The organism is Ruegeria sp. B32, from assembly GCF_025141855.1.
In the GTDB taxonomy this organism is placed as follows: Bacteria; Pseudomonadota; Alphaproteobacteria; order Rhodobacterales; family Rhodobacteraceae; genus Ruegeria; species Ruegeria arenilitoris.
This window is the reverse complement of record NZ_CP081106.1, coordinates 711904-1634649: the sequence shown is the minus strand read 5'-3', so window position 1 is coordinate 1634649 and position 922746 is coordinate 711904. Positions and strand designations below refer to the sequence as shown.

At 60.2% G+C, this 922746-nt stretch carries 899 protein-coding genes, 13 tRNA genes, 2 other RNA genes and 4 pseudogenes (2 of these 918 cut by a window edge); 425 read left to right on the top strand and 493 right to left on the bottom strand.

Annotated elements, in window-relative coordinates; all coding sequences use genetic code 11:
- A protein-coding gene (locus K3752_RS08350) for an ABC transporter substrate-binding protein (protein ID WP_170338589.1) crosses the window boundary here: on the bottom strand, positions 1-17 show its 5' end (the start). 1165 nt of this gene lie to the left of the window's left edge; 17 of the gene's 1182 nt are visible here — the first part of the coding sequence; its start codon is at positions 15-17; its stop codon lies off the left edge, out of view.
- Positions 18-184: 167 nt separating this feature from the next.
- On the opposite strand from K3752_RS08350, the gene K3752_RS08345 reads away from it, so the two are divergent.
- Positions 185-1282: a PQQ-dependent sugar dehydrogenase gene (locus tag K3752_RS08345; protein ID WP_170338591.1), complete on the top strand. Its 1098-nt coding sequence runs from the start codon at positions 185-187 to the stop codon at positions 1280-1282.
- Positions 1283-1314: 32 nt separating this feature from the next.
- A complete protein-coding gene (locus tag K3752_RS08340) occupies positions 1315-1725 on the top strand; it encodes a hypothetical protein (RefSeq protein WP_170338593.1) in 411 nt (136 codons plus the stop codon).
- A gap of 3 nt (positions 1726-1728) precedes the next feature.
- Here K3752_RS08340 and K3752_RS08335 read toward each other — a convergent pair whose 3' ends face one another.
- On the bottom strand, positions 1729-2733 hold the full coding sequence (locus K3752_RS08335; protein WP_170338595.1) for a GlxA family transcriptional regulator: 1005 nt from the start codon (positions 2731-2733) through the stop codon (positions 1729-1731).
- 169 nt (positions 2734-2902) lie between these two features.
- On the opposite strand from K3752_RS08335, the gene K3752_RS08330 reads away from it, so the two are divergent.
- Positions 2903-4273, top strand: coding sequence for a class II 3-deoxy-7-phosphoheptulonate synthase (locus K3752_RS08330; RefSeq protein WP_093962074.1), 1371 nt, complete (start codon positions 2903-2905; stop codon positions 4271-4273).
- A gap of 54 nt (positions 4274-4327) precedes the next feature.
- On the opposite strand, the gene K3752_RS08325 is transcribed toward K3752_RS08330, so the two are convergent.
- Positions 4328-4948, bottom strand: coding sequence for a PAS domain-containing protein (locus K3752_RS08325; RefSeq protein WP_260066124.1), 621 nt, complete (start codon positions 4946-4948; stop codon positions 4328-4330).
- 291 nt (positions 4949-5239) lie between these two features.
- Here K3752_RS08325 and K3752_RS08320 point away from each other — a divergent pair.
- The 7 genes and pseudogenes from K3752_RS08320 to phoB all read left to right on the top strand — a co-directional run bounded on the left by K3752_RS08320 (position 5240) and on the right by phoB (position 10651).
- Positions 5240-6129: pseudogene (locus K3752_RS08320) on the top strand (YicC/YloC family endoribonuclease).
- 18 nt (positions 6130-6147) lie between these two features.
- A pseudogene (gmk, locus tag K3752_RS08315) lies at positions 6148-6788 on the top strand (guanylate kinase).
- Positions 6785-7318, top strand: a complete 534-nt coding sequence (locus K3752_RS08310) for a gamma carbonic anhydrase family protein (protein WP_170363458.1) — start codon at positions 6785-6787, stop codon at positions 7316-7318. The pseudogene gmk and the gene K3752_RS08310 overlap by 4 nt, the downstream one beginning before the upstream one ends.
- 16 nt (positions 7319-7334) lie before the next feature.
- A complete protein-coding gene (locus K3752_RS08305) occupies positions 7335-8381 on the top strand; it encodes a cell wall metabolism sensor histidine kinase WalK (RefSeq protein ID WP_170339160.1) in 1047 nt (348 codons plus the stop codon).
- A gap of 70 nt (positions 8382-8451) precedes the next feature.
- Entirely contained in the window at positions 8452-9231 is a 780-nt protein-coding gene (pstB, locus tag K3752_RS08300; RefSeq protein WP_260066122.1) for a phosphate ABC transporter ATP-binding protein PstB, read from the top strand.
- Positions 9232-9247: 16 nt separating this feature from the next.
- A complete protein-coding gene (gene phoU, locus K3752_RS08295; protein ID WP_093962068.1) occupies positions 9248-9949 on the top strand; it encodes a phosphate signaling complex protein PhoU in 702 nt (233 codons plus the stop codon).
- A gap of 12 nt (positions 9950-9961) precedes the next feature.
- A complete protein-coding gene (phoB, locus tag K3752_RS08290; protein ID WP_260066119.1) occupies positions 9962-10651 on the top strand; it encodes a phosphate regulon transcriptional regulator PhoB in 690 nt (229 codons plus the stop codon).
- Position 10652: 1 nt separating this feature from the next.
- Here phoB and K3752_RS08285 read toward each other — a convergent pair whose 3' ends face one another.
- Positions 10653-11564, bottom strand: coding sequence for a LysR family transcriptional regulator (locus tag K3752_RS08285; protein WP_170339164.1), 912 nt, complete (start codon positions 11562-11564; stop codon positions 10653-10655).
- A gap of 96 nt (positions 11565-11660) precedes the next feature.
- Here K3752_RS08285 and K3752_RS08280 point away from each other — a divergent pair, with 96 nt between their 5' ends.
- Complete coding sequence (locus tag K3752_RS08280; protein WP_260066115.1) at positions 11661-12890, top strand: acyl-CoA dehydrogenase; 1230 nt, start codon at positions 11661-11663, stop codon at positions 12888-12890.
- A 130-nt stretch (positions 12891-13020) separates the two neighbouring features.
- Positions 13021-13788, top strand: a complete 768-nt coding sequence (locus K3752_RS08275) for an SDR family oxidoreductase (RefSeq protein WP_170459119.1) — start codon at positions 13021-13023, stop codon at positions 13786-13788.
- Here the strand turns inward: K3752_RS08275 and K3752_RS08270 are convergent.
- Together K3752_RS08270 and K3752_RS08265 are read right to left on the bottom strand one after the other, a co-directional pair.
- Entirely contained in the window at positions 13785-14654 is an 870-nt protein-coding gene (locus K3752_RS08270; RefSeq protein WP_260066114.1) for an acyl-CoA thioesterase II, read from the bottom strand. The two genes, K3752_RS08275 and K3752_RS08270, sit on opposite strands and share 4 nt — an antisense overlap.
- A 49-nt stretch (positions 14655-14703) precedes the next feature.
- Positions 14704-15921 carry a serine hydrolase gene (locus tag K3752_RS08265; RefSeq protein WP_260066112.1) on the bottom strand — a complete coding sequence of 406 codons (1218 nt, stop codon included), beginning with the start codon at positions 15919-15921 and terminating at the stop codon, positions 14704-14706.
- A 217-nt stretch (positions 15922-16138) separates the two neighbouring features.
- Between K3752_RS08265 and K3752_RS08260 the strand changes: the two genes are divergently transcribed.
- Positions 16139-16744 carry a 2-hydroxychromene-2-carboxylate isomerase gene (locus tag K3752_RS08260; RefSeq protein ID WP_260066111.1) on the top strand — a complete coding sequence of 202 codons (606 nt, stop codon included), beginning with the start codon at positions 16139-16141 and terminating at the stop codon, positions 16742-16744.
- Positions 16745-16748: 4 nt separating this feature from the next.
- On the opposite strand, the gene K3752_RS08255 is transcribed toward K3752_RS08260, so the two are convergent.
- The 3 genes from K3752_RS08255 to K3752_RS08245 are packed head-to-tail and all read right to left on the bottom strand — an operon-like array spanning position 16749 to position 19430.
- Positions 16749-17543 (bottom strand): IclR family transcriptional regulator, encoded by a 795-nt coding sequence (locus tag K3752_RS08255; protein ID WP_260066109.1) that lies wholly within the window; start codon positions 17541-17543, stop codon positions 16749-16751.
- 10 nt (positions 17544-17553) lie between these two features.
- Positions 17554-18579, bottom strand: a complete 1026-nt coding sequence (locus K3752_RS08250) for a phosphotransferase (protein ID WP_260066107.1) — start codon at positions 18577-18579, stop codon at positions 17554-17556.
- 32 nt (positions 18580-18611) lie between these two features.
- Positions 18612-19430 carry an SDR family NAD(P)-dependent oxidoreductase gene (locus K3752_RS08245; RefSeq protein WP_260066105.1) on the bottom strand — a complete coding sequence of 273 codons (819 nt, stop codon included), beginning with the start codon at positions 19428-19430 and terminating at the stop codon, positions 18612-18614.
- Positions 19431-19584: 154 nt separating this feature from the next.
- Here K3752_RS08245 and K3752_RS08240 point away from each other — a divergent pair, with 154 nt between their 5' ends.
- The 3 genes from K3752_RS08240 to K3752_RS08230 all read left to right on the top strand — a co-directional run bounded on the left by K3752_RS08240 (position 19585) and on the right by K3752_RS08230 (position 21912).
- Positions 19585-20580 (top strand): NADPH:quinone oxidoreductase family protein, encoded by a 996-nt coding sequence (locus K3752_RS08240; protein WP_260066103.1) that lies wholly within the window; start codon positions 19585-19587, stop codon positions 20578-20580.
- Positions 20581-20710: 130 nt separating this feature from the next.
- The gene (aroQ, locus tag K3752_RS08235) at positions 20711-21160 is read left to right on the top strand and encodes a type II 3-dehydroquinate dehydratase (protein WP_170390094.1); all 450 of its coding nucleotides are present in this window, start codon (positions 20711-20713) and stop codon (positions 21158-21160) included.
- A complete protein-coding gene (locus K3752_RS08230; RefSeq protein ID WP_093962957.1) occupies positions 21160-21912 on the top strand; it encodes a LuxR family transcriptional regulator in 753 nt (250 codons plus the stop codon). Before aroQ ends, K3752_RS08230 begins: the two co-directional genes overlap by 1 nt.
- Before the next feature lie 345 nt (positions 21913-22257).
- Here K3752_RS08230 and tsf read toward each other — a convergent pair whose 3' ends face one another.
- The 5 genes from tsf to K3752_RS08205 form a co-directional block, all read right to left on the bottom strand.
- Entirely contained in the window at positions 22258-23133 is an 876-nt protein-coding gene (tsf, locus tag K3752_RS08225) for a translation elongation factor Ts (RefSeq protein WP_093962057.1), read from the bottom strand.
- 76 nt (positions 23134-23209) lie between these two features.
- Complete coding sequence (gene rpsB / locus K3752_RS08220) at positions 23210-23989, bottom strand: 30S ribosomal protein S2 (RefSeq protein WP_093962056.1); 780 nt, start codon at positions 23987-23989, stop codon at positions 23210-23212.
- Between the two features lie 168 nt (positions 23990-24157).
- Positions 24158-25012, bottom strand: a complete 855-nt coding sequence (locus K3752_RS08215; protein WP_260066099.1) for a 1-acyl-sn-glycerol-3-phosphate acyltransferase — start codon at positions 25010-25012, stop codon at positions 24158-24160.
- Positions 24999-25754: a GNAT family N-acetyltransferase gene (locus K3752_RS08210; protein ID WP_260066097.1), complete on the bottom strand. Its 756-nt coding sequence runs from the start codon at positions 25752-25754 to the stop codon at positions 24999-25001. Before K3752_RS08210 ends, K3752_RS08215 begins: the two co-directional genes overlap by 14 nt.
- Before the next feature lie 108 nt (positions 25755-25862).
- Positions 25863-26045: a DUF3553 domain-containing protein gene (locus tag K3752_RS08205; RefSeq protein ID WP_170339192.1), complete on the bottom strand. Its 183-nt coding sequence runs from the start codon at positions 26043-26045 to the stop codon at positions 25863-25865.
- Between the two features lie 45 nt (positions 26046-26090).
- Here K3752_RS08205 and K3752_RS08200 point away from each other — a divergent pair, with 45 nt between their 5' ends.
- Positions 26091-26687, top strand: coding sequence for a histidine phosphotransferase family protein (locus K3752_RS08200; protein WP_260066095.1), 597 nt, complete (start codon positions 26091-26093; stop codon positions 26685-26687).
- A gap of 9 nt (positions 26688-26696) precedes the next feature.
- On the opposite strand, the gene K3752_RS08195 is transcribed toward K3752_RS08200, so the two are convergent.
- The 9 genes from K3752_RS08195 to K3752_RS08155 all read right to left on the bottom strand — a co-directional run bounded on the left by K3752_RS08195 (position 26697) and on the right by K3752_RS08155 (position 34167).
- On the bottom strand, positions 26697-27959 hold the full coding sequence (locus K3752_RS08195; RefSeq protein WP_260066093.1) for a glutamate-5-semialdehyde dehydrogenase: 1263 nt from the start codon (positions 27957-27959) through the stop codon (positions 26697-26699).
- Between the two features lie 51 nt (positions 27960-28010).
- A complete protein-coding gene (gene proB / locus K3752_RS08190; protein WP_260066091.1) occupies positions 28011-29117 on the bottom strand; it encodes a glutamate 5-kinase in 1107 nt (368 codons plus the stop codon).
- A complete protein-coding gene (gene obgE / locus K3752_RS08185) occupies positions 29105-30139 on the bottom strand; it encodes a GTPase ObgE (RefSeq protein WP_170432672.1) in 1035 nt (344 codons plus the stop codon). Before obgE ends, proB begins: the two co-directional genes overlap by 13 nt.
- Positions 30140-30176: 37 nt before the next feature.
- On the bottom strand, positions 30177-30713 hold the full coding sequence (locus tag K3752_RS08180; RefSeq protein WP_170339204.1) for a GNAT family N-acetyltransferase: 537 nt from the start codon (positions 30711-30713) through the stop codon (positions 30177-30179).
- Positions 30710-31318: a LysE family translocator gene (locus K3752_RS08175; protein ID WP_149777268.1), complete on the bottom strand. Its 609-nt coding sequence runs from the start codon at positions 31316-31318 to the stop codon at positions 30710-30712. Before K3752_RS08175 ends, K3752_RS08180 begins: the two co-directional genes overlap by 4 nt.
- Positions 31319-31414: 96 nt before the next feature.
- Entirely contained in the window at positions 31415-31684 is a 270-nt protein-coding gene (gene rpmA / locus K3752_RS08170; RefSeq protein WP_005983052.1) for a 50S ribosomal protein L27, read from the bottom strand.
- An 11-nt stretch (positions 31685-31695) separates the two neighbouring features.
- Complete coding sequence (locus tag K3752_RS08165) at positions 31696-32310, bottom strand: 50S ribosomal protein L21 (protein ID WP_260066085.1); 615 nt, start codon at positions 32308-32310, stop codon at positions 31696-31698.
- Between the two features lie 208 nt (positions 32311-32518).
- The gene (locus tag K3752_RS08160; RefSeq protein ID WP_170371063.1) at positions 32519-33325 is read right to left on the bottom strand and encodes a DUF2059 domain-containing protein; all 807 of its coding nucleotides are present in this window, start codon (positions 33323-33325) and stop codon (positions 32519-32521) included.
- On the bottom strand, positions 33325-34167 hold the full coding sequence (locus K3752_RS08155) for a DUF2059 domain-containing protein (RefSeq protein WP_260066084.1): 843 nt from the start codon (positions 34165-34167) through the stop codon (positions 33325-33327). The genes K3752_RS08160 and K3752_RS08155 overlap by 1 nt, the downstream gene beginning before the upstream one ends.
- Positions 34168-34290: 123 nt before the next feature.
- Between K3752_RS08155 and K3752_RS08150 the strand changes: the two genes are divergently transcribed.
- The 9 genes from K3752_RS08150 to K3752_RS08110 all read left to right on the top strand — a co-directional run bounded on the left by K3752_RS08150 (position 34291) and on the right by K3752_RS08110 (position 43036).
- Positions 34291-34380 (top strand) — tRNA-Ser (locus K3752_RS08150).
- 208 nt (positions 34381-34588) lie between these two features.
- On the top strand, positions 34589-35107 hold the full coding sequence (locus tag K3752_RS08145) for a hypothetical protein (protein ID WP_170403158.1): 519 nt from the start codon (positions 34589-34591) through the stop codon (positions 35105-35107).
- Positions 35108-35339: 232 nt separating this feature from the next.
- Positions 35340-36368 (top strand): zinc-binding dehydrogenase, encoded by a 1029-nt coding sequence (locus K3752_RS08140; protein ID WP_170371067.1) that lies wholly within the window; start codon positions 35340-35342, stop codon positions 36366-36368.
- 75 nt (positions 36369-36443) lie between these two features.
- Positions 36444-37319, top strand: coding sequence for a branched-chain amino acid ABC transporter permease (locus K3752_RS08135; RefSeq protein ID WP_005983028.1), 876 nt, complete (start codon positions 36444-36446; stop codon positions 37317-37319).
- A 4-nt stretch (positions 37320-37323) separates the two neighbouring features.
- Complete coding sequence (locus K3752_RS08130) at positions 37324-38421, top strand: branched-chain amino acid ABC transporter permease (protein ID WP_260066081.1); 1098 nt, start codon at positions 37324-37326, stop codon at positions 38419-38421.
- Complete coding sequence (locus K3752_RS08125; protein WP_260066079.1) at positions 38418-39182, top strand: ABC transporter ATP-binding protein; 765 nt, start codon at positions 38418-38420, stop codon at positions 39180-39182. The genes K3752_RS08130 and K3752_RS08125 overlap by 4 nt, the downstream gene beginning before the upstream one ends.
- Positions 39179-39952, top strand: coding sequence for an ABC transporter ATP-binding protein (locus K3752_RS08120; protein ID WP_170339217.1), 774 nt, complete (start codon positions 39179-39181; stop codon positions 39950-39952). Before K3752_RS08125 ends, K3752_RS08120 begins: the two co-directional genes overlap by 4 nt.
- 5 nt (positions 39953-39957) lie before the next feature.
- Entirely contained in the window at positions 39958-41844 is a 1887-nt protein-coding gene (locus K3752_RS08115; protein ID WP_260066077.1) for a long-chain fatty acid--CoA ligase, read from the top strand.
- A gap of 31 nt (positions 41845-41875) precedes the next feature.
- Entirely contained in the window at positions 41876-43036 is a 1161-nt protein-coding gene (locus K3752_RS08110) for an ABC transporter substrate-binding protein (RefSeq protein WP_170371073.1), read from the top strand.
- 70 nt (positions 43037-43106) lie between these two features.
- On the opposite strand, the gene rpsI is transcribed toward K3752_RS08110, so the two are convergent.
- From rpsI to K3752_RS08095, 3 genes are all read right to left on the bottom strand, one after another.
- Positions 43107-43592 carry a 30S ribosomal protein S9 gene (gene rpsI / locus K3752_RS08105; protein ID WP_005983014.1) on the bottom strand — a complete coding sequence of 162 codons (486 nt, stop codon included), beginning with the start codon at positions 43590-43592 and terminating at the stop codon, positions 43107-43109.
- 6 nt (positions 43593-43598) lie between these two features.
- Positions 43599-44057: a 50S ribosomal protein L13 gene (gene rplM / locus K3752_RS08100; RefSeq protein WP_170339225.1), complete on the bottom strand. Its 459-nt coding sequence runs from the start codon at positions 44055-44057 to the stop codon at positions 43599-43601.
- Positions 44058-44221: 164 nt separating this feature from the next.
- On the bottom strand, positions 44222-45625 hold the full coding sequence (locus tag K3752_RS08095; RefSeq protein WP_260066073.1) for a PLP-dependent aminotransferase family protein: 1404 nt from the start codon (positions 45623-45625) through the stop codon (positions 44222-44224).
- A gap of 99 nt (positions 45626-45724) precedes the next feature.
- Between K3752_RS08095 and K3752_RS08090 the strand changes: the two genes are divergently transcribed.
- Complete coding sequence (locus K3752_RS08090; protein WP_093962029.1) at positions 45725-45952, top strand: DUF1127 domain-containing protein; 228 nt, start codon at positions 45725-45727, stop codon at positions 45950-45952.
- Between the two features lie 61 nt (positions 45953-46013).
- Here K3752_RS08090 and K3752_RS08085 read toward each other — a convergent pair whose 3' ends face one another.
- A complete protein-coding gene (locus tag K3752_RS08085; RefSeq protein WP_170459156.1) occupies positions 46014-46457 on the bottom strand; it encodes a PaaI family thioesterase in 444 nt (147 codons plus the stop codon).
- 58 nt (positions 46458-46515) lie between these two features.
- On the opposite strand from K3752_RS08085, the gene K3752_RS08080 reads away from it, so the two are divergent.
- The 4 genes from K3752_RS08080 (at position 46516) to gluQRS (ending at position 50443) form a co-directional block, all read left to right on the top strand.
- Entirely contained in the window at positions 46516-47301 is a 786-nt protein-coding gene (locus K3752_RS08080; protein WP_260066068.1) for an enoyl-CoA hydratase, read from the top strand.
- A gap of 274 nt (positions 47302-47575) precedes the next feature.
- On the top strand, positions 47576-48916 hold the full coding sequence (gene trmFO / locus K3752_RS08075; protein ID WP_260066067.1) for a methylenetetrahydrofolate--tRNA-(uracil(54)-C(5))-methyltransferase (FADH(2)-oxidizing) TrmFO: 1341 nt from the start codon (positions 47576-47578) through the stop codon (positions 48914-48916).
- 37 nt (positions 48917-48953) lie between these two features.
- Positions 48954-49568, top strand: coding sequence for a class I SAM-dependent methyltransferase (locus tag K3752_RS08070; RefSeq protein WP_170600580.1), 615 nt, complete (start codon positions 48954-48956; stop codon positions 49566-49568).
- Positions 49565-50443, top strand: coding sequence for a tRNA glutamyl-Q(34) synthetase GluQRS (gluQRS, locus tag K3752_RS08065; protein WP_260066065.1), 879 nt, complete (start codon positions 49565-49567; stop codon positions 50441-50443). The genes K3752_RS08070 and gluQRS overlap by 4 nt, the downstream gene beginning before the upstream one ends.
- Before the next feature lie 15 nt (positions 50444-50458).
- Here the strand turns inward: gluQRS and hisI are convergent, their stop codons facing one another.
- Positions 50459-50848 carry a phosphoribosyl-AMP cyclohydrolase gene (gene hisI, locus K3752_RS08060; RefSeq protein ID WP_170523801.1) on the bottom strand — a complete coding sequence of 130 codons (390 nt, stop codon included), beginning with the start codon at positions 50846-50848 and terminating at the stop codon, positions 50459-50461.
- Between the two features lie 48 nt (positions 50849-50896).
- Between hisI and K3752_RS08055 the strand changes: the two genes are divergently transcribed.
- Positions 50897-51349, top strand: coding sequence for an iron-sulfur cluster assembly scaffold protein (locus K3752_RS08055; RefSeq protein WP_093962022.1), 453 nt, complete (start codon positions 50897-50899; stop codon positions 51347-51349).
- Between the two features lie 58 nt (positions 51350-51407).
- Positions 51408-52046: a MarC family protein gene (locus K3752_RS08050; protein WP_093962021.1), complete on the top strand. Its 639-nt coding sequence runs from the start codon at positions 51408-51410 to the stop codon at positions 52044-52046.
- Positions 52047-52233: 187 nt separating this feature from the next.
- Here the strand turns inward: K3752_RS08050 and K3752_RS08045 are convergent, their stop codons facing one another.
- From K3752_RS08045 to K3752_RS08025, 5 genes are all read right to left on the bottom strand, one after another.
- Positions 52234-52356 carry a hypothetical protein gene (locus tag K3752_RS08045; protein WP_260066061.1) on the bottom strand — a complete coding sequence of 41 codons (123 nt, stop codon included), beginning with the start codon at positions 52354-52356 and terminating at the stop codon, positions 52234-52236.
- 110 nt (positions 52357-52466) lie between these two features.
- Positions 52467-54557 carry an ATP-dependent DNA helicase RecG gene (gene recG, locus K3752_RS08040; protein ID WP_260066059.1) on the bottom strand — a complete coding sequence of 697 codons (2091 nt, stop codon included), beginning with the start codon at positions 54555-54557 and terminating at the stop codon, positions 52467-52469.
- Positions 54554-56680, bottom strand: coding sequence for an NAD-dependent DNA ligase LigA (gene ligA / locus K3752_RS08035; RefSeq protein WP_260066057.1), 2127 nt, complete (start codon positions 56678-56680; stop codon positions 54554-54556). The genes recG and ligA overlap by 4 nt, the downstream gene beginning before the upstream one ends.
- A gap of 122 nt (positions 56681-56802) precedes the next feature.
- Positions 56803-57519, bottom strand: a complete 717-nt coding sequence (gene ctrA, locus K3752_RS08030) for a response regulator transcription factor CtrA (RefSeq protein ID WP_170339250.1) — start codon at positions 57517-57519, stop codon at positions 56803-56805.
- 84 nt (positions 57520-57603) lie between these two features.
- Complete coding sequence (locus K3752_RS08025; RefSeq protein ID WP_170338674.1) at positions 57604-57897, bottom strand: DUF1153 domain-containing protein; 294 nt, start codon at positions 57895-57897, stop codon at positions 57604-57606.
- Between the two features lie 130 nt (positions 57898-58027).
- Here K3752_RS08025 and mnmA point away from each other — a divergent pair, with 130 nt between their 5' ends.
- Positions 58028-59173, top strand: a complete 1146-nt coding sequence (gene mnmA / locus K3752_RS08020) for a tRNA 2-thiouridine(34) synthase MnmA (RefSeq protein WP_260066054.1) — start codon at positions 58028-58030, stop codon at positions 59171-59173.
- Here the strand turns inward: mnmA and K3752_RS08015 are convergent.
- The 18 genes from K3752_RS08015 to K3752_RS07930 form a co-directional block, all read right to left on the bottom strand.
- A complete protein-coding gene (locus K3752_RS08015) occupies positions 59167-59751 on the bottom strand; it encodes a hypothetical protein (protein ID WP_174819629.1) in 585 nt (194 codons plus the stop codon). The two genes, mnmA and K3752_RS08015, sit on opposite strands and share 7 nt — an antisense overlap.
- Positions 59751-60908: a lipid-A-disaccharide synthase gene (lpxB, locus tag K3752_RS08010; RefSeq protein ID WP_260066052.1), complete on the bottom strand. Its 1158-nt coding sequence runs from the start codon at positions 60906-60908 to the stop codon at positions 59751-59753. The genes K3752_RS08015 and lpxB overlap by 1 nt, the downstream gene beginning before the upstream one ends.
- Positions 60908-61702, bottom strand: a complete 795-nt coding sequence (locus tag K3752_RS08005; RefSeq protein WP_260066051.1) for an LpxI family protein — start codon at positions 61700-61702, stop codon at positions 60908-60910. The genes lpxB and K3752_RS08005 overlap by 1 nt, the downstream gene beginning before the upstream one ends.
- A 4-nt stretch (positions 61703-61706) precedes the next feature.
- Entirely contained in the window at positions 61707-62492 is a 786-nt protein-coding gene (gene lpxA / locus K3752_RS08000; RefSeq protein WP_260066050.1) for an acyl-ACP--UDP-N-acetylglucosamine O-acyltransferase, read from the bottom strand.
- Positions 62489-62962, bottom strand: a complete 474-nt coding sequence (fabZ, locus tag K3752_RS07995; protein ID WP_170339263.1) for a 3-hydroxyacyl-ACP dehydratase FabZ — start codon at positions 62960-62962, stop codon at positions 62489-62491. The genes lpxA and fabZ overlap by 4 nt, the downstream gene beginning before the upstream one ends.
- 72 nt (positions 62963-63034) lie before the next feature.
- A complete protein-coding gene (locus K3752_RS07990) occupies positions 63035-63619 on the bottom strand; it encodes an OmpH family outer membrane protein (RefSeq protein WP_260066048.1) in 585 nt (194 codons plus the stop codon).
- Between the two features lie 5 nt (positions 63620-63624).
- Positions 63625-65985, bottom strand: a complete 2361-nt coding sequence (bamA, locus tag K3752_RS07985; RefSeq protein ID WP_260066046.1) for an outer membrane protein assembly factor BamA — start codon at positions 65983-65985, stop codon at positions 63625-63627.
- 127 nt (positions 65986-66112) lie between these two features.
- Positions 66113-66241, bottom strand: coding sequence for a hypothetical protein (locus tag K3752_RS07980; RefSeq protein ID WP_254920122.1), 129 nt, complete (start codon positions 66239-66241; stop codon positions 66113-66115).
- Positions 66242-66344: 103 nt separating this feature from the next.
- The gene (gene rseP, locus K3752_RS07975; RefSeq protein WP_170340055.1) at positions 66345-67697 is read right to left on the bottom strand and encodes an RIP metalloprotease RseP; all 1353 of its coding nucleotides are present in this window, start codon (positions 67695-67697) and stop codon (positions 66345-66347) included.
- Positions 67698-67701: 4 nt separating this feature from the next.
- The gene (gene dxr, locus K3752_RS07970; protein WP_260066043.1) at positions 67702-68874 is read right to left on the bottom strand and encodes a 1-deoxy-D-xylulose-5-phosphate reductoisomerase; all 1173 of its coding nucleotides are present in this window, start codon (positions 68872-68874) and stop codon (positions 67702-67704) included.
- Entirely contained in the window at positions 68874-69656 is a 783-nt protein-coding gene (locus K3752_RS07965) for a phosphatidate cytidylyltransferase (RefSeq protein WP_170338692.1), read from the bottom strand. Before K3752_RS07965 ends, dxr begins: the two co-directional genes overlap by 1 nt.
- Complete coding sequence (gene uppS / locus K3752_RS07960) at positions 69653-70384, bottom strand: polyprenyl diphosphate synthase (protein WP_260066040.1); 732 nt, start codon at positions 70382-70384, stop codon at positions 69653-69655. Before uppS ends, K3752_RS07965 begins: the two co-directional genes overlap by 4 nt.
- Positions 70385-70393: 9 nt before the next feature.
- Complete coding sequence (frr, locus tag K3752_RS07955; protein ID WP_170338696.1) at positions 70394-70957, bottom strand: ribosome recycling factor; 564 nt, start codon at positions 70955-70957, stop codon at positions 70394-70396.
- Positions 70958-71140: 183 nt separating this feature from the next.
- Entirely contained in the window at positions 71141-72136 is a 996-nt protein-coding gene (gene acuI, locus K3752_RS07950) for an acryloyl-CoA reductase (protein ID WP_260066038.1), read from the bottom strand.
- 88 nt (positions 72137-72224) lie between these two features.
- Positions 72225-73328 (bottom strand): dimethylsulfoniopropionate demethylase, encoded by a 1104-nt coding sequence (locus K3752_RS07945; RefSeq protein ID WP_260066036.1) that lies wholly within the window; start codon positions 73326-73328, stop codon positions 72225-72227.
- A complete protein-coding gene (locus tag K3752_RS07940; RefSeq protein ID WP_260066034.1) occupies positions 73329-73856 on the bottom strand; it encodes a DinB family protein in 528 nt (175 codons plus the stop codon).
- Positions 73856-74560, bottom strand: a complete 705-nt coding sequence (locus tag K3752_RS07935; protein ID WP_093962001.1) for a DUF1326 domain-containing protein — start codon at positions 74558-74560, stop codon at positions 73856-73858. The genes K3752_RS07940 and K3752_RS07935 overlap by 1 nt, the downstream gene beginning before the upstream one ends.
- A 4-nt stretch (positions 74561-74564) precedes the next feature.
- Entirely contained in the window at positions 74565-75356 is a 792-nt protein-coding gene (locus K3752_RS07930; RefSeq protein WP_170371111.1) for a DUF2182 domain-containing protein, read from the bottom strand.
- An 85-nt stretch (positions 75357-75441) separates the two neighbouring features.
- Here K3752_RS07930 and K3752_RS07925 point away from each other — a divergent pair, with 85 nt between their 5' ends.
- From K3752_RS07925 to K3752_RS07890, 8 genes are all read left to right on the top strand, one after another.
- On the top strand, positions 75442-76173 hold the full coding sequence (locus K3752_RS07925; protein ID WP_260066030.1) for a FadR/GntR family transcriptional regulator: 732 nt from the start codon (positions 75442-75444) through the stop codon (positions 76171-76173).
- A 127-nt stretch (positions 76174-76300) separates the two neighbouring features.
- A complete protein-coding gene (locus K3752_RS07920) occupies positions 76301-77701 on the top strand; it encodes a selenium-binding family protein (RefSeq protein ID WP_260066028.1) in 1401 nt (466 codons plus the stop codon).
- Positions 77702-77714: 13 nt separating this feature from the next.
- A complete protein-coding gene (locus tag K3752_RS07915) occupies positions 77715-78365 on the top strand; it encodes a hypothetical protein (RefSeq protein ID WP_260066026.1) in 651 nt (216 codons plus the stop codon).
- Positions 78366-78429: 64 nt separating this feature from the next.
- Entirely contained in the window at positions 78430-78792 is a 363-nt protein-coding gene (locus K3752_RS07910) for a DUF4345 family protein (protein ID WP_170580357.1), read from the top strand.
- 35 nt (positions 78793-78827) lie between these two features.
- Positions 78828-79175, top strand: a transfer-messenger RNA (tmRNA) gene (gene ssrA, locus K3752_RS07905).
- A gap of 101 nt (positions 79176-79276) precedes the next feature.
- Entirely contained in the window at positions 79277-79708 is a 432-nt protein-coding gene (locus K3752_RS07900; protein ID WP_260066022.1) for an ester cyclase, read from the top strand.
- 215 nt (positions 79709-79923) lie between these two features.
- A complete protein-coding gene (gene chrA / locus K3752_RS07895; RefSeq protein WP_260066020.1) occupies positions 79924-81198 on the top strand; it encodes a chromate efflux transporter in 1275 nt (424 codons plus the stop codon).
- A 76-nt stretch (positions 81199-81274) separates the two neighbouring features.
- On the top strand, positions 81275-81739 hold the full coding sequence (locus K3752_RS07890; RefSeq protein ID WP_170403236.1) for an SspB family protein: 465 nt from the start codon (positions 81275-81277) through the stop codon (positions 81737-81739).
- A 40-nt stretch (positions 81740-81779) separates the two neighbouring features.
- Here the strand turns inward: K3752_RS07890 and K3752_RS07885 are convergent, their stop codons facing one another.
- Positions 81780-82307, bottom strand: coding sequence for a hypothetical protein (locus tag K3752_RS07885; RefSeq protein ID WP_170371935.1), 528 nt, complete (start codon positions 82305-82307; stop codon positions 81780-81782).
- Positions 82308-82551: 244 nt separating this feature from the next.
- Here K3752_RS07885 and fumC point away from each other — a divergent pair, with 244 nt between their 5' ends.
- Genes fumC through K3752_RS07865 form a run of 4 tightly spaced genes read left to right on the top strand, consistent with a single transcriptional unit; the run spans position 82552 to position 85003 of the window.
- Complete coding sequence (gene fumC, locus K3752_RS07880; RefSeq protein WP_170403243.1) at positions 82552-83946, top strand: class II fumarate hydratase; 1395 nt, start codon at positions 82552-82554, stop codon at positions 83944-83946.
- On the top strand, positions 83946-84122 hold the full coding sequence (locus K3752_RS07875) for a DUF4169 family protein (protein ID WP_170390021.1): 177 nt from the start codon (positions 83946-83948) through the stop codon (positions 84120-84122). The genes fumC and K3752_RS07875 overlap by 1 nt, the downstream gene beginning before the upstream one ends.
- Positions 84119-84349 carry a ribbon-helix-helix domain-containing protein gene (locus K3752_RS07870; protein ID WP_170390019.1) on the top strand — a complete coding sequence of 77 codons (231 nt, stop codon included), beginning with the start codon at positions 84119-84121 and terminating at the stop codon, positions 84347-84349. Before K3752_RS07875 ends, K3752_RS07870 begins: the two co-directional genes overlap by 4 nt.
- 51 nt (positions 84350-84400) lie before the next feature.
- Positions 84401-85003, top strand: coding sequence for a DNA-3-methyladenine glycosylase I (locus K3752_RS07865; RefSeq protein WP_260066013.1), 603 nt, complete (start codon positions 84401-84403; stop codon positions 85001-85003).
- 2 nt (positions 85004-85005) lie between these two features.
- On the opposite strand, the gene K3752_RS07860 is transcribed toward K3752_RS07865, so the two are convergent.
- From K3752_RS07860 to K3752_RS07845, 4 genes are all read right to left on the bottom strand, one after another.
- Positions 85006-85887, bottom strand: a complete 882-nt coding sequence (locus tag K3752_RS07860; RefSeq protein ID WP_170371116.1) for a fructose bisphosphate aldolase — start codon at positions 85885-85887, stop codon at positions 85006-85008.
- A 72-nt stretch (positions 85888-85959) separates the two neighbouring features.
- Entirely contained in the window at positions 85960-87309 is a 1350-nt protein-coding gene (locus K3752_RS07855; RefSeq protein WP_260066010.1) for a cytochrome P450, read from the bottom strand.
- On the bottom strand, positions 87306-88580 hold the full coding sequence (locus tag K3752_RS07850) for a hypothetical protein (RefSeq protein WP_260066008.1): 1275 nt from the start codon (positions 88578-88580) through the stop codon (positions 87306-87308). Before K3752_RS07850 ends, K3752_RS07855 begins: the two co-directional genes overlap by 4 nt.
- A 78-nt stretch (positions 88581-88658) precedes the next feature.
- Positions 88659-89411, bottom strand: a complete 753-nt coding sequence (locus K3752_RS07845) for a cytochrome c biogenesis CcdA family protein (protein WP_170338729.1) — start codon at positions 89409-89411, stop codon at positions 88659-88661.
- Positions 89412-89516: 105 nt separating this feature from the next.
- Between K3752_RS07845 and K3752_RS07840 the strand changes: the two genes are divergently transcribed.
- Positions 89517-89756 (top strand): sulfurtransferase TusA family protein, encoded by a 240-nt coding sequence (locus tag K3752_RS07840; protein WP_170357716.1) that lies wholly within the window; start codon positions 89517-89519, stop codon positions 89754-89756.
- Positions 89757-89795: 39 nt separating this feature from the next.
- On the opposite strand, the gene K3752_RS07835 is transcribed toward K3752_RS07840, so the two are convergent.
- The 7 genes from K3752_RS07835 to purC form a co-directional block, all read right to left on the bottom strand.
- A complete protein-coding gene (locus tag K3752_RS07835) occupies positions 89796-92492 on the bottom strand; it encodes a ribonuclease E/G (protein WP_260066005.1) in 2697 nt (898 codons plus the stop codon).
- A gap of 503 nt (positions 92493-92995) precedes the next feature.
- Positions 92996-94330 (bottom strand): sigma-54 dependent transcriptional regulator, encoded by a 1335-nt coding sequence (locus K3752_RS07830; protein WP_093961984.1) that lies wholly within the window; start codon positions 94328-94330, stop codon positions 92996-92998.
- A gap of 13 nt (positions 94331-94343) precedes the next feature.
- Positions 94344-96116 (bottom strand): ATP-binding protein, encoded by a 1773-nt coding sequence (locus K3752_RS07825; protein ID WP_093961983.1) that lies wholly within the window; start codon positions 96114-96116, stop codon positions 94344-94346.
- Between the two features lie 36 nt (positions 96117-96152).
- Positions 96153-96821, bottom strand: coding sequence for a phosphoribosylformylglycinamidine synthase subunit PurQ (gene purQ, locus K3752_RS07820; RefSeq protein WP_170357712.1), 669 nt, complete (start codon positions 96819-96821; stop codon positions 96153-96155).
- A 34-nt stretch (positions 96822-96855) separates the two neighbouring features.
- A complete protein-coding gene (gene purS / locus K3752_RS07815; protein ID WP_093961981.1) occupies positions 96856-97086 on the bottom strand; it encodes a phosphoribosylformylglycinamidine synthase subunit PurS in 231 nt (76 codons plus the stop codon).
- 129 nt (positions 97087-97215) lie between these two features.
- Positions 97216-97884, bottom strand: coding sequence for a MarC family protein (locus tag K3752_RS07810; protein WP_170367058.1), 669 nt, complete (start codon positions 97882-97884; stop codon positions 97216-97218).
- 147 nt (positions 97885-98031) lie between these two features.
- Positions 98032-98787: a phosphoribosylaminoimidazolesuccinocarboxamide synthase gene (purC, locus tag K3752_RS07805; protein ID WP_170338739.1), complete on the bottom strand. Its 756-nt coding sequence runs from the start codon at positions 98785-98787 to the stop codon at positions 98032-98034.
- 188 nt (positions 98788-98975) lie between these two features.
- Between purC and K3752_RS07800 the strand changes: the two genes are divergently transcribed.
- Both K3752_RS07800 and bmt read left to right on the top strand, forming a co-directional pair.
- Positions 98976-99293 carry a DUF1476 domain-containing protein gene (locus K3752_RS07800; protein ID WP_170403268.1) on the top strand — a complete coding sequence of 106 codons (318 nt, stop codon included), beginning with the start codon at positions 98976-98978 and terminating at the stop codon, positions 99291-99293.
- Positions 99294-99411: 118 nt separating this feature from the next.
- Entirely contained in the window at positions 99412-100425 is a 1014-nt protein-coding gene (bmt, locus tag K3752_RS07795; protein WP_170403270.1) for a betaine--homocysteine S-methyltransferase, read from the top strand.
- 3 nt (positions 100426-100428) lie between these two features.
- Here bmt and K3752_RS07790 read toward each other — a convergent pair whose 3' ends face one another.
- From K3752_RS07790 to K3752_RS07745, 10 genes are all read right to left on the bottom strand, one after another.
- Positions 100429-101205, bottom strand: a complete 777-nt coding sequence (locus K3752_RS07790; RefSeq protein ID WP_093961976.1) for an enoyl-CoA hydratase-related protein — start codon at positions 101203-101205, stop codon at positions 100429-100431.
- 71 nt (positions 101206-101276) lie between these two features.
- Positions 101277-101732: a cytochrome c-type biogenesis protein gene (locus K3752_RS07785; protein WP_170338745.1), complete on the bottom strand. Its 456-nt coding sequence runs from the start codon at positions 101730-101732 to the stop codon at positions 101277-101279.
- Positions 101729-103693: a heme lyase CcmF/NrfE family subunit gene (locus K3752_RS07780; RefSeq protein ID WP_260066275.1), complete on the bottom strand. Its 1965-nt coding sequence runs from the start codon at positions 103691-103693 to the stop codon at positions 101729-101731. Before K3752_RS07780 ends, K3752_RS07785 begins: the two co-directional genes overlap by 4 nt.
- Positions 103694-103768: 75 nt before the next feature.
- Entirely contained in the window at positions 103769-104347 is a 579-nt protein-coding gene (locus tag K3752_RS07775) for a holin family protein (RefSeq protein WP_260065994.1), read from the bottom strand.
- On the bottom strand, positions 104338-104949 hold the full coding sequence (locus tag K3752_RS07770; protein ID WP_260065992.1) for a holin-associated N-acetylmuramidase: 612 nt from the start codon (positions 104947-104949) through the stop codon (positions 104338-104340). The genes K3752_RS07775 and K3752_RS07770 overlap by 10 nt, the downstream gene beginning before the upstream one ends.
- Before the next feature lie 138 nt (positions 104950-105087).
- Positions 105088-105534, bottom strand: coding sequence for a cytochrome c maturation protein CcmE (ccmE, locus tag K3752_RS07765; RefSeq protein ID WP_170338751.1), 447 nt, complete (start codon positions 105532-105534; stop codon positions 105088-105090).
- 7 nt (positions 105535-105541) lie between these two features.
- Positions 105542-106570, bottom strand: a complete 1029-nt coding sequence (gene argC, locus K3752_RS07760; protein WP_260065989.1) for an N-acetyl-gamma-glutamyl-phosphate reductase — start codon at positions 106568-106570, stop codon at positions 105542-105544.
- 93 nt (positions 106571-106663) lie between these two features.
- The gene (locus K3752_RS07755; protein WP_170357695.1) at positions 106664-107473 is read right to left on the bottom strand and encodes a glutamate racemase; all 810 of its coding nucleotides are present in this window, start codon (positions 107471-107473) and stop codon (positions 106664-106666) included.
- An 8-nt stretch (positions 107474-107481) separates the two neighbouring features.
- Positions 107482-108360 carry a lysophospholipid acyltransferase family protein gene (locus tag K3752_RS07750; protein WP_260065986.1) on the bottom strand — a complete coding sequence of 293 codons (879 nt, stop codon included), beginning with the start codon at positions 108358-108360 and terminating at the stop codon, positions 107482-107484.
- 76 nt (positions 108361-108436) lie between these two features.
- The gene (locus K3752_RS07745; RefSeq protein WP_260065984.1) at positions 108437-111856 is read right to left on the bottom strand and encodes an indolepyruvate ferredoxin oxidoreductase family protein; all 3420 of its coding nucleotides are present in this window, start codon (positions 111854-111856) and stop codon (positions 108437-108439) included.
- A 169-nt stretch (positions 111857-112025) separates the two neighbouring features.
- On the opposite strand from K3752_RS07745, the gene K3752_RS07740 reads away from it, so the two are divergent.
- From K3752_RS07740 to grxD, 5 genes are all read left to right on the top strand, one after another.
- Positions 112026-112934 (top strand): LysR family transcriptional regulator, encoded by a 909-nt coding sequence (locus tag K3752_RS07740; RefSeq protein WP_170432817.1) that lies wholly within the window; start codon positions 112026-112028, stop codon positions 112932-112934.
- Between the two features lie 268 nt (positions 112935-113202).
- A complete protein-coding gene (locus tag K3752_RS07735; RefSeq protein WP_170523884.1) occupies positions 113203-115455 on the top strand; it encodes a mechanosensitive ion channel family protein in 2253 nt (750 codons plus the stop codon).
- A gap of 196 nt (positions 115456-115651) precedes the next feature.
- The gene (gene purL / locus K3752_RS07730; protein ID WP_260065981.1) at positions 115652-117811 is read left to right on the top strand and encodes a phosphoribosylformylglycinamidine synthase subunit PurL; all 2160 of its coding nucleotides are present in this window, start codon (positions 115652-115654) and stop codon (positions 117809-117811) included.
- 139 nt (positions 117812-117950) lie between these two features.
- The gene (locus K3752_RS07725) at positions 117951-118187 is read left to right on the top strand and encodes a BolA/IbaG family iron-sulfur metabolism protein (RefSeq protein ID WP_093961963.1); all 237 of its coding nucleotides are present in this window, start codon (positions 117951-117953) and stop codon (positions 118185-118187) included.
- Between the two features lie 382 nt (positions 118188-118569).
- Positions 118570-118932, top strand: a complete 363-nt coding sequence (gene grxD, locus K3752_RS07720; protein WP_170338767.1) for a Grx4 family monothiol glutaredoxin — start codon at positions 118570-118572, stop codon at positions 118930-118932.
- Positions 118933-118940: 8 nt separating this feature from the next.
- Here grxD and K3752_RS07715 read toward each other — a convergent pair whose 3' ends face one another.
- The 3 genes from K3752_RS07715 to K3752_RS07705 are packed head-to-tail and all read right to left on the bottom strand — an operon-like array spanning position 118941 to position 120366.
- Positions 118941-119288, bottom strand: coding sequence for an MliC family protein (locus K3752_RS07715; protein WP_170371133.1), 348 nt, complete (start codon positions 119286-119288; stop codon positions 118941-118943).
- Positions 119285-119680, bottom strand: coding sequence for a cell division protein ZapA (locus K3752_RS07710; RefSeq protein ID WP_170339348.1), 396 nt, complete (start codon positions 119678-119680; stop codon positions 119285-119287). Before K3752_RS07710 ends, K3752_RS07715 begins: the two co-directional genes overlap by 4 nt.
- The gene (locus K3752_RS07705) at positions 119680-120366 is read right to left on the bottom strand and encodes a hypothetical protein (RefSeq protein ID WP_260065977.1); all 687 of its coding nucleotides are present in this window, start codon (positions 120364-120366) and stop codon (positions 119680-119682) included. Before K3752_RS07705 ends, K3752_RS07710 begins: the two co-directional genes overlap by 1 nt.
- Before the next feature lie 235 nt (positions 120367-120601).
- Between K3752_RS07705 and tkt the strand changes: the two genes are divergently transcribed.
- Positions 120602-122623 carry a transketolase gene (tkt, locus tag K3752_RS07700; RefSeq protein WP_260065976.1) on the top strand — a complete coding sequence of 674 codons (2022 nt, stop codon included), beginning with the start codon at positions 120602-120604 and terminating at the stop codon, positions 122621-122623.
- Between the two features lie 57 nt (positions 122624-122680).
- Here tkt and K3752_RS07695 read toward each other — a convergent pair whose 3' ends face one another.
- Positions 122681-123652 (bottom strand): DUF808 domain-containing protein, encoded by a 972-nt coding sequence (locus K3752_RS07695; protein ID WP_260065974.1) that lies wholly within the window; start codon positions 123650-123652, stop codon positions 122681-122683.
- A gap of 182 nt (positions 123653-123834) precedes the next feature.
- Between K3752_RS07695 and gap (K3752_RS07690) the strand changes: the two genes are divergently transcribed.
- The 3 genes from gap (K3752_RS07690) to gap (K3752_RS07680) all read left to right on the top strand — a co-directional run bounded on the left by gap (K3752_RS07690) (position 123835) and on the right by gap (K3752_RS07680) (position 126148).
- Positions 123835-124836, top strand: a complete 1002-nt coding sequence (gene gap / locus K3752_RS07690) for a type I glyceraldehyde-3-phosphate dehydrogenase (RefSeq protein WP_260065972.1) — start codon at positions 123835-123837, stop codon at positions 124834-124836.
- Between the two features lie 71 nt (positions 124837-124907).
- Positions 124908-125051 carry a hypothetical protein gene (locus K3752_RS07685; protein WP_170338780.1) on the top strand — a complete coding sequence of 48 codons (144 nt, stop codon included), beginning with the start codon at positions 124908-124910 and terminating at the stop codon, positions 125049-125051.
- 92 nt (positions 125052-125143) lie between these two features.
- Complete coding sequence (gene gap / locus K3752_RS07680; RefSeq protein WP_260065969.1) at positions 125144-126148, top strand: type I glyceraldehyde-3-phosphate dehydrogenase; 1005 nt, start codon at positions 125144-125146, stop codon at positions 126146-126148.
- Here gap (K3752_RS07680) and coaD read toward each other — a convergent pair.
- The 3 genes from coaD to K3752_RS07665 form a co-directional block, all read right to left on the bottom strand.
- Positions 126140-126631, bottom strand: coding sequence for a pantetheine-phosphate adenylyltransferase (gene coaD, locus K3752_RS07675; protein WP_093961954.1), 492 nt, complete (start codon positions 126629-126631; stop codon positions 126140-126142). The two genes, gap (K3752_RS07680) and coaD, sit on opposite strands and share 9 nt — an antisense overlap.
- Positions 126632-126716: 85 nt before the next feature.
- Positions 126717-127154 carry a CBS domain-containing protein gene (locus K3752_RS07670; RefSeq protein WP_093961953.1) on the bottom strand — a complete coding sequence of 146 codons (438 nt, stop codon included), beginning with the start codon at positions 127152-127154 and terminating at the stop codon, positions 126717-126719.
- Positions 127155-127215: 61 nt separating this feature from the next.
- Positions 127216-128118: a LysR family transcriptional regulator gene (locus tag K3752_RS07665; RefSeq protein ID WP_260066273.1), complete on the bottom strand. Its 903-nt coding sequence runs from the start codon at positions 128116-128118 to the stop codon at positions 127216-127218.
- A 101-nt stretch (positions 128119-128219) separates the two neighbouring features.
- Here K3752_RS07665 and K3752_RS07660 point away from each other — a divergent pair, with 101 nt between their 5' ends.
- On the top strand, positions 128220-129719 hold the full coding sequence (locus K3752_RS07660) for a CoA-acylating methylmalonate-semialdehyde dehydrogenase (protein ID WP_260065965.1): 1500 nt from the start codon (positions 128220-128222) through the stop codon (positions 129717-129719).
- Between the two features lie 28 nt (positions 129720-129747).
- Here the strand turns inward: K3752_RS07660 and K3752_RS07655 are convergent, their stop codons facing one another.
- On the bottom strand, positions 129748-129939 hold the full coding sequence (locus K3752_RS07655; RefSeq protein WP_260066362.1) for a hypothetical protein: 192 nt from the start codon (positions 129937-129939) through the stop codon (positions 129748-129750).
- Position 129940: 1 nt separating this feature from the next.
- On the opposite strand from K3752_RS07655, the gene K3752_RS07650 reads away from it, so the two are divergent.
- Complete coding sequence (locus K3752_RS07650; protein WP_409233613.1) at positions 129941-130537, top strand: L,D-transpeptidase; 597 nt, start codon at positions 129941-129943, stop codon at positions 130535-130537.
- Positions 130538-130593: 56 nt separating this feature from the next.
- Here K3752_RS07650 and K3752_RS07645 read toward each other — a convergent pair whose 3' ends face one another.
- The gene (locus K3752_RS07645; RefSeq protein WP_170339366.1) at positions 130594-131070 is read right to left on the bottom strand and encodes a fasciclin domain-containing protein; all 477 of its coding nucleotides are present in this window, start codon (positions 131068-131070) and stop codon (positions 130594-130596) included.
- Between the two features lie 75 nt (positions 131071-131145).
- A complete protein-coding gene (locus K3752_RS07640) occupies positions 131146-131991 on the bottom strand; it encodes a class I SAM-dependent methyltransferase (RefSeq protein WP_260065963.1) in 846 nt (281 codons plus the stop codon).
- A gap of 143 nt (positions 131992-132134) precedes the next feature.
- On the opposite strand from K3752_RS07640, the gene K3752_RS07635 reads away from it, so the two are divergent.
- Complete coding sequence (locus K3752_RS07635; RefSeq protein WP_260065961.1) at positions 132135-133250, top strand: carboxylate-amine ligase; 1116 nt, start codon at positions 132135-132137, stop codon at positions 133248-133250.
- Between the two features lie 3 nt (positions 133251-133253).
- On the opposite strand, the gene K3752_RS07630 is transcribed toward K3752_RS07635, so the two are convergent.
- Entirely contained in the window at positions 133254-134111 is an 858-nt protein-coding gene (locus K3752_RS07630) for a hypothetical protein (RefSeq protein ID WP_260065959.1), read from the bottom strand.
- Positions 134112-134285: 174 nt separating this feature from the next.
- On the opposite strand from K3752_RS07630, the gene K3752_RS07625 reads away from it, so the two are divergent.
- From K3752_RS07625 to K3752_RS07610, 4 genes are all read left to right on the top strand, one after another.
- The gene (locus K3752_RS07625; protein ID WP_260065957.1) at positions 134286-135428 is read left to right on the top strand and encodes an acyl-CoA dehydrogenase family protein; all 1143 of its coding nucleotides are present in this window, start codon (positions 134286-134288) and stop codon (positions 135426-135428) included.
- 7 nt (positions 135429-135435) lie between these two features.
- Positions 135436-136470 (top strand): enoyl-CoA hydratase/isomerase family protein, encoded by a 1035-nt coding sequence (locus K3752_RS07620; RefSeq protein WP_260065956.1) that lies wholly within the window; start codon positions 135436-135438, stop codon positions 136468-136470.
- A 3-nt stretch (positions 136471-136473) separates the two neighbouring features.
- Positions 136474-137346, top strand: coding sequence for a 3-hydroxyisobutyrate dehydrogenase (gene mmsB / locus K3752_RS07615; protein WP_260065954.1), 873 nt, complete (start codon positions 136474-136476; stop codon positions 137344-137346).
- A 102-nt stretch (positions 137347-137448) separates the two neighbouring features.
- A complete protein-coding gene (locus tag K3752_RS07610) occupies positions 137449-137838 on the top strand; it encodes a hypothetical protein (protein WP_170371138.1) in 390 nt (129 codons plus the stop codon).
- 12 nt (positions 137839-137850) lie between these two features.
- Here the strand turns inward: K3752_RS07610 and uvrA are convergent, their stop codons facing one another.
- The 5 genes from uvrA to K3752_RS07585 form a co-directional block, all read right to left on the bottom strand.
- A complete protein-coding gene (gene uvrA / locus K3752_RS07605) occupies positions 137851-140709 on the bottom strand; it encodes an excinuclease ABC subunit UvrA (protein WP_260065951.1) in 2859 nt (952 codons plus the stop codon).
- A 104-nt stretch (positions 140710-140813) separates the two neighbouring features.
- Positions 140814-141383, bottom strand: coding sequence for a methyltransferase domain-containing protein (locus K3752_RS07600; RefSeq protein ID WP_170363554.1), 570 nt, complete (start codon positions 141381-141383; stop codon positions 140814-140816).
- A gap of 92 nt (positions 141384-141475) precedes the next feature.
- Positions 141476-141552: transfer RNA gene (locus tag K3752_RS07595), tRNA-Asp, on the bottom strand.
- A 50-nt stretch (positions 141553-141602) separates the two neighbouring features.
- Positions 141603-141679 (bottom strand) — tRNA-Asp (locus K3752_RS07590).
- A gap of 210 nt (positions 141680-141889) precedes the next feature.
- Positions 141890-142024: a hypothetical protein gene (locus tag K3752_RS07585; RefSeq protein ID WP_260065949.1), complete on the bottom strand. Its 135-nt coding sequence runs from the start codon at positions 142022-142024 to the stop codon at positions 141890-141892.
- Between the two features lie 211 nt (positions 142025-142235).
- Between K3752_RS07585 and K3752_RS07580 the strand changes: the two genes are divergently transcribed.
- Together K3752_RS07580 and K3752_RS07575 are read left to right on the top strand one after the other, a co-directional pair.
- Positions 142236-142310: transfer RNA gene (locus tag K3752_RS07580), tRNA-Val, on the top strand.
- Between the two features lie 95 nt (positions 142311-142405).
- Complete coding sequence (locus K3752_RS07575) at positions 142406-143989, top strand: APC family permease (protein ID WP_260065947.1); 1584 nt, start codon at positions 142406-142408, stop codon at positions 143987-143989.
- 47 nt (positions 143990-144036) lie between these two features.
- Here the strand turns inward: K3752_RS07575 and lon are convergent, their stop codons facing one another.
- From lon to K3752_RS07555, 4 genes are all read right to left on the bottom strand, one after another.
- Positions 144037-146445 (bottom strand): endopeptidase La, encoded by a 2409-nt coding sequence (gene lon, locus K3752_RS07570; RefSeq protein ID WP_260065945.1) that lies wholly within the window; start codon positions 146443-146445, stop codon positions 144037-144039.
- 223 nt (positions 146446-146668) lie between these two features.
- Positions 146669-147076, bottom strand: a complete 408-nt coding sequence (locus K3752_RS19540; protein ID WP_311201684.1) for a DUF6636 domain-containing protein — start codon at positions 147074-147076, stop codon at positions 146669-146671.
- An 88-nt stretch (positions 147077-147164) separates the two neighbouring features.
- Positions 147165-148295, bottom strand: a complete 1131-nt coding sequence (gene tgt / locus K3752_RS07560) for a tRNA guanosine(34) transglycosylase Tgt (RefSeq protein ID WP_260065942.1) — start codon at positions 148293-148295, stop codon at positions 147165-147167.
- Between the two features lie 63 nt (positions 148296-148358).
- Entirely contained in the window at positions 148359-149270 is a 912-nt protein-coding gene (locus K3752_RS07555; protein ID WP_260065940.1) for a nucleoside hydrolase, read from the bottom strand.
- 175 nt (positions 149271-149445) lie between these two features.
- Here K3752_RS07555 and K3752_RS07550 point away from each other — a divergent pair, with 175 nt between their 5' ends.
- The 3 genes from K3752_RS07550 (at position 149446) to K3752_RS07540 (ending at position 151072) form a co-directional block, all read left to right on the top strand.
- Positions 149446-150336, top strand: a complete 891-nt coding sequence (locus K3752_RS07550; protein ID WP_260065938.1) for an SPFH domain-containing protein — start codon at positions 149446-149448, stop codon at positions 150334-150336.
- Positions 150336-150614: an NfeD family protein gene (locus K3752_RS07545; protein WP_260065936.1), complete on the top strand. Its 279-nt coding sequence runs from the start codon at positions 150336-150338 to the stop codon at positions 150612-150614. Before K3752_RS07550 ends, K3752_RS07545 begins: the two co-directional genes overlap by 1 nt.
- A gap of 95 nt (positions 150615-150709) precedes the next feature.
- Positions 150710-151072: an SUF system Fe-S cluster assembly protein gene (locus tag K3752_RS07540; protein WP_170339389.1), complete on the top strand. Its 363-nt coding sequence runs from the start codon at positions 150710-150712 to the stop codon at positions 151070-151072.
- Positions 151073-151334: 262 nt separating this feature from the next.
- Here K3752_RS07540 and K3752_RS07535 read toward each other — a convergent pair whose 3' ends face one another.
- Entirely contained in the window at positions 151335-151667 is a 333-nt protein-coding gene (locus K3752_RS07535) for a hypothetical protein (protein ID WP_170432889.1), read from the bottom strand.
- Between the two features lie 171 nt (positions 151668-151838).
- Between K3752_RS07535 and K3752_RS07530 the strand changes: the two genes are divergently transcribed.
- A complete protein-coding gene (locus K3752_RS07530) occupies positions 151839-152204 on the top strand; it encodes an iron-sulfur cluster assembly accessory protein (RefSeq protein ID WP_170338817.1) in 366 nt (121 codons plus the stop codon).
- Positions 152205-152384: 180 nt separating this feature from the next.
- Complete coding sequence (gene tpiA / locus K3752_RS07525; protein WP_260065932.1) at positions 152385-153134, top strand: triose-phosphate isomerase; 750 nt, start codon at positions 152385-152387, stop codon at positions 153132-153134.
- A 15-nt stretch (positions 153135-153149) separates the two neighbouring features.
- Here the strand turns inward: tpiA and K3752_RS07520 are convergent, their stop codons facing one another.
- The 7 genes from K3752_RS07520 to K3752_RS07490 all read right to left on the bottom strand — a co-directional run bounded on the left by K3752_RS07520 (position 153150) and on the right by K3752_RS07490 (position 160577).
- A complete protein-coding gene (locus K3752_RS07520; RefSeq protein WP_260065930.1) occupies positions 153150-153683 on the bottom strand; it encodes a nucleoside deaminase in 534 nt (177 codons plus the stop codon).
- Positions 153676-153987 (bottom strand): multidrug efflux SMR transporter, encoded by a 312-nt coding sequence (locus K3752_RS07515; RefSeq protein WP_170357657.1) that lies wholly within the window; start codon positions 153985-153987, stop codon positions 153676-153678. The genes K3752_RS07520 and K3752_RS07515 overlap by 8 nt, the downstream gene beginning before the upstream one ends.
- Before the next feature lie 193 nt (positions 153988-154180).
- Positions 154181-155557, bottom strand: coding sequence for a TRAP transporter large permease (locus tag K3752_RS07510; RefSeq protein WP_170338824.1), 1377 nt, complete (start codon positions 155555-155557; stop codon positions 154181-154183).
- Positions 155557-156234, bottom strand: a complete 678-nt coding sequence (locus K3752_RS07505; RefSeq protein WP_170338826.1) for a TRAP transporter small permease — start codon at positions 156232-156234, stop codon at positions 155557-155559. Before K3752_RS07505 ends, K3752_RS07510 begins: the two co-directional genes overlap by 1 nt.
- A 108-nt stretch (positions 156235-156342) precedes the next feature.
- Positions 156343-157344 carry a DctP family TRAP transporter solute-binding subunit gene (locus K3752_RS07500; protein ID WP_170338828.1) on the bottom strand — a complete coding sequence of 334 codons (1002 nt, stop codon included), beginning with the start codon at positions 157342-157344 and terminating at the stop codon, positions 156343-156345.
- A 273-nt stretch (positions 157345-157617) separates the two neighbouring features.
- Positions 157618-158847 carry a sigma-54 dependent transcriptional regulator gene (locus K3752_RS07495; RefSeq protein WP_170403364.1) on the bottom strand — a complete coding sequence of 410 codons (1230 nt, stop codon included), beginning with the start codon at positions 158845-158847 and terminating at the stop codon, positions 157618-157620.
- A complete protein-coding gene (locus tag K3752_RS07490; RefSeq protein ID WP_260065926.1) occupies positions 158844-160577 on the bottom strand; it encodes an ATP-binding protein in 1734 nt (577 codons plus the stop codon). The genes K3752_RS07495 and K3752_RS07490 overlap by 4 nt, the downstream gene beginning before the upstream one ends.
- 47 nt (positions 160578-160624) lie before the next feature.
- Between K3752_RS07490 and K3752_RS07485 the strand changes: the two genes are divergently transcribed.
- The gene (locus K3752_RS07485) at positions 160625-161806 is read left to right on the top strand and encodes a cytochrome P450 (protein WP_260066271.1); all 1182 of its coding nucleotides are present in this window, start codon (positions 160625-160627) and stop codon (positions 161804-161806) included.
- Positions 161807-161813: 7 nt separating this feature from the next.
- On the opposite strand, the gene K3752_RS07480 is transcribed toward K3752_RS07485, so the two are convergent.
- Positions 161814-162293 carry an Lrp/AsnC family transcriptional regulator gene (locus tag K3752_RS07480; RefSeq protein WP_093961931.1) on the bottom strand — a complete coding sequence of 160 codons (480 nt, stop codon included), beginning with the start codon at positions 162291-162293 and terminating at the stop codon, positions 161814-161816.
- Positions 162294-162437: 144 nt separating this feature from the next.
- Between K3752_RS07480 and cobA the strand changes: the two genes are divergently transcribed.
- The 7 genes from cobA to infC all read left to right on the top strand — a co-directional run bounded on the left by cobA (position 162438) and on the right by infC (position 168042).
- Positions 162438-163214: a uroporphyrinogen-III C-methyltransferase gene (cobA, locus tag K3752_RS07475; protein WP_311201683.1), complete on the top strand. Its 777-nt coding sequence runs from the start codon at positions 162438-162440 to the stop codon at positions 163212-163214.
- Positions 163214-163528, top strand: a complete 315-nt coding sequence (locus K3752_RS07470) for a DUF2849 domain-containing protein (RefSeq protein WP_093961929.1) — start codon at positions 163214-163216, stop codon at positions 163526-163528. Before cobA ends, K3752_RS07470 begins: the two co-directional genes overlap by 1 nt.
- Positions 163529-163593: 65 nt before the next feature.
- Positions 163594-165258: a nitrite/sulfite reductase gene (locus K3752_RS07465; RefSeq protein ID WP_260065923.1), complete on the top strand. Its 1665-nt coding sequence runs from the start codon at positions 163594-163596 to the stop codon at positions 165256-165258.
- The gene (locus tag K3752_RS07460) at positions 165248-166009 is read left to right on the top strand and encodes a phosphoadenylyl-sulfate reductase (RefSeq protein WP_093961927.1); all 762 of its coding nucleotides are present in this window, start codon (positions 165248-165250) and stop codon (positions 166007-166009) included. The genes K3752_RS07465 and K3752_RS07460 overlap by 11 nt, the downstream gene beginning before the upstream one ends.
- Complete coding sequence (locus K3752_RS07455) at positions 166006-166413, top strand: DUF934 domain-containing protein (RefSeq protein WP_170442596.1); 408 nt, start codon at positions 166006-166008, stop codon at positions 166411-166413. Before K3752_RS07460 ends, K3752_RS07455 begins: the two co-directional genes overlap by 4 nt.
- Before the next feature lie 88 nt (positions 166414-166501).
- Positions 166502-167335: a ferredoxin--NADP reductase gene (locus K3752_RS07450; protein ID WP_170339407.1), complete on the top strand. Its 834-nt coding sequence runs from the start codon at positions 166502-166504 to the stop codon at positions 167333-167335.
- A 158-nt stretch (positions 167336-167493) separates the two neighbouring features.
- On the top strand, positions 167494-168042 hold the full coding sequence (gene infC / locus K3752_RS07445; protein ID WP_170340067.1) for a translation initiation factor IF-3: 549 nt from the start codon (positions 167494-167496) through the stop codon (positions 168040-168042).
- Between the two features lie 79 nt (positions 168043-168121).
- Here infC and K3752_RS07440 read toward each other — a convergent pair whose 3' ends face one another.
- Both K3752_RS07440 and K3752_RS07435 read right to left on the bottom strand, forming a co-directional pair.
- Positions 168122-169438 (bottom strand): aspartate aminotransferase family protein, encoded by a 1317-nt coding sequence (locus K3752_RS07440; protein WP_260065919.1) that lies wholly within the window; start codon positions 169436-169438, stop codon positions 168122-168124.
- A 1-nt stretch (position 169439) separates the two neighbouring features.
- Positions 169440-170201: a 3-keto-5-aminohexanoate cleavage protein gene (locus K3752_RS07435; RefSeq protein ID WP_260065916.1), complete on the bottom strand. Its 762-nt coding sequence runs from the start codon at positions 170199-170201 to the stop codon at positions 169440-169442.
- Between the two features lie 88 nt (positions 170202-170289).
- On the opposite strand from K3752_RS07435, the gene K3752_RS07430 reads away from it, so the two are divergent.
- Entirely contained in the window at positions 170290-171192 is a 903-nt protein-coding gene (locus K3752_RS07430) for a MurR/RpiR family transcriptional regulator (RefSeq protein WP_260065915.1), read from the top strand.
- 44 nt (positions 171193-171236) lie between these two features.
- On the opposite strand, the gene K3752_RS07425 is transcribed toward K3752_RS07430, so the two are convergent.
- The 5 genes from K3752_RS07425 to K3752_RS07405 all read right to left on the bottom strand — a co-directional run bounded on the left by K3752_RS07425 (position 171237) and on the right by K3752_RS07405 (position 177174).
- On the bottom strand, positions 171237-172028 hold the full coding sequence (locus K3752_RS07425; RefSeq protein ID WP_170338850.1) for a xanthine dehydrogenase family protein subunit M: 792 nt from the start codon (positions 172026-172028) through the stop codon (positions 171237-171239).
- Between the two features lie 100 nt (positions 172029-172128).
- Positions 172129-174489, bottom strand: coding sequence for a xanthine dehydrogenase family protein molybdopterin-binding subunit (locus K3752_RS07420; RefSeq protein WP_260065912.1), 2361 nt, complete (start codon positions 174487-174489; stop codon positions 172129-172131).
- A gap of 81 nt (positions 174490-174570) precedes the next feature.
- A complete protein-coding gene (locus K3752_RS07415) occupies positions 174571-175056 on the bottom strand; it encodes a (2Fe-2S)-binding protein (protein ID WP_260065910.1) in 486 nt (161 codons plus the stop codon).
- Between the two features lie 148 nt (positions 175057-175204).
- Positions 175205-176209: a molybdopterin-binding protein gene (locus tag K3752_RS07410; protein ID WP_260065908.1), complete on the bottom strand. Its 1005-nt coding sequence runs from the start codon at positions 176207-176209 to the stop codon at positions 175205-175207.
- Positions 176206-177174, bottom strand: coding sequence for an XdhC family protein (locus K3752_RS07405; protein WP_260065906.1), 969 nt, complete (start codon positions 177172-177174; stop codon positions 176206-176208). The genes K3752_RS07410 and K3752_RS07405 overlap by 4 nt, the downstream gene beginning before the upstream one ends.
- 256 nt (positions 177175-177430) lie before the next feature.
- Between K3752_RS07405 and K3752_RS07400 the strand changes: the two genes are divergently transcribed.
- A complete protein-coding gene (locus tag K3752_RS07400) occupies positions 177431-177931 on the top strand; it encodes a hypothetical protein (RefSeq protein WP_170338859.1) in 501 nt (166 codons plus the stop codon).
- A gap of 2 nt (positions 177932-177933) precedes the next feature.
- Here K3752_RS07400 and K3752_RS07395 read toward each other — a convergent pair whose 3' ends face one another.
- Complete coding sequence (locus K3752_RS07395) at positions 177934-179190, bottom strand: VWA domain-containing protein (protein ID WP_260065903.1); 1257 nt, start codon at positions 179188-179190, stop codon at positions 177934-177936.
- Positions 179191-179227: 37 nt separating this feature from the next.
- Positions 179228-180136 carry a MoxR family ATPase gene (locus K3752_RS07390; protein WP_170363577.1) on the bottom strand — a complete coding sequence of 303 codons (909 nt, stop codon included), beginning with the start codon at positions 180134-180136 and terminating at the stop codon, positions 179228-179230.
- A gap of 144 nt (positions 180137-180280) precedes the next feature.
- Between K3752_RS07390 and pyrC the strand changes: the two genes are divergently transcribed.
- Positions 180281-181318 (top strand): dihydroorotase, encoded by a 1038-nt coding sequence (gene pyrC / locus K3752_RS07385; protein WP_260065901.1) that lies wholly within the window; start codon positions 180281-180283, stop codon positions 181316-181318.
- Here pyrC and K3752_RS07380 read toward each other — a convergent pair.
- Positions 181315-182610 (bottom strand): MmgE/PrpD family protein, encoded by a 1296-nt coding sequence (locus tag K3752_RS07380; RefSeq protein ID WP_260065899.1) that lies wholly within the window; start codon positions 182608-182610, stop codon positions 181315-181317. The genes pyrC and K3752_RS07380 overlap by 4 nt on opposite strands.
- Before the next feature lie 38 nt (positions 182611-182648).
- Positions 182649-183095 (bottom strand): type II toxin-antitoxin system RatA family toxin, encoded by a 447-nt coding sequence (locus tag K3752_RS07375; protein ID WP_170357640.1) that lies wholly within the window; start codon positions 183093-183095, stop codon positions 182649-182651.
- 75 nt (positions 183096-183170) lie between these two features.
- Between K3752_RS07375 and hpt the strand changes: the two genes are divergently transcribed.
- Both hpt and K3752_RS07365 read left to right on the top strand, forming a co-directional pair.
- Positions 183171-183713: a hypoxanthine phosphoribosyltransferase gene (gene hpt / locus K3752_RS07370; RefSeq protein WP_005983543.1), complete on the top strand. Its 543-nt coding sequence runs from the start codon at positions 183171-183173 to the stop codon at positions 183711-183713.
- Positions 183714-183760: 47 nt separating this feature from the next.
- Positions 183761-183910, top strand: a complete 150-nt coding sequence (locus K3752_RS07365) for a hypothetical protein (protein WP_165615114.1) — start codon at positions 183761-183763, stop codon at positions 183908-183910.
- On the opposite strand, the gene K3752_RS07360 is transcribed toward K3752_RS07365, so the two are convergent.
- Together K3752_RS07360 and lipA are read right to left on the bottom strand one after the other, a co-directional pair.
- Positions 183900-185054, bottom strand: a complete 1155-nt coding sequence (locus tag K3752_RS07360; RefSeq protein ID WP_260065896.1) for an amidohydrolase — start codon at positions 185052-185054, stop codon at positions 183900-183902. The genes K3752_RS07365 and K3752_RS07360 overlap by 11 nt on opposite strands.
- Positions 185051-186001: a lipoyl synthase gene (gene lipA / locus K3752_RS07355; RefSeq protein ID WP_005983549.1), complete on the bottom strand. Its 951-nt coding sequence runs from the start codon at positions 185999-186001 to the stop codon at positions 185051-185053. Before lipA ends, K3752_RS07360 begins: the two co-directional genes overlap by 4 nt.
- 266 nt (positions 186002-186267) lie before the next feature.
- Between lipA and K3752_RS07350 the strand changes: the two genes are divergently transcribed.
- Positions 186268-186816 carry a peroxiredoxin gene (locus tag K3752_RS07350; RefSeq protein WP_260065893.1) on the top strand — a complete coding sequence of 183 codons (549 nt, stop codon included), beginning with the start codon at positions 186268-186270 and terminating at the stop codon, positions 186814-186816.
- A 48-nt stretch (positions 186817-186864) separates the two neighbouring features.
- Here the strand turns inward: K3752_RS07350 and K3752_RS07345 are convergent, their stop codons facing one another.
- Both K3752_RS07345 and K3752_RS07340 read right to left on the bottom strand, forming a co-directional pair.
- Positions 186865-187788, bottom strand: coding sequence for a LysR substrate-binding domain-containing protein (locus K3752_RS07345; RefSeq protein WP_260065891.1), 924 nt, complete (start codon positions 187786-187788; stop codon positions 186865-186867).
- Between the two features lie 60 nt (positions 187789-187848).
- Complete coding sequence (locus K3752_RS07340) at positions 187849-188952, bottom strand: helix-turn-helix domain-containing protein (RefSeq protein WP_260065889.1); 1104 nt, start codon at positions 188950-188952, stop codon at positions 187849-187851.
- A 240-nt stretch (positions 188953-189192) separates the two neighbouring features.
- Here K3752_RS07340 and K3752_RS07335 point away from each other — a divergent pair, with 240 nt between their 5' ends.
- Positions 189193-189501 carry a DUF6477 family protein gene (locus K3752_RS07335; protein WP_093961906.1) on the top strand — a complete coding sequence of 103 codons (309 nt, stop codon included), beginning with the start codon at positions 189193-189195 and terminating at the stop codon, positions 189499-189501.
- Here the strand turns inward: K3752_RS07335 and K3752_RS07330 are convergent.
- Positions 189494-191038: a trimethylamine methyltransferase family protein gene (locus K3752_RS07330; RefSeq protein ID WP_260065887.1), complete on the bottom strand. Its 1545-nt coding sequence runs from the start codon at positions 191036-191038 to the stop codon at positions 189494-189496. The genes K3752_RS07335 and K3752_RS07330 overlap by 8 nt on opposite strands.
- Before the next feature lie 140 nt (positions 191039-191178).
- Positions 191179-191616, bottom strand: a complete 438-nt coding sequence (locus tag K3752_RS07325) for a GNAT family N-acetyltransferase (protein ID WP_260065885.1) — start codon at positions 191614-191616, stop codon at positions 191179-191181.
- A gap of 82 nt (positions 191617-191698) precedes the next feature.
- On the opposite strand from K3752_RS07325, the gene guaA reads away from it, so the two are divergent.
- The 9 genes from guaA (at position 191699) to K3752_RS07280 (ending at position 201045) form a co-directional block, all read left to right on the top strand.
- On the top strand, positions 191699-193258 hold the full coding sequence (gene guaA / locus K3752_RS07320) for a glutamine-hydrolyzing GMP synthase (RefSeq protein ID WP_260065883.1): 1560 nt from the start codon (positions 191699-191701) through the stop codon (positions 193256-193258).
- Positions 193259-193356: 98 nt separating this feature from the next.
- The gene (locus K3752_RS07315; protein WP_260065881.1) at positions 193357-194262 is read left to right on the top strand and encodes a DMT family transporter; all 906 of its coding nucleotides are present in this window, start codon (positions 193357-193359) and stop codon (positions 194260-194262) included.
- 142 nt (positions 194263-194404) lie between these two features.
- Complete coding sequence (locus K3752_RS07310; protein ID WP_170339445.1) at positions 194405-195541, top strand: OmpP1/FadL family transporter; 1137 nt, start codon at positions 194405-194407, stop codon at positions 195539-195541.
- 130 nt (positions 195542-195671) lie between these two features.
- Positions 195672-196568, top strand: a complete 897-nt coding sequence (locus K3752_RS07305) for a DMT family transporter (protein WP_170523991.1) — start codon at positions 195672-195674, stop codon at positions 196566-196568.
- Between the two features lie 49 nt (positions 196569-196617).
- Complete coding sequence (locus tag K3752_RS07300; protein ID WP_170357629.1) at positions 196618-197490, top strand: ATPase; 873 nt, start codon at positions 196618-196620, stop codon at positions 197488-197490.
- A 37-nt stretch (positions 197491-197527) separates the two neighbouring features.
- The gene (metA, locus tag K3752_RS07295) at positions 197528-198445 is read left to right on the top strand and encodes a homoserine O-succinyltransferase (RefSeq protein ID WP_260065878.1); all 918 of its coding nucleotides are present in this window, start codon (positions 197528-197530) and stop codon (positions 198443-198445) included.
- 43 nt (positions 198446-198488) lie between these two features.
- Positions 198489-199388, top strand: coding sequence for an alpha/beta fold hydrolase (locus tag K3752_RS07290; RefSeq protein WP_260065876.1), 900 nt, complete (start codon positions 198489-198491; stop codon positions 199386-199388).
- 49 nt (positions 199389-199437) lie between these two features.
- On the top strand, positions 199438-200307 hold the full coding sequence (gene ppk2, locus K3752_RS07285) for a polyphosphate kinase 2 (protein WP_260065875.1): 870 nt from the start codon (positions 199438-199440) through the stop codon (positions 200305-200307).
- A 123-nt stretch (positions 200308-200430) separates the two neighbouring features.
- A complete protein-coding gene (locus K3752_RS07280) occupies positions 200431-201045 on the top strand; it encodes a TetR/AcrR family transcriptional regulator (protein ID WP_093961897.1) in 615 nt (204 codons plus the stop codon).
- Between the two features lie 3 nt (positions 201046-201048).
- Here K3752_RS07280 and K3752_RS07275 read toward each other — a convergent pair whose 3' ends face one another.
- From K3752_RS07275 to K3752_RS07250, 6 genes are all read right to left on the bottom strand, one after another.
- Positions 201049-202107, bottom strand: coding sequence for an adenylate/guanylate cyclase domain-containing protein (locus K3752_RS07275; RefSeq protein ID WP_093961896.1), 1059 nt, complete (start codon positions 202105-202107; stop codon positions 201049-201051).
- Complete coding sequence (locus K3752_RS07270) at positions 202104-202415, bottom strand: group 1 truncated hemoglobin (protein ID WP_254428927.1); 312 nt, start codon at positions 202413-202415, stop codon at positions 202104-202106. Before K3752_RS07270 ends, K3752_RS07275 begins: the two co-directional genes overlap by 4 nt.
- 190 nt (positions 202416-202605) lie before the next feature.
- Entirely contained in the window at positions 202606-203499 is an 894-nt protein-coding gene (locus K3752_RS07265; protein WP_260065870.1) for a glycosyltransferase family 25 protein, read from the bottom strand.
- 75 nt (positions 203500-203574) lie between these two features.
- Complete coding sequence (locus K3752_RS07260; RefSeq protein ID WP_170339462.1) at positions 203575-204252, bottom strand: GntR family transcriptional regulator; 678 nt, start codon at positions 204250-204252, stop codon at positions 203575-203577.
- A complete protein-coding gene (locus K3752_RS07255) occupies positions 204249-205280 on the bottom strand; it encodes a Gfo/Idh/MocA family protein (RefSeq protein ID WP_260065868.1) in 1032 nt (343 codons plus the stop codon). The genes K3752_RS07260 and K3752_RS07255 overlap by 4 nt, the downstream gene beginning before the upstream one ends.
- Positions 205277-206368 (bottom strand): isocitrate/isopropylmalate dehydrogenase family protein, encoded by a 1092-nt coding sequence (locus K3752_RS07250; RefSeq protein WP_260065866.1) that lies wholly within the window; start codon positions 206366-206368, stop codon positions 205277-205279. Before K3752_RS07250 ends, K3752_RS07255 begins: the two co-directional genes overlap by 4 nt.
- Before the next feature lie 131 nt (positions 206369-206499).
- Between K3752_RS07250 and K3752_RS07245 the strand changes: the two genes are divergently transcribed.
- From K3752_RS07245 to K3752_RS07190, 12 genes are all read left to right on the top strand, one after another.
- Positions 206500-207507 carry a tripartite tricarboxylate transporter substrate binding protein gene (locus K3752_RS07245; RefSeq protein WP_260065864.1) on the top strand — a complete coding sequence of 336 codons (1008 nt, stop codon included), beginning with the start codon at positions 206500-206502 and terminating at the stop codon, positions 207505-207507.
- Positions 207508-207565: 58 nt separating this feature from the next.
- Entirely contained in the window at positions 207566-208315 is a 750-nt protein-coding gene (locus tag K3752_RS07240) for a hypothetical protein (RefSeq protein WP_260065862.1), read from the top strand.
- 4 nt (positions 208316-208319) lie between these two features.
- Complete coding sequence (locus K3752_RS07235) at positions 208320-209831, top strand: tripartite tricarboxylate transporter permease (RefSeq protein WP_260065861.1); 1512 nt, start codon at positions 208320-208322, stop codon at positions 209829-209831.
- Positions 209831-210118: a putative quinol monooxygenase gene (locus tag K3752_RS07230; protein WP_170597966.1), complete on the top strand. Its 288-nt coding sequence runs from the start codon at positions 209831-209833 to the stop codon at positions 210116-210118. Before K3752_RS07235 ends, K3752_RS07230 begins: the two co-directional genes overlap by 1 nt.
- Positions 210115-210912 carry an N-acyl homoserine lactonase family protein gene (locus K3752_RS07225; protein WP_260065858.1) on the top strand — a complete coding sequence of 266 codons (798 nt, stop codon included), beginning with the start codon at positions 210115-210117 and terminating at the stop codon, positions 210910-210912. Before K3752_RS07230 ends, K3752_RS07225 begins: the two co-directional genes overlap by 4 nt.
- Positions 210909-212138, top strand: a complete 1230-nt coding sequence (gene otnK, locus K3752_RS07220; RefSeq protein WP_260065856.1) for a 3-oxo-tetronate kinase — start codon at positions 210909-210911, stop codon at positions 212136-212138. Before K3752_RS07225 ends, otnK begins: the two co-directional genes overlap by 4 nt.
- On the top strand, positions 212135-212779 hold the full coding sequence (gene otnC, locus K3752_RS07215) for a 3-oxo-tetronate 4-phosphate decarboxylase (RefSeq protein WP_170366996.1): 645 nt from the start codon (positions 212135-212137) through the stop codon (positions 212777-212779). The genes otnK and otnC overlap by 4 nt, the downstream gene beginning before the upstream one ends.
- A gap of 262 nt (positions 212780-213041) precedes the next feature.
- Entirely contained in the window at positions 213042-213632 is a 591-nt protein-coding gene (locus tag K3752_RS07210) for a TetR/AcrR family transcriptional regulator (RefSeq protein ID WP_260065853.1), read from the top strand.
- On the top strand, positions 213629-213889 hold the full coding sequence (locus K3752_RS07205) for a hypothetical protein (RefSeq protein WP_170339481.1): 261 nt from the start codon (positions 213629-213631) through the stop codon (positions 213887-213889). The genes K3752_RS07210 and K3752_RS07205 overlap by 4 nt, the downstream gene beginning before the upstream one ends.
- Before the next feature lie 18 nt (positions 213890-213907).
- Positions 213908-215071: an aromatic ring-hydroxylating dioxygenase subunit alpha gene (locus K3752_RS07200; protein ID WP_260065850.1), complete on the top strand. Its 1164-nt coding sequence runs from the start codon at positions 213908-213910 to the stop codon at positions 215069-215071.
- A gap of 88 nt (positions 215072-215159) precedes the next feature.
- The gene (locus K3752_RS07195; protein WP_260065848.1) at positions 215160-215636 is read left to right on the top strand and encodes a hypothetical protein; all 477 of its coding nucleotides are present in this window, start codon (positions 215160-215162) and stop codon (positions 215634-215636) included.
- A 38-nt stretch (positions 215637-215674) separates the two neighbouring features.
- Positions 215675-216736: a 2Fe-2S iron-sulfur cluster-binding protein gene (locus K3752_RS07190; RefSeq protein ID WP_260065846.1), complete on the top strand. Its 1062-nt coding sequence runs from the start codon at positions 215675-215677 to the stop codon at positions 216734-216736.
- A 131-nt stretch (positions 216737-216867) separates the two neighbouring features.
- Here the strand turns inward: K3752_RS07190 and K3752_RS07185 are convergent.
- The 8 genes from K3752_RS07185 to K3752_RS07150 all read right to left on the bottom strand — a co-directional run bounded on the left by K3752_RS07185 (position 216868) and on the right by K3752_RS07150 (position 226234).
- Positions 216868-216957, bottom strand: a tRNA-Ser gene (locus tag K3752_RS07185).
- A gap of 159 nt (positions 216958-217116) precedes the next feature.
- Positions 217117-219561 carry a DUF3772 domain-containing protein gene (locus K3752_RS07180; protein ID WP_260065844.1) on the bottom strand — a complete coding sequence of 815 codons (2445 nt, stop codon included), beginning with the start codon at positions 219559-219561 and terminating at the stop codon, positions 217117-217119.
- Positions 219561-220595: a cysteine synthase A gene (locus K3752_RS07175; protein ID WP_170338935.1), complete on the bottom strand. Its 1035-nt coding sequence runs from the start codon at positions 220593-220595 to the stop codon at positions 219561-219563. The genes K3752_RS07180 and K3752_RS07175 overlap by 1 nt, the downstream gene beginning before the upstream one ends.
- 69 nt (positions 220596-220664) lie before the next feature.
- Positions 220665-221780 carry an NUDIX domain-containing protein gene (locus K3752_RS07170; RefSeq protein ID WP_260065842.1) on the bottom strand — a complete coding sequence of 372 codons (1116 nt, stop codon included), beginning with the start codon at positions 221778-221780 and terminating at the stop codon, positions 220665-220667.
- Positions 221781-221801: 21 nt separating this feature from the next.
- Positions 221802-222242, bottom strand: coding sequence for a TrgA family protein (locus K3752_RS07165; RefSeq protein ID WP_093961876.1), 441 nt, complete (start codon positions 222240-222242; stop codon positions 221802-221804).
- 17 nt (positions 222243-222259) lie between these two features.
- Positions 222260-223468 (bottom strand): cyclopropane-fatty-acyl-phospholipid synthase family protein, encoded by a 1209-nt coding sequence (locus tag K3752_RS07160; RefSeq protein ID WP_260065839.1) that lies wholly within the window; start codon positions 223466-223468, stop codon positions 222260-222262.
- A gap of 69 nt (positions 223469-223537) precedes the next feature.
- Positions 223538-224962, bottom strand: a complete 1425-nt coding sequence (locus K3752_RS07155) for a deoxyribodipyrimidine photo-lyase (RefSeq protein ID WP_260065838.1) — start codon at positions 224960-224962, stop codon at positions 223538-223540.
- A gap of 45 nt (positions 224963-225007) precedes the next feature.
- A complete protein-coding gene (locus K3752_RS07150) occupies positions 225008-226234 on the bottom strand; it encodes an aminotransferase class V-fold PLP-dependent enzyme (protein WP_260065837.1) in 1227 nt (408 codons plus the stop codon).
- Positions 226235-226491: 257 nt separating this feature from the next.
- Between K3752_RS07150 and K3752_RS07145 the strand changes: the two genes are divergently transcribed.
- Positions 226492-226875: a VOC family protein gene (locus tag K3752_RS07145; protein WP_260065836.1), complete on the top strand. Its 384-nt coding sequence runs from the start codon at positions 226492-226494 to the stop codon at positions 226873-226875.
- Positions 226876-226925: 50 nt separating this feature from the next.
- Here the strand turns inward: K3752_RS07145 and K3752_RS07140 are convergent, their stop codons facing one another.
- Together K3752_RS07140 and pyrH are read right to left on the bottom strand one after the other, a co-directional pair.
- A complete protein-coding gene (locus K3752_RS07140; protein WP_170419163.1) occupies positions 226926-228512 on the bottom strand; it encodes a BCCT family transporter in 1587 nt (528 codons plus the stop codon).
- A gap of 206 nt (positions 228513-228718) precedes the next feature.
- Positions 228719-229471, bottom strand: coding sequence for a UMP kinase (pyrH, locus tag K3752_RS07135; protein ID WP_170338945.1), 753 nt, complete (start codon positions 229469-229471; stop codon positions 228719-228721).
- Positions 229472-229569: 98 nt separating this feature from the next.
- Here pyrH and miaA point away from each other — a divergent pair, with 98 nt between their 5' ends.
- The 5 genes from miaA to K3752_RS07110 all read left to right on the top strand — a co-directional run bounded on the left by miaA (position 229570) and on the right by K3752_RS07110 (position 237320).
- The gene (gene miaA, locus K3752_RS07130) at positions 229570-230466 is read left to right on the top strand and encodes a tRNA (adenosine(37)-N6)-dimethylallyltransferase MiaA (RefSeq protein ID WP_260065832.1); all 897 of its coding nucleotides are present in this window, start codon (positions 229570-229572) and stop codon (positions 230464-230466) included.
- Between the two features lie 340 nt (positions 230467-230806).
- Positions 230807-232477 carry an ABC transporter substrate-binding protein gene (locus K3752_RS07125; RefSeq protein WP_260065830.1) on the top strand — a complete coding sequence of 557 codons (1671 nt, stop codon included), beginning with the start codon at positions 230807-230809 and terminating at the stop codon, positions 232475-232477.
- 137 nt (positions 232478-232614) lie between these two features.
- Entirely contained in the window at positions 232615-233661 is a 1047-nt protein-coding gene (locus tag K3752_RS07120; protein ID WP_170339518.1) for an ABC transporter permease, read from the top strand.
- Positions 233662-233674: 13 nt separating this feature from the next.
- Entirely contained in the window at positions 233675-235138 is a 1464-nt protein-coding gene (locus K3752_RS07115) for an ABC transporter permease (protein WP_260065827.1), read from the top strand.
- 94 nt (positions 235139-235232) lie between these two features.
- The gene (locus K3752_RS07110; RefSeq protein WP_093961865.1) at positions 235233-237320 is read left to right on the top strand and encodes an ABC transporter ATP-binding protein; all 2088 of its coding nucleotides are present in this window, start codon (positions 235233-235235) and stop codon (positions 237318-237320) included.
- 50 nt (positions 237321-237370) lie between these two features.
- On the opposite strand, the gene K3752_RS07105 is transcribed toward K3752_RS07110, so the two are convergent.
- Positions 237371-237949 (bottom strand): lytic transglycosylase domain-containing protein, encoded by a 579-nt coding sequence (locus K3752_RS07105; protein WP_260065824.1) that lies wholly within the window; start codon positions 237947-237949, stop codon positions 237371-237373.
- Between the two features lie 204 nt (positions 237950-238153).
- On the opposite strand from K3752_RS07105, the gene ssb reads away from it, so the two are divergent.
- Positions 238154-238651, top strand: a complete 498-nt coding sequence (ssb, locus tag K3752_RS07100; protein WP_170338954.1) for a single-stranded DNA-binding protein — start codon at positions 238154-238156, stop codon at positions 238649-238651.
- Positions 238652-238669: 18 nt separating this feature from the next.
- Positions 238670-239740: a site-2 protease family protein gene (locus tag K3752_RS07095; protein ID WP_170366977.1), complete on the top strand. Its 1071-nt coding sequence runs from the start codon at positions 238670-238672 to the stop codon at positions 239738-239740.
- Between the two features lie 9 nt (positions 239741-239749).
- On the opposite strand, the gene aroB is transcribed toward K3752_RS07095, so the two are convergent.
- Complete coding sequence (aroB, locus tag K3752_RS07090; protein WP_260065821.1) at positions 239750-240862, bottom strand: 3-dehydroquinate synthase; 1113 nt, start codon at positions 240860-240862, stop codon at positions 239750-239752.
- The gene (locus K3752_RS07085; RefSeq protein ID WP_170363624.1) at positions 240863-241450 is read right to left on the bottom strand and encodes a shikimate kinase; all 588 of its coding nucleotides are present in this window, start codon (positions 241448-241450) and stop codon (positions 240863-240865) included. It lies immediately after the preceding gene.
- Between the two features lie 79 nt (positions 241451-241529).
- Between K3752_RS07085 and K3752_RS07080 the strand changes: the two genes are divergently transcribed.
- From K3752_RS07080 to K3752_RS07040, 9 genes are all read left to right on the top strand, one after another.
- Positions 241530-241679 (top strand): hypothetical protein, encoded by a 150-nt coding sequence (locus K3752_RS07080; protein ID WP_170338962.1) that lies wholly within the window; start codon positions 241530-241532, stop codon positions 241677-241679.
- Positions 241669-243195: a hypothetical protein gene (locus K3752_RS07075; RefSeq protein WP_170445553.1), complete on the top strand. Its 1527-nt coding sequence runs from the start codon at positions 241669-241671 to the stop codon at positions 243193-243195. Before K3752_RS07080 ends, K3752_RS07075 begins: the two co-directional genes overlap by 11 nt.
- Before the next feature lie 2 nt (positions 243196-243197).
- Complete coding sequence (locus tag K3752_RS07070; RefSeq protein WP_260065817.1) at positions 243198-244148, top strand: site-specific tyrosine recombinase XerD; 951 nt, start codon at positions 243198-243200, stop codon at positions 244146-244148.
- Between the two features lie 69 nt (positions 244149-244217).
- Positions 244218-245525, top strand: a complete 1308-nt coding sequence (locus tag K3752_RS07065; RefSeq protein ID WP_093961857.1) for an HlyC/CorC family transporter — start codon at positions 244218-244220, stop codon at positions 245523-245525.
- A 105-nt stretch (positions 245526-245630) separates the two neighbouring features.
- Positions 245631-248048 carry an FAD-dependent oxidoreductase gene (locus K3752_RS07060; protein ID WP_260065814.1) on the top strand — a complete coding sequence of 806 codons (2418 nt, stop codon included), beginning with the start codon at positions 245631-245633 and terminating at the stop codon, positions 248046-248048.
- 32 nt (positions 248049-248080) lie between these two features.
- Positions 248081-248686, top strand: a complete 606-nt coding sequence (locus K3752_RS07055) for an NTP transferase domain-containing protein (protein ID WP_170419613.1) — start codon at positions 248081-248083, stop codon at positions 248684-248686.
- Positions 248687-249430: 744 nt separating this feature from the next.
- Complete coding sequence (locus K3752_RS07050; RefSeq protein ID WP_260065812.1) at positions 249431-250867, top strand: DegQ family serine endoprotease; 1437 nt, start codon at positions 249431-249433, stop codon at positions 250865-250867.
- 165 nt (positions 250868-251032) lie between these two features.
- Positions 251033-251713 (top strand): response regulator transcription factor, encoded by a 681-nt coding sequence (locus K3752_RS07045; protein WP_093961855.1) that lies wholly within the window; start codon positions 251033-251035, stop codon positions 251711-251713.
- The gene (locus tag K3752_RS07040) at positions 251706-253076 is read left to right on the top strand and encodes an ATP-binding protein (protein WP_170363629.1); all 1371 of its coding nucleotides are present in this window, start codon (positions 251706-251708) and stop codon (positions 253074-253076) included. The genes K3752_RS07045 and K3752_RS07040 overlap by 8 nt, the downstream gene beginning before the upstream one ends.
- 25 nt (positions 253077-253101) lie before the next feature.
- On the opposite strand, the gene K3752_RS07035 is transcribed toward K3752_RS07040, so the two are convergent.
- Positions 253102-254280, bottom strand: coding sequence for a cytochrome P450 (locus K3752_RS07035; protein ID WP_170371599.1), 1179 nt, complete (start codon positions 254278-254280; stop codon positions 253102-253104).
- Between the two features lie 142 nt (positions 254281-254422).
- On the opposite strand from K3752_RS07035, the gene K3752_RS07030 reads away from it, so the two are divergent.
- Positions 254423-254770, top strand: a complete 348-nt coding sequence (locus K3752_RS07030) for a TfoX/Sxy family protein (protein ID WP_260065810.1) — start codon at positions 254423-254425, stop codon at positions 254768-254770.
- 60 nt (positions 254771-254830) lie between these two features.
- On the opposite strand, the gene ndk is transcribed toward K3752_RS07030, so the two are convergent.
- A complete protein-coding gene (gene ndk, locus K3752_RS07025) occupies positions 254831-255253 on the bottom strand; it encodes a nucleoside-diphosphate kinase (protein ID WP_027237357.1) in 423 nt (140 codons plus the stop codon).
- A 119-nt stretch (positions 255254-255372) separates the two neighbouring features.
- Positions 255373-256575: a multidrug effflux MFS transporter gene (locus tag K3752_RS07020; protein WP_260065809.1), complete on the bottom strand. Its 1203-nt coding sequence runs from the start codon at positions 256573-256575 to the stop codon at positions 255373-255375.
- Between the two features lie 106 nt (positions 256576-256681).
- Here K3752_RS07020 and K3752_RS07015 point away from each other — a divergent pair, with 106 nt between their 5' ends.
- The 10 genes from K3752_RS07015 (at position 256682) to K3752_RS06970 (ending at position 269972) form a co-directional block, all read left to right on the top strand.
- Complete coding sequence (locus K3752_RS07015; RefSeq protein ID WP_260065808.1) at positions 256682-258535, top strand: ABC-F family ATP-binding cassette domain-containing protein; 1854 nt, start codon at positions 256682-256684, stop codon at positions 258533-258535.
- The gene (locus K3752_RS07010; RefSeq protein ID WP_093961850.1) at positions 258532-259152 is read left to right on the top strand and encodes a MarC family protein; all 621 of its coding nucleotides are present in this window, start codon (positions 258532-258534) and stop codon (positions 259150-259152) included. Before K3752_RS07015 ends, K3752_RS07010 begins: the two co-directional genes overlap by 4 nt.
- Before the next feature lie 42 nt (positions 259153-259194).
- A complete protein-coding gene (locus K3752_RS07005; protein ID WP_170338984.1) occupies positions 259195-259776 on the top strand; it encodes a TIGR02281 family clan AA aspartic protease in 582 nt (193 codons plus the stop codon).
- Between the two features lie 51 nt (positions 259777-259827).
- On the top strand, positions 259828-260448 hold the full coding sequence (locus K3752_RS07000; RefSeq protein ID WP_260065806.1) for an ImuA family protein: 621 nt from the start codon (positions 259828-259830) through the stop codon (positions 260446-260448).
- Positions 260449-260514: 66 nt separating this feature from the next.
- Complete coding sequence (locus K3752_RS06995) at positions 260515-261729, top strand: CynX/NimT family MFS transporter (protein ID WP_260065805.1); 1215 nt, start codon at positions 260515-260517, stop codon at positions 261727-261729.
- Entirely contained in the window at positions 261726-262325 is a 600-nt protein-coding gene (locus K3752_RS06990; protein WP_260065803.1) for a YceI family protein, read from the top strand. The genes K3752_RS06995 and K3752_RS06990 overlap by 4 nt, the downstream gene beginning before the upstream one ends.
- A gap of 76 nt (positions 262326-262401) precedes the next feature.
- On the top strand, positions 262402-263625 hold the full coding sequence (locus K3752_RS06985) for an MFS transporter (RefSeq protein WP_260065800.1): 1224 nt from the start codon (positions 262402-262404) through the stop codon (positions 263623-263625).
- Positions 263626-263694: 69 nt separating this feature from the next.
- A complete protein-coding gene (metG, locus tag K3752_RS06980) occupies positions 263695-265413 on the top strand; it encodes a methionine--tRNA ligase (protein ID WP_260065798.1) in 1719 nt (572 codons plus the stop codon).
- 239 nt (positions 265414-265652) lie between these two features.
- Positions 265653-266831, top strand: coding sequence for an efflux RND transporter periplasmic adaptor subunit (locus K3752_RS06975; RefSeq protein WP_260065796.1), 1179 nt, complete (start codon positions 265653-265655; stop codon positions 266829-266831).
- A 3-nt stretch (positions 266832-266834) separates the two neighbouring features.
- On the top strand, positions 266835-269972 hold the full coding sequence (locus tag K3752_RS06970; protein WP_260065794.1) for an efflux RND transporter permease subunit: 3138 nt from the start codon (positions 266835-266837) through the stop codon (positions 269970-269972).
- A gap of 55 nt (positions 269973-270027) precedes the next feature.
- Here the strand turns inward: K3752_RS06970 and glpD are convergent, their stop codons facing one another.
- Positions 270028-271623, bottom strand: a complete 1596-nt coding sequence (gene glpD / locus K3752_RS06965) for a glycerol-3-phosphate dehydrogenase (RefSeq protein WP_260065793.1) — start codon at positions 271621-271623, stop codon at positions 270028-270030.
- 218 nt (positions 271624-271841) lie between these two features.
- Here glpD and K3752_RS06960 point away from each other — a divergent pair, with 218 nt between their 5' ends.
- The 6 genes from K3752_RS06960 to K3752_RS06935 all read left to right on the top strand — a co-directional run bounded on the left by K3752_RS06960 (position 271842) and on the right by K3752_RS06935 (position 276607).
- Positions 271842-272603 carry a DeoR/GlpR family DNA-binding transcription regulator gene (locus K3752_RS06960; RefSeq protein ID WP_260065791.1) on the top strand — a complete coding sequence of 254 codons (762 nt, stop codon included), beginning with the start codon at positions 271842-271844 and terminating at the stop codon, positions 272601-272603.
- A gap of 110 nt (positions 272604-272713) precedes the next feature.
- On the top strand, positions 272714-272869 hold the full coding sequence (locus tag K3752_RS06955; protein WP_170339565.1) for a DUF5993 family protein: 156 nt from the start codon (positions 272714-272716) through the stop codon (positions 272867-272869).
- Positions 272870-272881: 12 nt separating this feature from the next.
- Positions 272882-273451 carry a disulfide bond formation protein B gene (locus K3752_RS06950; RefSeq protein WP_170339003.1) on the top strand — a complete coding sequence of 190 codons (570 nt, stop codon included), beginning with the start codon at positions 272882-272884 and terminating at the stop codon, positions 273449-273451.
- A 34-nt stretch (positions 273452-273485) separates the two neighbouring features.
- Positions 273486-273845 (top strand): DUF3302 domain-containing protein, encoded by a 360-nt coding sequence (locus K3752_RS06945; protein WP_093961840.1) that lies wholly within the window; start codon positions 273486-273488, stop codon positions 273843-273845.
- A gap of 21 nt (positions 273846-273866) precedes the next feature.
- On the top strand, positions 273867-275012 hold the full coding sequence (locus K3752_RS06940) for an HlyD family secretion protein (protein WP_260065787.1): 1146 nt from the start codon (positions 273867-273869) through the stop codon (positions 275010-275012).
- 2 nt (positions 275013-275014) lie between these two features.
- Entirely contained in the window at positions 275015-276607 is a 1593-nt protein-coding gene (locus K3752_RS06935) for an efflux transporter outer membrane subunit (RefSeq protein ID WP_260065785.1), read from the top strand.
- A 3-nt stretch (positions 276608-276610) separates the two neighbouring features.
- Here the strand turns inward: K3752_RS06935 and mprF are convergent, their stop codons facing one another.
- On the bottom strand, positions 276611-279220 hold the full coding sequence (gene mprF / locus K3752_RS06930) for a bifunctional lysylphosphatidylglycerol flippase/synthetase MprF (protein WP_260065783.1): 2610 nt from the start codon (positions 279218-279220) through the stop codon (positions 276611-276613).
- Positions 279221-279321: 101 nt separating this feature from the next.
- Positions 279322-279750, bottom strand: a complete 429-nt coding sequence (locus tag K3752_RS06925) for an Lrp/AsnC family transcriptional regulator (RefSeq protein ID WP_093961837.1) — start codon at positions 279748-279750, stop codon at positions 279322-279324.
- A gap of 86 nt (positions 279751-279836) precedes the next feature.
- Between K3752_RS06925 and rocF the strand changes: the two genes are divergently transcribed.
- The 3 genes from rocF to K3752_RS06910 are packed head-to-tail and all read left to right on the top strand — an operon-like array spanning position 279837 to position 282728.
- The gene (gene rocF / locus K3752_RS06920; protein WP_170433080.1) at positions 279837-280757 is read left to right on the top strand and encodes an arginase; all 921 of its coding nucleotides are present in this window, start codon (positions 279837-279839) and stop codon (positions 280755-280757) included.
- Positions 280757-281677, top strand: a complete 921-nt coding sequence (gene ctlX / locus K3752_RS06915) for a citrulline utilization hydrolase CtlX (RefSeq protein ID WP_260065779.1) — start codon at positions 280757-280759, stop codon at positions 281675-281677. The genes rocF and ctlX overlap by 1 nt, the downstream gene beginning before the upstream one ends.
- Positions 281678-281687: 10 nt before the next feature.
- Entirely contained in the window at positions 281688-282728 is a 1041-nt protein-coding gene (locus K3752_RS06910; protein ID WP_260065778.1) for an ornithine cyclodeaminase, read from the top strand.
- A 170-nt stretch (positions 282729-282898) separates the two neighbouring features.
- Here the strand turns inward: K3752_RS06910 and K3752_RS06905 are convergent, their stop codons facing one another.
- Genes K3752_RS06905 through K3752_RS06895 form a run of 3 tightly spaced genes read right to left on the bottom strand, consistent with a single transcriptional unit; the run spans position 282899 to position 286010 of the window.
- Positions 282899-284302 (bottom strand): TRAP transporter large permease, encoded by a 1404-nt coding sequence (locus tag K3752_RS06905; protein WP_170339016.1) that lies wholly within the window; start codon positions 284300-284302, stop codon positions 282899-282901.
- Between the two features lie 3 nt (positions 284303-284305).
- On the bottom strand, positions 284306-284935 hold the full coding sequence (locus K3752_RS06900) for a TRAP transporter small permease subunit (protein ID WP_170403616.1): 630 nt from the start codon (positions 284933-284935) through the stop codon (positions 284306-284308).
- A gap of 58 nt (positions 284936-284993) precedes the next feature.
- The gene (locus K3752_RS06895) at positions 284994-286010 is read right to left on the bottom strand and encodes a C4-dicarboxylate TRAP transporter substrate-binding protein (RefSeq protein WP_170340073.1); all 1017 of its coding nucleotides are present in this window, start codon (positions 286008-286010) and stop codon (positions 284994-284996) included.
- 429 nt (positions 286011-286439) lie between these two features.
- On the opposite strand from K3752_RS06895, the gene acs reads away from it, so the two are divergent.
- The 8 genes from acs to K3752_RS06855 all read left to right on the top strand — a co-directional run bounded on the left by acs (position 286440) and on the right by K3752_RS06855 (position 295845).
- Positions 286440-288404, top strand: a complete 1965-nt coding sequence (acs, locus tag K3752_RS06890; RefSeq protein ID WP_170371215.1) for an acetate--CoA ligase — start codon at positions 286440-286442, stop codon at positions 288402-288404.
- Between the two features lie 7 nt (positions 288405-288411).
- Entirely contained in the window at positions 288412-289095 is a 684-nt protein-coding gene (locus K3752_RS06885) for an adenylate kinase (RefSeq protein WP_260065776.1), read from the top strand.
- Between the two features lie 182 nt (positions 289096-289277).
- Positions 289278-289562, top strand: coding sequence for a DUF4212 domain-containing protein (locus K3752_RS06880; protein ID WP_093962930.1), 285 nt, complete (start codon positions 289278-289280; stop codon positions 289560-289562).
- A 15-nt stretch (positions 289563-289577) separates the two neighbouring features.
- Entirely contained in the window at positions 289578-291362 is a 1785-nt protein-coding gene (locus tag K3752_RS06875) for a sodium:solute symporter family protein (protein ID WP_170357571.1), read from the top strand.
- A gap of 108 nt (positions 291363-291470) precedes the next feature.
- Positions 291471-293294, top strand: coding sequence for a DUF294 nucleotidyltransferase-like domain-containing protein (locus K3752_RS06870; protein WP_260065772.1), 1824 nt, complete (start codon positions 291471-291473; stop codon positions 293292-293294).
- Positions 293295-293324: 30 nt separating this feature from the next.
- Entirely contained in the window at positions 293325-293843 is a 519-nt protein-coding gene (locus K3752_RS06865) for a hypothetical protein (protein ID WP_170357569.1), read from the top strand.
- A gap of 2 nt (positions 293844-293845) precedes the next feature.
- Positions 293846-295258, top strand: a complete 1413-nt coding sequence (locus tag K3752_RS06860; protein WP_170357568.1) for a PolC-type DNA polymerase III — start codon at positions 293846-293848, stop codon at positions 295256-295258.
- 86 nt (positions 295259-295344) lie between these two features.
- Complete coding sequence (locus K3752_RS06855) at positions 295345-295845, top strand: flavin reductase family protein (protein WP_170371219.1); 501 nt, start codon at positions 295345-295347, stop codon at positions 295843-295845.
- Here K3752_RS06855 and K3752_RS06850 read toward each other — a convergent pair whose 3' ends face one another.
- From K3752_RS06850 to K3752_RS06835, 4 genes are read right to left on the bottom strand one after another with little or no spacing between them, the layout of a single operon-like run.
- Positions 295846-296325 (bottom strand): DUF6505 family protein, encoded by a 480-nt coding sequence (locus K3752_RS06850; protein ID WP_170366951.1) that lies wholly within the window; start codon positions 296323-296325, stop codon positions 295846-295848.
- The gene (locus K3752_RS06845) at positions 296322-297020 is read right to left on the bottom strand and encodes a biotin/lipoate--protein ligase family protein (protein ID WP_260065769.1); all 699 of its coding nucleotides are present in this window, start codon (positions 297018-297020) and stop codon (positions 296322-296324) included. The genes K3752_RS06850 and K3752_RS06845 overlap by 4 nt, the downstream gene beginning before the upstream one ends.
- Positions 297017-298078, bottom strand: coding sequence for an Mrp/NBP35 family ATP-binding protein (locus tag K3752_RS06840; protein ID WP_170363658.1), 1062 nt, complete (start codon positions 298076-298078; stop codon positions 297017-297019). Before K3752_RS06840 ends, K3752_RS06845 begins: the two co-directional genes overlap by 4 nt.
- Positions 298075-298272, bottom strand: coding sequence for a DUF6494 family protein (locus K3752_RS06835; RefSeq protein WP_005983748.1), 198 nt, complete (start codon positions 298270-298272; stop codon positions 298075-298077). The genes K3752_RS06840 and K3752_RS06835 overlap by 4 nt, the downstream gene beginning before the upstream one ends.
- A 63-nt stretch (positions 298273-298335) precedes the next feature.
- Here K3752_RS06835 and K3752_RS06830 point away from each other — a divergent pair, with 63 nt between their 5' ends.
- Positions 298336-299064, top strand: coding sequence for a cytochrome c (locus K3752_RS06830; RefSeq protein ID WP_260065767.1), 729 nt, complete (start codon positions 298336-298338; stop codon positions 299062-299064).
- Here the strand turns inward: K3752_RS06830 and K3752_RS06825 are convergent.
- Positions 299058-301013, bottom strand: a complete 1956-nt coding sequence (locus K3752_RS06825; RefSeq protein WP_260065766.1) for a 4Fe-4S binding protein — start codon at positions 301011-301013, stop codon at positions 299058-299060. The genes K3752_RS06830 and K3752_RS06825 overlap by 7 nt on opposite strands.
- 252 nt (positions 301014-301265) lie before the next feature.
- Here K3752_RS06825 and K3752_RS06820 point away from each other — a divergent pair, with 252 nt between their 5' ends.
- The 10 genes from K3752_RS06820 to K3752_RS06775 all read left to right on the top strand — a co-directional run bounded on the left by K3752_RS06820 (position 301266) and on the right by K3752_RS06775 (position 310436).
- The gene (locus tag K3752_RS06820) at positions 301266-301820 is read left to right on the top strand and encodes a DUF3305 domain-containing protein (RefSeq protein ID WP_260065764.1); all 555 of its coding nucleotides are present in this window, start codon (positions 301266-301268) and stop codon (positions 301818-301820) included.
- A complete protein-coding gene (locus K3752_RS06815) occupies positions 301817-302386 on the top strand; it encodes a DUF3306 domain-containing protein (RefSeq protein ID WP_260065762.1) in 570 nt (189 codons plus the stop codon). The genes K3752_RS06820 and K3752_RS06815 overlap by 4 nt, the downstream gene beginning before the upstream one ends.
- Before the next feature lie 4 nt (positions 302387-302390).
- A complete protein-coding gene (locus tag K3752_RS06810) occupies positions 302391-303002 on the top strand; it encodes a molecular chaperone (RefSeq protein ID WP_149775837.1) in 612 nt (203 codons plus the stop codon).
- 61 nt (positions 303003-303063) lie between these two features.
- Positions 303064-303252 carry a twin-arginine translocation signal domain-containing protein gene (locus K3752_RS06805; RefSeq protein WP_005983760.1) on the top strand — a complete coding sequence of 63 codons (189 nt, stop codon included), beginning with the start codon at positions 303064-303066 and terminating at the stop codon, positions 303250-303252.
- A 129-nt stretch (positions 303253-303381) separates the two neighbouring features.
- Entirely contained in the window at positions 303382-306276 is a 2895-nt protein-coding gene (locus tag K3752_RS06800; RefSeq protein WP_170442465.1) for a formate dehydrogenase subunit alpha, read from the top strand.
- A gap of 11 nt (positions 306277-306287) precedes the next feature.
- A complete protein-coding gene (gene fdh3B / locus K3752_RS06795; RefSeq protein WP_005983764.1) occupies positions 306288-306881 on the top strand; it encodes a formate dehydrogenase FDH3 subunit beta in 594 nt (197 codons plus the stop codon).
- A gap of 71 nt (positions 306882-306952) precedes the next feature.
- The gene (locus tag K3752_RS06790) at positions 306953-308161 is read left to right on the top strand and encodes a formate dehydrogenase subunit gamma (RefSeq protein WP_170371226.1); all 1209 of its coding nucleotides are present in this window, start codon (positions 306953-306955) and stop codon (positions 308159-308161) included.
- Positions 308162-309424 (top strand): c-type cytochrome, encoded by a 1263-nt coding sequence (locus K3752_RS06785; protein WP_260065759.1) that lies wholly within the window; start codon positions 308162-308164, stop codon positions 309422-309424.
- A 13-nt stretch (positions 309425-309437) separates the two neighbouring features.
- A complete protein-coding gene (locus K3752_RS06780; RefSeq protein ID WP_254920111.1) occupies positions 309438-309563 on the top strand; it encodes a hypothetical protein in 126 nt (41 codons plus the stop codon).
- Entirely contained in the window at positions 309564-310436 is an 873-nt protein-coding gene (locus tag K3752_RS06775) for a helix-turn-helix transcriptional regulator (RefSeq protein WP_260065757.1), read from the top strand.
- A gap of 6 nt (positions 310437-310442) precedes the next feature.
- Here the strand turns inward: K3752_RS06775 and K3752_RS06770 are convergent, their stop codons facing one another.
- The 10 genes from K3752_RS06770 to K3752_RS06725 all read right to left on the bottom strand — a co-directional run bounded on the left by K3752_RS06770 (position 310443) and on the right by K3752_RS06725 (position 319741).
- Positions 310443-311261, bottom strand: a complete 819-nt coding sequence (locus K3752_RS06770; RefSeq protein WP_260065755.1) for a substrate-binding domain-containing protein — start codon at positions 311259-311261, stop codon at positions 310443-310445.
- A gap of 19 nt (positions 311262-311280) precedes the next feature.
- Positions 311281-312015 (bottom strand): ATP-binding cassette domain-containing protein, encoded by a 735-nt coding sequence (locus K3752_RS06765; protein WP_260065753.1) that lies wholly within the window; start codon positions 312013-312015, stop codon positions 311281-311283.
- Entirely contained in the window at positions 312008-312721 is a 714-nt protein-coding gene (locus tag K3752_RS06760; protein ID WP_260065751.1) for an ABC transporter permease, read from the bottom strand. Before K3752_RS06760 ends, K3752_RS06765 begins: the two co-directional genes overlap by 8 nt.
- Before the next feature lie 153 nt (positions 312722-312874).
- Positions 312875-313864, bottom strand: coding sequence for an ABC transporter substrate-binding protein (locus K3752_RS06755; protein WP_093961809.1), 990 nt, complete (start codon positions 313862-313864; stop codon positions 312875-312877).
- A gap of 63 nt (positions 313865-313927) precedes the next feature.
- Positions 313928-314773, bottom strand: a complete 846-nt coding sequence (locus K3752_RS06750) for an ABC transporter permease (protein WP_260065750.1) — start codon at positions 314771-314773, stop codon at positions 313928-313930.
- Positions 314770-315687 (bottom strand): ABC transporter permease, encoded by a 918-nt coding sequence (locus K3752_RS06745; protein WP_170339626.1) that lies wholly within the window; start codon positions 315685-315687, stop codon positions 314770-314772. The genes K3752_RS06750 and K3752_RS06745 overlap by 4 nt, the downstream gene beginning before the upstream one ends.
- Positions 315684-316115, bottom strand: a complete 432-nt coding sequence (locus K3752_RS06740; protein ID WP_222458168.1) for a GNAT family N-acetyltransferase — start codon at positions 316113-316115, stop codon at positions 315684-315686. The genes K3752_RS06745 and K3752_RS06740 overlap by 4 nt, the downstream gene beginning before the upstream one ends.
- Entirely contained in the window at positions 316115-316912 is a 798-nt protein-coding gene (locus K3752_RS06735) for an ABC transporter ATP-binding protein (protein WP_260065749.1), read from the bottom strand. Before K3752_RS06735 ends, K3752_RS06740 begins: the two co-directional genes overlap by 1 nt.
- 51 nt (positions 316913-316963) lie before the next feature.
- Entirely contained in the window at positions 316964-318418 is a 1455-nt protein-coding gene (gene hydA / locus K3752_RS06730; protein WP_170357549.1) for a dihydropyrimidinase, read from the bottom strand.
- A 72-nt stretch (positions 318419-318490) separates the two neighbouring features.
- A complete protein-coding gene (locus K3752_RS06725) occupies positions 318491-319741 on the bottom strand; it encodes a Zn-dependent hydrolase (RefSeq protein ID WP_260065748.1) in 1251 nt (416 codons plus the stop codon).
- A 171-nt stretch (positions 319742-319912) separates the two neighbouring features.
- Between K3752_RS06725 and K3752_RS06720 the strand changes: the two genes are divergently transcribed.
- Positions 319913-320521, top strand: coding sequence for a TetR family transcriptional regulator C-terminal domain-containing protein (locus K3752_RS06720; protein ID WP_093961802.1), 609 nt, complete (start codon positions 319913-319915; stop codon positions 320519-320521).
- A 43-nt stretch (positions 320522-320564) separates the two neighbouring features.
- Here the strand turns inward: K3752_RS06720 and preA are convergent, their stop codons facing one another.
- The 3 genes from preA to K3752_RS06705 all read right to left on the bottom strand — a co-directional run bounded on the left by preA (position 320565) and on the right by K3752_RS06705 (position 324066).
- Entirely contained in the window at positions 320565-321869 is a 1305-nt protein-coding gene (gene preA / locus K3752_RS06715) for an NAD-dependent dihydropyrimidine dehydrogenase subunit PreA (protein ID WP_260065747.1), read from the bottom strand.
- Positions 321870-321938: 69 nt separating this feature from the next.
- Positions 321939-323273: an NAD(P)-dependent oxidoreductase gene (locus K3752_RS06710; protein WP_170363675.1), complete on the bottom strand. Its 1335-nt coding sequence runs from the start codon at positions 323271-323273 to the stop codon at positions 321939-321941.
- A gap of 160 nt (positions 323274-323433) precedes the next feature.
- Positions 323434-324066 (bottom strand): cupin domain-containing protein, encoded by a 633-nt coding sequence (locus K3752_RS06705; RefSeq protein WP_260066267.1) that lies wholly within the window; start codon positions 324064-324066, stop codon positions 323434-323436.
- Between the two features lie 151 nt (positions 324067-324217).
- On the opposite strand from K3752_RS06705, the gene K3752_RS06700 reads away from it, so the two are divergent.
- The 3 genes from K3752_RS06700 to K3752_RS06690 all read left to right on the top strand — a co-directional run bounded on the left by K3752_RS06700 (position 324218) and on the right by K3752_RS06690 (position 327295).
- Entirely contained in the window at positions 324218-325213 is a 996-nt protein-coding gene (locus tag K3752_RS06700; RefSeq protein WP_260065745.1) for a hypothetical protein, read from the top strand.
- Positions 325214-325285: 72 nt separating this feature from the next.
- A complete protein-coding gene (locus K3752_RS06695; RefSeq protein WP_260065743.1) occupies positions 325286-326578 on the top strand; it encodes an O-acetylhomoserine aminocarboxypropyltransferase/cysteine synthase family protein in 1293 nt (430 codons plus the stop codon).
- Positions 326579-326584: 6 nt separating this feature from the next.
- Positions 326585-327295, top strand: coding sequence for a GNAT family N-acetyltransferase (locus tag K3752_RS06690; protein WP_260065741.1), 711 nt, complete (start codon positions 326585-326587; stop codon positions 327293-327295).
- A 2-nt stretch (positions 327296-327297) separates the two neighbouring features.
- Here the strand turns inward: K3752_RS06690 and K3752_RS06685 are convergent, their stop codons facing one another.
- Positions 327298-327993: an SIMPL domain-containing protein gene (locus tag K3752_RS06685; protein ID WP_260065739.1), complete on the bottom strand. Its 696-nt coding sequence runs from the start codon at positions 327991-327993 to the stop codon at positions 327298-327300.
- Between the two features lie 164 nt (positions 327994-328157).
- Here K3752_RS06685 and K3752_RS06680 point away from each other — a divergent pair, with 164 nt between their 5' ends.
- The gene (locus K3752_RS06680; RefSeq protein WP_260065737.1) at positions 328158-330182 is read left to right on the top strand and encodes a hypothetical protein; all 2025 of its coding nucleotides are present in this window, start codon (positions 328158-328160) and stop codon (positions 330180-330182) included.
- A gap of 61 nt (positions 330183-330243) precedes the next feature.
- Here K3752_RS06680 and hppD read toward each other — a convergent pair whose 3' ends face one another.
- Entirely contained in the window at positions 330244-331341 is a 1098-nt protein-coding gene (gene hppD / locus K3752_RS06675) for a 4-hydroxyphenylpyruvate dioxygenase (RefSeq protein ID WP_170389767.1), read from the bottom strand.
- 145 nt (positions 331342-331486) lie between these two features.
- On the opposite strand from hppD, the gene K3752_RS06670 reads away from it, so the two are divergent.
- The gene (locus K3752_RS06670) at positions 331487-331942 is read left to right on the top strand and encodes an Lrp/AsnC family transcriptional regulator (RefSeq protein ID WP_093961793.1); all 456 of its coding nucleotides are present in this window, start codon (positions 331487-331489) and stop codon (positions 331940-331942) included.
- A gap of 19 nt (positions 331943-331961) precedes the next feature.
- Positions 331962-333839 carry a monovalent cation:proton antiporter-2 (CPA2) family protein gene (locus K3752_RS06665; protein ID WP_170357537.1) on the top strand — a complete coding sequence of 626 codons (1878 nt, stop codon included), beginning with the start codon at positions 331962-331964 and terminating at the stop codon, positions 333837-333839.
- Between the two features lie 27 nt (positions 333840-333866).
- On the opposite strand, the gene cobT (K3752_RS06660) is transcribed toward K3752_RS06665, so the two are convergent.
- A complete protein-coding gene (gene cobT / locus K3752_RS06660) occupies positions 333867-334880 on the bottom strand; it encodes a nicotinate-nucleotide--dimethylbenzimidazole phosphoribosyltransferase (protein WP_170445432.1) in 1014 nt (337 codons plus the stop codon).
- A 79-nt stretch (positions 334881-334959) separates the two neighbouring features.
- Between cobT (K3752_RS06660) and cobS (K3752_RS06655) the strand changes: the two genes are divergently transcribed.
- Positions 334960-335724 (top strand): adenosylcobinamide-GDP ribazoletransferase, encoded by a 765-nt coding sequence (cobS, locus tag K3752_RS06655; RefSeq protein WP_170442424.1) that lies wholly within the window; start codon positions 334960-334962, stop codon positions 335722-335724.
- Here cobS (K3752_RS06655) and K3752_RS06650 read toward each other — a convergent pair.
- The 6 genes from K3752_RS06650 to K3752_RS06625 all read right to left on the bottom strand — a co-directional run bounded on the left by K3752_RS06650 (position 335721) and on the right by K3752_RS06625 (position 341575).
- Positions 335721-336482 (bottom strand): ion channel, encoded by a 762-nt coding sequence (locus tag K3752_RS06650; protein ID WP_170357534.1) that lies wholly within the window; start codon positions 336480-336482, stop codon positions 335721-335723. The genes cobS (K3752_RS06655) and K3752_RS06650 overlap by 4 nt on opposite strands.
- 126 nt (positions 336483-336608) lie before the next feature.
- Positions 336609-337118: a CarD family transcriptional regulator gene (locus tag K3752_RS06645; protein ID WP_093961789.1), complete on the bottom strand. Its 510-nt coding sequence runs from the start codon at positions 337116-337118 to the stop codon at positions 336609-336611.
- Positions 337119-337400: 282 nt separating this feature from the next.
- Positions 337401-337739 (bottom strand): ferredoxin FdxA, encoded by a 339-nt coding sequence (gene fdxA / locus K3752_RS06640; protein ID WP_093961788.1) that lies wholly within the window; start codon positions 337737-337739, stop codon positions 337401-337403.
- Positions 337740-337805: 66 nt separating this feature from the next.
- Positions 337806-338177, bottom strand: a complete 372-nt coding sequence (locus K3752_RS06635; RefSeq protein ID WP_170389764.1) for an RNA-binding S4 domain-containing protein — start codon at positions 338175-338177, stop codon at positions 337806-337808.
- 6 nt (positions 338178-338183) lie between these two features.
- The gene (locus K3752_RS06630) at positions 338184-340985 is read right to left on the bottom strand and encodes a helicase-related protein (protein WP_260065727.1); all 2802 of its coding nucleotides are present in this window, start codon (positions 340983-340985) and stop codon (positions 338184-338186) included.
- 20 nt (positions 340986-341005) lie between these two features.
- Positions 341006-341575: a tetratricopeptide repeat protein gene (locus K3752_RS06625; RefSeq protein WP_260065725.1), complete on the bottom strand. Its 570-nt coding sequence runs from the start codon at positions 341573-341575 to the stop codon at positions 341006-341008.
- A 68-nt stretch (positions 341576-341643) separates the two neighbouring features.
- Here K3752_RS06625 and K3752_RS06620 point away from each other — a divergent pair, with 68 nt between their 5' ends.
- The 4 genes from K3752_RS06620 to K3752_RS06605 all read left to right on the top strand — a co-directional run bounded on the left by K3752_RS06620 (position 341644) and on the right by K3752_RS06605 (position 345035).
- Positions 341644-341934, top strand: coding sequence for an SCP2 sterol-binding domain-containing protein (locus tag K3752_RS06620; RefSeq protein ID WP_170433170.1), 291 nt, complete (start codon positions 341644-341646; stop codon positions 341932-341934).
- On the top strand, positions 341934-342911 hold the full coding sequence (locus tag K3752_RS06615; protein ID WP_260065722.1) for an alpha/beta hydrolase: 978 nt from the start codon (positions 341934-341936) through the stop codon (positions 342909-342911). The genes K3752_RS06620 and K3752_RS06615 overlap by 1 nt, the downstream gene beginning before the upstream one ends.
- A gap of 70 nt (positions 342912-342981) precedes the next feature.
- A complete protein-coding gene (locus tag K3752_RS06610; protein WP_260065720.1) occupies positions 342982-344802 on the top strand; it encodes a M3 family oligoendopeptidase in 1821 nt (606 codons plus the stop codon).
- Positions 344799-345035, top strand: a complete 237-nt coding sequence (locus K3752_RS06605) for a hypothetical protein (RefSeq protein WP_170363690.1) — start codon at positions 344799-344801, stop codon at positions 345033-345035. Before K3752_RS06610 ends, K3752_RS06605 begins: the two co-directional genes overlap by 4 nt.
- 18 nt (positions 345036-345053) lie before the next feature.
- On the opposite strand, the gene K3752_RS06600 is transcribed toward K3752_RS06605, so the two are convergent.
- Genes K3752_RS06600 through K3752_RS06590 form a run of 3 tightly spaced genes read right to left on the bottom strand, consistent with a single transcriptional unit; the run spans position 345054 to position 347239 of the window.
- Entirely contained in the window at positions 345054-345941 is an 888-nt protein-coding gene (locus K3752_RS06600) for a DMT family transporter (protein WP_260065717.1), read from the bottom strand.
- Positions 345938-346207 (bottom strand): DksA/TraR family C4-type zinc finger protein, encoded by a 270-nt coding sequence (locus K3752_RS06595; protein WP_093961778.1) that lies wholly within the window; start codon positions 346205-346207, stop codon positions 345938-345940. The genes K3752_RS06600 and K3752_RS06595 overlap by 4 nt, the downstream gene beginning before the upstream one ends.
- 57 nt (positions 346208-346264) lie before the next feature.
- Positions 346265-347239: a Gfo/Idh/MocA family protein gene (locus K3752_RS06590; RefSeq protein ID WP_260065713.1), complete on the bottom strand. Its 975-nt coding sequence runs from the start codon at positions 347237-347239 to the stop codon at positions 346265-346267.
- Between the two features lie 147 nt (positions 347240-347386).
- Between K3752_RS06590 and K3752_RS06585 the strand changes: the two genes are divergently transcribed.
- The gene (locus tag K3752_RS06585; protein ID WP_260065711.1) at positions 347387-348565 is read left to right on the top strand and encodes a dipeptidase; all 1179 of its coding nucleotides are present in this window, start codon (positions 347387-347389) and stop codon (positions 348563-348565) included.
- Positions 348566-348625: 60 nt separating this feature from the next.
- Here the strand turns inward: K3752_RS06585 and rpoH are convergent, their stop codons facing one another.
- Together rpoH and K3752_RS06575 are read right to left on the bottom strand one after the other, a co-directional pair.
- Positions 348626-349522 carry an RNA polymerase sigma factor RpoH gene (gene rpoH / locus K3752_RS06580; protein ID WP_170339682.1) on the bottom strand — a complete coding sequence of 299 codons (897 nt, stop codon included), beginning with the start codon at positions 349520-349522 and terminating at the stop codon, positions 348626-348628.
- A gap of 124 nt (positions 349523-349646) precedes the next feature.
- Complete coding sequence (locus K3752_RS06575; RefSeq protein WP_170445406.1) at positions 349647-350690, bottom strand: RluA family pseudouridine synthase; 1044 nt, start codon at positions 350688-350690, stop codon at positions 349647-349649.
- On the opposite strand from K3752_RS06575, the gene K3752_RS06570 reads away from it, so the two are divergent.
- The gene (locus tag K3752_RS06570) at positions 350689-350991 is read left to right on the top strand and encodes a DUF6476 family protein (protein WP_093961773.1); all 303 of its coding nucleotides are present in this window, start codon (positions 350689-350691) and stop codon (positions 350989-350991) included. The genes K3752_RS06575 and K3752_RS06570 overlap by 2 nt on opposite strands.
- A gap of 18 nt (positions 350992-351009) precedes the next feature.
- Here the strand turns inward: K3752_RS06570 and K3752_RS06565 are convergent, their stop codons facing one another.
- The 7 genes from K3752_RS06565 to K3752_RS06535 form a co-directional block, all read right to left on the bottom strand.
- Positions 351010-351993 carry a hypothetical protein gene (locus tag K3752_RS06565; protein WP_260065707.1) on the bottom strand — a complete coding sequence of 328 codons (984 nt, stop codon included), beginning with the start codon at positions 351991-351993 and terminating at the stop codon, positions 351010-351012.
- Positions 351993-352997 (bottom strand): glycosyltransferase family 2 protein, encoded by a 1005-nt coding sequence (locus tag K3752_RS06560; protein ID WP_260065705.1) that lies wholly within the window; start codon positions 352995-352997, stop codon positions 351993-351995. Before K3752_RS06560 ends, K3752_RS06565 begins: the two co-directional genes overlap by 1 nt.
- A 164-nt stretch (positions 352998-353161) precedes the next feature.
- Positions 353162-355156: a hypothetical protein gene (locus K3752_RS06555; RefSeq protein ID WP_260065704.1), complete on the bottom strand. Its 1995-nt coding sequence runs from the start codon at positions 355154-355156 to the stop codon at positions 353162-353164.
- Positions 355153-356088: a hypothetical protein gene (locus K3752_RS06550; RefSeq protein WP_260065702.1), complete on the bottom strand. Its 936-nt coding sequence runs from the start codon at positions 356086-356088 to the stop codon at positions 355153-355155. Before K3752_RS06550 ends, K3752_RS06555 begins: the two co-directional genes overlap by 4 nt.
- 5 nt (positions 356089-356093) lie before the next feature.
- On the bottom strand, positions 356094-357077 hold the full coding sequence (locus tag K3752_RS06545; protein WP_260065701.1) for a glycosyltransferase family 2 protein: 984 nt from the start codon (positions 357075-357077) through the stop codon (positions 356094-356096).
- Between the two features lie 364 nt (positions 357078-357441).
- Positions 357442-357518: transfer RNA gene (locus K3752_RS06540), tRNA-His, on the bottom strand.
- A 47-nt stretch (positions 357519-357565) separates the two neighbouring features.
- Positions 357566-358057 (bottom strand): GNAT family N-acetyltransferase, encoded by a 492-nt coding sequence (locus tag K3752_RS06535; protein ID WP_170445388.1) that lies wholly within the window; start codon positions 358055-358057, stop codon positions 357566-357568.
- A 70-nt stretch (positions 358058-358127) separates the two neighbouring features.
- Here K3752_RS06535 and K3752_RS06530 point away from each other — a divergent pair, with 70 nt between their 5' ends.
- Positions 358128-358316: a DUF6324 family protein gene (locus K3752_RS06530; RefSeq protein WP_260065697.1), complete on the top strand. Its 189-nt coding sequence runs from the start codon at positions 358128-358130 to the stop codon at positions 358314-358316.
- A 2-nt stretch (positions 358317-358318) separates the two neighbouring features.
- Here the strand turns inward: K3752_RS06530 and K3752_RS06525 are convergent, their stop codons facing one another.
- The 6 genes from K3752_RS06525 to K3752_RS06500 form a co-directional block, all read right to left on the bottom strand.
- Positions 358319-358750 carry an MmcB family DNA repair protein gene (locus tag K3752_RS06525; RefSeq protein WP_170339701.1) on the bottom strand — a complete coding sequence of 144 codons (432 nt, stop codon included), beginning with the start codon at positions 358748-358750 and terminating at the stop codon, positions 358319-358321.
- A 539-nt stretch (positions 358751-359289) separates the two neighbouring features.
- Positions 359290-359586 (bottom strand): hypothetical protein, encoded by a 297-nt coding sequence (locus K3752_RS06520; protein WP_260065696.1) that lies wholly within the window; start codon positions 359584-359586, stop codon positions 359290-359292.
- 67 nt (positions 359587-359653) lie between these two features.
- Positions 359654-360136, bottom strand: a complete 483-nt coding sequence (nusB, locus tag K3752_RS06515; protein ID WP_260065694.1) for a transcription antitermination factor NusB — start codon at positions 360134-360136, stop codon at positions 359654-359656.
- On the bottom strand, positions 360133-360684 hold the full coding sequence (locus K3752_RS06510; RefSeq protein WP_170442378.1) for a 6,7-dimethyl-8-ribityllumazine synthase: 552 nt from the start codon (positions 360682-360684) through the stop codon (positions 360133-360135). The genes nusB and K3752_RS06510 overlap by 4 nt, the downstream gene beginning before the upstream one ends.
- Before the next feature lie 2 nt (positions 360685-360686).
- Entirely contained in the window at positions 360687-361808 is a 1122-nt protein-coding gene (gene ribB, locus K3752_RS06505; protein ID WP_005983875.1) for a 3,4-dihydroxy-2-butanone-4-phosphate synthase, read from the bottom strand.
- A gap of 116 nt (positions 361809-361924) precedes the next feature.
- Positions 361925-362512 carry a riboflavin synthase gene (locus K3752_RS06500; RefSeq protein ID WP_260065689.1) on the bottom strand — a complete coding sequence of 196 codons (588 nt, stop codon included), beginning with the start codon at positions 362510-362512 and terminating at the stop codon, positions 361925-361927.
- Positions 362513-362664: 152 nt separating this feature from the next.
- Here K3752_RS06500 and K3752_RS06495 point away from each other — a divergent pair, with 152 nt between their 5' ends.
- The 3 genes from K3752_RS06495 to K3752_RS06485 all read left to right on the top strand — a co-directional run bounded on the left by K3752_RS06495 (position 362665) and on the right by K3752_RS06485 (position 367193).
- Positions 362665-363990 (top strand): capsule biosynthesis protein, encoded by a 1326-nt coding sequence (locus K3752_RS06495; protein WP_260065687.1) that lies wholly within the window; start codon positions 362665-362667, stop codon positions 363988-363990.
- Between the two features lie 65 nt (positions 363991-364055).
- Positions 364056-365189 (top strand): polysaccharide biosynthesis/export family protein, encoded by a 1134-nt coding sequence (locus tag K3752_RS06490; protein WP_260065685.1) that lies wholly within the window; start codon positions 364056-364058, stop codon positions 365187-365189.
- 3 nt (positions 365190-365192) lie between these two features.
- Positions 365193-367193, top strand: coding sequence for a capsular polysaccharide biosynthesis protein (locus K3752_RS06485; RefSeq protein WP_260065683.1), 2001 nt, complete (start codon positions 365193-365195; stop codon positions 367191-367193).
- 9 nt (positions 367194-367202) lie between these two features.
- Here K3752_RS06485 and ribD read toward each other — a convergent pair whose 3' ends face one another.
- The 4 genes from ribD to K3752_RS06465 form a co-directional block, all read right to left on the bottom strand.
- On the bottom strand, positions 367203-368279 hold the full coding sequence (gene ribD / locus K3752_RS06480) for a bifunctional diaminohydroxyphosphoribosylaminopyrimidine deaminase/5-amino-6-(5-phosphoribosylamino)uracil reductase RibD (protein WP_260066265.1): 1077 nt from the start codon (positions 368277-368279) through the stop codon (positions 367203-367205).
- Positions 368280-368299: 20 nt separating this feature from the next.
- Positions 368300-368770: a transcriptional regulator NrdR gene (gene nrdR / locus K3752_RS06475; protein ID WP_039534475.1), complete on the bottom strand. Its 471-nt coding sequence runs from the start codon at positions 368768-368770 to the stop codon at positions 368300-368302.
- A 120-nt stretch (positions 368771-368890) separates the two neighbouring features.
- Positions 368891-369304 carry a secondary thiamine-phosphate synthase enzyme YjbQ gene (locus K3752_RS06470; protein ID WP_260065679.1) on the bottom strand — a complete coding sequence of 138 codons (414 nt, stop codon included), beginning with the start codon at positions 369302-369304 and terminating at the stop codon, positions 368891-368893.
- Between the two features lie 22 nt (positions 369305-369326).
- Positions 369327-369728: a hypothetical protein gene (locus K3752_RS06465; RefSeq protein ID WP_170363710.1), complete on the bottom strand. Its 402-nt coding sequence runs from the start codon at positions 369726-369728 to the stop codon at positions 369327-369329.
- A 412-nt stretch (positions 369729-370140) separates the two neighbouring features.
- Here K3752_RS06465 and K3752_RS06460 point away from each other — a divergent pair, with 412 nt between their 5' ends.
- On the top strand, positions 370141-371160 hold the full coding sequence (locus K3752_RS06460) for an AraC family transcriptional regulator (protein ID WP_260065675.1): 1020 nt from the start codon (positions 370141-370143) through the stop codon (positions 371158-371160).
- A 187-nt stretch (positions 371161-371347) separates the two neighbouring features.
- Here the strand turns inward: K3752_RS06460 and rpoD are convergent, their stop codons facing one another.
- The 9 genes from rpoD to K3752_RS06415 form a co-directional block, all read right to left on the bottom strand.
- A complete protein-coding gene (gene rpoD / locus K3752_RS06455; protein ID WP_170357505.1) occupies positions 371348-373336 on the bottom strand; it encodes an RNA polymerase sigma factor RpoD in 1989 nt (662 codons plus the stop codon).
- A gap of 114 nt (positions 373337-373450) precedes the next feature.
- Positions 373451-375403, bottom strand: coding sequence for a DNA primase (gene dnaG / locus K3752_RS06450; protein WP_260065673.1), 1953 nt, complete (start codon positions 375401-375403; stop codon positions 373451-373453).
- An 80-nt stretch (positions 375404-375483) separates the two neighbouring features.
- On the bottom strand, positions 375484-375780 hold the full coding sequence (locus K3752_RS06445) for a hypothetical protein (RefSeq protein ID WP_170357503.1): 297 nt from the start codon (positions 375778-375780) through the stop codon (positions 375484-375486).
- A gap of 33 nt (positions 375781-375813) precedes the next feature.
- Entirely contained in the window at positions 375814-376359 is a 546-nt protein-coding gene (locus tag K3752_RS06440) for a sarcosine oxidase subunit gamma (RefSeq protein WP_260065669.1), read from the bottom strand.
- Complete coding sequence (locus K3752_RS06435) at positions 376352-379285, bottom strand: sarcosine oxidase subunit alpha family protein (RefSeq protein WP_260065668.1); 2934 nt, start codon at positions 379283-379285, stop codon at positions 376352-376354. Before K3752_RS06435 ends, K3752_RS06440 begins: the two co-directional genes overlap by 8 nt.
- The gene (locus K3752_RS06430) at positions 379282-379545 is read right to left on the bottom strand and encodes a sarcosine oxidase subunit delta (RefSeq protein WP_260065666.1); all 264 of its coding nucleotides are present in this window, start codon (positions 379543-379545) and stop codon (positions 379282-379284) included. The genes K3752_RS06435 and K3752_RS06430 overlap by 4 nt, the downstream gene beginning before the upstream one ends.
- 53 nt (positions 379546-379598) lie before the next feature.
- Positions 379599-380852, bottom strand: coding sequence for a sarcosine oxidase subunit beta family protein (locus K3752_RS06425; RefSeq protein WP_260065665.1), 1254 nt, complete (start codon positions 380850-380852; stop codon positions 379599-379601).
- 134 nt (positions 380853-380986) lie between these two features.
- Positions 380987-381892 (bottom strand): hypothetical protein, encoded by a 906-nt coding sequence (locus tag K3752_RS06420; RefSeq protein ID WP_244952400.1) that lies wholly within the window; start codon positions 381890-381892, stop codon positions 380987-380989.
- Between the two features lie 93 nt (positions 381893-381985).
- Positions 381986-383416 (bottom strand): Glu/Leu/Phe/Val dehydrogenase, encoded by a 1431-nt coding sequence (locus K3752_RS06415; protein ID WP_093961747.1) that lies wholly within the window; start codon positions 383414-383416, stop codon positions 381986-381988.
- A gap of 430 nt (positions 383417-383846) precedes the next feature.
- Between K3752_RS06415 and K3752_RS06410 the strand changes: the two genes are divergently transcribed.
- Genes K3752_RS06410 through K3752_RS06400 form a run of 3 tightly spaced genes read left to right on the top strand, consistent with a single transcriptional unit; the run spans position 383847 to position 386642 of the window.
- Entirely contained in the window at positions 383847-385514 is a 1668-nt protein-coding gene (locus K3752_RS06410; RefSeq protein ID WP_254442048.1) for a pilus assembly protein TadG-related protein, read from the top strand.
- A gap of 50 nt (positions 385515-385564) precedes the next feature.
- The gene (locus K3752_RS06405; RefSeq protein ID WP_254430017.1) at positions 385565-386071 is read left to right on the top strand and encodes a TadE/TadG family type IV pilus assembly protein; all 507 of its coding nucleotides are present in this window, start codon (positions 385565-385567) and stop codon (positions 386069-386071) included.
- Positions 386058-386642 (top strand): TadE/TadG family type IV pilus assembly protein, encoded by a 585-nt coding sequence (locus K3752_RS06400; protein WP_254441401.1) that lies wholly within the window; start codon positions 386058-386060, stop codon positions 386640-386642. Before K3752_RS06405 ends, K3752_RS06400 begins: the two co-directional genes overlap by 14 nt.
- A 3-nt stretch (positions 386643-386645) precedes the next feature.
- On the opposite strand, the gene K3752_RS06395 is transcribed toward K3752_RS06400, so the two are convergent.
- Positions 386646-387116: a hypothetical protein gene (locus K3752_RS06395; RefSeq protein WP_170437146.1), complete on the bottom strand. Its 471-nt coding sequence runs from the start codon at positions 387114-387116 to the stop codon at positions 386646-386648.
- 158 nt (positions 387117-387274) lie between these two features.
- Here K3752_RS06395 and K3752_RS06390 point away from each other — a divergent pair, with 158 nt between their 5' ends.
- Complete coding sequence (locus K3752_RS06390; protein ID WP_170368282.1) at positions 387275-388186, top strand: pirin family protein; 912 nt, start codon at positions 387275-387277, stop codon at positions 388184-388186.
- A gap of 31 nt (positions 388187-388217) precedes the next feature.
- Here K3752_RS06390 and K3752_RS06385 read toward each other — a convergent pair whose 3' ends face one another.
- The gene (locus K3752_RS06385) at positions 388218-388805 is read right to left on the bottom strand and encodes a TetR/AcrR family transcriptional regulator (protein ID WP_170339745.1); all 588 of its coding nucleotides are present in this window, start codon (positions 388803-388805) and stop codon (positions 388218-388220) included.
- 100 nt (positions 388806-388905) lie between these two features.
- Between K3752_RS06385 and K3752_RS06380 the strand changes: the two genes are divergently transcribed.
- From K3752_RS06380 to K3752_RS06315, 14 genes are all read left to right on the top strand, one after another.
- Positions 388906-389154, top strand: a complete 249-nt coding sequence (locus tag K3752_RS06380; protein WP_170339166.1) for a hypothetical protein — start codon at positions 388906-388908, stop codon at positions 389152-389154.
- Between the two features lie 132 nt (positions 389155-389286).
- Positions 389287-390573, top strand: a complete 1287-nt coding sequence (locus tag K3752_RS06375) for a homoserine dehydrogenase (RefSeq protein WP_260065656.1) — start codon at positions 389287-389289, stop codon at positions 390571-390573.
- Between the two features lie 72 nt (positions 390574-390645).
- Complete coding sequence (gene glpX / locus K3752_RS06370) at positions 390646-391629, top strand: class II fructose-bisphosphatase (protein ID WP_093961740.1); 984 nt, start codon at positions 390646-390648, stop codon at positions 391627-391629.
- Positions 391630-391698: 69 nt separating this feature from the next.
- Positions 391699-393441: a single-stranded-DNA-specific exonuclease RecJ gene (gene recJ, locus K3752_RS06365; RefSeq protein ID WP_170461798.1), complete on the top strand. Its 1743-nt coding sequence runs from the start codon at positions 391699-391701 to the stop codon at positions 393439-393441.
- 109 nt (positions 393442-393550) lie between these two features.
- A tRNA-Glu gene (locus K3752_RS06360) sits at positions 393551-393625 on the top strand.
- Between the two features lie 24 nt (positions 393626-393649).
- Positions 393650-393724: transfer RNA gene (locus tag K3752_RS06355), tRNA-Glu, on the top strand.
- 319 nt (positions 393725-394043) lie between these two features.
- Positions 394044-395783 carry an ABC transporter substrate-binding protein gene (locus K3752_RS06350; RefSeq protein ID WP_170433261.1) on the top strand — a complete coding sequence of 580 codons (1740 nt, stop codon included), beginning with the start codon at positions 394044-394046 and terminating at the stop codon, positions 395781-395783.
- Between the two features lie 93 nt (positions 395784-395876).
- The gene (locus K3752_RS06345) at positions 395877-396935 is read left to right on the top strand and encodes an ABC transporter ATP-binding protein (protein WP_170403825.1); all 1059 of its coding nucleotides are present in this window, start codon (positions 395877-395879) and stop codon (positions 396933-396935) included.
- Position 396936: 1 nt separating this feature from the next.
- Positions 396937-398013, top strand: coding sequence for an ABC transporter ATP-binding protein (locus K3752_RS06340; protein ID WP_170368276.1), 1077 nt, complete (start codon positions 396937-396939; stop codon positions 398011-398013).
- Positions 398010-398873 carry a carbohydrate ABC transporter permease gene (locus tag K3752_RS06335; protein ID WP_005983941.1) on the top strand — a complete coding sequence of 288 codons (864 nt, stop codon included), beginning with the start codon at positions 398010-398012 and terminating at the stop codon, positions 398871-398873. The genes K3752_RS06340 and K3752_RS06335 overlap by 4 nt, the downstream gene beginning before the upstream one ends.
- Complete coding sequence (locus tag K3752_RS06330) at positions 398870-399667, top strand: carbohydrate ABC transporter permease (RefSeq protein WP_170339760.1); 798 nt, start codon at positions 398870-398872, stop codon at positions 399665-399667. The genes K3752_RS06335 and K3752_RS06330 overlap by 4 nt, the downstream gene beginning before the upstream one ends.
- Before the next feature lie 146 nt (positions 399668-399813).
- Positions 399814-400083, top strand: coding sequence for a DUF2160 domain-containing protein (locus K3752_RS06325; RefSeq protein WP_370797609.1), 270 nt, complete (start codon positions 399814-399816; stop codon positions 400081-400083).
- Between the two features lie 68 nt (positions 400084-400151).
- Positions 400152-400547, top strand: coding sequence for a BlaI/MecI/CopY family transcriptional regulator (locus tag K3752_RS06320; RefSeq protein WP_170339764.1), 396 nt, complete (start codon positions 400152-400154; stop codon positions 400545-400547).
- On the top strand, positions 400534-401631 hold the full coding sequence (locus tag K3752_RS06315; RefSeq protein WP_260065644.1) for a M56 family metallopeptidase: 1098 nt from the start codon (positions 400534-400536) through the stop codon (positions 401629-401631). Before K3752_RS06320 ends, K3752_RS06315 begins: the two co-directional genes overlap by 14 nt.
- Here the strand turns inward: K3752_RS06315 and K3752_RS06310 are convergent.
- From K3752_RS06310 to K3752_RS06285, 6 genes are all read right to left on the bottom strand, one after another.
- A complete protein-coding gene (locus tag K3752_RS06310) occupies positions 401619-402779 on the bottom strand; it encodes an NnrS family protein (RefSeq protein ID WP_260065642.1) in 1161 nt (386 codons plus the stop codon). The two genes, K3752_RS06315 and K3752_RS06310, sit on opposite strands and share 13 nt — an antisense overlap.
- A 9-nt stretch (positions 402780-402788) precedes the next feature.
- Positions 402789-403700 (bottom strand): U32 family peptidase, encoded by a 912-nt coding sequence (locus tag K3752_RS06305; protein WP_260065640.1) that lies wholly within the window; start codon positions 403698-403700, stop codon positions 402789-402791.
- A 4-nt stretch (positions 403701-403704) separates the two neighbouring features.
- Positions 403705-404703 (bottom strand): peptidase U32 family protein, encoded by a 999-nt coding sequence (locus K3752_RS06300; protein ID WP_170357486.1) that lies wholly within the window; start codon positions 404701-404703, stop codon positions 403705-403707.
- A complete protein-coding gene (locus K3752_RS06295) occupies positions 404700-405128 on the bottom strand; it encodes an SCP2 domain-containing protein (protein WP_260065637.1) in 429 nt (142 codons plus the stop codon). The genes K3752_RS06300 and K3752_RS06295 overlap by 4 nt, the downstream gene beginning before the upstream one ends.
- Positions 405129-405275: 147 nt before the next feature.
- On the bottom strand, positions 405276-405809 hold the full coding sequence (locus K3752_RS06290) for a DUF2478 domain-containing protein (protein WP_170437135.1): 534 nt from the start codon (positions 405807-405809) through the stop codon (positions 405276-405278).
- 12 nt (positions 405810-405821) lie between these two features.
- Complete coding sequence (locus K3752_RS06285) at positions 405822-406301, bottom strand: hemerythrin domain-containing protein (RefSeq protein WP_260065634.1); 480 nt, start codon at positions 406299-406301, stop codon at positions 405822-405824.
- A gap of 106 nt (positions 406302-406407) precedes the next feature.
- On the opposite strand from K3752_RS06285, the gene K3752_RS06280 reads away from it, so the two are divergent.
- From K3752_RS06280 to K3752_RS06270, 3 genes are all read left to right on the top strand, one after another.
- Positions 406408-406836, top strand: a complete 429-nt coding sequence (locus K3752_RS06280; RefSeq protein WP_170339775.1) for an Rrf2 family transcriptional regulator — start codon at positions 406408-406410, stop codon at positions 406834-406836.
- 260 nt (positions 406837-407096) lie between these two features.
- A complete protein-coding gene (locus tag K3752_RS06275) occupies positions 407097-407978 on the top strand; it encodes an AraC family transcriptional regulator (protein WP_260065630.1) in 882 nt (293 codons plus the stop codon).
- A 139-nt stretch (positions 407979-408117) separates the two neighbouring features.
- The gene (locus K3752_RS06270) at positions 408118-409095 is read left to right on the top strand and encodes an oxidoreductase (RefSeq protein ID WP_260065628.1); all 978 of its coding nucleotides are present in this window, start codon (positions 408118-408120) and stop codon (positions 409093-409095) included.
- Between the two features lie 138 nt (positions 409096-409233).
- On the opposite strand, the gene K3752_RS06265 is transcribed toward K3752_RS06270, so the two are convergent.
- Positions 409234-410067, bottom strand: coding sequence for a DeoR/GlpR family DNA-binding transcription regulator (locus K3752_RS06265; protein ID WP_260065625.1), 834 nt, complete (start codon positions 410065-410067; stop codon positions 409234-409236).
- Positions 410068-410236: 169 nt separating this feature from the next.
- Between K3752_RS06265 and K3752_RS06260 the strand changes: the two genes are divergently transcribed.
- From K3752_RS06260 to K3752_RS06245, 4 genes are all read left to right on the top strand, one after another.
- The gene (locus tag K3752_RS06260; protein WP_260065623.1) at positions 410237-411898 is read left to right on the top strand and encodes a Na/Pi cotransporter family protein; all 1662 of its coding nucleotides are present in this window, start codon (positions 410237-410239) and stop codon (positions 411896-411898) included.
- A gap of 194 nt (positions 411899-412092) precedes the next feature.
- On the top strand, positions 412093-414018 hold the full coding sequence (locus K3752_RS06255; protein ID WP_260065621.1) for a DUF3604 domain-containing protein: 1926 nt from the start codon (positions 412093-412095) through the stop codon (positions 414016-414018).
- 150 nt (positions 414019-414168) lie between these two features.
- Entirely contained in the window at positions 414169-414999 is an 831-nt protein-coding gene (locus tag K3752_RS06250; protein WP_260065620.1) for a peptidylprolyl isomerase, read from the top strand.
- Positions 414996-415997 (top strand): HupE/UreJ family protein, encoded by a 1002-nt coding sequence (locus K3752_RS06245; RefSeq protein WP_260065618.1) that lies wholly within the window; start codon positions 414996-414998, stop codon positions 415995-415997. The genes K3752_RS06250 and K3752_RS06245 overlap by 4 nt, the downstream gene beginning before the upstream one ends.
- Positions 415998-416014: 17 nt before the next feature.
- Here K3752_RS06245 and K3752_RS06240 read toward each other — a convergent pair whose 3' ends face one another.
- Genes K3752_RS06240 through K3752_RS06225 form a run of 4 tightly spaced genes read right to left on the bottom strand, consistent with a single transcriptional unit; the run spans position 416015 to position 420342 of the window.
- Positions 416015-416938: a 2-hydroxyacid dehydrogenase gene (locus tag K3752_RS06240; protein WP_170442320.1), complete on the bottom strand. Its 924-nt coding sequence runs from the start codon at positions 416936-416938 to the stop codon at positions 416015-416017.
- Entirely contained in the window at positions 416931-417779 is an 849-nt protein-coding gene (locus tag K3752_RS06235; RefSeq protein ID WP_260065615.1) for a fumarylacetoacetate hydrolase family protein, read from the bottom strand. The genes K3752_RS06240 and K3752_RS06235 overlap by 8 nt, the downstream gene beginning before the upstream one ends.
- Positions 417780-417790: 11 nt before the next feature.
- The gene (locus K3752_RS06230) at positions 417791-419587 is read right to left on the bottom strand and encodes an IlvD/Edd family dehydratase (protein WP_260065612.1); all 1797 of its coding nucleotides are present in this window, start codon (positions 419585-419587) and stop codon (positions 417791-417793) included.
- Positions 419584-420342 carry an SDR family oxidoreductase gene (locus K3752_RS06225; protein WP_260065610.1) on the bottom strand — a complete coding sequence of 253 codons (759 nt, stop codon included), beginning with the start codon at positions 420340-420342 and terminating at the stop codon, positions 419584-419586. Before K3752_RS06225 ends, K3752_RS06230 begins: the two co-directional genes overlap by 4 nt.
- Before the next feature lie 194 nt (positions 420343-420536).
- Between K3752_RS06225 and K3752_RS06220 the strand changes: the two genes are divergently transcribed.
- On the top strand, positions 420537-421421 hold the full coding sequence (locus K3752_RS06220) for an NAD(P)-dependent oxidoreductase (protein WP_170442308.1): 885 nt from the start codon (positions 420537-420539) through the stop codon (positions 421419-421421).
- Positions 421418-422386: a D-erythronate dehydrogenase gene (denD, locus tag K3752_RS06215; RefSeq protein ID WP_260065608.1), complete on the top strand. Its 969-nt coding sequence runs from the start codon at positions 421418-421420 to the stop codon at positions 422384-422386. Before K3752_RS06220 ends, denD begins: the two co-directional genes overlap by 4 nt.
- Here denD and K3752_RS06210 read toward each other — a convergent pair.
- Positions 422383-423033 (bottom strand): GntR family transcriptional regulator, encoded by a 651-nt coding sequence (locus K3752_RS06210; RefSeq protein WP_170403872.1) that lies wholly within the window; start codon positions 423031-423033, stop codon positions 422383-422385. The genes denD and K3752_RS06210 overlap by 4 nt on opposite strands.
- A 198-nt stretch (positions 423034-423231) precedes the next feature.
- Between K3752_RS06210 and K3752_RS06205 the strand changes: the two genes are divergently transcribed.
- The 10 genes from K3752_RS06205 to K3752_RS06160 all read left to right on the top strand — a co-directional run bounded on the left by K3752_RS06205 (position 423232) and on the right by K3752_RS06160 (position 434236).
- The gene (locus K3752_RS06205; RefSeq protein WP_093961716.1) at positions 423232-424245 is read left to right on the top strand and encodes a TRAP transporter substrate-binding protein; all 1014 of its coding nucleotides are present in this window, start codon (positions 423232-423234) and stop codon (positions 424243-424245) included.
- 78 nt (positions 424246-424323) lie between these two features.
- Positions 424324-425493: a mandelate racemase/muconate lactonizing enzyme family protein gene (locus K3752_RS06200; RefSeq protein ID WP_260065602.1), complete on the top strand. Its 1170-nt coding sequence runs from the start codon at positions 424324-424326 to the stop codon at positions 425491-425493.
- 16 nt (positions 425494-425509) lie between these two features.
- Positions 425510-426352 (top strand): TRAP transporter small permease subunit, encoded by an 843-nt coding sequence (locus K3752_RS06195; RefSeq protein ID WP_174819626.1) that lies wholly within the window; start codon positions 425510-425512, stop codon positions 426350-426352.
- The gene (locus tag K3752_RS06190; protein WP_170403878.1) at positions 426352-427974 is read left to right on the top strand and encodes a TRAP transporter large permease subunit; all 1623 of its coding nucleotides are present in this window, start codon (positions 426352-426354) and stop codon (positions 427972-427974) included. Before K3752_RS06195 ends, K3752_RS06190 begins: the two co-directional genes overlap by 1 nt.
- Positions 427975-427984: 10 nt before the next feature.
- Complete coding sequence (locus tag K3752_RS06185) at positions 427985-428935, top strand: phytanoyl-CoA dioxygenase family protein (protein WP_260065597.1); 951 nt, start codon at positions 427985-427987, stop codon at positions 428933-428935.
- A gap of 24 nt (positions 428936-428959) precedes the next feature.
- On the top strand, positions 428960-430462 hold the full coding sequence (locus K3752_RS06180; protein ID WP_260065595.1) for a UxaA family hydrolase: 1503 nt from the start codon (positions 428960-428962) through the stop codon (positions 430460-430462).
- The gene (locus tag K3752_RS06175) at positions 430459-431463 is read left to right on the top strand and encodes a Gfo/Idh/MocA family protein (protein ID WP_260065593.1); all 1005 of its coding nucleotides are present in this window, start codon (positions 430459-430461) and stop codon (positions 431461-431463) included. Before K3752_RS06180 ends, K3752_RS06175 begins: the two co-directional genes overlap by 4 nt.
- Positions 431464-431603: 140 nt before the next feature.
- The gene (locus tag K3752_RS06170; protein ID WP_260065591.1) at positions 431604-432491 is read left to right on the top strand and encodes an NAD(P)-dependent oxidoreductase; all 888 of its coding nucleotides are present in this window, start codon (positions 431604-431606) and stop codon (positions 432489-432491) included.
- 3 nt (positions 432492-432494) lie between these two features.
- The gene (locus K3752_RS06165) at positions 432495-433376 is read left to right on the top strand and encodes a DMT family transporter (RefSeq protein WP_260065589.1); all 882 of its coding nucleotides are present in this window, start codon (positions 432495-432497) and stop codon (positions 433374-433376) included.
- A complete protein-coding gene (locus K3752_RS06160; RefSeq protein WP_260065586.1) occupies positions 433373-434236 on the top strand; it encodes a sugar kinase in 864 nt (287 codons plus the stop codon). The genes K3752_RS06165 and K3752_RS06160 overlap by 4 nt, the downstream gene beginning before the upstream one ends.
- Here K3752_RS06160 and K3752_RS06155 read toward each other — a convergent pair.
- Both K3752_RS06155 and uxaC read right to left on the bottom strand, forming a co-directional pair.
- Positions 434223-435419 carry a mannitol dehydrogenase family protein gene (locus K3752_RS06155; RefSeq protein WP_260065585.1) on the bottom strand — a complete coding sequence of 399 codons (1197 nt, stop codon included), beginning with the start codon at positions 435417-435419 and terminating at the stop codon, positions 434223-434225. The genes K3752_RS06160 and K3752_RS06155 overlap by 14 nt on opposite strands.
- Positions 435420-436763: a glucuronate isomerase gene (uxaC, locus tag K3752_RS06150; RefSeq protein ID WP_260065583.1), complete on the bottom strand. Its 1344-nt coding sequence runs from the start codon at positions 436761-436763 to the stop codon at positions 435420-435422. It lies immediately after the preceding gene.
- A 123-nt stretch (positions 436764-436886) separates the two neighbouring features.
- Between uxaC and K3752_RS06145 the strand changes: the two genes are divergently transcribed.
- From K3752_RS06145 to K3752_RS06115, 7 genes are all read left to right on the top strand, one after another.
- Entirely contained in the window at positions 436887-437903 is a 1017-nt protein-coding gene (locus K3752_RS06145; protein ID WP_260065581.1) for a Gfo/Idh/MocA family protein, read from the top strand.
- Positions 437900-438901, top strand: a complete 1002-nt coding sequence (locus K3752_RS06140; protein WP_260065579.1) for a Gfo/Idh/MocA family protein — start codon at positions 437900-437902, stop codon at positions 438899-438901. The genes K3752_RS06145 and K3752_RS06140 overlap by 4 nt, the downstream gene beginning before the upstream one ends.
- Positions 438898-439950, top strand: a complete 1053-nt coding sequence (locus tag K3752_RS06135) for a Gfo/Idh/MocA family protein (RefSeq protein WP_170586068.1) — start codon at positions 438898-438900, stop codon at positions 439948-439950. Before K3752_RS06140 ends, K3752_RS06135 begins: the two co-directional genes overlap by 4 nt.
- Positions 439947-441128, top strand: coding sequence for a mannonate dehydratase (gene uxuA, locus K3752_RS06130; RefSeq protein WP_260065576.1), 1182 nt, complete (start codon positions 439947-439949; stop codon positions 441126-441128). Before K3752_RS06135 ends, uxuA begins: the two co-directional genes overlap by 4 nt.
- Positions 441129-441352: 224 nt before the next feature.
- Positions 441353-442243, top strand: coding sequence for an NAD(P)-dependent oxidoreductase (locus tag K3752_RS06125; protein ID WP_260065574.1), 891 nt, complete (start codon positions 441353-441355; stop codon positions 442241-442243).
- A 10-nt stretch (positions 442244-442253) separates the two neighbouring features.
- The gene (locus K3752_RS06120) at positions 442254-443117 is read left to right on the top strand and encodes a sugar phosphate isomerase/epimerase (protein WP_260065572.1); all 864 of its coding nucleotides are present in this window, start codon (positions 442254-442256) and stop codon (positions 443115-443117) included.
- A 111-nt stretch (positions 443118-443228) separates the two neighbouring features.
- A complete protein-coding gene (locus K3752_RS06115) occupies positions 443229-443648 on the top strand; it encodes a secondary thiamine-phosphate synthase enzyme YjbQ (RefSeq protein WP_170389623.1) in 420 nt (139 codons plus the stop codon).
- 30 nt (positions 443649-443678) lie between these two features.
- Here K3752_RS06115 and K3752_RS06110 read toward each other — a convergent pair whose 3' ends face one another.
- The 8 genes from K3752_RS06110 to K3752_RS06075 all read right to left on the bottom strand — a co-directional run bounded on the left by K3752_RS06110 (position 443679) and on the right by K3752_RS06075 (position 452622).
- Positions 443679-444449 (bottom strand): SDR family oxidoreductase, encoded by a 771-nt coding sequence (locus K3752_RS06110; RefSeq protein WP_260065568.1) that lies wholly within the window; start codon positions 444447-444449, stop codon positions 443679-443681.
- Positions 444446-445486, bottom strand: a complete 1041-nt coding sequence (locus K3752_RS06105; RefSeq protein WP_260065566.1) for a zinc-binding dehydrogenase — start codon at positions 445484-445486, stop codon at positions 444446-444448. Before K3752_RS06105 ends, K3752_RS06110 begins: the two co-directional genes overlap by 4 nt.
- Positions 445483-446583 carry a mandelate racemase/muconate lactonizing enzyme family protein gene (locus K3752_RS06100; RefSeq protein WP_260065564.1) on the bottom strand — a complete coding sequence of 367 codons (1101 nt, stop codon included), beginning with the start codon at positions 446581-446583 and terminating at the stop codon, positions 445483-445485. Before K3752_RS06100 ends, K3752_RS06105 begins: the two co-directional genes overlap by 4 nt.
- Positions 446580-447578 carry an ABC transporter permease gene (locus K3752_RS06095; protein ID WP_260065562.1) on the bottom strand — a complete coding sequence of 333 codons (999 nt, stop codon included), beginning with the start codon at positions 447576-447578 and terminating at the stop codon, positions 446580-446582. The genes K3752_RS06100 and K3752_RS06095 overlap by 4 nt, the downstream gene beginning before the upstream one ends.
- A gap of 3 nt (positions 447579-447581) precedes the next feature.
- Positions 447582-448559 (bottom strand): ABC transporter permease, encoded by a 978-nt coding sequence (locus K3752_RS06090; protein WP_260065560.1) that lies wholly within the window; start codon positions 448557-448559, stop codon positions 447582-447584.
- Entirely contained in the window at positions 448544-450079 is a 1536-nt protein-coding gene (locus K3752_RS06085; protein ID WP_254432858.1) for a sugar ABC transporter ATP-binding protein, read from the bottom strand. The genes K3752_RS06090 and K3752_RS06085 overlap by 16 nt, the downstream gene beginning before the upstream one ends.
- Before the next feature lie 67 nt (positions 450080-450146).
- Positions 450147-451121, bottom strand: coding sequence for an ABC transporter substrate-binding protein (locus tag K3752_RS06080; protein WP_170363761.1), 975 nt, complete (start codon positions 451119-451121; stop codon positions 450147-450149).
- Positions 451122-451176: 55 nt separating this feature from the next.
- Positions 451177-452622, bottom strand: a complete 1446-nt coding sequence (locus K3752_RS06075) for an aldehyde dehydrogenase family protein (protein ID WP_260065557.1) — start codon at positions 452620-452622, stop codon at positions 451177-451179.
- A 187-nt stretch (positions 452623-452809) separates the two neighbouring features.
- Between K3752_RS06075 and K3752_RS06070 the strand changes: the two genes are divergently transcribed.
- Both K3752_RS06070 and K3752_RS06065 read left to right on the top strand, forming a co-directional pair.
- Positions 452810-453910, top strand: coding sequence for a LacI family DNA-binding transcriptional regulator (locus K3752_RS06070; RefSeq protein ID WP_260065556.1), 1101 nt, complete (start codon positions 452810-452812; stop codon positions 453908-453910).
- A gap of 10 nt (positions 453911-453920) precedes the next feature.
- Positions 453921-455558 carry a GMC family oxidoreductase gene (locus K3752_RS06065; protein ID WP_260065554.1) on the top strand — a complete coding sequence of 546 codons (1638 nt, stop codon included), beginning with the start codon at positions 453921-453923 and terminating at the stop codon, positions 455556-455558.
- Positions 455559-455706: 148 nt separating this feature from the next.
- On the opposite strand, the gene K3752_RS06060 is transcribed toward K3752_RS06065, so the two are convergent.
- Together K3752_RS06060 and K3752_RS06055 are read right to left on the bottom strand one after the other, a co-directional pair.
- Positions 455707-456018, bottom strand: coding sequence for a cupin domain-containing protein (locus tag K3752_RS06060; RefSeq protein ID WP_260065552.1), 312 nt, complete (start codon positions 456016-456018; stop codon positions 455707-455709).
- 35 nt (positions 456019-456053) lie between these two features.
- Positions 456054-456734 (bottom strand): GntR family transcriptional regulator, encoded by a 681-nt coding sequence (locus K3752_RS06055; RefSeq protein WP_260065550.1) that lies wholly within the window; start codon positions 456732-456734, stop codon positions 456054-456056.
- A 260-nt stretch (positions 456735-456994) separates the two neighbouring features.
- On the opposite strand from K3752_RS06055, the gene K3752_RS06050 reads away from it, so the two are divergent.
- The 4 genes from K3752_RS06050 to K3752_RS06035 all read left to right on the top strand — a co-directional run bounded on the left by K3752_RS06050 (position 456995) and on the right by K3752_RS06035 (position 460708).
- The gene (locus K3752_RS06050) at positions 456995-457780 is read left to right on the top strand and encodes an SDR family NAD(P)-dependent oxidoreductase (RefSeq protein WP_260065548.1); all 786 of its coding nucleotides are present in this window, start codon (positions 456995-456997) and stop codon (positions 457778-457780) included.
- A gap of 51 nt (positions 457781-457831) precedes the next feature.
- A complete protein-coding gene (locus K3752_RS06045; protein WP_260065546.1) occupies positions 457832-458815 on the top strand; it encodes a TRAP transporter substrate-binding protein in 984 nt (327 codons plus the stop codon).
- A 75-nt stretch (positions 458816-458890) separates the two neighbouring features.
- On the top strand, positions 458891-459418 hold the full coding sequence (locus K3752_RS06040) for a TRAP transporter small permease (RefSeq protein ID WP_170339262.1): 528 nt from the start codon (positions 458891-458893) through the stop codon (positions 459416-459418).
- A gap of 9 nt (positions 459419-459427) precedes the next feature.
- On the top strand, positions 459428-460708 hold the full coding sequence (locus K3752_RS06035) for a TRAP transporter large permease (protein WP_170339264.1): 1281 nt from the start codon (positions 459428-459430) through the stop codon (positions 460706-460708).
- A 180-nt stretch (positions 460709-460888) separates the two neighbouring features.
- On the opposite strand, the gene K3752_RS06030 is transcribed toward K3752_RS06035, so the two are convergent.
- Positions 460889-462145 (bottom strand): NADH:flavin oxidoreductase/NADH oxidase family protein, encoded by a 1257-nt coding sequence (locus K3752_RS06030; protein WP_260065544.1) that lies wholly within the window; start codon positions 462143-462145, stop codon positions 460889-460891.
- Between the two features lie 66 nt (positions 462146-462211).
- Between K3752_RS06030 and K3752_RS06025 the strand changes: the two genes are divergently transcribed.
- Positions 462212-462574, top strand: a complete 363-nt coding sequence (locus K3752_RS06025) for a MerR family transcriptional regulator (protein ID WP_170368241.1) — start codon at positions 462212-462214, stop codon at positions 462572-462574.
- A gap of 51 nt (positions 462575-462625) precedes the next feature.
- Here the strand turns inward: K3752_RS06025 and K3752_RS06020 are convergent, their stop codons facing one another.
- From K3752_RS06020 to K3752_RS06000, 5 genes are all read right to left on the bottom strand, one after another.
- Positions 462626-463357 carry a proteasome-type protease gene (locus tag K3752_RS06020; RefSeq protein ID WP_170339269.1) on the bottom strand — a complete coding sequence of 244 codons (732 nt, stop codon included), beginning with the start codon at positions 463355-463357 and terminating at the stop codon, positions 462626-462628.
- Between the two features lie 11 nt (positions 463358-463368).
- Positions 463369-464166, bottom strand: coding sequence for a transglutaminase family protein (locus tag K3752_RS06015; RefSeq protein ID WP_260065541.1), 798 nt, complete (start codon positions 464164-464166; stop codon positions 463369-463371).
- A gap of 3 nt (positions 464167-464169) precedes the next feature.
- A complete protein-coding gene (locus K3752_RS06010) occupies positions 464170-465111 on the bottom strand; it encodes an alpha-E domain-containing protein (RefSeq protein ID WP_170366848.1) in 942 nt (313 codons plus the stop codon).
- Positions 465112-465113: 2 nt separating this feature from the next.
- Complete coding sequence (locus K3752_RS06005) at positions 465114-466532, bottom strand: circularly permuted type 2 ATP-grasp protein (RefSeq protein WP_260065538.1); 1419 nt, start codon at positions 466530-466532, stop codon at positions 465114-465116.
- A gap of 225 nt (positions 466533-466757) precedes the next feature.
- Positions 466758-467630, bottom strand: a complete 873-nt coding sequence (locus K3752_RS06000) for a LysR family transcriptional regulator (protein ID WP_260065537.1) — start codon at positions 467628-467630, stop codon at positions 466758-466760.
- A gap of 119 nt (positions 467631-467749) precedes the next feature.
- Between K3752_RS06000 and K3752_RS05995 the strand changes: the two genes are divergently transcribed.
- Both K3752_RS05995 and K3752_RS05990 read left to right on the top strand, forming a co-directional pair.
- Complete coding sequence (locus K3752_RS05995) at positions 467750-468622, top strand: TauD/TfdA family dioxygenase (RefSeq protein ID WP_217355907.1); 873 nt, start codon at positions 467750-467752, stop codon at positions 468620-468622.
- 51 nt (positions 468623-468673) lie between these two features.
- The gene (locus tag K3752_RS05990) at positions 468674-469708 is read left to right on the top strand and encodes a zinc-binding dehydrogenase (protein ID WP_260065534.1); all 1035 of its coding nucleotides are present in this window, start codon (positions 468674-468676) and stop codon (positions 469706-469708) included.
- Positions 469709-469909: 201 nt separating this feature from the next.
- Here the strand turns inward: K3752_RS05990 and K3752_RS05985 are convergent, their stop codons facing one another.
- A complete protein-coding gene (locus tag K3752_RS05985) occupies positions 469910-471469 on the bottom strand; it encodes a fasciclin domain-containing protein (RefSeq protein ID WP_170368237.1) in 1560 nt (519 codons plus the stop codon).
- A gap of 212 nt (positions 471470-471681) precedes the next feature.
- Between K3752_RS05985 and K3752_RS05980 the strand changes: the two genes are divergently transcribed.
- Together K3752_RS05980 and K3752_RS05975 are read left to right on the top strand one after the other, a co-directional pair.
- Positions 471682-473421, top strand: coding sequence for a type I secretion system permease/ATPase (locus K3752_RS05980; RefSeq protein WP_260065531.1), 1740 nt, complete (start codon positions 471682-471684; stop codon positions 473419-473421).
- Positions 473418-474743, top strand: coding sequence for an HlyD family type I secretion periplasmic adaptor subunit (locus tag K3752_RS05975; RefSeq protein ID WP_260065529.1), 1326 nt, complete (start codon positions 473418-473420; stop codon positions 474741-474743). The genes K3752_RS05980 and K3752_RS05975 overlap by 4 nt, the downstream gene beginning before the upstream one ends.
- 193 nt (positions 474744-474936) lie before the next feature.
- Here K3752_RS05975 and K3752_RS05970 read toward each other — a convergent pair whose 3' ends face one another.
- The 3 genes from K3752_RS05970 to K3752_RS05960 all read right to left on the bottom strand — a co-directional run bounded on the left by K3752_RS05970 (position 474937) and on the right by K3752_RS05960 (position 478540).
- Positions 474937-475488 carry an alpha/beta fold hydrolase gene (locus K3752_RS05970; RefSeq protein ID WP_260065526.1) on the bottom strand — a complete coding sequence of 184 codons (552 nt, stop codon included), beginning with the start codon at positions 475486-475488 and terminating at the stop codon, positions 474937-474939.
- Between the two features lie 329 nt (positions 475489-475817).
- Entirely contained in the window at positions 475818-476894 is a 1077-nt protein-coding gene (locus tag K3752_RS05965) for a PLP-dependent cysteine synthase family protein (RefSeq protein WP_260065523.1), read from the bottom strand.
- Between the two features lie 113 nt (positions 476895-477007).
- The gene (locus tag K3752_RS05960; RefSeq protein WP_260065521.1) at positions 477008-478540 is read right to left on the bottom strand and encodes a phospholipase D family protein; all 1533 of its coding nucleotides are present in this window, start codon (positions 478538-478540) and stop codon (positions 477008-477010) included.
- Positions 478541-479521: 981 nt separating this feature from the next.
- Between K3752_RS05960 and rsgA the strand changes: the two genes are divergently transcribed.
- Together rsgA and K3752_RS05950 are read left to right on the top strand one after the other, a co-directional pair.
- Entirely contained in the window at positions 479522-480604 is a 1083-nt protein-coding gene (rsgA, locus tag K3752_RS05955) for a ribosome small subunit-dependent GTPase A (protein WP_260065519.1), read from the top strand.
- Positions 480605-480608: 4 nt separating this feature from the next.
- On the top strand, positions 480609-481376 hold the full coding sequence (locus K3752_RS05950) for a VOC family protein (RefSeq protein WP_260065517.1): 768 nt from the start codon (positions 480609-480611) through the stop codon (positions 481374-481376).
- Between the two features lie 531 nt (positions 481377-481907).
- Here K3752_RS05950 and K3752_RS05940 read toward each other — a convergent pair.
- The 7 genes from K3752_RS05940 to K3752_RS05910 all read right to left on the bottom strand — a co-directional run bounded on the left by K3752_RS05940 (position 481908) and on the right by K3752_RS05910 (position 490374).
- Complete coding sequence (locus K3752_RS05940; RefSeq protein WP_260065515.1) at positions 481908-483596, bottom strand: ABC transporter ATP-binding protein; 1689 nt, start codon at positions 483594-483596, stop codon at positions 481908-481910.
- Positions 483593-484507 (bottom strand): ABC transporter permease, encoded by a 915-nt coding sequence (locus tag K3752_RS05935; RefSeq protein ID WP_170339892.1) that lies wholly within the window; start codon positions 484505-484507, stop codon positions 483593-483595. The genes K3752_RS05940 and K3752_RS05935 overlap by 4 nt, the downstream gene beginning before the upstream one ends.
- Positions 484504-485472, bottom strand: a complete 969-nt coding sequence (locus K3752_RS05930; RefSeq protein ID WP_170357427.1) for an ABC transporter permease — start codon at positions 485470-485472, stop codon at positions 484504-484506. The genes K3752_RS05935 and K3752_RS05930 overlap by 4 nt, the downstream gene beginning before the upstream one ends.
- The gene (locus K3752_RS05925; RefSeq protein ID WP_260065512.1) at positions 485473-487026 is read right to left on the bottom strand and encodes an ABC transporter substrate-binding protein; all 1554 of its coding nucleotides are present in this window, start codon (positions 487024-487026) and stop codon (positions 485473-485475) included. It lies immediately after the preceding gene.
- A gap of 55 nt (positions 487027-487081) precedes the next feature.
- Positions 487082-488656 carry an ABC transporter substrate-binding protein gene (locus K3752_RS05920; RefSeq protein WP_260065510.1) on the bottom strand — a complete coding sequence of 525 codons (1575 nt, stop codon included), beginning with the start codon at positions 488654-488656 and terminating at the stop codon, positions 487082-487084.
- A gap of 631 nt (positions 488657-489287) precedes the next feature.
- Positions 489288-489869, bottom strand: coding sequence for a GNAT family N-acetyltransferase (locus K3752_RS05915; protein ID WP_260065508.1), 582 nt, complete (start codon positions 489867-489869; stop codon positions 489288-489290).
- Positions 489870-489888: 19 nt separating this feature from the next.
- Positions 489889-490374, bottom strand: a complete 486-nt coding sequence (locus K3752_RS05910; protein WP_260065506.1) for a GNAT family N-acetyltransferase — start codon at positions 490372-490374, stop codon at positions 489889-489891.
- Between the two features lie 335 nt (positions 490375-490709).
- Between K3752_RS05910 and K3752_RS05905 the strand changes: the two genes are divergently transcribed.
- The gene (locus tag K3752_RS05905) at positions 490710-491438 is read left to right on the top strand and encodes an SDR family NAD(P)-dependent oxidoreductase (protein ID WP_260065504.1); all 729 of its coding nucleotides are present in this window, start codon (positions 490710-490712) and stop codon (positions 491436-491438) included.
- Positions 491439-491486: 48 nt separating this feature from the next.
- Here the strand turns inward: K3752_RS05905 and K3752_RS05900 are convergent, their stop codons facing one another.
- Positions 491487-492242: an N-acyl homoserine lactonase family protein gene (locus tag K3752_RS05900; protein ID WP_260065502.1), complete on the bottom strand. Its 756-nt coding sequence runs from the start codon at positions 492240-492242 to the stop codon at positions 491487-491489.
- A gap of 519 nt (positions 492243-492761) precedes the next feature.
- Between K3752_RS05900 and K3752_RS05895 the strand changes: the two genes are divergently transcribed.
- A complete protein-coding gene (locus tag K3752_RS05895; RefSeq protein ID WP_254436531.1) occupies positions 492762-492935 on the top strand; it encodes a hypothetical protein in 174 nt (57 codons plus the stop codon).
- Positions 492936-493580: 645 nt separating this feature from the next.
- Here K3752_RS05895 and K3752_RS05890 read toward each other — a convergent pair.
- On the bottom strand, positions 493581-494159 hold the full coding sequence (locus K3752_RS05890) for a TetR/AcrR family transcriptional regulator (RefSeq protein WP_260065499.1): 579 nt from the start codon (positions 494157-494159) through the stop codon (positions 493581-493583).
- A 189-nt stretch (positions 494160-494348) separates the two neighbouring features.
- On the opposite strand from K3752_RS05890, the gene K3752_RS05885 reads away from it, so the two are divergent.
- Positions 494349-495743, top strand: coding sequence for an aminotransferase (locus K3752_RS05885; protein ID WP_170371560.1), 1395 nt, complete (start codon positions 494349-494351; stop codon positions 495741-495743).
- 63 nt (positions 495744-495806) lie between these two features.
- On the opposite strand, the gene K3752_RS05880 is transcribed toward K3752_RS05885, so the two are convergent.
- The 7 genes from K3752_RS05880 to K3752_RS05850 form a co-directional block, all read right to left on the bottom strand.
- A complete protein-coding gene (locus tag K3752_RS05880) occupies positions 495807-497375 on the bottom strand; it encodes a trimethylamine methyltransferase family protein (RefSeq protein ID WP_260065497.1) in 1569 nt (522 codons plus the stop codon).
- A 25-nt stretch (positions 497376-497400) separates the two neighbouring features.
- A complete protein-coding gene (locus K3752_RS05875; RefSeq protein ID WP_260065495.1) occupies positions 497401-498600 on the bottom strand; it encodes an aromatic ring-hydroxylating dioxygenase subunit alpha in 1200 nt (399 codons plus the stop codon).
- 8 nt (positions 498601-498608) lie between these two features.
- A complete protein-coding gene (locus tag K3752_RS05870; protein WP_260065493.1) occupies positions 498609-500675 on the bottom strand; it encodes an FAD-dependent oxidoreductase in 2067 nt (688 codons plus the stop codon).
- A 94-nt stretch (positions 500676-500769) separates the two neighbouring features.
- Positions 500770-501825 (bottom strand): PotD/PotF family extracellular solute-binding protein, encoded by a 1056-nt coding sequence (locus K3752_RS05865; RefSeq protein WP_170339920.1) that lies wholly within the window; start codon positions 501823-501825, stop codon positions 500770-500772.
- Complete coding sequence (locus K3752_RS05860) at positions 501822-502937, bottom strand: ABC transporter ATP-binding protein (RefSeq protein ID WP_170357404.1); 1116 nt, start codon at positions 502935-502937, stop codon at positions 501822-501824. Before K3752_RS05860 ends, K3752_RS05865 begins: the two co-directional genes overlap by 4 nt.
- A gap of 20 nt (positions 502938-502957) precedes the next feature.
- Positions 502958-503752, bottom strand: coding sequence for an ABC transporter permease (locus tag K3752_RS05855; RefSeq protein ID WP_170339925.1), 795 nt, complete (start codon positions 503750-503752; stop codon positions 502958-502960).
- Positions 503749-504612 carry an ABC transporter permease gene (locus K3752_RS05850; RefSeq protein WP_170404037.1) on the bottom strand — a complete coding sequence of 288 codons (864 nt, stop codon included), beginning with the start codon at positions 504610-504612 and terminating at the stop codon, positions 503749-503751. Before K3752_RS05850 ends, K3752_RS05855 begins: the two co-directional genes overlap by 4 nt.
- Positions 504613-504803: 191 nt before the next feature.
- Between K3752_RS05850 and K3752_RS05845 the strand changes: the two genes are divergently transcribed.
- Entirely contained in the window at positions 504804-505445 is a 642-nt protein-coding gene (locus K3752_RS05845; protein WP_170366819.1) for a TetR family transcriptional regulator C-terminal domain-containing protein, read from the top strand.
- 803 nt (positions 505446-506248) lie between these two features.
- Here the strand turns inward: K3752_RS05845 and K3752_RS05840 are convergent.
- Genes K3752_RS05840 through K3752_RS05795 form a run of 10 tightly spaced genes read right to left on the bottom strand, consistent with a single transcriptional unit; the run spans position 506249 to position 514418 of the window.
- Positions 506249-507379, bottom strand: coding sequence for a cytochrome-c peroxidase (locus tag K3752_RS05840; RefSeq protein WP_260065487.1), 1131 nt, complete (start codon positions 507377-507379; stop codon positions 506249-506251).
- Positions 507376-507753: a hypothetical protein gene (locus K3752_RS05835; RefSeq protein ID WP_260065485.1), complete on the bottom strand. Its 378-nt coding sequence runs from the start codon at positions 507751-507753 to the stop codon at positions 507376-507378. Before K3752_RS05835 ends, K3752_RS05840 begins: the two co-directional genes overlap by 4 nt.
- Positions 507750-508556 carry a TatD family hydrolase gene (locus tag K3752_RS05830; RefSeq protein WP_260065483.1) on the bottom strand — a complete coding sequence of 269 codons (807 nt, stop codon included), beginning with the start codon at positions 508554-508556 and terminating at the stop codon, positions 507750-507752. The genes K3752_RS05835 and K3752_RS05830 overlap by 4 nt, the downstream gene beginning before the upstream one ends.
- A 21-nt stretch (positions 508557-508577) precedes the next feature.
- Complete coding sequence (locus K3752_RS05825; protein ID WP_260065482.1) at positions 508578-509444, bottom strand: dioxygenase; 867 nt, start codon at positions 509442-509444, stop codon at positions 508578-508580.
- A gap of 10 nt (positions 509445-509454) precedes the next feature.
- On the bottom strand, positions 509455-510759 hold the full coding sequence (locus K3752_RS05820; RefSeq protein WP_170339327.1) for a TRAP transporter large permease: 1305 nt from the start codon (positions 510757-510759) through the stop codon (positions 509455-509457).
- A complete protein-coding gene (locus K3752_RS05815) occupies positions 510756-511307 on the bottom strand; it encodes a TRAP transporter small permease subunit (RefSeq protein ID WP_093961651.1) in 552 nt (183 codons plus the stop codon). Before K3752_RS05815 ends, K3752_RS05820 begins: the two co-directional genes overlap by 4 nt.
- A gap of 30 nt (positions 511308-511337) precedes the next feature.
- Positions 511338-512411, bottom strand: a complete 1074-nt coding sequence (locus K3752_RS05810; RefSeq protein WP_170524424.1) for a C4-dicarboxylate TRAP transporter substrate-binding protein — start codon at positions 512409-512411, stop codon at positions 511338-511340.
- Between the two features lie 34 nt (positions 512412-512445).
- The gene (locus K3752_RS05805) at positions 512446-512901 is read right to left on the bottom strand and encodes an OsmC family protein (protein ID WP_170339947.1); all 456 of its coding nucleotides are present in this window, start codon (positions 512899-512901) and stop codon (positions 512446-512448) included.
- Positions 512902-512919: 18 nt separating this feature from the next.
- Positions 512920-513585, bottom strand: coding sequence for a malonic semialdehyde reductase (locus K3752_RS05800; RefSeq protein WP_170339949.1), 666 nt, complete (start codon positions 513583-513585; stop codon positions 512920-512922).
- Entirely contained in the window at positions 513582-514418 is an 837-nt protein-coding gene (locus K3752_RS05795; RefSeq protein ID WP_260065475.1) for a fumarylacetoacetate hydrolase family protein, read from the bottom strand. The genes K3752_RS05800 and K3752_RS05795 overlap by 4 nt, the downstream gene beginning before the upstream one ends.
- Positions 514419-514550: 132 nt before the next feature.
- Here K3752_RS05795 and K3752_RS05790 point away from each other — a divergent pair, with 132 nt between their 5' ends.
- From K3752_RS05790 to yghX, 5 genes are all read left to right on the top strand, one after another.
- Positions 514551-514937, top strand: coding sequence for a YciI family protein (locus tag K3752_RS05790; RefSeq protein ID WP_170585915.1), 387 nt, complete (start codon positions 514551-514553; stop codon positions 514935-514937).
- 42 nt (positions 514938-514979) lie between these two features.
- On the top strand, positions 514980-515645 hold the full coding sequence (locus tag K3752_RS05785; protein ID WP_260065473.1) for a GntR family transcriptional regulator: 666 nt from the start codon (positions 514980-514982) through the stop codon (positions 515643-515645).
- 1 nt (position 515646) lies between these two features.
- On the top strand, positions 515647-516945 hold the full coding sequence (locus K3752_RS05780; protein ID WP_260065472.1) for a malonyl-CoA decarboxylase: 1299 nt from the start codon (positions 515647-515649) through the stop codon (positions 516943-516945).
- Positions 516942-518465 (top strand): malonyl-CoA synthase, encoded by a 1524-nt coding sequence (locus K3752_RS05775; RefSeq protein WP_260065470.1) that lies wholly within the window; start codon positions 516942-516944, stop codon positions 518463-518465. The genes K3752_RS05780 and K3752_RS05775 overlap by 4 nt, the downstream gene beginning before the upstream one ends.
- 89 nt (positions 518466-518554) lie before the next feature.
- Positions 518555-519445, top strand: a complete 891-nt coding sequence (yghX, locus tag K3752_RS05770; RefSeq protein ID WP_260065468.1) for a YghX family hydrolase — start codon at positions 518555-518557, stop codon at positions 519443-519445.
- A 597-nt stretch (positions 519446-520042) separates the two neighbouring features.
- On the opposite strand, the gene K3752_RS05765 is transcribed toward yghX, so the two are convergent.
- Both K3752_RS05765 and K3752_RS05760 read right to left on the bottom strand, forming a co-directional pair.
- Entirely contained in the window at positions 520043-520531 is a 489-nt protein-coding gene (locus K3752_RS05765; protein WP_170340103.1) for a CHAP domain-containing protein, read from the bottom strand.
- A gap of 345 nt (positions 520532-520876) precedes the next feature.
- Positions 520877-521380, bottom strand: a complete 504-nt coding sequence (locus K3752_RS05760; protein WP_170404075.1) for a hypothetical protein — start codon at positions 521378-521380, stop codon at positions 520877-520879.
- A 225-nt stretch (positions 521381-521605) separates the two neighbouring features.
- On the opposite strand from K3752_RS05760, the gene K3752_RS05755 reads away from it, so the two are divergent.
- On the top strand, positions 521606-522880 hold the full coding sequence (locus K3752_RS05755) for an adenylate/guanylate cyclase domain-containing protein (protein ID WP_170339966.1): 1275 nt from the start codon (positions 521606-521608) through the stop codon (positions 522878-522880).
- A 247-nt stretch (positions 522881-523127) separates the two neighbouring features.
- On the opposite strand, the gene K3752_RS05750 is transcribed toward K3752_RS05755, so the two are convergent.
- The 3 genes from K3752_RS05750 to K3752_RS05740 form a co-directional block, all read right to left on the bottom strand.
- Positions 523128-524360: a S9 family peptidase gene (locus tag K3752_RS05750; RefSeq protein WP_260065464.1), complete on the bottom strand. Its 1233-nt coding sequence runs from the start codon at positions 524358-524360 to the stop codon at positions 523128-523130.
- Between the two features lie 306 nt (positions 524361-524666).
- Positions 524667-526094 (bottom strand): adenylate/guanylate cyclase domain-containing protein, encoded by a 1428-nt coding sequence (locus tag K3752_RS05745; protein WP_170404083.1) that lies wholly within the window; start codon positions 526092-526094, stop codon positions 524667-524669.
- 20 nt (positions 526095-526114) lie between these two features.
- Complete coding sequence (locus K3752_RS05740) at positions 526115-526411, bottom strand: putative quinol monooxygenase (RefSeq protein WP_170404086.1); 297 nt, start codon at positions 526409-526411, stop codon at positions 526115-526117.
- 379 nt (positions 526412-526790) lie between these two features.
- On the opposite strand from K3752_RS05740, the gene K3752_RS05735 reads away from it, so the two are divergent.
- Both K3752_RS05735 and K3752_RS05730 read left to right on the top strand, forming a co-directional pair.
- Entirely contained in the window at positions 526791-528683 is a 1893-nt protein-coding gene (locus K3752_RS05735; RefSeq protein ID WP_260065462.1) for an amidohydrolase, read from the top strand.
- Between the two features lie 329 nt (positions 528684-529012).
- On the top strand, positions 529013-530728 hold the full coding sequence (locus K3752_RS05730; protein WP_260065461.1) for an adenylate/guanylate cyclase domain-containing protein: 1716 nt from the start codon (positions 529013-529015) through the stop codon (positions 530726-530728).
- 161 nt (positions 530729-530889) lie between these two features.
- On the opposite strand, the gene K3752_RS05725 is transcribed toward K3752_RS05730, so the two are convergent.
- Positions 530890-531306, bottom strand: a complete 417-nt coding sequence (locus K3752_RS05725; protein ID WP_170343053.1) for a helix-turn-helix domain-containing protein — start codon at positions 531304-531306, stop codon at positions 530890-530892.
- Positions 531307-531379: 73 nt separating this feature from the next.
- Here K3752_RS05725 and K3752_RS05720 point away from each other — a divergent pair, with 73 nt between their 5' ends.
- The 3 genes from K3752_RS05720 (at position 531380) to K3752_RS05710 (ending at position 533138) form a co-directional block, all read left to right on the top strand.
- Positions 531380-532018, top strand: coding sequence for a cation transporter (locus tag K3752_RS05720; RefSeq protein ID WP_170343051.1), 639 nt, complete (start codon positions 531380-531382; stop codon positions 532016-532018).
- A gap of 65 nt (positions 532019-532083) precedes the next feature.
- Positions 532084-532551 carry a DUF411 domain-containing protein gene (locus K3752_RS05715; RefSeq protein ID WP_170343049.1) on the top strand — a complete coding sequence of 156 codons (468 nt, stop codon included), beginning with the start codon at positions 532084-532086 and terminating at the stop codon, positions 532549-532551.
- Between the two features lie 179 nt (positions 532552-532730).
- Positions 532731-533138 (top strand): cytochrome c, encoded by a 408-nt coding sequence (locus K3752_RS05710; protein ID WP_260065458.1) that lies wholly within the window; start codon positions 532731-532733, stop codon positions 533136-533138.
- 251 nt (positions 533139-533389) lie between these two features.
- Here K3752_RS05710 and K3752_RS05705 read toward each other — a convergent pair whose 3' ends face one another.
- The 12 genes from K3752_RS05705 to K3752_RS05650 all read right to left on the bottom strand — a co-directional run bounded on the left by K3752_RS05705 (position 533390) and on the right by K3752_RS05650 (position 544176).
- The gene (locus tag K3752_RS05705; protein ID WP_170408141.1) at positions 533390-534733 is read right to left on the bottom strand and encodes an amidohydrolase family protein; all 1344 of its coding nucleotides are present in this window, start codon (positions 534731-534733) and stop codon (positions 533390-533392) included.
- A gap of 269 nt (positions 534734-535002) precedes the next feature.
- Complete coding sequence (locus tag K3752_RS05700) at positions 535003-535377, bottom strand: phosphate acetyltransferase (protein WP_170363886.1); 375 nt, start codon at positions 535375-535377, stop codon at positions 535003-535005.
- Complete coding sequence (locus tag K3752_RS05695) at positions 535371-535727, bottom strand: MaoC family dehydratase (RefSeq protein ID WP_170366797.1); 357 nt, start codon at positions 535725-535727, stop codon at positions 535371-535373. The genes K3752_RS05700 and K3752_RS05695 overlap by 7 nt, the downstream gene beginning before the upstream one ends.
- On the bottom strand, positions 535720-537210 hold the full coding sequence (locus K3752_RS05690) for an AMP-binding protein (RefSeq protein ID WP_260065455.1): 1491 nt from the start codon (positions 537208-537210) through the stop codon (positions 535720-535722). Before K3752_RS05690 ends, K3752_RS05695 begins: the two co-directional genes overlap by 8 nt.
- Complete coding sequence (locus tag K3752_RS05685) at positions 537203-537982, bottom strand: enoyl-CoA hydratase/isomerase family protein (protein ID WP_260065453.1); 780 nt, start codon at positions 537980-537982, stop codon at positions 537203-537205. The genes K3752_RS05690 and K3752_RS05685 overlap by 8 nt, the downstream gene beginning before the upstream one ends.
- Positions 537979-538575 carry a TetR/AcrR family transcriptional regulator gene (locus K3752_RS05680; protein ID WP_170363827.1) on the bottom strand — a complete coding sequence of 199 codons (597 nt, stop codon included), beginning with the start codon at positions 538573-538575 and terminating at the stop codon, positions 537979-537981. The genes K3752_RS05685 and K3752_RS05680 overlap by 4 nt, the downstream gene beginning before the upstream one ends.
- Positions 538572-539357 carry an alpha/beta fold hydrolase gene (locus K3752_RS05675; protein ID WP_260065451.1) on the bottom strand — a complete coding sequence of 262 codons (786 nt, stop codon included), beginning with the start codon at positions 539355-539357 and terminating at the stop codon, positions 538572-538574. The genes K3752_RS05680 and K3752_RS05675 overlap by 4 nt, the downstream gene beginning before the upstream one ends.
- The gene (locus K3752_RS05670; RefSeq protein ID WP_260065449.1) at positions 539354-540412 is read right to left on the bottom strand and encodes a branched-chain amino acid ABC transporter permease; all 1059 of its coding nucleotides are present in this window, start codon (positions 540410-540412) and stop codon (positions 539354-539356) included. The genes K3752_RS05675 and K3752_RS05670 overlap by 4 nt, the downstream gene beginning before the upstream one ends.
- 1 nt (position 540413) lies before the next feature.
- Complete coding sequence (locus K3752_RS05665) at positions 540414-541445, bottom strand: branched-chain amino acid ABC transporter permease (protein ID WP_260065448.1); 1032 nt, start codon at positions 541443-541445, stop codon at positions 540414-540416.
- Positions 541446-542168 carry an ABC transporter ATP-binding protein gene (locus K3752_RS05660; RefSeq protein WP_260065446.1) on the bottom strand — a complete coding sequence of 241 codons (723 nt, stop codon included), beginning with the start codon at positions 542166-542168 and terminating at the stop codon, positions 541446-541448.
- Positions 542161-542925 (bottom strand): ABC transporter ATP-binding protein, encoded by a 765-nt coding sequence (locus K3752_RS05655; protein ID WP_260065445.1) that lies wholly within the window; start codon positions 542923-542925, stop codon positions 542161-542163. The genes K3752_RS05660 and K3752_RS05655 overlap by 8 nt, the downstream gene beginning before the upstream one ends.
- A 75-nt stretch (positions 542926-543000) precedes the next feature.
- Entirely contained in the window at positions 543001-544176 is a 1176-nt protein-coding gene (locus K3752_RS05650) for a substrate-binding domain-containing protein (protein WP_260066261.1), read from the bottom strand.
- A gap of 721 nt (positions 544177-544897) precedes the next feature.
- Between K3752_RS05650 and K3752_RS05645 the strand changes: the two genes are divergently transcribed.
- Positions 544898-546478, top strand: a complete 1581-nt coding sequence (locus tag K3752_RS05645) for an arylsulfatase (RefSeq protein ID WP_260065443.1) — start codon at positions 544898-544900, stop codon at positions 546476-546478.
- Positions 546479-546789: 311 nt separating this feature from the next.
- On the opposite strand, the gene K3752_RS05640 is transcribed toward K3752_RS05645, so the two are convergent.
- Both K3752_RS05640 and K3752_RS05635 read right to left on the bottom strand, forming a co-directional pair.
- A complete protein-coding gene (locus K3752_RS05640) occupies positions 546790-547425 on the bottom strand; it encodes a DUF1826 domain-containing protein (protein ID WP_260065441.1) in 636 nt (211 codons plus the stop codon).
- Positions 547422-548636: pseudogene (locus tag K3752_RS05635) on the bottom strand (GTP-binding protein). The gene K3752_RS05640 and the pseudogene K3752_RS05635 overlap by 4 nt, the downstream one beginning before the upstream one ends.
- Positions 548637-548741: 105 nt before the next feature.
- Between K3752_RS05635 and K3752_RS05630 the strand changes: the two are divergent.
- From K3752_RS05630 to K3752_RS05620, 3 genes are all read left to right on the top strand, one after another.
- Positions 548742-549170 carry an Rrf2 family transcriptional regulator gene (locus tag K3752_RS05630; RefSeq protein WP_260065439.1) on the top strand — a complete coding sequence of 143 codons (429 nt, stop codon included), beginning with the start codon at positions 548742-548744 and terminating at the stop codon, positions 549168-549170.
- Between the two features lie 526 nt (positions 549171-549696).
- Entirely contained in the window at positions 549697-551091 is a 1395-nt protein-coding gene (locus K3752_RS05625; RefSeq protein WP_260065437.1) for an alpha/beta fold hydrolase, read from the top strand.
- A 48-nt stretch (positions 551092-551139) separates the two neighbouring features.
- The gene (locus K3752_RS05620; RefSeq protein WP_260065436.1) at positions 551140-551628 is read left to right on the top strand and encodes an alpha/beta fold hydrolase; all 489 of its coding nucleotides are present in this window, start codon (positions 551140-551142) and stop codon (positions 551626-551628) included.
- Here K3752_RS05620 and K3752_RS05615 read toward each other — a convergent pair.
- The 3 genes from K3752_RS05615 to K3752_RS05605 all read right to left on the bottom strand — a co-directional run bounded on the left by K3752_RS05615 (position 551585) and on the right by K3752_RS05605 (position 554397).
- Positions 551585-552340 carry a DUF4239 domain-containing protein gene (locus K3752_RS05615; protein ID WP_260065434.1) on the bottom strand — a complete coding sequence of 252 codons (756 nt, stop codon included), beginning with the start codon at positions 552338-552340 and terminating at the stop codon, positions 551585-551587. The two genes, K3752_RS05620 and K3752_RS05615, sit on opposite strands and share 44 nt — an antisense overlap.
- A gap of 484 nt (positions 552341-552824) precedes the next feature.
- Entirely contained in the window at positions 552825-553532 is a 708-nt protein-coding gene (locus K3752_RS05610) for an IS6 family transposase (protein ID WP_010442732.1), read from the bottom strand.
- A gap of 109 nt (positions 553533-553641) precedes the next feature.
- On the bottom strand, positions 553642-554397 hold the full coding sequence (locus K3752_RS05605) for a helix-turn-helix transcriptional regulator (protein ID WP_170343062.1): 756 nt from the start codon (positions 554395-554397) through the stop codon (positions 553642-553644).
- 153 nt (positions 554398-554550) lie between these two features.
- Between K3752_RS05605 and K3752_RS05600 the strand changes: the two genes are divergently transcribed.
- Genes K3752_RS05600 through K3752_RS05580 form a run of 5 tightly spaced genes read left to right on the top strand, consistent with a single transcriptional unit; the run spans position 554551 to position 559357 of the window.
- Entirely contained in the window at positions 554551-555663 is a 1113-nt protein-coding gene (locus K3752_RS05600) for an ABC transporter ATP-binding protein (RefSeq protein WP_170343060.1), read from the top strand.
- A 34-nt stretch (positions 555664-555697) separates the two neighbouring features.
- Positions 555698-556861, top strand: coding sequence for a PotD/PotF family extracellular solute-binding protein (locus K3752_RS05595; RefSeq protein ID WP_260065433.1), 1164 nt, complete (start codon positions 555698-555700; stop codon positions 556859-556861).
- Between the two features lie 38 nt (positions 556862-556899).
- A complete protein-coding gene (locus K3752_RS05590) occupies positions 556900-557751 on the top strand; it encodes an ABC transporter permease (protein WP_260065432.1) in 852 nt (283 codons plus the stop codon).
- Between the two features lie 7 nt (positions 557752-557758).
- On the top strand, positions 557759-558580 hold the full coding sequence (locus K3752_RS05585; protein ID WP_093962200.1) for an ABC transporter permease: 822 nt from the start codon (positions 557759-557761) through the stop codon (positions 558578-558580).
- An 18-nt stretch (positions 558581-558598) separates the two neighbouring features.
- Positions 558599-559357, top strand: a complete 759-nt coding sequence (locus tag K3752_RS05580; protein WP_170343551.1) for an SDR family NAD(P)-dependent oxidoreductase — start codon at positions 558599-558601, stop codon at positions 559355-559357.
- Positions 559358-559450: 93 nt separating this feature from the next.
- Here the strand turns inward: K3752_RS05580 and K3752_RS05575 are convergent, their stop codons facing one another.
- Positions 559451-559603 carry a hypothetical protein gene (locus tag K3752_RS05575; RefSeq protein WP_170408147.1) on the bottom strand — a complete coding sequence of 51 codons (153 nt, stop codon included), beginning with the start codon at positions 559601-559603 and terminating at the stop codon, positions 559451-559453.
- 109 nt (positions 559604-559712) lie between these two features.
- Complete coding sequence (locus tag K3752_RS05570; RefSeq protein ID WP_170357385.1) at positions 559713-560756, bottom strand: AraC family transcriptional regulator; 1044 nt, start codon at positions 560754-560756, stop codon at positions 559713-559715.
- Positions 560757-560947: 191 nt separating this feature from the next.
- On the opposite strand from K3752_RS05570, the gene K3752_RS05565 reads away from it, so the two are divergent.
- From K3752_RS05565 to K3752_RS05530, 8 genes are all read left to right on the top strand, one after another.
- Complete coding sequence (locus K3752_RS05565; RefSeq protein ID WP_170343540.1) at positions 560948-562465, top strand: amidohydrolase family protein; 1518 nt, start codon at positions 560948-560950, stop codon at positions 562463-562465.
- Positions 562466-562516: 51 nt separating this feature from the next.
- Complete coding sequence (locus K3752_RS05560; RefSeq protein WP_170342821.1) at positions 562517-563902, top strand: amidohydrolase family protein; 1386 nt, start codon at positions 562517-562519, stop codon at positions 563900-563902.
- A gap of 74 nt (positions 563903-563976) precedes the next feature.
- Entirely contained in the window at positions 563977-564219 is a 243-nt protein-coding gene (locus K3752_RS05555; protein ID WP_260065428.1) for a hypothetical protein, read from the top strand.
- A gap of 30 nt (positions 564220-564249) precedes the next feature.
- On the top strand, positions 564250-565656 hold the full coding sequence (locus K3752_RS05550) for a hypothetical protein (RefSeq protein ID WP_260065426.1): 1407 nt from the start codon (positions 564250-564252) through the stop codon (positions 565654-565656).
- A gap of 140 nt (positions 565657-565796) precedes the next feature.
- Positions 565797-566126: a hypothetical protein gene (locus K3752_RS05545; protein ID WP_170357382.1), complete on the top strand. Its 330-nt coding sequence runs from the start codon at positions 565797-565799 to the stop codon at positions 566124-566126.
- A gap of 78 nt (positions 566127-566204) precedes the next feature.
- Positions 566205-566570 carry a DoxX family protein gene (locus K3752_RS05540; RefSeq protein WP_170342826.1) on the top strand — a complete coding sequence of 122 codons (366 nt, stop codon included), beginning with the start codon at positions 566205-566207 and terminating at the stop codon, positions 566568-566570.
- A gap of 41 nt (positions 566571-566611) precedes the next feature.
- Complete coding sequence (locus K3752_RS05535; RefSeq protein WP_260065423.1) at positions 566612-567865, top strand: carbohydrate porin; 1254 nt, start codon at positions 566612-566614, stop codon at positions 567863-567865.
- Positions 567866-568150: 285 nt separating this feature from the next.
- The gene (locus tag K3752_RS05530) at positions 568151-568426 is read left to right on the top strand and encodes a glycine zipper domain-containing protein (protein WP_170343544.1); all 276 of its coding nucleotides are present in this window, start codon (positions 568151-568153) and stop codon (positions 568424-568426) included.
- 189 nt (positions 568427-568615) lie between these two features.
- Here K3752_RS05530 and K3752_RS05525 read toward each other — a convergent pair whose 3' ends face one another.
- Positions 568616-569653 carry an AraC family transcriptional regulator gene (locus tag K3752_RS05525; protein WP_170342831.1) on the bottom strand — a complete coding sequence of 346 codons (1038 nt, stop codon included), beginning with the start codon at positions 569651-569653 and terminating at the stop codon, positions 568616-568618.
- A gap of 524 nt (positions 569654-570177) precedes the next feature.
- On the opposite strand from K3752_RS05525, the gene K3752_RS05520 reads away from it, so the two are divergent.
- Positions 570178-571521, top strand: coding sequence for an amidohydrolase family protein (locus K3752_RS05520; RefSeq protein WP_222458113.1), 1344 nt, complete (start codon positions 570178-570180; stop codon positions 571519-571521).
- A gap of 68 nt (positions 571522-571589) precedes the next feature.
- On the opposite strand, the pseudogene K3752_RS05515 reads toward K3752_RS05520, so the two are convergent.
- Positions 571590-571730: pseudogene (locus K3752_RS05515) on the bottom strand (IS3 family transposase); the annotation flags it as partial.
- 239 nt (positions 571731-571969) lie between these two features.
- Between K3752_RS05515 and K3752_RS05510 the strand changes: the two are divergent.
- Positions 571970-572176 carry a cold-shock protein gene (locus K3752_RS05510; RefSeq protein ID WP_170357379.1) on the top strand — a complete coding sequence of 69 codons (207 nt, stop codon included), beginning with the start codon at positions 571970-571972 and terminating at the stop codon, positions 572174-572176.
- Positions 572177-572248: 72 nt separating this feature from the next.
- Positions 572249-573262, top strand: coding sequence for a fatty acid desaturase (locus K3752_RS05505; protein WP_260065418.1), 1014 nt, complete (start codon positions 572249-572251; stop codon positions 573260-573262).
- On the opposite strand, the gene K3752_RS05500 is transcribed toward K3752_RS05505, so the two are convergent.
- The 3 genes from K3752_RS05500 to K3752_RS05490 form a co-directional block, all read right to left on the bottom strand.
- The gene (locus K3752_RS05500; RefSeq protein WP_039524390.1) at positions 573254-573502 is read right to left on the bottom strand and encodes a ParB N-terminal domain-containing protein; all 249 of its coding nucleotides are present in this window, start codon (positions 573500-573502) and stop codon (positions 573254-573256) included. The genes K3752_RS05505 and K3752_RS05500 overlap by 9 nt on opposite strands.
- Before the next feature lie 74 nt (positions 573503-573576).
- A complete protein-coding gene (locus K3752_RS05495) occupies positions 573577-574266 on the bottom strand; it encodes a hypothetical protein (protein WP_260065413.1) in 690 nt (229 codons plus the stop codon).
- Positions 574266-574403: a hypothetical protein gene (locus K3752_RS05490; protein ID WP_170337404.1), complete on the bottom strand. Its 138-nt coding sequence runs from the start codon at positions 574401-574403 to the stop codon at positions 574266-574268. Before K3752_RS05490 ends, K3752_RS05495 begins: the two co-directional genes overlap by 1 nt.
- Before the next feature lie 1448 nt (positions 574404-575851).
- On the opposite strand from K3752_RS05490, the gene K3752_RS05485 reads away from it, so the two are divergent.
- A complete protein-coding gene (locus K3752_RS05485) occupies positions 575852-576226 on the top strand; it encodes a helix-turn-helix domain-containing protein (protein ID WP_254429037.1) in 375 nt (124 codons plus the stop codon).
- A 745-nt stretch (positions 576227-576971) separates the two neighbouring features.
- Here the strand turns inward: K3752_RS05485 and K3752_RS05480 are convergent.
- The 4 genes from K3752_RS05480 to K3752_RS05465 form a co-directional block, all read right to left on the bottom strand.
- Positions 576972-577352, bottom strand: a complete 381-nt coding sequence (locus tag K3752_RS05480; protein ID WP_170337130.1) for a hypothetical protein — start codon at positions 577350-577352, stop codon at positions 576972-576974.
- Positions 577353-577466: 114 nt separating this feature from the next.
- Positions 577467-578645: a carbohydrate porin gene (locus K3752_RS05475; RefSeq protein ID WP_260065410.1), complete on the bottom strand. Its 1179-nt coding sequence runs from the start codon at positions 578643-578645 to the stop codon at positions 577467-577469.
- A complete protein-coding gene (locus K3752_RS05470; RefSeq protein ID WP_170372891.1) occupies positions 578642-579406 on the bottom strand; it encodes a DUF3299 domain-containing protein in 765 nt (254 codons plus the stop codon). The genes K3752_RS05475 and K3752_RS05470 overlap by 4 nt, the downstream gene beginning before the upstream one ends.
- 26 nt (positions 579407-579432) lie before the next feature.
- Positions 579433-580851, bottom strand: a complete 1419-nt coding sequence (locus K3752_RS05465) for an amidohydrolase family protein (protein WP_260065407.1) — start codon at positions 580849-580851, stop codon at positions 579433-579435.
- Positions 580852-580962: 111 nt separating this feature from the next.
- Here K3752_RS05465 and K3752_RS05460 point away from each other — a divergent pair, with 111 nt between their 5' ends.
- Positions 580963-581970, top strand: a complete 1008-nt coding sequence (locus tag K3752_RS05460) for an AraC family transcriptional regulator (protein ID WP_260065405.1) — start codon at positions 580963-580965, stop codon at positions 581968-581970.
- Between the two features lie 344 nt (positions 581971-582314).
- Here the strand turns inward: K3752_RS05460 and K3752_RS05455 are convergent, their stop codons facing one another.
- The 3 genes from K3752_RS05455 to K3752_RS05445 form a co-directional block, all read right to left on the bottom strand.
- Entirely contained in the window at positions 582315-583022 is a 708-nt protein-coding gene (locus K3752_RS05455) for an IS6 family transposase (RefSeq protein ID WP_010442732.1), read from the bottom strand.
- Between the two features lie 108 nt (positions 583023-583130).
- Entirely contained in the window at positions 583131-583538 is a 408-nt protein-coding gene (locus K3752_RS05450; protein ID WP_093964967.1) for a universal stress protein, read from the bottom strand.
- A 57-nt stretch (positions 583539-583595) separates the two neighbouring features.
- Complete coding sequence (locus K3752_RS05445) at positions 583596-584045, bottom strand: phasin family protein (RefSeq protein WP_170343047.1); 450 nt, start codon at positions 584043-584045, stop codon at positions 583596-583598.
- Between the two features lie 201 nt (positions 584046-584246).
- Here K3752_RS05445 and K3752_RS05440 point away from each other — a divergent pair, with 201 nt between their 5' ends.
- On the top strand, positions 584247-585260 hold the full coding sequence (locus K3752_RS05440) for a cation:proton antiporter (protein WP_260065403.1): 1014 nt from the start codon (positions 584247-584249) through the stop codon (positions 585258-585260).
- A gap of 158 nt (positions 585261-585418) precedes the next feature.
- On the opposite strand, the gene K3752_RS05435 is transcribed toward K3752_RS05440, so the two are convergent.
- Positions 585419-585826, bottom strand: coding sequence for a c-type cytochrome (locus K3752_RS05435; protein WP_141138522.1), 408 nt, complete (start codon positions 585824-585826; stop codon positions 585419-585421).
- 755 nt (positions 585827-586581) lie between these two features.
- Between K3752_RS05435 and K3752_RS05430 the strand changes: the two genes are divergently transcribed.
- The gene (locus K3752_RS05430) at positions 586582-587802 is read left to right on the top strand and encodes an APC family permease (protein WP_260065402.1); all 1221 of its coding nucleotides are present in this window, start codon (positions 586582-586584) and stop codon (positions 587800-587802) included.
- Between the two features lie 42 nt (positions 587803-587844).
- The gene (locus tag K3752_RS05425) at positions 587845-589461 is read left to right on the top strand and encodes a hypothetical protein (RefSeq protein ID WP_093964963.1); all 1617 of its coding nucleotides are present in this window, start codon (positions 587845-587847) and stop codon (positions 589459-589461) included.
- Here K3752_RS05425 and K3752_RS05420 read toward each other — a convergent pair whose 3' ends face one another.
- Both K3752_RS05420 and K3752_RS05415 read right to left on the bottom strand, forming a co-directional pair.
- Complete coding sequence (locus K3752_RS05420) at positions 589462-591051, bottom strand: trypsin-like peptidase domain-containing protein (protein ID WP_093964962.1); 1590 nt, start codon at positions 591049-591051, stop codon at positions 589462-589464.
- A 219-nt stretch (positions 591052-591270) separates the two neighbouring features.
- Positions 591271-591774, bottom strand: coding sequence for an Hsp20/alpha crystallin family protein (locus K3752_RS05415; RefSeq protein ID WP_093964961.1), 504 nt, complete (start codon positions 591772-591774; stop codon positions 591271-591273).
- Between the two features lie 278 nt (positions 591775-592052).
- Between K3752_RS05415 and K3752_RS05410 the strand changes: the two genes are divergently transcribed.
- Together K3752_RS05410 and K3752_RS05405 are read left to right on the top strand one after the other, a co-directional pair.
- A complete protein-coding gene (locus tag K3752_RS05410; RefSeq protein WP_093964960.1) occupies positions 592053-593357 on the top strand; it encodes a ferric reductase-like transmembrane domain-containing protein in 1305 nt (434 codons plus the stop codon).
- Between the two features lie 336 nt (positions 593358-593693).
- A complete protein-coding gene (locus tag K3752_RS05405; protein ID WP_260065398.1) occupies positions 593694-594260 on the top strand; it encodes a flavodoxin domain-containing protein in 567 nt (188 codons plus the stop codon).
- 78 nt (positions 594261-594338) lie between these two features.
- On the opposite strand, the gene K3752_RS05400 is transcribed toward K3752_RS05405, so the two are convergent.
- On the bottom strand, positions 594339-595184 hold the full coding sequence (locus tag K3752_RS05400; RefSeq protein ID WP_170370237.1) for a universal stress protein: 846 nt from the start codon (positions 595182-595184) through the stop codon (positions 594339-594341).
- Between the two features lie 43 nt (positions 595185-595227).
- Positions 595228-595650, bottom strand: coding sequence for an ester cyclase (locus tag K3752_RS05395; protein ID WP_260065396.1), 423 nt, complete (start codon positions 595648-595650; stop codon positions 595228-595230).
- 583 nt (positions 595651-596233) lie between these two features.
- Between K3752_RS05395 and K3752_RS05385 the strand changes: the two genes are divergently transcribed.
- The 4 genes from K3752_RS05385 to K3752_RS05370 all read left to right on the top strand — a co-directional run bounded on the left by K3752_RS05385 (position 596234) and on the right by K3752_RS05370 (position 598475).
- On the top strand, positions 596234-596749 hold the full coding sequence (locus tag K3752_RS05385) for a DUF805 domain-containing protein (protein WP_093964957.1): 516 nt from the start codon (positions 596234-596236) through the stop codon (positions 596747-596749).
- Positions 596750-596822: 73 nt separating this feature from the next.
- Positions 596823-597593, top strand: coding sequence for a hypothetical protein (locus K3752_RS05380; protein WP_260065393.1), 771 nt, complete (start codon positions 596823-596825; stop codon positions 597591-597593).
- A 28-nt stretch (positions 597594-597621) separates the two neighbouring features.
- Positions 597622-598143, top strand: a complete 522-nt coding sequence (locus tag K3752_RS05375; protein ID WP_260065391.1) for a hypothetical protein — start codon at positions 597622-597624, stop codon at positions 598141-598143.
- Positions 598144-598148: 5 nt separating this feature from the next.
- A complete protein-coding gene (locus tag K3752_RS05370) occupies positions 598149-598475 on the top strand; it encodes a hypothetical protein (RefSeq protein ID WP_260065389.1) in 327 nt (108 codons plus the stop codon).
- A gap of 64 nt (positions 598476-598539) precedes the next feature.
- Here K3752_RS05370 and K3752_RS05365 read toward each other — a convergent pair whose 3' ends face one another.
- The 6 genes from K3752_RS05365 to K3752_RS05340 form a co-directional block, all read right to left on the bottom strand.
- A complete protein-coding gene (locus tag K3752_RS05365) occupies positions 598540-599001 on the bottom strand; it encodes a hypothetical protein (RefSeq protein WP_260065387.1) in 462 nt (153 codons plus the stop codon).
- Between the two features lie 264 nt (positions 599002-599265).
- Positions 599266-599436 carry a hypothetical protein gene (locus tag K3752_RS05360; protein ID WP_217358689.1) on the bottom strand — a complete coding sequence of 57 codons (171 nt, stop codon included), beginning with the start codon at positions 599434-599436 and terminating at the stop codon, positions 599266-599268.
- A gap of 330 nt (positions 599437-599766) precedes the next feature.
- A complete protein-coding gene (locus K3752_RS05355) occupies positions 599767-600390 on the bottom strand; it encodes a hypothetical protein (RefSeq protein WP_093964952.1) in 624 nt (207 codons plus the stop codon).
- Positions 600391-600408: 18 nt separating this feature from the next.
- Positions 600409-600723, bottom strand: a complete 315-nt coding sequence (locus K3752_RS05350) for a hypothetical protein (RefSeq protein WP_093964951.1) — start codon at positions 600721-600723, stop codon at positions 600409-600411.
- Between the two features lie 343 nt (positions 600724-601066).
- Positions 601067-601606 carry a hypothetical protein gene (locus tag K3752_RS05345; protein ID WP_254445162.1) on the bottom strand — a complete coding sequence of 180 codons (540 nt, stop codon included), beginning with the start codon at positions 601604-601606 and terminating at the stop codon, positions 601067-601069.
- Between the two features lie 338 nt (positions 601607-601944).
- Complete coding sequence (locus tag K3752_RS05340) at positions 601945-602649, bottom strand: IS6 family transposase (RefSeq protein WP_260065381.1); 705 nt, start codon at positions 602647-602649, stop codon at positions 601945-601947.
- A gap of 159 nt (positions 602650-602808) precedes the next feature.
- On the opposite strand from K3752_RS05340, the gene gltS reads away from it, so the two are divergent.
- On the top strand, positions 602809-604038 hold the full coding sequence (gene gltS, locus K3752_RS05335) for a sodium/glutamate symporter (protein WP_170340515.1): 1230 nt from the start codon (positions 602809-602811) through the stop codon (positions 604036-604038).
- Positions 604039-604109: 71 nt separating this feature from the next.
- Here gltS and K3752_RS05330 read toward each other — a convergent pair whose 3' ends face one another.
- From K3752_RS05330 to K3752_RS05290, 9 genes are all read right to left on the bottom strand, one after another.
- Positions 604110-605777, bottom strand: a complete 1668-nt coding sequence (locus K3752_RS05330) for a complex I subunit 5 family protein (RefSeq protein ID WP_260065379.1) — start codon at positions 605775-605777, stop codon at positions 604110-604112.
- 28 nt (positions 605778-605805) lie between these two features.
- On the bottom strand, positions 605806-607278 hold the full coding sequence (locus K3752_RS05325; protein WP_170462272.1) for a complex I subunit 5 family protein: 1473 nt from the start codon (positions 607276-607278) through the stop codon (positions 605806-605808).
- Between the two features lie 2 nt (positions 607279-607280).
- The gene (locus K3752_RS05320) at positions 607281-607604 is read right to left on the bottom strand and encodes an NADH-quinone oxidoreductase subunit K (RefSeq protein WP_170340509.1); all 324 of its coding nucleotides are present in this window, start codon (positions 607602-607604) and stop codon (positions 607281-607283) included.
- Positions 607601-608290 (bottom strand): MnhB domain-containing protein, encoded by a 690-nt coding sequence (locus K3752_RS05315; RefSeq protein ID WP_170340508.1) that lies wholly within the window; start codon positions 608288-608290, stop codon positions 607601-607603. Before K3752_RS05315 ends, K3752_RS05320 begins: the two co-directional genes overlap by 4 nt.
- A complete protein-coding gene (locus tag K3752_RS05310; RefSeq protein ID WP_170340506.1) occupies positions 608283-608558 on the bottom strand; it encodes a DUF4040 domain-containing protein in 276 nt (91 codons plus the stop codon). The genes K3752_RS05315 and K3752_RS05310 overlap by 8 nt, the downstream gene beginning before the upstream one ends.
- Positions 608546-608845 (bottom strand): monovalent cation/H(+) antiporter subunit G, encoded by a 300-nt coding sequence (mnhG, locus tag K3752_RS05305; RefSeq protein WP_170340504.1) that lies wholly within the window; start codon positions 608843-608845, stop codon positions 608546-608548. Before mnhG ends, K3752_RS05310 begins: the two co-directional genes overlap by 13 nt.
- On the bottom strand, positions 608835-609107 hold the full coding sequence (locus K3752_RS05300) for a monovalent cation/H+ antiporter complex subunit F (RefSeq protein ID WP_170340502.1): 273 nt from the start codon (positions 609105-609107) through the stop codon (positions 608835-608837). The genes mnhG and K3752_RS05300 overlap by 11 nt, the downstream gene beginning before the upstream one ends.
- A gap of 4 nt (positions 609108-609111) precedes the next feature.
- A complete protein-coding gene (locus tag K3752_RS05295) occupies positions 609112-609630 on the bottom strand; it encodes a Na+/H+ antiporter subunit E (protein ID WP_170368208.1) in 519 nt (172 codons plus the stop codon).
- Between the two features lie 298 nt (positions 609631-609928).
- A complete protein-coding gene (locus tag K3752_RS05290) occupies positions 609929-610351 on the bottom strand; it encodes an ion channel (RefSeq protein ID WP_260065374.1) in 423 nt (140 codons plus the stop codon).
- Positions 610352-610765: 414 nt separating this feature from the next.
- On the opposite strand from K3752_RS05290, the gene K3752_RS05285 reads away from it, so the two are divergent.
- From K3752_RS05285 to K3752_RS05225, 13 genes are all read left to right on the top strand, one after another.
- On the top strand, positions 610766-612109 hold the full coding sequence (locus tag K3752_RS05285) for a Na(+)-translocating NADH-quinone reductase subunit A (protein ID WP_170404241.1): 1344 nt from the start codon (positions 610766-610768) through the stop codon (positions 612107-612109).
- Between the two features lie 5 nt (positions 612110-612114).
- Positions 612115-613329: an RnfABCDGE type electron transport complex subunit D gene (locus tag K3752_RS05280; protein ID WP_170340495.1), complete on the top strand. Its 1215-nt coding sequence runs from the start codon at positions 612115-612117 to the stop codon at positions 613327-613329.
- On the top strand, positions 613326-614108 hold the full coding sequence (locus K3752_RS05275; protein WP_170340493.1) for a Na(+)-translocating NADH-quinone reductase subunit C: 783 nt from the start codon (positions 613326-613328) through the stop codon (positions 614106-614108). The genes K3752_RS05280 and K3752_RS05275 overlap by 4 nt, the downstream gene beginning before the upstream one ends.
- 25 nt (positions 614109-614133) lie before the next feature.
- Complete coding sequence (locus K3752_RS05270) at positions 614134-614814, top strand: NADH:ubiquinone reductase (Na(+)-transporting) subunit D (protein WP_170340491.1); 681 nt, start codon at positions 614134-614136, stop codon at positions 614812-614814.
- Positions 614811-615419, top strand: a complete 609-nt coding sequence (nqrE, locus tag K3752_RS05265; protein ID WP_170340489.1) for an NADH:ubiquinone reductase (Na(+)-transporting) subunit E — start codon at positions 614811-614813, stop codon at positions 615417-615419. The genes K3752_RS05270 and nqrE overlap by 4 nt, the downstream gene beginning before the upstream one ends.
- Before the next feature lies 1 nt (position 615420).
- Positions 615421-616647 (top strand): NADH:ubiquinone reductase (Na(+)-transporting) subunit F, encoded by a 1227-nt coding sequence (gene nqrF, locus K3752_RS05260; RefSeq protein ID WP_170340487.1) that lies wholly within the window; start codon positions 615421-615423, stop codon positions 616645-616647.
- A gap of 4 nt (positions 616648-616651) precedes the next feature.
- A complete protein-coding gene (locus K3752_RS05255) occupies positions 616652-616834 on the top strand; it encodes a hypothetical protein (RefSeq protein WP_260065368.1) in 183 nt (60 codons plus the stop codon).
- Positions 616835-616836: 2 nt separating this feature from the next.
- Positions 616837-617232, top strand: a complete 396-nt coding sequence (locus K3752_RS05250) for a CBS domain-containing protein (RefSeq protein WP_170340485.1) — start codon at positions 616837-616839, stop codon at positions 617230-617232.
- Between the two features lie 10 nt (positions 617233-617242).
- A complete protein-coding gene (locus tag K3752_RS05245) occupies positions 617243-617893 on the top strand; it encodes a cytochrome c3 family protein (protein ID WP_260065366.1) in 651 nt (216 codons plus the stop codon).
- A 94-nt stretch (positions 617894-617987) separates the two neighbouring features.
- Positions 617988-619787: an ammonia-forming cytochrome c nitrite reductase subunit c552 gene (locus tag K3752_RS05240; protein WP_260065364.1), complete on the top strand. Its 1800-nt coding sequence runs from the start codon at positions 617988-617990 to the stop codon at positions 619785-619787.
- 94 nt (positions 619788-619881) lie between these two features.
- The gene (locus K3752_RS05235; RefSeq protein ID WP_170340479.1) at positions 619882-621210 is read left to right on the top strand and encodes an ethylbenzene dehydrogenase-related protein; all 1329 of its coding nucleotides are present in this window, start codon (positions 619882-619884) and stop codon (positions 621208-621210) included.
- Positions 621211-621253: 43 nt separating this feature from the next.
- Entirely contained in the window at positions 621254-622285 is a 1032-nt protein-coding gene (locus K3752_RS05230; protein WP_260065361.1) for an FAD:protein FMN transferase, read from the top strand.
- Between the two features lie 406 nt (positions 622286-622691).
- Positions 622692-623138 carry a hypothetical protein gene (locus tag K3752_RS05225; protein ID WP_260065360.1) on the top strand — a complete coding sequence of 149 codons (447 nt, stop codon included), beginning with the start codon at positions 622692-622694 and terminating at the stop codon, positions 623136-623138.
- Positions 623139-623241: 103 nt separating this feature from the next.
- On the opposite strand, the gene K3752_RS05220 is transcribed toward K3752_RS05225, so the two are convergent.
- Together K3752_RS05220 and K3752_RS05215 are read right to left on the bottom strand one after the other, a co-directional pair.
- Positions 623242-624102 carry an SDR family NAD(P)-dependent oxidoreductase gene (locus K3752_RS05220; RefSeq protein ID WP_170340473.1) on the bottom strand — a complete coding sequence of 287 codons (861 nt, stop codon included), beginning with the start codon at positions 624100-624102 and terminating at the stop codon, positions 623242-623244.
- A gap of 69 nt (positions 624103-624171) precedes the next feature.
- Positions 624172-624660, bottom strand: coding sequence for a hypothetical protein (locus K3752_RS05215; RefSeq protein ID WP_170368204.1), 489 nt, complete (start codon positions 624658-624660; stop codon positions 624172-624174).
- A gap of 519 nt (positions 624661-625179) precedes the next feature.
- Here K3752_RS05215 and K3752_RS05210 point away from each other — a divergent pair.
- The 3 genes from K3752_RS05210 to K3752_RS05200 all read left to right on the top strand — a co-directional run bounded on the left by K3752_RS05210 (position 625180) and on the right by K3752_RS05200 (position 629532).
- The gene (locus tag K3752_RS05210; RefSeq protein WP_170340469.1) at positions 625180-626919 is read left to right on the top strand and encodes a hypothetical protein; all 1740 of its coding nucleotides are present in this window, start codon (positions 625180-625182) and stop codon (positions 626917-626919) included.
- Between the two features lie 79 nt (positions 626920-626998).
- Complete coding sequence (locus K3752_RS05205) at positions 626999-628081, top strand: patatin-like phospholipase family protein (RefSeq protein WP_170368202.1); 1083 nt, start codon at positions 626999-627001, stop codon at positions 628079-628081.
- Positions 628078-629532 (top strand): GntP family permease, encoded by a 1455-nt coding sequence (locus K3752_RS05200; RefSeq protein ID WP_260065358.1) that lies wholly within the window; start codon positions 628078-628080, stop codon positions 629530-629532. Before K3752_RS05205 ends, K3752_RS05200 begins: the two co-directional genes overlap by 4 nt.
- A 1-nt stretch (position 629533) precedes the next feature.
- On the opposite strand, the gene K3752_RS05195 is transcribed toward K3752_RS05200, so the two are convergent.
- From K3752_RS05195 to K3752_RS05175, 5 genes are all read right to left on the bottom strand, one after another.
- Positions 629534-630496 (bottom strand): SLC13 family permease, encoded by a 963-nt coding sequence (locus tag K3752_RS05195; protein ID WP_260065357.1) that lies wholly within the window; start codon positions 630494-630496, stop codon positions 629534-629536.
- Positions 630427-631257 carry an SLC13 family permease gene (locus K3752_RS05190; protein WP_222457523.1) on the bottom strand — a complete coding sequence of 277 codons (831 nt, stop codon included), beginning with the start codon at positions 631255-631257 and terminating at the stop codon, positions 630427-630429. The genes K3752_RS05195 and K3752_RS05190 overlap by 70 nt, the downstream gene beginning before the upstream one ends.
- 136 nt (positions 631258-631393) lie before the next feature.
- Positions 631394-632527 carry a patatin-like phospholipase family protein gene (locus K3752_RS05185; protein ID WP_260065356.1) on the bottom strand — a complete coding sequence of 378 codons (1134 nt, stop codon included), beginning with the start codon at positions 632525-632527 and terminating at the stop codon, positions 631394-631396.
- A 40-nt stretch (positions 632528-632567) separates the two neighbouring features.
- Positions 632568-633827 (bottom strand): MFS transporter, encoded by a 1260-nt coding sequence (locus K3752_RS05180; RefSeq protein WP_170340461.1) that lies wholly within the window; start codon positions 633825-633827, stop codon positions 632568-632570.
- Positions 633828-633895: 68 nt separating this feature from the next.
- Complete coding sequence (locus tag K3752_RS05175) at positions 633896-635161, bottom strand: adenylate/guanylate cyclase domain-containing protein (RefSeq protein WP_222457521.1); 1266 nt, start codon at positions 635159-635161, stop codon at positions 633896-633898.
- A gap of 399 nt (positions 635162-635560) precedes the next feature.
- Between K3752_RS05175 and K3752_RS05170 the strand changes: the two genes are divergently transcribed.
- The 3 genes from K3752_RS05170 to K3752_RS19545 all read left to right on the top strand — a co-directional run bounded on the left by K3752_RS05170 (position 635561) and on the right by K3752_RS19545 (position 640237).
- Positions 635561-636862, top strand: coding sequence for an efflux RND transporter periplasmic adaptor subunit (locus K3752_RS05170; RefSeq protein ID WP_260065355.1), 1302 nt, complete (start codon positions 635561-635563; stop codon positions 636860-636862).
- 3 nt (positions 636863-636865) lie between these two features.
- Positions 636866-639916: an efflux RND transporter permease subunit gene (locus tag K3752_RS05165; protein WP_170340456.1), complete on the top strand. Its 3051-nt coding sequence runs from the start codon at positions 636866-636868 to the stop codon at positions 639914-639916.
- A gap of 117 nt (positions 639917-640033) precedes the next feature.
- Complete coding sequence (locus K3752_RS19545) at positions 640034-640237, top strand: hypothetical protein (protein WP_409233612.1); 204 nt, start codon at positions 640034-640036, stop codon at positions 640235-640237.
- Between the two features lie 314 nt (positions 640238-640551).
- Here the strand turns inward: K3752_RS19545 and terL are convergent, their stop codons facing one another.
- Genes terL through K3752_RS05150 form a run of 3 tightly spaced genes read right to left on the bottom strand, consistent with a single transcriptional unit; the run spans position 640552 to position 643832 of the window.
- A complete protein-coding gene (gene terL / locus K3752_RS05160; RefSeq protein ID WP_260065354.1) occupies positions 640552-642027 on the bottom strand; it encodes a phage terminase large subunit in 1476 nt (491 codons plus the stop codon).
- Positions 642014-642445, bottom strand: a complete 432-nt coding sequence (locus tag K3752_RS05155) for a DUF5681 domain-containing protein (protein ID WP_260065353.1) — start codon at positions 642443-642445, stop codon at positions 642014-642016. The genes terL and K3752_RS05155 overlap by 14 nt, the downstream gene beginning before the upstream one ends.
- Positions 642438-643832 carry a DNA methyltransferase gene (locus K3752_RS05150; protein ID WP_254432850.1) on the bottom strand — a complete coding sequence of 465 codons (1395 nt, stop codon included), beginning with the start codon at positions 643830-643832 and terminating at the stop codon, positions 642438-642440. The genes K3752_RS05155 and K3752_RS05150 overlap by 8 nt, the downstream gene beginning before the upstream one ends.
- A gap of 398 nt (positions 643833-644230) precedes the next feature.
- On the opposite strand from K3752_RS05150, the gene K3752_RS05145 reads away from it, so the two are divergent.
- The 3 genes from K3752_RS05145 to K3752_RS05135 are packed head-to-tail and all read left to right on the top strand — an operon-like array spanning position 644231 to position 646550.
- Positions 644231-644461, top strand: a complete 231-nt coding sequence (locus tag K3752_RS05145) for a DUF3489 domain-containing protein (RefSeq protein WP_170340450.1) — start codon at positions 644231-644233, stop codon at positions 644459-644461.
- Entirely contained in the window at positions 644458-644874 is a 417-nt protein-coding gene (locus K3752_RS05140) for a DUF2924 domain-containing protein (RefSeq protein ID WP_170340449.1), read from the top strand. The genes K3752_RS05145 and K3752_RS05140 overlap by 4 nt, the downstream gene beginning before the upstream one ends.
- A complete protein-coding gene (locus tag K3752_RS05135) occupies positions 644871-646550 on the top strand; it encodes a recombinase family protein (protein ID WP_260065352.1) in 1680 nt (559 codons plus the stop codon). The genes K3752_RS05140 and K3752_RS05135 overlap by 4 nt, the downstream gene beginning before the upstream one ends.
- A gap of 379 nt (positions 646551-646929) precedes the next feature.
- On the opposite strand, the gene K3752_RS05130 is transcribed toward K3752_RS05135, so the two are convergent.
- Positions 646930-647019, bottom strand: a tRNA-Ser gene (locus K3752_RS05130).
- 205 nt (positions 647020-647224) lie between these two features.
- Between K3752_RS05130 and K3752_RS05125 the strand changes: the two genes are divergently transcribed.
- The 8 genes from K3752_RS05125 to K3752_RS05090 all read left to right on the top strand — a co-directional run bounded on the left by K3752_RS05125 (position 647225) and on the right by K3752_RS05090 (position 654679).
- The gene (locus tag K3752_RS05125) at positions 647225-648388 is read left to right on the top strand and encodes an SPOR domain-containing protein (protein WP_260065351.1); all 1164 of its coding nucleotides are present in this window, start codon (positions 647225-647227) and stop codon (positions 648386-648388) included.
- A gap of 13 nt (positions 648389-648401) precedes the next feature.
- Entirely contained in the window at positions 648402-649568 is a 1167-nt protein-coding gene (locus K3752_RS05120) for a D-alanyl-D-alanine carboxypeptidase family protein (RefSeq protein ID WP_260065350.1), read from the top strand.
- Complete coding sequence (tmk, locus tag K3752_RS05115) at positions 649565-650191, top strand: dTMP kinase (protein ID WP_260065349.1); 627 nt, start codon at positions 649565-649567, stop codon at positions 650189-650191. The genes K3752_RS05120 and tmk overlap by 4 nt, the downstream gene beginning before the upstream one ends.
- 7 nt (positions 650192-650198) lie before the next feature.
- On the top strand, positions 650199-651320 hold the full coding sequence (locus K3752_RS05110) for a DNA polymerase III subunit delta' (RefSeq protein ID WP_260065348.1): 1122 nt from the start codon (positions 650199-650201) through the stop codon (positions 651318-651320).
- Positions 651317-652132, top strand: a complete 816-nt coding sequence (locus tag K3752_RS05105; protein ID WP_260065346.1) for a TatD family hydrolase — start codon at positions 651317-651319, stop codon at positions 652130-652132. Before K3752_RS05110 ends, K3752_RS05105 begins: the two co-directional genes overlap by 4 nt.
- Positions 652129-652926, top strand: coding sequence for an MBL fold metallo-hydrolase (locus K3752_RS05100; RefSeq protein ID WP_260065344.1), 798 nt, complete (start codon positions 652129-652131; stop codon positions 652924-652926). The genes K3752_RS05105 and K3752_RS05100 overlap by 4 nt, the downstream gene beginning before the upstream one ends.
- A 61-nt stretch (positions 652927-652987) precedes the next feature.
- The gene (locus K3752_RS05095) at positions 652988-653920 is read left to right on the top strand and encodes an AEC family transporter (RefSeq protein ID WP_170341050.1); all 933 of its coding nucleotides are present in this window, start codon (positions 652988-652990) and stop codon (positions 653918-653920) included.
- A gap of 63 nt (positions 653921-653983) precedes the next feature.
- Entirely contained in the window at positions 653984-654679 is a 696-nt protein-coding gene (locus K3752_RS05090; protein WP_260065341.1) for a CbiX/SirB N-terminal domain-containing protein, read from the top strand.
- Between the two features lie 29 nt (positions 654680-654708).
- Here K3752_RS05090 and K3752_RS05085 read toward each other — a convergent pair whose 3' ends face one another.
- The 5 genes from K3752_RS05085 to K3752_RS05065 all read right to left on the bottom strand — a co-directional run bounded on the left by K3752_RS05085 (position 654709) and on the right by K3752_RS05065 (position 659113).
- A complete protein-coding gene (locus K3752_RS05085; RefSeq protein ID WP_260065339.1) occupies positions 654709-655701 on the bottom strand; it encodes a diguanylate cyclase domain-containing protein in 993 nt (330 codons plus the stop codon).
- Complete coding sequence (locus K3752_RS05080; protein WP_260065337.1) at positions 655701-656285, bottom strand: heme NO-binding domain-containing protein; 585 nt, start codon at positions 656283-656285, stop codon at positions 655701-655703. The genes K3752_RS05085 and K3752_RS05080 overlap by 1 nt, the downstream gene beginning before the upstream one ends.
- 145 nt (positions 656286-656430) lie before the next feature.
- Entirely contained in the window at positions 656431-657990 is a 1560-nt protein-coding gene (locus K3752_RS05075; protein WP_170357356.1) for a trimethylamine methyltransferase family protein, read from the bottom strand.
- Between the two features lie 119 nt (positions 657991-658109).
- Positions 658110-658802: an HAD family hydrolase gene (locus K3752_RS05070; protein WP_260065335.1), complete on the bottom strand. Its 693-nt coding sequence runs from the start codon at positions 658800-658802 to the stop codon at positions 658110-658112.
- Between the two features lie 26 nt (positions 658803-658828).
- Positions 658829-659113, bottom strand: coding sequence for a DUF3572 domain-containing protein (locus K3752_RS05065; RefSeq protein WP_093964931.1), 285 nt, complete (start codon positions 659111-659113; stop codon positions 658829-658831).
- 88 nt (positions 659114-659201) lie between these two features.
- On the opposite strand from K3752_RS05065, the gene K3752_RS05060 reads away from it, so the two are divergent.
- Positions 659202-660602, top strand: a complete 1401-nt coding sequence (locus K3752_RS05060; RefSeq protein ID WP_260065332.1) for a diguanylate cyclase — start codon at positions 659202-659204, stop codon at positions 660600-660602.
- A gap of 5 nt (positions 660603-660607) precedes the next feature.
- Here K3752_RS05060 and K3752_RS05055 read toward each other — a convergent pair whose 3' ends face one another.
- Genes K3752_RS05055 through K3752_RS05040 form a run of 4 tightly spaced genes read right to left on the bottom strand, consistent with a single transcriptional unit; the run spans position 660608 to position 662509 of the window.
- Positions 660608-661078 carry a periplasmic heavy metal sensor gene (locus K3752_RS05055; RefSeq protein ID WP_170365902.1) on the bottom strand — a complete coding sequence of 157 codons (471 nt, stop codon included), beginning with the start codon at positions 661076-661078 and terminating at the stop codon, positions 660608-660610.
- Positions 661075-661428, bottom strand: coding sequence for a hypothetical protein (locus K3752_RS05050; protein ID WP_254429904.1), 354 nt, complete (start codon positions 661426-661428; stop codon positions 661075-661077). Before K3752_RS05050 ends, K3752_RS05055 begins: the two co-directional genes overlap by 4 nt.
- Positions 661421-662035, bottom strand: a complete 615-nt coding sequence (locus K3752_RS05045) for an RNA polymerase sigma factor (RefSeq protein WP_260065328.1) — start codon at positions 662033-662035, stop codon at positions 661421-661423. The genes K3752_RS05050 and K3752_RS05045 overlap by 8 nt, the downstream gene beginning before the upstream one ends.
- 6 nt (positions 662036-662041) lie before the next feature.
- On the bottom strand, positions 662042-662509 hold the full coding sequence (locus K3752_RS05040; protein ID WP_260065326.1) for an EF-hand domain-containing protein: 468 nt from the start codon (positions 662507-662509) through the stop codon (positions 662042-662044).
- A gap of 218 nt (positions 662510-662727) precedes the next feature.
- Between K3752_RS05040 and K3752_RS05035 the strand changes: the two genes are divergently transcribed.
- Together K3752_RS05035 and K3752_RS05030 are read left to right on the top strand one after the other, a co-directional pair.
- Positions 662728-663126: a DUF983 domain-containing protein gene (locus K3752_RS05035; RefSeq protein WP_170528011.1), complete on the top strand. Its 399-nt coding sequence runs from the start codon at positions 662728-662730 to the stop codon at positions 663124-663126.
- 24 nt (positions 663127-663150) lie between these two features.
- On the top strand, positions 663151-663852 hold the full coding sequence (locus tag K3752_RS05030; protein ID WP_260065324.1) for an NUDIX hydrolase: 702 nt from the start codon (positions 663151-663153) through the stop codon (positions 663850-663852).
- Positions 663853-663858: 6 nt separating this feature from the next.
- Here the strand turns inward: K3752_RS05030 and K3752_RS05025 are convergent, their stop codons facing one another.
- The 31 genes from K3752_RS05025 to K3752_RS04875 all read right to left on the bottom strand — a co-directional run bounded on the left by K3752_RS05025 (position 663859) and on the right by K3752_RS04875 (position 692581).
- Positions 663859-665526, bottom strand: coding sequence for a ribonuclease J (locus K3752_RS05025; protein WP_260065322.1), 1668 nt, complete (start codon positions 665524-665526; stop codon positions 663859-663861).
- Complete coding sequence (locus tag K3752_RS05020; protein ID WP_093964922.1) at positions 665523-666302, bottom strand: type III pantothenate kinase; 780 nt, start codon at positions 666300-666302, stop codon at positions 665523-665525. Before K3752_RS05020 ends, K3752_RS05025 begins: the two co-directional genes overlap by 4 nt.
- Positions 666303-666313: 11 nt before the next feature.
- Entirely contained in the window at positions 666314-667063 is a 750-nt protein-coding gene (locus K3752_RS05015) for a biotin--[acetyl-CoA-carboxylase] ligase (RefSeq protein WP_170434742.1), read from the bottom strand.
- A 54-nt stretch (positions 667064-667117) separates the two neighbouring features.
- Complete coding sequence (gene nuoN / locus K3752_RS05010; RefSeq protein ID WP_093964920.1) at positions 667118-668560, bottom strand: NADH-quinone oxidoreductase subunit NuoN; 1443 nt, start codon at positions 668558-668560, stop codon at positions 667118-667120.
- 15 nt (positions 668561-668575) lie between these two features.
- Entirely contained in the window at positions 668576-670117 is a 1542-nt protein-coding gene (locus K3752_RS05005) for an NADH-quinone oxidoreductase subunit M (RefSeq protein ID WP_260065318.1), read from the bottom strand.
- The gene (gene nuoL / locus K3752_RS05000) at positions 670117-672243 is read right to left on the bottom strand and encodes an NADH-quinone oxidoreductase subunit L (RefSeq protein WP_170525318.1); all 2127 of its coding nucleotides are present in this window, start codon (positions 672241-672243) and stop codon (positions 670117-670119) included. Before nuoL ends, K3752_RS05005 begins: the two co-directional genes overlap by 1 nt.
- Before the next feature lie 6 nt (positions 672244-672249).
- Complete coding sequence (gene nuoK, locus K3752_RS04995; protein ID WP_005984024.1) at positions 672250-672555, bottom strand: NADH-quinone oxidoreductase subunit NuoK; 306 nt, start codon at positions 672553-672555, stop codon at positions 672250-672252.
- Between the two features lie 4 nt (positions 672556-672559).
- Positions 672560-673162 (bottom strand): NADH-quinone oxidoreductase subunit J, encoded by a 603-nt coding sequence (locus K3752_RS04990; protein ID WP_170340404.1) that lies wholly within the window; start codon positions 673160-673162, stop codon positions 672560-672562.
- Entirely contained in the window at positions 673159-673581 is a 423-nt protein-coding gene (locus K3752_RS04985) for a carboxymuconolactone decarboxylase family protein (protein ID WP_170340403.1), read from the bottom strand. The genes K3752_RS04990 and K3752_RS04985 overlap by 4 nt, the downstream gene beginning before the upstream one ends.
- Positions 673578-674072, bottom strand: coding sequence for an NADH-quinone oxidoreductase subunit NuoI (nuoI, locus tag K3752_RS04980; RefSeq protein WP_093964915.1), 495 nt, complete (start codon positions 674070-674072; stop codon positions 673578-673580). Before nuoI ends, K3752_RS04985 begins: the two co-directional genes overlap by 4 nt.
- A 2-nt stretch (positions 674073-674074) precedes the next feature.
- Positions 674075-675112 carry an NADH-quinone oxidoreductase subunit NuoH gene (gene nuoH, locus K3752_RS04975; RefSeq protein WP_170340401.1) on the bottom strand — a complete coding sequence of 346 codons (1038 nt, stop codon included), beginning with the start codon at positions 675110-675112 and terminating at the stop codon, positions 674075-674077.
- Positions 675113-675352: 240 nt separating this feature from the next.
- Positions 675353-677338, bottom strand: a complete 1986-nt coding sequence (gene nuoG, locus K3752_RS04970; protein ID WP_260065312.1) for an NADH-quinone oxidoreductase subunit NuoG — start codon at positions 677336-677338, stop codon at positions 675353-675355.
- A 3-nt stretch (positions 677339-677341) separates the two neighbouring features.
- The gene (locus K3752_RS04965; protein WP_409233611.1) at positions 677342-677848 is read right to left on the bottom strand and encodes a DUF5333 domain-containing protein; all 507 of its coding nucleotides are present in this window, start codon (positions 677846-677848) and stop codon (positions 677342-677344) included.
- The gene (locus K3752_RS04960; RefSeq protein ID WP_170341011.1) at positions 677845-678222 is read right to left on the bottom strand and encodes a hypothetical protein; all 378 of its coding nucleotides are present in this window, start codon (positions 678220-678222) and stop codon (positions 677845-677847) included. Before K3752_RS04960 ends, K3752_RS04965 begins: the two co-directional genes overlap by 4 nt.
- On the bottom strand, positions 678222-678638 hold the full coding sequence (locus K3752_RS04955) for an MAPEG family protein (RefSeq protein ID WP_170341009.1): 417 nt from the start codon (positions 678636-678638) through the stop codon (positions 678222-678224). The genes K3752_RS04960 and K3752_RS04955 overlap by 1 nt, the downstream gene beginning before the upstream one ends.
- A 5-nt stretch (positions 678639-678643) precedes the next feature.
- A complete protein-coding gene (nuoF, locus tag K3752_RS04950) occupies positions 678644-679942 on the bottom strand; it encodes an NADH-quinone oxidoreductase subunit NuoF (RefSeq protein WP_093964909.1) in 1299 nt (432 codons plus the stop codon).
- 12 nt (positions 679943-679954) lie between these two features.
- A complete protein-coding gene (locus K3752_RS04945; RefSeq protein WP_093964908.1) occupies positions 679955-680176 on the bottom strand; it encodes a DUF5337 domain-containing protein in 222 nt (73 codons plus the stop codon).
- 32 nt (positions 680177-680208) lie between these two features.
- Entirely contained in the window at positions 680209-681357 is a 1149-nt protein-coding gene (locus tag K3752_RS04940; RefSeq protein WP_260065307.1) for an NADH-quinone oxidoreductase subunit E, read from the bottom strand.
- Positions 681357-682580 carry an NADH-quinone oxidoreductase subunit D gene (locus K3752_RS04935; RefSeq protein WP_170340391.1) on the bottom strand — a complete coding sequence of 408 codons (1224 nt, stop codon included), beginning with the start codon at positions 682578-682580 and terminating at the stop codon, positions 681357-681359. Before K3752_RS04935 ends, K3752_RS04940 begins: the two co-directional genes overlap by 1 nt.
- Positions 682580-682705, bottom strand: coding sequence for a hypothetical protein (locus tag K3752_RS04930; RefSeq protein ID WP_260065304.1), 126 nt, complete (start codon positions 682703-682705; stop codon positions 682580-682582). Before K3752_RS04930 ends, K3752_RS04935 begins: the two co-directional genes overlap by 1 nt.
- Positions 682706-682712: 7 nt before the next feature.
- The gene (locus K3752_RS04925) at positions 682713-682886 is read right to left on the bottom strand and encodes a hypothetical protein (protein WP_010442775.1); all 174 of its coding nucleotides are present in this window, start codon (positions 682884-682886) and stop codon (positions 682713-682715) included.
- 2 nt (positions 682887-682888) lie between these two features.
- Entirely contained in the window at positions 682889-683491 is a 603-nt protein-coding gene (locus K3752_RS04920) for an NADH-quinone oxidoreductase subunit C (protein ID WP_170340389.1), read from the bottom strand.
- 12 nt (positions 683492-683503) lie between these two features.
- On the bottom strand, positions 683504-684037 hold the full coding sequence (locus K3752_RS04915; RefSeq protein WP_093964904.1) for an NADH-quinone oxidoreductase subunit B family protein: 534 nt from the start codon (positions 684035-684037) through the stop codon (positions 683504-683506).
- A complete protein-coding gene (locus K3752_RS04910; protein ID WP_093964903.1) occupies positions 684028-684393 on the bottom strand; it encodes an NADH-quinone oxidoreductase subunit A in 366 nt (121 codons plus the stop codon). Before K3752_RS04910 ends, K3752_RS04915 begins: the two co-directional genes overlap by 10 nt.
- Positions 684394-684580: 187 nt before the next feature.
- A complete protein-coding gene (locus K3752_RS04905; protein WP_170460652.1) occupies positions 684581-685369 on the bottom strand; it encodes a crotonase/enoyl-CoA hydratase family protein in 789 nt (262 codons plus the stop codon).
- A 9-nt stretch (positions 685370-685378) separates the two neighbouring features.
- Positions 685379-686233, bottom strand: a complete 855-nt coding sequence (locus K3752_RS04900) for a hydroxymethylglutaryl-CoA lyase (protein WP_170445036.1) — start codon at positions 686231-686233, stop codon at positions 685379-685381.
- A 57-nt stretch (positions 686234-686290) separates the two neighbouring features.
- Positions 686291-688222, bottom strand: a complete 1932-nt coding sequence (locus K3752_RS04895) for an acetyl/propionyl/methylcrotonyl-CoA carboxylase subunit alpha (protein ID WP_260065297.1) — start codon at positions 688220-688222, stop codon at positions 686291-686293.
- A gap of 5 nt (positions 688223-688227) precedes the next feature.
- Positions 688228-688644, bottom strand: a complete 417-nt coding sequence (locus K3752_RS04890) for an ASCH domain-containing protein (protein WP_170357337.1) — start codon at positions 688642-688644, stop codon at positions 688228-688230.
- A 13-nt stretch (positions 688645-688657) separates the two neighbouring features.
- Complete coding sequence (locus K3752_RS04885; RefSeq protein ID WP_260065295.1) at positions 688658-690262, bottom strand: carboxyl transferase domain-containing protein; 1605 nt, start codon at positions 690260-690262, stop codon at positions 688658-688660.
- A complete protein-coding gene (locus K3752_RS04880; protein WP_260065294.1) occupies positions 690259-691059 on the bottom strand; it encodes a hypothetical protein in 801 nt (266 codons plus the stop codon). The genes K3752_RS04885 and K3752_RS04880 overlap by 4 nt, the downstream gene beginning before the upstream one ends.
- Positions 691049-692581, bottom strand: coding sequence for an AMP-binding protein (locus K3752_RS04875; protein ID WP_260065292.1), 1533 nt, complete (start codon positions 692579-692581; stop codon positions 691049-691051). The genes K3752_RS04880 and K3752_RS04875 overlap by 11 nt, the downstream gene beginning before the upstream one ends.
- Before the next feature lie 136 nt (positions 692582-692717).
- Between K3752_RS04875 and K3752_RS04870 the strand changes: the two genes are divergently transcribed.
- A complete protein-coding gene (locus tag K3752_RS04870) occupies positions 692718-693323 on the top strand; it encodes an OmpW family protein (RefSeq protein WP_170357333.1) in 606 nt (201 codons plus the stop codon).
- A gap of 51 nt (positions 693324-693374) precedes the next feature.
- Here the strand turns inward: K3752_RS04870 and K3752_RS04865 are convergent, their stop codons facing one another.
- Positions 693375-694538 carry an isovaleryl-CoA dehydrogenase gene (locus tag K3752_RS04865; protein ID WP_260065289.1) on the bottom strand — a complete coding sequence of 388 codons (1164 nt, stop codon included), beginning with the start codon at positions 694536-694538 and terminating at the stop codon, positions 693375-693377.
- On the opposite strand from K3752_RS04865, the gene K3752_RS04860 reads away from it, so the two are divergent.
- Positions 694531-694764, top strand: coding sequence for a hypothetical protein (locus K3752_RS04860; RefSeq protein WP_260065287.1), 234 nt, complete (start codon positions 694531-694533; stop codon positions 694762-694764). The two genes, K3752_RS04865 and K3752_RS04860, sit on opposite strands and share 8 nt — an antisense overlap.
- Here the strand turns inward: K3752_RS04860 and K3752_RS04855 are convergent.
- Both K3752_RS04855 and K3752_RS04850 read right to left on the bottom strand, forming a co-directional pair.
- Complete coding sequence (locus tag K3752_RS04855) at positions 694696-695886, bottom strand: DegT/DnrJ/EryC1/StrS aminotransferase family protein (RefSeq protein ID WP_260065285.1); 1191 nt, start codon at positions 695884-695886, stop codon at positions 694696-694698. The two genes, K3752_RS04860 and K3752_RS04855, sit on opposite strands and share 69 nt — an antisense overlap.
- A gap of 40 nt (positions 695887-695926) precedes the next feature.
- Positions 695927-696598 (bottom strand): HAD-IA family hydrolase, encoded by a 672-nt coding sequence (locus tag K3752_RS04850; protein WP_260065283.1) that lies wholly within the window; start codon positions 696596-696598, stop codon positions 695927-695929.
- Between the two features lie 133 nt (positions 696599-696731).
- Between K3752_RS04850 and glmU the strand changes: the two genes are divergently transcribed.
- From glmU to K3752_RS04835, 3 genes are read left to right on the top strand one after another with little or no spacing between them, the layout of a single operon-like run.
- A complete protein-coding gene (glmU, locus tag K3752_RS04845) occupies positions 696732-698084 on the top strand; it encodes a bifunctional UDP-N-acetylglucosamine diphosphorylase/glucosamine-1-phosphate N-acetyltransferase GlmU (protein WP_260065282.1) in 1353 nt (450 codons plus the stop codon).
- 4 nt (positions 698085-698088) lie between these two features.
- Positions 698089-699912, top strand: a complete 1824-nt coding sequence (gene glmS, locus K3752_RS04840; RefSeq protein ID WP_260065280.1) for a glutamine--fructose-6-phosphate transaminase (isomerizing) — start codon at positions 698089-698091, stop codon at positions 699910-699912.
- A gap of 6 nt (positions 699913-699918) precedes the next feature.
- Positions 699919-700605: a DNA alkylation repair protein gene (locus K3752_RS04835; RefSeq protein WP_260065279.1), complete on the top strand. Its 687-nt coding sequence runs from the start codon at positions 699919-699921 to the stop codon at positions 700603-700605.
- On the opposite strand, the gene K3752_RS04830 is transcribed toward K3752_RS04835, so the two are convergent.
- Positions 700593-700997, bottom strand: coding sequence for a hypothetical protein (locus K3752_RS04830; RefSeq protein WP_170340364.1), 405 nt, complete (start codon positions 700995-700997; stop codon positions 700593-700595). The genes K3752_RS04835 and K3752_RS04830 overlap by 13 nt on opposite strands.
- A 91-nt stretch (positions 700998-701088) precedes the next feature.
- On the opposite strand from K3752_RS04830, the gene moaA reads away from it, so the two are divergent.
- Both moaA and K3752_RS04820 read left to right on the top strand, forming a co-directional pair.
- Positions 701089-702096, top strand: coding sequence for a GTP 3',8-cyclase MoaA (gene moaA, locus K3752_RS04825; protein ID WP_170357326.1), 1008 nt, complete (start codon positions 701089-701091; stop codon positions 702094-702096).
- Between the two features lies 1 nt (position 702097).
- Positions 702098-703408, top strand: a complete 1311-nt coding sequence (locus K3752_RS04820) for a 3-deoxy-D-manno-octulosonic acid transferase (RefSeq protein ID WP_260065276.1) — start codon at positions 702098-702100, stop codon at positions 703406-703408.
- Between the two features lie 39 nt (positions 703409-703447).
- Here K3752_RS04820 and K3752_RS04815 read toward each other — a convergent pair whose 3' ends face one another.
- From K3752_RS04815 to K3752_RS04795, 5 genes are read right to left on the bottom strand one after another with little or no spacing between them, the layout of a single operon-like run.
- Positions 703448-704611, bottom strand: coding sequence for a M20 aminoacylase family protein (locus K3752_RS04815; RefSeq protein ID WP_260065275.1), 1164 nt, complete (start codon positions 704609-704611; stop codon positions 703448-703450).
- A gap of 25 nt (positions 704612-704636) precedes the next feature.
- Positions 704637-705800 carry a M20 aminoacylase family protein gene (locus K3752_RS04810; protein WP_260065273.1) on the bottom strand — a complete coding sequence of 388 codons (1164 nt, stop codon included), beginning with the start codon at positions 705798-705800 and terminating at the stop codon, positions 704637-704639.
- 16 nt (positions 705801-705816) lie between these two features.
- On the bottom strand, positions 705817-706983 hold the full coding sequence (locus K3752_RS04805) for a M20 aminoacylase family protein (protein WP_260065271.1): 1167 nt from the start codon (positions 706981-706983) through the stop codon (positions 705817-705819).
- 56 nt (positions 706984-707039) lie between these two features.
- The gene (argE, locus tag K3752_RS04800; RefSeq protein ID WP_260065269.1) at positions 707040-708206 is read right to left on the bottom strand and encodes an acetylornithine deacetylase; all 1167 of its coding nucleotides are present in this window, start codon (positions 708204-708206) and stop codon (positions 707040-707042) included.
- Between the two features lie 5 nt (positions 708207-708211).
- Complete coding sequence (locus K3752_RS04795; protein ID WP_170450691.1) at positions 708212-710032, bottom strand: ABC transporter ATP-binding protein; 1821 nt, start codon at positions 710030-710032, stop codon at positions 708212-708214.
- A gap of 282 nt (positions 710033-710314) precedes the next feature.
- Here K3752_RS04795 and K3752_RS04790 point away from each other — a divergent pair, with 282 nt between their 5' ends.
- The 3 genes from K3752_RS04790 to K3752_RS04780 all read left to right on the top strand — a co-directional run bounded on the left by K3752_RS04790 (position 710315) and on the right by K3752_RS04780 (position 714096).
- The gene (locus K3752_RS04790) at positions 710315-712021 is read left to right on the top strand and encodes a peptide ABC transporter substrate-binding protein (RefSeq protein ID WP_170391038.1); all 1707 of its coding nucleotides are present in this window, start codon (positions 710315-710317) and stop codon (positions 712019-712021) included.
- A gap of 94 nt (positions 712022-712115) precedes the next feature.
- The gene (locus tag K3752_RS04785; RefSeq protein WP_170340351.1) at positions 712116-713123 is read left to right on the top strand and encodes an ABC transporter permease; all 1008 of its coding nucleotides are present in this window, start codon (positions 712116-712118) and stop codon (positions 713121-713123) included.
- On the top strand, positions 713116-714096 hold the full coding sequence (locus K3752_RS04780) for an ABC transporter permease (protein WP_093964881.1): 981 nt from the start codon (positions 713116-713118) through the stop codon (positions 714094-714096). Before K3752_RS04785 ends, K3752_RS04780 begins: the two co-directional genes overlap by 8 nt.
- Before the next feature lie 7 nt (positions 714097-714103).
- Here K3752_RS04780 and K3752_RS04775 read toward each other — a convergent pair whose 3' ends face one another.
- From K3752_RS04775 to K3752_RS04750, 6 genes are all read right to left on the bottom strand, one after another.
- Positions 714104-715240, bottom strand: coding sequence for an MFS transporter (locus tag K3752_RS04775; protein WP_260065263.1), 1137 nt, complete (start codon positions 715238-715240; stop codon positions 714104-714106).
- A gap of 69 nt (positions 715241-715309) precedes the next feature.
- Positions 715310-716587, bottom strand: a complete 1278-nt coding sequence (locus K3752_RS04770) for a DUF3422 family protein (protein WP_170436837.1) — start codon at positions 716585-716587, stop codon at positions 715310-715312.
- A gap of 106 nt (positions 716588-716693) precedes the next feature.
- Positions 716694-717050, bottom strand: coding sequence for a VOC family protein (locus K3752_RS04765; RefSeq protein ID WP_260065261.1), 357 nt, complete (start codon positions 717048-717050; stop codon positions 716694-716696).
- 97 nt (positions 717051-717147) lie between these two features.
- The gene (locus K3752_RS04760) at positions 717148-718602 is read right to left on the bottom strand and encodes an NAD(P)(+) transhydrogenase (Re/Si-specific) subunit beta (protein ID WP_093964877.1); all 1455 of its coding nucleotides are present in this window, start codon (positions 718600-718602) and stop codon (positions 717148-717150) included.
- A 13-nt stretch (positions 718603-718615) separates the two neighbouring features.
- Positions 718616-720187, bottom strand: coding sequence for a Re/Si-specific NAD(P)(+) transhydrogenase subunit alpha (locus K3752_RS04755; protein WP_170340345.1), 1572 nt, complete (start codon positions 720185-720187; stop codon positions 718616-718618).
- A gap of 130 nt (positions 720188-720317) precedes the next feature.
- A complete protein-coding gene (locus tag K3752_RS04750) occupies positions 720318-720767 on the bottom strand; it encodes an isoprenylcysteine carboxylmethyltransferase family protein (RefSeq protein WP_093964875.1) in 450 nt (149 codons plus the stop codon).
- Between the two features lie 198 nt (positions 720768-720965).
- Here K3752_RS04750 and kynU point away from each other — a divergent pair, with 198 nt between their 5' ends.
- Positions 720966-722159: a kynureninase gene (gene kynU, locus K3752_RS04745; protein ID WP_260065257.1), complete on the top strand. Its 1194-nt coding sequence runs from the start codon at positions 720966-720968 to the stop codon at positions 722157-722159.
- Here kynU and K3752_RS04740 read toward each other — a convergent pair.
- Complete coding sequence (locus tag K3752_RS04740; protein WP_260065256.1) at positions 722152-722730, bottom strand: TetR/AcrR family transcriptional regulator; 579 nt, start codon at positions 722728-722730, stop codon at positions 722152-722154. The two genes, kynU and K3752_RS04740, sit on opposite strands and share 8 nt — an antisense overlap.
- Positions 722731-722829: 99 nt before the next feature.
- Here K3752_RS04740 and K3752_RS04735 point away from each other — a divergent pair, with 99 nt between their 5' ends.
- Positions 722830-723294, top strand: coding sequence for a (2Fe-2S)-binding protein (locus tag K3752_RS04735; protein WP_170340339.1), 465 nt, complete (start codon positions 722830-722832; stop codon positions 723292-723294).
- A gap of 3 nt (positions 723295-723297) precedes the next feature.
- The gene (locus K3752_RS04730; protein ID WP_260065254.1) at positions 723298-725538 is read left to right on the top strand and encodes a xanthine dehydrogenase family protein molybdopterin-binding subunit; all 2241 of its coding nucleotides are present in this window, start codon (positions 723298-723300) and stop codon (positions 725536-725538) included.
- A 63-nt stretch (positions 725539-725601) separates the two neighbouring features.
- Here the strand turns inward: K3752_RS04730 and K3752_RS04725 are convergent, their stop codons facing one another.
- The 3 genes from K3752_RS04725 to K3752_RS04715 form a co-directional block, all read right to left on the bottom strand.
- The gene (locus tag K3752_RS04725; RefSeq protein ID WP_260065253.1) at positions 725602-726381 is read right to left on the bottom strand and encodes a gamma-glutamyl-gamma-aminobutyrate hydrolase family protein; all 780 of its coding nucleotides are present in this window, start codon (positions 726379-726381) and stop codon (positions 725602-725604) included.
- Between the two features lie 188 nt (positions 726382-726569).
- On the bottom strand, positions 726570-726995 hold the full coding sequence (locus tag K3752_RS04720) for a heme-binding protein (RefSeq protein WP_260065251.1): 426 nt from the start codon (positions 726993-726995) through the stop codon (positions 726570-726572).
- A 36-nt stretch (positions 726996-727031) separates the two neighbouring features.
- A complete protein-coding gene (locus K3752_RS04715) occupies positions 727032-729167 on the bottom strand; it encodes a malate synthase G (protein ID WP_260065250.1) in 2136 nt (711 codons plus the stop codon).
- 215 nt (positions 729168-729382) lie between these two features.
- Between K3752_RS04715 and pepN the strand changes: the two genes are divergently transcribed.
- From pepN to K3752_RS04685, 6 genes are all read left to right on the top strand, one after another.
- Complete coding sequence (gene pepN, locus K3752_RS04710) at positions 729383-731935, top strand: aminopeptidase N (RefSeq protein WP_260065249.1); 2553 nt, start codon at positions 729383-729385, stop codon at positions 731933-731935.
- Positions 731932-732375 carry a hypothetical protein gene (locus K3752_RS04705; RefSeq protein WP_170340328.1) on the top strand — a complete coding sequence of 148 codons (444 nt, stop codon included), beginning with the start codon at positions 731932-731934 and terminating at the stop codon, positions 732373-732375. The genes pepN and K3752_RS04705 overlap by 4 nt, the downstream gene beginning before the upstream one ends.
- A gap of 196 nt (positions 732376-732571) precedes the next feature.
- Entirely contained in the window at positions 732572-733765 is a 1194-nt protein-coding gene (locus K3752_RS04700) for a hypothetical protein (RefSeq protein ID WP_260065246.1), read from the top strand.
- Between the two features lie 90 nt (positions 733766-733855).
- Positions 733856-735367, top strand: coding sequence for an Asp-tRNA(Asn)/Glu-tRNA(Gln) amidotransferase subunit GatB (gene gatB, locus K3752_RS04695; RefSeq protein WP_260065244.1), 1512 nt, complete (start codon positions 733856-733858; stop codon positions 735365-735367).
- Positions 735368-735516: 149 nt separating this feature from the next.
- The gene (gene pepT, locus K3752_RS04690) at positions 735517-736773 is read left to right on the top strand and encodes a peptidase T (RefSeq protein ID WP_260065243.1); all 1257 of its coding nucleotides are present in this window, start codon (positions 735517-735519) and stop codon (positions 736771-736773) included.
- An 83-nt stretch (positions 736774-736856) separates the two neighbouring features.
- On the top strand, positions 736857-737324 hold the full coding sequence (locus K3752_RS04685) for a DUF4177 domain-containing protein (RefSeq protein WP_170365797.1): 468 nt from the start codon (positions 736857-736859) through the stop codon (positions 737322-737324).
- 12 nt (positions 737325-737336) lie between these two features.
- On the opposite strand, the gene K3752_RS04680 is transcribed toward K3752_RS04685, so the two are convergent.
- Both K3752_RS04680 and K3752_RS04675 read right to left on the bottom strand, forming a co-directional pair.
- Positions 737337-737726: a DUF805 domain-containing protein gene (locus K3752_RS04680; RefSeq protein WP_170340933.1), complete on the bottom strand. Its 390-nt coding sequence runs from the start codon at positions 737724-737726 to the stop codon at positions 737337-737339.
- 82 nt (positions 737727-737808) lie between these two features.
- On the bottom strand, positions 737809-738063 hold the full coding sequence (locus K3752_RS04675; protein WP_093964863.1) for a BolA family transcriptional regulator: 255 nt from the start codon (positions 738061-738063) through the stop codon (positions 737809-737811).
- 107 nt (positions 738064-738170) lie between these two features.
- On the opposite strand from K3752_RS04675, the gene K3752_RS04670 reads away from it, so the two are divergent.
- The gene (locus K3752_RS04670; protein WP_170340931.1) at positions 738171-738791 is read left to right on the top strand and encodes a J domain-containing protein; all 621 of its coding nucleotides are present in this window, start codon (positions 738171-738173) and stop codon (positions 738789-738791) included.
- A 5-nt stretch (positions 738792-738796) separates the two neighbouring features.
- Here the strand turns inward: K3752_RS04670 and K3752_RS04665 are convergent, their stop codons facing one another.
- Positions 738797-739699, bottom strand: coding sequence for a Hint domain-containing protein (locus K3752_RS04665; RefSeq protein ID WP_260065240.1), 903 nt, complete (start codon positions 739697-739699; stop codon positions 738797-738799).
- A 605-nt stretch (positions 739700-740304) separates the two neighbouring features.
- On the opposite strand from K3752_RS04665, the gene cobS (K3752_RS04660) reads away from it, so the two are divergent.
- The 4 genes from cobS (K3752_RS04660) (at position 740305) to K3752_RS04645 (ending at position 745594) form a co-directional block, all read left to right on the top strand.
- Entirely contained in the window at positions 740305-741291 is a 987-nt protein-coding gene (cobS, locus tag K3752_RS04660) for a cobaltochelatase subunit CobS (RefSeq protein WP_093964859.1), read from the top strand.
- Between the two features lie 125 nt (positions 741292-741416).
- On the top strand, positions 741417-743294 hold the full coding sequence (gene cobT / locus K3752_RS04655; protein ID WP_170340929.1) for a cobaltochelatase subunit CobT: 1878 nt from the start codon (positions 741417-741419) through the stop codon (positions 743292-743294).
- Positions 743295-743380: 86 nt separating this feature from the next.
- Positions 743381-745171 (top strand): aminopeptidase P family protein, encoded by a 1791-nt coding sequence (locus K3752_RS04650; RefSeq protein WP_260065237.1) that lies wholly within the window; start codon positions 743381-743383, stop codon positions 745169-745171.
- Positions 745172-745249: 78 nt separating this feature from the next.
- Positions 745250-745594 carry a DUF427 domain-containing protein gene (locus tag K3752_RS04645; protein ID WP_170364550.1) on the top strand — a complete coding sequence of 115 codons (345 nt, stop codon included), beginning with the start codon at positions 745250-745252 and terminating at the stop codon, positions 745592-745594.
- Positions 745595-745627: 33 nt separating this feature from the next.
- Here K3752_RS04645 and K3752_RS04640 read toward each other — a convergent pair whose 3' ends face one another.
- The 16 genes from K3752_RS04640 to ftsW form a co-directional block, all read right to left on the bottom strand.
- On the bottom strand, positions 745628-746293 hold the full coding sequence (locus K3752_RS04640) for an outer membrane protein (protein WP_170364551.1): 666 nt from the start codon (positions 746291-746293) through the stop codon (positions 745628-745630).
- Positions 746294-746416: 123 nt separating this feature from the next.
- Positions 746417-748102, bottom strand: a complete 1686-nt coding sequence (locus K3752_RS04635; RefSeq protein ID WP_170364553.1) for a chloride channel protein — start codon at positions 748100-748102, stop codon at positions 746417-746419.
- Positions 748103-748203: 101 nt separating this feature from the next.
- The gene (gene recN / locus K3752_RS04630) at positions 748204-749853 is read right to left on the bottom strand and encodes a DNA repair protein RecN (protein WP_260065234.1); all 1650 of its coding nucleotides are present in this window, start codon (positions 749851-749853) and stop codon (positions 748204-748206) included.
- A gap of 36 nt (positions 749854-749889) precedes the next feature.
- Positions 749890-750753 (bottom strand): outer membrane protein assembly factor BamD, encoded by an 864-nt coding sequence (locus K3752_RS04625; RefSeq protein WP_170340921.1) that lies wholly within the window; start codon positions 750751-750753, stop codon positions 749890-749892.
- Positions 750754-750878: 125 nt separating this feature from the next.
- Positions 750879-751799 carry a UDP-3-O-acyl-N-acetylglucosamine deacetylase gene (gene lpxC / locus K3752_RS04620; RefSeq protein WP_260065232.1) on the bottom strand — a complete coding sequence of 307 codons (921 nt, stop codon included), beginning with the start codon at positions 751797-751799 and terminating at the stop codon, positions 750879-750881.
- A gap of 213 nt (positions 751800-752012) precedes the next feature.
- Positions 752013-753644 carry a cell division protein FtsZ gene (gene ftsZ, locus K3752_RS04615; protein WP_260065230.1) on the bottom strand — a complete coding sequence of 544 codons (1632 nt, stop codon included), beginning with the start codon at positions 753642-753644 and terminating at the stop codon, positions 752013-752015.
- A gap of 344 nt (positions 753645-753988) precedes the next feature.
- A complete protein-coding gene (locus tag K3752_RS04610) occupies positions 753989-754372 on the bottom strand; it encodes a hypothetical protein (RefSeq protein WP_260065228.1) in 384 nt (127 codons plus the stop codon).
- Positions 754373-754391: 19 nt separating this feature from the next.
- Positions 754392-755726 carry a cell division protein FtsA gene (ftsA, locus tag K3752_RS04605; protein ID WP_170340546.1) on the bottom strand — a complete coding sequence of 445 codons (1335 nt, stop codon included), beginning with the start codon at positions 755724-755726 and terminating at the stop codon, positions 754392-754394.
- Positions 755727-755733: 7 nt separating this feature from the next.
- The gene (locus K3752_RS04600; RefSeq protein WP_260065226.1) at positions 755734-756741 is read right to left on the bottom strand and encodes a cell division protein FtsQ/DivIB; all 1008 of its coding nucleotides are present in this window, start codon (positions 756739-756741) and stop codon (positions 755734-755736) included.
- Positions 756729-757649 (bottom strand): D-alanine--D-alanine ligase, encoded by a 921-nt coding sequence (locus tag K3752_RS04595; protein ID WP_260065224.1) that lies wholly within the window; start codon positions 757647-757649, stop codon positions 756729-756731. Before K3752_RS04595 ends, K3752_RS04600 begins: the two co-directional genes overlap by 13 nt.
- 104 nt (positions 757650-757753) lie before the next feature.
- The gene (murB, locus tag K3752_RS04590) at positions 757754-758680 is read right to left on the bottom strand and encodes a UDP-N-acetylmuramate dehydrogenase (RefSeq protein WP_260065222.1); all 927 of its coding nucleotides are present in this window, start codon (positions 758678-758680) and stop codon (positions 757754-757756) included.
- Between the two features lie 55 nt (positions 758681-758735).
- Positions 758736-758978, bottom strand: a complete 243-nt coding sequence (locus K3752_RS04585) for a DUF2484 family protein (protein ID WP_170357288.1) — start codon at positions 758976-758978, stop codon at positions 758736-758738.
- The gene (locus K3752_RS04580; protein ID WP_170357287.1) at positions 758975-759223 is read right to left on the bottom strand and encodes a DUF2484 family protein; all 249 of its coding nucleotides are present in this window, start codon (positions 759221-759223) and stop codon (positions 758975-758977) included. Before K3752_RS04580 ends, K3752_RS04585 begins: the two co-directional genes overlap by 4 nt.
- Before the next feature lie 75 nt (positions 759224-759298).
- Positions 759299-760708, bottom strand: a complete 1410-nt coding sequence (gene murC, locus K3752_RS04575) for a UDP-N-acetylmuramate--L-alanine ligase (protein ID WP_260065220.1) — start codon at positions 760706-760708, stop codon at positions 759299-759301.
- A complete protein-coding gene (locus K3752_RS04570) occupies positions 760705-761802 on the bottom strand; it encodes a UDP-N-acetylglucosamine--N-acetylmuramyl-(pentapeptide) pyrophosphoryl-undecaprenol N-acetylglucosamine transferase (RefSeq protein ID WP_260065219.1) in 1098 nt (365 codons plus the stop codon). Before K3752_RS04570 ends, murC begins: the two co-directional genes overlap by 4 nt.
- The gene (gene ftsW / locus K3752_RS04565) at positions 761802-762965 is read right to left on the bottom strand and encodes a putative lipid II flippase FtsW (protein WP_170357284.1); all 1164 of its coding nucleotides are present in this window, start codon (positions 762963-762965) and stop codon (positions 761802-761804) included. Before ftsW ends, K3752_RS04570 begins: the two co-directional genes overlap by 1 nt.
- A gap of 129 nt (positions 762966-763094) precedes the next feature.
- On the opposite strand from ftsW, the gene K3752_RS04560 reads away from it, so the two are divergent.
- Complete coding sequence (locus K3752_RS04560) at positions 763095-764276, top strand: NAD(P)/FAD-dependent oxidoreductase (RefSeq protein WP_260065216.1); 1182 nt, start codon at positions 763095-763097, stop codon at positions 764274-764276.
- Here K3752_RS04560 and K3752_RS04555 read toward each other — a convergent pair.
- From K3752_RS04555 to mraZ, 9 genes are all read right to left on the bottom strand, one after another.
- Positions 764273-764647, bottom strand: coding sequence for a glycine zipper family protein (locus K3752_RS04555; protein ID WP_093964839.1), 375 nt, complete (start codon positions 764645-764647; stop codon positions 764273-764275). The genes K3752_RS04560 and K3752_RS04555 overlap by 4 nt on opposite strands.
- A gap of 110 nt (positions 764648-764757) precedes the next feature.
- The gene (murD, locus tag K3752_RS04550; protein WP_260065214.1) at positions 764758-766152 is read right to left on the bottom strand and encodes a UDP-N-acetylmuramoyl-L-alanine--D-glutamate ligase; all 1395 of its coding nucleotides are present in this window, start codon (positions 766150-766152) and stop codon (positions 764758-764760) included.
- Positions 766153-766302: 150 nt separating this feature from the next.
- Positions 766303-767385 (bottom strand): phospho-N-acetylmuramoyl-pentapeptide-transferase, encoded by a 1083-nt coding sequence (mraY, locus tag K3752_RS04545; protein ID WP_260065213.1) that lies wholly within the window; start codon positions 767383-767385, stop codon positions 766303-766305.
- A 34-nt stretch (positions 767386-767419) separates the two neighbouring features.
- Positions 767420-768814, bottom strand: a complete 1395-nt coding sequence (gene murF / locus K3752_RS04540) for a UDP-N-acetylmuramoyl-tripeptide--D-alanyl-D-alanine ligase (RefSeq protein WP_260065212.1) — start codon at positions 768812-768814, stop codon at positions 767420-767422.
- Positions 768811-770292 carry a UDP-N-acetylmuramoyl-L-alanyl-D-glutamate--2,6-diaminopimelate ligase gene (locus tag K3752_RS04535; protein WP_260065210.1) on the bottom strand — a complete coding sequence of 494 codons (1482 nt, stop codon included), beginning with the start codon at positions 770290-770292 and terminating at the stop codon, positions 768811-768813. Before K3752_RS04535 ends, murF begins: the two co-directional genes overlap by 4 nt.
- A 21-nt stretch (positions 770293-770313) precedes the next feature.
- Positions 770314-772101 (bottom strand): penicillin-binding protein 2, encoded by a 1788-nt coding sequence (locus K3752_RS04530; protein ID WP_260065208.1) that lies wholly within the window; start codon positions 772099-772101, stop codon positions 770314-770316.
- Entirely contained in the window at positions 772098-772466 is a 369-nt protein-coding gene (locus K3752_RS04525) for a cell division protein FtsL (protein ID WP_170391006.1), read from the bottom strand. The genes K3752_RS04530 and K3752_RS04525 overlap by 4 nt, the downstream gene beginning before the upstream one ends.
- Positions 772463-773458: a 16S rRNA (cytosine(1402)-N(4))-methyltransferase RsmH gene (gene rsmH / locus K3752_RS04520; protein WP_260066257.1), complete on the bottom strand. Its 996-nt coding sequence runs from the start codon at positions 773456-773458 to the stop codon at positions 772463-772465. Before rsmH ends, K3752_RS04525 begins: the two co-directional genes overlap by 4 nt.
- A gap of 4 nt (positions 773459-773462) precedes the next feature.
- Complete coding sequence (mraZ, locus tag K3752_RS04515; RefSeq protein WP_093965061.1) at positions 773463-773966, bottom strand: division/cell wall cluster transcriptional repressor MraZ; 504 nt, start codon at positions 773964-773966, stop codon at positions 773463-773465.
- A gap of 990 nt (positions 773967-774956) precedes the next feature.
- On the opposite strand from mraZ, the gene K3752_RS04510 reads away from it, so the two are divergent.
- The gene (locus K3752_RS04510; RefSeq protein WP_409233610.1) at positions 774957-775109 is read left to right on the top strand and encodes a DUF1127 domain-containing protein; all 153 of its coding nucleotides are present in this window, start codon (positions 774957-774959) and stop codon (positions 775107-775109) included.
- Between the two features lie 514 nt (positions 775110-775623).
- Here the strand turns inward: K3752_RS04510 and K3752_RS04505 are convergent.
- Complete coding sequence (locus K3752_RS04505; RefSeq protein WP_260065203.1) at positions 775624-777957, bottom strand: ATP-dependent helicase; 2334 nt, start codon at positions 777955-777957, stop codon at positions 775624-775626.
- Positions 777958-778118: 161 nt separating this feature from the next.
- On the opposite strand from K3752_RS04505, the gene K3752_RS04500 reads away from it, so the two are divergent.
- Both K3752_RS04500 and K3752_RS04495 read left to right on the top strand, forming a co-directional pair.
- Positions 778119-779279 carry an alpha-hydroxy acid oxidase gene (locus K3752_RS04500; protein ID WP_260065201.1) on the top strand — a complete coding sequence of 387 codons (1161 nt, stop codon included), beginning with the start codon at positions 778119-778121 and terminating at the stop codon, positions 779277-779279.
- Between the two features lie 120 nt (positions 779280-779399).
- On the top strand, positions 779400-782837 hold the full coding sequence (locus tag K3752_RS04495) for a pyruvate carboxylase (RefSeq protein ID WP_260065199.1): 3438 nt from the start codon (positions 779400-779402) through the stop codon (positions 782835-782837).
- A gap of 62 nt (positions 782838-782899) precedes the next feature.
- On the opposite strand, the gene K3752_RS04490 is transcribed toward K3752_RS04495, so the two are convergent.
- Both K3752_RS04490 and K3752_RS04485 read right to left on the bottom strand, forming a co-directional pair.
- Positions 782900-783880 (bottom strand): hypothetical protein, encoded by a 981-nt coding sequence (locus K3752_RS04490; protein WP_260065198.1) that lies wholly within the window; start codon positions 783878-783880, stop codon positions 782900-782902.
- A 123-nt stretch (positions 783881-784003) separates the two neighbouring features.
- Positions 784004-784156, bottom strand: a complete 153-nt coding sequence (locus K3752_RS04485; RefSeq protein WP_170340270.1) for a hypothetical protein — start codon at positions 784154-784156, stop codon at positions 784004-784006.
- 148 nt (positions 784157-784304) lie between these two features.
- On the opposite strand from K3752_RS04485, the gene K3752_RS04480 reads away from it, so the two are divergent.
- From K3752_RS04480 to K3752_RS04470, 3 genes are all read left to right on the top strand, one after another.
- Positions 784305-784379, top strand: a tRNA-Gly gene (locus tag K3752_RS04480).
- 34 nt (positions 784380-784413) lie between these two features.
- Positions 784414-784488 (top strand) — tRNA-Gly (locus K3752_RS04475).
- Positions 784489-784576: 88 nt separating this feature from the next.
- On the top strand, positions 784577-785440 hold the full coding sequence (locus K3752_RS04470; protein WP_260065197.1) for a GNAT family N-acetyltransferase: 864 nt from the start codon (positions 784577-784579) through the stop codon (positions 785438-785440).
- Between the two features lie 3 nt (positions 785441-785443).
- Here K3752_RS04470 and K3752_RS04465 read toward each other — a convergent pair whose 3' ends face one another.
- Positions 785444-785683, bottom strand: coding sequence for an Lrp/AsnC family transcriptional regulator (locus tag K3752_RS04465; protein WP_050602861.1), 240 nt, complete (start codon positions 785681-785683; stop codon positions 785444-785446).
- Between the two features lie 153 nt (positions 785684-785836).
- Between K3752_RS04465 and hisB the strand changes: the two genes are divergently transcribed.
- Positions 785837-786424, top strand: coding sequence for an imidazoleglycerol-phosphate dehydratase HisB (gene hisB, locus K3752_RS04460; RefSeq protein WP_170357270.1), 588 nt, complete (start codon positions 785837-785839; stop codon positions 786422-786424).
- The gene (gene hisH / locus K3752_RS04455; RefSeq protein ID WP_170525221.1) at positions 786425-787063 is read left to right on the top strand and encodes an imidazole glycerol phosphate synthase subunit HisH; all 639 of its coding nucleotides are present in this window, start codon (positions 786425-786427) and stop codon (positions 787061-787063) included.
- A 4-nt stretch (positions 787064-787067) separates the two neighbouring features.
- On the opposite strand, the gene K3752_RS04450 is transcribed toward hisH, so the two are convergent.
- Positions 787068-787475 carry a DUF2147 domain-containing protein gene (locus K3752_RS04450; protein ID WP_260065192.1) on the bottom strand — a complete coding sequence of 136 codons (408 nt, stop codon included), beginning with the start codon at positions 787473-787475 and terminating at the stop codon, positions 787068-787070.
- 135 nt (positions 787476-787610) lie between these two features.
- Between K3752_RS04450 and hisA the strand changes: the two genes are divergently transcribed.
- Positions 787611-788333, top strand: a complete 723-nt coding sequence (hisA, locus tag K3752_RS04445) for a 1-(5-phosphoribosyl)-5-[(5-phosphoribosylamino)methylideneamino]imidazole-4-carboxamide isomerase (RefSeq protein ID WP_260065191.1) — start codon at positions 787611-787613, stop codon at positions 788331-788333.
- A gap of 121 nt (positions 788334-788454) precedes the next feature.
- Positions 788455-788820, top strand: coding sequence for a DUF2867 domain-containing protein (locus tag K3752_RS04440; RefSeq protein WP_311201682.1), 366 nt, complete (start codon positions 788455-788457; stop codon positions 788818-788820).
- Positions 788821-788826: 6 nt separating this feature from the next.
- On the opposite strand, the gene K3752_RS04435 is transcribed toward K3752_RS04440, so the two are convergent.
- A complete protein-coding gene (locus tag K3752_RS04435) occupies positions 788827-789273 on the bottom strand; it encodes a DUF302 domain-containing protein (RefSeq protein ID WP_254432849.1) in 447 nt (148 codons plus the stop codon).
- Between the two features lie 117 nt (positions 789274-789390).
- Here K3752_RS04435 and hisF point away from each other — a divergent pair, with 117 nt between their 5' ends.
- The 3 genes from hisF (at position 789391) to K3752_RS04420 (ending at position 791127) form a co-directional block, all read left to right on the top strand.
- Positions 789391-790152 carry an imidazole glycerol phosphate synthase subunit HisF gene (gene hisF / locus K3752_RS04430; protein WP_170340259.1) on the top strand — a complete coding sequence of 254 codons (762 nt, stop codon included), beginning with the start codon at positions 789391-789393 and terminating at the stop codon, positions 790150-790152.
- Complete coding sequence (locus tag K3752_RS04425; RefSeq protein WP_170357264.1) at positions 790149-790466, top strand: phosphoribosyl-ATP diphosphatase; 318 nt, start codon at positions 790149-790151, stop codon at positions 790464-790466. The genes hisF and K3752_RS04425 overlap by 4 nt, the downstream gene beginning before the upstream one ends.
- 85 nt (positions 790467-790551) lie before the next feature.
- Positions 790552-791127: a hypothetical protein gene (locus tag K3752_RS04420; RefSeq protein WP_260065186.1), complete on the top strand. Its 576-nt coding sequence runs from the start codon at positions 790552-790554 to the stop codon at positions 791125-791127.
- Between the two features lie 4 nt (positions 791128-791131).
- On the opposite strand, the gene K3752_RS04415 is transcribed toward K3752_RS04420, so the two are convergent.
- From K3752_RS04415 to rlmB, 3 genes are all read right to left on the bottom strand, one after another.
- Positions 791132-791602 carry a CoA-binding protein gene (locus K3752_RS04415; protein ID WP_260065184.1) on the bottom strand — a complete coding sequence of 157 codons (471 nt, stop codon included), beginning with the start codon at positions 791600-791602 and terminating at the stop codon, positions 791132-791134.
- A 201-nt stretch (positions 791603-791803) separates the two neighbouring features.
- Entirely contained in the window at positions 791804-792256 is a 453-nt protein-coding gene (locus K3752_RS04410) for a YHS domain-containing (seleno)protein (RefSeq protein ID WP_260065182.1), read from the bottom strand.
- Positions 792257-792648: 392 nt separating this feature from the next.
- Entirely contained in the window at positions 792649-793422 is a 774-nt protein-coding gene (gene rlmB, locus K3752_RS04400; protein WP_170340854.1) for a 23S rRNA (guanosine(2251)-2'-O)-methyltransferase RlmB, read from the bottom strand.
- A gap of 116 nt (positions 793423-793538) precedes the next feature.
- On the opposite strand from rlmB, the gene K3752_RS04395 reads away from it, so the two are divergent.
- The 6 genes from K3752_RS04395 (at position 793539) to K3752_RS04370 (ending at position 799277) form a co-directional block, all read left to right on the top strand.
- Positions 793539-793622 (top strand) — tRNA-Tyr (locus K3752_RS04395).
- Positions 793623-794052: 430 nt separating this feature from the next.
- Positions 794053-795399, top strand: coding sequence for a substrate-binding protein (locus K3752_RS04390; protein WP_093964815.1), 1347 nt, complete (start codon positions 794053-794055; stop codon positions 795397-795399).
- A 104-nt stretch (positions 795400-795503) separates the two neighbouring features.
- A complete protein-coding gene (locus K3752_RS04385) occupies positions 795504-796535 on the top strand; it encodes a branched-chain amino acid ABC transporter permease (RefSeq protein WP_170340251.1) in 1032 nt (343 codons plus the stop codon).
- Between the two features lie 3 nt (positions 796536-796538).
- Positions 796539-797744 carry a branched-chain amino acid ABC transporter permease gene (locus K3752_RS04380; protein ID WP_093964813.1) on the top strand — a complete coding sequence of 402 codons (1206 nt, stop codon included), beginning with the start codon at positions 796539-796541 and terminating at the stop codon, positions 797742-797744.
- A 12-nt stretch (positions 797745-797756) separates the two neighbouring features.
- A complete protein-coding gene (locus K3752_RS04375; RefSeq protein ID WP_093964812.1) occupies positions 797757-798512 on the top strand; it encodes an ABC transporter ATP-binding protein in 756 nt (251 codons plus the stop codon).
- Positions 798513-798521: 9 nt separating this feature from the next.
- Complete coding sequence (locus K3752_RS04370) at positions 798522-799277, top strand: ABC transporter ATP-binding protein (protein ID WP_170434613.1); 756 nt, start codon at positions 798522-798524, stop codon at positions 799275-799277.
- Positions 799278-799283: 6 nt separating this feature from the next.
- Here the strand turns inward: K3752_RS04370 and K3752_RS04365 are convergent, their stop codons facing one another.
- From K3752_RS04365 to K3752_RS04335, 7 genes are all read right to left on the bottom strand, one after another.
- Positions 799284-800405 carry an alanine racemase gene (locus tag K3752_RS04365; RefSeq protein WP_260065175.1) on the bottom strand — a complete coding sequence of 374 codons (1122 nt, stop codon included), beginning with the start codon at positions 800403-800405 and terminating at the stop codon, positions 799284-799286.
- Positions 800402-801649, bottom strand: a complete 1248-nt coding sequence (locus K3752_RS04360; protein ID WP_260065173.1) for a D-arabinono-1,4-lactone oxidase — start codon at positions 801647-801649, stop codon at positions 800402-800404. The genes K3752_RS04365 and K3752_RS04360 overlap by 4 nt, the downstream gene beginning before the upstream one ends.
- Positions 801650-801739: 90 nt before the next feature.
- On the bottom strand, positions 801740-802261 hold the full coding sequence (locus K3752_RS04355) for a DUF2478 domain-containing protein (protein WP_260066255.1): 522 nt from the start codon (positions 802259-802261) through the stop codon (positions 801740-801742).
- 71 nt (positions 802262-802332) lie between these two features.
- A complete protein-coding gene (locus K3752_RS04350; protein WP_260065171.1) occupies positions 802333-802998 on the bottom strand; it encodes an NnrU family protein in 666 nt (221 codons plus the stop codon).
- 105 nt (positions 802999-803103) lie between these two features.
- Positions 803104-805170 (bottom strand): proline/glycine betaine ABC transporter permease, encoded by a 2067-nt coding sequence (locus K3752_RS04345; RefSeq protein ID WP_260065170.1) that lies wholly within the window; start codon positions 805168-805170, stop codon positions 803104-803106.
- Complete coding sequence (locus K3752_RS04340) at positions 805167-806219, bottom strand: glycine betaine/L-proline ABC transporter ATP-binding protein (protein WP_093964806.1); 1053 nt, start codon at positions 806217-806219, stop codon at positions 805167-805169. The genes K3752_RS04345 and K3752_RS04340 overlap by 4 nt, the downstream gene beginning before the upstream one ends.
- A 9-nt stretch (positions 806220-806228) precedes the next feature.
- Positions 806229-807179 carry an ABC transporter substrate-binding protein gene (locus K3752_RS04335; protein ID WP_170340840.1) on the bottom strand — a complete coding sequence of 317 codons (951 nt, stop codon included), beginning with the start codon at positions 807177-807179 and terminating at the stop codon, positions 806229-806231.
- 397 nt (positions 807180-807576) lie between these two features.
- Here K3752_RS04335 and K3752_RS04330 point away from each other — a divergent pair, with 397 nt between their 5' ends.
- Together K3752_RS04330 and K3752_RS04325 are read left to right on the top strand one after the other, a co-directional pair.
- Positions 807577-808239 carry a DNA-3-methyladenine glycosylase I gene (locus K3752_RS04330; RefSeq protein ID WP_170365692.1) on the top strand — a complete coding sequence of 221 codons (663 nt, stop codon included), beginning with the start codon at positions 807577-807579 and terminating at the stop codon, positions 808237-808239.
- A gap of 40 nt (positions 808240-808279) precedes the next feature.
- Positions 808280-808966, top strand: a complete 687-nt coding sequence (locus K3752_RS04325; RefSeq protein WP_170340237.1) for a hypothetical protein — start codon at positions 808280-808282, stop codon at positions 808964-808966.
- A 3-nt stretch (positions 808967-808969) separates the two neighbouring features.
- Here K3752_RS04325 and K3752_RS04320 read toward each other — a convergent pair whose 3' ends face one another.
- The gene (locus K3752_RS04320) at positions 808970-809374 is read right to left on the bottom strand and encodes a cytochrome c (protein ID WP_260065166.1); all 405 of its coding nucleotides are present in this window, start codon (positions 809372-809374) and stop codon (positions 808970-808972) included.
- 95 nt (positions 809375-809469) lie between these two features.
- On the opposite strand from K3752_RS04320, the gene K3752_RS04315 reads away from it, so the two are divergent.
- Entirely contained in the window at positions 809470-809907 is a 438-nt protein-coding gene (locus tag K3752_RS04315) for a DMT family transporter (protein ID WP_170340233.1), read from the top strand.
- Here K3752_RS04315 and K3752_RS04310 read toward each other — a convergent pair.
- The 3 genes from K3752_RS04310 to K3752_RS04300 all read right to left on the bottom strand — a co-directional run bounded on the left by K3752_RS04310 (position 809891) and on the right by K3752_RS04300 (position 812942).
- Positions 809891-810577, bottom strand: a complete 687-nt coding sequence (locus tag K3752_RS04310; RefSeq protein ID WP_170365685.1) for an ABC transporter ATP-binding protein — start codon at positions 810575-810577, stop codon at positions 809891-809893. The two genes, K3752_RS04315 and K3752_RS04310, sit on opposite strands and share 17 nt — an antisense overlap.
- Positions 810570-811856: a lipoprotein-releasing ABC transporter permease subunit gene (locus K3752_RS04305; protein ID WP_170390982.1), complete on the bottom strand. Its 1287-nt coding sequence runs from the start codon at positions 811854-811856 to the stop codon at positions 810570-810572. Before K3752_RS04305 ends, K3752_RS04310 begins: the two co-directional genes overlap by 8 nt.
- An 81-nt stretch (positions 811857-811937) precedes the next feature.
- The gene (locus K3752_RS04300; protein WP_260065165.1) at positions 811938-812942 is read right to left on the bottom strand and encodes a DUF6492 family protein; all 1005 of its coding nucleotides are present in this window, start codon (positions 812940-812942) and stop codon (positions 811938-811940) included.
- Positions 812943-813254: 312 nt separating this feature from the next.
- On the opposite strand from K3752_RS04300, the gene K3752_RS04295 reads away from it, so the two are divergent.
- On the top strand, positions 813255-813614 hold the full coding sequence (locus K3752_RS04295; RefSeq protein ID WP_170340824.1) for a hypothetical protein: 360 nt from the start codon (positions 813255-813257) through the stop codon (positions 813612-813614).
- Here the strand turns inward: K3752_RS04295 and K3752_RS04290 are convergent.
- Positions 813611-814504 (bottom strand): glycosyltransferase family 2 protein, encoded by an 894-nt coding sequence (locus K3752_RS04290; RefSeq protein ID WP_260065164.1) that lies wholly within the window; start codon positions 814502-814504, stop codon positions 813611-813613. The two genes, K3752_RS04295 and K3752_RS04290, sit on opposite strands and share 4 nt — an antisense overlap.
- Positions 814488-815828 (bottom strand): proline--tRNA ligase, encoded by a 1341-nt coding sequence (gene proS / locus K3752_RS04285; RefSeq protein WP_170340821.1) that lies wholly within the window; start codon positions 815826-815828, stop codon positions 814488-814490. Before proS ends, K3752_RS04290 begins: the two co-directional genes overlap by 17 nt.
- A 165-nt stretch (positions 815829-815993) precedes the next feature.
- Here proS and K3752_RS04280 point away from each other — a divergent pair, with 165 nt between their 5' ends.
- From K3752_RS04280 to K3752_RS04260, 5 genes are all read left to right on the top strand, one after another.
- Entirely contained in the window at positions 815994-817358 is a 1365-nt protein-coding gene (locus tag K3752_RS04280; protein WP_260065161.1) for an FAD-dependent oxidoreductase, read from the top strand.
- Positions 817358-818332, top strand: coding sequence for an isopenicillin N synthase family oxygenase (locus K3752_RS04275; RefSeq protein ID WP_260065159.1), 975 nt, complete (start codon positions 817358-817360; stop codon positions 818330-818332). Before K3752_RS04280 ends, K3752_RS04275 begins: the two co-directional genes overlap by 1 nt.
- A gap of 87 nt (positions 818333-818419) precedes the next feature.
- Positions 818420-819493 (top strand): AI-2E family transporter, encoded by a 1074-nt coding sequence (locus K3752_RS04270; protein ID WP_170340814.1) that lies wholly within the window; start codon positions 818420-818422, stop codon positions 819491-819493.
- Positions 819494-820183 (top strand): HdaA/DnaA family protein, encoded by a 690-nt coding sequence (locus K3752_RS04265; RefSeq protein ID WP_260065158.1) that lies wholly within the window; start codon positions 819494-819496, stop codon positions 820181-820183.
- 49 nt (positions 820184-820232) lie between these two features.
- Positions 820233-821774, top strand: a complete 1542-nt coding sequence (locus K3752_RS04260; protein WP_170364623.1) for a Ppx/GppA family phosphatase — start codon at positions 820233-820235, stop codon at positions 821772-821774.
- Positions 821775-821783: 9 nt separating this feature from the next.
- Here K3752_RS04260 and K3752_RS04255 read toward each other — a convergent pair whose 3' ends face one another.
- The 6 genes from K3752_RS04255 to scpA all read right to left on the bottom strand — a co-directional run bounded on the left by K3752_RS04255 (position 821784) and on the right by scpA (position 827308).
- Positions 821784-822155: a hypothetical protein gene (locus K3752_RS04255; protein WP_260065157.1), complete on the bottom strand. Its 372-nt coding sequence runs from the start codon at positions 822153-822155 to the stop codon at positions 821784-821786.
- Between the two features lie 39 nt (positions 822156-822194).
- Positions 822195-823208: an endonuclease/exonuclease/phosphatase family protein gene (locus tag K3752_RS04250; RefSeq protein WP_260066253.1), complete on the bottom strand. Its 1014-nt coding sequence runs from the start codon at positions 823206-823208 to the stop codon at positions 822195-822197.
- Positions 823209-823212: 4 nt separating this feature from the next.
- Positions 823213-823893, bottom strand: a complete 681-nt coding sequence (locus K3752_RS04245; protein ID WP_170340209.1) for a molecular chaperone DjiA — start codon at positions 823891-823893, stop codon at positions 823213-823215.
- A gap of 45 nt (positions 823894-823938) precedes the next feature.
- Positions 823939-824427 (bottom strand): GNAT family N-acetyltransferase, encoded by a 489-nt coding sequence (locus tag K3752_RS04240; protein ID WP_170527873.1) that lies wholly within the window; start codon positions 824425-824427, stop codon positions 823939-823941.
- Positions 824424-825026 (bottom strand): VOC family protein, encoded by a 603-nt coding sequence (locus K3752_RS04235; protein ID WP_260065153.1) that lies wholly within the window; start codon positions 825024-825026, stop codon positions 824424-824426. The genes K3752_RS04240 and K3752_RS04235 overlap by 4 nt, the downstream gene beginning before the upstream one ends.
- Before the next feature lie 155 nt (positions 825027-825181).
- Positions 825182-827308 carry a methylmalonyl-CoA mutase gene (gene scpA, locus K3752_RS04230; protein WP_260065152.1) on the bottom strand — a complete coding sequence of 709 codons (2127 nt, stop codon included), beginning with the start codon at positions 827306-827308 and terminating at the stop codon, positions 825182-825184.
- 183 nt (positions 827309-827491) lie between these two features.
- Here scpA and K3752_RS04225 point away from each other — a divergent pair, with 183 nt between their 5' ends.
- A complete protein-coding gene (locus K3752_RS04225) occupies positions 827492-827938 on the top strand; it encodes a DUF4174 domain-containing protein (RefSeq protein ID WP_170598574.1) in 447 nt (148 codons plus the stop codon).
- A gap of 115 nt (positions 827939-828053) precedes the next feature.
- Here the strand turns inward: K3752_RS04225 and K3752_RS04220 are convergent, their stop codons facing one another.
- The 5 genes from K3752_RS04220 to K3752_RS04200 form a co-directional block, all read right to left on the bottom strand.
- Complete coding sequence (locus K3752_RS04220; protein WP_260065149.1) at positions 828054-830099, bottom strand: acetyl/propionyl/methylcrotonyl-CoA carboxylase subunit alpha; 2046 nt, start codon at positions 830097-830099, stop codon at positions 828054-828056.
- A gap of 117 nt (positions 830100-830216) precedes the next feature.
- Positions 830217-830420: a hypothetical protein gene (locus K3752_RS04215; protein WP_093964781.1), complete on the bottom strand. Its 204-nt coding sequence runs from the start codon at positions 830418-830420 to the stop codon at positions 830217-830219.
- Between the two features lie 485 nt (positions 830421-830905).
- On the bottom strand, positions 830906-831259 hold the full coding sequence (locus tag K3752_RS04210) for a hypothetical protein (RefSeq protein ID WP_260065147.1): 354 nt from the start codon (positions 831257-831259) through the stop codon (positions 830906-830908).
- Between the two features lie 127 nt (positions 831260-831386).
- On the bottom strand, positions 831387-831872 hold the full coding sequence (locus K3752_RS04205) for a DUF6497 family protein (protein ID WP_170364635.1): 486 nt from the start codon (positions 831870-831872) through the stop codon (positions 831387-831389).
- A gap of 70 nt (positions 831873-831942) precedes the next feature.
- Complete coding sequence (locus K3752_RS04200; RefSeq protein ID WP_170340194.1) at positions 831943-833475, bottom strand: acyl-CoA carboxylase subunit beta; 1533 nt, start codon at positions 833473-833475, stop codon at positions 831943-831945.
- A gap of 172 nt (positions 833476-833647) precedes the next feature.
- Here K3752_RS04200 and K3752_RS04195 point away from each other — a divergent pair, with 172 nt between their 5' ends.
- A complete protein-coding gene (locus tag K3752_RS04195) occupies positions 833648-834853 on the top strand; it encodes a multidrug effflux MFS transporter (RefSeq protein ID WP_170436662.1) in 1206 nt (401 codons plus the stop codon).
- A 65-nt stretch (positions 834854-834918) separates the two neighbouring features.
- On the top strand, positions 834919-836319 hold the full coding sequence (locus K3752_RS04190) for a short-chain fatty acyl-CoA regulator family protein (protein ID WP_093964777.1): 1401 nt from the start codon (positions 834919-834921) through the stop codon (positions 836317-836319).
- A gap of 46 nt (positions 836320-836365) precedes the next feature.
- Here the strand turns inward: K3752_RS04190 and K3752_RS04185 are convergent, their stop codons facing one another.
- From K3752_RS04185 to K3752_RS04160, 6 genes are all read right to left on the bottom strand, one after another.
- Positions 836366-836605, bottom strand: a complete 240-nt coding sequence (locus K3752_RS04185) for a YdcH family protein (protein WP_093964776.1) — start codon at positions 836603-836605, stop codon at positions 836366-836368.
- Positions 836606-836732: 127 nt separating this feature from the next.
- Positions 836733-838391: a choline dehydrogenase gene (gene betA / locus K3752_RS04180; protein ID WP_260065144.1), complete on the bottom strand. Its 1659-nt coding sequence runs from the start codon at positions 838389-838391 to the stop codon at positions 836733-836735.
- 86 nt (positions 838392-838477) lie between these two features.
- Positions 838478-839986 (bottom strand): choline-sulfatase, encoded by a 1509-nt coding sequence (betC, locus tag K3752_RS04175; RefSeq protein WP_260065142.1) that lies wholly within the window; start codon positions 839984-839986, stop codon positions 838478-838480.
- Complete coding sequence (betI, locus tag K3752_RS04170; RefSeq protein ID WP_170369485.1) at positions 839983-840555, bottom strand: choline-responsive transcriptional repressor BetI; 573 nt, start codon at positions 840553-840555, stop codon at positions 839983-839985. The genes betC and betI overlap by 4 nt, the downstream gene beginning before the upstream one ends.
- Positions 840556-840649: 94 nt before the next feature.
- Complete coding sequence (locus tag K3752_RS04165; RefSeq protein WP_170357230.1) at positions 840650-841558, bottom strand: DMT family transporter; 909 nt, start codon at positions 841556-841558, stop codon at positions 840650-840652.
- Positions 841559-841598: 40 nt separating this feature from the next.
- Positions 841599-842198, bottom strand: a complete 600-nt coding sequence (locus tag K3752_RS04160; protein ID WP_093964771.1) for a LysE/ArgO family amino acid transporter — start codon at positions 842196-842198, stop codon at positions 841599-841601.
- A gap of 84 nt (positions 842199-842282) precedes the next feature.
- On the opposite strand from K3752_RS04160, the gene K3752_RS04155 reads away from it, so the two are divergent.
- Entirely contained in the window at positions 842283-843167 is an 885-nt protein-coding gene (locus K3752_RS04155; protein WP_260065139.1) for a LysR family transcriptional regulator ArgP, read from the top strand.
- A gap of 21 nt (positions 843168-843188) precedes the next feature.
- Here K3752_RS04155 and K3752_RS04150 read toward each other — a convergent pair whose 3' ends face one another.
- Both K3752_RS04150 and K3752_RS04145 read right to left on the bottom strand, forming a co-directional pair.
- Positions 843189-844454: a permease gene (locus K3752_RS04150; RefSeq protein WP_260065138.1), complete on the bottom strand. Its 1266-nt coding sequence runs from the start codon at positions 844452-844454 to the stop codon at positions 843189-843191.
- 177 nt (positions 844455-844631) lie between these two features.
- Positions 844632-845372 carry a YebC/PmpR family DNA-binding transcriptional regulator gene (locus tag K3752_RS04145; protein WP_170390965.1) on the bottom strand — a complete coding sequence of 247 codons (741 nt, stop codon included), beginning with the start codon at positions 845370-845372 and terminating at the stop codon, positions 844632-844634.
- 110 nt (positions 845373-845482) lie between these two features.
- Here K3752_RS04145 and K3752_RS04140 point away from each other — a divergent pair, with 110 nt between their 5' ends.
- From K3752_RS04140 to K3752_RS04125, 4 genes are all read left to right on the top strand, one after another.
- A complete protein-coding gene (locus K3752_RS04140) occupies positions 845483-847255 on the top strand; it encodes an SLC13 family permease (RefSeq protein ID WP_260065136.1) in 1773 nt (590 codons plus the stop codon).
- Between the two features lie 40 nt (positions 847256-847295).
- On the top strand, positions 847296-848030 hold the full coding sequence (locus tag K3752_RS04135; RefSeq protein WP_170371600.1) for a glutamine amidotransferase: 735 nt from the start codon (positions 847296-847298) through the stop codon (positions 848028-848030).
- Between the two features lie 72 nt (positions 848031-848102).
- The gene (locus K3752_RS04130) at positions 848103-848960 is read left to right on the top strand and encodes a bile acid:sodium symporter family protein (protein WP_260065132.1); all 858 of its coding nucleotides are present in this window, start codon (positions 848103-848105) and stop codon (positions 848958-848960) included.
- Positions 848961-848971: 11 nt separating this feature from the next.
- Positions 848972-850633: an FAD-binding dehydrogenase gene (locus tag K3752_RS04125; RefSeq protein WP_260065131.1), complete on the top strand. Its 1662-nt coding sequence runs from the start codon at positions 848972-848974 to the stop codon at positions 850631-850633.
- Positions 850634-850646: 13 nt separating this feature from the next.
- On the opposite strand, the gene K3752_RS04120 is transcribed toward K3752_RS04125, so the two are convergent.
- From K3752_RS04120 to K3752_RS04110, 3 genes are all read right to left on the bottom strand, one after another.
- Positions 850647-851384 (bottom strand): YbaY family lipoprotein, encoded by a 738-nt coding sequence (locus tag K3752_RS04120; RefSeq protein ID WP_260065130.1) that lies wholly within the window; start codon positions 851382-851384, stop codon positions 850647-850649.
- Positions 851385-851483: 99 nt separating this feature from the next.
- Complete coding sequence (locus tag K3752_RS04115; RefSeq protein ID WP_170365626.1) at positions 851484-853262, bottom strand: SLC13 family permease; 1779 nt, start codon at positions 853260-853262, stop codon at positions 851484-851486.
- Between the two features lie 90 nt (positions 853263-853352).
- Positions 853353-854165 carry a TIGR00282 family metallophosphoesterase gene (locus tag K3752_RS04110; protein WP_170357221.1) on the bottom strand — a complete coding sequence of 271 codons (813 nt, stop codon included), beginning with the start codon at positions 854163-854165 and terminating at the stop codon, positions 853353-853355.
- A gap of 129 nt (positions 854166-854294) precedes the next feature.
- Here K3752_RS04110 and K3752_RS04105 point away from each other — a divergent pair, with 129 nt between their 5' ends.
- A complete protein-coding gene (locus K3752_RS04105; RefSeq protein ID WP_170357220.1) occupies positions 854295-854525 on the top strand; it encodes a DUF333 domain-containing protein in 231 nt (76 codons plus the stop codon).
- A 3-nt stretch (positions 854526-854528) separates the two neighbouring features.
- Here K3752_RS04105 and K3752_RS04100 read toward each other — a convergent pair whose 3' ends face one another.
- Positions 854529-855086: a 5-formyltetrahydrofolate cyclo-ligase gene (locus K3752_RS04100; protein ID WP_093964760.1), complete on the bottom strand. Its 558-nt coding sequence runs from the start codon at positions 855084-855086 to the stop codon at positions 854529-854531.
- Complete coding sequence (gene mgtE / locus K3752_RS04095) at positions 855083-856477, bottom strand: magnesium transporter (RefSeq protein WP_170357218.1); 1395 nt, start codon at positions 856475-856477, stop codon at positions 855083-855085. Before mgtE ends, K3752_RS04100 begins: the two co-directional genes overlap by 4 nt.
- Before the next feature lie 138 nt (positions 856478-856615).
- On the opposite strand from mgtE, the gene guaD reads away from it, so the two are divergent.
- Complete coding sequence (guaD, locus tag K3752_RS04090) at positions 856616-857905, top strand: guanine deaminase (protein WP_170364666.1); 1290 nt, start codon at positions 856616-856618, stop codon at positions 857903-857905.
- A gap of 7 nt (positions 857906-857912) precedes the next feature.
- On the opposite strand, the gene K3752_RS04085 is transcribed toward guaD, so the two are convergent.
- The 3 genes from K3752_RS04085 to K3752_RS04075 all read right to left on the bottom strand — a co-directional run bounded on the left by K3752_RS04085 (position 857913) and on the right by K3752_RS04075 (position 860568).
- Complete coding sequence (locus tag K3752_RS04085; protein ID WP_260065128.1) at positions 857913-859247, bottom strand: 8-oxoguanine deaminase; 1335 nt, start codon at positions 859245-859247, stop codon at positions 857913-857915.
- 113 nt (positions 859248-859360) lie between these two features.
- Positions 859361-860152, bottom strand: a complete 792-nt coding sequence (hisN, locus tag K3752_RS04080; RefSeq protein WP_170404626.1) for a histidinol-phosphatase — start codon at positions 860150-860152, stop codon at positions 859361-859363.
- A 44-nt stretch (positions 860153-860196) separates the two neighbouring features.
- Entirely contained in the window at positions 860197-860568 is a 372-nt protein-coding gene (locus tag K3752_RS04075; RefSeq protein ID WP_093964756.1) for a helix-turn-helix domain-containing protein, read from the bottom strand.
- A 301-nt stretch (positions 860569-860869) separates the two neighbouring features.
- Here K3752_RS04075 and K3752_RS04070 point away from each other — a divergent pair, with 301 nt between their 5' ends.
- Positions 860870-861826, top strand: a complete 957-nt coding sequence (locus K3752_RS04070) for an NADPH:quinone oxidoreductase family protein (protein ID WP_170371610.1) — start codon at positions 860870-860872, stop codon at positions 861824-861826.
- Between the two features lie 5 nt (positions 861827-861831).
- On the opposite strand, the gene K3752_RS04065 is transcribed toward K3752_RS04070, so the two are convergent.
- The gene (locus K3752_RS04065) at positions 861832-862713 is read right to left on the bottom strand and encodes a LysR family transcriptional regulator (protein ID WP_093965049.1); all 882 of its coding nucleotides are present in this window, start codon (positions 862711-862713) and stop codon (positions 861832-861834) included.
- Between the two features lie 127 nt (positions 862714-862840).
- Between K3752_RS04065 and K3752_RS04060 the strand changes: the two genes are divergently transcribed.
- Both K3752_RS04060 and K3752_RS04055 read left to right on the top strand, forming a co-directional pair.
- Positions 862841-863056, top strand: a complete 216-nt coding sequence (locus K3752_RS04060) for a DUF1127 domain-containing protein (protein ID WP_170340757.1) — start codon at positions 862841-862843, stop codon at positions 863054-863056.
- A gap of 173 nt (positions 863057-863229) precedes the next feature.
- Positions 863230-863967: a Bax inhibitor-1/YccA family protein gene (locus K3752_RS04055; protein ID WP_170340154.1), complete on the top strand. Its 738-nt coding sequence runs from the start codon at positions 863230-863232 to the stop codon at positions 863965-863967.
- A 139-nt stretch (positions 863968-864106) separates the two neighbouring features.
- Here K3752_RS04055 and K3752_RS04050 read toward each other — a convergent pair whose 3' ends face one another.
- Together K3752_RS04050 and rpmG are read right to left on the bottom strand one after the other, a co-directional pair.
- On the bottom strand, positions 864107-864613 hold the full coding sequence (locus K3752_RS04050; RefSeq protein WP_170340151.1) for a lipoprotein: 507 nt from the start codon (positions 864611-864613) through the stop codon (positions 864107-864109).
- 219 nt (positions 864614-864832) lie between these two features.
- Positions 864833-865000 carry a 50S ribosomal protein L33 gene (rpmG, locus tag K3752_RS04045; protein ID WP_007799108.1) on the bottom strand — a complete coding sequence of 56 codons (168 nt, stop codon included), beginning with the start codon at positions 864998-865000 and terminating at the stop codon, positions 864833-864835.
- Between the two features lie 292 nt (positions 865001-865292).
- Here rpmG and K3752_RS04040 point away from each other — a divergent pair, with 292 nt between their 5' ends.
- The 3 genes from K3752_RS04040 (at position 865293) to K3752_RS04030 (ending at position 867179) form a co-directional block, all read left to right on the top strand.
- Positions 865293-865928, top strand: coding sequence for a DUF1326 domain-containing protein (locus K3752_RS04040; protein ID WP_260065122.1), 636 nt, complete (start codon positions 865293-865295; stop codon positions 865926-865928).
- On the top strand, positions 865876-866769 hold the full coding sequence (locus K3752_RS04035; protein WP_260065121.1) for a DUF2182 domain-containing protein: 894 nt from the start codon (positions 865876-865878) through the stop codon (positions 866767-866769). The genes K3752_RS04040 and K3752_RS04035 overlap by 53 nt, the downstream gene beginning before the upstream one ends.
- Positions 866770-866846: 77 nt before the next feature.
- The gene (locus K3752_RS04030) at positions 866847-867179 is read left to right on the top strand and encodes a GYD domain-containing protein (protein ID WP_170340147.1); all 333 of its coding nucleotides are present in this window, start codon (positions 866847-866849) and stop codon (positions 867177-867179) included.
- Between the two features lie 7 nt (positions 867180-867186).
- Here the strand turns inward: K3752_RS04030 and rnpB are convergent.
- From rnpB to gatC, 5 genes are all read right to left on the bottom strand, one after another.
- Positions 867187-867602: RNase P RNA component class A (rnpB, locus tag K3752_RS04025), an RNA gene on the bottom strand.
- Between the two features lie 12 nt (positions 867603-867614).
- Positions 867615-868382, bottom strand: a complete 768-nt coding sequence (locus K3752_RS04020) for an N-acetylmuramoyl-L-alanine amidase (protein WP_260065119.1) — start codon at positions 868380-868382, stop codon at positions 867615-867617.
- Complete coding sequence (locus K3752_RS04015) at positions 868321-869019, bottom strand: hypothetical protein (protein ID WP_093964748.1); 699 nt, start codon at positions 869017-869019, stop codon at positions 868321-868323. The genes K3752_RS04020 and K3752_RS04015 overlap by 62 nt, the downstream gene beginning before the upstream one ends.
- A 40-nt stretch (positions 869020-869059) precedes the next feature.
- Positions 869060-870547 carry an Asp-tRNA(Asn)/Glu-tRNA(Gln) amidotransferase subunit GatA gene (gene gatA / locus K3752_RS04010; RefSeq protein WP_260065118.1) on the bottom strand — a complete coding sequence of 496 codons (1488 nt, stop codon included), beginning with the start codon at positions 870545-870547 and terminating at the stop codon, positions 869060-869062.
- A 3-nt stretch (positions 870548-870550) separates the two neighbouring features.
- Positions 870551-870838: an Asp-tRNA(Asn)/Glu-tRNA(Gln) amidotransferase subunit GatC gene (gene gatC, locus K3752_RS04005; protein ID WP_260065117.1), complete on the bottom strand. Its 288-nt coding sequence runs from the start codon at positions 870836-870838 to the stop codon at positions 870551-870553.
- Positions 870839-871065: 227 nt separating this feature from the next.
- Between gatC and K3752_RS04000 the strand changes: the two genes are divergently transcribed.
- From K3752_RS04000 to K3752_RS03990, 3 genes are all read left to right on the top strand, one after another.
- On the top strand, positions 871066-871227 hold the full coding sequence (locus tag K3752_RS04000; RefSeq protein ID WP_170340142.1) for a hypothetical protein: 162 nt from the start codon (positions 871066-871068) through the stop codon (positions 871225-871227).
- Between the two features lie 201 nt (positions 871228-871428).
- A complete protein-coding gene (locus K3752_RS03995) occupies positions 871429-871992 on the top strand; it encodes a DUF4202 domain-containing protein (RefSeq protein WP_170340140.1) in 564 nt (187 codons plus the stop codon).
- Positions 871993-871998: 6 nt separating this feature from the next.
- Positions 871999-872757: a class I SAM-dependent methyltransferase gene (locus tag K3752_RS03990; protein ID WP_260065116.1), complete on the top strand. Its 759-nt coding sequence runs from the start codon at positions 871999-872001 to the stop codon at positions 872755-872757.
- On the opposite strand, the gene K3752_RS03985 is transcribed toward K3752_RS03990, so the two are convergent.
- Positions 872717-873403 (bottom strand): ceramidase, encoded by a 687-nt coding sequence (locus K3752_RS03985; protein ID WP_260065115.1) that lies wholly within the window; start codon positions 873401-873403, stop codon positions 872717-872719. The two genes, K3752_RS03990 and K3752_RS03985, sit on opposite strands and share 41 nt — an antisense overlap.
- A 57-nt stretch (positions 873404-873460) precedes the next feature.
- Here K3752_RS03985 and K3752_RS03980 point away from each other — a divergent pair, with 57 nt between their 5' ends.
- Entirely contained in the window at positions 873461-874153 is a 693-nt protein-coding gene (locus K3752_RS03980; RefSeq protein ID WP_170440676.1) for a metal-dependent hydrolase, read from the top strand.
- Positions 874150-875328 (top strand): M24 family metallopeptidase, encoded by a 1179-nt coding sequence (locus K3752_RS03975; RefSeq protein WP_260065112.1) that lies wholly within the window; start codon positions 874150-874152, stop codon positions 875326-875328. Before K3752_RS03980 ends, K3752_RS03975 begins: the two co-directional genes overlap by 4 nt.
- A 7-nt stretch (positions 875329-875335) precedes the next feature.
- On the opposite strand, the gene K3752_RS03970 is transcribed toward K3752_RS03975, so the two are convergent.
- Positions 875336-875806 carry a nucleoside deaminase gene (locus K3752_RS03970; RefSeq protein WP_260065111.1) on the bottom strand — a complete coding sequence of 157 codons (471 nt, stop codon included), beginning with the start codon at positions 875804-875806 and terminating at the stop codon, positions 875336-875338.
- Between K3752_RS03970 and K3752_RS03965 the strand changes: the two genes are divergently transcribed.
- The 16 genes from K3752_RS03965 (at position 875805) to K3752_RS03890 (ending at position 893100) form a co-directional block, all read left to right on the top strand.
- Positions 875805-876680 carry a pseudouridine synthase gene (locus tag K3752_RS03965; RefSeq protein ID WP_170340735.1) on the top strand — a complete coding sequence of 292 codons (876 nt, stop codon included), beginning with the start codon at positions 875805-875807 and terminating at the stop codon, positions 876678-876680. The genes K3752_RS03970 and K3752_RS03965 overlap by 2 nt on opposite strands.
- Before the next feature lie 177 nt (positions 876681-876857).
- Positions 876858-877772: a 5-bromo-4-chloroindolyl phosphate hydrolysis family protein gene (locus K3752_RS03960; RefSeq protein WP_260065108.1), complete on the top strand. Its 915-nt coding sequence runs from the start codon at positions 876858-876860 to the stop codon at positions 877770-877772.
- A 30-nt stretch (positions 877773-877802) separates the two neighbouring features.
- Positions 877803-878993 carry a toxic anion resistance protein gene (locus tag K3752_RS03955; protein WP_260065106.1) on the top strand — a complete coding sequence of 397 codons (1191 nt, stop codon included), beginning with the start codon at positions 877803-877805 and terminating at the stop codon, positions 878991-878993.
- A 13-nt stretch (positions 878994-879006) separates the two neighbouring features.
- Positions 879007-879960: a DUF2927 domain-containing protein gene (locus K3752_RS03950; RefSeq protein WP_260065104.1), complete on the top strand. Its 954-nt coding sequence runs from the start codon at positions 879007-879009 to the stop codon at positions 879958-879960.
- A 22-nt stretch (positions 879961-879982) separates the two neighbouring features.
- Positions 879983-881131: an SPFH domain-containing protein gene (locus tag K3752_RS03945; RefSeq protein ID WP_260065102.1), complete on the top strand. Its 1149-nt coding sequence runs from the start codon at positions 879983-879985 to the stop codon at positions 881129-881131.
- Positions 881132-881140: 9 nt separating this feature from the next.
- On the top strand, positions 881141-881458 hold the full coding sequence (locus K3752_RS03940) for a CPCC family cysteine-rich protein (protein ID WP_260065099.1): 318 nt from the start codon (positions 881141-881143) through the stop codon (positions 881456-881458).
- 6 nt (positions 881459-881464) lie between these two features.
- Positions 881465-882580 carry a TFIIB-type zinc finger domain-containing protein gene (locus tag K3752_RS03935; RefSeq protein WP_260065097.1) on the top strand — a complete coding sequence of 372 codons (1116 nt, stop codon included), beginning with the start codon at positions 881465-881467 and terminating at the stop codon, positions 882578-882580.
- 100 nt (positions 882581-882680) lie between these two features.
- Positions 882681-883361: a nitroreductase gene (locus K3752_RS03930; protein ID WP_222457402.1), complete on the top strand. Its 681-nt coding sequence runs from the start codon at positions 882681-882683 to the stop codon at positions 883359-883361.
- A 24-nt stretch (positions 883362-883385) separates the two neighbouring features.
- On the top strand, positions 883386-883823 hold the full coding sequence (gene dtd / locus K3752_RS03925; RefSeq protein ID WP_222457401.1) for a D-aminoacyl-tRNA deacylase: 438 nt from the start codon (positions 883386-883388) through the stop codon (positions 883821-883823).
- Positions 883823-884926, top strand: coding sequence for a glycerate kinase (locus K3752_RS03920; RefSeq protein ID WP_222457400.1), 1104 nt, complete (start codon positions 883823-883825; stop codon positions 884924-884926). The genes dtd and K3752_RS03920 overlap by 1 nt, the downstream gene beginning before the upstream one ends.
- Positions 884927-884977: 51 nt before the next feature.
- Complete coding sequence (locus tag K3752_RS03915; protein WP_260065095.1) at positions 884978-886972, top strand: CocE/NonD family hydrolase; 1995 nt, start codon at positions 884978-884980, stop codon at positions 886970-886972.
- A gap of 127 nt (positions 886973-887099) precedes the next feature.
- Positions 887100-888686 carry an ABC transporter substrate-binding protein gene (locus tag K3752_RS03910; RefSeq protein WP_170340108.1) on the top strand — a complete coding sequence of 529 codons (1587 nt, stop codon included), beginning with the start codon at positions 887100-887102 and terminating at the stop codon, positions 888684-888686.
- Positions 888687-888701: 15 nt separating this feature from the next.
- A complete protein-coding gene (locus K3752_RS03905; RefSeq protein ID WP_170340107.1) occupies positions 888702-889658 on the top strand; it encodes an ABC transporter permease in 957 nt (318 codons plus the stop codon).
- Positions 889655-890470: an ABC transporter permease gene (locus K3752_RS03900; RefSeq protein ID WP_170340710.1), complete on the top strand. Its 816-nt coding sequence runs from the start codon at positions 889655-889657 to the stop codon at positions 890468-890470. The genes K3752_RS03905 and K3752_RS03900 overlap by 4 nt, the downstream gene beginning before the upstream one ends.
- The gene (locus K3752_RS03895) at positions 890467-892104 is read left to right on the top strand and encodes an ABC transporter ATP-binding protein (RefSeq protein ID WP_260065093.1); all 1638 of its coding nucleotides are present in this window, start codon (positions 890467-890469) and stop codon (positions 892102-892104) included. Before K3752_RS03900 ends, K3752_RS03895 begins: the two co-directional genes overlap by 4 nt.
- A gap of 159 nt (positions 892105-892263) precedes the next feature.
- Complete coding sequence (locus tag K3752_RS03890) at positions 892264-893100, top strand: alkaline phosphatase family protein (protein ID WP_260065091.1); 837 nt, start codon at positions 892264-892266, stop codon at positions 893098-893100.
- Between the two features lie 6 nt (positions 893101-893106).
- On the opposite strand, the gene K3752_RS03885 is transcribed toward K3752_RS03890, so the two are convergent.
- From K3752_RS03885 to K3752_RS03870, 4 genes are all read right to left on the bottom strand, one after another.
- Positions 893107-894030 (bottom strand): alpha/beta hydrolase, encoded by a 924-nt coding sequence (locus tag K3752_RS03885; protein WP_170595945.1) that lies wholly within the window; start codon positions 894028-894030, stop codon positions 893107-893109.
- 12 nt (positions 894031-894042) lie between these two features.
- Positions 894043-895932 carry an acyl-CoA synthetase gene (locus K3752_RS03880; protein ID WP_260065087.1) on the bottom strand — a complete coding sequence of 630 codons (1890 nt, stop codon included), beginning with the start codon at positions 895930-895932 and terminating at the stop codon, positions 894043-894045.
- Positions 895933-896086: 154 nt separating this feature from the next.
- Complete coding sequence (locus K3752_RS03875) at positions 896087-897907, bottom strand: ABC transporter transmembrane domain-containing protein (protein WP_260065086.1); 1821 nt, start codon at positions 897905-897907, stop codon at positions 896087-896089.
- Between the two features lie 128 nt (positions 897908-898035).
- Positions 898036-898109 (bottom strand) — tRNA-Gly (locus K3752_RS03870).
- Between the two features lie 307 nt (positions 898110-898416).
- Between K3752_RS03870 and K3752_RS03865 the strand changes: the two genes are divergently transcribed.
- Positions 898417-900306, top strand: coding sequence for a PhoX family phosphatase (locus tag K3752_RS03865; RefSeq protein ID WP_260065085.1), 1890 nt, complete (start codon positions 898417-898419; stop codon positions 900304-900306).
- A 54-nt stretch (positions 900307-900360) separates the two neighbouring features.
- On the opposite strand, the gene K3752_RS03860 is transcribed toward K3752_RS03865, so the two are convergent.
- Positions 900361-900927 (bottom strand): tetratricopeptide repeat protein, encoded by a 567-nt coding sequence (locus K3752_RS03860; protein WP_260065084.1) that lies wholly within the window; start codon positions 900925-900927, stop codon positions 900361-900363.
- A gap of 30 nt (positions 900928-900957) precedes the next feature.
- The gene (locus K3752_RS03855) at positions 900958-901446 is read right to left on the bottom strand and encodes an Lrp/AsnC family transcriptional regulator (protein ID WP_093964720.1); all 489 of its coding nucleotides are present in this window, start codon (positions 901444-901446) and stop codon (positions 900958-900960) included.
- Between the two features lie 102 nt (positions 901447-901548).
- On the opposite strand from K3752_RS03855, the gene putA reads away from it, so the two are divergent.
- From putA to K3752_RS03840, 3 genes are read left to right on the top strand one after another with little or no spacing between them, the layout of a single operon-like run.
- A complete protein-coding gene (putA, locus tag K3752_RS03850; RefSeq protein WP_260065082.1) occupies positions 901549-904947 on the top strand; it encodes a bifunctional proline dehydrogenase/L-glutamate gamma-semialdehyde dehydrogenase PutA in 3399 nt (1132 codons plus the stop codon).
- A 41-nt stretch (positions 904948-904988) separates the two neighbouring features.
- Positions 904989-905732 (top strand): rhomboid family intramembrane serine protease, encoded by a 744-nt coding sequence (locus K3752_RS03845; protein ID WP_260065080.1) that lies wholly within the window; start codon positions 904989-904991, stop codon positions 905730-905732.
- Complete coding sequence (locus tag K3752_RS03840) at positions 905729-906100, top strand: GFA family protein (RefSeq protein WP_260065078.1); 372 nt, start codon at positions 905729-905731, stop codon at positions 906098-906100. Before K3752_RS03845 ends, K3752_RS03840 begins: the two co-directional genes overlap by 4 nt.
- On the opposite strand, the gene K3752_RS03835 is transcribed toward K3752_RS03840, so the two are convergent.
- Positions 906076-906915 carry an IclR family transcriptional regulator gene (locus K3752_RS03835; protein ID WP_260065077.1) on the bottom strand — a complete coding sequence of 280 codons (840 nt, stop codon included), beginning with the start codon at positions 906913-906915 and terminating at the stop codon, positions 906076-906078. The two genes, K3752_RS03840 and K3752_RS03835, sit on opposite strands and share 25 nt — an antisense overlap.
- A 196-nt stretch (positions 906916-907111) precedes the next feature.
- On the opposite strand from K3752_RS03835, the gene bhcA reads away from it, so the two are divergent.
- The 4 genes from bhcA to bhcD are packed head-to-tail and all read left to right on the top strand — an operon-like array spanning position 907112 to position 911460.
- Positions 907112-908302, top strand: coding sequence for an L-aspartate--glyoxylate aminotransferase BhcA (bhcA, locus tag K3752_RS03830; RefSeq protein ID WP_260065075.1), 1191 nt, complete (start codon positions 907112-907114; stop codon positions 908300-908302).
- A gap of 10 nt (positions 908303-908312) precedes the next feature.
- Positions 908313-909299 (top strand): beta-hydroxyaspartate dehydratase BhcB, encoded by a 987-nt coding sequence (gene bhcB, locus K3752_RS03825; RefSeq protein WP_170460394.1) that lies wholly within the window; start codon positions 908313-908315, stop codon positions 909297-909299.
- Positions 909296-910459, top strand: coding sequence for a 3-hydroxy-D-aspartate aldolase BhcC (gene bhcC / locus K3752_RS03820; RefSeq protein ID WP_260065074.1), 1164 nt, complete (start codon positions 909296-909298; stop codon positions 910457-910459). Before bhcB ends, bhcC begins: the two co-directional genes overlap by 4 nt.
- Positions 910460-910473: 14 nt before the next feature.
- Entirely contained in the window at positions 910474-911460 is a 987-nt protein-coding gene (bhcD, locus tag K3752_RS03815) for an iminosuccinate reductase BhcD (RefSeq protein ID WP_217372116.1), read from the top strand.
- A 76-nt stretch (positions 911461-911536) separates the two neighbouring features.
- Here the strand turns inward: bhcD and K3752_RS03810 are convergent, their stop codons facing one another.
- Positions 911537-912322 (bottom strand): inositol monophosphatase family protein, encoded by a 786-nt coding sequence (locus tag K3752_RS03810; RefSeq protein WP_260065073.1) that lies wholly within the window; start codon positions 912320-912322, stop codon positions 911537-911539.
- Between the two features lie 108 nt (positions 912323-912430).
- The gene (locus tag K3752_RS03805) at positions 912431-913336 is read right to left on the bottom strand and encodes a LysR family transcriptional regulator (protein ID WP_260066251.1); all 906 of its coding nucleotides are present in this window, start codon (positions 913334-913336) and stop codon (positions 912431-912433) included.
- Positions 913337-913430: 94 nt separating this feature from the next.
- On the opposite strand from K3752_RS03805, the gene metF reads away from it, so the two are divergent.
- Positions 913431-914297 (top strand): methylenetetrahydrofolate reductase [NAD(P)H], encoded by an 867-nt coding sequence (metF, locus tag K3752_RS03800; RefSeq protein ID WP_260065071.1) that lies wholly within the window; start codon positions 913431-913433, stop codon positions 914295-914297.
- A gap of 181 nt (positions 914298-914478) precedes the next feature.
- Positions 914479-915132 carry a J domain-containing protein gene (locus K3752_RS03795; protein ID WP_260065069.1) on the top strand — a complete coding sequence of 218 codons (654 nt, stop codon included), beginning with the start codon at positions 914479-914481 and terminating at the stop codon, positions 915130-915132.
- Positions 915133-915188: 56 nt separating this feature from the next.
- On the opposite strand, the gene K3752_RS03790 is transcribed toward K3752_RS03795, so the two are convergent.
- The gene (locus tag K3752_RS03790; RefSeq protein WP_260065067.1) at positions 915189-915707 is read right to left on the bottom strand and encodes a YHS domain-containing (seleno)protein; all 519 of its coding nucleotides are present in this window, start codon (positions 915705-915707) and stop codon (positions 915189-915191) included.
- 241 nt (positions 915708-915948) lie between these two features.
- Between K3752_RS03790 and yghU the strand changes: the two genes are divergently transcribed.
- Positions 915949-916827: a glutathione-dependent disulfide-bond oxidoreductase gene (yghU, locus tag K3752_RS03785; RefSeq protein ID WP_170581690.1), complete on the top strand. Its 879-nt coding sequence runs from the start codon at positions 915949-915951 to the stop codon at positions 916825-916827.
- Between the two features lie 52 nt (positions 916828-916879).
- Here the strand turns inward: yghU and K3752_RS03780 are convergent, their stop codons facing one another.
- Positions 916880-917668: an SseB family protein gene (locus K3752_RS03780; RefSeq protein ID WP_260065066.1), complete on the bottom strand. Its 789-nt coding sequence runs from the start codon at positions 917666-917668 to the stop codon at positions 916880-916882.
- The gene (locus K3752_RS03775) at positions 917661-918248 is read right to left on the bottom strand and encodes a uracil-DNA glycosylase family protein (protein ID WP_260065064.1); all 588 of its coding nucleotides are present in this window, start codon (positions 918246-918248) and stop codon (positions 917661-917663) included. The genes K3752_RS03780 and K3752_RS03775 overlap by 8 nt, the downstream gene beginning before the upstream one ends.
- A 234-nt stretch (positions 918249-918482) precedes the next feature.
- On the opposite strand from K3752_RS03775, the gene K3752_RS03770 reads away from it, so the two are divergent.
- The 4 genes in view from K3752_RS03770 to K3752_RS03755 are tightly spaced (at most 15 nt apart) and all read left to right on the top strand, a layout consistent with a single transcriptional unit that may run on beyond the window.
- Positions 918483-919142 (top strand): ABC transporter ATP-binding protein, encoded by a 660-nt coding sequence (locus K3752_RS03770; protein WP_093964707.1) that lies wholly within the window; start codon positions 918483-918485, stop codon positions 919140-919142.
- Complete coding sequence (locus K3752_RS03765; RefSeq protein WP_170340660.1) at positions 919120-920694, top strand: capsule biosynthesis protein; 1575 nt, start codon at positions 919120-919122, stop codon at positions 920692-920694. Before K3752_RS03770 ends, K3752_RS03765 begins: the two co-directional genes overlap by 23 nt.
- A 5-nt stretch (positions 920695-920699) precedes the next feature.
- Complete coding sequence (gene kdsA, locus K3752_RS03760) at positions 920700-921533, top strand: 3-deoxy-8-phosphooctulonate synthase (RefSeq protein ID WP_170340066.1); 834 nt, start codon at positions 920700-920702, stop codon at positions 921531-921533.
- Between the two features lie 15 nt (positions 921534-921548).
- Positions 921549-922746 carry the 5' portion of a phosphomannomutase/phosphoglucomutase gene (locus tag K3752_RS03755; RefSeq protein ID WP_170357172.1) on the top strand. 299 nt of this gene lie beyond the right edge of the window, so only the first 1198 of its 1497 coding nucleotides appear in the window; it begins with the start codon at positions 921549-921551; its stop codon lies off the right edge, out of view.

The following is a 922746-nucleotide window of genomic DNA, read 5'->3' as shown; positions in this document are numbered from 1 at the left end:
GTAAGCAGCTTTTTCATTAGGTTACTCCCTTGTTGGAACGTATTCGTTCTGAGCAAGACCCTAGGCAAGCTGTTCAGAAAAGAAAAGTCCAAACAGGAATGTGTCTTTTGGCTGAACAACTCTATTTGTTTTCTAGGGTTTGGTTCCCGGGCGGCTCATTCTGACCGGGATTGGAGCGATAGATATGATCAGGGTTTTCACGATTCTCATTCTGATGATTTGCGGCAGCGTCGCGTCGGGCGAGTCATTGAAGACATCCGCAGGCGAGGTCTCGGTGACGACCATGCTTGCCGGCCTCGATACGCCCTGGGCGATCGGCCTGCTGCCTGATGGCAGTTTTTTGGTTACCGAGCGCGACGGCCAGTTGCTTTTGGCGCGTGACGGCAAGGCCACCAAGGTACGGGGCGTTCCGAAAGTCGCGGCGCAAGGGCAGGGCGGTCTGCTGGACGTAACCATCGCCCGCGATTTTGACCGCACCAGAGAGGTGTTTCTCACATTCTCGAAGCCACAGAGCGGCGGGGCCGGTACGGCGGTTGCCGTGGCGCGCCTGTCCGAGAACGGCAAGCGGCTGACCAACCTGAAGGTGATATTCGAAGCGGTTCCCGGCGGCTCGGGTGGCCGGCATTTCGGATCGCGCGTGGTCGAGGCGCAGGACGGGACGCTGTTCATCACTTTGGGGGATCGTGGCGACAGGCCGACCGCACAGGACCGCTCGAACCACATGGGGACGGTTATTCGGATCAACCGCGATGGCTCGATCCCGGCGGATAATCCGTTTGTCGCGCAAGAAGGCATCCGCCCCGAGATCTGGTCCTTTGGTCATCGCAATCCGCAAGGCGCTGATATTGATACGAGTGGCCGGTTGTGGGTCTCGGAACATGGCGCCAAGGGCGGGGACGAAGTGAACCTTGTGAAACCCGGCGCCAACTACGGTTGGCCGGTCATTTCCTACGGGACGCATTATTCCGGAGAGAAGATCGGCGAAGGCACCAGCAAGGCCGGAATGGAACAGCCGCGCTTGTATTGGGATCCGTCCATCGCGCCGTCGGGCTTGATGGTCTATTCCGGCGGGATGTTTCCCGAATGGCAGGGTGACATCTTCGTGGGTTCGCTGAAATTCGACTATATCGCACGGCTGTCCGGCAACCCGTTGCGCGAGGTCGAGCAGATCAAAGGCCCCGAGACCGAACGGGTCCGTGACATCGTGCAGGCCCCGGATGGGGCGATCTGGTTCATCTCGGTCGGGCAGGGTGCGGTTTACAGGATTTCCCGTTCGTCCTAGGAGTGCAGCGATACACTTCTAAGAGGATTGAGATGTTCCGCATTCTCGCAGCAATATTTTTGTCCCTTTCGACACTTCCCGCCGCGGCCGACGAGGTCTTTGCGACCTATGCCGATTACGAAGCCTTCGTCGACACCAAGATCAAGAACCGCGAGTTCTCGAACGTCATCAACCGGTTGGGCGGCGCCGACGAATACACGCCGCAGCAGATGCAAGTCCTGCAAGGGCAGCTACGTGACCTTGTTCCGTACTACCTGACCAATGCCGACGTTGCCAAACGGGTCGAGCTTGAGAACGGGTTCGCGCAGGAAATGCGGATCTACTGGAACGACAAGAACAGCTATCTCTACTATTACGCTCTTCTGCACCAACGCGACGACGGCGTGATGGTTCTGCAGTTCAGCATCAACACCAGCGCCGAGTCCATTCTGGCGAAGTTCTAGGTGTCAGACCGACAGCCGTCCACTCTGCGTTCCACGCTCGCGATAGGGCGTGGTGTTGTAATGCGCGCGGTAGCATTTCGAGAAATGGCTGGGGCTGGCAAAACCGCAGGCCAAGGCCACGTTGATCACGCTCATGTCGGTCTGCATCAGCAGGTTGCGCGCCTTGTGCAACCGCAATTCCATGTAATAGCGCTTGGGCGAACGGCTCAGATACCGGCGGAACAGCCGCTCGAGCTGGCGGGTCGACATGCCAACATCCTTGGCCAGGATCGAGGGCGAAATCGGCTCCTCGATGTTCTTCTCCATCATCAGGATGACCTGGCTCAGCTTGGGGTGGCGCACACCGATCCGCGTGGGCGTCGAAAGGCGCTGGGTGTCCTGATCGGTGCGGATAGAGGAATAGATCATCTGGTCAGCTACGGCGTTAGCCAACTCTTCACCGTAGTCATCGGCAATCAGCTTCAGCATCAGGTCGATTGACGAGGTGCCACCAGCCGTTGTCATCCGGTTGCCGTCGATCAGAAAGACGGATTTCGTCAGTTCGACGTTTTCGAACTCTTCCGCAAAGCTGTCGGCGTTTTCCCAGTGGATGGTGGCGCGTTTGCCGTCCAGCAGGCCGGCTTTGGCAAGGGTATAGGCGGCTGTGCACAAGCCACCGATCTTCAGACCTTTGCGGGCCTCGCGGCGCAGCCAGTTCAGAACCTTTTTGGTGGTCGCCGCCTGAACATCGACGCCGCCACATACAAGGATCACCTCGTCCCGCTGCAGTTCGTCCAGGTCGCGGTCAAGCTCGAACGTCGTCCCGGCCGAGCAGCTGACCACCTCTCCGCCTTCACCGGCCAGCGACCAGGTATAGATCTGCTGATCCGCCATCCGATTGGCAATCCGAAGGCTGTCCAGTGCCGAGGCAAAAGACAGCAACGAAAACTTGTCGAGCAACACGAATACGAAATTGAGCGGCTTGGCCGCGCGCTTGTCCACAGTGACAACTTGGCGTTGCTCTTGCATGGCGAACTGTCCTTGATTCGGCGGGCCGAGGCCCGAGGCCTGCGGCGAATTTGACCGACACCATGCTCAAAGCTTGTTTCCGACGTCAAGAGGCGCAAATCGGATATGGTCTCTGGTCTATGGATTTTGTATAGAGACCACCTGAATTACCTCAGCGGAGATCAAAGCTATGACCGAGTGGCAAAAAACGAACTGGCGCAGCAAGCCGCGGGTTCAGATGCCAGACTATACCGACGCGGCCGCGCTGGCCAAAGTCGAGGCCAAGCTTTCGCAGTATCCCCCGCTGGTTTTTGCGGGCGAGGCCCGGCGTCTCAAACAGCATTTGGGCGCGGCCGGCCGTGGCGAGGCCTTCCTGCTGCAGGGCGGGGACTGCGCCGAAAGCTTCGACCAGTTCAGCGCCGATGCGATCCGCGACACCTTCAAGGTGATGCTGCAGATGGCGATGGTTCTGACCTATGGTGCCAAGGTTCCGGTGGTCAAGGTCGGCCGTATGGCCGGCCAGTTTGCCAAGCCGCGCAGCGCGCCGACCGAAGTGGTCGATGGCGTGGAGCTGCCCAGCTACCGTGGTGACATCATCAACGAACTGGCCTTCACGCCCGAGGCGCGTATCCCGAACCCGGAAAAGATGCTGCAGGCCTATACCCAGGCTGCGGCCACTCTGAACCTGCTGCGCGCGTTCTCGACCGGCGGTTTCGCGGACATGAGCCGTGTGCATTCCTGGACCTTGGGCTTTACCAACGAACAGGACGTGCAGAAGTATTCCGAGATCGCCGACCGCATTCAGGACACGATCGACTTCATGGAGGCCGCCGGCATCACCGCGGATACCACCCATGAATTCTCGACCGTCGAGTTCTACACCAGCCACGAAGGACTGCTGTTGGAGTACGAAGAAGCGCTGACGCGACTGGATTCGACTTCGGGCAAATGGCTGGCCGGCTCGGGCCACATGATCTGGATCGGCGACCGCACCCGTCAGCCCGATGGCGCGCATGTCGAATTCTGCCGCGGCGTGCTAAACCCGATCGGTCTGAAATGCGGACCGACCACCACGGCCGAGGACCTCAAGGTTCTGATGTCCAAGCTGAACCCGGACAACGAAGAAGGCCGTCTGACCCTGATCGCGCGCTTCGGCGCGGGCAAGGCGGGCGAGCACCTGCCGCGCCTGATCAAGGCCGTCAAGGAAGAGGGCGCCAAGGTGACCTGGGTCTGCGACCCGATGCACGGCAACACGATCAAGTCGGCCACCGGCTACAAGACCCGTCCGTTCGAATCGGTCCTGCGCGAGGTGCGGGATTTCTTCGGCGTGCATCAGGCAGAGGGCACGATCCCCGGCGGCGTGCATTTCGAGATGACCGGACTGGACGTGACCGAATGCACCGGCGGCGTCCGCGCGGTCAGCGAAGAGGACCTGTCGGACCGCTACCACACCGCCTGCGACCCGCGCCTGAACGCATCGCAGTCGCTGGAGCTGGCGTTCCTGGTGGCTGAAGAGCTGACCAACCTGCGCCGTGACCGAAAGGACCGCGCGGCAAGCTGAGGCATGTCGGATTGAAACGCAAACGGCGGGCCCTCGGGTCCGCCGTTCTGCTTTTCACTCGTCGCGAGAGAAGACCAGCCGCAGGTGTTTCGCCGGTCTCTGGAAATCGGCCTGATCCTCGGCAAAGCCCGCCTCGAAAGGCCGGCTGTTGTGGGCCTGATCCTGAATGTTCACCAGTGTGCGGATCCGAGTGTCCTCGATTCCGAACCGTCGCGGCGTAGCGCCGATCGCGCCATCGCTGACCATCACACCCAGCACCCGGCTGACATCCCCCAGATCACTTCTGAGGGGCAACAGGATCATGCGGGCCTGCAGCCGCGTCCGGCCGAGCTTGCCTTTTGAAACAAGGCTGAACTCACCGATCGCCGGAGCGGCGAACACCTCTTCCAGCGCCTCTGACACCTGATCACGGGCGCTGGGATCAAAGAAGGCGGTCAGAGGCATTCCGCGCACCTCCATCCCCGCGATCTTGTTCAGATGGCTTCCCGCCAGTCGAAACCGGGCGAGGCCGGGCGCGATGCGTTCCAGAATGAATGTGTATTCCAGAATGTTCTCGAGGCCGCGTGGGTCGATCTGGGAACGCTTGGGAACGCCGTCGCCGCTCAGCAGCGCGGTCCAATACGCCTCAGCCTGACGGATGGGGAACAGACTGCGCCCACTGTCAAAGCGATCCATTGCGATGATCTTTCCAGCTTTCGACCCGGAACCATTCCAGAAGAAGGTTTTCATTACCATGCACCTCGTGTCGATTGGCGGCCATCCGGTCCGTGCGCCATGCAAAGCGATAGCGGCCGACCCATCCTTCGACTGACAGATTGACACGGGTTTATTCAATTTTGGACCAAATCTTTAAGGAATGGTTAACTTCTTGCGATGAATTGCACATCCGGCAAGGTCTTGCCCTATGGGGTACGATAGCTTTAGGTGCAGCAGAACAAGGCTGCGCAGCAGTGGGAAAGGGCAGGCATGATCAAATCCATGACCGGTTTCGCATCCGGAAAGGGCGCATTGGGGCCGCACAGCTGGAGCTGGGAGCTGCGCAGTGTCAACGGCAAGGGTCTGGACATGCGGTTGCGGGTGCCGGACTGGCTGACGGGACTTGAGGCTGCGCTGCGCGCGGATATGTCCAAACAGATCAGCCGGGGCAACGTGACGTTGAGCTTGCGCGTTGCCCGCGAAGAAACCGCCGCCGAACTGAAGCTGAACGAAGTCGCAATGAGCGCCGCGCTGGATGCGCTGGCGCAGGCCGAGGAATTGGCGGTCAACAAGGGTGTCGCGCTTGCTCCGTCAAAGGCCAGCGATCTGCTGATGCTCAAGGGGATGCTGGACGCAGCAGCCGAAGACGACGATCCCGCGCCGCTGGTCGAGGCGTTGAAATCCGAATTTGGCAGTCTGCTGGCCGAGTTTGTGACAATGCGCCGGGATGAGGGGCAAGCCCTGGCTTCCATCCTGTCGGCCCAGTTGGAATCAGATCCAGACCCTGACAGAGCAGGCCAGCGAGCTGGCCGAGCGGCGCAAGGAAGCCATGGCCGACACTCTGCGCCAGAACCTTGCGCGGGTAATGGAAAACAGCCAGGGCGCCGATCCCGACCGGGTGGCGCAGGAGTTGGCCCTGATCGCGGTCAAGGCGGACATCACCGAAGAACTGGACCGCCTGGCCGCCCATGTCGTAGCCGCGCGCGCTCTGCTGGAGCAGAAGGCCCCGGTCGGCCGCAAGTTGGATTTCCTGATGCAGGAGTTCAACCGCGAGGCCAACACGCTGTGCTCCAAATCCCAGAATTCGGACCTGACAACGATCGGCCTGGAGTTGAAGGCGGTGATCGATCAGTTTGAGAGAACAGGTGCAAAAATGTTGAATAACGAGGAAAAGTGTAATGGCGGATCGCCGCGGTCTACTCTCATCCTTTCGTCGCCCTCGGGTGCCGGAAAATCCACTTTGGCCCGTCGCCTGATGGAGTGGGACACCGATCTCGAGTTTTCGATCTCGGCCACTACCCGCGCCCCGCGCCCGGGTGAGGAACATGGACGCGAATACTATTTTCTCAGCGAAGATGATTTCCGCCAGCAAGTGTCAAATGGGCAGATGCTGGAACATGCCCATGTGTTCGGCAATTTCTACGGCTCACCAGCTGGTCCAGTGCGCGAAGCGATCCAGAGCGGGCGGGACGTGCTTTTTGACGTGGATTGGCAGGGTGAAGTGCAGATCCGGAATTCCGAGCTGGGCAAACATGCTTTGTCCATTTTCATTCTACCGCCATCGATCAAAGAGCTGCGCCGCCGGCTTGAAACCCGCGGTCAGGACAGCGCCGACGTCATTTCCAAGCGCATGATGAAAAGCTGGGACGAAATCAGCCATTGGGGCTACTACGACTATGTGTTGATCAATGACGATCTGGCCGCAACCGAGGAAAAGCTGAAGACGATCGTCAGCGCCGAGCGGATGCGCCGTATTCAGCAGCCCCGGTTGCAGGATCACGTCCGCGCCCTGCAATACGAATTCGAGAGCATGTCATGACCATTTACGCATTGGGACAGGACGTCCCGCAGATCCACGAAGACAGCTGGGTTGCACCGGACGCGAACCTGATCGGCAAAGTCGTCCTTGAGCAAGGTGCATCCGTCTGGTTCGGGTGCACGATCCGAGCCGATCACGAAGAAATCCGCGTGGGCGAGGGCAGCAACGTTCAGGAGAACTGCGTGATGCATATCGACGCCGGTTTTCCTCTGACGATCGGAAAGAATTGCACCATCGGCCACAAAGTGATGCTGCATGGCTGCACTATCGGTGACAACAGCCTGATTGGTATGGGAGCCATCGTCCTGAACGGCGCGAAGATCGGCCGGAACTGCCTGATCGGGGCAGGGGCCCTGATCACGGAAGGCAAGGAGATCCCCGACAACTCGCTGGTGATGGGAGCCCCTGGCAAGGTGGTCCGGCAACTGGACGAAGCGGCGGCCCGGCGGATCACGTTCAGCGCGCTCCACTATCAAGAGAACATGCGCAAGTTCCGGGAAACGCTGACGCCCGTTTCGCCCGTCGCATAGGTCCTGTGAACCGGTCATGAGCAACGAACTGCTTGCCGAAGTCGTCTCTGCTTTGCCGATGCCCGCATTGATGGTCGATCAGACCGAGCGGATCATCGCCTCGAACGCGGATGCGCGTGCGCTGTTGGGCCGAAACATCGACGGTCGCCATTTTGCGACGATCCTGCGACAGCCGCAGGTCATCGAAGCGATGGAGAAAAGCTTGCGGAGCAAGGGGCCGGCCAACAGCCGGCATCTGGCGAACGACGGCGCACAGGACACTGCGTTTCAGGTCCACTGTCGGTACATGCAGGGCGTTGGCGCGGTTTCCGGTGGCGCGGTTCTGGCAACGTTCATGGATGTGACCCACCTTGAACAGGCCAGCCAGATGCGCCGTGACTTCGTTGCCAATGTCAGCCACGAACTTCGTACCCCACTGACCGCTCTGATGGGCTTCATCGAGACTTTGCAAGGACCGGCGAAGGATGACGCGGCGGCCCGGGACAGATTCCTGAAGATCATGACAGCCGAGGCCAACCGGATGAACCGTCTGGTCGGTGACCTGCTGTCGTTGAATCGGGTCGAGAGCGAAGAGCGCGTTCGGCCAAGGCAGCAGATTGAACTGATCGAGCTGCTGCGCGTGACGCTCGAGACGTTGCGCCCCTTGGCGGATGACGCGGGCGTTTGCCTGTCTCTGAGCGCCCCGGATAACCCCGTTCGCCTTCCGGGCGACAATGACCAGCTGCGGCAGGTCTTCACCAACCTGATTGAAAACGCGATCAAATATGGCGGCAGCGGTGGCGGTGTCGATGTGCAAGTGACGGTTTCAGATCAGGATACCGCGATCCGGGGACCGGCCGCCCGGGTGAGGGTCATCGACAAGGGCCCTGGCATCGATCCGGTTCATCTGCCTCGACTTACCGAACGGTTTTACCGCGCCGACAGCCACCGCTCGCGCGAGTTGGGGGGGACGGGGCTGGGCCTGGCTATCGTCAAGCACATCATCAACCGCCACCGCGGTCGGTTGCGGGTGGAAAGTGATTTGGGAAAGGGCGCGGTGTTCACCGTCATTTTGCCCATGTAAGACTGGCGCGTGATAGGCTAGGAACGGTCAAGCCGAGTACTCGGACCAAAAAACGAAGGACCCGCCACCCGTGGATAGCGCATTGGAAACCGAAACCCTCAAGGTCTCAGCCAGGAACGTGAACGTGTTCTATGGTGACACGCACGCCATCAAGGACGTGAATGTAGAAATCCAGGACAAGACCGTTACGGCGTTCATCGGGCCCTCGGGGTGCGGCAAGTCTACCTTTTTGCGGTGTCTGAACCGGATGAACGACACCATCGACATCTGTCGGGTCGAGGGTGAAATCCGCCTGGATGGGGAAGACATCTATGACAAGCGGATCGACCCCGTGCAACTGCGCGCCAAGGTCGGCATGGTGTTTCAGAAACCCAACCCTTTTCCAAAGTCGATCTATGACAACATCGCATACGGCCCGCGCATTCATGGTCTGGCCAAGACCAAGGCCGAACTTGACGAGATCGTCGAGAAATCCTTGCGCCGCGGCGCCATCTGGGACGAGGTGAAGGATCGCCTGGATGCCCCTGGTACTGGTTTGTCAGGAGGGCAACAACAGCGCCTGTGTATCGCACGCGCCATCGCCACGGCACCCGAAGTTCTGTTGATGGACGAGCCCTGTTCGGCACTGGACCCGATTGCCACCGCCCAGGTCGAAGAGCTGATCGATGAACTGCGTGAGAGGTTTTCGGTCGTGATCGTCACCCATTCGATGCAACAGGCCGCGCGCGTCAGCCAGAAAACGGCGTTTTTTCACTTGGGCAATCTTGTCGAGTTCGGTGATACCGCCCAAATCTTCACCAACCCCGAAGACCCGCGTACCGAAAGCTACATCACCGGCCGCATCGGCTGAGAACAGGTAAAAGACCATGAGCGAACAACATATTGCATCTGCCTTCGACCGCGATCTTGAGGCGGTTCAGGCCCACATCATGAAAATGGGTGGTCTGGTCGAAGCCGCGATTACAGGTGCGGCCCGTTCGCTGGAAACGCGGGACGAGGAGCTTGCGCAGCAGGTGCGGCAGGGCGACAAGGCGATTGATGCGCTTGAGGACCTGATCAATGAGGAAACCGCCCGGGTGATCGCTCTGCGGGCGCCCACCGCCGGCGACCTACGGTTGGTGCTGTCCGTTCTCAAGGTTTCGGCCAACCTGGAACGCATCGGCGATTACGCAAAGAACATCGCCAAGCGCACCACCATTTTGGTCGAGGCCAACCAGATCGGCGGCAGCACCGCCGCACTGCGCCGCATGGCGCGTGAGGTTGAGCGGATGCTGCGTGACGCATTGGACGCCTATATTCAAAGGGATGCTGAGCTGGCCCGTGACGTTATCGATCGGGACCAGGAGGTGGACCAGATGTACAACGGCCTGTTCCGCGAGTTGCTGACCTTCATGGCTGAAGACCCGCGCAACATCACGGCCTGCATGCATCTGCATTTCATCGCCAAGAACATCGAGCGGATGGGCGACCACGTCACTGCCATCGCCGAACAGGTGATCTATCTGGTGACCGGCGAACGGCCGACCGAAGCCCGCCCGAAAGCAGACAACACCTCGCAATCTCTGTAAGTGGTGGCCGGCATGCCAATGGGCCAGCCGACTATCCTGATCGTCGATGATGAGCCCGCACTGCGCGAGGTGCTGGCGTACAACATGCAGTCCGCCGGGTACGAAGTGGTTCAGGCGGCAAGCGGCGAAGAAGCCCTGGTGCTGGTTCAAGAGGTGGCGCCTGATCTGATCGTGCTTGACTGGATGATGCCCAATCTCAGTGGGATTGAGCTGTGTCGTCAGCTAAAGGCACGCCCGCAGACCCGCGCGATTCCGATCATCATGCTGTCGGCGCGGTCCGATGAGGGGGACAAGGTGCGCGGTTTGGAGACGGGGGCCGATGATTATGTGGCCAAACCGTATTCGATGGCGGAACTGATGGCGCGAATCCGAGCTCAACTGCGTCGGGTAAGCCCGGCGGCGGCTGCGGAAACCCTGGAATATCACGACATCGTCGTGGACCTCGAAAGCCACAAGGCCAGTCGGGCGGGCAAGCCGCTCCGGATGGGGCCAACCGAATTCCGGCTGCTGTGCACCTTCATGGAGAAGCCGGGGCGCGTGTTCAGTCGCGATCAGCTATTGGACCGTGCCTGGGGGCGCGACGTCTATGTCGATTCCCGCACCGTGGATGTCCATATTGGTCGACTGCGCAAGGCGTTGACGGCGTTTGGCGGAGCCGACCCCTTTCGAACGGTTCGAGGTGCTGGATACGCGCTGGATTAGCCTATCTGGGCAGAGTTTCGTCGTTTTGGGCCTGCGACGCCAACCAGTGACGGAAGTGCCGAAGTGTCGGATCTTCGGACTTTGAGCTTGGCCAGACCAGATAATAGGCCCCCATGGTTTCAACCGGATCCTTGCAGGCTGCAACAAGTCTGCCGGTCGCCAGGTCTTGCTCGATCAGATAGTTGGGCAGCAGGGCGACGCCCAGCCCATGCAGGGCGGCTTGATTGATGGTCGTGAATTGATCGTGCACCGTACCGGGCAGGGCGCCTGAATGCGGAACGCCCATTTGTTTGAACCAGTCTTGCCAAGCGCGCGGGCGGGTCTGGATGTGAAGCAGGGGCAGTTTCAGCAATTCGCGCGGATCGTCCGGCGCGCCTCCCGGCAGCAGCGAGGGGGCACATACCGGCAGAACCCTTTCCACCTTCAGCAGCAGACGCTCGGTTCCGGGCCAATCCGGTTCCCCGAAATGTAACGCAGCATCAAAGGGTTCCGACGAGAAATTGAAAGGCCTCAGGCGCGTGGACATGTTGATCGTGATGTCAGGATGCAAACGGGCAAAATCCGGCAGCCGTGGCACCAGCCAACGCATTCCGAATGTCGGCAGGATTGCCAGATTCAGCGTTCCACCCACTGGCGCGACGTGCAGTTTCAGGGAGGCCTGCGCAATTTGGTTCAGACCTTGTCGTATTTCCGCGACATAGTCCTGCGCCACCGGCGTCAACGCCAATCGCTTCTTGTCACGCAGAATGAGTTGCACGCCCAGTTGGGTCTCGAGCGTCTGCAGTTGCCGGCTGACGGCGCTCTGGGTCAGCGCAAGCTCTTCCGCGGCGGCCGAGGCGGACCCCAGCCTGTCCAATGCTTCGAGCGCGCGAAGCGAAGAAATTGACGGAAAAAGTCGACGAGGCGTATCCATCTATGCGTTTTACTCATGAAAACTTGCAAATGTCTCGCTGTTTTTTGCGTAAATTGCAGGGTAGGGTGCGTATGAACTTCAGTTTGGAGCCAGAAGATGAACGCCCCCGACACCAAACCTGCATTGCGCGCAAAGGATGCGCCCGATCTTGGCCGCTTTACCTGGGACGATCCGTTCCGCCTGTCTGATCAACTGACCGAGGATGAACGCCTGATCGCCGACAGCGCGCGTGCGTATGCGCAGGAAAAGCTGCAGCCTCGGGTAACTCAGGCGTTTCAGAACGAGGAAACCGATCCTGAAATCTTCCGTGAGATGGGCGAAATGGGCCTGCTGGGCACCACCATTCCCGAAGAATACGGCGGGATTGGCGCCGGTTACGTCACCTACGGTCTCGTCGCGCGCGAGGTCGAACGTGTGGATTCCGGCTATCGCTCGATGATGTCGGTGCAAAGCTCGCTGGTGATGTATCCGATCTATGCCTATGGCAGTGAAGAGCAGCGCCGGAAATACCTGCCGAAACTGGCCAGTGGAGAATGGATCGGTTGCTTTGGACTGACCGAACCGGATGCGGGGTCTGATCCGGCGGGCATGAAAACCCGGGCGGAAAAGATCGACGGCGGCTACCGTCTGACCGGCAGCAAGATGTGGATTTCCAACGCTCCAATTGCCGATGTGTTTGTTGTCTGGGCCAAGTCCGATGCGCATGACGGAAAGATCCGCGGCTTCGTGCTTGAAAAAGGCGCCAAAGGTCTGAGCGCGCCCAAGGTCCAAAACAAGCTTAGCCTGCGCGCGTCAATTACCGGCGAAATCGTGATGGATGGTGTGGAGGTCGACGAAAGTGCCTTGCTGCCGCACGTCCAGGGCCTGAAAGGGCCGTTCGGCTGCCTGAACCGAGCACGCTATGGCATCAGTTGGGGTGTCATGGGGGCCGCTGAATGCTGCTGGCACGCGGCGCGCCAGTATGGATTGGATCGCAAGCAGTTCAATCGTCCTTTGGCGCAGACACAGCTGTTCCAAAAGAAACTGGCGGACATGCAGACCGAAATCGCGTTGGGCTTGCAGGCCAGCCTGACAGTCGGACGGTTGATGGACAATGCCGAAGCAGCGCCTGAGATGATCTCGATCATCAAGCGGAACAATTGCGGCAAGGCGTTGGATATCGCGCGGATGGCGCGGGACATGCATGGTGGCAACGGGATCTCGTTGGAGTTCCAAGTCATTCGCCACATGGTCAACCTTGAGACCGTCAATACCTACGAGGGCACGCATGATGTTCATGCGTTGATCTTGGGGCGGGCGCAGACCGGGTTGCAGGCATTCTACTGATCCGCAGTCCAAAGTTCGCGTAATCTGTATTATGTAAATAAATATGTGAAGTCTGGCACCGCCACGTTCGCATTGGCGGTGCTATTTCAACCTGTTACGGTCCTGTGTGAACCCAAGACAGGATGCGCTGATGGATCTTCAAGGAAAAATCGTAGTTGTTACTGGTGCAGCCCACGGCATCGGCAAAGGTATGGCGACGCGCTTCGCGGCGGACGGCGCGCGTGTGATCTGTGCGGATATCGATGAAGCCGGTGCCGAAGCCGTCGCGCAGGACATTGGCGGGCATTCGGTCAAATGCGATGTGGCCGACGAACACGAAATCCAGGCAATGATCGAAAGCGTTGAATCCAGCATCGGCCCCATTGATCTGTTCTGTGCCAACGCCGGCATTCTGACGCTTGGCGGTCTCGATGTTCCCGATGCGCATTGGGATAGGATCTGGAAGATCAACGTCATGTCTCATGTGTGGACGGCCCGCCATCTGGTGCCGCGGATGATTGCGCGCGACGGCGGCTACATATTGATCACGGCTTCCGCTGCGGGGCTGCTCAACCAGCCCGGAGCCGCGCCATACGGAGTCACCAAACATGCGGCGGTTGGTTTCGCGGAATGGCTGGCTTTGACCTATGCCGACAAAGGCATCCGGGTTTCGGTCTTGTGTCCTCAGGCCGTCCGATCGGAAATGACCAAAGGGTTTGAAGACTCAGTTGCCGCGATTGATGGCATGCTTGATCCCGAGGACGTGGCACAGGCTTGTGTCGAGGCCATTGGCACCGAGACCTTTCTGATTCTGCCGCATCCGCAGGTTCTGGATTACATGCGCTTGAAAACCGCCGATTACGACCGTTGGATTTCAGGAATGAACAAGTTGAATCAGCAGTTTGCAGGCGATACCTAGTCTTTCTTGCGGGCGCGGCGCAGAAGGCCTTCCTGCGCGACGGAGGCGACCAAGGTACCGTCCTGCGCATAGATTGACCCGCGGTTGAAGCTGCGTCCCTGCCCCGTCCATGGCGACTCCATGGAATAGAGATGCCAGTTCTGGAAATGAACCGGTGCATGAAACCAGATCGCGTGATCCAGGCTCGCGCCATTAATTTCGCCCGTGAACCAGCTCAACCCGTGCGGCCGCATGCCGGAACTCAGCAGCGCCATGTCCGAGGCATAGGCCAGCAACAGGTGTTGGGTCACGTGATCAGCCTGTTCCGCTGCTCCCATGCGGAACCACAGATGGTTTCGGTCGTCGCTTTTCTCGGGCTGGAATATGTCCAAGGGATCAATCTCGCGCACCTCGATCGGACGTTCGCGCAGCAATTCGGCGCGCAGCCTTTCGGGAACGCGGTTCAGGTATTTTTGCCGCAATTCATCGCGGGACGGTTGCGTTTCGGGCGATGGGACATCAGGCATCGCGTGCTGATGGTTCCAGCCTTCATCCTGAATGTGGAACGAGGCCGACATGTTGAGGATCTGCTTGCCGTGCTGGATTGCAACCACGCGCCGTGTGGTGAACGACCCACCATCCCGCGCGCGATCTACCTGATAGATAACCGGAATTTCCGGATCTCCCGGACGGATGAAATAGGCATGCAGTGAATGGCAAAGGCGGTTTTCGACCTTTCGGTACGCCGCCGCCAGAGCCTGCGCAATGACCTGACCACCAAATATCCGCGTAGGCGTTTCACCGCCGGACCCGGTGCCTCGGAACAAGTCTACCTCAAGGCGTTCAATGTCCAGCAAATCCAACAGGATGCGTTCGGCTTCGGTCATTCGACTCTCTCTGGTTCTGTTCGTGATCGGCCTAGCAGGCCCGCGCGGGTCATTCAATGAGGGCGGCGTGAACCAGGGCTTTGAGTTCTGAGCGTGACGGGTAAGAACTGGAGGGCGACAACTGAGTAAAGAAAACAGCCGACAGGTCGTTCTTTTGGTCGACCCAGAAAAAGGTCGACGCCATTCCGCCCCAACTGAAATCTCCAACCGACCCAGGAGTACGTGCACGGCCCGGGTCCAAAACCACAGCGCCGCCAAGCCCGAACCCCATGCCGTCCATCGGCTGTTCGGCAAAGCTTTGAGGACCCAGGGACGCGATGTCGCCCGGCAAGTGGTTGCGCATCATGAAGTCCACCGTGCTCGGGCCCAGCAGTCGTTGATCACCCATTTTCCCTTTTGCGCGCAGCATCTCGGCGAAACGGGCAAAATCGTCGATCGTGCTGACCAGTCCACCACCGCCGGAGAAAAGCGTGGCCGCTTCAAATGGCGAGTTTCCGGCCTGATCCACCAATCGCAACGTTTCGCCGCCGGACTTGGCCGCGTTCAGGGCCATCGCGTCTCCCTCGAGCGGTGTGTAGAGCGAGGCGAACCGGTCCCCTACCCCTTTGGGAACCGAAAACCCGGTTTCGTCCATCCCAAGTGGCCCAAAGATCTCGTCGGCAAAGAACTGGTCCAAACTCCTGCCGGACACGACTTCGACCACGCGTCCGATTACGTCGATGCCAACCGAATACTCCCAGCGGCTGCCGGGTTGAAACGCCAGCGGCAATGCAGCCACGGCCCGAACCTGATCGGCCAGCAGACCCTGGTCCGGTTTGAACATCAGGTCCTGAGCATCCATCGCAGCGGGAAGAACGCCTGGGTTGAACGGATAGCTTAGCCCGCTGGTGTGAGTCAGCAGTTGATGCAGGGTCGGCGGCGTCGAGTCTTCTGTTTGATCAATGGATTGCGCGTCTTTCCGCAACGCCTTCATTTCGGCGAATTCCGGCAGAAACTCGGATACCGGCGCCTCAAGGTGCATCAAACCTTGTTCTACCAAGATCATCAGCGCTGTCGTCGTCATCGGCTTGGTCATCGAGTAGATACGAACCAAGGTCTCGCGGTCGAACGGCAAATCACTCTCGAGACTGCGCAATCCGCAGTCGTGAAAGAAAACTTCGCGCCCGTGCTGCTTCAACAGAAAGGCGCACCCGGGGTATTTTCGTTCGTCCACATACCTTTGCATCCATGTCTGAATGCGGTTCAGCCTCGTCTGATCAAACTGCATTAGCCGAAATTTCCCCGTTTTTTCTTTCATCTACGCGCAATCCTGCCGCCCCGTGGCAAAGAAAAACAGCCCAAAAACACAGCCGGCGAAAATTGCCGGGCGAGCGGTCTGCAAGTCTACTCTCGGCCACGACTCGCGACGCTGCTAGACTGACGGTGTTCTGGATTCGTGATTTGCAGCCGTTACCCCTGAATTCGCCACCGGCCGGAGGTGCCAGATGACGCAGAACGTGGAATTCGTATACGACTTTTGCAGCCCGAACGCTTACCTCGCTCATAAGGTTTTGCCAGATCTCGCCGCGCGCCACGGGGCTGAGATTCGTTTTGTGCCGGTTCTGCTGAGTACAGTTTTCAAGGCTACCAACAACCAGAGCCCATTTCAGGCGTTCTCGGAAAATCGGAAGAAATCGGCGTATCTGACCCATGACCTGCACCGCTTTGCGCGGCGGCGCGGCCTGAACTTTCATATGAGCCCCTATTTTCCGCTGAACACGAAATTCGCTATGCGTGGGGCGGTCGCGGCGATGGGAAAATCATGGGAAGACAGATATGTAGACGCCGTATTTGACGCAATATGGGTGCACGGGCAGAAGATTGACGACCTGAATGTTTTGACCGACATCATTCAGGAACGTGACCTGCCCGTACGAAAAATCCGTGAGGCGATCACCGGCGATTTGGCCAAGCAAACCTTGAAGGATCAGACAAAGGCGGCCGTTCGCCGCGGAGTTTTCGGGGTGCCCAGCCTGTTTGTCGGGTCCGAGATGTTTTTTGGCAAGAACAGCCTGGCCAACGTAGAACTTGAACTCGAGATGTTGCACTGAGGTTTCAGGGACGCAGTCCCAATTGCCGGGCGGCATCTATCAGCTTGTGCGCGTGGTCTCTTTCAAGCTCTTCAGGGGTCACATAAAAGCTGGGCCCGCCGATATTCAATCCAAATACCCGCCCGTCACTGGCGGTGGACACCGGAACGGAAATGGCATGGACGTCGTCCCGCCACAGAGAATATCCGGTACAATAGCCTTGTGTATCGTATTCATCCAACGCGGTTTTTATCGAGTCGCGCAGGTGATTTTCGGGCAGGTTCAGATCGCGTCGAGCAGCGTAAATCGCCGTTTCCCTTTGATCCTCGGTCATGCCAACCAGAATGGCCCGCCCCATGGCCGAGGAGAACAACGGCAGCCGGGATCCGACATGCATGGTAAGCGCCACGTTCTGCGTCGACCTACTGACCGCGACGTATACGACCTCGGCCCGATGTGCTTCGCCCAGGGCGGCCGTCAGGTACGGATTGGCTCCATCGCGCAGTTCCCTCAGCACCTCGACGGCACGCTCGCATATGTCAGCCGCACCCAGAACTCCGAATCCCAGCCGCAGCACTCCGACGCCAAGCCGATACGAACCGCCTGCGTGATCCTGAACAAGGTAACCCAGTTGGCACAGCGTATGGGTCAACCGCGAGATCGTTGGCTTGGGCAGACCCGTGCGTTCAGCAAAATCCGTGTTGGTCAGGGCCGTTTCGCCGTGGCGAAAGCACCGCAGCAGTTCAAGCCCCCGCGCCAGTGCAGTGACGAAGTTCCGATCCTTGCCAATGTCGGCGCTTGATGATGTCTCGGATACCACGCCTGCCCCTCTATCCCAGCGCGGCCAGACCATGTTTGGCGAACATCGGCACATAGGCTCCGAATGCACGCGCCCGGGCCGGATCGGAGGCGTTCCCGTCCAGGGCGCGTTTGTAGACGCCCTGGAGAATTCCGGCCATGCGGAAAAAGTTGAACGCGAGATAGAAGCCGAAATTGTCGATGCCCGGTAGTCCGCGCCGCTGACAGTATGAGGCGATGAACTGCTGATCGCTGGGCAGCCCAAGGCTGCTTCGGTCAACACCAGCCAACCCCCGCCCCTCTTTGCCCGGCGGCATCTGCCATTGCATGATTACGGCCGCCAGATCGGCATAAGGATGGCCGATGGTGGACAACTCCCAATCCAGGACCCCGATGCAGCGGGTGCCGTCCCGCTCGAACATCAGATTGTCGATGCGATAGTCGCCATGAACCAGCGTTCGTTGGCCATCATCCGCCGGGATCGAGTTTTCCAGCGCGTCGATCAGCGCATCCATGTCGGCAACCGTTTCGGTTTCCGAGGCGCGATACTGTTTGGTCCAGCGCGCGATCTGGCGTTCAAAGTAGTTGCCGGTCGGTCCGTAGTCGGAAAGGCCCACAGCGTCGATGTCGACCATGTGCAATTCGGCCAGAACCCGGTTCATCTCATCCAGAACGGCGCTGCGGGTTTCGCTGGTTTCGCCCTTCATGGTCGGTTCCAGAAAATTCCGGCCGACGAGACGCTCCATGACATAGAAGGCAGAGCCGATGATGCTGTCATCCTCGCACAGCACGTACATGCGCGGCACCGGCACTTTGCTGTGCGCCAACGCGGTCTGAACACGGAATTCGCGGTCGACCGCGTGGGCAGATTTCAGCAGAACTCCGGGCGGCTTGCGCCGGAGAACATAAGATTTGCCAGGCGTGCGCAGTTCGTAGGTCGGGTTGGACTGACCCACCGTGAACTTCTTCGCCTCCAGCGGACCGGCATAGCCTTGCAGGTTGGCGCGCAGATAGTCATCTACGGCGACAAGGTCGAGGGTGTTCGGGTCATCGCTCATGCGATCGGCCTCGCTTGACACTGGACCAGGGTTCACAGGGCATCGGCAAAGATGTTTCCTCCGGTCAGAACGTTGATACCACCCGAGACCGGGATCACGGCGCCGGTCACGTAACTGCCGCCGCGTCCACTGAGGAACAGCATACAGCCCGCGATGTCCTCGTCGCGCCCGACACGGCCAAGCGGGACCGACTTGCCCACTTTCTCGCGTTTTTCCTCGTCAGCCGTGGCAAAGGCGGTCATGCGCGAAACGAACGGTCCCGGTGCCAGAGCATTCACAGTCACGCGGTAGGGCGACAGCTCCTTTGCCATGATCTTGGTCAGATGGATGACGGCCGCCTTGGACGCGGAATAGCTGTAGGCGCCATCGCCCATCGGAACCTCGCCCATCACCGAGGCGACGTTGATTACCCGTGCCGGATCATCGTCCGAGCCCGATTGCATCAGCGGAGGTAGCAGCTTCTGGGTCAGATGAAAGATGCCGGCGACATTCACGGACATGACTTTGTCCCAGGCGTCATAGGGAAACTGCCCCATAGGAGCACCCCACGAGACGCCGGCATTGTTCATAAGAATATCAAGCTTTTGGGTGCGGTTGTTCACCTCTTCGACCAGAGCGTCAATGCCGGCCTCGCTGCTGACGTCACCAGCAAACCCTTCGGCGGTTCCGGGCGCATCCAGCGCGTTCAGTTCGGCGGCCACAGCTTCGCAGGCTTCGCCCTTGCGCGAGGCGATCAGCACCCGCGCACCCGCGCGCAGCAGAGCCTCGGCTGCCATCCGACCAATGCCGGTCGCGCCGCCCGTTACCAAAGCAGTCTTGCCCGCTAGCGAAAATAAGTTCTCCGGTGTCATCAGCCTCTCCCCATAATTCGTTTTTATTGCGTCCTGAATTCTATTTCAGGTCGGGTCAGTTTCACTATGCAGAATTGCATTTCACATCTGCCTTGACAACATGGTGTGAGGACCCGACCTTCGGGCCAACAAATGGCGAGGATCGGAAAACGAAATGCAAGCATTACTCAGCGTCGCCCCGGGTGGTCCGGAAACACTTGAACTGACCACCTTGCCCGATCCAACGCCCAAAAAGGGTCAGGTGCTGATCCGGGTACGTGCGGCAGGCGTGAATTTTCCGGACACGCTGATCATCCGCGATTTGTACCAGATGAAACCACCGCGCCCTTTCGCGCCCGGAGGGGAAGTTTCAGGCGATGTGATCGCCGTTGGAGATAGTGTTTCCGATCTGAAGATCGGTGACCGCGTTCTGGCCCTGACAGGCCACGGAGGTTTCGCCGAGCAGCTGTGCATTCCGGCCGCGAGCGCCGTTCCAATCCCGGAGTCCATGCCGTACGAGGATGCGGCTTGTTTCATCTTCACCTACGGAACGTCTTACCATGCGCTGAAGGATCGCGCCGGGCTCAAGGGCGGTGAGACCCTGTTGGTTCTTGGGGCCGCTGGTGGTGTCGGCTCGGCCGCGGTTGAGTTGGGCAAAGCGATGGGCGCGCGTGTAATTGCCGCGGTGTCCACGGAAGACAAGGCTCAGTTCTGCAAGGATTTGGGCGCTGATGAAACGATCGTCTACTCCAAGGAGATGACGCGAGAGGCGCAAAAAGCGTTCTCGGCCGAAATCAAGAAGTTGGCGGGCGGTGATGGCGTTGATGTGGTCTATGATGCGGTCGGCGGCGACTACGCCGAGCCGGCTTTGCGGGCGATGGCCTGGAAGGGGCGGTTTCTGGTCGTTGGTTTTCCGGCCGGTATCCCCAACATCCCGTTGAATCTGCCTTTGCTCAAAGGCTGTGAGATCGTCGGTGTTTTCTGGGGCGCGTCGGTATTCCGCGATCCGGCCGGACATGCCGAAAACTTGCGGGAACTGTTTGCCATGTATCATGGCGGCAAGATCAAGCCGCGTATCAGTGCCCGCTTTTCCTTGCCCCGCGCCGCCGAAGCTTTGGAGATGTTGGGCGACCGGTCGGTTCTCGGCAAAGTTGTCGTGTCCATCGACTAGGAACGACATTCACGGTCGTTTCACAGCATGACCTCATGACCTGACCTGCGCCCGCTCGCCTCATGAGAGCAAAGCCGGTAGACGCGTTTTCAATTCGCGGCTATGAAACAGGTATGGGGACAGAAAAATAATGCGTAGTATTCTTGTATTGAACGGACCGAACCTGAACCTTTTGGGCACACGGCAGCCCGAGGTTTACGGTCATACCACCTTGAAGATGATCGAAGACTTGTGCGTTTCGCATGGCGCATCGATCGGGTTGCGTGTGGAGTGCGCTCAATCAAACCATGAAGGTATGTTGATTGATGCCATCCACGCCGCGCGCGGGACCCATGACGGGATCGTCCTGAATGCCGGCGCGTATACCCATACGTCGATAGCGTTGATGGACGCCATTTCGTCGGCTCAACTGCCGGTGGTCGAGGTTCACCTGTCCAATATCCACGCCCGCGAGGCATTTCGGCACAAGTCCTACATCTCGGCCGTCGCCATCGGGCAGATCTGCGGCTTTGGGGCGCAAAGCTATGTTCTGGCGCTGGAAGCGCTGGCCGCGCATCTTCAGGAGGGTGGCGGCGCATGATGACGCTCAAGGAATACCTCAACTTTCTGAGCTATGTAAAAACCCTCGAGGAGCTTTGGGCCGCGCACACCGAACAGATGGCCAAGTATGGTTTTGACCGCCTGTTGTACGGACACACACAATACCGCACCCAAACGTCTTTGGGCGACCCCGAAGACTTCGTGATCCTGACCAATCACTGCAAGGAATACATGGACGGTTTCCTTCGGGATGGTCTCTATTTCCATGCGCCCATGCTGAAATGGGCGCTGGATCACGAAGGGGCCGCAAGCTGGAGCATGATCCGCGAGATGATGTCCAGCGGCACGATGACCAACGAAGAACGCAAGGTGTACGAGTTCAACCGCTCGAAAGGGATCACCGTCGGCTACACGATCAGTTTCACTTCGGTGTCCATGCGGTCGAAGGGGGCAATTTCGCTGGCCGCGCTGAACCGCAGCCAGGACGAGATGGACGAGATGTGGGCCGAGCATGGCGATGATATCCTGCTGATGAACAACATCGCCCACCTCAAGATCCTGACCCTGCCCTACAATCCCCCGAACCGCGCCTTGACCAAACGGCAGCGTGAGGCTCTGGAATGGGTGGGTGATGGCAAAACGACCCAGGACATTGCCCTGCTGATGGGACTGACCTCGGCGACTGTTGAAAAACACCTCAGGCTGGCGCGCGAGGCTCTATCCGTCGAAACGACCGCACAGGCGGTTTTGAAGGCTTCGCTGCAGAACCAGATGTTCGTCATGGAGGTCTGAATCCGCTGTCGCGCGACAGTTGACCTTAGGTAAGGAATACATGACTTCCTAAAACTGTGCAGAAATTGCACATTGACCCTGTTCCGTGAGTGGTGGCTTTAGCCAAGGAACATTTGGACGGATCTTTGTATTGCCAAGGCTCTCCGTTCGCTCTGACAAAGGGCGCTTATTCGTCCGCGTGCCGATGTCGGAAATTTTGGGGGGCCTCGACCATCCCCATCTTGCGGGGCCCTCCAATTACTCCTCTGATCAATCGGAAATTCGCCCAAAAAAAACCGGTCGCGCGTCGCGCAACCGGTTTCGGGTGTTCTGGGAGCAGCCCGGAAAACCCGGGCTGAACAGGCGTCAGCCCTGAGCCGCTTTGGCGACTTCGGCAGCAAAGTCTTCTTTTTCGACCACGATGCCTTCGCCAACTTCCAGGCGAACAAAACCGGTGATGGTTGCGCCGGCTTCCTTGGCCGCTGCTTCCACGGTCAGGTCGGGGTTCACAACGAACTGCTGGCTCAGCAGGGTCGATTCCGCGACGAATTTCTTCATGCGGCCCTCGATCATCTTTTCGATGACCTGCTCGGGCTTGCCGGATTCGCGCGCGATGTCCATCTGGACTTGCTTTTCTTTTTCGACAACGGCCGGATCCAGGTCGGCTTCGGACAGAGCGGCCGGGTTCACGGCTGCGATGTGCATCGCGACTTGCTTGCCGATGGCTTCATCGCCGCCCGACAGAGCAACCAGAACACCGATCTTGCCCATGCCGTTGGTTGCGGCGTTGTGGACATACGAGACCACGGTGTCGCCCGACAGTTTCGCCATGCGGCGGACCGACATGTTTTCGCCGATGGTGGCGATCTTGTCGGTCAGCGTGTCGGCAACCGACTTGCCGCCCAGATCAGCGGCCAGCAGTTCCTCAACCGAGTCAACGCCTTGGGCTGCGTAGGTGATCTTGCCGACCATTTCCTGGAACTCGGCGTTCTTCGCGACAAAGTCGGTTTCCGAGTTCACTTCGACAGCAACACCGTTGCCACCTTCGACGTGAACGGCAACCAGGCCTTCTGCCGCGGTACGGCCGGATTTCTTTGCGGCCTTCGCCAGACCTTTGGTGCGCAGCCAGTCAACGGCCTCGTCCATGTTGCCGCCGGTTTCGGTCAGCGCTTTTTTAGCGTCCATCATGCCTGCGCCGGTCGAGTCGCGCAGTTCTTTCACCATTGCTGCAGTGATTGCCATCTCTTGGCTCTCCTCAATTCAAACGGAATTGGGGCAGGTCTACCCTGCCCCATATGTCATTTACGTGACGGGCAGCTTACGCTTCGGCCGACGCTTCGGCTTCTTCTGCAACGGCTTCTTCAACCGGTGCTTCTTCGAACTCGCCCAGGTCGACGCCGGCGGCGCCCAGCTGAGCCGTCATGCCGTCCAGTGCAGCGCGTGCGGCCAGGTCGCAATACAGTGCGATTGCACGGGCAGCATCGTCGTTGCCGGGGATGATGTAGTCCACACCATCCGGCGAGCAGTTGGTGTCGACGACGGCCACAACCGGGATACCCAGTTTGTTGGCTTCTGCGATGGCCAGTGCTTCTTTCTTGACGTCGATGACGAACAGCAGGTCAGGAACGCCGCCCATCTCGCGGATGCCGCCCAGCGAAGCCTGAAGCTTGGCCTGGTCACGCTCCATGCCCAGACGCTCTTTCTTGGTCAGGCCTTCAGCGCCCGATTCCATGGCTTCGTCGATCTGGTTCAGACGGTTGATCGACTGGGAAACGGTTTTCCAGTTGGTCAGCGTGCCGCCCAGCCAGCGGTGGTTCATGTAATACTGAGCCGATTTTTCAGCGGCTTCGGCGATCGGCTGTGCAGCCTGACGCTTGGTACCGACAAACAGAACGCGGCCACCTTTGGCGACGGTGTCACGTACCGCCTGCAGCGCCTGGTCCAGCATCGGAACGGTCTGGGTCAGGTCCATGATGTGGATGCCGTTGCGTGCGCCATAGATGAAAGGCGCCATGCGGGGGTTCCAACGCTGTGTCTGGTGACCAAAGTGAACGCCAGCTTCCAGCAGCTGACGCATGGTGAACTCGGGAAGAGCCATGCTATGTTTTCCTTTTCCGGTTTTCGCCTTGGCGGGGGTGAAAGAAGCGTTTGCTCCAACCGGCGGCCTTGATGAGGATGTCTCCCTCAAAACGACCAAACCCCGCCTGCGGATTTGAATGCCGCGCGTATACGGCAGGTTGACTGACGGTGCAAGGGGCTTTTGCCCCTATTTTTCTGGCCGCGCCAAGGCATGCCCGTGGCGAACGGCCTGCTCGCAATGCGCGGCCAAAGCCTTGCGGTTATCGAAGTCGCTGACCCGCGCCGGAGAATGATAGATCAATTCGACCCACCCCTGCCGCCGTGCGCCCAGCGTCTTCAGAAGATGCGGGGCAAAATCCATGTCCCCCCACCAGCCATAGAACCGGTCCGGCTGCCCATCGGGCGCGTGGTAGACCACCGAGACCGGCTGAACATACATGAAATCACGCAGTTCATCTGCAAAGAATGCCGCAAAAAGCGTTGTTTTGAATGGCAAAACCCGTAGGCCGTCCGTCGATGTGCCCTCTGGGAAAAACAACAGCTTGTGCCCGGCCTTCAGACGGTCTTCGAACAATCTGGTCTGCTCGCGCGCTTGCTTGGGATTGCGTTCGATGAACACGGTTCCGGTGGCACGGGCCAGCCAACCGATGCCGGGCCAATTCGCCACCTCGGCCTTGGACACGAAGTATACACGCTTGCGGGCGTTGAGCGCGAAGATGTCCAGCCAGGACGTGTGATTGGCCACGACGGCCCCGCGATGCTGCATCAGCTCACCCGAGCTTGAAAATCCGATCCCCAGAATTCGAAACGCATTGCGACATACGAATTGGGCAATGAACGGCGTTACCGGCCGACGCAGGCCAAAGATGGGTCTTTCGACCAGGCGCACAAGCAACAGAACGATCAGACCACCGAACACCAGCACAGCCAAAGGGAGCCCCCGCAGGATCACCAAAATCCAACCCCATACACCTAACTCAACCGGGTCGGGGTCGTCCGAGCTGTGCCAGACAGCGCCGTTTGGCACGTCACGCTCCGCCATAGATGCGTCTCTGTCTTTCGTTCATCCGTGTGGTGTCGAGGATCAGGCAAACGTCGGTGGTGTTGAATGCATGGTCGATGAATGCCCCCTCGCCCACAAACCCGCCCAATCGAAGATAGGCCTTGATCAAGGCCGGAACCTGCAACATCGCACTCCGTCGATCCAGCGCATCTTTCGGAACCAAGTTCATGTTCTGAAAAACTTCCGGCTGCGCCCGCACCCGCAGTTCGGGTGGAGCCAGGTGGTTGTGATGCAGCATCGACAGAGGCTGGGCAAGGTGCTTGACGTCTGTGCCGTGAAAACTGGCAACGCCGAACAGAACCTCGATCTCCCGTGCGGACACATATTTCGCGAGGCCATTCCACAAATGATACATTGCGGTTCCGCCGCGATAGTCTGGATGCAGGCAGGACCGACCGAGTTCCAGCAATTTGCGGCCGCTGTTTTTTAGAACGGTAAGGTCGTATTCATCCTCAGAGTAGAACCGTCCGACTTCAGCTACGCGGTCACCCGGCAACAGGCGATAGACTCCGACCACTTCTCCGGTGGCGTCGTCATAGGCCAGCATGTGATCAAAATACGGGTCGAACGGGTCGCGTTCCAGGCCCTCTGCATGATCGACCATCTCTCCGCCACCGCCCAATTCACGCACGAAGACGTCATAACGCAGCCGCTGCGCCGCGCGCAGTTCCTCGTCGGTTTCGGCAAGTTTGACAGTGAATGAAGGGCCCGTATCCGGCATGTGGAATGGTCGTCGTCTTGTTGCGATCCCAGCGCTGATACCGCAGCTGCGCGGCGAATGGCAACACGAACCGGGTGGCGAGCCCCGTTAACCTTTCCTAAACCAGTTTCATGGATCAAGAACCGGCATCAAGGCGATGCGTGTTCCGTCAATCACCACTTTGCCCTGGTCGCGAAAGTTCACGGTGATCTTGCCCCCGATGTTGGACTGGACCTGTCCAACGCCCCAGTCAGGGAAATCTGGGTGGCGGACAAACATGCCCGGTGCAAGAATGGCATTCAGATCTGTCATGCGACGGCTCCGGGTCGGGCATGGGGGATACCACAGGAGGTACGCATGGGCGACACCAACGTCAACCTGGCCGAGTTGATCGGCTCTCGGATCTGCCACGATTTGATCAGCCCGATCGGCGCGATCACCAATGGGCTGGAACTGTTGGAGATGGTTGGCGGCACCCAGGGCCCCGAGATGGAACTGATCACCGGCAGCGTCGGCAGCGCCGGGGCGCGGGTTCGGTTCTTTCGCGTGGCCTTTGGCGCGGCCAGCGATCAGCCGCTGGGCCGCAGCGAAGTGACGGACCTGCTGCGCGATGTCAACCACGCGGGCCGTGTCCGGGTGCATTGGAACGTCACCGAGGCGATGCCGCGCAATCAGATCAAACTGGCCTTTCTGGCCATCATGTGCTGCGAAAGCGCCATGCCGATGGGCGGCGAGGTCAAGATTGACAGCGTGGGCGACAAATGGACGGTCACTGGTACGGCCGACCGCATGAATGTCGATCCCGACCTGTGGAAAGGCTTCCCAACCGGCACATTCGCCAACAAGGTCACGCCGGCGCAGGTGCAGTTCGCCCTGCTGCCGCAGACGGCGGCCGCGCAGGGCCGTCGAGTTTCGGCCGAGACGGGCGCGACCCGCGTGGTGCTGCGGTTCTGACGCAGCGCCTCAGGCGCGCGTCGTGCCGTTGCCGCGCACCAGGTATTTGAAACTGGTCAACTGCGCCGCCCCCACCGGGCCGCGCGCGTGCATCTTGCCCGTGGCGATTCCGATCTCGGCGCCCATTCCGAACTCACCCCCGTCGGCAAATTGGGTCGAGGCGTTGTGCATCAGGATCGCACTGTCGAGCCGTTCAAAGAAGCGGTCGGCGGCGGACTGATCCTCGGTCATGATGCAATCGGTGTGGTTCGATCCGTATTGCCGGATATGCGCGATTGCTTCATCGATATCGGTCACCGGTTTTGCGGCGATGATGCTGTCCAGAAACTCCTTGCCCCAGTCGGCATCGGTGGCCGGCACGGTGCCGTCGATGGCCAGCGCACCCGCGGCATGGACCTCGACGCCCGCGGCCAGCAGCGCGGCGATCACGTCGCGCCCCAGCGTTTCCGCGATATCCTGATGCACCAGCAGGCATTCGGCCGCCCCGCAGATGCCAGTGCGGCGGGTCTTTGCGTTCAGCACCACGTCCAGCGTTTTCTGCGGATCCGCAGCCTTGTCGATGTAGATGTGCACGATCCCTTCAAGATGGGCAAAGACCGGCACCCGCGCCTCGCGCTGGACCAACCCGACCAGCCCCTTGCCTCCGCGCGGCACGATGACGTCGACATAGTCGGTCATGGTCAGCAATTCCTGCACCGCCGCCCGGTCACGGGTCGGGACCAGCTGGATCGCATCCTCGGGCAGGTTTGCGGCCTTCAGACCCTCGACCAGGCAGGCGTGGATCGCGGTCGAGGAATGAAAGCTTTCGGATCCGCCGCGCAGGATCACGGCATTGCCCGACTTGAGGCACAGCGCCCCGGCATCCGCGGTCACGTTCGGGCGGCTTTCATAGATTACGCCGATCACGCCCAGCGGGGTGCGTACGCGGCGGATGTTCAGCCCCGAGGGCATATCCCATTCGGCCAGAACCTCACCCACTGGATCGGTCTGTTCAGCCACGGTGCGCAACCCGTCGACCATGCCCTGAATGCGCGTCTCGTCCAGCATCAGACGGTCCATCATAGCCGGGCTCAGACCCTTTTCGCGGCCGTAGTCCAGGTCTTTCTTGTTGGCCTCGATGATCTGCGCACGGTTCTTCCACACAGCGTCGGCGGCGGCAATCAACGCGGCGTATTTGCGCTCGGCCGAAGCAAAGGCCAGATCCCGAGACGCATCCTTGGCGCGCTTGCCAAGATCGGCCATCAGGGCGGGAATGCTATCAAAGTCCTTCATGTCATCTGCCTTTCCGGTCGTCGGACCAGCCAAATCTATCAGTTTTCGCGGCTACAAAGCCAGATCGTCACGGTGGATCATCACCGCACGGCCGGGATAGCCGAGTGCGTCCTCGATCTCGGAGGATTTGCGCCCCTTGATGGCATCGGCCTCATGCGCGGTATAGCGGCTGAGGCCCAATCCCAAACGCCGGCCTTCGTGATCCTTGATGGCCACCGGGTCGCCCCGTCCAAAATCGCCCGTGACTTCGACGATGCCGGCCGGCAACAGGCTTTTGCCATTTTCGAGTGCGCGCGCGGCCCCTGCATCGACCGTGATCTCGCCCCGCGGCTTCATCGCCGAGATCCAGCGTTTGCGCGCCGCATGCGGGTCCAGCTTGGCCTTGAACCAAGTGCTGTTCGCGCCATTGTTCAGCAGTTTCAGCGGGTTCAAAGGCGATCCTTCCGTAATCGCCATGTCGCAGCCCGCCGCCGTCGCCATCTGCGCGGCCATCAGCTTGGTCTTCATGCCGCCCTTGGACAGCCCCGATCCGGCGTCACCGGCCATCGCCTCGATCTCGGGCGTGATCGCCTCGATCACGTCAAACCGGGTGGCGGACGGGTCCTCGGCAGGGTTGCCAGTGTAGAACCCATCGACATCGGACAGCAGAATCAATTGGTCCGCACCGACGGTCACGGCGATCTGCGCGGCCAGGCGATCATTGTCGCCGTACCGGATTTCATCCGTGGCCACCGTATCGTTCTCGTTCACGATGGGCACGACACCCAACCCCAGCAGAGTTTCCAGCGTCGCGCGCGAGTTCAGGTACCGGCGGCGGTTCTCGCTGTCTTCAAGCGTCACCAGAACCTGCGCCGTGGTGATGTCGTGCGGTGCCAACGCCTCTTCATAGGCCCGCGCCAGCCGGATCTGACCGACGGCGGCAGCGGCCTGGGACTGCTCCAGCGACAGCGCGGTTGCGGGCAGACCCAGAACGCCGCGCCCCAGCGCGATCGAACCGGACGAGACCAGAACCACATCGGCCCCCTGCCCCTTGAGCCACGCCACGTCCTGCGCCAGCGAATGCAACCACTCCGAACGCAGCTTGCCGGTCGCACGATCGACCAGCAACGCTGAGCCGATCTTGACCACCAGGCGCTTTGCGTCGGTCAGGGCTGCCACGTCTCGCGCTCCTCGGTGGGTTTCTGGCGCAGGCGGTTTTCGTCGATCTGGGCGCGCAGGGCCCGCAAAACTTCGGTCACGCCCTGCCGGGCCACGCCCGACATGGTCATGACAGGGCCGCTCACGGCCTCTTTCAACTCGGCCTTGGCCAGTTCGAGCTGTTCTTCGTCCAGCGCGTCAATCTTGTTCAACACGGTGATCCGGGGCTTGTCAGCCAGCGCGCCGCCATAGGCCTCAAGCTCGTGGATGATGGTGTGATAATCCTGCGCGATGGTCTCCGACGTGCCGTCGACCAGATGCAGCAACACCGCGCAGCGTTCGACATGGCCCAGAAAACGGTCGCCGATGCCGCGGCCTTCATGCGCGCCTTCGATCAGGCCGGGAATGTCGGCCACAACGAATTCCACGTTGTCCACACCGACGACGCCCAGATTAGGATGCAGCGTGGTAAAGGGATAATCGGCGATCTTGGGTCGGGCGTTCGAGGTGGCGGCCAGAAAGGTCGACTTGCCCGCATTCGGCAGGCCCAGCAGACCCACATCGGCAATCAATTTCAGACGCAGCCAGATCGTACGGTCCACGCCCGGCTGCCCCGGATTGGCCCGGCGCGGCGCCTGGTTTGTGGCCGATTTGAAATGCAGGTTGCCGAAACCGCCATTGCCACCCCGCGCCAGCAGGACACGTTGCCCCACTTCGGTCAAGTCGGCGATCACCGTCTCCTGATCCTCGTCCAGGATCTCGGTTCCCACGGGCACACGCAGGATGATGTCGTCGCCATCCTTGCCGGTGCGCTGCTGGCCCCGGCCGGGCTGTCCGTTCTTGGCAAAGAAATGCTGCTGATAGCGGAAGTCGATCAGGGTGTTCAGCCCGTCCACGACCTCGGCCCAGACGGACCCACCCTTGCCGCCGTCCCCGCCATCAGGGCCGCCGTATTCGATGTACTTTTCGCGTCGGAAGCTGACGCACCCGCTACCGCCGGCCCCGGACCGGATGTAGACCTTTGCAAGATCGAGAAATTTCATGTCAGTCCCCTACTGCAAAGGCCCCATCGGCCACAAGTCAGAGTTTTTTGCTGTACGTCCAGGTGGGCACATTTGCGTCGCGCGCCACCGAAAAGCTTTCGGCATCGCCAAGATACTGGAACCCGCAATGGGTCAGAACCCGTGCCGAGGCGGGATTGTCCTGAAACACGCTGGCAAACATCGTGGCGTTTTCCAACGGATTCGCCTGAACCAGCGTTTCCACCGCCAGCGAGGCGATGCCCGTGTTCCAATACAAGGGCGCGACCCAATAGCCTACTTCGGACTGGTTGCGATCCAGCCGCTTGAGCGAGATCACCCCGATCAACTCGGGCCCGCCATCCTTGGTGGCGTCCATCGCCCAGACGTCCTCGTCCCGGTCCTCGGCCATGGCGCGGGTCACGAAAGCCTCGATCGAACCGGGCGGCAAGGGGTGCGGGATCGACGTGGTCATGCGCGCCACGCGCTCGTCCCCGGCGTAGTGCTCGATCAGGCCCATGTCCGACCGGCGCAGCGGGCGCAGGTCGAACCGCTCGGTTTCAATGACCGGCTGATTTATGATTGCCTCAAGTTTCATTGGTGTGTTCCTCCTCCGAACAACACGAAAAGTACGGATGCAACAGTCAGACCCGCGAGAGTCCACATCAGATATTTTTCCGCCGGCCGTCCCGCAACCACGCGTGCAATTCTATCGCCCGCAAAGGTCCAGATCGGGTGCAGGACCAACTGGCAGGTCAACAAAACGAGCGCGATCGTGAGCGTCGCACTCAGCACCGACGTTCCCGCCGCGACGAACCCTGTGAATCCCGCGATGATCATCGCCCAGGCCTTGGGGTTCAGCGGATGTACCACCAACCCGGCCCAGAAACCCGGAACCGACTCGCCCGCGTCCTGATGGGACAGGCGAAGGTTGGCGATTTTCCACGCAAGCCAGCAAATATAGGCCGCCGAAGCATATTTCAGAACCGCAAACGCGGTGGGGGCTTGTTCTGCCAGTTGCAGAAGGCCAAAGCCCAGCGGCCAGATGATCAGCTGCTTGCCCAGAATCACGCCTGCCACGAAGGGCAGTGCCGCGCGGAACCCATAGCGCGCACCCGTTCCCAACAAGACCATGTTGGCCGGTCCCGGCGTGCCGACCTGGCTGGCGGCAAAGATCAGGAAACTGGTGGTTGCAACGGGCATCGGGGCTTTCGATCAAATCTGCGTCAAAACGAGAAAGGGGACCGGCACTTTGTGCCGGTCCCCCATGAATTTTTCTTAAACCTTCTGGGTTTCGGCTTACTCTGCGGCCTCCGCCACTGGCAGGACCGAAATGAACGTGCGGTTTTTCAGTCCCTTGTGGAACTTCACGGCGCCATCGACAGTTGCAAAGATGGTGTGATCCTTGCCCATGCCCACGCCTTCGCCCGGCCAGAACTTGGTGCCGCGCTGACGCACGATGATGTTGCCTGCAACGGCGGCCTGGCCACCATACAGTTTCACGCCAAGGCGACGACCCGCTGAGTCGCGGCCGTTACGGGAGGAACCGCCAGCTTTTTTATGTGCCATTCTCTCTCTCCTTAGCCTTTGGCCAGCTCTTTGGCCTGCTCAACCCATTCGGGTTTCACTTTGACCGTCTCGATAGCAGCAATCTGCTCGTCCGACAAGGCGGCCAGAGCGGCAAAGCTTTCGATACCGGCTTCGGCCAGTTTCTTGGCAGCTGCGGGACCAACACCGGTGATCTTGGTCAGATCGTCAGTGGCAGCAGCAGCGGCCGGGGCCTCTGCCTTGGCAGCGGCTTTCTTGGCGGGTTTCGCTGCTTTTGCAACTTCACCTGCCGGAGCCGAACCGGTTGCGGCCTTTACGCCCGACTTGTCCGCGCCCGAGGGCAGGATGTCGGTGATCTTGACCAAGGTCAGCTTCTGACGGTGACCAACGGTGCGCTTCGAGCTGTGCTTGCGGCGGCGCTTGACGAATTTGATGACCTTGTCACCCTTGATCTGTTCGATCACTTCCGCCTGAACGGCCGCGCCATCGATGAACGGCGCGCCGACAACGGGGGCATCGCCACCCAGCATCAGAACGTCGTTGAATTGGACTTTTTCACCTGCGTCGGCAGCCAGTTTTTCAACGCGGAGCACGTCGCCCGCCTGAACCTTGTACTGCTTGCCGCCAGTCTTGAGGACTGCAAACATGCGTCTTTCCTTTTTCTACCGCGTTCTGTGGTCCCCGTCAGACGGGTGTTTCGGCCAAGGCCACCTCGAACAGCGCGCCCTTTTCGGGCGGATGAACGACCGTCAGGGCGCACCCGTCAGGCCAACAATAACGATACCCGGCGCGGAGGTTCCGGCCGGGATGCGCGCTTATCCACGGATCACACGGCAAAGTCAACAGCAAACCGGCCTAAAGATCCGACGCTTGCAGAACCTGCGCCACCGTTACGCCCAGCTGGTATGACAACTCGTTGAACATGGTGTCCAGACCAGCGAACAAGGCGTTGTTCAAGGCCTGCCCTGCCTCGGTACGTGAAAAGGCGATATTCTCGCGTAGCTGGGCCTCGCTGAGGGGTTGGTACGCAAATAGAAGGAACGAGTACAGCCACTCGCGGGTTTGTTGCTCGGACTGCGCACCCTGCGCCAGCAATTGGGCCAACATTTCGCCGTCGTCGCCCGTGATGCCCTGCCCGTCCGCCAACCCACGGAAGAAATTGTAATCGGCCTGCAACGCTCCGCGCACGTTCCGATCAACAAGGTCGTTGATCTCTACATATTCATCGATCAGACGAAAATAGGCCGCATCACGATCGGCCTCCCGATAGGCGGCCATGGCCATCTCTTCGATGGCTTCGTCGGAAAAAGTTCGACGGGCCGAGTTTTCCAGAGACACGACGGCGCGGCCCAGATCGCTTTCGAAAAACAGCGCAGCCTGCTCCAGTTGCCCTTCGGACATACCGCCAGCCAGCGCGTCATAAATCTTGGCCTGCATCCACGCCTTGTCGTACAAATCTTCAACCTGGGCCTCGAAAAACGATCCGCCCTCACCGTCCAGCAGGCTTTTGTCCAGTTCGCGCCCCTGCGCGACACCCTCATCACGCAGAATCTGCATCACGTCGGACAAATGCATTGCCTTGGTCAGGCGGTCGACCTGGTCCGCCGTGACCGCACTGGCCCAACCGGCCAAAACCAGCCACAGAGCCAGAAACAGCCGCATCATATGTCCTGAGCCGGACGCAGTTCGGCCATGCGCGCCGCCAGCTCTTCAAACCGCATGGCCATGATCTCGTACTGGATTGCGTTCAACAGCTCGTAGACTTCCTGCATCAGCGGCTGTTCCAGCGCTTTGGTATAGGCGTCGACATCCGCGTCAGAGAAATCCTGATAGGTGTAGGCCGCGTTGGCCAAGGCGGACAGTTGCAATGACTGCCGCATCTCGGGTTCGTTCAGCTTCATCATCTGGCGCAGCCCGTCCGCGTCCAACTGCAGGTCGATCACTCCGGCGGCGCTGGCGGCCAGCAGGAACCGCAGCTGGATCTCCTGCAGCGCCCGCAATGAGGTTTCGCTGGCATCGATGGCGCTGTTCATCCGCTTCAGGCTTTCGATGCGGCTCGAACCGGACTTGACCAGATCGGATATGATCTCCTGCCCCTCAAGTTGCTTGGCTTCGTCATCCTCAACAAGGTGCGAGGCATTTTCCGCCTCGACAAGCCGTTGTCCCAGATCCGAGGCATAAAACTCGACCGCGTGGTTCAGGGCCTCGTCGCTCAGCGTCTGTTCGAGAATCGCAACCGCTGTTTCATGCATGTCGTCGGTGTCGAACACCTCTTCCGTCAGACGCGTCCATTGCGAGCCAAAACCCTCGGGGTCGATCCCCAGCATCTGAGGCGCCGAAGCCGAGGCCAATGCGATGCTTTCCAGCGCCACGTCAAAACCCGTCGTCGTCAGAAAAGCTTCAATCCGATCCCGGCTGGCGGACAAGGCGTTTTGAGCCGTCAGAGCGAACGCGAACACGGGCAGGATGAGCAGAAGCGAAATGCGGTGCAGAAGATGTCTCATACATGTCAGCCTAGGAGATTTCGTCGGACTGGCAATGGAAAATCCGCGGTTTGGCGAATTCGGGAATTTTCTGCTTGCACCCCTCGGCGATCACAACTAAATCCCCCCCTCACAGACCCCCGCGGAGAGGTGCCGGAGTGGTCGAACGGGGCGGTCTCGAAAACCGTTGTGGGTGCAAGCCCACCCAGGGTTCGAATCCCTGTCTCTCCGCCATTACTTCTCAATGACGCCCCCCTTTCTTGTTCGCCTGATGGTTGCAACCGTGCATTTTCGCCGGTGGCGTGTTGTTGCCGCCGATCGTCTAACTGATCAGCGCCGAGTGGCCCAAACCCTGAACATGCGCCGAATCTTTGGGATTTCCCCTTTGATCTCAGGTAGTTTCTCCCCACATCAGCGGCACACATCCGAAAAGGAGACCCCAATGTCCCGCATTATCATCCTGATTATCATCGCCGGATTGGGTGCCGGCGCGTATTTCTACCTGAATCAGCCCGAGCCCACCCCGGCCGAGAAACTGCAATCTGCCGCCAAAGAAGCCGGCGAGGCCGTTGGCGAGGCCGCAACCGCAGCCCAGGAAGCTGCCAGCGAGGCTTTGTCGACGGCCACGCAGCAAGCGGGTGACGCAGCCTCGGCCGCCGTCGAACAGGCCGGTGAAGCCGCCGAGCAAGCCGGTCAGACAGCCACGGATCTGGCTAACCAGGCCGGCGATCAGGTTGCAGCCCTCACTGCCCAAGGGCAGGAGTTGCTGAATACCTGGGTTGACGAAGGCATGCTGTCGGCCGAGCAGTTCGACTATGACGCGATGGTTGAATCCGTGAAAAACAGCCAGCTGAGCCAGGAAATCCAGGACCAGGTGATCAAGATCCTCGATGGCATCAAGGAAGCGCCGGAAACGGCTGCGCTCAAGATCCAGGAACTGCGCAACCTGTTGACGCAATAAGATCATTCGACAAGGCCGGCAATTGTCCGGCCTTGTCACACCTGCACCGGCTTCCCAATTCCCCAACGTTAACCCTGTGGTCGATTGACGTGCCCGGTGCCATTTGTTTGGCTTGGCTCAACCAGTCGCATCAAGTCGGGACGACCTATTGTCGGCATCGGTGCGCCCTGCCCCAGGGCGTGCACTTGGATCGACCCGTTTGCTTGAAAGTGTCGGAAACAAAGGAAAAAGAATGACTGACCTCCCCAAATCCATGTTTGCCGTGATCCAGAAATTTGACGGATACTCGGGTACCGCCACGGGCCCGGCGATCGAGAACGCCGCCGACTGGGTTGAGTATGCCGAGATCCCGGTGCCCACGCCTGGCCCCGGCCAGGTTCTGATCAAATTGCGCACCGCATCGGTGAACCCCTCGGACCTCCATTTCATCAAAGGTGAGTACGGTCAGCCGCGGGTCAAGGGTGCCCCGGCCGGTTTCGAAGGGTGCGGAGACGTCGTAGCCACCGGCGCGGGCGCGGAAGCGCTGAAGGGGCAAAGGGTCGCCTTCGTCGCGTCCGGGTCCGGCGCATGGGCCGAGTATGCCCTGACACAGGCGCAGATGTGCATTCCTTTGCGGCCCGAGATCTCGGACGATGACGGTGCCGCACAGATCGTCAATCCGCTGACCGCGATGGCAATGGTTGAGATCGCGCGTTCCGAAGGAGAGGCCTTTGTCGTTTCCGCGGCCACCAGCCAGTTGGGCAAGCTGATGTGCGGGCTGGGCCGAGACCTTGGCCTGAAGCCGATTGCGATGGTGCGGCGCCCTGAAACGGTCGAACTGCTCAAAAGCCACGGAGCGGCCGAGGTCATCGTAACCACCGAAGACGATGCCGTCTCCAAGTTTGCGGCCATCAGCGCACAACTCAAGCCGCGGGTGTTTCTGGATGCGGTCTCGGACCAGCTGTCCGAGCAGGTATTCTGCGCCATGCCCAACGGCGCGCGCTGGGTGTCTTATGGCAAACTCAGCAGCGAGCCTCCGAAGCTGACCCAGATGGGCCAGCTGATCTTTATGAGCAAACGGATCGAGGGCTTCTGGTTGACCAAATGGATGATGTCCACACCACCCGAAGAGCAGATGCGCGCGGTTGCCGAGGTGCAGGCCCGCTTTGCGGACGGACGGTGGAAAACGGATGTCTCGGCGCATGTCCCGCTGAACAAAATCGTTTCCGATCTGGCAGTTGCACTGAAAAAGAGTGACGGTAAGGTAATAATCACGCCATAGTAGAACAGGCGCCCCGGTGATTGGAGGAGATCCGGGGCGTCAGGACGCCGGGCAAACCGGCATGGGGAGGAGAATTTGGACAACGCACAGCTGCTGATCAGCGGGCTGGCGAACGGCTGTGTCTACGGCCTGATCGCGCTTGGCTTCGTTTTGATCTACAAGGCGACCGAGGCCGTGAACTTTGCCCAGGGCGATTTCATGATGCTGGGCGCATTTGTCACCATCGGGCTGACCAATACCGAATATATGGGCCTGCCCTTCTGGCTCGCCCTGCCCATCTCGCTGGGGATCATGGGCGCGCTGGGGTATCTGCTGGACCGGCTGATCATCCGCCGCCTGTTCGGGGAAAGCCAGACCGCCGTGGTCATCCTGACCATCGCCCTGGGTTTCGTGATCCGCTTTGTTGCCGGGCTGATCTGGGGCCATGAGCCGCAGACGCTGGAAAACCCACTGGCCGGTAAGGAGGTCCGCTTTGGCGGGCTGGTTCTGGGGATGGAGGACGTGGCGGTCATCGTCGTGACCGTGCTGCTGACCTGGGGGCTTTATGTGTTCTTCAGCAAGACCAAGCTGGGGCTGGCGATGCAGGGCGCCTCGCAGAACCAGTTGGCGGCCTATTACATGGGGGTCCCGGTCAAGCGCGTGCAGGGTTTCATCTGGGGTCTGGCCGGTGTCGTGGCCGGGATCGCGGGCATCTTGTTCGCCGCCAAGGGTTCGGTCGATCCGACCACCGGGCTGCTGGGAATCAAGGCGTTTGCGGCCGCGGTCATCGGCGGGTTCGGCAGCCTGCCCGGAGCCTTGGCGGGCGGTCTGATTGTCGGCGTGATCGAACCCTTCGCCAGCCGCTACATCGCTGCGGGCTACAGCCAGATCGCGCCCTATGCGCTGTTGCTGGCGGTGCTGATCTTCCGTCCGCACGGCCTGTTCAGCCAGGTCCGGGTCAAGAAGGTCTGAGCGCATGAGGATCGTTTTCAAAACCGACTACATGCAGGACATCCGCCCGTGGAAGGACGGATACCAGTTGTCGCTCTACCTGATCCTGCTGGCGGTGGTCATTTCCGCGCCGTGGTGGCTGGACGCGTTCTATCTGGGAGAGCTGACCAACGTTCTGATCTGGGCCATCGCAGGGCTGGGTCTGATGATCCTGACCGGGCATACCGGCCAGGCCAGCCTGGGCCACGCGGCGTTTCTGGCCTTTGGCTGCTATGCCAACGTGATCCTGATCGAGTCTGGCGTGCCGTTTCTGGTGGCTTTTCCGCTTGCCGGCATTCTGACCGGAATCGCCGGGGTCACGGTTGCCATCCCTGCCCTGCGGCTGCACGGCATCTATCTGGCGATCTTCACCCTGGCCCTGTCGATCCTGATGGACGACCTCATCGTTCTGGCGGAACCGATCACCGGCGGCGTGGCGGGCAAGTACATGGGCGGGGTCGAGATTTTCGGCCATCTGGTCGATCGCTGGGGCACGCCCGAGCAGTTCTACTGGCTGGTGCTGGTCGTCACGGTTCTGGTCACGCTGGGCTACATTAACCTTTTGCGCACGCCGTTGGGGCGCAGCTTCATCGCGGTGCGCGACTCGGAAGTGTCCGCGCAGGCGATGGGCATCGACATCGCGCGCACCAAGACCGTGTCCTTTGCCCTGTCCTGCGCCGTGACCGGATGGGCGGGAGCGCTGATGGGCCTTTATGCCGGGGCCTTCAACAACGAAACCTTCAGCGTGGTGATCTCGATCCAGCTGCTGATGATGATCGTGATCGGCGGACTGGGCTCGATCCACGGCGCGTTTCTGGGCGCCATCGTCATCGGGTTTCTGCCGCAGTTCCTGTCGATCGCCAAGGAATACGCAGGCGCCCTGTTTGGCGGCAGCACGGTCGCCATTCCGGGGCTGGAATTCGGCATCTTCGGCATGATCCTGATCGGGTTCATCCTGTTCGAGCCCATGGGCATCTACGGCCGATGGCTGAAAATCCGCACCTGGTTCGAGCTGTTCCCCTTCTACCGCAAGGACATGTTCAAGCGGCAGAAATCCTATCTCAAGACGGAGCGCCTGAGATGAGCCTGCTGGAATTCGAGAACGTCACCCTGAAATTCGGTGGCCTGACGGCGGTGAACGATCTGTCCTTTTCGGTCGAAGAAGGCGAGGTCTTTGCCATCGTCGGCCCGAACGGGGCGGGCAAATCCACGGTGTTCAACCTGATCTCGCGTTTCTACGACCCATACGCGGGCCAGATCCGGTTCGACGGGCACGATCTGCTTCAGGTCAAGCCCTCGGGTGTGGCCGCCTATGGAGTTGCGCGGACCTTCCAGAACATCGAGCTGTTCGAACATGCAACCGTGTTGCAGAACCTGCTGGTCGGGCGGCACCGCCACCGGCGGACCAATCTGCTGTCCGAGGTGTTCTTTACCCCCTCGGCCCGCCGGCAAGAGCTGGAGAACCGCGAGAAGGTCGAAGAGATCATCGATTTCCTCGGTCTGCAGGCCTATCGAGACAAGATGATCGCCGGGCTTCCCTACGGCGTGCGCAAGGTTGTCGAGGTCGCGCGTGCGCTGGCCACCGACCCCAAGCTGTTGCTGCTGGATGAACCGGCCTCGGGGCTGTCGGTCGAGGAAACAACCGACATGCGCTGGTGGATCGACGACATCCGGCGGCAGATGGGGATCACGGTGCTGATGGTTGAACATGACATGGGGCTGGTCTCGGGCGTGTCCGACCGGGTGCTGGCTATGGCCGATGGGGCGAAACTGGCCCTTGGGACACCGGCGCAGGTGCAATCGCACCCCGCCGTCGTCGAAGCCTATCTGGGGAAAGCTTCATGAGCGCACCGATCCTGAGCATCCGCAACATCGAAAGCTTCTATGGCCCGATCATGGCGATCCGCGGCGTGTCGCTGGACGTGCGCCCGGGCCAGATCGTCTCGATCCTGGGCGCCAACGGGGCGGGCAAGACGACGCTGATGAAGACCGTTTCGGGTGTGATGGACCCGGAAAAGGGCACGATCACCTTCGACGGCGAGGAAATCCAGGGGCTGGAGCCGCACAAGATCGTCCAAAAGGGCATCGTGCATGTGCCCGAGGGGCGCGAGGTGTTCCCGCTGTTGACGGTGAACGAGAACCTCAGCCTGGGGGCCTATACCCTGCATGACAAGGCCCAGATCGAGCGCGACCGCGAGTTGGTGTTTTCCTACTTCCCGGTTCTGAAGGAACGCCGAAATCAAGAGGCCGGCACCCTGTCGGGCGGGCAGCAGCAGATGCTGGCCATCGGCCGCGGCCTGATGGCCAACCCGCGCATCATGCTGCTGGATGAACCCTCGCTGGGCCTGTCGCCGCTGCTGGTCCAAGAGATCTTCGGCATCCTCAAACGCCTGAATGACGAGCAGAACATGACCATGATGCTGGTCGAGCAGAACGCCAACGCCGCGCTGGAACTGGCCGATCATGGCTATGTCATGGAGGTCGGGCGCATCGTGATGGACGGCCCCGCCGACGTGCTGATGCGATCCGAGGACATCCAGAACTTCTATCTGGGCGTGCAGGAGGAAGGCGCGCGGGAAAACCGCCGCTGGAAACGCAAGAAGACGTGGAGGTGAGCCGGATGAACATGACCACCCTGCCCCCGCAGACCACCATCAACGGCGTCCAGTTCAACGCCACCCCCGGCCAGCGCCCCGTGCGGGTCGATGGCTGCGTCACCATCCCCGAGCTGTTCCAGAAACGCTGCGCCGCCCTGGGCGACCGCACCGCGCATCGGGAAAAGGATCTGGGAATCTGGAAATCCTATTCCTGGGCCGACTATTGGCAGCACGCCAAATGGATCGGGCTGGCGCTGCGCAAGCTGGGGCTGCAGCGCGGCGAGGTCGTCTCGATCCTGTCCGAGGACCGCAAGGAATGGGCGTGGTTCGATCTGGGCATCCAATGCGTCGGCGGCATCGCCTCGGGCGTCTACACCACCGATTCCGCCAGCCAGTTGAAATACCTGGTCAATGACAGCGACAGCCGCTTTCTGATCGTCGAGGACGAAGAGCAGCTGGACAAATTCCTTGACATCGAAGACGAGGTGCCCGGCCTGTTGAAGGTCATCATCCTCGAGGACGAAGGCCTGCACGAACTGACCCATCCCCGCTGCATGATGATCGAGGATCTTTATGCCCTCGGCCGGGAAGCCGAGCGCGAAGAACCGGGCCGGTTCGAGGCTGAAATCGCGCTGGCCACGCCGCAGGATACGGCGCTGCTGATCTATACCTCGGGCACCACCGGCATGCCCAAGGGCGCGATGCTGAGCAACGAAAACATCATGGCCGCGATTGAATGCGGCGCACGCTGCCTGCCCGCGCTGGAAACGGACGAGCAGCTTTGCTTTTTGCCGCTGTGTCATATCCTTGAACGCGACGTGTCGATCTATTTCCCGCTTGCTTCGAAATGCACAGTGAATTTCGCCGAAAGCCCCGAGACGGTCTTTGCCAACCTGCAGGAAGTGTCGCCCTCGACCTTCACCGCCGTCCCGCGCGTGTGGGAAAAGATCTATTCGCAGGTGCTGATCATGGCGCAAGAGGCCACCCCGGCCGGGCGCGCCGCCTTTGGCATGGCGCTGAAGGCCGGGATGAAGCGTGCCGAATACATCCTGCAGGGCAGACCGGTGCCGCCGGCGGTGGCCGCGAATTTCTGGCTGTGGGATCGGCTGGTGCTACGCAACCTGCGCCGGATGCTGGGCATGGACCGGCTGCGGCGCGGCGGGTCGGGCGCGGCCCCGATCTCGCCCGAGCTGCTGAAATGGTACTGGGCCATCGGCGTGCCGCTGGTCGAGGGCTTCGGCATGACCGAGACCTCGGGCATCGCCACGCTGAACACGCCCGAGGCCAACCACATCGGTACCATCGGCAAGCCCGCACCGGGGATCGACCTGCGCATCTCGGACGAGGGCGAAATCCAGATCCGCGGCCTGAACGTGTTCCAGGGCTATTGGCGCAACAATGCCAAGACCGCCGAGACCTTCACCGCCGACGGCTGGCTGCGCACCGGCGATATGGGGCACGTGGACGCGGACGGCTATGTCACGATCACCGGCCGCCTCAAGGACATCATCATCACCGCCGGCGGCAAGAACATAACCCCGGCCGAGATCGAAAGCCGGTTGAAGTTCTCGCATTACATCTCGGACGCGGTGATCATCGGCGACCGCCGCAAGTACCTGACGGCGCTGGTGATGATAGATCAGGAAAACGTCGAGAAGTTCGCGCAGGACCGCAAGGTGCCGTTCTCGAACTTCGCCTCGCTCTGCGCTGCAGCCGAGGTGCGCGAACTGATCGGTGCCGAGGTTGCGGCTGTGAACAAGGAATTCGCGCGGGTCGAGCAGATCAAGGATTTCCGCCTGATCAACGTGCTCTTGACCGCCGAAGACGACGAACTGACCGCGACGATGAAACTGAAACGCAGCCTGGTGGAAAAGAAACACGCGCATCTCATTGAAGACATGTACAAATAGAACAGGGATCAATCCCAAGGGAGGAAGACACATGACCAAAGCAATCAGACGGCTGGCGGCTGCAACCGCCCTATCCGCCCTGGCCTCGATGGGCTGGGCCGAAACGCAAGGCGTGACCGACGACGAAATCGTCATCGGCTCGGTCAATGACCTCAGCGGCATTTTCGCCGCCGTGGGGGTTCCGGCCACCAAGGGCGCGAACGTGGTGTTCGACCGGGTCAACGCCAATGGCGGCGTGCATGGCCGCAAGATCCGCTATGTGGTCGAGGACAACGGATACCAGATGCCGCGTGCGATGCAGGGCTACAACAAGCTGCTGAACCGCGACAAGGTATTTGCGATGCTGCAATCGCTGGGCACGCCGATGAACCTGGCCGGGTTCAAACTGCTGGATCCCAAAGGCATCCCCAACGTCGCCCCCCTGTCGGCCGCGCGGCAGATGCTGCAGGAGCCGATGAAGAACAAGTTCACCTCGTTTTCCAGCTATTACGACCAAGCGCGCGTGGGCGTGAAATATCTGGCGCAGGAATTCGGCGGCGACAAGGTCTGCACGATGTATCTGCCCACCGATTTCGGCAAGGAAATCCTGGAAGGCAGCCAGGAAGGCGCCAAGGAAGCCGGCATTACCTTTGCCGCGGAAACCACTCATAAACCTGACGAAACCGATTTCGTGGGCTCGCTCAGCAAGCTGAAGGAAGAAGGCTGCGACATCGTCACAATCGCCTTGGGCGTGCGGCAGGCCATCACCGTGGTCGGCACCGCCAAGAAGATGGGCCTGACCGACATGAAGTTCCTGGGCACATCGGCCAGCTTCCTGACCGTGGTGGCACAGGTGCCGGGTGGGGTGACCGACGGCTTCTACGCCGCCGCCTCGTGGCAGGACCTGTGGGCCCGCGCGGATGAACCCGCCCCCAAGGCCTTCATCGAGGAATACAAGGCCGCCACCGGCGAAGATCCGGTCGGCTTTTCGATGCTGGGCTATGCCGCAGCCGAGATGATGGTCAAGGCGCTGGAGGCGGCAGGCCCCGACCTGACCCAGGAAAGCTTTATCGCGGCAATGGAGACGCTGGACTATCAGGATGAACTGGTCGGCAACCACATGACCTTTGGCCCCGATGACCATCAGGGCGCCGATACGGTCTACGTCAACGTGGTGGAAAACGGGGCGTGGAAAATGGTCTACGAAGAGTAAGGCCGGAGAAAATCAACAAAAAAAGGGCTCGCGGTTGCGAGCCCTTTGCATTTGAAAAACTCGGTAGCGATTAACGCTTCGAGAACTGGAACGAACGGCGGGCTTTGCGCTTGCCGTATTTCTTCCGTTCCACAACGCGGCTGTCGCGGGTCAGGAAGCCGGCTGCCTTCAGCGCGCCGCGCAGGCTGGGATCGTACAGCTGCAGCGCTTTCGAGATGCCGTGCTTGACCGCACCGGCCTGACCGGTCAGGCCACCGCCCTTGACGGTTGCCACAACGTCGAATTCACCTTCGACACCGGCAACCTGGAACGGCTGGCGCAGGATCAGCTGCAGAACGGGGCGTGCAAAATACACGTCCTGGTCCTTGCCATTCACGGTGACCTTGCCGGAGCCCGGTTTGATCCAGACGCGGGCAACAGCGTCCTTACGCTTGCCGGTTGCATAGGAGCGACCCAGCTCGTCACGCACGGGCTCGCGCACAACAACTTCTTCGGCCACGGTTTCAACGCCTGCGACGGCGCTCAGCTCTTCGAGAGTATTGATCTGATCAGCCATCGGTCATTAGCTCCGGGTGTTTTTCTTGTTCATGGATTTGACATCCAGAACTTCGGGGGCCTGGGCTTCGTGCGGGTGCTCGGCACCGGCATAGATGCGCAGGTTGGTCATCTGCTGACGCGACAGACGGTTGCCCGGCAGCATGCGCTTGACGGCCTGAAAGACCACACGCTCGGGGTGCGCGCCTTCCAGGATCTGCTGTTTGGTGCGCGATTTGATGCCGCCCGGGTGGCCAGTGTGCCAGTAGAAGTGCTCGTCGCGCTTCTTGCCGGTCATCTGGATCTTGTCGGCGTTGATGACGATGACGTTGTCGCCCATGTCCATGTTCGGGGTGAACGACGGCTTGTGCTTGCCACGCAGGCGCATGGCGACGATCGAGGCAAGACGGCCCAGAACAACGCCCTCGGCGTCGATCAGGATCCACTTCTTGTCGATGTCTGCAGGAGTTGCAGAGAAGGTTTTCATGTCAGGACAATCCTGTTTGATGTGAAAGACCGCCCCAAAGGCGGAGCGGCCCGAATTCGATGGAAGGGTATTTAGACGGCCCGTGAGTGCACGTCAAGAACGCTGGTGTCCAATTAAAGAAGTAAAAACAGTGGCTTATAAAAAAGGTATTTATTTACCCCAAATCAAACGCTGATTTGTTCGGGCGGATTGTCCAGCAAGGCGCGAAGACGCAACATGGCGGATTCGAACTGCTTCAGCGAGACATGCCCGTTCATCGCAATGCGCACGGCATTTGGCGCTCGTCCATCCCTCAGTGCGAATTCATCCGCCGATCGGAGTTGAATGCCCTCACGCTCGGCAGCCCTGCTGAAAGCTGCGGCACGCCAGCCGGACGGCAGGCTCAGCCAGACAAATGGAATATCGGGGTCCCAGTTCAGATTGAAGCCACCCAGTGCATTGACGGCCACCCTTACATACTCACCCATCTTCGCGCGAACATCCCGCGCCATTTGCCGGGATTGAGGGTGACTGAGGAGCAAGCGGGTCAATTCGGCCAATGGCTGCGCCAACCCGAAATACCCGTATTCCGCCGATCGGCGCAGGTCTCCGCTGCGTTCCCGCGGAGCGATGGCGAACCCCACGCGCAACGCAGGCGTAAGGGTCTTGGAAATCGACGACACGTGCCAGCCGCGTTCGGGTGCAAGAGCCCTGTAGCTGGGCGCGCGCGCCTCGCCCATACGATAGCAATCGTCTTCGATGATTTGCAGATCGTGGCGGCGGGCGATCTCGATCACCTCGTTGCGGCGTTCAAGAGGCGAATGCCCACCGGTCGGATTCTGAACCTCGGGCGACACGCAAATCGCTTGGGCCCGGGTTTGACGAAGGATGTGGTCCAGCGCATCCGGGCTGATACCCCATTTGTCCATTTTCACACCAACAACTTCAGCGCGCATCAACTCACCGGCGCGACGGAATCCCGCATAAGAAAGGTCCTCGACCAGAACAACGGGTTTCGGATCGCGCAGAACGGTCTGAAACACGACGCACAGTCCGCTTTGCCCGCCATGCGTAAGAACGATGTCATCGGCGTTCAAAGCGCCCAGCGGCAAGTCGGAGAGCCAATCAACGACCGCCTGGCGTACAGGCAGGTAAGCGTCGCGGGTGGGATAGTTCATGAACATCTTCGGATCCCCCTGCGCCACCTTGGCAAGGCATGACCGTATCAGGGACACCTGTCCGACATCTGGCAGTCGCGGGCTGAACAGGCTGACATTGGCGTCATACTTGTCGTCGCGAAGATGAAGCTGCCGTGACCAGACATCGTCCAGCAATGGCATTTTCGGTGGTGCCACGAATGTACCACGCCCCACCTCGGCCTGCAGCAACCCCTCCTCGGTCAGAATGGAATAAGCCCGGGCGACCGTTCCCGGTGTGATTTGCAATCGATACGCCAGTTCCCGCACCGGAGGAAGTTTCACCCCGACTTCCAGCTGCTTGTTTTCGATGGCTTTTCGAATTGTATCTGCGACCAGTGTGTACTTTGGCCCCTTGGATTTTGGCAGATCTGTCGGCCAAATTGTATCCATTACAATTCTTCCTTTGCGTTCAACACAATCGTGAATGTATCACAACAATGTACCGAACATTTATGCTTTGTGTCAATACAATTTGAAAGGATACTTACCATGACACGCGCAATGCACACCCCTGCCCTCTTGCTGCTGAACGACAGCCCCCGGCTGCCTCTGATCGCTGCGCTGGCCGTGCGTTTTGCGGCGACTGTCACCCAATGGGAACGCCGGCGCCGCAGTCGCGTCAACCTGAGCAGGCTGGACGACCGTCTGCTGAAGGATGTCGGACTGACGCGCTTTGAGGCTGACCGCGAAGCACGCCGCCAATTCTGGCTTGGCTAGAATATCCCCAGTCCCAATTACGGGACCTCTTCCTGTGCCGGGGCTTGTCCCCGGCATTTTTTTATCCGAACGCAGCTGCGGCGGACCCGGCAGGTGGCAGCGAGTAGGTCATGCTGGCGCGCGCCACCGGCGCCTCCTGCCCTTCCGAGTACATCAGGACGTCACCAACAGCCAGCGTACGCCCTAGTTTCAGCAACCTGCACTCGGCAATCATGTCGGCCTCACCGGCAGGTTTACGTAGAAAATCCATGGAACTGCTGGTGGTCACCGCCAGCGATTGCCGACCCTTTCGCGCCAGGACCATCGAATAGACGCAGACATCGGCCAGGGCGAACATCGAAGGCCCGGACACGGTTCCGCCCGGACGCAGATGTCGATCTTCGACAACGAGGCGCATGCGGATCGAGTCGTCGGTCAGATCCATGACGACGAAATCCTTGTGCACCTGCGGGAAGACCTGCGCCAGATATTCCGTCAGCTCTTCCTTGTTCATAGCCAATGACATGCTTCCCCTCCTCGATTTGCCGACCTAGAGTTGGCCCCACAGCCGGCAGGAGGGCAAGATGGCAATTTTGGAACGTAACGACACGGGCGCGATCGCTCATCTGAAAATGAATACGCCCGAGCGGCTGAATGCGCTGAGCGACGAAATGCTGGAGGCGCTGCAATCTGAATTGGATACCCTGCGGGATGATCGCACGATCCGCGCCGTGGTACTGTCTGGGGCAGGCAAGGCGTTTTGTGCCGGTCACGACCTCAAGCAGATGACGGCAGGCCGGCAGGCCGAAGATGGCGGCAAGGCCTACTTCACCGATCTGTTCAATCGCTGCGCCCGAATGATGATGTCGATCCAATCCCTGCCCCAACCGGTGATCGCGCAGGTCCATGGCATTGCAACGGCCGCCGGCTGCCAACTGGTGGCGACCTGCGATCTGGCCGTGGCAGCCGAAGGAACGCGATTCGGCGTCAATGGCGTGAATATTGGTCTCTTCTGCTCGACGCCGATGGTGGCGCTGAGCCGCAACATTCCGCGCAAACTGGCGTTTGAGATGCTGACCACCGGTGATTTCATACCAGCGGAGCGGGCCGCCGAGCTGGGCCTGGTCAATCGTGTCGTTCCGGAAGCGCTGTTGGAGCATGAGACCCTGTCGTTGGCCGAGCAGTTGGCCTCCAAACTGGGCGCGGCGGTAAAGATCGGGAAACAGGCGTTTTATCAGCAACTTCAGATGCCTTTGGATCAGGCATATGCCTATACCGGCGGCGTGATGGCCGAAAATATGCTGCACCGGGATACCGAGGAAGGTATTTCCGCATTTATCGAAAAACGTTCACCAAATTGGACCCAATGACGCAATTGTTATGGCTAAAATTATCGACTGTTCGCATTTTTGCACTTTTCAAAAGGGCATCTCTGTGGCAAAGCTGAGACAGGGCTTAGGCCCTCACTATCTTTTGGGTCGCCGTGGGCGGAAGGTCCCTCCAAGCTGGTTTCTCTCACCGGCGCAGACATTCCCGCAGCGGCGACCCCAAGACTTCCCAGTAAAATCATAGCGTTGCTGCCTTGTTGGCGGCAGTTTTCGTTGGCCGTTGCACGCGCGGGCCACCTGCCCTATTTGGACGCACATGACACAGAAATTGCATATCGTTGGCGGCGGCATGGCCGGATCCGAGGCCGCATGGCAGGCCGCCGAAATGGGCGTGGACGTCGTGATTCACGAAATGCGCCCCAAAGTGGGCACTTTTGCGCATCAAACCGGCAACCTGGGCGAGATGGTCTGTTCCAACTCGTTCCGGTCTGATGATGACGAGCAGAATGCCGTTGGTTTGCTGCACTGGGAAATGCGCGCGGCGAATGGGTTGATCATGACCACCGCTGACGCCCACCGACTTCCTGCGGGCGGCGCTCTTGCCGTAGACCGTGAACCCTTTGCCGAAACGGTGACCACCAAGCTGAAGGCGCACCCACGGGTCACGGTCACCGGTGAGGAAGTCACCACGCTTCCGGACGATGGACATTGGATATTTGCCACCGGTCCGCTGACCTCACCAGCGTTGGGCGCAGCGATCCAGCGCGAGACCGGGGCCGAAGCGCTGGCCTTTTTCGACGCGATTGCCCCGATCGTCTACGCTGACACGATCGACATGAGCAAGGCGTGGATGCAGTCGCGCTATGACAAAGGTGAGACCGAGGAAGAGCGTACCGCCTATCTGAACTGCCCGATGGACCGTGACCAGTACGAGGCTTTCATCGACGCGCTGCTGGCCGCTGACAAGACCGAGTTCCACGAAGGTGAAACAGCTGGCTATTTCGATGGCTGCCTGCCGATCGAGGTCATGGCCGAACGGGGCCGCGAGACTCTCCGCCACGGTCCCATGAAACCGGTGGGCCTGACCAATCCGCATCAGCCGGACGTAAAACCTCATGCCGTGGTTCAACTGCGTCGCGACAACGCTTTGGGCACGCTGTTCAACATCGTTGGGTTCCAGACCAAGATGAAATATGGCGCCCAGACCGAGGTGTTCCGGATGATTCCGGGGCTCGAGAATGCCAGTTTTGCCCGTCTGGGCGGCATCCATCGCAACACCTTCATCAACTCGCCCACCTTGCTGGATGCGCAGATGCGCCTGAAATCCAGGCCAAACATCCGATTTGCCGGGCAGATCACCGGGGTTGAAGGATATGTCGAGAGCGCCGCGATGGGCCTGCTGGCAGGTCGTCTCGCTGCGGCAGAGATCCTTGGTCACTCCCTGCCCCCGGTTCCACAGGACAGCGCCATGGGCGCGCTGATTCATCACATCACCGGCGGCGCAGAGGCCAAGACGTTTCAGCCCATGAACGTGAATTTTGGTCTGTTCCGACCGGTCGACGGATTGAAAGGCGGACGGCGCGGCCGCAAGGATCGCTACAAAGCCTATACCGATCGCGCCAAGGAGGCATGGCAGCAGTGGCTGACGCAAAGCTGACTGGACGCAGACCGGGCCACGCGCCTAAACTGACGGCATGAGCGAGAAGTTCCTCAAAAACACATATGATCTGAACACGCCGCAGGAAACCCAGGCGCATTACCAGAAATGGGCGGCCTCTTACGAAGATGAGGTGGCCGAGCACGGGTATGCCACGCCCGGCCGCGTGGCCGAGGCGTTGTGGTCCAAGTTGCCGGAACCGGACACGCCTATCCTTGACTATGGCTGCGGGACCGGGTTGTCCGGTGTCGCCTTGCACAAGGCCGGATACCGGGCAATCGACGGCGTCGATCCGACACCCGAGATGCTGAAAGGTGCTGCTGCCAAGGGCGTCTACCGCAATCTTGCTGCCATCGACATCACCGATCCCAACCCGTTGGAGACGGGGGCATACAAGGCAATCGCCGCGATCGGAGTGATCGGCGCCGGCGCCGCGCCGCCCCAGACATTCGACATGCTTATGAAAGTCTTGCCAAAGAGTGGCCTGCTGGCGTTTTCGTTCAACGACCATACATTGGACGACCCCGGCTATACCGGGCGCCTGAACGAATGGCTGGACATGGGAGCGGCGCGCCTCCTGTTTCGTGAACACGGACCGCACCTGCCAGGTCTGGACTTGAAATCCGACGTATATATCGTTGAAAAGACGTGAAATTCACCACAAGATTTGCCCCATCTCCAACCGGGCCATTGCATCTTGGTCATGCGTATTCTGCATTGCTTGCGTATGGCCTCGCTGACCGAAACTCCGGCACGTTCCTGCTGCGGATCGAGGATATCGATCAGTCCCGGGCGCGTCGGCATTGGGAGGATCAGATCTATGACGATCTGACGTGGTTGGGTTTGACGTGGCCTGGCCCTGTGTTGCGGCAATCCGATCGTATGCCGGTCTACCGGCAGGCCTTGAACCGGCTGTGGTCCCAAGGGCTGCTATATCCGTGCACCTGCAATCGCAAGGATATCGCGGCCGCCGCCAGTGCGCCGCAGGAAGGGTATCCTCTGCACGGACCTGACGGCGTCATATATCCCGGAACATGCCGTGAAAAATGGACATATCAGGTGCAGTCCGCGATCCCGGAAGATGTGGCCCTGCGTCTCAATATGTCCGAAGCGCTGCGCCGGATCGCGAGGGACGCCACCGGGTTGAGGTTTCACGAGAGCGGGTCCGGTCCGGATGGCGCGACTGGCTGGATAGAATTGTCGGGCGAACAGATGCTGCACGGCGTCGGCGATGTCGTCCTCGCCCGGCGGGGTATGGGCACGTCTTATCACCTGTCAGTCGTACTGGATGATGCGGCCCAGAACATCTCACATGTGGTTCGCGGTCAGGATCTGTTTGACGCAACCGGGATTCACGTGGTGCTGCAGCGCTTGTTGGGGTTGGAGACGCCCACCTATCACCATCACCGACTGATCCGGGACGAAACGGGAAAACGGCTGGCCAAGCGAGACGACGCCAGGGCGATTGCGAAATACCGGGCCGAAGGAGCGACGCCCGAAGACGTCCGCGCAATGGTCGGTCTTTAGGCCCGCTAGGCGCCCTCAGGCCATCGGCGACATCAATTCGACCTCTTCCCCGTCCCGGACGGCTGTGTAGAAGCAGCTTCGGCGGTTTGTGTGGCAAGCGGGGCCGCTTTGTCGTACCAGAACCAACAGGCAATCCCGATCGCAATCGACGCGAAAATCCACCAACTCTTGTACGTGGCCCGAGCTTTCTCCCTTGACCCAGAAGGACTGGCGCGAGCGCGACCAATAGGTGACGCGCCCGGTTTCCAGCGTCTTTTGGATCGCCTCGGCGTTCATCCAGGCCATCATGAGCACCTCTCCGGTGCTCTCCTCCTGCGCGATGGCCGGGACCAACCCGGCCTCATTGAATTTGAGCGTCGACGGGTCGAACATAGCAGAGCGCGACATCGCAAAAACCTTTTGCATCCCAGAACATGGCCACTATGTATGGGGAACATACACCGAGGGAAACCCATGTCCGGCGAAACCGACCTGATCAAGCTCTACTCCGGGCGCATTCTGGCGCTGGCGGCCGACATTCCGCACCTGCAGCGGTTGGAAGATCCGGATGCGACCGTCAAGAAACGGTCGCCCTTGTGCGGCTCGACAGTTGCCGTGGACATCAAAGTGCGGGACGGCCGGATTACCGAGTTTGGTCAGGACGTGAAAGCCTGCGCACTGGGTCAGGCCGCAGCGGCAGTGGTCGGTGCATCGGTCATCGGAGCAACCCGCCCCCAAATCGAAACCGCGCGCGACCAGCTGGCGGCCATGCTCAAGAGTGACGGCCCCACCCCGGATGCGCCGTTTGACGAACTGGAAGTTCTACGGCCCGCCCGCGATTACAAGAACCGGCACGCGTCGATCATGCTTGCGCTGGACGCGACCGCCGAGGCTTTCGAGAAGGCCGAACAAGCCAACTGCGCCTGAACATGGTCTTTTGAATCGAAGGCGGCTAACCTCCTGACCAATTTGACGGAGAAGCCAATTGAACAACCTTCTGGAACATTTTGTAACCTTGTGGGTCGTCATCGACCCGATCGGAACCATCCCGGTGTTCATTGCCGTCACGGCGGGTATCGAAGCCGCCGCGCGTCGGCGCACTGCCCTGCTGGCCGCACTGATCAGCGCCGGGATCCTTCTGTTCTTTCTGGTCTTTGGTCAATTGCTGATCGAGGCGCTGGATATCGGCCTCAACTCGTTTCAGGTTGCCGGCGGGATCATCCTGTTCCTATTCGCGCTGACGATGATTTTTGGTGAAAGCAAACAGGAAATCGAACAGCGCCAAGCCGAAGAAGATATGGAAGACAAGTTGCACAGGCACAACCCGGCGATCTTTCCCTTGGCGGTCCCGTCTCTGGCCTCACCCGGTGCGATGCTGGCCATAGTCATTTTGACCGACAACCACCGCTACAGCGTGGCAGACCAAGGCATTACTGCGCTGGTCATGCTGTCCGTACTGGCCTGCGCCTTTGTGTTGATGCTGCTGGCCGAGCCAATCATCCGGCTGATCGGTCATTCGGGGGCGGCAATCATCAGCCGGGTCATGGGAATGATTCTGGCCTCGGTGGCCGTCAACTCGGTCTTGTCAGCCCTGCTTGAGATCTTCAAAACCGGTCAATTGTAAAAAAAACCGCCGCTCCTTCCGGGCGGAAAGGGCGGCGGCAGTCAATGCGTTTCTCGCGTGGGGTCCGGATTACCGCGTGGGGCCGAGGCACGGCCCCTTCAAGGGGTTTGGGACAGGCAGGTCACCCTTGACTGAAATGGGGATGACATACGCGGGTTGATCGGCACGAGATCGCAGGCAGAAAGGCTCAGAACCCGACGGGCAAGTGAAGCGCCACCATCAGCATGACAACCAGCGAAGCTACGCCGGCTGCATCCTGCAAAAGCGTGGCTTGCGAACGGCTGAAAGCGCTTTTGATCTGGGTCAGCATGTTTCACCTCCGGTCGGGAATTAATCCTTTGTTGACCTTTTGTTCTCATATTTTCGGTGTTCAGTAAAGAACTTTATAAGAACATTTGTGAACTTTTTGCGCGAAACCCGCTAACCCACTGAAATCAAACGGATGGCCTGATCCTGTTTCATCAACCAAAGAAGAACACGCGCGGCCTGACCTCTTTCCGAGGTCAATTTCGGATCCGAAGCCAGCAGCGCACGCGCGTCAGATTGGGCAACAGCCATAAGTCCAGCCTGCCGTTCTAGGTCGGCAATCTGGAACCGGGGAAGACCAGATTGAGCGGTCCCGATCAGGTCACCTGCCCCGCGCATCTCGAGGTCCGTTTCGGCAATTCTGAATCCATCTTCGGTTTCCCGCAGAACTTCCAGCCGCCTTCGGCCTCCTTCGCTGAGCGGCGCTTGATACATCAACAGACAGGTTGACGCGTCATGCCCGCGTCCGACTCGACCACGTAGCTGGTGCAACTGGGCCAGCCCGAAGATTTCCGCCCGCTCGATAACCATGATCGTGGCGTTGGGGACGTTGACCCCCACCTCAATGACCGTCGTCGCAACCAAAACCTTGGTCCGCCCGTCCTGAAAGGTGGCCATTGCCGCATCTTTCTCGGCCGGGGGCATCTGTCCGTGCACAAGACCGACGATTCCGTCACCCAACCGGGCCCGCAAGTGTTTGAACCGTTCCTCGGCCGCGGTGAGGTCGGAGACCTCGGATTCGTCGACCAGCGGACAGACCCAATAACACTGCTTGCCGTCTTCGATCGCGCGGCGCAGATGATCGACCACCTCCTCCATGCGCGAAGTGCTGACAATCGCAGTTTTGACCGGTTTCCGTCCCGGCGGTTTCTCATCCAAGACCGAGACGTCCATATCCCCATATTGTGCAAGCGCAAGGCTGCGTGGGATCGGTGTGGCTGTCATGACCAGAACATCGGCCCCCTGCCCCTTCTCAGAGAGCTCCATCCGCTGGCGGACACCGAACCTGTGCTGTTCGTCGACAATCGCCAGACGCAAGTCATGGAATGCCACATCGTTCTGGAAAACCGCGTGAGTGCCCACCAGAATTTGGATGTCACCCGCCTTGAGCGCGGCCAGCTTCGCCTTGCGCTCGGACCCCTTGTCCCGTCCCGTCAGGATTTCGAGAACCACGCCGGCGTCCTCGGCCAGGGGGCGAAGGCCCTCCAGATGCTGGCGCGCGAGGATCTCGGTCGGAGCCATCATGACACCCTGAGCACCGGCCTCTACCGCAACCAGAAGCGCCATGAACGCAACCAGTGTCTTGCCGGATCCGACGTCCCCCTGCAGCAGGCGGTTCATTCGGGTCGGAGCACCCATGTCCTCGGTTATCTCGCGTATGGCACGCAACTGCGCCCCAGTGGGTTTGTACGGAAGCGCATCCAGTACACGGGTCTGCAACGCCCCGGTCGCGACACTTACGGTTCCAGGAGTTTTGCGTTCTCGCAGTCGGGCCAGAGCCAGAGTCAGTTGATGGGCGAACAGTTCGTCATAGGCCAGACGTTCGCGCGCGGGAGCAAACGCTGCCACGTCATCGGCACCTTGCGGTGTGTGAGCCGCCCGGACTGCATCGGCCCAGGTCGGCCAGCTCTGGCGGGCAACCTGTGCAGGATCCGCCCATTCCGCCAAATCTGGCAGGCGTGCCAGCGCGCTTTGCGCCGCCTTGTAGGCCGTCTTTTGGGTGACACCTTGGGTAAGGTGATAGACCGGTTCAAACTCGGGGATGCTGTTCGCCTGTTCGACCGGCAGAATGTGGTCCGGGTGAACCATTTGCGCTGTACCGTCAAACAGTTCGAGCTTGCCGGACACCACCCGTCTCGCCCCCTCAGGCAGGACCTTTTTCAGGTAGTCGGCCCGGGCGTGAAAGAAGACCAGCTGGAAATCGGTCTGACTGTCCTGCACGAAAATCCGATAGGCTCCGCCCCTGTTGTGCGGCGGGCGGTGGGCGCCGACGGTGACTTCCACCGTGAGTGTTTTCGGCAGATCGACGCCCCGGATCGTATCACGCCGCCGCCGGTCAACCACTGCATATGGCAATGCAAACAGCAGATCGCGTGGCGTTTCCAGCCCGGTCTGCGCCAGCAGGCGTGCGGTCTTGGGACCGATACCATCCAGCCTCTCGAGCCCTGCAAAAAGCGGGAACAGTTGCTCTGGACGGCCGCTCATGCGTCCCCGATCAACTGCAGCCAGCTGTCTTCATCCAAGGTTTCGACCCCCAGCTCTGCCGCCTTCTTGGCCTTGGAACCTGCGCCGGGGCCGGCCACCAGATAGTCCGTTTTTGCGCTGACTGAGCCAGCCACTTTGGCCCCCAAGGCTTCCGCGCGGGCCTTTGCTTCGGCCCGGGTCATTTTTTCGAGCGTACCCGTAAAGACAACCGTTTTTCCCGCGACTGGGCTGCCCGATGTATCCGGCCGTTTGGCCTCTTGTACGTTCAGTTGTGCGACCAGCGCATCGATGCTTTGGCGCTCTGCGTCCTGAGCAAATGTCGAAACCAGGGTCCGGGCCATGACTTCACCGACGCCGTCGATATTCAGCAGTTCATCCCATTCGGGTCCGCTGAATTGGCTGGCAGCCGTGACAGCCTGCTCGAACGCGTCCCACGTGCCGTAGTGATTGGCGATCAGGTTCGAGGCGGCTTCACCAAGGTGTCGAATACCCAGCGCAAACAGAAGGCGGCCCAGCGGAATTGTCCGCTTTTCCTCGATCGCGGCAAAGAGTTTTGCGGCGCTCTGACTGCCCCAGCCTTTTCGGTTGGCCAGCTTGTTCAGATTTGCAGCGTCCCGCTTTTGCAATGTGAAAATGTCTGCCGGCGTACGGATCGGCAGATCCGGGTCGTTGTAGAACATTTCGATCTGCTTGGCCCCCAACCCATCGATGTCAAACGCCTTGCGGGAAACGAAGTGCTTCAGTTTCTCGACCGCTTGCGCCGGGCAGATCACCCCTCCGGTACAGCGGCGCACCGAGTCGCCTTCCTCGCGGATCGCGTCGCTGCCGCATTCCGGACATTTCGTCGGAAACTCAAACGGGACAGCTTGTTCCGGCCTTTTGCTCAGGTCGACGTCGGCTATTTTTGGGATCACATCGCCGGCGCGGTACACCTGCACCCAATCGCCAACACGTATATCTTTGCCGTCGCGGATCTGTTCGCCTTTCGAATCCCGACCGGCGATGTAGTCTTCGTTGTGCAAGGTTGCATTGGACACGACCACACCGCCAACCGTCACCGGGTGCAGCCGCGCAACCGGGCTAAGCGCGCCGGTGCGGCCAACTTGAATGTCAATCGCCTCAAGCCGGGTCCAGGCGAGTTCGGCAGGAAATTTATGAGCGATCGCCCATCTTGGTGTGGTCGAGCGAAACCCAAGACGGGCCTGCAACGACAAATCGTTCACTTTGTAGACGACGCCGTCGATGTCATAGCCAAGCGTAGAGCGCTGCTCTTCGATTGCGCGGTAGTGCTCCAGCATTTGCGCGGTCGAGCTGCAAACGGCAGTCAGGTCGTTGGTGGAAAAGCCAAAGGACTTCAATCGATCCAACGCAGATGACTGGGTGGTTCCCAACGGCTCGGACAGTTCGCCCCAGGCATAGGCGAAGAACCGCAGGGGCCTTGCGCGCGTAACTTCTGGGTCAAGCTGGCGTAGCGAACCGGCGGCCGCATTTCTCGGATTCGCAAACAACTTCGCCCCCGCCTCTGCCTGCTTGGCATTCAGCTTCTCGAAATCGTCATGAGACATATAGACTTCGCCGCGAACCTCCAGGATCCCGGGCGCGTCGGCGATCTTTTGAGGGATATCTGAAACGGTCAACGCATTGGCCGTGACGTTTTCGCCAACTTCCCCATCGCCCCGTGTTGCCGCCTGCACCAGTTCGCCGTCCACATAACGCAGAGACAGCGACAAACCGTCGATCTTTGGTTCGGCCGTGAATTCGAGGGGCGCCTCTTCGCTCAGCCCAAGATAGTTTCGAACGGACCGAACGAAGTCTGCTACGTCCTCATCGTCGAATGCGTTGCCAAGCGACATCATGCGGACTGCATGGGTCACTTTGCCGAAACCGTCCACCGGCCGCGCACCAACCTGATCGCTGGGGCTGTCGGTGCGCTTTAGCTGCGGAAACCGCGACTCGATTTCGAGATTCCGTAGTTTCAGGGCATCGTATTCGGCATCCGAGATCTCGGGCGCGTCCTGACCGTGATAAAGGTCGTTGGCCCGCTGCAGGAGTTCCGCAAGACGTGCCAACTCCTCTCGAGCCTGATCCTCGGTCAGATCTTCTACTGCAATCAAATTGCTCATGGCCTCGCCCTGTCACATCGTCTTGGACCCCAGTGATAGGGCGAGGTCATGGTCAGGTCCAGATGTGCTGAGCCGTGAGTGCGAGTGCCACCCTGGACCGCGGTGGCAGATGGGTCAGATTTTCAGGCGCCGACGGCCAAGCGAGTGTTTTCCACCGTGTCCGTCTGGGGATCGCGCAATACATATCCTCGGCCCCACACCGTTTCGATGTAGTTCTCGCCGCCCGTGGCGTTGCTGAGCTTTTTGCGCAGCTTGCAGATGAAAACGTCGATGATCTTGAGTTCCGGCTCGTCCATGCCGCCATAAAGGTGGTTGAGGAACATCTCCTTGGTCAGGGTCGTGCCCTTGCGCAGGCTCAGAAGCTCCAGCATCTGGTATTCCTTGCCGGTCAGATGCACCGCCTGATTGTCGACCTCGACCGTCTTGGCATCCAGATTGACCGCGATTCGTCCGGTTCGGATAATCGATTGCGAATGACCTTTGGATCGGCGGATGATCGCATGGATCCGCGCCACCAACTCCTCGCGGTGGAACGGTTTGGTCAGGTAGTCGTCGGCCCCGAAACCGAAGCCCTTGATCTTGCTTTCGGTGTCGTCGGCTCCGGACAGGATCAGGATCGGCGTTTCAACCCTTGCAATGCGCAACTGACGCAGGACTTCATGTCCGTTCATGTCCGGCAGGTTCAGGTCAAGCAGGATCAGATCGTAGTCATACAGCTTGGCCAGATCTATGCCTTCTTCGCCCAGGTCCGTCGCATACACGTTCAGGTTGGCATGCGTCAGCATCAGCTCGATGCTTTTTGACGTGGTCGGATCATCCTCGACAAGAAGAATTCGCATTGCACTGCTCCAATTCAGCTCAACTATTCCAGTTCGGGTTAACCCTGATCACAAATGGTTAATCTGACGTTACCGTTGAATCATTTATTCGCTTTCGCCTTTAGGTTGTCTATATTTTTTTAGCGCCGTCACTTTCAAGGCCTCGATTCCGTGTTCGGCGACCGCAGACACCCATGTGTTGAACTCTTCGTCACTCAGGCCGTATCGTTTCTTGGCGTCCGACAAGGAGATCAATCCGTAAAGCACGCCTCGAACGACAATGGCCTTTCTTGATGCGACCCAGCGTTTCGTATCCGCAGGCGGCAAATCCGCTCGGGACAAAACAGACCCATCCGGCAGGGTAACTGACCTTGGTCCCTCAACTTTGTGCAAATACATCTTTCGACCCTTTTTCTGGTGCCACATAGCTGACGGCAGTCTACTTAATGCGCGGTGAAACCGCCCCTTGAGAGTGCGTAGAATTTTCCTATATTCTGCCGGTCTTTCTTAACCCGGACTGGAACAGCCCATGGCCCTCGACACCGAGACCCCTCTGAACTCGCTTGGCTTTGCCAAACCCCCGTCGGAAACGCGGGTGGTCGTCGCCATGTCGGGCGGTGTCGACAGCTCGGTCGTGGCGGCGTATCTGGCGGATCAGGGTTATGACGTTGTTGGCGTAACCCTGCAGTTGTATGACCACGGGGCGGCGCTGGCCAAGAAGGGTGCGTGCTGTGCCGGGATCGACATCCACGACGCCCGTCGCGTGGCCGAGGAGCGCGGTTTTCCACACTACGTTCTGGATTATGAAAACATCTTCAAGGACGCCGTGATCGACGAGTTTGCCGACAGCTATCTGGCCGGCGCGACTCCGGTGCCCTGCATCCGCTGCAACGAGCGCGTCAAGTTCAAGGACCTGTTGGAAACCGCCAAGGATCTGGAAGCCGACTGCATGGCGACCGGCCACTACATCCAGCGCAAGATGGGCCCGAGCGGCCCTGAACTGCACTGCGCCGAGGATGCCAACCGCGACCAGTCCTATTTCCTGTTCTCGACCACGCCCGAGCAGTTGGAGTTCCTGCGCTTCCCGCTGGGTCACCTGCCTTCGAAGGACGCGACCCGCGAGATGGCCGCCCAATACGGGCTGAGCGTAGCCGACAAGCCCGACAGCCAGGACATCTGTTTCGTGCCCAACGGCAACTATGCCAGCGTGATCGAGAAGCTGCGCCCCGGCGCGGCCGAACCGGGCGAAATCGTTCACGCCGATGGCGGTGTTCTGGGCCAGCACGACGGCGTAATCCACTACACGATCGGCCAGCGGCGCGGTCTTGGCATCGGTGGCCTCAGCGAGCCGCTCTATGTCGTCAAGCTGGACGTGGATCGCAAGCAGGTCGTCGTCGGCCCAAAGGAACTGCTGGCCACCCGCACCATCCCCGTACGCGAGATCAACTGGCTGGGAGATGCGCCCTTCACCTCGCAGAAAGAATGGCATGTCTCGGTCAAGGTCCGCTCGACCCGCCCCCCGCGCGAGGCGATCATACGTCCGCTGACCGACACCACCGCCGAGGTCGAATTGTTGACGCCCGAAGAAGGCGTCTCGCCCGGGCAGGCCTGCGTGTTCTATGAAACCGGGGGCAGCCGGATCTTTGGCGGCGGCTGGATCTGGCGCGGTTACTGAACCGCGTCGGTCCATGAATTGCTGAGGATATAAAGCCCGGCGCAGATCATGACATAAGGCACGAGGTACTCCAGCCGTTGCGCCAGGCGCCCCGTCATGATCTGGGCGCGCCCGCCGATCAGCCCCACGATCGCAAGGGAGAGAGCTGCTAGTCCTGCCCCAAGCACACCTGCCAGCCGGAAATCGGGGGTCGAGTCCGCCAGCAAGGGGGCGAGGACCGCAAACGTGTCCATCGAAAGGCTTGTGAACAACAACATTGTCACAAGCGCCGAGGCGCTGCCCGGCACTGCGGGCGCGTCCTGCGCATTTGTTCCGCGAAGCTGTCGAGCGGCCCCAAAAAGCCCCAAGGCCAGAGGGATGGCGCCGAGGTAGCCCGCCCAGTGCGGCACAACATCTTCGACCCCCAGCGCCAGCAGGAAAGCCGCGCCGATCACAAGCCCCTGTGCCAGCAGGAACCCCAGAACCGCGCGTTGCGGACCGGTGACGATCATCAGGGCGACCAGAGCCATGAGGTTGTCGAGATTGGTCAGCACCTGCGCCATGAAGGCCGAGGCCGCAAAGACCACATAGTCCAGCATCACGGCGTCATCCGCTCCAACACCGCGCGCGCGGCCCGAAGACCGGGCGCTTCGCCACCGCGGCCGAGACGTTCCATCGTGATGGCCATAGCCTGTTCCTGCGCGTCCGGCGCGCCCGACACGGAGGCAAGCGCGGCGGAAATGGCTTCAGGCGTGCAGTCATCCAGCAGGCATTCCGGCACTGTCCGGGTTTCGGACACCAGGTTGACCAGCGTGACCGTATCCAGCTTGACCATGCGTTCGGCGATCTTCTGGGTCAGCCAGGTCAGTTTATAGGCAATCACCATCGGCGTGGACTGGGCCGCCAGCTCCAATGAGACCGTGCCGGATGCGGCCAGCGCGATCTCGGCGGCGGCAAAGGCCGCACGTTTGCTGGCCACCGCCTGATCCGTGGCGATGTTGCGCGGGTCCACCACGACCGGCTGACCCGGCCAGGACCGGACATGGGCGGCCACGGTATCGGCCACATGCGCGACCGCCGGAACCACCACTCGCATGTCGGGGCGGTCTTTCAGGTACAGGTCAAGCGCCGCTCCGAATACGGGCGCCAGCCGATCGACCTCACCCCGGCGCGAGCCGGGCAAGGCCAGCAGGATTGGCGCGTCGCCCAGCCCGTGATCGGCGCGGAACTGTGCGATCTGCGCGTCGGTTGCAACCGGCTCGCTGGCCACCGGGTGGCCGACGAAATCGCACTCCATTCCGGCGTTTTCCATATAGGGCGGCTCGAACGGCAGCAGGGCCAGAACATGGTCGATGACCTTGGCCATCTTGTCCGCCCTCTTGGGGCGCCAAGCCCAGACGCTGGGCGCAACATAATGCACGGTTCGTATATTGCTGCGCGTCTTGACCTGCTTGGCCACGCGCAACGAAAAGTCGGGACTGTCGATGGTGATCAGAACGTCGGGCTGGGTATCCAGAACGGCCTGAGCGGTTTCGGCTATGCGGCGCTTGAGGTGAAAGAACTTGGGCAGAACCTCGACCAGGCCCATCACGCTGAGCTCGGACATCGGAAAGCGGCTGACCAGACCCTGAGCCTGCATCAGCGGCCCGCCAACCCCGTCGAATTCGATATCCGGAACAAGGGACTTCAACCCCTCCATCAGCGCACCGCCCAGACGGTCGCCCGACGGTTCACCGGCGACCAGAAAAACGCGCATCAGACGGCCCGCTCATGTACGTGCAGGAACAGGCCCAGGCGGTCGCATTCCGCGATCACTTGGGGCCGGTCCAACACGATCACCCCACCCTTTTCGATGACGATGCCGGACAAACCGGCCGCAACGGCGCTGGATACGGTGTCGGGGCCGATGGCAGGCAGATCGGCACGTCGGTCTTGGCCCGGCTTGGGGCCCTTGAACAGAATACCACCGCCCGCATCAGGGCGAGCGGCCAGAGATTGCAGCATCCAGGCCGTGCCGAAGGCCCCTTCGACAACCAGAACCTGGCCTTTGTGAACAACGCAAGCCTGTCCGATATCCGCTGCCCCCATGGCCCGCAGGACACCCACGGCCCGGTTCGCATCGCCCAGTTCCGCCTCGGTCGGCTGTGCCTGGGTCAGACACCCGAGAGGAGGCAACAGGTCCGGAGCGATCTCGTGTGCGGCCCGCACGCGCAGTCCGGCGCCCTCCAAAATGCCGATCACCGCCCGCAGGGCTCCGTCGTCACCCGACACCAGCGCCTGCTGGATGATCGGAACCAAGGGCATGGTCTGCGCGTCAATCCGGGCGGGGTTTATGTCTGGCCTGCGGACCGCACCTGCGAGGCATACATCTGTGACGCCGCGCGCTTTGAGCTCGGCGACAAAACTGCCCAACTGCTCCAGCGGGAAGGTCACGTCTGGCGTCAGAGTGTCGGGCTGAAATCCCTCCATCGCGCAAACCAAGGGGCGTTCCGGCAGGTACGCAACCAGTTCGTCCGGCAAAACCCCTGTTCCCGCGATCAGAGCCAGCATGATCCTATTTCCTTGGTGTCAGGAACGAACGATCGCTTTCGCCCGTCACGAATTCCACGATCTGACGCACATAGTCGCTGTCTGTGCTGTCGCCCAGACGCTTGGCGCGGTCCATAAAGGTGCCCTCGCCTTCGGACAGCTCGCGAATGGCCGCACGCAGCGCCGAAATGTCCGCGCGGGAAACGCCGCGGCGTTTCAGGCCAACAAGGTTCAGCCCCTCCAATTCGCCGCGCGAGGCCTGAACCAGGCCGTAAGGGATGACATCGTTGGGCACCATGGTCAGCGCACCGATGATGGCGCCGCGGCCCACGCGCACCCATTGATGCAATCCGGAAATGCCGCCGATGATCACGTCGTCCTCGATGATGCAGTGGCCGGCGGCGCCGGAATGGTTCACCATGATCACCCGGTTGCCGATCTGCACGTCATGGGCCACATGGACCCCGGCCATCAGTAGGCAGTCATCGCCGATGCGAGTGACGCCGCCGCCACCCTCGGTGCCGGTATTGACCGTAACGTGTTCCCGGATGCGGTTTCGCTTGCCAATTTCCAGCCGCGTGTTTTCGCCCCCGAACTTGAGGTCCTGCGGGATTTCTCCAATCACCGAAAAGTTGAAGATGACGCAGTCGTCACCGATCGAGGTCTCCCCTGTGACAACCACATGCGACTTCAATTCGACGCGGTCGCCCAAACGCACCTGTGGCCCCACATGGCAGAACGGGCCGATTACGCAGTCCTGGCCGATCTGAGCGCCGTCTTCGATGATCGCGCTGGGATGAATTCGGCTCATGCTGTTTTTTCCATATCCCAATCGACGTAGGCCGAGAACTCGGCCTCGGCCGCCACTTCTCCGTCAACGGTCGCACGGCCGCTGAACTTGAAGATCTTGCCGCCCTTCTTGCCGCGCACGGTTTCGACATGCATTTTCAGCACGTCACCCGGCACCACTTTGCGTCGGAATTTGCATTTGTCGATATTCATGAAATAGATCAGCAGCTCGCTGTCGATGACATCCATGCCGACGCCCAGCATAACACCTGCGGTTTGCGCCATCGCTTCGACGATGGTCACGCCGGGCATGATCGGCGTTCCGGGGAAATGGCCCTGGAAATGCGGCTCGTTCATGGTGACGTTCTTGATACCAACCGCCGACTGATAGCCGTCAATCTCTTCCACCTTGTCAACCAGCAGGAACGGATAGCGATGCGGCAGGATCCGCTGGATCAGCTGAATGTCGGCGCTCTTGGTTTCCGTGGTCATTTTCAGGATGTCCTGTTCTCGAGGTCTCGTTCACGCGTGGTTAGCAATACCCGTACCCAAGGGCAAGCCACGCTATGGCTTGTCGCCCTCTTCCAGCTGCGATCCGTCGCCGATGGCCGCGTCGATCTTGCGGATGGCGATGGCCGTAACATCCGAGGCGTCCGAGCTGAGAAATACGTTGGATCGTTCGATGATCAGCGACGCGCCAGTTTCACGCAGCAGGTCGATGAGCACGGGCTGGGCCAGCTCAAAGAACTGATTGCGCGCCTCGTCACTGCGGCGGGCCAGAGCATCCAGTTTCGCGCGTTGCCCCTCGCGGTGAGACTGGACCTTTCGGTCGAAGGCTTCTGCAAGCGGGCGGAACTCCTCGGGGCTCAGGACTTCGCGCTTTTGCGTCAGCTCTTTTTCCTCGCGGCTCAGCTCGGCAACGATGCGTTCATTTTCAGCGGCCAGCGCAGCACTTTCTGCTTCGATCTCATCAAAAATCCGTCGCCCGAATGCGGACTCGGTGAAGATCCGGTCGCTGGAGATGGTCAGCACGCCGGATTGCGGCACACCCAACTGCTGGGCGGCCACTGGGAGCGACACCACCAGGAAGATCAAAACACACAGGGCCCGTAACGGGCCCTGTACAAACTTCGATATCGTCTTGATCATGGACGTCAGAACCGTGCCTGAATGGTAAAGTCGAAGTTCTGCTCTTTGTCGAAGTCTTCCTTCTTCACGGCCTGCGAGAAGTTGAACCGCAGCGGACCGAACGGCGTATCCCAAAGCAGCGAGACGCCGATGACCTGACGGATCGAGCCGTCTGCGCCGACGATATTGGCACCTGTCGTATCAACATTGTTGATGTTGTACAGGTTGCCGATGTCATAGAAGACACCCCCGCGCAGCCCCAGTTCCTCGGGCAGACCCAACGGGAAGTCCGACTCGAACCGGGCGACCCAGTAGTAGTTGCCGCCGATCGCATCATCCTGACCTTTCGACAGGTCACGAGGGCCGATACCGGCCGGCTCGAAGCCACGGAACGTTGACGGCCCCAGAACATAACGGTCAATTGCCCGGCTGAAGTCGTCACCTTGCCAATGGAGCGCGCCGGCCTCAAATGACGCCCGCAGCGTCATCTCTTCGTTCAGAACCTTTGTCTGGGCAATCGCCCGGGTCGAGGTCTTGAAGTACTTGTTGTCTCCACCAAGGCCAGCCGCGTCCACGCCGACCTCGAACAATACACCCGCATTCGGGTTCAGGCCGCCCAGTCGGCTGTCATAGACATAGGCCAGCCCCAGCGAGCTTGTCGAACGCTTACCTTGCGCGATTTCCGACGCGATGACTGCCCCGTTGACCTCGTCATCCTGCTGCGACATCTCGGACTTGTTCCAGTTGTACCGCAGGCGCAACGAAGACAGTTCGCCAATCGCATAGCTGAGCTGCGGATTGAAGAACACACTCTTGGTGTCATAGCTGGCAAAGCTGGAATTGGTTCTCGAAAGACCAAAGCCCAGATCAAAACGTAGTTTGCGGCCCAGCAGATACGGTTCGGCAAAGTTGATGACGTACTGCTCAGAGTCCTGCGCAGTCGACAGCGTCAGGCCAAATTCCTGTCCGCGCCCGAGGAAGTTCCGTTCCTCAAGCCGGATGGCGATCCCGAAACCGTCGGAAACCGAGTAGCTACCGCCCAACGCCAATGAACCGGTCGGCTGCTCCTGGACATCCACGTCCACGATCACCTGGCTGGGGCTGGACCCTTCGCGGGTTTCCACATCCGCGACCGAGAAGAAACCCAAGGCCCGGATACGTTCGGCACTTTGCCGGATTTCGCGCGGGTTGAAGGGGTCACCCTCTACCGTGTCGAACTGGCGCCGGATGACCCGGTCTAGAGTGGTCGTGTTGCCCTCGATGTCGATCCGTTCGACAAAGATGCGCGGGCCTCTGGTCAGCACGAACTGAACATCCAGCGTCAGGTCACGGTCGTTGCGGGTCACGCGCGGCTCAACACGTAGGAAGTCGACGCCCTGCTTCAGGCCAAGACGTTCCTGCCGAGCGATCGAATTCTCAATCAGAGTTGGCGAATACGTGACACCAGGTTTGATCTTGAGGGCCTTCTGATACTCGGCCGCATCAACGCCCGGGATTTCGCTGACTGTCGAGATGTTGCCGAACGAGAATTTCTGACCTTCGGTGATGTTCATCACCAGATAAAAGGCGTCGCGCTCCCGCGTGAACTCGACATTGGCGCTGTTGATCCGAAAATCGACATAGCCGCGCGACAGGTAGAAATCACGCAGAACCTGTTTGTCGAATTCGATGCGGTCGGCAATGAACGTGTCACCGCGCAGGAAGGTGCGCAGGATGTTGGCCTGCTTGGATTCAAGGACACGGCGCAGACGACGGTCGGAATAGGCGCGGTTTCCAACAAAGCTGACGCGCTCGATCTCAATCGTGGTGCCTTCCGCCACTTCAAAAACCAGGTCCACCCGGTTGTCGCTGCGGCGGATGATCCGCGGAATGACAGTGGCCGATACGCGGCCTTGCGCCGAGTAGATTTCGGCGATCTTGTCAGCGTCGGACTCCGCGACTTGCGGCGTAAACACGCGGCGCGGCTGCGACGAGATTGCCTGGATCAACACGTCATCCTTGACGCGGCGATTGCCCTCGATGCTGATCTTGTTGATCGTCGGATACTCGGCGACCTCGATCACCAGAGTGTTCCCGCGCGGGGTCAATTCGACTGTCTCAAAAACACCACTGTCAAGCAAACGCTGGTAGGCGTCATTCAACTGGCCCGCAGTGACTGTCTGACCGGGTGTGATTCCTGTCCGGGCGATGATGGTGGACGTCTCAATGCGACGGTTGCCCTGAACATCGAACGACGAAATCGTGTAGGTCTGGGCCTGGGCGGCTTGCGGTACCGCCGTAAAACTCATTGCCGCAAAGAGGAAAAAAATCGTTAGTGCCCGCCACAAAATATTGTCGTGCGGTTGCGCAGTACCGCAGGATGTGCCCGCGCCTCTCCTGTAAGCCATTTTTGTCTCTACCTAGAATTTCGGACTTTAGAAGTTGAGTAGCCGCTCTGGTGGGCCTTGTCAAAAGCACAAACGAAAAACGCGACCGGATCGGTCGCGCTCGGGTCGTTCAGCTGGGTATGGGGAATCACATACCGGCCAGATATGCGGCGCCTGCCAGTGCCAAAGCGGTCAGCCCAAAGCTCAGCAACGCGTCCCAGTTCAATACAAACAGGAAGCTGAAGCCCCGATAGGAATTTCGCAATGCCTTGGTCATTGGTTACAGCCCGCTTGATTGCACGTCTCGGCAAAATTACACCAAACAAACTAGGTTTGAATTGAGGCAATTTTGCGACCGTAACGCGTCAATGCCGCCACAATCAGCAGAACAGGTCGTTGCTTACCGAGAAGATCATGAGGCTGAGAATTAACGTGATGCCCACCGCCATCAACAGTTGCAAAGCTCGGTCGCTGGGCGGTTTCCCCGCGACTGCTTCGTAGGCGTAGAAAACAAGGTGCCCCCCGTCCAATGCCGGGATTGGGAACAGGTTCAGCAGGCCTACAGCAGTGGACAGAACCGCGATGAAGAAGATGAAGCTCTGTGCCCCTTGGCTCGCCATCGCGCCTGAGGTTTCCGCGATACCAATGGGTCCGGACATGTTGCAGGTGCTGATCGCACCGGTGACCATGTGCCAAATACCGGACAGCGACCCCTCGATGATGCGGCCGGTCTGGATGACACCGCCATGCAGCGAGTCGACTAGACCCGCAGGTTCAGTCGCTGGCACCAGCATCATGCCGCCGACGATTCCAATCCGCCATTCGGTTTTGAAGCCGCCGTCCGCCTGCGGTTCATCCGTGCGACGCGGCGCCAGTGCAAATTCCAACTCGGCGCCGTCGCGCCAAACGTCCAGCAAAAGCACCTTCCCGTCCGAGCTTTCGACCTTTTCCTTCAGCTGTTCAAAGGCAAAAATCGGATCGCCATCAACCGAGGTGATGACGTCGCCCGCCTGCAACTGGATATCCATCGCAGCACTGCGCGGAGCGACCTGCTGGATCAAGGGCGGGAACAGCCACGGAGCCGACACGTCGAGGGTCTGGCCGTCGCGGATGACAGTGTATTCGAGAACCGGCTGCACCGGCAGCGCTTCGGTAAACTCGGTCCAGGCCCCCTCCTGATCGAAATCAGGCGTGGGGATGCCAGCGATCGCAACGATTTCGTCCCCCTCCTGAAGCTCCTGCACGGTGCCCGGCAGAGGTTTCAGCGATCCGACCGTCAGTGGCTCGCGGGTCACGCCTTGCGACCAGAAGATCAAACCGAAGACAAGGATCGACAGAACGAAATTGAAGACCGGCCCGGCTGCAACCGTGGCAGTCCGCGCCCAAAGCGGTGCGCCATGCATCGTCCGACGCAATTCCTCGGGGCTTTGCGTGGTGATTTCGGCCATCGTCTCGGCGTCCTTGCCCGAGGCCGCATTGGCATCGCCCAGGAATTTCACGTAACCGCCAAAAGGCAGCAGAGCGATCTGCCATTTGGTGCCGCGTTTGTCCATTCGGCTCCAAAGCACCGGACCAAAACCCAACGAGAACACCTCGGCATGGATCCCCGACCAGCGGCCAACGATGTAATGCCCGTATTCATGCACCGCCACGATGACGGACAGCGCCACGACGAATGCGGCAATCGTATAGACCAGCCCACCAAATTGCGGGATCAGCGAGAGTATGTCCAAAATTCTATCCTGCTCTTCGTAGTACGGCGTCATCCACCCATTGACGTGCCAGATGGTCCGTTTTCAGGACGTTATCAAGGGTCAAAGGGGCATCAATAAGGCCGCCTGCATCGTCGAAACGGCCCAGAACGGCGGCCACGGCGTCGGTCATGTCCAGAAAGCCGATGCGTTGACCGATGAAATGATCCAACGCACGCTCCTTGGCGGCGTTGAAGATCGCGCCTGACAGGCCACCGCGTTGCATGACCTCGCGGGCCAGCCGCAGGGCCGGGTAACGCGCCGGGTCCGGATCACGAAAACGCAGCTGGCCCAACTTGGCCAGGTCCAGGCGCGGCACCGGCAGGTCGCGCCTTTCCGGCCAATGCAGCGCATAGCCTATCGCATGCCGCATATCAGGCGCGCCCAAATGCGCCATCACTGCGCCATCGCGAAATCCGACCAGAGCATGCACGATGGATTCCGGGTGAACCACAACCTCGATCCGGTCAGGGTTGATCCCGAAAAACTCTTTGGTCTCGATTACTTCCAGCGCCTTGTTGAACATCGAGGCGCTGTCGATCGTTATCCGCTGACCCATGTCCCAATTGGGGTGGCTCGAAGCTTGCTCGACCGTAGCGCCGGCCAGCTTCTCGACCGGCCAGTCACGAAAGGCGCCGCCGCTGGCAGTGATGATGATGCGCTCGACCGCATCCATGTCTTCACCCACAAGCGCCTGAAAGACCGCCGAATGTTCGCTGTCGACAGGCAGCAGACGCGCGCCATGGCGTTCCGCGGTTTCCAGAACAAGCGGGCCGGCACACACCAGCGTTTCCTTGTTTGCCAAGGCCAGGGTCGCGCCTTGCTTCAAAGCCTCAAGCCCCGGCGCCAAACCGGCCGAGCCAACAATGGCGGACATGACCCAGTCTGCTGGGCGAGCGGCCGCTTCGATCAGCGCGGTTGTGCCCGCTGCGGCCTCGATCCCTGTGCCGGACAATGCATCGCGAAGATCATCCAGATGCTGGTCAAAGGCGGTTACTGCCACTTCAGCGCCCAGCCGGCGGGCGTCCTGCGCCAACTGCCGGACATTCGCCCCGCCGGTGACGGCGACCACCTTGTAATCCTCCGGGGCCCGAGCAATCAGATCGATCGTATTCTGGCCAATCGATCCGGTCGCGCCGAATATCGAAACCTTTCGCATCAGATTTCCCCGGGCGAATAGACCAGCGACGCAATCAGAACCATCAGAGATGCACCCATCATGCCGTCAAATCGATCCAGAAAACCGCCATGTCCTGGCACCAGGTTCGAGCTGTCTTTGACCCCGAACCGCCGCTTGACGGCGCTTTCCACGATATCACCGGCCTGGCTGGCCATCGAGGCCAGGACCGAAACCAAAACAAACCGATAGCCAAACCCGGCATACGCGGCAACGGCTGCGCCCACCAGCGCGGCTGCCACCCAGCCGCCCGCCGTGCCCGACCAGGTTTTCTTGGGGCTGACCCGCGGCCAGAACTTCGGGCCACCGAACGTCTTTCCCACAAAGTAACCAGCTACGTCCGTGGCAACGACGACCAGGATCAACCAGACCATCCAGCCAAACCCCATCGTCTCGCGGATCTGGATGAACCCGTAACCCGCACAGGCAATCCACATGGCAAACAGCACGTAGATCCCGCGCGAGTGCGAGACCTGCCCTGCCCCGACCAGTGCGGGCGCGATCAGAAAGGGCAGTTTGTAGAGCGGCGGAACATGATAGCTGAGCATGACGGCAACGCCGGTCAGGATTCCCAACTGAACCGCGACGCCCATCCGATCGGAATCGATCATGCGAACCAGTTCCCAGGTCATCAGACCGCACGCTGCGGCAACAAATGTCTCGAACCATAGTCCGCCCAGCCAAACCTCGACCGCTCCAATAGCGACCAGTACCAGGGCAGACAACACCCGGGTGGTGAGGTCGGACCATCGGCCGTCCGTCATGCCGGAACTGCTCCGAACCGGCGTTCGCGCGACCCGAAGCTCTTGCACAGCCGTTCCAGCTCGGCCGCGGTGAAGTCGGGCCAGAGCGTGTCGATGAATTCGTATTCCGAGTAAGCGGATTGCCAGAGAAGGAAATTCGATATCCGCGCCTCGCCGCTGGTGCGAATGACCAAATCGGGGTCAGGCAGGACGCGCGTGTCCAGATATCTGGGCAGCGTTTCCTCGTCGACATCTTCTGGCCGCAGGTTGCCTGCGGCGACGTCCCGCGCCAGCCGCTTGGTTGCCCGGGCCACTTCGTCCCGACCACCATAATTGAGAGCGACGGTCAGGTGGACAAGGTCATTGTTGGCCGTCTCGCGCTCCAACGTGTCCATCAACTCGATCAGTTTGGCATCCAGCCGCACCCTGTCGCCGATGAATCGGACACGGATACCGTTTTGGGCCAGTGTTCGGGTTTCCTTGATGATGTAGCGCTTGAACAGGCTCATCAAACCGGCAACCTCGACCTGGGTCCGTTTCCAGTTTTCCGTCGAGAAGGCAAAAATCGTCAGGTACTTGATCCCCAGCCCCGGGCAGGCTTCGACCACTTCGCGCACCCGACGGGCACCGGCGTGATGCCCGTACAGCCGTGGCCGGCCGCGCGCCTCGGCCCACCTACCGTTGCCATCCATGATGATGGCCACGTGACGCGGACCACAGGGGGGCTCGTTCTGGGGATCAGCGGGCATGGCTTGCGCTCAAACTTGCATGATTTCGGCCTGCTTGGCCTCAAGGGCCGCATCCACGGCCTTGATCATCTGGTCGGTCAGTTCCTGAACCTCGGTTTCCCAGAACTTCTGATCGTCTTCCGACAGGCCGTCGGCCTTGGCTTTCTTGATTTGATCCATGCCATCGCGGCGCACGTTGCGAATGGCAACGCGGGCGTGTTCGGCGTATTGCCCGGCCACTTTGCCCAGCTCGCGGCGGCGCTCTTCGTTCAGCTCGGGGATAGGCAGCATGATGATCGTTCCGTTAAGCTGCGGGTTGATGCCCAGTCCGCTTTCCCGGATCGCCTTTTCCACTTTGCCGACCAAAGACTTGTCCCAAACATTCACGGTGACCATGCGCGGCTCGGGAACGTTTACAGTGCCGACCTGGTTGATCGGTGTCATCGACCCATACGCATCCACCATAACCGGCTCGAGCATCGAAGCCGACGCACGCCCGGTGCGCAGCGACGCGAATTCGGTTCTGAGGTTGGCCATCGCGCCATCCATGCGGCGTTTTAAATCATCGGTGTCCAGTTCAAAATCGTCAGACATGCTGCTCACTCCCCGTCTTCAGGTGATGTTGGAATGGCTCTTACGCCATCGCACCTGGGATGTATAGCAATCATGATCGGGAAATGTGGCAATGACCAGAGTTGTTTCCGCGAAAAACCCGATCCCCCGGACAAAAAAGACCGGCCCTGTGGCGGGCCGGTCTGGCACAGAAAAAACCAAGGCTCAGGCGTTCAGGTCAACGACCACGCGTCCCTTGACCTGACCGTTGAGGATGTCGGCACCCAGCTTCGGAAGATCATTCAGAGTGGCCGGCTGAATCATCGCTTCCAGCTTGTCCATCGGCAGATCCGAAGCCACCCGCTGCCAGGCCCGCAGTCGGTTGTCGAACGGCTGCATCACGCTGTCGATACCCAACAGGTTGACTCCGCGCAGCAGGAACGGAATGACGGTCGCTGGCAGGCCCGCGCCACCGGCCAGACCGACCGCTGCCACCGAGGCGCCATACTTCATCTGACCCAGTACGCGCGCCAGCATTGCGCCCCCGACGGCATCAACGCAGCCAGCCCAGGTTTCGCTTTCCAGCGGGCGTTTGGTGGTTTCGTTCAATTCGTCACGCGGCACCATCGACGTCGCACCAAGCGCCTTCAGATAGCCTTCGGTTTCAGGCCGCCCGGTCACTGCCGCAACTTCGTATCCCAGATTGGCCAAAATCGCCGTGGCAACCGAGCCGACGCCCCCGGCTGCACCGGTTACCAGAACCGGCCCGCGGTCGGGCGTCAGACCGTGATCTTCCAGCGCCATCACCGCCAGCATCGCGGTAAAACCGGCAGTTCCCACGGCCATGGCCCGGCGCGTGCTCAACCCCTCGGGCAGAGGGACGAGCCAATCGGCCAGCGCGCTGGCCTTCTGGGCGTATCCACCCCAATGCGCCTCACCCACGCGCCAACCGGTCAACACCACTTTGTCGCCGGGCTTGTACCTGTCGTCTGAGGATTCTTCGACAGTTCCGGCATAGTCGATCCCGGGCACATGCGGGTAATTTCGGACCAGACCGCCGCCCTTGGGCGACATGCACAAACCATCCTTGTAGTTGACGGTCGAGAACTCGACGGCCACACGTACTTCACCATGCGGCAAGTCATCTTCCGAGATCTGCTTGATCACCGGGCTGGCCAGTCCGCTTTCCTCGTCCTTTTCCATCACCAAAGCGTTGAACATATTCCAATTCCTTTCATTGACCGTGGCCCGACCGATCTGTCATCTGGCCCATATGCTTCCCGGGCGCGTCTCGCGCGCCCTTCCCGGCTCAAATCCAGAACTTGTCCTGCACGATTGCAGTCCGCATTCCAGACGGCGTTTCGACTTCGACCTGCGTTCCCGGATCCCAGTGGCTCAGCCGCAGCATACCGATCGACACGTTGGTTTGAAAATCCGGCGACCAGGTGGCTGAGGTCACCTGGCCCACGCGTTTGCCATCGCCATAGACCGGCCACGGCCGATCACAGGGCGGCACCGCGTCTCCCTCAATCGCGATCGGGCGGATTTGCTGAACCGGCCCTTCTTTGGCCACCCGCAACAGCGCATCCCGCCCGATGCAGCCAATGGCCGTATGCGTATTGCAGAACTTGCCCAACCCGCATTCATGGGGCGTGTTGTCGTCGGTCATGTCGTTGCCGTAAGACAGCAACCCGCCTTCGATCCGCTCGATCAGGTTGGGGCAGCCCGCCCGAACCTGCAGGTCCTCTCCGGCGTCAAACAGCGCATTCCACAAGGGCATGCCGATGTCGCTGCCTTCGACATAGATCTCGAACCCGCCCTGTTTGGAATAACCCGACCGCGCAATCGCCAGATCACGCCCCTCGAACTGAAACATGTCGAACTTGAAGAAGCGGATGTCGCGCACCCGGTCGCCAAAGACCCGCGCCATCAGGTCATCCGACTTGGGTCCCTGCACCGCCAAGGGCGAAACGTCCGGCTCATCCACCAGAACATCCAGTCGATATCCGTTGGCCAAGCCTTTGACCCACAACAGCAAATCGCTGTCTGCAATCGAAATCCACCAGCGGTCATCCGCCAGTTTCACCGCCACGGGATCGTTCAGCATTCCCCCGGTTTCGTCCACGATCGGCACATAGTAGCACTGGCCCGGCAGCATGCCGCGCAGGTCGCGCGGGGTCAGCATCTGCATCAGCCGCGCCGCATCGGGACCGCGCAGTTCGACCTGCCGCTCGCATGATACGTCCCAGACCTGCACGTGGGTTTTGAGATGCCGATAGTCGGCCTCGACGCTTTCAAATACCGTGGGCAGCAACATCCGGTTGTACACGGTATAACCTTTGACACCGGCCGCCTCGACCCCGTCGGAGAACGGCGTGCGCCGCAGCCGGCGCGACAAAGAAATCTGTGGCACTTAGACCTCCTCGGGCAAGAAAACGAGATCACTGACCGGAGCCTCAGACCCGGCCTCGGTCAGCATTTTGTGGATTTGTCCCCGGTGATGCGTTTGATGATTGAAAAAATGCATCACACACACGGCGTAAGGTAATGTAATGTTTTCTTCTTTTGCTGCGGAATACCATGTGAACGGGCCCGAGATTGGCTCGTCGCCCAGAGTATCAACCCAAGCATCGATCCGGGCATCGATGGTCTCGCGCAGTGGAAGCCAGTGCGCCAGATCCGGGCACAGGTGGACGCTTTCGTGAATACCGCCGCCCTTGCGGTGCGGATTGCTTTCAGGCCCCGGACCTTTGTCGAACCGGGACATCCAGATCCAGTCGCCCCACAGCAGATGGTTGGCAGTCCCCAGGATCGACCCGAAAAACGCGCCGCGTTCCCGGGTCAACTCCTCGGGAGAAAGCTCTCGAAGAAAACCCGCCAACTGGCTGTTCTGCCAGCGGTTATAGCGGGCCATCTGCCGAGCATAGGCGCCGGTGATCATCACTTGGGTCCGTGCCAGTCGATCGGGCAGATTTCGGCAGATTTGCCGCCGAAATCCCAGACACGACCATAATCGCGCACCTTCGACTTGGTACCACGCGCCACGATGATGTCCGGGCCCATCCAATACTTGGAGTTCGAAACCATGACCGGATGCTCGGGGTCTTTGCCTGCCAGCATCTCGATCTCACCCTGGATCTTGCGGCCGATGACGATGCGGCGTTTGTTGCCGTCGCGCTCGATCTGCACTGGAGCACGCTCGGCCCCGATGATTTCACTCACCAGCATCGTGAACAGCCCAGTGGTGCCACCGGCCTGCCCGCTGAAAATCTGCAACAGGCCGTTGTACGCCTTGCCACTTGCGCGCTCATCCACGTACGCGGCGACCTTCCACTGGCCTTCGCCCATCCGGCCGGGAATATCTACCAGCAGACCAACGTTCAGACCCGACAGGTCCTCACCTTCATAGTGTCCCTCGTCGATGATCACACCCATCCACGCATGACAATGCCCTTCGGTCGGAGGGTGCGCCCCCAGAGAAACCACGCAGGGGCAGAACACGTCGCAGGAGCAGTTCAGGATAAGCTCACCCTTGATGGCCCAGTCCGTCGGGCTCATCTCGCGGCGCTTGGGATTTGGCATCCGGCTGTCAATTCGCTGACTGACCGGCAGCTTGTCGGCATCGGGTTTTCTGTTTTTTGCCATCGGCTTATCCTCCGTATGCAATTGGGTAGATCAGTAGCCCAAGGCCACCTGCAATCAAAGCGAAACCCAGCGGCCGTGTCAGAACATGACCGATCTGGGGCAATTTCTCCAACACCATGAACAGGGTCGCCAAACCCATCCACAGCAGGCTCATCACGCCTCCGACAAAGCCAAGCGCCATGAACCCCCAGCAGCAGCCGACACAAAAGGCGCCCAGCCCCAGCCCCATGCGCAGACCGCCAGAGAAGCCGGTGCGCCAGTGTCCAAGGAAATAGGTCATGGGTGCATGACACACCCCGTGGCACACCTCCTTGGCGCGCGTGAATTGAAAGGCACCGACGGCAATCAGAAGTCCGGCGGCAAAAAGCGGAGACTTGGCAATGCCCAGCATGTCGATCACGCCCCCGAACAACAAAGCCAGCTGAACACCTGTGATCAACGCGGCGAACCCGGCCCAAACCACGAAGTAACCCAACAGAACGCCGACCCACCCAAGCCTTGTTCCATTGGCGCTCTGGATCAAATCCTCATAGCTTCTCAGTGTCGGAACCAGCGTTGGAAGCATCATCGCGGCCATCATGATCGCCCACATCACGAACAGCGGGCCGAACTCGGCCATCGGCATGTACATGTCCATGCGGGGATCCATCGCACGCATCGCCTCGGCCATTGGCCCGGGTCGGCCAATCCAATCGACGCCCATGTCGCGGCTCATGGTGTACATCACCCACCAGGCCCACAGGATCAGGACGAAAAAGCCCAGCCACAAACCACTGCGTAGAAGTGCCCGACTCATGTTCCCTCCCGACTCGGTGCTTGCTTTTCAAATGTCAGACTTTTAAATGTCAGACAAATAAATTTTTCACGGCGGCCTGCAGAAGATGAAAATCGATCCCCAGAAAAGCACCGACCTGTCCGCGCAGATCGCCCAGGCCATCCGCGATGCCATCGTATCAGGAGAGCTGATCGTGGACGAGCGCCTGCCCTCGGAATCCGAGCTTGCGGACCAGTTCCAGGTGTCGCGCCCCACCGTGCGCGAGGCGCTGAAACGGCTGGCGGCGCAATCGCTGATCCGTACCCAGCGCGGCGCGACGGGGGGTGCCTTCGTCAACCGGCTGAGTTTCCAGGACGCCCATTCTCAGCAGATCACGACTTCGACGCTGTTGCTGTCGATGAACGAGGTCAGCTTCGACACCGCTTGCGAGGCCCGCTATGCGTTGGAACGTGCCTGCGCGCGCCTGTCGGCCCAGCGGCGCACCGCCGATCAATTGGCCACCATGCGCGCGGAAATCTTCCGTCAGGCGCAGCCCGGTCTGACGGATGAGGCCTTCTGCGCCTCGGACGTGGCTTTTCACCGGGCGCTGGTCGATGGCGCGGGCAACCCTGTCCTGTCCTATCAACTGGCCGGAGCCGTCGAGGCGATGCAGCCCCTGATGAACATGATCACCTTCACCGCCCGCTCGCGCGAGGAGATCATCCGCCTGCACAGCAAGATCGCCGACGCGCTGGAGGCGCAGGACGCCGAGACCGTCGACGCCGCGCTGGTCGAACTGGAAACCTACACCCGCCGCCTGGCCCATGATGTGGCCGAACGTCGGCGGAAACCGGCCTGAAGACACTCTGAATTCTTCTTGACGCATCACATCAACGGAAAGGACACTCGAGCAGGCAGACCATCATCCGGCGGGAAGACCGGCACTCTCAATAAAATTGATTTTCAATGACTTACGGGAGGACGTTATGAACAAAAGACCGGATCCAACATTCTATCCATCCGCCAAGATGGCCATGGAGGCCCCGCCCGAAACCTTGGCCTTCACGCTGATGCTCAGCCCCGATTTTTCGCAGCCCGATGGCTTGGCGGTTGTGAATGTCGACCCAGCTTCGGGCGATTACGGAAAGATCGTTCACAAGGTGATGATGCCCAACAAGGGCGACGAGTTTCACCATTTCGGATGGAACGCCTGTTCTTCGGCCCTGTCTCCGCTGACCGGACACGCATTTCTTGAGCGCCGGTACCTGATCATCCCCGGTATCCGTTCCAGCCGGATCTACGTGATTGACGTGAAAGAGCCGCTGAAGGCCAAAATTCACAAGATCATCGAGCCCGAAGAAGTCTTTGCAAAGACGGGGTATTCCCGCCCCCACACGATCCATTGCGGACCCGAAGGTATCTATGTCAGCACCTTGGGCGGTGGCGGACCGGATGGCACCGATGGACCTCCGGGCATCTTCATCATGGATTGCGAGACCTTCGACATCATCGGGCGTTACGAGATCGAGCGCGGCGTGCAAGACAAGCACTATGATTTCTGGTGGAACCTGCCGCGGGACTACATGGTCAGTTCCGAATGGGGTCTGCCCCCGCAATTCGAAAACGGGATCGTGGCCGAAGATCTGCTGTCGAACAAATATGGCCACCGGATCCATTTCTGGAACCTGCGCGACCGCACCAACATCCAGACCATCGACTTGGGCGAGAACCACCAGATGGCGCTGGAAATCCGGCCGGCGCATGACCCGGTCAAGCAATACGGATTCTGCGGCGTGGTGGTCGACACCACCAATCTTCAGGGCGCAATCTTTACCTGGTGGCGCAACAAGGATGGCAGTTTCGAGGCCAAGAAGACCATCACGATCGACCCGCAACCCGCTGATCCGGATGATCTTCCTGATCTGCTCAAAGGGTTTTCGGCGGTGCCGCCTCTGGTGACCGACATCGACCTGAGCTTGGACGACAAATACCTGTATGTCGCGTGCTGGGGCACCGGTGAAATGCACCAATACGATGTCTCGGACCCGATGAAGCCCAAGCTGGCCGGCAAGGTCGAGATCGGCGGAATCGTCAAGAAAACCAAGCATCCCAACGGCAAGGACTTTGGTTATGGCCCGCAGATGGTCGAGATCAGCCGTGACGGCAAACGCGTCTACTGGACCAATTCGCTCTATTCCACATGGGATGACCAATTCTATCCTGGCGATCGCGGCGCTGCGATGGTCAAGGCGGATGTGGGCGAAAAAGGCGGCCTGAAACTGGACAAGGATTTCTGGGTGGATTTCCCGAAAGGGTATCGCAGCCACCAGATCCGGCTTGAGGGAGGAGACTGCTCCACCGACAGTTTCTGCTACCCTTCGGTCTGAATTGGACGTCTTGATGACATCGACGGCCGGCCTCTGGCTGGCCGTTGTTCTGAGCGGCGCTTATCACGGGTTGAACCCTGGTATGGGCTGGCCGTTGGCCGTGTCGGCGGCATTGATGGAGCAACGCCAATCCGCTCTCTGGCGCGCGTTGGCAGCGCTGGCGGGCGGGCATTTCGTGGCGATGCTGGGTGTGTTGCTGCCCTTCGCGCTGATGACCATCCTTGTAGACTATCAGCGCGAAATCCGGATCGGAGCGGCGCTGATCGTGATCGCCATGGGCCTCTACATCGCGATCACCCGGCGTCACCCACGGTTTCTGGCGCGCGTACCGCCCAGTCGGCTGGCGCTGTGGTCGTTTCTGGTGGCGTTGGCGCATGGTGCGGCGCTGATGCTTGTCCCGATCTATCTGGGTCTGTGCAGGCTGGACGAGCTGGATACCGGCCACAGAGCCGCGTCAGAGATCATGGGCACCAATGGCCTGCTGGTTCTGGCGGTGGCCGCGGTCCATACGGGCGCTATGATGCTGGGCGGAGGTGCGCTGGCCTTCGCAGTCTATCGCTGGCTGGGCCTGCAGTTTCTGTCGCGCAGCTGGTTCAACCTGGAAATGGTCTGGGCGCTCAGCCTGATCCTTGTGGGGGTGCTCGGCCTCTGGGCCGCAATCTGAGGTCTTCCCCCTGCCCCGAAACAGATTAGGTTCGACGGGCAGGCATTTGAAACGCGAGGCCCCAATGACCGGAATACTCAACATCATCGCAGCCCTTCTGACCATCGGCTTTGGCCTGTTCGGCTTTCTGGCTCCGGCCTGGACGGCGGCCTCGCTGGACCTTGCGCCCACCAACAGCACGATGGGCCTCAGCGAGATGCGGGCCTCGGTCGGCGGGCTGTTTGTCGTGACCGGCATCGCCGTATTGTGGCTGAACCACCCGATGGCCTACGCGATGTTGGGCGTGGTCTATGCGGGCGCGGCGCTGGGTCGGTTCGTGTCGGTTCTGCTGGACAATCCCCCCTTGGCCAAAGCGTTGACCTTCGGCGGAATCGAGCTGGTGCTGGCGATCTGGCTGATCGCCGCCAACCTCTCCAAGCCCGCGTGAAAGGTTGGAAAAATCGCCATGATCCCGCGCTTTGGGGGTTTGCATCCGCAAATATCCTCACCTATATAAATCCTGTCCTTCGGGACTATGGACATAAACGCGCTCGTAATAAGCGGATCGGACCCGGGGGCGGTACCCGGCGGCTCCACCATACATCCTTCATTTGGGGAGCATGGGGCCGAAACAGGATCGACGAACGTCTAAAGGGGTTAGCTTTGTCTCGGCTGTCTGCCACCGTTACCGGCGAAAACAGTACAATTGCAAATGACAATCGTGCTCCGGTTGCAGTTGCTGCGTAAGCAGTAACCAGACCGAAACTTAAGTCCTTGCGCCTAGCCGCGTAAGGCGGGGTTCGCAGGTACCTGGCAACAGAAACCTGCATTTCCCTGGATTTTGTCTGAGTTTTTGCGCCGAATTTGGCCGCCATTCAGAAACTGTTCACTCCTGTCATTCAAAGTAGCGGAAGACAGACAGGAGAGTTGGGATGACTCATTCAGAGATACTCAGGGCCTGGTATTCCGAGGTTTGGGAAAAAGGCAATATTGACGCGATCGACCAGTATTTTGCCTCGGAAACGATGGCCGAGGGGCTGATACCCGAAATGCAGGTCGGCGCGGACGACTTTCGCGACCTGGTCATGGCCTTTCGGCACGTTCTGGGCGAAATTCAGGTGGACTTGCCCAAAATTATCGAAAACGGCGATTGGGCGTCAGCCGTTCTGCATGTGCGGACCTCGCGGGCAGACAACGGCGCGCCCTTGGAGGTCACAGGCCAAGTGATGGCGCGCTTCAAAGGTGACAAGATGGTCGAAGCCTACAACCAGTTCGACTTCGTTTCCCTGTTTGAACAGCTCGGTCAGTTCCCGCAGGATACCTTGCCCGTCTGCATGACAGGGCAACGGCTGGACTGGGCCTGAACCGGTTCTTGACCGCGCAACCTGACCCCGAGTAGCAAGAGCACACGGGGTCAGCATGTGAACGCCCTGCCCGGCGGCAGCCCGGGTTCGCATGTCTCCAAATCCAAAGGGGCACATGCCATGGCTGCGCAGTTTCCAATGATCGCTGGTGGTCGGTTCAGCACCTATGCTCCGAATATCGGATGGAGCCGACCGAGGACCGCCGAAACCGGCGCATGCAGGGCGGAGCCCCTGTAGTGAACCCCTCACTGTCAGAACTGGTCCGGGTGTTCGGCCGCATTGGCCTCCTCTCATTTGGTGGCCCAGCGGCACAGATCTCATTGATGCACCAGGAATTGGTCGAACGGCGGCCATGGTTGGATGAGCAGACCTTTCTGCGCGCGCTGTCGTTGTGCATGTTGCTGCCCGGCCCCGAAGCCATGCAACTGGCCACCTATGCCGGTTGGCGGCTGCGGGGCGTGCTGGGCGGGCTGATTGCCGGCGGCCTGTTCGTTCTGCCCGGAGCGCTGGTGATAGCCGTGCTGGTCGGCCTGTATGCTGCCTACGGAGACCTTCCCCTGGTCCAGGCTGCATTTCTCGGGATCAAGGCCACGGTTATCGTGATCGTTCTCCAGGCGGTGCTCAATCTTTCTCGCAAAACTCTATCCGGGGCAGAGCCCGGGATTCTTGCGATACTGGCGTTCCTGGCGATCTTCGCTCTGAATCTACCTTTCCCCCTGATCATTCTGGCCGCGGCTGTCTGGGGCTTTTCACGTAAGCCTTCAGAGCAGCCTTCAGTTTCGCAGAATGTCGATACCGCCTTGGCTCGGCCCGCGCGGACCGCAGCGCTCTGGCTGTTTCTTTGGTTGGCTCCGCTGGTGTTGTTGACCCTTTCCGGCCAGACGTTGCTAAGCGATCTGGGCTGGTTCTTTGCACGATTGGCAGTAGTCACTTTCGGCGGGGCCTATGCGGTGCTGGCCTACATGACCCAGACGGTCGTCGAGAACCATCAATGGATCTCTACCGATCAGATGATAGATGCGCTGGGACTGGCAGAAACCACCCCCGGCCCATTGATACTGGTCACACAATTCGTCGCCATGCTCGCCGGGCAATTGGCGGGCGGGATGTCCCTTGCGCTGGCAGCCGGGGTCGTTGCGCTGTGGGCGACCTTCGTTCCGTGCTTCCTGTGGATATTCGTTGCCGCGCCTTACCTGGACGTCATAGCGCAAAGACCGAGACTGTCGGAAGCATTGCGCGCAATTACCGCGGCGGTCGTCGGTGTGATTCTCAACCTGTCGGTGTGGTTCGGACTGCACGTCCTGTTTGGAACCATCGGAAAAGTCGAGTTTGGTCCGATCTCACTGCCCATTCCGGTTTTTTCGACCTTGGACATCGCAGCCGTTGGATTGACATGCCTTGCCGGAGTCTTGATTTTCATAAGAAAAACCGGTCTGGCAACGACGCTGGGCATCATGATAGGTGCAGGCGCAATCCTGCATCTGGTTTGAACAATCAGACGCAACCCGCTCTTTCGTTTCCGATCAAATCCCTTATGCTTGGGATAACCACTTTCGAGGATGACACATGTCGCAAGGCATTGACTACGGCAACTTGATGCACACCGCTATGCGCGGGCTGATCAAGACTGTTCTGAAGCGCGTTTCTGAAACCGGACTGCCCGGCGCGCACCATTTCTTCATCACGTTCGATACCCGTGAGCCCGGCGTCGAAATCGCTGACTGGCTGCGCGAACGCTACCCTGATGAGATGACGATCGTGGTGCAGCACTGGTTCGAAAATCTCGAGGTTGGCGAGGACGGATTTGCCATCACGCTCAATTTCGGTGACGCTCCGGAGCCGTTGTATATCCCCTATTCGGCCATCCAGACCTTTGTCGATCCGTCGGTCGAATTCGGGCTGCGCTTCGAAAGCTCGGACGAAGAAGATGAGGACCCGGTGGAAATCGAGGCCGAGTCGATCGAGGTCGAACCCGACGACGAGCCGCATCATGATGCGGATATCGTATCGCTGGACAGCTTCCGCAAGTAATTCGCGGCCATTGGACGAGGCTTCGCTTTTTTGGCGGAGCCTATTGTTTTTCCAGGAATGTTTCGACCGAACGCGATTTCTGTCCATCTCTGAACCGGGAAAAGGACAGGTTCAGCCCGCCCTCGGCCAGTGTTCGGTCATACTGCTGCAATTCGTACCCGCCGTCCTCATCTATGAACAGCGAGAAGACGGTCAGCGTTTCCCCTTCGATCCGCCCCCAGACAAAAGGCTCACCCTTCATTGGGTCCAGCGGAACCTCATGACCGAAGACATTCCGCTTCATGGCTGCGGAATAGATGTTGTTCCGATCAGAAGGTCGGAATTCGACCGAAAAGCTTTGTTCTTTCACTCGGCCGTCGGCTTTGTAGGTGGTAGTCTTCCACTTGACCACGAACCCTTCGCCGGTCTCTGCGATGGAAACGCTCATGTCGCGCGGGGTCGACGATCCGTCTGCATCCACCACGTCGGCAGATCCGACATAGTCGCCGACAAAGGGACCAATGTCCTGCGCCCATCCCGGAGACGCCAACAAAATTCCAAACGCCAGTATCGACAGCCATCGGGCCATTTGCGCGAAAAATGAGGTCCGGTCTGAGCGATTCATGGTTCTTTCTCCGCGGTTGCCTTCTATATCTTAGCTCAGCCGGGAACGGGCACAATGGTACGTCCCTGTGACCAACCAAGAAAAGTGACGCACACCGCATGGCTATACCTTTTTTGCCCTTCGGACTAAGGTGCGCGCAACTGGCCGATTGAACCATAGCTTAGCTGCGGTTAAACGGCATGCGACTGCATACCAGACGGAGTGACAGATGTCTCAGACCCGCACCGAATCCGACAGTTTTGGCCCGCTCGAGGTTCCTGCCGACAAGTATTGGGGGGCGCAGACGCAGCGCTCGATCATGAACTTCCCCATCGGATGGGAGAAGCAGCCCGTCGCCATCGTGCGCGCGCTGGGCGTGGTCAAGAAGGCCTGCGCCATGCAGAACAAGGCCACCGGCAAACTGGACGCACGTATCGCCGACGCGATCATCCAGGCCGCCGGCGAGGTGATCGAGGGCAAGTTCGACGACAACTTCCCGCTAGTCGTCTGGCAGACCGGATCAGGCACCCAATCGAACATGAACGCCAACGAGGTCATCGCCAACCGCGCGATCGAGATCCTGGGCGGCGTGATCGGCTCGAAGGATCCCGTGCACCCGAACGATCACTGCAACATGGGCCAATCGTCGAACGACACCTTCCCCACCGCCATGCATATCGCCACCGCGATGAGCGTGCGTGACGTGCTGCTGCCGGGGCTGGAAAAGCTGGCCGCCGGGCTCGAGCAGAAGTCCGCGGAATTCAAGGACATCATCAAGATCGGCCGCACTCACACGCAGGACGCGACCCCGCTGACCCTGGGCCAGGAGTTCAGCGGCTATGCCCACCAGATCCGTCAGGGCATCGCCCGTGTAAACGCCGCCATGCCCGGCATTTTCGAGTTGGCACAGGGCGGCACCGCCGTCGGTACCGGGCTGAACACCCAGAAAGGCTGGGCCGAGGCCGTCGCCGCCAACATGGCCGAAATCACCGGCCTGCCCTTCGTCACCGCGCCCAACAAATTCGAGTCGTTGGCCGCTCATGACGCCATGGTGTTCCTCTCGGGCGCCTTGGCCACCGTCGCGGGCAGCTGCTACAAGATCGCCAACGACATCCGCTTCCTCGGCTCGGGGCCGCGTTCGGGTCTGGGTGAACTGATCCTGCCGGAGAACGAACCCGGCTCGTCGATCATGCCGGGCAAGGTCAACCCGACCCAGGCCGAGGCGCTGACCCAGGTCGCAGCCCACGTGATGGGCAACGACGCCGCGATCAAGTTCGCCGGCAGCCAGGGCCATTTCGAGCTGAACGTCTACAACCCGATGATGGCCTACAACCTGCTGCAGTCGATCCAGCTGCTGGGCGACGCAACGGACAGCTTTACCGAGCGTATGCTGCTGGGCACCAAGGCCAACGAGGCGCGCATCGACAAGCTGATGAAAGAATCGTTGATGCTGGTGACCGCCCTGGCCCCCACCATCGGCTATGACAACGCCACCACGGTCGCCAAGACTGCGCACAAGAACGGCACCACGCTGAAGGAAGAGGCCATCAAGCTGGGCTTCGTCGACGAGGCGACCTTTGATGCCGTCGTGCGCCCCGAGCAGATGATCGGGCCCAAGGACTGATGGGCAAGCCGGTTAATCTGAACCGGTATCGCAAGGAAAACGCGCGGGCCGAGAAAAAGGCCCGCGCCGACCGGAACGCGGCGGCGTTCGGGCGCAGCAAGGCGGAAAAGCAGCTGGACAAGGCCCGTACGGAAAAAGCCCGCCGCGATCTGGACAATCACGAGCTGGATGAATGAGCGGCCCGCCCGTCAAACGCTCGCTAACGCTCAAGGGGCACCGAACATCGGTCTCGCTCGAGGATGAGTTCTGGCAGGCGTTCCGAGAGATCGCCAAGGCAAAAGGTTTGCCGATCAATGTTTTGGCCTCGGAAATTGATGTCGCGCGCGACCCCGAGACTGGATTGGCGTCGGCCATTCGTGTCTTTGTTCTGAACTGGTACCGGTCACCCGATCGCAGCGCTTGATCTTATCCCCGTCGGTGTCTAGGCTGGATGTGAACAAAAGGGGTACATTTGATGCGCGATCTCGTGACCGGGCCGGATGGCCAACCGCGATGCGGCTGGTGTCAGGCCGCGCCGGAGTTCTTCGACTATCACGACAATGAATGGGGTTATCCGGTAGGTGACGACCAGCGTCTGTTTGAGAAGCTCTGCCTTGAAAGCTTCCAGTCCGGCCTCAGCTGGCGCACCATTCTGGCCAAGCGCGAGAACTTCCGGAAAGCCTTTTCCGATTTTGATTTCAACGTGATGGCCGGTTTTTCTGAAGCGGACGTTGAACGACTGCTGCAAGATGCCGGTATCATCCGCCATCGCGGCAAGATCGAGGCGGTGATCAACAACGCCCGCCGCGCACAGGAGCTGGTGGCCGAAACCGGCTCGCTGGCGGCCTATGTCTGGCGGTTCGAGCCCGAGACCCCTCCTGCGCCGCAGACGGCCTCGACTTCGCCCGAGTCGGTTGCCATGTCCAAGGATCTGAAAAAGCGCGGGTGGAAATTTGTCGGCCCCACCACGGTGTTTGCCTTCATGCAGGCGATGGGGCTGGTGAATGACCACGCCACCGGCTGCGCCATGCGCGAAAAAGCGGCGCAGATGCGCCGCTCGTTCATCAAACCGGCCTGACCTCAGACCGAGGCGCGATAGATCTTGTCGATATTGCTGCCCAGGGCCGCGTTGAACTCGGCATCCGACTGCTGTTTCGATAGCCCCTCGGTCAGCGCGCGCGAGAAAGAGGCGATCATCTTGCCGTTCTGCGCCAGCAGGTCACAGGCCTCGTCGGTCGAATAGCCGCCCGACAGCGCCACTACCCGCAGAACACGCGGATGATCGGCGGCCTCGTCATACAGGTTGGCCTTGCTGGGCAGGGTCAGCTTCAGCATGACGTCCTGCCCCTCGCCCAACTCGTCGAGATTCTTGAGGATTTCGGCTTTCAGGATCTCTTCGGCTTCGGCCTTGGTGTCCGACTTGATGTTCACCTCGGGTTCAATGATCGGAACCATGCCGGCCGCGATCACCTCGCGGGCCACGTCGAATTGCTGTTTCACCACGGCGGCAATGCCCTCGGCATTGGCCTCGTGGATGACCGAGCGTTCCTTGGTGCCGAACACACCTTCGGCCTTGGCCAGCGTCTCGGCCAGGCCCGGGATGGGCTTCATCAGCTGCACGCCGTTGGCGGTGTCCTCCAGCCCCTTGTCGATCTTGAGGAACGGCACGATGCCTTTGACCGACCACAGGTAATCGGCCACCTTGCGACCGTCGATTTCCTCGCTCAGCGTGCGTTCGAACAGGATCGCGCCGATCACCTTGTCGCGGGTGAAGTCATCGGCCAGGATGATCCGGGCGCGCATCTTCTGGATCTCGGCAAACATTTCCTCGTCCGAGCCATAGTCGGACGGCTGCACCCCGTACAACGCCAGCGCCTTGGGCGTCGAGCCGCCGCTCTGATCCAAAGCCGCGATAAAACCCGCACCGTTGATCATCTGTTCGCGCTGTTCAGCCTTGGACATAACACTTTCCCGTTCAGTAATGATTCCGCTTTTCCAACCGCATACAGCATGGCGCGGGGCGATGATAGTTTGTTAGCGCTCAACCACGCGCAGCCAAATTCCGTCGCGGGACCGGACCGTCAGATGCGCCACCGGGACCGGGGAGCGGCCCTCGACAGGTTCGAACCGGTATCGGCGCAGCAGGGTCGACAGGATCAACGGCCCCTCGACCATCGCAAACCCCGCCCCGGTACAGACGCGCGGCCCGGCCGAAAACGGGATGAAGGCCGCCCGCTGGCAGGCTTTGCCGTTTTCGGTCGCCCAGCGGGACGGGTCAAAGCTGTCGGGGTCCTCCCACAACCGTTCATGTCGGTGCAGGTGCCACGGGCTGAGCACGATCTGAGCGCCCTTGGGCACGTCGCGGTCGCGGAAGCGTTCAGGGCATGTGGCCTCGCGCACCATCATCGGGACCGGGGGATAGAGGCGCAGCGCCTCGCGGAACACATCGCGGCTGATGCGCAGTCTGGACATGCTGGCAAAACTGATTTCATCCTGCGCGCGGGCCTCCTCGGCCACGCGGTCCTGCCAGTCAGGATAGGCGGCCATCAGGTACAGCGTCCATGCCAGGGCCGAGGCGCTGGTCTCGTGCCCGGCCAGAAAAAAGATGGCCACCTGGTCGATCATCTCATCGGTATCGAAACACTGCTCGGTCAGGGGGTCGGGCGTGGTCATGATCTTGGTGGCCAGATCGTTTGGCGCGGTGCCGGCGGCGATCTGCGCAGCCCGCTCGCGGGTCAGGCGGGCGATCAAGGCGCGGATTTCGGCCGCTGCACGGCGGGTCTTGCGCGCGTGGAACCGGGGGACCCAGCCTGGCAGCGGCACGAAAGCCGCAAGGTTCAGCAGAGGTTGCTGCCGCTGATAGGCGCGGAATTTCTCGAACACCTGTGCGGCGATTTCGTGCTCGATAGGCACCGAGAACAAGGTGCGAAAGATCACGTCGGCGGCGGCATGGCTGGTGACCTCTTCGATCTCGACCGGCACGCCCGTCCTGTCGCGCAGGCGATCGGCGCAAGCCTCGGCCGAGGCCAGCATCGCGGGAAAGGTCTGTTTCAGCCGCCCGCCCTCGAAGGCCGGATCGATGATGCGGCGTTGGCGCTCCCAGGTCGCGCCGTTGGTCAGGAATACCGATTGGCCTAGCAGGGGCCGCAGGCCTTCGCTGATCCGGCCGGATTTCGGGAAATCCTGAGGACGGTGTTTCAGAACCCGGTCGATCAGCTCAGGCTGGTTGATCAGGTAGGACCGGAAGAACGGGGTGCGAAACTCGGCCATCCAGGCGCGGTACAGGCGTTGCGGCTGGGCCGACAGGATGTCGCGCCGGAACAGGCGCAGGTATTGCCACAGCGATACCTTGTCCGGTCTGGCGGGCGGTTTGGGCGGGGTCATGCGCGCACCGTTCGGTATTTGGACACTGCCCGCTCGATCCGCGATTTCGACGGCGCCCGCCCTGCGAACCTTGCGCCCAGTGTCAGCGGCCCGGCCGTGATGCGGAAATAGTCATAGTCGCTAGGCCGGTCGAACGCGCAAAGATACTGGAAATGCAGACGGAAGAACCGCCAGCGCAGCGCGGCCCAGCGTTCAGGCGACAGGGTTTGCGTGAAAGCGGCCGACAGGACCAGAGGCCAGCGTTTGCCCGGCCCGGCAACGCCACTGACCGCCACCGGATCACATAGGGCAAAGGCGCAGCCATCCCCGGGAGCCGAGACGTCGACCCATGTCAACCGCCCGGTCTGCGACAGCAACTGCAGGTCGGCCCGCAACCGGTCGGCCCGCGGCAGGAATGACACCATAGGCACCACCTGCCCCAATGTCAGGAACGACAGGGCCGGACCATCCGGCGGCACCTCGCCCCGCCGCAGCAGGTCGGCTAGAACCGAGACGCCAAGATGCGCGCCGGAGCTGTGGCCCACCACCAGAACCTCATCGACGGGCGACCGTAGCGCTGCCGCAATAGTGGCACGGAATTCGTCCAGCCGAGCCTGCAACTCGGGCGGCGTTTCTCCCCGCAGCCGCGCAGAATAGGCATAGTCGTGCATCAGGTAATAGGCGAACAGGCGGTTGTCGATCTTTCGGAACCAGCGCAAGACCCACCAGCCCGCCAACACGCCAATAGCCAGGCTGAGATACATCCGCGCCGCAAAATAGGGACCGAACAGCGCGGGTCCTTCCACAGCTTCAACCAACCAATGCATCGCGGACTCGGACAACATTGCCACACCGTAGAAGACCAATCCCGCCAGCGCCAACTGCCCCAGCAACATCGCCACCGGATAGAGTGCGGCGATCACCGGTCCTTTGCGCAGCCGCATCAGCCGCCACAGCGTGCCAGTCGAGATGTAGATCGAGGCCGTGCACAGCAGTTGCCAGTAGGTCGCCGGGATCGAGCTGTCCATGCTGTCGCGCACGATGTCGGACCAGACTAGAACCTCGACATCCGTATCTACTTCGGCCCCGTCCTGCTCCGACCGGACGTGCCAGCCATAGGGGCCATCGCCCGTCTTGGCCGAGACCTCCAACCGATACCCGGAAATCGCTGACTGCGCGCGCCCCTCTTTCCGATAGAGTTCGCGATAGCGGCGGGGATGGATCGGATCATAGCCGGGGATATAGAACACCCGGCGTCGTTGTACCCCAGATTGCGGAACCTGACTGCTCATGCCTTTGCCCTTGTTGCGGGCAGGTTAGCGCAGCGATGTGGCCAAGGTAAGGCCCGATCATCGCGACCGGGCGCCGCGTCAGCCCAGAGTGGCCAATGCCGGGAACGTCTCAAGCAGCCACCAGCTGAACTCGGTGAACAGACCCGTCACCAGCATGATGCCGACGACCAGCAACAAGCCACCCATGACTTTTTCGATCGTTCCCATATGCGGTTTCAGCTTGTTCATCACCGCCATTGAACGGTTCAGGAACATCGCAGCCAGCAGGAACGGTATGCCCAGACCCGCCGCGTAGACGCCCAGCAACAGCGTGCCCCGCGCCACCGAGGCCTCGGACGCGGCCAGCGACAGAATCGCGCCAAGCTGGGGGCCGATGCAAGGGGTCCAGCCGAATGCGAAAGCCAACCCCAGGATGTAAGCCCCGAAGACCGAGCCGCCGGAGTCCCCGGTTTCGAGCCGCGCTTCGCGGTCCAGGATCGGAATTCGGAACACGTTCAGGAAATGCAGGCCGAACACGATCACCACCAGACCCGAGGCCTTGGCGAACAGTTCCTGGTTCTGCAGCACGAATGCGCCGAAGGCCGAGGCCGTGAAGCCCAGCAGCAGGAACACCGTCGACAGTCCAAGAACGAAGAACAGCGCTGACAGAGTCGCCTTGCGTCTAGCCTGCGCCTGATCCTGCATCTCGTGAATGGTCACGCCGCTCATGTAGGCCAGATAAGGCGGCACGATCGGCAACACGCAGGGCGACAGAAAACTGATCAACCCGCCGACCAGCGCGATGAACATGGCGGGCAGCAGCCCCGCGTCAATGATATCGATTCCGAACATGCCACTGCACATAGGATATCCAGTGGGGCGCGTCACGGGGCCATTCGGTCACATCCTCGTGGTTGCCGGCTGGACAGCTGTGCGCCATGCAAATATCTGAGAGCCATGACACAAGAAGCCGAAACACTGGATGCATTGGGCCTGCTGTGCCCCCTGCCCGTCCTGAAAGCCCGCAAACGGCTCAAGGCCATGCCTGCGGGCTCCCTTCTCCGGGTTCTTGCCGACGATCCGGCCGCAATCGTCGATGTACCTCATTTCTGCTCGGAGTCCGGGCACGAGCTGATCGGGATGGAAGAAGCTGCGGATCACCACGTCTTTCTCATTCGGAAAAACGGCGGGACCTGAAAGAAAAAAGGCGGACAATACTGTCCGCCTTTTTTTGTCTTATTGGCCCAGTGACCACCAACCGCGCCGTTTGGGCTTGGCCGGAGACGGCTCGGGTTCTTCCGCCACCGTCTCAAGCACCGGCTCTGCGGCGTCCTCGGCTTTTTCTTCTGTTGCCGCTTCCGGCGCTTCCGCCACGGGCTCGGCATCTGGCGTTTCGACTTCTGCCGCTACCTCGGGCTCACTCTCTTCGACCGGCTCCTCGGCTTGCGCTTCGGGGGCATTGTCCTCAGCACCCGCAGCCTCATCAGCAGGCGTTTCTGCGGCCGCCTGAACCGCTTCTTCGGCCACCTCGGGTTCCGGCGCGGGCGCCTCTTCGACTTCGGCCGTCTTCTTGCGGCGCGGTGCCCGACGTTTTTTGGGCTTGGCCGATTTTTCTTCGGCCTGTTCCGCTTCACCCTCGGTCACGTTTTCGGCGCCAGCTACTGCGGTCTCAGCCGGAGCGGATTCAGACTCAGCGGTCTTTTCCGTCCCCGATTCCTCAGGTTGCGCCTCAGTGCTCGCCTTGTCTTCCGCAGCTTCGTCAGAAGTGGTTGCCTCGGCCTGCTCGCCGTTGCCGCCGTTCTTCTTGCGGCGACGCCGGCGGCGCTTGCGCTTCGGCTTGGCTTCCTCTTCTGCCTGTTCCGGCTCGACGGCGCTGTCTTCAACTTCGTCCTCGGAATCTACCAGATCCATCAGCGATGCTGTCGCGGACACCACCGGCGCAGACGCTTCGGGAACGATCCGGCTGGCCGTCTTGAACTTTTCCATCGAGAAATCAGGGCTTACCAGATGAATGTCACCTTCGATCCGAACCGACAGGCCATAGCGGGCCTCGATCTGCGCGATATGCTCGCGCTTCTGGTTCATCAGGAAGTTCGCAATGCTGACCGGGCACCGCACCAGCACCTCGCGCGAGCGGCGGCGTGTTCCTTCCTCTTCGATCTGACGCAGGATCGACAGAGCCATGTTGTCGTCCGAGCGGATCAGACCGGTGCCATGGCAGGACGGGCAAGGCTGTGTGGTTGCCTCAAGCATTCCTGGGCGCAGGCGCTGGCGGCTCATCTCCAGCAGGCCAAAGCCCGAGATCCGTCCGACCTGAATACGGGCCCGATCGGTCTTCAGCTTGTCCTTCAGGCGCTTTTCAACCGCCAGGTTGTTCTTGCGCTCGTCCATGTCGATGAAGTCGATGACGATCAGACCGGCCAGGTCGCGCAGGCGCAGCTGGCGTGCAACTTCCTCGGCGGCCTCAAGGTTGGTTTTGAGCGCAGTTTCCTCGATCGAGCCTTCCTTGGTGGCGCGGCCCGAGTTCACGTCGATGGCAACCAACGCCTCGGTCACGCCGATCACGATATACCCGCCCGATTTCAGCTGGACCGTCGGGTTGAACATTCCCGCCAGATAGCTTTCCACCTGATAGCGCGCGAACAGCGGCAACTGATCCTCGTACCGTTTCACGTTCTTGGCGTGCGACGGCATGATCATCTTCATGAAGTCTTTGGCGATGCGGTAGCCACCTTCGCCTTCGACCAGAACCTCGTCGATGTCCCGATTGTACAGATCACGGATCGACCGTTTGATCAGGTCGCCTTCCTCGTAGATCTTCGCAGGGGCGATCGATTTGAGCGTCAGTTCGCGGATCTGCTCCCACAGGCGCTGCAGGTATTCGTAGTCGCGCTTGATCTCGGACTTGGTACGCTTGGCGCCGGCTGTACGGATGATCAGACCGGCGCCCATAGGCACATCGATCTCAGATGCGATTTCCTTGAGCTTCTTGCGGTCCGCGGCGTTGGTGATCTTGCGGCTGATGCCGCCCCCGCGTGCGGTGTTCGGCATCAACACACAATACCTGCCGGCCAGCGACAGGTAAGTGGTCAGCGCGGCACCCTTGTTGCCACGTTCTTCCTTGACGACCTGCACCAACAGAACCTGGCGCACCTTGATGACTTCCTGAATCTTGTAGCGGCGCGGGCGTGGTTTGCGCGGAGGACGGATGTCCTCGCTGTCATCATCATCCGCAACCGACTCGATCGTGTCATCCTTGGCCGCCGCATCCGGCTTGGCCTCATCAGCTTCGACGTCGGTTTCGTCGGCTAGATCCGCTTCGGACTCGTCTGCTTCGACGGGTTCCGTGGGTGCGGCGTCGACTTCGGTCGTTGCGTCCGCCGTTTCGTCACCCGCGTCTTCACTCGGCTCTTCGACCGGAGTTTCAGCGACCGTCTCCATCGGAGACGTGCCTTCGGGCACATCCTGATCAGCGGCGTCTTCCTCGACCAGGTCGATGGTTTCCATGCCCGTCGGCTCGGCGGATACGTCCAGCGTTTCGACCGGATCGTCCGTCTTGACCTCTGCCGCCTTCGAACGCGACCGCGAGCGGCGCTTCTTGGGCTTGGATTCTTCGGCCTCGTCCCGCGCCTTCATTGCCTCGGCATAGGCGCGCTCTTCCTCCATCAGGGCTTCGCGGTCCGCGACCGGAATCTGGTAGTAGTCCGGATGGATTTCCGAGAACGCAAGGAAGCCATGCCGGTTCCCGCCATAGTCAACAAAGGCCGCCTGCAGCGAAGGTTCGACGCGCGTTACTTTTGCCAGGTAGATGTTGCCAGCAAGCTGGCGTTTGTTTTCGGATTCAAAATCGAACTCCTCGACCTTGTTTCCGTCCACCACCACGACGCGGGTCTCCTCCGCGTGGGTGGCATCGATAAGCATTTTCTTTGCCATGTGTCCTTGGTGCACCGCGCCAAACGCGTTGTCCTGACCTGTCCAGGCGGACAGGCGCATCTGGGGTGGTGTCTTGTCTGGGCGATTACGGACGGCGCGCGGCAGGGATCGGCGCTGTGGCCCCCTGCCCGTATACTCAATCGTAGCGCGCGCGTCATCGCGGTTCTTCTCCGACAGGCGCGAACACGCCGCTGCCTGCCCATTATTCCTTTCGCCCGAAGTTCGGGCTCAGGTACTCTACTGCCCCGGAACGGGGCACAATCGGTCTGCTTGGCCGGGCGGGAAAGGTCACCACCTGCAGCAAAGCAGCGAAACTCAATGATTCGGGACATTCAGGCACAAAAATGCGCCCGACCCGTCCCGGTACAATAAAAGCAGTCCTGTGGAAAACACAATGGGCAAACTGCAAAGGAGCCCGATCTACGGACAGATCGGGCTTCCTCCGGCTTCAAGTTTCCCGGGTGTACTTCGGCCGAAAGGCCAAAAAGGGACTGGACTCTCGCCTACAGATAGTCCGCCCGTTGCAACCCGTACTTGGCCATTTTTTCATTCAAAGTCCGGCGCGGCAGGCAAAGTTCCTCCATCACCGAGGCGATGGACCCCTTGTGGCGCCGCATTGTGTTGTCGATCAGCATCCGTTCGAACGCCTCAACGTATTCCTTCAGCGGCTTGCCCTCGGTGGTCATCACTGGCTGCATCTCTTCGTGATCGGACATCAACAACGACGCGATGGTGCCCGATCCGCGCCGCGATTGCAGAACTGCGCGTTCGGCGATGTTGATCAACTGGCGCACATTGCCCGGCCACGGCGCCTGCAGCAGCTGCGCGGCCTCCTGGGCGCTGACTTGCGGCGCCTCACAGCCGTATTCTTCGGCAAACTGCTCGCTCAGCCGGGTGAACAGGGTCAGGATATCCTCGCCCCGCTGCCGCAGCGGCGGCATGGTGATCCGCAGTGCCGCCAGACGATAGAACAGATCCGGCCGCAGCACGTCCTCGCTGGTCTTGCCGGCTTCCTGCAGGTTCGAGATCGCAACGATCCGGGTCTCGGCCGGCGTTCCCTGCTCGTTCATCACGCTCAGCAACCGGGCCTGCAGCGTGTCACTCAGCGCCTCGATATCCTCCAGCACCAGAGTGCCGCCGCGGGCTTCCTCGATGGCGGGCAGTTGTGTGTCCTCGGGCATCATGGGGCCGAACAGCCGTTTGGCCAGCGCCTCTTCTTCCAGCGCGGCACACGAGACCAGAACGAATTTTTTGCCCGCCCGGCTGCCCACTGCATGCAGCGCGTGCGCCACCAGGGTCTTGCCGGTGCCGGTTTCGCCGTCGATCAGCACATGCCCGTCGGCCTGGCCCAGGTCCAGAATATCCTCGCGCAGGCGCTCCATCACCGGGCTGGCACCGATCAGCTTGTTCATTATCTGGGTGCCGCCCGACAGCTCGCGCCGCAGCGCCCGGTTGTCCAGCGTCAGCCGCCGCGCGTTGCTGGCGCGTTTGGCAAGTTCCGACATCCGATCGGGGTTGAACGGCTTTTCCAGAAAATCGAACGCCCCCACCCGCATCGCCTCGACCGCCATCGGAACGTCGCCGTGACCGGTAATCATGATCACCGGCAGGGTACTGTCTGCACCCATCAGCTTTTTCAAAAGTTGAATGCCATCCATACCGGGCATCTTGATGTCCGAGATCACGATCCCCGGGTAATCCGGCCCCAGAACCTTCAGCGCATCCTCGGCGCTTGCAAAGGTCTCGGTGTCATAGCCGGACAGCGCCAACCATTGGCTGATCGACTGGCGCATGTCCTGTTCATCATCCACGATGGCAATTTTCATGGCCTGTGCCATAGGTACGTCCTCGTTATTCTGCGGCCTCAAGGCCGTCATGTCCCAAAATGGGCAGTTGCATCTCGAATACCGCGCCGCCGTTCTGGCCGTTGCGCGCAGTCAGCCGTCCGCCATGGTCGTTCACGATCCCGGACGAGATGGCAAGACCCAAGCCGACCCCGTCTCCGGGCCGCTTGGTAGTGTAGAACGGCTCGAACAGGTTCTCGATATCCTCGATCCCGTGGCCATTGTCGCGCACCGCCAGCACGGCGGTCTCACCTGCGGCCAGAATGATCTCGACCTCTGGCTCTGCAACAGATTTGGTGGCGTCGAGCGCGTTTCGCAACAGGTTGACCATAACCTGTTCGATCCTCATCCGATCTCCCATCACGATCACCGGCTCTTCGGGCAGAATCTGGGTGATCTTGACCTGCCTCTGACGCAGCTGCGGTTCCATCATTGACAGGGATGAGGCCAACGCCTCCCCAAGATTTACGGGTGAGAACGCGTCCGCGCCCTTACGGGCATAAGACTTGAGCTGCCGCGTGATCGCGCCCATCCGCTCGATCAGACCGTCGATCCGACCAAAGCTGGCCAGCGCCTCTTCGGGGCGGTTTCGGCGCAGCAACAGCCGCGCGCCCGCCAGATAGGTCTTCATCGCCGCCAACGGCTGGTTCAACTCGTGACTGACGGCCGCCGACATCTCGCCCAGGGCTGCCAACTTCGAGCTTTGCGCCAGCGTCTGTTCCGCCACTTCCAGCGTCTTTTCAACCCGTTCGCGTTCGGCGATTTCGCGCTGCAGCCTTGCGTTCAATGCGCGAAGCTCCGCCGACTCGCGTTGGAACAGCGCCATGCGGAACGTGGCCCTGCGGCTCAGTGCATAGAAGGTCAGCGCCAGGAGAATCGCAAACCCCATGATCTCGAGCGCCAGCACGCTGTTCACCTTTTCGCGGATCGAGGAATAGGTCGTGAACGAGGTCATCTTCCAGCCGCGGAACGGGATGCGGGTCTCCATCCGCATCACGGCCTCGCCCGCGACGTAGGCGTCCGGCGGCAAGGCCGTCCAATCGGTAGTCGCCCTAATTGCGCGCTGGATGGCACCCTGCGGATGCTGCCGCAACAACGCCTCTGTCTCATTCAGGCCGCGCCACTGGGGTTCGGTCGACAGAATGATCGTTCCTGTGCTGTCGGTCACCATGACCGCGTCCGAGATCCCGGCCCAGGCGTTTTCGAACTTGCGCAGATCAACCTCGACCACGATCACGCCCAGAATTTCCGACCCGGCCTCGATCCTGCGGGAATAGAGAAAGCCATAACTACCGGTCTCGCGCGCAATCTCCGAAAAGATCGTTGCGTTCGACCTGACGGCATTCACGAAATACGGGTCACTTCGATGGGACTCGCCCAGTCGATTGCGGTCTGTTGCGGCAACGACCCGACCATCCCGATCCAGCAGCATCAGCGACGCGGCCCCGATTTCCTCAACAAAGGACAAAAGCCGCTGCGTCGACAGGGAAAAATCGGCTGACTGCAAGGCCGAGATCAAGGTCGGGTCCCGGGCCAGCAATTGCGGAACGATGGCGTTTCGGCGCAATTCGCTCAGCAGGTTGCCGGAATAAAGGGCCAGACGCAGTTCAGCCCTGTTACGGGTCGATTCCGTGAACCGATTTGTCAGCAGGCTGTTGGTGACCCAGACCGTTGCCGCAGCAGCAACCAGCAACACGAACACGGCCAGCCGCAGGCGCCACCCCAAAGGGGCACCGCGGCCAAATAGATTTGTCCAGCCTGATTGCGCGTCGGAACTCATGCTCCGAAGCTACGCTTCCGCGCCCACGACCTCAAGTCACGCAGGTGTAAGCACACCCGACAATGCGCGGAAGAGCGCCACTCCGTCGGTGCCGCCATGCGCCTCGTCCGCCGCCCGCTCGGGGTGGGGCATCATGCCCAGCACGCGCCGGTTGTGCGACAAGATCCCTGCAATATCCCCGCGCGAGCCGTTGGGGTTGTCGGTATAGCTGAAGGCGATCCGATCCTCGTCCCGCAGGCGGGCAATGGTTTCGTCATCAGCGAAGTAGTTGCCATCGTGATGCGCGATCGGAATCTGAATCACGTCTCCGGCGTTGTAGCCCTGAGTAAAGGCGCTGTCGCTGGTCTCCACCTTCAGCCCAACGGTTCGACAGATGTATTTCAGGCCGGCATTGCGCAGCAGTGCGCCCGGCAGGATGCCGGTCTCGGTCAGGATCTGGAACCCGTTGCAGATGCCGATGGCATAGCCGCCCCGTTCGGTGTGTTCGACCACCGCCTTGCAGATCGGAGACTGAGCAGCAATCGCACCGCAGCGCAGGTAATCGCCGTAGGAAAACCCGCCCGGCACGCCCACGATGTCCACGCCCTGCGGCAGTTGGGCATCCTTGTGCCAGACCATGTCGACCTGAAATCCGGCCTGCTCAAAGGCGACGGCAAGATCCCGGTCACAGTTGGACCCCGGAAAAACAACAACCGCTGCGCGCATGGGAAACCCTCCTTGGGGATGACGGTCAGAGAATTTAGACCAGTTCGATCTCGTAACGCTCGATGACCGTGTTGGCCAACAGCTTCTCGCACATTTCGGCCACATCAGCCTCGGTTGCGCCATCGGCCAGTTCAAGGTCAATTACCTTGCCCTGCCGCACGCCTTGCACCTTGTCGAACCCCAGTGCGCCCAATGCGTGGCGCACAGCCTCGCCTTGAGGGTCCAGAACCCCGTTTTTGAGCATTACGTGCACCCGTGCCTTCATCGTCGCAACTCCACCTGTGGCCCGCCGCGCCGGGGCCTGTTCCGTTGCGCGGGGGATAGCGCGACTGACCGCGCAGAACAAGCCTTTGTGATGCGGTCGAATGACCGCAGGCGCTTCGTCTCGAGGAAATCAATTGCCCACGCTGCCGGTCAGGCCGGGATAATGTGCATCAACCGCGTTGAAGATGCCGGTCAAAACCATCTCGACGGCCACTGCAACCAGCAGGATCGCCATGATCCGGGTCAGTACGTTGATCATCGTCTCACCCACAAGACGCGAGATGCTGTCGGCAAACAGCAGGCCGAGCCCGACGATGAAACAGGCGATCAGGATCGCTGAGCCAAGGGTCACAAGTTCGGCCCCATCCGACAGCTGATGCGAGAACACGATCGTCACGGCAATCGTGCCCGGGCCAATCGTCAACGGGATCGCCAGCGGAACAACGGCAAAGTTCAACTTGCGCGCGTGACCATCGACCACGGCCGCCTGATCGCCTGGCGCCCGGTCTTGCGCGTTCAGCATCGACATGCCGATCCCAAAGATAATCAGCCCGCCGGCCACGCGGAAAGATGGAACGTCGATCCCGAAGACAGCCAACACCTCTTCGCCGATTGCAACTGAGATCAGCGCGATCACCGTCACCGAGGCCATCACGATCATGGCTACCCTGCGCCGTTCGGCAGGTGTGCAGTCGCGCGTCATGCTCAGGAAGATCGGGATGTTGTAGAGCGGGTTGAATATGGCCAGCACGGCCGCCAGAAATTTCAGGAAAACCGCTTGATCGAACAACGCGCTCATTCAGTGTGCCACCTTGGTTAGCGGACCGGGTTGGTCGGTCAACCCGAAGATGCGTGACGGGGGCCTGACCTGTCAAACCCGCAATGAAAAATGCGCCGCTCCGAATAGGAACAGCGCATCCTTGTTAGGCCCTGCCAGTCGGCGCGATCAGTTGATCAGGGTGGGCTTGCTCACGTTGCTTTTCGGCAGAACGCCCAGGCGGCGGGCGACCTCGGAATAGGCATCGGTCAAGCTGCCCAGATCGCGACGGAATACGTCCTTGTCCAGTTTCTGACCGGTCTCGATATCCCACAGTCGGCAGCTGTCCGGGCTGATCTCATCAGCGATGATCAGGCGCTGGAAGTCACCTTCGTAGACGCGCCCGATCTCGATCTTGAAGTCGACCAGACGAATACCCACGGCCAGCATCACGCCGCTCATGAAGTCGTTCACCCGCAGCGCCAGGCTGAGGACGTCGTCCATATCCTGCTGGCTGGCCCAGCCAAAGGCGGCGATGTGCTCTTCGGTCACAAGCGGATCACCCAGCGAGTCGTCCTTGTAGCAGTATTCCACGATCGGACGCGGCAGCTGCGTACCCTCAGCGATGCCCAGCCGTTTCGACAGCGACCCGGCGGCATAGTTGCGGACGATCACCTCCAGCGGGATGATCTCGCAGCTGCGGACCAGCTGTTCGCGCATGTTCAGGCGGCGGATGAAATGGGTCGGCACGCCAATCTGATTCAGACCCGTCATGAAGAATTCGCTCAGGCGGTTGTTTAGAACACCCTTGCCGTCGATCACGTCTTTCTTTTCCGCGTTGAACGCGGTGGCGTCATCTTTGAAATACTGCACGATCGTGCCCGGTTCCGGGCCTTCGTACAGGATCTTGGCCTTGCCTTCGTAAATCTTCTTGCGACGCGCCATGTGCGACCTTTCCAGGCTGGGGCGAGGGAATGAGTCCCATCGCGTTGGCGCTCTCATAGTGCAAGCCCCCCTTTCCCGCAAGTTCATGCATCCGAGAGGCTTTGACGCAGCGCAAATACCTTGCACCCGGCAGCGCGTATGGTCATATCATCAGGAAACACACTTTTACTTGAAGAGGCCCAACACCCATGACCACGTTCGACGAACGCGAAAACGCCTTTGAAGCAAAATTCGCCCATGACGAAGAAATGCAGTTCAAGGCGCAGGCCCGTTGCAACAAACTGCTGGGCCTGTGGGCTGCGGAAAAAATGGGCAAAAGCGGCGACGAGGCCGCCGAGTATGCAAAATCCGTCGTGATCGCCGATTTCGAAGAGGCCGGCCACGAAGACGTGGTGCGCAAAGTCGCCGCCGATCTGGGCGATCTGTCCAGCCCCGAGGAAATCCGCGCCAAGATGGCGGAACTGCTGCCAGTGGCCAAAGCTCAGGTGATGAGCGAAGCCAACTGAGGCATGCCGCCCACCTCATGATCTTCATGAGTATTATGAATTTGATTTGACGTCCCGGTCATGCGACACGGGGCGTCTAAATTTTTGGCCCTTGGGGCCACAACTCCGGACATCTCCAATGACCAACGCGCTGACCAGACTGCTGGAAACGAAGGACGCCATTCTTGCCGACGGCGCCACCGGAACGAACCTGTTCAACATGGGGCTGCAATCGGGTGACGCGCCCGAGCTGTGGAACACCGACCAGCCCGACAAGATCCGCGCCCTGTATCAGGGGTCGGTGGACGCAGGCAGCGACCTGTTCCTGACCAATACATTCGGCGGAACGGCTGCACGTCTGAAGCTGCACGACGCCCACACCCGCGTGGCCGAGTTGAACCGCGTCGGCGCCGAACTGGCGCGCGAGGTGGCGGATGCCGCCGGACGCCCGGTGGTGGTTGCGGGCTCGGTCGGTCCGACCGGTGAAATCCTGGAACCAGTGGGCAGCCTGACCCATGCCGAGGCGGTCGAGATGTTCCACGAACAGGCCGAGGCGCTGAAAGCCGGCGGAGTCGACGTGCTGTGGGTAGAAACGATCAGCGCGCCGGAGGAATTCCGCGCCGCGGCCGAGGCTTTTGCCCTGGCCGACATGCCTTGGTGCGGCACCATGAGCTTTGACACCGCCGGGCGCACCATGATGGGCGTGACCTCGGCCGATCTGGCGCAACTGGTCGAAACCCTGCCCAACCCGCCGATCGCCTTTGGCGCCAACTGCGGCACCGGCGCGTCTGACATCCTGCGCACGGTTCTGGGTTTTGTGGCCCAGGGAACCGAACGCCCCCTGATCTCCAAGGGCAATGCGGGTATTCCGAAATATGTCGATGGCCACATCCACTATGACGGCACGCCTGAACTGATGGGTCGTTACGCCGCCATGGCGCGAGATTCAGGTGCGACCATCATCGGGGGTTGCTGCGGAACGATGCCAGCGCACCTGCGTGAGATGCGCAAGGCATTGGACACTGAACCCCGTGGCGCCCGTCCGTCGCTCGAGCAAATTACTGCAGTCCTTGGGCCTTTCTCGTCGGCCAGCGACGGAACCGGGGACGAGGCGATGCCCGAACGGCGCGCGCGTCGCCGCCGCCGGGCCTGATGGTCAGCGCCCCTCGAACCGGGGGGCGCGTTTTTCCAAAAATGCCACCACGCCTTCGGCGAAGTCGCGGGTGCGCCCACATTCTCCCTGCAGGTGCGCCTCGGTCGCCAGTTGTTGCGGCAAGGTATTTTCGTAGGTGCCTCTCATCGCCTTTTTGATCGCGGCAAAGCCCGCAGTCGGCCCTTTGGCCAGGTACTCGGCGCGCTTGCGCCAATGCGCGGCGAATTCATCGTCGGCAACCGCCTCGTAGATCATGCCCCATTGATCAGCCTGACGCGCAGAAATCTTGTCGGCGAACAGGGCCGCACCCATGGCTTTGGCCAGACCCATCTGGCGCGGCATGAACCACGTCCCGCCGGCGTCCGGCAAAAGACCGATCCGGGCAAAGGCCTGCAGGAAATAGGCGCTTTCGGTCGCAATAACCACATCGGCACACAGGGCTAGGTTGGCCCCTGCCCCCGCCGCGGGACCGTTCACGGCCGCGATCGTCGGCACCGGACAATCATGAACAGCTTCCAGCATCGGTTCATATTCGTCGCGCAGCGCGCGTTCCAAATCGATCTTGCCAGTGCTGGACGCATCGCCCAGATCCTGGCCGGAGCAAAACGCCGGACCCGCGCCCGTCAGAACGATTGCACGCGCGTCATGAGCGGCTTTTTTCATCGCATGGGTAATCTCGGCGCGCATTTTCGTCGTAAGCGCGTTCATCTTGTCCGGCCGGTTCAGCGTGACCACAGCCAGACCGTCCGTGATGTCCAAAAGCACCGTTTCGTATTCCATGAAGTCCTCACATGCGCAGAATTTCCCGAACCCTGACGCAAATGCCGCGCAAGGGAAAGGCAAACCGCACGTCAGTCTTCAAGAATCCGGCGCAGGCGCTCTTTCTCGTCGTCACTCAATCCGTCTACGGCGGAGGTCTCGTCAACCCGCGCACGACCGCGCAGGAAGTTCCACCCCAGACCCGCCGCAATCAACAGCATGGCCGGCCCTGCCAGCCACAACAGAAGGTTCGCCCCCGTGGTCGTGGGTTTGAGCAGCACGTATTCTCCGTAGCGGTCGACGATATAGGCAACCGCTTCTTCATCGGTGTCGCCCGCGACCAGCCGTTCGCGCAGCAAAATGCGCAGGTCACGGGCCAGTTCCGCGTTGCTTTCGTCGATGCTTTCGTTTCGACAGACCAGACAACGCAGGCCCGTACTGATGTCTCGTGCTCGGGCTTCGAGCGCCGGATCCTCCAGGACTTCATCCGGCTGGACCGCCATCAGCGGCGATGCCAGCAACAACAACAAAACGATCAGACGTTTCATTCCGCAGGTACCCCGCTTACCGGGGCCTTGCGCGCGCCTGCGGCCACCCGGAAGCGGCGGTCGGACAAGCTGAACAATCCGCCCAGAGCCATCAGAATGCAGCCTCCCCAAATCCAATTCGCAAGAGGTTTGATGTAAGTACGCATGACCCAGCCGCCATCGTCCTGCTGATCCCCGATGACCACGTAGACATCACGCAGAAAACGGTAGTCAATCGCAGCCTCGGTCGTGGGCATGGCGGCCACCGGATAGGTGCGTTTTTCCGGGTTCAGCGTAGCTATATCCCGACCATCTTTTTGAACCTGCACGTCGGCCATGGTGGAGAAATAGTTTGGCCCCTCAACCTCGCGCACACCGTCCAGAGTGAACGAGAAACCGCCCACGTCGAAGGTTTCCCCGATACGCGCAACACGGATGTCCTCGACCTCCCAGGCGGTCAGGCCGGCAATCGCAAAGATCGTGACCCCCAGACCGGTATGGGCGATCGCCTTGCCCCAATCCGCACCCGGCAGACGCATCAGACGCCGGAAGCCGCCGGTGCGGCCTGTGCGGCTCCACAGATCGACTGCGGCGCCGAAGGTGATCCATGCGCCAAGGAACAAACCAACCGGCCCGAGCGCGCTGCGGCCCGTCTGCAGCACCCAAACCAGTACGGCCAGCGAAACGGCCAGAACAAAGGCATAGCGCAGCTGCCATGCGACGCGGCCCAGCCTGCCGCGCTTCCACGGCAGCATCGAGCCCAGCGGCAATGCAATGCCCAGCACCACCATGAACGGCGTGAAGGCCGCGTTGAAGAACGGTGCCCCGACCGAAAGCTTTCGGTCGAACATCATCTCGGCCACCATCGGCCACAGGGTCCCGAAGAACACGACAAAACTGCTGACGGCAAGCAGGATATTGTTCAGCACCAATGCGCTTTCACGGCTGACCATTCCAAACAGCCCCTTGGCCTCCATCGCCTGCGCCCTGGCGGCGAACAGGATCAGCGCTCCGCCGATGAACGCCACCAGAATGAACAGGATGAATACACCACGCTCAGGGTCGTTTGCGAAGGCGTGAACCGACGTCAAAAGGCCCGAGCGCACGATGAAGGTTCCGATCAGCGAAAAGCCAAAAGCGATGATCGCCAGCAGAATGGTCCAGCTTTTCAGGGCTTCGCGCTTTTCGACCACGATGGCCGAGTGCAACAGGGCGGCGGCCAGAAGCCACGGCATGAAAGACGCGTTTTCCACAGGATCCCAAAACCAGAATCCGCCCCAACCCAGTTCGTAATAGGCCCACCAGGATCCCAACGCGATGCCGATGGTCAGGAATATCCAGGCTGCCAAGGTCCACGGTCGAACCCAACGACCCCACGCCGCGTCCACCCGCCCCTCGATCAAGGCAGCGACGGCAAAGCTGAATGCCATGCTCAGGCCCACATATCCAAGGTACAGAAACGGCGGATGGAAAGCCAAGCCGGGGTCCTGCAGCAAGGGGTTCAGATCGCGGCCGTCAAACGGCGCCACGGGAAGCCTGTCAAACGGGTTCGACGTAAACAGAATGAAGGCGTAGAACGCCACCCCGATTGCGGCCTGCATCGCCAAGACACGGGCCTTGAGCGTGGGTGGCAAACCCTGGCCAAAAAGCGCGGCCGTCGCGCCAAAAAGCGCCACGATCAATACCCACAACAGCATCGAGCCTTCGTGGTTTCCCCAAGTTCCGCTGATCTTATACAGCATCGGCTTCAGAGAGTGGCTGTTTTCCACCACGATCCGCAGCGAGAAATCCGAGGTCGCAAAGGCCCACACCAGCGCAGCGAAGGCAAATCCTGTCAGAAGACATTGCGCAATAGCCGCGGGCTCCGAGAACAGCATCCATGACGGCCAGCGTTTTGCGGCGCCGATCAATGGCACGACTGTCTGAACTATGGCCACCATGAAGGCCAGGATAAGGGCGAAATGTCCAAGCTCGGTAATCATGGGCACGGGTATAATCCCGCGCCCGGGCAAGCGCCAATCACTTTCGCCGCAATCAGGCGCACATAGTGTCGCGGGTCAGGCGCGCTGCAGACGCCGCCAGTCCTCCAGCGCCGGGTTGTGATCGGGGATGATCACCTGGGCCGTCAGTTCCGCATCCGGCCCCGGATCGGCGGCTCCCGGACTGTCCGCTCGCATCTCGTGAAGAGCTTGCAAGTTAGCCATGACCTGTGGCGCCCGCATCATCGTAACTGAGATATCACGCTGAAGGTCCTGAACCTTCGCTTGGTGCCGCGCTCCGAAATAGAACGACACGATGACGCCCAGTAGCCACCACAGCGGCTCGGGCACCAGTGCAATTCCCTGCATCCGCGCCGCAAACCAAAGTGGATCGACCATCGCGGCCACGAACAATCCCAATGTCCCCAGCGCCAATGCAGGCCTTGGCAACCGATTCAAACCGTCCATGAAACGGTCAAACCCGCCTTTGCGGGGAACCTCGAATTCCGCGCCGAACTGGTTCATCGCCTGTCCGCGCAGCGCAACAGCGCGTTCCGCACCGGCCTCCGAGTTCTCGCGAAACACCTCCGCAGTTTCGCGCACCACGTTGCGTCCACCCCCGAACAGAAGGTCAAAAACACCTGCGATCAGTCCCATGCGGCTATCCTTTGCTGAAACTCGGCCATGCTCAGGTGATAGGGCGGAGATAGAAACTCCTCGGCCCGGCGGATCCACCCCCCTTTCCCACCGTTGTGGCTGCGCACGTATTTGCGCAAGGCCGGACGTCGGTCAGCCAGCCGGAAATAGTAGTTCCTTCGTGCCACCCCATACGCGTCGCGCAACACCACCGGATCGGGTTTTGCGGCCAGATCGCACGCCCCAGCCGTTCGCGGCCCCAAAACGCCATCCACGGCGAGCGAAAATCCCATCTGCACCAAAAGACGCTGCAGGATGCGCACCGCCTGTCCGCCCGCATTCACGTACATATCGAACAGCGTCGGCTGCAGCGCGTCGGGCACCCGTGCCAAACCAGGCTTTTGAAAGTAATGCGTGATGAAAATCGCGACAGCCTGATCCCGGCCAAGCGCCATCACGTCACGACGATCGACAGTGCCGTCACGCGTCAGGTCAAGGCCCAACCGTCGCATCGTGTGGATTGTGACACCGTATTTCGTGGCCCCTCCGGGGTCGTCCGGATCATCGACGAAGCCGCCCTCGCGGGCTATGATCTTGTTGGCAATCTGCTGAACCGACTGCATGCCGCACCTCTGTGTTCCATTGCGGCATACGGTCCGGTGAAATCCTTAAATCCATGAAATGAAGAAGGGCGCTGCACGACCAGATCACGCAACGCCCTTCAATACTCATTCAGCCCGCCTACTGATGACTGTACTGCCTCAGCTGTCTGCCGGCTCTTCGTAGACGCCCTGCTCCTTCAAGGCATCTATGACCTCTTTCGGCATATAGGTCTCATCGTGTTTTGCCAGAATTTCAGTGGCTTGGAACACACCATCAACGTAGCTTCCGGTGCCGACCATCCCCTGACCCTCGGAGAACAGATCAGGCAAGACACCGGTGAAGGCCACCTTCACGCTCTCACCTCCGTCGGTGACGGTGAACCGTACGGTTTCACCCTGCCCGCGTACGATCGAGCCTTCTTCGACCAAGCCACCGATGCGAAACACCTCGTTCGGCGCCGGCGGTTCGGCGATCACCTGGCTGGGCGAGCGGAAATAGTTGATCCCGTCTCGCATGGCATAGCCGATCAGGCCCGTCGCCAGGGCCAAAGCCACAAAAGCCAACAGAATGATCTGTACACGACGACGTTTCTTCAGCGTCTTCATCTCGCCCTCATGGGAACAGTGGGGCCATCATAAGCCCCGTCGTTTCGGGTTCACCTAACATCAGGTTTGCGTTCTGCAAGGCCTGCCCACTGCTACCTTTTGTCAGGTTATCCAGCGCCGCAATCACGATGGCACGCCGTTCGATCCTGTCAGCAACGACGCCGATGTGGCAGAAGTTCGATCCGCGCACATGGTGGGTCGAAGGTGTGTCGCCAAAGGGCAGCATCTGAATGAAAGGCTCGTCTAAATAGGCTGCACACAGCGTTTCATAAACGCTCTGCGGATCACCCTTCACATACGAGGTCGCCAGAATGCCCCGGTTCGCGGGGATCAGGTGCGGCGTAAACTGGATGTGAACCGCGCGGCCCGCCAGTTTCGAGAACTCCTGATCGAACTCGCCCAGATGCCGGTGGGTACCGCCGACGGCATAAGCGTTGGTGCCCTCGCTCAGTTCGGCGTGCAGAAGGTTCTCTTTCAGCGCACGCCCCGCCCCGGAGACAGCGCATTTCAGATCAAGAATGATGTCATCCAGGTCGATAACACCGGCCGCGATCAACGGCCGCAGCACGTACTGCCCCGTGGCAGCATTGCACCCGGTGCCAGCCACCAGCCGCGCAGCGCGGATATCCTCACGGTAGAACTCACTCAGTCCGTAGACAGCCTCATCCTGATGCGTGAGTGCGGCATGCGGATTGCCGTACCATTTCTCGTATTCATCGGGGTCGGCCAGCCGGAAATCCGCTGACAAATCAACGATTTTGAGGTCGGAGGGCAAATCCCGGATGACCTCCTGGCTGGTCTTGTGCGGCAGCGCGCAAAAGCACAGGTCGATCTGTCCAAAGTCAATCTGCTCAATCTTGCACAGACGCGGCAAATCCAGATGGCGCAGATGCGGAAACACTTCTGCCATGGTCTGCCCGGCCTTGCGCTCGGCCGCCAGGGCGGTGATTTCCATGTTCGGGTGCTCGGCGATCAGCCGCACCAGTTCGGCACCGGTATAGCCCGAAGCGCCCAGGATTGCGATTTTGTGGGTCATGTCAGACCTCGTAGATTTATGTGACACGTCTGGCACCCGCCGACATGACAGGTACCGAATAAATTCATGACAGGGGCCGGTCCTTGACCTAAGTCAGGCGGCCTTGAAGGTGATCTGTCGTCGGAGAAATTGCGTTGCCCGGTCACTGACCTTCTGCGGATTGCCTGTGGTCAGGTAACCCGCCTCACCCCCGCCTAGCATATCCGGATGCCGCTGGAGATAATCCGCAAGGCTTTCGGCCACCAGGTCGCCTTGGCTGAACACTTGCACGTCCGGTCCCAACGCCGCCTGAAAGGCTTCGGCCATCAAGGGGTAATGGGTGCAGCCCAAGATCGCAGCCTGCGGTTGCGGCATCTTGCGCTTCAACGCGTCCACATGGCTCCGCACAAGGGCTTCGGCCAGGATCATGTCACCGTCCTCGATGGCATCGACCACGCCACCGCAGGCCTGCGCCTCAACATCGACGCCGATGGCGCGGAACGCCAGTTCACGCTGAAACGCGCGGCTTGCCACGGTTGCCGGCGTGGCAAACAGAGCCACATGTTTGACCGCCACTTCGCGCGGGGGGCTGTTGTCGCCCCACTGGCGCTCGGTCAGCGCCTCGATCAGCGGCACGAACACACCCAGCACGCGCTTGCCCTGCGGCACGCCCTCTTCCTGCATCCGCCGAAGCGCCGCGGCGCTGGCTGTGTTGCAGGCCAGAATCACCAGATCGCAGCCGCGCGACCACAGGTCCTGCACCGCGTTTCGGGTCAGGTTGTAGATATCCTCGGCGTCGCGCACGCCATACGGCGCGTGCGCGCTGTCCGCGTAATACAGGAAATCCACCTCCGGCAGACGTGTCTGCGCGGCGTTCAGGACGGTCAGCCCGCCCAATCCGGAATCAAAGATGCCTACTGCCATTTGCCCCTTCAGGCGCGATGCCGTTCCTCGAATTCATAGCCATAGTCATACGACTTCAGCGGCTTCGGAGACAGCTCATACGTGGCTTTGCGCAAGAAATCCATCATCTTGCGCGTATCGCCGGCCAATGGGTCCAGAACGTCGCGACCGATGGGCTGCCCCACGACCACATCCACTGGGGTATCGACACGCTTTTTGAACTCTTTGATCAGCAAACCCATGCGCAGCGTCACATGCAGATGGCTGGCGATCTGGAACAGGCGTGAGGTGTGCCCATCAAAGAACAAAGGCACCACGGCGGCATTTGACTTGGCTACCATCCGCGCGGTGAAACCGCGCCAGCCCGGGTCCATCGGGTGCGCGAAGGGTTGGGCCGCCGTGCTGACCGTGCCACCGGGAAAAATCCCGATTGCCCCACCCTGCCCCAGATAATCCAGGGCGGTTTTTCGGGTTTGCAGGTTCAGCCGCATCGCCTCTTTGGACTGATCGAAGGAGATCGGCAGGATGATCCGGTTCAGATCCTCGGCCTTGTGGAACACATGATTGGCCAGAATCCGGAAATCTCCGCGGGTCTGGGACAGCACATGCCCCATCATCAGCCCATCAAGAATCCCGTAGGGGTGGTTGGCGATCAGGATCAGCGGGCCGTCCTTGGGGATGTTTGACAACGCCCCGCCCACCACGTTCAGGCTCAGCCCGTAGCGTTCGACCATGACCGACCAGAAATCACGGCCATTGGCGACCTCGCGCTCGTAACCATCCGCGCGCCGGATCAGACGCAGCCGACCGGTCGTGTTCTCCATCAGTTTGATGACCATGCGCCCACCCCGCGTTTCAGCAGAATGGGCGTAGGAAATGTCCCGAGCGACTTGGCGACGTGATTTCATCACGGGTCTCCGGTGTGGCCGTCATCGGACGGCGCGGACGGGAACCCTACCGCGCCTCCATGACACCGATATGACGTTACTCGGCCGCGGCCCGCGTCTCGGTCCCTCCTTGCCGGATTACGGCCAGAAGTTCCTCGCGCCGCTTGGCGGCCTTGGCTTCGTTGGCGGCCAATACCGGACCGAAACCGCGGATGTCCAGCGGCAACCGCGCCAGCGCGACAATCGCATCTCGGGTGTTGTCATCCAGCTTGGGCAGAACCTCTTTCATGTCCGTCTCATACTGACGGATCAAGGCCCGTTCCATCCGGCGCTCGGCGGTATAGCCGAAGATGTCCAGCGGAGTGCCGCGCAGTCCCTTCAGCTTTGCCAGAACCTTCATCGGCCCCAGCAGCCATTCGCCGAACTGCCGCTTGCGCGGACGCCCGTCCGGCCCTTTGCCCCCCAGGATCGGCGGCGCCAAGTGGAAGGTCATCTTGATGTCGCCGTCAAATTCGGCGGCAGCCTTGTCGCGGCTGTCCAGCAGCAGGCGGGCCACCTCGTATTCGTCCTTGTAGGACAACAGCTTGTGATACCCACGCGCGACGGCATCCCGGACCTTCGGGTCTTCGATCGACTCGACCAGCTTGAGATAGCGTTTTGACAATCGTTTACCCTGATAGGCCACCAGATGATCGGCACGGAAGGCGATGGCCTGCTCGGGCGTCTTGGGCAACTCGGTCACCGAGGGGGTCACGATGCGCGCCACCTCATCGGGGTGTAGAACCGCCCAGCGGCCTACCTCGAAGGCGCGCTTGTTGCGCTCGACCGCGGCGCCGTTCAGCTCGATCGCGGCCATGATCGCCTCGTGGCTGACCGGCAGCAGACCGCGCTGCCACGCCGCCCCGAACACCATCATGTTGGAATAGATCGAATCGCCCATCACCGCGCGCGCCAGCTCGGTCGCGTCGAACAGGGCCAGCCCGTCCTTCAGCCGCGCTTCCAGCGCCAGTTCCAGTCGATCGACCGGGATCTGGAATTCGGTGTTGCGGGTGAAGTCGCCGGTGATGATCTCGTGGCTGTTGACCACCGCGCCGGTCTGACCAGTGCGCGTCAGACCCAGCGTCTTGGCCCCGGCCGACACCACGAGGTCGCCGCCTATCAGCGCATGCGCCTCGCCTGTAGCCACGCGGATGGCGCTGATGTCCTCGGGCTTGTTGGCCAGGCGACAGTGGATATGCACCGCGCCCCCCTTCTGCGCCAACCCGGCCATTTCCATCATGCCCGCGCCTTTGCCGTCGATCTGCGCGGCCTGCGCCAGAACCGCCCCGATGGTCACGACGCCGGTGCCGCCGACGCCCGTGATGACCACGTTATGCGTGCCCTCGATCCGCGGCAGAACCGGCTGCGGCAGATGCGGGATGTCGATCTCGGTGGTGGCTTCCTTGCGGATCTTGGCGCCTTCCAGTGTGACGAAGGACGGGCAAAACCCGTTGAGGCACGAGAAATCCTTGTTGCAGCTGGACTGGTCGATCGCCCGCTTTCGTCCCAGCTCGGTTTCCTTGGGCACGATCGAGACACAGTTCGACTGCACCCCGCAATCGCCGCAGCCTTCGCAGATGTCCGAGTTGATGAAGACGCGCTTGTCCGGGTCCGGGAAGGTGCCGCGCTTACGGCGGCGGCGTTTCTCGGCGGCGCAGGTCTGGACGTAGACGATGACCGACACGCCTTCGATCTCACGGAACTTGTTCTGAACCGCCATCAGCTCGGCCCGTTCGTGCGTTTCCACGTCGCCGGGCAGCGCCTTGAAGTTCACGTCTTCCTTTTCGTCATAGACGACGGCCACATGCTGGACGCCCATGGCCTTGACCTCACGCACGATGCGCTCGGCGGTCAGATGGCCCTCGTTCTCCTGCCCGCCGGTCATGGCGACCGCGTCGTTGAACAGGATCTTGAAGGTGATGTTGGTTTCGGCCGCCAGCGCCGCCCGGATCGCCTGAACGCCCGAGTGGTTGTAGGTGCCATCGCCCAGGTTCTGGAACACGTGTTTCGTGGTCGAGAACGGCGCCTCACCGATCCAGTTGGCGCCTTCGCCGCCCATCTGGGTAAAGCCGGTGGTCTCGCGATCCATCCACTGCACCATGTAGTGACAGCCGATGCCGGCATAGGCCCGGCTGCCCTCCGGCACTTTGGTCGAGCTATTATGCGGACAGCCCGAGCAGAAATAGGGCAGCCGCGTCGCGATCTCTTGCGCGTTGTCGTTGCGCCGCGCTTCCTGCAGGCTGGCCAGCCCTGCGCGGATTCCGTCGGTTTCGCGGCCTTCCTCAATGAGGATCTCGCCGAGCTTCTCGGCGATCATGATTGGGTCAAGCGCGCCACGGGTCGGGAACAGCTCTTCCCGGTGCAGCGTGCCTGCCCCGCCCTTGTACCAGCCGTACACGCGACGTCCGCGACGATCGTCGAAGATCGCTTCTTTGACCTGCACTTCGATCAGCTTGCGCTTTTCTTCGACGATGATGATCAGGTCCAGCCCCTCGGCCCAATCGTGGAACCCCTTCATGTCCAGTGGGAAGGTCTGACCGATCTTGTAGGTGGTGATCCCCAACCGTTCGGCCTCGGCCTCGTCGATGTTCAGCAGCGACATGGCGTGGACCAGGTCCAGCCAGTTCTTGCCCGCCGCGGCAATGCCAATCTTGGCGCCCGGCTTGCCCCAGACCCGCCGGTCCATCCGGTTGGCGTGCGAGAACACCTCCGCCGCGAACCGCTTGTAGTCGATGATCCGCGCCTCCTGCAGGTGCGGCGTGTCGCCCAGCCGAATGTTTAGCCCGCCCTCAGGCATGTCGAATTCCGGCGTCACCAGTTGCATCCGATCGGGCCGGCCATCCACGACCGAGGTCACCTCGATCGTGTCCTTCATCGTCTTGAGCCCGACCCAGACCCCGGCAAACCGGCTGAGGGCAAAGCCGTAGATTCCATAGTCGAGGATTTCCTGCACTCCGGCCGGGCTGACCACGGGCATGTACATGTCGACCAGCGACCATTCCGATTGGTGCAGCACGGTCGAGCTTTCGCCCGTGTGATCGTCGCCCATCGCCATCAGCACGCCGCCATGCTTGGCGCTGCCGGCCATGTTGGCGTGGCGCATCACGTCACCGGACCGGTCCACGCCCGGACCCTTGCCGTACCACAGGCCGAACACGCCGTCATATTTTCCATCGCCGCGCAAACCCGCCTGCTGGCTGCCCCACAGGGCTGTGGCGGCCAGGTCCTCGTTCAGACCGTATTGAAAGGTCACATCGCACTCGGCCAATTGCTTTTCGGCGCGCGACATTTGAAGATCGACCGCACCCAGCGGAGACCCCCGGTATCCGGTGACCAGACCGGCAGTGTTTAGACCGGCGGCGGTATCGCGTGCCTTCTGCATCATCATCAGACGAACAAGCGCCTGCGTACCATTCAAAAGCACCGGGCTTTTGGTCAGATCGAAACGATCATTGAGCGAAATCTTTGGCTGACTCATCAGACGCCTCCCCACGTCGGAATAGTGTGCTGCATTTGACGTCATTTTAGGTCATAATTTCTGACCTGTATACAAAATTCCCCCTGTTCTGTAACGATTTCCCCGTTTGAATATGGAATTTGTTACCTCTTTCATATAGGGCTGCCAAAGGATAACGAAAGTTGCGACGATGAATTGGGACAAGCTCAGAATATTTCACGCGGTAGCTGACGCCGGCAGCCTGACGCATGCCGGAGACAAGCTGAATCTGTCCCAATCCGCCGTCAGCCGTCAGGTTCGCGCACTTGAGGAATCGCTGGGTGCCACACTGTTCCATCGCCACGCCCGCGGTCTGATTCTAACGGAACAGGGCGAGCTTCTGTTCGATGCAACAACGGCCATGTCCAAGCGTCTGGACGCTGCTGCGGCGCGAATCCGCGACAGCGAGGATGAGGTCTTTGGAGTCCTGCGGGTCACCACGACTTTTGGCTTCGGGACCCTGTGGCTGGCGCCACGCCTGCCCAAGCTGTATGAGCAGTATCCGGACCTGAATATCGACCTGATGCTCGAAGAACGCGTGCTGGATCTTCCGATGCGCGAAGCGGATGTCGCTATCCGGATGAAGGAACCCAGTCAGGCCGATCTTGTCCGCAAGCGTCTGATGACCGTTCGAATGATGTTGTACGCGACCAAGAACTATCTGGATTCGCACGGTGGCGCGCCCCAGACGCTGGAGGATATTTCGAAACACCGCCTGATCTGTCAGACCCCCGCCGCACCCCAGGTTGGCGTTGGCGCGTCGATGGTCAGTCACCTTATGACCTACGAACCCAGCTCACTGCTGACGGTGAACAACTACTTTGGTGTTCTGCAGGGTGTCCTCAATGACCTCGGAATTGGCGTCCTGCCCGACTACGTGACCGAGGATTTCCCTGACCTGGTCCCGATCCTCTCCGACATCGAGACGGCGAATGTGCCGGTATATTTGGCCTATCCTGAAGAACTGAGGCACTCAAAACGGGTCGCAGCGTTCCGAGATTTTGTTCAGGATGAAATCATTGCGCATCGCAAGCAGCTGAAACATCTGGGAAAACTGTAGCTATGCACTCGCGGCATAGCGGACATGCCCTCAATGCGCCCAAAAAACCTTGATCGTTCACAGAGTGATCCTTAAATGAGCACTCGAAGGCGATGATGCTGAAACGCTCATCATCTTCATACCTCCCTGTTGGACTACGGCCGAGCTTAGTGCTCGGCCTTTTTTTTGCCTGCACCCCGGTGCGCGGTGCCAAATCGTTTGGAATTATTTTGCCAACGGGCCTATGATCGCGAAAAACCATAATATTTCGTGTTCGAGGACAAAGTTTATGACCAGCCTACTCCGCCTGTTTTTGATGGCGTTGGTATCCGTCACGTTCCTGGCCCGGCCAAGCATGGCCCAGAGCACCAGCGAACCCACCACCAGCCATGTGACCATCCCCGAAGATCTGACCCCCGAACAGGTCGACGATCTGGTGGCGAGAATGTCTGACGATCAAGTCCGGGCCATTTTGCTGGAACGGCTTGATGCGGTCGCGGCGAAACAGGCCGAAACGCAGACATCCCGTAAGGGGCTGCTGCAAACGATTTCATCCTCGGCGGGCGACATGGCTGCGTCTTGGCTGGATGTCATCCGCAAGGTTCCGCTGCTGGTTTCGGCGCAGGTCGAAGCCTTCAGCAATTTCGGAAACAAGTTTGGCGCAAGCGGTCTGGCAACCCTGTTCGGGTTCACCTTCCTGGCGCTTGCAATCGGGTATGCCGCAGAAACGGCGGTTGGCCTTTGGACCCGCCGTTGGATCAAAGTCGTCGATGGGGATGCCTCGACCAACCTAAAAGGCGCCGTAGTCTTTCTGTTCAAGCGCTTCTGCGTCGAGTTTCTGGGGCTGCTTGTCTTTTATTACACGCTGGTTTTCGTCGGGCGTCGATTGCTTGACGAACAGCAAATTGCCCAAGCGGCACCCTTCGTATTCTTCCTGATCTGGTTCCCCCGCCTGGGAGCCGCGATTTCCCGCTTCATTCTGGCCCCGAAGCAGAGCAACCTGCGACTTGTCAACGTGAATGACAAATGGGCTAAATACCTGCATCGGAACCTGATCGGCCTGTTCCTGCTGATCGGGTTCACCCTGTTCATCCTGGATTTCAATGCGATGAATGGCGTGATGCCGGGTGAATCGCGCCTTGGTTTCTGGCTGAACACCGCCATCCACATCTATGTCGGCGTCATCGCCTGGACGGCCCGCAACGGTCTGACCGACATGATGCGTGGTTCCGATCCGGATCGTACGCATTTCGACGAAGAAGTCGCCCGCTACTACCCGTATTTTGCGATCGCCGTGTCGGCGGGTACCTGGCTTTTGGTCGAGTTTCTCGCCGCACAGCGTAATCCGGCCGTGTTTGCCCTTCTGGCCGAAGGCGCGCATTTCGTCACGATGTTCTGGCTGCTGATCGCACCGGCGCTCGACACGCTGATCCGAGGGCTGACCCGGCACCTGCTGCCTCCGATGATGGGCGATGGTCCGATCGCGGAACGTGCCTACAAATCGACCAAACGCAGCTACATCCGCATCGGACGCGTTCTGGCCGGCATTCTGGTCATTCTGATGATTGCGGATGCCTGGAATCTGGACCTGCAGGATATTGCGGGCGGGGACTCGGAAACCGGTAGCAAACTGGTTCAGTTCTTCATCATCATCGCAATCGGCTACATCCTGAACGAGGTGGTCTCGCTCTGGATCAACCGCCGGCTTGCCAAAGAGCAGACCGCTTCGGAGCAGAGCCCCGATGAGGAAGCCGGCGAAGGCGGCGGTGCCGGCGGCTCGCGCCTTGCCACGGTTCTACCGTTGCTGCGCGTGACCGCGCAGGTGGCCATCGCGGTCATCTTTGCCCTACTGGCGCTGGGCGCGCTGGGCCTGGACATCACGCCGCTTCTGGCTGGTGCCGGTATCCTGGGTCTGGCTATCGGCTTTGGTGCTCAGAAACTGGTTTCGGACATCGTGGGCGGGATTTTCTTCCTGATCGACGATGCTTTCCGAGTGGGTGAATATGTCGATGTGGGTGGCACCACCGGCACGGTGGAAAAGATCTCGATCCGCTCGATGCAACTGCGCCACCATCGCGGCCCGGTGCACACCATTCCCTATGGCGAGATCCAGAAGCTGACCAACTACAGCCGCGACTGGGTCATCATGAAGCTGAAATTCACCGTGCCCTTCGACACCGATCCGAACAAGGTCAAGAAGATCTTCAAGAAGATCGGCGCCGAGATGATGGAGGACCCGCTCCACAAGGATGGCTTCCTGCAGCCGTTCAAATCGCAGGGCGTGTTCGACTTTGACGATGTCGGCATGATCATCCGCGGCAAGTTCATGGCCAAGCCCGGCAAGCAGTTCACCCTGCGCAAGGAGATCTTCAACCGGGTCAAGGCCGCCTTCAAGGAGAACGGGATCGACTTTGCCCGCCGCGAGGTACGCGTTGCCATCCCCGGGTTGGAAGAGGCCGAAAACCTGAGCGAACAACAGAAAGCGGCGATCGGCGCGGCCGCGGCCGACGCGGTGAACAAGAAGGAAGAGCCGCCTCAATAACGGCGGCGGGACAGTGACGCGCGCGCTGCTGTCCCCGTCCTTCCGGTGGTGCGACCTGCATTTCCCGGTCGCAGATCGCTGCATTTTTCCAGCAAATAGCGGGTTCCTGTTCGCTGCGCGCTCTTGACCCTTTCCCAAATCGCCCGGTTGCCCTAAAAGGCCCGCAATCCCGGCCACCTTGGAAACAGGACACACGATGCAAGAGCCCGCCATCACACCGGATCTGATTGCCGCACACGGGTTGAAACCCGAAGAATACGACATGATCCTCGAGATTATCGGGCGCGAGCCGACCTTTACCGAGCTCGGCATCTTCTCGGCCATGTGGAACGAGCACTGCTCCTACAAATCCTCGAAGAAATGGCTGCGCACTCTGCCCACCTCGGGCACTCAGGTGATCTGCGGCCCGGGTGAAAACGCCGGCGTGGTCGATATCGGCGACGGGCAGGCCGTGGTCTTCAAGATGGAAAGCCACAACCACCCCTCGTACATCGAACCCTATCAAGGCGCGGCAACCGGCGTGGGCGGCATTCTGCGCGACGTGTTCACCATGGGTGCGCGCCCCATCGCGGCAATGAACGCGCTATCGTTCGGCGAACCCGACCACCCCAAGACCCGCCAGTTGGTCAACGGCGTGGTCGAAGGCATCGGTGGCTACGGCAACTGTTTCGGCGTGCCGACCGTGGGCGGTGAAGTTCGGTTCCACCCGGCCTACAATGGCAACTGCCTCGTGAACGCCTTTGCCGCCGGGCTGGCCGATGCCGACAAGATCTTCTACTCGGCCGCGTCGGGCGTGAGCATGCCCGTTGTCTATCTGGGCGCCAAGACCGGCCGCGACGGCGTGGGCGGTGCCACCATGGCCTCGGCGGAATTCGACGACACGATCGAAGAAAAGCGCCCAACCGTGCAGGTCGGTGACCCCTTCACCGAAAAACGCCTGATGGAGGCGACGCTGGAGCTGATGCAGACCGGCGCCGTGATCTCGATTCAGGACATGGGCGCGGCAGGCCTGACCTGCTCGGCCGTCGAGATGGGCGACAAGGGCGGGCTGGGTGTCCGGCTGGACCTGGAAAACGTGCCCCAGCGCGAAGAGAACATGACCGCCTACGAGATGATGCTGTCCGAGTCCCAGGAACGCATGCTGATGGTGCTGAAGCCCGAGCTCGAGGCCGAAGCCCGCGCCGTGTTCGAGAAATGGGATCTGGATTTCGCCATCGTCGGTGAGACCATCGCCGAAGACCGGTTCCTGATCATGCACAACGGCGAAATCAAGGCCGACCTGCCGCTGTCGAAACTGGCGTCAACGGCACCGGAATACGACCGCCCCTGGGTCCCCACCCCGGCGGCCGAAGACCTGGGCGAGGTACCGCAGGTCGACCCGATCGACGGGCTGCGTGCGCTGATCTCGTCGCCCAACTACGCAAGCAAGCACTGGGTCTATGAGCAATACGACACCATGGTGATGGCTGACACGGCGCGTACGCCCGGTGTTGGTGCAGGCATGGTGCGCGTACATGGCACCGACAAGGTGCTGGCCTTCACTTCGGACGTGACCCCGCGATACGTGCGCGCCAACCCCGAGGAAGGCGGCAAGCAAGCCGTGGCCGAAGCCTATCGCAACCTGACCGCCGTGGGTGCCAAGCCGCTGGCCACAACCGACAACCTGAATTTCGGCAACCCCGAAAAGCCCGAGATCATGGGCCAGTTCGTCGGTGCCATCCAAGGCATCGGCGCCGCCGTGGCCGCGCTGGATATGCCGATCGTCTCGGGCAACGTGTCGCTCTACAACGAAACCGACGGTCAGGCGATCCTGCCCACACCGACCATCGGTGCCGTCGGCCTTTTGCAGCACGCCGACGAAATCATCGGCACCGAGGTTCGCGAAGGGCATGTTGCGCTGGTGATCGGTGAAACCAAAGGACATCTGGGCCAATCCGCCCTGCTGGCCGAGGTCTTCAACCGCGAAGAAGGCGACGCCCCGCATGTGGATCTGGATGCTGAAAAGCGCAACGGCGACTTCATCCGGGCCAATCGCGAGATGATCAAGGCCTGTACTGACCTGAGCGATGGCGGCATTGCACTGGCTGCCTTCGAACTGGCCGAAGCCGCGGGCGTGGGTGTGCATCTTGATGACGCCCCGACCGAGTTCCTGTTCGGTGAGGATCAGGGCCGTTACCTGGTGGCCTGCAACTTCGATCAGGCCGAAGCGCTGATGATTGCGGCGGGCCAGGCGGGCGTGCCGCTGGTTTCGGTCGGGCGCTTTACCGGAGAAACCGTGCGGATCGGAGCGTCCGAAACTCCTCTGAGTGAACTCTCAGCGATGTATCGCAGCAGTTTTGCCGAAGCTGTCGCCTGAGCACGACGACGCTGAACCATGCTCGGATCCTGCGCTGTTCGATCAGCGCGGGATCTGACTTTTCCAAGGGCGCTGCGCACCCTTGCGCGGGCTTCGGCATCGCTCTACATCTTTGAAAAGACCTTCAGGAGTATCTTAAATGCCAATGAGCGCCCACGAAATCGAACATCTGCTGCGCGAAGCCTTTCCGAATGCGGAAATCCAGGTCGGCGGCACCGATGGCGTACACATGTCCGCTATGGTCGTGGACGAAAGCTTTCGCGGGAAGAACAGGGTCCAGCAGCAGCGCGCGGTCTATGCGGCGCTGAAGGGCAAGATGGACGGCCCGGATGGCGAGCTGCACGCGCTGGCGTTGACCACGAAAGTACCCGAGTGATGAGGCTGACGGCGGCCAGTGCCATGCTCACTCTGGTGATGGCACGCGCTGCCTTGTGCATTCCGATGGCATCCGACAATTCGGTCACGTGACATGATCGGTTGGGTTGTTTGGATCGGGATATGTGTCGGCGGGCTGGTAGTTGCCGAGGCTCTGCTCGAAGCCTATCTGAAACGGAACAGAACAAGATGATTGTCGGATATACGCCCCGACCCCAACGCTTTGAAACGCAGACCGTGGGAAGCCGACGGCGTGACAAAAGTCAATGTAATCGACGAGGTTCATGCGATGAACCAGCGTACTGAACCAAGAAACTGGTGGCGCAGCCGCCGATCGAAATGACCGCCCGACAGACGGACGAACGCAAACAAGGAAACGCGAAATGACCGACGTTAAGACCCAGATCGACGAGACCGTCAAAAGCAACGATGTGGTGCTGTACATGAAAGGCACCAAAGAAATGCCGCAGTGCGGATTTTCATCTCGGGTGGCCGGTGTTCTGAACTATATGGGTGTCGAATACACCGACGTGAACGTACTGGCGGACGAGGAAATCCGCCAGGGCATCAAGGACTATTCGGACTGGCCGACCGTGCCTCAACTCTACGTCAAAGGCGAATTTGTGGGTGGTTGTGATATCATCACGGAAATGACCCTGTCAGGAGAGCTGGACACGCTGTTCGATGAAAACGGTGTCGCCTACAACAAGGAAGCCGCCGACAAAATCCGCGAGGCAAACGCCTGATCAGCCGCTCAGCGGCTGACACAGTCTTTCAAAATATCGGTTTCGTCGGTGGCTCCGGCCGCCGCGAAACTGACCATCGCGTTCCAGCCTTTCGACCGCAGGGTATACGTCCCCTGCCCGTTCACCGACTCGTAACGGATACCCGAGCCGCTCTGGACTTGGCGCAACGCAATCAACTGACCATCGACGATCATCGCCGCAGCCCCTTCACCGTCGGAGGGGTTGAAGTATGTCACGGGCAGCTCAACGCCATTTTCGCAGGTGAAGGTCACAGATAGGATGTCAATCTGTGCCAATGCCGGGCCCGAGACCGCCCCGACCAACGCCGCCAGGCACAAACTCCGCAAATGTGTCATCTCGCGTTCTTCTCTTCGATCACCGAGGCCAGCGCCTCGGCTCGTGCCGCCATCTCTGCAAGTGTGTCGGTAACCGAGGGCGGGACAACGGCCACTTCGATCCGTTCTGGTTCTGGCGCGGGCGCACTGCGCATACGCTCCAATTCGCCTTCAACTTCGGCCAGCTTCGCCTCGAGTGTCTTGATGCGATCCTCGGTGGCCGCCGCTTTGTCGGCCAGCATAAGCCCCGCCATCAACAGCATCCGCGACTCGGGCATACGGCCAATCTGGTCGGCCATCACCTGGGCCTCATCATCCAGCATCTTCGCGGCTGCGTGCAGAAACGGTTCCTCGCCGTCCTGGCAGGAAACCTCAAATCCGCGCCCGCCAATATGAATGGTAACCTCGGGCATTACTCTACCTCTCCTTCGGCCAGGTTGGCATGGGTCAGCAATGGCTCGAGCCGCGCCAGAACCGCGTGAGCCTCGGCCGCGTCGGTGGCGCGGGCGGCCCGGGTGGCCTCCAGCTCGGCCACGGTTGCCTTGTTCAGAAGCTCGGCATCGGGAACGCCGTCCTCAGCAGCCTTGCGCAACTCGTCGACCGCTTCGCGCAATTGGTCATTTGCCTTGCGCAAGCGCTGAAGGTCGTCATCCAGCCGCGACATGGCGGCGCCGTGGCTGGCGCGTTCGGCCCGCAACATTTCCAGTTCGGCATTCAATTCGGAGATACGCTCGGAATCCTCCAGCTGCCGCCGCATTTCGGAGATCTCGGCCTTCAGCGCTGAAACTTCGTCCTGGTTTTCCAGCGCGGCCTTGGCTTCGGACAGTTCGGCACGCGCGGCCTCGACGGTGGCCAGTTTCGCATTGGACTCGCCCAACTGGGCGCGCAATGCGTCGATTTCCTGATCATGCCGCTCCCTCAGAGACTTCAGGCGCTCTTCCAATTGCGCATTGGCCAGCTTTTCCTCGTCCAGAGCGGCGCGCAATTGTCCATCTTCGCTGCCCGAGACCGGACCCGCCGATTGCAACGCCTCGATCCCGGTGCCAATCCGATCCATCGCGGCCATGATGCGTCGCTGTAAGTCTTCGATCTGGCTCATTGCCCCTGTCACCTCTTTACCAAGGTTCGTTCTGTTTTTCCGATGGCCGAATCAATACGGCTCGTACCGGTGCTTAGTCTAACGGAATGTTCGCCAAAATACCCACTCTTTGCTTTCAAAGGCTTGAGCAACACTCTTGAAGCGATGGCAATGCGCCGCGCCGGGTTCCGCTTGCACTTTGGGGGGTGGATGGTATTCAGCCCGCAATCTGCCGTAATCCAAAGGAACAACACCCGTGGACCTGACTGCGCTGCGCAATGCCAACCCTGAACACTGGGCGAAGGCTGCGGCCATTCGCACCCTGACCCTTGATGCTGTCGCCGCCGCCAATTCCGGCCATTCCGGAATGCCGATGGGCATGGCCGATGTCGCGACCGTGTTGTTTGAAAAACACCTGAAATTCGACGCCTCGGCCCCAAACTGGCCTGACCGCGACCGGTTCATCCTGTCGGCTGGCCATGGCTCGATGCTGATCTATTCCCTGCTCTACCTGACGGGCTACAGCGCAGTTACTCTGGACGAGATCAAGAACTTCCGCCAACTGGGTGCGAAAACCGCCGGCCACCCGGAAAACTTCCTGATTGATGGCGTCGAAACCACCACTGGTCCTCTTGGGCAAGGAATTGCCAATGCCGTCGGATTTGCGATGGCCGAAGAAATCCAGCGGGCCCATTACGGCAAAAAGGTTGTCGACCACTACACCTATGTGATCGCCGGTGACGGCTGCCTGATGGAAGGTGTCAGCCAGGAGGCCATCACCCTGGCTGGTCGGCACGAGCTGAGCAAGCTGATCGTGTTCTGGGACAACAACAACATCACCATCGACGGGACCGTGGACATTGCCGACCGCACTGATCAGGTGCGCCGGTTCGCCGCTTCGGGCTGGCATGTGATCGAGATTGACGGCCACGACCCCAAGGCCATCGATGCGGCGATTGTGCAGGCAAAAGCGTCGAAGAAACCGACCATGATCGCCTGCGAAAGCCATATCGCGCTGGGTCATGCCGCGCAGGATACCTCGAAAGGTCACGGCGCATTGACGGATGCCGAACAGCTGCAGGCCGCCAAGGATGCATATGGCTGGCCGCACGGGCCGTTCGAAATTCCGACCGAGGTGAAATCCGCGTGGGAAGCAATCGGCGCGCGTGGCGCAATGGAACGGAAGGCGTGGGAAGAGCGGTTTGCCCAACTGTCCGAGCGCAAACAGGCCGAGTTCAACCGCGCTTATGCTTTCGAGGCGCCGAAGAAGCTGGCCGGCGCCATCCGTGCCTTCAAAAAGCAGGTTTCCGAGGATCAACCCAAGCTGGCCACCCGCGCCTCGTCGGAAAAGGTGCTGAACGTCGTAAACCCGATCATGACCGAGACGGTCGGCGGTTCGGCGGACCTGACCGGGTCGAACAACACCAAATCAGCCGATATGGGCGTATTCCTTCCTGAAAACCGCAAGGGCCGCTATATCCACTACGGCATCCGTGAACACGGCATGGCCGCGGCGATGAACGGCATGGCGCTGCATGGTGGCATCCGCCCCTATGGCGGCACTTTCATGGCCTTCACCGACTATGCGCGCCCGTCGATGCGTTTGGCCGCGCTGATGAAGATCCCCAGCGTTTTCGTGATGACCCATGACTCGATCGGTCTGGGCGAAGACGGCCCGACGCACCAGCCGGTCGAGCATCTGGCGATCTCGCGCGCAACGCCGAATACCTATGTGTTCCGCCCTGCCGACACCGTCGAAACCGCCGAGGCCTGGGAACTGGCGCTGACCTTCAAGGACAGCCCCTCGGTTCTGTCGCTGACCCGCCAGGGCGTGCCGACCGTGCGCACCCAGCACAAGACCAAGAACCTGACCGCCCAGGGCGCCTATGTTCTGGCCGAGGCCGAGGGCAAGCGTCAGGCGATCCTGATCGCGACCGGGTCCGAGGTGTCGCTGGCCATGGAGGCCAAGGCGATACTCGAGGCCGAAGGGATCGGCACACGCGTCGTTTCGATGCCCTGCATGGAGCTGTTCGCCGAGCAGGACGAAGCCTATCGCAAGAAGGTCCTGCCCCCCGGCCCCGTCCGCGTCGGCATTGAGGCCGCCGTCCGTGCCGGCGGCTGGGACCGCTGGCTGCTGGGCGAGCGTGGCCGCGAGGCCAAGGCCGGTTTCATCGGCATGTCGGGCTTTGGCGCGTCCGCTCCCGCAGGCGAACTGTACAAGCATTTCGGCATCACCGCCGAGGCGACGGTTGCCAAGGTCAAGGAATTGCTGGGCTGATCCAGCCGATCCGAGCAATCAAAGGGCGGCCATCGTGCCGCCCTTTTCTTTTGGACCTCAATGGTCGGCTGTCTGCTCTACCTTTTTGGGCCACAGCGGTGCGATGACCTTGGTCGCCAACGGGATCAGAACGAACCCCCAGGCCAGCCCGAACACGCCGTCCATCGCAGCCTTGCTGATCCACTCCACCGCGCCAGCCCATTGATCGGACACGGCATGACCGGCCGCATAAGCCCAATCGTGGATGTGGTGGCCGAGCCAGCCAAAGCCCAGCACCTCGAGTCCATGGATCATGATCGAGCCGCCAACCCACAGCATCGCCGCCGTGCCCACGACCGACAGTGTCTTCATGACCTTTGGCATCGCCTTGACCAGCCCGCGACCCAGCCCGCGGCCAATCGGTGTCGGCGCGTTCTTTGCCAGATAAAGACCGACATCGTCCATTTTTACGATCAACGCGACCGAGCCATAGACGGCAACCGTGACACCGATCCCCACAACCGCCAGCGTCGCCGCCTGCATCCAGACATTCGGCGCCTCGATGGCAGAAAGAGCGATGGTCATGATCTCGGCCGACAGGATGAAGTCGGTCTTGATCGCGCCCTTGATCTTCTGCTCCTCCAGATGACCCGGATCACGGACGTTCATGTCTTCTTCGATCACGTGGCTTCCATGCGGAAACAGCACGTGAAAAATCTTCTCGGCGCCCTCGAAGCACAGGTATGACCCACCGATCATCAGCAAGGGCGTTATTAGCCACGGCGCGAAATTCGCCAGCAACAGCGCCACCGGCAGCAGCAGAATGACCTTGTTGAACATCGACCCGCGCGCGATGCGCCAGATGATCGGCAACTCGCGTGCCGGAGCAAACCCTTGGACGTATTTCGGCGTGACGGCCGCGTCGTCGATGATCACGCCCGCTGTCTTGGCCCCCGCCTTGCCGGCCGCCGCCGCAACATCGTCGACCGAGGCCGCCGCCACTTTGGCGATTCCCGCCACATCGTCCAACAGGGCCAGCAAACCGCTCATGCCGCATCCTTTCCGTTCATCCGTCGCACTTTGGACCCTAACCGATCCGACAGCTAGCGCAAGCGTTAGCGCAACCACGCAAAGTTTGCGCTAACACATTGCAAATATGGTATTTTCTATCTTTTTAGATGGACCGATCATCGCTATATCGCCCGGAACACAAGCGGATTTGGAGACGTCACATGACCATCAAGGTCGGCATCAATGGTTTTGGCCGCATCGGCCGCTGTACCCTGTCGCACATTGCCGCGTCAGGCCGCAACGACATCGAAGTGATCAAGGTCAACGCCACCGGGCCGCTTGAAACCTCGGCGCATCTGCTGAAATACGACAGCATCCACGGCCGCTTTCCACGCGATGTCTCGATCAGCGGCAACACGATGGACCTGGGTCGCGGGCCTATGCAGATGTTCTCGACCTACGACATGAACGAGCTGGACTGGGAAGGCTGTGACGTTGTTTTGGAATGCACCGGCAAGTTCAACGACGGGCTGAAGGCCAAAACACACCTTGAACGTGGCGCGCAAAAGGTTCTGCTGTCGGCTCCGGGCAAGAACGTCGACAAGACGATCGTGTTCGGCGTCAACCACAACAGCCTGACCGCCAACGACAGGATGGTGTCGAATGGCTCGTGCACCACGAATTGCCTTGCCCCGCTTGCCAAGGTTCTGGACGAAGGCATCGGCATTGAAAACGGCATCATGACCACGATCCACGCCTATACCGGCGACCAGCCCACGCTGGACCGCCGCCACGGCGACCTGTACCGCGCCCGCGCCGCCGCCATGTCTATGATCCCCACAAGCACCGGCGCTGCCAAGGCGCTGGGCGAGGTTCTGCCGAACCTCAAGGGGCGTCTGGACGGCTCGGCCATTCGCGTGCCCACGCCGAACGTGTCGGCCGTCGACCTGACCTTCCGCGCCGCGCGCGAGGTCACCGTCGGCGAGGTCAACGCCATCGTCGCCGAGGCCGCCAAGGGGCCGATGCAGCGCGTTCTGGGCTATGAACCCGCCCCCCTGGTGTCGACCGATTTCAACCACACCGAAGAAAGCTCGATCTTCGCGCCCGACCAGACCCGCGTCGTGGACGGCCGCATGGTCCGCGTGCTGGCCTGGTACGACAACGAATGGGGCTTCTCGGTGCGCATGGCCGATGTAGCCGTCGCCATGGGACGGCTTAACTGATCTCATCAAGACCGCTTGAACCGCGTCGCCCGCTCAGGTTATCTGGGCGGGCTTTTTTGTTCGGAGCAGCAATGACAAACCAAATCGCGATCTGGCTGGGAGTTCTCATCCTTGGCGGTCTGATGCTGGATTTCGCGCTGTTTGGAACCGAGCATCTCCTGTTCCTCGGCAAGAAGTTCTACGACTTTCTAGACTGGGTCGCGTTCTGGCGCTGACAGAGGTTTTGCTTGACATTTTCGCCTGACTGCCTTTGTTAGCGCTAACTGATTTCAATCGCGGCTTAGCGGCCATTTAGACGGAGCGCGACATGACACTCAAACTTGCTATCAACGGATTTGGACGGATCGGGCGCGGTGTCCTGCGCGGCCTGATGGAAAGCGGTCGTACGGATGTGCAGATCGTCGCGATCAACGACCTCGCCAAGCCGGAAATGAATGCGCATCTGTTCGAGTTCGACAGCGTGCATGGCCGCTACGCCAAACCGGTCACCCTGAGCGAGGCCGGGCTGAACGTAGGCGCCGGCCCGATCCGGTTGACCAGCGAGCGCGACCCCGAGGCGCTTGATTGGTCGGACGTCGACGTGGTTCTGGAATGCACCGGCGTGTTCCGCACGCGCGAAGCTGCATCTCGCCATTTCAAGAACGGCGCGAAAAAGGTTCTGATCTCGGCGCCGGCGCGCGGGGATGGCGAGGTTAAAACCGTGGTGTTCGGCGTGAACGACCACGATCTGACCGCCGCCGACACCGTGGTTTCCAACGCATCCTGCACCACCAACTGCCTGTCGCCGGTCGCTGCCGCGCTGGATGCGGGCCTGGGTATCGTGCACGGCAATATGACCACGGTGCACGCCTATACCGCCAGCCAACCGGTGCATGACACCGCCGGCAAAGACCCGTACCTGTCGCGCGCGGCGGCCCTATCGATGATCCCGACCACCACCGGTGCGGCCTCGGCCGTGGGGCTGGTTCTGCCGCAACTGCAGGGCAAACTGACCGGTCAGGCGATCCGGGTTCCCACCCCGAATGTCTCGGTCGTCGACTTGGTGGTCGAGGTATCGCACCCCACCACCGAAGACGAGGTCAACGCCCTGTTCACCGAGGCCGCGGCCAAGATCCCGACCGTTCTGGCCGCGGAAACCCGCCCGTTGATCTCGATCGATTTCAACCACGATTCCCACAGCTCGACCGTGTCGCTGGCCGAAACCAAGGTGACCGACGGCACGCTGGTCCGTGTTCTGGCCTGGTATGACAACGAGTGGGGTTTCTCGAACCGGATGCTGGACACCGCTGCCGCGATGGGCGCCCTAGCCTAACCGCTCTTTCAGCGCGATATTGACCTGGGGCGTGACGAATTTCGACACGTCCCCGCCCAGCCGGGCGATTTCCTTGACCAGTTTCGAGGCGATCGCCTGGTGTCGGGCTTCGGCCATCAGGAACACGGTCTCGATCGAATCGTCGAGCGCCCGGTTCATCCCAACCATCTGAAATTCATATTCGAAATCGGCAACAGCACGCAGGCCGCGTACGATGATCTGCGCCCCTACGTCCCGGGCGCAGTCTATCAGCAGGTTTTCGAACGGATGCGCAACAATTTCGGTGCCGGTCTGTTCGGTCAGGTAGGCGCATTCCGCCTCGATCATGGCCACCCGCTCTTCGAGCGAGAACAGCGGACCCTTGTCGCGGTTGATCGCGACGCCGATCACCAGCTTGTCGACCAGCATGGCTGCCCGGCGGATGATATCGATATGACCCATGGTGATGGGGTCAAAGGTTCCCGGATATAATCCAACCCGCATCGCGCCCTCCTGAGCAAGAAAATTTCTGCGCAAGCAAACACAAGTTTTCCGCAGCTGCAAGAGGCCGCAATGTCGTCAAATGGGGCTAGTGCCCCATGATCATGCCCTGCAGGGCATCTTTTTCCATGGCCAGTTCGGACAATTGCGCTTTTACGACGTCGCCAAGAGTGACGATCCCAATCAGTTTGCCATCTTCGACAATCGGCATGTGGCGGAACCGACCTTCGGTCATACGAGCGAGTACGTCCTGCACCTTGTCCTGTTGAGTCGCGGTCACCAGTTTCTTGGTCATGTAGGCGCTTACCGGCTGTGTCAGGCACCCGCTGCCACTGGCGGCCAATTCCCGCACGATATCGCGTTCCGAGAGGATGCCGGCTGCGGTTTCGCCATCGTCCTCAGATACGATCACCGTACCAATGCGCTTATCGGCCAGAATCTTTGCCGCGTCGGACACGGTCATCGAAGGCGCCACCGTCACAACCCCGTCTGTCGACTTGGACTTCAGAATGGCCTGTACAAGCATGGGCAATACCTCCGAAATAATTTTCCCGTTTTCCAAAGCGTTGCCCGATTAGATCAACCTGTCAAGCTTGGGCTTCGGCTTCCAGCCGCGCAACTTCGTCGCGAATTCCCCGGCTGAGCGCTTCTGCAAATCGGTTCAACCGTTCGTTGCGTTGATCACCCTGATGGCGAACCAGGTGAAAGCTGCGCGTCAGACTGACTTGATCCGTCAGAATTTTTTTCAGCTGAGGATGGAATGGCAACGTGAAGTCATGCGCGATACATACCCCGGTACCCAGCGAAGCTTGCCGCAACTGCACCGAGACCGAGTTCGATGCAAGTGGGACACGATCAATACCCAGATCGTTGAGGTAATCGAGCTCGCGGTCGAAGATCATGTCCGGGATATAACCGATCATGCGGTGGCCCTTCAGGTCACCGACCGAGCGAATGGGAACATGCCGCGAAAGATAGTCGGCTGTTGCCACCATATGCAGCTTGTAGTCGCTGATCTTTTGCACCAGCAGCTTGCCGGCCGTTGGGGCGCTGACGGTGATAGCCATATCCGCCTCGCGGCGCGACAGGTTGATGATCCGCGGCAAGGCCAGGATCTGTATGTCCAGGTCGGGATTCGAGTCGCTGATTTTGGCGCAGACTTGTGGCAGCAGATAGTTGGCGCTTCCGTCCGGAGCACCAATCCGGATTTGACCACTCAGCGACTTGGTCGCGCCTTCCATCGCGCCAGCCGCTGCGCGCATCGCCTCCTCAGCGCCTTGAGCGTGCTCGAACAGTCGCTCTCCGGCGGAGGTCAGTACGTAGCCCTGCGGTGACTTCGTGAAAAGCGGCGCTTTCAGTGCTGCTTCCAACCGGGAAACCCGCCGCCCCACTGTCGCCGGGTCGATCTTTAATAACCGCCCGGCCGAAGACAGGCTTTCCTCGCGCGCAACCGCCAGGAATACGCGCATGTCATCCCAGTTCGGATCCATCCCCACCCCTGCATTTTTGCAAAACTCTTTTGGGATATTGCCTCTGTTCATGAGATTTATGCAAGCCTATGCTGCGCGCAAATTCAGCGGAGGAGTTTGCGATGCAAGACCTGACCCATTTCATCAACGGCGAATACACGCCCGGGACATCCGGTCGATTTGACGACGTCTACAACCCCGCCACGGGCGAGGTTCAGTACAAATGCCCGATGGCCAGCGCTGCCGAGACGACGGCAGCAATCGAACACGCCGCTGCAGCCCAGCCCGCATGGGGCGCGACCAACCCGCAAAAGCGCGCCCGCGTGATGATGCAGATGGTCCACCTGATGCATCGCGACATGGAAAAGCTGGCCGAAGCGCTGAGCCGCGAGCACGGCAAGACCCTGCCCGACGCCAAAGGCGACCTGCAGCGCGGGCTCGAGGTGATCGAATACTGCATCGGCGCCCCGCAGATGCTGAAGGGTGAATTCACCGACAGCGCCGGCCCCGGCATCGACATGTATTCCATGCGCCAGCCGCTGGGCGTTGTCGCCGCCATCATGCCGTTCAACTTCCCGGCCATGATGCCCTTGTGGCATGTCGGCCCTGCACTGGCCTGCGGCAACGCGGTGTTGCTGAAGCCCTCGGAACGTGACCCATCGGTACCGCTGATGCTGGCCGAACTGTTCGTCGAGGCCGGTCTGCCCAAAGGTGTGTTCCAAGTCGTCAACGGCGACAAGGAAGCCGTGGACACCCTGCTGGACAGCGAGATCATTCAGGGTGTGTCCTTCGTCGGCTCGACCCCCATCGCGCAGTACATCTATTCGCGCGCCACGGCGAACGGCAAACGCGCCCAGTGTTTTGGCGGGGCCAAGAACCACATGATCGTCATGCCCGACGCCGATCTGGATCAGGCCGCCGACGCACTGGTGGGCGCCGGTTTCGGCGCCGCCGGTGAACGCTGCATGGCCGTTTCGGTGGCCGTTCCGGTGGGCGAGGAAACCGCTGACGCGCTGATCGAGAAGCTGGTGCCGCGCATCGAGAAGCTTAAAGTCGGTCCCTATACCGCCGGCGACGACGTCGACATGGGGCCAGTCGTGACCGCCGCCGCCAAGGAACGCATCTTGGGCCTGATTAACTCGGGCGTGGAACAGGGCGCGAAGCTGGTGGTCGACAACCGCGATTTCAAACTGCAGGGCTATGAAGACGGTTTCTTTGTCGGCCCCCACCTGTTCGACCATGTCACCCCCGACATGGATATCTACAAGCAGGAGATCTTCGGCCCCGTTCTGTCCACCGTCCGCGCCGGATCTTACGAAGAGGCGCTGAAGCTGGCGATGGACCATGAATACGGCAACGGCACCGCGATCTTCACCCGCGACGGCGACACAGCCCGTGATTTCGCCAGCCGGGTCAATATTGGCATGGTTGGTATCAACGTCCCGATCCCGGTGCCGCTGGCCTATCACACCTTCGGCGGCTGGAAGAAATCCATGTTCGGAGACCTGAACCAGCACGGCCCCGACAGCTTCAAGTTCTACACCCGCACCAAGACCGTTACGTCGCGCTGGCCGTCGGGCATCAAAGAAGGTGGCGAGTTCAACTTCAAAGCGATGGATTGACAAACTGATTTTAAGAACAAAGGCTGCCCTAAATTGGGGCGGCCTTTTTGTCCGCAGGCAAACCCAATTCGCCAACCGTCACCTTGTGCACCTTCTGCTTGGCAAAAAACTGCGCAAGCCGGACTGCGTTCACGAGAATTTCAGCACCGACCTCTGGCTTCACCTCTCTGCCCGGCATAAATTGGCCGAAAATTCGAGCAGTCAGTCGCCAGGAGGCCATCGTGACAACCAGAATTTCCCGCCGCTCGGCCCTTTTGGGGGTAGCATCCGTATTGGCGTCGCCGACCTTGTTGCGGGCGCAGAGCCAGGACGCCTTCCCTCAAAGCGAGGAGGCGATCAGCACTCAGCTTCCCGTTCGCCGCAACGTATCGTCCTTTTCCAAGCAGGACTGGCAGGATCACTTCGATGAACTGGGCGTGGGCTGCTTGCTGGCTGACATAACCAGCCGGGCGGTGCATTACTGGGGTCCTGACGGTACCTACAAACTGTACCCCAGCTCGGTTCCCATGAGCGAAGAGCTGACCAAACGCGGCTACACCGAAGTCGTGCGCAAAGCGGAAAATCCCAGCTGGACGCCGACCGCATCGATGCGCGAGCGCGATCCCAACCTGCCGATCCGCATGGAAGGTGGAGATCCGGGCAACCCACTTGGCACCCGCGCCATGTACCTGTCCTGGCCGGCTTACCTGGTGCATGGCACACATGACACCCGCAAGATCGGACGCCAAAGTTCATCCGGGTGCATCGGGTTGTACAACCAGCATGTCGAGGAACTGTATCCTCTGGTCCAGATCGGAACAAAAGTCAGACTGCTTTGAAACGACAAAGCCCCGGCCGAGCGACCGGGGCTTTGATTTTGTGGCGAGTGGCTTGATTACTCGGGGATCAGAACAGTGTCGACGACGTGGATGACGCCGTTGCTTGCCTCGATGTCGGCCTGAACGACATTCGCTCCGTCGACCTTGACGCCGTTCTTGGCATTGACGCTCAGACGTTCGCCCTGAACGGTCAGAACCTTGGCCCGCTTACCAGCGATGTCACCCGACATCACTTTAGCTGGCACAACGTGATAGGTCAGGATGGCGACCAACTGATCCTTGTTTTCGGGCATCAGCAGCGTCTCGACAGTGCCCTCGGGCAGAGCGGCGAACGCTTCATCGGTGGGCGCGAACACCGTGAAGGGGCCTTTGCCCTTCAGCGTGTCCACCAGACCGGCGGCCTGAACAGCGGCAACCAGCGTGTTGAACGACCCGGCCGAAACTGCGGTGTCCACGATGTCTGCGGCTTGGGCTTTCATCGGCAGTGCGAGTGCGACAGCGGCTGCGGCACCCATGAATGTACGACGGAACATGTTTAGTCTCCTCTCCAGCGTGATATGGAAAGGGGTACGCGCGCTTTCAAAAAGCGGATCACGAAAAAATCTGCTTTACCGCTTCTGAACCCAGATACTCTGCGCTCGGCCTTCTGTCAGAAAGGGCAAGGCTTCGACGGCATCGGGACGCGCCTGCTGAAGGTAGTAGCCGGGCCAAAGCATTGAAAACGAACCAGATTGCAGCAACGCGTGCAGCATGTACTGCTCGCCCCAACCCGGGCAGTCATAGAAAAACCGCTTGGGGTATTCATAGGGCAAAAAAACATCGTGGACATGGATCACGACGCCCGGTTTCAGGTTCGGAATGATGCGGCAGAACAGATGCGCTACGTCATTGCTCATGCGCACGACATGGCTCGAGTCGATGAACAGAACGTCTCCGGCCTCGAGCTGATCGAACACGGATGCGTCGACTTCTTCCAGTCGTTTCTGTTCGAATTGATCAACAACATGCGCGATGTCTGCGCGCGGATACGGGTCGATCGCCGTGATCCGCGTTTCCAAGCCGCCGTCTAGAATGGCTTGCCGGGTCACTCGGGTGGAGTTTCCACATCCGACCTCGACGACGCGTTTCGGCTTGAACCGCCGGATCATCAAGTACAGAGCGTCGGCGTCCGGACTGTCGTAGTACCCGTTGCCGATCCGGTAGCCGGTCTGGTTCCGCTCAGGATCTTTCAAGGCAGCCAGTGCTTCGGCATGGACCGTATACTCGGCGACCAGTTCGGCAATATCGAACCCTTCCATCCCGGGTGACAGGGCATAGGCCGGTCGGGTCAGGCCGCCTGCCCGCTCGAATGCTTCAAGCCGTGCCCGCTCATCCCGCTCGGGTGCCTTGTCGATCAACCGTGTGCCGAACCTGTCCAAAAATGCATTGAGCTTCGGGAATTTCCTGGGTTTCACGACACACGGCTCCGATTATCTGTCTGGCTTCTGCGGTGCTTACCGTTGGCGCACGGGTCAGCGCAAGGTCGATGGCGCCAAAGCCTTGGCAAAAGAGCGGATTCCGTATTCACTGATCCCAAAAGGGAACGGGAGGCCCGCACATGCAGCAGGATTTCACGATCGGCATCGAAGAGGAATACCTGCTTGTCGATCGCGACAGCTTGCAACTGGCGCAGGCGCCCGAGGCATTGATGCAGGCCTGCCAGGCGGATTTTGAGGGTCAGGTCAGCCCGGAATTCCTGCAATGCCAGATCGAGGTTGGAACCCGCCCGCATACGACGGTCAAATCCGCACGTGAGGACCTCAGGCGGCTGCGGTCCTGTGTCGCCAAGCGCGCCGCCGAGCACAACCTGTCGCCCATCGCTGTATCCTGCCACCCGTTTGCGGATTGGAAAGACCAGCACCACACGCGAAAAGAGCGGTATGACAACCTGCAACACGCGCTGGGGGGTGTCGCCCGGCGCATGCTGATCTGCGGGATGCATGTGCATGTCGGCGTGGACGATCCCGCGCAGCGCGCCGATGTCCTGCCGCAACTGTGTTATTTTCTGCCCCACCTCCTGGCGCTTTCAACCTCATCACCATTCTGGAACGGACAGGATACCGGGTTGTCCTCGTATCGCCTGACGGTGTTCGACAACCTGCCCCGCACCGGCCTGCCCCCTGTTTTTGGCAGCTGGTCCGAATACGAGCGCACCACCGGTGTCCTGGTCGAATTGGGCGTAATCGAGGATACCTCGAAAATCTGGTGGGACCTTCGACCGTCGCACAGCTATCCGACGCTCGAGACGCGGATCATGGATGTGCAGCCTCGCATGGAACACGCGCTGTCGCTGGCGGCCATGGTGCAGGCACTGACCCGAATGCTCTGCCGTCTGAAAGACCGCAACCTGCGCTGGCGGCAATATGATCGGTTCCTGATCGGCGAAAACCGTTGGCGCGCGCAGCGCTACGGCGTGGGCGAAGGTCTGATCGACTTCGGAGACCGCTCGATCAAACCGATGCCCGACCTGATGGGCGAGTTGATGGGTATGCTGGCCGAAGATGCCGAAGCATTGGGCACCATGGCCGAGTTGGCCCGTTTGCGTCAGATCGCCGAGAGCGGTACCTCAGCTACGCGACAGCGTCGCGTTCACGCCGAAGCACTGGCCAATGGCGACGATCCGGGCCAGGCCGTGGTCCGGCACCTGATTGACGAATTCCACGCAGATCTGTGACGCTCATACCGCATTCAGGATCTGCCTGATCCGGTCGGCCACGGGCTCGTACAGGCTGCGGGCTTTCCAATACCCATTGTGCGAAAACGGATTCCATCCGGTGAAGATATTCCCGACCCGAATAGCCTGATCGGTGATCTCACCCGTCCCGACAAGCCGCCCATAGCTGGGCGCGATCGGTCCGAGGGGAAAGCCAAGAACGTCGTGCTTGTCATAATAGTTCTGCCACCAGTTATGGAATTGCAGGGTCAGTGGCAATTCCTGGTTGGGGCGTTGGATCGGCGTGATGTCCTGTTCGGGATAGGCGAACAGAAAGATCGGGATGTTGCAGCCAAACGTGACCATCCCGACTACTGTCTGCATGTCCTCCACCGGAACGCCATGCTGCGGCAATCCACCGTGGCGCAGATGGCGCTGAAGGTCATAGATGTAGTTCGACATAATGTGCCCACCCAAGGAATGAGCGACGATCAGGATGGGCGCGCGCTCGCCGATCTGAAACCGGACGATGCGTATCACCTGCGCAACTCGTTCATGGATCGCGGCATAGGTTTTGTCGCTGCCGTCGGGGGTCGGGCGATAGGATGCCGCGTCAGACAGGTTACACACAACGAAACGGCGCGTTCGGTCATAGCCCGTATAGGGGCTTATGCTGTTCAGATAGTCCATCTGCCGGCCCTGCAGGATTTGCGCCCAGATCACCTCGTGCCAGGCAACCTTGCTCATGTCCTGGCCCAACTGCCGCCCCACCCGGTCGTGCAAGTCGCTCGAAAACGTCGGCACCGAGGACGGCTGGTTCGGTCCGACCGACTGGCTGCCCATTCCGTGTATCGCAACCACGGCCATCTTGTAATTCGACATCCACAACTCCGATCAATCACTAAAACGAATGGCTCAGCATAACCGCCTTTTGGCAATCGCCCAAATCCGGCGCATGTGCATCACGGGGTTTGCTCCGCGTGAAAAATTTCTGTAAGGGTTGCGCAATAAATAAACAGTCGTTCAATTCACGTCGCCACAAGGGGGAGACCGGCCATGGATTTCACGCTGACAGAGGAACAGACGGCCATTTTCGATATGGCCTACGGGTTCGGGCAAGAACAGATCGCACCTTTCGCCCGCCAGTGGGAGGCCGAGGGCACCATCCCCAAGGATCTGTGGCCCAAGGTCGGCGAGCTGGGCTTCGGCGGGCTGTACGTGTCCGAGGACAGCGGCGGCTCGGGCTTGACCCGTCTGGACGCCACGCTGGTGTTCGAGGCGCTGTCGATGGCCTGCCCCTCGGTCGCGGCCTTTTTGTCGATCCACAACATGTGCGCCAAGATGCTGGACAGCTTTGCCAGCGATGAACTGAAATCGCGCATCATGCCCGACGTTCTCAGCCTGAACACGGTGCTCAGCTATTGTCTGACCGAACCGGGCTCGGGCTCGGACGCGGCGGCGCTCAAGACGCGGGCCGAACGCACCAACGAAGGCTATACACTGAACGGAACCAAGGCCTTCATCTCGGGCGGCGGCTATTCCGATGCCTATGTCTGCATGGTCCGCACAGGCGGCGACGGCCCCAAAGGGATCTCGACCGTCTATGTCGAGGACGGCACACCAGGCCTCAGCTTTGGGGCGCTGGAACAGAAGATGGGCTGGAAAAGCCAGCCCACCGCGCAGGTCCAGTTCGACGACTGCAAGATCCCGGCCGAGAACCTTGTCGGGACCGAGGGCGACGGGTTCAAATACGCGATGATGGGCCTGGACGGCGGGCGCCTGAACATCGCCTCATGCTCGCTGGGCGCGGCGCAGGCGGGGCTGGACATGACGCTGCAATACATGTCCGAACGCAAGGCCTTCGGTCAGACAATCGATCAGTTCCAGGCCCTGCAGTTCCGGCTTGCGGACATGGAGATTGAACTGCAAGCGGCCCGCACCTTCCTGCGTCAGGCGGCATGGAAGCTGGATCAGGGCGCGCCCGACGCCACCAAATTCTGCGCGATGGCCAAAAAATTCGTGACCGAGACCGGATCGAAAGTGGTCGATCAGTGCCTGCAGCTGCACGGCGGCTACGGCTATCTGGCCGATTACGGCATCGAAAAGCTTGTGCGCGATCTGCGGGTGCATCAAATTCTGGAAGGCACGAACGAGATAATGCGCGTGATCGTCGCCCGCCAACTGCTCGCCCATCGCTGAGGTTTTCATGTCCGATATCGACATTCGCACCACGGGCCGCGCCGGCCGGATCACCCTGACCCGGCCCAAGGCCGTGAATGCGCTGAGCTATGAGATGTGCATGGCCATCGACACCGCCCTGCGTAACTGGCGCGAGGATGACGAGGTCGATCTGGTCATCCTTGATGCCGAGGGCGAAAAGGCCTTTTGCGCGGGCGGAGACATCGTCGAGTTGTACGCAACGGGCACCAAGGGCGACTATGCCTATGGGCAGAAGTTCTGGCGCGATGAATACCGCCTGAACGCGATGATCTTCGAGTATCCCAAGCCGGTGGTCAGCTTCCTGCAGGGCTTTACCATGGGCGGCGGCGTGGGCATCGGCTGTCACGGGACGCACCGGATCGTCGGCGAAAGCTCGAAGATCGCGATGCCCGAATGTTCGATCGGGCTGGTGCCGGATGTGGGTGGGTCGCTGCTGCTGGCGCTGGCGCCGGGGCGGCTGGGCGAATATCTGGGCGTCACCGGCGCGCGCATGGGTCCGGGCGACGCGATCTATGCCGGGTTCGCCGACCACTTCATCCCGCAGGAGCAATGGCCCGATATGATCGAGATGCTCGAGGCCTCGGGCCAAGCCGACCTGCTGGCCGAACACGCCGCCCCTGCCCCGGACCGCACCTTGCCGCAGGACGACATCGACCGTTTCTTCGGTGGGGAAACCCTGGGCGACGTGCTGACCGACCTGCGCAATGGCGACACCGAATTCACCCGCGGAGCGCTTGAGGCGATGGGCCGCAATTCGCCGCTGTCCATGGCCTGCACGATCGAGATGCTGCACCGCCTGCGCGGCCCCGCCCTGACCATGCGCAAGGCGCTGGAGCTGGAATACCGCTTTACCTTCCGATCGATGGAGCACGGCGATTTTCTCGAGGGCATCCGGGCGCAGATCATCGACAAGGACCGCAACCCGAAATGGCAGTTTGCGGACATGAACGTGCCGGCCACGGCGGTATCACGGATGCTGATGCCGCTGGGCGCGGACACGCTGACATTCGAGGAGGAGTGAAACATGAAGATCGGATTCATTGGCCTGGGCAACATGGGCGCGCCGATGGCGGCCAATCTGGCCAAGACCGGTCACGACGTGACCGGGTTCGACACCGCGGGCGTGTCGGTCGAGGGCGTGACCAAGGCCGAAACGGCCACTGATGCGGTCCGTGGCGCCGAGGCGGTCATCACCATGCTGCCCAATGGCGACATTCTGCGCGCGGTGGCCGATCAGATCATTCCGCACATGGAGAAAGGCGCGGTGTTCATCGACTGTTCGACCGTCGATGTGGACAGCGCCCGCGCCGTAGCGGAGCAGGCCGAACAGGCCGGGCTTCTGGCCGTGGACGCGCCGGTTTCGGGCGGAATCGGTGGCGCGGCCGCGGGCACGCTGACCTTCATGGCCGGCGGCTCGGACACGGCCTTTGCCAAGGCGGCCCCGCTGTTCGACATCATGGGCCAGAAGGCGGTGCATTGCGGCGCGGCGGGCGCCGGTCAGGCCGCCAAGATCTGCAACAACATGATCCTGGGTGTCACCATGATCGCCACTTGCGAGGCCTTTGCCTTGGCCGACAAGCTCGGTCTGGACCGGCAGAAGATGTTCGACGTGGTCAGCACCTCGTCGGGCTACAGCTGGAGCATGAACGCCTATTGCCCCGCCCCCGGTGTCGGGCCGCAGTCACCTGCGGACAACGGCTACAAGCCCGGTTTCGCTGCCGAGCTGATGCTCAAGGACCTGCGGCTCAGCCAGCAGGCCGCCGAAAGCGCCGACGCCGACACGCCGATGGGCCAGATCGCCACTGCGCTGTACGAACAGTTCGTCGAAGCCGAAGACGGCAAGGGAATGGATTTCTCGGCCATGCTGCCCCGGTTCGAAAAGCGCGGCCGCAGCTGAGCTTGGGCGGCATTTCGCCGCCCAGGGCTTGCACTTCGGGCGGTCATTCCAAAATATCGGGAAACGCGGCATGACGGCGCGACGAACCGAGGGGAACCGCCCATGAAGACACTTATGCATATTGCACTGCTTGCCGGCCTGTCACTGACCCCGGTCGCGACACTGGCTGACAACAGCAAAGGCAAAGGAAAGACCAAGGACACGTTCTCGGTCGAACGTGTGGCCCCGCAGAAGGGCGCAAAATCCGTTGCCAATTGCCCGCCCGGGTTAGCCAAGAAGGCCGTGCCCTGCGTCCCGCCCGGTCAGGCCAAGAACTGGTACAAGGTCGGAGACCGGATTGATCGCGACTATGTCTGGATCGACGATCCGTACCGCTATGGCCTGAAACGTGGCGGCAACTACGTTCGCGCGGGCGACTACGTCTACAGAATCGACCCCGATACGCGCAAAGTGCTGAACCTTATCGGCGCGGTGGCGGATATTCTGTACTGACGCGCAGGCAGCCTATTCGGCCGCCACGCGTTCGGGGTTCAGCATCGGCTTGAGGTATCGCCCGGTGTGGCTGCGCTCGCATTCGGCGACCTCTTCCGGGGCGCCCACGGCAACGATCTCGCCGCCGCCATCGCCACCCTCAGGGCCGATGTCGATGATCCAGTCGGCGGTTTTCACCACGTCCAGATTGTGTTCGATCACGACGACAGTATTGCCCTGATCGACCAGTTCATGCAGCACTTCCAACAGCTTGCGCACATCTTCGAAATGCAGGCCGGTTGTGGGCTCGTCCAGAATGTACAGGGTCCGGCCCGTCGAACGTTTTGCCAGCTCTTTCGAAAGCTTGACTCGCTGCGCCTCGCCGCCCGACAGGGTCGTTGCCTGCTGGCCGACCTTGATATAGCCCAGCCCGACCCGGGCCAGCGCATCCATCTTGTCGCGGATCGAGGGTACGGCCTTGAAGAACTCCTGCGCGTCTTCGACCGTCATATCCAGCACGTCGGCGATGGACTTGCCCTTGAACTTGATCTCGAGCGTCTCGCGGTTGTAACGCGCGCCCTTGCAGGTCTCGCAGGTGACATAGACGTCGGGCAGGAAATGCATCTCGATCTTGATGACTCCGTCGCCCTGACAGGCCTCGCAGCGCCCGCCCTTGACGTTGAAACTGAACCGCCCGGGCTTGTAGCCCCGCGCCTTCGCCTCGGGCAGACCGGCGAACCAGTCGCGGATCGGGGTGAAGGCGCCGGTATATGTGGCCGGGTTCGACCGTGGCGTGCGCCCGATGGGCCGCTGGTCGATGTCGATCACCTTGTCCAGATGTTCCAGCCCCTTGATCGTTTCGCAGGGCGCAGGCGTCTGACGCGCACCATTCAGACGCATCGAGGCGGTCTTGAACAGCGTCTCGATCGTCAGGGTCGACTTGCCGCCGCCCGACACCCCGGTCACGCAGACGAACTTGCCCAGCGGAAACTCGGCCGTCACGTCTTTGAGGTTGTTGCCCGAAGCCTTTACAACCGTTACCTTTTTCTTGTTCCCCTTGCGCCGCTCGGCGGGCACCGGAATTTCCCGAACCCCCGACAGATACTGCCCTGTAATCGAGGCCGCATCGGCCGCGATCTGCTCGGGCGTGCCGTGGCTGACCACCTGCCCGCCATGCACGCCGGCACCGGGGCCGATGTCGAACACATAGTCGGCTTCGCGGATGGCTTCCTCGTCATGCTCGACGACGATCACGGTGTTGCCCTGATCGCGCAGGTTCTTCAGCGTGCCCAAAAGGCGGTCATTGTCGCGCTGATGCAACCCGATCGAGGGTTCGTCCAGCACGTAAAGCACCCCGGTCAGGCCCGAGCCGATCTGGCTGGCCAGCCGGATGCGCTGGCTTTCGCCGCCTGACAGGGTACCACTTGAACGAGACAGCGTAAGGTATTCCAAACCAACGTTATTCAGAAACCCCAACCGCTCGCGGATCTCTTTCAGAATCGCGCGGGCAATTTCGTTTTTCTGGGCGCTCAGGTGGTCCGGCGCGTCCTCGACCCAGGCCAGAGCTTCCTTGATCGACATTTCGACCACTTGGCCGACATGCAGCCCGGCAATCTTGACGGCCAACGCCTCGGGGCGCAGGCGATAACCCTCGCAGGTGTGGCAGGGACGGTTGTTCTGATACCGCTCGAATTCCTCGCGGATCCACGCGCTGTCGGTTTCGCGATAGCGGCGCTCCATGTTCGGGATCACGCCTTCAAAGCTGCGGGTCACCTGATAGACACGTCCGCCCTCGTCATAGCGGAACTGGATTTCATCATCGCCCGAGCCATGCAGAAACACCTGCTGCACATGCGCCGGAAGGTCCTTCCACGGCGTGTTCTTGTCGAACTCATAGTGGCGCGCGATCGCCTCGATCGTCTGCAGGAAATAGGGCGACTTGCCCTTGCGCCACGGGGCAAGCGCGCCGTCATACAGTTTCAGCGTTTGATCGGGCACCACAAGCCGTTCGTCGAAAAACAGCTCGACCCCCAGCCCGTCGCAATCCGGGCAAGCCCCAAAGGGCGCGTTGAACGAAAACAGGCGCGGTTCGATCTCGGGGATGGTGAACCCACTGACCGGACAGGCAAAGTTCTCGGAGAACGTGATGCGCTCGGGCTCGCCCTCGCGCGGGGCAGTCTCCAGTATCGCGATACCATCGGCCAGGTCCAGCGCGGTGCGCAGGCTGTCGGCCAGGCGAGTCTCCATCCCCTCGCGCACGACGATCCGGTCGACGACCACGTCGATGTCATGGCGGAACTTCTTGTCCAGCGTCGGCGGCTCGTCCAGTTCGTAGAACTGACCATCGACCTTGACACGCTGGAACCCCTGCTTGCGCAGTTCCAGAAACTCTTTCTTGTACTCACCCTTGCGGTCGCGAACGATGGGCGCCAGCAGATAGCCTCGGGTGCCCTCCTCCATCGCCATGATCCGATCGACCATGTCCTGAACCTGCTGGGCTTCGATCGGCAAACCGGTGGCGGGGCTGTAGGGCGTGCCTGCGCGCGCGAACAGCAGGCGCAGATAATCATAGATCTCGGTAACCGTTCCCACGGTCGAACGCGGGTTCTTCGACGTGGTCTTCTGCTCGATCGAGATCGCCGGGGACAGGCCGCTGATGTGATCCACATCGGGCTTTTCCATCATGTCCAGAAACTGGCGCGCATAGGCCGACAGGCTTTCGACATAACGGCGCTGGCCCTCGGCATAGATCGTGTCGAACGCCAAGGACGACTTGCCTGAACCGGACAGCCCCGTGACGACAACCAGCTGATCGCGCGGAATGTCCACGTCGATGTTTTTCAGGTTGTGCTCGCGCGCACCGCGCACCTCGATATTCTTCAGCTCAGGCATCCAGGCCCCCAACACACAAGTGTCCTAGAGATAGGCGAGCGACGCTGAGTCTCCAACCGAAAAGTTAGAACAAAGTGGGAACGAGCAGATTTTCTCCGCTTGGGTCACCCGTCTTCGGGCTTTCGCGCCATGGCCCAGGCACAGATCGGAAAATCCGGGTCGTTTTCCAGGCTGTCGGTTTCAGGGTCATAGACAGGCGGCCAGACCGGTTCGAGGTTCCGCAAACCCGCCTGACGGTTGCCCCATTGCGCAGCCTGAATACTTTCCGGATCAAAGCCACATTCGGTCAGCAGGTTGCGCAATCCCCGCGCCGACCAGCGCGAACAGTCGTGCGGTGCGGCATGGAATGGGATGAAGAACGGCACGGCCAACCAAAACCACCCTCCCGGCCGCAGCATTTCGAGCACGTTCAGAGTGGCTTCATAGGGCCGGTCAAGATGTTCCCAGACCTGGTTGGCCAAGATCAGATCGAATTGTCGAACCTCCCCACGCTCATCCATCAGCGGGCCTTTGCAGATATCGTGCTGACGATGCCAGATCTGGGTATGGCTGCGAAACCCGAACTGCGTTCCCCATTTTCCCGAAATTTCGGCGCAATCCAGCGCCTCGGGTCCCAGACTCCCTATCCATTTCTTGCTTTGACGAACCATGACGACGCGGTTCAAGCTGACCATCGAAAACCCCGACTGCGTGCTACCTGCCGGGACCGATTGTCCAGAAAAGCAACCCTGTGTCCACAGGGAACGCAACGACTTTCAAGGAGAAGTGGCGCGGTTGACGGGGCTCGAACCCGCGACCCCCGGCGTGACAGGCCGGTACTCTAACCAACTGAGCTACAACCGCGCATTAGGGTCTATGTCGATCCGTTTGCCTGGATCAAAGGCTGGCAGCGATGGCGCGGTTGACGGGGCTCGAACCCGCGACCCCCGGCGTGACAGGCCGGTACTCTAACCAACTGAGCTACAACCGCCCGCTGCCCGTTCATTGCTGAACGTTGGGGTGTATTATGGCTACGCCCGGGCATCGTCAAGCGGCGTTTTCAAGTTTTTTGCACGAACCGGAAAATTTGTTCCCGAGCGCGTTTGGCATGCTCCTTTGGGATAGCGCCGGTGCGGAGACACCTTAACCCTTGGTTGCCATCGCCGAGCCGTCAAAAAACTTCGAACTCGCCAACGAAAAGTCAGACGGCAGATTCTACTGCTAACAATTGCCCTGCAAAATCCCCCTCGACACAAATCGCTTGGCTTTCATAGCCGTCCACGTTGCAGTCGTTTCCTAGTTCCGGGACGAATTCAGCGATCAGTGTCTGGTTCATACCAAGGCTTCATTTGTTTCGGTTTCAATCTGGCGCAGCTGGCTCGCTGCATTAACCGCATTTGGGCTGCGCCACTTGTTAGACGCTCAAAACTATCGGACAGGGAAAAAGCCCAGTCACAGGACCCAAACGGTCTTGTCCGGATATGGAAAAAAACCGCATGCCTCCCCTCTTGCAGCCGGATAGAAAGCACTGTAATACGGCGCCCTACGGGTGATTAGCTCAGTGGTAGAGCGCTTCGTTCACATCGAAGATGTCAGGAGTTCAAATCTCTTATCACCCACCATTCCCTCTCTTTTTCAACGCTTGAAACGGATGAGACTCGGCGTCTATCCTTGAGTTCGGGCCGGTGCAGCACCGGCATGGTAATCAGGGACGTGCATGGCCGAACTAAAGCGCGACATCGGCCTGGTGGGTCTGACATTCATATCTGTCGGAGGAATCATTGGCTCAGGCTGGCTGTTCGGGCCGCTTCTGGCCGTTCAGCACGCTGGCCCCGCGGCGGTTTTGTCCTGGGTAATCGGGGCCGTCGCAATGTTCATTCTGGCCATCACATTCGCCGAAATCTCTGCCATGTTGCCGATCCCCGGAGGGATCGCTCGGGTTCCGCAGTTTTCACACGGCAATATCGTCGCCATGACGATGGGTTGGACTGCCTGGATCGGGTACAACACGACCGCTCCGATCGAGGTCGAGGCGATGCTGTCCTACCTCGCACCCTATGCACGCTGGCTGCATGCGCCATCTGGTGACCTGACCGCGCCCGGACAGGCTGTGGCCTTGGCATTCATGGTGTTCTTCGTCCTGATCAACATGCTTGGCGTAAAGTTCTTTGCGCGGGTCAACACAATGATAACAAGCGCAAAAGTGGCCATTCCAATCCTGTTGTCCGTGGTGCTGATCCTTTCACGTTTCAATGCCGAGAACTTCACGCAGCCCGAGGGGTTCGCACCGTATGGGCTCAAGGGAATAATGGCCGCCGTTTCGACCGGTGGTGTAATCTTCTCGTTCATCGGGTTCAGGCATGTGGTCGACATGGCAGGCGAGGTGCGAAACCCGAAATTCGACATTCCGGCGGCGCTTGTATTGTCGATCATCATGTGTGCGGCGATCTATCTGGGCCTGCAGATCGCTTTCATCGGCTCGCTCGACCCTCAGATGCTGGCGCAGGGCTGGGCCAAGCTGAGTTTTGCCGGAGAAGGCCCTTTGGACGGGGTCATAATGTCCGTCGGGATATTGTGGTTCATCAGCATCCTAAACGTCGGCTCGGTGATCGGACCGTTCGGAAACGCCCTCGTGGCCACCGGCTCGAACGCTCGGATCGCGATGGCCCTGTCGCAGAACGGGTTTCTGCCCGCGCGCATCCAACACCTGTCGGCATTTGGCGTGCCCATCTGGGCGCTGGTGCTCAACTTCCTGATTGGCACTCTTTTCCTTTTGACCATTCCCTTTGAGACGGTGATCGCCCTGAACGGGGCAGCGATCGTCCTGTCCTTCGCCGTCGGCCCCATCGCCGTTGTATGCCTGCGCAGCCTATTGCCAGACAGGCCCCGCTCGATCCGCGTTCCAGCGGTTGGTTTTGTCGGAATGCTGGCCTTTGCGATTGCAACTCTGATCGTCTACTGGAGCGGCTGGGATACGGTCTGGCGCCTGGGCATCACCCTTCTGATCGGACTGCTCCTGCTTTTGGCGCGGTTTCGGGGACGCCTGGAACAGATGGATCTCAAACAGGCCTTGTGGCTCGCGCCCTATCTGGCTGGACTGGGGTTGATCTCGTTTCTTGGTCAATTCGGAGACGGCGCGCTGCACCTGATCCCGTTCGGGTGGGACATCTTGTTTTGCGCTCTGCTGTCATCGGCGATTTTCTGGATCGCAGTCCGGTCCGCCCTACCCCCTGAGAAATTCCAGCGCTACATAGACGAGGAAGAAGTTCTGGACCCATCAAAACCTGTAATCGGGCTTTGAATCAGAAAGGGCGGGGATTATTCCCCGCCCTTCTCGTTGTTTTCAGATCAGTGCGCCGTGGCTGATGGTCCACTGTTATCCGAAGCCTTGGCCGCTGCGGCCGCGGCTTCTTCGGCGGCCTCATCCCATTCGATCGGCTCAGGTTTGCGCACCAGTGCGCGCTCCAGAACTTCGGACACGTGCTTGACCGGGATGATCTCCAGCCCTTCCTTCACGTTGTCGGGGATGTCGGCCAGATCCTTTTCGTTCTCTTCCGGAATAAGCACCGTCTTGATGCCACCCCGCAAAGCTGCGAGCAGTTTCTCCTTCAACCCGCCGATCGGCATGGCGTTGCCACGCAGCGAAACTTCGCCCGTCATGGCGATGTCCTTGCGGACCGGGATACCGGTCAGAACCGACACGATCGAAGTCACCATCGCCAGGCCGGCGCTGGGTCCATCCTTGGGAGTCGCGCCGTCAGGCACGTGCACATGGATGTCGATCTTGTCGAACTGCGGCGGTTTGACCCCGATCTGAGGCGAAATCGACCGCACATAGGACGAAGCCGCGTCGATGGATTCCTTCATCACATCGCCCAGCTTGCCTGTGGTCTTCATCCGACCCTTGCCTGGCAGCTTCAACGCCTCGATATGCAGCAGGTCGCCACCGACCGAGGTCCAGGCCAGACCGGTCACAACGCCGACCTGATCATCCTGTTCAGCCAAACCGTAACGGAACTTGGGTACACCCAGGAACTCGTGCAGGTTCTCAGCCGTCACGACAACCCGGTCGGTCTCGTTCTTGATGATCCGGGTCAACGATTTGCGCGCCACCTTGGCAATCTCGCGCTCAAGATTCCGCACACCGGCCTCGCGGGTATAGGTGCGAATGATCGCGGTCAGCGCCTCATCGGTCAGCTCGAACTCTTTGGCTTTCAGCCCGTGGTTCTTCACCTGCTTCGAGATCAGGTGCTGCTTTGCGATCTCGCGCTTTTCGTCCTCGGTGTAGCCGGCCAGCGGAATGATCTCCATCCGGTCCAGAAGCGGCCCAGGCATGTTGTAGCTGTTGGACGTGGTCAGGAACATCACGTTCGACAGGTCGTATTCGACCTCAAGATAGTGGTCCATGAACGTGCTGTTCTGTTCCGGGTCCAGCACCTCGAGCATGGCCGAAGCCGGATCACCACGGAAATCCTGCCCCATCTTGTCGATTTCATCGAGCAAGATCAGCGGGTTCGTGGTTTTCGCCTTTTTCAGCGCCTGGATGATCTTGCCGGGCATCGAGCCGATATAGGTCCGGCGGTGTCCGCGGATCTCGGATTCATCGCGCACCCCACCCAACGAGATGCGGATGAACTCGCGCCCCGTGGTCTTGGCGACCGACTTCCCAAGCGAGGTCTTGCCCACGCCCGGAGGGCCGACAAGGCACATGATCGGGCCTTTCAACTTCTTCGAGCGCTGCTGAACCGCCAGATACTCGACGATCCGCTCCTTGACCTTTTCGAGGCCATAGTGATCGGCATCGAGGATCTGCTGCGCCCGGCCAAGGTCTTTCTTGACCCGAGACTTGGTGCCCCAAGGCAGCGACAGGATCCAATCCAGATAGTTGCGCACCACGGTCGCTTCGGCCGACATCGGCGACATGTTCTTGAGCTTTTTCAGCTCGCCTTCCGCCTTTTCGCGGGCTTCTTTCGAAAGCTTGGTCTCGGCGATCTTGGCTTCCAGCTCGGCGATCTCGTTCGCGCCGTCCTCGCCATCGCCCAGCTCCTTCTGAATGGCCTTCATCTGCTCATTCAGATAGTATTCGCGCTGGGTCTTCTCCATCTGCGACTTGACGCGGGTCTTGATCTTCTTCTCGACCTGAAGAACCGACATCTCGCCCTGCATCAGGCCATAGACCTTTTCCAGACGCTCGCTGATGCTGAGCGTTTCCAGCAGGTCCTGCTTCTGTTCGACCTCGATGCCAAGGTGACCCGAAACCAAATCGGCCAGTTTCGCCGGATCGGTTGTCTCGCTGACGGCGGTCAGGGCTTCTTCCGGGATGTTCTTTCGAACTTTGGCGTACCGCTCGAACTCATCGGCGACAGTGCGCAAAAGCGCCTGCGTCGTCGTAACGTCGCCGGGGATCTCGGTCAGGTATTCGGCGCGGGCCTCAAAGAATTCTTCATTCTCAATGAACTCCGAAATCTTGACGCGTGCCTGCCCTTCGACCAGCACTTTGACCGTGCCATCGGGCAGTTTGAGCAGCTGCAGGACATTTGCCAGAACGCCGCTGCGGTAGATACCGTCCTGGGTCGGGTCGTCGACGGAGGGGTCAACTTGACTGGACAGCAGAATTTGCTTGTCATCCTGCATCACCTCTTCCAGCGCGCGCACCGACTTTTCACGCCCCACGAACAGCGGCACGATCATATGCGGGAACACCACAATATCGCGCAGCGGCAGAACGGGGTATGAGGAGTTCAGAGGCTCTTGCATGCTCTATCCTTATCGTTGGCAAGATGGCGCTTGTCCCTCATCGAGGCAACATCCGGCCATCTCCTGTCTTGGACGATAAAGGTGGGGCCTCATCGCCCTTTTTCAACCTTACCGCCATGTAATGTGTCGCAGCATGAACCGAGGTTTTCGGGACTGCAAGATGTCCCGGGGACATATCCACCGAAATTAGTGCGACATGCATATGCAATGCGCAAATTCAGGGTCAGAACACCCGCTGCATCGCCCGAGACAGAAAAAACCCGTGGCCGTCCCGGTTGCGACATTCCAGACCTTTCGTGGAAGAGGCGCAGGTGAATCCTCCGAACCGACCGGTGACACCGTATTCCGCACGGTCAAATCCGTCCCGGTTCCGGTTCAGCGGCTGGCACAGCATTTTCACGGGACCGGTGTCGAACATCTGAAAGTCATGCCCCCAGTCAGATTGACAATCTGCGGGTCGCGGTAACGCCGGAGGCCCGTTCTTTTCTATGATCGTGCACCGAATATCCGAGGACTCGGCGCTTTCGCCCACCGAACACTGAATGTTTTCGGATGGGGTTTCAAAGGTCCAGACGTCTGCAATGGCAGGGAATGCGCAAAAAATGACTGCGCCGAGGAAAAAGCGGAACATCAAAAGATCTCCGGGTCACAAAAACAACTTTGAGCAAAGTTGGCTCAGAATACCGGAAAACCCCGCGATTGTCACCGGAACAGACAGGCTACAGGGGCTCGATATCGCCCTGCGCCCGTTGCGCGTGGAACTCGGCCTGCCAGGCTCCGAAGGAACCGGCGGCGATGGCGTCGCGCATGCCCTGCATGATTTCTTGGAAATAGTGCAGGTTGTGCCAAGTCAGCAGCATGCCCGAGATCATCTCATTGGCCCGGAATACATGGTGCAGATAGGCACGAGAGTAATTCGAGCAGGATGGGCACGTGCACTGTTCGTCCAATGGGCGGGGATCGTCCGCATGGCGTGCGTTCTTGATGTTCACGACGCCGCGGCGGGTGAACACCTGCCCCGTCCGTCCCGAGCGCGACGGCAGCACGCAATCCATCATGTCGATCCCGCGCGCCACGGCGCCCACGATGTCATCGGGCTTACCCACGCCCATCAGATAACGCGGCTTGTCGGTTGGCAGGAAATCGGGCGCATAGTCCAGACAGCTGAACATGGCGTCCTGCCCCTCGCCCACCGCGAGGCCACCAACGGCATATCCCTCGAACCCGATGGCCTTCAGCGCCTCGGCGCTTTCCTCGCGCAGGTCGCGCTCCAACCCACCCTGCATGATCCCGAACAGCGCATGGCCGGGCCGATCGCCAAAAGCCTCGCGGGACCGTTCGGCCCATCGCATCGACAGGCGCATCGACTCGGCGATCCGGTCGCGATCGGCGGGCAAGGCTGGGCATTCGTCGAAACACATCACGATGTCCGACCCCAGCAGGCGCTGGATCTCCATCGACCGCTCAGGTGTCAACTCGTGCTTGGACCCGTCGATATGCGATTTGAAGGTCACGCCCTTTTCGGTCAGCTTCCGCAGGCCCGCAAGGGACATCACCTGAAACCCGCCCGAGTCGGTCAGGATCGGGCGCTCCCAGTTCATGAATTTGTGCAGGCCGCCCAGGCGGTCGATCCGTTCGGCCGTGGGCCGCAGCATCAGGTGATAGGTGTTGCCCAGCAGGATGTCGGCACCCGTGGCGCGCACGCTTTCGGGCATCATCGCCTTGACCGTGGCGGCCGTGCCCACGGGCATGAAAGCCGGCGTGCGCACCTCGCCCCGCGGCGTGCGGATCACGCCGGTGCGGGCTTTGCCGTCGGTAGCCTTCAATTCGAATGAGAAACGCTGGGTCATGTCATCGCCTCGGGTCGCTGAACCGAGCAGGCTTTGCCCGATCTGCCCGGCCATTGCAACCCGTCAGGGCAAGCTGGCAACCCTTTGCGTGAACAGGTCCACCACCTGCTGACCAACGACGTCACAGCAAACCTGCAATGATGGGCGAGACGGGTCCGGCCGGGTTGCCCCAACCTCGGGCCCATCGGTGACCACCTTCAAACCTGTTTCATGAATTTCGAACATCGCACGGTGCGAACAGGCGATGACGGCGGTCGAGTCATGAAGACCGCAACCGTCCAACCCGGCAACATCGCGGTAGAAATCCAGATAGAACTGAGAGATATCGTTCAGAAATCCACCGATTTGAGGCGCACGTCGCGCCAGTTCCTCAAAATCAACCGCGCGATAGAGCGTTTTCAACGTCACATCCAAGCCCACCAGAACCGTCGGAGCGGGCTGGGCAAACACCTCGTCTGCGGCTTTCGCATCGTGATAGATATTCGCCTCGGCGTGATCGGTGATGTTGCCAGGACAGAAGACTGCACCGCCCATAATGACCAACTGGCCGATGTTCTGAGCGAAATCCGGATCCAGACGCATCGCATTGGCAATGTTGGTCAGCGGCCCAACCGCGCACACCGTTAGATCCTTCTTGTAGCGCCGGGCCATCTCGACCAGAAACTCGGCTGCGCTCAGGTCGTGGTTCGCGCCGATCTCGGGCACATCGATTACATCGCCAAAACCCTCATCCCCATGCACGTGCCGAGAGGGCGTGTGCGCATCAGCTTCCCATGGAAACGCTGCGCCCTGCGCAACAGGTATGTCCAACCCAAGCTTGTGAACAAGAAACCGTGCGTTCCGGCTGGACTGCTGGACATGCGTATTGCCAAAGACCGTAGTCAGGCCGATCAGGTGAATTTCAGGAGCGGCGGCGGCGTAGGCGATCGCCATGGCATCGTCGATGCCGGGGTCGGTGTCGATAATCAGTTTCATTTCGCCCCGATAGCGCAATCAACGGCGGATGCAAAGCAGCCACAACCCGAAATCTCCGTGCTTTGTACCAATTACCTTGCATGGATATCCTGTTCGGTTCATTTCATAGCTGAGTTGAAATTCAGCCCTTCAATCCCCAAATGTATACCATCGTACACAAAAAATGAGGACAGAAATGAACGAAGACCAGATCATCGGACTGCTAACATCGAACATCATCTACCTGCTTGGGGCGGCTTTGGTCGTCGTCATCATCCTCAAGGGTATCAAGATCGTTCCACAATCCGAGAAATACGTGGTCGAACGGTTCGGACGCCTCCACTCTGTGCTGGGGCCCGGGATCAACTTTATCGTTCCTTTTCTGGACGTTGCGCGCCACAAGATATCCATCCTGGAACGTCAGCTGCCCAATGCGACGCAGGACGCGATCACCAAAGACAACGTGTTGGTGCAGATCGATACATCGGTCTTCTACCGTATCCTCGAGCCGGAAAAGACCGTCTACCGCATTCGCGACGTCGACGGCGCCATCGCAACGACCGTTGCTGGTATCGTGCGGGCCGAAATCGGCAAAATGGACCTGGACGAGGTTCAGTCCAATCGCGCGCAACTGATTGAACGCATTCAAGAAAGCGTCGAAACCGCAGTTGACGACTGGGGGATCGAGGTAACCCGCGCCGAAATTCTGGACGTAAACCTGGATCAGGCGACCCGCGACGCCATGCTTCAGCAGTTGAATGCCGAACGCGCCCGTCGCGCTCAGGTGACCGAAGCCGAGGGCCAGAAACGCGCGGTCGAACTGCAGGCCGACGCCGAGCTGTATGCAGCGGAACAAGCCGCCAAGGCGCGTCGCGTTCAGGCGGACGCGGAAGCCTATGCAACCGGCGTCGTCGCAAAGGCCATCCAGGACAACGGGATCGAAGCCGCCCAGTATCAGGTTGCGCTGAAACAAGTTGAGGCGTTGAATGCGATGGGCAAAAGCGGAGGCAGTCAGACGATTGTTGTGCCCGCAAATGCGCTCGAAGCGTTTGGCGATGCCTTCAAAATGCTCAAGGGAGGCAAATGATGGCAGATCCGGTCTGGCTGACATGGTGGGTATGGCTGGCAGCCGCACTGGCGCTGGGCATTCTGGAAGTGGCCTTGCCGGGTTTCATCTTCCTTGGCTTCGCTATCGGCGCGGCTATCACCGGCATCCTTCTGGTCATCCCCGGCTTGGCGCCGAACCTTCCTGTCCTGCTTTTGATCTTCGCCACCTTGTCGTTGATCGCATGGCTCGTTCTGCGGCGCATGTTCGCGCTGCCACATGGGCAAGTCAGGACGTTTGACCACGACATCAACGACTGACCGGTGCGGCGCCCTGTAGCGGGGCGCCCTGCCCCCTCTGGACGCTGCCTTCAGCTTTCCCTATATAATTGCTCAGGTAACAACCCGAGGCATTCATGACCCACCCCAGCGAACAGCTTGAAGGTACGCCCCTGATTGCGCCTTCGACCGTTGAGCACCCTCTGTACGAATCCGTGGTCGAGGCCTGCAGGACTGTCTATGACCCTGAAATTCCGGTCAATATCTATGACCTTGGACTGATCTACACGATCGACATCAGCAGCGACAACGCAGTCAAAGTCATCATGACCCTGACCGCTCCGGGCTGCCCGGTAGCCGGTGACATGCCCGGCTGGATCGTCGAGGCCATCGAGCCCGTTGCCGGGGTCAAGGAGGTGGATGTCGAACTGACCTGGGAACCACCCTGGGGCATGGAGATGATGTCCGACGAAGCCAGGCTGGAACTTGGCTTTATGTAAGCGCCTGCCGCGCTGAGCGCGCGGGAAACGTCACAAACCTGAAACCCAGTTGTCACGGATCGGTCGTCGAACCGTTACGTCGCTGCGTAACAAGTACAACGCGGGCTTCGCAGTCGGACCCGTCACAGGAACTCGGCAACTCAAATATGCTCCGGCAGTCAATGGCGACCACGTTGGAGCGTCTACCGCCCCCCTGCCGAGGCTCTGCAATACTGGGCCGTTCTTGCCCGAGAGCGGCCCTATTTTACTCGCTGAGGTGCACTTACTTCACGTTGCACTGCGCTTTGATCTCGGCGGCGCGGTCGTCCAGTTTCTTGACATAGTCACCCGACAGCATCTGCAACCGCTTCTGTTCTGTTCCAGAGATCAATCCAAGCAACGCCCCGGCCGGCGTGATCGCGACCACACTTTCTGCCTGCTGATCCTCGGCATGTTTCTTTTCCGCCGCAATTGCACGCAGGTCGCCTTCGGCGGTCGAGCAATTCACCGGGTGCCGCTTGTGATCGCCCGCTGCATGAACGGCACTGCTGGCCACCAGAAGAGCCAGAAACGCAACCTGCCGGCACAAGCCAATCTTATTTGAAATCCGCAACATCATCGAAACCCACCTTGTTCTGCTGTCAATTCGATCTCATCGGCAAACCCTGCCCACTGCCCGTACGGTACGGTCAAAACTGGCGATGAGCAAACTTGTGGCTCCGCGCTCTCTTGAGCCCGGGCCCTTGCGGCCTTAGATTAGGTATAACGCGCGAAAATGGAGACGACGATGTTCGGCATTCCCGGCAAACAGGCCGTGACGATGACGCCCAAAGCTGCAGAGCAGATCCTCCGCCTGATGACGTCGGGTGGCCATGCCGGTCTGCGGATTGGCGTCAAGAAAGGTGGCTGCGCCGGTATGGAATATACCATGGAGTATGTCGATCAGCCGGATCCGCATGACGAAGTGGTCGAACAGGATGGGGCGCGGGTCATGATCGCTCCGATGGCTCAGATGTTTCTGTTCGGAACCGAGATCGACTACGAGGTCTCGCTGCTGGAATCCGGGTTCAAGTTCAAAAATCCCAATGTCGTCGATGCCTGTGGCTGCGGCGAGTCGATCAAGTTCGACGAAAACCTGGCCGAACAGCGCTGAGTCACCTAAAGCCTGCAACGTTTGTGGGCAGGTGAACTGCCGCCGGCGCCGTCTGGTTGAGTCCACCCAGATCGATCCGTGACGCGCCTCGCCCGCGCGCAGCCGCCCAAGCGCAATTGTCAGGCCTTGATCCGGGTGCTAACTGGATAGAAACGCACGAAAGATCACGGAGACCCCGCTATGCGACGCAGACTGGCAGCCGGAAACTGGAAAATGAACGGAACCGGGGCTGCTCTGTCCGAGTTGGACACGCTGACTGCAACGCACCCTTCTCCGACGGTCGATATTCTGATCTGCCCTCCGGCAACTTTGATCCACCGGGCCGGACAAGCCGTGCAAGGCTCGGGCGTCGCCATCGGCGGACAGGATTGCCACGCCGAAGTTTCGGGCGCCCATACGGGTGATCTGAGCGCCGAGATGCTGAAAGACGCCGGCGCGACCAGCGTAATCGTCGGGCATTCAGAACGGCGCGAAGACCACGGCGAGAAAGACGACGATATCCGCGCCAAGGCCCGGGCGGCCATGAACGCAGGCCTGACCGCAATCATCTGCGTCGGCGAAAGCCTTGAACAGCGCGAAGCGGCCAATACGCTCGACATCATTGGCGGGCAGTTGTCCGGTTCGATCCCGGACCTTGCCACCGGAGAGAACCTCGTCCTGGCTTATGAACCGATCTGGGCCATCGGCACCGGCAAGGTTCCCACCTTGGAAGAAATCGGAGAAGTCCACGATTTCATTCGCGCCAGACTTGAACGGCGATTTGGCGAAGGTGTCGGCCGGTCGGTCCGTTTGCTCTATGGCGGTTCGGTCAAGCCGGACAACGCGGCGGAGATTTTCGGAGTGTCAAACGTGGACGGCGCGCTGGTCGGCGGTGCAAGCCTGAAGGCGCGCGATTTCTCGGGCATCATTTCAGCGCTGGAACAGGCCTGACCGGTCCACGCACGCTCAGTCCGCGATGTCCTCGGCCCAAAGCTCAGGCTGTTCGGTCACGAACCTGCACATCAAGGCAATGCAGTCCGGGTCTTCGGCCAAAACAACCTCGACCCCGCGATCGCGCAGGAAATCTTCGTTGCCGCCGAAGTTTTCCGTGTCACCGATGACCACGCGCGGGATGCCGAACTGAACGATCGTTCCGGCGCACATCATGCACGGAGACAGGGTGGTATACAGAACGGTATCTCGGTACGTCTTCTGCCGCCCGGCCTTGCGCAGCGCATCCATCTCGCCATGGGCGATCGGATCCCCCTGCTGAACCCTTTGGTTTCGGCCCTGCGAGATGATCGTGCCGTTCCGAGCCAGTACAGATCCGATCGGGCAACCGCCCTCATCGAATCCGGCTTTGGCTTCTTGGTAGGCAACGCGCATCAGGCGCTTATCATCATCGGTCAGCATGTTGCGGCACTCGTTGGTTGCGGTGATCAGGGTGGTTCCAGCCTGCCCACCGCGGGTGCCTGCGTCAACAACCGGCCGGTCACGCAAGTTTCATTGCGACCATGCCGGACACGATCAGTGTCGCTGCGATGACACGCAGCGGGGTCAGTGCCTCGCCCAAAAACATCACACCAACCAGGAACGCACCGACCGCGCCAATACCCGTCCACAGCACGTAGGCGGTTCCCAGTGGCAAGGAGCGCATGGCCAGGGCCAGCAAACCGAACGAACCGACCATTGCGCCTCCCATGACAACGGTCGGCCAGAGCCGCGTGAATCCAGCAGACTGCTTCATGGCAACTGCCCAGACGATTTCCAGCAAACCGGCAAAAAGAAGAAAGATCCAGGACATCGGGGACACCTCTATCAACTTCGGGTCGTCCCGAATGATCACCCATGGTGGGGAGGTCGTCCTCGTTCACTATGTGGGAAGAACCGATGGTGAGTTCAAGCCCGGCCATTCAGCGAGGCGGCCTGGCAGATGCCGGCCGACCGCGCAAAAAGTGACCCGAACCGGTTGCCCGGTTCGGATCGATTGCGACGGTCTAGTTCGTAATGATCTCGGGGCCCATGAAGGTGTTTGGCAACACCGTCGACAGCCATGGGATGTACGTGATCATGATCAGGAAGACGAACAGAACGGCCAGGAACGGCAGTGCTGCGCGCACGACGGCCATCATCGGCATTCCCGCGACGCCCGACGTAACGAACAGGTTCAGACCGACCGGAGGCGTGATCATCCCGATTTCCATGTTCACCACCATGATGATGCCCAGATGGATCGGGTCGATGCCCAGTTCGATGGCAATCGGAAACACCAGCGGCGCCACGATAACCAGCAGGCCCGAGGGCTCCATGAACTGACCGCCGATCAGAAGGATCACGTTGACCACGATCAGGAAAGTGATCGGCCCCAGACCCGCCGACAGCATTGCGCCGGCAATGTGTTGCGGCACCTGCTCATCGGTCAGAACATGCTTGAGGATCAGCGCGTTGGCGATGACGAAAAGCAGGGTGACCGTCAGCTTGCCGGCCTCAAACAGCGTATGTTTGGTGTCGGGGTGGAAAAAGGCCGTGATCAGCGCCAGCGGCTTTTTCACAAGCGAGAGGTTTTGCTCACCATCCTGGGTGCTGAGTGGCCCCATGTCCTTGTAGACGAAGCTGGCAATGAAGAAGGCGTATACAGCCGCGACCGCCGCTGCTTCGGTCGGTGTGAAGATACCGCCATAGATGCCGCCAAGGATGATGACGATCAGGAACAGACCCCAACCGGCCTCGCGTGCCGACGCAAATATCTCGCCCCAGCCTTTCCAATCACCTTTCGGCAGGTTCTTGACCTTGGCCATCACATAGATTGTGACCATCAGCATGAACCCGGCCATGAGTCCCGGAATGACACCGGCAAGGAACATCCTGCCGACCGAGACTTCGACCGCGGCCGCGTAGACAACCATAACGATCGACGGCGGGATCAGGATACCCAGCGTACCGGCGTTACAGATGACGCCAGCTGCGAATTCCTTGGAATAGCCGACCTGACGCATACCGGCGATCACGATCGAACCGATCGCAACAACGGTGGCCGGGGACGATCCTGACAGCGCGGCGAACAGCATACATGCGAACACGCCCGCAATTGCCAGACCGCCAGGCAGGTGACCAACGCAGGCGATCGAGAACCGAATGATCCGGCGCGCCACCCCTCCGGTCGTCATGAAGGACGATGCGAGGATGAAGAACGGGATGGCCAGCAGGGTAAAGTGGCCCTCGAACGCCTCGAACAGGGTCCCGGCAACCGAAGCCAGCGAGCTGTCCGAGTAGATCAGAAGAAACAGGGTCGAGCTCAGCCCTAGGGCAACTGCGATCGGAACGCCGATCAGCAGCAGGCCCACGACCATGGCAAAAAGTAGTACTACATCCATCAGTCGTGTTCTCCCTGAAGGGCCCGGACTTCTTCGATCTCGTCCTCAACCTCGTGGCTTGCGACAATACGGTCGGCCTCACCGCGCAGGATCTGCAGCCCGGCCTGGGCAAAGCGGATCACCAGCAGCAGCATCGACAGCGGCAGGACGAAATACGGCACGACCTTGGGCAGCTTCTCGTAGTACTCGCCATAGTTGATGAGGTCTTCGAGGAACCGTAGCGGCGCGACCATGGGGATGTCGTCCACCTCGTAGAAGCTCTGACTACGAGCGTCGAAATCAAAGCCCGTGGGGAACCAGCGTCCAGAGGTCGGAGGCAGGTCGGCAAAAACCGCCCAGTAGTCGTAGGACCCCTTCAGCAGCAGCAGCGAGAATACGAGGCAGCACCCCACCGCGATCAGTGCCAATACCCTGCGCGGTGCCGGTGGCAGCATGTTCAGGATGGCATCCACACCTAGATGCGCGTGCTTCTTGACGGCGTAGGACGCCCCCAGCAATACCAGCCATCCGAAGGTGAATACGGTCAGCTCTAGCGCCCAAAGGATGTTGGAGTTGAAGACGAAACGCGCAATCACGTTGGCAAAGGTCACGGCCGTCATCAGGCCAAGAAGCAACGCGATCAGGGTTTCTTCGATTCGGTCGACCAGCCCACCGGGGCCGGTTTTCGCACCAGACATCTTTCTGTCCCCATTTTTGTTGGTTTATCGAGGTGGAGGGCGCGATTGGGCCCGCCTGGTATGTGCTCCGGCGGGCTTGCGACCGTCGGAGCACACCTGCGTGTCGGATCAGAACCCGGCGTTGATCGCCTGAGCGGCGTCGATCTTGTCCTGACCGACGTCACCGGAGAACTTGTCCCAAACCGGCTTCATCGCATCAACCCAGGCCTGACGCTGCTCGGGTGTCAGCTCGCGGATCGTTCCGCCCGCGTCGATGATGGCCTGCTTGGCCTTTTCGTTGACGGCAAACGCCTCTTTGTTGCGCTCTTCGGTCACCTCGGCCAGGATCGTCAGGAACTGCTCGCGCACTTCCGGATCCAGGCTGTCCAGCCAGTCGACCGAAGTCACGACCAGATAATCGATGATGCCGTGGTTGGTCTCGGTGATGCCATCCTGAACTTCGAAGAACTTCTTGCCATAGATGTTCGACCAGGTGTTCTCCTGACCGTCCACAACGCCCTGCTGCAGAGCACCATAGACCTCCGAGAAGGCCATTTTCTGCGGGCTGCCGCCGATGGCTTCCATCTGCGCAACCAGCACGTCCGAAGACTGAACGCGGAATTTCAGTCCGTTGGCGTCCGAAGGATCGATCAGCGGCTTGTTGGCCGACATCTGCTTCATGCCGTTGTGCCAGAACGCCAGACCCTGCAAGCCGCGGCGCTGCATGCTATCCTTCATTGCCTGGCCATCCGCCGAGGCCTGGAACGCATCAACCGCGTCGATGTTCTTGAACATGAACGGCAGGTCGAACAGACGGAACTGCTTGGTGAACTTCTCGAACTTCGACAGCGACGGGGCGGCCAGTTGCACGTCGCCCTGCAGCATCGCCTCGAGAACCTTGTCGTCGTTGTACAAGGTCGAGTTCGGATAGACCTCCATGCACATGACGCCGTTCATCTCGTCATTCACGCGCTGCTCGAGCAGCGATGCGGCGATGCCCTTGGGGTGCTTGTCGGTGTTCGTCACATGCGCGAACTTGACGACGATCTCGCCATCGTCGCAGGCAGCGAAGCCCGCTGTTGCGGTAACGGAAAGCGCAAGCGCGGTGGCGGCTGTTGCCAGGAATTTCATCTGTCTTTTCCTCCCAGACTTCCAAAGAAACTTCCTTTGACATCCATGCGGATGCCGGATGCGCAAGAGTGAAACGAATCGACGGTCACCGTTCAACATTTCGAAAACGACTGGCAGAAGACAGTTTTTCTAATTACTTTTCATTGGCTTAAATAGAACATCCGCAATGAGTATTTTGTTATCGCAGACATTTGTGCGGGAAACCGCACACCCAAATGCGCGAGTGTGCGAAAAACCGCACATACATCGAATCATCGGGCGAATCGTTCCGCGTCAGCGCCGATAGTCTTCAGGGCGTATGCCGTAGCGGGCCAATTTGTCGTAGAACGTCTTGCGCGGCAGTTTCAGGGACTTGGCCGCATCCGACGCCCTTCCGTTGTGACGACCCAAGGCCGCAATCAGCAACGAGCGCTCAACGCGCGCCATCTGTTCGTTCAGCCCAAGATCGGCCGCGGCGGCAACATCCTCGGGCATCCCCAGAACAAAACGCATCGCAGCTGACATCAGTGAACGCGCGTTGCCGGGCCAGTCCCGCGCCATCAATGACGCCAAGTGTTCGGACGAGACATCAGGTACCGCGATCCCGGCCTGCTCGGCCGCCTGGGCGACGTAGTGGCGAAAGATCACCGGGATGTCCTCGGGGCGTTCGGCCAAAGACGGTACGCGCACCCGCATCACGTCCAACCGATAGAACAAATCTGCGTTGAAACGACCCTCGGCCGCCATCTCGGCCAGATCCGCGGTTGTTCCGGCGATGATGCGGACCCCGGGCCCGTTTTCGATCATCTCCAGGGCCGCATATTGCGTCGACTCGGGCATGGCCGAGACTTCATCCAGAAACAACGATCCGGCTGCCGCATCCTTGCATATCGTCTGCAGGGCATCCGCTCCCAGACCTGACGCCGGGCGCTTGACGAACGGCCCCTGCGCGCGGGGTGACATCAAATGGATGACTTCCGCGACTTTCGAAATACCGCTGCCGGGCGGTCCGGTGACCAGAACTTCGGCCTGAGTTGGGGCAACGCTGCGCACCCTGTTCCGCAATGCATCAGCCTGCGGTGACAAACCGAACAACAAGCGGGCCGCAGGATCGCCCTTCTCCAGTTCGCGCTTGGCTGCCCGGTGGTCCAATACCTGACTGCGCGCGGCAAATGCACGGCTCAGAACCGCAAGCAGATCGGCGGCGGCGCAGGGCTTCTCAAGAAAGTCGAACGCGCCCTGCCCCATAGCCTGCACCGCCATCGGTATGTCGCCTTCGCCGGTCAGCAGAACGACCGGCAACTCCGAGTCGACCTCGCGGGCATAGGACAGAAGATGAAACCCATCCCGTCCCGGCATCCGAATATCCGAGACAATCACACCTGGGAAATCTTCCCGGATATGGTCTTTGGCAGCCACAAACGATCCAGCGGGAATTACGGAATAGTCCGCAAGTTCCAGAGTCTGGGCCAGCGCCTCGCGCACGGCGGCGTCATCATCGACCAATAGAACCGTTCGGATCATGCCGCGGCTTCCTTCTCAAATGGTTCCAACTCAACAGTGAATTCTGCTCCGTCGGGCATGTTCGCGCCGCGTATCTCTCCTCCGAAACTCTGGACCAGACCGTATGAGATCGAAAGGCCAAGGCCCATTCCCTCGGATGAGCCAACGGTTTTGGTCGTATAGAATGGCTCAAAAACGCGATCGGGATCCTGAATGCCCGGGCCGGTATCGCGCACCGCGACCATCAACCGCTCGCCACGGGTCAGCGTGATCGTCAGGCTTCGGGTTTCGCGACCTGTCATCGCGTCGGCGGCATTGGTGATCAGATTGACGAAGACCTGCACCAGCCGCACCTCTCCACCCCAGGCAAAGACAGGTGCATTGGGCGGCTGCCAGATCAACGTGACCCCGTCCGAGCGCAACCGACCGTCAGTCAGTTCGACGGCCGTATTGAGCACCTGAACCAGATCGACCTTGCCCATCGGCTCGCTCTCATTGCGGGCAAAAGCGCGCAAGTTCTTGATAATGCGTGCCATACGGGCAGCCATGTCCGAGATTCGCCCCAGGTTTTCGCGGGCCTTTTCGGGCTTGCCCTGCGCCAGAAAAGCCGTGCCATTGTCGGCGTATTGCCGGATCGCCATCAGCGGCTGATTCAATTCGTGGCTGATGCCCGCCGACATTTTCCCCAGAGCGCTCAGCTTGCCGGCCTGAACCAGATCGTCCTGCGCGCGTTTCAACGCCGCTTCGGCCTCTTGCCGCTCGGCCACCTCGCGGCGCAGAGCCACGTTGGCGGCCGTCAACGCGCGGGTCCGCTGGGCCACTCGGCTCTCCAGCACCGCATTGGCTTCGGCCAGAGTACGCCTCCGTTCGGTCGCTAGAAAAAGCAACGCGCCAAAGGCTAGGCAGATCGCTGCGACCGCGGCGGCCTGCAATCCGGCCAGCCGTCGTGCCGGCGTCACATCCATCAAGACTTCGCCAGTCATTCCGATCACAGGCAGATCGCGGGTCAGGTGCAGGGCGCGATCCGGCAGGTATGAGCTCCAGCCGATCGACCATAGTTCATGCGGGCCCATGCGTGTTGACGAAAACGCGCCCGGCTTGCCATCAGCCGGCTGCAAGCCGATCTGTCCCGGCGGACGTTGCCAGAACAGCAGTTCGGACCGGTTGGAAATAAAGACCGAGCCAGCACGATCCACGAAGAACACCGCCTCGGTACTGCCGCGCCACGTGCTTTCAACGTCTTCGACATCCGCGATGACCATCAGGGCTCCGGTTACCTGACCATCTTCGGAAAACGCAGGCGCCGCATAGGAATAGATCCGGTTTCCAGTGTCGCGCAAAACCCCGTGCGAACTGCCGAGAGCGCCGTGTAGCGCGCGTTGAAACGCGGGCTGGTCGGCCATGTTGCCATTCACCACGTCCCGCGCAGCGGCCAGAACGCGCCCGGTCTTGTCCGCATAAAGTACATCCACAGCCGAGGTCTTGTCCGCGACCTCCAGCAGAAGCGCCTGCGCCGCCCGCCGCCGGTCGCTGGTGTCCAACGCCCGCAATGCGGGATGCTCGGCCATCAGCACCGCAAGTTCCTGATAGACCTGCAACTGAGTGCTCAGACGATCCGACGCCAACTCCAGATCGGCCTCGGCTTTCTCGCTAAGCTGAGAGAGCGCCTGCCGGTACCCATAAGACCAGACGGCCGCCGACAACAGCGCGACCGCGAACAGGAAACCAATCGTGACCCAAACCCTTTGCATGAAACAGGGTCTTGCATTCACAGCGCCGCATGGCAAGTCTGCGCCGCATGAAGACCGTGCACCAATCTCCGACCGAGCCCGAATTTGTTCAAAACCCCTACCCTTTCTACCGGGCAGCGCGCGATCACGGTGACCTGGTGTACTGGCGGGACTACGACATGCCCGCGGCGATGTCTCACGCGGCGGTCCAGGCGCTTTTGCGAGATCGGCGTTTCGGACGTGAAGTACCGCCGGAGATGGCCACAAAAGGCCCCGATCACCTTGCACCGTGGCTGACGGTCGAAGCGCATTCGCTGCTCGAAGCCGAACCTCCGCGCCATACCCGCCTTCGCGCTCTGGTTCTGCGCGCCTTTACCTCGCGGGCTATCGGAGCGCTTGCACCGGACATCGAAAGGCTGTGTCACGACCTGATCGACGCGTTCCCCGATGCTCCATTCGACCTTCTGGATGCCTATTGCACGCAGGTTCCGGTGATCACGATCTGCCGCCTGCTGGGTGTGCCCGAGAACATGGCACCGCAGTTGTTGCAGTGGTCCCACGCCATGGTCGCCATGTACCAGGCCAGCCGCACCCGTGAGACCGAAGATCAGGCAGCACAGGCCTCCGCCGAGTTCTCGGCATTTCTGAACGACTACGTTTCTCACCGCCGATCCGAACCGAAAGACGATCTGATCACCCGTTTGATCACGGCAGAGGAAGACGGCGAGAAACTGTCACGCGACGAATTGATCGCAACTTGCATCCTTTTGTTGAACGCCGGCCATGAGGCGACCGTTCATTCGCTGGGCAACGGCGTCAAAACGCTTTTGGAGTCCGGAACCAGCCCTGATGCCCTGGGCCCGGACACAATCGACATGACGGTCGAGGAGATCCTGCGCTTCGACCCGCCGCTACATATGTTCACGCGCTATGTCTATGAGGACGTCGAGGTTTTTGGCCATCGGTTTGCCCGCGGCGATCAGGTGGCGTTGATGCTCGGGGCCGCCAACCGTGACCCGGACGTCTGGTCCGACCCGGACAAATTCGACCCGACCCGCAGCATTCAGGCCAACACGAGCTTTGGCGGTGGTTTGCATTTCTGCGTCGGCGCTCCGCTGGCCCGGCTGGAAATGCGGATCGCTCTGCCGGTTCTTTTTGACCGCTGTCCGGGCCTGCGACTTGCCGAATCCCCGGAATATGCGAACACCTACCACTTCCACGGGCTGACCCGACTAATGGTCCAAACCTGAGCGCCGATCAGGTGTCTGCCAGGGCGTTCAGGGGCAGCATGGTGGTCGACTTGATTTCTTCCATCGACAACAGCGCGGTGACGTTGTGCACGCGCACTTCCGAGATCAGCGCCTGATAAAACGCATCATAGGCCCGTGCGTTCCTGACCCGAACCTTCAGAATGTAGTCGATATCGCCAGCCAGGCGGTGCGCCTCCTGAACTTCGGGACGATCACGCAGGGCCTGCAGGAACTTGCGTTGCCAATCCGCCTCATGCTCGGAGGTTCGGATTAGAACAAAGAACGTCGCCTCGAAACCCAGCGCCTCTGCGTCCAGCAAAACGGTCTGCTGACCGATGATTCCGGCCCCTTTCATCTTGCGGATCCGATTCCAAACGGGTGTCTTTGAACTGCCCACTTTGGCCGCGATTTCGTCCAGCGATTGACTGGCGTCACGCTGCAGCTCGGCCAGAATTTTCCGATCCGTGTCGTCTATTCGAACCGACATTCCAATTTTCCTTCCGAATGAAAACCCATGTTCCGCCTACCGCGTAATTCAGAACGCTTGTCCTTATTTGATCGGCAATATGGCATCTAGGTGGGAATATTTCCTATATTGAGAACCAAGTCAAACAACAGCCAGGGCTACCCAATGAAGGCCACGCAGACAAAAGGACAAACGGGACAGGTCGACTTCGTCGGCGCAGGACCCGGTGATCCTGAATTGCTGACTCTCAAGGCCCTGTCCGCATTCCAGCGGGCCGAGGTTGTTTTGCATGATCGCCTGATCAGCCCGGAGGTTTTGCAACTGGCCGGTCAGAACGCACGGCTGGTCGACGTGGGCAAGGCCGGCTTTGGTCCGTCCTGGAAGCAGAGTGACATCAACGCATTGCTGGTTGACTACGCGCACAAGGGACAACGGGTCGTTCGCCTCAAATCCGGTGACGCGACCCTCTTCGGCCGGCTGGACGAAGAGATCGATGCACTGGACGCCGCAGGTGTCCCGTGGACGATCGTTCCCGGCATTACGGCTGCCTCGGCGGCGGTGGCCGGAATTGGCCAAAGCCTGACCCGACGCGGCCGAAACTCCTCGGTCCGGTTTCTGACCGGGCACGACATGGAGGGCTTTGCCGATCACGACTGGGCTGCGCTGGCCCGTCCGGGGTCGGTTGCAGCCATCTACATGGGCAAGAAATCCGCCCGCTTCATTCAAGGACGCTTGATCATGCACGGCGCCGATCGCACCACGCCGGTCACGTTGGTCGAAAATGCCTCGCGACCTGATCAGCGCGTTGTCGCCACGACGTTGGATCAACTGCCCGCAGACCTCGCCGCTGCCGGCCTCGACGGTCCTGCACTCACATTCTATGGCCTGGCCCCGCGCGACGCGGCCAAAGCCGTCACCGAATTCAACAAGGAGCTTGCCTGATGGCCCGCGCTTTCACCCCCAAAGTCGTTACCGCAAATGACCTGCTGGAAGGCGACGTGATCTATCTGACCGCCGATGACCGTTGGTCGCGCGATCTGCGCGAGGCCGAACTGATCACCGACGAAGCGCACGCTCAGCTGCGTCTTCTGGATGCCCAGAAGCAAGTCGACAAGATCGTAGGTGCCTATCTCGCCGATGTCGTTGCAGGCGAAAACGGTCCTGAACCCACCCATTTTCGGGAAGACTTCCGCCGGACTGGTCCGTCCAACTATGCCCACGGCAAACAGGAATCTTCCCCGCAGCCCCGGGTCTGACCTCAGGCCCCTCTCTCCCCGTAAAAAGGCCCCGGATCCGGGGCTGCAACAAAGGACAGCCAAAGATGTACCGCTACTCCGAGTTTGACAAAGCATTCCTGGCCGAGCGCAACGCCCAGTTCCGCGCCCAGGTCGAACGCCGCATCGACGGCTCGCTGACCGAGGACGAGTTCAAGCCCCTGCGCCTGATGAACGGCCTGTATCTGCAACTGCACGCCTACATGCTGCGGGTGGCCATCCCCTATGGCACGCTCAACAGCGCCCAGATGCGCCAACTGGCCCTGCTGGCCGAGAAGTGGGACAAAGGTTACGGCCACTTCACCACGCGCCAGAACATCCAGTACAACTGGCCCAAGCTGCGCGACGTGCCTGACATGCTGGACGCGCTGGCCGAGGTCGGCCTGCATGCGATCCAAACCAGCGGCAACACCATCCGCAACGTGACCGCCGACCATTTCGCCGGTGCCGCCGCGGATGAGGTCGCCGATCCGCGCCCCTATGCCGAACTGCTGCGTCAGTGGTCCACCGACCATCCGGAATTTCAGTTCATGCCGCGCAAGTTCAAGATCGCCATCACCGGGTCCGAGCATGACCGCGCCGTGATCAAGGCCCATGACATCGGCCTGCAACTGGTCGAGCGCGACGGCGTTCTGGGCGCCCGCGTCTTGGTGGGCGGCGGTCTGGGCCGCACGCCGATGATCGGCAAGGAGCTGTCTGACTTCGTCGCCTTCGACGACCTGCTGGCTTATCTGGAGGCCACAGTTTCCGTGTGGAACCAGATTGGCCGCCGCGACAACAAGTACAAGGCCCGCATCAAGATCACCGTGCATGAGCATGGCATCGACGCGATCCGCGCCAAGGTGAACGAGCGCTTCCTGCAGGTCCGCCCGCAGTTCAAGGGCGCCGACATGGCGCTGCTGCATCAGATTAAGGCGCATTTCGCCCCGCCCGCCTTCCGCGAAGGTTCGGTCGCGGCGTTCGAGAGCGCCTATTCGAACGACCCGGTGTTCCGCTCGTGGATCGACACCAACATCGCGCCGCACAAGCAGGCGGACCACGCGATCGTCACGATCTCGATCAAGAAGCACGGCCAGACGCCGGGGGACGCGACCGCCGAGCAGATGCGCGTGATGGCCGATCTGGCTGAGCAGTACGCCTATGACGAGCTGCGCATCAGCCACGAGCAGAATGTGATCCTGCCGCATGTCCACAAATCGGACCTGCCCGCGATCCATGCCAAGCTGAAAGAGCACGGCCTGGCCACCGCGAATATCGGTCTGATCAGCGACATCATCGCCTGCCCCGGCATGGACTATTGCGCACTGGCAACGGCCCGCTCGATCCCGGTGGCACAGCAGATCGCGACCCGGTTCGACGAGCTGAAGCTGGAGCACGACATCGGCCACCTGAAGATCAAGATCTCGGGCTGCATCAACGCCTGCGGGCATCACCACGTGGGTCACATCGGCATCCTCGGCCTGGATCGCGCGGGCGTCGAGAACTACCAGATCACACTGGGCGGAGACGCCACCGAAACGGCCGCCATCGGCGACCGCACCGGTCCGGGCTTTGCCTATGACGAAATCGTGCCCGCGGTCGAACGGATCGTGGAAACTTATCTGGAACAGCGCGCAAGCGCCGAGGAGACCTTTTTGGAAACCTACCGCCGTGTTGGAATGGCCCCGTTCAAGGCGGCCCTCTACCCCGAGGCGCGGGCCAATGCCGCTTGACCTGATCCAGACGGAACTGGGCCGGGAACGACGCGAACTGACCGAAAAGGTCGAGGCGCTGAACGCCCGGTTCCGCCACCACAGCGCACATGACGTCATGCATGGTGCGCTTGAGGAGGCCGGCAACCTGGCGCTGGTCTCCAGCTTCGGTGCCGAGTCGGTGGTGTTGCTGCACATGGCTGCCGTGGTCGACAAGGCCACGCCGGTCCTGTTCATCGACACGATGATGCTGTTTACCGAGACGCTGGAATACCAGCACGAGGTCAGCGAGCGTCTGGGTTTGAAGAACGTCCAGATCATCCGCGCGGATGACGAGGATATTCAGCGCGAAGACCCCTATGGCGCACTGCGGCTGCGCGACATGGATGCCTGCTGCAACCTGCGCAAGACCTTCCCCTTGCAGCGGGCCTTGGCGGGCTATGAAGGCTGGATTACAGGGCGAAAGCGGTTCCAATCCGGTACCCGCGCCACGCTCGAGTTCTTCGAGGTCGAGGACGGCACCGGCCGGATCAAGGTGAACCCTCTGGCGCATTGGGCGCCTCAGGACGTGCGCGCCTACATGGAAGAAAACCGCCTGCCCCGGCATCCGTTGGTGGCAAAGGGCTATCCCTCGATTGGCTGTGCGCCCTGCACCTCGCCGGTGAAGGATGGCGAAGATCCCCGCGCCGGACGCTGGCGCGATCAGAACAAGGAAGAATGCGGCATCCATTTCGTCGACGGCAAAATGGTACGCAGCGGAGAGAAAACATGAACGTGATCGTGAATGACCGGGGCTTTGCCCCTGATGACTGGACCAACGGCTTTGTCACCCTCGAAGATGCCGCAAACGATGTGATCGCACTGGACGTCACCTCGGATACGGACCCCGACGAATTGTTCGAACGGCTTGGAAACACGCGCATGGTGCGCGTCGACTTTCCGTCCTTTGCCGATGGCCGAGGCTTTACCATTGCCCGTACGCTGCGCCTGAAGGGCTATGAAGGCCGCCTGCGCGCTAAAGGACACGTGTTGGCCGACCAATACGCGATGGCCCGGCGCAGCGGCTTCGATGAAGTCGAGATTGACGCGGACCTTGCCGCCCGCCAGCCCGAGGACCAATGGCTGGCCCGCGCCAACTGGCAGGACCACGATTATCAGGCCCGCCTGCGCGGCTGACGCAACGATCGGGGCAATCTGCCCCCTTTTCCTGACCTGGATCAAAGCTTAAACGGAGATGCCGGTTTACCAGACCGGTAGTGAAACGATGACAGAGATGAAGCCCGTGACCGAAGCAACCGCCGTGAAGGCCCCCGTCCTGCCGGACGCCCAGACCGTTCTGGAAGTGAAACACTGGACCGACCGCCTGTTTTCGTTCAAGGTCACGCGTCCGCAATCGCTGCGCTTCCGCTCGGGCGAATTCGTTATGATCGGCCTTTTGGGCGACAACGGAAAACCGTTGCTGCGCGCCTATTCGATCGCGTCGCCGTCGTGGGACGAGGAACTGGAATTCTATTCGATCAAGGTGCAGGACGGCCCGCTGACCTCGAAACTGCAGCACATCCAGCCCGGCGATCAGATCATTCTGCGGCCCAAACCGGTGGGGACGCTGGTTCATGATGCCCTGCTGCCGGGCAAGCGCCTGTGGTTCTTTGCCACCGGAACCGGGTTTGCCCCCTTTGCCTCGCTGCTGCGCGAGCCTCAGACCTATGAGGACTACGACGAGGTCATCATCACCCACACCTGCCGCGAAGTGGCGGAACTGGAATATGGCCGCCAGCTGATCGAGAACATCCGCAAGGACGAGTTGCTGGCCGAACTGATCGGCGAAGGTTTCGCCGACAAGATCCGCTATTACCCGACCACCACCCGCGAACAGAGCCCCAAGATGGGCCGGATCACCGACCTGCTGAAGGACGGCACCGTCTTCAAGGACCTGGGCATCGAAGGCGGCATCAAGCCCGAGACCGATCGAGCGATGGTCTGCGGCAGCCTGGCCTTCAACCACGACATCAAGGCCATTCTCGAAGAGTTCGGCTTGCGCGAAGGCGCGAACTCGGACCCCAAGGAATTCGTGATCGAAAAAGCCTTTGTCGGCTGAGCCGAGATCCGGGCCGGCGAACGCCCGTTCCGCCGGCCCGAGCACCGCGTCGACACGTGCGAATTTCGTGTCATAGCACCTATATGGCGCTTGAAAGAACCTTCGTCTCAGTTTAAGTTCCCGGCTCGGAAATCGGCAATTATCAAAGGAATGAACCCATAGCCCGCAGACCTCACAACGCGCCGCCACAACGTGATACCGGCCCGCGCGTCAATGAAAAGATCCGTGCCCCCGAAATTCGCCTGATCGGCGCCGAAGGTGAGAATGTCGGGGTGGTTCATCCCGCCAAGGCCATGCAGATGGCAGCCGATGCCGGTCTTGATCTGGTCGAGATCTCGCCCAACGCGAATCCGCCGGTCTGCAAGATTATGGACTTTGGCAAGTTCAAGTACGAGCAGCAGAAACGCGAAAGCGAAGCCCGCAAGAAACAGAAGATCATCGAGGTGAAAGAGGTCAAGTTCCGGCCCAACACCGATACGCATGATTACGACGTCAAGATGCGGAACGTTTTCAAGTTTCTCGAGAATGGCGACAAGGTCAAAGTGACCCTGCGCTTCCGCGGCCGGGAAATGGCGCACCAGAACCTGGGACGTGAACTGCTTGAGCGCGTGGCGGAGGACGTCAAGGAAATCGGCAAGATCGAAAACATGCCGAAGATGGAAGGCCGCCAGATGATCATGATGATCGGACCGCTTCCCCAGAAGTGACGGCACATGGATCCGAGTGACCAAAGCTCCCTCGTTCGAGGGAGCTTTTTTGTTTGTGGGTCAAAGTCAGGACGGCGGGTCAGATTGCTTTGGAAATCGCAACCGACAACTTTTCCACCAGTTCGTCCAACTGCGGCTCTTCGATGATGAATGGCGGGGCCAGAAGCACATGGTCGCCTCTCCTGCCGTCGCGTGTTCCGGACATCGGATAGCAGATCAACCCCGCTTCGACGGCGGCTTTCTTGATCTTGGCCGCCACCCCCCGGGCCGGGTCAAACGGTTCGCGCGTATCTCTGTCAGCCACCAGTTCGATGCCTCGGAACAGACCCCGGCCACGGATGTCCCCGACATTGGGATGCTGGCCAAAGGCCGCCTCGAGTTTGGCTTGCAGTTTGTCACCCATGTCGCAGGCACGGGCCGGCAAATCGCGCGAGGTAAGTTCTGTCACAACAGCCAGGGCTGCCGCCGTGGCCACCGGGTGTCCGACATAGGTATGGCCGTGCTGGAAGAAACCCGAGCCATTTCGGATGGCGTCATAAATCCGATCGGTGCACAGCGTGGCACCGATGGGTTGATATCCAGCCCCCAAGCCCTTGGCGATGCAAAGAATATCCGGCGCCACCCCATCGTGGTCGCAGGCAAACAGATGGCCGGTCCGGCCCATGCCGCACATGACCTCGTCGAGGATCAACAACACGCCGTATTGATCACAGATTTCGCGGATCCGCTTGTAATACCCCTCGACCGCGGGGACGGCGCCCAACGTGGCCCCGACCACCGGTTCCGCCATAAACGCCATCACGGTCTCGGGGCCCAGCCGCAGGATCTCCACCTCAAGCTCATTCGCCACGCGTTGGCCATAGTCATAGCTGCTCTCGCCTTCGGGCTTTTCGGCGTATTCGTAGCAGGGCGCGATATGGCTCATCTCGATCAGCATTGGTGCGAATTGAGCCCGTCGCCATGCATTTCCGCCCGCTGAAAGCGCGCCCAGCGTATTGCCATGATAGCTCTGCCGCCGTGCGATAACCCGAGACCGCTCGGGTTGCCCGATTTCAAGGAAGTACTGGCGCGCCAGCTTGATCGCGGCCTCGGTCGCCTCGGAACCGCCGGACACGAAATAGACCCGGTCCAACGATCCGGGCGCGTGCTGGATCAGGAGATCCGCCAGGGCTTCGGCCGGTTCCGAGGTCATGAAACCAGTATGGGCAAAAGCGATCTTCTGGACCTGCTCCCGCACCGCGTGGATCACTGCCGGGTTTGAATGTCCCAGGCACGACACGGCCGCATCCCCACAGTCGAGATACCGTTTGCCCTGCGCGTCGATCAAATAACACCCATCACCGCCGACAGCGACCGGCAATTCCGCCTTGGTGTGGCGCGGAAAAACATGGCTCATATCATTTCCCTTTCAGCAAAGCGATCAACGCCGCGACCGAGGTCGCGTTGTCCGTCCATCGGGTTCCATCCGAGTTCGTCAGGCTGTTCTCAAAACCGACCCTGACATCGCCGCCACGAGCGGCCGCAGCCGCCAGACAGGCGTGTTCCAGACGCCCGAAAGCACAAACCATCCAAGGCGTACGAGCAGCGGGAAAGGCGTCCAGATCCGCCGGTTGGGATTCCTGCCCGGTGGCATAGCGTCCCAGCACCAGCAAGCGGTCTTCCTGCTCGCGCCGCACGATCCCATCCGACTGCCATCGCTCCAGCAGATCCGCATCCGTCGAATCGTAGAGGATATGCTGCACCCGAGTTCCCTGTTCCGCACACAGCGCATAGACCCGCGGGGCCAGATCTGGCGCGCGCGCAATTTCCCGAACCGAGATCGAGGCCCATTTCGGGGCCACCTGCTGCAGGCACTCCAACTGCGCAGAAACGTCAAAGATACCGGTGGCCTCGGTCGTGATCTGAACATCCATCGTTGGCACGGTTCGGGCAAGCTCGGCCATAGCCTCCCGATAGCGCCCTGCATCCAGAGAATGCGCGCCCTGCCCATCCCTGACATGCAGGTGCAACCCGTTTGCCCCGGCCGCGTGGCAGGCAATGGCCGTCTCCACAATCTCACCGGTCGAAACCGGCAAGGCGGGGTGATCCGCATGACCGCGCCGCGCACCGTTCGGTGCGACCAAAACATACGGAAGCGACGAAGCCTGTGTGTCAGACATTGAATCATCCTATCGGTTTCTTGCGTGCTTAGCTCGTGTGAGGATGTTTTTCTCTTGTAATAATCATAACATTTGTTTTTCTCCCACCATGACACCCTCAACTCGCCACCTGATGGATCGGCTGCGCCGAGAGATCGACCATTTGCCGGCCCAATTGCAGGCCGCAACAAAATACATCATCGACCATCCGGGCGATTTCGGAATCGACTCCATCCGCGTGTCTGCCGAAAAGATCGGCGTCAGCACAAACGTGATCGTTCGCCTGGCGCAGCATCTTGGTTTTGATGGCTTCGAAGCCTTTCGCCGCCCTTTCCGCAGGAATCTTGTGACAGACAGCGAAGACCGCCTCAGCCGGGATTGGCTGACCCAGTTGAATGCCGGCGATGCCTTTGCGTCGGCACAGGCCAGTTATGCCCGCAACGAAGTGAACGTAGTGTCACGTTCGTTACGCCAGCTGGATCCGGTCAAGGTCAGATCCGCAGTCACCCTGATGTCCGATGCTCCCCAGTGCTTGGTCACCGCAACCCGCGCAAGCTATGCCTTGGCCTATTACGTCCACTACGCCGGACGTATGGCCCACCCGGGAATGCAGTTGATCCCAAGGCATATGGGATCGGCCATCGACGACCTTCTGAGCGCGGGCGAAACCGACTGCCTGTTCGCAATCACCGTTCATCCCTATTCGGCCGACACGATACGTGCCATCCGGTTTGCCCGGGAAAAGGGTATGCGCGTTATACTGCTGTCCGACAGCGATGTCATTGCTCCGGGGGTCGAGGCGGACGTGAGGCTGACCGTCAGCACCCGATCACAGCATCAGTTCTCTAGCTTCTCCGGAGCGATGGCCGTTCTCGAGGTTCTTCTAAGCCACCTTTTCGCAGTCAAGGGCGACGCGGCTTATCACCGGGTTCAGGACTATCAGAAAGCGCGCGAGGATGCCGGAGCCTACTGGCAGCCCAAAAGGCTTCCGCGTGTCGCGAAAAAGAAATAGGCCCCGGAACACGTCCGGGGCCCAAAGCAGTCACCGCGACCGCGTTACATGCAGGCTTGAACCGCCCGCCGGGTCATGACACCCACCAAGTGCGCGCGGTAGTCTTTGCTGCCGTGCAGATCTCCGATCATGTTCATCGGGTTGACCCGAAGATCCATAAGGGCATCGGGCCGGAATTCCTTGCTCAGCGCCTGCTCGGCTTCGCTCCAACGGAACACGCCGTCTTCGCTGGCTCCGGTCACGGCAACGCGCACCCCGTCCGCGAAGCGGGCAAGGAAAACACCCACCAGCGCAAAGCGCGAGGCAGGCTGCAGAAACTTCTGGTAACTCGCTGCCTGCGGTACCGGGAACCGGACCGTCGTGATCAGCTCGCCCTCGTCCAGCGCTGTCGTGAACATGCCCTGAAAGAAGTCATCCGCGGCGATTTCGCGCGCATTCGTACGAATGGTCGCGCCTGACCCCAATGCAGCTGCGGGGTAGCAGGCCGCCGGATCGTTGTTGGCCAGTGACCCGCCTATCGTGCCTCTGTTGCGAACGGCAGGATCACCGATATGCCCCGCCAGATCAGCCAGCGCGGGATACTTGCCCGCAACTTCTGCTGCTACCGTGGCATGCGTGGTCGCCGCTCCAATCGAAATCGACCCATCATCTTCGATGCAGACGCCCTTCAACTCGGGAATGGCACCCAGGCTCACCAGCGTCGCGGGTGAGGCCAGTCTTTGCTTCATCGTCGGGATCAGGGTCTGACCGCCCCCCAACGCCTGTGCATCCTCTCCCGCCAACGCGGCAACCGCATCAGCAATGGTCGAGGGGTTCTTGAACTCGAAATTGTACATTTCGCTTTTCCTTTCCGAAAGGCGCGGAACCGCCCTTCATCTGGCATTTGATTGACCAGGGAGCGCGAGGGGCTGGCCCCTCGCACACCAACCTCTCCACTCAGCTGTTCATCGCCGCCCAAACACGCGACGGGCTGACCGGCATATCGATGTGGTCCACCGCCTTGCCGCCCGATTGCAGCGCATCGATCACGGCATTGACCACCGCAGGCGGCGATCCAATCGCCCCGGCCTCGCCGCAGCCCTTCACGCCCAGCGGGTTGTGCGTGCATGGCGTCTGGCTCGAATGATCCACGGTATAGAACGGCACGTCATCGGCCCGCGGCATGGCATAGTCCATGAAGGACGCGCTCAACAGCTGGCCGTTTTCGTCATAGACGCAGTTTTCCAGCAGGGCCTGACCGATCCCCTGTCCGATGCCGCCATGCACCTGACCGTCAACGATCATCGGGTTGATGATGTTGCCGAAATCATCCGCCGCGGTGAACCGTTCGATGGTCACCTGCCCGGTCTCGGGGTCAACCTCGACCTCGCAGGCATAGGCACCGGCCGGGAAGGTAAAGTTGGCCGGATCATAGAACGCGGTCTCCTCCAGCCCCGGCTCGACCTCCAGCGGGAAGTTGTGCGGAACATAGGCCGTCAGGGTCACATCGCCCCAGGCCACCGACTTGTCGGTGCCGGCCACGGTGAACTGGCCATCCTTCAGCTCGATATCGGCCTCGGACGCCTCCAGCAGGTGCGCCGCGATCTTCTTGGCCTTGTCGATCACCTTCTCGGTCGCCTTGACCATCGCCGATCCACAAACCGCCAGCGAGCGCGACCCATAGGTGCCCATGCCGAACGGGATTTTCGAGGTATCGCCGTGCACGATTTCAACCATCGACTCGTCGATGCCGATCATGTCGGCCACGACCTGCGGAAAGGCCGTCTCGTGCCCCTGCCCGTGGCTATGCGCACCCACCATGACGCTGATCGAGCCGGTGGCATTCACCCGCACGGTCGCCGCGTCATAGAGACCCGCACGCGCCCCCAGCATCCCCACGATGTTCGAGGGCGCGATGCCGCAGGCCTCGATATAGCAGTTCACGCCCAGGCCGCGCAGCTTGCCCTGCGCGTCGCTTTCGGCGCGACGTGCCGGGAAGCCGGCGAAATCGGCGGCCTGTTCCAGCTTGTCCATGGTGCCGTTGTAGTCGCCGGTGTCATAGGTCAGCGCCACCGGCGTGTCATAGGGGAACTGCGTGATGAAGTTCTGCCGGCGCAGCGCCACCGGATCGACACCCAGCTCGCGCGCGGCTTTGTCGATCACGCGCTCCAGCTGATAGGTCGCCTCGGGGCGGCCCGCACCGCGATAGGCATCCACCGGCACGGTGTTGGTGAACATCGCCCGCACATTCACCTGAATGACCGGCGTCTTGTAGTTGCCCGCCATCAGCGTCCCGTGCAGCCAGGTTGGCACCGAACTGGAAAAGGTCGACAGATACGCGCCCAGATTGGCAAAAGTGTTTGTCCGCAGCCCGACGAAATTGTTGTCGGCATCCAGCGCCAGCTCGATCTTGCTGACATGGTCGCGTCCCTGTGCATCCGACATGAACGCCTCGGACCTGCTGGCCGTCCACTTGACCGGGCGGTTGCAGGCCTTGGCGGCGAAGGTGCAGAACGCCTCTTCTGCGTAGTGGAAGATCTTGGTGCCAAAACCGCCACCCACATCCGGAGCCACGACGCGGACCTTGTGCTCGGGCAAGCCCAGCACGAAGGCACACATCAGCAGTCGGATCACATGCGGGTTCTGCGAGGTGGTATAGAGCGTGTATTCATCCGTGCCCCGGCTGTATTCTGCCACGGCCACGCGCGGCTCCATCGGGTTGGCGACCAGACGGTTGTTCACCAGTTCCAAGGTGGTGACATGCGCCGCATTGGCGAACACCTCGTTCACCTTGGCATCGTCGGCCTCGCCCAGCTGCCAGTCATAGCAAATGTTGTTTTTCAGATCGTCATGGACCAGCGGCGCGCCCTCTTCGGCGGCGGCTTTCATGTCCAGAACGGCGGGCAGTTCCTCGATGTCGACGTCGATCGCCTCGGCCGCGTCGCGGGCCTGTTCCAGGCTGTCGGCCACGACGGCCGCGATCGGGTCGCCCACATGGCGCACCTTGCCTTGCGCAAGGATCGGGTGCGGCGGTTCCTGCATGGGCGCGCCGTGCTTGTCGGTCACCTCCCAGCCGCAGGGCATGCCGCCCACGCCTTCGAAATCCTTGCCGGTAAACACCCGGACCACCCCGGGCATGGACTCGGCGGCGGACGTGTCGATGCTTTTGATCCGGCCATGCGCGATGTCGGATCGCAGAAAATACACATAGGCCTGACCGCGGATATTGATGTCGTCGGTGTAATTGCCCGCTCCGGTCAAAAAGCGCACGTCCTCGCGGCGCTTGGAACTGGCTCCGATGCCACTGTCTTTGGGCATTGCTTGTTCTCCTCCCATAAACGGATGCTTGGGCGCATCCCTGTCAACCCACGGGCGCTTTCAGTCACGCCCGCAGCGGCATCACTCGGCGGCGATGTGGCTGACGTCCTGGCCGGACGCGGCCATGATCGCCTTGACGATGTTGTGGTACCCGGTGCAGCGGCACAGGTTGCCTTCCAGGTATTTGCGGATTTCGGCCTCGGTCGGGCGCGGGTTTTCCTTCAGCAGGGCCGCAGCCGACATCACCATGCCGGGCGTGCAGAAACCGCATTGCAGGCCGTGATGATCCTGGAACGCCTGCTGGATCACGTTCAGCGATCCGTCCGGGTCGGCCTGCCCCTCGATGGTGCCGACATCGGCCCCGTCGGCTTCGAGCGCCAGAATGTTGCAGGACTTGACCGCCTCGCCGTTCACATGAACCACGCAGGCGCCGCATTGGGCCGTGTCACAGCCCACATGGGTACCGGTCAGCGACAGGTGATCGCGCAAAAAACTGGACAGCAGCGTCCGGCCTTCGACATCACCGCTCACGGTCTTTCCGTTCACGGTCATTGAGACCTGTGTCATAAGTTCCTCCCATTTTCGTATTTATCCTTGGCCCGAGTTAAACACGGGAAAAGTCGTTTGAGAACAAAAATCTTGGCCGTTTCCAACCCGTCTCTTGGGAGCAAAGAGCTAACACATATCGCAGGTCGCCAGCGGGGCGAAACTGCCGTTACGTCACTTTGCGTTTGGCCCGGGGTTGCGGACGGGTCGGGATTTCCTTGAGCAGACCACCGACGCCCATCGCCGCGATATCGGCACCCGTGGTCGGGATCCCGCAGGCCACCCGCGACAGCACCCAGTCGGCCCCGTTCAACGCGGGCGAGCGTGCGCATCCCGGCAAACCGATGACCGGCCGCTTGCCCAAAGCCCCGAGAAACAACAGGTTGCCCGGATCAACCGGCATACCGAAACGGTCCACCTGCCCTCCCGCGCGCCGAACGGCCTGCGGCGCCACGTCCTCGCCATCGGATGTGGCTGAGCCAGTCAGGATCATGACGATATCGGTATTCATCCGGGTCAATGCCTGCGCCAGAGCATCAACCGCATGCGGAACGATCTGCACGTCGTCCAGGCTCAGACCCAGGGCCTCGACCCGGCCGCGCATCGCGGCGATGCCCTTGTCGTTGGGCGGCCCGCCGGGGATGTCGGTCACCACCAACCCGGCGCTGCCAAATATCGGCGTAGCCAGGCGAATGGCCCCCCTGGCCAGCTCCGCCGCACGCTGAACGTCCACCAGCGGCACCGCGTAGGAAATGACCTTGATCGTGGCAACCATGCCACCCGCACCCATCTGCTGATGCTGAGGAACGGTGGCCACCGTGATCATCGGGTTGACCTGATTGAACGCCAGCAGAGCCTCAACGCCCAGAAAAGCTACGCCCGCGTGATCCGCAATCAGGTTGACACGCCCCGTGAACGGCTCGGTCACGCGCAAGTTGGCCCGCTTCGGATCCGGGGTCAGTGCCGCAGCCAAATGGCGCGCGGCCTCGTCCTCGTGACAGTCGCCGGGTTCCAGCCGCGCGACCACCACCTCGGACACGCCCGCCTCGGCCAACAGGGCGACATGCGTATCGTCCAGCATCATTCCCTTGCGCAGCTTTTTCGTGCCAGCCATGACCGAATGCGCAAGGATCGCGCCCTTCGCGTCCGCAACCGGTATAGGGCCGAACCTCATGCCTTGCCCCGCAGCACGGCTGTCATCTGCGCGATGATCGCAACGGCAATCTCGGCCGGTCCGGCCGCGCCGATATCCAGACCGATCGGCCCGTGGATGCGCTGCAGCTGCTCCGCCGAGAAGCCTGCCTCGGTCATCCGCTGCACCCGTTTGGCATGGGTGCGCGACGACCCAAGCGCGCCGATGTAGAACACGTCCGAGTCCAGCGCAGTCTGCAGGGCCGGATCATCCAGCTTGGGGTCGTGGGTCAGCAGAACCATCGCCGTGCGCGAATCCAGACCGATGCTAGCCACGGCCTCGTCCGGCCAGTCGGTCAGCAGCTTTTCACCGGGAAAACGGGATTTGGACGCAAACGCCTCGCGCGGATCGATGATGATCGGGTCATAGCCCGCGATCCGCGCCATCGGGACCAGCGCCTGCGCGATATGGACCGCGCCCACCACGATCAACCGCAGCGGCGGGTTGTGCACGGCCACGAAGGTCCGACCATCTTCTTCGAACCCCGAGCGATCCATGCGCAGCCGGTCCGCATAGGCGTTGCGCCGCAGCGCGCGGTGGCCGGTTTCGACATTGACCTCATAGGCCAACGGTTCGCGCCGCGCCCGCGCCGCCACCAGTTCGGCCAGCATCGGTTCGGGCAGGACCGCGCCCACCGGCTCGACCAGAACCCGGATCGTGCCGCCGCAGGCCAGCCCGACGGCAAAGGCATCCTCGTCGGTGACGCCGAATTCCAGCAGGCGCGCCTCGCCTTCTTCGATGGCTTCAAGCGCCTCGACGATCACCGCGCCTTCGACACAGCCACCCGAGACCGAGCCTTCGATTCGACCATCACCTGCAATGACCAACTGGGCCCCCACCCTCCGGGGTGCGCTGCCCCAGGTTTCGACGACCGTCGCCAGAACCGCGCCGCGACCCTCGCGAAACCACGCCAATGCCGTTTCCGGACTGTTGTCAAATCTGTCCATCGGACCCTCCCGCGGTGGTTCGCATCAACATAAGCAGGATTGACGCGATGAAAAGCAAGGGGCGCGTTCTCAGGTGGATTATCTCGGACACCGACCCTGCCAACTTGGTTCGTCATGTGACGCAGAAGGCAGGTTTCGGCCGAAGTCCGCGCCAGACAATCAAACATTTGATTGTTTTTCGGACGCCGACTAGCCTGCGGTCAGGCCCGACTTGCGGCCGAATTGACGCAAGAGATTTCGTAAAGGAGACAATGTCTTGAAACAGATATTTACACTAACCATCGGCGCAGCGGCATTGATTGCAGGCAGCGCCTGGGCCGACACTTTCGAACGCTACGGAGAGGTCGAGGGCTGGAAGGTCTTTGTCGACAAGGACAAAAAGTCATGCCTGATCGAAGCGGTCGATGATGCCGAGAACGTGGTGCAGATGGGTCTGACCGAAGACCGCAGCGTTGGATATGTCGGTGTGTTTACCAAGGCGGAAACCGACATCAAGCGCGGAGACAAGGAGGCCGTCGCGATCCTGTTGGGCGACAACTTGTATGTCGGCGAGGCGACCGGCATGAAGGGCAACATCACCAAGGGGTATTCGGGCGGCTATGTCCTGTCGGACGACCCGCAATTCGCCGACGACCTGGCCAAGCAAAAGGTCATGGCGGTGTTTCCCGAGAAGTCCTTTGGCTTCACCGTCGATCTGACCGGCACCTACAAGGCCATGGAAATGGCGCGCGAGTGCAACGAAAAGCAACTGCAGTAACGTTAGCCTGAAAGCGCGGCCAACAACCGCGCTTTTTCTCCCTGGTCGTCGGGTGTTGAGATCACGGCGGCCAGATCCTCAAGCGATGCAATCGAATGACCGGCGCGGAAGCTGTCCACATGCGGCAGCATGGTGGCGACGCCCTGCGCCTTGGGCGCGAACCCGTCCCAGCGCAGCAGCGGGTTCAGCCAGATCAGCCGCCGGGCTGACAGGTGCAGGCGTTCGATCTCTTTTTGCAGCAGGTCGGGGTCACCCCGCTCCAGCCCGTCGGTGATCAGCAGCACGACGGCCCCCTGCCCCATCACCCGGCGCGACCAGTCCCGGTTGAACTGGTGCAGGCATTCACCGATGCGCGTGCCGCCCTCCCAATCCTGCGCCTCGGCCCCGGCGGCGGCCAGCGCCGCATCGACGTCGCGCTGATGCAGGTGCCGCGTGATGTTCGTCAACCGCGTGCCGAAGGTGAATGCATGCACCTTGGCCCAGCCGGCCCCCTTGGCGTTCGAGACCGTGTGCAGAAAGTGCAGGATGATGCGACTGTACTGGCTCATCGACCCCGAGATGTCACACAGCGCGATCAAGTTGGGCCAGCGCGGTTTCGGTTTGACCAGCGCAATCTGTCGCATCTCGCCGCCCTGACGCATGGCCGCGCGCAAGGTGCGCGCCCGGTCGATCCGCTGGCCCAGATGGCTGGCCTGTCCCCGGCGCGAGGCGATCGGGTCCACCGGCAGTTGCAGCCGCGCCAGAATGCGCTTGGCCTGTGCGGTTTCCGCGGTGCTCATCTGTTCGAAATCCAGCGACCTCAGCCGTTCTTCGGACGAGGCGGTCTGCGTGGCATCAATCTCGATTTCGCTTTCGCCTTCTTGCTCGACGTCCCTGGGCTCGTCCCGTTCGACACCGTCCAGCAGGGCCTCGGCCGCGCGTTTTTCGCCCGCTTCGGCCATGCGTTCCTCCTGAACTCCGCGAATGGCCGGCAGCATCATCGACATCATGTGCTCAAGATACCGCGGGTCGCGCCAGTACAGGCGGAAGATCTGGGCAAACACGGTGCGATGCTCGGGCCGGTTCACGAAACAGGCGTGCAGGGTCCAATAGAAATCCTGCTTGCGGGTAAAGCCCGCCGCCTGCACCGCGCGGATGGCGTCGACCACACGGCCGGGGCCGATCGGCAGCCCGGCCTTGCGCAAGGCGCGCGCGAAATGGGTGATGTTCTGCGCCAGTTTCGGATCGGCCGGGATATCCAGCGGAAGCTGTTCGGCCATCGCTAGGCCCCCGGAGTGTTTTGGCGCCGCGACGACATCAGACCGGTTCGAGCGTGGCTTTGGCCTGATCCAGAATGCGCTTGGCCTCAGAGCCCTGCAGTTTCTGGATGTCGTCCTGGTATTTCAGGATCGCGCCCAGCGTGTCGCCGATCACCTCGGGGCTGAGGTTGATCACGTCCAGCGCCAGCAGGCACTTTGCCCAGTCGATGGTTTCGGCCACGCCGGGTTTCTTGAACAGGTCCTCGGTGCGCAGATGCTGGACAAAGGCCACCACTTCACGGCTCAGCGCCTCGGCGGCCTCGGGCGCGCGGGCGTGCAGGATCTCCAGCTCGCGGTCGAAATCGGGGTAGTCGACCCAGTGGTACAGGCAGCGGCGCTTGAGCGCGTCATGTACCTCGCGCGTGCGGTTCGACGTGACGATGACGATGGGCGGTTCGGGCGCCTTGATCGTGCCGATCTCGGGGATTGTCACCTGGAAATCGCTCAGCGCCTCCAGCAGGAAGGCCTCGAACGGTTCGTCGGTGCGGTCCAACTCGTCGATCAGCAGCACCGGCGGGCCAGCCGGGTCGGGCTCCATCGCCTCGAGCAGCGGGCGGCGGATCAGATAGTCGCCGCTGAACAGCTCCTCCTGCAGGCCCTTCCGGTCGGACCCGCCGACCGCCTCGGCGGTGCGGATGGCCACCATCTGGGCGGGAAAGTTCCATTCATAGACGGCCGAGGACGCATCGAGCCCTTCATAGCACTGCAGCCGGATCAGGCGGCGGCCAAGTCCAGCGGCCAAAGCCTTGGCGATCTCGGTCTTGCCGACACCCGCCTCGCCCTCCAGAAACAGCGGCCGGCCCAGTCTCAGCGACAGGAACACCACGGTGGCCAGGGCGCGGCCACAGACATAGCCCTGTTCGCCCAGCATCTTCTGAACGGCATCGATGGAATCTGGCTGGCTCATGTTTCTCAATCTCCCTTGGCACAACAGGTCATGGCTGCCGCTGCGCGTCAAGACCGTGATCTTTCCGGGACTTGCGGCAATCTGGTCGCCTGGCAAGGTTTGTTGTCACTTTCCCGTGCGGCCTGCCTGTGCTAGCCCGGCGCCATGACCGATACTCTGACGCTCCGCCGCCCCGATGACTGGCACCTGCATCTGCGCGATGGCGCCATGCTGCAGGCCGTCCTGCCCGAAACCGCCCGCCATTTCGCGCGAGCCATCATCATGCCCAACCTTGTGCCCCCTGTGGTCACCGGCGCTCAGGCCGCGTCCTACCGCGACCGTATCCTGGCCGCCCTGCCCGAAGGCATGAGCTTTGAGCCGTTGATGACCCTGTACCTGACCGAGGATACCGACCCCGACGACATGGCCGCGGCCCACGCAAGCGGTCTGGTCAAGGCGGTCAAGCTGTACCCGGCGGGGGCCACGACCAACTCGGCCTCGGGCGTGCGGGATTTCGACAAGGTGCGCCCCGTGTTGGACCGGATGGCCGAGATCGGCCTGCCGCTCTGCGTGCACGGCGAGGTCACCGATGCCGAGATCGACATCTTCGACCGCGAGGCGGTGTTCATCGACCGCGTTCTGGACCCGATCCGCAAGGCCACGCCGGGCCTGCGCGTGGTGATGGAGCATATCACCACCGTCGACGGCGTGGAGTATGTGCGCGCGAACGAAACCGACCTGGGCGCAACGATCACCGCACATCACCTGATCATCAACCGCAACCACATTCTGGTTGGCGGGATCAAGCCGCACTACTACTGCCTGCCCGTCGCCAAACGCGAAGAGCACCGCAAGGCGCTGGTCGATGCCGCGACTTCGGGCGACGAACGGTTCTTTCTGGGGACTGACAGCGCCCCGCATACCGACGCCAACAAGGAAATGGCCTGCGGCTGCGCGGGATGTTTCACCGCCACGAACACCATGTCGCTGGTGGCCGAGGTCTTTGACCGCGCGGGTGCGCTGGACAAATTGGAAGGGTTCACCTCAGTCAGCGGGCCCAGGTTCTACCGGCTGCCCGTCAACGATCAGACCATCACCCTGCAGAAGGGCGAACCGGTCACCTACCCCGACAAGATCGAAACACGCGATGGCCCGGTCACCGTGTTCGACCCCGGCTTCCCGCTTCACTGGCGCGTGGTCTAATCAACCAGTCGTTTTGCCAGATCCGCTGCGCGCCCGCCGGTGCGCAGCATCGACCAGATCGCGTCGGCCTCGTCCGCGCCGATCAGCTTGGCGGCCTTGCCGCGCACGCGATCCTCGCGGTCGGACAAGGCTATCGGTGCGGCCAAATCGTGGGTCGCCTCGCGCCGTACTCCGTCCCGCCGCAGCAGCGCCACGCGGGCCTCGGTCTCGGACAGCGTTTCGTCCGCTTCGACCGTGATCCGGTCGCGCAGCGATTGCAGGCGCGGATCGGCGCAGACCTTGTCCGTGTAGCTTTCAGGCAGGGCGGTATCGTATCCCAATGCCTGCATGGCGATCACCGTCCGATAGGAAAACTTGGCGCCCAGCCCGGTTGTCGGCGCGGTCTGATTGCAGACGCTCATCCAACGCGGATGGGTGCGGATTTTGATCTCGGCCACCTCGGGTTCGGCGATGTCCAGATCGCGCGCAGCCTCAAGCGCGGCGTGCAGCCCGTGGCAGCAAGCGTGGAACTTGTGGCTGACGCTTTCGAACCGCCACTCATCCCCAAGCCCCGACAGAGCTGCAGCGGTGTCATCGGCACCGTGATGGGTTGCGCCAAACCCGAACGGTCCGGTCAGGGCATCGGGATTGGGAACGAACCCCCGCTGCACCAGCAGCGCGGCCTCGACCCCGACCGCAGCCGCCTGCCCCGCGTTGTAGGGCTTGCCCATGGTGCCAAACTGCGCCTTGAGGCCCGCCGCCCGGGTCGCGGTCAGCCCCAGAACCCGGCGCATGTCCGCCGCTTCGCATCCCAGCAGGCGGGCGGCCGCCACGGCCGCTCCGAACGCCCCCGCCGTTGCGGTCTGGTGAAACCCGACCTGATAATGCCCCCGCCCCAGCCACAGGCCAATGCGGATGGACAGTTCCATCCCCACCAAGGCCGCCTCGAGCAAATCGACGATGGGCTGATCCTGCCATTCGGCCACGGCCAGCGCGGCGGGAAACACCGCCACCGAGGGGTGGCCGATATGGGCGAAATGCGTGTCGTCATAGTCCAGCGCATGCGACACCGTGCCGTTGACCAAAGCCGCAGCGCGCATTGGCGCGGCCCCGCCGCCGAACAGGGTGGCCTGTCCGGCCCCGCCTTCGTCCAGCACCATCCCTCGCAGGATGCGAGAGACCGGTTCGTTGACGCCTGCGCGCCCGACCGCCAGCCAGTCGAGCGCGGACAAAGACGTGACGATCCGCGCCTGCGCGGTTGTCTTGACCGGGCCTGCGGCGAATTCGGAAAGAGCGCGTGTGAAATCATTCATGCGGCGCAGTCTAACGCGCGCCCGCGCCGGGTAAACCCTCAGCCGTAGAGGCTGACCGCGCGCTGCTCGAAGGCGCGCACGATCCGGTGCATCGCCTCGTTGAAGACCACGCCGATGATGCCCTGCAACACGGCGTTCTTGAACTCGAAATCCACGTGGAAGGAGACGTTGCAGCCGCCCTCGGGGGCGTCTTCGAAATGCCAGTCGGATTTCATGTATTTGAATGGACCGTCCAGGTATTCGGTGTCGATCTTCTTCTGCTCGGGGAACAGCGTCACCCGACTGCCGAACCGTTCGCGGAACACCTTGAACGAGATCACCAAGTCGGCCTCCATCACCTGCGCCTCGCCCGCCGCATAGGTCCGCCGGATCCGCGCTGCCGCGCACCAAGGCAGAAACTCGGGGTATTTCGCCACATCCGCAACCAGATCATACATCTGCTGCGCGCTGTATGGGAGGTGGCGGGTTTCCGAATGAGTGGGCATGGCAACCTGGGCATTTGAAACGTGACAATGGCGCGTCATGTCGTATGTTGCGCGCCAAAGATCAAGGGGGCAGCCATGAGCCAGCGCGCATATGTGATAGATGAGATGATCTCGGCCAAGGCCATCGCGGCGCGGATCGAGGAATTGTGCCGCGAAATCACCCGCGAATTCGGCGATACCGACAAGCTGGTGGTCGTAGGCCTGCTGCGCGGCAGCTTCGTCTTCATCGCCGATCTGGTGCGCGAACTGGACCTTCCGATCGAGGTCGATTTCCTCGAGGCGTCCTCGTATGGCGATTCAATGGAAAGCAGCCGGGAAGTTCGCATTCTCAAGGACTTGCGCGGCGCAATTGAAGGGCGCGACGTACTGGTGGTCGAAGATATCGTCGACACGGGGCACACGCTGAACCACGTCACCAACCTGCTGCGCAGCCGCCAGCCGAAACGGCTCAAGTCGATTGCCTTGCTGGACAAACCCAGCCGCCGCGAGGTTGATTTCCGCGCCGATTGGATCGGCTTTGAAATCCCGGACGAATTCGTCGTGGGCTATGGCATCGACTATGCCCAACGCAACCGCAACCTGCCCTTCATCGGCAAGGTCCGCTTTACCGAAGACTGATCCCGCCGCGGATTCGAGGCCCCATGATCCTGCGCCACCTTCTGCGAATGTCCCGATGGGCGCGCAATCCGCCCTCGGACCAGCGGGTCAAGCTGGTGCTGGGCCTGATCGTGCTGTGCCTGGTGATTGCCGGCGTTGAATACATGGGCTGGTGGCCCGAATGGGCAACCAGCCAGCCGCGCAAGCTCAGGCCGTGACCGGCGCGTCCAGAACCTGACGGATTGCCGCCAGAAAGATACCCGCGCCGACAGGGATCAGCGCATCGGGGAAGTCATAGTCGGGGTTGTGAAGTTGCGGATGGTCGACCCCGGCCCCCAGCCAGAACATGGCCGTTTTCGACCCTTTGGCGAACTGCCCGAAATCCTCCGAGAACCTTTGCGGCACGGTGGTCAGGCGCGGTTGCACCCCGGCCTGGGCGCAGGCATGAGCCAGGATCTGTACGGCCTCGGGGTGGTTGACACAAGCGTCGAACACGTCGTCATAGGTGATCTCGACACCCAGTCCCTCGTCGGCGGCGGCCTTGCGGACCAGCGCCTGGGCCTGATCGACCAGTTGTCCCATACGTGCGTCCGAGACGGTGCGCAGCGTGACCCATATCTCGGCCTCGCCGGGCGCCACCCCGAATGTCGGGGCCCCCAGTTGGGCGTGGGTGACGGTGGTCAGTGCGTAATCCTCGGTCAGCTCTCCGCCCGGCCCCAAGGCGGTCAGGGCCGGAATCAACTGCGCCATGGCCGAGGCCGGCGACAGGCCGTCCTGCGGAGCCGCCGCGTGCGAGGTCTTGCCCGTCAGCCGCACCCGCATCCCGCGCGAGGCGCAATTGGCCGGGCCAGAGCACAGCTCGACCGCTCCCAGGTCCAGCCCCGGCAGGTTATGCAGGGAGAACAGGAAATCCGGCTGCATTTCAGCGTATTGCGGGTCGTTCCGAAAGTCGCGCGCGCCCTGTCCGGTCTCTTCGGCGGGTTGGAAGATCAGCACGACCCGACCGCGTGTCACGGGCGTTTGCGCCAGGTCCTGCGCGACGCCCAGAACCATGGCCATATGGCCGTCATGCCCGCACAGATGACCCTTGCCCGGAACCTGCGAGTACCAGGGTTTGCCCGGCATCTCCAAAATCGGCAGCGCGTCCAGTTCGCAGCGAATGCCCACGGTGGGCCCCGGCTGGCCCGAGTCGAACACGGCCGCGACCCCGTACCCACCGATCCCGGTCAGAACCCGGCCGGTCACACCGCGCAATTGCTCGGCTATGAATGCCGCCGTTTCAGCCTCTTCACCCGAAACCTCGGGGCGTTGGTGCAAAGCGTGGCGCAGCGCAGTCAGTTGCGCGAGCCGTTCGGGCGTCACGCCTGCCCCAGCTTTTTCTGCCGCGCCGCCCGCAGGCGCGCGAAATCATCGCCCGCATGGTAAGACGACCGGGTCAAGGGCGTGGCCGAAACCATCAGGAACCCTTTGCCGTAGGCGGCTTTTTCATAGGCCGCAAACTCTTCGGGCGTGACAAAGCGGTCCACGCGATGGTGTTTCGGCGTGGGCTGCAGATACTGGCCGATGGTCAGGAAATCGATATCGGCGGCGCGCATGTCGTCCATGACCTGGCGCACCTGCTGTTCGTTCTCGCCCAGTCCGACCATGATACCCGACTTGGTGAAGATCGACGGGTCCAGTTCCTTGACCCTCTGCAGCAGACGCAGCGAGTGGAAATAGCGCGCGCCCGGGCGCACCTCGGGGTACAGGCCCGGCACGGTTTCAAGGTTGTGGTTGAACACGTCCGGCTTGGCCGCGACCACGGTTTCCAGAACCGACGGATCGCATTTCAGGAAATCCGGGGTCAGAATCTCGATCGTGGTCTTGGGCGAGCGGTGACGCACCGCGCGGATAGTCTGAGCGAAATGCTCGGCCCCGCCATCAGCCAGGTCGTCACGGTCGACCGAGGTGATGACGACATGGTTCAGACCCAGCTTTTCCACCGCATGTGCCACCCGGCCCGGCTCGAACGCATCAAGCGCATCGGGGCGACCGGTGGCGATGTTGCAGAAGGTGCAGCCACGGGTGCAGATCTCGCCCATGATCATCATGGTTGCGTGGCCCTGGCTCCAGCACTCGCCCACGTTCGGGCAGCCAGCCTCTTCGCAGACGGTGACCAGGTTGTTGTCGCGCATGATCCGGCGCGTGTCGGCATAGCCCTTGCCGCCGGGCGCTTTCACCCGGATCCAGTTGGGCTTTTTCGGCTGCGCATTGTCGGGCTTATGCGCCTTTTCCGGGTGACGTTGTTCAGGGATTTTCAGATCGCGCACGGGGCCGGTTTCCTGACTTTGGGTCAATTTGGTTGGTGCATAACATAAACCGGTCGGATGTATTACGCCAGCCGTGCATAGCAGCCATGCGTCAGCGTTTCGCTGATGCAAAATAGGAGGGCGATTTTCTAGGAGATCAACGCAAATTTCTACATGATTTCGATAGATAAGAGGATATTCGCAAACGCAGCACATCCCGTGTTGAAGCCGGTTTGGAATCGTTTTAACCCACGGGCCGAACAAATGTGAATCACAGGAGATGCCCCATGAAAACCGGCGCCAAGCTGCCCGACGTGACATTCCACACCCGCGTGCGCGACGACTCGATCGAAGGGCCCAACCCGTTCCGCTGGGAAGACAAGACCACGACCGACTACTTCGCAGGCAAGCGGGTCATCCTGTTCTCGCTGCCCGGTGCATTCACGCCCACCTGCTCGACCTACCAACTGCCGGGGTTCGAGGACAACTACGAGGCGTTCAAGGCCAAGGGCGTCGACGAGATCTACTGCATGTCGGTCAATGACAGCTTTGTCATGAACAAATGGGCGCAGGATCAAGGGCTGAAGAACGTCAAGGTCATCCCCGACGGGTCGGGTGAGTTCACTCGCAAGATGGGTATGCTGGTCGACAAGGCCAATCTGGGTTTTGGTATGCGCTCGTGGCGCTATGCCGCCATCATCAACGACGGTGTGGTCGAGGCGTGGTTCGAAGAGCCCGGCCTGATGGACAACTGCCCCGAGGACCCCTATGGCGTTTCGTCGCCCGAAAATCTGATGAAGCACCTGGAAGAAGCGCAGCAGCCCGAAATGGCCTGAGCCGTCAACCCGCCTCCACTCGAAGGGCTCGCCGCGCGCGGGCCCTTTTCAGTTCCGGGTTTCTGACACGATGTTTTCGCCGACCTGCCGGATCACCTGGGCCAGTTGATCGAACCACACCGCTCCATCCGACGAGTCGCGCCGCACAAGGCCGATCTGCCGCGCGGGCTCCGGGGCGCCGAACCGCAGCAGTTTCAGCCCAGGTACGGCCTCGGCCTCGGAACGCGCCGCCAACTCGGGAATCAAGGTCAGGCCGAACCCCTCGGCCACCAATCGCGACAACGTGGCCAAAGACGACGCGCCCATGTTGATATGCGCGCTGGTCCGGTCCTGTCCGCAAACCTCAAGCGCCTGATCCGTCAGGCAGTGCCCGTCTTCCAGCAGCATCAACTGGGCTGCGTTCAGGTCGATCGGGCGCAGAGCGTCGGGGCTGACGGTCAGGCTGTTCAGGCGCGTCTCGCTGCCGGCCAGCAGAAAACGGTCCTCGAACAGGGGCACCTCATCCAGGCCGCGCGCGCCTACCGGCAGGGCCAGCACGGCGGCGTCGATCTCGCCCGCTGTCAGCATCGACAGCAGCCGCTCGGTGCGCGCCTCTCGCACCTGAACGCGCAGGGACACATCCGCCGACCGCAAACCAGCCAAGACACCCGGCAGCAGATACGGTGCGACCGTCGGTATCAAGCCGACCGACAGACTGCGATGCCCGGTGGAGTTGTCACGCGCAAACCGATCCAACCGTTCGGCCGCGCCCAAAATGCGCCGTGCGTGCTCAAGTGCATCGCGCCCCAACGGTGTCAGCAGAACATCACGGGCGCGCCTTTCAAACAGCGGTCCGCCCATGATGTCTTCCAAAGCCCGGATCTGCACCGATAGTGCCGGTTGAGACACATGACACACCTGAGCGGCCCGGCCAAAGTTGCGCTGCTCGGCCACGGCGCGGAAGTATTGCAGTTGTCTGAGGGTAAAATTCATAACCCCTGATTATCACCTGCTGCGTTTTCCGCAACTCCGGCCAATCGGACTCAAGTTGGATCAGCCGATCAATCTGTCACACTCTGCTTGCTTCTCGTAATGGCGCTTGAGGCGCTGCAACGCAATGCGTAGCACGATCTTCCCCGAGCGCGCCGACCAGCCCATCCGTTTCTCAGCCAGTTCCAGGCCTTCCAGATAGCAACAACACCGCAGCGCAACGTCGCTCAGACCCGGACCCAGGTCCGACAAGGCCCGGGCCACGCGATCACGTGCCTCGGACGACCCGCGCGCAACCGGCGCGTCGCCTTCGAAACCCGCACGACCGCCAGCGGTAAGGAACCGGTCCCAGTTCTGCGTGACCCGCGGTCCGATCTGGGCCAGCTCGAAATCCTCGCGCAGTCGCTCTCCGGCGCGCACCAGGCTTTCGTCCAGAAACGGCTTTCCATCCCGGTCGCGTCGCCGCGACAAGGCAATCAGGGGGCTCTCCGCTGCGCAATAGCGGATGCGCCGTGAACGCTTCTCGTCGGCTTGACTGCGCGTTTTGAACTTCGCCGGTGCCTCGGCCATTCCATATTCTGTCTGTGTCCGCGCGCGGTTTTCGGCATCGGCAATCAACTGGCTTAATGCGGTTCGGCCCATTTGCGTGATCCGGTAACGCGACACACGCCCCGGATTGTCACAAACGATCCAGTCTTTCAGAGCCAGGGCCTGAGCGGTCTTGCAATCAACAACGGCGGTCCGAGTTGTACCACCCTCGCCGCTGTCGCGGACAACGACCGCCTTTTCCATGTCCTCGGCCACGGCCAGAACCGCACCCGTTTCGCAAAGGCGCCGCAGCACCCGCAAAGCCTCGCGCTCGAACGCCTCGTCTTCCGTATTGGGAATGCGATGAGGATCATCGCCGACGCCGAACAAGGGATCAGAGGCCGCTTCATTCCCCGCACCGGGAAAGTGTGTTTCCGCCAGCGACTGCAATGCTGCATCCACCAAGGGATCGTCGCGGCGCATTTCGATCCTTCGGATCTGTCGCAGAATGGTTGACGCGTGACACCCGGCCGACCGCGCCAGATCCCGGATCGACCGTCCCGCCTCGGTATGGGCCAAGTATCGCTGTGCCCCTTCGGGAACCCAAGCTGGAACGGTGAATGCGGTGCTGTTTTCCATCGTTATTCGCCCTCGTCGACAATCAAACTGCCACTGTCCGCCGTCGGATAAAGTGTTAATCAAATCTACCTAGAGTTGCTTTCGTTACTCGTTCGTTAACCTCCAACGGCTCTGACCAGAATTGATTCAAAAAGATAAACAGTCGTGAAACCATCGTTCGGCGCGAGCTCAATCACGGCAACACCCGCTTGAGTTGTGTCACATTGCTGCAGGCAAAAAAACGAACAGAGGAACGCCGAAATGCAGGACCTGATGACCATGATCACCGCCCTCCGCCGCCCGCGGCTGCTGTCTCGGGCAGCCAAGGTCGGAGCACAGGAATACGACCGTGACCGCCACTTGCAGCGCCTGTTCGGCTATGGCGCGCTACCGGGAACCGGAGCGGCCTTGATGCGACTGTTGGAGATGGAGCGGAGCGTCGACGACCAACGACGCTCGGGCGACGCCGCGTATTCGCTGGTGCGCCACCTGGACCTACTGATCGCACTGATTGGTGAGGCGCGACTGCATCAAGCCAGCCGCGCCCCGGAACTTCATGTCGTCAAGTGAAGGCGTCGGGCATGGACGCTTTCTTTTCCTCGACATAGGCAGTTAGTGCCGCCAGTTTTTCCGGGTCGAGTTGCGGTTGCTGGTAGTTGGCCAGCAGATGCTCGACCCGGGCCGAGGCCAACATGCGCGTGTCCCGCGCGCCCTCTTCTTCCCATGTTTCAAAGGGTTTGTAGTCCAGCAGGTCGGTCTTCCAGAAGGCGCTTTGGAAATTGGCCTGGGTGTGCGCACAACCAAGATAGTGACCACCCGGCCCCACTTCACGAATCGCGTCCATGGCCTGCGCGTTTTCATCATAGGCCACCCCGTTGGCCAACGCATGAAGCGCTCCCAACTGATCGGCATCCATGACGAATTTTTCGAAGTCCGCAACCAGACCGCCTTCGAGCCAGCCACATGCATGCAACATGAAGTTGACGCCTGACAGCAGACCCATGTTCAGCGAATTCGCAGTCTCGTAAGCCGCCTGCGCGTCCGGAAGCTTGGACCCGCAGAACGACCCGGCCGAGCGGTAGGGAACACCCAGACGGCGCGCCAACTGACCGGCGCCATAGGTGATATGCGCGGCTTCGGGCGTGCCGAAGGTCGGTGCGCCAGAGTTCATGTCGATCGACGACACGAATGCGCCGAAAATGGCCGGTGCACCCGGGCGGACGATCTGGCTGTAGGCGATGCCGGCCAGCACCTCGGCCAGCACCTGCGTCAGAGTACCAGCAACCGAAACCGGGGCCATCGCGCCGCCCACGATGAAGGGCGAGATGATGCAGGCCTGATTGTTGCGCGCATAGACTTCCAGCGACCCCATCATCACGTCGTCGAACGTCATCGGCGAGTTGATGTTGGTAAGCGAGGTCATCACGGTGTTTTCCTGAACGAACTCCTTGCCGAACAGAATCTCGCACATCTCGACCGAATCCTGCGCCCGGCTGGGATCGGTCACCGAACCCATAAAGGGTTTGTCAGACAGCGTCATATGCGCCATCAGCATGTCGAGGTGCCGCTTGTTCACCGGTATGTCGGTGGGTTCGCAGACGGTGCCGCCCGAATGGTGCAGCCATTTGGACATGTAGGCCAGTTTCACGAACTTGTTGAAATCGTCCATCGTGGCATAGCGGCGGCCACCCTGTGCGTCCCGCACGAAAGGCGGTCCGTAGACCGGCGCCAGCACCAGGTTGCGCCCGCCGATCACCACCGATTTTTCCGGGTTGCGCGCGTGCTGCGTGAATTCCTTGGGTGCGGTCTTGATCAGTTCGCGGGCCAGACCTCGCGGAATGCGAACGCGCTCACCGTCGATGTCGGCCCCGGCATCGCGCCAGCGTTCCAGCGCCGCGGGGTTGTCGACGAAATTGACGCCGACCTCCTCCAGCACGGTTTCTGCATTGGCCTCGATGATCTCCAATGCTTCGTCATTGAGGATCTCGAAGTTCGGAATGTTGCGTTCGATATACTTCGCCGTTTCGATCCGAACCGCGGTACGCTCGGCCCGGCGGGCGGCGCCTCCGCCACCACGCGCTCTGCGTCGGGTGCTTGCCTCTGTCATGAGATGATCCCGTGTGAAAGTTTAGATTGGATTGCTTGTTACAAGATGCCGCGACTTCACCAGATGTGGATTCCGGCGCAATAGGGGGAAAAGCGACATATTCCGCACGGTCCAGCACCAGCAACAGGCCTTACGGGGCGTCAGGTTGGTTTGCTGAAATAAACCTTGTTCCCCTCGTGCCCGGTCTCCTGCCACCCAAGATGACGGTACATCGCGCGGGTGTCCGCCATCAGGCGGTGGGTTGTCAGGCGCATGTTCCAAACCCCGTTTTCGCGAGCCTCTGTCGCGACCAAATCGAGCAGCCGACGAGCAATGCCCCGCCCCTGCGCATCCGGTGAAACGGCCAGATTGAAGATCATCGCGGTTTCTCTTTCGAAACCAAAAACCACGACACCCTGCAAGGATGCTTTATCCACGGCCACAACGACGTTCCGGTCCCGAATGTCCTCCTCGACCCCCTCGGTCACATCCGGCAGGTCGGGAACGGACTGGCGCGCGGCGGCATAGGCCGCTTCGATGCATCGGCGGATGGGCTCCGCATCGATTGCCACAGCCCTTCTGAGTGAAATTCCGGTCATTCAATGCGCTCCGCGTCACTCTTTCCCGCCAAATGACGTCAAGGCGCTTGCACATGCAAGGCTTCCGACCTAAAGGCCGGGTATGACCGAGACATCCCATGACCGCCTTCTGATCATCGACTTCGGCAGCCAGGTAACGCAGCTGATCGCCCGCCGCCTGCGCGAGTTGAACGTCTATTGCGAAATCCACCCCTACCAGAACGTCACGATGGATTTCGTGCGGGACATGGCCCCGCGCGCCATCATCTTTTCCGGCGGGCCGGACAGCGTGACTCGCGAAGGTTCGCCGCGCGTTCCGCAAGAGATCTTCGGGTATGGCGTTCCCATCCTTGGCATCTGCTATGGCCAGCAGGTCATGATGCACCAGCTGGGCGGCAAGGTCGAAAGCGGCCATGGAACCGCCGAGTTCGGGCGGGCCTTCGTGACGCCGCGCGGCAAGCTCGACCTGCTCGAGGGCTGGTTCACCGATGGCGACGAACAGGTCTGGATGAGCCACGGTGATCATGTGAGCCAAATCGCACCGGGGTTCGAGGTGTTCGGCACCTCGCCCAACGCGCCTTTCGCGATCACCGCCGATACCAGCCGCCAATTCTATGCCGTTCAGTTCCACCCAGAGGTGCACCACACCCCCAAGGGCGCAAAACTGTACGAGAATTTCGTGAAACTGGCCGGGTTCAAGGGCGACTGGACCATGGGCGCCTATCGCGACGAGATGATCCGCAAGATCCGCGAACAGGTCGGCGACAAGAAGGTGATCTGCGGCCTGTCGGGCGGCGTCGACAGCTCGGTCGCGGCGATTCTGATCCACGAGGCGATCGGCGACCAGCTGACCTGCGTTTTCGTCGATCACGGCCTGCTGCGCAAGAACGAGGCGCAGGAAGTCGTCTCGATGTTCCGCGACAACTACAACATCCAGCTGATCCACGCGGATGAAAGCGAGCTGTTCCTTGGCGAGCTCGAGGGCATCTCGGACCCCGAGACCAAGCGCAAGATCATCGGCAAGCTGTTCATCGACGTGTTCCAGAAACACGCCGACACGATCGAGGGCGCCGAGTTCCTGGCCCAGGGCACGCTGTACCCCGATGTCATTGAATCGGTGTCGTTTTCCGGCGGCCCGTCAGTCACGATCAAATCGCATCACAACGTCGGCGGCCTGCCCGAAAAGATGGGCCTGAAACTGGTCGAGCCGCTGCGTGAACTGTTCAAGGACGAAGTGCGCGCGCTGGGCCGTGAACTGGGCCTGCCGCCCAGCTTTATCGGCCGCCACCCCTTCCCCGGACCGGGTCTGGCCATCCGCTGCCCGGGCGAGATCACCCGCGAAAAGCTGGAAATCCTGCGCGAGGCCGACGCGATCTATATCGACCAGATCCGCAAGCACGGCCTGTATGACGAGATCTGGCAGGCCTTCGTCGCGATCCTTCCGGTGCGCACAGTCGGCGTGATGGGCGACGGGCGCACCTATGACTATGCCTGCGCCTTGCGGGCGGTGACCTCGGTTGATGGAATGACAGCCGATTACTACCCGTTCACCCACGAATTCCTGGGCGAAACCGCCACCCGGATCATCAACGAAGTCAAGGGCATCAACCGTTGCACCTATGACATCACCTCCAAGCCTCCGGGCACGATCGAATGGGAATGACACCAAAAGCCGGGCGCTGACCCGGCTTTTTTGTTGTTGTGAACCGGCGTCGGTTTTGGTTCGGTGGCCAAACGCACGCTCAGCCCAAGGATCGAAACATGCGCGATAGCAAATCGATGATTGCCAAAACCGCGCTGTGGATGACCGGGGCGATCGCTTCTTTCTCGTCAATGGCCGTTGCCGGGCGCGAGCTTAGCCTGACGCACGACACGTTTGAAATCATGATGTACCGCAGCATTGTCGGCGTCATCGTCGTTTCGGCCGTTTTGACGGCAACCGGCAAATGGCACCAGGTATCGACACAACGTCTGGGTCTGCACGCGGTTCGAAACTCGTTGCATTTTGCGGGCCAAAACCTGTGGTTCTACGCTGTCAGCGTCATCCCGCTGGCGCAGGTTTTTGCGATGGAATTTACGCAACCGATATGGGTCGTACTTCTGTCTCCGCTTCTGCTGGGCGAACGCCTGACACCCACGCGGGTCATGTCGGCAATCATAGGTTTCGCAGGCATATTGATCGTCGCCCGACCCGGAGCCACACCGCTCACGCCCGGTGTTCTTGCAGCGGCCTCCTCGGCTGTTTTCTTTGCGCTTACAACGATTTCGACGAAGAAGCTGACAGGTTTCGCCAGCATCGGATGCATCGTTTTCTGGCTGACTACGATGCAGGCCGTAATGGGTCTTGCTGTTGCCGGAGCGGACGGGCAGATCGTCCTGCCAACCGCTCAAAGCGCGCCCCTGTTGTTGCTGGTCGGGCTGGCCGGCCTGCTGGCCCATTTCTGCATTACAAACGCGCTTGCCATCGCTCCGGCCACGGTCGTCATTCCCTTTGATTTCGCGCGCCTGCCGACCATCGCCATTGTTGGGATGCTGCTGTATCACGAACCCTTGGATCAGTGGACCATGCTGGGCGCCGTCGTGATTTTCTCGGGCATCTTCCTGAATGTCTGGTCCGAAGGCCGCGCGGGATCAGGCACTTTGGCAAAAACCACACACAAAAACTGACGTTCGGTCACTGGCGGAAACTAACGTATGGTCAGTGGTTGACGTTTTTTTAAACTCCCCGTGAATAATGGTCACAGAAATCACCGCCACTGACACTCACAAGACAATACTGTGGCGTCGGATAGTGAAAAGGGAGGAATACATGAAGAAAGCGCTGTTACAGGCGTGCGTGCTCTGTGCAGGGGCGACCGCCGCTCATGCCGGCGGTATCGACCGTAGTGGGCAAGGCATCAACATTATCTTTGAGGAAGGTTCCGTCGTACAGTTTCGCCTGGGCTACACCAACCCAAGCGTAAGCGGCACGATGCTGGGCGTTGACTCGGGCAACGTTGCAAACGACTTCTTCTCGCCTCATCTCGCGTACAAGCACGCCTTCACCGACCAACTCGACTTTGCGCTGATCTATGACGAACCGTTCGGTGCCGATATCGCCTACGGTTCGAACTACCCGCTCTCGCAGAACCCGATCCCGGGTGGTCGCACTGACGTTCTGCGCGCGAAAGCCGACACAGAGGCAATTACTGCCTTGTTGCGCTACAAGTTCGACGGCGGCTTCAGCGCCATCGGTGGTCTGCGTATTCAGCGGCTCAGCGCTGACGTTGCCGTGCCGGCGGCGGCTGGTTACGAGGTGAATGCCGACAAGGATACCGCGCTGGGTTACGTCGTTGGTGTGGCTTGGGAAAAGCCCGAGATCGCAGCGCGCGTGGCGCTGACCTACAACTCGAAAATTTCCCATGACCTGTCGCAAACGGAGTCGGTGAACCCAATCCCGATCCCGCCGATCCCGCCTGGAACCGTGGCGACATTCGACACTTCCAGCGAGGTCGTTTCTCCGCAATCGGTGAACCTGGACTTCCAGACCGGCGTTGCCCCCAAGACATTGCTGTTCGGATCGATCCGCTGGGTCGATTGGCCGCAAACGGTTTACGATCCCCCGAACTATCCGCCGACCAGCGCGCTGGTGGACTATGACGATCCGACCTGGACCTATTCGCTGGGTCTTGGCTACCAGTTCTCCGAACAATTCTCGGGCGCTGTGACCCTTGGCTATGAATCGGCAACCAATGAGCCCGTTTCCAACCTGGGTCCGACCGACGGGTTCTGGAGCATCGGCCTTGGCGGCACCTACTCGATGGAACGCGCCAAGATTTCGGGCGGCGTTCGCTATACCGATCTGGGCGACGCAACCGCTGACGGTGCTGGCCCCGGGGCGCGGGCGAACTTCTCTGGAAACAGCGCGTGGAGCGTTGGTATTCAGGTGACCTACGCCCTGAACTAAGGGATACGCTCATACAGAATTGGAAAACCCCGCCCTTGTGGCGGGGTTTTTCGCATGATCCGGGTCGCTTACCGAATTGCCGAATGCAAGTATTCCGCCTGAGGCAAACAGAAACATGCAAGAAATAGCCATGACGCAACAAAAATCCCTCTCCGCCCTTGCTTGGTTCGAGCTCATTCTTCTTGGACTGATCTGGGGCGCGTCCTTCCTGGCGATCCGCGTCGCACTGGACACGATACCTGTGATGACGGCCGTGTTTCATCGCGTTTTCTGGGCCGCGCTTGCACTTTGGGCCGTCGTTCTCCTCCGCCGAGAAACGATACCGAAGGACCCGCGTATTTGGGGCGCTTTTCTGGTCATGGGTCTGTTGAACAACGTATTGCCCTTCTCGCTGATGGCCTGGGGCCAATTGTATGTCGACACCGGTCTGACCTCGATCTTGAACGCTGCCACGGCAATCTTCGGTGTTCTGGTTGCGGCTGCGTTCTTTCCCGACGAGCGACTGACCAAACGCCGAGCCGTGGGTGTTGCGCTTGGCTTTGGCGGAGTTTCCACCGCAATCGGATTGCACAATTTCCTTGGGTTCAGCCTGCAAAGCGCTGCTCAGCTGGCCATTCTGGCGGGGACCGTATCCTATGCGCTGGCGGCTGTATGGGCCCGTTTGCGCTTGTCAGGCCTGGCGCCGCAGGTTGCGGCGGCGGGAATGCTGAGCGGGTCAACCATCGTCATGCTGCCGGTAATGCTGGTCGTCGACGGTGTGCCATCGTTCGACCTGCCTATGACAACTTGGCTCGCCGTGGCCTATTACGCACTCGTCGCTACGGCCGGGGCCTACCTGCTGTACTACAGGGTTCTGGCCGCCGCCGGCAGCGGCAACCTGCTGCTCGTCACCCTGATCATCCCTCCGGTCGCCATTCTGCTGGGCGCCTATGTCCGGCACGAAACCCTTGCCCCGAATGCCTTCATCGGCTTTGCAATCCTTGCATTGGGGTTATTGATCCTAAGCCGAGCCCGCGGCCGAGATTGACGCCATCGCCGGGCCGATTTAGCTAGGACAAAACAAGGGACGGTTGCACATGATCTACAGTTCGGCAAAGGACTGGCGCGAAGCGGCGCGCAAAAAGGTGCTGTTTTTCGGCATGTCCGGCTTGGGCAAGACTTACGTGTCGAACATCCTTCGCGACTCGGGCGACTGGTTCCACTACTCGATCGATTATCGAATTGGCACGCGTTACATGGGTGAATACATCACCGACAACGCCAAGGCTGAGGCAATGAAGGTTCCCTTTCTGCGGGATCTGCTGCTCTCTGACTCGATCTATATCGGTTCCAACATTTCGTTCGAAAACCTGACGCCGGTCGCCGCCTATCTGGGCAAGCCCGGAAACCCGGCGCTGGGTGGGCTGGCGATGCCGGAATATCGGCGTAGACAAGAGCAGTTCCGGCAGGCCGAAATCCACGCTCTGCTGGACACCGAATATTTCATTGACCGCGCTCAGCGTCTGTACGGGTACCCGCATTTCATCTGTGACACCGGCGGGTCAATCTGCGAATGGGTGGACCCTGACAATCCTTCCGACCACGTCTTGTCGGAACTCTCCCGCCAGACCCTGATGGTCTGGATCAAGGGCGACGACGACCACACCGCCGAACTGATCCGACGGTTCGACAAGGCCCCCAAACCGATGTCTTATCAGGCCGATTTCCTGACGCGCACCTGGCAGGAATACCTTGATCAGCACGGCTGCGCCGAGGCAGAGGTCAATCCCGACGACTTCATCCGCTGGACCTATGCCCGCGCCCTGGCCCACCGTCAGCCCAGATACCAATCCATGGCTGAGAATTGGGGGGTCACTGTTACCGCCGACGCAATCGGAAAGGTGCGGGATGCGCGTGATTTCGACGAGTTGATCGAGAGCACACTTGAGACCCGCGCCGCGGCGTCCTAACTAGAACGCTTCAGAAGAAACTGGAAAAACCCGCCTCATGCCTATCAAGATTCCGTCCGACCTCCCGGCCTTTGACGTTCTGACGAAAGAGGGCGTCATGGTCATGGCCGAGGATCAGGCCGCACGGCAGGACATCCGGCCCCTGAAGATCGGGTTGCTGAACCTGATGCCGAAGAAAATCCAGACCGAAAACCAGTTTGCCCGATTGATCGGCGCGACGCCTCTGCAGATCGAGTTGTCCCTGATCCGCATGACCGAGCATCAGACCAAAAACACCGCGGCCGAACACATGGAAGAGTTCTACCGCCCCTTTCAGGACGTGAAGGACCAGAAATTTGACGGCCTGATCATCACCGGCGCCCCCATCGAGCATCTGGAGTTTCAGGACGTCACCTATTGGGACGAACTGACCGAGGTTTTCGAATGGACCCGAACCAATGTGCATTCGACCTTCGGCGTGTGCTGGGGTGGTATGGCGATGATCTATCACTTTCATGGCGTCAAAAAGCATATGTTGGACTCCAAGGCGTTTGGGTGTTTCCGGCATCGGAACCTGTTGCCGGCCTCGCCTTTCCTGCGAGGTTTCTCGGATGACTGCGTGATCCCGGTCAGTCGCTGGACCGAAGTCCGGCAGGATGAAATCGACGCTGCCGAAGGGCTTGTGACCCTTTTGGGCAGCGACGAGGTCGGTCCGTGTCTGGTTGAAGATCGGCAGAACCGGGCGCTGTATATCTTCAATCACTTCGAATACGACAGTGACACGCTGAAACAGGAATACGATCGGGACGTGGCCAATGGCACTCCGATCAACGTGCCCATCAACTATTATCCCGACGATGACCCGTCCCGCACGCCTCAGAATCGGTGGCGTAGCCATGCGCATCTGCTGTATGGGAACTGGATCAACGAAATCTACCAGACCACTCCTTTCGACATGACGAAAATTGGTCATTAAGTCGTTGATATACCTAGGCCTGTTTGCGGCCCTTTTTGCGGCTTTGACGGCTTGGCTTGCCGCACGCCATGAGGCCCGGGCCGAGGCCGCGTTTCCGCCAGAGGGTCAGGTATTGGATGTCGACGGCGTTGCTGTACATGCCGTCGTCATGGGCGAAGGCCCGGATGTCGTCCTGATCCACGGGTCCAGCGGCAATACCCGGGACATGACGTTTGCTCTGGCGCCGTTGCTGGCAAAGTCCTTTCGGGTCATTGTATTTGACCGACCGGGGCTGGGCTATTCTCAGAGCTTCTCGGCGGAGGGCGAAACCATCGTTGAGCAGGCAGAAATCCTGCAGAAAGCTGCCGCGATGCTGGGGGCCGACAAACCCATCGTAGCCGGTCAAAGCTATGGCGGGTCGGTATCGCTGGCCTGGGCTGTGACGCGCCCTGACAACATCTCGGCTCTGGTCCTGATCGCCCCGGCTGCGGTGCCATGGGAAACTCCGCTCGATTCCTTCAACCGCATTGCCTCGACCTCCTGGGGAAATGCTCTCGTCCTGCCGTTGATCACCGCCTACGTTCCGGACTGGTACGTCAACAAGGCCCTGGATACGGTCTTTGCCCCCCAGACCGCACCCGAAGGCTATGCCGAGCATTTTGGCCCGGCCCTGACGCTCCGCCGGTCGTCGATGCATGCCAACGCAAAACAACGGGCCAACCTCCTGGACGAAGTTGCCGAACTGCAACCGCGCTACCCTGAGATATCGGTGCCCACCGAAATCGTGCATGGTACGGCAGATACGACAGTTGGTCTGGGCTGGCATTCCGAACGGCTGATCGAACAAATCCCCGGCGCTGAGCTGATCGAACTTGAAGGCATGGGGCACATGCCGCAGGTGGTGGACGCTCCGGAAGTTGCTGCTGCGGTCGAACGCGCCGCGGAACGAGCGGGTTTGCGTTAACCCCGCCCGTAATCCATAGTAGAAACTGGATTTTATGGCGAGGCAACTCATGACCCGTGCAGCGGACCGAGCAATCAACAGCTACTTTCGGAACGACGCTCCCGAGAGCGTGCGAAAGGCCATCGAAGACGCTGAAAAAGGCGACATCCTGAACCCCAGCTACCCATATCAGGAGAGGATGAAGCGCAAGGACTATGACAAGCAGATGGAGGCCCTGCAGATCGAACTGGTCAAGATGCAGGCATGGGTCAAGGAAACCGGACAACGCATCGCGATCGTGTTCGAGGGTCGAGATGCAGCGGGCAAAGGCGGTACCATCAAGCGGTTCCGGGAAAACCTGAACCCGCGTGGCGCCCGCAATGTCGCCCTCAGCAAGCCCTCCGACGCCGAGCACAGCCAATGGTACTTCCAGCGGTACATTCAGCACCTGCCATCAGCCGGCGAGATCGTTTTCTTCGATCGCAGCTGGTACAACCGCGGGGTCGTCGAAAACGTCTTTGGATTTTGCACCGCAGACCAGCGGGAACGCTTCTTCAGGCAGGTCATGCCGCTGGAGATCGGGCTTGTGCATGACGGCATTCACCTTTTCAAGTTCTGGCTCAACGTCGGACGCGCAGAACAGCTCAATCGGTTTCTCGCGCGCGAAAATGACCCGCTGAAACAATGGAAACTGAGCCCTATCGACATCGCCGGTCTGGGCAAATGGGATGAATACACGCAGTCGATTTCCGAAACTCTGACACGCTCCCATTCCGATCTGTGCCCTTGGACGATCATCCGTTCAGACGACAAGAAGCGCGCGCGGCTTGCGGCAATCCGGGCGGTATTGTCGAACGTGGACTATGACGAAAAGGACGTCGAAGCCGTTGGCGAGCCCGACCCGATGATTTGTGGCGGACCGGAAATCTGGGATGCGTAGTCTAGGGCGTCTTTGGTCAAGCATTGGTCCCTTTGATCATGTCTCAAGGATTGGACCTGCTGCCCCGCGTGCATTATGTCTGGTTGGTAAAAGAGCACGCAAACACAGGCAGGTGCCGTCGGAATGACCAAACGCGGCTATCACCATGGAAATCTGAAACAGGCGCTGATCGACGCCGCCCTCTCGCTGATCGAGGAAAAAGGTCCGACCGGCTTTACCCTGTCTGAAGCCGCAAAACGGGCCGGTGTCACCCCAGCCGCGGTTTACCGACACTATCAGGGTCGCGAGGATCTGATCGCCGAGGCGGCCCGTCAGGGGTTCGAGATGTTCGCGGACCTCATGCAGTATGCCTATGACAAGGGGCAGCCCTCGGCGCTGGCCGCTTTCGAAGCGACCGGGCGTGCATATCTGGCGTTTGCGCGCAAGCATCCCGGCCATTACATCTCGATGTTCGAAAGCGGAATCTCGGTCAACCGGACGCCCGAGCTGGCGTTGGCCGCCAACCGTGCAAAGGAGGTTCTGGAAATGGCTGCGGCCGATCTTTCAGAACACATCCCGCCGGAAAAGCGCCCACCGGCGTCTATGTTCAGCGCGCATATCTGGGCGATGAGCCATGGTGTCGTAGAGCTTTATGCCCGCAATGCAGGTGCCAGCTCGCCTTTCCCGCCCGAAGACCTTTTGGAATCCGGGATCGGCATATACCTCAGAGGGTTGGGGCTGGTGCCGCCCGACGAATGATCGTCAGAACATCCGGCTGGCATGCGGTGCGTTCAGCCGTGAGGTGACATTGATCAGATCCATCATGCCCATCCCCTTGATGTCGACCGGACCCAAGTCCGAGACCTGGAATTCATCGATCAGTGCATATTTCATCTCTTCCGGGGCAACGATGTTCATGGGGTTTGCAAAGACCTGCAACCGCGATGCTATATTCACGGCCGGTCCGAAAACGTCATAGACGTATTTCTGGATCCCTACCACTGACCCAACGGCGGGCCCCATGCCAAGCCCGATCCTGGCCTGCCATTTGTGCGGATGACTTTCGTTGCGCCGTTCCAGATACCGCAGAAATCGGACCGCACAATGCGCAACCGCCGTGGCATGGTCGGGCGTGGCGTCGGGCATGCCTGAGACCGCAAGATAAGCGTCTCCGATCGTCTTGATCCGTTCACACCCGAACTGTTCGACGATCCGGTCGAAGGCGGTGAAGATGTCATTCAACTCACTGAGGGTGACCGTAGGGTCTGTTTTTGCCGCAAAATCCGTAAAGCCGACGAAATCCAGCATGACCACGGAAACCTGATCATACAGCTGAGGCGTTACTACGCCGAAGGTTTTGAACTCTTCATAAACCGCACGCGGCATCAGGTTCAGCAAAAGCCGTTCGACCCGTTCCTTTTCTCTTTCCAACTCGCGAGTATTGCGCTCGACCATGGTCGAATAACTGTCGATCATGCTTTCCAGCTCACGAATTTTCGTGATGTTCTGACATTCGACAACCAGAACCTGCTCATCCATCCCGTTGGCCAAGGAAATCGTCACCGCAAAGATCAGCGTGCGGCGCTTGGGCTTCATCTGCAGCTCGGCCGAGTATCGCAGGCCCGATTGCTTGACATCATCCAGTTCGCGCTGATCGAGATCCGGCAATATATCCAAAAGTGTCTGGCCGGGCTCGGGTTTGCCGAACCATTCGGCGAATGGACCATTGTGGAACACGAAGGTCAGGTCCGAAGCCCGCAGTACCGCTACACCGACCCCGATGGCACGCAGCAGATGCTCGTTGATGGCCAGGATGCTCATGCCGCATCCCGGGCAACGATGATCGCCCTTTTGCCTTCGATCGCAGCCAGCGCGACCTGCACGTCATCTTCGGTCATTCCATGAATTGAAAGGGCTTCGCCGAACAGCGTAGCCATCTCGTCGAAATCATCGTGGCTGATGTTGAGGTGCCGATGCACGGCCTCGATCCGATCATCACTGAAAGACGCGGGACCACCCACCAGAGACGAAACGAATTTGGTTTGGTGATCAATCAACCGTGGCATGTCGATATCTTCGAAGTAGCCTCCGATCTCATCCGATTCCAATGCCATTTCGTAAAATGTCATCACGATTCGGCTGATGGTTTTGAACCCGCCGTATTTCTCGTAAATCGTTTGACCCACACCAAAACCCCAACAAATCGCGCAATAACACTGCGAGGTTATATCAAATCGAGAGTTTTGTTAACGTTTATGCGCTTTGCGACCGGCGCGGATGGTTGGAACCGCTTGGTTTTTCACCACTGGCACAAAGACTTCAGGACCAAGGGCGCACGATCAGATCGTCGGCACAGGGAATGAAGTCCACCATGCCGCCGCGCTGGAGAAGCCGCGCCTGACCGCCCAGCTTCCATTTCAGTTTTCGGCCGGCCGACTGAAGCTCGCGCCGCAGCCGAAACCACGTGGGGCCCTTGTCCAATCCGCTGTTTGTGGCTGCGTTTTGGGTTCGTTCGCTGCTTTTGACCGGTTCGTCGATCTGCTCCTGCCGTCCCGACCAGATCATCTGAACACCAACGGCCGGAAAGCACTGAAACATGTTCCAATCCCTGCGCGGCAAGGACAGAAAATCATCGAGATGGTCAGAATATCTCTGCGACCAGGCCAACAATTTGCGGCAGCCTGCCTGTGACAGAACATAGGCCGCCGCACTTGGCGCCATTTCCAACATTGGGCGCACGCGGACATTTCCGATCCCGGTCTCCGGCCCAAAGCGCAGTGACCGGGGCGAGTAATCCAATTTGACGCAATCATAGGCTTCCGGGTGGTTCAGCACTTCGGTGATCACCCGCCCAGCGTCAGAGGACATTTCCACATCATCCTCAAAGACGACAGCGGCTGGAAGGTTCCGATCGGCGATCCGCTGCCAAACCGATCTATGGCTTTCGAAACAGGCGATTTCGCTGGTCGTCAGACCCCAGCGCGTTCCCGTTCCCGCGATATATCCGTTTTGCTCCAACGCGCCCGACTGACTGGCATCCGTGGCGCTAATCCTATGCGCACCCACAAGGCCCGCCTTCTGAAACTGCGCTTCCATGAACGCCCGGCGCTCGGGCACACGGTCCAGATTGATGTAATAGACGCTGTCGCCTGCCATCTGCTGGGTTATCTGCACCGGAAGTCCTTTCGCATCGCGCGCCGCTTTATTGGCCATATCCCCAGTTGGGACCGGAAGTCCAGATTGCACAGCCGGCAGATCTACGGCCAGCGGGGTGAGCGAACTGACTGGCTAAAGCTTGTTCAGCCGATGTTTATCCAAGATGTCGATGATGACGGATTTGGCATGCAGCCGGTGCTGGCGATGCCGGTCGCGCGCCACATCAGGTTTGCCGTCGCGGATTGCCGTATAGACCGCACGGTGATCCTCATTCGACTTGACCGGCAACGGGCGGATGAACAGGGTCGAGGCCCGCGCCCTGCGGACCTGGTCGCTCATCATGGACACGATGCTTTCCACCCGCCGGTTGCCACCCAATCGGACAAGCTCGCGGTGGAACAGGTCGTCGGCCTTGGCCCATGCCTCCAGGTCTTCGTCACCGATGGCGCGATCCATTTGGGCGATCGAGTCCGCCAACGGCTGAAGGTCTTGCTCGGAAAATCCGGCCTGGGCCGCGCGTTCGGCTGCAAGGCTCTCCAACTCGGTCAGAATGTCATAGATCTCGCGCATGTCATCCGGAGATACCGGCAGGATCCGCACCCCTTTGCGCGGCCGCATTTCCAGCAGGCCCTTGCTTTCCAACATAAGCGCTGCTTCGCGAACCGGCGTGCGCGACATCCCCAACTGCTCGGCCAGTTCGGTTTCCAGATGGTCGGTGCCGGCGGCCAACTCTCCGGTCAGGATCATCCGCCGCAAGTCCCGCACCGCGCGTTGAGTATTCGAGAGAGCCTTGCCGGTCTCGTTTTTCATTCGGCCTCCAAAACGATTTTCCTGCCCTCCGCATCAGATCTGTAGATCGCCTGTTCAATGCGGATAACGTCCAGATAGTCCGGGCCAGTATTTTCCAAATGCGTTCCATTTAGAAGACCGGATATGACATGCTGCTGCAATGCGTGCACGCAATCGCCACCAAAGCCCTCCCATTTATCGGGTGCAAGCAACTGCTCTCTGCTCTGGCTGCCGAATTCCCGCAACCCAACGGCGCCAAAACCATCCATCGTCAGCGTTCCGCCGGTGCCTTCGATCAGGGCCTCCCCCATGGTGCGGCGCAGATTGTCCGAGGCATGATCCAGGTTCCGGTTGCCATCGAATACGGCCCTCAAGCCGTTTTCGAACTCAAAGATGACATAGCCTGCGTCCTCTCCGGCAATGACCGGGTTTATCCGCCGCAGATCGGCATAAACCGAGATCGGATTGCCGAACAAGAACCGGAACGTATCGACCCAATGCACCGCCGTTTCGTGGATCAGAAAACGCGGCATTTTCTGAAAATAGGGTTGCCGATCAAGATAGGCGCGCGGCCCCTGCCCGTCGCCCGGGCGCAGCCGGAACGTGGCCTGCAACGGCGTCCCGATATCCCCGCGTGTCAGGGCGTCCTTCATCACCCGATACCACGGCTGAAAGCGAAAATTCTCGTGGACAACGACGGTGGCTCCGGCATCCCGAGCATCCTGCAGAACAGCCTCTGCTTCTGCCAGAGATAGACAAAACGGTTTTTGGCACAGGATCCAACTCACACCTGCGTCCAGCGCGGCACGAATTGCGTCGGCATGACCCTCAGGCGGCAGGATTATGTCCAACAGCTGGGGAGATTCCCGGGCCAGCATCGACGGCAGATCATCATAGGCAGGCAACCCAGTGGCGGCCGCCTTCTCGAGATCGCGATCACATGCGGCGACCAGTTGAACCTGCGGTATGCGGCGCCAGCTGCCATAGTGGAACTGGCTGAAATACCCGGCGCCGACACAGGCGACGCGAATGAACTGCTGGCTGCTCACACCAAAAACACCCTGTCCGCCACCGCCCGCGCCGCAGCCAGCGTGTCGGCTTCTCCGCCCAGATCACGGGTAAGAATTCGGCCCTCGGACACGACGCTGTCGACTGCCGTGTGCAGCCGTCGCCCATCGCGCGACAACGCGGGGTTCTGATGCCGCAACCCAAGCCATTCCAGCATCATCGCCGCCGACTGGAACATGGCAAACGGATTGGCGATGCCTTCCCCGGCAATGTCGGGGGCGGAACCGTGACAGGGCTGGAACACCGCATGATCCAGACCAATGTCAGCCGAGGGCGCCAGCCCCAGCCCTCCCATCAGACCGGCCCCAAGGTCAGACAGGATGTCGCCAAACATGTTTTCCGTGACAAGAACATCAAATTCCCAAGGCTTCTGAACCATCCACAAGGCCGTTGCATCCACATAGGCATGATCCGCAACCAAATCCGGGTGACGCTCAGCCTCGGCATCGAACAGATCCCGGAAGAATGCAAAGGCGCGGAAGACGTTGGCCTTGTCCACACAGGTGACACGACCCCGACCCTGCCCGGACGTTTTTCGGTCATGCGCCAACTGGAAGGTAAACCGAAACAGCTTTTCGCAGACCTCTCGGGTGATCACCAGCGTCTCGCGCGCCTCGTCCTCGGTCACTTCTCCGCACCCCTGGGTGTGAAACAACCCCTCAGTACTTTCGCGGATCAGAACAAAGTCAATTTCCTTGCCGGGCGGCAGGGCCAACGGTGTTGCTTGCCCAGCTCTCACCCGCACAGGGCGCACCCCGGCAAACAGCCCCAGCGCCTTGCGGAGGTCGATCTGAGGTGAAATCTCGGTCCCATCCGGGTACCGAACGTCCGGCAAACCCATCGCGGACAGTAGAATGGCATCTGCCTGCCGCGCCGCATCCATTGACGTTTTCGGAAATGATTCTCCGGTTTGCGCATAGTGGGCTGCCCCGGCCGGAACCTCCCGAAACTCAAGTGTATAGTCCTCGGTCTGCTCCGACAGCTGCGCAAGGATGCTTAGCGTCGGAGCCATGATTTCCGGGCCGATCCCGTCCCCGTTGAACACTGCAATCTCTAGTTTCTCGGCCATCTGCGCCCTGCGTCCTTTTCCTGTGTTCTTGCGTTCGACCTTAAATCAATTCCGGTCGTTGACAACGCATTGTGTAACGTATACGCAATTAAATGCAACAACAAACACATCACTGCATCTGGGAGGAAGAGATGAAGTCGAAAATCGCAAGGTTGGCAGCGGCCGCCCTAATGTCGGCAGGTGCCGCAGGGCTCGTCAGCGCACAGGAATATCCGTACCGGGACATTACCACCGCCGTCGTCTGGGGCGCCGGAGGCGGTACCGACACCATCAACCGGATGATCATGGCCGAGATGGAGAAACATCTGCCGGTGTCGATCAACGTGATCAACCAGACCGGAGGCGTGGCGGGTTCAAACGGAATGGTCTACGTCATGAACCAGCCTGATGACGGCTATACGTTGGTGGGACTTTCCGAATCGAACGTGACCGCCGCCGTCCAAGGCGGCTGGGACAAAAAGTTCGACTACTGGTATCCGTTCATCGTTGGCGGCTCTCCGGATTTGATCTCGGTTCCCGCCGACAGCCCCTACAACAGCCTTGAAGAGCTGGTGGACGCGGCGAAGTCCGCGCCCGGAACCATCCCGGCGGCAGCCTCCGGTGCGGGATCCATCCACCACCTGAACCTGCTGGCCATCGAAAAGGGCTCAGGCGCCGAGTTCAAATTCGTCCCCTACAAAGGCTCAGCTCCGGGGCAAGAGGCCGCCATTGCCGGTGAAGTTGCGCTGGTCGTGACCTCGCTGGCGGAACAGGCCCCGCTGATCGAAGGCGGACAGTTGCGCCCTCTGGCGATGCTGACACCTGAAAACGCGGAAATCGCGGGAATGACCGTTCCTTCGGCCTTCGGCATCTATGACGGGCTCGACCAATATCTGCCGCTGAAACAGGCAATCGGCTTTGCGGTCCACAATTCGGCAAGCGACGATGTAAAGGCAAAACTGGCGGATGCGTTCCAGAAAGCCATGGCCTCGCAGGCCGTGGCCGATTGGGCCGCAGCAAACAATTATGACATCGGCGGACAGTACGGACCCGAGGCGCAAAAGCTGTTCTCGACGCTGGAATCCACCTTTGCATACACCCTGCAAGATCTGGGCGCGACGACCGTCGATCCGGCCTCTCTGGGCATCGAGAAGCCCTGAGCGACAAACGATCTTGGGGGCGCGGTTCCGCGCCCCCTTTTTGCACGGGAGGGCAAAGTTGGAAAAGGCTGAGGACATTCTGGTCCTGCGCGCACGGGATTTCTGGGCGTCGCTGGTTTTGGGGGCAACATCGGTGTTCTTCCTGTGGAAGACCATGGACATCCCGCTGTGGGGAGAAAACAAGGCGGGGGTCAGCGGTACCCAATGGTACGACTCAGCAGCCATTGTTCCGTTGTTCATCTTTGTGGGCCTGTTGTGCCTTTCGATCGCGCTGTTCGTGATTTCGGTCCGGTCCGGCGGGGCGCGGCACGCCCTTGGTGCGGCTGGCATCGGCTGGAACCCTGACGAAGCACTTCGGTTTTCCACCATTGGCCTGATCCTTCTGGCTTATGTGGGCGGGCTGGTGCCGCGCGTCGATTTCATCCTGTGCTCCGGCCTTCTGATTACCGCTCTCATATTTGGGTACTACGGTGGGCACCCGCGGCGCGCGATGATCGCCTGCGGCGCCGTTTGCCTGGCTGGGTTCACGTCCTGGTTGCTCTACCCTGCTCAAGCCGACTGGAACGCACATGCGGACGACTGGATCACGTTGGGCATTTGGGTTGCCCTGACGATCCCGGTTTTGATCAAAGCCCGGTCCGAGCGGCTTTTGCGGGTTGTTCCCTACATTGCCGTCCTGGCCCCGTTTATTCTTGTTTGCGCCATGGCCTTCGGGTTTCGCCAGAATGTTCCGGCGCGCGGTGGCCTGCTGTTTCAACAAATCGAGTACCACTATTACGTGACGCTCCGCCCGATCTGGAAAGGCTAAGACCATGGAGTTCGTCTTGTCTCAGCTGGCGGGTTTCGGCCATGCCTTCGCTGCGCTGGTCGCCGATCCGCTGACCTATCTCTATCTGGTTTTTTCGGTCTTTCTGGGCATAACATTCGGTGCCCTGCCCGGCCTGACCGCGACCCTTGCCGTGACCATTCTGACCGGATTCTTCGGCAACAAGATCCCGCTGGATTACTCTTTGATCGCACTGCTGGGCGCATATGTGGGGGCGATTTACGGCGGGTCCTATCCCTCGATCCTGCTAAACATCCCAGGCACCGCCGCCAGCGCTGCCACCGCAATGGACGGTCACCCGCTTGCCAAGGCCGGACGCGGAGGTGAGGCGCTTGGATTGACGACGACGGCCAGTTTCATCGGGACCATTATCGGCACACTCACGCTCCTGATCTTCGTCTGGGCACTGCTGCTTGTTTCAAAGAATATCGCAAGCCCGGAAAAGGCGCTACTGGCCCTGTTCGGTATCCTTCTGTCTGGCACGCTCATGAGCGAGGACCTGGTACTCAAAGGGTGGATATCCGGTCTGATCGGGCTTGCCATGGCCATGGTCGGACTTGACCCCTTGCTGTCCGAACCCCGCTACACTTTCGGCTGGTCCTACATGCTGAGCGGGTTCCAGGTGGTGCCCGTTCTCATGGGGGCCTTCGCGATCCCTCAGATCATCGAAGGCCTGCGCCATGTCGAAGCCGGCAAGGTCATGGCTCTCAAAGGCTCGATCCTGCCAAATCTCTCGACGGTCAGCCGTCACCTGCCCACCATCGGCAGGTCCGGCGTGATCGGCACCGGCGTTGGTGCCCTGCCGGGCGTCGGCGAGGATGTTGCCGGATGGGTCAGCTACGGTGTCGGCAAAACCGTTTCGAAGGATGGGAAGAACTTCGGCAAAGGTTCACTGGACGGGCTTTTGTGTTCAGAGACAGCCAACAACGCCTGTATCGGCGGCGCACTGATCCCCCTGTTGGTGCTGGGCATCCCCGGCTCACCACCCGCGGCCGCGCTGCTGGGGGCGTTCAAAATCAACAACGTCATCCCCGGCCCAACGATCGACCCCGAAATCATCCTGCGGGTCGTGGCCATCCTGGTGCTGGCATCGTTGACGATGTTCCTGATGGGCCTTTTCACCGCGCGGGTCTTCATCAAGATTCTCAAAATCCCGCAAACTGTTTTCTTGCCCGTCGTGATGGTTCTGACCACGATTGGTTCATTCAGTGTGGGTGGCGGCATCAATGACCTTTACCTGATGCTGGGGGTCGGCTTCGTGGCGTATTTCATGAACCTGATGAAATATCCGATTGCGCCACTGGTCATCGGCGTCATCCTTGGCGGGTTGTTCGACGAGACATTCCGCCGGTCACTGTTCCTGTCGGATGGTGATCTGTCAGTATTTGTTTCTCGACCCGGAGCAGCAATTCTGCTGGTGTTGAACCTGGCGCTGATCCTCAGCCAATTGCCTCCGGTCAAACGCCTGTTCGCCCGCCTGAAAGGAGCGCCCGCCTGATGTATGCCGTCACCGTAACCTTCGAGTTGAAGCCCGGGACACGCGATCGTTTCCTGCCGATGATGCTGGACAACGCGCGCACGTCGTTGAGCGACGAACCCGGGTGTCTGCAATTCGACGTCTGCGCAGGGGACGATCCGGCCATCGTTTTTCTGTATGAGATCTACTCGAACGCCGACGCGTTCAGGATCCACTTGGACAGTCCGCATTTCAAGACATTTGATCTGGCGGTTTCGGATATGGTGGTCCGAAAGCAGGTCAACACGTTCTCCGAGGTCATGCGATGAACGACTGGGAAGTCTATGCCATCAAATATGCGGACAGAAATGCCCGCACCCGCGCCGACAGTTTCATACTGGATGACGATCACGCTGCCCCTCATGCCATGGACTACTACCTGTGGCTGCTCAAGCGCGGCACTCAGGTCATCCTGGTGGATACCGGATATGACACCGACGAAGGGCTGAGCCGTGGACGGCCTATTGCCATGGATCCACGTGATGCCCTACGGCCATTCGGGATCGCGCCAGAGGCCATTCAGCAAGTGATCGTCACGCATCTGCACTATGACCACGCAGGGGGTCTGCACCTGTTTCCAAACGCCACGTTGCATATGCAGGCGGCCGAGATGGCCTTTGCCACGGGTCCCTGCATGTGCCACGACACTCTGCGTGCGCCATTTTCGGCCGGTCATATCTGCGAGGCGGTCAAGCGGCTTTATTCCGGCAAAGTGGTTTTCCATGACGGCGACGCCGAGTTGGCTGACGGAGTCACGGTCCATTGCATCGGCGGCCACTCCCGCGGGCTGCAATGCGTACGTGTCCGGACTGCCAGCGGCTGGATGGTTTTGGCCTCGGACGCATCGCATTACTACGAGAACTTCATGGCCCGAAAACCATTCCCCATTGTGGTCGACCTGCAGGACATGCTGGAGGGCTTTGACAAGCTGCAAAGCCTCGCGTCCGCCCTTGGCCTGATCATCCCAGGCCACGATCCACTGGTCCGGTCCGTTTTTCCCCCGGGACCAGCCGACCACATCAACCGTCTGGACACGGGGCCAATCAGAGAGATCAAACTATGAAGATCGGAGTCATTGCCGATGATTTCACCGGCGCATCCGACATTGGCCTGACCCTCGCCGAGGGCGGCATGCGGGTCAGCCAGTTTGTTGGCATCCCAACGGGCCACGTGGACCAAGATCTGGATGCGGCCGTGGTTGCGCTCAAGTCGCGCACGGCCCCGGTTGACGAGGCGGTGCGCGACAGTCTGGCAGCCTGTGACTGGCTGCTGTCCCAGGGTGCGCAGCAAATCGTCTTCAAGGTCTGTTCGACCTTCGACAGCACCGCAAAGGGCAATATCGGTCCGGTTCTGGATGCGCTTGCGGAAAGGCTGAACGCTCCGACCACGATCGTCTGTCCGGCTTTTCCCGAAAATGGGCGCAGCGTTTACCAAGGGCACCTGTTCGTGCAGGACAAGTTGCTGAGTGAAAGCGGCATGCAGAACCATCCACTGACTCCGATGACCGACCCTGATCTCCGGCGTCTGCTGGCCACCCAGTCCACCGGTACGATCCATCATGTGGCCGCCTTGGTGGTCATGCAGGGGGCTGCGGCCATTCGGTCTGCCCTGCCTCCCAAAGGTCATACGATCGTCGACGCAATCCGCGACGCAGACCTGCTGGAAATCGGCAAGGCTGCCCGCGATACCCTGCTTCTTTGCGGCGGGTCCGGGATCGCGCTTGGGTTGCCGGCAAATTTTGGGTTTGAACCGCAACACCCACAGTGGGACGGAGTGTCCGGACCCGGCATCGTGCTGTCAGGATCCTGCAGCCGCGCCACCCGAGAGCAAGTCGCGCGCTTCCGGGACGTCGCCCCACACCGTGAGGTCACGGCGCGGGACGCGGTCAGCGGCTCGATCTCGGTGGAAGAATTGGTCAACTGGGCGCTCGAGCAGAAACAACCGCCGCTGATCTATTCTTCGGCCGATCCACAAGTCGTGAGGCAAGCACAGGATTCCTTCGGCAAGAAACAGGCATCTGCCGCGATCGAAAACCTGTTCTCCGATCTCTCCCGCAGCCTGCGGGCTGCGGGCTTCCGACGGATGGTCATTGCAGGGGGTGAAACTTCCGGCGCGGTTGTCCAGGGCCTGCGCGCACAGCAGTTGCAGATCGGCCCCCGCTTGGCCGCCGGCGTTCCCATGGTACTCCTGCCCGGCACCCCGTCCATTGCACTGGCGCTGAAATCGGGCAATTTCGGCGGCCCCGATTTCTTTGCGGACGCCTTGAACAGAATGGAGCGGCAACAATGAGCGAGGCGGCGAAGCTGCGGGAAGAAATCTGTCTGCTTGCAAAGTCGATGTTCGACCGGGGGCTGACCTGCGGTGCGTCGGGCAACATCTCGGCCCGGCTGACCGACGGAACGATCCTGGTTACGCCGACCGGCAGTTCGATGGGGTTTCTCGACCCGGCGCGGATCAGCCATCTGGATGCCCGGTTTCAGCACATTGATGGCGACTTACCGACCAAGGAAGTCCCGCTGCACTCGGCCTTCTACGACACAAGGCAGCAGACCGGGGCTGTGGTCCACCTCCACTCGACGCATTCGGTGGCCTGGTCCATGCTTCCCGAAGTTGACCCCGAGGACGTTCTGCCGCCATTGACCCCGTATTCAATCATGCGGGTCGGTCGGGTGAAATTGCTGCCTTTCTTCCTGCCCGGCGACCCAGAAATGGGAAATGCGGTCCGCGGACTGGCCGGACAGCGCAGCGCGGTACTGCTGGCCAATCACGGCCCTGTGGTTGCCGGCAAAGACATCTGGGCGGCCAGTTTCGCAATGGAGGAACTGGAGGAAACCGCAAAACTCGCGCTGCTGACCCGAGGCCTGAACCCTCGCCAGCTGAGCGCTGAACAGATTTCAGCCTTGTACGACATGACAGGCCACAGCAAGTAGCCGGTTCGAACACCTGCTGCTCTGCCAACACGCTTTGCGGTCCAATCGGCCAGATTTCGGCTATTGTCGCCAGCTTTTGTGCAGTTGCGCGGAACGGTCGTATGATCTGACGAGACCCGACACGGACGACCATCCGATCATACCAAATCCTGAGCAGGGACAGGCTGATTTTGGCCTGCCCTCAACCCTGCTTTTGTTAATTTTCATTATTGACAACTTATCCGCTGTAGTTATTTGTCAAAAATGACAATAAGGAACCCCAATGCCCCGGCCTACGCTCAAAAACCAACGATCCGCTGAAATACTCGATGCCTACCTGACCTGTGTGGCCCGTTTCGGATTGGAAGGCGCAACACAAGAACGCATCGCGGCGGAGGCTGGTGTCAAACGGCCCTTGTTGCGCCACTACTTGGGAAACCGGGATGACATGACGGCGGCATTGGCAGACCACGTGATCAACGCTTTTGCCGAAGTTACAGAGGCGGTCTCGGTTCACTTCGGGTCGCAGGGTGAGCCATCTGAGTTGATTGATGCCCTGTTTGACGACGGGCACGGCCATGATCCCCGCCTGATGCTGGCTTGGCAGGCTTTGGCAACGGCCGCAGAACGCATTCCTGACCTGGGCCCCAAACTGACCCAAAGCTACGCCGACTTTCTGGCCGTCATCGAAGGCAATCTGGCCCGCGCCTATCCATCGGCACCTCCCGAACGCATTCGGGCCGTCGCCCATGGAGTAACCGCTTGCGCTCAGAACATCGACGCGCTTGTCCCGATTTCACCGCCAGCTCAGTGGCGCGACGATCTGAAAGCGGCGGCGCTGGCGTTGCTTGCAAGCTTGGAGAGTGACGCATGATCAATCTCCCCAGACTGATCAACTACGCAGCCCTACCCGTTCTTTTGGTGGCCACATGGCTGGGGCTCCAATGGCCCTGGGGGCTGGTATTCCTCTGGTGGGCCATACCGTCGATCCGCAGCGGCCAAGCTTTCCTGATCAATACCGTCAACCGCGAAACCGATCCACTCCTGTTCTGGACCGTTACTGTTCTTTGGATGGTCTTCGGCGGCCTGATGGTTACCGCCGACATCGCACCGGCCGACTATCCGGCCTGACTGGTCTGAGAGGTTTTCATGACACGAATGTATCACCGGCTTCCCGCCTCTGCCTATACAGCGCAGGACTGGTACGGCCGCGAGCAAGAACTGATCTTCTCTCGCACCTGGCGATATGCCGGGTTTGCCGAGGATGTACCCGAGCCCGGACATTACATCTCGGTCCAGGCAGGTTTGCACAACATCTTCGTCGTAATGGGGCGCGACCGTCGGCTGCGGGCGTTCCACAACATCTGCCGTCACCGCGGAACCCAATTGATCCGTGCAGTGGGCAAAACACAGAAGGCACTGACCTGCCCCTATCACGATTGGACCTACGATCTGGAAGGCAACCTGATCTCGGTCCCGGATGAAAACCGCGAATATCCTGACGGCATCGACAAATCTTGCCTCGGGTTGAAACCCGCAAGCGTCGATCTCTGGCGCGGGATGATCTTCGTGCACCCTGACCCGCAGGCGCCGAGCCTTGCGGAGTGGTTCGGGCCCGTGGATCCGCTGCTGGGCCGGCACAAGCCCGAAGAATTGGTCGAATACGGCGAAGCCCGCCAAAGCTATGAGATCCGCGCCAACTGGAAGATCGTTGTTGAGAACTACATCGACGTCTACCACCTGAGCCACCTGCATTCGAACACGCTGCACATGTATGACCATGGTCGCGCAGAATATGGCTGGAAAGGTCCACACTATCATTTTTGGGAGCCGCCCTCGTCAGACTATGCCCGCGCGCTCGAGAAAAACCTGCCCACTCCGCGGGTAATCCCGAAACCGAATGTTGGCGCCTGGGTGCCGATGCTGTTTCCGGGCATTGGCTTGGCAGGCAGTGAAGACAGCTGGAACATCTTCATCATCACGCCACTCGCGCCCGACCGAACGCGAGTGGAAAACCGCACCCGGTTGGCCAGCGCGTCGGCGTCGGAGTACTCGCGGCAGCAATGGTCATCTTACGCGTTCTGGCGTGACTTCGGTGGCCCGAAATACAAAGGCGACGATGCGTTGGGTAAAGATGACCCGATGACCTCGGGCGATTTCACGACCGAAGATGTCTATGCCTGCGAACAGCAACAGAAATCCTTGGCAAGCCCGTTGTTTGAAGTCGGCCCCGCCTCTGTCGGAGAAGGCCCGGTTTTGCAGCATCAGCAAGTTGTTATGGACTTCATGACCAAAGCTGAGGCCGAGACATGACAAGGCCCAAAACACTCTCCCCAAACGCCATCCCTGGGCCGGCACCAATCATCCCGCGCCCAATTGCCCAGAACACAAAGGTCATCCCGTGATACTCCGCATTCTTGCCAGCTTGGTTGGGATCGCCCTGGCAGGCGGACTGGCACTCGCCGCGCCCGGCAGCGACCCGAAGGCGGTTGCCGAACGTCAGCTCTCCGCCCCCGACTCCCAGATCGCGTGGAGCGACTGGGATCCCGAAGCGATCCACACGATCACCGTAAAATATGGTCAGGGCCAGCCGGATGATCACTTTAGCTATTCGGTGGCCGATTGGGCCCAGCGAAACGGCGACCCCGGCTTTGAACCTGTCCCAGAGCTGCAGGGGTATGTGGAAACAGAGCGCTCACCCCCGCGGATCGTGATCACGGAAGAGCCGGGCAGCGCCACGGCAACAGCGGTCACCACAGTCAAGTACGACTGGCAGGGTCACGCAGGTACGATGGCTCAAACCGACCGCTTTTCGCTGACGCGCAAAGGCCGAAAATGGGTGATCCGCGCACTGCACACCACCATGGATTATCGCTGACTGAAGATGGCCGTCTTTTGCTCAGGAAAGGACCACTCGTGACCCGCAAATTCTTCCCCTTGTCCGTGGCTGAAATCCGGCCTGAAATCGGTGGCGAAGCAACCACCGTCGTGCTGGACGTACCACCAGCCCTGACTGAGCTGTTTCGCTCGTCCCCCGGCCAACATCTGACACTGCGCTTCGGCCTGAGCGGGAAAGAGCAGCGACGCTGCTACACCATCTCAAACCCGCCAGACGAAGCGCTGCGGATCACCGTGAAACGCGTTTCCAGGGGATTGGTGTCGAACCATATCGGCGACACCCTGCGCGCCGGAGATGCGGTCGAGGCGATGCCACCCTTTGGCCGCTTCACGCTGGAACCCAACGCAACTGCACGACGCACGCACTACTTTTTTGGCGCGGGCAGCGGGTTGACTCCGCTTTATGCGATGATCCGAGCCGTGCTTGACCACGAGCCACATTCCGTCGCCCATCTAATCTACGGCAACCGGTCCGAGAATGAGATTCTGTTTCGGGAAACGCTGGACGCCCTTGTCGAGGCCAACCCATACCGGTTCACCTTGCGCCATGTCTTGTCATCTCGATCGCTGTTGAGCTGGTTCAGCCCCTGGCGAACCGGCCGCGTTGACACGGATGCGATCAAGGCGGCAATCGACGAGACGCCCCCCATCGCGCAGGACGTCCAGTATTGGATCTGCGGCTCTGGCAGCATGAACTCAGACGTCCGGGCAGCGCTGAACGCGCTGGATGTGCCCGATTCTCGCATCCACATGGAAAGCTTCGGCGCCGACCCAGTTCAGGACATGAACCAATCCGGCATGGCGGCCACAGCGAGGGTGACGCTGGATGGGAAAACCCGCGATGTGCCTATCGAGGCTGGGCAAACGATCCTGGAGGCCGCCATTGCAGCGGGACTGACGCCGCCCTTCAGCTGCCAGTCAGGCGTCTGCGGCGCATGCCGCGCAAATCGGACAGAGGGTCAGGTTCAAATGCGGGTGCACATAGCCCTCGATCGGAACGACATCGCGCGGGGTGAAGTTCTGACCTGCCAAGCCGTCCCCAAAAGCAAAGAACTGGCCGTGCAGTTCCCCGATACGTAACAGTCTCGGTACAACCCCTCACCGCTCGGCTGTAGGCATCCAAGCACGCCACACTTGTTCGCCCAACGTGTCCGGGTCAAAGCACGGCCGATCCCGCGCGGTGCGCAAAAACTGTGGGTATTCAAGATGAATGGCGGAGAGACAGGGATTCGAACCCTGGAGACGGTTTCCCGCCTACACACTTTCCAGGCGTGCGCCTTCGACCACTCGGCCACCTCTCCGTGCCGGCGATATTTGGACCAACGAACAGGGATTTGCAAGGGCCGATTGCGCGGAAATCCAGGGGATCCGCAAGTTGCCTGAAGCTCCCCCACACCAAACGTTTGAACGGGGTCGCTTCGGTCTCGTCCAGCCAGCGAGATGGTGCTGTAGTCCTCTGACTACAGCTCTTCGCCGTTGTCTCCGTCCATGTCCGCCTCGGTCAGGCCCATCGGCGCCGAGCTTGCGTCGTCGGTCTTCACAGATTCCTGTTGATCCGGCTGTTGGGGCTTCGCTGCCTTGTTGGCCGGTTGCACCAGAACCTCGGGGTTCCGCAACCAGAGATCGCGCTGTGCGAATGGAATCTCGATCCCTTCTTCGGTGAAGCGCCGGTTGATTTCGTGGTTCATGTCCGACTTTACGGACAAGACCCAGTTCACGTCGCGCAGGATCGCTCTGATTTCGAAATCCAGCGAGTCCGCGCCAAACCCCTGGAACACGACGTTGGGTGCCGGGTTGGCCAACACCATCGGATGCGCATTCGCGATTTCGCCCAGGATCTTCTCGACCTTTCGGGTGTCAGTCCCATAGGCGACGCCAACCGGAACGATGACCCGTCCGATGGTATTGCCGCGGGTATAGTTGGTCACCACGCCGCTGATCAGGTCCGAGTTCGGAACGATCACATCGGTCCGGTCAAAGGTTTCCACCCGTGTCGAGCGCACCGAGATGTCGCGCACATAGCCCATCATCCCGTTGACATCGATCCAGTCCCCTTTGGCAATCGGCCGTTCGACCAACAGGATGATGCCCGATACGAAATTCGACACGATTGTCTGCAATCCGAAACCGATGCCTACAGACAACGCACCCGCGACGATCGCCAGTGACGACAGATCAAAACCCGCGACAATGATCGCTGCCAGCGCCGCAAGGAAAATTCCCACATAGCCCGTTCCTGCGACGATCGCGTTCTGCCCCCCCGGATCGATGCTGGTTTTGGGAAGCAACGAGTTACGCAAACCGCTCTGCAGCAGTCTGGTCAGCATGTAACCGATCGCAAATACGGCCGCGAAAGTCAGGAAGTTGCTGGGCGAGATCGTCACGCCGCCGATGTCAAAACCCATCAGAAGCCGGGACCACGCCTCGCGCAGGTCCGAGTCGCGCGCGCCCCAATACAGCGCCAGAATGGGCAACGACAGAATGGCCAGAACGAACCCGACCAGCACCGAGAACAACGAGTCGCTGGCCGCGTCGCCCTGCCCCGTCAGCCAGCCATAGATCGAGCTGACGAACCTCTGGAAGATGACGATGGCCGTTATCAGGACCAGCGTTTTGACCGATGGGAACACGATCGCTTCGGCGGCATTGGTATAGCCAATGGCAGCCAGGACAACGCTTGCGATGCCCAGGAAAAACAGCGCCCGACGGAGCAGCTCGACCAGCTGACTGAACCCGGCCGCCCGTGTCGACTGGCCCTGCTCAGACTCGTCCTCAGAACCTTCGGGGCGGCGGATTTGGCGGATCCGCAGCAGCAACAGGGCTGTCACGAGTATCACCGGGAAGCTGACGACGGCGCGAGTAGCCTCAGAGGTGTTTTCGATCCGTTCGAACAATTGGCCCAGTTCATGCAGGATCAGCATCAGCGCGAGCAGATCCAGATAAACCCGCAGTTCCTTGATCGTATTTGCCGACAGGACTTTGAAACCCCGTTCTTCGCCCATCAAATAGACCTGACGGCCGATCCAGTCGTAAAACAGGATGATCGCGGCCCAATACGGAATTTCCTGGATCAGCAATGTGCCGCGCAACCCAGGCACTCCGGTCATGACCACCGCCTGAACGATGAGGGCAACCCCGAACCACGGCAGGATGATCCGGAACAGCGACACGACGAATGTCCATACGCCACGCCCGGAGCCTCCGAACCGCCGCAGATAATCCCCAGCTTTCTCCGACCATGATCGCCCGAACAGCAGCAGGATCGCGGCCACCGCGAGCAGAATACCGATGGCAAGTCCGCTCTCTTTCAGCTTTTCGCGGACAAGGGCCGAACGCATGTTGGCCTTCGTCTCGTTCATCAATGCACGGCCAGCTTCGGTTACGTCCACCCAGGCAGGCGCCCAATGCGCCGGGTTGAGCGGCGATGGCCCGCGCTCAAGAAACTCTTTCCGCTGCCGTTCACGAATGATCTTGTCGATTTCACTGATCAGGCCGTTGGCACGGCTATAGGCCTCTTCCGAGATGATCCGCGGCACCTTCAGGCTGTTGAGTTGCTGCTCGAGGTTCTCTCGCAAGCTGGCGATGTCTTCGGGTTCCGAAGATCCGTCATCGGGTTTGGGCCCCAATGCCTTGAGCTGGCTTTCCAGCGTTTGAATGCGATCCGTGTTCGCATTTCGGGCGCGATTGAAGTCGTCCCGATAACCACTTATTTCAGCGCGCAATTTCTCCATCGAAGCATTCGATGCCCGATTGGCTTCGATCACCTTCTCGGCACGCTCGGCGGTGCTGAGCCAACCCTGGTAGTACTCGCTCTGACGGTCGGTCAGCTGCGCCGAGGCTCCGCCTGCGACGCCAGATGCGACCACAAACGCAAATCCCAGTAAAACCAGAAACCGCCGCAGCATCATACGTCCTCAAAAACACCCGGAATGCTGCGCGGGGCCTCGGTCATCCACTCTGGAACCGGCAATTCTTTTTCACGCAGGAAGTCGGGGTTGAACAGTTTCGACTGGTAGCGCGTGCCATAGTCGCACAACACGGTGACGATGGTGTGACCCGGACCCATTTCCTTGGCCAGCCTCACGGCGCCGGCAATGTTGATTGCGGTGGATCCACCCATGACCAACCCCTCTTCGCGCAGAAGATCGAAGATATAGGGCAACGCTTCGTTGTCCGTAATCTGGTAGGCGTGGTCGGGCTTGAACCCTTCAAGGTTTTTGGTGATGCGGACCTGGCCGATCCCTTCGGCGATCGAGCCACCCTCCATCGCGATTTCACCCGTCGTGTAATAGGAATAGAGACCGGCACCCATCGGATCGGCGATACCGATCTTGACGCCCTTGGGCTGCAAAGCCTCGGCCACACCGGCCAGCGTTCCGCCGGATCCGACCGCGCAGATGAATCCATCGACCTTGCCGTCAGTCTGCTCCCAGATTTCCGGCCCGGTGGTCTCGACATGCGCCTGACGGTTCGCGACGTTGTCGAACTGGTTTGCCCAAATCGCACCATTGGGTTCGGTCTTGGCCAACTGCTCGGCCAGTCGCCGAGAGTAATGCACAAAATTGTTGGGATTCCGGTAAGGTGCAGCGGGAACCTGAACCAGTTGAGCCCCGGCGAGGCGCAGCATGTCCTTCTTCTCTTCGGATTGGGTTTCCGGGATGACGATCACGGTTTTGAACCCCATCGACGCGCCGACCAGCGCCAGACCGATGCCCGTGTTCCCCGCCGTCCCCTCGACAATCGTCCCACCGGGCTTGAGATCGCCGCGCGCAATGGCGTCGCGAATGATGAACAGCGCCGCGCGATCCTTGACCGACTGACCGGGGTTCATGAACTCGGCCTTCCCAAGGATTTCGCACCCGGTTTCTTCGCTGACACGGCGCAGCCGGATCAACGGAGTTTTTCCTACGGCGTCAGCAAGGTCTCGTGCAATGCGCATGGCACCCTCTTGTAAATTGGCGTTTTCGCAGATGTACAGGTGCCCTGCGCCGACCACAAGGCGGGATAGTCATCCCCGCAACCGATCGCGGTTGCGTGCCAACCAATGCGCCAGGGACAATAGAGGAAGGTCCTTGAAGACATGCCGGTCAACCATATCCATGAATTCCGCATATGGCAGAATCCTGCTGCGAATGTCCTCCCCCTCGGTCGCCAAGCCACCATTGTTGATCGAGGCGGTGAGGTCTCCAATCCCAACATAGAGGTGGATGAATTCGGTGGAAGATCCGCTCGAAGAATAGGCGCCACCTGCATATTCGAGCCGCGAGAACGACACCTGCGCCTCCTCCATGGCTTCCCGGTGGGCCGCCTGTTCAGGGGTTTCTCCGGGGTCGATCATGCCGGCGACCGGTTCCCACATCCAAGGCTCGGGGTCATCGATCAAGAATACCGGGGTTCGGAACTGCTCAACCAGAAGGACCGTATCGCGCAGGGGATCAAACGGCAGCACCACGACCGCAGCACCCTGCATCAAGCCATTCCTATTGAGAACCGGCCCCATCGACCCATCGTATCGGCGGTGCTGCAGTTCGATTTCTTCCATCCCGAAATAGTCGATGTATGCGCGCGTGTGGAGGTGAACGATCACATCATCGCCGGCGCTGCGTCCATCCCCGGTTTTTCGTTGCTGCGCCGCAAGCTTGGCCCACGCGCGGGTACGAATGGCGGAAAAACTGCGCGCGATCCGAGAGGCATCGACCTTGCCGAAATATCCCATGACCTCATCCGCAGCCAAGAGGGTCATCGCGCCCCACTCGGACACCCACTTTTCCAACGACCAGGGATCGGCCGGCGTCCATAGCCCGGGAGCGGGAAAGAAGACTTGGGCGGAAACGGTCGATCCGCCCTCAAGGACGACCTCTTTGACGTGCAGGTCATAGTCGAACCCACCTTCGTAGAAGGCCAACCGTTCGATGTCTTGCGTAGATAGGTTCTGCACCAAGATACCCCGTGCTGCTGCGCCGGGCGCCTCAAGGATCATCGGAAAGGCTTGGTCCTGCACCGCGTGAACCGCATGGTCCGGCAGCATCGCCGGCTCGGCCGCAAGATCTTGACCCGAGCGACCCAAAACAAGTTCAAGCAGCGGCAAATACCGCAATGTGCCGTAGAAAAACAGATTGGTCATCGTAGGCTCGTGACTAGGGCGTCAGTTCCAGCGCCGCGAGGCGCCTTCGGTAAACAGGCCGGACAGCAGAGCACCAATCGCCAAGGTCGCGATGATCTCGGGCGAGATCAGTTGCTTGCCGAAATCCACACCGATCTGGAAAATGGCCAGCAATGCCTCGAATGGCCCGTCATAGCGGTGACGCATCGCAAGCCGGAACATCTCGTACGTGCCCTGAACGAACAGGCCCCAAAACACCAGAGAAACCACTCCGGTCAGGCCGTTGTTGACGGCTGCAGTCCAGCCGCGGCCGGCCCGTTTGCCCATGATGACCCAACCACACAAAAAACCAAGGACCAGGTTCACATAGGTAAAGTAGCCGTAGTCCTTTCCCTCTTCGCCGTTGTCGATGATCATGCCGGACACAAGGAAAGCCACCACCATGAGACTGAGCGCGGCAACAAGACGTGAGGCTGTCGGCATTCCGGTATTTCCGTGTGTTAGTTGGGTTTTGCTACGGTGATCTGTGTCACATCGCAATTGCCCGTGTCAAAGGCTGCGCCGCAGGCGGTCAAATAATAATTCCACATGCGGCGAAAACGCTCATCAAAGCCCATCGCAGAAACCTGGTCCCATTTGTCGTTGAACGTGTCGTACCAGCGCCGCAGGGTCAGGTCATAGCTTGGGCCGAACTCCTTCGACTTGACCACATCCAGACCGGCCTGCTGGATTTCCTGCCTCAGCACCGTCGGGGCCGGCAACATGCCGCCCGGAAAGATGTATTTCTGGATAAAGTCAACACCGTTCTTGTAGACGTCCCAGCGGCGGTCGGCCACTGTTATGATCTGAAGCGTGGCCCGTGCGCCGGGCTTCAGCCGGTCGCGGACCGTTTGAAAATAGACCGGCCAGTACTTTTGCCCAACGGCCTCGAACATCTCGATCGACGCAATGCCGTCATACTGCCCACGCTCGTCGCGGTAGTCCTGCAGCTTGAAGGTTACTTTGTCCGAAAGTCCAGCTTTTTCTATGCGTTGCGTCGCATACTTCAACTGTTCCTGACTGATGGTCAGGCCTGTGACCCTAAGGTCCCTTTCCTTGGCGGCGTATTCGGCAAAGCCACCCCAACCGCAGCCAATTTCAAGGATGTGGTCGCCCGGCTTTGCTCCCATCTCGTCCACCAGGCTGGCATATTTGGCCGTCTGAGCCTTTTCCAGGCTTTCCTGACCGGTTTCGAACAGCGCGCTGGAGTAGGTCATCGTCTCATCCAGCCACAGGCTGTAGAAATCATTGCCCAGATCATAGTGGTACGAAATGTTCTTTTTGGCCTGTTTTCGGTTGTTCCGGTGCAGCCAGAACCGCAGGCGCTCATAGGCCTGAACCAAAAATTTTCCAGTGAAATCATCATACACCGTCTCAGTGCCCAGATGGACAAGGTCCATGAAGGCGCGCAGGTCAGGTGTGCTCCACCCACCCTCAAGGTAGGCGTCGGAAAAGCCGAGCTCGCCTTCACGGATCAACCGGGCGAACACATCCGGGTCGTGAATGTCGACGCGGGCGACAGGTCCGGGCTTGGCGCCTTCGTTGCGAAACACGCGCCCATCCGGCAGCGCGATGTCCAGCCGTCCGGACTCCATTCGATGCAGCATCTTGAAGACCTGCGAAAAATATCTGGGCAGGTTTTTTTGCCCCTCTGTCGTCGTCAGGATCATCCGCTCTCCCCTGTGCGGTGGTCGGAGCAGGCTAGGACGGGATTCCGTTTCTGGCAAGTTTTCAATTCCTTACTGGTGTTTTCGGCCTTCGTAGGCGGCAAGCGCCCGCTGTCGCCCAACCTTCAGATCAACGACCGGATCAGGATAGGCATCCGTCGGAGACAGTCCCCATGACACCGGCACCGCATCGAAATAGGCAAGCGCCGTCTCGGGAGGGTTCTTTTGTCCTTCGGCCAGCCATCGGCGGACATAGTCGCCCGTGGGGTCAAACTTCTCGGCTTGGGTCTGCGGGTTGAAGATACGAAAGAACGGCGAGGCATCCGGCCCCGACCCGGCAACCCACTGCCACCCCATGGCATTCGCTGCCGGATCCCAATCGACCAGACAGTCCGCAAACCAATCCTTGCCGATCTTCCAGTGCGTCATCAGGTGCTTGGTCAGGTAGCTGGCGACGATCATTCGGACACGGTTGTGCATCCGCCCGGTGACATACATTTGCCGTAGGCCCGCATCTATCACCGGTATCCCCGTTCGCGCCATTGTCCAGGCTCGAACTTCGGGGGTGTCGGCGTCGGTGTTCCACGGAAACGCATCCCATTCCGGCTTCCAGTTCGCGCTCAGTAGATGCGGTGTGTGGTACATCAGGTGATATGCGAACTCGCGCCAGACGAGTTGGCGCAAGAAGCCCTCGGCCCCGGATGAACCGGAAAACCCTGCGCTCTGGACCCGGTGCCAGATGGTTGCCGGGCTGATCTCGCCCAACGAAAGGTACTCGGACAGTCCCGATGTGCCGTCATCGCCCAGATCGTCGCGTTTTGCTGGATACGCGTCGAGCCGTTCGGTGAATTCGTCCAGCTGCGCAAATGCGGCGGCCTCGCCCGGTTCGACATGAGCCCGAACGACCACCGTGCCACGACGCATATCCGCGCCAAGGTTCCAAGCCTCAAGCACGTCCGACTGCGGCCATGATCGGGGTGCCGCGATCCGCGACGGTGCAGGCTTGGGAGCGTCGACCTCTCTCCCTCGCACAGCCCGCCACATGGGCGTAAAAACACGAAAGGGCTGACCCGCCTTTGTGGCGACCGTCCATGGCTCGAACAAAAGATGCCCGGCAAAAGACTTGGCGGATACGTCCTGCGCGAACAACGCAGCCTTTATCTGAGTGTCACGCCCGATGGATTCGGGATCATAGGCCCGCGACCAATAAACATCAGTTGCCCCCGTTTCCCGTATCAGGTCTTCAAGCGCGGCCAGCGACGGGCCGCTTCGCAGGATCAGCTTGCTGCCCTTGCGCTCGAGGCCGTCAGACAATGCGGCAAGGCCGAGGCCCAGCCGCCATTTCGGAGCCGCGCCCAAGTCATCGACCAGCTGATCGCGCAGGAAAACAGGAATCACAGGTCGCCCTGTCTGCGCGGCCGCAGCCAAAGCCGGATGGTCACTCAGGCGCAGATCACGCCGGAACCACAAAATGATTGGTGACTGCTCTTTGTCCATTTCCGCCCCGTTTTCATATGTCTACGGGGCGGAACTGTTACCGGATCACAAAACCCGGTCAAATGCTTCGAGCAATTGGTCGATCTCGTTTCGCGAGGTGTAGTGGGTGAAACTTACCCGTAGAACACCTTGCTCCAGATCGACACCCATGGCGGTCAGCGGGCGAACCGCATAGAAATTACCACCGCCGGCCATGATGCCGTGTTTGGACAGATCAGCCGCCACGCTTTCCGCGTCGCGGTTGACGGCCAAGGCCACGGTCGGAGCCCGGCGTTCGGCATCGGACGGGCCGATCAGGCGCACCGCGTTGCGATCCTTGAGCGCGTCCAGAACCGGCTGCAGAAGCTCAACTTCGTGCCCACGCATCAGGTCGTGGACAAAAGCACCACGCGCGGAAGCCCCCGAAGATGGGCCGCCGTGGTGGTCGCAGAGTTGTTCGACATAGTCGGCCATGCCGGCGCTGGCGGCAATCTGAGCGTGGTCCGGGCCGGCCGGTGTGAACCGCTTGTACAGCACGTCTCCGTTGAAGAAATGCCCCTGATTGGGCAGCAGCTCGCCCAGCGTGCGCCGGATCACCATGCAGCCCTGATGCGGTCCGTAGGTCTTGTAGGACGAGAACAGGTAGATATCCGGCCCAAGGTCCCCCACGTTCGGGAAGCCGTGCGGTGCGTAGGACACACCATCCACGCAGACAAATGCCCCGGCCGCATGCGCGATCGCCGTGATTTCGGTGACCGGGTTGATCTCGGCGATCACGTTGGAACAGTGGGGAAAGCAAACCAGCCGCACCTTGTCGTCCAGCAGATTTTCCAGATCGGACGGATTCAACGAACCGGTTTCCGGGTCGATTTCCCATTCGCGAACCTCGATGCCGTCCTCGGCAAGGCGCCGCCAGGGCCCCGAGTTGGCTTCATGGTCCTGGTTGGTTACCACGATCGCTTCACCCGGTTTCATCCACTGCCGAAAGGCCTGCGCCAGTACGTAGGTGTTCTGCGTGGTCGAAGGGCCAAAGCTGAGTTCGTCGGTGTCCACGCCCAGCAGAGCCGCCATCCGGACACGTGCCTCATCCATCTCTTCGCCCGCCAGACGGCTGGCCTCGTAGGGCGCATATGGCTGTACCTTGCGCTGGGTATAGAAGCGGGTCAGCCGATCCAGAACGGGTTTGCAGGTATAGGAGCCGCCCGCGTTCTCAAAAAATGCCTGCCCTTTCAGGCTGGGTTCGGAAAAAGCCGGAAACTGCGCCCGAACGAAGTCAATATCCAGAGTGCCCATCGCACAATCCTTCTGTTGTCATGCCCAATGTTCCGAAGTTCCGCCCGCGCATGACACCGGACAACTCCGATACATGGCAGGTCTTCCAGCCAGCCACGGGTATCGCCGCGGCAGTTCGGCCGCCCGCACGAGGATGACGGGACCAAACGCCGTCAGTTAGCCCGGCCAACCCCGCGCGGTCAAGCCGGGCGTCTGATGCCAGCTTCTGTCATCAGCACATGCCAAACTCACGGCACTCAAGACAAGAGAGGTTTCAGATGAGTTATCTTCCAAAGGATTTTCTGGTGTGGGGCGAACTGCCTGTTTCCGACTTGGACAAGGCGGTAGAATTCTATGCCCACGCCACAGGGGCAGAACTTGCGGTCGACACATCCGGCCCGAACCCCATGGCCATGTTCCGCCCCGCTGACCCGGCAACGGGCGTGGCCTTGCATCTGTATCCGGGTAAGCCAGCAAAAGATGGTACCGGCCCGACCCTTCATCTGGCCGCAGAGGGCACTGCTGAAGAGATCATGGCCAGGGTCAAGGTTGCCGGAGGTCAGGTTGTCTCGGATCCGATCCAAATCCCGGCCGGTCGGTTCTTCTATGCGGTCGATCCCGATGGCAATTCGGTCGGCTTCTTCGAAGGCAGTCCGAAATAAATGAAAGGCCCCGGTGATGTAACCGGGGCCCACTGTCAGTGGCGGTACGCTCAGTTGCGTCGGCGTTCGTTCACCAGACCGATGAAGATGGACACGCACATCAAGACCAGCACGATCGCAAAGGGAAAGCCGGTGGCAATGGCCGCGGCCTGCAATGCGCCGAGCCCACCGCCCAGCAGCAGTACGACCGCGATGGCCCCTTCCAGCACGCACCAAAATACGCGCTGAGCCGTCGGAGCATCGGTCTTGCCGCCTGCCGTGATGGTGTCGATCACCAGCGAACCCGAATCCGAGCTTGTGACGAAGAACACAACCACCAGAACGATACCGACGAACGACAGCAGTCCAGCCATCGGGAAAGCCTCGAACATCTTGAACATCTTCAGTTCCAGCGCCGCATCGGACAGAGCCTGCCCATTGCCGGACATGACCTGATCCAGAGCAGCTCCGCCGAAAACGCTCATCCATAGGGCGCCGACAAGCGTCGGGATAAGGATGACACAGGTCACGAACTCGCGGATCGTTCGGCCGCGCGAGATACGTGCGATGAACATGCCGACGAACGGTGACCAGGAGATCCACCAAGCCCAGTAGAAGGTGGTCCAGCCCTGCATGAAGTTCGTGTCTTCGCGACCGATCCAATTGGACAGGCCCGGCAGCGCAACGACATATTCGATCATGCTGTCGAAGAACCCGGTCAGGATCACCATGGTCGGCCCCACGATCAGGACCAGCAACAAAAGCAGCGCCGCCAGCACCATGTTGGCCTCGGACAGGCGTTTGACCCCCTTGTCCAGTCCGGCGATCACCGAAATCAGGGCGAAGACCGTGATCAAGCCGATCAGCAGCACTTTCATCCCGTCCGTCACCGGAACATCAAACAGATAATTCAAACCCGCCAGCGCCTGTGTCGCCCCCAGGCCGAGCGAGGTCGCCAGACCGAAGATGGTCGCAAAGACCGCAAGCACATCGATGACATGCCCCAGCGGACCCCAAGTGGCCTCGCCGAACAGCGGGTAAAAGACCGAGCGCATCGTCAGGGGCAGCCCGCGATTGAAGCTGAAAAATGCCAAGGCCAGCGCAACGACCGCATAGATCGCCCAGGGGTGCATGCCCCAATGAAAGATCGTGGCTGCCATCGCCAGCTTCCGCGATGCGTCGGGATCCTCCAGCCCGGCGCCCAACGGTGCCCAGTCGGTGCGCAGGCCGTCCTCTCCCACGGCGACACCGCCAAGTGATGCGCCATAGTGCGAGATCGGCTCGGCCACGCCCCAGAAAACAAGCCCGATCCCCATGCCAGCGGCGAACAGCATCGAGAACCAACCCGCATAGCTGTAGTCCGGTTTCGCATCGTCGCCGCCCAACCTGATCTTGCCCAGCGGCGTCACGATCAACAGCAACGAAAACACGACGAAGATATTGGCCGAAAGCATGAATACCCAGTCGAACTGGTTGGTCAGCGCGGGGCGCAACCAGCCGAAGAAGTCGGCAGCCTGCTCGCGGAAAACCAACGAAAAGAAGACGAAGGCGATGATGGTCAGGCCAGACACGGCAAATACCGGGTTATGAATATCCAGCCCCATGATCTGGATATTGTCCTGGCCGACCTCGTAGTCGGCATCTGAATTGTCGGACATTCTCTCTCCTCTCATTTTAATGCGCTTTTGATCGGGGAAAGATCGTTTTTTCGGTCAGCCGCCAGAGACTTTCCGGCGGGCAAAAGCGACACGCATACCGGTCACACCGAGCATTTTCAGCAGACCGGACGGCGTTGGGTTACCTAACGTCCGAACCGAGTCGGGCGCCAGGCAAACTAATGTGGGCTGTTGGGTCGGGTCTTTGGCTAGCCTTGAACCTTGGTATAGGTCCCCTCGCCTGCCAGGATTCCACGGAACCCGCCGGGCTCGTCCAGTCCGAATACGATCAGCGGCAGATTGTTGTCGCGCGCCAGAGCGATGGCCGAAGCATCCATGACCTTCAAACGCTTGGCGAGAACGTCGTCATAGGTCACCGAGTCATAGCGGACAGCGTCCGAATGTGCCTTGGGGTCCTTGTCGTAGACGCCGTCGACCCCGTTCTTGCCCATGAAGATGGCCTCGCAGGTCATTTCGTTGGCACGCAACGTCGCTGCGGTATCTGTGGTGAAGTACGGGTTGCCGGTTCCAGCCGCAAAGATGCACACCCGTTTCTTTTCCAAGTGGCGCACAGCGCGGCGGCGAATATAGGGCTCGCACACCTCGTCCATGCGGATGGCCGAGATCACCCGGGTGAAGACGCCCAGGCCCTCAAGCGCGGATTGCATGGCCAGCGCGTTCATCACGGTTGCCAACATGCCCATGTAGTCGGCCGTGGTCCGTTCCATCCCCTGGGCCGAACCGGACAGGCCGCGAAAGATATTCCCTCCGCCGATGACCATGCAGATCTCGACCCCGAGATCATGCACCGACTTCACCTCCTGCGCGATGCGCTGGACAGTCGGCGGATGCAGCCCGAATCCCTGATCCCCCATCAGCGCCTCGCCCGAGATTTTCAACATGACGCGTTTGTATGTCGTTTTTGGGGTTTCGGCGGTTGTGTTGGTGGAAGAAAGGCTCATGTTGCGCTCCGGGCTGGCACGGGTTTGTTTTCCGGCGCAAAATGAAGCAAAACCACCGCGGGTTCAATGCGGATGGTCAAGGAACAGGGCAAACACTCATGGCTGAAAACACAGCGCGCAATTTGCTGAACAGTCTGCCGCCCATTCCCGACGATCTGCCAGTCCTCATCATGGGGCCGACCGCATCGGGCAAATCAGCCCTTGCGCTGGAGATTGCCGAACACGCGGGCGGGATCATCGTCAATGCCGATGCCAGCCAGGTTTATGACTGCTGGCGCATCATTTCTGCCCGACCCTCGATCGACGAAGAAGCTCGGGCTCCACACGCTCTCTATGGCCATGTCGCTTTTGATCAAGACTATTCGGCCGGCCACTGGCTGCGCGAGGTGCGGACTTTTTTGTCAGGGCCGCCGCGTCCGATCATCGTGGGCGGAACAGGTCTCTACTTTTCGACGCTGACGGAAGGTATGGCAGACATCCCGGCAACGCCGCCCGAGTTGCGCAAGACAGCCGACGCGATCCCCCTGCCCGAGCTTCTGGCCGGGATTGATCCAAGGACACGGGACCGGATCGACACGCGCAACCGCGCCCGTGTGCAACGGGCCTGGGAGGTCGAGCAAGCCACGGGCCGGACCTTGGCGGATTGGCAGGACGACACGCCGCCACCGCTGCTGCCCCTGGATCAAGCGTTTCCGATCGTCGTGACGCCCGAGCGAGACTGGCTGATCACGCGCATCAATTCGCGCTTTGACCAGATGTTGCAGGCGGGTGCCCTGGACGAAGTTGCGGCGATGCGCGACAGGTACGACCCGAACCTACCTTCGTGCAAGGCCATCGGAGTACCTGAATTGATGGCCCATATCGAGGGGCGAATGACCTTGGTCGATGCCCGCGAAAGAGCAACGATTGCGACACGCCAATACGCCAAACGCCAGCGCACGTGGTGTCGTGCCCGGATGAAGCAATGGCAAAACGTCGATCCGAGCCAAGGCTGAGTGAATCACTGACATCGCACCAAAACTTCGTCCGAAGTCATTTATTTTCAGTCACATAAGGGGTTTTAAGCCAAAACCCGTCGGAAAAGGGAATCACAAGTTCCAGAATCAGACTTGCCGATAGCAGCCCCGGCGACCGCGGCTCAGGTTTCTCTGCAAATGTCGTTTTTGTGCACTTGATGACGATTTCGAACATTGACCTAAATTGGAATCTGGTGCCGAATGAACCCATGGGGATGCACAGAATTCAAAAAACTACATCCAAAATGACCTTGCTCGGCGCTGTCTGGCTTCGACGGGGACCAACAAATACCCATAATAATCTCACAGGGAGACATCCATGAAAACCAAGACATTGACCGGAGCCCCGATGCACTGGGCCGCCGAAATGCACGCCCAGGAATATCGGGACGGCAAGCTGAGCCGCCGCGAGTTTCTGACGCGCACGACCAGCCTTGGTGTCACTGCCGCGGCCGCATACGGCATGGTCGGCCTGACCGCACCCGCCAAGGCCGCGGGCGAAGACGCCAAGAAAGAAGGTGGCACCCTGCGCGTTCAGCAGGAAGTTCGCGCGCTGAAGGATCCGCGCACCTATGACTGGTCGCAGATCGCCAACGTCACCCGTGGCACGCTGGAATACCTGGTCGAGTACAACTCGGACGGCACATTCCGCGGCATGCTGCTGGAGGGCTGGGAAGTCAACGACGATGCGACCGTCTACACGCTGAAGGTGCGTCAGGGCGTCAAGTGGAACAACGGTGACGATTTCACCGCCGAAGACGTGGCACGCAACATCGCGCGCTGGTGCGACAAGAGCTCGGAAACGAACTCGATGGCAGGCCGTTTTGCCACGCTGATCGACGCAGATACCGGCCAGGCAATCGAAGGCGCGATCGAGGTTGTGGACTCGCACACCGTCAAGCTGAACCTGCCGAACTCGGACATCTCGTTGATCCCGGGCATGGCAGACTATCCGGCCGCGATCATCCATAGCTCGTTCAGCGAAACGGACCTGACAAACAATGTCGGCACGGGCCCCTACCTGATCGAAGAGCTGGAAGTGGGGGTGAAAGCTGCGCTTGTGCGCAACGAAAACCACACCTGGTGGGGCGAAGCCGTATTCGGTCGTCCGGCCCTGGACCGCATTGAGTACATCGACTACGGCACCGATCCGTCGGCATGGCTGGCGGCTCTGGAATCGGACGAAGTCGACATGCTGTATGAATCGGTTGGTGAATTCATCGACGTGATGGACAGCTTGGGCTACGTGAAGTCCGAGGTTGTCACGATGAACACCATCGTGATCCGCCCGAACCAGCTTGCGGAAGTGGACGGCAAGAAGGTCTATGCCGACAAACGTGTGCGTCAGGCGCTGCAGATGGCCGTGGACAACTCGGTCTGCCTCGAGCTCGGCTACGGTGGTCGCGGCTCGCCTGCGGAAAACCACCACGTCGGTCCGATCCACCCGGATTACTACGAACTGCCGCCGCAGAAAGTTGACCCGGAAGGCGCGCGCAAGCTGATGGAAGAGGCCGGTATGGCCGATTTCGAGCACGAGCTGATCTCGATCGACGATGACTGGCGCCGCAACACCACCGATGCCGTGGCAGCCCAGCTGCGAGACGCAGGCATCAAGGTCAAGCGGACGGTTCTGCCGGGCAACACGTTCTGGAACGACTGGGCGAAATACCCCTACAGCTCTACCAACTGGAACCACCGTCCGCTGGGCGTTCAGATCTGGGCACTGGCCTATCGCACCGGCGAGGCCTGGAACGAGTTCGGTTGGTCCAATGCCGAGTTTGATGCCCTGCTGACCGAAGCTCTGGCCATTGCCGATGCCGACAAGCGCCGCGAAATCGTGGCCAAGGGCGAAGCAATGATCCAGGAAGAAGGCGTCACCATCCAGCCCTATTGGCGGTCGCTGTACCGTCACATGAAGGACGGTCTGGTCGGAACCGACATGCATGTGTCGTTCGAACACCATCACTACAAATGGGGTTGGGCGGCCTGATCCCGACCTGAACCTTTCAAGGGGCGCCCGAATGCGGGCGCCCCTTTCCAGCCGCAGACACACCGACGCGGGGTCGGACGTCCGAGGCCAGAAAATGGTCCACTGATCTGCGGAGAACCCGAACAACAGGGGCCAACATGGGACTCTTCATCCTTCGACGATTGGGCGTGATGCTGTTGACGGCACTCTGCCTGACCTTCGTGGTCTTCTTCCTGACCAACCTTTATCCAAACCTGGAAAAACTGGCCAAGACGCAGGGCAACCAGCGTATGTCCGATGAACAGGTCGTCACCTGGCTTGAGAACCGCGGATACATGCAGCCCACGCTGGTCAAATACGGCCAATGGCTGGGGGTAGTGCCCGGTTTCACCAACACGCTACCGGATGGTCAGTTCGTGGGAAGTTGCACTCGTCCCGGCTCTACTCCGGAAACGACACCGCGCTATTGCGGCATTCTTCAGGGCGACTGGGGTTATTCCACCGTCTTCAAGGACGAGGTCGGAACGATCGTCAGCAAGCGTCTGGGCAACACCGGCTACCTGATGTTCTGGGTGCTGGTGCTGATGATCCCGACCGCCCTATTGGTTGGTGTTCTTGCCGGCATGCGCGAGGGGTCTGCGTTGGACCGGTCCCTGTCCACGTTTTCGATCATTACGACGGCCACGCCGGAATACGTGTCGGGCGTGATCTTCATCGCCATCTTCACCTCGTCAACCGTGGGTCTGAAATGGTTCAAGGGCACAGCCACACAGGCCATGGAGAACCCGACTTTCGAGAATTTCTTCCTGCCGGTGCTGACCATTGCCCTGTACGGCATGGGCTACATTGCGCGGATGACCCGAGCCTCGATGACCGAGGTGATGACCGCGCAATACATCCGGACCGCGCGCCTGAAAGGTGTGTCCTTCGGGAATATCGTTCTGAAGCACGCCCTGCGCAACGCGCTGATCGCGCCCTTCACCGTCATCATGCTGCAGTTCCCTTGGTTGCTGAACGGCGTCGTGATCGTCGAGACCCTGTTCAACTACAAGGGTTTCGGTTGGGCACTGGTGCAGGCTGCGGGGAATAACGACATCCAGCTTCTGCTGGCGATCTCGGTCGTGTCGGTCTTCGTGGTGCTCGTGACGCAGCTGATCTCGGATATCGGCTATGTCTACCTCAACCCGCGCATCCGCATTTCATAAGGGAGGATAGACCATGGAACCTCTGAGCTGGACTGGCTCTATCGCCTTTCTGAACCCGATCATGATGATCGCCCTTGCTGCGCTGGTCGTATCCGTCGTTGTCTGGATCCTGGCGAGCATTCTGCTGCCCGAGACGCAAGTCAGCGTGAACGCGGATGGCACCGTCAGTTCGGGCGGTGGCCTCAGGAACCTGACGCAATCCGCGCTGTGGTATTCTTTCCTGGCCAGTATCGCGACGGTGGTCGCCTACCTGCTGCTGGGAATATTCCTGGGCACTGGGGCCGGGATTATCGGCGCGGTCTCGCAGCAGTTTCTGCCGGTCTGGCTGTCGCTGATCATTCTGTTCGCGATGTCCGTTGCCTTCAAACGGCGCCTTGGCCTGTACGGCAAGCTTTTCGACAGCCCGATCGGCATGATCGGTTTTGGACTGGTCATGTTCTGGGTTTTCACCGGCATCTTCGGGGCTTTGGACCTTATCGTGACACACGATCCGTTGGTCCAGGTTTCCGGCATGAAGAACAAGGTGCCCGGCACCCCCCTGCCCAATGCCGAGGACGGTGAGTTCGCCTGGTATCTGCTGGGCGGCGACAACCTTGCCCGCGACGTATTCAGCCGCATGGTCAAGGGTGCGTGGATCGTCGTACAGATTGCTCCACTGGCCACGATGTTTGCCTTCATGGTCGGGATCACGCTGGGCTTGCCCGCCGGGTACTATGGCGGGCGGCTGGACACGTTTCTGTCGTTCCTCGCCAATCTGATCCTGGCGTTCCCGGTCATCCTGCTGTTCTACCTGCTGGTCACACCGGAAATCGTCGCCACCGGCGTGCCGAACTATATGGCCGCAGTCCTGTTCGTGTTCCCGATCCTCTTCATCGGCGTCCTTCTGAATTCGCGCTACTACACCCGGCCGAAATTCCGTACGCCGCTGCTGATCGGCGTCTTGGGTATCGCGATCTGGCTGTACCTGTCGCTGATCTCGACCGGGGGATACGTCATCCGCACGGACGATTACAGCATCTGGGGTCTGCCGACCTATCTGGATCTGTTCGACATTCCGGGCGGCATCCTGGTCGTGTTCGTTTCGGTTGTCTTCGTCAACTCGCCCACGGTGTTCCGCATCGTGCGCGGCCTGGCCATGGACATCAAAACGCGCGACTACGTAGCCGCGGCGCAGACGCGCGGCGAAGGTCCCTGGTACATCATGCTTTGGGAAATCCTGCCCAACGCCCGCGGGCCGCTGATCGTCGATTTCTGCCTGCGCATCGGCTACACGACCATCCTCTTGGGGACCTTGGGGTTCTTTGGACTGGGCCTGCCGCCGGAAAGCCCGGATTGGGGGTCCACGATCAACGAAGGGCGCAAGCTGCTGTCGATCTACCTGCACCCTGCACTGCCGCCGGCACTGGCGCTGTTGTCACTGGTACTGGGACTGAACCTGCTGGCGGATGGCCTGAGAGAAGAAAGCCTGAAGGACTGATGTGAAAGCGGCCGGGGGACTGCCCCCGGCCCCCACCAGGATATTTTTAGCCAGATGAAGGGGATCCCCTGAGTGCTGGCGAGGAGCAAGCAAGATGAACAAACTGGCGGATTATGACGGGCCGATCCTCGAAATCGACAAGCTCTCGATTTCGTTCTTTACCCGCCTGCGGGAAATACCGGCCGTTATGGATTTTTCGGTCAGTGTGCAGCCTGGCGAGGCTGTCGGGCTGGTCGGTGAATCCGGCTGCGGCAAGTCGACGGTCGCCCTGGGTGTCATGCAGGACCTTGGCAAGAATGGCCGGATCGTTGGCGGCTCGATCAAATTCAAGGGCCGCGACCTTAGCGAGATGAGCAAGGAAGAACTTCGGGACATTCGCGGCAATGAGATCGCGATGATCTATCAAGAGCCGATGGCTTCTTTGAACCCCGCGATGAAGATCGGCAAACAGCTGATGGAAGTGCCGATGATCCACGAAGGGGTCAGCAAAGAAGAGGCCTATGCCCGCGCTCTGGAAGTGGTGACGGATGTGCGCCTGCCGGACCCCGAGCGGATGCTGAACAGCTTTCCGCATCAGCTGTCCGGTGGCCAGCAGCAGCGAATCGTGATCGCGATGGCGCTGATGTCCAAGCCGTCGCTTCTGATCCTGGACGAACCGACAACCGCGCTGGACGTGACGGTCGAAGCCGCCGTGGTGGAATTGGTCAAGGACCTTGGCAAGAAATACGGCACATCGATGCTGTTCATTTCGCACAATCTGGGCCTGGTTCTAGAGACCTGTGACCGCTTGTGCGTGATGTATTCCGGCGAGGCGGTCGAACGTGGCTCGATCCACGATGTCTTTGACGAGATGCAGCACCCCTATACCCAGGCGCTGTTTCGCTCGATCCCCCTGCCCGGCGCGGACAAGAATTCGCGCCCGCTGGTTGCTATCCCCGGCAACTTCCCGTTGCCGCACGAACGCCCACCGGGCTGCAATTTCGGCCCGCGATGCGACTATTTCGAGGAAGGGCGCTGTGATGCGCAGGACATTCAGATGTTCCCGGTCCCCGGTAATGACCGCCACCATACGCGCTGCTTGAAGTTCCAGGAAATCGACTGGAACGCGCCCATCACGGTTGCAGAGCAAAAAGAAAAAGCGCCGATCGGCAAGACCGTTCTGAAGATGGACAACCTCAAGAAATATTACGAGGTGGCCGCAAACGCCCTGTTCGGTGGGGGCGAGAAGAAAGTGGTCAAGGCCAACGAAACCCTCAGCTTCGACGCACATGAATCGGAAACGCTGGCCATCGTTGGCGAGTCCGGCTGCGGCAAATCCACGTTTGCCAAGGTCCTCATGGGATTGGAGACGGCGACCGACGGGCAGATCCTGCTGGACAACCGCAATATCGAGCATTTGCCGATCGAAGAACGGGATGCCAAGACCGTCGGCGAAGTCCAGATGGTGTTCCAGAACCCGTTCGATACGCTGAACCCGTCGATGACGGTCGGACGTCAGATCATCCGCGCGCTGGAGATCTTCGGCGTCGGAAACTCGGAGGCCGAACGCAAGCAACGGATGCTCGAGTTGCTGGACCTGGTGAAGCTGCCGCGCGCGTTTGCCGACCGTATGCCGCGCCAACTGTCAGGCGGCCAGAAACAGCGCGTCGGGATAGCCCGTGCCTTTGCCGGGGACGCCCGAATCGTCGTCGCGGACGAGCCGGTCTCGGCATTGGATGTGTCTGTGCAGGCAGCCGTGACCGATCTGTTGATGGAGATCCAGCGCGAACACAAGACGACACTGCTGTTCATCAGCCACGACCTGTCGATCGTACGCTACCTCAGCGACCGCGTCATGGTGATGTATCTGGGCCACGTGGTCGAACTGGGCACGACCGATCAAGTCTTCTCGCCGCCCTATCACCCCTATACCGAGGCGCTGCTGAGCGCGGTTCCAATCGCCGATACCTCGGTCGAAAAGAAACACATCGTCCTTGAAGGCGACATTCCTTCGGCGATGAATCCGCCGCCCGGATGTCCGTTCCAAACCCGGTGCCGGTGGAAGTCCGAGGTTGCGGGCGGATTGTGCGAAAAAGAGGTTCCGCCGGTCCAGACGCTGGCTGACGGACACCAGGTCAAGTGTCATCTGTCCACGGAGACACTGGCCAAGATGGAGCCTGTCATCAAAATAGCAGCTGAGTAAGCGCCCAAAGAAAAACCGGCCCTGGGCCGGTTTTTTGTGCGGCTTTGGTATCAGCCGCCCCAGATGACTTTGACGTAATTCTGTGTCTCGGCATAGGGCGGCACGCCGCCATGTTTTTCCACCGCTTGCGGACCCGCGTTGTAGGCTGCCAACGCCAGGCGCCAGGACTTGAATTTACGGTATTGCCACGAAAGATACCGCGCACCGCCTTCAAGGTTTTGCTTCGGGTCATGCGGGTTCACGTTCAGCAGCCTGGCGGTTTGCGGCATCAGCTGCGCGAGCCCCAAAGCGCCCTTATGCGACTTGGCGTGCGGGTTCCAACCGCTTTCCTGCTGCACCAGACGCAGGAACAGTTCTTCCGGGACATTGTGCTTGCGCGCTGCCTGGCGCGCCATGGCAAGGTATTCACCACGGTACTTGCCGGAATAGCGCTTTTTGAAACTGCTGTCCGGCGTCTTCGGTTTCAGCCGTTCAGAGTCGCGATACTGGCTGGCGGCCCGCGTATCCAGAATCTTGGCCTGCTTCAAAAAGATATCTTTGCGATTCTTGGTCGACAGGACATCCGCGCTTAGCGGCGTCGACGCCAGAACGAGGCATGCAATTGAAAAACCACTTAACAGACAACGCATTCAAGCAATCCCGCTCGTTCAGCAATCAATCGGATTATAGGTATTTCAGGCAGAAATGAAAGCTTGGTTAAGGAAACACTGATTTTCCAGGCGGCATTCCGGGCATCAACCATGTTCCAACCCGGGCGCAGGACGTATAGGGTTTCAGGTGAACTCAGCGTCAGATTCGGGCGCCATCAAGCTAGTCAAAAAACGGGGAAATCCATGGCAGGTTCAGTCAACAAAGTCATTCTGGTCGGCAATCTCGGGCGCGACCCCGAAGTACGGTCGTTTCAGAACGGTGGCAAAGTCTGCAACCTACGGATCGCGACCTCGGAGAACTGGAAAGACCGCAATACCGGTGAACGCCGCGAACGGACCGAGTGGCACACAGTCGCTATTTTTTCCGAACCGCTCGTCCGCATCGCCGAGCAGTATTTGCGCAAAGGGTCAAAGGTCTACATCGAAGGCCAACTGGAAACGCGCAAGTGGCAGGATCAGTCCGGACAGGATCGCTATTCCACCGAAGTCGTTCTGCGCCCTTACCGCGGTGAACTGACCCTGTTGGACAGTCGCAATGAGGGCGGCGGATACGGTGGCGGCCAAAGCAGCGGTTACGGAGGAGGCCAGGACAGCGGCGGGTACTCCGAGCCCTACGCCGCACAGTCCAGCGCACCGGCACCGGCATCAGGCGGCATCGACGACGACGAAATCCCGTTCTAATCTCCAGCGAGGCACGTCATGACATGGTCCTTCGCCGTCGGCCGATTGCTCGGATCGGAACTGAGGGTCCATGTCACCTTCTTCCTGCTGCTGGCCTGGGTCGGCTTTGCCGCCTACTCTGACGGTGGGTGGCCAGCAGCCATCGACAACATCGTTTTTGTTCTGGCGTTGTTTGCCTGCGTGGTTGCCCATGAGTTCGGTCATGCGCTGATGGCCCGCAGGTATGGCATTCGCACTCCTGACATCACTCTGCTGCCCATCGGCGGCTTGGCCCGCCTCGAGAGGATGCCGGAAAAGCCGATGCAAGAAGTTGCCGTCGCATTGGCTGGTCCAGCGGTCAACGTCGTCATCTGGGGCATACTTGTCCTTCTGGGTGCGGGAATGCAGGTTGAAACGCTGGCGCAAATCGACTCGACCCGCGTCGACCTGCTGAGCCGGCTGGCCTACGTCAATCTGTTCCTCGCGGTGTTCAACCTGATCCCCGCGTTTCCGATGGACGGCGGCCGCGTGTTCCGCGCCCTGCTCTGCCTGAAGATGGACAGGGTCAGGGCCACACGGGCCGCCGCCTTTGCTGGCCAGGCCGTGGCCGTCGGGTTCGGGTTTCTGGGGCTCAGCACCGGTAATCCGATCCTGGTTCTGATCGCGGTTTTCGTCTTCATCGCAGCAAATGCAGAAAGTCAGGATGTAGCAATGCGCTCGGTGGCGCGCCGCGTGCTGGCTCGCGAAGCGATGATTACCGAATTCCACGCGCTGACCCCCCAAGACACGTTGGCAACGGCGGCCCAGGCCGTGATCCAGACAACTCAGCACGAGTTCCCGGTTTTGGGCGCAGACGGGCAGCTGTTGGGCTTTGTGACCCGCAATCGGCTGTTTGCCGCGCTAGCCGGCGATCACGCCCGGTCGGAACCCGCGACCTCGGTCATGGAAGAGCAAATCCCCCGGGTGGCCCTGACCAGTGGGCTCGAAGCCGTTCTGGATGGTCTCCATGGTGGCGCACCGGCCGTGGCGGTCTGCACCAAGACCGGTCAGATGGTCGGATACATCACCCGCGAAAACATTGGCGAATTGATGGTGATACGGGGCCGCTGACTCCGCTTATCAGCACGTTGCCAATGCATCCTGCAGAACGGACAGAACTGCATCGCGTGGCACGTCCGACGTGACGAAGGCCTGCCCGATCCCACGCGCCAGGATGAAACGCAGCTGGCCGTCAACGACCTTCTTGTCCTGAGCCATAAGCTCGACCAGATCTTCGGCGCTCGGCAGATCACCCGGAATATCAGACAGATCGGTCTTCATGCCCATCGCCTTCAGGTGAGCGCGGACGCGGCTCGGGTCTTCCTGGGAACACAGCCCCATGCGGGCCGACAGCTCGAACGCCAGGGCACAGCCAATGGCAACACCCTCGCCATGCAGCAGCCGGTCGGAATAGCCCGTCGCCGCCTCAAGCGCGTGGCAGAACGTATGCCCGAGGTTCAACAGCGCCCGGTCGCCTTGTTCAGTCTCGTCGCGGGCCACGATGTCGGCCTTCATCTGAACCGAACGGGTGACCGCCTGAACCCGGGTCGCCATGTCCCCGGCCGACAGCGCGGGGCCGTTGCGCTCCAACCATTCGAAGAAATTGGCATCCCCCAGAAGGCCATATTTTACGACTTCACCGTATCCCGCCAGAAAATCACGCGCCGTCAGCGTGCCAAGCACTGAGGTGTCAGCCAGAACTAACGAAGGTTGATGAAACGCACCGATCAAGTTTTTGCCTTGCGGAGCATTAATACCGGTTTTTCCCCCCACGGAACTGTCGACCTGCGCCAGAAGCGAGGTTGGGATCTGCACAAAGTGCACACCGCGACGCAGCACGGCGGCGGCAAAGCCCCCCAGATCTCCGATCACTCCACCGCCGAAGGCTACGACGATATCGCGCCGTTCGATCTTTTCGGCCAGCAGCCATTCGACGGCGCGCTCGAAATGCGGCCAGCTTTTGGTCGCCTCACCTGCGGGCAGAGCCAATGCGGTCATTTCCACCCCGGCGGACGCCAGGCCGCTGCGCAAAGCATCCAAATGCAAACCGGCCACGGTTTCATCGGTCAGAACCGCTACACGCGGACGGTGCAGCATGGGTTTGATCCGCGCACCGGCCTGAGCCAACAGGTCCGGCCCGATTTCCACGTCATAGGACCGCTCGGCCAGATCAACGTTAACTGTCTGATGCATCTATTTGACTTCCAATACATCCGGGCGCGTCATCAGCTTTTCCAGAACCCGGTCAACCATATCCTCGATCGCGGTGTCGCCGTCCGAATTAACCACCAGATCAGCCTGTGCGTACAACGGCACGCGGGCCTCGTACAGGTCACGTAGCGTTGCATACGGATCAGGCGTACGCAGCAAGGGTCGCGTGTCTTTGTGGCGCACCCGGTTCCACAACACATCCAGATCCGCGCACAGCCATACGGAAACCCCACGGTCCGAGATCATCGTCCGGTTTTCTTCGCTCAGAAAAGCGCCACCGCCGGTCGACAGGATACCCTTTTTCTCGTCCAGCAGACGGCCGATGACCTGGCTTTCTTTGGTGCGAAAGAACGGCTCGCCGTCCCGTTCAAAGATCTCGGGGATGGTCATGTTGGCAGCCGATTCGATCTCGCTGTCACTGTCGAGGAATGGAACACCAAGGCGCGCGGCCAGAGCGCGCCCCACGGCCGTCTTGCCAGCGCCCATCATGCCGACCAAAACCACCGTTTTGTGCAGGTCAAAGACCTGCCGTTGTCCGGCCGGCGCCACGTTATGCTTAATTTCGCTCATTTCCCTGTGAATGACGTGATCTTGGGAAAAATGCCAGTTATAACTTGGCCAAAATCGAAAATTGAGGCAGCGTTGAGCCATGGGCCGTCTGATCAAATTCCTGTTGTACCTAATTTGCCTGCTTTTCATCGGCTTGGTGGCCTATGCGTATCTTGGCCCATTCTTCGGCGCCGATTTCTCGGCCCCGCAAAGCGAAATCAGCGAACCGGTAATTCTGGATGTCAACTAGGGCCGTCGTGCTGGCGCTTGCACTGACCGGCCAAGCCGCCGCACAAACCGAACAGCCGCTATCCGCGATCGACTGGCTGGAGACAGCTCCTGACCTGTTGCCGGGGACCGTATTGCTCGAGCCGCCGGTTACCGATACCGGCCTGCAGCCCGACATCCAGGTGTCTCCGCTCGAGGCGCTGTCGCCGCCGTTGGGATTGGTGGATGGGTCCGCGACCGGGCTGCCGGTTGATCTGTGGCTGCCCAGCGATCCGGCCCGGCTGGCCGAACTCATCGCGCGCGTGCCGGTCAAATCGAACCCTGCCATGCAGCGGCTGTTGTTCACACTTTTGCTGACCGAGGCCCGCGCCCCGGCGAATTCCAATGAGCCAGACCAACTTCTGCTGGCGCGGCTGGATCGTCTGATGCAGCTGGGTGCCGCCGATCCGACGCAATCCTTGGTGCAGCTTGCCGGCCCCACCGATACGCCTGAGCGGTTCAAACGATGGTTTGACGCAACTCTATTGACCGGCGACGAAGACCGCAGCTGCACTGCGCTGATCGCGCAACCGCATTTGTCGCGGGATTATTCCGCGCAGGTCTTCTGCAAGGCTCGCAGAGGTGACTGGGCTTCGGCCGCACTGACACTCGAAGCGGCGCATGCGCTCGAATTACTGCCGCCCGAGCAACTCGATCTGCTGGATCGCTTCCTAAGCCCAGAAATGTTCGAAGGCGCCGCCTATTTGCCGCAACCCGAAGACCCTGACCCGCTGACGTTTCGCCTGTTCGAAGCGATCGGCGAGCGACTTCCGACCGCCTCGTTGCCGCGGGCCTTTGCCAATGCCGACCTGCGCGATGTTGCCGGTTGGAAGGCCCAGATCGAAGCGGCCGAGCGCTTGACCCGCATCGGCGCGCTTACGCCGAACCATCTGCTGGGCCTTTATACCGAGCGCGCGCCTGCGGCTTCGGGCGCGGTCTGGGATCGCGTCTCGGCAGTTCAGCGTTTCGAAACGGCGCTGGAGACCGGAAGCCCCGAGGCAATATCCAAGACCCTGCCGAAAGTCTGGGCAGAAATGGGTTCGGTCGGGCTCGAAGTGCCCTTTGCAGAACTGTTTGCCGAGCGCCTGATGCCGATCAATTTGTCCGACCCGACCACCGAGAACCTGCGCTGGCGCATCCTGCTGTTGTCCGAGTTGTACGAGGATGCCGCACGATCTGTCCCCGACGGACCCGAGGCCAATGCCTTTCTGGCTGCTTTGGCATCGGGCCAACCCGAGCGTTCGAACTCGCCCTCACCGATGGCTGACGCCATTGCCGAAGGGTTTGCATGGTCGGCACCGATCCCGTCCGATATCCGCGCGATGTTGGAAGCAAACCGTCTGGGTGAGGCAATTCTTGAGGCCATGCAGATGTTCGCGCATGGCGCGCGCGGCAATCTGGTTGACCTGACTGCGGCCATCGCGGTGTTCCGGCATGTCGGCCTGGAAGACACGGCGCGCCGTGCCGCCTTGCAGTTGCTTGTTCTGAAGGGAGCCTGACAGTGTCCGCTCCGGCGACACAAGACTTGTGGATTTCCGCGTTTCTCGAGGCGCAGGCCGCAGAACTTGGGGCGGCAACCAACACTTTGCTGGCCTATGGGCGAGACTTGAAGGACTTTGCCGCGTGGCTCGGTCGGCGAAATGCCGAGTTCGAAGCCGCCGACCAGGATATGATCGAGGCCTACCTGATTGACTGTGACGCACAAGGCCTTTCGCGCGCGACCCGCGCCCGCCGCCTCTCTGCCATCAAGCAATTGTACCGTTTCGCGTTTGAAGAAGGCTGGCGTTCGACCAATCCGGCCATCCAGATCAAAGGCCCGGGACGCCAGAAAAGGCTACCCAAGACGCTGGACGTGGCCGAAGTCGATCGCCTGCTGGAGGCTGCCAGGAAAACAGGGCGCAGTACGGCAGACAAGGTGCGCAACACCTGCCTGATGGAAATTCTGTATGCGACCGGGATGCGTGTGACCGAACTTGTTTCCCTGCCGGTTTCATCCGCCCGGGGCGACCCACGCATGCTGCTGGTTCTCGGCAAAGGCGGAAAAGAGCGCATGGTGCCCCTGTCACCGCCTGCGCGCGATGCTTTGGCGGCATGGCTGGCCATCCGGGACGAAGCCGAAGATGCAGCCGCCGCCAACGGAGGCCAGCGGTCCCGGTTCCTGTTTCCTTCGCGTGGAAAATCAGGGCACCTGACCCGTCACCGGTTCTTTGCTCTGATTAAGGAACTGGCCGTGCAAGGTGGTGTTTCTCCCGACAAAGTCACGCCACACACGCTGCGCCATGCCTTCGCGACTCATCTTTTGGCCAATGGGGCCGATTTGCGTTCGATCCAGACCCTGCTTGGTCACGCCGACGTCGCGACGACCGAAATCTATACGCATGTCTTGGACGAGCGCCTGTCGGAGCTGGTGTTGCAGCATCACCCGCTTGCCAAGGATGACGGTCGAGACTAGGGCCAAACCCTTGATCGCGCGCATCTGCGCCCCCATAACCATTGCATCAACAATACCTGAAACGGACCGATGGACTCTGACCCTTCTCTTCTCGATGGCGCCTTCTGGCTGACTACGGCCTCAATTCTGCTTCTGCTGGTTCTCTCCGGCTTCTTCTCGGGGTCTGAAACAGCGCTGACGGCGTCTTCGCGGGGTAAACTGCGGGCGCAAGCCGACAAAGGATCGCGCGGCGCGCAAAAGGCGCTGGAGATCACTGATGACAACGAACGTCTGATCGGCTCGGTTCTGCTGGGCAACAACCTCGTCAACATCCTTGCAGCCTCGCTGGCCACGGCGTTGTTCACCCGACTTTTCGGAGAAAGCGGCGTGGCACTGGCCACCTTGGTCATGACCCTGCTTGTTCTGGTCTTTGCTGAGGTACTGCCCAAGACCTACGCGATTACCAATGCCGAAAAGGCCGCCGCGGCCGTCGCCCCGGTGATCGGTGTTGTCGTTACGGTGTTTTCGCCGGTGGTGGCCGCCGTGCGCCTGCTGGTGCGCGGGGTCCTGCGACTGTTCGGGGTTCAGATCGATCCCGACAGCAACATCCTTGCCGTGCGTGAAGAGATCGCCGGCGCCCTGCAACTGGGCCATTCCGAAGGCGTCGTGGAAAAAGAGGACCGCGACCGCATCCTGGGTGCGCTTGATCTCGGCGACCGTACGGTCGAGGAAATCATGCTGCATCGCTCGAATATCGAGATGATCGACGCGGACGCAGACCCTGAATCGATCCTGAAACAATGCCTCGAAAGCCGTCACACGCGCCTGCCGGTGTTCCGTGGCCAGCCCGAGAACATCGTGGGCGTCGTGCACGCCAAGGATCTGTTCCGCGCCATGTACGCGCAGGCCGGCGGCGGCGAGGGCAGTGCCGACCGGCTGAAGTCGTTCGACATCCTCAAAGTGGCCAACGCCCCCTATTTCGTACCGGAGACCACCACGCTGGACGACCAAATGCGGGAATTCCTGCGCATGCACAGCCATTTTGCGCTGGTGGTTGATGAATACGGCTCGCTGCGCGGATTAATCACGCTCGAGGACATCCTCGAAGAAATCGTAGGCGAGATTGCCGACGAATTCGACGTGGACGAAGATGTGACGGTTACGCGAACCGAAGACGGTCAGTATCTGGTCGAAGGCTCGATGACGATCCGCGACCTGAACCGCGCGATGGACTGGTCCCTGCCCGATGACGAGGCCAACACCATTGCCGGGCTGGTCATCCACGAAGCGCAGATGATCCCGACCGTTGGTCAGGTATTCTCGTTCCACGGCTTCCGGTTCGAGGTCGTCGAGCGAGAGGGCAACCGGATTACCTGGTTGAAGGTGCGGCCGCTCTGACAAACGTCTGGCGAACGGCCGGCGGAAACGACAAACTCGGTCGTTTTCGTGACAGATACCGGCGCGGCACCCCTGCACCTTCGGGCCAAACGCAAGGAGGTGCGGATGAAAACGACGTGTCAGGTTGCCGTGATCGGCGGTGGAGTTGTCGGGTGTTCGGTGCTGTATCACCTGACCAAGCTGGGCTGGTCGGATGTGATGCTGCTGGAACGGTCGGAACTGACCAGCGGATCGACCTGGCACGCGGCGGGTGGGTTTCACACGCTGAACGGCGACACCAACATGGCCGCGCTGCAGGGCTATACCATCCGGCTGTACAAAGAGCTGGAAGAGATCACCGGCATGTCCTGCGGGCTGCACCATGTGGGCGGCATCACCCTGGCCGACAACCAGGACCGGTTCGACATGCTGCTGGCCGAACGCGCCAAACACCGCTTCATGGGACTGGAAACCGAAATCGTCGGCCCCGATGAGATCAAGAAGATCGCCCCCATCACCAACACCGACGGCATCATTGGCGCGCTGTATGATCCGCTGGACGGGCACCTTGACCCCTCGGGCACGACCCACGCCTATGCCAAGGCCGCACGGATGGGTGGCGCCACGATCGAAACCCACTGCATGGTGCGCGAAACCAACCAGCGCCCCGACGGCACATGGGACGTGGTCACCGACAAGGGCACCATCCACGCCGAGCATATCGTTAACGCGGGCGGCCTATGGGCGCGCGAGGTGGGCGCGATGGCGGGCATCTACTTCCCGCTGCACCCGATGGAGCATCAATACCTCGTCACCGATACCATCCCCGAAATCGAGGCGATCATCGACGCGGGCGGCGAGCATCCGCATGTCATGGACCCGGCGGGCGAAAGTTATCTGAGGCAGGAGGGACGCGGCCTGTGTATCGGCTTCTACGAACAACCCTGCAAGCCCTGGGCCGTGGATGGAACGCCCTGGGAGTTCGGGCACGAGCTGCTGCCCGATGATTTCGACAAGATTACCGACTCGATCGAGTTCGCCTATCGCCGTTTCCCGGTTCTGGCCGAGGCCGGGGTGAAATCGGTGATCCACGGCCCGTTCACCTTTGCCCCCGACGGCAACCCGCTGGTCGGGCCGGTGCCGGGCGTGCGCAACTACTGGTCGGCCTGCGGCGTGATGGCCGGGTTCAGCCAGGGGGGCGGCGTCGGCCTGACGCTGGCGCAATGGATGATCGAGGGCGAGCCCGAACGCGACGTCTTTGCCATGGACGTGGCCCGGTTCGGCGACTGGATCACCCCCGGCTATACCCGCCCCAAGGTGATCGAGAACTATCAGAAGCGTTTCTCGGTCTCCTACCCGAACGAGGAACTACCCGCTGCCCGCCCCAATCGCACCACGCCGATGTATGACATCTTCAGCGATCTGGGCGCGGTTTGGGGCCAGCAATACGGGCTCGAGGTCGCCAATTACTTCGCGCAGGATGGCGAGCCCGGCTATGAAACGCCTTCCTTCCGCCGCTCAGACGCCTTCGAGGCAACGGGCCGCGAAGTGCGCGCCGTGCGTGAGCGCGTCGGCATCAACGAGGTGCACAATTTCGGCAAATACCTGGTCACCGGTCCCCGCGCTCGCGACTGGCTGGATCGGATCATGGCGGGCCGCATCCCCGCCCCGGGCCGCCTGTCGCTGACCCCGATGCTGTCGCCCAAGGGCAAGCTGATCGGCGACTTCACCGTGTCGTGCCTGGGTGAGGAAGAGTTCCAACTCACCGCCTCCTACGGCGCACAAAGCTTCCACATGCGCTGGTTCCAGCAGCATCAGCAAGACGGCGTAACCGTCGAGAATATCAGCGACAAACGCAACGGCTTCCAGGTTGCCGGCCCCAAGGCCCACGAAGTTCTGGCCGCCTGCACACGCGCCAATGTCAGCGACATGCGCTTCATGGACGTGCGCCGGATGGTCGTGGGCATGACCGACTGCATCGTGCAGCGGGTCAGCTATACCGGCGATCTGGGGTTCGAGATCTACTGCGATCCGATGGCGCAACGCCAGCTGTGGTGGACGCTGTGGCAGGCCGGTCAACCGCACGGCATCACCCCCTTCGGCATGCGCGCGATGATGAGCCTGCGGCTCGACAAGTTCTTCGGCTCGTGGATGCGCGAGTTCTCACCCGACTACACAGCCGCTGAAACCGGGCTGGACCGCTTCATCTCGTTCTCCAAGAACGTCGATTTCATCGGGCGCGCTGTCGCCGAGGCCGAGCGGGCTGAAGGAACAGCCCGCAAGTTTGTGGCTTTTGAGGTCGAAGCCGAGGACGCGGATGTGAACGCCTACGAACCCATCTGGCATGACGGCGCAGTGGTTGGGTTTTGTACATCCGGTGGGTACTCGCATTTCGCGCAGAAATCAGTTGCCATGGGCTTCCTGCCAAAGGGACTGGCGGCCGACGGCTTGGCGGTCGAAATTGAAATCCTGGGCCAGATGCGCAAGGCGCGCGTACTGACCAGTCCACTATTTGACCCTGACGGTGCGCGTATGCGGGGGTGACAGCCGTTCCGGTTGGCGGCAAGGTGGCCGGCATGGAGGATATCCCCATCATCTTGCTGGCCGCCGGTAGCTCTCGCCGTATGGGCGGAGTGGACAAACTGATGCAAATTGTCGACGGTCAACCACTGATCCGACGCTCGGCTGAAACCGCGCGAGCTGTCGGGCCGGTCATCGTCGCCCTGCCGCCGGCACCTCACCCGCGATACACCGCCCTGAGTGGGATGAACTTGGAGATCGTTTCTGTTCCCGATGCGGATGAAGGCATGAATGCCAGTTTGCGCAGGGCGGTCGCGCAGCTGCCGGTATCAGCCCGGGCAGCGATGATCCTGCTGACCGATCTGCCAGAGCTGACATCAGACGATCTGCGCGCGGTCCTCCGGTCGGTCACCGAACATCCTGACAAGCTGATCTGGCGCGGAGCGTCTTCGGACGGCGTACCAGGCCATCCTGTGATCTTCGACCGAAGTCTCCTTGCTGATCTGGCGCATTTGACCGGAGATGGCGGCGCACAAGCCATCGTACGCGCGCATCTGGACCAGGTGCACCTACAGCCTTTGCCGGGTCAGAACGCTATTCTGGATCTGGATACGCCCCAAGCGTGGGCCGAATGGCGCAAAAAGCAAAGATCCCAAAAGTAACGCGGCCCGGTCGAGAACGACCGGGCCGGTTGCCCAAAACAGGACTACCACTTTCACCAATCCCGAAAACGCGGCCCGGATGTCGTCAAGACATCGGACCAATGTGCTGCCGAACCGAAACAAGACCCCCTCGTTAACATGCCGCTCAGCGCTTCCGGTGACTGAGATCTGCCTTCAAGCACCCCCTTGATGCTGTCAGGCCCCCCTTTCACTTGGGCACGTTCATCGTCACCGATAAGTTCAGTGCAAACAACGTAAAATTGGTTGAATCGGTTAATTTTGCCGGATTCGTGATGGTATTTCCGCAACAACGCGCGTCACGGAAATCTACCCAAGGTTGTTCGTTCGCTTTGCCATTGCTGACCCACGACAAGAAATTTTTAGCGCTAAACGATCAAAATGACATTTTTGCAAAGACCTATTAGACAAATACCGCCTTCTGAAAGGGCGGTGGCGCAACCTGTGAGTGTCCGTGAAAATTCGGTCAAAAACCGCCGCTGGACTGTTAACAAATTTGATTCAATTCAATGCTTTTGCGAATTTGACCCTCATTTCGGCAACAATCCACCGATTCGACCGGCAACTCCCACGGCCGATTCCCGGGATTGCGAGCGCTACCAGACGCCTGCAATGTGGCAAAATTAAGATTTATTAATTGATCAGTCAGAAAACGCAAAGACTGGCGGCTCATGTTCCCTGCAAAGCGCACATCAACAAGCGCCGAACCAAGGAGACCTAGTCAACATGAGCATCCGCAAATCCCCCCTTATTCTTCCTCGCACCTCAGGGCTGTTTGGCGCCACCGCGCTGAGCGCGGCGTTGCTGGCCGCGACCGCCATTCCGTCGCAGGCCGACGAAGCCCTGGCGGATCTGGTCGAGACCGTTTCACCGTCCGTAGTAACCGTCATCGCCTCGATAGACGCGGCCCCGTCGCCGGCGACCGGCCAGGAGTTCGATTTCGAAGGCCAGCCTTTTGGTGAGTTCTTCAAACGTTTCGGGATTCCCGAAGGCTTTGATGCCCCGCGCCGTGGCCCCAGTCAGGGCTTGGGGTCCGGGTTCGTACTGGATGAAGATGGCTATATCATCACCAACCACCACGTCGTCGACAAAGCTAGCAAGATCACCGTGCGCCTGAACGATGATCGCTCGTACGAGGCCGAAGTCGTGGGGACCGATCCCCTGACCGATATCGCGCTGCTCAAGATCGACGCGGATGAGGCCCTGCAGCCGGTCCCGCTGGGGGATAGCGACGACATCCGCGTGGGTGAAGACGTGGTCGCCATCGGCAACCCGTTCGGCCTGAGTTCGACCGTCACGACCGGCATCGTTTCCGCCAAGGGACGCAATATCTCGGAAGGCCCCTACGCTGAATTCATTCAGACCGATGCGGCCATCAACAAAGGCAACTCGGGCGGTCCCCTGTTCAACATGGACGGTGAAGTCGTCGGGGTGAACTCGGCAATCTATTCGCCCAGTGGCGGTTCGGTCGGACTGGGCTTTGCCGTGACTTCGAACATCGTCGAGCACATCGCTGCGGACCTGCGTGACGATGGCCAGGTCAGCCGTGGCTGGCTGGGTGTCTCGATCCAGAACATCAGCCCCGAGCTGGCCGCAGCGATGGGTGTCGATGGCACTGTCGGCGCACTGGTGTCCGAGGTTCTGCCGGACAGCCCCGCTCAGGGCGTGCTGCAACAGGGCGACGTAATCATCGCCTTCAATGGCGAACAGGTCGACTCAAGCAGTGAACTGCCGGTGCTTGTTGGCACCACAGCCGTCGGAACCGACAGCAAGGTCACCGTCCTGCGCAATGGCAAGGAAGAAACCCTGAACGTCACGCTCGGGCAGCATTCGGCCCAGATGGCGGCAAACGCGGAAACGACCGATGACGCGGTGGCGGGCAAGACGCTGGGTGTCACCGTAGCACCGCTGTCCGAAGCGACTCGTGCGCAGATCGGAGTTCCCGAGAACGTGCACGGCGTAGTCGTCACTTCGCTCAAGCCGGACAGCCCGGCGGCCAAGGCCGGTCTGCGGCAGGGCGACGTGATCGTGAAGCTGGGCAACCAGGATGTGGAAACACCCGAGGCGCTCAAATCCGCGCTCGAAGATCAGAAGACCGATCCGGCGCTGATGCTGATCAACCGCGGCGGCAATCAGATCTTCGTCGCCGTCGAGATCGCCTGACCTGCGTCCCGCGCGCACCGCATGATGGGGATATCCGGTGCGCGCATCTCCTGGCGGACACGATTTGTCCACGTGCTGTCGGGATTGCCGGGTGCGGATTTCGCACCCGGCAGTTTTTTTACCTGTCCATACGTGATTATATCCTGAGTGAAAGGAAATCCGACCATGAGCAGACGTCTGTTGATCGTTGAGGATGATGAAGACACGCGGGACTTCATCGCCAAGGGATTTGGCGAGGAAGGTTATGTCGTCGAATGCGCCGAGGACGGCCGCGAAGGTTTGTACCACGCGACCGACGGCGGATTTGACGCGGTCGTTCTGGACAGGATGCTGCCCGGGCTGGACGGGCTGGCCCTGATCAAGTCGATGCGCGCCGCCGGGGTCAAGACACCGGTTCTGATGCTGACTGCCATGAGCGCCGTGGACGAGCGGGTGAAAGGGCTGCATGCGGGTGCCGACGACTATCTGGTCAAGCCCTTCTCATTTCAGGAACTTCATGCCCGGATCGAAGCCCTGTTGCGCCGACCGCAGGAATCCGAGGAAACCCCGACCCTCAAATGCCGCGACCTTGAAATGGATCTGCTGACCCGAAAGGTCACGCGCAACGGTCGCGAGATCACCCTGACGCCCAGAGAGTTCCAGATTCTGGAATTCTTCCTTCGGCGGAAAAACCGGGTGGTGTCGAGGACGATGCTTCTCGAAGGTGTCTGGGACTATCATTTCGACCCGAACACAAACGTCGTCGACGTTCACATCTCCAAACTGCGTCGGCAATTGGATGAAGGTGGTGAACCACCACTGATCGAAACCGTGCGCGGGGCCGGTTACATGGTTTCTGATGGTTAAGTCGCCCTTGTCGTTCAAGGACTCCAGGACACGGTTGGTGCTGGCCAGCATGGTGCTCAGCACATTGCTGACCGCGGCCGTATTGTTGCTGGTCTATATCACCGCCAACCGCACGATCGAAGGCGAAACCCGATCTGTCGTGTCCGCCGAACTGACCGGGCTGGCGGACGAGTACGAACGCCTGGGGCTAGTCGGCCTGATGGTGGCCATCGAACGCCGGCTTCCGACCGCGTCCGAGCGTGATGCGCTTTATCTGTTGGCTGACCGCTCGGGAAAAACCTTGGCCGGCAACCTCAAGCGATGGCCCGAAGGCATCGCCGCTGGCAGTGGGTGGGTGGATCTGGAACTGCGCAGAACCGAGACGGATCAGCTGGTCCCGATCTCCGCCGCATCGATCCTGCTGCCCGGCGGCGAAAGGCTGTTGGTTGGCCGCGACGCCCTCGCCCGTCAACAGTTCGACCGGGTGCTGTTTCATTCGGTGGCGCTGGCCCTGGGCGCGGCCCTTGCGCTGAGCATTCTGACCGGTTGGCTTTTGACCCGTCTGGTGTTTTCGCGGCTGAAGGATATCGCCGACACCGCAGAAACCATCGTGTCCGGCGACCTGTCCCAACGAATGCCACAGCGTGGCACCGGCGACGAGTTCGACCAGATGGCAGGCACATTGAACAACATGCTGGACCGGATCGAAGAGTTGGTCAGCAACTTGCGCACCACGTCGAATTCGATCGCGCATGATCTGCGGTCACCTCTGTCCCGGTTGAAGCAGCGGGTGGTCGCCTTGGCCGAGCCGGGCAAAAGCGACTTGGATCGCGAAGTCGACATCGCCCGGGCAACGGCCGAAATCGATCACGTGTTGCGGGTTCTCGGGCAACTGACCGAGATCTCACGCGCCGAGGCCGGGCTGGGGCGGGAGCAGTTTGAACCTGTGGATCTTGAGCGCTTGGTCAACGATGCCGTGGAGTTGTACGAACCGGTCGCGGCCGACAAGGATGTGCGCCTCGAGGTCACGGGTCGGGCAGCTCCGATCATGGGGCACCGCCCTTTGCTGTCGCAGGCCCTGTCGAACCTTCTGGAAAACGCCATGCGCTATGCCCCTGAAGGAACTGCAATTTCCATCGAACTGCGCGAAGACGGCCCGTTTGCCCTGCTGAGTGTCCGCGACCGCGGCCCGGGCGTGCCGGCCGAGATGCTGTCGCAGCTTCAACTGCCTTTCGTCACACTCGATCCCGCGCGGTCGGACAGAAACTCAGGCCTCGGACTGGCTCTGGTGGCGGCCATCACCCGCATGCATGGCGGGGGCTTCAGTGCCCAGAATGCGGATCCCGGGCTGAAGGCAGTTCTGAAGCTGGCGCAAAAACCTTAGGTTAGCGCCTCACGTTTTTTGCCGATCAAAGGGACGCAGGCAAGGAAGCGTATCCGCGGAACCGCATACGTCCACCTCTGACACGTTCATCGGACAGTTGGAAATCTGGGAACCGTGTCACGAACCGCGACAGGGCAACCCGCCCTTCAAGGCGCGCAAGTGTAAGGCCTGCGCAGACGTGCGGCCCGCCGGCAAAGGCGAGGTGACGGTTCGGTTTGCGCGAAATGTCGAACCGGCCCGGGTCTGGGAACACGGCCGGATCCCTGTTTGCAGCGCCGATACACAGATGAAGGTTGGTGCCCTTGGCAATCGAACGCCCGTCAATCACGACGTCAGCCGTCGTTTCCCGGTTGCCGAACTGGTTGGGTGAACGGAACCGCAAAACCTCTTCGACCGCCGAATTGATCAGGCTTGGATCATCCATAAGCCGCTGACGCTGCTCCGGGTGGTCATGCAGCAGGGCCAACCCGTTTCCGATCAGGTTCGTCGTGGTTTCATGACCGGCATTCAGAATGAAGATGCAATTCTGAAGCAACTCGATTTCACTCAACTTTTCGTCGGCCCCTTCACCGCGGATCAACCGGGTCAGGACGTCGGTTTCGGGGTCGCCGGGCGCGGCCCTGCGCCGGGCCACCAGATCGGTCAGATACTCCTTGAAGTCCCGAACGGCCGCATGGCCGTCCTCGAGTAGCTTGGCGCTCAATGCCGGTTCGAGCGCCCCAAGAATGGCCAGGGACCAGTCGCGCAGCGGTTCGCGCTCGTCCACCGGTACGTCCAGAAGGTTTCCGATGATCTGGATCGGGATGGTGGCGGCATAGTCTTCGATCAGATCCACTTGCCGCTTGTCGTCCAGGCGATCCAGCAAACGATCGACGGTCTGGATCAAACCGGGCTCCATGCGGGCGATGGCGCGCGGGGTCAGGGCCGAAGTCATGATTTTGCGAACCCGCGTGTGCAAGGGTGGATCCGAGAACACAAGCGAGGTGGTGTGATGCTCGAACAATGGTGATCCCGGACCGAACTTTGGTCCGAACACGGCCTTTTTGTCGGACGAGTACAAGGTCGTGTCCCGATAGATCCGGTCCAGATCAGCGTGCCGCGACAATAGAACCGAGCCATCGGGCTGCGCCAGAACCGGCGCCGAAGACAGCAGCGCATCATAAAACGGGAAGGGATTGTCGATGAAGCCCTCAGGCGGGTTCATCAGGTCCAGATTGCTAATGTCGCTTGTCAATTCCTTCCCCCTTCTGCACCGACCCACCGCTCAATGCCTAGCGCAACGGAATTCGTCGCACAACGTTCCGGCGGGCAGTGACAGCACGCCCCGGCAAGGCTAAGAAAGAAACATGCCCGAACCTGTGTCTTCCATCCGCAACCTTGGACCTGCTTTCGAAGAGGCCTGTGCCCGTGCGGGCATCCACTCGGCCGAAGAGTTGCGCGAGCTTGGTGCCGATGCAGCTTATGCCCGGCTGATACAGGCCGGAACCCGGCCCCATTTCATCGGCTATTACGTGTTGGTCATGGGCTTGCAAGGCCGCCCCTGGAACGATTGCAAGGGCGAAGAAAAGAAAGCCCTGCGCGCAAGGTTCGATGCTTTGAAATCGTCAACGAACCAGGCTCCGGCGTCCCGGATCATCGCGGATCTGGATGCCATCGGTGTACGTGTCGGCCCTGACGATCTGAAATCCGTCTGACCAACAAAAAACCGCGCCCGAAATCGGACGCGGCAATCTCGACAGGTATCGTGGTGCGGCTTAGCCGACCAGTTCGATGCCCGAGAAGAAATATGCGATCTCAACCGCTGCGGTTTCCGGCGCGTCCGAGCCGTGAACCGAGTTCTCACCGACCGACTCGGCGAACTCGGCGCGGATGGTGCCCGGTGCTGCATCGGCGGGGTTGGTTGCGCCCATGACTTCACGGTTCTTGGCGATGGCGTTTTCGCCTTCCAGAACCTGAACGACAACCGGTGCCGACGACATGAACTCGCACAGTTCGTCATAGAACGGACGCTCGGCATGAACTTCGTAGAATTTGCCGGCCTGTTCCTTGGTCATGTGGATGCGCTTCTGCGCCACGATGCGCAGGCCGGCTTCCTCGAACTTGGCATTGATCTTGCCGGTCAGGTTGCGGCGGGTTGCATCGGGCTTGATGATCGAAAAAGTGCGTTCCAGTGCCATATCGGGCCTCTCCTTGGTCTGACGGCGCGGGCTGGGCCGCGCGAAATTCATCGCGCGCCGCCTAACACGGTATTTCGCCCGTGAAAAGTGGAATGATGGCGCGATCGCGCCTTTGGGCGTCAGATTGCGTCGGGAAGCGGGTCCCGTGCATCCACCCAACGCACATACAGAACGGCCAAAAGGCCCAGAAAGCTGCTGCCTGCCATCGTCGACAGCACCAGATACGGGCCGTTTTCGGGGCTGACCGCAGCTCCGGTGATCGAAGTGATGACCGCACCGAGCGCGACGATCAGAGCGCCCGACAGGCCCGCCGCGCTGCCGGCCAGTTGCGGTCGAACCGACATGACGCCCGCAGACGCGTTGGCGTTCGTCAAACCGTTTCCAAAACCAACAAATATGGCTGATCCGAAAAACACCCAGACCGACCCCATCCCCCCTAAAAACAGCAACAGCCCGCAGAACGGCCCGACCGAGGCGATGATGCGCCCGGCCAGAATCATCGTCGTCAGCCGAGTACGCGCGGCGATCCGACCCGTTACGAAATTGCCGACCATGAAACCGCCGGTGATGATGCCGATCCCCAGGCCCAGTGTCGCGGGACTCAGATCGAACCAGGCGGCGGCCACCAGGGGCGCTCCGGTGATGAAACTGTAGAACCCCCCGATCGAGAATGCCGCGCACAACGCGTAGCCCCAGAACCGCCGGGCACGGAACAGGTGCGGGTATTCGCGCATCTGTGCGGCGAAAGTGGCGGACCGGTTGTGGTTGGTCTCGCCCATATCCGCCCAGAGCAGCGTCAGCAGCGCCGCTCCTGCAACCGTGTAGAAGACGAACCCGGCCCGCCACCCGAACAGCATGTCCAAAGTGCCGCCCAGCATCGGGCCCAGCATCGGCGCCAAAGCCATTGCCATGGCGACATATCCCAGCTTGCTTGCGGCCTCGTTGGGCGGAAACTGGTCGCGGATCGACGCGGCAGACAGCACCGAGCCCCCGACCACGGCGGCCTGCATCAGACGGAACCCCAGAAAGGTCCAGATCGACTCCGCCAGAACACAGCCAAGTGACGCCGCCACAAAGACCGCCATGCAGGTCAAAAGAACCGGCCTGCGCCCGAACCGGTCGGACATTGGCCCAAGGATCAGTTGCAGTACGGCGGACACGGCCAGATAGGCTGCGATCGACAGGTTCACCAGCGCATAATCCGCCCGAAAATCGACCGCCATGTTCGCAAGGGACGGAAGGAACATGTTCAACGACAGCACGGACAGACCAGTCGCAAGGACAAGGGTCACCAAAGAGGGTGGAGTTTGTGCGGCCCGCATCTCAACATCCGAATTTCGTTCATCTGCAAAAGCGCTAGCACAGCGCATGTGGTTTGCACATGGCTTGCGTCTGGCGGTGCCAGTATCGCTCTGCTAAGAGCGGCCCATGCTACGGATCGAGAACATCACCTATTCGGTCGAAGGCCGCCCTCTGTTCGAGGGCGCCAGCGCCACCATTCCCGAAGGCCACAAGGTGGGTCTGGTCGGCCGCAACGGTACCGGCAAGACCACTCTGTTCCGCCTGATCCGGGGCGAGTTGGCGTTGGAATCGGGCAGCATCACCCTGCCCCGCCGCGCGCGGATCGGCGGTGTGTCACAAGAGGTGCCCTCGTCAAACGTGTCGCTGATCGACACGGTCCTGGCCGCCGACACCGAGCGCAGCGCCCTGATGGCCGAAGCGCAGGAGGCCGCCGACCCCGACCGGATTGCCGAGATTCAGACCCGGCTGGCCGATATCGATGCCTGGTCGGCCGAGGCCCGCGCGGCCACGATCCTCAAGGGGTTGGGCTTTGACGATGCAGATCAGCAGCGGCCCTGTTCCGATTTCTCGGGCGGCTGGCGGATGCGGGTCGCTCTGGCGGCGGTTCTTTTCTCGCAGCCCGACCTGCTGCTTCTGGACGAACCGACCAACTATCTGGACCTTGAAGGCGCGCTGTGGCTGGAAAGCTATCTGGCGAAATATCCGCATACGGTCATCGTCATCAGCCACGACCGGGGCCTGCTGAACCGGGCGGTCGGCTCGATCCTGCATCTGGAAGACCGCCAGCTGACCTATTACGCGGTGCCCTACGACAAGTTCGCCGAACGCCGCGCCGAACGTCTGGCTCAGGCCGAGGCCGAAAACGCCAAGGCCAAGGCCCGCATCGCCCATCTGCAAAGCTTCGTTGACCGGTTCCGCTACAAGGCGTCCAAGGCCGTTCAGGCACAATCGCGGCTGAAGATGATCGAACGGATCCAGTTGATCTCGACCCCGCAGGAGGCCGCCTTGCGCGCCTTCTCGTTCCCCGAGCCCGAGGAACTGTCGCCGCCGATCATTCAGATTGAGGGCGGCGTCACCGGCTATGGCGACACCGAGGTGCTGCGCCGGCTGAACCTGCGCATTGATCAGGACGACCGGATCGCGCTGTTGGGGAAGAACGGTCAGGGAAAATCGACACTGTCCAAGCTGCTGTCGGACCGGTTGCCCCTGATGGCTGGCAAGATGACTCGCAGCAGCAAGCTGCGCATCGGGTATTTCGCCCAGCATCAAGTGGACGAGCTGTATGTGGACGAAACACCGCTGGATCACCTGCGGCGCCTGCGCCCGACCGAGACCCCGGCCCAACTGCGCGCGCGTCTGGCCGGGTTCGGGCTGGGCGCGGATCAGGCCGAAACCGAGGTGGGCCGGCTGTCGGGCGGCCAGAAAGCGCGCCTGTCGCTGCTGATCGCGACGATCGACGCGCCGCACATGCTGATCCTCGACGAGCCGACCAATCATCTGGACATCGAAAGCCGCGAGGCCCTGGTCGAGGCGCTGACTGCCTATTCCGGTGCTGTGGTTCTGGTCAGCCACGACATGCACCTGCTGGGGCTGGTGGCCGATCGGCTGTGGTTGGTCTCGGACGGCACGGTCAAAACCTTTGACGGCGACCTGGAAGCCTATCGCCAGATGCTGCTGGCGCGCGACAAACCACCGGCCCGGGAAAAACCGGCCGCCAAACCCAAACGCGCCTCTCGCGATACCATTCTCGCGCTACGGGCCGACCTGCGGAAATGCGAGGAACGGCTGGAGAAATTGACGGACATGCACGAAAAGCTATCGGCCAAATTGTCCGACCCGGCCTTGTACGAAGATGACCGGATCGCTGATCTGGAAACCTGGAACCGAAAATTTGCCGAGGTGGTCGAGGCCATGTCCCGCGCCGAGGCGCTGTGGGTCGCCGCCGCCGAGCGGCTGGAAAGCGCAGAGGCCGCCGCATGATCGAAATGGCATTCTTCATAACCGCGTTCACAACCCTGTTCGTTGTGATCGATCCCTTTGGCACCGCACCGATCTTCGTCGCGCTGACACAAGGAATGGACCCGGCCACCCGTCGCCGCGTCGCCTACCGCACGTGCCTGACCGCTTCGGGCATCCTTATCGCCTTCGCCGCTTTCGGAGAGGCGGTTCTCGGCTTTGTCGGCATCTCGATGGAGGCTTTCAAGGTCGCTGGCGGCGCATTGCTGTTTCTGACCGCGCTCGACATGCTGTTCGAGCGGCGCAACAAGCGGCGCGAGGACCGAGCGGAAGAAGAAGAGCACCCTGACCCCTCGGTCTTTCCGCTGGCCATTCCGCTGGTGGCCGGGCCCGGATCGATCGCAACGATCATCCTTCTGGCCGGTGAGCACCCCGGCATTCAGGGCATCGCTGCCGCTGTCGGCGTGATGCTTGCCGTGATGGCGGTTGTATTGCTGTTCTTCTTGTCCAGCGGCCTGATCGCGCGCATTCTGGGCAAGACCGGCCTGACCGTGCTGACCCGCCTTCTGGGCATGTTGCTGGCCGCGCTGTCGGTTCAGTTCATTCTTGACGGGCTCAAGGCCTTTGGGTTCGCGTCCTGAAACCCCATATTGACCTTATGAAAGAAGGTTTCGGGTGCCCGCATGGATGGTAACGATTTTGGACGGTTGGCCTATCTGGTTCTGCTGGGAGCCGCACTGCTGATGTGGTTCTTCACTCACAATCGGCAGTCGTTGGGGAAGACCCTGCAGATGGCTATGGCCTGGGTCTTCATCTTCATCGGGATCATTGCCGTTGTCGGCCTTTGGGGCGACATCCGCTCGACCGTTGGCGTATCTCCGCAGATGTCCGTGACCGGAGATGTGATCGAAGTACCCCGCTCGTTCGACGGGCACTACTACTTGCCGATGCTGGTGAATGGCAAACCGGTGACATTCCTGGTGGATACCGGGGCCAGCCAGATCGTGCTGAGCCCGCAGGACGCGGAGCGCGTCGGATTCGATACCGGTCAGCTGACCTTTCACGGGCGTGCCTCGACCGCAAATGGGGTGGTCCAGACTGCGCCTGTGCGCCTCGACAGCCTGGCGTTGGGGCCCATCACGGACCGAAATGTTGCGGCATGGATCAACGGAGGAGATCTGGACCAGTCCCTGCTTGGCATGGATTATTTGCACCGTTTTTCCAACATCCAATTTTCTGATGGCCGGATGATCCTGTCGCGCTGAACGGCGGCTTTCGGGATTGAGAACAAAGTGCGAACATGCTAGCATTCGGCCATGTCCACGCATCTTCTTGGCCGCAAACCGGCGCGCGCGGCGCCGGGGCTGACCCTGCATGATGAGATTTCGCTGCAACTGGCCCGCGTGCACGAGGCCTGCGGCCCCGCGCGGCGCAGCTTTGCCATGTGGCTGGCCGGTCAGGCGCAGGGGCCGGTTCTGTGGATCTCGCCCGCGTGGGAGGCCGATCAGCTGAACCCCGACGGCATGATGCCCTTTGCCGATCCCGCCCGTTTCCTGTTCGTCCGCCCCACCCGGACCGAGGACCTGCTGTGGTGCATCGAAGAGGCGCTGCGCAGCGGGGCGGTGCCGCTGGTGGTCGGCGATCTGCCGGGGGCACCGGGTCTGACGCCGGTGCGCCGGATGCATCTGGCCGCCGAACAGGGGGGCACGATGGGTCAGGCCCCGCTGGGGCTGCTGCTGACCCCGGGCGACGGCGGCGCGCAGGGCATCGAGACGCGCTGGCACATGGCCCCGGCGCACACGGGCCAGACCCGCCGCTGGACCCTGACCCGCCGCCGCGCCCGCGCCCTGCCCCCGGTCAGCTGGCACGCCACCCAGACCGCGCCGCGCACCGGGCTGCACCTGCAACGGATCGGCGCCGAGGAAACCTGCGCCTGACCGACCGGGCATGGATCACGCAAGTTGTGACTGGTCAAACCGCATCCCGCCCCCTAGCGTGCCGAAATGACCCATCCGATCCACGACAGCCGCTATTCCTGGCTTCGCCTTCTGGTCACGCTGGCCATTGCGGCGGTGGCCAATGTGGGCATGTGGGCGGTGATCGTGGTGATGCCCGCGATCGAGACCCAGTTCGGCGCCAGCCGGGCCGAGGCCTCGATGCCCTACACGCTGGCCATGATCGGATTTGCGCTTGGCAACATGTGGCTGGGTCAGGTGGTGGACCGGCTGGGCGTGACCAAGGCGCTGATCGGTGCCGCAGGCCTCAGCGCGCTCAGCTATCTGCTGGCGACATGGGCGCCGACGATCACGATGCTGTCGGTGGCGCATCTGCTGCTGGGCCTGGGCACCGCCGTCGGGTTCGGCCCGCTGATCGCCGACATCTCGCACTGGTTCCTGCGCCGACGCGGGATCGCCGTCGCGCTGGTGGCCAGCGGAAACTATCTATCCGGCGCGATCTGGCCCACGCTCCTGTCCGGTATCCTTGCCCGCGACGGGTGGCAGCAGGTTTATCTGACATTGGCGGTCATCACTCTGATCGTTGTCATCCCGCTGTCGCTGCTGCTGCGCCGGCAGGTCCCGGTCGAGGCGCATGGCACCGCCGCAGCTGCCGCGCAGATCAACGCGCGCAGCGTCGGCCTGTCGCCGCGGACCCTGCAATATGTGCTGGGCCTCGCCGGAATCGGCTGCTGCGTCGCGATGTCGATGCCGCAGGTCCACATCGTCTCCTACTGCGTGGGGTTGGGCTATGGCCCGGCGGTCGGGGCCGAGATGCTGTCGCTCATGTTGATGGGCGGTGTCGTCAGCCGGATCATCTCGGGGCTGGTGGCAGACAAGTTGGGCGGCGTTCACACGTTGCTGATCGGGTCGATCCTGCAATGCATCGCCCTGTTCCTGTTCCTGCCTTATGACGGGATGGTGTCGCTCTATGTCATCAGCTTGTTGTTCGGACTGGCGCAGGGCGGCATTGTGCCCAGCTATGCGCTGGTCGTCCGCGAATATATGCCCCCGCAAGAAGCCGGGGCACGGGTCGGTTTCGTGATGATGATGACGATCATGGGCATGGCGCTGGGTGGCTGGATGTCCGGCTGGATCTATGACGTGACCGGGAAGTATGAACTGGCCTTCGTGAACGGCATCCTGTGGAACGGGCTGAACATCGCCATTATTGCGACATTGCTGATGCGCTCGCGGCCGCGCCACGGACGGGTTCCGGCATGAGCCGCCTGACCCGCCGAACTCTGGTGCTGGCGGGGTTGGCATCGCTGCCCTTGGTGCGGCACGCCGTGGCCGCCCCGGTTCCGTATATACTTGAAACACAAGGGACATTGCTCGAATTCACATTCGGTCTGGCTGGCTCGGCCCAGACCGGCACCATGCCGATCCAGACCGCTGATGTTCAAGTGGACACGAAAAACCTGCGCAACAGCATGGTCGACGTCGTCCTGAACGTCGCCGAGGCACGCACGAAACTGCCGTTTGCACGCGGCCCGATGCTAAGCCGATCCGTGTTGGATGCCGCGCGGTTTCCATCTATCCACTTCGTCTCGACGGCCGTCAGCCTTGGCCCCGGCGGACGCATTTCCGACGGAGCGACCGTCACCGGCGATTTGACGGTGCGCGACGTGACCCGCCCGATCACTCTTGATGCCGCCCTCTATCGCCCGCCGGGTTCCGCAAAGGACGATCTGGACCGGCTGTTCATCCATTTGACCGGCGCGTTGAACCGGAACGATTTCGGCGCCACCGGCTATGCGGACCTGGTCGACGAAACTGTGGGATTGAACATACGAACCGAAATTCGCAGAAAACCCTGAAACTGGCGGAAAACGACACCACAAAGTCGAATAGCCGCGCGCATCGTCATGCGCCATTCGGACATCTACTGGACCCATGCGTACCATCATCTCATTCGCCGCCCTTTTTCTTTCGGTCATTCTATTGCAGCTTTCCACGGGCGGCGTGGGTCCGCTGGACGCGATATCCGGCCTGACGCTGGGGTTTTCGACCGAACAGATCGGCCTTTTGGGCTCGGCTCACTTTTTGGGCTTTTTCGCGGGATGCTGGTGGGCGCCAAGGCTGATGGGATCCATCGGGCACTCGCGCGCCTTTGCGGTCTGCACGGCTCTGGGCGCGATGGGTCTGATTGGCCACACGCTGACCGAAAACCCCTATGCCTGGGCCGCGCTGCGCATTGCCTCGGGCACCTGCGTGGCGGGTTGTTATACCGTCATCGAGGCCTGGCTGAACGCCAAAGTCACCAACGAAACCCGCGGCCGTGCCATGGGCACATATCGGTTGGCCGATATGGGAGCCTCCCTCAGCGCGCAGTTGATCATCGCAGTTCTGCCGCCTGCCTCTTATGTCTCTTACAACCTGCTGGCCATCCTGTGCTGTGCCTCGTTGCTGCCGCTGACCCTGACGCGCGCCAGCCAGCCCGAAACCCCGGACGCACCGCGTTTGCGGCCCAATCTGGCCTGGCATTGCTCGCCCTTGGCGGTGGCTGGAGTGATCGTCTCGGCCATCAGCTCTGCTTCGTTCCGGATGGTTGGTCCGGTCTACGGACAAGAGGTTGGGCTGGGCGTCGATCAGATCGCGTTCTTTCTGGCCGCCTTTGTTCTGGGCGGCGCGCTGGCGCAGTATCCGGTCGGGTGGCTGGCGGACAAATACGACCGCCGCTGGGTGCTGATCTGGATGTCGATTGCCGCCGTTATCAGTTGCAGCATCACCATGGCTGCCAGCGGCACGGGCACCGTCGGCGTCATGCTGGCCGCAGGATTATTCGGAATAACGACCTTTCCGATATTCTCGATCTCATCCGCGCATGCCAACGACTTCGCCACCACCGAGCAGCGGGTGGAACTGTCGGCGGCGCTGATGTTCTGGTACGCGCTGGGGGCCATTGCCTCGCCCTATGTTTCCTCGACGCTGATCGAGCAATTCGGCCCCGGCGCGCTGTTTGCCTTCGTGGCATTGGGCCACGCGGTCCTGATCATCTTTGGACTGGCACGGATGCGCTCGCGCCCGACGCCGGAGGAACGCACCAACTACGTCTACGCGCCGCGCACGTCCTTCACCATCGGCCGCCTGCTGAAACGCTCGCGCGAAGGGCGATAGCATTCTGGGGCTGGGATTTCCCGGTCCGGTTTGATAGAGCGCGCGCAGACAGTTAGGCGGAAACCAAACATGGCTCGGATTCTCATTACCTCGGCAATTCCCTACATCAACGGGATCAAGCACCTTGGCAACCTGATCGGCTCGCAGCTGCCGGCGGATCTGTTCGCGCGCTACCAGCGCGGCCGCGGAAACGAGGTCATGTTCTTGTGTGCCACCGACGAACACGGCACCCCGGCCGAACTGGCCGCCGCCAAGGCGGGCAAGCCGGTGGCCGAATACTGCGCCGAGATGCACGAGGTGCAGGCCGACATCGCCAAACGCTTTGGCCTCAGCTTCGATCACTTCGGCCGGTCGTCCAGCCCGCAGAACCACAAGCTGACCCAGCATTTCGCCGGCAAGCTGGCCGAGGCCGGGCTGATCCGCGAAGTGACCGAAAAGCAGGTCTATTCCAACGCCGACGGCCGTTTCCTACCCGACCGCTACATCGAAGGCACCTGCCCCAACTGCGGCTACGAAAAGGCGCGCGGCGACCAGTGCGAAAACTGCACCAAGCAGCTGGACCCGACGGACCTGATCGACCCGCGCAGCGCCATTTCCGGCTCGACCGACCTTGAGGTGCGCGAGACCAAGCACCTGTACCTGCGCCAATCGGCGATGAAGGATCAGTTGGACGCCTGGATCGACAGCAAGACCGACTGGCCGGTGCTGACCACTTCGATCGCCAAGAAATGGCTGCATGACGGCGACGGGCTGCAGGACCGCGGCATCACCCGCGATCTGGACTGGGGCATCCCGGTCAAGAAGGGCGACGAAGACTGGCCCGGCATGGAAGGCAAAGTCTTCTACGTCTGGTTCGACGCGCCGATCGAATACATGGCCTGCGCCAAGGAATGGGCTGACGCGCACGGCAAGCCGGATGCGGAATGGGAACGCTGGTGGCGCACCGACAAAGGCGCCGACGACGTGCGCTATGTGCAGTTCATGGGCAAGGACAACGTGCCCTTCCACACCCTCTCCTTCCCGGCTACGATCCTGGGCTCGGGCGAGCCATGGAAGCTGGTCGATCACCTGAAGTCGTTCAACTATCTGAACTATGACGGCGGACAGTTCTCGACCAGCCAGGGCCGTGGCGTCTTCATGGACCAGGCGCTGGATATCCTGCCTGCCGACTACTGGCGCTGGTGGCTGCTGAGCCACGCGCCCGAAAGCAGCGACAGCGAATTCACCTGGGAGAACTTCCAGCAATCGGTCAACAAGGACCTGGCCGACGTGCTGGGCAATTTCGTCAGCCGGATCACCAAGTTCTGCCGCTCGAAATTCGGCGAAGAGGTTCCGGCCGGTGGCGCATACGGCGAACGCGAACAGGCGCTGATCGAGGAACTGACCAAGCGCATCCGCGCCTACGAGGCGCATATGGAGGCGATGGAGGTGCGCAAATCGGCGCAGGAATTGCGCGCGATCTGGGTTGCGGGCAACGAATACCTGCAGGCCACGGCACCGTGGTCGACCTTCAAGGAAGACCCGGAACAGGCCGCCGCGCAGGTGCGGCTGGGCCTGAACCTCATCCGGCTTTACGCGGTGCTGAGCGCGCCGTTCATTCCCGAGACTTCGGCCAGGATGCTGAGCGCGATGAACACGCTCGACACCAGCTGGCCCGAGGACGTGGACGCCGCGCTGAGCGCCCTGCCCGCCGGGCACGCGTTCACGGTGCCCGACGTCCTGTTCGCCAAGATCACCGACGAACAGCGGGAAGACTGGCAAACACGTTTTGCCGGGGTGCGAAGCTGAGTACATCAAGGGGGCCGGCGGCCCCCTTTTTCACAACCAATTGACCCGACCGATCAAATTAAATCGTCGGACGATATTGGTTCGACGGCCGAGACATCCCCGGACAGGGTTCGAGCGTTTAAAATTCAAATACTTGAGAATTTTCAACAATACCTCCATCCTGACTTGGAGTTTAGTCGACTCGGGCTTCAGGAACGGTCCGGTTCGACCCAAATCCCGGTTTGAATGAGGCACTCGCAATGACCGTTGAAAAGACGCCTACCCACACGACCAGCAATCGAACGCTCTCGCGTCTCGGCCTTTGTGCGACACTGCTGGCATGCCTTGCGTTTACACCGGTCGCATTTGCCCAGGATCAGTCGGAAGCACCGCCGCCCAAGGTTTCGATTGCGGCCGCCTATACTCAGGAAATCACCGAGGAGGCTGTTTTCATCGGGCGGGCCGAAGCCACGGACAACGTGGACATCATCGCACGGGTCAGCGGTTTCCTGGAAAGCCGGAATGTCGAGGAAGGCTCGTTGGTCAACGAGGGTGATCTGCTGTTTACCATTGAGCCCGACCTGTATCAGGCCACGCTGGACGCCCGAAAAGCGGATCTTGATCGGGCCGAAGCCAATCTGGAACTGGCCAAGGTCGACTTGGCCCGCAAGGAAGAACTGTACAGGCGCGACGCAACGCCGGAATCCGAGCGCGACATTGCCCGTGCGAACGAGCTGGTTGCCGAAGCCGAAGTCAAAGCGGCCAACGCAGCCATTCAACAGGCGCAGCTTGATCTGGACTACACGCAGATCCACGCGCCGTTTTCCGGCCGGATCGGTCGGATCAGCACAAGCGTCGGCGACGTGGTCGGCCCCAACACGGAACCGCTGGTCAACCTGATCAGCGAAGCGCCGATCTACGTTAATTTCTCGTTGAATGAGAAGCAGTTCACCTCCGTTCTTCAGACTGTTGGTGAGACCGCCTCCACCCTTGCTGAAAGCAACAAGAGCCCGGTTGTCCGGCTTACGCTGCCCAATGGTACCGAGCTGGAAGAAACCGGCAAGATCGTGTTCGTGGACAACCGGATCGACCCGTTGACCGGCGCGATCACCCTGCGCGCCGAGTTTGCAAACGACAAACGTCTGATCGTGGATGGCGCCTTTCTGAACGTTCACATCGAGGCGCTTGAACCCACGCTTGAAGTGCTGATCCCTCAAGCTGCCCTGCAGCGGGATCAACGCGGAGAGTTCGTGCTGGTCGTCAACGACAAGCAGATGGTCGAACAGCGCTACATCACGACCGGCGACACGGTCGGTTCTGCCGTGATCGTCAAGGAAGGTCTGCGCGAGGGCGAAAGCGTCATCGTGGAAGGGCTGCAAAGGGTGCGCCCGGGTGTTGCCGTTGACGCCGTTGTCGCCTCTGAACAGCCGGGAGAATAACTGATGTTTTCCGCCCTGTTCATCAGCCGGCCCAAGCTGGCACTTGTGATCTCGCTTGTGCTGACAATCATGGGGGCGATCGGCTACATGGTCCTGCCGGTTGCCCAATTCCCGGACATTACGCCGCCGGTGGTCAGCGTCACGACGACGTACACCGGCGCCAACGCCGAAACCGTTGAAAACACGGTTGCCGCGCCGATCGAAGCGCAGGTCAACGGCGTGGACGACATGATCTACATGACGTCCACATCCTCGGACAACGGCTCGTATTCGCTGAACATCACGTTCGAAGTGGGCACCGACCCCGACATCGCGTCGGTCAACGTGCAAAACCGTGTGGCGCAGGCCATGTCCTCGCTGCCGACCGAGGTTACCTCGTCGGGGGTGGTGACGCAGAAAGCGTCGACCAACATGCTGTTGCTGGTCACCTTGACCTCGCCCAACGGCACCTACGACAGCGTGTTTCTGTCGAACTACGCGTCGATCAACCTCAAGGATGCGCTGGCACGGGTGCAGGGCGTGGGCAAGGCCGACGTTCTGACCAACCTGGAATACGCGATGCGGATCTGGATGGATCCCGACAAGATGGCCGCCCTTTCCATCACGCCGGGTGACGTGATCTCGGCCATTCGCGAACAGAACATCGAGGTTTCCGCTGGCTCGATCGGCGCCCCGCCGGTGCCTGAAGGCCAGACCTTTCAGTACACGATCAAGACCAAAGGCCGCCTGACATCGGCCAAGGAGTTTGGCGATATCGTCATTCGGACCGGCGACGCCGGCTCGATCGTGCGGATCCGTGACATTGCGCGCGTCGAACTGGGGGCGGAATATTATGCCGCATCGGGCTATTTTCAGGCCGTTCCGGCGACGGTAATCGGCATCTACCAAGCGCCGGGCGCCAACGCGCTGGCCGTGTCCGACCGCGTCGAAGCCGAACTGGAGCGTCTTTCACGGTCGTTCCCGACCGATGTGGAGTATGCGGTTCCCTTCAACACTACGGACTTCGTCGAACAGTCGCTGAACGACGTGGTGTCGACGCTGATCCTGACCTTCATTCTGGTGATCTCGGTCGTGTTCATCTTCTTGGGCAGTTGGCGGGCGACCATCATTCCGGCCGTGGCGATTCCGGTCTCATTGATCGGGACATTTGCGTTCCTGCTGCTGTTCGGGATGTCGCTGAACACAATCTCGCTTTTTGCACTCGTGCTGGCCATCGGGATCGTGGTCGACGACGCGATTGTGGTCGTCGAGAACGTGGAACGGATCATCGCCGAGGAAGGCCTGCCGCCGGCCGAAGCGACCCGCAAGGCCATGGGGCAGATCACCGGCCCCGTCATTGCGACAACTCTGGTTCTGCTGGCCGTGTTCGTCCCCGTGACCTTCATGCCCGGTATCTCCGGGCGGCTGTATTCACAGTTCGCGGTTACGATCTCGACCGCCGTCGTCATCTCGTCCATCAATGCGCTGACCTTGTCCCCGGCGCTGTGCGGTTTGGTCCTTCAGGCGCGTTCAGGCCCACCCAAGGGTCTGCTGGCGGTATTCGAGAAATTCATCGGGACGATGCGCGCAGGCTATGTGTCCATCGTACGCAAGCTGCTGATCATCCCCGTGGTCTCGCTTGGCATCATTGCAGGGTTTGCCTTTGGCGGCGTGACGATCATGTCGAACACCTCCAGCGGGTTCCTGCCGCTTGAAGACAACGGCTATCTGTTCGTCGACATCCAATTGCCCGACGCGGCGACACTGGAGAGAACCGAGGCGGTATCCAAACGTGTCGATGACCAGATCCGCGAGATTCCGGGCGTGGCGAATACCGTTCTGATCAACGGTTTCTCATTGCTGAACGGAACCATCACCAACGGTGCGGCTGTGTTCGTCAACCTCGACAACTGGGACGAACGGCAAGACGAGGATCTGACGGCGGACGCCATCCTGCAGAAGGTACTGGCCATCGCCAACGGCGAATCCGCCGCTTCGATCGTCGCGTTCAACCCGCCGCCGATCCAAGGTCTTGGCATGTCGGCGGGCGTGGAAATGGAGGTTCAGCAAACCGGAGGCGGCTCGCCGCAGGATCTGGCCTCGGCCGTGGGATCCTTTGTCTACGCGGCCAACCAGCGGCCTGAAATCGGCCAAGCCTACACGACCTTCCGGGCCAACGTCCCGCAGCTGTTCGTGGATCTGGATCGGGAAAAGGCAAAAACGCTGAACGTTTCGGTCGCCGAAATCTTCCAGACCATGCAGGCTCAGCTTGGCTCGTACTATGTGAACGACTTCAATCTGTTCGGCCGCGTCTATCGCGTGATGATCCAAGCCGAAGGTTCGTATCGTGACAATGTCGAGGACATCTCGAACCTGTACGTCCGCTCGAACACCGGTGAGATGGTCCCGCTGGGAACGCTCATCGACGTCGAAAACGTGCTTGGCCCGGTTCTGTTGAAACGCCACAACCTGTTCCGTTCCGCGACGGTGACAGCGGTTCCGGCCGAAGGTCTGTCGACCGGTGACGCAATCACCGTGATGACAGAAGAGTCGGCGACCGCCCTGCCCCCGGGATATGCCTTTGAATGGACCGGAACCGCCCAACAACAGCTGGCATCCGGCGGGCTGGTCGTGGTGATCCTAGGGCTGGCGATCCTTTTCGGGTATTTGTTCCTGGTCGGACAATACGAAAGTTGGACGATGCCGGTCTCGATCCTACTGTCGGTGATCGTGGCCCTGTTCGGCGCGGTTGCGGCGGTGGCGATCGTGGGCAGTGACATCAACCTGTACACGCAGATCGGGATGATCATGCTGGTGGGGCTTGCGTCAAAGAACGGTATCCTGATCGTGGAATTCGCGATGGAGCAGAGGGCCAAGGGTCTGTCTGTCAAGGACGCCGCCGCCGAGGCTGCGCATCAGCGTTTCCGGGCCGTCATGATGACCGCGCTGTCCTTCCTGCTGGGCGTTGTGCCCTTGCTGGCAGCCAGCGGTGCTGGTGCCGCCAGCCAGAAGGCGATTGGTGTGGCCGTATTTGGCGGGATGCTCGCCGCGACCCTGTTCGGGGTGATCCTGGTGCCGGTCCTCTATGCGGTGATGCAGAGCATGCGAGAGTGGATCAAGGGCACGAACAAGGATCCCGACCCTTCTGAAAAGGCGGCCTGACCGACAGAAAAAAGAAACGCCCCGCGACATACGCGGGGCGGTTTTCTTTGGTGGGTTACTGAGCGGTTTTCAGTTGTTGCTGACGACGCTTCTGCATCCAGGCCTCGATCTGCTCAACCTGCTCGGGTTTCAGGCGCAGTCCCAGTTTGTTTCGACGCCAGATCACATCCTGCGCTGTACGGGCATATTCCTTGTCCATCAGCCATTCGAGCTCACGCTCGGTCAGGGTCGCGCCAAAATCGACGCCCAGATCATCGGCCTGGACTGCGTTCCCGAGGATGATGCGTGCTTCGGTGCCGTACGCATGTACCAGTCGGTGCGCCCATTTGTCGGTGAGGAACCCGTAGTCAGCCTTCAATCCGGCAACCAGTGCCTCTACCCCGTCGACCGGGAAATCCCCGCCCGGCAGAGCGACTCCCGCAGTCCAAGGGCCAGAGAGGTCTGGGAAGTGTTCGGCCACCTTCTCCATCGCGCTTTCGGCAAGGCGGCGATAGGTTGTGATCTTGCCACCAAACACGTTGAGGACCGGCGCGCCGCCCTCGGCGTCCACTTTCAATGTGTAGTCCCGCGTCGCTGCCGTGGCGCTTTGGGCGCCATCATCATACAGCGGGCGCACGCCGGAGTAGGTCCAGACAATGTCGTCACGCGAGATCGGCTTCTTGAAGTATTTGGACGCGAAGGCGCACAGATAATCCTGCTCGGCCTCGGTGCAGACGGGCGGCTCGGACGGATCGGGGTGGTCCTGATCAGTGGTCCCGATCAGAGTGAAGTCCTGCTCATAGGGAATGGCGAAGATGATGCGCCCGTCCTCACCTTGGAAGAAGTAACATTTGTCATGGTCGTAGAGACGCGGCGTCACGATATGGCTGCCGCGCACCAGCCGCACGCCCTCGCGTGAGTTCGAACGGATCTTGGTCCGAATGATGTCTCCAACCCACGGCCCGCCCGCATTGATCAGCATCCGCGCGCGCAGTTCACGGGTTTCACCGCTTTCGCAATCCTGCACGGTGATCTGCCAAACATCTTCGCTGCGTTCGGCCGACAGAACCTTGGTGCCCACCAAGATCCGCGCGCCGCGTGCCTCTGCATCGCGTGCGTTCAAGATCACCAGCCTTGAATCCTCGACCCAGCAATCGGAATACTCATACGCGGTTTCGAACTTGTCCTGCAGCGGCGCACCCTCGGGCGCCGTGCGCAAGTTCAATGAACTGGTTCCCGGCAGGATCTTGCGGCCGCCCAGGTTGTCATACATTAACAGCCCCAAACGGATCAGCCAGGCAGGCCGCCGCCCCTTCATCCACGGCATGACCGTCCCCAACAACCGCGACGTGGGCGTTTCAGAGTCAAACCGCATGTCCGGGTGATACGGCAGAACGAACCGCATCGGCCAACTGATATGCGGCATGGCACGCAAAAGCGTTTCACGTTCGATCAGGGCCTCGCGGACCAGACGGAACTCGAAATACTCCAGATAGCGCAGCCCTCCGTGAAACAGCTTGGTCGAAGCAGACGAAGTGGCCGAGGCCAGATCGTTCATCTCGGCGAGCGTGACGCTCAACCCGCGCCCTGCGGCGTCGCGCGCGATGCCGCAGCCATTGATGCCGCCACCGATGATGAAAAGATCGGTGATCTGGGTGTCCGACTGTTCCATGTCTGATGATTCCATTTGCAAAAGGGTCGCGCGCATTAACGCGACCGACACTCGTTTAGTCAATTTCGATTTTCGTTTTTGTTCGCTTTGTCGCATCTCGTGCAACTTGGTCGTCGTTCACTTCTTTCTTCTTCGGCACCCAGTCGGGAAAACATCAGGCTTGCGCTAGATGCCCAAAAAGAACAAAAACGAACAGAGCCACACCCGCGGAGCCGAATATGTCCCTGTCCTTTCGCCAATCCGACATCCTGAGCCTTGCCAAGCAAAACGGACGTGTCGCGGTCGAGGATCTGGCCGAGCGGTTCAATGTCACTGTCCAGACCATTCGTCGGGACCTGTCGGAACTGTCCGATGCCGGGATGCTGGACCGCGTTCACGGCGGCGCGGTTCTGAGGTCGGGCGTTTCGAATATCGGTTACGAAGACCGCCGCGGATTGAACGACGAAGCCAAGACACGCATTGCCAAACGGTGTGCCGCCGACATACCCGACGGAGCATCGGTGTTCATGAATATCGGCACCTCGACCGAGGCCGTAGCGCGGCAACTTCTGACCCACAAGAACCTGATGGTCGTGACCAACAATATGAACGTGGCCAACATTCTGGTCGAAAACCCTGAATGCGAGATCGTGGTCGCTGGTGGTGTTCTGCGCCGCTCCGATGGAGGCCTGATCGGAAATCTGACCGTCTCGACCATTCGCCAGTTCAAGTTTGACTACGCGGTCATAGGGTGTTCTGCGTTGGATAGCGAAGGCGATCTGCTGGATTTCGATTTTCAGGAAGTGAACGTCAGCCAGACAATCATCGCGCAGGCGCGGCATACCAGCCTTGTTGCCGACCACTCGAAATTCCAGCGGTCGGCCCCGGCCCGCATCACGTCATTGTCCGAAATCGATACGTTCTATACAGACGCACCCGTCACATCCGAACTGGCTGCGCGCTGCCGCGAATGGCAGACCCAATTGGTGGTGTGCCGCTAGGGTTCGCTCGCACTTAAGGCGAACGGACGATCCCAAAACTTGCCAGATGGCAGCGGGCCTGACAGTATCACCACCATTGCAATCGTTGCACGGGAGGGGAGGACCGAGCCATGATCGCGCTTTTATTTGCGTTACTTACAGCCGTTATGGCGCTGAATTACTTTGGACGGACAAAAGCCGGAAACGTGGTTTTCTTTCTCACGCTGGCGTTGAGCGTCTATTGGCTCAAGTTTCACGCCACCAGCCAACTGACAATTCAGTTGTAGAAAGGGACGATCATGACACCTGAACTGTCCCGTACTCTGAATGCCCTAGGAATGCTGGCCGTCAGCCTTGTTCTGCTGCTGGCCTATGTCTACCAGCTCAAGCTGTACGAACTGCCCTGCCCGCTCTGCCTGTTGCAGCGAGTTGGCTTCGTCGCGGTTGGTGTTGGTCTGGGCCTGAACCTGCTTTATGGCCCGCGGCCCCAACACTATGCGATCATGCTGATTGCGGCCCTCTACGGCGGCAGCGTGTCGGTGCGGCAGATCCTTCTGCACATCGTGCCGGGAACCGGGCACTATGGCTCTCCGGTGTTGGGCCTGCACTACTATACTTGGGCTGCCATCTGCTTTTTCCTGATCCTGTTGGGCACCGCCATCATGCTGATGTTCGAGAAACAGTATGTCTCGGACACGCGCGCGGAACCACGCTTTGGCGGCAGCACATTGGCAAAGGTTGCGTTCTTCATCATGCTGGGTCTTGCGGTGCTGAACGCCGGTTCGACGCTGTTGGAATGCGGTCCGGGCATCTGCGCCGACCCGCCGACCAGCTACAAATTGATTGACGAACTGGACACCAACAACTGAGGATGGGGCAACCGTCCAGACAGGAGGCGCGACGATGGGACTACTGGGGCAGCCGCTGGGTTATTATGACTACCTGACATTCGTAGCGCTGATCCTACTGCTGGCGGCGGTCATGGCCTTGTTTCTGTTCATCATGGGCCTGCCCGGCCGGATCGCAATCAAGCGCAACCACCCCCATGCCGAAGCCGTCAAACTGATGGGATGGATGGGGTTTCTGGCGATCATCCCTTGGGTGCACGCCTTTATTTGGGCTTATCATGATGGCATGACCGTGGACATCCGCCGCTTGCCCGAGGGCGAGCGCGAAGCGATCCGCAAGGAGATCGAGCGCCTTGGCGGGCAGGTCAAGGACGAGTACCGGGCCCCTGCTGCAGACGACCCACAGAAAACCTGACGCCGAAGGAAATCCACCACTATGTTCGTCGCCCTCGGCATCACGCTTTTCTACATCATTTTTGTCTGGTTCATTTTCTTCAAAGCACAATGGCTCAAGTTCAACATTGTCTGGGGGATCGTTTCGTTCTGGGTCGGCGCCCATCTGCTGCTGATCTTCCTGGTCGCGCTGCGGTTCTTCCAACCCTTCTCGATCGACAGCCACGTGGTGCGGTCCACCATCCAGATCGTCCCGAAACTGACCCAACCGACCATCCTGACCGAGGTCTTGGTCGAACCCAACACGCCCATCACCAAGGGTGATCCGCTGTACCGGTTTGATGACACGGTGTTCAAGCTGGCCGTCGAGAACGCGCAGGCCCAACTGGTGGCTGCGGAGCAGAACGCCAAAATCCTTGAACAGGACGTGATCGCCTCGACCGAGGCGGTGGAGCGCGCCAATGCCCAGCTGGCTTATGCGATGACGCAGAAGGCGCGCTATGAAAACCTGGTGCCTGCCGGGGGTGCGCGTCAGGACGAGCTGGATCGCTGGAACGAACAAGTGACCGAAGATCAGGCTGCGGTCAAACAGGCTGAGGCCAATCTAAGAAAGGCGCAACTTGCGCAGGAATCACAGATCGACGGAGTGAACACCGGTATCCTTCAGGCCAAGGCGCAGCTGGCCGAAGCACAGTATTTCCTCGATAATACAACGATCTACGCTCCTGAGAACGGTATGATCGTCTCGCAACAGGCCCGTCCCGGCCTTGTGGTCGGTGATATCCGACTTGGGGCCATCGCCAGCTTCGTGACTGAGGATTCGCCCTATATCCTGGCCACATACCGCCAGCAGAACCTGAAATTCGTCGAACCCGGTCAGCCTGTCGAGGTCGCGCTGGACCTGTACCCGGGTGAAATTCTGACCGGCAGGGTCGAGGCCATCTGGTGGGCCACCCGGCAGGGGCAATACCTGCCTTCTGGCCGCCTGCCGGGGTTCGAGCTGCCTAAAATTCCCGGGCGCATCGCGGTGCAGATTTCGGTCGACGTCCCTGAAGGGCATACCTTCCCCGCTGGCGGGCACGCGGCCGTGGCCATCTACACGGGACAAGGCAAAAGCTTCGAGTTTTTGCGCCGCATCAACATCCGCCTCTATTCCTTCGCCAACTTCATCCGACCGTTGGATATCTGAGCATGACACACATGAACCCGGACCATCCGCGCAGGCCACGAAACCGCCGCCGCATGTTGATCGGCACCGCGCTGAGCGCCGCATTGCTGTTTGCCTGCACCCCGGTCGGGCCGGATTTCGTGCGCCCCAACTCTCCGGTCGTGAAACAGTGGATGGAGGCCAACAGCCCCAGCGCCAGCCGGGCCAGCGGGCTAACGTCGCGCAGCGCCCCCGTGGTCAAATGGTGGCAGAGCTTCAATGATCCGACCCTGAACAAGCTGGTGGCCGAGGCCTATGCCCAGAACCTGACGCTTCAGGTCGCAGGCGCGCGCGTGTTGCAGGCCCGCGCGCAACTGGGCATCGCCTTCGGCGAGCTCTATCCGCAATCTCAGGCCGTGGGCGGATCATTGGAGCGGCGCCGGATCAGCGACAACCTCGGTCCCATTGCCGATATCAACCGGATCATTCCGCTGGATACCGAGTTTTCGACGTCGCAGGTGGGATTTGACGCCCAGTGGGAACTGGACGTCTGGGGCGCGCAGCGGCGCGGCGTGCAGGCGGCGCGATCGAACCTGGCGCTACAGGTCGCCAACTATGACGATGCGCTGGTAACGCTGACGGGCGATGTGGCCGCGCTGTACATCAACATCCGCGCCCTGCAGGAGTCGCTGGCCGTCGCGCGCGAGAACATCAAGCTGCAGCAGGAAGCCAATGATCTGACCCAGTTGCGGTTCAACAATGGTGTGACAACGGAATTGGATGTGCAGGAATCCACCGCCCTGCTGAACAACACCAAGGCGCTGGTGCCGACGCTGGAAAGCGATCTGCAGCAGGCCAAGAACGCGCTGGCGGTTCTGTTGGGCTCGACACCGTCGCGCATGACCGGCTTTCTGGGAACGTCCGGGCGGATCCCGTCAGCAAAATCGAACGTCGCCGTCGGTGTTCCGGCCGAACTGCTGCGCCGCCGCCCCGACGTTCGCGCCGCAGAACTGGCTGCAGCCACGCAATCGGCGCAAGTGGGCATTGCCATGGCGGACCTGTATCCGCAGTTCATCCTGTCGGGCTCGATCGGCCTGCAGGCGTCCGGCGGGCGCGACCTGTTCAGCTCGAACAGCACCACAGGTCTGGCCAGCGCCGGCGTGGTCTGGAACGTTCTGAACTATGGGCGGATCAAGAACAACGTGCGCGCGCAGGACGCCGCCTATCAGGCGCTGATCGCCAACTATCAGAACACCGTGCTGACCGCCTATTCCGAGGTCGAAAGCGCCATGGTTGCCTATGCCCAGGCGCGCAAGCAGGTGACGTTCTACCAACGCAGCGTCGACGCAGCGAGCAAGGCCGCCGACATTGCCGTCAGCCAGTATCGCGACGGCATCGCAGACTATTCCCGCGTGCTGAACACGCAGACCGCGCTTCTGCGCTCGCAAGCCAACCTGATCGAGGCGCGCCAGCAGGTGTCGTCGAATCTGGTCGCGGTCTACAAGGGTCTGGGCGGGGGCTGGCAGATCCGTCAGAATCAGGAGTTTCTGCCGGAAACCGTACTGGCCGAGATGTCCTATCGCACCGATTGGGGGGACCTGCTGCAGCAGGACCCAACACGCGCAAGTCTGAACTAGGCGCTATTTCGTCAGGCCCGTCAGGCCGCCAGAGATCAGGATGTTCACCTCGTAAAGGATGCGCGGCGCGGCCAGACCGCCTGGGCTGGCAAGATAGTTGGGGCTCCACTCCGGGTCGAACTTTTGCTTGAAGGCGCGCAGCCCCTCGAAGTGATAGAACTGCTCGCCGTGCTCGTAGACGAAGCCGCCGATCCGGTTCCAGAGCGAGGCGAGTTGCCGGTTCTCGATCCCGGAAAACGGCGCGGCCCCCAATGAGAACCAATTGAACCCTTGGCCGGCGCCCCAGTCCATCATCTCGGCGAACAGAGCATCCATGACAAAGCTGGGGCAGTCGGGCTCGTACCGCATCAGATCCAGCGACAATTCCGACTTGTTGCCACCCTGAAACAGGTTGGCAAAAGCCACGATCCTACCCGTCTCGCCGTTCTTCAGAACCGCATGATCGAAATAGGACAAATACTGCTCGTCGAACCCGCCCAGAGCAAAGCCCTTTTCCGCGCCCGCCTTGCCTTCCAGCCAGTGATCCGAGATCTGGCGCAGCTCCGGCAGGACCGGTGCAAGCTGTTCCTTGGGAATGATCTCGAAGACATATCCTTCACGCTCGGCCCGGTTCCGGGCCTGACGGAACCGCTTGCGGGATTTGCCGTCCAGCGTGAAGTCCTTGAGCGGTACCCGGGCAACCTCACCGATCTTGAGGATCGACAACCCGAGGTCCAGAAACGTAGGCAGGTACTTGGTGGACACGCTGTAAAATGCGCAGAGCTTGCCTTCGGCATCGGCCATTTCGCGCAACTGCCAGATCAGTTGCTGGCCGGCGGCCTCATCGCCGACAGGCTCGCCCTTGCTGATCAGCGCGTTGCCGGAATCGGCATAGGCCAGAAAGGCGCTTTCATCTGGCGCGATCAGGAACTGTTTGTCGCCGGTCAGGCTGATCTGCGCCTCGGTGTCTTCGCTGGCAAGCGACAAACGTTCGACCGCCGCAGGAATCTCGGTGCGGTGACGTGCGGGGATGGTGCGTCCGAACAGCGAGTTCACGGCCACCACCCCGACGATGACCGCCACCACCATGCTGGAGCGCAGGAACCGCGAGGCATCGCCATTCCATGCAAACTCCCACCACAACGCGTTTTCGTATTCGACATGGGAATAGGCGAACAACCCGATCCAGAAGATCACCGCCAGCAACGCGATCAGACTGACCAGCCAAGGAATGTTCAGCCGGAAGATAGAGGCGCCGCTGACCCGGTAGAAAGCCCCCCGAAACAGGGCCAACAAACCGATGGCTGCAAGCATTCCGATGGCCTCATGCGTATCCAGCCCCTTGGCCAGCGACGCGAAGAACCCGGCCAGCATCAGGATCATGGCAACGATCCATGCCCGGTAGAGCTTGCGGTACAGCCCCCGCGCCACAAGCAGCAGCAGAACGCCAATGGCGCTTCCGGCCAGATGCGATGCCTCGACGAAGGACAGGGGCAGAAACTCGCGCAGGATCCCCAGCTTCGTCGAGCTGGCAGGCAAGGTGCCGGACACCAGAAGAACCACACCGGCCACTGCCGCGATACCGGCAGCCACCATCGGCACGATTGGCCGGACGGCCCGATAGAACCAAGTAGCCGCGCCGCTGATGTGATGCCGGTGTGCCAGCGCCGAAGCGACGGCGATCGACAGGCTTGCGATGGCAAATGGCAAAAACGTGTAGACAACCCGGTAGAGCAGCAAGGCGGCAATCACGTCCGACCGACCCGAGGCCCCCAGCCCTGCGATCAAAGTGGCTTCGAACACACCGATTCCGCCCGGCGCATGGCTGAGAATCCCAACTGCGATTGCGCAGATATAGATGGTGAAGAAATACGGATAACCGACGCCTAGATCGTCGGGCATCAGAACATAAAGAGCCATCGACGCGCCGAACAGATCCCCGATTGCGGCCAGTGTCAAAAGGCTGGCCAACTTGCCTCCGGGCAGGTCAAATCCCACTCCGCCAAAGGCCAGCCGACGCCCGCCTTTGGCCAGCCATACAAACAGAACCAGCAGACCGACCAGCAGGGCAACCCCGATGACCGTTTCAAGAGTTCCGCTGATCGGCAGCGCTTGGGCGATCCCGTCCGGATGAAGCGTCATCATTCCGCCGAGGATCAGGATGAGACCCATCCAGAATGCCACCCATGATGTGGCGATCACGCCCGCGACCCGTCCCAGATCCAACCCCAGCGACGCATAGATCCGATAGCGGATCGCCGTGCCCGTGATGTACGAAAATCCGAGGCAATTCGACACCGCATAGCCGCTGGCCCCGGCCATGGCCGCGATGCGAAGGGGGACCGTTCCCCCCGCCACGCTCTGCACGGCGAAGACGTCATAGAAGGACAGAGACAGAAAACTGAAGGCCGTCCAGAACACGGCAAGGAACATCACCCGCCAAGACGTTCCGGCAATGTCAGATTGCACGTCCGACCATTTCACATGGCTCGACAGGTCGTGCAGCACCGTCAACGCGATCAGCGTTATCACCACAGGTATCGCAAGCCTGACGACCGGCTGCTCCAACAGACCGGTCACCCGGGCAATCAGGATTTCCGCCCGCGAGTTTTCGCCTGGGTCTGCTGTGCTCATATTGATTTCCCTGCCCATGGGCTTGATCAAGCCTGCGGGAAAACTCTTGCACAAATCGTTTGGTATTCAAAGCTATGCCGCGCTGGTGAATGGCGGGCGGTTCAGAAGCGGCCTTTTCGGGTGGACAGAAGCAGATTGGTCTCGGAGCGGGTCACGCCTTCGATGCGGCGGATCTGGAACAGAACCTCGTCCAGTTCGGCCAGCGTCTCGGTCCCGATCTCGGCGATCAGGTCCCATCCGCCATTGGTGGAATGCACCGCCCGCACCTGCCGCATCGCCGCGATCCGGGCCATGATGCGCTCGGTCCCGCGCCCTTCGATTTCCAGCATCATCAACCCGCGCACCGGGCTTTGCGCGACGTCCCGACGGGTCAGGACAGTAAAGCCCACAATCTCACCCGATTGCTTGAGCCGCTGCAGCCGGCTGCGCACGGTCGTCCGCGTTACACCCAGCACTTCTGCAAGCTCTGACAGGGACGCGCGAGCGTCTCGGTGAAGGGCGCTGAGCAAGCGGCTGTCCAGATCGTCCATTCCGTGTTTCCATTTTGGATTTTCAGATTTCATTTTGAGCATTTTGCCTCCTTCACGCAACCCGCATTGCACCGCTAAATGAACGTATGGATACCAAATCAGTCATTCTCGTTGGTGCCGGCATGGACGTCGGCAAGCGGCGACAGGGTTGCCGGATGGGACCCGACGCGTACCGGGTGGCCGGAATCGCCGAGGCGCTGTCAGACCTCGGGCACACGGTCACAGACTTTGGCGACACCCGCCCGGACACAGTCGACATGCCGCAACATGATCACCTCTTTGCCCTACCCGAATGCGTAGGTTGGACGCGGGCTTTGATCCGGGTCGCGCAACAGGCGGCCCAACAAGGTCTGCCGATCTTCATGGGCGGGGACCACGCCCTGTCGATGGGCACGGTCTCTGGCATGGCCGCCCATGCGCAGCAGATCGGGCGCCCACTATTCGTGCTTTGGCTGGACGCGCACAGCGATTTCCACACGCCCAACAGCACCGGCAGCGGCAACCTGCATGGCACTCCGGTGGCCTACTTCACGGGCCAGCCCGGGTTCGACGCTTTCCCCGCTTTGGATGCTCCGATACCCACGGACCGCGTCGGCATGATCGGCCTGCGTTCCGTTGACCCGGCCGAGCGCGCCGCGCTTGAGAAAGACCGCGCCATGCTGGCCGACATGCGCAGCATCGACGAACACGGCATCAAGGCTCCGCTGATGGCCTTTCTAGACCGCGTCCGTGCCGCGAACGGTATTCTGCATGTCTCGCTGGACGTGGATTTCCTTGACCCCGCCATCGCGCCGGCCGTCGGCACCACCGTTCCCGGCGGCGCGACCGAACGCGAAGCGCATCTGGCCATGGAACTGCTGCACGAAAGCGGGCTGGTCTGCTCGCTGGACCTGGTCGAGCTGAATCCTTTCCTGGATGAGCGCGGCCGTACCGCGAAACTGATGGTCGATCTGGCCGCCTCGCTGCTTGGGCGCCGCATCTTCGACCGCATTACCCGGAGCTTCTGATGCATTCCCTTCAGGCCCCTTCGGCGGTGGTCATGATCCGGCCACACGCCTTTGCCTCGAACCCCGAGACCCGTGACGACAATGCGTTCCAGACGCTGGCCAACCGCTCGGCCGAGGCGACCTCGGCCGCCGCCCGCGACGAGCATGACCGCGCGGTCGAGCAACTGCGCAACGCCGGCGTGACCGTGCATGTGTTCGACGATTTCGGTGACAACGACACGCTCGACAGCGTGTTTCCGAACAACTGGTTCTCGACCCATCCGGGCGGACACGTGGCGATCTATCCGATGTTCGTCCCCTCGCGCCGGCGCGAACGGCGGATGGATGTGATCGAGATGCTGAAACGCGACTATCGCGTTCAGGACGTGATCGACTATTCCGGCCTCGAGCAGGACAACCTCGCGCTGGAGGGTACCGGTGCGATGGTGCTCGATCACGTCGGGCGCATTGCCTATACCGTCAAATCCAACCGCGCCGACCCGGTGCTGCTGGAACGGTTCTGCACCCATTTCAACTACGAGCCCATCGCCTTCGAGGCCCGCGACGCGCAAGGCCGCGATGTCTATCACACCAATGTTCTGATGGGGATCGGCACGCATTACGCCCTGATCTGTCTGGACATGATCACCGACCCCGAGCGGCGCGCGACCGTTCGGGCGCGGCTCGAGGAATCCGGCCGCACGGTGATCGACCTGACCCACGACCAGATCGCCGAATTTGCCGGTAACGCCATCGAACTGACAGGCCGCGACGGGCTGGTTCTGGCGCTGTCCAGCCGGGCTTTGGCCTCGCTGCGCCCTGATCAGATCGACATCATCCAGGACAGCGCGACGCCCCTGCCGCTGTCCGTTCCCACCATCGAAACCGCCGGCGGGTCGGTGCGCTGCATGATCGCAGGCATCCACCTGTCACGCCGCTAGGAGAGACCCCATGCAACCTTCCGACAAGGCGCTTGTTCCCTTCGTATCCGTCGACAACATGATGCGGCTGATCCACCACATCGGTGTCGAAAGAATGATCACCGAGATCGCCGCCCAGATCGAGGACGACTTCAAACGGTGGGAGAGCTTCGACAAGACCCCACGCATCCCGGCCCACTCCCCGCATGGTGTGATCGAACTGATGCCGACCTCGGACGGTGAGGCCTATGGGTTCAAATATGTGAACGGCCACCCCAAGAACACGTCCGAAGGCCTGCAGACCGTCACCGCATTCGGCCTGCTTGCGGACGTGTACACCGGGTATCCGACCCTGTTGACCGAGATGACGATGCTGACAGCGCTGCGCACCGCGGCAACCTCGGCGCTGGTCGGTAAATACCTGGCTCCCAAGAACGCCACCACCATGGCAATGATCGGCAATGGCGCACAGTCCGAGTTCCAGTGCCTGGCCTTCAAGGCCATGTGCGGGATCACTACCGTTCGCCTTTATGACATCGATCCCGACGCCACCGCGAAATGCGCGGCCAACCTGCAAGGGACCGGATTGAAGGTGGTTTCGTGCCGCTCGGCCGAAGAGGCGATCGAGGGCGCGCAGATCATCACCACCTGCACCGCCGACAAGAAATATGCCACCATCCTGACCGACAACATGGTCGGCCCGGGCGTGCACATCAACGCGATCGGAGGCGACTGCCCCGGAAAGACCGAATTGCATCGCGACATTCTTCTGCGGTCCGACATTTTCGTGGAATACCCCGAGCAGACCCGGATCGAAGGTGAAATTCAAGCTCTGGACCCCGACCACCCGGTCACCGAGATGTGGCAGGTCATCACCGGTCAGGCCGAAGGTCGGCGTGACGAGCGGCAGATCACTCTGTTTGACAGCGTCGGTTTCGCGATCGAGGACTTCTCGGCCCTGCGCTACGTCAAGCGCGCGATCGAGGGAACCGAGTTCTTCGAGCCACTGGACATGCTGGCGGACCCGGACGATCCGCGCGACCTGTTTGGCATGCTCATGCGGGCCAAGTGAGCCGTATCGCCCAGTTTTGCGGTTAGGCCGGATGGGGGCGCTGCCCCCGCTCAGTCTTTGCGACACTGAGGTATTGGGTCCACTTAGGCACCGAGATTTCGTGCCGCCCGAATTTTCTATGCGCGCGGCAGAGCCATGCATCAAAGCCCGTGCCTGGATTGCCCAAAACCTCAGCCGGCAAGCGATGGCAGATACAGAACGATCGCCGGAAACGCGACCAGCAGCGCAATCGTCACCGCATCAGCGACGAAGAACGGGGCCACGCCCTTGAACACATCCTGAACACTCAGGTCCGGGCGCACGCCAGCGACCACGAAGCAGTTCAGGCCGATTGGCGGCGTGATCAGACAGAACTCGGCCATCTTGACCACCAGAATACCAAACCAGATCGCGCACATGGGGCCCGACATGCCGAATGTGCTGTCGGCCGCGCTTACCGCCTCGCCCCCGTTCAGGGCCATGACGGCAGGATAGACCACCGGCAGAGTCAGCAGCAGCATCCCGATTGCATCCATGAACATGCCAAGCACGGCATAGGCCAACAGGATACAGATCAGGATCAGCATGGGTGACATATGGAGGGAGGTGATCCAATCCGAGAACGCCCCAGGCAGGTCGGCGAAACCCAGAAAGCGCACGTAGATCAAGACACCCCAGATGATCGAGAAGATCATCGCCGTCAGTTTGGCGGTTTCCAACAGCGCCGACTTCAGCTCGGTCCAACGCATGCCGTGAAACAGCGCAAAGCAGAACACGATGAATGCACCAATTGCGCCGCCCTCGGTCGGCGTTCCCCACGCCTTGTCACCGAATGGGTTGTAGACAAAACAGATGATGATCAGGATTACCGCGAAGATCGGTAGCGCACCGGGCAACGCGGCAAAGCGCTGTTTCCAGGTAAAGCCCCGCACCGGCGGACCCACGTTTTTGAAGAAAACCGCGATACCGATGATCAGCAGTCCGTAGATCACCGCTGAAAACGCACCGGGGATGAACCCGGCGAGCAGCAGTTTGCCCACGTCCTGCTCGACGATTATCGCGTAGATCACGAGGATCGCGGAAGGTGGGATCAGCGACGCCAAAGTACCGCCTGCGGCCACGACGCCTGCGGCAAACCTTTTGTTGTAGCCGACATCCAGCATCTCGGGGATGGCAATGCGGGCAAAGACGGCCGACGTAGCCACCGACGCGCCTGACACGGCTGCAAAGCCGGCGGTCGCGAAAACCGTGGACACCGCCAAACCACCCGGCACCCAGGCGACCCAGCGCTTGGCCGCTTCGAACAACGCCCGGGTCAATCCCGCGTAATAGGCCAGGTATCCGATCAGGATGAAAGTTGGGATCAGGCTGAGCGTGTGCGAGGCTACTTTGGAATGCGGCACCTGCCCCGCCGTCTTGACGGCAACGGTCAAAGCCTTGCCAAACCGATCCGGATCGTATCCAAACTTGGCCCAGAATATCCAGACCAGCCCTACCAGCCCTGCGAGGCCCGCAGCAAACGCAACGCGCATGCCCGCGACGACAAGAACCAGCAGGCCGCCCGTGACCCACAGGCCGATTTCAATCGTGTCCATTTGTCAGTCCTGCCTCTCAAACTGCTCGGCTTCGGCCGCGGCCTGCGCGGCGGCGTCCTGAATCAGCGGCACTGCAACCGGAGATTCCAGCCCCAACAGGAACGCCCGACCATACCCCCAGATCTGGAGACACAACCGCAGACACAAGACGGAGAAGGCAACTGGCGCCAACAGCTTGGCGGGCCAGATCGGAATACCGATGTCGATCGAGCTGTCACGGCTCCACATCGGTGCGCCGAAATCAAACGATCGATCGAAATGGGACCAGCTACCCCAGACCAAAGCCAACATCAGGATCAGGATCAGCACGACCGAAATCAGCTCGAACAACCACATTGCGCGCCCGTGCAGCCGTGCGATCACGATGTCCATGCGGATGTGCCCGCCGTCTCGCTGCACATAGGAAATGCCAAGAAACGCGATCAGAGGCATGGCCTGCTCGATCCAGTCGACATAGCCCGGCAATGGGGCGTTGATCGCGTTGCGTCCGCTGACGGACACAACAGCCAACACCATCAAACCGAAAACGGCGATGCCACTGAGAAGGGCCAGAAATCGTTCAAATCGCAGCAATTGCCGGTCGAGACGGCTCAGGAGGCTGCCGTCCTCCAATACCGTGGCGTGTCCTGCCATCCGGTTGTCCCCTGTTCCAGATGATTCCGGGGGCGTTTCAGCCCCCGGCTGTTTTTTATCAGTTGCCGCCGCGCTGCTGCTTCAGCGTTGCCTGCACCAGGTCATAAAGATCCTGCGCCGGCAGGCCTTGGGCGGACATGTCGGCAATCCACTGGTCGCGGATCGGGTCGGCCGCCTTGGCGCGGAACTCGTCCAGAACGGAGTCATCGATCATCACTTTCTGAACGCCCTTTTCTTCGAGCACGCCATCCCACTTTTTCAGCAGCTCACCGTAATTGGTCAGGTAGTGGTCAATCGCCTCGTCGATCGAGCTGTCCAGCGCCTCACGGTGCTCGGGCGGCAGTGCTTCATAGGCGTCGATGTTCACGACCACCGGGCAGTTCACCGTGCCGGGGTTCAGGTTCGCGGTCCACCAGTCGGCCTCATTGATGGTGCCGAAAGACAGGTGTGCGTGCTGAGCAAATGCGACGGTGTCCACAACACCGGACTGCATCGCATTATAGGCTTCGGTCGCCGGAACCGATGTCGGAACGGCACCAACGGCCTCAAACGCCTGACCAAGGCCCCCGGTCGCACGAACGCGCATACCTTCAAACTCTGCCAGTTCGTCACGCGGCTCGCCTGTCCCGACCAGATTGTACTGCGGCATCGGCGAGGTCATGAGGATCCGAGCGTTCCACTGAGCCATCTCTTCCTTGACCGCAGGGTGATCGTAGACCGCGTGGCTGACGGCCACTTCCTCATCCAGTGTGTTCACACCCAGGAACGGCAGTTCCAGGACGGTGATCGCGCGGTTCTTGTCGCGATGGTAACCAGCACAGAACTGGGCCATCTCGAAGGCGCCGATTTCGATGCCGTCCAGGTTTTCCTTGGGCTTGGAAAGGCCGCCATAGCTGACGTTGATGGTGAACGCGCCATCGGTTTTCTCGCTGACCAGTTCGGCCAGTTTCTCAACATGTTCGGTGAAGGCGCGGCGCTTGCCCCAGACCGAGGCATTCCACTCGGTCGCAGCCGCCTCGGTGACAAAAGCAACGCCAAGGGCGGCGATGGCCGCTCCGCTCAACATCTTGTTCATAATGATCTCTCCCATTGGTGCGCCCCCTCCCGGGGCGCTTGCGAGTCAAGCTAGCGCCAACATCGACACGTGCCAAGCCCCGCCGCCCGAATGGTGCACCCGTGAAAGCGTTGATTTCTGCATGGCTCAGAAAGCCCCGCCGACACGGTCGACCCACAGGAGAAAAGGTGTCGCTCTGGACCGTTAACAACCATTAGATCTTTAAATAATTGTTTTTTATCATGTTATCGCAAACTCAAGCCTAACGAATTTACAAAACGCCCCCAGAAACGGAAAATTGTTTACAAACAAATCCAAGGATTACGGCAATTTATTTCTTTCTTTTCTCGAAGGCGTATTATCCCGACCGGGGAGGAAACGGATCGACAATGCCATTCAATTGGGCAAACTCGGTCCACCCGAAGTCCAGTCAGAGGGAGGAGCCTCAGAATGACCACCGCTGCCCAGGCAGAAGCCAAGGTATTTCCGCCATCCGCAGAAACCGTCGCTCGCGCTCATGTCGATGCCGAAAAATACACCCAGATGTACGAGGCATCTGTCAACGACCCCGTGAAATTCTGGGGTGAGCATGGCAAGCGGATCGACTGGATCAAGCCCTACACCCAGGTCAAGGACGTCAACTACGATTTCGGCTCGGTCAAGATCAACTGGTATGCCGACGGCACGCTGAACGTCTCGGCCAACTGTCTGGACCGTCACCTGAAGACCCGCGGCGATCAGACCGCGATCATCTGGGAACCGGATGATCCGAACGACGAAGCCCAGCACATCACCTATGCCGAGCTGCACCGCCGCACCTGCCGCATGGCGAACATTCTGGAATCGATGGGCGTGCGCAAAGGCGACCGGGTCGTCATCTATCTGCCGATGATCCCCGAGGCCGCGTATGCCATGCTCGCCTGTGCCCGCATCGGCGCGATCCACTCGATCGTGTTTGCCGGCTTCTCGCCCGACGCGCTGGCCGCTCGGGTCAACGGTTGCGACGCCAAGGTCATAATCACCGCCGACGAGGCCCCGCGCGGCGGCCGCAAGACTCCGCTGAAATCGAACGCCGACGCCGCCCTGCTGCACTGCAAGGACACGGTAAAGTGTCTGGTGGTCAAGCGTACTGGTGGCCAGACCACCTGGATCGACGGGCGCGACTACGACTACAACGAAATGGCGCTGGAGGCCGACGATTATTGTGCGCCGGCCGAGATGAACGCCGAAGACCCGCTGTTCATCCTTTACACCTCGGGCTCGACCGGACAGCCGAAAGGCGTGGTGCACACCACCGGCGGCTACCTGGTTTATGCCGCGATGACCCACGAAATCACCTTCGACTATCATGACGGCGACATCTACTGGTGTACGGCGGACGTGGGCTGGGTCACCGGCCACAGCTATATCGTCTATGGCCCGCTGGCCAATGGCGCGACCACACTGATGTTCGAAGGCGTGCCGACCTATCCCGACGCCTCGCGGTTCTGGCAGGTTTGCGAGAAGCACAAGGTCAACCAGTTCTACACCGCCCCCACCGCGATCCGCGCGCTCATGGGTCAGGGCAACGAGTTCGTAGAAAAATGCGACCTGAGTTCCCTGAAAACGCTCGGCACGGTGGGCGAACCCATCAACCCCGAGGCCTGGAACTGGTACAATGAGGTGGTCGGCAAGGGGAAATGCCCGATCGTCGACACCTGGTGGCAGACCGAGACCGGCGGCCACATGATGACCCCCCTGCCCGGCGCGCATGCGACCAAGCCCGGTTCGGCGATGAAACCCTTCTTTGGCGTTCAACCCGTCGTGCTGGATCCGCAGTCGGGCGTCGAGATCACCGGCAACGGGGTCGAAGGCGTGCTGTGCATCAAGGACAGCTGGCCGGGCCAGATGCGCACCGTATGGGGCGACCATGAGCGGTTCGAGAAGACCTATTTCTCAGACTACAAGGGGTATTACTTCACCGGTGACGGCTGCCGCCGCGACGAAGATGGCGATTACTGGATCACCGGCCGCGTCGATGACGTCATCAACGTGTCTGGCCACCGCATGGGTACCGCCGAAGTCGAAAGCGCACTGGTGGCTCACGCCGCCGTCGCCGAAGCGGCCGTCGTTGGTTATCCCCATGAAATCAAGGGCCAAGGCATCTATTGCTACGTCACCCTGATGAATGACCGAGAGCCCTCGGATGAATTGCTGAAAGAGCTGCGCACATGGGTCCGGACAGAAATCGGACCGATCGCCAGCCCTGACGTGATCCAATGGGCTCCGGGCCTGCCCAAGACCCGTTCGGGCAAGATCATGCGCCGCATTCTGCGCAAGATCGCCGAGAACGACTTCGGCTCGCTGGGCGATACCTCGACCCTGGCCGACCCGTCCGTCGTCGAAGATCTGATCGCCAACCGGGCCAACAAGTGAGGGCGTGATGCAGGCTGAAACAATCACAAAGCCCGCTGTCCTGATCCTTCTCGGCCCTCCGGGCGCCGGGAAGGGCACACAGGCGCGAATGCTGGAACAGAAATTCGGCCTTGTGCAACTCAGCACGGGCGACCTGCTGCGCGCCGCGGTTGCTGCCGGAACCGAGGCCGGAAAGGCCGCGAAAGCAGTGATGGAAGCCGGCGACCTGGTCAGCGACGACATCGTCATCGCAATCCTGCGCGATCGCATTGCCGAGCCCGATTGCGCGTGCGGTGTCATCTTGGACGGGTTTCCCCGTACCACGGTTCAGGCCGAAGCGTTGGACAAGCTGCTGGCCGAAAACGGGCAGAAGGTGAATGCGGCCATCAGCCTCGAGGTCGAGGACGCCGAGATGGTCACCCGGATCGCCGGACGCTACACCTGCGCAATGTGCGGTGAAGGCTACCACAATCAGTACAAGCAGCCGAAGGTGGACGGTGTTTGTGACAAGTGCGGCAGCACCGAATTCAGCCGCCGCGCCGATGACAATGCCGAAACCGTGGCGTCCCGGCTGGAGGCCTATCACGAACAAACCGCGCCTTTGATCGACTACTACAAGGATCGCGGCGTACTCAGAAAACTGGATGCCATGGGGCAGATCGATCAGATCGCCCGTGGCCTGGAAAGCATCGTGGGCGACGCGATGCGGTAAGGGGAAGAGGACTCCCCAAATCGGGCACTGACCCCGACACGAGTTTCTTCAACGGAACCGCTCTGGCGGACCGGAGAAGCTTTGCCTGGCGCCATCGCGGCGCTCGGCGCAATCGAATGGCGGCCCTACGCCGGAGGACAAATGCACCGGGCCGCCCTGGAGGAACCAAGGAGGAAACCGCAATGGCGGATAATTCAACAAACTCCGCGCAGACTGCCGAGTCCGACAAGGGCTATTGGCAGGCAAACCTGCGTCTCATCTACATCAGCCTCATCATCTGGGCGCTGGTGTCTTTCGGGTTCGGCATTCTGCTGCGCCCGTTGCTGTCGGGCATCGCCGTCGGCGGCACCGACCTGGGCTTCTGGTTCGCGCAACAGGGATCAATCCTGGTCTTTCTGGCGCTGATCTTCTTCTACGCCTGGCGCATGAACAAACTGGATGCCGAATACGGCGTCGAAGAAGAATAAGGGAGCCAGGGGACAATGGATCAGTTTACCATCAACCTGCTGTTTGTGGGCGCGTCCTTTGCGCTCTACATCGGCATCGCGATCTGGGCCCGCGCGGGATCCACATCGGAATTCTATGCCGCCGGGCGCGGCATTCACCCGGTCACCAACGGCATGGCCACGGCAGCAGACTGGATGTCGGCGGCCTCGTTCATCTCGATGGCGGGCCTTATTGCCTTTACCGGCTATGACAACAGCTCGTTCCTGATGGGCTGGACCGGCGGCTACGTGCTGCTGGCGCTTCTGCTTGCGCCCTATCTGCGCAAGTTCGGCAAGTTCACCGTGTCCGAATTCATCGGCGATCGCTTCTACAGCCAAACCGCGCGCGTCGTGGCGGTGATCTGTCTGATCGTGGCCTCGGTCACTTATGTGATCGGCCAGATGACCGGCGTGGGCGTGGCCTTCGGCCGCTTTCTGGAAGTGTCGAACACCACCGGTCTGCTGATCGGCGCGGGCGTCGTGTTCGCCTATGCGGTGTTCGGCGGTATGAAGGGTGTGACCTATACCCAGGTCGCTCAGTACTGCGTGCTGATCACCGCCTACACCATTCCGGCGATCTTCATCTCGCTGCAGCTGACCGGCAACCCGATCCCGGCCCTGGGCCTGTTCGGCGACACCGCCGGCGGTGAGCCGCTGCTGACCAAGCTGGATGCCATCGTGGCCGAGCTGGGCTTTGCGGAATACACCGCTCATCATTCGAACACGCTGAACATGGTTCTGTTCACCCTGTCGCTGATGATCGGCACCGCCGGCCTGCCACACGTCATCATGCGCTTCTTCACCGTTCCCAAAGTGTCGGACGCCCGCTGGTCGGCCGGTTGGGCGCTGGTGTTCATCGCGCTGTTGTACCTGACGGCCCCCGCGGTTGGCGCCATGGCTCGTCTGAACATCACCGACATGATGTGGCCGAACGGCGGCATCGAAGGCGGCGCTGTATCGCTGGAGCAGATCGACAACGATGCCCGTTATGACTGGATGGCCACCTGGCAGAAAACCGGCCTGCTGGACTGGGAAGACAAGAACGGCGACGGCAAGATCCAGTACTACAACGACAAGAACGCCGACATGCAGGCGCTTGCCGAAGAAAAGGGCTGGGTCGGCAACGAGTTGACCAAGTTCAACCGCGATATCCTGGTTCTGGCCAACCCCGAAATCGCCAACCTGCCGGGTTGGGTGATCGGTCTGGTCGCGGCCGGCGGTCTTGCGGCTGCGCTGTCGACGGCTGCGGGCCTGCTGCTGGCGATCTCGTCGGCAGTGTCGCACGACCTGATCAAGGGCTCGATCAACCCGAGCATCTCGGAAAAGGGCGAGCTTCTGGCGGCACGGATCGCAATGGCCGTGGCCATCGTGGTTGCCACCTATCTGGGCCTCAACCCTCCGGGCTTTGCGGCGCAAACCGTGGCATTGGCCTTCGGTCTGGCGGCAGCCTCGATCTTCCCGGCGCTGATGATGGGGATCTTCTCGACCCGCATCAACAACACCGGCGCGGTCGCGGGCATGCTGGCTGGTCTGACCGTCACCCTGGTCTACATCTTCCTGCACAAGGGCTGGCTGTTCATTCCGGGCACCAACTCGTTCACCGATGCAGACCCGCTGCTGGGTCCGATCAAATCGACCTCGTTCGGTGCGATCGGCGCCATGGTCAACTTCGGCGTCGCCTATGTGGTGGCCGGCATGACCAAGGAAACCCCGCAGGAGATCAAGGATCTGGTCGAAAGCGTGCGCATTCCCCGTGGTGCGGGCGCGGCTCAGGACCACTGAGCCGGATGCGGTCCGCGATGATCCATCACGGGCCGTTTCCCTCGACCAACTTTTCCCGCCCGGCTAAACCCCGGGCGGGGCTTTTCATTCAAGCGGACGGGCGACCCCATGGCGCTTTCACCTGATCAGATCACCCGGTTTCTGAAATCCGTACACCCCTATGACGCGCTGCCGGTCGAGGAACTGGCCGACATCGCCGCCCGGATCGAAGCGCGCGAAATCGCAATGGGCACCGTCCTCTATCGCCGTGGCGCGCAGTTGCCCGGCCTGTTCATCATCTACGAAGGCCAGGTCGAGATCACCGACGAAAACGGCGCGGTCGTATCCCATCTGGGCCTGCGCAACTCGTTTGGCGAGCGTGGTCTGATGCGCGACGGGCGCGCGGTGACCACGGCAACAGCTGACGCGCCCTCGGTTCTGCTGATTATCCCCACCGACCTGTTTTCCGACCTGCTCAAGCGTCACGTCGTCGTCGCCAAATTCTTCAACCGGGCCCGCCCTGCACGGCCCGAACAGCAATCGCTGGCCACCACCCGAGTCGAGACTCTGATGGCGCGCAAGCCGGCCACATGCACCCCCGACACGACCGTTCAGGAAGCCGCGCGCCTGATGCGCGACCGGGGCATTTCGTCGGTCTGCATCACCGAGCGCGGCGCGTTGCGCGGCATTGCCACGGTTCGGGACCTGTCGGGCAAGGTCGTGGCGGGCGCCCTGCCCCCGACGACCCCGGTGTCACAGATCATGACCCCGGACCCGCTGACCCTGTCGCCCGGCGACATCGGCTCGGACGTGCTGCACGCGATGCTGGAACGCGGTATCGGCCATATCCCCATCACCGAGGGCGGGCGTCTGGTCGGAATGGTCACCCAGACCGACCTGACCCGGTTCCAGGCCGTCAGCTCGGCCGAGCTGGTCGGCCGCATCGCGCAGGCCGGGTCGGCGACCGAGATGGCCGCGGTCACGGCCGAGATCCCGAATCTGCTGGTGCAACTGGTAGCGGCGGGCAACCGGCACGAGATCGTCACCCGCCTGATCACCGACATCGCCGACGCCGCGACGCGCCGGCTGCTGGCGCTGGCCGAGCAGAAACTCGGCCCGGCGCCCGTGCCCTATCTGTGGCTGGCCTGCGGCTCGCAAGGCCGGCAAGAGCAGACAGGCGTATCCGATCAGGACAATTGCCTGATGCTGGATGACGGCGTCACCGATGCTGACCTGCCCTATTTCGAGGCGCTGGCCAAATTCGTGTCCGACGGGCTGGATACCTGCGGGTATTTCTATTGCCCCGGCAACATGATGGCGACCAATCCGCGCTGGCGGCAGCCGGTCCGGGTCTGGCGCGACTATTTCAACGGCTGGATCGCCAAACCCAACCCCGAGGCGCAGATGCTGGCCTCGGTCATGTTCGACCTGCGCCCCATCGGTGGCCGGTTCGAGCTGTTTTCCGACCTGCAGGCCGAAACCCTGCGCGCGGCGCGGGCGAACTCGATCTTCGTGGCGCACATGATCTCGAATTCGCTGAAGCACACGCCGCCGCTGGGCCTGCTGCGCGGGATCGCCACGATCCGCTCGGGCGAGCATCGCAACACGCTGGACCTCAAGCACAACGGCGTGGTCCCGGTGGTCGATCTGGGCCGCGTCTACAGCCTGCAGGGTGAATTGATCGAGGTGAACACCCGCGCGCGCCTCAAGGCCGCCGAGGCCGCAGGGGTGCTCAGCCCGTCGGGCGCGCGGGACCTGCTGGATGCCTATGACCTGATCGCGGAAACCCGGTTGAACCATCAGGTCAAACAGATCAGGAATGGCGACAAGCCCGACAACTATCTTGCGCCGTCGGAATTGTCGGACTTTGAGCGAAGTCATCTTCGGGACGCGTTTGTCGTGGTAAAAACGATGCAATCCGCGGTCGGGCACGGCAAGGGGATGCTGGGGTAATGCTCCGGCTAGGAAGAACGGAGGAGGAAGATGTTTCTTGAGCTGATCGGCACGATCTTTGCGGGCTTTGCCATCGCGGGCCTCGTGATGGGTTTGAACCGGCTGACCGGTGGTCGCCTGCCGAAATGGTCGGCTCCGGTTGCGGCCGGTTTGGGCATGATCGCGGTCACGATCATCAGCGAGTATTCCTGGTACGACCGCACCCGTGATGCCCTGCCCGAGGGCCTGACCGTCGTGCAAGAGGTTGAAAGCCGCGCGCTCTATCGCCCCTGGACCTATGCGGTGCCCTATGTCGACCGGTTCGCGGCCGTCGATACGGCCTCGTTGCGGACCAATGCGCAGGTGCCGGATCAGCGCCTGATCGACCTGTACTTCTTTGGCCGCTGGGCGCCGGTATCCAAGATGCCGATCGCTGTGAACTGCGCCGAGCACAGCCGTGCAAGTCTGGCGGATGGGGCCGAATTCTCGGATGACGGGCGTCTGGTCGGTGCCGATTGGGTGCCGGTTGGCGCGGATGATCCGGTGGTCTCAGCCACTTGTGAGGCCTGACCATGCTGACCCGCCTGAGCCTGCGCCTGAGAATTTTTCTGTTCTTTTGCTTGCTTGCCGCGGGAGGCATCGCCATCACCCTGATCGCGCTTTGGCTTGGCCTGCGCCGGGCCGACCCCGCGGACATGACCAGCGCCTTCGTGTTCAGCGGCCTGCTTATCTCGTTTGGCTTGCTTGGGCTGGTCGCTGGTGTCTGGCTGCTGTTCGACGACAACGTAGCAAAGCCGATCGAACGCCTGTCGGCGCAGCTGCGTGCGCGTGCACATGCGGGGGTGGATACCGATCTTGACCTGCAGGCGGCACGCTATCTGGGTGATCTGGCCCCCGCCGCCGCCAGCCTTGCCGAACGACTGGCCACCACCGCCCTGTCCACCGCCGAAGCCGTTGCCGCCGAAACCGCGCATCTGGCGTCAGAGAAAGAACGTCTGACCGCGCTTCTGTCCGAGATCCCGGTCGCGATGCTGCTGGCGGGGCCAAACCACCAGATCGTTCTGTACGACGCGCAGGCCGCCGAGGTTCTGGCGCAGATAGCCCATCCCCGCTTGAACGCCTCGCTGTTCGACTATCTCGAACGCAAACCTCTGCTGGACGCTTATGAGAAGCTGGGGAAAACCGGCATGGATGTCTATTGCACCCTCGCCAGCGTGGACGGGCGCCAAACCTACACGGCACGCATGAAACCGCTGGGCGATGCGCCGGGCTATATGCTGATCTTCGAAGACAGCGTCGCCCGCATCCCGCCCGAGGCCGCGCGCCCTCTGGTCTATGATTTCGATCTCCTGGACACCCCAGGCGACGAGGCGTTCGAAAACCGCCCCCTGTCACAACTTTGCTTTGTGGTCTTCGACACCGAAACCACCGGTTTGCTGCCGCACAAGGACGAGATTGTGCAGATCGGCGCCGTCCGTGTCGTCAAGGGGCGCATCGTCGAGGGCGAGCGGCTGGACACGCTGGTCAATCCGGGCATTCCGATCCCACCCGCTTCGACCAAGGTTCACAAGGTCAGTGACCGTATGGTGCAGGACGCACCCGACATCGCGCAAGCCGGGCGCATGTTCCACCACTTCGCCCGTGATGCCGTGATCGTGGCCCATAACGCACCTTTCGACATGGCGTTTCTACGCCGTCATGCCAAGCGCATGGAAGTGACGTGGGATCACCCCATCCTGGACACGGTTCTGCTGTCGGCGGTCCTTTTCGGAGCCAGCGAAACCCATACGCTCGACGCTTTGTGCGAAAGACTGGGCGTGGAAATTCCCGAGACGCTCCGTCATACGGCCTTGGGGGATGCGGTTGCGACGGCTGAAGCATTGGTGCGCATGCTGCCGATGCTGGCTGCGCGCGGTATGCAGACCTTCGGCGACGTGATTGCAGAAACCCGCAAACACGGTCGGCTGTTGGAAGACCTGAACTGACTCAGCCTATTGATCGCGATACAGCTTTTCGTGGACAATTCTGCTGCGGCATGGCACCCCGTGCCCGGCCACCACACGAGCGCGCGATGACCGAAAGAACATTCAAACCCGGACCCGATCAAAGCATGGCCTTCCGCGAGGCCCTGGGGTGCTTTGGCACTGGTGTGACGGTCGTCACGACCAGCACCCCGGACGGTCCCTCGGCCATCACCGTCAACTCGTTTGCATCAGTGTCGCTGGATCCACCATTGGTCCTGTGGTGTCTGGCAAAAGAGTCGAACCGTTACGGGGCCTTTCAAGCAGCGCAACATTACTCGATCCATGTCGTGGCCGAGGATCAGCAGGATCTGGCCCTTCGTTTTGCCCGCAATGGCCTCGATTTCTCGCATGCAGACTGGTCCCCGGATCACAAAGGTCGGCCGCAGCTGAGCCAGTGTCTGGCCCGATTTGACTGCACATTGTCTGCCCGCCACGAGGCCGGGGATCATCTGATTCTCGTGGGAGAGGTCGAACAGGTCATGTACCGCACCGGCAAAGGCTTGATCTTCAAGCGCGGACAGTTCGGCGGTTTTGCCGACCTTTTGTAATTACTCGTCCAATGACCCGTGCACGGCAAAGGCCTCCAACTCGGCCTCTTGCGGCGTGATCACGCGAAACGCCTCGTGAACGCCGGACTCGGTCAGGCTGCGGGCAACGGTCAGCAGGGTGTTGGGGGCATGATCGTCACACATCTCGGACATATGGGCCAGCTCGGCCCGGGCTACGTCCAGCGCCGCCTCGACCGTAGGCGCGCCGTAAAGGCGCACGAAATGCTCGGCCAGGTTGGTGGCCAGCCGCTCCATCTCGGCCGGTTCGATCTGCGTCACCGCCACGAAGGTCACGCGCCCGAAGGTTTCAAGCCCCAGCCACCCGTTGGCAAAGGCTTGGCGCGCCTTGCCGGCCAGATCGGCCTCGCCCCAATTCGAAAACTCGAACCCGCCCGAGATGCACCACTCGCCCGTTCGGGCAGGCGAGTGAAAGACGTTCAGGTCGCTTTCGTCGAAATGAATGGCGCGGGCCAGATTCAATGGGCGTCCTCCAACAGATGGGTCAAGGGAACAATCTGCGTATCCGCCCCGTTCCGCAACAGCATGCCGAACCGCTCATCGGCCCCGAGAAACACGCCGCGATCACCATAGGGCTCTCCGACGCCCTGCAGCAAGCCCATCCATTCCCCGTGCAATGGTGCGTTGCCGTCCTCGGACCAACGGTTCAGCCAGGTCAGCATGTGGCGCGACCAGCTTTCGACCAGCTGCACCGGGGACACATCCGCGCAGCCTTCGTCATACAGGGCCGTCAAATCGGGCGACTTGCCGGGCTCGTCCCCGGTTTGCAGCAAGGCCAGTTCCCAGCCGACGACCAGCCAGTCGGGCACGGCTTCCGGATCCGAGGTCGACGCGGTCACACGAAATCGGCCACACCGGGCCCCGTTGACGAAAATCGGACCATCCCAGCCGAGATGGACCGCCACCTCGGGCGGAGCCAGCGCGCCCAGCGCGTTCTGGAACCCGATGGCGCACAGCGGCAGCATGGCCATTGCGTCCTGCAAGGGCACCTCGGGTGCAAAGACGATGGCCGCGCGCAGGCGATCCGCCTGAATGTTGTAGACGACGCTGCCCGCGTCGCAGCCCAGCGCCGCCATGGCCTGTGCGTGGTCGAACGGGTCTTCCCCACCCTGTACCGGGTGCCCGGACAGCAACGGGGGAAAGACCGGCTGTGTCATGCCTTGCCCGCGGCGATCAGGTCGCGGGCGATCTTGCGGAAGGCCTCGGCCTGCGGGCTGTCAGGTTTGCTGACCACTATCGGTGCCCCGCCATCAGCGGCCACGCGGATATCCAGATGCAGCGGGATTTCCCCCAGCAACGGCACACCCAGTTCGGCGGCTTCGGCGGCGACGCCTCCATGACCGAACACATGTTCCTCGTGCCCGCAGTTCGAGCAAATATGCGTGGACATGTTCTCGATCATGCCGACGATCGGCGTTTTCAGCTGGCGGAACATGTCGATGCCCTTGCGCGCGTCGATCAGGGCCACGTCCTGCGGGGTCGACACGACGATGGCGCCATCCACCTTGAACTTCTGGCTCAGCGTCAACTGCACGTCACCGGTGCCGGGCGGCAGGTCGACGATCAGCACGTCCAGCGCGCCCCACTGCACTTGGCTCATCATCTGCTGCAACGCGCCCATCAGCATCGGACCGCGCCAGACCACCGCCTGACCTTCGTTGGTCATCAACCCCATCGACATCATGGTGACCCCGTGGTTGCGCAGCGGCAGGATGGTTTTGCCATCGGGGCTGGCCGGCCGTCCGGACACACCCAGCATGCGCGGCTGCGAAGGGCCATAGACATCGGCATCCAGCAGACCGACCCGCCGCCCTTCGGCTGCGAGCGCACAGGCCAGGTTGGCCGAAACGGTCGACTTTCCGACCCCGCCCTTGCCCGAGGCCACGGCGATGATCCGGTCAACCCCCGGCACCGCCTGCGGCCCGGTCTGCGAGGGTTTGGGCTTGGGTTTCAAATCCGGCGGCGCCTTGTCGGAATGCGCGGTCAGCATGGCCGAGACCTTGGAAACCCCGTCGACCATCTGCGCCGCCTTTTCGGCGGTGGCGCGCACCGGTTCCATCTTGTCGGCATTCTTAGGGTCGATTTCGAGAACGAAGCGCACGGTATCGCCCTCGACATTCAGCGCGCGGACCACGCCCGCGCTGACGATGTCCTGCCCCGAAACCGGGTCGGTGATCTTCTTCAGGTTCGCCAGAACAGCGTCGCGGATGCTCATGCGTCGCCGTCCTTGATCTGGCCGGTCACGACATGTTCGACGTCTAGGCCGTCAATCGTCAGGACCATCTTGGCCTCAAAGCTTTTGCCTGCCGGATCGCCCGCCTTGCGCAGCGCGTCTTCGATGGCCTGCTGGCTGGTCACGCCAACCTGTTTGAGGAATTTGCGCATCGACATGTTGTAATCGCCGCTCATCGCCGTTGTCTCCGTGTTGTTCGTTCATTTGACGCATTCGCCCTGTCACCGTTAGGCTGGGCCATGCGCTTTGTTCTTTTGTGCCTGAGCCTGACGCTCTTCGCCAGCCCCTCTTGGTCGCAGGAGGAGATTGGTCTGGCCGCGCCGGAAGATGTCGCACGCTCGGGTCTTTTGAAACATATTCTTCCGCGCTTCTCGCTCAAGACCGGAATCCGCGTTGTCGCGGATGATGCGGGCGCGATGGTTCTTGCGGTCGGACCGCCGGGGCAGCCGGTGTTTCAGCGCGGCGGCGACATCTATCACCTGCGCATTCAGGACGAGACGCGGCAGGCCCGTTTTCAGGATTGGCTGATGTCCGACGTGGGCAAGCGCACCGTCGAAAGCTTTGCACCGACCGAGGGCGGCCCGTTCTCGGCCAGTTTCGAAACGGTCGCTGCGCCTGTGTCCGACGCAATCGAAGGCGACGCCTTGCTGGGCGAAAAGCTGTCGCTGACCCATTGCGGGCGCTGTCACGTGATTGGTCCGCAGAACCGAATGAACGGGTTGGGCTCTACTCCGTCCTTCGCCGTACTGCGCGCGATGCCGGACTGGTCGAACCGGTTCCAGGCGTTCTTCGCCTTGAACCCACATCCGTCCTTTACCCAGATCGAAGGGATCACTGCGCCTTTCGACCCCGAACGCCCCCCGCCCATTCACCCGCTGATGCTGACGCAAGACGAGCTTGAGGCGATCCTGGCGTATGTCTCGGTCATCCGCGCGGCCGATCTGGGGGCGCCGCTCAAGCTTCAGTGATCTTTGCGCTTGCTGAAGTAGTCATCGGTGGTAACGACCTTGGGCTTGGGCTTTGAGGTAAACGGATTATCCTCGCTGTGGAACTGCGCCTGCACACGGCAATCGTCACACATCTGGATCATCTTCGCCTGCTCGGACGTGGCAAACATCGGGTGGCTGCCGGCCAGCTTCTCCATGATCCGCTCGACCGTCGATTTCACCCCGAACAGAGCACCGCATTCGATGCAGGCAAAGGGCTCTTCTTCGTTCAGGACGCGCGGCGACAGCGCGCGGTCGCTCAGGTCCAGTTCGGGCACTAGGGTGATCGCGCTTTCGGGACAGATGGTCTTGCACAGCCCACATTGCAGGCAGGCATCCTGCTGAAAGTTCAGCTGTGGCATGTCGGGGTTGTCGATCAATGCGCCTGACGGGCACAGCGACACGCAACTCAGGCAAAGGGTGCAGGCTTCGGTGTCCACCGCAACCGCGCCATAGGGCGCGTGTTCCGGCAGGGGCAGCGGCTGAGACGCATCGGGGCGCAGCGCCTGCGCCGCCAACCGCGTGATCTGGCGCCGGTTGCCCAGCGGCAGCACCGGTTGGGCCAGAGGCTGCGGCACGTCCTGCGCATAGAGCAGATCGGCCAGCGCATCGGGATCGGATTCGTCGATCACTCCGACGACGTCCGCTCCGGCGATGGCCAGCGCCAGCGGCAGTTCGCGGTCCAACGCATCCCGCTCGGTCGTCGGGGCCAGCAGGATGTCGACCCGGGCAAAGCCATGAGCCAAGGCAGCCAGCATCTCGGCATGTCCAAAGCCGGACACCACACCCAGCTCCAGCGGAATCACATCGGCGGGCAACCCGCGCCCGAACCGCGCGGCCAGCCGGATCATCTCGGCCCCGTGGGCATCATGTACCAACAGGCGCGGGGCGCTCCCTCCGGCCCGACGGTAGGTCGCCGCCAAGGTCTGCATCCGCGCCAGCAGGGCCGCCACCGGCGGATCCTCGTAGCTGATCGCGGTCGAGGGGCACAGGGCCGCGCATTCACCGCAGCCCGCGCAGACCATCGGGTCTATGGCCACGTGGTCTCCGGCCGGGGTTATGGCCCCGGTGGGGCAGATATCCAGACAGTTGGAACAGCCCACCTGGTCGGCCCGCGAATGGGCGCACAGGGTCTCTTCGAGCCGGACATACAGCGGCTTTTCGAAGGTCCCGACCAGCTGCGCCGCGTCAAAGGCCAACCGGGCAACCGCCACCGCATCGCGCGGATCGGCGCGCAGGTAACCTTCGCGCTTGTCGGGGGCCGTCACGAAGGGCGTACCCCCCGCCAGGTCGATCAGCACATCGCAGGCCGACGCCGCACCGTCGCGCGGCGGGGTCCAGGCAAACGCACCGCGCCCTGCCGGATCAATCTGCTGCAACGCATCCAACCGCAGGGTGAACCCGCCCAGCGCCCCCGAGACCGCCCGGACCCGCGCGCGCACCACATCATAGGCCCGGCTGTCAGGCTGCGCATCATCGGTGGCGACCACCGTCACCGCCATCGTGTCCGACAGTCGTTGGGCAAGGTCAAACGCAACCTCACCCGGCCCGATGATGCATGCGGTGCCTTCGCTGATGACATCCACGCTGGGCGTGATCGGCTGCTGCAACAGCGCCTCGGCGGCCAGCGCCGCCATCTTGGGCATCGCCGCGCGCCCCTGCTCGGACCAGCCGGCCCGGTCGCGCAGATCGACAAAGCCGGGGTGATCCACGCCCAGTTCATCGGCCAGCTCGTGAAACACTTGAGCCTCTTGCCCGCAGGCGATGACGATCTGGTCGTCCGACTGCATCAGCTTGGCCGCAGCGGTCAGTTCGGAGGTGCACAGCGCCGTGTGGACCCTGCTGCATTCAGCGCTGCAAGCAGCCGATATCCCCTGCCCGTCCAGCACCTGACTTCCGGCGCAATCACACAAGACCAATTTGGTGACCATATTCCCCCCGCATCTCTCCCTTGCCGCTAACCTTAGACCCAAACGCCGCCCATGCAACGTGTGGCGGCCGGTTCTGGTCAGAAACTCTGTGTCGCCCGCCAAAGACCGTTGATCGCCGCCGCGACCCATTTGCGACGACTTTTTTCCAAATCACGACCATTTCAGGCCGCTGCGGACTTGGCACGTGGCCCATTTGTGTACCATAGTGAACCTAAGGGAAAGCAGGGGAGAGCTTTTCCGGGGAGGATCAAAGTGGCCGAGGCCGCAAAACAGATCGAAATGCCGGTTGGCGTCGTCGTGCGCAAGACACCGGGGGTCACTCGCTGGGCCCGGTGGAATTGGCGCGCTGTCGCGATGCTGCCCGGCGCCCCGCCCGCCGACTGGGTCGAACTGCGCCGCGAGGGCGACGCGGTCGAATACCACGCTGCCACCCTGCCCTTGAAACTCTGGTCCGACGAAACCGAGGCCTATATGGCCAATCTCTCGGACAGCCAGCCATCGCTGTATCTTGTCCTGCGTGACGATGCCGAAGGTGATCGCCCGCTGAACGCGTTTCTGATCACAGCGTCACCTTATGAAGGGCAGGACTATGCCGATACCGGCGAAGAGATCGTGGAAAAGATCCCTATGACCGAAGGCTTGATCGCCTGGGTGCGCGATTTCACTGTGGCCCATCACCGCGATGAGGTGTTCGTCAAACGCCGCCGCGACAAGAAACGGGTGGATCTTGTAGAAGATGGCAAGGGCGATGCGCGCATCCGCCAGACCTCGGATGTCTACCGCGCCCCGCGGAGGGCCGTACAATGAGCACCCGACAGGATTTCTGGTCTCGCCGCAAGGCCGCCGTGCAGGCCGAAGCGCATTCCGAACAAGAGGCCCTGACCGCGCAGGAAATCGCCGCGCAGCAGGCCGAACTGGAAGACAAGACCGACGCCGAGATTTTGGCCGAACTTGACCTGCCCGACCCGGACCTGCTGCAGGCGGGCGACGATGTTTCGGGCTTCATGGCCAAGGCCGTGCCGGACCGTCTGCGCCGCCGTGCCTTGCGGCGCTTGTGGCGGTTGAACCCGGTGCTGGCGAATGTGGACGGGCTGGTCGATTACGGTGAGGACTACACCGACGCCGCCTGCGTGGTCGAAAACCTGCAGACGGCTTACCAGGTGGGCAAAGGCATGTTGCGCCATATCGAGGCGCTGGCCGAGCAGACGGAAGCCGAAGAACACCCGGTCGAGGCCGAAGCCGAGCCAGCAACCGAAACGCCCGAGCCTGAAGCCGAGCCTGCGCCCCCTGTCGAAGTGGCAGACGCCATCCAACCGGATGAGGACGAACGCCCCCCGGCCCCGCGGCGCATGAAATTCGAATTCGAAGGATGACCCGATGAACATTCGCGACCCGCAGACGTTCGAGATTTCCCCCGAGGACCGTCTGCGCGCGGATTTCTACAACTTTCTGGGCCTGCTGCTGGCCACACCGCCTGACCAGACTCTGCTGAGCCAGATCGCGGCGCTGTCGGGGGACGAGACCGATCTGGGCCAGGCTATTCAGGCCATGGCCCGCGTGGCCAAAGTGACCAAGCCTGAAGCGGCCGAGCGCGAGTTCAACGCATTGTTCATCGGGCTGGGGCGCGGAGAACTGCTGCCCTATGCCAGCTTCTATCTGACCGGTTTCCTGAATGAGAAACCGCTGGCGCAGCTGCGCAACGACATGGCGGCGCGGGGCATCACCCGGGCGGCAAACGTGTTCGAACCCGAAGACAACATCGCCTCGCTGATGGAGATGATGGGTGGCATGATCGTCGGCCGTTTCGGCGGCCCGGCCACGCTGGAAGATCAAAAGACGTTCTGGAACAAGCACATCGGCCCCTGGGCCGAGCACTTTTTCTCGGACCTGGAAGCAGCCGAACATTCGGTTCTCTATGCCTCGGTCGGCACCGCCGGCCGGGTCTTCATGGAGATCGAACGCGAGGCCTTCCGCATGACGACGCACTAGGCGGCCGTCATTCGCTGGCGCCCCGGCGGGCGCTGAACCGCAAATGGGAAAGGAGGATCCCATGAGCAAGACCAAGGAGACCGGCGCCAGCCGCCGCGACTTCCTGAAACTGGCGGGCACCGCGGCCCCGGCAGCCGTTGCAGCGGCCAGCCTGGGAACCGAGGCCGAAGCAGCCGAGCAACCCTCGGACGAGACCCGCATTCAGGACACGGCGCATACCCGCGCCTATTTCGACAGCGCGCGCTTCTAGGCCGCCCCGGCGACGCCCGGCGCAAGTCCGGACGTGGTCACACTCGGCTGAAGGTTGCGATTGGCCCTGACGTCGATTTCGAAACACCAAGCCAGCCATGATCAACATGGCCAGCAAGGGAGGAAGGAAATGCTTAGGAAAAAGACCAACGGGGTTGCGAGACGCCCCCAGCGGACAAGTATCCTGTCCCAAATCGGCGAAAAGAGCGTCGATCGCCGCGCGTTCCTGCGTGGCTCGGGCCTGACGATCGGCGGCCTGGCCGCGATCAGCGCCACGGGTGGAACCGTGTCGCCCGCCAGCGCCCAGACCGCAGCCAACACGGCTGTCGAGAACATCAAATCCGTCTGCACGCATTGCTCGGTCGGCTGTACCGTGGTTGCCGAAGTGCAGAACGGTGTCTGGATCGGGCAGGAACCCGGTTGGGACAGCCCGTTCAACCTGGGCGCCCATTGCGCCAAGGGGGCTTCGGTCCGGGAACACGCCCATGGCGAACGCCGCCTGAAATACCCGATGAAGAAAGAGGGTGGCGAGTGGAAGCGCATCAGCTGGGAACAGGCGATCGACGAGATCGGCGACGGCATGATGAGCATCCGCGAGGAAAGCGGACCTGACAGCGTCTATTGGCTGGGTTCGGCCAAGCACAACAACGAACAGGCCTATCTGTTCCGCAAGTTCGCGGCCTACTGGGGCACCAACAACGTGGACCACCAGGCGCGGATCTGCCACTCGACCACCGTTGCGGGTGTTGCGAATACATGGGGCTACGGCGCCATGACCAACAGCTACAACGACATCCACAATTCCAAGGCGATCTTCATCATCGGCGGCAACCCGGCCGAGGCGCACCCAGTCTCGCTGCTGCACGTCCTGCGGGCGAAGGAACAGAACAACGCCCCGCTGATCGTCTGCGATCCGCGCTTTACGCGCACCGCGGCCCATGCCGACGAATATGTCCGCTTCCGCCCCGGCACCGACGTGGCGCTGATCTGGGGCATCCTGTGGCACATTTTCGACAACAGCTGGGAAGACAAAGAGTTCATCCGCACCCGTGTCTGGGGCATGGACCAGATCCGCGAGGAGGTCGCCAACTGGACCCCCGAAGAGACTGAGCGCGTCACCGGCGTGCCGGGATCGCAGCTCAAGCGCGTGGCGCGGACGCTGGCCAACAACCGTCCCGGCACCGTGATCTGGTGCATGGGCGGCACCCAGCACACCAACGGCAACAACAACACGCGCGCCTACTGCGTGCTGCAGCTGGCGTTGGGCAACATGGGCACCTCTGGCGGCGGCACCAACATCTTCCGCGGCCATGACAACGTGCAGGGCGCAACCGATCTGGGCGTTCTGTCCCACACCCTGCCCGGCTATTACGGCCTGTCCGCAGGCGCATGGGGTCACTGGGCCCGCGTCTGGGGCGAGGAACCGGAGTGGCTGGCTGGCCAGTTCGCAATGGTCAAGGACAAGGACGGCAAGGACAAGTCGCTGCAGAACGAACGGGGCATCCCGGTTTCGCGCTGGATCGACGGTGTTCTGGAAGATCCCGAGAACATGGATCAGCCCAACAACGTCCGCGCCATGGTTCTGTGGGGCCACGCGCCCAACTCGCAGACCCGGATGGTCGAAATGAAGACGGCGATGGAAAAGCTGGACATGCTGGTCGTGATCGACCCGTATCCCACCGTTTCCGCCGTCCTGCATGACCGGACCGATGGCGTCTATCTGCTGCCGGCCTGCACGCAGTTCGAAACCCGTGGCTCGGTCACGGCCTCGAACCGCTCGCTGCAGTGGCGCGACAAGGTGGTCGATCCGCTGTTCGAAAGCCTGCCGGACGAGGTCATCATGGCCAAGTTCGCCAACAAATTCGGCTGGGCGGATCGGTTCTTCCGCAATATCGAGATGGAGGACCCCGAAACCCCGAATGTCGAAAGCATCACGCGCGAGTTCAACGCGGGGCTGTGGACGATCGGCTATACCGGTCAGTCGCCAGAGCGGATCAAAAGCCATATGGCCAACCAGCACACGTTCGACAGAACGACGCTGCAGGCGGTGGGCGGTCCGAATGACGGCGAATACTACGGTCTGCCGTGGCCCTGCTGGGGCACCGCCGAGATGGGGCATCCGGGGACGCCGAACCTCTATGACATGTCCAAACCGGTGGCCGAGGGCGGCCTGACCTTCCGCGCGCGTTTCGGCGTCGAGCGTGACGGTCAGAACCTGCTGGCCGAAGGGGTCTACAGCGTCGGCTCGGAAATCCAGGACGGATACCCCGAGTTCACGATGCAGATGCTGATGGATCTGGGCTGGGATGGCGACCTGACGGCCGAAGAACGCGCGGCCATCGACGCAGTGGCCGGGCCCAAGACCAACTGGAAGACCGACCTGTCGGGCGGCATCCAGCGGGTGGCCATCAAGCATGGCTGTGCGCCCTTCGGCAACGCCAAGGCCCGCACCGTGGTCTGGACCTTCCCGGATCCGATCCCGCTGCACCGCGAGCCGCTGTACACGCCGCGGCGTGACCTGGTGGCCGACTATCCCACCTACGAGGACCGTCAGGCCTATCGCCTTCCGACCTTGTATGCTTCGATCCAGAAGAACGACTTTTCAAAGGATTACCCGATAATCCTAACGTCAGGTCGTCTGGTCGAATATGAAGGTGGCGGCGACGAGACACGGTCGAACCCGTGGCTGGCCGAGCTGCAGCAGGACATGTTCGTCGAGATCAATCCTCGTGACGCCAACAACCTTGGCATTCGCGACGGATCGCAGGTCTGGGTCGAAGGTCCCGAGGGTGGCAAGGTCAAGGTGATGGCAATGCTGACCGAAAGGGTCGGTGCCGGCGTGGCCTTCATGCCCTTCCACTTTGGCGGCCATTTCCAGGGCGCGGACCTGAGGGAGAAATACCCGAAAGGCGCCGACCCGTACGTGCTGGGTGAAAGCACCAACACCGCCCAGACCTATGGCTATGATTCAGTGACCCAGATGCAGGAGACCAAAGCGACTCTCTGCAAGATCTGGGCAGCGTAAGGAGGACGACAATGGCTAGAGCAAAGTTTCTCTGCGACGCTGAACGCTGCATCGAGTGCAACGCCTGCGTGACCGCGTGCAAGAACGAACACGAGGTCCCTTGGGGCATCAACCGCCGCCGGGTGGTGACGATCAATGACGGCAAACCGGGTGAACGCTCGATCTCGGTCGCCTGCATGCATTGTTCGGATGCGCCCTGCATGGCTGTGTGCCCGGTCGACTGCTTCTATCAGAACGAAGAAGGCGTCGTCCTGCACTCCAAGGACCTGTGCATCGGCTGCGGCTATTGCTTCTATGCGTGCCCCTTCGGCGCGCCGCAATACCCGCAGGCCGGCAACTTCGGATCGCGCGGCAAGATGGACAAATGTACCTTCTGCGCCGGCGGTCCCGAGGAAACGCACTCGACCGCAGAGTTCGCCAAATACGGCCGCAACCGGATCGCTGAGGGCAAACTGCCCATCTGCGCCGAGATGTGTTCGACCAAGGCCCTGCTCGCCGGTGACGGTGACGTGGTATCGGCCATCTACCGCGAACGCGTCGTGGCGCGCGGGTTCGGCTCGGGCGCCTGGGGTTGGGGCACGGCCTACGACCAGAAGGACGGCTGAGACCCCAGCCTGACAACACGGGTGACCCGCGCAGGTGGGTCACCCGATTTTGGATTGATACCGAGGTTCCGATGCTGCGCATTTTTCTGGCTTTGACGTTGACACTTGGGATCGCGCACGGCGCGCTTGCACAGGACACGACCGGCACAGACGAACCAGCCGCTGCCCCGCGCGCGCAGACCGGTGGCGCCACGACGCTCGAGGATATTCTGGCCCGGCAACGCGGCGAGAAGGTCGACAACAGCTATCGCGCACAGAATACCGGGCAAGGCAATGCCGAAGGGCTGCTGGGTCAGTTGGGTACGCGCGGCGTGGCTTCGGACAGCGATGTGTATCGCGCCATCCGCTATGGCTCAGCCGATGTCACCGTGTCGACCAAAGGGCCGGCTGCCGGCGTGCTGATCCAGGACGGTGGCATGTGGTGGTGGACTTTCCGCACCGGTCCGTTGCGTGAATACGGAACCTACATTCTGGGCGGGATGCTGGTCGTTCTGCTTTTGTTTTTCCTGATCCGAGGGCGCATCCGCATCGACGGCGAGAAAACGGGCCGCACGGTCACCCGGTTTTCAGGATTTGAAAGGTTCGGGCACTGGCTGTTTGCCGGCTCGTTCCTGATACTTGGATTGACCGGCCTGCTGACGCTCTATGGCCGGGATTTCCTGATCCCACTGTTCGGCAAGGAAGGGTTCGCCACCATCGCGCAAGGCTGCAAGTGGTTGCACAACAATCTGGCCTGGGCCTTCATGCTGGGATTGGTCATCATCACCGTGAACTGGATCGCCCACAACATCCCCAACCGGACCGACCTGAAATGGTTGGCGGCAGGCGGCGGATTGTTCACCAAAGGCAGCCACCCCCCGGCCAAGAAATTCAACGCCGGTCAAAAGATCATTTTCTGGCTGTGCATTCTGCTTGGCGTCTCGATCAGCCTGTCGGGTCTGTCGCTGCTGTTCCCATTCGAGCTTCCGATGTTCGCCAAGACGTTTTCGATCGCCAACGCGACCGGTTTACCCCAACTGATGGGCTTGGACTTGCCCACGCAGATGTCTCCGCAGGAAGAGATGCAATATGCCCAGATCTGGCATGTCATGGTCGCCTATGCCTTCATCGCCATCATCCTAGCCCATATCTACCTCGGCTCGGTCGGCATGGAGGGCGCGTTTGACGCCATGGGTACCGGCGAGGTCGAAGAGCAATGGGCGCGCGAGCACCATTCGCTGTGGCTGGAAGAGGTAAAGGCGCAGGAGGCCAGCGACGCCGCGGCCTCGCCTGCCGAATAGATGCGCGGGCTGGCTTTGGCGCTGGCCCTGCTGCCGCTGCCGTTGGCGGCGGATTTCTACACGCTCAAGGGCCATGGCGGACCGATCATGGACATCGCCACAGCCCCGGACGGGCGCATTGCCACCGCCAGTTTCGACAATTCCGTGGGCCTGTGGTCCGGGCAGCAGCCGGACTGGCTGGAAGGTCACGAGGCTGCCGTGAACGCGGTGGCTTTTAACGGCACCGCGATCTATTCGGCCGGCGACGACTTTACCCTGCGCCGTTGGCCCGGTGGACAGGTCGTTGGTCAACACAAGGGCAAGGTTGTCGGGATTGCCGCCTCAAAGACCCTAGTGGCGACTGCCAGCTGGGACGGGACCATCGGCCTTTGGCCCACCGAGGGCGGTGCGCGCAAGTTGCTGGGCCCAACGGGTAGCGGCGTCAATGCGGTGGCCTTCGCGCCGGATGGGCGGACGCTGTATTCCGCCGGGGTCGACGGCAGCCTGCGGGTCTGGGACGTGACGACCGGGGCGGAAACCGCGCGGCTGGTCGAGCACGGATTCGGCATCAACGAACTAGTCCTGAACGCCCAAGACGGATGGATCGCCTATGGCGCGGTCGATGGCGTGACCCGCATTCTGGACCTGACCACCGGGGCCGAGCGCGATTTCACGCTGGACCGACGCCCGATCCTTGCGCTCGCCCTCAGCCCGGATCGGTCGCTGCTGGCGGTGGGCGATGGCGAGGGCTACATCATGATCATCGACACACGGGACTGGCGGATCGCGCAGGATTTCCGAGCAACGCTGCGCGGCCCGGTCTGGGCACTGGCCTTTTCCCCCGATGGAGAAAACCTGCACGCAGGCGGGTTGGATCAGGCCATGTACAGCTGGCCGGTGGCCGCGCTGGGGTCACAGGAACGAATGGCGAGCCAAGAGCCGAGTTTTCTGAAAGACCCCGACGACATGAACAACGGAGAACGGCAGTTCGCACGGAAATGTTCAATCTGCCATAGCCTGACGCCGGACGATCAGCGCCGGGCTGGGCCGACCTTGCATGGCGTATTCGGGCGTAAGGCTGGGACCTTGCCCGGCTATATCTACTCGGAAACGCTGCAAGGGTCTGATATCATTTGGAACGAACAGACGATAAACGCTCTTTTCGACCAAGGGCCGGACCACTACATTCCGGGGTCGAAGATGCCGATGCAGCGGATCGCGCAGGCGCAGGACCGCACCGACCTGATTGAATTCCTGCGCAGCGCAACAGCGCCCGCAGACTAAGCCGGAGGATAAGATGAAAGCCTTTCTTGCAGCTGCCGCCGCAATGGTCGTCATTACTGCCGGCGCACCGCTGGTTTTGAAGCAACTCGGGCACTCAGCCGCCGAGACACAGACCGGCTCCTCGGTGCGACTAGACTGAATGTCCGAATTCCTGACCACACGAGAGTTGGCGGACCTGCTGCGCATTGGCGAACGCAAGGCCTATGATCTGGCGTCTTCAGGCGAAGTGCCCTGCGTGAAAGCGATGGGAAAACTTCTCTTTCCCCGGGCCGAGGTACTGGCCTGGCTCAATGCGTCGCGTACCGGGCCGGACACGGTCAAACCGCCCCTGCCCGATATCGTGGCTGGTAGCCATGACCCGCTATTGGATTGGGCGCTGCGCGAAAGCGGCTCGGGGTTGGCCACTTATTACGACGGTTCATTCGACGGGCTGAACCGCCTTGCGCGACGTGACGCACAGGCCGCGGTGCTGCACATTCATGAACCGGGCGGGTTCAATATCAATTCCGTCCGCGACGCGCTGGGTGAGGCGCCCGTGGTTCTGTACGAGGTCGCAAGCCGCCAGCGCGGCCTGTTGCTGGCCCACGGGGTTCAGGGAATTTCCGATTTTGGTGACCTGAAGGGCCGCCGTGTCGTGCTGCGCCAGGACAGCGCAGCCAGTCAGCACTTGTTCGATGCCCAGTTGGAGAGCTGCGGTCTGAGCCGCGCCGATCTTGACGCCTTGCCGACTTGCGCCCGCACCGAAGAGGAACTGGCAATCGCCCTGCATGACCGGAAGGCCGAGGCAGGGTTCGGCATCGGAGCCCTGGCGCGCCTCTACGGGTTGGGCTTCGTTCCGACCCATTCCGAACGTCTCGACCTCGCCATCTGGCGGCGGTCGTGTTTCGATCCACCGATGCAGAAACTGCTGACTTTTCTGGGTACGGACAAATTCAGGCGTCGCGCCGATGAATTGGGCGGATACGATCTGTCCGGCTTGGGACAGATCCATCACAACGGCGCAAGTGACTGACCGGCCCTATTGCTGCGCGTTCGGAAAGAAGAGTTGCTCACCGTTCAATTTGTACGCCGCGATTGCTTCCTGACCGTCCGGGCCAGTGAGCCAATCGATGAACCTTTTGCCCGCGGCCGCCCGGACCCGCGGATGCTTTTCGGGGTTCACGAGGATCACTCCGTATTGATTGAACAGCCGAGGATCGCCTTCGACCAGGATCTCGAGGTTTCCCTTGTTGCCGAACGACAGCCATGTGGCCCTATCGGTCAGGGCATAGGCATCCATGCCCGCAGCAAGGTTGAGCGTTGCGCCCATGCCCGATCCGGTCTCGCGGTACCACTCGCCCGAAGACAAGGTCGGGTACGTTCCGGACAGGCTCCAAAGAGCCTTCTCCGCCTTGTGGGTCCCGCTGTCATCAGCGCGCGACGCGAACGGAGCTTTGGCCTGCGCGATCGCTGCCAACGCGGCAACCGCGTCGTCGCCACCTTTGATCTTGGCCGGGTCCGATTTCGGCCCCACCAAGACAAAGTCGTTGTACATCACGTCCCGCCGCTCGACACCCCAGCCGTCGGCCACGAATTGCTCTTCCGCCGGCTTGGCATGCACCAGCAGAACGTCACCGTCGCCGTTGATCGCATTTCGGATCGCCTGCCCCGTCCCCACGGCGACAACACGGACATCGATCCCGCTTTCCGCCTCGAACCCTGGAAGGATAAAGTCCAGAAGGCCGGAATTCTGGGTCGATGTCGTGGACTGCACGACAATGAATGGTTCTTCGGCCGCCGCCGGACCGGCGAACAGCCCGAACAGGATCATTGCGCTTTTGATTGCTGCGCGAAACATGGATTGCCTCCGGTTGTTGTTATGTGACCAGCCAGCCCGCCAGATACTGGCGCGAGGCCTGACATTGTGGCGCTTCCAGCACCTGTTTGGCGGCGCCATGCTCGACCACGCGTCCGCCCTGCATCATCACGATATCCGCCGCCAACCGACGGGCTTGCCCGACGTCGTGGGTAACCATCACGATCCGCACCCCCCGGGCCGAGGCGCGCAGGATCATCGCCTCGATCATTTGGGTCGCCGCGGGATCAAGGGCGCTGGTGGGTTCGTCCAGGAACAGGGTCTCGGGGCCAAGCGCAAGCGCGCGAAGGATGGCTAGACGCTGTGCCTCGCCACCCGACAGCGAGCGCGCCGACTGCCGGGCCTTGGTCTCAAGCCCTCCTTCGGCCAGAAGTTCCTGGATCCGGTTTTTCCGAGCAGCCCTGCCGAGCCCCAGCCGTTTCAAAACAAAATCCAGATTGGCAGACACCGTGCGGCGCAGCAGAACCGGTTGCTGGAACACCATCGCCTGCCGGGCTTTGTGGGCCGCATTCAGAACACCGCCATCCTGCCGAACCTGCCCCGCATCCGCCTTGATCAAACCATGCAGGCAACGCAGCAGCAGGCTTTTGCCAGCACCGTTTGGCCCAAGGATCAAAGTCGGCCCCGGACCATCCATCATCAGCTGCGGAACATCCAACAACAGCTTGCCATTGCGTTCCACTCGCAGCCCATCGGCCTGCAGACAATTGGGCATTTCTGGCATCAGATCACGCATGGCGCAACCCTTCCTGCTCGGCCCGAAGCGTCAGGGCGCTGACTGCCGCATTCACGGCCACGGCAATTCCGATCAGGATCGTCCCCAAGGCCAGCGCCAGGGCCAGATTTCCCTTCGAGGTCTCCAACGCAATCGTCGTCGTCATGACCCGTGTCACATGGTTGATGTTGCCGCCGACGATAATCACCGCGCCGACTTCGGCGATGGCTCGTCCGAACCCGGCCAGCAATGCAGTCACCAACGCCAGACGCGCGTCCCACAAAAGCACCGGCACCGAGGCCAACCGCGACACTCCCAACGAACGCAACTGTTCCGAATATTCCTCGGCCAGCATCTCGATCACCTGCCGCGTCAACGCCGCGACGATCGGGGTCACCAGCACAGTTTGGGCAATGATCATGGCGGTTGGGGTGTACAAAAGCTCCAGCACGCCCAGCGGGCCCGAACGGGACAGCATCAGGTAGACCAGCAGGCCGACGACAACCGGAGGAAAGCCCATCAGTGCGTTCATCAGAATGATCAACGCGCGCCGTCCGGGAAAGCGGGCCACCGCCAAGGCCGCGCCAACCGGCATCCCGATCACGGCTGAAATCAACACAGCCAGCACCGAAACTTGCAGCGACAGCGTCACGATCGCCCAAAGGTCCGGATCCCCGGTCAGGATCAGGTGGCTTGCTTGGCTGAATTGTGATGCAAAATCCTGCATTTTATTCCCAAATCCACCAATTTTCGTAGGGATCGCAAAATCTTACAGGAATAATAGAGGAAACTGCCTCTGAAGACAGTTAAATTCCGACATCCGCAAAAACAAACGCGGCCCACAGGGGGCCGCGCTGAATTGTTGTCATGGTACAACCAATCAGTTCAGGGCTGCATCCGTGATCTGGCTGGTCCACGCGCCTTCCGGCTTTTTGGTAATCACCGGGTCCGAGCCACCGGCCAGCAGCGTGTTCACCGTGCGCTCGAAATCAGCCGGATCCAACGCGCCGTTCGAACCTGCGGTCAGCTTGGCGATCTCGCCCATCATTCGCTTCTGGTGTTCCTCGGTCTGGGCACCGGTCGCATCGTTTTCCAACACGATTTCGGCGGCCTCGTCCGGGTTCTCCTCGGCGTATTTCCAGCCTTTCATCGAAGCGCGCACGAAGCGTTCCATCTTGTCGACGAAGGCCGGGTCGCTGAGGTTTTCTTCAAGCACGTACAGGCCATCTTCCAGCGTGGCCACGCCCTGGTCTTCGTACTTGAAGGTCACCAGCTCGTCGGGGCTGACGCCGGCGTCGATCACCTGCCAGTATTCATTGTAGGTCATGGTGCTGATGCAATCGGCCTGGCGCTGCAGCAGCGGGTCGACGTTGAAGCCCTGCTTCAAGACCTCGACGCCGTTTTCGCTCTTGCCGCCGGTGTCGATGCCCAGCTGGCTCATCCAGCTCATGAACGGGAATTCATTGCCGAAGAACCAGACGCCCAGCGTGCGGTTCTTGAGGTCCTCGGGCGAGGAAATGCCCGCATCCTTCCAGCAGGTCAGCATCATGCCCGAGCTTTTGAACGGCTGAGCAATGTTGACCAGCGGCAGGCCCTTTTCGCGCGCAGCCAGCGCTGCGGGCATCCATTCGACGGTCACATCGGCGCCTCCGCCCGCGATCACCTGCGTGGGCGCGATGTCGGGGCCGCCGGGCAGGATGGTGACGTCCAGCCCCTCTTCTTCGTAGAATCCCTTGTCCTTGGCGACGTAGTAGCCCGCGAACTGGGCCTGCGTGACCCATTTCAATTGCAGCGTCACCTCGTCTGCGGCAAAGGCCGAACTTGCGGCGAATCCTAGGGCGGCTATGGCCCCGGTCAGTAGCTTGTTCATCTTCATCTTCTCCTAGTTGCTAGTGCTGCCCCGTTATCGGGGTCTGTTGAATTGTTGTTCCGCTTAACTGCGTTGTGACGGGTGCCAGAAGGTCACCAATTTCTCGATCATGGCGACCAGACCATAGAACGCGGTTCCGGCCAGTGCCGCGACCACGATTTCCGCCCAGACCATGTCCAGCGACAATTGCCCGACACTGGTCGAGATCCGGAACCCCATGCCCAAAGTGGGCGAGCCGAAGAACTCTGCCACGATAGCGCCGATCAGGGCCAGCGTGGTGGAAATTTTCAACCCGTTGAAAATAAACGGCATGGCCGCGGGCAACCGCAGCTTCAGAAAGCTTTGCCAATAGGTTGCGGCATAGGTCTCCATCAGGTCGCGCTGCATTGCAGTGGCTTCGCGCAGGCCGGCCACCGTGTTCACCAGCATCGGGAAAAAGACCATCACCACCACAACGGCCGCCTTCGAATGCCAGTCGAACCCGAACCACATCACAAGGATCGGCGCGGTGCCTACGATCGGCAGCGCGGCCACGAAATTGCCCACCGGCAACAGGCCCAGCCGCAGGAAGTCCCACCGGTCCACGGCGATTGCCATCAGGAAGGCGGCGCCGCATCCGATGACATAGCCGCTGAGCGCGCCCTTGATGATGGTCTGCACGAAATCGGCCCAAAGGATCGGCAAGCTGTCCCAGAACCGCTCAAAGATCACCGAAGGCGCGGGCAGGATGACCAGAGGCACCTCAAGCCCGCGCACCAGCAATTCCCAAACCCCGATGACGGTCAGGCCGAAGATCAGCGGCGCCAGAATGCGCACCGCCCGCGTGTCGGCATAAGGTCCGCTGGCAAGGCGGGTGTTCAGCCACCAACCGGCCAGCCACAAAAGGATTGCAAGACCGACCATCATCATTGCGCCATCCCCATGCGTTTCAACACCGCCCGCTCGATCAGGCCCAACAGGCCCACCAGGCAGGCCGCAAGAATGGCCGCGGCAAACAGCGCCGACCAGATCTGCACCGTCTGGCCGTAGTAGCTGCCAGCCAGCAGACGCGCGCCCAGCCCCGCCACGGCGCCTGTCGGCAGTTCGCCGACGATGGCCCCCACCAGCGACGCGGCGATCCCGATCTTGAGAGAGGCGAACAGATAGGGCATCGAGGCCGGCAGGCGCAGTTTCCAGAACGCCTGCCCGTTGCTTGCATTATAGGTGCGCAGCAGGTCCAACTGCATCGCATCAGGGCTGCGCAGGCCCTTGACCATGCCCACGACCACCGGGAAGAAGCTCAGATAGGCCGAGATCACCGCCTTGGGAATGATCCCCTGAATGCCGATCGAATACAGCACCACGATGATCATCGGCGCCAGCGCGATGATTGGGATGGTCTGGCTGACGATGGCCCAGGGCATGACCGACAGGTCCATCACCCGGCTGTGCACGATCCCCACAGCCAGCAGGATGCCCAGCCCCGTGCCGATGGCAAAGCCCAGAATCGTCGCGCTGAGCGTCACCCAGCCGTGATAGACCAGCGACCGTTTCGAGGTGATCTTCTTCTGAACCGTGGTCTCCCACAGCTCGATGCCCACCTGATGCGGCGCGGGCAGACGCGGCCGGTCCTGCGCCCAGGTCGCCGGAATGGCAAAGCTGTTGCGCAGCGCCAGACCGATTTCCCCCATGTCGCGACGGTCTTTGGCCGAAGGCGGAACCACTTCGGCCCCGGCGCGTTCCTGTTCGGTCAGGACGCCCTTGATGTTCATCGGAATGCAGGCCGCGTACCAGATGACAACGATGGCCAGCAGAACGGTCAGAACGGCAACAAGCTGCTTCATGCGTGCCACTCCATCCGCACCACGGGGACGGTCTCGGGCGGCGTTGCGGCCTCGGTCCCGGTCTCGACAAAGCCCTCGCGGCGATAGAACCGTTGCGCGGCGGCATTCGGTTGATGGGCCGTCAGCCACAGAAAGCTGCGCCCCTGTTTTGCCCGGTCCAGAAGGCGCTTGCCGATGCCCTGCCCGGTCCGCAGGCAATACAGCGCGCCGACCTTCTGCGCCGCGGGATCGACCGACATGTAGCAATCGACGGGTTCGCCGACGACCCACATCTCGCGGTCCGGGAAGGCCTGCGCGATCAGCGCCTCCAATTCCTGCTGGGGCAGTTCATCCGTCATCCACTCGGTCTGGCGGACCCAGGCCGAGACCACCGCCGCGCAGGCTGGCACATCCGCCTCGGTCGCGCGTCTGATGTCATTCCTGCCCATCACACATCATCCCCATGCCCGGCGCGCAACCCTTCGCGCACGCGATGCGCGACCTCGATGAATTCGGGCGTGTCGCGGATGTCCAGCGGCCGTACCATGGGCAGAGGGCTGTCGATCACATCGGTGATCCGCCCGGGGCGCGGGCTCATGACCACGATCTTGGTGCTCAGATACACCGCCTCGGGGATCGAGTGGGTGACAAACCCGATCGTCTTGCCGGTGCGCGCCCACAGCGCCAGAAGCTGTTCGTTCAGGTGATCGCGCACGATCTCGTCCAGCGCGCCGAAAGGCTCGTCCATCAACAGGATATCGGCGTCGAAGGCCAGCGCCCGCGCGATGCTGGCCCGTTGCTGCATCCCACCCGATAGCTGCCAGGGGAATTTTGCACCAAACCCTGCTAGATCAACAAGTTCCAGAACGTTCTTTACACGTTCTTCCTGTTCCTGAGCCGAATATCCCATGATCTCGAGCGGCAGTTTGATGTTCTTGGCGATGGTCCGCCACGGGTACAGGCCCGCCGCCTGGAACACATAGCCATAGGCCCGGTTCCGGCGGGCCTCGTCCGGAGTCATGCCGTTGACGGTCAGCGTGCCGCCCGTAGGCGTTTCCAGCGCAGCGACACAGCGCAGGAAGGTCGTTTTTCCGCAGCCCGAAGGGCCGATGAAACTGACGAATTCGCCCTTGTCGACCGCCAGGTTGACGTCCTTGAGGGCGTGCACGGGTCCGTCATTGGTCTGGAAGGTCAGGTCGAGGTTCTTTGCCTCGATCACGGGCTGGGTATTGCTTTCCGATGTCATCCTACTGCCTTGAAGTTTTGGCTTTTTTGCCCGTTCGGTAACCTTTGTGCATCATACCCCCGTCGCCGGGATGCCCGACCGCTCTACCGGGCGCGGGGCGGTCAGTTCTTTCCAGGTGCTCAGCGCCTTGTTCACGGTGGTGTTGGCCTCACGCGCGACGAATTTGCCATGGCCTTCCTGCGTGCGGATCTCGCCGTCATGCACCGCCACCTGTCCACGGGTCAGGGTAAAGCGCGGCAGGCCTTTGACCTCGTGCCCCTCGAACACGTTGTAGTCGATCGCCGATTGCTGCGTCGCCGCGCTGATGGTCTTGGTCTTGTCCGGGTCCCACACCACCAGATCGGCATCTGCGCCCACCAGAACGGCGCCCTTTTTCGGATAGCAATTCAATATCTTGGCGATGTTTGTTGACGTCACGGCCACGAATTCGTTCGGCGTCAGCCGCCCGGTTGCCACGCCATGGGTCCACAGCATCGGCATCCGATCCTCAAGGCCGCCCGTTCCGTTGGGGATCTTGGTGAAATCACCCACACCAAACCGCTTCTGCTCGGTCGTGAAGGCGCAGTGATCAGTGGCGACCACGCTCAGCGAGCCCGACTGAAGCCCCGCCCAAAGGCTGTCCTGGTGCTGTTTGTTGCGGAACGGCGGGCTCATCACCCGGCGCGCGGCGTGATCCCAATCAGGATGCGCATATTCGCTGTCGTCCAGCGTCAGGTGCTGGATCAGCGGCTCGCCCCAGACGCGCTTGCCCTGCATCCGGGCCCGACGGATGGCTTCATGCGCCTCTTCGCACGAGGTGTGCACGACATAGAGCGGCACACCGGCCATGTCGGCGATCATGATGGCGCGGTTGGTGGCCTCGCCCTCGACCTGCGGCGGGCGCGAATAGGCATGGGCCTCGGGGCCGGTATTGCCTTCGGCCAACAGCTTGGCCTGCAACTCGGCCACCACGTCGCCGTTTTCGGCATGGACCATCGCGATCCCACCCAGCTCGGCCAGACGCTTGAACGAGGCGAACAGCTCGTCGTCATTGACCATCAGCGCGCCTTTGTAGGCCATGAAATGCTTGAAGGTGTTGATGCCCCGCTGTTCGATCACGGTTTTTAGATCGTCGAACACCTGTTCGCCCCACCACGTCACGGCCATGTGGAAGGAATAGTCGCAATTGGCGCGGGTCGATTTGTTGTCCCAGCGTTTGAGCGCATCCAGCAGGCTTTCGCCCGGGTTCGGCAGCGCGAAGTCCACCACCATGGTCGTGCCGCCGGCCAGCGCCGCGCGGGTGCCGCTTTCGAAATCATCGCTGGAATAGGTTCCCATGAACGGCATTTCCAGATGCGTGTGCGGATCGATCCCGCCGGGCATGACGTAACAGCCGGTCGCATCCAGTTGCTCATCCCCCTTCAGATCCGGCCCGATCTCGGTGATCACGCCGCCTTCGATCTTGACGTCGGCCTTGTAGGTCAGATCCGCGGTAACGACGGTTCCGTTCTTGATGACTGTGCTCATGTTCAACTCCCTGCGGGCGCGTCTGTTGCGCCTCTGTTGGTTTTCCAGCGGATTGGGGGCGCGCGGCCCCGGCTACTCCACGATCTCCGCAGTTTCGACGACCGCGTGCAACAGCACATCCGCCCCGGCGGTTGCCCATTCCTTGCTGATTTCCTCGGCCTCGTTGTGGCTCAGGCCATCAACGCAGGGGCACATCACCATCGCGGTCGGCGCCACGCGGTTGATCCAGCAGGCATCGTGCCCCGCGCCCGAAATGATGTTGGTATGCGAATAGCCCAGCCGCTCGGCCGCATTGCGCACGGCGGCGACGCAGGTCTCGTCGAATTTCACCGGGTCGAACCCGCCGACCTTCTCGAACGCGACCTGCAGGCCCATCTCATCCACGATGTCCTCGGCTGCGACGCGCAGCCGGTTCTCCATGTCCTTGATGACGTCCAACTCGGGCGAGCGGAAATCGACCGTGAACACCACCTTGCCCGGGATCACGTTGCGCGAGTTCGGATAGACGTCGATATGCCCGGCAGCCCCCACGGCATGGGGCGCGTGCGACCAGGCGATCTCGTCCACCTTTTCAAGAATGCGCGCCATCGCCAGCCCGGCATTCTTGCGCATCGGCATCGGGGTTGATCCGGTATGCGCGTCTTTGCCGGTCACGGTCACTTGGGTCCAGCTCAGGCCCTGCCCATGGGTGACGACGCCGATATCCTTGCCTTCGGCCTCGAGGATCGGGCCCTGTTCGATATGCAGCTCAAAGAAGGCATGCATCTTGCGGCCTCCGACCTCTTCATCGCCGCGCCAACCGATGCGCTGCAACTCGTCGCCAAATTTCTTGCCCTCGGCATCCTCGCGGTCATAGGCCCAGTCCTGCGTGTGCATCCCCGCGAACACGCCCGAGGCCAGCATGGCGGGGGCGAAGCGCGTGCCCTCTTCGTTGGTCCAGTTGGTGGCCACGATCGGGTGTTTGGTCTTGATGCCCAGATCGTTCAGGGTGCGGATGATCTCGAGCGCGCCCAGAACCCCCAGCACCCCGTCGTACTTGCCGCCCGTCGGCTGCGTATCCAGGTGCGAACCGACATAGACCGGCAGCGCATCGGGATCGGTACCGGGGCGCATGGCGAACATGTTGCCCATCTGGTCAAGGCCCATGGTACAGCCGGCCTCTTCGCACCATTTCTGGAACAGCGCGCGGCCCTCGGCATCTTCGTCGGTCAGGGTCTGGCGGTTGTTGCCTCCGGCAACGCCCGGGCCAATCTTGGCCATCTCCATCAGGCTGTCCCACAACCTGTCGCCATTGATCCTGAGATTCTGCGCCGGAGCTGCCATGTTCGTCTTCCCTGTTGCTTGCGATTTGGCTCGCTTTTGGTGTCTTGATTTGACCATCTGGTCAAACTCACGCTATCACGGGTTCGATATCAGTCAAGAAATTGCATCGCGCCGATGCAAAAATCGGCATATTCAACACCTGCTTGTTCGAAAAAGAGACGCCCTGCATACATGCCCAAAGACCGCGCCCCGACCCGAATTCAGAAAAAGAACCGCGCCGCGATTCTCGAGGCCGCGCTGAACGTGTTTTCGGCCCACGGCTTTCGCGGGGCGACCGTCGATCAGATCGCGGCCGAGGCCGGGCTGAGCAAGCCGAACCTTCTGTATTATTTCCCGTCCAAAGAGGCGATCCACACCGCGCTTCTGTCCGGCCTGCTGGACACCTGGCTGGCGCCGCTGCACGACCTTGATGAAAACGGCGAGCCGATGGAGGAGATCCTCTCGTACATCAAGCGCAAGCTGCAGATGAGCCGCGAGTTGCCGCGCGAAAGCCGCCTGTTCGCGAATGAGTTGGTGCAGGGCGCGCCCCGCATCCATGACGCCCTGTCGAACGATCTGAAGGCGCTGGTCGATCAGAAGGCGGCCGTTCTGACGCACTGGATGGACCAGGGCAAAATCGCCCGCCTGCACCCACATCACCTGATCTTTTCGATCTGGGCGCTGACCCAGCACTATGCGGATTTCGATGTTCAGGTGCGCGCGATCCTGGGCGACGAAGACCCGTTCGAAGGGGCTGCGCCCTTCATCGATACCCTGTACCGAAAACTGCTGACCCCATGAAAAAAGGGCCGCAGCGCGGCCCCTTTTGGTGATCTGACGCCGGTCATTCGGCGGCCTTGGCCATCGGGTTGTTCGGGTGGGTGGTCCAGTTGGCATAGTCCGGCTGAACCACCTTGCCGGTGCGCGGATCGACGTCGCCCGCCGCCATCGGCACCATCGAGATGCAGCCCTCGACCGGGCAGACATCCACGCACAGGTTGCAGGCCACGCATTCCTCGTCGATCACCTCGAACACTCGGTCGGGCGACATGGAGATCGCCTGATGGCTGGTGTCCTCGCAGGCCGCGTAGCAGCGGCCGCACTTGATGCACTGATCCTGATCGATCTTGGCCTTGGCGACGTAGTTCAGGTTCAGATACTGCCAGTCGGTCACGTTCGGAACGGCCCGCCCGACGATCTCGGAGACGTTGGAATAGCCCTTCTCGTCCATCCACTGCGACAGGCCCGCCGTCAGTTCGTCGATGATCTTGAACCCATAGGTCATCGCCGCGGTGCATACCTGCACCGTGCCGCAGCCCAGCGCCATGAACTCGGCCGCGTCGCGCCATGTGGTCACTCCGCCGATGCCCGAGATCGGCAGGCCTTGGGTCGCCTCGGCGCGGGCGATCTCGGAGACCATTGACAGGGCGATGGGCTTGACCGCCGGGCCGCAATAGCCGCCGTGGCTGCCCTTGCCGTCGATCGAGGGCTCGGGGCTGAACGTGTCCAGATTGACGCTGGTGATCGAGTTGATCGTGTTGATCAGCGACACCGCATCGGCCCCGCCGTTCTTGGCCGCAGCCGCCGGCTTGCGAATGTCGGTGATGTTGGGCGTCAGCTTCACGATCACCGGACGGTCATAGTATTTCTTGCACCAGCGGGTGACCATTTCGATATATTCGGGCACCTGCCCCACGGCCGAGCCCATACCGCGCTCGCTCATCCCGTGCGGGCAGCCGAAGTTCAGCTCGATCCCGTCGGCGCCGGTTTCGGCAACACGCGGCAGGATGGCTTTCCACGCCTCCTCCTCGCACGGCACCATGATCGAGGCGATCAGCGCGCGATCCGGGTAATCCGCCTTGACGCGGGCCATCTCCTCGAGGTTCACCTCGAGCGGCCGGTCGGTGATCAGTTCGATGTTGTTGAGGCCCAGCAGACGCCGGTCGGCCCCGTAGATCGCCCCGTACCGGGGGCCATTCACGTTGACCACCGGCGGCCCTTCTGACCCAAGCGTTTTCCACACGACGCCACCCCATCCGGCCTCGAAGGCACGCCGGACGTTGTATTCCTTGTCGGTCGGCGGCGCCGAGGCCAGCCAATAGGGGTTGGGGCTTTCGATACCCAGAAAGTTCGTTTTCAAATCAGCCATTTATCCGGCCTCCCTGATGCGAAGATGCATCTTCGTCTTGTCACACATATTCACGCGCCGACGCCCTGCTCAGGCACTCAGGCTGGCGTGAATGTCCATCGCGGCATCGCGGCCCTCGGCCACGGCGGTCACGGTCAGATCCTCGCCGCCCGCGGCACAGTCTCCGCCGGCCCAGACCCCGGGAACCGAGGTGCGCCCGGTTGCGTCAACGGCGATCTTGTTGCCGTCGAGTTCCAAACCTTCCGGCGCACCATCCAAGGTCTGACCGATCGCCTTCAGAACCTGATCCGCAGGCAGGCGAATGGTTTCGCCCGTGCCGGTCAACGTGCCATTTACGGTGGCAGTATACTCCAATTCGATCTCGGCCGCCGCTCCGTTTCCGTGAATTGCCACCGGCTGAACGTTGCACAAAATTCGGACGCCGTGGGATGCGGCCAGATCCTGTTCGTAGCGGCTGGCGCCCATTGCGTCGCGGCCGCGGCGATAGGCGATGGTCACATGTTCGGCCCCCAGCAGCTTGGATTTCACCGCGGCATCCACGGCCGTCATTCCACCGCCGATAATCACCACATTTCGGCCTACCGGCAGTTTTGCCAAATCGGATGCTTGCCGAACATCTGCGATGAAGTCGACAGCATTCCTGACGCCGTCCTTGTCCGACCCTTGCGCGCGCAAGGCGTTGACGCCTGCAAGGCCGATTGACAGGAAGACCGCGTCGTAGGCCTCCAACAATCCGTCCAACGAGATCGTGTCGCCCAGAACCGATCCGGTTTCAATCGCGATGCCGCCGATCTTCAGCAGCCAGTCCACCTCGGCCTGGGCAAAGTCATTGGTCGCCTTGTAGGCGGCGATCCCGTATTCGTTCAGCCCGCCGGGCTTGGGTTTCGCCTCGTGGATCACCACGTCATGGCCCAGCATCGCCAGACGATGCGCACAGGCCAGCCCCGCCGGCCCTGCCCCGATTACGGCAACGGTCTTGCCGGTGGGGGCCGCGCGTGTGAACGGGTGCACACCGGCCTGCATCAGCGTGTCGGTCGCATACCGCTGCAAGCGCCCGATCTCGACCGGCTTGCCCTCGGCCGTTTCGCGCACACAGGCTTCCTCGCACAGCGTTTCGGTCGGACACACACGGGCGCACATGCCGCCCAGGATGTTCTGATCGAGGATCGTCTTCGCCGCCGATTCCGGTTGCCCGGCCTGAATCTGCCGGATGAACAGCGGAATATCGATATCGGTCGGACAGGCCGTCACGCACGGCGCGTCATAGCAGAAATAACACCGATCAGCGGCCACGGCGGCCTCGTGCGGCGCCAAAGGCGGATGCAGATCGGTGAAATTCGAGGTCAGCTCATCGCTGGAAAGCCGCCCGGCGACGATGCCGGGTGCCATCTGGCCCTGTGCCATCACTCTACTCCCTGTAGATATGTTTGTTATTGAGACCAGCTTGCCACAAACAAAAATTTTATCAATTGGTAAAATTTGCCAAATGGTCAAAAAAGCGAAAACCGGGCCGAATGACCCGGTTTTTTGGTGGCATTTGCCCGTTTTTCAGGCGGAACCGGCCTCAGACCATGCCGGACAGGTGACCTGATTTCATCCAGACGCGGGCGCCATCCGGACCTGCCCGCAATTCGGTGCGCGTTCCGGGCGGTAGCCGCAGCCAATCCCATCGCGCGAATTCCTCGCCTTGTTCGGCGAAACCGCCGTCGATCACAAAGACCTCGGCCCCGCCGGGTGGGTCAATCGGTACGACCTGACCGGGCGGCCAACTGCGCATTTCGACCGTTTCGTGGTCGTCCTTGAACAGCGGCACGTGGTCCGCACCGTTGATCGAGCGGCGCACGGTGGTGCGGTCGTTCGGGTCGAACTGGTGCAGTTTGACCAGGATCGTCGCGCCTTGGCTGGCCGAGGGCGTATGCGACGAGGTCGGCGGGTTGCGGACATAGCTGCCCACCGGGAAATCTCCGGTCTCGTCCTGGAAAACGCCGTCCAGAACCAGGTATTCCTCGCCCCCGTCATGGGTGTGGGCGGCAAAGGCGCTGCCGGGGGCAAAGCGCACGATGGTCGTGGCGCGCGCCACCTCGTCGCCGATCCGGTCCAGCATCTTGCGCTCGACCCCCTCGGCGGGCGAGGCCACCCACTCGGTCTGGTCGAAGTGCACCGCCACCCGCTGGGTGAAATCCGCATTGATCCGCATGTCGCGCTCCTGTCTGATCCTCTCCATCAACATGGGCGTGCCGGGCCCGATTTCAAACACGCGGCGTCAACGGTTTTGACGCAGGTTCAGCGATGCTGTAGGTCGAAACCAACGGCAAGGGGCGGGCAAGCACCCCGAACGGAAGGCGCAGATGCAGGCAGACCGGCAGAAATTCAACATCCTGATCATCGGGCAGAACAACCGACTGCAATACGAAGCCGTCCTGTTCGCCGCCTCGCTGCGCCATTCCGCGCCCGGATTTTCGGGCCGCCTGTTCGTGGGCGTTCCGCAACCCGGCCCGCGCTGGAGTCAGGACCCGAGCATCCGCAACGAGGATGTTCTGAAGGCGCTGAAACAGCTCGATGCCGAGATCCTGCCCTTTTCGTCCGAGGTGTTCGGCGAAAGCTATCCCTATGGCAACAAGATCGAAGCGCTGGCCGCCCTGCCCGCGGGTGAGCCCTTTGTGTTCTTCGACACCGACACGCTGATCACCGGCGACTTGGCCGCGGTGCCGTTCGATTTCGACCGGCCCGGCGCATCGCAGAAGGTCGAGGGCACCTGGCCCAAGCCGACCCTGTACGGGCCGGGGTTCGACGGCATCTGGCGGGCGCTCTATGACCGGTTCGGGCTGGAGTTCCAAAGCTCGATCGACTCGACCCAACCAGCGGAATACTGGCGGCGGTATCTGTACTTCAATGCGGGCTATTTCTTCTACAAATGCCCCCGCCAATTCGGCGCACGGTTTCTGGACTATGCGCGCACCATCCGGGATGAAGAGATCCCCGCCCTGACCGGCCAGAACCTGGACCCGTGGCTGGACCAGGCGGCGCTGGCGCTGGTCATCCACGCGCTTGGCGGCGGGCGCGATGTTCTGCCTGCGGGCCTGCTGGATGGCTCGGTCAGCTGCCACTATCGCCTGTTCCCACTGCTCTATGCGCGTGAAAGCGACCGGGTGGTCGAGGTGTTGGAAACCGTTGCCGCGCCCAACAAGGTCAAGAAGGTTCTCAAGAACTATGATCCGCTGAAACGGCTGGTCTATCATGGCAAGGGCGCCAAGATCCGCGCCATGTTCGACCGGGACAACCTGCCCCAGCGCGAGCAGGCCATCCGTAAGGTCATCAAGAACAAGGGGCTGTGGCTGCGCTGACGCGGACATTGTGCCGGGCCCGGCAATCGCCTAGAGATTCTGCAACGCTTATACCCAACAGGAGAGTGACGGATGTCCGACGGCCCCACTTATGGTTTTGATACGCTGCAAATTCACGCGGGCGCCCGCCCCGATCCGGCGACCGGCGCGCGCCAGACCCCGATCTATCAGACCACGGCCTATGTGTTCCGCGATGCCGATCACGCGGCCGCTTTGTTCAACCTGCAAGAGGTCGGCTATATCTACTCGCGCCTGACCAACCCCACCGTGGCAGTTCTGCAAGAGCGGGTGGCGACGCTGGAAGGTGGCGTTGGCGCAGTGTGCTGCTCTTCGGGTCACGCGGCGCAGATCATGGCGCTGTTCCCGCTGATGGGGCCGGGCTGCAACGTGGTCGCCTCGACCCGGCTGTATGGCGGGACGGTTACGCAGTTCAGCCAGACCATCAAACGCTTTGGCTGGACGGCCAAATTCGTCGATACCGATGATCTGGATGCGGTGAAGGCCGCCATCGACGACAACACCCGCGCGGTGTTCTGCGAATCCATAGCCAACCCGGGCGGCTATGTCACCGACATCCGCGCGCTGGCCGATGTGGCCGACGCCGCCGGCATTCCGCTGATCGTCGACAACACCGCGGCCACACCCTATCTGTGCCGCCCGATCGAGCATGGCGCCACGCTGGTCGTGCATTCGACCACCAAGTACCTGACCGGCAATGGCACGGTGACCGGCGGCTGCATCGTGGATTCGGGCAAGTTCGACTGGTCCGCCAACGACAAGTTTCCCTCGCTCAGCGCGCCAGAGCCTGCCTATCACGGCCTCAAGTTCCACGAAACCTTCGGACCGCTGGCCTTCACCTTCCACGGTATCGCCGTGGGCCTGCGCGACCTGGGCATGACGATGAACCCGCAGGCGGCGCATTACACGCTGATGGGAATCGAGACGCTCAGCCTGCGCATGCAGCGCCATGTCGAAAACGCCGAGAAGATCGCCGCCTGGCTCGAGAAAGACGACCGCGTGGACTATGTGACCTATGCAGGCCTGCCCTCGTCGCCTTATCACGACCGGGTCAAGAAGCACTACCGCAAAGGCGCCGGGGCCCTGTTCACCTTTGCGGTCAAGGGCGGCTATGACGCCTGCGTCAAGCTGGTGAACGCGCTGGAAATCTTCAGCCACGTCGCCAACCTGGGCGATGCGCGGTCGCTGATCATCCATTCGGCCTCGACCACGCACCGGCAACTGACCCCCGAACAGCAAGAGGCCGCCGGCGCGGGGCCGAACGTAGTACGGGTCTCGATCGGGATCGAGGATGCCGACGATCTGATCGCTGATCTCGATCAGGCGCTGTCCAAGGCCTGCGCCTAGTCCAAAATGCCGGGGCGCAGGATCAACGCATTGGGCCAGCCGGTGGGCCAGCCGATTGCGGGGGAGTTCCCGCGCCCGGCCCCACCGCGCGCGCCCATGAATGGGCGGTTTTGCCGCGTGGTGCCCTTGGATGTGAATGCGGATGCGCCCGGCCTGTTCCGGGCGTTTGCCGCCGATACCGACGGGCGCAACTGGACCTACCTGCCCTACGGCCCGTTCGACTCGCAAGCTGGGTTCGCCGCCTGGCTGGCCCAGACCTGCACGGGGGACGATCCGCTGTTCCACACGGTTCTGGACCAAGACGGACAGCCCGTCGGGATGGCGTCCTACCTGCGTATCGACGGCAATGCCGGCGTGATCGAGGTGGGACACATCCACTTTTCGCCGTTGATGCAGCGCACGCCGGTCGCGACCGAAACGATGTTCCTGATGATGCGCCGCGTGTTCGATGAGTTGGGCTATCGCCGCTACGAATGGAAATGCGATGCGCTGAATGCCCCGTCGCGCCGGGCCGCCGAACGGCTGGGTTTTGTCTTCGAAGGCGAATTTCGGCAAGCCACCCATTACAAGGGGCGCAACCGCGACACGGCGTGGTTTTCGATCGTCGACACGGACTGGCCACGCATCCGGCAGGCGTTCGAAACCTGGCTGTCACCCGAGAATTTCGATGCCACGGGCCAACAGCGGAAACCGCTGACGGCCCGCAGCGAAAGCTGAGGTCACTCGGAAATGTCGAACTCCATCGACACGGTGACCGAAACCGAAACCTCGCCACCGGCGACCGGTACCCCGCCCGAATCGGCCATGGCCATCTCGCGCATCTGGGGCATTGGGCGAATGCCCCCTCCCTGCTCGTTGATCGACACGACTGAACCCAAGGTGACACCGGCGGCCTGAGCCAATTGTTCGGCCTTGGCTGTCGCATCGGCGACGGCTTGGGCGCGCGCCTTCGCTTCAAGCGGCTTGGGATCCTGAACTGTGAAGGTCAAACCACCAAAATCATTCGCACCATCCTGAATGACCGCATCCATGATCTGCCCCATATCATCCAGATTTCTGACCCACACGAACACACGGTTCGACGCAACGAAGCCCGTGATCCTTGGTTCTTCGCCATCCGCGTTGCCCCGCCCGGACCAGACCGGGGACAGGGACAGATCGCGGGTCTGCAGGTCGCGCGATTCGATCCCCATCTCACTCAGGCGGCTCAGGACGGTGGCAACCGCGTCCGAGGTCGCCTGCATTGCTGCCGAAGCCTGCGCGTCTTGATTTGTCACCCCCACCGTGATGGTTGCCATATCCGGCGCGGCCTCGGCTGTTCCGGTTCCGTAAACCTGGATGCGACGTTCTTCCGCATGGGCGGCCACAGCAACTGTCGCCGCCAATACCGCCGCCAAAAAAGCAAATGTCTTCAATGTGATCTCTCCTGTTTTCTGAGATCAAAGATGGGTTGGCAAGCCTTCGCCGGACAAGGGGAGATTTTGCCTTTTCCTTTCCCTCGGCGGGTTCCTGCTTTAATCTCGATGCGCGGACGCAAGGGCGTTTGCTTTGGTTCAGACAATTACGGCACCCTTGAATAATGAAACCCGCTTTTGCGCTGTCTCTTTCGGATAACGGGATCACTCTGCTGCACTATTCGGATGACGAATGGTTTGGCATCGGCGCCGTATCACTGGACGCGCCGGATTTTTCCGAACAGCTGAACGAGCTTCGCGGTCGAGGTTTCGCGCTGGCCAATGACCTGAGCTGTACGGTCGTGATTCCCTCGGACCACGTGCGCTACCTCACGGTCACCAGCACAGACGACTCCGACGTGACGCAAGTGGTCGAGGCGGAATTGGCTCAGGCCACGGGCTGCGAGATTGCCGAGTTGATGTACGACCTCCATGCGGATGGGTCGAATCTTCTGGTCGCTGCCGTGGCGAAAGAGACGATAGAAGAGGCCCGAGCCTTTGCCAGTCGCTACGGTTTCGTGCCTGTTCGGTTTGCTGCAACACTGGCCCCCGATGCGCCCTGGACCGGTACCGGAGAGTTCGAGTTTGCCGAGCGCGCGACATCCGTCACACAGCCGCCCGAGCCACCGGACGAGGAGATAGCTGCTGTCGCGCCAGCCCAAGACGCGGAACCCGCGCCTCAGGCTTCGCAGGCATCGGAACCCGATCCGGCCCCCTCGCCACAGGCGCATCCGATTGCCGAACCGGCTCAGCCGGACGTATTCGTATCGCCGATAGAAGCGACTGAAACCGCCTCACAGAATCCTGCGGCATCAGACTCCGACATACCAGTTCGCTACATTGGTGCCGCTGCGGCGGGCGCCGTCGTGCTGGCCGTTGTCGCATTGATCTGGTCGGGGTCAGACGAAACTGGCAGCCCTGTGGCGACTGCGCCGGTCGTCGAAACGGCACCTGCGCCAGTTTCTATCACCGCCCCACCGCTGACCGAGACCGAAGGGCTGGCAGAAGTCGCTCCTGAGCCCGAGGACACTCCCGACCCCGAGGCATTGGCCGACGAAGACCTGACGTTTGAAGCCAGCACGCCCCTGGTCGAGCCGGAGACACCCACGCCCCCTGAATTGACGCCGACGGATCAGGCAATTCTGGAAGCATTGAATGTTGCGCCCTCGCCCGTCGAGCAGGTCGAACGCGATCCGGAAAGTGTCGAGGATTTCGAAGAAGCCTCTGGCCTGACGATCACCGCGCCCGATCCGCTGCCAGTACCAGACCCCGAGGTGCCCGAGGACGTATACCTGTCGTCCGTCGATCACGCGGAGCTGTCGCAGGATGCCGTGGCGCTTCCTGCCGAAGAGAGCTTTGCTACCGACGAGCCGGTGGCCACGGTTGGTCTGCCCAATGTCGCGGGCAGTCGTTTTGACCTTGATGACCGTGGCCTTGTCACTCCGTCACCCGAGGGGACGTTGAACCCGGACGGCATCCTTGTGTTCCTCGGCCGCCCGTCGTCGGTTCCGCCCGAGGTGCCGGTCAGGTTCGAAACCGACCCGACTGCCACAGACAACGATACAAGACTGGCTGGTCTGCGTCCGCGCCTGCGCCCGGAAACGCTGGTTGAGAACTTTGAGCGTGGGCAGCTGGGCGGCCGGACGGTGGACGAGCTGGCGGTCATTCGCCCGAAATCCAGGCCGGCGTCGATCCAAGAGCGCGAGGCTGTGGACCGCACGCCCACCGCATTGGCCGTGGTGCGCGTCCCTCGCCCCCGCGTTCGTCCGTCGACCGTGGCCGCTCTGGCGGCCCGAAAAGCAACAACCGGCTCAGCCACTCTGGGGTCGACCGCAGCGGTAGCAAAGGCGGATGACGATGAAGCGGGATCGTTCAAACCCACAACCGTCGCACCCAAGATACCCAGCCGGGCCTCGGTGGCGCGCCAAGCCACGATTGACAATGCTTTGAATCTGCGGCGTCTGAACCTGATCGGCGTTTACGGTACGCCGGCCAATCGGCGTGCCTTGGTCCGGCTACCAAGCGGTCGGTACAAGAAGCTGAAAGTCGGAGATCGGATTGACGGCGGCAAAGTCGTCGCGATTGGCGACAGCGAGCTTCGTTATCAGAAAGGCGGCCGCAACGTCACGTTGAAGATGCCGCGCGGGTAAAGCGCGCCGCGTTTCAGAAAATTGGAACCCGGTAGGCCGGGTTCCAAATTCTGGGTCTTCTTCAGGCGGCAGAAATCTCTCCGGATTCAATCTGTTCGCGCTCGATCGATTCGAACAGAGCCTTGAAATTGCCTTCGCCAAAGCCGTCATCGCCCTTGCGCTGGATGAACTCGAAGAAGATCGGACCAATCACGGTTTTCGAGAAGATCTGCAGCAGGATCTTGGTCTCGCCGCCGTCCACCACGCCTTCACCATCGATCAGGATGCCGTGCTTCTTCATGCGATCCACCGGCTCGTCATGGCCCTTCACGCGGTCGAAGGACATATCATAATAGGCATCGTTGGGACCGGGCATGAACTTCAGCCCTCGTTCGGCGATTGCATCGGTCGAGTCATAGATGTTCTCGCTGCCGACGGCGATGTGCTGGATGCCCTCACCCTTGTACTTCTTCAGGTAGGATACGATCTGACCGGTCTCGCCGCGGTCTTCGTTGATCGGAATCCGGATACGGCCGCAGGGCGAGGTCAATGCACGGCTGAGCAAGCCGGTATATTTGCCCTGGATGTCGAAGAAGCGGATTTCGCGGAAGTTGAACAGATCGCCGTAGAACTTGAACCACTTGTCCATGTTGCCCTTGAAGACATTGTGCGTCAGGTGATCGAGGTAATAGAAACCGACGCCGCGCGGTTTGGACTGCTTCAGCCACTCGAATTCCTGATTGTAGGGCGAGGTTTCGTAATACTGGTCGATGAAATAGATCAGCGACCCGCCGATACCCTTGATCGCGGGCACATCCATGGTCTTGTCGGCCGCATCATAGGGTTCGGCCCCCTTCGACACGGCATGGTCATAGGCCTTTTGCGCATCCACGACACGCCAGCCCATCGACGGGGCACAGGGGCCATGCTCTTCCACGAATTTCGCAGCAAAGCTGTCGGGGTTCGCGTTCAGGATGTAGGTCACATCGCCCTGCTGCCACAGCTCGATCAGCGGTTTGGTCTTGTGGTGCGCAACCTTTTCAAAACCCATCTTGGCGAACAGGTCGCGCAGCTCCTGCGGTTCGGGATGCGCGAATTCAACAAATTCAAACCCATCTGTGCCGGCGGGGTTCTCGGCGCTGATCACGGATTTCGGGGCGTTGTGCGGGAAAGGGCCCATGGCTTGTCCTCTTGAAACAGGAAATTCTTTGCTGATTCAAGAATACGCCTTTTTCAGCGCTGTTTTTGCGCATTCTTTTCATGTAAACTACAGAAGCCTGCGAAAACTCCGCACCAGACCCCGAAAAATGTGAGAATCTCCGCACATGCTGGACGCAACCGATACTCGCCTTCTGGCCGCGCTGCAAAAAGACGCGCACCTGACTGCACATCAGTTGGGTGAGATGCTGAACCTGTCCCCCAGTCAGGCCGGGCGCCGCCGTCAGCGGCTGGAGGCCGAGGGCTATATCACCGGCTACGCAGCTCGGCTTGACCCGCGCAAACTTGGCCTGCAGGTCCAGGGCTTCGTTCAAGTTCACCTCGGCACCCACGGCCCCGAACAATCATCCAGTTTTGCGCGTATGGTGGAAACCCGCCCGGAAATCACCAGCGCCTGGACGATGACTGGCGAGGCAGACTATCTGCTACATGTCTATTGCGAGGATCTTTCCGCGCTCAACACCTTGCTTCACGAGGTGATACTGCCCCATCCTGCGGTGGCACGGGTGCAAAGCCAGATCGTGATGGACCAGCTGAAACGCGACGCTCCGCTGCCGACCTGACGGCAAGGAAAGGAAGAAGATGAACGAGTTCCTGTACCAGGCTTCGATCTATCTGGCAGCCGCCGTGATCGCCGTCCCCCTGTCGGCGCGGCTTGGGCTGGGGTCTGTCCTCGGATATCTCGCCGCCGGCATCGCCATCGGTCCGATCCTTGGGCTCGTGGGTGCGGAAACCAAGGACTTGCAGCATGTCGCGGAATTTGGCGTCGTCATGATGCTGTTCCTGATCGGGCTCGAGCTGGAACCCCGCGCACTTTGGGATATGCGGCACCGGTTGTTGGGGCTTGGTGGACTGCAGATCTCGCTCTCTACGGTCGTGATTGCAGCAGTTACCTTCTACACAGGTCAACCATGGTCAGTTGCCTTGGCCGTGGGTCTGACACTGTCCCTGTCATCAACCGCCATCGTGCTGCAGACGCTGTCGGAAAAAGGTTTGATGCGCACAAACGGCGGGCGATCCACGTTCTCGGTCCTTCTGACTCAGGATATCGCCGTGATTCCGATCCTGGCGTTTCTGCCGCTGCTGGCCATGCCGGCCAGCATCTTCATCGAGGATGACGGATCAATCACGCGCGGCGGCGACGGGCACGGCGACGCGCACCATACGTTGTCATTGGTCGATGGCCTGCCCGGATGGGCGGTGACGCTGGTGACATTGGGTGCGATCGCATTCGTGATCGTGGTAGGCGTCTACCTGACCCGTCCCTTGTTCCGGTTCATCCATACCACCCGCCTGCGCGAGATGTACACGGCGTTGGCCCTGATGATCGTAGTAGGGATCTCGTTCCTGATGACGCTGGTGGGCCTGTCCCCGGCGTTGGGCGCCTTCCTCGCTGGCGTCGTCCTGGCCAGTTCCGAGTTCCGGCACGAGATGGAAAGCGACCTTGAGCCGTTCAAGGGATTGCTGCTGGGCCTGTTCTTCATCACGGTCGGGGCCGGGATCGACGTCGGGTACTTTTTCAACGACCCGTTCGACCTGATCGGACTGGCCCTGCTGGTGATCTTGGTCAAGGGCCTGATCCTGTATGCCGTTGGTCGTGCATTCAAGTTGCGCGGCCGCGACCATTGGCTGTTCACGCTGGGTTTGGCTCAGGCGGGTGAGTTCGGCTTCGTGCTGCTGGCCTTTTCGACCAAGCAGAATGTCATTCCCCCGGCCCTGTCGCAGAAGCTGTTGATGATCATTGCCCTGACCATGCTGATCACACCGCTTCTGTTCATCATCTATGACTACCTTTCGCGCCACATCCGCGACAACTCACCCGAGATTGAACCCGAGGAAATAGACGAAAAAGGTCCCGTCATCATTGCGGGAATTGGGCGGTTCGGACAAATCGTCAACCGGCTGGTCCGCGCCAGCGGGTTCAAGACGGTGGTGCTGGACCACAATATCGAAACGATCCAGCTGATGCGTCGGTTCGGCGTCAAAGGCTTCTTGGGTGATCCGACGCGCCCCGAATTGCTGCGGGCTGCTGGCCTTGAAAAGGCTTCCGTTTTGGTGGCCGCGATGGACAACCGCAAGGAAGTGACCCGATTGGTCGGTTACGCCCGCCGGCAGCGCCCCGACCTGCACATCGTCGCCCGCGCGCATGACCGGACCCATGTGTACGAGCTGTATCAGGCCGGCGCTGATGACATCGTGCGTGAGCTGTTCGACAGCTCTCTGCGGGCCGGGCGTTATGTGCTGGAGAACATTGGTTTGAGCGAATACGAGGCCGCGCAAGCACAGCAGACCTTCTATCACCACGATCGGCAGGCAATTCGCGAATTGGCTGAACTCTGGGTTCCCGGCATGCCGACGGCCGAGAACAAAAAGTACATCGAACGCGCGCGCGAGTTGGAGAAGGACCTCGAGACCGCCCTGCTGGAACTGGCCGAAAAGAACGAAAAGAAGTCAGCCTGACCCGGGGATATCCCGGGTCAGCCGAGCTCAACCGTCCGACACACCGGCTTCGGCAAAGGTGGCCATACCCGAATGGCAAGCGACGGCGCTTTTCAGGATATTGATGGCCAGCGCGGCCCCCGACCCTTCGCCCAGCCGCAGCCCGAGGCTCAGCAAGGGCGCTTTGTCCAGCTTGGTCAGCATGGCCGCGTGCGCACCTTCCGCACTCTGGTGGCCAGCAACGGCATGGTCCAGCGCTCCCGGCGCCAGACGATCGAGGCAAGCCGCAGCCGAGGTGCAGATGAACCCATCCAGAATGACCGGGATGCGCAGAATTCGGGCGGCTGCAATGGCCCCTGCCATGGCCGCGATCTCGCGCCCTCCCAAACACCGCAGGATCTCAAGCCCGTCGTCAGATGCTCCGTGCAGCGCAACACCTTCGGCAACGACGCGCGTCTTGTTGGCAAGGCCCGCATCGTCCACACCGGTTCCACGCCCAGTCCAATCAGCGGCATCTCCGCCGAACAACGCGCAGGCGATGGCCGCGGCAGGGGTGGTGTTGCCAATGCCCATTTCGCCCACGACCAGAAGGTCTGCGGTGGGATCAACGGCGTTCCAGCCGGTCTGCAAAGCGGTCAGAAGCTCGTCCTCGGACATTGCCGGGGCCATTGTGAAGTCGGCCGTCGGCCGATCCAGGTCCAGCGCGTGTACCGTCATCTTGGCCCCGGCCGCTTTGGCCAATTGGTTGATGGCCGCGCCTCCGTGCTCGAAGTTCATGACCATCTGAACCGTAACCTCGGGCGGAAAGGCCGAGACCCCCTGCGCCGTCACGCCGTGATTGCCGGCAAATACAATCACCTGAGGTGCCTCGATCTGTGGCCGGGCATCCCCACGCCAACCGGCATACCAGATCGCCAGATCCTCGAGCCGGCCCAACGCACCCGGCGGCTTGGTCAGCTGTCCGTTGCGGTCGGCAGCCCCTTGCCTTGCAGCCTCATCCGGCCCCGGAGCATTGCGCAGGGCGTCGCGGAAGGTATTCAGATCATTGAGTTCAGGCAGCATTCAAAGCCTCGTTGCATCGGAGTGGTCCTGCGTGTTTAACCGAAGCAGGCAAAGCAACAACCCCTCGAAAGGCGCGCAAGTGCACAAAAACGACACTCGAACCTTTTCGCCATGGGACGTGCCGCTGGTTCTGGTTCTTTTGACGCGGCTGCCATTGCCCGTGCTGCCCAAATCGCTCTTCGAGCGACAGTCCAAAGCCGCTTGGGCCTTTCCTGCGGCCGGGCTGGTTGTTGGCGGCTTGGGCTGTGCCGTAGGCTGGTCTGCGATGGCCGTGGGCCTTTCCGGGACAGTCAGCGCAGTCCTTGCTGTCGCCGTTCTGATCGCAGCGACCGGAGCCATGCACGAGGACGGGCTGGCCGACACCGCGGACGGGCTGTGGGGCGGATATACACCCGAACGCAGACTCGAGATCATGAAGGACAGCCATATCGGCACCTACGGAGTGTTGGCCTTGTTGGTCATTCAACTGCTCAGGATCTCGGCGGTCGCAACACTACTGGCGGCAGGAAGTCCGGCCGGAATACTGGCGGCAGCTGTGTTTTCCCGTGCGGTGATGCCACCATTGATGGCGGGCCTACCGAACGCCCGCGGCAGCGGGCTGAGCCATAGCGTCGGCGCTCCTCCGCCTTTGTCGGTTGCAGCCGGCCTCGGGCTGGCTTTCGTTTTCTCTCTGGCTCTTCTGGGCTGGACCGCCCTTCTGCCCGTCGCCTGTGCGGTAGCCGCAACCGTGGGTCTGGCAATCATAGCCAAAACCAAGATTGGCGGTCAGACCGGTGATATCCTGGGGGCTTCTCAACAGCTGTCCGAGGTTGCTTTCCTGCTGGCCGTTGCCGCCCTGCTCTAGCCGACACCGCCGGTCTTGATCCGTAGTGTCTCACCGCAATGCTTGCAGTGTACGGCATCCGGGTCGTGCCGAAACAGCCCGCAATTGGGACATTTGTGGCGTACTTTCTGCGGCATGAAAATGGCCTGAGCCAGCCGCACGAACAGCGCCACACCGACCACCATTATGAAGACCGAAAACAGCTTGCCGCCCGGAGAGTTCAGTGTGATGTCGCCGAAACCCGTCGTGGTCAGTGTCGCCATCGTGAAATACAGCGCATCGATATACGGGGTCTGGCTGTCCTCGGGGATATAGAAAACCAGTACGGCGGTGGATGTCGCGAAAATGAACACCAGCAGGTTCACAGCCGCGATGACCGCATCCTCGTGGGTTCGGAAAAACTCACTGTCGCGGCGCAGATCATGCAACAGGTGATAGGAATGGATCAGCCGCAGCGCGCGCAGAATCCGCAGGAACGCAAGGCTGCCGGTCAGGAAAGGGTCAAGGATCAGCGAGGCGATCACGACCAGATCCGCAAGCGTGTAGATTTTGAACAGCAGCTTCTTGCGGTCTTTCGCGATCCACATCCGAGCCGAGAAATCCAGCAGAATGATCAGCCCCACCGCCCAGCTGACTGCAATCAATCCTGGGCCGTGCGGAATGTTCGCCGTCGCCACGAAAAACACGATCGAGGCAAGGTCGAACAGGATCAGACAGTACCGGAACCAGACCGAAACCGCCCCTCTGCCGATATAGAGTGCCTTGACCGTCTGCTTCATGACTGACCCGTATACGGTTCCAATGACTGGGAAATTAGCGGGAAAGGCGGCGCGAACCAAGCGATCGGGCATGAAAAAGGCCGCTCTGAAACCAGAGCGGCCCTTTGGTGTTGCTTCAAAGCCCGATCAGGCCGCGCGCGAGGTCAGGACTTCGTCCACCTGCTTGGCCGCTGCGATTTCGTCCGAACCGGACACGGCCGCAACTTCGCGCGTCAGACGCTCAAGCGCGGCTTCATAGAGCTGACGCTCGGAATAGCTCTGCTCACGCTGGTCGTCGGTGCGGTGCAGGTCACGCACCACCTCAGCGATCGAGATCAAGTCACCCGAGTTGATCTTCTGTTCGTATTCCTGCGCCCGGCGCGACCACATGGCACGTTTTACCTTGGCTTTGCCCTTCAGAGTCTTCATCGCCTGGCTGATCACATCGGGCGAGCTGAGCGAGCGCAGTCCGGATTCAGTGATCTTGTTGGTCGGCACCCGCAGGGTCATCTTGTCTTTCTCGAATGAGATGACGAACAGCTCGAGCGAGTATCCAGCGACTTCCTGTTCTTCAATCGATATGATTTGCCCGACCCCATGTGCAGGGTAGACAACATAGTCGTTCGGACGGAACTCAAGCTTCTTCGACTTTGTCATGCACGTGTTTCCTTGGTTGCAGAGCGGGAAAAAAGCGACAAAAAACCTAACCGGGGTCACCCGCGACCCCTGTCAGGCTGATTACATGTCAAAAACTCAGAACTCCAAAGTGAGCATACTTACGGAGTCGTCCCCATCTCGATCATCATTTGCCAAATGAGTATATCACAAAATTAAGACACCTGAAAGCGGACGGGGCCTTCGACTCGGAATTTGTGATTTTTTTCAGCGCATTAAGGCAAAAACTTACGGCAGTGTTACGGGCTTTGCGACCCGAATCGCTCAGCCGCCCTCGCCCGGTGCCTCGGAGAAGTATTTCTCCATCTTGCCCTCTTCACCGTCGCGCTCTTCGGCGCCCGGAAGCGGGTCTTTCTTGGTTACGATAACCGGCCATTGTTCGGCGTATTTGCGGTTGAATTCGACCCACTGCTCCATCCCCGGCTCGGTATCGGGGCGAATGGCGTCCGCCGGGCATTCCGGCTCGCACACGCCGCAATCGATGCATTCATCCGGATGGATGACCAGGGTATTTTCACCTTCATAGAAGCAATCCACCGGGCATACCTCGACGCAGTCGGTGTATTTGCAGGCGATACAGTTCTCGGTGACAACGTAGGTCATGGTCCAATTCCCGTCAGAGGTTTGGGCGACTAGCTAAATCAGTCTGCCCCCATCTTCAAGAGAAGATCAGCCCTTGGGGGTGCGAGAAAGATCAAGCGCGCGCCGATCCTTCTTGGTCGGACGACCTTTTCCTTCGAAACCCGGATTTTGTGGCGGATTATCCTTCTCTTCGGACAAATCCGTGTACAGCGTCCGCGCCTCGGTCGCCGGACCGCGTCGCGCACCCAGGATTTCGACCTGAACCACGCGAATAACGCGCCCCTGAGCGAATGTCAGAACGTCACCGGGCCCGACGGTTTGCGCCGGCTTCTGGGCCCGGTCACCGTTGATACGCACATGCCCGCCGCTGACCTGTTTGGCGGCCAGGCTGCGGGTCTTGAAAAACCGCGCATGCCACAGCCACTTGTCGATCCGCAGCTTGGCCGGTGCGTCGGCCATCAGCGATCAGTTGCCGTCCTTCAGACCCATCAGCGCAGCGGCAAACGGGTTGTCGGGATCAATCGCCTTTTCCTTTTTGGGCGGCCGGGACGAGAAGGTCTTGGCCCCTTGCGGTTTGCCGCCCTTCTTGCCCTGCGGCTTGCCGCGACCATCCCGAGGCTTCCCGCCCGGTTTGCTCCGACCCTGCCGTTTGTCACCACGTGGCCCCCGGTTGGCCTGACGGCCCCAGGTAAAGGTGTAGAACACCTCGACTTCGGGTTCGTCCGATGCAGGGTCTGCGGCCGTGGCCTCGGCCTCAGCCTCGGTGCTGTCGGTAGCCTCGGTTGGCGCCTCGGCGGCGACGGCCACATCCGACTGCGCCTCTGCTTCGGCGGTCTCGGTCAGAGCTTCGGCGGTTGCTGCCGGTGGTTGCTCGGTCATCTGAGCCGGCTTGATCTTGGTCCGTTCACCGCGCTCGGCCTTGTAGCCCAGCCCCTGCATCAGGTCGGCGAACTGTTCCAGCGTCATACCGGTGATCGACAACATGTCCGCCTTGGCTTCGAAACCGCCGCGGCTGTCTTCGGCGCGCAGCATGTCGGCCAAGCGCTCCAGCATGTCGATACGGATCGAACGCTCGCCCGCATTGCGGTAGCCGCACATGGTGTCATAGCCCTCGGGCGCGCCCTTGGCGACGGGCACCGTCACCAAGCCCGGCGGCGGCGCTTCGGGAAACTCCTGAAGTCCATTTGCCAGGGCCCACAACACCAGACGCAGGCGCGTCGGGGCAGGTTTCAGCAGCAGCGGCATAAAAATGGTGAACTGGCCGAACCGGATGCCGTGCTTGCGCAGCGCGCCACGAGCGTCCTGGTCCAGGTCCTTGACCTCTTGTGCGACTCCGGCACGTGGCAGGATGCCCAACGCCTCGACCATGCGGAAGGCAAATCCCTTGGCCAGCCCGGTCAATTCTTCGTCGCGCGACAGGTTCAGCAGGGGCTCGAACAGCGCCGCGATCTTGCGGTCGATGAAGTGTTGCAGGCGGCGCTGCACCTTCTGCTCAACCTCCGGCCCTGCGGCCTCGTCCACGAACACTTCGACCATCGGCTTGAGAGGTTCGGCCCCGGCAACCAGCTTGCCCACGGCATATTCGCCCCACATCAGGCCACCCTGATCGGTAAAATCAATTTCGGTATCGGGCGCATTGTAGAAGCGATCGGCACGCAGATGGAATTGCGGCGCGAGTGCTTGCAGTGAGGCCGATTTGAGCGCTTTCGCCTCGGTTCCCTGCGCGCTTTTGTCCGGGATGAACCGGAACCCTTCCAAACGACCGACGAATTCGCCTTCGACGGTCACTTCACCCTTGTCATTCACTTCGGCCAAAAGGGCCTCCTTCTGCTTGAGCCGGCGCAGCAGAACAGATGTACGCCGGTCCACAAATCTTTGCGTCAGACGTTCATGCAAAGCGTCTGACACCCTGTCTTCTACAGCGCGGGTTTCCGCGCGCCAATGGGATTCGTCGCGCACCCAGCCGTTTCGTTGCGCAACATATGTCCACGTGCGAATATATGCCAACCTTTTGGACAGTGCATCAATATCGCCGTCGGTTCTGTCGATCCGGCGGATCTGGCGCGCCAGAAAATCCTCGGGGATCGTGCCGCGTTCGTGCAGATGTCCGAAGATAGATTCGAGCAGGCTGGCATGTTCCGCATGGCTGATGCCCCGAAAGTCGGGGATTCGGCAAACATCCCACAACAGGCGGATCGACGGACCATCGCCGGCACGGGCTGCAACCTCGGGCACCTGGGCCAGCGACTTGAGCGCGTTCAGGTCGTCTGCGGGCCGGGCTTTGACCAAATGCTCGTTGTCCGGGCTGGCCTCGAGCGAGTCGATCAGCGCATCGACCGAGCCGAACCGCAAGGCGGCATTCCGCCAGTTCAGCTTTTTCATCGGCGTGAACCGGCTGTCCATGATGGCCTGCGCCACGCCTTCGTCCAGCGGCGACGCCTCGCCCGTCACGCCGAAGGTGCCATCCGACATGCCGCGCCCGGCGCGCCCGGCGATCTGGGCCAGTTCGTTCGGGGCCAGCGGCCGCATACGCCGGCCATCGAATTTGGACAGGGACGAAAACGCCACATGGTTCACATCGAGGTTCAGCCCCATGCCGATGGCGTCGGTGGCGACCAGATAGTCGACCTCGCCATTCTGGTACAGTTCGACCTGCGCATTCCGCGTGCGCGGACTGAGAGCGCCCATGACCACGGCCGCCCCACCCTTTTGCCGCCGTAGAAGCTCGGCAATGGCATAGACGTTCTCGACCGAGAACCCGACGATGGCACTGCGCGGGGGCATGCGGCTGATCTTCTTGGACCCGGTGTAGACCAGTTGCGACATCCGCTCGCGCCGAGCGAATTGCGCCTGCGGCACCACCGCCGCGATCGGGCCGCGCATCGTGTCGGCACCCAGAAAAAGTGTCTCGTGCGTGCCGCGCATCCGCAGCAGCCGGTCGGTAAAGACATGACCGCGCTCGGGGTCGGCGCACAGCTGGATTTCGTCGATGGCCACGAAATCGGTGCCCATTCCCTCGGGCATCGCCTCGACCGTGCAGACCCAGTATTGCGTGCGCGGCGGAACGATGCGTTCCTCGCCCGTCACAAGAGCCACCACCGAGGGGCCGCGGATGGCGACGATCCTGTCATAGACCTCGCGCGCAAGCAGCCGCAGCGGCAGGCCGATGACACCGGTCCGGTGCCCCAGCATGCGTTCGATGGCATAGTGGGTTTTGCCTGTGTTGGTCGGGCCAAGTACGGCCACGATTCGGGATGCCCCGTTCACCTTTGCCCCCTGCCCGGACCTTAAAGCGCCTTGCCCGCAATCTGCGGTTTCAGCCGATTCACGGCATTGGTTACTTCTTCGTGATGGGGATGTATAGACAGCGCGCGGGAATAGGCGTCATAGGCCTGTTCGGGCTGACCCAGCACCTCAAAGATCAGGCCAAGCCCGTAGATGGCTTCGTAATTGTTCGGGTTCAACGCGAGCGCGTGCTCAAGATCGGCGGCCGCCATGCCGAACCGCTCCAGCCCAAAAAACACGGAGGCGCGCACATGCCAACCTTCTGCGAAATCGGGCGCATGGTCCGTCAGGGCCGTCAAATGGTCCAACGCGGCTTCGACATTGCCCTCGTCAAGTGCTTCACGTCCGCGTTCAAGCAGCAGATCAGCCGAGGCAGACCCTGATTGCGACCACAGCGACTGCAGTTGCCGATCCAGACCGGCTGCTTGCTCGGGAGACGCTTCGGCAAGCTGCCGCAGCAGCTCGGCTTCGTCCCGCAAATCGGCCTGTTGCGCAATCCCAGTGGTGGAATACATGACTAGGAGGGCAAATGCCGCAACGGTACCTTTGAGATTGTTGATTGCAATGCTCATAACAATGTTCAGTGTAGCGTTGCGACCGCGGATGTCCATTCACGGCGCACTAACAAATGAGGAAGACCATGAGCGACACTCTTGAAAAAGCGGCAGCCGCGCTGAACGAAAAACTGTCGGGCGGCGATTTCGACTCGTCGGCGAAATTCGCCATCGCCGACCTCGGCTCGATCGTGTTGGATGAAAACGGTGCGCGGGTCAGCGACGAGGACGCCGAGGTCACCCTGAGCGCCGACGCGGACACGTTCGAGCAAATCCTCAGCGGTGAGCTGAACCCCACGGGCGCGTTCATGGCCGGCAAGCTGAGCGTCGACGGCGACATGGGTGTTGCCATGAAGCTTGCCTCGGTGCTGGCCTGATGGATTTGTCGCCGGCCCCGTTCTTTGAAGATGTGGCCGGCGGTCCCGCCGGCGGCGCCGCGCACTGGTTGACCACAAGCGACGGCACACGCATTCGCGTGGGCCATTGGCGCCCCGAAGGTGAGGCGACCGGGACGGTGATGATCTTTCCCGGCCGCACGGAATATATTGAAAAATATGGCAATGCAGCGGGTGAGTTCGTACAACGCGGCTTTGCTGTACTGGCCGTGGATTGGCGCGGACAGGGTCTGGCTGACAGATTGCTGGAAGATCCGCGCGTTGGCCATGTGGACAAGTTTACCGACTATCAGCAGGACGTGCGCGAAACGCTGAAACTGGCCGAGCAGCTTGGCCTGCCGAAACCCTGGCACGTGATCGGCCATTCGATGGGCGGCGCGATCGGGATGCGCGCGGTTCTGGAAACAGGCCTGTTTGCCTCTTGTGCCTTCACCGGCCCGATGTGGGGCATTTTCTTTACCCCACTGATGAAACCGCTCAGCCGTCTGACCGCCTATTGGGGGCCGCGGATCGGGCTGGGCGAAAAGACGCCTCCGACCACGTCACTGGAAAGCTATGTTCTGATCCAGCCTTTCGCGGGCAACGCACTGACCCGCGATCCCGGGATGTACCGGATGATGCAGGATCAGTTGAAAGCGCATCCCGAACTGGCCCTGGGTGCGCCGTCGACCATCTGGCTACGCGAGGCACTGGGCGAATGCGCCTGGCTGATGGCGCAGACCGCCCCCGACATTCCCTGTCTGACCTATCTTGGCAGCCACGAGCAGATCGTGGACCGCAAGGCGATCCGGGCGCGCATGACGAACTGGCCCAGCGGCCGGTTGGTCGAGATCCCCGACGGCGAACACGAGGTGATGATGGAGCCGCCCGAGGTCCGCGGCCCGGTGTTCGAGGAGATGGCCGCGCATTTCTCGGCCGCCGCCAACGGGCAGACAGCCGAACTTGCGATGACGCGCTGACACCTCGGCTGCTTGTGATCCGCGCGCCCTGCGCCTAGATGTGATCCAACGCAGACAATCGAGGTGTTTCATGCACGAGCTTCCCTTCCCCGTCCGAGACGCAATTGCCGGCGGCGGCGCCGACAACCTTGGCAACCTGCCGGAATGGAACCTGGACGATCTGTACAAGGGACAGGACGCGCCGGAACTGACCCGCGATCTTGAGTGGCTGGAGCAGGAATGCGCGGCTTTTGCCGCCGATTACGAAGGCAAGCTGGCCGATCTGGATGCGCAGGGCCTGCTGACCTGTGTCCAGCGCAACGAAAAGATCAACGCCGTCGCCGGGCGCATCATGTCCTTTGCCGGGCTGCGATATTACCAGCTGACCACCGATGCCGAGCGCGCCAAGTTCCTGTCGGACATGCAGGAGAAGGTCACGCTGTTCACCACGCCGCTGGTGTTCTTCACGCTCGAGATCAACCGCATCGACGACGACGTGCTGGCCGCTCATTTCAAGGCCAACGCGGACCTGGCCCGGTACGAGCCCGTCTTCCGCCGCATCCGCGCGATGAAGCCCTATCAACTGTCGGACGAGCTGGAGAAATTCCTGCATGATCTGGGGGTGGTCGGCGACGCGTGGGAACGGCTGTTCGACGAAACCATCGCCGGGCTGACCTTTACCGTGAACGGTGAAGAGCTGAACATCGAAGGCACCCTGAACCTGCTGACCGAACAGGACCGGTCCAAACGCGAGGCCGCGGCCCGCGAACTGGCCCGCGTGTTCCAAGACAACGTCAAAACCTTTGCCCGCGTCCACAATACGCAGGCCAAGGAAAAGGAAATCATCGATCGCTGGCGCAAGATGCCGACCCCGCAGACCGCGCGGCACCTGGCGAACGATGTCGAACCCGAAGTGGTCGAAGCCCTGCGCGAGGCGGTGGTGGCCGCCTATCCCAAGCTCAGCCACCGGTATTACGAGCTCAAGCGCAAATGGTTGGGTCTGGATGTGATGCAGGTCTGGGACCGCAACGCGCCGCTGCCGATGGAAGACACCCGCACCGTGTCGTGGGAGGACGCCGAGAAGACCGTGATGGAGGCTTATGCCGCTTTCGATCCCCGCATGGCCGAGATTGCAGCACCGTTCTTTTCGAAAGGCTGGATCGACGCGGCGGTGAAACCGGGCAAGGCTCCGGGCGCCTTCGCGCACCCTACCGTGACCGAGGTGCATCCTTACGTGATGCTCAACTACCTGGGCAAACCGCGCGACGTGATGACGCTTGCGCACGAGTTGGGCCACGGCGTGCATCAGGTGCTGGCTGCCGGTCAGGGTGAGATGCTGTCATCGACGCCCCTGACGCTGGCCGAAACTGCCAGCGTCTTCGGCGAGATGCTGACCTTCCGCAAGATGCTGGATCAGGCCGAAACGCCCGAGCAGCGCAAGGTTCTGCTGGCCGGCAAGGTCGAGGACATGATCAACACGGTGATCCGCCAGATCGCCTTCTACGACTTTGAATGCAAGCTGCACGCCGCCCGCCGCGAGGGCGAACTGACGCCGGACGACATCAACGCCCTGTGGATGAGCGTTCAGGCCGAAAGCCTTGGCCCGGCGTTTGAATTCATGGAAGGGTACGAGACCTTTTGGGCCTATATCCCGCACTTTGTTCATTCGCCCTTCTATGTCTACGCCTATGCATTCGGCGACGGATTGGTGAACGCGCTGTACTCGGTCTATGAAAGCGGCGCGGACGGGTTCGAGGAAAAGTACTTCGAGATGCTCCGCGCGGGCGGCTCCAAGCACCACAAAGAGCTTTTGGCCCCGTTCGGGCTGGATGCCAGCGACCCGAAATTCTGGGATAAGGGTCTGTCGATGATCTCGGGGATGATCGACGAACTGGAGGCCCTGGAGGGGTGACAGACCCAACCGACAAGGGGCGCTGGCGGGCCATCAAGGACCGCCTGCGCCCTGTTCTCGCCCGGATCCGCCGCAATGTCCCGCGGGGGCTGCGGTTTGTCGTGGGTCTTTTGTTGATCGTCGCAGGCGCCTTCGGCTTCCTTCCGGTTCTGGGGTTTTGGATGATCCCCTTGGGCATCATGGTTGCCGCCATGGACGTCAACCTGCTGCGGCGCTGGTGGCGCCGCCGATAACCCTGTTCCGGCTGTCGCCTAGTTTTTTCTGGTCGTGAGGAACACCGCGAATACGATCAATCCCGCCCCAATCGCAGCCATTGGGGTGATCGGTGCCCCCAGAAAAATTGACGAATTGACGAAGGTGAACACCACCGAGGTGGCGAACAAAAGGGTCGCGGTCAACGTCGACACTCGCGCGGCGGCCTCGTACCAAAGGTAATAGGCCAGCGCAGTCGGGAAAACGCCCAGCAAGACTAAAAACACCAAATCGTTGCCGGATGGCATCCGCAGCGCAAAAACGGACAGCGGAAGCAGAATTACGGCCGAGCAAAGGAACACACCAAACAGGAAATTCAGACGCTCGGCCGTCGATTTCGACGCGCGCATGGCCCGGCTGCTGGCGATCAGGAACACCGCCCAGCTGACCCCGGCCCCAATTTCCATCATATCCCCCAGAACCGGGTCCCCGCCGCCTTCGAAATCGCGGAAAACCGTAAGAAAGACCCCCAAGATGGCCAGAAGGGTCGCCAGAACATCGGTTTTTCCAACAGGGGTGTCGGCGAAGAAATACAAGAAAACCAGAACAAAGAACGGCGCGGTATTTTCCAACACCATCGCGCTGCCTGCACCGGTGTGTTCAAGCCCGATATGAAACAGAATGTAGTTGATGACCGTCGCCAAAACCGCAAGACGGAAGTTCCAATCCCGGAGCTGGACGGAAACCGGCGCACTCATCGCACGCAACATGCCGTAGATGGCCAAAGCAGCTATGAACAGCCTGGTTGTGGCAATTTGCATGCCACCCAGATCTCCGGTCAGGTAGCGCACGATGACGCTGTGCGTGCCCCAAAGAAATGCGGCCAGGAACCCAAGAAACAGGCCATTCTGAAAAAGGGAACCGCCGTCTTTGCCGGCCTCCTTCACTTGAGCTGGCTGTCCTTGGAGCCGCGCCGATTGATACCGCCGCGGGCCTTGAAAGCACCATCACGCTCTTGCTGGCAATCCAGACACAGCTTGACCCCGGGGATCGCCAGTCGGCGCTTCTCGGGGATCGGTTCTTCGCACTCTGCACAATGGGTCAGGCTTTCACCGACCGGGCGCTTTTTCGCCTGCATCCGTGCCAGCTCGTCTGAAATCGAAGCCTCGATCTGTTCACTTACAGCGCCGTCGCGCGCCCAGCCTCCGGCCATGGCCCCCTCCTGTTCAGGTGCTCACCAGTTTAGGCCCGGGGTGGCTGATCACGCAAGTCAGAGCGGTGTTGCGCCGTCGAACACCCGGTCGATCATCGCCTGCGTCCCGCGCGAGAATTCGAGCGGACACGGGTATTCGTCGCCCGCGCGAACGGACCGGCAAAACGCCTCGACCTGCAGCTTGTAGTGATCGTCGGCTGGGAAGCGCGTCACAAGAACTTCCAAACCTGGGCGATGCAGCTCGACCCGTGCCTCGCCAAACACTCGCGCGTTGAACGGCGCGGTCAGGCGGATCAGGCCGCGTTCGCCGTGAAAGACCATTTCCTGATACGGATGCATGCGGATCGAGACGTAAGCTGAATAGGTAAAGCCGGGAAATTGCGCACGTATTTCCGTGAACGCGTCGATGCCATCCTCCCAGCGGATGGCCGATTGCACGGCGTCCGGTTCCTGCCCCGTCGCAAAACGGGCCGACCCGATGACATAGACGCCGATGTCGCGCAGCCCGCCCCCGCCGGTTTCGGCGCGGTTGCGGATATTGCCGGTGTCGGCTCTGTTGTCGAAACTGAATGCGCCCGTGACATGCACCAGATCACCGATGGCGCCGTCGGCGATCAGGTCGCGCACGTGCTGCCACTGAGGGTGGTGCACAATCATATAGGCCTCGGCCGCCAGCAGCCCGGTCTGGTCGCGCTTGTGGATCAGAGCTTCGAACTCCTCCGCGCGCATGGTCATCGGCTTTTCACACAGAACGTGCTTGCCGGCCTCCAGCGCCTTCAGGCTCCATTCCACATGCAGGTGGTTCGGCAGCGGGATATAGACCGCCTCGACTTCGGGCGAAGCCAGCAGCGCGTCATAGTCGTCAAAGACCGTAAGGTCCGGGCAGAAGTTCTGGAATGGACCGGCTTTCGCCGGATCCGAAGTCGCCAAGGCAGACAAACGCGCGCCCGAGGCCGCATGGATCGCCGGACCCATGAATTGGCGTGCGAATTTCGCCGCCCCCAGAATGCCCCATTGAACCGGCTTGTGCATGGTTTCCTCCGTATTTGACCATGTTCCGCGCTGAAATGTTTGCGCCAACATCTATTGCGCCTTCTGTATCAGCCAAGCGACGCCAAGTCAGGCTTTTCTGTGCGCGGGACACCCGTAATCTGCGCATGACAAACGGGAGGGACTAACGTGAGAAGATTTCTGAAATGGCTGGCAGGCCTCACGGCGGCTGTGGTCGTCATCGGGGCCGTGATTTTTTTCGTGGTAGTGCCGCCGTATGTCGAAAACGCGCGCAACAACGTGATCGACCACGACCCATATCCGGTGTCCGACACTGCCGCGGCTCTGCACGAAACCCTGATCGTGGGCGACCTGCATGCCGATCCGCTGTTGTGGAGCCGCGACCTGACCGAGCGCGGAACCCGCGGCCAGGTGGATATTCCCCGGCTGATCGAAGGGAACGTGGCCCTGCAGGTGTTCACCGCCGTGACCAAATCACCGGCCGGGCAGAATTACGAGGCAAACTCGGCCGAGGCATTCGACAACATCACCCTTCTGGCCATCGGTCAGCTTTGGCCGCTGCGCACCTGGGACAGCCTTAAGGAGCGCGCAATTTATCAGGCTGAGAAACTGCACCGGTTCGAGGCCGCCTCAAACGGACATCTAAAGGTCATCAAGACCCGCGCGGATCTGGATGCGGTGCTCGAGGCCCGCGCGCGCGGAGAAAAGGTCGTGGGCGGCATTCTGGGGATCGAAGGCGCCCATCCGCTGGAGGGCGATCTGGCCAATCTCGACCCGATATTCGAGGCGGGCCACAGGGTGTTCGGGCTTCAGCATTTCTTTGACAACGAACTGGGAGGCTCGCTTCACGGCACCGGGAACACGGGCCTGACCGAATTCGGGCGGCAGGTGGTGGCCGAATTGGCCAAGCGCCCGGTGGTGATCGACCTGGCCCATTCCAGCCCGCAAGTGGCGCGCGACGTGCTGGCCCTGACCGACGAGCCGCTGATCGTCAGCCATGGCGGTCTTCACGGGTTCTGCCCGGTCAAGCGCAACTATCCCGATGACCTGATGAAGGAAATCGCCGCGACCGGCGGTGTCATCGGGATGGGATATTGGGCCGACGTCACTTGCGGCGACATCGCCCCGGCGGGAATTGCCAAAATGATCAAGGCAGCCATCGAAACGGTCGGGGAAGGCCATGTGGCACTGGGGTCCGACTATGACGGCTCGGTCGAGACCGCGTTTGACACGTCGGAACTGGCGGCGCTGACCTCGGCCTTGTTGGACGAAGGCCTGACCGAAGCGCAGATCCGCAAGGTCATGGGCGAAAACATGGTGCGGGTATTCCGCCAACAGCTGCAGTAGGACATGACGAAAAAAACGGCCCGGGTTTCCCCGGGCCGCTTGTTCATCTGATTGCCGTGATCAGGCGGTGGCCAGCATGCCCTTTTCACGCGCCAACTCACGCATCTTTTTCTGCAGCTTTTCAAAGGCGCGCACCTCGATCTGACGGATGCGTTCGCGGCTGACATTGTACTGCGTACTCAGTTCCTCGAGCGTCACGGGCTGATCCATCAACCGGCGCTGGGTCAGGATGTCCTTTTCGCGGTCGTTCAGGACGTCCAGCGCCTCGGTCAGCAACTCGCGGCGCACCTCAAGCTCTTCGCGGGCTTCATAATCGCCGGCCTGGTCGGCATCTTCGTCTTCCAGCCAGTCCTGCCACTGCATGGTGCCTTCGCCCTCGGACCCGACCGTGGCGTTCAGCGACGCATCCCCACCCGACATGCGGCGGTTCATGCTGATGACCTCTTCTTCGGTCACGCCCAAGTCATTGGCGATCCGCTTGACATTGTCCGGGTGCAGGTCGCCCTCCTCCAACGCGCCAATCCGTGCTTTCGCCTTGCGCAGGTTGAAGAACAGCTTTTTCTGCGCCGAGGTGGTGCCCAGTTTCACAAGCGACCAGGATCGCAGGATGTATTCCTGGATCGAGGCGCGGATCCACCACATCGCATAGGTCGCCAGACGGAAGCCTTTTTCCGGATCGAACCGCTTGACGGCTTGCATCAGGCCCACATTGGCCTCGGAAATCACCTCGGCCTGCGGCAAACCATAGCCGCGATAGCCCATGGCGATCTTGGCGGCCAGTCGCAGATGCGATGTCACCATCTTGTGCGCCGCTTCGGTGTCCTGCTCTTCGACCCAACGTTTGGCCAGCATGTACTCCTCTTCCGGCTCCAGCAGGGGGAATTTGCGGATTTCCTGCAGATACCGGTTCAACCCACCTTCTGGCGTAGGCACGGGGAGATTTTTGTAATTTGCCATGTATCACGTCCCTTGGACAAATGTTTACGCCCTTAACATGGATATGGGGCCACGTTCAGGACCATTCAAGAGCAGGTGTTAACAGTCTGGGATTAAGGAACGATAAAGGAAAGCTAAGAAAGTCTTAGTCACGAGACTTTGCAGGTTGTTTCAGAACTGAGATGAGTGCCTCGATATCTTGCGGCAATGCGGCCTCAAAACGCATTTCCTCGCCGGAAACGGGATGAACAAAGCCCAGGACGGCCGCGTGCAGGGCTTGGCGCGGGAACGCACGCACCGCCTCCGCAGCGTCTGCATCAAACGACCGGGCCGACAGTTTACGCTTGCCGCCATAGACCGGGTCGCCCACCAAGCCGTGGCCCGCATGTGCCATGTGCACCCGGATCTGGTGGGTGCGTCCGGTTTCCAGCCAGCACTCGATCAATGATACCGCGCCGGGTTTTCCGAACACGTCAACGACGCGCGCACGTGTCACGGCATGGCGCCCGCCATGAAAAAACACCGCCTGTTTCTGCCGATCATGTTTGTGCCGGGCCAGTTGCGTTGTGATTCGCATCACGTTGCCGGGCTCAAAACTCACGCCTTTGACACCGCGCAGCCGCGGGTCATTGGCATCCGGAACGCCATAGCAGACCGCGCGATAGTATCGCTCGACGCTGTGCGCCTCGAACTGGGCCGCCAGCCCCTGGTGGGCGGCGTCCGATTTGGCAACCACCAGCAACCCGCTGGTATCCTTGTCGATCCGGTGCACGATGCCCGGCCGCTTGACCCCGCCTACCCCCGACAATTCCTCGCCACAGTGGTGCAGCAGGGCGTTCACCAAAGTGCCGTTGGGCGACCCCGGTGCCGGGTGGACGACCATGCCCGCAGGCTTGTTGATCACGATCAGGTCAGCGTCTTCATGCACGATGTCCAGCGGAATGTCCTCGGCCCCGATGTGACTCTCGTCCGCTTCGGAGACGGTTATGGACACAACGGCGCCTTCCGGCACTTTGGCTTTGGCGTCGAGCACGACCTTGCCGTCGACCAGAACCGCGCCCTCTTCGATCAGCCGGGCGAGCCGGGTACGCGACAGGCTTTCACCTGCTGGCACATCCCGCGAAAGCGCCTTATCAAGGCGGGGCGGCGGAGCGTCCGCGATAACGAAGTCTATTTGCCGGGTGCCCATGACTGTCCCTTCAGATCCCCAAGAACCGCAGGAAACGCCTCAGTTGCGCCTTCTGCGCCGCATGGTCATGCTGCTGACCGCGGTGATGATTGGCGGGGTTCTAGTGACATTCGCCTTGATTGTCATCCGTCTATCCGACCGGACCCCCACCCTGCCCGATCAGATCGAACTGCCGGACGGTGCAAAGGCCCAAGCCGTGACCATCGGAAACAACTGGTTCGCCGTGGTGACCGATGACAACCGCATCCTGATCTTCGACAAGACCACCGGGAAGCAACGACAGCAGATCTCGCTTGATTGAGTCTTTGGCGCCGCCAGCCTATTCACCCAAGGCCATTCTGAACACGATTTCTGCAGCCTGCTTGAACGCAACGATCTCGTCCGGCGCATCACGACGAAACCTGACTTCGTCCGGGCTCAGCCAGACCGGTTTGAACAGAGTGTCCCGGTCGGGAAAGAACTCAGCCCGAAACCCTTCGTCGGCCTCGGTCAAATAGGTATCAAGCCATGCCCGTTCCTCGGGTTCCAGAACGTCGTGGCGCCGGAACATGATGGGTTCTTTGGGTACCTGACGACGCAGTTGGCGGCTACGCTTGCGCCCGATGGCTCGCGTGACAACGCCAAAGGCTTCACTTGCAGCGCGGGACAGTGTCGGATTGGCAGGCTCACTGGCAACCTCCCCTCCGGGTCGCGACACGCCCAGTCTGTTCAGGAAGTCATCGACGATATTGCCATTCAACATTTCGTCGCGATCATAGAGTGCCGGCACAACCGTGACACCCGGGAACGCGTTGCGGATGCGGGAAACCGCGCCGGAAAAAGAAACCGAGTGAGGCTCGGCCTTGATCTTCGCCAGCTGGTCCCGAATCAAGGCTGAACCGTCGGCTGGCAAACGGCCATTTTTGGCCCTCTGCTTGTAATCCGCCTCAAAGAAATCGGAGTAGCGGCGGCAATAGAATACCACACGCATTTCGCGTGCGGGTATTTCGGTGAAGAGCTGCGCAAGCCGTCCAAGATCGGCCGAATAGAACATTTTCGACGACATCAGGCAGGCCTTGCCGCCATGTGCCTCGTACTCGCGCGCAACGGCCTCACGGTACTTGTCCATCGGTTCTGTTGACTGGTTCATGTGGAACGCCAACAGATTGTGGCTGACCTTGGGGCGATCGTCCCCTTCCAGTCTGCGACGTCCGGCCTCCATGTATCTGAGCCCGGAATCCGACAAGGCCGACGCATTGTTGCGCAGATAGGACTGCAAGGCCGTCGTCCCGGTCTTCGGCATCCCCAAATGCAACCACAGCATCAGGTCGCGCCTCTTGTCATGGTATCGGCCTGCGTGGTCATCTGATGCATCAACTCCTGCATCTCGGACGTGCCCAGCAGTTCCGATATCTGTTTGCGGTGCAGTTCGCAGGACTGGCGGTGCAAGCGAGCCGTTTCAGGGTCTGACATCAGTTCGTCGAAACAGTCCCGCTTGCGTGCGGCAATCGCATCGATCGATGTCTCGACCACTGCGTTCTGGTTCATGATGTTCCAGTATTCCAAGCCCAGGCTGTCGCCCGTGTGATGAGCCCGTCCCCGCACTTTCTTGACCAAGTAGCTCTCGCAGGACTTCAGAGCGTAGTGGTTGAGCTGCACAAGGTCATATCCGACCGAGTCCCGCGCCGACCGCCAACTGCTTGTAAAATACCGCTCGGGCATTGGCTGACCCGAACCATTGTACCAGTGGCAGTCTTCCATGCGGTCGACCGTCGGACGTTTGGGGCGGTGAACACCGATCACATCCCACAAGTGCCGCTGGAACATCGTCTTCAATCCCCATGCCTGCGCCGGTCTGGGTTTGCGCTCGGGGGCAGCACGGCGGAATTGGTCGGACAGGAATCTGTCTTCGTATTGAACCACTCCGGCATTGCCGAACAAGCGCCAGGTCATTGAAATCATCTTGGCATCCGGCACGGCATCAACCAATGATTTCAACGTGTTGTCACCCGTCTTTACATTGATCTGCTCGTCGGCGTCGATCACGATCACCCAGTCTTCAGGCCCCGCGATGTCCATCTGCAAAAAGCGTTTGTACGCGCGTTTCTGAGGGCTTGTTGCGCGGCGGGAATTGTTGTCCACATGGATCAGAACCCCGCGCTGGTCCAGCCGCTCGAGCAGCGCATCCGTCCCGTCCGTGCAGTCATTCGTCATCACGACCATCTGGTCGATGCCAATAGCCTGATTGTGCGCGACCCATTCCAGAACGAACGGGCCTTCGTTCTTCATCGGGGTAACGCTGACAAAGCGGGGGGGCTGATCGACCATTTTTGCCTCAGTTTTTGGCGCCTTGCAGGCCGGGCGCGGGCACGCAAGACCAGTGTTTGTCCGCCAGAGTAATTCCATTGCAGGCGGTGACCAAGTCGAAACCTTGGGCGTGTTTGCACACAGATGACCCTGAATGGTGCTGGATATTGCGAAAGGCCCGCATGTTACCCCTCTGCCCTTTTGAGCTGGTTGGAGAACCGTTTGTAGGTTGGGCACAACGCCTTGGCCCGTTGCAGAAACACTTGCGCCCGCTGTTTTTCACCACGCTTCAGGCAAATCTGACCCGCGGCCCCTTGAATGGCAGCGGTGATGTCGTCCAGCTCGGCCGCGTGCAGGATCTGCGCCTCGGCCTGCTCTTCAGCGCCGATGCGCACCAAGAGTTGCCCCATCGCGAAAACCAGAAACGCGCTGTCAGGGTCACAAGCCAGCGCCTCGGCCATAGTCAATCGCGCCTGTCGTCGGTCACCGGCATCGGCATAAAGCTCGGCAAGACGTTTGTGGTACAGAGGGTTGTCAGGGCACCGCAAGACCACGTCCCGGGCGGCATCAATTGCCGCCTCGACGGCAACCTCGCCCATGCGCCATTGCAGCAACGATGACAGGCTTTCCACAGCGGGGTCCTGTTCCGGCACGTCGTCGATCGCAGTCAGCCCGGCCCACAAAGCTTGCAGGCGCGGACCGCTGTCCTGCAGCCGCCTGGCGCGCTGGTCCAGGGAAAGATCGGACCAATCAAGCAGGATCATGTCGAAATTGCAGGGCGCCCTCACGATCACCTTGTGCTGGACAAGGTACAGGTTGTTGAATGGCGGAAACCGACGTTGGCGCAGCCTGCGCTGCAGGGACCAATCCACCGGCGGAAACAGTCGAACGGGCAGTTGGTCGCGGTACAGCATGCGCGAACCCAAAACCACAACATCGGGTCGCAACGGTTTGGCCCAAAACGCTTTTGCGAAATGACACCCGGCAGCCCAGCGTTTCTTTCTGGTGCCAAGGATGGCCCCCCGCAATGCAGTCAGAACCGCGTGATCTTCGGGCCAAAGATGCGGGTTTTCCAACCCGTCCCGGGCCAACTGCTCGCTTTCCTTCCACTTGCCCAGGTAGAACGCATTCAACGCCTGCAACAGGGGCAGAAAAGCGTTGTCCGCCCCGGCATCGAGGATGGGCTGACCCAGATCGTAAGCCTCTTGGCACCGATCCTGAGCGCACAGGTATTGCGCGGCCTTGGCATAGACATGGGCGGCCTCTGACGGGTTCAGAAAAGTCTCGGGCCCTTGCGCCACACGTCGGATGACGTTTTCGTTTGCCTCGTCCAGTTCAGCCTCGGTCAGGACATCGCGGAATACCAGTCTTTGCTGCCCAGATATCCGTGCGGCCGCCATGGAAAAAGCCGAGATGAACGGAGCGATCACCTGCTCGGCCCGGGACATCGCGTAAAGCTCGAGAAAGTCGCGCTGTGCTCGGGTCATTCCCGACAGGTTCGCAATGTCGGACATCTGCATCAGGTTCGGATAACGCTTTTGAAACCGCGCAATCAGTTCGGGCTGGTCCGAGAACATGATCGCGGGCCGGTCCAGCCTCTTGGAAAGATGCATATCGTAGAGTTCTTCCGGCTCGACCTTTGCCGGCCAAGTGGTGTGCTTCCAGGGCAGCGCGTTCAGGATGTCACCGCGCCGGATATGGTAGGCAGAAACGCCCTGCCCCGAGAGCCTGGCATCGGCAAGCCCCATGATGTGCCGGATATGCAGAGTGAACCCGATACGGTGAATGAACTCGCGGTAGCGCGGGCGGATCGCCTCAATATCCTCCCAAGGAAAGGCAAGAACCTCAAACCCCTCTTCGACCAAGACCGAACGGCCGGCGGCCAGATGCGCCATCAGCCGATCGGGCGTCGCGTCGCCCAAAAAGCTCCAGACCGGCAGCGCATCCTTCGCCAGCCGATCGTGAGTTTTCTGATCCAGAAATTGAGACTTGATCCATTCGGGATCGAACAGCTCTTCCGGGTTGTCCAGTTCGGGGGCATCTGCCCCGGGTGGAAACCAGTTGACCCGATAATCCGCGTCGAAATCCTCGGCCAGGCGTATGCAGGTCAGCATCATCAGCAGTCGGGCACCCATGCGGTCCTTGCGCTGGCCGATGAACACGCCCCGTTTGGGCGTCATGACGCGTCCCCTGCCGCCATAGCCCGGCGCATGGCCCGGAACCGCTGGCGGGCGGCCACTACCAGCTTTGGGTGACGTTCTTCGCCCACGGCTTCAATGCCGCGCATGTAGATCGGCAATCTCCGGCGGGCACGCATCATCTTGTAGTACTCGGACGGCTCCAGGGTCCCACGCATCGCCTGCTGCATCACCGGCTTCAATAGATTGAGTTTCCGCAGCATTGGTGCGGCGAAGTGGTTGGCGAACCAGGTTTTGAGAAGAACGACATTGCCGCCCTGCAGCCGTGTGACCTGTTGCCTGTCCAAGTCAAAAAACGGGTCGTAAAACACATAGGCCCGGGCGGCGGCCTGAACGGTTTCGACAGCGTCACTCAGCGGCAGATCCCAGTCCTGGACACGACCGAACCGATAGCGAGTTTCCCAAGGGACCCGCCGCTCGTCCAATGTGGTCTGAGGATTGAAAGCAATGACGATCGCACCCGGCACCAGCGCCGAGAAGGTCAACGCGGCGAACCCTCCCATGGACGCTCCGGCAAAAACGACCTGATCGAACTTGTCAAAAAAACCCTCGCGCGCCTTGTCCTCGAAATAACCGATGATTTCGGGGTCGCGATACCATGCCTTTGTGCGGGCGATCACGCCCAGATGGGACCATCCCTCGTCCCGGAAAAACTTCCAGCCCCACGGCTCGCGGGCAAAGGACAGGTCATTGGCATTTGCAATATTGTCAAAACTGACGACCAGCCGCGCCGGGTCACGCTGGTGGAAGAGAACCGAGTGACGGTCGAGCTTTTGCAGAAACCCCGTCCCGTCCCCGCCGGGGTAAATCTCGACAAACCAAGGCGGAGGCGGATCGGTCAGAATGCGTTCATGGCCGGTCTTCCGATCCGGGTGGTCAGGTTGCAGCTGCGCTTTGGTCAGGTCGTCCGCCATGGCCGTCACACCAGATTGTCGGCCAGCCAAGACCGGAACTCCACCCAATCGGGGCGCATCTTGATTTCGGCGATTTTGGCGCGGTGCCAGTCGCAGGCCCGTTCGTGCAATTCGCGCAGTTCGGGATTCGATTTGAGTTCGTCAAGCAACGGTGCTGCACGCTGGGCGATCGGCTGGATCGAGGTGTCCTGAACCTTGTTTGCATTCATGTCCGACCAGTAGGATTGCCCCTGATCCACCTTTACGTGGTTGGTCCGCCCCCGGTCCCGCTTGATAAGAAAGCCATCCAGACATCGAACGGAATAATGATGGAGCCGTCCGAAGGAATGGTCGAAATTCCGCCAAGCGCGCCAACCGACATTCTCGGCCGGAAACAGATTTCCGCCCGCGTCCGACCATGCGACCTCGGCCTCTTTGCCCTCTTCAATGCCCTTGGGTCTGTGCGGTCCGAACCGAGTGAACTTGCCATTGTTCCGAAACAGCGTTTTCAGACCATATGCGCGACCCGAATGATAGGGAAACTCCTGATCCGCCATGCAAAATGACCGTGTCACGGGCGTGTCGTCAAAACTGATATTGCCCGACGTCCCAAACAACCGCCATGCGAACGAAATGGCGTCCACCGATTGTCCTGCCTTCTGTTCAACGGCATCAATCAAGGCCGCGAAGCTGTTGTCGCCGCATCGAATGTTCCAAAACTCATCGACATCAAGGCACATCAGCCAATCGGCTTCTTTGACCTTGGGATGTCGCCGTGCCCGCCGGAGCATCTGGTGCTGGGGGTTTCCACCCTCAGGCACAGCATTTGGGACGTGGGATGCCAAACCCATCTGCTCAAGCCGTTGTGCAATTCTGTCGGTACCGTCCTCGCAGTCATTGGTGAAGATCACAAAGTGATCGACGCCCAAAGTCCGATGAAATGCGACCCACTCCAGCATGTAGGGGCCTTCGTTTTTCATCGTCGTGAATACGGTAATGGTCTGAGACATTTACGCCTGTTCCCGAACTGCCTTTGACCTTCTTCTTACACAAAGCGCACCAATGCTGCGAGGGTCGAATTCCGTACGGGGGAATGTCTGGGCCCACTGGTGCACCGCTACACGTGTAACCGACCTTCGGACGCAAGCGCCCTAAGCACCACGGAAGCAGACAACAGGTCCCATCTGGAGTCGATTGCCCTCTCAAATAATCCCAGAATTTTGGGTTACGGCGTAAAAGGGACCAGTAAAAACCAAACTAATTCCGCCAGTTGCACCGCAAATCTCTTGCGACCGGCCTCGTTAATCCCAACCCTACTAACGGAAAAACAGCGCACGTCAAAAGCGGCGGACGAGCAGTCTTGTCGAGGGGAGATGGTACCGCCTCCCTGGCTTGAACAGGGGACCTCTGGATCCACAATCCAGCGCTCTAACCAACTGAGCTAAGGCGGCACTCGTGAGGGGCGATTTAACGAACGCGTTCGGGGATTGCAAGAGCCTTAAAGTCGAATTGACCAGCTTTGTTCGATGAGATCGACGCCGAAGGAATGAACCGGTTTGCTGTCGGTCAGGCGCCATCCATACGCTTGGTACAGCTTGCAGGCAGCCCTGTGGCTTTCGTGGGTCCACAACACCATCGACGCATAGCCCGCGGATCGCGCAAAATCCATGCATGTCATCAAAAGCCGCGCCCCAAGTCCCCTGCCCCGCGCGTCGGGTTCCAGCAAAAAAAGCCGCAGTTTGGCGGTAGTTTCATCCTGCGCGACACAGAAAATACTACCAAGGCGCTTTCCGTCACTTTCAACGATCCATCCCCTCTCGCGTTGGGGATCACGCCCGGCGACAAATTCGTCCAGAATACGGGCCACCAGCGGAGCGAAGCTCTCGTCAAATCCTTCATCCCGCGCGTAAAGTGTTCCGTGGCGCTCGACCAGCCAATCGCGGTCATCTTCGCGAAACGGCCGGATCTCAGCATTGTCCCCTTGCAGCATCGGCCACACACTCCGCTTGATTCCCATTGCGTTGCAGGCTAGCAGAAACGCTCAGTCCCCGGAGGCGAGAATGGGCATCAATACCGAACGTGACATCGAAGCGAACCTTCAGATCGGTCCGACCGACCATGGAATGGTGCGCCTGTTCATCGAGGCGGGCGAGCTTGAAATCCCCATGGATTTCGACCCGGAAGAAGCCGAGGAAATCGCCGACGAGATCCGCGCCGCAGCACAGGCCGCACGCGCCGTCAAAAGCTGAAGTCAAAGCCGCGGATCACGCAAGCCATGCAACCGCCGCGCGGCGTCCATGGCAAATTTCTGGATCATCTTTTTGCGTCTTGCCCCGGCCAACTTGGTCTCGGGGGACATGCGTACGATCTCGGCGTCATAAGCATCCGCAATGATAAGTCCGGTTTCAGCGGGCAGCAGTTCGGTGGGAAAGTCCGTGTCCACCGCCCAGAAGAAGCGGTCGCACCAATCCAGATAACCCTGCCACTTCGAATCGGACATATAGTCGGCCCGGCTTGACTTGCACTCGATCACCCAAAGCTCGCCCTTTGGCCCCAACCCCATGACGTCAACGCGCAACCCGCGGGTCGGGACGAATTCCTCAATCGAAACAAAGCCGTGCGTCACTAGGTGTCTAGAGACACCCCTGGCCAGTCTTTGTCCGGGCTGAAGTTCAACTGTCATGCGCAGAGTGTGAACAATTAGTGAACAAATTGTCAAGTTGGCAGGTTTTGATCATCATCCTGGATCTGACCCGGCCCGCATGCCCAAGATTTGCCCCTACAATCAACTTCCGCACGACCCAGACCAAAAACTGTTGAGCATGCCCCTTGTGCAACTGAGTGTTGCGCCCTACTTAGGCGCTTGGCGGGTTCTGCCCTTCTCGTGACTGGTAGCATTCCGGTGGCCTTAAGCAATTCCGAGGGAGCTGGCTCTGTTCGGGTCCTGGCCCGTTTACCTGGCGCCCACCTGTACATACAGGTCCTCGGGAATCAAAACCGCACGGTTGCCTGGTGGTCCCGCCGCCTTCTGATCAGGGGATGTCCTTCAAACCCGACGCGCGGGGAAGTCCCGCCGTTGAGAGGTTTCCTCAGTCTTCTTCCGGGAACAATTGAGCACTCGATTGCGACAGTTCCGGCTCTATCGATGCGAAAGTGTTCACGCGCAAAGGGCTGTGGCTGTCGACAAATTGGTCAAAACAAGCGCAAAGCGGCTCTGGCCCATCACGACCGGCGCGCTTCGACGCGCACGGGCTCCAACTTGACCGCGACCGGCGTGCCTCCACGCGGGCCTTTGGGCTTTTCGGCCATGCTCATGATCGCATAGGCGAATTGGACGCCTGCAAAGACGATCCCGTTCATGAACCAGATCATGATCAGCGCGATAAAGCCGATGTCGGACCCGGTGATGAGGTGACGCAGGTTGGCCACGTTCACAAGCAGCAGCACCGCGACAAACACAGCCGAGACCACAAAGCCGAGCGCGACCTGGGTGATGTAAAGACGGATCAGTTTCGGCATGACGCACCTCCTTCACACGACAGGAGTCTAGCGCAATTTTGTGCCGGGTAAAATCGCCCGTGGCGCGTCAGAACGCCTCGGGCTTGGCCTCGCGGGCCATGTGATCCAGTACCGCGTTGACGAATTTCGGCTCTTTTCCTTCGGGGAAGAAGGCACGCGCCACGTCGACGAATTCGGTGATGACCACCTTGGGCGGCGTGTCGCTCTGGCTCAGCTCGGCGCCGGCCGCGCGGAACAGTGCCCGCAGGGTCGGGTCGATGCGCGAGATCGGCCACTTGGCCACCAGCGCACGGTCGGTCATCTGGTCGATCGGCGCCTGATAGTTCACAGCATCATCCACCAGCTTGCGAAACAGCGTGCTGTCGCCTTCCAACATCTCGTCGCACTCGTAGACCGCGCCGAACCGGTGATCCAGAAACTCGTTGACCACCTGCTCGGTCGTCTGGCCCGACTGCTCCATCTGGAACAGCGCCTGCACGGCATACAGCCGCGCGGCGGATTTCATCAGGCGTTTCCGGTTTGCCGGTTTCGGCGTGTCTGTCTGGGTCATGCTGTCGTTGATCCGTTGCTGTCGCCCGCCACGAGGATGGACTCGGACGGCGGCTTGAATCCGACGCCCTTTTTCGAAGCGCCCCACTTACGTCTGAGCGCGATCAGATGCAAGGCCGCAGCCGCCGCGCCGCCACCTTTGTTCATCTTTTCCGGATTTGCGCGCACTTCGGCCTGCGCGTCATTTTCAACCGTCAGGATGCCGTTGCCGATGCACAGCCCCTGCAGGCCCAGCAGCTGGATCGCCCGGCTGGAATCGTTGCAGACGGTTTCGTAATGCGTGGTCTCGCCCCGGATCACGCAGCCCAGCGCCACATAGCCGTCAAAGTTGCACTGGCGGTCGGCCATGGCAATCGCGGTCGGGATCTCGAGCGCGCCGGGCACCTCGACCACCTCGCAACTGCCGCCGGCGGCCTCGATCTCGGCCTTGGCGCCGCGAACCAGCTCGTCGGCGATGGCGCGATAGAACGGGGCCACGACGATCAGCAGCTTGACCGGGTCATCGAATTTCGGAGTCGGCAGAACGCCGTGTTTGTCTTGCTCAGCCATGCTCAGTCATCCTTGAGAATCGAGCGGGTCCCGACGATGGACAGGCCAAAGGCGTCCAGACCCAGGTATTTCGTCTGCGGCGAGTCGGTCAGCAGCACCAGTTCCTTGATGCCCATCTTGGACAGGATCTGCGCGCCCAGACCGGTTTGCTTGATGGTGCGCGGGCCTTCGTCCTCGGCCGCGTACAACGAGTTGCGCGGGTTGCGGAACAGGCAGACCACGCCACGCCCCTCGGCGGCGATCTTTTCCATCGCGCGCGGCAGTTCCTGCGGCGACTTCGGACCAAGGCCCAGAATGTCCGAGGCCTCGTGCAACGCATGGGTGCGGGTCAGGACGGGCTCGGGCGTGCTGATGTCGCCCTTGATCATCACCACATGTTCGATCCCGTGGGTCTGATCGGTGAAGATCCGCATCTCCCACTCGCCGCCATATTCCGACGTGACCATCCGGCGCGCGGTCTCGACCACAAGATTGTCGTGACGCGCGCGGTACGAGATCAGGTCGCTGATTGTGCCGATCTTCAGCCCATGCTCCTTGGCGAATTCGACCAGATCGGGCAGTCGTGCCATGGTGCCGTCGGGCTTCATGATCTCGCAGATCACGCCCGAGGGGTTCAGCCCGGCCAGGCGCGAAATGTCCACGGCGGCCTCGGTGTGGCCGGCACGCACAAGCACCCCGCCCCGCTTGGCGCGCAGCGGAAAGACATGGCCGGGCGTGGCCAGATGCGCCATGGTGTTCTGCTCGTTGATCGCGGTGGCGATGGTCAGCGCCCGATCGGCAGCCGAGATCCCGGTGCTGACGCCTTCGCGCGCCTCGATCGAAACGGTAAAGGCCGTCTCGTGCCGCGACGAGTTGTTCACGGCCATCATCGGCAGGCCCAGCCGGTCGATCCGCTCAGCCGTCATCGGCAGGCAGATCAGCCCGCGGCCATGGGTGGCCATGAAATTGATCGCTTCGGCATCGGCGAATTCCGCCGGGATCACCAGGTCGCCTTCGTTTTCGCGGTCCTCGTGATCGACCAGAATGTACATCCGGCCCTGGCGCGCCTCTTCGATGATCTCTTCGATCGGGCTGATCGCGTCGCGCAGCTGGGCCTCGACCGGTCCGGGTGTTTCAAAGCTCATGGGGCAGCCTTTCACAGAGCAGGTGTTACATCGCGGGATAGACCAGCGCGCGCGCAAAGGCCAGTCCGCAAACGAAGTGGGCCGTACCTAACGCGACGCAATTTCTTTGCTGGCGATCACGAAACTTCGGCCAATCGAGCCACATACCGGGCCAGCGTGTCGATTTCCAGATTGACCCGATCTCCGAACTTCACCGCGCCCCAGGTCGTCACCTCTTTGGTATGAGGAATGAAGTTGATCCCGAAATCGCACCCGTCGACATCGTTGACCGTAAGCGAAGTGCCGTTCAGAGCAACCGAGCCCTTTGGCGCGATGAAGCGCGCCAAATCCTTGGGCGCGCGCAGGGTCACGCGGGTGCTGTCACCTTCTTCGGCCATCGCGACGATCTCGGCGACGCCATCGACGTGCCCCGAAACGATATGGCCACCCAATTCGTCACCCACCTTCAAGGCCCGTTCAAGGTTGACCCTTGAGCCCACCTTCCAGCCGTCCAGATTGGTTTTGGAAACGGTCTCGGCGCTGATCTGAACATCGTACCAGTCATCACCCAGCGCGATGACGGTCAGGCAAACCCCGTCGCTGGCGATCGACGCACCAATATCTATGCCGGATGTATCATAGCCTGTCCGGATGCGCGCCCGCAGATCGCCCTGCTGCTCCAACTCGATGATTGTGCCGATATCGGTGACGATCCCAGTGAACATTCCGTTAACCCTCTGCGCCTAAGCTGTGCCATGCAATCCACGCCGAGGTAAGGCCAAGTGGCGGGCGGAGCAAGCCCTGCCTTGCCCGGCTGGCCGCAAAAAGGCATAGTTTGTTCAATAAAACACGGGCAACCAGAATTCGAGCATCTGGCATGAGGCAACCGAAGGACAACTCCGACAGTCGCGTATTCCTGTTTTTGCAGGGGCCGCATGGGCCGTTCTTCAGCGGCTTGGGTCGCATGTTGCGCGCGGCTGGCGCGCAGGTGTGGCGTGTCGGGTTCAATGCCGGGGACCAGGCGTTTTGGTTCGATCGCGCCAGCTATATCCCCTATCGCGGCAGGCTCGACGACTGGCCGGAAAGCCTGAGGGACATCATCCTTGCGCGCGGTGTTACCGACATCGTGCTTTATGGCGATGTTCGCCCGGTGCACGCCGAAGCGATCCGGACGGCGCAAAACCACGGCATCCGAGTTCATGTGTTCGAGGAAGGGTACCTTCGACCTTGGTGGGTCACCTATGAGCGCAATGGGTCCAACGGACATTCTCGCCTGATGGATCTGGAAATCGCCCAGATGCAGCAGGCGTTGCAAAGCTCGGGCGCCACAACGCCCCCACCCCCGTCACATTGGGGAGATATGCGGCAACACATTTTCTACGGCGCTCTGTACCATTGGTTCGTTCTGTGTATGAACCGCGGGTACCGAAACTTCCGCCCGCACCGAGAAGTGCCTGTCTCAAAGGAATTCAAACTGTATTTCAAACGTTTGGCGCTCATGCCAATCCATCGACTGCAGCGCGTTCTCGCCACTTGGCGTGTAAGGCGTGGCGGGTTCCCGTATCATCTGGTGCTGCTGCAACTGGGGCACGACAGTTCGGTCCAGGCGCATTCAGACTTTTCATGCATGGCCGATTTCATCACCCCGGTGATGGAGGGGTTCGCCAAGGGCGCACCGTCCCACCACCGCCTGGTCATCAAGGAACATCCCCTTGAGAACCAGCGCGAGCCGCTGAGAAGACGCGTCCAAGCACTTGCGCGCGAACTAGGCATCTCGGATCGCGTGCATTACGTGCCCGGGGGAAAGCTGGCGCGCCTTCTGGATCACGCGAGCTCGGCCCTGACCATCAATTCCACCGCCGGACAGCAGGCTTTGTGGCGCGGCATCCCTCTGCGTGTCTTTGGAAAGTCGGTCTACGACAAGCCTGAACTGGTCTCGCACCAACCGATTGACGAATTCTTCAGGCACCCGCAAAAACCGGACACGGAGGCCTATCGGGCATACCGCCAATTTCTGTTGGAAACCAGCCAGGTGCCGGGCGGCTATTACTCGCGCGGCGGACGGCGCCAATTGCTGCGGCGGGTCGCTGACATGATGTTGCAGGCTCGCGACCCTTATCAGGCCGCGCTGACCGGAATCGCGACCATCACGCCACAGTTGAAAATCGTTGAATGGCACGGTGCTTCGCTGGCTGGAACTTGAAGTATGAAACCGCTAGTTTGACCGCAAACCAAAAGACTACATACGAAACTCGAGGTATTTCGGCAGTGCAGCGTTTCCCTACTCGATGGATACGAGGGTTGTCCCTCGTTGCAGCCATTGGCCTACTGACAGCGTGCCAACTGCCCAAGGCCGGGCCGAACAAAACCGAAATTCTGGCGGGCTCGACAGTCAATGGCGGCAACGCCCACGTGGTCGAAGTTGATGACCGGGTGGCCCACGTCACCTCTGCGGTTCCACAGTTTGGCTTTCCGCCCGCCTTCAGGTCAGCACAAAGCGTAACATCCGACACCATTCGTCCCGGCGACGTGCTTGGCTTGACCATTTGGGAAAACGTCGACGACGGTCTGCTGGCTGGTGAAACCGGCCCATCGACCAATCTGGATGAGGTTCAGGTCGACAGCGAAGGCTATATTTTCGTGCCCTATGCCGGCCGCTTGCGCGCCTCAGGCAACACGCCCGAGCAGCTACGCTCGCTGATTGCGGAAAAGCTGCGCGAGCAGACGCCTGATCCGCAGGTTCAGATCCGCCGCGTGGCGGGTGACGGTGCGACGGTCTCGGTAACCGGTACGATCGGCGCCTCTGGCATCTATCCGATCGAGCGCCCGACCCGAACGCTTTCGACGATGCTTGCCAGGGCCGGTGGCGTGGCGGTCGCCCCGGATATTGCGCTGGTCACGGTGATCCGCGGCAATCAGCGTGGCACCGTGTGGTATGACGATCTGTTCCGCAATCCTGAAACCGACATCGCACTGCGCGGTGGTGATCGCATCCTGGTCGAACAGGACACCCGGTCGTATATCGCGCTGGGGGCTACGGGTGGGCAATCCCGCGTCGCCTTCGACAGTCAGGATCTGTCCGCGCTGGAAGCACTGGCGCAGGTCGGCGGCTTGCAATCGCTGTCCTCAGATCCCACAGGGATCTTCGTTCTGAGGGACGAGCGTGAAGATATCGCACGCAAAGTGCTGGGCCAGCCGAACCTTCAGGGCGAACAACGCGTGATCTACCTGCTGAACCTCACGGCGCCCAACGGTCTGTTTGTGGCACGTGATTTCGTGATCCGCGACGACGACACGATTTACGTGACCGAAGCCCCGTATGCACAGTGGACCAAGTCGATTTCGCTGATTGCCGGCGGTCTGACACCCGTTGCAAACGTCGCCACGCTGACCGGAAACTGAGGCATGAAACCCGGCGCCGACACCGCGGACGCCGAGGATCGAACGCGCCTGTATGTCTACAATTGTGGGTTTCTGACCCAACGTAGGATCCGCCGCATCCTGTCGCTGACGGGATTCGACATTCGCGTTGGGCTTCCGCGTTCGGGCGACATGGTGGGCATCTGGGGCGAAAGCCCGACTGCGCACCGCGGAACCCGAGTTGCGAAAGACCGGAATATCCCGCTGTTGCGGGTCGAGGATGCATTCCTGCGATCCCTGCTGCCGGGGCGCGATCACGAGCCGCCACTCGGCCTGCTTCTCGAACGACGTGCGATGCATTTCGATCCGTCACAGCCGTCGGACCTCGAAACTCTGCTGGCCACGCACCCGCTGGATGACACCGCCCTGCTGGATCGGGCGCGTGGCGCGATCGCACGGCTGAAGGAATCGCATCTGAGCAAGTATTCGGCCTGCGACCCGGATATCGCACCCCCGGATCCGGGCTATGTATTGGTTATCGATCAGATACAGGGCGACGCGGCGGTTGCGGCAAGTCGGGGCGACCCTGCGCGGTTTCTGGAAATGCTGATCATGGCCCAAGAGGAAAACCCTGGCGCGCGTGTGATCATCAAGACCCACCCGGAAACACTGCAGGGCCATCGGCGCGGTTTTTTCTCGGAGGATGACGAAACTGACCGTGTCTCCCTGCTGGCGGATCAGATCAGCCCCTGGTCGTTGCTGGAAGGCGCGATTGGGGTCTATACCCTGTCATCGCAACTGGGGTTTGAGGCCATTCTGGCCGGTCACAAACCTAGGGTTTTTGGGCAACCCTTCTATGCCGGGTGGGGTCTGACGCAGGACGAGATGCCTCTGCCGCGCCGACAGCGCAATCTGACCCGCGCTCAACTATTCGCTGCCGCCATGATACTGTACCCGACGTGGTACGATCCCTATCGCGACCAGCTGTGTGAGCTTGAAACGGTGCTGGATACGCTTGAGGCTCAGAGCCGCGCCTGGAGACAGGACAGGCACGGTTGGACAGCATCTGGAATGCGCTTGTGGAAACGCAGGCATATTCAGCAAACCTTCGGGAAGTGGAAAAAAGTTCGTTTCGTACCGGAACGGCCCTCGGCATCCGACAGGCCTCATATGGTCTGGGCCAATCGTAGTCTGGAAGCCGAAGATGTGGTCCGCGTCGAAGACGGTTTTTTGCGCTCGCGCGGGTTGGGGGCCAACCTTGTGCCCCCGCTTTCACTGGTGACCGACGACCTTGGAATTTACTACGACCCCACCCGACCCAGCCGTCTGGAAGAACTAATCACCGCTCGCGAAGAGTTGCGACCCGATCAGGAGATACGGATACGCCGCCTGGTGACGCAACTCACCGCGGCGGGGCTAAGCAAATACAATACGGGCGGCAGTTGCCCGCCCCTGCCGGACGGGCACCGAATTCTTGTACCTGGCCAGGTAGAGGACGACGCCTCGATCAGGTTGGGCACCAGCACGGTCAGCACAAATCTCGAGTTGCTGAACACCGTTCGCGCGGCCAATCCCGACGCAGTTCTGATCTACAAACCGCATCCGGATGTTGAGGCCGGGCTTCGGGACGGTCAAACAGACGCCGAGGGTCTTGCAGATGTGGTCCTCCACGAGGTCGACCCGGCACTGGTTCTGCCAGAGGTTCATGAGGTCTGGACTATGACCTCACTGCTTGGGTTCGAAGCTTTGCTGCGCGGGATAAAGGTCACTACGCTTGGGGCCCCGTTCTACGCCGGCTGGGGTCTGACGACGGACCTTGGATCGGTCCCGGCCCGACGAGGCGCGCGACCGACGGTGCTGGGCCTGGCCTACGCCACGCTCATCGACTATCCACGGTATTTCGATCCAGTCACTCGCGATGCCTGCCCGGCGGAGGTTGTCGCAGACCGTTTGGCGCATGGCCCGATTTCACCTGCTGGGCCGGCAATCCGGCTGCTGGCCAAGCTTCAGGGGGCTTTCGCGACACATGCGAACCTGTGGCGCTAGGGTGCGACGCTAACGCACTGGCCTGCGCCAGACATGCAGAACATCGCCACCCAAGTCCCGGGTTTCAACCAGCGAAAAACGGGGCGCGTCGCCCAGTTCCTCAAGCCCCATGGCGCCAATGGCGGGCAAGCCTTCGGCCCCGATGGCCAAGCCCGCGCTGAAACCGACCAACTCGTCGACCAGATCATTTGCCAGCAGGGACGCGGCCAATGCTGAGCCCCCCTCGCAGAACACCCGGGTCAGACCGGCCTGCCCCAATTGGTGGAGCATGTCTGCAGCATCGATCCGGTGATCCTGCAACGCGCAGGATATCAGCCGAGCGCCCAGTCCCTGCCACGCCGCGGCACGCTCGGGGTCGGGCGACGGGCCATGGCAAAGCCAAACGGGAATATCAGACGCGGTTCGGGCCAACTGGCTGAGCAAAGGCAATTCGAGGTGACGTGAAACCACGACACGCACGGGTTGCCGGTCGATACCCAGATCACGAACCGTCAGCGAAGGATCGTCGGCCCGCGCGGTGCCCGCGCCGACCATCACCGCATCGTGCCGCGCACGCATGGCATGCACCGCCCGACGGGCCTCGGGGCCGGTGATCCACTTGCTCTGCCCGGTCTCGGTTGCGATCCGTCCATCAAAGCTGCTGGCAAGTTTCAGCGTCACGAACGGTCGGCCTTGCTCGGTCTTCATGAAAAAGCCCGCGTGATCCATTGCCGCCTGATCGCTCAGAACCCCGGTCGTGACCTCAATCCCGGCATCGCGCAACATGGCAAAACCCTGCCCCGCGACGCGCGGATCGCTGTCCTCGATCGCCGAAACCACGCGGGCCACTGCGGCGTCGATCAAAGCCTGAGCACAAGGTGGCGTCTTGCCGTGATGCGAACAAGGCTCCAGCGAGACATAAGCGGTCGCGCCACGCGCCTGTTCGCTGGCCTGGGCCAAAGCTTCGGTTTCCGCATGAGGGCGACCGCCGGGCTGCGTCCACCCGCGCCCGACGATCCGGCCGTTTTTCACCAGAACGCATCCGACCGCGGGGTTGGGCCAGCAAGATCCTTGTCCGCGCCGCCCCAAGGACAGGGCCAGCGCCATGTATCGCTTGTCTGTTTCGGTCACTCGTCAGTCGATGGCTGCGGCGGGCGCAGTTCGTGGACGAACTCCTCGAAATCATCGGCCGCCTGGAAATTCTTGTATACGCTCGCAAAGCGAACATAGGCGACGGTGTCGATCCGCGCCAGAGCTTCCATGACGATCTCGCCGATCTTGTTGGACGGAATGTCGGTCTCACCCATGCTTTCCAGGCGCCGCACGATGCCGGATATCATCTGGTCGATGCGGTCCGGATCAATCGGGCGCTTCTGCATCGAAATACGGATTGACCGTTCCAGTTTGTCCCGGTCGAAATCCTCGCGTTTGCCATTTGTCTTGATGACCACGAGGTCGCGCAACTGGACCCGCTCATAGGTGGTGAAACGGCCCCCGCATGCGGGGCAGAACCGACGCCTGCGGATGGCTACGTGATCTTCTGCCGGACGTGAGTCCTTGACCTGAGTATCGATATTTCCGCAAAACGGGCAGCGCATCCGCCGTCTCCTCGTCCCTTGTTCCGCCTCTTTTTGTCAGCGCTGTGGCTGACTTATCCACAACTATAGGACAGCCGCTAGAGTTTGGGTAGTCGGAAATTTAAACCGCTATATGCAGGGTCACCCAAAATGTGCCGCAACTCGGCGAACATGGGACGCGGTCCTGTGCTCGAACAGGTAGATACCCTGCCATGTTCCCAAGGCAGGTTGCCCACGTCGGACCGGGATCGAAAGCGAGACCGGCATCATTGCCGCCTTGATATGGGCCGGCATGTCATCGGGCCCTTCATACGTATGTTTCAGATAAGACATCGACGGATGATCTGAGGGCGGAACCAGCCGCGAGAAAAATGCCTGCAGGTCCGTCTGAACTTCGGGATCCGCGTTTTCCTGTACCAACAGTGAACAGGATGTGTGGCGGACGAACAGCGTCAGCAATCCGTCGGCCCCACTTGCGGAAAGCCAGTCACGGATGTCGGAGGTGAACTCGTACAGCCCCTGCCCTCGGGTTTCGATGGTGAATTCGGCCTGCATCAACCGGGTGGCCCTGTTTGCGTCAGTTGAAGAATGGGCGCACGTTGCACCGGGCATTCGCACCTTGGACCGACATGCTGTAGCCCGGTTGAAATCCAGAAACCACTACGCTGGGTTGCTGTGGCACGCCGCCTGTCGGCGGTTTGATCGAAAACTGCACGGCGGTCCGACGCCCGGTTGTCACACTGGGCCCATAGCCGCGCAAAACGTAAATCCGCTGCTGCCAGCCGGCCCCCAGTTTGCGCCGAGCAAAATCCGCCGCCGCGCACCAATACCCATCAACGTCCTGCCGGGCGCGGGGGATGACCTCAAAATCGGTGCTGTTCATCGGCTCGGTCCGGTACCCGTTCGGGGCGGCGTCAGTCTCGACCGGAGCGGCTGCAACCATTGCCGCCAACGCGGCGCATGTCAGAATATGTTTCATTGCAAATATCTTCCCTGATTTCGACGCGCATCATAGCCTAGTTTTTCACCAAGCCCAGAACAGCGTCGTTCACGATGATTTCAGGAAAAGTGCGCACGCGAGTGGTGCCTTGCGTCCGGGGAACTGGGACATGCATTCAATGTGTGCCGGGGAGCCACAGATCGGTTGGTGTGACCAAATCCTTCGGCTCTGCCCGATCCCCACGGGACTGACCCGGCACGCGGCTGATCTATGACGACCGTACCATCGAGTCTTTCTTTGCCCGGCCACGTCTTTGTGATCTGAAGCCATTTCCGGTGCACGTAAGTGCGCCGTGTCTGACCCTGTGTGGAAACGGTCACCTCACAAAAACTATGCAAATGACAAAATTCGCTACATAATCCGGCCAATTCAGTGGGTTCCGGAGCGTGGCATGCAAGTCGATATCGCCAGAATTCAGCTGCTGGCGTCCGCGTTGCAGGATCAGGCAGGGAATACTGATACGGTCGTTCGAGTCCTCGCCAAGAGCGGGCTGAGTGCGCAAGACCTCGCGCCGCCTGCAAAGTTGTACAGTGCCCATAGCGAGGCCTTGTTTGCCCGCCACGCTTGCGATGAACTCAACGACATCCTGTTCGGCGCGCGAACGGGCTTGCAGTTCAGCGCAACTTCTAGCCTGACCGCTTATATCAGCAAGTATTCCCGGGATCTCCGGCAGGTACTGGAGAACGCCAACCACTTCCACCGGCTGATTGATCCGGCCATCGCCGTGAGGCTGCATGAGTCCGGAAATTCGGCAACCATCGAGGCCAGGTGGAAGGACCCAAGCTTTTCGCGGTACCACCGGCGAACCGAGTTCCTCATGTTTGCCTGCATTGCCCGCCTGCGTGCTCTGACGGGGATCCCGATCCAGCCGATCGAACTAAGGTTTCAGCACAGGGTCGGCGCGCGAGAGGAAGACTATTCCAAACTCGGCAGGTTCCCGGTGGTGTTTGGCGCGGAAAAGCTCGAAATCATTTTGCCGCAATCAACGCTCGACGTGCCCGTCCCGACCTACGATCCCAGCTTGCGACAGCACCTTATGGAATATGGTGACCGTCTGCTGCATGAAAACAGTGATGAAAAACAGACTCTACGGTCGCGGGTCGAAGGGCGGATCACCCAATCGCTTCCCGGGGCCATCGCCCGCGCCGAACAGGTTGCCAAGGATCTGGGCATGAGCCCACGAACATTCGGTCGACGCCTGACCGAGGAAGGCACCAGCTTTCGCGAAATTGTCGACGACCTGCGCTGCGACCTCGCCAGAACGTTTCTGAAGAACGACATGGGCCTATCTGAGATCTCGTACAGCCTTGGCTACGCAGACCAGGCGGCATTTTCGACTGCTTTCAAACGCTGGACCGGGCAATCTCCCAGCGCGTTCAAGGATCAGTCCCGGCGCAGAAAGCTTGCCTGACAAGCGGCCGGGGGTCATCAGCGTTGCCGCCTCGCCCCGACCTGTCCCATGAGTGGACACAAGCGATATGGTCCGCGAAGGCTCTGACCACTTGCGAATTCCCGCCAAATTGAATTCACGTTTGGCCGTCGTGAACCAAACCGCCGTGCAAATGAAAAAAGGCGCCTCGGTCGAGGCGCCTTTTTGATCACTGATCCAGGAAGGACCGCAGCTTTCGGCTTCGGCTGGGATGTTTCAGCTTGCGCAGGGCCTTGGCTTCGATCTGCCGGATACGTTCGCGCGTCACGCTGAACTGCTGACCAACCTCTTCCAGCGTGTGGTCGGTGTTCATGCCGATGCCGAAGCGCATCCGCAGAACCCGCTCCTCGCGCGGGGTGAGCGAGGCCAGTACCCGCGTGGTGGTTTCCTTGAGGTTTTCCTGAATGGCGCTGTCCAGCGGCAGCACGGCATTCTTGTCCTCGATGAAATCGCCCAGTTGGCTGTCTTCCTCGTCCCCGATGGGGGTCTCAAGGCTGATCGGCTCTTTGGCGATCTTCATCACCTTGCGGACCTTTTCCAGCGGCATCTGCAGCTTTTCGGCCAGTTCTTCCGGCGTCGGCTCACGTCCGATTTCATGCAGCATCTGGCGGCCGGTCCGCACCAGCTTGTTGATCGTCTCGATCATGTGCACCGGAATACGGATGGTGCGCGCCTGATCCGCGATCGAGCGCGTGATCGCCTGACGGATCCACCAGGTCGCATAGGTCGAGAACTTGTAGCCACGGCGGTATTCGAACTTGTCCACCGCCTTCATCAGGCCGATGTTGCCTTCCTGAATGAGATCAAGGAATTGCAGGCCGCGGTTGGTGTATTTCTTGGCGATCGAGATCACCAGGCGCAGGTTGGCTTCGACCATTTCCTTCTTGGCCTGACGCGCCTCTTTCTCGCCCTTCTGGACCTGCTGCACGATGCGGCGGAATTCGCTGATGTCCAGACCGACATATTGACCGATCTGCGCCATGTCGTTGCGAAGTTCCTCGACCTTGTCCGACGAGCGTTCGATGAACATTTGCCAGCCCCGGCCCGGCTTTTGAGCCATGTCGGACAGCCAGTTGGGATCAAGTTCACGACCGCGATACTCGTCAATGAACTCACGGCGGTTGATGCGGGCCTGGTCGGCCAGCTTCACCATGGCGCTGTCCAGCGACATCACCCTTTTGTTGATGCCGTACAACTGATCGATCAGGGCTTCGATCCGGTTGTTGTGCAGATGCAGGCCATTCACCAGTTCAACGATCTCGGCGCGCAGCTTTTGATAGGTCTGCTCATCCTTGTCGCTGAACGACCCATCCTCGTTCAGAGTTGCCGATATCCGGCTGTCCTGCATCTCCGAGAGCTTTGCGAAATCCGTCGAGATCCGCTCAAGCTGAGTCAGAACCTGATCTTTCAGTGCCGCTTCCATCGCGGCCAAAGACATGTTCGCCTGATCGTCTTCATCATCGTCATCGTCGTTGGCAATCGGGTTGCCGTCAGCATCCAGTTCGGGACCCGTGTCCTTGGCGGGCTTGGCGGCCGTGACAGCCGAAGTATCCACCACCGGCTCTTCTACGTCGCCATCCTCGTCCATCTGATTGCCGAACGTCGCTTCCAGATCGATGACATCGCGCAGCAGGATGTCCTCGGACAACAGTTCGTCATGCCAGATCGAGATCGCCTGGAAGGTCAGCGGGCTTTCGCAAAGCCCGAGGATCATGGTGTTGCGACCGGCTTCGATCCGTTTCGCGATGGCGATTTCGCCCTCGCGGCTCAGCAGTTCTACCGACCCCATCTCGCGCAGATACATGCGCACCGGGTCATCGGTCCGGTCCAGCTTTTCGGTTTGCGCACCGGCCAGCGCAACCTCACGGTTGCTGTCGGTGGTGACCAGATCGGTCGAGCCCTTCTGCTCTTCCTCTTCGGCCTCTTCGTCTTCGATGATGTTGATGCCCATCTCGGACAGCATCGACATCACGTCCTCGATCTGTTCCGAACTGACCTGATCCGGCGGCAGGACCTGATTGAGCTGATCGTAAGTGATGTAGCCTTTCTCGCGAGCCTCGGCGATCATTTTCTTGACCTGGGCCTGGCTCATGTCCAGCGAGATTTCCTGTTCCTGGTCGTCGGACTTCCGTTCCTCGTTGGTATCCTTGGCGGCCATTCAGTGCTCCTGCAGGGATGGGTGATTCGATGGAACCGAATCATTAGCGCGTAGAAGTGATTCGGCCACCCGTTTACCCGTTTTTCTTTTCCAGTGCTTTATGAAAACACCACTTCAGCGGCGTTTCCGCTCGAACTTGATGCCGGACATGATCGCCTGAAACGCGTCTTTCTCGTCACGATTGATTCGCGCCCCGTTGTCAGCAATGTCGAAAATGGCCCTGTCCTCGTTCTGGCTGCGGCTTGCGCGGTTGCGTTCTTCGGCGGCCTGGGCCAACCGGAACGTCAACGCTTCGTCCGCCAGATCGGACAACTCCTCTTCGGCTTCGGCAATCTCGGCATCCAGCCCCCGGAGCGCTTTGATTTTTGCGAGTTCCTCGGCCAGAGTCATCTGTGCCTTTTCGACGTCGCCCGGTTTGTGCACACAGGGGATTACAGCGACATGGCGAAGGGCCAGCAGGTTTTCAAGAGGGGCCGGCCCCAAAGACTGAACAATGTGCTCTCTGAGGTTGTCGGGATCGTCGATCGCGTGCCGCAGGATCGCATCGCGCAGGGCCGCGTGATCGGGGTTCAGGCATTCCATCTCTTCCAGTTGGTGCTCGAATTGCACGACCACCTCGGGGTTCAGGATTGCAATCGCAAGGATTGCCGCTTCTCGCAGCTGGATATCCGCATTCTCCGAGGACGCAAGGAACGAGGCCCGCGCATCGGGCGTTGCCGACGGTTTTGGCGGTTGCCATTTGCCTTTCGGCTGCCAGTTTCGAGCCCCTGCCCCTTGCCGCTGCGGGCGGAAGAGTTGCCAGCGGAGATCCTTGATTTCCTGCCCGTAATGCGACCGGATCGAAGGATCGCGGATCAGTTGGATCTTTTCGCGCAGCGCCTTGTCGAGGGCCGCCTTGCGCTCGGGGCTGTCGAACACCTTGCCCTCGGTCTCGCGCCGCCACAAAAGCCGCACCATCGGAATGGCCGCGTCCAGCACCGCCTGAACCGCCTCCGGGCCTTCGGCGCGCAGCAGATCGTCGGGGTCCTTGCCTTCGGGCATCAGGGCGAACCGCAGAGACTTGCCGGCCACCAACAACGGCAACGCCAGGTCGATGGCCCGCATCGCCGCGCGCAGGCCCGCGGTGTCGCCATCCAGCGCGATGATCGGCTCGTCGGCAATGCGCCACAGCATATGCAGCTGGTGTTCTGTGATCGCGGTGCCCAGCGGCGCGACGGCGGCGCCGAAGCCTGCCTCGGACAGGGCGATCACATCCATATAGCCCTCGGCCACGATCAGCGGTTGCCCCTTTCCCGCCGCCTGACGGGCCGGTCCGTGGTTGTACAGGCTTCGTCCCTTGTCGAACAGCGCGGTCTCGGGCGAGTTCAGATACTTGGCGTTGTCATTGGGGTCCATCGCCCGCCCGCCGAACGCGATGCACCGGCCGCGCGGATCGCGGATCGGGAACATGATGCGGTTGCGGAAGGTGTCATAGGGCTTTTTGCCCTTGTTCGACGGCTTGGCCAGACCGGCGCCCAGGATCAGGTCCTCGGCCACGTTCTTGCCGCGCAGATGGTCCCACAACGCCTGCCAGCCGTCGGGCGCAAACCCGATTTCCCATCGGTCCAGCGCCTGAGCGTCCAGACCACGGCGGTCCAGATAGGCGCGCGCCTCGGCCCCTGCCCCAGTCTTGAGTTGCAGGCGAAAGAACTGCACCGCCTGCTCCATGACATCGGCCAGCTGCGCCCGATGGTCCTGCTTTTCCTGCGCCTTGGGGTCGCGCGCGGGCATCGTCAATCCGGCCTCGCGCGCCAGAATTTCGACAGCTTCCATGAACGAGACGTTCTCGGTTTCCTTCACGAAGCTGATCGCGTCACCCTTGGCATGGCACCCGAAGCAGTAATAGAACCCCTTTTGGTCATCCACATGGAACGAGGCCGTCTTTTCGTGATGGAACGGGCATGGCGCCCACATGTCGCCCTTGCCCGGATTGGACTTGCGGTTGTCCCACATGACCTTGCGCCCGACGACCTGAGACAGGCTCAGACGGGTGCGCAGCTCATCCAGAAATCCAGGGGGCAATGACATGCTTCATACATGGCAGAAACCAGGCCGCCCGCCAAGGGCACGGCAGGCCTTTGTCCACAGCCAATTCGCGGCCCTGTGGATTACTGCTGCAGGCACAGCTCCATCCATGCGGCACCTAGATCTTTTTTGCGGATGTCGCGCATCTTCTGCTCGTAGACCCATGGGGTGATCAACGGGATTGCGGCGTTGTAATTCTCGGGCCAGGTCGGGCCGGCCTCGGCCACCGCTTCAGGAACGTCCCGTTCTTTCACGCGATCAAGACGGGCTTTTTGAACCGCCGCCACAACGTCTGCTTGATAGCGGCAGCTTTGTTCCTTGGTTTCAGCGGCAGCCAGCGGTGTGGCAAGCAGAGTGGCGGCAAGTGCGATGCGCAGCATAAGGTCCCCTTGGAATCAGTTCTTTGCAACAGTCTAACCGCGTGCTGCCACACCTTCCATTGCCCTCTGCAGATCATGCACCAACGATGTGGCCATCGACCGGAACACCATGATCTGAAAGGCTTTCTCGCCAACCCGAGTGATCGACGTCGTCATGTGGAACAGGAGCGTGCGCGCCGTATGTCCGCGCTTGAAGTTCTGCGGGCGCAGATCAACGGGCACCAGACGGGCCAGGACATCCTCGGCCCCGTCGCCCTCAAGCCGCACCACGGCCCAGGCATCAGACTGGTCGACGACCGCGGCATAGGCAGACAGCGAAGGATCTGGTGCGGGGCCGATCAGCATGACCTGACCCGGGCCGAACCAGATGGCCCGCGCGCCCGACTTCCCGGTGGCGCGGTTTGGAGCCGGCAGGGCCATGCCATGCGCCGCCTTCATCGCCTCGGACAGTGATTTGGTCTGCCCTTGAAAGGCCGAAACCGCATGTATCGCGCCCGGGTCGACCTCGGTGACCGAGACCGTTCCGATGGTCAGCGGCAGCAGCCCGTCACACGGGGTCTGGGCAATCAGCTTATCCACGCACACGCTCTCCTTCTGGGTCAAAGAACACCGAGTCCGTCACCTCGCACAGCGTGGTCACGCCGCGCAGATGATCGACCATTTTGACGATCTCGCCATGACGGTCGGGGCCATCGGCCAGAAACGCCAGCCCCAGCATGCTGCCCAGCGTCGGCGAGTAGCAGACCGAGGTCACATAGCCCTGATCGTTGGTGCGCACCGGCGCGTCCTCTTCGTTGTACAGATGGGCGCCGGCCAGCAACTGGCGGCTTTCCCCGATGGGTTTGAGGCCGACCAACCGCTCGCGCCCCGGCTCCTCAAGCCCCGGGCGTTCGGACATGGTCTTGCCGATACAGTCCTTTTTCTGCGACACCATCCGGCCCATCCCGATGTCAAAGGCCGTCGTCCGCCCGTGGATTTCTGCATGGGTGATGAACCCCTTCTCGATCCGCAGGACGTTCAGCGCCTCCATCCCATAGAGACCGCCACCCAGCGCCTCGGCCTGTCGGGTCAGGATGTCGAACAGGCTGGCGCCATACCGCGCAGGCAACGCAATCTCGTAGGCGTGTTCGCCCGAGAACGAGATCCGGAACAGACGCCCCGGCACCCCCAGAACCGAAACCGGCCCGCAGGCCATGAACGGCCACGCAGCATCATCCAGCGGGGTGTCCAGCAGGCCGTTCAGCACCTCGCGCGATTTGGGGCCGGCCACGGCGAATTGCGCCCATTGCTCCGTCACAGAAACCAGCGACACGTCCCAATCGGGCCGCAGACCCTGACGCACGAATTCAAGATGCTTCATCACGTCACCAGCGGCGGCGGTCGTGGTGGTCATCAGGAAATGACTGTCACCCAATCGCGCGGTGGTGCCGTCATCCATGACGAACCCGTCCTCGCGCAGCATCAGCCCATAACGCACGCGCCCGACCTTCAGCGTCGAAAACGTGTTGGAATAAACGAAATCCAGAAACTGCGCGGCGTCGCGCCCCTGAATGTCGATCTTGCCCAGGGTCGACACATCGCACACGCCGACCGCCGTGCGCACCATCTGCACTTCACGGTCGCAGGATTGGCGCCATGTGGTCTCGCCCGGCTGCGGGAAATAGCTGGGCCGGTACCACAGCCCGGCCTCGACCATCGGCGCTCCGCGCGCCACCGACGCCTTGTGCGAGGTGGTGAAGCGCTGTGGCTTGAACCCCGCCCCCTCGGCCCCCGCGCCCAGCGCGGCGATGGCAATCGGCGCGTAAGGCGGGCGGAAGGTGGTGGTTCCGGTCTCGGGGATCGCCCGCCCGGTGGCATCCGCAAGAATGGCCAGCGCCGCGACATTCGAGTTCTTGCCCTGATCGGTGGCCATGCCTTGCGTGGTATAACGCTTCATGTGCTCGACCGAGCGGAAGTTCTCGGTCGCGGCCTGTTTGACATCCTTGACGGTCACGTCGTTCTGGAAATCCAGCCACGCGCGCCCCTTGCCCGGCACCGCCCACAGCTGCGCGATTTCATAGAGCTGATCCTCGGCCTGCGGCGGCTCGAGTTTGGGCGCCTTAAGGCCCAGATCACCCAGCGCCTCGGTCGCAGCCGAAATGCCCTCGCTCAGACAAGCCGCGGTCGAGAACGCGCCGTTGCAGGCCCCGGCCGGGCGCATCCCGGGCACGGCGCCCGGCGTGGGCACGAAGGCGGCAATGTCACGCCGCCAGGTCGGGCGCCCGTTCATGTGGCAGGTCAGGTGGACCGAGGGGTTCCATCCGCCGGTCATCGCCAGACAATCGGTCTGAATGCGCTCTTCTCCGCTGGCGCGGCGCACGGTTATCGACTCCAGCCCCTTGCGCCCCGAACTGCCACAGACCTGCGCCCCGCGCAGCACCGGATAGTCGGTCGACACCGGCCCGTCATGGCGGCTGTCGATCACGGCGGCAACGTGGACCCCGGCGGCCAACAGGTCGCGGGCCGTCTGGTGGATGTCATCGGTGTTGCCGAAGATCGTGACACTCTGGCCAGCGGCGACGCCCCAGCGGTTCAGATAGGCCCGCACGGCCCCGGCGGACATGATGCCGGGCCGGTCATTGTTTCGAAACGCCACCGGGCGTTCCAGCGCCCCGGCCGCCAGAACCGAGCGGCGGGCGGCGATCCTCCAATATGTTTCCAGCGGCGCACCGGCGGGACGGTCGCCCGTATTGTGCAAGACCCGTTCGAGCGCGGCAAAGGTGCCCTGGTCGTAGGCACCCGCCACGGTCGTGCGGGTCATCAACCGCACATTGTCCATCGCACGCAACTCGGCCAGAACCTCGTCTGCCCAGACGTGACCCGGCTTGCCATCCACCTCGAGCGTCTCGGCCAGCAGCCGCCCGCCCATCTGGTTGCTTTCATCGGCCAGAATGACATCCGCCCCGGCCCGGCCGGCCGTCAAGGCAGCCATCAAACCCGCCGGGCCAGCCCCGATCACCAGCAGGTCGCAGAAGGCATAGGCGCTTTCATACCTGTCGGCGTTGGCCTGCCCGGACAGCGCGCCCAACCCCGCGGCGCGGCGGATCATCGGTTCGTACAGCTTCTCCCAAAAGCTGCGGGGCCACATGAAGGTCTTGTAGTAGAAGCCCGCCCCCAGGAAGGGCGCGGCCAGATCGTTCACCGCCATCACGTCGAAATTCAGGCTGGGCCAGCGGTTCTGGCTGCGCGCCTCGAGGCCCGGATAGATCTCTTGCATCGTGGCCCGCACATTCGGGTCCTGCGCGGCGCCCCGGCCGATGGTGACCAGCGCGTTCGGCTCTTCGCTGCCGGCGGTCAGGACGCCGCGCGGGCGATGATATTTGAACGACCGCCCCATCAGGCGCACGCCATTGGCCAGCAGCGCCGAGGCCAGTGTATCGCCCTGAAAGCCCGAATACCGGATTCCGTCAAAGGAAAACTCGACCGGAGTGCCGCGGTCGATCAGCCCCCTGCCCGCGACCCTCATCGCTTGCCCCCGGACGCAGGTTCGATTGCCGAAATTTCGTGGGTCAGCGTGTTTCGGGTCACTACGATCCATGCGCCGCAGCCGCCCTCGTGATACCACAGATCCCGCGTCTCGCCCGCGGGATTGTCGCGCAGATAGACTAAATCGTCCCAAGCGTCAGGCCCGGCATCCGGGGCGGGACGGTCCAGATCGACGGCGGCCCCGCGATAGTAGAACTCGCGGCGGTCACGCTCGCCGCAATACGGACAAGTGATCCTCATCGCCGCGCCTCCTGGCTTTCACAAATACTCGAAAGAAACATCCCGGCCCGCCCCTAATGCAGATTGTGCTGAGAGCCCTTGCCCTCTTCATCGATGATCCCGCGTCCGGTGCGGAAACGATCCAGCCGGAACCCCGTCGCGTTCTCGTGGTACCGGTCGGTGGCCATCAGGTGGGCGAACACGTTGCCCGAGCCCGGAACCGCCTTGAACCCGCCGTAGTTCCAGCCGCAGTTCAGATACAGCCCGTCGATATGGGTGCGGTCGATGATCGGCGACCCGTCCGGCGACATGTCCATGATCCCGCCCCAGGACCGCAGCACCCGGGCCTTGCCGATCATCGGCATCAGGGCCACGCCGGCCTCCATCACGCTTTCGACCGTCGGCAGATTGCCCCGCGCGGCGTAGGAGGCATAGAAATCCAGGTCGCCGCCGAACACCAGCCCGCCCTTGTCGGATTGGCTGATGTAGAAATGCCCCATGCCGAAGGTCACGACGTGGTCGATGCAAGGCTTCAGCCCTTCGGTCACGAAGGCCTGCAGCACGTGGCTTTCGATCGGCAAGCGCATCCCGCCCATGCCGGCAACTAGCCCCGAACGACCCGCAACCACGATCCCTACCTTCCTGGCCCGGATCGCCCCGCGCGTCGTCTGCACCCCGTGCACGGCGCCGTTTTCGATGTCGATGCCGGTGACCTCGCAATTCTGGATCAGATCCACCCCGCGCTGGTCCGCCCCGCGGGCATAGCCCCAGGCCACGGCATCATGCCGGGCCGTGCCGCCACGCGGATGGTACAGACCGCCATAGATGGGAAAGCGCAGATCGTCATAGTTCAGATAGGGCAGCATCTCGCGCAGTGCATCGCGGTCCAGCAGGATGGCATCGTCGCCCTGGCTGATCATCATGTTGCCCCGGCGCGCGGCCGCGTCCCGCTGCCCGTCCGAATGGAACAGGTTGATGATGCCCCGCTGCGAATGCATCACGTTGTAGTTCAGGTCCTCTTCCAACCCCTCCCACAGCTTGAGGGAATGTGAATAGAACTCGGAATTTCCTTGCAGAAAATAGTTGGCGCGCACGATCGTCGTGTTGCGCCCCACATTGCCGCCGCCGATATAACCCTTTTCCAGCACGGCGACATTTGTCAGGCCGTGTTCTTTCGCCAGATAGTACGCGGTGCTGAGACCATGCCCCCCACCGCCGATGATGACGATGTCGTACTCGGCTTTGGGCTCGGGATCACGCCAATGCGCCGTCCAACCCTTGTTGCCCGTCAGTCCTTCCTTCAGGACGCGAAAGCCGGAAAAGCGCATTCAGATCTCCCTGCGGGTTTGCTGGCATCAAACCAACTTCCAACAGGAGTAGCAATCCGGGCTCGGGGCTCCGCATCCGTTTTCGACAAGAACTTGTCAACGCGCGACCAAACCGGTCGCAAACGAATTCGCCTTCAGAACCGCAGACGGAAGGCAACGCCCACGATCGGAGCGGTATCATAGCCCTGCCGGCTGACCTCTTGCCCTGCTGCGTTGTCCAGGCGCAACTCGCCGTCAAACTCGGCGCCCGCAAATGCCGACAGCGAAACTCCGGGGTTTGGCGCGTATTCAACCGACAGAACAACCGGGATGCTGCTGTCCTCGCCCACTCCGCCCGGTGCCAACCCGTTGTCGTTCAGCTGAAAGCGGACCCGCTCGGACCGAACGGCAAGCCCCACGCTGACACTTTCCGAAGCCTTGTACTCCAACGTGACGCCGGGGCCTTGAGTGGCCCCCAGCGCGCGCCCGGTACTCAGACGCCAGCGCTCGGCAAAGGTCCAGTCGACCAGAAGCGCGGGAAAGACTTCGAGGTCATTGGTTCCAACCTCAGAGAATACGCCAAATGCCGGGCCGATGCGCAGATTGGGGTTCACCGCCCATGAAATGCCGGCGAAGGCACCATAGGTGAAGCCGTCCGAGGCACTGGCGCCGGTCTCATAGTCCCATCTCAATTGGGGCGAGACGATCACCGCAGCCCCGTTGTCCAGAGTGAAACGCAATGGAACGCTCAGGCGAATGTCGCGGATGTCGTCCCACGGCTGGTTTCCGGGCAACCCGAAATCGTAGGAAAACTGACCGAAACTCGCCAGCAAACCCACAAAGGACCCGTCACCATAGCTGTAAATGCCGCCTGCCCGCAGAAACGCGCGCGACGCGCTGAAATCACCGCCGTCCTCAAGATCGGCGCTGCCCTGATAGACAGCCAACCCTTCCACAGTCGGCGTCCATCCCTGCCGGGGTTGGGCGATGGCAGCAGTCGCATGCGCCAGGGTCGCGGATCCTATCGCCGCGGCCCAAGCTACAGAACGGGTAATTTGCATGAGATCCTCGCTGGTTTCACTGCCTGAACTCCAGCGCAGGATGTGCGGCAACCGGACTTTTTGTCAAAGCCCGATTGCCCGGTTTCCGAGACGTCAGAGGCCCTTGGCCCGATAGCTCTTGGCGACACGGTCGATGGACACGATGTATGCCGCGGTGCGGAGGTCATCGACGTCGTCGCGATCGTGCCAGACCTCGCTCATGGCCTGGTAGGCGATGCGCATCGTGTCATCCAGGCCCGAGCGCACCAGCTCAAGCTCATCCGCGCCTTTGAGGTACTTAGCCTTGAAGTCCGGAGACATCGACCACGCATCACCAAGGTAGCGGTCCAGCCGCTCCAGCTCTTTCACGATCAGCTCGTGCCGCGCCTCTTCCTGACGGCGCTGCATCCGGCCGAAACGGATGTGACTGAGGTTCTTCACCCACTCGAAATAAGAGACAGTCACACCGCCCGCGTTGGCATACATGTCGGGAATGATCACGGTGCCCTTCTTGCGCAGCACTTCGTCGGCCCCTGCGGTCACCGGGCCGTTCGCGGCCTCGATGATCAACGGCGCCTTGATGCGCTCGGCATTGGACAGGTTGATCACGCCCTCCAGCGCGGCCGGGATCAGAATGTCACATTCCTCTTCCAGCACAGCAGTGCCCTCGGCGGTGTGCGTTGCATCCGGGTAGCCGTTCACGCCGCCATGTTTGACGATCCACTGGTGAACCGCTTCGACGTCGATCCCCTCGGGGTTATAGATCGCACCGTCACGTTCGATGATGCCCACAACCAGAGAGCCGTCTTCCTCACTCAGGAACTTGGCCGCGTGATAACCCACGTTGCCGAGGCCTTGAACGATGACCCGCTTGCCGTCCAGCGAGCCTGACATGCCAGCCTTTTTGACGTCCTCCGGATGCCGGAAGAATTCTCGCAGCGCGTATTGGATGCCACGCCCCGTCGCCTCGACCCGGCCCGAGATGCCGCCGGCATTCAACGGCTTGCCGGTCACACAGGCCCGCGCGTTGATGTCTGTGGTGTTCATCCGCGCATACTGGTCAGCCATCCAAGCCATTTCACGCTCGCCGGTGCCCATGTCGGGGGCCGGGACGTTCTGCGACGGGTTGATCAGGTCGCGTTTGGCCAGTTCATAGGCGAAACGGCGGGTGATCTGCTCCAGTTCATGCTCTTCGTATTTGCGCGGGTCGATGCGTAGGCCACCCTTGGACCCGCCGAAAGGCGCCTCGACCAGAGCACACTTGTAGGTCATCAGCGCAGCAAGCGCCTCGACCTCGTCCTGGTTCACGGCCATCGCATAGCGGATACCGCCTTTTACCGGCTCCATATGCTCGGAATGAACCGAGCGATAGCCGGTGAAAGTATGGATCTGCCCCCGCAGACGCACGCCAAACCGAACGGTGTAGGTCGCATTGCAAACCCGGATCTTTTCCTCAAGCCCGGGTGGAAGATCCATCAGGGCAGCCGCCCTGTTGAACATCAGATCTACACTCTCCCGAAAGCTGGGTTCCTTGATGGCCGTCATAAAATCCTCCATGCCGGTTGACGTCGAGCGTCATGACGTTTTGTCGCACCCTTGGCAAGCAGCTGCAATCGCGATTTGCACTTTTTTTCATCAATTTATGAACAGCGCGTTTCGAGCAACCGAGCCGAGTCGCGGACGTTTACGATTTCCAGAAATTGTCCCGAGCAACGAAACAAAGATGCCCTTCCCGGCCAGACTGCCGCCGATTTTCATTCAAAAAGAGCACCATAGTGACGATCACGCCCAATTCTCGCCACGATCCACATCTAAATTATTAAAGTTCCGAAGAACTGGCTTCGCTGCTTTTGGCCGGCAAAAGGATTTCGTTATGCGCAATTTTGAATGGACATCGACACGGTCGGAGAAACCGCGCCAGGCAGACCGCTGCCGGGGCGCCGTCGAGTCTTTCGTGACCTCGGAAAGCGGGACGATGACCATCTTCGCCCTCTTCCTTCTGATGATCATCTTCACCGCGGCGGGCTTCGCCGTGGACGTTATGCGGTACGATCGCGAACGTGCGCGCCTGCAATATGCTCTGGACCGCGCCGTACTGGCGGCGGCCGACCTGGACCAGGACCTTTGCCCCAAGGACGTAGTCGTCGACTACCTCGCGAAGGAAGGCTTGGACCAGTACCTGGTTGGTGACCCGATCGTGGAACCCAATGTCTGCGGCGCGACCGCCGTTACGATCGAAGGCTACCGCAAGGTCCAAGCGAGCGCCCAGATGGATGTCGGCATGCACTTCATGCAGTGGTGGGATGTTGACTCGATCGTGAGCGCGGCAACCAGCGTTGCCGAGGAAGCCATTGATGACGTTGAGATTTCTTTGGTCCTCGACGTCTCTGGCTCGATGAACAGCTACAATCGCCTGGCCAACCTAAAAGTGGCGGCCAAAAACTTCGTGCAAGAGATGGCGGACAAGACCGAGGACGGGAAGCTGTCGATCTCGATCATCCCCTACGCAACTCAGGTGTCGCTGCCCGACTATCTGATGGACGAATTCAGCACGACCGGCACCAATAACCGGGCAAACTGCATCAACTTCACCAGCAGCGAGTTCAACACCACCGCTCTGGACCCCGATACGATCCGCCAACGCACACTGCACTTCACGCCGTGGAGCACCTATGACCGGCGCCCCAGCAACGGCTACGTCTACAGCGAAGTCTGTGACGAACTCGCCAACCGTGAGGTCTCGGTCCTGCAAAAGGATCCGCAGGTTCTCAAAGATCACATCGAAAGTTTTACGGCCGGCGGAAACACGTCGATCGACGTCGGTCTGAAATGGGGTCTTGCCCTGCTTGACGAAAGCATTCAACCGGTGATCGCACGCCTGGCGGGTGACGAAGTGCCTGCAGAGTTCGCCACCCGTCCCAACAGCTACTCCAGCAACGACTCGATGAAGGTTCTGGTGCTGATGACGGACGGCGCGAACACCACACAATACATGGTAAACGACCCCTACCGTGAGGGTACGTCCATTCTGTGGTGGAATGCCAAAAAGTCCACCTATTCGACCTATGACTACGAGACCGAGAAGTACTTTTGGCACGATGTCGACTATACCGAATGGGACAGCAGCAAAGGTTGGTACTGGGGTCGCGAGATCTGGCAGGACGATCCCTATGGCAACGACGAGTATACTGTCTATCGGTGCACCTACCGGTCCGGCGGCGTCTGCTACAACTTTGACTACAGCAGAAGCGAGACCCGCACTGTTCTGGACAACAATGGCGACCCCGCGACATCGGTCAACCTGACCTGGGCTCAGGTCTGGGAACGCACGACCCGTCGCGCGATCCGCGACCTGTTCCGCGAAGCGCTGGGGAGCACGAAAGGCAACACCTGGTACAACAACGCGGTCACTTCGATCGGGTCGGGCACCAAGGACCCGCGCGCGCGCGCAATGTGTGCCGCCGCTCGCGCCAATGGCATCGTAGTCTTCACTATCGCTTTCGAAGCTCCCGATCAGGGCAAGGCCCTTCTGAAAGACTGCAAAAGCGATGATGGCGCCTACTACGAGGCGACCGGTGACGAAATCGTCGACGTTTTCGCCTCGATCGGCTCGACTATCCGCAATCTGAGGCTGACCCAATGATTAAGCGTGCACTCCAAAAACTCCGCTTGTTTCGGCGGAAAGAAGACGGGATGGCAACCATCGAATTCGTCTTCTGGTTTCCGATCTTTATTATGACGACCTACTCAGCCGTCGAAGTCGGGATCGGAGCCTTCAACCACGCCAATCTGGAGCGCGGACTGGACGAAACGATCAGAGACGTGCGTTTGAATAACTTAGAAAAATATACCACCAATGTTCAGGATGGTTGGACCCATACCCTGCTGAAGGAGATCGTGTGCGATAAGGCGCTGTACATTCCGGATTGCAAGGAAAACCTTATCCTGGAGATGACCCGGGTAGATCCGTTTGTGGGTAACACTCTGGATCCCAACCCCTATTGCATCGATACCCCGGCGACGATCCGCAACAACCAGGTCTTTGAGCCCGGATCTTCAGACGAGTTGATGATCGTCCGCGCTTGCGTTGAAGTTAAGCCACTTTGGCGCGGCACAACCTTAGGCGTAATCGCGCAAAAGAAACCAAACGGTATGTATGAACTGCACGCAACAACGGTGTTTGTCTATGAACCGACTTGATCGCTCAATCTTCTCTACGGCTGTTCGATACCTGAAACGGTTTTCCCGCAAGGAATCCGGCGTGATCAGCATCGAGGCCGTGATGATCTATCCTCTGCTGTTCTGGGGCATGTGTGCGTCATTCAGTTTTTTCGACGGGTACAAGCAGAGTTCGCGGAACCTAAAGGCATCCTACGCCATCGCGGACGTAATCTCGCGGGAACGTAACGACATTACAGCGACCTATATCGATTCGTTGTATGATCTCCTGCAACAGATGATTTCGGACCGCTCCGATGTGTCCATGCGCATTTCATTTTTGCGTTTTGACCTGCCGGATGACCGACACTACGTCCAATGGTCGTGCGTTCGCGGACAAAGTTTTGAAGAGTGGAATGATGGAACCATCGGCGAAATTCGAAACAAGCTGCCCATCATGCCGGACAACGGAAAGATGATACTTGTTGAGGTCAAGGACTGGTACCGGCGTCCGTTCCTAATTGGCTATGGCGACGAAGAGTTCGCCATGGACAATTTCGTATTCACCCACCCGCGCGTCTACGACAAGATCGACGCACCGGGCGGGTGCTGAGAGCTATTCGGCCTCGGCCAGCATCGCAGAAAGCATTTCTGACAGGAACTTGGTCTCGGCGGCGGATGTCATGCCGCCGACGCCAACACGTCGCCCGACGCGCCACCAAAGGCCCGGGGCCCAAGCCCTGCCCCGTTTGCTACGGGTCGTCAGCAGAAAGCCGTTTGACGGTTTGAAGGCGAACACACCCCGATCCACCCCTTCGATTTCACCAACCTCGGCAATCAGCTTGCCGCTGCCTGTCCGCAATTCCGTGCGCGTCAGCTCGATCCGGTCCGCGGTCGCATGCCAGACGCGATGCGCAAGCCAAAGCGCGCCACCTCCGACCACGAACAGGAACAGCTGCCATTCCGGCGCGGGCGGTGCGGCCAGGGCTACATAAGTCACGAACGCGCCCACGGTGACGAGCATTCCCACGCCCATCCACCGCCGTGCCGATGAAGCCTGAATCGTTGCCAGTACGTCTTCTTGCATTTCCAACTCCGCCTTTGCCTGCCCCCCATACCCGCTTTCAGCGTCAAGCAACAGGCCAAGACTCACCCGGCGCAATTTTGCACAGAGGCAGTGCTTTCTCGCGAATTGACCGTACTTCAGCGAAAATTAGATAACGGGTCCAGAGACAGGAGATCCAAATGTCGCTCAGACCAACACTCGAAACCCGCAAGGCCGTTCCGACGATGGAAGGCGCTGGTGTAAAGCTTCACCGCGCTTTTGGATTTCAGGATCCGTCCGAACTGGATCCATTCCTGTTGTTTGATGACTTCCGCAACGAGCACCCGCAGGACTACCAGGCCGGCTTTCCCTGGCACCCTCACCGCGGCATTGAAACCATCACATACGTATTGTCAGGAACCGTCGATCACAGCGACTCGCTGGGCAACAGCGGCCAACTGGGTGCCGGAGACGTCCAGTGGATGACGGCGGGGTCCGGAATTCTGCATCAGGAAATGCCCAAGGGGAATGCATCCGGGCAGATGCATGGGTTTCAGCTGTGGGGCAACTTGCCCTCGGCTCAAAAGATGACGGCGCCTCGGTACCAGGACGTTCAGGGCAAGGACATTCCTGAAGTGATCGATGATGATGGCACCACGGTGCGGGTCATCGTCGGCAAGTTCTGGGGTAAGACCGGGCCGGTGGACGGTATCGCCGCGGACCCGCAATATTTGGACGTATCGATTCCTGCAGGGGTGAAAAAGACATTCAAGATAGACACTTATCGCCGTGCTTTCGCCTATGTTTTCGATGGGCAGGCCGCTTTCGCCGACGCCTCGCAGCCGACCGGCGTTCTGCTTGAGAAGGAAGTCGCCGGGCAAGAGCTGAACATTCGCGACATGTCGGGCAACCGGACGCTGGTGCGGTTTGGCACCGGAGACGAAATAACCGTTCAGGCCGGGCCTGAAGGCGTGCGATTCCTGTTGATCTCGGGTGCGCCGATCAATGAACCGGTAGCATGGCATGGCCCGATCGTGATGAACACGCGTGCCGAACTCGAGCAGGCGTTTCGGGAGTTGCGCAACGGTACTTTCATCAAGCCGGCGCACTGACTCCAGACAACCGGTAACGTGGCGCGGCCAATCAGGCCGCGACCGCCTTGCGTACCATATCCCAATAAATCTGCTCGACCTCGTCCAGCGAAAGCCGTCCACCGGCCCTGTACCACGTCATGACACCATTCAGCATGGCAATCACCGCTAGCGTCGCGATCTTCGCATCCTGAACAGAGAATAGACCGTCCTTCTGGCCGGCCAGCAGGATGCTCTGTAACGCATCCTCATACCGTCGGCGCAGCTTTTCGATTTCGGCGAAGTTTTCAGGCGTCAGATTTCGCAGCTCCATGTAGGCGATGAACACTTCGTCGGGTCGCTGCATGTGAAACCGGATGTGGAAACCCACGAATTGCCGCAAGGCACCCAATGCATCCGCCTGTGGTTCCAACGCTTCATAGGCCGCCAGCAGCTCTTGCATGTGGTCCTGCATCAGGCGGAACAGAAGGCTTTGCTTGTCCGGAGTGTAATTGTAGAGCGCGCCGGCCTGCACTCCGACCTCCCCCGCGATTTGACGCATGGAAACAGCGGCATAGCCATGCCGTGCAAACAATCCCAGGGCGGCCTCGCGAATGCGGGGCCCGGTGATATCGGAATGAGAGCCTTGAGTACGTGCCATGGATCCATCGTATATGAACGTACGTTCATATAGAACCCCGCTTGAACCGTTCATGCAAAAAGTGCATCACGTTCAGGTTCCTCACTGTTCGGGTCGCGAAATGAAAGCTGTTTCCGTCATCCTGCCGCTGCTCCTGTTGGCCGCGTGCGCAGATATTCCCGAGTTGGAGGGAAGCGAAGCGGCCTCGGTAAAGGCCGCGCCCTACCCCAAGCTGATCCCGTTGACCCAGGTCAACGTGCCGCCCGTCGACCCGGTGAACGAGGCAGCCGCCGTGGAAGAAGAATTGGAACAACGGGCCGAGCGGCTGTCGCAAAAGGCACAGGCACTCCAGAACGCCGAGACCCAGTAAGCCCCGTACGCTCGCCCACTGCGCAACAACTCTGTCCCTGACGGATTGCACCGCCGCGTTGAACCAGCTATGGCAGCCGACAAAGGACCTTGCGTCCAACAGGCAGACTTCGAGCGGAAAGGAACCCACGGAATGACACAGGCGCTACGGCTTGGAATTGCTGGCTTGGGAACCGTGGGTGTGGGCGTCGTCAAGATCGTGCGCCGTCATGCCGAATTGCTCCAAGCACGCACTGGTCGTCCGATCGAGATCGTTGCCGTTTCGGCGCGCGACGCCGCCAAAGATCGCGGGGTGAACCTGTCCGGCTTCGCGTGGGAATCCGACCCTGTGGCCTTGGCCAAGCGCGACGACATCGATGTGTTCGTCGAGCTGATGGGGGGTGAAAATGGCCCGGCAAAGGCCTCGGTCGAGGCGGCATTGGCCAGCGGCAAGGATGTGGTCACCGCAAACAAGGCGCTGCTGGCCATTCACGGCCAGGCATTGGCGGAACAGGCCGAAGCCGCGAGCCGCGTGATCCGGTTCGAGGCCGCCGTGGCCGGAGGAATTCCGGTCATAAAATCCCTTACCGAAGGGTTGGCCGGGAATGACATCAAGCGCGTCATGGGCGTGATGAATGGCACCTGCAACTATATCCTGACCCGAATGCAGTCGCAGGGATTGGGCTACAACGCCCTGTTCGAGGAGTGCGCTCAGTTGGGGTATCTCGAAGCGGATCCCAACCTTGACGTTGGCGGCATCGACGCGGCGCACAAGTTGGCGCTGTTGGCCTCTATCGCGTTTGGAACAAAGCCGAATTTCGACGGGATCGAGATCGAGGGCATTCAGCATATCAGCCTGGATGACATCCATCAGGCCGACGATATGGGCTACCGCATCAAGCTGTTGGGCGTTGCGCAGCGCACGCCGCGCGGGCTTGAACAACGGATGCAACCCTGCCTGGTACCCAGTGACTCGCCTTTGGGGCAGCTGGAAGGCGGCACCAACATGGTGGTCATTGAGGGCGACGCCGTCGAACAGATCGTTTTGCGCGGACCCGGCGCTGGCGAAGGCCCGACGGCCAGTGCGGTGATGGGGGATGTTTGCGACCTGGCGCGGGGCCTGCGGATTTCCACCTTTGGTCAACCCGCCACGTCGCTGGTCGACTCCAAGCCCGCAATCACCGGCCTGCCTGCCCCTTATTATCTGCGCCTTGCATTGCTGGACAAACCAGGTGCGCTGGCCAAGGTGGCCGCGATTCTGGGCAATGCCGGCGTTTCAATCGACCGGATGCGCCAATACGCACATGCCGAGGACACGGCACCGGTACTGATCGTTACACACAAGACCACACGCGCCACGCTGGACGTTGCGTTGGAGGACTTGCGCACCACGGATGTGGTTGCGGGCGAACCGGTAGCTCTGCGTATCGAGCAGGTTTGAACCCTTGCGGCCTGCGCCACGAGCAGGCTATGCCAGTCAGGACGTCTTCGCTTTACCAAAGGATTACATCGCATGAGCGCTGCCAAAATCGATTTCAACGACCGCCTTCTGTCCCTTGGACTTGCGCGCGTGGCTGAGCAGGCCGCTCTGGCCTCGGCCTCGCTGGTCGGACGCGGAGACGAGAAAGCCGCCGACCAGGCCGCGGTCAACGCGATGCGTGAACAGCTGAACCTGCTGGATATCGCTGGCGTGGTAGTCATCGGTGAAGGCGAACGCGACGAAGCGCCGATGCTGTATATCGGCGAAGAGGTCGGCACCGGCAACGGCCCGGGCGTGGACATCGCTCTGGACCCGCTCGAGGGTACGACGCTGACCGCAAAGGATATGCCCAACGCCTTGACCGTCATCGCGATGGGTCCGCGCGGTTCGATGCTGCACGCACCGGACGTCTACATGGACAAGCTGGCGATCGGCCCGGGCTTCCCCGAGAACGTGGTGACACTAGACATGTCCCCTCGGGAAAGGGTCGAGGCGCTGGCCAAAGCCAAAGGCTGCACCCCCGAGGACATTACCGTTTGCATACTGGAACGTCCGCGCCATGAAGCGATGATCGCCGAGGTGCGCGAAACCGGCGCTGCGATCCGCCTGATCACCGACGGTGACGTTGCAGGCGTCATGCACTGCGCCGAGTCCGAGACGACCGGCATCGACATGTACATGGGCCAGGGTGGCGCGCCCGAAGGCGTTCTAGCGGCCGCCGCGCTGAAATGCATGGGTGGCCAGATCTTTGGACGCCTGATGTTCCGCAATGATGATGAACGCGGTCGGGCGGCCAAAGCCGGTATTACCGATCTGGATCGTGTCTATGCCCGCGACGAGATGGTCACCGCCGATGTGATCTTTGCGGCGACCGGTGTCACCGGCGGGTCGCTGCTGCCGCGGATCAAGCGGGAACCGGGTTGGGTCGAGACGACGACCCTGTTGATGCGCTCGAAAACCGGATCGGTGCGGCGCATGTCCTACCGCACCCCCATTTGGCCGCATGTCGAAGGCTGAGCGGCCCCGCAGACAAAACCGTTCAAGGGCCGGGTCCGACAGGATTCGGCCCTTTTCAGGAGAAGTGGATTGAGCTTTCTGGGTGTTGAACAGTCTTTGACGGGCCGCCGGTGGATTGGTCCATCGTCTGAATTGGACCGGGCCGCCGAGATGCTGGCCCAGCAGACCGACCTGCCCCGCCCCCTGTGCCAGGTGCTGGCACGGCGCGGTGTCCCGCCGATGGAGGCCGAGAGCTTTCTGTCTCCAAAACTGCGCGACCTTCTTCCCGATCCTCGCAGCCTGCGCGACATGGAGATCGCCGCAACGCGGTTCCTGAAAGCGGTGCGGGACAACCAGCGCATCGCCGTTTTCGCCGATTATGACGTCGACGGTGGAAGCTCTGCAGCCCTGTTGCTGGTTTGGCTCAGGCAGATGGGGCGGCAGGCGACCTTGTATGTGCCTGATCGTATCGACGAGGGCTATGGCCCCAACGCCCCCGCCATGAGCCAGCTTGCTGAAACGCATGATCTGATCATCTGCGTGGACTGCGGCACGCTCAGCCACGAAGCAATTGCCGCCGCCAAGGGGGCCGATGTGATCGTTCTCGATCACCACCTGGGCGCCGAAACGCTGCCGGATTGCGTGGCCGTGGTGAACCCCAACCGCCAGGATGAAAGCGGTGACCTGGCCCATCTGTGTGCTGCAACCGTGGTCTTTCTGATGCTGGTTGAGGCCGGGCGCCAACTGCGCGAGGCCAACAGCCAAGGCCCGGACCTGATGGCGATGCTGGATTTGGTCGCGCTGGCGACCGTGGCGGACGTCGCACCCCTGATCGGGGTCAACAGGGCGCTTGTTCAGCAGGGCTTGAAAGTGATGGGGCAACGGCAACGCCCCGGCCTGGTTGCGCTGTCCGAAGTGGCGCGTATGGATTCGGCGCCCAACAGTTACCATCTGGGTTTTCTGCTTGGGCCGCGCATCAATGCAGGCGGCCGGGTTGGACAGGCAGACCTCGGCGCGCGGCTGCTCTGCACCGACTCGGTGACCGAGGCCGAGGCCTTGTCCCGGCGCCTTGATGACCTGAACACCGAAAGGCGCGACATCGAGAATGCGGTCCGCGCCGCAGCGCTGGCGCAGGCCGAAGAACGTGGATTGGATGCGCCGCTGGTGTGGGCCGCAGGAGACGGCTGGCATCCCGGCGTCGTTGGGATCGTGGCGGCTCGCCTTAAAGAGGCGTCGAACCGTCCCGCCGTCGTGATTGGTTTCGACGGTGACGAAGGCAAAGGCTCGGGCCGTTCGGTCTCAGGTGTCGATCTTGGTGCATCAATCCACCGGTTGGCCGCCGAGAGTTTGTTGGTCAAGGGCGGCGGTCACAAGATGGCCGCAGGTCTGACCGTGATGCGCGACCAGCTGGAACCGGCGATGGAGAGACTCTCGGAGTTGCTGGCAAAACAGGGGGCGGGCCAAGCCGGTCCTGCCGACCTCAAGTTGGACGGTGCGCTGATGCCCGGGGCGGCCTCGGTTGATCTGATCGAAAAGATCGAGCAGGCCGGCCCATTTGGCGCCGGGGCCCCTGCCCCTCGATTTGCAATGCCCGACCTGCAGGTCCGCTTTGCCAAGCGGGTCGGAGATACCCATCTGAAGCTGTCGCTGTCGGACGGAATGGGTGGTGGGCTGGACGCGATTGCATTTGGTGCCTTTGACGGACCGATGGGCGAAAGGCTGTCAAATCACGGTGGCGCGCGGTTCCATTTTGCCGGTCGGCTCGAGGTCAATACATGGGGTGGAAGGCAAAGCGTGCAGTTGCGCCTGGAAGACGCGGCCGATGCAAATTGACCGCTGACGCCACTGCCTTTTTTGACCCGCAAAAAAGTTTCCTGGCCGTGCGTTTTTCGTCTTGCGGGTGGGGGGCGTAATCCGTAAAAGGCCCTCCACAAGCCAGCGTGGCCCGTTCGTCTATCGGTTAGGACGCCAGGTTTTCAACCTGGAAAGAGGGGTTCGATTCCCCTACGGGCTGCCACTTGTGCTTGGGCAATGCTGACGTGGCCCGTTCGTCTATCGGTTAGGACGCCAGGTTTTCAACCTGGAAAGAGGGGTTCGATTCCCCTACGGGCTGCCATTTTCACCCCCGAGAAACGCAAATCGCGCGCTACCACTGCGGCGACTTTCTGCATCCAGATTTGCAGCTCGACCAAGCGGTGACGCCAAAAAATCCATAACGAAGCGTCATTGGTATGCTCTTTTCGCCTAGCCGATGACGCCACGTCGGGTGGGTTAAAAACCATATATTTTCAAGGCTATAGTCGTTGATTTCGTTGGGTCGAACAGGCCAATTTCGCCATTTACTAATTTTTTAGTTTGACAGACTCGCGAAAAATCGCTGATGCTGTTCGTCATCCGGTTCGCGCCGGAGAACCATAAATTTTGGGAGGAGAAAGATGCGGAAACATCTTTTGTCCGCAGTGGCGGCGGCTGCCGTCATTGCGGGGCACGGTCCTGTTTGGGCCGACGAAGCCGCAGCACAGCGGTGGGTCGACGACGAGTTCCAACCATCCACCTTGTCGAAAGACGAGCAGATGGCGGAAATGCAGTGGTTCATCAACGCTGCCGAACCGTATGCCGGGATGGAGATCAACGTTCTGTCCGAAGGTATCCCGACCCACTCGTATGAATCCGAAGTTCTGACGAAGGCGTTCGAGGAAATCACCGGCATCAAGGTCAACCACCAGATCCTGGGTGAAGGTGAGGTCGTTCAGGCCGTCCAGACGCAGATGCAGACCGGACGGAACCTGTATGACGGCTATGTCAACGACAGTGACTTGATCGGTACGCACTCGCGCCTGCAACTGGCCTATCCCCTGTCGGATATGATGGCGGGTGATTGGGCGGCGACAACCTCGCCGACGCTGGACCTGGATGACTTCATGGGTATCCAGTTCACCACCGGTCCCGACGGCAAGCTGTACCAGCTGCCCGACCAGCAATTCGCCAACCTGTACTGGTTCCGCAAGGACTGGTTCGATGACGAAGCCAACAAGGCCGCATTCAAGGAAAAATACGGCTATGATCTGGGCGTTCCGGTCAACTGGTCTGCCTACGAGGATATCGCCGAATTCTTCACCAATGATGTGAAGGAAGTCGACGGTGTCGCGATCTATGGCCACATGGATTACGGCAAGCGCGCGCCTGACCTTGGGTGGCGGATGACCGACGCCTGGCTGTCGATGGCCGGTGCCGGCGACAAGGGCGAGCCGAACGGTGTGCCCGTCGACGAATGGGGCATCCGCATGGAAGCGGGCACCTGCAACCCGGTCGGCGCGTCGGTGTCGCGGGGTGGTGCCGCAAACGGCCCGGCAGCGGTTTATGCGATCCGCAAATGGGACGAGTGGTTGCGGGCCTATGCGCCTCCGGGTGCGGCGTCCTACGACTTCTACCAATCGCTGCCCGCCCTGTCGCAAGGCAACGTGGCCCAGCAGATTTTCTGGTACACGGCCTTTACCGCCGACATGGTCAAGCCCAAGTCCGAAGGCAACAATACCGTCGATGATGAGGGCAACCCGCTGTGGCGGATGGCGCCCAGCCCGCATGGCCCCTATTGGGAAGAAGGCCAGAAGGTTGGCTATCAGGATGTGGGATCGTGGACTTTCCTGAAGTCCACCCCGTCGGATCGGGCACAGGCCGCGTGGCTGTACGCTCAGTTCGTGACGTCCAAGACTGTCGATGTGAAGAAGTCCCATGTGGGTCTGACCTTCATCCGCGACAGCTCGGTCAACCACGAGTCGTTCACCGAACGCGCATCCAAGCTGGGTGGCCTGGTCGAGTTCTACCGCTCGCCCGACCGCGTGGCGTGGTCGCCGACCGGCATCAACGTTCCCGACTATCCGAAGCTGGCCCAAATCTGGTGGCAGCAGATCGGTGACGTGAACTCGGGCGCCTTCACCCCGCAAGAGGCGATGGACCGTCTGGCTGAAGAGATGGACATCACCATGGCCCGCATGCAGGCCGCGGATGAAAGCGCCGGCGTCTACGGCGGCTGTGGTCCGCGCCTGAACGAACCGCAGGATCCGGCCTTCTGGCTGGAGAAGCCGGGCGCGCCGAAAGCCAAGCTGGAGAACGAGAAGCCGCAAGGCCAGACCGTCAACTACGACGAACTGGTGGCACGCTGGCAGTCCCAGTAAGCCACTACTCCCCGGGGGGCGCCGGTACCGGCGCCCCTTACCAACCAAGACCAAACAGCGTTGCCACGCGCTGCGGGATCGGAACCCACGGACATGATCGAACTACAAAACGCAACCAAGCGGGTCGGCACCGTTACCCATATCAAACCCACGTCCCTGACGCTGCAGACCGGCCATTTCAACGTGCTGCTGGGCGCGACCGGGTCGGGCAAGACCTCTCTGATCAAGATGATGGCCGGCCTGGATCCGATTGCCTCGGGCAAGGTCCTGATGGATGGGCAGGACGTGACCCGGCTGAACACTCAGAAACGCAAGATCAGCCTCGTGCACCAGTTCTTCGTGAACTACCCGCATATGACTGTATTCGACAATATCGCCTCGCCGCTGCGCGTGGCCGGAATGGCGCGATCCGAGATCGAAGGCCGCGTGGAAGAAGCCGCCGACCTGCTGCAACTGCGCCCGATGCTGCACCGTCGTCCACACGAACTGTCGGGCGGCCAACAGCAGCGCACCGCACTGGCCCGCGCCATCGCAAAGGACAGCCGCGCCGTGTTCCTGGACGAGCCGCTGGCCAATCTGGACTACAAGCTGCGCGAGGAACTGCGCGAGCAACTGCCCGAGCTGTTCGCCGGGCGCGGCGCCGTGGTGGTCTATGCCACGTCCGAACCCGAAGAGGCGCTGCTGCTGGGCGGCTACACCGCCTTGATGGAAGACGGCCGCGTGACCCAGTTCGGCCCGACGGCGGACATCTATCGCAATCCCGAAAACCTCGCCGCCGCGCGGGTGTTTTCCGACCCGCCCATCAACGTGGCCCGCGTCACGATCACCGGCGGCCAGGTTCAGTTGGCCGGCGGCGGAACATGGCGGCTGAGCCAGGGCATCAGCCTGTCCGACGGGGAATACAAGGTCGCCGTGCGCCCGCACCGCGTCACCCCCGTGCGCGCCTCGGCCGATGATGTCGAGCTGACCGGCCGCGTGATCGTGACCGAGCTCTCCGGGTCCGACTCCAGCGCGCATTTCCAACATGGCGAGGACGCCTGGGTGTCTCTGGCCGCAGGGGTCCACCCCTATCAGGTGGGCGAGGACCACACATTCTACATGAACCCGGCCCATTGCCGGTATTTCGGCCAAGACGGCAAAAGGGTGGCCTGACATGGCACAGATCAAGCTTGCAAACCTCAAACACAGCTACATGCCATCGCCGCAAGGCCCACAGGACTATGCGCTGAAGGAAATCGACGTAACCTGGCGTGATGGCGGGGCCTATGCTCTGCTTGGGCCGTCGGGTTGCGGCAAGTCCACGCTGCTGAACATCATCTCGGGGCTGCTGACCCCATCCGAGGGGCAGATCCTGTTCGACGACCGCGACGTGACCGCCCTGCCCCCCGATCAGCGCAACATCGCGCAGGTGTTTCAGTTCCCTGTGATCTACGACACGATGACCGTGGGCGAAAACCTGGCCTTTCCGCTCAAGAACCGCGGCGTCGATCCCGCGACGATCAAGCGCCGCGTCGACGAGATCGCCGAGATGCTGGATGTCACCGACATGCTGAACACCCGCGCGAGCGGCCTCAGCCCGGACAACAAGCAGAAGATCTCGATGGGGCGCGGTCTGGTCCGCGACGACGTGAACGCGGTGATGTTCGACGAGCCATTGACCGTGATCGACCCGCATCTGAAATGGAAGCTGCGGTCCAAGCTGAAAGAGCTGCACCAGCGCGTCAAGGCGACGATGATCTATGTCACCCACGACCAGACCGAAGCGCTGACCTTCGCCGACGAGGTCGTGGTGATGCAGGAAGGCGAAGTGGTCCAGATCGGCACCCCGGTCGAGCTGTTCGAACGCCCGCAGCACACGTTCGTGGGCCATTTCATCGGCTCGCCCGGCATGAACGTTCTGCCCTGCGAAGCCCGCGGCGATCGTGCCCTGTTCGAAGGGCACGAGGTGGCGCTGGAAGGTCCGGTCAGCGGCAGTGGCGGCCGCACAGATCTGGGCATCCGGCCCGAATATGTGGGTTTCGGCCCCGAGGGCATTCCGGCCCATGTCACCAAGGTGGCCGATATCGGCCGGCATTTTGTGGTCAGTGCCATGGTCGGCAACACCGCGTTGAAGGCGGTGACCGAACACGCGCCCCCCGAGCCGGGATCGCAAGTCTTTCTGAAATTCAAACCTGAACAGACGCGCGTGTATCGCGACGGCTGGATCGCAACCGAGGAGCGCGCCCGATGAGAACGGAAAACCAGAAAGCGTGGTTCTTTGTCCTGCCGGTGCTGGCGCTGGTGGCGTTCAACGCGCTGGTGCCGATGATGACGGTGGTCAACTACTCGGTGCAGGAAACCTTTGGCAACAACCAGTTCTTCTGGGAAGGGCTGGGCTGGTTCGAACAGATCCTGCGGTCCGACCGGTTCCAGGCGGCGCTGGGGCGGCAGTTCCTGTTCACCGCGCTGATCCTGATGATCGAGGTGCCGCTGGGCATCATCGTGGCCCTGTCGATGCCGCGCAAGGGCTTCTGGGTGCCGGTCTGCCTGGTCCTGATGGCCCTGCCGATGCTGATCCCGTGGAACGTGGTCGGCTCGATGTGGAACATCTTCACCCTGCCCAAGATCGGCCTGCTGGGGTATTTCCTGAACGACGTGCTGGGCATCAACTATGACATGACCCAGCAGCCGCTGTCGGCCTGGATCACCATCGTGGTGATGGATGTCTGGCACTGGACCTCGCTGGTGGTGCTGCTGTGCTATGCCGGTCTGGTGTCGATCCCCGACGCCTATTACCAAGCGGCCAAGATCGACGGGGCAAGCCCCTGGTCGGTGTTCCGCTATATCCAGCTGCCCAAGATGAAGACGGTTCTGACCATCGCGGTGCTGCTGCGGTTCATGGACAGTTTCAACATCTACACCGAACCCTTCGTTCTGACCGGGGGCGGCCCCGGCAACTCGACCACTCTGCTGTCGATCGACCTGGTGAAGATCGCGCTGGGACAGTTCGACCTTGGCCCCGCGGCCGCGATGAGCCTGATCTATTTCGCCATCACGTTGCTGGTTTCCTGGGTCTTCTACACCCTCATGACAAAGGATGACGCGCAATGAAGAAGCGGTCTCTCATCCCGATCCTGTATATCGCGTTCCTGATGCTGCCGATCTATTGGCTGGTGGCGATGTCCTTCAAGACCACGAACGAGATCCTGTCGGGCTTTTCCCTGTTTCCCCAGACCTTTACGCTGGAGAATTACATCACCATCTTCACCGATCCGACATGGTATTGGGGCTATATCAACTCGATCACCTACGTGACGATCAACACGGTGCTTTCGGTCTGCGTGGCCTTGCCTGCGGCCTACGCGTTCTCGCGCTATCGGTTCCTGGGCGACAAACAGCTGTTCTTCTGGCTGCTGACCAACCGCATGGCCCCGGCGGCCGTGTTCGCCCTGCCCTTCTTCCAGCTGTATTCGTCGATCCATCTGTTCGACACCTACCTGGCGGTGGCGCTGGCGCACACGCTGTTCAACGTACCGCTGGCGGTGTGGATCCTGGAAGGTTTCATGCGCGGCATCCCGAAAGAGCTGGATGAAACCGCCTATGTCGACGGCTATTCCTTCCCCCGGTTCTTCGTCACGATCTTCCTGCCCAATATCAAGGCGGGCGTGGGCGTGGCGGCGTTCTTCTGCTTCATGTTCTCGTGGGTGGAAATGCTGCTGGCCAAGACCCTGACAGCGGTCGAGGCCAAACCCATCGCCGCCGTGATGACCCGTACCGCGTCCAGCGCCGGCTACGAATTGGGCCTGCTGGCCGCCGCCGGCACTCTGACCATCATCCCAGGCGCTATCGTCATCTGGTTTGTCCGCAACTACATCGCGCGCGGCTTCGCGATGGGACGTGTATGAGGTTCGACATGCGCAAACTCCTTCTCTCCCTCTCCCTGCTCGCCCCGTCCTCGGCACTGGCGCAAGCCAAGGCCGGCTGGGGCAATGTCGGCCAGGAAGAACCCAAGGGCTTTTCCTGGACCGACCCGCTGTGGCCCGATTTCTGGATGGCCTGGACCCCGGCAACGCTGGCGGTTTTCGTGGGCATCTTCTCAGCCATCGCCCTGATCGGCGTGCTCGAGGTGGTCAAGTTCCGCGACGGGATCGAACGCCGGGGCGTGCTGGGCCTGACCACCACGTTGGGCGACCGGCTGTTCATCACCCTGCTGGGTTCGGCCTACATCTTTCTGGCCTGGCTGGGGCTGGTCGGCCAACCGGTCTGGACCCCGCTTTTCCTGTCGATCGGCTGGGGCATTTTCGTTTTCTGGAAAGTTTAGGCTTTGCGTAACCGCGAAAGGATGCTTGTCTGGCAAGCATAACAGGCAAAATGGTGACACCGAGACCGATGCGAAAGAGAAAGACAGGAAATCTGCTGACCGAGGTCGAACTGGAGTTCATGAACGAGCTCTGGGCACTTGGCGAAGGCTCGGTGCGCGACGTGCTGGACCGGCTGCCGCCCGAGCGGAACCTAGCCTACACCTCGGGCGCGACGATCCTGCGTATCCTGGATGAAAAGGGATTTGTCCAAAGCCGCAAGAATGGCAAAACCCTGATCTACCGTCCGCTGCTTGAGAAGGACACCTATCAGGCGCGGTCGCTGCAGAACCTGTCCCGCACGCTGTTCGATGACACCCCGGCCTCGCTGGTGGCACGACTTGTCGACGACGCCGGCCTGACCGAAGCTGATCTGGAGGAAATTCGAGCACTGGTAGAGAGGAGACTGCAAAATGACAGCGGTTAAACCGGTTCTCGATGTATTTCTCGACCTGAACGTGGTGCTGGTTCTTTCAGCACTCATCTGGCTGTGCGCCCGCATGGCCGTGGCCCGAACGCGTCTGCGGCACGACTACATGACACAGCTGCGCGTGCTGAAGGTTCTTTGCGTCTGCGTCATGCTCAGCCCTGTTCTGGCCCTTGGGGTCACGGCAGCCGCCGGTTTTTTCTGGCCGGGTCAGGCCGTTTCCATCGGTGATATTGCGGTAGCGGCGTATTTGCGCGGTGAAATCGCGATGCCGGCTACACAATTCGAAGCTCTGCTGAACACGCGCGAACGTTGGGTCGACACGGTTCTGTCCGGACAAAGCGCCCTTGTGACGGCCGTGCTGGTGCTGCTGGCCCTGGCCGCCCTCCGGATGCTGGTCCGCACCGTCCGGGATGCGCTGGCGATCCGCGATACGGTGGTTTCCAGCTTCCTGTGGCGGCGTTCGGCCAACGTGGACATCCGCTTGTCCGATCGGATCACGGTTCCATTTGCCGTGCGCGGGGCGCGTCGTCGCCATGTCGTTCTGCCCAGCCATCTGTTGGACACCCCCCGTGAACTGCGATTTGCCCTAGCGCATGAATTGCAGCACGTTCGCGCCCGGGATGTCGAATGGGAGATTGCGTTTGAGGCCGTGCGACCGCTGCTGTTCTGGAACCCTGCCTACTGGGTTTTAAAATACCAGTTCAGCCGATTGCGCGAACTGGCCTGCGACCAGTCCGTCGTCACCCGGCGCGGGATCGACGCGCGCGACTATACCGATTGCCTGCTGAGCTATTGCGCCCGCACCGTCGCACAAGGCCGGCCACGGGTTTTGAACGTGGCGCTGGTCTCTGGTGGCAAGGCCAAACGGGTTCTGAAACAGCGCGTGATCGCGCTGGCCGATGCGCCCTCGTTCTCGGCACCGTTGCCGGCAATGTTCCTGGGTTCAGCCCTGCTGTTCGCTGTTCTCCTGGCCTTGGGTGCAGCCACGATCCGCCAGACTCAGGACTGGAGCCATGACCGGCTGATGCTGTCGACCGTCGTGAACCTTGAACGGCTCGAGGCACGCAATCAGGGCAACTGATCGGCGACGCCCGGATCTATCCTGTTGCTGGCCCGACCGCTGAACACGGGTCGCTCGAGCGGGCGGCCCAACGCTTGGACGTGCCGCCAGAGGAACACTGCCCAACATGCTCCCCAAGCCAGGGCCGCGGGCACGTCTGCAGAGGACGCCCGCAAAACCGCGGCAAGGCACAGCAAAGCATATCCAATACTATCGATCGCGCTGGGGCGCAGCCGGCCGCAACGGCGCGCGACCGCACGGGCAGCTACGGCATAGATCGCGCAGCTGACCGCTCCGACCGTCAGAACGTGCAACGCATCATGCGCCGCCAGCAAGTCGGGGAAGTACAGCGAAGCCGCCAACAGGGACAGACCAGCGGGCAACCACGCAAAGGCAATATGAAGCATCGCCAGCAATCCATCCTGAAGAACTGCCGTTGAATGCCAGAGCCACAGACGCCCACCTTCGCACCCGGTGCAGATCACAAGAAGGACGCCGATAAGCGGACCATCGGCGACGGAAACAAGTCCGAAAAGCACCGCAGTCAAAGCCAGAGCTGCCGCCGAAGCGTCCCCCAATGCCCTCGCGCACCGAAACTTTTGCGCGGCGGTTGGGCTTTGGTGCGTCCAATTCCATGTGAAAGCAGCGATCATGCGCCCACCGACAACCGATACCAAAAGTGCCACAAGCAAAACTGAGGAGAAGGACGGCGCAGACCCAGTTAGAAAGGCAATCTGGCAGATGAACAACAAAAGGGCGAAAAGCGCCTGCAGACCTCCGGCAACCGCGCGCGCGCGCAGTGCAGCCCAAGCGAGACGACCGGCGAGAAAGAGCAAGAATGCCGTGCCCGTTGGGACAATGAACATGGGTTCGCTTCCAAGCGCGCCGATGGCAGCCAATCGGGACATCGCCCAAAGCGCGAACAGCAACAAACTGCCGGTCGGCGAGACAGAACCGCCCCCCGACCAGCTGCGTATCGCCGTCAGCGAATAGCCCGCAAATGCCGCGCCGACGAAGCCGAACAGCATCTCATGCGCATGCCAGGCGTACAGCCCCGGCAACGGCGACCAATGGGTGATGAAGTCCTGCCCCAGAAACAGGCCGCTCACCCCCAGAAGGGCAGCCGCCCCCGCCGCAGGAAACATGATCCGATGAGGCGAGGACAGCATGGTTTCCGATCATGCAAGGGACGCTTGGGCTATCCTGCGGTAGCCGGCCTGACCGTGGTAGAACCCGTTGCTGAATGGCGTATCCGCACAAACCTGCCGCAACCGGGCTTCGGCCGCTTCGGTCGACATGCTTTGATCCAGCACCGCCCGGTAAACCTCGGCGACGGTGACCATGTCGACGGCCTGCGGCATCAATCGCAGATGGCTCACGCCATCGGCAACCAGTTGGGGCAGTTCCTGCAGCAGGATCAGATACCCTTCGGATTGGGTCTGGATCCCGTTGATGCGCAGGATCGGCTGCTCATCCCTCGTACGCAGCGGCATCCCGTCGGGGTCTTCTTCGCAGACGAATTGGCAATTGTCCTTGGTTCGCCCGTGCGAGCGCGCATGATAGCACCGCGCCGAAACGGCCAGCGACGCCCGCCCAAAGACCTGCACTTCAACCCCGAGGCCCATGTCGCGCGCCATTCGCGCCGCGACGGCGATCGAGGGCGCTGGCAACTCGGTGGGCAGGCAGACATGCGTCGCCCCCTTTGACGCCATCCAGCGGATTGTGGCCTCGTTATAGGCATTCATGAATGGGCCGATGCGATGCGGTCGCGTACCGCGTGCATACAGTCCCGCAGCGTTGTTGATTTCGATCTCGGGCGACTCCATCTCAGACAGGTCTTCGGTGGCCTTGCGCTCTCGCTTCAGCATCACTTCGGCCGAGGAGGACAAAATCACCTTTTTGCCCGTCCGTTCGAGCCGTTCAATGATGGACGGCAGGTCGGCCTCTTGAAAGGGCGCGCGTTTTGAACAGATGACCTCGCCCAGATAGACCTCATCCACCGGAGCTTCGTCGGCAACACGCGCATAGAAATCCCGGCGTTGGTCGGCCGACCAGTGATAGGCGATCGGGCCCAATGTAAGTTTCGTCATCGTTTCACCGCCATTTCTTCGTGGCAAAAGCGCCTTGCGTCTGTTTCTGACCCTCGGTCAGTGCGACGAGGTTCCCGATATCCGCTTCGCGACCCGCCCGGATATCGTCGACAGCGTTTCGAAATGCAGACACCACGGACCGGACATAACTCTTGGACCTTTGCCGCCCTTCGATCTTGAACGCATGCACCCCGGCATCGATCAACTCAGGCAGAAGGCGGGCCAGGTTCAGGCTGATCGGTTCCTCGAACGCATAGTACCCGTCCGGACGATGTGCGACCTGATAGCGGCCTTTGCAAATCGTCGGATAACCGGCCTTCTCATCTGGCCCGAACCGGTCGATGGTAAAGCCAGCCAACCTCGATGACATCGAACCATCGGCATCGCGCACGTACTCCACGTCGGACGCCGGCGAACAGACGCCATCGAGGTTCGTGGACTGCCCGGTCAGATAGTTCGTCAGGCTGCAGCGCCCTTCGACCATCAGACCGTGATTTCCGAAGATGAAGGTTTCGATCTCACAGGGGATTTCTTTTCGGATCTGCCGGATCTCGGGAATGGTCAAAATACGGGGCAGGACCACGCGTTTGACACCGAAATTCTCGCAATAGTAGCGGATCGCCTCGGGTGACGACGCTGCAGCCTGTACCGACAGGTGCAAGCGCATCTGTGGATGGGTTCGGGCGATGTAGTCGGCCACGCCCATATCAGCCACGATGAAGGCATCAACGCCGATCCGCGCACCGGTGTCGGCAGCGTGCCGCCAAAGGTCGACCTTGCCCGCCGGGGGATAAGTGTTGAGTGCCAGAAGGACCTTGGCACCCTTGGCATGGGCATAAGCGACCGCCTCCTCCAATTCCTGCGGCGTGAAATTCAGCCCCGGAAAATTTCGGGCGTTGGTGGCGTCCTGAAAGCCGCAATAGACGGCGTCGGCCCCGGCATCGACCGCTGTGCGCAGGGCAGCGGGAGTTCCGGCGGGGCATATCAATTCGGCGAGGCTCATGAAGCAGTCGCTCCTTCTACTTCTTGGTAATTTCGGCGCAACCGGGACAGGATCGCGCGGCCAGGCGGGCCGAACATGTCCGCAGCCTCTTGAGCGATGGATCCATCCATGTCGTCCAATGCATTGCGCAAACGGACGACGGCCTCGGTATCTCCTGTGATCTCCAAATCGCGCGAGAAAAAGGCCGCGTCGCCGTCCTGTTCCGCATCAACCAGCTCCAACAGCAGCAGGAACCGCCCTCGGATAATTGCTGTTGCGTCAGGCAGCATCGACCGCGGTACGGCACGAAAGCTCAGGTTCTGAGGATCTGGACGCAGATGCAGCGCGAACGGCAGCTCGATCGGGTCGATCAGGAAATCGGCGCTTTGATACGGGCCAAGTCGGGCAAACAGTGCAGGATGTTCCTGCGCGACCCTACGGACCACACGCGCGAGAATGGGCTGAACCGCCAAGCAGGCCAAACGCGAGACGACTGCCTGTCCCGGCGGTCTTGGCCTGTTCGATGTCTGTGTTGGGCTCACCATATGCTGCATGTACTGCCTCATCCGTTTGGCTGTTGTATTTGTGCGGGTTCAACCCGGTGCCGCCGTATTTCGGCCTTGCGCGACGGAGCATCGGCACCATTCGACAACAACGCCCTCAAGGGGCGGCAGGAGTTTGGCGGTTCCACCGGCAAACTGATCGAAGGCGGCGCGATGGGTTTTGCTCACGCCGATCAGGACCGGAGTATCTCGCGCCAAGGCCTCGGCAATGAGGGTGCGAAATCCGCGGCCCTCGGCCTCGCTGAGTCCGAACTTGTTCAGCAGAACAATATCGCAACCGTCATCTCGCAACCGAGCGGTCGCGATGCCGACCACGTCTTCGATCGCACCGGCGTCCATGCGACACGCGCCTGAGCCCGAACCCAGATCCTGCGTGATCCGGATATTGGGGCCATGCGGCAGCAGTCCAAGCGTTGTCTCACAAAACTGGGCGCCAGTATCCGGAATGTTCACACGCAACGCTCCGAGCAAGCACAGACCTTCTTCCTGCAATCGCGCGGCCACTGTCGCCAGCAAATGATCCGTTCCGCCTGCCTCACTTGCGTCGACACCTGCAAGAAGCATGATTGATCCCCTCTACCGTTCGAACCGTGGAAACAGGACCTGGTTTTCAAGCATCATGTGCCGGTCAAGATCCGCCAAAAGGTTCCGCAGCCCATCGTAAAGCCGTCGCCAAGACCCGCAGGCATGTGCGGGCGGTGTCAGGTCATGGGTGATATGCCGGATCAGAGCGATACTCTCGGCGTGGCCATCGTGATCGGCGCGCATAACCCGGATCGGGTTTTCGATCCCTTCCATGCCGCCCATGCGCATGGCGGGAAACAGGACGATCTCCTCTTTTGCCATGTGCGTTTCCATTTCGGCCGCCAGTTCGGCCAGCGCGCGGACCAACCCTCGGGGGGCTTGGGGGTCGTCTCGGTGAACCAAGGCCACGCGTTCAGCAAGATGTTGAAGCTGTTCAAGCTCGGTCCGGTGTGTTTCGTGATACCGTGTGAGGATGTGATCAATCAGAGCGTCTGTCTCAAGATCAGCTTCGTGCATATCGAAGTTCTTCATGGTCCGTGCTTTCAGGGTTCACGACCCGAGCATCCCGAATCGGAATTTGATTTGCGCATTCTGTTTTGCTAATACGCATAGAAAATACCGATTGGAAAACGCGACCATGCGCCTCACCTCATTCACTGACTATGGTCTCCGCATTCTGATGCGGCTGGCTGGCAGCCCGGACCGCCCGTTTTCAACCGGCGAACTTGCGGATGAATTCAAGGTGTCACGCGCCCATCTCGCCAAGGTCATTTCGGCGCTGGCCAATGCCGGATACCTCAAAACGCGGCGGGGCGGTGGCGGCGGGGCCGTCCTGTCTCGCCCGGCATCGGACATCCGCTTGGGCGACGTAGTGCGCACTCTGGAGACTGGGCAACCAATCGTTGAGTGTTTCTCGGCCGATGGCAGTGCGTGCACTCTGACTCCAAGCTGCCTTTTGAAGGATCGACTGAAGCAAGCCGAGCAAGCGTTTTTTGACGACCTGAACCGGGCAACACTGGCTGATTGCATCTATCGTCCACCGTGGGAGATTTCGGCGGCGGAATAGCAGCCGGTCTGCCCCTTCGGACAATTCGCCTGGGTTCTCTCAGAACCAATCAGGCTGCGAACACTGTTACCTTTGTGCTTAGACCGGTCAGATCAGTTGGCCCCAATCTAAGAATAAGAAACGGTGTTCTACCGCACGCCTCTGTAAATTCAGCCAGCTGTATCTCCGGCGGACTTGCCTGATCCTCCGAATGTCAGACCGAAACTCTTGTGCGGAAAAATGCAGGTTGTAGTCTTGGCAGACTGGCCGGAGAGATCCCATTGGAACTGCAGAGACTCCTTGACGACGCCAAGGCGCTGATTACCGAGGCCCAGCTGGATAATGGCTTCTGGCCCTGTGGTGTGCGGGACATGGTTCTGGCCCAGACGCGCCAATCCAAACGCCCGTCATGCTCGGTCGTTGAGCCCATGATCGGGCTGGTGCTTCAGGGCAGCAAGTCGGTGCAGTACGGAACCGAGCATGTCCGCTATGACGCGGGGGACGTTATTGTCGTGGGAAGCGCCCTGCCGATGGTCTCGGGCCTTGTAGATGCCTCGCCCGAACACCCCTACATCGCCCTGTATATCGGCATCGACATGCGCGTATTGCGGGGCGTCTACACCGACATGGGCGGCACCTCGCTGGACGATGCGGGTCCGGCCTTGGAAAGCGGTCAGGCCGACGCGGAAGTCATTGATTCATTTGCACGTCTTTTCCGTTTGCGCCGAGATCCGATAGCCGAGCAAACGCTGGGGACCGCCGCCGTCCGCGAGGTTTATTTCCGGGTTCTGCGCAGCGACAAAGGGCGCGCGCTGCGCCGTATCATCCGCGCGGACAGCAAGGCCAACCAGGTCGCCAAGGCAATCGCGCATATCCGCAAGGAGTACCGCTCGACGATCAAAGCCTCGGACCTTGCCGCGATCTCGGGCATGAGCGCATCGGTCTTCTATGACGCTTTCAAACGTGTCACGGCCAACAGTCCGCTGCAGTTCCAGAAAGACCTACGCCTGACCGAGGCCTTCCAACTGCTTCAGCAGACGGGAACGCCTGTATCGAGTGTTGCACATGCAGTTGGGTATGAAAGCCCGGCCCAATTCAGCCGTGAGTTCGCCAAGAAATTTGGCGTTCCGCCCCGAGAATTGACCCGGGATCACGTGACCTGAGCTGCACGCTTTGCTCTTGGATTTCGGAGAATCGAGCAAGAGTTGAGGAGGAAGCTCTGTGTCCCACCCGAGGCGGACAGGTTAGGTTCATCCATGATGCAACCGGGCGATGTTGCCCCCGAAATCGCAAGGATACCTGATGGCAGTTCCCGACCAAGTTCCTACAAATTCCGGATTTCATGCAAAAAGCACGGCGGCCGAAGTGCTGGCCGATATCGACCTGACCGGAAAGACCGCAATCGTAACCGGTGGCTACAGCGGTATTGGCCTCGAAACCGTCCGCGCCCTTGCCGACAAGGGGGCCGCGGTGATCGTTCCGGTACGCTCGGAAGCCAAAGCGCAAGAGAGCCTGGCGAGCGTGGATGGCAATGTCAGAACCGCACCGATGGACCTGGCGGATCTTGGTTCGGTCCGACGGTTTGCCGAAACGGTATCCAGCGACCTGCAAAACCTGGATCTGCTGATCAACAACGCCGGGATCATGGCGTGCCCCGAGGCCCGTGTTGGACCCGGTTGGGAATCCCAATTCGGTATCTGCCATATGGGCCACTTTGCCCTGACCAAGTTGCTGCTGCCGCTTTTGGAGCAAACGCCGGGCGCGCGGGTCGTTGCTCTTTCCTCGACCGCACACAAGATTTGCGACGTGCATTGGGATGATATCCAGTTCGAAAAGACGGACTACGACAAATGGCAGGCCTATGGGCAAGCAAAGACCGCAAATGCGTTGTTTGCCAACGCCCTGTCCCGCCGTTTGGCAGAGACCGGCGGGTTGGCGTTTTCGGTACATCCCGGTGGGATATTCACCCCTCTGCAACGGCACCTGCCGAAGGAAGAGATGATCGCGCTGGGCTGGCTGAACGAGGATGGCGAACCGTCCGAATTGGCCAAGGAGGGTTTCAAGACGCCAGAACAGGGCGCGTCAACAACGGTTTGGGCTGCGACTTCACCAATGCTGGTTGGCAAACCCGGGGTTTATTGCGAGGACGCTGACATTGCTGCCCCGACCGACCCCAACAGCCCGACGGCCCGATATTTTGGGGTCAACGCACATGCCTGCGATGACGCATCAGCCGAAAAGCTGTGGGACATAAGCGAACGGTTACTGCAAAACGCCTGATAGCCACGCAATCCGGTCGGGATGATCCCGGCCGGACTGCGCTTTTCAGGGATTAAGACAGCGCCAGGGTTTCAGACCACAATTTCGCCCCCTAGCCCTCTGCGCTGCGGGTCTTGGCTTGGGCTGTAACCCAACGGTTCAGGCCAGAGCCTGCTCGGGCGCTGGATCGGCGATCAACAGTTCGACATCTGACACGCCCAGCGCCACGGCCAACTGGCTTGGCGGGACCGTGTCGACGATCAACGTGTCCAAATCCGACAGTTCACACACTTTGTGCAACTGCTTCTGATTGAACTTCTGGGCATCCAGCAGAAGATGGCGTTCTGCAGAACGGCCCAGCATCGCGCGTTTGACGGCGGCGATATCACCGATCGGCTCGCTGGGGCCATCATCGGACAATCCCGACGCGCCGATCATGCAGCGATCGACGTAGAACCGGCCCAGAAACTCCAGCGTTTCGTAACCAACGACGGCAGCCTCGGCGGCAAGATAAGCACCGGGGCAAACAATCACCTCGGCCGCGCTGCCGCCCAGTGTCACGGCCACCGGAATAGAATTCGTGATGACAGTGCAACGTATGTCGCGATATGCCAATGAGCGCGCCAGTTGAGCGGTTGTCGAGCCCGAGTCGATCATGACCGTCTCACCTTCACGCACAAGGCCAGCGGCGGCGTTTCCGATCCGCTCGCGTTCGGCAACCCGGGCCGCATTGCGCTCGTCCAGGCTGAGATAATGCCCTTGCACCGGCGCCGACGCGCCACCGTGCGCACGCGCAATCAGGCCGTCTTCGGCCAGCGCGTCAAAATCCCTGCGGACGGTCTCGGTGGATACGTCGAAACTGCGGGCCAGATCACTGATGCGCACATGCGGGCGCAGCTTGAGTTCAAGCAGGATACGTTGGCGACGATCGGACTTTTTCAGCCGATCCCGCCCTTTCTTGCTGTGTTTCTGACGAGTTTTGGCCTTTGACATCCTATTGCCCCGGCTAGACGACATTCAATTTCTGTGGCGTTTACCTCATTTTTGCAAATATTTTGTTGCATTGCCCTCAAACTGGTGATGAAAATCGTCGGACTCACCCCATTGTGGAAGGCAGAATGTTGGCCATGCAACGGCGCAGCGCAAACAAGGTATTGAACGCATGATCGTGCTGGCCACCCATCTGGCGGCCGGCGTCGCCCTGCTTTTGTGGTCTGTCCGGTTGATCCGGACCGGAGTGGAACGAGCGTTCCTGCCCGAGTTGAAACGCGGCCTGAAAATCCTTTCTGAAAACCGAATCTCCGCTGCATTGGGTGGCGGTATGGCAGCGATGCTTATGCAAAGCTCGACTGCAGTTGCATTGATCGGAGCCGGATTCGCGGTATCGGGCATGCTGGCCCCACCCTCGGCCCTTGCGCTGCTGCTGGGGGCAGAGGTGGGATCCGCCCTGATGGCAAAGGTGCTGACCCTGCCCGTCCAGGCGGTGATGCCATTCGCATTGCTGGTCGGCGTCGTGGTGTTTTTGAAAGCCGGTCGACGGCGGACGAAACAAATCGGGCGCATCACCATCGGTTTTGCCCTGGTGCTGTTGTCGCTTGGAATGATCCGCGAAGCCACAGTGCCAATCGGGGCCAGCCCAATCGTTCAAAGCATTGCGGCATATTTTCAAAGCGACTTGATCAGCGCCTATGTGGTCGGCGCAATTCTGGCGTGGCTCATGCATTCTAGCCTTGCCGCGGTGCTGACCTTTGCCACATTCGCGGCGTCAGCACTGGTTGGCGGCACGGTGGCCGCCGCACTGGTCATCGGTGCCAATCTCGGTGGCGCCGTGATCTCATTCGCCCTGCTCTGGTCGCAGGAGCGCCCGGCCAAGTTGGTCGTCCTGGCCAACCTGGTGGCTCGGGCCTGTGTCACTTTGGTGGCGCTGGCCCTGCTGCTGACCGGCGTACTGAACATATCCGCGTTTGGCACAGCGCCCGGTCAACAGGTGGTGATGCTGCACATTGCGATGAATGTCGCCCTTCTGGTCGTAGCGCTGCCGTTCACCAACCTGCTGATCCGGTTTGCCGACACGTTCGTTCCCCGCCATTCAAGCGTCACCGCCGACAACGTGACCGCATTGGACCCCAGCGCACTGGACCACGTGCCTCTGGCGCTGGCCTGCGCACAGCGCGAACTGCTGCGCATGGCTGAAACGGTTCAGGCGATGCTGGTGCCAACCATTCACCTGTTCCGGAACTGGGACCCCGAACTTGCCCGCACCATCGAACTGCGGGAAAACGATGTCGACCGCATGCATTTTGACATCAAGATCTACGTCTCGCGACTGCGGGAAGGCGATCTGACACCTCAGCAGGAGAAAAAGACACTCGAGCTGGTGTCGATGGCCAACAATCTTGAAGAGGCCGCCGACCGGATCGCGGTCAACCTTGTGGCGCTGGCGAAAAAAATGGCTGACGAGGGCATTACCTTTTCCAAGGAAGGTCTGACCGACATTGAACAATTCCACGATCAGATCACAACGAACGGCCAGTTGGCTCTGAGCATTCTGACCACCGGCGACGCTGAGGCGGCCCGCCAATTGGTGGCCGAAAAGGATCGCATCCGGATCGAAGAACAATACCTGCAGGAGCGACACCTGAAGCGCCTGCAAAGTCGGGGTCCGGCCAGCATCGAGACAACCAATATCCACCAGGAGACGCTGCGCCTATTGAAGCAAATCAACGCGGCGCTGGCCTTTGTGGCCTACCCGATCGCCGAAGAGACGGGCGATCTTCTGGAAAGCCGCCTGGCCAAACCGCGCATAATCTCGGACGCACCTTAGTCACGGCGCTCTTCGGATCGTACGTCAAGAGACCGGCGGCGAAAGCTCCCGCCCTTCCGTGAGTACAGGGTTTTCTGGCTTCCTGAACCCGGCAGAATTGACAGTCGGCCCCACTCGCATGCTATCGTCATATCAGAATGTTATGACATAAAACTGTTTCTTTGAATTCGAAGCTGTTGAATTGGGAGGTTCTCATGCTGCGACCCTACGTCTGTTCAATGCTGCTGACACTCGGCCCGGCAGGCGTTCTCGCCGACGCTGTGCCGACCAAGGAAGCCGCAGAGGGAACCTTTGCCGAGCGTCCGTTCTCGCCCTATGCCAACCGGACATTCCCGGAGCGCCCTCTTTGGGGGGACACGCACCTGCACACCGGGTTGTCACTGGACGCCGGAACGTTCGGGAACACGCTGCTGCCGGATGACGCCTGGCGATTTGCCAAAGGCCAACAAGTCATCTCGTCGACCGGACAGCCGGTTCGGCTTGCGCGCCCACTGGATTGGATGGTTCTCACGGATCACACCGACCTGATGGGGTTTGCCCCGGACCTGCAGGCCGGAAAGCCGGGGGTCTTGGCACATCCCAAGGGTCTGGAATGGTACGAAGGATACTCTGCGGGCGGAGACGAAGCTGCCAAAGCGGCGTTCGACATCATTTCCAATTTCTCGCAGATGACCCTTCCGGAAGACCTGCTTGAATCATACAGCCCCGGAGCGGACGCCTTTGCGTTTACCTGGGAACATATCGTGATGGCCGCAGAACGGCATAACGACCCTGGCAATTTCACAGCGTTCATCGGTTTCGAATGGACCTCGGTGCCCAAGGGATTCAACCTGCATAGAAACGTCATGCTGCGCGATGGCCCGATCCGTGCGTTGCAGATGGTGCCGCCGGTCACGCAGCCGCCCTATGGGAACACGGATCCGAAGGCACTTTACGAGTGGCTCGAGGAGTACCAGGCCAAGACCGGAGGCCGTGCCGTTGCTTTCGCGCATAACGGCAATCTGTCGAACGGCTGGATGTTCCCGACCGAAGACACCTATCACGGCGGCAAGGTGGATGAGGAATACGTACAGAACCGCGCCAAGTGGGAACCGCATTACGAGGTCACCCAGATCAAGGGTGACGGCGAAGCCCATCCCTATCTCAGCCCCGACGACCCATTTGCGGACTATGAAAACTGGGATGTCGGGAACCTCGATATCTCCGAGCTGAAAACCGATGACATGCTGGCCGGCGAATACGCGCGCGAGGCGCTGAAGCGCGGGCTGATGCTTGAAGAGAAATTTGGCGTGAACCCCTACAAGTTCGGGATGGGCGGCGCGACGGACAGCCATACGTCGCTGGCAACGGCCGAGGAAGACAACTATTTCGGCAAATCCGTAAGCGCCGAGCCGTCGGCCACACGCGTTCTGCACCCGTTTGTCGAAAGCGATCTGGGCGCCTTTGAGGGGCATACGCTGGTCGCATCGGGCTATACCGCAGTCTGGGCGTCCGAGAATACGCGCTCGGCCATTTTCGACGCGTTCAAGCGACGCGAGACATACGCCACGACCGGGCCTCGCATCGGGCTTCGTTTCTTCGGCGGATGGGATTTCGATGAGTCCGACCTGCTTACGCGTCTGGTGGCCGATGTGGGATACACCAAAGGCGTGCCGATGGGCGGTGACCTGCGTCCGCCCGAGGGTGAAGGCGCACCGACTTTCCTGATCGGCGCGCTGCGCGACCCCGTCGGTGCGAATCTTGATCGAGTTCAGGTCGTCAAGGGCTGGTTGGATGCAGACGGCGCGCTTCAGGAAAAGGTCTACAACGTAGCCTGGTCCGACGATCGTGCGCTGGATGCCAATGGCAACCTTCCCGAAGTTGGCAATACCGTCGATCTGGATACCGCCAGCTGGAGCAACTCGATCGGCGCATCGGAATTGGTGACCGTTTGGACGGATCCCGACTTCGATCCCAACGCGCGGGCATTCTACTACGTGCGGGTTCTGGAAATCCCGACCCCGCGCTGGGTGCTGTACGACAAGCTTCGTTTTGGAATCGATCTGCCGGCCGAGGCCCAGCTGGTCCATCAGGAACGGGCGTATTCGTCACCAATCTGGTACACGCCTGCCAGCGAATGAACCAAAACCGAAACCGGGGGCGCGGGATCGCGCCCTTGGGCCGGGGTCGTTGCAGCAACATCTTCACCCCAAATTGAAATCGGCGATTTGACATGACGGGCCGTTGGGATCAACGATCGGGTATCGAATTGCCAGCAGGTCAGATTTTTCATGCGCTTTTACAAAGAACCGCTGTTCCATTTCATTCTGATCGGGGTGGCCATTTTCGGCTGGTTCTATCTTGTATCCGACGAGACCGAGCCCCCAGTAGAAGCCGAAACGATCACAATTGACAGCGACGACATCGCGCTTTTGAGAACACGGTTCGAAGCCAGCTGGAAACGCCAACCCACCGACGCCGAGTTGCAGGCGCTGGTCGATTCTTGGACCCGCGAAGAAATCCTTGTGCGCGAGGCCCGAAAGCTTGGATTGGACCGTGGTGATCAGGTGATCCGGGCCCGCCTTGCCCGAAAAATGGAGTTTCTGACCACCGCAATTGCATCCTCGGTCGCCCCCGAGGAGGCTGTTCTACAAGAGCATCTGGCCCAGAACGCAGACCGCTTCACGACCCCTACACTGATCGCGTTTGATCAGATCTATCTGGGTGAAACCCCAGACCCGGACGTCGTCGACGATACTCTGCAGGCGCTGAACGGTGGCGCGGATTGGTCCAGCCTTGGCGTTTCGTCCTTGCTGGCGCGGTCGATGCCACTGACAGCCGCGGGTGCAATCGACACAACCTTTGGTCGCGGGTTTGCGTCACAGCTTGACGGGAGCGAGCCGATGATTTGGATCGGTCCGATCAACTCGGGATACGGGCAACATCTTGTCCGCGTGACCGAAGCAAAGCCCGGTTATCTTCCGCCGCTCGCCGAGATCTACGACTCCGTTCTGAACGATTGGCGCAGGGCGACGGCTCAGGACCTGGCGCAGGCTCAATACGAAAGCCTCGCCGCCCAGTACCGTGTCGAGACACCCGAATCCACAGAGGGCGGCTCGTGAAAACGGTCTTCTTTGTTCTGCTGAGTTTCTGGCTGGGCATGGTTCCGCAATTCGGCCGAGCACACGCGCTTGACCCCGGCTATCTGGACCTGAACGAACTGGCGCCGGGCACCTGGAGAATCCTTTGGCGTATTCCCGACGTGAACGGACAACCCATGGAGATCGATGCGGTTCTGCCCGACCATTGCGCGCCGGCAAATGGCCCGGAGCCAACAGCGGAAAACCAGGCTTGGGTGTCTTCTTGGATTGCAGAATGTGATGCCGAAATCGCGGGCCATGTTGTGGCCATAGACGGGTTGGAGCGCCAGCAGAACGATGTCTTGCTGCGCGTTCGACCGCTGAACACTGAACCAGTGACGCTCAGATTTACGCCTGATGAGGCCGAATTGATGGTTCCGGCGGAGCCTACGATCTGGTCGGTTTTCAGCAGCTACTTTCTGCTTGGGTTCGAACACATTTTGGGCGGCTGGGACCACCTGTTGTTCGTTTTTGCGCTTTTTGTTCTGGTGCGGAACCCATGGCGGTTGGTCGGTGCGATAACCGCGTTCACAGTCGCGCATTCGCTGACGCTGGCGATGGCGACGCTTGGGTTTCTCAACGTGCCCGCCGGCCCCGTTGAAGCCGTTATTGCCTTGTCCATCGTATTCCTTGCTCTGGAAATCCTGAGGCACAAAGAGGGCGAGCTGCGGTTATCCGAGCAATACCCGTGGATCGTCTGCTTCAGTTTCGGCCTGCTGCATGGGCTTGGCTTTGCCGGTGCTCTGGCTGAAATCGGCCTGCCTTCGCAAGAGATCCCTGCAGCGCTGCTGGCTTTCAACATCGGCGTCGAGGCCGGTCAGCTTGCCTTTATCGCAGTGCTCGCGCTTCTGATTGCGATGTGGCGCCTTATCGCGCCACGGAACGCCGGTTGGGTGACCCACTTGGCCACCCCCGTAACAGGCTATGCCATCGGCTGCATATCGCTCTATTGGCTGATCGAGCGGGTCAACGGGTTCTGAGCGCCCAAGCGGTCAATTCACAGATCTTTGCATTCTGGCACGGCGGTCAGAACCGATCCGTCCTTGAGATGTTGCAACAGATTGTCGACCGTCAGATCACCCATCGCGGCACGCGTTTCGACAGTAGCACTGCCCGCATGCGGCAACAGAACCACGTTTGGCAACTCGCGCAACGCTTGTGGAACGCGAGGTTCATCCTCAAAAACATCCAGCCCTGCCCAGCCAAGCGCACCGCTTTGCAGCGCTTCAATCAAAGCTGCCTCGTCAACGACGGACCCGCGGCTGACATTGATCAGCGTGCCCCTGCCCCCCAACGCCCGCATCACCTCGGCGTTGACCAGCTTGTTGGTCGACGGCCCGCCCGGTGTTATGCAAATCAGCACATCCACGTGGTTTGCCATATCGACCAGATTGTCGAAATATCGGTATGGCACATCCTTGGGACTGCGGGTGTGATAAGAGATTTCGGGCGACCACGGCGCCAGTTTGTCGGCAATCGCCTGGCCGATACGGCCAAGCCCCAGAATTCCAACCTTTTGATTGTCGGCTGATCGGGTCAAAGGGGCATTGCCTTCTGTCTCCCACCGTCCCGATCGGACGTATTCATGGTCGCGAACAAGCTCTCGGTAGCAGGCCAGCATCAGCAGAACGGCGGTGGTTGCGACCTCGTTGTTGAGCACATTCGGTGTGTGTGTGACGACAACTCCGCGGGCTGCAGCAGCCGTTGCATCGACCGCATCATATCCAACCCCATAGACGCTGATCATCTTCAGGTTTGTCAGTTGGGCCATCAGGTCGGGCGGCACGCCGTCATGTCCGTTCGTGACCACATGGGTGATGCGCGCGGCATCAAAATCGTCCAGCCGGCGAATATCAAATGCGGCGGACAGCCGATCTTTCATCCGGTCGGTAATCCCGCCGATCTGCAACAGCTCAGTCATCCTGACTGACCTTCTGCCGCTGCAAACCCAGCCCGTCGATCCTCAGTTCCATCACGTCGCCCTTCTTCAAATAGACCGGATCGGGCTTGATCCCCATGCCGACCCCGGGCGGTGTGCCAGTCGAAATCACGTCACCGGGATGAAGGGTGAACAACTGGCTCAGATGCTCGATGATCTCGGCAACGGTAAAGATCATGGTGGCCGTGTTTCCGGTCTGCATCCGCTGGCCGTTCACATCCAGGGACATGCCCAGCGCCTGAGGATCGGGAACCTCATCGCGGGTGACCAGCCACGGACCGGTCGGACCGAACGTGTCGCAGGACTTGCCCTTGGTCCATTGTCCGGTCAGTTGCGTCTGGAAATGCCGCTCGGACACGTCATTGACGATGCAATAACCGGCGACAAAGTCCAAAGCATCCGCCTTGGAGACGTATTTCGCCGTTTTGCCGATCACCACACCCAACTCGCATTCCCAATCGGTATGGGTGGACCCGCGCGGCATCACAACGTCATCATAAGGCCCCACGATGGCGGAATTTGCCTTGAAGAACAGGATCGGATGCTTGGGAATATCCGCGCCCGTTTCGGCAGCATGGTCCGAGTAGTTCAGTCCGATGCACAGAAATTTTCCGATCTTGCCCACGCAAGCTCCGATCCGCGGATCCCCTTCAACAATCGGCAGGCTTTCGGGATCAATTGCGCGCAGCCTGTCCAGCTCGGCGTCGCCCAGCGTTTCACCGGTGATATCGGTGACATGGGCGGACAAATCCCGCAATTGACCCGCAGAGTCGACCAACGCAGGCTTTTCCGACCCTGCGGCTCCGTAGCGAACAAGTTTCATTTCGGTTCCTTTTAGTGATTGTCCCGCGGCAGGAATTGCCGCGCGATGTCCTTGAATTTGTCGGCGCCCTTCAGCGTCATGCCGCGATCCAGACGATCGACCTTCTCGCGGAAGATCTCCTGCCAGGGTGACTGGTCGGACGGGACCGAATAGCCACCTGCAGCTTCCAGTTCGCGGGCGCGTTCATGCAGCTCCTCCAGCGGAACAAGCATATCCGCCGTCCCTTTGCCCAGATCGATGCGCAACCGGTCGCCATTTCGTACCAGCGCCAGCCCGCCGCCTTCGGCCGCCTCGGGCGAGGCGTTCAGGATCGACGGGCTTCCGGACGTGCCGGACTGGCGCCCATCACCGATGCAGGGCAGAGCTTCGATCCCTTGTTTCAACAGGTATGAGGGCGGCCGCATGTTCACCACCTCGGCCGCGCCCGGGTAACCTTTGGGCCCCGCACCGCGCATGATCAGGATACAGTCTGCGTCGATGTTTTCTGCCGGATCATCGATGCGGTGATGAAAGTCCTCAGGCCCGTCAAAAACGACCGCCCGGCCCTCGAAAGCATTGGGGTCATCCGGGTTCGACAGGTAGGCCTCGCGGAAAGCGGACGAGATCACCGATGTCTTCATTATCGCGCTTTCGAACAGGTTGCCCGAGAGGTTGATGAACCCGGCCTGATGCTTGACCGGATTTCTCACCGGCTTGATCACGTCGTCGTTCAGCGACCGGCGTGTCCCGCAGTTCTCGCCCATCGACTGGCCGTTGACCGTCAGCGCATCGGGGTTGGGCAGCAATCCGGCATCAATCAACTCACCGACCACGGCAGGGACACCGCCGGCGCGCTGGTAGTCTTCTCCAAGGTATTTCCCGGCCGGCTGCATGTTTACCAGCAGCGGTACGTCGTGACCCAGGCTTTGCCAGTCATCGTTGTTGAGTGGAACGCCAAGATGCCGGGCGATCGCATTCAAATGGATCGGCGCGTTCGTCGATCCACCTATCGCCGAGTTGATGACGATCGCATTTTCAAATGCCGCCCGCGTCATGACATCGCTTGGGCGCAGATCCTCCCACACCATCTCGACGATGCGCATTCCGGTTTCATAGCTGATCTGTCCGCGTTCCCGGTACGGGGCCGGTATCGCGGCGGACCCGGGCAGTTGCATTCCCAAGGCTTCGGCCAGGGAATTCATCGTGGTCGCCGTTCCCATCGTGTTGCAATAGCCAACAGAAGGCGCCGAAGCCGCCGCGATTTCCATGAACTCATCAGTGTCGATCTCACCGGCAGCAAGGTCTTCCCGAGCCTTCCAGATCACGGTTCCCGACCCAGCGCGTTCACCCTTCCACCAGCCGTTCAGCATCGGGCCGACCGACAGAGCGATTGCGGGGATATTGACGGTGGCGGCCGCCATCAACAGCGCCGGCGTGGTCTTGTCGCAACCGATGTTCAGCACCACGCCGTCGATCGGGTAACCAAACAAGCTCTCGACCAGCGAAAGATAGGCCAGATTGCGATCCAGCGAGGCAGTCGGCCGCTTACCCGTTTCCTGAATCGGGTGCACCGGAATTTCGATGCACGTGCCACCGGCCGCGATGATCCCGTCGCGCACACGTTTGGACAATTCCAGGTGGTGGCGGTTGCACGGGCTGAGATCGCTGCCCGTTTGCGCAATGCCGATGATTGGCTTGCCGGATTGAAGCTCGGCGCGGGTCAGGCCGTAGTTGAGATACCGTTCCAGATACAGCGCGGTCATCTCGAGGTTCTCCGAATTCATGAACCATTTCCGCGACCGCAGATCGTCCTTTGTTATCTTCGTCATTGGCCTGACCACCCCCCATCGATTATGTGTGTATGTCCTGTGGTGAAAGCACTCTCATCGCTTGCCAGGTAGACGACCAGTGCCGCTATTTCTTCCGCCTTGGCGACGCGGCCCATGGGCTGGCGGGCCACGAACTGCGCCAAGGCCTCTTCCCTGCTGCCCAGTTCTTGGGCCAAAGCTTCGACCCGATCGCGCCAACTGGGGCTGTCGACCGTTCCGGGGCAGATGCAGTTGCAGCGGATGCCCTTCGTGATGAAATCAACCGCAACCGATTTCGTCAGCCCCACAACCGCAGCTTTGGTCACGCCATAGACAAAGCGGTTGGGCGCGCCGATGATCGACCCCAAAGCGGAAGACATGTTGATGATCGAGCCGCCGCCCCGTTCGACCATCCCCGGCAGCACAGCCTTCGTCGTGCGCATCATGGACCGCACGTTGAGGTCCATCGCAAAATCCCACTCCTCATCGGTGGCGTCCAAGATGGTCCCGTGATGCACGAAGCCCGCACAGTTGAACAACACGTCCGGATTTGCCCGCTCAGCCCCCTGAGCGACGCTGGCGTCATCGGTGACGTCCATCTCGAAAATTTCGATATTTTCGAGATTCTCGGACCGAATCGAAGAAAGGTTTTCGAGGTTGATATCCGTCGCAAACACCTGCGCCCCTTCGTGCGCCATTGCGATTGCGCTGGCACGACCGATACCCTGTCCGGCGGCCGTCACAAGGACGCGCTTCCCCACAAGTCTTTCTGACATATGTAAAATTTACCTTTCACTACTTGCGATCAAACACCAGGACCTCGGGCCCGAGTGCGACCGGGCAGCACCAAAAAATTCTGCACGGAAACGCGACAGGCTTTGGCGCAGGAACTTGATGCCGTTAGCGTATGACAGAGATTTTGGTTTGGCTATAACCATGCGTGGTGCGGCCCGAAGGAGGACAAGCAAGCATGAGTGAACAGCGCAAAGTGACCCTTTTGGGCACCGGCCTAATGGGGGCGCCGATGGCACGAAACCTGCTTGCGGCAGGCTTTCCCCTGACCGTTTGGAACCGTAGCGCCGAAAAGGCACGGCCATTGGCGGACCAAGGTGCCGCGGTTGCAGACACCCCGGCCCACGCGGTTGCCCAAGCCGATGTGATCGTAACCATGCTGGCCGACGGATACGCAACCGGCGCGCTGCTTGAAGACCCTTCTTTCTGCGACCAGCTGAAACCTGGTGCCGTCTGGATCGACATGTCCAGCGCCAAGCCTGAACATGCCCGCGCGCAGTCGGCCCAACTCGAAACCCTCGGCCTGCGGCATCTGGATGCCCCAGTCTCCGGTGGCACCAAGGGGGCCGAGGCGGGCTCGCTGGCGATCATGGTGGGCGGCGATGAGAAGGTCATGCGGGAGGTCCTGCCAATCCTCTCCGCCATGGGGCGCCCCGTGCATGTCGGCCCCAGCGGCGCCGGACAGTTGTGCAAACTGGCCAATCAGACAATCGTGGCCGTCACGATTTCCGCCGTTGCCGAGGCAACCCTGCTGGCCGAACAAGGTGGCGCAGACCCGGCTGCTTTGCGCGCCGCGCTTCGCGGTGGGTTTGCCGACAGCGTGATCCTGCAGCAGCACGGGGAACGCATGTCCAACCGGGACTTCGTTCCCGGCGGACTCTCGAAGTTTCAGCTGAAGGATCTGGACAATACCCTGGCTGAGGCGCGCGGTCTGGGCCTGGAACTGCCGAATACGCAAGCCGTACGCGACCGGTTCGAATACCTGATAAACGAAATGGATGGGGCCGAGCTGGATCACTCTGCGCTCTACCTCGAACTCAGAAAACGGAATGGCATGTCGTGACGCATATCCTCATCATCGGCGGCGGTGGAATGCTGGGGCAGAAACTGGCGCATCACATTTCGGCCGAACAGACCTTTGGCCCGGACGCCCGTGTATCATTGTTCGACCTTTCATTTCCGGCCGAGGGTGCACTGGGAGAAAAAATCGTTGGCGACATCGCGGTCCCAAACTCGGCCAAGCTTCTGGCCGCTCAGCGCCCTGACGTGATCTTTCATCTGGCCGCGATTGTCTCGGGTCAGGCAGAAGCTGACTTTGACCTTGGTTGGGACGTCAACCTGATGACGACCTGGGCACTGCTGAACGCATTGAAAGACGAGCATGACGCCACCAGCGGCACCTACCGCCCGCGGCTGGTCTTCGCTTCGTCCATAGCCGTCTTTGGCGCCCCTTTCCCCGCAAGGATCGACGATGAATTCCTGTGCGCCCCTCTGACCAGCTACGGGGCGCAGAAGGCTGCGTCCGAGTTGATGATTTCCGACTTCAGTCGAAAAGGATACATCGACGGCATCTCCCTGCGGCTGCCGACGCTGTGCGTGCGGCCCGGCAAAGCAAATGCCGCCGCGTCCTCCTTCTTTTCGGGTATCATACGAGAGCCCCTGAACGGGCTCGAGGCGGTTCTGCCGGTCGACGACACCGTTCGCCATTGGCACGCCAGCCCTCGGACAGCGGCAAGATTTCTGACCCACGCGGCCGATCTTGATGCGACGCTGCTGAACGACCGGCGCGCCCTGAACATGCCCGGCATCAGTTGTACGGTCGCCGAACAGATCGAAGCTTTGCGCACTGTCGCCGGTCAAGACGCGGTCAACCTGATAAAGCATGTTCCCGACCCGGACATAGAGCGCATTGTGAAAGGCTGGCCACGCGACTTTCAAACCGACCGCGCGCTTGAGCTGGGCTTCCGCGCAGAGTCGAGCTTTGAAGACATCATCCGCGTTTATCTTGAGGATGACTTCCGCGCTTAGTCGCCCATCGTCTTGCCTGTCAGATGGCGCTTGAGGTGGTCATGAATCTTCTGCTTGGTCAGTTGCTCATCGCCGGACAATGCGGCCTCGAGGATGTCGGCGTGATGCCGGATGTTCTCGGAGATGAACTCGAACCGCCGGTCCGCCACCATCAGCTGCTGCCGGAATTGCGCGTAAATTCGGCCGTGCATCTGCTTCAACGTTTCCGATCCGCAGGCCGAGATCAGCGTTTGATGGAATTCCTTTTCCGAAGCAAACCAGATCTCGATCAGCTCGCTGGGGTCGTCGGTGGCATGAATGCGCTTTTCGATATGGCTCAGCTTGTGATGCGCCGCGGTCAGTCTGGCTTCCCAATCCACCCCGCCGTTGCGGATCGACATTGCGGTGCCCTCTCCCTCCAGCAAAACGCGGATGTGGGTCAGCTCGATCAGTTTTTGCGGCGAACGCCTCGGGACGCGAAAGCCCTTTTGCTCCTGAAAGTCCACCAAACCCACCGATGACAACCGAAAAAGAACTTCGCGAACCGTGCTGGCCGAGCACCCATAGTCCTTGCGCAACTCTTCGGCCCGAACCTTGGCACCATGCTCGAATCCGTTCGAGATCAGACGCATTTTAAGGTGCTGATAAATATCTACTTCTTCATTCATTCCGGTTTGCACCTTTCAGGTCTGGCCACTTAGTGTCCTAGTCGTATTTTCGATTTATTGCAAGAATCTCGAAATTCTTGAAAATTTCATATTTTACTTGTTGCATTCGATTCGACCGCTTAACGTCTAGCAGCGTGTCGACAAGGGAGGCGGCAAGATCTCCTACCCGGCGCACTGCTCAACGTCTGGGAGGACAATATGAAAATAGTCAAGACAGCGGCTGTTGCGGCCGTAGCAACGACGATGGCGGCCGGTTTCGCGGTGGCTGAAACGACCAAGCTGAGAATTCAAACCCATTTCTCGCCCGAGACGCTGTCCGGGCAGATGGCGGCAAAATACGTCGAAGACATCCAGGAAATGTCGAACGGCGAGATCGAAGTCGAGATGTTCTACTCGTCCTCGGTGGTCAAATCGGTCGAAACCTTCGATGCCGCGGCGACAGGCATCCTCGACTGCGACATGACCGGCGGCGGCTATCAAACCGGTAAAAACCCGGCCTTCCAGTTCGCGGGCGATCTGCTGGGCGGTTACCAGAACCCCTATCAGCAAATGGCATGGCTGCTGCACGGTGGCGGCAGAGATGCGGTCAATGACCTGTACAACGGCTACGACATGGAATTCATCGGCTGGTGGATCCCGGGACCGGAATCGCTGGCCTCGACCAAGCCGATCGCCAAGGTTGATGACTTCAAAGACTGGAAATTCCGTTCGCCCCCGGGCTTGGCCACCAAGGTCTTTGCCGAGCTGGGCGCATCGCCGATCGTGATGGACTTCAACGAAATCTTCACCGCTCTGGAAACCGGCATCATCGACGGCGCGGATGCTGCGAACCTGACCAACAACGTGGGGCTGGGTCTGTACGAAATCGCCGGTCACACGAACTATCCCGGCTTCCACTCGATGCCCGCAGACCACCTGGCCTGCCGCAAGGACGTTTGGGACGCGATGCCTGCACATCACAAAAAGATCATGGAAGTCGCGATGGACAGCCTGGCGCTGCACAATGCGACGATCAACGAAGTGCAGAACGCTCAGACCGCCAAGGACCTGAAGGCCAAAGGCGTTCAGCTGTATGAGTGGTCGCCGGAAGATCTGGCCGCCTACCGCGCAGCCGTTCAGGTCGGGTGGACCGAGTTCGCCACGACCCCGGAGGCCAAGGCGCTGTTGGAAAGCCACATCAACTTCCTGCGCGATCTGGGCGCAATGCAATAATCGGGCTTCGGCCATTCAACGACAATCGGAAAGGCCGTGCTGACGGCCTCTCCGAATGTGCCCGGGACCCTGCATTTCATGAAAATCATCAAGATCACCAGCCATGTACTGCAGTACGAGATGCCCGAAGTCCTGGGGTATTCGCAGCAGTATTATGACAAGCGCACAACCCATCTGGTCGAGGTTCAAACCGACGAAGGCGTGACCGGCTGGGGAGAGTGTTTTGGCCCCGGCAACGTAGCAAGAGCCAACAAATCCATCGTTGAACAGGTTATCCAGCCGATGGTGCTGGGGCTGGACCCTTTGGACAAGGACGTGATCTGGCACAAGGTGTACAACCTTCTGCGAGATCATGGGCAAGGCGGAATGCCGATACAGGCGCTGTCCGGCGTGGACATCGCCCTTTGGGACATCGTCGGCAAGGTGGCCGGTTTGCCGCTGCACAAACTCATCGGCGGGGCGCATCGTACAAGCGTTCCCTGCTACGGCTACGGGATGATGCTGCGGGATGAGCCGATCGCCGACCTTGCCGCCCGGTTCGAGGACGAATCCGCAACGATCAGGGACATGGGGTTTGTCGCCACCAAGATGAAGACCGGGTTCGGACCCAAACCGGACGTACAGCTCTGCGAGGCGGTGCGTCGCGGGGTTGGAGACGACTTCCCCTTCATGGTCGACGCAAATCATGCCTACACGACCTCGGACGCGTTTTATGTGGGCCGTGCCTTGGAAGAGCTTGACGCCTATTGGTTTGAAGAACCGGTGGCCCCTGAGGATCTTGACGGCTATCGCGAACTGCGCGCGGGGCTGAAGGTCAATATCTCGGGCGGCGAGGCTGTGTTCAATCGCTGGGCATGGCGCGCGCTTCTCGAAAACCGCAGTGTCGATATCGCTCAGCCCGAAGTGTGCGCGTTGGGCGGAATCTCGGAGTATCTGCAGGTACTTGCGCTGTGCCACGCGCACTTCACCCCGGTCGTCAATCACGTCTGGGGAAGTGCGGTTGCTGTGGCCACCAACCTGCATTTGCTCGCGGCAATGCCGGCAATGCCGGGCGGTCTGCACCCGTGGGAACCGATGTTGGAATTCGACACCACGGACAACAAATTCCGCGACGATCTGCTGACCGTTCCGCTGGAGATACAGAAACAAGTCAAGGCCAACAACGGCCGCGTGACGATCCCGACCGGCCCCGGATTGGGCGTCGAGCCGGACCTGGAATTTATCGATCACCACCGGATCGACGGATAAGGACGAGGGCTACGTGATGCAAAAAAACTCAGGCGGAATACTGGAGTGGCTCATCCCGCTCGCCTTCGTCGCGACGGCCAGTTGGCTCGTCTGGCATTTGCCGGCCTTCCTGTTGGACTGGCTGCCCTACACGTCCGAATCTCTGAAAAGCCAGGTAACGGAAATCTATCTGCGCAGCGACGTGACGCCCGAAATGACCGGGGTTTTCGGCGGATTTGTCGATATTGTCGATATCGGCGCGCTGATACTGCTGCCGATCCTTGCGGTGATCGGAACCAAGACCGTCCAGCCGGCAGCGATGGAATACGAGGGCACGACTGCGATGGACCGCTTCGCCCTGTTCATCGGCCGGGTCACGATGATGATGATCGCCATCATGACGGTGGTGATGCTGTACGAAGTCTTCATGCGCTACATCCTCGAAAAGCCGACCGAATGGGCCAACGAGATGACGCTGTGGTTCGCCAGCTTCGTGTTCCTGATGTCCGGCTACTATGCCATGCAGCAACGCAGCCATATCCGGATCTTTCTGCTGTATGATGCGGTTCCTCGCTGGTTGCAGCGCGTGTTCGACACGATCTCGACCATCCTGATCGTGATGTTCGCGTTCTTTCTGGTCTACGGCAGCTATCAGCAGGTTTTCGTCAACAAACTCTACAAATGGGAGCTTTATGGCTCGGCCTTCAACCCGCCGATCCCGGCGACGTTGCAGCCCATGGTTCTGATCGTGATCACCCTGGTCGCCATGCAGGCCGTTCTGAACCTGATCGCGGATTGGAACAAAGAACCGGAAATCCACACGGATGAACCGGACGAAGACGAAATTGAAATGATCAAACGAGCGGTGGGACAAGACTAATGGATATTGGAACGATCTCACTCATTCTGATGGTCGCCCTGATCGTGCTTTTGGCGATCGGGATGCCCCTGGGTCTGGCCTCGGCCTCGCTTGCGGTTCTGGTTCTTGTTCTGAAGTTCGAGCCGACACTTCTTTTGAACCCGTTTTCATTCGGCGATGGCATTCTGACCGGACGCCCCGGGACTGGGCCACTCTATATTCTGGCGCAGAAGATATATGGGCTCTTAACGGACTACGTGCTCATATCCGTGCCATTGTTCATCTTCATGGCATCGCTGCTGGAGCGATCCGGGATCGCGCGCGACATGTATTCGTCGCTGAATGTCTGGCTGTCCAGAACACGTGGCGGCATCGCGATCGTGACCTCGATCATGGCGGTGATCATGGCAGCCATGTCCGGCATCATCGGCGGTGAGGTGGTCCTGCTGGGCCTGATCGCCCTGCCCCAGATGCTGCGCCTCGGCTACGATCAGAACCTCGCGATCGGCGTCATCTGCGCCTCGGGGTCGCTGGGGACCATGATCCCGCCCTCGATCGTTCTGATCATCTATGGGCTGATCACCGAAACCTCGATCAAGTCGCTGTTCACCGCGTCTTTTATTCCGGGCTTCATGCTCGCCTCGATGATCATCCTATACATTATCATCCGCACGCAGTTGAATCCTCACCACGCGCCGCTTCCGGAACCGGACCCGAGCGACCCCGAACCGGCTGAAAAGCGCAAACTGTTTGCCGCCTTCATGAGCATCGTCGTCGCCGGATTTTCCACCGTTCTGTTTATCCGGGCCGCGTTTTTCGAGCTTTCCGGCTCGAACGCTGCCAGCCAAGGCGAGCCCGCGCGATTGGGGACAGCTGACTACCTGCCCTGGTTTGCCGGTATTACGATCGTCGCCCTTCTGCTGATCTTCTTCGTCTTTGGCAGAGAGCGCGCCAAAATCGGGTGGGAAATGGGCAAAGGCCTCGTCGCGCCGCTGGTCGTCATCGGCGTCGTTCTCGGCTCGATCTATGGCGGGATCACAGGCATCACCGAGGCAGCAGGCATGGGCGCCTTCGCCGTTCTGATCATCGCCATCCTGCGGGGCGAAGGATCGTTCGAGCTGGTTTGGGACAGCTTGATGCGAACGCTCAAATCCACAGGCACCATCATCTGGGTCACCATCGGCGCCGCCGCGCTGGCGGGTGCCTACACCATTGCCGGCGGGCCCCAATACGTGGCCGATCTGATCGTTGGGCAGGACCTGCCGACGATGCTGGTCATTCTGGTTATGATGCTGATCCTGCTGTTCATGGGCGCGTTTATGGATTGGGTCGGCATCGTGCTTTTGATCATTCCGGTCTTTCTGCCGATCGTTCTGCGCCTTCCCATCGAGGAAATCGGACTCATCGGCCAGTTGCAGCCCAGCCATGTCGCGATCTGGTTCGGCGTCGTGTTCTGTATGAACATGCAGGTCAGCTTCCTGTCGCCCCCGTTCGGCCCGGCGGCGTTCTACCTGAAATCGGTGGCCCCGCCGCATATCAGCCTGACGGATATCTTCCGCGGCTTCCTGCCATTCATCGGGATCCAGCTGCTGGCGCTTTCCGTTCTTCTGATCTGGCCGGGCATCATCGCGCTGTTGTTGTGAGGTCGAACCCATGCTGACACAAGATCAGATTGGCAAGTTCCAGACGGACGGATACCTCGTGGTCGAGGATGTAATTCCCGGTGACGTCCTTGATCGGGTGCAAGCCGAATACTCGGATGTCCTGAACCGGCTCTATGAGGGTTGGTACGAAAAAGGGCTGGTCAAGGACGAACCTTCACGAATGACTTTCTGGGACAAACTTCTGTCCGCCTATCAGGCCGGTTGCGACTATTTCCAGCCGCTGGACATCTCATTGCCCGGCGACCGGATCATGGCTGACACACCGTTCCATATTGGACCCGCCGTGTTCGACCTGCTGACGGCCCGGCCCATGCTAGACATCGTCGAGCAGTTGATCGGGCCAGAGTTGGTCAGCAATCCGATCCAGCACGTTCGGCTGAAGCCCCCTGCCCTCAAGCTGTCCAAGGACGAGGTACGGGCGCATATAACCGCAACGGACTGGCATCAGGACCGGGCAGTTGCGTTGGAGGATGCGGACCAGACCGACATGGTCACGGTTTGGATTGCCGTCAACGATGCAACGATCGAGAACGGCTGCCTGCAAGTGCTGCCTAAGGCAAAGGACCAATCCATCCTGCCGCATTGCGCGCGGACGCAGACAGGCATTGCCAACGGGTTCATTGACGAAGACCGAGCCGTGCCCTTGCCCGTCAAGGCGGGCGGGATCATCCTGTTTCACCCTCTGACGCCACATGCGTCGCTGGTCAACGAAACGGACCGGTTCCGCTGGTCGTTCGACATCCGCTTCAGTGCGGCAGGCCAACCCACCGGTCGAGACCATTTCCCCAGCTTCATCGCAAGGTCCAGATCGCGCCCCGAATCCGAACTGCGGGATTGGCGTGTCTGCAAATCCAATTGGGAGGCGGCACGAGCAAGGCTGTCTGGACAGCCGCATATAGATATTCACCGGTGGACATCGGACTCGCCGTTCTGCGCCTAGCTGCAGCCGCCAGGAAAGCTGATTATGACTTTTGTACGTTTAGATCGAACGGATAGTGTGGTGGTTGCAACTCGGCTGCTGGAGGCCGGCAGCGTGGTTGAAGGCGTCACGACCAATGCGCGCATCCCATCGGGCCACAAGGTCGCCACGGCGACCCTTGCACCCGGCGATCCGGTCAGAAAATACGCCCAGATCATTGGTTACGCCACCCAACCGATCGAACCCGGCGATCATGTACACACCCACAATGTCGAGTTCCGAAACACCAGCGTGGACTATGAGTTTGCGACGGATCACAGGCCTATGAGACCCGCCACCTCGGTCGATACGTTCATGGGCTACCATCGGGACAGCGGTCGGGTCGGCACGCGCAATTACATTGCGGTTCTGACCACCGTGAACTGTTCTGCTACGGCGGCCCGCATGATCGCTAACCACTTTACGCCGGACAAGCTTGCCGCGTATCCGAATGTCGACGGCGTGATGGCCTTTGTCCACGGAACGGGCTGCGGAATGGCAGATTCCGGCGACGGTTTCGAAGCTCTTCAACGGGTCATGTGGGGGTTTGCAAAACATCCCAACCACGCTGCCGTTCTGATGGTCGGTCTGGGCTGCGAAATGAACCAGATCGACTGGCTGCTGGACGCATATGGGTTGAAGCAGAGTCCAACCTTCCAGACGATGAACATCCAAAACGTTGCCGGGTTGCGTCGGACCGTGGAAATGGGCATCAGCAAGATCAACCAGATGCTGCCCATTGCCAATGAGGCAAAGCGCAGAGAAGCCCCGGCGTCTGAACTGATGGTTGCGCTGCAATGTGGTGGATCGGACGCTTGGTCCGGTGTGACGGCGAACCCGGCGCTCGGACATGCCTGCGACCTGTTGGTCGCTCAAGATGGCACGGGTGTCCTCGCGGAGACGCCCGAAATCTACGGAGCCGAACATCTTTTGACCCGCCGTGCCCTTGACCGCGCAACTGGGGAAAAACTGATCGGAATGATCGATTGGTGGCAGGACTACACCGCCCGCAATCACGGTTCGATGGACAACAACCCCAGCCCCGGCAACAAGCAAGGGGGTCTGACGACCATCCTCGAGAAATCGCTGGGGGCAGCGGCGAAGGGCGGAACCACCCCTTTGACCGGTGTATTCAAATACGCCGAACCCATCACCGCCAAAGGCTTCACCTTCATGGACAGCCCCGGATACGACCCGGCCTCGGTGACCGGCCAGATCGCGGCCGGGTGCAACCTTGTGTGTTTTACCACGGGGCGCGGGTCGGCCTTTGGGTCCAAACCGGCACCAACACTGAAAATCGCCACCAATTCCGAATTGGCGGCGCGTATGCCCGAAGACATGGACGTGGACGCGGGCGACATTCTGACCAAAAGCGTCAGCGTCGAAGAAAAAGGACAGGAGATATACCGACGGCTGCTCCAAGTCGCCTCCGGCGCGCGAACCAAGTCCGAGGCACAGGGCTTGGGTGATTACGAATTCGTTCCCTGGCAGATCGGAGCGGTGATGTGAAACAGATCCTCGTAGCCGGCGGCGGATTGATCGGTATCCGCCACGTCCGCGCCGTCATTGAGCATCCCGGCTGCACGTTGGTCGGGTTGGCCGATCCGGATGGCTCGATCCAGATCGACGCGCCGCGTTTTGCCAGTATGGACGAGGTGCAGGACACAGTGGATGGTGTCATCATCGCGACGCCGACCAGCCTGCATGCCGAACATGGCATTCTGGCCGCGTCCCGTGGTTGGCACATGCTGATCGAAAAGCCGGTTGCCGCGTCGGTCGATGATGCCCTGCGCCTTAAGACGGCCGTTAGCGAGGCCAATGTCCGCAGCCTGGTCGGCCAACATAGGCGGTACCACACAACCTTGCAGCACCTGAAGGAGGTGATCGCGCAAGGTACGATCGGACAAGTCATCAACGTCTCGTTGCTGTGGGCCATGCGTAAACCCGACAGCTATTTTGAACAGAACTGGCGGACTTCCGATGGCAGCCCGGTGATGATCAATCTCGTGCACGATATCGATGTCCTGCGCTTTGTGATCGGAGAAATCTCGGAGGTTGTCGCCCTGCCCGGCGCGTCAATCCGCGGATCGGATCGGATCGAAAGCGGCGCTGTCGCGATCGCATTCGAAAACGGCGCGACGGGTACCATCAGCTTTGCCGACACCGCGCCCAGCCCTTGGGGGTTTGAAGCCGGAACCGGCGAAAATCCGAACATCGGCACGACCCGCCAGGACATGATGTGGATCACGGGAACCAGGGGCGCCTTCAGTTTTCCATCCATGACCCTGTGGCGCGGACAGGATTGGGGCACTGCAGCCCAAAAAGACCAACTTCCAAGGCCGGACCAGACACGCACACCGCTGGAGGCGCAACTGGATCACTTCCTTGACGTGATCGATGGCGCCCCACCTTTGATCGACGTCGGGGATGCAGCCCGGACGCTCGAAGTCACATCACGCATCGAACAGGAGCTGAAGGCGCGAACCGCTCGAGCGCGGGCGCCGGCCTGACTGAGACGCGGCAGAGCAAAATTTCGGACCATTCAAAAGACCAATGACTATTCCCCGGGCAATATGCGCAATCAGACTGCAAATCCGCCCGCGACAGACACAAGAATGATAACCAGACATTTTCACGGAAAGGGAAACCAATGAGCAAACCATCAATCGGGTTTATCGGCCTGGGACTCATGGGCGGAGCCATGGTGAGCCGGCTGTTGGACCAGGGATACTCGGTCACGGTGTTGGGAAACCGCGACCGCACACATCTGGATGCCGCGATTGACCGGGGCGCCCGCGAGGCGCAAAACGCGCGGGAGTTGGCTCAGGCCAGCGACATCGTGATGCTGTGCATGGGAACGTCTGAGCAGGTCGAGGGCCGTATGCGCGGTGCTGATGGAGTGATCGCGGGACTGAAGCCCGGGGCGATCGTCATCGACTTTGGCACCTCGCTTCCGGGCAGTACACGCGCCCTGGCCGAGGAGGTTGCCGCAGCCGGCGGAAGCTACCTTGACGCGCCACTTGGCCGAACACCGTCGCATGCGCTGGAAGGCAAGCTCAACATCATGACGTCCGGCGACAAGGCTGCCTTCGACAAGGCCGAGCAGACACTGAAGGATCTGGGCGAAAACGTCTTCTACCTGGGTCCTGTCGGATCGGGACATACGATCAAGCTGATCAACAACTTCTTCGGAATGACCGTTGCGAACGCGATGGCCGAGGCCTTTGCCATGGCCGACATCACCGGCGTTGACCGCAAGCAGCTGTACGAGGTGATGGCCGCAGGGCCGCTGCATTCCGGAATGATGGATTTCGTCAAAGCCTACGGTGTCGAGAATGATCCAAACCAGCTGGCCTTTGCCATCAAGAACGCCGCAAAAGACCTTGGGTACTATGATCGAATGGCACGCGAGGCCGGCGTTACCAGCGTGATGTCACAGGGCGCACTTTCCGCGCTGAACGACGCGCGCGACCACGGTCAGGCGGATGACATGGTCAGCCAGATGGTTGACTACTACGTCAAACGTTTCAACACCTGATCTATGGCCGTCACCGCCAACCCCAACGCGGACCTGCCGCGCCTTGGCATCGTGCTGATGCTGACGGCGTGGCTGTTCTTTTCGCTGGTGGACCTTGGGGCCAAATGGTTGGCGTTGGCCGGCGTGCCGGCATTTCAGCTGGCGTTCATGCGTTATGCAGGGCACTTCGTGATCTCAGTGGGCGTGATCGCCAAGGGCGGGATTGAGGCCAGCCGGTTCAAGACCGACCATCCATGGCAGGTCATTAGCCGGGCCTTGCTGCTGATCTCAGCAACCGTTTTCAATTTTTATGCCCTGCGGTTTTTGCCTCTGACCGTCGTGTCGGCAATCATGTTCTCAAGCCCGGTCATCGTGTGCTTTTTGTCCGTCTTCGTGTTGAAAGAAAGCGTGGGACCATGGCGTTGGGCGGCTATCGTACTGGGCTTTCTGGGGGTGTTGGTTGTCGTGCGGCCGTTTGGTTCGGCATTTCATCCGACCATGCTGCTGATCGTCTACAATGCCACCGCGTTGGCCTTGTACTCGATCATGACGCGCAGGCTGTCGGGGGTTGTTGCCGTGGACACCATGCAATTCTACCTCGGGCTTACCGGTACAGTGGTCCTGCTGCCTTTCGCCATCTGGTTTTGGATCCAACCGGAAAACACGTGGAGCATGATCGTCCTGATCAGTCTTGGCGTCTTTGGGTGGTGCGGGCATCAACTGCTGACGAACGCGCATCGGTTCGGAACGGCGAACCAACTGATGCCATTTACCTATTCGTTCCTGATATATGTTGCGATCTGGGGTTATCTGTTCTTTGACACGGTACCGGACGCATTCACGTTGGCAGGGGCTGCGCTGATCATGGTTGCCGGTCTCATCATCTGGAAAAGAGAAAAGAAATGACGCGAATTGCCTGCATCGGCGAAGCAATGATTGAATTGTCCATGCTGGAAACCGGCGCAAAGGTGGGTGTCGCGGGCGATACGCTGAACACGGCCATCTACATGCACCGCGCAGCGCCTGACCTGCAGGTGGAGTATGTGACATGTTTGGGCGACGACCCGTTCTCGGGGCGCATCGCGGACTTCATCGCCAGCCATGGTATCGGGACATCCGGCATCCGCATCATTCCGAACGCCTCTCCGGGCCTGTACGCGATCACGACCTCTGCGGACGGTGAACGCAGCTTTACCTATTGGCGCAGCGAAGCGGCCGCCCGTCAGCTTTTTGCCAATCACGACTTTAGCTCGTTGAACGGCTATGACGTGCTGTACTTGTCGGGGATTTCCGTGGCCATTCTTCCGCATTCGGTAAGGCTTGCGCTTCTTGACTGGCTCGACGGCGCTTCAGTCCGGTTGGTCTATGACAGCAACTTTCGTCCACGTCTTTGGGATAGCGTTGAACACGCCCGGCAGATCAACCAACGGCTTTGGTGGCGTGCGGACATCGCCCTGCCATCCATCGACGACGAGATGGCACTGTTCGGGGAAAGCGCCGAACAGGTGGCGGCGCGCTTTGCGGGTCATCACGGAATCGGCGCGTTGAAGCGCGGAGAGAATGGCCCCCTGTCCATTGGTCAGAGCATTGACCAAACCTATGAGCCTGCCAAAAACGTGCTGGATACGACCGCGGCAGGCGACAGTTTCAACGGTGGTTACCTCGCGGCGTTGCTGACGGGAAAAACACAGGCCGAGGCCCTGATGGCTGGACACAATCTGGCATCCACCGTCGTTCAGTTCCGCGGCGCGATCATTCCCGGATAAGCGGCGCGAGATCCTCGGCTCCGACAAGACGCAAAAGCGGCATTAGCGGATCTGGCTGCTTGGCAGCCAAAGCGATTTCCGACGCGCAAGGATCGTTCAGCGCCCGACCTTTGGCGGTCTCGGACATGCAATACGAGACCCAGGCCCGCATCCCCGCGATCACCGCCTGAGAGCCGGTCTCACGAAGTGTGGAAACAAATCGATAGGGCAGCTTCTGGCTTCCATCCATCGCGATTTGGTCCAGACGGTGCGCCAACTCGGGGTTTTCAAAGCGGCGCAACAGAGCCTCGGCATAGTCCGGAACCTGTGCTTGCACCGCGGCGGGCAGCGTTGCGCCCGCATCCTTCATCAACTCGGAAACTAGCGGGCGCAGAACCGGGTCTCGAACCGCTTTGTGGACGTAGGCCAGGCCCCGCTCCAACCCGGCATAAGCCAACAGGGAATGGGCCCCGTTCAACATGCGCAGCTTTCGAATCTCGTGCGGGGCCACGTCATCGACCAATTGCACGCCCGGCCAATCCGGATGCGGTCCGGCAAAATTGTCTTCGATCACCCACTCAGAGAACGCCTCGGTCGGAACGGCCATGGGATCGCCGCTGATTGCGCGTACAGCGTCCGTTGTGGCCGGGGTGATCCGGTCGACCATCGCGTTGGGAAAGCGAACGGCGTCCCAATTGACGTCCAGACCGGCTGCTTTCGCGAAATCGGAAACGGCCGTCTCGAGCGTTTTGCCATTTTCCATACGATTGTCGCAGCTTAGCACCGTCACAGGTTTGCGCCGTTCCGCAAGGCCAAAAGCCAAAAACCCGATCAGAGTCGCGGGCCCCTGCCCTGCCAGATCGGCGGCAATCGCCGGGTCCTGGAGGTTCAGCTTGCCCGCGGCATCAAGATGATAACCTTTCTCGGTCACGGTCGCCGAGATGATCTCGGCATCCGTCATCGCATCGAAAATCGCTGCGCGATCCTCGGGCGCGACCAGAACGTCGCGCAGAGCTTTGATGCGCCGGACGCCCTGCCCCTGCACGCACAGATCGTACTCGAAACCCTGCCGGGCCAATCCATCCCGAACCGAGGATGAACGCAGGCTGACGCCAACAACGTCCCATCCACCCGCTTGATCGGTGTAGTCCAGCAAATGCGCCCGGGCAAAGTTGCCGAGGCCGAAGTGAAGAATTGTTCCCATCTAGCTTTGCAATCCGTAAACCTGTTTCGCCAGATCCACCGCCAGCATCCGAGCAAGATGCTCGGCACTGTCCCGACCGAAGTAACCGCGCGCAACCTGCTCGGCCAAATGAATCGCCACGCCCCGCCGCCAAAGGTCGTGTCGTGCAGGAATGGACAAGAAAGCCCGCGTGTCGTCATTGAATCCGGCCAGATTGTAATATCCGGCCGTTTCAACGACCTGATCAAAATACCGCGCAATCCCGGCCGGGCTGTCATGGAACCACCAAGGAGGTCCGATCCGAAGGCACGGCCAATGTCCCGCCATTGGTGCCAGTTCACGGGCATAGGTGCCTTCGTCCAGTGTGAACAGAATGATGCGCAGTTCCGCCGAGTTTCCGACCCGGTTCAACAGCGCCTCAAGGCCCGTGACCCAATCCATCGCGATTGGAATGTCGGCCCCCTTGTCCCGTCCGAAATCCCGCATTACCGCGTTGTTCGTGTTGCGTTTGCTGCCTGCATGTATCTGCATGGTCAGACCATCATCGACCGACATCTGCGCCATTTCGATCAGCATATGCCCATAGAAACGGCGGGCGTCCTGTTCGGTCCCTTCCCGCCGTCTCAGCCGCTGGTACAGCGCATCCGGGTCCTCAAGCCACTCGGTCTGTACACGTTCGATACCGTGGTCGGTGGCGGTACAGCCCAGTTGGATGAAATAAGCCCGCCGCATCCGCAGTGCGTTGAGATAGCCATCATAGCTGTCCAGATCGCAGCCTGTCAGCTCGGCCAACTTGTTCAGGTTCTGCACGAACTCCGGGTCCGTCCCATCCAAGACCCCGTCCGGGCGGAACGTCGGAACAACCCGCCCGCCCCATCCGCTTGCACGGATCTCCTGATGCTGTGTGAGAGTGTCGAGAGCCGAATCCGTAGTGGCCAGAACCTCGATCCCGAACCTGTCGAACAAAGCCCTCGGGCGAAAATCGGGTTGCGCCAACTTTTCCGCGATCTTGTCGTAGATCAGATCTGCGGTGCGCGACGACAACTCCTCGGACACGCCCAGCGTTTCATGCAGCACGTAGTTCATCCAGATCCGGGAAGGCGTTCCCAGAAACAGATGCCAGTGCTGGGCAAAGGTACGGAAAACGGCACGAGGATCCTTCTTTCGCCCCTCTTCCCCAACACCGAGTTCCGACAAGGGAACGCCCTGCGAATAGAGCATACGGAATACGTAATGGTCGGGAACCACCAGCAGCTCTGCCGGGTTGGGAAACGGCGCATCGGTTGCAAACCATCCCGGATCGCAGTGACCATGCGGAGATACGATCGGCAGGTCCTTGATGCCCAGGTACAGGTCTTCTGCCATCCCATTCAAATTGCCAGTCAATTCTGCCTCCGATACTGCTGCCCGCAATTGTTAACACAGTTTTTAATGGTTGCATCTTTCCCGTTCGAACCCGCAGACTGACCGGGTGATCCGGGGGATTGAATGAATATTGCGCTGATTGGTTTGGGGATGGTTTCGGGCACGCATGTCGCCGCCATTCGGGCATCGGATCAAGGCCTCAGTCTTGCCGGAGTCCTTGGGCGCGACCCTGGCAAGACCGCTGCGTTCGCGCGGCGAAACGAGACCCGCGCATTCGGCTCGGTCGAGGAAATCGCAAACGACCCAAAGGTCGACTTTGCGATCATCGCAACCCCGCCCGATCAGCGCACTGAGTTGGTACGGATTCTTTCGACCGCGTCGAAACCGATCCTGATGGAAAAGCCCATTGAAAGAACTCTGGGCGCCGCGAAAGCCATTGTCGAGCAGTGCGAGGTGTCTGGTGTGCCGCTGGGCATCGTCTTTCAGCACCGCGCACGCGCCGCGTCGCAGGCGCTGAAATCAGCCATTGAACAGGGTGAGCTGGGCGCGATCGCCACGGTCGAGATTCGTGTCCCCTGGTGGCGCGATCAGAGCTACTATGACGAACCGGGTCGCGGCACTTATGCACGCGACGGAGGCGGCGTCATGATCTCGCAGGCGATCCACACGCTTGACCTTGCGATGTGGCTGCTAGGGCCGATCTCGGACATTCAGGCCGTGATGAGAAAAACTCCTCTACACAATCTCGAGGCCGAGGATTGGGCAGGTGCAGTCTTTGAAATGGACAACGGCGCGGTGGGAACGTTGATGGCAACTACCGCCGAATATCCCGGGTCTGCTGAGTCCCTCACGATCCAGGGAACCCTAGCCAAAGCGCATCTGGATTCAGGTGTCCTGACCGTGACCACTTTCGACGGCCGGGAATCCACGGTCGGCGAAACCGCCGCCACAGGCGGAGGGGCCGATCCCATGGCGTTCACACATGCCTGGCACCAGGCGGTCATCGAGGACTTCGCCGAGGCCGTTTCCAGTGGAACGCAACCTATGGCCACCGGACGCAGTGCCCTTTTGACCCACGCCGTCATCGACGCGATGCAGATCGCCAATCGAACCGGCCAGAAAACACGAGTCATCTCATGAGCCTGACCTGCGTCGCCCTTGGCCTCGACCACCGCCATATCTACGGCATGACGGAAAACATGCGCAAAATCGGCGTAGACTGCATTGGCTATTGGACACAGGGCGATCCGGAGACGCTGGCGGGCTACGTCAAAAGGTTTCCCGATATTCCGCGGCTGGCCCAACTGGAAGACGCCCTGACCTGCGGCGCGGATCTGGCACTGATTTCAGCGATACCGGCAGATAGGGCCGCGTTGGCGGTCCGCGCGATGCAGAACGGCATGGATGTCATGAGCGACAAGCCGGGCTGCACGACGTTCGAACAACTCGACCAGATCAAAAGAGCGGTCGCAGACACCGGTCGGATCTGGTCGGTGAACTTCTCGGAGCGGTTCGAAACGCCCGTCAGCACCCGGGCAATCGAGCTGGTCGAGGCCGGTGCCATCGGGCGCGTGGTCCAGACGGTCGGACTTGGCCCGCACCGATTGAACCGAGCGACCCGGCCGGAATGGTTTTTTCGGCGCGACTGCTACGGCGGCATTCTGACCGACATCGCCTCGCATCAGATTGATCAGTTCCTGCACTACACGGGTTCGAAAACCGCCGAAATCACAAACGCTTATGTGGCAAACTACGCAAACCCGAGCGATCCCGGATTGCAGGATTTCGGCGAGATCAATCTGCGCAGCGAGAATGGAACCGGGTACATCCGGGTTGACTGGTTTACGCCGGATGCCTTGCCAAACTGGGGGGATGGTCGTCTGACGATCCTAGGCACCGAAGGATACATCGAGTTGCGGAAATACGTCGATGTGGGTGGAGCCCCGGGGACAGATCATCTGATCCTCGTTAATGGTGACACCTGCCAAAAGATCGACGCATCCGACGCCGGCCTTCCCTACTTTTCGCGCCTCGCCGATGACATCCTCAACCGGACCGAAACCGCAATGACGCAGACCCACTGCTTTACGGTCATGGAACTGGCACTGCGCGCGCAGGAAATGGCGGAACGCAGATGATCAACGTTGCGATCCTCGGCGCAGGTATCGGTGCGCAACATCTGGACGCGCTGGAACGGCTTGACCGCACCTTTTGCGTAGCCGCCGTGGTCGACCAGAATATCGACCGGATCGAACAGATACGGCAGAACTCGGGTTTTCGAGCATTGACCAACATTCAGGACGCTCTGGATGATCCGACGATTGATGTCATCGACCTCTGCCTGCCGCCCCATCTGCATGTGCCGACCACGCTTGCAGCATTGGCTGCTGGAAAACACGTTGTTTGCGAGAAGCCTCTTGCGACCTCGATGCAGGATGTGGATCGGATCACGGCAGCCGCAAGCAGCGCGGGCAAGCAGGTGTTTCCGGTCTTTCAATACCGGTGGGGCCCGTCACTGGCCCAATTGCGCCACCTGCAACGCGCGGGCCTGACCGGAGCGGTCCAAACTGCCGCGCTTGAAACCCATTGGTCCCGAGGGGCGGACTATTACGCGGTACCGTGGCGGGGGACATGGGCCGGTGAACGCGGCGGCGCGGTTCTGGGCCATGCCATCCACAACCATGATCTGCTGACTCATATCGCGGGTGATATCGCCTGGGTTTCTGCAATGACCACAACGCGGGTCAACCCGATCGAGACCGAAGACTGCGCCGCGATCTGCTTCGGCATGAGTTCCGGCGCTTTGTGCACAAGCAATATCACACTAGGCGCAGCCACGGACGAAACCCGCCTGCGGTTCGTCTTTGAAAATTTGACTGCCACTTCTGGCACCGAACCTTATGCTCCGGGTCAAACGCCCTGGACTTTCGTCGCGCGGGACCCCGTAGATCAAGCCGCTGTCGACGAGGTTCTTGCGGCCTCCGCCGCCGAGCCAACTGGTTTCGAAGGATTTTTTACCGAAGTCGGCAAGGCGCTGCGGTCCGAGGCAAATTCGGCCGTTACGCTGAAGGATGGCGCTGCGTCCATCGGCCTTGTGACGGCGATTTATCACGCTGCGCGCACCGGGCAGCGCGTTGCCCTTCCCATCAGGCCCGATCACCCGCTGTATGAAGGATGGCTGCCATGAAACAATGTTGGCGTTGGTTCGGACCCGAGGATCCGATCGCTCTGGCCGATCTCCATCAGGTCGGGGTTCAGGGTATCGTCACCGCGCTGCATCACATCCCGCCGGGACTGCCCTGGGACGAACCGAGCATCGCCGATCGGCAGGCAGTTCTGGCTGCGGCCGGGTACAGTTGGGACGTTGTCGAAAGCCTGCCCGTCTCAGAGGCGATCAAGACCCAGTCGGCGGACATGGCCGAGCATCTGCAGGCGTACAAGTCCAGCCTCAGGGCCCTGTCCGCCCGTGGCATCAAAGTTGTTTGCTACAACTTCATGCCGATCCTGGATTGGACGCGCACCGCCCTTCGCGCCCTGCAGCCGCATGGCGGAACGGCCATGCTGTTCGACCTGACCGATTTTGCAGTTTTCGACATACATATTCTTGAACGTCCCGGCGCGTCCGAAGACTACTCCAAAGCCGTTCAGCAAGCGGCCAAGGATCGCTTCATAGGCATGTCGGATGTCTCCAAGGCCCAGTTGCAGCACAATGTCACCGCGGGGCTGCCCGGCGCCAACGATCAGTGGAGCGTAGAGGACGTACGCGCCTTGCTGCAGACATATGCCGAGATAGACCGTGACCGACTGCGCGCAAACCTCATCGACTTCCTGTCTGAGGTCGCCCCGGTCGCCCAACAATTGGGGCTGCGCTTGTGCTGTCATCCCGATGATCCGCCCTTCTCGTTGCTCGGTCTTCCAAGGATCATGTCCAGTACCGAGGACTACGGCGCCGTACTGGATGCGGTTGATATGCCCGCGAACGGCGCAACCTTGTGTACCGGATCGCTGGGTGTTTCCCCTGAATTCGATGGGCCGGAGTTCGTGCGCCGGCATGGCGACCGGATTCACTTTGCCCATCTTCGGAATACCCGACGCATCGCGGGGTCGGACAGACAGAAGCCGGATTTCTATGAGGCTGCGCATCTGGAGGGCGACACCGACATGGTCGGAACCATTCGCGAGCTGATGGACGAACAACGCCGCCGCAAATCCCAAGGGCGAGACGACTGGCAAATTCCGATGCGACCCGACCACGGACAAGAGCTGCTGAGCGATCTGGGCGGACACAGCACTCCCGGCTATCCGCTGATCGGACGAATGCGCGGGTTGGCGGAATTGCGCGGCATCATGGCGGCGTTTTCCTGACACGTCGGATCAGGCAGTTTCTTTCCACCCGTATCACTTCTTTGCTTGCCTGTGCGCGGCATTGTTCGTTTACTTACGGTACGTAAACGGGCAGCGGGGTGTCTTCCGGACTCGCCCGACGTCTGTTCAAGACGCGTGAAACTCCCGCGAAAACCGATGCAATTGAGCATCATTTTTCGAAACGTCTGCCAGACGGCAAAGACGAAAGAACGGGAGGACTCCAAATGAAAACCGCAGGCGTAATCGGTCTTGGCGACATGGGCAGCGGCCTTGCCAAGAACCTGATCAAGAATGGCTTTGAAACATCTGGTTTCGACTTGAGTGAGACGCGTATGAAGGCATTAGCCGACATGGGCGGCCTGGCCAGGGACAGCGTGGGACAGGTCGGCCGTCACGCCGCCAGCGTGTTCGTCATGGTGATGAACGGAGATCAGGCCCGCGATGTCATTCTGGGAGAAAACGGACTGGTTGCGAACATGGCCGAAGGCGGAACTGTGATCCTGTCGGCGACCATTACCCCGGCCGAAGCAAGCGCCATCGGGCGAGACATGGAGGGTTCGGGCATCAACCTGATCGACACTCCGGTCTCGGGTGGGTTTCCCGGCGCGCAGAACGGCACATTGACGATGATGGCTGCCGGTGCTGCGGATGTGCTGGACCAAAATGCCGAAGTCATGCAAGCAGTGTCGGCAACCATACACCGGGTTGGAGAAAACGCCGGTGACGGGCAAACCGTGAAAGCCTGCCTGCAATCCCTGATCGGATCGATCTTTTCCGCCACATTCGAGGCTGCGGCCCTCGCGGCCAAAGCCGGTGTCAGCGGTCAGGCATTGCTTGACGTGTTCTCATCCTCCAGTGCTGGGTGCGGTGTCGTGAACACCGCCCTTGAAAACATCATTGATCGCAAGTTCGAAGCCACTGGCAGCCATATCGCAACGATGCACAAGGACCTGACGATCTCGCTGGCCCTGGCCGGTGCGTTGGGCGTTCCAATGCATACCGCCTCGTCCGCAATGCAGATCTTTCACGCCGGAAAAACCAAATACCCGAACGGCGACAACTGGGTGTGTACCCGCGTCATCGAAGAGATCGTTGGCGCAGAATTGCATCGCTGAGGGGCCGGACATGAAATTAGGTGTAATTTGCGACGGCATTTCCCGCGATCTGCGGCATGCCGTGGACGTGATGGACGAATTCGGTCTGGACTATGCAGAACTTCAGTTCGTAGGCGACACCGAGGTCGGGGACCATTCCCCGCAGGAAATTGCCGAGATCGACGCGCTCTTGCGCGACCGGGGCAAGCCTGTTTCCTGTCTGTCGCGCCATATCTTCGCGGGGATGACAGCTGCCAACAGGCCCGGTGACGAGCTGCACACCCGACACATGGACGCCTTGAAACGCGTGATCGACATGGCGCATGTCGTGGGGTCTCCGCTGGTTCGGATCATGACCCAACGAAAAGAGCAGATACTCTGGGGAAAAAACGGCGCCGAGAAGTGGAACGTCGCGCATGGGGTATGGGACTCGATGCCACCGCTGATCGCGCCGGCGGTTGAACTGGCCAGGGCTGAGGGCGTGACGCTTGTCGTGGAAACCGGAAACGGCACGCTGGTCAATTCGAACTATACCGCCCGCAAACTGATCGACGAGTTGGATGCAAAGGATGCGTTGAAAGTTCTTTGGGACCCCGGAAACAACTGCTGGTGCCATGAACTGGCATACCCGGACGGTTACGAAGAACTGCGCGGCGGCTATCTGGGGCACATTCACATCAAGGACGTAAAGGTCGATACACCGCGGGCAACGCTGGAAGTGCGCCGCATGGGGGAAGGTCAGCTTGCGCCTCTGTTCCAACCCATCGCGGACGCGCTCCGATCCGACGGCTATGAAGGCGTGATTTCCTTCGAAAGCGTTTATCATCCCGGCAACGGAAATTTCGATGATGGGTTTCGTCTGTGCATAGACCGGTTCAAAAACCTGTTTGCATGAATGAAAGCTCTAGAGTTTTACAAATCAGATACTTAAGCCTCAAAGTTGAATGCCGTATGGGGTGCGGAAAGCTGGGCGCATTCCCGCAAGATCAAGGAAAGGATCTGATGGATGAAGCAAGAGTCTTTTGAGTTGTCCATTGAAACGCCCGGCAAATCCCTGACCGACATCAGCGGGGTGGTTCAGCGTGCGGTTTCCGAACATGAGTTTGTCTCGGGCCTGCTGACCCTTTGGTGCGTCCACACGGGTGCTGCGCTGTTGGTACAGGCCAATGCCGATCCCGAGGTGGTCAAGGATATCGAGACGTTCTTCGAAGAACTGGTCCCCAAGTCACCAGGCAAGTATCACCACCGCCCGAGCGAAGACGACAACGCGCCATCGCATCTGCGGGCGCTGTTGACGCAAACGCAGGTGTCGATACCGGTCGAACAGGGACAGCTTCCGCTGGGCCGCGTTCAAAGCCTGTACCTGTTCGAACATCGCGAAGCACCAAAGACGCGGCGATTGAAGGTTCACTACATCGGGACTTGAGGCGTTGGCTCACATGGAGAGTTGACGGCGCTACCGCCCCATCCAACCCCCGTCGACAACAAGGATTTCACCGTTGACGTAGTCCGACGCTGCAGAAGCCAGAAAGACTACAGGTCCAGCAAAATCACCTGGCGTACCCCAACGGCCCTGGGGTGTTCGTTCCAGGATCGACTTCGACCGAACCGGATCGTCCTGCAGGGCTTGGGTGTTGTCGGTTGCGATGTAGCCGGGGGCGATTGCATTCACGTTCACACCCTGCCCGGCCCACTCATTGGCCAAGGCCTTCGTCAGCTGTCCGATCCCACCTTTCGAGGCCGCATATCCGGGAACGGTGATGCCGCCCTGAAACGTCAGCAGCGATGCGGTGAAGATGATCTTGCCCGAGCCGCGCGCCAGCATGTCCTTGCCGATCTCACGGGACAGAACGAACTGCGAGGACAGGTTGACCTCAATCACTTCGTCCCACCAGTCGTCCGGGTGTTCGGCGGCTGGCTTGCGTTTGATCGTACCGGCATTGTTGACAAGGATATCAGGGGTTTGTCCATCTGCTCTCAACTGATCAATGAACCCATGCAGCGCGGAGCGGTCCGAGAAGTCGCATTGGTAAGCCCGGAAACTGCGCCCCATCACCGTGACGGCTTTTTCGACCTCCGAGCCGGACAGCTCGAGCGAGGCGGACACTCCGATGATATCAGCTCCGGCCGATGCCAATGCCTCGGCCATGCCGCGCCCGATGCCGCGTTTGCACCCGGTCACAAGTGCCGTTTTTCCCGTCAGGTCGAAACTTTGCAAAACACTCATGAACGCGGTCCTACTTCGATCAGGCTTTTCATTGCGGTTGGGCTGCGATCCAGTGCTTCGAACGCGGCCTGAATGTCTGCCAGAGGGCTGACATCAGTGATCACGACATCCGCATCCACTCCGCCCGAGGCGACAACTGCAATCGCCTTCTCGTAATCCTCCGGCTCATAGACCCGAGCACCAATCAGTTGCAGCTCTCGCCAGAAGAATTGGAACAGGTCGATCTGGGGTTTTTGAGCATGGATCGCGACCATCACGATCCGGGCCCGCGTCGCGGCAACGGCGGTCATCGCATCAACACCGGGCTGCGTTCCCGATACCTCGAAAACCACATCCGCCCCTTTGTCGCCCGTGCGCGCGTTGATCGTGGCCACCAGATCGGTCTCGGTTGGGTTGATCGTTTCAAAACCAAGCTTTTCGGCAATGGCCAAGCGGTTTGGGTTCACTTCGGAAATCACGACGTTTCCGCCCGCGTCCCGCGCAACCATGGCAACCAGGATGCCGATCGGGCCACCGCCGATGACGACGACATCCTCGCCAGGCTGCAGTCCAGACAGCCGCACATCGTGGCAAGCAACGGCGACCGGCTCGATCAGCGCCGCGTGATCCATGCGCAAGTCATCCGGCAGAACGTGCAACGTATGGGCCGGAACGGTCCAGATCTCTTGCATGGCACCATCGGTATCGAGGCCGAGAAACTTGAGGTTCTGACAAATATGCTGATGCCCGCGTTTGCAGGCTGGACATTCGCCGCAGTGATCCAGCGGTCGGACCACGACCTTCTGGCCGGGTTTTACCGTATCGACGCCCTCGCCCACCGCTTCGACGACACCGGACATCTCGTGCCCGATTACCCGGTTCAGACCGACACGGGCATCCATGTTGCCGTGGTAGACGTGCATATCCGTCCCGCAAATCCCGCAATATGCTACGCGAATGGCGGCCTCGCCGGGGCCCGGAGCTGTCGCCTGGGCCTGTTCCACGGCAAAGCTCTTGTTGCCCCTGTAGTACGCCGCAGAGATCGTCTGGGTCGTCATGTATGCATCTCCCTGTGTTCCGCATTCAGTTTGTCCCAGTCGAATTCCACTCCGGTCCCCGGCGTATCCGGGGCCACGGCAAGGCAGTCTTCCACGACAAGCGGACGGGTCGTGTACTGGTCTATCGGGAATGAGTGTACTTCCAGCCAACCCGAATTGGGTTGCGCCGAAACAAGGCTGACGTGCAGCTCCTGCATACCATGGCTACAAACCGGAATGCCGTGCTGGGCGCTCAGCGCGGCCACGCGCAACCAGCCGGTAATGCCGCCACAGTTTGAGGCATCGGGCTGGATGAAACTCAGCTTGGCGTCATCGAAGGCATACTCGAATTCGTGAATCGTGTGCAGGTTTTCACCCATTGCAAGGGGAACGCCCGTGGCTTCGGCAATTCGGCCATAGCCTTTGTAATCGTCTGGAATTGTCGGCTCCTCGAACCACAGGATATCGCAGTCGGCGAACCCCTGGGCGGCCTCGATGGCCTGCTCGACGCTCATGGAGTAATTCGCGTCGACCATGAAGAACCGATCCGGCCCCAGCATCTCGCGCACTGCCCGGGCACGTGCAAGATCGTCGGCAAGATCCGGTTGCCCAACCTTGATCTTGACCGCGTTGAACCCACGCGCAAGGTAGCCTTCGGTCTGGCGCAGCAGTTTCTCCAACGAGAAATTCAGGTCGATCCCGCCGGCATAGGCCTTGCACCGTCTGGACGCTCCGCCCGCCATTTGCCACAGCGGTGCATTCTGCGCTCTGCCACGAATGTCCCAAAGGGCAATATCCACGGCCGAGATAGCGAACGAGGCTATCCCACCCCGTGCGACGTAGTGCACGTGCCACTGCATGGCATCGTACAGGCTTTCGATCTGTTCCGCGTCTTGTCCTACAAGGAACGGTGCCAGATCATGCTGGATCATCGCCAAGATGGCATGACCGCCCTTGCCGCCCGTATAGGTATACCCAACCCCCTCGACCCCATCCGTCGTTTGAATGGTGACGGTGATCAATTGAAAGAACGTGTGATCCCCGTGTTTGGCATCGACCAGGACTTCGGCGAGCGGGACGTTGAACAGCCGCGCTGAAACACTTTCTATGCGATTCACGAACCCAAGACCTTCTGCTGCCTGGCAATAACCCGAGACTGTAAAAGGATGACCGCAAAAAGAAAGCCTCCACGTATAACCATCTGCCAATAGGCGCTGAAACTAATGGTGCCCTGACCGTTTTCAAAGTTCAGAACGTTGAACACCAGACCCAGCAAAAGCGCTCCGGCCACGGTTGCAGGGATCGACCCCATCCCACCTGACAACAAGGTGCCGCCCACAACGACGGACGCGATGGCCGACAATTCCCATCCGATGCCCTCAAGGGGTTGTCCTGCTCCAAAACCCGAGGCCAGAAAGACGCCAGCCAGCCCGGCACAGCCACCCGAAAGCAGGTAGACGAAAGCCTTGGCGCGGTTCACCTTCAGACCCATGAGGTTCGAGGCATCCTCGCTGCCACCGATCGCCAAGACGGTCCGCCCGATGGTTGTTCTTTCCAGCACCAGCCAAAGTGCCAGCGTCAGTCCGGCCACGATGACGATTGCCCATGGAAACAGGCCGAACGCCTGCCCCATGCCAAGCTTGGTGAAGTTCGACCCCCAATCGACCGAAATTGTCTGGGCGCCCGAAATCACCAATGCGCCGCCTTTTGCGGCCAGCATGGTGGCCAGCGTGGCGATGAAAGGCGGGATGCGAAGGACGATGATGCAAAAGGCGTTGATCGCTCCGAAACCAATCCCGGCAAGCACGGCCCCCGGCAGGGCAACCTGAATCCCGTATGGGCTGAGATAAGCCGCAACGACCGACGTAAAGGCCGCCACGGATCCAACCGACAGATCAATCCCGCCGGTCATGATCACGAAGCACATGCCCAGCGCAATCGCGATGAACATCGCGTTGTAGTTCAGGAAAGACGAGAAGTTGTAGGCGCTGCCAAAGTTGTCATAGCGCATCAGCCCGAACAGAATCAAAGCCAGCAGTGCGATCCACACCGTCACTGAGGCCGAATTGCGCCGAAGGTACTTTCGCAGGTCAAAAGCCGTTTCATCCAACATCGATCAAGCCCTCCGGAACTGCTGGACCCAAACGGCCAGGATAATGATGACGGCCTTGGCAATTAGCGCAACTTCGTCCTCTACTCCGTTGGCCAGCAATGTATATTTGACCAACTGGATGATCACGGCACCCAGAATGGCGCCAAAGATTGGCGCCCGCCCGCCTTGCAAAAGAGCCCCGCCAACGACAGCGGCCGCGATGGCATCAAGCTCCATCAGATTGCCGTTGCGCGCGGCGTCCGAGGCCGAGTTGATCGCAACCACGATCAGACCGGCAAGGCCTGCAAGCACCGCGCAGATGACATAGGCCCCGATCTTGACCCGCCGGACGGGACCACCCGCCAGATAGGCCGCACGTTCATTGCCGCCGATCGCCAGCAGGTAGCGGCCCCAAGTGGTTCTGGTGATCACCCGAAACAGCACACAGGCAATCGCCAGCGCCAGCCACCCTTGGAACGGCAAGCCAAGCACCTTGCCGGTTCCAAGATAACTGAATGAAGGGTTGGAAAATGTCTGCAGGTTCCCGTTCGTCAAGACTTGGGCAATTCCGCGACCCGAGATGAAGAGAATGAGCGTCGCAACAATGGGCTGCACGTTCAACACGGCAACCATCACGCCGTTGAATACCCCGCATAAACCCGCGACGAGCAGCGGCAGGACAATGGCCAAAGTGACGCCGAGCATCGGATTGGCGGCGCCCAGATCCGACAGAAAGATCAGCGGAGCCAGCGCCCCGGCCAAAGCCATGACCGCGCCAACCGACAGATCGATCCCACCCGTGGCGATGACAAGCGTCATGCCCATGGCCACGATGGCGATCGTGGCAACCTGACTGATATTCACGAACAGGGTCTGCAGCTGCAGGAAATTTGGGGTGAAAAACGCGTTGAACACCAGCAGGGCGACCAACGCGGCGATGCCGCCATGAAAGCGGAAGGGCATCGATGCGACCCGTTGCGGCAATTTCATTGCGCGGTCCATGAACCAGTTCCTTCTTCATGATGCGCAAGCGCGCGCACCAGTATATTCTCGGTAATCCCGGGGTTGGTCAGTTCCTTGACCGAGCGCCCCTCGTGCATGACCACGATGCGGTCAGCGCCTTCCACCAGTTCTTCGAATTCCGAACTGATGAGGACAACGCCGAACCCCTTTTCGACATAAGACCGAATGAAAGATTGGATCTCTCGCTTGGCGCCGACATCCACGCCTCGGGTCGGCTCGTCGAGTATCAGGATGTCGGGCTGTGTCGCCAGCCAACGGGCAAGAAGCACCTTCTGCTGGTTGCCGCCGGACAACTCGCGAATGGGTTGGTCCATATGCGCCGCCTTGATGCCCAGGTCGTCGATGAAGGCCTGAACGATCTCGCGCTCGCGGGCAAAGTCGATCTGACCACGGCTGGCCAGTTTCGGCAGCAGGGCCAGCGTCATGTTCTCGCGCACGGACATGTCAGGAATGATCCCTTCGGCCTTGCGATCTTCGGTCAGAAAGCCGACCCCGTTTGCGATCGCGTCACCCGGTCCGGACGGTTGCCCGACCGCACCGTGCAGCTCGATTGCGCCGCTGCGGGCCCCGTCCACACCGAACAACGCGCGCGCAGCCTCTGTCCGGCCAGAGCCCAGAAGCCCGCCCAGCCCAACGATCTCCCCGCGGTGGAGCGTGAGGTCGAAATGCGTCAGTCGCGGGCCTGTCGAGACAGAGACAGCCCGCAAAACGATATCGCCTTTCTTGGCCTTGGCGCCGGCGAAGTCCGTGAGCCCGTCTGCCGCGATCTCGTCCTTGTTGCGGCCCAGCATGTCCGCGATCATTTCCAGTTTGGTCGTGTCCTGCACGTTGCGCGTGCTGACTGTGCGGCCGTCTCGCATCGTTGTGACCCGGTCGCAGATCTGGAACAGCTCATCGAGAAAATGCGAGACATACAGGACGGAAACGCCCTGTTTCTTTAACTCGCGCACCACACCGAACAGAACCTTGACCTCGCTGGCATCCAATGACGAGGTGGGTTCGTCCATGATGACCAGCTTTGCGTCCAATGACACAGCCCGCGCAATCGCAACCAACTGCTGGATCGCCGTCGAGAAATTTCCCAGCGGCTCGGTCACATCGATATCTATGCCAAAGCGCGCAAGAACCTCGCGTGCGCGCCTGTTGCCTTCGCGCCAGTCGACCAGAAAGCCAAGACGTTTGGGCTCGTACCCCATGATGATGTTCTCGGTCACTGACCGCAGCGGCACCAGGTTGAGCTCTTGATAGATCGTGGCAATTCCGGATTCCTGCGCTTCGCGCGGAGTGGAGATGCGGCTCGGCACACCCGCCAGATGCACGTCGCCGGCATCCCGGTCGTAAACTCCGGTCAGGACCTTGATCATCGTCGATTTGCCGGCACCGTTCTGACCGATCAGCGCATGAACCTCGCCCGGTGCGATCTCCAGGCTGGCCTGGCTGAGTGCCGGTACGCCGGCAAAGGACTTTTCAATTCCCGACATCGAGACGAGCGCATTCATGAGATGTCTTCCTCCGATTGCTTGCAGGCGGCGCCGACCACAGGCCAGCACCACCCACCAGGGAGAATCAATAGGCTTCGTCGATGTGATCGGCCGCGTTGTCCTTGGTAAAGATGCGATCTTCGACTTTCACCCATTCCGGGATCGCCTCGCCAGCCGCGTATTTCTTCATGACTTCACAGGCCAGTGGGCCAAAGAAAGGCGAGCTTTCGACGGTGACGCCCATCTTGCCGTCGATGATGGCTTGAAGCGCATCGCGTGTCCCGTCGATCGAAACGATAGTCACGTCCTCGCCGGGTTTGCGGCCGGCCAGCTCCAGAGCCTGGATCGCGCCGATCGCCATCTCGTCATTGTGGGCGTAGACCACGTTCACGTCAGGATGCGCCTGCAGCAGGGTTTCCATCACCTGACGACCCAGGTCGCGCGCAAAGTCCCCGGTCTGAGAGGCCACGATCTCAAAACGGTCATCCGCTGCGATCGCGTCGTCGAAACCCTTTTTGCGGTCATTTGCAGGCGAGGACCCTGTCGTGCCCTCCAACTGGACGATGATGCCTTTGTCGCCCTCGAAATTCTCCATCAGCCATTGCGCGGCCCGGTTGCCCTGATCAATGAAGTCCGATCCAAGAAATGCCACGAAATGTTCGCCCGGCTTGGCGACGGCTGGATCAACCGAGCGGTCCACCAGAAAGGTCGGAATGCCGGCGGCACGAGCCTTCATAACGGCCGGGATCAGCGGCTTTTCTTCCCGCGGGGGCAGGAACAGGACGTCGATGCCTTGCGCGATCATGCTGTCCACATCCGCAACCTGCTTGGCCGCAGATCCGGCCGCATCCGTCGCGATAAGATCCCAGCCGCAGGCCTCGGCCGTGTCATGGAACGATTTCGTCTCGGCAATGCGCCAGGGATTGTTCGACTCCATCTGCGCAAAGCCGACCTTGTAGCGATCTTTCTGCTCAAGCGGCGGCAGATCCTGTGCCATCGCCGTGGTGCCCAACAGCGCACCTGCGACAACCGTCGAGATCAAAAGAGTTCTTCGTTTCATGGTTATTCCTCCTCCATTGGTGCGGTCGCCTCCGTTTTGACCGCGAGTTTTCAGGTCATGCCCAATTCATGTAAGTCGTCTGTTTCCTCAGATAGCCATCGAAGCCATAGGCGCCGTCTTCGCCCCCAACCCCGGACAGGCCCCAACCAGTGTGAAACCCCTGCACGGCCTCGCCATTCGAGCGGTTCAGGTAAAGTTCGCCGAACTTCAAACGGCTCGGGGCCTCCATCAATCGACGGTGCGTTGCCGTAAAGAGATAGGCGGACAGCCCGAAAGACGTGTCATTCGCAAAGGCTATCGCCTGATCAAAATCATCGACTCGCATGGCTGTCGCCACGGGGCCAAAGACCTCCTCCTGCATCGCGGCATTGCCGTTGTCGGAGACCTCGAGAACCGTGGGGGACATCCAGTGCCCTTTGCTGTGCGCGCCGTCCGTCAAAGGCCCACCTTCGAGATGCACCGTGGCACCCTCTGCGATGCTGCGTTGGATGATTTTGGCGACCTTGGTCACTTCGACCTTGCTGACTTTGGGCCCCAGGTCGCAGTCTTCCATCGGATCCCCGATCGACAATGCGCGGGCTGCTGACAGGAATTTTTCCAAGAACTGATCCGCAATGCCGCGATGCAGATACATACGCTCGTTGCAGGTGCAGATTTGGCCGCAATTGGCAAACCGGGCGGCAATGGCGGCCGAAACGGCGGCGTCAATATCCGCATCCTCCATCACGATGAACGGAGCCTTGCCCCCAAGCTCGAGCCGGACAACCTTGATCCGGTCGGCCGCTGTACGAAAAATCTCTTTCCCGGCGCGCGTGCTGCCGGTCATCGTGATCAGTGACGTATCGGGGTGTTCGACCAGCCGCTGCCCAACCACCGGCCCCTTCCCCGTCAGAACATTCAGAACGCCGGGCGGAAAGCCGACCCTGTCCGCAAGCTCGGCGACCGCAAGACCCGACAGCGGCGTGATTTCATGTCCCAACAAAACAACGGTGTTGCCCGCGACCAGCGCTGGCCCGATTTTCCTGGCGGCCAATGCCAAGGGATAGTTCCAGGCCGTCAGCGCAACGACAACACCATAGGGATGGCGCCGAATCTGGATTTCTTCGGACCTGTTGTCCGAGGCCACTATGTCACCCGAAATCCGCCGAGCTTCTTCTGCTGCATGGCACAGAAAGGTGACGGCAGCATCCACTTCACCTCGGGCCTGCGAGATCGGCTTGCCCTGCTCGGCTGTGATCAAAGCAGCCAGACGCGCGGCGTCGACCCGAATGGCCTCGGCGAGCTTTCGGACCATTTGCGCCCGCTCGATCGCCGGACGCGCAGACCACGCGCCAAAAGCCCGGCGGGCCGCACCGACCGCCGTATCGGCATGCATGGCACCACCATCTGGAACCTGCGCTACGATCTCTTCATTTGCAGGGTTTTCGACATCGACCGCGTCCGCATCAAAGTCGGCAAAGCGGCCATCGATGAACATCGAATGGCGAACGACTTGGCCCAACTCCCCCACTACAGACCGCAATTTCGCCTCCCGCACTTGCTCGGCCAGACCACAATGGCGACCGCACCGCCGATCAAAACACTAATAATATTATTTCGTCAACACTAATATTAATTATCACCTACTAATATTAGTTGCGCACCCTCCGCATAGTCGATAAAAAGGATGCGAACAAAAAGGTTGAGCGATGAACGATCAAGCGAACAAAGCCGGGCAGCACAGGGGTGTAGGACGAGTCGCGGGCCGGCAGCGCGTGACGATGCACGACATTGCGCGCGTCGCCGGGTGTTCGCAGACGACAGTATCGCTGGTTCTCAACAAGAATGATTCCGTCAAGATCTCCGAGGATACCAAGCAACGGGTCCTGGATGCCGCCAACACGCTTGGATACGCCATGCCCTCTCAACTCAGGAAACCCCAGGACAGCGCGCGCCGGCCCGCGGCTCTGGACGGAACCATAGCTTTCGTCGTGGATGATCTGGCGTCGAGCCCCGAGATGGTGAACGCGTTCAACGGGGTGAAACAGGCCGTTCGGGACACCGGAAACCTTGTGTTGCTGGCCGAAACCCAAAACGACCCCGAGGTCGAGCCCAGAACGCTGAGGTATTTCCTCGACCAACAGGTTGCAGGCATCATCTACGCGACCGTTTTTACGCGGCGGGTGGTCGTGCCGGATATCCTCAGGCAGACGGCTACCCCGGTTCTGCTGTTGAACTGCTTCTGCGACGACCTCTCTTTTCCTGCGGTGATCCCCGGCGAAGTCGCTGCCGGACATACGGCGACCAACGCCCTGATCAAGGCCGGGCACAAACGAATTGCCACCATCACCGGCGAGCCGTTCATGGAATGCGCCGCCGGGCGTACGACCGGGTACAGAAACGCCCTGGCTTCCGCCGACATCCCATTTGACGAGGATTTGGTCATCGAGGGCAACTGGCTGCCCAGCGCAGGCTACGCCGCCACGCGCGAATTGATGGACCTGCCCTCTCCGCCAACCGCCATTTTCTGCCAGAATGACCGCATGGCCATCGGCTGCTATGAGGCTCTCAAGGAACTTGGCCTGTCCATCCCCGCGGACATTTCAGTCATCGGATTTGACGATGACGAAACCGCGCGGCACTTGTCGCCGCCCCTGACGTCGATGATCCTTCCCACCCGGGCGATGGGACGCTGGGTCGTCGAACAGCTGTTCCATGGACCGACGGACGGTCAGCGGCATCCACTCGTGAAGCTGGAATGCGAACTGGTCGAGCGCGACTCGATCAGCGAGCCCAAACGCCGGACCTGAAGGCGAAATCATGACGGAAACCTTCGATCACATCGTCATCGGCGGCGGCTCGGCCGGCGCCGCGGCAGCAGCGCGGCTGGTCAACAAAGGCAAGTGCAGGGTTCTGGTGCTAGAGGCGGGGCATTCGCATCGCCATCCACTGCTGGACATGCCGCCGGGTATCTTCAAGATGATCAACGGGTCCAAGTTCATGACCTACCACCAGACCGAACCGCAGGACCACCTCGACGGCCGCGTGCATGACATTCCGCAGGCCAACGTGCTGGGCGGCGGGTCGTCGGTGAATGCGCAGGTCTATATGCGCGGTCGGCCTTCTGACTATGACGCATGGAACGACCTGCTGCGACAGACCAACGACGGGGTCGGTTGGGGGTGGGACGAAGTGCTGCCTTATTTCCGCAGGATGGAAGGCAACAACAGGCTGCACAACGACCTGCATGGCAGCGCCGGTCCGGTGCAGGTCTCGGATCCGGGGCATATCGACGACATGTCCCGTTGGTTCGTTCAGTCGGTGCAGGCCCTTGGCGAACCATTCAACACGGACTTCAACGGCGCAACCCAGCGCGGCGTCGGGTTCTATCAGTTCACCAATCGCGCTGGAAAGCGCAGCTCGTCAGCTTACGCTTTCCTCGCCCCTCTCGCGGCGAACCCAAATTTGACCATCCGGCTGGGCGCAAAAGTCAGCATAGTCATCATCGAAAACGATCGGGCCGTCGGCGTGCAGTATCGAGACAAACGCGGGTCCCACACCGTCCGATGTGATGGTGAGGTTGTGCTTGCGGCTGGCGCCCTGATCACTCCGAAAATTCTAATGCTGTCGGGTATCGGACCGGATGCACATCTTGCTGAACACGATATTCCCGTGGTCTGCCCATTGCCCGGGGTCGGCCAAAACCTGATCGACCACCCCGAAGTTCCGATCACCGCCTTTGCCAACGGCCCCTACGGATATTTCAAACAAGGTGAGGGCTGGCGGATGCTGCGCAACGGCATCCAGTTCAAGCTGTTCGGCAGCGGCCCGGTGACTTCGGCCGGGGTAGAAGCCGGCGCGTTCGTCAATCCGTCGAACCCTGATGGAGAACCGACCATTCAGGCATTTTGCGTTCCCATCGTCTATCTGGATCGCGACGCGCTTGACGAGGTGCAAGATGACTTTGGCCTGACCGTCACGACTGTCGTGGTCAAACCGAAATCACGCGGAGAGGTTCGGCTTCGCTCGGCAGACCCCGACGCCATGCCAGTAGTTTCGCCGAATCTTCTGAAGCATGAAGACGACATGCAGGAGATGATCCTGGGGCAGCGTTTCTTTCGTCGAGCATTCACCTCGGGCCCGCTTGCACAAAGGATCCGCGAAATCGTGATTCCGACGGCGGACGACGACCAGACGCTGCGAGCACATTGCAAACGGTTCGTGAAAACCAACTATCACCCGGCGGGCACGGCCAGAATGGGCCGGGACGGTGATGGAATGGCCGTGTTGGACCCCAGAATGCGCGTGCGCGGAATCGAGGGCTTGCGGGTGTGCGACATGTCCGCCGTGCCGGACATCAACGCAGGCAACACAAACGCACCCGCCATGATTCTGGGCGAACGATGCGCTGACCTGATCCTTGGCATTGGATCAGCACGCGAGGACCGCAATTCCTAGCCCAAGCTGCGGGGCCGCTGCCTGTTGATCCGATATCCGGCGCGATGACATGCCCCCTGCCCGGCCCGTTTTGCCACAAAACAGGTTACCCGGCCTCATGGGGTCAAAGTAATCGCGGGCCACGGCAAGAGCGCTCGCGGAATGCGCCTTACAGAAAGTCGTCCCGCCTGGGCGTGAAACAGTCGATCAACTCTCCGGCCGCCAGGCAAACGCAACCATGGCTTACGCCGGACGGAATGATCAGGCTGTCACCGGGCCCCAGCTCTCGCTCCTGATCTCCGATGACGAAATTGAACCGCCCGGACCGCACAAATGTCGACTGCACATGCGGGTGGTCGTGCAGTGCGCCTTCGGCACCTTTCTCAAAGCGGAAGGACACCATCATGAGGTCTTCGTGATCTGCCAAGATCTGGCGCATGACGCCCGGCGCGGGCGACACAATCGGATAGCTATTGGTCATGATGCAGTGTCCTCGGTCAGGTGGCGGCGTTCATTTCACTCGAAATACTCGGCATGTTTCGCGTGAACCTCTTCGATGGTCTTGTCGATACGGCCCAGATGACGGCGAATGGTTTCGCTCGCCACCGCCTCGTCGCGGTCTGCAAGCGCCTTGGCCAGCGCCACATGATCCCGAACCAGAGTCTCGGCCTCGCTCTCGCGCCCAAGGCTCAGAACGCACAGGCGGTCGATCTTTCTTTTGCATTCCTGAATCGTGTCGAAGGCCAGCGGGTTGCCGCTCAGCTCGCAAATCAACCGGTGAAAGTCGTAGTCGAGTTGATGAAACTCTTCGGCCTCTTTCCTTGAAACCACGTCTTTCTGCCGCTTGAGGTTGTCTTCCAGCAACTTCGAGTACTCGGGCCTCCAGACCTGGCATGCAGCGCGCACCACCTCCAACTCGACGGCCAGGCGAACAAAGCGTGCATGACCGATCCGTTCCATTGAAAAGCTGCGGACCCGAGTGGCTTTCTGAGGACGGATCAGCAGCAAATCCTGCGCCTCGAGCCTGTTGAAAGCATCGCGGACCGGCTGCCTGGACACCTCAAACTTCTTTGCGATGTCTGCTTCGGACAGTTTCGTCCCCGGCAGAATTTCAAGCGAAACGATCGCCTCGTACAGGCTCTCATAAACGATGTCAGTGGTTGTGCGCCGCTCGATCTTGTCCGTAATACTTTGCATTTCTTGCCTTTTTTCTGCGCATGACCAACTCGGGTGGTTTTCCGTGGCTCGAGGCCCCTCCCTCGATACTCCTCAATGTAACTCCAGCCAATTATTTTGGCACGCGCCGTGCGATGCCCTTTGTGACCCTCAAACAAAGTTGTTGACAATACTAGTATCCTAGTCGACTAAAATACGCAACACTGCTTCATGCCCGTTCGAACTCAAATATCGGAACGGGCGCGCCGGCAGGCTGACCGGGGATCCAAAGGGACAAGAGAATGACCGAATTGAACGCTGAACAGATTGGCCTGAACCGGGACCTTGCAGGGAAGGTTGCGATCGTGACCGGCGGCGGACGGGACATCGGCCGTGCCTGCGTTCTGAAAATGGCCGAGGCCGGAGCGTCGGTCGCAATCAACTATCACAGCTCATCTACGGGTGCAGAGTCGGCGGTCCAGGAGATAACGGCTGCCGGCGGTCAGGCGATTGCCGTACAGGGCGACATGACGTCAGGCGCGGATGTGGACAGGCTGGTCTCAGAAACGATTGCCGCCTTCGGGCCCCGGATCGACATTCTTGTCCATGTGACCGGAGGGTTGGTGGCCCGAAAGACCCTGTCTGAGATGGACATGGACCATTGGCGTTACGTTATGGACCTGAACACCACTTCTTTTGCCCGCGCCGTTCAGTCGGTGTTGCCGCACATGAAAAAAGGCGGCGCGATCGTCGGGTTCGCCAGTCAGGCGGGTCGTGACGGCGGTGGTCCGGGCGCGGTTGCCTATGCGGCCTCGAAGGGGGCGGTCATGACGATGACACGTGGGCTGGCCAAGGAACTGGGGCCCGACATCCGGATCAATTCGGTTTGCCCGGGCATGATCGACACAGACTTCCACAATGTCTTCACCAAGACCGAAGTTCGAACCAACGTGGCCAGCGCCACACCGCTGAAACGCGAAGGCACGTCCGAGGATGTGGCAAACCTCGTCGCGTTTCTGGCCTCGGACGCCGCCGCATTCATTACGGGCGCGAACATCGACATCAACGGAGGCCTGCTCTTTTCATAGCCGGCTTCGACCGATCACCAAAAACATCTGTCTGCTTCTAGGGAGGAAAGCATGAACACCAAACTTGCAAAAACACTGATCGGCGCCGCAGCCATGGTCGTCATGACCGGCAGCGCATCTTTGGCCGAGGATTGGCGCGGGTGGAACATCCACGCAGACGGCTACCCGAATACTGTCGCGATGGACAAATTCGCCGAACTGGTCACCGAAAAGACCGGCGGTGAAATCAACCTGCAAATGTTCCACGGCGGCACATTGGGCAGCCAGCCCGATGCGGTCGAACAGGTCCGCGCTGGCGCCTTGGAGGTCGGAAATTTCAACCTGGGTCCGATCGGCCCGATTGTCGCCGAGGCAAATGTCGTTTCACTGCCCTTCATCTTCAAGGACGTCCCCCACATGTTCCGCGTTCTGGACAGCGAGGGCGGTGCCGCGATCGCGGCCGGTATGGCAGGCAAGGGATTGACCCCGCTTGCCTGGTATGACGCCGGCGCCCGATCCTTCTACAACGGGACCAAGCCGATCAATACCCCGGCCGATGTCCAGGGCATGAAAGTGCGGGTCATGAACAACGATCTGTTCACCGGCATGATTGCCGAACTTGGCGGCAACCCGTCGCCCATGGCCTTCGCCGAGGTCTATCAGGCCCTGAAGACCGGGGTCGTCGATGGCGCCGAGAACAACTGGCCGTCCTACGAGTCGACCGGCCATTTCGAGGTTGCCGGCTATTACTCGCTGTCCCAGCACCTGATCATCCCTGAATGCGTGTGCGTCAACACCGACAAATTCAACGCCTTGTCGCCTGAACTGCAGGCCGCAGTCAGAGAGGCGGCGCAAGAGTCCGCCGAGTTGCAGCGGCAATTGTGGGCTGAGCGTGAAGCGGCCAGCCGCGCGGCGGTCGAGGCTGCGGGTGTGGTAGTCAACGAAGTGGCCGACAAAGCGCCGTTCCAGGCCGCGATGGCCCCGGTCTACGAGGCCTATTTCGCAACCAACCCTGACCTCCGCCCGTTGGTTGAAACCATCCAGGCGACCGAGTGATCGGACCGTATCGGATCTGATACCGTCCGGCCCCGCCAATGCGGGGCCGGACATCTGATCAAGAGTTTCAGGCTTATGAGCAATACATCTACGCCCCCGTCCTCAGTGCGCACTATGGTCAGGATCCTCGACCGCATCGCCGATGCATGCCGGATCGTGACCGGTGTCGCGCTGGTCGTGGTCACCATCATATTCGGCTGGCTCGTCTTCGGCCGCTACGTCCTGAACGCAACGCCAACGTGGGTCGAGCAGGTCGCCCTGTTGCTGGTCATGACGATCGCGTTCATCGGCGCGGCGGTTGGTGTGCACGACAACACGCATTTGTCCGTGTCCCTCGTGCGCTCGGCCGTTCCGCGGCGAGTCAGGACGGCTCTGGTCGTTTGCACGGATGTGATCATGGCCGGATTCGGTGCTCTGATGCTGGTGTTCGGGGCGCGGCTTACGATGTTCAAATGGGGGTCGCTCATCCCCTTGATCCAGGTTCCCGAAGGCTTGCGGTCATTGCCCCTGACCATTGGCGGGGGCCTTATCCTTGTGTTTTCCGTTGGTCACCTGATCCGCCTCTGCGTCGGTTTTGACGAGCGAAAAGACAGCATCGAATAGAGGCGGATCATGGGAATTCTTCTTTTGCTTGGCGTCTTCGCCCTGTGTGTACTGATCGGAACACCCGTGGCCTTCGCCTTGGGCATTGCCGCCATCTCGGCCTTCTGGTTCGAAGGTTTGCCGCTGATGATCGGGTTCCAGCGGATCATCTCGGGCATCAACGTTTTCTCGTTGATGGCAATCCCGTTTTTCATCTTCGCCGGTGAACTGATGTTCCACGGCGGGATCGCCATGCGTCTGGTGCGGTTCGCGTCAGCCGCGGTCGGCGCCGTTCGTGGGGGCTTGGGCATCGTGAATGTGTTTTCGTCGATGTTGTTTGGTGGGATTTCCGGATCGGCCATTGCTGATATCTCTGCACTGGGTTCCATCCTGGTTCCCGTGATGAAAGAAAAAGGCTACGACGCGGACTATGCGGTCAATGTGACGGTCACGTCGTCGATCGCAGGGATCATCATCCCTCCCAGCCACAACATGATCATCTTCGCCATTGCAGCGGGGGGCGGCATTTCGATCTCGAAGCTTTTCCTTGCGGGCGTAGTTCCGGGCGTGTTGATGTGCCTCTGCCTAGCCGTCGCCGCGTATCTTGTTGCGGTGCGCCGAGGGTATCAGGCCGAAACCTTTCCGGGCTGGAAGGCTCTGGTCATCAGCTTTCTCAGCGCGATCCCCGGGCTGCTGACTGCCGTGATCATCGTCGGAGGTGTCCTGTCAGGCATCTTCACGGTCACTGAATCCGGGGCGTTCGGCGCAATCTATGCCTTTGTCGTCACGCTCGTGGTCTACCGGAGTATCACTTGGGACAAGTTCTGCATCGCGGTTGCGTCGGCCGTACGCACGACGGCCATGGTCATGATCCTGATCGCCTGCGCGGGTGCCTTTGCCTATATGCTGACCTTCTACAGAGTGCCGGACAAAACGGTGGATCTTCTGACAGGCCTGACGGAAAACCCGATCCTTATCCTGCTGATGATCAATGCGGTCTTGTTGCTTCTGGGCATGATCATGGACATGGCGGCCCTGATCCTGATCTGCACGCCGATCTTCCTGCCGGTTGCCAACAGCCTTGGCATTGATCCCCTGCAGTTCGGAATGATCTTGCTGGTGAATCTGGGCCTGGGACTGTGCACCCCTCCGGTTGGCTCCTGCCTGTTTGTCGGCTGCGCCGTTGGCAAACTGCCGATGGAAAAGGCGGTTCGGACGATATGGCCCTTTTACCTGGCAATTCTGGTCGCTCTGATGCTGATCACCTTTGTGCCCGCGATCTCGCTGACCCTGCCAGGGTTGCTTGGTTAGAAGCGGCGAGCAGGCAAAAATTCGGGCGCAACCTGTGTAAGGTTGCGCCCATTTCCAACTCTGGCGGCAACGGCAGAAACACCTGCGGTCGGTGCCGGAAGCCAAGCGTCAAAGGCGCCGCCACACGGTGATACCAGTACAAACGCCGTTGGATCCCTGCTTTAGGCGTCCCTGACCACATTATGCTCGGACATCGCGCCAGGAACGGTAACGTTTCGTCCATCGCTTCGCCCGCATCTGATTTCGCATCAGCGCGAGAAATGCCGAGTGAGGTACTTTCGGTGGCTTGCCATTTGCCAGTCGTTCAAGCTGGAAATACGCCAGCACCATCGAGGCGAACCCCGCCAGCCTTTTGTTTTTCCAAGACACTTCCGGGATATTGACCGACTCTGATTTGCCATTCCGCCAGTTTTCGACAAGATCAGGTTCAAACGCCATCGCGCGAGCCACTCCCAGAACCGAGACGCCAATCCCGCCCCGGTTGTTGGCCAATGCATCCTCGGCAACAGCCCGAGAGCGAATGCCGCCGGTCACCATGATCGGCATTTTCGCGTCAGCAGCGATCTCCCGCGCGAAGTCTACAAAATAGGCTTCGCGCCGGGCCGTGCTGGAGCCATCCTCCTGCCTGCCCTGCATGGCCGGACTCTCATAGGAACCGCCGGACAATTCGACCAGATCAATAGCCATATCGCCAAGTTGGTTGACCACCCATTTGGCGTCATCCTGCCCAAATCCACCTTTCTGAAAATCAGCCGAGTTCAGCTTCACCGAAACGGTGAAACTCTTGGACACGCTGGCACGGATCGCGCGAACGACCTCAAACAGAAAACGCACCCTATTCTCCAAAGAGCCGCCCCAATGGTCGGTACGGCGATTGGTCAAGGGCGATAGAAACTGGCTGATAAGATAGCCGTGGGCGGCATGTATCTGAACACCGTCAAATCCTGCTTCTTCGGCCAACGCAGCTGTTCGAGCAAAACGGGAAATCAGGTCTTGAATTTCGGCCTCGGTCAGGGCCCGCGGCGGGTTGAAATTTTTGGACATACCGGGGATCTCGACCGGAACGTCGGACGCCGACACCGTTTCTTCTCCCAGGCTCGCCAGGACCTGACGACCGGGATGATTGATCTGCATCCAGATTGCTCCGCCGCGCATCTGCCCTGCCTCGGCCCATTCCCGGAAAGGCGCAAGATCAGTTCCGTCTTCCAGAACCACGCTGGCGGGGCCGGACAGCGCATCAGCCGAGACCATTACATTTCCAGTGATCAACAGGCCCGCGCCGCCCGCGGCCCAGCGGCGGAAAAGCCGGTGAATTTTCTCGTCTGGCACCTGCCCGAAAGCCGCCAGACTTTCTTCCATTGCAGCTTTTGCCAGACGGTTTCTGAGAACCGCGCCATTTGGCAATGTGAGCGGTTCGAACAGCGGTGAAACAGTCATCTTGGGATCCTTTTCTTCTCGATCCCAGGTGATATAAACCTTCGACAATGGTTGAAGGTCAAGGGCATGAAGATCGGAAAATTGGCAGAAGCCACGGGCGTGTCAGCGTCAAGCATTCGGTTCTACGAAAAACACGGCCTGATCCCACCGCCCGAGCGTCTGGAGAACGGTTATCGCGACTATCCCGACGCAATGATTTCTCGTATCAAAACCATCGCAATGAGCAAGTCGCTTGGCTTTTCTCTGTCGGAAATCAAGCGCTTCCTTCCGGAAGACCCGGAAAACACTATCCCGCGGCCCGAGGTGATCGCGAACCTAAAAAGCAAGTTGGCCGATGTGGATCAAAAGATCAAAGACCTGCACGGGATTCGCCGCGACCTGGACCAGATGATCGCCTATCTGAGTGACCCTGAGTCAAATGGCTGCTGAGGGTCTGGCAGCCTGAAACCTGCGCCCTGCGGGAGCACAAGAATTCGCTCCTCAGGCTTCGTATGCCGGAAGCTTTGACAGGGCGACCTTCAGCGCATCGCCCCACCCTTCGGATATGGTCCGAAAGTACTGATCGTCAGGCTCGAACCTTGAACGCGTGCCGGCCGTAAGGCTGTCTTCCTCATAAAGCAGCAGATCAAGCGGTGCACCGACGGACAAATTGGCCTTGATCGTTGAATCGAAACTGACCAGCAACAGCTTTACCGTTTCGGAAAAGCTCATGTCCGGATCAAACGCACGTACCAGTATGGGGCGGCCGTACTTCGTCTCACCGATCTGAAAGAACGGGGTATCCTCACCGGCCTCGATGAAATTGCCCTCGGGATAGATCAGAAACAGGCGCGACGGGCCGCCTTTGATCTGCCCCCCCAGGATCAGGGTCGCGTGAAAGGCGCTGTCTGCCTGTTGGCCCGCTCGGGAATGCCCCTCGATGACGTCGTTCAGCGTCGCCGCAACCAATTGGGCGACCTGAAACATCGTCGGCGCTTCAAGGATCGACGGCGACCGGTCTTCCGGTGCTTTTGTACGTTCTTCCAGCAGGCTTATGGTGGCTTGGGTGGTCGCCAAATTGCCAGCCGTCAACAAGGTGATTGAACGGTCGCCTTCGACGGTCCAATTGAACATCTTGTTGAAGGTGGACACGTTGTCGACACCTGCATTCGTGCGCGTGTCCGACATGAAAACCAGTCCGCGGTTCAGCCGCATGCCCACAGCATAGGTCATCAGGTTCTCCGTTACTGCTGTGCGACCTGCAATTGAACCGTCAACTGCTCGCCCGCTGCCCCAATTCTGTTTCCTATTACCGGGGCCGCCTGGGCATAGTCCAGACCGGTTGCGACACGCACGTATCTGTCATCGGGTGAAATCCCGTTGGACACGTCGAATCCAACCCAGCCAAGCCCGTCCAAATGAACCTCGGCCCACGCGTGAGTGGCATCCTGCAATTCGGTTTCGTTCATCATCAGGTAACCCGAGACGTAGCGGGCCGGCACACCGATCTTCCGCGCACAGGTGATGAACACATGCGCATGGTCCTGGCACACGCCGCACCCGGCCTTGAGAGCGTCTTCTGCGCTCCAGTCCGGGTGCGAGCCACCCACTTCGTAGGAGACCTGAGCCCGAACTCTTTCGGACAGGGCATGCATCCGCTCAAGCGGCTCACCATCCGGCAAAGCGGCGATCACGTCTGCAACACCCTTGCCCGGCGTTGTCAAAGGCGTGCTCCGCTGAAAAAGCCACAACGGCGTCGAGCCCTCGTGACGTCCCAACACACCATGCGTATCTTCAACCTCGACAACACCTTCGGAGATCAATGAGATGCTTTGGGTATTCGCTTCGAAACTGATCAGTTCCACCGTGTTGCGATGGTAGTCCTCAAAGCTCAGCTCCTTGCGCCCCCCGGTCACTTCGGTGCTCCAAGAGAAGATATTCTGATTGCGGAAGGATTTGGGTGTTTTTCTCAGCTGCTGCAGGCCAAAGGGAACCGGCGCGTCGAAATCGTATCGTGTCTCGTGGCGAATATGCAGTTTCATTGGTCACTCATAGAACCGGTAGTCAACTTCAATCTGGCGGCTCAAGTCTCCGAGATCTTTCAAAAAGTCCTGAATGTACTCGTGCAGCCCAAGGTCAAAGATATCGGAAATCTGCCGGTCGAGGTACTTCTCGGACAGCGCATTGGCCGCCGTAACCGACGGCCCCGCAAAGCCATAGTCTTTGCTGAGATAAGAAAGGTTCTCTTGGATCTTCCTGCAGCAGAAATGCAGGCTGCGAGGCATCCGCTGATCGAGGATCAGAAACTGCGCAATTTCCGACGGCCGGGTATTCTGGCCGTGGGTCATGCGATAGCCACCACCCGCACCCACGGACCGCAGGATGCTTTCCCATTGGATGTTGTCCAGTGACGAGCCGACCGAAAAGGCCGTGGGCAGAAGGACATAGTACTTAACGTCCAGGATGCGCCCGGTATTGTCGGCCCGCTCGACAAAGGTGCCGATCCGGGTGAAGTCGAAAATATCGTTGCGCAGCATGGTCCCTAGCGTCGCACCACGAACCAGAGCCGCCTGTTGACGAATAAGCTCCAGCGTCCCCGGCAGGTCTCTCTCGTTCACGCGGCGCTTCATGGCTTGATCAATCTGCATCCACGTGGCGTTCACCGCACTCCAGACATCATGGGTCAATGCAGTTCGAACAACGCGCGCGTTATCTCGCGCCTGCTTGATGACCGACTTGATCGAGGATGGATTGTCGGCATCACGCAACATCCAATCCACGGCATTGTCTTTTGAAATCTCATCATATTTGGCGCTGTAACCGCCGAAAACGCCGGCGGTTTTCAGAACCGAGCCCCATTCCGCATCGGAGTTCTTGGTCCGGGTCAGCGCCATCCTCTGGCCTGTTTCAAGCAGTCTGGCCGTGTTTTCCGCCCTCTCAAGATACCGGGACATCCAGAACAACCCGCCAGCAGTTTTTCCCAGCATGGTCAGTCCTCCAGAACCCAGGTGTCTTTGGTCCCGCCGCCTTGGCTTGAATTCACGACCAGGGACCCTTTTTTCAGCGCAACGCGCGTCAGGCCGCCGGGGGTGATTTCGATCCCATCCGGGGACACCAGAACAAATGGCCGCAGATCGACATGCCTGGGGGCAAGTCCCGAACGGGCGAAGATCGGTACTGTCGAGAGAGACAACGTGGGCTGCGCGATATAGTTCGACGGCCGCGACTTGAGCTTGTCACGGAAGGCCGCAATCTCTTTCTTGCTGGCGGTCGGGCCGATCAGCATTCCATAGCCGCCCGAGCCGTGCACCTCTTTGACGACAAGATCCGACAGGTTGTCCAATACGTAGGACAGCGACTCGGGGTCGCTGCAGCGCCACGTAGGAACGTTTTTGAGCAGAGGCTTCTCGCCCGTGTAGAACTCAACGATTTCAGGCATGTAGGAATAGATTGCCTTGTCATCGGCAATGCCCGTGCCCGGCGCGTTGGCGATCGTGATGCCCCCGGCCCGATAGACGTCCAGAATGCCGGGTACGCCCAGCGCGCTGTCCGGGTTGAAATTCAGCGGGTCCAGGAAATCGTCGTCAACCCGGCGGTAAAGAACGTCGATTGGTTTGTAACCACGCGTGGTGCGCATGCAGACGCGCCCATCGACAACCCGCAGGTCGTGGCCCTCGACCAGTTCCACGGCCATCTGATCGGCCAGAAACGCATGTTCATAATAGGCTGAATTGTAGATCCCCGGAGTCAATACCGCGACGGTCGGCTCGCCGTCCGCGCAGGCCGGCGCACTGGACGCAAGCGAGCGTCTCAGATTGCGGGGATAATCGGATACATTGCGCACATTCGTGGCGCTGAAAAGCTCGGGGAACATCTTCAGCATGGTTTCCCGGTTCTCGAGCATGTAGCTGACCCCGGACGGCGTACGGGCGTTGTCTTCCAATACAAAGAACTCGTCTGGCCCGGTACGCACCAGATCGACGCCGACCACATGGGTGTAGACCTGCCCCGGCGGTGAGACACCCAGCATCTGCGGCAGGAAGGCTTCGTTGCTTGCAATCATCTCTGCCGGCACGCGACCGGCACGCACGATTTCCTGACGGTGATAGATGTCGTGAAGAAACGCATTGATCGCCCGAACCCGCTGTTCGATGCCGCGTTCCAGACGTTGCCATTCGCGCCCTGAAATCACGCGCGGAACGATATCAAATGGGATCAAACGTTCTTCGGCCTCGGTCTTGCCGTAGACGTTGAAAGTAATCCCCGTCAGCCTGAAAACTTCTTCGGCTTCGCGCTGTTTGGCCCTCAGCCGTGAGACATCTTCCGCATTGAACCAACGTCCGATCTCTTCGTAAGGACCTCTGAGAGATCCGTCGCCGTTGAACATCTCATCAAAATACTCGCTCATACGAGAAGTGTGACGATCAATTCAAACTTTGCAAGTTGTACGGGCTTTTCCAGTTGGTGGCCTACCAATAGATGCACAGTTTTCGAGCGAACAGCAGCCCGCCCGTCGATGACGAAACTGGTGCTGGGTGCAGCGAAAATCATCGCCGCCACTCTACCGGCTTTTGGCTTCAATGACGTGCAGCCACCAAAGCAATCAGGGGCTACGGCTCCGCCAGAGAACCGGCTAAGCTCCCACCGCATCCAGCAGTGCGCTCCGGACTGCGTCTACCATTCTGGCACGGGGTGACATTGCGACACTCGCAAGACCGACGATGCGTCGGGGTCCGAACTGCTCCAGAGGAATTTTTTTGAGCTGTAAATGGTCATAAGACGCCAGACGACTGTCAGGTATGATCGAGACCCCGAGTTCAGCGGCGACCATGCTTGATATTGCCTCAAGGCTTTCAAGCTCCATGGCGTCTTTGACTTCTATACCCATCCTTTGCAACCAGGTCTCGATCTGCCTCCCCACAACCGCGTCGCGAGTGAACCGAATAAACGGCAGTGCGCCGAGAAGCTCTTCGGGAGAAAGGTCCGGAGTGTTTTCCGAGACGAGCACGACCAGTTTCTCGGTCACGATTTCCGAGAACTCCAGCGACTTCGGCAGAATATCCGGGCGTGAGATGATTGCTGCGTGAACCTGCTTGCGGTCCAGCTGCAACAGCAGCTGATTGGTCAAGCCCGGAACAATTCTGACACGCACGTCAGGATGTTCTGACTTCAGCCTTGATAACGCAGCAGGCACCAAACCCGTCAAAGTCGTTGGAACTGCACCCAAGATGATCTCGCCGGCAAGTTCCTTGTCCAATCTCACCTTGTCAGCCAGGCCATCATACGCGGCGACGACCGCCGCCGCTTCTTCAACAAGCATGAGCCCCGCACTGGTCAGTTTGGGTGTCTTCGCCGACCGGTCAAACAAGTCGAGCCCCCACATGGCTTCAAGATTCCGCATCTGATGGCTTACCGCCGACGGCGTCAGATGCTCGGCCTCCGATGCTGCTCGAAAGCTTCCATGCCGATGTATTGCGATCAAAGTTCGCAACGCTCGGATGCTCATCTCAAAGACCTCACCACTTTTGCCGGACCCGCAAAAGGTGAGAGATTTTCACCGATGGATCAAATCATTTTCGTTTTTGTTTACATTTTTTGATCTGTACCCTGCGCGAAACAAGCTCAATGAAACAGCGCCCCGAGGTCCCCATGGTTGCCCCAAAGTCCAACACCTACACGTCCATCGTTGCCAAGCCTTTCGCTCCGAACCTCGGGGCCGAGATCTATGGGGTCGATTTGAGCCAGCCTGTGCCCGACGACCAGTTCGCCGAAATCCGCGATGCCTTTCACACCTATCAGGTTCTGTTCTTCAAAGAGCAGAAAGAGATACCGCCTGCGCAGCACATCGAGTTTGGGAAACGCTTCGGGCCGCTCCACGCACACCCCGCAGCCCCAACGATGGAAGGATACCCGGAAATATTCGAGATCCATGCCACCAAAAATTCAAAGGTAGCCAACGGTGAGTTCTGGCACTCGGACGTGTCATGTGATGAGACGCCCCCATTGGGAACAATGCTTCAGATCCACATTGCCCCTCCTTGCGGCGGGGACACCATGTTCAGCGATATGTATGCGGCTTACGACGATCTGTCCGAACCGATCAAAAGCATGCTCGACGGACTGTCCGCCCTCCACAGCTCCGAACACATCTACAAGGGCCGGTACAGCGACCGGGGCCAAAAGGACGCCGATATTGATTGCCCCGAAGCAATTCATCCGATCGTCAGAACTCACCCCGAGACAGGACGAAAATCGCTTTTCGTCAACCGAACGTTCACAACGAAGATTATCGGCTTGTCGGACAAGGAAAGTGAGGCGATCCTCAACATGCTTTTCGAGCATGCCGAACAGATCAACTATCAAATCCGGTTCCGGTGGTCGCTCAACGATATGGCGTTTTGGGACAATCGTTGCTGTATGCATCGCGCCATCTGGGACTATTGGCCCGCGGAACGAAAAGGGCGGCGTGTAACCGTGAAAGGCGACCGACCCGTCTAGTTTTGACGGGACGGGATTTCGCGGTCGAAGAAACCATTTTGGGAGCGCGAAGTGCGAGCTGCAGTCGTTAGAGAGTTCAACGAAGACCTTTCGATTGAAACGGTCCCAGACCCAACCTGCCCCGACAACGGAGTGGTCTTGGAGGTCGCCGCCTGCGGCGTGTGCCGCTCGGACTACCACGGCTGGTCCGGTGCCCACCCGAAAGTTCAAAACGGCTCCATTCTGGGGCACGAGTACTGTGGAACCGTTGTCGAGGCCGGGTCGAATGCGAAGCACAAGGTGGGTGATCGCCTCATCGCCCCATTCATCCTGGGGTGCGGCAGTTGCCATGCCTGTCAAACCGGAGTGTCGAATACCTGCGCCAACCAGATCGTTCCCGGATTTGGCGCACCGGGCGCCTATGCGGAATATGTTGCGGTGCCCTTCGACCATAACTTGGTTCACTTGCCAGACACACTCTCCCCTGCCCTCGCCGCCGGCCTGGGCTGCCGCGTCACTACCGCATGGCATGCTTTGACGGACCGAGCAGATGTTGCTGCGGGCGAATGGGTTGCTGTCCATGGAACCGGTGGAATTGGTCTGTCCGTTCTCTTGCTTGCGAAAATGCTGGGATGCCGGGTTGTCGTGGTGGATGTGGTCGATGAGAAACTCGAGCACGCAAAACTCCACGGCGCGGACGCGACGGTCAATGCATCCGAAGAGGATGCGGCGACCGCGATCCTGGAAATCACCGGTGGAGGAGCGCAGGTTTCCATCGAAGCGCTGGGCATCGAAACCACGACGAATGCTTCGCTGGAGTGCCTCGCGATCTTGGGCCGTCATGTACAGATTGGGATGCCGTCGGGTGAAGGTTGGATGCGCATGAACATGCGCGCGATATATTCCAAACAGCTCTCGGTTTTTGGCACCCGGGGCATGCCGTCCTGGAAATACCCGCGTCTGCTTGGACTGATCGAGCGGGGTGACGTTGACATACAGCCGATGGTGGCCCGAGAGGTCCGCCTTGCGGATGCCAGCGGTGAGCTTCGCGCGATGCGTGGCCCGACCTCGCCCGGCACCGCCGTAATCACAAGTTTTCGACCTTGATTGGGTGCCTGTGCCTTGCAGGATGCACGCGGACCCAAATAGTTAAAATATTTAAAAATAATGACTTAAGGCGAGTAACGCCGTTTGCCCGGGCTGTCGCCACACACACGCCAAAACACTGTTCCCGAAAAATATTGTGAAGCCGTTTCAACAAGAAAAGCCCGCCCAAACAGTTTTGGTCGGTCCAGGCGGGCTTGCCTATCAGAGAATGAAATCACCTTCGTCTAGGCTGCTGGCGCGGACGCCGAACAACGAGATTTCCGTGTCTCCCAAATCGATCTTGGTCTTGAAGAAACGGCCGCTGATCGCATCCTCGACTTCCTCGTAATCTGTGAAGCCATATGCGCTGAGGTCGATCTTGTCGCGACCTGCGCGAAAGCCGAACACAGTGTCATGACCGCCGCCTTGTTCGAAGACGAAGCTGTCGGAGCCCGAGCCGCCGATGAGTTTGTCGTTTCCGCCACCGCCAGAAATTTCGTCATTTCCACGGCCGCCGAAGATGATGTCGTTTCCACCCTCGCCGTTCAGGGTGTCGTCACCCTTACCGCCGAAAACTTTGTCCCGACCGTCACCGGCGAGAACCAGATCGTCACCACTTCCTGCGAAAACGATATCGTTGCCGCCTTTGGCATCGATCAGGTCATTGTCCCGACCTGTGCGGATAACTTCGCGGCCGTCGTCTCCGATGACGAAATCGACTGCCCCTGAACCGTCAGATTGCAGCAGATCGGCGGGCAGCAGAACGCCGTTCAATACATGGATCACACCGTTCGACGCCTGAATGTCGGTCGCGATGAGGCTTGGATCCTGAACGTCCGGATCGGCATCGACCAGGGTAAGGGTCTCGGCATCCACACCAATCGTGCCGCCCTGGAGCGTTTCGATTTCCTCAGACGCCAGAACCTGGCTGGCCTGCAGGCTTTCACCCGAGACATGGTATGTCAGCACCGTCGTCAACAGCTCGATGGGATCGTTTCCGCCGTTGAGCAAACGCAGTGCGTCAACAAGGTATGCAAACGCTCCGCCCTCATCGCTGCCTTCGTATCCCAGTGAGTTCGAGAGCGCGATGAACGCGTCATCGGTCGGCGCGAAGGCGGTAAGGTCGGCATTCGGGTCATTAAGGGCGCCCGCCAGATCAGCCGCGATCAGAGCTTCTCGGAGAATGTCGAAATCACCTCCGTTTTCGTCAAAGCCGGATGCGCCGCTTACCGCCAGAACGGTTTCCGTAATCGTCGGGGCGTCATTGCCTGGCAGATCGATCGGCAGCAGAACGCGATCAATCACGTGGACCACGCCATTGTCCGCCAGGATGTCTGTCTGCACCAGCGACGGATTGATGAGGTCCGGCTCCAGATCGCCAAGTGTCGGCAGTTCAGACGCGTCGATCACTCCGCCCTGAAGTGAGGTCACCGAACCCGCCGACGCAATCTCGGACGACCCTTGGGTGCCTGCTGCAACATGATAGGTGACGATCGTCTCAAGCAGCGTTGCGGTTTCCACCGGATCTTCGTTCAGAGAGGTCAGAAATGCGGTTACGGCTGCGGTGTCAGTAACGTCGCCCGCAAAACCCAGATCAGCTGCAAGCTGCCCGAATGCCGCGTTTGTCGGGGCAAAAACCGTGTAGGTCGCAGAAGGGTCACCGGCAGTTCCACTGAGGACACCAAGGTAGTCAGTCCCCTTCTGGTCATCGATAAAACCTATTGCTGCGACAAGAATGCTAAAGCTTGGATTTCCTGCGGCAATTCCTGCAATTGTCGTCATAATTTCCTCCACCTGAGATTTGCAAGCCAATGATTGGCTTACCGCTGGTACGGAGCGCACAGGCCGTTCGGATCAAATATTTCTGAATCACGATATGTCCCCGGCGGTACCGTGTGGATCGTTCCGGCGCCCACTGAGGCCGAAACCAAAAACAAATCCAACCGGGTCAGATCAGCGTATCGGTCATCAGTTGAGAGCAAAGGTGACGGCCAATGGGAAAACCCAAATTCGTAGTTGAAACGGGGCGTCAGGAACTGCGCGAAGTGCGTCGGGAAAGCTGGCGGCTGTACGTTTTTGTCGGTGTTCTCAGTTGCTTCACCAACCTTCTGATGCTGACCGGGCCATTGTACATGCTGCAGGTGTACGACAGGGTTTTGGGCAGCCGATCCGTGGAAACGCTGGTCGCTCTCTCGGTGCTTGTTGCGTTCTTGTACGGCATTCTGGGCCTGCTTGAATATGCTCGGGGAAGGATTTTCGGACGCGTCGCGGCGCGTTTCCAGGCACGCCTTGACCGTCGGGTATTCGAGGCGGTGCAGCGCAAGGCCTCGGTCGCTCCGGACGATCAAACGGAAACCGGCCTGCGCGATCTTGAGGCTGTTCAGCGGCTTTTGTCTTCTCCGGTTCCAATGGCCTTTTTCGATGTGTTTTGGACTCCCGTTTTCCTTTTGGGCATCTGGATATTCCACCCTTGGCTTGGTGCTGTCGCTGTGCTGGGTGGCTTGGTCATCTTGGCACTTACCGGCTTGAACCGAGTTTTTTCGGCACGCCCCATGTCGAATGCCAGCCGTGCTGTCGCCTCGTCCGAAGCAATGTCCAACCAGCTGCGGAACGAAGCCGAAATCGTTGAGGCGATGGGTATGCGCGATGCGACCTTCACGCGGTGGAAGACGTTGCGCGACCGGGCGCTGAAGGAGCAGATCCGCTCGGCCGACGTAAGCGGCAGCTTTGCCAATGTAACAAAGACTTTCCGGTTGTTTTTGCAGTCGGCCATCCTTGGCGTCGGTGCATTTCTTGTGCTTCAGGGGGAACTGACTGCAGGCGCAATGATTGCCAGCTCAATCCTGCTGGGCCGGGCGCTGGCGCCCATGGAGCAGCTTGTGGCGCAATGGCAGTTGGTTCAGACCGCAAAAAGAGGCTGGGACAATCTGGCCGAACTGCTCGGCACCGTACCGCCCGAACGTGTGAATACGCGACTGCCGAAACCCAAAGCCAAGTTGGTTGTTCAAAACCTGACCGTCTTTCCGCCGAACTCACGGCAAGCCGCTCTGAAATCCGTTTCGTTCAGCGTGATACCAGGCGAAGCAGTTGGCTTGATTGGATCATCCGGCGCGGGGAAGTCCACACTCGCCAGATCCTTGACTGGCGTATGGCGTCCGCACAGCGGCACGATCCGGCTGGATGGCGCCGCGCTGGATCAATACGGCTCGACCGAACTTGGCAGCCTTATCGGCTATCTTCCGCAGCGGTTTCAACTGTTCGACGGCAGCATTGCCGAAAACATTGCCCGAATGGCGCCCGAGCCGGACGATGCCGCCGTCGTGGCAGCCGCAAAGAAGGCAGATGCGCATGAGATGATACTGCGGCTCGCTGATGGCTACGACACCTACGTATCGGCGAACGGAGGGCAGCTCTCCGGTGGTCAGATGCAACGTATCGGCCTTGCCCGCGCCATGTACGGAGACCCCGTGCTGCTCGTGCTGGACGAACCAAATTCAAACCTCGACGTCGAAGGCAGTGCCGCGGTCAATCGCGCAATTGAAGAGTTCAAGGCAAACGGAAAATCCGTGTTGATCGTGGCCCATCGACCGGCCGCAATCCAGGAATGCGACAAGCTGATAATGCTGGAAAACGGCACCGTCCGGGACTTCGGCGCCAAGAAAGACGTGCTTCGGAAACTCGTTATCAACCACGAACAAATCGCAAAAACCGCCAGACAGGGAGGCCTGAAATGAAACCGGAACGGTCCGACATCAACTCGTCCCTTTCCTGGTCAGCGCGCGGACCAGTGCTCGTGGGTCTCGTGGGTCTGATGCTGTTGCTTGGAGGCTTTGGATATTGGTCCTTCACGACCAATATTGCCGGGGCAATAGTTGCCAGCGGTCGAATTGAAGTCGATCAAAATCAACAGGTTGTGGAACACCCCGATGGCGGCGTGGTCGCCGAGATACTTGTCGACGAAGGGTCCCTGGTCGAGGCCGGTGATGTCCTGATCAAGCTGGCATCCAATGACCTTGCCACCAAATTGGCGATCGCCGAAAAAGAGCTTTACGAACTCATGGCCCGCCGCGGCCGGCTTGAGGCGGAAAGAGACGGAAACGAAGAAATTCGCTTTGATCCCATACTTCAGCAAACCGCATCTTTGGACATCGACATCGCGGACTTGGTCTATGGGCAGGAACGATTGTTTGTGGCGCGCAAGCAATCCATCGCGCAGGAGATCGATCAGCAAGTCAAAAGGGTTGGTCAGATCGACAGCCAGATTGTCGGGATTGATGCTCAAAAACTGGCGCTTGCCACCCAGCTGGACCTGATCCGAAAGGAACTGACGGATCAGGAGTCTTTGTTTGAACGCGGATTGGCCCCCGCATCCCGCGTTCTGTCATTGCAACGGGAAGAGGCACGCCTGAGCGGCACGATGGGTGACCTGACAGCCCGTATCGCGGAATCCGAAGGGCGAAAGACAGAAATCGAGATTCAGATCCTCAAATTGCAAAGCAAACGTCGCGAAGATGCCATTACCCGCCTCAGGGACCTACGGTATCGGGAACTGGAGTTGCGCGAGGAAACGACGAATATTGCAGAGCGTATCGCCAACCTTGAAATCACGGCGCCTGTCTCTGGGGTCGTACACGGATTGAACATCTTCAGCCTTGGCGCGGTTGTGAAACCGGCTGATCCGGTATTGTACCTGGTTCCGCAGGATCGTCCGCTGATCATAAGTGCCCGCGTCGACCCCATTCACGTCGACCAGATGTTCGTCGGACAAGATGTCGTTTTGCGCTTTTCGGCCATGGATCAGCGCAAGACGCCCGAATTGACAGGACGGGTCACCCTGGTTTCTGCGGATGCGTTCGAGGAAGCTTCGACAAACCAGACCTACTACACAGCCGAGATCGCACTGAACGCCGGCGAGCAGAAAAAACTGCCCGCGGAAACACCTCTGGTCCCTGGAATGCCGGTCGAAACCTTCATACGGACGCAGGACAGAACACCGATTGCCTACCTGATCAAACCGTTCAGCGACTACTTTGCGAAAGCATTTCGTGAGACTTGAGTGTGGGCCCCGTGTCGCCGTCAAATCGAGCCACGAGCGATTCACATAGGTCTTTCTGGCCCTGCGCGGAAAACCCGTGCGCTGCGACTGGCACGAAGATAAACCCGCTTGGCTCTTGAATAAACGCCAATGAAACTTCAACAGCCCGAACTCGGCTGTTTCCTGCAGAGCGCCCTGCCGCCTGCAGTGCCCATCACTCAAGAAAGTCGGAGACCAGAAGCTGGAATAGTTCAGTTTTCTCGGCATGAACCGCATGGGCGCAACCCGGCACGACCGCAAGCGAGGTCTTGGGGATTTCTTGCCAAAGCATATGCGTCTGGCTCCACGGATAAGTCCGATCCCGATCGCCCCAAAGCACAAGTGTTTCCTGCCGGATTTGGCTGAGGTTCTGCTCTCCGGACCAGGAGTGCATCGCGTCCAGGCCGGCGTTTATTGCAGCCAGTTTGCTTTGCGCGGCGACAGCGGCGCAGTGCTCAAACCCTTGTGCGGCTTCACGATCCAGAAACCAAGTTGCAGAGATCCTTTGGGCAGTTGCGGCGGGGCCGTCCTCTGCCGCACGCTTTTTGCTTTCCTCAATGGTCTCGAACCGCCCGGGTAAAACGCCAATCGCGCCGGTTGCGTACAACACCAATCGGTCCACCCTTTCAAAATCCCGGCGGGCAATTTCCTGAGCGATCATGCCGCCCATCGAATGGCCCAGAAGATGATACATCCCCAGCCTGAGGTCGCGGAGGTGCTGGATCACCCAATCCGCCTTGCACAAGGGCACCCAAAAGCCTTTCAGTTGACGGTGCAAATTCTGTACTTCCCTCGAAGAAGCAAGTCTTTTGTCAACGATAGGCTTTGTCGATCGACACTTCAGGTCAGCATTCGACCGCACAGACGCGGCCGTGACACAGGAAACTCGGCGGCTATCGGTTGAGGTCCGCTCAACTTCTGAATCACAACCCAACCGGATCGTTTGACCGTCTGGCCACGCATTGCGGCAACCACGCTGTCCGCAGATTTTCAGACGGCATCAACGCCGCAGATCGAACGTTCTAAAACCCGGATAGACTAGCAACGAGGCCAGGCTCACTCAGACGGCATTTGCGCCGTTGGTGTCGACATGGAAATCGCTCGTTCCTCATCCGTCATATCTTCGGCAATCCCGTCAAAGAGCGGTGTCGAAAGATACCGTTCGCCTGTGTCGGGCAGCATCACCAGCATCACCGATCCGTCCGGGGCGCTTTTGGCCACTTCCATTGCGATGGCAAATGTGGATCCCCCTGAGATTCCGGTGAAGATCCCCTCCTCTGCGGCCAGACGCCTGGACCAGGCGATGCCGTCCGCTCCGGCGACGGGAAGCAGTTCATCATAATATGCATTGTCCAGAGCTTCCTGAAGCACATACGGGATGAAGTCGGGCGTCCAACCCTGAATGGGATGCGGTTCAAAGGCCGGATGGCTCTCAGTGGGCTGATGGGCCTCGTTGCGGGTGTTCACGTAGCCAGACCCGACAATCGCAGCGTTTGCAGGCTCGGTCAGGATGATCTTGGCGTCAGGTCGATCGCGCTTGAGCACGCGCGACACGCCCGAAACGGTGCCGCCTGTTCCATAACCGGTGATCCAGTAATCAAGCCGCTCTCCTTCGAAATCGCTGAGTATTTCCCTCGCTGTCGTGGCCTCGTGGATGTCGGCGTTGGCGCTTGTCTCGAATTGGCTGGCGAGAAACCAGCCATTTGCCTCGGCCAACTCCTTGGCCTTGGAGTACATCCCAAAACCCTTGAGCGCACGAGGCGTCAGCACAACCTTGGCCCCAAGAAACCGCATCAACCGGCGGCGTTCCACCGAGAAGCTGTCAGCCATAGTGACCACAAGCGGATAACCCTTTGCGGAACATACCATCGCAAGACCAATCCCGGTATTTCCCGAGGTAGCCTCGACGACCGTTTGCCCGGGTTTCAGCCGACCTTCCCTTTCGCCAGCTTCGATGATGTTCAGCGCAAGGCGGTCCTTGACCGAGCCCGCGGGGTTGAAGGCTTCAAACTTGACGTAGACCGTCACGTTGGCCGGCGCGATTTTGTTGATGCGAATGCACGGCGTGTTGCCGACCGTGTCCAGGACGCTGTCGTATAGACGGCCGCGCCCGGATGTGGTTCGAATTTCCATGTGCCCCTCCTACTTATCCACTTTTCTTCAAATGCGAAGAAGACTGCCACAAGCGCGATGCAATTGATAGAACGTCAACAGCACAGTAGAAGAACGGACCTTCTCCCACGCTACTAAAGCTGAGAGCCGATTGGCAAAATACTGAAAAATCCAGCGACGATATGATCCCAAGCCGAACCCGTTGGTTCAGAGTCATATTCGAGGATTTCTCCGTTCTCGCCCCGTGTTCTCCATTTGAGTTGGCCAGCACTCTCCAGCGTCACATGATATGTATATGCTGGAAGCGCATCGTCCAAAGCACCCATGGTTTGTGCGGTCAACGCCGGAGAGTCGATGAGAATGCCCATTTCTGTGTTTATGTTGACTGAACGAGGGTCCCAATTGAACGAACCGACAAACAGATATCTGTCATCGACAGCGAACGCTTTGGAATGAAGACCCGACCGAGATTGAGCCCAGTTTATTCCACGACGTTGGACCTGATAAGCGTCAGGCCGCAATTCATAAAGCTCGACCCCACCACGCAGCAACGCCCTGCGTTTCTTGGCGTAGTGCGCATAGACTGGTGCTACGTCGTTTGAAGCAAGCGAGTTGGTTACGACTTTGACTTCGACACCTCGGTTTTCCAGTTCGGTCATCCACTTCACGCCGTTGTTGCGTGGCACGAAGTAGGCCGAAACGATATTGACCTCCCTGTCAGCACCTTCGAAATACGGCAGCAGTTGCGACGCAAGAATTGGATCTGAGTTATCAAGCCCTGCGGCTTTGGAAGGCGGATCGGCGTAGAGTTTTGCGGGCACCCAATCCAAGGAAAGCGTGCCGTCTGCAAAATTCTCTCTTGCAGATTTTCTGAGAGCTTCGCCGTACTGGGTCTGCTTTGCCGCCTCCACAAGCTCATTCAGTCTGCTTCGCGCTTGGCCAAGCGAAAATTCTTCAGGTTGCCCGACGACCACGCGGGCCGGAACCGCGAACTCACTGTTCCAATATTCGTCAAAGCTATGTGAAACTTCATTTACGACAGGACCGGCTGCCAGAACATCCAGATCCGCATAATTCATTTCCTCCCGCGCCAGGAAGTACTCGGCGCCGATATTCCGACCACCAACAATTGTGAACACGTTGTCTGCGGTCATCGACTTATTGTGCATTCTGCGATTAATCCGCTTGAAGTCCGTGAGCCCGGCAATGATCAGGCTTTGGTCGCGCCAGAAAGGATTGAACAGACGGATTTCAATATTCTCGTGGTAGTCCAAAGCGGCTGTCATCGCGTCGTATCCGGATGTGTCCATGTCATCCAAAAGCAAGCGAACGCGTACGCCTCGATCCGCCGCCTGCAAAAGGCTGGCCGCAAAGAGGTGACCTGTCGGGTCGTTATGCAAAAGGTAGTATTGAGCGTCGATCGATTGTTCAGCCGCTGCAGCGAGTAGAAGCCGTGACACCAAGGCTTGTTCACCGTCGCTGATCAATTTGACACCGGACCGGCCGTCTTTGGGGTCCCCAAGCCGGGTCGCCGTCTGCCCAAGTGTGCTGTTTGTCCTTGCCGAGAATGAAACCGAATTGGTTTTCTCATATGTACGAACTTTTGGGGCACAAGCGAAAAGAGCGAATGTGCAGAACGCACAAAACATGATTGTCCAAGGCTTCATCGATTTCCTCCGCTCGTCACACATAGGTGACTACGCCAAGAGGCAAGAATGCAAGTATGTTCCGAGAAAGGTGGGGAGGTTTCCTGAAGTAGTGTCGTTCCAGAGGAATTGCGGCTCAAAGCCAGCCAGCCGGTCACGACTGAAAATTTTTTCGGCTGACGAAGCGCCCTGTCCACAATCGAAAGGCAATCTGTTCGTCGCTGAATCGTTTCCGCGGCATCGCCAGACTCCCTTGTTGCCAGAAATGTACCCAAAATCTCGTACTCGGTTCGGACCAGTTTCAGGGGTCAAGACCACCCTCTCGGCGCGCCCCGAAAAAAGGTGCACGATTCCAAGGGTGCTTTTCATCAACGGGATCGCAGTGTCGCGAAAAAAGCGGCAAAACTCGTCTTCTTTACCTGACCGCGTCGTCACCTGAAAAATTCGCATGATCATACATCCGTCCTCCCAAAGGTGCGGTTTCTGAATGTATGTGTGCCTCGCACGATCCAGCTTAGCGTACTCGATACCGAGTGTCAGTTTAGGGCTCGGAGCAGTCGCTTATAGTCCAATTCGACAGGCGCATTGCGGACGAAGCCGCCTAATATTCAGCTTGTTGGGGTGTGTGATAACGGCCCAAGGAGGACCTTGGGGAAATTTTGACCCGGTGCCGTCAACTGCTGTTTCTAGCACAAAAGGCTGCTACGCGGGTAAAGCTCACACACTCTTCTTCGTGTTGAACGGTTGCTACAGAGAAGTGACGAAGTGCGCCAAATCACCGGTCAACTGTTGTGTTCTGCCCGCGGTCTTCCTATGTGCACTTCATCGGAAATGGAGATTTTATGTCCCGGTAAGGAAGGGAGGCAGCGCCTCCCGGAGCATATTCAAAATCTGAAGCACCGCCGTCGCTTTGTTGCCGACGGAGTGTTTTGATGTGCGCACTCTTTCCTACCATCAGCGCCCAAATCTGACCTGGGCCAGAGACATGAAAGTGAACACCCTATGACAAGGGATTACTCCGACTTCCTTCCGCTTCGCGCAAGCGACGCCGGATCGCACGCCAATCCCAGCCCTCTTCAGGCATTGGGATGGCAACCGTTTTTCGCCCAACAGATCAGCGTAGAGGACTTGTCGGCGACACCTCCCGTTCGCGTTGTCGAAGTGCATCGCAATGGGCTGCATGTCGTCGGTGACGGCATAGATACGGTACTTCCGCCGGGAGCCGACGCAACTGTCGGAGACTGGCTGATGCTGGACTCCACACGTCCGCGCTCCAGTCGGGTTCTTGAGCGCACAAGCCTCATAAAGCGGCGTGCGCCCGGAACCGACCGGCAGGAACAACTGATCGCGGCGAACATTGATACGGCCTTTATCGTCACGTCTTGCAATCAGGACTTCAAGGTGGCCCGGCTGGAACGCTATGCAGCTCTGGCTTTTGAGGCACGGATGACACCCGTCATCGTCGTCACAAAGACCGACCTCGTGACAGACCCGCAGAACTATGTCGACGCTGCCCGCGCGGTATCGGACATGATCGATGTGGTCGCCCTTGACGCCCGCGGAGACGCGCCCCGGACAAAACTGCTTCCCTGGTGCAAACCCGGCAAGACGGTGGCGTTTCTCGGCTCATCTGGTGTTGGTAAATCAACTTTGGCCAATGCGCTGCTCGAGAGTCAGTCCATTGAAACCCAAACCATTCGTGAGGACGACGCAAAGGGGCGGCATACGACAACGCGGCGCGAGCTTCATGCGATGCCCAATGGCTGTCTGGTCCTGGACACTCCGGGCATGCGGGAACTGCAGCTCACCGATGCAGCGGAAGGCATAAATGATCTTTTCGCCGACATTCAGGAGTTGGCCGCACAGTGTCGATTCAAGAACTGTCAGCACGATTCTGAGCCGGAATGCGCTGTTTTGAAGGCAATCGATGAGGGTGTTCTTGATGGCGATCGGCTTCGCAGATGGCGCAAGCTCATGGCCGAAGATGCGTTTAACTCGGCGAGTCTTGCGGAACGCAGGTCGCGCGACAAGGCGTTCGGGAAGATGGTCCGCGGAGTCAAAAAACTCAAAGATGTCAGGAAGTAAGGCAATGACACAGTCGAAAGCCGGTCAAATCGTATGGCATGACCTATTCACACCGGAAAGGGCGCGTTCAATGGCATTCTACCAGCACGTCGCCGACTGGACTTATGACGTCGAGCGGGCATCGGATTTTGCATGGGGTGGCGGCGAGCAGGATTTCGTCCTCGCCCTTTCTGGTGACGAAGCGGGCGCGGGGTTAATCGAGACGCCTCCAGAGCAAGCGAAGGGCTGGGTCGCCTACATCGAGGTCCCCGACGTGGACTGGGCGGCCAAGCGCGTCGACACGCTCGGAGGCAAAATCGTTCGGGAGCCATTCGAGGTGCCGGGCGTCGGGCGCAACGCACTCGTTCGCGATCCGTTCGGCGCGTTGGTGGGGATTTCGCTGTCTCGGCACAGTTTCGCCGTGCCGAGACGGCAGTTTGGCCCTGAAGTGTATATCGGCAACGGTGATGACTTTCCGCAAGCGTTCTACATCGAACTCTTCGGATGGCAGGTGTCTCCAGATCGGGACCAGGATTGCGCCACTCTCCTCGGGCCTCGGGGCCGTCTTGTTGCAATCCAGCATGCCGCGACTTGGGCACCCGCCTCAAACGCATCTTGGGTCCCGAGCCTAAAAGTTGCTTCAGTCCCTGACGCCTTCCGTGCGGCTGAAACCAAAGGCGCACGTCCTGCCTCCTTGAATGTGAGCGAAACCGTTCAAGCTCAAATCCCCATCCTGTTTGATCCGGACGGAGTGCCGTTTGCGTTCGGCGTCAAACCGACAAACCCTTCCTAGCCACTGGCAAATTCTACTCAGGAACTGCGGAGCGGATTTTTTCCGCTCTGCAGGGTCCGGAACTCAGCGCTTATGCGCGCTGTTGGACAGTGTGCTGGTCGGAATCCAGCAGCCTTTTTTTGTTTCTGATGTCTGTTCTCCGATGCTTTGGTCCGGCATAGGGAATGTGTGCCTTAGCCGCTCGGTTTGAGACCAATGGCCGACACCGAATCCCCTACAAGTCTCGCGTGCTGCCGTGTCGAGGTGTGTGGCGAGGCGTGGGAAGCTGTTTTTCAAGGGATATCCTGAATTCTGAAGTCGCAAACCGTATTGCTGCCGTCGGCTGTAGCCGCGACGCAGACCTCATTGACCGAGATTGCATTTCATTCGGCTTCGTCCGGGTCCAAAACTGGGTCGACAATGAGTACCAGACGCTTTGCGATGGAGCCAATTCAAGTCGGTGTTTTAGTTCAAACTACCGTTGATTGCTTGCCCGTGCGCCTCTCAAACACCTTCTTCTGGAAAAACCGATGCAAGACCAAACCGTTAAGGTCATGCCAATTGCTTTAGCCGTGGCATCAAATCCAATAGTTCCCGCGTATACGGATGCTCTGGTGCTTCGAACAACGAGTCCGTCTCCTGAACCTCAAGCAGCTTCCCATGCCGCATCACGCCCACACGGTCACACATCTGACGTACGACCGGGAGATCATGGCTGATAAAGAGCATAGTCAGGCCAAGATGCTCCTGCAGGTCTTTGAGAATGTTCAGGATTTGCGCCTGAATGGACACGTCCAGGGCGCTGGTCGGCTCATCGCAGATCAGAAAACGGGGCTGAGTTGCGAGGGCGCGAGCAATACAAATACGCTGACGCTGCCCACCGGAGAACTCGTGTGGATACTTGCGCCACGCGTCCTTGGCCAGGCCAACCCAGTCAAGCAGTTCGCGCACGCGCGGTTCAATAGCGGGCTTGGGCAGGATTTTGTGATGATGGATGGGCTCGGCCACGAGGTCCCCGACCCTCATCCGGGGATTTAGGCTGGAGAACGGGTCTTGAAAGATCATCTGGATCTGGCGGCGGTAGGCTTGCAGGGCCTCTGCCTCCATGGCTGTGACGTCTTCGCCATCAAAGATCACTCGACCACCGTCTACGGGATAGAGTGTTCCAATCATCCGGGCGACTGTGGACTTGCCAGAGCCACTTTCGCCGACAAGGCCGAAAACCTCACCGTCGCGAATGTCGAAACTCACCTGATCGACGGCAGTGAAGTACTTGCGTTGCGAGGGCAGCAGCCCGCCCTTTTGCAGGAACGTCTTAGTAATGCTTTCGATTTCCAGCAGTTTGCCGGATTTGGACAGATCGGTCTTGTCCCAATGGGCCGCCAGATCGTCGATCTTGAAGGTTCTTTCCCGATCGCCATAATTGACCACTGGGAAACGCTCGACTTTGGTGTGCGGCCGCGGCACGGCGGCAATCAAAGATTTGGTATACTCATGTTTCGGTGCGCCGAGGATCTGATCGGTCGTTCCGCTTTCAACCACATGACCGGAATACATCACGGTTACCGAGTCGGTGGTGTCGGCGATAACGCCCATATCGTGGGTAACGAGGATCACGCCCACCTGACGCTCTTTCGCCAGTTCCTTGATCAGATCCAGCACCTGCGCTTGGACAGACACATCCAAGGCCGTTGTGGGTTCGTCCGCGATCAGAACACTGGGCTCGGTACAGAGCGCGAGCGCGATTACCACCCGCTGACGCATGCCACCGGAAAACTGGTGCGGATACTGGTTGAAACGGTCCGCCGGGTCGGGGATGGACACGCGATCCAGCAGCGCAATGGCGCGTTTTTTGGCCTCGGAAGCGGACAGGCCGAGGTGAAGCTGGATCGTCTCGACCAATTGCTCACCCACTGTGAACAACGGGTTCAGCGAGGTTAGCGGGTCCTGAAAGATCATCCCGATCTCTTTGCCCCGGATTCGGCGTTTGTCCTCGGCGTCCAGTTCGTCAATCCGGCGACCGTTCAGCCAGACCTCCCCTTCGGAGACATGAGCCGGGGGATCCAGAAGGCCGATCACGGCGTTGCCGGTCATGGACTTGCCAGCACCGCTTTCGCCGACAACGCCCCGGATCTCGCCAGGATGCAGGTCGTAGGTCACATGCTCGACCGGCTTGAAGATGCCGTGGCGTGTCGGGATTTCCACAGTCAGGTTGCGGATCGAAAGAACGGGATCGGTCATTTCAGCCTCGGGTTCAGAACGTCACGCAGCCAGTCGCCCAGCAGGTTCACACTCAGCGCCAGTGCCAGCAAGGTGCAGGCCGGGAAGAACAGGATCCACCACTCACCCGAGAACAGAAATCCCTGTCCGATGCGGATCAGCGTCCCCAGTGAGGGCTGTGTCGGTGGCGCGCCAACGCCAAGGAAACTGAGCGTCGCCTCGGCAATGATCGCCAGCGCCAATGAGATCGTCGCGATCACCAGCACCGGTGACAGCACGTTGGGCAGGATATGGCGCAGCATGATGGTCAGCGGGCTTTGTCCGATGATGCGCGCGGCGGCGACGTAATCTTTGTTCTTCTCAACCAACGTTGCGCCCCGGACGACACGAGCGAACTGCACCCAATCGGACAGTCCAATGGCCAGGATCAGCACCCAGATCGCCATCTGGTCGCGATACTCCACCGGGGTAATGCCTTTGGCGATCCCAAAGATCAGCATGGCCAGAAGGATCGATGGGAAAGTCAGCTGCACATCCGCCGTGCGCATGATGATGGTTTCGGTCCAACCGCCGAAATACCCTGATAACAGGCCCAGAATGATCCCCAGAACCATCGCGAACAGAACGGCCGCCACCCCAACGAATAGCGAGATCCGCATTCCGTAGAGGATGGTCGAGAACACATCACGCCCCTGATCGTCTGTGCCCATCAGGAAGGTTTCGCCTGTAAAGGCATTGGGTTCCATCGGCGGGGTGAAGCCGTTCATCAGGTTCAGGCTGGCCGGATCAAACGGGTTTGTCGGCGCAATCAGTGGTGCGAGGATCGTGGCCAGGATCAGGATCAATGCCACTGTCGCCGACACCATGGCGACAGGCGAGCGGCGGAAGGCGTAGAACTGGTCGCTGTCCAGAATGCGTTTCACACGGCTCATGCGCTGACCCTCAGGCGCGGGTCGATGAAGGCGTAAAGGATATCGACCGCAAGGTTGATGGTGACAAAGATGACCGAGATCATCATCAGGTATGCTGCCATGACAGGGATATCCACGAATTGGATTGCATTGATGAACAGAAGGCCCAGGCCCGGCCACTGAAACACCGTCTCGGTGATGATGGCAAAGGCGATGATGGCCCCCAGTTGCAGGCCGATAATCGTGATGACCGGGACCATGGTATTCTTCAGCGCATGGCGGAAATTGATGGTCCGGTCACTCAGCCCACGGGCGCGGGCAAAGCGGATATAGTCTTGCCGGAGTACTTCCAACATCTCGGAGCGCACCAGCCGCATGATGAGGGTCATCTGGTATAGACCCAGTGTAATCGCGGGCAGGATCAGCGCCTTGAGTCCACTGCTTGTCAGCAAGCCGGTGTTCCACCAGCCCAGATCTACGACTTCTCCGCGTCCAAAACTGGGCAGCCAGCCAAGTTCAACTGAGAAGATGTAGATCAACAGGATTCCGATCAGGAACGTCGGCAGGGACACCCCGATCAGAGAGGCTGACATGATGAAGTTCGCTGCAAACCCGTCTCGCCGGATTGCGGTGAACACACCCAGCGCGATGCCCAAGACTATGGCAAATACGGCTGAGACCAGCGCCAGTTCCAACGTTGCCGGAGCGCGTTCGGCCAGGATTTCCGCGACCGGACGCCCTTGACGGAAGCTGACGCCGAAATTGCCCTGTACCGCTTCCTGCAGAAACTTCACATATTGCACCGGAAACGGCTGATCGAGCCCCAACTGCGACCGCAGACGTTCCACATCTTCCATGGTCCGCTCTTGCCCCAGCATGTTGTCGATCGGATCTCCGACAAAGCGGAACATTGAAAAGGCGACCAGGCCCACGACGAACAGAACCAGCGCCGACTGAGCCACACGCCTGATAATGTATGACAGCATTTAGTTGACCGTTACCCAGCGCAGAAGGAAGAAGTTGTCGGGCCGTTGTGTCAGCTCGATATTGCTGCGCGCGCCCCAGACCAGCGGTTGAACGTAAAGCGGTACATAGGCCACCTCATCGTGCAGGATACCTGCCACCTCGTCCAGCATTGCCTGACGTGTGGGTTCGTCAATCTCGGACTGGATCAGCGGCAGCAATTCATCCACGCGAGCGTTCGAATAACCGCCAAAGTTCCACGACCCCAACTTCTTTTCCTCATTTGGGGTCGAAGCGAGGAAACGCACGGGATGCTCGGCATCAAACGTACCAGGTGACCAACCCAACAGATACATATCAAAATTGTCGGCCCGCAGTTCCGGCCAGTAGTTCTGAACCGGCATCGCATCGAGCGTCACGTTCAGCCCGGCCTGAGACAGCATGGCGGTGATCGCCTGACAAACGGCTTCGTCGTTCAGGTAGCGATTGTTGGGGCACTTAAAGCTGATCTCGGCCCCCTCAGCTCCAGCCTCAGCCAGCAAAGCTTTGGCGCCCTCGGGATCGTAGCCATAGGGGTCCGCATTCGCAGCCGAATAGCCACGCATCGCGGGACTGACCAACTGGCTCGCCACCTCAGCATTGCCGCGCATGATGGTTTGCAGGATAGCGGGAACGTTAACTGCCTTTGCTACCGCCTCACGGACGCGCACATCTCGGAAAAGGTCCGAGCCACCCTGCCCGGCTTCGCTCGCGCCTTCCTGCTGATCAAACCCCAGCATGATCACGCGCGCTTCAACGCCCTGAATGACCTTCACATCCGGATTGCCTTGCAACCGAGCCACATCCTGAATTGGGACCGGGTTGATGAAGTCGACATCTCCGGACAACAAAGCCGCCAGGGCGGTTGCCGGGTTTTGGATTGGCACCAATTCAGCGCGGGTCAGGTTGTGTTCTGCTGTGTCCCACCAGCCGTCGAACGGCTCCAGAACAGTGCGCAGGCCCGGCTCTCGCGCGGTGACTCGGAAAGCACCGGTACCATTGGCGTTCAGGGTCGCATAGTTGCCCGATTCTTTGTCAGGCAGTGCTGCGTCGTTTGCCTCGGCCCAGCCGCTATCCATAATCATCCAGTTGGCAATGCTGTCCGGAAAAATCGGATTCGGCGCAGTCGTCATGACATCGACGGTGTAGTCGTCAACCTTCACCACCTCGCTGACGGGCGCGAACCAGCTGCGTGTGTCCGAGTTTTCGTCAGACGCCCGCTGGTACGAGAAGATGACGTCATCCGCATTGAATTCAGAACCATCATGAAACGTTACGCCCTCGCGCAGTTTGAACCGCCATCCAGCTCCGTCCCCGATGGTTTCCCAACTCGTGGCCAGCGCCGGTTCAATGGTCATGTCCTTGCCCCTGCGCACAAGCCCTTCGTAGACGTTGTTCAAGAAACCTAGAACCGGGGCAGAGTTGACAGCATGAGGATCCATTGTTTGCGGGTCCGTTGTAACGGCAAACGTGAACTCTTCGCCTGCGACGGGCAAGGCAAGCGCGCAGAATAGCGCGGCAGTGGTCAGACGTTTCATGATAGCTCCCACTCTTTGGTGGCGGGCCTCGCATCCCGAGGCCCGGCCACGTTTCTTACTTCAGGCCAAAATGCTTGACCATAGGCTGATCTTCGGGATCAACGTTGATGTCCAGGTTTTCAGCCATACCCCAGTTCAACACTTGATGGTGGATCGGAATATACAACTGTTCATCCTGCACCACGCGCCAGATCTCGGCGATAGCCTGATCTCGCGCGACGAGATCCGTGTTCGAGGCCAGCGACTCGATCTTGGCATCCAACTCATCATTGTCATACCCGGTGCCGTTCCACGTCCCAATGTCGCTTTCACGGCCATGGACCAGGAAGTTGAAGATGTATTCCGAGTCATACGTCGGAACGCCCCAACCCAGCATGTAGAAATCGGTCTTTCCGTCCGTGATCAGCGGGAAGTGCTGCGCCTTCGGTTTGGCATCCAGATTCACAGTGATGCCAATCTGACCCAGCATCCCGACAGCGGCCTGACAGATACCTTCGTCATTGATGTACCGGTCGTTGGGACAATCCAGCCGGATCGAGAAACCGTCCGGATAACCCGCTTCTGCCAAAAGCGCCTTTGCGCCTTCAACATCCGTGCTGCTTTCACTGTCCATCTCGGCAGTCCAGCCGTTCACGAAAGGCGGGGCGATCATCCCGGCAGGTTGCGACTGACCGCGCATGACCACCTGTTGGATGGCATCTCGATTGATCGCTTTGGACATGGCCCGACGAACGCGGACGTCGGCAAGTGGGTTCTTGCCATCGACGTTGTCCGCCTCGATGTCGTCCGCGCCCTGGTTCATTCCAAAGAAGATCACCCGGTTTTGCGGCGCTTGTTTGACGACCAAACCGTCGACGGCATTCACCCGGTCCAGGTCCTGCACCGGCATATCCTGAAGGAAGTTCACCTCGCCCGACAGCATCGCCGCAACGCGGGTCGCGTCATTCTGGATCGGGGTATAGATGATTTCGCTGATCGCCATCGGGAACTGATCACGCCCCCAATAATCTTCGTTCCGCTCCATCACCGTTTTGACGTCCGGTTCGCGGCTGACCAGTTTGTAGGGGCCGGTTCCATTCACATTGACGGTCGCAAAGGTGATCTCACCGCCTTCAAAGTCCTGAACGTTGACCGCGTTATTCGCCTCGGTCCAGCCCTTGTCCATGATGAACAGGTCGGTGAGGTTCGCAGGCAGAATGGGGTTCGGACCGTCCGTCTCGATCTCGATCGTGTGGTCGTCGACAGCGCGCACCTCGACAATCGAATTGATCAGTTCTTTCATGTCCGAGTTCGGCTGCTTCGCACGGTTGATGCTGAACACCACGTCTTCTGCAGTGAAATCGGCGCCGTCGTGGAATTTCACGCCCTGACGCAGATCGAACACCCAGACATTCGGATCACTCTCGCTGGGGGCCCAATCGGTCGCCAGCGCAGGCTCGAAAGCACCGCTCGTATCCCGAATGATCAGAGGTTCATACATCTGGTGGCGCACGGTATGCGTCGGCCCTTCGTTCTGCGAATGCGGGTCAAGCGTCAGCGCATCCCCCGAGCGCGCCCAACGCAGAGTTTCGGCACTGGCCAAAGACGTCGTCGTCATCAAAAGCGTCAGTACGAGTATTGGATTTTTCATTATTTTCTCCCATATTGCAGTCGTTTAACTGCATTGAATTCACGATACCGTGTCGCAAATTTCTGTTAACGTTATGGCTGCGGATAGCATACCAACTGCGAATGCATGTCAATCGTTCAACTCGGTTTTGATTTGCTAAACACAAGCGACACGGGACTTCAGGAGGACAGCCACTCTCCCAAAAAACACCGCATTAAGTGTCTATTACTCAGACGAGAGGAACACAAACCGCAATCATCAAGTTTCATGGTCCGACAAGTAGATCCAGATAGCGCTGACGGGAACTGCGCCGCTCACAATCTGGATAATTGTCCGCTTCGTAAAGCGATTGCCTCGCTGTTTTGACCTGTTGCCAGAATTGCAATCCTCCCGAGGTGCTTTCGCTTATTCGCAATGCGCACAAAGCAGTCGTTTGAGCTGAACTCACCAACGGCATATTAGGTCCGCACCGTAGACATTGAAAAGACTTGCGACGTACGTCTGCTGTGGGAACTATTCCCGACCTTCGTTGCTCTCAGACCAATGGCGGCTTTTGAGGGGTACAGCAAATATGATTGATTGTGAGCGCCAACACCCCTTCAGCCGAAGAGCGAGAGCGGCCTCCGCTCAGAAAGACCGGTTACGCCCTATATCAGGACAGCGACTTGACGAGGAGAACCCAGTTTTCTGTTTCGGTCGCCCAGCCGTCTTTGACGCATGGGGCTTTGTCCAACTCAGAGTATCCCTTTCGCTCGTATAAACGTCTGGCTCCCACGTTTTCATCGGCGACAATCACACTCATAGTGTTGTACCCTGCGTCGCGGGCTATCTCGTCGGCGACTTCAAGTAATTTTGAACCAAGTCCCTGACCACGGTTTTCTGGGTAGCAAGCCAGAACATTGACATACCAGCTGTCCAACGCTTTGTTTTCCAGCTCCTGTAGGGGACGGAACAAGGCAGGGAAGTCATCTCCAATTTCTTCTGGTTCAGATCCGATCCCATAGCCTGTGAGACCGGCAACCGCCCCGTTGCCGAAGTCAACCACGACCACTTGCCCCTCTCGTGCCTTTTCAGCCTGTCGCGCGCGACCGACCGCCCAGGCATCCTCGCCATCTTGTGCCAACCCGGTCCAGACATGGAGCGGCAGGCCTTCGCCTGCAAAGTTCACCAAGTCCGCAAGTGCATGGGCATCAGCTTCAACGGCCAATCGCAAAGGCTTTTCAAGTGGTATCACTTCTCTCACTCCAATGAGTTTAAAGTTTCATAGACATCTCATGCCAAGTCTTTCCTCCATGGTCGGAAGCCGATGGCTGTAAAAAACTGTATCCAAACCCCTCGTAGAGTGGGATGTGATGCTCTTTGCACATGAGGTGGATTGTCGACTTACCCATCCTTTTCATGCGCTCCACGAATTCGACCATCAATGACCGTGACAGACCCTGGCCCTGATGCGCGGGATCAACAACAACGGACATTATTACGACGTTTGGTGCGTCGGGGTCATGCCCGACAAGCTCCTTAAGATCCTCATCAGACATTTCGACTTCATGGGCACATCCGCAATTTATAAAGCCAACAATCTCGCCTTTTTCCTCAAGAACGAGGAAACCATCGGGAAAGACCTCGATCCTCCTGAAGATTTTTTCGAAGGTTGCTGCTTCGTCGCCTTCATAGGCAGCAGTTTCGATCTCAAAGCACCGAGTTGCGTCGGAAGGTTTGGCGTTTCGGAATTCGTTCATGCGCGTACACTATTCGTGATGCATTAAATTGCAAAGCTGCCGTTCGTATCCTCGCACCATTCCGGAGGTATGGGTTCAAACCGGTCATTCGCTGCAACTTGCTTGAACGTCTGCTTTGCGGACCATGCTGCCGTTTGCTCCAGATGCAACGTCGAAAAGCACATCCGGCAACAAAGCGCGGAAGAATGACATCGCAAGGTCTAACTCCGAGCCCAACCCGGACGCTCACCGAATTTTTTGAGAGATTGACTTTCCATACTTGCAGAAACCGGCGTTGCGGGTTTCCTTCTGTAGTTCAAGATATCCACTGTTTCGGCAAGGTTCGAGGAATTACTATGAAAACAGCCGTTGTGACTGGTGCCGCGGGGGGGATGGGACAGGCTATCTGCCGCCAATTGCGGACATGTGAGTTCCACGTCTTTGGGCTGGACCTCAACGAGGAGGGTTTGGATGAACTGGCGGCAGAGTTAGGTTCAAATTTCACACCATTCTGCGTTGACTTGACGGATCCAGTTGCAATCGCCCAGACGTTTGATGGCATAAAGTCAGCTCATGGCGGCCTCGATGCTTTGGTAAACAACGCTGGCACCTGCTTCATGTCCGACTTCCCGCATATACCGCCCGAGGAACTGGAAAAGCAGATGGCAATCAATTTCAGCTCCGCATTCCATTGTTGCCAGCAGGCTGTCCGATTGATGTTGGAACGCGAGGGCGTCAAAAAGATTGTGAATATCTCATCAAACGGAGCTTACAATTTCGATGTATTTGACCCTCCGCACTACCGGGCATCAAAGGCGGCGATGGATACCCTTACGAAAGACCTCGCCCGTCGATACGCAAAGGAAAAAATCTGTGTGAACTCGCTGGCGCCAGCCATGACCGAGACGCCCTTGTTCAATGTCTTGCCTGAGGAAGTCTTGGAGAAAGCGGTTGACGCCATGCCGCATGGTCGGGCGATGCAGCCCGAGCAAATCGCCTCTTGGGTCAGTTTTCTCATTTCACCGGCCGGTGACGTTTCCAGCGGAAATGTAATCATTCTGAATCAAGGGCGCGACGTCAGGTAGCTTTCAGGAAGAACAATCCATTTCGGGAAAGGTGGACCACAGGTTGGGTCAACGGTAGACCTCTGGTGCTTTCTTCAGAACAGGCCATTGTTTTGGACAATGCCCATAGATCACAAAGGCGTTTCGCTCGGATGCTAGGCGCATCAACCTGTCTGCGCTGGCAATCGCGGCTTCTTCATCCCATGACCCCGCAAATTTCTCATCGATTTCTGACGGTCGGGATATCGCGTCACTGGTGAGCAAAACCGGACCCGAGGGAAGATCGACCATCAGGGCGATCTGGCCAGGTGCATGACCGGGTGCCGCCAATACCAGGATACCTGGTCCAATCTCTACGTCGCCATCAACCAAGAGGTAATCCCGATCGGGCCACTCCAAAGGCCGCACATCGCCCCAATACAATGGACGAGGCAGTGCCCGCTCGACGGAAGAGATCAGTATCGGAGTGCTCGGAAAGTCGCCCAATGCCCCGATATGGTCGATATGGGTGTGGGTACAAATCTGCAACGTAATGTCTGATGGAATGAGACCTAGCTTTGCCAGTTGCGCGCGTGGCAGATTTTCCGGTTCACATTTCAGGACTTCGCCAAACTCGTACAAAAGATCTTCTTTGACCGCCAATTTGGTATCGGTCGCATATTTTTCGGGAAACCCGGTGTCGATGAGTATGGCTTCTCCCAGATCCGTCCGGATCAGAAAGCCGCAGATCCCAATGATGCGACCCGTGGAATGAACCTTGAACAGCCCGTAGTCCAAAACTGCCAGGTCGATCGGCCGCCCTTTGACAAATCCCTCAGCTTGCACAAACTCTCTCCCTCATTGACTGCAAGGATTTTGAGTAGAGTATGAAAGTCAAGGAGTCAGTCGTCACACCGCACACTATTCTAGATAATAGCTATTACCCAGCCCAGCAGTGCTGCGGGTGAAGCTTTGAGCGAGATTGGCAGTTCAGATCGGAAAGCGGTCTTTTCTTTAGTCACGTGACCAACAGTTAAACGTCTTGGCAGATAACCACTGATTTTTGGCCAACCTGCAGATTTTGGCTAGACTTTGAGAGTTCCCCCAACGCACAGAAAGTTTGTCGGCATTCCCGACCTATCTACTGTGCTATCCGGAACGCCCCAACCCTTGGGATTACACCGTTTAATAGCCAAGGAAGCCACCGGGAGAGTGCCAGGACGCCCGGGACCAATGTCGCGACTTAATTTTTCCCAAGAGCGCATTCGGGCCACCGTCTGTCAAACTTGATCAGCCGTGCTATACATGGCGTCAAGATACGAAAGGCGAAATTTAATGGACGCACCAGTTATCCAACTGATATTTATGCTAGCCTTGCTGGTTGGCGTGATCTGGCTTTATATCCTGCCGATCACGATGGCGGGGCGGCGCAACCGATCCGGTTTGATCTGGTTCCTGATCGGTCTGGTTGGATCACCGCTTTTGGCCATCCTTTTACTACTGGCTTTGGGTGACGCACCCGAGCATCCAGCAACGTAGCCTTGGAAACGATACAGTCAGACACACAGAAAGGCTCCACCGGAGGGTTTCTGGACACCGGTGAGCCGTAACAGCCTTCTCAGCATGCAGGGAGGGCTTGAATTGAGACAATGCACTTTCGGAAGAGAAGAAAAGCACTACTTACCACTCTCGACGGCCGTGTAGTGCAATCCTACGGATGACCGATCTGTTTGAAGAATCCTAGATGACTTTGTCCGTGACCCGGTCGTAGCGGCAGTTCTGACGAACGTCCGACACCGTTAGGAGCAGCCAATGAGGTTGGTGCCAGTTTGGCGGTCCTGCCCCCAACCATGAGACTTCTTGCTACATATGCCGACGCTGATGTCCTTGTTGTGAAAACGGTCATATCCGGTGGGATTGAAGATGCCGGCGTAGCTCATACTATCATCTGGGGATTTCTACTGACTTTGCTATCGGAATTTTGCTGATCGCGCGCGGCCGCGGGTTGGAAGCTTCGGCTAGTTCGCTGATCATCGGCGCGCTGCTATTTGGTGTTTTGCATTGCTCATGTGCGTCTTATGGGCCCAACCAATGACTAATGACTTGCGGCGATTCATTCACGAGACACGGACGGATTAGGGATTGACCTTGGTAGGTTCCCATTTTCCAAAGCCACCTTCATCCTTAGATCTTTTGATTGCTAAAGTGTTTTGGAAACATCGATTTCAGTACAAACAGGCAGATCCTCAAAGCCTCTGAGGGTTTGAAGATCTCTGAGTGCAAATGGAAGTCGGTCCAGAGCCCTTCCAGCAAAGCAACCAATGCGTCTGTTGCAAGATTGGCGTCTACATCATCGTACTGGCCTTCAACCTTTATTTGCTCCAACAGCTCCAGTATCGCCGCCCTGAAACCTTTGTCTCGCGAGTCGATGAAAGGAAATACCTTCGGGTTCGAGACCGCTTCAGCCCGGAAGGAAAACCAGATTGCGACGTCCCGTGCATTTAGGACCAAGGGATCGAAGTCTGCCTTAATGATAGAGATTAACTTGTCTGCCGGGTCCAACTCGGGATTGGCTGCGATGACCTTCCACTGCTCCGCGTAGCGGACTGACAACTGCTCAGCCACCGCAAGCAGAAGCTTTTCTTTGGAGCCAAAGTGTAGATTTACCATCCCTTGCGACAGTCCTGACAACTCTTGGATTCTCGCCGAGGTTGTGCCGCGAATTCCGTACTTATGGATGGCGTCTGCAGCCGATTGGATCAACTGCTTTCGGTTCTGCAGCTTACCCAGATCACGGGCATTGGTTGGTATATCGGGCTCGAGAGTAATCTTGTTTGTCCTCCGCTGGGTGGTCGCACTTTGTCTTCTCGCATTAAGCAGGGCGAAAGTTCAAGAATTGACATTGAATGAATGTTCGTTCATTTTGTGATTTCCATTTCATCAAGGCGCTGCATGACCCTTTCCAACTCTGACTTTCGGTCCATTCGCGAGTGGGACAACGAACATTTCCTGCACCCGTGGGAAGGTATGTCATGCCTGGGCCAAAATGAACGCACCTTTGCAGAAAGCGGTCTGGGCGTTCACGTCTTCACTGAGGACGGAAAGCGCCTAATAGACGGCCCTGCTGGCATGTGGTGTATGCAATTGGGCTATGGAAACACTGAAATTGCCGATGCGATGGCTCAACAGGCGAAAGAGATGGCGTATTTTTCGCCCTTCAACAATGCCAACTCAGCCCCCGCCCGGTTGGCGCATGAGATCGCCAAGAGGACGCCGGGCGACCTGAACCATGTGTTCTTCACGACAGGTGGCTCAACCGCCGTGGATTCCGCTCTGCGGTTTGTGCAGTTTCGCAACAACCTTCTGGGCAAGCCTGAAAAGAAGATCGTGATATCGCGGCAGAAAGCCTATCACGGATCGACCTACCTAGCGGCCTCAGTGTCCGGAAAAGAGCGAGACAAAGGTTGGCTGGACCAGGCAAGTCACCTGACGCGTTTCCTGCCGAATGTGAATCCTTATACGCGTCGCCCCGAGCAGACAGTCGACGACTTTCTGGACGAAAAAATAGCGGATCTGGAAAACATGATCCTGCAGACCGGAGCCGACAAGGTCGCAGCTTTCATCGCTGAACCGATCTTGTGCTCTGGAGGTGTCATCGTACCTCCACCGGGATATCATCTGCGCTGTCTGGAAATCTGCCGAAAGTACGATGTCCTGTATATCTCGGACGAGGTTGTGACTGGGTTCGGACGGCTTGGGCATTGGTTTGCGTCCGAAGCCGTCTTCGGTATTCAGCCGGATATCATCACCTGCGCTAAGGGAATGACTTCAGGGTATGTGCCGATGGGGGCCTGCATCATTTCTGATCGGCTGATAGCAGAAATAAGCGGCGAACACGCCCAGGACGCCACCTTTTCTAATGGCTTCACCTATTCGGGCCACCCAGTAAGCGCGGCGGCCGGTTTGAAGACGATCGAAATCATGGAGCGTGACGGCGTTCTTGAGCATGTCCGCGCGATCACGCCGCTGTTCGCAGAACGCCTTCAGGCCCTAGCTGAATTGCCGCTCGTCGGTGATGCCCGCGGTATGGGGCTGGTTGGATGCGTCGAGTGTGTTGCGGACGCCAAAGCCGATAACTTGCTGGATCTTGATAAATCAGTTGGCGCATTGATCGATCATCATTGTCAGGAGAACGGACTGATCCTGCGACCAATCATCAATATGTGTGTGTTTTCTCCGCCGTTGATCATATCGGAAGACGAGTTGAACCAGATGTTCGACATCCTTGAAAAGGGCATCCGGCTGGCGACCGAGGACCTGACGCGCCAGAATGCGTTGAGAACTTAGGAATGGCTTCGGGGTGGCCTCGCAACCTTGCAAGTGGCGAGCCCCTACCGCGACCTGCTACGCTCACCCAGCCCGCATTGCTTCAGGCGGCAACTTGATCGGAAACTTGGATCGAACCTCTTCATCAGCCTTGCTGCCAAAGTAGTTCGGGTAGTGATTGGATAGGATATCGTTCACAACCGACCTGCTCCGCTCGAACATATCCTGACGGCCTGCCTTCTCCCAAGTGTCGGTAAGCTCCCGATCCATCAAGGTTGGGTAGACATACTCGGTCTCCATGTATTGCAAGGTCTGCGCATTACCAAGGAAATGACCGGGATCTATTGCGCATTCATGGATGACGTCGACCGAAAGCGTATCGTCACTCACCTCGATCCCGCGCAGTGTTCGAGAGATCATGCCCGCTGCCTCGTTGTCGATCACCATTGACTCAAAGCTACAGCCCATCAGGCTGCCGAGCATTCCACCAAACTCGCACAACCGGTTTGCTCCCGCATGGGCCGCCAAAGCGAAGGTAAGCGCTTTTTCCAGCCCATATTGCGCATCGGGGATTTTGGAATCCGTCATTCCACATCCGACGCTGGTTGGTAGGTTGTAGAAGTTGCCCATCTGAATAGCAGCGGCTGAAATCAAAGCCTGCTCGCCACTTCCGCCAGTAAACGATCCAGTGCGCAGATCAGTAATGAACGGCCAAGCCGCAAAGACGACAGGTGTTCCTGGGTTGATCAGGTTGGCAACGGCCACGCAGGAAAGGGTCTCGGCCACCGCCTGCGCCAGCGTGCCGGCCAATGGCGCTGGTGACGTGGCTCCGGCTTGTGGCGGAACGGCAAGGTCGCAGACAAGGCCCATTTTTGCAGTATCAATCAGAATTTCCAGGTTTTCCCGCCCGAACCGAAGCGGTGAGACGATGGGACAGCCTCCAAAAATCACCGAAGGCTTTTCAAGGAACTTTCCCTCCCCGCCCGATGCCAAATCGAACATATGAATGGCGTCTTTTATGTGTTCGCGCGTGCGGAATGTTAGGCAGGACGGTTTCTCGCTTCCCGCCAGAATGGCGTATAGCATGCTCATGTCATGCTCGTAGTCCTGCGGGACATCCGTTGCCAGAACCGTATCACCGGTCATGTGAATGTTGTCGAGCCGGTCTACAAGTCGGGTGAAATCGTAGATATCCTTGAGCGTTGATGGTCGGTAACTGCGCGTTTCCGCGTCAAACGTTGTCACCGCCGTACCGGAATTTGCGCAATACACCTTGTCCTTGGTGCAGTGCATATCGTCCTTTCCAGCCCGAGATCCGCGTGCATGGACATAGAATTCGCTTGCGGTCTTGGCCAACAGGTCTTCCATCAAGGCCCTAGGAAAGCATAGCCTGCCGTGCTCGTTCACCGTCGCCCCTTTGGGCAGCACGAGATCAAGAACTTCCTGTGTTGGATCACCGACGCCCGTACGCTCCAGAATACTCAGGCCGGCTTCATGAATGCGCGCAATGTCAGCGTCTGAAAGGGGCTTGTATCTTCCTCCGGCAATCCCCGGCCAGATTGCCTGCGAAGCGACATTGCTGGTTCGCACGGCAGCACGTGCCTCACGCCCGCCCCCGCGCCGTCTTGATCTGCGCTTCGTTAACTCTGTCATGGTGTTTCTCCGAATTCTGAGCGTGTCAGATCATGCTGAAGTAGTTGCGATAGAAACCAGGAATGCTCCACTCCATCTCGGACAGCGGTCCCGGCACGAAATGGTGGGAGTTCACACCTTCCTGATTGTGACGGATGATCCGCTCATCATCGAGCGACGTGACATGCCAGAGCCATGTCAACGCATTCTTGTCGTAGTCACGACCCTCTCGAGCATCGCCGCGCACATACCAGACGATCTGAATATCCGTTTCCTGCAGAGCGCGCGGAACGAACCGGTAGCCAACCATGTGATCTGCATAAACAAGGAAGTAGTTCAAAGTCCCGATCCCCAGATCGGTGGCACCGCCGTCGTGACCCTTTAGCTCTCCCAGAGCGGGAGCCAAAGGCGTACCATCCTTGCTGCCCGTCAAATACCCAGGAAACAGCGGGTAGCGCCGCCAATAGACATCTGCACCCGGCGCGAGCGCGTTTTCTCCGGTCAGGTCCAACTCCTCCAAGGGAACTCCGACTTCGTCCATCCGCTCGCGAAGAGCGCCGCTGAACTCAAGAACTTGAGCAGGATCTTTCAACGAGTGACTGCGCGAATAGTCCTGATGAGACGGGGCGCAGTGATAGCATTCCAGATAGTTTTCCAAGGCCAGTTTCCAGTTCGCGGGAACCGGATACGAGGCTTCATGAGCGACCTTCAGATTTTCAAAGTCAAACGGCTTTGAAAGTGGAGTGAGTCGCTCCAGCGCGGCATCCAGAGGTGGTGCATTCGCGGCTGCACAGACGAATATAAGACCTTGGTATAGCTTCACCTGAACCGGGAACAACCCATACTGGCCCGGATCAAAATCCGATCCCATTGATCGACCGTTCCGCAGTTTGCCGTTCAAGTCGAAAGTCCACGCGTGATACGGACATATGAAGTTGCGGGCTTTGCCTTTCCGTTCGATGCAAACCCGCGATCCACGATGGCGGCATACGTTCAGATGCCCGCGCACTTCGCCCTCACGATCCCGAACGATAATGATGGACTCGGGTCCATAGTCGAACAGGAAATAATCACCCGGCTCAGGGACCTGGCTAACATGGCCGACCCAGATCCAGTTTCGGTTCCAGAACGCACTGATATCGTTCTCGTATACGGCTTGAGACGTGTAGAAGTGACGAGGCAAGGCGAACCCTTCACGTTGCGAGCCCATCAAGTCGCGCATAACTTGCAAATCATCTTTTGGCATGGCGCACCTCAAACAAATTCAAGGGAAACGAGTTCCCGACGGAAAAATTCGCGGTCAATTTCGCCCGCCTCGCGTTCAAAATTCCGAGCAGCCATGTGGCCCGAATATACTGCGTCCGCGATCAAGCCGGGGTTTGCTGCATCCCCGATCAATTCCAACGTAGTCAGCGGGTTGTTGGCCAAGCTGCGCAGCTCATCGTAGAGGTTGGTTTCGCGCGCGCGCTGCGTCACCAACACAACTGAACCACAGTCTTTGGTCTGTTCTCGCCCCGTGTACGCACATCGCACGGTCGCCTGCCCCGGCGCCACGTTGTCCAATGTATGAGACAGGACCAGTTGAACGCCGCCCTCCAGAAGACTGCGTTGTACTCGAGTTTGTTCCAGCGTTAGTTCAGTAAACGGCGAAACCATTGAAGCCGGGGTTACAAAGACGACCTCATGTCCAGCCCGAGCCAGATGATCCGCCAATACACCACCGAGATATGCCTGTTCATCATCGTAGACCAAAACCGGACCGCTCCCCGGCAGTGTCCCTGACATGATGTCATCCGGCGTAAATACCTGAGCGCCGGCGCTTATTGATACGCCGTGAAATCCAGATTTCCCGCGCCCGTCTCGTCGCCATTTTGCGCCAGTTGCGACAAAGACGTTCGGAATAGCCAGCTCGACAACCTCGGTTGCTGACAACAGGCTGTCGGTGAACAGTTGAACGTTCCCTCTTTGCCTAAGGTCATAAATCCTGTGATCTGTGACGCGTTTCCAAGCGGACAGCCCGGTCAGACCAGACTCCTGCAAGACACGGCCGCCAAGCTCTTGCTTGGCTTCCGCCAGAGTTACCTCGTATCCCCGCCGCGCCAATTGCATGGCGCATTCAAGTCCGGCTGGTCCGCTGCCCACAACGAGCGCAGTTTTCTCTTTCCCCCGACGCTCAATGAACTCTGGATGCCATTTCCGCCGCCACTCTTCGCCCATGGTCGGGTTTTGTGTGCAGCGTATGGGGACGCCGAGAGAGTCGGATGAAACACAGATATTGCACCCGATGCACTCACGGATTTCTTCGACGCGACCTTCCTTGATTTTGTTGGGCAGAAACGGATCAGCGATGGATGGCCGCGCCGCGCCGATAAAATCAAGGATGCCTTTCCTGACCAGTGACGCCATCAAATCCGGCGAGGTAAGACGCCCGACGCCAACAACAGGTTTGGAAGTCACCTGTTTCACGAATTCGATATATGAGGTTTGAAAGCCGTCGCGGGGCTCGAACCGGGTAGTTGCAGAGTCGTTGCTCCAATCTGCCACGTTAACATCCCAAAGGTCAGGAAGCTCGGCCAGCAACTCGACTACAGCACGGCCTTCTTCCTGCGCTTGCATGCCGTCTGCCCCGAGCATTTCGTCAACCGCAAATCGCAGGGCAATGGCGCAATCGTCTCCAACCTCTTCCTTGGTTTCTTCAAGAAGCTCGCGGGTTAGCCGCACCCGGTTCTCCAGTGAACCTCCATATTCATCCGTTCGATCATTGAACTGTGGCAGCAGGAAATGATGAGGCAAGGTCATGTGATGCCCGGCATATACATACACGATGTCGAACCCGGCTTCGCGCGAGCGGCGAGCCGCTGCGCGATGCCACTTGCGAAATTCGCGAATGTCCGCCTTATCCATCGCCCTGGCTTGCTTGGGATAAGCAGTTTGCAAGGCAAGTTCTGAAGGCGCCAGCAAAGGGGCCCGGCTCAGATGATTTTGCGCGTGGTGACCGTTATGCGCCAATTCAATAGCCGCCAAAGACCCCTTTCCATGCACCGCCTCAGTCATCAGGCGCAGCGCCGGGATATCCCGCTCATCCCAAAGTCGGTTTTCGGCAAACGGGGACAGGTCAGAAGTCGGGTGAATTTCCGTCTCCTGGTTGGAGACGACGGCCCAACCACCCTCGGCCTTCATTGCCCGCATGGCGGCTTCGGCCTGTGGTCGCAAGTGCCCCATGCCGTTGCAATGGGGCACTTGATAGAACCGGTTTCGAGCCGTCACTGGCCCAATTTGAACCGGCTCAAAGAGTACAGAATATCCGTCAGCGCCTGACATTGCCGCGCTTCCTCCAAGAAAATCGGAAATAGTTTCGTGGGAATGGAAGGGTTTCTACATCCCCACCATTCCCGGCTGTGTTGTAAGAGCGCCCTTAGAAGCCCGCTTTGATGCGCTCGAATTCCTTCAACATCTTGGCCTCCAACTCAGGGTTAACGGCGTCGAAGAACAGGCTGCCTTCAAAGAAGCTGTCCACATCAGAGAACCCGTAAGTTTCGATCAACTCCGGGTCTGCCTGTGCAAAAGCGTCTTCATTGGCGTGGGCGTATCCCCAGCTTTCAATGATGTACTTCCCACTTGCCGCGGAGCTGAGCGCGTTCAGCATGTCATAGACCTGCTCATCCGACTGCTTCGCAGATTTCAGATGTACATAACCGCAGACCCAGGTCGCGATGCCTTTGTCCACATCGCGCATCATGACCGCTGGGGTTTCGTTCCAGATCAGGTTCAGTTCCGATTGGTTCCATCCCCAACCCAGCGTAACCTCACCGCTGGCAATTGCCTGATCCAGTTGGCCGGCATCAGACCAATAAAAGCGCACGTTCGGATGAACCGCGCGCAGATAGTCCGCCGCTTTTTGGAATTCCTCGTCACTCATATCGGTATAGCTGGACGCTCCAGTCGCCAAGGCTGCCATTGCAAAGGCACTGGAAGCGGCGTCCGGAATGGCGACTTTGCCCTGATAGGCGGGATCTGCAAGCAATTGCAGCGAAACATCATCTGCCGAAATCATATCGGTGCGATAGATCAGGCCAGTGTTGCCCCACTCAAACGGCACCATGTAGGTCTGCCCATCGATCGTGATGCCATCGACCTCTTTGATCTTGGGCATCAACTTGTCCCAATTCTCCAGCTTGCTGGTGTCGATTGGCTTGATCAAATCTGCCGCCACCCATTTCCTCAGAGCATCTGTGCAAGGGTGAGCCAAATCGGCTTCAAACCCGGACTGAAGCTTGGTGAACGCTTCTTCCACGCTGCCAAAATAGGTGTAGCTGGGCGCCCCACCGTACTTTTCGACATAATCGCCGTAGAAACCCTGATCCTCATATCCGGACCAGTCAAAAACGGTCAGGTCAGCGGCGTTCGCCAGAGCTTGGCCCGCGGTAAAGGTGGCAACTACGGCTGCCGTAAGTGATGCTGTTTTAATCATTGTTCTCCTCCCAAAGATTCACGCTTACCCAAATCAATCACCGAGGCGCTTTGAACGCCAAGCCAGACGGTATCGCCGCGCGTGTGGTCGACCGTGTGAAAGTAGTTTGGTACTGCGACGGCGATGCTGTCTTTCAGACCGTCGACGCGCACATAGTAGTGGACACTCTCACCATAAAAGGCGACGTCCGAAACCTCGCCCTGAACAAGAGCATCGTAGCCATCCGGTTTTTCCGAGCTGATTTCCAGTTGCTCAGGCCGAACCCCGACAAGGAGTTCCTTGTCATGCACCTGGACGTTGGGGTTCACCCCGATTTCCATCTTTCCAAAGCCCTTGACGTTGACTTCGAGCGTTTCAGAATTCTCCGAAGTCACTTCGGCATCCAGAAAATTCATTCCACCGATGAAAGAAGCCACTTCCCGGTTGCAGGGTTGGGAATACAGGACCTCTGGCTTATCCACCTGCTTGAGCTGCCCGGCGAACATGACGCCGATGCGGTCGGACATGGTCATCGCCTCGTACTGGTCATGCGTGACCATGACGAAAGTAATTCCAAGCTTCTGTTGAAGGCGTCGCATCTCCAACTGCATCGCTTCGCGCAGATTTTTGTCCAACGCAGACAACGGTTCATCCAAGAGCAATACCTTGGGCCGCATAACGAGTGCCCGGGCGAGTGCCACACGTTGCCGCTGACCTCCCGACAATTCGTTGGCTTTTCGGTCCTGCAGGCCGCCAAGCTCGACCATCTCAAGCGCCTCGGCAACACGCTCTTTGATTTCCCTCCGAGACAGCTTTGTTTTGCGTAATCCGAAGCCAACATTGTCGCCGACGTTCAAATGCGGAAAGATCGCATAACTTTGGAACACCATATTTGTAGGGCGCTTATTGGCAGGCACCTCTCCCATCGTTCGACCATCGATCCGGATCTCGCCTTCTTCGTGATCCTGAAAGCCCGCGATGATGCGCAAAGCCGTTGTCTTGCCGCAGCCTGAAGGGCCAAGCAACGAAAAGAACTCACCTTCTTTCAAGGTCAGGTTCAGATCGGACACAGCCACAAAGGAACCAAAGCGTTTTTCTACGCCCCGAATTTCGATGATGTTCTGTTCGCTCATCTTACTTGTTTCCTTTGGCTTCAATCTGAGGACTGGATGGAACGGCGGCGGAAATATTCGGCAATCAACAGCAGCAGGACCGATGACAGTAAAAGCAGCGACCCCAGTGCCAACGTGTTGGGCAGTTTTGCCGGGAAGCGGATCTGGCTCCAGATATAAACCGGCAGTGTTGGGCTGTTTCCGGATAGGAAAAAGGCCAAGACGAACTCGTCAAACGACACTGTAAAGGTGACCAACAGGCTGGCAATGATACCCGGCGCGACGATTGGCAGGGTAACACGTCGAAACGTTCCAACAACGCTTTCACCAAGATCGAACGCGGCCTCCTCCAAAGACTGGTCGAAATCGTCAAACGCAGACTTCATGATCGACACGGAAAAGGGCAGCGCCACAAACACATGCCCAAGGATCACGGTGGTCAGCGATGGTTTCAGCCCGATGCTGATAAACAGAACCAGCATTGAACTGGCAACGATGATGCCGGGAATGACCAGTGGAAGCATGACCAGTCCCTCGGACAACTCACGCCCAGTGAAGCGATAACGGACATAGGCGCGAGCTGCAAAGAGACCCAGAGAAGTTGCCATCACGGCGGTCACGCTGCCGACGATCAGCGAATTCACCATGGCTTGCAACAGCGTGTCTTGCTGACCCAACTGCGCGTACCATTTCAACGTGAAACCTTTGAGCGGGAACGCCACGATGGTTCCGTCATTGAACGAAAACAGCGGCAACAGCAAAACCGGCAGATAGAGAAACACCAGGTAGGCAATCGCGTAAACCAGCAACCATGAGATGCGAAATACCCTGGTCATCTGATCCTCCGACCCAATGCGGTGACGATCACCACGAACAGGATCGCAACGCAGCCGACCGAAAGCATGGCGAGAAGAGACAGAGTTGCACCCAACGGCCAATTATTGGCGGCGCCGAACTGCACCTGGATCAAGTTCGCGACCATTTTTCCCTGAGATCCACCGACCAAGGCCGGAGTGACGTAATCGCCGACGGTTGGGATGAAAATGATCAGGCAGGCCGCGATGATCCCCGGCACCGTCAGGGGCAGCGTCACACGTACAAAGCGCTCAAACTTACTGCAGCCAAGGTCTGTTGCGGCCTCCAAAAGGCTGCGGTCAATCTTTTGCAGCGATACATAGATCGGCAGGATGGCAAAAGGTGCCCAGGCGTGGGCGAGCGTAAGGACCACAGCAAACTCATTGTAGAGCAGGAATGTCAGTGGTTCTTGTATCAAACCCAATGAAATCAGCGCCGAGTTCAACACCCCGTTGAAACCAAGAATGAGTTTCCAACTGAACACGCGCAGAAGGTAGCTGCTCCAAAAAGGAATAGTGATCAGCAACAGCCAGAGGGTCTTCTTTTGCGTGCGAAACGCAATGAAGTAGGCAATCGGGTAGGCCAGACAAACCGTTGCCAATGTCACCGCGCCCGCAATTGCAACCGAACGGATCATTAGGTGTCGAACCAAGGGGTCAGTAAACGCCTCTTGGTAGTTCGCCCAAGTCAATGTCCGGTCAATCTGAACATATGTCTGGGTCCAAAAACTGTAGGCGACAAGAATACAGAGCGGTACGGCTACAAGCAGCCCCACGTAGAGCGTCGCAGGCGCGCTAAGTGCCAGGCCCTTGCCCGTCTCACTTCGTAGTGCTCCTGCCATGCTTCCCTGCTGAATGTCGTTTTCGATGCTGTGACAACAGTCGATCACAAAATGGACAATCGTCCATTTAAATCTGGGATTTTTGCACTAGTTGTGTCAACTGATTATTTCGACATAGAGGCTGGCCAACTTCTCATCGGCCACTAGACGCCACCGCAAGAGACTGAAAACAAATAGAGCCGCCTAATCATATGACCGGAAGACGACAAGAAATACGCGAACGAAATCGCCTTTCTCTGATCGAGGCCGTACTCGACTCGGTGGCAGAGAAAGGGATTTCCGAGACCTCAGTCAGCGAAATCATCCAACGCGCCAATCTGTCCCGCGGCATGATTCATCTTCATTTTGGTGGTAAGGACAACTTGGTCGACGAAGCCGCCCGCTATTCATCCGAACAATACTACAACGGCATTTATGACTTGTTGGAAGCGACCGGGCAAACCGGACAGGAACATATTGAGATGATTGTTCGGGGCGACTTGAGTGAAACCATTCTCAACAAGAAAAACGTCTCCATTTGGTACGCATTTCGAGGCGAGGCCCGAAACAGAGCAGCAATCGCTGCGTTTTCAGATACCCGCGACGCCAAGCTTCGGAACTTGGTTTTCAACGCTTTCGCTCGAATTGCAAAAGAAACTGGGACGGAACACCCTAATCAAGTTGCCAGGGACGCCACGCACGGCACACTCGCAATGCTCGAAGGCATGTGGACTGATTACCTACTCCACCCGGATTCATTTGACCGCGACGAAGCAATGAGAATTGTTTTCCGATTTCTGCGTGCAATGTTCCCAAAGCACTTTGACCTGAATGGCGCAGTGTTGTCTGAGTAGAGATCGCGAAAGGTTTCCTGTCTGGCTATTGTAGAGGTGGGCAATCCCATCTTTCAGTCAACATCATGGAAGCAGAGAGATGAATGGACCGCGGCGGATTTAAGTAAACTTTGCACGCTTCGGAAAAGCGGCCTCAGTCTGCATATCGCGCTTTCTCTGATTGAGGCAGAGCGGCACAGCGCACGGTACTACCCACGGACACCCGTGGCAAGAAAACAGTGGCGAAAGGCGGGAATGGGTGGCGGTTCTGTCAGACGAAGTCGAACCAGTCTCAGTTTACCGCGGGAACCACGAACCTATCCGGAACAAAGTTGACTCCACTCGCAAAGACCGGCGAGGCGGATCAGCCTAAAGGTGCTTGGGCTGGTTAGCGATCTTTCCTAGTTGAAGTGGTCAAATACAGAGGATTTGAAGACGGCGAATTTCTGTAGATTTCGCATGTGTTTGAAACGCTGTAACGCGAGGTCGAGTCGTACAAACGGCAGGTGGGAGTTCTCGAGGCGGTCATTGAGCCACCTGCCCGTTTGCCGTTTGTTAAAAGCGCCCAACCCAATTGCCTTAGTGCACCCTTTTAGCATGCGAAGCGACCAGTGACGAAAGTTTTTGTGGGCAGGCGCTGGAGCAAGACGATATTTTACTCGGGAACGGCCCGACCAAAGTAGGCAACAAGGGGTTCGGCATAGATCATTCGGGCGACTGCAACTACCTTGTTTTGTTGGCCACACTCTCTGACGTGGAAAGGGGGTCAGCAAAATGCGACGTGCCGCATAACTCAGGCGGCACTTTGGCTGAATTGGAGTATCTCAAGGCCATGCAACGCCGGACAAAGTCTCCAAAAACATAATGAGATCAGCGATCTCCTGCTCGGACAAGCTCAGTTCTGAGAGCATGGCCTCACCGTCGGCATGCAGCCTTTCGGTATCAAGCTCGCTGTAGTGCCGGACCACCGCGTCCAAGTCGATCAAACTGCCGTCGTGCATATAGGGCGGAGTTTCAGCCACACCCCGCAAACTTGGCGTACGAAAGGTCCCAAAATCAGAATGACGCCTACGCACACTGCGAACCGCCCACGCACCTTGCTTGGCGGGATCGTCGTTCCATTCCCCGTCCAGTGTGTAGACGCTTAAAAATAGGAAGTTCAACCCGCCGAACCGTCCTTCATCGACTTCGGTTTCGCTTAGGAAGTAAGGCACACCGGCGTCGTGAAATTCATTGTTGGAAAATGCCGGGCCATTGTGGCAAAGGGCACATTTCCCGCGCCCCAGAAAGAGCTTTAGACCTCTCTGAGCAGCTTCGGGATAGTTCGCAGCCGCCAACAGATCTCCGCGTTCCAGCGCATCGCGGAAACTGTCAAATTGTGTCCGCTCGGTTCTAAGCGTCTCCAAATAGGCTGATAGAGACTTGGCCGTGTTGACCAGGACCAACTCCGGGTCTTGACTTCGGATATTGCCGAAAATGGACTCAAAATCAGCAACATAAGAACTCTCGGAGATTGCCGCCTTTAGACTTTCGCTGCTATGAGCCATCCCTTGTTCTTCGATGATCGGATGCAGACTTGCTGCCCAGAGACTATCGCTCTTGCCGCCCCAACCGTACCAGCGCAGACCCGCAAGGTTTCTCAGGGATGGGGTGTTCCGATCCAACCTGACCCGGCCGAGCGCCCGCGCCTCGGATGTTGCAAATGCCTGTTCGGGGTCGTGACAACTCGCGCAAGAAAAAGCGCCGTCTACCGACAGCACCGGATCGTTGAACAAAGCCGCGCCGAGCGAAATAGCTCTTGTGTCACCTGAAACGCGATTGCTGGGGTCTGGCTGGTATGTTGGCGGCCACGGCCCGAAGGAAAGCGTTTGCTGTATTTCCTCTTCGGACAATAGAATTTCTGAGTGTACAGCAACCGGAAGCGTCAATAGCGCGGTTAAAGCCCAGAACTTCATTTGAGCGTAATCTCTGACGTGTAGGACAGCGATCGCCCTCCGATATAAACGTCAGCCTGCGACTCCCAGAGTCCCGGCATGTGAAACAGCAAGTCATCGACCCGGAACACTCCATCGCCCAATGCCGAAACTTCGGGAAGGTAATTCAAACCGTGCTGATGAGCGGGCATGATTGCATCAACACGCACCTCATGTGCCGTTGCTTCACTGCAGACTGAAACCAGAACGGAAAACGGTTGGGCCAACGGAATTTCGCTGACACCCAAATAAACCGCAGGCGCATCTGGGGCTTCCGACCCCATGCGTTGCCCCCCAGCGTCACAAGCAATTGCTGCGCCCGGTGAAGCAAGGAGCCATATAACCCAGCGGATCATTCTGATGCCAGCAAACGTTCAGCGTTGGCATAGGCGATGTTGTCTGCGATCCGATCCGGCAGCAGATCCAGCCATTCACGCGAAAAATCTGCGTGCGGGCCAACATAGTACCAACGTTCCGGCGCAAATGTGTCCGTACCGACCATGAACCGTTCGGGATGCGCCTCGAACGCGGCCTTCCAATCCGGGTCTAAACGGCCGCGTGAAACCATATCCGACCGAAAAGCCAAGTCCGCCCAAAGCCTGGGATAAGTGTCCAAAGCGTCAGACACGCTGGCCGGGTCGTCAAAGCCAGAATGCGCCCACAAAACCCGCGCCTCTGGCCAAGTCTCGAAGATCAGGTCAACTGCCTCTCGATCACCGTGGTGGTGTAGAATGAGGTTCCGCTCTTTGGCCAGTGCAATCATACGCTGGATGACCGGCGTTTTGATATCTTCGCCGTAAGCGTGAAACTCGCCGATAGCTTCGTAGTCGTTTTTGGCCAGGTTTTCTTCCAGATAATCAATTACAGTTTCATCGTGCATCCAGGTGTTGATTTCACCGCGACGACGGTACGGGCGCAACGCTGGAACGACGATGTCCGGCGCCGCGGCCAACAACAGCTGAGTGCCATTGTCGTCCGAGCTGGAAACTAGCGCTTTCCGCACGCCCGCATCCCGAAGGATTTTAGCCACCTGTTCTGGTGGCACCAGTTCGACGGCGTCGTGGCTGTAATGAATATGCGCGTCGAAGATGGGCCGCTCTTGTGCGATGGCAGCACTGCAAAACAGGGCAGCGCCCAAAATGAAGATACGTTTCAGCACCTCAAGCCTCCTATCTATCAATCAGTCCTTGGCAAGCGTCACGTCGAAATTCACATGCAAGAAAGGTTCATGGATCTTACCAGAAAGCTCCATGCCATCAGGAAATTCAGAAGCCGGGCGTTCAACATATGTCATCACCAGATCGTCGCGCACGCCAAACACCGTGTCTTCATCCAGATAGGGATCATCGTCGGGAAATATCTCGGTCACCAAAGTGCGATAACCGGGAGCTTTGACGATGTAATGCAGGTGCGACGGTCGCCAGGGATGGCGACCACAGGCTCGCAGAATGTCTCCGACTGGCCCATCAGATGGCACCGTGTATTCCACTGGTTTGACCGTGGTGAAAGCGTAACGGCCATCTGAGCCGACCGTCATCAAGCCATGAAAAGAGTAGATATCCTGTTCCTCATCCTGACTGGCGTAGAGCCCGTTTGGCGCTGTTTGCCAGATGTCGAGCTCGGCACCCGCAATCGGATTGCCCTTTGTATCCCGGATCACGCCTTCGGCCAGCAGAACCAGCCCTCCATAGTTACGTTTCATATCGCCACCGATCGGCAGCGGGGGGGCGCCCGAGACGTGAAATGGACCCAACACAGACGAGCTGGTCGCGTCAGGGCTGGAATGCAGCATGTCAACCAATGACGACAGGCCCAACACGTCCGAGGCTAGCACGAATTCATGCCTATCCTCGGTTTCCACCGCGGCGCAGCCTTCCAGAAACGCAATCCCGGCCCGCCACTCGTCATGCGTCAGGTTGGTTTCCCGTGCGAAATCGTGCAGGTGTTTGACCAGAGAGCCCATGATTTCACGCATTCGTTGATTAGTGTCTTTGGACAGGTACCCCATGAAGACGTCAGTGATATTGTCTTTAGTGACAGAGCGCATCTTGGCCTCCTTAAATCAGGGCAAGGCTGAGGATCGGGAACTCGATCAGAATGAACAGAACGATCAGCATCACGAACGCAAAGGGAAGTGCGCCCATGAACACGTCTTTGAGTGATATGCGGTCATCGTTGATCGTGGATTTGATAACGAAGCAGGATATGCCCAAAGGTGGTGTCAAAAGCCCGATTTCGGCTCCGACCACGGTGATAATGCCAAACCAGATCAGCGACATATCCAGCGCTTCAGCCATGGGCAGGAACAACGGAACAACGATCAGAATGATCGACGCTGTGTCGAGCAATGTTCCCAGAAACAGCATCAACAGAACATAGAGCAGCATGATCGACCAGAAAGATGCGGAATTCCCTGCCAGCAAGTCCTGCAACTGATTGGGCAACCCCGCCAGTCCCAGCATGCGGCTGTAGATTGAAGCGGCCGTGATCAGGAACAGGATCGCCGCCGTGATGTGACCGGTTTCCAGCAATGCGTCCCAGAATGCGCGTGGTGACATCGACTTGCGGGCAACCGCTATGATTAGCGCGACAAAAGCTCCGGCGGCCCCTGCTTCTACTGCTGTCAACCAACCCGTATAGATACCACCAAGAACGATGGTAATGATGAACAGTGTCGGCAGTGTCTTGGAGGCGATCTCGCGCCCTGACATCCACTCAGTGTCTTCAACAACACGACCACCGACGAAAGCTGGGGTAAAGCGCCCCATGACCCAAATTGCGCCGACATAAGCGATTGCCAGCATAATCCCAGGAATGACCCCCGCCAGGAACATGTCCCCAACGGATTGTTCGGCGACGAAGGAATAGATGATCAGCATTGCCGACGGCGGGATGATCATCCCCAGGACCGAAGACCCTGCTACTACCCCAACCGCAAAGCGCGGGTTATAAGCCTGCGCCATCATTTGCGGGACCGAGACTTTGGTAAAAACGGATGCAGATGCAATTGACGAACCGGTAACTGCGGCAAAGACGGCGTTGGCTCCTACAGTTGCCATACCGATACCGCCTTTGACCTTGCGAAACCGCATGGTCATGACTTCGTAAATGTCCCTGCCTAGACCCGCTTTTGAAACGATGAGCCCCATAAAGGTAAACAGCGGGATGGTCGCAAAACTATACTCCATCGCACTATCGCCAACCGCCACTTTCAACAGGTTGAGCGCAAGCGTGAAGTTGTCCCGCATCAGCCAGATCGACACGAACGAGACCACGCCCAGAGCGATAGGAATATAAACGCCCGCGTAAATCAGAAAGACGATGGCGATGACCGAGATCAGGCCAATCTCGATCGGAGTCATTTTGCGGCCTCGTCATGCTCTGGGGTGCGGACAAGTTGCGGACGGTCCTGCGCCGTGACGACCTTGAGCAGGAAGATCACGCAGGCAAGCGCAGTACCGCACGCGATGACCAGTTTGACCGGCCACCAAGGCAATGTGAAAAGACCCGGTACTCCGAAGTAGTCCTGTGTCTCCCACATAAGAAGAAATTCCGGGAAGGTTACATAAGCGATCAGGGCCATGAAGATTGCGGAAATCGCGTTGATGATGCGCCTGAGATTGGCTGTCAGACCGGGGCGACGATGGTGTAGCAGGTTCAAAAACCCGTCCGAGCGTGTCAATCGATCCACTCTGACCACGTCGGCCAGCTGCAGGAACACGATCATCACGACCGAGAATTGCACCATCTCATAGGTTCCGCGCAGCGGGGCCGAAAACAGACCCCGTGCAATGACGTCAACATTCAGAATGACCACCAGCGCAAGGACGACGAGCGTACCCAATGCGTTGGCGGCGATTGCAAGCGAATTGGCGACCCGCGACAAGCCAGCAACTGCGGTCTTCAGCATGAAAGGCCCCTTTCGTGGATCGCCAACCGGTTATTTGGCCGTCCAGTCACGAACTCCGGTGAAGCCCGCGTCCTGCAGCTTGCCGAGGTAAGCGGCCAAAATCGCGTCGCCTTGTTCTCCGTTTTCATTCAGGGTGGCTGCCCATTCCTGTGCGACATTTGGCATCGCGTTGGCCCAAGCCGCTCGTTCTTCGTCCGAAACTTCGACAATCGTTCCGCCGGCTTCGGTATAGGCATCCCTTGAGGCCGCGGCGCGGTCCATGGCGATACCGGCCACATGATCACGGTAGTCGATGGCGACGGCCTTAAGAACGTCTTTGACTTCGTCCGGCAACTTTGCCCAATAGTCAGAATTCACAGTTATCGTCTTGGAATTCACCGCACCCAAGTCAGCTTTGAGCATGTAAGGAGCTACTTCGGCGATCTTGAATGTTTTGGCAGCCTCGGGCCAAAGCATCGCACAATCGACCAGGCCAGTTTGAAGCATATTGTAGAAATCAGTCAGGCCACCACGCACCCCGGCCGCGTCTTTGATGCCTTCAAGATATCTGAGGTTCAGTCCAGCCCCGGCCACTTTTCGGCCTTCCAGATCTGAAACAGCCGAAACCGGCTCTGTACAGAAAACCTGATAGGTATCGAGCACGACACCAGTTGCCAGGTAAACTTGGTTCTGCGCGGCAAACTCATTTTGCATCGCCGGGAACTCACGCGCGATTTCATCCACGGCTTTGGCTACAGCACGGGCGTCGGATGCAACGAAGGGCGTCGAGCCCGAGATCCCCTGGCTGGGCAGCTTGGAGGAATGGAAGATGGTTGTGACGATGCCAATGTCGCCCAAACCCAACTGTACGCCTTCCAAAACACCTTTGGGTTTTACAATAGAACCGCCATAGTTCTCCTGCCAGTTCATCTTGTAATTGCCGGACTCGGCCAACCGCTTATCCACTTCTGGAATAAAGAAGTTGGTGAATTCCTTCACCCATAAGGCCCGATCTGGGTACCCATCAATCACAACAGCTGAAATGGTCTCTTCTGCCGCGAGGGGCATCGCCATGACGCTTGCCACAGCAGCCGCAACAAGGCTGCGTTTGGTCCAGTTTTTCATTTCTCTCCTCCCAGAAAGTCGGGTCTGTTGACTTTTAGCTGCTTGTTTTGACCCAGTTGACGGTCAGGTCAGTGCCTGCCGCTTCGAACAGCTTTGCGATGGCACAGTATTTGGCCGTTTCCTCACCCACGCGTGTCAGCTCCTCCTGACTGGCGGGCGTTTCACAATTCACGGTGAGTTCAATTTCCGGAAACGGAACATCGATCTCTTCTTCCATTAGGACACCACGGCGATCCAACCTGCATTTCGCGTCTATCGTCACTGTGCCGAGATCAACTCCCAAACGGTGCGCATTCTTGTGCCCGATGACGTTGGTGCAGGCGATCAGCGCTGCCATTGCGGTTTCGGTCGGAGACGGGCCAAGATTTGTTCCGCCCCGTTCGACCGGTTCGTCTACGACAACATCTAAATCACGAATGGGAATCTCGGTGCGCGCGTGCGTCGGGCATTGAGCTGTCGTGCGATACGTAACGACAGGTTTCACTTTCATGGCCACAGGGTCACCTCCTCATGCATAAGAGCAAACCTTTTCGAATGGGAAGCGAGGCAGCTTGTGAAACAGTCCCGTTTCATCTGCGTAGCCCAGATTGCACAAAAAGTTCGACTTGAGCGTTGTTCCTGCAAAGAACTCCTCGTCGACGATCTTGTTCGAAAAGCCTGACATCGCACCGACATCCAACCCTACCGCTCGGGCGGCGATCATGAAGTAAGCGCCCTGAAGCGTTCCATTGCGAAACGCTGTATCGGCTACATATTCGGGATTGTTCTCAAACAATGGCCGTCGGTCTTCGTGCGGGAAAAGAAAAGGCAATTCCTTCCAGAAGTCCATGTCATAGGCAATGATCGCCGTGACCGGCGCATCCATCATTTTTGGAACGTTCTTTGGCTTCAACGACTTGGCAAGCCGCTCTTTTCCTTCGGCACTTTTCACGAAAACGAAGCGGGCGGGCAGCGTATTCATGCTGGTCGCGCCGTTGATCGTGATGTCATAAATCTCTTCGAGCAGATCGTCAGAAACTGGCTGGTCGGTCCACGCATAGTGAGACCTGGACTCGCGAAGGATCAAGGCAATTGCATCGTCGGACAAACGCGGAATGCGCTCGCGCAGATCACGATGATCTTGCTGCGCCTTGGCGCGAAGTGCTTCCAGCTCTGCCCCGGTTGGTGCGGTCATGCTGCGGCCACCTTGGACTTGGCGTCTTTTTCGTCAATGATCGGGCTGGCGCAAATTCCAATGCCTTCAATCTCGACCTCAACGGTTTCGCCGGGCTTCAACCAACGGGGGTTGGGCTTTTTGGCGTGTCCCACACCAGGCGGCGTGCCCAGCGCAATCAGATCCCCCGGCTCCAAAGTGGTATATTCCGAAATCGTCGCAATTACCTGCTGGACCCCCCAGATCATGTTGGCCGTATTCGAGCTTTGCAGGATTTCATCGCCCACACGGCTTTCGATCTTCAGACCTGATGCCCCTTCCGGCAACTCATCCGGCGTCACGGTGAAAGGACCGATCGCGCCCGTGTCATCAAAGTTTTTGCCGGGCGTCCACTGAACGGTTTTGCGCTGATAGTCCCGCAGCGAACCATCGTTGAATACAGTGTAGCCAAAGACATAATCCAGCGCGTCCTGCTCCGAGATATGGCGGCCGCGTTTTCCAACGATCAGCATTAGTTCGGCTTCGTAGTCGAGTTTTTCCGAACACGCAGGCCGCACCATAGGCTGGCCTGCCGCCATGATCGAATTCTTACCGCGCATGAACAGCGTTGGATATTCGGGGATGTCGTAGCCGCCCTCTTTGATGTGATCCGTATAGTTCAAACCCATACAAATGATCGTGCCGGGTGACGCCACGGGCAACGCCGGTGTGACTGAGGATAGCGGCACACTATCTGCCGAGGTGATTTTTTCAGCCAGCGAGTCGGCCAGGCCAGGCTTGCTGATCAAACCCATCAAGTCGGAACCGACGGCAGGGTCCAAAGCCGTTAGATTCACTGCGTTTTCACCGTTCACGGCAAAAACCGCTGTGCCTTCCGAAGTCTCTCCCACCAGGTATTTCATTGTCACCTTCCATGTTAGCTTGCTTGATTTTTGCCGACTATTTTGCCATATGTCAAATAATATCGATATTTTTGGAGGCCGCGAATGGTTGCTTGGGCAGACTACAAATCAGAAGCAAAAAGCCGCGGTGCGCTTGCTTTGGAGCTTTACGTCGCACTGAGCACGCCAGCCAAAGCGCCCGAAGACGTAAAGGCTTCACTGCCGGATCACCTGGCGTATCAGGCGAAGCTTGAACATTCAGGGCAGCTGGCTTTTGCAGGTCCCATGTCGGATGAAACCGGCGAGCATATGCAGGGCATTGGCCTCATCATCTATAGGGCCGACAGTCTCGAAGCCGCCCGAAAGCTTGCAGAAGATGACCCGATGCACAAAAGCGGGGCACGCAGCTTTGTACTTCGGCGATGGCTGATAAACGAGGGCTCGCTGAACATCTCAATCGGACTATCGACTGGAACGAGCACGCTCAGCTAAGAACTCCGAATAGACTGCGCCACGAAGAAGGGAATGCCAGACATGGATGCCATGCTTGATACCGAGGGCAAAGAGACATCCGCCACTCATGGTGCGTATCGAAAACTGCGCGAAATGATCCTGACTGGCGCGCTGCCGCCCGGTCAAAAGCTCAAGATTGAACAGCTCCGCGGGCTCCTGGAGACCGGCGCAAGCCCGGTTCGCGAAGCTCTAAGCCTTTTGACATCGGATATGTTGGTGGAACGAATTGACCAGCGCGGTTTCAGGGCTGCACCAGTAAGCAAATGCAACTTCGAGGAAATCCTTATGTTGCGATGCAATCTTGAAGAAACCGCGTTGCGCAAGTCCATCGCCAATGCGAACTCGGCCTGGGAAGACAGGCTTGTTTTGCGGCACCACCATATGAAAAAGGCGAGCCAAAAAGGGGCACACGACTTTGAAGACGCACACAAGGCGTTTCACATGGCCTTGTTGGGTAATGCGGGGCTTCCTTTACTCTTGCGGTATTGCTCGCAGCTCTACGACCTGAACATCCGCTATCGATATCTGGCGGCTGGCGGGTCGAGTTACAAAAAGCGCGATATCAACGCAGAGCATCAGGAAATTCTGGACGCAGCACTGGATCGCGATACAGAAAGCGCAACGCGGCATTTGGTCGATCATTACCGTCGAACTGGTGAGTATCTGAGCAGTCAGATGGAGTCGTGAAATGCAGCGGAACTGGTTTCTGGGCGATCTGCTTAATCAGCTGTTCGACCGCCCCGGCAAAAAGCGGGGCATAGATGACAAGCGATCCATCTCGGAGCTATGTGAAGCACTCTTGTCTGCGGAAGGTGAAGTATCAGGTTTCGCACTCGCATCAACGATACTGGATCGATACCAGACCTTGGACGACCCGGAAAAACTGGTCTTCTTCGCTTATTTGAATGACCAGCTTGAGTTAGACGCGGATCAACTGTCTGAGACGGCGCGTCGTTATGCCGAGTGTAGAAGTGTCGATCTTTATAAAAGGCTTAGCGAGGCGGCTGAACCCAAACGGCAAGAATTGCTGCGCCGTCTGAATCAACCGTCCGGCGCGACGCAAGAGCTTGTGGCAATGCGCGTTGACCTGCTGCGTTATCTCAAATCCAACCCCGAACTCAAGCGCACAGATGTAGATTTCGTGCATTTACTGCGAAGCTGGTTCAACCGGGGTTTTCTGGTCCTCAAACAAATCAGTTGGGATACACCAGCCCGCGTTCTGGACAAGATCGTCGCGTATGAGGCCGTCCATCAGATTCATGATCTGGACGACTTGCGGCGCCGGCTTTTCCCACCCGACCGTCGCTGTTTTGCATTTTTTCATCCCTCAATGCCGGATGAGCCGCTGATTTTTGTCGAAGTTGCTTTGACGACTGAGATTCCGAACGCGATTGATGTGCTTTTGTTCGAAGGTCGAGAACCGATCGAACCAGAACAGGCCAAAATCGCCGCATTCTACTCAATTTCAAACTGCCAGAGGGGTTTAACGGGTATCAGCTTTGGAAACCTGCTGATCAAACAGGTTGTGACCGAACTTTCGCGAGAGCTTCCGGGCCTCGACACATTTGTGACCTTGTCTCCGATACCCGGTATGAACCGGTGGTTAGCTGGCGAAACAGGACATCCCGATCATGGCCATGCTGCCGAAGCCGTACTTGCGGGAACAGCCCCTCCGCAGGACGTGCGGGCGATGGCCGCCCGATACCTGTTACAAGCCAAGCGCGAGGATGGGATGCCGCTGGACCCTGTGGCCCGCTTTCACCTGGGCAATGGCGCCGAGCTTCACGAACTGCATGCCGGGGCCGATCCGTCACAGAACGGACGATCCCAATCCGGCGGCGCAATGGTCAATTACCTCTACGACTTGAAAAAGACTGAACGTCACCACGAAGAATTTGTGACGCACGCCACAATCGAAACCTCGCGTTCCGTGCGCGCGGCTTCAACCGCTGTACTTGCGGCCAGACCAGAGGAAAATCCAGCGTGACTAACACACTTTATGACAGCTTGTTTGCCCACCACGTGGGAAACGAGGCTCCGTTCCTGCTACTCGATGACGGAAAGGTAGTGTCATATGACGCGTTTCTGAAACGCGCTGCGCAGATCGCGCATGTTTTGCAGAACAGCGGAGTTTCTCCTGGCGACCGCATCGTTGTGCAGGCCCCAAAGTTGGCCGATACGATTGCACTCTATGCCGCTTCGGTTCAGACAGGTGCTGTCTATTTGCCGCTAAACACTGCTTACACAATGGCAGAATTGGACTACTTCGCATCTGACGCCCTGCCTGCGGTGATCGTCTGCGACGACAAAGACGAAGCTGAGATCAAAAAATTGGCGGATCAGTATGGCGCAAGGCTGCTTACCCTTGGCGGTGAAAAATCAAGCTTAAGCCGCCAAGCTGACACGCAGCCGCGCGAGTTTGAAACCGTTGATCGCGCCCCGGACGACCTTGCGGCTTTGCTTTATACGTCGGGAACCACGGGTCGCTCTAAGGGCGCAATGTTGAGCCACCAGAACCTTTTGACCAATGCACAAGCTCTCGCGAATTTGTGGGGTATCACAAAAAACGATCGCTTGGTTCACGCGTTGCCGATCTTTCACACGCACGGGCTTTTTGTGGCGATGAACACGTCACTAGTCGCCGGGTCCGAAGTTCGGCTGATGGAAAAATTCGACATTGGAATGATCTTGGAGGAATTACCGCATTCAACCCTTCTAATGGGCGTCCCAACTTTCTACACTCGATTGCTGGCAGATGACGGTTTCACCAAAGAGACGGCGGCGAACATGCGGTTGTTCGTGTCGGGCTCTGCCCCATTGCTGGCCGAAACCCATCAGGCGTTCGAAGCGCGCACAGGCCACCGCATCCTGGAGCGCTACGGTATGACCGAGACAAACATGAACACCTCGAACCCTTATACTGGCGAACGTCGCGCAGGAACTGTTGGCATGGCATTGCCCGGCATCGAGGTGATCGTCACTGATCCTGAAACCGGTGAGCAACTGCCCAGAGGGACGGTTGGAATGATCGAGATACGCGGCCCTAATGTTTTCCAAGGCTATTGGCAGATGCCCGAAAAAACCGCTGCAGAACTTCGCGAGAATGGGTTCTTTATCACCGGGGATCTGGGCAAATACAGCGAGGATGGCTACCTCTCGATTGTAGGTCGTTCAAAAGACCTCATCATTACTGGCGGTTACAACGTCTACCCCAAGGAAATCGAAGACGTTTTAAACGACATCGATGGCGTACTGGAGTCGGCAGTCTTTGGCGTCCCTGACAACGACTTCGGGGAAGAGATCATTGCCGCTCTGGTTGCTGAGCCAGGCGTAGAACTCGACACGGATCAGATTGCATCAATCATCAGGGAAAGGCTGTCGCGCTTCAAACATCCGCGTCGCTACGAACTCGTCCAAGAGTTGCCACGAAACACCATGGGAAAAGTCCAAAAGAACGTTCTGCGCGATCAGCACACGAAGAAGGAACCCGCTACGGCAATATCTTAGCCGACCTGCCTAGAACTTCGAACAAACCATAACCCTTTGAACTGATAGTATCCCACGGATTGAATCGCCACCTCATCAGGAGATTGACCATGACTCGCATGACAGCAAAAGACTTCGATCAGGAACTGCTGGATCTGTACGACTATTATGCGCACGGAAAGATCACCAAACGCCAATTTCTGGACCGCGCCGGAAAATTCGCGGTTGGCGGCTTAACGGCTGCCGCGTTATTGAACATGCTCAGCCCGAACTATGCGCTGGCACAGCAGGTGTCGTTCAACGATCCCGATATCCACGCAGACTACATAACCTACCCCTCTCCGAACGGAACGGGTGATGTCCGAGGCTACCTTGTTCGTCCCGCTGGTGTGGAAGGACCCCTGCCCGGGGTGCTCGTGATACACGAAAACCGCGGTCTGAATCCCTACATCGAAGATGTGGCGCGACGCTTGGCGAAAGCAGGCTTTATGGCACTGGCTCCTGACGGCCTAACGTCGGTTGGCGGATACCCCGGCAACGACGCAGATGGGCGCGAGTTGCAGAAGACAGTCGACCGGGTCGAGCTGATGAATGACTTCTTCAATGGCTTCGAATACCTGTTGAACCGGCAAGACTGTACTGGGAAAGTTGGCGCTGTAGGTTTCTGCTATGGCGGTGGTGTGGTCAGCGCAATTGCCGTGGCCTACCCCGAATTGGCAGCCGGCGTGCCATTCTACGGCCGCCAACCGGCCTCCGAGGATGTGGCTAGAATTCAGGCACCGCTACTGATTCAGATGGGAGAGCTTGATGAACGCATCAACGCAGGTTGGCCGGAGTTCGAAGCTGCGCTGCAATCCAACAATAAGGTTTACGAGGCCTACATCTACGAGAATGCCAACCACGGCTTTCATAACGACAGTACGCCTCGGTATGACGAGGAAATGGCAAACTTGGCCTGGGACCGCACCATTGATTGGTTTGACACCTACCTAAAGTCCTGAACTGAGTTCGCGGAATGGCGAAGCGACGGCAAAAAATCTGTCGTCGCTTCGGTGTTCAAAAACTTCGAGAGAGCGTCATCAAACAAACTCAAAGCATTCTCGGCCAGCCCCAAATAGCTGCCTTTTTGCTGCACCAAGCTCGCGCCATTCGCCGAGGGTAGCGTTGCATGTCAGCTTCAAGGTGTCTCGATTGGTAAGAGATTGCTAAAGGTTGAAGTGATTTTAGAGGGCGGAGTGAACGGCCGCGAGCTTTTGCAATTTTGCATCCGACTTACTGGCTGCATAGTAATTCGAGAACGGTTGTTTTGGTCCGTGACCCGGTCATACCGGATCGCAATCTCGCTGCGTTCTGCCTGAACGTCCGCATTTTCCTCTATCATACAGCGGGTGATTTTCGGCGATGCGGTGGGTAATCTTGCTGCGAGCGCTCGCTGCGTAAATTCTTCACTTCCACGGAGGGCTCGATGCGGTCACTCGCTCTACCGCCACAATTATCCGATTTGCGGACTTTTTCCGTCACTGGCCCGCGTGAACTACTGAGCCGCTTGTGACCCATCCGTCGGATACGCACAGTGTGCGGTTCACAATTGAATTAAGTTATTCCCCAACATTGGGATAAATGAACCCGTTCACCGGGTAGAAGCTGCCATACCGGCCCGGATGACTTTCAACTCGGACCAATGTCCAATCATTGTTTTTGGATACATCCTTGACGCCCATCTTCAATGATACCTTGTTGCGGTGCCAGTTGGCGTGGTTCACGATGACTTCTCTGTCAGTGACGACATCGGATACGACAGCCACGTGACCAAGCGGCATCCCTCGGGTTGCTCGAAATGACATGACCGCACCAACAACCGGTTCATTGCCTCGCTCAAAAGTATTGCGCGCCTTGCCCCACCAGTCCTTGGCGTTTCCGCGAATTTCGATACCGCTGAGGTTACGTGCGTAGGGTACGCACCATACCCTTTGCCCTCGAGCTTGTTTTTGAGAGACCTCGCGCAACGCCATGGCCTGACGTTCTGGATCGAGATCCGCGCCGCTTGGGGCCTGAGCGCAGGCAGAAACAAGAGCAAAAAGCCCCATCGCAAACGCAGCGCGAGCAGTACCGTGCAGGCACGGCCGTTTCGTATTCGCTTTGCTGTCGCTGTTCTTCAAGACATTACATTGACGGTTTGAGGGGTCGGATAGTTTTAAGGCGATCTAATGGGTAATGAAAAGAGCCCAGCCGGATCCCCGGCAGAAATTTGCCAGTTGATATTCATCCTCGAAAGGACGAGCGCGAAACTTTGCAAAGTCAACTTTCTGCGCACAGCCGCCGTCGGTCGATCGCGCAGCATCGGTCACTTGGGGCTCACATCCTCTGTTCGCTGCGTCTTCACTGAGTGACTACTTTGCGGACGAAGTGGCTAGCCTCGGACAACTTCTGAATTAGCCCGAAACATCCATCGAGTAGAAATAGGTCGCACAAATAGTCTGGTCATCAACGCTTGTAGGCGCTGCCGCACCCGTAAACATTGCGATGCCGAGATAGTCGAACCCAGAACTTTCTTCGTTCCAGGCCGCCATAAATGTGATTGGCTGGTCTCCACAAAGCGTGTTTCCCTGACGCAACGGTCCGACGTCACCTGATACCCGGAATACCTGAGCAATAGGCACGTCACCAGACACGCCCCAATTACCTGAACTCTTGGCGTCATGAACCTCGAGATCAAGAGAAGCGCCGGTCTCGAAGACTATCCGCTTGGTAGACAAGATTACTGGCCCGGTAATCGCCATTGCCGTTTCGCTGGAAGGATTGAAGGCCTTGGAATCCTCAAAGAGCGGTTGGGAAGATGCAGCACCCCCCATTACCCCCATAGTTATTTGCAGCATCAGGTTCGATCGACGCATTTGATTCTCCATTGTGCGAAGCGGGCTGACAACCTTAAACATGCTTTTGCTTTGTCGTCGAATGCAGCCGAGAGACCAAGCCAATCGTTGTCTATGCTGAGCACGCGATCAAGGTCTGAGGAGGGCTCGAACCTGACGTTCGTCTGAAAATCGTGAGCGTACGCGTGTGAGAATTTGCAAACCCATTGCAAGAGAAATGAGAGTTCGAAGACAAACCCAATGACATGAGCCTCCGGCTGTAACAAGATGGTGGCAGAGGTGTACGTTATGGCGGATGTTTTTGACCGCATTGCAGATTGGTTGCAGAAGCTGGCCTTTTTTGATGCCGACCTTGGCGGGCTAGTCGAGCAGCTAAGTCACAGGCTGATCGATGGTGGCGTGCCGGTTTCGCGTGTTTCCTTGGGCCGCCTGATGATGCACCCTGTAATTGGATTGCTCGACGCAACATGGGATGCTTCCAACCATCGAATTGAATGGACTGTTCTTCCACGAAGCTCGGTGACAACTGATCTCTTCGACAAAGCACCCTTCGGAGAGAACTCGAAATTGGCCAATGAGATAGCGAAACAGCACTTCAACAAGGAAGTCTGGGACTTGGCGGACGACCTTACGAACGGCTCGATCAAGTTTCCTTTCATGCGAGCAGATCTGACTGACGAAGCGACCCGTGACAGATTTCCGCTATTCCAAAAACTCGCTGAGGCAGGTGTCACCGACTACGTCGTATTCAGTGCACCATTCGGCAATCGTACCGTTGTATTTGACGGCAAGGTCGAGTGGGCTTTGGGGGCGTCAGTCTCTTTTGCTACAAAGCGTCGTTCTGGTTTCACAGACCGTGAGGTAGATGGTCTGTCGCGACTGTCTCTACCTTTGCTTGGTACAGCGCGTGTTCTGTCAGAGCAGTTCCTGGCAGCTGAGTTGATGGAGGTTTACTTGGGCAAGGTGTCCGGTCGATCTGTATTGAACGGTCAAATAGCCCGGGGAGATGTCAGCAAAATTGACTGCGCTCTATTGTTCAGTGACATACACGGGTCTACGGCTTTGAGCCAGCGCCTGTCACCGGAAAAATATGTCGCGACCGTCAACCAATTCTTCGACTGTGTCGGCGGGGCGGTACACGACCACGGCGGAGAGGTTCTGAAATTCGTTGGCGATGGGTTGCTTGCGATCTTTCCTTTTGATGGCCAACGAAGACTACCCGAAGACATGTGCGAAGCTGCCCTGTCGGCGGCGCGAGAAGCGTTCCAAAGGCATAAAGAGCTTGATCCATCAGACCGTGCTGAGTTTGGGATTGGTTTGCACACTGGCGCGGCTGTGTACGGGAATGTTGGCACTGAAAAGCGCTTGGATTTTACGGTAACCGGCACATCAGTTGCGATAGTCAGCAGGTTAGAGAGCTTGACGCGAAAACTGGATGCGCGGCTTTTGGCAACTGGCGACTTTGTCAGCTTGGTATCTGAAGAGCCGCATAAATTGGGGCGGCATTCATTGCGGAGTTTTGATGAAGACTTAGAGGTCTTTTCCTACGGAATTGTCACGTAAAGCTCAATTGCATAAGCCTTTTGCAAACATGCTTTGATGTGCGTTTTGAGGCGCGGGCACTAGAATGACAACGGTCTGCTTCGGGCTCGTGTAGGGTTTCCCGCAAGGCTCAGTGTATGGCTTCTCGACAGACAGAAGCTGCAATTCCAATCATATCGGTAAAACTTGCTTCCAGACAGAAACGGAAATTCACCGAAGCATCCGTTAAAAACGCGGAGATAACAGGGTCGCAGTCCAATTCATTGTTTCAACGTTGATCCTGGAGGCGCCGGATGTAGTCGCTGACGATCTCTTCCCAGAGTATCGGCCACCACAATACCCAATGACCTTTGTTGTAGCCAGGAACGGCCACGATATGAGTCTCACTATTGGCACCCATCGCTTCCATTGCGGTGAGGTTGGATAGGGAATGCTCGATGCTGTAGAACATGTCATCTTCCCCATAGATGGAAAGCACCGGCCCATCGAATGTTCCAATACGTCGAAAGAGCGTCGGATTGATTTGAGGATCACCGTAGCCCTCTGCCATCCATCCCCCAACGAAGTTGATCACACCAGCGGTGTTTCCCGGATCGTCGCCGGCCTGCATAAGGGCAACAATGCCCCCGCGCGAGAAACCAATCAGTAGAACCGATCCATCACTCACATCCGGTCGTTCCTGCAACGCATGCAGCGCTGCTTTTGCATCCATCAGCGCACGTTCCGCCCCTGCCAAAGATAGCCGGGCCTCCGTCGAATAGCCCTCGGTCCGATCTTCAGCAAAGCCCTCGTCATACAATCCGTCGGACCCACCCCGACCGCGGCGCTGTGGGAACGCAGCGATCCAACCGTGTGAGTTCAGAACGTCCGCAAGCCAGTCGTTGGAAAAGAACCGATCAAAAGCCTGCGGATCGGTTCCAGAGCCGGTTGAGCCGTGATGAACGAGAGCCAACGGGAAAGGCCCATCACCAGGAGGTCGATAGATAGCCACAGCAAGCTCGACTGTTGCGCCGTCCTCTCGGAGTTCCGTCGTAAGGAAGTCTCGCGTTCCAACCTCAAACCACTGGCGGGTCGCCGTCGCGAGGACTTCTGAGAGGGTTTGTCGCTCGAGTATTGCGACGCGATCCTCGGTTGGATAGGTGCCCCGCAGTCGCCCGGTACCCGAAATTGAATAACGCGCCGCGAAGTCGTTGTCGGTGAACACCAAAGTGTTCCCATCTAAACGCGCTTTGCTTCGAAACCAGTTTCCGCGGCCATGCTGGCCACGTCCGACCGAGTAAACAACATTGAACAACCCATCCTCATCTCGGTTTTCGACGACGAGGATATGACTTCTCCAAGAGTCCCATCTCCCCGTCCAGATTCCAAGAAAAGGAGAATCTGGCGTTATATCAATTGCAATGTCGGCAGGAAGCGGGGCGTCCCCGATGAGAACGGAGTCTTGCGCAAAAGACTGAGTGGCCAAGACAACGAGTGTTGCGATGGTGAGAGAAAAGCGCATGACGAATACCCCGATACTGTAAGTGATACGAGTCCGCCCTTTTTTAGCACAGTACACGGTGCGATTAGTGCAACTCATCGCTCTGGACTGCCAAGCCTGCTACTCACCATCTTGTGAAGTGTGGTTGGCTTTGCCATTGGTTCCCACTTGCACGCGTGAAAGCGGTCTTTTGCACACGCGATTTCTCAATGAAGCCCGTCCTGGCGTCGCAGCGTGGCGGGAAACTGGCCTTTCGATTGTCGTGCAGCCATTTTTAATATGTGAGGTCACAGGTTTTGGACTGAGCTGCCGTGACCGAAAATTTGACTAGTCGTCCAGATCTGAAACAAGGGACTTTAGTCGGAGGATTGCCCCCTTGCTTATGCGAGCACGATCAACTGTAAGAGAAAAGCCTTCATCTTCCTCGTGAATAATGCGGCTATCGCGGTCGGCACTTTCATAAATAGCGGTCGCAGCATACGTGCGAATGGGGTTTTGAAATCCCTTCACTCGAACAGGCTCTCGTTCCTCAACCGGAAGCCAGTCTTTTACCAAAGAATAGGATTCGGCAGCGAGTAAGAGACCTCCTGGATCACACTCGGCCTCAAGTCTCGCAGCAAGGTTCACTTCGCGTCCGATAGCAGTGTAGTCCATCCGGTCTTCCGAGCCGAAGTTTCCAATAGTGCAGTAACCAGTGTTTATGCCCATGCGAGCGCGAAATGGTCGATCGATCAATCCTTTGCGCTGCCATTCCGTTTGCAAGTGGCCAAGCTTGCGTTGCATATCTATTGCCATTCGCACACATGCAGCGGCATCTTCTTCTACCCCGAGGCTTTCGGGTTCGCCAAAGTACAGCATCATGGCGTCACCGATAAACTTGTCGAAATATGCGCCGTGCTTCAGGGCGATTTCGGACATTGCTGAAAGATACTCATTCAACAAAGTAGTCAGCTCCTCGGCTTCGAGATGATCTGTGATTTCGGAGAAGTCGACGATGTCTGAGAAGAAGATCGTGAGCTTTCGGCGGCGGCTTTCGATGGCCGCTTGCTGGTCGCCGGCAATGATTGACTTGTAGAGTTGGGGTGGCATGTATTTGGCAAGCTGTTTGGACACGTGTGTCAAAGTGTCATTCGCCTCACGCATCTGGCTCAGCAAGTGTAAGTTGTCCAAGGCGATGTTCGCTTGTGCCGCAAATGTTGTGAGAATATCGAACTGCTCTTTTTGAAGTTTTCCGGTTGAATGCCTCAACACGGCGAGAGCTCCAACAGTTTGTCCTCCTTGTGAAATTGGCACCATGGTGACTGCCTGAAACCCTGAGGCGAGGAAGTTTCCAGCCCCTATACGGAACCTGTCTTTCGATGCGGCGACGTCCGGCAGATCAATCGCCTCGCCGTTCAAAATGACATGGCCATGGATTGTTTCTGGATGAAGTGGCGCCGGAAAGCGACGCCGCCAAGCCTCGACACCAGCCGGTTCGGGACCAGAAATTGCTCCCAAAATCAGTTTGTCGCCGTCCTGTAATCCAATGCTGACTGTCGACTTTGGGAACAGCGTTTGACCCGCTTCAACAATCGAGTTGAAGACAGGTTGAGGGTCTTTAATAGAGCTGTTGACGACCTCCAGGATTTTGGCGGTCGCCTTTTGCCGATCCAGCGCCTCCCGCAACCGGAGTTCCAAGGCCGCCAAGTCCTCAGCCTTTTGTTCGTTCAGACCAAGGACGCGTTCTGGCAGCGATTTTCCCCTACCCTTCGGCATCCTGATCCTCCCGTTCGCGATTAACCGTCGACCAAGTCATAATGCTTTATGGATCGAGACTCGACGAGGTCAGCTTCTATCGGATCGATGTGCGGGCTTTGGTAGTTTTCTCCCACAAACGACTTCAGTGCCTCCAGGCTCTCCCAAACCATAACGAAACTGAACTCTCGTGGGGTATCCTCTCTCGGCGCGCCCGGAAAAAGGTGCACGATTCCAGGGGTGCTTTTCATCAACGGGATCGCAGTGTCGCGAAAAAAGCGGCCAAACTCCTCTTCTTTTCCCGGCCGCGTTGTCACCTGAAAAATGCGCATGATCATACATCCGTCCTCCCAAAGATGCGGTTTCTGAGTGTATGTGTGCCTCGCACGATCCAGCTTAGCATACTCGATGGCGAGTGTCAGATTATGGCTCCGAGCAGTGCTCGTAGAGTTTGGACGAATGACTGCTCTGCGGAAAAAACAGACATTGGTCGCAATGGAGCGAGTAACCGGATCGAACCCAAAGACAGCTTGGGGAAGACAGAGGCTGAATGCTTCGATTGGCCTCCATCAAGAACTGCGGTTCGAAGGACTCCAAGTCAGCAAAACTCTGAAGAGCGTTTCTTCTGGTGCGGCTTACGGGCGTCTTTTGGTTAACCGCATTGAAAACATCTGCGTATTTTGTGTTAGTTAAGTGCATTAGGGAGAGGCATCCACCATGGGAAACACCTCCAGACGGGCATTTATTAGGTCCTTCTTGACGAGCACGACGATCCTCGTTGCTCCGAGTACATTGTTCGGGCAAGAAGGCACGCTGACCGATCTTGGCGGAGCGATACTCGATCTTGATGAAGTCACGATTTTTACGGCGCGCGAGATCGTCACACTTGATCCCGACCTTCCAAGCGCCGAAGCCGTTGCTGTTGTAAACAGTCGGATTTTGGCGACCGGCACTAGAGAGCAAGTTCAAGAGGCGATTGGTGAACAGCCCTTCACCGTTGATGACACATTCGCCGACCACATCATCGTTCCCGGCTTTATCGCCCAGCATGATCACCCAGTTTTGGGCGGCTTGAGCCTTTCGTCCGTCATTCTTTCGATAGAGGAGTGGGACTTGCCACAGGGTTTATCGCGCGCCGTTGTGGACAAGGATGACTTTCTGGCACGGTTGTCCGAAGCTGTTGATGGTCAGCAAGACCCGGACACCCCTGTCATGACATGGGGATACCACGCTGCATTTTATGGTCCACTGACACGGTCGGACCTTGACCAGATCAGCAGCGAACGACCTATCTTTGTGTGGGCCCGCTCTTGCCACGAATTCATCCTGAATTCAGCTGCAATGGAGGCCGCAGGCGTTACCGAGGAGGTCATGGACGCTTGGTCCGACTCAGAAAAGATGCAATCCAGCTTTGAGCATGGGCACTTCTGGGAACAGGGTTTGTTTGCAGTTCTGCCTTTGATTGCGCCATACGTGGCGACCCCTGAAAAGTTTCGCGCTGGTTTGGAGACCATGCGCGATTATTTGCATGCGAAAGGCGTGACCTACGGCAACGAGCCCGGCGGCATTCTCGCACGCCCGGTTCAGGATGCGGTGAACGCTGTATTCTCCGCACCCTCAATGCCGTTTCGGTGGAGCTTCATTCCAGATGGAAAAAGCCTGATCGCCAAATATGACAATGCTGAAGAAGTGATCGAACAGACAGAAGCACTTGTCGACTGGTATGGTGGCAAGACCAGTATGTCCAAAGGCAGCGTCAAGCTTTTTGCGGACGGTGCGATATATTCCCTTGCCATTCAACTGAGGGACGATCCGCTTGGCGATTACCATGGCGAGTGGATGATGGACCTGCCGGCCTTTGAACGCGCGTTTCAAACCTATTGGGACGCCGGCTACCAAGTTCATATTCACGTCAACGGTGACGCCGGGTTGGACCGTGTATTGAACGCCTTAGAGCGAAACTTACGCAGAAACCCGCGTTTCGATCATAGAACGGTGATCGTGCACTTTGCTGTGAGTGCGCCCGATCAGGTCGATCGTATCAAACGTCTGGGTGCGATTGTTTCTGCAAATCCCTACTACGTTACGGCACTTGCGGATCAATACAGTAAAACCGGTCTTGGTCCTGAACGCGCCAATGAGATGGTCCGTCTTGGAGATCTGGATCGAGCGGGCGTATCCTGGTCATTGCATTCCGATATGCCGATGGCGCCCGGTGATCCATTGTTCCTAATGTGGTGTGCGGTGAACCGCGTGACGAGTTCCGGTCGGGTAGCAGGACAGGATCAGACGGTCCCGGTCGAAGAGGCCTTGCGTGGAGTGACAATCAACGCCGCCTATTCTCATCGTCTTGAACGGGACCTTGGCAGTATCGAACCTGGCAAGCGTGCGAACTTCACTATTTTGGATGACAACCCATTGACGGTGGATCCCATGGCAATCAAGGACATTCAGGTTTGGGGAACAGTATTGGAAGGCGAAAAGTTTCCTGTGGGCGACAAGGCAGAACAGGAAGATGCACGTTTGCCTCTAAATGATCCGGACAGCCAAAGAGAGTTCGCAGTGAACACTCTCAATCACGCGCTTTCGGTTGTTCACGCCCATCTTTAGGCGGGAGCGCTCTAGGAGCAGAATGATCCGAAATCTCGCGCACCTGATCCTGAGGCGGGAGCGCTCGGGATAACCTGTTTCTGCAAACTTTTGATACCGGGTATTGGCGCAATCGCCGTCGTAATCTTTATGCAAAAGTGAATGTCGACTTCGTCCGCGCCGCAAAAATTCACTGAATTTCCCCTAACCGCAGCACGGAGCCCCCAGTGACCGAAGCTGCAGGATCGACCGACGGTGGCTATGCGGACAATGCGGCCGGTCGAAGTTCGTGAGAAGGTTCCAAAACAAGATGTCTTTTCCATGAAACGTACTATACGTTACGAAGAGACATGAACGGAGACCGCAAACTTTCCGCAGTACTCTCGGCCGATGTAGTAAACTACTCGGGCCAAATAAAGGCGGATGAGAACAGAACTCTCAGTGAACTCCGTGTCCTGCGTCGAAAGATATTCGATCCATTGGTCAGTGATCATCGCGGCAATATCGTAAAGAGGATGGGCGATGGATGGATCGTCGAGTTTAGTTCGGTCTCGGGCGCCGTGCGATGCGCCCTCGATCTTCAAAGCCAAGTGTCAGCCCAGTCTTCACTTAAACTGCGAGTGGGCGTGCATCTTGGAGATGTCGTATTCGACGAAGATGACATCTTCGGCGATGGGATCAACATAGCTGCGCGGCTACAAGAGGCTTCCGACGAAGCGGCTGTGTTGATTTCCGATGTCGTCCATCGCAGCCTTGATGAGAGGCTCGCCGAGCGATTTCACCGCGCTGGCGAACGGCATTTCAAAAATGCCCCGTCACCAGTCGAAGTATTCCAATGGTCGCCACCTGGCTCAGCTCCACCGCGAGTGACGCCCGCGAGTCATACGAAGTCATTGCTGATCGGCGTCCTACCTTTTGACAATCTTTCTTCCGACCCCGATCAGGAATTTTTTTCCGATGGCATTACCGAAGAGATAATTACCACCCTGTCAAAACTCCCGAACTTACTGGTCGTCGCGCGGAATTCCACTTTCGTCTACAAGGGGCGTTCCGTGGATGTGAAACAGGTCGGACTGGAACAAGGAGTCGATCTTGTTCTCGAGGGAAGTATCCGCCAAAGCGGTAGTCGTGTGCGAATTACCGCGCAGCTAATAGATGCGAAGTCCGGCATGCATATTTGGGCAGACCGGTTTGATCGCCTGATAGAAGACGTATTCGAGGTTCAGGATGAAATTGCTCTGAGAATTGCGACTGAACTTCAAGTCGAATTGCTGGCAGGCGAGATGGCCCGTTTCAGGGGTTCGGGGACCAAAAATCTGGATGCCTGGACTGCTCAACTGCAAGCTGTGGAGGCTTCTCGCAGAATAACAAAGGAAGCACAGGCTGACGCTCGCCGGTTTGCTCAGCAGGCAATTTCTCTGGATCCTGGTTACTCTGCTCCATATTGCACTTTGGGGTTCATTTGTACTGTGGAAGCAAGGCATGGCTTTGTAGCAGACCGAAATGCGGCGCTGGCAGAGGCGCGCGACTGCGCTCGACGCGCTCTGAAAATAGACAGTTACAACCCAGAGGCTCATGCAATTGCGGGTTTCGCGGATGCAATCGATGGCAAGCTGAAACCGGCTATCGAGAAGTTCAACGAAGCGCTTCAGCTAAATCCAAATCACGCGGACGTCGCTGCAAGGTTGTCGATTACACTAGCGTTCGATGGACAGGCAAAAGAAGCTATCCGCGTGGCGCGGCAAGCCATTACTCTCAACCCTCATTATCCGGGCTGGTATGCTGGTGTTTTGGGTTTGGCCCTTCGGCTCGACGGTCAATACGAGGAAGCCAAGGAGGCATTCACCGAGTATAGTCAAAGGGTTGAAGGTTTTGGGCACCTCGACCTCGTTATCGTACATATGGAAACGGATAACGTTGAGGCCGCTCGCGATGAGGCGCGGAATGTGATGAAATACCGTCCTCAGTTTTCCATATCGGACTGGGCAGAAACTCAGCTTTTCTCTGACTTAGAACGATTGGAAAAAGACTGCGAGTCTCTGCGTTTGGCGGGCTTACCCGCATAAGCGCAACGTTGATTTTTAGAAACGAATTTTCTATTGGAAACTGATACCCGCAGTGTCCGCTTTGGTATCGAATGCGTTCGTTTGTTGTAACTTGCTAGAGCGTCTACTTTGCGGGACGAAGCTGCCGATTATGATCACTTAATTGATGTCCGCTTTTGGGATCAGTGATCTTGATCACACAGGTCGTGGTCTGCAAGCGAAGCCAAGACATAACAGTCTTCTACTACGCCACGACCGTCGCATCCTTGAGCAATACGCTTCAGTTCATTCTCCAGCGCCTTTAGCCTTTTGATCTTCGCTCGCACTTCGGACAACTGACCTTCGGCAATCTTGGTGGCGGCTTCGCATGACCGGTCCGGATGATTTTGCAACTCGATCAGCGAAGAAATCGCTTCTATGGAGAAGCCAAGATCACGCGCATGACGGATGAAGCTCAGGCGTTCCAGACCCTCATTTGTGTAACGCCTCTGGTTTCCAGCTGTACGTTCCGGCTCTGCCAGCAGCCCCATTTCTTCGTAGTAGCGGATGGTCGGAACTTTGACTTTCGTGCGCTTTGAAAGCTCTCCGATGGAAAACATGAAAATACCTCTTGAACCTCTAGTCACTAGAGGCACTACACTATGATCAAGACAGATTCAAAAAGGCTTTCCAATGTCAGGATGTTGTGGGCATGACGCCAAGTTCGATGGCGTGTCAGATGATTACAAAAGGCGGCTATGGATCGTCATTGCGTTGAACGCGACGATGTTCGTAGTCGAGATGACCGCTGGTCACTACGCAAAGTCACAGGCGCTTCAGGCTGATGCTCTCGACTTCCTCGGCGACGCACTGACCTATGGTATCTCGCTCGCTGTGATCGGTGCCTCAGTTCGCGCCCGCACCAATGCAGCTTTGGCCAAAGGGGTGAGCTTGCTTTTGATGGGCCTTTGGGTATTCGGATCGACCGTATACCGCGTCTTCTATGTCGGCGTCCCTGAAGCTGAGATCATGGGCATAATCGGAGCTCTTGCACTGGCTACAAACCTTGCCAGTGTGTTGTTGCTTGTCAGCTACAAAGACGGCGATGCCAATGTCCGCTCTGTCTGGCTCTGTTCGCGGAACGATGCCATCGGCAATGTGGCCGTTATGTTTGCGGCCTTGGGCGTCTGGGGAACGGCAAGCGGTTGGCCAGATCTGATTGTCGCAGCGATCATGGCAACGCTGTTTCTTTCTTCTGCTTTCCAGATCGTGCGCCAAGCGCTCGCCGAGCGCCGGGAAGTTGGAGAACATCAGCATGCTTACCGGGGATGAAGACAACCTATCACGAATGATGCGAAATTTGCTCAATTGAGTCGCAAGTAAAGAGGACTCTCACTATGCACCTGAAACGCCGCCAAATACTGACTTACGCCGCAGGCTTCGCCAGCACAGCACCATTTGCCACGTTTGCGCAAAACACACCTTCCATCCATGTTCTCAAGGATCCGAATTGCGGCTGTTGCAGTGCTTGGATCGATATCCTTCGGCAGGAAGGCTTTCGCGTTACCGAGGAGCGCAGCTTTGGAACACTGCTCGTCCGCCACAAATTGGACAACGGCATTCCCGAAAAAATGATCTCCTGCCATACAGGCGAGATCGATGGCTACATGATCGAGGGGCACGTACCGGTTGCCGACATTCGTCGTCTGTTGGAGGAGCGACCTAGCGCCATTGGACTTGCTGTTCCTGGGATGCCTTTCGGTTCGCCTGGGATGGGGCCGGAAGATCGTCGTGAGGCTTACGATGTGTTTTTGTTCCGTCGGGACGGCGCTACCGAGGTATTCACGAGTTACGAAGCGGCCTGAGGCGACAGTCATCGAGCGGAAACAGTACGAAGGAGGAGAAGATGACACGGAGTCGATTACGCATTCTTGCCTTAGGCGTTTTGTCTATCACTATCGCCGGAGTGGCCATTGCCCAACAGCATCGAGGAGACTGGTGGGGTCATGGGCCAATGGGACCGGGCCACATGTGGTCTGAACGCATGGATGGCTGGGGACATGGCAACATGGGACCGGGCCAGCAGCAACGCATGCAGCGACACTGGACATACATGAACGAGGGTGTGCCCGCAGCCTATCGCGGGGCTCGGAGCACCATTCGTGCAACGCCCAGCAATGTTTCGGAGGGCAGGACGCTATACACGGAAAACTGCGCAAGCTGTCATGGAGCAGAGGGCTTGGGCGACGGTGAAGCCGGACGTTCGCTCGTGCCCTCTCCCGCCCTCCTTCGATGGTTCGTTCAGATGCCTATGTCGGGGGACGAGTATCTTCTTTGGACAATTTCCGAGGGCGGCGAACGCTTCGGAACAGACATGCCAGCCTTCAAGGAAGTGCTGAGTGAAGAAGACATCTGGAAGATCATCGCCTACATGCGCGCGGGGTTCCCTTGAACTGTCATCAATCTGCTGGTCGTCAAAGAGATTTTTTGCTGTCGATACGCCACGACAATTCTCAGCGGACATAAATCTATCAACGCGCCATTCTGATAAGTTTCACGGAAGCAGACCTTTAAGTAAGTCGCAGCACTAGCAGGTTAGGGCTCAAGGCAGACGTTCGCTCACCTACGCTCAATGACTGCATTGCGGACTCTTCGGTCATTCGCATGCAACACCAGTGTCTATCTTAACCCTCGGGAAATGTCTCAGGCCAGATTGTTCTTGTGCGCTTTGCCGTTCTTCATAATCACATCGAAATTGTCCGCAGAGGCCATGACCGTAAGGTCGGCAATCGGGTCTCCGTCCACGAGCAGAATATCTGCGTAGGCTCCGGGTTGGATGACACCGACTGGACCAGCCTGGTAGGGATTACGCGGGCCGGTCAAGTCCCAAAGCTGACCATTCAGACCTGTTGCCTGCCGCAAAATCTCGGCGTTGCTGAACCATGGCGTCCTGAGCTGCAATTCCTCCAACTGCGTTGCTTTCGTTTGCCTCGATCCGACAAAGTCTGTTCCGAGTGCAATCTTAGCGCCGGACTCTCGCGCTAATCGAAGCATGGCGTCGAGACCATCAAACGCCATCTTTTGGCGTTCTGCCTGGGCGGGCGTGAACCCTGCCGGAATGTCTGCTGCAAAAAAGCCAACCTGGGTTGAAAGCCAGACCCCTTTTTCCACGGCCAACTCCATCGACTCAGGCGTCATGAGGTTGCAGTGTTCAATACATTGGTAACCTGCCTCAATGGCGGCCCGAACCGATGTGTCCATGTATGCGTGCGAGGTCGCGTAAGTGTTCCAACGTTTGGCCTCCTCTACTGCCGCTTCGAGTTCTGCCGGCGAATACTCGTTGATATCCAATGGGTCGTAGAGGCCAGTAACGGCGCCGCCTGAAAAGACTTTGATGAAGTGCGCACCCTGCCGGAACTGCTCGCGTGCAGCCGCCAGAACTTCAGGAACCCCGTCTGCGAAAAGTGTGATCCCAAGCCGCTCCGCTTCTGTGAACGGCGGCCCGCCGAAGGCTCTCGGACGCACGGATCGCGGCCGAAGATCGCCATGACCGGCGGTCATTGAAATCGCAGCGTTTGACGCCTGAATGCGCGGACCGGGGTGGAGGCCCTCGTCTATGGCGCGCGCCAAACCGAGAATGCCGCCACCAGTATCACGGACACTGGTAAAGCCACGCATCAGGGTGGCTTCACTTTCGCTCAATGCCAATGCAGCAATATAATCTGGACGTGCTGTCAGGAAGCCAGCAGGGTCCTGGTTCCACTGGAGGTGCACATGCATGTCGAGGAGCCCCGGCATCAAGGTCCGTCCAGCTCCATCGATGCGCGGCACTTCTGGCGCGGCATCAGCTGCGGGCGAGACATCCTTGATCATTTCCCCTTCGACAAGAACGTTCGTGAGTTCGGTCAATTCATCGGACATCCCGTCATAAACACGCACGTTCGTGAAGAGCGTTGCATCTGGAGCTTGAGCGCGGGCCCGCGCCGGCACCAGCGCCAGCGCAGCGGTCGATGCAAGACTGGACAAAAATACGCGTTTGGAGATCATAACTGAACCCTCAAGATGGCGAAGAAGTTATTGAAGGCTACCTCAGGCTCGCCTGTAAAACCATCTGGCAAACCTGATGAAGGGGGTGACGTAAGGTATAGATTTTTTAGGGTGTTAAACTGAAGGTAATCCTTCGCAGCAAGAACACCGCTTTGGGCTTACAAGCGGTTATTCGCTGCGCTTGCCGGGAGCGTCCGTTCTATAGGCAATCCTATTGTTAAGTGAATGCCAGGGAAGGACTGCTCTTTCTTTTTAGGATCGTTGCAGACCTATGTCTGTTCACGAAAGGCTCCACATACATCTTTGGCTTTTACCAGGCTGCGGCCCTCGCAAATCACGGTGCCGTCGGGGGTCGTACAGCTCGCCCAGAGATCCACCAGATGTTTTTCGGGGCGCAGTTTCGTAATCGAGACTTGCGCTGTCAGGACTGTGTCCAGTGGTGCTGCAGCATTAAACTTTAGATCTTGTTTTAGGTAGTTGGTGCCTGAACCTGGTAGCTCGACACCAAGTAGGTAAGAAAACAGAGCGGCGAGCAGCGGCTCGGGGACGCCTTCAGATTTGCCCCCACTCAGCGAAGTGAAGGCGCGTATGTCTTCTTCGGTGTACCGCCGAGCGATGTGAGCGGATTGTCCAACTTTCAACATCGGATTTCTGCCTTCCCGATCAAACATTCTGCGCCGTCGGCAACCCGAACGGCACGCATTATCAAGCGTCCTTGCGTCTCCTGTTTAATGGACAAATCCAGCGGCTCTCCGGCAAATGCCGGATTTGGAAACATGAGACTCTGTGAAGACGTGTTGAGGGATGGGTCGTTTTTCTTCAGCATGCCCCAGAGCTTGGCGTAGAGCAGCATGCCGTGAGACACCGTCCGACCGAATGTCGTGTCGGCGCAGAAATCCGGGTCCACATGGATCGCGTTGTCGTCACCGGACACGCGCGCAAAGGCATCAAAGTCATCTTGCGTCGGGGTCCAGCGTTGTTGGAGGTCAATCATGACCAAAAGCCTCGATCAGAGCGGGCTTGCGAATTTTGCCGGCCGCGGTGCGTGGGAAATCCGGGACAACTCTCACATATGCGGGAATTTTGTAGCCGGCCAAACGTTCGCGGCACCAAGAACGCAGGTTTTCGGCATCAAGCGTTTGTTTCGGTCGCAATAGAATGAACGCGGCGCCAACCTCTCCCCATCTATCGTCGGGCACACCGATCACAGCTGCCTCGAGAACGGCGGGATGGGAATACAAAACCTTCTCAACTTCAGCCGGATAGACGTTTTCGCCGCCTGAGATGTACATGTCCTTGATGCGGTCGACGATGTAGTAGTACCCGTCTGTGTCGCGACGCGCGATGTCTCCGGTTTTGAGCCACTTGTCTTCGGTGAAGGTATTTGCCGTAGCTTCTGGATTGGCAAAATAGCCCGGCGTCACACCGGGGCCTTTGATGTGCAATTCGCCAACTCCTTCCCTGCCATCGGGTACTCCGCTCAATCGTACTTGCGTCAGGCTTTGCGGTTTACCGACCGAACCGATCTTTTGCTCGGCATGGGCGGGATCCATCAGAAAAACAGTTGGGCCAGTTTCAGTCATGCCCATGCCATTCAGGACTTTCACACCGCGACCCGCAAAAAATCGGATCAACGGTTCCGAGAGGGGGGCACCGCCGCAACCGCAACGGATGTTGTGCCAATCAAGTTCGTCAATCCAGGGGGCAAGCGACAATGCCTGATAGACTGCGGGTACGGCGAAGAACTGGTTGATCTGACCGGACGCGATTAGGTCGCGTATCTCGTCCACATCGAACTTTGGAAAGATTGTCGATGAACCGCCGGATAGAAAAATGGGCAGTGTGTATAGGTTGATCCCCGCCGTGTGGAACAACGGCAAGAAACACGCGGAGCGGTCAGTCGATGCGATATCGATGGCTTGCCCGATGTTAATGGTGTTTGCCCATGCCATTCCTGCGGTTTGGATGACGGACTTGGGCAAGCCCGTCGTTCCAGACGTGAAGAGCAGATACCAAGGTCGATCAGAGGGGATCGAAGCCGCCAACTTGGGGCCACCTTGCTCGATCCATCCTGCAAGATCGTTTTCTATCGTCAGGAGCGGTGCCCCGATCCCTCTTGCCGTTTCGGCTGCAACTTTTTGGAACTCGGCGTCTGTGAGCAAAACCGAGACACCAACTTGCTCCAGAGTTTCGACAAGCTCCGGCGCGGGCTGACGCCAATTTAGGGGGCAGAGAATGATGCCTGTTTTTTGGCAGGCAAAAAGGGTGATGAAAAACTCTGCAGAGTTCTGGCACAGCATGGCCATTCGGTCGCCCTCGGAAAGGCCAAGGCCAGAGAGACCGGCCGCAACTGCATTGGCGGCATCATTTATCTGGCCAAAGCTCCAATTGCGCGACGACGACGTGTCATGAAACGCAAGGGCATTGGGCGAAAGCTCCGCCCTTTTCGCGGCCATGTCAGGGATCTGGTCAAACATTTCTTTCATCCCTTGGCTGAAGGAATTCTTGCATCTTAGTCAGAGTTTCCGGTCGTCCAATCATGGCCCTGAAGGACTCGGTCTCGGCCTCGAGTCGTGTTTTGACGACCGCCCGGCGCTTGTCGTCCCAGAACAGGGACTTTGTTGCCAGCGCCGTGCCGGTTTCGATCTGGGCAAGCAGCTTCGCGGCTCGCATTTCGGGATTGTTATCAACAGCCTGAACAAGCCCAAGGCTTCTCAGCTGCTCTGAGCCCTGCCGATGGTTGGCCATTATCCAGCCCCTTGCGTTTGCGCCGCCAATCAAGTCCGGCAAAAGGGCGGTCCATCCGCCGTCCGGGGCAAACCCCACCACCCCGTAATAGGGCTGAAGAAACGCGTCTGGCGCTGCAACCACCAGATCAGAGGCAAACACCATTCCGGCTGACCCACCAGTCGCCGCACCGCGCACGGCCGAAGCCAAGACTACGGGCATCTCGACCATGCGCAATACCAGCGCCTGCAGTACGGTTACGACCTTTGCAGTATAGCTTTCGACCTGCCCAGCCCGGGCTGCCTCGGCAAACCGACCTACATCACCGCCGGTCGAAAAATTGCGCCCGCCTGAGATCAGTGCTTTTTTCACATCCGATTGCTCCAGCGCATCGAAAGCAAGGTGCAGTTCGTCGAGAATGCCGGGCTCCAGAGCATTTGAGCGAGGCGCTTGCAAACGGATCAGACAGCAGGGCTCGGAGTTTGGCAGGTCTTCTATGTGCCAGGCGACCAACCTGCTCATGGGGCCAAGCCGTTGCAGATCAACTTATGTGCCTCGGCGACAACGCGGTCGATGTCGACGTTGTCGTCCCAAAGCACGTAGCGCTCGCCCAAAGCCTTCGCAATCCCCATCAGGGCCCAGGCTCTGACCTCCGCGTCCCCTTGAGAAATCTCGCCCTTGAGTACGGCGTGCTCCAACTGATCGGCGTAAGCCTTGCCAAACTCTGTGTAGTAGGTGCGGTAGGCTTCGGGATCAACGAACCGTGCCTCTTCGACAATGCGGTATTGCAACGGCCGGTCACGAACCACGCGCAAATAGGCCTCCAGCCCGGCACGCTCTGCTTCCAATCGGTTTGGCGCGCCGACGATCTGTTCGGTCGTTTGCGTTCTTGTGGCGCGGCCCATGTCCTCGACCAGCTCACGAAACAGTGCTTCCTTGCTGGAAAAGTAGATGTAGAACGTGCCAAGTGCCGTTTCTGCCGTACGTGTAATGTCGGCGATTGAAGCGGCTGCAAAACCCTTTTCACCGATCACCTGCTCAGCAGCCGCAAGGAGCTTTGCGCGGCGCTCAACCCCGCGTTTGGTTTTTGGTTGGGAAGCAGAGGATTTCGTCATTCCGTCAGTGCCCTCCTGCGCTCAGTCTTTGTGCTTTCCAATGTCCTGACAAACCGCCGGATGGCATCGCAAAAGGCGTCAGGCTCTTCGAGATGCGGAGAATGCCCGGAGTTCTGGAAAACCCGCACCTCGGCCATAGGCGAATGCCGTTCGATCCAATAGGCCACTTCCGGATCGTAAAGCCTGCTATGCGCCCCCGCGCAAACCAAGTACGGAATATCGATCGCGTCGATGCTCTGCCGTGCATCCATTGCAATTAGATCGTCCCAAATCGGGCGCAGCGCTGTCGGGTCTTGCTTCAAAAGAAGCGCCCTCATCGCGTCTTCATTCGCCTCCTGGAGCCCGTTGGGCGCGTACATGTTGTGCAGAATGTTTTTGACCATGCTGCGCCATTGAAATTCGATTTTCGAGGACGTGGATAGAACAGCCTCAGTATTTTGGCCGCCCAGTCCAAACGCCCATTGATCGTCAGGCAGCAATCGCGGGCTCATGTCGATGGTAACCAGCCCACTCAAGCTTTGGGTGCCTTCCTGCGCAAGATACTGCCACGCAACAGCGGCCCCCATGGACCAGCCGACCAAAACAGGATGATCCAACTGATTGATGATTTCGCTCGCAACCTCGACACAGCGTGCAAGGCTGGGCTCATCCATTTCCCGGGAACCATGTCCGGGCAAATCTGGTGCATAACAGTCGAAACCCGGCCCGAGCTGTGTTTTGACCCCATCAAAAACCGCACCATTCATGGCCCAGCCGTGCAAAAAAACTAGCGGAACGCTCATGCGGTACGCTGCCCGCGCAGGCGCCCGACGATGCCGGTTGGGAAGAAATAAACGCTGAGAATAAACAGGATGCCCAGCCACATCAGCCAGCGGTCGGGATCAACAAGCTCGGGGATCAGCGGCAAACCTTCGGTGGCATGAGACGCCGCGCCCATGAGATTCTGAAGATAGGTCTGTGCAAGTACAAAAAGCACCGCACCCAGCACCGCTCCATACATCGTGCCCATGCCGCCAATGACGACCATCAGCAGAATGTCGAGCATAATCTCAAAGCTTAGCGTTGTGTCGGGCCCAACATACCGTAGCCAAATTGCAAACAAGCTTCCGGCAAGCGCAGCGGTGGCCGCCGATAAGCAGGTTGCGGCCGTGCGATACCATACGACCTGGTAGCCGATTGCCTCGGCTCGAAAATCGTTCTCGCGGATGGCTTGCAGGACGCGACCGAAAGGAGAATTCACGATACGCAGAAGAAGCAGGAACAGCACCAGCGAGCTGAAGAAGATCAGGTAGTAGTTCAGGATTTTCCCCGTGAACTTGACCCCCATCACCTCGCCCATCCTGTTGGCAGAGGTCAGAACGCGCGGGATTTTATAGGTCAGCCCGTCCTCACCACCGGTGATGTCAGAAAACTGCGACACAAGAACTGCGACGGCAGATGCAACGGCAAGCGTGATCATCGCAAAGAATATCGCACGCACTCGGAGGCTGAATAGGCCAATCAGCAGTGCCAGGACGATTGCTGCCAACGCGCCCAGAACCGAGCCGACCAGAAGGGAATCAAACCCGCGCCCCATATGTGTGGACGCAAGCGCGACGCCATACGCGCCCATGCCAAAAAACATTGTATGGGCAAAACTCACGATCCCGGTGTAGCCAAGAAGCAGGTCATAGCCTGCCACCAGTACGATAAAGATGCAGATCCGAGCAGCGGTGTCCAAAGCGCGCACGCCTTCAAAGATGAACGGCGCACCGGCCAAGCATATCAGGATCAGCAGCAGCAGCGCCGTCAGAACGGGAGAACGGGGCGTGTCGCCAGATATCAGACGTACAATCATTTCACTTGGCCTTCACTACAGGCAGCATACCTTGCGGCCGCCACATCAAGATTGCAGTCATCAGCGCGATGTTGGACACAAGCGCCAGTTTGGGTTCGAGGAATGCCACGTAGTTCTGCAAAAGCCCGACCAGGAGCGCGCCTATGAAAGCGCCCTCGATCGAGCCAAGACCACCGATAATTGCCACGATGAATACAAGGACCATCATGCGTTCGCCCATGCCCGCAGTGATAACCTCTTGATAAAGGCCCCACATCACACCGCCCAAGCCAGCAAGCGCTGATCCGGCGATGAAAACGCCGACGAAAACCACGCGCAGACGATACCCCAGCGCTTCGACCATCGGGCCGTTTTCGACGCCTGCCCGAACGATCAATCCGATCTTGGTACGGCGCAGGATCATACGCATGGCAATGAACAGAACAGCTCCGATCCCCACGGCGAGAAGGCGATATTTTTCCATCGCGGCGCCTGCAAAGGTTATCGCGCCTTTCAGCATTTCGGGGCGGTTGATAAAGATTTCATCCGGGCCCCAGATCACATGGATCAGCTGTTCGATCACGATCAGGCCGCCAACGGTGACAAGAATCTGCTTTAGGTGTGCGCCGTAGACGGGTTTGACGATCACTCGTTCGAACACCCAGCCCAACGCACCGGTCACAGTCATGGCAGCCACAACAGCAAGAAAAACCGCCGACATATTGAGGAGTAGTGAAGTCGCTCCGGTCCAGTCGCCAAGCGCAATCAGGACCGAGATTCCGACGAAGGCCCCGACGGACACGAATGCACCGTGACCAAAGTTTATGACATCCATCAGGCCAAACACCAGCGTAAGCCCGGATGCCATGATGAAAATCATCATCCCCATGGCGAGGCCCGACACGGTCAAAGTCAGCCAGGATGATGGAGCGCCGATCGCGAAGAACCCAAGCACCACGAGGATCGGGATCAACAGAAACGGCATCGCCTTGTCCAGACGCTCACCCAGCGAAACGTCCGCGAAGGTTGGTCTGTGATCAGGAGCGGCGGTCATTCAGTGCGCCTCCATGCTTAGACCCATCAGGTTTTCCTGAAGGTCTTTATTGCTTGCAAGTTCCGCCATGGCCCCGGTCCAGATTACGCGCCCGTCATCCATGACAACCGCGCTGTCTCCCAGGGCTTTGGCGACTGAAAAATTCTGTTCCACCAGAAGGATCGAACGGCCCTGTGCCTTTAGTTCGCGCAGAGCGTTGGCCATGGTCGCAATGATGGCTGGCGCCAGTCCCTTGGTGGGCTCATCGATCAGATACAGTTCGCGGTCTTCGGCCATAGCACGGGCAATGGAGAGCATCTGTTTTTGGCCCCCCGACAGGTTTCCCGCTTCGCTGTTCCAGAAGGTGCCCAGTGCCGGAAACGCGCCCAACAGCCACTCCTTCCGTTTCGGGTCAAGCGGACCGGAGCTGGCACCCAGAACCATGTTTTCTTCGACCGTCAGATCGCTGAAGATGCCCATATCCTCGGGCACGAAGCCAATGCCGGCGCGGGCGCGGGCAGAGACCGGCAGGCGCTTCAGGTCCTGGCCGTCATAGAGTATCTCGCCCGACTTTGCGGTCCATTGCCCCATGATAGTCTTCAGCGTCGTGGTTTTGCCTACGCCGTTGCGGCCGAGAAGCATTGTCACCTCGCCACGGGGCACCTCAAAGTCGACACCTTGCAGAATGTGGTATTGCGCGATGTCGGTATAGACACCTTTCAGCGTCAGGATTGGGTCAGACATGATCCATTTCCTTACCCATGTAAGCCTCTTGCACTACGGCCGAGGCCATGACTTCCGCGGGTGGACCGTCAGCGGCCAACGCGCCATTGTGCAAAACGATAATGCGGTCAGCCAGAGTTCGGATCACGTCGAGCTTGTGTTCGACAAGCAGCACTGTTCTGCTGGTATCGGCCTTGATCTCTGCAATCAGGTCCAGGATCACCGGAGCCTCATCCACGCTCATGCCTGCTGTTGGTTCGTCGAACATGTATACCAGCGGGTCGAGGCCAATAAGCATGGCCACCTCCAGCTTTCTCTGATCGCCATGCGACAGTTCGGACACCAGTTGGTTTTTCTGCGTATCGAGGCGAACCCGCTCCAGAATGCCGCTGGCTTCCGCAGTCAGTTCGGTGTGGCTGTCTGCCATCGAAAACAGCCCGAAGCCTTTGTGTTTACGCGACTGGATCACCAGTCGAAGGTTTTCAAGAACCGAAAGGTCGGGGAACAGGTTGGTCAACTGAAACGCGCGCCCCAGGCCTCGACGGCAGCGTTCGGCGACACCGAGGCGTGTGATGTCCTGACCATTCAGGGTCACTGTTCCCGCGGTCGCCGCTATCTGACCTGAGATCAGGTTAAAGTAGGTCGTCTTCCCTGCGCCGTTGGGCCCGACAATTGCCGTCAGCTCTCCGGCCGGAAATCGGCAGGTCACCGCATCGACGGCCACATGCCCACCAAACCGCACAGTGAGTGCGTCAGTTTCCAAAAGTATCTGGGTCATTGGGTGAAGTCCTAATGTCCCCGGGGCGGAAAAGGCAAACCGCCCCGGCTTCATGCGACAAACTGAGGCCGCAGCTTATTGATTGCGAACGGGAATTTCCATCTCATCCATGCCGATCTCACGGACCAGTACCGGCACACCATAGTCCTTGCCGTCCTGAATTTCGGTGCGGAAATGGTACATGGTCTGCATTGCCTGATGATCTTCTGGGCGGAACATCATCGTGCCTTTGGGAGTTTCCCAAGTGAGCCCCTTCATCGCAGCAATCAACGCTTCGGTGTCTTCAGCGCCTCCAGCCTTTTTGATCGCTTCAACAATGGCGATTCCTGCCGCCATGCCGCCGGCTGTAAAGAAATCCGGCGGGCTGTCGAAACGCTCAAAATGCGTTTTCACAAGCCAGTCGTTCACCGGGTTCTTGGGGATCTCATAGTAGTAGTAGGTGGCGCCTTCCATTCCAGGCAGCTCTTTGTACGCCTTAAGAGCCGCAAGGATGTTTCCGCCTGTGGCGATCTCGACCCCAAACCGGCCAGGCTCCATCGCGTTGATCTTGCTCATCGGATTACCGCCACCGGCCCAGATGATGAACAACTTCTTTTCGCCTTCGATCTCAGCCATCGCATTGAAAATGCGTTCTGCGGCTGCGGTGAAATCCGTTGTGTCGGTCGGCACATATTCCTCATGTGCCAGTGTCGCACCAGTTCCTTCCAAAGCTTCCTTGAAAGCCGCTACGCCGTCGCGACCAAACGCGTAGTCCTGCGCCAGAGTTGCAACCGTGACGTTCTCACCGCCCAGAGCAACAGCGTTCGCAATCGCATCCTGAGAGGAGTTGCGGCCAGTACGGAAGATATATGGGTTCCAGTTTTCACCAGTGATCGAGTCCGCCACCGCGGGCTCTACGATCAATACACGCTCGTATTCCTCGGCAACGGGCAGCATTGCCAAAGCAACACCAGAACTGACCGGGCCAACTGCGATATGGGCGTCATCGTCGCCGTAAGCCTCTTCCAGCTGCGCACGGCCAATGTCCGGCTTCAACTGTGTGTCTTTCTCGATGATGACGATCTTCTCCCCGTTGATCTCCATCGTGCCATCCGTGGCGTATTCCAACCCCAGCTTCAGACCATTGTGGGACTGGGCTGCATAGGCCTCAAAAGGTCCAGTTTTGCCGTAGACATGGGCAATTCTTATTTCCGCAATCGCCGTAGACGAAATCAACGCGCCGACAGCGGTTAGTGCGAGCATGCGCAACATAAAGGCTCCTCCCGTTTTCCTCCGTCGAAAATGAAACATGAATCATGATTCATGTCAAAGACAATTGTTCTGAGAGGCGGCCAACAAGTTGCATGGAACTCGTTAGGCCCGCTTCGGTGTGTAACAAGAAACCCGATGGCTATCCGCCCCCTCAGACGCAGCTTGGCTGGCAATGAACCTGAACAAACGTGGGCTCTTTAGAGTGAATTTAGGATCACTTTTCGCGGGACGGAAATTTGGCCAACGATGTCTGCAACCTCGCGAGGCCAGGTTGGGGAAACAAGTTTGGCACACGCGAGGCCCCACTCAGACAGCGTTTACGGCCATACAGCCTGAGCCAGATCAACGTCACTCACTACCGGCGATCCAGCAACGTGGGTACCTTACTTTCGGACCGTATGCGACCATAGTAACGCAGTGTTTGATCACCAACGCGGTCTGACAAAACAAGGGTATCGAGGTAACTAGAGCGCAACAAATGAGCGTCAACTTAACCTGCGACCGAAGATCTTCTTTTTGCTGAAGAAATTCGCCTTCGGACTCTTAAGGCACGCATTTGCTAATTATGGCGAGAGTAGATGATATGCGGACGAAGCCGTCGGAGTGTGTTACTTTGCAGAAGCCAAGCTTTCAAAAAAGACTTTGACCGTTCTATTCAAAAACTCAAACTGAGAAGCGGTTGGCTTGTGTTGCACCAAATTATTTCAACAAGAGGTTCACAATGAAACAAAAACTGTTTTCTATTGCTGCCGGCGTTGTTCTGTTTGCCAGTTTCGCGGCAGCCCAGGAAAGCGATCGCCCGAACATCCTTGTCATCTGGGGTGACGATATCGGATGGGGGAACCTATCGGCCTACAACCACGCAGTCATGGGTTATTCGACGCCCAGCATCGACCGCATCGCGGACGGAGGTATCCTCTTCACCGATCACTACGCACAACCCTCCTGCACCGCAGGACGAGCCGCATTCATTACCGGTCAGTACCCAATTCGCTCGGGCATGACGACTGTGGGTCAACCTGGCTCGCCCCTTGGACTCCAAGCTGCAAGCCCAACGCTGGCCGAAGTGCTCAAGGCCGAAGGGTATCGCACCGGGCAGTTCGGAAAGAACCACCTCGGTGACCGCAACGAACACCTTCCGACTGTACATGGGTTCGACGAGTTCTTCGGTAACCTCTACCACCTAAACACTCAGGAAGAAGCAGAACAGCGGGACTACCAGCGGTTCGCTGAAGCTTACGCCGGCTCAGTTGAAACCTATGAGGAACAGTTCGGAACGCGCGGCGTTCTGCACACATTCGCAACCGAGACGGTGGATGAGACCGAGATGCCGCGTTTCGGCGTAGTAGGAGCGCAGACGATAGAGGATACCGGGCCGCTCACGCAGGAACGGATGAAGACCTTTGACACAGAAGAGATGATTCCGAAGGCACTCGAATTCATGGCCGCCTCGCAGGAGGCGGGGGAGCCATTTTTTGTCTGGCTAAATACCAGCCGAATGCATCTCTATACGCGTCTGCGTGACGAGAGCCGCTATTTGGCCGAGGATTACACTTCCGAATACGACTTTTATGGTTCGGGTATCATTGAACACGACAACGATATCGGGAGAGTGCTTGACTGGTTAGACGAGCAAGGACTGAGCGAGAACACCATCGTCTGGTATTCGACCGACAACGGGCCAGAGCATTCCTCGTGGCCGCACGGTGGCACCACACCGTTCCGGGGCGAGAAAATGACCACGTACGAAGGTGGCATCCGCGTTCCTTCGATTATTCGGTGGCCGGGCGTCTTGCCCGAGGGAGTTACTCTCAACGGTATTCAGGCTCATGAAGACATGTTCACAACCCTCGCGGTTGCTGCAGGGGTTGAGGACCCGGTCGCAATGGTGCGCGAAGAGATGAACCAGTATATCGATGGAGTGAACAATTTGCCTTACTGGGCAGGCGAGACAGACGCTTCGGCACGGCGGCACATATTCCACTACTACGAGAGCCAGATGATGGCGGTACGTATGGGGCCGTGGAAAATGCACTTCTCGACCAAGGAAGACTACTACGCTCCGATCCAGCCACAGACCATGCCAATGATGTACAATCTGCGGGCCGATCCTTACGAAAGCTACGATGATATAAGTGCTCAAGCACATCTGTTGCAGAAGATTTCATGGCTGTTTCAGCCGATGAACGTTCTGATGGCAGAACACCTTCAAAGCCTCGTGGACTTTCCTCCTGTGCAGGGTGGGGCGTCCTTCGACATGTCGAACATTGTCGAGGACTTCATCAACAAAGCCATGCAGTAAACCTGCGGCGGTTGAAAGTTGACCAGTCAGGCGCGTCAATTGCGCCTGACTGTTTATCTCAAACCCTCGAAACGCCACTCACCATCTGAGCGCTTAAGGTTTGGGGCGGTCCTTTGCGTAGTCCTGCTGCAGGTCCGCTCTGCCGGACAAGTCTCATCTCCAGGTCGTTTCAAGCGACCGGCAGTTCCGGTAAACCCTGCCATATCTTAACCAGTTCTTCTCTGCTCTGCTGCGTCCCCAAAGCGGCCCCTCGGCAAACTCTGCCTTATGCTCCCTCTTCGTAGCGCTTTCAGTTTAGGAGCCTCAGCAATTCATTCAGCTTCGTCCGGGTCCAAAACTGGGTCGACAACGAGCACCAGACGGGTTTCGCCCGTCCCTTCAATCGGCGGTGAACGATGCAAAAGGCCTGACGGCGGTTCGGCAGGCCAGAGCGTGCCTCGCAGGAGGATTGGCGCGCCTGTTGGTACCGTGAATACACGCTTTGGTTTGGCGCCATCCGTGGAAACACCGTATTGGGTTCCCGTGCCGCGATAGGTGCACACAAGGCGGGCAGTGATCGCGTCAATGTGGAACCTGCGACAGGCGTTGGTTTGGATCCTGTCCAGCCGCAGACGCAGGTAATCCGTCTGCATCAGGTCCGCGAACATGCGCGCCATTTCCGCGATATCTGCCTCAAGCCAGGCACGTTCACCTCCGTTTGGCATGGCCGACATATCGCAAAGATGTCCAACGGTTTCGGCCACGGCACCCTTGGGGAGAATGACGCGGCCATTCGGCAAGGCATCTTCGGGCACGGATTCAAGCCAGGACTGCACATCTTTCTGCATGTTTCGCCGACAAATAGCCGCAGCGCATCCTGGCTGCAAAAAGGCGCGCAGTCCCGCAGGGTCGCCCGCAACAGCAACGCCGACTGCTGCGTCTTTGACCGTTTTGCGGACGAAGCTCATGCCGCGTCCTCAACGCGCCGCCAGCCGGGAAACGGGTCGGGCATGTCCAGCGGCAAAGCATCTGGTCTGGCAGCCATGACCGATGGCACGAGGCAGGCATCGAGTTTTTCCTTGAGAGCAGGCCAATCAATGCCAGAACCAATAAACACAAGCTCTTGCCGCCGGTCTCCCCAAGGCTCAACCCAATGCCGCTGCATGTACTCGCGCGCTGATGCGTGGTCTGGCCAGCGGTCTTGGGGGACAGAGGCCCACCATGTGCCGATAGGTTTGACGCTGGACAACGCGCCCGCCAGTGAGAACTCGGCCACCCAGTCAGGGCGGGTTGCGATCCAGAAATGACCCTTCGCTCGGATCACCCCGGGCATATCCCCATTCAGAACCGCGAGAATCTTTTCCGGGATGAAGGGCTGGCGCGCACGGTAAACGTAGGAGGTCACCCCATACTCTTCGGTCTCCGGCACGTGGTCCGCAAAGCCGTAAAGTTCCTAGGCCCACATCGGATGCTCATGCGCCTTGTCAAAATCGAACAGCCCGGTGTCGAGGATCTTGTCTGCGGCAACCTCTGAATGGTTCGTCTCGATGATTTCGGCATCCGCATTCAGACTGCGAATGATCTTGCGGACAGCATCGACCTGACCTTCGGTCGCGTCAGCGACCTTGTTGAGGATCACCACATCGGCAATTTCCATCTGGTCAGTCAGAAGATGCACCAACGTGCGCTCGTCTTCATCGCCCATGACTTCGCCGCGATCCCTCAGGAAATCGTGGCTGGAGAAATCCTTGAGCAGGTTCACCGCATCCACGACTGTCACCATCGTGTCGAGCCGCGCAACATCGGACAGGCTTTCGCCAAACTCGTCGCGGAATTCGAATGTGGCCGCTACCGGCAGCGGCTCGGATATGCCGGTGCTCTCGATCAGCAGGTAGTCAAACCGGCGCTCAGCGGCCAAGCGGCGCACCTCATTGAGAAGGTCGTCACGCAACGTGCAGCAGATGCAACCGTTGGACATTTCAACCAGTGTCTCGTCCGTTCGACTGAGTTCGGTGTCCGCGCGCACCAGATCGGCGTCGATGTTCACTTCCGACATGTCGTTGACGATCACAGCAACACGCCGCCCTTCTCGGTTGTTCAGAACCCGGTTCAACAGGGTGGTTTTGCCGGCGCCCAGGAATCCGGACAGGACGGTGACGGGTAGACGGGAATCTGGCATGTCTGAACTCCAATGGTTGCAGCGACAGTCACGCAACTTACGCAGTTACTAGACGAATGCAACTGCAATTGTTACGTTTAGGTCTGACCCGGAGAAGAATTGCCCATGAAGCGAAACAGCCGCTTGTCCCTTGCCTTGCACACCCTGAGCCACATGGCCGGAGAACCGAACTGTGTGCGCACATCGGCGGACATTGCCGATCACGCTGGAACAAATCCCGTGGTCGTGCGCCGAGTCCTCGGAAAACTGCGCGAGGCAGGGCTTTTGCATTCTGAGAAAGGCCATGCAGGCGGATGGCGTCTGGCCAAGTCAGCCGAAAGCATCACGCTTGCGGACGTTTATTTGGCACTCGACGAAAGGCTTGTTTCTGGGGCTGGCGGCGATGCTGAACTTTCTGACTGCAGCGTCGAAACAGGCCTGCAAGCACGTATTGCGGAAGTCCTCGACGAAATCGAAGCAAACCTCGTGGAACGCCTGCGCGAAACCACAATCACCGATGTTCATCCCAGCAGCTGCAGCTATTGCGCGAGCTGAACTCTTGCTCCACCCAAATTGATCCGAATAGCATTGGCAGAAGGTCACCTTTGAAAGTTTCACTGTCAAAGGTTTTGTACTCGGCGCGAAAGGCGGCTTCACCTTTGACCTTCTTCATGCTGCTGGATCAATGCGCGCACACCCGACCTTGTCGAAGGGGCCTATGACGGTGCTGTCCACGTCTTGATGGTTGTTCAACCAGGCAACCAAAGAGCGGTTTCGAACTCATTACTTGGAACGGCATTCAATGCCCGCTCAGACGAGATGGGCTGCATTGCAGCGACGCTCATGCCGCGCAACGTTGTAGTGCGAGCCCTTTCAGAGAATTTCTGGCTGAGCGAGCGTGCAGCAAAAATTGAAGACTCCCGCTGTGGGCTGTAAGGAGTCGCTCATAGAGATTGGGCGAATGACTGCTGTGCGAGACGAAACCGCAGTTTGCGAGCACAGATGCAGGGACCAGCAAATTGTCAGTTCTAACGATTTATGAACATGCTATTGTCTCCGCGCTAACTTGCGGGAAATGAAAATGAGCCAACGTCGCCTTGCTGCGCTCCTTTCTCTGGATGTCGTCGGTTTCAGTCGGATGATGCAGGGCGGCTCCAAGCGACTGCTCAAAACACTGAACACCTTGTACCGAGACTTGGTAACGCCGATCGTTGAACAAAAATCTGGCCGGGTGGTCAAACTGTTGGGCGACGGAGCATTGATTGAATTTCCGTCGGCAGGAAACGCCCTGGAAGCGGCAATTTCGATCCAAACCAAGTTAAGAGAGCCAGACCAACCTTACCTGGTTCCAGAACGTATCCAGCTTAGAGCGGGTTTGCATGTCGGCGACGTCACCGTCGATGGCGATGATATCTTCGGAGACGGCGTCAACATCGCTGCGCGGCTCCAATCGGCAGCCGAACCCGGGGGCATTCTGGCCTCAAAGGTACTTTGTGATCTTGCCGGAGCGGATTATGCCAAACGTTTGCGCCGTGAAGGGCTCCATACGTTCAAAGGCATTGAACAGCCAATCGAAGTGTTGTCGATCAACTTCACCGATGAACATGTGTCCAAATCGCGCGCTAACTTCGCCAAAACGCAGGAAATTCGGTATTGCAAAACTGACGACAACATTAGCCTGGCCTGGAGCTCAGTTGGGGACGGTGCTCCGGTCGTAAAGGCGCCAAGTTGGATCGGACACTTGGAACTTGACTGGCGCAATCCGGGCAAAGCTCCAATTTACACTTCCATCGCTCAACGACATCGTTTGGTGCGTTTCGATGCCAGGCTCAACGGTCTATCTGACTGGGATGCAGAAACTTGCACGTTCGAACGGTTCGTTGATGACTTGGAAGCCGTTTTTGACGCAGCGGGTATAAAGCGCGCGCCGATCCTTGCAATATCACAGGGGTCCGCAGTGGCAGCCGCCTTCGCAGCGCGCCGACCTGACCGCGTGTCTGCGATCGTAATGATAGGTGGGTTCCCGATTGGTCGGGCAAGACGAACGTCACAAAGAGATGTGGAACGCGCCAGCGCAATTAAGCAGATGATGACTGCCGGGTGGGACGATGATTATCCGTCTCTCCGTGATTTAATGGCACAAATCATCGTGCCGGGCGCCAGCCAAGAAGAACGGCGGCAATATGCCGAAGATATGCGCAAGATGATTTCACCCGAAAACATGGGGCGGTATCGTGGCGTGATTGATAACATCGATATCACACCGATACTTTCCAAGGTCGAAGTGCCGTGCCTTGTTTGTCATGCGACCGGTGACAGGATGCAACCGGTCGAACAAGGACGGTTGTTTGCAAAGGGATTGCCCAACGCGAAGTTCATCGCCTACGAAAGTTCGAACCATACCATCCCGGACAACGACCCGGAATGGCCACGTTTTGAAAGGGACGCCCTGGCTTTCTTGGCTGAACACAGCTGAACCATTGCTCCAAGTGCCTTCGGGTCTGGCGCTGTATCTCCAAAACAAATGCAACAAGAATTCTTCGCCAGAGCAATGGAACACAGAGTTGCGATAAATGCAGCGAGGCTATCCTACGCCCAGCACGGCGAAGGTGAACCGGTGTTCTTTGTTCACGGTTCGAATGCGGATCATCGGGTTTGGGATACGCACCGCGATTTAATCACCCCACATTACCGGATGATCAGACTGACGATGCGTTACTTTGGAACAGAGGCGTGGTCTGACGACGGAGAGGATTTCAGTTTACAAATCCTTACAGATGATCTCGCCGCGATAATCCGAAGCCTGAAGCTTGAACTCGTGACACTTGTTGGATGGTCTAAGCTACAGCTTGCTCCGACGGCTGCTCAGCGGACGAACTCGACATTCGCCGCAAGCGGCTTGAGCCGCCCAAAAACAACAGACGAAACCGCCCTATGCGGTTATCTAAGCTGTGTGTTCAGGCTAACCCTCAAAATGATCTTTCGATCACCTTTTCAAGTGAAACTGGTGTGACTTTAACAATCCGCTCGAATGGATTCCCCATAACGACGATTCCAAAAAGCACTGCTCCGTTCAATGCCGCAAACATCGCCATCACCGCCGTAGAAGCACTACTCAAGGGGTATGCTAGCAAACAAATAAAAGTAAAAACAAAACCGACTGAAGCGATCGTCCAAAATAGCCGGGTTGGGCCAGACAGGACATTCAAACTGAGAGTGGCACGGGTCTCTTGCACAACCAGATGACTGGTAAGAAGGTTTTCTGCAATCGGTTCGTTTGCGTTTGACCGCAGATGCATCAAGCCAGTACCGATCTCACGCATTAGCGCGTCTGCTGCCAACGAAAGCTCGCCTTCCCTGAGAAGGGGCCATTCCTCATTGACTAAGACGTTTGCCAGTTCCGCCACTTTGGCTCTAATGATCGCAGCTTCCGGGTCGCTCGACCAACCCAAGCCTTTATGAATTTGCTCTATTTCTATGGCCTGCTGGTTGGCAACAGATCTCAAGTCGGTGAAGTCGTCTCGAGTTACGCTAAAGCCAAGTGTCAGCAACAGCGAGTGTATCACTGATATTCTGAATGCGCCCCAATCAAGAAGCTTGATGTGTTCGTCGGCAATTCGGTTATGTATCACGGCATACATCAGGCGGTACAGCAAAGTTGTGACGAGGGTGAAGCATGCGACACACAGCAAGAATACGGGTATCAGATCATTAGAAAAGGCCAAGGTCCGTACCTTTCGATCACTTTTTCGCCGCTCAACACCCACTTTTGAATGAGCATCCAGCGACCTTATATTGGAAACGCACGATCGCAAACACTGCTACTTTGGGTCGCCGAAGACAAACGTCAGCTTCGGGCTTAACTTGGTCATCTGACTATTTTCTAAAATGACTGCTATGAGCGGAAAGAAGACACATAAGAGTGTGACAGCGCGGGTTAGGGCCTGCCTCTGACGTCCCAAAACTCTTTATACGGCTCTTGGTATCCAGCTCCTTCATGGCTGCACACCCTCAAAACAATGATTATAAAGAGTGCCATCAGGATTGCTCTGGCACTTGGCGTTTGGAGCAAGTATTTCATTATTCTTTGTTAATGTTGCATTTGTGACTTGGCAAAGAAGTCCCGCGCTTTTTCATTCAGTCCGCCAGTTGAACTGGTGCTGTCAGACGAATTCGAACCAGTCTCAGTTTGCCGCGGAAACCGCGAACCTATCCGGAACAAAGCTGACGCCACTCGCTAAGAGCGGCGGCGCGGGTCAGCTTGAAGGTGTCTCGACTGGCTAGCGATCTTTCCTGGTTGAAGTGATTGTAGACGGAGGAATGGACGGAGGCGAATTTCTGTAGACTTCGCATGCGCCTGAAACGCTGCATCGCGCGTTCGCGTCGTCGAAACGGCAGGTGTGAATTCTCGGCGCGGTTGTTGAGCCACCTGCCCGTCTGTTGTTTTTCGAACGCGCCTATTTCTCTGAGCGCAGCCTTGTAGGAAGCGAAGCGATCTGTGACGACCTCCTTGGCGCAACCGTGCCGTTTCATCAATTTCCTGAGGAATTTTAGTGCTGCAGCCTTGTTTCGGCGCTTGGTGACAACCGCTTCCAGCACTTCACCTTCGTGATCTACTGCACGCCACAGATAATGTCGCTTGCCATTCACCTTTACGAAAACCTCGTCCACGTGCCACTTCCATTTCGAGAACGCGCGCAGCTGCTGCACACGCTTCCGTCGGATCTCAGCTGCAAACATTGGACCAAACCTGTTCCACCAATATCGGACGGTTTCGTGGCTCACGTCGATGCCTCGCTCGTGCAACAGATCTTCGACATTTCGAAGCGAGAGCGGGAAACGGATGTACAGCATCACCGCAAGGCGGATGACCTCGGGACTGGTTTTGAAGTACTTGAAAGAGGCAGGTTTGGTCATGGGCAAAAGCTACGCAACCGTCCTGCCTGCCTCAAGACAAGTTCTTCTGACAAGACCCACAAGGTAGCAAGGTCGGCAAAACGGATAAAGTGGGTGTTCAAGGAACCTTTTAAAGCGCCTTTTCAATGAACTTTGAAAAAAGCTCACCCTGCGAGTTGATCCTAAGTTTCGCGTAAATGTTGCGTCTGTGGATGCGGACTGTGCCTGGAGAGATGCCGAGAATTGTGCCAACAGCTTCTGCCGAATGGCCCTTCAATGTGAACTCAACGACTTCTCGTTCTCGTGGCGTCAGAACGCCATCGCCAAATGCCTGGAATGCTAGATCAACGCGACGACTAACGCCATTCGCTGCGGCGCCGCGGGCCATCGTTGGAAAGTCACTCCAATGTTTGCAACAGGCTGCCCGAACGAGCGGCCATAGAGCGTGCAAATGACGAATTTCCTTGGCGGAAAAAGGCTTCTCTGCTCGCATGAGCGAGACCACAACCATCCCAGCGCCTGGGATATCGATAAAGTAGCCAATCTCCTCTGCTAACCCAGTCCTTTTGTAATAGCTGCGATAGTATTCGCCCTGATAGAACCTGTCCGGTGCGATATCGCGCATGCGGTACAGACCCGGTGTTATTGGTTTTGTCGCGGCCAAAAAAAATGGATCAAGTACGTAGGGCCCGGCTTGGTAATCCTCAACAAAAATACGCCGTTTGCTTTTGGGGAAATCGTCGTGAAGGTCTATTGGTGCTTCGGTTCCAACATGGCCAAACACCACCGTAAAATCAAATGGTGCGACCTGCCGTAAGCCATCTGCCAAAGCACATGGAAATTCTGGGGTTCCGATCTTCTCCACGACCCTGCCGGCCTCTTCCATCCAATCGTACACACGCCGCTCCAGATTTTCGAAAAGCACCTCTATACCCCAATTGTGGTATATACAGTTATTCCGAGTTATTGTTACTTTTTCCTTGTTTGAGTGGTATGCCAACAAATGCCAAAAAATCAAGCAAAAGGAAAACGGCAGTATATGAGCTTTGACATGAGCGTCACCATGCAGACGATTGCGGAACTCCGAGGAGTGACCAAGACCTTCGGGAATGTGGTCGCCGCCAAAGACCTGAATCTTTCCATTGGGAAAGGAGAGTTCCTGTCGTTCTTAGGCCCATCTGGTTGCGGCAAAACCACTGCGCTTAGAATGTTGGCAGGTTTCGAGAAGCCAACCGAAGGTCAGGTGTTGCTCGATGGAGAAGTCGTCAACGACTTGGATGCGCACCATCGCCCAGTCAACATGGTGTTTCAGCACTATGCTCTTTTTCCTCACCTAAGCGTGTTCGACAACATCGCGTACGGCCTGCGCCAACAACGACCACGCGTAGACAAACAAACAATCGCGACAAAGGTTGAGCAAGCGCTGGAAACTGTCCGTCTTGGTGGGTTTGGCCCACGTCGCATCTGGGAGATGTCTGGTGGTCAGCAGCAACGCGTCGCTTTGGCGCGTGCGATCGTAAACGAGCCCAAGCTTTTGCTGCTTGATGAACCAATGGCTGCTCTGGATCGAAAGCTTCGAAAAGAAATGCAGTTTGAACTGCAGAACCTGCAACGACAACTGGGAATAACTTTTGTCCTCGTCACGCACGACCAAGAAGAAGCGCTTTCAATGTCCGACCGAATTTGTGTGATGGAAGGCGGCAGTATTGTGCAGGTTGGCAGCCCACGCGAACTCTATGACATGCCCCGCAGCCGCTACGTGGCTGGATTTGTAGGCACCTCAAATTTCTTTGATGCAACTGTGACTGACTCAGCAACCGACCAAATCACTGTGCGTTTAGCGAGTGGCCAAAAGGTGCACGGAACTCCGGAGATTCCAATAGATGCAGGGCAGGAAGTGTGCGTTAGTATCCGTCCTGAACAGATCACGCTGACCCGCGCGCTACCCACAGCTGAAATCGCTCTGCCAGTTACCATTCAAAATCGGATCTTCCTTGGGGAGCACACAGAATACCTTGCGCGCAACGAAGCACTGGGTGATTTCCATGTACTTGTGCCAAGGCAAGCGGAATTGAACGAGGGGACGTTCAATGCAGGAGAGCAGGCCTTTGTTTCATGGGGCGAAGGCGCACTGCTGATCCTGGAAAAATAACAAATCCCGCAATCCAACAACAGAGAGGTTCACAATGACCAAGGATAATGGGACTATTTCCAAGCAAAAGTTCATGGAAGAGCTTCGCCGGTACCAAAAGGGTTCGGTTACACGGCGACATTTCTTAGGCGTGACAGGTCTTGGGATGGCAACGGCCGTTCTGGGCACGGCCATTCCTGGGTTGCGTCCACGCCCGGCATTTGCTGCCGGGGACATTGGCGACCGAGTGATCCTCGCCACATGGCCGAACTACCATGACGAGATGAACTTCGAAGCCTTCACGGAAGCCACTGGCGCCCATGTTCAGGTCAATGTTTTTGGCTCGAATGAAGAGATGTTGGCAAAACTACAGGCTGGAGGGTCTGGCTGGGACGTTTTCGTTCCAACCAACTACACGATCACTACGTATGTGGGTGAAGATCTGATCATCCCGCTCGATACGTCCAAACTGCCAAACTACGACGCAGGTTCATTCGAACAGCGCTTTTCCGATGCCGGTTCTGTCGATGGCCAGCTTTACGCGGTCCCAAAAAACTGGGGCACGACTGGCTTTGCAGTGAACACCAGCAAGCTTGACGGCGCTCCGACTCCAACCACATGGAAAGAGTTCTGGGACCTTACTATGGAAGGTTACTCAGGCCGGACAATGGTGCATGATTACCAACTCACCACCATCGGTAATGCCCTGAAATACTTCGGCTACTCCTTCAACTCGGTCGATGAGAAGGAACTGGCGGATGCCGAGAAATTGTTACTGGATGCCAAACCGCATCTGTTTGCAATCTCGTCGGATTATCAGCCACCGATGCGTAACGGTGACGCCTGGATGACGATGTGCTGGACAGGTGACGGCAAGCAGATGAATGTCGACTTGCCTGAAATCGCCTACGTTCTGGGAACTGAGGGCGGTGAACTCTGGTCCGACTACTACGCTATTCCTAAGGGCGCACCCCATATGGATGCCGCTTATGCCTTGATCGACTTCCTGCTGAACCCGGAAGTTAATGCGAAAGAAGTCCTCGCCCACGGCTATCCATCGGCTGATGCTCGCACCAATGCGTTGCTGCCGAAGGAACTACTGGAAGATCCGATCCTTTATCCGGCAGCTGACCTTCTGAATGCACTCGAGTTCGGCGCGGCGGCTACGCTAACCGATCCAAACCGTGCCGAGTTGCTCGCCCGCTTCAAGTCGGCCTAAGCGGCAAGGCCGCCAATATCGGAAAAGACGAGGACAAAATGACCGTACGAGGCAGAAAAGCACTGTTGCTGGCTCCAGCAGGAATATGGCTTTTGGTAATGCTAGCCCTTCCTCTGCTGGTCGTCTTCGTCTTTTCCTTTGGCGAACGGGGTGCCGCCGGAGGCTACGTTCCAGCGTTCACGTTGGAACAATATGCCAACCTTCCTGCGCGATGGACGGCGTTTAAGAACACTTTGATCCTTGCACCTCTGGGGACTATCGCTGCGTTGGTAATTGCCTACCCGCTCGCCTACTTTCTTGCAGTGCGTTGTTCACCAAAGTGGAGAACTTCGCTGTTGATCCTAGTGATCGTGCCGTTCTGGACATCGATCCTGATCCGGTCATACGCTTGGATTTTCATCCTTGGGGGGCGTGGCTTGCCCGCTTTACTGGAGTCGATCGGCATCGATGATATCCGCCTGATAAATACGCCGTTCGCTGTGCTTGTCGGGATTGTCTATGGGTATCTACCTCTGATGGTTTTCCCGATTTTTGTAAGCTTAGACAAACTGGATAAACGCCTTCTGGAAGCATCGGCTGATCTCGGCTCTACCCCATGGCGTACGTTCCGTCAGGTGACACTTCCTTTGTCGGTACCTGGTATCGCAACTGGCTGCATGCTGGTCTTCATCTTGCTGATGGGCGAGTTTCTGATCCCAGCGATCTTGGGCGGCGGAAAGGTCTTTTTCGTCGGAAATGCGCTGGTGGACCTGTTCCTGCAGTCTCGGAACTGGGCGTACGGATCGGCGGTCGCAATGACTCTGGTTGTCGTAATGCTTGTCACTGTCTCAATTTACATGAAATTCATCTCGCGCCTGGGTGGCCAGCGCGAAGATGTCTCGCTGATGTGAGGGTCCGATGCGCTTATACGCGATTTGCGTCTACCTTTTTCTCTATATTCCAATCGGCATCATCGCGCTTTTCAGCTTTAATGCCGGACGACACGCAAGCCAGTTCATGGGGTTCTCGACCCAATGGTATGGTAGAGCGCTGAACAACCCATTTGTAATGGACGCGCTCGAGACCAGTCTGCTTGCGGCATTAATAACTGCTTGCCTCGCATCCACTCTCGGAACCATGGCGGCCATCGCTTTACAAGGGGTTAAGGGATGGCTCCGAACTTTGTTTGATGCGATGATTTATATTGCGATAATGATACCCGGTATCGTCATCGGCATCGCGACACTCATTGCCCTGGTCACCGTATTCGGCTGGCTAAACCCGCTTCTTGCAAGCCTATGGCCCGATGGAGCAAATCCCCCGCAACTTTCCATGGGGATGCCCACGCTTGTCGCCGCCCACACCATGTTCACAATGGCGCTGGTCATAATCATCGTACGTGCAAGGCTATCGGGTATGGACCGCGCGCTCATGGAAGCTTCGGCTGACCTCTTTGCGACGCCCTGGGGCACCTTTCGACAGGTGACCCTGCCGTTGATAGCACCGGCAATTTTGGCAGGCTTCCTGCTCAGCTTCACTTTCTCATTTGATGATTTCATCATCGCGTTCTTCGTAGCTGGCTCAGAAACAACCCTGCCAATCTACATATTCTCATCCATCCGGCGCGGCGTAACACCCGAGATCAATGCCATCGGCACTATGGTTATGGGCGCGTCGCTCTTGTTGCTCGTAGCAGCGCAGCTGCTTTTGCGCCGAGGCGCCTCAAAATCGAATAATTAAATAAAGGAGCCAAGTGACATGCGGCTTGCAGGTAAGGTCGCGCTCGTGACGGGCGCGGGATCAGGAATTGGTCGGGCGGGTTCAATGGCAATGGCACAAGAGGGTGCGCATGTTGTGGTAACCGATCGCGATGCAACACTTGCTGAAGCCACTGTGGCCGCGATCGTAGCGCAGGGAAATCAAGCATCTGCCATACAGCTTGATGTGACCGATGACGATGCCCTTACCAGAACCATAGACGAAGCAGTTAAAAACTTCGGTCGGCTTGACGTGTTGCACTCTCACGCTGGGTTGCAGATCGAAGGAACGCTGGAAGAAGTGGAACCAGATGGAATGGATGCTTCTTGGGCATTGAATGTCCGCGCTCACTTCATTGCCGCGCGTGCAGCCGTCGCCCATATGAAATCACAAGGTGGAGGCAGCGTGATCGTCACGGCCTCCAATTCTGGGGTTCAATATGACCGGGGTATGATCGCCTATGCGACTACAAAGCACGCTGCTGTTGCGATGGTTCGTCAGATGGCAGCCGACTACGCTGTCCATGCAATCCGTTTCAATGCCCTATGTCCAGGATTTGTAGACACCCCTTTCAATGCAGGCTTCGAAAAGCAGATGGGAGGCCGTGCCAAACTGGAAAGCTACATCGAGCAGGCGATCCCCATGAGTCGATGGGCGACAGTTGAAGAGATTGGCCATGGGATTGTCTATTTAGCTTCAGATGAATCCGCTTTTATGACGGGGCAAGCCCTGGTTATCGATGGCGGTGAATGCATATAGTGATGGGTTAGACCGCTCAAGAGAATGTCTATCGCCGCAATTCATTTTGGCGAGCACATTTCAGTCCGCTTTGGGCTCGAGGCAGACGTTCGCTCACCTACGCTCAATGACTGCATTGCGGACAAATCCGCCGCTCCCATTGCCGAGAACGATGGAGGCAATCAGCCCAAAGCGGTCATGCTTGATCAGCACGTTGGGCGGCAAGCGGGAGTTCGCTGCGGATAGCATGGAGGTCTCCTTTCCCATCGATTGCTCCCCGCGAAGGGCTCGCCGGTTCATGCATCTCTTCGGCATTACCATTGGCGACCGAGGTTCCAAGAGATTGCGGTAGTCGAGAAGTCGCAGCGGGGTCAGGCTAATCTGCAGGCGCTCCGGCAATTTGGGCCTCTTGTGCCTCCTTATTGCGCCAATCTTTCGGGGATATGCCGAAGTTCCGCGTGAAGGCTCGGGTGAGTGCCGATGTTTCGGACAAGCCGACCAATTGGGCGATCTCCTTGATCGAATGATCAGATGTGGTGAGCAGTTCGGAGGCCTTTTCCATCCGCAGCCGGTTGATCACCTTGGACGCCGTTGTTCCGTAGGAGGACAAGCGCTTGTTCAGCACCTTGGTGGTGATGCTGCACATCCGGGCGGCCTCGCTCACCGTCAGCGCCGGATCGGACAGCCTTGATCGCACGAGAATTTCGAAGCCTTCGAGGTAGTCCAGGGGCACATCGACCTGAACCGGTTCTTCGATATCATTGTCGTGGTTCACGAGGAGTTCGGGGTTGATTGGAAGCGACAGCCAGGCCGCCGGAAAGCGGATGGAGAATCCCCTGTTGTTGCACTTGATGCCCCGCACGCCATGAAACTGCTCCGGCAGCAGGGTCGGATCGCAGAGGCGCAGAACAACCTGGGTTGGATCCCATCGGAAATCGAGAACACGGTGCAGCAGGGAGATCCAGATCCCGACGAGAAAGGCGTCCGAATGGCCCGGCGACACCTCGGGTTCGAAATTGCGACTGGTGGTGAAGTAGGCGTGTTCCTCCTCGATCAGGAGCCGGAAGGACACCGCGTTGCTTTCCTTCGAGACGATCTGGGTGAACCGGGTGAAGAAATCGCCAAGGGTCACCGACTGGCCGAGGAGCGCCCCACGCGGCAGGAACTTCAACAGGTCTGTCTGTTGTCCCGCCAAGGCGCAGATATCCGGCCGGGTGATGTCGGCGATGGAGGCCAGCGCCGCATAGACCGTGTCATGCGGGATGAACTCGGCCGGGTTCAGGACCTGTTCCTCGCTCAATCCATGCAGCCCGAGCGCAAAGGCCGGATCCGCATCGAGCCGCCGCATCATCGCTACGACGGGGCCGAGGACCGTAGCACGTACGAGGGACAAACCGTCCTTTTGTTCTCCTTGCGGCATCCACATCACCCTTTCGCTCTCCGACACGCTACGGGCGCGGGCGCCTGACGGCCAAGCAGAAATTGGCTGAAATTGACCGGATCGGGTCAGAAAAATGCACCACGGGATCAGCGGGTCAAAAGAATCTCGGGGCACATGTGCATAGTGGGAGGATCGGTCCGCAGGAAGACCGACCCCTGGGAGGACACCGAATGACAACACTCAACCTGAAGGCGTTGCTGCCGGCCATGTCAATGGCAATTGCGCTCACGACGCCTGCCATTGCGCAGGATATCCCCAACATTCCCTCGGAGGTCACGCTGTTCAAGAACGTGATGGTCTTCGACGGGGTGAATGACGGCTTGAAAGATGTCGACGTGCTCGTCGTCAAGAACAAGATTCACAAGATTGCAGAGGACATTCCCGAATCCGGCACGTGGGAAGTCGAAGTTCGAACGGGCGGAAGCAAGCGCCTGCCCGATCCTGTTGGCGGTATCGACGGCTATTCTTTCACCATCCAGACCGAACGCGGTATCGAGACCAAAGAGGTCGAGGTCAATGTGATCGACGGCGGCGGACGCACCTTGATGCCGGGACTGATCGACAGCCATGTGCATGTGAATATGTACAAGGATGGCACGATCCCGGGCCTTCAGGACACGACATGGGAGGAGATCGGCGCACGTTCTGCGGCCTTTGCGCAGGAAATGCTGGCGATGGGCTTCACAACCGTGCGCGACATGTGCGGTGCACATGGTGGACTTCGTGCGGTAATCGACGAGGGTTCGCTTCCGGGCCCGCGGATATACTCGTCCGGCGCCTGCCTCAGCCAGACCGGTGGTCATGGCGACTGGGGGATCGCCGGGCAACGCAAGAACGAAAGCAATCTTGAACGGCTGGAGATCACGCGGCTTGTCGACGGCCCTGCCGAAGTGCTCCACGGCGCGCGGCGGAACTTTGCGCTTGGGGCCAACTACCTCAAGATCATGGTCAGTGGTGGTGTGACCTCCATCAAGGACCCGATCTACCAGTCCGCCTTTACAGACGAAGAAATCGCCGCTGCCGTCGAGGTGGCCGGGGACATGGATTCCTATGTCGCCATGCATGTCTTCATGGATAGCGACCTGTCGCGCGCGCTCGATCTCGGGGTCAAAGTGGTGGATCACGGCCTGACCATAACGGAACCGACGATGCAGAAGCTGGTAGAGAAGGAAGCGTTCTTCTCGCCCAACCTGACCGCGTTGGCGCCCGAGGCGCTTGAGCATCCGATGCACCAGGACCCGACCTTCCCGCCGACGGCGAAGTTCCTCTGGTTGCGGAAAAACAGCGAGCAGTTGTTTGATCTGGTGCGGAAGTACAAGCCGAAGATGGTGTTCGATTCCGACTACGTGCTGCTGACCGGTGTGCCGTACCGGCAGTCGATGGACTTCACCAAGGCTTTCATGGCGCGTGAGTTCGGCAACCTCTGGGCCTTGCAGATGATGACCTCGAATGGCGGCGAACTGGCCGCACTGACGGGACGCGGAAACCCCTATCCCGAAGGCAAGCTCGGCGTGATCGAGGAAGGTGCCTATGCCGATATCCTCATCGTTGACGGAAACCCGCTCGAAGACATCACTGCCATCGGCGCTGTCGATACATGGTTCGATGCCGAGCCACGCGGGCAGGACGTGCCGAGCATTCGCGTCATCATGAAGGACGGCAAGTTCTACAAGAACACGTTGAACTGAACTTTCGGCGGGGCGCTGGCCCCGCCGTCAACATTGCGGAAGGGCAAACTTATGAAGCATCTTTTCAAGTCCACATTACTGGCGGGCGTGGTGTCGCTCGCTGCCGGCATGTCCTCTGCGCAGGACGAAGCGCTGCCGCAGACCCTGTTCACCAATGTCCATGTTTTTGACGGCGTGAACGAGGCGCGGATCGAAAACGCCAGCGTTCTGGTCGAAGGCAACCTGATCAAGGAAATTTCGACGGACGGGATCGAAGCGCCCAACGCAACCATGATTGACGGCGGCGGGCGCACGCTCATGCCGGGGATGCATGACCAGCACGTGCATTTGCTGGTGTTCAACCCGCTCAGTGACGGGTTGCGCCAGAACATCACGCCCTTCCATCTTGGTGGCGTTGCAACGATCCGGTCCGAGCGCATCCTGATGAACGGGTTCACGACGGTTCGTGACCTCGGCGGACCGGCAAAGTCCATCGCGCGGATCATCGATACCGGTATGTTCCCCGGCCCGAGGATCTATTCCTCGGAGGCCTTCATCACGCAGACATCGGGCCATGCCGATTTCCGCAAGCTGAACGACCGGCATCCAACCCTGTCGGGGCAAGGCCCATCGCATTGGGTCGACACGGACATGAGCTTCATCGCGGATGGCCCGGAGCAGATCCGCATGGCGGTGCGCGAGAACCTGCGGCGCGGGGCAACCCAGATCAAGGTCATGGTCAGCGGTGGGGTCACGTCCGAGTTCGACCCGCTGCATTCGCTTCAGTACCAGGCGGACGAGATCCAGATGGCGGTCAAGACCGCCGAGCAATGGGGCACCTACGTCACCTGCCACGTGTTCACCGAGCAGGCGATCCGCAACTGTATCGACAACGGTGCAAAGACCGTTGAGCACATCCCGTTCCTGACCAAGGAGGCCGCCGAGATCATGGTCGAAAAGCAGATCATGTTCGCGACGGCGGTAGCCCCGGTCTACTCGGTGACGACCGAACAGGCGGAAGCCTTCTACACGCCAGCCTCGTTCGCCAAATGGAAGAGTGTCCGTGACGCCGCCGCCAACATGATCGAGGTGATCCAGACGACACCGGGCATGATCGACCTCTACACTCTGGGCACCGATCTCATCAACAACTGGGACCAGACGCTTGAGCAGGACAAGAAGATGAACGACGAGTTCAAATACCTGCACGAGGCCAAGTTCAAACCCTTCGACATTCTGCGCATGGCCACATCGAACGGCGCCCGCATGAACCGGCTTACGGGCTTGAACAATCCGTATCAAGACGGCCCGCTCGGCGTGGTCGAGGAAGGCGCTTACGCGGATCTCCTGCTGGTCGATGGCAACCCGCTCGAAGACATCCTTCTTCTGGCCGATCCTGATCCCAACCTGAAGGTCATCATGAAGGACGGCGTGATCTACAAGAACACGCTGGACTGAGGAGAGCGCGGGGCGGTCTCCCTCGTCCGCCCCGCGTTTTTTTGCCCGACGCAATCATCCCGGAAGGATTGACCGTGAAACACCTCACTCTTGCCACTCTCATGGCCCTCTGCAGTTCGATGGCGGTTGCTCAGGAGTGCGACGTCGCGCTTCTCAACGGCCGTGTCATGGACCCGGAAACCAATCTTGATGCCGTGCGCAATGTCTGCGTGACCGGCGACAGGATCACCGCGATCACCGAAGATGCCTTGACGGGCAAGCGCGAGATCGACGTTTCCGGGCATGTAGTCGCGCCGGGATTCATCAACACCCATTAGCATTCCTTTGGCGGCTTCGATCAGAAGATGATGGCCCATGATGGCACGACGACGATCCTCGATACCGAGAGCGGCGTGGCGGATGCCGACCTGTTCTACGACAAGTACGAGGGCAATTCCTTTCTCAACTTCGGTTCCGGGATGGGGCACGAGGAGATCCGGCGTGTCGTGATGGATGGGGTTTCAGTCGAGCTGGCATCCGATCCGACCTACATCCTCAAGTCACGCGGTGCAGCCGAGGAAGAAGACGGACATGCCAGCTGGGCGCTGGATATTCCGACTGCGGATCAGCTCGTCGAAGTCATGACCATGTATGAAAAGGGTCTTCGCGCCGGGGCGATCACCGTCAACACGACGGTGGGATACATGGGATACAACACCTATCCGAAGGAGATTTTCGCGCTTCAGAAAATGGCGAAGAAGTATGACCGCTTCTTTGGCGCCCATACCCGTTTCGGTCCGACCGAGAGCCTGCCGCTCTACTATTCCCTGGGCGCAAACGAGGTGATCGCAAACGCCGTTGCGCTCGACGGGGCCCTGATCCTTTCCCACATCCAGAACCAGGGGTGGGAAGAAATCTACGAGCTTGCGCGCCGCCTGCAAATGCGCGGAATGACCATCTTCGCGGAATACTACCCGGCCATCACCGGCAATCCGAACATCGCGACACCGCAACTGCTGCCGGACAAGATCGAGGCGAACAATATCGTTCCGACCCGCGATATCTTCGATACCAGCACCGGCGAACTCTACGAGTCCGACGAGGAGTTCTTCCGGCAGCAGAAGGAGGATCCGAGCAAGCCGATTTTCATCACAGTCCGCCCCGAAGCAGACCTGGAGCGCTGGATCCACATGAAGGATATTGCGATCGCCAACGACATCGTCGGCTTCACCGTCGATGGCGAACCGCTGCCGATCGAGGCCGATTTCACGGAGTACGGGGGGCACCCGCGCAATGCCGGCACCTATGGCATCGTGTTCCGCGAGGCCCGTGAACAGGGCATCGCGCTGATGGAGATGGTGAACAACGCCTCCTACATTCCCGCGAAGTACTTTTCCAAGGTGGGCCTGAAGGCGATGCAGGAACGCGGCCGGATGCAGGAAGGCATGATCGCGGATATCACGATCTTCGACCCCGACACGATCACCGAAACATCATCGATGAAGAAGGGCATGAACGGCTCCTTCACCAAGGGAATCCCCTACGTTCTGGTGAGCGGGCAGGTCATTATCGACGACGGTGTCGCTAATATCGACCTGCGGCCCGGGCAGCCGATCCGTTACCCGGTCATCGAAGGGGGCGAGATCGATCTGGACCTCGGGGACAAGGAATTCACCTGGCACGCCGACATCGAAACGCCAGAGGATGAGCATTCCGAGTTCCCGCTCCGCCCTGCCGAGCTGGAACACTCCATTCCCGGAGCTCCGGGGCATTGAACCCACAAGAACGGTCAGGGCAGCCATGCTGTACTGACCACAACATCGAAGCAATTCCGGGTGGCAAGATGAACAGGATCCTTCTTTCGACAGCCCTTTGCGTCTCTGCGACAGTTGCAGCGGCGCAGGACACAAAAGACATGCGCACCTTCCTGTTTATCGGCGCATCCAACAGCGCCGCCTGGGAGATGCAGATCGCCAATCCCGGGGACCGCGCGGCCTCGGTGAAGGGTGGGATCGAGGCGCTCGGCGGCGAGCTTTTGAGCTACTATTGGGGGCTTGGGAACGGGAAGAACTACATCACCGTCGCCCTGCCGGACGACCCCACCTTCATCCAGGCCTTCTATGTCAGCCGTCTCGGTGACGGGTTGCTGGAGGATTACCAGATGATCGAGTTGATGAGCAGCGCCGACATGGCCGAAGCCCTCGCCCGTGTGCCGGAGATCAAGGCGCAGGACGATCTCAAGTAACCGGACTGCACACTCGGGACGATCCAGAAGGGAACATCAAATGAACTTCAGCCCTGTGTGTGTCGGCGGAGTCGTATTATGCAAATAGTTGCCATTGGCCTGCTGTCCGCCTTCTTTCTCTTCGCCAGTTCGATCAAGATCCTTGGCTGGCAGAAGCTCATCTTCGAAACGCAACTGGCGATGTTCGTCAAATACGGGCTGAACCGTCAGATCATGGCGCTTGTCGGTGGTGTCGAGCTTTTCGGGGCGGTGGCGATCTGGTTTCAAGGCAGCTTGCTCGGGCCGCTCGGGGCCGCTGCCCTTCTGGGCACGTCGCTTGGCGCAATCGGTTGTCATCTGATCTGGGACACTTGGAAAGACGGTGTGCCTGCCATGATCACGGCTACGCTTTCGGCCTTCGTCCTCTGGACGGGCCGGGATGTCGTACTGGCGATACTTGCATGAGCGGGCCGAAGAAGAATCAAGAGCAACAAGAGAGACCTCATATGGGACAGGCAAGGCTTCTCGGTACGGTCATCGTCGCTGGCTTCTGGTTATCAACCGGAGCCTTGGCGCAGGAAAGCCGGCCAACGTCCGCCCTGGAGGCCGCCGCAGCGGTCTCGCTCGGTGGCCCGGCATCCACGCAGGCCCAACTGGAACAAGACCGAGTGCGGCGGTTGCAGGACTCTCGCTGGCCGGGGCTGGATGCGGCATTGGACCCCTTGGAGGCATCGCGGCAACGCTTTGCCGAACGCACCGGCCTGAACCTCTCCTTCGACTACCAGGCCTATTACCAGTCCGCGACCGAGAGCCTGACCGATATCGACGAGGCCGCCTTGGGCCAGGCGCGCATTCTGGGCCAGTGGACGCTGCTCAATCGCGGCGGCGAAAATCCCGGGCAATTGGTCTTCACATTGGAGAACCGCCATCTGCTCGGCACGGACATCGCGCCAAGCGGGCTTGCCGGGGAAATCGGCTATGCGGGCGTCACCGCAACGACATTCAGTGACACCGACACGACCCTCTCCGTCGCCTACTGGTCCCAGACGCTCGCTGGCGGGAAGGCCGGTTTCGTGGCCGGCCGGATCGATCCGGGAGACTACTCGGACATCCTCGGCTACGTGAACCCACGCACGACTTTCTCCAATTTCTCGATCCTGTTCAGCCCGGTCCTGCCGATCCCCGATCCCGGCTTCGGCATTGCGGGGGGCGGTTTCCTGACCGAACAGATCTATGCCCTCGGTGTCCTGTCGGATGCAAACGGCTCGCTGACCGATGTCGAGTGGTTTCCCGGTGGCCCCGAGTTCTACAAATACGCCGAGATCGGATGGACGCCCGAACGCTCGAAGCGCTTTCTAACCAACGTTCACCTCGGGGTATTTCACGTCGATGAACGCACCGAGGCAGGCGTGCCGGAGAGCTACGGGGCGATCCTGTCTGCCAACCACACGATCAACGAGGAATTCATGATCTACGGACGCCTCGGCTGGTCGGAGGGTGAGGCGCCGATCGCCCGACGCGCAGCCAACGCTGGACTTCTATGGCGGCCGGGCCTCTATGACGACCTCTTTGGGTTTGGCGCGACCGTTGCGGACCCGGTAGATGAAACGCTCGACACCCAGACCACAATGGAGGCCTTCTATCGGTTGGACCTGTCGGACAATGTCGCCCTGACGGCGGACGTCCAGCACATGATCAACCCGGGCTTCAACGATCAGGACACGACCGTTTTCGGCTTGAGGCTGCGGATCAATCTTTGACCTGAGTAGCGGCGGATAGAATGCCGTCTGGTTGGGAGTGTCGTGCCTGCGCCGGAACGGCCCATGCAGCCATCGCGGCCAAGGAGGCGACCCCTTGGATGATTGGCATTGCGTCAGGCGAAAGTCTTGACGGCAGAACAACCGTCGAATTTGGCTTGTTGCTCTGCAATGTCAGCCATTCCAATGAAGCTGTCGGATGCTCTCAAGCGGGGGCATGGCGGTTCGCTTAGATCTTTCCACAGAAGGCGGCCACGGAGGTCGCCACCGTCAGAAAGGTTGGAACCGATGACAAACACCCTCAAGAACACCGTATTCGCCGCCCTTGCCGCCTCACTCGCCCTCGCTGCCCCGATGGCCGCCAATGCCGGTGACATCGGTGAGAAAGCCCTCAAGGGCGCTGTGGCCGGCGCCGTGCTGACCGAAATCACCGGCGGCGACGCCAAGGACGGCCTGGCCCTCGGCGCAGCCGCCGGTGCGCTCGGTGGCAAGATCGCCGAAGACCGGGATCGTCAAGATCGCAAGGACGATCGCAAGAAGGGTGGCAACAAGCACAAGCGCTGATCCCGCAACGAGACAACCGGAACGGTTTACCCCTTCCAACCGACGCTGGAGAGATCCGGCATCTGCTTCAAACCCGTTAGGCCTCATGCCTGCCGGGTTTGTTGCGTCAGGGTGGTTCAGGAAGACGGAGAAACGTGAAAGTGCGGGCCTATGATCCGAGCAGTCCGGCCTCTACTCAGATCGTTCGCCCTATGCCAGGGGCGCTTCTGTTGCTGGCTGCTCCCTGAAGTCGCTGGGGGGCTGTCCGTACCATCTTCGGAATGCCGTGCTGAAGGTACTGGCGTCGCTATATCCGAGAAGATAGGCGATCTCGGTGAGCGGAAGCGTGCTGTTGAGCAGATAGTCCCGGGCCAGAGCCTTTCGCAGATTGGCGACGACCGCTGCGAAGCTCGTGCCCTCGTCGGTCAGTCGGCGGGCCAGCGTTCGGGCGCTCATCCCAAGTTCCGCCGCAATTGCGTCCTGCTGGGCCGTGCCGGCTGCAAGACGCGCCGTGATCTGCCTCTCAACAACCCGGGCCACACTGTTGGGTGTCTGCGGCATCCGAGCCAGCGTGTTCTCGCAAATGACCGAAAGCGTCCGCTGCAAGTTGTCGTCGGCCGTCAACAGCGGCACATCCATATCAGCCGCCTTGAAGGCAATGCTGTTCTCCGCGGCACCAAACAGGACATTGCAGCCAAAGAACCTGTCGAGGGCCTCGGTGCCGGTCAGCCGCTGATGCGCGAACCGAACATGCGTCGGACGGATTTGCCGATTGGAGTAGTCCCGCAGGGCGAAGACCGTGCCAACGGCTCCAAACTCGGCATATTGCCCGGTCGGAATGCTTGCTGGCACATCGTAGTGCCAGGTCAGCCGGGTGGTTTCCGGGCCTTCTTCCATGGCCGTCTTGCTCGCGTCACCGATCACGCGCTGAAAACGGGTGATGTTTCGAAGGTAACCGCCAACGGTAGGTGCCGAAACGCCGACATAGGCGAGCAACCCGGCCTTCCTGACCAGGTCCGGCGACTGTGCCAGGCGGTATCCGACAAGGTCGTCCCTGGTCAAAGCGCTCGCCTTTTCAAACAACCAGGCAGTCTTGTCGAAGGACCAGCGAGCATCCGGGTCTTCGAGTTGAGATCTGGTTATCCCGAACTCCTTTCGGATATCCCGCTCGGAAAGGCCTGTTTTCTTCAACTCACCGACAATGATCTGTCCCCAGATTGCGCTGTGTTTTGGAATCTCGGATTTCATTTCTGGTCCGTAGTCTCGGTGTCTGACGTGTTGCGCCACGTTAAGGCCCGTCTGACCTTCTTGCCAGTTGCCAAAGCCAACGTTCGAACAACGCAACGCCCGTTTCGTTCAATACCCGCAGTGCCTTTCACACACTCGCCACCAAGGTAGGCGCGACGTCGGTCGCGAGTAACTCGAGATCCGTGCGGTGTGACACACCGAGTAGCGGCGCACATCGTCCGGGTTGGGCAGCTTGCTTGTTCGCTGTGGCTTTCGAAGCCGCCATTCTCGGCGCGCTACTTAAAAGTCCGCTCTGGGCCGGAGGCGTCAGGAGGCTCCACCAAGGTGGTCACGCGGCCCGCCTCAGCGCCGCATGGCTGCTTTGAACCCAAAGCCGGTGTTCTTGCTACGTGGGATTACCTTCAGTTTTACGCCCTAAAAAATCTATACCTTACGTCACCCTCTTCATCAGGTTTACCAGATGGTTTTACAGGCGAGCCTGAGGTGGCCTTCAATAACTTCTTCGCCATCTTGAGGGTTAAGATATGATCTCCAAACGTGCATTTTTATCCGGTCTCGCATCGACCACTGCGCTGGCGCTGGTCCCGGCGCGAGTTCGTGCTCAAGCCCCAGATGCCACACTCTTCACGAACGTGCGTGTCTATGACGGGATGTCCGATGAATTGACCGAACTCACGAACGTCCTTGTCGAAGGGGAAATGATCAAAGATGTCTCACCCGCTGCCGATGCCGCGCAAGAGGTGCCGCGCATCGATGGGGATGGGCGGACCCTGATGCCGGGGCTCCTCGACATGCATGTACACCTGCAGTGGAACCAGGACCCAGCTGGTTTCCTGACAGCACGTCCAGATTACATTGCTGCATTGGCATTGAGCGAAAGTGAAGCCACCCTGATGCGTGGCTTTACCAGTGTCCGTGATACTGGTGGCGGCATTCTCGGTTTGGCGCGCGCCATAGACGAGGGCCTCCACCCCGGTCCGCGCATTCAGGCGTCAAACGCTGCGATTTCAATGACCGCCGGTCATGGCGATCTTCGGCCGCGATCCGTGCGTCCGAGAGCCTTCGGCGGGCCGCCGTTCACAGAAGCGGAGCGGCTTGGGATCACACTTTTCGCAGACGGGGTTCCTGAAGTTCTGGCGGCTGCACGCGAGCAGTTCCGGCAGGGTGCGCACTTCATCAAAGTCTTTTCAGGCGGCGCCGTTACTGGCCTCTACGACCCATTGGATATCAACGAGTATTCGCCGGCAGAACTCGAAGCGGCAGTAGAGGAGGCCAAACGTTGGAACACTTACGCGACCTCGCACGCATACATGGACACATCGGTTCGGGCCGCCATTGAGGCAGGTTACCAATGTATTGAACACTGCAACCTCATGACGCCTGAGTCGATGGAGTTGGCCGTGGAAAAAGGGGTCTGGCTTTCAACCCAGGTTGGCTTTTTTGCAGCAGACATTCCGGCAGGGTTCACGCCCGCCCAGGCAGAACGCCAAAAGATGGCGTTTGATGGTCTCGACGCCATGCTTCGATTAGCGCGAGAGTCCGGCGCTAAGATTGCACTCGGAACAGACTTTGTCGGATCGAGGCAAACGAAAGCAACGCAGTTGGAGGAATTGCAGCTCAGGACGCCATGGTTCAGCAACGCCGAGATTTTGCGGCAGGCAACAGGTCTGAATGGTCAGCTTTGGGACTTGACCGGCCCGCGTAATCCCTACCAGGCTGGTCCAGTCGGTGTCATCCAACCCGGAGCCTACGCAGATATTCTGCTCGTGGACGGAGACCCGATTGCCGACCTTACGGTCATGGCCTCTGCGGACAATTTCGATGTGATTATGAAGAACGGCAAAGCGCACAAGAACAATCTGGCCTGAGAGATTTGCCGAGGGTCAAGATAGACACTTGAACCGCCCCGGGTTTTCCGGAGGCTGATTACTCCGTTTCAGGCGACTTTATCGAACTCGTTACGCTGTTCATAGAACTTCTCCTCGGCTTCTGCTGGCGGGATGTTTCCGATGGTCTGCAGCAGGCGGCGGTTGTTGAACCAGTCGACCCATTTCAGGGTTTCCCATTCGACGGCATCGGCGGTCAGAGGTGGTTCGGTTCGTTTGAACAGTTTCGAGCCCGGCAGTCTCAAAGCCTCTGTTGTTAGCCAAAGCATCAGGGCTTGTATCGTGCGTATCCAAAGTCCATATATACGTGGCTTACGTTTTTCTTTTTCGACCTGCTGTCTCCTCAATTCGGCGTTCAGTCCCTCGATTCAGACAGACCACGCCGAGTCGCTGCAATGATGCGGGCGACAAGCATTAGGAGACTTCCACCATGGCAAATGGCACAGTAAAATGGTTCAACTCAACCAAAGGTTTTGGCTTTATCGAGCCTGAAGATGGGAAGCGCGACGTGTTCGTGCATATTTCCGCACTTGAGCGTTCCGGCATTAGCGAATTGAAGGACGGCCAGAAGGTTACCTTCGACGTCGAAGCTGGCCGTGACGGACGCGAAAGCGCTTCCAACCTGGCACTCGCATAGCCTGCTACGGGCATCCTTCTGGGGTGCCCGTTTGTTCAGAGGGTTCCCAAGAGCCGTTGGAGAAAAAGTCAGTTGCAAAAGCAGGAATTGACCCGGGCGCTCGTTCAATACCGCGTACCCGATAACAAGCGTAGTGTTTTTGAACTGACAATTACTGTTATCCCTTTTTTCGCACTATGGGGCGCAGCGTGGTTTGCGCTTTCCCTTGGTGTCTGGGTCGCTATTCCACTGGCAATCCTTAACGCTGCATTTCTGGTGCGTCTCTTCATCATCATGCATGATTGTGGTCACGGATCATTTTTTAAAAACCGTACCGTTTGCAATTGGACAGGCCGGGTCTTGGGTGTTCTCGCCCTCACACCTTATGACGTCTGGCGGCAAAGCCACGCGATTCACCACGCCTCAACCGGCAACCTCGATCGGCGCGGGATGGGCGATATCCCTACGTTGACTGTAGAGGAATACCTGAAGCGCAAGCGGGCCGGTCGTGCCGCTTACAGGTTAATCCGGAACCCCTTCTTCCTGTTCTGTATCGTGCCTGTCTACACGTTCTTTCTGCAAAATCGCTTACCCTTTGGTTTCATGCGGTCAGGCTGGCTGTATTGGGCAAGCGCAATGGGAACAAACGCCGCGATTGCGGTGGTCCTGGCCCTGATTTTTTGGACCGGAGGCCTGGATGTGCTGGTTTATGTATTCCTGCCAACCATGATCGTCGCCGCCTCGATTGGTATCTGGCTTTTCTATATTCAACACCAGTTTGAACACACGACATGGGAACGGGAAGAAGAGTGGAACCTTCAGGACGCCGCATTCTATGGAAGTTCTCATTATGCCTTACCAGGCATCCTGCTTTGGTTCTCTGCAAATATTGGCGTTCACCATGTTCACCACCTTGCCAGCCGCATACCGTTTTATCGGCTAAACGAAGTTTTGCGGGACCATTCCGAGTTGGAAAATTGCCAACGTATTACTCTATATGAGAGCCTTCACTGTGCACGATTGCATCTTTGGGACGAAAAAAGCCAGCGCCTGCTGACATTTTCCGAGGCTTTGTCGAACGCCAATTCCAATAGGCATTTAGTGTAGCCTGGCGCGTACCAGATAGGCTTCGACGGTGTCACCGCCCAAGGCACGAATGGCCTCTAACCGGTGAAGGCCTTCAATCAGCACGAATCTCTTGTTGTCCGAGCGTATCTGGATCGGGGTCTTCTGGCCGTTTTTCAAAATATCTTCGGCCAGCGTCAGAACTTTTTGTTGATCAAGCGTTTTTGCCCGTTTCACAGGTACATAAATCAGGTCGAGCGGATATGGTCGTTTCTCCAACATAAGCTACGTGACCAACCTTTCGTGCATGTGTTCCGATTTAGAGCTCACTTCAAAAGCGGGGGCTGGAACGTGCGTCATAGAACCGAACGAACAGCGCCGCGCAGTTCCTGATGCATAATCCAAGTTGCGGGCTCGTCGTCACTTTCGATGTGAGAAAATGCCAGAACCTGTGCGGCTCCATCATTCTGTGCCGATCCGGCTTCGGGAAGATCCAGCTCCAGATATTCCGCAATCAATAGCCCGATTTTCTTGAAGACCTTGATAGAGGCTTCGCGCGATTTGTAACCGGCCGCCTGAGACAAGTTACCAATGGTCAGACCGTCCTTGCCCGCGATTGTAAGTGCTTTCAGCAACCTGACCTGCGCCGGGGTGAGCCTGATCTGGCGCAATGCCTCGGCATATTCTCTTTCACTGGGAACGAGGGTTCCGGAGTTTCCCTCCAAACGGCGTTGACCGCTACGCTTCCTGTCTCGTTCTTCGAGAATTTCTTTTAAGGCTTCTATAGCCAATGCTGGTGTTTCTCCAACTGCATCGGCAATCATTGTCTGCGTTTTGGCCGGCGGTTTGGGAAATGCCCGTGCAACACTATCGCCGCTCAGAACGCCGGCCTTGATCAAGTACTTTCCAAACTCTTCCTCAATCACTCCTGATACGTCAGCGTTCCGCGACTTACGAACACTGCGGTCCTGAAATGCTCGTTGTTCCAGACCTCGAGCTGACATCTTTGAACCGGAAAGGGTAATTTGAGGGGTATTTTTGCGCATCAGAGAAACACCACTACAACTATCGCTGCGACAAACACCGCCGATGCAATAGATATCTTTATCCCATTGGACCGGCGACGCGCCTTTTCAGCCTTGATGCTTTTGCCCAGGTTTTCATCAATCGAGTCATTGTTCACGGCTTTGTCCTTCCTGATTTCTCATGCGGCATAGGTTTCCACCAACGCATTGTTATGGCACATTTTCCGTGCACGTATCGTTCTGTCTTGTGAATGGACGATTACATTCCCAACCGTCACCTCTTCGGTTCAAATGAGCGTTGGAAGGAACTTGAATCTTATCGCACCTGTTCCGGTTTGCGCGAAAACCACGTTCGCACTTCCATCCGGAAAAAGTCTCAGGGGCGAGATATGCATCCTGTGGAATTGCCACTGGTTCACAGCTGCTCTCCGCCGCCCTGTAACCTCTGAGGCACACCCATCCATCCGAGCTTCTTTTGTCGCTCAGACGACCGTTTTTTGGGACATCTATTGCAACACAATCCTGGTTTTCTTTACGAAATCCCCAGTTGCAGTGTATTTCCTGCACGCCAAACCGAGTTTCGACGTACCCATTTTGGGGCGAAATCACTTCTTCACACTCTTCTCCGGCACGCTGGAACAGCCGATTGCACGTCCACTGATCTCCGGTTGATGCCAGGTAGGCATTTTCAGGAACTCTTATTTTCTCACAGAGTTCTCCGACATTCTGAAAACCGTGATTGCATTCCCACCCGCGGCCATAGGAGCTACCCGTTAAATATGCGTTTTGGGGTACGTCTGGACTTTGGCAGGATCCGTTTCTGTTTTCGAAACCTTCGTCACAAACCGTTGCACTGGCATTGCCTGCGACTTGGGCAGCAAGCTGCGTTCCTGAGAGCGACACCAAAAGTGTCGAGATCAAACAAAGTATGCAGCGCGTAAACCCAATGAGTGACTGATCCAAACGGAGCCAGAGACCTGATCTATCGGGCATCAAACACGCAATTCATGTGCCAAGTGCTGTTCATGCGGCGCCTTCTTTCCTTGGTCACGCGATGACAGGTGCATGTCCGGTGACAGTTGCAAATGCTTGCGAGGAACGAGCTCATAGCGAAGACCCCAGCGAAACCCGTTCCTATGCTGGGGCACATGCTACAGTTAGTCTGAAGGCCATTGGTTTATCGTAACCGGCAGCATCGCGGCGACGAGATACTTTCACCAATACACTTTTGTGGTTCGTGGCAGCGATAGAGTCAAGGAACTTTCCTTCGTCGCCGTGGCAGCACCGCTAGGGCTGGTAGTATTTGAAACTGCAGGTGACCAAGTTGCCAAACAAGCCTCCGAAAGAAATTAACTGGCACCGGTCTGACGTTGTAAAGATTTGGAGCTGGACCAACAGCGAATACCAACTTTGTCTCGCGTTGCCCTTATCGGGCCTGTGAGCCTCCCCATCTGAATTGGTCTGACCTGCTCCCCTTGGAGTCCGCTTTTATTGGTTAGCTCTGTTCAGGGTTTGGTCCTCTTCTGACCATTGGTGATACTCCCGCGGGGTGAGCCCGTCGAGGCTCGTGTGCGGGCGGTTGCGCGAACTGTGCTACGCGGTGCTCATGGGCGAGGCCGGCACCGCCGCAAGACGTGCCTTTGGCGTCGGCAACGAAATCGCGCGCACCATCGCCTATCTTGCAAACCACCTGAACAAGCAGGTCACCATCGACGATTTGGCCGATCGGGTGGGCATGAGCCGCGCGGTCTTCCATCGGCGTTTCAAGGAAGCCACGACAATGTCGCCGATCCAGTTCGTGAAATCGATGCGGCTGAACAAAGCCGCGATGAAAATCGCCGAGGGAAAGACCGTTTCGGAGGCCGCCTGGGATGTGGGTTACCAAAGCTTCTCCCAGTTCAGCCGCGAGTTCAAACGGATGTATGGCCAGTCACCCCGACAATGGAGCCACGACCGACACGTGGCGACAGGGATAGCCTGAAGCCAAGATTGCGGACCTTGGATTAGGCGATACGAACGGTAGCTTCGTCGGGTTTGCCGACTTCCCTAACAGGCACTCGCAGCGAATGTCCGCAATGCGGGCTGCGACTGCAGAAACCCTGAAGCGCGACCAACGGCAGGTTTGGGCCGTCCTCAAACTATGCAATGGTCCCTATCCTGCGCATTGCTGTAATTGGGGGATCGCGCAGCATCGGTCAAAGTGGGCTCGTAGCCGCCTTGCGGCGGCGCAGCGGCTCAAGCTTGGATGACGGCTCAAAAGCAGCCATTGGAACCGCTCAGAAACTTCAGCCCTGTCATCGGGATAGCAGGAAACCTTGACATTCGCTGCCAGAAGCGGTCGCTCGGCGGGCTCGGTTCGGATGGCTGCAGGGAGCCCAAAATACAAAATGCTTCAACGCGCTTTAAGGTCAGCGATGCGCAGAAAGCAGACTTTGCAAAGTCCGGTTGACCACATTGTCCACCAAAGGCGACAGTTCTGCTTCGCGACTGGGCTATACATAGCCCTCAAAGCGTATTGTTTGCGGGACTTCAGTTGCACCGTTTTCCTGAGCGAGTAGGGCGCGTGCTGACGAAAAGGTAGCAAACGCAAAAAGAACAAGAAGGGCCTTTATCATCGTAGCGCCTCGGATCCGGGTTTTGAACTTGGGCCGGGGTTCACAAATGATCGCCCCGGCCAGCGTCAGGGCAAACGAGGTAGTTCTTGCCCTGAAACATCGTACTTTCGCCTAATTTAGAAGATCACCGACGATGCCGACGGCATCGACCACGGTAGACAGGTCATTCGTAACTTCGAGGACTTCGTCATCGACCAGAATGTAGCGGTTTCCTTTGCCCGGCTCCCCAAGCTTCCATTTGGAAAGGTCCCCAATATCCTCGAACTCCAGGTCAGATGGGAGCTTGGCACCGCGCGTGTAGCGCTTGATCTGTCCAGGTGGTACAGCTTTTGGGCCTTTGCCGGGTTTGTCTTCTATCTGAATGCTGACATCACCGTTCTTGCCCCCCTTGTTCGGCTTTTTACCCTTGTTGTCTTTGGCATGGGCATCGCTGCCTCCAAGGATGAAAAACACAACTGCTAAGGCTGCAAGAATTCCGTATGCAATCTTCATAGATTGTTCCTTTGCTTCCCAACTTCATTCGACCGGCGTTGAAAATTCCGGCACGCGCTTGATCTCTCTTAGTTGCCCTTTGGCACACCCCTTAGTGACTGCCTTCACCCCGCATTAGAAAACGATCCGGGTTCTTAGACCGAACAGGGTAATCCGGTCCTGATCGGGATTTAGAAGCGGGTCGGAAATGAATTGTACCGATGGCGTGATCTGCAGTCCGGGTGAGATTGAAAAGCGGTAGAAAGCTTCAAGCGTGAACTGATCGCCATCTATGCCTCTTGCTTCGGCCCAGTTTAGGCCCAGACCGGCCAAATCGGTGTTGCGACCATAGTAACCGAGACCGGCAGAAATCGACCGTTCATAGAGCGCTGCGGTTCCCTTCGAGGCCCCTGCACGGAAGAACGGCATCCATTTATTGTCAACAAACCATGCGGCGGAAAACGCTGCGCCGTAATCTTCTGCTCGACTGCCATCGTCAGCCGCATCCGCATGCCAGAGGGTCAGATGGATATTGTCGAAGTAGATGCGATCAAAGCCGGACGTGTACCCAAGTTCGAGCGACTTGAAGAGATTGCCGTCGCTAAACACATCAAAGTTTGGATCGGACGGGTCGGCGTTTGCGTCTGATACGCTGGCAACGGCGTAGAGGTTCTCGCTCAGCTTTACCCCACCGGCAATACCAAGGCCTTGGTTGGGCGTGTTGATTGTCGGGTTGGTATTGAAAGACAGGTTTTGAAAACCACTGTAGGGGCTTACCAACCCGTAGATATCCACAAAGTCCGTTACATCAATCTGGCCGACTTGCAGCGCCCACGACCCATTCTCAGCCCTTTGGGTCCAGAACAAATTGGTCAGAAGCAAACCGTTGTCATTGAAGGCTGTTCCCGTGATTGAAAGGGCTCCGCCATCCAGCCCGAGAAATTGCGGAGCAACGTCAGTATAACTGTGCCTGTCTTCAATCTTGAATGTCAGAGACCCCCGTTCAGTTGCCTGCCAACTGCCGTAGAACCGCGCAATTCCGCTGGCTGCTTCGCCGGTTCCCAGATCAGCATCCTTGGTTTGGCCCAATGCCAGATAGTCAATGTTGAACCGAAAACCACCCTCAGCCAGTCGGTCTTTCCACTGAAACCAACCCGGTGCGATGTTGCGTGGAAAATCGGAACGATATTGCGGATCGGTGAGCCCGTCTCCGGGCGCAAGATCGGCTTCGACTGAAGATGGCCCGGATAGTCCCTGAGCCGACGCTGCGCCAGCAAATGCAAGGCTCAATGCGGCAACCAGAAGTCTTATCATTTTGACGCCTGTGCCCCACCGGTCTTGCGATTTCCTGCCGCGCGGATGCGATCAGCAGCACGCTGCTTCCATTCCAACCTGTCTGCCTCGGTTTCCAGAGTTTCGACACGTTCCGCCTCTAGCTGGAAAGTCGCATTCATAGGCATGAGGCCATCCACAACCATCATATTATGAACGGAAGGATCGATAGTCAGCGTGCCTGTCAGCCGAACGGGTTCGTGGAAATAGCTAGGCGCCCAGTCCCCGTTCAACCGCACACGGATCATCTGGTTAGGCGGAGGTGGAGGCATGTGGCTGCACATCCCTCTTTCTGGCACCAAATACGCCACAGGCCGGCCGTCCGGATCGCTCGGAGCAGGAATGGCAAAGCCCGCGAGTGTGATTGTTCGGCCGTCGAATTGCGGGTTTCCGCTCGTTCCAGCCTTTCTTCGACGTTCAGTCACAACCTCGCGCTGATCGAGTAACCAGTCGACGTCAATTCCGTCTGACACCAAGGCGTCTTCGGTCTCTGCTAAATGCAATTGCCATTTCTGCCGTTCTTCGGCGCTGCCAACCTCCTGCTGCAACCTGCCGCGTATACGCACAACGAAAAGAACATCGTCGAACTGTTCAGGGCCGAGATCACGATAGGGGTCATCAAAGACCTGCGCAGACGGATCTAGCAGGTCTGCCCAGTCCAACGCGGTTCCAGGCGTCGCCGCAGCATCATAACCGCACAAAACCAACCCTGCGAATACTGCGGAGCAAAACCAATTTCGCATGAATGCTCTCCGGCTGCCTTATCTGGTCAATCCAGTGTGTTTTTGTAGATCACACCGTCCTTCATGATCAGGCGGATTGTTTCTGGGCTTTCAGGCCTCGGGTCGGCCCCAAACCATTGATCACCCGTACCAACCACCGAGAAATCTTCGAGCGGATTACCGTCGATCAGCAGGATATCCGCATAGGCGCCTTCCTCGATCACACCGAGCTTGCCAGCCGTGTAAGGGTTCGAAAAATCGCCTGACAAAGCTACGACCTCACCGCCGATTGACGTAAGTGTCACCATCGACTGGTACGGTCCGAAGAACTCGTTATTGAGATGTTTTTCATAAGCAATCTGGATGTTGCATGCTTCCACTGATCCCACGCAATCGGTCTGAAAGCCGCGTTTTACCGGGCATTCCTTCATATTCGGAATGTAGTTCGCGAAAGTCGCGGACGCCGATATCGCTTTCGCGAGGCTCTTGGGCTCGTTCTTGACCGATGGGATATCCAACAAACCCGGATCAAAAGCCGTGAGGTTAGTCGTTATGTAAGCCCCTTTTTCGTTCATAATCTCGGCAATCTCGCAATCGAAGGAGAAGCCGTGTTCAATGGACATTACACCGGCCTCAAGGGCGTTCATGATTGCTTCCTTGCGGTAAGAATGCGCCATGACATAGGTGCCGTATTCGTTGGCAACCTGAACGGCAGCTTCGATTTCTTCCTTGGAGCCGGCGAGCAACTGCCATGGGTCAAACGCCGAGATCACCCCACCCGACTGCATGAATTTCAGCTGTGTCGCCCCCATGCGCATGTTATTACGACCATACAGGTAGACATCATCGACACCGCTGACTTGTTGCGCCATGTTCAGATTACCGAAGTTGGTCTGTCCGCCCGGCGGCGAGGTGAAGGATGCGAAGTCAGCGTGGCCGCCGCGTGTCCCGAGGAACGCGCCTGACGCATAGTGACGTGGACCGACGATCTGTCCGGCGTCGATGGCCCTCCGCAGACCGCCGTTGGCGCCGCCAGCATCTCTTACAGTCGTAAATCCTTGCATCAGGTACATCTCGGCCATCCTGGTTCCATGGATGCCAAAATCCTCCCAGGTCGAGTTCGTTTCCATGGAAGCGATAGACGGTCCCATGAGCATGAGGTGTGCGTGAAGCTCAATGAAGCCCGGTGTGAGTGTCCTACCGCCGCCATCGATCACCTCCGCATTGGGGGCATCGATCGCATCAGTTGAGACGACCTTGATAAGGTTGCCATCAACCAGAACGCTTGCATTTTCGATCCGCTGTTCATTCACACCGTCGAAGACATGCACGTTGGTAAACAGCGTTTGGGGTTCTTCTTGATCCTGAGCCTGCGCGGTCGCCGAAAAAGAAAGAACTGCCGCGACAATTGCCGTCGAGCAAAGAGACATTCGTAAGCCGGACATAAGTACTCCCTTCATATTCATGTTTTGCCAACTATAGTCTGGAATTCATTGGCTCGGTTGCCCCTTTTGAATTAGGATGTACGAATGTGACTGCAAAAATGGCCACTTCTTAAAGCTAATCCAACAAGGGTTATGAGCTTGCCTTTCAACTCCACCTCCCGAGAGCATAGCGAGGGCTTTGTTCGCCTCTCTTTAGCCGCTCCCTTTCTGCAATATCTCACCGAACGTAAGATCAATCCGCAACCAGCATTGGATCAGGTCGGCTTGAAAGCTGAACTGATGACTAACCCATCCGTGTTCGTTCACTCCGAGTTGGTTTACGGCTTGGTAAATGCTTTCTCAGAAGTATCAGGGGATCGATACCTAGGACTGAATGTAGGGGAAGCGTTTGACCTACAAGGATGGCCGCCCTTCGCTCAAGCCTTGCAATCTACAAAAATGCTGTTCGAGTTTTTTACCCGCTTTGTTGAGCTCGTGCCGCAGGAGTCCAATTCTGTGCGGCACAGCCTTGTCATTGAAGCAGACAAAGCGACTTATCGTATCGAGAGGCAACAGGAACCAACCGTCCCACCCATTCAGGTGACCGGTTTTGGTGCCGCAATCTATGTACGCCTATTGCAGACCGTCGTCGGAGAGTCCTGGGACTCTTCCCGTGTGCGATGGGAAAGCAGATACATCAATGGGCTGCCTATCGACTACAAAGGGATCGAGGTTGGCCTTGGGACTGATCCCGGAATGCAAATTAGTTTTCCTGTGGAATGGTTGTTTTTGCACCACGTCTCTGAGGGTTCTGCCAAGCCCACAGCATCACTTCGACAAGATGAAGAAGTAACCGTGGTGGCAGCTTTGCGATCTGTCTTACGCGACAAACTGGATGAAACCGATTTGGGACCAGAGATGGTGGCTGGAATGCTGGGAATACAACCGGAACGGTTTCTGAAAGCGCTTCAAAAACAAGGCACAACGCTACCGCGCGAAATCAAACGGCTGCGTATCGATGTCGCCAAGGAGCACCTCAAACAAAACCAGATGACAATTGCAGAGATCGGACTGATGCTCGGCTATTCTGACAAGTCCCATTTCACTCGCTTTTTCCGAGGTCAGACCGGAATGACACCGACCAAGTTCCGAAGCAAGTAAATGTGGTCGAGCCAAATGAACGCTTCGAAGATTAGGTCCTCGTGGGATCAGTTCGGAGAAGTTGTAGTGCGACGTTGAACAGGTTAGTCGACGACATGAATGGTTGGTTGCCACCGCCGATACAACCTCTGCAACTGGCCGTTTCGTTGTGTATTTCGGAGTTAGCAAAGCTTGGTTGCGAAGGTCCGCTTCGGGCTGCGTGCGGCCAATCATGCTAACAGCAGACAACGATGGCACCGAGCCCAATTCAGTCGTTTACAGCAGACAACATGATTTCCTGAACGTCGCGCAGGTGCTGTCAGACGAATTCGAACCAGTCTCAGTTTGCCGCGGAAACCGCGAACCTATCCGGAACAAAGCTGACGCCACTCGCTAAGAGCGGCGGCGCGGGTCAGCTTGAAGGTGTCTCGACTGGCTAGCGATCTTTCCTGGTTGAAGTGATTGTAGACGGAGGAATGGACGGAGGCGAATTTCTGTAGACTTCGCATGCGCCTGAAACGCTGCATCGCGCGTTCGCGTCGTCGAAACGGCAGGTGTGAATTCTCGGCGCGGTTGTTGAGCCACCTGCCCGTCTGTTGTTTTTCGAACGCGCCTATTTCTCTGAGCGCAGCCTTGTAGGAAGCGAAGCGATCTGTGACGACCTCCTTGGCGCAACCGTGCCGTTTCATCAATTTCCTGAGGAATTTTAGTGCTGCAGCCTTGTTTCGGCGCTTGGTGACAACCGCTTCCAGCACTTCACCTTCGTGATCTACTGCACGCCACAGATAATGTCGCTTGCCATTCACCTTTACGAAAACCTCGTCCACGTGCCACTTCCATTTCGAGAACGCGCGCAGCTGCTGCACACGCTTCCGTCGGATCTCAGCTGCAAACATTGGACCAAACCTGTTCCACCAATATCGGACGGTTTCGTGGCTCACGTCGATGCCTCGCTCGTGCAACAGATCTTCGACATTTCGAAGCGAGAGCGGGAAACGGATGTACAGCATCACCGCAAGGCGGATGACCTCGGGACTGGTTTTGAAGTACTTGAAAGAGGCAGGTTTGGTCATGGGCAAAAGCTACGCAACCGTCCTGCCTGCCTCAAGACAAGTTCTTCTGACAAGACCCCAAGTTCTTCTGACAAGACCCCACAGAGATCTCGCATCGCTAGCTTTGGATCACCGAATTACGTGAACCGAACACTTGGCATGATGCACGACTCTGTTCGCAGTGGAACCTAGAAATATGTCCTCGAATCCGGGCTTATGCGAAGCTAAGACGATGCAATCGGCGTCGCTCTGGTTTGCGAATTCGACAATTGCCCTACCCGCATGCCCGGAGATGAGCTGTACCTTCGCGTCTGAGATTTCAGAGGCAGTGTTATGCAGATTCTCCAATATCTCATGCCGCGTATGTGCAAGCACTTCACTTGGAATCTGAGAACCCACATATGCCGGAATAGGTTCTTGGACGTGCACAACGGTGAAAACAGCGTCGGCGTCAGCCAATTGGCGCGCAGCCTTAAACGACGCTTGAGTGTCGTGTTCTTTGTCCAGAGCAACCGGGATCAGGATGTTTTTGTACATTTGACCTCCTATCTACTGCTCCGATGATTTCAGTTTGGTTTTTCGGCGGCACGAACCCTAAACAGGCTCAGACTTTGAAGATTTCCCCGCGCTGTTTGTAGCGGCTACGACATCATCAACTGTTTTCTCAACAGCTTCAGCTTCGGTTTCAGCGACATAAGATGCACAACGAGACACGGTTTCGAACCATTCCTGCGCGTCAGCAACCAACCGCTCAGCCGAATGGCGCTGCCACTCCGTCATACTCTGAAGGGCTTTCGATGGATCGGACGGGTTCGCAGAAGACACTTTGCGTGCAGCTTGTAGAGCCGTCCGAACCGCCTCATGACGCCGTTCGAACCAATGCTGCGCAAAGGCCTCTGTTTCTTCGAGCATTTTTTCTTGTGCGTCCCAAAATTGTTCGATCTGGGCACCGAAGGCTGGATTGCCAGACATGGGCGGCTGCATTTGCTTGAAAACATCCACAAGTGAGGTCGGGCTATTTGTGCTAGATTTCTTTGTCGGCATCGAAAGTTCCTCCTCATTTCCTTAATGAGCTATTGTGCCACCTGCGGCGCGCTTTCGCCTTAATACAGATCAATATCCCCCATTTTTTAGGATCTTCGGCTTAGGCTGCCACGGGACATTGGCATTCTCTCCGACATCGGTTCCAAGATGGCAGGGGTGGAGTTAAAGTAGTTTAGACAAGAACTTAACGCTTGGATCTCTATGCACATTGCCGGCTTTCTGATTACCCTAGGTGTCCTCTTCCTTGCCGGATTGGCGGCCGACCAACTTGGCCGGGTAACGCATCTTCCTCGTGTTACAACCTTGCTTTTCCTCGGTCTGATCGCCGGGAACGCCCGAATGGGTTTGATCCCACTCGACGTTGCAATGTGGTTCGACGAGATTTCCATTGTGGCTTTAACGATGGTCGAGTTTCTTCTTGGAGGTTCCTTAACCCGCGAGAACCTGGTTCGGCATGGCAGAGCCATTCTGACGATTTCGATTTCAATCGTGGTTGCAACCCTTGTTATCGTGTCTGCTGGATTGACCGCAATCGGCGTACCCTTCGGGTTGGCACTGGTGCTGGCGGCAATTGCTACGGCTACGGCTCCGGCCGCCATGACAGACGTGATCAAGCAATCTGGGGTGTCCAACAGCTTCACAGAGACATTAAAGGGCGTCGTCGCAATTGATGACGCTTGGGGTCTGATCGTTTTCAGCATCGCCTTGGTTCTGGCCGGTCATTCGGATGGTTGGGCCACCGTCACGACCACAGCGATGTGGGATTTCGGAGGGGCTATTTTGTTGGGTTCCGCGCTAGGCGTGCCATCCGCTTACCTCACAGGTCGCTTGAAGCCGGGAGAGCCAATGCAAGCCGAAGCGGTGGGAATCGTGTTTCTGACAGCAGGCCTTTCGTTGTGGCTAGAAGTTTCGTTCCTTGTCGCAAGCATGGTTGCTGGCGCAGTTATTGGGAATCTTGCCCGCCATCACGACCGTGCTTTTCATGAGATCGAGCACATTCAGTGGCCGTTCATGATTTTGTTCTTCCTACTGGCTGGCGCCACGCTGGATATTGAAGCCTTCGGCTTGATGGGCTGGGCTGGTGGTCTTTTCCTATTCTTGCGCGCCGTAGCCCGCCTCGTCGGGGTTATTGTGGAGCGAGACTTGGCGGCCTGCCTAGCCGTCAGACCCGCTGGTACGGCCCAGCTTTGTTACCACAGGCCGGTGTCGCGGTAGGAATGGCCCTCGTCGCCGGAGAGCAATTTCCACATTGGGCCGCGTCGATCATGGCCTTTACTCTAGCCAGCGCTGTGGCCTTCGAGGTGTTGGGGCCGCCGTTGACTCTCATGTCAATCAGACGAACGGCTGACACAGATGAGCAGATTGGTCAGTAACTATTCAGACTGGATCGATTCAAGAAAGGCGAGCAAATTCGCCAACGGCAGGCCTACCATCATAGGTTGCCCATTAGGCAGAGCCACCGCGATTTGTTGGTCTGTCTCAAACACCGCGCCAAAGATTGGCATTTCGCCCCCATGGGCGAGCAATTGTGAACGACCGTCAATCTGTTCAGCTATAAGATCTATCGGAAACACACCGCCGTTCTCGCCCGCCAATTTGGTAAGGTCAGGTGTTCGAATAGCCAGCATTTCCGCCATTGGCCCGTCTCCGGTTGCTTCGAAACCGTGACATTGCCAGCAATACGTCCGGTACAAATCACTTCCCTCATCAACGCTGACCTCCTGCGCTAGTACGGGCCCCGTGACGAACAGTGCCAGTAAAATCCCTCGAAAAATCTGCATATGCTCCTCCAATTTGCTGCCCCGGAAGAAGATCTAATTATAAGGCATCCTTAAGAAAGCACTTTGACCTTGCTCATTTTGGACGCTCCTGTACGAGGATTGGCGTTTCAGTCGAATAGCGTTTGGTGTACGCGCCTAATTTATTCCTGCCGGCCTACAACTACGCCACCTCATCGTTGACCTCACCACCCTTGCGCGCAGACGGTTCTCCTTCCAATATATTCATATACCTGAGAATTCGTCAGAGGTGATAAGGCACGCGATGCAACCATCTGAGCGCATCCATCCGAGCCCAAGACTGGTAACAGGTTCCAAAGCGTCACGAATTGCTTTCCACCCTAAATCTGAAACCATCGAACATGTTTGCTTTGCCTTTAAGTCCGACGACAAACGACAGTTGGGTTGCGTTCAGCCTCGCAGACCCGTCGCAGCGAGGTGATTGACATAGATCAAAGCACCAACATGAATTACATAGTGAAATTCGAATGTTTCAACATATTCTACGTTCACCGTCCTGTCCCCAAGTAAACACAAAGGTGAATGGAATTTTGAAGGAGTGGAAGTTCCACCCACGGGGGCTCGGCAGGAGTGATGGCGAGCCCCCAGTTAGTTGATTGGCGCCCAATGTGCCCAGGTTGAGACACACGGCATTCGGTGCAGCTTTGACCATAGGATTAAGCCGCTGCGCCAATCGAGACAAAAAGAGAAGGACGCCACTGACGACGTTCGGAGTGGGCAGTTGGCGGAAATCACTTATGAACTCTGTTGATCCAAACGAACAGAAACTCAGGCGGGCCCTTACAACCCCGTTGCTCACGCTTTATGGCCTTGGGGTAACGGTCGGAGCGGGCATTTATGTTTTAGTCGGCGCGACAGCAGACATTGCTGGACCGTTTGCAGCGTTTTCGTTCGTTTTAGCCGCGCTCGTCGTATCACTCACCGCGCTTTCGTATGCAGAACTCGCAACACGATTTCCCGTCAGCGCAGGTGAAGCGGCCTATGTTGAAGCGGGATTTCAGAAAAGATGGATGGCGGTTTTCGTCGGCCTCGCGGTCGCAGCTTCGGGGATTATCTCTGCCTCTGCAGTTGCAATTGGCGCAGCATCATACCTGCATGCTTTAACCGGTTTTGCGATCCCTGTTTTGACCATCAGCGTCGTTTTGATCATGGGTTTAATCGCACTTTGGGGGATCACTGAGTCGGTCTTTGTTGCGGCTGTCATTACGATCATCGAGATCGCAGGCCTTATCTTTGTGATTGGCTGGGGCATGTCGGTTCAGGATCCGCAGGGATACGGAATCAGTTCGATGCTTCCACCGCTTGAATTCGACGCGTGGAGAGGCATTTTCGCGGCATCACTTCTCGCCTTCTTTGCATTTGTTGGCTTCGAGGACATGGCCAACGTGGCAGAAGAGGTTAAAGACCCGGTCCGCACGATTCCAAAAGCGATTTTACTAACCCTCGTTTTGGCGACCGTGTTGTATCTAGGAACCTCAATGACGGTTCTACTTGTTGTTCCGATCGATGTTCTTTCGACATCCGCAGCCCCCCTCGCGCTTGTGTTTTCAAACGCGCCCGAGGTGATCAAACAGGGCTTTTCCGCAGTCGCGATTGTGGCGACAGTCAACGGAGTACTGATCCAGATGATCATGGCCTCGCGGGTGATCTACGGCCTAGCTGACCGTAACCATTTACCGAAGGTTCTGGCGATTGTCCCAAAAGCAACTCAGACACCAGTTATCGCTACTTTGCTGGTCGTGGCGATCATCGTTTTGCTGACCCAAACTATACCGCTTGGTATTCTGGCAGAGCGCACGTCTCAGATCGTTCTCGGCGTCTTTGTACTGGTCAATATTTCGCTGATCCTGCTGAAGATGAAGCCGGACGAGTCCGCAAAGCACTTCCGCGTTCCTCTTGTGATACCGATCCTTGGGGTGATCACCAGTGCATTGCTTTTCGGATCTGGATTTCTCTAACTGATACAACGACCCAAAGGCCTCAACGAGCTGCCACGGCATATGACGACTGACCAAACTTCCATAGGATCAAAACTTTCGGCCTGGTGGCATAGAACGTTTGTGGATCTGGTTCAGCAGCTGCAATGGTCCTATCTGCCACCACTGATGGTCTATTTTGCGGCCGGCGTGTCCGGCCTGACCTCGGTCGTTGGTGCTTTTTTCCTAAAAGACTACCTCGATTTATCCGCCTCTTTCGTTGCAGGGCTAGCATTTTGGGCTGGTATCCCGTGGATACTAAAAATGCCGCTTGGTCATGTCGTGGACCTGTTTTGGCGCTGGAAGTCCCTGCTGATCTTGTTCGGCGCGTCCTTGATCACGTTGTCTTTGCTCACCATGTACGGGCTCGTGACCGCACCTGCGCAGATGTCCAGTTTCATGCCGCTGGAAGACTGGTATGTTGTTGCCTTGCTCTTGGCGCCTTCGGGCTATGCCATTCAGGACGTTGTTGCCGACGCCATGACGGTTGAGGCGGTGCCGAAGGTTGACCAGCACGGCCTACCATTTTCGCCTGAAGAAACCCGTGCTCAACACACGACGATGCAAACCTTGGGCAGAGTTTCCATTATTTCTGGGTTTGCCGCTGTTGCGGCTGTAAACATCTGGATTTTCTCTGGAACAGAGGATCTGCAAAAATCCGATCGCCTTGCGCTTTATGGCCAGGTGTACCTGATAGCTCTGGCCATCCCTGTGTTATCCGTCAGCGGTGTCGTTCTTCACAGCTTGATCCAGCGTCAGCGTATAAGATCGGGCGACCCGCCCTACGCGCCGGATGAAGTCACCGAAGTCAAATGGTCCATATTGCTGGGCGGCTTCGCATTCGTTGTGCTTAGCATCGTTTTGGGAACCGCCGATTTCGAGTTTGCGCAAGAAACAGTCTTTGCGGTTTCTCTAACGGTGATCCTGTACCTTATGTCGCGCCTGTTGAAAGAGCTGGAACCAGCACAAGCCAGAGCCCTGATCGGGACAGCGACAATCATTTTTGTGTTTCGCGCTGTGCCGCTATCAGGACCAGGCCTGACTTGGTTTGAAATCGATGAACTGGGGTTCGATGAGCAATTCTTGGCAATCCTGGCATTGTTGACCTCGCTGCTGGCCTTGCTCGGGTTAATTGTTCTGCGGCCATTCATGGCCAACCGTTCGATTGCGCACGTAGTGGTACTGTTGACTATTGCGGCGGGCGTGCTCGCGCTGCCCAACCTTGCCCTCTATTACGGTGTGCATGAATGGACGGCGGCGCATACCGGTGGTGTTGTCGACGCAAGATTTATTGCCATCCTCGACACTGCTGTTGAATCGCCGCTTGGACAGATTGCCATGGTCCCGATGTTGGCTTGGATTGCACGCAATGCCCCTGTTCAGTTGAAAGCGACCTTTTTTGCGGTGATGGCATCATTCACAAACATGGCTTTGTCGGCGAGCAGCCTCAGCACCAAATACCTCAACCAAATATACGTCGTCACACGCGCCGTCACATATCCAGAGACCGGTGAGGTCACGTCTGCCGCGGACTACAGTCAACTTGGATACTTGCTGATCTCCGTAGCCGTGATCTCGGTGATCGTTCCACTGGCCACAGTGTTTTTCGTTCAAAACTCGCGCTTCCGAACGAGTGAATGATCACTGGCTTTCAACCTCTCTCAGCAGAGCTCTGAGATGTGAAACCGGGACGCCGATGTTTGAGCCACCAAACTCGGGCAGGATCGCAGCATTGATCGCAACGACCTCGCCCCGCCGATTCAATGCTGGCCCCCCGCTCCCACCGGTCGTGGTCTCGGCGTCATAAACGATGGCGCTCTCACTTGTTCGTGCAACGATCCCCCGGCTTGCGAGTGGGTGAATCTTGCTTTGAGTAGAAAGCCGGGACGCGATCGACCAAAAGTTCAGCGTTCCTTCTGCCTCCAGTTCCTCTAGAAAGCCCGGACCGGCCTGCGCGATCAAAGCTTTCAAACCCGTTGGATATCCCAACAGAAAAAGCTCTTCACCGACGCGCGACGTGGCATCCGCCAACGGAATTCCGAGGTCTTGAACGCTTGGCTCAACTGCCAAAATCGCCAAGTCTGCTGCTTCGCTGAACCGAACCAAACGCGCCTCTATTGGTTCCGTTTGATCAGGCAAATAGGCCAACAGCCTCAACATTTCAGGCTCAAGGCCAGCGTCGCTCAACGCCTTCTCTCGGTTCCCCGAAGTCCAGGGCAAAGCGACATGGCGGTTGGTGGCCATCAACGGTACCCCAGCAATCAAAAAGCCGGTTCCGGTGAATTGAAATTCTGCAGGTTCGCCGGTCCCGTCCGGTTCGATCCAAGGTTGGCCGAATGGGGTTTTCAGGTTTTCTCCATTCGGTCCCAATACATGCCGCAATATCTTCCCGCTTTCCACGTGGCGCAGTCCATAAGCCCCCTGAAGGAAAGCGACGGACCGGGTCGAGGCAGCGATCACCCGCGTGGGGGCTCCGGCCCGCTGCTCCAAGGTTCCAAGACGCTGCTCGGTCGACAGAACCTGGTTCTTAAAAGCTTCACGCAAAGAAGCCAAGTCATCAGGCGTAAGTGCATCTTCTCGCGTCTGGGCGAGCATAATCGCGACCGCTTCGATCTTGCGGGACTCCTGTTCAATACTATCCGCCAAGCGCCGGTCGTTTTGGTAAAGCAGGTACCCAAACCCCGCGATCACAAGAAGCGTCGCAAGTACTGTGATCCTGAACAGTATCGTGGTCTGAGACGCAAGCCGCCGCCCGCTGTCGCGCAGGGCACCAGACATCTTTTTAGCGAAGGGTCGACGGCTCGTTCGGGTGTAAGCATAGGCGTCACTGAGGATATCTTCGACTGTGTGGTGCGCGGGAAATGAGTGATCGCACAACCTGTATCGAGACATTGGGCCCTTTTCGCCGAACTCGATCATATCGCCATGCCTCAGAAGCGCCGATGAGGCTTTTTGTCCGTTCACCCATACATTGCGCCCTGCTGACGCGGCTATCGTGTAACCGTCGTCAGCCCACTTTAAGGTGGCAATATCGTTGTCATGCGGAGGCAGGTCGTCTTTAGGTCGAAGGCTTAACACCCTGCCATCGTTAACAGAAACGGTCAGGGCTTTATCGACCAGCCAGTTCACGTAGCCGCGCGATGGTCCGGTCAGGCTCTCCAGAAAGGCCCGCACCTCACCTTCACCAGCATGTCCTGAGGGTGTCATGCCACTCTCTTCTGGTTTTCGCATTGTGGCCCCCTACCCAAACGCGTGAGGGCATTCTACCACGCTTAAACGCCAAACCCATGGCCTGGTACGAATGTACAAAAAACACATTTGTACAGGTGCTTGCGGTGCCTGCGCGGATTCAACCAAAGACACTTATCAGGCCGCAACTCTAAGAAGGTCGATCCACGATCGACCCTCTGCTTTGCTCTTTTCAAGCACGGTATCGAGCCACCAGACCGTCTATTTCGACGATACCTTGATCTTACGGCTTGGGTCCTGAGGCTCAATCTTCGGCATTTCTATATGCAGAACGCCCTTGTCGAACGTCGCTGAAATCTTGTCGATTTCTACAGTATCTGGCAGCGACATGGCTCTTGAAAAGCTGCCATAGCTTCTTTCGCTGACACGAAGATCGCCCGTTTCATCATGCGCAATCTTCTTCTGACCGCGCAGGATTAGCCTGCGATTCTTGATTTCAATTTCCACATCATCTTCTTCGAGCCCCGGCAATTCAGCCGTCAGGACAATCGCAGAATCCGTTTCTTGGACATCGATTGCCGGTGAAATCGCACCCGTCATATCAAGGGACGGAAAACCCGTGCGTTGCGCAGCCGTTTCCATCGGCAGGAAGGGTGATCCTTCCCCAAGAAAACGCGACATCAGGGTTTCCATTTCACGCCGAAAGTTGTCAGAGAGCGGATGCATTCCAGTGAAAAGTTGCGGGGACTTTTTGTCTTCTAACATTTTGAGCCTCCTCCATTGGCCTGATTTCACGCGCGCAACATTATGACAGGAAAAGCGGTCAAGGATCTTGATCTTGCGCAAGCATGCAACCTCAGGATCAGCCAGACCGAACGCGGCGGCTGAACGAACAGAAACGGGAAACTTCGTTCACTAAACTTGCCTCGTCGTGGTGAAGTTAACACCATTCTCAGTAGTCTTGATCGGAATCCCAGGTCAGCTTAGCGTTTATTTTGAATGAGCCCGAGCTGCCTAGCTTTAGCACAGTGGAGCAAAACTGTATGAAATGGCCTTATCTGGCGCTGATTTACGTTTTGCTGATCTTGGCTCCCTTGGGTTTTTCTTGGTCCTTGGGGTGGCCACCACGATCATTTAATCAAGAGCTCGCGTCCGGGCTTGGGATGCTGGCTTTTTCAATAATCTTAGTCGAGTTCCTGCTGTCTGGGCGGTTCAGGTTCATCTCTTCCGGTCTGGGTATGGATGTAACCATGCGGGTGCATCAGTTGATGGCGCGTACAGCACTCGGCTTTGCGCTGATACACCCGCTTCTCTATCAGGGTACGCCTTCGGGCGGACGCCGCCCGTGGGATGAAACAAACCAACTTACGATTTCCACCGACTTTTCTACGCTGGTATCGGGCATCGGCGCATATCTATTTCTGTTCATTTTGGTCGCCTCGGCAATTGCCCGCAAATCCCTTGATTACAAATACGAAACATGGCGCCTCTTACACGGGCTGGGAGCCTTGGTGATCGCATGCCTGTTGTTGCATCACACGGTCTATGCTGGGCGCTACGGTGGGCATCCGCTACTAACCTATCTCTGGCTTGCCCTAACCAGTATTGCAGTTGGAACTTTGCTGTATGTCTATCTCGTTCGCCCTTTACGTCAGAGGAAGAGACAGTGGCGCGTCACGTCTGTGTCTCGACTAACACCGAAGCAATGGGAGTTGCGCGTCGTTCCAGATGGTCACAACGGACTAAACTTCGAAGCAGGGCAATTTGCTTGGCTAAACGTCGGCCACAGTGTTTTTTCGCTGCATGAGAACCCATTCTCGATTAGTTCGGCACCAGCCGAAGGCCCCGAAGTTTCATTCATGATAAAGGAGCTTGGGGATTTCACATGCGGCCTCAGACAGATCGCTCCGCAAACCACGGCCTATCTGGATGCCCCGCACGGAAATCTATCGATCAGCCACCGAACTGAGAAAGGCATTGTTCTGATCGCAGGTGGTGTCGGGATCGCGCCCATGTTGAGCATTGTGCGTCAGGTACGGTTGAGTGGAACACAGTACGAGCTCAAGCTTATCTATGGCAACCGGGTGGAGGAGCAGATTGCTTTTCGCCAGGAGTTGTCCAAAGAAGAAACAGTATTTGTTCTATCCGAGCCGCCAGAGGATTGGTCCGGAGAGACAGGCTTGATCGACGGTCATCTGTTGGACCGCAATTTGTCTTCTGAACAATTTGAAAGCTGGCTTTTTGTTCTCTGCGGCCCCCCTGCCATGATGGACACGGTCGAAGATCATCTGATTGAGCGGGGCACCGCGTCACACCGGATTTTGTCTGAAAGGTTTGACTATGATTAGACTGCTCAGAAACCTGCCCGCACGCCAACAAGTAAAACTCGCAGTTTGGTTGATCAGTATTTCAATCTTCGTCGCTGTCTTGGCCTTTTGCTTAAGGTAGAAAGCTAGACCGCCAGGGGTTGGCTAGCTTCAAGGCTGCCGGCCGAAAAGGCAGGTATTCTTGGAGATGGATGCCGTCACGAACTTCCCAATAAACATGCTCCGCGTGGACAGCATGAGCATACCGCAACGATCCAGATATGCCCCCATGAAACGCCTTTGATGGAGATCAAGGGCAACGCACGTCACTTATTCATAATAAGCAATCTATTCAGACCGATTTTTGGGAGGATCGGAATGACTTTACTCATCGCCTTCGCCACGGTCGAAGGCCAAACAGCAAAGATTGCGCGCTTCATCACCGATCTCGCGAAGAATGCCGGTTTCGATGCAAAGCTGATCAATACCGATGAAACGCCCAGCCACGTTTCACTTGACGAAGTGGTCAAGGTTATTCTCCTGGCCCCTGTCCACGAGCGTAAGCACCCCAAGTCATTCGAAGCATTTGTCGCTTCAAATAGACATGCCTTAATGAAGCGAAAGTCTCTCGTGCTTTCCGTCGGTCAAAAAGCTGCTTTCGCGTCAGGTCGAGAAGAAGCACTCGACTATCTTGACGAAATGCTTCTTCGAACAGGTTTTGAACCAAATGCGACGGCTTTGATCGCAGGCGCGGTGAGGCCCGAAAACTACGGGTATTTTGAGAGGGAGATTCTTCAGCGCGTCGTCTTGCTCGGTCGAAAAATCGATCCACGAGAAGGGGCAAGGGAGTTTACTGACTGGGATGAACTCACGTTAATTGTGATAGAGTTCCTTGGCGAAAACGGGCGGGCAAACACGCTTCAACCTCAAGCGAGTACCCAATAACAACTGGCTGTTCCCGTATTAACCGATGAACGTATAGAGCTACCTATACCAGCAAATCACAGTCGCCAGTTCTCTTCATCAGTGCCCGAACAGCACTGGCAACCTTGTCTGCTCCAACATTGCTTGTGTCGTTCCCCCAAATACCGACTGACGCAAATGGGAATGCCCGTAAGCGCCCATAACAACGAGGTCGGCCCCCAATTCTCTTGCGCGTTCCTGAATGCAGTGTTCAATTGAATTCCCGCCGCACCGAAACTGCGACACGGTCACAGTGCAACCGTGATGGCTGAGCCATCCAGCTAGGTCGGTTCCGGGCGCTTGACCTTCTACGTCATCAGGCGACGGCAAATCAAAACACCCAATCACAACTTCGTTGGCCGCCAGAAGAATGGGTAAAGCTAAATGCGCAACCCTAGACGCAGGCAGGCTATCATTCCATGCCAAAAAAATGCAGTCGCGTTGGGCAAACGGATCTCCATTTATCATCAGGCCTACCGGCGAATGGAACAATACTCCGTACGCGATCTTATGAAACAAATCGGGGTCTTTTCGCAACTCAGCGTCTAGAAAGGCGATATCAGAGCGATTGGCTTGGCCAGCCACAAGATGCTTCAACTCTGCTCCAGATCCCATAAAGGCAATTACATTTGCAGATACGCCTTGCCCTACCAGAAGCGCTTCAACTTCTGTGGCGCGGGACTTCAAGGCGGCATTTTTTCCGTTAAGAACATCCAACCAGTTTGAGGGAAGACCCGCCTCAACGAACCTGTTTGATCCATACTTTAGGTACGGCAGGTTGGGTAAGTCCGCGATCAACACGCAATTCAAGTGAATGTTGTGGTTACAAGCAGTTTCAGCGCATTCCAAAATCGACGCGTCGTCAGCATCAACTCCTACATAATATGCCACTGTTTTGTGTTGCATTCCCGACCTCCGTCCGGAATTTCAATTCGCCCAAAGGCCGTGCTCACGGATTAAACCTACGAAGAGACAGTGTTGTTGGTCGCTCTTCTTGTTTCGGCAGCATGAAAAACTCTTCCAGCACAATCTTGCCTTCCGCCACCGAATACACCGCGATCTCGCGCAGGGTCATACGCTCACCCGTGGCCTTCTGAACGACCTCGGCTCTGAAGCGCACTCCAAAGCGGTTGGGTGGGTGGACGTAGGGGCCATCCACTTCTAGTTCTTGGATTTCATGCGATGCCAACCAATCCTCTCTTTTTCCCTTGATGGCTTCTCGCCCCTTTGAAACGCGGAATTGTCGAACCGGAGGCACGACTGCCTCTATCGACTGTGCGTTTTCGGCATACATTTCATCAACACTTGCAAGGCCCCTGCGCTCACGCATGGCCTGGGCGAATGATCTTCCGATTTCGATCAACTCTTCCATGAGCCCCCCCTGAATTACCATTGACAGTACCACGTCTTGCCCGCGCCAATCTTGACAAGGATCAATAAGAATATCGATGGATACTGTGAGGCCGGTTCGAACAAGTCTCAGCTAGGCCAACAGACATGTCGCTTATAGCGCGCCAAGTTCGCGCCACTCGGCAAGAGCGGCGGCGCCGTGACAACTTGAAGGTGTCTCGGTTGGGAAGGGATCGCCCCAGGCTGAAGTGATTGGAGACGGAGGAGTGAACGGCGACGAGCTTCTGCAAACTTCGCATCCGCCTTAACCGCTGCATCGTATGTCGCGAAAGGTTGTTTTGTCCGCAGACTAGCCGTTGGGGCACCGCGTAGCGGAGGTCTGCTAACCGCCCATAGAGACAGCTGCAGCGCCGTTCGCCAATGAGCTATACGGGCTCGATGCGGTCGCTCAGCCAAATTCATTGAACGACTGCATTGCGGACACTAGCTGCCGTTCGCCTCAGCGCAGCAATATTCCGACAGACACATGACCCATTGACCAATGCTTGTGTTACGTTTCCTCTTGGCAGAACATATGTGGCAACGTTTTCAGGGAATGAACAAACATGAGTTTTGTTGAAGCAATAAAGACGTGCCTCACAAAATACTTCGTTTTTTCCGGGCGCGCGGCGCGGTCAGAGTACTGGTGGTTTGTGTTGTTCGTGGTCCTCGTCAGCATTGTTTTGGCAATCATCGACGCCTCTCTATTCGGCGTGAACCCTGAAACTGGAGAGAGTAGCCAAGTCTTAACTCCGATCTTCCAACTTGCAGTTGTCGTGCCCATGCTGGCCGCCGGATGGCGGCGTTTGCATGACACTGGAAGACCAGGCTGGTACTTGCTCTTGCCTGCAGCGCTCAGCATCGCAACCATGTTCATGCTGTTCAGTGGCATCGCTGTATTTTCAGTCCTCGAGCAAGGGGCTGACGACCCTGAAGCATTGAGGGGCCCAGCGGCTCTACTTGGCGTCACAGGTTTGATGGTTGTGGGAGTTCTTCAACTGATACTCTCTGTGCTGATGATCTGGTGGCTAAGCCGACCGTCACAGGAAGGTGAAAATGAATATGGTGCACCCGCAGCTTGAACTTATGACGTGGATCATCAGTGCTTTCGCGGCAGAATGACGAAACATGGCTTAGTTGCCTAGGAGGTTACTTATGAAGAGACATCTAGTCGCCGGCACGGTCCTCACAATCATGATGTCATCACCTGCCATGGCTGAGTGGAACTTCAGTGGGCCGCCGAACGCCAACGCCTTCATTCAGACCGGCGACATGACTCTGGAGTTGCAGTGCGACCGTGTCCGTTTCGCGCCAGCAGGTTATGACGACTCGCAGGATATTGTCTCCAGGCAGGGCCTGTCCTTTCGGTTCATGAAGGATGGTTCGACCGAGGTAGGTGCGTTTCAGGCAGGATCAGTGAATGCGGATATCTCGCTCGTCGACAACTATCCTGTTGAGGTCCGTTTCTTCGATCAGGGCGACTATGTTTTCGTTTTGGATCAGATTGCGCAGAACGCCGTTCTGAACCTTTCGATGGCTGACCAGGATGTCTCTTATGGTATCTTCACGCTCAAAGGATCTTCCGCGGCGGTAAGATCCCTGCGCGCGGCCTGCGGCTCTAACGCGTCGACATCTCAGAGCATGGAGGCGCCAGAAGGCATTGTGTATTGCGGTGGCGGTGCCGTGCAGAGGGTCATCGAATACGCCATCGTGGGTCAACCCGGCGAGCAGTGGGATGCTATCGTGACCGTCAATGGTGAGACAGTTCGGGCGATGACTTCATATAGCTTCTTCGGAAATTCTGAACCACCAGCAGGCTTCCAGGTGGCGCTCCTGGGTGAAGATCGGTCAGAGTTCCTCGTCTTCAGCGATGGGGGCCGGAACTGGATCGAGTTTGGCGATTACACCTACGATCAGTGCAACTGAGGCACACGGAAGGGCTGGAGACACGAACATGGGTAGCCAACTGGTTGGAAATGGCAATCGCGCCGGCGCTGGGGTTTTGGCGGTTGCTCTCTGTGCTCTTTCCGTGGCCTTCTATACGCCCTCGGCGCACGCGCAGGATTTGTCCGGGCTGCCCACACAGCTTCTTGAAAGAGTAGAGGCCGCGCAGCAGGCATGTTCGGATATGGAGAACGGGCAGTTCGCCCTTGAATTGGGAGCCATCCACCGCGTCGATCTCGATGGAGACATCGAGCGGGACTGGGTTCTGGACGAGGCGGGTTTTGCCTGTTCCACCGCTGTGTCGCTCTATTGCGGGACAGGCGGTTGCATGTCTCACTTCTTGGTCGAGGAACATTTGTTCTCGCTTCTCAATCAAGGATGGGACATGGCGAACATCGGCCCATTCCGCGTGCTTTTGGCGGATGTGCATGGCTCGCAATGTGGTGGGATCAACCCAACGCCCTGCATCGTGGCCAGTGTTTGGGATTCAGATGAAATGGTCTGGCGCAGCACGGGTGCAGAGTGGGAGTAGAATATATGGAAAGGCGCCTCGAAAAGATCATGCGTGCCATATGTGCCTGCGCTTTGGCGCTGACGGTGACGGGATGCGTCGAAACCGCTCAAGAGGTAGCGATCAGCGAACCCGACCCGGAACTGAACTTCGTTCGCGGTTACCGAAGTGTTGCGGACGAGTGCCAGCTTGTCGGCGAAACGGCGTTTACTGGCGATTTGCTCGACGGTTCGGCCGATCTTGTGGCCTGTCCGACGGGAAGTGCAGCAATGGCAAGCCTAATGGCGGAAACGGGAGCGCCCGTAATCACCCAAACCAACAGCTTCTCGTTCTTCAGCATTCCCTACCGCTGAACCACATGCTTGCCCTTGACTTTGAATGGTCCTCTCTGTCGATGAGTTCAGGACAACTGCCGGACTACTCCGTAACATCCATCGAGAAGAAGTACGTCGCGCACAACGCTTGACCGGCAATGCCTGCAGGCGGTTCCATGCCAGTAAACATCGCTACGCCAAGGTAGGTAAACCCGGAGCTGTCCTCACTCCAGGTTGCCATATACGTGACTGGTTGGTCGCCACAAAGCGTGTTTCCCTGCCTTAGTGGGCCTGCATCGCCTGATACACGAAACACCTGAGCAACAGGCACGTCGCCAGACGCACCCCAATTGCCTGAACTCTTGGGGTCATGAACTTCGAGATCAAGAAACCTGCCGGTCTCGAAGACCATCCGCTTGGTGGACAAGATTACTGGCCCGGTAATCGCCATTGCCGTTTCGCTGGAAAGATCGAAAGCCTTTGAATCCTCAAAGAGCGGTTGGGATGATGCTGGACCTATCAATATCCACATTGCGATTAGCAGCATCAGGATCGATCGACACATTTGGTTCTCCATTGTGCGAAGTTGTTTGAAAACTTTAAAACACCTGTTTGCTATGCCATCGAATGCAGCGAGTGTCTCTGCCCATGGTTTCGAATGCTGCGCGCGCGATCAAGATCCGAGAAGGGCTCGGTGCGGTCATTGGCAGGTTTTTTTTAAGAATGTCTACTTTGCCGACTTTGCGGTCTGTCAGAAAAGGGAAAGAACCCGTGCGAGTTTTCCTGCCTTCGAACGTTAAGTGTCAGCGAGGTTCAAACGGCGCAGCGATCAGGCCGATGGCCAGATAAGGTTCAAGATCAAAACGACGATGAAAATGATCGGAAAGAAAATCAACGCTTGTTGAACTTTTGAACGGTTCTCAAACCAACCCATACTTCTTACAGCCCAATATGCGCCACCACACAAAAGACCCGTGACAATCGCGTGCAACCAATCCATTAGCAGTCCTCCGCAGGCAGCATAGTCACATCAGAGTAGCGACCATCCGCCGTTGTTATCCGCGCGCAAGCGCCAGTATCACGGTTAAACCAGAATGACGTGAGACCCTCGGAGCGGATCAACTCGTACCCGAGGTTCTGTATGCCCATCTCCGCTTGGCCGGCACGTGCTCCTTCGAATGCAGTCAAATCGCTTGAACTGCCAATAGCAGGTTGGCCCGGTTCGGTAGAAGTGCTTGGAGTATCACATGCGACAAGGCCAAGTGCTGCAAATCCAGCCACAAAGGGAACAAATGACTTCATTGGATTTCCTGCTTGTTGAACTCGGTGGCTACTCGATGCCGATACCAATATCAAAGGTGACCGGTTGCGCCCCGGCGTTTAGGACCTCGACCACATGATCGCCAGACTGCCAAAGTTGGCCTCGATAAGGGGTATCAGAAGAGATCAGGTCTAGAAGGAGCGAGCCATCCGGGTTGAAAATTTTGTAGTCCAACGCGCCACCGTGGGAACCCACGTCCACGCGCATGAACTGACCATCTGCTGCGCCGAGCACGTAGCTCACTGATGTATTCGGGTTCAAAGTGCCCGACATCGCTGCGCCGCTGGTACCTGCCGCGAATTGGACCCGTTGGGTACCTGAAACTACGGGTAAACCGCCGGACCCCGCCATTGCGCCTTGGCCGTCATCGGCGGCCTGCGCGACGCTGAGTTCAGCGACTTGACCGTCGTTGGACACAAGACATCTCCAGACTGTCTCGCCTTTGTCTTGCAGCATGACGAGCGAATTTGCTTCGGAAAACTCTGTAGACAGAACAGTGCCGCTTTGTCCGTCCGGCCCACCCACAGAACGCAATTGGTCGATGCAACTGTCAATCGCGTCCTGTCCGACGTCAGCGGCCGAGGCGAACGTCGGCGAGATACAAAGAGACAAAGCCAGAACCTTTGATCGCATAACTAAACTCTCCTGGTATTAATTAGACACCGCCGCGTCGCGCAGTTGCTGCAATACGGCATCACATTCGCTGGCCGCTCCGACGATCGCATCCCCGTTTTCTTCCGCGTCCGGGGTCAGTTCTCTCAGGTTAGTGACAGCACGGTTAAAAACTTGATCGACCTGTTCTTCTGTCAGAAGGCCCTCCTGTTGCGCTGCATTTGCAATCCCACAAACACCGGCTGAAAGCCCGGTAGCGATGCCCATTCCAGCGCCACTGCCGATGCCCAGCATCCCGCCACCAATACCGCCCACAAGCAGCCCTATAACCAGTCCCAAAATCAGTTTACCCATTTGTTTTGTTTCCTAATGCTCTGAGGTTTGTCACCATTACAGAGGCTAATTTGCTCTATTCTTTTTCCTGCATAATCTCACCAAAATCACCAAATTCACCGACGGCGCCAGTATTGCTAACAGTGGCCTGACGGTCTCCGGCGCAAATTCAATTGCAAGAACCCACGGTAGGCCCAAGGGTAGCAGAAATAGCCCAGACAAGGGATCTCTTGGCTGTTCAAACCAGCCGAAGGTTCCTGTCATAAAGATGAAACTCGCGCCTGCCCACAGCAATATGAAAACCCAAATCGCGGCTTTGCACAGCATCAGTCATCGCAACGTTCCAGCAAGCTATTTCGCAAAACTAGAGCGTTCCTTCGTTAGTAAGCGACATTATACCGTCTGTGGAGCCGTCACTGTAAGCGATGCACTGCCATGGCGCGCGGTCCGGTCCGACGCCGACGCGCACAAACGTCCCGGCTTCAGAGAACTCCGAACCGAGCAGTGCCACATCCGGATTGTTGGTTGTCGCAGTGACATCACGCAAGCAAGCTTGCTCCGCCGCGTTTGGTGCCGCCGACGTAGCACTGGTTGTGCTACCTTCATCACAAGCGGTGAGAAGTGCAACCGCTGGAAAAGCCAAAAGAAAGTTTTTCATAATGTACCCTGTTTCACGTTGACCTAGGAAAGCGCCGAGGCGCTTTCTCCGGGATCTTAATTTTGTCCCATATTCAACAATACGGTATTCACTTGGTTGGTCAAATTTTTGCGATTTGAATACGCTACCTAATTCAGTCCAATCAAATTGTGTCCGCTTCGGGGTCAGGGCAAACGTTCGATGCGTAGTAGGGCCATAGGCCGGATAAACGGCAGCTTCGGGCTCAAAGCCGTCATCCGACGGCATTAGCGATTAGACCGGTTTGTGGTTGCGAGCGGTTATTGGGGCCGCTCTCAGGATTGGTCCGACTTCGGCCCTCCCAGTACTATTCAACGAGTTTTCAAGCTCAACTCCGAGATCCTACCGTCGCCTGACCCTCTCTCGATTACGCTCCCGACGTTCGATGTTGATCCGGTGGTCGCGGCCCAATGCCCGGTAGAAGCCCGGTCCCTTGGACCAGTTCAGAAAGTGGGCAAAGCTGTCGACCTGATCGTCGTTGCGTCCGCGTGGAAAGGACTGAAGCTCCCGTTTGGTGCTGTCAGACCAATTCGAACCAGTCTCTGCCAGGACAGGGTCACTGCCTCTTATCCAGCGCAGAGTCCGCGCCATTCGGCGAGAGCGGCGGCGCGGTTCAACTTGAACTGGGGTCTGCTGGAGAGGCTGCGCTCGTGATTGAAATGGTTTGTGACGGAGGCATGGACGGAGGCGAACTTCTGTAGACTTCGCATGCGCCGGAACCTGAGCATCGCTCGCTCCCGTCGTCGGAAAGGCAGGTGTGAGTTCTCCGCTCGGTTGTTGAGCCAGCGACCTGTCTCCTGCCGGTCGCCTGCTCCGAGTTCCTTCAGAGCGGCGCCATAGGACCGGAGCTTGTCCGTCACGATTGCCTCGGGACGACCGTGCTTGCGCATTGCTTTCTTGAGAAATTTGAGCGCCGCCTTCTTGTCTCGTGTCTTCGTCACGAAGCTTTCCAGCACCTCGCCCTCGTGATCAACAGCCCGCCAGAGGTAGTGACGCTCACCGTTGATCTTCACGAACATTTCGTCGAGGTGCCAGCGCCACCGGCTGGATTTTTTCTCTCCGATCCGGCGTTTTCGGATCTCCGAGGCGAACATCGGACCGAACCTGTGCCACCAATATCGGACCGTTTCGTGGCTCACATCGACACCCCTTTCATGAAGGAGATCTTCGACATTCCTGAGCGAGAGCGGAAAACGGACGTAGAGCATCACCGCCAAGCGGATGATCTCCGGGCTAGTTTTGAAGTACTTGAAGGGACGGGATCTGGTCATGCAGGGACGCTAGCCAGCGGCCTGCCCTGCCTCAAGATAAGTTCCTCTGACACTACCTGAATGTGCCCTTCCAACAATACCGTTGCAATGATCCAACCCGCGGCCCTACGGTGGCGGCAACTAATCCGTTCAGCAATTTCGTGCTCGGGGGCACAGCTCATGGTCGAACCGATCGAGGTACACAGTTTCATTGCCATGACGCTCGGCATAGTCGTCTACTTTCTTGGAGCACAGCTGTCCGACCGGTTTCCGATCCTGCGAAAGTACTCTATCCCCGAACCGGTATCTGGCGGATTGCTTGCTGCGATTCTGACGCTTGTCGTTGTGACTGCGACCGGGCGCGAGGTGATTTACGACCTGGATGCGCGTGACTCCTTGCTGGTCTACTTCTTTACCACCATCGGGCTGAACGCGAAGTTTTCGGATCTGGTCAAGGGCGGCCCGCTGCTCGGCATCATGCTTCTTCTGACGATTGGCTACATGGTCGTTCAAAATGGCATCGGCGTTTTGGGCGCGTCGATCTTTGGCCTGCACTCGCAGGCTGGTGTCATGATGGGAACGACATCACTGATAGGCGGCCATGGCACCGCGATCGCGTGGGGCCCAGTGGTAGAGCAGCAATACGCGGTGGCGGGCGCCGCCGAACTGGGCATCGCCGCCGCGACGGTCGGTTTGATTCTGGCAAGCCTGCTCGGCGGCCCCATCGCCAACTACCTGATCAGCCGCGACAAGCTGGAACCGAGCACCGAGGAGCGCGCCGCCGCAGCTGGAGAAGAAAGCGCGGCTGAAAACGCCAGCACTGCCTCCTTCGGTGGCCCTACGAACCCCGGCCTGATGAGAGCCATCCTTTGGTTGCACATCTCCATTGTGATCGGCTTTGTCGCGGATGAAGCGCTGGACGCGGCGGGTTTGAAGCTGCCGTTGTTTGTGCCCTGCCTTCTTTCCGGCATCGTCATCGCCAATCTCGCTCCAAAACTGTTGCCGCGCATCAAGACACCTACCGGAACCGCGTCGCTGCAGCTGTTGCAGGACTTTTCACTGGCTGTCTTCCTGTCCATGTCGCTGATGAGCATGCAACTCTGGACCCTGGCGGGCTCGGCCGGTGTTCTGGCCTTCACGATGCTTCTGCAGACTGCCGCCGCTGCCCTGTTCATCGTTTTCGTTGTCTACCGAATGATGGGACGGAACTACTTTGCCGGCGTCATCTCGGCCGGGTTTGCCGGCTTCGCCCTCGGCGCAACGCCGACGGCGATCGCGAACATGACGGCGGTCACGCAGAAGTATGGCCCCTCGCCTCTGGCCTTCATCGTGCTGCCGCTGGTGTCGGCCTTTTTTGTGGACGTCGCCAATGCCTTCATCATCCAGGGGTTCCTTTCGGTTCTACCCTGATCCTGCGCATCACCGGAACGGTGCAAGAACTGCGGCGGGCGGACTTGCGCGGCGGTATCTGCAAATGACGTTCAGAAAGCGGCGGGCACGTCCGAACGGAACGCCAAGGACAGAAAAAGCACGGCGATGGTCAGAAGAAACACAACCCCGGCAATGGGCCAGTCCCGCAGTCGCAGTTCGCCTTGATGCAGCACCCGGGCAAGCGCAGCGCCAGAGCACCACAGAAAGGCTTCGAACGCGCGCAGGATGTCGCGCGGCTGTCCTCCTTCCGGGGATGAAACGTGGCGCCACAAAAGGTTCCAGAGTATCACCGACAAGAGCACGCCCAGAATGGGCGGCCAGACTGACGGCCATACCTTTCCAGGCGACAGCGTCTCGACTCTGGCTTCACCGGCCAGTGGCAACAGCCAGATCAGGGATCCCGCGGCCAATTGTAGAGCTACCCAAGGCACCCACAGCCCCGGCTTTGGGGTATGGTCTTTCTTCAAAGATACTTGCAGATTGACCAGATAGCGCGCCATCAGAACCGTTGTGCCCACTGCGGCAAGCGACATGAGCGGACCAAGCCAAACGTACCACGAGGACACTACAGCTGCCCCTTTGAGGGCCGTTTTTGCCACGGCACCACTGGTCAGGGGCAACCCCGACAAGGCCGCGGCGGGCAACAGCAAGGTCAGGAAAACCGGGCCACGCCATCTGCCGGCATGATGCGCCATGCCGACGCCCAGAAACAGGGTCCCTTTGGCAAGACCGTGGTGGACGGCATACAAAAGCGCCGCCACGATCGCCATCGGCGCAGCGTCCGGAACGGCCAGCGCGATACCGATAGGAATGGTGATCAGCCCCAACTGCGAAATGCTCGAATAGGCCAGAACGGCCTTGGGGTTGTCCTTGGTCGAACCGACCAGGGCGCCGTAGAACGCCGCGGCCAAACCGGCGATGACAACCGCAATCCCCCAGTGCGGCGCGGCAACCGCTCCGATCGGCAGGAACCGCAACCACCCCAGCAATCCCGCCTTGATCATCGCGCCGCTGAGAACGGCGCTGGCGGGTATCGGCGCCGCGGGATGTGCCAGCGGCAACCAGAAATGTAAGGGCAAGGCACCCGCCTTTATCCCGAAACTGACCAGCACAAGTGCGATCACAAGGTTCGAAGCCGCCGGATCGCGGTAAGGCAGTTCCGTGAAGCCGGCGCCCGTGATCTTGATGACCGCAACGAAAAGAAGGGTCTCGCCCAGAATGGCGAGCGCGATGTAGACCCGCGCGGCGCGCCGGGCCTCGGCGCTGCCATCGTGGACAACAAGCCCGAACGAGCTGACCCCCATCACCGCGAACAGGACAAAGAAGCTGGCTGGGTCCAGGCAGATGTTGAGGCCAAGGCTTCCAGACATCGCTGTCAGGTAGAAAGCTGTGAACCGCCCGCGCCGGGGATCGTCGGCCAGGTAACGTGATCCGAACAGGCCTGCCAACAGCCACAGCAAGCTGGTGAACAAAAGGAAGGTTTGGCTGGTCTGGTCCATGCCAAAACGTGCGCCATCGAGCAGCACGGGAACGCTGACGGTAGTGCCCAATGGCACCAGGAATGCCGAGGCAAGCGCCGGAAGCGCGGCCGAGGCGGCCAGTCTTAGGCAAAGCCCGCGACAGGCCGGCAGCGCAAGCCCGGCGGCAAGCAAAAGCGGCAGCAACGGCACAGCAAGCAGAATTGCAGAATGGACCGATACGGGGGCAAGCTGGGTCATCGGCTGCCCCCTGGTTGCCTGCGCCACCTCATGACCCAGCCCCCCCGAACAGCTGTGCGGACAGGTCTGGTCCTTCGCTCACCAAGGCAAGCGGAGCGTTGGGTGTAAGGCCCAGGAGGCAGGCGATCACCGCAAGGACCAGCGCAGACCACTCCAGCCGGCGCAGTGTCGGCGCAAAGCTACGGGCGGTCCCTGGTGCAAACGCACATGACACGACGCGATAGACGTAGACGCCCGCAAGCAGACCACCGATCAGGATCGTTGCAGTCAACCACCACAATCCGCTTTGCAGCGTCGCTTCAAGAAGCATCCACTTGGCAATGAACCCGCCACTGGGCGGCAGGCCCATCAAGCTGAGGCCGGACAACCCGAAGGCAAGCATCGATACCGGCATGTGCGGTGCGATTTCACTCAGGTCGTCGATCCGGTCATGACCTGCCGCATGCAACATCGTGCCGGCGCTGAAGAACATCGCGGCCTTGGCGAACCCGTGCGACAGCGCAAAGTAAACCGCGCCGCCGTATCCAATGCCCTCTGTCGCGGTGACAAGCGGAAAGGCGACAAAAAGGTAACCGAGTTGGGCAACCGTCGAATAGGCGACAAGAAGCTTCAGCCTGCGCTGATAGCAGGCCAACAATGACCCCCACAGTATTGCGGCTGCCCCCAATGCACCAATCCAATGCAAGGCAGTGCCTGTCACCGCCGGCGCGAAGAGCTCGAACCACAATCGCAGCAGCAGGTAGAACGAAGCCTTGACCACCAAGGCTGACAGAATGGCACTGACCGGTGCGGGTGCATTGGCGTGCGCGGGTGGAAGCCAGAAGTGCAACGGGAAGACCGCCGCCTTCATGAGCAGTCCCGCCGTCATCAATGCTAAGGCCAACCAGGTGATCGCGCCCGGTTCCATCACGCTGCCAAGCGCGACCAGGTCCAGCAGCTGGTGTTCGGCATAGAGAAGCGACACCCCAAGCAGGTAGAACAGCGAGCCCAGCAGGCTGACCAGCAGATAGCGCATCGCCGCGTTCAGCGCGGCCGCCGTGCCCGGCAATGACGCCAGCGCGACGGCGGCAAGGCCGACGATCTCTAGGGTGACGTACAAGTTGAACACGTCGGCAGACAGGAAAAGTGCGTTCAGCCCTCCCAGAAGCAGCAGCCAAAGGGGCCAGAAAAACCGTTGCTGCCTGCTTTCGGCGGGGAAATAGCCGGACGCATACACACTGACAGCCATCCCGACAGTTGCCGTCAGGATGAGCATCAGGCAAGCAAGCCCATCTGCCCTCAGTTCGATACCTAGTGGCGTTCCCCAACCGGCCACGTGATGCGTGACGGTCCCTCCGCCCCGGACCTGAACGACAAGCGTCACCGAGACGATGGCATTGATGAAGGCCGCGGAGAGACCGATTTTCGCCCCTAGGCGCCATGTCAAAAACGAGGCGGTTGCCGCTGCAAAGGGAAGCAGCATCACCCAAGCGATCCATGCAGGTTCGGTTGGTCCCGGCATTGCTATGTCCCGGCCTCGTCGTCCGTGCCGACCGACAGGCGCGTTTCACCCGTCACCTGATGCAGGCGGGTCGCCAAGGCAAGCGCCAGCGCCGTTGCACTGACCGCGACGACAACACCTGTAAGCACCATCGCGCGGGGAACCGGATCAGCGACGGAGGCGCTGCTTTCTCCGGATGATGCGATCAGCAGCAGGAACACGCCGGCATTGATGATGTTTAGGGCGATGATTTGCCGAAGCAGTTTGCGATCTGTGAAAAGACCGAAGAGGCCCAGACCCACAAGCATCGCGCCGGCGACGATGTAAGGTGCCAGGGTCGGCATCATTGCCCCTTGTCTCGCAATTTGTAGATTGGCGAGCCACCCAACGAGATCGCGGCCAACGAAAGCCCGATCGAGATGGTTGCAGCCAGTTCGATCGCAAGGATCACACCCTTCGCCAGTTCCGGGTTCAGAAACAGAAGGGTGCCCGAAGACAACAGGCTGATGGTCGCCAAGCAAAGGAACGCGCCGACCCCCATCGTCAACCCGACCTCGAGCCAGGGCCGCATCCGGGCACCGGGCTGCCACCCCATCAGCAGGGCCAGAACGCCACCTGCCGCAAGGATCGCCCCGGCTTGGAATGCCCCGCCGGGCGCTGTCGCGCCGACCCAGAGCAGGTAGCCCGCCGTCAACAGGCACATGGGCTGCAGGATCTTACCGGCCTCGCCCAGGACCGGGCCCGTGGAAACCAGCGTCGCGGGATCTGCACGCGCCGGACCAAGTGACCACATGCTGACAACGGCCAGAAACAAGACACAGGTTTCGAGGAAGGTATCGTAGCTCCGGAAGTTCAGCAGCACCGCCGTTACCGGATGGCTGGCACCGCTGTCGGGCAATCCTTCCATCACACGGTCCGCAAGCTCGCTGTTCCCCACGGGGAGACGCATCAGCGAAATCGCCAGTCCCCAAGAGATCGCGGCCGCCAACGCGCCGATCAACAGGCGCACCACGGGGGATGTGTCGTCATTCATTGTTCTGCCCCCCATCCTGCTGCGGCGGACTGCGCAGGCGCCGCCAGGCTGCAAGCAGAAGAACGCCCGTCAAACCGGCACTGATGGATGCCTCTGCCAAGGCAACGTCCGGTGCGTCGAGCCGCACCCATGCAAGTGCAACAAGCAGACCGAAGGCGATGAACAGCACGATAGCGGTGAACATCTCGTGGCTGGCAAGTGTTCTCCATGCCAACCAGATCAACGCCATCGCCAGAACGAGGTCGAAACTCAAGTTCAACGCTTCCATGGTTTCGCCCCCTTGCGAACCGCTGACTGGGCAATCAGATGGGCGGTCGTTGCTGCGCTCACCAGCACCAGGCCCCATATCAGCACCAGTTTCAGAGCAATCAGAAACTGCCCGGACATCACCGCCAGCCCCGCGACGATGAACCCCAATCCGACGTTGTCCGCTTTGGTCAGCGCGTGCAGCCGCGTGAAGATGTCCGGCAATCGAAGCATCCCCACCGTTCCGGCGAAAAAGAAACAGACCCCGATCAGAAGCAGGGGCAGCGCCAGCATCGAACTAGTTGTCATCGGTCGCTCCGCCGCTTGTCTCGCCGCGCACGAAGGCGATGGTGGTGATCGCAGCAAGCAGAGCCATGACCAGCGCGGCGTCTATCAAGGCGGGCAACCCGGTCGCGAAACTGGTCACCAGCAATACCGCAACCGCTGTCGTGCCGAACAGCTGCGCCGCCATCATCCGGTCTGCATCGCTCGGACCGCGAAACACCCGATACATTCCAGCAAGCAGGAACAGCAAAAGCAACAGGGCAATCAGCAGCAACAACGAACCCATTTCCTCACCCCGTCTCCTGCAGAAAAATGGCGGCTATCCGCCTTTCCAGTTCTCGAAGCTCCGAAGTGACCGGCATGCTGCCGTCCAGCACATGGATATGCAAAAGACGTCCGTTCAGATCCGCCGTCAGTGTCCCCGGAAGCAACCCTATCGTCCCGACGAACAATGCCGTCGCCCTCCCGGGGGGCAAGGTGGTCTGATACTCGACCATCGCGGGTTGGACTTCCCGTCCTCGAAACAGCACCAGCGTAGCGGTTGCAAGACCGCCGCGAAAAGACCCGATCAGAAAATAGGGAAGGAACCGAAGGACCCCGGACAAGCGCGCGCAACGGCCATTCAGCCGTCCAAGCCGATGGTTCGCGACCACAACGAACAGGACAAGCGGGGCACCTATCAGACATGAAGCCAGATCCCCACCTGCTAGCACCGACCAGATCGCCGCAAAGACCATGATCTGAGCCATGAACCCGCGCCACGCCGAAAAGCTCGCCTGTTGCATGCAGATCCCTTCATTCTTCGACATTGGCGCCATCTTGCCCGGACACTGTCGGTTTCGTTCTTCTGGCACCGATCAGCGCGGCAGTTCCGGGCCCTCGGAGGCCGATCGAATTGCGCCCACCCGCTTGCTGCGAACTCGTGCGAACCATCCGCCAAGTCGCAAGAAGCCGGTAGCTTTGGCATGCCGATTTCCTTGTCTGCGGTCGGGCTGGCGATGATCCAGTGCGTGAAACGTATTTTTCAGCGAGAACACCGGTCAACTCGGAGGCGAGCCAAAATGGCTCATTGGCGGTTCCCGGACCGGCAATGCGGCGAAACGGCCGTCAGAGTTCGAGGTCCCTAACGTATCGCAAGGAGTCGGTCAAAGCCGCGGTCATCAGCCCGAACATCAGGAAGCCGTTTGCACCCGTCATCCCGCCTAACAGTCGGTATTCAGTCGGGACAAGCACATCGCCCAGTCCAAGCGTCGTGTATGCAATCAACGAATAGTAAAAGGCCTCTTCAAGCGTTCCAAACACGTCCGCCCAAGTGAATACGAAGGCCCAGAGCCATACGCCCAACGTGACCATCGTCATGGCCGAAAGAATGATCAACATGATGGCAAGCAATGGCTTGGCAGGAAAGGTCGGGCGCCTCAGCCATGGCTCCATCGCCGCTATCAGCCTGTTCATCGCCCACCAAACCAGGACACCACAGATCAGCGATGCAAGGGTGATGAAGGAACCAAGTATCAACTGGTAGATCATGTACTGCATCCTCCGGGACCGATGCCTGCCCCCTGCGACGAGATCCGCTCGGCGACCTGTGGGCACTCTCGCACCATCTAGGAAACGGGCGGCCTGGACTTGTCATGTTGAGTGAGCAAGAGCCCGATTCAGGGACGGCGGCCATAGCCGGCCAACCTGCTAGTCGTCGTTTTCGGACCCCATCCTTAACGTTCTTTCCTGCTGGACAAACACCCGAGCCAAATCGGCTCGCCCGCACATTGACCGGTATCGTCACCAAAAATACGCTTTTCAGGAACTCCGGCAGAAGACCGGAGCCAGTTAATTGAACTGAAGAACAGCCTTGATGTATCGCGGCGTGACTACCCGCTGCATTGTCAGTTTTGCAGCCCGGCTTGAGTATCGGGCGCGGGGAGAAGAACGCTGCCACATCACGTGAAAAGCACGAAGGGCCTGGATTTGCCGATCGGCGGGGCGCCTCTGCAGTTGATCGAAGATGGGCCAGAAGTTCACTCGGTTGCCATTCTCGGGGCGGATTACAACGGTTTGGAGCCGAAAAAGCTGGTCTCGGAAGGAGATCGGGTCGTGTTGGGCCAACCGCTTTTCCAGCAGAAGAGAGACCCGTCGATCCAGTTCACCGCACCGGCGAGCGGTGTCGTTACCAACATCCACCGTGGTGAAAGGCGCGCCCTCAAATCCTTCGTCATCGCGGTCGACGGGGCCGGCGACCCGGGCGCCGACACCCGCAATGAAACCGGAAGCGATGCATCGCCCGACACGCTGCGGGCGCGGTTGCTGAAGACAGGTCTTTGGGTTGCGTTCCGCACCCGCCCGTTCAGCCGCATTCCCGCGTCCGACGCGGTGCCCCGGTCGATCTTCGTGACCGCCTGCGATACGCGCCCGCTGTCCGCAGACCCACAGGTCGTGGTTGCCGAACACGCTGGTGCTTTCGCGTTGGGGCTCGACCAGCTTGCCAAACTCGCCTCGGGAAACGTCTATCTTTGCACCGGTCCCGGATGGTCCGGTCCGACCGGGACCGCGGCGTCAGTTCGGCATGTCGTGTTCGACGGGCCGCACCCTTCCGGACTGCCGGGAACCCACATTCACAGTCTGGACCCGGTCGGCCCCGAACCCGAGGTCTGGCACATCGGATACCAGGATGTCATCGCGATCGGAAAGCTGATTGGCGAGGGCGTGATCTGGACCGAACGCGTGGTCGCGCTTGGCGGAACCGGCTTCAGCAGGCCCCGTTTGGTGCGCACCCGGCTTGGCGCGGACGTCATCGAGCTGACGGCAGCAGAGTTGGCCCCCGAAGACCCGGGCAACGATGCGGCCCGGCTCGTTTCCGGTTGCGTTCTGAGCGGCCGCCACGCACGCGGCGCCGAAGCCTACCTTGGAAGATACCACCTGCAGGTTTCGGCTGTTCCGCAGATGCGCCCCAGTCGCTGGCGGCCGTGGGCGGAACCGAGCAAGAACCGGTTCTCGTTCGGGAATTTCCTGTCCGGGTTCCTTTCCACCCCTCGGTTCACCACCGACCAGAATGGCCGCGCAACAGCCATGGTGCCCATCGACGCGTTTGAAAGAGTGATCCCCATGGATGTGCTGGTCGCGCCGCTTCTGAAGGCCCTGCTCATCCGGGATACTGACCAGGCGCAGTCTTTGGGCGCCTTGGAGATGGACGAAGAAGACCTGGCTCTGTGCTCCTTCATCTGCCCGGGCAAGAACGACTATGCCGCGGTGCTGCGCCACAACCTCGAAGCGATCGAAAGGGACGGTTGATCGGGATGGCGGAACCGAAATCAAACACAGGCGGCAACGCACGGGCCGGGTCAAGTCGGGAAACGGTCGACCTGATCGACGAGCTGCGCCTTCGGTTGGTGTGGCGTTGGACGATCCCTACGGTTTCGGCACCGCATGTGCGGGATGCCAACAGTATCGACCGACTGCTAAACCGCTTCATAATAGCCACGCTGCCCTGCTGGCTGATCGGAATGTGGAATCTCGGTGAACAAATCGCCGTGGGAATGCACATAGCCGGCATCGACAACTTGCCGGGGTGGCGGGCAGCACTGATCGAAGGGATCGGCCTGTCGATCGACCCCGAGAGCCTGGTGTCGAACTGGCTTCACGGGTTCCTCTATTTCCTTCCTGTATTCCTGACCGCCCTGATCGTCGGCGCATTCTGGGAGATCGTGTTCGCAGCCCGCCGCGGGCGCCCGCTGGACGAAGGCGTCCTCTGCATCGCCTGGATATTTGCCCTGATTTTGCCTCCAACGGTCACATTCTTTCAGGTCGTCTACGGGATGACCGCCGCAATGATCGTCGGGAAGGCGGTTTTCGGCGGAACCGGGCGGTATCTTGTCAGCCCGGTGATCCTTGGGGTTTGCATCCTGTTTTTTTCCTACTCCAGCGTCCTGCACGGGCCAGATGTCTGGATTCCGCTTCCGGGCTACCAGGAACCGACGACCCTCGAACTGGCCATCCTCGAAGGCGGCGTGCCTGCCCTGACCGCGGTCGACTACAGCTGGTGGCTGTTGTTCGTGGGCAACCAGCCCGGACCGTTCGGCGTTACCTCCGTTCTGGGGTGCCTGCTTGGTGCCGTGTACCTCCTTGCAACCGGCTCGGCCTCGTGGCGGATCATGGCCGGATCGCTGGCCGGGCTGATCATTTCGGTTGTCCTTATCGCCTTGATCGCGCCCGCAGATCAGGCCGCATTGCAGACGCCGTGGTATTGGCACGTGGTTCTGGGCGGTTGGGCTTTTGGTACGGTGTTCCTTGCCACGGACCCGACCGCCGCGGCCACGACACGTCCGGGGCGGTGGGCCTTTGGTTTCCTGATGGGCGTCGTGACCATCATTGTCCGCCTGACCAACCCCGCCTACTTCGAGGGGGTCATTTTCGCCATCCTGCTTGCGAGCACTTTCGCCCCTCTGTGTGATCACTTTGTTGTCGAGCGCAACATCAAGCGGCGCCAGGCCCGGCTGGAGCGGGAACCATGAACCGCGATGCGTTGCGATCCCTTTTGGTCCTGGTCGGCGTCGCGCTGGTCTGTTCGATCCTCGTCAGCGTTTCGACGATCACGTTGCGCCCCATTCAGGAACGCAACGAGGCCGTGCAGAGGTACAGGAACGTTGTGTCGCTGACCGGGCTCGTGGCGCCCGGCGCAGATGACGACACGATCCTCGAGGTGGTTGCACAACTTGACGCGCGGGTGGTGGACTTGGATACGGGCGAGTTCGCTTCGGATTTGGAGCCCGGTGACATCGATGCGCGGTCCGCCGTGAACGATCCCGACCGCAGCACTGCCATTCCGGCCGAAGCAGACACCGCACGGTTGGGACGCCGCCCCAACCACGAGGTGGTCTATCTCGTCTGGCAGGATCAAACCCTGAGCCGGATCATCTTCCCGATCAGCGGTCAGGGGATGTGGTCCACCATTTATGGCTTCATCGCCTTGGAAGATGACCTGAACACCATTGCAGCAGTCAGCTTCTACGAACAGGCGGAGACCGCCGGGCTGGGTGACCAGATCGAGGACCCGGACTGGCAGGACCAATGGCAGGGCCGGAAGATGTACGGCCCGAACGGCGAGGTACGGTTCCGTGTGGCCGGTGGCGTCGTCAGCCCGTCTTCTGCGGCAGCAGCCTACGAAGTCGACGGCTTGACCGGTGCCACGATAACCGGGACCGGCGTGACGAATTTGGCCGATTACTGGTTTGGCCCGCACGGGTACGGGCCATTTCTGAAACAAATCGGCGTGGGCGCGCCAAAACGATGAAGCGTTCGATGTGGGAGATCAGAGAATGACGGTTCGGTCGACACTCTTGGACCCGGTCTTTGAAAACAATCCGGTTCTGCTTCAGGTTCTCGGTGTCTGCTCGGCCCTTGCGATCACCAACTCGCTCTACACGTCTCTGATCATGGGGGTGTCGCTGACGGCGGTTTGCACCTTCTCGAACGGTGTGATCTCGGCGCTGCGCCACTTCATCCCAAGCAACCTGAGGATCATCATTCAGATGACCGTCATCGCCACCGGGGTCGTCGTGGTGGATCAGGTATTGAAGGCCTACGCGCCGGATGCGGCCCGAACGCTTTCGGTCTTCATCGGCCTCATCGTCACCAACTGCATTGTCCTTGGCCGCGCCGAAGCCTTTGCCGCCAAGAACTCTGTCGGCATGAGCGTGCTTGACGGCATCGGCAACGGATTGGGCTACACCGCCGTGCTGGTCGTCGTGGGCACCATCCGCGAGCTGTTCGGTGCCGGCACACTGCTTGGGGTCACGATCTGGCCGGTGGCTGCAGATGGCGGCCTGTTCGTCCCCAACCAGCTCATGCTGTTGCCGCCAAGCGCCTTCTTCATCATCGGCTTCCTGATCTGGGGATTGCGGACGTGGAAACGCGAGCAAAGGGAAGCCCCGGAGTTCGACGAAACCAAGGTCCGGCCCGAGCAGCTTCCCGAACACGCGAGGAGGCACGTATCATGACCAACCTCTTCGACATCTTTCTTCGTGCGGTTCTGATCGAGAACCTTGCGCTTTCGTTCTTCTTAGGCATGTGCACTTTTCTGGCGGTATCCAAGGAAGTGCGCACGACCATCGGTCTCGGGATCGCCGTTGTCGTGGTCGAGACGATCAGCGTCCCCCTCAACAACCTCATCTACAGCCTGTTCCTGAAACCCGGTGCGCTGTCTTGGGCAGGGCTGCCCGAGCTGGACATGAGCTATCTGGGACTGATCAGCTACATAAGCGTCATCGCGGCCATGGTCCAGATCCTCGAGATGGTCCTGAAGAAGTTCGCGCCGCCCCTTTATGCGTCACTGGGGATTTTCCTGCCACTGCTGACGGTCAACTGCGCGATCCTGGGGGCATCGCTGTTCATGGTGCAGCGCGACTACACGTTCGTCGAAAGCACGGTCTACGGGTTCGGCGTCGGAACAGGCTGGGCGATCGCGATCGTCGCGCTTGCCGGGCTGCGCGAGAAGATGCGCTATAGCGAAGCGCCCGAAGGTCTTGAAGGATTGGGGCTGACCTTCATCACCGTTGGGATCATGTCGCTGGCGTTCCTGGGCATTTCAGGGATTGAGTTGTAAGATGGCCGGCACCGAAATCATCGTCTCCGTCCTGCTGTTCATGGTCATCGTGTCGAGCCTCGGGGTCCTTGTGCTCCTTGCCCGGTCGCGCCTTGTTCCCCAGGGCCAGATTACGGTGAACATCAACGACAGCCGTGACATCAAGATGGATCCGGGGGGCAAGCTGTTGGTCGCCCTGGGCGACAGCAACCTGTTTCTCGCGTCTGCATGCGGCGGCGGCGGCACGTGTGGCCAATGCAAGGTGCGGGTGCTCGAGGGCGGCGGCGAATTGCTGGCAACCGAAAAGTCCTTCATCAACAAGAAGGAGGCTGCAACCGGTTTGCGCCTCGCCTGTCAGGTCAGCGTCGACAACGACATGAAGATCGAGGTGCCCGACGACGTCTTTGGGGTGAACCGCTGGACCTGCACGGTTCGCTCGAACGAGAACCTGGCGACCTTCATCAAGGAGTTCGTCCTTGAACTGCCCAAAGGTGAGAAGATCGACTTCCGGGCCGGCGGTTACGTCCAGATCGAAACATCTCCCTACTCCCTTGATTTCAGGCAGATCGATATTCCGGGCGAATACAGGGAAGACTGGGAAAAATACAAGCTTCTCGACCTGAAATCGAATGTGACCGAGTCGACGCTGCGCGCCTATTCGATGGCGAACTACCCTGCCGAAGACGACATCATCATCCTGAACGTCCGCATCGCGACACCGCCGCCACAGGCGCCGGACGCGCCACCGGGAATCGTCTCGTCCTACATCTTCGGCTGCAAGCCCGGGGACAAGGTTGTCGTATCCGGCCCCTATGGCGAGTTCTTTGCAAAAGAGACGGACGCCGAGATGGTCTTCATCGGTGGTGGGGCGGGCATGGCGCCGATGCGGTCCCACATTCTGCACCAGTTGCGCACGCTGAAGACAAAGCGGAAGATCAGTTTCTGGTACGGCGCGCGCAGCCTGCGCGAGGCGTTCTACGTCGAAATGTTCGACAAGTTGGCCCGCGAACATGACAACTTCTCGTGGCATCTTGTGCTGTCCGAACCGCTGCCCGAGGACAACTGGACCGGGCTGACGGGGTTCGTCCACGAAGTGCTCTATCAGGAGTATCTGTCTAAGCATCCCGAGCCCGAGGACTGCGAGTACTACATGTGCGGCCCGCCGGTCATGAACGAAGCGGTGATCGACATGCTCGACTCGCAAGGCGTGGACGCCGAGAACATCATGCTGGACGATTTCGGAGGGTAATCGAATGGAAGTCCTGCTGGCCACATTCATCCTGTTCTTCATCAGCATGCTGATCTTGGTTGGCATCCAGGTGCTTCGAAACGGTGAGCTGCCAACCAGCTGCACCCCCGGCGGGTGCCAGCGTTGCCGCAAGGATTGTCCGAACAAGTCGGCGTCGGCTTCAGGAACCGACGAGGAAAGGGGCTGATCATGCGTGTGCGCGACTACATGACCCGGACCGTCATCTCGGTCAAACCGGACACAGAGATTTTGCGAGCTCTGCACCTAATGCACGCGCACGACATATCCAATGCGCCAGTAGTCGACGACAGGGGCGCGCTTACCGGCATCCTCAGCGACCGGGACTGCATAAGGGGCGTTCTGCAGGCCACCTACCATTCAGAACTTGCGGGGCTCGTCGGCGATTTTATGGCAAGCGATGTCAAGACCGTGGGCCCGGACGAAGGCCTGATCAGCGCCACCCGCAGCCTGCTTCACCTTCCGCACCGGCTTTATCCGGTCGTTGCCGGTGGCGATCTGGTCGGCGTGATCAGCCGGCGGGACATCATCGCCGCATTGACGGATCGCTGGCAGTGGTCGAGTTGATGGGTGACGCATGAAATTCTGGCGCAAAATCTCGAAATTCAACTCGGTCCGAAGCCCGATGGCGGCCGTGATGTTTGCGGTGGTCAGCATCCTTTCGGTGGGTGTCTGGCTGGACGGAACACAGGCTCAAAGCCTTCGGAACCTGCCGGAGGCAAAACACACCGACGGCGGGCCGGAGGCATGCCTGACCTGTCACGGCGGCCGGGAGATGACGCTTATGGCCGAGACACCGCACGGGGACGCGGACAATCCCCATGCGCCCTATGGTCAACAGGGGTGCGAGTCCTGCCACGGCCCGGGCAGCCTTCATGTTTCAAGTGCCCGGGGGGGTGTCGGGTTCCCGCCTCTCAACGATTTCAGCTATGCCGGGCGGCCCAAGGAGGGCCAGTTCGACACCTGCCTGGGTTGCCACGCCAACACGTCCGGGGGGCGCCTGGGCATAGGTTGGTTGGGCAGCTCTCATGATGTCAGCGGCATGACCTGCTCGACCTGTCACGAGGTTCACGCGACCGAGAACCCGTTGGCAGAGCTGGCAGGGCAAAGAGCCCTTTGTGCAAGTTGTCACGGGCTGACAAATTCGAAGCACGAAGACTTCGAAAACAACGGGATACAGATCGAAACGCTGCAATGCGCAACATGCCACGACCCGCATGATCTGTGATCAAGCGTCGGATATCCGCGCAAATGCCGGGTGTACGGAAGCCGTGGAAGAAAGCCACTGAATGCAGTTTTGCAGTTCAAAGGGAGGAGATTTGATGGATTGGAAGACGCCGAGACCAGATTTGATCGCCGCAGCCGGCATTGCCTCGGCGCTTTCCGCGGCGATTGTTTTTGCCTCACCCGATGGGGACGATCCCCGGATTGAAGCCTGGGCCGAGGAATGGCCGGACTACGTTGAAATGTACATGACCACCAAAGAGATGGACAATCCAACCCCCTTTGGCGGCAACTACCCGTACAGCAAGCTGATCCGCTATCCGGGCAAGCAGGCTCTTTGGGCAGGCTATGCCTTTGCCGTCGATTTCAACGAAGATCGCGGTCACTACTATACGCAGATCGACCAGATGGAGACCAAGCGCAACGACAAGGAATATCTCAATGCTCATGGTCTTCCCGCCTTCAACGGCCAGCCCGGCGCATGCATGAACTGCCACAGCGGCTGGTCCCCCATACTCACCGAAGAGATGGGTTGGGCCGAGTTCAACCGCACACCCTATTGGGATACGATCGAAAAACTTCGCGGTGAATACGGGCATGGTGTCGAGGGCGCTCAACTGGGCAGTTCCTGCAACGATTGCCACAACCCGTCTGACATGAGTCTGCGCGTGAACAGGCAGGCATTCATCGACGCCATGGTGATGCGCGGCTACGAAGAAGACCCGGCGAGCGGGCTCAAAGGTTCGCCGCGGGAGATGCGCGACTATGTGTGCGCGCAATGCCACGTCGAATACTACTTTCAGGGTCAGGACGCGATCCTGACCTATCCCTGGACCGAGTGGCCAAAGGATCAGCCCCTGCGCTTCGAGATGGTCGAGGAATACTATGACACCGCGCGCGAATCCGGCGTGCTTGCGCAGGACTGGACCCACGCGGTAACCAAGGCCCCGATGCTCAAGATGCAGCACCCGGAATTCGAAGTGGTGTCGAGCGGGGTTCATTCCAGCATGATCGGATGCGTCGACTGCCACATGCCGAAAACCGAGTGGAACGGGCGACAGGTGACCGATCACACGATGGGTTCACCGCTGAAGAAGATCGAAAACTGCCTGAGCTGCCACAACAGCATGACCGCCGACGAGATGTATCAGCGGGTCTATGACATTCAGGTGGACGTGATCGCGGCCTATCTGACGGCTGAAAAGGCGGTGCTTGCCCTGATCGAAGACGTCGCGACGGTTCGCGAAACCCTCGCCGGACTGGAACCCTTCTCGCAGATTGCGGACGCAGCCGAGCGCGAAGGCGCAATCAGCGAAGAACTGTCACTGGTGCTCGACTATCACCGGCGCGCCAGCATGCGTTGGGACTGGATCGGTGCGTCCAATTCGACAGGTGCACACAGCCCCGGAGAAGCCCTGCGCGTCCTCGATCAAGCTGTCGACATGGCCCAGGATGGTCAGGCGCTGTTGGTCGAAGTCGCGGCCCGGCACGGTATCGAGCTGGTCCCGACGATCAACCCGACCCTGCCGGACGCCCCTGCCCCGATCCGTGGCGACGACATTGTCGGCTCGCTGCCGCCGGCAATCGCCCATGCCGCCGACCGCAGGGTTCAGGACCGGCTGACCCGCGTGGCCGCGGCGGAAACCACGAGCAATGACGCCATGCCATCGGTTGACGGAAAGCAGGCCTTTATCGACGCAAACTGCAGCCAGTGTCATTCCGTCAGCAGCGAGGACATCACAGCGACGATGATGGGGCTAGAGATCGATGGCATCGGCGGCCGCCGCGATGCGGCCAACATCGAGGCCTATCTGCGCGCAGGGCCGCCTCATCCGCTTGCCTGGACTGGAAGCGACGCGGATCTGTCGGCGGTCGCGGAATGGCTGGCGTCAAAGTGATCTGCGCTGATGGCGGCGAACCGTTTGCGGCCATCACCCAACAAGCGACCCGCCCGATCGGGTGCGTCGGCAGAACGTGTCAGGGAGATGTTTCATGAGTAGAGTTACAGGAATTATCGGATCAGCCGTCTTGGCGGCAGGGAGCCTTGCCGTGCCGGCGTCGATATCTGCCGCCCCGCCGGACGATTGGTCGAACATACCCACCACGACGATTAAGCTGTTCTATCCCGGGGTTTCAAGCTCGCAATGGCTTCGCAGCGAAGAACACGGCGTCGGCGCCCTCATGGTGGCGCAGGGGCAGCCCTGCTCGGCTTGCCACACAGACGCCGAGGCGACACTTGGCGACGGCATCGTTGGCGGCGGACGGCTCGAGCCGAACCCCATCGACGGCAAGAACGGGGTGATCGACCTTGCCGTTCAGGCCGCCTATGACGCCGAAAACCTGTATTGGCGTTTTCAGTGGAAAACCAACGCGGATCGCCCCGGGCAGATGCATGACTACATGCGCTTCAACGGCGAGGCGTGGGAATTCTATGGCGGACCGCGTTCCAGCGACCGGGTGCGCAACGGCGACACCCCACCGCTCTACGAAGACCGGATCGCGATGATCATCGATGACGGAACGGTGCCGCTCTACCAGGAGCAGGGTTGCTGGCTGACCTGTCATCTTGGCCAGCGCGACATGCCGGAACGCCCAACAGCGGAACAGGTGCGCGGTCATGACCTGCTTGGCGCGGTTCTGAATGTCGGGGACGTAAGGAAGTACCTGCCCTCCAGCCGCACCGATGACGGTTCGAGCTGGGACCAGACCAAGTCGGCGGATGAAATCGCCCAAATCAAGAATGACGGCGGTTTTCTGGATCTGATGCAGTGGCGTGGTGCGCGAAGCAATGCGGTCGGCATGTCAGACGACGGGTATGTTCTGGAATACCGGTTGTTTGATGAAGGAAAAGGCCCGTTCAGCTGGAATGTCGACCGGTCGACAATGACCCCCATCTACATGTTCGATGAGGGGGTGACGGGTCTTCTGTCGCTGACGACGGACAGCGTGGGCGACCTGTCGAAACCCTTTGCGATCATTCGGGAAGAAAACGCCAAACCCTATGACGCAAGCCATGGTTGGATGACAGACGATGTCTTGCCGGGCCGGCTGCTCAGCCGCGAAGACGCCACCGGTTCAGCCGCCGACAACGCCCGCTCGGAAGGCGTTTGGAAAGACGGAGAATGGACCGTGACCTGGACGCGCCCGTTGGATACCGGCCACCCGCAGGACGACAAGATCCTGCGCGACGGAAACGCCTATACGATCAGTTTCGCAGTGCATGACGACAACGTGACGACGCGCTTTCACCATGTCTCGTTCCCGTTCAGCCTAGGCCTCGGCGTGGCAGCCGACATTCAGCCGGTGAAGCTTGAGCATTAGAATTGGCCCAGTTCGACCACACCAAAGCGGAGCACATAACATGATGAGCAGACGGACGTTTCTAGCAGGAACCGCCGGGGTTCTTTACGGCGTGACTCTCGGCTCCGCCTACCCGGCTTGGGCCAAGGAAGCCGGGTTGGACAGCTTGTCCGGCAGAGTGATGGGCACGTACTACCGGATCGTGTTTCCCCAAGGCCTCGGCTTCGACGACGGTCTTCAACTGAACGTGCTTGGAACCTTGGCCGAAGTCGACCGGCTTATGTCCACCTACAAAGCGAACTCCGAGGTTTCATTGTTCAACGACGCGGCGCCCAACTCGCCGGTGGCATTCTCGGACCTCACCTGCAAGGTCGTCGAAGAAGCACGACGTATCCGTGACCTTACCGAAGGCGCCTTCGATCCGACGATCGGCCCCTTGGTGAACCTTTGGGGTTTTGGCCCCCTTGGTGGATCACACAAGGTACCCAGTGCACGCCAGGTCTCGAAAACGGTGGGTGTCGTCGGCATGGATGGGCTGCACTTGAAGGACGGCAGCTGCTGGAAGACTACCGCCGATCTTGCCATCGACCTCAACGGTATTGCCAAGGGGTTTGCGGTGGACCGGCTTGCGGCCATGCTGGATGCGCTGGAAGTTCCCGGCTATCTCATCGACATAGGTGGCGAGCTGCGGGCCAAGGGGCAGAAGCCTGACAAGTCCGGGTGGCGTGTCGGGATCGAACGCCCCGAGCCGGCGGAAAGAAAGGTTCACCGTGTGCTTCAGTTGCAGGATCAGGCGGTAGCGACATCTGGGGACTATCGCGACTTCTTCACGGTGGCGGAACGAAACTACAGCCACGTCATTGATCCCCGCACCGCGCGGCCAGTCGCGCATACTCTGGCCTCTGTCACCGTTGTCGATCGCCAAGCAATGACCGCGGATGCGCTTTCGACGGCCTTGATGGTAATGGGGCCGGACGAAGGGTTCGAGTTTGCACAACGAAATGGCATCGCGGCCAGTTTCATTCTCCGGACCGAGGGAGGATTGGCCGACCGGCACACGGACACCATCCTGCCGTGGCTGGAAAAGCAGTCCTGACCGTGTAGGCCATTCGGCACGACCGAACAAGGACAGGGGTTCGGAAAATATCCATGGAATGCTGTCCCTGCATGCCTTTTGCAGTGATGTTCAACCAGCCATCGGCTGCGCGTCGGCAAGACTGACATCCGTCGGCCGCAGCAGATACCAGTATCGGGCCGGCATTGGGTCAACAACTGAACTGCTCTTGATCCTTACTCGCCACCTGCTGTCAAAGATGACAGCATGCAGCTGTCCAAGACTGGCCTGAGAGTGCCATGCGGGGGGCTTTCGTATTCGCATCTCACCAAAATTTCTCCTGCCGGCGCGCCAGCTTGATCCCCGAACTCGCTATGCCAGTTTGACATTTGATGTTTCGGCAATCACTTATTTGCGTATCGCTCTGCTTCAGCTTGGAATGCTCCGGATGGAACTTGACTACACCGACGACGAACGTGACCAGCTGCGCCTCTGGCGAAGGTGGAAAATCACGTTCGACTGGTTCAACTACACCGAACCCCTGCAACGCGTTCACCAGGCCTTGTTGGTGCATCGTCAGCCATGGAGCACCCGGGCGCTGGCCACCTACACCAACATGCCCCAGACATCTGTCCGCCGTCAGCTGGACCTTCTGGACGCGGGAAACGCGATTGAGCGGACCGAGCACGGTGTGCAGATCAACCAGATGCAGGTTGCGTTCAACTCCAGCTTTCATCGGGCGATCGCCGATTACGTTCACGGCGGGGTCCACCTGAACAAGGAACTGCTCAAGGTGTTCAAACAAGGGTTCGGCCCCGAAGCGGCTAACTTCGAGATGTTGGAGAACCACGTGTGGTGGCCCGTCATCAAGAAAGCAGAGAACGGCATCTTTTGACGCCGCCGGTGTTTTCCGGGGCATGAGCAACCAAGACTGCCGCCCGCCCGCAGGTCCCGAAGCCGCAAGTTTGCTACGGGAGCGGAATCATCAATGCCGGTAGTCAGTCGGTGGTGCCTTCAGGGTCGCCCAACAAGAAGGCATCGCCGATGACCTTCTTCCCGTCCAGGCTGTGAACCTTGCCGCCGACGTAGAAGATGATTTCGCGGCTCGCGATCACCCGACCCGCATGCCTTCCCGTGCACAGCTCCAGCGCGCCTTCGGACATCACCTCGACCGGTTCCAGCATGTCGGGATTGGTCTTCGCGATCATCCGGGTAAAGCCGGCCCCCGAGGTCAGAACGATGGCCGTCGGGCGCATCGAATTGACGAAAATGCCATGTGGTTGAAGCTCGCGGGCAAGGGCCAAAGTCGCGCGGTCCAGCGCGGCCTTGGTCGTTCCGTAACCGCCCATGGAATACGTCGCCTCGATTGGAATGCCCGCCCGACCAGGAAGTTCATCGACCCGGGCCGAACCGCTTCCGATGTTCAGGATCCACCCCGCCCCCCGCTTCTTCATTTCCGGCAGACATTGCCGGGCAAGGTCCACCGGGGCGATGACGTTCAATTCGAACATGAAGGTCATCTCGCTGTTTTCGATCTCGGTGAGCGACTTCATGATTCCGTAGGCGGCGTTGTTCACCAGAATGTCGATGGGTCCGAAGAAGGCGCTTGCCCGATCCATCAACCCGGCACGCGCCTCGGGGTCCGCCAGGTCGCACGCAATCGCGGCCGCCTTGCCGCCCATTGCCTCGATATCCGCCACGGCGGATTCGAGCGTTCCCGGCAGGCCGTCTTCTTCCCCCATCACGGGTGCGTTCAAGACCACCGATGCCCCTTCCGAGGCCAGCCGCATGGCGATTGCCTTGCCGATCCCCCGGCTCGCGCCCGTTACAAAGGCCACCCGGCTATTACAGCGTCCCATTTTTCAAATCCTCCATGTTTTCCGTGCCGATCGAAAACTACCCGTGACCGACCTCACGTGGTTGCAGCCTCAACGTTCCGGTCCCGCGGGGTCAGGTCGCAGCCGTACGACCAACCATGGCAACAACCAGAAGCAAACTGCGCCGAATGCCAGATCCCTCAGGTAGATCAGATGCATGTCCTGCTCCAACAGGACTGGCGCCGTGCCGATGGTCAGGAAGGCGAAAAGCCCGAAATTGCAGACCAGCGGCAGCATGTCCTTGATCTTGCACGCAATGGCCAGAATGATTGCAATCAGCGGGACGATCACCGCGATATCGCCGAAAAGCGCAGGAAACTCCGCAATCGACCAGGAGATCAGAAGCCCAACCGCACCGCCGACGAAGATCCCGGGCGCCTGATCCAATTTCATGCCGGTGGCGCTCCAGACGGTGACCGCAACAAAGGCGATCCAGGGATTTTTGAGACCAAACAACGACGTGACAAAAAAATAGCTTCCGGCCGCGACCAAAACACCAAGCGTGATCAGAACCGCTTTCCAGAATGGTAGATCCTGCACTTTCCCCGCTCCTGAATGCGTCGTCCGAACCTAGGCGCCGATCGGGCCGTCAACCATGTGCGTGGCGTCTGTCCCAGCCGAGCCGGCGCATTGCACTCCGCCATCGGGAAAGTGCTCCACGGCCCCCTTCTGATCGTAGTTTGGCAATTGAACCACCTCTCAAGAACCCGGTGCACAGCACTGGTTTACTTAAAACTGTCGCCCTGATTTGACCTCGCACGCGCTTTGATAATGGGTGGTGGCTTTGATTTGTCCAAATCGAAGTGAGCCAAAATGGCCCAGGACTTTTGCGACAAGGTTTTGTCCCTTAGCAATACTTGCAGTTGAGGAAAGGTCTCTCTTCCAAGGCATGAGTTTTTTGACCCTAGAACCCGGTCGGAACCCGTTGAACCAGAGGACGTCGATAGCAGTGACAATCGGCTTTCAAACGATGTGCGATCCGTTCGACCCCGTCCTTCAAATGCACACACAACCAGGACAACTCCTATGTTGAAGCGCTGGATCTCGAACGTAGCACTTGTGGTCTTTGCCATCGGTGTCGCCGCGATCGCGAATGCCGATCCTCTAACCGACCGCGGGATCGATCCCAAGACACTGGAACTTATGGTTTCCGAATTGTCAACGGATCTGCGCTATACCCGGTTTGCCGAAATCGAGATCCGTACCGCGGAAGAAACCCTTAGCGATCGCGTGTTGATTGAATTCGATCCCAGAACCCCGTCGGGGATCGATCTGGTCCTGAAGTTCGACAAGCCGACCCCGACGACCGCCTCGACCCGCCGGTTTCGCAGTGTCCTGGAAGCCAGGATGCGGCTTCAGCACGAAATCAGATCGCTGGATCTGTCATACGACCCTGAAAGCGTCCGGCTGGAATCCTCCAACGGGTCAACCGCCGTCTACACGTTTCGCTACAGCCCGTTTGCGCTGGCGCAAGACATCGCGTGGATCCGCTTCCTACAGGGGCGGATCTGGGTGGATGGCGACCGCGTAACCCGGATTGTTCTGACGCTAGATGAAGGCCGCACCTTCCTGCACGACGGCACCCGCGTGTCAGACTACACGCTGGATGTCCGTTTCTCTCGGGCGAAGAACGAAACAGATGTTATCCAGGATTCGGTCAACGTGATCGTGGCAAGAGATTTGTTCCTCGGCCTGGTGCCAAATGGCGGGCAGTTTGTCACGACGGTTCGGACAACTGCGATCAGCTATGTCGATGAGGACGGAAACGACGTAACACCCAAAAGTGCCGCAGCTCTGAGACGCGTGGACCTCGCCTCGTTCAACAATCCGGTGCGGGTGAACATTGACCGGACATTCCCGATCTTCGGCAGGCAGGCCAGGGCGGCCGGCTACGAGTTTCCCAAGCCGTTCGGCGTCAGCGTGATGTACAACGACATCACAACAAGGTTCACTTTCTCAAGCTTTGAAATCAATGGGATACGCGAGCCGATCGAGGCAATCTTCAACCCCAACGGGTCAGGCATCGACATCCACGCGAAATCACCCCAAGTCCGGATCGACTGGTTTCCGTTTCCATTCCTGAACCTAATGGGCCTTTTTGGCAAGCTGGAAGCCACCGGAAGCCTGAAGATCCGGACGACCGGTCTTGGTCAGCTGGTTGGGCTGCCTCCAATCATCGAAGAACAAATCGACATCAATTCCACTGTGGTCGGTGGCGGCGCAACGCTCGCGGGGGGCTGGCGCAACTACTTCGCCTCGGTCACCGGAACAGTGTTGACCACAACAACCGAAGAAGCCGGCACAAAAGCGACATCACACTTGATTGCGCCCCAGATCGGATACTATTTTCCGCGGCATCGCCTGCGCGTGATGATCGGTGCCGACTGGCTCAAGCTCGACAGCCAGATGGCCGGAACCATTCCCATTCCGGGTGGCCCCAACCTGAACTTCAACATCGGTATGGAGCATGAGGAATGGGCCGGTCGGTTTGGCATCTACAAGCAGATCGGAAACAACATGGAGTTTACCCTTACCGGCACCTATGGCGACACCAGAGAAGGTTTGACCGCGATGCTTGGTACCGTTTCTGAGGTAAGCGATCCCATAAAGCAAACCCGGTTCGGGCAAGTCCGAGGTTTTTCACCGACAGCGGACTGGCCCTTGCCAGAGCGTTGCCAGATGCCGCGCTTTCGGGCATTCAAGCACTTTCCCGGCTGTTTTGGCGCCAGACTGCCAGGCCGCCAGATCTTTTTTTCATCCCATCCTGTAGCCTTGTCACCTATTCTACCCGTTCAATGAAAGCTCCAGGCACAGCAATCATCGCAACGATACTGGCGGCATTGCCGCGTCCACAGCGCAGAAATCAGAGATACAAACCATGGCAAGTGAACAAAGGGCTGCGGTGAAGGTAGACATCGCGTTGCAGGGCGGCGGTTCCCACGGGGCCTTTACCTGGGGCGTGCTGAGCAGGCTTCTGGAAGAGGACTGGCTTGACATCCAGGGCGTCTCGGGGACCAGCGCCGGGGCGATGAATGCCGTCGCTTTGGTTCAAGGGCTCCTCGAGGGTGGAAACCCGCGCGCGCAGGAACTGCTTGAGAAATACTGGATGGACGTAAGCCGGGCTGCACGGCTCAGCCCGATCCGACGCGGTCCGCTGGACAGGTTTTTGGGTCGCTGGTCGCTGGACTATTCTCCGACCTATCTTGCTTCCGAGATTTTCGGGCGGTTGCTTTCGCCCTATCAACTGAACCCGGCCAACGTGAACCCGCTGCGGGACATCGTGGCAAAGTGCTTTGACTTCGACCTAGTCAACGGATCCGAGGACATCAAGCTTTTCTTGTGCGCAACGAATGTGCGGACCGGGCGCCCCAAGATTTTTCGGCAACCGGACATCAGCGTCGACACGGTCATGGCATCGGCCTGCCTTCCAAAACTGTTCAAGGCTGTGGAGATCGACGGCGAAGCCTATTGGGATGGCGGATACATGGGCAACCCGCCGCTTTTTCCCCTCATTGACGAAACCACGGCCCGCGACGTCATTCTTGTCCAAATCAATCCGTTCGAGCGGGACGAGATTCCTACGACGGCCGCCGAGATTGACAACCGACTCAACGAAATCACGTTCAACAGCAGCCTTGTCAAAGAGCTGCGGGCGCTCGGTTTCCTATGGGAGATCATCCACCATGAGAACCTCGACCGCGAGGCCTACAGGGATTCGCGACTTCACGTCATCGGCGCCGAACGCGATCTCTGTGGCCTTGGCGCATCCAGCAAGCTGAACGCCGAGGAGGCGTTTCTGCGCCACCTGTTCGACATTGGGCACAAGGCTGCGTCGGATTGGCTGGACGAGAATGCCGCCCATATCGGCGTACAATCGACATGGACGCCACAGCCGCTGTGGGAAGAAAGCCTTGAACCGGCGCACCTTGAACCGGGGACCAAACGAAAGCTGCCGTTGTGAGTTACGAATTGCTGGGCATCCTGCTGCCCCTGATCCTTCTGATGTACCTTGCCTTCAAAGGCATCACGTTGCTCATCCTGGCGCCTTTGATGGCCTTGCTTGCGGCGATCCTGACCGGTGGGTTACCGCCCATCGCGGCCTATACCCAGGTTTTCATGATGAACGCGGCCGACTTCATCTTTGCCTTCTTTCCCCTGTTCTTTCTGGGGGCCATCTTCGGCAAGCTCATGGACGACAGCGGGTCCGCAAACGCGATTGCGCGATGGATCGTCGCAAAGCTTGGCAAGGGCAACGCGATCCTGTCCGTGGTCATCTGCTGTGCGGTTCTGACGTATGGCGGGGTGTCGCTTTTCGTGGTGGCCTTTGCCATCTTTCCCATCGCCGCAGCGTTGTTTCGTGATGCGGACGTGCCCAAACGGTTGATTCCAGGCGCGATCGCCTTGGGGGCATTCACTTTCACCATGTCAGCGATGCCGGGCACGCCCGCCATCCAGAATGCCATTCCGATGCCGTACTTCGGCACCACTGCCTTTGCCGCGCCCGGGTTGGGCATCTTCGCCGCGATCATCATGTTCGGCCTGGGTATTGCCTGGCTCAATTTCCGCGAGCGGTCGGCGAGAACAAGCGCAGAAGGATACGGCGCCCACGAGGACGCCGTGCCCGAGCCTGACAGCATCATGCGGGCGCAAACGTCAAACGAAGGGTTTGATGTAAACGAGATTGACCCCGCCGATCCTGACCTGACCCCACCGGGGATCATCCTCGCCACGGCGCCCATCGTGATCGTGGTGGCGGTGAACCTGCTCTTCGTGTCCTTTCTGCTTCCCCATCTCGACACCGACTATCTGGCCAAGCCACTTTTTGGGGAAACCTCGGTCGAAGCCGTGGGTGGTGTCTGGGCAATCGTGGTTGCGCTGACCACATCCATCCTGTTCTTGATTGCGGTGGACTGGCGGCAATACCGGGACCTGCGCGAAACGCTCAACAAGGGGGCGGATGCGTCAGTGCTGCCGATCTTTAACACGGCCAGCCTGGTGGGTTTCGGTGGTGTGGTCGCCGCCCTGCCCGCTTTCGCCCTGGTAACCGAAGCCCTGATGTCTGCCAGCGGGGGAAACCCGCTGGTTTCGGTTGCGATGTCGGTCACGACCCTGTCGGCCATGACGGGGTCCGCCTCGGGCGGGATGAGCATAGCGCTGGACGCGCTCGGCGACACTTTCCGTACCATGGCGGACAGCTCGGGCACCTCGTTGGAGGCCATGCACCGTGTGACTTCGGTCTCTTCCGGCGCCTTGGACGCGCTGCCCCATAACGGGGCCGTCATCACGGTTCTCGCGATCGCGAAACTGACTCACAAGGACAGCTACTTCGATATCTTTGTGACTGCGGTCGTCATTCCGTTCCTCGCGCTGGTCGCCATCATTCTTCTTGCCGGCGCGTTCGGAGGGTTCTGACCTACAGCGGGAAGAACACTGGTGTGATCGCGACAGCAATCACACCCACAAGAACGGTCAGCGGCAAACCGATTTTCAGGAAGTCGGCAAACCTGTAGCCGCCCGGTGCCACGACCAGTGTGACCACCGGCGTCGACACCGGGGTGGAAAAGGCCGAAGACGCTGCCAGCAGGACACATATGACGAATGGATACGGCGACACTCCCATGGTCTCGGCGGCGGTCACGGAAATCGGTGCGACCAGAACTGAGGTCGCGGTATTGGACAGGACCAGCCCCTGGGCCGCTGTCAGGAAGAACAGCATTCCCATCATTGCCCTTGGCGAACCGTCCCCCACGAAAGAAATCAGCGCGTCTGCAACAAGGTCCGCGCCACCGGTGACCTGCAAGGCATCGGCAAGGGGCAGCATGCCTGCGATCAGAACGATGCTGCTCCAGTGGATCGCCCCGTAGGCACGTTCGGGCGAAATGGTGCGAAACAGAACTGCTGCGATGGCCGCCAGCAAGACGGCCACAACCACCGGCACCAGGCCAGAGACGCTGAGGACAACCATCATGACCAGAATGGCCAGGGAACTCAGGTATTTGTCCGGGACCAGCGGGACATATTCGCGCTCGGTTGGCAAGTGCAACAGCACGAAATCATGGTTCAATTCGGCGAAGGCGTCGATGTTACTCACCGGTCCGGCGATCAGGATCCGGTCACCGGCCTTGAGTTCGGTACGAAACGGGTCGTCCAGACGGTCTTCGCCCCGAAGCACACCAATGACATCGACACCGTGGATATCGCGAAATGCGTATTCCGAGACCGTGCGCCCAATGATCCGGGCCTCCGGATGGACAAGCATGTCGGCCAATGCCACGCCTGTGCCCCATTCCGTGGTCTCTTCCTCGATCACGCCGACAACGCGAAATGCGGATTGATCCGACAGTATGGCAAGCTCTGCCGGTTCCCCGACAACCAACAGGCGTCCCTCGTCATCAGTTCCATTTCTGGAACGAAGGCGTCCGCCTTGCGTTTCGGCGGTCGCTTGCGCGCCAGAACGCGCGCGTTTATCCCACTGAAGATCGAGCGGAGGTCGGATTGAGGTTTGTGAACCACCGAAACGAGGTAAAACTTGTCGAGTAGCGCGAAAGTCTCGAGCAGTTTCAGGGACGACGCCCGCCGTGACGCCGTGCCTTCGCTCGGTCGTTCAGCCTCGACCGCGGCGTCGTCTCCGGCCAGCATGGGCCGCGCAATCGTAAGGCTGTAAAGGATCGCGACCACTAGAACAAACAGCCCGATCGGGAAAAAGCTGAAGAAGCCGAGCGGCTCGTATCCACCCTCCTGCAAGGTATCACTGACGACGAGGTTGGGTGCCGTCGCGATCAAGGTCAGCATTCCACTGATCAAAGCTGCATATGACATCGGAAGCAGCAGGCGCGACTGATGGAGACCGGTTTTGGCGGCAATGCGCAGGATGATAGGGACGAAAATCGCCACGATGGCCGTAGAACTCATGACAGATCCCAGAATGCCGGCACCGACCATGAGGAAAACAAGCAATCGAGTCTCGCTGTTACCCCCGTAGCGCAGGATCAGGTTTCCGATGCTGTGCGCAATACCGGTGCGATCCAGCATTTCACCAATGATCAGAAGCGCGGCCACCATGATCACGACCGGGCTGCCAAATCCCGACATCGCCTGGCCAGACGCCAATATGCCGGAAAGGATAAGCGCGATCACGACGATCAGGGCGACCAGATCTTACCTGACCCGGTTGCTGGCCACCATCGCACCGGCAACCGCGATCAGAACGAAGACCAAGGTGGCTTCGGGATTCACGGTGCTTCGGCCCAACATTTTCTAAGGTTCACTGGCGTCATCCAGGTGGCTTTCTGTTCCAAACCGTTCCAGACTTGAAACGCATGTAGCCATAGTCGAACAAGGCCTGCATGTATTCCGGATCGAAGGGTTCATTCAAAGGCGCGTTGAAATCCGGGCCGATCCACGTGGCATTGTACCTGACGCCCTGGCGCTGCCCGATGGCGTAGGCCACGCCCAGATCGACCGCGCCTTGATACTTGATGAGAGTGGCGAGCGAGCGTTTCGAGATATCGGCGATACCGGGCTTTGTGATCTCGGCCTCGGGATCAATCTTGCCGTTTCTGATTGCATACAAAGTGGTCCCTTCGGTAAACCGGCTTGGAATGCGCCATCCGGGAACAAACATGGATTGCGAAACTACGCCACCATCGACATGAAGCTCGTCACGAATTCCAAACGGTGTTTCGACATCGATCAATACCGGAGGAAACACGCCGGGCATCGCTGCGGATGCCATCAACGCATCCTGAAATACCTTCCGCGCGTTCGGAGCGCCACTGGCAGCAATTCGACCAAGATCCCATAGCACCGGGCGTTGGGCGTCCAGGCTGACCGTCTGGATCACCAAGCGGCGACCCCGGCGGTGCTGCACGGCGATTTTTTCCAGGAATTCGTCGGTGACATAGTCTTCCAGCAACCGACGGAGAGGTCCCGAGCTTTTTACGGACGCCTTCGAAAAAATCTGGGTGATCGGGCGGCGCTCAAAGATCTGTTCCGGCGGCAGGCCGCCGTAAAGTCGTTTGAGTTCGTCATCGTAGTCAGACCCTAAAAAGGCGAATGGGGCGGCCAGGGCGCCCGTAGACACCCCGGTCACGTTCATGAAAACCGGGCGGGTTCCGGATTCGCTCCACGCCGTCAGGATACCCGCAGCATAGGCGCCGTTTTCTGCTCCGCCGGACAGTGTAAGGTCGGCATGCCGGTCCGGCAGTCCGGCCGCTCGCGCTTGCTGCTGCCGTTCGGTCAGAAGCTCGTTGATGTTGGGTGGCGTGTCGTCGGCCCAGAAGCGGGCATTTTTGATACCTGGAACCTGCGGGGCTTCAAGCTCTCTGATGCTGACAGGATCTCGAGATATAGTGGTTCCGCACGCGGACAGTATCAGGGAAACAAGAACGATGACAAGAATTCTCATCTATGCCTCCGGTGGAGTTTCCGGGTTTCGGGGTGCATTCTCATCTCTTCTTTGACGGCACCATCTCGGTGCTCGACGGCACGAGATCGGTGTGGGAGGTCTGCTCGGCATGGGACACCGGTTCGGAGGACCGGATGTGGAACCCGAGGTAGACGACGAAACTGGACATGACCGCGAAGTTCACCCAGTGCATTGCATTGTCGCCAAAAAAACCCGTGAAGACGCTTGTGATTATGGGCCCCGCGATCGATCCCAAGGTCCAGACAAACAGCATGGTCACCGCCGCGGCCGAAACATAGACCGGGACCGTTCTGTCCATCGCGTGTGCTGTCAGCAGAGAATACATGGTCAAAAGGCTGCCACCGAGAAGAACCATCAGGATCATCAGAACAAGGTAGCCCGGCGAAAGATAGTCGAACTCGATTTCAACGGGCTGCGCGTCGGCCAGGAGAGCCATGGCCAACAGCACCGCTGCGCATATGGATGACGTGATGAAGATCACCACACGCCGGTCCACTTTGTCAGACAGGCTGCCAAGCGGGTACTGGAACAGGACCCTCCCCAGGTAGATCGCGCCGATAATGTAGGCAATGTCGTGGACCTTGATGCCCAGTTGAGAGGCGCTGTAAGGCGCCACACTCAGGATCGTGGTGGACACCATTCCCATGGCGATCACCCCGAAGACAGCTGCAGGCGCGTCCTGTAACAGCCCTCTGACACGAACCTTGGCCTTGGATCCGGGGTCTGGCGGGTTCGTTCGGGTGGAGGCAATGACCACGGTCGAGAAGCAGTAGATCAAGGCCACGAGAACGAAGGCATCGTCGCTTTCTTCCGGGACGAGAATGACAACGGCCTGGCTGAGAACCGAAACAATGCCGACAACAATTGCGTAGATGGCCAGCACCCTGCCCCGCGAGGACTTCTCGGCCGTTTCGTTGATCCAGGCATCCCCGATGGAAAACAGGCCCGCCGTGGCGAGCCCCATCAGGAAACGCAGAAGAATGAGAAACGAAACACTGTCGACCTGCGAAAACAACAGGATAGCGGCGGTTGTTATCGCTGCGCCCGCCGCAAATGCGCGAATGTGCCCGATATCCGCGATCGACTTGGCGACGACAAAACACCCGACCAGAAAACCGGCCGAGTAGGCCGACGCGGCAAACGAAGCTGCTTCCTGCGACGCGCCGGACTGGGCAAAAGCAAGAGGCACAAGCGTGCCTGCGGCTGCCGTCGCCAGCTGAATGGACGCCATCGCGACAAAAACCGACCGCAGGGTCACAAGTTGTTTGTTCAGGGACATTTGCGCATCTTTTCTAGTCCTGTATTCGTCTACGGTAGCTTGCAGACTATGGCCATTCCGAAAGCCGATCAAATTTCGGGCCCGGACGCCTTTGCCCGATCCCGTTTCTGCATTTCTGCATTCGACAACCCAAAAAGCCTGATCGGCTCGCTTCGGCCTCGCAGCTTCTTCGGAGGAAACTCCACCCAGTCTGCGGCGTCCGCTCCTGCCGCAGACAAAACCGCATCTGACACGGCCACTTGCAGGTTTCGCTGCTTGGCAAAGGTCTCGATCCGTGAAGCCTCGTTCACGACGCTGCCAAAGACCCCGAACTCCAAGTAGTGCGCGTCGCCAATCGCGCCTGCGACAGCGGTTCCGGCATGAAGCGACATGACAACGTTGATCCTGGTTCGCCCGGCGCCTTCGCGTTCTTCCGACCATCGTGACACCGTGGCGGATATGCCTTCTGCGGCTTTCAACGCGTGTTGCGCTGCCCGCTCCATTGACTCGTTCAGGCCGAACACGATCATCGCGCCGTCGCCGATGAACTTGTCGATGACGCCGTCGTGCTCGGTAACTTCCCTCTCGATACGGGACCTGAATTCGGTCAGCAGTTCAGTAGTCGCATGGGCGCCGATGGCCTCGGATATCTCGGTGAACCCCCGGATGTCGACAAACATGACCACGATCCAGACTACCCTTCCCTGGCGCAGTTCGTCCAGTTTTCTGTCGCTGAGGTTTCCTGCAAGTTCAGGGGAGAGAAACCGCGTCGCGTTGCGCTCCCGCTCTTTTTGTTGGGCCACCTCATAGGCCAGCCTGCGGGCGCGCCACACGACAAGGATACAGATGATCCCGATCAGAACGACCAAAAGGAACCGGACCGCATTGCTCATGGGAGAGTGGTTCTTGGTGAGGTAGACGATGTCCGCGTCAGACAGACTGTCTTCCATTCCAACCAAAGTGACGAAGAACAGACCAGACACGAGGCAAAGCGTCAATGTCACCTGCAACACCGGTCGAATCCGGATCAACTGCGAGACCAGCACGACAAACAGGAAGAACGTCGCTGGCGCCGCGAAGGCCACGACCGATCCGGCAGAGTGAATCCGGGCGCCGAAATGCAGGTTGCACAGCACGATGCTTATGTCCGCGATACCGAACGCCCAAGACATCCAAAGCCTGTAGTAGCCGAGTTGCACGACCGAGATAGACGCAACACCGATCAGAAAATACGAAAACACGATCCACGCGGCCAGCAGCACATCGCCCGCTTCACCCTCGGAAAGGATGTTAGCCGAAACCGTCAGGACAACAATCGAAAGCCCAATGATCAGCGCGGCGGAAAGCCTGATCACTCCGATCAGCTTTTCCGCACTCGCGTCTGCACGCGCTATTGCCGCGTCAGCAAAAGAACTGGACTGCGCGGCGCCAAGTTCGATTTTATCGACCGGTTTCCAAGGCAGGGGCTCTACTCCAAAGGCCAAAACACAACAAAAAAGCTTGCGATCCCGAGGTCTAAGCCCCGCAGCACACCCAAGCCTTGAGGCCTCCCTGCCCCCAGTTTGGTGGCTCTTCCCCCAGGCCTTTGGACTGGTCTTGCAGTTCGGATCGCGTCGCCTCGGCGGACATGAGTATGTTTGGTACTATGTCCGGTCACAAGGTGCGCGAGACACTGAGCCATTTTGGCTCAGCGTCGCTTGTCAAGTATGGTCTGCGCGGGCAGATTGGGATGGAAAACGTTGGTCTAAACGGAAATGCGGCTTGCGGTTCCGCCGATGTCTTATCGAGGGATTGCGATGCATATCAAAAGCTTAAGCCTCTTCTCTGCACTGGTTTTCTTCGCACAGGGCTCAGTGCTTGAAGCACAGGAAAGCACCGGTTCGGCACGTCCGGCAAAGGTGTACACGGTTGTTGAAACCGACACGTTGTATCAACGTTCCTATCCCGCGATAGTGTACCCCTCTCAGGAGGTGGAGCTGTCCTTTCGGGTCAGCGGGCGGATCGTGGAATTGCCGATCAGGGCCTCCATGAGCATAGCGCAAGGTGACGTCGTCGCAAAGTTGGATACCCGCGATTTCGAGGCCGAGGTGCGGCGGCTGGAAAGCCAGATGGACCAGGCAAAGGCACAACTCATCGTGCTTCGCGTCGGTGCCCGACCCGAAGAGATCGCCGCCCTCGAAGCCGCCGTTGCAGCGGCACAAGCTCAGCTTGATCAGGCTCGGGATGATTTTGAAAGGACTCAGCGACTGGTCGAACGCGGCGTCGCGCCGGCCTCGCAGTTCGAACAGCGGTTGGCGGCCTATCGCGTGGCTCAGGCGGAACTCAGATCACAGCAGGAACAGTTGGCCATTGGCCGCAGCGGTGGACGCCCCGAAGAAATTCTTGCTGCCGAAGCCCAGTTGCGCGGGCTCGAAGCCCAGGTTCAAAGCGCTCGTGACAACCTGTCCGACACCACGTTGCGGGCACCGTTCAGCGGCACCATTTCCAGCCGGTTTGTCGAGAACTTCCGCAACGTTCAGGCAGGCGAGGCGATCGCCCTGCTTCAGAACCTTTCGACCGTGGAAGTCGGCTTCGATCTTCCGGGCGCGGACATCATTGCCATGTCGGGTCTCGACATAGAGAACGTCACCAGCGTCGTCATCTTCGAGTCGATGCCCGACGTCGAAGTCCCTGCAGAACTGGTCGAGTTCACAACTCAGGCAGACGCCGCGACCCAAACCTACCGGGGTCGATTGTCCGTCACGCCACCTGACGGGATGATCGTCCTACCGGGGATGGTCGCGCGGGTCATTTCGCGCGCCAACCGTCAGCAGACGCCTCAAATGACTGTCCCGCTCTCCGCCCTGGCTTCCAGCCCGGACGGATCCACGTTCGTGTGGCGCGTCGACACCAGCGACAACACGGTGTCACGCCAGCCTGTCGAGCTTGGCGACGTGTCGGAAGGCGGCGTCGTCATCAATACCGGGCTCGAGGCCGGGGCCGTGGTTGTGACCGCAGGACTGAGTGGTCTTCAGGAAGGCATGGCGATCCGCCCCATTTCGAAGATCGGCGACTAAGCCATGGATCTTGCCCGTTTCGCAGTCGAAAAGCGCGTTATCTCGGCGCTGTCTACAATCCTTATCCTGATCGCCGGTTACTTCGCGTACATGACCCTACCTCGGTTCGAGGACCCCGAGTTCATCATCCGGCAGGCGCAGATCATCACCCCGTATCCCGGTGCAACCGCCGAGGAAGTGGCGGAAGAGGTCACCGAAGTTGTCGAAAACGCATTGCAGGAACTGCAGGGCGTGAAAGAAGTGCGCTCGGTGTCGTCGCCGGGGGTCAGTACCGTTACGGTCGAATTCACGATCCCGACCACACCGGACTTCCCCACGCTCTACGAACGGTTCGCGCAGATGCGCGCAAAAATCTTGGACGTGCAGCCAGATCTGCCGCCCAACGCCCTTCCGACTCAGGTCTACGACGACTTCGGCGATGTGTTCGCGCTGTATTTCGCAATTGTCGGTGATGGCTACACCATTGCCGAACTGCGCGACTACGCAAAGGACCTTCAGCGGGAACTGGTCGCCGTCGAGGGCGTGTCCAAGGTCGTGCTGAGCGGGACACAGGATGAGGTCATCTATGTAGAATACTCACCGGCCCGGCTGGTCGAACTCGGGTTGACACCACAGCAGATCCAGCAGGTTCTGGAGGGGCAGAACCTAGTCATTCCCGGTGGCTCCATCGAGTCGGATTCCCGCAGGATCGAGATCCGCCCCACGGCGGCCGTGGAGTCGATCCAGTCGATCGAGGATCTTGTCATCACGGCGCCGGGTACAGGGGCGTCTTTCCGGCTTTCGGACATCGCCGTGGTGTCGCGCGGCTATGTTGATCCGCCCCGTCGACAGCTTTTTCGCGACGCTCAGCCTGCCATCGGAATCGGCATCTCGAACACGCTTGGCGGCAATGTCGTGAACATGGGCGACGCCGTGAAGGCACGTATTGCCGAGCTTGAATCCGCCCGTCCGGTCGGCATCGAAATTCTTCCGATCTCGGACCAGTCCGCTTCGGTCAAGGATTCCGTCGACGACTTCGTGATGAACGTGGTTCTGGCACTTGTCATCGTCGTCGGTACGCTGCTCGTCTTCATGGGGTTGCGGTCGGGGATCCTGATGGGGGGCATCCTGCTTGTTACCGTCGCAGGCACCTTGGCAGGCATGTACCTGTACGGCCTGGACATGCAGCGGATTTCCCTTGGCGCGCTGATCATTGCGCTTGGCATGCTGGTCGACAACGCAATTGTCGTCGTCGAAGGTACCCTGGTCCGCGTGCAGCGAGGCGAAGACACGAAAGATGCGGCGATTGCGGTGGTCAACCAGACGAAATGGCCGCTGCTTGGCGGAACCGTCGTGGGACTTCTGGCGTTTTCGCCCATCGGCTTTTCACCGGACAACACCGGTGAGTATGCAGGCAGCCTGTTCTGGACGATATCGATCTCGTTGTTGTTCTCATGGCTGGTCGCGATCTGGCTGACCCCGTATTTCTGCACGCTTCTGCTGAAGCCCAGCGAAACCGCGGCACCGAAGGAGAACGCCATCCTGCGCGGATACCGGACAGTTCTGGCCCTGGCGATCCGGGCCCGCTACATCACGGTCGTGCTGGTTGTCGCGCTGTTCGCCTCTGCCGTGGTCGGTATAGCCCTCGTACCGCCGGGTTTCTTCCCCAACAGCACCCGGGCGCAGTTCGTCGTGGACTACAACCTGCCTGAAGGGACGGACATCACCAGAACCAGCCAGGATCTGAAGGAAATCGACCAGCACATCCGCAGCCTGGATGGCGTGACCTCTACCAACCTGTCGGTCGGAGGCGGCCATCTACGGTTCATGCTGGTCTACACCAGCGAGGATGCGAATACGGCATACGGCCAGATTCTGGTCGACGTCGAAGACTACCGGCAGATCGACGACCTCCAGCCCCAGATACAGGCGTGGATCGATCATACCTATCCCGAGGCCTACTCGAAGGTCTGGAAGTTCGTGCTTGGACCCGGCGGAGGTTCAAAGATCGAAGCCCGGTTCACCGGAACCGATCCGGTCGTGCTGCGGTCGCTCGCTGAAGAAGCCAAAAAGGTCTTCTCCGAGCAGGGCGGCATCGCGATCAAGGACGACTGGCGCGAACAGGTGCAGGTCATCCGCCCGATCATCAACACGGAAAACGCCCGACGCCTTGGGCTGACCCAGGGCGAGATTTCCCGGGCGATCTATGCGCATCTGAACGGGGCCGATATCGGCATCTACAGGGAAGGCGATGACCTGCTGGCCATTGTCATGCGCCCGTTTGAAGACGCCCGCGATGATATCGGCGATTTGCGCAACATCCAGGTCTTCAGCCAGGTAGCCGGTGGCTACATCCCGATCTCTCAGGTCGTGACCCGTTTCGAGTTGGTCTTCGAATCCGGAAATCTGCGCCGCATCGACCGGCGGCTCTCTATCACCGCCCAGGCGGACAACGCCCCTGACGAACTGTCGGGCGATCTTTTCGCCAAGGTCCGGCCTCTGGTCGAGGACATCGAGATGCCAAGCGGATATTCCCTTGAGTGGCGCGGCGAGTACGGTGACTCGCAGGACGCCAACGATGGGTTGGCATCGACGATGCCGTTGGGGTTTGGCGCCATGATCATCGTCGTGGTCATACTGTTCAACGCCTTCCGCCAACCCCTGATCATCTGGCTGACCGTACCGCTGGCCCTGATCGGGGTGGTCTGGGGGCTGGCGCTTACAAGGACGCCGCTGGAGTTCATGGCCATATTGGGCGTGCTGTCGTTGACGGGTATGTTGATTAAGAATGCCATCGTTCTGATCGACGAGACCGACACCCAGATAGGAGACGGCAAACCCAGACTTCAGGCAGTCGTGGATTCCGCCGTTTCGCGTGTGCGCCCGGTGTCTCTTGGCGTACTGACGACGGTTCTGGGCGTCATGCCTCTGCTCTGGGATCCGTTTTTCGAGTCTCTGGCAGTCGTCATCATTTGTGGCCTGAGCTTTGCAACCATCCTGACGTTGATCGTCGTACCCACGCTTTACGCGATCTTCTTCCGGGTTCGCGATGACGAGATATCGCAGACCTCCTGACGGACGGAAGCCATCCCGCTGCCGTGGCGTAGGCGCAACCGAGCTGCTGCGCTTGCGATACGCGGTAATGCGTGCCTGGCGTGCGGCATATATTTCGGAAGAACATACGGCCCTCAAGTGGATGGGTACATCGAGGTTCATCACGTCGTGCCGGTCAGCCAGTTGGGTAGAGATTACGTGATCAATCCGAAAGAGGACCTCGTTCCGCTCTGTCCAAATAGCCATTCCGTCGCCCATCGAAGAAACCCGCCCTTCACTGTCGATGATATCAAACGCCTTTTTCTTGAGGCCGGAGAGTCCTCAGGCGGGAGCAAAGCATGATAGCATGCGAAGGTTCGGGTTCCGTTCCATCTCGCCAAATGCATCCGACATCGAAGTGTTTAGGTTGCGTTACCAAATAATGGCTTGATTTCAGTGCTTTGCAAAAAATTCACCAAATCGGCGCAGTCAATTGGTTCAGAGAATATCGGCCCTGAGAGACCGATCTCGGCCGCCTCACGCCGGGCAAAGTGAACAGCCCCATCCGCATAACCCTCTAAAACAACGGAAAAATCCGGCCGCAACCGGATGGGGAGAACGCTTTCTCGGGGGCAAGTGGCGGAACGGAAGGGATTCGAATTGTCGGGACGGCGGCGTTACCGCCGCCTCACGCGCGTTTGGTTCTGTTCACGCCGCGCGACGTTGATCGGGTGTTCCCGACCGAGGGCGCGATAGAAGCCGTTGCCCTTTGACCAGTTCAGGAACTGGCTGAAGCTGTCGACCTGGTCATCGTCCCGTCCGCGTGGGAAGGACTGAAGCTCGCGCTTGAAGGTTGCCAGCCAAGGGGAGTCGGCCGGCAGACACACCTTGCCCGCCTCCACCGGGGCACAGGCCGCGTTGAAGCGGATCTCCTTGTCCTTGTCGGGGGTCACCCGGTTGAAGCGCTTGTCATCCTGGAATAACTCCTGGAACAACGGCCGACCGGTCGCGGCATCCTCGATCAGAACCGTCTCGGGATCCCATTGCCCAACCAAGGTCAGCACCTTCGATTTCAGTTCGGGGTAGTCCAGTTGCCCGCGCCAGAGATCGAGCAGATGCCAGTGGGGCGGCAGGAACCCCCAGGTCGTGCCGACGGAATAGTCCGACCGCGGATCTGACGAGGTGCCGGTATCCCAACTCTGGACGACCAGGTGATAGTGGTGCCGCGGCAGGACCTCGTCAAAGGTGCCAAACCACTCCCAGCGCAGCGGAGATCCGTCTGGTGCGATCGGGTTCTGCTGGTACTGGCAGTTGAAGATCGCCGTGCCCATTTCACGGCGCATGCGATCGAGCGTCTCCCGGTCGAGCTTCGCCGGGAACAGCAGGTCCCCCGGCCTGCGCCGATGCACTTGCCCGCGCCCGATCGGTATGACCTCGTTCTCCTCCGCGATGGCCGGCAGGTTCAGGTGCCGGTAGGTGCCCTTGTCAAGGAGGTAGCCCGGTGGGTCCATCTCGTGCAGCCGCTGGGCGATCATCACCACCCTGCCCTCCGCTGGATTGTCGAAGCGAGACAGCAACGTGCCTTCGATGAACTCCTGCGCCCGGATCAGTTCCGCCTCGGAATTGGCGTCCCCGGCCTTCATCAGGTCGTCGATGATGATGTAGTCGGCGCCATGGCCGGTCACCGAACTGCCGATGGACACCGCCTTGCGACTGCCGCCCGCGGTGGTGCGGATTTCTTCCACGGTATTGCCCTTTTTCGCCAGCCGAGTCCCGGGGAACATCTCGCGGTACCAGCGCGACGACATGACCCGCCGGCAATCCTCGGAATGCTTGCGGGCGAGATCAAGGCCATAGCTGGCCACGATGATCTTGGCGCCCGGATGGTGTCCCAGCAGAAAGGCCACGTAGGAAACCGCCACGGTTACGGATTTCAGGCAGCGGGGCGGAATGTTGATCACCAGCCGCTTGTTCTCGCCACTGCGCACTTCGTCCAGAGCATGGCACATCGCGCGCACATGCCAAGCCGGCTCAAACGTACCATTGGGCCCGTGATGGAGGGTGTCGAACACCCTCCACACGAACGGGAAGAAGTTGTCCCGGCAGAGATTGATGGCGGCCTGCCGAACCGTGCGCGGTTCAGGTACCGTCATATTCATCCTCCTGGTCCTCGACATCCTCTTGACCCGCTTGCGGGGAGGAGAAGAAATCCCGGAGGATGTCATAGTCTACCGGCTCGGGCCTGCCCGAGAGACCAGCCTCAGTATCGTGAGCCTCGCTGTCGCCAAACAGGTCCGCATCAAGCTTCAGAAGGGCCAACAGCGCCTTCGAATCTCCCTTCAAGGCACTGGCCGCCAGCCGCTTGGCCATGGCTTCCGCCTTGGTGATCCGGATCTCGCGGTTGCCCTCGCGGACCGTGATTTTCGATTCAAGCTCCCGCTTGAGGCTGGCACTCAACCCCCTGGCACCTTTCGGCCGCCCTTTCGGATTGCCCGACTGGCCTTTCTTGAACCGCGTTTGTTTCGGCGGCTTGCCATATCCCACCTCGTAGTCCTTTTCGTCATCAGACATGGCGGACCTCCTTTTTCGCGACGGCATTTGCCTGAGCAGCCCGGCCGTCAAAGGTCTCGCCGGTGACCGCATGCACGACCTGTTCACCCGTCATCTCCTGCCAGCGACGGATGGCGACATCGACGTAAGCCGGGTCCAACTCGATCAGCCGCGCCCGGCGCCCGGTCTTCTCGGCCGCCAGCAGCGTGGCGCCGGAGCCGCCGAAGGCATCGAGCACTACGTCGCCACGATGGCTCACATCCATGATCGCGTCCGCCACCAGCGCCGTCGGCTTGACCGTGGGGTGATCGGCCAAATCGGCCTCGCGCCCCTTGCCGAAGCTGTTGACCCCGGCATAGTCCCAGACATTGGTGCGGTTGCGGCCATGCTTGCCCAGCTCCACGTTGTTGATGTGCCGCGCACCCGGCTTCTTGAAGATGCAAACCATCTCGTGCTTGGAGCGGTAGAGGCTGCCCATGCCGCCATTGGTCTTGTTCCAGACGCAGAGATTGATGAGGTCGAGACCGCCGGCCTTACCCATTGCGATCAGGTCCTCGATGTGGCGCCAGTCCATGCAGACCATGGCGATGCCGCCTGCAGGCAGATTGGCCACGACATGGGTCAGGAACGTCTGGAGAAAGCTGCGGAACTCCGTGTCGGTCATCTCGCCCGAGGCCATGGCGAACTCGCGGTGGCTGCCATCCTTGCCCAAGCGCACATGCCCCTGCACCGGCACATTGTAGGGCGGGTCGGTGAAGACCATGCGCGGCACATCACCATCCAGCACAGAGGCATAGCCGTCCGCTTCCAATGCATTGCCGCAGAGGATGCGGTGATCCCCGAGCAGCCAGATGTCGCCGGGCCGGGTGATGGCGACTTGTGCCGGGTTCGGCTCTTCAACGGTTTCCGGCTGACGCGCATCCGTGTCACCGGCACCGCTGATGAGGAGGTCGATCTCCGCCACCTCGAAGCCGGTGATGTCGAGACCGAACTCCAGCTCGCCATCCAGGCTCAGGTCCATCAGCTCGGCAAACTCGATCTGCAGCGCCGCCTGGTTCCAGTCGGACAGTTCCGCGAGCCTATTGTCGGCGATGCGCAGGGCGCGCACCTCGGCCGGGCTCAGGTGACCGGCCACCACGGTCGGTACCGTGGTGAGGCCAAGCGCCTTCGCTGCCTCGAACCGGCCATGACCGGCAATGATCACGCCGTCGCCGTCGACCAGGATCGGGGTGACGAAGCCGAACTGTCGTACCGAGGCTTTCAGCTTGTCGATGCTCTTTACCGTGTGAACGCGATTGTTCTTGGCGTAAGGCTTGAGGTCTGCAATCGGCGTCTGCACAACCTTTTCGGCCATCCAGACAGGGGCGGTCGATGCTGCGGCATCGCGGGGTTGGGATTGGGTACGCATGCGCGCCTCCATTCATCTGGGCTGTCGCAACAGCCGGGGATCGAATGGACCGCTTCGGGGAATTCGGAGAGAGCACGAACAGCAACTCCCCGGATCCAGCGATCCGGTTCATTGCCTCTTTCGATGCTCCCTTTGGGCGCTCGGGCCCGGTGAGTGCTTCTGGCAGGATTTGAAGGTCCTGCGTGAGGCACACCGAATATAACCACCCAACCAGAAAGAATCAAGTTTTTGTTTTTTTCCAGTGCGTTACGACACCTACGATTCTTCGTTAGCGCCAGCGGATTCAGGCTGGACTACCGGTGCGAACCACGCATCACTGGTCCCACGCCCGACATGTTCGGGCTCACCTCGGTACCGGGGCACGGCATCCCGCCCCTCTGAACACGAGGAGACCAGACATGCCCAAAACCAAACACACCAAGACCGATAGGGTACAAACCCTGCTTCGCCACCCCGCAGGTGCCAGCCTCGCGGACATCTGCAAGGCCACCGGCTGGCAGCAACACTCGGCCCGGGCCGCCCTCAGCATGTTGCGCAAGAAAGGCGCAACGATCGAACGCAGAGCATCGGATAAACCGGGCGCGCCGGCCACCTACCACCTCGTTGCCGAGGCGGAGGCGCAGGCATGACCTTCCCAGCGGAAATCGCCGAGCTGGAAGCGATGGATCGGAAGGGCTTGTTGTTGCTCTGGCAGCAGCTGTTCGACCGCCCTGCCCCGGCAATGCTGAGCCAGCCCTTCCTGCGCCGCTTCCTCGCCTTTGAACTGCAGGCCCGCCGTCATGGCGGGCTCTCCCGGAAGGTGACGGCTGCGCTGGACAAGGGGGCGGACCAAAAGCCACGGCCGACGCCCCCTGCCCTCAAACCCGGGGGACGCCTGCTGCGCGAATGGAACGGGGTGACCCATGTGGTCGATGTCACCGAGGACGGTTTTGCCTGGAACGGTCGCGCCTACCGCTCGCTTTCGGCCATCGCCCGCGAGATCACCGGGGCGCACTGGTCCGGCCCCCGTTTCTTCGGTCTCACTGGAAAGGGCGCCAGATGAGCCCGCGTCGCAAAGTCCGCTGCGCCATCTACACCCGCAAGTCCTCCGAGGACGGGCTGGACCAGGACTTCAACTCGCTGGATGCGCAACACGAGGCCTGCGCCGCCTATGTCGCTAGCCAGCGTCACGAGGGCTGGTCACTGCTGCCACAGCGATACGACGACGGCGGCCTCTCCGGCGGCACGCTCGAACGCCCTGCCCTGCAGCGGCTTCTGGAAGAGATCGATGCCGGGCGCATCGACATGGTGGTGGTCTACAAGATCGACCGGTTGACCCGCTCACTCACCGACTTCGCCAAGCTCGTCGAGCGGCTCGAACAGGCCAACTGCTCCTTCGTCTCGGTGACGCAGTCCTTCAACACCTCGTCATCCATGGGTCGACTGACCCTGAACGTGCTGCTGTCCTTTGCCCAGTTCGAACGCGAGGTGACGGCCGAGCGCATCCGCGACAAGATCGCCGCCTCCAAGAAGAAAGGCCTCTGGATGGGCGGCAACCTGCCCTTGGGTTTCGACCGCCACCCTGATCCCAAAGCCCGCACGCTGGTGGTGAACCAGGAAGAGGCCAGCACCGTCCGGCGCCTCTTTGATCTCTACGCGGAACTGCGCTGCCTGCGCCGGGTGGCGGAGCGGGCCGCTGCCGAGGGATTGCGCTCGAAACGGGTTGTCCGAGCTGATGGCACCGTTAGGGGCAATCGCCTGCTGTCGCGCGGCCAGATCTACTACCTGCTGCGCAACCCGGTCTATCGCGGCCAGATCCGCCACAAGGACAAGCTCTGGCCCGGCCAGCACCCGGCGATCGTCGACGAGGACCTGTGGGAACGGGTGCAGGAGAGGATGCGGCAAGCCTCACAACGGTCCCGCGCGCAACCCTCACCCGATACTCCATCCAGAGGGACGGCCCCCGGCGCCTGGCTGACCGGCAAGCTGCGAGATGACACCGGCGATTGGCTCACCCCGACCCACACCACCCGCAAGGGCCGACGGCTACGCTACTACGTCTCCAACAGGCTGATCTCCGGGGGCACGGATCCCACCGGTTGGCGATTGTCAGGACCAGCATTGGAGACGGCGGTTAGCAACATCGTGATCACACATCTGCAGGAGGCATCCGCATCGCACCGGATCCTCGCGCGGCCCGAGGCCGGGTCCGCATCTGTAATCAAGTCCGCGGTCGCAGAACTGGCCACCCGGCTCCGCGACACCGGCGGAACGATTTGCGCCGGCCTGCTTGCCTCTGGCACGCTCAAGCGCGGGCGGATCTGCCTCGACCTGGACGGCAAGGCCCTGGCAAGCGCGCTTGGCCATTCGCCAGACGATCTGAACCCGGACCTGCTCAGAATCGAAGCGCCTTTCGACCTGCGACGCCGCGGCGTCGAAGCCAAGATCATCGCCGGCGATGTGCAGCCTCACCCGGATCCGCATCTCCGCTCCATGCTGGTCCGCGCCCATGGCTGGGTCCGCAATCTGAAAAGTGGCGTCCAGCTGGTCAACATTGCGCGCGAGGAACAGGTGCCCGCCTCCTTCATCTGCACCCGCGCCCAACTCGCCTTCCTGTCGCCGAAGATCCAGGCCGCGATTCTCGACGGCAGCCAGCCGCCGGAGCTTACCCTCAAGCGCCTGGTCAGCGTCACCCACCCGCTGGATTGGGCGGAGCAGGAGCGCATCTTCGGCTTCTGAAACTCTCCAAAATTCCGGCTTCCCTGATACCCGGTGTGACGTCCCTGTTTCGGCGCAGAACTTCCCTGTTACCGTGAAAAAATTTCCCTGTTCCACAGTTTAGGGAATTTGGGGCGTAAATCATTGATATCACGCCATTATCACAAAGACAAAATCAGGAAATTCCGCCAAAAATGCCGAAATTCGCTGTAAACTCCCTGTTATCAGGGAAAATCCGCCCAAAGCGACCCCGCGAAAATACGGAACTGAGACTGGCGTTAGAACCGTGGCCTAGTTGTGCTTGCTAGATCGTCTCTGATAGAAAACGGGTATGGTAAACCGCTGATGTCGCGGCAGAAATCCGGGGCAGAAAGTATCAATAGAGTGAGACGGGAATGGGTGGCGGGGAGACAGGGATTCGAACCCTGGGGACGCTCTCACGCCCAACGGTTTTCAAGACCGCCGCATTCGACCACTCTGCCACCTCCCCAGCGCTGGCAGCGGTCTAGGACGAACATCGGTTGGTGGCAAGTCCAAAAGAGGGATTTCTTGCCGAAGCCGGACCCGCGGTCTTTCCTTGAAACAACCCGCAGGTTATGATTTGCGCAATGACTGCAGGAGGCCGGCAAAAGAACCGGTCGAACCGCGGTTGGGGCCAGCCACGCAAAGGCCCTACAGGCAAGGGATAACACAATATGAAGCGAGCGACAGAGACACGCTTTGGACCGCGGCCGTTGGCGGTGCTGGTTGTTGCAATGACTGCGCTGACGGGATGCGACGAAGCTTTGAACGCAGGCAAGTCTTCCTCGGAGGCAGCCAGTGACGATGGGCAGACCCAAAGCAACACCACGGAACTGTTCCCCGAAGTCGCCAGCGGCTCTCAGCGCGATGTTGAAGCGCCGGACGTCTTCGAAGTGACCGAGGCTGGGCTATGGGATGGGCGTCCTTCGTTGGGTGGCATCTGGGTGGCGCACCCCAGCGCGTCTCAGCCCGAGCGGGTCGCCATCAAAAACACAAGCAACAACAAGACCGTAACGGGCGCCTTGTTCCGCCGGGAACAAAACCTGCCTGGGCCGGCCCTTCAGGTGTCCTCGGCAGCGGCTGAAAAACTGGGAATGCTTGCCGGCGCTCCTGCCCGTCTGCAGGTGGTTGCACTCCGCCGCGAAACGATCGAGCCGGAGCCTGCGCCGGAACCCGAAGCAGCCCCGACCGAAGAAACTGCAAGCGCCGCCGAAGCAACCGCAGCCGAAGAAGCCACAGCGGCCGGACCCGACGAAAGTGCCGAAGAAAAGCCGGCCAAGCGGAAATGGTGGCAGAAAAAGACACCTGAAAACACCGGTGCCGTGGTCGCCGGTGCTGCCGCGGCCGGAGCGGCCGCAAGCGCCGCCGCCGAAGAAACTGCGCCCGCGATTGAGGAAGCGGCAGATGCGTCCGCGACCGCTGCATTGACGGATCCGGTCGTCGCACCGCCACCCGCCCAGAAAAAACGCAAGTGGTGGCAGAAGAAAGATCCCAATGAAATTACCGAGACGCCGCTGGACCCGATCGCAGGTACTGCCGCCGCCATAGACGCATCCGAGCCGACGCCGGCTGCGGCGGCCAGTGCCACGGCCGCATCGTCGAACCTGACCAAACCCTATGTTCAGATCGGAACGTTCGGAGTTGAAGCGAACGCAAAAGCCGCGGCCGAAAAGGTCCGCACGAACGGATTGGCGGCCGAAGTTCTGGAACTGGAGTCGGCGGGCAAGTCGGTCTGGCGTGTATTGGTCGGCCCTGCCACAACCCGCGCCGAACGCAAAGCGATCCTCGGAGATATGAAAGACCTGGGCTTTACCGATGCCTTTATCGTGAAGAACTGAACAGGAGGGTCCAATGCTGACCTCATTCAAATCGGCTGTTCTGGCCGCGGGCCTTGCCCTGCTGGCCCTGCCGGTTCACGCCTTCGACACGTCCGCGCGCGCGGCCTACGTGATCGATCAGACGACAGGCACTGTGCTGTTGTCGAAGAATGCCGATGAACCGCTTCCACCGGCATCGATGTCCAAGCTGATGACGCTCTACGTGGCATTCGAAGCTCTCCGCGACGGTCGATTGACGCTGGATGAAACGCTTCCAGTCTCGGAACATGCCATGAGCTATGGCGGCTCGACCATGTTCCTGAACACGCAGGACCGGGTCCGGGTCGAGGACCTGCTGCGGGGCATCATCGTCCTGTCCGGCAACGACGCCTGTGTCGTGATCGCCGAAGCGCTCAGCCCGGACAGTACCGAGGCCGGCTTTGCGCGCTACATGACCCAACGCGCCAGGCAGATGGGCATGAACCACTCGAACTTCACCAACTCGAACGGCTGGCCTGCTGCAGGTCACATGATGTCGGTTCATGATCTGGCCGTGCTGGCCGACAGGCTGATCACCGATTTCCCCGAATATTATCCGCTGTTTGCCGAGGAAACCTTCGAATTTGACGGCCGCGCCCCGTCGAACGTGAACAACCGCAACCCGTTGCTGAAACTGGATATCGGTGCCGATGGCCTGAAGACCGGCCACACGCAAGAGGCAGGCTATGGCCTTGTCGGATCGGCCAAGCAAGGCGATCGCCGGGTGGTCTTCGTTCTTTCCGGGCTCGACAGCATCTCTCGCCGGGCAGAGGAGGCTGAGGCCGTGGTTAACTGGTCGTTTCGAAATTTTATCGAGAGGACAGTTGCCAACGCCGAAACGCCGATAGCACAGGCCAAAGTGTGGATGGGCGCGCAAAAGACGGTTGGGCTTGTGCCCGACGGTGACCTCACCCTTCTGTTCCCCGTACTGGGCGATCAGAACGTGCAGGCCGAAGTCGTGTATCAAGGCCCGATCAACGCTCCGATCGCCAAGGGCCAACAACTGGCCGAACTTGTGATCCAGCCCGAAGGTTTGCCGGAAATCCGGCGCCCTCTGGTCGCGGCCGAGGATGTGGCGATGGGCGGGTTCCTGGTGCGGCTGATGACCGTGGGCGGCATCGTCCTGAAAGACATGATCAACACCCCGCTGGAGTCGATGTGAGCCCGCGCGGTCTGTTCCTGACATTCGAGGGGATCGACGGTTCGGGCAAGTCCACGCAGGCCCGCCGGCTGGCCGAAAGCCTCGAGGCGGCCGGACATGACGTTGTTCTGACGCGCGAGCCGGGCGGTTCGCCCGGGGCCGAGGAAATTCGCCGTCTGGTCCTGGAAGGCGACCCCGACAGGTGGTCGGCGGAAACCGAAATTCTTCTGTTTACGGCCGCACGACGCGATCATTTGGAGCGCACGATCGAACCGGCCTTGAATGCGGGTAAGATCGTGATTTGCGATAGGTTCGCCGACAGCACCCGAATGTATCAGGGCCTGTCGCGCGGAGATCTGCGCGCGTTGGTGGACCAACTCCACGGCCTGATGATCGGCCGCGAGCCCGATCTGACCTTGCTGATCGATATGGATCCGGAAATCGGCCTCTCCCGCGCCAAGGGCCGGCAAGGCACCGAAGAACGGTTCGAGGATTTTGGCCCGGCCCTTCAAAAACGTATGCGCTCGGGTTTCCTTGCGCTGGCGGACGAGTTCAAGGACCGGTTCCGTGTGATCGATGGCAATCGCGACGTGGACAGTGTGGGCGTGGATGTGAGAGAAACCGTCCTGAAGGTTCTGCGGTAATTCACGAATGAGCGACGACACACCCACACCGGACCAGGCGCCCGGCGCGCTTCACCCGCGCGAGACACGCAGGCTGTTTGGACAGGATGCGGCCGAGCAAGCCTTCCTGACCGCCTTTGCGTCTGACCGGCTGCATCACGCGTGGCTTCTGACCGGCCCTCGTGGCTTGGGCAAAGCGACCCTGGCATGGCGCATCGCGCGGTTTCTGCTGGCCACACCGCCGCAACAGGATGACGGGCTGTTCGGCGCGCCCGAGGCTCCGACGACACTCGACATCGCGCCGGACCACCCGGTTGCAGCGCGGATGCTGGCCGGGGCCGAACCCGGTCTGGCCGCGATCACCAGATCCCTGAATGATCAGGGCCGCCTGCGCAACGAGATCGTTGTCGATGACATCCGAAAATTGGGGCGCTTCTTCGGCCTCAGTTCAGCGGACGGAGGGCGCCGCGTGGTTATCGTGGATGCGGCGGACGAAATGAATGTCAGCGCCGCAAACGCGTTGTTGAAAATGCTCGAAGAGCCTCCCGCCCGCACGACACTGCTGCTGGTTTCGCATCAGCCGTCACGGCTCTTGCCGACGATCCGCTCGCGGTGCCGTACCCTGCGCCTGTCACCGCTGTCGCCGGAGGACATGAAATCGGCGCTGGCACAGACCGGGGCCGAGTTGCCTCCGCAATCCGATCACCTCGCGGCTTTGGCCGCCGGTTCCGTAGGCGACGCGGTACGGCTGATCAATCTGGGCGGAATGGAGATCTATGCCGAGCTGATCCAGATACTTGGCACCCTGCCCCGCCTCGACCGCCAGCGCGCGCTGGCTTTGGCCGAAGCGGCCGCGCAGCGCGGAGCAGCCGAGCGCTATGACCTGCTTTTGAATCTGATTGACATCGCCCTTTCTCGCCTTGCTCTGACAGGTGCGACCGGCGCGCCTCCGCAGCCCGAAGCTGCGCCAAACGAAGCCGAAGTGCTGTTGCGCCTGTCATCCTCGCGCCCACAAGCCTTGGGCTGGGCCGAGGCCGCATCCATCATCACGGCCCGTGCGCGGCACGGGCAGGCGGTGAACCTTGACCCTGTCGCCGTCGTCCTAGATACGGTGTTCAAGATTCAGGAAACCGCCGGTCCGAGCAGATGAGCGACACGCCCCAACCTCCCGCAATCACTGACAGCCATTGCCATCTGGATTTCCCGGATTTCGAAGGCCAACTGGACGCAATCATCGCTCGTGCAGCCGAAGCGGGCGTGACACGCATGGTGACGATCTGCACTCGACTGCGCAATGAGCCGATCGTGCGCGCGATCGCAGAAACATATCCCGCGGTTTTCTACGCTGCAGGCACCCACCCCATGAGCGCGTCCGAAGGGCCACTGGCGAGCGTCGACGAACTTGTCGCATTGTCCCGACATCCGAAATTTGTCGGCATCGGCGAAACCGGGCTGGACTATCACTACACCGCCGACAGCGCCGAAATCCAAAAACGCTCGTTGCGGGTTCACATTCAGGCCGCCCAAAGTACAGGCCTGCCGCTGATCATTCACGCCCGTGCAGCCGACGAGGACATGGCGACGATCCTGCAGGATGAGTTTCGGAACGCACCTTACTCTTGTGTGATGCATTGCTTCTCGTCCTCGGCCGAACTGGCACGGGCAGCGTTGGATTTGGGGTTCTACCTCTCCATGTCCGGCATCGCGGCCTTTCCAAAAAGCCAAGAGCTGAGGGATATCTTTGCGGCAGCGCCCGTCGATCGAATCTTGGTTGAGACCGACGCACCATACCTGGCCCCGCCGCCGCACCGGGGCAAGCGGAACGAGCCCGGCTATACCGCTTTCACCGCCCGGGTGGGCGCCGAACTGTTCGGCATGGACTACCCAGATTTCGCCGCGCAGACCCAAGCGAATTTTGATCGACTGTTTGCGAAGGCGGCCGCCTACCCGGTTGCCGCATGAGCATGCTGCGGTTCACGATCCTGGGCTGTGGCTCCTCTGGCGGTGTCCCCCGGTTAGGTGGGCATTGGGGAGACTGTGACCCGCAAAATCCGCGCAATATTCGCCGCCGATGCTCGATGCTGGTTGAAAGGGACGGGCCGGACGGCACGACCTCGGTTCTGATCGACACGACCCCGGACATGCGCAGCCAACTGCTGGACACCGGAACCGGACGCCTCGACGCCGTTGTCTACACACACTCGCATGCCGATCATGTCCACGGCATCGACGACCTGCGCATGATCGTTTTCAACATGCGCGCGCGGGTGCCCGTTTGGGCGGATGGCGACACGCAAAACGCATTGCTGGGGCGGTTCGGCTACGCGTTCATTCAACCCGAAGGCTCACCCTATCCACCGATCCTCGACCTGAAGACAATTGACGGTCCGTTCGAGATAGACGGTCCGGGAGGATCAATCCCGTTTCGCCCGTTCAAGGTGAACCACGGATCGATCGATGCGCTTGGTTTTCGTATGAACAACCTGGCCTATCTGCCTGATGTTGCGGAAATCTACGATGATGCCTGGCCCGAGCTTCGGGGATTGGACTGCCTCGTGATCGACGCGCTGCGCCGGAACCCACATCCGACCCATGCCCACCTGGAAAAGACCCTTGGCTGGATCGAACAGCTAGAGCCGGCTCGGGCGGTTCTGACCAATATGCACATCGATCTGGACTATGCGGCCGTCGATGCCGAGACCCCTGACCATGTCGAGCCTGCCTATGACGGCATGGTGATCCGGCAGCCATTGTAGGACATCGGATTGCACGCGTTTTCCCCAGCTCTGACCGAACAGCCAGGATTGAGGTCGTGACATGTTGCAAAGCCTGATCGACGTCATCCTTCCGGTCTTTCTTGTGATTGGGGCCGGCTATGTCTCGACGCTGACGGGCTATTTCAAAGAAGTTCATATCGATGGGCTGATGAAGTTCACGCAAGGGTTCGCGATCCCCTGCCTGCTGTTTCTGGCCATCGCCCATCTGGACCTGAGCGCCAGCTTTGACCCGCGCCTTCTGGGCAGTTTCTATACCGCCGCGGCTCTGTGTTTCCTTGCGGGGGTATTCGGCGCTCGCCTGATATTCAAGCGCGAATGGGAAGACTGCGTTGCGATCGGGTTCTGCTGCCTGTTCTCGAACTCGGTCCTGCTGGGCCTGCCGATCACCGAACGCGCCTATGGGCCCGACAACCTGACCGGAAACTACGCGATCATCGCGTTCCACTCGCCGTTCTGCTACTGCGTCGGCATTACCGTGATGGAGGTCATCCGCAACCGAGGCAATGGCGGTATGCGCATGGCCCGATCGGTGCTTTCGGCAATGTTCAAGAACGCACTGATCCTGGGTATCGCTCTGGGCTTCATCGTCAATCTCACGGGCGTCGGCATTCCGGCTGTGGCAGACGAGGCCCTGAGCCTGGTGACCCGTGCAGCACTGCCCGGCGCCCTATTCGCCCTGGGTGGAGTTCTGGTCAAGTACAAGCCCGAAGGTGACCTGCGGACAATCGGTTATGTTTGCTGCGTTTCACTTGTTCTGCATCCAAGCCTGGTCTGGTTGTTCGGTACAGCGACCGCCCTGCCGCAAGATCTTTTCCGCTCGGGCGTTCTGAACGCGGCGATGGCGCCCGGTTTCAACGCCTACATCTTCGCCAACATGTATGGCCGGGCCAAACGAGTTGCCGCCTCTTCGGTGTTGATTGGCACAGGCGTGTCCATTCTTACGGTATGGATGTGGTTGACGTTGCTCGGATAAATTCGAATTGACTTTGCGGGAAGGCGCCACACCTATCCCGAAACAGAACAAGGAAGCCCCAGCATGCCGACTGCCGTCATCGTAGCGCATGGCCAACCGTCCGACCCAGACCCGGCCGAGGCATCCCTAGCCAGACTGGCCGCTCGGATTGATAAACTGACGGATCGAGTCACAGTCAGGTCGGCGACCCTCGCCGCGCCGGGCGCGTTGGAAAAGGTCCTTGATGACATTCCGGACGGCAGCGCAATTTATCCATTGTTCATGGCGAAAGGGTGGTTCGTGACTTCTGCGCTTCCCAAACGCCTTGAAGGGCGTGCAGTACGGCAACTCGACCCGCTGGGCGTTGACCCGCAGCTACCCAACCTCGTGGCGCGCGCCCTGCAACCATTGATCGACGAGCAAGGTTGGAGCACCACGTCAACGGATCTGCTGATTGCCGCACACGGCTCAGGCCGCAGCCGCAACCCGGCAGCTGTCACCCACGAATTCGCTGACCGCTTGGCCGGGTTGATATCGCTGAAATCAATCCGCTGCGGATTTGTCGAAGAACCCCCATCGATCAGTGACGCCGCCCAAATGACCGGGGTCCATGCGATCTGCCTGCCGTTCTTTGCCTGCACCGGGGGCCACGTGTTGGATGATATTCCCGCCGAACTGGGCAAGGCGGCATTTCGTGGCCCGGTGCTGCCTGTCGTCGGCGAGTTGGATGAAATTCAGTCGCACATCGCGCGGACATTGGACGGGGCTTTCGCCGAGTAGTCAAGCAACCAGCCCATCGACGCACCGGGCTACTCCGCTGCCCGTGCGTCTTCGGAATAGAAGCGATGGCACGACCGACCGTTTCGCTTGGCCTCGTACAGGGCCAAATCTGCCGCGTGCAGAATCTCAGCCGGTTTCGGGGACAGGAACTGTGACGTTAGGGCGGTCCCGATGCTCGCCGAAATTGCGCAGGTCTCGCCCTCGAAAACCATTGGTTTCTGAAGGCGGCCAATCAGGCGATTGGCGATCCGTTCAAGTTGAGCCCTGCTCGACAGGCTTTTGAATATCAGAACAAATTCATCGCCGCCGATCCGGGCGACCGTATCGTCGCTGCGGGTTTCTTCCAGCATGATCCGGGCGGCCTGGGACAGGACATAGTCGCCTGCGGCATGTCCCAATTCGTCGTTCACGGCTTTGAAGAAATCCAGATCCAGATGCATCAACGCAAAAGTGGATTTCGTTGAAACCAAATGCTCGAGGATATGGTCCATCGCGCGCCGGTTCTTGAGGCCGGTCAGAGTATCGGTATAGGCCTGTTCCTCGGCCGCAAGCATTGCCCCCTGAAGCCGCAGGTTCAACGACCTCGAAGCCTCCATCGCTGCAGACTTGGCCTCGACCAGGTAGAGCAATTCAATCGCGAGATCGGTTCCCGAGAAATCCGCACTTGTCAGTGCATAGTTCCGTACGGCGTCCAGGATCGAGATCCCGAAGGACAGGTTGATAACCGCACCTGCATCGTCAGGCAGCGGTGCCACCAACCCCTTCAATGCTGTGCGCGGTTCATCGTGAAACTTGAGATGAAGCTTGGTACCTGCCGTCGCCATCAATGCCGGCAGGGTCGTCACGGTTCTGGGCCTTACCAGTTCAAATATTTCCAGAAAATCGCTGCCAACAATTGGCTGGTCCGGGCGCAGTTTTTGCAGTGTCGGCCCGACCTGAAGGATACGCCCATCCTGATCTACCAAGGTGAACATTGGGCACAACGTCTCCAACATCCTGCCCAGTTGATCCAGATCCATCATCAGTTCCGCGCTCCCAGATCAAAGTGACGCCCCTCGGCAAAGGCGCTTTCGACCAGAACCATCGAGATGACGTCCACCCCGCCTTGATGCCCGGCATGCGTCAGAATCACGAGCGCGCCATAGTCGTCCGCCATTGCTCGCAAAATCCCGATCATGACATTGGCATACCCATCCAGCCCGGGATGGCAGTGCAGTTCGAATTCGGTGGGCGAGCGCTCCTGCAGTTCCAGGGCAGGCAACTCAAGATCAGAGACCGCCAGTTTGACCCGATCGGCCAGATCATCCAAAGACTGCAGAAACTCGACATAGGTGACACCGCCAAAGCGCAGAAGGCGCCGCAACCCTTCCATGTTGGGGTGTGAGACCAGATAGGTTCCGAGATCCTCCAGGAACTCGTCCCGCGGACGGTTCAGTTGATCGCAGACCACGTCCAGCAGGCGATATGACTTTTCCCGGTCGTATACGAGCATCGCTTCGAACTCGGCGAACCCAAGTTCAGCGGCCTCGGTCGCCCGAAGCCAGCGCTCTCGCCCATACGTCGCGCATACAAACGATTGAACTGCCTTGTTGATCAATCCGTGCATGAATGCCCTCAAAAAGGTTTCATGCCCGATCCCACCTCAAAGATCTTAACAAAGGCCAAATGCGGAAGTTCAAGATGGGGAAAATTAACCAAAATCTCAGACTGAGACATCCTGCCGTTCCAGCTGCCTGCCCGGTGGGGCGCTATCAGAAATCGGTCGGCGCGCCCCCTTCGGCTTTGCGCCGTGCGACGAAGTCAGCCAGTTCCTCTCGGATGGCTTCATCCATCGGCGGAGCCTCAAAACTGTTGATGATCTCCTTGAACATCAGATGCGCCCGTTCGGCTGTCCAGATCCCACCCGCGACTTCCCAACCCTCGTAGTTTTTCCAATCGCTCAGGAATGGTTGATAGAACGCGGTGGTATAGCGATCCTGGGTGTGTTGGATGCCAAAGAAGTGCCCATCGTTCCCGACCGCGCGGATGGCTTCCAGTGCGATTTCGTCTGGGCCTGTGGCGCAGATCTCAGGTTGCATATACCTTTGGATTTGCTGCAATATCTCGCAATCCATGATGAACTTCTCCGGGCTAGCGATCAGGCCACCCTCCAACCATCCGGCTGCGTGATAGACCATGTTGGTCCCCGACTGCACCGCCGCCCAGAGTGAATTCGACGTCTCCCAGACGGCCTGGCCGTCCGGCACATTGGCCGCGCAGACACCGGACGAGCGCAAGGGCAGCCCATAGAACCGCGCCATCTGGCCGGTCATCTGGGTCGACCGGATGTATTCAGGTGTGCCAAACGCGGGCGCACCGGACTTCATGTCGACATTCGAGGTGAATGTCCCGATGACACATGGGATGCCGGGCCGGACGTACTGGAACAAGGCAATCGCACACAGCGCCTCGGCCAGCGACTGCGCAACGGCCCCGGCCATCGTCACCGGGGCCATGGCCCCAGCCAAAGTGAAAGGCGTGACGACAATGGCCTGCCCCCGCCGGGCCAGCCGCAGGCACCCGTCGATCATCGGGTGGTCGTGTTTCAGTGGCGAGGTCGAGTTGATATTGGTGTACATGCGCGGTGACGCCTCGAATTCCTCGTGGCTGAGACCGCCTGCGATGCGCACCATTTCCATGACATCTTCGACGCGCTCTTTGCCCAGCGAATAGGCATGCATCGCCTTGTCCGTCAGCGTCAGCTTGTCATACAGGACATCCAGGTGCCGGACGCTGGCGTGCAGGTCAACCGGCTCGACCGGGTAGCCTCCGGCAAAGTGGATGCAGTTGAAATACTGCGTCAACTTCAACAGGTTCTGGCACATTTCCCGGTTGCCGGGAACCTTCTTGCCGATCTCCATGTCCCAGTAGTTCGGCGGTGACGAGACATTTCCGAACAACATCGTCTTGCCGCCGATCTCGATCGTGTGGTTCGGGTTGCGCGGCGTGATGGTAAAGGTCGACGGCGCCTTGGCGACCATTTCCATAACGAAGTCACGACCCATGCGCACGTTGTCGCCGTTGACGATGCATCCAGCTTCACGCAGGATCTCCAAGGCTTCCTGATTGTAGAACTCGATGCCGATTTCCTCGAGAATACGCATGGCGCCGTCATGGATGGCTTCGACGCCCTCGGGGCCCAACGGTTCGGTTGGCCGGTCGATGTTGATCGGCGGGTTCCATGGCATCTGGTCGATGACTGCCGCACCGCGGCGCGCTGCAGCGCCTGCGCGTCCACCACCCCTGCGCTTGCGAGTATTCGTGTCGGCCATCTGTTCCTCCGGCGTTTGTTACTCTCAAACAAGACCCGAAGTCCGGCCTCTGGCCGCTCTGTCTGCGACAGCCAAGGTCGGTTTCAACTCATGAACCGCCGATTTTCAGGCAAGGTGCTTTAACGAAGGTTCAGCCAGCCGGGGATGTGGCTGATATCGGGAAGAACGACATCTGCCATCGGTGCAAGATCCTCAACCTGGGCCAATCCGGTCAGAACACCGATCGTGGTCATGCCGGCGGCGCGACCGGCCTCCAGATCGTGCAGACTGTCGCCAACCATGGCGATCCGGTCCGGTGGGACGCCAACATGTTGGGCAAAGGCCAACAGCTGGCCGGGCCCGGGCTTGAACCCGTGGCCACTGTCATACCCCGCGATGAAATCGAAATAGGTCTCGATTCCGACCGAGACCAGGTGCCGTTTCGCCGGCATCTCGCCGTCATTGGTCGCAACACCCAGCTTCTTGCCGGCGTCTTTCAGGGATTTCAGAAAAGGTGCAAGCGCAACGGCCTCGACCTGAGGCGCATGGGCAGAAGCCGCATTCAAGGTCTGAACCAGATCCTCGCGGGACCAGCCGTCAAGGTCTGGGAACAAGGCGTCTGCGACCTCGTCGACGGTGCCAGCGATCACGATACTGTCCTCGGAATAGGTCTCTGTCGCGAAGTCAAAGCCAATGCTCTTTCCAAGCACGGACGCACGCGCATTGTCGCCCTCGCTCAGACGCAGCAGCACCGCCTTGCCGAACGCCCCCCACGTGGCGGCGAAATCAAACAGGGTTCCGTCCTTGTCAAAAACCAGCGCATCAATCGACATGCATTCTTGCTCCTGCGCGGACCCGTTCAGGTCCAATGAACATCCGCGCCGCCTGACAGGACGCTTCGGGCCTGGGCCGGTTGATCGTAGGGGACAGCGTTTGCGTCACAAAAGGCCAACACCCACGAATCGTCAAGCATCAGAAATTCCAGCACCGAAGCAAGAAACTCGGGCTCTGTGGCGCGGTCCCTCAGGTCATCCGTCGAGGCGCCGGTCGAACCAAGGAAAACAGGCAACAATTCATCGTTCCCAACAAGCCACCCAAGCGCTTTCAAGGCCAGAGTTTCGGCGAATTCGGCAGAGATCGGCATGATCAGGCCCCGGTTCGAAGATTTGGAAAGGGTTTGTTAACCAGACTCATAAACACTTTGGCAAGGCATGCAATCTACGGTGAAAACAATGTCCGTGCAGGGAACCATCCTTGTCCTCGACGGGGTCTCGACCAATCGCATCATGCTGAAGGTGCAGCTGACGGCGGCGTGGTATCATGTCGTGCAGGGCGAGAAGCTGGCTGGTCTTGGGGCGTTGCTGCGGCGGACCCGGCCGGATCTGGTGCTGACGGCCCAGACACTACCCGACGGAGACGCGGGCGACGTCAAAAGACTGATGCTGTCCGTTCCGGCCCTGCAGGATGTCCCTGTGGTCGCGATTGCGCCTCAGAACGATCGGACCGCCCGGCTGCGGAACCTGTCCGAGGGGCTGGATGACGTTCTGGCCTATCCGTTCAAAGATAAGCTGTTGCTGGCGCGTGTGCGAAGCCTGCTGCGCGCCCGTGCGGAAACTCAGGATCTGAAGAACAGTGGCAACCCTCAATCCGTGGGATTTGCCGAAGCCCCCGCAGCAATGATCACGCCCGCGCGGCATGGTCAGATCGCCGTCTTGGCCCACACCGCACGTACTCGCACGCTGTGGCACAAGGCCCTGAACGGACGAACGCAGCATTCGGTGTGCAGCCATACCCTGCCCAACCTCAGCGGAGTCTTGTCCGGCACCATACCTGACGCGATTGTTGTCGAATTGAACAGCGATCCATCCGGCCTGAACATGTTGGCCGACCTCAAATCCCGCACCGGCACCCGGCGAACCGCTCTGATCGGAATCATTCCCGATGACAATGCCACTCTTGCCGCCGAGGCCTTGGATCGCGGCGCCGATGCAATTTGCCTCGGAGGGTTCTGCCCTGACGAAGTATCGCTTCGGGTCGAGACGTTGATTGCACGCAAGGCGCATGACGAGCAAATGCGCGACTCGTTGCGCCGTGGGCTTGAGGAATCGTGGATCGACACGCTGACCGGCCTGAACAACCGTCGTTTCGCACAGACCGCGATGGACCAATTGCTGCACAGTTCGGTGCACAAACAGCGGGGTTTTGCGATCATGCTGGCCGACCTGGACCACTTTAAATCCATCAATGACCGTTACGGCCACAGTGCCGGTGACAGGGTTTTGGTCGAGGCCGGAAAACGGATGAAACGCGCTTTCGGACCAGACGGTTTCCTCGCCCGCATCGGAGGAGAGGAATTCCTGTTCGGACTGCCAGACGCGACCCGCGAAACGGCGCTCAGGAAGGCGGCCGATATCTGCAGCGGCGTCAGCAGCGTACCGATCGTCCTGCCGGACATTCCTGCCCGGCTTCCGGTGACGGTCAGCATCGGGCTGAAGGTGTGCGAGCCACCCTTCTCCCCACCTCCGGACGGCTCACTGTCGGCCGAAAGCCTGATCAAATGCGCGGACAAGGCGCTTTATGCGGCCAAGCAGGCCGGCCGGAACCAAGTGTGGATGAAACAGAACGCGGCCTAAGCAGGTCAGTCCTTGCGTTTCTTGGGATCCGGGCGCCGCTTCAACACGTCTTCCAAGCGGTCGGCATAAGCTTTTCGTTCTTCGTCGGACATGGCCGAAACCCGAGCCAGCCATTGCTCTTGCAGAGCCGCCTGGATTTCGTCATTCGCCCGGGCTTGTTCTTCCAGCAAGTTCTGGACTTCATCTCGGTCGAACGGAACGGCCCGCAGCGCTTTGCCAAGCGCCTTGAAATCACGAGACCTTTTCTCGGCCCCGCGCCGATGCTTGTCGGCCAGATCGCCTCTCAACGCCTTGCGTTCCGGATCAGGAAGAGCGCGGTACAGGGCAGGTCCAAATCCGGGAGGAACATCGTCCCGCACACCGTGAAACCGCAGCGCAGTCCCGATGATCACCCCGGCGACCAGCAGGTTCAGGCCAAGGGATACCACCAATAGCACAGGCACCCAGCGCCTTGGGGGTTTAACGTCTTCATTCATTCCGCTTCCTCCAGAAACGCGGCCTCGAGACCGAGATTGGCGACCATGTAGGATGCATCCTGGGTCATTATGTAATTTGCCGGGTCCGGCAGAAAGGACGGCGCGGCAAAACCGACCCATGCGCCAACCACGCTGGCCGCCGCAAGCCCACTGAGCGCCTGCCAGCCCCCGAGACCGGCAACGAGATTGCCCAAAAACCCCTGTGACTTGGGTTTCGCTGTTTTTGTCGCCGCAAGCCGGATGGCCTCGGCATCCGTCAGGATACGAACGGCCAAATCGTCGGGCAGATCAACATGTGCCTGCCGTGCCTCGGCAAACAAAAGATCCAGTTCTGTATCTTGGTCAGACATGGTCATACCCCAACTCTTCCTGACGGCCTGACAATATGGCCGTCAACGACCGCTTTCCGCGGGCAACAAGACTTTCTACCGCTTCTACGGAAATCCTCATGATTCCCGCGATTTCCGGATTGGACAACTCCTCGATATGCCTGAGAATGACAGCTTCGCGCTGCCGTTCGGGCAATTGTGCCAAGGCCGCTTGCAACGCATCCACGCGGGCGTTTTGCTGCATTCGGTCCACGACACTGGGCTGGTCGTCCTCAGGCTCTGGGACATCGTCCAATGTGCCTGCCGTTTTCTTCCGCCGCAGATCGACACACAGGTTCAAGACCACGCGGTACAACCAGGTCGAGATCTTGGCCTGCCCCGGAACCCAGTCCCCCGCCACTTTCCAAAGCCGAAGCATCGCTTCCTGGGTTACATCTTCGGCCTCTGCCCTGTTGTTCAACATACGCAGAGCAACCGAATAACACCGCGGCCCCAACCGATCGGTCAGCAGGCGTGCTGCCAGGGCGTCGCCTTCGGCAAACCGTTTCAGCAACACGTCGTCGCTGCAGGCATCCGCGGCGACCGTGTCGCCGCGGACAGTATGCGCAGAGGACGGCACGTCCTTCATCCTGCGTCAGTTGTTGTCTGGGTCCGGGCGGTCACCCTTCTTGTGGTGCCGACCCATACCATCCCGTGCATTGGCGAACTCCTGCTCGGACAGAGATCCGTTTCCATCCGCATCAAGGCGGTCAAACATCTTGTCAGCCCGGCGCGGTTTCGGCAACTCGTCCGCAGTCAGAAAGCCGTCTTTGTCTGCATCATGACGCTCGAACATGTCGGAAACGCGGTCGTTTGCCTTCTTCTGAGCCTCGGTCTGCATTTCTTCGACGCTGATCTTTCCGTCACCGTCGGTATCGGCCGAGGTGAACTTCTGCAGGCGATGGGCCTCCATCTCGGCCTTGGTCACCTGGCCGTCCCCGTTGGCATCCAGCTCCTGAAAGCTGACCGGTTCACGGTCGCGAGGTCCTTTGGCCAGCGCAGCCGTCCCGGTGACGGCAACTGCAGACAGAATGATGGCCGAGATAAATTTTGCGCTCTTCATTGCTCGTTTCCTTCGTTGTCGCGGCCCTGTGCCGCTGCTTACATTCATTCAAACGCAGCCCGGCAGAGTTTCCGTCGCTGTCCGCAAATTTTTTTCCGGCATTGAAACCTGCATTTCCGGTCAATAGTTTCGAGAGGGTCGGTGCAAAGCGACGCACCCCCCTTTTCTGCGGGATGAAACAAGCGCAATATCCCCGAAATCCGAGCGCGAGTATCAAGATGACAGATCAAACCATCGACACCCTCTCTCAGGAGGAACGCCCCACGTGGCCCGCCATCGTGAAAGGGTTCCGGTGCAAATGCCCCAATTGCGGCAAAGGCAAGCTGTTGCACAGCTATCTGAAGGTGAATGATACCTGCGCAAACTGCGGTCAGGAATTGTTTCACCACAGGGCGGATGACGGGCCGGCCTACTTGACCATTCTGCTGGTCGGACACCTTCTGGCTCCGGCGCTGCATGTCACATACGTCGGCCTGCGCCCGTCTCCGTGGGCCATGGCAATCGGCTTTTCGATAGCTTGCGTTGCCCTGTCGCTGTTCCTTCTTCCCAGGCTCAAAGGAGCGGTCGTCGGCTTTCAATGGGCCCGGAAGATGCACGGGTTCGGCGACAGCAAGTGACCCGTCAATGCAGCTGAGCCTCTCATGACCGTGGACAAATCCGCAATTCGCGACGCCGCGACGATCATCGTTTTGCGCGACCGTTTTCGAACCCCGTCGATCCTGATGGGCCAACGTGGTGCCGCGGCGGCCTTCATGCCGAACAAGTTCGTGTTTCCGGGGGGTGCCGTGGATGCTGAAGACGCGCAAGTTCCGCTGGCCACTCCGGTACCCGAGATTTGCCAACAAAGGCTGAGCGATCAGGCTCCTGCCGGACTGCATGTGCCACTGGCGGCAGCGGCAATTCGCGAGTTGTGGGAGGAGACCGGCTTTATCCTCGGTGTCCGCGACACCTGGCCGGGTCCGGTTCCACAAGCCTGGACCGGCTTCGCGGAAAGAGGCTACATTCCGTCGGCCGAAGCGCTGCAGTTCGTGTTCCGCGCAGTTACCCCGCCCGGACGCCCACGTCGGTTCGACGCCCGATTTTTCCTTTTGGACGCAGATGCCATTGCCGATGATCTGGACGATTTCAGTCAGGCCTCGGATGAACTGTCACATCTACAGTGGATTCCGCTGGAACAGGCGCGGGAGTTCGACTTGCCCTTCATCACCGAGGTTGTTCTGTCGGAAGTCGAGGCGCGCGTATCAGATACAACGCCCCCCGACTCCGTGCCGTTCTTTCTGAACAACGAAGAAGCCAGTCTGTTCCAGCGTCTCAAGGGCCACCCGATGCCCGAAACAGACTGAGCCGCCTTATTTCATTCGGCTTATTACAACTGTGACTTCGGGCTTTTTGCCGATTTCGATCTGTGCACTTTGTCGAACGATGCGACGCATGGCTTCTTCCAGCTTGTCATCGTCCCGCAGCGTTTTGACCTCAGCCCGCATCAGGAACTGGTTCAGGTCCTCTTCCAGCACCTCGATCAATCCGGCCCGCGACACGCCGGTTTCCGGCAGCCCCATGGTATCGCACCAAGGTTCGCCCAGTGGCTCATCGTCTTCGTCCAGGATGACAGTTACGGTCACGTGCCCGTTCAGAGCCATGCGGATACGGTCCCGCACCACACCGTCCAGCGCGCCAATCTTGACGGAACCGTCCAGGTAGGTCCGGCCGGTCTCGACATAATCCACGACCTCGGGCGCGTTCCCCGACAGATCCAGCATCGTGCCATTGACCGCCAGGACACCGGCACGACCTGCGGCCTCGGCCAGCTTGGCGTGTTCCCGCAGATGCCTGTGTTCACCGTGCATTGGAACGACGATCTGAGGATCGACCAAGGCATGCATCTGCTCAAGATCAGGGCGGTTGGCGTGGCCGGAAACGTGGTACAAGCCAGCGCTGTCATCGACCACGTCGACGCCTTTTTCGCTCAGTTGGTTCATGATGCGGATCACACCGCGTTCATTCCCCGGAATGGTCTTCGAGGAGAAAAGGAACAGGTCGCCATCCTTCAGCTCGATCCCCCGGTATTTGCCGCGCGCCAACTGCGCGCTGGCCGCGCGGCGCTCACCCTGGCTGCCGGTGACGATCAGCATCAGGTTCTGGCGGGGCAGATCCAAGGCTTCCTCAGCGCTGATCACGCGCGGAAAATCAGACAAGATACCGGTTTCGGTCGCGGCCTCGATCATGCGGCGCATGGCCCGGCCCAACAGAACCACCGAACGACCCGCCCGATGCCCGGCCTCGGCCAGCGTTTTGACCCGCGCGACATTCGACGCAAAGGTCGTTGCAACCACCATACCGGTCGCGTCCTCGACCAATTGGGTGATGGCCGGCCCAACCTCTGACTCCGAGCGACCGGGATGCGAGGAAAACACGTTGGTGCTGTCACAAACCAACGCCTTGACCCCAGGCTTGGCCACTTCGGCCCAAAGATCGGGATCAAACGGTTCGCCCACAACCGGATTGGTGTCCAGTTTGAAATCACCGGTATGCACGACACGGCCAGCCGGCGTGTCGATCACCAGCGCCGCACTCTCGGGGATCGAATGCGAAACGGGCAGGAACCCGACCGTAAACGGACCTGCCTTGATCTGCTCGGGCCAGGCGGAAACGGTGCGCACGGCTTCGGGCGGATGTCCGGCATCTTCCATTTTGCGGCGGGCGATATTTGCGGTGAAAGCACGCGCGTAGACCGGCGCGCCGAGGGCCTCATAACAATGGGCCACGGCGCCGACGTGATCCTCGTGCGCATGGGTGACGAAGATCGCCTCAAGCCGATCCGCACGTTCCTTCAACCACGAAATGTCGGCGTAGATCAGATCGACGCCCGGCGTTGTATCCATGTCGGGAAAGGTCACGCCCAGATCGACCAGGATCAGACGTTCCTGACCGGGTTTGCCATAGCCGTAGACATAGGCGTTCATACCGATTTCGCCCGCGCCGCCGAGCGGCAAGTAGATCAGTCTTTCGCTGCTCATGCCGAGCCAGTATCCTTGTTGTAGCGATGGATCACGGTAAGCCCGTGCATCGTCAGATCGTCTTCAATTGCATCAAAGCCCACATCGGCCTGATCGAACAGCGGTGCAAGACCGCCCGTCCCTATGACCTTCATGGGCATTCCGTATTCCGCCTTGATCCTGTCGATCAAACCTTCGATGAGGCCGGAATACCCCCAATACACACCTGACTGGATACATCCAACCGTGTTTGTGCCGATGACTTTCTCGGGACGCGTCACGTCGATATGCGGCAGAGCTGCAGCGCCCTGGTGCAAGGCCTCGAGACTGAGGTTCACGCCGGGGGCGATCACTCCTCCGACATAGGCGCCATCAGCGGCGACCACATCGAAATTCGTGGCGGTCCCGAAATCCACCACCACGACATTCCCGCCGTGCCGATCAAAGGCACCGGCCGCATTCGCCAGACGGTCCGGACCGGGAATCGTCCCTTCATCAACGCGCGGCGCCACCGGCAACTCGCAATCGGGCTTGCCCACCACCAACGGCCGGCATCCAAAGAACCGGTCGGCAAAGACGCGCAGGTTGAACACCACCCGCGGCACCGTCGAGGCGATGATGACGTCGGTGATGTCAGCCTCGATCCCGTAATGTTTCACCAGGGTCGAGTACCAGGTGAAATAGGCATCGGCCGTGCGGGCATGATGGGTCGAGGTGCGCAGCGTACACAGGAATTTCTCGCCATCCCAGATCGAGAAAACGGTGTTCGTGTTGCCGCAGTCAATGGCCAGAAGCATATGCGCCCCTTTCAGAAATAGACGTCTGCCGCCGGAATGCTGACGCGGCCCTTGGCGGTGTTTAGGACAAGGTTGCCGCCCGCGTCCACCGTTTCAAAGGTCCCGACGGTTTCCGAAGCACCTGTGCGCGCGGTAATCACCTCGCCCAGCTTCGCGGCCCGGGCCAGCCACGCTTTGCGGATCGGTTCAAACCCGTAGGTAACAAACTGGTTTTCGAGCTTCGCGTAGGCATCGGCGAGTTCGGTCAGAAAATCCTCGGCGGACACCTGAGCCCCGGTTTCCGACAACAACGAAACGGGCCGCAGAGCTCCCTGCTCAACTGTCTCAGGATCAGGCGCGTCTGCGAGGTTCACCCCGATGCCGATCGCAAGGTGGGATACGTCGCGCCCCTGCCCCGTGCTTTCCAACAGGATGCCGGCCAGTTTCCCGCCGTTCAACAACACGTCATTCGGCCATTTCAATGCGAACCCCTGTGCGCGACCGGTGACCGAAACACAGGCATCAAAAAGCGCCAGCGCGGCAACAAAGCTGCGAAGGGCTGCCTGCTCTGGATTGCCCTCGGGCCGCAGCAACAAGGTTGCTGCCAGGTTGCCCTGGGGGTTGGACCACGCCCGGCCGCGCCTGCCACGCGCGGCGGTTTGATGATGCGCCATGATCCAGACCGGACCTGTTGCAGTGGGTGCGATCCGCGCGGCCTCATTCAGGGTGCTGTCAACTTCCTGCAGGATATGCAGACCGTATCCTTGGGGCCAGGTGCTCATGCCAAAAAGGCCCGGCCTGATGGCCGAGCCCCTTTCCAGATTTTGTTGAAACGGTCAGTTGACAAGCGTCGTCGCCGCGGCTGCCGCTGCGCCCTCGATCCCGAACTGGTAGACCACACCGATCAACATCAATGCGGCCGACCCCATCAGAGCAACCCACAATACCGGGGTCGAGCGGGTTTCGATCGGATCTTCGTTTTCGTCGCCGAAATACATGTAGAAGACGATCCGCAGGTAGTAGAAGGCACCGATCACCGAGGCGATTGCCGATGCAATAACCAACCCAATCAGGTCAGCTTGCACACCGGCCTGCCAGACGCCGAACTTGGCGAAGAACCCCAGCATTGGCGGTACGCCGGCAAGGCTGAACATCAGGATCAGCACGGCCAGCGCCTTGCCCGGGTCCCGCTTGGAATACTGGCGCAGGGCGTCGATGTCTGTCACCGGCTTGCCGTCGCGCTCCATCATCAGGATGAAGGCGAAGGTGCCGATATTCATGGTCACATAGATCGCCAGATACATCAGCATCGCTTTGACACCCAATTCGGTGCCTGCGGCCAGACCGATCAGCGCGTACCCCATATGTGCAATTGACGAATAGGCCATCAGCCGTTTGATGTCGCGCTGCCCGATGGCAGCCACGGCCCCCAGCAACATCGACAGGACCGAAAGCAGCACGATCACCTGCTGCCAGTCCGCGATGGCACCGCCGAACGCATCATGCAGAACGCGCGCGAACAAGGCCATCGCTGCAACTTTGGGTGCGGTTGCAAAGAAAGCCGTCACCGGAGTGGGCGAGCCCTCGTAAACGTCCGGTGTCCACATGTGGAACGGAACCGCCGAAATCTTGAATGCCAAACCCGAGATCAGCAGAACAAGGCCAAACAGAAGCCCAACCGAGACATCGCCGTGATGCACCGTGTTGATGATGCCCGAGAACAGCGTCGTACCGGTGAACCCATAGACCAGAGATGCGCCGAACAGCAGCAATCCCGAACTGAGCGCACCCAAAACGAAATACTTCAGCCCCGCCTCGGTCGATTTGGCGCTGTCACGGCGCAGGGCCGCCACGACATACAGAGACAGCGACTGCAGCTCGAGACCCATATAGAGCGACATCAAATCGCCGGCGCTGACCATCATCATCATGCCGACCGCTGCCAAAGCCACCAGCAACGGATACTCGAAACGCAGCAGGTTCCGGCGCGCCATGTACTCCTGGCTCATAACCAGAACCGCGGCGGCCGATAGCAGAATCGCGACCTTTGCAAATCGGGCGAACCCGTCGTCGATGAACATGCCGTTGAAGGCCACGTTGGTCCCCGAGCCGTTCGACGCGATCCAGAACGACAGCGCCGCCATCAGTCCGGCCGTCGTCCAGACCAGAACCGGAGCCAGCGCATCCTTGCTGGTGTAGACAGCTCCGATCAGCGCCGCCATCGCATAGATCGCCAGAATGATTTCCGGCAGAATTACAGTGAGATCAGCCTGGATCATGTCTCCAAAGCTCCCTTAGTGCGAAGCGACCTGGGTCGCGGCCTCGGCCGCGGCCAGAGCCGTGTCATAGTTCGAAATCAGCGCGGCGGTCGAATTGCCGATCACGTCGGTGACCAGCGACGGATAGACGCCCAGCAGGATGGTCATGACGATCAGCGGCGCAAAGATCAGACGCTCGCGAGTGCTCATGTCGGTGATCGACTTGAGGCTTTCCTTGATCAGGTCGCCAAAGACCACGCGGCGATACAACCAAAGCGCATAAGCCGCCGAGAAGATCACACCGCTGGCCGCCACTGCGGTCACCCAGGTGTTGACCTGGAAGGTGCCCATAAGCGTCAGGAATTCGCCGATGAACCCGCTGGTGCCCGGCAGGCCCACATTGGCCATGGTGAACAGCATGAACACCAACGCATAGGTCGGCATCCGGATCACCAGGCCGCCATAGGCCTCGATGTCGCGGGTGTGCATCCGGTCGTAGATCACGCCGACGCAAAGGAACAGCGCGGCCGAGATGAACCCGTGGCTGAGCATCTGGAAGATCGCTCCGTCGATGCCCTGCTGGTTCGCCGCAAAGATGCCCATGGTCACAAAACCCATATGCGCGACCGAGGAATAGGCGATCAGCTTTTTCATGTCCTCCTGCACCAGCGCCACCAACGAGGTGTAGACCACGGCGATGGCCGACAGCCACAGCACCAGATCGGTCATCACGGCCGAGCCGACAGGGAACATGGGCAAGCTGAAACGCAGGAAACCATAGCCACCCATCTTCAGCAGAATTGCCGCCAGCACAACCGAGCCCGCCGTCGGTGCCTGAACGTGCGCGTCAGGCAGCCAGGTGTGCACGGGCCACATCGGCATCTTCACCGCGAAGGACGCGAAGAACGCGAGGAACATCAGCGTCTGCATACCGCCGACAATGTGGACACCCAGCACGCTGAAGCTCTCGGACGAGAACTGATGCGTCATGAGCGCCGCAATGTCCGTGGTGCCTGCATCCGCATACATCGCCACCATCGCTACCAGCATCAGAACCGAGCCGAGGAAGGTGTAGAGGAAGAACTTGAAGCTGGCATAGATCCTGTCCTTGCCGCCCCAGATCCCGATGATCAGGAACATCGGGATCAGCCCGGCTTCGAAGAACAGGTAGAACAGCACCAGGTCCAGCGCCATGAATACGCCCAGCATCAGTGTTTCCAGCAGAAGGAAGGCGATCATGTATTCCTTGACCCGGTCGGTCACGTTCCAGCTGGCCAGAATGGTCAGCGGCATGATGAAGGTGGTCAGCAGCACGAACAGAACGCTGATGCCATCCACGCCCATCTTGTACTTCAGGCCCAGCAGCCACTGACCCTCTTCCACCATCTGGAAGCCGGTGTTCGATGGGTCGAACTCGGTGTAAATCCCGATCGAAACAAGGAAGGTCACTGTGGTCGCAACCAGCGCGATCCACTTGGCATTGCGCTGTGCGGCCACATCGTTGCCGTGCAGGAACAGCGCCATCAGACCGGCGGAAATGGCCGGAATGAACGTTACAATGGATAGGATATTGTCCATCAGTTTGCGCCTCCGCCGATCGACATCCAGGTGACCAGGGCGGCTATCCCCAGAACCATCCAGAAGGCGTAAGTGAAGATGTAGCCCGTCTGCGCCTTGCCTGCGAGGCGGGTGAAGAAGGGAACGACGCCCATTGCTACTCCGTTCAGGAAACCGTCGATCGTCTTGCCGTCACCGCCCTTCCACAGGAACCGGCCCAGGGCCACGGTCGGTTTGACAAGGATCGCGTCGTAGATTTCGTCAAAGTACCACTTGTTCTTGAGGAACAGGTACAGCGGACGCTGGTTCTCGGCCAGGCGCCCCGGCAGCGCCGGGTTCACGATGTAGAACAGGTAAGCCAATCCAAAGCCCAGAACCATTGCGATGAACGGCGAGACCTTGACCCATTTCGGCGCCGCATGCGCGTCGTCGAGAACATGGTTGTCCGGCGCGATGTACAGCGCGCCCTCGCCCGGTTTGCCGACGAAGGCATAGTGGTGATCCCCACCCTTGGCCTTGTCACCGTGCGCGGCCTCTTCGCCATGGGACTCGGTGGCATGCGTGTCGTCGCCATGGTCATCGGCCTCGGCGTGGTCACCGGCCTCGGCATGCGCCTCGGCGACCGGAATGCCATAGAACTTGCCCACCTGATCGGCGTGACCGAAGAAGTTGTTGTACCAGATCATGCCCGCGAACACGGCGCCCAGCGACAGAACACCCAGCGGCACCAGCATGACCATCGGGCTTTCATGCGCGTGCTCATGCGTGTGCTTGTCGCCCCGCTCCTCGCCATAGAAGGTCAGGAAGATCAGGCGCCAGCTGTAGAACGAGGTCATCGCGGCGGCGATCACCAGCGCCCAGAACCCGAAGGCCGACCCGCCGGCATAGGCGCTTTCGATGATGGCGTCCTTGGACAGGAAACCGGCAAAGCCGATCGTGGTCAGCGGGATGCCTACACCGGTGATGGCCAGCGTGCCGATCATCATCGCCCAGAAGGTATAGGGGATCTTCTTGCGCAGGTTGCCATAGTTCATCATGTCCTGTTCGTGGTGCATGGCGTGGATCACCGAACCCGCCCCCAGGAACAAGAGCGCCTTGAAGAAGGCATGCGTGAACAGGTGGAACATCGCCGCCGAATACATGCCCACGCCCGCGGCCACAAACATGTAGCCCAGCTGCGAGCAGGTCGAATAGGCGATCACGCGTTTGATGTCCGTCTGCACCAAACCCACGGTAGCGGCAAAAAACGCGGTGGCCGCTCCCAGCACGGTGACGAACCCGGTTGCTCCTGGTGCGAACTCCATCAGCGGCGACATGCGGCAAACCAGGAACACACCGGCCGTAACCATGGTGGCCGCGTGGATCAGCGCCGACACGGGCGTCGGGCCCTCCATCGCGTCCGGCAACCAGGTGTGCAGGATCAGCTGCGCAGATTTGCCCATCGCACCGATGAACAGCAGCACGCAGATGACCTCGATCGCGGTCCATTCGCCCCACAGGAAGGTCAGTTGCGTTTCCGCCAGTTGGGGTGCCGCAGCAAAGATATCCGAGAAGTTGATGCTGTCGGTCAGGAAGAACAGCGCAAATATCCCAAGCGCGAAGCCGAAGTCGCCCACACGGTTGACGATGAACGCTTTCATCGCCGCCGCATTGGCCGAGGGTTTGCGATAGTAAAAACCGATCAGCAGGTACGACGCGACGCCCACGCCTTCCCAGCCGAAGAACATCTGTACGAGGTTGTCGGCCGTCACCAGCATCAGCATGGCGAAGGTGAAGAAGGACAGATATGCAAAGAAGCGCGGCTTGTAGCTTTCGCCCTCGCGCCACTGCGGGTCGTGATCCATATAGCCGAACGAATAAAGGTGCACGAGCGCCGAAACGGTGGTGACGACGATCAACATGATGGCGGTCAGCCGGTCCAGACGAACGGCCCACGAGGTCGACAGCGAGCCGCTCTCGATCCAGCGCATGATCTCGATCTGCTGGGTCTGCCCGTCAAAGCTGAAGAAGACGATCCACGACAGCAAACAGGCCAGGAACAGCAGACCCGTCGCCGTCCACAGCGCGGCCTTTTCGCCTATGAACTTCCAGCCAAAGCCGCAGATCAGCGCGCCCACGAGCGGGGCAAAGAGGATTGTGGTTTCCATGATCCCTTACCCCTTCATCATGTTGACGTCTTCAACCGCGATGGTGCCGCGGTTGCGGAAGAAGCAGACCAGAATGGCCAACCCGATGGCAGCCTCGGCCGCGGCCACGGTCAGCACGAACAGCGTAAACACCTGCCCGACCAGATCGCCGAGGAAACTGGAAAACGCCACGAGGTTGATGTTCACGGCCAACAGCATCAGTTCGATGCTCATCAGCAGGATGATGACGTTCTTGCGGTTCAGGAAGAGACCGAAGATGCCGATGACGAACAGCGTCGCCGCGACGGTAAGATAGTGTTCAAGTCCGATCATCGTCTCAAAGTCCCTGCCCCGGTTTCACGTCCTTCAACTCCATTGCCTTGGCCGGGTCACGCATCATCTGGCCGACGATGTCCTGACGCTTGATGTCCTTGCGGTGGCGCAGCGTCAGCACGATGGCGCCGATCATGGCCACCAGCAGGATCAGGCCCGCCAGTTGGAACAGAAGGAAGTATTGATCGTAAAGGATGACACCCAGTGCCTCGGTGTTGTGGCGGTCGGCAGGGATCGGCTGGGCCAGGTTGGCCGCCGCGCCTTGTGCGCTGTCCCAGGCGCCAAAGGCCATGACGAACTGCATCAGGATGACCAGACCGATCAGCAGGGCCAGAGGCATGTAGCGCGCCATCTCGGCCTTGAGCTCGGCAAAGTCCACGTCCAGCATCATCACCACGAACAGGAACAGCACCGCCACCGCGCCGACATAGACGATGATCAGCAGCATGGCGACGAATTCCGCCCCCAGCAGCACGAACAGCCCCGCCGACGACAGGAAGGCCAGGATCAGCCACAGCACGGAATGCACCGGCTGCCGGCTGATCACGGTGAACAGCCCGCCGGTGATGGCGCTGATGGCAAAGAGGTAAAAGGCAAATACGCTCATTGGTCATCTTCCTCGTTTTCGCCCATGGCCTCCTGCGCCAGTTCCAGCGCCCGGGTCATGGCCGGGATGCCGGCAAAGACCGACATCTGACCGATCGTTTCCACGATCTCTTGTTTTTTGGCCCCTGCCTCGATGGCATGGCGCACAGTCTGGCGCAGGGCCGTGTCGGCCTGTGCGCCCTGACAGGTCAGCCCGGCCAGCGTCAGCAACAGGCGGGTCTTGGCATCCAGTCCGCCCGGATTGACGGTGTTGCCGAACATCATTTCCATGACCTCTTTGGGCATGGTCGGCCACAGCGCCTCGAAGCCGCGCATCGCGTCGACGGGCGAATAGCTCTCCAGCGCCGGGTTGAACGCCTTGGCCATGTCATGCGCCTGTCTGAGCATCTGCTCGAATGGGTTTTTGGCCGGATCGCTCATCGGTAGGGCGCGTCCAGTTCCAGATTGCGGGCGATCTCGGCTTCCCAGCGTTCGCCGTTGTCCAGCAGCTTCTGCTTGTCATAGAACAGCTCTTCGCGGGTTTCGGTGGCGAATTCGAAATTAGGTCCTTCGACGATGGCATCGACCGGGCAGGCCTCTTGGCAGAAGCCGCAGTAGATGCATTTGGTCATGTCGATGTCATAGCGCGTGGTACGGCGGCTGCCGTCTTCGCGCGGTTCGGCGTCGATTGTGATGGCCTGCGCAGGGCACACAGCCTCGCACAATTTGCAGGCGATGCAGCGCTCCTCACCGTTGGGGTACCGGCGCAGGGCGTGTTCACCGCGGAACCGGGGCGACAGCGGACCCTTTTCGTGGGGGTAGTTCACGGTGGCCTTGGGCGCGAAGAAATACTTCAGCCCCAGCTTCATGCCCACCCAGAAATCCTGCAGAAGGAAGTATTTGGCCGCGCGGGTATAGTCGATATTTGCCATTGTCAGCCTCCTACGCTCCAACGGGCGAATGCACCCCAGAACCAGTCGAATTTCGCCGCAAAGGCCACGAAGACAACCCACACCAGGCTGAACGGCAGGAACACTTTCCAGCCCAGCCGCATCAGCTGGTCATAGCGGTAGCGGGGCGTGATCGCCTTGACCATCGCGAAGAGGAAGAAGAAGAACGCCATCTTGGCGACCATCCACAGCACGCCATCGGGCAGGCCGGGGATCGGCGACAGCCAGCCGCCGAAGAACAGCAGCGTGGTCAGCGCGCACATCAGGAAGATGGCGATGTATTCGCCCGCCATGAACAGCAGGAAGGGCGTTGCCGAGTATTCGACCTGATAGCCTGCGACCAGTTCCGATTCCGCTTCCGGAAGGTCGAACGGCGGGCGGTTGGTCTCGGCCAGGGCCGAGATGAAGAACAGGAAGACCATCGGGAAATGCGGCAGCCAGTACCAGCTGAAGAACCCGAACGAGCCATCCTGCGCCCGCACGATGTCACCAAAATTCATCGACCCGGTCGAAATGATCACCCCGATGATGATCAGGCCGATCGAAACCTCATACGAAATCATCTGCGCGGCCGAGCGCAACGAGCCCAGGAACGGGTATTTCGAGTTCGACGCCCATCCGCCCATGATCACGCCGTACACCTCGAGCGAGGACACCGCGAACACATAGAGGATAGCCACGTTGATGTCGGACAGGACCCAGCCGTCATTGAACGGAATGACCGCCCAGGCGATCATGGCCAGGACGAACGACGTCAGCGGCGCCAGGATGAAAACAGTCCTGTCCGCGCCGGCAGGGATCACCACCTCTTTGACGACGTATTTCAGCGCGTCCGCCACCGATTGCAGCAGGCCGTAAACGCCAACCACGTTGGGGCCGCGACGCATCTGGACCGCGGCCCAGATCTTGCGGTCGCCATAGACCAGAAACAGCAGCGAGATCATCACGAAGGCCACGACGGCCAGCACCTGCGCCAATATGATCAGGGCTATTCCGCCTGGGGTGTCAAAGAATTCAGCCATTGGTCCTCACACCGTGGGTATTCCGTTTTCCGCTGCCATCGCGAGGCCCGACCGGCCGGTCGGAGACTCGCGTCGCCTGCGATTGGTTTGGCGAGTTGGTGTAAACAGCATCCGCTGCCTGCACGCCACCTTTTTCCTTCATTTCATTCGGCAAAACACACGACCACGCCCCTCGCATCTCCTCTCGGAAAAACGAGCTCGGGTTTCCGCCCGCTTTGCGGTTTATGGTCGTCGCAAGCCTCATTCCGCGGCAATCTTTTGGTCACCGCGCGCCTTGGCCAGCGCCGAAAGCTCGGCCATCAACTGCGAGGCTCGTGCAATCGGGTTGGTCAGATAGAAATCCTTGATCACGGTCCGGAAATCGGCCTGCCCCAAAGGTCCGGCCTCGATTGCCTGTTCTTCGTTCTCGGGCACTTGGTCGATCCCGGCCAGATGCGGCACTGCTTCGATCAGCTTTTGCCGCAGCTGGGCCAACGTGTCATAAGGAAGTTTCTCGCCCAACTCCGCCGAAAGCGCCCGCAGGATCGCCCAGTTTTCCTTGGCTTCACCCGGCGCAAATCCGGCGCGCATCGCCAATTGAGGGCGACCCTCGGTGTTGACGAAGAGACCGTTTTCCTCGGTATAGGCCGCGCTAGGCAGGATGACGTCGGCGCGGTGTGCACCGCGGTCTCCGTGGCTGCCTTGGTAGATGACAAACGGGCCCGCATCGATATCGACCTCGTCCGCGCCCAGGTTGAAGATCACCTCGGCGCCGTCGATTGCAGCCTCAAGGCCACCCTCCGTCGCGGCACCCACATCCATCGCACCAACGCGGGCGGCCGCAGTGTGCAGAACAAGCATCCGACCCGACAGCGCGCGCGCGGCGGCCAAAACAGCCAGACCGTCTGCCTCGGACACGGCGCCCTGTCCGACGATCACAACGGCTTCATTGCTTGCCTTGGCCTTGGCCAGCGCATCGCGGTCGGTGCCAAGATGCTCGTAGTCATAAGTCAGATCAACGGTCGGGCCGATCAATTTGACATCGGCGCCCGCCAGCCACGCCTTGCGGATGCGCGCATTCAGCACCGGGGCCTCGTCCCGCGGGTTGGTGCCGATCAGGATGATCTCTTTCGCCGTGTCGATCTCCTCGATCGTCACATTGCCGACATAGCCCGAACGGTTGCCGATAGGCAGGCGGGCATTGTCGGTTCGGCATTCGACCTTGCCACCCAGCCCCTCAATCATCTGCTTCAACGCAAAGGCGGCTTCGACAGGAACCAGATCGCCGATCAGACCGGCAACCTTCTTGCCCTTCATCGCCGCTGCGGCGGTGGCCAAAGCCTCGGGCCAGCTGGCGGCGCGCAGGCGACCGTTTTCACGGATATAGGGCGTGTCCAGACGTTGACGGCGCAAACCGTCCCAGACGAAACGCGTCTTGTCCGAGATCCACTCTTCGTTCACGCCATCATGGTTGCGCGGCAGAATGCGCATCACTTCGCGGCCCTTGGTATCGACACGAATGTTCGATCCCAGCGCATCCATCACGTCGATGGTTTCGGTCTTTGTCAGTTCCCACGGGCGTGCGGTAAAGGCATAAGGCTTGGAAGTCAGCGCCCCCACCGGGCACAGGTCAATGATGTTGCCCTGCAGGTTCGAATCCAGCGTCTGGTTCAGGTACGAGGTAATTTCCGCATCCTCGCCCCGGCCCGTCTGGCCCATCTGGTCGATACCCGCGATCTCGGTCGTGAAACGCACACAGCGGGTACAGCTGATGCAGCGGGTCATGGCCGTACCAACCAGCGGACCCAGATCCAGATCATCGACGGCCCGCTTGGCTTCTTTGAACCGGCTGGCCGACATACCGTAGGCCATTGCCTGGTCCTGCAGATCGCATTCACCCCCCTGGTCACAGATCGGGCAATCCAAGGGGTGGTTGATCAGCAGAAACTCCATGACGCCTTCCCGGGCCTTCTTGACCATGGGAGAGTTGGTCTTGACCACCGGCGGTTGACCCTCCGGCCCCGGGCGCAGATCGCGCACCTGCATCGCGCACGAGGCGGCGGGCTTGGGCGGCCCGCCCACGACCTCGACCAGGCACATGCGGCAGTTACCGGCAATCGACAGGCGCTCATGATAGCAGAACCGTGGCACCTCGACCCCGGCCTGTTCGCAGGCCTGGATCAGGGTCATCGCGCCATCGACTTCGATTTCCTTGTCGTCGATTACGATCTTGCGGAGGTCAGACATGGTCTAGTTCGCCCTCAAATACACGCCAATGGCGCTGTTTCGTTCGATTTCCTTGCGCCCCAGGGCACAGAATGTTTCAGCTTTTCCGTAGCTCACGCCGTTCTGCGCGAGGTATTTTTCGCCTTTGGCCCGCATCCGCGCCTTTTCGGAATCCGACTCGACATAGGCCCGGATCTCTCCGTCCGAATAACCTAGGCTGTTGGCCTTGGACCGCAGGCTCCACATCACACCGATTGCTTTCATACGCCGCCCACTGATCGACGGGCAGTATTCCGAGATCTCATTTGCGATGGCGATGTAGTAGAGCTCGTTGTCGATTTCCTTGACTTCACGCAAGGGCGGCTTGGCGTCCGCCGAGACGGGCAACGCCATCGCACAGGCAAATGCGGCAAGTTTCACAAGTTTCATGACATATCCTTTCGTCTTGGGTTCCCCAAGACGTTCCGCAGCACGGCTGTTATGCAATAACGGCCGCCCGATCAGCGCAGGATATGCAATAGCGAAGCTCATGGTCGTTGACAGGCTCCGGCAAATGTCAGGCTGTCGTTTTCGACGCGCAGGTTCTGCGGTTCGGTGTCAGGACCAACCTTCCACGCAATGCGGGAGGAACCGAAATTCTGAATGCAGAACCGGGTGCCCTCGTACCGACCAGCCTCGCGCGCGCCGTCCAGCGAAGCCGACACGCCTTTGATCGTCACGGTGAAATCCGCAGGCGACCGTTTCTTGTCGACCGGCTTTGCCTTGGCCCGAAACGACTTGCCGTCAAACAGGATCCGGTCGCTGGTTGGCGCTGTCCCGCAGGCCGAAAGCAGCGTCAGCAGAACAAGGACACCGACAGCCGGGCGACGCAGGTTCGCGGTGATATCAACAAGTGTGACGGCCATCAGAACGCAGCCACCAATGCAAGGATCCCAATCACGAACATGCAGGCCCACGCCACCACATACAGGACAGAACGAATACCGCTATGCGGTTTGCCGACGCCTTGAATGTGTACGACAAGCATCACCAGTCGCGCGACCAAGGCAATCGCGGCCAGCCAGTTCACCCAGAACGGGCTGGCGCCCAATAGAATGGCTGCCACAGTAACGGCCAGAAACGCGGGCAAAGTCTCGGTGCCGTTCAGGTAGGAACGGTTCAGGCGATAGGCCTTGTCGGCGTAGTCCTGGTCGGGGGTCGCGCCAGGAGCCAGCCCCTTGCCCTGTTTCGCCAGTGCCGAAAACGGCGACAGGAACAAAACGACCAGTGTGAAAATCACCAAAGACGCAATCGCGTGGGAATACTCTGCATAGGCTTCCATCGTTGTCACTCCGCCGCCATCGCACCCATACGGCCCGATTTCTGAGCCTTGATGCGGTCTTCGATTTCTTCGCGGAAGTTGCGGATCAGGCCCTGGATCGGCCATGCGGCCGCGTCACCCAGCGCACAGATCGTATGGCCTTCGACCTGCTTGGTCACCTCGAACAGCATGTCGATCTCTTCCAGTTCGGCCTCGCCGCGTACCAGGCGATCCATCACCCGCATCATCCAGCCCGTACCTTCGCGGCAGGGCGTACACTGGCCGCAGCTTTCGTGTTTGTAAAATTTCGACAGGCGCCAGATCGCCTTGATGATGTCGGTGGACTTGTCCATCACGATCACCGCCGCCGTGCCAAGCCCCGAGCCCAGATCGTTGCGCAGATAGTCGAAATCCATGATCGCGTCGCGCATGTTCTCGCCGCGCACGCAGGGCACGGACGAGCCACCGGGGATCACGGCCAACAGGTTGTCCCACCCGCCGCGGATGCCACCGCAATGGGTCTCGATCAATTCTTCAAAGCTGATCGACATCGCCTCTTCGACCACACAGGGAGTATTGACGTGACCCGAGACTGCAAACAACTTGGTGCCCGCGTTGTTCTGGCGACCGAAACCGGCGAACCAGTCGGCGCCGCGGCGCAGGATCGTGGGCACGACGGCGATGGATTCCACGTTGTTCACCGTGGTCGGGCAGCCATACAAACCCGCCCCGGCCGGGAACGGCGGCTTCATTCGCGGCATGCCCTTCTTGCCTTCCAGGCTTTCGATCAGCGCGGTTTCCTCGCCACAGATATAGGCGCCTGCCCCGTGATGCAGGAACAGGTCGAAATCCCATCCCGATCCAGCGGCGTTCTTGCCCAGCAGGCCCGCATCATAGGCCTCGTCGATTGCAGCCTGCAGCGCCTCGCGCTCACGAATGTACTCGCCGCGCAGGTAGATGTAGCAGGTGTGCGCATTCATCGCGAAAGACGCAATCAGGCAGCCTTCGATCAGCGTGTGCGGATCGTGGCGCATGATCTCGCGGTCCTTGCAGGTGCCCGGTTCGGATTCGTCGGCGTTTACGACCAGATAGGACGGGCGGCCATCGCTTTCCTTCGGCATGAACGACCATTTCAGGCCGGTCGGGAAGCCCGCACCGCCGCGCCCGCGCAACCCTGAGTCTTTCATCGTCTGGATGATCCAGTCGCGACCCTTCTCCATCAGGCCAGCAGTGCCGTCCCAATGCCCCCGGGCCTGAGCGCCCTTCAAGGTGCGCTCGTGCATCCCGTAGATGTTGGTAAAGATCCGGTCCTGATCCTTCAGCATCGCGTGTTACCTTCAGCTGTCCTGACGCATGCGCCAGAGTTGAAATATGTTGACGCCCGCATATATGAACGCCGCGATCGCGGCGAAATCAAACAGCAGCGCAAAGCGTCCCGGCAGTTCCAGCGCCGGGCCGATGAACAGGGTCATGGCAAGCCACAACAGCATGGTCACCGCGATGACCACGCCGATATGTCGGCCCTTGCGGGCGATGGCCTGTTCCTTGTCCTTGTCCATCACACTCCGGCGCCCTTATCGGGCACCGTCTCTCAGTCTTCGTAGGTGCCGTCTTGCTTGGCACGTTTGGCAAATTCGGTTTCCTCGCCAGCAGCCAGCTTGGCCGCCTGCTCGATCCAGCCGTCGCGTTCGATCCGGCCCTTGAACTTCACCCGGGCATCAACCCAGGCTACATGTTCTGGCGTCCAGGCCGCGATCTGATCGAAGTGGTAGAACCCGAGCTCGTTCAGCGTCTGCTCGAGCTTCGGCCCCACACCTTTCAGCAGCTTGAGGTCGTCGGGCGTGCCATCGCGCGCGCCGCTCAGCGTTTCGGGCTGAGCCTCAGTCGCTTCCGGCTTGGCCGCAGCGCCCTCGGGCGAAGATGGCTCGGCCTTGGCGGATTTCTTGGGCGCGGCCTGACGGGCGGCTGGTTTGCCCTGCTCTGGCACCTTCGGCGGCTTGGGTGCGGCTTTCGCTCCGGCGGCCTTGCCATCCTTGCCCAACCAAGGCGTCAGGATCGGAACCTCGGTTCCGTCGATGCGCTTGACGGTATCGCCCAGTTCCGTGGCCAGTTGCACACTGGCATTGTGCTTTGCCTTGCCACCCTCGTAGTCCTTCAGGCTGGTCACGCCGCCCAGAGGCTCGGCCGCATAGCGCCCATTCTGGGGCCCGGGCACCGGAACCTTGCCAGCGACCAGTTCATCAATGATCCGACCAAAACTCTCGGCGGTCAGGTCCTCGTAATAGTCTTTACCGATCTGTGCCATCGGCGCGTTGGTGCAGGAACCCAGGCACTCGACCTCTTCCCAGCTCAGCTTGCCGTCCGCCGACAGCTGGTGCGGCTTGGGCGCGATCTTTTCGCGGCAGACAGCAATCAGATCCTCGGCCCCGCAGATCATGCAGGACGTCGTGCCACAAACCTGAATATGCGCAATGGACCCAACCGGTTGCAGCTGGAACATGAAGTAGAAGGATGCCACCTCAAGCACGCGGATGTAGGACATGCCCAGCATCTCGGCCACATATTCGATGGCCGGGCGGCTCAGCCAGCCCTCCTGCTCTTGCGCGCGCCACAGCAGCGGGATGACCGCACTGGCCTGACGGCCTTCGGGGTACTTGGTGATCTGCGCCTTGGCCCAGTCCACGTTGGCGGGTGTGAAGGCAAAGCTTTCGGGTTGTTCGGGATGAAGACGGCGGAGCATTAGCGGTCAATCTCTCCAAATACGACGTCCATGGTGCCAATGATGGCGGCGACGTCGGCCAGTTGGTGGCCCTTGGCGACGTGGTCCATGGCTTGCAGGTGCAGGAAACCGGGCGCACGCAGCTTGGCGCGGTACGGCTTGTTGGTGCCGTCGGCCACCAGATAGACGCCGAACTCGCCCTTGGGCGCTTCGACGGCGGCATAGACTTCGCCTGCGGGGACGTGGAAGCCTTCGGTGTAAAGTTTGAAGTGATGGATCAGGCTCTCCATCGACGTCTTCATGTCCGAGCGTTTCGGCGGGGTGATCTTGCCGCGGGCCAGAATGTCGCCCGGGCAGTCGCGCAGCTTGGCGATGGCTTGCCGGATGATCGACACCGACTGGCGCATTTCTTCCATCCGCACCAGGTAACGGTCATAGCAGTCACCGTTCTTGCCGACGGGGATCTGGAATTCGAACTCGTCATAGCATTCATAGGGTTGCGCGCGCCGCAGGTCCCAGGCCAAGCCCGATCCGCGCACCATCACGCCCGAGAAGCCGTATTGCTGGATATCCTCCTCGGTCACCACGCCGATGTCGCAGTTGCGCTGTTTGAAGATGCGGTTCTCGGTCAGCAGTCCGTCAATGTCGTCCAGAACGGCGGGGAACTCGTGGCTCCAGGTCTCTATGTCATCCAGCAGTTCGGGCGGAAGATCCTGATGTACACCGCCGGGGCGGAAATAGGCCGCGTGCAGGCGCGCACCGCAGGCACGCTCGTAGAACACCATCAGCTTTTCGCGCTCTTCAAAGCCCCACAGCGGCGGGGTCAGCGCGCCCACGTCCATCGCCTGCGTGGTCACGTTGAGCAGATGGTTCAAAACGCGCCCAATCTCGGAATACAGGACCCGGATCAACGAGGCCCGGCGCGGAACTTCGACGCCGGTCAGCTTTTCGATGGCCAGGCACCAGGCATGTTCCTGGTTCATCGGCGCCACATAGTCCAACCGGTCGAAATACGGCAGGTTCTGCAGATACGTCCGGCTTTCCATCAGCTTTTCGGTACCGCGGTGCAGCAGGCCGATATGCGGGTCGCAACGCTCGACGATCTCGCCGTCCAGCTCAAGCACAAGACGCAAAACTCCGTGCGCCGCAGGGTGCTGCGGGCCGAAGTTGATGTTGAAGTTGCGGATCTTCTGTTCTCCGCTCAGCGCGTCCGTGCTGCCGTCATCGTATCTTGAGCCGTCCATCAACGCCCTCGTCTCTTTTTCGCTTCGGCCCGAACCCGGACCTTTTCCGCCTCAAGCGCCTTGGCCGCGGCCCCCGCCAGCAGGACCCCCAGCGCACCCAACGCAATCAGTTCCCCCGGCAGCATGACCATCTCAGCGGCGCTCCAGTTCCTGCAGTTTCAACCCGACCCACCACAGCAACGCGATCGTGCCGAATGGGACCAGGCAGAGAAGGCACCAGTATTTGTTGATCCCAAAAAACGGCAAAATCTTCACCATCGGAATGATGGTCAGTGCAGAAAGGATCAGCCACCAGATGCCACCCATTGTCAGGTCTCCTGTTTTTCATCCCCCGGCAGAACATAGTTCGCACCTTCCCACGGGCTCATGAAATCAAACTGGCGATATTCCTGAACCAGTGATACCGGTTCGTACACGACCCGTTTCTGCGCCTCGTCATAGCGGACTTCGATATACCCGGTGGTCGGGAAATCCTTGCGCAGCGGATAGCCGCGGAACCCATAGTCGGTCAGGATGCGTCGCAGGTCCGGGTGGCCCGAGAACAGAATGCCGAACATGTCGAACACTTCACGCTCGAACCAGTTGGCCGAGGGGTGCACATCGACGATCGACGGAACCATGTCTTCCTCGCGCACCGAGATCCGTATCCGGATACGCTGGTTCTGGTACATCGAAAGGAAGTGGTAAACCACGTCGAACCGTTTGGCACGTTCGGGGTAATCAACTCCGGTGATGTCGACCAAGGTCGAAAACTTGCAGTTCTGATCCGTTTTCAGAAACTCGACAAATTCCACCAGGCTCGAGGGCGCAACATCAACCGTCAGTTCGTCATGGGCAACGCTCCATGACAGAACACAGTCCGTGCGCTTCAGCTCGATATGCGTGCCGAGTTCCTTGAGTGCTTCGCTCATCTCGGTCCCTCCTCAGCGGACGATGGTGCCGGTGCGGCGGATCTTGCGCTGCAGTTGCAGCAGGCCGTACAGCAGCGCCTCGGCGGTCGGCGGGCAGCCGGGAACGTAGATGTCAACCGGAACGATCCGGTCGCAACCACGCACGACGGAATAGGAATAGTGGTAGTACCCGCCACCATTGGCGCAGGAGCCCATCGAGATCACGTAGCGCGGCTCGGGCATCTGGTCATAGACCTTGCGAAGCGCCGGGGCCATCTTGTTGGTCAGCGTACCGGCCACGATCATCACGTCCGACTGGCGCGGGGATGCGCGCGGCGCGATGCCGAAGCGTTCGGCGTCGTAGCGCGGCATCGAGGTGTGCATCATCTCGACCGCGCAACAGGCCAGACCAAAGGTCATCCAGTGCAGCGAGCCGGTGCGCGCCCAGTTGATGATGTCCTCGGACGAGGTCAGCAGGAACCCTTTGTCCTGCAGCTCGGCGTTCAGGGCCTGAGTGGCGACTTCCTTGTCGACGCCCGCGGTGTTTGCACCCGTCATCACTCCCATTCCAGGGCCCCCTTCTTCCATTCATAGGCAAAGCCGATGGTCAGAACGCCCAGGAACACCATCATCGACCAGAAGCCGACATCGCTGATGTCCTTGAAGCCCACGGCCCAGGGAAACAGGAACGCAATCTCGAGGTCGAAGATGATGAACAGGATCGACACCAGATAGAATCGGACATCGAACTTCATCCGCGCATCGTCGAACGCGTTGAACCCGCATTCATAGGCGCTGACCTTTTCGGGGTCGGGATTGCGGACAGCCAGAACGACGGCGGCCAGAATCAGGACGATTCCAAGGCCCACGGCGACGGCCAGAAACACCAGGATCGGGAGATATTCCCGCAACAGCTCTTCCACGAGTGGCTCCTTTCCTGCGCATCCCGAACGAGACGCGCCGTCAATTGGCGTGTTGACTGGACATTCTCTATCCGCGCGGGGTCAGAGGGTCAACCGAGCAGAAGCGCGCATGGCACCGAATATTCGGCTTGCCAACGCCCAGCGCTGCACCAGGCGCAAGCCCTTGGCTTCAAATGGTCGCGGGCGGTCAAACCTTACTATTCCATGAAGGTTTTCGCTTGTCGAAAAAAGCGCTGATTCCCTCATGCGCCTCGTCCGTTTCCCAGCGGTCGACCAGCGCCCGGATCGTGTGGTCGATCACCGCGGCGTCGATGCGCGGCCCGAGGTCCCGAACCAACGCCTTTGCCGAGGCCACGGCGCCCGGCGCACAGGACAGATAAGGCTGCACTTCGGCTTCGATCGCGGCATCCAACTCATCTGCCGGAACGGCCCGCGCCAACAGGCCAAGTTCTACCGCCTCGGCCGCATCAAAAAGACGGGCCGACATGAACACGCGCCGCGCGCGGGCCTCGCCCATGCGGGCGATGACATAGGGCCCGATAGTGGCCGGGATCAGCCCCAGCCGGGTTTCGGTCAGACCCATTTTCAGGCTGTCCACGCCGATGGCCACGTCGCAGACCGACGCCATCCCGACACCCCCGCCAAAGGCGTTGCCCTGCAGCGCGCCGATCAACGGCTTGGGCAGGGAGTTCAGGGCGTTCAGCATCTCAGCCAACTTGCGCGCCTCGACAAAGCGGGTCTCGGGGTCGGCGGCCATCTGGGCCTGCATCCAGCCCAGGTCGCCCCCGGCGCAGAAGCTTTTGCCTGCGCCGGTCAGAACTACCACACGCACGTCGTTGGTTTCCCCCAGCTGCGCGGCGGCCTGGGTCAACTCGGCGATCATCTGCGCCGACATCGCGTTGTGTTTTTCCGGCCGGTTCAGCGTCAGCGTGGCAACCCCGCGCAAATCGGTGGAGATCGAGATGGTTTCAAACATGTCAGCCTCTTATCCCGCCCGCATCGCGCGGGCCATTTCCGCCGCTTGGTTCAGCACAGCGGCGTCCAGTCCGGTGTCATAGCCCAGCCGCTCCAGATGCGCGGCCACGGCTTCGGTTGCCACATTCCCGGCCGCGCCCGGCGCGTAGGGGCAGCCGCCCAATCCGCCTACGGCTGCGTCGAATACTCGAATGCCCAGCGCAAGCGACGCGTCGATATTGTCGATCGCGCGCCCGTTGGTGTCATGAAAATGGCCGGCCAGGCGGGTCGCGGGCACATATTCACGCACTGCCAGCAGCATCCGCGCGATGCTGTCGGGTGTCCCCTGCCCGATCGTGTCGCCCAGCGAGATCTCATAACAGCCGTGCGAGAACAGCAGGTCGGCCACCTCGGCCACTTTGGCGGGCGGAGTCGGCCCGTCATAGGGGCAGTCGGTCACGCAGGAAACATAGCCGCGCACCGGCAGGTCGATATGGCGCGCCGCCTCGAGGATCGGGACGAACCGCTCGATGGATTCGGCGATGGTCGCGTTGATGTTGGCCTTGGAAAACCCCTCGGAGGCCGAGGCAAACACCGCGATTTCATCCGCCCCGGCAGCCAGCGCGTCCTCATAGCCGCGCATGTTCGGGGTCAGCGCCGCATAGCGCACGCCCGGGGCGCGGGTGATCCCGGCCAGCACCTCGGCACTGCCGGCCATCTGCGGAACCCATTTGGGTGACACGAAACTGGCCACCTCGATCCGGCTGAACCCTGCCCGGCTGAGGCAGTCGACCAGCGCGATCTTCTCGGAAACCGGGATTTCGCGCTTTTCGTTCTGCAGCCCGTCGCGCGGCCCCACTTCGAAAATCTCGACACGTTCCGCCATGGCGGTGCCCTCCTGTTCAGTCCCGGCCCGCCCCGTTCAGGGCGGGCGTTCAGGGTTTCAGTCGTCTTCCAGCCGGACCAGCGCCGCGCCGGCCTCGACCTGCGATCCGGCTTCGGCCAGAACCTCGGCCACGACACCGTCGCGGGCGGCCAACAGCGAATGCTCCATCTTCATGGCCTCGAGGACGGCCAGCCGGTCGCCTTCCTTCACCGCCTGCCCCGGCGCGGCGAACACCGCCTTGACCAGCCCGGGCATCGGCGCCTCGACCACGTTGGTGTCACCGGCGGCGCTGACATCGCGGTCCAGCGGGTCCAGCACCTCGAAGCTCACGCCATAGGCGTCGAACACGGTGACATCGTGGCCCGCAATCGCAACCGGAGGCATCGGCTGGCCGTCGATGATCCAGCGGCCGTTGACCCGTTCGGCGATCACGCTGGTCCCGCCGACCTGCCAGTCCTGCCTGTCCGGTCCTGCAACCTGAACGTCCAGATCCAGAACCTCGCCGTCGCGCTTCAGTTGAAGCGCCCGGTGCAGCGGGGCCCAGAGAGTAAACCCCGTATCCTCGGCGGGTTTGTCCAGTCCGGTCGCGGCCATCGCGGCCGCAACGGTCATTGCCGGGGTGACGGCCGGTTCGCGCACCAGATCGTCCAGATCGCGGTCGATCAACCCGGTATCTACATCGCCTGCCGCAAACCCGGCGTGCCGGGTCAGTGCGCCCAGAAAGGACAGGTTGGTGACGGTTCCCGCCACCTGCGTCCGGCGCAGCGCGCGGTGCAGTTGTTCCAGCGCCACCGCGCGGGTCGGGCCGTGCACGATCACCTTGGCGATCATCGGGTCATACCATGGGCTGATCGTGTCGCCCGCACGCACGCCGCTGTCGGCGCGGCAGCCGTGCGGAAACTCCAGATGGGTCAGGGTGCCCGTGGCGGGCAGGAACCCTTTGGGTACGTCCTCGGCATAGAGCCGGGCCTCGAAGGCGTGGCCGTTGATCGACAGCTCTGCGTGCCGCTTGGGCAGACTTTCCCCGGCCGCAACCCGCAACTGCCATTCGACCAGGTCGATGCCGGTTATGGCCTCGGTCACCGGGTGCTCGACCTGCAGGCGGGTGTTCATCTCCATGAACCAGAACCGGTCGGGCCGCAACCCGTCCGAGGCATCGACGATGAACTCCACGGTGCCCGCGCCCTTGTAGCCGATGGCCTCTGCCGCGCGCACGCCCGCCTGGCCCATCGCTTCGCGCATCTCGGGCGTCATTCCGGGGGCCGGCGCTTCCTCGATCACCTTCTGGTGGCGGCGCTGCAGCGAGCAGTCGCGTTCGAACAGATGCACGGCATGGGTGCCGTCACCAAAGACCTGAACCTCGATATGGCGGGGCTTGGCCACGAATTTCTCGACCAGAACGGCATCATTGCCAAAGGCGGTCTTGGCCTCGCCCCGGGCGCTGTCCAGGGCGGCCGCAAAATCCGCCGGCCTCTCGACCAGCCGCATCCCTTTGCCGCCACCGCCGGCCACCGCCTTGATCAGAACCGGGTAGCCGATGGTGTCGGCCGCGCCGGCCAGATGCTCGGGGTCCTGGTTGTCGCCGTGATAACCGGGCACGACCGGGACGCCGGCCTGCTCCATCAGCGCCTTGGCCGCATCCTTCAGGCCCATCTTGCGGATCGCATTCGCCGAGGGGCCGATGAAGGTCAGGCCCGCGGCCTGCACCGCATCGACGAAATCGGGGTTCTCGGACAGAAACCCATAGCCCGGATGGATCGCCTGCGCGCCGGTATCCAGCGCGGCCTGAATGATCACGTCGCCTTTCAGATAGCTGTCGGCCGGAGCCGCCCCGCCGATATGCACGGCCTCATCCGCCATCTGGACATGTTTGGCGGCCGCGTCGGCATCCGAGTACACGGCAACGCAGGCCACGCCCATCTTGTGCGCCGTTTCGATGACCCGGCAAGCAATCTCGCCCCGGTTGGCGATCAGGATCTTGTCAAACATGGCCGTTACCCTTTCCCTGCCAGATCTTCCACAAGGCGAAACCGTTCGCAGACCAACTCCATCTTCGGGTCGAAGCCGCCGTTTCTTTCGAAATATCTGCGATGATCCTCGCGCCAGCCTTCCAGGCTGTCGTTTTCGCCCTCGGCCAGGGCAAATGCCTCGTCCACATCGCAATAGCGCCGAACCGTCACATCGACCGTTTCGATGACCAGCGCGGGCCGTCCGTCCCAGTCCAACGCGATGTCGCGGCGGCCTGCCTGCGGCATCGCCTCGCCACCCGTCGCAAAGTCACGCAACGCGCCACATGTCGCTGTCTTGCGCCCCGAGCGGACCAGAGCCAGCAACTCGTCGCACAATGCGCGGTTGTCGCCGAACTGAAAGGTCTCGGCCCCCGGATATCTTTCTTTCAAGCTCTCCAGCATCGAACCGCCCCTTCTACATCCGGAACACGCCAAAGCGCGTGTCCTCAATCGGGGCGTTCAACGCGGCACTCAGCGACAGGGCCAGCACGTCGCGGCTTTTCCGCGGGTCGATGATGCCGTCATCCCATAGCCGGGCAGAGGCATAAAGCGGGTGCGACTGTTCCTCGAACATTTCCAGCGTCGGGCGTTTGAATTCGGACTCTTCTTCGGCCGACCATGTGCCGCCCTGCCGTTCGATCCCGTCGCGTTTGACCGTTGCCAGAACACCGGCGGCCTGTTCGCCACCCATGACCGAGATACGGCTGTTCGGCCACGTCCACAGGAAGCGGGGCTGATAGGCGCGGCCCGCCATGCCATAGTTCCCGGCCCCGAACGAGCCGCCCACCAGCATGGTAATCTTGGGCACGCTTGTGGTGGCCACGGCGGTCACCATCTTGGCGCCGTGGCGCGCGATGCCTTCGTTCTCGTACTTGCGGCCCACCATGAACCCGGTGATGTTCTGCAGGAAGACCAGCGGGATCTTGCGCTGGCTGCACAATTCAACGAAATGCGCGCCCTTCTGCGCGGCCTCGGAAAACAGCACGCCGTTGTTGGCGATGATGCCGATGGGGCAGCCTTTGACATGAGCAAAGCCGGTCACCAACGTTTCACCGAACCGAGGCTTGAACTCGTCAAAGCGCGAGCCATCGACCAGACGTGCGATCACCTCGCGGATGTCGTAGGGCGTGCGCAAATCGGCCGGGACAACGCCCAGGATTTCCTCGGGGTCATAGGCCGGGTCTTCGGGGCTGGCCCAATCCACCGTCTGCGGCTTGTTCCGGTTCAACGAGCCAACGGCCCGGCGGGCCAGAGCCAGCGCGTGGGCGTCATCCTCGGCCAGATAGTCGGCGACGCCGGACAGGCGCGTATGCACATCGCCGCCGCCCAGGTCTTCGGCGCTGACGACCTCGCCCGTCGCCGCCTTGACCAGCGGCGGGCCGGCCAGAAAGATCGTGCCCTGTTCCTTGACGATGATGGTCACGTCGGACATGGCCGGCACATAGGCGCCGCCCGCGGTGCACGAGCCCATGACCACGGCAATCTGCGGAATGCCCTTGGCGCTCATCCGAGCCTGGTTGTAGAAGATGCGGCCGAAATGGTCGCGGTCGGGAAAGACCTCGTCCTGGTTGGGCAGGTTCGCGCCGCCGCTGTCCACCAGATAGATGCAGGGCAGATGGTTTTCTTCGGCGATCTCCTGCGCGCGCAGGTGCTTTTTGACAGTCATCGGATAATAGGTGCCGCCCTTCACAGTGGCGTCGTTGCAGACCACCATGACCTCTTGCCCCTGCACCCGGCCGATGCCCGCGATGACGCCTGCACAGGGGGCCGCGCCGCCATACATGCCATGCGCCGCCGTCGCGCCGATTTCCAAAAACGGAGACCCCGGGTCCAGCAGGTTGGCCACCCGCCGGCGCGGCAGCATCTTGCCCCGCGACACATGGCGTTCGCGCGATTTCTCGCCCCCGCCCATGCGCGCGGCCTCGGCGGCGTCAGAGATCTGCGCCAGCGCGTCGAGGTGCGCGGCACGGTTTTGCTTGAAGCCATCGGACGAGGGCAAAGCGGAAGATCGCAGCTTCATCTGGTATACTCTCTCAGAAATTCGCGAACGGGGTTTTCGCTGACGCCAAAGCTCTGCATGATGCGCGCATAGCCCTGGGACACGTTGCTGGAGCAGACGGTGTCCAGCTTCTTGATTTCCGGCTCTTCGAGGAAATCCTCAAGGTCCCACATCGGAACCATGAAATAATACTCGAACGGCAGCATCTCGGCCGCCATTTCCATCGCCTCGACGGCCATGTCCTGTTCTCCGCGACACAGATAGGCCAGCGACAGGTTACGATAGGCGCTCCCGAGGCTCTCATAGTCGTCGTCTGCCTCGTATTGGTTGACCGCAAGCTTGAGCCGCCCCACGACCTGACGGTCGAAATACCCGTCATCCGCCTGCGCCTCGGGCAGGAACATCGCGACATAGGCCAGCTTCTCGTCATGCCAGCCGTCGGTCTGCATTTCATTGCTGAAAACCGAGTGCAACATCCGGATTTCCGGTTCGAATTTCAGGGTGCCGTCGGAATCGGCCACCGCATCCAGATAGTTGTCGTAAAAGGCGATCTTTCGTTTGTCATCGGCGTCCAGCCTGGCGACCCGATCGGCGATCTTGCGCAATTCCGAGATGGCCTCATCCGGGTAGCCGTATAAAACCAGAAGGTCGGCCAATTGCAGTTTTTCGATGACGGCGATCTTTTCTTCGACCGCCTTGTCGATCGTGTCGTGCATCCACGTTTCGAAATAGGTCTTTCCGGCCCACACGGCCCCGATGACCGCGATGACTGTCGCGCTGAACTCGATTCCGGTCCGGACGCTGGATTTATCTGCCATGGCACATCTCCTCGGACGCGCGACGTTTCAATTCCTTGCGAATGACTTTTCCCGTCACGGTCAAAGGTAAGTCTTGCACAAAAGCCACCTCTCGCGGGTAGGAATAATGCGCCAGACGGTCCTTGACCCAATCCTGCAGCTCTTGCTCCGAGGCCTCGGACCCCGGTTTCAACACCACATAGGCCTTCACGATCTCGGTCCGCAGTGGATCAGGTTTGCCGACCACGCCCACGGTGGCCACCGCCGGATGGGTCAGCAGGCAATCCTCGATCTCGGCCGGGCCGATGCGGTAGCCGGCCGAGGTGATCACGTCATCCTCGCGGCCGACAAAGCGCAGATAGTCGTCCTCCCACACGCCGCGGTCACCGGTGATCAGCCAATCGCCGCGAAACTTCTCGGCCGTGCCCTGCGGGTTGTTCCAGTATTCCAGCAGCATCGAGGCTGAGCCGCGCCGGATGGCCACATCACCCTCGGCGTCGGTCGGGTTGCCGTCAGCGTCTATCACCGCGACCTCATGCCCCGGCACCGGTTTGCCGATGCAGCCCGGGCGCGCGGGGAAATCCTCGGCGCAGGAGGAAACCACCATGTTGCATTCGGTCTGGCCGTAGAATTCGTTGATCGTCAGGCCAAAGGCCCGCTCTCCCCACGCCAGCATTTCCGCGCCCAGCGGCTCTCCGCCCGAAGCCACGGACCGCAGGCCGGGGATCGTCACATCCGCGGCCTTGAGCATCCGCAGGGCCGTGGGCGGAAAGAACACGTTGCGCACGCCGCCGCGCGCGATCACATCCGCGCAGGCCTCGGGGGTAAACTTGTCGAGCCGCGCGGCAACAACCGGAATGCCCAGCGCCAGCCCCGGCATCAGGACGTCGAACAACCCGCCGATCCAGGCCCAGTCGGCCGGCGTCCACAGGCAGTCGCCCGCGCGCAGGTGGTTGTGGCTGATCGAAACGCCCGGCAGATGCCCGGTCAGCACCCGGTGCCCGTGCAACGCGCCCTTGGGCTTACCCGTCGTCCCCGAGGTATAGATCAGCACCGCCGGATCCTCGGGGCCGGTGTCAGCATAATCCACCGCAGGCCCGTCCGCCCCAAGCTCGGACACGATCAACGGCTGCGCCAGATCGCCCAGCATATCGGCGCCCTCGCCGTCGGTCAGCACATACCCGGCCCCCGCATCGCCGATGCGCGAGGCCAGGGCATCGCGCTTGAACAGCTTGAACAGCGGCACCGAGATTGCCCCAATCTTCCAGATGGCCAGATGCGCCGCCGCGCACCACGGCGACTGGCTGAGCAGCACGCCGACCCGGTCGCCGGGTTGCACCCTGCCCAGCAACCCGCGCGCCAGCCGGTCGGTCATTTGTTCCAGTTCACCATAGGTGATCTCGGTCGTAGCCTCGGAAGACAGATCGAGGATCGCCACCTGCTCACTAGGCCGCGACAGGCACTGACGTGCCATGTTCAGCCTGGGCGGAATGTCCCAGCTGCCACCAGACCGCAAACCCGGTATGACCTCAGCGGGACGCATGGCGTTTTTCCCTTAAATTTAAGCGACTTGCCGCGCCAAACTGAATATCGAACATCAACGAAACTTGATGCAGATCAGAGTGGCCGCCCCGTCCTTCAGGCATGGTCGGCTTGCACACAAAACCAAAGGCAAGAACATGACCAGCAAACTCGCCATCCTCACCCTTTCCACCGCGTTGGCCGCTGTTTCGGCCCCCGCATTCGCCCAGTCTCAGGGAGACTGGACCGTTGGTGTCGGTATCGGCTACCTCGACCCGAAATCCGACAACGGATCCCTCGCCGGCTTCAGCGCCGACGTCGACTCGGACACCCGCCCGATCTTCACCGCCGAGTATTTCATTCGTGACAATCTGGGCATCGAGCTTTTGGCCGCAACGCCGTTCAGCCATGACATCACGCTGGGCGGAAGTGTCGACGCGGGCAGCGTCAAGCACCTGCCGCCCACACTGTCGCTGAACTACCACTTTGCAACCAGCAGCGCCTGGAAACCCTATGTCGGCGCCGGTTTGAACTACACCGTGTTCTTTGACGAGGAATCGCCGCTGGGCGATCTGAAGGTCGACGACTCGTTCGGCGTGTCGCTGCAGGCCGGCCTGGACTACATGGTCACGGACAAGGGCGCGGTTCGCCTGAACGTCCGCTGGTTCGACATCGACTCGGACGTCACCCTCAACGGAGCCGACATCGGCAAGGCCGAGATCGATCCGTGGCTGGTTGGCGTGTCCTACGTCCATCGCTTCTGATCCTTCGATCGGATACGCCTCGCCGTGACCTCGTCGGCGAGGCGTTTTTCTTCAGAGCATTTCGTTCATCAATTCGCGGCCGATCAGCATCCGGCGAATCTCGCTGGTGCCCGCGCCGATCTCCATCAGCTTGGCATCGCGGAAGATCCGGCTAACCGGCGCATCCGCCAGGAACCCGGCCCCGCCCATGGCCTGAACCGCCTGATGCGCCTGCACCATCGCCTGCTCGGACGCATAGAGACAGCACGCCGCCGCATCCTGCCGGGTCACGTCGCCCCGATCACAGGCCTTGGCGACCTCGTAGACATACGCCCGGGCCGAATTCATCGCGGTGTACATGTCGGCGATCTTGCCCTGCATCAGCTGGAAGGTTCCGATCGGTTTGCCGAACTGCTTGCGCTCGGCCAGATAGGGCATGATCTCGTCCAGGCAGGCAGCCATGATGCCGGTGCCAATCCCGGCCAGAACCACGCGCTCATAGTCGAGGCCCGACATCAGAACCGCAACGCCCTTGCCTTCTTCGCCCAGCACGTTCTCGAAGGGCACCTCGACATCTTCGAAGATCAGCTCGGCCGTGTTCGAACCGCGCATACCCAGCTTGTCGAAATGGGGCGAGGTCGAGAACCCTTTCATCTCTTTCTCGATCAGGAAGGCCGTGATGCCCTTGGACCCGGCCTCGGGGTCGGTCTTGGCATAGACGACCAGCGTATCGGCATCCGGCCCGTTGGTGATCCAGTATTTGTGGCCGTTCAGGCGGTAATGGTCGTTGCGCTTTTCCGCCCGCAGTTTCATCGACACAACATCCGACCCCGCTCCGGGTTCCGACATGGCCAGGGCACCTACGTGTTCGCCCGAAATCAGGCGCGGCAGGTATTTCTGCTTCTGCTCTTCAGTGCCGTTCAGCTTGATCTGGTTGACGCAAAGGTTGGAATGGGCCCCGTAGGACAGCGCCACCGATGCCGAGGCGCGTGCGATTTCTTCAACCGCGATCGTATGCGCCAGATAGGTCATTTCGGCGCCTCCATACTGTTCGGGAACGGTTACGCCCAGCAGACCGAGTTCACCCATTTCCTTCCACAGCTCGTTAGGAAACGCGTTCGTCTTGTCGATCTCGGCCGCCATCGGCTTGACCCGCTCCTGCGCCCAGCGGTGCACCATCTCGCGCAGCGCGTTCACATCTTCACCCAGATCGAATTGCATTGTCGCCGTGAACATCCGCGCTCTCCTCTTTCGCGTTAATGAACAGGTGTTCAATAAACTGATACAGACCTTTCCCCGCGCGGTCAATCATCGCGTGACCCAAATGAAAAAGCCGCCCCTTGAGCGGCTTTTGCAGGGTTCGAGCATGCGCCGCATGGCGCACTCGATTGAATTACTGTTGGAAAACAGCGCCGACCTCGGCGCGGATGATGCCGGCAATCAGGCGGCAATCGTCCAGTGAAAAGGTCAGCGGAACGCGCATGTCGATGATCCCGCGCAGAATCCGGTCGGTCTCGGGCATCCGCTCCGACTCGGCATAGCGCCAGCTGTCATAGCGCGAGGTGAACCCGGTTGGCTCGGCCCCGCCGAACCATTTCAGCTCGACCCCGCGATCTGCGCAGCGTCGCAAAACCTCGGCGATTTGCTCAGGCGCCCAATCTAGCAGCAGGAACTGGATCGACGAGCCGACATAGCTCTCCTCGGCGGGCCGCTCGACGATGGTCAGGCCGGGCGTGCCGCGCAGGCCCGACTCGATCTCGGCATAACGTTCGTTCCAGCGCCGCACCTGCCGATCCAGATCGCGCAATTGGGGCCGCAGGATCGCCGCGCGCAGATTGTCCATCCGCCCCGACACGTTCGGCGTGGTGTACTTGATCCGCTCGAACACCTCGGGACCCGGCGCCGCAAGGTGGCGTTCATACAGCATGTACGAGCCCGAAAGCATTGTGGCCTTGGCCGCCAGCATCTCGTCATCTGTAACCAGCAGACCACCCTCGCCCGAGTTCACATGTTTGTAGGTCTGGCAGGAATAGCAGCCGATCGCCCCCTGACGGCCGGACAGTTGCCCGCGCCAGGCGGCGCCCATCGTGTGGGCGCAGTCCTCGATCACCGTCACTCCGGCGGCGTCGCACATCTGCATCAACCGGTCCATGTCACACAGATGCCCGCGCATGTGGCTGAGCATCAGAACCTTGGCGCGGTCCAGCTTGGCTTCCAGATCGTCCAGATCGATAGTCAGCCCCTCGGTCACGCCCACGAAAACCGGGCGCGCATTGACAGAGGCGATCGCCCCCGGCACCGGGGCCAGCGTGAAAGCGTTGGTCAGAACCGCATCCCCCGGCTGGACCCCCACGGCACGCAGGGCCGTGGCCAACGCATAGCCGCCCGAGGACACGGCCAGACAGTATTTCGCGCCCGTCTGCGCGGCAAATTCCTGTTCCAACAGGGCGGTTTCGCTCAGCTCTCCCGGGGCCACGTTGTAGCGGTGCAACCGCCCGTGACGCAGAACGGCCAGCGCAGCCTCGATCGCCTCGTCGGGGATCGGCTCCTGCTGGGTGAAACTGCCAGAAAATCGCTCGGTCATGGCGTCGTTTGTGGGGCCAGTCGCAGCGCGGGTCAAGAGATCAGGCCGCCGCGCCCACAAGCTCGGCGACGATTGCGGGCAGATCGTCAAAATGGTGCAGCAGCGCCTCGGGCTGCAGCGCGGCCATGTCATCGCCGGACGGGCCGAAGGTCACAAGGATCGAAGGCACTCCGGCGGCGCGGGCCGTGTTCCGGTCGGTATCCGAGTCGCCCACCAGAATGCAGTGGTCGGGATGCCCACCTGCCCGGCGCGCCGCTTCGCGCAGCGGCGCGGGGTCGGGCTTGCGCACCGGCAGGGTATCCGCCCCCACCAGCGAGCCGAACAGCGCCCGCGCGCCCAGACGCGTCATCAGCAGCTCGGCCAGCGTCTCGGGTTTGTTGGTGCAGATGCCGACACCGTACCCGGCGGCTTTCAGCGCTTCGACCGCCTGCAGCGCACCGGGATAGAAGGTGGTGTGGGTATCAATCGCCTGCGCATAAGCGTCCAGAAGGACCGGGTAATAGGCATTCACGGTCTCTTCGTCGTAGGCGCCCACGCGTTTCAACCCATGGGTCAACATCATCCGTCCTCCACGCAAAGCCACCGCCGCATCCTGCCCGTGCACCAGCACATCGCCATGCCCCATCTGCCGGAAACAGTGGTTCGCCGCCGCCAGCAGATCGCCCGACGTATCGGCCAAAGTCCCGTCCAGATCGAAGATGACCGTGCGCATTCTGTCTCCTTGCTCGGCAGTTTTCCGCCATGTCGTGTTGCAAACGGCAATCTTGTTTGATGGCCGAACGGCTTGCGCCTTTGCCCTCAGCGGATAAAACGGACCGCGACAAAACAAAAGAGAAAACGCATTCATGAGCACTGCCCTTGTCATCCTTGCCGCCGGAAAAGGCACCCGGATGAATTCGGATATCCCAAAGGTTCTGCACCCGATCGCCCAGGTTCCGATGCTGGTGCACGCCATGCGCGCCGGGTCGGTTCTGGAACCCAAACGCACGGTCATCGTCACCGGCCACGGCGCCGAGGCGGTGGCCAAGGTCGCGCGGGCCGAGGATGAAGACGCCCGCATCGTCGTGCAGGACCAACAGTTGGGCACCGCCCATGCCGTCGCCCAGGCGCGCGCGGCTTTGGACGGGTTCACCGGCGACGTGGTCGTTTTGTACGGCGACACCCCGTTTCTGCAGCCCGACACGCTGGAGCGCATGATCGCCGCGCGGGCTGACAACGATCTGGTTATCCTGGGCTTCGAGGCCGCCGACCCGGCCCGGTATGGCCGCTTGGTGATGAACGGCGACGCCTTGGAGCGGATCGTCGAGTTCAAGGACGCGTCAGATGAAGAACGCGCCATAACCTTCTGCAACTCGGGCCTTCTGGCGTGTGACGCGGGCACTCTGTTCGACCTGATCGACGCGGTCGGAAACGACAACGCGTCGGGCGAATACTATCTGACCGACGTGGTCGAGATCGCGCGCGACCGCGGTCTGAAGGTCACCGCCGTTTCGTGCGACGAGGCGCAGACGCTGGGCGTGAACTCGCGCGCCGATCAGGCCGCAGCCGACGCCGTGTTCCAGGCCCGCGCCCGGGCCGAGCTGCTGGATCTGGGCGTCACCCTGATGGCCCCCGAGACGGTCTATCTGGCCGCCGACACGGTGATCGGCCGCGACACGGTGATCGAACCCAACGTGGTCTTCGGCCCCGGTGTCACGGTCGAAAGCGGCGCGACGATCCGGGCGTTTTCGCACCTGGAAGGCTGCCATGTCAGCCGCGGCGCCGTGGTCGGCCCCTATGCCCGCCTGCGCCCTGGGGCGGAACTGGCCGAAAACACCCGCATCGGCAATTTCGTCGAGATCAAGAATGCCGAGATTGCCGAGGGCGCAAAGGTCAATCACCTCAGCTATGTCGGGGATGCGTCGGTGGGCGCGGGCACGAATATCGGCGCGGGCACCATCACCTGCAACTATGATGGCGTGATGAAGCACCGCACGGTGATCGGCGAGAATGTCTTTGTCGGCTCGAATACCATGCTGGTGGCCCCGGTCACCGTGGGCAGCGGCGCGATGACGGCCACCGGCACCATCGTGACCCGCGACGTCGAACCCGACGCCCTGGCGGTGGGCCGCGCCAAACAGGAAAACAAGCCGGGCTATGCCCTCAAGCTGTTCGAGATGCTGAAATCGAAAAAGGCACGCCGGGACAAGGGAGCCTGAGTAAATGTGTGGAATTGTTGGCGTATTGGGCAAGCACGAGGCGGCGCCCATCCTGGTCGAAGCACTGAAACGACTAGAATACCGCGGCTATGATAGTGCGGGCATCGCAACCGTAAACGGCGGCAAGCTGGGCCGTCGGCGCGCGGTGGGCAAGCTGGTCAATCTCAGTGACCTGCTGGTGCATGACCCCCTGCCTGGCAAATCCGGCATCGGGCACACGCGTTGGGCGACCCATGGCGCACCCTCGGTCAGCAACGCGCACCCGCATCAGGCCGGACCGGTTGCCGTGGTCCACAACGGCATCGTCGAAAACTATCGCGAGCTGCGGGCCGAACTGGCCGAGAACGGAATCGATTTCCAGACCGAGACCGACACCGAAACCGTCGCGTTGATGACGGAATTCTACATGAAATCGGGGCTGAGCCCGGTCGAGGCCGCCTTCAAGACCATCGACCGGCTGCAAGGCGCCTTTGCGCTGGCCTTCCTGTTCGATGGCGAGGATGACCTGATCGTCGCCGCCCGCAAGGGCTCGCCGCTGGCCATCGGGCACGGGGATGGCGAGATGTTCGTGGGCTCGGACGCCATCGCACTGGCGCCGCTGACCGACCGGATCACCTATCTGGAAGAAGGCGACCGCGCCGTGGTCACCCGCATTTCGGTCGAGATCCGCAACGAGGCGGGCGAGATCGCAAATCGCGAGATCCGCAAGATCCAGCTGGATCAGACCCGGACCGACAAGGGCGGGCACAAGCATTTCATGGCCAAAGAAATCGCCGAACAGCCGGTGGTGGTGGCTGAGGCGGTCCGCTCGTACCTGCCCACCGGCAGCGACCGGGTGGTTCTGCCGGACGCGGATCTTGATTTCTCCAAGCTGGACCGCCTGACCATGGTGGCCTGCGGCACAGCCTTCTATGCCTGTCTGACCGCCAAGTACTGGTTCGAGCAACTGGCCCGGATGCCGGTCGAGGTCGATATCGCCAGCGAGTTCCGCTATCGCGAACCGCCGATCACCGACCGCACGCTGGCCCTGTTCGTCAGCCAGTCGGGCGAAACCGCCGACACCCTGGCCGCGCTGCGCTATTGCGAGGGCAAGGCCGACAAGATCGTGTCGGTGGTCAATGTCCCCGAAAGCTCGATCGCGCGGGAAAGCGACGTGGCGCTGCCCATCCATGCCGGGGTCGAGATCGGTGTGGCCTCGACCAAGGCCTTTACCTGCCAGCTGAGCGTTCTGCTGATGCTGGCGCTCAAGGCCGCGGCCGACCGGGGCACGCTGGGCGACGATGCGCTGGCCGATCACGCCGCCGCGCTGCGCGGCCTGCCGACGCTGCTGAACGCCGCGCTGGATCAGGAGGAGGCGATCCGGAAATCCGCTCAGCGCCTGTCCGAGGCGCGCGACGTTCTGTTCCTGGGCCGCGGCCTGATGTACCCGCTGGCCCTTGAAGGCGCGCTGAAACTCAAGGAAATCAGCTATATCCACGCCGAAGGTTATGCCTCGGGCGAGTTGAAGCACGGCCCCATCGCCCTGATCGACAAGCACATGCCCGTGGTGGTCATGGCCCCGCGCGATGCGGTGTTCGACAAGACCGTGTCGAACATGCAAGAGGTCATGGCACGCAAGGGCAAGGTCATTCTGGTCTCGGACGACGACGGGATCGCAGATGCCAAGGACGGCGTCTGGAGCACGATCCGAATGCCGCATGCCCACGCCTCGGTGGCGCCGATCCTGTATTCGGTGCCCGCGCAGCTGCTGGCCTATCACACGGCGGTCGCCAAGGGCACCGATGTGGACCAGCCGCGCAACCTGGCGAAATCCGTCACGGTCGAGTAAGCCGCCATGCCGGACAGCCCCTTGGACCAGATCAAGGCCCATGCCGACCCGGACCGGGCCGCCCAGATGGCGGCCTATCACAAGGTCGATCGCCCCTATCTTGGGGTACCGAATCCGGTGCTGAATGATCTGACCAAAAGCTGGCGGCAGCAGATGGACGTGGACGCCCGTGTCGCGCTGGCCGATCAGCTGTGGCAGACCAACATCCACGAGGCGCGGCTGGCCGCCGCCAAGCTGCTGACCCAAGCGCGCATCCGCCCCGATCAGGCGGTTTGGGACCTGCTGCAAAGCTGGCTGCCCGATTTCGACGCCTGGGCGGTGGCCGATCATGCGAGCATGGCCGTGCAAAAGCGCCTGTGGGCCGATCCGTCGCGGCTGGACCAGGTCGAAAGCTGGACGACCTCGGATCACATGTGGACCCGACGCGCGGCGCTGGTGGCCACCCTGCCCTGGACCAAGCAGAACCACCCCAAGCCCGAAGACCTTGAGCGCCGCGACCGAATTCTGGGGTGGGCCGCCGGTTATGCCCCTGATCGCGACTGGTTCATCCAGAAGGCGGTGGCCTGGTGGCTGCGCGACCTCTCCAAACACGACCCCGACCGGGTCTGGGCGTTTCTGGCCGCGCAAGGTCACGCGATGAAGCCTTTTGCCCGCAAAGAGGCCGGCAAGTACCTGAAAGATCAGTTGGAATAAACGTCCAATTCGACCAGCTCGTCAAACGGCACCAGCAGCGCACGCATCGCCTCAACCGACAGGCGGCTGCCACCTGAGGGCGCCGGTACAAGTGTGATATAGGCCTGCGCGCCCGTCTTGGGCACGACCACCCGGCCATTGATCTCAGTTTCGACCAACGGCGTTTCAAGCCAGCGTCCGGGCTTGTTCGGATCGCCCAGTCCGGCAATCGTTGTCTTGGCGCCGGCCCATCCGGTGTTCACGGCCGCAACAGGCGTTGCTTCCACCTCTTCGGTCGCAGCGGCGGTTTCTGTCGTCTGCGCAGGTTCCGCATCCGGGGCGCGATCAAGGCTTTGCCGCACCGCATCACAGCCGGTCAGAAACGCAGGAATAATGACAAACAGGTATCGCATGCGACCAGCCTACCCCTGCCCGCGCCCGCGTTCCACCCCTCAAGCGCAGTTCTGACTTGTCGCAAGGCACGGTGCGCTTTACCTATTGGGCATGACTGCTCCGTTGATCGACCCGTTTGCCCGCGCAATCACCTATCTCCGCGTCTCCGTCACGGACCGCTGCGATTTCCGCTGTGTCTACTGCATGTCTGAAAACATGACCTTTCTGCCCAAGAAAGAGCTGCTGACGCTGGAAGAACTGGACCGGATGTGTTCGACCTTCATTCGACTGGGCGTGGAAAAGCTGCGGATCACCGGGGGCGAGCCGCTTGTGCGCCGTGGGATCATGGGGTTCTTCGACTCGATGACCCGGCATCTGGACAGCGGCGCACTGAAAGAGCTGACGCTGACCACCAATGGCTCGCAACTCGCCCGGTTCGCCGACGACCTGTATGCCGCCGGGGTGCGGCGGGTGAATGTCTCGCTCGACACGCTGGACGAGGACAAATTCGCCCAGATCACCCGTTGGGGTCGCTTGAAACAGGTCCTGGGCGGGATCGATGCCGCGCAGAAGGCCGGGTTGCGCGTCAAGATCAACGCGGTGGCCCTGAAAGGGTTCAACGAGGACGAACTCCCCAAGATCACCCGCTGGTGCGCCGAGCGCGACATGGACCTGACCTGGATCGAGGTCATGCCCATGGGTGACATCGGCAACGAGGACCGGCTGGACCAGTACTGGTCGCTGAAAGACGTGCGGGCCGAGTACGAAAACCACTATACTGTCACCGATCTGGCCGAGCGCACGGGCGGACCGGCGCGCTATGTCCGGTTGGAGGAAACCGGGCAGAAGATCGGCTTCATCACGCCGCTCAGCCATAATTTCTGTGAAAGTTGCAACCGGGTACGCCTGACCTGCACGGGCGAGTTGTACATGTGCCTGGGGCAAGAGGACATGGCCGACTTGCGCGCCCCTCTGCGCGACCACCCCAACAGTGAAGAGCCACTGGAACAGGCGATCCGCGCGGCGATTACCCTCAAGCCCAAGGGCCATGATTTCGACTATTCCCGCCAGAAGATCGATGGCCAGATGAGCCGTCACATGAGCCACACGGGCGGCTGACATGGCAGACCAGTCGGGGCAACCCACGACGCTGTACCGTATGTACTGCGCGTTGACGTCCATCGCCATGCCATTGGCCTGGCGCACCGTTCGCGCCAAGCTGCAGACGGCGGGTGTTTCCGAGGTCCGTCAGCGCGAGCGGCTGGGCCATGCGAGCCAGCCCCGGCCCGACGGTCGGCTGATCTGGTTCCATGCGGCCAGCGTTGGCGAAAGCCTGTCGGTTCTGAGCCTTATCAGGCGCATGAGCGAACGGATCGAGGATGCACAGTTCCTGATCACCTCTGGCACCCCGACCTCGGCGGCGCTGGTGGAAAAACGTCTGCCGCCGCGCACCCGCCACCAATACCCCCCTCTGGACAGCGCCGGCCCGGTGGCGCGGTTCCTGGATCACTGGCGGCCCGATGCCGGCGTCTTTGTCGAAAGCGAGATCTGGCCACGACTGATCGTCGAGACCGCCCAGCGTGGGACACCACTGGCCCTGCTGAACGCGCGCCTGTCCGAGAAATCGGTGGCCGGGTGGAAGAAGCGCCCCGACACCGCCCGCTATGTCCTGAGCCAGTTCCGCCTGTTCCTGACGCAAAACGACCGCACGGCCGCAAACCTGATCGTCATGGGCGCGCCCGCCGATCTGGTGCAACCCGGAACCAACCTCAAGGCCATGTCCGATCCGCTGCCGGTGGATCAAGACACGTTGTCGCATATTCGCGCGCAGATCGGCGCGCGGCCGGTCTGGATCGCCAGTTCGACCCATGCGGGCGAGGAGGAGACCGTTCTGGCCGCCCATGCCGAATTGCTGAACCGCTGGCCCGACCTGCTGCTGCTGCTGATCCCCCGCCACCCGGAACGGCGGGACGAGGTCTGCGCCCTGATTGATGCCGCAGGTCAAAGCCACGCCCTGCGCAGCGCCGGGCAGCAGATCACCGACGACACGCAGGTCTACGTGGCCGATACATTGGGCGAAACTGGCACCTGGTACGCACTGTGCCAGATCGTGTTTCTGGGCGGGTCGCTGAAAGAGATCGGCGGCCACAACCCGTTCGAACCCGCACAGGCCGGGGCCGCGGTGATCACCGGGCCGGGTTACTACAATTTTGCCGAGACATTTGCCCCGCTGGTGGATAGCGGTGGCGCGGTCGAAGTGTCCTCGGGTTACGAGTTGGCCAAGGCGGTCGAACTCTGGCTGTCGGACAGATCGGCGCTGGCCGCGGCGCAAGCTGCGGCGCAGTCCTGCGTGAATACCCAGAAATCGGCGCTGGATGCGGTTGTAGATACGCTATGCGACAAACTGGGTCTGGAGGACGCAGGCCGCTGACCGCAAGCAGCAGCGGGGGCCTGCGCCCCCGCCACGGTATCAGGCTGCGGGCATCCGCTGTTCGACGATCTCGGCCCACCAGCTGCACCCGGCAGGGATCGCCTCGTCGTTGAAATTGTATTCCGGGTGGTGAACCATCGCCGTGTCGCCATTGCCGACCAGGATATAGGCGCCGGGGCGCTCTTCCAGCATGTAGGCGAAATCCTCGCCGCCCATGACCAAAGGCGCCTCCTCGCAGGCCCCCGAAACCGAGCGGGCGACCTCGGCGGCGAACTCGGTCTGTTCGTCGCTGTTGATCATGACCGGATAGCCCCGGATATAGTTAACATCGGCAGTACCGCCGAATGTCGCGGCGACGCCCGAGCAGATTTCGTTGATGCGCTGCTCAGCAAGGTCGCGCATCTCTTTGCTCATCGTGCGCACGGTGCCCTTGATCTGCACTTTCTGCGGGATCACGTTGAACGCCTTCGACGAGGTCTCGAACGAGGTGACCGAAACAACGACCTGATCGATCGGATCGGCATTGCGCGACGCGATGGTCTGCAACGCCAGAACCGCCTGCGCAGTCATGACAGTGGTGTCCACGGTTTCATGCGGTTTGGCGGCATGACCACCACGACCTTCGAACGTGATATCGAACTGGTCAGTCGCCGCGAAGAACGCCCCCGGCCGGATCGAGAAGCTGCCCACAGGCTTACCGGGCCAATTGTGCATTCCGTAGACTTCCTGAATGCCCCAACGCTCCATCAGGTTGTCTTCGCACATTTCGCGGCCGCCGCCGCCACCCTCCTCGGCGGGCTGGAAGATAACAACGACGGTTCCGTCGAAATTGCGCGTTTCGGACAGGTATTTGGCCGCCCCCAGCAGCATGGCGGTGTGGCCGTCATGGCCGCAGGCATGCATCGCACCCGGCGTTTTCGAAGCATAGTCCAACCCCGTCGCCTCGTGGATCGGCAAAGCGTCCATATCCGCCCGCAATCCGATCACCTTCCCCTTGGTGTCGGCCTTGCCCTTGATCACCCCGACAACTCCGGTGCGGCCAATCCCCGTGACCACCTCGTCGCAGCCGAATTCTCTCAGCTTTTCCGCAACCAGCGCACTGGTGCGATGCGTATCGAACAGAATTTCAGGATTCTCGTGAATATCACGCCGCCAGGCGGTGATTTCATCCTGCAATTCGGCAAAGCGGTTCTTCACTGGCATTTTCGTCTTCTCTCCTTAAGAAATCTCAGGCCACCGGCATCCGGCGTTCGACCATTTCTGCAAACCACGAGCATCCGATCGGAATGATCTCGTCATTGAAATCGTATTCGGGGTGGTGAAGCCCGGCGCTGTCGCCATTTCCCAAGACTATGAAGGCGCCGGGACGTTCCTGCAACATGAACGAGAAGTCTTCGCCCCCCATCACCATCGGTGCTTCGGCACAGCTGCCACCGACGGCAATTGCCGCGGATTCTGCATATCCGGTCTGCTCTTCCGCGTTGATCGTGACCGGAACGCCGCGCGAGTAGGTCACCGTGGCGGTGCCACCCATGGTCGCCGCGACACCTTGCACAACTTCATTCAGTCGCTGTTCGATCAGGTCGCGCATCTCGTTCGAATGGGTGCGGACGGTGCCACGCAGCCGGGCCGATTGCGGGATCACGTTGAACGCATTCGACGAGGTCTCGACCGCCGTGACCGACAGAACGGCCTGCAAGATCGGGTCGGCGTTGCGCGAAACGATGGTCTGCAGGGCCACGATCAGTTGCGACAGCATGACCGTAGTATCCACGGTTTCCTGCGGCTTGGCGGCATGACCGCCGCGGCCTTCAAGATGGATGTCGAACTCGTCCGCCGCCGCCAGCAGAGGCCCGGAGCGAATGGCAAACTGCCCGGTCGGCAGGCCCGGCACGTTGTGCATCGCATAGACTTCCTGGATGCCGAACCGGTCCATCAAACCGTCTTGGCACATGGCTTCCGCACCGTTGCCGCCTTCTTCGGCCGGTTGAAAGATCACGATCGCGGTCCCATCGAAGTTTCGGGTCTCGGCCAGATATTTGGCGGCGCCCAGAACCATCGCAGTGTGACCGTCATGGCCACAGGCATGCATGGCCCCCTCAGTCTTGGAGGCATATTCCGCACCCGTCTGCTCCTGCATTGGCAGCGCATCCATATCTGCGCGCAGACCGATCACCCGGCCTTGGGTGTCGGTCCTGCCCTTGATCACGCCGACCACCCCGGTCCGGCCAATTCCGGTCACGACATCGTCGCAACCGAACTCTTTCAGTTTTTCCGCAACCAATGCGCTGGTCCGATGGGTATCGTAGAGAATTTCGGGGTGCTGATGTATGTCGCGCCGCCAACCGGTGATTTCGGGGTGCATTTCGGCAAAACGGTTCTTGATCGGCATGACTGTCTTTCCTGTTTCAGGCGATGGGCATTCGTCGTTCGACGAGCTCGGCGAACCAGCTGCATCCGGCCGGAATGACCTGGTCGTCGAAATTGTATTCGGGATGGTGGCACATGGCCGTGTCGCCGTTCCCCAAGAAGATGTAGGCTCCGGGCCGTTCTTGAAGCATGTAGGCGAAGTCTTCCGACGGCATGATCGGATCCGTTGCGTCATTGACCTTGCCGGCCACGGCCTTGGCGGCTTCGGCGGCGAAAGCCGTTTCCGCCTCGGAGTTCACCGTCACCGGGTAGCCGGGCGTCCAAGTCACGCGGGCTTTGGCGCCAAAAGCCGAGGCTGTGTCTTCGGCGATCCGGCGCACGCGCTCCTCGGCGATGCCACGGTATTCCGGGTCCAGTGTGCGAACCGTGCCCTGCAGCCGGACCGTGTGCGCAATCACGTTCGAGGCGACGCTGTCAGTTTCAAACGTCCCCACCGTCAGCACCACCCGTCGGATCGGATCAACGGTGCGGGATACAACCGATTGCAGCGCAACCACGATATGCGATGCCACCAAGGTTGTGTCGATGGCTTCATGCGGTGCGGCGGCGTGGCCACCTTTGCCGGTCACGACAATCTCGAACTCGTCCGACGACGCCAGCAGCGCGCCGGGCCGGATTGCGAACTCTCCGACAGGTAGGCCGGGCATGTTGTGCAAGCCGTAGACTTCCTGAATGCCCCAGCGATCCATAAGCCCATCGCGGCACATGGCCAGACCGCCGGCCCCGCCTTCTTCGGCCGGTTGAAAGATCAGAACCACCGTTCCGTCGAAATTGCGCGTCTCGGCAAGGTATTGCGCAGCGCCGAGCAAAATCGACGTGTGCCCGTCATGCCCGCAGGCATGCATCTTGCCCGGCACGGTCGAAGCATAGTCCACTCCGGTCGCCTCGTTGATCGGCAAGGCATCCATGTCGGCCCGCAACCCGATCACCCGCCCCTGCGTGTCCGTCCGCCCTCGGATCACGGCCACGATACCGGTTTTACCGATACCCGGCGTGATTTCATCGACACCGAACTCCTTGAGCCTATCGACAACGAAGCCGGCGGTTTCATGAACGTCGTACATCAACTCGGGATGCGCATGCAGGTGCCGCCGCCACTTGGTTATCTCGGCGTGCATTTCAGCAAGTCTGTTTTTGACCGGCATGTTAAACTCTCCGAGCTTCTGACTGAAATCCTGAGTTTCCAGTGCCTCTTTTTGGGTCACGCCGCCAGTTTGTAGACCAGACGCTGCATGAAGTCATGGCCGGCGTTGAACTGAGCGATCGTGATGTATTCGTTCGGCTGGTGCGCCTGGGCGATATCTCCGGGCCCACAGATCACGGCCGAGTAACCGGCTTCCTGAAACTGACCGGCTTCGGTGCCATAGCTGACGACATGGGTTGCGTTGTCGCCCGTAAGGGCGCGCACCAGCGTCTCGGCTTCGCCATCTGTTTCCGGGACCAACGCCGGAACGGCAAAGCTGGCCTTCACCTCGATATGGGCGTTAGGATGCACTTGCTGCATCTTCTCTTCCGCCACTCTTACCTGTTCCAGATAGGCTTCTTTCCAAGCTGATGCCTGCTCGCCGGGGACGACCCGGAAATCCATCATGAAACGGCAATCCTTGGCCGTGATGTTGTGCGCAGTGCCGCCCTTGATCATGCCCACGTGGCAGGTTGTCCAAGGAGGATCAAAGATTGCCGCGATGTCGCTGGGGTCCGCCGCCATGTTGATGTCGTTCTGGGCATTCGCCCAGTCGATCAGCGGCGCGGCATACATGATCGCATTGACACCGGTATGCATGATCGAACTGTGCACCTCGTATCCAACCACATGAGTATCATAGCCGAAACCGCCCTTGTGGCCGGTGACGGCCTGCATCATCGACGGCTCGCCCACCACCACGGCCGAGCCCTTGGGCAGAACCTCTTGCATGGCGACGATCATGGGCGGCGCACCGGTGCAGCCGACCTCCTCGTCAAAGCTCAGCGCCAATTGCAGCGGGCGCTTGACGTCGGCGTACTGCGCCTCGACCAGCGCCCATATGGCGAGGGCGTCAAAGCCCTTCATGTCACAGGTGCCACGTCCGAAAAACTTGCCGTCTCGTTCGGTCACGACAAACGGGTCGCTGTCCCAGGGTTGTCCGTCCACCGGCACCACATCCGTGTGACCGGAAAGCACGACCGCGCCTTCCTCCCAAGGGCCGACATGGGCAAACAGGGCCGCCTTGTGCGGCTGGTCCGGATCCGGCCATCTGTGGGCGCGGATTCCGTGGCCGTTCAGGTAGTCTTCGACCCAGTCGATCAGCGGCAGGTTGCTGTCGCGGCTGACGGTGGGAAACGAGATCAGCTTGGTCATGATCTCAAGCGGAGTCAGGCGCTGTGGCATATGGGTCAGTAGCCGCTGTCGGTCGTCAGGATGAAGTGGCCCGGCTCGACCTCGCGGTATTCCGAAGGCGCAGGCTCATAGCCGATTGGGTGAATTGGAGACGGGATCGGTTTGAAATTCAGATCTTTTTCCGTTTTGCGCTGATTGGGATCGGCGATCGGAACCGCCTTCATCAATGCCTGCGTATAGGGGTGCTGTGGGTTCTCGAAAACACGCGCCCTTGGGCCCAGTTCGACGATCCGGCCCAGATACATCACACCCACGTGGTGGCTGACCCGCTCAACCACGGCCATGTCGTGGCTGATAAACAGATAGCTCAGCCCAAGTTCGGACTGCAATTCCATCATCAGGTTCAGAACCTGCGCCTGAACAGAAACGTCCAGCGCGGAAACGGCTTCGTCCGCAATGATCAGTTTCGGGTTCAGGGCCAGCGCCCGGGCAATCGCAATTCGCTGCCGTTGCCCACCCGACATTTCGTGCGGGAATCGACGCATGAAGCTGCGTGGCAGGTGCACCTTGTCGAACAGCTGTGCGACCCGGTCTTGCAGTTCCGACCCCGACGCCACGCCATAGTTGCGCATCGGCTCGGCCACCTGATCAACCAACTGCATCTGAGGGTTCAGCGATGCGAATGGGTCTTGAAAGATCATCTGCATGTCCAGGCGGGCCTTGCGCAGGCCCTTCTGGTCCAGCTTCATGATGTCCACACCATCAAGACTGATTTCACCGGCCATGGGCTCGATCAACCGCAGGATCGAGCGGCCGGCCGAGGATTTTCCACAACCCGACTCGCCGACGAGGCTCAGCGTCTGCCCTCTGTTCAGGGTGAACGAGACATCTTCGACCGCGTGCACATTCGAAATGGTGCGACGCAGGATCCCGCCTTTTACCGGGAACCGCGTGGTCAGGTTCCGAACTGACAGCAATACATCCTCGGTTCCGGGAATCGGGGCGATCTTCTGTCCTTCGACACCCAGCAACTTCATCGGCTCGGGGGCGGATTTTCCGCGCATTTCACCCAGCTTGGGCACCGCGGCCAGCAGAGCCTTGGTGTAGTCATGCTGGGGATTCTCGAAAATCTCGGTGACGGTGCCCTCTTCGACCTTGTTGCCGCGGTACATGACAACAACCCTGTCGGCCATCTGGGCGACCACGGCCATGTCATGGGTGATAAACATGACCGCCGTGCCGGTTTCACGCTTCAGCCGGTCCATCAGGGCCAGGATCTCGGCCTGGATCGTCACGTCCAGCGCCGTGGTGGGCTCATCGGCGATCAGCAGGCGCGGCTCGCAGGCCATGGCCATGGCGATCACAACCCGCTGGCGCATCCCGCCCGACAATTCGTGCGGATACTGCTTGAGCCGCCGCTCGGGTTCGGGGATGCGGACCTGTTTCAGCAGTTCCAAGGCGCGTGCTTCGGCCTGGGACTTGGACATATCCTTGTGAATCCGCAGCCCTTCGGTCAGCTGTCGCCCGACCGTGAAAACAGGGTTCAGCGCAGTCATCGGTTCCTGAAAGATCATCCCGATTTCGTTGCCGCGAATCTGCTTCATGAGGTCCTGATCGGCCTTGGCCAGATCCAGCTCGGTCCCGTCGTTACGGTCGAAAATCAACTGTCCGCCGGCGATCTCACCCCCGCCGAATTCGACAAGGCGCATCAACGACAGCGAAGACACGGACTTGCCCGATCCCGATTCGCCCACGATGCAGACGGTTTCGCCCGGACGGACCTCGAACGAGACATCCTCGACCCCGACGACGGGCCCATCCTTGGTTTGGAATTCGACCCGAAGTTCCCTGATCTGGGCGATAGGCTGATCCAGCACGCGAGCGCTCCCCTTGGCTGCATGAGTGTTTTGATTGCCGAACGCTAAGGCGGGCTGACAGGAAAAGTCAAACGCATTGCCAGTTTCGCTGCGGCAAGGCTTGCAATTTCTGCAAACTCTGTTTCGATACCCCGCGTAACCGTGCCGAGAAATTGGACGTAGTGCGCAAACATTTGCGCAATTGTCTTTTGTTTCAGTGGCTTGAGCCCGGCACGGCAACGCCAAATCCGCAGGCCTTGCGGAGAAAATCGAGACACGAATGTGTCCAACAAGGAGTGTATGATGAAAATCAAAACCCTTTTGCTTGGTGCGATTGCAAGCACGGCGATGGCCCCGATGGCCATGGCCGAGCGCGGATCGGACGGCAACGTCAGCATCATCTATTGGCAAGCACCCTCGATCCTGAACCCGTTCCTGTCGGGCGGCACCAAAGACGTCGAAGCGGCCTCGCTGGTGATCGAACCTCTGGCCCGCTACGACCAGGACGGCAACATGGTGCCGTATCTGGCAGCCGAAATCCCGACCGTCGAAAACGGCGGCGTGAGCGAGGACCTCACCTCGATCACGTGGAAGATCGCTCCGGGGATAACCTGGTCGGATGGCACGCCGTTCACCTCGGCCGACGTGAAATTCACCGCCGACTACTGCATGGACCCCGAAGGTGGCTGTGCGCAGGTGACCAAGTTCGAAGGCGTCACCAGCGTCGAAGCTGTGGATGATCTGACCGTCAAAGTCACTTTCGACAAGCCGACCCCGTTCCCCTATGGTCCGTTCGTCGGCGGTGAAAGCCCGATCATCCAGGCAGCTCAGTTCGCGGACTGCATGGGCGCGAAAGCTCCGGAATGCACCGAGCAGAACTTCAACCCGATCGGCACCGGCCCGTTTGTCGTCACCGAGTTCAAGCCGAACGACGTGATCACCTTCAAGGCCAACGACAACTATCGTGACCCGGCGAAACCGGCCTTCGCAACCGTGACCTTCAAGGGCGGCGGCGATGCGACCGCGGCCGGTCGCGCCGTGATGGAAACCGGCGAGTTCGACTATGCCTGGAACCTGCAGCTGGCGCCCGAAGTGATCGCGCAGATGCAAGAAGGCGGCAAAGGCACTCCGGTGGCAGGCTTTGGCCCGCTGGTCGAGCGCATCATGCTGAACCAGACCAACCCGTCGCCCGAACTGCCGGAAGGCGAGCGTTCGACGGCCAAGCACCCGCACCCGTTCCTGAAGGATCCGGCAGTCTACAAGGCTATGTCGATGGCAATCGACCGCCCGCTGCTGGTTGAGATCGGCTATGGCCAGGCGGGTAAAGTGACCTGCAACTGGGTGCCGGCTCCGGCTGCGTTCAACTCGACCTCGATGACCTGCGACACGCAGGATATCGAAGGCGCCAAGAAACTGCTGGATGATGCCGGCATCGTCGACACCGATGGCGACGGCGTCCGCGAGAAGGATGGCGTTCCGCTGAAGATCGTCTATCAGACCTCGACCAACGCCGTCCGTCAGGACTTCCAGGCGCTGATCAAGGAATGGTGGAGCCAGATCGGCATCGAAACCGAACTGCGCAACATCAACGCCTCGGTCTTCTTCGGTGGTGACCCGGGCTCGCCCGACACGTTCCAGAAGTTCTATGCTGACGTTGAAATGTACGCCAACACCTTCAACGGCACCGACCCGCAAAGCTATCTGGGCAACGGCCTGTGCGATAAGGCACCGCGTCCCGAGACCCAGTGGCAGGGTGAAAACATCAGCCGCTTCTGCAACGAAGAGTTCGACAAACTGCACGCCCAACTGGCGCAGACCGCCGGTCTGGAGCAGCGCGCCGAAATCGCGAAGCAGTTGAACGACATCATGGTTCAGAACGGCGGCATGATCCCGCTGGTCCACCGTGGTCGTCTGTCGGCCCACGCAAACACTCTGGGCGGTGTCGTCCTGAACGTGTGGGACAGCGAACTGTGGAACATCGCTGACTGGTACCGCAAGACCGGTTCCTAAGCGCTAGCCTTGCACAGCCGCGTCCCGATTTGTATCGGGGCGCGGTCTTTCGCAAGTTCCACCAACAAGAAGACGCATATAAAGGCGCCTCTTAATGCTCAACTTCACCATTCGACGACTGATCCTGGCCGTTCCGACGCTCTTGTTCATCAGTCTCGTCATCTTCCTGTTGCTCGAACTCGCCCCCGGCGACCCGATGGCACAGGTTCCGCTTACCGTTCCGCCCGAAGTCAAAGAGAAGATGCGCGAGGCGCTTGGCCTCGGCCAGCCGATGCATGTCCGGTTCTGGAAATGGATCGTGCAGTTCTTCTGGATCGAACCGCAGGTTCTGGTCGACCACATCTTTGGCACTACCTTTTCCGAAGGTGACCTGCGTGTGATTTCGTGGCAGACCCGCTCGCCCGTCATGGACATCGTCGTTCAGCGTATCCCGCAGACTCTGTGGGTTGTCGGCACCGCCTATGTGGTCGCCATCCTGATCGCCCTGCCCATCGGCATCTATTCGGCGTATCGCCAGTATTCCTGGTTCGACCAGATGGGCACCTTCGTGTCGATGGTCGGCTTCTCGGTTCCGCCGTTCTTCTCGGGGGTGCTGGTGATCGTGATCTTCTCGGTCCAGTTGGGCTGGTTCCCGTCGATCTATGACACGACGCATGTGGTCAATGACTGGGACAGCTTCGTCGTTCAGCTGAAACAGATGATCATGCCCGTGATGGTGCTGGCGCTGCAGATCACCGCGCAGCTCAGCCGGTTCATGCGCGCCTCGATGCTGGACAACCTCAACCAGGATTACGTCCGTACCGCCCGCGCCAAGGGCCTGAGCGAATACACCGTCGTCATGGTACATGTCCTGCGCAACTCGATGATCCCGGTGGTTACCGTGATCGCTCTGGGTATTCCGGCGATCTTTGGTGGCGCGATCATCACCGAGCAGGTGTTCAAGGTGAACGGCATCGGCCAACTGCTGATCGGCGCCATTCAGGCCAATGACCTGCCGATGGTGCAGACGCTGACCTTCATCTTTGCCGTGCTGATCGTCCTGTTCAACCTGATCGCAGACGTTCTCTATGGCATTCTGGACCCGAGGATCCGCTATGACTGATCACAATCAATCAGACACGCTGGTCCCTGATGAGGGCCTTGCGCCGGCCTCGACGGCCTTGCCGACTGCCGATGTAATGGAAGAACTGACCACCCCACCTCGCAGCCAGTGGCGCGACGTGTGGGACCAGTTCAAGACCCACAAGGGCGCCATGATCGGCGCGATGCTGTTCATCTTCATCGTCGCGGCCGTCTATCTGGGCCCGTTCCTGTGGACCATCGACCCGACCCAGATCGACATCCGTGCCCGCAACCAGGGGCCCAGCTGGGCCCATCCGTTCGGCACCGATCAGCTGGGCCGGGACATCATGGCGCGAATGATGTCTGGGGGGCAGACCTCGGTATCGGTCGGCATCACCGCGATGCTGCTGGCGCTGTTCCTGGGGTCGTTCATCGGCGTGGTTGCCGGGTTCTTCAAACGGCTGGACGGGCCGCTGATGCGCCTGACCGATCTGTTCCTGGCCCTGCCGCTGCTGCCGCTGCTGCTGGTGATGATGCTGCTGTTCCGCGAGCCTCTGTCCGCTGCGTTCGGGCTTGAACGTGGGATCTTCATCCTGATCGTCTGCGCCATCGGCATCACCTCGTGGATGCCTACGGCGCGGATCGTGCGCGGCGACGTGCTGGCGATCAAGGAACGCGAGTTCGTTCTGGCCGCCCGCTCGATCGGCACCAGCAACACGCAGATCATCACACGGCACATCCTGCCCAACGTGCTGTCGCCGATCATGGTGTCGGCCACGCTGGGCATCGCCACGGCGATCATCACCGAAAGCGCGCTGTCCTTTCTGGGGCTGGGCTTCCCGCCTGACTTCCCCACCTGGGGCCGGCTACTGTTCGATGGCGTCGACTATCTGCAGCAATACCCCGAGCGTGTGTTCTGGCCCGGCCTGGCAATCTCGCTGACCGTGCTGAGCGTCAACTATCTGGGCGACGGCCTGCGCGATGCGCTCGATCCGCGTATCCGCGGACGCTGATCCAAAGTCAGTCGGCGCGCCTGAGCGCGCCGGCCAACACCACGATCACCACCGCCAGCGGCAGCAGGACGGCAAAGGCCAGCCGCAGTGACAGGATCCCCGCCAGAAGCCCGATAAGCGGCGGACCGATCAGCAGACCTCCGTACCCCAAAGTGGCGACACTGGCGATGGCCTGCCCCGGTGGGACATGCGGGTCATTCGCCGCCCGGCTGAAGGCCAGCGGCATGATCACCGCATAGCCCACGCCCATCATCGCGAATCCAGCCAGCGCCCCGATCGCGCCGCCGGCCGATACCACCAGGAATACGCCCACGGCCGCGCAGGCTCCGCTGACCCGGGCCACGGGCACCGGGCCGAATCGGGCGATCACGAGGCCGCCTAGCAGCCGCACGGCAACCATGGACACCGAAAAGACGGCATAGCCCAAGGCCGCAACGCTTTCAGCCACACCCGTGACATCCCGCAGAAAGATGGCGCTCCAGTCAGCTACTGCCCCCTCGCCCAGCGCGCCGCACATCGCGGTCAGCCCGACCAGAACCAGAACGCCGCTGGGCAAGGCAAAGATCGCGTTGCCGTCGGACTGCACCCGCCGCGACGTCCATCGGACCCAGGACAAGGCAAGCGCCAGCGCGACGGTTGCCCCGCCGGCCAGCAGGAAATGTGGCAGCACGGCAAGTTGCATCTGAACCGCGCCATAGCCACTGAGCGCCCCCAACCCGGCGCCGAGGCTCCACATTGCATGGAACGAGGACATCACCGGTTTGGCATAGGCCTGCTCGACCTCGGCGGCCCAGGCGTTCATGGCCACATCCATCGAGCCGTGGAAGGCCCCGAAGATGAACAGGAACGCAGCCAGCATGGCGAAGCTGTCGGCGGCCGCAAGAAGGATCAGTGAGGCCGTGTACAGGACCGCGATCACCCGCGTCACGGTCACCGCCCCGAACCTGTCGGTCAGGCGTCCGGTGACGGGAAAGGAACACACCGCCCCGGCCGCCATGAACAGCAGGCCATAGCCCAGTTCCTCGTGGCTCAGCCCCAGACGGTCACGGACGGCCGGAATGCGCGAGGCCCAGATGCCGAACAGGGCGCCGTTCAGGATGAACATGGCGGCCACGGCCCGCCAGGCTGAAACCAATCCGATCATGAAACCTGCCCTGCCTGCGAAATATCTGCCTCGCAGCAATACAGGCCGCGCGCCGGTTGGCAAGCCGCGCTATTCCAGCTTGCGGCGGATGCGGCGCACGGCCAGCCAGACAAGCGCCACTACAGGCAGCGTCACGCCTGCGGTCAGCATCCCCTTGCTGATCCCCGCATTGGTCAACGGGTACAGCAGGTAACTGACCAGAGACACGGCGTAATAGCTGATGGCGACCACCGACAGGCCTTCGACCGTGTGCTGCAATCGCAGCGCCAGATCCGCCCGGCGGTCCATGCTCTCCAGCAAGGCCTGGTTCTGCGCGCTGCGCTCGACATCGACCCGCGTCCGCAGCAGGTCGCCGGCGCGAATGGCCCGGTCCGAAAGTGCCTGCAGCCGCCGTTCGGTTGCCTTGACCGTGCGCATGGCCGGGTCATAGCGGCGCATCATGAAATCGGCGAATGTCTGACGCCCGTGAAAGCGATCCTCGCGCAGCGCCTCGATCCGCTGGTGCACGATGGCCTCATAGGCCCCCGTCGCGGCAAAGCGAAAGGCCGAACGCGCCGACAGCGTCTCGAGCTCGGTCGAGGTGGCCAGCAATTGCGGCAGCAGATCGTCGGGATGGGTCGTATCCTTGGTCATCTCGCCCATCAACTGGGTCAGTTGCCGGTCCAACTCGCCGATCTGAGGCATCAGGGCCTTGACCCGGGCAAAGCCCAACATGGACATCGCCTTGTAGGTCTCGATCTCGCACAAGCGCTGGATGATCCGGCCGGTGCGCCTGCGCCCGGTGCCCTCGGACACGAACAGGGCAAACCGCATGTGGCCTGCCGGGTCGATGCGAAAATCGCTGGCGCAGATCGCCGAGTCGTCCAGCACCCGCGACACCGCCAGGCTTTCCGGCTCGAACCAATCCGCTAGCGCGGCTTGCGTGGCCCCGTCATCCGGGCGCTGCACCACCCGCAGCATGATCGAGGTCACGCGCTGGCCCGGACTGGCCATCAGCCAGTCGGGGGGGAATACCTCGAAATCGGCGGGGTTGAAGGCGCGCTCGCTGACATTCTGAGTGATGGCCGTATAGGTCACGAATTCCGTGTGGTGCTCCCACTTCAACCAGTGCCGCCCGATCTGGCCGGCATAGTGGGTGGCATCGGGCTGCGGATGCTGCGCCCCGTGGCGGTCCAACAGGTCGATCAGGTGAGCCATATCTTTGGCTCGGTCGCGCGCCACCGCGGCGACCGGTTTTTTGATCGCAAGGAATACAACCGTGCACGGCGCCTGCGCCACGGGGAACGGCCGCGCGTGCAATTCATTGGCCAGCGCATAGCGCAGCGGATGATCCTCGATTGGCGTCATGAGCGGCTCCTTGTGTTCCGGGCACTATACGACACCGAAGCATTTCATCAATTATCTATTTATTTCATATACTTACATGGATACCGCGGTATACAAGCCGGCTATCTCATTGATTTGGCTGCCAGAGCTCGATCGGATTGCCCTCGGGGTCGTGCAGGCGGGCGAATTTTCCGATCTCGCTGTTCCATTCGTCACGGGTCTCCACCTCGATTCCAGCCGCACGCAGCTGGTCGACCATGGCCGCCAGATCGTCGACGCGGAAATTGATCATCCATTGCTGGGCGGCATCACCGAAATAGTCCGTATCTGCGGCGAAAGGGGCAAACACGGTGTAGCCTTCGCGCTGCTTCCACGGGACCGGGTCATAGTGATTGACGCCCAGATGGGTCTCGTACCATTGCGACAGAGCCTTCGGATCGCGGGCGCGAAAGAACACGCCGCCGATGCCGTTTACCTTATGCATGGAACACCTCCTGCCGATTGGGTTGATACGGCATCATACCCTGAAACGGAAAAAGGCGCCCGCGAGGGGCGCCTTTTCCAAGGATATGAGCCACAGATCAGTCGATCATTGGCAGCAGCTTGTCCAGCGACTGCTTGGCGTCGCCATAGAACATGCGGGTGTTCTCCTTGTAGAACAACGGGTTTTCGATGCCCGAATACCCGGTGCCCTGCCCGCGTTTCGAGACGATCACCTGCTTGGCCTTCCAGCATTCCAGAACCGGCATCCCGGCAATGGGGCTGTTCGGGTCTTCCTGCGCCGCAGGGTTCACGATGTCGTTCGAGCCAATGACGATCGCGACATCCGTTTCCGGGAAGTCGTCGTTGATCTCGTCCATTTCCAGCACGATGTCATAGGGCACCTTGGCCTCGGCCAGCAGCACGTTCATGTGGCCCGGAAGACGGCCCGCGACGGGGTGGATGGCAAAGCGCACATTCTTGCCCTTGGCGCGCAGCTTACGGACCAGTTCGCTGACAGATTGCTGCGCCTGCGCCACCGCCATTCCGTAGCCGGGGATGATGATGACGCTGTCGGCATCGTTCAACGCTGCTGCAACACCGTCGGCGTCGATCGCCACCTGTTCGCCTTCAACCTCCATCTGGGGCCCCGAAGTGCCGCCAAAGCCGCCCAGGATCACGCTGACAAAGTGACGGTTCATCGCCTTGCACATGATGTAGGACAGGATCGCACCCGACGAGCCGACCAGCGCACCGACGACGATCAGCAGGTCGTTGCCCAGCGAGAAACCAATCGCGGCCGCGGCCCAGCCCGAGTAGCTGTTCAGCATAGACACAACGACCGGCATGTCGGCACCGCCGATGCCCATGATCAGGTGATAACCGATGAACAACGCCGCCAGCGTCATCAGGAACAGCGGGAAGAAGCCACCCGAAGCGGTGTACCAGATCAGACAGATCAGCGAGAGGCCAGCCGCCGCCGCGTTCAGCGCATGCCCGCCCGGCAGTTTGGTGGCCGCCGAGGTGACCTTGCCGGCCAGTTTTCCATAGGCCACGACCGAACCGGTAAAGGTGATCGCACCGATGAAGATGCCCAGGAACAGCTCGACATGCAGAATAGCCAGCTCGGCCGGGGTTTTCTTGGCGATCAGTTTCGCGAAGGCGCCCAGATCCGACAGGTCGGCATCCTTGGCCGCGTCAACGATCGCAAAGACTTCGGCGACATTCTTGATCTCGAAATGGGCGTTGTACCCGACGAAAACCGCCGCCAGACCCACCAGCGAGTGCATGGCGGCCACAAGCTGCGGCATCTCGGTCATCTGGACGCGCTGCGCCACATATTGACCGATCAGACCACCGCCGATGATCAGCAGCAGCGACAGCAGCCACAGGCCCGATCCGGGGCCGACCAGCGTGGCGAAAACCGCCAGCGCCATGCCGACGATGCCGTACCAGACCGCGCGCTTGGCGCTTTCCTGGTTCGACAGGCCGCCGAGCGAAAGGATGAACAGAACAGCCGCAACGACATAGGCGGCAGTGGTGAAGCCAAATTCCATGTGCCCGGCCTCCTTAAGATTTCTGGAACATGGCGAGCATGCGCCGGGTTACGAGGAAACCGCCGAAGATGTTGATCCCGGCCATGAAGATCGACAGCGCCGCCAGCAGAATGACGAGGAAAGACCCCGACCCGATCTGCATCAACGCGCCCACGATGATGATCGATGAAATCGCGTTGGTGATCGCCATCAACGGTGTGTGCAGACTGTGACTGACGTTCCAGATCACCTGGAAGCCCACGAAAACAGCCAGCACGAAGACGATGAAATGCTGCATGAAGCTGGCAGGAGCCACCAGCCCTACCAGCAGCATCAGCGCTCCGCCCACGCCCAGCAGGGTGACCTGTTGCTTGGTCTGCGCCTTGAAGGCCGCGATCTCTTGCGCGCGTTTTTCTTCGGGCGTCAGTTCCTTGACCTCGGCCTTGGGTTTGGCCGCGATGGCCTGCACCTTGGGCGGTGGTGGCGGGAAGGTGATCTCACCTTCGTAGGTGACGGTCGCGCCACGGATCACGTCATCTTCCATGTTGTGATTGATCTGACCGTCCTTGTCGGGGGTCAGGTCAGTCATCATGTGACGGATGTTGGTCGCATAAAGCGACGAGGACTGAGCCGCCATTCGGCTGGGGAAGTCGGTATAGCCGATGATGGTCACGCCATTGTCGGTCACGACCTTTTCATCCGGCACGGTGCCTTCGACATTTCCTCCACGCTCGGCCGCAAGGTCCACAATGACCGAGCCGGGCTTCATCGCCTTGACCATATCCTCAAGCCACAGCTTGGGGGCCGGGCGGTTGGGGATCAGGGCCGTAGTGATGACGATGTCCATCTCGGGCGCAAGCTCGCGGAACTTGGCCAGCTGCGCATTTCGGAACTCCTCGGACTGAACCGAAGCATACCCGCCGGTGGCCGAGCCATCCTGCTGTTCCTCTTCAAAGTCCAGATAGACGAATTCGGCGCCCATCGACTCCACCTGTTCAGCGACCTCAGGGCGCACATCGAACGCATAGGTGATCGCGCCAAGCGACGTCGACGTCCCGATGGCGGCCAGACCTGCAACACCGGCACCAACGATCAGAACCTTGGCCGGCGGCACCTTGCCCGCGGCCGTCACCTGGCCGGTGAAGAAGCGGCCAAAGTTGTTGCCCGCCTCGATCACCGCACGGTACCCGGCGATGTTGGCCATTGACGACAGCGCATCCATCTTCTGTGCACGGCTGATGCGGGGCACCATTTCCATCGCGATGACATTGGCGCCCTTGGCTTTCGCCAATTCCATCCCTTCTTCGTTCCCTGCCGGGTTGAAGAACGAGATCAGCGTCTTGCCCTTGGTCAGACGCTTCATTTCGGTCTCGGTGGGCACGCGCACCTTGGCGATGATGTCCGACGATTTCCACAAAGAGGCAGCTGTCTTGACGATTTCGACCCCGACGGCCTCGTAAGCCTCGTCTGAGAAACCGGCGGCAGCACCAGCCCCCTTCTCGATGGCGCATTCATAGCCCAATTTCTGCAGCTGCACGGCTGACTCCGGAGTCATCGCGACCCGGTTCTCGCCTTTCAGTATTTCCTTTGGCGTGCCTATTTTCACCGGCAAGTCCCCCTAATTTTCACTCTGACCGAGCGGGTGGTCGGTATTGTTTGTTAAGCAAAGATCTATCCTGCGCAACATTATTTCGCAAGCGCAGCATTCATTACGTTGTGTCACGGGTCGGCGCATTTCAGATCCACCGACGGGTTTTGCGTTCGTAACGCGCGAAATCCGCACGGAAGGTGCGGCGCAGGCGGTCCTCCTCAGGCAGGATGAACCGCCGTTCCAATACCCAGACGAACACAGGAACCAACACCAGCGACAACACGGCATCGAAGCGCAGGATCAACCCGGCAAGGATCAGGACATCGCCCAGATAGATCGGATTGCGGCTGCGCTTGTAGATGCCCGACTGCACCATTGCGGTGGGTGTTTCATGCGGAATGACCGTCGTACGGTGACGGCGGAATTCTACGATGGCCAGAACCGCCAGCAGGATACCCCCACCAATCAGCAACCCGCTTAGCAGGTCGGTCAACCCGCCTTCCAGCGACAGGCCGAGCGACAGATAACGGCCCTGCAACCAGGCCAACACCGCGAAGCCCAAAAGCCACAGTGGCGGTACGTCGATACGGCGCATGAGCATCCCTTTTGAACGACGACATGCACCGGCACATGTCGCTTCCGGGCCAAGTCCTACCGCTTTCAGACCCCGATGGCAAAGCATCTTGGCCTTGCGGTCGAATATTGTGCACCCGGGCCACAAACAGGCGGACGTAGACAGCCCGGCACCGATCCGATACCCCGGGTCGGACACAAGAAAACACCGGGATTTATCATGACCGACTTCGCCGCCACCAAAGCCATGTTCCACCTGCCGGAAGGAGTTCTGTATCTGGACGGCAACTCGCTGGGCCCTCTGCCCAAGGCGGCGGCCGCAAAGGTACAGAAGATGCTGACCGAGGAATGGGGCCAGATGCTGATCACCGGGTGGAACAAGGCCGGGTGGATGGGCATGCCGACCGACCTGGGCGATCGGATCGGCCGCCTGATCGGCGCCGCGCCCGGTACGGTCGTGGCCGGCGACACGCTGTCGATCAAGGTCTTTCAGGCGGTTGCCTCGGCGTTGGAGCTGAACCCGGGGCGCAAGGTGGTCCTGTCGGACAATGGCAACTTCCCTTCCGATCTCTACATGGCTGACGGGCTGCTGCGCTCGCTGGGCGAGGAGTACGAGCTTCGGGTCGTGGACCCCGAGACCGTGGCCGAGCACATTACCGATGAAGTCGCCGTGCTGATGCTGACCGAAGTCGACTATCGCACCGGCCGCAGGCACGACATGAAGGCGCTGACCGAGCTGGCCCATGCGCGCGGCGTCATCACGGTGTGGGATCTGGCCCACTCAGCCGGGGCCATCCCGGTGGACCTGGCCGGCTGCAACGCCGATTTCGCGGTCGGGTGCACCTATAAATACCTCAACGGTGGTCCGGGCGCCCCGGCCTTCATCTATGTCGCTCCGAAATGGGCGGACACCGCGCGCCCGGCCCTGTCGGGCTGGCTGGGACACGAGGCGCCGTTTGCCTTCGATCTGGACTATCGCCCCGGCGCAGGCATCGAGCGCATGCGCGTCGGCACGCCACCGGTGATCCAGATGACCGCGCTGGCCGCGGCGATGGATATCTGGGACATGGCCGACATGGATGACGTGCGCGCCAAGTCCATCGCCCTGACCGAACAGTTCATCCAGCAGGTCGAGGCCACCTGCCCCGATCTGGAACTGGCCAGCCCCCGCGACCCCGCGATGCGTGGCAGCCAAGTCTCGTTCCGGTTTGCCGACGGGTACGCGGCGATGCAGGCCCTGATCGCCCGCGGCGTGATCGGGGATTTCCGCGCGCCCGACATCATGCGGTTCGGCTTCACGCCGCTGTATATCGACGAAGGCGACGTGACACGCGCCGTGGATATTCTGACCGACATCATGCAGAACCGTTTGTGGGACAAAGCGGAATACAAAATCCGGCAGCGAGTTACCTGACCTCAAGCCCCGCGCCGATCAGCGCGGTCAGCTGGGCGATGCGCTGCTCGAACTCATCAGCGTTCGAGGCGGTCATCTTGATCCCCTTCAGTGCGGCGGTGATGGTCCGCGCGGTCTCGGCCGGACCGTCCGGCAGGCGCACGCGACCGGCCGCCAGTTCGCGCTCCAGCCATTCGGCGTAGAGATCCGCCAGCGCCGCCTCGCCCTCGGCCACGATGTCGGCGGCTGTGGACTTGCTGGTATCCAGCATCTCAAGCCCATGCGGCGAGGCCAGGATGGCCGCCATCCCGGCGATCTGCGCGTCAATCGCCCGCGCCAGGATCTCGGACACCGTTCCCTCGCCTTGCAACGCATGTGCCACCGCCGCGATCTTTTCGGCGTAATGCGCCTGTGTCAGACTGCGAACGATGGCCTCCTTGTTCTTGTAATGCAGATAGACCGCTGGACGGGACATACCCGCGCCGCGCGCTATGTCGTCCATCGAGGTCTTGCGGAACCCATAGGCGGAAAAGGCCTGAAACGCCGAAGTCAGGATCGCCTTTGCCCGTGTATCATCCAGTTTTTCCGCCATGAATTGACCTCTGACAGTTTCGCGCGAAATTGTCAATTGACGCACTGACATTTTTCATCAATTATGTCAGAAACCAGCCACAGCCAAAAGAGGTGCGCCATGGCGACCACGCTGACGATCAACGGAAAGCCACATCAGGTTGATCTGCCCGACGATGTCCCCCTTCTGTGGGTGCTGCGCGACGAGGTGGGCCTGACCGGAACAAAGTTCGGCTGCGGTGTGGCCGCCTGCGGAGCCTGCACGGTGCAGATCGACGGCGAGGCCGTCCGCTCGTGCCAGGTAGCCCTGTCCGATGTCTGGGGCGAGGTCACCACGATCGAAGGGTTGGGGACGCCCGACAACTTGGCCACGATCCAGCAGGCCTGGGTCGACCATCAGGTCGCGCAATGCGGCTATTGCCAGTCGGGGCAGATCATGCAGGCCGCCGCGCTGCTGGCCGAAAACCCTGCCCCCTCTGACGAAGAAATCGACGAGGCGATGCAGGGTAACCTGTGCCGCTGCGGCACCTACCCCCGCATCCGCGCCGCGATCAACGACGCCGCCGCCAAGCTGAAGGAGGCCTGATCCATGGCCAGCATCGGAAAAATCCTGCGCCGCACCTTCCTGATCGGATCTGCCGCCATCGTCGGCGGCGTGGCTTTCGGGGTCTATTACGTCAACCGTCCCGCCAAGAACCCGCTGAAACCGGGCGAGGGCGAAGCGGCGCTGAACCCTTTCATCCTGATCGACCAGAACGGCGTGACCCTGTTTGCGCCCCGCGCCGAGATGGGCCAGGGCGTGAAAACCACCTGGGCCGCCCTGATTGCCGAGGAACTGGACGTGGATCTGGATCAGGTCACCGTTCTGCACGGACCAGCGGCGGCGGCCTATTACAACTCAGCCCTGATCGGCGAGAGCCTGCCCAACAAGGGCTATGACGTCTCGAACTTCCAGCACAATCTGGGCGAGGCCCTGGGCGTGATCGGCAAGGCGCTCAGCCTGCAGGTCACAGGCGGCTCGACCTCGATGAAGGACGGGTTCGTGCGAATGCGCGCGGCTGGTGCCTCCGCCCGCGAGACGCTGAAACAGGCCGCCGCCGACCGACTGGGGGTGGATCGGGCTCAGTTGAAGACCGCTTCGGGCCATGTCATCGCGCCTGATGACAGCAAGATCGCCTATACCGACCTGGCTGCAGACGTGGCGCAGATGGAACCGATTGAGGCAGAGCTGCGCGATCCGTCCGAGTGGCGTTATCTGGGCCGGACCCTGCCGCGTCTGGACATGGTGGAAAAGGCCACCGGCACCGCCCAGTTCGGCGTTGACGTGCGCCTGCCCGGCATGAAATTCGCCAGCGTCCGGATGAACCCCAAGCTGGGCGGCCAGATGAACGGCTTTGACGACAGCGCCGCCAAGGCAATGCCTGGTGTCGAAAAGGTTGTCGATCTGGGCAACGGTGTTGCGGTGATCGCCACCAACACCTGGCTTGCCAACCAGGCGGTCGAGGCCATCGACGTCGATTGGGGCGAGGCCCCCTATCCGCCCGAAACCGACGCCATCTTTGCCGAGATAGCCAAGGCCTTCGACGCGGATCCGAACTCGACCATGCGCGATGACGGCGATGTCAGCATCGTTCCCGAAGGCGCGACCGTGATCGACGCTGAATACACTGTCCCCTACCTGGCCCACGCCACGATGGAACCGATGAACGCCACCGCGCTGTTCACCGGCGACGCCTTGGAACTGTGGTGCGGCAACCAGGCCCCCACGCTGATCCAGTTCCGCGTTGCCAACACGGCCGGTTTGGACACCGAAGCCGTCCAAATCCACACCACCTATCTGGGCGGCGGGTTTGGTCGCCGTGGAGAACTGGATTTCGGCGACATAGCCACCAAAGTGGCCATGGCGATGCCCGGCACTCCGGTCCAGACGACCTGGAGCCGCGAAGAGGATATGCGCCACGACTACTACCGCCCCGGTGCGATGGCGCGGATGCGCGGTGCGGTTCAGGATGGCAAAGCAGTGCTGATCGACGGTGCGGTCGCCGCGCAGTCCTGCACGCAGCAAGCCGTCGAGCGCTATACCGGAATGCCCGGCGCTGGCCCCGACAAGGTGCTGGTCGAAGGGTTCTTCAACCAGCCCTACGCGGTGCCCAACTATCGCATGAGTGGCCATATCGCCGACCTGAAGATCCCGGTGGGCTTCTGGCGCTCGGTCGGCAACAGCCACAACGGCTTCTTCCACGAGACCTTCATGGATGAGATGGCCCATGCCGCCGGACGCGATCCGCTGGAGTTCCGGCTGGAGTTGGCGCGCGGCGAACATGCGCCCTCGGCTGGATGTCTTGAGGCGGTGCGCGACATGTCCGGCTGGACGGGCAAGACCCCCAATGGCGTGGGCCGCGGCGTGGCCCTGACCTACAGCTTTGGCACACCGGTCGCGCAGGTGATCGAGGTGGTAGACGAAGACGGCACCATCCGCATCAGCAAGGCCTGGATCGCCTGTGACATGGGGCTCGCGCTGGACCCCGAAAACGTCAAGGCGCAAATGTTCGGCGGCATGATGTATGGCCTGTCGGCGGCTTGCTACGGCGAGATCACCTTCGCCGATGGCGAGGTCGAACAGATGAACTTCCCCGACTATGACGCGCTGCGCATGCACACCGCGCCGCAGGTCGAGGTTCAGGTTCTGGAAACCAACCGCTTCATGGGTGGCGCGGGCGAGCCCGGTACGCCGCCCTCGATGCCGGCGCTGGGCAACGCGCTGTTTGACCTGACCGGCCAGCGCGCTCGGACCCTGCCGCTCAACAAGCAGTTCAACCTGCTGGTGTGAAACGAAAAAGACCGGTGCTGTGGTTGCCGCGCCGGTCTTTTGAAGAAATTTGAGAGCCGATTGTCAGGCCGATTGCCGAACCGGCGTCGGCATGGCACCTGTCGACCAAGCCCGCACCGCGTCGCCGAAAGCCTGAAACAGAGGCCGCGACACCGGGTCATTCACGGCATCCCATTCCGGGTGCCACTGAACCGACAAGGTAAAACCGGGTGCATCCTGGATATAGATCGCCTCGGGCGTACCATCCGGCGCGTGGCCGTCGATCACCACGCCCTTGCCCACCGTCTTGATGCCCTGCCCATGCAGCGTATTGGTCATCACCTCACTGGCGCCGAACAGGCGGTGAAAAACCCCGCCCTCGGTCAGCTTGACCACATGGCGCAGGGCGAATTTCTCTTCCAGCGTGCCATCGGGCGGCATGCGGTGGTTCATCCGGCCGGGCAGATCGCGGATTTCCGGGTACAAAGTGCCGCCCATGGCCACGTTGACCTCCTGGAAGCCCCGGCAGATGCCCAGAAAGGGCTGGCCGCGCTGCACGCAAGCCCGCACCAGCGGCAGGGTGATTGCATCGCGCGCCCGGTCGAATTCGCCATGCGCATCGGTCGCCGGCTCGCCGTATTCCTCGGGGTGAACGTTGGGGCGGCCACCGGTCAGCAGGAACCCGTCGCAAACCTCAAGCAGTTCGGCCACGTCGACATAACGCGGGTCGGCCGGGATCAGCAGCGGCAGACAGTTCGAGACATTCGCGATTGCGTCCGAATTCATCGTCCCCCCGGCATGGGTGGGGTACTGGTCGTTCATCAGATAAGAATTGCCGATGATGCCAACGACGGGTCGGGACATTGTGCTACCTTGCTGTTTTGCTTGAACTGGTCGGAAATTATCCGCCCCTTCAGTAACGTGCAACAAAACACGCCCTGCACCATGGCGCAAGGACGTGTTCAGATACGCACATATTGTTCCCGATTTCCGCAGAGCGCCGGACGAATTTCCCGAAACAGGCGGCCGCGGCAGAACGGCGCTTGTGCAGATCAGATCTCGCCGGTCAGCCCGGCGGCCTCGATCCCGGCCATGGCGGCTGCGGCGTCGTTGTCCGAGGTGTCGCCGGTGACCCCGACGGCCCCGATCACAGCGCCCTTGCGGTCGCGCAGCAGCACGCCGCCCGGAACCGGAACGACCTGCCCGCCATAAACCCCGTTCACCGCAGCCATGAAATAGGCCTGCGCCTCGGCCCGCTTCATCTGGGCGGTGCCTGCCATGCCCAGCATGACCGATCCATAGGCCTTGCCATGAGCAATCGCGAACCGGCCGGGGGCGGCACCGTCCTCGCGCTCGAACGCGATGACATGGCCACCGGCGTCCAGCACCACCACCGACAGGGGTTTCAGGTCCATCTCGCGCCCTTTCTCAAGGGTTTTGCGAATGATGGTGCGGGCCTTTCTGAGTGAAACCGACATGATTTTGTCCTCTGTCTGCGTTGGTCTGTCCCGGTTCTAGCCCTGACGGGCCTTCAGTTCCAGCCGCCGCGCATGCAGGACCGGCTCGGTATAGCCCGAGGGCTGCACCCGCCCCTTGAACACCAGATCGCAGGCGGCCTGAAAGGCGATGCCGTCGAACCCCGGCGCCATGGGCCGATAGGCCGGGTCGCCCGCGTTCTGGCGGTCGACCACGGCGGCCATCTTCTTCATCGCCGCCATCACCTGATCGGCGCCGATCACGTCGTGATGCAGCCAGTTGGCCAGCGCCTGGCTCGAAATCCGGCAGGTGGCGCGATCCTCCATCAGACCCACGTCGTTGATGTCGGGCACCTTCGAGCAGCCGACGCCCTGATCGACCCAGCGCACGACATAGCCCAGGATGCCCTGCGCGTTGTTCTCGATCTCGCGGGTGATTTCATCGTCGCTGAGGTTGCGGCCGCCCAGCAGGGGGATGGTCAGCAGATCATCGAGCGTGCCGCGCGGGCCTCCGGCGGCGATCTCGTCCTGACGGGCCAGAACGTCCACCTTGTGGTAGTGGGTCGCGTGCAGGGTCGCTGCGGTGGGCGACGGCACCCAGGCGCAGGTTGCACCGGCCATGGGGTGGCCGATCTTGGCCTCAAGCATCTCGCCCATCCGGTCGGGCATGGCCCACATGCCCTTGCCGATCTGCGCCCGGCCTTTCAACCCGCAGGCCAGCCCGATATCGACATTGCGATCCTCATAGGACTGGATCCAGGGCGTATTCTTCATGTCGCCCTTGGGCAGCATCGGCCCGGCCTCCATCGAGGTATGGATCTCATCCCCCGTCCGGTCGAGGAACCCGGTATTGATGAAGGCCACGCGCGATTTCGCGGCGCGGATGCACTCCTTGAGGTTCACCGAAGTCCGGCGTTCCTCATCCATGATGCCCAGTTTCACGGTGTTGCGCGGCAGGCCCAGAATGTCCTCGACCATGTCGAAGATTTTGACCGAGAATGCCACCTCGTCTGGTCCGTGCATCTTGGGCTTGACCACGTAGACAGAACCGTGGACCGAGTTGCCGCCATCACGTTGCAGGTCGTGCATGGCGATCAGCGTGGTGCAGAGCGCGTCCATCAGCCCTTCGCCGATCTCGTTGCCCTCGGCGTCCAGCACGGCGGGGTTGGTCATCAGGTGGCCCACATTGCGCACCAGCATCAGCGACCGGCCCTTCAGGCTGCCGGCCGATCCGTCGGGCCGGGTAAAGGCGATGTCCTCCGCCAGTTTGCGGGTAAATGTCCGGCCGCCCTTCGTGACCTCTTCGGTCAGGTCACCCTTCATCAGGCCCAGCCAGTTGCCGTAGGCCACGACCTTGTCCTCGGCGTCGACACAGGCCACCGAATCTTCGCAGTCCATGATGGTGGACAGGGCCGCTTCCAGGCGCACGTCGGAAATGCCCACCGGGTCCGAGGCGCCGATGGTGCTGGACGGATCGATCATGATCTGGATGTGCAGGCCGTTGTTCTTCAGCAGCACGAAGTCCGGGGCCTCGGCCGCACCGCCGAAGCCCACGAATTTCCCGGGCTCGGCCAGCACCGGCACCAATGCGCCGTCTTCGACCTTCAGACTGGACACATCGGCCCAGCTGCCTTGGGCCAGCGGTGCGGCCTCGTCCAGAAACGCCTTGGCCCAGGCGATGACCCGCGCACCTCGGGCCGCGTCATAGCCGCCGCCCTGCGGCAGGTCGCCCATCGCGTCGGTGCCATAGAGCGCGTCATACAGGCTGCCCCAGCGGGCATTGGCCGCGTTCAGGGCAAAGCGTGCATTGGTGATCGGCACCACCAGTTGCGGGCCGGGCGTCGCGGCGATCTCGGGGTCGACATTCGCCGTGTCGATCTGGAAATCGGGGCCTTCATCCAGCAGATAGCCTATTTCGCGCAGAAAGGCCTGATACTCGGCCATGTCGATGGGCTGGCCCTTGCGCGCGCCATGCCACGCGTCGACACTGCCCTGAATATCCGAGCGCTTTTGCAGCAAGTCGCGGTTTTGCGGGCCAAACTCGGACACCATCCGCGAAAGTCCAGCCCAGAATGCGTTGGGCTCAACGCCCGTTCCGGGAAGCGCGCGTTCCTCGATGAAATCGATCAGAACCTGATCTACGTCCAATCCGCTCCGGATAGCTCTGCCGCTCATGACTCGAATCTCCTGCCCATCGTGTGCCGTTGTATGCAGTCTTCAATTAGGGGCATTGTTTCCGATAGGCAACTTGCCGCTGCATCAATCCGCCTTCCAATTCCGCCTGAAACAGCTTCAAACCGTGCAAGGTAATGCCGCCCCGTCCCGTCTGCTTGCAGCGCCACGGCGATCCTCCTAACGTCGCGCGGGAACACACCGACACGAGGCCCCAGATGCGCGACGCCGCCCCCACCACGATCTACCTGTCCGACTATTCGCCCTTCGGTTTTCTGGTCGACAGCGTTCACCTGACCTTCGATCTGGCCCCGCATGCAACGCGCGTGACATCGCGCATCGCGTTCCGGCCCAATCCGCAAGCCACCGACCGCACGTTCTTTTTGCACGGTGAAGAGCTGAAGCTGATCCGCGCCAGCATCGACGGCACCCCGATCACTCCTGAGGTCACCGACAAAGGCCTGACCACCAGCGTCCCCGACACCCCCTTCGTCTGGGAGGCCGAGGTCGAGATCGACCCCGGCAACAACACCGCGCTCGAAGGGCTCTATATGTCCAACGGCATGTACTGCACGCAGTGCGAGGCCGAGGGGTTCCGCAAGATCACCTTCTATCCCGACCGGCCCGACGTGATGTCCACCTTCACCGTGCGCATCAACGGCGACCTGCCGGTGCTGCTGTCGAACGGCAACCCGACGGGCAAGGGCGAAGGCTGGGCCGAATGGACCGACCCCTGGCCCAAACCCGCCTATCTGTTCGCGCTGGTCGCCGGTGATCTGGTTGCCCATTCCGACAGTTTCACCACCAAATCGGGGCGGCATGTGGAACTAAATCTGTGGGTCCGCCCCGGGGACGCGGGCAAATGCGCCTTTGGCATGGAGGCCCTGAAGCGGTCGATGAAATGGGACGAGGATGTCTATGGCCGCGAATACGATCTGGACGTGTTCAACATCGTCGCCGTGGATGATTTCAACATGGGCGCGATGGAGAACAAGGGGCTGAACATCTTCAACTCGTCGGCGGTGCTGGCCAGCCCGGAAACCTCGACCGATGCCAATTTCGAACGGATCGAGGCGATCATCGCGCACGAATATTTCCACAACTGGACCGGCAACCGCATCACCTGCCGCGATTGGTTCCAGCTGTGCCTGAAAGAGGGGCTGACCGTGTTCCGCGACGCGCAGTTCACCTCGGACATGCGCTCGGCCCCGGTCAAGCGCATCCATGACGTGATCGACCTGCGCGCGCGCCAATTCCCCGAGGACAACGGGCCGCTGTCGCACCCCGTGCGCCCCGAAAGCTTTCAAGAGATCAACAACTTCTACACCGCGACCGTCTATGAAAAAGGCGCCGAGGTGATCGGCATGCTGAAAACGCTGGTGGGGGACGAGGCCTATTCCAAGGCGCTGGATCTGTATTTCGAACGCCATGACGGGCAGGCCTGCACGATCGAGGACTGGCTGAAAGTGTTCGAGGACACGACCGGCCGCGACCTGACACAGTTCAAGCGCTGGTACAGCCAGTCCGGCACGCCCCGGGTGAAGGTCCAGGAGGACTGGGTCGACGGCACCTATACCCTGACCCTGTCCCAGAGCACGCCGCCCACGCCCGGCCAGCCCAAAAAGCTACCGCAGGTGATCCCCGTGGCCGTGGGCCTGCTGGGCCCGAATGGCGACGAGGTGCGCGGCACCGAGGTGCTGGAACTGACCGAAGCGCGCCAGAGCTTCACCTTCGAGGGGCTGGCCGCGCGGCCCGTCGCCTCGATCCTGCGGGGGTTCTCGGCGCCGGTGATCCTTGAACACGACCGCCCGAACACCGAACGCGCGTTTTTGCTGGCCCATGACACCGATCCGTTCAACCGGTGGGAGGCCGGGCGGACGCTGGCTCAGGATGCCCTGCTGCGCATGATCACCCAGGACGCGGCCCCCGATTCCGAATATCTGGAGGGCCTGCTGGCGGTTCTGCGCAACGCCGATCTGGACCCGGCCTATCGCGCGCTGATGCTGGGCCTGCCGACCCAATCGGAACTGGCCGCCGCGCTGCACGAACAGGGCGAAACGCCCGACCCGATGGCGATCTGGCGCGCGGTCGAGACTCTGCGCCAGGCCACCGCCCAGCACATGCAGGACCTGTTGCCCCGCCTGCACTCCGAGGCGCTGGTCGACGGCCCCTATTCGCCCGATGCCGAACAGGCGGGCAAGCGCGCCCTGGGCAGCGCCGCGCTGGCCCTGACCACCCGGCTGGACGGCGGGGCGATGGCGGCCGAGGTCTATGCCAAGGCCGACAACATGACCCTGCAGCTTAGCGCTTTGTCCTGCCTGCTGCGTGCTGGCAAAGGTCAGGCGGAACTGGCGGCATTCTACGACCAATGGCGCCATGACCGGCTGGTGTTGGACAAATGGTTCGGGCTTCAGGCCTCGCTGGCCGCCCCGGACGATGCGCCGCGGATCGCCCGCGCCCTGTCCGAGCATCCGGATTTCAACTGGAAGAACCCCAACCGGTTCCGTGCGCTGATGGGTGGGCTGGCAATGAACCATGCCGGGTTCCACCACGCCAGCGGCGAGGCCTACGCCCTGCTGGCCGACTGGCTGATCCGGTTGGACCCGGTCAACCCGCAGACCACCGCGCGCATGTGCACCGCCTTCCAGACCTGGAAACGCTATGACGCCGACCGTCAGGACCTGATCCGCGCCCAACTGACCCGCATCGCCGAAACCCCGAACCTGTCGCGCGACACGACCGAGATGATCTCGCGCATCCTCGGGGCATGACGGCGCCCGAGGGCTCCGGGTTTCGCTTTACCCGACACAACCGGTCGCCCCGCAGCATCGCCATCCTGGCCGCTGTCTATGCGGGGCTGCTGGCACTTGTGCTGGTTTTCGGCGCGGCCTGGTGGCTGATCGGGTTGCTGGCGCTGGGCACCCTGCCCGCGTTGTGGGACGTGCTGCGCGACACCGATGCCGGGCTGAACCTGGACCCGGCCAAACTGAGCTGGCATTCGGGCGCGCGGCAGGGCGAGATCGACCTGACCGAGATCGACTTCTTCCGCTTCGATACGCGCTGGGATTTTTCCGTGCGCGTGTCGATTGTGTTGACCAGCGGCAAGCGGTTGCGCCTGCCGGACGAGTCCCTACCGCCGCACAAACAGCTGGAACAGGCGCTGCAACAAGCCGGCTTCCGGGTTGATCGGCACCATTTCACGGTTTTCTGAAACGATTCACGGAATCCGCGTAGATTGATCCTGTCTGATCCATTGAAGCAGAAAGTTTAATGTTAGAATCCTTGAACTGGTCACAATTCCGGTTCAGAATTCATCGCTAGTTAACAAGTTTGTACAGTTTCGAGTGTTTTCGATGTTCCGGTCGTTCTGGGCAGGTCTTGCCCGTATCAATCCCATATCAACTCACGTGGCTCCGGTTTCGGACGCGGGTTCCCGCTGTCTGGAAGATGTCGGGCGTCTCAATATTCCCGTTGCGGAACTGGGTGCGGCTGACCTGATCGGGCGGGACATGATCGAACGCGGGCGCCATCTTGCTCGGCAGGATCGTTGGGCCGAACTGTCAGCCGAGATCCGGGCCGCGGACCAAGCGCGGACAACAGCCCCGGACGGGCTGCCCATCGCCGATCTTCTGGCGTTTGGCGCGCGATCGGATGTTGTCCTGGCCGCCGAACACGCGCTGTCCGACGGCTGTGCGATCGCCGAGTACGACCTGCTAGGCGGTATTTCCGAGCTTGAGGGTGTGAAACAAGATCATCCCGATGATCCGATGATTGCTCTCATCGTCGCCCTGGCCCACATCGATCTGGCATGGGCGTGGCGTGGCACGGCTCTGGACGCGGCGCTGCCGCCGCTGCATCGTTCACGCTGTGCTGCACATTTTGACCGGGCTGCAGCCATCCTGCCCGAGTGCCGCAAGGCGCTGCCGGACAGCCCTGTGGTCGCCGCCGCCGACTGTGCCCTGCTGGCTGGTCAGCGCACCCAGCGGGCCCGGGTGGCGGATCAGTACGAACGCCTTATTTCGCTGGATCCGCGAAACCATCGACACATGCGCGCGATGGGCAGCCACCTGCTGCCGCGATGGTTCGGCAGCTATGAAGAGCTTGAGGTGCAAGCCCTGCGCAATGCCGCGAACACACGCGACACGTGGGGTGCGGGCGGATACACATGGGTTCAGTTCGACGCAATTGCATTGGATGAACAAGCCTGCGCGCGGCTGGACGTAGAGTATTTTCTGGAAGGTCTGCGCGACATTGTGCAACGGATGCCGGACCAGCAAACGATCAATCTGCTGGCCTCGTATTGCGCGATCACGGTGCAGAATGGGTTCGGTCTGGATGACAAGGCCGATCTGGTCCGGTCCCAAATCCGGGAGGCCGCCCAATGGCTGATCCGCGATCATTTGACCGAACTGCACCCGCTTATCTGGGCCCACGCGGCCAACGGGTTCAACAACTCGGTCCGCGTCAACTCACCCGAGCGGTTCGCGGCACGTGGACAGCGTGACGCCTTGCGCGCCATCGGTGATCTGTTCCGCGAGGAATTGCGCAACGGGACCGACGTGACCTTCACGCCTTCAGGTCTGCAACTGACCAGCCACTGAGAATTGCGTCTCGGCACCCTTTGCCCCTTGCCCCTTGGCCTTGCCGGGCATAATACCCATGCCTGAACTTCTGCGGAAATGAGGCGCGCCATGCTCGACTTGACCTATGAACTGCCCAAACCCAAGACCATCGCCGGTGCCAAACACGACTGGGAACTGGTGATCGGGATGGAGGTGCACGCGCAGGTCTCGTCCAATGCCAAGCTGTTCTCGGGGGCATCGACCAAATTCGGGGCCGAGCCGAACTCGAACGTGTCTTTCGTGGATGCGGCCATGCCGGGCATGCTGCCGGTGATCAACGAATTCTGCGTGGAACAGGCAGTGCGCACGGGTCTTGGCCTGAAAGCGCAGATCAACCTGAAATCGGCCTTTGACCGCAAGAACTATTTCTATCCCGACCTGCCACAGGGCTACCAGATTTCCCAGCTGTATCACCCGATCGTGGGCGAAGGCGAAGTTCTGGTGGAACTGGGCGACGGCACCGCGCGCATGGTGCGCATCGAGCGTATCCACATGGAACAGGACGCAGGCAAATCGATCCACGACATGGATCCGAACATGTCCTTCGTCGACCTGAACCGCACCGGCGTCTGCCTGATGGAGATCGTCAGCCGCCCCGACATCCGCGGCCCGGAAGAGGCCGCCGCCTACATCGCCAAGCTGCGCCAGATCATGCGTTACCTTGGCACCTGCGACGGCAACATGCAGAACGGCAATCTGCGGGCCGACGTGAACGTGTCGATCTGCCGTCCGGGCGACTATGATAAATACATGGAAACGCAGGACTTTTCGCACTTGGGCACGCGTTGCGAGATCAAGAACATGAACTCGATGCGTTTCATCCAGCAGGCCATCGAGGTCGAGGCGCGTCGCCAGATCGCCATCGTCGAGGCCGGCGGCAAGGTCGAGCAGGAGACCCGCCTGTATGACCCCGACAAGGGCGAGACGCGCTCGATGCGGTCCAAGGAAGAGGCGCACGACTATCGCTATTTCCCGGACCCCGACCTGCTGCCGCTTGAGATCGAGCAGGGTTGGGTCGATGACATCGCCGCCAAGCTGCCCGAGCTGCCGGACGAGAAAAAGGCCCGTTTCATCAACGATTTTGGCCTGACTGACTATGACGCCTCGGTGCTGACCGCCGAGGTTGAATCGGCCGTGTACTTCGAAGAGGTCGCCAAGGGTCGCAACGGCAAGCTGGCCGCGAACTGGGTCATCAACGAGCTGTTCGGCCGCCTGAAGAAAGACGACCGCGACATCACCGACTCGCCGGTTTCGCCCGCGCAGCTGGGTGAGATCATCGACCTGATCGCCTCGGACGCCATCTCGGGCAAGATCGCCAAGGACCTGTTCGAGATCGTCTATACCGAAGGCGGCGACCCGGCGCAGATCGTCGAAGAGCGCGGCATGAAGCAGGTGACCGACACCGGTGCCATCGAGGCTGCTTTGGACGAGATCATCGCTGCCAACCCGGCCCAAGTCGAGAAGGCCAAGGTGAACCCAAAGCTGGCCGGCTGGTTCGTCGGACAGGTGATGAAGGCCACTGGCGGCAAGGCCAACCCCAAGGCGGTCAACCAGTTGGTTGCGCAGAAGCTGGGCCAATAAGGTCTTTCGGTTTGTACAGGCCGGGCAGCAGGGTTTGTCCGGTTTGTACAAAGTTTTACCCGGAGTTCTTGACGCTTTCCGGACCCGAGGCCGCGCTTGACTCGGGCGGCCGGTTGCGGCCTTTGTCTTGGCCAGAGAGGTAAGGTGCCATGCAGAACAGATTTGACCAGGAGCTGGAGGACCGGCTGGTTCGCTACGCGGCCATCGACAGCCAGAGCGACGAAATCTCACCCACCACCCCCAGCACGGAAATCCAATACGACATGCTGAACCTGCTGCGGCAGGAACTGACCGAAATGGGCGCGCAGGATGTGACCATGACGGACTATGGCGTCGTTCTGGCCACCATTCCGGGCACCGCGCCGGGGCCGACTATCGGCTTTCTGGCCCATGTGGACACTGCACCGCAGTTCAACGCGACCGGGGTCAAACCGCGAGTCATCAAAGGCTACAATGGCGGCGACATCACCTTTCCCGACGATCCGTCACTGGTGCTGTCCCCGGCCGAGCATCCCTATCTGGCCAGCAAGGTCGGCGACGACCTGATCACCGCTTCGGGCACCACGCTGCTGGGCGCCGACGACAAGGCGGGCGTGTCGATCATCATGACCATGGCCCGGCACCTGTTGGCCGATCGGACAGTCGCGCACGGACCCATCCGCATCGCCTTTACCCCCGACGAGGAAATCGGCCGGGGCGTGACCGAGGCGCTTCCCAAGGATCTGGGTGCCGACTTCGCCTATACGCTGGATGGGCAGCAACTGGGCGAGATCGAATATGAAAGCTTCTCGGCCGACCGGGCTGTAATCCGGATCGAAGGCGTTTCGATTCACCCGGGCCTGGCCAAGGACAAGATGGTGAACGCGACCCATCTGGCGGCCAAGATCGTGCAGACGTTGCCGCAGGCCACCATGACCCCCGAAGTCACCGACGGGCGCGAAGGGTTCATCCACGTGACCGATATGAACGGCGGCTCGTCCGAGATGGAGATCAAGCTGATCCTGCGCGATTTCGAGATGGACGGGCTGGAAGCCAAGGGCGAACTGGTGCGCAAGGTCTGTGATGCAGTACAGGCCAGCGAACCGCGCGCCAAGATCAGCGTCGAGATCAGCCACCAGTACCGCAACATGCGCTATTGGCTGGAAAAGGACATGACACCGGTGGATCTGGCGCGCGAGGCCTGCCGCGACATGGGGATCGAGCCGGTCTCGGTTCCGATCCGCGGCGGCACCGACGGGTCGCGCCTGACCGAATTTGGCACCCCCTGCCCCAACATCTTTACCGGGATGCAATGCATCCACGGGCCGCTGGAGTGGATCTCGGTCCAGGACATGGCGGGGGCGACCGAGCTGTGCCTGAAGATCGCCTCAAAGGCGACGCATGGGGAAAGCAACAGTCGAGGCTGAAATTCGCCGGGGCGTGAAGTTTTCTGTTCCCCGTCCCGGACGGAACGATACATTGCCCGCCAACACCAGTTCAGGAACCATTGATGCAGCGTTACGAATACAAGGTCGTCCCGGCCCCCAAGAAAGGCACCAAAGCCAAAGGGGTCAAAACACCCGAGGGCCGGTTTGCCGTCACCATCGAGCAATTGCTGAACGAGTTGGGTGCGAAAGGCTGGGAGTACCAGCGCGCAGAGCTGCTGCCCAGCGAGGAGCGGGTCGGCCTGACCGGAACCGCGGAAAACTGGCGCAATGTTCTGGTGTTTCGCCGCGCGGTCGAAACCGAAGTCGCCAACGACGACGTCGCCGCACTCCTGACCCCGCCAGAAGCGGATGACACTCCTCTGGCACGGCCGGTTCCTGGCCCGGACGATGCGGCTGCGGCGGGTCAAGTCGAGGCTCCGGCCCGCATCGCGCAGGATCATGACGACCCGCCGCTGACGCTGAAGCCGGCCAAGTCAGAAGATGCCCCCAAAGCGGATGCCGAGGACGAGAAAGAAAAGCCCGACAGCTAGGCGAAGGCCTCGTCAGGCTGGCGCGGCACCATAGGCGTTTTCGGCCTGCTCGCTGGGTTGGATGTAGAAATACAGAAGGATCAGCGTACCGATCAGCGGAATCAAACCGATCAGGATCCACCAACCGGACCGGCCGGTGTCATGCAGACGGCGCACACCCACCGCGATGTTCGGCACGATCACGCCCAACGAGACTAGCCACGACAGCGGTTGACCGGCTTCCGAAGCGAAGGCATCGAAGCCCAGCAAAGGCGCCACCACCGCACCGTCTATCAACTGTGTGACAACCAGCACCAAAAAGAGCGCCAACACCCACCACCAGAACTCGGAGCGCGGCGCGCGCCCCTGAAAGGTTGCGTATTTTGACAGCACCGTACGAACGGCGTGGCTCATCTGTTCCATAGTTTCCTCCGCGCAAATCACGGGAAACATAGCAGATTATTGGAAAAAACCGACAATAATCGGAAAAGTCGGGCGGAAGGCTTCAATCACCAATGTCCAAAGCCAGGGCGTGGATGCGCGGAACGATGTCGCCCAGGGCCTTGTGAACGGCCCGGTGGCGCGCAACGCGGGACTGCCCCTGAAACGCGGCAGCGCGAATGCGGACGTTAAAGTGGCTTTCGCCGCCTTCCTGAAACCCTGCGTGGCCGCGATGGCGTTCACTGTCATCCACGACTTCCAGTTCACGCGGGTTGAACTCGGCCTGCAGTCGCTGGCGGATTTCGTCGGTCACGGTCATTTTTACGCTCAGCGGCAAATATTTTGCCGCGCCCCTCTTCTACTTTCGATCACTTAGATTAAACTGCTGCCTCCGAGTCGAAAAGACGCGTTCATGAGGATGAGCATATGGTGAAACCAGATCCCTTCGGATTCGACATGTCGGTGTCCAGCGCCAAGAAGAAAAACCCGCGCGGGCGTCGGGGCATGTCGGGCGCGTCCGAGACCTCGACCCGGGTCTGTGACCACGAAGGATGCCAGGAAGCCGGCAAGTTCCGCGCGCCCAAGGCACCGGATGTGCTGGACGACTTTTTCTGGTTCTGCCAGCAGCACGTGCGCGAATATAACCAGAAGTGGAATTTCTTCGACGGCACCACCGAGGCCGAACTGAACGCCCAACGGTCGAAAGACAAAGTGTGGGAGCGCGAAACCAAGCCGATGGGCGATCCCGAGGCGCGGGCTTGGGCCCGGCTTGGCATCGAAGATCCGCATCAGGTTCTGGGCGAAAACGCGACCAAGAACCCCGGTCGGGCCGCAACAGGCCGTCGTCTGCCGCCTACTGAGCGTCGTGCGATCGAAATCCTCGAAGCCAAGGACACCTGGACCAAGGCCGAGGTTCGCAAAGCCTACAAAAAGCTGATCAAGGTGCTGCACCCGGACATGAACGGCGGCGACCGCAGCCAGGAAGAACAGCTGCAGGAAGTCGTCTGGGCCTGGGATCAAATCAAGGACAGCAGAAACTTCAAATAGCGGTTTTAGTGCGCGAACGTATCGCGTAACGCAGCAGCTTCGGGGCGATTTAGGCAACGTACGCGCGTTTGCTCAAAAGCGGATGCCGCGTTTCGCAGTTCGGGAAATAGCACACGGAGTTCCTCGGCATCCTCCCGATCGAAGGACATCACCGCCATTTCACCTAAAAACAGACTTTCAGTTGGCAAACCATTCGACAACAGTATCGCGTGGCGACAGCAAGCAATATGGTAGTATGTAACGGGATCATACGTATTTACTTGGCGAATTGTATGATCGTTAACGAGATGAACTGCCGCGGCGAAAACTTTTGGCTCTCCGAACAGCAACTCTGCGCGCCAACCCTCCACGACAATCCTATGTTGTGGAGAAACGTACAAATCTCGGTCAGGCAGTCCTTTTCCGAATGCACCTTTCTGAATGCAAACCGGACGTAACTGGGGGTTTCGCTTCAAAGCTTCTGCCTGCAGGGTCTTCTCTCCGATCCACTCGATGCGTAGCAGTTCACCACTGGAAGCACGCACTTTGTCACCAACAGCGAGTTCCTCAACAGCGCGACAGCCACTTTCAGTTTCAATCAATGTCCCTTTCACGAAACACGGCACCGTTCCAGCGGGCAACCTAACGGTTACCCCAATCGAGGCATTGTTGCCATTTCCAGGCCCGCTGGAGGCTCTGACGATCAAACTCAGAGTTGTATTTGGGGGAACAATAACCCCCGGCTGCAGGTCCACTGTTAGTAAACCAGCACTGGAAATCGTAACCGAGTAATCTGAAGGGGAAAGAAGTCCGTCATCTGTTACAGATACAAACCAAGACGCTGGCTTGCTGGAGTTGTAGTCCACAGAAAATGTGTCCGTGTTCGGAGGAAAGAAAATCCTCGTTGGACCGGTAATTACTAAAGCCATGGCAACCTTTTACTTAAACTAAGTCCGAAATAGTGTACCACCTCCACAACACATTTCAATATCTGCACGTGACGAGCCGCAAGTTGTGACGATTTCTTGTGGCATTTGCCCGAGGTCACTTTCCCGTTCGCCGAAAGTGTTGCCCTGCCTAGTTTCTACACGTCCTTAGGATGACGCTGAATCCAGAAACTGCCATCTCGACGTCTGGTATTGCCACCTGACAGTTCTGGCTCGCGACTAGCAAAGAAATCTGCTGTGTGCTTGAGCAACTTGCAAAAAGCCCCATGAGACCATTTTTCATATGTCTGATAAGGTCATTTTCAACATTTGGATTATTGAATACTTACCTGCATACAGCATTTCCGACACATGGATCGGCATGTGCGTCCGAACAGGCCGCAGTGCCTTTGTTGACAAACGCGGCTTGACCTGCACCTGGTACGCGTCGCGACCAAGGATCGCCCGCGCGTCAATAGGGCCAGTTTGAAAGAAAAACCTGCTCACCTTTCCAAGGGGGCCGCTTTCCCTTGCCCTTATCTGCAATATGTTGCACCACACACGGGTTCAAACCCGGCAAAACGGGCCAAAGGATAAGGACAAGGCGAATGGCTGACGGATCGACCGATATCAACGCAAAACCCACCGAAGAGATCTCGGTCCGTGACGTGTTCGGGATCGACAGCAATATGTCCGTCAAAGGGTTCGCCGAAAGCAGCGACCGCGTGCCGGCAATCGACCCTACCTACAAGTTTGATCCCGAAACCACGCTGGCAATTCTGGCCGGGTTCACCCACAACCGCCGGGTGATGATCCAAGGCTATCACGGCACCGGCAAATCGACCCATATCGAGCAGGTCGCTGCGCGACTGAACTGGCCTGCCGTGCGCGTCAATCTGGACAGCCACATCAGCCGGATCGACCTGATCGGCAAGGATGCGATCAAGCTGCGTGATGGCAAACAGGTGACTGAATTCCACGAAGGCATCCTGCCCTGGGCGCTGCGCAACCCTGTGGCCATCGTGTTCGACGAATACGATGCCGGCCGCGCCGACGTGATGTTCGTGATCCAGCGGGTTCTGGAGCATGACGGCAAGCTCACCTTGCTGGACCAGAATGAGATCATCACGCCGAACCCCTATTTCCGCCTGTTCGCGACCGCCAACACCGTGGGTCTGGGTGACACCACCGGCCTGTATCATGGCGTTCAGCAGATCAACCAGGCCCAGATGGACCGCTGGTCGCTGGTGGCGACGCTGAACTACCTCAGCCACGACGCCGAGGTCATGATCGTTCTGTCCAAAGCACCGCATTACAACACCGAAAAGGGGCGCAAGACCGTCAGCCAGATGGTCACCGTTGCCGACCTGACACGGACGGCGTTCATGAACGGCGATCTGTCGACCGTGATGAGCCCGCGGACCGTTATCAACTGGGCGCAGAACGCCGAGATCTTCCGCGACGTGGGCTACGCCTTCCGCCTGTCTTTCCTGAACAAATGCGACGAGCTGGAACGGCAGACCGTTGCCGAGTTCTATCAGCGTTGTTTTGATGAAGAACTGCCGGAAAGCGCGGCCAGCGTGAGCCTGGGTTGATGGCATCGATTGCGCCCAGATCGGGCGCAACGCCCCCGGCGGGGACATCGGGGACCAGATGAAGACGGGGTCCGGTCACTTCAACCGGGCGTCGGGCCTAAGGGCGTGAGTGAGGGCTGATAGATATGGCGCAGAAGAACGACAACCCTGCTGATCCGTTCAAGAAGGCTCTGGCCGAAGCGACCAAGGTCATGGCCGATGATCCCGAGTTGTCGGTAAGCTATTCCGTCGACCCGTCGGGCCTGTCCGGAGATTCGATGCGCCTGCCGCAGGTGTCACGTCGAATGACACGCGAAGAGGTTCTTTTGGCTCGGGGCACAGCAGATGCCCTCGCGCTGAACCGGCGCTACCATGACGATGCGACGCATGCACGATATGCGCCTCCGGGAGATATGGCGCGCGACCTCTATGAAGCGATGGAAACCGCCCGGTGCGAAGCGATGGGCGCCCGGGACATGCCCGGCACGGCTTCGAACATTGACGTCAAGATCGGCCACGAGGCGTTGCGGCGCGGCTATGACCAATGCAAGCAACCCTCCGAGGCACCGCTTGCGGTCGCGGCGGGTTATCTGATCCGTCACCTGGCAACGGGGCGTGATCTGCCCGCTGCAGCCGAGAACGTCATGAACCTGTGGCGCGGATTCATCGAGGAACAGGCCGGCGGGGTGTTGGAGAATCTCGACGAGGTGCTCTCGGATCAGGCCGAATTCGCCAAATTCGCCCGCCAGATGATCAAGGATCTGGGCTATGGCGACCAGTTGGGTGACGACCCGGACGAACTGGACGAAGATCAGGAAGATCAGGCCGAGGAAGACGCCGAAGAACAGCCCGATCCGGACAGCACCGGCCAGGACGACCAAGACGACCAGGACGCCGACGCGACGCCCGAGCAAACTCAGGAAGAGCAACAGGATCAGTCTCAGGCGCAGGTCTCGATGGACGAGATGGCCGAGGACGAGATGGGTGAAGAAGCCGAGATGCCCGAGGGCGAAGCGCCTTTGGAGCCGCCTGCCCCTCCGCCCGCATCCGAGGCCGATCCGGACTACATGGTCTACCTGAGCACGCATGACGAAGAGATTGCGGCCGAGGACCTTGCCGAACCCGCCGAACTGGAACGGCTGCGGGCCTATCTGGATCAGCAGCTCGAGCCGCTGAAGGGCGCTGTAAGCCGTTTGGCCAACAAACTGCAGCGCCGCCTTCAGGCACAGCAGAACCGCAGCTGGGAGTTTGACCGCGAAGAGGGCATTCTGGATGCCGGTCGGCTGGCGCGGGTGGTGGCCAACCCCACGACACCGCTCAGCTTCAAGGTCGAGAAGGATACCGAGTTCCGCGACACCGTGGTGACACTGTTGCTGGACAATTCGGGCTCGATGCGTGGACGGCCGATTTCCATTGCAGCGATCTGCGCCGATGTTCTGGCCCGCACGCTGGAACGGTGCAACGTGAAGGTCGAGATCCTGGGCTTCACGACGCGGGCATGGAAGGGTGGACAAGCGCGTGAGGCGTGGCTGAACGACGGCAGACCACAGCAACCCGGCCGCCTGAACGACCTGCGCCACATCGTCTACAAGGGCGCCGACGCGCCTTGGCGCCGCGCACGGCCCAACCTTGGCCTGATGATGAAAGAAGGCCTGCTGAAGGAAAACATTGACGGCGAGGCGCTGGAATGGGCCCACCGCCGTATGCTGGCGCGTCGTGAACAGCGCAAGATCCTGATGGTGATCTCGGATGGCGCTCCGGTCGATGATTCAACGCTCAGCGTGAACCCCGCCAACTATCTTGAGAAGCATCTGCGCGATGTCATCGCCATGGTCGAAAAGCGCAAGATGGTCGAGTTGCTGGCCATCGGCATCGGCCACGACGTCACCCGTTATTATGATCGCGCGGTCACGATCACCGATGTCGAGCAGCTGGCAGGAGCTATGACCGAGCAATTGGCCGCGCTGTTCGACAGCGACCCGCGCGCGCGGGCCCGCGTGATGGGCATGAAAAAGGCCGGCTGAGGCCGGTCTTGCCTCCAGCGGGAGCATTTAAGAAGGAAAGGTGAAGGCAGGCGAACAAGACCTGTAGTGAGCCGAAGGAGAAGCAGATGTTCCAGTCTTTCGAAGTCACGGCGCGGCCCGAACAGGGGCCGCCAAGATTGGCGGCATTGCGCACGGAATTGGAGCGCGAAGGACTGGATGGCTTCATCGTCCCGCGTGCCGACGCGCATCAGGGCGAATATGTGGCCGCCCGCGACAGGCGGCTGGCATGGCTGACCGGATTCACTGGTTCTGCCGGGTTCTGCGCAGCGCTGCGAAACGTGGCCGGCGTATTTGTGGACGGACGGTATCGCACTCAAGTCAAGGCGCAGGTGGCGTCCGATTTCACGCCGGTACCGTGGCCCGACGTAAGCCTTTCGGTGTGGTTGAAACAGCAGTTGCCCGATGGAGGGAAGGTGGCGTTCGATCCCTGGCTGCATTCCGCCGGACAGATCACCGCAACCCGGGCCGAGCTGCAGAACAGCGGGATCGAATTGGTTCCTTCAGACAATCTTGTGGACCGCATCTGGTCCGATCAGCCACCACCGCCAATGAACCCGGTCAAGGTGCACCCGCTAGAATTTGCAGGCGAAAGCGCCGAAAGCAAGGTCTCTCGGCTGGCTTCGGCGCTGGCTCGAAACGGGAGGTCGGCTGCCGTCATCACGTTGCCGGATTCGATCATGTGGCTGCTGAACATCCGCGGATCGGACATTCCGTATAACCCGGTTGCGCATGGGTTTGCGATTTTGCAGGCCGACGGGCACGTGGACCTGTTCATGGCCGCAAAAAAGCTGAAGGGGATGGACGACCATCTGGGGCCGCGGGTTTCGATCCACGAACCCGACGCGTTCCTGAACGCCGTTGCGGCGCTTGAGGGCGCGGTGCAAGTGGACATGGGAACTCTGCCGCAGGCCGTTGCCGATGTGCTGGGCGACCGGGCTGTGGACGGTGGCGATCCCTGCGCTCGGCCCAAGGCCTGCAAGAACGAAGCCGAAATTGCCGGCAGCGCCTCCGCGCATCTTCGTGACGCTGCCGCAGTCATCGAGACTCTGTGCTGGCTGGATGCCCAACCCCCCGGCAGCCTGACCGAAACGCAGGTGGTCACACGGTTGGAGGAGAACCGGCGGCGCGACAATGCGTTGCAGGATATCTCGTTCGACACCATTGCCGGCACCGGGCCAAACGGCGCCATCATGCACTACAGAGTGACCGAAGAAACCGACAGCCGGCTTGAGGACGGTCATATTCTGGTTCTGGACAGCGGCGGGCAGTATCTGGATGGTACCACGGACATCACCCGGACGATCCCCATCGGCACGGTGGGAGACGAGGAAAAAACCTGCTTTACCCGGGTTCTGAAGGGAATGATCGCGATGTCGCAATTGCGCTGGCCCGTTGGTCTGGCCGGTCGAGACATCGAGTGCATCGCCCGGGCACCTTTGTGGGCCGCGGGCCAGGATTTCAATCACGGCGTCGGCCACGGTGTCGGCGCCTACCTGAGCGTTCACGAAGGGCCACAGCGCCTGGCGCGGGTCAGCCACGTTCCGCTCGAGCCCGGGATGATCCTGTCGAACGAACCCGGTTACTACCGCGAAGGTGCCTTCGGCATTCGGATTGAGAACCTGCTGGTTGTTGAGGAGGCCCCCGCCCTGCCCGGCGCAGACCCCGAGCGCGCGATGCTGTGCTGGCGGACACTGACATATGTCCCCATCGATCGACGCCTGATCGTCGTCGACATGCTGACCACTGCCGAGCGTGATTGGTTGAACGCGTATCACCGGGACGTGGCGGAAAAAGTCCGGCCAAGACTGTCACATGCCGCGCAACTGTGGTTGGATACCGCAACCGCGCCCTTGTGACACCCGTTTGTCACATATTATGGGCATAGGCGAAGGCCTGACCACAACGAGGCCGCGACGACGAGGGAAGGAGCAGACATGACAGACTACATCAAGATCCGCAAAGCACCTGGCAAGTGGTGCGTCCGATCCGGTGGCGCGATTCTGGGCGAAACGACCAACGCCCTGGAACTGTTGGAAGGCGATCTGGCCCCCGTCATCTACTTTCCACGCGCAGACATCGCGATGGCCTTTCTGGACAAGACCGACAAGTTGACCCACTGCCCGCACAAAGGCGATGCTACGCACTACTCGATCGTCAACAAGTCGAGCGTGACGCAGAACGCGGTGTGGAGCTATGAAGATCCAATTCCTGCCGTTGCCGAAATCAAGGATTACCTCGCCTTCTACCCGCTGGAGTCGGTGAAGGTCGAACAGATCTGAGGGCTGGACAAACCTGGCCCTCAACCACGTCTGTCAGAAACTGTAACTGTATCCGAGAATGAGCGAGTGCGAAGAGTAGCGGCCATTCGCGAGATCTGTCGGGATGAACACTTGGGTCGTGGCGAAATCAAGATCGCCGGTCGTCTTGTAGCGGTACCCGATGTCAATGTTCCCGCGTTCCCCTACCTGAAAGCGTCCGCCAAACCCCAATTGCCCCGCAATGGCGGTGTCACTGTCATCGACCAGTGTCACGCCAGCACCGGACTGACCGTCGTGGGACACGCGCGCAAACCCGAGCCCGCCACCAACATAGGGCTTGAACCTGCCCTGTACCGGGACGTCATACCAAAGGTTTGCCATCCCGAAGGTCGCATCAAAGCTTCCGTCATACTGAGTAAACGGGCGACCGATTTCCTTGGTATCATTCGAAGCATATGAAAGTTCGATCTCGGCCCGCAGATTTGGTGCGACACGCAGTCCGACGGCCAGGCCGTAGGTTACACCATTGTCGGTTGTGATGGTGCCTTGGCCAACCACGACCGAAGGAACTGTCTGGAAAAAATCAAAATCATAGTCGCCCATATCGGTGATACCGAGAAAGCCGGTCACGTACGGAGCCTCCTGCGCCCGCGCGGGGACAGCACCAATCATCGAAACCGCAACCACCACAGTCAGCAAAGAAGACCGTTCGAAAGACATGTTCAGACCTCCATAAAAGTGACTATCAAGGATAATTCTTCCATCAGGCTAGAATGTTCTCACCTTTTGACAAGGCGTCAAAATCAAAGAGAAACTCTCAGTGGCTGGCCTGCCACTGCTTCGTCATGAGTGTTCCTCGGCCGCTGTTGCGGCCAGTGCACGGTTGTACGCCTTCAATGCGTCCACGTGGTACAAGGCTCCGACCGGATTTTCGACCCCGTCGTCATCCCGAACAACCACCGGGAGCCAGGTGACTCCGTCTCGATCGAAATACGGCATTGCCGCCTCGAGGGTTGCGCTGGCCCGGACGCACAGGCCCTGCTCGATCATCTCCTGAACCTCCTCCCTGCTTGCCGTATTCGGATCTCCCAGCGGGCGCATCACGGCCCCGGCGCGCAGCATCGCCAGCAAATAAGCCTGTGGCCCGGCGGCCAAATGCACCCCGCGGCGCTCGAGCTGGGTCAGGAAGAAGGACCGGTCCACAAGGCGGGAGGCCAACGCCGTGGACATGGACACCGAGACCATCACGGCAAGGCCGATCTGCCAGTCTCCGGTCAGTTCGAACACAATCAACGTGGTCGAGATCGGAGCGCCCAGAACCGCCGCCGCAACAGCACCCATGCCGGCAAAAGCATATAGCGTATGCGTGCCCGACACGCTTGGCAGAAGGCCTGTGGCGATCAGGCCAAAGGCAAGGCCGGTCAGCGCGCCGATCATCAACGACGGAGAAAATACCCCGCCGCCCATACGACCACCCATGGTTATGGCCACTGCCACGGTTTTCATCACTGCAAACAGGATGGCCGTGGTCAGCACCAGATCTCCGGTCAGGGCACGGATGGTCGTCTCGTATCCGACGCCGATGATATGCGGAAACCACACCGCCAGCACGCCCAGCATCGCGCCGGACACGGCGGGTCGCAGCCAGCGCGGCAGCGACAGGCGCGCCTGCACGTGATTGCCGAAATCTTCGGCAAAAAAGATCGACCGCATCAGCAACAGCGAGACCAGCCCGCAGATCAGCCCAAGGATCAGAAAGGCCGGAAGTTCGACGTAAAATTGCAGGGATCCGGGCGTGTCCAGGACAAACTCGGTCACATCGCCATATGCCAGCCGGTTGATGACGGTGCCCGCCACCGACGCAATCACGATCGGTGCAAATGCGTGGACTGCAAAATGGCGCAGCACGACTTCCAGCGCGAACAGCGCTCCGGCGATCGGGGCGTTGAAACTGGCCGATACAGCGGCGGCCACGGCGCAGCCCAGCAGGTCGCGGCCGGTTATTCCATCCGCGTTGATACGCTGGCACACCCAGGTTGAAATCACGCCCGCCATGTGCACCACTGGCCCTTCGCGACCCGTCGACCCGCCCGTGCTGAGTGTGATCAGCGAGGCGAAAAACGACGCGACCCCTGCTTTGGTTTCGACCCGGCCATCACTGATCGCGGATCCTTCGATCACATCGGCGACAGACCGAACTCTTCCGTCATCGGTAAAGCGGTGCAGGATGATCCCGACGACCAGCCCTCCAACCGTGGGGATCGCCAAAATCCAGGCCCAGTGCAGTTTCTCGGCAAAGCTGTGCAGAAACAGGATGTCGTCGGTCTGATAGACCAGCGCTTGCAGGGCCGCGATCCCCTTGCGAAATCCCAAAGCCATGAAGCCCGCCGTGATCCCGATCACCAGCGCGATGAACCAGAACTGGATCTGGCTTGGCCCGCGGTGCCGCAGTACCCGCCACGCGTCCTTGAGCGCGGCCAGGGCCTGGTTGAGCTGAGTGCGCAGGACGGTTCGGGTTGATTGTGTCATAGGGCTTTGCGGATAAACAGGTATCCCTTACTAAGCCACGCCGGGCGCTTAGAAAAGTCGGCTGACAAGATATTGAAGGCAAGTGTCGCCGCCCGGCTGCATCAGGCTTGCAACAACGAACGGGCTGCCGCGCGGGCTTCATCGGTGATGACGTCGCCCGAGACCATGCGCGCGATCTCGTCGATCCGGTCCGGCTCGGACAGCGGCAGGACAGTGGACAGGGACTGCCCGTCGGTCACGTGCTTCTGAACCCGCCAGTGATGCGCCGCGCGGGCCGCAACCTGCGGCGAATGGGTTACCACCAGCACCTGCCCGCCCTGTGCCAGCGCCGCAAGCCTGCGGCCCACGGCGTCGGCCGTGGCGCCGCCCACCCCGCGGTCGATTTCGTCAAAGATCATGGTCCGGGTGCTGTCATCGCCCGACAGGCACACCTTGAGCGCCAGCAGAAAGCGGCTGAGTTCCCCACCCGAGGCGATCTTGTTGAGCGGCCCCGACGGCGCACCCGGGTTGGTGGCCACGGTGAACGCCACGGCGTCCTGCCCCTCGGGTCCGGGCGCGGCGGGCGTGATCTGGGTTTGGAACACCGCACGCTCCATCTTGAGCGGCGCAAGCTCGGCCATCACCGCCGCGTCCAGCCGCCCGGCAGCCTCGCGCCGCAGGGCGCTGAGTGCCTCGGCGGCCGCGTCATAGGCGGCCTGCGCGGCCTGCACCGCAGCACGGCGGTCAGCCAGGTCGGCGTCACCGGCCTCAAGCTGGCCCAGACGGGCGCGCAGCGTGTCGGCGAAACCGCTCAGGTCATCGGGGGCCACTTCATGTTTGCGGGCCAGCGCGCGGATGGCGAACAGGCGCTCCTCGGTCTGCTCCAGTTCGGCGGGGTTGAAGTCCAACGCCTCAAGGCATGCGGTCACGCCGTCCTGCGCCTCGCCCAGTTCAATCAGGGCGCGCCCCAGCGCCGCGATCGGCTCGTCCAGTTGGCCCTCGGCCCGGTCAGCGACACCTTCCAGCCAGCGCACGGCATCCGCCATCGCCCCTTCGGCCCCGTCACCGCCCAGCAGGGCAAATGCACGAGCCACGTCGTCGCGGATGCGCTCGGCCCCCTGCATCATCCGGCGGCGGGCGTCGAGTTCGGCGTCCTCGCCCGGCTGCGGATCAAGTTTGTCGAGCTCGGCCACGGAATGCCGCAGAAATTCCTCTTCGCTGCGCACGGTGGCCACGGCGGCCTCGGTCTCGGCCAGGGCCTTGCGGGCCCGCGCCATCTCGGCCCAGGCGGTGCGCACGGTGGCCAGTTGCGGCTCGGCCCCGGCGTAGGCGTCCAGCATGCCGCGATGGCCGCGCGGGTTCAGCAGGCCCCGGTCATCATGTTGGCCGTGCAGTTCGACCAAGGTTTCCGACAGCGCGCGCAGCACCTCGCCCGAGCAGCGGCGGTCATTGACCCAAGCGGTCTTGCGCCCCTCGGCAGTGTTGACGCGGCGCAGGATCAGCTCTGACCCGCCGGGCAAACCAGCCTCGGCCAGGATCGCATGGGCGGGATGACCCTCGGGCAGTTCGAACTCGGCCACGACCTCGCCCTGCGCGGCCCCCTGCCGGACCAGTTCGGCCCGACCGCGCCAGCCCAGCACAAAGCCCAGCGAGTCGAGCAGGATCGACTTGCCCGCCCCCGTCTCGCCGGTCAGCGCGTTCAAGCCCGGCTGAAAGGTCAATTCCAGCCGGTCGATGATCAGCATATCGCGGATATCAAGGGCGCGCAGCATCGGGTCGTCAGCGTCCCAAGCCTGTGACCATGGCGATTACAACCACTGGCCCTTGATGGTCTGGCGGTAGATCGTGCTGAGCCAGTTGTTGCCGCGGCTCTTGAGTTCAAGCCCACGGGAGGTCAGCAGCTTGTAAGCCGCGTCATACCATTCAGACGACTGGTAGTTGTAGCCCAGGATCGCGCCGGCCGATTGAGCCTCGTCGACCAGACCCAAGGCCAGATAAGCCTCGACCAAGCGGTACAGCGCCTCGGCTGTGTGGCTGGTGGTCTGGAAATCCTCGACCACGACACGGAAACGGTTGATGGCCGCGGTATAGTGATCCTGACGCAGGTAGTAGCGCCCAATCTCCATTTCCTTGCCCGCCAAATGGTCGAAGGCCAGATCGAATTTCAGCACCGCCGAGGTGGCGTATTCGCTGTCGGGATAAACCTCGATCACCGTGCGCAGCGCCTGCAACGCCTGGAAGGTCAGGCCCTGGTCGCGGCCGACCTCGTCGATCTGGTCATAATAGCTGAGCGCCAGAAGGTACTGCGCATAAGCTGCGTCTTCGTCGGTTGGGTAGAAGTCGATATACCGCTGTGCGGCAGCGCGGCTTTCTTCATACTCCTTGTCCGAGTGGAACGCGAAAGCCTGCATGATCAGTGACCGCTTGGCCCAGTCGGAATAGGGATAAAGCCGTTCGACTTCGGAAAAGTACCAGGCCGCATCTGCGGGACGATTCTGCGCAAGCTCGTATTCGCCACGGGTGTAGATCTGCTCGGGCGTAAAGCCTTCAAGGTTCTGGGACTTGTCAGCGCCCTTGTTGCCAAACAGGCCGCCCGCGTTGCCGCAGGCCGTCAAAGTAGCTGCCAGAAGAATCGCGCCCGCAAGCCTGACTGCCGCTTTGGTGCCAACCATACCGCCCATCCTAGTCGTCTTGTCTCTTTGGGTAACCCCGGATTGAGCTTTGGTCTAGCACATAAAATTCCGGTGCAAAACGCCTTATCGGCCCCGCGACCGATTTGTCGCCGGGCCGTGCCGGATCAGGCAACCTCGGGGATTTCGTCCCAGACCAACCCCTGCCCGGGCAGTTGTGCGGCTTGCTCAGGCGTGCACAGCACCGGACGCACGGCGCCTGGTGTCTCGAACAGCTTGCGCAGCAATGTGTTGGTCATGGCATGGCCGGATTTCTCGCCGACGAAGTGACCAAAGATCGGGCCGCCGGCCAGATACAGATCTCCCAACGCGTCCAGCATTTTGTGGCGCACGGCTTCATCCTGGTGCCGGAAGCCACCCGGTGTCAGCACTTCGGCCCCCTGAACAACAACCGCATTCTCCAGTGTGCCGCCCAAGGCCAGACCGTTTTCGCGCATCGCCTCGACATCGGTTCGGCGGCAGAAGGTCCGGCAGTCGGAAAGTTCCCGAGCAAACGACCCGTTGCGCATATCCAAGATCTTCGATTGGCTGCCGATCGCAGTGTCTTCGAAATCAATGTGGAACTCGATGATCAAACCGTCTGCCGGCCGGATCGAGGCACGGGCACCTTCCCGCTCGGCCACGACCGGCTTGAGGACCTCATACGCCAGAACCGGGCTGGCCTGACGGCGGACGCCCTTGGCGATGATACCGCGCACGAAGTCGATCGAAGAACCGTCCATGATAGGAACTTCGGGTCCATCAATCTCGATCAATGCGTTGTGGATCCCGCACCCTGCCAGCGCGGCCATGATGTGCTCGACGGTTGACACCGAAACGCCTGCGTCATTGACCAGGCGCGTACACAGTTGGGTTCTTTCGACCACATCGTAGATGGACGGGATCAACGCATTGCCCAGTTCGATATCGGTCCGCTTGAACCAGATCCCGTGACCGGCAGCTGCCGGTTTCAGAACCATCGTCGCGGGCTTGCCACTGTGCAGGCCCACGCCTTTGAACGTGATCGAAGATTTGAGCGTCTGTTGCAAATTGAACCTCGGTGAGCGGTGTCCAGCCTTTTCCGGCTGTGTTGCACCCTCAGTTAAGGAAGCGCGGGTCAAGGCTCAACTCACTCTTTGTAACTGAATGAAACAGTTCTGCAACAGATCGGCAAAACCCTGCTTACTGGCACTTAAACGTCTGCATCAAAAGGAAAAAGGGCCGCCTTTCGGCGACCCTGTGAGTGGATATTGTTACCGCGATCAGTTGGCCTGACGGCGCAGGAAAGCCGGAATTTCGATACGTTCCTGCTCGGGATCGACCTCTTCATGCGAGGGTGCCGTAGCGTCAGTCTGGCGCATCGCAGGCTGTTGCCGGGCCGGTTGAGCGGGGGTATCCGGGGCGTGCCCAGTCATCCGGTCGATCAAACGGTTGAACCCGAACCGCGGCCGTTCCTCGGCGGTGGGCTGGCGCTGCGGCGCCGGTTCCTGCGGGCGCGACGCGGTCAGACGTTGGGCCGATGTCGGTACGTTCTGAACAGCTGCCTGCAGCCGCTCCAGCGCGGCAGGCGAAGGCGTTCCAGGGGTATGCGGCACCTGTTGCGGCTGATAACTTTCGGCCGGGCGTTCGACCGGCTCAGGCTGCGGATCGAACTCGGAGCTGCGTGGCTGATAGGCCGGAGGAGGCAGCCCGTCGTCATCGTCCTCGACAGCCTCATCCGCGCCTTGACCGAATTGCAAAGTCGTGTGCGAAGGCTCTTCGGCCGCTTCAAACAGTGACGGTTCGCGCGGAGCTTCGGGCTGCGGAGCCGGTTCAGCAACTTCCGCCGCGACCGGAGCCGGCTGTGCTGCTTCTTCTTCCGCCGATACGGTACGGGTCAGAGGAGCGGACATGGACCGGCGCGGAGCCGGCGCCTCGGAGCCGCTTTCGCTGGCATCGATGCCGGTTGCCACGACCGAGACGCGCATCTTGCCTTCCATCTCGGGATCCAGCGTCGAGCCGACGATGATGTTGGCCTCGGGGTCCACTTCCTCGCGGATGCGGTTGGCGGCCTCGTCCAGTTCGAACAGGGTCAGGTCATGGCTGCCAGTGATGTTGATCAATACGCCCTTGGCGCCCTTGAGGCTGATTTCGTCCAGCAGCGGGTTGGCGATGGCCTTTTCCGCAGCCTGGATGGCTCGATCTTCGCCCTCGGCCTCGCCTGTACCCATCATGGCTTTGCCCATCTCGTCCATCACCGCGCGGACGTCGGCGAAGTCGAGGTTGATGAGGCCCGGACGCACCATCAGGTCGGTTACGCCCTTGACGCCCTGATACAGCACGTCATCGGCCATCGAGAAGGCCTCGGTGAACGTGGTCTTTTCGTTGGCCAGACGGAACAGGTTCTGGTTGGGGATGATGATCAGCGTATCGACGACCTTCTGCAGCGCCTCGACACCGTCTTCGGCCTGACGCATGCGCTTGGCGCCTTCGAACTGGAACGGTTTGGTCACCACGCCCACGGTCAGCACACCCAGTTCACGCGCAGCCTGCGCGATGATCGGAGCGGCGCCGGTGCCGGTGCCCCCGCCCATGCCGGCGGTGATGAAGCACATATGCGCGCCGGCCAGGTGATCGACGATCTGTTCGATGCTTTCTTCGGCGGCGGCGGCGCCGACCGATGCGCGGGCGCCTGCGCCCAGCCCTTCGGTCACCTTGATGCCCAGCTGCACCCGCGCCGACGAGCGGCTTTGCTGCAGTGCCTGCGCGTCCGTGTTGGCTACCACGAAGTCAACGCCGTCGAGTTGTTTTTCAATCATGTTGTTGACGGCGTTTCCACCTGCACCGCCTACGCCAAATACCGTAATCCGAGGCTTGAGTTCGTCGTGCCCGGGCATCGAAAGATTCAATGTCATGCTCTGTCCGCCTGTATTTATGATCCCGCAAAGCGGTGTTTTTCTTGCCTATCCGCTTGTGATTCTACCTTTCCAAACGTCAAACGTCACGCCAAAAATCGCGTGAATCCACAAAATATGGAAGAAATAAGGCGGTTTTTCGCGGCATTTCGCCCGACTGCGCAAATCTAGCGGTTCGGGGCGGACAGACCACCACACACGCGAATACCCCCAGCCTGATTTGGCGGGTGCGATGCTGGACATCCTGTTCAAACTGCGGCTGACTGCTCGGGTCCTGCCGACGAGCCTCTGACGGGCCTTGTCGATATTCTGAGGGATAAATCCCTGCACCGCAACCGGAATTTTCAGCTGATGGGAACGGAAGGACAATCCAGGCCGTCGTCCGAAAACCCGCTGACTTCCTGGATTTCGCCATCTCCCAGCCGCGCGATCCTGACCAGCAACCGCCCATCATGCTCGAATGGCCACCAGCATACCGGGCCGGGCTCGGTGTCATAGAGGAAGCACAGTTTGCCGTCAGGCGTCGTGATCTGGCCATAGACACAGCCCTCGCCCTCTCGCCGCCAGACCGAGCGGGTTGGGCTGAGGAACTCCTCGGTGCCCACAAGCATACCGCTGGTCAATTCGTGGAACGTGACGGTTTTCCCGACCACCGCGTCCAGGAATGCTTCGGGCGAGATACGGGTCTGCGCGACAGCCGCAGCCGGAACCCAGGCTGCGCAAAACACCGCAGCCCGGAGCAGGAACCTACCAGTTGTCACGGAACCAGCGCACGGCACGCTTGAATGGCCGTGCTGCGTAGGTATCGACCGGGATTTCAAAGTCCCACCATTCATCCTGCGGATGCGCCGCAAACAGCGCAAGACCAACCGCCGACGAGAACCCCGGGCCTGTCGCAGATTGCGGCAACCCATGCACACGCAGCGGTCGGCCCAGACGCACCCGCTGACCTAGTATCCGGCTGGCCAGCCCATCCAGACCGGGGATCTGACTGGCTCCACCGGTCAAAACGATCTGTTGGCTTGGCATATGTTCGAACCCTGCAGCGTCCAGCCGAACGCGGACTTCCTCGAGGATTTCCTCGACTCGCGGGCGCATGATGCCGATCAGCTCGGCACGGCTGACGGTACGCCGGTCGTGTTCCCAATCCCCAGTGTCGCCGCCAATGTCGATCATGTCGCGGTCATCGGCTCCGGTGGCGTGAACCCCGCCATTGAAGGTCTTGATCCGCTCGGCGACCGAGGCGGACACACCAAGCCCCATAGAGATGTCACTGGTGACGTGATCCCCGCCCATGCGGACACTGTCGGCATAGATCATGTGCTTTTTGATGAAGATCGAAACGCCGGTGGACCCACCGCCCATGTCGATACAGGCCGCTCCAAGTTCCTGTTCGTCTTCTACCAGCGCAGAAATCCCCGACACATAGGCCGAGTTCGCGATGCCAGCCAATTCCAGGTCGCACCGCTTGACGCAACGAACGATGTTCTGAATCGCAACCGCATCGACCGTCAACATGTGCATGTCGACCGCAAGCGTCTGCCCCATCTGCCCCCGCGGGTCGATCAAGCCAGATCGGTTGTCCAGAGCGAAGTTCACAGGTTGTGCATGCAGCACCTCGCGCCCTGACCCATAGTCCGGGACATCGCACGCGTTCAGGACACGACCGATCTCGGCCTCGGTCACCAGCTGACCGTCCAGATCCACCTGCGCATCCAGCCCATAAGACCGAGGGTTTGCCCCCGAGAAACAGGCGATCACATGGTCTACCCGGATATCGGCCATCTTCTGAGCAGCCTGCAGCGCGGTGCGGATGGCGCGCTCGGTTTCCTGCATGGCCGTGATCTCACCAAAGCGCACCCCGCGCGATCGGGTCGTCGCCGCACCGATCACCCGGAACCCGGTCTGCCCGGCCATGGACCCGATCGAGTTGTCCTCGCTGAGCCGCGCCGACCCATCAAAACGCAGCACAAGACAGGCGATCTTGGAACTTCCGACATCCAGGATCGCAACGACACCGCGTTGCATGGCCTGTCTGCGCATCTGGCGCATTGCGCGTTGAGACTGATAGAGATCCGTCATCATCGTATTACTGCCCGTTACCCATAGTCACTTTTGTATTCCACCAGTCTGCGCTGGCGGCTTCTGTCATCCGAATGGTCGGCCGCGCCCCTATGCGCATGTCGACCACGGCAACATCCCGTTCCAAAAGGTCCTGCACCTCGTTCACCGCCAGTACACGCTCGAGCGCGCGCACCGGACGTTCCGTCGGCAGCATGACCCGTTGGCCTCGGTCCAGAACCAGGTCCCAGCGCCGCTCGCCGACGCGGACCAGACCGCGCACCCGGCTGCCTAGGCTGCGAGCGGTGGCCAGAAGCTCAAGTGCCTCGGCCACATGCAGATCTGCACCCTGACCGGCAATCAGCGGAAGATCGGAGCGCTCGGTCCGAGCCGCGATCTCAGCCACGTGGGTGCCCGTTTCGTCCAACAGCTGGATGCCTTCACGGGTGCGCCAGACGATCACGGGCTGACGTTCGACAACATCGACCTGCAGAATGCCGCCCGGACGGATCCGCACGGTTGCCGATTTGACCGGATCCAAGCCGGTGATCGTGTCCCGGATTTGCTCGACATCCAGATCCCAGGAACTGAGCGGGAAGTCCAAAGGCACGACTTCGCGGATGTCATCAGCAAGGCCGGCCCCCGCCCCGTCGATCGCCATGAGCTTGACCATGAATTCAGGACGCTCCTGGAACGACGTGATCAAGTTGTCCACCTGCGCCCGAACCGCTTCTCGCCGCTCTTCGGCCGCGAAGTAGAGCCCAACGGTCGCCACGACCGCGCAGAGCGGCACACCGATCTTGACCCCCAGCCGGATTCCCGGCGTCAGCATCCATCGCTGGAACCGATAACTGAACCGCGACGGTGCCGGGTCCGCACGCCCCTTGCCTCGACGGAAGAACCGACCACCGCGCAACCGCAATTTGGGCTCAGCACGTTCGGCATCGGCATCCGCAGACTGGAACTCGGCATCAAGGCCGGACAGAGGCTTGGCGCGGTGGATCACCGGCGCACGTGTGGCGGTCAGCGGTCGCATGAGGCATCCTCGACCATCCAGGCGCAGAGCTGACCGAAGGTCATGCCCAGATGCGCGGCTTGTTCAGGCACCAGCGAGGTGGGGGTCATACCCGGCTGGGTGTTGGTCTCCAATAGGAACAAGCCCTCTTCACCCCGAGCCTCGTCCCAGCGGTAGTCAGTGCGGCTGACGCCCCGGCACCCCAGAACCTGGTGGGCGCGCAGGGCATAATCCATGCACAGCTCGAAGATCCGCGGCGGAATGTCGGCGGGCAGCACGTGGCGCGATCCGCCGGGCTTGTATTTGGCGTCGTAGTCGTACCAGCCGTCGGTCAGGATCTCGGTCACGGTCAGGGCGCGGTCGCCCATCACGGTCACCGTCAACTCGCGCCCGGCCACGTACTGTTCGACCATGACCTGTTCGGGCATGTCATCTGACAGCTGCGGCGGGCCGTTCGACCCTTCGAACACAAGGTAGATCCCGACGCTGGAACCTTCGTTGTTGGGCTTGACCACATACGGCGCGGGCATGATGTGCCCCGCCATCACGTCCGATTTCGGAACGATCGCGCTGTCGGCTACAGGCAGTCCGGCCGCGCGAAAAACCTCTTTGCTGCGTTGCTTGTCCATGGCCAGCGCCGAGGCCAACACGCCGGAATGCGTGTAGGGCATCCTCAGCCACTCCAGCAGACCCTGCACGCAACCGTCCTCGCCCCAGCGGCCATGCAACGCGTTGAAGACCACGTCGGGTTTGATGTCCTGCAAACGCGCACAAAGGTCTGGACCGGCGTCCAATTCGACGACCTCGATCCCTTCTCCCACAAGGGCGGCTGCGCATTCGCGCCCGCTGCTGAGAGACACCTCGCGCTCCGCCGAGGGGCCACCCATCAATACCGCCACTTTGGGGTTTGTCCTGCTCGACCTACCCACGTTCGTGCGCCTCAATGTCCCCGGACCTTATCTGGTGGTCCGTATTTCGTTATGCCTTTGATCCGTCGCCTGAATTTGCCTGTTTTGGTCTGACGGTCGGGGCTTTAATCTGTCAGCGGATCACCGACCCGCATGATTTCCCACTCTAGCGTGATCCCGCTTGTTTCGTAAACCTTTTTTCGCACCTCTTCGCCCAGCCCTTCAAGGTCGGCGGCGGTGGCGTTTCCGGTGTTGATCAGGAAATTCGAATGCTTGGGGCTCATCTGTGCGCCCCCGCGCCGGGCGCCGCGCATTCCGGCGTCGTCGATCACCTTCCAGGCCTTCAGGTCGTGCACATCGTCTGCCCGCCCGGTCGAGGAAAACCCGGCCGGATTGCGGAAGGTCGACCCGGCGCTGCGGTCCTTGGTGGGCTGGGTCTCGTCTCGCTTTTTCAGCTGCGCCTCCATCCGGGCGTGCAGGTCGGCCGGGTCACCCGCCGGGCCCTGGAACGTGGCCGACACCAGCACCGCACCCTCGGGCAGGTCGGATTGACGATAGCGGAAGTTCAGATCGGCGGGCATCAGTTCGACCACCTCGCCCTGCCGGGTGACGATGGTAGCCGATTGCAGAACATCCGCCGTATAGCTGCCATAGCACCCGGCGTTCATCCGCACGGCCCCACCGATGGAACCGGGGATGGTGCGCAGAAAGGTGAGGTCCACCCCCGCATCCGCCGCCTTGCGCGCCACATGCGCATCCAGCGCGGCGGCCCCCGCGGTGACGGTGGTGTCGTCGACCGCGATGCCGTTGAAGCCGCGCCCCAGCCGGATCACAACGGCCCGCAAGCCCCCGTCGCGCACGATCAGGTTCGAGCCGACGCCCATGGGAAACACCGGCACCTCGGCCGGAAGATGGTGCAGGAAAGCTTGCAAATCCTCAAGGTCAGCCGGCTGAAACAGATAATCCGCCGGGCCGCCGACTCGCAGCCATGTGAGGTCGTTCAGTGGTCGGTTCGCCGTCAGGCGGCCTTGAGGCGTTGGCAAAGTGGTCATTGAGGCTAGATCGCGGATTCGGCGGGGCGTGGCAAGCCCGTTCCAAGCCGCAGGGTCAAATCCGCCGCCGCAGCCACCGCCCAAGGTAGATCACCGGCCATCGCAGCACTGACATGCCGGCGGCCAGAACGAACAGGCCAACCCACGGGCCGTTTTCGTAGGTGACATAACCCAAGATCGGAATGCCCACCGCGATCAGCGCATAGGCGCGGGTCCAGTGGTTGTCCTTGCTGGGGATCATGGCCAGCACATTGGCGGCGACGCCCCAAAGGGCGGCAAGGGCGATAGACCAGCTCATTGCCCCACCTCGCGGCCCGACCATTTGCGCCAGTAAAACCGGATTGGGTTGCGGAACATCGATACGAACCCGGCAAAGGCCAGCGCTCCGATCAGCCAGCCATGTACCACACCCAGCCAGACGATCAGAACCGGCGCGCAGATCAGCAGCACGATGCCCGGCGGGAATTGCAGGCGCATCGGCAACAGCGCCACGACAGTGGCGCAGATCACCCAAAGGGCGGCAAAGATGACGGAATAATCCATGGTTCTCTCCGCAAATGAGTCACGCACCAGGGCAGCGACACATCCGCAAGTTGTGCACCCAAATGCCTGCTAACGTCAAACGGCTTGTTTTACCTTCAGCCGGTCAGGCAGCGCATTGGCCCAGGCACTGATGGTGCCAGCGCCCAAGCAGACGACCATGTCGCCAGGCCGGGCCTGTTCGCGGACCAGACGCTCCAGGTCGCCTTCGTCCAGCAGCGCGCGTGCGTGGCGGTGGCCGTGACGGATCAGGCCCTGCACCAGATCGTCGCGGCTGGCACCTTCGATCGGGTCCTCACCGGCCGAGAAGACCTCGGCAATGGCCACGACATCGGCATCGTTGAAACAGGCGCAGAAATCGTCGAACAGGTTGGACAGGCGCGAATAGCGGTGCGGCTGGTGCACGGCGATCACGCGGCCTTCGGTCGCCTGACGCGCAGCCTTGAGCACCGCCGCGATTTCCACCGGGTGGTGGCCGTAGTCGTCGATGATGGTGACGCCGTTCACCTCGCCAACCTTGGTAAAGCGGCGATTGACGCCACCGAAATTGGCCAGCGCGTCGCGGATTTCAGCGGTCTTCATGCCCAGATGACGTGCCACGGCGACCGCCGACAGCGCGTTCGAGACGTTGTGATCGCCCGGCATCGGGAGGGTGCAACCCTCGATCACTGTATCCTCGTATTGCAGGTGGATGTCGAAATGCGCGATGCCGCCCTTGTAGGTCAGGTTGACCGCGCGCACGTCAGCCTGGGCGTTGAACCCATAGGTGCGCACGCGGCGATCGGTGATGCGGCCCACCAGCGCCTGAACCTCGGCATGGTCGGTGCAGCACACCGCCAGACCGTAGAACGGGATGTTCGAGACGAAATCATGAAAGCCCCCGCGCAGGCGGTCGAAATCACCCCAATGCTCCATGTGCTCGGGGTCGATATTGGTGACGATGGCGATGGTCGCGGGCAGCCGGTTGAACGAGCCGTCGGACTCGTCGGCCTCGACCACCATCCACTCGCCCTGCCCCATCCGCGCGTTCGAGCCGTAGGCATGGATCACGCCGCCGTTGATCACGGTCGGGTCGAAATCGCCCGCCACCATCAGCTCGGCCATCATGGTGGTGGTGGTGGTCTTGCCGTGGGTACCGGCGATGGCGATGTTGGATTTAAGCCGCATCAGCTCGGCCAGCATGTCGGCACGGCGCACCACCGGCAGGCCCAGCGCACGGGCGCCGTCCAGTTCAGGGTTGCCCGGCTTGATCGCGGTCGAAACGACCACGACGGCCGCATTATCGAGGTTTTCAGCCCGCTGACCCACAAAGATCTCGGCCCCCAGCGACGCCAGACGGTCGGTGATCTTCGAGGCTTTCAGATCGGATCCCTGCACCTGGTACCCAAGGTTCAGCAGCACCTCGGCGATGCCCGACATCCCGATGCCGCCGATGCCCACGAAATGGATCGGTCCGACATCCTGCGGCAGTTTGGTTGCTGGATTCATGGGGTCTCCTTCTGCGCCAGCTGTTCGACAAGGGCCACCAGACGCTCGGTCGCGTCGGGCGCCCCGACCGACAGGGCGGCATGGGCCATTTTCTGTGCGGCTTCGGGGTTGGTCAGAACCAGTGCGATTTGCTCGGTCAGGGCGGGAACGTCAAGCGCATTTTCGGGGATCATGATCGCACCACCCGCCTGCACCAGCCCGCGCGCATTGGCGGTCTGGTGATCGCCCGCGGCGGCGCCGAAGGGGATCAGGATCGAAGGCCGCCCGATCACCGAGATGTCGGCCACGCTGGACGCGCCCGAGCGGCTGATCACCAATTGCGCCTCGGACATGCGGCGGGGGACGTCGTGGAAAAAGGGCTGGACCTCGGCCAGAATCCCGTGGTCGGCGTAGAAGGCGGTGACCCGCTCGGCATCCTCTTCGCGCGCCTGATGCGAAACACGGATATACTGGCGCAGGCTCTCGGGCAGAGCAGCGATGGCGCCGGGCACCACATCGCTGAGGATGCGGGCGCCTTGGCTGCCGCCCATCACCAGCACCGACATCGGATAATCTCCGGGCGGGATATAGGGCGCGGCCGCGCGTTCCAGAACGGCGGCCCGCACCGGGTTGCCGGTGTGGATGCCATGGGCGCCTTCGGGCAGGTCGGTGGGCCAGACACCGCAGGCCACATGCGCGACCCGGGTGGCGAACAGCTGGTTCACGCGCCCCAGAACGCCGTTCTGTTCGTGAATCATGCGGGGCAGACGCAGCATCACCGCCGCGCTCAGCGCCGGGATCGACGGATAGCCACCGAACCCCACCACCACGTCCGGCCTGTCGCGCAGCAACTGGGCCGTCATCCCGGCAACTCCGGCTGCGATTCGGGGACCAGCCAGCGCCTTGGCCGCCAGCCCGCCGCGGGCGAAAGTGGCCGAGGAGACCTCGACGATCTCGGTGGAATGCGGGAAACCGCCGGTATAGCGCGCGCCGCGCGCGTCGGTGGACAGGCGCACGCGCCAACCCTTGTTCAGCATCGCCTCAGCCAGCGCCTGGGCGGGGAACATGTGGCCCCCGGTTCCGCCAGCCGCGATCAGCAAATAAGGGTTCGTCATCAGCCTCGTCCGCGTAGAATGTCGCCCAGCTCGCCCTGGGGCCGCGACCGCGTGAACGCCAGCAGCATCCCCAACGCAATACCACCCGCAATCAACGACGAGCCGCCGTAGCTGACGAAAGGCAGCGTCATGCCCTTGGCCGGCAGCAGGCGCACCGCGACGCCCATGTTGATCATCGCCTGCACACCGAACATGCAAGCCAGCCCCGTGCCCGCCAACCGGGTGAACATGTCACGCTCGCGCATCAGGCGCAGCAGGGACCGTACCACGATGATTGAATAAAGCGCGATGATGATCAGCACTAGGATCAGGCCGTATTCTTCGGCCGCGACGGCGATGATGAAATCGGTATGTGCATCGGGCAGCGACCATTTCACCTGCCCCTCGCCAACCCCAACGCCAAACAGCCCGCCCTCGCGGATTGCGTTGGTAGCATAGCCCAACTGGGTCGTCGGATCGACCTCTTGATTCAGGAAACCATCGATGCGCCGGGCGAAGTGTTCAGAATTGGCGTAGGCGAACATGCCACCCAAGACGACCGCTCCGGCCATTCCCAGCAGCAGGAACATCGGTGCACCCGCCACGAAATACATCACGCCCCAGCCGAACAGGATCAGACAGGCCTGACCGAAATCAGGCTGCATCACCAACATGCCAACGATCGACATACAAAGCGCAAACGACCACAACCGCCCCGGCGGGCCATTGATCTCCTGCGCTGCGGCCAGCAGCCAGGCGGCCACGACGATAAAGCCGGGCTTCAGAAACTCGGACGGTTGCAGCGAGGCGAAGCCCAGCGAATACCAACGCACCGCACCCTTGCCGAAATCGGTTCCGAAGACCGGCAGAAAGGCCAGCGCAACAAATGAGGCCAGAAATCCCAGCACCGCCAACCGACGCACCAAGGTGGGTGACATCATCGAGGTCAGCATCATCGCGATCAGCGCCAACACACCGAAAAGGGCCTGACGCTCGACATAGTGAAACGGATCGAAACCGTTGCGCTGCGCAAGCGGCGGCGACGAGGCCAGCCCCAACAGAAGCCCGATCGCAAAAAGGATCAGCACGCAGGACATCGTCCAGCGGTCAATCGTCCGCCACCATTTCGGAAGGATCGGTTCACCGCGCTGGTCCTGGACCGCGCCATACACCATCTCAGTCATGAGATACCGCCACTATCTGCCTCGTTACCGTCCCGTTTTCGGGATCTGTTTGAGAGTCTACAGGGAAAATGCCCCTCAGGCCAGCCTCTTCCTCTTGTCATTGGCGTCAATCCGCGCCAAGGGCGAGGGATGCGATTTGACACGATCATACTGGGCGCCGGAGCCGCCGGCATGATGTGCGCCGCCCATTGCGGCGGGCGTGTGCTGGTGATTGATCACGCCAAGGCGCCGGGGGAAAAGATCCGCATCTCGGGCGGAGGGCGGTGCAACTTCACCAACCTCTACGCCGGACCACAGAACTTCCTGTCGCAGAACCCGCATTTCTGCAAATCGGCCCTGGCGCGGTACACGCAATGGGATTTCATCGACCTTGTGGGCCGTCACGGCATCGCATGGCATGAAAAGACGCTGGGGCAGCTGTTCTGCGACGGCTCATCGAAGCAGATCATCGCCATGCTGCTGGCCGAGATGGACCGCGCGGGCGCAGAGCTGTGGTTGCACACGTCGCTGCGCGATCTGCGCAAGACCGAAGCCGGCTTTGAACTGGTGGTCGAGCGCGAGGGTGCGCGATATGACCTGAGCTGTGCCAACGTGGTTTTGGCCACCGGCGGAAAATCCATCCCCAAGATGGGTGCGACCGGGCTGGCCTATGACATCGCCGCGCAGTTCGGATTGCACGTCACCGAGACCCGCGCCGCTTTGGTGCCGTTCACCTTCCCCGATGGGCGGTTCAAAGATTTGTCCGGTGTTTCCGTCCCCGCGCGACTGTCGAACGATCGCACGAGTTTCGACGAGGCGCTGCTGTTCACCCATCGCGGCCTGAGCGGTCCGGCTGTGCTGCAACTGTCCTCATATTGGCGCGAGGGCGAGGCGACCCGGATCAACCTGATCCCCGAACTGCCCCTTTTCGACCTTCTGCGCGAACGGCGGCAAAGCGCAGGCCGCAAGGCCCTGACCACCGAACTCGCGCGCTACCTGCCCGCCCGCTTGGTCGAGTTTCTGAGCGCCCAGATCCCGATGCGTGGCAACCTGGCCGATCAGTCGGATGCGGCGCTGCAGGCGCTGACCGATGCGCTGAGTGACTGGGCACTGACCCCCTCGGGCACCGAAGGGTACCGCACCGCCGAGGTCACCTTGGGCGGCATCGACACGGACAGCCTGTCGTCGAAAACGATGGAGGCCAGGGATGTCCCCGGCCTCTATGCGATTGGAGAAGCGGTGGATGTCACCGGATGGCTGGGCGGATACAATTTCCAGTGGGCGTGGTCCTCGGGTCACGCCGCCGGAATTGCGATCGCCGGTCGCCTTTAGCCTACGACGTTGTAGCCGCGGCCGCGCATGCAGTTGCGGACGATGACTTCCTGCTTCTGGGTGTTTTGCAGAGCGCTGGCTCCTGCCCCCACCAGTGCGCCGGCTACGGCCGCACGGCCCAGATCGCTTGCGCTGTCGTCGATGATGGCTTTGGTGCCCGCAGCACCCGCCGCGCCAATGGCCGCCGCGCCAGCGGTATTGCTGTCGATCGTGCCCTGCTGCCGCGCCACGGCCTGACACTGCGCCAGGTCTGCGTTGTAGTTCGGGCTGACGGGCCCATCCACAATGGGCTGGTAGTTCGCGCCTGTGTTCGTGCAGGCCCCTGCCACCAGGATGGCCGGCAGGATCATTGAAAGCTTGCGGTTCAGCATGGTCTTAACCTCGTGTTGAATTCCTAGGGTAACAAAATCATTAATTCTGGTGCGTCAAGCTGATAGCACTTCAATTTGGCCCAACCGGCGGTTCATTGCAAATGTACAGTTCAAAGCCGCTTTTGAACATGCGCCACGAAATCGTCACCGCGCTGTTCGAAATTGTCGTATTGGTCGAAACTGGCCGCCGCGGGCGCCAGCAGCACGGTTTCACCCGGCGCGGCGTCGCGCATGGCCTGTTCGACTGCCTCGGCCATGGTGGTGCAAACGCGGGCCTCAACCGACAACTGCATGGCGAAGCCGGCCGCCTCGCGCCCGATCACGTAGGCGCACAGAACCTCATCGGTCGCGTCGTTCAGCGCGGCGATACCGCCCTCTTTCTCAAGCCCGCCGCAGATCCAGCGGATTTTTTTGAACGCGCCCAGCGCCTTGGCCGCGCTGTCGACATTGGTGGCCTTGGAGTCATTCACGAATGTCACACCGTTTGCCTCAGCGATGATCTGGCTGCGGTGCGGCAAGCCTGGATAGCTGTGCAGCGCGTCCTCGATCAACTTGGGCGCCAGGCCCAGCGCGCGGCAGGCGGCATAGGCCGAGCACGCGTTTTGGTGGTTGTGGGTTCCGGGCAGGCCCTTGATGCCGCGCAGGTCGATCGAAGCGGCCTGGCGCCCCTTGCGGTATTCCGAGAGGAACCCCTTGCGGGCAAAGACCTGCCAGCCCGGGCCGGCCAATTTGCGCGCCACCGAGACGCGGATCACCCGGTCGTCGCCCGGCCCTTCGGCCAGTTGACCGGCTAGAAACGCGCCTTCGATCTCGTCCACGCCGATCACGGCACGGTCGGGACCGCCTTCTGAGAACAGGCGGCGTTTGGCGGCGAAATAGCCGCCCATGCCCCCATGCCGGTCCAGATGGTCGGGCGAGAGATTGGTGAACACCGCCACGTCGGGCGTCAGCGCACGCGCCAGCTCGGTCTGATAGCTGGAAAGCTCCAGCACCACCACTGATCCGTCGCCGCCGGGCTCGATATCCAGCACGCCGCGCCCGATATTGCCCGCCAGCTGCGCCTCGCGCCCCGATTGGGTCAGGATATGGTGGATCAGCGCCGCCGTGGTCGACTTCCCGTTCGAGCCGGTGACGGCGACCACACGCGGCGGCACATCGAACTTGTCCCATTCGGCACCGCCCAGCGAGCGGAAGAACAGACCAATGTCATTGTCGACCGGAACGCCGGCCTGCAGCGCGGCGGCAACAACCGGGTTGGGTTCGGGATAAAGATGGGGAATGCCGGGCGATACGATCAAGGTGGCGATCGCGTCAAAGGCGCCTTCCCGCCGCAGGTCCTGACACATGAACCCCTCGGCCTCGGCCTTTTCGCGCGCGGCGGGGTTGTCATCCCAGCACACCGGCTCGGCTCCGCCCGCCCGCAATGCGCGCGCCGTGGCCAGGCCCGACCGCCCCAGCCCCAGAACCGCAACCTTATGTCCTGAAAACCCTTTGACCGGGATCATGCCGCGCACCTTCTTCCATCTGCCAATGCGCCGCCACCCTGTACCGAAGAATTGACCCTTGGCAAGGGCGGCGTCAGGCTCGCGCCCTCGGCGCGAGCCGGGCCCAACGGGTACAGGCGGGCCGCAGGCCCACCGCGCCCGGCGGGAGCCTTACCGTACTTTCAGTGTCGCAAGGCCAATTATCGCCAGGATCAGCGAGATGATCCAGAACCGGATCACGATGGTTGGCTCGGCCCAGCCCTTCTTCTCATAGTGGTGATGGATCGGCGCCATCAGGAAGACCCGCCGGCCTGTGCGTTTGAAATACAGCACCTGGATGATCACGCTCAACGCCTCGACCACGAACAGGCCGCCGACGATGGCCAGAACCAGCTCGTGCTTGGTGGCAACGGCGATGGCGCCCAGTGCGCCGCCGAGGGCCAGCGAGCCGGTATCCCCCATGAACACCGCCGCTGGCGGAGCGTTGTACCACAGAAACCCAAGCCCACCGCCAAACAATGCGGCGGTGAAGATAATAATCTCACCCGTGCCGGGGACATAGTGCACGTCCAGATATTCGGTAAAGTCGACGCGACCCACCGCGTAGGCGATCACGCCCAAGGTCGAGGCTGCGATCATCGCGGGCATGATGGCCAGCCCGTCCAGCCCGTCGGTCAAGTTCACGGCATTCGCCGCCCCCACGATCACCACGATCGAGAACGGAATGTAGAAGATACCCAGATTGATCAGCGTGTCCTTGAAGATCGGCACGGCCAGCTGGTTCTGGAGCATTTCGGGGTGGTGCAGCGTCGCCCACAGCGCGGCCAGCGCGGCGATTATGATGCCCAAAGCCAGGCGCATTTTTCCTGAAACGCCCTTGGTATTCTGCTTCGACACCTTGGCATAGTCGTCCGCGAATCCGATGGCCGCATAGGCCAGAGTGACAAACAGAACCATCCACACATAAGGATTGTCCCACCGCGCCCAAATCAGCGTGGACGTCACCAGAGCACCGACAATCAGCAGGCCCCCCATCGTGGGCGTGCCGGCCTTGGTAAAGTGCCCCTCGGGGCCATCATCCCGAATTGGCTGACCCTTGCCTTGTTTCCGGCGCAGCACGTTGATCAACGGCTTGCCGAACAGGAAGCCAAAGATCAGGGCCGTCAGAAAGGCGCCGCCTGCGCGGAACGTGATGTAGCGGAAGAGGTTGAAGAAATCCCCTCCGTCCGACAGGCTGGTCAACCAATAGAGCATTACAAAACCTTTCTCACACCGCGGTCATGGGTGGTCATGCATCAAGCGCGCCCACTTGCCCCATTTTCCGCAAACCGTCAACAATCCGTGCCAGCGCCATGCTGAGCGAGCCCTTGGCCAACACGGCATCGCCCGCCCGAACCAGCTGCGGAAGCTCTTGAACCATTTCGGCGCTGGTCTCGAACCACAGCCCGCGCTTGTCCTCGGGCAACGCCTCGTGCAGCGCCCGCATCAACGGTCCAATGCAATGCACCTTGTCGATCTGCGTCATGGCCGGCACGTCTGCCATCGCTGCGTGCATCGCGCGTTCGTTTGGCCCCAGCTCTTTCATGTCGCCCAGGAAGGCGATGCGCCTTTCGCTCTGCGCTGCCGCCAACACATCCAGCGCCGCCGCCATCGAGGTCGGATTGGCGTTGTAACTATCATCCAGCAGTTCGATCTGCCCGCCATCCGGCAGGGCCAGCATCTCGCGCACGCCCCGCCCCGTGACCGGCGCCCATTTGGCGAGGCCGGTGATGGCCGCGTCCAGATCGACACCTAGCGCGACGCAGGCAGCCAGCGCGCCTAGACCGTTCATGGCAAAATGCGTCCCCGCAGATTGCACGTCGAAAGCGAATGGCTGGCCCATGGCCTCGGCGGTCACGTGGATGTCCGTGGGCGACTGGGTCACGCCGGTCAGCCGATAATCCGATGCGGTGCGGCCGAAATCCACGATCACCGCGCCATGTCGGGCGGCGCAGGTACGCAGGATGTCGGTATGATCAAGGTCAGCGTTCACGATGGCGGTGCCGCCGGCCTCCAACCCATCAAAGATGGCGGCCTTTTCGTGGGCAATGCCGGCAACCGACTCGAACGCCTCGAGGTGAACCGCAGCGACGGTGGTGACCAGCGCCACATGCGGGCGAGCCTGTCGCGCCAGGGGTGCAATTTCGCCGGGGTGGTTCATGCCGATCTCGATCACCGCATATTCGGTGTCGCGCGGCATCCGGGCCAGAGTCAACGGCACGCCCCAATGGTTGTTGTAGCTGGCAACGCTGGCATGGGTGCGGCCTTGATCCGACAGGATGGTCGCCAGCATCTCCTTGGTCGAGGTCTTGCCCACACTGCCCGTCACCCCGACCACGCGGGCCTTGCACCGGTCACGGGCGGCGCGGCCCAACGCCTCGAGCGCGGTTTGTACGTCATCGACGATCAACAATGGCGCATCGGCGGCCACGCCATCCGGGATGTGCGTCACCAGCGCGGCAGCAGCCCCTTTGTCCAGCGCTTGCGCCACGAAATCATGCCCGTCGCGCGCCGCCTTCAACGCCACGAACAGGTCGCCCGGTTGCAGCGTGCGCGTATCGATGGACACGCCGCCCGCCTGCCAATCGGTCGTGGCCCGTCCACACGTCGCGGCGGCGGCCTCGGATGCGGTCCAGAGTGTCATGCGACCCTCCCGTCCAGTGCGGCCACGGCGATGCTGGCCTGTTCCACATCATCGAAGGGCAGAACCTGGTCACCCACGATCTGCCCGGTCTCGTGCCCCTTGCCCGCGATCAGCAGCGCATCGCCGGGCTGCAATGCATCGATGCCGCGCAGGATGGCCTCGGCCCGATCGGCAACCTCTGTCGCGTCGGGGGCCCCGGCCATCACCGCAGCGCGGATGGCGGCAGGGTCTTCCGAGCGCGGGTTGTCGTCGGTGACAAAGACGATGTCGGCGTTCTCGGCCGCGGCCCGCCCCATCAGCGGGCGCTTGGTCGCGTCGCGGTCGCCGCCCGCGCCGACGATGGCGATCAACCGGCCCATCACATGCGGACGCAGCGCCTGCAAGGCGGTGGCCACGGCGTCGGGCGTGTGCGCGTAGTCGACGAATACCGCCGCCCCGTTGCTGCGGGTCGCCGCCAACTGCATCCGCCCCCGCACCGTAGTCAGATGCAGTAGAGTGTCGAAGACATGTTCAGCCTCGTCACCGCTCGCAATGACCAATCCGCAAGCCAGCAGAACGTTTTCCGCCTGAAACCCGCCGATCAGGTTCAGCCGGGTCTGGAAGGTCTTGCCGCGCCAGGCAAAGCGCAGATCCTGCCCAGTAGCGTCAAACCGTTGGTTCAACAGGCAAAGATCAGCATCCCCGCTGCCCACCGTCAGGATCGACTGACCGCGCGCCTGCGCGATATCACGGATCGCGGCGCCTTTCGGATCATCCATGTTGATCACGGCCGTTCCGTCCTGCGGCAGAACCCGGTCGAACAGCCCCGCCTTGGCGGCGAAATACGCCTCGAACGTCGCGTGATAGTCCAGGTGATCCTGGGTAAAATTCGAAAACCCCGCCGCCGTCAGGTGCACGCCGTCCAGCCGGCGCTGTTCCAGCCCATGTGACGAGGCCTCCATCGCGGCGTGGGTCACGCCGGCCTCGGCGGCCTCGGCCAGACAGCGATGCAGGGTGATGGGTTCGGGTGTCGTGTGGGCCAGCGGTGCCGTCCACGCGCCCTCGACCCCTGTGGTGCCGAGATTGACGGCCATGTGGCCCAGCTCGGTCCAGATCTGGCGCACGAAGGTCGAAATCGAGGTCTTGCCGTTGGTGCCGGTGACCGCCACCATGGTGCGCGGCTGCGCCCCGAACCACAATGCGGCGGTGTATGCCAGCGTCTGGCGCGGGTCCTGTACCACCACCAGGGCGGCGTCCGAGGCGGCCAGTTCATCGGCGGCGATCCGCGCGCCTTCGGCATCGGTCAGGATGGCCCCAGCCCCCATGCGCAGGGCATATTGGATGAATTCGCCCCCATGCACGCGCGTCCCCGGCAGCGCCGCGAACAGAAAACCGTCCTTGACCTGACGGCTGTCCACGGCCAGCCCGGTAATCTCCGGGTCGGCACCGCCCCGCGCGGTCAGGGCCAGCTGGCTGAGTTTCTTTGACCTTGCGCCCATGACCCACCTCTGTCGGACTGCCTAATTCGAGGTCAGCGTTATAGCAGCGCGATCCTCAGGCTCAAGCCGCGGACGCAAGCCCAGCAGCGGCGCGATGCGGCCGATCAACTCGGCCGCCACGGGTACCGCCGTCCAGCCTGCCGTGCGGCGCTTTTCGCCGTAGGCCAGGATCGACGGTTCGTCCAGCGCAACGATCAGAACAAATTTCGGATCGTAGGCTGGAAAGACCGAAGCGAAGGTGGCGATCACCTTGTCATCATAGTACCCGCCGCGCGGCTTGGGCTTATCGGCGGTGCCGGTTTTGCCGGCTACGGCATAGCCCGAAACGTCACCAAAGCTGGCGGTTCCGTCCGTCACCACCTTGCGCAGCATCATCAGCGATTGTTTGGCCGCGCTTTCCGACATCACGCGCGGCCCGTATTGCGGCCCGTTGCGGCGCAGGATCGTGGGGCTGACATAATGCCCGCTATTGGCAATGGCTGCATAGCCCGCCGCCAAATGCATCGGGCTGGTCGACAGGCCGTGGCCGTAGGAAATGGTGACGGTGCTCAATTCACCCCACTTCTTGGGCTTGAGCGGCACCCCGCCCTTGGCCTCGACGATCTCGAACGGGGTGGGGTCGAACATGCCCAGCGCGTCCAGGAACTGTTGCTGGCGCTCGGCGCCGATCTGCAGCGCCAACCGCCCCGTGCCGCGGTTCGAGCTGTGCACAATCACATCGGCCACGCTGATCTTGCCGTAATTCTTGCCGTTGAATTCGCCGATCGGGAAACGCCCGATCTTCATCGGGCCCGAGGTGTCGATGATCGTGTCGGCATTCACCAGCCCCAGATCGACCGCCTGCGCGGCGGTGAAGATCTTGAAGACCGAGCCAAGTTCATACACGCCCTGCACATAGCGGTTGAACAGCGGGCTATCCGAAGGGTCGAACCCCGAGGTCGGCGGGCGCGGACGGTCGTTCGGGTCGAACGAGGGCAACGAGGCGGCTGCAATCACTTCGCCGGTATGGGCGTTCATCAGCACCGCCGAGGCGCCCTTGGCGTTCATGATCTTCATGCCGCCGTCCAGCACCTGCTCGACCGCCGCCTGAACGGTCAGGTCCAGCGACAGCTGCAGCGGCTTGGTTCCGTTGGCCGGGTCGCGCAGGTAGTCATCGAACTGTTTTTCCACCCCGGCCACACCGATCACCTCGGCAGCCGAGACGCCTTCGCGCCCAAAGCCTGAACCGCCAAGGATATGCGCGGCCAGCCGGCCGTTGGGATAAAGCCGCATTTCGCGCGGGCCGAACAGGATGCCCGGATCGCCGATGTCATGCACCGCTTGTTTCTGCTCGGGCGAGATGCGTTTCTTGATCCACAGGAATTTGCGCTTGCCGGTGAAGTCCTTGACCAACCGCTCTTTGTCCAGATCCGGGAAGATCGCCACCAGCTTTTCCGCGGCCGCGATCGGGTCGATCATCAGCGGGGGCTGGGCATAAACGGAATATGTATCAAGGTTGGTCGCAAGGATTCGGCCTTCGCGGTCCACGATATTCGCCCGCTGCATGGCAATCGACGCGCCCGGGGCGCTCGCCAGCGGCTCTTGCGCCTCCGAAGTCGCCAAAGCGCCCATCCGGAACCCGACAACGGCAAAAGCCGCAAAGAAAAACGCGCTGAGCACCAGCAACCGCCCCTCGGCGCGGGCGCGGGCGCGGTCCTTCATCTCTTCGTGGCGGCGACGGATATTCTCGCGCTCGATCACCTTGGGGTTTTCCCCGCGGGCGCGGGCCTCGAGGATGCGGGCAAGCGGGCGGAGCGGTGTTCGGGTCATGGGATCTGCACCTCGCCCAGGGCCTGGGTGTCGGTGATCGCCTGCAATTCGATCGGGTCGGCGATGGGCAGGTCGGGATCCTCGGCATAGGCGATCTGGTCGGCACGTCCGAACTGCTCGGCGCGCAGCGGCAGCAGGGCAAGACGCTCGAAATTCAGGTCGGCCAATTCACGCAGTCGGTCCGGGCGGTTCAGATAGGCCCATTCGGCCTGCAACACAGCCAGCCGGGCCTGCGCCGCGCCGATCTGGTGCTGCAGGGACTGGGTTTCCTTCAGTACCTGCTGGGTGCGGTAGTTTTCCTGATAGGCCCACAAGGCCAGGCCGAAAACACCCAAGGCGGTCAATACAAACAGAATACTCTTCATCTTGCCTTTCCCCCGATCATGGGCATGCCGATGGCGCGGGCATCAATTTCCCCCGCCGGAGCATCGGCACGAACAGCAACCCGCAACTTGGCCGAGCGCGCGCGTGGGTTGTCCTGCAACTCCTGCGGGTCGGGGCCGATGGCCTTGCGGGTCTTCAATGTGAATTGCGGCTGATCCTGCTGGATTTCGGGCGCATAGCGGTTGGCGCGTCCGGTCTTGCCCGCGCGCGACTGGAAAAAGCGTTTGACCATCCGGTCCTCGACCGAGTGGAAAGTGACCACGGCCAGTTGTCCGCCCGGCTTCAACGCGCGCTCGGCGGCCATCAGGCCCTGGAACAATTCCTCGTATTCGGCGTTCACCGCAATGCGCAGCGCCTGGAACGACCGGGTGGCCGGATGGGACTGGCCGGGCTTGGCGCGGGGCAGGCAGGATTCGACGATCTCGGCCAGACGCAGGGTAGTGGTGATGGGCGACTCGGTGCGGGCCTTGACGATGGCGCGCGCGATGCGGCGGCTTGCCCGTTCCTCACCGTAGTGGAACAGGATGTCGGCCAATTGCTCCTCGGTCGCGGTGTTGACCAGATCAGCTGCGCTTTCGCCCTCCTGGCTCATGCGCATGTCCAGCGGGCCGTCCTTCATGAAGGAAAAGCCGCGCTCGGCCTGGTCCAGCTGCATGGACGAGACACCAAGGTCCAGCACCACGCCATCAAGGTCGTTGGCATATTCATCCATGCGCGAGAAAACACCCGGTTGCATCACCAGCCGGTCGCCATATTCGGCTGCCCAATCCGCCGCCATTTCAAAGGCCAATGGATCGCGATCGACGCCGATTACCTTGTCGGCGCCAGCCTCAAGCAAACCCCGGGTATAGCCGCCCGCACCAAAGGTACCATCCAGCCAGGTGCCGGATACCGGATGAACCGCGTCCAGCAACGGGCGCAGCAGAACGGGAATATGGGGTTTGTCAGATGAAGTGTGATCCGCGCCGGCCATGCCGTCACGCACCTTCGATGCCGTCAAGGAACTGCATCGGATCGAAATCCTCGGGCAGTTCGTCCAACCAGTCTTCGGTGGCGGCCAGTTCCTCGGCCTCGTATGTCTCGGGCTTCCAGATCTGGAACGTGTCGCCCGCGGCGATGAAGAACGCCTCGCCCTCCAGCCCGATCTTGTTGCGCAGCTTGGCCGGCAACACCAGGCGACCTGTTTCATCGACATTGGTCGGGAAAGACTGCCCGTGGAACAGGCGCTGCAACATCTTGCGCTGCATCGAGCCGCGCGGCAGCGCGTCGATCTTGGCGTCGACCTCGTCGATCGCCTCCATAGTATAGCATTCAAGGTATTTGCGGCGGTGGTCACCGTAAACGATCACCAGTTCAGGATTGTCACCGGGCTGCCAATTGGGGTCCGAGGCCTCGAGCACACGGCGAAACGAGGCCGGGATCGACACCCTGCCCTTCGCGTCCACCTTGTGGTGGCTTTCACCTCTAAACCTGCGCGCCAAGACGACTGTCCCTTTCGCTTGCGCCCCACCTACGTCTTCCCCCGGATGAAAAACGGCGGGTTGATCTGCTGCCACTGATCAACCCGCCGCATTGACCCGCTGTGCGGGATGTCCAGCTGCGCGCGCCACCTGGGGGGATGTCTGCTCGCCCGCGCGCCGGATCTCTTGAGTGATGAAAGCGAGATGCCTGTATGAAACCTGTTTGTTTTTGGTTCGGGGTCGTTTGGCGCCCCATGTGCCTCGTCCTCATCGGATGAATAAGGGATGCCATGGGAATTCATGGAAATCAATGAGATTTTTTTCCAAGAAGGTTAGATTCGGAAAACTACAGCAGTGGAAATTCATACGCAAATACGAAAAATGACCACAGGTAGACAACTAGCAATATCCAAACACAATATATAGACATATTTCGCGCGGGAAAAATTTTCCCACGATTTCCCACATCTTCTGCTCAACAACCCCGATTCCACCCAACACCCCTCGCTTATTCGACCAAATGGCGCCGAATCACCCTGCGATCCAGGCCGAACCCAAGAGAGACCGCCCCGAATTTCCCACCAATTCCCGCCAGTCCCACAAAGTCCCATGAACCCGCCCAAATCGGGAGTTAGGCCAGACGCACAAAAATCGCGCAGTCCTGAACCGCACAAATTCCACGTTTACGCGCGCAAATTTTCATCAAAATGATGGGCGGCCGCCAGGCCCGAACAATGCCCCGCAGTTCGCGCTAACGAAAATTTCCATATTTTAAAGGCATATTTACGGGTGTCGGGATTCCGGCAGTCAATCTATGCACTTGCTGCATAGCAGCATTGATCCTGTCCGGTATTGTGCAATCGCAGCATTTGCCTATCTTCAGTCTCAAGCAAGCGCCGGAACATAGCGGCGGCAACGACAGATGATTGGGTAACGAACATGGCAGTCGCAAGCACCAACAGCGCACACAAAAGCGCATCGACATTTGGTTTCGCCTCTCTGATCGAAACCATGAAGACCCGTATCGCACGCTATCGCGTGTACCGCCAGACGGTGAACGAACTGTCAGAACTGTCGGACCGCGAGCTGGCCGATCTGGGCCTGCACCGTTCGATGATCCGTCGCCTGGCCATGCAGGCCGCCGAAGAACAATTCGCGCGCTGAGCGCCACGAAACACCGAGATCAGGTCCACTCCTCCTCCCATAGGACCTGTATTTCAGCGGCAGCATCTCTCCTCCTCCCTGATGCTGCCGCACCCTATACCGGCCTCAACCTGCCGGATGCTGATACATCGGGGCTCTCCTCCTCCCTGCTCTGATGTTGAAAGCGCGCGGTGGCATCTTCCTCCTCCCTGATGCCACCGCGCCCTTCAAATACCGGGCCAGACCCGGAAACGCATACATCGGGTTCTCCTCCTCCCTTCCCGATGTGAAAAGAGCGCGGTGGCACCCTTCCTCCTCCCTGGTGTCACCGCGCGCTTCAGATACCGGGGAAAACCCGGGTTCGGATACATCGGGGCTCTCCTCCTCCCTGCTCTGATGTTGACAAGAACGGCGGTTCCCTCCTCCTCCCTGGGAACCGCCGTTTTTTTTTATTCGGCATGAAAAAGGCGCCACGGGCAGGACCGGGCGCCAAACAAAAAAGTCGAGCATGTGCCGGGAGGCACATTCCGCTGGATCAGAACGGCACGTCGTCTTTTGCGGATAGATACTGTGCGACGACCTTCTTGGTTCCGGCCTTGTCGAACTCGACCTCGACCTTGTCCCCCTCGATCCCGACCACGCCGCCATAGCCGAACTTCTGGTGGAACACCCGCTCGCCCAGGGTAAAGCTGGCCACGGCGGTCGCGTCGATCACTGTGTTGCGGGATTCACGCGGCTGCGACATGCCGTATTGGCCCTGCCGCGCCTGCATCCGTTTCCAGCCCGGCGAGTTGTAAACATTGGCCTGTGCCGCGCGGGCCTCAATGCCTGCCGACATCTGGCCGCCGCCATAGAGGCCCGGAGGCGTCAGCACCTCGACATGATCCTCGGGCAACTCGTCGATGAAGCGCGAGGGCATCGCGTTCTGCCATTGCCCGAACACGCGCCGGTTGGCGGCGAAGGAAATGGTGCAGACCTCCTCGGCGCGGGTGATGCCCACATATGCCAGCCGCCGTTCTTCTTCGAGGCCTTTTAGCCCGGATTCGTCCATCGACCGTTGCGAGGGGAACAGACCGTCCTCCCACCCCGGCAGGAACACGGCGGGAAACTCCAGCCCCTTGGCCGCGTGCAGGGTCATGATCGTTACTTTTTGAGAGGAGTCCGCTGCGTCGTTGGCGTCCCGAAGCTCTAGGTATTCTAGATACTCGACCAGTGTTTCATACTTTTCCAATCGCTCCATAAGCGATTTCAAGTTCTCCAGCCGACTGATTGCGTCCGGTGTCTTGGCATTTTGCCACATTTCCGTGTAGCCAGACTCATCAAGAACCATCTCCGCAAGTTCCCGAAGCGGAACCTCTTGGCGGCTGGCAATGCCGGCCCAACGGTCCAAGTCAGTAATCAGCTTTGGTAGCTCTGCGGCGCCTTTTCCTTTCAGCAACTTTGTCTCGACAGAAAGCCGCGCTCCTTCGAATAGACTCAGCCCGTTGGAGCGAGCGCATTGTTGGATTGCTTGTCGAGCTTTGTCCCCGAGGCCTCGTTTCGGGGTATTCAAGATACGCTCCAAAGCTAGATCGTTGTCCCGACTGGCCACAACTTTCAAGTAAGCGTGCGCATCTCGCCGCTCCAATTTGTCGTCATCTCTCGGACCGATTATTTGATAGGGCAGACCAATTGACATAAAGCGATCGGCAAAAGCTTCAATTTGATTGGTTGTCCGAACAAGAATCCCAATTTCACCAAGGCCAAAAGGACGCATCCCACGCGTCCCTCCCGTCATTGCCTCGATCTCTTCTCCAATCCAGCGGGCCTCTTCCTCGCCATCCCAATGGCCGATCAGGCGGACCTTTTCGCCCTCGGGCTTGTCGGTCCACAACTCCTTGCCCAGACGGCTTTCATTGCCGCGGATGACGTTCGAGGCGGCGGCGAGGATATGCGGGGTCGAGCGATAGTTCTGCTCCAGCCGCACCACATGGGCGCCAGGAAAGTCCTTCTCGAACCGCAGGATGTTGCCCACCTCGGCCCCACGCCAGCCATAGATCGACTGGTCGTCGTCCCCCACGCAGCAGATATTCTTGTGCCCGCCCGCCAACAGCCGCAGCCACAGGTACTGGGCGATATTGGTGTCCTGATACTCGTCCACCAAGATATAGCGGAACCAGCGCTGGTATTGCTCGAGCACGTCCGGGTGGGTCTGGAAGATGGTGACCATGTGCAACAGCAGGTCGCCGAAATCCACCGCGTTCAACTCTCGCAGGCGGGTCTGGTATTGAGCGTAAAGCTCGACGCCCTTGTTGTTGTAGGCCCCGGCATCGGCGGTGGGCACCTTGTCGGGCGTCAGGGCGCGGTTCTTCCAGTCGTCGATGATGCCGGCCAGCATCCGCGCAGGCCAGCGCTTGTCGTCGATATTGGCGGCCTGCACCAACTGCTTGAGCAATCGCAACTGGTCGTCGGTATCCAGAATGGTGAAGTTCGACTTCAGCCCCGCCAGTTCCGCATGGCGGCGCAGCAGCTTGACGCAGATCGAGTGGAAGGTGCCCAGCCACGGCATCCCCTCGGCGGGCTGGCCCAGCAGGCGGCCGACCCGTTCCTTCATCTCGCGCGCGGCCTTGTTGGTGAAGGTCACGGCGAGGATCTCGTTCGGGCGGGCCCGCCCGGTGTTCAGCAGATGCGCAATGCGGGTGGTCAGGGCCTTGGTCTTGCCGGTGCCCGCCCCGGCCAGCATCAGGATCGGGCCATCCAACAGCTCGACCGCTTCCCGCTGCGCCGGGTTCAATTCATTCAAGTAGTCCGCCTCGGGCCGAAGCGCGGCCATGGCGCGGGCCGACAGCGAGGCGCCTTCGAAGGCGTCATTTTCATCGAAACTGCTCATGCGCCCAAACTAAGCCGGAAGCGCGCCGAGGGAAAGGGTTTGTTCACGGCTTGTTCGCACGGTTTTGCGAATTTCTTTCGTAGCGCTGGTTGAGCCGTCAGGTGCGGGCTGCATCCGACTGAAACCCTTGCCGAATCGCGCGGCAGGTCGGATCAATCGACATGGACCTGCACAGCACCTATCCGGGCATCGAGGATCTGAAGCGCCGCGCACGCCGTCGGTTGCCGCGCTTTGTCTGGGACTATGTCGACAGCGGCACCGGGGCCGAGACCGCGCTGAAACGCAACCGGGCGGCGCTGGACCGCATCGGGTTTCTGCCCGCCATCCTGAAAGGCCCGCTGGAATTCGACACCAGCACCCGCTTTCTGGGGCGCGACCATCCGCTGCCCTTCGGCATGGCTCCGATCGGGATGTGCGGGCTGGTCTGGCCTGGGGCCGAGGCGCTGATGGCGCGCGCCGCCGCGCAGGCGGGCATTCCCTATGTTCTGTCCACTGTCGCCAGCCAAAGCCCCGAGGACATGGCCCCGCATATCGGACCCGACGCCTGGTTCCAGTTGTACCCGCCCAAGGACCCCGAGATTCGAGCCGACCTGCTGAACCGCGCCCGGTCCGCCGGGTTCGGCACGCTGGTTCTGACCGTGGACGTGCCCGTGGCCTCGCGCCGGGAACGGCAGACCCGCTCGGGCCTGACCCATCCGCCGCGCCTGACGCCACGCCTGCTGGCGCAGATCGCCGCCCGCCCGGCTTGGGCCTGGGGCATGGCGCGTCACGGCAAGCCCCGGATGCGCACGCTGGACAAATATATCGACGGCACCGCCAACCTGCCGCCCACGGCGCATATCGGATACCTGCTCAGGACCTCTCCGGGCATGGATTACGTCAAATGGCTGCGCGACCACTGGCAAGGTCCGTTCATCATAAAGGGCGTGCTGCGCCCCGAGGATGCCGAGCGGTTGAAACAGGCCGGGATCGACGCGCTTTGGGTGTCGAATCACGGTGCCCGTCAGTTCGATGGCGCGCCGGCCAGCATCGACATGCTGCCCGCCATCCGCGCCGCGACCGACCTGCCGCTGATCTTCGACAGTGGCGTTTCGGGCGGGCTGGACATCCTGCGGGCGCGCGCCTTGGGCGCCGATCTGGTCATGCTTGGGCGGGCGTTCCTATATGGCGTTGCAGCATTGGGCGCGCGCGGCCCGACCCATGTCATCGATATTCTGCGACAGGACATGCTTGCAAATATGGGACAATTGGGTGCCGCAACGCTAAAAGATCTGCCGGATGTTAACGCAAACATTGATGCCGCGATGCAGCATGTGCCATAAAACGCCGCAATAGGCGGCGTTTGCGAGCGATAACATGCCGGTTCTACCCAGAACTACAGATATATCTGCGCGTAATCTCGGTCTATTAACACGGCCAAATGCAAAAGACCGGGACTTGCCATGACTGACTTCAAGAAAATCCTGATCGCCAACAGGGGTGAGATTGCCATTCGCGTGATGCGCGCCGCGAACGAGATGGGCAAACGCACCGTTGCCGTCTATGCCGAGGAGGACAAGCTGGGCCTGCACCGGTTCAAGGCGGACGAGGCGTATCGCATCGGCGAGGGTCTGGGCCCGGTCGCGGCCTATCTGTCGATAGACGAGATCATCCGCGTCGCCAAGGAAAGCGGCGCTGACGCCATCCACCCGGGCTATGGCCTGCTGTCGGAAAACCCCGATTTCGTGGATGCCTGCGTGCAGAACGGTATCACCTTCATCGGCCCCAAGGCCGAAACCATGCGCGCCCTGGGCGACAAGGCCAGCGCACGCAAGGTGGCGATTGCCGCCGGTGTGCCGGTGATCCCGGCGACCGAAGTGCTGGGCGATGACATGGACGCGATCCGCAAGGAAGCGGCCGAGATCGGCTATCCGCTGATGCTCAAAGCGTCCTGGGGCGGCGGCGGCCGGGGGATGCGCCCGATCTATTCCGAAGACGAGTTGGAAGAAAAGGTTCTGGAAGGCCGCCGCGAGGCCGAGGCCGCATTCGGCAATGGTGAGGGCTATCTGGAAAAGATGATCACCCGCGCCCGCCATGTCGAGGTGCAGATCCTGGGCGACAAACACGGGCAGATCTATCACCTGTATGAACGCGACTGCTCGGTTCAGCGCCGAAACCAGAAGGTCGTGGAACGCGCCCCTGCCCCCTATCTGACCGAAGAGCAACGCGCCGAGATCTGCGACCTGGGCCGCCGCATCTGTGCGCATGTGAACTATGAATGCGCCGGCACGGTCGAATTCCTGATGGATATGGAGACCGGCAAGTTCTATTTCATCGAGGTGAACCCCCGCGTCCAGGTCGAACACACCGTGACCGAAGAGGTCACCGGCATCGACATCGTGCAGGCGCAGATCCTGATCGCCGAGGGCAAGACCCTGGCCGAGGCCACCGGCAAGGCCAGCCAGGACGAAATCCGCCTGAACGGCCACGCGCTGCAGACGCGCGTGACCACCGAAGACCCGCTCAACAACTTCATCCCCGACTATGGGCGCATCACGGCCTATCGTTCGGCCACGGGCATGGGCATCCGGCTGGATGGCGGCACGGCCTATGCCGGCGGGGTGATCACGCGGTATTACGACTCGTTGCTGACCAAGGTCACCGCCTGGGCGCCGACGCCGGAAAAGGCGATTGCCCGGATGGACCGCGCCCTACGAGAGTTCCGCGTGCGCGGTGTTTCCACCAACATCGCCTTTGTCGAAAACCTGCTGAAGCACCCGACCTTCCTGTCGAACGAATACACCACCAAGTTCATCGACGAGACGCCCGAGCTGTTTCAGTTCAAGAAGCGCCGCGACCGGGGCACCAAGGTTCTGACCTATATCGCCGACATAACGGTGAACGGGCACCCCGAGACCAAGGATCGCCCGCGGCCGCGTGCCGACCTCAAGGAACCCAAGCCCCCCGCGCCCAAGGCGGAACCGCTGATGGGCACGCGCAACCTGCTGGAACAGAAGGGCCCGCAGGCCGTGGCCGACTGGATGAAGGCCCAGCGCCAGTTGCTGATCACAGACACCACCATGCGCGACGGGCACCAGTCGCTGCTGGCCACCCGGATGCGCTCGATCGACATGATCCGCGTCGCACCCAGCTATGCCGCGAACCTGCCGCAGCTGTTCAGCGTCGAATGCTGGGGCGGGGCGACTTTCGACGTGGCCTATCGTTTCCTGCAGGAATGCCCCTGGCAGCGCTTGCGCGACCTGCGCGAGGCCATGCCCAACCTGATGACCCAGATGCTGCTGCGCGGTGCCAATGGGGTGGGCTATACCAACTATCCCGACAACGTGGTGCAGGAATTCGTGCGCCAGGCCGCGCAGAACATCGACGTGTTCCGCGTCTTCGACTCGCTGAACTGGGTCGAGAACATGCGCGTGGCGATGGACGCTGTGATCGAGAACGGCAAGATCTGCGAAGGCACCGTCTGCTATACCGGCGATATCCTCGACCCGAACCGCGCCAAGTATGACCTGAAATACTATGTCGGCATGGCCAAGGAGTTGCGCGACGCCGGCGCCCATGTTCTGGGCCTCAAGGACATGGCCGGCCTGCTGAAACCCGCCGCCGCGCGGGTGCTGATCCGCGCACTGAAGGAAGAGGTCGGCCTGCCGATCCATTTCCACACCCACGACACCGCCGGCATCGCCAGCGCCACCATCCTGGCCGCCAGCGAGGCGGGCGTGGACGTGGTGGATTGCGCGATGGACAGCTTCTCGGGCAATACCAGCCAGGCGACGCTGGGCACCGTGGTCGAGGCCCTGCGCCACACCGACCGCGACACCGGGTTGGACGTGAAGGCGATCCGCGAAATCAGCGACTACTTCGAGGCGGTGCGCGGCCAATACGCGGCCTTCGAATCCGGGCTGCAGGCCCCCGCCTCCGAGGTCTATCTGCACGAAATGCCGGGCGGCCAGTTCACCAACCTCAAGGCGCAGGCGCGCTCGATGGGGCTGGAGGAACGCTGGCACGAAGTCGCGCAGATGTATGCGGACGTGAACCAGATGTTCGGTGACATCGTCAAGGTGACGCCGTCCTCGAAAGTTGTGGGTGACATGGCGCTGATGATGGTCAGTCAGGGCCTGACCCGCGAGCAGGTCGAGGATCCCTCGACCGACGTGGCCTTCCCCGATTCAGTCATCGACATGATGCGCGGCAATCTGGGCCAGCCTCCGGGCGGTTTCCCCGAAACGATCTTGACCAAGGTGCTGAAAGGCGAAAAGCCGAACACCGAACGGCCGGGCAAAGACGTGCCTCCGGTTGATTTGGAGGCCACCCGCGCGGAGCTCTCGAAACAGCTGGAAGGCATGGAGGTCGATGACGAGGACCTGAACGGATACCTGATGTATCCCAAGGTGTTCCTGGACTACATGGGCCGTCACCGCATCTATGGCCCGGTACGCACCCTGCCCACCCGCACCTTCTTTTACGGAATGGAGCCGGGAGAGGAGATCTCGGCCGAGATCGACCCGGGCAAAACGCTGGAAATCCGCTGCCAGGCTATTGGGGAGACGGACGAGAATGGCGAGGTCAAAGTGTTCTTTGAACTCAATGGCCAACCGCGCGTCATCCGGGTGCCCAACCGGATGGTCCAAGCCTCGACCATTCAGCGGCCCAAGGCCGAGCCGGGCAACGCCAACCATGTCGGCGCGCCGATGCCGGGCGTGGTTTCGACTGTCGCCGTCACCGCCGGGCAGGAGGTCAAAGAAGGCGACCTTCTGCTGACGATCGAAGCCATGAAAATGGAAACCGGCATCCATGCCGAACGCGACGCAACCGTGAAGGCGGTGCATGTCCAGCCCGGCGGCCAGATCGACGCCAAGGATCTTTTGGTCGAGTTGGGATAAAACCGTTAAAACACAGAAAGGCGCGCCATCAGGCGCGCCTTTTTTCATCCGAGCGGGCTAGTTCAACCGTCGCTGGACTCCGCGACAGGCTGTTGCGGCAACTGTTCCGGCGTGCTGTCAATCGAAACCTCTTCCTCGATCGGCGCTGGCAAGCCCAACAAATCGTGCAGTTCATGAAGAGCCGGATCGGACAAGTCACGGCCACCGGTCAAGGTATCAAGTGCTTCCTGCGGATCATCCGACCCTGCCAAGGCTTCTTCGGCTTCGGTCACAGCCTGCTCCGCTTCGGCCACGGCATCCTCGTATTTGTCCTGTGCGGTGATGCCCTCGGCTGCTTCTTCTTCAGTTGGCGCGAATTGGTCCTCGACCTCCGCTTCGGTCAGACCTTCCAGTTCGGACAGTTCCTGTTCGCGCATTTCAAGCTCCTCTGTCGCGCCCGAGAAACCAAGTACACTCTGCTGATAGCTGTAGAGCTTGCCCGGCATGCTGTTCGGGGCCGCATTCATCAGGGCAGTCTGGCTGGCATGCGCGGCATTCAAGCCCTTGAGCTCGGACGCGATTTTGCCGTGCTTGATTGACTTGACATACGGCTCCTCGACAACTGCCGCCGCTACCCGCGCTTTACGGATGGGTTTGTCGACTTTCTTTTTCCCGGTGAAGAATTCGTCGAGTTTGGCCGCAAAACCGTTCTGCCCTTTGGCCCGAGATGTAGTTTTGGTGTTCTTTCGTTGTGCCTTTGGTTTTGCGAGACCAAGACCGGCGAGAAAACCCTTGCCCTGGCCGGACCCACCCTTCGTGCTGCGCGCAGATCCTCCGAGGCTGGCACTGGATTTTTCGGCGCTTTTGCCATTTCCGTTGCCGCCACCGTTACTATTTCCGTTTCCACCACCGTTACCATTTCCGCCACCATTGCCATTGCCATTGCCATTCCCGTTCTTGGCTATGGCGATATCTGGCGTAGCCAACACCGCAACGAAGCTAACTGCCCCGGTCAGCAACAAAGATGTCGCCACAACCCGTGACATAGAAATAAACCAGTGCATGCCAATCCCCTCTTAGGTATCCAATTACTTGCGCCAACCGGCACAAGTTTGAGCAGAAATTTCGCATTATGCATATACTAGTTATCGAATACGGCAAAATTTGGCCTTCGAACGAAACCGCTGTTATCCACTCAGTTCGAGAGAATTGACCTCGGGCGGCAGTTTGAAAATATCATTAACTTCATAGGCTTGCTCGTTTCTCAACTGACCTGCAAAGAGGCTCAGAAGCATGGCTCCGACCAACGCAGTCAGTTTTATGTTCTCAACCTTGTTCATCCCTCCGTCTCCACCGTTGTCAATATCCGTGGCTGTAGGTTTCAACGGCTCAGCACACCTTTTCCGTCGCAAATTTTTTTCCGGCCAAGTGCGTTTTTCCTCTTGCAGCTTTCCGCCAGAATTTATAGTTCACGCCTCACTCGACGGCGCGGGCGTAGCTCAGGGGTAGAGCATAACCTTGCCAAGGTTAGGGTCGTGAGTTCGAATCTCATCGCCCGCTCCAACGAGGACCGAAAGGTCGCACAAGATATCTGATTGCGGGCGTAGCTCAGGGGTAGAGCATAACCTTGCCAAGGTTAGGGTCGTGAGTTCGAATCTCATCGCCCGCTCCAGATATCCACCTTCCCACAACAAGCACTGGCGGATCGGTCGGTCCTGCGCCATTCTGTTCTGACATGCAGCAGTCAGATGGATGCCCCGATGTCAGACTACCAAATTCGCACGCTGACCGCCGAAGAACTGCGCCACGCAGTGGATTGGGCCGGGCGCGAGGGCTGGAACCCGGGTCATGAGGACGCAATCTGTTTCCGCTCGACCGACCCCGACGGATTTCTGGGCGGGTTTCTGGATGGCGAGATGATCGCCTCGGTTTCAGCCGTGAACTACGACGACGCGTTTTCGTTTCTGGGTTTCTATATCGTGCGGCCCGAGTTTCGCGGATCCGGTCATGGTCTGGAAATCGCCCAGCACGCCCTGGCGCATTGTACGGGGCGAAACATGGGTTTGGACGGGGTGGTCGAACAACAGGACAACTACCGCAAGTCGGGCTTTGTCTTCGCCTACAACAATTATCGGTTCTCCGGCACAGTGTCAGGCATCCTCTCCAGCCTACCCAAGACCAGTATCGAGGTTGCGCCCCTCGGTGGCCTTTCCGAAGACCTTCGCATCTATGACCGTGCCCTGTTCCCCGCGCATCGGGATGCCTTTCTGACGGAGTGGCTGAGCGCACCGGGCCACATCTCGCGTGTTTGTATCCAGAAAGGTCGCATCGCCGGGTATGCAACTCTGCGCTCCTGCCTGAATGGCTACAAGGTAGGGCCGCTGTTCGCCGACGATCCGGACATCGCGCAGGCGCTTCTGGCTGCGGTCCTGGCCGAAGTTCCCGCTGATCACCAGAGTTCTGAGGTCTATGTCGACATGCCACAGCCCAACGCAGCGGCCTTTGCACTGGCTGACGCTTTGGGCCTGGAAAAAGTCTTTGAAACCGCGCGCATGTATTCCGACCACGAGCCGGATATCGACCTGAACCGCGTGTTCGGCGTGACGACGTTCGAACTTGGCTGAGCCTTAGAACGCCTTGAAGGTCATTGTTGTCAACGACCGTTCGATGTTCGGAATGACCAGAAGGTGTTCATTTATGAAATGGCCAACATCCTCGGTTTCGGGGATGTAAAGCTTGAGCAACAGGTCATATTCACCACTGGTGGAGTAGAGTTCCGAGTGGATTTCGCGCAGAGCGATCTCTTCGGCCACCTTGTAGGTGGTGCCGGGCTTGCAGCGGATCTGGATGAAAACGCAGGTGGACATTTCGTGGCCTTGTTGCTTCCGTTTGGCGCAGGCTGGCACGCCCTGCGCCCGGGCGCAATCCCCTGCAACAGTTTGCTGCGATTGCAATGATCGGGCTGGATAAGGCCGCCCGTCCCCGTCTATAAGCGCCCCTGTAGCAAGAGGATTTCGCCAATGCGCACAGCTTCGATCAGCCGCAAGACCGCCGAGACCGCGATTACGGTCGAGGTCAACCTCGACGGCACCGGCACCTATGACAACCAGACCGGTGTGGGGTTCTTCGATCACATGCTGGACCAGCTGGCGCGGCATTCGCTGATCGACATGACGATCCGGGCCAAAGGCGATTATCATATCGACGACCACCACACGGTCGAGGACACCGGCATCGCGTTGGGTCAGGCGCTGACGCAGGCGCTGGGGGACAAGAAAGGCATCCGGCGGTATGGCGAGTGCCATCTGCCGATGGACGATGCGCAGGTGCGCTGCGCGCTGGACCTGTCGGGCCGACCGTTTCTGGTGTGGAACGTGGACCTGCCGACGCCCAAGATCGGCAGTTTCGACACCGAGTTGGTGCGCGAGTTCTTTCAGGCGCTGGCCACCCATGGCGGCATCACCCTGCATATCGACCAGTTGCACGGCTTCAACAGCCACCACATCGCCGAAGCGGCGTTCAAGGCCGTCGCCCGCGCCCTGCGTCATGCGGTCGAGACCGACCCGCGCAAGGGGGATGCGATTCCGTCCACCAAGGGCGCGCTATAGATGCTGACCGCGATCATCGACTACGAAAGCGGCAACCTGCACTCGGCGGAAAAGGCGTTTCAACGCATGGCGCGCGAGCTGGACGCGGGTGAGGTCGTTGTGACCTCGGATGCCGACGTCGTCGCGCGCGCCGACCGGCTGGTGCTGCCCGGAGACGGCGCCTTTCCCGCCTGCGCGGCCGAGCTGCGTGGGCACAAGGGCATCCACGATGCGATGGTCGAAGCGGTCGAGCAGAAGGGCCGTCCGTTTTTGGGCATCTGCGTCGGCATGCAGCTGATGGCAACCACGGGCCGCGAATATACCGACACGCCGGGCCTGAATTGGGTGACCGGAGACGTGGTACGGATCGAGCCGGAAGACCGGGCGCTGAAGGTTCCGCATATGGGGTGGAACGATCTGGTGATCGAGAGCGAGCACCCGGTGTTCAACGGCGTCGCCTCAGGCGATCACGTCTATTTCGTCCACTCCTACCATTTCCGTGTCGCCAATCCGGCGCAACGCCTGGCCCATGTAGACTATGGCGGGCCGGTCACGGCCGTGATCGGCCGCGACACGATGATCGGGATGCAGTTTCACCCTGAAAAAAGCCAGGATGTGGGCCTGCGGATGATCGGGAACTTCCTGACCTGGGCCCCCTGACCGTTTACTGCACGCGGGTCCAGGTCTGACCGCGACAGATCAGGCCGCCCGCGACGCAACCCTTGACCGTCAGCTTGTTCTGACCGTCCAGCGACATCTTGGAATTGTAGGTCTTGTCCCGGTCCGGCGCCCAGATCTTGCCGCCGCTATAGCTGCCGCCGCCATCCGCGACCATGTCCCAGATGATGTTCTTGCCCAGGTTCTCGTAATCCAGCTGCTGGTTTCCGTCCTTGTCGAAGGCGCTGTCGATGGTGCCGCAAACGGCGCTGCCGCAAGGCCCGATCGAGACGTGCAGATATCCGCCGGTATCCCCCGGCTGGGTTTTCCAAAGCCCGTCGACCGGGTCATCCGCGCGCGCGCCGGTGGCCAAGATGACAAGTGCAGCCGCAGCGGCCCAAGCAAGTTTGTTCATGGTATCCTCCCTGTTTTGCAGGCAGTCTGACCGCCGGCACCCGTTCGGGCAAGATTGACTTTGCGTCGCGTTGCATCCCCTGCCCCGCCTGTGCCATATCCCGCGCCAGTACCAGTCACGAAAAGGCCGCCCGACATGATCCTCTATCCCGCAATCGACCTGAAAGACGGCCAGGCCGTACGCCTTCTGCGCGGCGAGATGGACAAGGCCACGGTCTTCAACGAAGACCCTGCCGCCCAGGCCCGCGCCTTTGTCGAGGCCGGCTGCGAATGGCTGCATCTGGTGGACCTGAACGGCGCTTTCGCCGGGGAACCCGTGAACGCCGCCCCGGTCGAGGCGATCCTGAAGTCCTGCGACGTACCGGCCCAGTTGGGCGGCGGCATCCGCGACATGGCCACCATCGAGACCTGGCTGGACAAAGGGCTGGCCCGGGTGATTCTGGGCACGGTTGCGGTGGAAAACCCCGATCTGGTCCGTCAGGCAGCCAAGGCCTTTCCCGGCCAGGTCGCCGTCGGCATCGACGCGCGCAACGGACGTGTCGCCACCAAGGGCTGGGCCGAGGAAACCGACGTGATGGTGACCGACCTGGCGCGCAGGTTCGAAGACGCGGGCGTGGCGGCGATCATCTACACCGACATCAACCGCGACGGCGCGATGCAAGGCCCCAATGTCGAGGCCACGGCCGATCTGGCCCGGGCAGTCTCGATCCCGGTGATCGCCAGCGGCGGAGTCAGCTCGCTGGACGACCTGATCGCCCTGCGCGACTGCGGGGCAAACCTGAACGGCGCGATTTCAGGCCGCGCGCTCTATGACGGCGCGCTGGATCTGCGCGAAGCCTTGGCGGCTTTGAAGGGTTAGGATATTGCAAGCGGTCCGCAAACAGGTTCTGCCAGAGCAGTCTGAATTGTGGTCGCTGTTCACTCCGGGTGATTTTGTTGACGGGTACTCGGTCCAAAGCGACCTTGCGCCGTTTGACGCAATGAAAATCGGTCTGAACATGCCGGGGTGGGTGAAGATCCTGATGGGGATCCGGAACGCAATCGTTGCCCCATTCGGTTTGAAGGACGGCAAGCACCTGAACACCGACAATGGCTCGCCCGACGCAGGCACCGGCGCGATTTTTCCCGTAACCTACAGGGATGAGACAGAGGTCATCGTGGGAATCGATGACCGCCATCTGGATTTCCGCATCGCCGTGCATCGCGACAAAGACCGCATAGTCATGGCAACCTGGGTGCGGCCTCACAATCGTTTGGGGCGTATCTATCTGACGGTGATCATGCCCTTTCACATTCTGATCGTGCGCAATTGCATGAAACGGATCGCGCGCGCTTCTCAGGTATGACGCCGATCAGTTGGCTGCGGCACTCGTCAGCTTGTTCAACGCACCGCGCATCTTGTCGATTACGGGGGATTTTTCCACCGCATCAAGCTCGTCCATGGTTTCCTTGGGATCCTCGTACACCAACCAGACCTGGCCGTCGGCATCCTCATAGGCTTGCACCTTGAGCGGAAGGAATAATCCCGCGCGGGGATCGATCTGCATGGCGGGCGTTCCCAGGGCCGGGTTTCCGAAGATCAACACCTGATTGGGCGGTATCGTCATGTCGACCTTATGCGCACCGGCCGCGTGGTCAACGCGGGCAAATACGGTCGCGCCTGCATTTTCGACGGCAGCCTGCAGCGCGTCGATGGCCTCGGTCACGGACTTGTCGGTCGGGACCTTGATGATGTCGTCAGCCATCGCCCAAGTCGCACCGGACAGAATGAAAGCGGTTGCAAGAAACAAGTTGCGCATGGTCTTCACCTCCTGCTGAAATCCGCTTCAGTTTCACGAGGTTCCGGGCGCAGGACAATCACAACTCTGGCATCGGCGGGGCTTTGCCGGTACAGGTGCGGCAACAAAGGACAAACCATGCTGAAAACCCGCATCATTCCCTGTCTGGATGTCGCCGATGGCCGCGTGGTCAAGGGCGTGAATTTCGTGGGCCTGCGCGACGCGGGCGATCCGGTGGAATCGGCCAAGGCCTATGACGCCGCCGGCGCTGACGAGATCTGCTTTCTCGACATCCACGCCACCCACGAAAACCGCGGCACCATGTTCGACGTGGTTCAGCGCACGGCCGAGCAGTGCTTCGTACCGTTGACGGTGGGTGGCGGCGTGCGCACCAAGGAAGACGTGCGCGCGCTGCTGCTGGCCGGGGCCGACAAGGTCAGCTTCAACTCGGCCGCCGTGGCGAACCCCGACGTGATCGCCGAGGCTGCCGACCAGTTCGGCAGCCAGTGCATCGTCTGCGCCATCGACGCCAAAACCGTCAGCCCCGGCAAATGGGAGATCTTCACCCACGGCGGACGCAAACCCACCGGCATCGACGCGGTAGAGTTCGCCAAGACCGTCGTCGCCAAGGGCGCGGGCGAGATTCTGCTGACCTCGATGGACCGCGACGGCACCAAGGCGGGGTTCAACATTCCGCTGACGCGCGCCATCTCGGATGCGGTCGACGTGCCGGTGATCGCCTCGGGCGGCGTGGGCAATCTGGATCATTTGGTCGAAGGCGTGACCGAAGGCGGAGCCAGCGCGGTGCTTGCGGCCTCGATCTTTCACTTCGGCGAATACACGATCCGCGAGGCCAAAGAGCACATGGCATCCGCGGGTATCCCCATGAGGCTGACATGAGCATACTGAACGAGCTGGCCGCCACGATCGCATCCCGCAAGGGCGCGGACCCCGAATCAAGCTGGACCGCCAAGCTGCTGTCCAAAGGCCCCGAGAAATGCGCCGAGAAGTTTGGCGAAGAGGCCGTGGAGGCGATCATCGAAGCCGTGAAGGGTGACCGCGACCGGCTGACATCCGAGGCCGCCGATGTGCTGTATCACCTGCTGGTCATGCTGGCCGCGCGCGACGTGGCGCTGGAAGACGTTCTGGCCGAGCTTGCCAGGCGGCAGGGCACCAGCGGCATCGCCGAAAAGGCCGCACGCGACCGGGGCTGAGACCCGGCTTTCACCAATAGCGTCCGCGCCCTATACTGATTGACCGAAGCGCCTGCCGGGCGCAGGGGCGACGAGGGACACAGGCATGTTCAAACCCATGATCTGGGCACTGACGACGCTGGCCATTCTGGGGCTTGGCGCATGCTCATCCGCGCCGCCCGCTCGCAGCGACGACGTCGCGCGGCTTGCAGCCCAGATCCAGGCGCTGGGGCCCGAGGTCGACCCGGAAGAGGCCCAGCGCGCGGCCCGCGTCACCTATGCCTATACCGCGCAACTGGCGCAGGATTACCAGATCACAGACTCCCCTCTGATCCATAACGCCAAGGTCAACAAAGGGCTGCGCCCGCGCGGGCTTTGCTGGCACTGGGCCGAGGACATCGAACGGCGCTTGAAGCAGGAGAACTTTCGCACGCTGACCCTGCACCGCGCGATCGCCAACGCCGACAACCCGTTCCGAATCGATCACAGCACGGCAATAATCAGCCGACGCGGTGATTCGATGTACGACGGTGTCGTTCTGGACCCATGGCGCTATGGAGGGGTCCTGTTTTGGAGTCCTTTGCGCGAGGACACGCGCTATGACTGGGTCCCGCGCGACATCGTGCTGGAGAAACGGCGGCAAGAGCAGCTTGCGGAACTCAACGCCGTGGCGGTCAACTGAGCGGTCAGAGTTTTGATGAGATGATGCCGGTGGCGAACCCGCCCATGCGCAGCTCGCCGAACAGGCGCTGATATTCGATCTTGGGGCAGCGATTCATGACGACATCGACACCGCGCGCCTGCGCCACCGCGGCGGCCTCGGTGTTTTCGACGCCGATCTGCATCCAGATCGTGCGCAGGTCGGGAAATGCAGCCAACGCCTCGTCCACGATCGGAGGAACGGCTTCGGACCTGCGAAAAATATCTACCATGTCAACGGGTTCACTGATTTCGGACAACGAAGCCCGAACGGTTTCACCAAAAAGATCGGCTCCGGCATGGCCGGGATTGACCGGAATCACCCTGTACCCCTTGAGCGACAAGTAGCGCGCAACATAGTAGCTGGGCCGTACTGGGTTCATCGACACGCCAACGACCGCAACCACCTTGGTGCGTTTCAGGACGGATCTGAGGAAGTCATCGGAATAGTCGGCCATGGCTGCAGCCTAGCCGTGACTTGGAAAAGAAAAAAGCGCCCAAGGATACCTTGGGCGCCAGTTGTTGGAACGAGGGACAGTGAAATGACCCGCGGCAGTTCCGTTCCGCGGTCACTGTGACATTTAGGCACGAGTTTCGGAAAAAAAAGAGGCCGCGCGCATTTTTGTGATGACACTAGCGGATAAGCGAGAATTCGCCTGTCAACCGTATAGGATCGCCGGCCAGTTCTTCTCGGCCTTCTGGATAAAGCCGGTCGTGTCCGCCAGCCACATCTTTTCGATCTCGAGGGAATGCGTCAGATACAGCCTGCCGCCTACGATTTTCCACGCCATCGGGTCCGTGCTGGTGAGCTCGCCATAGGCCATGGCATAGGCGCAATATCCGCCGAACCTCGGCGCGTAGGCACGCGGATTAAGTTCAAACGCCTCTCGGTTCTCCTGCGAGGCAAACCGCCAGGTAGCGCCCTTCCACATCACTGCAATGTCGGGTTGCCCTTGAACCGGGCCGCCATCGCGAAAATAACTGACCGCGTCATAACCGGTAATGGCCGCACCTTTTGCGGAATAGAAGACCGGGGCGGTCTGCGCCCGCAATGTCAGCGGACCAGCGATTGAAAATGTGAGACCGGCAAGTACGGAGCGTCGGGATAGCATCAGATTTCACGGGTTGTGTTTTACAGACGCTATAAGATGCAACTTTTGACGCGCCGCGAAACCCACTTGACGCAGTTGTGAAGGGTCGTGTCGGAAAGGGCTCAGTCGAACACGTCCTCGATCACATCCCAAGCTTCGTCCAGAACGCGCGAGAAAAGGCCCTTTTTCCTTTTCTTGTAGCTCTTCTTTTTGGGCTTTTGCATCGGAATGCTGTGTCGCGGCTGTGGATCCGAAGCCTTTTTGACCGGGATCATCTTCAGGTTATGCAACGGGGCGCCGCAACTGGAACAGCTGAGTTCGTGCCGCTGGCGACCCTTGAGGACCAGCGCCGCGCGGGTGCCGCAGTAGCAGCACGTAGCAATCTTGGACGGGGCGGGAATGGGTCTCTCCTCTCAATGCGGCTGAGAAGCATATAGGGCAATCGCCGCGGCATTTGAGACGTTCAGGGATCCGAAACCGCCCGCTGCGTCAATTTTGACAAGCATATCCACCGTTTCCTTGGTCTTTTGCCGCAATCCCGGCCCCTCGGCGCCCAGAACCAGCGCAACCGGACGATCGCGCTTGCCTTCCAAAGCGGCCTCGATGGTCTGATCGGCCTCACCATCCAGGCCCAGAACCAGGAACCCCATATTCTGCAACTCAACGATCGCGTCGGCAAGGTTGCGGACCCGCAGATAGGGCTGGCGTTCCAACGCACCGCTGGCGGTCTTGGCCAGCGCACCGGTTTCCGGCGCAGAGTGGTGGCGCGTGCCGATGACCGCGCTGGCGCCCAGAACCTCGGCCGAGCGCAGAATCGCGCCCACATTGTGCGGATCGGTCACGCGGTCCAACAGCAGCACCCGAGGGTTTTCGCGCCCGATGCAATTCTCGGCCAGACCGCCCCACTCCAGCGGCTTGGCTTCAAGCGCCGCGCCTTGGTGCACCGAGCCCGGGTCGATTGGCGCATTGAATTTTCGCGGATCGACGAGTTCAGCCTGCATGCCGGATTCCGCGATCGCATCCGCCAGCTTGTCCTGTGCGTTGCGGGTCACGATCAGGCGCAGTTTCTGCCGTTTGGGGTTCATCAACGCATCACGCACGGCGTGCAATCCGAACAACCAGACGGTTTCGGAAGCCGCCGCTTTGCGCGCCTGCTCTTTCTCAATTACCCACTTCGGTTTCTTCATTTTACTGGCCTCCGGGCCGGGAACAATGTTTCCTGCGCCAAAGCGGAATTTTCCTGTTGACGCTCCTTTTGAGCGCTAGTAATCACGCCTCCACGTCAGGTGCAACGCCTGACAGTGGGCGACAGGCCGCAAGGTGTGGCAGGGGACTGTAACTCCCTCGCGGAGACGCACGCCTGGTTCGATTCCAGGGTCGCCCACCATCTTCTTCCGCAAATCAGAACGCAGATGGATGGCGCACACCGGATTTGTCCGGGTGGACCTTTGCCCTTGCCCTCGATTCTGCAAGGAAATTCAGGTAAAGGTTGAGTGCCCGGAGATCATGCGGTGCCCCGAGCAGCAACGGCCGGTCATCGGACGGCTTGGGAATGGCGGTTGCGTCGAGACACCCGATGCTTGTATCGAAACCGGATTTTCTGACTCATCCTTTCCAATGAGCAGCTTAGCATCTTCAAATTCCAAAAATTTACAAATTCATGAATCAAAGAGTTCAAGAATTTACAAAATAATATTTCATTTCTAGGGACTTGTTGGGGAATTTTCATTCTGCCCCCCATACTTGCCCTGCGCAGGTTGCGTTTTACCCGACGGAAGAGGAGCCCGAGGGCGTAGCCTGCTAATTGGGAGGAATTCATGTCAAACAAATCTGTCACGCGTCGCGGCGTGCTGAAGTCTGGTGCCGTCACAAGCGCCGGTCTGGCATTGCCGACGATCTTCACGGCCTCGTCGGCCGCGGCCTATACCAACGAACCCACTGGCGGATCAGTCACGCTGGGCTTCAACGTGCCGCAGACCGGCCCCTATGCCGAAGAAGGCAATGACGAACTGCTGGCACAGCAGCTGGCGGTCGAGCATCTGAATGGCGAAGGCGACGGCGGCTGCCTGAACACCTTCACGTCCAAGGCGCTGAAGGGGAACGGCATTCTGGGCAAGAAGGTCGAGTTCGTCACCGGCGACACGCAGACCAAGTCCGACGCCGCCCGTGCATCGGCCAAGTCGATGATCGAAAAAGACGGCGCGATCATGATCAACGGCGGTTCGTCCTCGGGCGTGGCCGTGGCCGTTCAGGGCCTCTGCCAGGAGGCGGGCGTGATCTTCATGGCCGGCCTGACGCACGCCAACGACACCACCGGCAAGGACAAGAAGGCGAACGGCTTCCGTCACTTCTTCAACGCCTACATGTCGGGTGCCGCTCTGGCGCCGGTGCTGGCCAAGGAGATGGGCACCGAACGCCGTGCCTATCACCTGACCGCCGACTACAACTGGGGCTGGACCCAGGAAGAGTCGATCGTGGCGTCGACCGAGGCGATGGGCTGGGAGACGGTCAACACCGTCAAGACCCCGCTGGCCTCGACCGACTTCTCGTCCTACATCGCGCCGGTTCTGAACTCGGGCGCGGACGTGCTGGTTCTGAACCACTACGGCGGCAACATGGTCAACTCGCTGACAAACGCGATCCAGTTCGGCCTGCTGGACAAGGTCGTGAACGGCAAGGACTTCAAGATCGTCGTTCCGCTGTACTCGGAACTGATGGCAGCCGGTGCCGGCGAGAACATCAAAGGCGTTCTGGGTTCGATGAACTGGAACTGGCAGCTGCAGGATGAGGGCACCAAGGCCTTCGTGAAGTCCTTCGGCGAGAAGTACGGCAAGCCGCCGTCGAACTCGGCTCAGACTTGCTATGCCCAGGTACTGCTGTACGCGGATGCGTGCGAGCGCGCAGGCACCTTCAACCCGTGCGGCGTGGTCGAAGCTCTCGAGGACTTCGAGTTCGACGGTCTGGGCAACGGCCCGACCTGGTATCGCGGTGCCGACCACCAGTGCTTCAAGGACGTGCTGGTCGTGCGCGGCAACGAAAACCCGACCAACGCCTATGACACGCTGGAGATCGTCGAGATCACTCCGCGGGCGCAGGTCGAATACGATCCGGATCACCCGATGTTCGCCGGCGGCGAACTGGGCAAGTGCAACCCGGGCGCGTAACCCCGACACTCGGTTTTTCGCAAGAAAACCCCTGAGTCCTCAAAACGGCTCTCTCCGGTCAGACGACCGGGGAGAGCTGCCGGGACCAGTCAAAGGTAAGGACAATGGACGCAATCCTACTGCAAATTCTGAACGGGCTGGACAAGGGCTCGGCCTATGCGCTGATTGCGCTGGGGCTGACGCTGATCTTCGGCACGCTCGGCGTGGTGAACTTCGCCCACGGGGCCCTGTTCATGATCGGCGCCTTCTGTGCCGTCACGCTTCAGAAGATCTTCAACCTCAGCTACGAGGTGGTCGACGAGACCCAGACCGACTTTCTGGGCAACCCGCTGAAGGTGAAGACCCCCTATGTCGAAAGCTGGTTCGGCCCCGAGCTGGGCGCGACCATCATCGACTGGTCCGTGCCACTGGCCATCCTGTTTGCCATCCCGATCATGCTGATGGTCGGCTACGTGATGGAACGCGGCCTGATCAAGCATTTCTACAAGCGTCCCCATGCAGATCAGATCCTTGTGACCTTCGGCCTGGCCATCGTTCTGCAAGAGATCATCAAGTACTTCTTCGGCGCCAACCCGATCCAGACCCCGCCGCCTGCGGCACTGAGCGGGTCCGTCGATCTGGGCGTGGCGCTGGGATTCGATCCAAACGCGATCATCTATCCGATCTGGCGTCTGGTCTATTTCCTGTTCGCAGTCGTGATCATCGGAGGCGTGTTCTCGTTTCTGCAGTTCACCACCTTCGGCATGGTCGTGCGCGCCGGAATGGCCGACCGGGAGACCGTGGGCCTTCTGGGCATCAACATCGACCGACGGTTCACCATCATGTTCGGCATCGCAGCCGCCGTGGCTGGCCTCGCTGGCGTGATGTACGGGCCGCTGAACCCGCCCAACTATCACATGGGAATGGATTTCCTTGTGCTCAGCTTCGTGGTCGTCGTGGTCGGCGGCATGGGCTCGCTGCCCGGCGCGGTTCTGGCCGGGTTCCTTCTGGGCATCCTTGAAAGCTTTGCCTCGACCACCTGGGCGACCACCACGATCCCGGGCATCAACCAGATCATCATCTACCTTGTCGCCATCATCGTTCTTCTGACCCGTCCGCGGGGTCTGATGGGCCGCAAAGGCGTGATGGAGGAATAACCCATGCTGGGACTGAACAAAAAAGACACAAGCCTGCTGATCGTCGTCGCAATCCTGACGCTGCTGGCCCCCTTCATCCTGAACCCCTTCCCCACTGACAGCGCCATGGCGCAGTTCAATGCGGGCTATCCGGACCTGATGCAGCGGTTCGTGATCTTCGGCATCTTTGCCATCGGGTTCAACATCCTGTTCGGCCTGACCGGATACCTGTCCTTCGGCCACGCGGCCTTTCTTGGGGTGGGTTCCTACTCGGCCGTCTGGATGTTCAAACTGCTCAGCTACAACGTCATCCCGGCCATCGCGCTGAGCGTCGTGGTCGCAGGGCTGTTCTCGGTGCTGATCGGCTATGTCAGCCTGCGCCGGTCGGGGATCTACTTCTCGATCCTGACGCTGGCCTTCGCGCAGATGAGCTTTGCGCTGGCCTATTCGGTGCTGTCGAACCCCAAGTTCAACCTGACCAACGGGGAAACCGGCCTGCAGGTCTATGCCGACGACCCGCAGATCCTGCAGGGGGCCAATGCGCCCGATTTGCCGCATCTGTTCGGACTGCCGATGCGCGCGACCTACACGATGGATGTGGGCGCGTGGAGCTTTGACTTCAACGCGGGCTACTATCTGTGCGCAGTGATCATGATGGTGGTGTTCTACCTGGCGATCCGCATTTTCCGTTCGCCCTTCGGCATGATGCTGCGCGCGGTGAAGTCGAACCAGCAGCGGATGAACTATACCGGGCTGAACTCCAAGCCCTACACTCTGGCCGCTTTCGTGATCTCGGGCATGTATGCCGGTCTGGCCGGTGGCCTGATGGCCGCAATGGACCCGCTGGCCGGCGCAGAACGGATGCAGTGGACCGCCTCGGGCGAGGTCGTTCTGATGACCATCCTGGGCGGCACCGGCACCCTGATCGGACCGGTTCTGGGCGCGGGCTTCATCAAATATTTCGAGAACATCTTCTCGAAGATCAACGACAACGTGCTGCACAGCTGGTTCGCGTTCCTGCCTGACGGGCTTGAGGACGCGGTGGTGTTCATCATCCACCCGTTCATCGGCAAGGGCTGGCACCTGACCCTGGGCATCCTGTTCATGCTGGTGGTTATCTACCTGCCCGGCGGGCTGGTCGAGGGCGGTCAGCGGTTGCTGAACTGGATCCGCCGCAAAAGCGTTGGCGGGGATGACACCCGCGAGGGCAAAACCGAGCCGGCAGAATAAGGAAACGCGTCAATGGCAATTCTGAAAGTAAAAGATGTCAGCAAGCGCTTCGGCGGCCTCAAGGCCCTGACGGACGTGAACCTGAGCGTCGAGGAAAACTCGGTCCATGCGATCATCGGCCCCAACGGGGCGGGCAAGTCCACCCTGCTGAACTGCCTGGTGGGCAAACTGATCCCGGATACCGGTTCGGTCTTGTTCGACAACCAGTCGGTGCTGGGGCGCGAGCCGTACCAGATCAACCAGATGGGCATCAGCCGGGTTTTCCAGACACCCGAGATCTTTGGCGAGCTGACCGTTATGGAAAACATGCTGATCCCGATCTTCGCGATGCGCGACGGGGCATTCCGCATGCACGCCTACGAAACCATCGCCAACGAAAAAGAGGTGGTGGAACAGGCCGAGGCCATGCTGGAAGAGATGAACATGGCCGACAAGCGGCACATGCATTCAGCCTCGCTGTCGCGCGGCGACAAGCGGCGGCTCGAAATCGGCATGTGTCTCAGCCAGAAGCCGCGCCTGCTGCTGCTGGACGAGCCTACGGCCGGCATGGCACGGGCCGACACCAACAACACCATCGACCTGCTGAAGCAGATCAAGGACGAGCGCGACATCACCATCGCGATCATCGAGCACGACATGCATGTGGTGTTCAGCCTGGCCGAGCGGATCACCGTTCTGGCGCAGGGCACGCCGCTGGTCGAAGACACCCCCGAAAACATCCGCGGAAACCCCAAGGTCCGAGAGGCCTATCTGGGCGAGGCGGCGTGAGGAAAAGCTATGAACGAGAAACCTGACTTTTCAAAAAACGCCAACATGGCCAGCACCGCGCCCGCGTTCCTGTCGGTGTGGGACATGCATTCGTATTATGGCGAAAGCTACATCGTCCAAGGCGTCAGCTTCAACGTCCACGAAGGCGAGATCCTGGCTCTGCTGGGGCGGAACGGGGCGGGCAAGACTTCGACCCTGCGCTCGATCGCGCGGGTCAGCGACCCCGAAGTGCGCCACGGCGAAATCTGGCTGGACCACAAGCCGCTGCACAACATGACCAGCCACGAGGCCGCCGCCGCTGGATTGGGTCTTGTGCCCGAGGATCGGCGGATCATCCCCGGCCTGACGGTCGAGGAGAACCTGCAGCTGGCCCAGATCGCCCCCCCGATCGGCTGGTCGCTGGAACGGATCTACGAGCTGTTCCCGCGTCTGGGCGAACGACGCAAGCAGGAGGGCGTGACCCTTTCGGGCGGCGAACAGCAGATGCTGTCCATCGCCCGGGCGCTGGCCCGGGACATCAAGGTGCTGCTGCTGGACGAACCCTACGAGGGGCTGGCCCCGGTGATCGTGGACGAGATCGAAAAGACGCTGATCCACATCAAGCAGCAGGGCATGACCACCATCATCGTCGAACAGAACGCGGTGCGCGCGCTGCAACTGGCCGACCGGGCAATCATTCTGGACACCGGCTGCATCGTGTTTGACGGCACCGCCGACGAAGTGCTGGAAAACACCCAGCTGCGCGAGGAATATCTGGCGATCTGACCCGCGTCAGTTGGGCAGGCAGGCCCATTCGGCCACGACCCGCCCCTGCCGCAGTGCCAGAACCGTGCCGAATTGGTTCAGAACCGCTTCACTCTGACTGGGGCGCAGCAAGGCGATATCGCCGGGCTGCGCCCTGGTTGTTTTGGGACCCACCCAGACCTCTTGATTGCTTGAACGCCCGAACGCGCCGGAATAGCCGAACCCTTCGGGCCAGACGGGGCTGGCCAGGTAATGTCCGCCGGAAATGGCGAGGTTGGTCCGGTGCAGTCCGGGCAGGTCGATCCCCGGCACCGGGTTGCGCGGCATCACCTTGAGGATCGGCGTGGCCAGGAACAGGGCAGGCAGAAACGCCCCGGTCGATGCATGATCAAAATCCGAAGGCTTCACCAGAACCGACCCAAAGGCGACCTCGGTCGCCGGAGTTCGTGTGGCCGGGTTCTGAAAGGTCAGGCTGCCACCGGTGTTCAGGCACAGCCCATGCGCCCCCTGCCCCAGTGCAGCGACCGCCCGTTCATATGCTTTCGCACTGGCGCGCCGCGCGCGGCGTCGGAGCAGCGCAGGCAGTTTGGCCAGATGCACCTCGTACCCCATCACGCCCGACAGGGTGGCATGGGCATGATCCGCGATCCGTGCCGCGACGCCCGCGACCTGATCGGGGGTCAACCCGCCTCGGTGCAGGCCCACGTCGATCTCGAGCGACAAGCGCAGGGTTTGGCCCGTGTCAGTGGCCAGCGACAGATACGCGTCCAGCCGCTGTGGCGTGTCGATCAGCCACTGCACCCGCCGGGCGGCGTCGGGATGTGTCTCAAGAATCCGCCGGGCGGCCGTCACCGGCAGCGGTTTGCCCAGCAGGTAATCGGTGTCCGGCTCGGCGGCCAGCAGAGCCGACAGCATGGGTTCGGAAAAGCTCATCAGGCCCGATGTCGGAATCCGGGCGCGGATATGGTCCAGCAGAGGCAGGCACGGCAGCGATTTGGCCACCAACCGGGCCTGCAGACCGTGGCCCAGCCCCGCGCGGGCAGCGTCACAATTCGCCTCGACCCGGTCCAGATCGACGACGGCAATCGGCCGGTCGACGCCATGATCGCGCAGCGCTTGAGCGAGCTGTTCAAGATACTCTGCGATCATGGGAGGAACATCCGGGCCAGCGCGGGTGTCAAGAACTTGCCCTTTGGGTCCAGCTTTTCACGCAATGCGCAGAAGGCATCGAAATCGGGATAGAGGCGCGACAGATCGGAATAGGTCAGGCTGTGCAACTTGCCCCAATGGGGGCGGCCGCCGGCCTGCAGGAACAACGGCTCCATCGCCTCGAAATAGCGCAGATGGCCTTCCTTCGCATCGGTGTGGATGGCAACCGATACCCGTGGTCCACCTTGGAACGGTGATAGGCAGGCGTCGTCGCCTGCGGTCTGGCGCACCTCGATCGGGAAATAGATGTCGGCGTGGTCACGCTCCAACCGTCGGATCAGTTCGGACAGCACGTCACGGGCGTTTTCCGGCGGCAGGTGGTATTCCATTTCCTTGAACCGGATGTGCCGGTCGCTGCACAACACACGCCAGCTTTCGCCAGTGTAGTCCTCGTCGGACTGGGCCATCGTCAGCAGACGCAGCAGGGCGCGCCGCAGGCCGGGACTGAGCCGACCCGCGCTGCGCGCCAGCTTCAGAACCTTGACGGCGATCATGTCCAAATCGCGCGGCGCGCGGGTCTCGGGTGCATCGGTGATTTCATGCCGGATTTCAACGGTCTTGCCGGTGAAGGGGATGTAGAAGAACTCGAAATTCCGGTTCTCGTCCCAATGCTGGTGCATGCGCTCCAGTGTGTCCTGCAGGCCTGACAGACGCACCCGGCGGCGCAGGTTGTATTTCGGCACGACGTTGATCTGCGCCTCGGTCAGGGTGCCCAGCAGACCCAGCGAGACCTGCACCATGTTCAGCGGAATGTCGTCGGTGGTCAGGGTCTGTCCGTCAGCGCCGATCAGCCGGGCCGCCGTGATCTCGGCAGACAGGCACGGCAGGGTGCGCCCGGTGCCATGGGTCGCCGTGGCCGCCGCGCCGGCCAGTGTCTGCACGTTGATATCACCCAGATTGCGGAAGGCCAGGCCGTGCTGACCCAGGGCCGGCGACAGATCGCGCAACCGGGCATTGGCGTTGACCCAGGCCCGTTCGCCTTCGATCTGCGTAACGGCAGGCAGGTCCAAGGCGGTAAGGTCAATGAAATGTTGCGCGCCCGGAACCAGCGGGGTGAAGGAATGCCCTGCCCCGACCGGACGCAGGGTTTCTGCAGAGGCGATCAGCTGCTGCAGGTCTTCGGTCGTGGTCGGCCGCTTGGGCCGTATTTGGCTGGTCTGGTTGCCTGCCCAATTCTGCCACATGGCTGATCCTCCTTCCATCCGGGGCAGAGGATTGCAGCGGGGGCGATAGGGAACAAGCCCGGTTTTCAGGACGTTACGTCGGGAAAGCTGTTATTCGGCGGCAGGCCGCAGGTTGGCGACGCTGTCGAACCAGGCCTCGATGGCGTCCAGATCGGGTTCAAGCGACTGCGCCGCACCATCGGTGAAATCCACGAACTTGTCACGGTTCAGGCCGTTGACCCCGACCAGCACCGGGATATCCAGCGCCAGCGCCTCGCCGATGACGGGGCGGAACCCGCGGCCATCGGCCTCGTGCTTTCCGAACTTGTTGACGACCAGCAGTTGCGGACGGTCGGCCAAAGACGCCGTCACATATCCCACCGCCTGCTCCAACGCGGCCGGGTCCAACCGGCATCCGCGCGACTGACTGCCCAGCGATTGCGAGATGCGGATGGTTTCGCCATCCGGCAGCACGCGCAGGTCCATGTCGCATTTGCTGCTGTCGGCGCATTCGGTGTTGGTCTGAACCACACCGGCCAGACGGGCGCCCTTGGCCAGCAGACGTTCGGCTACCGCGCTCAGTAGGCGGTCGGTTGCGCCGCGATCGGCAGTGGTGACATAGGCCAGGTGCATCGGCAGACCTTTCTGGGTTTCATCTTGTTGTTTCAACTAGCACGCATAGGGCGCCCCTTCCAGCACCAGCATCAAGGCAGCGGAGACACTCCGATCACCGGCGCGTGCAGGTGCAACAGCGCGGCATAGGCTAGGCCCGCCACCAACCAGACCCAGGGCCTCGGCCAGGGGCGTGGCTGCCGCAGCGCCAGGCCTGCCGTGTTGCGCGACAGGCGCGGCCAATCGGCCCCCATCTCGCGCGCCTTGCGCCTGTCGATCAGGGCCATGCCCATCCAGGCAAAGCCCGCAAACAGGCCAAACAGGACCACATGAGCCAGGCTGCCATTGGCCAGCAGATGCGCCAGCGCCCACAGCACCATCGCCAGCAGGATCGGGTGGCGGGTGGTGCGCAGGATGCCGGGCTCATTGGGGTTGAACGGGCGGCGTCCCAGCCCGCCGAAGGAAAACGGGTTGGTCGCCGCCAGCCCGGCCACCGCCAGCCAGCAGACGACGGGCATCACCAGCAGCGGCACCCAGCGCAGGATCGCCAGCGGCGGGATGACCTCGACATAGGGCGCGTTGGCCGCGGCCACGATCAGCCAGGCCAGAACCGCCAGCGACATCGCCGAATAGACTGCGAAATAGGGCCCGCGCCCCATCAGCCCGATCAGCCGCCCGCGCACTGCCGGACGCGCCGGAATGGCGTGGCTGAGCAGAAAGATCACAAGTGCAGCAACAAAAGCGCCCCAACCGGCCATGGTCATCTCCGCCTGTTTTGCGCCCGGAATACCGAGGGAAACGGCCCCGGTCCTTGTCCGAAATCAAATGTGGTCGGGGGCAGCTGCGCCGCCCCCGATCCAGAGCTACAGGCCCAGCGCCTTGCGGCGTTCCTCGGCAAATCCCTGAACCATGCGGTCGGCGATCAGCGCCAGGATGGCCATCGCCGCCCCGGCCGAAATGCCCAGCCCCACATCCGCCTGCCCCAGCGCCAGATAGATCGACTGGCCCAGACCGGTCGTGCCGATCAGCGCTGCGATCACCAGCATCGCAAAGGCATAGAGGATCGTCTGGTTCAGCCCCAGCAGGATCGTGGGCGCAGCGTAGGGCGCACGCACGTCGCGCATGATCTGCCACTCGGTCGCGCCGCTCGAGATCGCGGCCTCCATCATCTCGTCCGGGGTGTTGACCAACCCGTGACGGGTGTAGCGGATCATCGGCACGATCGCATAGGCGCAGATCGCCAGAAAGGCCGAGAACTCGCCGATCTGGAACACCATCAGCACCGGGATAAGGAACACGAACAAGGGAATCGTCTGCAGCATGTCGCAGATCGGGCGCACGATCTTCCAGACCGGCGACCAGACCGCGCTGGCGAGGCCGATCAGCCCGCCGACGACGGCGCAGAAAAACACCGCCGCACCGCTGAGATAGAGCGACAGCAACGCCCTCTCCCACAGGCCCGAGATCAGGATCGTGCTCAGCAGCGCCACCGACAGCGCCGCCAGACGCCAACCGCCTGCCACCCAGCCCAGCGCCGCCGCGCCGGTCAGCACAAAGGGCCATGGCAGGTTCGCGATGCCGGTTTCCAGCATGCCGATCAGGATCAGCGTGACCAGACCACCGGTCAGGTGCCCACGCCATGCCATCAGCAACGCGATCACCGCACCGGCGGTGAACAGGCCATAGCTCATGGCCGGGGTCCACTGGAACCCCCAGGTAAAGGGCAAAACGGCCTGATCCAGACCGATCCGCAACGGCAGCAAGACATAGAACATCGAGTTGTTCTTGAGCGAATCCAGCCACGGCCCGTTATTCTGGGTAAAGGCTGTCAGGCCGCTGTCCACCGCCTCCGCGACCGGATCCAGCAGCGTCAGTTCGGACGGATTGGGCAGCCGCGCCCAGAACAGCAGCGTGAACAGGACCGCAAAGCCGAGAAGCGCCCAGACGACGCGGTTGTCGTGACGTTTGCGCTCGGTTGCGAGCGTGCCGCTCATGCGGTCGATCACCACGGCAAAGACAACGATCACCATGCCGGCCAGCAGAGATTCACCGAACTGCGCCTTGCGCATGGTTAGCAGGACCTCCCAGCCGATATCGTTAAACCCGCCGATGACCGCAGCGATGATTACCATCGACAGGGCCGCCATCAGGCACTGGTTCACACCAACCATGATCTGCGTCGCCGCCGCCGGGATTTCGACCTGGAACAGCTGCTGGAACCGGGTGCCGCCCGACATGATAGCGGCTTCCTTGATCTCGGGCTCCACGCGCTCCAGCCCCAGCATCACGTTGCGCGCCATCGGCGGCGCCGCATAGATGGCCGAGGCGATCAGCCCCACCACAGGGCCAAACCCGAACAGCAGCAGCAACGGCGTCAGATAGGCAAAGGTCGGTACCGTCTGCATGATGTCCAATACTGCCTGAACGGCCGATTTCACCCGCGGCACCTCGTTGGCTAGAATGCCGATCGCTCCGCCGACAATCAGCGCGACCGGGACCGATACGGCCACCAGCGCCAAGGTGTTCATGCTCTCGGCCCAATAACCCGAGGCCAGCACGAAGCTGAGACCCAGAAAGCCCAGCGCCGCCATGGGCAACCCGCCCAAATACCAGCCGAGTGCCGTCACCAGCCCGATCAGGATCGGCCAAGGCGTGTGGCCCAGCACGAAATTGGCCCAGTTCATCGGATAGGCCATCAGGTCGGAAAACAGCCGGGCCGCCGGTTTGATCGCGTTCAGAAACCAGTCGAGGAAGGCGCCCACCCATTGCGTGGCCGGCACCTCCCACGACGCGGGCCATTTGACCAGCCAGGGCACATGCGGCTCAAGCGCCAGGCACAGCGCACCGACGACCAGCGTGATCAGGGCCGCCTGCGCGCCGGCTGTCAGGTGAATCCGAGTGGGTGTGGGAACATCGGCGACGACGGTCATGCGTCATCCACCTGCAGGGCTGCGGCCAGATCCGAGGGGTGCACGGTGCCGACGATTGCGCCGGTTTCGTCATGCACCGGCACGGGCTCGTACAATGCCATACAGCGCGCCAGCGCCGCGTCCAATGTCATCTTTGTTGTCAGGCCAGGGTCATCGGGACCGCGCTCGGCCTCGCCCGCTTGCATGACCGAGGCGACTTTGGCGTGCTGGCCCTTGGCCACGTCCTTTGAGAACTCGCGCACATAGTCGTCGACGGGGCGCAGAACGATATCCGTCGGCGTGCCGATCTGCACAATCTTGCCGTCCCGCATGATTGCGATGCGGTCCGCCAGCTTTAGCGCTTCTTGAATATCATGCGTGATGAAGACGATGGATTTCTTCAGCGTCGCCTGAATGCGCAGGAATTCGTCCTGCAGCTGCCGCCGGATCAACGGGTCCAGCGCCGAGAACGGCTCGTCCAAGAACCAGATGTCGGGGTTCACTGCCAAAGACCGGGCGATGCCCACGCGCTGACGCTGACCGCCCGAAAGTTGCCTGGGAAAGCTGTCCTCGCGGCCCTCAAGCCCCACCAGCGAAATGACTTCCTGCGCGCGGGCCAGACGTTCTTTGCGGCCCACACCCTGCACGCGCAGCGGATAGGCGACGTTTTCGGCCACCGTCATGTGCGGGAACAGTCCGAAATGTTGGAACACCATACCCAGTTTCTTGCGGCGCAGTTCGGTCAGCTGCTTCTTGGGGGCACCCATCACATTGTCGCCGTCGATGCGAATCTCGCCACCCGTTCCGGGCAACAGTTGCGAGATGCAACGGATCAGGGTCGACTTGCCGGACCCCGACAGACCCATGATGACGAACAATTCACCATCGCGGACTTCGAAATTTGCATCCTGAACAGCCGGGATGAACCCCTGTTCGCGCAAATCGGCGGCGGCCTTGTCGGCGTCGTTCCCTGACCGAGACAACGCGTCGGTCAGGGCTTTTTCTGCGCCTTGGCCAAAAACCTGCCAGAGAGACTGGCAGGCAATGGCTGGCGTATTCGCGTCAGTCACTTAGGTGGCTCACTTCGTTGCCGCGTCCACGACCGGACGCCACTTGTCTTCGTTGTCCGCCATCCAGGCCGCGACAACCTCTTCGACCTTGCCGCCGTCGACATCGATCGCACCCATCATCGGCTGCTGGTCTTCGACCGCCAGTTGATAGTTGTTCAGGATTTCATACGCGGCAGGCCACTTGTCCGCCAGACCGCTCCACCCGGCTTTGAAGATGCGCGAGGGCGAGAAATCGCAGTCATTGACGGCATTGGGGTTTGGCCCCCAGGCCGGATCGTTGAAGCAAGCGTCTTCACCCGGCGGCAACTCAACGAATTTCACATCATAGGCCGACATGGCCCAATGCGGTTGCCAGAAGGTGATCAGCAGAGGCGATTTGCGTTCGGTCGAAGCGCGTAGTTCGGCAATCAGCGCGCCCTCGGACCCGGCAGGAATAGCCTTGAACGGCAGTTCAAGCCCGACCATGCGGTCTGCCCCGGGCGTACCCCAGTCAGCCGGATAGTCGACCAGACGTCCCATCGGCAGGGTCTCAGCCGTCGCAAAATTCTGTGCGCAGTCCTTCAGCGCTTCCCACGCGGGCAGGCCCGGGCAAAGGTCGGCGACATGGGCCGGATATGCGATGCCTTCCTTCGCATCGAGGCCAAGGTCGCCGATTTCGACCACGGTGCCCTCTTCAATTTTCTTGGCGTATTCGTCCGACACGTTCGACGACCAGATCTCGAGCGTGGCGTCGATGTCTCCGTCGGCCAGCGCCTGGAACTGGTTCAACATGCCCGCGGTGACGAATTCGACCTGGTAACCGGCGGCCTTGAGCATCTCTGCAGCGACATGCGTGGTGACGTGTTGGCCCGTCCACTCGTTGATCGCCAGTTTGATCGGCTCGTCCACCGCGCCCATGTCAGCCGCGTGCGCGGCGCCAGCGACCATGATCGCCAGAAGGCTTACATTCAGTTTTTTCATGGATTTTCTCCCTGTTTCTTTGTTTTGCCCACCCCGGCGGAAACGTGCCCGCCGGCTGACTTGTCTAACGACAATACCATGTCGCAACATGCACAAATTTGGCCGGAAAAGGAAAGCGAACAGTTCGCGTCATTCCCAATATACGGCCTCGGTACCGCATTTCATTCCTCTCGCGCCCTCGTGTCATGGGGCGGCTTGCCCGAGGTTTCGCGGATCGGACATTGATTGACGAGTCAATCACAAACCCAATTGGGGTCGTTTGTCGAGTATTTCTTGTAACGATGGGGCAAAATCCTGATTTTCCGACTGTTTTGCCCAAATGGCAGACCGTACTGGGCGGCCGCCCTTGCATTTACCGGAACAAATTGGCAACATTTGGCGCGAAGGGAGCTTTGCGATGCACCATTTCGATGAGATCTATGGGCTGGCGGCCGACCGGCACGGCGGACCGCACGCGCTTGAAGACAAACTGTCCAAGCCCAAATCCGCCAAGGAATTGGGCGCCCTGTCAGAGGATCGGTGGCTTTCGACAATCACCAAATGCATCTTCCAGGCTGGCTTCAATTGGAAGGTCATCGAGGCGAAATGGGACGGTTTCGAGGCGGCCTTTGACGGGTTCGACGTTGGGCGCTGCGCCTTCATGGATGATGAGAAATTCGACGCGCTGTTGCAGGACACGCGCATCGTGCGCAACGGCACCAAGATCGCCACCGTGCGCGACAACGCAGCGTTTCTTATGGAACTCCGCACGGAAGGCGGCGTTGGCAAAGTGTTGGGCGGCTGGCCATCTACCGACTATGTCGGACTTTTGGACATGCTCGCAAAACGTGGTTCTCGGTTGGGCGGGGCTTCAGCCCAGTATGCGATGCGCTTTGCCGGAAGAGACAGCTTTATCCTGTCACGCGACGTAACCGCCCGTTTGATCGCCGAAGGCGTCATCGACAAGCCAGCCACCTCCAAGAAAGCGATGGCTGCGGTACAGGACGCCTTCAACACCTGGATGCGTCAATCCGGCAGGTCGTTGACCGAAATCAGCCGGGTGCTTGCGATGAGCCTCTAGAATCGCTTGCGACCGAACCACAGCGGGCTAGGGTTTGGTCATGGTCCGGTTGATTTCGATCCTGCTCTTTCTTGCTTTGTTGTCCTGCGGTCGCCCTCTGACCGAGAACGAGCGCGCCTTTGCAAGCAAGGTTCAAGGCGAAACGCTGGATCTTGACCGGGTTCGGCTGGTCGAAGGCGCGCCGGTCGCCTCCATCACCTACGAACGAAAAGCCAGACCGAGGCTGGCTTGCCGCGAGCGTATCCTGCCGCCGGTCAAGGACGAGATCGTAACCGGAAAACCGGCGGCGATCGCGCTGTTCAACCGGGTATACTTCACCAAGGACTGGTATCTTGACGACTACATGGCGCGGTACCCCGACCAGATGAACCTTGTGGCCGCCATGATCTTTGCCCATGAACTAACCCATGTCTGGCAATGGCAGAACAGGAAAACCACCGGCTATCACCCGTTGCGGGCGGCTGCCGAACATGGTGGCCGCAAGGATCCTTACCTGTTCGATCTGGATAACTCGGCCGATTTTCTGGACTACGGGTTTGAACAGCAGGGCGCCATCGTCGAGGAATATGTCTGCTGCCGCGCATTGGATCCGGACGCCCCGCGGACCCAGCGTTTGCATGACATGCTGGCCAAGCATTTCGACCCGGAAAAACTGCCGGGTGCCCGGCGAGAAAGCGACGTGGTTATCCCTTGGAGCGGTGCCAAGGTGGAAGGCATCTGCCGCTGAGGTTCACTTGCTCTGCAAGGTCTTTAGATACGCGACCAGATCGGCAATCGGCTTGCTGGTCAGGATCGGCTGGCCGGCATCTGTCTTGATGGCGGTGTCCTGCCCTTCGAAATACGGCCCGTAGACCGGCATCGGACTGCCATGGCTGACCAGAGGATCACGGCCGTCTATCCGCTGCACCACACGCGCGGTCGGAAATTTACCGCCCGCGTTCCCAAGCGTCTTCAGATTGGTAGGTTGTATCAACAGCACGCCGGCCATTGGCCCATGTCCAGTCGCATCCAGTCCATGACAGGTGGCGCAATGGTGCAGGTAAAGCTGCTCCCCGGCTTCGGCATCCTGGGCTTCAGCACCTGTGGCGGCTATCGTACCCGCCATGGCCAAGGCCGTAAACGTCAACAGTTTCATTGCGTTCCTCCGTTCTAACGCCAAAAGCAGGGTTGCCCGAACCGTAACGACCCGCAATGATCCAGATCAACGAAATCGGCTAAGGGGTCCGGGCCATGACACATTATGCAGCCATCATGCTCGCCGCCGGGATCGGAGTTCCGATTCTCGCCGCGCTGAATGCGGCGCTCGGAAAACTGATCGGCTCGCCCACCACCGCTGCGGTCATCCTGTTTGCAGTGGCGTTTGGGTCTTCGGCGCTGGTGATGCTGCTGTTCCCCGGAACACAAGCTTTGGCAAAGGTTGCGCAGACCCCGAAACATCTGCTGTTGGGTGGGGTTCTGATTGCCTTCTACGTGCTATCCATTACCCACGTCGCACCGCATTTCGGCGTCGGCAACGCGGTGTTCTTCGTGCTGTTGGGGCAGTTGATCAGCACCGCGGCCATTGACCATTTCGGCCTTTTCGGCGCGCAGGTCACACCGCTGACCCTGATGCGCGCCGGCGGGATCGCGGTGATGGCCGTAGGCGTCGCCATCACTCAGCTGGCCTGAGCACACCCCCGTCCAGCCGCAGCATCCGGTCCATCCGCGCCGCCAGGTCAAGGTTGTGCGTGGCAATCAACGCCGACAGGCCGGACTCGCGCACCAGACCCATCAGCGCGGCAAAGACCTGATCCGAGGTACCTGGGTCCAGATTCCCTGTCGGCTCGTCCGCCAGCAGTACACGCGGTTCATTGGCTAGGGCCCGGCAGAAAGCCACCCGCTGCTGCTCGCCCCCCGACAAAGCTGCCGGGCGGTGGTCGGCACGGTCGGCGACGCCGACACGTCCCAGCAGATCCATCGCGCGGGCCTTGGCCGCCCTGTCGGACACCCCGTTGGCCAATTGCGGAAGCACGACATTTTCCAGCGCGGTGAATTCCGGCAGCAGGTGATGAAACTGATAGACAAAACCCACATCCCGCCGACGCATCGCGGTGCGGGTGCGGTCGCCCTTGCCGGTCGCATCCTGCCCGCCGATTTCGACCGTCCCGAAATCCGGCGTATCCAGAAGACCGGCGATATGCAGAAGGGTCGACTTGCCCGCCCCCGAAGGCGCCACAAGCGCCACCGCCTCGCCCGCCCGCAGCTCCAGATCGGCGCCGCGCAGCACCTGCACCTCGGCGGGCGTGCCTTTCAAATAGGTCTTGGTCAGGCCGGTCAGACGCAAGGTGACATCATTCATAGCGCAGCGCCTCGACCGGGTTCAGCCGCGCCGCACGGCGGGCCGGGAAATAGGTGACGAAGAAGGACAGGCCCAGCGACAGCCCCACCGCCTTGAGCACGTCCGACAGGTGCAGCTCGGCCGGCAAGGCATAGATGCCGCGGATCGCCGGATCCCAGACGCCGCCGCCCATCACGTAGTTCACGAAAGAGAAGATCGGATCGATATAGAGCGCGAACAGGCAGCCCAGGATGACGCCCATCGCGGTGCCTATGATCCCGGTGAAGGCGCCACAGATGAAGAACACCCGCAGCACCGAACCCTCGCTCAGCCCGATAGTGCGCAGGATGCCGATGTCGCGGCCCTTGTTTTTCACCAGCATGATCAGCCCCGAGACGATGTTCATCGCGGCGATCAGCACGAGGATCGACAGGATGATGAACATCACGTTGTCCTCGACCTCGAGCGCGCGCAGAAAACCGCCTGAGGCATCCTGCCATGTCCAGATCTGCGAGCGTTCTCCCGCCGCCTCAAGGATAGGGATCAGGATGGGGTTCAGGTCCTCGGGGCGATCGACCATCACTTCGATCTCGTCGGCGACGCCCTCGCGGTTGAAAAAGCTCTGCGCCTCGGAAAACGGCATGTAAACGCGGGTGCGGTCGATGTCATAGCGCCCGGCCGAAAACACGTAGACGACTTCATAGGCACTCACGCGGGGCGAGGTGCCGAAGGCGGTCTTGACCCCGTTGGGCGAGGTCAGCTTGACCCGATCCCCCACCGTGGCACCGATGGCGCGGGCCACGCCCGAGCCGATGGCGATCCCCTCCTCGAACCGGGACAGGTCGCCGTAGGCCTGATCGCTTTCGGCGATACCGGGCAGGCTGTACAGGTCGTCGGGGCGGATACCGAACACCTCGACCCCGCTGCTACGATCGCGGTTGGTGATCAGAACTTGCCCCTTGACCAGCGGAGCGGCGCGCTGAACGCCCGGCACCTGCGCGATACGTTCGGCCATGGCGTCGTATTCAACGATGGTGCGATCAACCTGTCCTTGCGCGTCCAGTTCGCCGGCCGAGTAGACTGTTACATGAGCGTTGGCCCCAAGAATGGTGCCCACGAATTCGGACCGGAACCCTGACCGGACCGCCAGCGTGGCGATCAGCGCGAACACGGCCAGCGTGATCCCGATCAACGAGATCCACGTCATCACGCTTACACCGCCTTCGGCACGCCGGGCGCGCAGATAGCGCCAGGCGATCTTCCATTCGAAGGCGGCAAAGGGAGGGGGTGTTCTGGCCATTCCTGCTCCGGCAAATCTGTGGTGGGGACATTTTCCGGATTTGGCTGGATGGTCAAGCCGGTTCTGGATGTACGCGCCCGTTCAACCGGCCAGCGACGCAGTTGCACTCAGCACGGACTGGGTCGTCTCACGATCACTGATCCCCCGACGCGCCAAGGCATCGAACAAGCGATCTTGGGTTTCAGGCGTCAGCATGGAAACCGCCCGGTTGTGTAGACCAAGGCTCAACAGTTCCGGTTCGTCGATCCTGGCGATCAGGTCTTCCAGCTTCTGTTGCGAATAGGTCGGCCAAAGCCCCAGCGCAGTGCTGGTTGCGTCCTCGAACCACGGGCGCAAAGCCAGATCCGACCGGAGGCAAAATGCATTCAGCAGCATGAATTCCGAGGGTCTACGGCGCGATCCGAAGAGCGACTGCACCGAACCGTAGTGTTCGTTGATCTCGTCCAACATCTCCAGAACCAACGACCTACGCACCGGGAACGGCGTCGAAAAAGTCGTGGTCTTCAAAGCCTCAAGATCCGGGACCGTGACGTGCAAAGCGTCCAGGCTCTGCTGCAGCCAGTTGCGGTGAAAGTCGCTGTTGACCGAAATGAACGGAAGCCGGGCGGCTCCGCCATCCGAAAAGAACTCTGACTCAGTGAAAGTCCGCAGAAACAGGTTTTTGGTGTCCAGGATAACCATCTGCTCCGCCTCGGCGATCCGTGCGGCACCCAGCTTGAGCACCTGCTGCGCGCGGTATCCGTTGTTGCCGCGCCAGCCCCCCTTTCGCACGAAAGGGATACGGTGCCGTCCTTCAATCAGAAGCCGGTCGCCCAGTGAACGCCGGGTGCATTGACCTGCCCCAAGCAGAATTTCATCGCCCCCGACGACCCGAACCTTGGATTGCAAAGGACCATAAGCCGCCAATATGGGCTCGATACGCGCCCGCAATGTGGTTTCGTCCACGTCGTTCAGGACAACATGGATGGAAGCAACCTTGGCCGGATCAGCAAATCGCGCAAAAGAACGCGCCTGCAACTCGAGCAGCGGGTAATCCTTGGAATACACTATCGTGGCAAAACTCAGCACGGTCGGGTTGCCTTTCATAATCACTTGGCGCCGCTGTATCAGCTTCTCGACCGGCCGCCAAATCCGCTTTGCCGTGTTGGCGCAGAATCAGCCATCGGGCGCAAATTCCAGCAGCGGATGATTTTCGAAAGACGATTATACCGCTGGTTGTGAAGCCCATCACAGACAGGCCCTTATTGTTTCAGGTATGAAGTCAATGTGAGGTTCAGACATTAAACTGAACTTGAAATGCAACATTTTCACAGCAACTTTGTTTCGCATTTTGCTTCTTTTAAGAAATTTTGGCACCCTGATTGTGGGGGAATACATTTTAAAGAGCGGGGGTCGCTCATGAATATTGAAAAGGAAATTGAACAGGTTGGTGCGCCAGCCACGACGATCACTTCTCAGGACATGGATTGCGAAACCGCAGCGTTGCTGCGGGCCGTCATCCGACCGCTGTTTGCCGGTGCGGCCAGTTGGGCCAGTCTAGCCGACACGCTGCGCGAAAAAGGCTATCGCCTGGCATTCCAAAGCGGGCGCATGTGCCTGATGGACCGGGCGACCGGCAAACGGCTTTGCGGGTTGCGGTTCCTGGACATCGAATTGAAGGATCTGGTCCGACGTATGGGCCGCCCCGTCGTAGTCGCCCGAGGTGACAGGGCGGATGGGGAACTACTTCGCGCGCGTCCGGCGACGGGCGGGTCCTAGTACCGCCGCCAGAACTGGACGGACCGGCGTAGAGACTTGGCAAGGCCGTGTTTGGCGGCCCGCCGGATCGGCAGTGGCGTTTCCGGGCGCCTCAGCACCTCGATGAGCAGGTTTGCCGGCATATGCCCGCGGCGATAGAACTCCGCGAAATCACCCAGATCCAATCCTTGTGCCGCACGATAATCGGCAAAGAACCGTTGCCAGACTCGGGCATAGTCCTGCCCCGTCGCTTGCTGGTCGCTGGTCTCGCCCCGGCCCCAGAACAATGAAATCGGCTCATCCATCCTTTCGCCGCGATAGCCCCCGGCAACCAATCGCAACATCAGGTCATAATCGCCAGCAATGCGGAACTGGGTGTCATGGCCACCCAACTGCAGAAAAACATCTCGCCGCAGAAAAACAGAGTTATGGCAAAACGGCATCCGCTGAAGGATGGCTTTGACCGACATCCGTTTTTCCATCTTTTCGCCACCGTCAGTGGATCGGTGCAGGGTTGACCCAAAAAGATAGTCCGGGCGGGTCGCGGTCAATCGCTCGGCCGCCCGGTTCAGAACATCATCCGCTGCCAACGAGTCGTCGGAATTGAGGAACAGCACGTATTCGCCGCGTGCGGCTTTGACGCCGCGATTCATCGCGTCGTACAGGCCTTGGTCCGGTTCACTGATCAGCCGCGTGCGCGGCGCGTCAGCGATCAAATCCTGAATGAATTCGACCGTCCCGTCCGTCGATGCTCCGTCCTGAATGATGTGCTCGGAACGGTCGCAATTCTGCCGCGCCATGCATTCGATGACGCGGCGAAATGTGTCCTGACGCCCTTGCGACAACAGGTTCCAAGTCGCCGTGATCACCGAGATCAGCGGCGCGTCACCGGTTTCAGACGGAGCGCTCATAGATCTCGGCAATGCGGGTTACGGCGGCCTCGGGGCTCAGCTCTTCGCTTTCGCCTGTGCGGCGGCTGGTCAGCTCGACCACTCCGTTCTTCAACCCGCGCGGGCCGACGGTGATACGCCAGGGCAGGCCGATCAGATCCATCGTGGCGAACTTGCCCCCTGCCCGCTCGTTGCGGTCGTCATAGAGCGGCTCGAGCCCCAGCGCGGTCAGTGCCTTGTAGATCTTGTCGCAGGCCGCGTCGGCCTCGTCATCGCCTTGCTTCAGGTTGACGATGCCGCAGTGGAACGGGGTCACACCCTCGGGCCAGATGATGCCCTTGTCGTCGTGGCTGGCCTCGATAATCGCACCGATCAGGCGGCTGACGCCGATGCCGTGGCTGCCCATGTGGACCGGAACCTGCTTGCCGTCGGGGCCTTGCACCGTGGCGCCCATCGGCTCGGAATACTTGGTGCCGAAATAGAATATCTGCCCGACCTCGATGCCGCGCGCGCTGCGGCGGCGTTCTTCGGGCACCTGCTGGAACAGGGCCTCGTCATGGGTCTCATCCGTGCGGGCGTAGAGCGAGGTGAACTCCTCCATGATCGCCTGGCACTGAGCCTTGTCGTCATAGTCGATGTCGCGCTCGCCCAAACGGATGTCGGTAACCGCGCTGTCATAGAATACCTCGGATTCGCCGGTATCGGCCAGCACGAGGAACTCATGCGTATCGTCGCCGCCAATCGGGCCGCTGTCGGCGCGCATCGGGATCGCTTGCAGACCCATACGTTCATAGGTGCGCAGATAGCTGACCAGGTGGCGGTTGTAGGCGTGCAGCGCGTCTTCTTTCGTCAGGTCGAAATTGTAGCCGTCCTTCATGTAGAACTCGCGGCCGCGCATCACGCCAAAGCGCGGGCGGATCTCGTCGCGGAACTTCCACTGGATCTGGTAGAGCGTCAGCGGCAGGTCCTTGTAGCTGCTGACGTGACCGCGGAAGATGTCGGTGACCAGTTCCTCGGCGGTGGGCGTGTACAGCATGTCGCGACCGTGGCGGTCCTGCATGCGCAGCATTTCCTGACCGTAATCATCATATCGCCCGGATTCCCGCCACAGATCGGCCGATTGCAGGATCGGCATCTGGATCGGGATGTGCCCGGCGCGGATCTGCTCCTCGTGCACGATGTTTTCCAGCTTGCGCAGCACCTTGAAACCCAGCGGCAGCCACGAATAGATCCCGGCGGCAGCCTGCTTGATCATCCCGGCGCGCAGCATCAGCCGGTGGCTGACGATCTGGGCCTCGGACGGGTTTTCCTTGAGTACGGGCAGAAAGTAACGGCTGAGGCGCATGTTTTTACCTTGCAGGTGAGAATTCCACGGCCACGTGATTATGCGAAAGCCCCGCCGGGGGCAATCGGGCAATGGCGGATTTGCGACCTCAGATCAGTCGGAATTTTGATTGACCCGCCAATCAGGCCTCGAAACAGTGGGAAGACTTCTGAAGACGAGGCTCCAATGCAGACCATCCGCGAACCCGCCCGAAACATCCCCGTGGTGCACAAAACTGACGTACTTGTGGTGGGCTCTGGCCCGGCAGGGCTGGCCGCGGCGCTTGCTGCCGCGCGCGCCGGGGCCGAGGTCGCTCTGCTGGACCGTTTCGGCTGCATGGGCGGCAATATCACCGCCGTCGGGGTCGAGGGCTTTGCCTGGTACCGGCACGACAAGACCATCGAGGCCGGCGGCATCGGATGGGAGTTCGAGCAACGCGCCAAGGAGATGGGCGCGGCGGTCCCGGAAAGCCAATCACTGAGCTACGAGTTGGACAGCGAGGGTTTCAAGCTGGTGGCCGACCGGTTGGTGGAAGAGGCCGGTGTCCGCCCTATGCTGCATCGCCAGTTCGTGGCCCCGATCATGGACGGCGACCGGATCACCGGTGTGATCACCGAGTCGAAGGCGGGGCGCGAGGCGATCCTTGCCCGTATCGTGATCGACGCCACCGGCGATGCCGACGTGGCCCACCGTGCCGGCGCCCCAACCCGCAAGACCGAGCCGGAACAGATGATGGCGGCCTCGGTCATGTTCCACTTGGCCGGGGTTGACAAGCGCGCCTTCATGGAGGGCGTAAAGGCCGACCCGCAGACCTACAAGGACTGGGGCGGCGGCGGTGAATGGAACATCGAGACCAGCGGCAAGGAGGACGACATGTTCTCGCCCTTCGTCTACAAGCCGTTCCAGCAGGCCATCGACCAAGGCCTCATTCCGGCGCACCTGAACACCATCGCGGGCACCTGGGGTGCAATGCATGACTCGGGCGAACTGACCTATATGAACCTGATCCACCTGGCCGGGATCGACGGAACAGACCCGGACAGCTTGACCAGGGGCGAGATCGAGGGCCGCCGCCAGACCATGCTGGCGATTGACGCTCTGCGCCGGTTCATGCCCGGATGCGAAAATGCACGGCTGCGAAACTTCGGCATGACCATCGGCATCCGTGACACCCGCAAGATCGACGCGGTCTACAACATGACTGAGGACGACGTGCGCCATCAGGGCCGGTTCGACGACACGATCGGCATCTACCCGGAGTTCATCGACGGTTACGGCATCCTGATCCTGCCCACCACCGGGCGCTACATGCAGGTACCCTACCGCTCGATGCTGCCCAAGGGGGTGCGTGGGCTGCTGGTGGCTGGCCGGTCTCACGGGGCCGACCGCATCGCCCATGCGGCGACACGCAACATGGCTTGCTGCGCGGTGATGGGCCAAGGGGCCGGCATCGCGGCCGCCATCGCACTGAAAAGCAATCAGGAGCTGTCCGAATTGAACCTGGCCCCGGTTCATTCCGAATTGGAGAGACAAGGCGTGAGGATCCACTGATGGAACACATCCTGACGATCGACATTGCGCCGTTGTTGCAGGAGGCCCACCCTGACCACGGAAAAACCGTTCAGCAGGTTATGGACGCGTGCACCGGGATAGGTTTCCTTTCGATCACCGGCACGGGCATCCCGCCAGAGCTGGTCGAGCGGGTCCGGGCTTGCGTTCGCGCTGTTTTCGACGTGGACGAAGCTAGCAAATGGCAGCAGGCGATCACCCGCGAGAACTATCGCGGATATATCCCGATGGGGTTCTTCACGCCCAATGACGGGTCGGGACATGCGGACAAGTATGAGGGTTACAAGTTGCACCACGAAGTGGCCGAGGATGCGCCCATCCGCCGGGTTTGCGCGCTTTACGGACCCAACCTCTGGCCCGCAGAGGTACCGGATGCGCGGGACATCATCCTTGAATACTGGGCGCGATTGGATCAGGTGGCCGACAGCTTGCTGGGCGCGTTGGAAGCCGGGCTGGAACTGCCTGCGGGTTGCCTGCGGAATGCGTTCCGTGACCCATTGACCAACATGACTTTGCTGCACTACCCGCCGCAGGCCCCGGAAGAGGGCGGCTATGGCATCCACCCCCACAAAGACACTGACGCGTTGACCATCATCGCCCCCGACCCGGTGGGTGGGCTGGAGGTCCAGACGCGGGGCGGGGGCTGGATCACTCCCGACTGCCCAACCGGTGGGTTTGTCGTCAACATCGGGGACATGCTCGAGCTCTGGTCCGGAGGGCGCCTGAAATCGACCCCGCACCGCGTGGTCAACCGATCCGGAAAGGAGCGCTACTCTTTTCCCTATTTCGCGGTACCACGGCACGACGTGGTGGTTTCTCCGCTGCTGTCGCCGCTGCCGGGATTTGACCGCCCGTCCGTACATTGCGGTCACTGGTCCGCCGAGATCTGGCGCACCAACTGGTCCGACGAGACCGCCGCCGAAGACACGCCGGAACTGGGCACTCTGCACGACTGAGACACAAAAACACTGATCCATGAACCGCTTGCATCGCGGGCCTTCATCAGCCAAGAACAAGGGCAACGACGCAGTCAGGAGGCCGCGATGGCGTTGCCGGTTCGGGATCAATTCAGATATTGGGGCATCGCCGCTGCGATATTCATATTGCTGTTGTGGCTGCTGGGCGACGTTCTGCTGCCATTCGTGATCGGCGGCGCAGTGGCCTATTTCCTGGATCCCGTAGCCGATCGGCTGGAGAACATGGGGCTCTCCCGCGCGGCTGCGACGGCGATCATTACCGTCTTCAGTATTCTTGCCTTTGCCTTGATGATCCTGATGGTGGTTCCGGCCCTGATCACTCAGCTGATCGATCTGGTGGACGTACTGCCCAGCCTGTTCCAGGAATTGCGAGCCTTCGTCGAGCGGCAATTCCCGTCGCTGCTGGACCGGGAATCGAACACCCACCAGTTCCTTCTTTCAATGGGCGACACGCTGAAGGGCAAAACAGGCGACATCCTCGAAACGGTCATGGCTTCGGTCGGGTCAGCGGTGAACATCGTGGTCCTTCTGGTGATTGTGCCCGTCGTGGCCGTCTACCTTTTGCTGGACTGGGACCGAATGATCGCCCGGATCAACGATCTGCTGCCCCGGGACCATGCGCCGACGATCCGCAAGCTGGCCGCCGATATTGACGCTGTTCTTGCCTCGTTCGTGCGCGGCATGGGTACGGTTTGCCTTATCCTGGGCACCTACTACGCCGTTGCCTTGATGATCGTCGGCCTACAATTCGGCCTGGTGGTCGGTTTCATCGCCGGGTTGGTCACCTTCATTCCCTATCTGGGCGCATTGATCGGCGGTACGCTGGCCATCGGCCTGGCGCTGTTCCAATTCTGGGGTGACTGGGCCTCGATCGGTCTGGTGGCCGGGATATTCGCCATCGGCCAAGTCGTCGAAGGCAATTTCCTGACGCCCAAACTGGTTGGTGACTCGGTCGGGCTGCACCCGGTCTGGTTGCTTCTGGCCTTGTCCGTTTTTGGCGCGCTATTCGGGTTTGTCGGCATGCTGATCGCCGTTCCAGTCGCTGCGGCCTTGGGCGTGCTTGCACGTTTCGGAACTTCGCAATATCTGACAAGCCGCCTGTACACGGGGCGTGACGAGCTGGATCCGGAAAGCGAGTGAATGGCCAAACAGCTGAGCTTTGATCTTCCGGCGATGACGGCGCTGGGGCGCGAGGATTTTTTCGTATCTCCCGCGAATGCGCTGGCCGTCGCAATGATTTCGGCCAATTCTTGGCCGGGCAACAAGCTGGTCCTGAGCGGCCCGGCCGGATCGGGCAAAACCCATCTTGCGCATGTCTGGGCCGCCGAGACAGGCGGGCGTATCGTGCAGGCCGCGGATCTGAAACACGAAGATGTTCCCGCACTTGCGCAAAGTCCCGTGGCGGTCGAGGACATCCCGATGATCGCCGGGGATATAGACCAGCAGAAAACCCTGTTTCACCTCCACAATCTGGTTCTGGCCGAGGGGTATGCCCTGCTGATGACCGGGCGCCTTGCCCCCAAATACTGGGAACTGCCGCTGGCCGACCTGCAAAGCCGGGTGGAAGGTGCCCATCATGTGGCGCTTGATCCGCCCGATGATGCCTTGCTGTGCGCGGTTCTGGCGAAACTGTTCGTCGACCGACAGCTGAACCCGGGCCCGGACGTCATCGCCTACCTCGTCAAGCACATGGATCGCCGGTTTGAAACCGCAGCCGAGGTGGTCGCGCAACTGGATCAGGTCGCCTTGGCAGAAAAGCGCGAGATAACACGGACCTTGGCCGTGCGCGTTCTGAACAACGAAATCGATACGGCGGTTTCCGGTGATTGACCCGTGGGGTCCGATTTCGCATCCTGCGCGAGGCAACGTTGGGGAGATCATGGAACAGAGCGCTGCAAGGATCCCGGACTGGGGACCATTCGGAAGACCGCTGTTCGACCATCCGGGAATCCGCGATCTCTCGCGCGTTGGCGTGGTCGATGTCGGATCGAACTCGGTCCGGATGGTTATCTTTGACGGCGCGGCCCGGTCACCCGCTTATTTCTACAACGAAAAAGTCATGTGCGAGCTTGGCGCCGGGCTGTCGGAAACCGGCAGGCTGAACCCGCGCGGTCGCGTACGTGCGCTGGCGGCGCTGCGGCGCTTTGAACACCTGTCCCGCGATCTTGGCCTGCCCGGACTGCACGTTGTGGCCACCGCCGCCGTGCGCGAGGCGGAAGACGGTCCGGAGTTCTGTCAGGAAGTTCTGGCCGAGACAGGGCTGCATATCTCGGTCATCGACGGCGAGGAAGAGGCCCGATTGTCGGCTCAGGGTGTCCTGCTGGGCTGGCCGGGCGCCTACGGCCTGATCTGCGACATCGGCGGTTCGTCCATGGAGCTGGCAGAGATCGGCGGCGGATCGGTCGGACGGTGCGTGTCCTCGTCGCTGGGGCCGCTCAAACTCCGGGATATCAAGGGCGGGCGCCGCGCCCGCAAGGCCCACATCAAGGAAACACTCGAGGCGCTGCGGGACCAGATGGGGCCGCAGCGCGACCGACTGTTCCTGGTCGGCGGAAGCTGGCGAGCCTTTGCAAGGTTGGACATGCTGCGCCGCGGGTATCCGCTGAACGTGCTGCACGAATACCGCATGACCACCAAGCAGGTGCGCGAAACGATCAAGTTCATCGAAAAGGGCGACCACGAACACCTGCGCTCTCAGGCTGGGGTCTCAAGCTCGCGGATGGCCCTGATTCCGTATGCCATGGACGTGCTGTCGCGGCTGATCCGTACCTTCAAACCCAAAGACATCGCAATATCCAGCTATGGTATCCGCGAGGGTCTGCTGTACGAGCAGATGCCCCAGATTCTGCGGGATTGCGACCCTTTGATCGAGGCCTGCCGGTTCTCGGAGCAAAAGGACGCTCGCCTGCCCGGTTTCGGGCCACATCTTTACGATTTCGTGATGCCGCTGTTTCGGTCCGCCCCTCCGGCCCGAGTTCGGCTGATCAAGGCGGCCTGCCTGTTGCACGATGTCAGCTGGCGCGCCCACCCCGATTATCGGGCCGAGGTCTGTTTCGACAATGTGACCCGCGCCAACCTGGGCGGCCTGAAACACTCGGAACGTGTCTTCATCGGACTTGCCCTGCAGCATCGTTACCGGAACAAGCGAGAGGGCAACCGCTTCGCCCCTCTGTACGAACTGCTGGACGAGCGCGACCAGAAGCAGGCCGAGATTCTGGGAAAGGCCATGCGTTTCGGCGCAATGCTGTGGATGCAGAACGACGCGGCAACTGGCAAGCTGCGGTTCTACCCCAAGAAGCGCGAACTGGAGTTTTATCTGCCCAAGTCGCTCAGCCCCTTGTTCAACGAAGTGGCCGAGGCAAGATTCGAGTCACTGGCGAACGCGCTGAAATCGCGCCCGATCGTCAAAATGCAGGGCTGATCCGGACGATCAGATATCGGTTGCGCCTTCGTCGTCCTCTTCGGGAGTAACCTCATCGGGTTGGTCGGGAACGTCCGGTTTCCTGCGGATGATAATGTCGCCGTTGGGCAGCATTTCGGGCGCCTCATAGGCGCTCCAATCCTTGACCTTGCCGCCGATCTCGGCAAGGGCCGGGCCCATCTCCTCGATAAAGGACTGCATGGCCGGGCCGAATTGCTCGGCAAGCCCCAGAAGGTCCTCAAGCGCGGGCTCCATTTCCTTTCGCAGGCCCTCGAAGAACAGTTCGGCCCCCTGCTCCATCAGGGACTTACCGCCTTCGTCCTGGGCTGCGGCCGGCGCGGCAAAAAGGGCCGCGGCACCTATCAGCATCAATCGTTTCATGACCTGAAATATAAGGGGCGGGATCAGTTGTTGAAAGGGTCAGATGTCGATGTCCAGCGTCACCGGAAAATGATCTGAGGCCGTGACCAGGGCATCGCGCAATTCCGGCACCGTCCAGCAGTGCTCGTCCCGGAACGGGTGCCAGATGCGCCAGACCGGACTGCGGACCCTCAGATCCTCGCTGATCATGATGTAGTCCAACAACGCCTCAAGATATTGGCCTTCCTTCGGGCGGGCAAAGCGCGCGGTCGATGGGATCCAACCCGGCCGAGGTCGAAGTGCCTGTGCGGGATGCGGATCGTACAGGCCGGTTTCCAGAAGGATTTCCACCGATGACCGCCCGAAAAGATGTTCGAATTCATCCAATCCCGGCCCGTCATTCAAGTCGCCCAGCAAGATCACCGGTTCAGCAGCGGCTATGTGCGCGCGCACCCGGCGCGACAGCCAGACAGCCTGCGCCAGCTGCTTGCGGCGGTTGGCGATAGAGATGCGCAAGGCTTCGTCGCGTGATTGGGCTCCGTGCGGTGCCTTGGACTTCAGATGTGCACCGATCAACCGGAACTCGAACCCGGCCCGGGTTCGGACCGCCAGTTCCATGGGTGGTTTTGAAAACCGCACCAGATCCTCGGTCGCGTCAATGTCCAGATCGATCCGAAACTCGCGGTCAAAGCGTGGGAGATCGTCGGGATCGTGGCCGCCATCTTGCACTCCTTTCGGGTCGTGCCGGGTGGTCAGGGCCTCGGGATCATACAAGAGGGCCAGTTCTTGATGCGTATCGTTGGCGAAACCCATGATCGCATTGGATGTACGCAGATCGAACGTCTCGGCGAAATGCTGCAAGGCGCGCACCGTGTTTTGCGATTTGCCCGTATTCGGCGCCTCGACGATCAGCATGGCGTCGGCGTCGACGGCCGTCAGCACCGTCGCAATGGCCTCGATCTGCTGTGCCTTGGTGACATTGTGCCGGCCCGACCAGCTGTCATCGACAACCAGTTCATCATTGCGGTCGAACAAATTGGCGAACCATTCAATGTTGTAGGTCGCCAGACGCATCGTCTCAGACCCGCGCGCCGTTGATTTCATCCCAGGCGCGGTTGATGTCGATCATCTTTTTTTCGGCAAGGCGAATTGCTTCTTCGGGAACACCACGGGCCATCATCGCATCTGGATGTGTGTCACGCACAAGCCTGCGCCAGATTTTTCGGATCTCGGGTAGTGGAGTGTCAGGGGTCACGCCCAGAACGGTGTAGGGATCCTTGGGCGCATCTGGAACGAAGCGCGCACGCAGGGCTTTGAACTGTGCATCGGTCTGGCCAAAAATCCGCGCCACATCCTCCAGAAACTCGTTTTCGTTGGGGTGATAGAACCCGTCCGCCATGGCGATGTGAAACAGCCCCTCCATGAGGTCGCACAGGGTAGTGCTGTCTTCGGCGAACATGCGCGCGATCTTGCGTGCGTATTCCTGATACCCGGCCACATCCGTCCGGGCCATGTTGAACACGCGCGCCGCGCCGGCCTCTTCCTCCGGCGGAATACGAAACACCTCGCGAAACGCGGTCACCTCGTCGCGGGTCACCTGCCCGTCTGCCTTGGCCATCTTTGCGCCCAAAGCGATGACAGCAATCGCGAAGGCCACCGAGCGTTCGGGCGGCGTACGCAACTTCTCAAAAACGGCCGTCAGGCTTTCACCCTTGGCAAGGGCGCTCAGCGCTTCGGATATGCGGGACCAGATCGACATGGGCGCACACTAGCGCGCCGAGTACGGACTGTCAGGTGCGACCATTCATTCCGGAGCCAGAATTTTCTGCATCAGCACAAGATCCAGCCAACGCCCCCATTTATGACCAACTTCCGGCATTCGGCCGACCGTCTCAAAACCGACCGCCGCATGAAAGGAAATCGCGCCCGGGTTCTCGGCCGAGATTCCAGCGACCAGAACATGCACGCCTTGCGATCGCGCCACCTCCTCCAAGGTTCGGATCAGCGCGCGACCCGCGCCCCGCCCCCGGCCTTCAGAAGCCAGCAGGATGGTGTGTTCCCGGCTGTGCGCATATCCGGGACCCGAGCGAAAACCGCCGTAAGTCGCATATCCCACGACACGGCCGTCAAGTTCGGCAACTTGGAACGCCAGCCCTCGCTCGTCGATATCCCGCGCGATTTCTTCGGGGCTTCGCTCGGTCGTGGTAAACGTGATCAGCGTCTCGCGGATGATCGAATTGGTGATCTCCGCAATTTCAGCCGCATCCCGGGGCAGAGCCGGGCGAATGATCATTCCAGTACCCGCGGTCCGTGCGGCGTTTCAAATTCAGCCCGCAGAGCCGCAGGCCCGGAATCAAAAACTACCCTGTCGAGCGGGCCGAGCAATTGCGCCAAATCCAGCGCGTCCGGGTGAAAGACCACCAGCCGCCGCAGGTGGCAGCCACTGGCCCGCAGCATGCCAGCCGGATGCAAGTCACCTTGCCATTGAATCAAGGCGGGAAACAGGTTGTCGAACGGCAAACACCCCGATCCCGGCACCGCCATCTTCCACCGCAACGCACCACGATCAAGGTCATGGATATCGCCTATGTCGATTGAGAATCCATCGACATAGGCCTGCAGATCCGAAACCTGACAGACCCAGTTGCTGAGCCGCGGCGGCCCCGAGAAACGATCAAGATCAAACCAACGTGGCCGCCCAGGATCGGCAGCTTCCGGGTCAATCGCGATCGCTTCAAGATACAGGCCCTCGTCCAGCCCAAGAAGCTTGTTGTAGGTGCCGAATTTTCCATGTTTGCCACCGGGCACCATCGGAATACCCAAGGCCTGCTCTACATGCGCGACCGCCTCGTCCAAGGTCGACGCGGCCACCGCCAGATGATCAAGCTCCATAATTGCGCCTCCAGCGTCCAAAACCGACCTCATGCCATCGGATACCATGAAAAGTCCGACTTGGGCACTTCATCTGACACCAAACATCCCAGCGGGCGATGCCTGAGGCCGCAGGCATCGCAAAAAAGGGGCATAATGCCCCCCAAAGTCACAGTTCAGGCGCGCGCCTCGCGGATCAGGCGCAAGATGTCTTGCGCCGCCTCGGGGATGTTGGTCCCCGGCCCGAAGATCGCCTTGACCCCATGGTCGTACAAGAACTGATAATCCTGCTGGGGGATGACGCCACCACAAATCACGATGATATCTTCGGCGCCGGCCTTTTTCAGCTCCTCCACCAGTTGCGGTGCCAGCGTCTTGTGGCCCGCCGCCTGGCTGGAAATGCCAACCACATGCACGTCATTGTCGATCGCGTCCTGCGCGGCCTCGGCCGGGGTCTGGAACAGCGGGCCGACGTCCACGTCGAAACCGATATCGGCGAACGCGGTGGCGATCACCTTGGCCCCGCGGTCGTGACCGTCCTGGCCCATCTTCACCACCAGAAGACGCGGGCGGCGGCCCTCTTCCTCGGCAAATTCCTCGATCGATTTCTGGATGGCGGCAAAGCCCTCGTCACCTTCGTAAGCTGCGCCATATACACCAGCCAGCGTTTTCACTTCGGCCCGATGACGGCCGAATTCCTTTTCCATTGCCATGCTGATCTCTCCTACGGTTGCGCGGGCACGCGCAGCCTCGACGGCGGCTTCCAGCAGGTTGCCCCCCTCTTTCGCGCGCCGGGTCAGTTCGTCCAACGCAGCCTGACAGGCGGCCTCGTCCCGGGTCGCGCGGATGCGTTCCAGCCGGGCGATCTGCGCCTCGCGGACGGCCTGGTTGTCGACCTCGAGGATCTCGATCGGGTCTTCCTTTTCCTTGCGGTACTTGTTGACGCCGACGATTACTTCTTCGCCACGGTCGATCATGGCCTGACGGCGCGCGGCGCTTTCCTCGATCCGCAGCTTGGGCATGCCGCTGGCAACCGCCTTGGTCATGCCGCCCATCTCCTCGACCTCTTCCATCAGGGCCCAGGCTTTTTCGGCCAGCTCATTGGTCAGGCTTTCCACATAGTAGGAGCCGGCCAACGGATCGACCACATCGGTAACGCCGGTTTCTTCCTGCAACACCAACTGTGTATTCCGCGCAATGCGGGCCGAGAAATCGGTAGGCAGAGCAATCGCTTCGTCCAGCGCGTTGGTATGCAGCGACTGTGTGCCACCCAACACCGCGCTCATCGCCTCATATGCGGTGCGGATCACGTTGTTGTACGGGTCTTGCTCCTGCAGCGAAACGCCCGAGGTCTGGCAATGGGTGCGCAGCATCTTCGAGCGGTCCGACTTGGCCCCGAATTCGGTCATCACCCGGTGCCACAGAGTACGCGCGGCGCGCAGCTTGGCGATCTCCATGAAAAAGTTCATGCCGATGGCAAAGAAGAACGACAGACGGCCAGCGAACTTGTCCACGTCCATTCCCGCGTCGATGGCTGCGCGCACATATTCGCGCCCGTCGGCCAGAGTATAGGCCAGTTCCTGCACTAGGTTCGCCCCGGCCTCCTGCATGTGGTAGCCCGAGATCGAGATCGAGTTGAACTTGGGCATCTCGTTCGAGGTGTATTCGATAATGTCCGAGATGATCCGCATCGAGGGCTCGGGCGGGTAGATATAGGTGTTGCGGACCATGAACTCTTTCAGAATGTCGTTCTGAATGGTGCCCGCCAGGACCGACTTGTCATGGCCCTGCTCTTCGCCGGTGACGATGAAATTGGCCAGGATCGGGATCACCGCGCCGTTCATCGTCATCGAGACCGAGACCTGATCCAGCGGAATGCCGTCGAACAGGATCTTCATGTCCTCGACGCTGTCGATGGCAACACCGGCCTTGCCCACATCCCCCACCACGCGCGGGTGGTCGCTGTCATAGCCGCGGTGCGTGGCCAAATCGAAGGCGACCGAAACGCCCTGCTGACCGGCCGCGAGGTTGCGGCGGTAAAAGGCATTCGATTCTTCGGCCGTGGAAAAACCTGCATATTGGCGGATGGTCCACGGGCGGCCCGCATACATGGTTGCCTTCACACCGCGTGTGAACGGCCCGAAGCCTGGCAGCGACCCGATATGCGGCAGGTTCTCGATGTCGTCCTGCGTATACAGCGGCTTGACCTCGATCCCCTCCAGCGTCGTCTTGGTGAGGTCTTCGACAGGGCGCCCACGCAACTCTTTTTCGGCCAGGGCGCGCCAATCCTTCGTATCGGTCATAGCGTAATCCTCTTGTCTGTTCCCGTCGCGGGCCCGAATGGCGCGCCGAGGGGCTGGGTATGAATAGGGAAGGGCTGACCCGGCGCACGGCAGGTCCGATCATTCAAATTTTTGATCGTCGCACGCATTTCGCCGGTCGCATTCGCGGCAACTGGGTCTATATTCAAAGGAACAGGAGACCACATGACCCGCACGCTTGCCCTTGTTTTGTCAGCTTTTTTGCCTGTGGCTGCCGTCGCCGCCGACGGTGCGGCCCCGGATGAAACCGCGTATATCCGGCCAGCCGGAGACAGCGATCTGAACGAGTTTCTGTGGACACACCGCCCCATAGTGGTGTTCGCCGATACGCCGGCCGATCCCCGGTTCCAGCAGCAGATCGACATGTTGCTGGAGGGCGAAGACATGATGCGTGACCGGGATGTCATCGTGCTGACCGACACCGACCCTTCGGCGCGATCCCCGATCCGGACGCAACTGCGCCCGCGCGGGTTCGCGATGGTCTTCGTCGACAAGGACGGTGTGGTGAAGCTGCGCAAGCCCACGCCGTGGAGCGTGCGCGAGATCAGCCGGTCCATCGACAAGACCCCCCTGCGCGAACGCGAAGTCCGCGAGCGGCGCGAGGCGCGCTGACGACCCAGACCCGCCCGGCGCAAGGGGTCTGCCACGCCCGCCCCATCCGCACCGACGGTGCAGATGGCGGCCGAACGGGCAAAACCCACATTCTCCGGGCAAGCGCACATGGGCGTTATTCGAACTCCATGATCACGTCATCGACGGCCAGGCTGTCACCCGGACCGGCGTTGATCTTGGACACCACGCCCCGGCGCTCCGCGCGCAGGATGTTCTCCATCTTCATCGCCTCGACCGTGCACAGCGCCTGACCTTCCTGCACCTCTTGGCCGACCTCGACATCGATCTTCACGATCAGGCCCGGCATCGGGCACAGCAGCATCTTCGAGGTGTCTGGCGGCAGTTTCTCGGGCATCAGCTTGGCCAGTTCGGCAGCGCGCGGCCGGCGCACATGCACCTTCAGGTCCGCCCCCCGGTTGCGGATGCGGAACCCGCCCGAGATCTTGCCCACCTTCAGCACGAGCGGGCTGCCGTCCACGTCCAGAACCGCAAGTTGGTCGCCGGGAGTCCAGTCCGAGCTGACGCGTAGGGCGGAACCGCCCTCGAACTTGACCGTGGCGCCGTCGCGGTCTGCATTCACCTGCACGGCATATTCCTGCCCCTGCAGCGTGACCACCCAGCGCTTGCCGACTTTGCGTTCGTGGTTGTCCATCCGGCCCGAAACGCGGGTGCGGCGGATCTCGGCCACCCGGTGCATCGCCGCGCACGAGGCCGCAATGCGGCGCAGGTCGCCTTCGGGCAGTTCTACACCGTTGAACCCATCGGGGTATTCCTCGGCGATGAATGCGGTGGTCATGTCACCACTGACGAATTTGGGGTGATCCATCACCGCCGACAGGAACGGCAGGTTGTGGCCGATGCCTTCGACCTCGAAACTGTCCAGCGCCACGCGCATCGCCTCGATCGCCTGCTCGCGGGTCGGCGCCCAGGTGCACAGCTTGGCGATCATCGGGTCATAGTACATGCTGATCTCGCCGCCCTCATAGACGCCGGTATCGTTGCGCACGGCTGTCTCGCCACTGGGCGCATCGCCCTGCCATTTGCCGTTTTCCAGCAGTGGCCCCGCGGCCACCTCCTGCGGTGGACGATAGCGGGTCAGCCGCCCGATCGAGGGCAGGAAGTTGCGATAAGGATCCTCGGCATACAACCGGTTCTCGATCGCCCAGCCGGTCAGCTTGACGTCATCCTGGGTGATCGACAGCGGCTCGCCTGCGGCGACGCGGATCATCTGTTCGACCAGATCGACACCGGTAATCAGCTCGGTCACCGGGTGTTCCACCTGCAGGCGGGTGTTCATTTCCAGGAAGTAGAAATTCTTGTCGCCATCCACGATGAATTCCACCGTGCCCGCGCTGGCGTACCCGACGGCCTTGGCCAGCGCCACGGCCTGCTCGCCCATCGCGCGGCGGGTCGCCTCGTCCAGGAAGGGCGACGGGGCCTCTTCGACCACTTTCTGGTTGCGGCGCTGGATCGAGCATTCACGCTCGCCCAGATAGATGCCGTTGCCATGCGTGTCGCAAAGAACCTGAATCTCGATGTGGCGCGGTTGCGTCACGAATTTCTCGATGAAGATCCGGTCATCGCCGAAGGAATTCGCCGCCTCGTTCTTGGAGCTCTGGAAGCCTTCGCGTGCCTCCTCGTCGTTCCAGGCGATGCGCATGCCCTTGCCGCCGCCGCCGGCGCTGGCCTTGATCATTACCGGATAGCCGATCTGCTGGCTGATCTTCACCGCCTCATCCGCATCCTCGATCAGGCCCATGTATCCGGGAACGGTGCTGACATCGGCCTCTTGCGCGATCTTCTTCGAAGTGATCTTGTCACCCATGGCCTCGATCGCCCCTTTCGGCGGGCCCACGAACACGACGCCTTCGGCCTCGAGCGCTTCGGCGAATTTCGCGTTTTCCGACAAAAAGCCATAGCCCGGATGCACCGCCTGCGCGCCGGTCTGGCGGATGGCGTCCATCACCTTGTCGATCACGATGTAGGACTGGTTCGCCGGCGGGGGGCCGATGTGAACCGCCTCGTCGGCCATTTCCACATGCAACGCGTGCTTGTCGGCATCCGAGTAGATGGCGACAGTGCCGATTCCCATTTTCCGAGCGGTCTTGATGACCCGGCAGGCAATCTCGCCTCGGTTGGCGATCAGGATCTTGTTGAACATGGAACGTCCTCTGTCTTTGTGTTCTGGACAAACGAAAACGCCGTTGCCGGGCTGATGCCCCGCAACGGCGTTCCGTCAAATGATGACCGGGACGGCGCGCGCCCCGGAAAACCGGTATTAGTTACAGTTGTTTTGCGTCTTGCAATACAGCACGTTGCCGGCCGCACCGACCGCAGCCCCAAGGATCGGGTCCGCGCTGAGAACCGCAGCCCCGACAGCCCCGACTCCGCCGCCAAGCAGCGCCTGTTCCCCGGTTGAATCACCGCAGGCTGCCAACCCGCCACAGGTTGCGAGCGCAAGGAAAACTCGTGAGATTCGCATGTATACTGCCCCTTTTGGTTTCTTGTCGAATTGAACAGCAAATGCCTGAATCGGGCTTTGTTATTCAATATCAAACGGGGTGAAACAGGGCTTTGCGCAGGTTTTTGCCGCCTTGGGTCCGCAGTACGGCCAAAGAAAAGCGCGGGCAGGTCTGTGTTGGAAACACGGTCCTGCCCGCGGAAGGAAGGGGTACGGAATAGTAGGTGCATGTGCGGCGCAGGCAAAGTCGAGCCGCACGGCCCCTTCACCTTGCACAGCAAAAATGCGGCCGCCAACGGATCAATTGCAACGCCGGAAATTCCGGCTGGAAATTGCCCATTCCCGGAAACGGCGCGCAGGTTCGTGCCGAAAGAGCGCGGTTTGCAACGTGTTCCGGCACAGACTTCAGCCATCACGGGGTACCGACTGGACCGCATATCCGGTCGCCGCCGGATCGTGCTCCAAGCAGATGAACCCCTGATATTTGGCTGAAGGCTCATGCCGAACTAAACCTCCCCACCGAAGATATCGGGGAAGGATTGCCGCGCAGTCTCAAAGTCGATCTTCAGCAACGCATCATAGCTGGCCGGATCGAACGGATCCTCGGCGGGCACGACCTCGCGCCCGAACAGCCAGCTGAGGCGACCAGCGTCCAGATTTCCGCGTTCAAACGGCTGATCCCCGAAATGCTCCCACAAAGCTTCGAGGAATGCCGTATCGGCACGCTTGTCCGCGGCTTTTCGGTCCCGATAGCGTTCACGACGGGTCAATGGCGTCACGCCCTTGGGGTTTGCCCGGCGGATCGTGAACTGGAAATCGGTTCCCGGCAGCCGTCCGGGGAAACCACGGTGCTTCAACATGCCGGCACCTCGTTCAAAAAACCGGTCCGCGACGGGCACCCGCGCAGGGATGAATGTGTCATGCGTATCTCCAAAGCCGCATCAGTTTCTCGGAATGCTCCGACGACATGAGATCGGGAAATCATGTTCAGAGTCCCTCCCAGATACATGCGGATTGCTCCAACCGGTAGGCTTCAAAATACTGCGTCGCATCCGGAGACGAGTTGCCGAATTCCACCGGGCGGTCGGACAGCGAGATCACGACCCGCGCCGGGCTGAGTTGATGGTGCGCGACATAAGGAATGGCCAGTGTCTGACACAGATGCTCCATGTCGGTCGCGGCCACGTCATAGCCGATACCGCCCACCTCATCGCCGATCTTGGGCGCGACAAATCGAAACCGCAGCCAGAGTTCGCCCGGGTTGGTATCGACCAGAACGTCCTCAAGTGTCACCGGCTGGCCGGATGGAACCGGCAACAGGTTCCCGTCCTGCGCGAAACCGGGCGATCCAAAACACATGAATGCCAGAACAAGAGCGCGACCCCGGACCCGCCACAGGCAGGCTCCTCCTTCCGGGGTCGCAGGCGCCAGGATCATCTCCTGCGCTGTTCCGTATCTGGTGGCTGGGATCATGAAACGGTTTTGTGTCAGCGGTCAATCGGGAACATTCGTGGATCGAACCGGGGCAAAGCGCCCCTGCTGATTACAGCGGAATGTTGTCGTGTTTCTTCCAAGGGTTCTTCAGCTGCTTGTTGCGCAGGCTGGCAAAGGCCCGCGACACACGGCGGCGCGTCGAGTGCGGCATGATCACCTCGTCGATGAAGCCGCGTTCGGCCGCGACAAACGGGTTGGCGAACCGATCCTCATAGTCCTGAGTGTGCTTCGCGATCTTGTCCGGATCTCCCAGATCGGCGCGGTGGATGATTTCGGTTGCACCCTTCGCGCCCATCACTGCGATCTCGGCGGTTGGCCAGGCATAGTTGAAATCACCGCGCAGGTGCTTTGACGCCATGACGTCATAGGCGCCGCCGTAAGCCTTGCGAGTGATCACGGTCACCTTGGGCACGGTCGCTTCGCCATAGGCAAACAACAGTTTGGCGCCATGTTTGATGACACCGCCATATTCCTGGCTGGTGCCGGGCAAAAAGCCGGGAACGTCCACCAGGGTCAGGATCGGAATCTCAAAACAGTCGCAGAACCGTACAAACCGTGCGGCCTTGCGGCTGCTGTCAATGTCCAGACACCCCGCCAGAACCATCGGCTGGTTTGCCACCACGCCGACGGTCTGCCCCTCAAGCCGAATGAAGCCAGTGATGATGTTCTTCGCGAAATCCTCCTGGATTTCATAGAAATCACCCTCATCGGCTACCTTGGTGATCAGTTCCTTCATGTCGTAGGGGGTGTTGGGGTTTTCCGGGACCAGCGTGTCCAGAGAAGTCTCAATCCGCCCCGGCTCGTCAAAGAACGGGCGCACGGGCGGCTTTTCCCGGTTGTTGAGCGGCAGGAAGTCGACCAGCCGCCGCACTTCGGCCAGCGCTTCGACATCGTTTTCGAAAGCGCCATCAGCCACACTGGACTTCTTGGTATGGGTCGATGCTCCGCCCAGTTCCTCGGCGGTGACGACCTCGTTGGTGACCGTCTTCACCACGTCGGGGCCAGTCACGAACATGTACGAGGTGTCTTTGACCATGAAGATGAAGTCGGTCATCGCCGGGCTGTAGACCGCGCCACCGGCACAGGGACCCATGATCACCGAGATCTGCGGCACCACACCCGAGGCCATGATGTTGCGCTGGAACACCTCGGCATAGCCCGCCAGCGAGGCGACACCTTCCTGGATTCGCGCCCCTCCCGAGTCGTTGATGCCGATTACAGGCGCGCCGTTCTGCATGGCCATATCCATGATCTTGCAGATCTTCTGCGCATGCGTTTCCGACAGAGACCCGCCAAACACCGTAAAGTCCTGGCTGAACACATAGACCATGCGGCCATTGATCGTACCCCAGCCGGTCACAACGCCATCCCCGGCAGGTTTTTGTTTTTCCATGCCGAAATCGGTGCAGCGATGGGTCACGAACATGTCGAACTCTTCAAAGCTGCCCTCATCGACCAGCAGCTCGATCCGCTCGCGCGCCGTCAGCTTGCCCCGCGCATGCTGCGCATCGATCCGTTTTTGCCCGCCACCCAGGCGCGCGTCCTCACGGCGGTTTTCAAGCTCGGCAAGGATGTCCTTCATCACGATTTTCCCCTGTCAAATTTGTGGCGACAATATAGATTGCTCCGCATCACCCAAAGGCCTTTTCGGCAAATTTGCAAAATTTTGGCAATTACATTTCTGGGAATTGCAAATCAGTTAATGTTTGTGCATCGGCATGGCCTTTCCCGAATAGCGGAATTATGAGTGAACCATGCAGTTCAGTTCCACGTCTACGCACCGCTCTCCGCCCAAGCTGCTAACGCTTGTCCTGCTGTCGGGATTGTCGGCGCTCAGCATGAACCTGTTCCTTCCCAGCCTGCCTTTCATGGCGGTGTATTTTGAGGCCGACTACAAGGTCATGCAGCTGTCGATTGCGTTGTATCTGCTGATCAACGCCGTTCTGCAGATCCTGATCGGTCCGATCGCCGACAAGGCCGGGCGGCGGCCGGTGCTGCTGTGGGGGCTGGTGCTGTTTCTGCTGGCAACGCTGGGGTGCATCTACGCCCCAAACGTCGAGACATTTCTTGCCTTCCGCATGGGGCAGGCCGTTATCGTCGTGGGGATCGTCCTCAGCCGTGCAGCGGTGCGCGACATGTATGACCAGGATCAGGCCGCATCCATGATCGGTTACGTCACTATGGGCATGGCCGTCGTGCCGATGATCGGACCCGCCATCGGGGGTGTTCTGGAGGAAAGTTTTGGCTGGAAGGCCAATTTCTGGCTGCCTTTCGGACTGGCCGCCTTCGCGCTGGCGCTGACCTATCATGACTTCGGAGAAACCTCGGCCAAGAGCGGCAAAACCCTGATCCAACAGTTCCGGGAGTATCCCGAACTGCTGACCTCTCCGCGGTTCTGGGGGTATTCGCTGTCATCCGCGTTGTCGTCTGGCGCGTTCTTCGCCTATCTGGGCGGCGCGCCTTTCATCGGCACCGAGATCTTTGGCCTGACCGCCGCCGAAGTCGGAATCTATTTCGGCGCCCCTGCCGTCGGTTACTTCTTCGGGAACTTCATCAGCGGCCGGTACTCGGTACGCTATGGCGTGAACCGGATGGTGCGCTGGGGCTGCTGGCTGAACGCAATCGGCGTCGCGTTGTCGGCGGTTCTGTTTCTGGCGGGTTGGGGCTCGGCGCTCAGCTTTTTCGGGTTCATGACATTCGTCGGCCTGGGCAACGGCATGTCGATCCCGAATGCAACCGCCGGATCGCTGTCCGTGCGGCCACATCTGGCTGCGACCGCATCCGGGCTAAGCGGCGCGATCATGCTGGGCGGCGGCGCAGCTCTCAGCGCCCTGGCCGGTGCGATGCTGACCAATGAAACCGGCGCCATGCCGCTGTTGTGGTTGATGTTGGCCACATCGGTTCTGGCCATCGTCGCGATCAGCAGCGTGATCTGGCGGGAACGTCAACTCGGCATCTAGCCATCTTGCACCCGGGACTTTGCAAAGTTAGCCTGCGCAGGCGGAATAACTGCAAAGAAAACCCGATGGCCACTCAGAAACTCTACGCAGGTGCAAAGCTGCGCGAAATGCGGACGCGTCTGACGCTGACGCAAAAGGAATTCGCCGCCAAGCTGGGCGTGTCCCTGCCCTATCTGAACCAGATGGAGAACAACAACCGGCCGATCTCGACCACAGTTGTTCTGGCGCTGGCTCAGGAATTCGGCATGGATGTAACCGAGCTGAGCACCGGCGATAGCGAGCGTCTGGTCTCGGACATGCGCGAGGCGTTGGCCGATCCTGTATTTGCGGATGCCATCCCCCCTCTGGCGGACCTGCGGCTAACGGCGTCCAATGCCCCCGCATTGGCGCGGTCCTTCATCGAGCTGCACAAAGCCTACCGTCAGACCCACGAGAGGCTCGCCTCGCTGGACGAGGCCCTCGGACGCGAGGACGCGCGCATTCAGGCCAGCCCGTGGGAAGAGGTGCGTGATTTCTTCCACTATTGCGACAACTACATCGACGCGGTCGATCGGGCCGCTGAACGGTTCGCCGCCCGCGCCGAAGGACCGGGAGGCATTCGGCAGGCAGCACTGGACAGCCTGAAGGAACGCGGAGTTCAGGTGATGTTCGAAGACATTCCGGCCCTACGCAGCTATGACAACGCTACAAAGACTTTGCGCCTGTCCTCGCGCGCTGCGCCGCAGACCCAGGTCTTTCAACTGCTGCTGCAGGTCGCACTGATCAGCCAGGACAAACTGCTCGAGGCCACGCTGGACTTTGCCAAGTTTCAAAGCGACGAAGCCCGCTCGATCGCCAAGATCGGCCTCGCAAACTATTTCGCCGGCGCGTCACTGATGCCCTACACCGCCTTTTTGTCAGCGGCGCAGGAGGACCGGCACGATCTTGAATTGCTGAGCAACCGGTTCGGCGCTTCGATCGAACAAGTCGCCCACCGGTTGTCCACGCTGCAGCGACCGGGCGCCAAGGGCATCCCGTTCTTCTTTGTGCGGGTCGATCAGGCGGGCACGATCACCAAACGCCATTCGGCCACCCGGCTACAATTTGCGCGGTTCGGTGGGGCCTGCCCGCTTTGGAACGTGCACCGGGCCTTTGAAACGCCTGGTCATTTCCTGCTGCAATTGGCGGAAACACCCGACGGGGTTCGGTATATCTCGATCGCGCGGGACGTGTCGAAATCGGGCGGCTCCTTCGGTGCGCCAGTGCGCCGTTATGCCATCGCCCTCGGGTGTGAGGTCCGGCACGCCGAAGCACTGGTCTATGCCGACAACCTGGATATCAACAACACCAGCGCCTACGAGCCGATCGGGATTTCCTGCCGCATCTGCGAACGCCAGACCTGCCACCAACGGTCCGTCCCACCGCTGGAGCGCCGACTGAAGATCGACGCCCACACGCGCGGCACGCTGCCCTACGAAGTCACCTGAGCCGAAAAACGGAAAAGGGCAGGATCAATTCCCGCCCTTTTTTGGTTCACGCTTTGCTCAAGATCGACCAGATCTGATCCTTGAGCGCGGCTCGCTTTTTGCGCAGTTCGCCCTCGGCCAAGTCTTCCATCGGCTCAACATTGGTTTCCGCCCGATGCACCATACGGTTGAGTTCGTGATATTCGTCCGCAAGCCGGGCGAAATGGGCATCGGTCTGCTTGAGCTGGCTCATCAGTTCAACCTTGTCCGGGAATTCCTCGGCCAGTTCATGCGGGGTATGGGACATTCCTGCTCGCTCCTTGAGTTTGGTTTCGCACTACAGCTAGACCCTAATACCAAAGCTGACTTTGACTCGGATCAATTGGAAGGGGAATGTTTCCCTCGCGGTCGCATCCCCCTTACCGACAATGCATTCAACGCTGCGCCTCGGCCCATTTGGGGTGGATCCAAGGCCGGTCATTGGACCGGGGCAGCGGGTCTTTGCCCAGCAGGTGGTCCGACATCTTTTCGCCAACCATGATCGACGGCGCGTTCAGGTTGCCGTTGGTGATCTGCGGGAACACCGAGCTGTCCGCCACGCGCAGCCCATCCACCCCGATGACACGGCCCTGTGGATCGACGACCGCGTTCGGGTCGTCCGCCCGCCCCATCCGGCAGGTGCCGCAGGGATGATAGGCGCTCTCGGCATGTTCGGCGATGAAGGCGTTCAGGTCTTCGTCGGTCTGCACGTCCGCACCGGGCTGGATCTCCTTGCCGGCATAGGGCTTGAACGCATCCTGCCCGAAAATCTCGCGGGTCAGGCGGATGCAGGTGCGGAAATCCTCCCAGTCCTGCTCGGTGCTCATGTAGTTGAAGCGGATCACCGGCGCGTCCTCAGGCTTGGCCGAGCGCAGCGTCACCGCCCCGCGCGAGGGTGAGCGCATCGGCCCCACATGCGCCTGGAAGCCGTGCCCCTCGGCTGCGGCCTTGCCGTCATAGCGCACGGCGATGGGCAGGAAGTGGTACTGGATATCCGGGTACTCGACCCCCGGCTTCGACCGGATGAACGCCGCGCTTTCAAATTGGTTCGACGCGCCAAGGCCGGTCTTGGTGAACAGCCACTGCGCCCCGATCAGGCCCTTGCCGAACAGGTTCCAGTATTTGTACAGCGTGATCGGCTGCAGCGAGGCCTGCTGGATATACAGTTCCAGGTGATCCTGCAGGTTCGCCCCCACGCCGGGCCGGTCGGCGACCACGTTGATGCCGTGCTCGGCCAGATGCGCGGCGGGTCCGATCCCCGACAACATCAGAAGCTTGGGCGAGTTGATCGACGAGGCCGCCAGCACCACCTCGCGCCGGGCGCGCACGATCTGCGTTCGGCCACCACGGATCAGTTCGACCCCGGTTGCGCGGCCCTCCTCGATGACCACGCGCGTGGCAAGGCCCCGTACGATATCGCAGTTCGGGCGTTTCAGCGCGGGCTTCAGATAGGCATTGGCCGCCGACCAGCGCCGCCCTTTCCAGACGGTCTGCTCCATCGGGCCGAAGCCTTCCTGTTTCTCGCCGTTGTAGTCATCGGTCAGCTCGTAGCCGGCCTGCCGCCCGGCCTCGACGAAGGCCTTGAACAGAGGGTTCTTGCGCGGCCCCCGCGACACATGCAGCGGGCCGTTGGTACCGCGCCATTTGGGGTCACCACCATGGCCGCCGTCGTGCCAGCTTTCCATCCGTTTGAAATAGGGCAGAACATCCGCAAAGGACCAGCCATCCGCGCCCATATCGGCCCAGGTGTCAAAGTCGCGCGCATGGCCGCGCACATAGACCATCCCGTTGATCGAGGACGACCCTCCGATCACCTTTCCGCGCGGGCAGGCCAGCCGCCGGTTGTTCAGGTGGGGTTCGGGCTCGGACTGATAGCCCCAGTCATAGATCGGCATGTTCATCGGATAACTCAGCGCCGCCGGCATCTGGATGAACGGCCCTGCATCGGTGCCGCCATGCTCGATCACCAAAACCGAGGCCCCCGCTTCGCTCAGACGATAGGCCATCGCACATCCGGCGGATCCGGCGCCGACGATGACGAAATCTGCTTCCATGGTCGTGTCTCCATTGGCCCCGACCGGTGGCGCGGGATGTCCCGTGCGTTGCCACCGGTGGGCGTATCTTCAAAATGTGAAAGAGGTCATTCGCCGCGCGGGAAGCGCTGGTTTTCCTCGAGGTTGTCCAGATTCATGTGGTTGCGCATGTAGCGCTCAGACGCTTGCTGCAGCGGCTGATAATCCCACGGGTAATAGCCGCCCTGCCGCAGCGCCTCGTACACGACCCAGCGCCGCGCCTGGCTGGCGCGCACCTCGGCGTCGAACCGGTCTAGATCCCAGCGCGCCTCGGACTTGGCGCGCAGGGTTTGCAGCGTGCCGGCGTGCTCGGGCTTGTCGGCCAGGTTCTCCAACTCGTGCGGGTCGGCCTCGAGGTCGAACAGCTGATCGGGGTCCAGCGCGCAGCGGTTGTATTTCCACTTGCCATAGCGCATCGACACCAAGGGCGCATAAGACGCCTCGGCCGCGTATTCCATCAGAACCGGCGCGGTGCGCTCCGTGCCGTTGGCCAGCGGCACAAGGTCCTGCCCGTCCGTCCATGGAGCAATCTCCGACATGTCGATACCCGCCAGCGCGCCCAGCGTCGGGGTCACGTCGATGGTCGAAACTGGTGTGTCGATGCGGCCCGTCGGCAGGTCCGGCGCCGAGATCATCAGCGGCACTCGGGCCGAGCCTTCGTAGAAGTTCATTTTGAACCAAAGGCCCCGCTCGCCCAGCATGTCTCCGTGGTCGGAGACGAAGAGGATGATCGCCTCTTGCCGGGTGGTTTCCAGCACATCTAGGATCTCGCCGATCTTGTCGTCCAGGTACGAGATATTGGCGAAATAGGCCCGGCGCGAGCGACGGATGTCTTCTTCGGTGATGTCAAAACTGCGCCAGTCATTGGCGTCGAAGATGCGCTGGGAATGTGGATCCTGATTGTCGTACCCCAGATCCGTGACCTGCGGCAGCAGGTGCTCGCATTCCTCGTACAGGTCCCAGTATCTGCGCCGCGCCACATAGGGGTCATGCGGGTGGGTGAAGCTGACGGTCACGCACCACGGGCGGTCATCCTTGCCGCGGGCCAGATCATAGAGCTTGGCCTTGGCGTGATAGGCGACCTCTTCGTCATACTCCATCTGGTTGGTGATCTCGGCCACGCCGGCCCCGGTGACCGAACCCATGTTATGATACCACCAGTCGATGCGCTCGCCCGGTTTGCGGTAATCCGGGGTCCAGCCGAAATCGGCCGGATAGATGTCGGTGGTCAGGCGGTCCTCGAACCCGTGCAGCTGGTCGGGGCCGACGAAATGCATCTTGCCCGACAGGCAGGTGTAATAGCCCGCGCGGCGCAGGTGATGGGCATAGGTGGGGATGTCGCTGCGGAACTCGGCCGCGTTGTCATAGACCCCCGTGCGCGAAGGCAACTGGCCCGACATGAAGCTGGCCCGCCCAGGCGCACACAGCGGCGAGGCCGTATAGGCATTGGCAAACCGCGTTGACCGCGCCGCCAGTTTCTTGAGGTTGGGCGCGTGCAGCCACTCGGCGGGACCGTCGGGAAAGAGGGTACCGTTGAGCTGATCCACCATCAGGATCAGAATGTTGGGTCGTGTCATTTTTCGGCCTCGAGCAAGGTCGTCAGGACGCGCATGGCGTGGGAAACCGCCAGTTGCGGTTCCTCGGGCGCGGACAAAGCGGCGCGGATGTACAGACCGTCGATCAGAGCGATCATGTTCTCGGCCGCTTCGACCGGGTCCTTCATCAGCGGGCGCAACGCGTGGATCAGGTTGGACCGAATCCGCGCCTGATAGATCTGCCACAGGCGCAGCGCGTCATCGTTGGTCTGGGCCAGAACGTAAAAGGTCATCCACGCGGCGATCACGTCGGGCGTAAAGCAGGACGGCGCGAAACAGGCGCGGATGATGGCCTGGGCGCGCTGGTCCGGTGCCGCGGCCTTCAGTTCGGTTCGGGCTTCGGCGCCAAAATCGCCAAGGATGCGCCGCATCGCCGCCAGAAAGATCTGGTCTTTCCCCCCGAAGTAATGGTGCGCGAGGGCGCTGGACATGCCGGCGCGTTTGGCGATCTGACTGACGGTTACATCCAGGGACTTCTTGGACCCCAACTCGGCAATCGTCGCCCTGACGATCGCATCGCGCCGGATCGGCTCCATTCCGAGTTTTGGCATAACCGCCCCCAAACCTAGTCTCAACAGAACAAACGCTAAGGGCTTTTTATTGACTCGTCAATCAATAACGTTGCCCTTGGGGGCTCCGGGGCTTTTACAGCTTGGGGGCAAGGCTTGGAGGGGTCAAGCCACTGCGGTTCAGAACGGCCTCGCGCCAGGTTATGAAACTGACCGCTGCGAGGATCAGCGTCCCCCCAGCGACGACCCAGATATCGATGCCCTCTTGAAACACAAGCGCACCTAGAAGCGTGGCCCAGATCAGCTGCAGGAAGGTGACCGGCTGGGTCACCGCGACGGGTGCAGCCTGCAAAGCCAAGGTCATGAAATAGTGCCCCGCCGTTGCAAAACTGGCGATCATGAACAGCACGCCGATGTCGCGCAGGCTGGGCGGAGTCCAGACGGCGATCGCAAAAGGGATAAGAAACAACGTCGTCCAGATCGACAGATGCGCCACAACGACCGAAGGCCGCACGTCCTGCACCATCGCTTTGGCCAGCAGGTACGACCCCCCCAACATCAGCGAGGTGCCCAGCATCGCCAGATGCCCGGCGGAAATCTCGCGGAACCCGGGCCGTAGAATGATCACAGCGCCCACGATGGCGACAAGCACGGCCGCGATACGGCGAAAGGCCATCGTCTCGCCCAGAAAAAGCGCGGCGCCCAAGGTCACATAGACCGGCGTCAGGTAGTTCATCGCAGTCACTTCCGCCAGCGGGATACGGGTCATCGCAAAGAACCACAACATGACCCCGACCGCATGTATGGCCCCACGCAGTCCAAACAAGGCAATATGCCGGCGGGTCAGATGCGTGGTCAGGATCGCCCGCATGGCTGGCAGCAGAAAGACCAGCCCCAAAGCATACCGCAGGAACGCAGCCTCAATCGGATCCATCGAGGTACCCAGAGATTTGACCAAGGCTGTCATCGCCACAAAGGACAGCCCAGCGCTGAACATCCAGAACATTCCGGCAAGCGGGCGGGATTGGGTGGCGATCGTTGTCATGGCTTCGGTTGAACACGGAAACCCGGCGACGAACAAGCCTCTACATTGCGACCAGCTTCCAGGCGATCGCCAACATGACGATACCGATCAGCACATCCAGCACCTGCCATGCCCTGGGTCGGGCGAAAATGGGAGACAGCACCCTGGACCCGTATCCCAGAGAGAAGAAGAAAACGAAACTGGCGGACATGGCGCCGATGGCGAAACCCATCCGGTCTTCATACTGCGCCGAAATCGAGCCAATCAGCACCACCGTGTCCAGATAGACATGCGGATTGAGCCAGGTGAAGGCCAGAACGGTCAGCAAGGCCGCGCGCAGACTTGTACGCTTCGCCTCTCCGACCTCAAGCGCTGCGCCGCCGCGCCAGGCTGATGCCAGACTGCGCAGTCCGTACCACGTCAAGAACAGCGCGCCGCCGTATCGCATCATCGGCTCGAACCACGGCGCCGCAGTTGCCAGGCTGCCGAAGCCCGCGACACCTGCGGCAATCAGAATGGCGTCTGACACGGCGCATGTCAGGCACAACACAAAAACATGCTCGCGTCTGAGCCCCTGCCTGAGGACAAACGCGTTCTGAGCGCCGATTGCCAGGATCAAACTGAAGCCAAGCGCAAAGCCGGCGATGACGGATGTAGACATGGACCCTCCTGTTCAGGTCCGTTGACTACGCGACAGATACGCATGTATCAAATTAAAGATAATGAGCCATAATTAGATTCTCTAATGCACTTGGACCCACATCACCTGGCCGCGTTGGCCGCTATTCTGCGGCATGGCAGCTTTGACGCCGCCGCCGCGGAACTGGCGGTAACGCCATCTGCGATTTCGCAACGGATCAAGGCGCTGGAGGATCGGGTCGGCGTATCGTTGATTCACCGCGGCGCGCCCTGCACCGGAACCCCGGCTGGCTTGCGGCTTGCCCGCCATGCCGAAGACATCGGCCTGCTTGAGGCGCAACTCAATCGCGAGCTTTCGCTGGAACAGGGCACAGGCCCCACCCGGGTCAGGATCGCGGTTCCGGCGGATGTTCTTTCCACCTGGTTCATAGACGCGATGGCAGCAGTTGATGATATGCTGTTTGACCTTGCGATCGACGATCAGGATCACTCGGCTGAATGGCTGCGGCGCGGGGATGTCAGCGCCGCCATCTCGGTCGGCGGGCAAACCGTCCCGGGATGCGATTCCATCGCCCTCGGCACGCTCAGGTACCTGCCGACGGCAAGCCCCGAGTTCATGGCTCGCTGGTTCCCTGGCGGAGTGAATGCTCAGAGCCTGTCGCGGGCACCCTGCCTGACCTTCAACAGGAAGGATGCCCTGCAAAAAGCCTGGATCCATGCGCAAACGGGTAGCCGGCTGTCTCCTCCGACCCACTTCCTACCCTCGTCTCACGGGTTCGTAGCTGCCGCTGCAGCAGGTTTGGGTTGGGGGATGAACCCCGCGCATCTGGTCCAAAGCGCGATTGCGGATGGCCGTCTGCGCGAGCTTGCGCCCAACACCCCGCTGGATGTGCCTCTGACCTGGCAGGTCGGGCGCATCCTTGCACCGGCGCTTTCACCGTTGACGCGAGCGGTTCGGAAAGTCGCGGCGCAAGTGCTGGCAAACCCGTAACACCATGCTGTGATCGATGGCTCAGGTGACGCCTTCCGCATCCTTCGGCTGCGGCGTGACCAGACGATAGCATGCAATTGCGGACCAGAAACTGCACAGCGTGAGGAAAGCGACGGCCAGTGCGACCTCGTTCATATGCGCAACCGCCGCCAATCCCGCCGACCCGACAATCGCCACGAGCCTGCAAATGCTCTTGATCGCGGCTGACGCCTTGACCCGCTGTTCCTTGGGCGCGGTGTCGATGAAATACAGCTTGCGCGCACTGCCGATGCCGGTTGTCGCGACGGTCGCCACGAACAGGGCGATCGCGTGCAGGTTAACGTCGTGGTCAAGATGCAAATAGTGAACCGCAACCAGAACGACGCCCGTCACCCCCACCATCAACGACCCGGCCACCATGACCGCCCGGTGTGATTTCATGTTCACGAGCTGCCACAGGGGCGCGGCGACCAGATAGCCGGTCGCCGACGAAATGATCAACGCCGTCAGCCCCTTGGCCGATCCATGATGCGCCTCGGCTGCGATCAATGCAAAGAACGGCACCGACAGAGAAACCCCGACCAGCGGCAGCCGCATGGTCAGATACCGCCGGAACCAGGCGAATTCGAACATGGCTCGAGCGTCCGACAGGAACTGCCCCGCCGCTCGGCGACCGGTTTGAGCCTGGGGTTGCGACCGCGACAGTTCGGCCAGGGCAAGAATGGATAGTCCGGACAGCACAAAGAACCCGGCAGATACCGCGATCACGGTTGAGTGACGCGAGAATGGCGGGTTGTCCGAAGTCAGGTGATGCAGCGTCAGTGTCAGCCCGATGGCCCCAAGCCCCCCTGCCCCCAGTTGAAGATAGCTCATCCAGATCCGGGATTTCGAGCGAAGGTGATCCCCCCAAAGGTCAGTGAACATCAGCGCCTGGACCTCTTCGATCATACCGATTGCAAAGAAGGCCAAGACAAAAGCCGCTGCCACCATGGGCGAGCCCCCGATCGCCGCAACCACGATGGCTGCCAGAAGGCATGCACCAATCGCGACCTCGGTCAGGGCAATGGAACGTTTCTTCTGCTGCTTCGCGGACACAGGGACCGCAAAGAACATGTCCGAAATCATGTTGCCTGCCTGACGTACGGAAACCAACGCCCCGGCAAGAAACATGGGCATTTCCAGGGAGACCGCCAGAAACGGCAAGACGATCGAAGGGCTGCCCATCGTCCACGCTACCTGGGACAGCACGCTTTGGCTTGCCAGAACCGGCACATTTCGCCGCTCCAATTCCGTGGATTTGCCTGTCATGTCCTGTCGTGCCGGCCCCGACCTGTCTGTCGCAAGGTCTCTGCCAGTTCCTTTCTGCGCGGTTCAACCCCAAGGGTATGCGCAGGACCCACATGCGCCAAGAACCAAGTGCGTCGCAGGTAAAAAAAGAAACCCGGCCGTGTTCGGCCGGGCTCCAAAAACAACCGAGTGCGACGCTTAGAGTTGCGCCATCACCTCGTCGGTGGCCTCGAAATTGGTGGTCACGCGCTGAACGTCGTCATCGTCCTCAAGCGCTTCGACCAGCTTCATCAGGCGCTGCATATCCTCGAGGCCCAGTTCGGTGGTGGTCGTGGGTTTCCACACCAGCTTGGTGGATTCAGATTCACCCAGAGCCGCCTCGAGCGCGCTGGACACATCGTTCAGGTCGGTATCCGCACACCAGATGATATGACCGTCTTCCGAACTTTCCACATCTTCGGCCCCAGCCTCGATGGCCGCCTCGAAGATCGTGTCGGCATCGCCCGCCGATGCGGGATAAATCACTTCGCCCTTCCGGTCGAACATGAACCCGACCGAGCCGGTCTCGCCCAGGTTTCCGCCATTCTTGGAAAAGGTCGAACGCACGTTCGACGCAGTGCGGTTGCGGTTGTCGGTCATCGCCTCGACGATCACGGCCACACCGTTGGGACCGTAGCCTTCGTACCGGATTTCTTCGTAATCCTCACCGTCGCCCGCCTGGGATTTCTTGATCGCGCGTTCGATCACGTCCTTCGGCACCGAGTTCGACTTGGCCTCTTTGACCGCCAGACGCAAGCGCGGGTTCTTGTCGGGATCGGGGTCGCCCATCTTGGCGGCCACGGTGATCTCTTTCGACAGCTTGGAAAACAGCTTGGACCGCGCGGCGTCCTGGCGCCCCTTGCGGTGCTGGATGTTGGCCCATTTTGAGTGGCCTGCCATGTTGCGTCCTCGTAATCGTGATTGCGTATTCGGCGCACATATAGACGTTTGCGGGGCAAAGGATCAAGACACCCGCTTGCTCGTGCAGTCAGCGCGTTTATGGTGACCCAATGACGACAGATCAGATCATTCTCTTTGCACTCTTTATTACCGTATTCGGTCTGCTGCTTTGGGGGCGGTTCCGCTATGATCTTGTGGCGTTTGCCGCCTTGATGGTCGGCGTGATCCTGGGTGTTGTGCCGGTTGACAAAGCTTTTGCAGGGTTCGGCCATCCGGCCACGATCATCGTGGCGCTAGTGCTTGTGGTCTCGGCCGGGTTGGTGCGGTCGGGTGCGGTGTTCCTGATCACCCGCACGCTGGTCGATGCCTCGCGGGGTCTGGGTGCGCATATCGCGCTGATGGGCGGGATCGGAGCGGTTCTGTCCGCCTTCATGAACAACGTGGCGGCGCTTGCGCTGCTGATGCCTGTCGACATTCAGACCGCGCGCAAGGCGGGGCGTTCAGTTGGGCTGACGCTGATGCCGCTGAGCTTTGCCACCATTCTGGGCGGCATGGCCACGTTGATCGGCACACCGCCCAACATCATCATCGCGTCGATCCGACAGGAAACCCTGGGCGAGCCGTTCCACATGTTCGATTTCGCTCCGGTTGGCGGGCTGGCGGCCATCGCAGGTCTGGCCTTCGTCGCCCTGATAGGCTGGCGACTGATCCCCAACCGCGGCGAACAGACCGAGAGTTCGGAAACGCTGGCGGAATATATCGCTGAACTGACAATCCCGGCCGAGTCACCCCATATCGGCACGCGCGTCGCCGAGCTGGACGAGGTCGCCGAGAAATCCGACGTCGCCATCATCGGCCTGATCCGGGACGGCAAGCGCCGCTATGGCCGCGCGGCAAACGCGATCCTTCAGGAAGGCGACGCGCTGGTGCTGGAAGCCAGCCCCGAGGCGCTGGACGAGTTCCGCGCCGCGCTGAATCTGGATTTCTCGGATGCCCGCCGGCAAGAGCTGCTGACCGCGGCCGGCGATGGGCTGGAGGTGATCGAAGTCGTCGTGCCCGAAAGCGCCCGCATCAATGGCCGTACGGCACAGGGGCTGGGGCTGGCTTGGCGGCAGAACACGATCCTGATGGGCATTTCCCGCCAGGGTCGGCGCATCACCCAACAGGTCCGCAAGACCGAGGTACAGCCGGGCGACATCCTGCTGTTGCTGTGCCCGCGCGACCGGGGCGCGGACGTGACCGAGTGGCTCGGCTGCCTGCCTCTGGCCCAGCGCGGCCTGAACGTGACCGCGAATGACAAGGCGTGGCTGGCGATCGGCTTGTTCGCCGCTGCCGTTCTGGCCGCCAGCATCGGCCTGATCTACCTGCCGATCGCGCTGGGGCTTGTGGTGATCGCTTATGTGCTGACCAAAATCATCCCGATCACCGAGATCTACAATCAGATCGAATGGCCGGTCGTGGTCCTGCTGGGCTCGATGATCCCGCTGGGCAGCGCGCTGGAAAGCTCGGGCGGGACGGAACTGATCGCGAACGCGCTGGTCCAACTGACCGACGGCCTGCCGGCATGGGCCATCCTGACGGTTCTGATGGTCGTGACCATGACGCTGTCGGACGTGCTGAACAACACAGCAACCGCCATCGTGGCCGCGCCGGTGGGCATCCAGATGGCGCGCACGCTCGAGGTTTCACCCGATCCGTTCCTGATGACGGTGGCGGTGGCCGCCTCGGCGGCGTTCCTCACCCCGATCGGGCACAAAAACAATACGCTGGTGCTGGGGCCCGGCGGCTATCGTTTTGGCGACTATTGGCGTATGGGCCTGCCCCTGGAAATTCTGATCGTGGCGGTTTCGGTCCCGGCGATCCTCGTGTTCTGGCCGTTGTGAGGGCTTGCGTGACTGCCGGACCGCGCGCTAAGGGCAGCGCATGAAACGCTTTCTGATCCTGCAGCTGCGCCCCGAGACCGATGCCTCGGACGCCGAATATGCCTCGATCCTGAACCGGTCCGGGCTGACACCCGAGCGTACCCACCGCATCCGTCTGGATTGCGAGGCCCTGCCCGAAGGTCTTGACGTGACCGACTATGCTGGCGTGATCGTGGGCGGCGGGCCGGGCTGCGTCAGCGACGACCCGGCCAGCAAATCTCAGATGGATGCCCGAATCGAGGGCGCGATCATGGGGCTGATGCCGCAGATCACGGCGCACGATCATCCTTTCATGGGCTGCTGCTATGGCCTGGGCATTCTGGCCGCGCATCTGGGCGCGCCGGTCAGCAAGGACCGCTATGGCGAGCCGGTCGGCCCGTCGCGCTGCCACCTGACCGAGGATGGCGCCCGCGACCCGCTGACCGCCGGGCTCGAGCCCGACTTCGATGCCTTCGTCGGTCACAAAGAGGCGGTGCAGGCCCTGCCCGCGGGCTGCGTGCATCTGGTCGCGTCAGACCCCTGCCCGTTCCAGATGATCCGCTGGGGCCAGAATGTCTATGCCACGCAGTTCCACCCCGAAGCCGACGCCAAGGACTTTGAGCAGCGCATCCACATCTACAAGGACCACGGCTATTTCCGTCCCGAGGACGCCCAGCCGCTGATCGAACGCTGCCACGCGGCCGAGGTCACGCAGCCCGGCGAAATCCTGCGCCGTTTCGCCCAGCGCTACGGGTGACCCAACGGCGCGGTTGCCTGACCGGGGACCGCGCGCTTAGGTTGGACCGAAACGACTTTGGGAGGGGTTGTTTTGGATCTTCTGATAAACGTGGGCCTGCCGGTTTCGCTGGCCATCATCATGCTGTCTTTGGGCATCGGGCTTGAGGCGGCGGATTTCCGGCGCGTGATCAGTCGGCGTTATCCGTTTGCGATCGGCGCGGTCTGCCAGGTCGTTCTGCTGCCGGTCGCGGCTTTCGTCACGGTCAAGCTGTTCGCGCTGCCGCCGGCGATTGCGGTCGGGTTCATGCTGCTCAGCTTTTGCCCGGGCGGCGTCACCAGCAACATCCTGTCGAAACTGGCGAAGGCCGATGTGGCGCTGTCGGTCAGCCTGACGGCGGTGATCAGCCTGCTGTCGATCGTCACGGTGCCGGTTCTGGCGGCCTGGTCGATTGACCACTTCATGGGCGAGGACGCACCTGAAGTGTCGATCAGCGGTCTGGCGCTGGCGATGTTCCTGATCACCACGCTGCCCGTCGCCATCGGCGTTGGGCTGCGCCACTTTGCAACCGGTTTTGCCGATCGGATCGACGGCCCCCTTTCCAAACTGGCCACCATCCTGTTCGTGCTGATCGTGATCGCTGCGCTGGCTGGAAACTGGCAGCTGTTCGTCGACAATCTGGGCATCATGGGCGCCGGGCTGATCTCGCTGAACCTCGCGCTGCTGCTGATCGGATTGGGGCTGGCGCGGGCGGCGAAACTGTCGTGGAATGAGGCCAAGACAATCTCGATCGAAACCGGCATCCAGAACTCGACCCTGGGCATCACGCTGGCTGCCCTGATCACCGGAACCGAAAGCGGCTTCAGCCCGCTGGCCCTGCCCTCGGCCGTCTACGGGATCACCATGTACGCCGTCGCGATCCCCTTCATCGCCTGGTACCGCAACCGCTGAAAGGACAGAGCATGACCGAAAACACTGCTGATGCGATCGTCGTGGGCGGCGGGCTGGCCGGCCTGGCCGCGGCGGCCGAACTGGGTGACCGCGGCAAGAAGGTGATCGTGCTGGACCAGGAACCCGAGCATTTCCTGGGCGGTCAGGCATTCTGGAGCCTGGGCGGCCTGTTCATGGTCGACACGCCCGAGCAGCGCCGCATGGGCATCCGCGACAGCCGCGACCTGGCCCTGCGCGACTGGATGGGCAGCGCCCAGTTCGACCGGGACGAAGACGCCTGGCCCCGCAAATGGGCTGAGGCCTATGTCGAATTCGCCGCCGGCGAGATGCGCCCCTGGTTGCATCAAATGGGCCTGCGCTGGTTTCCCGTAGTCGGCTGGGCGGAACGCGGCGGGTCCTATGCCGACGGTCACGGCAACTCTGTCCCGCGGTTCCACATCACCTGGGGCACCGGCCCGGGCGTGCTGGAGCATTTCATCCGCCGGGTCCGCGACCATGTCAGCGCCGGCCTGATCCAGTTGAAGTTCCGCCATCAGGTCAGCCACATCATCATGCAGAACGGCGAGGCCAAGGGCGTCTCGGGTGAGGTTCTGGCCGATGATGCGGCCCAGCGCGGCGGCAAGACCAACCGCGACGAGGTCGGCGAGTTCGAAGTCTATGCGCCATCGATCATCGTCACATCGGGCGGGATCGGCGGCAATTTCGAGATGGTGCGCCAGAGTTGGCCCCGCGACCGCCTGGGCGAACCGCCCAAGGACATGGTGGCGGGTGTGCCCTTCCATGTGGATGGTCGGATGATCGCGATCAGTGAAAAGGCCGGCGGCCACGTGATCAACAGCGACCGAATGTGGCACTACACCGAAGGCGTGCGCAACTGGGACCCGATCTGGCCCGCGCATGGTATCCGCATCCTGCCCGGCCCCAGCTCCATGTGGTTCGATGCGCGCGGCAACCGGCTGCAGCCCCCCTGCCTGCCCGGGTTCGACACGCTGGGCACCCTGCGCGAGATCCTCAAAACCGGCTATGAATACAGTTGGTTCGTTCTGACCCAGAAGGTCATCAAGAAGGAATTCGCCCTGTCCGGGTCTGAACAGAACCCCGATTTCACCTCGGGCAGTTGGAAGGAGGTCATCCGTCAGCGGGTCCTTTCGGGGTCGAAGGCCACCGCGCCGGTCGAAGCGTTCAAGGAAAAGGGCGAGGATTTCGTTGTCGCCAACACGCTTACCGAACTGGTGAACGGGATGAACCATCTGGGCGGCGGCCTGATCGACGAGGCGCATCTGCGCGCCCAAATCGAGGCGCGGGATTCACAGGTGGACAATCCGTTCTCGAAAGATGCGCAGATGATGGCGATCCTGGCGGCGCGGAACTATCGCGGTGACAAGCTGATCCGCACCGCCAAACCGCACAAGTTCCTCGATCCGAAAAACGGCCCGCTGATCGCGGTCAAGCTGCATGTGCTGACCCGCAAGACGCTGGGCGGCTTGCAGACCAATCTGGACAGTCAGATGATCGGCGCCGATGGCCAGGTGGTGCCCGGCCTGTTCGCGGCCGGCGAAGTCGCGGGGTTCGGCGGCGGGGGCTATCACGGCTACAACGCGCTCGAGGGCACGTTCCTGGGCGGATGCATCTTCTCGGGCCGCAATGCCGGGCGGTCGAGGGCCGTCGCCTGACGGCCCTTGGGCATTATTGGTCGCGGCGGAACTGCAGAACCGGTTCACCTGCCGCATCGAGAAGAACCAGAGTGTCCCCGCGCTGAACAAAGCTTGCGACCTTTGGGAGAGCGGCAAGGAATTCCCGCTCAACCTCGTCCAGCGGCGGCGGGCAGGCCATCAGAGTGGCGGCCATGTTGTCGGGGAAGGAAATCGACTTGCCCGATATCTCGGCCTGTCCGCTGAACCGGTTGCAACCGCCTGTTCCCCCAAAGGCTCCGCCCTGGGCAAAGGTAATCTGCGGGCGTTTCTCGGTGTCCAGCGCAACGCCGTTTACCTCGGTTGCGGTCCATTGCGTGTTCTCAAGCATCGCCGCACCCCGTTCCTGCACCTTGACCATGACCAGATCGACCGAGTTTCCGGCGTCGTTGGTCAGAACCGGGTAAGCGGTATCGGTGGCGAACAACAGCTTACCGTCCTGATGCACCGAGGCTCGCACCACATAGCGGTGCCGATCCTGAACCAACGCGTCGTCATAAGTCAGCTCGAACTGGGCAGGCACGCCCGTCAAAGCATAGCGCTGCGCAGCCAGCGTGACGGCTGGCGCGTCAGCCAGTGAAACGTCCTGCAGTTCGACGAACAGGGTTGCCCCCGGCGGAACGGCGATCCGTTCGCGATATGTGGCTGTTCCCTCGACGGTCCCCGCTTGGGCGGCGCCCCACACGGCTGCCCACAACGCGGTTCCTGCCAGCAGGCTTTTTGCGGTTTGCATTGTCCGATCCCTTTGTCACCAGTTTCCAGCACAAAAGATCGGGACATCAGCGCGATTTACAAGGTTTTTCAGTTCCAAGCGGCAAATTCGTGCCTGAGATCAAAGCGGCCAGAGGAAGGGGATGATCAGCGAAGCCAGCAATCCAACCGTCAGGTTCAGCGGAATCCCGACCTTCATGAAGTCCGTGAACCGGTACCCACCGGGGCCGTAGACCATCATGTTGGTCTGATAACCGATCGGCGTTGCAAACGAGGCCGAAGCCGCGACCATCACCGCAACCACCAGCGGCCGCGGATCCACCCCCACAGCCTGCGCCAGACCGATGGCGATCGGCGTCACGACAACCGCCACCGCGTTGTTCGAGACCAGTTCCGTCAGCACAGAGGTCAGCAGATAGATCGCCCAGACGATGAGGAACGGCGGCAGGTTGGCAAAGGACGGTGCAATCGCGTTGGCGATCAGGGTGACCGCACCCGAGCTGTCCAGCGCAGCCCCGATCGCCAGCATGGCAAAGATCAGCGCTAGCAGACGGCCTTCGACAAAGGAAAACGCCTCGTCCGCGTCGATGCATCGCGTCAGCAGCACAACCGCAACCGCCAGAATCGACAGCAGGAAAATCGGCGCCACGCCGAGCGCCGCCAACACCACGATCCCAATCAGCGCAGCAATCGCGATCGGAGCATGACCGCGCCGGAAGGCGCGGGCCGACGGCTGGGTGACGTCGACCATGTCCATGTCGGCAGCCAGTTTGCTGATATCGGCCGGCGAGCCTTCGAGCAGCAGCGTATCACCGACCCGGACGACCAGATCGTCAAGTTGCCCCCCGATATTCTGATTTCGCCGGTGCACGGCCAAGACGTAAACCCCATAGCGACGACGCAGCCGCAACGCACCCAATGTGCGCCCGACCATGCGACAACCGGGGGTGATCAGAACCTCAACCGTACGTGTTTCGACCGCCGAAACTTGATCAACGCGCTTGAGTTCCTTGTTGCTTTGCAGGCTCAGCAGCTCGGTCATTTCCGTGCGCAACACCACGCGGTCACCGACCTTCAGTTCGACCCCTTTCAGGTTCCGCCGCAATGACTCGTCGCCGCGGATCACGTCGATAAGCCGCACACCCGGACGTTTGAACAGCTGCACGCCGGTCACTTCACGGCCAATCAGGTTGCTGTCGGGCGGAATGACCGCCTCGGTGAAGAATTTCATCTTCGACCGATCGCTGAGCATGGTTGCCATGCTGTCACGTTCGGGCAGAAGGCGCGGCGCGATGAAGCGCAGGTAAATCATGCCGTAAATGACAAGAATGATGCCCAACGGCGTGACCTCGAAAATCGTGAAGGCCGGCAGGCCCTGTGCCCTTGCCACACCATCGACCAACAGGTTCGTCGAGGTTCCGATCAGGGTCAGCGTCCCGCCGAGAATCGCAGCGTAGCTGAGCGGGATCAGCAGCTTCGACGCTGAAATATTCAGCGTGCGGGCAATCTGGATGAACACCGGGATCATCACGACGACGACGGGCGTGTTCGACACGACCGCCGAGGCCAGGACGACAAATGCCATCAGCAAACCGATGGCAATGCGCGGGTTGACCTGCGCCTGTTTCTGCGCCGTCGCTGTAAAGGCGTGCAGGGCACCGGTCCGGACGAGGGCGCCCATGATGATGAACATCGCCGCGATGGTCCAGGGCGCCGGGTTCGACAGAACCGCCAGTGCGCTTTGGTAGGGAAGCACGCCGGTGACCAGCATCACCGAAACGCCGCCTATGGCAACGACCTCGGTCGGATAGACCTCGCGCATGAACATGATGAACATGCCCGCAACAACCGCCAGCGCAAGTATCGCGCTGCCCATATCTGACAATTGAAGGAGTTGCATTCGTGGTGTTCTGTCCGAAACCTGTCCCGGCCCAAGCGCCTGAGAGTCAGTTTCACGTATTGCAGGCCGCAGAGCAAGCCTGACGTGCGTTCACGGTGCTGCCTGCTGCAGGCGCCCGCCAACCCGGACCATGCTGATCGTCTTGGCTTGCCCGTCACGGTCATCAGTTTCTACGAAAACGCCGCTTAGCGTCGCTTCGCCATTGGCCGGGGTGAACCGAGCCTTGGGCATCCCTGTGATGAAGCGGCGCATCGGCTCCTGCTTGTCCATTCCGATCACCGAGTCATAGTCGCCGCACATGCCCGCATCGGTCAGGTAAGCGGTGCCGCCGGGCAGGATCTGGGCATCGGCGGTCGGAACATGGGTATGGGTTCCCACGACAAGGCTGGCGCGTCCGTCGCAGTAGTGGCCCATGGCCATCTTCTCCGAAGTCGCCTCGCAATGCATGTCCACGATGATGGCCTGCGCCTGACCGCCCCGCGGGTGGGACTTCAGGATTGGTTCCACCGCCGAAAACGGATCGTCGAACGGTCGTTTCATGAACACCTGTCCCAGCACCTGAACCACCAGTACCTTGCGTCCGCCCGGCGCGGTGAACAGTCGATGTCCGCGACCGGGAGCACCCTTGGCGAAATTCACAGGGCGCACGATCCGGGGTTCGCGTTCGATGAATTGCAGCATGTCTTTCTGGTCGAAAGCGTGGTCGCCCAACGTCAGACAATCTGCGCCCGACTCCAGCAGCAGCTTGGCATGATCGCCGGTCAACCCCATGCCGTTCGAGGCATTCTCCCCGTTGACCACCACGAAATCCAGCCGCCACTCGTCGCGCAGACGGGGCAGATGCTGTTGAACGGCGGCGCGGCCCGCGCGCCCCATGACGTCACCCAAGAACAAGATTCTCATATCGCGGTCCTAGGCCCTGCAAACGGCAATAACAAGGCGGAACGATGCAATTCCCGGGCCGCATGCGGGTTGAATTCCGGGGGAAACCTGCAATTCTGGCGCAACCGGTTTTTTCACTCGGAGATTTCGATGAAACGCATAGTCCTGACCGCAACTGTCTCTCTCGCTATATCGGGCAGCTTTGCTCACGCGACGACCAAGACCACAATGGCAAATCCGGCCGCGACCTTCTGCATCGAAAACGGCGGCGAATATCAGATCCGCAAAAACACCGATGGATCGGAATACGGCGTGTGCATCCTTGAGGATGGAACCGAGGTTGATGCCTGGGACTATCTGCGGAGCCACTTTGAGAACTGACGCCTAAAACGTCAGGACCCTGGTCTCGGTAACGATCATGTCCAGCGGCTGGTCCGTCGGTTCCAGCGGCAAGGCTTCGGCCTCTTGCGCGTCGAAGGCGAAACCGATGGCCAATGTGGGACGTTTGGCGCGCAGCCCTTCAAGCGTGCGGTCATAAAACCCGCCCCCATAACCCAATCGCCCGCCTTGCGGATCGAATGCCACAAGGGGCACGATCAGGATTTCAGGGTCAAAATAGTCGTCCGTCTCGGGCACCTTGGCGCCAAATGGACCATCTTTCAACGGCCCTTCGGGTGTCCAGCGCGAAAACCGCAGAGGCCGTCCGGCGCCTTGGATGACCGGAACACCAACGGGACCATAGGCTGCGGCCTCGGCCATGGCGGGCAGAGGGTCGATTTCGGTGCGGATCGGCATGTAGCCAGACAGCGGAACGCCACGAAATCCGGCCAGCACCTCGGACAGGCGGCCCGCGGCGGCCGGCGGCCCCGCGTCGAAGGCCGCTTTGCGCCGGGCAAAGGCAGCCTTGCGCGCCGCGGCCTTGATTTCAGTCAGATCGGTCACAGCAGCACCACGCTTGCAAGCCCTAGAAAGATGAAGAACCCCATTACATCCGTCGTCGTCGTAACGAAGGTTCCCGAGGCCAATGCCGGGTCTACACCCAGGCGATCCAGCACCACCGGTACTACCGTACCCGCGAACCCGGCGATGATCATGTTCACGACCAAGGCGGAACCGATCACGACACCCAGCAGCGGGGATTCGAACCACATCATCCCCACCGTTCCCAGAACGATGGCGAAACACAGCCCGTTCAACATGCCCACCAGCAATTCTCGGCGGATGACCCGTGCCACGTTCGAGCCCGTCAGGTCGCGGGTCGCCAACGCACGCACGGCAACGGTCAGCGACTGTGTTCCAGCGTTACCACCCATCGAGGCAACGATGGGCATCAGAATTGCCAGCGCCACGATCTGCTCGATTGCCGCCTCGAACTGTGAAATCACCAGCGAGGCACAAATGGCGGTACACAGGTTGACCGTCAGCCAGGGCAAACGACGACGACTGGTTGCTGCAACACTGTCTGAAATCGAGCTGTCATCACTGACACCTGCCAGTCGCAGCATGTCTTCCTCGATTTCTTCATCCAGAACGGCCATCGCGTCGTCAATCGTGATGACCCCGACCAGCCGTTTGTCACTGTCCACCACCGGCGCGGAAATCAGGTGGTATTGGTTGAAAGCATAGGCAACGTCTTCTTCATCCTGATCGACCGGGATGATGTGGAACTCGTCCTCGGCGATGTCCTGCAACTTGGTATCGCGCCGCGCGGCCATCAACTTGCCCAACATGACTTGCGCCACCGGCTTCAGCCGCGGATCGACCAGAACAACGTGATAAAACTGCTCGGGCAGATCGTCCTGCGAGCGCATGTAGTCGATTGCCTGCCCCACCGTCCAATGATCGGGAGCCATGACCACTTCGCGCTGCATCAGTCGGCCTGCCGAGTTCTCGGGATAGGCCAGCGCCTGCAGGGCCGCGATCCGTTCCGAGGCCTCAAGGGCCTCCAGCACCGCTTCCTGCTGCGGCTCCTCCAGATCCTCCAGAAGGTCCACGACATCGTCGCTTTCCATCTCTCGTACGGCCTCGGCCAGAACGTCGGGCCGCAGAACTCCAATGACCTCTTCGCGGACGGATTCGTCCAGTTCAGACAGAATGTCCCCGTCGAATTCCCGGTCATACAGGCGGATCAGCCGCGCCCGGTCGTAGGGGTTGATCTGTTCCAGAAGGTCGGCAATATCGGCCGCGTGCAGCGGCTCCATCAGCTCGATCAGCTTCTCGCGATCCTCGACATCCACGGCGTAAAGGATTGCGGCCACCGTTCGCCGGTCCAGCGCATAGACGTCATCATCGCGGGAGGGGTCGGTTCTGTTGTCTTCGGTGCCGGTCGTCATGCGCTGCCCCTTGTTCTGGGAATTGGCCTCTAAATAGAAGAAGCTGCTACCGGAAAACAATGACAATGGTGCGATTTACCCGCATCTGTCACATGCCTATGCTGCAAGCCGGATTCACCAAGGCGGAGATCACGGCGGATGGCGCAAAAGACGCTTCTGACAGGGCGCGTACTGAGTTTCGAACACTCCCCCTTCGAAACGCAACCGGATCAGGCGGTCCGGCTGCACGAAGCCGTTCTGATCGAGGGCGGGAAAATCCGGGAGTTGGGAAGTACCGCTGATTTGCAAACCGCGCACCCCGAGGCGGCCATTCATCACCATGGCGAAAACCTGATCCTGGCTGGTTTCATCGACCCCCATGTCCACTACCCCCAGACGGCGATGATCGCGAGTTGGGGCAAACGGCTGATTGATTGGCTGAACACCTACACTTTTCCAGAAGAGATGAAGTTCGGTGATGCAGACTACGCTGCCGAGATATCGAACCGATATCTTGACCTGACCGCCGCACACGGCACCACGACCATGTGCAGTTTCTGCACCATTCATCCCGAAAGCGTCGATGCCTTTTTCACGGCCGCCCAGCAGCGCGGTCAGCGTGTCGTGGCCGGGAAGACCTGCATGGACCGCAACGCGCCCGAAGGTCTTCGGGACACGGCCCAAACAGCCTATGACCAGTCGAAGGCTCTGATCGGAAAATGGCAAGGTGTCGACCGGATTTCCTATGCGATCACGCCGCGGTTTTCCCCGACCTCGACCCCCGAACAGCTTGAGGCGATGGGTGCGCTGTGGGCAGAACACCCAGATTGCCTCATGCAGACGCATCTCAGCGAGCAGACGGACGAAATCGAATGGGTTCGGTCGCTGTTCCCCGAGGCGCGCGACTACTTGGACACCTATGAAAAATTCGGACTGCTCGGCGCGAACGGCCTCTATGGTCACGTGATCCATCTGGAACCGCGCGAGCGAGACCGCCTGCGTGAGGTCGATGCGTCGCTGATCCATTGCCCCACCTCGAACACTTTCATCGGTTCGGGTCTGTTCGATTTGCACGGGCTGATGCGGGATGGCCATCGTATCGGCCTGGCAACCGACACCGGCGGCGGGTCCAGCTTTTCCATGTTGCGGACCATGGCGGCCGCCTATGAAATCGGCCAATTGCGCGGACATCCGCTGCACCCGGCGCAACTGCTGTGGCTGGGCACCGCAGGCTCGGCCCGGTCGCTGCGGATGGACGACCGCATCGGCAATATCGCCCCCGGAATGGAGGCGGACCTGATCGTGCTCGACCTCGCCTCGACCCCCGCGATTGCCCAGCGAGAGGCCAATGCCCAGTCCCTTTGGGAGGCGGTGTTCCCGACAATCATGATGGGAGATGACCGCGCCATCGCCGATGTGTGGATCGGCGGACGGCGCGTTTCGACCTGAAGGCAGATCAGCCCTGCAATGCGAGGGCCAACCTGTTCTGCCGTTCGATCGCGCGCGGCAGGTCGAATGTGGCAATGTTGCCGTCCCGGACGACCTGTCGCCCCTCGACAAACAGGTGTTTGACGTGCACCGGACCTGCCAGCAGCAAGGCGGCCGGGTCCCAACTGCCCGCGCACTCCACACCCCTTGTGTCCCAAACAGCGATATCCGCGCGTTTGCCCGGCATCAGGCGGCCGCAGTCCGGCCGGTTCAGCACGTCCGCCCCACCCCGCGTCGCGATTTCCAGAGCTTCGCGCGCCGACATGGCATCGGCACCGTTCGCCACACGTTGCAGTAGCATCGCCTGCCGCGCCTCGGCCATCAGGTTGCCGCTGTCGTTGCTTGCGGAACCGTCAACGCCCAAGCCAACCCTTACCCCGTTGTCACGCATCGCGCGCACCGGCGCGATCCCCGAGCCCAAACGGCAATTCGAACAGGGACAGTGCGCCACCCCGGTGCGTGACCGTGAGAACAGGTCTATCTCTGCCCCGTCCAGCTTCACGCAATGGGCGTGCCAGACATCGGGGCCGGTCCAGCCAAGTTCCTCGGCATACTGGCCGGGTCGACAGCCGAACTGGGATTCTGAATACAGGATATCCTCGTCGTTTTCCGCCAGATGGGTGTGCAGCATGACCCCCTTGTCCCGTGCCAGCAGTGCGGCGTTGCGCATCAGATCCCGACTGACCGAGAAGGGCGAACAGGGCGCAAGTCCAACCCTGCACATCGAGCCCTCGGACGGGTCATGGAACGCATCGACCACACGGATCATGTCATTCAGGATGCCGGCCTCGGCCTCGACCAACGTATCGGGCGGCAGACCGCCGTCGCTTTCGCCGATGCTCATCGCGCCGCGGGTCGGATGGAACCGCAGCCCCACCCCTGCAGCGGCCGCGATCGTGTCATCCAAGCGTGACCCATTCGGATACAGGTACAGATGGTCGGAACTGAGCGTGCAGCCCGACATGGCCAACTCGGCCAGACCGATCTGAGCCGAAGTGAACATCTCGTCGGGACCGAACCGCGCCCAGATCGGATAGAGCGTCTGCAGCCAGCCAAAGAGCAGCGCATCCTGGCCCGCCGGAACAGCTCGGGTCAGTGTCTGGTAGAGATGGTGGTGGGTATTGACCAATCCCGGCGTCACGACACAGCCGCCAAGGTCATGCACCTCTCCGTCGGTGGTCAAACCTTGGCCGATGCGGGCAATCTGCCCGTCACAGATCAGCAAATCGGCGCCGGCCAGTTCTTGCCGGTTGTCGTCCATGGTCAGGATCGCATCGGCGTTTCTAAGAAGGATTTCGGGCATCTCGCACTCCTGCATCTGCCCGCCTCATGCCAGAAATGCGTGTGCCGGTGGAAAACGGGCGCAAGAACCGGCGCTCTGACCCTAGTCAATCGCGGCCGCAGCGGCAACCGTCGTCAGAAGCCGCGCAGAATCTCGAGGGCCGCGGCGTGGATTTCAGAGTTCGCAGCCGCCAGTGCCCGCCCCCCCTGATGGGCCGGCCCGCCCTGCCAGTCGGTCACGACGCCACCGGCCGCCTTGATCACCGCTATCGGTGCCTGAATGTCATACGCGTTCAGTCCAGCCTCGATCACCAGGTCGACCTGCCCGGCCGCCAGCAGCGCGTATGCGTAGCAGTCCATGCCGTAGCGCGTCAGTTGCACCTGTCCGGCCACGGCGCGAAAGGCGTCTCCTTCGGCGGTCGTGCCAACTTCGGGGAATGTCGTGAACAGGATTGCGTCCCGCAAGGCGTCCGTCCGGCGGGTCACCAAGCTGGTTCTGCCCAAAGGACCGGTCATGAACGCACCGTCTGCATGACCCACAAACCGTTCGCCGATATAGGGTTGGTCAATCACCCCCATGATCGGCCCGCTATCGTCGCCTAGCGCGATCAGAACGCCCCATGTCGGTGTGCCGCTGACGAAACCGCGGGTGCCGTCGATGGGGTCCAACACCCAGGTTCGCCCCGATTTGCCTTCGACCGCACCGTACTCTTCGCCCAAGATGCCGTCGTCGGGGCGCAGATCGGCCAGAACGGATCGCATGGCCTGTTCGGCTGCGCGATCAGCCACGGTCACCGGGTCATACCCGCCTTGCAGCTTGTTTGAGGTTTCAAGATTCGACTGGCGAAAATACGGCAAAATGGCCGCACGCGCCGCGTCGGCCATTTTCTCGGCAACTTCAAGGTCACTTGCAGAGGCTTTGGTCATGCGCCACTGGTGCGCTCAGCCCTGTGCGAAGTCAAGTCCCGGTCTCAGGCCACGTCGCTGAGAACGCGCGCAAGCTCAAACAGGCGCCGGCGCTGGTTTTCCGGGATCGCGTAGTAGGACCGAACCAGATCCAACGCTTCCTTGTCGCCCATCAGATCAGCGGGAACCGATTTCTTGCCCGAGTCTTCCTTTTGGGCGTCCTCCAGACCTTCAAAGAAAAAGCTGACCGGAACGTCCAGAGCTTCGGCAATGTCCCAAAGGCGTGATGCGCTGATGCGGTTGGCCCCGGTTTCGTATTTCTGGATCTGCTGGAACTTGATACCGACCTGCTGTGCCAGCTGCTGCTGCGTCATGCCAATCAACCAGCGGCGATGCCGTACGCGCTTGCCCACATGGACATCGACGTGATGGGTCATTGGTATTCTCCTCTGTTACACACAACCGCCCGGGAAAACGCTAACTGAACCATGACCGCACACTAGCGAGACGCTTGTAAAGAACTCTCTAATACGGAACGTGCCCCCCGAAACAGCACTGACAAGCAATATTGCCGCTTTTTGGAGAATTTTCAAGATGGTTGAATCTGCGCGCCTGAAGGAAGGTTTACGGTTGTGCACGATTTGGCCTGTGCGACAAAGACGCCCCGGCCATTCCCTTCCGGAATGATTGACAAGTCAGGGGCGGCCCCGATCAATGGCACCAACATGGAGATTTGAGATGCTGGCCTACCAGATCCAGTCTGCCGGAGAGCAGGCCAAATTGCACGAGTTACCTGTTCCCGCACCCGCCGAAGGCCAGATCCGCGTGGCCATTCGCGCCTGCGGGCTGAACTTTGCCGATCTTCTGATGCAGAAGGGCACGTACCAGGATACGCCAGCGGCCCCTTTCACATTGGGGCTTGAGGTTGCGGGGGTCGTAGACGCGATCGGCGCAGGGGTCAGCCATCTGAAACCCGGAGACCGGGTCGCGGTATACTCAGGCCAGGGTGGATTAGCGCAATACGGGGTTTTTGACGCCGACCGAGCCGTACTCATCCCCCAGTCGTGCAGCTTTGAAGACGCGGCGGCCATCCAGATCGCCTACGGAACCAGCCATATGGCGCTGGACCATCGGGCGCGGCTGCAGACGGGCGAGACCCTCTTGGTGACCGGTGCCGCCGGCGGGGTCGGGCTGACGGCGGTCGAGATTGGCAAGCTTATGGGCGCGACGGTGATCGCACAGGCCCGGGGCGCCGATAAACTGGCGGTCGCCCGCGCGGCCGGGGCCGATCACCTGATCGACGCGGACGAAGATCTGCGCGAGCGCGTGCTGGCATTGGGCGGCGCAGACGTTGTCTATGACGCCATCGGTGGCGATGTATTCAAGGCTGCCTTCCGGGCGACCAATCCCGAAGGCCGCCTGCTGCCGATAGGTTTTGCCGGCGGCGAAGTCCCGCAGATACCGGCCAATCACTTGCTGGTGAAGAACCTGACCGTGATCGGGTTCTACATCGGTGGCTATCTGAGGTTCCGGCCCGAGGTCGTTCGCACCAGCTTTGAGACCCTCTTCGCCTGGCATGCCGAGGGACGCATCCGGCCCCATATCAGCCATACCCTGCCGTTGTCCGAAGTGGCGCAGGGCATGGCTCTGCTCAAGGAACGAAAGTCGACCGGGAAAGTCGTCATCACGATCTGACCGGATCAGCCCACCACGGCGCGCAGCGGTGTTCCGCCAAGCATGTGGAAGTTCTGCCGCACCAGCGCGGCGAGGGCCTCAACCACTTCGCCGCGCCCCTGATCGCCTCCGTAAAGGTTGATCATATGCGCCGGCAATTCGGGCAGAACCCCACCTGAATCGATCTTCTCCAGATGTGCCGCCTCGGTCCCCTCAAGCATGGCGTGGACGGCGAGGTCCGCGCTGACGGTTGCCTCGATCGTGCGGTCGTTCTCGGTTTCGACCGACAGCTCCCATGGAATGCCTGCCGCATCCAAGGCGGCAATGACCTGAGGCCGGAAGAGGCAGCGCCGACCCAGCGCCAACGGAAGCGGCCGCCGTCGCCAAGCCGAGCCTCCTGACGCGCCGATCCAGCGCAGAGGCAGCTCTGCAATGGTTTCACCGCCATCCGAGTTCGCAGCCTCGGTCGTCAGGATCACGTCGCATTCGCCACGCCGAAACATCTCTTTTAACTGGATGGAATAAGACGAAACCAACTGCACCCGCACGCGCGGGAAGTCGGCATTGAACCGCTGCAGAACCCGTGGAATGGCCGGGTAGACGATATCGTGCGGCACCCCAAGCACCACCTCGCCCTCAAAGGCCTGATCGGTCAGCTTCGAGATGACCTCGTCGTTCAACGCCACCATTCGCCGGGCATAAGCCAACAGCTGTTCGCCAGAGGCCGTCAACGCGATGGTGCGCCCAGACCGGTCCAGCAATTCCAGGCCCAACAACTCTTCCAGACGTTTCAGCTGCATGGACACAGCCGACTGTGTCAGATGCAGGAAACCGGCGGCGCGCGTCACGCCCCCGTGGTCCGCGACCGCCACGAATGAGCGCAGGGTGGTGATGTCCAGGTTCCGCATCATCAACAATCCTTATGGATCAATTCAAAAACATTCATTTTTATAATATGCCACAACCCGCCATATAGTTCAAGGAAGCTGATGCGAAAACAGCTTTACATCACCGACCGATGAAAGGACACAAGTCATGACCCAAATTGCAGCACACCGACCCTGTGCCTCGGCATCGATCAGAACGGGCAATTGGTTTCAGCGTATGCTTGCGGCCGCTCATCAACGGCGGGAGCTGGCCCGGCTGGATGACCGCGCCCTGCAAGACATCGGGATCACCCGATCAGAGGCCCTGACAGAAGCATCCCGCCCGTTCTGGGACGCGCCCGAAACCTGGCGCAAGCGGCCCTGAATGCGCAACCTGGAACGGATTTCAGCGCCACCTTCCAAAGCGGCGCTGAAATTGTTGACCATATTGCTGAGTTTTGGCCCCAAAACCCTTGAAACATGCGCTACACTCTCCGATATTTGCAGGGAAATCGCCCCGCAACCGGGGGCTGAAAGCTGAATCCAAGGGAGACCTCTATGGCACAATTCGATACGATCCGGACGGCGACTGGCGCGCGCGCTGCCGAGATTGACGAGGGCCTGCGCGCCCACATGAACAAGGTCTACGGCACGATGTCCGTGGGCATGCTGATCACCTTTGCGGTTGCATGGGCCGTAGGCACCAGCCCGCAGCTGCTGTCGGTATTCCGCGATCCGGTGACCCTCAGCCCGAACATTCTGGGCTGGATCGTCATGTTCGCCCCGCTGATCATGGTGTTTGCCTTCGGCGCGGCCATCAACCGCCTCAGCGCAGCTGGCGCCCAATTGTTCTTCTACGCCTTTGCGGCGGTGATGGGCCTGTCGCTCAGCTGGATCTTCGTGGCCTTTACCGGCATTTCGATCGCCCAGGTCTTTCTGGTGACCTCGATCGCCTTCGCCGGTCTGTCGCTGTACGGTTACGTCACCAAGAAGGACCTGTCCGGTATGGGCACCTTCCTGATGATGGGTGTGATCGGCCTGATTGTGGCCATGGTCATCAACCTGTTCCTGCAATCGCCAGCCATCATGTTCGCCGTGTCGATCCTGGGCGTTCTGATTTTTGCGGGCCTCACCGCCTATGACACCCAGAAGATCAAGACCACCTACATTCAGATGGCCCATGCGGGCGATCAGGAGTGGCTGGGCAAGGCCGCCATCATGGGTGCGCTGAACCTGTACCTGGACTTCATCAACATGTTCATGTTCCTGCTGCAGCTGCTCGGCAATCGCGAGTAAGACTACCGGAACACCAAATCAAAGGGCGGGCCCGAAAGGCCCGCCCTTTTTTGTTCCGGCGTCAGCAAAGCCAGCCCAAAGAAAAAGGCCCCAGCCAAATGGCAAGGGCCTTACATCATTGTAATCGCAACGGATCCGATCAGCTGCAGTTCAGCGGAACCGCGAAACCCGAGCTGCGCGACGACCCGCCCTTGCGGTATACGTCGCCGGCAGGCAGACAGCCGGTAAAGCGCTCGGTCTGGCTGCCGAACGCGGCCCCAACCGAGTTGTCCACCTTGGTGCTGTTGTTTTCGGTGCGCAACACGCCGAACAGGGTTCCGTTCACGCTCACCGTGCTCAGGAACATGGTGCTGCTGCTGCCGGTCAACTGTACGGCCGTGGTGTCGGACCGTCCGCCATTGTCGATGGCAACGCCCGCGACCTTGTCGAATTCTGTCTTGTCAGTGCTGGCCTGAATGGTCGGCAATTCAGCCAACTCAGCTGGGACGTTCGTCGCAGGCGGAACAAAGGCAACGGCGCCTTTGACGTCCGAAACGGTTCTTGGTTCGCCATCAATGCCGGTGAACCCGACGCCTTGGCGGTTGAACGGGTCCTCACAGGCCGAAAGTGTCAGAATGGCGATTGCGGGCAACAAGATTTTTTTCATGGCGCTCAACATTTTGTGGCGGTTTGCTGAACCGTACTGGCAGGCGGGGCAAAAAAGCAAGCCAACACCAATCAGAATACCTGTCGGCCTGATGCGCCTCTGCAACGGCCCGAAACGGCCGGATCGGGCGGCCTCAGGATTACACGACCCGGTCCAAACAACGAAAAAGGGTCCTGCCGAAGCAGAACCCCTTAAGCTTTCGCGTCGAAAAAAGGCAGATTACTTGATCTTGCCTTCTTTGTACTCGACATGCTTCCGAACGACCGGGTCGTATTTACGAACGGTCATTTTCTCGGTCATGGTGCGAGCGTTCTTTTTGGTCACGTAGAAGTGGCCCGTGCCCGCGGTCGAGTTCAGACGGATCTTGATTGTCGTCGGCTTCGCCATGGTTATCTCCTGCGTCCGGAAAGGCAGGGGCCTTTCGGTTGAATTCCTATGAGCGTGCGCTTTTACCCGGTCGCGCGCCCGAGTCAACCGGAATCGGTGGTGTTTCAACACAAATCACAGGATCCGACACACAGTGGATCAGCGCCCGGTTTGGACAGATCACGGTTTCGTGATATGTTCGCATAACAGCATCCCAGAACGCCGCTTTCCAAAGTTGTGCGGCGTGAGGCAGCGAAACCGGGCAAGACCCTCTGTCAGCAGAGTTTTCTTGTACGTCTGCTTGGGGGAAATCATGACAGAATGGAAACTTCAGGGCGAGACGCTGGCCAATTGCAACTGTGATTTCGGTTGCCCCTGCCAGTTCAGCAGCCTGCCCAGTCACGGGAATTGCGAGGCCGTGGTCGTCTTTGACATCACAAGCGGCCACTACGGGGACACGGATCTTTCCGGCCTGCGGGCTGCGGGTGTCTACCACTGGCCAGGCCCGATTCACGAGGGCAACGGGCAGATGCAACTGATCATCGACGAACGGGCTAACGCCGATCAGCGGGCCGCCCTGCACGCCATCATGTCCGGTGAGGACACCGATGAAATGGCCACCATGTGGTATGTCTACAGCGCCATGGCGCCGACCAAGCATGAGACACTGTTTGCTGAAATCGACGTTAACTGGAGCCGCGAAGACCGGACCGGCTACGCGAAGGTCAAGAACGTGTTCGACGTGGACGTCAAGCCGATCGCACATATCGTCTCGGGCCAACCGCATCGCGCGTCGATCCAATTGCCGCATGGCTTCGAATACCGCCACGCCGAGGTCGCCTCGGGAACGGCAAGGACAAGCGGTTCAGCCATAAACCTGACTTTCGAGTCCTCACATGCCCATCTGGCTCATCTCAATATCTCGGGTCATGGCGTTGTCGGGCCATAGCGCGGACGCGTCGGAACAGGCCCGCCCTGCCAGAACGATCAGCCTCGAGCGAGTACTGCGAAAAGAACGTCTGATTGTCGCCGGAAGCGTCCTTCTGATCGTTTCGGGTGCGGTCTGGTACACAGTCGCCGGTGTCGGAATGCAGATGTCGGCCGTCGAGATGACCCGAATGGCTGGACCAATTGGCCAGCCCATGTCGATGGGGGCCGGTGCCGTCTGGACGCTTTGGTACGCCGCATTGGTCTTTGCCATGTGGTGGGTGATGATGGTCGCAATGATGACGCCCAGCGCGGCTCCGACAGCGCTGTTGTTTGTGGCGTTGAAACGGGTTGGACCCGACAGGCCGCGCAGCGCCAGCTTCGGATTGGCCTTTCTGTCGGGGTATCTTTTTGCCTGGGCCGTGTTCAGCCTTGGGGCAACCGGACTGCAATGGGGCCTGCAACAGATCGGAGCGATGGATGGTCCGATGATGACTATCCGGTCCGGGATCCTGGCGGGCATCGTTCTCTGCGCCGCCGGGATGTATCAGTTCAGCGGGTTGAAGTCCGCGTGCCTCCGCCATTGCCAGAGCCCGGCTGCCTTTCTGACCCGCCACAACCGGCCCGGGCATTGGGGTGCGTTTCGATGCGGCGCCCTGCACGGAGCCTACTGCTTGGGCTGCTGCTGGGCCTTGATGGCACTGCTGTTCGTCGGCGGCATCATGAACATTTGGTGGATCGTCGCAATCGCCGTCTATGTCGCGCTGGAAAAGCTGTCGCCCCGGGCGGGATGGCTGACGCCGGTCGCCGGTGTCGTTTTGATCGGATTGGGAGCCTGGGTGTTGATCACCGCATTGGTTTGATGCGGCAAGCCTGTCTTCCGGGCCAAGGAGCCGGCCAATTGGAGCGCTCTGCACATTTCGTTCACGAGGAGATCGTCATGCCTGTCTTCATCACCTATGCCTCTTATTCCAACGCCGGTGTCAAAGGGATGCTGAAGAAACCGGAAAACCGCACCGGGCCGGTGGCGGCGCTGCTGGAGAAGGTTGGCGGCAAACTGCTGGCGTTCTACGTGACGACCGGAAGCAATGATGTGGTGGTCATCAGCGAAGCTCCGGACGGAACGGATGCCGTGGCCGTTGGTATGGCCGTTGCGGCTTCGGGGGCAGTTTCGCGGGTCGAGACGGTTCGGGCCTGGTCGGCCGACGAATTTGTTGCCATCACCGAGAAGGCCGCGAAACTGGTCGCGGCCTACACACCGCCCGGAGGATGAAGAAAATACGCGCGGAGGGCCTGTAAGCCGGATCCTGTTCCGGGGTTGCCCCCTTCGATGACCATTCCTCTAGGCCGAGCATTGCTGCGCGGCTCGAGCTGCCAACCCGGTCCCTCTCGGCCAAGGCGAGCCTAGCGGCGGTATCGGCTGACGCCGACCGGCCCGCGCGGGGACCCTATTCGGCATTGCTCCCGGTGGGGCTTGCCGTGCCGCCGCTGTTGCCAGCGGCGCGGTGGGCTCTTACTCCACCGTTTCACCCTTGCCATGAGTTGCCAGAGGCGAACCTCCGATCCGTCATGGCGGTCTGTTTTCTGTGGCGCTTTCCGTCGGGTTTCCCCGCCCGGGCGTTACCCGGCACCGTTGCCTTGTGGAGTCCGGACTTTCCTCTCGGGCCTGAGCCCCAGCGGCCATCCGGCCCTCCGCGCGGTTGTCGGGTTAAACGTCCACCCGAATACCGTCAAGGTGTTCCATCAAACCAGCCAGTCGTTCGATGTCGCCCATATCCTTCTTGGACAGGGGCCCGCGCCGCCACGGGGCAAACCGGCTTCGGAACGCTTTCAGCAGATCAGCGTTAGGGGCTTTGGGATACCCGGCCCTCATCGCAACCAGCGCAAAGTATTCGTCGTCTGGCGGCATTTCATCAAGGCATATACCCTTCAGAACGGCCGGCCCGGCCGCCAGTTTCTGGTGCGCGAGACGATCCCAATCAAACTTGGGACCGGGATCAAACTTTCGCTCGGGGGCCATGTCCGAATGGGCGATAACGTTCCATGGCTTGATCCCCAACCGCTCTTGCAGGTGTGAAAGCAGGTTTTCCAATACCGCCATCTGCGGTTCGGAGAAAGGATGACCGCCGCGATTGTCGAGTTCGATCCCGATGGAGCGGGAATTGATGTCGCTGACCCCCCCCCATGCACCTGCACCGGCGTGCCAGGCGCGATCTTCCTCACGGACCATCTGCCAGAGCGTTCCGTCGCAGCCGATCAGATAGTGGGCCGATACCTCGGAGTCCGGGTCGCACAAACGCTCGAGCGCGGCTTGAGCGCTGTTCATCGCGGTGTAGTGAAGCACCACCAGAGATGGCTTCAACCCATCCCGGCGGGGGCCGAAATTGGGGGATGGGTGCCAGATCGGCGAGAGCTCAGTTGCCGACGGCACTGCGGAACGGGCTGGGGTCCCAGCCGCAGGCAAATCCGTCGCCATCCGGGTCCAGGCCCTTGCGGTCGCGCTGGGGGCCACCATTGGCCAGGAAATCGATCTGTGCCTGGTCAGGCGATGCGTATCCCGCGCAGTTGCGTTGTGCCTTGGCCTGCAAATTGAACCCGGCTCGGCTGTAGAGCTGTGTGCCAACTGGATTGGTCGTAGTCAGAGCATATTGGACGATATTGGGCTGTCCGTCCGACCCGCGCTGAGGAACCGCCGTCGGCGCGACAACCTCGTATGTCTGACGGTTCTGCTGAATCAGCGCGGCATCATCCTGGATGCTGCGGCTGCTTGAGACTGCTGCAAAATCCTGCTCGTTCGAAATTCCGTTTGAGCTTACGGCGACCGGTGCAGTCGGCTGAGCCGATGTGCTCGCCAATGCCGCCGCGGTCTGGTTGGCAATGTCCGTGGCGCTGTCGCCCGTCGTGAAGGGGGCGGGACCGGCTTCGGCATTCAACTGCTCCTGCGAAATGGCCGGGGGCGGCAGCAGCGGGTTGCCTGCTGCGCCCTGCCCGGCCAGCTGCGCCTCGCGTTCGGCCTGATACTGCGGCGTGTTGAAGCCGGAGTCCGTGACTGGTGCCACGGTGTCGCAAGCCGCGACGAACCCGAAGGCCGGAATGAGAAGCATTTTGCGCATGGAACTGCTCCGTCCTCGCGTTGTTACCGCTGCCTGAGGGTTACCACCATTTGCCCGGCTTGGCCACAAACCCGGCGGCATTCTCAAGCGCGTAGGCGGTATTCAGAAGATCACCTTCTTCCCACGGACGACCGATCAGCTGCAGCCCCAGCGGCAAGCCCTGCCCGTCAAGACCGGCGGGAACCGAGATGCCCGGAAGACCCGCGAGGTTGACGGTCACGGTGAACACGTCGTTCAGATACATCTGCACCGGGTCGGCCTCGGTCATTTCGCCCAGACCGAACGCAGTCGAAGGTGTCGCCGGTGTCAGGATCGCATCGACGCCTGCGGAAAAGACATCCTCGAAGTCTTTCTTGATCAGGGTCCGCACCTTGCGGGCGCGGTTGTAATAGGCGTCATAGAAACCGGCCGACAGAACGTATGTGCCGACCATGACACGGCGCTGCACCTCGTGGCCAAAGCCCTCGGCGCGGGTCTTTTCGTACATCTCGGTGATGCCATCGCCCTGCGCCAACGTCGCGCGGCGGCCATAGCGCACGCCGTCATAGCGCGCCAGGTTCGACGAGGCCTCTGCCGGTGCGATTACATAGTATGCCGGAAGCGCATATTTGGTGTGCGGCAGCGAGATGTCGACGATCTCGGCCCCGGCGGCCTTGAGCATTTCGGCCCCATCCGCCCACAGCTTTTCGATCTCGGCGGGCATACCATCCATCCGGTATTCCTTTGGAATGCCGATTTTCTTGCCCTTGATGTCTCCGGTCAGCATGGCCTCAAAATTCGGAACAGCCAGCTCGGCGCTGGTCGAGTCCTTCGGGTCGTGCCCACACATCGCCTCAAGCATGATGGCCGCGTCGCGCACGTTCTTGGTCATCGGCCCGGCCTGATCCAGCGAGGACGCAAAGGCCACGATGCCCCAGCGCGAGCAACGGCCATAGGTCGGCTTGATGCCGGTGATTCCGGTAAAGGCGGCGGGCTGACGGATCGAGCCGCCGGTATCGGTGCCGGTCGCCGCAAGGCACAGATCGGCCGCGACGGCAGACGCCGACCCCCCCGAGGAACCGCCCGGGGTCAGCTGCGCGTCATCATTGCCGCGCCGCCAAGGGTTCACCGCATTGCCATAGACCGAGGTTTCGTTCGACGAACCCATGGCGAACTCGTCCATGTTCAGCTTGCCCAGCATCACCGCGCCCGCATCGGCCAGTTTCTGCGAGACCGTGGATTCGTATTCGGGCTTGAACCCGTCCAGAATCTTGGACGCAGCTTGCGAGGGCACGCCCTTGGTACAGAACAGATCCTTGATGCCGATCGGCAGGCCACACATGGCAGGCGCGTCGCCCGCCTTGATGCGCTCGTCGGCGGCCTTCGCACGCTCCAGCGCGATTTCCGGGGTCTTGTGCACGAAAGCATTCAAGACATCGGCTGCGTCGATCGCCTTCAGGCAGGCCTCGGTCAGCTCGACCGAGGTCACATCTCCGTTGCGCAGGGCGTCGCGGGCCTCGGCAAGGCTCAGTTTGTTCAGATCGGTCATGTCTTACTCCACCACCTTCGGAACCGCGAAAAAGCCCTCGCGCGCGTCGGGGGCGTTGGACAGGATCTTGCTCTGCATGTTCCCGTCGGTCACCACGTCCTCGCGCCGCTTCAGCCGCATCGGCGTCACCGAGACCATCGGCTCGACCCCTTCGACGTCAACTTCGTTCAGCTGTTCGATGAACCCCAGAATCGTGTTGAATTCCGAGGCCAGCGCGGGCAACGCGTCATCCTCGACCTTGATCCGGGCCAGTTTGGCCACCTTGGCGGCGGTGCTTTGGTCAATCGACATGGGAAACCTCATATGCGTTACAGGGGCATTTACCCGTCTGATGCAGCAGTCGCAAGACCACTGAGCCACAGCGATTTGTCCAAAGCCCACGCGGTTGCCGCCAAGCCAAACAATTTTGAATACCCGCTATGCAAAAAAGTGAACGAATTAGTTCACTTTGACGATTGAAGCCGGCGCAAAAAGTTACTTTATGTACTGAACGAAACAGTTCAGTCCGGAGAATAATCATGAAACGCATGTTGATTGCTGTGTCCGTTGTTCTGACAACCGCTGCCGCGCCGGCCCTCGCGCTGGGGGTTCCCATGGGCGACCTGACACCGACGCTGACCTTCCCCGATCAGCACCCCTCGGATCAGGTGAGCCAGGAGAAATCTTCGCTCCGCAACTAGCCCTACCGCTTCCCTGTTGGATCGGGCCGGTTCTCCCCCCTTTTTCCGCCCCGATCCTGCACCTGCCCTCGCGGCGCCGCCGGCCCTGAATGGGTCGGCGCTTTTTTGTTGAAGCACGGTGCTCTATCGTTCATTCACTCAAGAGTTTCAGGTCAGCATGACCGAATGTCCCGAGGTGCCGTTGCCAAAGCAGGAGATGCCATGACAGAGCGCAAGCAGAAGGTTCTGGATGCAATTGATACGGCCAATTCGGCCGATCCCACCCAGGAAGACGGTCGCCCCGCCGCGCTGCTTTATGGCGAACGGATGAGCGCTGAGTTGGATCGACTGTTCCCCGACGCCTCCGAGCCGTTGCAGATCGCCGCCCGCGGCCAGCATGTCGAGCGCTGGAAGCTGGCCCGCTCGGAATACCCTGAAGGGCGCGCGGGCTATCTGGCCTGGCGCAAGGCCCAGGCCGAGCATCACGCGCAGGTCGTGGCCGAGCTGATGTCCGAGGCCGGGTACGATCAGGCCGAGATCGACGCCGCCCGCCGTATGTTGCGCAAACAGGGGATCAAGCGCGACGACGACGTTCAGGCGCTGGAGGACGTGATCTGCTTTGTCTTTCTGAAATGGTATTTTGCGCCCTTCGCCACGAAACACTCGGACGAAAAGATCCAGCGCATTGTCGAAAAGACCGCCCGCAAGATGTCGGCCGAGGCGCGCCGTCGCGTACTGGACGAGTTCGACCTACCCGAAGACTTGGCCCGCGCCTTCAAGGATTGACGCGTCATGACCGATGACATGCAGCTGTTGATCGACCTGCACCTGCCCAACGATCGGCAAGGCCCCGGCAGCGACGCGACAACGCAACTGGCGCTGACGCTTTCGGGCGTGCAAGCCGATGCCGGACTGAAGGTTGCCGACATTGGCTGCGGCACCGGAGCCGCGGCCTTCTGCCTTGCACGCCATCTCGGCGCATCGGTGACGGCAGTGGATTTCCTGCCGGAGTTTCTGGCCGAGTTAAACAGGCGTGCACAGGACTTGGGTCTGGCGGCCCGGGTTCAGACGCTTGAGGCGTCGATGGAGGACCTGCCCTTCGACGATGCCAGCCTTGACGTGATCTGGTCGGAAGGCGCGATCTACAACATTGGGTTCGAAAACGGCCTGCTCGCCTGGCGTCGGTTCCTGAAACCCGGCGGTGTCCTGGCTGTGTCCGAGCTGACCTGGCTGACCGATCAACGCCCCGAACCGCTGACAAGGCACTGGGATGCCGCCTATCCCGAAGTTGCAACCGCCGGAGAGAAGATCCGCCAGATCGAGACCGCTGGCTTTGAACCTGTCGGCTATTTCCCGCTGGGCACCGACTGCTGGATGGAGAACTACTACCTCCCCCTTCAAGGCAGCTTCCCTGCCTTCCTCGACCGGCATGGCCATTCCGAGCAGGCCAAGGCGCTTGTCGATTCCGAACAGGCCGAGATTGATTTGTACGAAACCTATTCCGACTTTGTCAGCTATGGGTTTTATCTGGCGCGGCGTCTGCCGGACTGACCGCATCCGTCATGGCCCGGCGATAAACCTCGATCATCCAGCCCAGCATGGTGGCGTTCAGGATGTGCCACATGAAATGCGTTCCCATCGGGATGCGGGCGCAAAGCGGGGCATCGAGCGCGCGAAAAGTGATCGACGCAATCAGGATCACAGCCCCGAGCGCCAGATCCTGTGCCACTTGCGGCCTGCGCACGCGCAAAAGGTACGCATAGATCAGGATCAATAAAGGCACTGGAGCATACGCGGCCGACCCACCCAGCCCGGGAAGCAGTTGAAACACCGGAATGGTCAGCGCCGCATAGGGGATGAACAAGGCCGTCAGCCCCGCCGCCTTCGGCGTGGATAGCTGCCAAATGTCCCGGTTCACCGCGAAGATATTGACTAGGATGAACAGCAAGATCGGCGTCGTATCCGCCAGCGCGGCCCAGACCTGCGCATGGGTATGAAACAGAAAGCTGCCAATACCGATCACCGCCAGAATGGCGACCAGCAGGTTGGCCAAGGGCAGACCCTGCCCCCGCACCCGCCGCCACATCACCCATGCCGCCAGCAGAAAGGCCGCGTTGGTCACGGCGTTTACGGGTTCGGCCCAATAGGCCGGCGACAGGCGCTCGCAATAGCCGTCGATTTCTCGCATCCAGTCCATGGATTTTTACATAGCCGATGCTAGGCTGACCCTGAACCGGTTTCAGGAGGGTCTTTCATGAAAATCATCTGGTTGGGGCATGGCAGTTTCCGAATTCACGCAGCGGGACAGGTCCTGCTGATCGACCCCTGGCTCAGCGGCAACCCGATGCTGCCCGAGGATCAGCACGAGGCCGCCGTCCAGGGCGCCACGCATATCCTACTGACCCACGCGCATTTCGACCACGTTGCCGACGTTCTGCCGCTGGCCAAACGCCTGAACATTCCCGTGGTGGGCCAATACGACGTCATGGCCCATTGGGCCGAGGCCGAAGGGATCGAGACCATCGGCTTCAACAAGGGCGGCCGGGTCGATCTGAACGGGGTCAAGGTCGACATGGTGCCGGCCTCGCACAGCTCGACCTTCGCTACACCCGATGGCCCGCGCGCCGGTGGGTCCGAAGTGGGGTTCATCCTGTCAGCCGATGGTCACACGGTCTATGTCTCGGGCGACACCACGATCATGGCCGACATGGAGTGGATCGGCGACTATTACAAACCCGATATCGGCATCCTGTCGGCGGGCGGCTATTTCACGATGGACATGAAAGCCGCCGCCTATGCCTCCCGGCGGTATTTCGACTTCAAGACGGTGATCCCCTGCCACTATCGGACTTTCCCGATCCTGGAACAATCCGCCAAGGACTTGGCGGACGGGCTACCGGGCGTAACCGTCATCGAGCCCGAGGTCCTGCAGGAGATCGAGCTTTGACACCCGCGCTGGTCTTCTCGGCGGAAGAATACGCGGCGCGGCTGGCCAAGACCCGGTCCGCGATGGCCCAGCGTGGTGTCGAGACCCTGCTGGTTGCTGACCCGTCGAACATGGCCTGGCTGACGGGCTATGACGGCTGGAGCTTCTACGTCCCGCAGATGGTGATCGTCCCCCGCGACGGCGCGCCCTTGTGGTGGGGCCGGACGCAGGACAAGCCCGGCGCGGCGCAGACCACGTGGCTGGACCCCGCCGACCTGTTCGACTGGCCCGAAGAACATGTGCAGCACCCCGACCATCACCCGGTCGAGTCGCTGGCATCGCTGCTGCGCACGCGCGGCTGGACGACCCATCTGGGTGTCGAGATGGACAATTATTACTACTCGGCCGCCAGCCACCGGATCCTTGAGACCGCGTTCGGCCGCGATGCGTTGGTCGACGCGACCGGGTTGGTGAACTGGCAGCGCGCCGTCAAAAGCGAGGCCGAGATTGCCTTGATGCGCAAGGCCGGGCAACTGACCGCGCATATGCACGAGGTGCTACGCGACGGTTTCCGCGCCGGGGTTCCCAAAAACGTGCTCGTGGCCGAGGTTCAGGCGGCGGGCATCGCCGGGCTTCCAGGGCTTGCGGGCGACTATCCCGCGATCGCGCCCATCGCGCCTTCGGGGGCCGAGGCCTCGGCCTCGCACATCACCTGGAACGACCGTCCGCTGACACCGGGCGAGGCGACCTATTTCGAAATCTCGGGCTGCCACCGCCGCTATCACTGCCCGGCCAGCCGCAGCCTGTTTCTGGGTGACCCGCCCGCCGATATCCGGCGCGCGGAAACCGCGATCCTGACCGCGATCGAGGACACGCTGGCCGCCGCCCGACCCGGCGCCACCTGCGAAGAGATCGCCGCCTGCGTCTATGACAGCTTTGCCCGGGCCGGCTACATCAAAGGAAACCGCACCGGCTATCCGGTGGGCCTGAGCTATCCGCCCGATTGGGGCGAGCGCACCATGAGCCTGCGCCCCGGCGACAGCACCGTTCTGCAGGACAACATGACCTTTCACCTGATGCCGGGTCTGTGGACACCCGATTGGGGCTTGGCCATCACCGAAACCTTCGTGGTCACGCCGACGGGCGGGCAACCCTTGGCCGACCTACCCCGCGAACTGGTCGTGAAACCGGCCTGAGCGCGCCTCAGCCCTCGGGCCCGCCGCCGTCGCGCTGCGCGGCAAAGAATTCGCGTAACAACCGGGCGCAGTCCTCGGCCGCGATTCCGTCATAGACCTCCGGCCTGTGATGGGCCTGAGGGTGCGAGAACACCCGGGCCCCATGCGCCACGCCGCCCGATTTCGGATCGGCGGCCCCGTAGTAGATCCGCCGGATCCGCGCCGCCGCCAGCGCCGCGGCACACATGGCGCAGGGCTCCAGCGTGACATACAGGTCATGCCCCGTCAGCCGCTCGGACCCGACGGCCCGGCAGGCGGCGCGCAGGGCCAGGATCTCGGCATGCGCGGTCGGGTCATGCAACTCGCGCGTACGGTTGCTGTCTGCCGCGATGATCCGCCCATCGGGCGCAACGATCACCGCGCCCACCGGAACCTCGCCCCGATCACCTGCCGCGCGCGCCTGTTCCAGCGCCTTGTCCATATGCGTTCTGAAGACCATGCCCCTGACTGCCCCAGAAACCCACCTTTCGCAAGCCGCGCCGATGCGCTATGCGCAGGGCATGAGCAACACCCCTCCCCCTGGCGACCGGATCGCCAAAGTGCTGGCCCGCGCCGGCATCGCCTCGCGCCGCGAGGCCGAACGCATGATCGAAGCCGGCCGCGTGACCGTGAACGGCAAGACCATCGACAGCCCGGCGCTGAACGTCACGCCCAGCGACAAGATCACCGTCGACGGCAAGCCCGTGGCCGAGCCCGAACCCGCGCGTCTGTGGCTGTATCACAAGCCAACCGGCCTTGTGACCACGAACCGCGACGAAAAAGGCCGCCCAACGATCTTCGACAACCTGCCCGAGGACATGCCCCGCGTCATGAGCGTCGGCCGGCTGGACCTGAATTCCGAGGGCCTGCTGCTGCTGACCAATGACGGGGGCATCAAGCGCAAGCTTGAATTGCCCTCGACCGGCTGGCTTCGCAAATACCGGGTGCGGATCAACGGCCGCCCCAAGGACGAGGATTTCGCCCCCCTGCGCCAGGGCCTTGTGATCGAGGGCGAAAGGTTCCAGCCCATGACCGTGTCGCTGGACCGCCAGCAAGGTGCGAATGCATGGCTGACGATCGGACTGCGCGAGGGCAAGAACCGGGAAATCCGCCGCGCGATCGAAGACATCGGCTTTACCGTGAACCGGCTGTTGCGCGTGTCCTACGGGCCGTTCCAGCTGGGCGATCTCAAACCCGGCGAGGTCGAGGAAATCCGCCGCCGCGTTCTGCGCGACCAGCTGGGCCTGGAACCCGAAACCCCACCGGCTGCTGCGAAACGCCCAAGCCGCCCTCAAAGATCCCGCAGGCCGGTCGGCAAGAAATCACGCAATTGACGCGGGTTATCGAACCTTCCCCCTAGCGCCAAGCCCCTTGATCCCCTAGGTTTTCAAGGGGACAACCGCAGTTGGAGGACGTCATGTCCGGGACCGGAGTGCAAAAAATGGCCTACACGGCCCTGCTGGTGCTGTTGTTCGGCGTCTGCACCGGTTGGCTTGGGGGGCTCTGACGCCATGGCCAAGCGATACGGCGGAAAGTTCAGCCCCGAAGGCCAGTCTGACGCCGACGCGCCCGCCCCGCGCGGGCAATACGATGGCGCTCGGGTAAACCCGGTCGGCGCACGCGCCAATGTCATGTTCGTTCCGGCGATCCCGCTGGTCTTTCTGTCGCTGAACGACGGCGCGATCGGGATGACCCTTGGATTGGTCGCCGCCGGCATTCTGACCGCTGCAGCTTTTCTGCTGCGCGAAGGGCTGAAGGCCGAGGATGCTTACAACGCGCGCCGCACCGCGCGCCGCCCAGCCTTTCCCCGCAAGATCTTCTCGTCGGTGTTGACCGGGCTGGGGGTGGGTCTGGCCGCTTATCGCAACGACTATCTGGATGCCGAGACCGCCAGCCAGGTCAGCCTGCTGGCGCCGGTCTTGTTCGGCGGCGTGGCAACGGCCCTGCATTCCGTCGCCTTCGGGCTCGACCCGATGAAAAACAAAGGCATGGAAGGTGTGGACACCTATCAACAGGACCGGGTCGCCCGCGTGGTCGAAGATGCCGAAGCCCATCTGAACCAAATGACGGATGCCATCAAACGGGCCGGCGACCGCAGGATCGAAGCCCGGGTCGAGCGGTTTCAGACCACCGCCCGCGACCTGTTCCGCACGGTCGAGGAGGACCCGCCCGATCTGGCCGGTGCCCGCAAATACCTGACCGTCTATCTGCAGGGCGCCCGCGATGCGACGATCAAGTTTGCCGATGTCTATGCCCGCACCCGCGACCCGCAGGCTCTGTCCGATTACTCGGCGCTGCTGGACGACCTCGAGCAGAATTTCTCGGCCCGCACCCGAAAGATGCTATTGGATGACCGCAGTGATCTGACGGTCGAAATCGACGTGCTGCGTGAACGACTGCAGCGCGAAGGCGTCCGGCTCGACTGACCGGCCAAACCAAGAACAGGGAAGCTTCTCATGTCTGACGAAATCAAGAAAAAGGCGGCCGAGGCCGAAACGCTGGTTCAGGAAGTTGCAGCCGTCTCATTGCCCGAGCCGAGTTCTGAGATCGTGCCCTTGGAAGACGCCGACGAACCGGTCGGCGCCGAGATCCGCAAGCGCATGGCCGAGATCGACATGGGCGACACCAACTCGATCGTGTCCTTCGGGTCGGCGGCACAGGCCGAGCTGCAAGAAATCAGCCAGGCCATGCTGGCCGACGTGCGCAACAAGGATGTTGGCCCCGCCGGTGACAGCCTGCGCGACATCGTCACCACGATCCGCGGCTTTTCCGTGTCTGAACTGGACGTGCGCCGCGAGCGCAGCTGGTGGGAGAAACTACTGGGCCGCGCCGCGCCTTTCGCCAAGTTCACCGCGCGCTACGAAGAGGTGCAGGATCAGATCGACCGGATCACCGACAACCTTCTGTCGCACGAGCACACGCTTCTGAAGGACATCAAGTCGCTGGACCTGCTCTATGAAAAGACGCTGGATTTCTATGATGAACTGGCGCTGTACATCGCGGCCGGCGAAGAAAAGCTGACCGAACTGGACAGCCACGACATCCCCGAGAAAGAGGCCGAGGTGCAGGCCGCCCCGGAAGATCAACAGGTGATGAAGGCGCAGGAACTGCGCGACCTGCGGGCCGCCCGCGACGATCTGGAACGGCGCGTGCATGACCTGAAGCTGACGCGGCAGGTGACGATGCAATCGCTGCCCTCGATCCGGCTGGTTCAGGAAAACGACAAGTCGCTGGTGACCAAGATCAACTCGACGCTGGTGAACACCGTGCCGCTTTGGGAAACCCAGCTGGCGCAGGCGGTCACCATCCAGCGCAGCGCCGAGGCCGCCGCCGCCGTACGCGACGCCAACGATCTGACGAACGAGTTGCTGACCTCGAACGCCGCTAACCTGCGCCAGTCGAACAAGATGATCCGCGAGGAAATGGAGCGCGGTGTGTTTGACATCGAAGCGGTCAAGAAGGCCAACGAGGATCTGATCGGCACGATCAATGAAAGCCTCGCCATCGCTGACGAAGGCAAGGCGAAACGGGCCGCCGCAGAAGAAGAGCTGAAGAAGATGGAAGCCGAGCTGCGGGACACCTTGGCTTCGGCCAAGGCCCGGAAAGACGGGATGGGCGACACGGCCGGAACCGCCGTTCCGGGCTGAGGAGAGATCGCAGGTGCGGCTTCGAAGACTTCTAGGGCACGGGTTGGGGGCAGCTGCATTGCTGATCTTGGCCAATTGCGATGATGCGCTCGAGTCCTCGATTGCCCCGCAGGCGCGCCCGACCCAGCCGCAGTTGGCCAATGCTTATGTCGAACCTTCGGCGGCAAGCCGGGATCTGGCGCGTTATTATCAGCGCGTCGAGCGTGACCTGTTGACCCGCGGTCTGATGCGTACAGACGGTGGCGGGCCGGACACCCCGTTTGATGCGGATGATTTGGCCCGGAATTTCGAAGCCATCGCGTTCTACAGCGAGTATCCCGGCGCCGCCGTATCCGGCAGCAGCCAACGTACCAGCGGAAGGCTAAGCCGCTGGTCTGGCCCGGTCCGGATACAGGCAGAATTCGGGCCGTCAGTATCACCAGACCAACGTGCGGCCGACAAGGCACAGATCCGGGCCTATTCCGAACGCATGTCGTCCTTGACTGGCCACCCTATCTCGACCGTAACAAGAAACGCGAACTTCCATGTCTTCGTCGCCGGCGATGACGATACGGAATTCGTGCAAACGCGACTGCGCCAGTTGTTTCCCAATATCGGACAGGCTCAATTGAACCTGTTTCAGGATTTACCGCGCTCGTTCTACTGCTTTGTCTTTGCCTCGGCGTCGAACGGGGCACCGAACACCTACACTGGTGCGGTTGCGTTGGTGCGGGCCGAGCACCCTGACTTGATGCGGCTGAGCTGCATCCACGAGGAAATCGCCCAAGGGCTGGGCTTGCCCAACGACAGCCCACGGGCGCGGCCGTCGATCTTCAATGATGACGACGAATTCGCCCTGCTGACCAGCCATGACGAAAAGCTGCTGACGATGTTGTATGATCCGCGACTGAAACCCGGCATGACCGCGCAGGAGGCCGCGCCGGTGGTGCGGATCATCGCCCGTGAATTGATGGGGCAGTCGCTCTGACCCCGATGACAGGAGAACCCAGATGGGAATTTTCGATTTTCTGACCGGAGAATTCATTGATGTCATTCATTGGGTGGACGACACCCGCGACACGATGGTCTGGCGGTTCGAGCGCGAAGGCCACGAGATCAAGTATGGCGCCAAGCTGACCGTGCGCGAGGGCCAGGCGGCCGTATTCGTGCACGAAGGCCAGCTGGCCGACGTGTTCACGCCCGGCCTCTACATGCTTGAGACCAACAACATGCCGATCATGACGACGCTGCAGCACTGGGATCACGGGTTCCAGTCTCCGTTCAAGTCCGAGATCTATTTCGTCAACACGACCCGGTTCAACGATCTGAAATGGGGCACCAAGAACCCGATCATGCTGCGCGACCCGGAATTCGGCCCGACCCGGATCCGCGCCTACGGCACCTATACGATCCGGGTCAAGGATCCGGCCCGTTTCCTGGTCGAGATCGTGGGCACCGATGGCGAATTCACCATGGACGAGATCAGCTTTCAGATCCGCAACATCATCGTGCAGGAATTCAGCCGGGTCATCGCGGGCTCGGGCATTCCGGTTCTGGACATGGCCGCCAACACCGCCGATCTGGGCAAGCTGATCGCAGCCGAGGTCTCACCCGTGCTGGACGGCTACGGCCTCGAGATGCCGGAATTCTACATCGAGAACATCTCGCTGCCGCCGGCGGTCGAGGCGGCGCTGGACAAGCGTACCTCGATGGGGCTGGCGGGAGATCTGGGCAAATTCACCCAGTATTCCGCGGCCGAGGCGATGACGGCGGCCGCCAGCAACCCGAACGGAGGCGGTGGCATGGGTGCCGGCCTTGGTATGGGCATGGGGATGGCGATGGCGAACCAGATGTCGAACATGGCAGCGGGTCAGCCATCTGGCCCGTGGGGGGCGCCCGCGCCCGCTGCCCCGCAACCATCAGCGCATGTGGCCCCGCCGCCCCCGCCGCCAGTCGAGCATGTTTGGCATATCGCGGTGGACGGTCAGACCAGCGGCCCGTTCTCGAAGGCCAAGATGGGCCGTATGGCCAGCGACGGAGAAATTACGCGGGACACTTTCGTGTGGACCCCCGGTCAGGACGGATGGAAGAAAGCGGGCGAGGTGCAGGAACTCGCGCAGCTGTTCACGATCCTGCCGCCTCCGCCGCCCGGGGCGTGAGGCATCGGCATGCCCGCATCGCGGAAACGCTCGAAGACAGGCGGGCGCAAAGCGCCGCAGCCGCCGCAATTCATCTGCCCGTGCTGCGGGTATGTCACCCTGGCCGAGCGCGGGGCCTACCTGATCTGCGCGATCTGCTTTTGGGAGGACGAGGACATTCTGTACGACAAGAACCCCCGCGAGCCCTCTGCCGCCAATCACGGCCTGACGCTGGCCGAGGCGCGCGACAATTTCAGGGCGATCGGGGCCTGCGAGGCCGCGGTGCTGCCGCATGTCCTGCCCGAGGAGCACCGCGCAGCCTATCTTCACTTTCCCCTCGACAACTGACCACCCATGACACAGCCTCCTGCCCCACCACCCGGTTCTGCGGAACATCGTTTTCCATGTGACAATTGCGGCGCGGACTATCGGTTCGACCCGCAATCCGGCACGCTGACCTGTGACCATTGCGGCCATTCCGAACCGATCGGGGCTGGCCCCTGGGGCGGCGCCAGCCTGCGCGAACTGGACTTCGGCGCGGCCATCGCCGACCGCCTGCCTGACAGCGAGATCGAAGAGACGCGAGTTCTGACCTGCCCCAATTGCGCGGCCCAGGTCGAGTTCGACCCCAACACCCACGCCGCGGAATGCCCGTTCTGCGCCACCCCGGTCGTGACCGATACCGGCGTGAACCGGCACATCAAGCCGCGCGGCGTTCTGCCCTTTGCGCTGGACGAACGCGCCGCGCACAAGGCCATGAGCGACTGGCTGGGGCGGCTGTGGTTCGCGCCGAACGGACTCAAGGACTATGCCCGCACGGGCCGCAGGATGCAGGGCATCTATGTGCCCTACTGGACGTTCGACGCCGACACGAAATCGGCCTATCGCGGCGAACGCGGCGTGGTCTATTATGAAACCCGGACGGTGATGCGTGACGGCAAGCGGGTGCAGCAGCAGGTGCCCAAGGTGCGCTGGACGCCGAAATCCGGCCGGGTGGCCCGGTTCTTCGACGACGTGCTGGTGCTTGCCTCGCAATCGCTGCCCAAGTCCTACACCGACGCGCTGCAACCCTGGGACCTGCCCGCGCTCGAGCCCTATCAGCCCGAGTACCTGGCCGGGTTCCGGGCCGAGGCCTATACGGTCGATCTGCAGCAAGGCTATCAGGAGGCCCGCGGCCACATGGCCCGCGTGATCGAGCGTGACGTCCGCTTCGACATCGGCGGCGACCGGCAGCGCATCCACGCGATCGAAACCGACATCCGAAACGTGACCTTCAAGCACATCCTGCTGCCGGTATGGATGGCCGCGTACAAGTATCGCGGCCAGACCTATCGCTTTGTCGTCAACGGCCGCACCGGTCAGGTGCAGGGCGAACGGCCCTGGTCGGCGATCAAGATCACGATTGCGGTGGTGCTGGGCCTGCTGGCGGCGGCCGGCATCGGGTATCTGGTGGCGACGGGACAGCAATGACCTTCGGGGTTCCGCCGCCGAAAACTCTGCCGCGGAACCCCTTGAACATCCCCGGCTTCTCACCCATCCTGCCGCCGGCTGCCCCGGAGGAGAGGACAACGTGACCCTGGCCGATCTGAACACGCTTCTGACTGCGCGCCATTCCTGCCGCGCCTTCCGGCCCGATCCGGTGCCGCGGGGTGACATCGAACAGATCCTGACCAGCGCCGCCAGAGTGCCCAGCTGGTGCAACGCGCAGCCCTGGCAGGTGGTCGTGACCAGTGGCGCAGAAACCGATGCATTCCGCAGCGCCTTGCGGGCCGTAGCCGAGACCGGCCAGGCGCAGCCCGACCTGCCTTTTCCGACCGGCTATTCCGGCATCTATCAGGACCGGCGCCGCGCCTGCGGATGGGCCCTGTACGAGGCAGTCGGCGTTGAGAAGGGTGACCGCGCCGGGTCGGCCCGGCAGATGATGGAAAACTTCAACCTGTTCGGTGCCCCGCATTGCGCCATCCTGTCCAGCCCGGCGGAACTCGGCCCCTATGGCGCGATGGATTGCGGCGGGTTTGTCACGGCTTTCACCTTGGCGGCACAGGCCTTGGGCATCGCCACGATCCCGCAGGCGGCGGTGGCCGCCTTTGGGCCGTTCCTGCACCGCTATTTCAACATCCCCGATGACCGGCTGATCCTGTGCGCGATTTCCCTCGGCTATCCGGATACCGATCATCCGGCCAACCAATTCCGGACCGAGCGCGCCACGCTGGACGAATTCGTTACCTGGCGCGGGGCTTCGACCGAGTAAGCGAACTTTGAGAAAAACATCGACATGCGCGCATTGATACAAAGAGTGTCCGAGGCATCGGTCTCGGTCGAGGGGCAAGTCATAGGCCAGTGCGGGCCGGGGCTGCTGGTTCTGGTCTGCGCCATGCAGGGCGACGACGAGACCCGGGCCGAGCAACTGGCGGCCAAGATTGCCAAGCTGCGGATCTTCAAGGATGACGCGGGCAAGATGAACCGGTCGGTGCTGGATATCGGCGGCTCAGCCCTAGTGGTCAGCCAGTTCACGCTGGCCGCTGACACGTCGCGCGGGAACCGGCCCGGATTTGCGGCGGCGGCCGATCCGGCAACCGGTGAACGCCTGTACGAACACTTTGCCCGCGCGCTGGCCGCGCTTAGCGTTCCGACCGAAACCGGGTCTTTCGGTGCGGATATGGCGGTGTCCCTGATAAATGACGGCCCGGTTACGATCTGGATGGACATGTGATGACGATGCAGGATCAGGCGATCGCGATCTGGAAGGCGGGCGTTGCCGCCGTTGACGGCTATGGCGCGGTCAAGGCGGCACTGCCCGATATTCCGCGCCCCGATTTGATTCTGGCGGTGGGCAAGGCCGCGGCGGCGATGATGAATGCGGCGCAAGACCATTTTGGCAAAACATCGGGCCTTGTGGTCACGAAAGACGGCCATGCCGACGGGCTGGCGTCGCACTTACAGGTCATCGAAGCCTCTCACCCCGTGCCCGATGCCCGTAGCCTGAAGGGCGGCCAGGCTCTGCGCGCGGCGGTTCAGGCCATGGAGCCTGGCACGCATCTGTTGCTGCTGGTCTCGGGCGGTGCGTCTTCGCTGGCCGAGGATCTTGTGCCGGGGGCCACCCTCGAAGATCTGGCGCGGCTGAACGCGCAGCTGCTGTCCGAGGGGCTGGACATCACCGCCATGAACGCCCGTCGGCGCGAGATGTCGCGGATCAAGGGCGGCGGTCTGCTGGCCGGTTTCGGCGGAGCGCGCGCGACAGTCTTGGCCATCTCGGACGTGCCGGGGGACGACATCGGCGTCATCGGATCGGGCATCGGCGCCCTGCCCGAAGTCCCTCAATTCGAATCGAGCGTCGAAATCATTGCCTCGAACGCCCATGCGCGCCGCGCCGCAGCCGACGCGGCACGTGCCGCCGGTCTGTACGTTCTGGCCGAGGAAGAGGCCCTGCACGACGACTATCTGTCCGTCGCCGCAGATATCGGCGCACGGCTGCGCCAGATGCCGCCGGGCGCAATGATCTTTGGCGGAGAGCCGACGGTCGTCCTGCCCGAAAACCCGGGCCGAGGCGGGCGCAACCAGGCGCTGGCACTGGCGTTGGCGCGCGAGATTCAAGGATGCGAGGGGCTGTGTGTCGTGGTCGGTGGAACCGACGGCACCGACGGGCCGACTGATGCGGCCGGCGGTGTCGTGACCGGCGCGACATGGGCCGATGGGGCGGACCAAGCCTTGCGCGAGGCCGATGCGGGGACGTTCCTTGACCGGGTCGGTGCTCTGCTGGTGACCGGCCCCACGGGAACCAATGTCATGGATCTGCTTGTCGCAACGAAGGAATGAATTGACGCTTTTCCTCGCACACCATCCGCCGATGCGCCTGAGACTAGGCACATGACTCAGGCGAAGAACTCACTGGCCGAGATCGAAGACGTTCCGGATCAGGGCATCATTCTGTCGGACGGCTGCCGCCTGTCTGCGCGGATCTGGCGTCCTGTCGATGCGGCGCAGCGCCCGGTGCCCGCCATTCTGGAATACCTGCCTTATCGCAAGCGCGACGGCACGACGGCGCGCGATGCCCTGACCCATCCCTGGTTTGCCAAACGGGGTTACGCCTGCATCCGCGTCGACATGCGCGGCAACGGCGACAGCCAGGGACTGATGGAGGATGAATACACCCAGCAGGAACTGGACGACGCCGTCGAGGTGATCGAGTGGCTAGCCCAACAGCCATGGTGCAGCGGCGCAGTCGGGATGATGGGGATCAGTTGGGGCGGCTTCAACGCGCTGCAGGTGGCGGCGCTGCAGCCCGCACCCTTGAAGGCCATCATCACCTTGTGTTCGACCGCCGACCGTTATGCCGATGACATCCACTACAAGGGCGGCTGCCTGTTGAACGAGAACCTGGGCTGGGGGGCGACCATGTGGTCGTACTCGTCCCGCCCGCCCGACCCCGCGTTGCGTGACGACTGGCGCGAGATGTGGTTGCAGCGGTTGAAGGCAGAACCCTTCCTGCCCTCGGTCTGGCTGCGGCACCAGACCCGCGATGCCTATTGGCGACATGGGTCTGTCTGCGAAGACCCCGGCGCGATCCGGGCCGCGACGCTGGCGGTGGGCGGCTGGGGTGATGCCTACAAGAACACGGTGCCTTGGCTGGTCGAGAACCTGAGTGCGCCGGTCAAGGGCATCGTCGGCCCCTGGGTGCACAAGTACCCGCATTTTGCCGTGCCCGAACCGCGCATCGGCTTTCTGCAAGAGGCGCTGCGTTGGTGGGACCGCTGGCTAAAGGACAAAAAGACCGGCGTCGAACAGGACCCGGCCTATCGCGCCTATCTGATGGATGGCGTGCGCCCGGCACGCTGGTATGCCGAGCGCCCGGGACATTGGATCGCCGAGGATGCCGGCGCCACGTCCCACCTGCCGACCGTCACCCTGCCGCTTTCCGAGGCCGGGCTGGGTAAGGACGGCCCCTTGGATACCAAAATCCGCTCGCCGCATCATTGCGGGATGGATGGCGGCGAATATTGCGCCATCTGGCTGGGTCCGGACATGCCGGGCGACCAGCGGGCAGATGACGCTCTGTCCTCCTGTTTCGACACGACCCCTCTGACCGCAGATCTGGACATTGTCGGTGCCCCGCGCCTGCACTTGAAGCTGAGTGTCGACAAACCACAAGCCCAGATTGCCGTTCGGCTGAACCACATCCACCCCGACGGAGCTGCGACTCGGATCACCTATGGTGTATTGAACCTGACCCACAGGGAGGGACATTCGTCCCCCAAAACGTTGATACCTGGACAGGTCTACGACATCGAAGTTGTGCTGGACCACGTCGCCTACCGGGTTCCCAAGGACCACAGCCTGCGCGTTGCCGTCTCAAGCGCCTATTGGCCGCTGATCTGGCCTTCGCCGGAAACAGCGGAGCTGCACCTGACAGGCGGCACGTTCACGATCCCCCAGCGCGACAGGTCGGATCGGGATGAATGGCAATTTGCCCCGCCCGATGCGGACTCTCCGTGGCAAGTGACCCAATTGCGAGAGGCGGCCCATGCGCGGCGCGTCGAAACAGACATGACGACCGGCGTCATCGATCTGGTCATCGAAGATGATTTCGGCCTGGTCGAAGACGCGGATCATGGTCTGGTCAGCGGCGGAACCGCTTTTGAACGGTGGTCCATCCATCCGGACGATCCGCTGAGCGCGCGGGGCCGCTGCGAATGGGTACAAGAGACCCGGCGCGACGGCATCAAACTGCGAACCGAGGCCAATTGCGAGATGTGGTCGGACCGATCCAACTTTCATCTGCGCGCGACGCTTGATGCCTTTGAAAACGATGTGAAGATTTTTTCCAAAACCGTGGAGGACACCATACCTCGTGATCAGATGTGATTTTGCTGGTGGCAAGTCCCCGAGATTTGACCTTGCCCGCCGCGACGAAATGCGCCAACGTTGACTCATGCGTCAATAAAAAGCCCGTAAAACGGGCACACAAAACACTCAACTGGGAGATATCCGAATGAACGAACAACTCACTCACATGGCCAGCCAGGTGACCGCCGGGAAGCTGACCCGACGTGAATTCATGGGGAAGGCAGCCGCACTGGGTGTATCGGCTGCCATGGCCAGCACCGTCTTCGCCGACGCGGCCCGCGCCGCCGGCGCTAAGAAAGGTGGCGATCTGAAACTGGGCCTGCAGGGCGGTGAATCCACAAACTCGCTGGATCCGGCCACCTATGCCAGCTCGGTCCCGTTCCAGAACGGCAAGCAGTTTGGTGACCAACTGGTAGAAGTCGCCCCCGACGGCACGATCGAGCCGCGCCTTGCCGAAAGCGTTGAAGGCAGCGCCGATGCCAAGGTGTGGACGTTCAAATTGCGTCAGGGGGTCGAGTTCCACAACGGCAAGACCATGACCAGCGAGGACGTGCTGAAAACGATGCAGCGCCACTCGAACGAAGATTCGAAGTCGGGCGCGTTGGGCATCATGAAGGGCATCGAGTCGATGAAGGCCGATGGCGAATATTTTCAGGTCACCCTGAACGAGCCGAACGCCGATCTGCCTTACCTGATGGCCGACTATCACCTGATCATCCAGCCGGACGGCGGAATGGACAACCCGGGCGCCGGTATCGGCACCGGTCCGTACAAGCTAGAAGCGGACGAACCCGGTGTGCGCCACCTGTTCTCCAAATTCGAGAACCACTGGAACCCGGATTTCGGCAACTTTGACAGCGTCGAAGTGGTGGTCATCAACGATGCCACGGCCCGGACGGCTGCGCTGCAGTCGGGTCAGGTCCACGCGATCAACCGGGTTGAGCCCAAGGTTGCCGACCTCTTGGGTCGTGCGCCCAACCTGACCGTACATTCGACGGCAGGACGCGGCCACTACGTGTTCATCATGCATTGTGACACGGCGCCGTTCGACAGCAACGAGCTGCGGACCGCTCTGAAATACGCGATCAACCGCGAAGAGCTGGTCGAGAAGGTACTGCGCGGCTATGGCTCGGTCGGGAACGACATGCCGATCAACGCAGCATACCCGCTGTTCGATGAGACAATCCCGCAGCGTGAGTTCAGCGTCGAAAAAGCCGCCGAACATTACAAGAAGTCCGGCCATGACGGGTCGCCCATCATTCTGCGTGTGGCCGACGGAGCCTTCCCTGGCGCCGTGGATGCCGCAGCCCTGTTCCAGCAGACCGCCCAGCAGGCCGGCATCCCGCTTGAGATCAAGCGCGAGCCGAATGATGGCTACTGGTCCGAAGTCTGGAACGTACAGCCGTTCTGCGCGTCCTACTGGGGCGGCCGCCCGGTGCAGGACCAGATGTACGCAACTGCCTATCTGTCCACCGCCGACTGGAACGACACCCGGTTCAAGGTCAAAGAGTTCGACGACCTGCTGTTTGCCGCGCGTGCCGAGCTGGATCCGGCAAAGCGCAAGGCCATCTACAGCCAGATGGGCATGATGGTCCGTGACCAAGGCGGCCTGATCTGCCCGATGTTCAACGACTTTGTCGAAGGCATCAGCAACCAGCTGGATGGCTGGGAGACTGATCCGACCCAAGAGATGATGAACGGCAACATGTCCCGCAAGATGTGGTTCGTCTAACTCGGATCGACAGGTATGCATCCTATCATCAAACTGGTTTCCCAGCGCCTGGCGCTGGGATTCCTCTTGCTGTTTGGCGCTTCGGCCCTGATTTTCGGGTTGACCGAGGCCCTACCCGGAGACGCCGCGCAAGCCGTCTTGGGGCAGTCCGCCACCCCTGAATCCCTTGCCAACCTCCGTGAGGAGATGGGGCTGAACCGTCCCGCCTTGACCCGGTATTTCGAATGGCTTGGCGGAATTGTCCAAGGTGACATGGGCACGTCCCTGACCAACAAGCTGGACATCGCCGAGTCGGTCAGCAACCGATTGGGCAATACGTTGTTTCTTGCCTTCTGGGCTGCCATCGTCTCGGTGCCCCTTGCAATTTTTCTTGGCCTCGTGGCGGTACGCTACCGCAACCGCTGGCCCGACAAGCTGATCTCAGCCGTTACCCTGACGACAATCTCGATCCCGGAATTCCTGATCGGCTATGTCCTTGTCTATTTCATCGCGGTCAAGCTGGGCATGTTCTCGCCGCTGGCGATGATCAATGACAGCATGTCCTTCTGGCAAAAGCTGAACTCGATCGCGCTGCCCGTCATCGTGCTGACCATGGTGGTTCTGGCGCATATGATGCGCATGACTCGCGCCGCGATTTTGAACGTGATGCAGTCGGCTTATGTCGAAACGGCCGAACTGAAGGGCCTGAGCAACTTCAAGGTCATCTGGCGCCATGCCTTCCCGAACGCCATCGCCCCCATCGTGAACGTGGTGATGCTGAACCTGGCCTATCTGGTCGTGGGCGTCGTCGTGGTTGAGGTGGTGTTCGTCTATCCCGGCATGGGACAGTACCTGGTGGACCACGTGACCAAACGTGACGTGCCGGTGGTTTTGGCCTGCGGCGTCATCTTTGCCGCCATCTACATCGGGCTGAACATGGTGGCCGACATCGTCGCGATCCTGGCCAACCCAAGGCTGAGGCACCCGAAATGAAGAACATCCCAATCTCTGCAATGATCGGGCTGGCCTTCACCGCCCTGTATTTCATCATCGCCGTCTTTGCGCCCTTCCTGGCGCCCTACGGCATGGCTGAGGTTGTGGGCGACGTGTGGGAGCCTTCGAGTTCGGAATTCTGGCTGGGCACCGACAATATCGGCCGCGATCTTCTCAGTCGAATGATCTATGGCGGGCGCACGACGATCTTCATCGCCACCGCCGCCACCATCCTCAGCTTCGTCACCGGTTCGATTCTGGGCTTTCTGGCCGCCGTGCTGGGGGGCTGGGCCGATCAGGTGATGTCGCGGACCGTGGACCTGATCATGTCGATCCCGTCGCTGATCACCGCACTGGTGGTTCTGGCGATGGTGCCGGTCACCATCCCGGTTCTGATCGTGGTCATGGGCCTGCTGGACGCCACCCGCGTCTATCGACTGGCCCGGGCCGTGGCCGTTGACATCGAAGTCATGGACTATGTCGAGGCCGCCAAGCTGCGCGGCGAGGGCCGCGGCTGGATCATCTTCCGCGAGATCCTGCCCAACGCGCTGTCACCGCTGGTGGCCGAACTGGGCCTGCGCTTCATCTTCATGGTCCTGTTCGTCTCGACCCTGTCGTTCCTGGGCCTGGGCGTTCAGCCGCCGCTGGCCGATTGGGGCGGCATCGTGAAGGAAAACAAGGACGGCATCGTCTATGGCATCGGCGCGGCGCTGTATCCGGCGGTGGCCATCGCCACGCTGGCCATCTCGGTCAATTTGGTGGCCGACTGGATCCTGAACCGCACCACATCGCTGAAAGGAGGCCGGGGATGAGCGATACCCTTCTCAAGGTCCGTGACCTCAAGATCGGCGCAACCGTCTACCCGCCGGGCGAAAAGCCCCGCGACATCGAAATCGTGCACGGGGTCAGCTTTGACCTCGAGCGCGGCAAGGTGCTGGGGCTGATCGGGGAATCCGGTGCGGGGAAGTCGACCATCGGATTGGCCTCGATGGCCTATGGCCGGGGCGGCGTGAAGATCACCGGCGGTGAGGTCTGGGTGAACGGACGCGACATCCTCAAGACGTCGCTCTCGGATATCCGCAAACTGCGCGGCGGCGAGGTGACCTATGTTTCGCAATCGGCGGCGGCGTCCTTCAATCCCGCCAAGAAGATAATGGATCAGGTGGTCGAAGCCGCTGTCGAGCAGAAGAAGTTCAGCCGCAAAGAGGCCGAGGCCCGTGCGCGTGAGCTGTTCGCCAAGCTGGGTCTTCCTGACCCCGACAACATCGGCAACCGCTATCCGCACCAGGTCTCCGGCGGGCAGTTGCAGCGCTGCATGACGGCGCTGGCGTTGTGTCCCGAGCCGGATCTGGTGGTGTTCGACGAACCCACGACCGCGCTTGATGTGACCACGCAGATCGATGTTCTGATGGCAATCAAGGAAGCGATCCGCGGCACCGGCGTGGCCGCGCTGTACATCACCCACGATCTGGCGGTCGTGGCGCAGGTCAGCGATGACATCATGGTGCTGCGGATGGGCGAAACAGTCGAATACGGCACCACCGACCAGATCATCAACAACCCGCAGGAAGAGTACACGCAGGCGCTGGTCTCTGTCCGTTCGATCGAACACGAGGAAAAACAGCCTACGCCCGAACCCGTGCTGCAGGTCGATGGCATAACGGCCCGCTACAAGGGGCTGAACTTCGACGTGCTGCACAACGTCAATGTCGAGGTCCACCCCGGCCAGACGCTGGCGGTCGTGGGGGAATCGGGGTCGGGCAAGTCCACACTGGCCCGGGTGATCACCGGCCTGCTGCCCCCGCGCGACGGCGAGATCACCTTTGCCGGGCGCAAGCTCAGCCCCGATCTGGCCGGACGCTCGCGCGAGGACCTGCGCGAGTTGCAGATGATCTACCAGATGGCCGATGTTGCGATGAACCCGCGCCAGACCGTGGGCACCATCATCGGCCGGCCGCTCGAGTTCTATTTCAACATGCGCGGTGCCGAGAAGCGCAAGCGCATCATCGAACTGTTGGACGAGATCGAACTGGGCGAAGGTTTCATCGACCGGTATCCGGCGGAGCTGTCGGGTGGCCAGAAGCAGCGCGTGTGCATTGCCCGCGCGCTGGCGGCCAAGCCCAAGATGATCATCTGTGACGAGGTCACCTCGGCGCTGGATCCGCTGGTGGCGGACGGCATTCTCAAGCTGTTGCTGGACCTGCAGAAGATCGAGGACGTGGCCTATCTGTTCATCACCCATGACCTGGCGACGGTACGCGCGATCAGCGACAGCATAGCCGTGATGTATCAGGGGCGCGTGGTGCGCTATGGATCCAAATCGCAGGTGCTGAGCCCGCCATTCGACGATTATACCGATCTGCTGCTCAGCTCGGTGCCGGAAATGCATCTGGGCTGGCTGGAAGAGGTCGTGGCCCACCGCAAGATGGAGAGCGCCGGCAACTGATGCCGCAGGCTGTGAACGCCGGCAAAACACCCTGAAATCCCGACACTTTGTTTGTATCGAAGTGTCGGGATTTTCTCATTCCGGGCGCGAACGGGCAGCCTTGGCTGACCGAATCTCCTAGGGTGAGGCAAACAAGCCATCCAACACGAGGGCCATGCGATGGACCGCAAACTGCTGCTGATCATTCTCGACGGGGTGCCGTGGCGCAATTTCCGCCGGCTTTTCGGCAACCTCGAAGGCTGGGTCGACAGCGGCGAGGCGCGGGTTTGGAAACACCGCTCTGTTCTGCCGTCGATTTCGGCAAGCTGCTATGCCTCGATCCACACGGGCGTGACACCGCAGGAGCATGGCTGCACCGGAAACGGCAACGTGTTCCGGCTGGACCACAAAGACATCTTCAGCCAGGTGCGCGAGGCCGGCGGTGTGACCGGGGCCGTCACCCACAGCTTCTGGTCGCAGTTCTTCAATCGCAACCCATTCGACTATGTGCGCGATGTGGAATATGACGAACCGGACAGCCCCACCATCAACCACGGCCGTTTCCACTCGATGACGGGCTATGGCAAGGCCAACCAGATGACGCCGTCCGATGTCGACCTGTTCGCGACCCTGACCAACCTGTGCCTGCGGTTCGGGCTGGATTACGGCATTCTCCATACCTGTACGCTCGACAGCATGGGCCACCGCTTCTACCACGACTGTGAAGAGATGGATCACGCCTGTTTCGTCATGGACGAGATGCTGGCCCCTTTCATCCCCCGCTGGCGGCAGTTGGGATACGAGGTGATCGTGACCGCCGATCACGGCCAGGACGAGCGCGGCCACCACGGCGGGCGCAGCGCGCTGCAGCAGGAAACGGCGCTGTACTACTTCGGCGATGCCGAGGGTCCCGATGCGGAAACGGTCATTGACCAATTACAGTTGGCGCCCACGATCCTGACCCGCATGGGCGCACCGGTGGCCGAGACGATGAAGGCCAAGCCGTTCCTGCGCTGAGCGCCGTCAGTCGTAGTTCCACAACCCCTGCCCCAGCGCCTCGACCGCGATCGAGATCCGCTCGAAACTGTCGGCGGCGCGGGTCACCGAATGGCGGGCGCGCAGGTAGCCATGCACGAGGCCGGCCTCGTTGATCCAATGCGCCTGCCCGCCGGCGGCGGTGATTTTGGCGCAGTACGCGGCTCCGTCATCACGCAGGGGATCGCAGTCGGCGGTCACGACTACCGTCGGCGGCAGCCCGGAAAAGTCGGTATCATGCAGGGGGGCGAATGAGGGGTCATGTTCCGGGACGGCGCCGCCGCACCGGACCTTTTCATAGAACAGGACCTCGTCGCGCGTCAGCATCGGCGCGTGGGCGTGTTCGATGTACGATCCCTGGTTCGGGTCGCCACCCAAACCGGGATATATCAGAACCTGCCCCAGGATGCTCCCGATGCGCCCGCGCGCGTGATGGGCGACCGCTGCGGCCAGGTTTCCGCCCGCGCTGTCCCCGGCCAGAACCAGCGGATCACCGAATTCGGCTTGCACCCAGTTCACCGCGGTCCAGCAATCCTGGATCTGCGCCGGATGAACATGTTCAGGACACAGGCGGTAGTCGACCGCCACCACCCGATAGCCAGTTTGGGCGCACAGTTCGGCGCAGACGTCATCGTGGCTGTCCAGCCCGCCCACGACGAACCCGCCGCCATGCATGTAGACGACGGTTCGGGTGGGATCTCCGCAGGAATAGATGCGCACCCCAACCCCATCGGCCGAGGTGTCCCGCGTTTCGACGCCCTGTGGACGCGGCTGCCGAAACGCGCGGCACATGTCGTCATAGACGCGGCGCTGGTCCTCAATCGACCGATCCACCGCGTCTTCGGGATAGCTTTCGGCGGTGCGCCGGATGAACGCCCAGGTCTCCTCGTCGATCAGACGTTCATAGTCCATTGCCCCTCCGGATCAGTCGGCCCACTCCCACGGCCGGGTGAAGTTGCCCAGCACTTGGTTCACATCGTCCTCGGATGCGCCGTTCGCGTCAAGCTGCGCGACAAGGCCGCGCTTTTTGTCGTCTATGACCGACACGACCCGCGCCGCAACGCCGGCGGTTTCCAACGCCTGGTTGTAGACCCGCGTGATCGCCTGTTTTCGCAGTTCCGGCTTGAAGACCTTGCCCACCGCCGTCTTCGGCAGCTCGGGCAGGATGGTCATGTGCTTGGGATGCGCCGCGCGTTCGTGCACGTGCACCTTGCAGTATTCCAGCAGTTCTTCCTCGGTCACGCTGGCGCCTTCGACCAGTTCGACAAAGGCACAGGGAACCTCGCCCGCATGGGCGTCGGGCTGGCCGATGGCGCCGGCAAAGGCCACCGCGTCATGGCCCAGCAAGGCCTCTTCGATCTCGGCCGGGTCGATATTGTGGCCGCCGCGAATGATCAGATCCTTGGCCCGGCCCGTGATCCACAGATACCCGTCCGCATCGAACCGTCCCAGGTCGCCGGTGCGCAGGTACTTGTCGAAATAGTAGAGATCGACGTTTTTGTCCTCCTCGGTATAGGTGTTCCCGGCATAGACACCCGGGTTCGACACGCAGATTTCGCCCACTTCGTCCACCGCGCATTCCTTGGGCCCGTCGGGGCTGTCGCGCAGGATCTTGACGTCGGTGTACGGGAACGGAATCCCGATCGAGCCGATCTTCTTCTCGCCATCCACCGGGTTGCAGGACACCAGGCAGGTGGCCTCGGTCAGGCCATAACCTTCGACGATGGTCACACCGGTCGCTTTCTCGAACCGGCGGAACAGTTCGACCGGCAGCGGAGCCGAACCCGAGAAGGCCGTCTTGACGGTCGAGATGTCGGCATCCACCGGGCGCTGCATCTTGGCCGAGATCGCCGTGGGCACGGTGATGATGAACGACACCTTCCAACGTTCGATCAGCTTCCAGAAGTTGTCGAACACGCCGTCGCCGCGATACCCGGCGGGGGTCGGGAACACCACATGGGCGCCCGACGACACCGCCGCCATCACGATCACATGGCAGGCAAAGACGTGGAACATCGGCAGCGGGCACATGATCACGTCCTCTTCCGAGAACAGCAGCGTGTGGCCCAGCCACCCATTGTAGATCATGCCGGAATATTTGTGCTGCGCGACCTTGGGCATACCTGTGGTGCCGCCGGTATGGAAATAGCAGGCAACCCGGTCCTCTTTGCTGTCCTCGAAGGTCAGCGTGGTGGGTTGCTTCGCCAGTTCCTTGTTGAAATCCAGATAATCGGCGTGGGCCAGATGCTCTTTGTCGGCCATCTTGGGCCGGACCAAAGGCACGATCCACGATTTCGGCGGCGTCAGGTACCGGTTCAGGTCAATCTCCAACACGGTGTTGACACCCGGCGCGTGGCGCACGGCCTCGGCGACCTTCTGCGCGACGTCCGTTTTCGGGAATGGCTTCAGCGTGACCACGACCTTGGCCTTGGTCTCACGCAGGATCGACGCGATCTGCTCTGGTTCAAGCAGCGGGTTGATCGGGTTCACGATCCCGGCCACCGCGCCGCCCATCATGGTGACCAGCGTCTCGTTGCAGTTGGGCAGCACATAGGCCACCACGTCGTTTTCCTTGACCCCCAAAGAGCGGAACAGGTTGGCCGCCTGGTTCGTCATGGCCAGCAGTTGCGACCATGTCAGGGTTTCGGCCTTGTCCTTGGGGCCGGACAGGATCTGGAAACTGATCGCGTTGCGATCCGGGAACTTGGTGGCCGTCCGCGAGAGCAGTTGATGGAACGTGACGGGGACATCGCGGTCCTCCCACGGCATTTCCTGCTCCATTCTCAGTTTGTCTTCCTTGCCCACAAAGGCCATGTGGTTCCTCCCCTTTTTTACCCTGCATTTTTGCAGGCTGTCTTGCGTCCAAGATGTAAGCAAATGCAGCCCTGCGCAAGCGAGGGCTTACCCTCGGGCAAGGGGAAAAAGTAGAATGACGCTACGGCGGTTCGCGAAATGCCCGCGCGTCACTTCACTCGGCGGCCACACCATCGGTGAACTGGAGACGCGCCAGACGCGCATAAAGCCCATCTTGCGCCACCAGATCGTCATGGGTGCCCTGCGCCACGATCCGGCCGTTCTCCATCACCACGATGCGATCGGCCTTTTTCACGGTGGCCAGACGGTGCGCCACGATCAGGGTGGTGCGCCCGGCGCGCATTTGGTCAACGGCGGCCTGAACGGCGCGCTCGCTCTCGGCGTCCAGCGCCGAGGTGGCTTCGTCCAGCAGCAGAACCGGAGCGTCGCGCAAAATCGCCCGCGCGATGGCGATGCGCTGTTTCTGACCGCCCGACAGCATCACGCCGCGTTCGCCGACGAAACTGTCATAGCCTTCGGGCAGGGCCGAGATGAAGTCATGCGCAGCGGCGGCACGGGCCGCGGCCTCGACCTCGGCATCCGAGGCGTCCAGCCGTCCGAACCGGATGTTCTCGCGCGCCGAGGCCGCAAAGATCACCGGGTCCTGCGGCACCAGCGCCATGTGCTGCCGGAAATCCGCCCGGCGCATGTCGCGCAGATCGATCCCGTCCAGGCTGACCTGACCGGCCTCGGGGTCGTAGAACCGCTGGATCAACTGGATCACGGTCGTCTTGCCCGCGCCCGAGGGTCCGACGAAGGCGACGGTCTCGCCCGGGTGCACGGTCAGCGACAGGTCGTCCAGCGCCAGAACGTCGGGCCGGGCCGGGTAGCGGAAGGTCACGTTGTCAAAGGTGATCTGTCCCTTGACCGGCTGCGGCAGCGCCTTGGGTTGTGCCGAGTCGTTGACCGTATCTTCGGTGTTCAGCAACTCGACCAGCCGCTCGGTGGCGCCTGCGGCACGCTGCAGCTCGCTCCAGATTTCCGAAAGGGCGGCCACGGACCCGGCCATGATGATCGAATAGATCACGAACTGGATCAGCACGCCTTCGGTCATCACGCCGTTGCGCACATCGTTCGCCCCCATCCACAAAACGCCGACGATCCCCGAGAACACCAGAAAGATCACGATCACGGTCAGAACCGCCCGGGTCTGAATACGGCGCAGGGACACATGGTACGAGGTCTCGGTCATGTCACCGAACTGGCGGCGGCTGGCGTCCTCATGGGTGAACGCCTGTACGGTCTGAACGGCGCCCAGCGCCTCGCCTGCATTGCCCGACGAGGCGGCGATCCAATCCTGGTTTTCGCGGCTGATGACCCTCAGCCGACGCCCGAGAACCAGGATCGGCACCACCACCACCGGGATCAGCAGCAGAACCAGCCCGGTCAGCTTGGCCGAGGTCAGCAACATCAGCACAAGCCCGCCGATGAACATCAGGAAATTCCGCAATGCGATCGACACTGACGAGCCCAGAACGGATTGGATCAGCGTGGTGTCGGTGGTGATACGGCTCAGGACCTCACCGGTCATGATGCGTTCGTAGAAGGCGGGGCTCATGCCGATGACGCGGTCAAAGACTGCCTTGCGGATGTCAGCCACGACCCGCTCGCCCAACCGGGTCACCAGCATGTACCGGATACCCGTTCCCACCGCCAGAACCGCCGCGATGCCCAGAGCCGCCAGGAAATACCAATCGAGCAGTTCACCGTCTTCGATGCGGAAGTTGTCGACCACGCGCCGCACCGCCAAAGGCAAGGTCAGGGTCATGCTGGCCGTCAGAACCAGCGCCAGCGTCGCCCCAAGCATCAGCAGCCGATAAGGCTTCATGAACGGCCACAAAGAGGTCAGCACGCCCAGCTTTCGGGATCCGGGTCGATCTTCATGAGCACCGGGCGCCTGCACGTTTGCTTGGTTGGCGGAGCGTGTTCTTGCCATGCCTGACCCTTTTTACCTTCTGGGACTCGCGATATGGCTTCTTGGCGGCGCAGGCGCGCCGGGTCAAGGAGACTGCGCGCAATAGCACCCCGACAAGGGCTTTTTGACGCAACTTATTCCGGAGAGTTTGGAGCGGGTAGACGGAATCGAACCGACATAGCCTGCTTGGAAGGCAGGGGCTTTACCATTAAGCTATACCCGCTTGGTGAAGGGCTGAGTAGTCCATGCCCGGGCCGTCGTCAAGAACCGAAATCCACCTACGCATCGCTTTTGCGACTGCCAGCCTAGGATCACACAGAGCGGGCTGCGCGGCCAACCGCCCATAGCTCTGAATTGCACTTGTTTTGGGGTCGCGCACTGGCGCAGCATGCGATTGCAGTGCTTGCCGTTCGCGAAAACCTGCCTAGCGTGTGTACCGCCCCAAACGGTTAATGGGGTTGTTAAGTACCTGTAACAATCAGTTCCTAAATCCGTTTCACAAATTCATTCCGACAGCGAGGAATCATCCAATGAAAGACGTTGATCCAGCCACCCTTTCCGCCGACGACTGGGACGAACTGCATTTCCCCCGCCCAGACGAAAACGACTTTGACCGCGTCGTCGAAAGTGCCCTGTCGCGACGCGGCTTTCTGGGCGGAGTGTTGGCTTTCGGGTCGGGCGCTGCGGCCATGGGCAGCGGTCTGCTGGGGTCGACCTCAGCCCACGCACAGACCGCTTCTCGTTTTGCCTTCACTCCGATCGCGGCCCAGACCGATGGCACCGTGCATGTCCCCGAGGGGTATGAATGGAAAGTCCTCATGCGCTGGGGCGATCCGCTGTTCTCCGAGGCTGACGGGTATGACATCACCGATGGTGGACCGGTCGAGAACTCGGACAAGGTTTTTGGCGAAAACACTGATGGTATGGAGACCTTCTCGTTCCAAGGACACCAGTTGATCGCCATCAATCACGAGTATCCCAATCGCAAAATCAACCTGCCCGCAGCGCAGGAAGGTGTGCCCGCAAACGCGGATGACGTTCGAAAGTTGCAGAACCTGCAGGGTGTGACGGTGATGGAAATTGCCGAAACCCCGGATGGCTGGACCGTGGTCAAGGACAGCCCTTTCAATCGCCGCATTCACCACAACACCCCCATGAAGATCGTGGGGCCAGCAGCTGGCCACGACCTGCTAAAGACCGAGGCCGATTCGACCGGCACGACGTCGCTGGGCACCATGAACAATTGCGGGTCGGGCAAGACACCTTGGGGCACCTACCTGACCTGCGAAGAGAACTTCAACGGCTACTTCGGCTCCAGCAACGAAAGCGCGACATATACTCCAAAGGTCGCGGATCGCTTCAAGCGATACGGCATCAAGGCCGAAAGCTGGAACGGGTACGAGTTGTTCGATCCACGGTTTGACACTTCGAAGAACCCGAACGAACCACATCGCGTCGGCTGGGTGGTCGAAATCGACCCGACCGATCCCAACAGCACCCCGGTCAAACATACCGGACTTGGGCGGTTCAAACATGAAAACGCCGCGGTCGAGCTGGCCAAGGATGGTCGCATTGTCGTCTATATGGGCGATGATGAGCGGGGCGAATACCTGTACAAATTCGTCTCGAACGGCGTCTACACCCCCGGCGGGGATACCGAAGGTCTGCTGGATGACGGCACGCTGTATGTGGCCAAGTTCAACGACGATATGTCCGGTGAATGGGTGCCGCTGACGCCGGAAACCACTGGCATGGACGAGGCCGAGATTCTGATCTTTGCCCGCATCGCTGCATCTGAGGCCGGTGGAACCACGATGGACCGACCGGAATGGGTTGCAACCAGCCCGGTTCTTGCCGAGGCCTATTGCTGCCTGACCAACAACAAGAACCGTGGCGTCAAACCCAACGCGGGTGGCGATGATACTTCGGTCAATGGCCCCAACCCTCGGGAGGCCAACAAATACGGGCAGATTGTTCGCTGGCGACCAGCCAACCAGGATCATGCAGAAACCTCGTTTCAGTGGGATCTGTACGTCATGGCCGGCAACCCGACAGTGCATTCCGATGCGTATGCCGGGTCCGAGAATGTAAACGAAGGCAACCTGTTCAACTCGCCCGACGGGATGATGATCGACAGCACCGGCGTGGTCTGGATCCAGACCGACGGGAACGACGACAACGAAGGCGATTTTGCAGGCCATGGCAACAACCAGATGCTGGCCGGCGACCCAATCACGGGTGAAATCGTTCGCTTCATGACCGGCCCGAACGGCTGCGAGGTGACCGGCCTGACATGGTCGGCCGACCGCCGGACCATGTTCGTAGGCATCCAGCACCCCGGTGGATCCTGGCCAGATGGGGGCACGCCGCGTTCCTCGATCATCGCGATCAAACGCAAGGACAACGGACTGGTCGGCTGAACCGTCTTACCTCAGCGATCACCCCCGGCGAAGCTTCGGGGGTGGCAGCGCTATTCAGAGATCTTGGCCGGGCATCGCCAAAGGCCCACCATCGGCCGCAAGGTGACGCTCGGGCAGCCAAGGGTTCAGTTCAAGCGCCTCTGCCAGAGCAATGCGGGCTTCTTCCATTCTCTGCAGACCCATGAGGGTCAGCGCCCGACCGCTCATCGCTGCGATATGGTTCGGCGACAGTTTCAGTGCGCGGTCCAGATCGGTCAGGGCCGATTCAAAATCCTGACGCAGGAAATTCACGAATGCGCGCTGGTTGTAGCCCTCGGCATACTCGGGGCAGTACGCAATCAAACGGTCGAAATCCTGCAGCGCCCCCAACAGATCCCAAGCTTTTCGTCTGGACATGCCCTGATCCAATACGGTCTGCGCGGCCTCGTCAGGTGCGTCGGCCCACAACTCCCACATCTGGTTCGAGATCTCGCGGGCGGCCATCTCGGTCTCGGCCTGCTGGATCTGACCGATAAGTTCACCCAGCCGGGCGGCGTGATCGGGTGCAGGCGGACAGGTCTCAGCAAATGCCGGGATCGCAACGCCTGCGCTCAGAAATGCTGAAAGAAGTAGGTGTCTCATACTTCTATAGTGACGCGGATCGCCCTTTCGTCAACCCGCGCCATCGATGGCATCGGCCAGACCGGTCTCTTTCACCGCCTCCATCGCCACGAAGGTCGAGGTGCTAGCCACATGCGGCAGCGACGAAATCTTTTCGGCCAGAACCGCGCGATATTCCGTCATCGACCCGGTCCGCACCTTCAGCAGATAGTCGAAATTCGACGCGATCATGTGCGCCTGTTCGATCTCGGGCACTTTGCGGACAGCAGCGTTGAATTCAGCCAGCGCCTTTTCCCGCGTGTCGGTCAGGCGCACCTCGACAAATGCCACATGGTCCAGCCCCAGGCGGATCGGGTCCAGCATCGCCCGGTAGCCGGTGATGATCCCCTCGGACTCGAGCCGTTTCAACCGCGCCTGTGTCGGCGATTTCGACAGCCCGATCCGCCGGGCCAGATCAGCGACCGAGATCCGCCCGTCCTCGGCCACGATGGACAGAATCGCGCGGTCGAACCGGTCCAAACCCGGAAAGTCTTTTCGCATGGCATTTCATCCAAAATTCAGGACATCGGGTGCCCGATATGTCATTTTCGGTCCGTTGTCCCGCAAAATCGCAAGTATACTGCGTGAAAGACCGGAGGACACATGACTCACAACCTGCGCCACACCATCGATTCCATGACCTACGCGGACCAGACCGCGTTGCTGAAATCCCTGACCGATCAGGCCGCCCTGACCCAAGCCGACCGCACCGCCATCTGCGAGGCGGCTGCGCAACTGGTGCGCGACATCCGGTCCAGCACATCGCCGGGGCTGATGGAAGTGTTTCTGGCGGAATACGGCCTGTCGACCGATGAAGGCATCGCCCTGATGTGTCTGGCGGAGGCACTGTTGCGTGTTCCCGACGCCGACACGATCGACGCGCTGATCGAGGACAAGATCGCGCCCTCGGACTGGGGCAAACACTTGGGCCACTCCTCGTCGTCGCTGGTCAACGCCTCGACCTGGGCGCTGATGCTGACGGGCAAGGTTCTGGACGAGGGCAAGGCCTCGCCGGTCAGCGCCCTGCGCGGCGCCATCAAGCGGCTGGGCGAGCCGGTGATCCGCACCGCTGTCGGGCGCGCGATGAAGGAAATGGGCCGGCAGTTCGTTCTCGGTGAGACCATCCAGTCCGCCATGAAACGCGCCGCCGGGATGGAGGCCAAGGGCTACACCTATTCCTACGACATGCTGGGCGAGGCCGCCCGCACCGAGGCGGATGCCGCGCGCTATCACCTTTCCTATTCCCGTGCCATCGCGGCGATTGCCGATGCCTGCACGCAGGACGACATCCGCGCCAATCCCGGCATCTCGGTCAAGCTGTCGGCGCTGCATCCGCGCTATGAGGTTGCCCAGGAACAGCGCGTGATGGACGAGCTGGTACCGCGCCTGCGGGCGCTGGCCCTGCTGGCCAAGGCGGCCGGCATGGGCCTGAACGTGGACGCCGAAGAGGCTGACCGCCTGTCTCTGTCGCTGCAGGTGATTGAGGCGGTGCTGTCCGAGCCAGCGCTGGCCGGATGGGACGGGTTCGGCGTGGTGGTGCAGGCCTATGGGCCGCGTGCCGGGCTGGTGCTGGACACGCTCTATGACATGGCCGAGCGGTATGACCGCAAGCTGATGGTGCGTCTGGTCAAAGGCGCCTACTGGGACACCGAGATCAAGCGCGCGCAGGTCGAGGGCGTCGACGGCTTCCCGGTCTTCACCAACAAGGCGGCAACCGACATCTCTTACATCGCCAATGCCCGCAAGCTCTTGGGCATGACCGACCGGATCTATCCTCAGTTCGCGACCCACAACGCCCACACGGTCAGTGCGATCCTGCACATGGCCGAGGGTCAACCCTTCGAGTTCCAGCGCCTGCACGGCATGGGCGAGACCCTGCACCAGATCGTCAAGGAACAACACAATACACGCTGCCGCATCTACGCGCCGGTTGGCGCGCATCGCGACCTGCTGGCCTATCTGGTGCGGCGGCTGCTGGAAAACGGCGCCAACAGCTCGTTCGTCAACCAGATCGTGGACGAAAACGTGGCCCCCAAAGTGGTGGCCGCCGATCCGTTCGAGGCCGTTCAGAAACCTGCACGCCACATCCCAACCGGCCCCGAACTGTTTCAACCTGAAAGACCAAACTCGCAGGGGTTCGACCTGCATCACACACCGACACTGGACCGGATCGATGCCGCCCGCGACGCCTTTCGCGCACATCACTGGTTCGCGCAGCCCCTGCTGGCCGGTGACGCAGCGCCCGAGGCCGAGGAACCTGTCATCAACCCCGCCCTGACCGAGGACCGGCCAGGCGCGGTCGCGCCGGCCAGCGCCGCGGATGTGGAACTGGCGCTGGCCGCAGCTGCTCCGTGGCAGGCTTCAGCGGCCGAGCGCGGCCGCATCCTTAATGCCGCCGCCGACCTCTACGAGGCCAACTACGGTGAGCTCTTCGCCCTTCTGGCGCGTGAGGCCGGCAAATCACTGCCCGACGCGGTGGCCGAACTGCGCGAGGCGGTGGACTTCTTGCGCTACTACGCCGCCAACATCCCCGAGGGCGCGCCTGCGGGCACCTTCACCTGCATCAGCCCGTGGAACTTCCCTCTGGCGATTTTCACCGGGCAGATCTCGGCTGCGCTCGCCGTAGGCAATGCGGTTCTGGCCAAGCCCGCGCCGCAGACTCCGTTGATCGCCCACCGCGCCGTGCAGCTGCTGCACCAGGCCGGAGTACCGCGCGACGCGCTGCAATTGCTGCCGGGCGGGCCATCGGTGGGCGCCGCGCTGACCTCGGACCCGCGGGTTTCCGGCGTGGCCTTCACCGGCTCGACCGCGACCGCCTTGAAAATCCGCGCCGCGATGGCCCAGAACCTCAAACCCGGCACGCCGCTGATCGCGGAAACCGGCGGGTTGAACGCGATGATCGTGGACAGCACCGCCCTGCCCGAACAGGCCGTGCAGTCGATCATCGAAAGCGCCTTCCAGTCGGCGGGCCAGCGCTGTTCCGCCCTGCGCTGCCTGTATCTGCAGGACGACATCGCCGATGACGTGCTGACCATGCTCAAGGGCGCGATGGACGCCCTGTCGGTGGGCGATCCGTGGCTGCTCTCGACCGATTGCGGCCCGGTGATCGACGAACAGGCCCGTCTGGGCATCGCGGACCACGTTACCAAGGCCCGCTCCGAGGGTCGTGTTTTGAAGGAGCTGGCGCTGCCGCCCGAGGGGATCTTCGTGGCGCCAACGCTGATCGAGGTCCCCGGTATAAATGCGCTGGAACGCGAGATCTTTGGCCCTGTCCTGCATGTCGCCCGGTTCAAATCACACGAGATCGACCAGGTGATCGCCGACATCAACGCCACCGGCTACGGCCTGACCTTCGGCCTGCACACTCGAATCGACGACCGCGTACAGCACGTGACCGAGGCGATCCACGCCGGAAATATTTATGTGAACCGTAACCAGATCGGCGCGATCGTCGGCTCGCAGCCTTTCGGCGGCGAAGGCCTGTCCGGCACCGGCCCCAAGGCGGGCGGCCCGAACTATCTGGCCCGTTTCTGCGCCCCGGACCGACAGGTCGTGGCCGCGGAATGGTCCGCGCCCTCCGACCTGCCCGCACCGATCGGGCAGCCTGCCGCGCCGACGACCCGCTCGATGCCCGGACCGACCGGGGAATCGAACCGGCTGACCGAGTTTCCCCGCGCGCCGTTCCTGTGCCTGGGCCCCGGTCCCGAGGCGGCCAAGGCACAGGCAGACGCCATTCTCGCCCTTGGCGGCACCGCGGTTCGGACAGAGGGCGCGCTTGACCTGCACCGGCTTGAGAACCTGCCAGGAATATCGGGGGTTCTGTGGTGGGGCGACGCGGACACCGCGCGCCAGATCGAGCGCCATCTGGCGCGGCGAGACGGCCCCATCCTGCCGCTGATCCCCGGCTTGCCCGACCGGGCGCGGGTGATGGCTGAGCGCCATGTCTGCGTCGACACCACGGCCGCCGGAGGAAACGCCGCACTTCTGGGCGGTGCGGCATAAGCTGACTTGACGCTGGGCCGGGAAAAGCCCAGCGTCCCCCCATGTTTCCAATTCGAGACCACAACCCTTCTGGGCGGACGCCCTATGTCGTCTATGCGCTAATCGCGGCGAATGTCCTGATTTTCCTCAGCTATGTCGGAATCATGGACGACGCCCGGCTGATCAACCGGTTCTATTTCGACTATGCGATCATCCCCGCCCGCATCAGCGACGGCGTGGCGCTCGAGACGTTGGTGACGTCGATGTTCCTGCATGGCGGCTGGATGCACCTGATCGGCAACATGCTGTTCCTGTGGATCTTCGGCGACAACATGGAGGACGAGATGGGCCACCTGCCCTTCCTGCTGTTCTACATGGTCGCGGGTATCGGCGCCGGGCTGGTCCATATCGTTACGGCTCCCGGGTCGTTGGTTCCCACCATCGGCGCGTCCGGCGCAATTGCGGCCGTGATGGGTGGGTACCTGCTGATGTTCCCAAAGGCGCGCGTCGATATCCTGCTGATTCTGATCATCTACTTCCGGGTCTTCACCATCCCGGCCTTCGTGATGCTGGGCGTCTGGCTGGGCATGCAGTTCCTTGGCAGCGTGTCCAGCAACCCTGACGCAGGCGGTGTGGCCTATTGGGCGCATACGGGCGGTTTCGTGATCGGATTGATTCTGTGCATCCCCATGTGGCTGAAACGGGGCGGACCAGCTTATTGGAACCGCACCCACGGTCACCCGCCGCATCCCGAACACCGCTACAAGCTCAGCCAGTCCCGCATACCAAGAGTGCCACGCCGATGAGCCAAATGACCGCCACCTGTCATTGCGGCGCCGTGAAGATCGAGGCGGAGTTCCCCGGTGGCCTGTCCACGGCTGCCCGATGCGACTGTTCTTTCTGCATCCGCCGCGGGGCCGCCGCCGTGACGGCCACGACCGAGAGCCTGCGCATTCTTGAAGGCGCCGAGAACCTGAGCCTCTACACGTGGGGAACGCATACGGCGAAACACTATTTCTGCAAGACTTGCGGGATATACGTTTATCACCAAAGACGCTCGGATCCGGGGGAGTGCGGCGTCAACCTTGGCTGCATCGAGGGCGGAAACCCCAGAACCCACGGGCCGATTCCCTGGAACGACGGGGTCAATCACCCCTCTGATCGGCCTGACTGATCCGGAGTTTGACCACCGCTCAGCCGCGTGATCTCTTGCGCAGCCTGAACGACGTGGGCGGCAAGCTCGGGTGCCCGGTCCGGATTGAATCGCGCGGTCGGCCCCGAGACAGAGATTCCGGCGCAAGGTTCCTGCTTGTCGTTGAAGATCGCGGCTCCGATGCAAGACATGCCCGAGTGGCGCTCCTCTCGATCATAAGACCATCCGCGCTGCCGCGTTTCGGTCAGATCCTCGCGCAAGGTATCCAATGTGGCGCAAGTATTGGGCGTATACGGCACAAGCTTGGTGTCCGCCAACACCTTGGCCCGGGATGCCTCGGTCATGGCCGCCAGGATCGCTTTGCCCGCACCCGAGGCATACATCGGTGTGCGCGCGCCCGGCGGAAAGAACGCCCGGATCGGGTTCGATGTCTCGACTTGCCCGACAAACACCACTTCCGACCCGTCGGGAACTGCCAGGTTCGCAGTTTCTCCGCTGTCCTGCATAAGGCGCCGAAGAACTGACCGGCCGATCTCGACAACGCTGTTGTGCCGCAGAAACGAAGCGCCTGTGCGATAGGCTTCGACTCCGATCATCCATTCCTGACGTTCTTCGCTGAAGCTGACGAACCCATGCTTTTGCAAGGTCGTCAGGATGCGATGCGTGGTTGCAGTGGGCACGTCGATCTCACGCGCGAGGTCGCTGAGCGCGGTGCGTTCAAGCCGTGCGACCGCGGTCAGAACCCCCAGCGCACGGTCCAACGCCTGCATGGTTCCGGCCGAGCTTTCCTTGAACAACGACTTGGGCCGTCCGCGCGGCCGCTTTTGGGCTGACACTGTGATTCCCCCTCATTTTGGCCGAACGGCCGTCTGGCTTTCTCAGCTGATCACAAACACTCAGCGAAATGAGAAAGTGAATATCCTGCGTTTATGGCAGGTTACGCATTTTATCCAAATAATGAAAATATTTTTCAAGAAAATTGCATCACCGCCGGCGCGGAGACAGACTTGGGGCAAAGCGGAGGACATGATGATGTCAAACCAAAACCCGGTCTTCATTCCCGGCCCGACGAATATCCCGTATCGCCTCCTGCGCGCGATGCAGGTCCAGACCATTGACCACCGCGCGCCGGATTTCGTTCAGGCCTTTGATCCGGTACTCGAGGGCCTCAAGCAGGTCTTCCGGTCGACCACGGGTCAGATTGTGACCTTTCCATCCAGCGGCACAGGTGGGTGGGAAGCTGCGATCAGCAACACACTGAGCCCGGGCGACAAGGTTCTTGTGGCCCGCCATGGCGTATTCAGCCATCGCTGGATCGACCTTTGCCAACGGCATGGGCTGGATGTGCAAGTCATCGATTGCCCTTGGGGCAGCGGAGCACCTGCCGATCGGTTTCAGTCGATCCTCGCCGACGACCGGAACCACGACATCCGGGCGGTTCTGGTGACGCACAATGAAACGGCCACCGGTGTGCGCTCGGATATCCTGTCGGTCCGATCGGCGATGGATGCCTCGGCGCACCCTGCTTTGCTGATGGTCGACTGCGTCAGTTCGCTGGCCTCGATGCCGTTCGAATTCGATGGCTGGGGCGTCGATATTGCGGTTTCGGGATCGCAAAAGGGGTTCATGCTGGCCGCTGGAATGGCAATCCTGTGCGTCAGCCCCAAGGCGCTGGCAGCGATGGACGGTGCGCGGCTGCCCCGAACCTATTTCGACTTTCGGGACATGTTGAACGCCAATGCCTCGGGCGGGTTTCCATACACGCCGCCGCTGCAACTGATCTGCGGGCTGCAGGAAAGCCTGTCGATTCTGTTCGATGAAGGTCTGGACAACGTCTACGCCCGTCACTTCCGTCTGGCCGAGGGCGTGCGCCGGGCCGTCGGCGCCTGGGGCTTAAGCCTGGTCGCTCAATCGCCGGACCTCTACTCGGACACTGTCAGCGCAGTCTATGTACCCGATGGGTTCGACAGCAATGTCCTGACTAACCATGCCTATGACACCTATGGAGTGTCCTTCGGGATCGGCCTGGGGCAGTTGAACGGCAAGGCGTTTCGCATCGGGCACCTGGGCAGCCTGACGGACGTCATGGTTCTGTCCGGCCTCGCCACGATCGAGATGGCAATGGCCGATCTGAACTACCCGATACAACTGGGCAGCGGCGTGGCGGCAGCGCAGGAATACTTCCGTGCAAACGGCACCAACCGCTCGCGCGCTGCGGCTTGAGGAGATCGGTATGTTGGACACGCTTTCGGCTGCAGATCTGACGATCGACGACATGCGCGCAGCGCATGAACGGATCAAACCACATATCCGGCGTACACCCGTCCTGTCGTCGGAGTATCTGAACGCACAAACCGGCGCACGGCTCTTTTTCAAGTGCGAGAACCTGCAAGAGGCCGGAGCCTTCAAGGTTCGCGGCGCCTGCAATGCGGTATTCGGATTGCCCGACGAGATCGCCGGCAACGGCGTCTGCACCCACTCCAGCGGGAACCATGCACTGTCCCTGTCATATGCTGCCGGTCGGCGGGGCATTCCCTGCAACGTCGTCATGCCACGCACCGCACCTCAGGCCAAAAAGGACGCGGTCCGCAGGTTTGGTGGCACGATCACCGAATGTGAGCCTTCGACAACATCGCGCGAAGCGACCTTTGCCCAGGTGCAGGCCAAAACGGGTGGCGAATTCGTGCACCCCTACAACGATCCGCGTGTCATTGCAGGACAGGCCACATGCTCGGCCGAGATGCTGGAACAAACAGGTGGGCTTGATGCCGTTATCGCTCCGATCGGCGGCGGCGGTATGGTTTCGGGCACGTGCCTGACAGTATCGAATCTGGCCCCTGACACCGCGATCTATGCCGCGGAACCTCAGCAGGCTGATGACGCATACCGATCTTTCAAAGCCGGTCGGATCATCGCCGACGACGCACCCAAGACGGTGGCCGATGGCCTTCTGGTTCCGCTCAAGGAAAACACCTGGCACTTCGTGTCGCGGAACGTTGCCGACATCTTCACGGCCTCCGAAGACGAAATCGTGGCGGCCATGAAACTGGCCTGGAAACACCTGCGACTGGTGATTGAGCCATCTTCGGCCGTTCCGTTGGCAACCATTCTCAACAACCCCGAGGTTTTTCGAGGCAGACGCGTCGGCGTGATCCTGACCGGCGGCAATGTGGATTTGGACAAGCTGCCCTGGCTGGCCGGGCAAGGAGGAGAAGGATGAACAGACCCGTGAACATCGATCAATTGGACGTCGGCTTCGACATCCCCGCAGCAATCGGCATGGATGAAAGCGATATCCAGACTCCTTGCCTGATACTGGACCTCGACGCGCTGGAGCGGAACATCCGCAAGATGGGCGACTACGCCAAAGCGCACGGCATGCGCCATCGGGTGCATGGCAAGATGCACAAGTCTGTGGACGTCGCGCGCCTGCAGGAAAAACTGGGCGGCGCAAATGGCGTGTGCTGTCAAAAGGTCTCGGAGGCCGAGGTTTTTGCGCGTGGCGGGATCAAGGACATCCTTGTGTCAAACCAGGTGCGCGATCCGGCCAAAATTGACCGCTTGGCTCGGCTGCCGAAGCTGGGCGCGCGAACGCTGGTCTGCGTTGACGACATCGAGAATGTGCCCGAGCTGTCCTCTGCGGCGCAGACCCACGGAACGCAGCTGGAGATCCTGGTCGAGATCGATTGCGGCGCGGGGCGCTGTGGGGTGACCAGTACGGCTGACGTCATTGCCATCGCCCACGCGGTCGAGGCGGCACCGAACCTGAAGTTCACCGGCCTCCAAGCCTATCAGGGCGCGATGCAACATCTCGACAGCTATGACGCGCGAAAGGAAAAACTGGATGCAGCAATCGCCATGGTGCGGGACGCCGTCGACGGGTTGAAGGCGGACGGGATTGAGTGCGAACTGGTTTCGGGTGGTGGGACGGGATCCTATTATTTCGAAAGCAATTCTGGCGTTTACAACGAATTGCAGTGCGGGTCCTACGCGTTCATGGATGCCGACTATGGGCGGATTCTGGACCGGAATGGCCAAAGGATCGATCAGGGCGAATGGGAAAACGCCTTGTTCATTCTGACCAGCGTCATGAGCCACGCCAAACCGGAAAAGGCGATCTGTGACGCAGGGCTCAAGGCACAGTCGATAGACAGCGGTTTGCCGGTGATTTTTGGCCGTGATGATGTCGAATACCTGAAATGTTCGGACGAACACGGTGTGATCGGCGACCCCAACGGCGTGCTGCGGGTGAACGACAAGTTGCGTCTGGTCCCCGGGCACTGCGATCCGACCTGCAACGTGCACGACTGGTATGTCGGCGTGCGCAACGGAAGGGTCGAGACCCTGTGGCCGGTCTCTGCTCGCGGCAAGGCGTTTTGATCATGAGGGACGAGATGAACGCTGAAACCAATTTGATACAGATCGTTGGCGAAGACCTCTGCGAGCAGCTGGTCAACCGCAAGCTGGCGTTTGACGCAATCCAAGACGTGTTCTCAGCGATGGCACGCGGCGGAGCGCGCAACTTCCCCGTCATCCGCGAAGGGCTGGGTCATGCCGGCGCCGTATATGGGTTCAAATCCGGCTTTGACGCCGAAGGCCTGGTTCTGGGCGTCAAATCTGGTGGCTATTGGCCGGGAAACGCCGATCGCGGGCTGACCAACCACCAATCCACCGTCATCCTGTTCGATCCCGATACCGGGCAGCCTTCCGCGCTGGTCGGAGGAAACTACCTTACGGCTATCCGCACGGCTGCGTCCTCGGCAGTGTCGATTGCGCACCTGGCCCGCACGGACGCCAAGGTGCTTGGCATGGTCGGCGCGGGCCACCAATCGGCCTTTCAGTTGCGCGCCGCCGCCGAGCAACGCGACTTCGAAAAGGTGGTGGCATGGAATCCCCATCCCGAAATGCTTCCGAAACTGGCCGCCGTCGCGAAGGAAATCGGACTGGATTTCGAATCCGTTTCGCAGCGGGAACTGGGGGCACAGGCCGACGTCATCATCACGATCACATCGGCGTTCGAACCGTTGTTGATGCGCGATTGGATCAAGCCCGGAACGCATCTGGCCTGCATGGGCACCGACACGAAGGGCAAGATGGAAGTCGACCCCGAACTGGTTGCTTCGGCTCAGGTCTTCACCGACGAGGTTGCCCAGTCCGTCACCATAGGTGAGGCGCAACATGCCGTGGCTTCGGGAGCGCTGGATCCTGACGCCATCACCCCGATTGGAGCGGTGATCAATGGCGATCATCCCGGCCGAACAGAGATTGACCAGATCACCCTGTTCGATGGGACCGGGGTCGGGTTGCAGGACCTGGCCGTGGCGTCCGTGGCTGCACGGCTGGCCTCCGAGGCCGGCCTGGCGGGTACTGTACGCCTTTGAAACAAAACGCGCGGCCAATTCGGCCGCGCGATCTTAGAAATTGGTTCAGGTCGTTTCCGGCCGCCGTCTTGACGGGTCAGCCGCGGATCACCTTGGCGAACTGGTCGAAAATCGGTTCGTTGGCGCAGATGACTTCCCCGTCGGACAGAATGCTGCCTTCGGGGTTCAACGGTTGAACGAGCCCACCCGCTTCTTTCACGATGATGATGCCAGCGGCCATATCCCAGGCGTTCAGGCGACGCTCCCAGAAGCCTTCGTAGCGGCCAGCGGCAACATAGGCCATGTCCAGCGCAGCTGCACCCCAGCGACGCACACCCGCGCACGCGGGCATCAGACGGGCCAGGTCCTGCAACGTGGCGGGCAGGTCCGAGCGGCCCCCAAACGGCAAACCGGTCGAGAAGATCGATTCGATCATCCGGCTGCGGCTCGACACGCGGATACGCATGTCGTTCATCCAGGCACCCTCGCCCTTTTCGGCAAAGAACATCTCGTCCTTCGCGGGATCGTAGATGACACCCGCGACGATCTTGCCTTTGTGTTCAAGTGCGATCGAAACCGCCCAGTGCGGCAGGCCGTGAAGAAAATTGGTCGTTCCATCCAGAGGATCAACGATCCAACGCCGGGTCGGGTCTTCGCCCTCGATCACGCCGCCTTCTTCGGCCAGCCAACCGTAGGTGGGGCGCGCGCCCAGCAGTTCTTCTTTCAGAATGTTCTCGGCTGCAATGTCGGCCTTCGAGACGAAATCACCCGCGCCCTTCATCGACACCTGCAGGTTCTCGACTTCGCGAAAGTCTTTTACCAGCGATCGGCCCGCTTTGCGCGCGGCCTTGATCATGATGTTGAGATTTGCACTGCCAACCATAGTTCCGAGGCTCCTGTCCGGTCAAACCGCGCGTATACTGGCGCAACGCCCCCTTGCCAAGAGGAATGATGCGCATAGCAGCATGCCGTTTCCCGCGTGGCCAAAACCTTATTGTTGCTGCAACTTGCGCGCCTCTAGGCTGGCCAGCTTGACCAATTCCTGCACAAAGGGTTTTTCCATGTCCTCGGTTCGCACCGCGGCATAAAGCCGGCGCGTGATGCCATCCTTGGTCAGCGGACGGGTCACATAGTCCGAGTTGTACTTGACCTCGCGCACCACCCAGTCGGGCAGAACGGATATTCCACGGTTTGACGCCACAAGCAGCAGGATCACGGCGGTCAACTCGACTTTCCGGATCGCAGCAGGCTCCACGCGGGCCGGGATGAGAAGCTGGCTGAAGATATCGAGCCTCGTGCGTTCGACCGGATAGGTGATCAGCGTTTGACCGCGAAAATCCTCGGCCTCGATATATTGTTTCTCGGCCAGAGGGTGGGTCGAGGCGGCGACAAAGACAGGATTGTATTCAAACAGCTCGATGAACTCGACCCCCGGCAGGTCTTCGGGGTCCGAGGAGACGACCAGATCAACCTCCTCCTTCTGCAGCGCGGGCAGCGCGTCAAAGGCCAGCCCTGGCCGGATATCGACATCGACATCCGGCCACGACTTGCGGAAAGCCTCGAGCACCGGGAACAGCCATTCAAAACAGGCGTGGCATTCGATCGCGATGTGCATCCGCCCCGTACGCCCGTCGCGCAGCGAGGAAAACTCCTCCTGCATCGCTTCGACCTGCGGCAGGATCTGCTCGGCCAGTCGCAACAGGCGCAGCCCAGCGGCCGACAGCTTCATCGGTTTCGACCGGCGCAGGAACAGCTCGACGCCGGCCTGATCCTCCAGCCCTTTGATCTGATGGCTGAGCGCAGACTGCGTGATGTTCAGTTGATCCGCCGCACGGGCCAACCCACCACATTCATGGATGGCTTTGATCGTGCGCAGGTGTCGAAATTCGATATGCATCTTTCGCGTCATTCATGTTGTTCTTGAATAATATGAGTTTGTCTCACAAAGAACTCCATGGCACAAGAGCCGCAACACAACCTGCGAGACTGCCATGACCCAGCCCGAGATTTCCTTCGAATTCTTTCCGCCTCAGACGCTCGAAGCGTCGTTTCGCCTGTGGGATACGGTTCAGACACTGGCGCCACTGGCACCCCGTTTTGTCTCGGTCACATATGGAGCGGGGGGCACCACCCGGGAATTGACCCGCGATGCAGTGGCGACGTTGCACAAGTCCTCGGGATTGAAAGTCGCGGCCCATCTGACATGTGTCGACGCTTCACGCAGCGAGACCTTGGCCATTGCCGACAGCTTTGCCGCGGCCGGCGTCACCGACATCGTTGCGTTGCGCGGCGACCCACCCAAGGGGCAGGAACGGTTCGTCCCGCATCCCGATGGGTTCGCCCACTCGGTCGAATTGATAGCAGCACTGGCGGAAACCGGCAGTTTCACCATCCGCGTCGGTGCCTATCCCGACATTCACCCCGAAGCGCGACATGCACAGGCTGACATCGACTGGTTGAAAGCCAAGTTGGACGCCGGCGCAGACGAGGCTTTGACGCAATTCTTCTTCGAGGCCGAAACCTTTTTGCGCTTTCGCGATGCCTGCGCCAAGGCCGGGATCGACAAGCCGATCGTGCCGGGCATCCTGCCAATCGAGAACTGGGCCGGTGCCAAGAAATTTGCCAAACGCTGTGGCGCGCAGGTGCCGGACTGGGTCGATCAGGCCTTTGACAAAGCAATCCGTGACAACCGGCACGATCTGTTGGCCACCGCGCTGTGCACCGAGCTGTGTTCGGACCTGATCGACGAAGGCGTGGACAAGCTGCATTTTTATACGCTGAACCGCCCCGAACTGACCCGCGATGTATGTTTTGCCCTAGGGATTACGCCCAAAGCCGATCTGCAAAACGTCGCCTGACTGTTCCTTGCATTTGCACAGGCCAATGGGGGATTGCCCCCTGCGGCCCGTTGCAAGGTGCGAACAATTCCCCCTGCAACGACGCACTGTCCCCGCCAAGCCTACCAATTCACTGGATAATTTGACAGAAACTCAAGGCTCCGGAAAATAGGAGCCAGTTGTTTTATCGAGTGATTTTGGTATGGAGCCAGTCGAGAAAATTCAGGCTCGCGTAGAAGCACTGCACGTCTTGGGCCTTGATCAGACCGCCACCGCGTCGGACATCCGGAATGCGTGGCGTGACATCGCCTTTCATGCACATCCCGACCATACAGGCGGCGACTGCAATCAGTTCGCGCGGGCGAAGTCGGCCTATGACTATCTCCGCAAAAACGGGTTGGCAGGAAAAGGCGCCGGGCCGGCCCAACCACGACGCCCGAAACTCAGAAAGCGTATCATCGAGCTGGACGAGAAGGATATTTCCGCCTGCCTGAAACTGCTCGACCCAAGTCGCGCCCTGTCCTTTGGCGAGATCAGCGCGGAAGATTGCCCGCTATCGGCGCGCAATTCGGACCATGTACCAGAGGCGATCGGATGCTATGGCCGCGACCTGACATATTTCGTTGCGACGCCGGTTTGCGAAGGTGAAAACCGCGTTGCCCTGCCGACATCCGTTCTGGCCGGCTTTCGAACGGTCGAAACCGAAATACTGTCCTTCCAGGCCAAGAACGGCGGAGCGGGCGAGGTCGTTGTTCCCGACACCATTCGAGAACGCAAGTTTCCCGGCGCGCGCAGCGTCAGGATCCGGTTCGAGGCGGATCAGGCCACTCGGGAACAGTTCTGGCAGGCTTGTTGAAGACCCAGCATTGAAAAAGGCCCGGCGGGTCTGCCGGGCCTGAAACGCGCGTCACGTCAGTTCGCGATCGGGCCTTCGGACGTGAATTTCGGGATCACGTTGGTCGAGGCGTCATTGCCTTCGAGCCCCGGCCAGTTCCCCTCAGCCAGGTTGATGTTGCCCGGGACGTCTTCCTCCCAGAATCCGACCACGACATCGGTGATGTTCAGGTACAGCTTGTCGTCAACGATCCGCCAAAGGTTCGGGTTGCCGGGAACCTTGCCACCCTTGGACACGCCATAGGCGCAATGGCCATCAAATTGCGGCGCATAGAACGCGGGGTTTTCAAGGAACTTCGCGCGGTTTTCTTCGCTCGCGAAAGCCCAGTTCGCCCCGTTGTATTCCGCAGTGATGTCCGACCGTCCGCGCACGCCTTCGGGCTGGGATTGTCCGATCGGTGATTGAGCAAGCCCACGATAGGCCACCACATCATATCCGGACACGGCGAAGCCGGTCCCATCGACATATTGCGGGCCGGCAAAGGCGGGCACGGCCAACGCCATTGCAGCAGCAAAGGTCAGAGCAAATCTGTTCATGTTTCATGTCCTCGTGTCTTGACGGGTTGCAGGGCCAGAGTGGCTGTCTGCAGAGACAATAAGCAATCCCCTCCGTCGGCGAAGACCCGTTAACGCCGCTGTGACCATTGACGAGCAAACGTGAGCAGTCTTGCCGCAATTGTTACAGAACAGCCGCCACGTCGGGGGTTGGCGTTCTTGTTCTGCAACACTAACTCTTGTCGGGCCGGGCGCGGCTCGGCTCTGGGACGAAAGGCAGAAGATGAGCGACACCACCACATACACCCCACCAAAAGTCTGGACATGGGATAGTGAAAGCGGAGGGCGTTTCGCGAATATCAACCGCCCCATCGCAGGGGCGACCCATGACAAGGAATTGCCCGTCGGCAAACATCCCTTGCAGTTGTATTCGCTTGCAACGCCCAACGGGGTGAAAGTGACGGTCATGCTGGAAGAGCTTTTGGCCCTGGGTCACGCGGGCGCGGAATATGATGCATGGCTGATCAATATCGGTGACGGCGATCAGTTCGGCTCGGATTTTGTCGCGATCAACCCGAACTCGAAAATCCCCGCCCTCATGGACCGCTCGGGCGAAACGCCGATACGGGTGTTTGAAAGCGGCTCCATCCTTGTCCATCTGGCCGAAAAATTCGGTGCATTCCTGCCCGAAGCCGGTCCCGAGCGCACCGAAGTGATGAACTGGCTTTTCTGGCAGATGGGCAGCGCGCCTTACCTGGGTGGTGGGTTCGGGCATTTCTACGCTTATGCGCCGGAGAAATGGGAATACCCGATCAACCGCTTTGCGATGGAAACCAAACGCCAGCTGGATGTTCTGGACCGCGAGCTTGCCGACAAAACCTTTATCGCCGGCTCGGACTATTCGATCGCTGATATGGCAATCTGGCCGTGGTATGGGCAACTGGTTCTGGGTCGCTTGTACGACGCGGCCGAGTTCCTTGATGTGACGTCCTACAAGAACGTCATGCGATGGGCGCAAGAGATTGACGCGCGGCCAGCCGTGAAGCGGGGCCGCATGGTCAACCGCGCCTTCGGAGAGTTGCACACCCAACTGCGCGAACGGCATGATGCAAGCGACTTCGAAACCCGTACGCAGGACAAGCTGGAAACAGCTGCCGAATAAATCTGTTCATTTGGCGCGGGGAGCAAATCATCCCTGCGCCGAAACCTCGACTTCACTTCAAGATCGGGGGACTGTCCGGGTCGCTTCCGGGCGCTGGTCGGGACCCGGAGGCGCGCGCAGGCTCGGGGATATCAAATCGCAGGCCCACTTTCGCCAATGCTGCGGCAGCCGGATCGCTGGCCGCGAAAAAACCGATATCCAAGGCACCAGCCTCAATCCCCGAGAATGTCAGAGCTTCGGACACTGCCTTGGCCAAGGCCGTCTGGGCACCGGGTATCGCGTCAACGAAACCAAGAAGATGACCCTGCCCGCCGCCCTCGGCGCGAGTTCCGGCGAGATATGCGGCGGAGGCCAGACCTGAAGCTGTGGCCAGTTTGGTGTCCAGCGCCGTCAGCAAAATGTCTGGCAACCCCGCGGGCGGAAGGAACTCCGTCAGACGGGATTGCACTTCTTGCGGGGCATGGCTGAGGGTTTCCGCAAGCCAGGCCAACGCTTCGGCAGGGATGAGCATCGACGACGGCGCCACCTCGAGGTTCAGCCCCAACCCGATGCCCTGCCCTGCAAGCATCCCCGCCAGAACACGTCCGGACAGAGCGGCATAAGGGGCAGGACGGCCCGCAAACTGCGCCAGTCTGTCTTCGCGGTCAAAGGCCAGCACAAACCGACCATCTGCCACGTCAAACAGCTCGGGCGAGATGTTTTCGTCTCGCGCCTCTTCGGTCAGCAACAGAAACAGTTCGTTGTCCGCGAGCCGTTCGAAAAACCTCAGCCGCGCGGCATCGCTCTGAGGGTCGGCCTCCATCTGGGCATGCGCAATGTCCAGCGCGGTCGTGTCAGTCATCCATCACCTCTTTGACCCGGGCACGCAGCACCGGCAACAGGTCCGTTTCGAACCAGGGATTTTTCTTCAGCCATGCCGTATTGCGCCATGACGGATGAGGCAAGGCAAATACCCGCGGCGCATGCTGTTGCCAATTGCGCACCGTATCGGTCACCGAAGCTTGTGCGCCCAGATGGAATTTATGCGCGTGGCCACCGACAAGGATGGTCAACGGAACATCGCCAAGTTCACTCATCACCCTGTGATGCCAGGTCTTCCTGCAGATCGCCGGCGGCGGCAAGTCCGCCTTTCGCGCATCGTACCCCGGAAAACAAAACGCCATCGGAACGATCGAAACCCGCGCCTGATCGTAGAATTGCTCTTCCTCCAACCCCAGCCAATCCCGCAGCCGGTCGCCTGAGGGGTCGGTGAACGGTCGGCCGCTCTCATGGACCCGTGCCCCGGGAGCTTGCCCTGCGATCAGAATGCGCGCACCGGGGCAGAACCACACCACCGGGCGCGGCGGATGCGCGGTCGCAGTCGCAGCGAAGCGGTCGGCGCACAACCGGCACGATCTGATTTCTTCCGCAAGTGGCTTCACCTGATCTCCAGCCCTTTGGCGCTTGTTGCAATCCTAGGATGGATCATAGTCGTTCCCGCAAACCGATCCAGTTGTCGGCTCTGTGCGCCACAATTGTGGCCAGGCGTTTCGAACGCGCATTGAACATTTGTTTCATATTTCGACATAATGTGGCCAACATGGAGCGGTAGAACACCCGGCCGTCAGCCAGCCACCGGTGGCCGCACCCAAAGCAAAAACATGAGCAGGCCGTGAATGCTTGAGTTCGAGAATGTCAGCAAGTCCTTTTGGACCGGGACTCGCCGCAAGGTGATCCTGGACAGGGTCTCGTTCCGGGTCGAGCTGGGAAAATCACTTGGCGTTCTGGCCCCGAACGGCACCGGAAAAACCACGCTTATCAACATGATGGCCGGCCTCGAAAAGCCCGACGAAGGCGTGATCCGCCGAGAGTGTCGGGTGTCTTTTCCCATGGGCTTTGCCGGCGGCGTTTCCAAGAAGATGTCCGCGCTCGAGAATGCCCGTTACATCGCCAAGATTTATGGAATGGACCCCGACTATGTCGAGGCTTACTGCAGCTGGATGTGCGACTTGGGCGAGTATTTCAACCAACCCTTGGCGACATACTCAGCCGGCATGCGCGCCCGTTTCACCTTTTCGTTGATGCTCGCCCTGGATTTCGACATGTACCTGATCGACGAAGGTATGCCTGCCACCACCGATGTCGAATTCAACAAAAAAGCGGGTTCAATCCTGCAGGAACGCTTGCGAACCACGACTTTGGTGATTGTGTCACACAATCCCAAAACCCTCGAAAAATTCGCCCGCCAGGCCGCCGTGCTTGTGGATGGGCAGCTTCATATGTTTGACTCCTTGGAAGAGGCGACGCAGCTATATGACTACCAAACCCAAGGTTAAAAAATACGACCCGAACCATGCCTCGCAGGCCGAAGGCACGGTTGAGGCGCGTGCCGAGGCGATTTCGCGCATCAGAAAAGCAACTCAACCGGCCGAGGAAGCCCCGGCCGGAACTGAACTGGATGCCATCAAGAAAGAAGGGTTGACCGGTCGTCAGCTGCGCATAGCCCGACGCCTGGCGCAGAAACACGGTCTGGCTGCGACGTCGGACTACGATGCCGTGCGTCTGCTACGAAAAAAGGGGATCGATCCGTTTCCGCGCTCCAACCTTCTGGATTTTGCGGCGGGTTCTTCCGATACCGCGGATGCGGAAGACCAGCCAAAAGACAAGGTCACGATCCAGCTGCCGCAAACGGTGAAAGAAAAGCAACAGACCCTTCCCGGCCCCGAATGGAGCCCGGCACAGCGGCGCGAATTCGAAATCGGCCAGATTCAGAAGGATATCGCCCGTCGGCGCAGACGAAAGCTGTTTGGTCTGTTTGCCCGTCTATTCGCCTTTGTTCTGCTGCCCACGATTATTGTCGGCTATTACTTCTATCGCATAGCCACTCCGATGTACGCCAGCGAGTCCGCGTTTTCCATTCTACAGGCAGATGGTGGCGCTGGTGAGATCGGCGGGCTTTTGGCCGGGACGCAATACGCCACCACGCAGGACTCGGTCGCGACCCAGGAGTTCCTTGAATCCAAGGATGCGCTCAACCGTCTGGAACGGGACACTGGTTTTGCCGAGATTTTCAAGCAGGACTGGATAGATCCGATTCAAAGACTGCCTCAGGACGCCACGCTGGAAGAGGCGTTCAAACTGTACAAGCGAATGGTCACAATCGGCTATGATCCCAGCGACGGTATCATCCGGATGGAGGTTGCGGCACCCGACCCGGACACTGCCGTCGACCTGTCAAATCTGCTGATCTCCTACGCCGAAGAAAAGATCAACGGCCTCACCGAACTGAAGCGCGAAGATCAGATGCGGGACGCTCTGCAGTCCTTCGAGGACGCTCAGGAAGAACGTCGCAAAGCCCAGGAAGCGCTGATCGAACTGCAGTTGCAGGGTGCCGTTCTGGACCCCGAAAACGTGATTGCCGGGCTGCGCGCCCGCATCAACGAGATCGAGATACAGCTTCAAGACAAGGAGTTGGAACTGGCGGCGTTGCTGGACAACCTTAGGCCGAACAAAGCCAAGGTCGACGGCGTCCAAGCCGACATCAACCGGCTTGAGGCCGTGCTCGAAGAGCTCAATGCCGAGATGCTGGACGCCTCCGCCGGCGAAAACTCGCTGGCGCGGTTGAGCGTTCGGATCCAGATGGCACAGGCCGATCTGGCCGCACGGGACATGATGCTGCAATCGGCCATGCAGCAAATGGAAACCGCCCGGACCGAGGCCAACCGCAAGGTTCGATACCTCACCGTTTCCGTGAACCCGGTCGCCAGTCAGGAACCCACCTATCCGCGAAAGTTCGAAAATACGATTTTGGCTTTCCTGTTGTTTGCTGGTATCTACCTGATGATTTCGCTGACTACGTCAGTCCTTCGTGAACAGGTATCCTCGTAGAGCTCATGAAACATGTAAAAATAGCCAACGTCACCGTTGGCAACGACCTTCCGCTGACCATCATCGCGGGCCCTTGCCAGCTTGAAACGGCGGATCACGCACAGATGATCGCGGGAAGGATGAAAGAAGCCTGTGAAGCCGCGGGGGCACAGTATGTGTTCAAGGCCTCATATGACAAAGCCAACCGCACGTCCCTGTCCGGGAAACGCGGCATGGGGATCGAGGCCGGGCTGAAGGTGCTGGATGACATTCGCAAAACGATGGGTATTCCGGTCCTGACGGATGTCCATACCGAAGCGCAATGCGCCATCGCGGCCGAGGCGGTGGATATTCTGCAAATCCCGGCCTTCCTGTGCCGCCAAACGGACATGCTGCTGGCAGCCGGAGAAACAGGCAAGGCCGTCAACGTCAAGAAGGGTCAGTTCCTGGCCCCTTGGGAAATGCCGAACATCGTCGAAAAGATCGAAAGCACGGGCAACCACAACATCCTGCTGACCGAGCGCGGAACCTCGTTTGGCTACAATACGCTTGTCGCCGACATGCGATCCCTGCCGCAAATGGCGCAAACCGGGTATCCGGTTGTCATGGATGCAACCCATTCCGTTCAGCAGCCCGGTGGCCGAGGCGGCTCGTCCGGCGGACAACGGGAATTTGCGCCGGTAATGGCCCGCGCGGCCGTGGCCCTGGGCGTCGGTGCCGTGTTCATTGAAACGCACCAGGATCCGGACACGGCGCCGTCTGACGGGCCGAATATGATCCCGTTGGACCAAATGGGCCAACTGATTGACACATTGATGCGTTTCGATGCCCTGGCCAAGGCCAACCCAGTTCAGATTTAACGATCGAGATTTTCCATGACCAAACCAATCCCCGAGGTGACCCCGAACACCTGGAGCTTTCTGCGCGATGCGATGATCAAACCCACCGGGTTTCGTGAATACGATGCCCGCTGGAAATACCCGGACGAGATCAACCTGCCGGGGATGACGGCTCTTGGTCTTGGTTTGGGCACTCAGATGCACAAGCGTGGGATCGAGCCGGTGATCGCGGTCGGCAACGACTACCGCGACTATTCTCTGGCGATCAAGAATGCGTTGATTCTGGGCCTCATGCAGGCCGGCATCCAGGTCAAGGATATTGGCCCTGCGCTCAGCCCGATGGCGTATTTCGCCCAATTCCACCTGGATGTTCCTGCGGTCGCCATGGTGACGGCCAGCCACAACCCCAACGGCTGGACCGGGGTGAAGATGGGCTTTGACCGTCCTCTGACCCACGGCCCTGACGAAATGGCCGAGCTGCGCGACATTGTGCTTAACGGCGAAGGCGTGGCGCGCCCCGGCGGGTCCTATGAATTCGTGGACGGCGTGAAAGAGGCCTATATCGACGATCTGGTCGGTGATTTCAAAATGTCGCGCCCCCTCAAGGTGGTCTGCGCGACAGGGAACGGCACCGCATCTGCCTTTGCTCCCGAGATCTTTGAGCGGATCGGGGTTGAGGTCGTACCCAGCCACAACCGGTTGGATTACACCTTCCCCAACTACAACCCGAACCCCGAAGCGATGGAGATGTTGCACGACATGGCTGACGCCGTCAAAGCCAGCGGGGCGGACCTGGCGCTTGGGTTTGACGGAGACGGCGATCGCTGCGGTGTGGTCGATGACGAGGGCGAGGAGATCTTTGCCGACAAGGTCGGTGTCATCATGGCGCGTGATTTGGCCAAGCTGCATCCCGGCGCGACCTTCGTGGCCGACGTTAAATCGACCGGCCTGTTTGCAAGCGATCCCGAACTGCAGGCCCATGGCGTCAAGGCGGATTACTGGAAAACCGGCCACAGCCACATGAAACGGCGCGTGAAGGAAATCGGCGCGTTGGCCGGGTTCGAAAAGTCGGGCCATTACTTTCTGGCCGAGCCAATCGGGCGTGGATACGACTGCGGAATGCGGGTCGCGGTGGAAATCTGCAAACTGATGGACCGCAATCCGGGACAGAGCATGTCCGATCTGCGTCGCGCCCTGCCCAAGACATGGTCGACCCCGACCATGTCGCCCTATG

Coding starts and splice junctions, on each gene's coding strand:
- K3752_RS05895 (WP_254436531.1), top strand. CDS start 492,762: ATGCTAGCCTTGCTGGTTGGCGTGATCTGGCTTTATATCCTGCCGATC.
- K3752_RS05595 (WP_260065433.1), top strand. CDS start 555,698: ATGACCAAGGATAATGGGACTATTTCCAAGCAAAAGTTCATGGAAGAG.
- K3752_RS05145 (WP_170340450.1), top strand. CDS start 644,231: ATGCCCAAAACCAAACACACCAAGACCGATAGGGTACAAACCCTGCTT.
- K3752_RS05480 (WP_170337130.1), bottom strand. CDS start 577,352: ATGAAGATTGCATACGGAATTCTTGCAGCCTTAGCAGTTGTGTTTTTC.
- K3752_RS07075 (WP_170445553.1), top strand. CDS start 241,669: ATGTCAACTAGGGCCGTCGTGCTGGCGCTTGCACTGACCGGCCAAGCC.
- K3752_RS08120 (WP_170339217.1), top strand. CDS start 39,179: ATGAGCGCACCGATCCTGAGCATCCGCAACATCGAAAGCTTCTATGGC.
- K3752_RS07170 (WP_260065842.1), bottom strand. CDS start 221,780: ATGACCAATCTGTTTTTCTACGGCACATTGCGGTATTTGCCGCTGCTT.
- K3752_RS07875 (WP_170390021.1), top strand. CDS start 83,946: ATGGGCAAGCCGGTTAATCTGAACCGGTATCGCAAGGAAAACGCGCGG.
- rpoD (WP_170357505.1), bottom strand. CDS start 373,336: ATGGCCGCCAAGGATACCAACGAGGAACGGAAGTCCGACGACCAGGAA.
- K3752_RS06390 (WP_170368282.1), top strand. CDS start 387,275: ATGTCGCTCAGACCAACACTCGAAACCCGCAAGGCCGTTCCGACGATG.
- K3752_RS04055 (WP_170340154.1), top strand. CDS start 863,230: ATGGCACAATTCGATACGATCCGGACGGCGACTGGCGCGCGCGCTGCC.
- recG (WP_260066059.1), bottom strand. CDS start 54,557: ATGAGCGGCCGTCCAGAGCAACTGTTCCCGCTTTTTGCAGGGCTCGAG.
- K3752_RS05885 (WP_170371560.1), top strand. CDS start 494,349: ATGACCCTTTCCAACTCTGACTTTCGGTCCATTCGCGAGTGGGACAAC.
- K3752_RS04895 (WP_260065297.1), bottom strand. CDS start 688,222: ATGTTTGACAAGATCCTGATCGCCAACCGGGGCGAGATTGCTTGCCGG.
- K3752_RS04245 (WP_170340209.1), bottom strand. CDS start 823,893: ATGTCGATCTGGTCCCGCATATCCGAAGCGCTGAGCGCCCTTGCCAAG.
- K3752_RS04990 (WP_170340404.1), bottom strand. CDS start 673,162: ATGAGCGTATTTGCCTTTTACCTCTTTGCCATCAGCGCCATCACCGGC.
- K3752_RS06240 (WP_170442320.1), bottom strand. CDS start 416,938: ATGACTGAGCTGTTGCAGATCGGCGGGATTACCGACCGGATGAAAGAT.
- aroQ (WP_170390094.1), top strand. CDS start 20,711: ATGCGTAGTATTCTTGTATTGAACGGACCGAACCTGAACCTTTTGGGC.
- K3752_RS05155 (WP_260065353.1), bottom strand. CDS start 642,445: ATGTCTGATGACGAAAAGGACTACGAGGTGGGATATGGCAAGCCGCCG.
- K3752_RS06310 (WP_260065642.1), bottom strand. CDS start 402,779: ATGCTGTCCTCGCCTCATCGGATCATGTTTCCTGCGGCGGGGGCGGCT.
- K3752_RS07365 (WP_165615114.1), top strand. CDS start 183,761: ATGTCCCGATGGGCGCGCAATCCGCCCTCGGACCAGCGGGTCAAGCTG.
- hisA (WP_260065191.1), top strand. CDS start 787,611: ATGATCCTCTATCCCGCAATCGACCTGAAAGACGGCCAGGCCGTACGC.
- K3752_RS05400 (WP_170370237.1), bottom strand. CDS start 595,184: ATGCAACACAAAACAGTGGCATATTATGTAGGAGTTGATGCTGACGAC.
- K3752_RS08270 (WP_260066114.1), bottom strand. CDS start 14,654: ATGACCGAAGCCGAACGCATCCTGTTGGATTTGCTGGACATTGAACGC.
- K3752_RS06300 (WP_170357486.1), bottom strand. CDS start 404,703: ATGAGCCTCGCCGAATTGATATGCCCCGCCGGAACTCCCGCTGCCCTG.
- K3752_RS04890 (WP_170357337.1), bottom strand. CDS start 688,644: ATGCTGGAGAGCTTGAAAGAAAGATATCCGGGGGCCGAGACCTTTCAG.
- K3752_RS05455 (WP_010442732.1), bottom strand. CDS start 583,022: ATGACCAAACCTGCCTCTTTCAAGTACTTCAAAACCAGTCCCGAGGTC.
- K3752_RS08095 (WP_260066073.1), bottom strand. CDS start 45,625: ATGGATACAATTTGGCCGACAGATCTGCCAAAATCCAAGGGGCCAAAG.
- K3752_RS05755 (WP_170339966.1), top strand. CDS start 521,606: ATGGCGGATGTTTTTGACCGCATTGCAGATTGGTTGCAGAAGCTGGCC.
- K3752_RS07855 (WP_260066010.1), bottom strand. CDS start 87,309: ATGACCCCGCCCAAACCGCCCGCCAGACCGGACAAGGTATCGCTGTGG.
- K3752_RS07340 (WP_260065889.1), bottom strand. CDS start 188,952: ATGGAAAACAGCACCGCATTCACCGTTCCAGCTTGGGTTCCCGAAGGG.
- K3752_RS05070 (WP_260065335.1), bottom strand. CDS start 658,802: ATGTCGATTGATGCGCTGGTTTTTGACAAGGACGGAACCCTGTTTGAT.
- K3752_RS05395 (WP_260065396.1), bottom strand. CDS start 595,650: ATGGAAGAGTTGATCGAAATCGGAAGATCATTCGCCCAGGCCATGCGT.
- K3752_RS06635 (WP_170389764.1), bottom strand. CDS start 338,177: ATGGCCGACGCACCGGCCAAGCTGCGGATCGACAAGTGGCTGTGGCAT.
- K3752_RS06285 (WP_260065634.1), bottom strand. CDS start 406,301: ATGAAGAACTTCGATATGCACGAAGCTGATCTTGAGACAGACGCTCTG.
- K3752_RS05815 (WP_093961651.1), bottom strand. CDS start 511,307: ATGCTGAAGACCGCAGTTGCTGGCTTGTCGCGGGTCGCCAATTCGCTT.
- K3752_RS07030 (WP_260065810.1), top strand. CDS start 254,423: ATGCCCGAACCTGTGTCTTCCATCCGCAACCTTGGACCTGCTTTCGAA.
- K3752_RS05710 (WP_260065458.1), top strand. CDS start 532,731: ATGGATGGCTGGGGACATGGCAACATGGGACCGGGCCAGCAGCAACGC.
- K3752_RS05165 (WP_170340456.1), top strand. CDS start 636,866: ATGGATCTTGCCCGTTTCGCAGTCGAAAAGCGCGTTATCTCGGCGCTG.
- glmS (WP_260065280.1), top strand. CDS start 698,089: ATGTGTGGAATTGTTGGCGTATTGGGCAAGCACGAGGCGGCGCCCATC.
- K3752_RS07205 (WP_170339481.1), top strand. CDS start 213,629: ATGATCAATCTCCCCAGACTGATCAACTACGCAGCCCTACCCGTTCTT.
- K3752_RS04290 (WP_260065164.1), bottom strand. CDS start 814,504: ATGAGCGCTCCGTCTGAAACCGGTGACGCGCCGCTGATCTCGGTGATC.
- K3752_RS05025 (WP_260065322.1), bottom strand. CDS start 665,526: ATGAGCAGCGAAAGACTGATCTACTTGCCGCTCGGCGGCGCGGGCGAA.
- purQ (WP_170357712.1), bottom strand. CDS start 96,821: ATGCGCGCAGCGGTTGTTGTTTTTCCGGGGTCCAACTGTGACCGGGAT.
- K3752_RS04865 (WP_260065289.1), bottom strand. CDS start 694,538: ATGTTCACGGCGACAATGCAATTCGATCTGGGTGAAGATGTGAACGCG.
- K3752_RS08310 (WP_170363458.1), top strand. CDS start 6,785: ATGACCATTTACGCATTGGGACAGGACGTCCCGCAGATCCACGAAGAC.
- K3752_RS05565 (WP_170343540.1), top strand. CDS start 560,948: ATGACAACACTCAACCTGAAGGCGTTGCTGCCGGCCATGTCAATGGCA.
- rlmB (WP_170340854.1), bottom strand. CDS start 793,422: ATGAAGAAACCGAAGTGGGTAATTGAGAAAGAGCAGGCGCGCAAAGCG.
- K3752_RS03875 (WP_260065086.1), bottom strand. CDS start 897,907: ATGGCAAGAACACGCTCCGCCAACCAAGCAAACGTGCAGGCGCCCGGT.
- K3752_RS07835 (WP_260066005.1), bottom strand. CDS start 92,492: ATGGCAAAGAAAATGCTTATCGATGCCACCCACGCGGAGGAGACCCGC.
- K3752_RS03910 (WP_170340108.1), top strand. CDS start 887,100: ATGAACGAACAACTCACTCACATGGCCAGCCAGGTGACCGCCGGGAAG.
- phoB (WP_260066119.1), top strand. CDS start 9,962: ATGCCAATGGGCCAGCCGACTATCCTGATCGTCGATGATGAGCCCGCA.
- K3752_RS08080 (WP_260066068.1), top strand. CDS start 46,516: ATGGCAATTTTGGAACGTAACGACACGGGCGCGATCGCTCATCTGAAA.
- K3752_RS03810 (WP_260065073.1), bottom strand. CDS start 912,322: ATGGTTGGCAGTGCAAATCTCAACATCATGATCAAGGCCGCGCGCAAA.
- K3752_RS06135 (WP_170586068.1), top strand. CDS start 438,898: ATGATCAACGTTGCGATCCTCGGCGCAGGTATCGGTGCGCAACATCTG.
- K3752_RS03865 (WP_260065085.1), top strand. CDS start 898,417: ATGAAAGACGTTGATCCAGCCACCCTTTCCGCCGACGACTGGGACGAA.
- K3752_RS06620 (WP_170433170.1), top strand. CDS start 341,644: ATGAGCGACACTCTTGAAAAAGCGGCAGCCGCGCTGAACGAAAAACTG.
- K3752_RS05355 (WP_093964952.1), bottom strand. CDS start 600,390: ATGCGATCAAAGGTTCTGGCTTTGTCTCTTTGTATCTCGCCGACGTTC.
- K3752_RS07885 (WP_170371935.1), bottom strand. CDS start 82,307: ATGGCCCGATGGCTGTCGATACTGGCGTTTGGAATTTTGTTGGCGTCT.
- bamA (WP_260066046.1), bottom strand. CDS start 65,985: ATGGCTTACAGGAGAGGCGCGGGCACATCCTGCGGTACTGCGCAACCG.
- K3752_RS06320 (WP_170339764.1), top strand. CDS start 400,152: ATGCGAAAGAGAAAGACAGGAAATCTGCTGACCGAGGTCGAACTGGAG.
- K3752_RS04065 (WP_093965049.1), bottom strand. CDS start 862,713: ATGCGGAACCTGGACATCACCACCCTGCGCTCATTCGTGGCGGTCGCG.
- K3752_RS05605 (WP_170343062.1), bottom strand. CDS start 554,397: ATGGAAGAGGCCGGCAGGGTCGTGGAGAAGATCGGAACCCCAGAATTT.
- K3752_RS06220 (WP_170442308.1), top strand. CDS start 420,537: ATGAGTGAACAGCGCAAAGTGACCCTTTTGGGCACCGGCCTAATGGGG.
- K3752_RS07230 (WP_170597966.1), top strand. CDS start 209,831: ATGTATGCCGTCACCGTAACCTTCGAGTTGAAGCCCGGGACACGCGAT.
- K3752_RS07485 (WP_260066271.1), top strand. CDS start 160,625: ATGAAGACCGTGCACCAATCTCCGACCGAGCCCGAATTTGTTCAAAAC.
- K3752_RS07870 (WP_170390019.1), top strand. CDS start 84,119: ATGAGCGGCCCGCCCGTCAAACGCTCGCTAACGCTCAAGGGGCACCGA.
- K3752_RS06345 (WP_170403825.1), top strand. CDS start 395,877: ATGATCGAACTACAAAACGCAACCAAGCGGGTCGGCACCGTTACCCAT.
- K3752_RS05090 (WP_260065341.1), top strand. CDS start 653,984: ATGCCGACTGCCGTCATCGTAGCGCATGGCCAACCGTCCGACCCAGAC.
- K3752_RS07095 (WP_170366977.1), top strand. CDS start 238,670: ATGACATGGTCCTTCGCCGTCGGCCGATTGCTCGGATCGGAACTGAGG.
- K3752_RS05640 (WP_260065441.1), bottom strand. CDS start 547,425: ATGAGCTTCGTCCGCAAAACGGTCAAAGACGCAGCAGTCGGCGTTGCT.
- K3752_RS04120 (WP_260065130.1), bottom strand. CDS start 851,384: ATGCAAACCGCAAAAAGCCTGCTGGCAGGAACCGCGTTGTGGGCAGCC.
- K3752_RS04625 (WP_170340921.1), bottom strand. CDS start 750,753: ATGGTTGGCACCAAAGCGGCAGTCAGGCTTGCGGGCGCGATTCTTCTG.
- K3752_RS06745 (WP_170339626.1), bottom strand. CDS start 315,687: ATGAAGCAGCTTGTTGCCGTTCTGACCGTTCTGCTGGCCATCGTTGTC.
- K3752_RS07270 (WP_254428927.1), bottom strand. CDS start 202,415: ATGACATTTTACGAAATGGCATTGGAATCGGATGAGATCGGAGGCTAC.
- K3752_RS07325 (WP_260065885.1), bottom strand. CDS start 191,616: ATGACCGGAATTTCACTCAGAAGGGCTGTGGCAATCGATGCGGAGCCC.
- K3752_RS05235 (WP_170340479.1), top strand. CDS start 619,882: ATGAGTAGAGTTACAGGAATTATCGGATCAGCCGTCTTGGCGGCAGGG.
- K3752_RS05765 (WP_170340103.1), bottom strand. CDS start 520,531: ATGGGGCTTTTTGCTCTTGTTTCTGCCTGCGCTCAGGCCCCAAGCGGC.
- K3752_RS04125 (WP_260065131.1), top strand. CDS start 848,972: ATGACCGAAAACACTGCTGATGCGATCGTCGTGGGCGGCGGGCTGGCC.
- K3752_RS07840 (WP_170357716.1), top strand. CDS start 89,517: ATGACACAAGAAGCCGAAACACTGGATGCATTGGGCCTGCTGTGCCCC.
- K3752_RS05850 (WP_170404037.1), bottom strand. CDS start 504,612: ATGGCAGGAGCACTACGAAGTGAGACGGGCAAGGGCCTGGCACTTAGC.
- K3752_RS06205 (WP_093961716.1), top strand. CDS start 423,232: ATGAAAATAGTCAAGACAGCGGCTGTTGCGGCCGTAGCAACGACGATG.
- K3752_RS06325 (WP_370797609.1), top strand. CDS start 399,814: ATGGCCTGGACCCCGGCAACGCTGGCGGTTTTCGTGGGCATCTTCTCA.
- K3752_RS05855 (WP_170339925.1), bottom strand. CDS start 503,752: ATGACCAGGGTATTTCGCATCTCATGGTTGCTGGTTTACGCGATTGCC.
- K3752_RS03905 (WP_170340107.1), top strand. CDS start 888,702: ATGCATCCTATCATCAAACTGGTTTCCCAGCGCCTGGCGCTGGGATTC.
- K3752_RS05475 (WP_260065410.1), bottom strand. CDS start 578,645: ATGATAAGACTTCTGGTTGCCGCATTGAGCCTTGCATTTGCTGGCGCA.
- K3752_RS05315 (WP_170340508.1), bottom strand. CDS start 608,290: ATGAATGACGACACATCCCCCGTGGTGCGCCTGTTGATCGGCGCGTTG.
- K3752_RS03890 (WP_260065091.1), top strand. CDS start 892,264: ATGGACCGCAAACTGCTGCTGATCATTCTCGACGGGGTGCCGTGGCGC.
- K3752_RS06995 (WP_260065805.1), top strand. CDS start 260,515: ATGACCCATCCGATCCACGACAGCCGCTATTCCTGGCTTCGCCTTCTG.
- K3752_RS07055 (WP_170419613.1), top strand. CDS start 248,081: ATGGAGGATATCCCCATCATCTTGCTGGCCGCCGGTAGCTCTCGCCGT.
- K3752_RS05810 (WP_170524424.1), bottom strand. CDS start 512,411: ATGAAAAACTGGACCAAACGCAGCCTTGTTGCGGCTGCTGTGGCAAGC.
- K3752_RS06900 (WP_170403616.1), bottom strand. CDS start 284,935: ATGGCAGGACACGCCACGGTATTGGAGGACGGCAGCCTCCTGAGCCGT.
- K3752_RS04370 (WP_170434613.1), top strand. CDS start 798,522: ATGAACGAGAAACCTGACTTTTCAAAAAACGCCAACATGGCCAGCACC.
- rpsB (WP_093962056.1), bottom strand. CDS start 23,989: ATGGCTCTTCCCGAGTTCACCATGCGTCAGCTGCTGGAAGCTGGCGTT.
- murD (WP_260065214.1), bottom strand. CDS start 766,152: ATGATCCCGGTCAAAGGGTTTTCAGGACATAAGGTTGCGGTTCTGGGG.
- K3752_RS05065 (WP_093964931.1), bottom strand. CDS start 659,113: ATGCCGATCTCTGCCGAATTCGCCGAAACTCTGGCCTTGAAAGCGCTT.
- K3752_RS04985 (WP_170340403.1), bottom strand. CDS start 673,581: ATGAGCGATCCGGCCAAAAACCCATTCGAGCAGATGCTCAGACAGGCG.
- K3752_RS08155 (WP_260066084.1), bottom strand. CDS start 34,167: ATGAGACATCTTCTGCACCGCATTTCGCTTCTGCTCATCCTGCCCGTG.
- glpX (WP_093961740.1), top strand. CDS start 390,646: ATGAGCGCTGCCAAAATCGATTTCAACGACCGCCTTCTGTCCCTTGGA.
- K3752_RS04850 (WP_260065283.1), bottom strand. CDS start 696,598: ATGCGCACGGTCATCTTCGATCTGGACGGGACTTTGGCCGATACGTCG.
- K3752_RS07670 (WP_093961953.1), bottom strand. CDS start 127,154: ATGCTTGTACAGGCCATTCTGAAGTCCAAGTCGACAGACGGGGTTGTG.
- K3752_RS04000 (WP_170340142.1), top strand. CDS start 871,066: ATGAAACGCATGTTGATTGCTGTGTCCGTTGTTCTGACAACCGCTGCC.
- K3752_RS05005 (WP_260065318.1), bottom strand. CDS start 670,117: ATGGACAATATCCTATCCATTGTAACGTTCATTCCGGCCATTTCCGCC.
- lon (WP_260065945.1), bottom strand. CDS start 146,445: ATGCAAGAGCCTCTGAACTCCTCATACCCCGTTCTGCCGCTGCGCGAT.
- K3752_RS07825 (WP_093961983.1), bottom strand. CDS start 96,116: ATGAGTTCCGACGCGCAATCAGGCTGGACAAATCTATTTGGCCGCGGT.
- fumC (WP_170403243.1), top strand. CDS start 82,552: ATGTCTCAGACCCGCACCGAATCCGACAGTTTTGGCCCGCTCGAGGTT.
- K3752_RS03965 (WP_170340735.1), top strand. CDS start 875,805: ATGCCCCTGACTGCCCCAGAAACCCACCTTTCGCAAGCCGCGCCGATG.
- nusB (WP_260065694.1), bottom strand. CDS start 360,136: ATGACCCAGACAGACACGCCGAAACCGGCAAACCGGAAACGCCTGATG.
- K3752_RS06040 (WP_170339262.1), top strand. CDS start 458,891: ATGAGCAATACATCTACGCCCCCGTCCTCAGTGCGCACTATGGTCAGG.
- K3752_RS06695 (WP_260065743.1), top strand. CDS start 325,286: ATGTCCGACGGCCCCACTTATGGTTTTGATACGCTGCAAATTCACGCG.
- K3752_RS03980 (WP_170440676.1), top strand. CDS start 873,461: ATGAAAATCATCTGGTTGGGGCATGGCAGTTTCCGAATTCACGCAGCG.
- K3752_RS07980 (WP_254920122.1), bottom strand. CDS start 66,241: ATGACCAAGGCATTGCGAAATTCCTATCGGGGCTTCAGCTTCCTGTTT.
- K3752_RS04930 (WP_260065304.1), bottom strand. CDS start 682,705: ATGCTGCCGGGGGAACTGATTGCGTTGGGTGCGCTGGGGGTCCTGCTG.
- K3752_RS05740 (WP_170404086.1), bottom strand. CDS start 526,411: ATGATCATGCGCATTTTTCAGGTGACAACGCGGCCGGGAAAAGAAGAG.
- argE (WP_260065269.1), bottom strand. CDS start 708,206: ATGCCACAGCGCCTGACTCCGCTTGAGATCATGACCAAGCTGATCTCG.
- hisF (WP_170340259.1), top strand. CDS start 789,391: ATGCTGAAAACCCGCATCATTCCCTGTCTGGATGTCGCCGATGGCCGC.
- metA (WP_260065878.1), top strand. CDS start 197,528: ATGCCTATCAAGATTCCGTCCGACCTCCCGGCCTTTGACGTTCTGACG.
- K3752_RS05080 (WP_260065337.1), bottom strand. CDS start 656,285: ATGCACGGATTGATCAACAAGGCAGTTCAATCGTTTGTATGCGCGACG.
- K3752_RS08140 (WP_170371067.1), top strand. CDS start 35,340: ATGACTGACCTCCCCAAATCCATGTTTGCCGTGATCCAGAAATTTGAC.
- K3752_RS07745 (WP_260065984.1), bottom strand. CDS start 111,856: ATGAGTCAGCCAAAGATTTCGCTCAATGATCGTTTCGATCTGACCAAA.
- K3752_RS04490 (WP_260065198.1), bottom strand. CDS start 783,880: ATGCACTGGTTTATTTCTATGTCACGGGTTGTGGCGACATCTTTGTTG.
- K3752_RS05325 (WP_170462272.1), bottom strand. CDS start 607,278: ATGCCGGGACCAACCGAACCTGCATGGATCGCTTGGGTGATGCTGCTT.
- K3752_RS08015 (WP_174819629.1), bottom strand. CDS start 59,751: ATGCTGGACTATGTGGTCTTTGCGGCCTCGGCCTTCATGGCGCAGGTG.
- ctlX (WP_260065779.1), top strand. CDS start 280,757: ATGCATTCCCTTCAGGCCCCTTCGGCGGTGGTCATGATCCGGCCACAC.
- K3752_RS07925 (WP_260066030.1), top strand. CDS start 75,442: ATGAAAATCGATCCCCAGAAAAGCACCGACCTGTCCGCGCAGATCGCC.
- K3752_RS04465 (WP_050602861.1), bottom strand. CDS start 785,683: ATGTCCACCTGCGTTTTCATCCAGATCCGCTGCAAGCCCGGCACCACC.
- K3752_RS04880 (WP_260065294.1), bottom strand. CDS start 691,059: ATGGCAGATAAATCCAGCGTCCGGACCGGAATCGAGTTCAGCGCGACA.
- nqrE (WP_170340489.1), top strand. CDS start 614,811: ATGACCAACCTCTTCGACATCTTTCTTCGTGCGGTTCTGATCGAGAAC.
- K3752_RS06765 (WP_260065753.1), bottom strand. CDS start 312,015: ATGCGTGATCTGATGCCAGAAATGCCCAATTGTCTGCAGGCCGATGGG.
- K3752_RS04450 (WP_260065192.1), bottom strand. CDS start 787,475: ATGAACAAACTTGCTTGGGCCGCTGCGGCTGCACTTGTCATCTTGGCC.
- K3752_RS06885 (WP_260065776.1), top strand. CDS start 288,412: ATGCAGGCTGAAACAATCACAAAGCCCGCTGTCCTGATCCTTCTCGGC.
- K3752_RS06125 (WP_260065574.1), top strand. CDS start 441,353: ATGAAAACCGCAGGCGTAATCGGTCTTGGCGACATGGGCAGCGGCCTT.
- K3752_RS07395 (WP_260065903.1), bottom strand. CDS start 179,190: ATGGCCGAACAGCTTCCGCTGGATATCCCGGCCGATCCGAAACTGGCG.
- cobT (WP_170445432.1), bottom strand. CDS start 334,880: ATGCTGCCTGAACTCAATGATCTGAATACCTTCCGCGACGCCCTGCGC.
- K3752_RS05245 (WP_260065366.1), top strand. CDS start 617,243: ATGAAATTCTGGCGCAAAATCTCGAAATTCAACTCGGTCCGAAGCCCG.
- K3752_RS05720 (WP_170343051.1), top strand. CDS start 531,380: ATGTCAGGATGTTGTGGGCATGACGCCAAGTTCGATGGCGTGTCAGAT.
- K3752_RS05650 (WP_260066261.1), bottom strand. CDS start 544,176: ATGTTGCGCATGCTCGCACTAACCGCTGTCGGCGCGTTGATTTCGTCT.
- rpmG (WP_007799108.1), bottom strand. CDS start 865,000: ATGGCGAAGCCGACGACAATCAAGATCCGTCTGAACTCGACCGCGGGC.
- K3752_RS07065 (WP_093961857.1), top strand. CDS start 244,218: ATGGACTCTGACCCTTCTCTTCTCGATGGCGCCTTCTGGCTGACTACG.
- K3752_RS06270 (WP_260065628.1), top strand. CDS start 408,118: ATGGCAGTTCCCGACCAAGTTCCTACAAATTCCGGATTTCATGCAAAA.
- K3752_RS05600 (WP_170343060.1), top strand. CDS start 554,551: ATGAGCTTTGACATGAGCGTCACCATGCAGACGATTGCGGAACTCCGA.
- K3752_RS06225 (WP_260065610.1), bottom strand. CDS start 420,342: ATGTCAGAAAGACTTGTGGGGAAGCGCGTCCTTGTGACGGCCGCCGGA.
- K3752_RS07210 (WP_260065853.1), top strand. CDS start 213,042: ATGCCCCGGCCTACGCTCAAAAACCAACGATCCGCTGAAATACTCGAT.
- K3752_RS06255 (WP_260065621.1), top strand. CDS start 412,093: ATGCTGCGACCCTACGTCTGTTCAATGCTGCTGACACTCGGCCCGGCA.
- dnaG (WP_260065673.1), bottom strand. CDS start 375,403: ATGTCATTGCCCCCTGGATTTCTGGATGAGCTGCGCACCCGTCTGAGC.
- K3752_RS05835 (WP_260065485.1), bottom strand. CDS start 507,753: ATGATCCGCTGGGTTATATGGCTCCTTGCTTCACCGGGCGCAGCAATT.
- K3752_RS04050 (WP_170340151.1), bottom strand. CDS start 864,613: ATGAAAAAAATCTTGTTGCCCGCAATCGCCATTCTGACACTTTCGGCC.
- K3752_RS06550 (WP_260065702.1), bottom strand. CDS start 356,088: ATGGCGGACGACCTGACCAAAGCGCAGCTGCAACCTGACCACCCGGAT.
- K3752_RS04735 (WP_170340339.1), top strand. CDS start 722,830: ATGGCGACCACGCTGACGATCAACGGAAAGCCACATCAGGTTGATCTG.
- K3752_RS07790 (WP_093961976.1), bottom strand. CDS start 101,205: ATGGAATACGAAACGGTGCTTTTGGACATCACGGACGGTCTGGCTGTG.
- K3752_RS04835 (WP_260065279.1), top strand. CDS start 699,919: ATGCCGGACAGCCCCTTGGACCAGATCAAGGCCCATGCCGACCCGGAC.
- K3752_RS04305 (WP_170390982.1), bottom strand. CDS start 811,856: ATGGCCAGAACACCCCCTCCCTTTGCCGCCTTCGAATGGAAGATCGCC.
- K3752_RS06740 (WP_222458168.1), bottom strand. CDS start 316,115: ATGGGCAGGAATGACATCAGACGCGCGACCGAGGCGGATGTGCCAGCC.
- K3752_RS04075 (WP_093964756.1), bottom strand. CDS start 860,568: ATGACCCATCACGTCGATGTCCATGTGGGCAAGCGCGTACGGCATCGC.
- K3752_RS06495 (WP_260065687.1), top strand. CDS start 362,665: ATGAGGCAACCGAAGGACAACTCCGACAGTCGCGTATTCCTGTTTTTG.
- K3752_RS04600 (WP_260065226.1), bottom strand. CDS start 756,741: ATGCGACCGCTGACCGCCACACGTGCGCCGGTGATCCACCGCGCCAAG.
- frr (WP_170338696.1), bottom strand. CDS start 70,957: ATGTCTGACGATTTTGAACTGGACACCGATGATTTAAAACGCCGCATG.
- K3752_RS05525 (WP_170342831.1), bottom strand. CDS start 569,653: ATGAAATCCGAGATTCCAAAACACAGCGCAATCTGGGGACAGATCATT.
- K3752_RS04805 (WP_260065271.1), bottom strand. CDS start 706,983: ATGCCGGTCAAAAACAGACTTGCTGAAATGCACGCCGAGATAACCAAG.
- K3752_RS07380 (WP_260065899.1), bottom strand. CDS start 182,610: ATGAATGATTTCACACGCGCTCTTTCCGAATTCGCCGCAGGCCCGGTC.
- K3752_RS06925 (WP_093961837.1), bottom strand. CDS start 279,750: ATGGACGATCTGGACAGCCGCTTGCTCAGCGCCCTTCACCGAGACGCT.
- K3752_RS03780 (WP_260065066.1), bottom strand. CDS start 917,668: ATGACTGACACGACCGCGCTGGACATTGCGCATGCCCAGATGGAGGCC.
- K3752_RS06805 (WP_005983760.1), top strand. CDS start 303,064: ATGAGCAAGACCAAGGAGACCGGCGCCAGCCGCCGCGACTTCCTGAAA.
- pyrH (WP_170338945.1), bottom strand. CDS start 229,471: ATGAGCCTTTCTTCCACCAACACAACCGCCGAAACCCCAAAAACGACA.
- K3752_RS04780 (WP_093964881.1), top strand. CDS start 713,116: ATGACTGATCACAATCAATCAGACACGCTGGTCCCTGATGAGGGCCTT.
- K3752_RS08025 (WP_170338674.1), bottom strand. CDS start 57,897: ATGTATTTGCACAAAGTTGAGGGACCAAGGTCAGTTACCCTGCCGGAT.
- pepT (WP_260065243.1), top strand. CDS start 735,517: ATGCAGAACAGATTTGACCAGGAGCTGGAGGACCGGCTGGTTCGCTAC.
- K3752_RS04955 (WP_170341009.1), bottom strand. CDS start 678,638: ATGGAAGCCTATGCAGAGTATTCCCACGCGATTGCGTCTTTGGTGATT.
- K3752_RS05415 (WP_093964961.1), bottom strand. CDS start 591,774: ATGTTAGAAGACAAAAAGTCCCCGCAACTTTTCACTGGAATGCATCCG.
- K3752_RS04640 (WP_170364551.1), bottom strand. CDS start 746,293: ATGTCTTTCGAACGGTCTTCTTTGCTGACTGTGGTGGTTGCGGTTTCG.
- scpA (WP_260065152.1), bottom strand. CDS start 827,308: ATGACCGATACGAAGGATTGGCGCGCCCTGGCCGAAAAAGAGTTGCGT.
- K3752_RS04060 (WP_170340757.1), top strand. CDS start 862,841: ATGACCCAAATTGCAGCACACCGACCCTGTGCCTCGGCATCGATCAGA.
- K3752_RS05180 (WP_170340461.1), bottom strand. CDS start 633,827: ATGTCCCTGAACAAACAACTTGTGACCCTGCGGTCGGTTTTTGTCGCG.
- K3752_RS03960 (WP_260065108.1), top strand. CDS start 876,858: ATGGCCAAGCGATACGGCGGAAAGTTCAGCCCCGAAGGCCAGTCTGAC.
- K3752_RS05170 (WP_260065355.1), top strand. CDS start 635,561: ATGCGGCTTGCGGTTCCGCCGATGTCTTATCGAGGGATTGCGATGCAT.
- K3752_RS07610 (WP_170371138.1), top strand. CDS start 137,449: ATGAAGACACTTATGCATATTGCACTGCTTGCCGGCCTGTCACTGACC.
- K3752_RS07420 (WP_260065912.1), bottom strand. CDS start 174,489: ATGCCCAAAGACAGTGGCATCGGAGCCAGTTCCAAGCGCCGCGAGGAC.
- K3752_RS07235 (WP_260065861.1), top strand. CDS start 208,320: ATGGAGTTCGTCTTGTCTCAGCTGGCGGGTTTCGGCCATGCCTTCGCT.
- K3752_RS03985 (WP_260065115.1), bottom strand. CDS start 873,403: ATGGACTGGATGCGAGAAATCGACGGCTATTGCGAGCGCCTGTCGCCG.
- K3752_RS06185 (WP_260065597.1), top strand. CDS start 427,985: ATGCTGACACAAGATCAGATTGGCAAGTTCCAGACGGACGGATACCTC.
- K3752_RS08240 (WP_260066103.1), top strand. CDS start 19,585: ATGCAAGCATTACTCAGCGTCGCCCCGGGTGGTCCGGAAACACTTGAA.
- K3752_RS03860 (WP_260065084.1), bottom strand. CDS start 900,927: ATGAGACACCTACTTCTTTCAGCATTTCTGAGCGCAGGCGTTGCGATC.
- mnhG (WP_170340504.1), bottom strand. CDS start 608,845: ATGACAACTAGTTCGATGCTGGCGCTGCCCCTGCTTCTGATCGGGGTC.
- K3752_RS04280 (WP_260065161.1), top strand. CDS start 815,994: ATGCAGACCATCCGCGAACCCGCCCGAAACATCCCCGTGGTGCACAAA.
- K3752_RS08130 (WP_260066081.1), top strand. CDS start 37,324: ATGAGGATCGTTTTCAAAACCGACTACATGCAGGACATCCGCCCGTGG.
- K3752_RS06015 (WP_260065541.1), bottom strand. CDS start 464,166: ATGAAACTGCATATTCGCCACGAGACACGATACGATTTCGACGCGCCG.
- K3752_RS05690 (WP_260065455.1), bottom strand. CDS start 537,210: ATGTTTGACCAGATCCCTGACATGGCCGCGAAAAGGGCGGAGCTTTCG.
- K3752_RS05935 (WP_170339892.1), bottom strand. CDS start 484,507: ATGAGCCGTGTGAAACGCATTCTGGACAGCGACCAGTTCTACGCCTTC.
- K3752_RS06615 (WP_260065722.1), top strand. CDS start 341,934: ATGGATTTGTCGCCGGCCCCGTTCTTTGAAGATGTGGCCGGCGGTCCC.
- K3752_RS08005 (WP_260066051.1), bottom strand. CDS start 61,702: ATGCTGGCTCTGATCGCGGGAACAGGGGTTTTGCCGGACGAACTGGTT.
- K3752_RS07415 (WP_260065910.1), bottom strand. CDS start 175,056: ATGACACAGGTCTCAATGACCGTGAACGGAAAGACCGTGAGCGGTGAT.
- K3752_RS04275 (WP_260065159.1), top strand. CDS start 817,358: ATGGAACACATCCTGACGATCGACATTGCGCCGTTGTTGCAGGAGGCC.
- K3752_RS05980 (WP_260065531.1), top strand. CDS start 471,682: ATGGGAAAACCCAAATTCGTAGTTGAAACGGGGCGTCAGGAACTGCGC.
- K3752_RS08210 (WP_260066097.1), bottom strand. CDS start 25,754: ATGCCGGATACGGGCCCTTCATTCACTGTCAAACTTGCCGAAACCGAC.
- K3752_RS07465 (WP_260065923.1), top strand. CDS start 163,594: ATGTACCGCTACTCCGAGTTTGACAAAGCATTCCTGGCCGAGCGCAAC.
- K3752_RS05135 (WP_260065352.1), top strand. CDS start 644,871: ATGAGCCCGCGTCGCAAAGTCCGCTGCGCCATCTACACCCGCAAGTCC.
- gap (WP_260065969.1), top strand. CDS start 125,144: ATGACACTCAAACTTGCTATCAACGGATTTGGACGGATCGGGCGCGGT.
- K3752_RS05960 (WP_260065521.1), bottom strand. CDS start 478,540: ATGAAGCCTTGGACAATCATGTTTTGTGCGTTCTGCACATTCGCTCTT.
- K3752_RS05380 (WP_260065393.1), top strand. CDS start 596,823: ATGAAGAGACATCTAGTCGCCGGCACGGTCCTCACAATCATGATGTCA.
- K3752_RS04570 (WP_260065219.1), bottom strand. CDS start 761,802: ATGACGAACCCTTATTTGCTGATCGCGGCTGGCGGAACCGGGGGCCAC.
- K3752_RS08245 (WP_260066105.1), bottom strand. CDS start 19,430: ATGACACCGGAGAACTTATTTTCGCTAGCGGGCAAGACTGCTTTGGTA.
- K3752_RS07315 (WP_260065881.1), top strand. CDS start 193,357: ATGCGCGATAGCAAATCGATGATTGCCAAAACCGCGCTGTGGATGACC.
- K3752_RS06425 (WP_260065665.1), bottom strand. CDS start 380,852: ATGCGCTTTTCCGGCTTTCGCGTCCTGAAGGAAGGACTGACGGGCAAC.
- K3752_RS05800 (WP_170339949.1), bottom strand. CDS start 513,585: ATGACCGCACCAACCGGGGCAGAGCTGGAAGCACTTCGCGCCAAGGCG.
- K3752_RS06210 (WP_170403872.1), bottom strand. CDS start 423,033: ATGAATGAAGAAGTAGATATTTATCAGCACCTTAAAATGCGTCTGATC.
- K3752_RS04380 (WP_093964813.1), top strand. CDS start 796,539: ATGCTGGGACTGAACAAAAAAGACACAAGCCTGCTGATCGTCGTCGCA.
- tsf (WP_093962057.1), bottom strand. CDS start 23,133: ATGGCAATCACTGCAGCAATGGTGAAAGAACTGCGCGACTCGACCGGC.
- K3752_RS03955 (WP_260065106.1), top strand. CDS start 877,803: ATGTCTGACGAAATCAAGAAAAAGGCGGCCGAGGCCGAAACGCTGGTT.
- K3752_RS07920 (WP_260066028.1), top strand. CDS start 76,301: ATGAACAAAAGACCGGATCCAACATTCTATCCATCCGCCAAGATGGCC.
- K3752_RS05075 (WP_170357356.1), bottom strand. CDS start 657,990: ATGGCCGACACGAATACTCGCAAGCGCAGGGGTGGTGGACGCGCAGGC.
- phoU (WP_093962068.1), top strand. CDS start 9,248: ATGAGCGAACAACATATTGCATCTGCCTTCGACCGCGATCTTGAGGCG.
- K3752_RS06080 (WP_170363761.1), bottom strand. CDS start 451,121: ATGAAACGAAGAACTCTTTTGATCTCGACGGTTGTCGCAGGTGCGCTG.
- K3752_RS07150 (WP_260065837.1), bottom strand. CDS start 226,234: ATGGGCACTCTGGATATTGACTTCGTTCGGGCGCAGTTTCCGGCTTTT.
- yghX (WP_260065468.1), top strand. CDS start 518,555: ATGACTCGCATGACAGCAAAAGACTTCGATCAGGAACTGCTGGATCTG.
- K3752_RS05655 (WP_260065445.1), bottom strand. CDS start 542,925: ATGACCCAGATACTTTTGGAAACTGACGCACTCACTGTGCGGTTTGGT.
- K3752_RS07800 (WP_170403268.1), top strand. CDS start 98,976: ATGACCACGTTCGACGAACGCGAAAACGCCTTTGAAGCAAAATTCGCC.
- bhcA (WP_260065075.1), top strand. CDS start 907,112: ATGTCAAACCAAAACCCGGTCTTCATTCCCGGCCCGACGAATATCCCG.
- K3752_RS04155 (WP_260065139.1), top strand. CDS start 842,283: ATGCACTTGGACCCACATCACCTGGCCGCGTTGGCCGCTATTCTGCGG.
- K3752_RS06170 (WP_260065591.1), top strand. CDS start 431,604: ATGAGCAAACCATCAATCGGGTTTATCGGCCTGGGACTCATGGGCGGA.
- K3752_RS05430 (WP_260065402.1), top strand. CDS start 586,582: ATGAACTCTGTTGATCCAAACGAACAGAAACTCAGGCGGGCCCTTACA.
- K3752_RS04020 (WP_260065119.1), bottom strand. CDS start 868,382: ATGGCGACGGATTTGCCTGCGGCTGGGACCCCAGCCCGTTCCGCAGTG.
- K3752_RS04360 (WP_260065173.1), bottom strand. CDS start 801,649: ATGTGGCAGAATTGGGCAGGCAACCAGACCAGCCAAATACGGCCCAAG.
- nuoF (WP_093964909.1), bottom strand. CDS start 679,942: ATGCTGAAGGATCAGGACCGGATCTTTACCAACATCTACGGGATGCAC.
- K3752_RS07555 (WP_260065940.1), bottom strand. CDS start 149,270: ATGAAACTGATTATCGACACCGACCCCGGCATCGACGATGCCATGGCG.
- K3752_RS06750 (WP_260065750.1), bottom strand. CDS start 314,773: ATGATGATGGTCGGTCTTGCAATCCTTTTGTGGCTGGCCGGTTGGTGG.
- K3752_RS05805 (WP_170339947.1), bottom strand. CDS start 512,901: ATGAAAGTGAAACCTGTCGTTACGTATCGCACGACAGCTCAATGCCCG.
- grxD (WP_170338767.1), top strand. CDS start 118,570: ATGACCGACGTTAAGACCCAGATCGACGAGACCGTCAAAAGCAACGAT.
- K3752_RS06845 (WP_260065769.1), bottom strand. CDS start 297,020: ATGACACAGCCGGTCTTTCCCCCGTTGCTGTCCGGGCACCCGGTACAG.
- K3752_RS04650 (WP_260065237.1), top strand. CDS start 743,381: ATGTTCCAGTCTTTCGAAGTCACGGCGCGGCCCGAACAGGGGCCGCCA.
- K3752_RS06865 (WP_170357569.1), top strand. CDS start 293,325: ATGTTTCTTGAGCTGATCGGCACGATCTTTGCGGGCTTTGCCATCGCG.
- K3752_RS04195 (WP_170436662.1), top strand. CDS start 833,648: ATGCAGTTCAGTTCCACGTCTACGCACCGCTCTCCGCCCAAGCTGCTA.
- K3752_RS06950 (WP_170339003.1), top strand. CDS start 272,882: ATGACACCTGAACTGTCCCGTACTCTGAATGCCCTAGGAATGCTGGCC.
- mgtE (WP_170357218.1), bottom strand. CDS start 856,477: ATGACGACCGGCACCGAAGACAACAGAACCGACCCCTCCCGCGATGAT.
- K3752_RS07405 (WP_260065906.1), bottom strand. CDS start 177,174: ATGGACAGATTTGACAACAGTCCGGAAACGGCATTGGCGTGGTTTCGC.
- acs (WP_170371215.1), top strand. CDS start 286,440: ATGACCACCGCTGCCCAGGCAGAAGCCAAGGTATTTCCGCCATCCGCA.
- K3752_RS06385 (WP_170339745.1), bottom strand. CDS start 388,805: ATGGCACGTACTCAAGGCTCTCATTCCGATATCACCGGGCCCCGCATT.
- K3752_RS07005 (WP_170338984.1), top strand. CDS start 259,195: ATGGATGGTAACGATTTTGGACGGTTGGCCTATCTGGTTCTGCTGGGA.
- purL (WP_260065981.1), top strand. CDS start 115,652: ATGCAAGAGCCCGCCATCACACCGGATCTGATTGCCGCACACGGGTTG.
- K3752_RS04320 (WP_260065166.1), bottom strand. CDS start 809,374: ATGAAACTGTTGACGTTTACGGCCTTGGCCATGGCGGGTACGATAGCC.
- K3752_RS07755 (WP_170357695.1), bottom strand. CDS start 107,473: ATGGCAGTAGGCATCTTTGATTCCGGATTGGGCGGGCTGACCGTCCTG.
- K3752_RS06180 (WP_260065595.1), top strand. CDS start 428,960: ATGACTTTTGTACGTTTAGATCGAACGGATAGTGTGGTGGTTGCAACT.
- K3752_RS06895 (WP_170340073.1), bottom strand. CDS start 286,010: ATGAACAAGATGTTGAGCGGAGCGGCCATCGCCGCCCTTGGCGTTGCT.
- K3752_RS08200 (WP_260066095.1), top strand. CDS start 26,091: ATGGGCGACACCAACGTCAACCTGGCCGAGTTGATCGGCTCTCGGATC.
- K3752_RS04310 (WP_170365685.1), bottom strand. CDS start 810,577: ATGAATGATGTCACCTTGCGTCTGACCGGCCTGACCAAGACCTATTTG.
- K3752_RS05865 (WP_170339920.1), bottom strand. CDS start 501,825: ATGATTAAAACAGCATCACTTACGGCAGCCGTAGTTGCCACCTTTACC.
- K3752_RS04820 (WP_260065276.1), top strand. CDS start 702,098: ATGGCAGACCAGTCGGGGCAACCCACGACGCTGTACCGTATGTACTGC.
- purS (WP_093961981.1), bottom strand. CDS start 97,086: ATGAAGGCACGGGTGCACGTAATGCTCAAAAACGGGGTTCTGGACCCT.
- K3752_RS04250 (WP_260066253.1), bottom strand. CDS start 823,208: ATGCGTCTGGCGACCTACAACATTGAATGGTTCGCCAATTTGTTCGAC.
- K3752_RS06985 (WP_260065800.1), top strand. CDS start 262,402: ATGCGTACCATCATCTCATTCGCCGCCCTTTTTCTTTCGGTCATTCTA.
- K3752_RS07265 (WP_260065870.1), bottom strand. CDS start 203,499: ATGGCCAATAAAGCGGCGCGCGATGCGAAAGGACTTCCGGTGCAGATA.
- nrdR (WP_039534475.1), bottom strand. CDS start 368,770: ATGCGCTGCCCGTTTTGCGGAAATATCGATACTCAGGTCAAGGACTCA.
- K3752_RS03990 (WP_260065116.1), top strand. CDS start 871,999: ATGACCGATGACATGCAGCTGTTGATCGACCTGCACCTGCCCAACGAT.
- K3752_RS05620 (WP_260065436.1), top strand. CDS start 551,140: ATGCAACAAGAATTCTTCGCCAGAGCAATGGAACACAGAGTTGCGATA.
- K3752_RS07515 (WP_170357657.1), bottom strand. CDS start 153,987: ATGTCCTGGATCTTTCTTCTTTTTGCCGGTTTGCTGGAAATCGTCTGG.
- K3752_RS05965 (WP_260065523.1), bottom strand. CDS start 476,894: ATGGAAATTCGAACCACATCCGGGCGCGGCCGTCTATACGACAGCGTC.
- K3752_RS06770 (WP_260065755.1), bottom strand. CDS start 311,261: ATGTTTCGCGCAGCAATCAAAAGCGCAATGATCCTGTTCGGGCTGTTC.
- K3752_RS07460 (WP_093961927.1), top strand. CDS start 165,248: ATGCCGCTTGACCTGATCCAGACGGAACTGGGCCGGGAACGACGCGAA.
- K3752_RS05295 (WP_170368208.1), bottom strand. CDS start 609,630: ATGTCGAAGAATGAAGGGATCTGCATGCAACAGGCGAGCTTTTCGGCG.
- K3752_RS04215 (WP_093964781.1), bottom strand. CDS start 830,420: ATGCGAATCTCACGAGTTTTCCTTGCGCTCGCAACCTGTGGCGGGTTG.
- K3752_RS05560 (WP_170342821.1), top strand. CDS start 562,517: ATGAAGCATCTTTTCAAGTCCACATTACTGGCGGGCGTGGTGTCGCTC.
- K3752_RS07300 (WP_170357629.1), top strand. CDS start 196,618: ATGATCTACAGTTCGGCAAAGGACTGGCGCGAAGCGGCGCGCAAAAAG.
- hisN (WP_170404626.1), bottom strand. CDS start 860,152: ATGACCAAAGCCTCTGCAAGTGACCTTGAAGTTGCCGAGAAAATGGCC.
- K3752_RS07125 (WP_260065830.1), top strand. CDS start 230,807: ATGAAAACCAAGACATTGACCGGAGCCCCGATGCACTGGGCCGCCGAA.
- K3752_RS06265 (WP_260065625.1), bottom strand. CDS start 410,067: ATGTCAAAGGCCAAAACTCGTCAGAAACACAGCAAGAAAGGGCGGGAT.
- K3752_RS06790 (WP_170371226.1), top strand. CDS start 306,953: ATGCTGCGCATTTTTCTGGCTTTGACGTTGACACTTGGGATCGCGCAC.
- hisH (WP_170525221.1), top strand. CDS start 786,425: ATGCTGACCGCGATCATCGACTACGAAAGCGGCAACCTGCACTCGGCG.
- K3752_RS04670 (WP_170340931.1), top strand. CDS start 738,171: ATGGTGAAACCAGATCCCTTCGGATTCGACATGTCGGTGTCCAGCGCC.
- uppS (WP_260066040.1), bottom strand. CDS start 70,384: ATGCCCGCTGATCCCCAGAACGAGCCCCCCTGTGGTCCGCGTCACGTG.
- terL (WP_260065354.1), bottom strand. CDS start 642,027: ATGACGGTACCTGAACCGCGCACGGTTCGGCAGGCCGCCATCAATCTC.
- K3752_RS07735 (WP_170523884.1), top strand. CDS start 113,203: ATGACCAGCCTACTCCGCCTGTTTTTGATGGCGTTGGTATCCGTCACG.
- K3752_RS03790 (WP_260065067.1), bottom strand. CDS start 915,707: ATGAACAGATTTGCTCTGACCTTTGCTGCTGCAATGGCGTTGGCCGTG.
- tgt (WP_260065942.1), bottom strand. CDS start 148,295: ATGACCCAGCGTTTCTCATTCGAATTGAAGGCTACCGACGGCAAAGCC.
- K3752_RS04760 (WP_093964877.1), bottom strand. CDS start 718,602: ATGGAATTTGGCTTCACCACTGCCGCCTATGTCGTTGCGGCTGTTCTG.
- K3752_RS07250 (WP_260065866.1), bottom strand. CDS start 206,368: ATGGCCGAGAAACTAGAGATTGCAGTGTTCAACGGGGACGGGATCGGC.
- K3752_RS07535 (WP_170432889.1), bottom strand. CDS start 151,667: ATGTTGCGGATTTCAAATAAGATTGGCTTGTGCCGGCAGGTTGCGTTT.
- K3752_RS05660 (WP_260065446.1), bottom strand. CDS start 542,168: ATGTCTGACCCAATCCTGACGCTGAAAGGTGTCTATACCGACATCGCG.
- trmFO (WP_260066067.1), top strand. CDS start 47,576: ATGACACAGAAATTGCATATCGTTGGCGGCGGCATGGCCGGATCCGAG.
- K3752_RS08335 (WP_170338595.1), bottom strand. CDS start 2,733: ATGCAAGAGCAACGCCAAGTTGTCACTGTGGACAAGCGCGCGGCCAAG.
- K3752_RS05985 (WP_170368237.1), bottom strand. CDS start 471,469: ATGACGACAATTGCAGGAATTGCCGCAGGAAATCCAAGCTTTAGCATT.
- K3752_RS05320 (WP_170340509.1), bottom strand. CDS start 607,604: ATGATGCCGACCCTGGCACCTTACATCGTCGCCGGCGCGATGCTTGTG.
- K3752_RS07940 (WP_260066034.1), bottom strand. CDS start 73,856: ATGATCACCGGCGCCTATGCTCGGCAGATGGCCCGCTATAACCGCTGG.
- K3752_RS04325 (WP_170340237.1), top strand. CDS start 808,280: ATGGTCCGGTTGATTTCGATCCTGCTCTTTCTTGCTTTGTTGTCCTGC.
- K3752_RS06335 (WP_005983941.1), top strand. CDS start 398,010: ATGAGAACGGAAAACCAGAAAGCGTGGTTCTTTGTCCTGCCGGTGCTG.
- K3752_RS05450 (WP_093964967.1), bottom strand. CDS start 583,538: ATGTACAAAAACATCCTGATCCCGGTTGCTCTGGACAAAGAACACGAC.
- K3752_RS08055 (WP_093962022.1), top strand. CDS start 50,897: ATGTCCGGCGAAACCGACCTGATCAAGCTCTACTCCGGGCGCATTCTG.
- ftsW (WP_170357284.1), bottom strand. CDS start 762,965: ATGACTGAGATGGTGTATGGCGCGGTCCAGGACCAGCGCGGTGAACCG.
- K3752_RS05920 (WP_260065510.1), bottom strand. CDS start 488,656: ATGAAAAATCCAATACTCGTACTGACGCTTTTGATGACGACGACGTCT.
- K3752_RS06465 (WP_170363710.1), bottom strand. CDS start 369,728: ATGAAACATATTCTGACATGCGCCGCGTTGGCGGCAATGGTTGCAGCC.
- K3752_RS04500 (WP_260065201.1), top strand. CDS start 778,119: ATGGACCTGCACAGCACCTATCCGGGCATCGAGGATCTGAAGCGCCGC.
- K3752_RS04345 (WP_260065170.1), bottom strand. CDS start 805,170: ATGACCGTCGTCGCCGATGTTCCCACACCCACTCGGATTCACCTGACA.
- K3752_RS08175 (WP_149777268.1), bottom strand. CDS start 31,318: ATGCCCGTTGCAACCACCAGTTTCCTGATCTTTGCCGCCAGCCAGGTC.
- K3752_RS06340 (WP_170368276.1), top strand. CDS start 396,937: ATGGCACAGATCAAGCTTGCAAACCTCAAACACAGCTACATGCCATCG.
- K3752_RS05030 (WP_260065324.1), top strand. CDS start 663,151: ATGACCGTGGACAAATCCGCAATTCGCGACGCCGCGACGATCATCGTT.
- mprF (WP_260065783.1), bottom strand. CDS start 279,220: ATGAGCACAGCAGACCCAGGCGAAAACTCGCGGGCGGAAATCCTGATT.
- uxaC (WP_260065583.1), bottom strand. CDS start 436,763: ATGGCAGAAGACCTGTACCTGGGCATCAAGGACCTGCCGATCGTATCT.
- K3752_RS04905 (WP_170460652.1), bottom strand. CDS start 685,369: ATGTTTGAAACCATCTCGATCTCCACCGATTTGCGCGGGGTTGCCACG.
- K3752_RS07410 (WP_260065908.1), bottom strand. CDS start 176,209: ATGAGGTTCGGCCCTATACCGGTTGCGGACGCGAAGGGCGCGATCCTT.
- K3752_RS05280 (WP_170340495.1), top strand. CDS start 612,115: ATGGCGGAACCGAAATCAAACACAGGCGGCAACGCACGGGCCGGGTCA.
- K3752_RS05730 (WP_260065461.1), top strand. CDS start 529,013: ATGAACGGAGACCGCAAACTTTCCGCAGTACTCTCGGCCGATGTAGTA.
- rpsI (WP_005983014.1), bottom strand. CDS start 43,592: ATGGCTGATCAGATCAATACTCTCGAAGAGCTGAGCGCCGTCGCAGGC.
- K3752_RS05580 (WP_170343551.1), top strand. CDS start 558,599: ATGCGGCTTGCAGGTAAGGTCGCGCTCGTGACGGGCGCGGGATCAGGA.
- glpD (WP_260065793.1), bottom strand. CDS start 271,623: ATGGAACAGTCGGACACCCAGATCACCGATCTTTTCATCATCGGTGGC.
- K3752_RS05220 (WP_170340473.1), bottom strand. CDS start 624,102: ATGGGACGCTGTAATAGCCGGGTGGCCTTTGTAACGGGCGCGAGCCGG.
- K3752_RS07085 (WP_170363624.1), bottom strand. CDS start 241,450: ATGAGCGAAATTAAGCATAACGTGGCGCCGGCCGGACAACGGCAGGTC.
- K3752_RS04875 (WP_260065292.1), bottom strand. CDS start 692,581: ATGCGTCCCGCTGAGGTCATACCGGGTTTGCGGTCTGGTGGCAGCTGG.
- K3752_RS06975 (WP_260065796.1), top strand. CDS start 265,653: ATGACCGTTGAAAAGACGCCTACCCACACGACCAGCAATCGAACGCTC.
- K3752_RS06115 (WP_170389623.1), top strand. CDS start 443,229: ATGAAGCAAGAGTCTTTTGAGTTGTCCATTGAAACGCCCGGCAAATCC.
- K3752_RS06405 (WP_254430017.1), top strand. CDS start 385,565: ATGGCAACCATCGAATTCGTCTTCTGGTTTCCGATCTTTATTATGACG.
- betC (WP_260065142.1), bottom strand. CDS start 839,986: ATGACACGACCCAACATTCTGATCCTGATGGTGGATCAGCTCAACGGT.
- K3752_RS04555 (WP_093964839.1), bottom strand. CDS start 764,647: ATGCTGAACCGCAAGCTTTCAATGATCCTGCCGGCCATCCTGGTGGCA.
- glmU (WP_260065282.1), top strand. CDS start 696,732: ATGAGCACTGCCCTTGTCATCCTTGCCGCCGGAAAAGGCACCCGGATG.
- K3752_RS06945 (WP_093961840.1), top strand. CDS start 273,486: ATGGGACTACTGGGGCAGCCGCTGGGTTATTATGACTACCTGACATTC.
- K3752_RS04200 (WP_170340194.1), bottom strand. CDS start 833,475: ATGAAGGACATCCTTGCCGAGCTTGAAAACCGCCGTGAGGACGCGCGC.
- K3752_RS06785 (WP_260065759.1), top strand. CDS start 308,162: ATGCGCGGGCTGGCTTTGGCGCTGGCCCTGCTGCCGCTGCCGTTGGCG.
- K3752_RS03920 (WP_222457400.1), top strand. CDS start 883,823: ATGACGATGCAGGATCAGGCGATCGCGATCTGGAAGGCGGGCGTTGCC.
- K3752_RS05495 (WP_260065413.1), bottom strand. CDS start 574,266: ATGCGCAAAAATACCCCTCAAATTACCCTTTCCGGTTCAAAGATGTCA.
- argC (WP_260065989.1), bottom strand. CDS start 106,570: ATGACCCACAAAATCGCAATCCTGGGCGCTTCGGGCTATACCGGTGCC.
- K3752_RS05590 (WP_260065432.1), top strand. CDS start 556,900: ATGACCGTACGAGGCAGAAAAGCACTGTTGCTGGCTCCAGCAGGAATA.
- K3752_RS07000 (WP_260065806.1), top strand. CDS start 259,828: ATGTCCACGCATCTTCTTGGCCGCAAACCGGCGCGCGCGGCGCCGGGG.
- K3752_RS04390 (WP_093964815.1), top strand. CDS start 794,053: ATGTCAAACAAATCTGTCACGCGTCGCGGCGTGCTGAAGTCTGGTGCC.
- kynU (WP_260065257.1), top strand. CDS start 720,966: ATGACCGACTTCGCCGCCACCAAAGCCATGTTCCACCTGCCGGAAGGA.
- K3752_RS06940 (WP_260065787.1), top strand. CDS start 273,867: ATGTTCGTCGCCCTCGGCATCACGCTTTTCTACATCATTTTTGTCTGG.
- K3752_RS05870 (WP_260065493.1), bottom strand. CDS start 500,675: ATGTCAGGCGCTGACGGATATTCTGTACTCTTTGAGCCGGTTCAAATT.
- K3752_RS04415 (WP_260065184.1), bottom strand. CDS start 791,602: ATGGCCGACTATTCCGATGACTTCCTCAGATCCGTCCTGAAACGCACC.
- K3752_RS04945 (WP_093964908.1), bottom strand. CDS start 680,176: ATGGACAAGGACAAGGAACAGGCCATCGCCCGCAAGGGCCGACATATC.
- K3752_RS06775 (WP_260065757.1), top strand. CDS start 309,564: ATGTCCGAATTCCTGACCACACGAGAGTTGGCGGACCTGCTGCGCATT.
- K3752_RS04680 (WP_170340933.1), bottom strand. CDS start 737,726: ATGGAACAGATGAGCCACGCCGTTCGTACGGTGCTGTCAAAATACGCA.
- K3752_RS04510 (WP_409233610.1), top strand. CDS start 774,957: ATGAAGACCCGTATCGCACGCTATCGCGTGTACCGCCAGACGGTGAAC.
- K3752_RS04105 (WP_170357220.1), top strand. CDS start 854,295: ATGAAACGCATAGTCCTGACCGCAACTGTCTCTCTCGCTATATCGGGC.
- K3752_RS05035 (WP_170528011.1), top strand. CDS start 662,728: ATGACAGATCAAACCATCGACACCCTCTCTCAGGAGGAACGCCCCACG.
- K3752_RS06650 (WP_170357534.1), bottom strand. CDS start 336,482: ATGAAGCAGACGGTCAAGGCACTCTATATCGGCAGAGGGGCGGTTTCG.
- K3752_RS05040 (WP_260065326.1), bottom strand. CDS start 662,509: ATGAAGAGCGCAAAATTTATCTCGGCCATCATTCTGTCTGCAGTTGCC.
- K3752_RS04775 (WP_260065263.1), bottom strand. CDS start 715,240: ATGATCGGATTGGTTTCAGCCTGGCGGGCCGTGGCCGCCATGTTCATC.
- guaD (WP_170364666.1), top strand. CDS start 856,616: ATGGCGCAAAAGACGCTTCTGACAGGGCGCGTACTGAGTTTCGAACAC.
- K3752_RS07105 (WP_260065824.1), bottom strand. CDS start 237,949: ATGCGTTGTCTGTTAAGTGGTTTTTCAATTGCATGCCTCGTTCTGGCG.
- K3752_RS05790 (WP_170585915.1), top strand. CDS start 514,551: ATGGTTGCTTGGGCAGACTACAAATCAGAAGCAAAAAGCCGCGGTGCG.
- K3752_RS06290 (WP_170437135.1), bottom strand. CDS start 405,809: ATGCTTCTTGCAGGTGTCGACGCAAGTGAGGCAGGCGGAACGGATCAT.
- cobA (WP_311201683.1), top strand. CDS start 162,438: ATGAAGGCCACGCAGACAAAAGGACAAACGGGACAGGTCGACTTCGTC.
- K3752_RS07630 (WP_260065959.1), bottom strand. CDS start 134,111: ATGTCGAATTACAAGATGGCCGTGGTTGCGATACACGGAATGGGCAGC.
- K3752_RS05860 (WP_170357404.1), bottom strand. CDS start 502,937: ATGAGCGAACAGAACATCATCGAAATTCGGGGCGTAGAAAAACGCTTT.
- K3752_RS03765 (WP_170340660.1), top strand. CDS start 919,120: ATGACTACCAAACCCAAGGTTAAAAAATACGACCCGAACCATGCCTCG.
- K3752_RS07495 (WP_170403364.1), bottom strand. CDS start 158,847: ATGATCCGAACGGTTCTATTGGTCGATGATGACGCCGCCGTGCGCGAG.
- dtd (WP_222457401.1), top strand. CDS start 883,386: ATGCGCGCATTGATACAAAGAGTGTCCGAGGCATCGGTCTCGGTCGAG.
- fdxA (WP_093961788.1), bottom strand. CDS start 337,739: ATGACCTACGTTGTCACCGAGAACTGTATCGCCTGCAAATACACCGAC.
- K3752_RS06330 (WP_170339760.1), top strand. CDS start 398,870: ATGAAGAAGCGGTCTCTCATCCCGATCCTGTATATCGCGTTCCTGATG.
- K3752_RS05940 (WP_260065515.1), bottom strand. CDS start 483,596: ATGACCGATCCCGTTCTTTCGATCCGCAACCTGACTGTGGAAATCCCG.
- K3752_RS06705 (WP_260066267.1), bottom strand. CDS start 324,066: ATGCGGATCAATGCGGATTTCACCCAGCGGGTGGCGGTGCACTTCGAC.
- K3752_RS07450 (WP_170339407.1), top strand. CDS start 166,502: ATGACAGAGATGAAGCCCGTGACCGAAGCAACCGCCGTGAAGGCCCCC.
- K3752_RS04235 (WP_260065153.1), bottom strand. CDS start 825,026: ATGGAGCTTGATCATCTGGCGGTGGCCGCGTCGACCTTGGACGAGGCG.
- K3752_RS06235 (WP_260065615.1), bottom strand. CDS start 417,779: ATGAAACTTGTTCGCTACGGAGCCGCAGGGTCGGAAAAGCCTGCGTTG.
- nuoL (WP_170525318.1), bottom strand. CDS start 672,243: ATGGAAACCACAATCCTCTTTGCCCCGCTCGTGGGCGCGCTGATCTGC.
- K3752_RS04205 (WP_170364635.1), bottom strand. CDS start 831,872: ATGATCCCAGCCACCAGATACGGAACAGCGCAGGAGATGATCCTGGCG.
- recN (WP_260065234.1), bottom strand. CDS start 749,853: ATGCTGCGCGCCCTTGATATCCGCGATATGCTGATCATCGACCGGCTG.
- otnK (WP_260065856.1), top strand. CDS start 210,909: ATGAAGATCGGAGTCATTGCCGATGATTTCACCGGCGCATCCGACATT.
- K3752_RS04940 (WP_260065307.1), bottom strand. CDS start 681,357: ATGCTCCGCCGTCTTCATCCCGAACAACCCGAAAGCTTTGCCTTCACA.
- K3752_RS07160 (WP_260065839.1), bottom strand. CDS start 223,468: ATGATCCTGACGACGACAGAGGGGCAAAAAAACCTGCCCAGATATTTT.
- lpxA (WP_260066050.1), bottom strand. CDS start 62,492: ATGAGCCGAATTCATCCCAGCGCGATCATCGAAGACGGCGCTCAGATC.
- guaA (WP_260065883.1), top strand. CDS start 191,699: ATGACCGAGACATCCCATGACCGCCTTCTGATCATCGACTTCGGCAGC.
- gatA (WP_260065118.1), bottom strand. CDS start 870,547: ATGACCGATCTGAACAAACTGAGCCTTGCCGAGGCCCGCGACGCCCTG.
- K3752_RS04765 (WP_260065261.1), bottom strand. CDS start 717,050: ATGCATAAGGTAAACGGCATCGGCGGCGTGTTCTTTCGCGCCCGCGAT.
- K3752_RS08260 (WP_260066111.1), top strand. CDS start 16,139: ATGACGCAGAACGTGGAATTCGTATACGACTTTTGCAGCCCGAACGCT.
- K3752_RS05725 (WP_170343053.1), bottom strand. CDS start 531,306: ATGTTTTCCATCGGAGAGCTTTCAAAGCGCACGAAAGTCAAAGTTCCG.
- K3752_RS03770 (WP_093964707.1), top strand. CDS start 918,483: ATGCTTGAGTTCGAGAATGTCAGCAAGTCCTTTTGGACCGGGACTCGC.
- K3752_RS07165 (WP_093961876.1), bottom strand. CDS start 222,242: ATGCCGACAGCCTCACGTCTTGTTGCCGCGCTCAGTCTCATGGTGGTG.
- K3752_RS05500 (WP_039524390.1), bottom strand. CDS start 573,502: ATGTTGGAGAAACGACCATATCCGCTCGACCTGATTTATGTACCTGTG.
- K3752_RS05715 (WP_170343049.1), top strand. CDS start 532,084: ATGCACCTGAAACGCCGCCAAATACTGACTTACGCCGCAGGCTTCGCC.
- K3752_RS07330 (WP_260065887.1), bottom strand. CDS start 191,038: ATGACAGAGGCAAGCACCCGACGCAGAGCGCGTGGTGGCGGAGGCGCC.
- acuI (WP_260066038.1), bottom strand. CDS start 72,136: ATGTTCAACGCTTTGGTGATGGAAAAGGACGAGGAAAGCGGACTGGCC.
- K3752_RS05680 (WP_170363827.1), bottom strand. CDS start 538,575: ATGACGAAATCCTCTGCTTCCCAACCAAAAACCAAACGCGGGGTTGAG.
- K3752_RS06045 (WP_260065546.1), top strand. CDS start 457,832: ATGAACACCAAACTTGCAAAAACACTGATCGGCGCCGCAGCCATGGTC.
- K3752_RS07200 (WP_260065850.1), top strand. CDS start 213,908: ATGACACGAATGTATCACCGGCTTCCCGCCTCTGCCTATACAGCGCAG.
- K3752_RS06780 (WP_254920111.1), top strand. CDS start 309,438: ATGAAAGCCTTTCTTGCAGCTGCCGCCGCAATGGTCGTCATTACTGCC.
- K3752_RS06670 (WP_093961793.1), top strand. CDS start 331,487: ATGCTGGACGCAACCGATACTCGCCTTCTGGCCGCGCTGCAAAAAGAC.
- K3752_RS08165 (WP_260066085.1), bottom strand. CDS start 32,310: ATGTTTGCAGTCCTCAAGACTGGCGGCAAGCAGTACAAGGTTCAGGCG.
- ftsA (WP_170340546.1), bottom strand. CDS start 755,726: ATGACGGATCTCTATCAGTCTCAACGCGCAATGCGCCAGATGCGCAGA.
- K3752_RS05085 (WP_260065339.1), bottom strand. CDS start 655,701: ATGATGGATCTGGATCAACTGGGCAGGATGTTGGAGACGTTGTGCCCA.
- K3752_RS07990 (WP_260066048.1), bottom strand. CDS start 63,619: ATGATCAAGACGATATCGAAGTTTGTACAGGGCCCGTTACGGGCCCTG.
- K3752_RS06510 (WP_170442378.1), bottom strand. CDS start 360,684: ATGGCTGAGCAAGACAAACACGGCGTTCTGCCGACTCCGAAATTCGAT.
- K3752_RS05250 (WP_170340485.1), top strand. CDS start 616,837: ATGCGTGTGCGCGACTACATGACCCGGACCGTCATCTCGGTCAAACCG.
- ccmE (WP_170338751.1), bottom strand. CDS start 105,534: ATGAAGACGCTGAAGAAACGTCGTCGTGTACAGATCATTCTGTTGGCT.
- K3752_RS05110 (WP_260065348.1), top strand. CDS start 650,199: ATGAGCGACGACACACCCACACCGGACCAGGCGCCCGGCGCGCTTCAC.
- K3752_RS07865 (WP_260066013.1), top strand. CDS start 84,401: ATGCGCGATCTCGTGACCGGGCCGGATGGCCAACCGCGATGCGGCTGG.
- K3752_RS04210 (WP_260065147.1), bottom strand. CDS start 831,259: ATGTTGAAGCACCGTGGTTTCCCCGGACGGCTGCCGGGAACCGATTTC.
- K3752_RS04485 (WP_170340270.1), bottom strand. CDS start 784,156: ATGAACAAGGTTGAGAACATAAAACTGACTGCGTTGGTCGGAGCCATG.
- K3752_RS05780 (WP_260065472.1), top strand. CDS start 515,647: ATGCAGCGGAACTGGTTTCTGGGCGATCTGCTTAATCAGCTGTTCGAC.
- K3752_RS07045 (WP_093961855.1), top strand. CDS start 251,033: ATGAGCAGACGTCTGTTGATCGTTGAGGATGATGAAGACACGCGGGAC.
- K3752_RS05445 (WP_170343047.1), bottom strand. CDS start 584,045: ATGCCGACAAAGAAATCTAGCACAAATAGCCCGACCTCACTTGTGGAT.
- K3752_RS07635 (WP_260065961.1), top strand. CDS start 132,135: ATGCAGCAGGATTTCACGATCGGCATCGAAGAGGAATACCTGCTTGTC.
- K3752_RS08285 (WP_170339164.1), bottom strand. CDS start 11,564: ATGGATACGCCTCGTCGACTTTTTCCGTCAATTTCTTCGCTTCGCGCG.
- K3752_RS06830 (WP_260065767.1), top strand. CDS start 298,336: ATGCGCTTTGTTCTTTTGTGCCTGAGCCTGACGCTCTTCGCCAGCCCC.
- K3752_RS06575 (WP_170445406.1), bottom strand. CDS start 350,690: ATGGGCACCCGGCAAATAGACTTCGTTATCGCGGACGCTCCGCCGCCC.
- K3752_RS05825 (WP_260065482.1), bottom strand. CDS start 509,444: ATGCGCTCTGTCACTAAAGACAATATCACTGACGTCTTCATGGGGTAC.
- K3752_RS08045 (WP_260066061.1), bottom strand. CDS start 52,356: ATGCTGACCCAGATCAAAAGCGCTTTCAGCCGTTCGCAAGCCACGCTT.
- K3752_RS07145 (WP_260065836.1), top strand. CDS start 226,492: ATGAGTTATCTTCCAAAGGATTTTCTGGTGTGGGGCGAACTGCCTGTT.
- K3752_RS08110 (WP_170371073.1), top strand. CDS start 41,876: ATGACCAAAGCAATCAGACGGCTGGCGGCTGCAACCGCCCTATCCGCC.
- K3752_RS06755 (WP_093961809.1), bottom strand. CDS start 313,864: ATGAACAAGCTACTGACCGGGGCCATAGCCGCCCTAGGATTCGCCGCA.
- K3752_RS06445 (WP_170357503.1), bottom strand. CDS start 375,780: ATGCTGCGCATCGCACTTGCCGCCACTCTGCTTGCCACACCGCTGGCT.
- bmt (WP_170403270.1), top strand. CDS start 99,412: ATGACCAACGCGCTGACCAGACTGCTGGAAACGAAGGACGCCATTCTT.
- K3752_RS04315 (WP_170340233.1), top strand. CDS start 809,470: ATGACACATTATGCAGCCATCATGCTCGCCGCCGGGATCGGAGTTCCG.
- K3752_RS07860 (WP_170371116.1), bottom strand. CDS start 85,887: ATGTCCAAGGCTGAACAGCGCGAACAGATGATCAACGGTGCGGGTTTT.
- yghU (WP_170581690.1), top strand. CDS start 915,949: ATGAGCGACACCACCACATACACCCCACCAAAAGTCTGGACATGGGAT.
- nuoN (WP_093964920.1), bottom strand. CDS start 668,560: ATGATCCAGGCTGATCTCACTGTAATTCTGCCGGAAATCATTCTGGCG.
- K3752_RS06960 (WP_260065791.1), top strand. CDS start 271,842: ATGTCCCTGTCCTTTCGCCAATCCGACATCCTGAGCCTTGCCAAGCAA.
- chrA (WP_260066020.1), top strand. CDS start 79,924: ATGCAGGGCGGAGCCCCTGTAGTGAACCCCTCACTGTCAGAACTGGTC.
- K3752_RS06535 (WP_170445388.1), bottom strand. CDS start 358,057: ATGCTGCAAGGGGACAATGCTGAGATCCGGCCGTTTCGCGAAGATGAC.
- cobT (WP_170340929.1), top strand. CDS start 741,417: ATGGCGCAGAAGAACGACAACCCTGCTGATCCGTTCAAGAAGGCTCTG.
- rocF (WP_170433080.1), top strand. CDS start 279,837: ATGGATACCAAATCAGTCATTCTCGTTGGTGCCGGCATGGACGTCGGC.
- K3752_RS04635 (WP_170364553.1), bottom strand. CDS start 748,102: ATGACACAATCAACCCGAACCGTCCTGCGCACTCAGCTCAACCAGGCC.
- K3752_RS05345 (WP_254445162.1), bottom strand. CDS start 601,606: ATGCCGTCGGATGACGGCTTTGAGCCCGAAGCTGCCGTTTATCCGGCC.
- K3752_RS06990 (WP_260065803.1), top strand. CDS start 261,726: ATGAGCCGCCTGACCCGCCGAACTCTGGTGCTGGCGGGGTTGGCATCG.
- K3752_RS06565 (WP_260065707.1), bottom strand. CDS start 351,993: ATGCTGTGGTTGCATTTGGGGATGCCGAAGACCGGGACGACGGCCTTG.
- K3752_RS07575 (WP_260065947.1), top strand. CDS start 142,406: ATGGCCGAACTAAAGCGCGACATCGGCCTGGTGGGTCTGACATTCATA.
- K3752_RS05425 (WP_093964963.1), top strand. CDS start 587,845: ATGACGACTGACCAAACTTCCATAGGATCAAAACTTTCGGCCTGGTGG.
- K3752_RS05340 (WP_260065381.1), bottom strand. CDS start 602,649: ATGACCAGATCCCGTCCCTTCAAGTACTTCAAAACTAGCCCGGAGATC.
- K3752_RS04960 (WP_170341011.1), bottom strand. CDS start 678,222: ATGGCCGTCACACTTGTTGATATCACCGCGAACCTGCGTCGCCCGGCT.
- K3752_RS05745 (WP_170404083.1), bottom strand. CDS start 526,094: ATGCCGAAGGGTAGGGGAAAATCGCTGCCAGAACGCGTCCTTGGTCTG.
- K3752_RS05240 (WP_260065364.1), top strand. CDS start 617,988: ATGGATTGGAAGACGCCGAGACCAGATTTGATCGCCGCAGCCGGCATT.
- K3752_RS05330 (WP_260065379.1), bottom strand. CDS start 605,777: ATGACCCAGCTTGCCCCCGTATCGGTCCATTCTGCAATTCTGCTTGCT.
- K3752_RS05575 (WP_170408147.1), bottom strand. CDS start 559,603: ATGGGAAAGGAGACCTCCATGCTATCCGCAGCGAACTCCCGCTTGCCG.
- K3752_RS06935 (WP_260065785.1), top strand. CDS start 275,015: ATGACACACATGAACCCGGACCATCCGCGCAGGCCACGAAACCGCCGC.
- K3752_RS06060 (WP_260065552.1), bottom strand. CDS start 456,018: ATGACCAATAGCTATCCGATTGTGTCGCCCGCGCCGGGCGTCATGCGC.
- K3752_RS05705 (WP_170408141.1), bottom strand. CDS start 534,733: ATGATCTCCAAACGCGTATTTTTGTCCAGTCTTGCATCGACCGCTGCG.
- K3752_RS04335 (WP_170340840.1), bottom strand. CDS start 807,179: ATGAAAAAACTGAATGTAAGCCTTCTGGCGATCATGGTCGCTGGCGCC.
- K3752_RS06005 (WP_260065538.1), bottom strand. CDS start 466,532: ATGAGCGAGTATTTTGATGAGATGTTCAACGGCGACGGATCTCTCAGA.
- K3752_RS04810 (WP_260065273.1), bottom strand. CDS start 705,800: ATGCCGATCAAGAACCGTTTTGCCGAAATGCACCCCGAAATCACCGGT.
- K3752_RS08115 (WP_260066077.1), top strand. CDS start 39,958: ATGAACATGACCACCCTGCCCCCGCAGACCACCATCAACGGCGTCCAG.
- K3752_RS06690 (WP_260065741.1), top strand. CDS start 326,585: ATGCCGGGGCGCAGGATCAACGCATTGGGCCAGCCGGTGGGCCAGCCG.
- K3752_RS04110 (WP_170357221.1), bottom strand. CDS start 854,165: ATGAGAATCTTGTTCTTGGGTGACGTCATGGGGCGCGCGGGCCGCGCC.
- K3752_RS06375 (WP_260065656.1), top strand. CDS start 389,287: ATGACACAGGCGCTACGGCTTGGAATTGCTGGCTTGGGAACCGTGGGT.
- rpmA (WP_005983052.1), bottom strand. CDS start 31,684: ATGGCACATAAAAAAGCTGGCGGTTCCTCCCGTAACGGCCGCGACTCA.
- K3752_RS06030 (WP_260065544.1), bottom strand. CDS start 462,145: ATGACTGTTTCACCGCTGTTCGAACCGCTCACATTGCCAAATGGCGCG.
- nuoH (WP_170340401.1), bottom strand. CDS start 675,112: ATGGCTGAATTCTTTGACACCCCAGGCGGAATAGCCCTGATCATATTG.
- K3752_RS06035 (WP_170339264.1), top strand. CDS start 459,428: ATGGGAATTCTTCTTTTGCTTGGCGTCTTCGCCCTGTGTGTACTGATC.
- K3752_RS06910 (WP_260065778.1), top strand. CDS start 281,688: ATGCAACCTTCCGACAAGGCGCTTGTTCCCTTCGTATCCGTCGACAAC.
- K3752_RS06735 (WP_260065749.1), bottom strand. CDS start 316,912: ATGACATCGGAAAGCAATACCCAGCCCGTGATCGAGGCAAAGAACCTC.
- K3752_RS04770 (WP_170436837.1), bottom strand. CDS start 716,587: ATGACGCCAATCGAGGATCATCCGCTGCGCTATGCGCTGGCCAATGAA.
- K3752_RS06970 (WP_260065794.1), top strand. CDS start 266,835: ATGTTTTCCGCCCTGTTCATCAGCCGGCCCAAGCTGGCACTTGTGATC.
- K3752_RS07260 (WP_170339462.1), bottom strand. CDS start 204,252: ATGAAAAACGAGACCGGCAAGGCTCTCTCGAATACTCAACGCGCGGTG.
- K3752_RS04720 (WP_260065251.1), bottom strand. CDS start 726,995: ATGTCGGTTTCACTCAGAAAGGCCCGCACCATCATTCGCAAAACCCTT.
- K3752_RS04145 (WP_170390965.1), bottom strand. CDS start 845,372: ATGGCAGGCCACTCAAAATGGGCCAACATCCAGCACCGCAAGGGGCGC.
- K3752_RS07540 (WP_170339389.1), top strand. CDS start 150,710: ATGACCCACCCCAGCGAACAGCTTGAAGGTACGCCCCTGATTGCGCCT.
- ndk (WP_027237357.1), bottom strand. CDS start 255,253: ATGGCACTGGAACGCACTTTTTCGATCATCAAGCCCGATGCAACCCGC.
- K3752_RS06020 (WP_170339269.1), bottom strand. CDS start 463,357: ATGACCTATGCTGTGGGCATGCGGCTGAACCGCGGACTGGTTTTCATG.
- K3752_RS06555 (WP_260065704.1), bottom strand. CDS start 355,156: ATGACGCCCAAACGGGGCGTGTTCATCGGCCAGCGCAAGGACCGCATG.
- K3752_RS05995 (WP_217355907.1), top strand. CDS start 467,750: ATGAAACAGCGCCCCGAGGTCCCCATGGTTGCCCCAAAGTCCAACACC.
- K3752_RS07910 (WP_170580357.1), top strand. CDS start 78,430: ATGACCGGAATACTCAACATCATCGCAGCCCTTCTGACCATCGGCTTT.
- K3752_RS04830 (WP_170340364.1), bottom strand. CDS start 700,997: ATGCGATACCTGTTTGTCATTATTCCTGCGTTTCTGACCGGCTGTGAT.
- K3752_RS06140 (WP_260065579.1), top strand. CDS start 437,900: ATGAGCCTGACCTGCGTCGCCCTTGGCCTCGACCACCGCCATATCTAC.
- K3752_RS07830 (WP_093961984.1), bottom strand. CDS start 94,330: ATGGCACAGGCCATGAAAATTGCCATCGTGGATGATGAACAGGACATG.
- K3752_RS05540 (WP_170342826.1), top strand. CDS start 566,205: ATGCAAATAGTTGCCATTGGCCTGCTGTCCGCCTTCTTTCTCTTCGCC.
- K3752_RS04035 (WP_260065121.1), top strand. CDS start 865,876: ATGCCCATCTGGCTCATCTCAATATCTCGGGTCATGGCGTTGTCGGGC.
- K3752_RS05185 (WP_260065356.1), bottom strand. CDS start 632,527: ATGAGAATTCTTGTCATCGTTCTTGTTTCCCTGATACTGTCCGCGTGC.
- K3752_RS03900 (WP_170340710.1), top strand. CDS start 889,655: ATGAAGAACATCCCAATCTCTGCAATGATCGGGCTGGCCTTCACCGCC.
- putA (WP_260065082.1), top strand. CDS start 901,549: ATGACTCACAACCTGCGCCACACCATCGATTCCATGACCTACGCGGAC.
- metF (WP_260065071.1), top strand. CDS start 913,431: ATGACCCAGCCCGAGATTTCCTTCGAATTCTTTCCGCCTCAGACGCTC.
- K3752_RS07455 (WP_170442596.1), top strand. CDS start 166,006: ATGAACGTGATCGTGAATGACCGGGGCTTTGCCCCTGATGACTGGACC.
- K3752_RS04365 (WP_260065175.1), bottom strand. CDS start 800,405: ATGATCGCAGAGTATCTTGAACAGCTCGCTCAAGCGCTGCGCGATCAT.
- K3752_RS06395 (WP_170437146.1), bottom strand. CDS start 387,116: ATGCAAGAAGACGTACTGGCAACGATTCAGGCTTCATCGGCACGGCGG.
- aroB (WP_260065821.1), bottom strand. CDS start 240,862: ATGCATCAGACAGTTAACGTTGATCTGGCCGAGCGGTCCTATGACGTG.
- K3752_RS06430 (WP_260065666.1), bottom strand. CDS start 379,545: ATGAGGATCACTTGTCCGTATTGCGGCGAGCGTGACCGCCGCGAGTTC.
- uxuA (WP_260065576.1), top strand. CDS start 439,947: ATGAAACAATGTTGGCGTTGGTTCGGACCCGAGGATCCGATCGCTCTG.
- K3752_RS05015 (WP_170434742.1), bottom strand. CDS start 667,063: ATGAGCACCTGGCCCCAAGGATACGGTCTGCATATCCTGCAGGAAGTT.
- K3752_RS04815 (WP_260065275.1), bottom strand. CDS start 704,611: ATGCCAGTGAAGAACCGCTTTGCCGAATTGCAGGATGAAATCACCGCC.
- K3752_RS04160 (WP_093964771.1), bottom strand. CDS start 842,198: ATGTCTACATCCGTCATCGCCGGCTTTGCGCTTGGCTTCAGTTTGATC.
- K3752_RS06155 (WP_260065585.1), bottom strand. CDS start 435,419: ATGGGAACAATTCTTCACTTCGGCCTCGGCAACTTTGCCCGGGCGCAT.
- K3752_RS04255 (WP_260065157.1), bottom strand. CDS start 822,155: ATGAAACGATTGATGCTGATAGGTGCCGCGGCCCTTTTTGCCGCGCCG.
- nuoK (WP_005984024.1), bottom strand. CDS start 672,555: ATGATCGGACTTGAACACTATCTTACCGTCGCGGCGACGCTGTTCGTC.
- K3752_RS06090 (WP_260065560.1), bottom strand. CDS start 448,559: ATGGACCGCGCAATGAAATTGCCGCAACGGGTCGCATCGATGCCCTTC.
- K3752_RS07715 (WP_170371133.1), bottom strand. CDS start 119,288: ATGACACATTTGCGGAGTTTGTGCCTGGCGGCGTTGGTCGGGGCGGTC.
- uvrA (WP_260065951.1), bottom strand. CDS start 140,709: ATGCCTGAGCTGAAGAATATCGAGGTGCGCGGTGCGCGCGAGCACAAC.
- K3752_RS06315 (WP_260065644.1), top strand. CDS start 400,534: ATGACAGCGGTTAAACCGGTTCTCGATGTATTTCTCGACCTGAACGTG.
- K3752_RS05370 (WP_260065389.1), top strand. CDS start 598,149: ATGGAAAGGCGCCTCGAAAAGATCATGCGTGCCATATGTGCCTGCGCT.
- K3752_RS08275 (WP_170459119.1), top strand. CDS start 13,021: ATGGATCTTCAAGGAAAAATCGTAGTTGTTACTGGTGCAGCCCACGGC.
- K3752_RS05735 (WP_260065462.1), top strand. CDS start 526,791: ATGGGAAACACCTCCAGACGGGCATTTATTAGGTCCTTCTTGACGAGC.
- ctrA (WP_170339250.1), bottom strand. CDS start 57,519: ATGCGAATTCTTCTTGTCGAGGATGATCCGACCACGTCAAAAAGCATC.
- K3752_RS07505 (WP_170338826.1), bottom strand. CDS start 156,234: ATGTCTGGTGCGAAAACCGGCCCCGGTGGGCTGGTCGACCGAATCGAA.
- K3752_RS07115 (WP_260065827.1), top strand. CDS start 233,675: ATGGAACCTCTGAGCTGGACTGGCTCTATCGCCTTTCTGAACCCGATC.
- K3752_RS06800 (WP_170442465.1), top strand. CDS start 303,382: ATGCTTAGGAAAAAGACCAACGGGGTTGCGAGACGCCCCCAGCGGACA.
- K3752_RS06665 (WP_170357537.1), top strand. CDS start 331,962: ATGAACGAGTTCCTGTACCAGGCTTCGATCTATCTGGCAGCCGCCGTG.
- K3752_RS04165 (WP_170357230.1), bottom strand. CDS start 841,558: ATGACAACGATCGCCACCCAATCCCGCCCGCTTGCCGGAATGTTCTGG.
- ppk2 (WP_260065875.1), top strand. CDS start 199,438: ATGACCCGTGCAGCGGACCGAGCAATCAACAGCTACTTTCGGAACGAC.
- K3752_RS04750 (WP_093964875.1), bottom strand. CDS start 720,767: ATGCGCCGTATCGACGTACCGCCACTGTGGCTTTTGGGCTTCGCGGTG.
- hpt (WP_005983543.1), top strand. CDS start 183,171: ATGAGCCAGCGCGCATATGTGATAGATGAGATGATCTCGGCCAAGGCC.
- K3752_RS06420 (WP_244952400.1), bottom strand. CDS start 381,892: ATGCAAATTACCCGTTCTGTAGCTTGGGCCGCGGCGATAGGATCCGCG.
- K3752_RS05045 (WP_260065328.1), bottom strand. CDS start 662,035: ATGAAGGACGTGCCGTCCTCTGCGCATACTGTCCGCGGCGACACGGTC.
- K3752_RS05095 (WP_170341050.1), top strand. CDS start 652,988: ATGTTGCAAAGCCTGATCGACGTCATCCTTCCGGTCTTTCTTGTGATT.
- K3752_RS05120 (WP_260065350.1), top strand. CDS start 648,402: ATGCTGACCTCATTCAAATCGGCTGTTCTGGCCGCGGGCCTTGCCCTG.
- betA (WP_260065144.1), bottom strand. CDS start 838,391: ATGGAAGCAGATTTCGTCATCGTCGGCGCCGGATCCGCCGGATGTGCG.
- K3752_RS04085 (WP_260065128.1), bottom strand. CDS start 859,247: ATGCCCGAAATCCTTCTTAGAAACGCCGATGCGATCCTGACCATGGAC.
- K3752_RS03935 (WP_260065097.1), top strand. CDS start 881,465: ATGACACAGCCTCCTGCCCCACCACCCGGTTCTGCGGAACATCGTTTT.
- mraY (WP_260065213.1), bottom strand. CDS start 767,385: ATGCTCTATTGGTTGACCAGCCTGTCGGACGGAGGGGATTTCTTCAAC.
- K3752_RS07510 (WP_170338824.1), bottom strand. CDS start 155,557: ATGGATGTAGTACTACTTTTTGCCATGGTCGTGGGCCTGCTGCTGATC.
- K3752_RS06840 (WP_170363658.1), bottom strand. CDS start 298,078: ATGAGCATCCGCGACGCTGTTCTGGCGAACCTGAAGAAGATCACCGAC.
- K3752_RS06280 (WP_170339775.1), top strand. CDS start 406,408: ATGCGCCTCACCTCATTCACTGACTATGGTCTCCGCATTCTGATGCGG.
- K3752_RS05420 (WP_093964962.1), bottom strand. CDS start 591,051: ATGCGAAAACCAGAAGAGAGTGGCATGACACCCTCAGGACATGCTGGT.
- K3752_RS04730 (WP_260065254.1), top strand. CDS start 723,298: ATGGCCAGCATCGGAAAAATCCTGCGCCGCACCTTCCTGATCGGATCT.
- K3752_RS04505 (WP_260065203.1), bottom strand. CDS start 777,957: ATGAGCAGTTTCGATGAAAATGACGCCTTCGAAGGCGCCTCGCTGTCG.
- K3752_RS08180 (WP_170339204.1), bottom strand. CDS start 30,713: ATGAAACTTGAGGCAATCATAAATCAGCCGGTCATTGAAACCGAGCGG.
- K3752_RS04495 (WP_260065199.1), top strand. CDS start 779,400: ATGACTGACTTCAAGAAAATCCTGATCGCCAACAGGGGTGAGATTGCC.
- betI (WP_170369485.1), bottom strand. CDS start 840,555: ATGCCAAAACTCGGAATGGAGCCGATCCGGCGCGATGCGATCGTCAGG.
- K3752_RS05845 (WP_170366819.1), top strand. CDS start 504,804: ATGACCGGAAGACGACAAGAAATACGCGAACGAAATCGCCTTTCTCTG.
- cobS (WP_093964859.1), top strand. CDS start 740,305: ATGGCTGACGGATCGACCGATATCAACGCAAAACCCACCGAAGAGATC.
- K3752_RS08085 (WP_170459156.1), bottom strand. CDS start 46,457: ATGTCATTGGCTATGAACAAGGAAGAGCTGACGGAATATCTGGCGCAG.
- K3752_RS07175 (WP_170338935.1), bottom strand. CDS start 220,595: ATGCGCATTGCACGAGACCTTGCTGACGCCGTAGGAAAAACTCCGTTG.
- mmsB (WP_260065954.1), top strand. CDS start 136,474: ATGAAGATCGGATTCATTGGCCTGGGCAACATGGGCGCGCCGATGGCG.
- K3752_RS07625 (WP_260065957.1), top strand. CDS start 134,286: ATGGATTTCACGCTGACAGAGGAACAGACGGCCATTTTCGATATGGCC.
- K3752_RS07020 (WP_260065809.1), bottom strand. CDS start 256,575: ATGCGGGCCGCACAAACTCCACCCTCTTTGGTGACCCTTGTCCTTGCG.
- K3752_RS08330 (WP_093962074.1), top strand. CDS start 2,903: ATGACCGAGTGGCAAAAAACGAACTGGCGCAGCAAGCCGCGGGTTCAG.
- K3752_RS05930 (WP_170357427.1), bottom strand. CDS start 485,472: ATGCTGTCATACATTATCAGGCGTGTGGCTCAGTCGGCGCTGGTTCTG.
- hisI (WP_170523801.1), bottom strand. CDS start 50,848: ATGCAAAAGGTTTTTGCGATGTCGCGCTCTGCTATGTTCGACCCGTCG.
- K3752_RS08215 (WP_260066099.1), bottom strand. CDS start 25,012: ATGGCGGAGCGTGACGTGCCAAACGGCGCTGTCTGGCACAGCTCGGAC.
- tpiA (WP_260065932.1), top strand. CDS start 152,385: ATGCGACGCAGACTGGCAGCCGGAAACTGGAAAATGAACGGAACCGGG.
- K3752_RS04190 (WP_093964777.1), top strand. CDS start 834,919: ATGGCCACTCAGAAACTCTACGCAGGTGCAAAGCTGCGCGAAATGCGG.
- K3752_RS08340 (WP_170338593.1), top strand. CDS start 1,315: ATGTTCCGCATTCTCGCAGCAATATTTTTGTCCCTTTCGACACTTCCC.
- K3752_RS07035 (WP_170371599.1), bottom strand. CDS start 254,280: ATGAACCCGCCTGAGGGCTTCATCGACAATCCCTTCCCGTTTTATGAT.
- K3752_RS06410 (WP_254442048.1), top strand. CDS start 383,847: ATGACCATCTTCGCCCTCTTCCTTCTGATGATCATCTTCACCGCGGCG.
- K3752_RS06145 (WP_260065581.1), top strand. CDS start 436,887: ATGAATATTGCGCTGATTGGTTTGGGGATGGTTTCGGGCACGCATGTC.
- K3752_RS05020 (WP_093964922.1), bottom strand. CDS start 666,302: ATGCTTCTGGCCATTGACTGCGGCAACACGAACACCGTTTTCTCGATC.
- K3752_RS04435 (WP_254432849.1), bottom strand. CDS start 789,273: ATGCGCAACTTGTTTCTTGCAACCGCTTTCATTCTGTCCGGTGCGACT.
- K3752_RS05820 (WP_170339327.1), bottom strand. CDS start 510,759: ATGACTCCGATCGAGATTGGCCTGATCTCGGTCATCGCCATCGTCTTT.
- otnC (WP_170366996.1), top strand. CDS start 212,135: ATGAGCGAGGCGGCGAAGCTGCGGGAAGAAATCTGTCTGCTTGCAAAG.
- K3752_RS05205 (WP_170368202.1), top strand. CDS start 626,999: ATGGCAAGTGAACAAAGGGCTGCGGTGAAGGTAGACATCGCGTTGCAG.
- K3752_RS04785 (WP_170340351.1), top strand. CDS start 712,116: ATGCTCAACTTCACCATTCGACGACTGATCCTGGCCGTTCCGACGCTC.
- K3752_RS06560 (WP_260065705.1), bottom strand. CDS start 352,997: ATGGTCGATCAGCCCCCCCGCTTTGTCAGCGTTACCCCGATGAAGAAC.
- K3752_RS05695 (WP_170366797.1), bottom strand. CDS start 535,727: ATGATTGACCTCCAACAACGCTGGACCCCGACGCAAGATGACTTTGAT.
- K3752_RS06110 (WP_260065568.1), bottom strand. CDS start 444,449: ATGAGTGTTTTGCAAAGTTTCGACCTGACGGGAAAAACGGCACTTGTG.
- K3752_RS07245 (WP_260065864.1), top strand. CDS start 206,500: ATGAAGTCGAAAATCGCAAGGTTGGCAGCGGCCGCCCTAATGTCGGCA.
- K3752_RS03845 (WP_260065080.1), top strand. CDS start 904,989: ATGTTTCCAATTCGAGACCACAACCCTTCTGGGCGGACGCCCTATGTC.
- K3752_RS08205 (WP_170339192.1), bottom strand. CDS start 26,045: ATGACAGATCTGAATGCCATTCTTGCACCGGGCATGTTTGTCCGCCAC.
- K3752_RS05905 (WP_260065504.1), top strand. CDS start 490,710: ATGAAAACAGCCGTTGTGACTGGTGCCGCGGGGGGGATGGGACAGGCT.
- nuoI (WP_093964915.1), bottom strand. CDS start 674,072: ATGGCAAATATCGACTATACCCGCGCGGCCAAATACTTCCTTCTGCAG.
- K3752_RS05785 (WP_260065473.1), top strand. CDS start 514,980: ATGGATGCCATGCTTGATACCGAGGGCAAAGAGACATCCGCCACTCAT.
- K3752_RS08345 (WP_170338591.1), top strand. CDS start 185: ATGATCAGGGTTTTCACGATTCTCATTCTGATGATTTGCGGCAGCGTC.
- hppD (WP_170389767.1), bottom strand. CDS start 331,341: ATGGGCCCTTTCCCGCACAACGCCCCGAAATCCGTGATCAGCGCCGAG.
- K3752_RS04330 (WP_170365692.1), top strand. CDS start 807,577: ATGCACCATTTCGATGAGATCTATGGGCTGGCGGCCGACCGGCACGGC.
- K3752_RS04580 (WP_170357287.1), bottom strand. CDS start 759,223: ATGGATTATTCCGTCATCTTTGCCGCCCTTTGGGTGATCTGCGCCACT.
- K3752_RS04685 (WP_170365797.1), top strand. CDS start 736,857: ATGCAGCGTTACGAATACAAGGTCGTCCCGGCCCCCAAGAAAGGCACC.
- K3752_RS03805 (WP_260066251.1), bottom strand. CDS start 913,336: ATGCATATCGAATTTCGACACCTGCGCACGATCAAAGCCATCCATGAA.
- K3752_RS08195 (WP_260066093.1), bottom strand. CDS start 27,959: ATGAAGGACTTTGATAGCATTCCCGCCCTGATGGCCGATCTTGGCAAG.
- K3752_RS05700 (WP_170363886.1), bottom strand. CDS start 535,377: ATGTTGAAAGTTGGACAATCCGCTCACATCGCTCGGCGGTACACCGAA.
- K3752_RS04675 (WP_093964863.1), bottom strand. CDS start 738,063: ATGACCGTGACCGACGAAATCCGCCAGCGACTGCAGGCCGAGTTCAAC.
- K3752_RS07585 (WP_260065949.1), bottom strand. CDS start 142,024: ATGAACCAGACACTGATCGCTGAATTCGTCCCGGAACTAGGAAACGAC.
- bhcD (WP_217372116.1), top strand. CDS start 910,474: ATGAACGCTGAAACCAATTTGATACAGATCGTTGGCGAAGACCTCTGC.
- K3752_RS05310 (WP_170340506.1), bottom strand. CDS start 608,558: ATGGAAGCGTTGAACTTGAGTTTCGACCTCGTTCTGGCGATGGCGTTG.
- K3752_RS05925 (WP_260065512.1), bottom strand. CDS start 487,026: ATGAAACGTCTGACCACTGCCGCGCTATTCTGCGCGCTTGCCTTGCCC.
- K3752_RS06460 (WP_260065675.1), top strand. CDS start 370,141: ATGCAAGTCGATATCGCCAGAATTCAGCTGCTGGCGTCCGCGTTGCAG.
- K3752_RS06260 (WP_260065623.1), top strand. CDS start 410,237: ATGATCGTGCTGGCCACCCATCTGGCGGCCGGCGTCGCCCTGCTTTTG.
- K3752_RS06610 (WP_260065720.1), top strand. CDS start 342,982: ATGCACGAGCTTCCCTTCCCCGTCCGAGACGCAATTGCCGGCGGCGGC.
- K3752_RS06595 (WP_093961778.1), bottom strand. CDS start 346,207: ATGGCCGGAGGCTGGGCGCGCGACGGCGCTGTAAGTGAACAGATCGAG.
- K3752_RS06025 (WP_170368241.1), top strand. CDS start 462,212: ATGAAGATCGGAAAATTGGCAGAAGCCACGGGCGTGTCAGCGTCAAGC.
- K3752_RS04725 (WP_260065253.1), bottom strand. CDS start 726,381: ATGTCCCGACCCGTCGTTGGCATCATCGGCAATTCTTATCTGATGAAC.
- K3752_RS04715 (WP_260065250.1), bottom strand. CDS start 729,167: ATGAGCGGCAGAGCTATCCGGAGCGGATTGGACGTAGATCAGGTTCTG.
- rsgA (WP_260065519.1), top strand. CDS start 479,522: ATGACAAGGGATTACTCCGACTTCCTTCCGCTTCGCGCAAGCGACGCC.
- K3752_RS04585 (WP_170357288.1), bottom strand. CDS start 758,978: ATGAGCTGGTCTATCGCCCTTGCCGCCCTTTGGGGCGTCGCCGCCAAT.
- K3752_RS07740 (WP_170432817.1), top strand. CDS start 112,026: ATGAATTGGGACAAGCTCAGAATATTTCACGCGGTAGCTGACGCCGGC.
- K3752_RS05365 (WP_260065387.1), bottom strand. CDS start 599,001: ATGTGTCGATCGATCCTGATGCTGCTAATCGCAATGTGGATATTGATA.
- K3752_RS06160 (WP_260065586.1), top strand. CDS start 433,373: ATGACGCGAATTGCCTGCATCGGCGAAGCAATGATTGAATTGTCCATG.
- K3752_RS08070 (WP_170600580.1), top strand. CDS start 48,954: ATGAGCGAGAAGTTCCTCAAAAACACATATGATCTGAACACGCCGCAG.
- K3752_RS04185 (WP_093964776.1), bottom strand. CDS start 836,605: ATGTCCCATACCCCGCATGAACTGGCCGAGGAATTCCCGGACAAGGTT.
- K3752_RS04410 (WP_260065182.1), bottom strand. CDS start 792,256: ATGCTATCCCGACGCTCCGTACTTGCCGGTCTCACATTTTCAATCGCT.
- K3752_RS07665 (WP_260066273.1), bottom strand. CDS start 128,118: ATGGATCCGAACTGGGATGACATGCGCGTATTCCTGGCGGTTGCGCGC.
- K3752_RS06190 (WP_170403878.1), top strand. CDS start 426,352: ATGGATATTGGAACGATCTCACTCATTCTGATGGTCGCCCTGATCGTG.
- K3752_RS07425 (WP_170338850.1), bottom strand. CDS start 172,028: ATGTACAATTTCGAGTTCAAGAACCCCTCGACCATTGCTGATGCGGTT.
- K3752_RS04870 (WP_170357333.1), top strand. CDS start 692,718: ATGACCAGCAAACTCGCCATCCTCACCCTTTCCACCGCGTTGGCCGCT.
- K3752_RS06195 (WP_174819626.1), top strand. CDS start 425,510: ATGCAAAAAAACTCAGGCGGAATACTGGAGTGGCTCATCCCGCTCGCC.
- K3752_RS07810 (WP_170367058.1), bottom strand. CDS start 97,884: ATGAGCGCGTTGTTCGATCAAGCGGTTTTCCTGAAATTTCTGGCGGCC.
- K3752_RS06530 (WP_260065697.1), top strand. CDS start 358,128: ATGGGCATCAATACCGAACGTGACATCGAAGCGAACCTTCAGATCGGT.
- purC (WP_170338739.1), bottom strand. CDS start 98,787: ATGGCGCGTCGCAAGAAGATTTACGAAGGCAAGGCCAAGATCCTGTAC.
- K3752_RS05410 (WP_093964960.1), top strand. CDS start 592,053: ATGAAATGGCCTTATCTGGCGCTGATTTACGTTTTGCTGATCTTGGCT.
- K3752_RS07375 (WP_170357640.1), bottom strand. CDS start 183,095: ATGCCCACTCATTCGGAAACCCGCCACCTCCCATACAGCGCGCAGCAG.
- K3752_RS05950 (WP_260065517.1), top strand. CDS start 480,609: ATGACACAGTCGAAAGCCGGTCAAATCGTATGGCATGACCTATTCACA.
- K3752_RS07345 (WP_260065891.1), bottom strand. CDS start 187,788: ATGAATTTTACCCTCAGACAACTGCAATACTTCCGCGCCGTGGCCGAG.
- K3752_RS05535 (WP_260065423.1), top strand. CDS start 566,612: ATGGGACAGGCAAGGCTTCTCGGTACGGTCATCGTCGCTGGCTTCTGG.
- K3752_RS07050 (WP_260065812.1), top strand. CDS start 249,431: ATGAGCATCCGCAAATCCCCCCTTATTCTTCCTCGCACCTCAGGGCTG.
- K3752_RS07120 (WP_170339518.1), top strand. CDS start 232,615: ATGGGACTCTTCATCCTTCGACGATTGGGCGTGATGCTGTTGACGGCA.
- K3752_RS04150 (WP_260065138.1), bottom strand. CDS start 844,454: ATGACAGGCAAATCCACGGAATTGGAGCGGCGAAATGTGCCGGTTCTG.
- K3752_RS06905 (WP_170339016.1), bottom strand. CDS start 284,302: ATGGACACGATTGAAATCGGCCTGTGGGTCACGGGCGGCCTGCTGGTT.
- K3752_RS05270 (WP_170340491.1), top strand. CDS start 614,134: ATGACGGTTCGGTCGACACTCTTGGACCCGGTCTTTGAAAACAATCCG.
- K3752_RS05675 (WP_260065451.1), bottom strand. CDS start 539,357: ATGAGCGTTCCGCTAGTTTTTTTGCACGGCTGGGCCATGAATGGTGCG.
- K3752_RS06105 (WP_260065566.1), bottom strand. CDS start 445,486: ATGACGACCCAGACGATCTCTGCGGCGTACTACAGGGGCAACAAGAGC.
- K3752_RS05125 (WP_260065351.1), top strand. CDS start 647,225: ATGAAGCGAGCGACAGAGACACGCTTTGGACCGCGGCCGTTGGCGGTG.
- gap (WP_260065972.1), top strand. CDS start 123,835: ATGACCATCAAGGTCGGCATCAATGGTTTTGGCCGCATCGGCCGCTGT.
- K3752_RS06855 (WP_170371219.1), top strand. CDS start 295,345: ATGACCGAAAGAACATTCAAACCCGGACCCGATCAAAGCATGGCCTTC.
- K3752_RS04425 (WP_170357264.1), top strand. CDS start 790,149: ATGAGCATACTGAACGAGCTGGCCGCCACGATCGCATCCCGCAAGGGC.
- K3752_RS04935 (WP_170340391.1), bottom strand. CDS start 682,580: ATGGACGGCTCAAGATACGATGACGGCAGCACGGACGCGCTGAGCGGA.
- K3752_RS06010 (WP_170366848.1), bottom strand. CDS start 465,111: ATGCTGGGAAAAACTGCTGGCGGGTTGTTCTGGATGTCCCGGTATCTT.
- K3752_RS04140 (WP_260065136.1), top strand. CDS start 845,483: ATGACGACAGATCAGATCATTCTCTTTGCACTCTTTATTACCGTATTC.
- K3752_RS05530 (WP_170343544.1), top strand. CDS start 568,151: ATGACAAACACCCTCAAGAACACCGTATTCGCCGCCCTTGCCGCCTCA.
- K3752_RS05140 (WP_170340449.1), top strand. CDS start 644,458: ATGACCTTCCCAGCGGAAATCGCCGAGCTGGAAGCGATGGATCGGAAG.
- K3752_RS06720 (WP_093961802.1), top strand. CDS start 319,913: ATGCCCAAAGACCGCGCCCCGACCCGAATTCAGAAAAAGAACCGCGCC.
- K3752_RS08325 (WP_260066124.1), bottom strand. CDS start 4,948: ATGGATCGCTTTGACAGTGGGCGCAGTCTGTTCCCCATCCGTCAGGCT.
- K3752_RS08160 (WP_170371063.1), bottom strand. CDS start 33,325: ATGCGGCTGTTTCTGGCTCTGTGGCTGGTTTTGGCCGGTTGGGCCAGT.
- K3752_RS05520 (WP_222458113.1), top strand. CDS start 570,178: ATGATCTCCAAACGTGCATTTTTATCCGGTCTCGCATCGACCACTGCG.
- K3752_RS04420 (WP_260065186.1), top strand. CDS start 790,552: ATGTTCAAACCCATGATCTGGGCACTGACGACGCTGGCCATTCTGGGG.
- K3752_RS04115 (WP_170365626.1), bottom strand. CDS start 853,262: ATGCAACTCCTTCAATTGTCAGATATGGGCAGCGCGATACTTGCGCTG.
- K3752_RS07470 (WP_093961929.1), top strand. CDS start 163,214: ATGGCCCGCGCTTTCACCCCCAAAGTCGTTACCGCAAATGACCTGCTG.
- K3752_RS07015 (WP_260065808.1), top strand. CDS start 256,682: ATGCTACGGATCGAGAACATCACCTATTCGGTCGAAGGCCGCCCTCTG.
- K3752_RS07155 (WP_260065838.1), bottom strand. CDS start 224,962: ATGGACAAAGAGCAGTCACCAATCATTTTGTGGTTCCGGCGTGATCTG.
- K3752_RS04375 (WP_093964812.1), top strand. CDS start 797,757: ATGGCAATTCTGAAAGTAAAAGATGTCAGCAAGCGCTTCGGCGGCCTC.
- murB (WP_260065222.1), bottom strand. CDS start 758,680: ATGACCACTTTGCCAACGCCTCAAGGCCGCCTGACGGCGAACCGACCA.
- K3752_RS06165 (WP_260065589.1), top strand. CDS start 432,495: ATGGCCGTCACCGCCAACCCCAACGCGGACCTGCCGCGCCTTGGCATC.
- K3752_RS03915 (WP_260065095.1), top strand. CDS start 884,978: ATGACTCAGGCGAAGAACTCACTGGCCGAGATCGAAGACGTTCCGGAT.
- K3752_RS06305 (WP_260065640.1), bottom strand. CDS start 403,700: ATGACGAAACTTACATTGGGCCCGATCGCCTATCACTGGTCGGCCGAC.
- K3752_RS07695 (WP_260065974.1), bottom strand. CDS start 123,652: ATGAGCGGTTTGCTGGCCCTGTTGGACGATGTGGCGGGAATCGCCAAA.
- metG (WP_260065798.1), top strand. CDS start 263,695: ATGGCTCGGATTCTCATTACCTCGGCAATTCCCTACATCAACGGGATC.
- pyrC (WP_260065901.1), top strand. CDS start 180,281: ATGACCGATACTCTGACGCTCCGCCGCCCCGATGACTGGCACCTGCAT.
- K3752_RS06050 (WP_260065548.1), top strand. CDS start 456,995: ATGACCGAATTGAACGCTGAACAGATTGGCCTGAACCGGGACCTTGCA.
- K3752_RS05840 (WP_260065487.1), bottom strand. CDS start 507,379: ATGAAGTTCTGGGCTTTAACCGCGCTATTGACGCTTCCGGTTGCTGTA.
- K3752_RS06875 (WP_170357571.1), top strand. CDS start 289,578: ATGGATCAGTTTACCATCAACCTGCTGTTTGTGGGCGCGTCCTTTGCG.
- fdh3B (WP_005983764.1), top strand. CDS start 306,288: ATGGCTAGAGCAAAGTTTCTCTGCGACGCTGAACGCTGCATCGAGTGC.
- K3752_RS05255 (WP_260065368.1), top strand. CDS start 616,652: ATGGAAGTCCTGCTGGCCACATTCATCCTGTTCTTCATCAGCATGCTG.
- K3752_RS06700 (WP_260065745.1), top strand. CDS start 324,218: ATGCAGGCAGACCGGCAGAAATTCAACATCCTGATCATCGGGCAGAAC.
- K3752_RS05405 (WP_260065398.1), top strand. CDS start 593,694: ATGACTTTACTCATCGCCTTCGCCACGGTCGAAGGCCAAACAGCAAAG.
- K3752_RS06835 (WP_005983748.1), bottom strand. CDS start 298,272: ATGAGCGGCGATTACAACATGTCGATGCGCAAATTCCTCAAACAGGTT.
- fabZ (WP_170339263.1), bottom strand. CDS start 62,962: ATGACCACGGAAACCAAGAGCGCCGACATTCAGCTGATCCAGCGGATC.
- K3752_RS04740 (WP_260065256.1), bottom strand. CDS start 722,730: ATGGCGGAAAAACTGGATGATACACGGGCAAAGGCGATCCTGACTTCG.
- K3752_RS05585 (WP_093962200.1), top strand. CDS start 557,759: ATGCGCTTATACGCGATTTGCGTCTACCTTTTTCTCTATATTCCAATC.
- K3752_RS05645 (WP_260065443.1), top strand. CDS start 544,898: ATGAAACAAAAACTGTTTTCTATTGCTGCCGGCGTTGTTCTGTTTGCC.
- K3752_RS04225 (WP_170598574.1), top strand. CDS start 827,492: ATGACCCGCACGCTTGCCCTTGTTTTGTCAGCTTTTTTGCCTGTGGCT.
- K3752_RS07500 (WP_170338828.1), bottom strand. CDS start 157,344: ATGAAATTCCTGGCAACAGCCGCCACCGCGCTTGCGCTTTCCGTTACC.
- K3752_RS05470 (WP_170372891.1), bottom strand. CDS start 579,406: ATGCGAAATTGGTTTTGCTCCGCAGTATTCGCAGGGTTGGTTTTGTGC.
- K3752_RS07275 (WP_093961896.1), bottom strand. CDS start 202,107: ATGAGCATCCTGGCCATCAACGAGCATCTGCTGCGTGCCATCGGGGTC.
- K3752_RS05055 (WP_170365902.1), bottom strand. CDS start 661,078: ATGAATGAAGACGTTAAACCCCCAAGGCGCTGGGTGCCTGTGCTATTG.
- ligA (WP_260066057.1), bottom strand. CDS start 56,680: ATGAGCAATTTGATTGCAGTAGAAGATCTGACCGAGGATCAGGCTCGA.
- rplM (WP_170339225.1), bottom strand. CDS start 44,057: ATGAAAACCTTCTCTGCAACTCCTGCAGACATCGACAAGAAGTGGATC.
- K3752_RS07080 (WP_170338962.1), top strand. CDS start 241,530: ATGGGCCGTCTGATCAAATTCCTGTTGTACCTAATTTGCCTGCTTTTC.
- K3752_RS04240 (WP_170527873.1), bottom strand. CDS start 824,427: ATGATCATTCGCCCGGCTCTGCCCCGGGATGCGGCTGAAATTGCGGAG.
- K3752_RS06200 (WP_260065602.1), top strand. CDS start 424,324: ATGAAAATCATCAAGATCACCAGCCATGTACTGCAGTACGAGATGCCC.
- K3752_RS07935 (WP_093962001.1), bottom strand. CDS start 74,560: ATGGCAAAAAACAGAAAACCCGATGCCGACAAGCTGCCGGTCAGTCAG.
- K3752_RS07965 (WP_170338692.1), bottom strand. CDS start 69,656: ATGACGGACGGCCGATGGTCCGACCTCACCACCCGGGTGTTGTCTGCC.
- K3752_RS07180 (WP_260065844.1), bottom strand. CDS start 219,561: ATGCTGCGGCGGTTTCTGGTTTTACTGGGATTTGCGTTTGTGGTCGCA.
- K3752_RS07655 (WP_260066362.1), bottom strand. CDS start 129,939: ATGGCCTCCTGGCGACTGACTGCTCGAATTTTCGGCCAATTTATGCCG.
- K3752_RS03895 (WP_260065093.1), top strand. CDS start 890,467: ATGAGCGATACCCTTCTCAAGGTCCGTGACCTCAAGATCGGCGCAACC.
- K3752_RS04030 (WP_170340147.1), top strand. CDS start 866,847: ATGCCTGTCTTCATCACCTATGCCTCTTATTCCAACGCCGGTGTCAAA.
- hydA (WP_170357549.1), bottom strand. CDS start 318,418: ATGAGCACAGTCATCAAGAACGGAACCGTCGTTACCGCGGATCTGACC.
- K3752_RS06500 (WP_260065689.1), bottom strand. CDS start 362,512: ATGTTCACTGGGATCGTCACCGATATCGGCACAATCATCGAGTTGGAG.
- K3752_RS07010 (WP_093961850.1), top strand. CDS start 258,532: ATGATCGAAATGGCATTCTTCATAACCGCGTTCACAACCCTGTTCGTT.
- K3752_RS07750 (WP_260065986.1), bottom strand. CDS start 108,360: ATGAAATCACGTCGCCAAGTCGCTCGGGACATTTCCTACGCCCATTCT.
- preA (WP_260065747.1), bottom strand. CDS start 321,869: ATGGCTGATTTGAAAACGAACTTTCTGGGTATCGAAAGCCCCAACCCC.
- K3752_RS03940 (WP_260065099.1), top strand. CDS start 881,141: ATGCCCGCATCGCGGAAACGCTCGAAGACAGGCGGGCGCAAAGCGCCG.
- K3752_RS04350 (WP_260065171.1), bottom strand. CDS start 802,998: ATGGCCGGTTGGGGCGCTTTTGTTGCTGCACTTGTGATCTTTCTGCTC.
- K3752_RS05375 (WP_260065391.1), top strand. CDS start 597,622: ATGGGTAGCCAACTGGTTGGAAATGGCAATCGCGCCGGCGCTGGGGTT.
- K3752_RS06525 (WP_170339701.1), bottom strand. CDS start 358,750: ATGACAGTTGAACTTCAGCCCGGACAAAGACTGGCCAGGGGTGTCTCT.
- K3752_RS04015 (WP_093964748.1), bottom strand. CDS start 869,019: ATGCGCAAAATGCTTCTCATTCCGGCCTTCGGGTTCGTCGCGGCTTGC.
- K3752_RS04040 (WP_260065122.1), top strand. CDS start 865,293: ATGACAGAATGGAAACTTCAGGGCGAGACGCTGGCCAATTGCAACTGT.
- K3752_RS04885 (WP_260065295.1), bottom strand. CDS start 690,262: ATGAAGCTGCGATCTTCCGCTTTGCCCTCGTCCGATGGCTTCAAGCAA.
- K3752_RS06570 (WP_093961773.1), top strand. CDS start 350,689: ATGACTGTCCCTTCAGATCCCCAAGAACCGCAGGAAACGCCTCAGTTG.
- K3752_RS06545 (WP_260065701.1), bottom strand. CDS start 357,077: ATGTCTCAGACCATTACCGTATTCACGACGATGAAAAACGAAGGCCCC.
- K3752_RS07335 (WP_093961906.1), top strand. CDS start 189,193: ATGCAGGACCTGATGACCATGATCACCGCCCTCCGCCGCCCGCGGCTG.
- K3752_RS05060 (WP_260065332.1), top strand. CDS start 659,202: ATGTCCGTGCAGGGAACCATCCTTGTCCTCGACGGGGTCTCGACCAAT.
- K3752_RS07480 (WP_093961931.1), bottom strand. CDS start 162,293: ATGTCGGTTCGAATAGACGACACGGATCGGAAAATTCTGGCCGAGCTG.
- K3752_RS07645 (WP_170339366.1), bottom strand. CDS start 131,070: ATGTTCCGTCGTACATTCATGGGTGCCGCAGCCGCTGTCGCACTCGCA.
- K3752_RS06485 (WP_260065683.1), top strand. CDS start 365,193: ATGAAACCCGGCGCCGACACCGCGGACGCCGAGGATCGAACGCGCCTG.
- K3752_RS04665 (WP_260065240.1), bottom strand. CDS start 739,699: ATGGCTTTAGTAATTACCGGTCCAACGAGGATTTTCTTTCCTCCGAAC.
- K3752_RS04070 (WP_170371610.1), top strand. CDS start 860,870: ATGCTGGCCTACCAGATCCAGTCTGCCGGAGAGCAGGCCAAATTGCAC.
- K3752_RS08280 (WP_260066115.1), top strand. CDS start 11,661: ATGAACGCCCCCGACACCAAACCTGCATTGCGCGCAAAGGATGCGCCC.
- K3752_RS03885 (WP_170595945.1), bottom strand. CDS start 894,030: ATGGACTATGAACGTCTGATCGACGAGGAGACCTGGGCGTTCATCCGG.
- K3752_RS04920 (WP_170340389.1), bottom strand. CDS start 683,491: ATGAGCGAAGCACTCAAGGAACTCGGCACGCATATCGAGCTGAAGCGC.
- K3752_RS06860 (WP_170357568.1), top strand. CDS start 293,846: ATGCTGACCCGCCTGAGCCTGCGCCTGAGAATTTTTCTGTTCTTTTGC.
- K3752_RS03840 (WP_260065078.1), top strand. CDS start 905,729: ATGAGCCAAATGACCGCCACCTGTCATTGCGGCGCCGTGAAGATCGAG.
- K3752_RS06065 (WP_260065554.1), top strand. CDS start 453,921: ATGACGGAAACCTTCGATCACATCGTCATCGGCGGCGGCTCGGCCGGC.
- K3752_RS05570 (WP_170357385.1), bottom strand. CDS start 560,756: ATGCCGCAAGGAGAACAAAAGGACGGTTTGTCCCTCGTACGTGCTACG.
- K3752_RS08145 (WP_170403158.1), top strand. CDS start 34,589: ATGTCCCGCATTATCATCCTGATTATCATCGCCGGATTGGGTGCCGGC.
- K3752_RS06625 (WP_260065725.1), bottom strand. CDS start 341,575: ATGAGCATTGCAATCAACAATCTCAAAGGTACCGTTGCGGCATTTGCC.
- K3752_RS04295 (WP_170340824.1), top strand. CDS start 813,255: ATGAATATTGAAAAGGAAATTGAACAGGTTGGTGCGCCAGCCACGACG.
- K3752_RS07545 (WP_260065936.1), top strand. CDS start 150,336: ATGGCAGATCCGGTCTGGCTGACATGGTGGGTATGGCTGGCAGCCGCA.
- K3752_RS07060 (WP_260065814.1), top strand. CDS start 245,631: ATGAAAACGACGTGTCAGGTTGCCGTGATCGGCGGTGGAGTTGTCGGG.
- K3752_RS08125 (WP_260066079.1), top strand. CDS start 38,418: ATGAGCCTGCTGGAATTCGAGAACGTCACCCTGAAATTCGGTGGCCTG.
- obgE (WP_170432672.1), bottom strand. CDS start 30,139: ATGAAATTTCTCGATCTTGCAAAGGTCTACATCCGGTCCGGGGCCGGC.
- K3752_RS06520 (WP_260065696.1), bottom strand. CDS start 359,586: ATGCCGAAACTGATCCGTCTTTACATCACCCAGGTCGCGCTCGGCTTT.
- K3752_RS05750 (WP_260065464.1), bottom strand. CDS start 524,360: ATGCGCTTTTCTCTCACCATCGCAACACTCGTTGTCTTGGCCACTCAG.
- gatB (WP_260065244.1), top strand. CDS start 733,856: ATGCTCGACTTGACCTATGAACTGCCCAAACCCAAGACCATCGCCGGT.
- K3752_RS04220 (WP_260065149.1), bottom strand. CDS start 830,099: ATGTTCAACAAGATCCTGATCGCCAACCGAGGCGAGATTGCCTGCCGG.
- K3752_RS05300 (WP_170340502.1), bottom strand. CDS start 609,107: ATGGGTTCGTTGTTGCTGCTGATTGCCCTGTTGCTTTTGCTGTTCCTG.
- K3752_RS05105 (WP_260065346.1), top strand. CDS start 651,317: ATGAGCGACACGCCCCAACCTCCCGCAATCACTGACAGCCATTGCCAT.
- K3752_RS07770 (WP_260065992.1), bottom strand. CDS start 104,949: ATGCAGTCGGTTCAGCAGATTGCCAACAAGATCATAGCCCGCGAGGGC.
- K3752_RS07780 (WP_260066275.1), bottom strand. CDS start 103,693: ATGATTACCGAGCTTGGACATTTCGCCCTTATCCTGGCCTTCATGGTG.
- K3752_RS06725 (WP_260065748.1), bottom strand. CDS start 319,741: ATGGCAGCTCCGGCGCAGAATCTCAGGATCAATGGCGACAGGTTGTGG.
- ftsZ (WP_260065230.1), bottom strand. CDS start 753,644: ATGACATTGAATCTTTCGATGCCCGGGCACGACGAACTCAAGCCTCGG.
- K3752_RS07225 (WP_260065858.1), top strand. CDS start 210,115: ATGAACGACTGGGAAGTCTATGCCATCAAATATGCGGACAGAAATGCC.
- ssb (WP_170338954.1), top strand. CDS start 238,154: ATGGCAGGTTCAGTCAACAAAGTCATTCTGGTCGGCAATCTCGGGCGC.
- K3752_RS04270 (WP_170340814.1), top strand. CDS start 818,420: ATGGCGTTGCCGGTTCGGGATCAATTCAGATATTGGGGCATCGCCGCT.
- K3752_RS06435 (WP_260065668.1), bottom strand. CDS start 379,285: ATGAGGGTCGCGGGCAGGGGGCTGATCGACCGCGGCACTCCGGTCGAG.
- K3752_RS07310 (WP_170339445.1), top strand. CDS start 194,405: ATGAAGAAAGCGCTGTTACAGGCGTGCGTGCTCTGTGCAGGGGCGACC.
- murF (WP_260065212.1), bottom strand. CDS start 768,814: ATGACACTCTGGACCGCATCCGAGGCCGCCGCCGCGACGTGTGGACGG.
- K3752_RS07440 (WP_260065919.1), bottom strand. CDS start 169,438: ATGAGCCATGTTTTTCCGCGCCACACCAAGGCGGAATTGCCGGTCGCT.
- K3752_RS03855 (WP_093964720.1), bottom strand. CDS start 901,446: ATGCGAAAAGACTTTCCGGGTTTGGACCGGTTCGACCGCGCGATTCTG.
- K3752_RS06415 (WP_093961747.1), bottom strand. CDS start 383,416: ATGACGGCCATCAAGGAACCCAGCTTTCGGGAGAGTGTAGATCTGATG.
- K3752_RS06955 (WP_170339565.1), top strand. CDS start 272,714: ATGATCGCGCTTTTATTTGCGTTACTTACAGCCGTTATGGCGCTGAAT.
- K3752_RS04790 (WP_170391038.1), top strand. CDS start 710,315: ATGAAAATCAAAACCCTTTTGCTTGGTGCGATTGCAAGCACGGCGATG.
- K3752_RS05225 (WP_260065360.1), top strand. CDS start 622,692: ATGGAACTTGACTACACCGACGACGAACGTGACCAGCTGCGCCTCTGG.
- K3752_RS06000 (WP_260065537.1), bottom strand. CDS start 467,630: ATGAGCATCCGAGCGTTGCGAACTTTGATCGCAATACATCGGCATGGA.
- K3752_RS05760 (WP_170404075.1), bottom strand. CDS start 521,380: ATGTTTAAGGTTGTCAGCCCGCTTCGCACAATGGAGAATCAAATGCGT.
- K3752_RS07040 (WP_170363629.1), top strand. CDS start 251,706: ATGGTTAAGTCGCCCTTGTCGTTCAAGGACTCCAGGACACGGTTGGTG.
- rpoH (WP_170339682.1), bottom strand. CDS start 349,522: ATGGCAAATTACAAAAATCTCCCCGTGCCTACGCCAGAAGGTGGGTTG.
- K3752_RS07305 (WP_170523991.1), top strand. CDS start 195,672: ATGACGCAACAAAAATCCCTCTCCGCCCTTGCTTGGTTCGAGCTCATT.
- K3752_RS05610 (WP_010442732.1), bottom strand. CDS start 553,532: ATGACCAAACCTGCCTCTTTCAAGTACTTCAAAACCAGTCCCGAGGTC.
- nqrF (WP_170340487.1), top strand. CDS start 615,421: ATGGCCGGCACCGAAATCATCGTCTCCGTCCTGCTGTTCATGGTCATC.
- K3752_RS04705 (WP_170340328.1), top strand. CDS start 731,932: ATGACGGCGCCCGAGGGCTCCGGGTTTCGCTTTACCCGACACAACCGG.
- K3752_RS05230 (WP_260065361.1), top strand. CDS start 621,254: ATGAGCAGACGGACGTTTCTAGCAGGAACCGCCGGGGTTCTTTACGGC.
- K3752_RS07550 (WP_260065938.1), top strand. CDS start 149,446: ATGAACGAAGACCAGATCATCGGACTGCTAACATCGAACATCATCTAC.
- K3752_RS07430 (WP_260065915.1), top strand. CDS start 170,290: ATGACACCCTCAACTCGCCACCTGATGGATCGGCTGCGCCGAGAGATC.
- K3752_RS07725 (WP_093961963.1), top strand. CDS start 117,951: ATGCCAATGAGCGCCCACGAAATCGAACATCTGCTGCGCGAAGCCTTT.
- hisB (WP_170357270.1), top strand. CDS start 785,837: ATGCGCACAGCTTCGATCAGCCGCAAGACCGCCGAGACCGCGATTACG.
- K3752_RS05050 (WP_254429904.1), bottom strand. CDS start 661,428: ATGTCTGACCAAGATACAGAACTGGATCTTTTGTTTGCCGAGGCACGG.
- gltS (WP_170340515.1), top strand. CDS start 602,809: ATGGTCGAACCGATCGAGGTACACAGTTTCATTGCCATGACGCTCGGC.
- K3752_RS05290 (WP_260065374.1), bottom strand. CDS start 610,351: ATGATCTACCAGTTGATACTTGGTTCCTTCATCACCCTTGCATCGCTG.
- K3752_RS07110 (WP_093961865.1), top strand. CDS start 235,233: ATGAACAAACTGGCGGATTATGACGGGCCGATCCTCGAAATCGACAAG.
- K3752_RS04470 (WP_260065197.1), top strand. CDS start 784,577: ATGTCAGACTACCAAATTCGCACGCTGACCGCCGAAGAACTGCGCCAC.
- K3752_RS05435 (WP_141138522.1), bottom strand. CDS start 585,826: ATGCAGATTTTTCGAGGGATTTTACTGGCACTGTTCGTCACGGGGCCC.
- K3752_RS05550 (WP_260065426.1), top strand. CDS start 564,250: ATGGCCCATGATGGCACGACGACGATCCTCGATACCGAGAGCGGCGTG.
- K3752_RS05510 (WP_170357379.1), top strand. CDS start 571,970: ATGGCAAATGGCACAGTAAAATGGTTCAACTCAACCAAAGGTTTTGGC.
- K3752_RS03880 (WP_260065087.1), bottom strand. CDS start 895,932: ATGGCCTTTGTGGGCAAGGAAGACAAACTGAGAATGGAGCAGGAAATG.
- murC (WP_260065220.1), bottom strand. CDS start 760,708: ATGAATCCAGCAACCAAACTGCCGCAGGATGTCGGACCGATCCATTTC.
- K3752_RS04900 (WP_170445036.1), bottom strand. CDS start 686,233: ATGGCGGAACGTGTCGAGATTTTCGAAGTGGGGCCGCGCGACGGGCTG.
- dxr (WP_260066043.1), bottom strand. CDS start 68,874: ATGCGAAAGGTTTCGATATTCGGCGCGACCGGATCGATTGGCCAGAAT.
- ribD (WP_260066265.1), bottom strand. CDS start 368,279: ATGGCGCTGGCCCTGTCCTTGGGGCGGCGCGGACAAGGATCTTGCTGG.
- K3752_RS06590 (WP_260065713.1), bottom strand. CDS start 347,239: ATGCACAAGCCGGTTCAATGGGGCATTCTGGGGGCGGCGAAATTCGCA.
- kdsA (WP_170340066.1), top strand. CDS start 920,700: ATGAAACATGTAAAAATAGCCAACGTCACCGTTGGCAACGACCTTCCG.
- K3752_RS04135 (WP_170371600.1), top strand. CDS start 847,296: ATGAAACGCTTTCTGATCCTGCAGCTGCGCCCCGAGACCGATGCCTCG.
- K3752_RS19540 (WP_311201684.1), bottom strand. CDS start 147,076: ATGTTCCGCTTTTTCCTCGGCGCAGTCATTTTTTGCGCATTCCCTGCC.
- K3752_RS06070 (WP_260065556.1), top strand. CDS start 452,810: ATGAACGATCAAGCGAACAAAGCCGGGCAGCACAGGGGTGTAGGACGA.
- K3752_RS05685 (WP_260065453.1), bottom strand. CDS start 537,982: ATGAGCAGGTTGGTCGCCTGGCACATAGAAGACCTGCCAAACTCCGAG.
- K3752_RS08090 (WP_093962029.1), top strand. CDS start 45,725: ATGACACGCGCAATGCACACCCCTGCCCTCTTGCTGCTGAACGACAGC.
- K3752_RS07710 (WP_170339348.1), bottom strand. CDS start 119,680: ATGCCCGAGGTTACCATTCATATTGGCGGGCGCGGATTTGAGGTTTCC.
- K3752_RS05440 (WP_260065403.1), top strand. CDS start 584,247: ATGCACATTGCCGGCTTTCTGATTACCCTAGGTGTCCTCTTCCTTGCC.
- K3752_RS03945 (WP_260065102.1), top strand. CDS start 879,983: ATGGGAATTTTCGATTTTCTGACCGGAGAATTCATTGATGTCATTCAT.
- K3752_RS07900 (WP_260066022.1), top strand. CDS start 79,277: ATGACTCATTCAGAGATACTCAGGGCCTGGTATTCCGAGGTTTGGGAA.
- gatC (WP_260065117.1), bottom strand. CDS start 870,838: ATGTCGATTGACCAAAGCACCGCCGCCAAGGTGGCCAAACTGGCCCGG.
- nuoG (WP_260065312.1), bottom strand. CDS start 677,338: ATGTCTGACCTCCGCAAGATCGTAATCGACGACAAGGAAATCGAAGTC.
- K3752_RS05975 (WP_260065529.1), top strand. CDS start 473,418: ATGAAACCGGAACGGTCCGACATCAACTCGTCCCTTTCCTGGTCAGCG.
- K3752_RS06680 (WP_260065737.1), top strand. CDS start 328,158: ATGAAACCCGCTTTTGCGCTGTCTCTTTCGGATAACGGGATCACTCTG.
- K3752_RS06710 (WP_170363675.1), bottom strand. CDS start 323,273: ATGGCACAGGGCCAGATGGCACCCGGCATCGTCGCCGGGCGGCTTTCC.
- K3752_RS07350 (WP_260065893.1), top strand. CDS start 186,268: ATGAAAACCGGCGCCAAGCTGCCCGACGTGACATTCCACACCCGCGTG.
- K3752_RS07435 (WP_260065916.1), bottom strand. CDS start 170,201: ATGTCTGACACACAGGCTTCGTCGCTTCCGTATGTTTTGGTCGCACCG.
- mnmA (WP_260066054.1), top strand. CDS start 58,028: ATGGCCCTCGACACCGAGACCCCTCTGAACTCGCTTGGCTTTGCCAAA.
- K3752_RS07850 (WP_260066008.1), bottom strand. CDS start 88,580: ATGAGCAGTCAGGTTCCGCAATCTGGGGTACAACGACGCCGGGTGTTC.
- K3752_RS05460 (WP_260065405.1), top strand. CDS start 580,963: ATGAGCTTGCCTTTCAACTCCACCTCCCGAGAGCATAGCGAGGGCTTT.
- K3752_RS06400 (WP_254441401.1), top strand. CDS start 386,058: ATGAACCGACTTGATCGCTCAATCTTCTCTACGGCTGTTCGATACCTG.
- K3752_RS06810 (WP_149775837.1), top strand. CDS start 302,391: ATGAACATTCGCGACCCGCAGACGTTCGAGATTTCCCCCGAGGACCGT.
- K3752_RS07660 (WP_260065965.1), top strand. CDS start 128,220: ATGCAAGACCTGACCCATTTCATCAACGGCGAATACACGCCCGGGACA.
- K3752_RS06870 (WP_260065772.1), top strand. CDS start 291,471: ATGGCGCTTTCACCTGATCAGATCACCCGGTTTCTGAAATCCGTACAC.
- K3752_RS06120 (WP_260065572.1), top strand. CDS start 442,254: ATGAAATTAGGTGTAATTTGCGACGGCATTTCCCGCGATCTGCGGCAT.
- K3752_RS07890 (WP_170403236.1), top strand. CDS start 81,275: ATGTCGCAAGGCATTGACTACGGCAACTTGATGCACACCGCTATGCGC.
- K3752_RS07705 (WP_260065977.1), bottom strand. CDS start 120,366: ATGAGCCAGATCGAAGACTTACAGCGACGCATCATGGCCGCGATGGAT.
- K3752_RS06825 (WP_260065766.1), bottom strand. CDS start 301,013: ATGGTCACCAAATTGGTCTTGTGTGATTGCGCCGGAAGTCAGGTGCTG.
- rsmH (WP_260066257.1), bottom strand. CDS start 773,458: ATGGCCGGCGCGGATCACACTTCATCTGACAAACCCCATATTCCCGTT.
- K3752_RS04300 (WP_260065165.1), bottom strand. CDS start 812,942: ATGAAAGGCAACCCGACCGTGCTGAGTTTTGCCACGATAGTGTATTCC.
- K3752_RS04265 (WP_260065158.1), top strand. CDS start 819,494: ATGGCCAAACAGCTGAGCTTTGATCTTCCGGCGATGACGGCGCTGGGG.
- K3752_RS07785 (WP_170338745.1), bottom strand. CDS start 101,732: ATGAAACGTCTGATCGTTTTGTTGTTGTTGCTGGCATCGCCGCTGATG.
- K3752_RS03970 (WP_260065111.1), bottom strand. CDS start 875,806: ATGGTCTTCAGAACGCATATGGACAAGGCGCTGGAACAGGCGCGCGCG.
- K3752_RS04535 (WP_260065210.1), bottom strand. CDS start 770,292: ATGGGCGCAAGGTCAAAGAAACTCAGCCAGCTGGCCCTGACCGCGCGG.
- K3752_RS05385 (WP_093964957.1), top strand. CDS start 596,234: ATGAGTTTTGTTGAAGCAATAAAGACGTGCCTCACAAAATACTTCGTT.
- K3752_RS06085 (WP_254432858.1), bottom strand. CDS start 450,079: ATGAATGCGCTCGTCTCGATGTCGGGAATTGAAAAGTCCTTTGCCGGC.
- K3752_RS07280 (WP_093961897.1), top strand. CDS start 200,431: ATGACCAAACGCGGCTATCACCATGGAAATCTGAAACAGGCGCTGATC.
- ribB (WP_005983875.1), bottom strand. CDS start 361,808: ATGAGCTTTGAAACACCCGGACCGGTCGAGGCCCAGCTGCGCGACGCG.
- K3752_RS04915 (WP_093964904.1), bottom strand. CDS start 684,037: ATGGGAGTGATGACGGGTGCAAACACCGCGGGCGTCGACAAGGAAGTC.
- pepN (WP_260065249.1), top strand. CDS start 729,383: ATGCGCGACGCCGCCCCCACCACGATCTACCTGTCCGACTATTCGCCC.
- K3752_RS06055 (WP_260065550.1), bottom strand. CDS start 456,734: ATGCAAAGTATTACGGACAAGATCGAGCGGCGCACAACCACTGACATC.
- K3752_RS06760 (WP_260065751.1), bottom strand. CDS start 312,721: ATGCAGGATTTTGCATCACAATTCAGCCAAGCAAGCCACCTGATCCTG.
- K3752_RS04855 (WP_260065285.1), bottom strand. CDS start 695,886: ATGACCGAGCGATTTTCTGGCAGTTTCACCCAGCAGGAGCCGATCCCC.
- K3752_RS04645 (WP_170364550.1), top strand. CDS start 745,250: ATGACAGACTACATCAAGATCCGCAAAGCACCTGGCAAGTGGTGCGTC.
- K3752_RS05625 (WP_260065437.1), top strand. CDS start 549,697: ATGAGCCAACGTCGCCTTGCTGCGCTCCTTTCTCTGGATGTCGTCGGT.
- K3752_RS06470 (WP_260065679.1), bottom strand. CDS start 369,304: ATGCAGGCCGAATTCACCATCGAAACCCGAGGGCAGGGGCTGTACGAG.
- K3752_RS06880 (WP_093962930.1), top strand. CDS start 289,278: ATGGCGGATAATTCAACAAACTCCGCGCAGACTGCCGAGTCCGACAAG.
- K3752_RS05630 (WP_260065439.1), top strand. CDS start 548,742: ATGAAGCGAAACAGCCGCTTGTCCCTTGCCTTGCACACCCTGAGCCAC.
- K3752_RS04385 (WP_170340251.1), top strand. CDS start 795,504: ATGGACGCAATCCTACTGCAAATTCTGAACGGGCTGGACAAGGGCTCG.
- K3752_RS04355 (WP_260066255.1), bottom strand. CDS start 802,261: ATGCACCTGGCCTATGTCACCACTGCCGATCGCGGCGCAACCGACCGC.
- K3752_RS05150 (WP_254432850.1), bottom strand. CDS start 643,832: ATGCGTACCCAATCCCAACCCCGCGATGCCGCAGCATCGACCGCCCCT.
- K3752_RS06350 (WP_170433261.1), top strand. CDS start 394,044: ATGCGGAAACATCTTTTGTCCGCAGTGGCGGCGGCTGCCGTCATTGCG.
- K3752_RS05100 (WP_260065344.1), top strand. CDS start 652,129: ATGAGCATGCTGCGGTTCACGATCCTGGGCTGTGGCTCCTCTGGCGGT.
- proS (WP_170340821.1), bottom strand. CDS start 815,828: ATGCGCCTCAGCCGTTACTTTCTGCCCGTACTCAAGGAAAACCCGTCC.
- K3752_RS05545 (WP_170357382.1), top strand. CDS start 565,797: ATGCGCACCTTCCTGTTTATCGGCGCATCCAACAGCGCCGCCTGGGAG.
- K3752_RS05275 (WP_170340493.1), top strand. CDS start 613,326: ATGAACCGCGATGCGTTGCGATCCCTTTTGGTCCTGGTCGGCGTCGCG.
- K3752_RS06815 (WP_260065762.1), top strand. CDS start 301,817: ATGAGCACCCGACAGGATTTCTGGTCTCGCCGCAAGGCCGCCGTGCAG.
- K3752_RS07530 (WP_170338817.1), top strand. CDS start 151,839: ATGTTCGGCATTCCCGGCAAACAGGCCGTGACGATGACGCCCAAAGCT.
- K3752_RS05880 (WP_260065497.1), bottom strand. CDS start 497,375: ATGACAGAGTTAACGAAGCGCAGATCAAGACGGCGCGGGGGCGGGCGT.
- K3752_RS07490 (WP_260065926.1), bottom strand. CDS start 160,577: ATGCAAAGGGTTTGGGTCACGATTGGTTTCCTGTTCGCGGTCGCGCTG.
- coaD (WP_093961954.1), bottom strand. CDS start 126,631: ATGCGGGTTGGATTATATCCGGGAACCTTTGACCCCATCACCATGGGT.
- K3752_RS07620 (WP_260065956.1), top strand. CDS start 135,436: ATGTCCGATATCGACATTCGCACCACGGGCCGCGCCGGCCGGATCACC.
- K3752_RS07775 (WP_260065994.1), bottom strand. CDS start 104,347: ATGGGACTGATCGCAGGTGTTTTTGACCTTCTGTTCGGGGGTGGACGC.
- K3752_RS03995 (WP_170340140.1), top strand. CDS start 871,429: ATGACAGAGCGCAAGCAGAAGGTTCTGGATGCAATTGATACGGCCAAT.
- K3752_RS08305 (WP_170339160.1), top strand. CDS start 7,335: ATGAGCAACGAACTGCTTGCCGAAGTCGTCTCTGCTTTGCCGATGCCC.
- lpxB (WP_260066052.1), bottom strand. CDS start 60,908: ATGCGCGTTTTTCTGGTCGCCGGTGAACCGTCGGGCGACCGTCTGGGC.
- K3752_RS03795 (WP_260065069.1), top strand. CDS start 914,479: ATGGAGCCAGTCGAGAAAATTCAGGCTCGCGTAGAAGCACTGCACGTC.
- K3752_RS04560 (WP_260065216.1), top strand. CDS start 763,095: ATGCGATTTGACACGATCATACTGGGCGCCGGAGCCGCCGGCATGATG.
- K3752_RS06645 (WP_093961789.1), bottom strand. CDS start 337,118: ATGACAAAGTCGAAGAAGCTTGAGTTCCGTCCGAACGACTATGTTGTC.
- K3752_RS04440 (WP_311201682.1), top strand. CDS start 788,455: ATGAAAATCGGTCTGAACATGCCGGGGTGGGTGAAGATCCTGATGGGG.
- miaA (WP_260065832.1), top strand. CDS start 229,570: ATGGCTGAAAACACAGCGCGCAATTTGCTGAACAGTCTGCCGCCCATT.
- K3752_RS08250 (WP_260066107.1), bottom strand. CDS start 18,579: ATGAGCGATGACCCGAACACCCTCGACCTTGTCGCCGTAGATGACTAT.
- K3752_RS07930 (WP_170371111.1), bottom strand. CDS start 75,356: ATGAGTCGGGCACTTCTACGCAGTGGTTTGTGGCTGGGCTTTTTCGTC.
- K3752_RS07140 (WP_170419163.1), bottom strand. CDS start 228,512: ATGTCCGACAATTCAGATGCCGACTACGAGGTCGGCCAGGACAATATC.
- K3752_RS05360 (WP_217358689.1), bottom strand. CDS start 599,436: ATGGATTGGTTGCACGCGATTGTCACGGGTCTTTTGTGTGGTGGCGCA.
- bhcB (WP_170460394.1), top strand. CDS start 908,313: ATGTTGGACACGCTTTCGGCTGCAGATCTGACGATCGACGACATGCGC.
- K3752_RS06380 (WP_170339166.1), top strand. CDS start 388,906: ATGAAAGCTGTTTCCGTCATCCTGCCGCTGCTCCTGTTGGCCGCGTGC.
- K3752_RS04530 (WP_260065208.1), bottom strand. CDS start 772,101: ATGACCCGAACACCGCTCCGCCCGCTTGCCCGCATCCTCGAGGCCCGC.
- K3752_RS07685 (WP_170338780.1), top strand. CDS start 124,908: ATGACAAACCAAATCGCGATCTGGCTGGGAGTTCTCATCCTTGGCGGT.
- K3752_RS05665 (WP_260065448.1), bottom strand. CDS start 541,445: ATGACCGCCGCTCCTGATCACAGACCAACCTTCGCGGACGTTTCGCTG.
- K3752_RS05670 (WP_260065449.1), bottom strand. CDS start 540,412: ATGATTGTACGTCTGATATCTGGCGACACGCCCCGTTCTCCCGTTCTG.
- K3752_RS06250 (WP_260065620.1), top strand. CDS start 414,169: ATGCGCTTTTACAAAGAACCGCTGTTCCATTTCATTCTGATCGGGGTG.
- moaA (WP_170357326.1), top strand. CDS start 701,089: ATGACTGCTCCGTTGATCGACCCGTTTGCCCGCGCAATCACCTATCTC.
- K3752_RS08265 (WP_260066112.1), bottom strand. CDS start 15,921: ATGCAGTTTGATCAGACGAGGCTGAACCGCATTCAGACATGGATGCAA.
- K3752_RS04965 (WP_409233611.1), bottom strand. CDS start 677,848: ATGAGCTTCGCTATTGCATATCCTGCGCTGATCGGGCGGCCGTTATTG.
- K3752_RS06230 (WP_260065612.1), bottom strand. CDS start 419,587: ATGACGAAGATAACAAAGGACGATCTGCGGTCGCGGAAATGGTTCATG.
- K3752_RS07845 (WP_170338729.1), bottom strand. CDS start 89,411: ATGTTCGGAATCGATATCATTGACGCGGGGCTGCTGCCCGCCATGTTC.
- K3752_RS05875 (WP_260065495.1), bottom strand. CDS start 498,600: ATGCCAAAAGATGATTTGCAAGTTATGCGCGACTTGATGGGCTCGCAA.
- K3752_RS04925 (WP_010442775.1), bottom strand. CDS start 682,886: ATGGGTGGCATCTGGTGGCTGATCCTTTCTGCACTGACCATCATTCCG.
- K3752_RS04525 (WP_170391006.1), bottom strand. CDS start 772,466: ATGAAGAGTATTCTGTTTGTATTGACCGCCTTGGGTGTTTTCGGCCTG.
- K3752_RS07390 (WP_170363577.1), bottom strand. CDS start 180,136: ATGAGCCAGCCAGATTCCATCGATGCCGTTCAGAAGATGCTGGGCGAA.
- K3752_RS08230 (WP_093962957.1), top strand. CDS start 21,160: ATGACGCTCAAGGAATACCTCAACTTTCTGAGCTATGTAAAAACCCTC.
- K3752_RS05350 (WP_093964951.1), bottom strand. CDS start 600,723: ATGGGTAAACTGATTTTGGGACTGGTTATAGGGCTGCTTGTGGGCGGT.
- K3752_RS05465 (WP_260065407.1), bottom strand. CDS start 580,851: ATGAATATGAAGGGAGTACTTATGTCCGGCTTACGAATGTCTCTTTGC.
- K3752_RS05910 (WP_260065506.1), bottom strand. CDS start 490,374: ATGAACGAATTCCGAAACGCCAAACCTTCCGACGCAACTCGGTGCTTT.
- K3752_RS07915 (WP_260066026.1), top strand. CDS start 77,715: ATGACATCGACGGCCGGCCTCTGGCTGGCCGTTGTTCTGAGCGGCGCT.
- K3752_RS07600 (WP_170363554.1), bottom strand. CDS start 141,383: ATGGTCAGCTTGAACCGCGTCGTCATGGTTCGTCAAAGCAAGAAATGG.
- K3752_RS05485 (WP_254429037.1), top strand. CDS start 575,852: ATGGGCGAGGCCGGCACCGCCGCAAGACGTGCCTTTGGCGTCGGCAAC.
- bhcC (WP_260065074.1), top strand. CDS start 909,296: ATGAACAGACCCGTGAACATCGATCAATTGGACGTCGGCTTCGACATC.
- K3752_RS06095 (WP_260065562.1), bottom strand. CDS start 447,578: ATGTTGGATGAAACGGCTTTTGACCTGCGAAAGTACCTTCGGCGCAAT.
- K3752_RS04260 (WP_170364623.1), top strand. CDS start 820,233: ATGGAACAGAGCGCTGCAAGGATCCCGGACTGGGGACCATTCGGAAGA.